At 65.5% G+C, this 919,097-nt stretch carries 806 protein-coding genes, 9 tRNA genes, 1 other RNA gene and 8 pseudogenes (2 of these 824 cut by a window edge); 464 read left to right on the top strand and 360 right to left on the bottom strand.

Annotated features, from left to right (window positions below; genetic code table 11):
* A protein-coding gene (locus ACL58G_RS09790; protein ID WP_440966564.1) for a hypothetical protein crosses the window boundary here: on the top strand, positions 1-5 show its 3' portion. It extends 349 nt beyond the left edge of the window; 5 of the gene's 354 nt are visible here — the last part of the coding sequence; its start codon lies beyond the left edge, outside the window; its stop codon occupies positions 3-5.
* 104 nt (positions 6-109) lie between these two features.
* Here ACL58G_RS09790 and ACL58G_RS09795 read toward each other — a convergent pair whose 3' ends face one another.
* The 4 genes from ACL58G_RS09795 to ACL58G_RS09810 form a co-directional block, all read right to left on the bottom strand.
* Positions 110-2,110, bottom strand: coding sequence for a diguanylate cyclase (locus tag ACL58G_RS09795; protein ID WP_440966566.1), 2,001 nt, complete (start codon positions 2,108-2,110; stop codon positions 110-112).
* Positions 2,111-2,395: 285 nt separating this feature from the next.
* Positions 2,396-4,198 carry an ABC transporter ATP-binding protein gene (locus tag ACL58G_RS09800; RefSeq protein ID WP_440966567.1) on the bottom strand — a complete coding sequence of 601 codons (1,803 nt, stop codon included), beginning with the start codon at positions 4,196-4,198 and terminating at the stop codon, positions 2,396-2,398.
* Positions 4,188-5,939, bottom strand: a complete 1,752-nt coding sequence (locus tag ACL58G_RS09805) for an ABC transporter ATP-binding protein (protein ID WP_440966569.1) — start codon at positions 5,937-5,939, stop codon at positions 4,188-4,190. The genes ACL58G_RS09800 and ACL58G_RS09805 overlap by 11 nt, the downstream gene beginning before the upstream one ends.
* 148 nt (positions 5,940-6,087) lie before the next feature.
* Positions 6,088-6,942 carry a phasin family protein gene (locus ACL58G_RS09810; protein ID WP_440966571.1) on the bottom strand — a complete coding sequence of 285 codons (855 nt, stop codon included), beginning with the start codon at positions 6,940-6,942 and terminating at the stop codon, positions 6,088-6,090.
* Positions 6,943-7,152: 210 nt separating this feature from the next.
* On the opposite strand from ACL58G_RS09810, the gene ACL58G_RS09815 reads away from it, so the two are divergent.
* From ACL58G_RS09815 to ACL58G_RS09825, 3 genes are all read left to right on the top strand, one after another.
* Positions 7,153-8,442: an amidohydrolase family protein gene (locus ACL58G_RS09815; protein ID WP_440966572.1), complete on the top strand. Its 1,290-nt coding sequence runs from the start codon at positions 7,153-7,155 to the stop codon at positions 8,440-8,442.
* Positions 8,443-8,620: 178 nt separating this feature from the next.
* On the top strand, positions 8,621-9,103 hold the full coding sequence (locus tag ACL58G_RS09820; protein WP_413337658.1) for a GNAT family N-acetyltransferase: 483 nt from the start codon (positions 8,621-8,623) through the stop codon (positions 9,101-9,103).
* Complete coding sequence (locus ACL58G_RS09825; RefSeq protein ID WP_413337657.1) at positions 9,103-9,615, top strand: GNAT family N-acetyltransferase; 513 nt, start codon at positions 9,103-9,105, stop codon at positions 9,613-9,615. Before ACL58G_RS09820 ends, ACL58G_RS09825 begins: the two co-directional genes overlap by 1 nt.
* A gap of 6 nt (positions 9,616-9,621) precedes the next feature.
* Here the strand turns inward: ACL58G_RS09825 and ACL58G_RS09830 are convergent, their stop codons facing one another.
* From ACL58G_RS09830 to ACL58G_RS09840, 3 genes are read right to left on the bottom strand one after another with little or no spacing between them, the layout of a single operon-like run.
* Positions 9,622-10,698 carry an alpha/beta hydrolase gene (locus ACL58G_RS09830; protein WP_413382838.1) on the bottom strand — a complete coding sequence of 359 codons (1,077 nt, stop codon included), beginning with the start codon at positions 10,696-10,698 and terminating at the stop codon, positions 9,622-9,624.
* Complete coding sequence (locus tag ACL58G_RS09835; RefSeq protein WP_440966575.1) at positions 10,698-13,634, bottom strand: esterase; 2,937 nt, start codon at positions 13,632-13,634, stop codon at positions 10,698-10,700. Before ACL58G_RS09835 ends, ACL58G_RS09830 begins: the two co-directional genes overlap by 1 nt.
* 8 nt (positions 13,635-13,642) lie before the next feature.
* Positions 13,643-15,484 (bottom strand): glycoside hydrolase family 13 protein, encoded by a 1,842-nt coding sequence (locus tag ACL58G_RS09840; protein WP_440966576.1) that lies wholly within the window; start codon positions 15,482-15,484, stop codon positions 13,643-13,645.
* A gap of 525 nt (positions 15,485-16,009) precedes the next feature.
* Between ACL58G_RS09840 and ACL58G_RS09845 the strand changes: the two genes are divergently transcribed.
* The 8 genes from ACL58G_RS09845 to ACL58G_RS09880 all read left to right on the top strand — a co-directional run bounded on the left by ACL58G_RS09845 (position 16,010) and on the right by ACL58G_RS09880 (position 33,545).
* Complete coding sequence (locus ACL58G_RS09845; RefSeq protein ID WP_440966578.1) at positions 16,010-18,877, top strand: TonB-dependent receptor; 2,868 nt, start codon at positions 16,010-16,012, stop codon at positions 18,875-18,877.
* 201 nt (positions 18,878-19,078) lie between these two features.
* Entirely contained in the window at positions 19,079-20,590 is a 1,512-nt protein-coding gene (locus tag ACL58G_RS09850; protein WP_440966580.1) for a tryptophan halogenase family protein, read from the top strand.
* A 258-nt stretch (positions 20,591-20,848) separates the two neighbouring features.
* A complete protein-coding gene (locus ACL58G_RS09855) occupies positions 20,849-23,509 on the top strand; it encodes a TonB-dependent receptor (protein ID WP_440966581.1) in 2,661 nt (886 codons plus the stop codon).
* A 349-nt stretch (positions 23,510-23,858) separates the two neighbouring features.
* Positions 23,859-26,669, top strand: coding sequence for a TonB-dependent receptor (locus ACL58G_RS09860; protein WP_440966583.1), 2,811 nt, complete (start codon positions 23,859-23,861; stop codon positions 26,667-26,669).
* Between the two features lie 124 nt (positions 26,670-26,793).
* Entirely contained in the window at positions 26,794-28,551 is a 1,758-nt protein-coding gene (locus ACL58G_RS09865) for a DEAD/DEAH box helicase (protein ID WP_440966585.1), read from the top strand.
* A gap of 200 nt (positions 28,552-28,751) precedes the next feature.
* The gene (locus tag ACL58G_RS09870; RefSeq protein WP_440966587.1) at positions 28,752-30,089 is read left to right on the top strand and encodes an MFS transporter; all 1,338 of its coding nucleotides are present in this window, start codon (positions 28,752-28,754) and stop codon (positions 30,087-30,089) included.
* A 69-nt stretch (positions 30,090-30,158) separates the two neighbouring features.
* Positions 30,159-31,799: an alpha-D-glucose phosphate-specific phosphoglucomutase gene (locus ACL58G_RS09875; protein ID WP_440966588.1), complete on the top strand. Its 1,641-nt coding sequence runs from the start codon at positions 30,159-30,161 to the stop codon at positions 31,797-31,799.
* A 63-nt stretch (positions 31,800-31,862) separates the two neighbouring features.
* Positions 31,863-33,545, top strand: a complete 1,683-nt coding sequence (locus ACL58G_RS09880; protein WP_440966590.1) for an alpha-amylase family glycosyl hydrolase — start codon at positions 31,863-31,865, stop codon at positions 33,543-33,545.
* Between the two features lie 132 nt (positions 33,546-33,677).
* On the opposite strand, the gene ACL58G_RS09885 is transcribed toward ACL58G_RS09880, so the two are convergent.
* Positions 33,678-34,277, bottom strand: a complete 600-nt coding sequence (locus ACL58G_RS09885; RefSeq protein ID WP_440966591.1) for a response regulator transcription factor — start codon at positions 34,275-34,277, stop codon at positions 33,678-33,680.
* On the bottom strand, positions 34,274-36,382 hold the full coding sequence (locus tag ACL58G_RS09890) for a sensor histidine kinase (protein WP_440966592.1): 2,109 nt from the start codon (positions 36,380-36,382) through the stop codon (positions 34,274-34,276). The genes ACL58G_RS09885 and ACL58G_RS09890 overlap by 4 nt, the downstream gene beginning before the upstream one ends.
* Positions 36,383-36,516: 134 nt before the next feature.
* Here ACL58G_RS09890 and ACL58G_RS09895 point away from each other — a divergent pair, with 134 nt between their 5' ends.
* The 3 genes from ACL58G_RS09895 (at position 36,517) to ACL58G_RS09905 (ending at position 40,760) form a co-directional block, all read left to right on the top strand.
* On the top strand, positions 36,517-37,869 hold the full coding sequence (locus tag ACL58G_RS09895; protein WP_413382863.1) for an MFS transporter: 1,353 nt from the start codon (positions 36,517-36,519) through the stop codon (positions 37,867-37,869).
* Positions 37,870-38,020: 151 nt separating this feature from the next.
* Positions 38,021-39,889, top strand: coding sequence for a glucokinase (locus ACL58G_RS09900; protein WP_440966594.1), 1,869 nt, complete (start codon positions 38,021-38,023; stop codon positions 39,887-39,889).
* 67 nt (positions 39,890-39,956) lie between these two features.
* On the top strand, positions 39,957-40,760 hold the full coding sequence (locus ACL58G_RS09905; protein ID WP_440967998.1) for a DMT family transporter: 804 nt from the start codon (positions 39,957-39,959) through the stop codon (positions 40,758-40,760).
* A gap of 101 nt (positions 40,761-40,861) precedes the next feature.
* Here ACL58G_RS09905 and fabF read toward each other — a convergent pair whose 3' ends face one another.
* On the bottom strand, positions 40,862-42,130 hold the full coding sequence (gene fabF, locus ACL58G_RS09910) for a beta-ketoacyl-ACP synthase II (protein WP_440966596.1): 1,269 nt from the start codon (positions 42,128-42,130) through the stop codon (positions 40,862-40,864).
* A 128-nt stretch (positions 42,131-42,258) separates the two neighbouring features.
* Here fabF and ACL58G_RS09915 point away from each other — a divergent pair, with 128 nt between their 5' ends.
* Complete coding sequence (locus tag ACL58G_RS09915) at positions 42,259-43,269, top strand: AraC family transcriptional regulator ligand-binding domain-containing protein (protein ID WP_440966598.1); 1,011 nt, start codon at positions 42,259-42,261, stop codon at positions 43,267-43,269.
* On the opposite strand, the gene ACL58G_RS09920 is transcribed toward ACL58G_RS09915, so the two are convergent.
* The 3 genes from ACL58G_RS09920 to ACL58G_RS09930 all read right to left on the bottom strand — a co-directional run bounded on the left by ACL58G_RS09920 (position 43,257) and on the right by ACL58G_RS09930 (position 48,634).
* Complete coding sequence (locus ACL58G_RS09920; RefSeq protein ID WP_440966600.1) at positions 43,257-44,747, bottom strand: pectinesterase family protein; 1,491 nt, start codon at positions 44,745-44,747, stop codon at positions 43,257-43,259. The two genes, ACL58G_RS09915 and ACL58G_RS09920, sit on opposite strands and share 13 nt — an antisense overlap.
* An 85-nt stretch (positions 44,748-44,832) precedes the next feature.
* On the bottom strand, positions 44,833-45,855 hold the full coding sequence (gene ahr / locus ACL58G_RS09925; protein ID WP_413382873.1) for an NADPH-dependent aldehyde reductase Ahr: 1,023 nt from the start codon (positions 45,853-45,855) through the stop codon (positions 44,833-44,835).
* Between the two features lie 64 nt (positions 45,856-45,919).
* Positions 45,920-48,634: an alpha-1,6-glucosidase domain-containing protein gene (locus ACL58G_RS09930; protein WP_440966602.1), complete on the bottom strand. Its 2,715-nt coding sequence runs from the start codon at positions 48,632-48,634 to the stop codon at positions 45,920-45,922.
* A gap of 198 nt (positions 48,635-48,832) precedes the next feature.
* Here ACL58G_RS09930 and ACL58G_RS09935 point away from each other — a divergent pair, with 198 nt between their 5' ends.
* Together ACL58G_RS09935 and glk are read left to right on the top strand one after the other, a co-directional pair.
* A complete protein-coding gene (locus ACL58G_RS09935) occupies positions 48,833-50,461 on the top strand; it encodes an alpha-amylase family glycosyl hydrolase (protein WP_440966603.1) in 1,629 nt (542 codons plus the stop codon).
* Positions 50,461-52,323, top strand: a complete 1,863-nt coding sequence (gene glk / locus ACL58G_RS09940; protein ID WP_413382879.1) for a glucokinase — start codon at positions 50,461-50,463, stop codon at positions 52,321-52,323. The genes ACL58G_RS09935 and glk overlap by 1 nt, the downstream gene beginning before the upstream one ends.
* 124 nt (positions 52,324-52,447) lie before the next feature.
* On the opposite strand, the gene ACL58G_RS09945 is transcribed toward glk, so the two are convergent.
* Positions 52,448-53,665, bottom strand: coding sequence for an MFS transporter (locus ACL58G_RS09945; RefSeq protein ID WP_440966605.1), 1,218 nt, complete (start codon positions 53,663-53,665; stop codon positions 52,448-52,450).
* Positions 53,666-53,740: 75 nt separating this feature from the next.
* On the opposite strand from ACL58G_RS09945, the gene ACL58G_RS09950 reads away from it, so the two are divergent.
* Positions 53,741-54,535, top strand: a complete 795-nt coding sequence (locus tag ACL58G_RS09950) for an AraC family transcriptional regulator (protein ID WP_440966607.1) — start codon at positions 53,741-53,743, stop codon at positions 54,533-54,535.
* 184 nt (positions 54,536-54,719) lie between these two features.
* Complete coding sequence (locus ACL58G_RS09955) at positions 54,720-55,436, top strand: IS1595 family transposase (RefSeq protein WP_440966609.1); 717 nt, start codon at positions 54,720-54,722, stop codon at positions 55,434-55,436.
* A gap of 33 nt (positions 55,437-55,469) precedes the next feature.
* Here ACL58G_RS09955 and ACL58G_RS09960 read toward each other — a convergent pair whose 3' ends face one another.
* From ACL58G_RS09960 to ACL58G_RS09970, 3 genes are all read right to left on the bottom strand, one after another.
* Entirely contained in the window at positions 55,470-56,459 is a 990-nt protein-coding gene (locus tag ACL58G_RS09960; protein ID WP_413382887.1) for a hypothetical protein, read from the bottom strand.
* 61 nt (positions 56,460-56,520) lie between these two features.
* Positions 56,521-56,970: a hypothetical protein gene (locus ACL58G_RS09965; RefSeq protein WP_413382889.1), complete on the bottom strand. Its 450-nt coding sequence runs from the start codon at positions 56,968-56,970 to the stop codon at positions 56,521-56,523.
* 70 nt (positions 56,971-57,040) lie between these two features.
* Positions 57,041-57,943, bottom strand: a complete 903-nt coding sequence (locus ACL58G_RS09970) for a LysR family transcriptional regulator (RefSeq protein ID WP_413382891.1) — start codon at positions 57,941-57,943, stop codon at positions 57,041-57,043.
* 147 nt (positions 57,944-58,090) lie between these two features.
* On the opposite strand from ACL58G_RS09970, the gene ACL58G_RS09975 reads away from it, so the two are divergent.
* Positions 58,091-59,482, top strand: a complete 1,392-nt coding sequence (locus ACL58G_RS09975; protein WP_440966611.1) for an amidohydrolase family protein — start codon at positions 58,091-58,093, stop codon at positions 59,480-59,482.
* 22 nt (positions 59,483-59,504) lie between these two features.
* On the opposite strand, the gene ACL58G_RS09980 is transcribed toward ACL58G_RS09975, so the two are convergent.
* Complete coding sequence (locus ACL58G_RS09980; protein ID WP_440966613.1) at positions 59,505-61,184, bottom strand: serine hydrolase; 1,680 nt, start codon at positions 61,182-61,184, stop codon at positions 59,505-59,507.
* 192 nt (positions 61,185-61,376) lie between these two features.
* Here ACL58G_RS09980 and ACL58G_RS09985 point away from each other — a divergent pair, with 192 nt between their 5' ends.
* Positions 61,377-63,497 (top strand): TonB-dependent receptor plug domain-containing protein, encoded by a 2,121-nt coding sequence (locus ACL58G_RS09985; RefSeq protein WP_440966615.1) that lies wholly within the window; start codon positions 61,377-61,379, stop codon positions 63,495-63,497.
* Positions 63,498-63,501: 4 nt separating this feature from the next.
* Here ACL58G_RS09985 and ACL58G_RS09990 read toward each other — a convergent pair whose 3' ends face one another.
* From ACL58G_RS09990 to groES, 3 genes are all read right to left on the bottom strand, one after another.
* A complete protein-coding gene (locus ACL58G_RS09990) occupies positions 63,502-63,936 on the bottom strand; it encodes a hypothetical protein (RefSeq protein WP_440966617.1) in 435 nt (144 codons plus the stop codon).
* A gap of 147 nt (positions 63,937-64,083) precedes the next feature.
* The gene (gene groL / locus ACL58G_RS09995; protein ID WP_413382901.1) at positions 64,084-65,730 is read right to left on the bottom strand and encodes a chaperonin GroEL; all 1,647 of its coding nucleotides are present in this window, start codon (positions 65,728-65,730) and stop codon (positions 64,084-64,086) included.
* 38 nt (positions 65,731-65,768) lie between these two features.
* Entirely contained in the window at positions 65,769-66,059 is a 291-nt protein-coding gene (gene groES / locus ACL58G_RS10000; protein ID WP_056130611.1) for a co-chaperone GroES, read from the bottom strand.
* 364 nt (positions 66,060-66,423) lie between these two features.
* On the opposite strand from groES, the gene ACL58G_RS10005 reads away from it, so the two are divergent.
* From ACL58G_RS10005 to ACL58G_RS10020, 4 genes are all read left to right on the top strand, one after another.
* Positions 66,424-66,654 carry a hypothetical protein gene (locus ACL58G_RS10005; RefSeq protein WP_056130612.1) on the top strand — a complete coding sequence of 77 codons (231 nt, stop codon included), beginning with the start codon at positions 66,424-66,426 and terminating at the stop codon, positions 66,652-66,654.
* Positions 66,651-66,962, top strand: a complete 312-nt coding sequence (locus ACL58G_RS10010; RefSeq protein WP_056130616.1) for a cell division protein ZapA — start codon at positions 66,651-66,653, stop codon at positions 66,960-66,962. Before ACL58G_RS10005 ends, ACL58G_RS10010 begins: the two co-directional genes overlap by 4 nt.
* 44 nt (positions 66,963-67,006) lie before the next feature.
* A non-coding RNA gene (gene ssrS / locus ACL58G_RS10015) (6S RNA) lies at positions 67,007-67,187 on the top strand.
* A gap of 70 nt (positions 67,188-67,257) precedes the next feature.
* On the top strand, positions 67,258-67,722 hold the full coding sequence (locus ACL58G_RS10020) for an EVE domain-containing protein (RefSeq protein ID WP_440966620.1): 465 nt from the start codon (positions 67,258-67,260) through the stop codon (positions 67,720-67,722).
* Between the two features lie 228 nt (positions 67,723-67,950).
* On the opposite strand, the gene lgt is transcribed toward ACL58G_RS10020, so the two are convergent.
* Together lgt and ACL58G_RS10030 are read right to left on the bottom strand one after the other, a co-directional pair.
* Positions 67,951-68,763: a prolipoprotein diacylglyceryl transferase gene (gene lgt / locus ACL58G_RS10025; protein ID WP_413382909.1), complete on the bottom strand. Its 813-nt coding sequence runs from the start codon at positions 68,761-68,763 to the stop codon at positions 67,951-67,953.
* A 2-nt stretch (positions 68,764-68,765) separates the two neighbouring features.
* Positions 68,766-69,653 carry a LysR family transcriptional regulator gene (locus ACL58G_RS10030; protein WP_440966622.1) on the bottom strand — a complete coding sequence of 296 codons (888 nt, stop codon included), beginning with the start codon at positions 69,651-69,653 and terminating at the stop codon, positions 68,766-68,768.
* A 116-nt stretch (positions 69,654-69,769) separates the two neighbouring features.
* Here ACL58G_RS10030 and ilvD point away from each other — a divergent pair, with 116 nt between their 5' ends.
* Positions 69,770-71,443: a dihydroxy-acid dehydratase gene (gene ilvD / locus ACL58G_RS10035; RefSeq protein ID WP_413382913.1), complete on the top strand. Its 1,674-nt coding sequence runs from the start codon at positions 69,770-69,772 to the stop codon at positions 71,441-71,443.
* Between the two features lie 226 nt (positions 71,444-71,669).
* Here the strand turns inward: ilvD and ACL58G_RS10040 are convergent, their stop codons facing one another.
* Positions 71,670-71,894 carry a TIGR04438 family Trp-rich protein gene (locus ACL58G_RS10040; protein WP_413340530.1) on the bottom strand — a complete coding sequence of 75 codons (225 nt, stop codon included), beginning with the start codon at positions 71,892-71,894 and terminating at the stop codon, positions 71,670-71,672.
* Between the two features lie 175 nt (positions 71,895-72,069).
* Here ACL58G_RS10040 and ACL58G_RS10045 point away from each other — a divergent pair, with 175 nt between their 5' ends.
* Positions 72,070-72,384: a c-type cytochrome gene (locus ACL58G_RS10045; protein WP_259449906.1), complete on the top strand. Its 315-nt coding sequence runs from the start codon at positions 72,070-72,072 to the stop codon at positions 72,382-72,384.
* A gap of 106 nt (positions 72,385-72,490) precedes the next feature.
* On the opposite strand, the gene ACL58G_RS10050 is transcribed toward ACL58G_RS10045, so the two are convergent.
* From ACL58G_RS10050 to folD, 6 genes are all read right to left on the bottom strand, one after another.
* A complete protein-coding gene (locus tag ACL58G_RS10050) occupies positions 72,491-73,627 on the bottom strand; it encodes a branched-chain amino acid ABC transporter substrate-binding protein (protein ID WP_440966625.1) in 1,137 nt (378 codons plus the stop codon).
* A 91-nt stretch (positions 73,628-73,718) separates the two neighbouring features.
* Complete coding sequence (locus ACL58G_RS10055; protein WP_413382915.1) at positions 73,719-74,102, bottom strand: hypothetical protein; 384 nt, start codon at positions 74,100-74,102, stop codon at positions 73,719-73,721.
* Positions 74,099-74,524, bottom strand: a complete 426-nt coding sequence (locus ACL58G_RS10060) for a DNA polymerase III subunit chi (protein WP_413385957.1) — start codon at positions 74,522-74,524, stop codon at positions 74,099-74,101. The genes ACL58G_RS10055 and ACL58G_RS10060 overlap by 4 nt, the downstream gene beginning before the upstream one ends.
* A 14-nt stretch (positions 74,525-74,538) precedes the next feature.
* Positions 74,539-75,165, bottom strand: coding sequence for a DUF4124 domain-containing protein (locus ACL58G_RS10065; protein WP_413382917.1), 627 nt, complete (start codon positions 75,163-75,165; stop codon positions 74,539-74,541).
* A gap of 5 nt (positions 75,166-75,170) precedes the next feature.
* Positions 75,171-77,273, bottom strand: a complete 2,103-nt coding sequence (locus ACL58G_RS10070) for a M3 family metallopeptidase (RefSeq protein WP_440966628.1) — start codon at positions 77,271-77,273, stop codon at positions 75,171-75,173.
* Between the two features lie 146 nt (positions 77,274-77,419).
* Complete coding sequence (gene folD / locus ACL58G_RS10075) at positions 77,420-78,277, bottom strand: bifunctional methylenetetrahydrofolate dehydrogenase/methenyltetrahydrofolate cyclohydrolase FolD (protein ID WP_413382921.1); 858 nt, start codon at positions 78,275-78,277, stop codon at positions 77,420-77,422.
* 295 nt (positions 78,278-78,572) lie between these two features.
* On the opposite strand from folD, the gene aceE reads away from it, so the two are divergent.
* From aceE to lpdA (ACL58G_RS10090), 3 genes are all read left to right on the top strand, one after another.
* Positions 78,573-81,269: a pyruvate dehydrogenase (acetyl-transferring), homodimeric type gene (gene aceE, locus ACL58G_RS10080; protein ID WP_413382923.1), complete on the top strand. Its 2,697-nt coding sequence runs from the start codon at positions 78,573-78,575 to the stop codon at positions 81,267-81,269.
* Positions 81,270-81,409: 140 nt separating this feature from the next.
* Positions 81,410-82,735, top strand: a complete 1,326-nt coding sequence (gene aceF / locus ACL58G_RS10085) for a dihydrolipoyllysine-residue acetyltransferase (protein WP_413382925.1) — start codon at positions 81,410-81,412, stop codon at positions 82,733-82,735.
* Between the two features lie 9 nt (positions 82,736-82,744).
* Positions 82,745-84,562, top strand: coding sequence for a dihydrolipoyl dehydrogenase (lpdA, locus tag ACL58G_RS10090; RefSeq protein WP_413382927.1), 1,818 nt, complete (start codon positions 82,745-82,747; stop codon positions 84,560-84,562).
* Positions 84,563-84,612: 50 nt separating this feature from the next.
* On the opposite strand, the gene ACL58G_RS10095 is transcribed toward lpdA (ACL58G_RS10090), so the two are convergent.
* Together ACL58G_RS10095 and ACL58G_RS10100 are read right to left on the bottom strand one after the other, a co-directional pair.
* Positions 84,613-85,650 carry a S41 family peptidase gene (locus ACL58G_RS10095; protein ID WP_413382929.1) on the bottom strand — a complete coding sequence of 346 codons (1,038 nt, stop codon included), beginning with the start codon at positions 85,648-85,650 and terminating at the stop codon, positions 84,613-84,615.
* 234 nt (positions 85,651-85,884) lie between these two features.
* On the bottom strand, positions 85,885-88,263 hold the full coding sequence (locus tag ACL58G_RS10100; protein ID WP_413382931.1) for an alginate lyase family protein: 2,379 nt from the start codon (positions 88,261-88,263) through the stop codon (positions 85,885-85,887).
* 473 nt (positions 88,264-88,736) lie between these two features.
* On the opposite strand from ACL58G_RS10100, the gene ACL58G_RS10105 reads away from it, so the two are divergent.
* Positions 88,737-90,386, top strand: a complete 1,650-nt coding sequence (locus ACL58G_RS10105) for a tetratricopeptide repeat protein (protein WP_440966631.1) — start codon at positions 88,737-88,739, stop codon at positions 90,384-90,386.
* A gap of 87 nt (positions 90,387-90,473) precedes the next feature.
* On the opposite strand, the gene ACL58G_RS10110 is transcribed toward ACL58G_RS10105, so the two are convergent.
* Both ACL58G_RS10110 and ACL58G_RS10115 read right to left on the bottom strand, forming a co-directional pair.
* Complete coding sequence (locus ACL58G_RS10110) at positions 90,474-90,920, bottom strand: potassium channel family protein (RefSeq protein ID WP_440966632.1); 447 nt, start codon at positions 90,918-90,920, stop codon at positions 90,474-90,476.
* Between the two features lie 118 nt (positions 90,921-91,038).
* Positions 91,039-93,456 (bottom strand): alginate lyase family protein, encoded by a 2,418-nt coding sequence (locus ACL58G_RS10115; RefSeq protein ID WP_413382937.1) that lies wholly within the window; start codon positions 93,454-93,456, stop codon positions 91,039-91,041.
* A 352-nt stretch (positions 93,457-93,808) separates the two neighbouring features.
* Here ACL58G_RS10115 and ACL58G_RS10120 point away from each other — a divergent pair, with 352 nt between their 5' ends.
* The 3 genes from ACL58G_RS10120 to ACL58G_RS10130 all read left to right on the top strand — a co-directional run bounded on the left by ACL58G_RS10120 (position 93,809) and on the right by ACL58G_RS10130 (position 96,919).
* Complete coding sequence (locus ACL58G_RS10120; RefSeq protein ID WP_440966634.1) at positions 93,809-94,687, top strand: NAD(P)-dependent oxidoreductase; 879 nt, start codon at positions 93,809-93,811, stop codon at positions 94,685-94,687.
* 175 nt (positions 94,688-94,862) lie between these two features.
* Positions 94,863-95,510 (top strand): CCXG family PEP-CTERM protein, encoded by a 648-nt coding sequence (locus ACL58G_RS10125; protein WP_440966636.1) that lies wholly within the window; start codon positions 94,863-94,865, stop codon positions 95,508-95,510.
* 86 nt (positions 95,511-95,596) lie between these two features.
* The gene (locus ACL58G_RS10130; RefSeq protein ID WP_440966637.1) at positions 95,597-96,919 is read left to right on the top strand and encodes an amidohydrolase family protein; all 1,323 of its coding nucleotides are present in this window, start codon (positions 95,597-95,599) and stop codon (positions 96,917-96,919) included.
* Here ACL58G_RS10130 and aqpZ (ACL58G_RS10135) read toward each other — a convergent pair whose 3' ends face one another.
* Positions 96,920-97,666, bottom strand: a complete 747-nt coding sequence (gene aqpZ / locus ACL58G_RS10135; RefSeq protein ID WP_440966639.1) for an aquaporin Z — start codon at positions 97,664-97,666, stop codon at positions 96,920-96,922. It lies immediately after the preceding gene.
* 134 nt (positions 97,667-97,800) lie between these two features.
* Positions 97,801-98,529: an aquaporin Z gene (gene aqpZ, locus ACL58G_RS10140; protein WP_440966641.1), complete on the bottom strand. Its 729-nt coding sequence runs from the start codon at positions 98,527-98,529 to the stop codon at positions 97,801-97,803.
* Positions 98,530-98,687: 158 nt separating this feature from the next.
* On the opposite strand from aqpZ (ACL58G_RS10140), the gene ACL58G_RS10145 reads away from it, so the two are divergent.
* The gene (locus tag ACL58G_RS10145) at positions 98,688-100,316 is read left to right on the top strand and encodes a DUF4139 domain-containing protein (RefSeq protein WP_440966643.1); all 1,629 of its coding nucleotides are present in this window, start codon (positions 98,688-98,690) and stop codon (positions 100,314-100,316) included.
* Here the strand turns inward: ACL58G_RS10145 and ACL58G_RS10150 are convergent, their stop codons facing one another.
* The 8 genes from ACL58G_RS10150 to ACL58G_RS10185 all read right to left on the bottom strand — a co-directional run bounded on the left by ACL58G_RS10150 (position 100,317) and on the right by ACL58G_RS10185 (position 110,587).
* Positions 100,317-103,877 carry a pectinesterase family protein gene (locus ACL58G_RS10150; protein ID WP_440966645.1) on the bottom strand — a complete coding sequence of 1,187 codons (3,561 nt, stop codon included), beginning with the start codon at positions 103,875-103,877 and terminating at the stop codon, positions 100,317-100,319.
* Positions 103,878-103,902: 25 nt separating this feature from the next.
* Positions 103,903-104,448, bottom strand: coding sequence for a PEP-CTERM sorting domain-containing protein (locus tag ACL58G_RS10155; protein WP_440966647.1), 546 nt, complete (start codon positions 104,446-104,448; stop codon positions 103,903-103,905).
* A gap of 308 nt (positions 104,449-104,756) precedes the next feature.
* Positions 104,757-106,991, bottom strand: coding sequence for an NADP-dependent isocitrate dehydrogenase (locus ACL58G_RS10160; protein WP_440966649.1), 2,235 nt, complete (start codon positions 106,989-106,991; stop codon positions 104,757-104,759).
* A 249-nt stretch (positions 106,992-107,240) separates the two neighbouring features.
* Positions 107,241-108,029, bottom strand: a complete 789-nt coding sequence (locus ACL58G_RS10165; protein WP_413385958.1) for a LytR/AlgR family response regulator transcription factor — start codon at positions 108,027-108,029, stop codon at positions 107,241-107,243.
* A gap of 29 nt (positions 108,030-108,058) precedes the next feature.
* Positions 108,059-109,168, bottom strand: a complete 1,110-nt coding sequence (locus ACL58G_RS10170; RefSeq protein ID WP_440966651.1) for a sensor histidine kinase — start codon at positions 109,166-109,168, stop codon at positions 108,059-108,061.
* A gap of 28 nt (positions 109,169-109,196) precedes the next feature.
* Positions 109,197-109,421, bottom strand: coding sequence for a hypothetical protein (locus ACL58G_RS10175; protein WP_440966652.1), 225 nt, complete (start codon positions 109,419-109,421; stop codon positions 109,197-109,199).
* Positions 109,422-109,613: 192 nt separating this feature from the next.
* A complete protein-coding gene (locus ACL58G_RS10180; protein ID WP_413382961.1) occupies positions 109,614-109,799 on the bottom strand; it encodes a hypothetical protein in 186 nt (61 codons plus the stop codon).
* 134 nt (positions 109,800-109,933) lie between these two features.
* Positions 109,934-110,587 (bottom strand): TetR/AcrR family transcriptional regulator, encoded by a 654-nt coding sequence (locus ACL58G_RS10185; RefSeq protein ID WP_413344504.1) that lies wholly within the window; start codon positions 110,585-110,587, stop codon positions 109,934-109,936.
* A 123-nt stretch (positions 110,588-110,710) separates the two neighbouring features.
* On the opposite strand from ACL58G_RS10185, the gene ACL58G_RS10190 reads away from it, so the two are divergent.
* From ACL58G_RS10190 to ACL58G_RS10210, 5 genes and pseudogenes are all read left to right on the top strand, one after another.
* The gene (locus tag ACL58G_RS10190) at positions 110,711-111,847 is read left to right on the top strand and encodes an HlyD family secretion protein (protein WP_440966655.1); all 1,137 of its coding nucleotides are present in this window, start codon (positions 110,711-110,713) and stop codon (positions 111,845-111,847) included.
* Positions 111,848-111,860: 13 nt separating this feature from the next.
* Positions 111,861-113,471 carry a DHA2 family efflux MFS transporter permease subunit gene (locus ACL58G_RS10195; RefSeq protein ID WP_440966656.1) on the top strand — a complete coding sequence of 537 codons (1,611 nt, stop codon included), beginning with the start codon at positions 111,861-111,863 and terminating at the stop codon, positions 113,469-113,471.
* Positions 113,472-113,491: 20 nt separating this feature from the next.
* Complete coding sequence (locus tag ACL58G_RS10200; protein WP_440966658.1) at positions 113,492-114,946, top strand: efflux transporter outer membrane subunit; 1,455 nt, start codon at positions 113,492-113,494, stop codon at positions 114,944-114,946.
* 168 nt (positions 114,947-115,114) lie between these two features.
* Entirely contained in the window at positions 115,115-116,827 is a 1,713-nt protein-coding gene (locus tag ACL58G_RS10205) for a dipeptidyl-peptidase 3 family protein (RefSeq protein ID WP_440966660.1), read from the top strand.
* 231 nt (positions 116,828-117,058) lie between these two features.
* Positions 117,059-118,507, top strand: a pseudogene (locus ACL58G_RS10210) (methyl-accepting chemotaxis protein); the annotation flags it as partial.
* A gap of 191 nt (positions 118,508-118,698) precedes the next feature.
* On the opposite strand, the gene ACL58G_RS10215 reads toward ACL58G_RS10210, so the two are convergent.
* Entirely contained in the window at positions 118,699-119,721 is a 1,023-nt protein-coding gene (locus ACL58G_RS10215; protein WP_440968001.1) for an NADP-dependent oxidoreductase, read from the bottom strand.
* The gene (locus ACL58G_RS10220; RefSeq protein ID WP_440966661.1) at positions 119,717-120,967 is read right to left on the bottom strand and encodes an MFS transporter; all 1,251 of its coding nucleotides are present in this window, start codon (positions 120,965-120,967) and stop codon (positions 119,717-119,719) included. The genes ACL58G_RS10215 and ACL58G_RS10220 overlap by 5 nt, the downstream gene beginning before the upstream one ends.
* Before the next feature lie 78 nt (positions 120,968-121,045).
* On the opposite strand from ACL58G_RS10220, the gene ACL58G_RS10225 reads away from it, so the two are divergent.
* From ACL58G_RS10225 to ACL58G_RS10240, 4 genes are all read left to right on the top strand, one after another.
* Positions 121,046-122,005, top strand: a complete 960-nt coding sequence (locus ACL58G_RS10225) for an AraC family transcriptional regulator (protein WP_440966663.1) — start codon at positions 121,046-121,048, stop codon at positions 122,003-122,005.
* 106 nt (positions 122,006-122,111) lie between these two features.
* On the top strand, positions 122,112-122,801 hold the full coding sequence (locus ACL58G_RS10230) for a hypothetical protein (protein WP_413382978.1): 690 nt from the start codon (positions 122,112-122,114) through the stop codon (positions 122,799-122,801).
* 216 nt (positions 122,802-123,017) lie between these two features.
* Positions 123,018-124,049 carry a BON domain-containing protein gene (locus ACL58G_RS10235; protein ID WP_440966665.1) on the top strand — a complete coding sequence of 344 codons (1,032 nt, stop codon included), beginning with the start codon at positions 123,018-123,020 and terminating at the stop codon, positions 124,047-124,049.
* Positions 124,050-124,180: 131 nt separating this feature from the next.
* Positions 124,181-125,017 carry an HDOD domain-containing protein gene (locus ACL58G_RS10240; RefSeq protein ID WP_413343510.1) on the top strand — a complete coding sequence of 279 codons (837 nt, stop codon included), beginning with the start codon at positions 124,181-124,183 and terminating at the stop codon, positions 125,015-125,017.
* Positions 125,018-125,023: 6 nt separating this feature from the next.
* Here the strand turns inward: ACL58G_RS10240 and ACL58G_RS10245 are convergent, their stop codons facing one another.
* The 5 genes from ACL58G_RS10245 to ACL58G_RS10265 all read right to left on the bottom strand — a co-directional run bounded on the left by ACL58G_RS10245 (position 125,024) and on the right by ACL58G_RS10265 (position 129,559).
* Positions 125,024-125,830: a helix-turn-helix domain-containing protein gene (locus tag ACL58G_RS10245; protein ID WP_371769137.1), complete on the bottom strand. Its 807-nt coding sequence runs from the start codon at positions 125,828-125,830 to the stop codon at positions 125,024-125,026.
* A gap of 48 nt (positions 125,831-125,878) precedes the next feature.
* Positions 125,879-126,601, bottom strand: coding sequence for a DUF4198 domain-containing protein (locus ACL58G_RS10250; protein WP_440966667.1), 723 nt, complete (start codon positions 126,599-126,601; stop codon positions 125,879-125,881).
* 32 nt (positions 126,602-126,633) lie between these two features.
* Positions 126,634-127,767, bottom strand: a complete 1,134-nt coding sequence (locus ACL58G_RS10255) for a hypothetical protein (RefSeq protein WP_440966669.1) — start codon at positions 127,765-127,767, stop codon at positions 126,634-126,636.
* On the bottom strand, positions 127,764-128,558 hold the full coding sequence (locus ACL58G_RS10260; RefSeq protein ID WP_440966671.1) for an isocitrate lyase/PEP mutase family protein: 795 nt from the start codon (positions 128,556-128,558) through the stop codon (positions 127,764-127,766). Before ACL58G_RS10260 ends, ACL58G_RS10255 begins: the two co-directional genes overlap by 4 nt.
* 92 nt (positions 128,559-128,650) lie before the next feature.
* Entirely contained in the window at positions 128,651-129,559 is a 909-nt protein-coding gene (locus ACL58G_RS10265; RefSeq protein ID WP_440966672.1) for a LysR family transcriptional regulator, read from the bottom strand.
* Positions 129,560-129,664: 105 nt separating this feature from the next.
* Between ACL58G_RS10265 and ACL58G_RS10270 the strand changes: the two genes are divergently transcribed.
* Complete coding sequence (locus tag ACL58G_RS10270; RefSeq protein ID WP_440966674.1) at positions 129,665-130,219, top strand: cysteine hydrolase family protein; 555 nt, start codon at positions 129,665-129,667, stop codon at positions 130,217-130,219.
* 73 nt (positions 130,220-130,292) lie between these two features.
* Positions 130,293-131,240: a choice-of-anchor A family protein gene (locus ACL58G_RS10275; protein ID WP_440966676.1), complete on the top strand. Its 948-nt coding sequence runs from the start codon at positions 130,293-130,295 to the stop codon at positions 131,238-131,240.
* A 131-nt stretch (positions 131,241-131,371) separates the two neighbouring features.
* Here ACL58G_RS10275 and ACL58G_RS10280 read toward each other — a convergent pair whose 3' ends face one another.
* Positions 131,372-132,541, bottom strand: coding sequence for an MFS transporter (locus ACL58G_RS10280; RefSeq protein ID WP_413339646.1), 1,170 nt, complete (start codon positions 132,539-132,541; stop codon positions 131,372-131,374).
* A gap of 103 nt (positions 132,542-132,644) precedes the next feature.
* Positions 132,645-133,259, bottom strand: a complete 615-nt coding sequence (locus ACL58G_RS10285; protein ID WP_440966678.1) for an IMPACT family protein — start codon at positions 133,257-133,259, stop codon at positions 132,645-132,647.
* A 128-nt stretch (positions 133,260-133,387) separates the two neighbouring features.
* On the opposite strand from ACL58G_RS10285, the gene ACL58G_RS10290 reads away from it, so the two are divergent.
* Positions 133,388-135,229: a glycoside hydrolase family 13 protein gene (locus ACL58G_RS10290; protein WP_440966679.1), complete on the top strand. Its 1,842-nt coding sequence runs from the start codon at positions 133,388-133,390 to the stop codon at positions 135,227-135,229.
* A gap of 7 nt (positions 135,230-135,236) precedes the next feature.
* Here ACL58G_RS10290 and ACL58G_RS10295 read toward each other — a convergent pair whose 3' ends face one another.
* The 4 genes from ACL58G_RS10295 to ACL58G_RS10310 all read right to left on the bottom strand — a co-directional run bounded on the left by ACL58G_RS10295 (position 135,237) and on the right by ACL58G_RS10310 (position 140,137).
* Positions 135,237-137,309 carry a putative bifunctional diguanylate cyclase/phosphodiesterase gene (locus tag ACL58G_RS10295; RefSeq protein ID WP_440966681.1) on the bottom strand — a complete coding sequence of 691 codons (2,073 nt, stop codon included), beginning with the start codon at positions 137,307-137,309 and terminating at the stop codon, positions 135,237-135,239.
* Positions 137,310-137,324: 15 nt separating this feature from the next.
* Positions 137,325-137,840, bottom strand: coding sequence for a YfiR family protein (locus ACL58G_RS10300; protein WP_440966683.1), 516 nt, complete (start codon positions 137,838-137,840; stop codon positions 137,325-137,327).
* A gap of 2 nt (positions 137,841-137,842) precedes the next feature.
* The gene (locus ACL58G_RS10305) at positions 137,843-139,867 is read right to left on the bottom strand and encodes a TonB-dependent receptor plug domain-containing protein (RefSeq protein WP_440966685.1); all 2,025 of its coding nucleotides are present in this window, start codon (positions 139,865-139,867) and stop codon (positions 137,843-137,845) included.
* 194 nt (positions 139,868-140,061) lie between these two features.
* Positions 140,062-140,137 (bottom strand) — tRNA-Lys (locus ACL58G_RS10310).
* 162 nt (positions 140,138-140,299) lie between these two features.
* Here ACL58G_RS10310 and ACL58G_RS10315 point away from each other — a divergent pair.
* The gene (locus tag ACL58G_RS10315; RefSeq protein WP_413383004.1) at positions 140,300-141,283 is read left to right on the top strand and encodes a diguanylate cyclase; all 984 of its coding nucleotides are present in this window, start codon (positions 140,300-140,302) and stop codon (positions 141,281-141,283) included.
* 248 nt (positions 141,284-141,531) lie between these two features.
* Positions 141,532-141,969 (top strand): hypothetical protein, encoded by a 438-nt coding sequence (locus tag ACL58G_RS10320; protein ID WP_440966687.1) that lies wholly within the window; start codon positions 141,532-141,534, stop codon positions 141,967-141,969.
* Positions 141,970-141,981: 12 nt separating this feature from the next.
* Here ACL58G_RS10320 and ACL58G_RS10325 read toward each other — a convergent pair whose 3' ends face one another.
* A complete protein-coding gene (locus tag ACL58G_RS10325) occupies positions 141,982-142,461 on the bottom strand; it encodes a MarR family winged helix-turn-helix transcriptional regulator (protein WP_413383008.1) in 480 nt (159 codons plus the stop codon).
* A gap of 70 nt (positions 142,462-142,531) precedes the next feature.
* Here ACL58G_RS10325 and ACL58G_RS10330 point away from each other — a divergent pair, with 70 nt between their 5' ends.
* Positions 142,532-144,028 carry an FAD-dependent oxidoreductase gene (locus ACL58G_RS10330; protein ID WP_440966689.1) on the top strand — a complete coding sequence of 499 codons (1,497 nt, stop codon included), beginning with the start codon at positions 142,532-142,534 and terminating at the stop codon, positions 144,026-144,028.
* On the opposite strand, the gene ACL58G_RS10335 is transcribed toward ACL58G_RS10330, so the two are convergent.
* The 8 genes from ACL58G_RS10335 to tssI (ACL58G_RS10370) form a co-directional block, all read right to left on the bottom strand.
* Positions 144,001-145,386, bottom strand: a complete 1,386-nt coding sequence (locus ACL58G_RS10335; protein WP_440966691.1) for a hypothetical protein — start codon at positions 145,384-145,386, stop codon at positions 144,001-144,003. The two genes, ACL58G_RS10330 and ACL58G_RS10335, sit on opposite strands and share 28 nt — an antisense overlap.
* Positions 145,383-145,955, bottom strand: a complete 573-nt coding sequence (locus ACL58G_RS10340) for a TetR/AcrR family transcriptional regulator (protein WP_440966693.1) — start codon at positions 145,953-145,955, stop codon at positions 145,383-145,385. Before ACL58G_RS10340 ends, ACL58G_RS10335 begins: the two co-directional genes overlap by 4 nt.
* 46 nt (positions 145,956-146,001) lie before the next feature.
* The gene (locus ACL58G_RS10345; RefSeq protein WP_440966695.1) at positions 146,002-146,694 is read right to left on the bottom strand and encodes an energy transducer TonB; all 693 of its coding nucleotides are present in this window, start codon (positions 146,692-146,694) and stop codon (positions 146,002-146,004) included.
* A 162-nt stretch (positions 146,695-146,856) separates the two neighbouring features.
* Positions 146,857-146,932, bottom strand: a tRNA-Lys gene (locus ACL58G_RS10350).
* A gap of 683 nt (positions 146,933-147,615) precedes the next feature.
* Positions 147,616-147,870, bottom strand: a complete 255-nt coding sequence (locus ACL58G_RS10355; protein ID WP_413337052.1) for a PAAR domain-containing protein — start codon at positions 147,868-147,870, stop codon at positions 147,616-147,618.
* Positions 147,871-148,012: 142 nt separating this feature from the next.
* On the bottom strand, positions 148,013-148,756 hold the full coding sequence (locus ACL58G_RS10360) for a DUF7738 domain-containing protein (RefSeq protein ID WP_440966697.1): 744 nt from the start codon (positions 148,754-148,756) through the stop codon (positions 148,013-148,015).
* Positions 148,753-149,904: an HET-C-related protein gene (locus ACL58G_RS10365; protein WP_440966698.1), complete on the bottom strand. Its 1,152-nt coding sequence runs from the start codon at positions 149,902-149,904 to the stop codon at positions 148,753-148,755. Before ACL58G_RS10365 ends, ACL58G_RS10360 begins: the two co-directional genes overlap by 4 nt.
* Positions 149,905-149,912: 8 nt before the next feature.
* On the bottom strand, positions 149,913-153,308 hold the full coding sequence (tssI, locus tag ACL58G_RS10370; RefSeq protein ID WP_440966700.1) for a type VI secretion system tip protein TssI/VgrG: 3,396 nt from the start codon (positions 153,306-153,308) through the stop codon (positions 149,913-149,915).
* 242 nt (positions 153,309-153,550) lie between these two features.
* Here tssI (ACL58G_RS10370) and ACL58G_RS10375 point away from each other — a divergent pair, with 242 nt between their 5' ends.
* Positions 153,551-153,865, top strand: a complete 315-nt coding sequence (locus tag ACL58G_RS10375; RefSeq protein ID WP_413337050.1) for a tyrosine-type recombinase/integrase — start codon at positions 153,551-153,553, stop codon at positions 153,863-153,865.
* A gap of 13 nt (positions 153,866-153,878) precedes the next feature.
* Here ACL58G_RS10375 and ACL58G_RS10380 read toward each other — a convergent pair.
* The 4 genes from ACL58G_RS10380 to ACL58G_RS10395 form a co-directional block, all read right to left on the bottom strand.
* Positions 153,879-153,954 (bottom strand) — tRNA-Lys (locus tag ACL58G_RS10380).
* Positions 153,955-154,009: 55 nt separating this feature from the next.
* Positions 154,010-155,782, bottom strand: coding sequence for a GspE/PulE family protein (locus ACL58G_RS10385; protein ID WP_440966702.1), 1,773 nt, complete (start codon positions 155,780-155,782; stop codon positions 154,010-154,012).
* Between the two features lies 1 nt (position 155,783).
* Positions 155,784-156,572: a spermidine synthase gene (locus ACL58G_RS10390; RefSeq protein ID WP_440966704.1), complete on the bottom strand. Its 789-nt coding sequence runs from the start codon at positions 156,570-156,572 to the stop codon at positions 155,784-155,786.
* A 135-nt stretch (positions 156,573-156,707) separates the two neighbouring features.
* Positions 156,708-157,229, bottom strand: coding sequence for a glycine zipper 2TM domain-containing protein (locus ACL58G_RS10395; RefSeq protein WP_413337047.1), 522 nt, complete (start codon positions 157,227-157,229; stop codon positions 156,708-156,710).
* Positions 157,230-157,617: 388 nt separating this feature from the next.
* Here ACL58G_RS10395 and ACL58G_RS10400 point away from each other — a divergent pair, with 388 nt between their 5' ends.
* The 6 genes from ACL58G_RS10400 to ACL58G_RS10425 all read left to right on the top strand — a co-directional run bounded on the left by ACL58G_RS10400 (position 157,618) and on the right by ACL58G_RS10425 (position 163,200).
* Positions 157,618-158,067 (top strand): barstar family protein, encoded by a 450-nt coding sequence (locus tag ACL58G_RS10400; protein ID WP_049809485.1) that lies wholly within the window; start codon positions 157,618-157,620, stop codon positions 158,065-158,067.
* A gap of 64 nt (positions 158,068-158,131) precedes the next feature.
* Positions 158,132-158,743: a phosphoribosylglycinamide formyltransferase gene (gene purN / locus ACL58G_RS10405; RefSeq protein ID WP_440966705.1), complete on the top strand. Its 612-nt coding sequence runs from the start codon at positions 158,132-158,134 to the stop codon at positions 158,741-158,743.
* An 18-nt stretch (positions 158,744-158,761) separates the two neighbouring features.
* Positions 158,762-160,063: an RsmB/NOP family class I SAM-dependent RNA methyltransferase gene (locus ACL58G_RS10410; RefSeq protein WP_440966707.1), complete on the top strand. Its 1,302-nt coding sequence runs from the start codon at positions 158,762-158,764 to the stop codon at positions 160,061-160,063.
* Positions 160,064-160,072: 9 nt separating this feature from the next.
* Entirely contained in the window at positions 160,073-161,410 is a 1,338-nt protein-coding gene (locus tag ACL58G_RS10415; RefSeq protein WP_440966709.1) for a mechanosensitive ion channel family protein, read from the top strand.
* A 150-nt stretch (positions 161,411-161,560) separates the two neighbouring features.
* Entirely contained in the window at positions 161,561-162,772 is a 1,212-nt protein-coding gene (locus tag ACL58G_RS10420; RefSeq protein WP_413383111.1) for a DesA family fatty acid desaturase, read from the top strand.
* A 191-nt stretch (positions 162,773-162,963) separates the two neighbouring features.
* Positions 162,964-163,200, top strand: coding sequence for a hypothetical protein (locus ACL58G_RS10425; protein ID WP_082577219.1), 237 nt, complete (start codon positions 162,964-162,966; stop codon positions 163,198-163,200).
* Between the two features lie 12 nt (positions 163,201-163,212).
* On the opposite strand, the gene ACL58G_RS10430 is transcribed toward ACL58G_RS10425, so the two are convergent.
* From ACL58G_RS10430 to radC, 6 genes are all read right to left on the bottom strand, one after another.
* Positions 163,213-163,491, bottom strand: coding sequence for a hypothetical protein (locus ACL58G_RS10430; protein WP_440966711.1), 279 nt, complete (start codon positions 163,489-163,491; stop codon positions 163,213-163,215).
* A gap of 144 nt (positions 163,492-163,635) precedes the next feature.
* Positions 163,636-164,760 (bottom strand): hypothetical protein, encoded by a 1,125-nt coding sequence (locus ACL58G_RS10435; RefSeq protein WP_440966712.1) that lies wholly within the window; start codon positions 164,758-164,760, stop codon positions 163,636-163,638.
* Positions 164,761-164,897: 137 nt separating this feature from the next.
* Entirely contained in the window at positions 164,898-165,065 is a 168-nt protein-coding gene (gene rpmG / locus ACL58G_RS10440; RefSeq protein WP_029755886.1) for a 50S ribosomal protein L33, read from the bottom strand.
* Positions 165,066-165,078: 13 nt separating this feature from the next.
* Positions 165,079-165,315 (bottom strand): 50S ribosomal protein L28, encoded by a 237-nt coding sequence (gene rpmB / locus ACL58G_RS10445; RefSeq protein WP_025511730.1) that lies wholly within the window; start codon positions 165,313-165,315, stop codon positions 165,079-165,081.
* A gap of 158 nt (positions 165,316-165,473) precedes the next feature.
* Positions 165,474-166,013, bottom strand: a complete 540-nt coding sequence (locus ACL58G_RS10450; protein WP_440966714.1) for an NADPH-dependent FMN reductase — start codon at positions 166,011-166,013, stop codon at positions 165,474-165,476.
* Between the two features lie 34 nt (positions 166,014-166,047).
* The gene (gene radC / locus ACL58G_RS10455; protein WP_440966715.1) at positions 166,048-166,722 is read right to left on the bottom strand and encodes a RadC family protein; all 675 of its coding nucleotides are present in this window, start codon (positions 166,720-166,722) and stop codon (positions 166,048-166,050) included.
* A gap of 186 nt (positions 166,723-166,908) precedes the next feature.
* On the opposite strand from radC, the gene ACL58G_RS10460 reads away from it, so the two are divergent.
* From ACL58G_RS10460 to ACL58G_RS10490, 7 genes are all read left to right on the top strand, one after another.
* The gene (locus ACL58G_RS10460; protein ID WP_440966717.1) at positions 166,909-167,364 is read left to right on the top strand and encodes an FKBP-type peptidyl-prolyl cis-trans isomerase; all 456 of its coding nucleotides are present in this window, start codon (positions 166,909-166,911) and stop codon (positions 167,362-167,364) included.
* Positions 167,365-167,383: 19 nt separating this feature from the next.
* Complete coding sequence (gene ispH, locus ACL58G_RS10465) at positions 167,384-168,328, top strand: 4-hydroxy-3-methylbut-2-enyl diphosphate reductase (RefSeq protein ID WP_413383125.1); 945 nt, start codon at positions 167,384-167,386, stop codon at positions 168,326-168,328.
* A gap of 20 nt (positions 168,329-168,348) precedes the next feature.
* Positions 168,349-168,891: an adenine phosphoribosyltransferase gene (locus tag ACL58G_RS10470; RefSeq protein ID WP_440966719.1), complete on the top strand. Its 543-nt coding sequence runs from the start codon at positions 168,349-168,351 to the stop codon at positions 168,889-168,891.
* 108 nt (positions 168,892-168,999) lie between these two features.
* Positions 169,000-169,929 carry a branched-chain amino acid ABC transporter permease gene (locus ACL58G_RS10475; RefSeq protein ID WP_056136098.1) on the top strand — a complete coding sequence of 310 codons (930 nt, stop codon included), beginning with the start codon at positions 169,000-169,002 and terminating at the stop codon, positions 169,927-169,929.
* A gap of 11 nt (positions 169,930-169,940) precedes the next feature.
* On the top strand, positions 169,941-171,146 hold the full coding sequence (locus ACL58G_RS10480) for an ABC transporter permease subunit (RefSeq protein ID WP_440966721.1): 1,206 nt from the start codon (positions 169,941-169,943) through the stop codon (positions 171,144-171,146).
* The gene (locus ACL58G_RS10485; RefSeq protein ID WP_413383130.1) at positions 171,143-171,910 is read left to right on the top strand and encodes an ABC transporter ATP-binding protein; all 768 of its coding nucleotides are present in this window, start codon (positions 171,143-171,145) and stop codon (positions 171,908-171,910) included. Before ACL58G_RS10480 ends, ACL58G_RS10485 begins: the two co-directional genes overlap by 4 nt.
* A complete protein-coding gene (locus ACL58G_RS10490) occupies positions 171,910-172,632 on the top strand; it encodes an ABC transporter ATP-binding protein (RefSeq protein ID WP_440966724.1) in 723 nt (240 codons plus the stop codon). The genes ACL58G_RS10485 and ACL58G_RS10490 overlap by 1 nt, the downstream gene beginning before the upstream one ends.
* 157 nt (positions 172,633-172,789) lie before the next feature.
* Here ACL58G_RS10490 and phaP read toward each other — a convergent pair whose 3' ends face one another.
* Positions 172,790-173,365 (bottom strand): TIGR01841 family phasin, encoded by a 576-nt coding sequence (phaP, locus tag ACL58G_RS10495; protein ID WP_036239861.1) that lies wholly within the window; start codon positions 173,363-173,365, stop codon positions 172,790-172,792.
* Positions 173,366-173,689: 324 nt separating this feature from the next.
* Here phaP and ACL58G_RS10500 point away from each other — a divergent pair, with 324 nt between their 5' ends.
* The 3 genes from ACL58G_RS10500 (at position 173,690) to pbpG (ending at position 176,574) form a co-directional block, all read left to right on the top strand.
* The gene (locus ACL58G_RS10500; RefSeq protein ID WP_440966725.1) at positions 173,690-174,550 is read left to right on the top strand and encodes a DMT family transporter; all 861 of its coding nucleotides are present in this window, start codon (positions 173,690-173,692) and stop codon (positions 174,548-174,550) included.
* An 11-nt stretch (positions 174,551-174,561) separates the two neighbouring features.
* Entirely contained in the window at positions 174,562-175,257 is a 696-nt protein-coding gene (locus ACL58G_RS10505; RefSeq protein WP_413337031.1) for a nitroreductase, read from the top strand.
* Between the two features lie 180 nt (positions 175,258-175,437).
* Positions 175,438-176,574, top strand: a complete 1,137-nt coding sequence (pbpG, locus tag ACL58G_RS10510; protein ID WP_440966727.1) for a D-alanyl-D-alanine endopeptidase — start codon at positions 175,438-175,440, stop codon at positions 176,572-176,574.
* A 3-nt stretch (positions 176,575-176,577) separates the two neighbouring features.
* Here the strand turns inward: pbpG and ACL58G_RS10515 are convergent, their stop codons facing one another.
* Positions 176,578-177,366: an IclR family transcriptional regulator gene (locus tag ACL58G_RS10515; protein ID WP_056136110.1), complete on the bottom strand. Its 789-nt coding sequence runs from the start codon at positions 177,364-177,366 to the stop codon at positions 176,578-176,580.
* Positions 177,367-177,492: 126 nt separating this feature from the next.
* Between ACL58G_RS10515 and ACL58G_RS10520 the strand changes: the two genes are divergently transcribed.
* The 7 genes from ACL58G_RS10520 to ACL58G_RS10550 all read left to right on the top strand — a co-directional run bounded on the left by ACL58G_RS10520 (position 177,493) and on the right by ACL58G_RS10550 (position 183,393).
* A complete protein-coding gene (locus tag ACL58G_RS10520) occupies positions 177,493-177,879 on the top strand; it encodes a diacylglycerol kinase (RefSeq protein ID WP_413383137.1) in 387 nt (128 codons plus the stop codon).
* Positions 177,880-177,906: 27 nt separating this feature from the next.
* Positions 177,907-178,545, top strand: a complete 639-nt coding sequence (locus ACL58G_RS10525) for a peroxiredoxin (protein ID WP_413337028.1) — start codon at positions 177,907-177,909, stop codon at positions 178,543-178,545.
* Positions 178,546-178,706: 161 nt separating this feature from the next.
* Entirely contained in the window at positions 178,707-179,480 is a 774-nt protein-coding gene (locus ACL58G_RS10530; protein WP_413337027.1) for a sulfite exporter TauE/SafE family protein, read from the top strand.
* Positions 179,481-179,628: 148 nt separating this feature from the next.
* Entirely contained in the window at positions 179,629-180,471 is an 843-nt protein-coding gene (cysT, locus tag ACL58G_RS10535) for a sulfate ABC transporter permease subunit CysT (protein ID WP_440966729.1), read from the top strand.
* A 1-nt stretch (position 180,472) separates the two neighbouring features.
* Positions 180,473-181,387 carry a sulfate ABC transporter permease subunit CysW gene (gene cysW / locus ACL58G_RS10540; protein WP_440966731.1) on the top strand — a complete coding sequence of 305 codons (915 nt, stop codon included), beginning with the start codon at positions 180,473-180,475 and terminating at the stop codon, positions 181,385-181,387.
* Positions 181,388-181,390: 3 nt separating this feature from the next.
* Complete coding sequence (locus ACL58G_RS10545; RefSeq protein WP_440966732.1) at positions 181,391-182,464, top strand: sulfate/molybdate ABC transporter ATP-binding protein; 1,074 nt, start codon at positions 181,391-181,393, stop codon at positions 182,462-182,464.
* Positions 182,461-183,393 (top strand): CysB family HTH-type transcriptional regulator, encoded by a 933-nt coding sequence (locus tag ACL58G_RS10550; RefSeq protein WP_413383144.1) that lies wholly within the window; start codon positions 182,461-182,463, stop codon positions 183,391-183,393. The genes ACL58G_RS10545 and ACL58G_RS10550 overlap by 4 nt, the downstream gene beginning before the upstream one ends.
* Positions 183,394-183,518: 125 nt before the next feature.
* Here ACL58G_RS10550 and ACL58G_RS10555 read toward each other — a convergent pair whose 3' ends face one another.
* The 4 genes from ACL58G_RS10555 to ACL58G_RS10570 all read right to left on the bottom strand — a co-directional run bounded on the left by ACL58G_RS10555 (position 183,519) and on the right by ACL58G_RS10570 (position 186,741).
* Complete coding sequence (locus ACL58G_RS10555; RefSeq protein ID WP_413383146.1) at positions 183,519-184,562, bottom strand: quinone-dependent dihydroorotate dehydrogenase; 1,044 nt, start codon at positions 184,560-184,562, stop codon at positions 183,519-183,521.
* A 67-nt stretch (positions 184,563-184,629) separates the two neighbouring features.
* Positions 184,630-185,358, bottom strand: coding sequence for an arginyltransferase (locus ACL58G_RS10560; protein WP_413337021.1), 729 nt, complete (start codon positions 185,356-185,358; stop codon positions 184,630-184,632).
* A gap of 61 nt (positions 185,359-185,419) precedes the next feature.
* On the bottom strand, positions 185,420-186,142 hold the full coding sequence (aat, locus tag ACL58G_RS10565) for a leucyl/phenylalanyl-tRNA--protein transferase (protein ID WP_413383148.1): 723 nt from the start codon (positions 186,140-186,142) through the stop codon (positions 185,420-185,422).
* A gap of 14 nt (positions 186,143-186,156) precedes the next feature.
* Positions 186,157-186,741 carry an NUDIX hydrolase gene (locus ACL58G_RS10570; RefSeq protein ID WP_413383150.1) on the bottom strand — a complete coding sequence of 195 codons (585 nt, stop codon included), beginning with the start codon at positions 186,739-186,741 and terminating at the stop codon, positions 186,157-186,159.
* 172 nt (positions 186,742-186,913) lie between these two features.
* Here ACL58G_RS10570 and ACL58G_RS10575 point away from each other — a divergent pair.
* Both ACL58G_RS10575 and ACL58G_RS10580 read left to right on the top strand, forming a co-directional pair.
* Positions 186,914-186,990, top strand: a tRNA-Met gene (locus tag ACL58G_RS10575).
* 148 nt (positions 186,991-187,138) lie between these two features.
* Complete coding sequence (locus tag ACL58G_RS10580; protein WP_440966736.1) at positions 187,139-187,561, top strand: T6SS immunity protein Tdi1 domain-containing protein; 423 nt, start codon at positions 187,139-187,141, stop codon at positions 187,559-187,561.
* Positions 187,562-187,564: 3 nt separating this feature from the next.
* Here the strand turns inward: ACL58G_RS10580 and ACL58G_RS10585 are convergent, their stop codons facing one another.
* From ACL58G_RS10585 to ACL58G_RS10665, 17 genes are all read right to left on the bottom strand, one after another.
* Entirely contained in the window at positions 187,565-188,542 is a 978-nt protein-coding gene (locus tag ACL58G_RS10585) for a hypothetical protein (RefSeq protein ID WP_440966738.1), read from the bottom strand.
* A gap of 78 nt (positions 188,543-188,620) precedes the next feature.
* Entirely contained in the window at positions 188,621-189,499 is an 879-nt protein-coding gene (locus ACL58G_RS10590; RefSeq protein ID WP_440966740.1) for a DNA-3-methyladenine glycosylase family protein, read from the bottom strand.
* A complete protein-coding gene (locus tag ACL58G_RS10595; protein ID WP_440966742.1) occupies positions 189,496-190,404 on the bottom strand; it encodes a DMT family transporter in 909 nt (302 codons plus the stop codon). Before ACL58G_RS10595 ends, ACL58G_RS10590 begins: the two co-directional genes overlap by 4 nt.
* A gap of 264 nt (positions 190,405-190,668) precedes the next feature.
* Positions 190,669-191,766 (bottom strand): M48 family metalloprotease, encoded by a 1,098-nt coding sequence (locus ACL58G_RS10600; protein WP_413383162.1) that lies wholly within the window; start codon positions 191,764-191,766, stop codon positions 190,669-190,671.
* A gap of 14 nt (positions 191,767-191,780) precedes the next feature.
* On the bottom strand, positions 191,781-192,230 hold the full coding sequence (gene dut, locus ACL58G_RS10605; protein ID WP_258848851.1) for a dUTP diphosphatase: 450 nt from the start codon (positions 192,228-192,230) through the stop codon (positions 191,781-191,783).
* Between the two features lie 25 nt (positions 192,231-192,255).
* A complete protein-coding gene (gene coaBC / locus ACL58G_RS10610; protein ID WP_413385960.1) occupies positions 192,256-193,476 on the bottom strand; it encodes a bifunctional phosphopantothenoylcysteine decarboxylase/phosphopantothenate--cysteine ligase CoaBC in 1,221 nt (406 codons plus the stop codon).
* Between the two features lie 19 nt (positions 193,477-193,495).
* Positions 193,496-194,017, bottom strand: coding sequence for a signal peptidase II (gene lspA, locus ACL58G_RS10615; RefSeq protein WP_413338381.1), 522 nt, complete (start codon positions 194,015-194,017; stop codon positions 193,496-193,498).
* A gap of 53 nt (positions 194,018-194,070) precedes the next feature.
* Positions 194,071-196,959 (bottom strand): isoleucine--tRNA ligase, encoded by a 2,889-nt coding sequence (gene ileS / locus ACL58G_RS10620; protein ID WP_440966745.1) that lies wholly within the window; start codon positions 196,957-196,959, stop codon positions 194,071-194,073.
* Positions 196,960-197,052: 93 nt separating this feature from the next.
* Positions 197,053-198,024: a bifunctional riboflavin kinase/FAD synthetase gene (locus ACL58G_RS10625; RefSeq protein ID WP_440966747.1), complete on the bottom strand. Its 972-nt coding sequence runs from the start codon at positions 198,022-198,024 to the stop codon at positions 197,053-197,055.
* A 164-nt stretch (positions 198,025-198,188) separates the two neighbouring features.
* Positions 198,189-199,421, bottom strand: coding sequence for a tetratricopeptide repeat protein (locus tag ACL58G_RS10630; protein WP_440966749.1), 1,233 nt, complete (start codon positions 199,419-199,421; stop codon positions 198,189-198,191).
* 69 nt (positions 199,422-199,490) lie between these two features.
* Positions 199,491-199,922, bottom strand: a complete 432-nt coding sequence (locus ACL58G_RS10635; protein WP_200948779.1) for an ExbD/TolR family protein — start codon at positions 199,920-199,922, stop codon at positions 199,491-199,493.
* A gap of 81 nt (positions 199,923-200,003) precedes the next feature.
* Positions 200,004-200,432, bottom strand: a complete 429-nt coding sequence (locus ACL58G_RS10640) for an ExbD/TolR family protein (RefSeq protein ID WP_371767846.1) — start codon at positions 200,430-200,432, stop codon at positions 200,004-200,006.
* 3 nt (positions 200,433-200,435) lie between these two features.
* A complete protein-coding gene (locus ACL58G_RS10645; protein ID WP_200948780.1) occupies positions 200,436-201,368 on the bottom strand; it encodes a MotA/TolQ/ExbB proton channel family protein in 933 nt (310 codons plus the stop codon).
* A gap of 84 nt (positions 201,369-201,452) precedes the next feature.
* The gene (locus ACL58G_RS10650; protein ID WP_413383171.1) at positions 201,453-202,115 is read right to left on the bottom strand and encodes an energy transducer TonB; all 663 of its coding nucleotides are present in this window, start codon (positions 202,113-202,115) and stop codon (positions 201,453-201,455) included.
* 569 nt (positions 202,116-202,684) lie between these two features.
* The gene (locus ACL58G_RS10655) at positions 202,685-204,211 is read right to left on the bottom strand and encodes a SpoVR family protein (protein ID WP_025511494.1); all 1,527 of its coding nucleotides are present in this window, start codon (positions 204,209-204,211) and stop codon (positions 202,685-202,687) included.
* An 11-nt stretch (positions 204,212-204,222) separates the two neighbouring features.
* Positions 204,223-205,494: a YeaH/YhbH family protein gene (locus ACL58G_RS10660; RefSeq protein ID WP_413338370.1), complete on the bottom strand. Its 1,272-nt coding sequence runs from the start codon at positions 205,492-205,494 to the stop codon at positions 204,223-204,225.
* Positions 205,495-205,762: 268 nt separating this feature from the next.
* Positions 205,763-207,685 carry a PrkA family serine protein kinase gene (locus ACL58G_RS10665; RefSeq protein ID WP_036233941.1) on the bottom strand — a complete coding sequence of 641 codons (1,923 nt, stop codon included), beginning with the start codon at positions 207,683-207,685 and terminating at the stop codon, positions 205,763-205,765.
* A gap of 742 nt (positions 207,686-208,427) precedes the next feature.
* Between ACL58G_RS10665 and ACL58G_RS10670 the strand changes: the two genes are divergently transcribed.
* The 7 genes from ACL58G_RS10670 (at position 208,428) to ACL58G_RS10700 (ending at position 217,293) form a co-directional block, all read left to right on the top strand.
* Positions 208,428-209,444 carry an adenosine deaminase gene (locus ACL58G_RS10670; RefSeq protein ID WP_440966752.1) on the top strand — a complete coding sequence of 339 codons (1,017 nt, stop codon included), beginning with the start codon at positions 208,428-208,430 and terminating at the stop codon, positions 209,442-209,444.
* 5 nt (positions 209,445-209,449) lie between these two features.
* Positions 209,450-211,981, top strand: a complete 2,532-nt coding sequence (locus tag ACL58G_RS10675) for an ABC transporter permease (RefSeq protein WP_440966754.1) — start codon at positions 209,450-209,452, stop codon at positions 211,979-211,981.
* A 37-nt stretch (positions 211,982-212,018) separates the two neighbouring features.
* The gene (locus ACL58G_RS10680) at positions 212,019-212,447 is read left to right on the top strand and encodes a group II truncated hemoglobin (protein ID WP_440966755.1); all 429 of its coding nucleotides are present in this window, start codon (positions 212,019-212,021) and stop codon (positions 212,445-212,447) included.
* Between the two features lies 1 nt (position 212,448).
* Positions 212,449-213,774, top strand: a complete 1,326-nt coding sequence (locus ACL58G_RS10685; protein ID WP_440966757.1) for a DNA recombination protein RmuC — start codon at positions 212,449-212,451, stop codon at positions 213,772-213,774.
* 218 nt (positions 213,775-213,992) lie between these two features.
* Complete coding sequence (gene cfa, locus ACL58G_RS10690; protein ID WP_440966759.1) at positions 213,993-215,156, top strand: cyclopropane fatty acyl phospholipid synthase; 1,164 nt, start codon at positions 213,993-213,995, stop codon at positions 215,154-215,156.
* A 39-nt stretch (positions 215,157-215,195) separates the two neighbouring features.
* Positions 215,196-216,353: an HPP family protein gene (locus ACL58G_RS10695; RefSeq protein WP_440966761.1), complete on the top strand. Its 1,158-nt coding sequence runs from the start codon at positions 215,196-215,198 to the stop codon at positions 216,351-216,353.
* Positions 216,295-217,293 carry a LysR family transcriptional regulator gene (locus ACL58G_RS10700; protein WP_440966762.1) on the top strand — a complete coding sequence of 333 codons (999 nt, stop codon included), beginning with the start codon at positions 216,295-216,297 and terminating at the stop codon, positions 217,291-217,293. Before ACL58G_RS10695 ends, ACL58G_RS10700 begins: the two co-directional genes overlap by 59 nt.
* 3 nt (positions 217,294-217,296) lie before the next feature.
* Here ACL58G_RS10700 and moeA read toward each other — a convergent pair whose 3' ends face one another.
* The 5 genes from moeA to ACL58G_RS10725 form a co-directional block, all read right to left on the bottom strand.
* Positions 217,297-219,165, bottom strand: coding sequence for a molybdopterin molybdotransferase MoeA (moeA, locus tag ACL58G_RS10705; protein WP_440966763.1), 1,869 nt, complete (start codon positions 219,163-219,165; stop codon positions 217,297-217,299).
* A gap of 4 nt (positions 219,166-219,169) precedes the next feature.
* Positions 219,170-220,288 (bottom strand): GTP 3',8-cyclase MoaA, encoded by a 1,119-nt coding sequence (moaA, locus tag ACL58G_RS10710; protein ID WP_440966765.1) that lies wholly within the window; start codon positions 220,286-220,288, stop codon positions 219,170-219,172.
* Entirely contained in the window at positions 220,281-221,642 is a 1,362-nt protein-coding gene (chrA, locus tag ACL58G_RS10715; RefSeq protein ID WP_440966767.1) for a chromate efflux transporter, read from the bottom strand. Before chrA ends, moaA begins: the two co-directional genes overlap by 8 nt.
* Before the next feature lie 10 nt (positions 221,643-221,652).
* Positions 221,653-222,021 (bottom strand): VOC family protein, encoded by a 369-nt coding sequence (locus ACL58G_RS10720; protein WP_440966768.1) that lies wholly within the window; start codon positions 222,019-222,021, stop codon positions 221,653-221,655.
* A 254-nt stretch (positions 222,022-222,275) separates the two neighbouring features.
* Positions 222,276-225,509: an Rne/Rng family ribonuclease gene (locus ACL58G_RS10725; protein ID WP_440966770.1), complete on the bottom strand. Its 3,234-nt coding sequence runs from the start codon at positions 225,507-225,509 to the stop codon at positions 222,276-222,278.
* 829 nt (positions 225,510-226,338) lie between these two features.
* Here ACL58G_RS10725 and ACL58G_RS10730 point away from each other — a divergent pair.
* From ACL58G_RS10730 to ACL58G_RS10745, 4 genes are read left to right on the top strand one after another with little or no spacing between them, the layout of a single operon-like run.
* Positions 226,339-227,355, top strand: a complete 1,017-nt coding sequence (locus ACL58G_RS10730) for an RluA family pseudouridine synthase (RefSeq protein ID WP_413385961.1) — start codon at positions 226,339-226,341, stop codon at positions 227,353-227,355.
* Positions 227,356-227,393: 38 nt separating this feature from the next.
* Complete coding sequence (locus ACL58G_RS10735) at positions 227,394-228,053, top strand: HAD-IIIA family hydrolase (protein ID WP_440966772.1); 660 nt, start codon at positions 227,394-227,396, stop codon at positions 228,051-228,053.
* Entirely contained in the window at positions 228,050-228,448 is a 399-nt protein-coding gene (locus ACL58G_RS10740) for a Rieske (2Fe-2S) protein (RefSeq protein WP_440966774.1), read from the top strand. The genes ACL58G_RS10735 and ACL58G_RS10740 overlap by 4 nt, the downstream gene beginning before the upstream one ends.
* Before the next feature lie 15 nt (positions 228,449-228,463).
* Positions 228,464-229,465: a S49 family peptidase gene (locus tag ACL58G_RS10745; RefSeq protein WP_413383195.1), complete on the top strand. Its 1,002-nt coding sequence runs from the start codon at positions 228,464-228,466 to the stop codon at positions 229,463-229,465.
* 223 nt (positions 229,466-229,688) lie between these two features.
* On the opposite strand, the gene ACL58G_RS10750 is transcribed toward ACL58G_RS10745, so the two are convergent.
* Positions 229,689-230,117: a hypothetical protein gene (locus ACL58G_RS10750; protein ID WP_413383197.1), complete on the bottom strand. Its 429-nt coding sequence runs from the start codon at positions 230,115-230,117 to the stop codon at positions 229,689-229,691.
* Between the two features lie 219 nt (positions 230,118-230,336).
* Here ACL58G_RS10750 and ACL58G_RS10755 point away from each other — a divergent pair, with 219 nt between their 5' ends.
* The 4 genes from ACL58G_RS10755 to ACL58G_RS10770 all read left to right on the top strand — a co-directional run bounded on the left by ACL58G_RS10755 (position 230,337) and on the right by ACL58G_RS10770 (position 232,976).
* Positions 230,337-231,053 carry a pseudouridine synthase gene (locus tag ACL58G_RS10755; protein ID WP_413337261.1) on the top strand — a complete coding sequence of 239 codons (717 nt, stop codon included), beginning with the start codon at positions 230,337-230,339 and terminating at the stop codon, positions 231,051-231,053.
* A 169-nt stretch (positions 231,054-231,222) separates the two neighbouring features.
* Positions 231,223-232,227 carry a phospholipase A gene (locus ACL58G_RS10760; protein WP_440966776.1) on the top strand — a complete coding sequence of 335 codons (1,005 nt, stop codon included), beginning with the start codon at positions 231,223-231,225 and terminating at the stop codon, positions 232,225-232,227.
* Positions 232,228-232,261: 34 nt separating this feature from the next.
* A complete protein-coding gene (locus tag ACL58G_RS10765) occupies positions 232,262-232,615 on the top strand; it encodes a hypothetical protein (protein WP_440966778.1) in 354 nt (117 codons plus the stop codon).
* Between the two features lie 109 nt (positions 232,616-232,724).
* Positions 232,725-232,976: a helix-turn-helix domain-containing protein gene (locus ACL58G_RS10770; protein WP_440966780.1), complete on the top strand. Its 252-nt coding sequence runs from the start codon at positions 232,725-232,727 to the stop codon at positions 232,974-232,976.
* A gap of 27 nt (positions 232,977-233,003) precedes the next feature.
* Here ACL58G_RS10770 and ACL58G_RS10775 read toward each other — a convergent pair whose 3' ends face one another.
* Entirely contained in the window at positions 233,004-235,235 is a 2,232-nt protein-coding gene (locus ACL58G_RS10775; protein WP_440966781.1) for a hypothetical protein, read from the bottom strand.
* Between the two features lie 855 nt (positions 235,236-236,090).
* On the opposite strand from ACL58G_RS10775, the gene ACL58G_RS10780 reads away from it, so the two are divergent.
* The 26 genes from ACL58G_RS10780 (at position 236,091) to rfbC (ending at position 265,616) form a co-directional block, all read left to right on the top strand.
* Positions 236,091-238,481 (top strand): SLBB domain-containing protein, encoded by a 2,391-nt coding sequence (locus ACL58G_RS10780; RefSeq protein ID WP_440966783.1) that lies wholly within the window; start codon positions 236,091-236,093, stop codon positions 238,479-238,481.
* 60 nt (positions 238,482-238,541) lie between these two features.
* Complete coding sequence (locus ACL58G_RS10785; RefSeq protein WP_440966784.1) at positions 238,542-239,735, top strand: GumC family protein; 1,194 nt, start codon at positions 238,542-238,544, stop codon at positions 239,733-239,735.
* A gap of 74 nt (positions 239,736-239,809) precedes the next feature.
* Entirely contained in the window at positions 239,810-240,790 is a 981-nt protein-coding gene (locus ACL58G_RS10790) for an NAD-dependent 4,6-dehydratase LegB (RefSeq protein WP_440966786.1), read from the top strand.
* Position 240,791: 1 nt separating this feature from the next.
* Complete coding sequence (locus tag ACL58G_RS10795) at positions 240,792-241,943, top strand: LegC family aminotransferase (RefSeq protein ID WP_440966788.1); 1,152 nt, start codon at positions 240,792-240,794, stop codon at positions 241,941-241,943.
* Positions 241,940-242,572, top strand: a complete 633-nt coding sequence (locus ACL58G_RS10800; RefSeq protein WP_440966790.1) for a hypothetical protein — start codon at positions 241,940-241,942, stop codon at positions 242,570-242,572. Before ACL58G_RS10795 ends, ACL58G_RS10800 begins: the two co-directional genes overlap by 4 nt.
* On the top strand, positions 242,569-243,570 hold the full coding sequence (gene neuB / locus ACL58G_RS10805) for an N-acetylneuraminate synthase (protein WP_440966792.1): 1,002 nt from the start codon (positions 242,569-242,571) through the stop codon (positions 243,568-243,570). The genes ACL58G_RS10800 and neuB overlap by 4 nt, the downstream gene beginning before the upstream one ends.
* The gene (gene neuC, locus ACL58G_RS10810; protein WP_440966793.1) at positions 243,567-244,727 is read left to right on the top strand and encodes a UDP-N-acetylglucosamine 2-epimerase; all 1,161 of its coding nucleotides are present in this window, start codon (positions 243,567-243,569) and stop codon (positions 244,725-244,727) included. The genes neuB and neuC overlap by 4 nt, the downstream gene beginning before the upstream one ends.
* A 13-nt stretch (positions 244,728-244,740) precedes the next feature.
* Positions 244,741-245,796, top strand: a complete 1,056-nt coding sequence (locus ACL58G_RS10815; RefSeq protein WP_440966794.1) for a nucleotidyltransferase family protein — start codon at positions 244,741-244,743, stop codon at positions 245,794-245,796.
* Positions 245,793-246,794: a Gfo/Idh/MocA family protein gene (locus ACL58G_RS10820; RefSeq protein ID WP_440966796.1), complete on the top strand. Its 1,002-nt coding sequence runs from the start codon at positions 245,793-245,795 to the stop codon at positions 246,792-246,794. The genes ACL58G_RS10815 and ACL58G_RS10820 overlap by 4 nt, the downstream gene beginning before the upstream one ends.
* Positions 246,791-247,486, top strand: coding sequence for an acylneuraminate cytidylyltransferase family protein (locus tag ACL58G_RS10825; protein ID WP_440966798.1), 696 nt, complete (start codon positions 246,791-246,793; stop codon positions 247,484-247,486). The genes ACL58G_RS10820 and ACL58G_RS10825 overlap by 4 nt, the downstream gene beginning before the upstream one ends.
* Positions 247,464-248,237: an oxidoreductase gene (locus ACL58G_RS10830; RefSeq protein ID WP_440966800.1), complete on the top strand. Its 774-nt coding sequence runs from the start codon at positions 247,464-247,466 to the stop codon at positions 248,235-248,237. The genes ACL58G_RS10825 and ACL58G_RS10830 overlap by 23 nt, the downstream gene beginning before the upstream one ends.
* 45 nt (positions 248,238-248,282) lie before the next feature.
* Positions 248,283-249,806, top strand: coding sequence for a capsular polysaccharide export protein, LipB/KpsS family (locus ACL58G_RS10835; protein WP_440966802.1), 1,524 nt, complete (start codon positions 248,283-248,285; stop codon positions 249,804-249,806).
* Positions 249,796-250,986, top strand: coding sequence for a hypothetical protein (locus ACL58G_RS10840; RefSeq protein WP_440966804.1), 1,191 nt, complete (start codon positions 249,796-249,798; stop codon positions 250,984-250,986). Before ACL58G_RS10835 ends, ACL58G_RS10840 begins: the two co-directional genes overlap by 11 nt.
* Positions 250,983-252,224, top strand: coding sequence for an O-antigen polymerase (locus ACL58G_RS10845; protein ID WP_440966805.1), 1,242 nt, complete (start codon positions 250,983-250,985; stop codon positions 252,222-252,224). The genes ACL58G_RS10840 and ACL58G_RS10845 overlap by 4 nt, the downstream gene beginning before the upstream one ends.
* A 20-nt stretch (positions 252,225-252,244) precedes the next feature.
* On the top strand, positions 252,245-253,417 hold the full coding sequence (locus ACL58G_RS10850; RefSeq protein WP_440966807.1) for a glycosyltransferase family 4 protein: 1,173 nt from the start codon (positions 252,245-252,247) through the stop codon (positions 253,415-253,417).
* A 127-nt stretch (positions 253,418-253,544) separates the two neighbouring features.
* Positions 253,545-254,588 (top strand): polysaccharide biosynthesis protein, encoded by a 1,044-nt coding sequence (locus ACL58G_RS10855; RefSeq protein ID WP_440966809.1) that lies wholly within the window; start codon positions 253,545-253,547, stop codon positions 254,586-254,588.
* A gap of 4 nt (positions 254,589-254,592) precedes the next feature.
* Positions 254,593-255,717 (top strand): UDP-2-acetamido-2,6-beta-L-arabino-hexul-4-ose reductase, encoded by a 1,125-nt coding sequence (wbjC, locus tag ACL58G_RS10860; protein WP_440966811.1) that lies wholly within the window; start codon positions 254,593-254,595, stop codon positions 255,715-255,717.
* A gap of 7 nt (positions 255,718-255,724) precedes the next feature.
* The gene (gene wecB / locus ACL58G_RS10865; RefSeq protein WP_440966813.1) at positions 255,725-256,861 is read left to right on the top strand and encodes a non-hydrolyzing UDP-N-acetylglucosamine 2-epimerase; all 1,137 of its coding nucleotides are present in this window, start codon (positions 255,725-255,727) and stop codon (positions 256,859-256,861) included.
* A gap of 12 nt (positions 256,862-256,873) precedes the next feature.
* On the top strand, positions 256,874-258,142 hold the full coding sequence (locus tag ACL58G_RS10870) for a glycosyltransferase family 4 protein (RefSeq protein ID WP_440966815.1): 1,269 nt from the start codon (positions 256,874-256,876) through the stop codon (positions 258,140-258,142).
* Between the two features lie 12 nt (positions 258,143-258,154).
* Positions 258,155-258,619: a GNAT family N-acetyltransferase gene (locus ACL58G_RS10875; protein WP_440966817.1), complete on the top strand. Its 465-nt coding sequence runs from the start codon at positions 258,155-258,157 to the stop codon at positions 258,617-258,619.
* A 26-nt stretch (positions 258,620-258,645) separates the two neighbouring features.
* Positions 258,646-259,170 (top strand): WbuC family cupin fold metalloprotein, encoded by a 525-nt coding sequence (locus tag ACL58G_RS10880; protein WP_440966818.1) that lies wholly within the window; start codon positions 258,646-258,648, stop codon positions 259,168-259,170.
* A 161-nt stretch (positions 259,171-259,331) separates the two neighbouring features.
* Positions 259,332-262,115 carry a YjbH domain-containing protein gene (locus tag ACL58G_RS10885; RefSeq protein WP_440966820.1) on the top strand — a complete coding sequence of 928 codons (2,784 nt, stop codon included), beginning with the start codon at positions 259,332-259,334 and terminating at the stop codon, positions 262,113-262,115.
* A 100-nt stretch (positions 262,116-262,215) separates the two neighbouring features.
* The gene (gene rfbB, locus ACL58G_RS10890) at positions 262,216-263,274 is read left to right on the top strand and encodes a dTDP-glucose 4,6-dehydratase (protein ID WP_440966822.1); all 1,059 of its coding nucleotides are present in this window, start codon (positions 262,216-262,218) and stop codon (positions 263,272-263,274) included.
* 1 nt (position 263,275) lies between these two features.
* A complete protein-coding gene (rfbD, locus tag ACL58G_RS10895) occupies positions 263,276-264,169 on the top strand; it encodes a dTDP-4-dehydrorhamnose reductase (protein WP_440966824.1) in 894 nt (297 codons plus the stop codon).
* Positions 264,170-264,187: 18 nt separating this feature from the next.
* Positions 264,188-265,057, top strand: a complete 870-nt coding sequence (rfbA, locus tag ACL58G_RS10900) for a glucose-1-phosphate thymidylyltransferase RfbA (RefSeq protein ID WP_440968004.1) — start codon at positions 264,188-264,190, stop codon at positions 265,055-265,057.
* A gap of 7 nt (positions 265,058-265,064) precedes the next feature.
* A complete protein-coding gene (gene rfbC / locus ACL58G_RS10905) occupies positions 265,065-265,616 on the top strand; it encodes a dTDP-4-dehydrorhamnose 3,5-epimerase (protein ID WP_440966826.1) in 552 nt (183 codons plus the stop codon).
* A gap of 226 nt (positions 265,617-265,842) precedes the next feature.
* On the opposite strand, the gene ACL58G_RS10910 is transcribed toward rfbC, so the two are convergent.
* Positions 265,843-266,163 carry a hypothetical protein gene (locus tag ACL58G_RS10910; RefSeq protein WP_413383255.1) on the bottom strand — a complete coding sequence of 107 codons (321 nt, stop codon included), beginning with the start codon at positions 266,161-266,163 and terminating at the stop codon, positions 265,843-265,845.
* 342 nt (positions 266,164-266,505) lie between these two features.
* On the opposite strand from ACL58G_RS10910, the gene flhB reads away from it, so the two are divergent.
* The 3 genes from flhB to ACL58G_RS10925 all read left to right on the top strand — a co-directional run bounded on the left by flhB (position 266,506) and on the right by ACL58G_RS10925 (position 271,439).
* Positions 266,506-267,690: a flagellar biosynthesis protein FlhB gene (flhB, locus tag ACL58G_RS10915; RefSeq protein ID WP_440966828.1), complete on the top strand. Its 1,185-nt coding sequence runs from the start codon at positions 266,506-266,508 to the stop codon at positions 267,688-267,690.
* A gap of 263 nt (positions 267,691-267,953) precedes the next feature.
* On the top strand, positions 267,954-270,083 hold the full coding sequence (gene flhA, locus ACL58G_RS10920; protein ID WP_413383259.1) for a flagellar biosynthesis protein FlhA: 2,130 nt from the start codon (positions 267,954-267,956) through the stop codon (positions 270,081-270,083).
* A 243-nt stretch (positions 270,084-270,326) separates the two neighbouring features.
* Entirely contained in the window at positions 270,327-271,439 is a 1,113-nt protein-coding gene (locus ACL58G_RS10925; RefSeq protein ID WP_440966830.1) for an MraY family glycosyltransferase, read from the top strand.
* Positions 271,440-271,556: 117 nt separating this feature from the next.
* Here the strand turns inward: ACL58G_RS10925 and ACL58G_RS10930 are convergent, their stop codons facing one another.
* Positions 271,557-271,796 (bottom strand): hypothetical protein, encoded by a 240-nt coding sequence (locus ACL58G_RS10930; RefSeq protein ID WP_440966832.1) that lies wholly within the window; start codon positions 271,794-271,796, stop codon positions 271,557-271,559.
* A gap of 446 nt (positions 271,797-272,242) precedes the next feature.
* On the opposite strand from ACL58G_RS10930, the gene flhF reads away from it, so the two are divergent.
* From flhF to ACL58G_RS10960, 6 genes are all read left to right on the top strand, one after another.
* On the top strand, positions 272,243-273,694 hold the full coding sequence (gene flhF / locus ACL58G_RS10935; RefSeq protein WP_440966834.1) for a flagellar biosynthesis protein FlhF: 1,452 nt from the start codon (positions 272,243-272,245) through the stop codon (positions 273,692-273,694).
* Positions 273,687-274,571, top strand: a complete 885-nt coding sequence (locus tag ACL58G_RS10940; protein ID WP_413383267.1) for a MinD/ParA family ATP-binding protein — start codon at positions 273,687-273,689, stop codon at positions 274,569-274,571. Before flhF ends, ACL58G_RS10940 begins: the two co-directional genes overlap by 8 nt.
* A gap of 30 nt (positions 274,572-274,601) precedes the next feature.
* A complete protein-coding gene (locus ACL58G_RS10945; protein WP_413383269.1) occupies positions 274,602-275,321 on the top strand; it encodes an RNA polymerase sigma factor FliA in 720 nt (239 codons plus the stop codon).
* On the top strand, positions 275,312-276,055 hold the full coding sequence (locus ACL58G_RS10950) for a flagellar motor protein (protein ID WP_413383271.1): 744 nt from the start codon (positions 275,312-275,314) through the stop codon (positions 276,053-276,055). The genes ACL58G_RS10945 and ACL58G_RS10950 overlap by 10 nt, the downstream gene beginning before the upstream one ends.
* A gap of 9 nt (positions 276,056-276,064) precedes the next feature.
* Positions 276,065-276,799, top strand: coding sequence for a flagellar motor protein MotD (motD, locus tag ACL58G_RS10955; protein WP_413383273.1), 735 nt, complete (start codon positions 276,065-276,067; stop codon positions 276,797-276,799).
* 182 nt (positions 276,800-276,981) lie between these two features.
* Entirely contained in the window at positions 276,982-277,383 is a 402-nt protein-coding gene (locus ACL58G_RS10960) for a hypothetical protein (RefSeq protein ID WP_440966837.1), read from the top strand.
* On the opposite strand, the gene ACL58G_RS10965 is transcribed toward ACL58G_RS10960, so the two are convergent.
* Positions 277,380-278,426 (bottom strand): M35 family metallo-endopeptidase, encoded by a 1,047-nt coding sequence (locus tag ACL58G_RS10965; RefSeq protein ID WP_440966838.1) that lies wholly within the window; start codon positions 278,424-278,426, stop codon positions 277,380-277,382. The genes ACL58G_RS10960 and ACL58G_RS10965 overlap by 4 nt on opposite strands.
* 349 nt (positions 278,427-278,775) lie before the next feature.
* On the opposite strand from ACL58G_RS10965, the gene ACL58G_RS10970 reads away from it, so the two are divergent.
* On the top strand, positions 278,776-281,244 hold the full coding sequence (locus tag ACL58G_RS10970; RefSeq protein WP_440966840.1) for an EAL domain-containing protein: 2,469 nt from the start codon (positions 278,776-278,778) through the stop codon (positions 281,242-281,244).
* Between the two features lie 11 nt (positions 281,245-281,255).
* Here the strand turns inward: ACL58G_RS10970 and ACL58G_RS10975 are convergent, their stop codons facing one another.
* From ACL58G_RS10975 to flgA, 3 genes are all read right to left on the bottom strand, one after another.
* Complete coding sequence (locus ACL58G_RS10975) at positions 281,256-281,726, bottom strand: flagella synthesis protein FlgN (RefSeq protein ID WP_440966842.1); 471 nt, start codon at positions 281,724-281,726, stop codon at positions 281,256-281,258.
* Positions 281,727-281,733: 7 nt separating this feature from the next.
* Positions 281,734-282,039, bottom strand: a complete 306-nt coding sequence (gene flgM / locus ACL58G_RS10980) for a flagellar biosynthesis anti-sigma factor FlgM (RefSeq protein ID WP_413345134.1) — start codon at positions 282,037-282,039, stop codon at positions 281,734-281,736.
* Between the two features lie 262 nt (positions 282,040-282,301).
* Positions 282,302-283,003, bottom strand: coding sequence for a flagellar basal body P-ring formation chaperone FlgA (flgA, locus tag ACL58G_RS10985; protein ID WP_440966844.1), 702 nt, complete (start codon positions 283,001-283,003; stop codon positions 282,302-282,304).
* A 164-nt stretch (positions 283,004-283,167) separates the two neighbouring features.
* Between flgA and flgB the strand changes: the two genes are divergently transcribed.
* From flgB to flgL, 11 genes are all read left to right on the top strand, one after another.
* The gene (gene flgB, locus ACL58G_RS10990) at positions 283,168-283,596 is read left to right on the top strand and encodes a flagellar basal body rod protein FlgB (protein WP_440966846.1); all 429 of its coding nucleotides are present in this window, start codon (positions 283,168-283,170) and stop codon (positions 283,594-283,596) included.
* A gap of 2 nt (positions 283,597-283,598) precedes the next feature.
* Positions 283,599-283,997, top strand: a complete 399-nt coding sequence (gene flgC, locus ACL58G_RS10995) for a flagellar basal body rod protein FlgC (protein ID WP_036233823.1) — start codon at positions 283,599-283,601, stop codon at positions 283,995-283,997.
* Positions 283,998-284,025: 28 nt separating this feature from the next.
* Positions 284,026-284,733 carry a flagellar hook assembly protein FlgD gene (locus ACL58G_RS11000; RefSeq protein WP_413383288.1) on the top strand — a complete coding sequence of 236 codons (708 nt, stop codon included), beginning with the start codon at positions 284,026-284,028 and terminating at the stop codon, positions 284,731-284,733.
* A gap of 43 nt (positions 284,734-284,776) precedes the next feature.
* Positions 284,777-286,324: a flagellar hook protein FlgE gene (locus tag ACL58G_RS11005; protein ID WP_440966847.1), complete on the top strand. Its 1,548-nt coding sequence runs from the start codon at positions 284,777-284,779 to the stop codon at positions 286,322-286,324.
* Positions 286,325-286,450: 126 nt separating this feature from the next.
* Positions 286,451-287,191, top strand: a complete 741-nt coding sequence (gene flgF / locus ACL58G_RS11010; RefSeq protein ID WP_413342351.1) for a flagellar basal-body rod protein FlgF — start codon at positions 286,451-286,453, stop codon at positions 287,189-287,191.
* Positions 287,192-287,252: 61 nt separating this feature from the next.
* Positions 287,253-288,035, top strand: a complete 783-nt coding sequence (gene flgG / locus ACL58G_RS11015) for a flagellar basal-body rod protein FlgG (RefSeq protein WP_413342349.1) — start codon at positions 287,253-287,255, stop codon at positions 288,033-288,035.
* On the top strand, positions 288,032-288,721 hold the full coding sequence (locus ACL58G_RS11020; RefSeq protein ID WP_440966849.1) for a flagellar basal body L-ring protein FlgH: 690 nt from the start codon (positions 288,032-288,034) through the stop codon (positions 288,719-288,721). The genes flgG and ACL58G_RS11020 overlap by 4 nt, the downstream gene beginning before the upstream one ends.
* Before the next feature lie 128 nt (positions 288,722-288,849).
* On the top strand, positions 288,850-289,956 hold the full coding sequence (locus ACL58G_RS11025) for a flagellar basal body P-ring protein FlgI (RefSeq protein ID WP_440966851.1): 1,107 nt from the start codon (positions 288,850-288,852) through the stop codon (positions 289,954-289,956).
* 14 nt (positions 289,957-289,970) lie between these two features.
* A complete protein-coding gene (flgJ, locus tag ACL58G_RS11030) occupies positions 289,971-290,930 on the top strand; it encodes a flagellar assembly peptidoglycan hydrolase FlgJ (RefSeq protein ID WP_413383296.1) in 960 nt (319 codons plus the stop codon).
* A 153-nt stretch (positions 290,931-291,083) separates the two neighbouring features.
* Positions 291,084-293,033 carry a flagellar hook-associated protein FlgK gene (gene flgK, locus ACL58G_RS11035; protein ID WP_440966853.1) on the top strand — a complete coding sequence of 650 codons (1,950 nt, stop codon included), beginning with the start codon at positions 291,084-291,086 and terminating at the stop codon, positions 293,031-293,033.
* Between the two features lie 16 nt (positions 293,034-293,049).
* Positions 293,050-294,279 (top strand): flagellar hook-associated protein FlgL, encoded by a 1,230-nt coding sequence (gene flgL, locus ACL58G_RS11040; RefSeq protein WP_440966855.1) that lies wholly within the window; start codon positions 293,050-293,052, stop codon positions 294,277-294,279.
* A 38-nt stretch (positions 294,280-294,317) separates the two neighbouring features.
* Here the strand turns inward: flgL and fliR are convergent, their stop codons facing one another.
* From fliR to fliF, 13 genes are all read right to left on the bottom strand, one after another.
* A complete protein-coding gene (gene fliR, locus ACL58G_RS11045; RefSeq protein ID WP_160410182.1) occupies positions 294,318-295,139 on the bottom strand; it encodes a flagellar biosynthetic protein FliR in 822 nt (273 codons plus the stop codon).
* Positions 295,140-295,233: 94 nt separating this feature from the next.
* Complete coding sequence (fliQ, locus tag ACL58G_RS11050) at positions 295,234-295,503, bottom strand: flagellar biosynthesis protein FliQ (RefSeq protein ID WP_413342994.1); 270 nt, start codon at positions 295,501-295,503, stop codon at positions 295,234-295,236.
* Positions 295,504-295,513: 10 nt separating this feature from the next.
* Positions 295,514-296,257: a flagellar type III secretion system pore protein FliP gene (gene fliP / locus ACL58G_RS11055; protein ID WP_413342992.1), complete on the bottom strand. Its 744-nt coding sequence runs from the start codon at positions 296,255-296,257 to the stop codon at positions 295,514-295,516.
* A complete protein-coding gene (gene fliO / locus ACL58G_RS11060) occupies positions 296,257-297,072 on the bottom strand; it encodes a flagellar biosynthetic protein FliO (RefSeq protein ID WP_440966857.1) in 816 nt (271 codons plus the stop codon). Before fliO ends, fliP begins: the two co-directional genes overlap by 1 nt.
* A complete protein-coding gene (fliN, locus tag ACL58G_RS11065; protein ID WP_413344683.1) occupies positions 297,069-297,494 on the bottom strand; it encodes a flagellar motor switch protein FliN in 426 nt (141 codons plus the stop codon). Before fliN ends, fliO begins: the two co-directional genes overlap by 4 nt.
* A gap of 18 nt (positions 297,495-297,512) precedes the next feature.
* A complete protein-coding gene (gene fliM, locus ACL58G_RS11070) occupies positions 297,513-298,496 on the bottom strand; it encodes a flagellar motor switch protein FliM (protein ID WP_056136276.1) in 984 nt (327 codons plus the stop codon).
* 30 nt (positions 298,497-298,526) lie between these two features.
* Positions 298,527-299,066 (bottom strand): flagellar basal body-associated protein FliL, encoded by a 540-nt coding sequence (gene fliL, locus ACL58G_RS11075; RefSeq protein ID WP_413383306.1) that lies wholly within the window; start codon positions 299,064-299,066, stop codon positions 298,527-298,529.
* 217 nt (positions 299,067-299,283) lie between these two features.
* Positions 299,284-300,573: a flagellar hook-length control protein FliK gene (locus ACL58G_RS11080; protein WP_440966859.1), complete on the bottom strand. Its 1,290-nt coding sequence runs from the start codon at positions 300,571-300,573 to the stop codon at positions 299,284-299,286.
* Positions 300,574-300,603: 30 nt separating this feature from the next.
* Positions 300,604-301,044: a flagellar export protein FliJ gene (gene fliJ, locus ACL58G_RS11085; protein WP_413383310.1), complete on the bottom strand. Its 441-nt coding sequence runs from the start codon at positions 301,042-301,044 to the stop codon at positions 300,604-300,606.
* 36 nt (positions 301,045-301,080) lie between these two features.
* Entirely contained in the window at positions 301,081-302,469 is a 1,389-nt protein-coding gene (gene fliI / locus ACL58G_RS11090; protein ID WP_056136284.1) for a flagellar protein export ATPase FliI, read from the bottom strand.
* Positions 302,466-303,191 (bottom strand): flagellar assembly protein FliH, encoded by a 726-nt coding sequence (gene fliH, locus ACL58G_RS11095; RefSeq protein WP_440966862.1) that lies wholly within the window; start codon positions 303,189-303,191, stop codon positions 302,466-302,468. Before fliH ends, fliI begins: the two co-directional genes overlap by 4 nt.
* Positions 303,191-304,201, bottom strand: a complete 1,011-nt coding sequence (fliG, locus tag ACL58G_RS11100) for a flagellar motor switch protein FliG (protein ID WP_413383314.1) — start codon at positions 304,199-304,201, stop codon at positions 303,191-303,193. The genes fliH and fliG overlap by 1 nt, the downstream gene beginning before the upstream one ends.
* Positions 304,201-305,886 (bottom strand): flagellar basal-body MS-ring/collar protein FliF, encoded by a 1,686-nt coding sequence (gene fliF / locus ACL58G_RS11105; RefSeq protein WP_413383316.1) that lies wholly within the window; start codon positions 305,884-305,886, stop codon positions 304,201-304,203. Before fliF ends, fliG begins: the two co-directional genes overlap by 1 nt.
* Positions 305,887-306,054: 168 nt before the next feature.
* Between fliF and fliE the strand changes: the two genes are divergently transcribed.
* Positions 306,055-306,441: a flagellar hook-basal body complex protein FliE gene (gene fliE / locus ACL58G_RS11110; RefSeq protein WP_413343704.1), complete on the top strand. Its 387-nt coding sequence runs from the start codon at positions 306,055-306,057 to the stop codon at positions 306,439-306,441.
* A 3-nt stretch (positions 306,442-306,444) separates the two neighbouring features.
* On the opposite strand, the gene ACL58G_RS11115 is transcribed toward fliE, so the two are convergent.
* The 15 genes from ACL58G_RS11115 to ACL58G_RS11185 form a co-directional block, all read right to left on the bottom strand.
* Positions 306,445-306,750: a plastocyanin/azurin family copper-binding protein gene (locus tag ACL58G_RS11115; protein WP_413383318.1), complete on the bottom strand. Its 306-nt coding sequence runs from the start codon at positions 306,748-306,750 to the stop codon at positions 306,445-306,447.
* The gene (locus ACL58G_RS11120; protein WP_440966865.1) at positions 306,747-307,262 is read right to left on the bottom strand and encodes a DUF4142 domain-containing protein; all 516 of its coding nucleotides are present in this window, start codon (positions 307,260-307,262) and stop codon (positions 306,747-306,749) included. The genes ACL58G_RS11115 and ACL58G_RS11120 overlap by 4 nt, the downstream gene beginning before the upstream one ends.
* Positions 307,263-307,340: 78 nt before the next feature.
* Positions 307,341-308,033: an RNA polymerase sigma factor gene (locus ACL58G_RS11125; RefSeq protein WP_440966867.1), complete on the bottom strand. Its 693-nt coding sequence runs from the start codon at positions 308,031-308,033 to the stop codon at positions 307,341-307,343.
* A gap of 109 nt (positions 308,034-308,142) precedes the next feature.
* A complete protein-coding gene (locus ACL58G_RS11130; RefSeq protein ID WP_440966869.1) occupies positions 308,143-308,901 on the bottom strand; it encodes a flagellar brake protein in 759 nt (252 codons plus the stop codon).
* Positions 308,885-309,250, bottom strand: a complete 366-nt coding sequence (locus ACL58G_RS11135; RefSeq protein WP_413385963.1) for an EscU/YscU/HrcU family type III secretion system export apparatus switch protein — start codon at positions 309,248-309,250, stop codon at positions 308,885-308,887. The genes ACL58G_RS11130 and ACL58G_RS11135 overlap by 17 nt, the downstream gene beginning before the upstream one ends.
* Positions 309,237-310,343: a flagellar hook-length control protein FliK gene (fliK, locus tag ACL58G_RS11140; RefSeq protein ID WP_440966871.1), complete on the bottom strand. Its 1,107-nt coding sequence runs from the start codon at positions 310,341-310,343 to the stop codon at positions 309,237-309,239. The genes ACL58G_RS11135 and fliK overlap by 14 nt, the downstream gene beginning before the upstream one ends.
* Before the next feature lie 8 nt (positions 310,344-310,351).
* Entirely contained in the window at positions 310,352-310,693 is a 342-nt protein-coding gene (locus ACL58G_RS11145; protein ID WP_440966872.1) for a flagellar protein FliT, read from the bottom strand.
* Complete coding sequence (gene fliS, locus ACL58G_RS11150; RefSeq protein WP_440966874.1) at positions 310,690-311,148, bottom strand: flagellar export chaperone FliS; 459 nt, start codon at positions 311,146-311,148, stop codon at positions 310,690-310,692. Before fliS ends, ACL58G_RS11145 begins: the two co-directional genes overlap by 4 nt.
* A gap of 21 nt (positions 311,149-311,169) precedes the next feature.
* A complete protein-coding gene (fliD, locus tag ACL58G_RS11155) occupies positions 311,170-313,815 on the bottom strand; it encodes a flagellar filament capping protein FliD (RefSeq protein WP_440966876.1) in 2,646 nt (881 codons plus the stop codon).
* Between the two features lie 180 nt (positions 313,816-313,995).
* Entirely contained in the window at positions 313,996-314,349 is a 354-nt protein-coding gene (locus ACL58G_RS11160) for a flagellar protein FlaG (protein WP_440966878.1), read from the bottom strand.
* Between the two features lie 86 nt (positions 314,350-314,435).
* Positions 314,436-315,914 (bottom strand): flagellin N-terminal helical domain-containing protein, encoded by a 1,479-nt coding sequence (locus ACL58G_RS11165; protein ID WP_440966880.1) that lies wholly within the window; start codon positions 315,912-315,914, stop codon positions 314,436-314,438.
* Positions 315,915-316,165: 251 nt separating this feature from the next.
* Complete coding sequence (locus tag ACL58G_RS11170; RefSeq protein ID WP_440966882.1) at positions 316,166-317,743, bottom strand: GGDEF domain-containing protein; 1,578 nt, start codon at positions 317,741-317,743, stop codon at positions 316,166-316,168.
* A 121-nt stretch (positions 317,744-317,864) separates the two neighbouring features.
* Complete coding sequence (locus ACL58G_RS11175; RefSeq protein ID WP_413383337.1) at positions 317,865-318,512, bottom strand: response regulator; 648 nt, start codon at positions 318,510-318,512, stop codon at positions 317,865-317,867.
* Positions 318,509-319,987, bottom strand: coding sequence for a PAS domain-containing sensor histidine kinase (locus ACL58G_RS11180; protein ID WP_440966884.1), 1,479 nt, complete (start codon positions 319,985-319,987; stop codon positions 318,509-318,511). The genes ACL58G_RS11175 and ACL58G_RS11180 overlap by 4 nt, the downstream gene beginning before the upstream one ends.
* A gap of 7 nt (positions 319,988-319,994) precedes the next feature.
* The gene (locus ACL58G_RS11185) at positions 319,995-320,606 is read right to left on the bottom strand and encodes a hypothetical protein (protein ID WP_440966886.1); all 612 of its coding nucleotides are present in this window, start codon (positions 320,604-320,606) and stop codon (positions 319,995-319,997) included.
* A gap of 71 nt (positions 320,607-320,677) precedes the next feature.
* On the opposite strand from ACL58G_RS11185, the gene greB reads away from it, so the two are divergent.
* Positions 320,678-321,244 carry a transcription elongation factor GreB gene (greB, locus tag ACL58G_RS11190; RefSeq protein WP_413383343.1) on the top strand — a complete coding sequence of 189 codons (567 nt, stop codon included), beginning with the start codon at positions 320,678-320,680 and terminating at the stop codon, positions 321,242-321,244.
* Between the two features lie 76 nt (positions 321,245-321,320).
* Positions 321,321-321,983: a biliverdin-producing heme oxygenase gene (locus ACL58G_RS11195; RefSeq protein ID WP_440966888.1), complete on the top strand. Its 663-nt coding sequence runs from the start codon at positions 321,321-321,323 to the stop codon at positions 321,981-321,983.
* 13 nt (positions 321,984-321,996) lie between these two features.
* On the opposite strand, the gene ACL58G_RS11200 is transcribed toward ACL58G_RS11195, so the two are convergent.
* On the bottom strand, positions 321,997-322,587 hold the full coding sequence (locus ACL58G_RS11200; protein WP_440966890.1) for a hypothetical protein: 591 nt from the start codon (positions 322,585-322,587) through the stop codon (positions 321,997-321,999).
* Positions 322,588-323,020: 433 nt separating this feature from the next.
* Between ACL58G_RS11200 and ACL58G_RS11205 the strand changes: the two genes are divergently transcribed.
* The 4 genes from ACL58G_RS11205 (at position 323,021) to ACL58G_RS11220 (ending at position 326,792) form a co-directional block, all read left to right on the top strand.
* Positions 323,021-324,037, top strand: coding sequence for an SGNH/GDSL hydrolase family protein (locus tag ACL58G_RS11205; RefSeq protein ID WP_440966892.1), 1,017 nt, complete (start codon positions 323,021-323,023; stop codon positions 324,035-324,037).
* A 9-nt stretch (positions 324,038-324,046) separates the two neighbouring features.
* A complete protein-coding gene (locus tag ACL58G_RS11210; RefSeq protein ID WP_440966894.1) occupies positions 324,047-325,909 on the top strand; it encodes a carbamoyltransferase family protein in 1,863 nt (620 codons plus the stop codon).
* Positions 325,896-326,264 carry a hypothetical protein gene (locus ACL58G_RS11215; protein WP_440966896.1) on the top strand — a complete coding sequence of 123 codons (369 nt, stop codon included), beginning with the start codon at positions 325,896-325,898 and terminating at the stop codon, positions 326,262-326,264. The genes ACL58G_RS11210 and ACL58G_RS11215 overlap by 14 nt, the downstream gene beginning before the upstream one ends.
* A 171-nt stretch (positions 326,265-326,435) precedes the next feature.
* Positions 326,436-326,792 carry a hypothetical protein gene (locus ACL58G_RS11220; protein ID WP_440966898.1) on the top strand — a complete coding sequence of 119 codons (357 nt, stop codon included), beginning with the start codon at positions 326,436-326,438 and terminating at the stop codon, positions 326,790-326,792.
* A 153-nt stretch (positions 326,793-326,945) separates the two neighbouring features.
* Here ACL58G_RS11220 and ACL58G_RS11225 read toward each other — a convergent pair whose 3' ends face one another.
* From ACL58G_RS11225 to ACL58G_RS11240, 4 genes are all read right to left on the bottom strand, one after another.
* Positions 326,946-329,192 carry a RelA/SpoT family protein gene (locus ACL58G_RS11225; RefSeq protein ID WP_440966900.1) on the bottom strand — a complete coding sequence of 749 codons (2,247 nt, stop codon included), beginning with the start codon at positions 329,190-329,192 and terminating at the stop codon, positions 326,946-326,948.
* A 142-nt stretch (positions 329,193-329,334) separates the two neighbouring features.
* Positions 329,335-329,538 carry a DNA-directed RNA polymerase subunit omega gene (gene rpoZ / locus ACL58G_RS11230; RefSeq protein WP_056443456.1) on the bottom strand — a complete coding sequence of 68 codons (204 nt, stop codon included), beginning with the start codon at positions 329,536-329,538 and terminating at the stop codon, positions 329,335-329,337.
* A 194-nt stretch (positions 329,539-329,732) separates the two neighbouring features.
* On the bottom strand, positions 329,733-330,368 hold the full coding sequence (gene gmk, locus ACL58G_RS11235) for a guanylate kinase (protein ID WP_413383361.1): 636 nt from the start codon (positions 330,366-330,368) through the stop codon (positions 329,733-329,735).
* A gap of 153 nt (positions 330,369-330,521) precedes the next feature.
* The gene (locus ACL58G_RS11240) at positions 330,522-331,409 is read right to left on the bottom strand and encodes a YicC/YloC family endoribonuclease (protein WP_413383363.1); all 888 of its coding nucleotides are present in this window, start codon (positions 331,407-331,409) and stop codon (positions 330,522-330,524) included.
* 173 nt (positions 331,410-331,582) lie between these two features.
* Here ACL58G_RS11240 and ACL58G_RS11245 point away from each other — a divergent pair, with 173 nt between their 5' ends.
* From ACL58G_RS11245 to rph, 3 genes are read left to right on the top strand one after another with little or no spacing between them, the layout of a single operon-like run.
* A complete protein-coding gene (locus ACL58G_RS11245; protein WP_413383365.1) occupies positions 331,583-332,569 on the top strand; it encodes a serine/threonine protein kinase in 987 nt (328 codons plus the stop codon).
* Positions 332,570-332,578: 9 nt separating this feature from the next.
* Positions 332,579-333,508 (top strand): PP2C family protein-serine/threonine phosphatase, encoded by a 930-nt coding sequence (locus ACL58G_RS11250; RefSeq protein WP_440966903.1) that lies wholly within the window; start codon positions 332,579-332,581, stop codon positions 333,506-333,508.
* 29 nt (positions 333,509-333,537) lie between these two features.
* Positions 333,538-334,272 carry a ribonuclease PH gene (gene rph, locus ACL58G_RS11255; RefSeq protein ID WP_440966905.1) on the top strand — a complete coding sequence of 245 codons (735 nt, stop codon included), beginning with the start codon at positions 333,538-333,540 and terminating at the stop codon, positions 334,270-334,272.
* 80 nt (positions 334,273-334,352) lie between these two features.
* On the opposite strand, the gene ACL58G_RS11260 is transcribed toward rph, so the two are convergent.
* The 3 genes from ACL58G_RS11260 to ACL58G_RS11270 are packed head-to-tail and all read right to left on the bottom strand — an operon-like array spanning position 334,353 to position 337,980.
* The gene (locus ACL58G_RS11260; protein ID WP_440966906.1) at positions 334,353-334,919 is read right to left on the bottom strand and encodes a DUF4337 domain-containing protein; all 567 of its coding nucleotides are present in this window, start codon (positions 334,917-334,919) and stop codon (positions 334,353-334,355) included.
* Positions 334,920-334,922: 3 nt separating this feature from the next.
* On the bottom strand, positions 334,923-336,233 hold the full coding sequence (locus ACL58G_RS11265; RefSeq protein WP_440966908.1) for an ABC transporter ATP-binding protein: 1,311 nt from the start codon (positions 336,231-336,233) through the stop codon (positions 334,923-334,925).
* 13 nt (positions 336,234-336,246) lie between these two features.
* The gene (locus ACL58G_RS11270) at positions 336,247-337,980 is read right to left on the bottom strand and encodes an ABC transporter permease (protein ID WP_440966910.1); all 1,734 of its coding nucleotides are present in this window, start codon (positions 337,978-337,980) and stop codon (positions 336,247-336,249) included.
* Positions 337,981-338,331: 351 nt separating this feature from the next.
* On the opposite strand from ACL58G_RS11270, the gene ACL58G_RS11275 reads away from it, so the two are divergent.
* The 8 genes from ACL58G_RS11275 (at position 338,332) to ACL58G_RS11310 (ending at position 344,636) form a co-directional block, all read left to right on the top strand.
* Positions 338,332-339,036 (top strand): response regulator transcription factor, encoded by a 705-nt coding sequence (locus ACL58G_RS11275; protein ID WP_413383376.1) that lies wholly within the window; start codon positions 338,332-338,334, stop codon positions 339,034-339,036.
* Complete coding sequence (locus ACL58G_RS11280) at positions 339,017-340,393, top strand: sensor histidine kinase (protein WP_413383378.1); 1,377 nt, start codon at positions 339,017-339,019, stop codon at positions 340,391-340,393. The genes ACL58G_RS11275 and ACL58G_RS11280 overlap by 20 nt, the downstream gene beginning before the upstream one ends.
* Positions 340,394-340,462: 69 nt before the next feature.
* A complete protein-coding gene (gene rdgB, locus ACL58G_RS11285; protein ID WP_413343858.1) occupies positions 340,463-341,056 on the top strand; it encodes an RdgB/HAM1 family non-canonical purine NTP pyrophosphatase in 594 nt (197 codons plus the stop codon).
* Positions 341,053-342,285, top strand: a complete 1,233-nt coding sequence (gene hemW / locus ACL58G_RS11290) for a radical SAM family heme chaperone HemW (RefSeq protein ID WP_413343856.1) — start codon at positions 341,053-341,055, stop codon at positions 342,283-342,285. Before rdgB ends, hemW begins: the two co-directional genes overlap by 4 nt.
* A gap of 64 nt (positions 342,286-342,349) precedes the next feature.
* A complete protein-coding gene (locus tag ACL58G_RS11295) occupies positions 342,350-342,943 on the top strand; it encodes a transglutaminase-like domain-containing protein (protein ID WP_440966913.1) in 594 nt (197 codons plus the stop codon).
* Positions 342,944-342,974: 31 nt separating this feature from the next.
* Entirely contained in the window at positions 342,975-343,367 is a 393-nt protein-coding gene (locus ACL58G_RS11300; protein ID WP_413383382.1) for a VOC family protein, read from the top strand.
* A 93-nt stretch (positions 343,368-343,460) separates the two neighbouring features.
* On the top strand, positions 343,461-343,826 hold the full coding sequence (locus tag ACL58G_RS11305) for a response regulator (RefSeq protein WP_440966915.1): 366 nt from the start codon (positions 343,461-343,463) through the stop codon (positions 343,824-343,826).
* Between the two features lie 81 nt (positions 343,827-343,907).
* The gene (locus ACL58G_RS11310; RefSeq protein WP_440966917.1) at positions 343,908-344,636 is read left to right on the top strand and encodes an aquaporin; all 729 of its coding nucleotides are present in this window, start codon (positions 343,908-343,910) and stop codon (positions 344,634-344,636) included.
* On the opposite strand, the gene ACL58G_RS11315 is transcribed toward ACL58G_RS11310, so the two are convergent.
* The 4 genes from ACL58G_RS11315 to ACL58G_RS11330 form a co-directional block, all read right to left on the bottom strand.
* Positions 344,605-345,435 (bottom strand): M28 family peptidase, encoded by an 831-nt coding sequence (locus ACL58G_RS11315; protein WP_440966919.1) that lies wholly within the window; start codon positions 345,433-345,435, stop codon positions 344,605-344,607. The genes ACL58G_RS11310 and ACL58G_RS11315 overlap by 32 nt on opposite strands.
* 308 nt (positions 345,436-345,743) lie before the next feature.
* Complete coding sequence (locus ACL58G_RS11320; RefSeq protein WP_440966920.1) at positions 345,744-347,159, bottom strand: efflux transporter outer membrane subunit; 1,416 nt, start codon at positions 347,157-347,159, stop codon at positions 345,744-345,746.
* An 8-nt stretch (positions 347,160-347,167) separates the two neighbouring features.
* Positions 347,168-350,323 (bottom strand): efflux RND transporter permease subunit, encoded by a 3,156-nt coding sequence (locus ACL58G_RS11325; protein ID WP_413383392.1) that lies wholly within the window; start codon positions 350,321-350,323, stop codon positions 347,168-347,170.
* Between the two features lie 30 nt (positions 350,324-350,353).
* The gene (locus ACL58G_RS11330) at positions 350,354-351,589 is read right to left on the bottom strand and encodes an efflux RND transporter periplasmic adaptor subunit (RefSeq protein ID WP_440966922.1); all 1,236 of its coding nucleotides are present in this window, start codon (positions 351,587-351,589) and stop codon (positions 350,354-350,356) included.
* 157 nt (positions 351,590-351,746) lie between these two features.
* Between ACL58G_RS11330 and ACL58G_RS11335 the strand changes: the two genes are divergently transcribed.
* Positions 351,747-352,370 carry a TetR family transcriptional regulator gene (locus ACL58G_RS11335; protein ID WP_440966924.1) on the top strand — a complete coding sequence of 208 codons (624 nt, stop codon included), beginning with the start codon at positions 351,747-351,749 and terminating at the stop codon, positions 352,368-352,370.
* Positions 352,371-352,442: 72 nt separating this feature from the next.
* Here the strand turns inward: ACL58G_RS11335 and ACL58G_RS11340 are convergent, their stop codons facing one another.
* The 6 genes from ACL58G_RS11340 to tssE all read right to left on the bottom strand — a co-directional run bounded on the left by ACL58G_RS11340 (position 352,443) and on the right by tssE (position 361,509).
* Complete coding sequence (locus tag ACL58G_RS11340) at positions 352,443-352,697, bottom strand: PAAR domain-containing protein (RefSeq protein WP_440966926.1); 255 nt, start codon at positions 352,695-352,697, stop codon at positions 352,443-352,445.
* Positions 352,698-352,837: 140 nt separating this feature from the next.
* Complete coding sequence (locus ACL58G_RS11345) at positions 352,838-353,581, bottom strand: DUF7738 domain-containing protein (protein ID WP_440966928.1); 744 nt, start codon at positions 353,579-353,581, stop codon at positions 352,838-352,840.
* On the bottom strand, positions 353,578-358,290 hold the full coding sequence (gene tssI / locus ACL58G_RS11350; RefSeq protein WP_440966930.1) for a type VI secretion system tip protein TssI/VgrG: 4,713 nt from the start codon (positions 358,288-358,290) through the stop codon (positions 353,578-353,580). Before tssI (ACL58G_RS11350) ends, ACL58G_RS11345 begins: the two co-directional genes overlap by 4 nt.
* Entirely contained in the window at positions 358,200-359,273 is a 1,074-nt protein-coding gene (gene tssG / locus ACL58G_RS11355) for a type VI secretion system baseplate subunit TssG (protein WP_440966932.1), read from the bottom strand. Before tssG ends, tssI (ACL58G_RS11350) begins: the two co-directional genes overlap by 91 nt.
* On the bottom strand, positions 359,237-361,051 hold the full coding sequence (tssF, locus tag ACL58G_RS11360; protein WP_440966933.1) for a type VI secretion system baseplate subunit TssF: 1,815 nt from the start codon (positions 361,049-361,051) through the stop codon (positions 359,237-359,239). Before tssF ends, tssG begins: the two co-directional genes overlap by 37 nt.
* A gap of 11 nt (positions 361,052-361,062) precedes the next feature.
* Complete coding sequence (tssE, locus tag ACL58G_RS11365) at positions 361,063-361,509, bottom strand: type VI secretion system baseplate subunit TssE (protein ID WP_413383416.1); 447 nt, start codon at positions 361,507-361,509, stop codon at positions 361,063-361,065.
* Between the two features lie 123 nt (positions 361,510-361,632).
* Here tssE and tssK point away from each other — a divergent pair, with 123 nt between their 5' ends.
* Both tssK and ACL58G_RS11375 read left to right on the top strand, forming a co-directional pair.
* Positions 361,633-362,967, top strand: a complete 1,335-nt coding sequence (tssK, locus tag ACL58G_RS11370; RefSeq protein ID WP_440966935.1) for a type VI secretion system baseplate subunit TssK — start codon at positions 361,633-361,635, stop codon at positions 362,965-362,967.
* 123 nt (positions 362,968-363,090) lie between these two features.
* Positions 363,091-363,276, top strand: a pseudogene (locus ACL58G_RS11375) (methyl-accepting chemotaxis protein); the annotation flags it as partial.
* Positions 363,277-363,327: 51 nt separating this feature from the next.
* Here ACL58G_RS11375 and tal read toward each other — a convergent pair.
* Positions 363,328-364,257 carry a transaldolase gene (tal, locus tag ACL58G_RS11380; protein WP_413338635.1) on the bottom strand — a complete coding sequence of 310 codons (930 nt, stop codon included), beginning with the start codon at positions 364,255-364,257 and terminating at the stop codon, positions 363,328-363,330.
* A 135-nt stretch (positions 364,258-364,392) separates the two neighbouring features.
* Entirely contained in the window at positions 364,393-364,890 is a 498-nt protein-coding gene (locus tag ACL58G_RS11385) for a GAF domain-containing protein (RefSeq protein WP_413383420.1), read from the bottom strand.
* 113 nt (positions 364,891-365,003) lie between these two features.
* Between ACL58G_RS11385 and ACL58G_RS11390 the strand changes: the two genes are divergently transcribed.
* On the top strand, positions 365,004-365,570 hold the full coding sequence (locus ACL58G_RS11390) for a TetR/AcrR family transcriptional regulator (RefSeq protein ID WP_413383422.1): 567 nt from the start codon (positions 365,004-365,006) through the stop codon (positions 365,568-365,570).
* Between the two features lie 8 nt (positions 365,571-365,578).
* Entirely contained in the window at positions 365,579-366,868 is a 1,290-nt protein-coding gene (locus ACL58G_RS11395) for an MFS transporter (protein WP_413383424.1), read from the top strand.
* Here ACL58G_RS11395 and ACL58G_RS11400 read toward each other — a convergent pair.
* Together ACL58G_RS11400 and ACL58G_RS11405 are read right to left on the bottom strand one after the other, a co-directional pair.
* On the bottom strand, positions 366,865-369,321 hold the full coding sequence (locus tag ACL58G_RS11400; protein WP_440968006.1) for a glycoside hydrolase family 95 protein: 2,457 nt from the start codon (positions 369,319-369,321) through the stop codon (positions 366,865-366,867). The two genes, ACL58G_RS11395 and ACL58G_RS11400, sit on opposite strands and share 4 nt — an antisense overlap.
* Before the next feature lie 105 nt (positions 369,322-369,426).
* Positions 369,427-369,810, bottom strand: coding sequence for a winged helix-turn-helix transcriptional regulator (locus ACL58G_RS11405; RefSeq protein WP_413383426.1), 384 nt, complete (start codon positions 369,808-369,810; stop codon positions 369,427-369,429).
* Positions 369,811-369,951: 141 nt separating this feature from the next.
* On the opposite strand from ACL58G_RS11405, the gene ACL58G_RS11410 reads away from it, so the two are divergent.
* On the top strand, positions 369,952-370,563 hold the full coding sequence (locus ACL58G_RS11410) for an NAD(P)-dependent oxidoreductase (protein WP_413383428.1): 612 nt from the start codon (positions 369,952-369,954) through the stop codon (positions 370,561-370,563).
* Position 370,564: 1 nt separating this feature from the next.
* Here ACL58G_RS11410 and ACL58G_RS11415 read toward each other — a convergent pair whose 3' ends face one another.
* The 5 genes and pseudogenes from ACL58G_RS11415 to pgi form a co-directional block, all read right to left on the bottom strand.
* Positions 370,565-371,137, bottom strand: coding sequence for a YdeI/OmpD-associated family protein (locus ACL58G_RS11415; RefSeq protein WP_413383430.1), 573 nt, complete (start codon positions 371,135-371,137; stop codon positions 370,565-370,567).
* 10 nt (positions 371,138-371,147) lie between these two features.
* Complete coding sequence (locus ACL58G_RS11420; RefSeq protein WP_056136401.1) at positions 371,148-372,002, bottom strand: SIS domain-containing protein; 855 nt, start codon at positions 372,000-372,002, stop codon at positions 371,148-371,150.
* Between the two features lie 9 nt (positions 372,003-372,011).
* Positions 372,012-373,481: a glucose-6-phosphate dehydrogenase gene (gene zwf / locus ACL58G_RS11425; protein ID WP_413383432.1), complete on the bottom strand. Its 1,470-nt coding sequence runs from the start codon at positions 373,479-373,481 to the stop codon at positions 372,012-372,014.
* A gap of 213 nt (positions 373,482-373,694) precedes the next feature.
* Entirely contained in the window at positions 373,695-374,591 is an 897-nt protein-coding gene (locus tag ACL58G_RS11430) for an SMP-30/gluconolactonase/LRE family protein (protein ID WP_440966940.1), read from the bottom strand.
* A gap of 16 nt (positions 374,592-374,607) precedes the next feature.
* Positions 374,608-376,242: pseudogene (gene pgi / locus ACL58G_RS11435) on the bottom strand (glucose-6-phosphate isomerase); the annotation flags it as partial.
* Positions 376,243-376,431: 189 nt separating this feature from the next.
* Between pgi and edd the strand changes: the two are divergent.
* From edd to ACL58G_RS11455, 4 genes are all read left to right on the top strand, one after another.
* Positions 376,432-378,348, top strand: a complete 1,917-nt coding sequence (edd, locus tag ACL58G_RS11440) for a phosphogluconate dehydratase (RefSeq protein ID WP_413383437.1) — start codon at positions 376,432-376,434, stop codon at positions 378,346-378,348.
* Positions 378,349-378,377: 29 nt separating this feature from the next.
* On the top strand, positions 378,378-379,001 hold the full coding sequence (gene eda, locus ACL58G_RS11445; protein ID WP_413339066.1) for a bifunctional 4-hydroxy-2-oxoglutarate aldolase/2-dehydro-3-deoxy-phosphogluconate aldolase: 624 nt from the start codon (positions 378,378-378,380) through the stop codon (positions 378,999-379,001).
* 8 nt (positions 379,002-379,009) lie between these two features.
* On the top strand, positions 379,010-379,573 hold the full coding sequence (locus tag ACL58G_RS11450) for a Rhs element Vgr protein (protein WP_440966942.1): 564 nt from the start codon (positions 379,010-379,012) through the stop codon (positions 379,571-379,573).
* Between the two features lie 70 nt (positions 379,574-379,643).
* Entirely contained in the window at positions 379,644-380,129 is a 486-nt protein-coding gene (locus tag ACL58G_RS11455) for a hypothetical protein (protein WP_440966944.1), read from the top strand.
* Positions 380,130-380,179: 50 nt separating this feature from the next.
* Here ACL58G_RS11455 and ACL58G_RS11460 read toward each other — a convergent pair whose 3' ends face one another.
* The 4 genes from ACL58G_RS11460 to ACL58G_RS11475 form a co-directional block, all read right to left on the bottom strand.
* Positions 380,180-381,205, bottom strand: coding sequence for a flagellin N-terminal helical domain-containing protein (locus ACL58G_RS11460; protein ID WP_440966946.1), 1,026 nt, complete (start codon positions 381,203-381,205; stop codon positions 380,180-380,182).
* 66 nt (positions 381,206-381,271) lie between these two features.
* Entirely contained in the window at positions 381,272-381,871 is a 600-nt protein-coding gene (locus ACL58G_RS11465; protein ID WP_440966948.1) for a gamma carbonic anhydrase family protein, read from the bottom strand.
* A 25-nt stretch (positions 381,872-381,896) separates the two neighbouring features.
* Positions 381,897-382,262 (bottom strand): VOC family protein, encoded by a 366-nt coding sequence (locus ACL58G_RS11470; protein WP_413383447.1) that lies wholly within the window; start codon positions 382,260-382,262, stop codon positions 381,897-381,899.
* 28 nt (positions 382,263-382,290) lie between these two features.
* Positions 382,291-383,805: a tetratricopeptide repeat protein gene (locus ACL58G_RS11475; RefSeq protein ID WP_440966950.1), complete on the bottom strand. Its 1,515-nt coding sequence runs from the start codon at positions 383,803-383,805 to the stop codon at positions 382,291-382,293.
* A gap of 115 nt (positions 383,806-383,920) precedes the next feature.
* On the opposite strand from ACL58G_RS11475, the gene rpiA reads away from it, so the two are divergent.
* Positions 383,921-384,598: a ribose-5-phosphate isomerase RpiA gene (gene rpiA, locus ACL58G_RS11480; protein ID WP_440966952.1), complete on the top strand. Its 678-nt coding sequence runs from the start codon at positions 383,921-383,923 to the stop codon at positions 384,596-384,598.
* Positions 384,599-384,600: 2 nt separating this feature from the next.
* On the top strand, positions 384,601-384,915 hold the full coding sequence (locus ACL58G_RS11485; protein ID WP_440966954.1) for a hypothetical protein: 315 nt from the start codon (positions 384,601-384,603) through the stop codon (positions 384,913-384,915).
* A gap of 85 nt (positions 384,916-385,000) precedes the next feature.
* Here the strand turns inward: ACL58G_RS11485 and ACL58G_RS11490 are convergent, their stop codons facing one another.
* Both ACL58G_RS11490 and argA read right to left on the bottom strand, forming a co-directional pair.
* A complete protein-coding gene (locus ACL58G_RS11490) occupies positions 385,001-385,273 on the bottom strand; it encodes an oxidative damage protection protein (RefSeq protein WP_056136429.1) in 273 nt (90 codons plus the stop codon).
* A 201-nt stretch (positions 385,274-385,474) separates the two neighbouring features.
* Positions 385,475-386,788, bottom strand: a complete 1,314-nt coding sequence (gene argA, locus ACL58G_RS11495; RefSeq protein ID WP_413339064.1) for an amino-acid N-acetyltransferase — start codon at positions 386,786-386,788, stop codon at positions 385,475-385,477.
* A gap of 54 nt (positions 386,789-386,842) precedes the next feature.
* Here argA and hrpA point away from each other — a divergent pair, with 54 nt between their 5' ends.
* Both hrpA and ACL58G_RS11505 read left to right on the top strand, forming a co-directional pair.
* Positions 386,843-390,976, top strand: coding sequence for an ATP-dependent RNA helicase HrpA (hrpA, locus tag ACL58G_RS11500; RefSeq protein ID WP_440966956.1), 4,134 nt, complete (start codon positions 386,843-386,845; stop codon positions 390,974-390,976).
* Between the two features lie 103 nt (positions 390,977-391,079).
* A complete protein-coding gene (locus ACL58G_RS11505; RefSeq protein ID WP_413341215.1) occupies positions 391,080-391,532 on the top strand; it encodes a DUF2214 family protein in 453 nt (150 codons plus the stop codon).
* Positions 391,533-391,535: 3 nt separating this feature from the next.
* On the opposite strand, the gene ACL58G_RS11510 is transcribed toward ACL58G_RS11505, so the two are convergent.
* Positions 391,536-392,045: a DUF6622 family protein gene (locus ACL58G_RS11510; protein WP_440966958.1), complete on the bottom strand. Its 510-nt coding sequence runs from the start codon at positions 392,043-392,045 to the stop codon at positions 391,536-391,538.
* Between the two features lie 206 nt (positions 392,046-392,251).
* Between ACL58G_RS11510 and ACL58G_RS11515 the strand changes: the two genes are divergently transcribed.
* The 3 genes from ACL58G_RS11515 to ACL58G_RS11525 all read left to right on the top strand — a co-directional run bounded on the left by ACL58G_RS11515 (position 392,252) and on the right by ACL58G_RS11525 (position 394,548).
* Positions 392,252-393,100 (top strand): dioxygenase family protein, encoded by an 849-nt coding sequence (locus ACL58G_RS11515; RefSeq protein ID WP_440966960.1) that lies wholly within the window; start codon positions 392,252-392,254, stop codon positions 393,098-393,100.
* A 106-nt stretch (positions 393,101-393,206) separates the two neighbouring features.
* Positions 393,207-393,431: a hypothetical protein gene (locus ACL58G_RS11520; RefSeq protein WP_440966962.1), complete on the top strand. Its 225-nt coding sequence runs from the start codon at positions 393,207-393,209 to the stop codon at positions 393,429-393,431.
* A gap of 178 nt (positions 393,432-393,609) precedes the next feature.
* Positions 393,610-394,548, top strand: a complete 939-nt coding sequence (locus ACL58G_RS11525) for a tetratricopeptide repeat protein (protein ID WP_440966964.1) — start codon at positions 393,610-393,612, stop codon at positions 394,546-394,548.
* Positions 394,549-394,560: 12 nt separating this feature from the next.
* Here the strand turns inward: ACL58G_RS11525 and ACL58G_RS11530 are convergent, their stop codons facing one another.
* Positions 394,561-395,448 (bottom strand): helix-turn-helix domain-containing protein, encoded by an 888-nt coding sequence (locus ACL58G_RS11530; RefSeq protein ID WP_440966965.1) that lies wholly within the window; start codon positions 395,446-395,448, stop codon positions 394,561-394,563.
* Positions 395,449-395,549: 101 nt separating this feature from the next.
* On the opposite strand from ACL58G_RS11530, the gene ACL58G_RS11535 reads away from it, so the two are divergent.
* Positions 395,550-396,461 (top strand): DMT family transporter, encoded by a 912-nt coding sequence (locus ACL58G_RS11535; protein ID WP_440966967.1) that lies wholly within the window; start codon positions 395,550-395,552, stop codon positions 396,459-396,461.
* On the opposite strand, the gene udk is transcribed toward ACL58G_RS11535, so the two are convergent.
* On the bottom strand, positions 396,436-397,077 hold the full coding sequence (gene udk, locus ACL58G_RS11540; protein ID WP_413383473.1) for a uridine kinase: 642 nt from the start codon (positions 397,075-397,077) through the stop codon (positions 396,436-396,438). The genes ACL58G_RS11535 and udk overlap by 26 nt on opposite strands.
* A gap of 267 nt (positions 397,078-397,344) precedes the next feature.
* On the opposite strand from udk, the gene ACL58G_RS11545 reads away from it, so the two are divergent.
* Positions 397,345-397,887, top strand: a complete 543-nt coding sequence (locus ACL58G_RS11545) for a hypothetical protein (protein WP_413383475.1) — start codon at positions 397,345-397,347, stop codon at positions 397,885-397,887.
* 21 nt (positions 397,888-397,908) lie between these two features.
* Here the strand turns inward: ACL58G_RS11545 and ACL58G_RS11550 are convergent, their stop codons facing one another.
* The 4 genes from ACL58G_RS11550 to ACL58G_RS11565 all read right to left on the bottom strand — a co-directional run bounded on the left by ACL58G_RS11550 (position 397,909) and on the right by ACL58G_RS11565 (position 400,085).
* Positions 397,909-398,157 (bottom strand): hypothetical protein, encoded by a 249-nt coding sequence (locus tag ACL58G_RS11550; RefSeq protein ID WP_440966970.1) that lies wholly within the window; start codon positions 398,155-398,157, stop codon positions 397,909-397,911.
* A gap of 85 nt (positions 398,158-398,242) precedes the next feature.
* On the bottom strand, positions 398,243-398,743 hold the full coding sequence (locus ACL58G_RS11555; RefSeq protein WP_440966972.1) for a hypothetical protein: 501 nt from the start codon (positions 398,741-398,743) through the stop codon (positions 398,243-398,245).
* An 85-nt stretch (positions 398,744-398,828) separates the two neighbouring features.
* Positions 398,829-399,245: a secondary thiamine-phosphate synthase enzyme YjbQ gene (locus tag ACL58G_RS11560; protein ID WP_413383480.1), complete on the bottom strand. Its 417-nt coding sequence runs from the start codon at positions 399,243-399,245 to the stop codon at positions 398,829-398,831.
* A 39-nt stretch (positions 399,246-399,284) separates the two neighbouring features.
* Entirely contained in the window at positions 399,285-400,085 is an 801-nt protein-coding gene (locus tag ACL58G_RS11565) for an HDOD domain-containing protein (RefSeq protein WP_440966974.1), read from the bottom strand.
* A gap of 224 nt (positions 400,086-400,309) precedes the next feature.
* Between ACL58G_RS11565 and ACL58G_RS11570 the strand changes: the two genes are divergently transcribed.
* A complete protein-coding gene (locus ACL58G_RS11570) occupies positions 400,310-400,753 on the top strand; it encodes an FKBP-type peptidyl-prolyl cis-trans isomerase (RefSeq protein WP_440966976.1) in 444 nt (147 codons plus the stop codon).
* Between the two features lie 144 nt (positions 400,754-400,897).
* Here the strand turns inward: ACL58G_RS11570 and ACL58G_RS11575 are convergent, their stop codons facing one another.
* Positions 400,898-401,818, bottom strand: a complete 921-nt coding sequence (locus ACL58G_RS11575) for an alpha/beta hydrolase (protein ID WP_440966978.1) — start codon at positions 401,816-401,818, stop codon at positions 400,898-400,900.
* Between the two features lie 19 nt (positions 401,819-401,837).
* Positions 401,838-404,501, bottom strand: coding sequence for a glycoside hydrolase family 3 C-terminal domain-containing protein (locus ACL58G_RS11580; RefSeq protein WP_440966980.1), 2,664 nt, complete (start codon positions 404,499-404,501; stop codon positions 401,838-401,840).
* 405 nt (positions 404,502-404,906) lie between these two features.
* Here ACL58G_RS11580 and ACL58G_RS11585 point away from each other — a divergent pair, with 405 nt between their 5' ends.
* Positions 404,907-406,988 carry a diguanylate cyclase gene (locus ACL58G_RS11585; protein ID WP_440966982.1) on the top strand — a complete coding sequence of 694 codons (2,082 nt, stop codon included), beginning with the start codon at positions 404,907-404,909 and terminating at the stop codon, positions 406,986-406,988.
* A gap of 4 nt (positions 406,989-406,992) precedes the next feature.
* Here the strand turns inward: ACL58G_RS11585 and ACL58G_RS11590 are convergent, their stop codons facing one another.
* The 3 genes from ACL58G_RS11590 to ACL58G_RS11600 all read right to left on the bottom strand — a co-directional run bounded on the left by ACL58G_RS11590 (position 406,993) and on the right by ACL58G_RS11600 (position 409,472).
* Complete coding sequence (locus tag ACL58G_RS11590) at positions 406,993-407,472, bottom strand: VOC family protein (RefSeq protein ID WP_413340857.1); 480 nt, start codon at positions 407,470-407,472, stop codon at positions 406,993-406,995.
* A gap of 73 nt (positions 407,473-407,545) precedes the next feature.
* Entirely contained in the window at positions 407,546-409,036 is a 1,491-nt protein-coding gene (locus ACL58G_RS11595; RefSeq protein ID WP_440966984.1) for an MDR family MFS transporter, read from the bottom strand.
* On the bottom strand, positions 409,026-409,472 hold the full coding sequence (locus ACL58G_RS11600; protein ID WP_440966986.1) for a MarR family winged helix-turn-helix transcriptional regulator: 447 nt from the start codon (positions 409,470-409,472) through the stop codon (positions 409,026-409,028). The genes ACL58G_RS11595 and ACL58G_RS11600 overlap by 11 nt, the downstream gene beginning before the upstream one ends.
* A gap of 116 nt (positions 409,473-409,588) precedes the next feature.
* Here ACL58G_RS11600 and ACL58G_RS11605 point away from each other — a divergent pair, with 116 nt between their 5' ends.
* Positions 409,589-409,957, top strand: coding sequence for a DUF6404 family protein (locus ACL58G_RS11605; RefSeq protein ID WP_413383496.1), 369 nt, complete (start codon positions 409,589-409,591; stop codon positions 409,955-409,957).
* A gap of 175 nt (positions 409,958-410,132) precedes the next feature.
* Here ACL58G_RS11605 and ACL58G_RS11610 read toward each other — a convergent pair whose 3' ends face one another.
* Both ACL58G_RS11610 and ACL58G_RS11615 read right to left on the bottom strand, forming a co-directional pair.
* Positions 410,133-411,353 (bottom strand): glycosyltransferase family 9 protein, encoded by a 1,221-nt coding sequence (locus tag ACL58G_RS11610; protein WP_440966988.1) that lies wholly within the window; start codon positions 411,351-411,353, stop codon positions 410,133-410,135.
* Positions 411,354-411,618: 265 nt separating this feature from the next.
* Positions 411,619-412,272: a PRC-barrel domain-containing protein gene (locus ACL58G_RS11615; RefSeq protein ID WP_440966990.1), complete on the bottom strand. Its 654-nt coding sequence runs from the start codon at positions 412,270-412,272 to the stop codon at positions 411,619-411,621.
* Between the two features lie 311 nt (positions 412,273-412,583).
* On the opposite strand from ACL58G_RS11615, the gene ACL58G_RS11620 reads away from it, so the two are divergent.
* The gene (locus ACL58G_RS11620; RefSeq protein WP_440966992.1) at positions 412,584-412,943 is read left to right on the top strand and encodes a lysozyme inhibitor LprI family protein; all 360 of its coding nucleotides are present in this window, start codon (positions 412,584-412,586) and stop codon (positions 412,941-412,943) included.
* A 12-nt stretch (positions 412,944-412,955) separates the two neighbouring features.
* Here the strand turns inward: ACL58G_RS11620 and yghU are convergent, their stop codons facing one another.
* The 8 genes from yghU to ACL58G_RS11660 all read right to left on the bottom strand — a co-directional run bounded on the left by yghU (position 412,956) and on the right by ACL58G_RS11660 (position 423,478).
* Positions 412,956-413,813, bottom strand: coding sequence for a glutathione-dependent disulfide-bond oxidoreductase (gene yghU, locus ACL58G_RS11625; RefSeq protein ID WP_440966994.1), 858 nt, complete (start codon positions 413,811-413,813; stop codon positions 412,956-412,958).
* An 81-nt stretch (positions 413,814-413,894) separates the two neighbouring features.
* Positions 413,895-416,675, bottom strand: coding sequence for an Hsp70 family protein (locus ACL58G_RS11630; RefSeq protein WP_440966996.1), 2,781 nt, complete (start codon positions 416,673-416,675; stop codon positions 413,895-413,897).
* On the bottom strand, positions 416,672-418,531 hold the full coding sequence (locus ACL58G_RS11635) for an Hsp70 family protein (protein ID WP_440966998.1): 1,860 nt from the start codon (positions 418,529-418,531) through the stop codon (positions 416,672-416,674). The genes ACL58G_RS11630 and ACL58G_RS11635 overlap by 4 nt, the downstream gene beginning before the upstream one ends.
* On the bottom strand, positions 418,528-419,118 hold the full coding sequence (locus ACL58G_RS11640) for a DUF2760 domain-containing protein (RefSeq protein ID WP_440967000.1): 591 nt from the start codon (positions 419,116-419,118) through the stop codon (positions 418,528-418,530). The genes ACL58G_RS11635 and ACL58G_RS11640 overlap by 4 nt, the downstream gene beginning before the upstream one ends.
* Positions 419,119-419,166: 48 nt before the next feature.
* Complete coding sequence (hepT, locus tag ACL58G_RS11645) at positions 419,167-419,604, bottom strand: type VII toxin-antitoxin system HepT family RNase toxin (protein ID WP_440967001.1); 438 nt, start codon at positions 419,602-419,604, stop codon at positions 419,167-419,169.
* A 48-nt stretch (positions 419,605-419,652) separates the two neighbouring features.
* A complete protein-coding gene (locus ACL58G_RS11650; RefSeq protein ID WP_440967003.1) occupies positions 419,653-420,906 on the bottom strand; it encodes a putative Na+/H+ antiporter in 1,254 nt (417 codons plus the stop codon).
* Between the two features lie 112 nt (positions 420,907-421,018).
* Positions 421,019-422,659 carry a DUF5597 domain-containing protein gene (locus ACL58G_RS11655; protein WP_440967005.1) on the bottom strand — a complete coding sequence of 547 codons (1,641 nt, stop codon included), beginning with the start codon at positions 422,657-422,659 and terminating at the stop codon, positions 421,019-421,021.
* A gap of 51 nt (positions 422,660-422,710) precedes the next feature.
* Positions 422,711-423,478, bottom strand: a complete 768-nt coding sequence (locus tag ACL58G_RS11660) for an NAD(P)H-dependent oxidoreductase (protein WP_440967006.1) — start codon at positions 423,476-423,478, stop codon at positions 422,711-422,713.
* Positions 423,479-423,568: 90 nt separating this feature from the next.
* Between ACL58G_RS11660 and ACL58G_RS11665 the strand changes: the two genes are divergently transcribed.
* Positions 423,569-424,492 carry a LysR family transcriptional regulator gene (locus tag ACL58G_RS11665; RefSeq protein WP_440967008.1) on the top strand — a complete coding sequence of 308 codons (924 nt, stop codon included), beginning with the start codon at positions 423,569-423,571 and terminating at the stop codon, positions 424,490-424,492.
* 96 nt (positions 424,493-424,588) lie between these two features.
* On the opposite strand, the gene ACL58G_RS11670 is transcribed toward ACL58G_RS11665, so the two are convergent.
* Positions 424,589-424,798: a cold-shock protein gene (locus tag ACL58G_RS11670; protein ID WP_056136492.1), complete on the bottom strand. Its 210-nt coding sequence runs from the start codon at positions 424,796-424,798 to the stop codon at positions 424,589-424,591.
* 347 nt (positions 424,799-425,145) lie between these two features.
* On the opposite strand from ACL58G_RS11670, the gene ACL58G_RS11675 reads away from it, so the two are divergent.
* Both ACL58G_RS11675 and ACL58G_RS11680 read left to right on the top strand, forming a co-directional pair.
* Positions 425,146-426,282, top strand: a complete 1,137-nt coding sequence (locus ACL58G_RS11675) for a sensor histidine kinase (protein ID WP_440967010.1) — start codon at positions 425,146-425,148, stop codon at positions 426,280-426,282.
* A 197-nt stretch (positions 426,283-426,479) separates the two neighbouring features.
* Positions 426,480-426,791, top strand: a complete 312-nt coding sequence (locus tag ACL58G_RS11680) for a hypothetical protein (RefSeq protein WP_413383522.1) — start codon at positions 426,480-426,482, stop codon at positions 426,789-426,791.
* Between the two features lie 183 nt (positions 426,792-426,974).
* Here ACL58G_RS11680 and ACL58G_RS11685 read toward each other — a convergent pair whose 3' ends face one another.
* Complete coding sequence (locus ACL58G_RS11685; RefSeq protein ID WP_413383524.1) at positions 426,975-427,910, bottom strand: LysR family transcriptional regulator; 936 nt, start codon at positions 427,908-427,910, stop codon at positions 426,975-426,977.
* Positions 427,911-428,054: 144 nt separating this feature from the next.
* Here ACL58G_RS11685 and ACL58G_RS11690 point away from each other — a divergent pair, with 144 nt between their 5' ends.
* The 8 genes from ACL58G_RS11690 (at position 428,055) to ACL58G_RS11725 (ending at position 438,860) form a co-directional block, all read left to right on the top strand.
* Complete coding sequence (locus ACL58G_RS11690; RefSeq protein ID WP_413383526.1) at positions 428,055-428,828, top strand: putative hydro-lyase; 774 nt, start codon at positions 428,055-428,057, stop codon at positions 428,826-428,828.
* A 26-nt stretch (positions 428,829-428,854) separates the two neighbouring features.
* A complete protein-coding gene (locus ACL58G_RS11695; RefSeq protein WP_413383528.1) occupies positions 428,855-430,132 on the top strand; it encodes an MFS transporter in 1,278 nt (425 codons plus the stop codon).
* A 93-nt stretch (positions 430,133-430,225) separates the two neighbouring features.
* Positions 430,226-433,870 carry a hydantoinase B/oxoprolinase family protein gene (locus tag ACL58G_RS11700; RefSeq protein WP_413383530.1) on the top strand — a complete coding sequence of 1,215 codons (3,645 nt, stop codon included), beginning with the start codon at positions 430,226-430,228 and terminating at the stop codon, positions 433,868-433,870.
* A 22-nt stretch (positions 433,871-433,892) separates the two neighbouring features.
* Positions 433,893-434,966, top strand: a complete 1,074-nt coding sequence (locus tag ACL58G_RS11705; RefSeq protein ID WP_413340493.1) for a porin — start codon at positions 433,893-433,895, stop codon at positions 434,964-434,966.
* A gap of 97 nt (positions 434,967-435,063) precedes the next feature.
* The gene (locus tag ACL58G_RS11710) at positions 435,064-435,624 is read left to right on the top strand and encodes a hypothetical protein (protein ID WP_440967014.1); all 561 of its coding nucleotides are present in this window, start codon (positions 435,064-435,066) and stop codon (positions 435,622-435,624) included.
* A gap of 54 nt (positions 435,625-435,678) precedes the next feature.
* Positions 435,679-436,485 (top strand): hypothetical protein, encoded by an 807-nt coding sequence (locus ACL58G_RS11715; RefSeq protein ID WP_440967016.1) that lies wholly within the window; start codon positions 435,679-435,681, stop codon positions 436,483-436,485.
* Positions 436,486-436,744: 259 nt separating this feature from the next.
* Positions 436,745-437,455 (top strand): translesion DNA synthesis-associated protein ImuA, encoded by a 711-nt coding sequence (gene imuA / locus ACL58G_RS11720; protein WP_440967018.1) that lies wholly within the window; start codon positions 436,745-436,747, stop codon positions 437,453-437,455.
* Positions 437,385-438,860 carry a Y-family DNA polymerase gene (locus ACL58G_RS11725; protein WP_440967019.1) on the top strand — a complete coding sequence of 492 codons (1,476 nt, stop codon included), beginning with the start codon at positions 437,385-437,387 and terminating at the stop codon, positions 438,858-438,860. Before imuA ends, ACL58G_RS11725 begins: the two co-directional genes overlap by 71 nt.
* 14 nt (positions 438,861-438,874) lie before the next feature.
* On the opposite strand, the gene ACL58G_RS11730 is transcribed toward ACL58G_RS11725, so the two are convergent.
* Both ACL58G_RS11730 and ACL58G_RS11735 read right to left on the bottom strand, forming a co-directional pair.
* A complete protein-coding gene (locus ACL58G_RS11730; protein WP_440967021.1) occupies positions 438,875-439,180 on the bottom strand; it encodes a hypothetical protein in 306 nt (101 codons plus the stop codon).
* A 21-nt stretch (positions 439,181-439,201) separates the two neighbouring features.
* Positions 439,202-440,194: a hypothetical protein gene (locus tag ACL58G_RS11735; RefSeq protein ID WP_440967022.1), complete on the bottom strand. Its 993-nt coding sequence runs from the start codon at positions 440,192-440,194 to the stop codon at positions 439,202-439,204.
* A 306-nt stretch (positions 440,195-440,500) separates the two neighbouring features.
* On the opposite strand from ACL58G_RS11735, the gene ACL58G_RS11740 reads away from it, so the two are divergent.
* Positions 440,501-441,133 (top strand): phasin family protein, encoded by a 633-nt coding sequence (locus tag ACL58G_RS11740; RefSeq protein WP_440967024.1) that lies wholly within the window; start codon positions 440,501-440,503, stop codon positions 441,131-441,133.
* Between the two features lie 108 nt (positions 441,134-441,241).
* Here the strand turns inward: ACL58G_RS11740 and ACL58G_RS11745 are convergent, their stop codons facing one another.
* Both ACL58G_RS11745 and ACL58G_RS11750 read right to left on the bottom strand, forming a co-directional pair.
* Complete coding sequence (locus tag ACL58G_RS11745) at positions 441,242-441,931, bottom strand: YceI family protein (protein ID WP_440967026.1); 690 nt, start codon at positions 441,929-441,931, stop codon at positions 441,242-441,244.
* Complete coding sequence (locus tag ACL58G_RS11750; RefSeq protein ID WP_056136544.1) at positions 441,928-442,122, bottom strand: YqaE/Pmp3 family membrane protein; 195 nt, start codon at positions 442,120-442,122, stop codon at positions 441,928-441,930. The genes ACL58G_RS11745 and ACL58G_RS11750 overlap by 4 nt, the downstream gene beginning before the upstream one ends.
* 140 nt (positions 442,123-442,262) lie before the next feature.
* Between ACL58G_RS11750 and ACL58G_RS11755 the strand changes: the two genes are divergently transcribed.
* The gene (locus tag ACL58G_RS11755; protein ID WP_440967028.1) at positions 442,263-443,033 is read left to right on the top strand and encodes an alpha/beta hydrolase family protein; all 771 of its coding nucleotides are present in this window, start codon (positions 442,263-442,265) and stop codon (positions 443,031-443,033) included.
* Positions 443,030-443,665, top strand: a complete 636-nt coding sequence (locus ACL58G_RS11760) for a CatA-like O-acetyltransferase (protein ID WP_413383549.1) — start codon at positions 443,030-443,032, stop codon at positions 443,663-443,665. The genes ACL58G_RS11755 and ACL58G_RS11760 overlap by 4 nt, the downstream gene beginning before the upstream one ends.
* A 115-nt stretch (positions 443,666-443,780) precedes the next feature.
* Here the strand turns inward: ACL58G_RS11760 and ACL58G_RS11765 are convergent, their stop codons facing one another.
* Together ACL58G_RS11765 and ACL58G_RS11770 are read right to left on the bottom strand one after the other, a co-directional pair.
* A complete protein-coding gene (locus ACL58G_RS11765) occupies positions 443,781-444,455 on the bottom strand; it encodes a hypothetical protein (protein ID WP_440967030.1) in 675 nt (224 codons plus the stop codon).
* A gap of 172 nt (positions 444,456-444,627) precedes the next feature.
* On the bottom strand, positions 444,628-446,526 hold the full coding sequence (locus tag ACL58G_RS11770; protein WP_413383553.1) for a M61 family metallopeptidase: 1,899 nt from the start codon (positions 446,524-446,526) through the stop codon (positions 444,628-444,630).
* A gap of 223 nt (positions 446,527-446,749) precedes the next feature.
* Between ACL58G_RS11770 and ACL58G_RS11775 the strand changes: the two genes are divergently transcribed.
* The 6 genes from ACL58G_RS11775 to ACL58G_RS11800 all read left to right on the top strand — a co-directional run bounded on the left by ACL58G_RS11775 (position 446,750) and on the right by ACL58G_RS11800 (position 453,607).
* Complete coding sequence (locus tag ACL58G_RS11775) at positions 446,750-447,226, top strand: Hsp20 family protein (protein WP_105378364.1); 477 nt, start codon at positions 446,750-446,752, stop codon at positions 447,224-447,226.
* Positions 447,227-447,329: 103 nt separating this feature from the next.
* The gene (locus ACL58G_RS11780) at positions 447,330-448,730 is read left to right on the top strand and encodes a glycoside hydrolase family 30 protein (protein WP_440967033.1); all 1,401 of its coding nucleotides are present in this window, start codon (positions 447,330-447,332) and stop codon (positions 448,728-448,730) included.
* Positions 448,731-448,910: 180 nt separating this feature from the next.
* On the top strand, positions 448,911-449,939 hold the full coding sequence (locus ACL58G_RS11785) for a LacI family DNA-binding transcriptional regulator (RefSeq protein WP_440967035.1): 1,029 nt from the start codon (positions 448,911-448,913) through the stop codon (positions 449,937-449,939).
* A gap of 85 nt (positions 449,940-450,024) precedes the next feature.
* Complete coding sequence (locus ACL58G_RS11790; RefSeq protein WP_440967037.1) at positions 450,025-451,554, top strand: Do family serine endopeptidase; 1,530 nt, start codon at positions 450,025-450,027, stop codon at positions 451,552-451,554.
* A gap of 51 nt (positions 451,555-451,605) precedes the next feature.
* Positions 451,606-452,268 (top strand): response regulator, encoded by a 663-nt coding sequence (locus tag ACL58G_RS11795; RefSeq protein WP_056136559.1) that lies wholly within the window; start codon positions 451,606-451,608, stop codon positions 452,266-452,268.
* A gap of 10 nt (positions 452,269-452,278) precedes the next feature.
* Complete coding sequence (locus ACL58G_RS11800; protein ID WP_440967039.1) at positions 452,279-453,607, top strand: ATP-binding protein; 1,329 nt, start codon at positions 452,279-452,281, stop codon at positions 453,605-453,607.
* Between the two features lie 180 nt (positions 453,608-453,787).
* Here the strand turns inward: ACL58G_RS11800 and ACL58G_RS11805 are convergent, their stop codons facing one another.
* From ACL58G_RS11805 to ACL58G_RS11825, 5 genes are all read right to left on the bottom strand, one after another.
* Positions 453,788-455,335 carry a glycosyltransferase family 39 protein gene (locus tag ACL58G_RS11805; RefSeq protein ID WP_440967041.1) on the bottom strand — a complete coding sequence of 516 codons (1,548 nt, stop codon included), beginning with the start codon at positions 455,333-455,335 and terminating at the stop codon, positions 453,788-453,790.
* On the bottom strand, positions 455,305-455,712 hold the full coding sequence (locus ACL58G_RS11810; protein ID WP_413383566.1) for a GtrA family protein: 408 nt from the start codon (positions 455,710-455,712) through the stop codon (positions 455,305-455,307). The genes ACL58G_RS11805 and ACL58G_RS11810 overlap by 31 nt, the downstream gene beginning before the upstream one ends.
* Positions 455,705-456,706, bottom strand: coding sequence for a glycosyltransferase family 2 protein (locus ACL58G_RS11815; RefSeq protein ID WP_413339554.1), 1,002 nt, complete (start codon positions 456,704-456,706; stop codon positions 455,705-455,707). The genes ACL58G_RS11810 and ACL58G_RS11815 overlap by 8 nt, the downstream gene beginning before the upstream one ends.
* 247 nt (positions 456,707-456,953) lie before the next feature.
* Positions 456,954-459,344: a TonB-dependent receptor plug domain-containing protein gene (locus ACL58G_RS11820; RefSeq protein WP_440967042.1), complete on the bottom strand. Its 2,391-nt coding sequence runs from the start codon at positions 459,342-459,344 to the stop codon at positions 456,954-456,956.
* 264 nt (positions 459,345-459,608) lie between these two features.
* Positions 459,609-461,993, bottom strand: a complete 2,385-nt coding sequence (locus tag ACL58G_RS11825) for a VPS10 domain-containing protein (protein WP_440967044.1) — start codon at positions 461,991-461,993, stop codon at positions 459,609-459,611.
* Between the two features lie 567 nt (positions 461,994-462,560).
* On the opposite strand from ACL58G_RS11825, the gene ACL58G_RS11830 reads away from it, so the two are divergent.
* Together ACL58G_RS11830 and ACL58G_RS11835 are read left to right on the top strand one after the other, a co-directional pair.
* On the top strand, positions 462,561-463,529 hold the full coding sequence (locus ACL58G_RS11830) for a threo-3-hydroxy-L-aspartate ammonia-lyase (protein WP_440967046.1): 969 nt from the start codon (positions 462,561-462,563) through the stop codon (positions 463,527-463,529).
* A 140-nt stretch (positions 463,530-463,669) separates the two neighbouring features.
* Entirely contained in the window at positions 463,670-464,068 is a 399-nt protein-coding gene (locus tag ACL58G_RS11835) for a VOC family protein (protein ID WP_176936259.1), read from the top strand.
* Positions 464,069-464,083: 15 nt separating this feature from the next.
* Here ACL58G_RS11835 and ACL58G_RS11840 read toward each other — a convergent pair whose 3' ends face one another.
* Positions 464,084-464,473 carry a VOC family protein gene (locus ACL58G_RS11840; protein WP_413383577.1) on the bottom strand — a complete coding sequence of 130 codons (390 nt, stop codon included), beginning with the start codon at positions 464,471-464,473 and terminating at the stop codon, positions 464,084-464,086.
* Between the two features lie 45 nt (positions 464,474-464,518).
* Positions 464,519-465,301 (bottom strand): PhzF family phenazine biosynthesis protein, encoded by a 783-nt coding sequence (locus tag ACL58G_RS11845; RefSeq protein ID WP_440967048.1) that lies wholly within the window; start codon positions 465,299-465,301, stop codon positions 464,519-464,521.
* A gap of 78 nt (positions 465,302-465,379) precedes the next feature.
* On the opposite strand from ACL58G_RS11845, the gene ACL58G_RS11850 reads away from it, so the two are divergent.
* From ACL58G_RS11850 to ACL58G_RS11865, 4 genes are all read left to right on the top strand, one after another.
* Positions 465,380-468,610, top strand: a complete 3,231-nt coding sequence (locus tag ACL58G_RS11850) for an error-prone DNA polymerase (RefSeq protein ID WP_440967050.1) — start codon at positions 465,380-465,382, stop codon at positions 468,608-468,610.
* A 370-nt stretch (positions 468,611-468,980) separates the two neighbouring features.
* A complete protein-coding gene (gene leuA, locus ACL58G_RS11855; protein WP_440967052.1) occupies positions 468,981-470,645 on the top strand; it encodes a 2-isopropylmalate synthase in 1,665 nt (554 codons plus the stop codon).
* 80 nt (positions 470,646-470,725) lie between these two features.
* The gene (locus ACL58G_RS11860; RefSeq protein WP_413383584.1) at positions 470,726-471,454 is read left to right on the top strand and encodes a 4Fe-4S dicluster domain-containing protein; all 729 of its coding nucleotides are present in this window, start codon (positions 470,726-470,728) and stop codon (positions 471,452-471,454) included.
* Entirely contained in the window at positions 471,454-474,102 is a 2,649-nt protein-coding gene (locus ACL58G_RS11865; protein WP_440967054.1) for a molybdopterin-containing oxidoreductase family protein, read from the top strand. Before ACL58G_RS11860 ends, ACL58G_RS11865 begins: the two co-directional genes overlap by 1 nt.
* A gap of 4 nt (positions 474,103-474,106) precedes the next feature.
* Here ACL58G_RS11865 and ACL58G_RS11870 read toward each other — a convergent pair whose 3' ends face one another.
* Positions 474,107-475,726 (bottom strand): methyl-accepting chemotaxis protein, encoded by a 1,620-nt coding sequence (locus tag ACL58G_RS11870; protein WP_440967055.1) that lies wholly within the window; start codon positions 475,724-475,726, stop codon positions 474,107-474,109.
* A gap of 220 nt (positions 475,727-475,946) precedes the next feature.
* Between ACL58G_RS11870 and ACL58G_RS11875 the strand changes: the two genes are divergently transcribed.
* Positions 475,947-477,272 (top strand): amidohydrolase, encoded by a 1,326-nt coding sequence (locus ACL58G_RS11875; RefSeq protein WP_440967056.1) that lies wholly within the window; start codon positions 475,947-475,949, stop codon positions 477,270-477,272.
* Here ACL58G_RS11875 and ACL58G_RS11880 read toward each other — a convergent pair whose 3' ends face one another.
* From ACL58G_RS11880 to ACL58G_RS11895, 4 genes are all read right to left on the bottom strand, one after another.
* Positions 477,273-477,674, bottom strand: coding sequence for a PRC-barrel domain-containing protein (locus ACL58G_RS11880; protein WP_440967058.1), 402 nt, complete (start codon positions 477,672-477,674; stop codon positions 477,273-477,275).
* An 88-nt stretch (positions 477,675-477,762) separates the two neighbouring features.
* A complete protein-coding gene (locus tag ACL58G_RS11885) occupies positions 477,763-479,436 on the bottom strand; it encodes a methyl-accepting chemotaxis protein (RefSeq protein ID WP_413383603.1) in 1,674 nt (557 codons plus the stop codon).
* A 206-nt stretch (positions 479,437-479,642) separates the two neighbouring features.
* Positions 479,643-480,689 (bottom strand): M48 family metallopeptidase, encoded by a 1,047-nt coding sequence (locus ACL58G_RS11890; protein WP_440967060.1) that lies wholly within the window; start codon positions 480,687-480,689, stop codon positions 479,643-479,645.
* Positions 480,690-480,696: 7 nt separating this feature from the next.
* Positions 480,697-481,815: a YjgN family protein gene (locus ACL58G_RS11895; protein WP_440967062.1), complete on the bottom strand. Its 1,119-nt coding sequence runs from the start codon at positions 481,813-481,815 to the stop codon at positions 480,697-480,699.
* A 156-nt stretch (positions 481,816-481,971) separates the two neighbouring features.
* Here ACL58G_RS11895 and ACL58G_RS11900 point away from each other — a divergent pair, with 156 nt between their 5' ends.
* The 5 genes from ACL58G_RS11900 (at position 481,972) to ACL58G_RS11920 (ending at position 486,591) form a co-directional block, all read left to right on the top strand.
* Positions 481,972-483,651 (top strand): CTP synthase, encoded by a 1,680-nt coding sequence (locus ACL58G_RS11900; RefSeq protein ID WP_413338020.1) that lies wholly within the window; start codon positions 481,972-481,974, stop codon positions 483,649-483,651.
* Positions 483,648-484,502: a 3-deoxy-8-phosphooctulonate synthase gene (kdsA, locus tag ACL58G_RS11905; RefSeq protein WP_413383611.1), complete on the top strand. Its 855-nt coding sequence runs from the start codon at positions 483,648-483,650 to the stop codon at positions 484,500-484,502. The genes ACL58G_RS11900 and kdsA overlap by 4 nt, the downstream gene beginning before the upstream one ends.
* Before the next feature lie 116 nt (positions 484,503-484,618).
* Positions 484,619-485,905, top strand: coding sequence for a phosphopyruvate hydratase (eno, locus tag ACL58G_RS11910; protein WP_413338017.1), 1,287 nt, complete (start codon positions 484,619-484,621; stop codon positions 485,903-485,905).
* Positions 485,906-485,971: 66 nt separating this feature from the next.
* Positions 485,972-486,316: a cell division protein FtsB gene (gene ftsB / locus ACL58G_RS11915; RefSeq protein WP_036232829.1), complete on the top strand. Its 345-nt coding sequence runs from the start codon at positions 485,972-485,974 to the stop codon at positions 486,314-486,316.
* A complete protein-coding gene (locus ACL58G_RS11920; protein WP_440967065.1) occupies positions 486,313-486,591 on the top strand; it encodes a helix-turn-helix domain-containing transcriptional regulator in 279 nt (92 codons plus the stop codon). The genes ftsB and ACL58G_RS11920 overlap by 4 nt, the downstream gene beginning before the upstream one ends.
* A 72-nt stretch (positions 486,592-486,663) precedes the next feature.
* On the opposite strand, the gene ACL58G_RS11925 is transcribed toward ACL58G_RS11920, so the two are convergent.
* The 4 genes from ACL58G_RS11925 to ACL58G_RS11940 form a co-directional block, all read right to left on the bottom strand.
* Complete coding sequence (locus tag ACL58G_RS11925; RefSeq protein WP_440967067.1) at positions 486,664-487,083, bottom strand: PAAR domain-containing protein; 420 nt, start codon at positions 487,081-487,083, stop codon at positions 486,664-486,666.
* Positions 487,084-487,336: 253 nt separating this feature from the next.
* Positions 487,337-487,822: a Dps family protein gene (locus tag ACL58G_RS11930; RefSeq protein ID WP_413383617.1), complete on the bottom strand. Its 486-nt coding sequence runs from the start codon at positions 487,820-487,822 to the stop codon at positions 487,337-487,339.
* A gap of 111 nt (positions 487,823-487,933) precedes the next feature.
* A complete protein-coding gene (gene hslO / locus ACL58G_RS11935) occupies positions 487,934-488,890 on the bottom strand; it encodes an Hsp33 family molecular chaperone HslO (protein ID WP_413338009.1) in 957 nt (318 codons plus the stop codon).
* A 3-nt stretch (positions 488,891-488,893) separates the two neighbouring features.
* On the bottom strand, positions 488,894-489,418 hold the full coding sequence (locus ACL58G_RS11940) for a gamma carbonic anhydrase family protein (RefSeq protein WP_413383619.1): 525 nt from the start codon (positions 489,416-489,418) through the stop codon (positions 488,894-488,896).
* 144 nt (positions 489,419-489,562) lie between these two features.
* Here ACL58G_RS11940 and ACL58G_RS11945 point away from each other — a divergent pair, with 144 nt between their 5' ends.
* The 9 genes from ACL58G_RS11945 (at position 489,563) to bamC (ending at position 497,770) form a co-directional block, all read left to right on the top strand.
* On the top strand, positions 489,563-490,450 hold the full coding sequence (locus ACL58G_RS11945; protein WP_440967069.1) for an alpha/beta fold hydrolase: 888 nt from the start codon (positions 489,563-489,565) through the stop codon (positions 490,448-490,450).
* Positions 490,451-490,579: 129 nt separating this feature from the next.
* Positions 490,580-491,419: a 3',5'-nucleoside bisphosphate phosphatase gene (locus ACL58G_RS11950; RefSeq protein WP_413383624.1), complete on the top strand. Its 840-nt coding sequence runs from the start codon at positions 490,580-490,582 to the stop codon at positions 491,417-491,419.
* A gap of 222 nt (positions 491,420-491,641) precedes the next feature.
* Positions 491,642-492,541: a protease HtpX gene (gene htpX, locus ACL58G_RS11955; protein WP_440967070.1), complete on the top strand. Its 900-nt coding sequence runs from the start codon at positions 491,642-491,644 to the stop codon at positions 492,539-492,541.
* On the top strand, positions 492,538-493,161 hold the full coding sequence (locus ACL58G_RS11960) for an L-threonylcarbamoyladenylate synthase (protein ID WP_371761128.1): 624 nt from the start codon (positions 492,538-492,540) through the stop codon (positions 493,159-493,161). The genes htpX and ACL58G_RS11960 overlap by 4 nt, the downstream gene beginning before the upstream one ends.
* A 70-nt stretch (positions 493,162-493,231) precedes the next feature.
* On the top strand, positions 493,232-493,858 hold the full coding sequence (locus ACL58G_RS11965) for a site-2 protease family protein (RefSeq protein WP_413337997.1): 627 nt from the start codon (positions 493,232-493,234) through the stop codon (positions 493,856-493,858).
* Positions 493,859-493,865: 7 nt separating this feature from the next.
* Positions 493,866-495,068, top strand: coding sequence for a tryptophan--tRNA ligase (locus tag ACL58G_RS11970; protein WP_440967072.1), 1,203 nt, complete (start codon positions 493,866-493,868; stop codon positions 495,066-495,068).
* A gap of 10 nt (positions 495,069-495,078) precedes the next feature.
* On the top strand, positions 495,079-495,624 hold the full coding sequence (locus ACL58G_RS11975) for a class I SAM-dependent methyltransferase (protein ID WP_440967074.1): 546 nt from the start codon (positions 495,079-495,081) through the stop codon (positions 495,622-495,624).
* 101 nt (positions 495,625-495,725) lie between these two features.
* Positions 495,726-496,622, top strand: a complete 897-nt coding sequence (dapA, locus tag ACL58G_RS11980; protein ID WP_413383636.1) for a 4-hydroxy-tetrahydrodipicolinate synthase — start codon at positions 495,726-495,728, stop codon at positions 496,620-496,622.
* Between the two features lie 32 nt (positions 496,623-496,654).
* Positions 496,655-497,770 (top strand): outer membrane protein assembly factor BamC, encoded by a 1,116-nt coding sequence (gene bamC, locus ACL58G_RS11985; protein ID WP_413383638.1) that lies wholly within the window; start codon positions 496,655-496,657, stop codon positions 497,768-497,770.
* Between the two features lie 161 nt (positions 497,771-497,931).
* Here bamC and ACL58G_RS11990 read toward each other — a convergent pair whose 3' ends face one another.
* The 3 genes from ACL58G_RS11990 to ACL58G_RS12000 all read right to left on the bottom strand — a co-directional run bounded on the left by ACL58G_RS11990 (position 497,932) and on the right by ACL58G_RS12000 (position 500,068).
* Positions 497,932-498,201, bottom strand: a complete 270-nt coding sequence (locus ACL58G_RS11990) for a hypothetical protein (RefSeq protein WP_413383640.1) — start codon at positions 498,199-498,201, stop codon at positions 497,932-497,934.
* 276 nt (positions 498,202-498,477) lie between these two features.
* Positions 498,478-498,945: a hypothetical protein gene (locus ACL58G_RS11995; RefSeq protein ID WP_440967076.1), complete on the bottom strand. Its 468-nt coding sequence runs from the start codon at positions 498,943-498,945 to the stop codon at positions 498,478-498,480.
* A gap of 1 nt (position 498,946) precedes the next feature.
* A complete protein-coding gene (locus tag ACL58G_RS12000; protein ID WP_440967078.1) occupies positions 498,947-500,068 on the bottom strand; it encodes a JmjC domain-containing protein in 1,122 nt (373 codons plus the stop codon).
* 79 nt (positions 500,069-500,147) lie between these two features.
* On the opposite strand from ACL58G_RS12000, the gene ACL58G_RS12005 reads away from it, so the two are divergent.
* Positions 500,148-500,690, top strand: a complete 543-nt coding sequence (locus ACL58G_RS12005) for an FKBP-type peptidyl-prolyl cis-trans isomerase (protein WP_413337984.1) — start codon at positions 500,148-500,150, stop codon at positions 500,688-500,690.
* A gap of 123 nt (positions 500,691-500,813) precedes the next feature.
* Here the strand turns inward: ACL58G_RS12005 and ACL58G_RS12010 are convergent, their stop codons facing one another.
* From ACL58G_RS12010 to ACL58G_RS12045, 8 genes are all read right to left on the bottom strand, one after another.
* On the bottom strand, positions 500,814-501,758 hold the full coding sequence (locus ACL58G_RS12010) for a hypothetical protein (protein WP_440967080.1): 945 nt from the start codon (positions 501,756-501,758) through the stop codon (positions 500,814-500,816).
* 2 nt (positions 501,759-501,760) lie between these two features.
* Entirely contained in the window at positions 501,761-504,436 is a 2,676-nt protein-coding gene (gene mutS / locus ACL58G_RS12015) for a DNA mismatch repair protein MutS (RefSeq protein WP_440967082.1), read from the bottom strand.
* 115 nt (positions 504,437-504,551) lie between these two features.
* A complete protein-coding gene (locus ACL58G_RS12020; protein WP_440967084.1) occupies positions 504,552-504,980 on the bottom strand; it encodes a type II toxin-antitoxin system YafO family toxin in 429 nt (142 codons plus the stop codon).
* Positions 504,981-505,063: 83 nt separating this feature from the next.
* Positions 505,064-505,306: a hypothetical protein gene (locus ACL58G_RS12025; RefSeq protein ID WP_413383747.1), complete on the bottom strand. Its 243-nt coding sequence runs from the start codon at positions 505,304-505,306 to the stop codon at positions 505,064-505,066.
* 112 nt (positions 505,307-505,418) lie between these two features.
* Positions 505,419-505,634 carry a hypothetical protein gene (locus ACL58G_RS12030; protein WP_440967086.1) on the bottom strand — a complete coding sequence of 72 codons (216 nt, stop codon included), beginning with the start codon at positions 505,632-505,634 and terminating at the stop codon, positions 505,419-505,421.
* Between the two features lie 71 nt (positions 505,635-505,705).
* Positions 505,706-506,074, bottom strand: coding sequence for a hypothetical protein (locus tag ACL58G_RS12035; RefSeq protein ID WP_440967088.1), 369 nt, complete (start codon positions 506,072-506,074; stop codon positions 505,706-505,708).
* Between the two features lie 166 nt (positions 506,075-506,240).
* Complete coding sequence (gene cphA / locus ACL58G_RS12040) at positions 506,241-508,811, bottom strand: cyanophycin synthetase (protein ID WP_440967089.1); 2,571 nt, start codon at positions 508,809-508,811, stop codon at positions 506,241-506,243.
* Between the two features lie 53 nt (positions 508,812-508,864).
* Complete coding sequence (locus ACL58G_RS12045) at positions 508,865-511,042, bottom strand: cyanophycin synthetase (RefSeq protein ID WP_440967090.1); 2,178 nt, start codon at positions 511,040-511,042, stop codon at positions 508,865-508,867.
* A 307-nt stretch (positions 511,043-511,349) separates the two neighbouring features.
* On the opposite strand from ACL58G_RS12045, the gene ACL58G_RS12050 reads away from it, so the two are divergent.
* Positions 511,350-513,638 (top strand): cyanophycin metabolism-associated ABC transporter, encoded by a 2,289-nt coding sequence (locus ACL58G_RS12050; protein WP_440967092.1) that lies wholly within the window; start codon positions 511,350-511,352, stop codon positions 513,636-513,638.
* Between the two features lie 3 nt (positions 513,639-513,641).
* Entirely contained in the window at positions 513,642-514,109 is a 468-nt protein-coding gene (locus ACL58G_RS12055) for a cyanophycin metabolism-associated DUF1854 family protein (RefSeq protein ID WP_413383760.1), read from the top strand.
* 18 nt (positions 514,110-514,127) lie between these two features.
* On the opposite strand, the gene ACL58G_RS12060 is transcribed toward ACL58G_RS12055, so the two are convergent.
* Both ACL58G_RS12060 and ACL58G_RS12065 read right to left on the bottom strand, forming a co-directional pair.
* Complete coding sequence (locus tag ACL58G_RS12060) at positions 514,128-516,104, bottom strand: S9 family peptidase (RefSeq protein WP_413383762.1); 1,977 nt, start codon at positions 516,102-516,104, stop codon at positions 514,128-514,130.
* Between the two features lie 47 nt (positions 516,105-516,151).
* A complete protein-coding gene (locus ACL58G_RS12065; RefSeq protein WP_440967095.1) occupies positions 516,152-517,774 on the bottom strand; it encodes an ABC-F family ATP-binding cassette domain-containing protein in 1,623 nt (540 codons plus the stop codon).
* Positions 517,775-517,930: 156 nt separating this feature from the next.
* Between ACL58G_RS12065 and ACL58G_RS12070 the strand changes: the two genes are divergently transcribed.
* A complete protein-coding gene (locus ACL58G_RS12070; RefSeq protein ID WP_440968009.1) occupies positions 517,931-519,163 on the top strand; it encodes a nucleotide disphospho-sugar-binding domain-containing protein in 1,233 nt (410 codons plus the stop codon).
* Here the strand turns inward: ACL58G_RS12070 and ACL58G_RS12075 are convergent.
* Positions 519,160-519,489 (bottom strand): hypothetical protein, encoded by a 330-nt coding sequence (locus tag ACL58G_RS12075; RefSeq protein WP_413383766.1) that lies wholly within the window; start codon positions 519,487-519,489, stop codon positions 519,160-519,162. The two genes, ACL58G_RS12070 and ACL58G_RS12075, sit on opposite strands and share 4 nt — an antisense overlap.
* A 163-nt stretch (positions 519,490-519,652) precedes the next feature.
* Between ACL58G_RS12075 and ACL58G_RS12080 the strand changes: the two genes are divergently transcribed.
* The 8 genes from ACL58G_RS12080 to ahpF all read left to right on the top strand — a co-directional run bounded on the left by ACL58G_RS12080 (position 519,653) and on the right by ahpF (position 532,149).
* A complete protein-coding gene (locus tag ACL58G_RS12080) occupies positions 519,653-520,732 on the top strand; it encodes an SDR family oxidoreductase (protein ID WP_440967097.1) in 1,080 nt (359 codons plus the stop codon).
* 49 nt (positions 520,733-520,781) lie between these two features.
* On the top strand, positions 520,782-523,322 hold the full coding sequence (locus ACL58G_RS12085) for an excinuclease ABC subunit A (RefSeq protein ID WP_440967099.1): 2,541 nt from the start codon (positions 520,782-520,784) through the stop codon (positions 523,320-523,322).
* Positions 523,323-523,433: 111 nt separating this feature from the next.
* Positions 523,434-526,904 (top strand): response regulator, encoded by a 3,471-nt coding sequence (locus ACL58G_RS12090; protein WP_413383773.1) that lies wholly within the window; start codon positions 523,434-523,436, stop codon positions 526,902-526,904.
* Positions 526,905-526,912: 8 nt separating this feature from the next.
* Positions 526,913-527,740, top strand: a complete 828-nt coding sequence (locus tag ACL58G_RS12095; protein ID WP_440968011.1) for a CheR family methyltransferase — start codon at positions 526,913-526,915, stop codon at positions 527,738-527,740.
* A complete protein-coding gene (locus ACL58G_RS12100) occupies positions 527,737-528,369 on the top strand; it encodes a chemotaxis protein CheB (RefSeq protein WP_440967102.1) in 633 nt (210 codons plus the stop codon). Before ACL58G_RS12095 ends, ACL58G_RS12100 begins: the two co-directional genes overlap by 4 nt.
* Complete coding sequence (locus ACL58G_RS12105) at positions 528,366-529,598, top strand: hybrid sensor histidine kinase/response regulator (protein WP_413383777.1); 1,233 nt, start codon at positions 528,366-528,368, stop codon at positions 529,596-529,598. The genes ACL58G_RS12100 and ACL58G_RS12105 overlap by 4 nt, the downstream gene beginning before the upstream one ends.
* A 159-nt stretch (positions 529,599-529,757) precedes the next feature.
* Positions 529,758-530,321, top strand: a complete 564-nt coding sequence (gene ahpC / locus ACL58G_RS12110) for an alkyl hydroperoxide reductase subunit C (RefSeq protein WP_056136676.1) — start codon at positions 529,758-529,760, stop codon at positions 530,319-530,321.
* A 250-nt stretch (positions 530,322-530,571) separates the two neighbouring features.
* A complete protein-coding gene (ahpF, locus tag ACL58G_RS12115; protein WP_440967104.1) occupies positions 530,572-532,149 on the top strand; it encodes an alkyl hydroperoxide reductase subunit F in 1,578 nt (525 codons plus the stop codon).
* A gap of 83 nt (positions 532,150-532,232) precedes the next feature.
* Here the strand turns inward: ahpF and ACL58G_RS12120 are convergent, their stop codons facing one another.
* The 4 genes from ACL58G_RS12120 to ACL58G_RS12135 all read right to left on the bottom strand — a co-directional run bounded on the left by ACL58G_RS12120 (position 532,233) and on the right by ACL58G_RS12135 (position 536,485).
* Positions 532,233-532,850, bottom strand: coding sequence for an NF038129 family PEP-CTERM protein (locus tag ACL58G_RS12120; protein WP_440967106.1), 618 nt, complete (start codon positions 532,848-532,850; stop codon positions 532,233-532,235).
* 11 nt (positions 532,851-532,861) lie between these two features.
* On the bottom strand, positions 532,862-534,406 hold the full coding sequence (locus ACL58G_RS12125; protein ID WP_440967108.1) for a glycoside hydrolase family 30 protein: 1,545 nt from the start codon (positions 534,404-534,406) through the stop codon (positions 532,862-532,864).
* A gap of 32 nt (positions 534,407-534,438) precedes the next feature.
* Entirely contained in the window at positions 534,439-535,665 is a 1,227-nt protein-coding gene (locus ACL58G_RS12130; RefSeq protein ID WP_440967110.1) for a glycoside hydrolase family 30 beta sandwich domain-containing protein, read from the bottom strand.
* Positions 535,666-536,038: 373 nt separating this feature from the next.
* On the bottom strand, positions 536,039-536,485 hold the full coding sequence (locus ACL58G_RS12135) for a hypothetical protein (RefSeq protein ID WP_413383787.1): 447 nt from the start codon (positions 536,483-536,485) through the stop codon (positions 536,039-536,041).
* Positions 536,486-536,922: 437 nt separating this feature from the next.
* Here ACL58G_RS12135 and ACL58G_RS12140 point away from each other — a divergent pair, with 437 nt between their 5' ends.
* The 6 genes from ACL58G_RS12140 to ACL58G_RS12165 all read left to right on the top strand — a co-directional run bounded on the left by ACL58G_RS12140 (position 536,923) and on the right by ACL58G_RS12165 (position 545,781).
* On the top strand, positions 536,923-538,635 hold the full coding sequence (locus ACL58G_RS12140) for a RecQ family ATP-dependent DNA helicase (RefSeq protein WP_440967113.1): 1,713 nt from the start codon (positions 536,923-536,925) through the stop codon (positions 538,633-538,635).
* 18 nt (positions 538,636-538,653) lie between these two features.
* Positions 538,654-539,697 (top strand): ligase-associated DNA damage response exonuclease, encoded by a 1,044-nt coding sequence (locus ACL58G_RS12145; protein WP_440967115.1) that lies wholly within the window; start codon positions 538,654-538,656, stop codon positions 539,695-539,697.
* Positions 539,690-541,321 (top strand): ATP-dependent DNA ligase, encoded by a 1,632-nt coding sequence (locus ACL58G_RS12150; RefSeq protein ID WP_413383793.1) that lies wholly within the window; start codon positions 539,690-539,692, stop codon positions 541,319-541,321. The genes ACL58G_RS12145 and ACL58G_RS12150 overlap by 8 nt, the downstream gene beginning before the upstream one ends.
* A complete protein-coding gene (locus tag ACL58G_RS12155) occupies positions 541,318-543,804 on the top strand; it encodes a ligase-associated DNA damage response DEXH box helicase (protein ID WP_440967117.1) in 2,487 nt (828 codons plus the stop codon). Before ACL58G_RS12150 ends, ACL58G_RS12155 begins: the two co-directional genes overlap by 4 nt.
* Positions 543,801-544,466 (top strand): ligase-associated DNA damage response endonuclease PdeM, encoded by a 666-nt coding sequence (gene pdeM / locus ACL58G_RS12160; protein ID WP_440967119.1) that lies wholly within the window; start codon positions 543,801-543,803, stop codon positions 544,464-544,466. The genes ACL58G_RS12155 and pdeM overlap by 4 nt, the downstream gene beginning before the upstream one ends.
* A gap of 214 nt (positions 544,467-544,680) precedes the next feature.
* Positions 544,681-545,781, top strand: a complete 1,101-nt coding sequence (locus ACL58G_RS12165) for a glycine zipper 2TM domain-containing protein (RefSeq protein WP_413383799.1) — start codon at positions 544,681-544,683, stop codon at positions 545,779-545,781.
* A gap of 84 nt (positions 545,782-545,865) precedes the next feature.
* Here ACL58G_RS12165 and ACL58G_RS12170 read toward each other — a convergent pair whose 3' ends face one another.
* From ACL58G_RS12170 to ACL58G_RS12180, 3 genes are all read right to left on the bottom strand, one after another.
* Positions 545,866-546,660 carry a Crp/Fnr family transcriptional regulator gene (locus ACL58G_RS12170; protein ID WP_371767825.1) on the bottom strand — a complete coding sequence of 265 codons (795 nt, stop codon included), beginning with the start codon at positions 546,658-546,660 and terminating at the stop codon, positions 545,866-545,868.
* 419 nt (positions 546,661-547,079) lie between these two features.
* Positions 547,080-547,724 carry a response regulator gene (locus ACL58G_RS12175; protein ID WP_036232923.1) on the bottom strand — a complete coding sequence of 215 codons (645 nt, stop codon included), beginning with the start codon at positions 547,722-547,724 and terminating at the stop codon, positions 547,080-547,082.
* Positions 547,725-547,860: 136 nt separating this feature from the next.
* A complete protein-coding gene (locus tag ACL58G_RS12180; RefSeq protein WP_413344797.1) occupies positions 547,861-548,325 on the bottom strand; it encodes a universal stress protein in 465 nt (154 codons plus the stop codon).
* Positions 548,326-548,697: 372 nt separating this feature from the next.
* Between ACL58G_RS12180 and ACL58G_RS12185 the strand changes: the two genes are divergently transcribed.
* From ACL58G_RS12185 to ACL58G_RS12280, 20 genes and pseudogenes are all read left to right on the top strand, one after another.
* Positions 548,698-549,579, top strand: a complete 882-nt coding sequence (locus tag ACL58G_RS12185) for a protein phosphatase CheZ (RefSeq protein ID WP_413383801.1) — start codon at positions 548,698-548,700, stop codon at positions 549,577-549,579.
* A complete protein-coding gene (locus ACL58G_RS12190) occupies positions 549,579-551,477 on the top strand; it encodes a chemotaxis protein CheA (protein ID WP_440967123.1) in 1,899 nt (632 codons plus the stop codon). Before ACL58G_RS12185 ends, ACL58G_RS12190 begins: the two co-directional genes overlap by 1 nt.
* A gap of 229 nt (positions 551,478-551,706) precedes the next feature.
* On the top strand, positions 551,707-553,107 hold the full coding sequence (gene leuC, locus ACL58G_RS12195) for a 3-isopropylmalate dehydratase large subunit (RefSeq protein WP_440967125.1): 1,401 nt from the start codon (positions 551,707-551,709) through the stop codon (positions 553,105-553,107).
* 26 nt (positions 553,108-553,133) lie between these two features.
* Positions 553,134-553,256 (top strand): lipoprotein, encoded by a 123-nt coding sequence (locus ACL58G_RS12200; protein ID WP_413383809.1) that lies wholly within the window; start codon positions 553,134-553,136, stop codon positions 553,254-553,256.
* 10 nt (positions 553,257-553,266) lie between these two features.
* Positions 553,267-553,914 carry a 3-isopropylmalate dehydratase small subunit gene (leuD, locus tag ACL58G_RS12205; RefSeq protein ID WP_440967127.1) on the top strand — a complete coding sequence of 216 codons (648 nt, stop codon included), beginning with the start codon at positions 553,267-553,269 and terminating at the stop codon, positions 553,912-553,914.
* A 14-nt stretch (positions 553,915-553,928) separates the two neighbouring features.
* A complete protein-coding gene (leuB, locus tag ACL58G_RS12210; RefSeq protein WP_440967129.1) occupies positions 553,929-554,999 on the top strand; it encodes a 3-isopropylmalate dehydrogenase in 1,071 nt (356 codons plus the stop codon).
* Between the two features lie 140 nt (positions 555,000-555,139).
* Positions 555,140-556,261 (top strand): aspartate-semialdehyde dehydrogenase, encoded by a 1,122-nt coding sequence (asd, locus tag ACL58G_RS12215; protein ID WP_413343190.1) that lies wholly within the window; start codon positions 555,140-555,142, stop codon positions 556,259-556,261.
* Positions 556,262-556,480: 219 nt separating this feature from the next.
* Positions 556,481-559,417: a FimV/HubP family polar landmark protein gene (locus ACL58G_RS12220; RefSeq protein WP_440967130.1), complete on the top strand. Its 2,937-nt coding sequence runs from the start codon at positions 556,481-556,483 to the stop codon at positions 559,415-559,417.
* 11 nt (positions 559,418-559,428) lie between these two features.
* Positions 559,429-560,238, top strand: a complete 810-nt coding sequence (gene truA / locus ACL58G_RS12225) for a tRNA pseudouridine(38-40) synthase TruA (RefSeq protein WP_413383817.1) — start codon at positions 559,429-559,431, stop codon at positions 560,236-560,238.
* Between the two features lie 185 nt (positions 560,239-560,423).
* Positions 560,424-561,131 (top strand): phosphoribosylanthranilate isomerase, encoded by a 708-nt coding sequence (locus ACL58G_RS12230; protein ID WP_440967132.1) that lies wholly within the window; start codon positions 560,424-560,426, stop codon positions 561,129-561,131.
* The gene (gene trpB / locus ACL58G_RS12235; protein WP_413383821.1) at positions 561,112-562,356 is read left to right on the top strand and encodes a tryptophan synthase subunit beta; all 1,245 of its coding nucleotides are present in this window, start codon (positions 561,112-561,114) and stop codon (positions 562,354-562,356) included. The genes ACL58G_RS12230 and trpB overlap by 20 nt, the downstream gene beginning before the upstream one ends.
* Before the next feature lie 97 nt (positions 562,357-562,453).
* The gene (trpA, locus tag ACL58G_RS12240) at positions 562,454-563,254 is read left to right on the top strand and encodes a tryptophan synthase subunit alpha (protein WP_413383822.1); all 801 of its coding nucleotides are present in this window, start codon (positions 562,454-562,456) and stop codon (positions 563,252-563,254) included.
* A 157-nt stretch (positions 563,255-563,411) separates the two neighbouring features.
* A complete protein-coding gene (locus ACL58G_RS12245) occupies positions 563,412-563,696 on the top strand; it encodes a hypothetical protein (RefSeq protein ID WP_440967134.1) in 285 nt (94 codons plus the stop codon).
* Between the two features lie 162 nt (positions 563,697-563,858).
* Positions 563,859-564,730 (top strand): annotated as a pseudogene (gene accD, locus ACL58G_RS12250) (acetyl-CoA carboxylase, carboxyltransferase subunit beta).
* A 68-nt stretch (positions 564,731-564,798) separates the two neighbouring features.
* On the top strand, positions 564,799-566,097 hold the full coding sequence (gene folC / locus ACL58G_RS12255; RefSeq protein ID WP_440967136.1) for a bifunctional tetrahydrofolate synthase/dihydrofolate synthase: 1,299 nt from the start codon (positions 564,799-564,801) through the stop codon (positions 566,095-566,097).
* Between the two features lie 11 nt (positions 566,098-566,108).
* A complete protein-coding gene (locus ACL58G_RS12260) occupies positions 566,109-567,128 on the top strand; it encodes an SPOR domain-containing protein (protein ID WP_440967138.1) in 1,020 nt (339 codons plus the stop codon).
* Positions 567,129-567,141: 13 nt separating this feature from the next.
* On the top strand, positions 567,142-567,630 hold the full coding sequence (locus ACL58G_RS12265; RefSeq protein ID WP_056136726.1) for a CvpA family protein: 489 nt from the start codon (positions 567,142-567,144) through the stop codon (positions 567,628-567,630).
* Positions 567,631-567,670: 40 nt separating this feature from the next.
* Positions 567,671-569,195, top strand: a pseudogene (gene purF, locus ACL58G_RS12270) (amidophosphoribosyltransferase).
* 82 nt (positions 569,196-569,277) lie between these two features.
* Complete coding sequence (locus ACL58G_RS12275; protein WP_440967140.1) at positions 569,278-570,528, top strand: cystathionine gamma-synthase family protein; 1,251 nt, start codon at positions 569,278-569,280, stop codon at positions 570,526-570,528.
* Positions 570,529-570,592: 64 nt separating this feature from the next.
* Positions 570,593-571,405 carry a tetratricopeptide repeat protein gene (locus ACL58G_RS12280; protein WP_440967142.1) on the top strand — a complete coding sequence of 271 codons (813 nt, stop codon included), beginning with the start codon at positions 570,593-570,595 and terminating at the stop codon, positions 571,403-571,405.
* A gap of 3 nt (positions 571,406-571,408) precedes the next feature.
* Here ACL58G_RS12280 and ACL58G_RS12285 read toward each other — a convergent pair whose 3' ends face one another.
* Positions 571,409-571,642, bottom strand: a complete 234-nt coding sequence (locus ACL58G_RS12285) for a hypothetical protein (RefSeq protein WP_440967144.1) — start codon at positions 571,640-571,642, stop codon at positions 571,409-571,411.
* Between the two features lie 160 nt (positions 571,643-571,802).
* Here ACL58G_RS12285 and ACL58G_RS12290 point away from each other — a divergent pair, with 160 nt between their 5' ends.
* Positions 571,803-572,438 carry an SAM-dependent methyltransferase gene (locus ACL58G_RS12290; protein ID WP_413383836.1) on the top strand — a complete coding sequence of 212 codons (636 nt, stop codon included), beginning with the start codon at positions 571,803-571,805 and terminating at the stop codon, positions 572,436-572,438.
* Between the two features lie 55 nt (positions 572,439-572,493).
* Here ACL58G_RS12290 and lexA read toward each other — a convergent pair whose 3' ends face one another.
* Positions 572,494-573,159: a transcriptional repressor LexA gene (gene lexA / locus ACL58G_RS12295; RefSeq protein ID WP_413337925.1), complete on the bottom strand. Its 666-nt coding sequence runs from the start codon at positions 573,157-573,159 to the stop codon at positions 572,494-572,496.
* A 288-nt stretch (positions 573,160-573,447) separates the two neighbouring features.
* Between lexA and rpsF the strand changes: the two genes are divergently transcribed.
* The 8 genes from rpsF to ACL58G_RS12335 all read left to right on the top strand — a co-directional run bounded on the left by rpsF (position 573,448) and on the right by ACL58G_RS12335 (position 581,811).
* On the top strand, positions 573,448-573,831 hold the full coding sequence (rpsF, locus tag ACL58G_RS12300) for a 30S ribosomal protein S6 (protein WP_105378247.1): 384 nt from the start codon (positions 573,448-573,450) through the stop codon (positions 573,829-573,831).
* 28 nt (positions 573,832-573,859) lie between these two features.
* A complete protein-coding gene (priB, locus tag ACL58G_RS12305; RefSeq protein ID WP_413337928.1) occupies positions 573,860-574,150 on the top strand; it encodes a primosomal replication protein N in 291 nt (96 codons plus the stop codon).
* A gap of 56 nt (positions 574,151-574,206) precedes the next feature.
* Entirely contained in the window at positions 574,207-574,497 is a 291-nt protein-coding gene (gene rpsR / locus ACL58G_RS12310; protein ID WP_020656854.1) for a 30S ribosomal protein S18, read from the top strand.
* A 46-nt stretch (positions 574,498-574,543) separates the two neighbouring features.
* Positions 574,544-574,996 carry a 50S ribosomal protein L9 gene (rplI, locus tag ACL58G_RS12315; RefSeq protein ID WP_056136742.1) on the top strand — a complete coding sequence of 151 codons (453 nt, stop codon included), beginning with the start codon at positions 574,544-574,546 and terminating at the stop codon, positions 574,994-574,996.
* A gap of 181 nt (positions 574,997-575,177) precedes the next feature.
* Complete coding sequence (locus ACL58G_RS12320; protein WP_413337931.1) at positions 575,178-576,563, top strand: replicative DNA helicase; 1,386 nt, start codon at positions 575,178-575,180, stop codon at positions 576,561-576,563.
* Positions 576,564-576,639: 76 nt separating this feature from the next.
* Complete coding sequence (locus ACL58G_RS12325; RefSeq protein ID WP_056136743.1) at positions 576,640-577,266, top strand: DUF47 domain-containing protein; 627 nt, start codon at positions 576,640-576,642, stop codon at positions 577,264-577,266.
* A 22-nt stretch (positions 577,267-577,288) separates the two neighbouring features.
* Positions 577,289-578,299 (top strand): inorganic phosphate transporter, encoded by a 1,011-nt coding sequence (locus tag ACL58G_RS12330; RefSeq protein WP_413337933.1) that lies wholly within the window; start codon positions 577,289-577,291, stop codon positions 578,297-578,299.
* A 416-nt stretch (positions 578,300-578,715) separates the two neighbouring features.
* Positions 578,716-581,811 (top strand): alpha-1,6-glucosidase domain-containing protein, encoded by a 3,096-nt coding sequence (locus ACL58G_RS12335; RefSeq protein WP_440967147.1) that lies wholly within the window; start codon positions 578,716-578,718, stop codon positions 581,809-581,811.
* Between the two features lie 63 nt (positions 581,812-581,874).
* Here the strand turns inward: ACL58G_RS12335 and ACL58G_RS12340 are convergent, their stop codons facing one another.
* From ACL58G_RS12340 to ACL58G_RS12350, 3 genes are read right to left on the bottom strand one after another with little or no spacing between them, the layout of a single operon-like run.
* Positions 581,875-582,123, bottom strand: coding sequence for a hypothetical protein (locus tag ACL58G_RS12340; protein ID WP_440967148.1), 249 nt, complete (start codon positions 582,121-582,123; stop codon positions 581,875-581,877).
* Between the two features lie 36 nt (positions 582,124-582,159).
* Complete coding sequence (locus ACL58G_RS12345; protein ID WP_440967150.1) at positions 582,160-584,541, bottom strand: ATPase, T2SS/T4P/T4SS family; 2,382 nt, start codon at positions 584,539-584,541, stop codon at positions 582,160-582,162.
* On the bottom strand, positions 584,541-585,443 hold the full coding sequence (locus ACL58G_RS12350; RefSeq protein ID WP_440967151.1) for an MBL fold metallo-hydrolase: 903 nt from the start codon (positions 585,441-585,443) through the stop codon (positions 584,541-584,543). The genes ACL58G_RS12345 and ACL58G_RS12350 overlap by 1 nt, the downstream gene beginning before the upstream one ends.
* A gap of 212 nt (positions 585,444-585,655) precedes the next feature.
* On the opposite strand from ACL58G_RS12350, the gene ACL58G_RS12355 reads away from it, so the two are divergent.
* From ACL58G_RS12355 to ACL58G_RS12375, 5 genes are all read left to right on the top strand, one after another.
* Positions 585,656-587,275 carry a GAF and HD-GYP domain-containing protein gene (locus ACL58G_RS12355; protein WP_413383848.1) on the top strand — a complete coding sequence of 540 codons (1,620 nt, stop codon included), beginning with the start codon at positions 585,656-585,658 and terminating at the stop codon, positions 587,273-587,275.
* Positions 587,276-587,277: 2 nt separating this feature from the next.
* Positions 587,278-589,518 (top strand): CHASE2 domain-containing protein, encoded by a 2,241-nt coding sequence (locus tag ACL58G_RS12360; protein ID WP_440968014.1) that lies wholly within the window; start codon positions 587,278-587,280, stop codon positions 589,516-589,518.
* Positions 589,519-589,756: 238 nt separating this feature from the next.
* Positions 589,757-591,331 carry a ShlB/FhaC/HecB family hemolysin secretion/activation protein gene (locus tag ACL58G_RS12365; RefSeq protein WP_413383852.1) on the top strand — a complete coding sequence of 525 codons (1,575 nt, stop codon included), beginning with the start codon at positions 589,757-589,759 and terminating at the stop codon, positions 591,329-591,331.
* Between the two features lie 10 nt (positions 591,332-591,341).
* A complete protein-coding gene (locus ACL58G_RS12370; RefSeq protein WP_413383854.1) occupies positions 591,342-595,439 on the top strand; it encodes a two-partner secretion domain-containing protein in 4,098 nt (1,365 codons plus the stop codon).
* A complete protein-coding gene (locus tag ACL58G_RS12375; RefSeq protein WP_413383857.1) occupies positions 595,405-596,187 on the top strand; it encodes a FecR family protein in 783 nt (260 codons plus the stop codon). Before ACL58G_RS12370 ends, ACL58G_RS12375 begins: the two co-directional genes overlap by 35 nt.
* 164 nt (positions 596,188-596,351) lie before the next feature.
* Here the strand turns inward: ACL58G_RS12375 and ACL58G_RS12380 are convergent, their stop codons facing one another.
* The 10 genes from ACL58G_RS12380 to ACL58G_RS12425 form a co-directional block, all read right to left on the bottom strand.
* Positions 596,352-598,169, bottom strand: a complete 1,818-nt coding sequence (locus ACL58G_RS12380) for a PhoH family protein (RefSeq protein ID WP_413383859.1) — start codon at positions 598,167-598,169, stop codon at positions 596,352-596,354.
* A 222-nt stretch (positions 598,170-598,391) separates the two neighbouring features.
* Positions 598,392-598,889 (bottom strand): peroxiredoxin, encoded by a 498-nt coding sequence (locus ACL58G_RS12385; RefSeq protein WP_413383861.1) that lies wholly within the window; start codon positions 598,887-598,889, stop codon positions 598,392-598,394.
* 36 nt (positions 598,890-598,925) lie between these two features.
* Positions 598,926-599,867, bottom strand: a complete 942-nt coding sequence (locus tag ACL58G_RS12390) for a polysaccharide deacetylase family protein (RefSeq protein ID WP_440967152.1) — start codon at positions 599,865-599,867, stop codon at positions 598,926-598,928.
* A gap of 15 nt (positions 599,868-599,882) precedes the next feature.
* The gene (locus tag ACL58G_RS12395) at positions 599,883-600,923 is read right to left on the bottom strand and encodes a bifunctional UDP-4-keto-pentose/UDP-xylose synthase (RefSeq protein WP_440967153.1); all 1,041 of its coding nucleotides are present in this window, start codon (positions 600,921-600,923) and stop codon (positions 599,883-599,885) included.
* Between the two features lie 22 nt (positions 600,924-600,945).
* The gene (locus ACL58G_RS12400) at positions 600,946-601,863 is read right to left on the bottom strand and encodes a formyltransferase (protein ID WP_440967154.1); all 918 of its coding nucleotides are present in this window, start codon (positions 601,861-601,863) and stop codon (positions 600,946-600,948) included.
* A gap of 144 nt (positions 601,864-602,007) precedes the next feature.
* A complete protein-coding gene (locus ACL58G_RS12405; RefSeq protein ID WP_413383869.1) occupies positions 602,008-602,991 on the bottom strand; it encodes a glycosyltransferase in 984 nt (327 codons plus the stop codon).
* A gap of 11 nt (positions 602,992-603,002) precedes the next feature.
* Positions 603,003-604,142, bottom strand: coding sequence for a DegT/DnrJ/EryC1/StrS family aminotransferase (locus tag ACL58G_RS12410; protein ID WP_413339293.1), 1,140 nt, complete (start codon positions 604,140-604,142; stop codon positions 603,003-603,005).
* A gap of 76 nt (positions 604,143-604,218) precedes the next feature.
* Complete coding sequence (locus ACL58G_RS12415) at positions 604,219-604,593, bottom strand: 4-amino-4-deoxy-L-arabinose transferase (RefSeq protein ID WP_413383871.1); 375 nt, start codon at positions 604,591-604,593, stop codon at positions 604,219-604,221.
* Positions 604,594-604,602: 9 nt separating this feature from the next.
* Positions 604,603-606,270, bottom strand: a complete 1,668-nt coding sequence (locus tag ACL58G_RS12420) for a glycosyltransferase family 39 protein (protein ID WP_440967155.1) — start codon at positions 606,268-606,270, stop codon at positions 604,603-604,605.
* On the bottom strand, positions 606,267-606,656 hold the full coding sequence (locus ACL58G_RS12425; protein ID WP_413339288.1) for an Mth938-like domain-containing protein: 390 nt from the start codon (positions 606,654-606,656) through the stop codon (positions 606,267-606,269). The genes ACL58G_RS12420 and ACL58G_RS12425 overlap by 4 nt, the downstream gene beginning before the upstream one ends.
* Positions 606,657-606,871: 215 nt before the next feature.
* On the opposite strand from ACL58G_RS12425, the gene ACL58G_RS12430 reads away from it, so the two are divergent.
* Together ACL58G_RS12430 and ACL58G_RS12435 are read left to right on the top strand one after the other, a co-directional pair.
* On the top strand, positions 606,872-608,098 hold the full coding sequence (locus ACL58G_RS12430; RefSeq protein ID WP_056136773.1) for a pyridoxal phosphate-dependent aminotransferase: 1,227 nt from the start codon (positions 606,872-606,874) through the stop codon (positions 608,096-608,098).
* A 29-nt stretch (positions 608,099-608,127) separates the two neighbouring features.
* Positions 608,128-609,447 (top strand): homoserine dehydrogenase, encoded by a 1,320-nt coding sequence (locus ACL58G_RS12435; RefSeq protein ID WP_413339286.1) that lies wholly within the window; start codon positions 608,128-608,130, stop codon positions 609,445-609,447.
* Between the two features lie 59 nt (positions 609,448-609,506).
* Here ACL58G_RS12435 and ACL58G_RS12440 read toward each other — a convergent pair whose 3' ends face one another.
* From ACL58G_RS12440 to ACL58G_RS12460, 5 genes are all read right to left on the bottom strand, one after another.
* Positions 609,507-609,719 carry a hypothetical protein gene (locus ACL58G_RS12440; RefSeq protein WP_413383875.1) on the bottom strand — a complete coding sequence of 71 codons (213 nt, stop codon included), beginning with the start codon at positions 609,717-609,719 and terminating at the stop codon, positions 609,507-609,509.
* A 257-nt stretch (positions 609,720-609,976) separates the two neighbouring features.
* A complete protein-coding gene (locus ACL58G_RS12445) occupies positions 609,977-611,260 on the bottom strand; it encodes a Glu/Leu/Phe/Val family dehydrogenase (protein ID WP_413383877.1) in 1,284 nt (427 codons plus the stop codon).
* A 1,065-nt stretch (positions 611,261-612,325) separates the two neighbouring features.
* The gene (locus ACL58G_RS12450) at positions 612,326-612,658 is read right to left on the bottom strand and encodes a HipA N-terminal domain-containing protein (protein ID WP_440967156.1); all 333 of its coding nucleotides are present in this window, start codon (positions 612,656-612,658) and stop codon (positions 612,326-612,328) included.
* Positions 612,659-612,660: 2 nt separating this feature from the next.
* Positions 612,661-612,924 (bottom strand): helix-turn-helix domain-containing protein, encoded by a 264-nt coding sequence (locus ACL58G_RS12455; RefSeq protein ID WP_413383889.1) that lies wholly within the window; start codon positions 612,922-612,924, stop codon positions 612,661-612,663.
* Positions 612,925-613,006: 82 nt separating this feature from the next.
* On the bottom strand, positions 613,007-613,948 hold the full coding sequence (locus ACL58G_RS12460) for a LysR substrate-binding domain-containing protein (protein ID WP_413342817.1): 942 nt from the start codon (positions 613,946-613,948) through the stop codon (positions 613,007-613,009).
* A gap of 301 nt (positions 613,949-614,249) precedes the next feature.
* Between ACL58G_RS12460 and ACL58G_RS12465 the strand changes: the two genes are divergently transcribed.
* The 4 genes from ACL58G_RS12465 to ACL58G_RS12480 are packed head-to-tail and all read left to right on the top strand — an operon-like array spanning position 614,250 to position 619,810.
* Positions 614,250-615,521 carry a dicarboxylate/amino acid:cation symporter gene (locus tag ACL58G_RS12465; protein WP_413383891.1) on the top strand — a complete coding sequence of 424 codons (1,272 nt, stop codon included), beginning with the start codon at positions 614,250-614,252 and terminating at the stop codon, positions 615,519-615,521.
* A gap of 32 nt (positions 615,522-615,553) precedes the next feature.
* Positions 615,554-616,558, top strand: coding sequence for a porin (locus tag ACL58G_RS12470; RefSeq protein ID WP_440967157.1), 1,005 nt, complete (start codon positions 615,554-615,556; stop codon positions 616,556-616,558).
* A gap of 29 nt (positions 616,559-616,587) precedes the next feature.
* Positions 616,588-618,450 (top strand): sensor histidine kinase, encoded by a 1,863-nt coding sequence (locus ACL58G_RS12475; protein ID WP_440967158.1) that lies wholly within the window; start codon positions 616,588-616,590, stop codon positions 618,448-618,450.
* A gap of 10 nt (positions 618,451-618,460) precedes the next feature.
* Positions 618,461-619,810 carry a sigma-54-dependent transcriptional regulator gene (locus ACL58G_RS12480; RefSeq protein ID WP_413383897.1) on the top strand — a complete coding sequence of 450 codons (1,350 nt, stop codon included), beginning with the start codon at positions 618,461-618,463 and terminating at the stop codon, positions 619,808-619,810.
* A 93-nt stretch (positions 619,811-619,903) separates the two neighbouring features.
* Here the strand turns inward: ACL58G_RS12480 and ACL58G_RS12485 are convergent, their stop codons facing one another.
* Complete coding sequence (locus tag ACL58G_RS12485; protein WP_440967159.1) at positions 619,904-621,331, bottom strand: sensor histidine kinase; 1,428 nt, start codon at positions 621,329-621,331, stop codon at positions 619,904-619,906.
* Between the two features lie 2 nt (positions 621,332-621,333).
* Positions 621,334-622,032, bottom strand: a complete 699-nt coding sequence (locus ACL58G_RS12490; RefSeq protein WP_413383901.1) for a response regulator — start codon at positions 622,030-622,032, stop codon at positions 621,334-621,336.
* 164 nt (positions 622,033-622,196) lie between these two features.
* Between ACL58G_RS12490 and ACL58G_RS12495 the strand changes: the two genes are divergently transcribed.
* The 10 genes from ACL58G_RS12495 to ppc all read left to right on the top strand — a co-directional run bounded on the left by ACL58G_RS12495 (position 622,197) and on the right by ppc (position 635,993).
* Positions 622,197-623,252, top strand: a complete 1,056-nt coding sequence (locus ACL58G_RS12495; RefSeq protein WP_413340958.1) for a porin — start codon at positions 622,197-622,199, stop codon at positions 623,250-623,252.
* Positions 623,253-623,273: 21 nt separating this feature from the next.
* The gene (locus ACL58G_RS12500) at positions 623,274-624,227 is read left to right on the top strand and encodes a tripartite tricarboxylate transporter substrate binding protein (protein WP_413383905.1); all 954 of its coding nucleotides are present in this window, start codon (positions 623,274-623,276) and stop codon (positions 624,225-624,227) included.
* A 20-nt stretch (positions 624,228-624,247) separates the two neighbouring features.
* Entirely contained in the window at positions 624,248-625,348 is a 1,101-nt protein-coding gene (locus ACL58G_RS12505) for an ABC transporter substrate-binding protein (protein ID WP_440967160.1), read from the top strand.
* Between the two features lie 151 nt (positions 625,349-625,499).
* Complete coding sequence (locus ACL58G_RS12510; protein ID WP_413340968.1) at positions 625,500-627,296, top strand: ABC transporter permease; 1,797 nt, start codon at positions 625,500-625,502, stop codon at positions 627,294-627,296.
* A gap of 21 nt (positions 627,297-627,317) precedes the next feature.
* On the top strand, positions 627,318-628,391 hold the full coding sequence (locus ACL58G_RS12515) for an ABC transporter ATP-binding protein (RefSeq protein ID WP_413383909.1): 1,074 nt from the start codon (positions 627,318-627,320) through the stop codon (positions 628,389-628,391).
* A 26-nt stretch (positions 628,392-628,417) separates the two neighbouring features.
* On the top strand, positions 628,418-629,422 hold the full coding sequence (locus ACL58G_RS12520) for an AbrB family transcriptional regulator (RefSeq protein WP_440968017.1): 1,005 nt from the start codon (positions 628,418-628,420) through the stop codon (positions 629,420-629,422).
* A 152-nt stretch (positions 629,423-629,574) separates the two neighbouring features.
* Entirely contained in the window at positions 629,575-631,470 is a 1,896-nt protein-coding gene (locus tag ACL58G_RS12525; protein WP_440967161.1) for an MFS transporter, read from the top strand.
* Positions 631,471-631,541: 71 nt separating this feature from the next.
* Positions 631,542-631,618: transfer RNA gene (locus ACL58G_RS12530), tRNA-Pro, on the top strand.
* Between the two features lie 131 nt (positions 631,619-631,749).
* Positions 631,750-633,054, top strand: coding sequence for a GGDEF domain-containing protein (locus tag ACL58G_RS12535; protein WP_413383917.1), 1,305 nt, complete (start codon positions 631,750-631,752; stop codon positions 633,052-633,054).
* 191 nt (positions 633,055-633,245) lie between these two features.
* Positions 633,246-635,993, top strand: coding sequence for a phosphoenolpyruvate carboxylase (ppc, locus tag ACL58G_RS12540; RefSeq protein ID WP_440967163.1), 2,748 nt, complete (start codon positions 633,246-633,248; stop codon positions 635,991-635,993).
* Positions 635,994-636,014: 21 nt separating this feature from the next.
* Here the strand turns inward: ppc and ACL58G_RS12545 are convergent, their stop codons facing one another.
* Positions 636,015-636,908 (bottom strand): NAD(P)-dependent oxidoreductase, encoded by an 894-nt coding sequence (locus tag ACL58G_RS12545; protein ID WP_440968019.1) that lies wholly within the window; start codon positions 636,906-636,908, stop codon positions 636,015-636,017.
* Between the two features lie 71 nt (positions 636,909-636,979).
* Here ACL58G_RS12545 and ACL58G_RS12550 point away from each other — a divergent pair, with 71 nt between their 5' ends.
* The gene (locus ACL58G_RS12550; RefSeq protein ID WP_440967164.1) at positions 636,980-637,315 is read left to right on the top strand and encodes a winged helix-turn-helix transcriptional regulator; all 336 of its coding nucleotides are present in this window, start codon (positions 636,980-636,982) and stop codon (positions 637,313-637,315) included.
* Positions 637,316-637,318: 3 nt separating this feature from the next.
* On the opposite strand, the gene ACL58G_RS12555 is transcribed toward ACL58G_RS12550, so the two are convergent.
* A complete protein-coding gene (locus ACL58G_RS12555) occupies positions 637,319-639,508 on the bottom strand; it encodes a glycoside hydrolase family 88 protein (RefSeq protein ID WP_440967165.1) in 2,190 nt (729 codons plus the stop codon).
* A 110-nt stretch (positions 639,509-639,618) separates the two neighbouring features.
* Between ACL58G_RS12555 and ACL58G_RS12560 the strand changes: the two genes are divergently transcribed.
* Positions 639,619-640,566, top strand: a complete 948-nt coding sequence (locus ACL58G_RS12560; RefSeq protein WP_413338560.1) for an alginate lyase family protein — start codon at positions 639,619-639,621, stop codon at positions 640,564-640,566.
* Here ACL58G_RS12560 and ACL58G_RS12565 read toward each other — a convergent pair.
* Both ACL58G_RS12565 and ACL58G_RS12570 read right to left on the bottom strand, forming a co-directional pair.
* On the bottom strand, positions 640,535-642,370 hold the full coding sequence (locus tag ACL58G_RS12565; protein ID WP_440967166.1) for a hypothetical protein: 1,836 nt from the start codon (positions 642,368-642,370) through the stop codon (positions 640,535-640,537). The genes ACL58G_RS12560 and ACL58G_RS12565 overlap by 32 nt on opposite strands.
* A 76-nt stretch (positions 642,371-642,446) precedes the next feature.
* Positions 642,447-643,442, bottom strand: a complete 996-nt coding sequence (locus ACL58G_RS12570; protein ID WP_413338556.1) for a LacI family DNA-binding transcriptional regulator — start codon at positions 643,440-643,442, stop codon at positions 642,447-642,449.
* Positions 643,443-643,640: 198 nt separating this feature from the next.
* On the opposite strand from ACL58G_RS12570, the gene ACL58G_RS12575 reads away from it, so the two are divergent.
* The gene (locus ACL58G_RS12575; RefSeq protein WP_413338554.1) at positions 643,641-644,465 is read left to right on the top strand and encodes an NAD-dependent epimerase/dehydratase family protein; all 825 of its coding nucleotides are present in this window, start codon (positions 643,641-643,643) and stop codon (positions 644,463-644,465) included.
* Positions 644,466-644,790: 325 nt separating this feature from the next.
* On the opposite strand, the gene ACL58G_RS12580 is transcribed toward ACL58G_RS12575, so the two are convergent.
* The 4 genes from ACL58G_RS12580 to ACL58G_RS12595 all read right to left on the bottom strand — a co-directional run bounded on the left by ACL58G_RS12580 (position 644,791) and on the right by ACL58G_RS12595 (position 649,684).
* Complete coding sequence (locus ACL58G_RS12580; protein WP_440967168.1) at positions 644,791-647,277, bottom strand: TonB-dependent receptor; 2,487 nt, start codon at positions 647,275-647,277, stop codon at positions 644,791-644,793.
* 18 nt (positions 647,278-647,295) lie between these two features.
* Positions 647,296-648,531 carry a glycoside hydrolase family 88 protein gene (locus tag ACL58G_RS12585; RefSeq protein ID WP_440967169.1) on the bottom strand — a complete coding sequence of 412 codons (1,236 nt, stop codon included), beginning with the start codon at positions 648,529-648,531 and terminating at the stop codon, positions 647,296-647,298.
* A 155-nt stretch (positions 648,532-648,686) separates the two neighbouring features.
* Positions 648,687-648,977 carry a hypothetical protein gene (locus ACL58G_RS12590; protein WP_413383927.1) on the bottom strand — a complete coding sequence of 97 codons (291 nt, stop codon included), beginning with the start codon at positions 648,975-648,977 and terminating at the stop codon, positions 648,687-648,689.
* Positions 648,974-649,684, bottom strand: coding sequence for a S24 family peptidase (locus ACL58G_RS12595; RefSeq protein WP_413383929.1), 711 nt, complete (start codon positions 649,682-649,684; stop codon positions 648,974-648,976). The genes ACL58G_RS12590 and ACL58G_RS12595 overlap by 4 nt, the downstream gene beginning before the upstream one ends.
* 128 nt (positions 649,685-649,812) lie before the next feature.
* Here ACL58G_RS12595 and ACL58G_RS12600 point away from each other — a divergent pair, with 128 nt between their 5' ends.
* Together ACL58G_RS12600 and ftsH are read left to right on the top strand one after the other, a co-directional pair.
* Positions 649,813-650,025, top strand: coding sequence for a holin (locus ACL58G_RS12600; protein WP_413383931.1), 213 nt, complete (start codon positions 649,813-649,815; stop codon positions 650,023-650,025).
* Positions 650,026-650,201: 176 nt separating this feature from the next.
* The gene (gene ftsH / locus ACL58G_RS12605; RefSeq protein WP_440968021.1) at positions 650,202-652,094 is read left to right on the top strand and encodes an ATP-dependent zinc metalloprotease FtsH; all 1,893 of its coding nucleotides are present in this window, start codon (positions 650,202-650,204) and stop codon (positions 652,092-652,094) included.
* Between the two features lie 37 nt (positions 652,095-652,131).
* On the opposite strand, the gene ACL58G_RS12610 is transcribed toward ftsH, so the two are convergent.
* The 6 genes from ACL58G_RS12610 to ACL58G_RS12635 all read right to left on the bottom strand — a co-directional run bounded on the left by ACL58G_RS12610 (position 652,132) and on the right by ACL58G_RS12635 (position 658,055).
* A complete protein-coding gene (locus ACL58G_RS12610; protein WP_440967171.1) occupies positions 652,132-653,229 on the bottom strand; it encodes a glycosyltransferase family 9 protein in 1,098 nt (365 codons plus the stop codon).
* Positions 653,226-653,789, bottom strand: a complete 564-nt coding sequence (locus tag ACL58G_RS12615; protein WP_413383935.1) for a D-glycero-alpha-D-manno-heptose-1,7-bisphosphate 7-phosphatase — start codon at positions 653,787-653,789, stop codon at positions 653,226-653,228. The genes ACL58G_RS12610 and ACL58G_RS12615 overlap by 4 nt, the downstream gene beginning before the upstream one ends.
* Before the next feature lie 25 nt (positions 653,790-653,814).
* Complete coding sequence (locus ACL58G_RS12620) at positions 653,815-654,627, bottom strand: SDR family oxidoreductase (protein ID WP_413383938.1); 813 nt, start codon at positions 654,625-654,627, stop codon at positions 653,815-653,817.
* A 2-nt stretch (positions 654,628-654,629) separates the two neighbouring features.
* A complete protein-coding gene (locus ACL58G_RS12625) occupies positions 654,630-655,958 on the bottom strand; it encodes a glycosyltransferase (RefSeq protein WP_440967173.1) in 1,329 nt (442 codons plus the stop codon).
* Positions 655,959-655,966: 8 nt separating this feature from the next.
* The gene (locus ACL58G_RS12630; RefSeq protein ID WP_413383942.1) at positions 655,967-656,950 is read right to left on the bottom strand and encodes a glycosyltransferase; all 984 of its coding nucleotides are present in this window, start codon (positions 656,948-656,950) and stop codon (positions 655,967-655,969) included.
* 160 nt (positions 656,951-657,110) lie between these two features.
* On the bottom strand, positions 657,111-658,055 hold the full coding sequence (locus ACL58G_RS12635; protein ID WP_440967174.1) for a hypothetical protein: 945 nt from the start codon (positions 658,053-658,055) through the stop codon (positions 657,111-657,113).
* A gap of 293 nt (positions 658,056-658,348) precedes the next feature.
* Here ACL58G_RS12635 and ACL58G_RS12640 point away from each other — a divergent pair, with 293 nt between their 5' ends.
* The 8 genes from ACL58G_RS12640 to ACL58G_RS12675 all read left to right on the top strand — a co-directional run bounded on the left by ACL58G_RS12640 (position 658,349) and on the right by ACL58G_RS12675 (position 667,212).
* Complete coding sequence (locus ACL58G_RS12640; protein ID WP_052170513.1) at positions 658,349-658,591, top strand: KGG domain-containing protein; 243 nt, start codon at positions 658,349-658,351, stop codon at positions 658,589-658,591.
* A gap of 153 nt (positions 658,592-658,744) precedes the next feature.
* Positions 658,745-659,146, top strand: coding sequence for a hypothetical protein (locus ACL58G_RS12645; RefSeq protein ID WP_259452807.1), 402 nt, complete (start codon positions 658,745-658,747; stop codon positions 659,144-659,146).
* A gap of 86 nt (positions 659,147-659,232) precedes the next feature.
* Positions 659,233-660,357 carry a M14 family metallopeptidase gene (locus ACL58G_RS12650; protein ID WP_413340611.1) on the top strand — a complete coding sequence of 375 codons (1,125 nt, stop codon included), beginning with the start codon at positions 659,233-659,235 and terminating at the stop codon, positions 660,355-660,357.
* 1 nt (position 660,358) lies between these two features.
* Positions 660,359-660,835, top strand: coding sequence for a CYTH domain-containing protein (locus tag ACL58G_RS12655; RefSeq protein WP_413383947.1), 477 nt, complete (start codon positions 660,359-660,361; stop codon positions 660,833-660,835).
* A 7-nt stretch (positions 660,836-660,842) separates the two neighbouring features.
* A complete protein-coding gene (locus tag ACL58G_RS12660; RefSeq protein ID WP_440967176.1) occupies positions 660,843-661,997 on the top strand; it encodes a serine hydrolase domain-containing protein in 1,155 nt (384 codons plus the stop codon).
* A gap of 108 nt (positions 661,998-662,105) precedes the next feature.
* The gene (locus ACL58G_RS12665) at positions 662,106-663,263 is read left to right on the top strand and encodes an acyltransferase family protein (RefSeq protein WP_440967177.1); all 1,158 of its coding nucleotides are present in this window, start codon (positions 662,106-662,108) and stop codon (positions 663,261-663,263) included.
* A gap of 78 nt (positions 663,264-663,341) precedes the next feature.
* Complete coding sequence (locus ACL58G_RS12670; protein ID WP_440967178.1) at positions 663,342-665,048, top strand: FAD-dependent oxidoreductase; 1,707 nt, start codon at positions 663,342-663,344, stop codon at positions 665,046-665,048.
* A gap of 106 nt (positions 665,049-665,154) precedes the next feature.
* Positions 665,155-667,212 carry a diguanylate cyclase gene (locus ACL58G_RS12675; protein WP_440967179.1) on the top strand — a complete coding sequence of 686 codons (2,058 nt, stop codon included), beginning with the start codon at positions 665,155-665,157 and terminating at the stop codon, positions 667,210-667,212.
* A 347-nt stretch (positions 667,213-667,559) separates the two neighbouring features.
* Here the strand turns inward: ACL58G_RS12675 and ACL58G_RS12680 are convergent, their stop codons facing one another.
* A complete protein-coding gene (locus ACL58G_RS12680) occupies positions 667,560-668,813 on the bottom strand; it encodes a DUF2863 family protein (RefSeq protein WP_413383957.1) in 1,254 nt (417 codons plus the stop codon).
* 286 nt (positions 668,814-669,099) lie between these two features.
* On the opposite strand from ACL58G_RS12680, the gene ACL58G_RS12685 reads away from it, so the two are divergent.
* Positions 669,100-671,397: a TonB-dependent receptor gene (locus ACL58G_RS12685; RefSeq protein ID WP_440967181.1), complete on the top strand. Its 2,298-nt coding sequence runs from the start codon at positions 669,100-669,102 to the stop codon at positions 671,395-671,397.
* Between the two features lie 16 nt (positions 671,398-671,413).
* The gene (locus ACL58G_RS12690; protein ID WP_440967182.1) at positions 671,414-672,091 is read left to right on the top strand and encodes a Fe2+-dependent dioxygenase; all 678 of its coding nucleotides are present in this window, start codon (positions 671,414-671,416) and stop codon (positions 672,089-672,091) included.
* Between the two features lie 170 nt (positions 672,092-672,261).
* On the opposite strand, the gene acnA is transcribed toward ACL58G_RS12690, so the two are convergent.
* The 4 genes from acnA to ACL58G_RS12710 form a co-directional block, all read right to left on the bottom strand.
* Positions 672,262-674,970 carry an aconitate hydratase AcnA gene (acnA, locus tag ACL58G_RS12695; RefSeq protein ID WP_440967183.1) on the bottom strand — a complete coding sequence of 903 codons (2,709 nt, stop codon included), beginning with the start codon at positions 674,968-674,970 and terminating at the stop codon, positions 672,262-672,264.
* A gap of 168 nt (positions 674,971-675,138) precedes the next feature.
* Positions 675,139-675,651 carry a hypothetical protein gene (locus tag ACL58G_RS12700; protein WP_413383965.1) on the bottom strand — a complete coding sequence of 171 codons (513 nt, stop codon included), beginning with the start codon at positions 675,649-675,651 and terminating at the stop codon, positions 675,139-675,141.
* The gene (locus ACL58G_RS12705; RefSeq protein WP_440967184.1) at positions 675,651-676,640 is read right to left on the bottom strand and encodes an HpcH/HpaI aldolase/citrate lyase family protein; all 990 of its coding nucleotides are present in this window, start codon (positions 676,638-676,640) and stop codon (positions 675,651-675,653) included. The genes ACL58G_RS12700 and ACL58G_RS12705 overlap by 1 nt, the downstream gene beginning before the upstream one ends.
* 127 nt (positions 676,641-676,767) lie before the next feature.
* On the bottom strand, positions 676,768-677,760 hold the full coding sequence (locus ACL58G_RS12710; RefSeq protein ID WP_413342138.1) for a malate dehydrogenase: 993 nt from the start codon (positions 677,758-677,760) through the stop codon (positions 676,768-676,770).
* Between the two features lie 263 nt (positions 677,761-678,023).
* On the opposite strand from ACL58G_RS12710, the gene ACL58G_RS12715 reads away from it, so the two are divergent.
* The 9 genes from ACL58G_RS12715 (at position 678,024) to ACL58G_RS12755 (ending at position 685,324) form a co-directional block, all read left to right on the top strand.
* Positions 678,024-678,821, top strand: a complete 798-nt coding sequence (locus ACL58G_RS12715) for a GntR family transcriptional regulator (protein WP_440968023.1) — start codon at positions 678,024-678,026, stop codon at positions 678,819-678,821.
* 137 nt (positions 678,822-678,958) lie between these two features.
* A complete protein-coding gene (gene sdhC / locus ACL58G_RS12720; RefSeq protein ID WP_440967185.1) occupies positions 678,959-679,381 on the top strand; it encodes a succinate dehydrogenase, cytochrome b556 subunit in 423 nt (140 codons plus the stop codon).
* Between the two features lie 2 nt (positions 679,382-679,383).
* Complete coding sequence (sdhD, locus tag ACL58G_RS12725) at positions 679,384-679,752, top strand: succinate dehydrogenase, hydrophobic membrane anchor protein (RefSeq protein WP_036240800.1); 369 nt, start codon at positions 679,384-679,386, stop codon at positions 679,750-679,752.
* Between the two features lie 2 nt (positions 679,753-679,754).
* Entirely contained in the window at positions 679,755-681,533 is a 1,779-nt protein-coding gene (gene sdhA / locus ACL58G_RS12730; RefSeq protein ID WP_413342142.1) for a succinate dehydrogenase flavoprotein subunit, read from the top strand.
* A gap of 112 nt (positions 681,534-681,645) precedes the next feature.
* Complete coding sequence (locus ACL58G_RS12735) at positions 681,646-682,356, top strand: succinate dehydrogenase iron-sulfur subunit (RefSeq protein WP_413342144.1); 711 nt, start codon at positions 681,646-681,648, stop codon at positions 682,354-682,356.
* Positions 682,357-682,507: 151 nt separating this feature from the next.
* Positions 682,508-682,774 carry an FAD assembly factor SdhE gene (locus ACL58G_RS12740; protein WP_036240314.1) on the top strand — a complete coding sequence of 89 codons (267 nt, stop codon included), beginning with the start codon at positions 682,508-682,510 and terminating at the stop codon, positions 682,772-682,774.
* Positions 682,775-682,837: 63 nt separating this feature from the next.
* Positions 682,838-684,139 (top strand): citrate synthase, encoded by a 1,302-nt coding sequence (gene gltA / locus ACL58G_RS12745; protein ID WP_413342146.1) that lies wholly within the window; start codon positions 682,838-682,840, stop codon positions 684,137-684,139.
* A 91-nt stretch (positions 684,140-684,230) separates the two neighbouring features.
* Complete coding sequence (locus ACL58G_RS12750; protein WP_440967186.1) at positions 684,231-684,767, top strand: dihydrofolate reductase family protein; 537 nt, start codon at positions 684,231-684,233, stop codon at positions 684,765-684,767.
* Complete coding sequence (locus ACL58G_RS12755; protein WP_440967188.1) at positions 684,764-685,324, top strand: TetR/AcrR family transcriptional regulator; 561 nt, start codon at positions 684,764-684,766, stop codon at positions 685,322-685,324. The genes ACL58G_RS12750 and ACL58G_RS12755 overlap by 4 nt, the downstream gene beginning before the upstream one ends.
* On the opposite strand, the gene ACL58G_RS12760 is transcribed toward ACL58G_RS12755, so the two are convergent.
* Positions 685,311-685,589 (bottom strand): glycosyltransferase, encoded by a 279-nt coding sequence (locus ACL58G_RS12760; protein WP_440967189.1) that lies wholly within the window; start codon positions 685,587-685,589, stop codon positions 685,311-685,313. The genes ACL58G_RS12755 and ACL58G_RS12760 overlap by 14 nt on opposite strands.
* Before the next feature lie 128 nt (positions 685,590-685,717).
* On the opposite strand from ACL58G_RS12760, the gene ACL58G_RS12765 reads away from it, so the two are divergent.
* The gene (locus ACL58G_RS12765; protein WP_440967191.1) at positions 685,718-686,524 is read left to right on the top strand and encodes a nucleotidyltransferase domain-containing protein; all 807 of its coding nucleotides are present in this window, start codon (positions 685,718-685,720) and stop codon (positions 686,522-686,524) included.
* A gap of 71 nt (positions 686,525-686,595) precedes the next feature.
* Here the strand turns inward: ACL58G_RS12765 and ACL58G_RS12770 are convergent, their stop codons facing one another.
* Positions 686,596-686,847: a DUF3297 family protein gene (locus ACL58G_RS12770; RefSeq protein ID WP_413341783.1), complete on the bottom strand. Its 252-nt coding sequence runs from the start codon at positions 686,845-686,847 to the stop codon at positions 686,596-686,598.
* A 131-nt stretch (positions 686,848-686,978) separates the two neighbouring features.
* On the opposite strand from ACL58G_RS12770, the gene ACL58G_RS12775 reads away from it, so the two are divergent.
* From ACL58G_RS12775 to ACL58G_RS12785, 3 genes are all read left to right on the top strand, one after another.
* The gene (locus ACL58G_RS12775; protein WP_440967193.1) at positions 686,979-687,461 is read left to right on the top strand and encodes a nuclear transport factor 2 family protein; all 483 of its coding nucleotides are present in this window, start codon (positions 686,979-686,981) and stop codon (positions 687,459-687,461) included.
* A gap of 124 nt (positions 687,462-687,585) precedes the next feature.
* Entirely contained in the window at positions 687,586-688,128 is a 543-nt protein-coding gene (locus ACL58G_RS12780) for a heme NO-binding domain-containing protein (RefSeq protein WP_440967194.1), read from the top strand.
* Positions 688,125-690,137: a putative bifunctional diguanylate cyclase/phosphodiesterase gene (locus tag ACL58G_RS12785; RefSeq protein WP_440967196.1), complete on the top strand. Its 2,013-nt coding sequence runs from the start codon at positions 688,125-688,127 to the stop codon at positions 690,135-690,137. Before ACL58G_RS12780 ends, ACL58G_RS12785 begins: the two co-directional genes overlap by 4 nt.
* Here the strand turns inward: ACL58G_RS12785 and ACL58G_RS12790 are convergent.
* From ACL58G_RS12790 to ACL58G_RS12805, 4 genes are read right to left on the bottom strand one after another with little or no spacing between them, the layout of a single operon-like run.
* A complete protein-coding gene (locus ACL58G_RS12790) occupies positions 690,129-690,824 on the bottom strand; it encodes an SOS response-associated peptidase (protein WP_440967197.1) in 696 nt (231 codons plus the stop codon). The two genes, ACL58G_RS12785 and ACL58G_RS12790, sit on opposite strands and share 9 nt — an antisense overlap.
* A 27-nt stretch (positions 690,825-690,851) precedes the next feature.
* Entirely contained in the window at positions 690,852-692,960 is a 2,109-nt protein-coding gene (locus ACL58G_RS12795; RefSeq protein ID WP_440967198.1) for a TonB-dependent receptor, read from the bottom strand.
* Positions 692,957-694,153: an MFS transporter gene (locus ACL58G_RS12800; RefSeq protein ID WP_440967199.1), complete on the bottom strand. Its 1,197-nt coding sequence runs from the start codon at positions 694,151-694,153 to the stop codon at positions 692,957-692,959. The genes ACL58G_RS12795 and ACL58G_RS12800 overlap by 4 nt, the downstream gene beginning before the upstream one ends.
* On the bottom strand, positions 694,150-696,000 hold the full coding sequence (locus ACL58G_RS12805) for an IucA/IucC family protein (protein ID WP_440967200.1): 1,851 nt from the start codon (positions 695,998-696,000) through the stop codon (positions 694,150-694,152). Before ACL58G_RS12805 ends, ACL58G_RS12800 begins: the two co-directional genes overlap by 4 nt.
* 120 nt (positions 696,001-696,120) lie before the next feature.
* Between ACL58G_RS12805 and gluQRS the strand changes: the two genes are divergently transcribed.
* Positions 696,121-697,014 (top strand): tRNA glutamyl-Q(34) synthetase GluQRS, encoded by an 894-nt coding sequence (gene gluQRS / locus ACL58G_RS12810; protein WP_440967201.1) that lies wholly within the window; start codon positions 696,121-696,123, stop codon positions 697,012-697,014.
* Between the two features lie 25 nt (positions 697,015-697,039).
* Here the strand turns inward: gluQRS and ACL58G_RS12815 are convergent, their stop codons facing one another.
* A complete protein-coding gene (locus tag ACL58G_RS12815; RefSeq protein WP_440967202.1) occupies positions 697,040-697,636 on the bottom strand; it encodes a CHRD domain-containing protein in 597 nt (198 codons plus the stop codon).
* A 175-nt stretch (positions 697,637-697,811) separates the two neighbouring features.
* On the opposite strand from ACL58G_RS12815, the gene ACL58G_RS12820 reads away from it, so the two are divergent.
* Positions 697,812-698,774, top strand: coding sequence for a hypothetical protein (locus ACL58G_RS12820; RefSeq protein WP_440967204.1), 963 nt, complete (start codon positions 697,812-697,814; stop codon positions 698,772-698,774).
* Between the two features lie 3 nt (positions 698,775-698,777).
* On the opposite strand, the pseudogene ACL58G_RS12825 reads toward ACL58G_RS12820, so the two are convergent.
* From ACL58G_RS12825 to ACL58G_RS12870, 10 genes and pseudogenes are all read right to left on the bottom strand, one after another.
* Positions 698,778-699,264: pseudogene (locus tag ACL58G_RS12825) on the bottom strand (DUF421 domain-containing protein).
* 84 nt (positions 699,265-699,348) lie between these two features.
* Entirely contained in the window at positions 699,349-700,056 is a 708-nt protein-coding gene (arsH, locus tag ACL58G_RS12830; RefSeq protein WP_440967205.1) for an arsenical resistance protein ArsH, read from the bottom strand.
* A 29-nt stretch (positions 700,057-700,085) separates the two neighbouring features.
* Positions 700,086-700,472 (bottom strand): annotated as a pseudogene (locus ACL58G_RS12835) (ArsB/NhaD family transporter); the annotation flags it as partial.
* Entirely contained in the window at positions 700,472-700,951 is a 480-nt protein-coding gene (locus ACL58G_RS12840; protein WP_440968025.1) for an arsenate reductase ArsC, read from the bottom strand. The gene ACL58G_RS12840 and the pseudogene ACL58G_RS12835, both read right to left, overlap by 1 nt.
* Positions 700,952-700,962: 11 nt before the next feature.
* Positions 700,963-701,277 carry an ArsR/SmtB family transcription factor gene (locus ACL58G_RS12845; protein ID WP_440967206.1) on the bottom strand — a complete coding sequence of 105 codons (315 nt, stop codon included), beginning with the start codon at positions 701,275-701,277 and terminating at the stop codon, positions 700,963-700,965.
* Between the two features lie 58 nt (positions 701,278-701,335).
* Positions 701,336-701,836 (bottom strand): arsinothricin resistance N-acetyltransferase ArsN1 family B, encoded by a 501-nt coding sequence (locus ACL58G_RS12850; protein WP_440967207.1) that lies wholly within the window; start codon positions 701,834-701,836, stop codon positions 701,336-701,338.
* The gene (locus ACL58G_RS12855; RefSeq protein WP_440967208.1) at positions 701,833-702,030 is read right to left on the bottom strand and encodes an oxidoreductase-like domain-containing protein; all 198 of its coding nucleotides are present in this window, start codon (positions 702,028-702,030) and stop codon (positions 701,833-701,835) included. The genes ACL58G_RS12850 and ACL58G_RS12855 overlap by 4 nt, the downstream gene beginning before the upstream one ends.
* A 43-nt stretch (positions 702,031-702,073) precedes the next feature.
* Positions 702,074-702,523: a hypothetical protein gene (locus tag ACL58G_RS12860; RefSeq protein ID WP_440967209.1), complete on the bottom strand. Its 450-nt coding sequence runs from the start codon at positions 702,521-702,523 to the stop codon at positions 702,074-702,076.
* An 88-nt stretch (positions 702,524-702,611) separates the two neighbouring features.
* Positions 702,612-703,289: a response regulator gene (locus tag ACL58G_RS12865; protein WP_440967211.1), complete on the bottom strand. Its 678-nt coding sequence runs from the start codon at positions 703,287-703,289 to the stop codon at positions 702,612-702,614.
* Positions 703,286-704,782: an ATP-binding protein gene (locus ACL58G_RS12870; protein WP_440967212.1), complete on the bottom strand. Its 1,497-nt coding sequence runs from the start codon at positions 704,780-704,782 to the stop codon at positions 703,286-703,288. Before ACL58G_RS12870 ends, ACL58G_RS12865 begins: the two co-directional genes overlap by 4 nt.
* Before the next feature lie 242 nt (positions 704,783-705,024).
* On the opposite strand from ACL58G_RS12870, the gene ACL58G_RS12875 reads away from it, so the two are divergent.
* Positions 705,025-706,452, top strand: coding sequence for a methyl-accepting chemotaxis protein (locus ACL58G_RS12875; protein WP_440967214.1), 1,428 nt, complete (start codon positions 705,025-705,027; stop codon positions 706,450-706,452).
* 234 nt (positions 706,453-706,686) lie between these two features.
* On the top strand, positions 706,687-707,652 hold the full coding sequence (locus ACL58G_RS12880; protein ID WP_413381204.1) for an IS110 family transposase: 966 nt from the start codon (positions 706,687-706,689) through the stop codon (positions 707,650-707,652).
* A 174-nt stretch (positions 707,653-707,826) separates the two neighbouring features.
* On the opposite strand, the gene ACL58G_RS12885 is transcribed toward ACL58G_RS12880, so the two are convergent.
* The 3 genes from ACL58G_RS12885 to ACL58G_RS12895 form a co-directional block, all read right to left on the bottom strand.
* The gene (locus tag ACL58G_RS12885) at positions 707,827-709,239 is read right to left on the bottom strand and encodes an OmpP1/FadL family transporter (protein ID WP_440967215.1); all 1,413 of its coding nucleotides are present in this window, start codon (positions 709,237-709,239) and stop codon (positions 707,827-707,829) included.
* Between the two features lie 196 nt (positions 709,240-709,435).
* Positions 709,436-710,680, bottom strand: coding sequence for a chemotaxis protein CheW (locus ACL58G_RS12890; protein WP_440967216.1), 1,245 nt, complete (start codon positions 710,678-710,680; stop codon positions 709,436-709,438).
* Position 710,681: 1 nt separating this feature from the next.
* The gene (locus ACL58G_RS12895) at positions 710,682-712,397 is read right to left on the bottom strand and encodes a methyl-accepting chemotaxis protein (protein ID WP_440967217.1); all 1,716 of its coding nucleotides are present in this window, start codon (positions 712,395-712,397) and stop codon (positions 710,682-710,684) included.
* Between the two features lie 214 nt (positions 712,398-712,611).
* On the opposite strand from ACL58G_RS12895, the gene ACL58G_RS12900 reads away from it, so the two are divergent.
* Entirely contained in the window at positions 712,612-714,039 is a 1,428-nt protein-coding gene (locus ACL58G_RS12900; protein ID WP_440967219.1) for a carboxylesterase/lipase family protein, read from the top strand.
* A gap of 75 nt (positions 714,040-714,114) precedes the next feature.
* Here the strand turns inward: ACL58G_RS12900 and ACL58G_RS12905 are convergent, their stop codons facing one another.
* Genes ACL58G_RS12905 through ACL58G_RS12925 form a run of 5 tightly spaced genes read right to left on the bottom strand, consistent with a single transcriptional unit; the run spans position 714,115 to position 718,468 of the window.
* Complete coding sequence (locus ACL58G_RS12905) at positions 714,115-715,452, bottom strand: sulfite reductase subunit alpha (protein WP_440967221.1); 1,338 nt, start codon at positions 715,450-715,452, stop codon at positions 714,115-714,117.
* The gene (locus tag ACL58G_RS12910) at positions 715,449-716,450 is read right to left on the bottom strand and encodes an FAD:protein FMN transferase (RefSeq protein WP_440967223.1); all 1,002 of its coding nucleotides are present in this window, start codon (positions 716,448-716,450) and stop codon (positions 715,449-715,451) included. Before ACL58G_RS12910 ends, ACL58G_RS12905 begins: the two co-directional genes overlap by 4 nt.
* A 2-nt stretch (positions 716,451-716,452) precedes the next feature.
* On the bottom strand, positions 716,453-717,265 hold the full coding sequence (locus ACL58G_RS12915; RefSeq protein WP_440967224.1) for a DUF4198 domain-containing protein: 813 nt from the start codon (positions 717,263-717,265) through the stop codon (positions 716,453-716,455).
* 10 nt (positions 717,266-717,275) lie between these two features.
* A complete protein-coding gene (locus ACL58G_RS12920; protein ID WP_440967226.1) occupies positions 717,276-717,788 on the bottom strand; it encodes a DUF2271 domain-containing protein in 513 nt (170 codons plus the stop codon).
* A gap of 20 nt (positions 717,789-717,808) precedes the next feature.
* Positions 717,809-718,468 (bottom strand): PepSY-associated TM helix domain-containing protein, encoded by a 660-nt coding sequence (locus ACL58G_RS12925; RefSeq protein WP_440967227.1) that lies wholly within the window; start codon positions 718,466-718,468, stop codon positions 717,809-717,811.
* A gap of 299 nt (positions 718,469-718,767) precedes the next feature.
* Here ACL58G_RS12925 and ACL58G_RS12930 point away from each other — a divergent pair, with 299 nt between their 5' ends.
* From ACL58G_RS12930 to ACL58G_RS12955, 6 genes are all read left to right on the top strand, one after another.
* Entirely contained in the window at positions 718,768-721,623 is a 2,856-nt protein-coding gene (locus tag ACL58G_RS12930; RefSeq protein ID WP_413384055.1) for a 2-oxoglutarate dehydrogenase E1 component, read from the top strand.
* 117 nt (positions 721,624-721,740) lie between these two features.
* Positions 721,741-723,015, top strand: a complete 1,275-nt coding sequence (odhB, locus tag ACL58G_RS12935) for a 2-oxoglutarate dehydrogenase complex dihydrolipoyllysine-residue succinyltransferase (RefSeq protein WP_440967228.1) — start codon at positions 721,741-721,743, stop codon at positions 723,013-723,015.
* 60 nt (positions 723,016-723,075) lie between these two features.
* Positions 723,076-723,417, top strand: a complete 342-nt coding sequence (locus ACL58G_RS12940; protein WP_413385974.1) for a PspC domain-containing protein — start codon at positions 723,076-723,078, stop codon at positions 723,415-723,417.
* Positions 723,418-723,585: 168 nt separating this feature from the next.
* The gene (lpdA, locus tag ACL58G_RS12945; protein WP_413344283.1) at positions 723,586-725,019 is read left to right on the top strand and encodes a dihydrolipoyl dehydrogenase; all 1,434 of its coding nucleotides are present in this window, start codon (positions 723,586-723,588) and stop codon (positions 725,017-725,019) included.
* 120 nt (positions 725,020-725,139) lie between these two features.
* Positions 725,140-726,237, top strand: a complete 1,098-nt coding sequence (zapE, locus tag ACL58G_RS12950; protein WP_413384059.1) for a cell division protein ZapE — start codon at positions 725,140-725,142, stop codon at positions 726,235-726,237.
* 17 nt (positions 726,238-726,254) lie between these two features.
* Positions 726,255-726,914, top strand: a complete 660-nt coding sequence (locus ACL58G_RS12955) for a hypothetical protein (RefSeq protein ID WP_413384061.1) — start codon at positions 726,255-726,257, stop codon at positions 726,912-726,914.
* 151 nt (positions 726,915-727,065) lie between these two features.
* Here ACL58G_RS12955 and ACL58G_RS12960 read toward each other — a convergent pair whose 3' ends face one another.
* A complete protein-coding gene (locus ACL58G_RS12960; protein WP_440967231.1) occupies positions 727,066-727,824 on the bottom strand; it encodes a PP2C family protein-serine/threonine phosphatase in 759 nt (252 codons plus the stop codon).
* 179 nt (positions 727,825-728,003) lie between these two features.
* On the opposite strand from ACL58G_RS12960, the gene ACL58G_RS12965 reads away from it, so the two are divergent.
* The 9 genes from ACL58G_RS12965 to rlmD all read left to right on the top strand — a co-directional run bounded on the left by ACL58G_RS12965 (position 728,004) and on the right by rlmD (position 737,892).
* Positions 728,004-728,204 carry a YdcH family protein gene (locus ACL58G_RS12965; RefSeq protein ID WP_413384065.1) on the top strand — a complete coding sequence of 67 codons (201 nt, stop codon included), beginning with the start codon at positions 728,004-728,006 and terminating at the stop codon, positions 728,202-728,204.
* 44 nt (positions 728,205-728,248) lie between these two features.
* Positions 728,249-730,288, top strand: a complete 2,040-nt coding sequence (locus ACL58G_RS12970) for an ATP-dependent DNA helicase (protein ID WP_440968028.1) — start codon at positions 728,249-728,251, stop codon at positions 730,286-730,288.
* A 251-nt stretch (positions 730,289-730,539) separates the two neighbouring features.
* On the top strand, positions 730,540-731,148 hold the full coding sequence (locus ACL58G_RS12975; RefSeq protein ID WP_440967233.1) for a toll/interleukin-1 receptor domain-containing protein: 609 nt from the start codon (positions 730,540-730,542) through the stop codon (positions 731,146-731,148).
* Between the two features lie 8 nt (positions 731,149-731,156).
* Complete coding sequence (locus ACL58G_RS12980) at positions 731,157-732,668, top strand: hypothetical protein (protein WP_440967234.1); 1,512 nt, start codon at positions 731,157-731,159, stop codon at positions 732,666-732,668.
* A gap of 93 nt (positions 732,669-732,761) precedes the next feature.
* Positions 732,762-733,499 (top strand): 5'/3'-nucleotidase SurE, encoded by a 738-nt coding sequence (surE, locus tag ACL58G_RS12985; RefSeq protein WP_413384075.1) that lies wholly within the window; start codon positions 732,762-732,764, stop codon positions 733,497-733,499.
* Positions 733,496-734,356 carry a protein-L-isoaspartate(D-aspartate) O-methyltransferase gene (locus ACL58G_RS12990; protein ID WP_440967236.1) on the top strand — a complete coding sequence of 287 codons (861 nt, stop codon included), beginning with the start codon at positions 733,496-733,498 and terminating at the stop codon, positions 734,354-734,356. Before surE ends, ACL58G_RS12990 begins: the two co-directional genes overlap by 4 nt.
* A gap of 32 nt (positions 734,357-734,388) precedes the next feature.
* A complete protein-coding gene (locus tag ACL58G_RS12995) occupies positions 734,389-735,288 on the top strand; it encodes a peptidoglycan DD-metalloendopeptidase family protein (RefSeq protein WP_413384080.1) in 900 nt (299 codons plus the stop codon).
* Positions 735,289-735,297: 9 nt separating this feature from the next.
* A complete protein-coding gene (rpoS, locus tag ACL58G_RS13000) occupies positions 735,298-736,311 on the top strand; it encodes an RNA polymerase sigma factor RpoS (protein ID WP_440967238.1) in 1,014 nt (337 codons plus the stop codon).
* A 195-nt stretch (positions 736,312-736,506) separates the two neighbouring features.
* The gene (rlmD, locus tag ACL58G_RS13005; RefSeq protein WP_440967240.1) at positions 736,507-737,892 is read left to right on the top strand and encodes a 23S rRNA (uracil(1939)-C(5))-methyltransferase RlmD; all 1,386 of its coding nucleotides are present in this window, start codon (positions 736,507-736,509) and stop codon (positions 737,890-737,892) included.
* Between the two features lie 494 nt (positions 737,893-738,386).
* Here the strand turns inward: rlmD and ACL58G_RS13010 are convergent, their stop codons facing one another.
* The 5 genes from ACL58G_RS13010 to ACL58G_RS13030 all read right to left on the bottom strand — a co-directional run bounded on the left by ACL58G_RS13010 (position 738,387) and on the right by ACL58G_RS13030 (position 746,001).
* Positions 738,387-739,352: an IS110 family transposase gene (locus ACL58G_RS13010; RefSeq protein ID WP_413381204.1), complete on the bottom strand. Its 966-nt coding sequence runs from the start codon at positions 739,350-739,352 to the stop codon at positions 738,387-738,389.
* A gap of 240 nt (positions 739,353-739,592) precedes the next feature.
* Positions 739,593-742,241, bottom strand: a complete 2,649-nt coding sequence (locus ACL58G_RS13015; RefSeq protein ID WP_440967242.1) for an ATP-binding protein — start codon at positions 742,239-742,241, stop codon at positions 739,593-739,595.
* Positions 742,242-742,557: 316 nt separating this feature from the next.
* Entirely contained in the window at positions 742,558-744,558 is a 2,001-nt protein-coding gene (locus tag ACL58G_RS13020) for a TonB-dependent receptor (protein WP_440967244.1), read from the bottom strand.
* Between the two features lie 81 nt (positions 744,559-744,639).
* Positions 744,640-744,987, bottom strand: a complete 348-nt coding sequence (locus ACL58G_RS13025) for a hypothetical protein (protein WP_413384090.1) — start codon at positions 744,985-744,987, stop codon at positions 744,640-744,642.
* Between the two features lie 330 nt (positions 744,988-745,317).
* Positions 745,318-746,001, bottom strand: coding sequence for a Bax inhibitor-1/YccA family protein (locus ACL58G_RS13030; protein ID WP_056132240.1), 684 nt, complete (start codon positions 745,999-746,001; stop codon positions 745,318-745,320).
* 268 nt (positions 746,002-746,269) lie between these two features.
* Between ACL58G_RS13030 and ndk the strand changes: the two genes are divergently transcribed.
* The 27 genes from ndk (at position 746,270) to ACL58G_RS13165 (ending at position 778,274) form a co-directional block, all read left to right on the top strand.
* Positions 746,270-746,695 carry a nucleoside-diphosphate kinase gene (gene ndk, locus ACL58G_RS13035; RefSeq protein ID WP_036240108.1) on the top strand — a complete coding sequence of 142 codons (426 nt, stop codon included), beginning with the start codon at positions 746,270-746,272 and terminating at the stop codon, positions 746,693-746,695.
* A gap of 118 nt (positions 746,696-746,813) precedes the next feature.
* Positions 746,814-747,986 (top strand): 23S rRNA (adenine(2503)-C(2))-methyltransferase RlmN, encoded by a 1,173-nt coding sequence (rlmN, locus tag ACL58G_RS13040; protein WP_440968030.1) that lies wholly within the window; start codon positions 746,814-746,816, stop codon positions 747,984-747,986.
* Positions 747,986-748,795, top strand: a complete 810-nt coding sequence (gene pilW / locus ACL58G_RS13045) for a type IV pilus biogenesis/stability protein PilW (protein WP_413384092.1) — start codon at positions 747,986-747,988, stop codon at positions 748,793-748,795. The genes rlmN and pilW overlap by 1 nt, the downstream gene beginning before the upstream one ends.
* Before the next feature lie 10 nt (positions 748,796-748,805).
* Positions 748,806-749,843: a helix-turn-helix domain-containing protein gene (locus ACL58G_RS13050; protein ID WP_440967247.1), complete on the top strand. Its 1,038-nt coding sequence runs from the start codon at positions 748,806-748,808 to the stop codon at positions 749,841-749,843.
* A 16-nt stretch (positions 749,844-749,859) separates the two neighbouring features.
* The gene (gene ispG / locus ACL58G_RS13055; protein ID WP_413384096.1) at positions 749,860-751,143 is read left to right on the top strand and encodes a flavodoxin-dependent (E)-4-hydroxy-3-methylbut-2-enyl-diphosphate synthase; all 1,284 of its coding nucleotides are present in this window, start codon (positions 749,860-749,862) and stop codon (positions 751,141-751,143) included.
* A 99-nt stretch (positions 751,144-751,242) separates the two neighbouring features.
* Entirely contained in the window at positions 751,243-752,589 is a 1,347-nt protein-coding gene (gene hisS, locus ACL58G_RS13060; RefSeq protein ID WP_440967250.1) for a histidine--tRNA ligase, read from the top strand.
* Positions 752,590-752,681: 92 nt separating this feature from the next.
* Positions 752,682-753,329, top strand: coding sequence for a YfgM family protein (locus ACL58G_RS13065; RefSeq protein ID WP_413384100.1), 648 nt, complete (start codon positions 752,682-752,684; stop codon positions 753,327-753,329).
* Positions 753,330-753,449: 120 nt separating this feature from the next.
* Positions 753,450-754,595 carry an outer membrane protein assembly factor BamB gene (gene bamB / locus ACL58G_RS13070; protein WP_413384102.1) on the top strand — a complete coding sequence of 382 codons (1,146 nt, stop codon included), beginning with the start codon at positions 753,450-753,452 and terminating at the stop codon, positions 754,593-754,595.
* 6 nt (positions 754,596-754,601) lie between these two features.
* A complete protein-coding gene (gene der, locus ACL58G_RS13075) occupies positions 754,602-755,939 on the top strand; it encodes a ribosome biogenesis GTPase Der (RefSeq protein WP_413341570.1) in 1,338 nt (445 codons plus the stop codon).
* 272 nt (positions 755,940-756,211) lie between these two features.
* Positions 756,212-756,448, top strand: a complete 237-nt coding sequence (gene hfq, locus ACL58G_RS13080; protein WP_036168820.1) for an RNA chaperone Hfq — start codon at positions 756,212-756,214, stop codon at positions 756,446-756,448.
* A gap of 29 nt (positions 756,449-756,477) precedes the next feature.
* Positions 756,478-757,614, top strand: coding sequence for a GTPase HflX (hflX, locus tag ACL58G_RS13085; protein WP_413341573.1), 1,137 nt, complete (start codon positions 756,478-756,480; stop codon positions 757,612-757,614).
* Between the two features lie 3 nt (positions 757,615-757,617).
* Entirely contained in the window at positions 757,618-758,994 is a 1,377-nt protein-coding gene (gene hflK, locus ACL58G_RS13090; protein WP_413384105.1) for an FtsH protease activity modulator HflK, read from the top strand.
* Complete coding sequence (gene hflC, locus ACL58G_RS13095) at positions 758,994-759,872, top strand: protease modulator HflC (protein ID WP_440967254.1); 879 nt, start codon at positions 758,994-758,996, stop codon at positions 759,870-759,872. Before hflK ends, hflC begins: the two co-directional genes overlap by 1 nt.
* Positions 759,873-760,113: 241 nt before the next feature.
* The gene (locus ACL58G_RS13100) at positions 760,114-761,268 is read left to right on the top strand and encodes an ATP phosphoribosyltransferase regulatory subunit (protein WP_413384109.1); all 1,155 of its coding nucleotides are present in this window, start codon (positions 760,114-760,116) and stop codon (positions 761,266-761,268) included.
* Entirely contained in the window at positions 761,268-762,581 is a 1,314-nt protein-coding gene (locus ACL58G_RS13105; RefSeq protein ID WP_371768021.1) for an adenylosuccinate synthase, read from the top strand. The genes ACL58G_RS13100 and ACL58G_RS13105 overlap by 1 nt, the downstream gene beginning before the upstream one ends.
* A gap of 91 nt (positions 762,582-762,672) precedes the next feature.
* A complete protein-coding gene (locus tag ACL58G_RS13110; protein WP_413342888.1) occupies positions 762,673-763,215 on the top strand; it encodes a phosphoribosyltransferase in 543 nt (180 codons plus the stop codon).
* A 136-nt stretch (positions 763,216-763,351) separates the two neighbouring features.
* On the top strand, positions 763,352-763,948 hold the full coding sequence (locus tag ACL58G_RS13115) for a MarC family protein (RefSeq protein ID WP_371766855.1): 597 nt from the start codon (positions 763,352-763,354) through the stop codon (positions 763,946-763,948).
* 15 nt (positions 763,949-763,963) lie between these two features.
* Positions 763,964-764,416, top strand: coding sequence for an FKBP-type peptidyl-prolyl cis-trans isomerase (locus tag ACL58G_RS13120; protein ID WP_440967256.1), 453 nt, complete (start codon positions 763,964-763,966; stop codon positions 764,414-764,416).
* Between the two features lie 10 nt (positions 764,417-764,426).
* Positions 764,427-765,236: an AraC family transcriptional regulator gene (locus tag ACL58G_RS13125; RefSeq protein ID WP_413384112.1), complete on the top strand. Its 810-nt coding sequence runs from the start codon at positions 764,427-764,429 to the stop codon at positions 765,234-765,236.
* Between the two features lie 69 nt (positions 765,237-765,305).
* The gene (locus tag ACL58G_RS13130; RefSeq protein ID WP_440967258.1) at positions 765,306-766,550 is read left to right on the top strand and encodes a glycosyltransferase; all 1,245 of its coding nucleotides are present in this window, start codon (positions 765,306-765,308) and stop codon (positions 766,548-766,550) included.
* 64 nt (positions 766,551-766,614) lie between these two features.
* Positions 766,615-771,165 (top strand): DUF4347 domain-containing protein, encoded by a 4,551-nt coding sequence (locus ACL58G_RS13135; RefSeq protein WP_440967260.1) that lies wholly within the window; start codon positions 766,615-766,617, stop codon positions 771,163-771,165.
* Positions 771,166-771,252: 87 nt separating this feature from the next.
* Positions 771,253-773,517, top strand: coding sequence for an ATP-binding protein (locus ACL58G_RS13140; RefSeq protein WP_440967261.1), 2,265 nt, complete (start codon positions 771,253-771,255; stop codon positions 773,515-773,517).
* Positions 773,518-773,715: 198 nt separating this feature from the next.
* Positions 773,716-775,605 (top strand): S53 family peptidase, encoded by a 1,890-nt coding sequence (locus ACL58G_RS13145; RefSeq protein WP_440967263.1) that lies wholly within the window; start codon positions 773,716-773,718, stop codon positions 775,603-775,605.
* A 19-nt stretch (positions 775,606-775,624) separates the two neighbouring features.
* Positions 775,625-776,152: a PEP-CTERM sorting domain-containing protein gene (locus ACL58G_RS13150; protein WP_440967264.1), complete on the top strand. Its 528-nt coding sequence runs from the start codon at positions 775,625-775,627 to the stop codon at positions 776,150-776,152.
* Positions 776,153-776,275: 123 nt separating this feature from the next.
* Positions 776,276-776,938, top strand: a complete 663-nt coding sequence (locus ACL58G_RS13155; RefSeq protein ID WP_440967266.1) for a T6SS effector amidase Tae4 family protein — start codon at positions 776,276-776,278, stop codon at positions 776,936-776,938.
* Complete coding sequence (locus ACL58G_RS13160; RefSeq protein WP_440967268.1) at positions 776,935-777,606, top strand: hypothetical protein; 672 nt, start codon at positions 776,935-776,937, stop codon at positions 777,604-777,606. The genes ACL58G_RS13155 and ACL58G_RS13160 overlap by 4 nt, the downstream gene beginning before the upstream one ends.
* 17 nt (positions 777,607-777,623) lie before the next feature.
* The gene (locus ACL58G_RS13165; RefSeq protein ID WP_440967270.1) at positions 777,624-778,274 is read left to right on the top strand and encodes a PAAR domain-containing protein; all 651 of its coding nucleotides are present in this window, start codon (positions 777,624-777,626) and stop codon (positions 778,272-778,274) included.
* 57 nt (positions 778,275-778,331) lie between these two features.
* Here the strand turns inward: ACL58G_RS13165 and ACL58G_RS13170 are convergent, their stop codons facing one another.
* Positions 778,332-779,435, bottom strand: coding sequence for an aldo/keto reductase (locus ACL58G_RS13170; RefSeq protein ID WP_440967272.1), 1,104 nt, complete (start codon positions 779,433-779,435; stop codon positions 778,332-778,334).
* Between the two features lie 97 nt (positions 779,436-779,532).
* Between ACL58G_RS13170 and ACL58G_RS13175 the strand changes: the two genes are divergently transcribed.
* From ACL58G_RS13175 to ACL58G_RS13220, 10 genes are all read left to right on the top strand, one after another.
* Positions 779,533-780,429: a LysR family transcriptional regulator gene (locus ACL58G_RS13175; RefSeq protein WP_440967274.1), complete on the top strand. Its 897-nt coding sequence runs from the start codon at positions 779,533-779,535 to the stop codon at positions 780,427-780,429.
* Positions 780,430-780,610: 181 nt separating this feature from the next.
* Entirely contained in the window at positions 780,611-781,912 is a 1,302-nt protein-coding gene (locus ACL58G_RS13180; protein ID WP_440967275.1) for an oligosaccharide flippase family protein, read from the top strand.
* Between the two features lie 45 nt (positions 781,913-781,957).
* Positions 781,958-783,022, top strand: coding sequence for a GNAT family N-acetyltransferase (locus ACL58G_RS13185; protein ID WP_440967277.1), 1,065 nt, complete (start codon positions 781,958-781,960; stop codon positions 783,020-783,022).
* Positions 783,019-784,029: a GNAT family N-acetyltransferase gene (locus tag ACL58G_RS13190; RefSeq protein ID WP_440967279.1), complete on the top strand. Its 1,011-nt coding sequence runs from the start codon at positions 783,019-783,021 to the stop codon at positions 784,027-784,029. Before ACL58G_RS13185 ends, ACL58G_RS13190 begins: the two co-directional genes overlap by 4 nt.
* Positions 784,029-785,387 carry a polysaccharide deacetylase family protein gene (locus tag ACL58G_RS13195; protein ID WP_440967281.1) on the top strand — a complete coding sequence of 453 codons (1,359 nt, stop codon included), beginning with the start codon at positions 784,029-784,031 and terminating at the stop codon, positions 785,385-785,387. The genes ACL58G_RS13190 and ACL58G_RS13195 overlap by 1 nt, the downstream gene beginning before the upstream one ends.
* 11 nt (positions 785,388-785,398) lie before the next feature.
* Positions 785,399-786,607, top strand: a complete 1,209-nt coding sequence (locus ACL58G_RS13200) for an O-antigen ligase family protein (RefSeq protein ID WP_413384131.1) — start codon at positions 785,399-785,401, stop codon at positions 786,605-786,607.
* Positions 786,608-786,625: 18 nt separating this feature from the next.
* A complete protein-coding gene (locus ACL58G_RS13205) occupies positions 786,626-787,810 on the top strand; it encodes a glycosyltransferase (protein ID WP_413384132.1) in 1,185 nt (394 codons plus the stop codon).
* On the top strand, positions 787,794-788,405 hold the full coding sequence (gene hisH / locus ACL58G_RS13210; protein WP_413384133.1) for an imidazole glycerol phosphate synthase subunit HisH: 612 nt from the start codon (positions 787,794-787,796) through the stop codon (positions 788,403-788,405). The genes ACL58G_RS13205 and hisH overlap by 17 nt, the downstream gene beginning before the upstream one ends.
* Positions 788,405-789,163: an AglZ/HisF2 family acetamidino modification protein gene (locus tag ACL58G_RS13215; RefSeq protein WP_413384134.1), complete on the top strand. Its 759-nt coding sequence runs from the start codon at positions 788,405-788,407 to the stop codon at positions 789,161-789,163. Before hisH ends, ACL58G_RS13215 begins: the two co-directional genes overlap by 1 nt.
* A complete protein-coding gene (locus ACL58G_RS13220) occupies positions 789,160-790,329 on the top strand; it encodes an N-acetyl sugar amidotransferase (protein WP_413384135.1) in 1,170 nt (389 codons plus the stop codon). Before ACL58G_RS13215 ends, ACL58G_RS13220 begins: the two co-directional genes overlap by 4 nt.
* A 43-nt stretch (positions 790,330-790,372) precedes the next feature.
* On the opposite strand, the gene ACL58G_RS13225 is transcribed toward ACL58G_RS13220, so the two are convergent.
* The 3 genes from ACL58G_RS13225 to ACL58G_RS13235 form a co-directional block, all read right to left on the bottom strand.
* Complete coding sequence (locus tag ACL58G_RS13225; protein ID WP_440967284.1) at positions 790,373-790,786, bottom strand: hypothetical protein; 414 nt, start codon at positions 790,784-790,786, stop codon at positions 790,373-790,375.
* Between the two features lie 40 nt (positions 790,787-790,826).
* A complete protein-coding gene (locus tag ACL58G_RS13230; protein ID WP_440967286.1) occupies positions 790,827-791,771 on the bottom strand; it encodes a tyrosinase family protein in 945 nt (314 codons plus the stop codon).
* A gap of 339 nt (positions 791,772-792,110) precedes the next feature.
* Complete coding sequence (locus ACL58G_RS13235) at positions 792,111-793,178, bottom strand: choice-of-anchor Q domain-containing protein (protein ID WP_440967288.1); 1,068 nt, start codon at positions 793,176-793,178, stop codon at positions 792,111-792,113.
* Between the two features lie 359 nt (positions 793,179-793,537).
* On the opposite strand from ACL58G_RS13235, the gene ACL58G_RS13240 reads away from it, so the two are divergent.
* Positions 793,538-794,236 (top strand): methyltransferase domain-containing protein, encoded by a 699-nt coding sequence (locus ACL58G_RS13240; RefSeq protein WP_440967289.1) that lies wholly within the window; start codon positions 793,538-793,540, stop codon positions 794,234-794,236.
* Positions 794,237-794,279: 43 nt separating this feature from the next.
* Here ACL58G_RS13240 and uvrB read toward each other — a convergent pair whose 3' ends face one another.
* Positions 794,280-796,376 (bottom strand): excinuclease ABC subunit UvrB, encoded by a 2,097-nt coding sequence (gene uvrB, locus ACL58G_RS13245; protein WP_413384139.1) that lies wholly within the window; start codon positions 796,374-796,376, stop codon positions 794,280-794,282.
* A 108-nt stretch (positions 796,377-796,484) separates the two neighbouring features.
* On the opposite strand from uvrB, the gene ACL58G_RS13250 reads away from it, so the two are divergent.
* The 4 genes from ACL58G_RS13250 to ACL58G_RS13265 all read left to right on the top strand — a co-directional run bounded on the left by ACL58G_RS13250 (position 796,485) and on the right by ACL58G_RS13265 (position 798,866).
* Complete coding sequence (locus tag ACL58G_RS13250; RefSeq protein ID WP_413337710.1) at positions 796,485-797,696, top strand: amino acid aminotransferase; 1,212 nt, start codon at positions 796,485-796,487, stop codon at positions 797,694-797,696.
* A gap of 165 nt (positions 797,697-797,861) precedes the next feature.
* Positions 797,862-797,937: transfer RNA gene (locus tag ACL58G_RS13255), tRNA-Asn, on the top strand.
* Between the two features lie 67 nt (positions 797,938-798,004).
* Positions 798,005-798,080 (top strand) — tRNA-Asn (locus ACL58G_RS13260).
* A gap of 93 nt (positions 798,081-798,173) precedes the next feature.
* Positions 798,174-798,866 (top strand): hypothetical protein, encoded by a 693-nt coding sequence (locus ACL58G_RS13265; RefSeq protein ID WP_440967291.1) that lies wholly within the window; start codon positions 798,174-798,176, stop codon positions 798,864-798,866.
* Between the two features lie 58 nt (positions 798,867-798,924).
* On the opposite strand, the gene purT is transcribed toward ACL58G_RS13265, so the two are convergent.
* Complete coding sequence (gene purT / locus ACL58G_RS13270) at positions 798,925-800,127, bottom strand: formate-dependent phosphoribosylglycinamide formyltransferase (RefSeq protein ID WP_440967293.1); 1,203 nt, start codon at positions 800,125-800,127, stop codon at positions 798,925-798,927.
* A gap of 115 nt (positions 800,128-800,242) precedes the next feature.
* On the opposite strand from purT, the gene ACL58G_RS13275 reads away from it, so the two are divergent.
* The 9 genes and pseudogenes from ACL58G_RS13275 (at position 800,243) to ACL58G_RS13315 (ending at position 808,115) form a co-directional block, all read left to right on the top strand.
* Positions 800,243-800,318 (top strand) — tRNA-Asn (locus ACL58G_RS13275).
* 61 nt (positions 800,319-800,379) lie between these two features.
* A complete protein-coding gene (locus ACL58G_RS13280) occupies positions 800,380-801,483 on the top strand; it encodes an acyl-CoA dehydrogenase (protein WP_440967295.1) in 1,104 nt (367 codons plus the stop codon).
* 22 nt (positions 801,484-801,505) lie between these two features.
* A tRNA-Asn gene (locus ACL58G_RS13285) sits at positions 801,506-801,581 on the top strand.
* 114 nt (positions 801,582-801,695) lie between these two features.
* Positions 801,696-802,913, top strand: coding sequence for a YeeE/YedE family protein (locus ACL58G_RS13290; protein ID WP_440967297.1), 1,218 nt, complete (start codon positions 801,696-801,698; stop codon positions 802,911-802,913).
* 65 nt (positions 802,914-802,978) lie between these two features.
* Positions 802,979-803,356: a hypothetical protein gene (locus tag ACL58G_RS13295; RefSeq protein WP_440967299.1), complete on the top strand. Its 378-nt coding sequence runs from the start codon at positions 802,979-802,981 to the stop codon at positions 803,354-803,356.
* An 84-nt stretch (positions 803,357-803,440) separates the two neighbouring features.
* Positions 803,441-804,838, top strand: a complete 1,398-nt coding sequence (locus ACL58G_RS13300; RefSeq protein ID WP_413384153.1) for an MFS transporter — start codon at positions 803,441-803,443, stop codon at positions 804,836-804,838.
* A 26-nt stretch (positions 804,839-804,864) separates the two neighbouring features.
* Positions 804,865-805,960 (top strand): annotated as a pseudogene (locus ACL58G_RS13305) (tartrate dehydrogenase).
* 40 nt (positions 805,961-806,000) lie between these two features.
* Positions 806,001-806,342: an HNH endonuclease gene (locus ACL58G_RS13310; protein ID WP_413384155.1), complete on the top strand. Its 342-nt coding sequence runs from the start codon at positions 806,001-806,003 to the stop codon at positions 806,340-806,342.
* Between the two features lie 144 nt (positions 806,343-806,486).
* Positions 806,487-808,115 (top strand): response regulator, encoded by a 1,629-nt coding sequence (locus tag ACL58G_RS13315; RefSeq protein ID WP_413384156.1) that lies wholly within the window; start codon positions 806,487-806,489, stop codon positions 808,113-808,115.
* A 27-nt stretch (positions 808,116-808,142) separates the two neighbouring features.
* Here the strand turns inward: ACL58G_RS13315 and ACL58G_RS13320 are convergent, their stop codons facing one another.
* Together ACL58G_RS13320 and ACL58G_RS13325 are read right to left on the bottom strand one after the other, a co-directional pair.
* Complete coding sequence (locus ACL58G_RS13320) at positions 808,143-808,601, bottom strand: response regulator (protein WP_413384158.1); 459 nt, start codon at positions 808,599-808,601, stop codon at positions 808,143-808,145.
* An 18-nt stretch (positions 808,602-808,619) separates the two neighbouring features.
* A complete protein-coding gene (locus ACL58G_RS13325) occupies positions 808,620-810,872 on the bottom strand; it encodes an ATP-binding protein (protein WP_413384159.1) in 2,253 nt (750 codons plus the stop codon).
* A 255-nt stretch (positions 810,873-811,127) separates the two neighbouring features.
* On the opposite strand from ACL58G_RS13325, the gene ACL58G_RS13330 reads away from it, so the two are divergent.
* From ACL58G_RS13330 to ACL58G_RS13340, 3 genes are all read left to right on the top strand, one after another.
* Positions 811,128-811,976: an alpha/beta fold hydrolase gene (locus tag ACL58G_RS13330; protein ID WP_413384161.1), complete on the top strand. Its 849-nt coding sequence runs from the start codon at positions 811,128-811,130 to the stop codon at positions 811,974-811,976.
* Positions 811,977-812,007: 31 nt separating this feature from the next.
* Positions 812,008-812,859 (top strand): helix-turn-helix domain-containing protein, encoded by an 852-nt coding sequence (locus tag ACL58G_RS13335; protein WP_413342544.1) that lies wholly within the window; start codon positions 812,008-812,010, stop codon positions 812,857-812,859.
* 181 nt (positions 812,860-813,040) lie between these two features.
* Positions 813,041-814,945 (top strand): hybrid sensor histidine kinase/response regulator, encoded by a 1,905-nt coding sequence (locus tag ACL58G_RS13340; protein ID WP_413384163.1) that lies wholly within the window; start codon positions 813,041-813,043, stop codon positions 814,943-814,945.
* A gap of 3 nt (positions 814,946-814,948) precedes the next feature.
* On the opposite strand, the gene ACL58G_RS13345 is transcribed toward ACL58G_RS13340, so the two are convergent.
* Entirely contained in the window at positions 814,949-816,145 is a 1,197-nt protein-coding gene (locus ACL58G_RS13345) for an esterase/lipase family protein (RefSeq protein ID WP_413384165.1), read from the bottom strand.
* Between the two features lie 215 nt (positions 816,146-816,360).
* Complete coding sequence (locus ACL58G_RS13350; protein ID WP_413384167.1) at positions 816,361-817,605, bottom strand: dienelactone hydrolase family protein; 1,245 nt, start codon at positions 817,603-817,605, stop codon at positions 816,361-816,363.
* Between the two features lie 204 nt (positions 817,606-817,809).
* Here ACL58G_RS13350 and ACL58G_RS13355 point away from each other — a divergent pair, with 204 nt between their 5' ends.
* The 7 genes from ACL58G_RS13355 (at position 817,810) to ACL58G_RS13385 (ending at position 825,005) form a co-directional block, all read left to right on the top strand.
* Positions 817,810-818,247 (top strand): MarR family winged helix-turn-helix transcriptional regulator, encoded by a 438-nt coding sequence (locus ACL58G_RS13355; protein WP_413384169.1) that lies wholly within the window; start codon positions 817,810-817,812, stop codon positions 818,245-818,247.
* Entirely contained in the window at positions 818,244-819,980 is a 1,737-nt protein-coding gene (locus ACL58G_RS13360; RefSeq protein WP_413384171.1) for an MFS transporter, read from the top strand. Before ACL58G_RS13355 ends, ACL58G_RS13360 begins: the two co-directional genes overlap by 4 nt.
* A 14-nt stretch (positions 819,981-819,994) precedes the next feature.
* Complete coding sequence (locus ACL58G_RS13365; protein WP_413384173.1) at positions 819,995-821,116, top strand: HlyD family secretion protein; 1,122 nt, start codon at positions 819,995-819,997, stop codon at positions 821,114-821,116.
* Positions 821,113-822,483, top strand: a complete 1,371-nt coding sequence (locus tag ACL58G_RS13370; protein ID WP_413384175.1) for an efflux transporter outer membrane subunit — start codon at positions 821,113-821,115, stop codon at positions 822,481-822,483. Before ACL58G_RS13365 ends, ACL58G_RS13370 begins: the two co-directional genes overlap by 4 nt.
* A gap of 19 nt (positions 822,484-822,502) precedes the next feature.
* Positions 822,503-823,117, top strand: coding sequence for an NADPH-dependent FMN reductase (locus ACL58G_RS13375; protein ID WP_413384177.1), 615 nt, complete (start codon positions 822,503-822,505; stop codon positions 823,115-823,117).
* A 31-nt stretch (positions 823,118-823,148) separates the two neighbouring features.
* Complete coding sequence (locus tag ACL58G_RS13380; protein ID WP_413384179.1) at positions 823,149-823,754, top strand: tRNA-uridine aminocarboxypropyltransferase; 606 nt, start codon at positions 823,149-823,151, stop codon at positions 823,752-823,754.
* 99 nt (positions 823,755-823,853) lie between these two features.
* A complete protein-coding gene (locus ACL58G_RS13385; protein WP_413385975.1) occupies positions 823,854-825,005 on the top strand; it encodes a PA0069 family radical SAM protein in 1,152 nt (383 codons plus the stop codon).
* Here ACL58G_RS13385 and ACL58G_RS13390 read toward each other — a convergent pair.
* On the bottom strand, positions 825,002-825,541 hold the full coding sequence (locus tag ACL58G_RS13390) for a GNAT family N-acetyltransferase (protein ID WP_413384181.1): 540 nt from the start codon (positions 825,539-825,541) through the stop codon (positions 825,002-825,004). The genes ACL58G_RS13385 and ACL58G_RS13390 overlap by 4 nt on opposite strands.
* An 85-nt stretch (positions 825,542-825,626) precedes the next feature.
* Between ACL58G_RS13390 and ACL58G_RS13395 the strand changes: the two genes are divergently transcribed.
* The gene (locus tag ACL58G_RS13395) at positions 825,627-826,172 is read left to right on the top strand and encodes an AAA family ATPase (RefSeq protein ID WP_413384183.1); all 546 of its coding nucleotides are present in this window, start codon (positions 825,627-825,629) and stop codon (positions 826,170-826,172) included.
* Here ACL58G_RS13395 and ACL58G_RS13400 read toward each other — a convergent pair.
* Positions 826,169-827,503: a deoxyguanosinetriphosphate triphosphohydrolase gene (locus ACL58G_RS13400; protein ID WP_413384185.1), complete on the bottom strand. Its 1,335-nt coding sequence runs from the start codon at positions 827,501-827,503 to the stop codon at positions 826,169-826,171. The two genes, ACL58G_RS13395 and ACL58G_RS13400, sit on opposite strands and share 4 nt — an antisense overlap.
* 115 nt (positions 827,504-827,618) lie before the next feature.
* Here ACL58G_RS13400 and ACL58G_RS13405 point away from each other — a divergent pair, with 115 nt between their 5' ends.
* A complete protein-coding gene (locus tag ACL58G_RS13405) occupies positions 827,619-828,290 on the top strand; it encodes a PadR family transcriptional regulator (RefSeq protein ID WP_413384187.1) in 672 nt (223 codons plus the stop codon).
* A 3-nt stretch (positions 828,291-828,293) separates the two neighbouring features.
* On the opposite strand, the gene ACL58G_RS13410 is transcribed toward ACL58G_RS13405, so the two are convergent.
* Entirely contained in the window at positions 828,294-829,445 is a 1,152-nt protein-coding gene (locus tag ACL58G_RS13410; protein WP_440967305.1) for an acyltransferase family protein, read from the bottom strand.
* Positions 829,446-829,574: 129 nt separating this feature from the next.
* Here ACL58G_RS13410 and ACL58G_RS13415 point away from each other — a divergent pair, with 129 nt between their 5' ends.
* Positions 829,575-830,144, top strand: a complete 570-nt coding sequence (locus tag ACL58G_RS13415) for an RNA 2'-phosphotransferase (protein WP_413384191.1) — start codon at positions 829,575-829,577, stop codon at positions 830,142-830,144.
* Between the two features lie 8 nt (positions 830,145-830,152).
* On the opposite strand, the gene ACL58G_RS13420 is transcribed toward ACL58G_RS13415, so the two are convergent.
* The 3 genes from ACL58G_RS13420 to ACL58G_RS13430 form a co-directional block, all read right to left on the bottom strand.
* Entirely contained in the window at positions 830,153-830,692 is a 540-nt protein-coding gene (locus tag ACL58G_RS13420; protein ID WP_413384193.1) for an ankyrin repeat domain-containing protein, read from the bottom strand.
* A 78-nt stretch (positions 830,693-830,770) separates the two neighbouring features.
* Positions 830,771-831,343, bottom strand: a complete 573-nt coding sequence (locus tag ACL58G_RS13425) for a gamma-glutamylcyclotransferase (RefSeq protein ID WP_413337694.1) — start codon at positions 831,341-831,343, stop codon at positions 830,771-830,773.
* A gap of 56 nt (positions 831,344-831,399) precedes the next feature.
* A complete protein-coding gene (locus tag ACL58G_RS13430; RefSeq protein WP_413384195.1) occupies positions 831,400-832,359 on the bottom strand; it encodes a LysR family transcriptional regulator in 960 nt (319 codons plus the stop codon).
* Positions 832,360-832,454: 95 nt separating this feature from the next.
* Here ACL58G_RS13430 and ACL58G_RS13435 point away from each other — a divergent pair, with 95 nt between their 5' ends.
* The gene (locus ACL58G_RS13435) at positions 832,455-833,480 is read left to right on the top strand and encodes a fumarylacetoacetate hydrolase family protein (protein WP_413384198.1); all 1,026 of its coding nucleotides are present in this window, start codon (positions 832,455-832,457) and stop codon (positions 833,478-833,480) included.
* Positions 833,477-834,121 carry a maleylacetoacetate isomerase gene (maiA, locus tag ACL58G_RS13440; RefSeq protein WP_413384200.1) on the top strand — a complete coding sequence of 215 codons (645 nt, stop codon included), beginning with the start codon at positions 833,477-833,479 and terminating at the stop codon, positions 834,119-834,121. The genes ACL58G_RS13435 and maiA overlap by 4 nt, the downstream gene beginning before the upstream one ends.
* 32 nt (positions 834,122-834,153) lie before the next feature.
* On the opposite strand, the gene ACL58G_RS13445 is transcribed toward maiA, so the two are convergent.
* Positions 834,154-834,612 (bottom strand): CBS domain-containing protein, encoded by a 459-nt coding sequence (locus ACL58G_RS13445; RefSeq protein WP_413384202.1) that lies wholly within the window; start codon positions 834,610-834,612, stop codon positions 834,154-834,156.
* A 152-nt stretch (positions 834,613-834,764) separates the two neighbouring features.
* Between ACL58G_RS13445 and ACL58G_RS13450 the strand changes: the two genes are divergently transcribed.
* The 13 genes from ACL58G_RS13450 (at position 834,765) to ACL58G_RS13510 (ending at position 845,541) form a co-directional block, all read left to right on the top strand.
* Complete coding sequence (locus ACL58G_RS13450) at positions 834,765-835,526, top strand: uracil-DNA glycosylase (RefSeq protein ID WP_413384204.1); 762 nt, start codon at positions 834,765-834,767, stop codon at positions 835,524-835,526.
* 356 nt (positions 835,527-835,882) lie between these two features.
* On the top strand, positions 835,883-836,380 hold the full coding sequence (gene iscR / locus ACL58G_RS13455) for a Fe-S cluster assembly transcriptional regulator IscR (RefSeq protein ID WP_413384206.1): 498 nt from the start codon (positions 835,883-835,885) through the stop codon (positions 836,378-836,380).
* Positions 836,380-837,636, top strand: a complete 1,257-nt coding sequence (locus tag ACL58G_RS13460; protein ID WP_413384208.1) for an IscS subfamily cysteine desulfurase — start codon at positions 836,380-836,382, stop codon at positions 837,634-837,636. The genes iscR and ACL58G_RS13460 overlap by 1 nt, the downstream gene beginning before the upstream one ends.
* A 30-nt stretch (positions 837,637-837,666) precedes the next feature.
* Positions 837,667-838,065: a Fe-S cluster assembly scaffold IscU gene (gene iscU / locus ACL58G_RS13465; RefSeq protein ID WP_413384210.1), complete on the top strand. Its 399-nt coding sequence runs from the start codon at positions 837,667-837,669 to the stop codon at positions 838,063-838,065.
* 107 nt (positions 838,066-838,172) lie between these two features.
* Positions 838,173-838,496 (top strand): iron-sulfur cluster assembly protein IscA, encoded by a 324-nt coding sequence (gene iscA / locus ACL58G_RS13470; protein WP_025511908.1) that lies wholly within the window; start codon positions 838,173-838,175, stop codon positions 838,494-838,496.
* A 16-nt stretch (positions 838,497-838,512) separates the two neighbouring features.
* Positions 838,513-839,028, top strand: coding sequence for a Fe-S protein assembly co-chaperone HscB (gene hscB, locus ACL58G_RS13475; RefSeq protein WP_036230761.1), 516 nt, complete (start codon positions 838,513-838,515; stop codon positions 839,026-839,028).
* 172 nt (positions 839,029-839,200) lie between these two features.
* A complete protein-coding gene (gene hscA, locus ACL58G_RS13480) occupies positions 839,201-841,105 on the top strand; it encodes a Fe-S protein assembly chaperone HscA (RefSeq protein ID WP_413384212.1) in 1,905 nt (634 codons plus the stop codon).
* Between the two features lie 209 nt (positions 841,106-841,314).
* The gene (fdx, locus tag ACL58G_RS13485) at positions 841,315-841,653 is read left to right on the top strand and encodes an ISC system 2Fe-2S type ferredoxin (protein ID WP_413337702.1); all 339 of its coding nucleotides are present in this window, start codon (positions 841,315-841,317) and stop codon (positions 841,651-841,653) included.
* Between the two features lie 16 nt (positions 841,654-841,669).
* On the top strand, positions 841,670-841,864 hold the full coding sequence (iscX, locus tag ACL58G_RS13490) for a Fe-S cluster assembly protein IscX (RefSeq protein ID WP_036230754.1): 195 nt from the start codon (positions 841,670-841,672) through the stop codon (positions 841,862-841,864).
* On the top strand, positions 841,851-842,771 hold the full coding sequence (locus tag ACL58G_RS13495) for a class I SAM-dependent methyltransferase (protein ID WP_440967312.1): 921 nt from the start codon (positions 841,851-841,853) through the stop codon (positions 842,769-842,771). The genes iscX and ACL58G_RS13495 overlap by 14 nt, the downstream gene beginning before the upstream one ends.
* Positions 842,768-843,802 carry a low-specificity L-threonine aldolase gene (ltaE, locus tag ACL58G_RS13500; protein WP_440967314.1) on the top strand — a complete coding sequence of 345 codons (1,035 nt, stop codon included), beginning with the start codon at positions 842,768-842,770 and terminating at the stop codon, positions 843,800-843,802. Before ACL58G_RS13495 ends, ltaE begins: the two co-directional genes overlap by 4 nt.
* The gene (locus ACL58G_RS13505; protein ID WP_440967315.1) at positions 843,802-844,521 is read left to right on the top strand and encodes an RNA pseudouridine synthase; all 720 of its coding nucleotides are present in this window, start codon (positions 843,802-843,804) and stop codon (positions 844,519-844,521) included. Before ltaE ends, ACL58G_RS13505 begins: the two co-directional genes overlap by 1 nt.
* Positions 844,522-844,590: 69 nt before the next feature.
* Entirely contained in the window at positions 844,591-845,541 is a 951-nt protein-coding gene (locus ACL58G_RS13510; RefSeq protein ID WP_413384220.1) for a hypothetical protein, read from the top strand.
* Positions 845,542-845,546: 5 nt separating this feature from the next.
* On the opposite strand, the gene ACL58G_RS13515 is transcribed toward ACL58G_RS13510, so the two are convergent.
* Positions 845,547-846,284, bottom strand: a complete 738-nt coding sequence (locus ACL58G_RS13515) for a 3-oxoacyl-ACP reductase family protein (protein WP_413384222.1) — start codon at positions 846,282-846,284, stop codon at positions 845,547-845,549.
* Between the two features lie 83 nt (positions 846,285-846,367).
* Between ACL58G_RS13515 and ACL58G_RS13520 the strand changes: the two genes are divergently transcribed.
* Positions 846,368-846,973, top strand: a complete 606-nt coding sequence (locus ACL58G_RS13520) for a TetR/AcrR family transcriptional regulator (RefSeq protein ID WP_413384224.1) — start codon at positions 846,368-846,370, stop codon at positions 846,971-846,973.
* 3 nt (positions 846,974-846,976) lie between these two features.
* On the opposite strand, the gene ACL58G_RS13525 is transcribed toward ACL58G_RS13520, so the two are convergent.
* The 3 genes from ACL58G_RS13525 to ACL58G_RS13535 all read right to left on the bottom strand — a co-directional run bounded on the left by ACL58G_RS13525 (position 846,977) and on the right by ACL58G_RS13535 (position 849,556).
* A complete protein-coding gene (locus ACL58G_RS13525) occupies positions 846,977-847,447 on the bottom strand; it encodes a MarR family winged helix-turn-helix transcriptional regulator (RefSeq protein WP_413384226.1) in 471 nt (156 codons plus the stop codon).
* A 61-nt stretch (positions 847,448-847,508) separates the two neighbouring features.
* Positions 847,509-848,819, bottom strand: coding sequence for an ATP-binding protein (locus ACL58G_RS13530; protein ID WP_413384228.1), 1,311 nt, complete (start codon positions 848,817-848,819; stop codon positions 847,509-847,511).
* Positions 848,816-849,556: a response regulator gene (locus ACL58G_RS13535; protein WP_413344763.1), complete on the bottom strand. Its 741-nt coding sequence runs from the start codon at positions 849,554-849,556 to the stop codon at positions 848,816-848,818. The genes ACL58G_RS13530 and ACL58G_RS13535 overlap by 4 nt, the downstream gene beginning before the upstream one ends.
* Positions 849,557-849,729: 173 nt before the next feature.
* Here ACL58G_RS13535 and ACL58G_RS13540 point away from each other — a divergent pair, with 173 nt between their 5' ends.
* Together ACL58G_RS13540 and ACL58G_RS13545 are read left to right on the top strand one after the other, a co-directional pair.
* Positions 849,730-850,422 (top strand): cytochrome c biogenesis CcdA family protein, encoded by a 693-nt coding sequence (locus ACL58G_RS13540; RefSeq protein ID WP_413384230.1) that lies wholly within the window; start codon positions 849,730-849,732, stop codon positions 850,420-850,422.
* Between the two features lie 10 nt (positions 850,423-850,432).
* Positions 850,433-850,924, top strand: coding sequence for a thioredoxin family protein (locus tag ACL58G_RS13545; protein ID WP_413384232.1), 492 nt, complete (start codon positions 850,433-850,435; stop codon positions 850,922-850,924).
* Here the strand turns inward: ACL58G_RS13545 and ACL58G_RS13550 are convergent, their stop codons facing one another.
* Genes ACL58G_RS13550 through ACL58G_RS13565 form a run of 4 tightly spaced genes read right to left on the bottom strand, consistent with a single transcriptional unit; the run spans position 850,925 to position 853,229 of the window.
* On the bottom strand, positions 850,925-851,434 hold the full coding sequence (locus tag ACL58G_RS13550) for an RDD family protein (RefSeq protein WP_413384234.1): 510 nt from the start codon (positions 851,432-851,434) through the stop codon (positions 850,925-850,927).
* A gap of 29 nt (positions 851,435-851,463) precedes the next feature.
* On the bottom strand, positions 851,464-852,228 hold the full coding sequence (locus tag ACL58G_RS13555) for a DUF3106 domain-containing protein (RefSeq protein WP_413384236.1): 765 nt from the start codon (positions 852,226-852,228) through the stop codon (positions 851,464-851,466).
* Between the two features lie 3 nt (positions 852,229-852,231).
* Positions 852,232-852,663: a DUF3619 family protein gene (locus ACL58G_RS13560; RefSeq protein WP_413384238.1), complete on the bottom strand. Its 432-nt coding sequence runs from the start codon at positions 852,661-852,663 to the stop codon at positions 852,232-852,234.
* Entirely contained in the window at positions 852,660-853,229 is a 570-nt protein-coding gene (locus tag ACL58G_RS13565) for an RNA polymerase sigma factor (RefSeq protein ID WP_413384240.1), read from the bottom strand. Before ACL58G_RS13565 ends, ACL58G_RS13560 begins: the two co-directional genes overlap by 4 nt.
* 193 nt (positions 853,230-853,422) lie before the next feature.
* Between ACL58G_RS13565 and ACL58G_RS13570 the strand changes: the two genes are divergently transcribed.
* From ACL58G_RS13570 to pssA, 6 genes are all read left to right on the top strand, one after another.
* Positions 853,423-854,049 carry a glutathione S-transferase family protein gene (locus ACL58G_RS13570; RefSeq protein ID WP_413384242.1) on the top strand — a complete coding sequence of 209 codons (627 nt, stop codon included), beginning with the start codon at positions 853,423-853,425 and terminating at the stop codon, positions 854,047-854,049.
* A gap of 436 nt (positions 854,050-854,485) precedes the next feature.
* Complete coding sequence (locus ACL58G_RS13575) at positions 854,486-856,210, top strand: acetolactate synthase 3 catalytic subunit (RefSeq protein ID WP_413384244.1); 1,725 nt, start codon at positions 854,486-854,488, stop codon at positions 856,208-856,210.
* Positions 856,210-856,701, top strand: coding sequence for an acetolactate synthase small subunit (gene ilvN / locus ACL58G_RS13580; RefSeq protein ID WP_056136997.1), 492 nt, complete (start codon positions 856,210-856,212; stop codon positions 856,699-856,701). The genes ACL58G_RS13575 and ilvN overlap by 1 nt, the downstream gene beginning before the upstream one ends.
* 138 nt (positions 856,702-856,839) lie before the next feature.
* Positions 856,840-857,856: a ketol-acid reductoisomerase gene (gene ilvC, locus ACL58G_RS13585; protein WP_036230707.1), complete on the top strand. Its 1,017-nt coding sequence runs from the start codon at positions 856,840-856,842 to the stop codon at positions 857,854-857,856.
* Between the two features lie 358 nt (positions 857,857-858,214).
* Positions 858,215-858,979, top strand: coding sequence for an SIMPL domain-containing protein (locus ACL58G_RS13590; RefSeq protein ID WP_413384246.1), 765 nt, complete (start codon positions 858,215-858,217; stop codon positions 858,977-858,979).
* A gap of 86 nt (positions 858,980-859,065) precedes the next feature.
* A complete protein-coding gene (gene pssA / locus ACL58G_RS13595) occupies positions 859,066-859,926 on the top strand; it encodes a CDP-diacylglycerol--serine O-phosphatidyltransferase (RefSeq protein ID WP_371757968.1) in 861 nt (286 codons plus the stop codon).
* A 105-nt stretch (positions 859,927-860,031) separates the two neighbouring features.
* Here pssA and ACL58G_RS13600 read toward each other — a convergent pair whose 3' ends face one another.
* The 4 genes from ACL58G_RS13600 to ACL58G_RS13615 form a co-directional block, all read right to left on the bottom strand.
* Positions 860,032-860,610 carry a phasin family protein gene (locus ACL58G_RS13600; protein ID WP_413384248.1) on the bottom strand — a complete coding sequence of 193 codons (579 nt, stop codon included), beginning with the start codon at positions 860,608-860,610 and terminating at the stop codon, positions 860,032-860,034.
* 122 nt (positions 860,611-860,732) lie between these two features.
* Positions 860,733-861,485, bottom strand: coding sequence for a hypothetical protein (locus tag ACL58G_RS13605; protein ID WP_440967322.1), 753 nt, complete (start codon positions 861,483-861,485; stop codon positions 860,733-860,735).
* A 64-nt stretch (positions 861,486-861,549) separates the two neighbouring features.
* Positions 861,550-862,056: a hypothetical protein gene (locus ACL58G_RS13610; RefSeq protein WP_413338712.1), complete on the bottom strand. Its 507-nt coding sequence runs from the start codon at positions 862,054-862,056 to the stop codon at positions 861,550-861,552.
* 13 nt (positions 862,057-862,069) lie between these two features.
* Positions 862,070-862,573 (bottom strand): hypothetical protein, encoded by a 504-nt coding sequence (locus tag ACL58G_RS13615; RefSeq protein ID WP_413384253.1) that lies wholly within the window; start codon positions 862,571-862,573, stop codon positions 862,070-862,072.
* A 189-nt stretch (positions 862,574-862,762) separates the two neighbouring features.
* Here ACL58G_RS13615 and rpsO point away from each other — a divergent pair, with 189 nt between their 5' ends.
* The 4 genes from rpsO (at position 862,763) to ACL58G_RS13635 (ending at position 866,144) form a co-directional block, all read left to right on the top strand.
* Positions 862,763-863,032, top strand: a complete 270-nt coding sequence (rpsO, locus tag ACL58G_RS13620) for a 30S ribosomal protein S15 (RefSeq protein ID WP_056137414.1) — start codon at positions 862,763-862,765, stop codon at positions 863,030-863,032.
* A 258-nt stretch (positions 863,033-863,290) separates the two neighbouring features.
* Complete coding sequence (gene pnp / locus ACL58G_RS13625) at positions 863,291-865,390, top strand: polyribonucleotide nucleotidyltransferase (RefSeq protein ID WP_413384255.1); 2,100 nt, start codon at positions 863,291-863,293, stop codon at positions 865,388-865,390.
* Between the two features lie 149 nt (positions 865,391-865,539).
* On the top strand, positions 865,540-865,815 hold the full coding sequence (locus ACL58G_RS13630) for a type II toxin-antitoxin system Phd/YefM family antitoxin (protein ID WP_413384257.1): 276 nt from the start codon (positions 865,540-865,542) through the stop codon (positions 865,813-865,815).
* 8 nt (positions 865,816-865,823) lie between these two features.
* Positions 865,824-866,144: a type II toxin-antitoxin system RelE/ParE family toxin gene (locus tag ACL58G_RS13635; RefSeq protein WP_413384259.1), complete on the top strand. Its 321-nt coding sequence runs from the start codon at positions 865,824-865,826 to the stop codon at positions 866,142-866,144.
* A gap of 78 nt (positions 866,145-866,222) precedes the next feature.
* On the opposite strand, the gene ACL58G_RS13640 is transcribed toward ACL58G_RS13635, so the two are convergent.
* The gene (locus tag ACL58G_RS13640) at positions 866,223-866,429 is read right to left on the bottom strand and encodes a hypothetical protein (protein ID WP_413338723.1); all 207 of its coding nucleotides are present in this window, start codon (positions 866,427-866,429) and stop codon (positions 866,223-866,225) included.
* Between the two features lie 243 nt (positions 866,430-866,672).
* On the opposite strand from ACL58G_RS13640, the gene ACL58G_RS13645 reads away from it, so the two are divergent.
* Positions 866,673-866,870 carry a hypothetical protein gene (locus ACL58G_RS13645; RefSeq protein ID WP_413384261.1) on the top strand — a complete coding sequence of 66 codons (198 nt, stop codon included), beginning with the start codon at positions 866,673-866,675 and terminating at the stop codon, positions 866,868-866,870.
* Positions 866,871-866,893: 23 nt separating this feature from the next.
* Positions 866,894-867,268 (top strand): hypothetical protein, encoded by a 375-nt coding sequence (locus ACL58G_RS13650; RefSeq protein ID WP_413338727.1) that lies wholly within the window; start codon positions 866,894-866,896, stop codon positions 867,266-867,268.
* Here ACL58G_RS13650 and ACL58G_RS13655 read toward each other — a convergent pair.
* Both ACL58G_RS13655 and ACL58G_RS13660 read right to left on the bottom strand, forming a co-directional pair.
* A complete protein-coding gene (locus tag ACL58G_RS13655) occupies positions 867,265-868,677 on the bottom strand; it encodes a sensor histidine kinase (RefSeq protein WP_413384263.1) in 1,413 nt (470 codons plus the stop codon). The genes ACL58G_RS13650 and ACL58G_RS13655 overlap by 4 nt on opposite strands.
* Positions 868,674-869,354, bottom strand: coding sequence for a response regulator (locus tag ACL58G_RS13660; protein WP_413338731.1), 681 nt, complete (start codon positions 869,352-869,354; stop codon positions 868,674-868,676). The genes ACL58G_RS13655 and ACL58G_RS13660 overlap by 4 nt, the downstream gene beginning before the upstream one ends.
* Before the next feature lie 348 nt (positions 869,355-869,702).
* Between ACL58G_RS13660 and ACL58G_RS13665 the strand changes: the two genes are divergently transcribed.
* From ACL58G_RS13665 to ACL58G_RS13745, 17 genes are all read left to right on the top strand, one after another.
* The gene (locus ACL58G_RS13665; protein ID WP_413384265.1) at positions 869,703-870,890 is read left to right on the top strand and encodes a porin; all 1,188 of its coding nucleotides are present in this window, start codon (positions 869,703-869,705) and stop codon (positions 870,888-870,890) included.
* Positions 870,891-870,923: 33 nt separating this feature from the next.
* On the top strand, positions 870,924-871,946 hold the full coding sequence (locus ACL58G_RS13670) for an ABC transporter substrate-binding protein (RefSeq protein ID WP_413384267.1): 1,023 nt from the start codon (positions 870,924-870,926) through the stop codon (positions 871,944-871,946).
* Between the two features lie 85 nt (positions 871,947-872,031).
* Positions 872,032-874,263 carry an ABC transporter permease gene (locus ACL58G_RS13675; RefSeq protein WP_413384269.1) on the top strand — a complete coding sequence of 744 codons (2,232 nt, stop codon included), beginning with the start codon at positions 872,032-872,034 and terminating at the stop codon, positions 874,261-874,263.
* Positions 874,264-874,285: 22 nt separating this feature from the next.
* A complete protein-coding gene (locus ACL58G_RS13680) occupies positions 874,286-875,326 on the top strand; it encodes an ABC transporter ATP-binding protein (RefSeq protein WP_440967327.1) in 1,041 nt (346 codons plus the stop codon).
* A 37-nt stretch (positions 875,327-875,363) separates the two neighbouring features.
* Positions 875,364-876,989 carry a methyl-accepting chemotaxis protein gene (locus ACL58G_RS13685; protein WP_440967329.1) on the top strand — a complete coding sequence of 542 codons (1,626 nt, stop codon included), beginning with the start codon at positions 875,364-875,366 and terminating at the stop codon, positions 876,987-876,989.
* A 22-nt stretch (positions 876,990-877,011) separates the two neighbouring features.
* Positions 877,012-878,040, top strand: coding sequence for a type I phosphomannose isomerase catalytic subunit (locus ACL58G_RS13690; RefSeq protein ID WP_413384276.1), 1,029 nt, complete (start codon positions 877,012-877,014; stop codon positions 878,038-878,040).
* A 458-nt stretch (positions 878,041-878,498) separates the two neighbouring features.
* Positions 878,499-880,325, top strand: coding sequence for a type III secretion system outer membrane ring subunit SctC (gene sctC / locus ACL58G_RS13695; RefSeq protein ID WP_440967331.1), 1,827 nt, complete (start codon positions 878,499-878,501; stop codon positions 880,323-880,325).
* Positions 880,325-881,962 carry a PilN family type IVB pilus formation outer membrane protein gene (locus ACL58G_RS13700; protein ID WP_440968033.1) on the top strand — a complete coding sequence of 546 codons (1,638 nt, stop codon included), beginning with the start codon at positions 880,325-880,327 and terminating at the stop codon, positions 881,960-881,962. Before sctC (ACL58G_RS13695) ends, ACL58G_RS13700 begins: the two co-directional genes overlap by 1 nt.
* Before the next feature lie 19 nt (positions 881,963-881,981).
* A complete protein-coding gene (pilO2, locus tag ACL58G_RS13705; protein ID WP_440967332.1) occupies positions 881,982-883,262 on the top strand; it encodes a type 4b pilus protein PilO2 in 1,281 nt (426 codons plus the stop codon).
* The gene (gene pilP / locus ACL58G_RS13710; protein WP_413384282.1) at positions 883,252-883,758 is read left to right on the top strand and encodes a type IV pilus biogenesis protein PilP; all 507 of its coding nucleotides are present in this window, start codon (positions 883,252-883,254) and stop codon (positions 883,756-883,758) included. The genes pilO2 and pilP overlap by 11 nt, the downstream gene beginning before the upstream one ends.
* Positions 883,755-885,341 carry a GspE/PulE family protein gene (locus tag ACL58G_RS13715; protein ID WP_413384284.1) on the top strand — a complete coding sequence of 529 codons (1,587 nt, stop codon included), beginning with the start codon at positions 883,755-883,757 and terminating at the stop codon, positions 885,339-885,341. Before pilP ends, ACL58G_RS13715 begins: the two co-directional genes overlap by 4 nt.
* Entirely contained in the window at positions 885,331-886,407 is a 1,077-nt protein-coding gene (locus ACL58G_RS13720; protein ID WP_413384286.1) for a type II secretion system F family protein, read from the top strand. The genes ACL58G_RS13715 and ACL58G_RS13720 overlap by 11 nt, the downstream gene beginning before the upstream one ends.
* A gap of 23 nt (positions 886,408-886,430) precedes the next feature.
* Positions 886,431-886,973, top strand: coding sequence for a type 4 pilus major pilin (locus ACL58G_RS13725; protein ID WP_413384288.1), 543 nt, complete (start codon positions 886,431-886,433; stop codon positions 886,971-886,973).
* A gap of 10 nt (positions 886,974-886,983) precedes the next feature.
* Positions 886,984-887,481, top strand: a complete 498-nt coding sequence (locus ACL58G_RS13730; RefSeq protein WP_413384290.1) for a hypothetical protein — start codon at positions 886,984-886,986, stop codon at positions 887,479-887,481.
* Between the two features lie 10 nt (positions 887,482-887,491).
* Entirely contained in the window at positions 887,492-888,748 is a 1,257-nt protein-coding gene (gene pilV / locus ACL58G_RS13735; RefSeq protein WP_413384292.1) for a shufflon system plasmid conjugative transfer pilus tip adhesin PilV, read from the top strand.
* Positions 888,745-889,194 carry a lytic transglycosylase domain-containing protein gene (locus ACL58G_RS13740; RefSeq protein ID WP_413384294.1) on the top strand — a complete coding sequence of 150 codons (450 nt, stop codon included), beginning with the start codon at positions 888,745-888,747 and terminating at the stop codon, positions 889,192-889,194. The genes pilV and ACL58G_RS13740 overlap by 4 nt, the downstream gene beginning before the upstream one ends.
* A 68-nt stretch (positions 889,195-889,262) precedes the next feature.
* The gene (locus tag ACL58G_RS13745; protein WP_440967336.1) at positions 889,263-891,002 is read left to right on the top strand and encodes a type III effector protein; all 1,740 of its coding nucleotides are present in this window, start codon (positions 889,263-889,265) and stop codon (positions 891,000-891,002) included.
* Between the two features lie 8 nt (positions 891,003-891,010).
* On the opposite strand, the gene pyrB is transcribed toward ACL58G_RS13745, so the two are convergent.
* On the bottom strand, positions 891,011-891,961 hold the full coding sequence (pyrB, locus tag ACL58G_RS13750) for an aspartate carbamoyltransferase (protein ID WP_413384301.1): 951 nt from the start codon (positions 891,959-891,961) through the stop codon (positions 891,011-891,013).
* A 190-nt stretch (positions 891,962-892,151) separates the two neighbouring features.
* Between pyrB and ACL58G_RS13755 the strand changes: the two genes are divergently transcribed.
* Positions 892,152-893,246 (top strand): type IV pilus twitching motility protein PilT, encoded by a 1,095-nt coding sequence (locus tag ACL58G_RS13755; RefSeq protein WP_413384303.1) that lies wholly within the window; start codon positions 892,152-892,154, stop codon positions 893,244-893,246.
* Positions 893,247-893,370: 124 nt separating this feature from the next.
* The gene (locus ACL58G_RS13760) at positions 893,371-894,378 is read left to right on the top strand and encodes a pectate lyase (protein WP_413384305.1); all 1,008 of its coding nucleotides are present in this window, start codon (positions 893,371-893,373) and stop codon (positions 894,376-894,378) included.
* 44 nt (positions 894,379-894,422) lie between these two features.
* Here the strand turns inward: ACL58G_RS13760 and ACL58G_RS13765 are convergent, their stop codons facing one another.
* The 12 genes from ACL58G_RS13765 to sctU all read right to left on the bottom strand — a co-directional run bounded on the left by ACL58G_RS13765 (position 894,423) and on the right by sctU (position 903,196).
* Entirely contained in the window at positions 894,423-894,650 is a 228-nt protein-coding gene (locus tag ACL58G_RS13765) for a hypothetical protein (protein WP_413384307.1), read from the bottom strand.
* A 49-nt stretch (positions 894,651-894,699) separates the two neighbouring features.
* Complete coding sequence (locus ACL58G_RS13770) at positions 894,700-895,155, bottom strand: CesT family type III secretion system chaperone (protein ID WP_413345069.1); 456 nt, start codon at positions 895,153-895,155, stop codon at positions 894,700-894,702.
* A 100-nt stretch (positions 895,156-895,255) separates the two neighbouring features.
* Positions 895,256-895,405 carry a hypothetical protein gene (locus ACL58G_RS13775; protein WP_413345067.1) on the bottom strand — a complete coding sequence of 50 codons (150 nt, stop codon included), beginning with the start codon at positions 895,403-895,405 and terminating at the stop codon, positions 895,256-895,258.
* Between the two features lie 101 nt (positions 895,406-895,506).
* On the bottom strand, positions 895,507-895,740 hold the full coding sequence (locus ACL58G_RS13780; protein WP_371764333.1) for a hypothetical protein: 234 nt from the start codon (positions 895,738-895,740) through the stop codon (positions 895,507-895,509).
* A gap of 10 nt (positions 895,741-895,750) precedes the next feature.
* On the bottom strand, positions 895,751-896,728 hold the full coding sequence (gene hrpD5 / locus ACL58G_RS13785; RefSeq protein ID WP_440967340.1) for an HrpD5 family protein: 978 nt from the start codon (positions 896,726-896,728) through the stop codon (positions 895,751-895,753).
* Positions 896,729-896,770: 42 nt separating this feature from the next.
* Positions 896,771-897,622 (bottom strand): hypothetical protein, encoded by an 852-nt coding sequence (locus tag ACL58G_RS13790; RefSeq protein WP_440967342.1) that lies wholly within the window; start codon positions 897,620-897,622, stop codon positions 896,771-896,773.
* A complete protein-coding gene (gene sctS, locus ACL58G_RS13795) occupies positions 897,619-897,879 on the bottom strand; it encodes a type III secretion system export apparatus subunit SctS (protein WP_413346110.1) in 261 nt (86 codons plus the stop codon). Before sctS ends, ACL58G_RS13790 begins: the two co-directional genes overlap by 4 nt.
* 4 nt (positions 897,880-897,883) lie before the next feature.
* Positions 897,884-898,531, bottom strand: a complete 648-nt coding sequence (gene sctR / locus ACL58G_RS13800) for a type III secretion system export apparatus subunit SctR (RefSeq protein WP_413346112.1) — start codon at positions 898,529-898,531, stop codon at positions 897,884-897,886.
* A complete protein-coding gene (gene sctQ, locus ACL58G_RS13805; protein ID WP_440967344.1) occupies positions 898,515-899,582 on the bottom strand; it encodes a type III secretion system cytoplasmic ring protein SctQ in 1,068 nt (355 codons plus the stop codon). The genes sctR and sctQ overlap by 17 nt, the downstream gene beginning before the upstream one ends.
* 8 nt (positions 899,583-899,590) lie before the next feature.
* Positions 899,591-900,199: a type III secretion system protein SctP gene (gene sctP, locus ACL58G_RS13810; RefSeq protein ID WP_440967345.1), complete on the bottom strand. Its 609-nt coding sequence runs from the start codon at positions 900,197-900,199 to the stop codon at positions 899,591-899,593.
* Between the two features lie 12 nt (positions 900,200-900,211).
* Positions 900,212-902,128: an FHIPEP family type III secretion protein gene (locus ACL58G_RS13815; protein ID WP_413384317.1), complete on the bottom strand. Its 1,917-nt coding sequence runs from the start codon at positions 902,126-902,128 to the stop codon at positions 900,212-900,214.
* Between the two features lie 3 nt (positions 902,129-902,131).
* The gene (gene sctU / locus ACL58G_RS13820; RefSeq protein WP_440967348.1) at positions 902,132-903,196 is read right to left on the bottom strand and encodes a type III secretion system export apparatus subunit SctU; all 1,065 of its coding nucleotides are present in this window, start codon (positions 903,194-903,196) and stop codon (positions 902,132-902,134) included.
* A gap of 219 nt (positions 903,197-903,415) precedes the next feature.
* Here sctU and ACL58G_RS13825 point away from each other — a divergent pair, with 219 nt between their 5' ends.
* The 11 genes from ACL58G_RS13825 (at position 903,416) to ACL58G_RS13875 (ending at position 913,218) form a co-directional block, all read left to right on the top strand.
* Positions 903,416-903,886 carry an HrpB1 family type III secretion system apparatus protein gene (locus tag ACL58G_RS13825; RefSeq protein ID WP_440967349.1) on the top strand — a complete coding sequence of 157 codons (471 nt, stop codon included), beginning with the start codon at positions 903,416-903,418 and terminating at the stop codon, positions 903,884-903,886.
* 10 nt (positions 903,887-903,896) lie between these two features.
* Positions 903,897-904,304, top strand: coding sequence for a hypothetical protein (locus tag ACL58G_RS13830; RefSeq protein ID WP_440967350.1), 408 nt, complete (start codon positions 903,897-903,899; stop codon positions 904,302-904,304).
* Between the two features lies 1 nt (position 904,305).
* Positions 904,306-905,073: a type III secretion system inner membrane ring lipoprotein SctJ gene (gene sctJ / locus ACL58G_RS13835; protein WP_440967352.1), complete on the top strand. Its 768-nt coding sequence runs from the start codon at positions 904,306-904,308 to the stop codon at positions 905,071-905,073.
* Positions 905,070-905,684: a hypothetical protein gene (locus tag ACL58G_RS13840; RefSeq protein WP_440967354.1), complete on the top strand. Its 615-nt coding sequence runs from the start codon at positions 905,070-905,072 to the stop codon at positions 905,682-905,684. Before sctJ ends, ACL58G_RS13840 begins: the two co-directional genes overlap by 4 nt.
* Positions 905,681-906,505 (top strand): type III secretion system stator protein SctL, encoded by an 825-nt coding sequence (gene sctL / locus ACL58G_RS13845; RefSeq protein ID WP_440967356.1) that lies wholly within the window; start codon positions 905,681-905,683, stop codon positions 906,503-906,505. Before ACL58G_RS13840 ends, sctL begins: the two co-directional genes overlap by 4 nt.
* Entirely contained in the window at positions 906,502-907,824 is a 1,323-nt protein-coding gene (sctN, locus tag ACL58G_RS13850; protein ID WP_413384331.1) for a type III secretion system ATPase SctN, read from the top strand. Before sctL ends, sctN begins: the two co-directional genes overlap by 4 nt.
* On the top strand, positions 907,821-908,318 hold the full coding sequence (locus tag ACL58G_RS13855) for a hypothetical protein (protein ID WP_413384333.1): 498 nt from the start codon (positions 907,821-907,823) through the stop codon (positions 908,316-908,318). Before sctN ends, ACL58G_RS13855 begins: the two co-directional genes overlap by 4 nt.
* The gene (sctT, locus tag ACL58G_RS13860; RefSeq protein ID WP_413384336.1) at positions 908,315-909,145 is read left to right on the top strand and encodes a type III secretion system export apparatus subunit SctT; all 831 of its coding nucleotides are present in this window, start codon (positions 908,315-908,317) and stop codon (positions 909,143-909,145) included. The genes ACL58G_RS13855 and sctT overlap by 4 nt, the downstream gene beginning before the upstream one ends.
* Before the next feature lie 203 nt (positions 909,146-909,348).
* Complete coding sequence (locus tag ACL58G_RS13865; RefSeq protein WP_413384339.1) at positions 909,349-910,797, top strand: helix-turn-helix transcriptional regulator; 1,449 nt, start codon at positions 909,349-909,351, stop codon at positions 910,795-910,797.
* 11 nt (positions 910,798-910,808) lie between these two features.
* Positions 910,809-912,734, top strand: coding sequence for a type III secretion system outer membrane ring subunit SctC (sctC, locus tag ACL58G_RS13870; RefSeq protein ID WP_440967359.1), 1,926 nt, complete (start codon positions 910,809-910,811; stop codon positions 912,732-912,734).
* Positions 912,735-913,005: 271 nt separating this feature from the next.
* The gene (locus ACL58G_RS13875) at positions 913,006-913,218 is read left to right on the top strand and encodes a hypothetical protein (protein ID WP_440967361.1); all 213 of its coding nucleotides are present in this window, start codon (positions 913,006-913,008) and stop codon (positions 913,216-913,218) included.
* Between the two features lie 58 nt (positions 913,219-913,276).
* Here ACL58G_RS13875 and ACL58G_RS13880 read toward each other — a convergent pair whose 3' ends face one another.
* Positions 913,277-914,290: a hypothetical protein gene (locus tag ACL58G_RS13880; protein WP_440967362.1), complete on the bottom strand. Its 1,014-nt coding sequence runs from the start codon at positions 914,288-914,290 to the stop codon at positions 913,277-913,279.
* 259 nt (positions 914,291-914,549) lie between these two features.
* On the opposite strand from ACL58G_RS13880, the gene ACL58G_RS13885 reads away from it, so the two are divergent.
* Entirely contained in the window at positions 914,550-915,704 is a 1,155-nt protein-coding gene (locus ACL58G_RS13885; protein WP_440967364.1) for a hypothetical protein, read from the top strand.
* 8 nt (positions 915,705-915,712) lie between these two features.
* On the opposite strand, the gene ACL58G_RS13890 is transcribed toward ACL58G_RS13885, so the two are convergent.
* Positions 915,713-916,528: a hypothetical protein gene (locus ACL58G_RS13890; RefSeq protein WP_440967366.1), complete on the bottom strand. Its 816-nt coding sequence runs from the start codon at positions 916,526-916,528 to the stop codon at positions 915,713-915,715.
* Positions 916,529-916,734: 206 nt separating this feature from the next.
* Here ACL58G_RS13890 and ACL58G_RS13895 point away from each other — a divergent pair, with 206 nt between their 5' ends.
* Entirely contained in the window at positions 916,735-917,634 is a 900-nt protein-coding gene (locus ACL58G_RS13895) for a type III effector protein (RefSeq protein WP_440967368.1), read from the top strand.
* 2 nt (positions 917,635-917,636) lie between these two features.
* Complete coding sequence (locus ACL58G_RS13900) at positions 917,637-918,731, top strand: type IV pilus twitching motility protein PilT (RefSeq protein ID WP_440967369.1); 1,095 nt, start codon at positions 917,637-917,639, stop codon at positions 918,729-918,731.
* On the opposite strand, the gene ACL58G_RS13905 is transcribed toward ACL58G_RS13900, so the two are convergent.
* Positions 918,728-919,097: the 3' end of a diguanylate cyclase gene (locus tag ACL58G_RS13905; RefSeq protein WP_440967371.1), read on the bottom strand. 932 nt of this gene lie beyond the right edge of the window; 370 of the gene's 1,302 nt are visible here — the last part of the coding sequence; the start codon falls outside the window, past its right edge; it ends in the stop codon at positions 918,728-918,730. The genes ACL58G_RS13900 and ACL58G_RS13905 overlap by 4 nt on opposite strands.

Raw genomic sequence — 919,097 nt, forward strand, 5'->3', positions numbered from 1 at the left:
AGTAAACACGTAGCCTAAACCTCGTCGTTCCCGCGAAGGCGGGAACCCAAGTAGGCCGCGTCGACGCCAGGGAGCTTGGGCCCCCGCCTGCGCGGGGGCGACGGTTTACTTACGACGCCATCCTTAACTCCGGCACGTGCCCCGTCACGATCGACAGATCGACGAGCCCCGCGCGCCACGCCTTCTCGATGTCGTGCTCGACCTCGTCCAGCGCCGCCGGAGCGAGGCCGGACACGCCGCACACGCCGTACGCGCGGTTGCGGCCGTGGCCCTTGGCCAGGTACAGCGCCATGTCGACGATGTTGATCGCGCGTTCCCACGAGATGGGAGTGCCTGGCACGAGCGGGAACGGCGCGAAGCCGATCGATACGTTCACGGAGAGGCGCGAGCCCTGGTAGTCGATCGTGCGTGCCGGGATGCCGGCCAGCAGGCGGCGCGCCACCTCGTCGAGGCTGTTCCGCGGCACGGCCGGCAGGAAGGCGAGGAATTCCTCGCCGCCCCAGCGCACGATCATGTCGGTCTCGCGCAGGATCTCGCGCAGCGCGTCCGCGATCTCGCGCAGCACGGCGTCGCCGGCGCCGTGGCCGTACGTGTCGTTGATGTGCTTGAAGTGGTCGACGTCGAGCAGGAACATCGCGCTGACCATGTCCTCGCCGCTCGTGCCGCCGTTGTTGCTCATGCCCCGGCGCTCGATGTCCTGGTGCGAGCGCATGAATTCCTGGAAGTGGCGGCGGTTGTACAGCGCCGTCAGCGGGTCGCGCGCGCTCTGCTGCTTGAGTTCATGGTTCTTGACCTCGAGCTGGGCGTTGGCGTGCCGCACCTTGCGGTACAGGATGCCGACGATGACCGACGCGAGCGCGAACACGAGCGCCAGCAGCCACCAGATGCGCTGCTGCAGGCGGCGGTTGTCGATTTCGGTCGACTTGACCTGGTTTTCCTGGCGCAGCATCTCGATCTGGCGCTGGCGCTTGTCGGCCTCGTATTTTTCCTGCAGCTCCATCATCGCCTTCTGGCGGCGCGTCTCGAACAATTCGTTCGACAGCGCGCGCTCGCGGTGATACGCGGCCAGCGCGCCGGGCAGGTCGCCGGCGCGTTCCAGCGCGTCGCCGTATTCGACGAGGACACCCTGCTGGTCGGGCTTGTTGCCGGAGCGCTGGTACCAGTCCATGCCCTGCTCGATGTGCTTCTTGCCCTCGGCCAGGCGGCCCATGCCGAGATAGGCCTGGCCCACGTTGACGCGGGCCGTGGCGGCGAGGGCGTCGTCGTGCAGCTTCTGCGCCTGTTCCAGCGCCTGCTGCGCGTACGCGAGCGCGCGGCGCCAGTCCTGCTGCTTCAGGTACGAGTCGGCCAGGTTGACGAGCGTGTTGGCGATCATCGCGTCGGCGCCGATGCGGCGTTCCAGCGCGAGCGCCGACAGCAGGGCCTTCGTGCCCCGTTCCATGTCGCCGCTGTTGGCGGCAAGGATGTATTCCGTCGTCTTGAAGATCGCCAGGCGGCCCGGCGAATCGATCGCCTCCGCCAGCTGTTCCGCTTCGCCGATCGCCTCGAACCCCTTGTCGAATTCGCGCATCTGGTTGTACAGGTAGGCCAGCGACTTGAGCGCGACGGCGATCTGCAGCTTGTTGCCGCTCTGGCGCGCAAGCGTCACGGCGCCCTGCATCTTGGTCAGCGCGACGGGGAAGTTGCCTTCCTCGGCGAACGATTCCCCCGACGAGATCAGCACGAGGATGCGCAGGTCGACGTCGGGGCTGTGGGCGGCGAGGCGTTCGGCTTCCCACACCAGCTGGTGCGACTGGCTCATTTCGTTCAGGCCGAACAGGGCATAGGCCTTGGAGAGCAGGGCGCGCGCGACGAGGCTGTCGTCGTGCGCCTGGCGGCCCAGTTGCAGCGCCTGTTCGCACAGCTGGACGGCTTCCACGTGCTTGCCGAGGCGGTGGCTCAGGTCGCAGGACAGCGTGAGCAGGCGGGCGTGTTCGGCGGGCGTGCGGCGCGCCTGGGCGACGAGGCCGGCCAGCAGCGGCACCGCGTGCTGGGGCGTGACGCGGATGATTTCCCCGAGTTCGGCAAAGCGCGCACGCACGGGTTCTTCCGGCATAGCGGCCGCCGGCATGCTTCCGGAAACGAGCAATAGCAGGGCCAGCAGCGCACGGCTGCGTCGGTGCTGCGCTGCACGAGATAGACCTGCCAATATGCCTCCCGAGGAAGTGTGGTCCCTTAATTTAGGACATCTGCATATACAATTATAGGCTCTTGCAATTGAGAAATATCAATTAATGGAACGATTATGCGGAAAAGACACAGGTTTCGTATTCAAGAAGCCGCGTCGTCACAAAAATAGTGTTTAACTAACAAAGTTTCTGCAGCGGCAACGATATCAAGGAGGTAAACAACGCGGTCAAACGCTCAGTTGTTGCAGCAAATACAGCCGCTGGTACAGGCCGCCTTCAATGCGCATCAGGTCGTCGTGGCTGCCCGATTCGCTGATGCGGCCGTGGTTCAGCACGACGATGCGGTCGGCGTCGCGGATCGTCGACAGCCGGTGCGCGATGGCGATGATCGTGACCTGGCCGCGCAACTCGTCCAGCGCCTGTTGCACGATCTGCTCCGTCTGGCTGTCGATGCGCGACGTGGCCTCGTCCAGCAGCAGGATGCGCGGCCGGCCGGCGAGGGCGCGCGCGATCGCGATCAGCTGCTTCTGGCCGGACGACAGGCGCGAGCCGCCTTCGCCCAGCGGCGTGTCGTAGCCCTGTTCCAGCCGCGCGATGAACGCGTGCGCATGCGCGGCGCGCGCGGCCGCCTCGATGGCTGCCTGGGACAGGCCGCGGCCCATGTCGATGTTCTCGCGTGCCGACGCCGCCAGCAGGAACGGATCCTGCGGCACGAGGCCGACCTCCGCGCGGAAACGCTCGTTGCCGATCGTCGCCAGCGGCTCGCCGAACAGGGTGATGGTGCCTTGCTCGACATTGTAATAACGCAGCAGCAGCGACAGCAGCGTCGACTTGCCGCTGCCCGTGTGCCCGACGATGCCGAAGAACGCACCCTGCGGGATGTCCAATGACAGGTCGTGCAGAACGGTCTGGCCCGCCACGTAGCCGAACGAGAGGTCGCGCACGCGCACGGCGGGGACGTCGGCCGCGACGGGCTTGCGTGCGGACACGACGCGCCCGGCGGCATGCTCGGCGGCACCCGCTTCGTCGAGCAGCGCGGCCACGCGCGCCGTGGCGACGACGGCCTGCTGCAGGCCCGAGAACTGCATCGTGATCTGGATGAGCGGTTCCACGACGCGCGCGATGTAGCTGATGAACGCGTACAGCACGCCCACTTCGACGGCATTCATGCTGCGCTGGCCGAAGCTGTAGATGACGACGGCCAGCAGGACCACGTTGAGGAAATCGAGCGCGGGCCGCAGCAGGAAGGCGTTGGCGCGCAGCTCGGCCACGCGGGCCGTGTAGTGCTGGTCGTTGGTGTGGGCGAAGCGCTGGCCGAAGCGGTGCTGCGCGTTGTTCGCCTGCAGCACGCTCATGCCGCCGATGGATTCCGCCATCTGGCCGTTGATGTCGCTGCGCAGCGCGCGCGCGCGCGTGACCGCCGGCGCGGACAGCCGCTGGTACAGCCACACGATGCCCAGGACCGCGGGCACGAGCGCCAGCACGATCACCATCAGGCGCCAGTCCAGCCACGCCATCGCGATGGACGTGCCGACGAGGACGATGCTGGAATCGAGGATCACGAACAGCACCTGGATGTACAGGGTTTTCACCGCCTCGGTGTCGTTGGTGACGCGGCTCACGAGCTGGCCCGTGATGGCGCGGTCGAAGAACGCCATCGGCAGGCGCAGCACGTGGCCATAGACCCATTCGCGCAGGCGTTGCACGGCGCGCATCGCCATGCCGGACAGGCGCACGAGCTGCAAAAAGCGCAGCCACGACGCGGCCATTCCCGTGACGACGACGCCGGCCAGCAGCCACCCCATGCGCGTCCAGTCGAGGTGGTGCGGCAGCAGGTGGTCGTCGATCAGCTTCTTGCCCAGCAGGGGACCGACCACTTCCAGGCCGGCCGCGAGGATCAGCCACAGCGTGGCCCAGCCGAGGTGGGCGCGGTCCGGATGGGCGGCGCGGCGCAGCAGGCTTGTCGCCTGGCGCGCCTGCGCCGCAGTTACACTCTTGTTCGCACTCTTCTTGACGTCTTCAGATGGCATCGAGGCTGGCCTCCAGTTGCTGGTAGCGCCACTGGCTGGCATACCAGCCGTCCAGGGCGAGCAGTTCGTCGTGCGTGCCGCGCTCCACGATGCCGCCTTCGCGCAATACGACGATCAGGTCCGCGTTCACGACGGCCGACAGGCGGTGGCTCGCGATGATCGCCGACAGTTCCGGGCGTTCGCGCCGCACGTCGTTCAAATGGTCGAGGATGTTCGTTTCCGTGCCCGTGTCGACGGCGGACAGCGCGTCGTCGAGCAGCAGGAGGGCGCTTGTGCCCAGCAGCGCGCGCGCGATCGCCACGCGCTGGCGCTGCCCACCCGACAGCGTGATGCCCTTCTCGCCGACGGGCGTGTCGTAGCCGTCCGGGAAGCGGAGGATGTCGTCGTGGATCGCGGCCATCTTCGCCGCCTGTTCGATCTCCGCGCGCGATGCGCCCGGGTGGCCCAGGGCGATGTTTTCCGCGATCGATGCGGAGAACAGGAACGATTCCTGCGGCACCCAGCTGATGTGCGCGCGCAGCGTGGCAAGCGTGTATTCGTCGAGTGCGTGGCCGCCCCACGTCACGCGGCCGTGCTGCGGCGTGGCCTGGCGCAGCAGCACGCGCAGCAGCGTGGACTTGCCCGCGCCCGTGGCGCCCACGAGGCCCAGCGTCTTGCCCGGTTCCAGGCGCAGCGAGACGTCGTCCAGCGCGGCGCGCGCGTCGTCGCTGTAATGGAAGCGGACATGGTCCAGCACGAGCGGGCCGCGCGCGAGCGTCTCCAGCGTCCCGCGGTCGTCGACGGTCAGCGGCGCATCGAGCAGCGGCTGCAGGCGCGCGAGGGCGGCGCGTCCGCGCTCGATCAGCGACAGCACCCAGCCCGCGGCGAACATCGGCCAGATCAGCTGGCCGAGGTACATGGTAAAACTCGTGAGGCTGCCGATCGTGATCTGGCCCTGCCACACGAGATAGCCGCCGAGGCCCAGCGTGAGGCCGGTGGCGGCGGTGAGCGTGAGGCCGACGGCCGGTTCGTACGCCGCTTCCCATTTCTGCGCGGCGAGGCTCGCGTCGGCGGCGCGCGCGGCCAGTTGCGCGAACTGGTCGGCGCTGCGCTGTTCCAGGCCGAGGGCGCGCAGGGTGCGCACGCCGGACAGCGTCTCCTGCACGTGGTCGTTCAGCGCGGAGAAGCGCTTCAGCGAATCCGTCGACGCCGTGTGGATGTGGCTCGAGATGCGCCAGAACGCCAGCGCCATCAACGGGAACGGCAGCAGGGCGATCGTCGTCAGGCGCCAGTCGACGCCGAGGAACATGATGCCCAGCACCATGACGAGCGTGAGCGTGCCGTCGAATCCGGCCAGCATCGCTTCGCCGGCCGCCTGCTCGATGGCGTCGATGTCGTTGGTGCCGAGCGCCATCAGGTCGCCCGTGCGCTGGCGCTGGAAGAAGGCGGGGCCTTGCGCGGACAGGCGGTCGTACAACTTCGTGCGCAGTTCCACGCCGAGCCGGTAGGACGCGGAATACAGGCGCAGGCGCCACGCCACGCGCAGTCCATAGATCGCGAGGCCGAGGCCGAGCAGTTGCGCGATCTGGATGAGCAGGTCATGGCCGCCGAGGCGGTGCGCGGCGAGGCCGTCGATCATCGCGCCGACCTTGCGCGGCACGAGCACGGTGCACAAGGCCACGCCGAACAGCATCACCGCCGATGACGCATAGGAACGCCAGTGCCGGCGCACGAAGCCGCCGATCAGCTTTGCCAAACCCATTGAAGATCCTGTTCTTGTTGTTGGTGAGTGAAAAAAGAAAAAGCGGGCCAAGGCCCGCTAATTTACTATTTTTGACGCACTCTTGCTGGTAGGGTGGGCACCCCGTGCCCACGCGTGACGCATGCATTATGCGAACGTGCCCACCATATTATTTCTTGCGCTGCGAGCGCGAGGTCTTGCCGCCGTGCGTCACGACGCGCAGCGGCGGCGTGCTCTCGGTCGGCGTGACGATCGGCAGTTCCACGTGCGGACCTGCTTCCAGCGGCACGGTCGATGCGATCGGATGCTCGGCGGCGGCCGGCTTCGGTGCGACCTTGTTCAGCGCTTTCGCGAGCGGCTTGGCCCTGGCGGGCGGCACCTCGTCGGCGATGGCCGTTTCGACCGGATCGGCGGCCGGCGCTTCCGGTTCCGCGGACACCGCTTCGGTCACGGTGGTCGTGATCGGTTCGGGCGCCTGCGGTTCGGTCTGGGGCTCGGCCTGCGGCGCGGCCGCTTCTTCGGCGCGGCCGATGGCCTGGGCACCTGCATCCAGCGCCGCTTCGGCCAGCGCGCAGCCGGTATCGACGGCGGCGCTGACGATCTCGCTGTTCACGGTGGCCGCATCGGCCGTCGCGATGGCTGCCTGCTCCATGAACTGGGGCACGGACGTCGGGATGTTCGCGGTCGCGGCGGGCACCAGTTGCAGCGGCTGCTGCGTGCTCCAGCTGCGCTCGTGCGTGCCGGCGGCAATGCCCAGCAGCTCGCGGCCGTAGGAAAAGAATTGCTGCCACTGGCCCTGGGCCGTGGTGCCGATGGCCAGGAAATCGCGCGGGTTGGTAATTTCGAGCAATTGCTTGAAGGTTCCCGTAGCTTGTTCGACCGACGCGCGGGAGGTCTTCATGTTGAGCGCAATCAGCTGTTCGGCGCTGTCGATCGCGCGCTGGCTCAATGCCCGGAACACGTCGAGCTGTGCTTCCCATTGGGACTTGCGGACGGCGGACAACTGTTCGGAGAATGAAGTCATCTGGGTTCCTTGTCTTTCAGGTTGTAACCATTCGGTTTATGACGCACTGCAATAAGTCTAGTGTAAAGGGGTTCATGCGGGATGAAAAGGGAATTCTATGTTGTTTTTGCAAGGAAATCTTGCGGTGCAGCATTGAGGTTTGATATATATCATTGACAAGATGATCAGCGTGGTAATCTGATGAGGTCCCAACCATCAGGAGCCCCGCGCATGGATCTCGTTCTCCGCAACGCCACCCTGGCCGATGGCCGGAAGGTCGACATCGCCGTCGCAGGCGGCACCATCGCTGCCGTCGAGCCCGCCTTGCCGCAACGGGGCGCGCGCGAGATCGACGTCGGCGGCGACCTCGTGACGCCGCCGTTTGTCGATGCCCATTTCCACATGGACGCGACGCTCAGCTATGGCCTGCCGCGCGTGAACGAATCGGGCACCTTGCTGGAAGGTATCGCGCTGTGGGGCGAGCTGAAGCCGCAACTGGCGCAGGAGGCGCTCGTCGAACGCGCGTTGCAGTATTGCGACTGGGCCGTGGCGCGCGGCCTGCTGGCGATCCGCAGCCACGTCGACGTGTGCGACGACCGCCTGCTGGCCGTGGAGGCGCTGCTCGACGTCAAGCGCAAGGTCGCACCTTACATCGATTTGCAACTCGTCGCGTTCCCGCAGGACGGCCTGCTGCGCAGCAAGACCGCTTTCGACAATCTCAAGCGCGCCATCCGGATGGGCGTGGAAGTCGTCGGCGGCATCCCGCATTTCGAACGGACGATGGCCGACGGCGCCGAGTCCGTGCGCCTGCTGTGCGAATTCGCGGCGGAGCAGGGGCTGATGGTCGACATGCATTGCGACGAAAGCGACGATCCCTTGTCGCGCCACATCGAGACCCTTGCCGCGGAGACGCTGCGCCTCGGCCTGCAGGGCAGGGTCGCCGGCTCGCATCTCACGTCGATGCACTCGATGGACAACTATTATGTGAGCAAGCTGCTGCCGCTGATGGCGGAATCCGGCGTCGCCGCGATCGCGAATCCCCTCATCAACATCACCCTGCAGGGCCGCCACGACACGTACCCGAAACGCCGGGGCATGACGCGCGTGCCGGAATTGCTGGCGGCCGGCGTGCCGGTGGCGTTCGGCCACGATTGCGTGATGGATCCGTGGTACGGCCTCGGTTCCGGCGACATGCTGGAAGTCGCGCACATGGGCCTGCACGTCGCGCAGATGACGGGCCAGGCCGCGATGCGACTGTGCTTCCAGGCCGTCACGGAAACGCCCGCGCGCATCCTCGGCCTGCCGGGCTATGGCATCGCGCCGGGCTGCCGCGCGGACCTCGTCTGGCTCGACGCGGGCGACCCCGTCGAGGCCATCCGCCTGCGCGCCGCGCGCCGGCTCGTGCTGCGTGCCGGCGAAGTGATCAGCGAGGCGCCGCCGGCGCGCGCGAGCCTGCGCCTGCCGGGCCGGCCGGCGTCGGTTGATTTCCGATTGGAACGATTGAAGCGGGCGGAGCAGTAACGGGCGGCACGAAGTCTTTCCTACCTTTATTCAGCGGAAATTTTCTACGTCCGGTTACCGGATCGGCATCCGTGCAGCCGAATCCCAAGGTAGAATCTTGCGCTTTCGATACGTCCCAGCAGGTCACGCAGTGAAAGATATCCAGATTCGTCCCGCTACTGAAACTGATTTCAATGCTATGTGGACCATTTTCCAGGCGCACGCGGCCGAGGGCGAAACCTATGCCCAGGACGCGGACACGAGTCGCGAAGACACCTACGATTACTGGTTCGCACCCGAGGCGTCGACCTATGTCGCGGTGCGCGGCGAGGAGCGGATCCTCGGGATGTACAAGCTGCAGCCGAACCACGTGGGACGCGGGGCGCATGTCGCCAATGCGTCGTACATGGTCAGTCCGAACGCGCAGGGCGTCGGCGTGGGTCATTTGCTCGGCGAGCACAGTATCGGCGAGGCCCGCCGCAAGGGCTACCTGGCCATGCAGTTCAACTTCGTCGTCAGCACGAACAATCCCGCGATCCACCTGTGGAAGCGGCTCGGCTTTTCCATCGTCGGCACCTTGCCGAAGGCGTACCGCCACCGCCGGCTCGGCTATGTCGATGCGTACGTGATGTACAAGCTGCTGGAAGACCCCGCGCGCTGGCCGCTGCCGGAAGAAGACTGATGCCGGTGGATATCCTCGCGACCCCGCGCCTGCGCCTGCGCACCGCCGACCGCGACGACGCCGACTTTTATCTTGCGCTCGTCAACGATCCCGGCTTCCTGGAGCATATCGGCGACCGCGGCATCCGCACGCGCGAGGATGCCGTGCAGGCCCTGCTCGACGGCCCGATCGCGATGCAGGCCACGCGCGGCCACTCGCTGTACGTCGTCGAACTGAAGGACAGCGGCACGCCCATCGGCATGTGCGGCCTGATCAGGCGCGAGACGCTGGACGGCGTCGACATCGGCTACGCCTACCTGGCGCGTTACTGCGGCCGCGGCTATGCGTACGAGGCCGGCATGGCCGTGCTGGCGCTCGCGCCCGCGCTGGGCCTCAAGCGCGTGCTGGCCATCACGTCGCCCAACAACCTCGCGTCCAACGGCCTGCTGCGCAAGATGGGCATGCGGTACGAACGGTTCGTCCACCTCGTGCCGGGCGACGCCGGCAGCAATTTATACAGCATGGAATTCTGATTCCGGTCACTGCCGGGTCGAACCCCACGGGAAGAACCAGGTCAGCGGCTTGTCCACGCGCGCGGCCCACGAGGCCTCGTTGTGGCGCGCGCCCTCGGCCTTGTAGAACATCAGGTCTTCGTTGTCGCGATAACCCTTGGCCAGCATGGCGTCGCGCATCTTCGCCGTGTCGTCCAGGCCGTCGTCGCGCGTGCCGGCGTCGAGGTAGAACTTCACGGGCACGCGGTCCGGCACCTTCGCCAGCAGCGCCCCGTTGTTCCACCAGAACGAGCTGGAGACGCCGCCCGCCTTCGAGAAGATGTCCGGGTGGCGCTGCGCGATCAGCACCGAGGCGATGCCGCCCAGCGACGAGCCCATGATCGCCGTCGTTTCCTTGCCGGGCAGGGTGCGGTACGTGCGGTCGACGTACGGCTTCACCGTCTCGACGATGAACGCGTCGTAGGCATTCAGCTTGCCCCCGCCGTATTTCGGGTCGCAGCAGGGCGTGTATTCGGGGATGCGGTCCGGCGTGTTGTCGATGCCGACGACGATCACCTCGTCCATCACGCCCGTCGCCACGAGACGGTTGACCGTCTCGTCGATGCCCCATTCGACGCCGTACGATGCCGTCTTCGCATCGAACAGGTTCTGGCCGTCGTGCATGTACAGCACGGGGTAGCGCTTCGCCGCGTTCTCGCCGTAGCTGGGCGGGAGATAGATGCGCAGGGCGCGCTTGTTGTCCAGTTGCGGCGACGCGAAATCCTTCACGATCGTCACCTTGCCGAACGGCGGGCCGAAGAACGGGTAGATGTCGACCGTGCCGCCCGCCGCCAGTTTATAGACGCCACCGATCGACACCTTGTCCGCGCCCAGCGTGGGCTTCATCTGGATGTCGCCCAGCGCGTCCGGCCACGTGAACGTCCACACGTTCAGCGGGCCGCCTTCCGGCTTCGCGGGCACGCCCTGCGACCAGCCGGCGGCGCCCTTGTCGGCGCGGATCTGGATCGTGTCCTTGCCCGCGGCGTAGTGGATGCGCACGGTGGTGGCGTGGGCCTGCGCCAGCATGAGGCCCGCCGCTGCGGCGGCGATTGCGATTCGTTTCATCATTTCGTTCCGTTGGTACGCAGCAGCCGCACGCCGTAGATGTCGAAGCGGTTCGACGGACCGTCGACGCCGCCGGCCGCGCTGAAGCTGCGGTTGCTGTCCAGATAACTCATGTTGTAGAAGTCGCTCATCTCGATCCGGTACGCGACGTTCGCCTTCAGGCGCGCCGCCAGCGGGGTCGAATACACGGTCGGGGTGTTCGCCTTCTCGATGCGCGCGTGCGGCAGTTGCACGACGCCTTGGGCGACGATGCGTCCCGACTCATCCTTGAGCGCCAGCCATTTTACGCCACCGCTGATGCCCAGGTTGATCTGGTTGGCGCCGTTGTGATAGCGGACCTGCACGGCGTAGTCGCCCGCTTGCGGGACGCGCACGTCGCGCACGTCGAGGCGGTCGGCCGGCTGGCCCCAGTTGGCGCGATGTGCTTCGGCGAAGCGCGCATTGCCCGGTGCGATGGCCACGCGGGAGTCTACGCGCGGGTCGGTGGCGGCGATCGCCACGCTGGCGCCTGCGCAGCGCGGCACGCTGTGGTGGCTGCGGTTGCCGGACGACGTGTATTGCGCTTCGGCGGCGTAGCATGCCGCGGCGCTGTTCTCGCGGTCGGTCCATGGGCCGGCGCTGAGATTCGACGCCACCAGCTTGCCGTCGCGGTAGATGTTGTACGTGATGCCCGCCTGCTGGTCGGCCGGCACGATCGTCACCGTCGTCGTCCCGCCCGCGCGCGCGACGCCATCGATACGCGGCTCGCGCGGGCCGAACACGGTCGGCGTTTCCGCGTACGGATCGGCGCTCACGCGGCGGATGGCCGTGGTGCCGTCGACCAGCTTGCCCAGCTGGACCTCGATGTCGCTGTGCGCATCCAGCGCGCTCCACGGGATGCTGCTGCCGGCCGGCTTGCCGTCGACGAGGATGCGCTCGACGGCGTAATAACCGCTGGTGCCGGCCGCCGGCACGGGCGGCAGCCGCAGTTTCACATTGACGGCGCGGCCCTGCAAACGCAGGTTGTACAGCGCGATGTTGTCGCCCGCCGCGAACACGCCGCCGCGCAGCTTCGCCGTGACGAACGGCTTCACCTCGATGCCTTCACGTGTCGTGGAAACGCCGAACACGCCGCGGATCACCATGCCGAGATAGCCGCCGACGGACCACAGCTGGCGCTTCGAATTGATGACGGGGCCGATCAGGTTCGGATGCGCCTCGTCCAGCAGCAGCGGCTGGCCGGACAGCCACTCCAGGTTTTCCATGTTCGACATATTCAGCGCCGCGCCCCGCATCAGCGTGTCGTACGCGGCATCGGCTACCGCGACGTTGCGGCCCGCGATCGCGGCGCGCAGGCCGTACGCGGTGACGAACGGCCACATCGCGCGGTTGTGGTAGACGGGCAGGTCCTGCTGCTGCGGCCAGATGACGGGCGCGCCCATCGGGCCGTGCGGATAGCTGGCGAGGATTTTCTGCGCCCGCGCGCCGTCCGCGACGCCGGTGATGATCGCGAGCGACTGTCCCAGCCAGTCGAACTTGTGCAGCGGCGCGCCGTCGAAGTGCGGGGCCGTGAGGCTGCTGTACATGCCGGCGTCGTCGAGCCACAGGCGCGTGTTGATCGCGCGCTTCAGGTCGCGCGCCCAGGTCTCGTAGCGCGTGGCGCGGCGAATGTCGGCCCGATCCCCCTGTTCGCGGGCCAGTTGTGCTGCGAGCGTCAGCGCCTTGTAGTGGCCGACGTTGGTCGACAGCGCTTTCGAACTGGCCATCGATGCCAGGTCGTCGGTGATCCATTTCGCGTACGTCTGGTCGCGCCAGTCGAGGAACGATTCCTCGCCCGTGTACAGACCCGTCGTCTCGTCGAACGCGGCGATGCGGTCGTTCTCGATCGTGTTCGCCAGCGCCTGCAGCGCCTTCGCCGCGAACGCCGCGCGCTCGCTGGCCGGCAGCGTCTTGAGGACTTCTTCGGCCGCGAAGGCCCACGTGATGCGGTCCGTGCTGACGGGCCAGCTGCCGCCGCTGCCCGTGTCCTGCACGATCTGCAGGCCGTCGGGCGTGCCCGCGACCTGCGGCGCCTTCGGCACACCGGCGCGCCAGCCGGACAGTTTGAACAGCAGCGAATTGCGCACGCGTTGCGGATCGAGCATGGCGAGACCGAGGTCGGCTGCGTACGACAGGTCGCGCGTCCACACGTAATGCCATTTCTCGCCCGTCTCGAAGCAGTCGCACGGGATCGCGGCGCCGCCGTTGTAGTTCCCGTCGCGGATCTCCTTCACGGAGTCCAGCTTCATCTCGTGGCCGGCCAGCGCGAACAGCGCGTCGAACGCGAGGTTGCCGCTGCGGACGACGGGCAGCGTGGCGTCTTCCTCGTACGTCGTCGCTTGCGGGCCCGGGTCGCGCAACTGCATCGTCGTCGAATGCGCATAGCTGCGCAGCGGCGCCTGCGGATCGCGCACGGAGAAGCGCGCCGATTCTTCCTTGCCGTCCCAGGTGGGGAAGGTCAGGGTGGCCGTCGCGCCCGCGCCCGCGTGCGGATCGGCGGCCGCCGCGGCCGCGGGCGTCTCGACCTGCGTCACCGTCAGCACGGGGCGCTTCGGGTCCGACACGTCGACGCGGAAGCGGAACGTGGTCGTCGTCTTCGTGAACAGATAGTCTTCCGGCCCCGCTTCCGTCGCGAGCGGATAGGCGTCGCCCAGCTTGACGCTGACGCTGGCGGCCGGATTCGCGACCCATTCCGCGGCCCAGTCCTTGCTGCCGATCTTGAAGGCGTGGTTGCCGGGGCTGACGAGGATGTCGGCCTGATAAATTCCTTTGCCCTGATGGACCAGGACGTTGTCCGTGCCCCAGCCGTTGAAGGCGCCGCGCACATAGATGTCGTAGCGCAGCGGCGCGGCTTCGGCCGCGATGGCGGCGACGGATTGGGCGAAGAGGGCGGCGGCGAGAACGGTGTGCTTGATCATGGCAGGATTCAGAGTTCGAGGATGACAACGGATTTCGCGGGCAGGCGGATTTCCTTGCCCAGGTCGAAACGCTTGCCGGTCAAGACGTCGGTCCCGGCCGCGACCCCGGACAGCATCTCATGGAAGCGCCCGGCGGGCAGCACGGCTTCCTTCCCATTCGCATTGAACGCGACCATGACCTTCTTCTTGCCGCTCGGTTTCCCGTCATAGCGGAAGTAGACCCACGTATTGTTCTGAGGCCCGTACTGCATCAGCTTCCCGTCGTGCACGACGGCCGCGCCCTTGCGCCAGTTGACGAGCTTCTTCACGAACGCCTGCGCCTCGCGCTGGCGCGGCGTGAGGCCGGCCCCGGTGAAGGCGTTGACCTTGTCGCCGGCCCAGCCGCCGGGAAAGTCGCGGCGGTAGCTGCTGTCGTCGCGCCGGTCGACGGTGCTCGTCATCAGGAGCTCGTCGCCCACGTAGAAATGCGGGATGCGGGGCATCGTCATGATGAACGCGAGGTCCATCTTCCAGCGCTCGACGTCTTCGCCGACGACGCTGTACAAACGCGCCATGTCGTGGTTCCCCTCGAACAGCACGAGGTTCGACGCGTCCGGATAGAGATAGTCCAGCGACAGCATCTCGTACACGTCGTTGAAGACGTTCTCGTTCTTTCCGTCGGCGAGGGCCGTGCGCATCGCCTCCGTCAGCGGGAAGTCCATCATGCTGGGCATCGAGGTGGGAGCGCGCTGCCAGTGCGCGACGACGGGCGGCAGCTTGCTCCATTCCTCGCCCACCATGTTCAGGTGCGGATACTCGCCCAGCACGCGCTGCGTGTAGTGCGCGAGGAAGGCGCCGTCCGAATAGCCGAACGTGTCGATGCGCAGGCCGGACAGGCCCGCGTACTCGATCCACCAGATGCTGTTCTGGATGAGGTAATTGGCGACGAACGGGTTGGTCTGGTTCATGTCGGGCATGCCGGGGCTGAACCAGCCGGTCGTGAAGTTGCTGGCGTCTTCCTGCGCCGCGTACGGGTCCTGCACGGCCGTCCGGTGGTGCATCGTCGCGACGAAACGGCCGTCGTTGTGGTTGATCCAGTCCGGCGTCGGCAAGTCCTTCATCCACCAGTGATGCAGGCCGATGTGCGACAGCACGACGTCCTGGATCACGCCGATGCCGTGCTTCTTCGCTTCGTTCGACAGGCGCACGTAGTCCTCGTTGCTGCCGTAGCGCGGGTCGATCCGGTAGTGGTCCGTCGCCGCATAGCCATGGTAGGACGCGGCCGGCATGTCGTTTTCGACGAGGGGCGTGGGCCACAGCTGCGTGAAGCCCATGCCCGCGATGTAGTCGAGGTGGTCGATGATGCCCTGGATGTCGCCGCCGTGGCGGCCGTGGCCGAGCTTGCGGTCGAGTTGATCCACGAGGGCGGGCACGCTGTCGTTCGACGGATCGCCGTTGGCGAAGCGGTCCGGCATCAACTGGTAGATCGCGTCGGCCTTCCCGAAACCGTTGCGCCCGGCCGAGCCGGATGCCCGCGCCAGCAGGCGGTAGATGTGGCGGGTCGGATGCGCGCCGCGGAAATCGATCGCGACGTCGCCCGGCTGCGCGTCGGGGGCGATGTCCAGGTCGATGAACAGGTAGTTGCGGTTGGCCACGCGGGTGACGGCCGCGATGCGCACCCCGGGGTAGGCGATGGCCGGTTCCAGGTCCGCGATGGCGGGGCCGTGCACCATCAGTTGCAGGCGGTGGTCGCGCATGCCCGTCCACCAGAACGGCGGGTCCATGCGGTCGATGACGGCCGGTGCGGCGGTTGCGCCGGTCAGGAAGAGGCTGCCGAGCAGCAGGACGGCAAAGCGGGGCGGAATGCGCAAAGTGGTCTCCGGAGCGTAGTCGAACTACAGCGATTTACTCGGTTTGTTACCTAGGAGTAATGCGCCTATTACATTATTGCTCGGAGAATACTACAGACACTTGAGCGCAGCAACGCAACCTACCCACCGAATCTCTAGTTTTGCTACACGGTTTTGCGAGCGACGGGCAAGCACGAATGTGGGTAAATCCCAACATTCCGTAAAACTACTACGCGAGTTTGCCCCAAAAAGGTGCAAAACACTCCTAAATTGGTGCTCGGAAATCGATTTGTAGCGCGACTACAATGTCCGTATGCTTATTCTGTAGCTCGAATACAACGAGAAAAGTCGTTTTTTAGTCAATTCAGCGTAAAACTCCTACATTCCCGTAATCGAAGGCAACTCGCGTTGACAGTGCATCTAGTTTTAATACAGAATCCTTGACAGAACGTACGTACTTATAAACGTTTGCTTTCTGGCTCCCGGAGCGGGCTCAAGCTGCCGTCGTCGGGAAAAACAATGAGATCTGATGATTTGAGGGGACAAATGAAGATTTTTAATGGCAAGCACGCGCGTAACATCAATGGCGCACTTGTGTTCAAGCTGAGCCCGGTTGCCGCCGGTTGCGCCGTGTTCCTGTCGGCGTTCGGCACCAACGTCTACGCCCAGGACGCCACCGTCTCGCAAGCCGCCCAGGCGACGGATGCCAACGGCAACCCGGTCAGCACGGTGACCGTGACCGGTATCCGCCGCGGCATCGAGGCGGCCATCTCCATCAAGAAGAATTCCAACTCCATCGTCGAAGCGATCTCGGCGGAAGACATCGGCAAGCTGCCGGATGCCACCGTGGCCGAATCGATCTCGCGCCTGCCGGGCGTGACCGCGCAGCGCGACAAGTCGTCGGGCCGTGCGTCCGCGATCTCCGTCCGCGGCTTGTCGCCGGACTTCAACGGCACGCTGCTGAACGGCCGCGAGCAGGCGTCGGCGGGCGACAGCCGCGGCGTCAAGTTCGACCTGTACCCGGCCGAAATGCTGGGCACCATCACGATCTACAAATCGCCGGACGCCAGCCTGATGGGCCAGGGCATCGCCTCGACCATCGACCAGCGCACCGTGATGCCGCTGGACTTCGGCAAGCGCACCGTTGCCGTCGGCTACAAGGCCATGCGCTTCGGCGAGCACAACAACGGCCTGGGCACCGGTACCGGCTACCGCTCCACGCTGACCTACATCGACCAGTTCGCCAACCGCACGATCGGCGTGGCCCTGGGTGCCGTGAAGTTCAACGACACGGGCGCCGAACAGTTCCAGGCCGACGGCTGGGGCGGCGGCGCGGGTTCGGCCACGTACAACGGCCAGACCGTCAAGGTCCCGAACGGCTTCAAGACCGACGTCCAGCGCGACCCGCAGACCAACAAGGGCGTGATGGGCATCCTGCAGTTCCGCCCGAACAAGGACTTCGTCACCACCGTCGACCTGTTCCACTCGAAGAACACCGACAACACCAAGAAGACCGGCCTGGAAGGCTCCGTCTGCGGCAGCACCGGTTCGTACGACCCGAACGGCGTGCTGACCAACGCCACCATCGTCGACGGCGTGGCCACCTCGGGCACCTGCACGAACTTCAAGGGCGACGTCCGCAACCACATCGAAGCCGTCACCGACACGCTGAATTCGTGGGGCATCAACAGCCGCCTGCGCCGCGAAGGCTGGACCGTCACCGGCGACATCGCCGGCTCCAAGGTCACGCACGATTCGAACCGCTACGAGACGACGGCGGGCCAGCCGGGCGACGCGACGAACCTGTCCACCATCTCCTGGACCGGCTACAACGGCAAGGACAACCTGGCGCCGACCTACACGACGTCGCTGAACTACGCCGACCGCGGCCAGGTCGTCCTGACCGACCACGCGGGCTGGGGTGGCGGCCTGACCGGCAACCCGCAGGCCGGCTACGTCGCCGTGGGCACGACCACCGACGAGATCAAGTCGTACCGCCTGTCCGCCAAGCATGACATGGAACTGGGTCCGCTGACGGCCGTCGAATTCGGCGTCAACCGCACCAACCGCAACAAGGGCCGCGACCAGAACGAAGGCAACCTGGTCGTCGGTACCGGCCCGTACGGCTCGGCACCGGTGCCGGGTACGGACGTCCTGGTGACGCCGCAGTCGGGCATCCCGGTCGTCGCGTGGAACCCGCTCGGTTCGCTCGGCACGGTCTACCAGCTGCTGCCGAAGGTCGACCAGCCGATCCAGACGGACAAGAACTGGGATGTGTCGGAGAAGGTCTCGACCGGTTACCTGATGGGTAACCTGGAAGGCGAGCTGTTCGGCCTGTCCTACCGCGGCAACATCGGCGCGCAGTACATCCACACGAACCAGAGCTCGACCGGTACCGTGGTCGACACGAGCAAGTGCGCCGGCGTCGCCGGGCAGGCTTGCCCGGCCTACGTCGTGCGGGGTCACCACTCGTACAACGACTTCCTGCCGAGCCTGAACCTGGGCTTCGAGCTGCCGTACGACCAGATGTTCCGTGTCGGCCTGGGCAAGACGCTGTCGCGCACCAAGATGAGCGACCTGCGTCCGGGCGGCGGCGTGAGCCTGAACACGTCGTTCCACGACGGCCCGATCCTGTCGGGCAGCGCGGGCAACCCGAACCTGGAACCGTTCCGTGCGAAGGCGCTGGACCTGTCGTGGGAAAAGTACTTCACCGTCAACGGTGCCAAGGGCTATGTCGCCGTCGCCGGCTTCTACAAGAAGCTCGACACCTACGTGCTGACCGTCCCCAAGACCGTCGACTTCGCGACGAGCGGCCTGCTGAGCGCCAAGACCCCGCTGCCGGCGTCGGGTCCGAACGCCGGTTCGACCGTCGGTATCCTGAACACCCCGGTCAACGGCACGGGCGGCAACATCAAGGGTATCGAGCTGACCGCGTCGCTGCCGTTCGCCATGTTGTCGAAGTACCTGAGCGGCTTCGGCGTCGAGGTCAACCACTCGAGCACCCTGAGCTCGGTGAACCTGCTGACGACGGGCCTGACCGTGATCGACACGGGCGGCGTCGCGACGATCCCGCTGCCGGGCCTGTCGCGCCAGGTGACCAACCTGCGCCTGTACTACGAAGCGCATGGCTTCCGCGCGTCGATCGCCGCCAAGCACCGCAGCGACTTCCTGGGCGAGATCAGCGACTTCCAGGACAACAACCAGCTGACCTTCATCCGTGGCAACACGACGGTCGACGGCCAGCTGACGTACGAGTTCGGCGACAACACGATGCTGAAAGGCCTGTCGCTGACGGCCGCGGTGAACAACTGGACGAACTCGCCGTTCATCCGTTACGCCGCGAACCCGAGCGAGATCGCCGAGAAGATCACGTTCGGCCGTACGTACAGCCTGGGCGCGAGCTACAAGTTCTAATCCGGTACAAGTTCCAATCCGTTATCCGGCTGTCGTCCGTAGGGTGAGCACCCCGTGCCCACGTACCGCGTGCGGCGCGCAAACGTCCGCGTGGGCGGGGGCCGCCCACCCTACGGTATCCTGTCGACGCCGCCAGTTAATTGAAACACCCCTGCCGGCCCTGGTCAGCAGGGGTGTTTTTTCATGATCGCGAGACCGAGCATGCAAGTACCTCATCTGAACACCATCGTCATCGTCGGCGGCGGCACCGCCGGCTGGATGACCGCCACCGCCCTGGCCACCGCGCTGCGCGGCCGCTACCGCATCCGCCTCGTCGAGTCCGACGAGATCGGCATCGTGGGCGTCGGCGAAGCCACCATCCCGATGATCCAGCGTTTCAATACCGTCGCCGGCATCGACGAAGCCGAGTTCTTGAAAGCCACCAACGGCACCTTCAAGCTCGGCGTCGAGTTCGTCAACTGGGGCCGCCTGGGCGACCGCTACACGCACGGCTTCGGGCGCCTGGGCCAGGACCTGTGGATGGTCGGCTTCGAGCAGTACTGGCACAAGATGCGCGCGCTGGGCCAGGCGCGCGACCTGGCCGATTACTCGATCACGCGCGCCGCCGCGCGCGCGAACAAGTTCATGCTGCCGCGCGCGGACCTGGGCAATTCGCCGCTGGCCGAGATCACCTACGCCTACCACTTCGACGCCGGCCTGTACGCGCGCCACCTGCGCAAGTTGTCGGAAGCGCGCGGCGTGGAGCGCACCGAGGGGAAAATCGTGCGCGTGACGCAGCGCGCGCACGACGGCCACGTGGACGCCGTCGTGATGGAAAACGGCGAGCGCATCGAGGGCGACCTGTTCATCGACTGCTCGGGCTTCCGCGGCCTCCTGATCGAGCAGACCCTGAAGGCGGGCTACGAGGACTGGAGCCATTGGCTGCCGTGCGACCGCGCCCTGGCCGTGCCGTGCGAATCCGTGCCCGCGCTCACGCCGTACACGCGCGCGACCGCCCACAAGTCGGGCTGGCAGTGGCGCATCCCGCTGCAGAACCGCATCGGCAACGGCCACGTCTACTGCAGCCGCCACATCAGCGACGACGAGGCGGCGCACGTGCTGCTGTCCAACCTCGACGGCAAGCCGCTCGCCGACCCGCGCCCGATCCGCTTCACGACGGGCATGCGCAAGAAGGCGTGGGACAAGAACGTGGTGGCGATCGGCCTGTCGAGCGGTTTCCTGGAGCCGATCGAATCGACGAGCATCCACATGATCCAGGACTCGATCCAGCGCCTGCTGGACTACTTCCCGGACCAGGGCTTCAGCGCGGCGGACGTCGAGGCGTTCAACCGCCTGTCGCGCTTCCACTACGAGCGCATCCGCGACTTCATCATCCTGCACTACTACGCCAACCAGCGCGACGACGCCGCGTTCTGGCAGGAGTGCGCGCGCATGGAGATTCCGGCCACCCTGCGCGACAAGATCGACCTGTTCCGCACGCACGGCCGCCTGCGCCGCGTCGACGGCGAACTGTTCACGGAAGTCGGGTGGCTGCAGGTGCTCGTCGGGCAGAACATCCATCCGCAAGCGTATCACCCGCTGGTCGACGTGCAGTCGGAAGAGGGCATCCGCGAGTACATGGAAGGCGTGGCGGACGTGATCCGGCAATGCGTCGATTTCATGCCCGATCATGCGGCGTTCATCGACGGGTATGCCAAGGCACCGAAGATGTAAGTGTTTTCATCTGGAAATTTGTACCCGAACTACATTTATAAGAAGTATGTATTTACTAGAACTGATTCTAAAATGTCTTTTTCTGGTGCATTTTGTGGGTGAAAACCACAATCTCTTCACTTAAATCTCTGTCTCGTTGACATGTAATCTAGTTTTAATACAGAATCGGTTCCGAACGTTCGAGCCCGTGGCCGGCGCACGCTTCGGCAAAAGGCTGACGTTCCTCTTATAAGCACACTGATTCTGTCGAGGGGACATATGAAGATTTCGAAGGGCGGTCAGCCCGTATTCCAACTGAGCCCGGTCGCCGTGGGTTGCGCCATGTTCCTGGCGCTCGCGGGCGCCCAGGCATCCGCGCAGACGCAGGCGGCCGACGGCGTCCAGGCGGCGCCGGTCAACACCGTCACCGTCACGGGCATCCGCCGCAGCATCGAGGACGCGATCGCCGTCAAGCGCGATGCGACCAGCATCGTCGAGACCATCTCCGCCGAGGACATCGGCAAGCTGCCCGACATCAGCATCGCCGAATCGCTGGCGCGCCTGCCGGGCCTGTCGGCGCAGCGCGTCAACGGCCAGGCGCAGCAGATCAGCATCCGCGGCACGTCGGGCGACCTGTCGACCGCGCTGCTGAACGGCCGCGAGCAGGTCAGCACGAGCGCGAACCGCACGGTCGAGTACGACCAGTATCCGTCCGAGCTGATCAACGCCGTCACCGTGTATAAAACGTCGGACGCATCGCTCGTCGGCCAGGGCCTGTCCGGTACGGTCAACCTGCAGACGATCAAGCCGCTGTCGCTGCGCGAGCGCGTCGTCACGCTGAACGTGCGCGGCGAGAAGAACAGCCAGGGCAAGCTCAGCACCGGCTCGAAGGACAAGGGCAGCCGCATCAGCGCATCCTACGTCGACCAGTTCCTGGGCCGCACGCTCGGCGTGGCGGTCGGCTACGCACGCGCCGACAAGCCGAACGAGTCGAAGCAATTCGAGACCTGGGACTGGGTCGACAATACGTCGTCCGTGCCGGGCAAGACCGTCAAGGTTCCGAAAGGCATCAAGTCGCTGGCGCAGACCGGCAACCAGGTGCGCGACGGCCTGATGGGCGTCGTGGAATGGCATCCGATCCGCGAATTCACGTCGACGATCGACGCGTACCACTCGCGCTTCAAGCTCGATGAAGACCGCCGCGGCATGGAAGTGCAGCTGACCGACGACGGCAACGTCTCGTTCACGCCGGGCACCATCAACGGCAACGGCGTCATGACGGCCGGTACCGCCAACAACGTCAATCCGGTGGTGCGCAACAACCACTACCGCCAGAACGACACGCTGACGGCCTATGGCTGGAACAACAAGTACATCGCGGGCGACTGGACCTTCGTCGCGGACCTGAGCCACTCGCAGGCCGACCACAAGGAAGAACTCGACGAGATCAACACCGGCCTCGCGGCGCGCCAGACGATGACGTTCGACTACGCGAACGGCACCATCCCGAACATCGGCCTGACCGGCGTGTACAACAACCCGGCGCTGCTGGCCATCGGCGGCCAGTACGGCGACGGCTACGTCAACGCGCCGCACCTGAAGGACAAGCTGAACTCGTTCCGCCTCAGCGCCGAATACCGCTTCGACAGCAAGCTGTTCAACAGCATCGAATTCGGTGTCAACGCGTCCAAGCGCGACAAGCAGAAGCAGCACCTCGAGACCGGCTTCACCAAGCTGGGCACGGGCGCCATCGCCGCCGGTGCCGTCAACGGCTCGCAGTCGCTGTACGCGCTGCCCGATACGCTGAGCTGGGATATCCCGGCCGTGCTGGCGCAGAACTTCGGTCCGTACACGCCGGCCGTGCTGGTGCCGTGGGGCGCGACCAAGAACTGGACCATCACCGAGAAGGTCCAGACCGGCTACGCCAAGCTGAACATCGACACCGAACTGATGTCGATGCCGCTGCGCGGCAACGTCGGCATCCAGGCCGTGCACACCGACCAGAGCTCGACCGCCAAGACGCTGCGCGCCTGGCCGTTCGCCGACCTGGTGCCTCTGACCGACGGCAAGAAGTACAACGACTACCTGCCGAGCATCAACCTGATCTGGAGCCTGCCGGAACAGCAGATCATCCGCTTCGGCGCCAACAAGACCCTGGCGCGTCCGCGCCTCGACGAGTTGAACGCGTCGCGTGAAGTCGGCCTGACGCACCAGAGCACCGGTACGCCTTACGGCAACGGCGGCAATGCGCAGCTGGATCCGTGGCGTGCGAACGCGGTCGACCTGTCGTGGGAAAAATACTTCGGCAACAAGGGTTATGTGCAGGTGGCGGGCTTCTATAAAGACCTGAAGTCCTACATCTACACCGTCACCGAGCCGCGCGACTTCTCCGAGTACCAGCTGCAGGGCGCGACCAGCAATACCGGCACGATGACCCAGCCGAAGAACGGCAACGGCGGCAAGCTGCAAGGCCTGGAACTGGCCGCGTCGGTGCCGCTGGACATGTTCACCCCGGTGCTCTCGGGCTTCGGCATCACGGCCAACGCGGCGTTCACGACGAGCGAGATCTCGATCAAGAACCAGAGCTTCGGCGACATGAGCATCCCGCTGCCGGGCCTGTCGAAGCGCGTGTTCAACGTGACGGCCTACTATGAGAACGACGGCTTCTCGGCCCGCGTGGCGCAGCGCTACCGCAGCGACTACGTGGCCGAGATCGGCGGCGTCGGCGGCGCGACCGAGCTGACGTTCACGAAGCCGGACCGCGTCGTCGACCTGCAGCTCGGCTACGACTTCAAGCAGGTCAAGGGCCTGTCCGTGCTGTTCCAGGTGAACAACCTGACCGACACGGCGTTCCAGACCTACTCGGGTTCGACGGACCGTCCGCGCGGCTACACGAAGTACGGTCGCCAGATGCTGTTCGGCTTCAATTACAAGCTGTAATCGGTCGGGGGCGCCCAGCCTCCGATGCAGTCTCCATGCCCCTTGCCGTTGTTGCGGCAAGGGGCATTTTGTTTGTGGCGCAGAGGAGGATGGCCTTCCATGGCTGCGTCATGAATGTATTTTTGCTACAACAAGTGCCTTCAAATTTCCTTCATAAAAAGCGCGCTTCTCGCTATTTGTTGGAAAACTACATTTTTTGATTGGCATTCCGTCTACGTTAATTTCAGAATCGACCTCGCTGTTTGAACGCTGAAGCCGGCCGTGCTTCAGCACTAATCACATCAAAGACTCGAGGGGATACATGAAGATTCTGTGTAGCAAACATACGGTGGGAGAACATGCAACGTGCGTGTTCAAACCGAGTCCGGTCGCCGCCGGTTGTGCCGTATTCCTGTCGGTGCTGGGCGCCAACGTCCAGGCACAGGATGCGGTACAGGCACTGGATGCCAACGGCAACCCGATCAGCCAGGTGACCGTGACGGGCATCCGGCGCGGCATCGAAGCGGCCATCTCGATCAAGAAGAATTCCAACTCCATCGTCGAGGCGATCTCGGCGGAAGACATCGGCAAACTGCCGGACGCGACCGTCGCCGAGTCCGTCTCCCGCCTGCCGGGTGTGACGACCCAGCGCGACGCCCGCACGGGCCGCGCGGCGTCGATCTCCGTGCGCGGCATGTCGCCGGACTTCAACGGCACCCTGCTGAACGGCCGCGAACAGGCGTCCGCGAGCGACAGCCGCGGCGTCCGTTTCGACCTGTACCCGGCCGAGATGCTGGGCACGATCACCGTGTACAAATCGCCGGACGCCACCCTGATGGGGCAGGGCATCGCCTCGACCATCGACCAGCGCACCGTGCTGCCGCTGGACTTCGCCAGGCGCACGGTCGCCGCCAGCTACCGGGCACAACGCACCGGCGCGCACAACGAGGACCTGGGCAGCGCCAGCGGCTACCGTACGTCGCTCGCCTATATCGACCAGTTCGCCAACCGGACGGTCGGCGTGGCCCTGGGCGTCGTGAAGTTCAACGACAACGGTCCCGAGCAGATCAACGACGACGGCTGGGGCGGCACGACGGGCACGGCGACGTACAACGGCCAGGCCGTGACGGTGCCGAACGGCTTGCGGACGGACGTGATCCACAACCCGAACACCAATAAAGGCATGATGGGCATCCTGCAATATCGTCCGAGCAAGGACTTCCTGACGACCATCGACCTGTTTCACTCGAAGAACACCGACAGTCCCAAGCGCACCGGTTTCGAAGGGTCGACCTGTGGCAGCACGGGTGGATATGACCCGGTGGGCGTGCTGAGCAACGCGAACATCGTCGATGGCGTGGCCGTGTCCGGCACCTGTTCGAATTTCAAGGGCGACATCCGCAACAACACCGAGGTCGCGGTGGACACGCTGAATTCCTGGGGCATCAACAGCCGCCTGCGCCGCGGCGACTGGACCTTCACCGGCGACGTGTCCGGGTCGCGGGTCAGGCACGACTTCACGCGCTACGAGACGACGGCCGGCCTCGTCGGCAACACGCCCAACGCCGACCTGGACAGCATTTCGTGGACCGGCTTCGACGGCCGGAGCAATCTGTCCGCGCTGTACAAGACCGCCCTCAGCTATACCGACCGTAGCCGCATGCTCCTGACCGACGTCGACGGCTGGGGCGGCGGCCTGACGGGCACCCAGCAGTCCGGCTACGTGGCCATCGGCGCCACGATCGACGAGATCAAGGCGGCACGCTTCAGCGTCCGGCATGACGTGGAGCTGGGACCGCTTACCGGCATCGAATTCGGTCTCAACCGCACCAATCGCACCAAGAGCCGCGACACGGACGAGGGCAGCCTGCTCATCGGCACGGGCCCGTACGGCGCGGCGTCCATGCCGGGCAACGAGACGGTCGTGACGCGCCAGTCGGGCATCCCGGTCGCGTCGTGGAACCCGCTGGGGTCGCTCGGCTCCATCTACCACCAGCTGGCGAAGGTCGACCAGGTGATCCAGACCGACAAGAACTGGCACATCTCGGAACAGGTCTCGACCGCGTACGTGATGGGATCCCTGGAAGGCGAGCTGTTCGGCCTGCCGTACCGCGGCAACGCCGGTGCCCAGTACATCCACACGAACCAGGGCTCGACGGGCCTCATCGTCGACAACGGGCGTTGCGCCGGCGTCGCCGGCCAGGCCTGCCCGGCCTACACGATTGCCGGCCACCATTCGTACAACGACTTCCTGCCGAGCCTGAACCTGAACGTCGAACTGCCGGCCGACCAGGTGCTGCGCCTGGGCATCGGCAAGACCCTGTCGCGCCCGAACATGAGCGACATGCGCCCGGGCGGCGGCGTGGGACTGGATGCGACGAACCCCGCGGGGCCGATCCTGGCCGGCGGTTCCGGCAACCCGAAGCTGGAACCGTTCCGTGCGAAGTCGTTCGACCTGTCGTACGAAAAATACTTCGAAGCGAACGGCGCCAAGGGCTACGTGGCGCTGGCCGGCTTCTACAAGAAGCTCGACACCTATATCCTGCGGGCGCCGCAGCGTGTCGACTACGCGTCGACCGGCTTCCTCGTTTCCGGGATCCCGCTGCCGGCGACCGGTCCGAACGCCGGGTCGACGGTCGGCATCCTGACCACGCCGAGCAACGGTTCGGGCGGCAACATCAAGGGGCTGGAACTGACGGCGTCGCTGCCGTTCGCGATGCTGACCCGCTACCTGGGCGGCTTCGGCGTCGAGGCCAGCTATTCGAGCACCCTGAGCTCGGTGACCTTGCCGCGCAGCGGCATCACGGTGATCAGCAACGGCAACATCAACGCCATTCCGCTGCCGGGCCTGTCGCACACGGTGACGAACATGCGCGTCTACTACGAAAAGGCCGGCTTCCGCGCATCCATTGCAGCCCGCAAGCGTGGCGACTTCGTGGGCGACATCCACGACTACAAGGACGACGCGAGCCTCACCTACATCAAGGGCAACACGACGGTGGACGGGCAGCTCACGTACGACTTCGGCGACACGACCATGCTGAAGGGCCTGTCGCTCACGGCGGCGGTAAACAACTGGACCAATTCGCCGTACATCCGCTACAACGGGGACCCGAGCAGCGTGGTGGAAAACGTCCGGTTCGGCCGTACCTACAGCCTGGGGGCAAGCTACAAGTTCTGACCCGGCAGGCGTTGTTTCATGCGCGGATGTCGCTGCCGGGCGTCATCCGCGTGAAATTCTGGCAGCGGGGGAGGGCCCAAAGTAGTAAACTGTAGGATTGCTTACGATTTTTGAATATTCCTCCATGCAAGACACACAGCTCCCGACCTTCGCCGACCTCGACATCCCCGCACCCATCCTCAAGGCACTGAAGGAGGTCGGCTACGAGACGCCATCTCCGATCCAGGCGGCCACCATTCCCCTCCTGATGGAGGGACGCGACGTGCTGGGGCAGGCGCAGACGGGCACTGGCAAGACGGCCGCCTTCGCGCTGCCCGTGCTGTCGCGCATCGACGTCAAGAACCCGGCCGTGCAGGCCCTCGTGCTCGCGCCCACGCGCGAGCTCGCGATCCAGGTCGCCGAAGCCTTCCAGAGCTATGCCGCGCACCTGAAGAATTTCCACGTGCTGCCGATCTACGGCGGCCAGAGCTACGGCCCGCAACTGTCGGCATTGCGCCGCGGCGTGCAGGTCGTCGTCGGCACGCCGGGCCGCGTCATCGACCACCTCGACAAGGGCTCGCTCGACATCTCGCAGCTGAAGACCCTCGTGCTGGACGAAGCGGACGAGATGCTGCGCATGGGCTTCATCGACGACGTCGAGCGTATCCTGCAGGAGACCCCGCAAGGACGCCAGACGGCGCTGTTCTCGGCCACGATGCCGCAGCAGATCAAGCGCATCGCCAAGACCTACCTGAACGAGCCGAGCGAGGTGACGGTCGCCGCCAAGACCACGACGGCCACCAACATCACCCAGCGCTACTGGCTCGTCGCGGGCATGCAGAAGCTGGATGCCCTCACGCGCATCCTGGAAGCGGAGCCGTTCGACGGCATGATCGTCTTCGCGCGCACGAAGCTCGGCACCGAGGAACTGGCGAGCAAGCTGCAGGCGCGCGGGTTCGCGGCGGCCGCCATCAACGGCGACATGGCCCAGCAACAGCGCGAGCGCACGATCGAGCAGCTCAAGAGCGGCAAGATCGACATCCTCGTCGCCACCGACGTCGCCGCGCGCGGCCTGGACGTGGAGCGCATCAGCCACGTGATCAACTACGACGTGCCGTCCGACCCGGAAAGCTACACGCACCGCATCGGCCGCACGGGCCGTGCCGGCCGCAGCGGCGACGCGATCCTGTTCATCACGCCGCGCGAGCGCGGCCTGCTGAAGGCGATCGAACGCGCCACGCGCCAGCCGGTGGCGCCGCTTACGCTGCCCACCATCAAGGCCGTCAACGAAGTGCGCATCACGAGGTTCAAGGAGCAGATCGGCGAGACGCTGGCCGCGGGCGGCCTGGAGGTGTTCCGTTCCCTGATCGAGGACTTCGAACGCGAGCAGAACGTGCCCGCGATCGACATCGCGGCCGCGCTGGCCAAGCTGTATCGCGGCGACGAACCGCTGCTGCTGGAAAAGCCCGATCGCGAGCCGAAGCCCGAGTTCCGCGAACGTGAGGAGCGTCCGGCACGTCCTACGCGCGCGACCTTCGCCGACGAGCGTCCGGCGCGCGCGGGCAGGGAAGGATTCAAGAAGGAACGCGTCGAGCGCGCGCCGGAGCCGGGCATGGCCACGTACCGTATCGAGGTAGGCCACTTCCACGGCGTCAAGCCGGGCAACATCGTGGGCGCCATCGCCAACGAAGGCGGCGTGCCGTCGAAGGAAATCGGCCGCATCGAGATCTACGACGACTTCAGCACGCTCGACATGCCGGCCGACCTGCCCAAGGACCTGCTCGACCATCTGAAGAAAGTGTGGGTGGCGGGCCAGCAACTGGGCATCACACGCGACGGCCAGGAACCGCCGGAGCAAAAGCCGGCGAAGCGCAAGTTCGCCGACAAGAAACCCCGCAAGTAAAACACCGGGGTCAGAGCCCGATTTTTGGCAATTGCTCAAAAACGGGCTCTGACCCCGAAGTGTCGATCTGTTGTTTGACTACATTTTCTGTGGCTTCCCTTTAGATTACGGGCTGTTATCGCATTGACACCCAGAAAACCCCATGTTACTTTGCTACATGTAGCAGCCTGGCAGGAGTCCAGGCGCGTAAGGGGACACAGATGGAAATGCAAACACATGCACTCAAGCCGCGGCTGACGTTCTGGCAGCTGTGGAACATGAGCTTCGGCTTCTTCGGCATCCAGTTCGGCTTGGCGTTGCAGAACGTGAACACGAGCCGGATCTTCGCCACGCTCGGCACGTCGATGGACGACCTGGCCCTCGTCTGGCTCGCGGCGCCCGTCACGGGCCTGCTCGTGCAGCCGGTGATCGGTTACCTCAGCGATAACACGTGGCACCCGCGTTGGGGCCGCCGCCGTCCGTTCTTCTTCCTCGGCGCCGTGCTGGCCGCAACGGCCCTGTTCCTGATGCCGAATTCCGTCGCCGTCTGGATGGCCGTCGCCATGCTGTGGCTGATGGATGCCTCGATCAATATTTCGATGGAGCCGTTCCGCGCCTTCGTCGGCGACAAGCTCGACACGTCGCAGCAGACCGCCGGCTTCGCGATGCAAACCTTCCTCATCGGCTGCGGCGCCGTGATCGCATCGCTGCTGCCGATCGTCTTCACGAACTACCTCGGCGTCTCCAACGTGCCCGTCGACGGCGGGGTGCCGGATTCGGTACGCTACTCGTTCTACGTCGGCGGCGCCGCGTTCCTGCTGGCCGTGACGTGGACCGTGCTCACGTCGACCGAACTGCCGCCGCCGGACCTCGACCGCTTCGAAGCCCAGCGCAAGCATTCGCGCAGCTTTAGCGTCGCGCTGCGCGAGATCATGGGCGGCTTCGCGCACATGCCGAAGACGATGGTGCAGCTGGCGTTCGTCCAGTTCTTCTCGTGGATCGCGCTGTTCGCGCTGTGGATCTATACCGGTCCCGGGATCGCCGACAACGTCTACAACACGACGGATCCGCTGTCGCCGGGCTACCAGGACGCGGGCAACTGGGTCGGCGTGATGTTCGCCGTCTACAACGGCATGTCCGCCCTGGCCGCGTTCGTGCTGCCCGTGCTGGCACGCCGCACGAGCCGCAAGGCGTGCCACGCCGTCTGCCTCGCGATCGGCGGCCTGTCGCTGGCCAGCGTGTTCTTCATCCACGACAAGCATCTGCTGCTGATCCCGATGCTGGGCGTGGGCGTGGCGTGGGCAAGCATCCTCACGATGCCGTATGCGATCCTGGTCGCCGCGCTGCCACCGAACCGCATGGGCTATTACATGGGACTGTTCAACTTCTTCATCGTGATTCCGCAGATCGTCAGCGGCCTCGTGCTCGGCTGGTTCACGAAGCATATGTTCGGCAACCACGCGGTACTTACGCTGGTGCTGGGCGGCGTGTCGATGGTCATCGCGGCCGTGCTGGCGCTGTTCGTCACCGACCGGGCGGAACGCGCCGCGCACCGATAGCGGCGCCATCGTCGGGACGAGTGTCGTATCCTTACGGGTTTGACAACAAACCCCCGACAGGAGCTAGACATGACAATTCAGACGATCGCGACGACCCCGTTCGCCGGGCAACGCCCCGGCACGTCCGGGCTGCGCAAGAAGGTGACGGAGTTCCAGCAGCCCGGCTACCTGGAAAACTTCGTCGAGGCCATCTTCCTGACGCTGGGCGCGCTGGGTAATGTGCAGGGCCGCACCCTGGTGCTCGGCGGCGACGGCCGCTATTTCAACCGCGAAGCCATCCAGACCATCTTGCGCATGGCCGCCGCCCACGGCGTGGGCCGCGTGCTCGTGGGCCGCGGCGGTATCCTGTCCACGCCCGCGGTCAGCTGCGTGATCCGCAAGCGCGCCGCGCTCGGCGGCATCGTCCTCTCGGCCAGCCACAATCCCGGCGGTCCCGACGGCGACTTCGGCATCAAGTACAACATCGACAACGGCGGCCCGGCACCCGAGAAGATCACCGACGCGATCTACGAACACACGAAGACGCTGACGTCCTACCGCATCAGCGACGCCGGCCCGGTCGACCTGGACAAGATCGGCAGCATCCGCCTCGAAGACATGGAAGTCGAGGTGATCGATTCCGTGGCCGACTACGCCGAGCTGATGGCCGGCCTGTTCGATTTCGACGCCATCCGCGCCCTGTTCCAGCGCGGCTTCACGATGCGCTTCGACGGCATGCACGCCGTCTCCGGCCCGTACGCGAAGGCCATCATCGAAGGCATGCTGGGCGCGCCCGCGGGCACCGTCGTCAACGCCGAGCCGCTGGAAGATTTCGGCGGCCACCACCCGGACCCGAACCCCGTCAACGCGGCCGACCTGATCGCGCTGATGGACGGCCCGGACGCGCCCGACTTCGGCGCCGCATCGGACGGCGACGGCGACCGCAACATGATCGTCGGCCGCAAGCTCGCGGTGTCGCCGTCGGACAGCCTCGCCATCATCGCCGCCAATGCGACCGCCGCACCGGGCTACCGCGACGGCATCAAGGGCATCGCGCGTTCGATGCCGACGTCGCAGGCCGCGGACCGCGTGGCGGCCGCGCTGGGCGTCTCCTGCTTCGAGACCCCAACCGGCTGGAAGTACTTCGGCAACCTGCTCGACGCGGGTCTCGCCACCTTGTGCGGCGAAGAGAGCTACGGCACGGGCTCGATGCACATCCGCGAAAAGGATGGCGTGTGGGCCGTGCTGTTCTGGCTGAACCTGATCGCCGCGACGGGCAAGTCCGTGGGCGAGATCGTGCAGGAACACTGGGCCCGCTTCGGCCGCAACTATTATTCGCGCCACGACTACGAGGCCGTGGACGCCGCCGCCGCCAACGCGACGATGGACGACTTGCGCGGCAAGCTCGCATCGCTGGCAGGGCAGACGCTGGGAGACTTCCGCGTCCAGCTCGCCGACGATTTCACCTACACCGACCCGGTCGACAACTCCGTGTCCACGCGCCAGGGCGTACGCATCGTCATGACGGACGGCTCGCGCATCGTGCTGCGCCTGTCCGGCACCGGCACGGAAGGCGCCACCGTGCGCCTGTACCTGGAACGCTACGAGGCCGACCCGGCCCGCCACAACCTCGACACCCAGCAGGCGCTGGCGCCGCTCATCGCCATCGCGGAGCAGGTGTCGCGACTGAAGGAGCGGACGGGCCGCGAGCAGCCGAGCGTGATTACGTAACCCCGAACCCGTCGTCCCTGCCTCCGCGGGGACGACGTTTATCACCACTAACAGGACATCCGCATGAAACTACCCGTTCTCGCCGCCTCCCTGATGCTCGCCTTCGGTGCCGCCTCGGCCGCGCCCGACCTGTCGCCGGTCAAGGGCAAGCCGTTCACCTGGGATAACGCGACCGTCTACTTCATCGTGATCGACCGCTTCAACAACGCCGATCCGTCGAACGACCACGCCTACGGCCGCAAGAACATTGCTGCCGTCGCGCGCGGCTTCATGGGCGGCGACCTGGCCGGCATCACGGCCAAGATCAAGGAAGGGTATTTCACGGACCTGGGCGTGGACGCGCTCTGGATCTCGCCGCCGGTCGAGCAGATCCACGCGTCGACCGACGAGGGCACGGGCGTCAGCTACGGCTTCCACGGCTACTGGGCGCGCGACTTCACGGCCGTCGACGCCAACGCCGGCACAGCGAAGGACGTGCGCGACCTCGTCGAGGCGGCACATGCGCGCGGCATCCGCGTGCTGCTCGACGTCGTGATGAACCATACCGGTCCAGTCACGCCTGAAGACACGGTGTGGCCGGCCGACTGGGTACGCACGTCGCCGACCTGTACCTTCAAGGACGTCAAGGGCACGGTCGATTGCACGCTCGTGAAGAACCTGCCGGACTTCCGCACCGACAGCAATGCGAACGTCGACCTGCCGCCGTTCCTCGTCGCGAAGTGGAAGAAGGAAGGGCGCTACGAGCGCGAAACGAAGGAGCTGGACGACTTCTTCAAGCGCACGGGCTACCCGCGCGCGCCGCGCTACTACCTGATGAAATGGCACGCCGACTGGGTGCGCAAGTACGGCTTCGACGGCTTCCGCGGCGACACCGTCAAGCACACGGAACCCGGCGTGTGGAAAGACCTCAAGAAGGTCGCGAGCCAGGCCTACGAGGATTGGAAGCGCACGCCGGCCGGCAAGGAGGGCATCGAGAAGATCGGCAACCAGCCATTCTTCATGGTGGCCGAAGCGTACGGCCACCCGATCGCGGACGGCCGCCCGTTCGCCTACGACGACGGCACGAAGGTCGACTATTACGACAACGGCTTCGACAGCATGATCAACTTCGCGCTGCCGGGCGACGCAACCCAGAGCTACGAGACGCTGTTCTCCAAGTACTCGGGCCTGCTGAACGGTCCCTTGACCGGCGTGACGGTCCTGAACTACCTCGACTCGCACGACGACGGCCACCCGTTCGACGCCATGCGCGCGCACCCGTTCGAGGAAGCGAACAAGCTGCTGCTGGCACCGGGCCAGGCCCAGGTCTATTACGGCGACGAGACGGCGCGCGTGCTGAAGATCGAGGGCGCAACCGGCGATGCGAACCTGCGCTCCTTCATGAACTGGGACCAGTTGAAGAACAACGCCCACGTCGGGCTGCACGGCGTGGCCGAGGTGCGCGACTACTGGGCGCGCCTGGGGCGCTTCCGCCACGCGCATCCGGCCGTGGGCGCGGGCGTGCACCAGATGATCGCGTCCAGTCCGTACACGTTCAAGCGCACGTACGAGAAGAACGGCGTCTCCGACCGCGTCGTCGTCGCCCTCGACCTGCCGCAGGACCGTACGGTGGCCATCCCCGTGGCCGGCGTGTTCGGCGACGGGCAGACGGTGCGCGATGCGTACACGGGCAAGACGGCCGTCGTCTCGGGCGGCAAGGTGCAGTTCGATACGCGCGCACCGGTGGCGCTGATTTCGCAGGATTAATCGGGGCGTCACGCGTGGGCGGGGGCCGCCCACCCTACGTGCAACCCGGCGGTAGCAGTAGGGTGGGCACCCCGTGCCCACGCGTAACGTTCGCGTGATGCCGGCGTCACACGTGGGCGGGGGCCGCCCACCCTACCCCAGCCATGGATGGGCGGCCAGCCACCGTCCCAACTCGTTATCGTTCGCGCACTGCAGCTTGCTGAAGATGTTCGCCCGGTGCGTCTCCACCGACCGCGGCCCGCATGGCGGCACGAGCAGCCGCGCGATTTCCTTGTTCGGCTGGCCGAGCCCCACGAGCCGCGCGACTTCCCGTTCGCGCGGCGTCAGCTCGGCCCACAGCCGCAGCGCGTTCGCCCGTCCGCGTGCTTCCGCGATGGCGGCCGGCAGTTTGTCGAGCAGGTGCTGCGTGTCCGGCTTTTCCACCCAGTCCCACGCGCCCTGGCGCACGGATTCCAGCGCGGTCGGGATGTCGCCGTGGCCGGACAGGAACAGCGTGACGAGCGGGCTGTGCGCCGCGCGCAGGCGGTCGAACACGGCCAGGCCGCTCATGCCGCCCAGGCGCAGGTCGAGGATCAGGCAGCCCGGCTGGCGCATGTCGACGGCGTCCAGGAACGCTTCTCCCGATTCGAACGCCTGCACGGCGAGTCCTTGCGAGAACAGCAGCAACAGCAGGGAGCGGCGCAGGGCTTCGTCGTCGTCGACGACATAGAGCGTGAGTGGGATGTCTTTCATGGCGCGATCGGAAGCGTGAAGGAAAAAGCCGCGCCGCCGGCGGCAGGGTTCTCGACGGACATGGAACCGCCGTGGGCCTCGACGATGGTGCGGCAGATGTTCAGCCCGAGCCCCAGGCCGTCGGGGCGGGTGGTGAAGAACGGCGCGAAGATCTGCTCCAGCTGTTCGGGCGGGATGCCCGGGCCCGCGTCGGTGACGGTGACGCGCACGCCCTGGTCCACGCGCCGGCTCGCGACGTCGATGCGCCCGCGCGGGCGATCCTGCATGGCATGCATCGCGTTGTGGATCAGGTTCACGAGCACCTGTTCGAGCAGGACGCGGTCGCCGCGCACGAGCGTGTCACCGGCGTCCAGCGACAGCTGCAGCGCGATCCCGGCCTGCTGCAATTCCGGCTTGAGCAACTCCACCGCATGCGCGATGACGCCATCGACCGCAAGGTTTTCGTAATGCCCCCGCTTGGGATTGATGAACGCGCGCACCCGCTTGACGATCTCGCTGGCGCGCTTGCTCTGTTCGACGATCTCGTCGAGCGCGCCGGCCAGCATGTCGGGCGGCGCGGACTGCGCGGCGAGGGCGCGCGCCGCGACGGCGAAGTTCGACAGCGCCATCAGCGGCTGATTGAGTTCGTGCGCGAGCGTGGACGCCATCTCGCCCACGCTCGCGAGGCGCGCGCTGCGCTGCAGGCGCACTTCCTGGTCGCGTTGGCGGGCCTCGGCCTGCTTCTGCGCCGTGATGTCGACGACGGAACTCATCCAGCCCCGGTGCACGCCCTGCGCGTCCACGAGCGGCGCCGTGTAGACCATCGTGATCACGTCGTGGCCGTCCTTGTGGCGGATGCGCGATTCGAAGCCGTGCGGGGCGGCGCGGCCCTGCAGCGCGTCGGCGCTTTCGCGCTCGTGTTTTTCCTGGTCGTCCGGATGCCAGTAGGGATACGGCGGCCGGCGGCCCAGCAACTCGTCCGCGCTGTAGCCCACCATCGCGCACAGGGCCGGATTCACGTAGATGATGGTGCCCTCCGGGTCGCGCGCGCGCATGCCCACGAGGAGCGAATCCTCCATCGCCTTGCGGAACGCGTGCGCTTCTTCCAGGTCGCGGGTGCGCTCCTCGACCCGGCGTTCCAGTTCGATGCGGGCCGAGCGCTGCTCGCGGAAGCGCTTTTCGCGCAGGCGCCAGTACAGCACGCCGAGCAGCAGCAGCGCGACGGCCAGCGCGGCCAGCATCAGCGCCAGCTGGCGCGCCTGCACGACTTCCTTCATGTCCGTCGTGACGGTCAGCGTCCAGCCCAGTTCCGGCAGCGGCGTGTCCAGCGCAAGCAGGTCGAGGCGGCGGCCGCCGACGGTCGTGTGCACGACGAAGCCGGGAGCCACCCCACGCGACTCCGTCTGCCACGGCAACACGTAGAACCGTTCGCGGTTGCCGTACTGGCGGTGCTCGGCGATCCAGTGCAGGTCGGCGGCGGACACGGGCCGGATCGCGTGGAACAGCCAGTCCGGCACGGCGGAGAGAAAGACGATGCCGCGGCTGTCGCGCAGCACCACCGGGTCGGCGCCGCGCATCCACGTGGCCTGCAATGGCTCCAGGCTGATCTTCACCACGACGACACCCAGGATGGCACCATGCGCGCGCACGGGTTCCGCGATGAACAGGCCGGACTGGCCCGTCGTGAGGCCGAGGCCATAGAAGATGCCGCGCCGGCCCTGCACGGCATCCTCGAAGTACGGCCGCTGGCGGTAGGACTGGCCGACGAAGCTGGACGGCAGGTTCCAGTTGCTGGCCGCGAGCGTGAGGCCGGCGCGGTCGACGAGGAACAGCGCGGCGGCGCCCGTCGTCGCCTGCAGGTCGGCGAAATAATCGTTCACGCGCGCCTGCAGCGCCCCGTCGCGCGGGGTGCGCAGCAGGTCTTGCACGTCCGGATGGCGGGCCGCCGCGTGCGGCAGGAAGTCGTGCTTCTCGACGAGGCCGCGCAGCCCCAGCACGTGCGCGGCCGCGGCCTGGCGCAAGCCTTCCGTCTTGGTCTGCAGCTCGTGGCGCTCGGCCCAGTTCCCCGACGCCGCGATGACGGCGAGCGCACCGGCGCCGATGAGGAGGTTGAGCAGTTTGGGCATGACGCCAACGATAGCAGTTGCGCGGCCTTTAGAAAACCGCCTCCGTAGTTTTACGGAGGAGGGCGCGCCGGAAGTTGCGGATGTGCGCGCGGCCTCCGGCTGGGATAGTGGGCATACCAAAAGAGGAGACAACCATGAACACCATCACATCCAAGGCCGGCGCCCAGGCAGCCGCCGGCGCCGGCGAACGCATTTCCGGCGCGCGCCTGAAGGCCATCTTCATCGGCTCGGCCGGCAACCTCGTCGAGTGGTTCGATTTCTACTGCTACTCGGCCTTCGCGCTGTACTTCGCAAGCTCGTTCTTCCCCAAACAGGACCCGACGGCGCAGATGATGTCCACGGCGGGCATCTTCGCGCTGGGCTTCTTCGTGCGCCCGATCGGCGGCATCCTGTTCGGCCACATCGGCGACCGCCTCGGCCGCAAGACGGCGCTGATGACGTCCGTGCTGCTGATGTGCTTCGGCTCCCTCCTGATCGCCTGCGCGCCGACGTATGCCGCGGCCGGCATCCTGTCGCCCTGCATCCTGCTGCTGGCGCGCCTGCTGCAGGGCCTGAGCCTCGGCGGCGAATACGGCGCCAGCGCGACGTACCTGTCGGAGATGGCGGACTCGAAGCACCGCGGCTTCTACAGCAGCTTCCAGTACGTGACGCTGATCGGCGGCCAACTGCTGGCGCTGATCCTGCTGCTCGTGCTGCAGAATTTCCTGCTCGACGCCGGGCAGCTGCGTGCCTGGGGCTGGCGCATCCCGTTCTTCACCGGCGCCTGCCTCGCGCTGCTGGCCCTGCGCATGCGTCACAACCTGCCGGAAACCGGATCGTTCGAGGCCGCGCGCAAGGAAGCCAAAAAAAGCGCCAAGCCGATGGGCGGCCTGAAGCAGCTGGCCCAGCACCCGCGCGAAGTGCTGCTGGTGATCGGCCTGACGATGGGCGGCACGCTCGCGTTCTACGTCTACACGACCTATATGCAGAAATTCCTGCGCCTGTCCGTCGGCCTGACCGACTCGCAGACGACCGCCGTCTCGGCCGCGTCGCTGCTGTTCGCGATGTGCCTGCAGCCCCTGTACGGCGCGCTGTCGGACCGCATCGGCCGCAAGCCGCTGCTCATCGGCTTCGCGCTGCTGGGCACCCTGTTCACCGTGCCACTGTTGACCGGCATCCGCCACGCCAGCGGCCCGTGGCAAGCGTTCGGCCTGATCGCCTGCGCCTGGATGATCGTGTCCGGCTACACCTCGATCAACGCGCTGGTCAAAGCCGAGCTGTTCCCGGCCTCGATCCGCGCCACCGGCGTCGGCGTGCCGTATGCATTCGCCGTCTCCGTGTTCGGCGGCACGGCCGAGTACCTGGCGCTGTGGTTCAAATCCGTCAGCCTGGAAAGCGGCTTTTACTGGTACACGACGGCCGTCATCGCCTGCACGCTGGTCGTCTGCTGGTTCATGCGCGATACCGGCGCGCTGTCGAAAATCGACGCGGAAGCGCGCGGCCAATAAGCGCCGGCGTTGTCGATGTGGAAAGAGCGGCCCTGCGGGGCCGCTTATTTCGTTGTAACCACCCGAATCGGGTCGGAATCGCTTTTTGGTGCATTTCAATCAATGGTATCCTACGCGCAATAGAGGAGACCTTCGCGAGAAGAGCAACACCATGACGCTTGAGCCCGACACCGAACAGAAGCACACCCGCGCCGCGTATTCCGACGGTCCGCGCCTGCTGGCCGACATCGGCGCGACCCATGCGCGCTTTGCCCTGGAGATCGCGCCGGGCGTGCTGCGCAACGTGGCCGTGCTGCTGTGCGACGACTATCCGGGCATCGTCCCGCTGCTGAACGCCTACCTGGCCCAGACCCAGGCCCTGAGCGGCCATGTCCGCATCACCCACGCGGCGTTCGCGCTCGCGAACCCGATCAGCGGCGACTTCATCCGCATGACCAACCGCGACTGGCAGTTCTCGACGGAAGAGGTGCGCCGCACGCTCGGCCTGACGACGCTGCTGATCGTGAACGACTTCACGGCGCTGGCGATGGCGCTGCCGGGCTTCAAGCCGGAAGACCTGCTGCAGATCGGCGGCGGCAAGCCGATCGCGAATGCGGTGGCCGGCGTGCTCGGTCCGGGCACCGGCCTCGGCGTGTCCGGCGTGATCCCGACAGTGGACGGCTTCGTCACCCTCGGCAGCGAGGGCGGCCACGTCAACTTCGCGCCGGCCGACGAGCGCGAATTCGCGATCCTGCAATACGCCTGGCGCGAATGGCAGCACGTGTCGAACGAGCGCCTGATCTCCGGCCCCGGCATGGAAATCATTTATCGCGCGCTCGCGCTGCGCAACGGCGTGGAAGCGCCACAGCGTGATGCGGCCGCGATCATGGCGGCCGCATTGGACCAGAAGGATCCGCTGTGCCTGGAAGTGCTGGAATGCTTCGCCGGCATGCTGGGCGGCGCGGCCGCGAACCTGGCCGTCACGCTGGGCGCGTTCGGCGGCATCTTCATCGGCGGCGGCATCGTGCCGCGCATGGCCGAGTGGTTCAAGACGTCGCCGTTCCGCACGCGCTTCGAAGCGAAGGGGCGCTTCTCCAGCTACCTCGCGCAGATCCCGACGTACGTGATCATGATGCCGACGCCGGCGCTGTACGGCGTGTCGAGCATCCTGTCGGAACACCTGCGCAACCGCAGCGGCGCGAACACGCTGATGGAACGCGTGCAGCACCTGCAGGCGGAACTGTCGCCGGCCGAGCAGCGCGTGGCGCAGCTCGTGATCGAGCATCCGCGCAAGGTCCTGTCCGAGCCGATCGCCGAGATCGCGAAGCTGGCCGACGTCAGCCAGCCGACCGTGATCCGCTTCTGCCGTTCACTGGGCTTCGCGGGCCTCGCCGACTTCAAGCTGAAGTTCGCGGGCAGCCTGACGGGCACGATCCCCGTGCGCCACAGCCAGGTGCGCATGACCGACAGCACGCACGACCTGTCGGCGAAAGTCATCGACAACACGGTGTCCGCGATCCTTAAATTCCGCGACCAGCTGGACGTCAACTCGATCGACCGCGCCATCGACATCCTGCGCAAGGCGAAGCGCGTCGAGTTCTACGCGATGGGCAATTCGCGCGTCGTGGCGCTGGACGGCCAGCACAAATTCTTCCGCTTCCGCATCCCGACGTCGTCGTACGGCGACGCGCATTTGTTCGCGCTGGCGGCCGAACTGCTCGGACCGGGCGACGTCGTCGTCGCCATCTCGACGACGGGCCAGCTGCCGGAACTGCTGGACGCCGTCGACGTCGCGCGGGCCGCCGGTGCCGACGTCATCGCCATCACGAGCAGCAAGTCCCAGCTGGCGCGCAAGGCGAGCGTGTGCCTCGCCGTCGACCACAGCGAGGACAGCACGACGTTCCTGTCGATGATCTCGCGCATCCTGCAACTGCTCCTCATCGACATCATGGCCGTCGGCATTTCGCTCGGCCCGGCCGGTGAAGCGGCGGAGGGCGACAGCGAACGCCGCCGCCTGCTCATTTCCCACCTCGACATCTGACTTGGACCGTCCTGGCGCGCGCAGATCGAAGGAACCGGCCGCCACGATCGCCTTGACGGCATTGGCGATGGCCGCGTTCGCGGCCAACTCGCTGCTGTGCCGCATCGCGCTGCGTGACACGCATATCGATCCCGCGACCTTCGGCGCCATCCGCGTGACGTCCGGCGCGCTCGTGCTGGCGCTCGCGATGCGCGTGCGTGCGCGTCCGGCGGCAAAGCCGGACTGGCGCGCCGCCACCATGCTGTTCGCCTACGTGGCCGCGTTCTCGTTCGCCTATCTCACCTTGCCGGCAGGGACCGGCGCGCTGATCCTGTTCGGCGCCGTCCAGCTGACCATGTTCGCCGTGGGCCTCGCGGGCGGCGAGCGGTTCGCGCCGCGCGGCTGGGCGGGCCTCGCGCTCGCGCTGGCCGGCTTCATCGTCCTCGTATTGCCCGGCGTGGCCGCGCCGCCCTTGATGGGCGCCGCGCTGATGGCCGTCGCGGGCATCGCGTGGGGCGCGTACTCGCTGCGCGGGCGCGGCGTGTCCGATCCGCTCGCGGCCACGGCATCGAACTTCCTGCGCGCCACGCCGCTGGCGTTGGCGCTCGGCCTGATGTGCGCGGCACGCGCGCAGGCGGATGCGGCCGGCGTGCTGCTCGCGATCGCATCCGGCGCGCTCACGTCGGGGCTCGGCTACGTGATCTGGTATGCGGCGCTGCGCGGGCTGTCGGCACTGCAGGCCGCGAGCGTGCAACTGTCCGTGCCCGTGATCGCGGCCGTCGGCGGCACGTTGTGGCTCGACGAAGCGTTCACGACGCGGCTGCTGGTGGCCGTCGTGGCGATCCTGGGCGGGATTGCGCTCGTGCTGACGGACAGGGCGCGCAAACGTTAGTCCTGCAGCCCAAAAACGTCATTCCCGCGGAGGCGGGAATCCAAGTTTGCCGGCGTGGTCACGCAAGCGGAATTGGGTTCCTGCCTTCGCAGGGACGACGACTAGCGCCGCCGGAACAGCAGGCTCGCGTTGACGCCGCCGAACCCGAACCCGTTCGAGATCGCATACTCCGTCGCGATCTTGCGCGCCGCGCCCGCAACGATGTCGACGCCTTCCGCCGCCGCATCCGGCTGCACGAAGTTGAGGGTCGGCGGCGCCACCTGGTCGCGCAGCGCGAGCACGGTGAAGATGGCTTCGACGCCGCCGGCCGCGCCGAGCAGATGGCCGGTCGCGGACTTGGTGGCCGAGACGGCGGGACCGCGGCCCGCGCCGAAGATGGTCTTGATGGCGGCGAGTTCGCTGGCGTCGCCCACCGGCGTGGACGTCGCGTGCGCGTTCAGGTGCCCGATCCGTTCCGGCGCCACGCCCGCCTGCCGGATCGCCAGCGCCATCGCGCGCCGGCCGCCGTCGCCGTCTTCCGGCGGGGACGTCATGTGGTAAGCATCCGCGCTCGTGCCGTAGCCGACCAGTTCCGCGATGGGCACGGCGCCGCGGCGCAGCGCGTGCTCCAGGTCTTCGATGACGAGGATGCCGGCGCCTTCGCCCATCACGAAGCCGTCGCGCGCCGCGTCGAACGGACGGGATGCCTGCGTGGGATCGTCGTTGAAGCTCGTGGACATCGTCCGGGCGGCGGCGAAGGCGCCGAAGCTGACCCGGTCGATGCAGGCCTCCGCGCCGCCGCACACGGCGACGTCGGCCTCGCCGGCGCGGATCAGGCGCGCGGCATCGCCGATGGCCTGGGCGCTCGCGGCGCATGCCGTCACGGGCGCGCCCAGCGGGCCGCGCAAGCCGTGGCGGATCGAGATGTGCCCGGCCGCCATATTGGCGAGGAAGCTCGGCACGGTGAACGGCGACAGGCGGCGCGGGCCGCGGCCGTCCGTGGTCCGCACGGCTTCCACGACGGCGCCGAAGCCGCCGATGCCGGACGCCACGATGGTGGCCGTGCGTTCGCGCTCGTCGTCGGTCTGCGGCTGCCAGCCCGCCTGCTGCAAAGCTTCCTGCGCGGCGGCGAGGGCGAACATGCTGAACCGGTCCATTTTTTTCTGGTCCTTCGGTTCCACGACGCGGTCGGGATCGAAACCCCACGGGCGGTCTTCCGCCAACGCGGGCACGACGCCGGCGACCTTGGCCGCGATCCCTTCCGTGATGTCCTCGGACAGGCCGGCCAGGCCGGACTCGCCGCTCAACAGGCGCGCCCACGCGGCCTCGACGCCACATCCCAACGGCGATATCAGGCCCATGCCGGTCACGACGATACGTTTCGCAGTCATTTCATGCTCCCCAACGGTTTGCAAAATGCGCCATATGGCGCAGAATTCAAGCGCCAGTATAGGGAGGTGGCGTCGTAAAAGTTGGTGGATCGCGCCAATCAATATGCAAAACGCGCCATAATCACGGGATGATCACCCTCTCTGCCCACTTCCTGCACGGGATGCTGCACGCGATACGCACCCGGCATGGCGCCGCCGTCGCGGCCCAGGCGCTCGCCGGCGCCGCCATTCCGCCATCGTTGCTCGACCAGCCCGACGCGCGGCTCACGCGCCAGCAATACGTCGCGCTGTACCGGACGATCGCGGCGACGCTCGACGACGAGATGCTGGGCCTGTGGTCGCGGCCGATCCGGGGCGGGACGCTGAAATACCTGATGCTCAGCCTCCTGGATGCGCCGACGGTGCTGGTCGCGCTGAACCGCCTCGTGCGCTTCTGGAACCTGCTGCTGGACGACTACCGGCTGCAGATCTCGACGAAGAACGACCTGGTGCGGCTGGCGCTGGTGGAGCGGGCGCCGGGGACGCCCGTCACGCCGCTGGCCCACGAGCTGATGATGAAGCTGATCCACGGGATCGCATCGTGGCTGCTCGGCCGGGAGCTCGGCCTGCACCGCGTCGAATTCCGCTTCCCCCGCCCGCGGCACGCGGAAGACCATGCGCTCCTGTTTCCCGGCGAGGTGCGCTTCGATGCGGACGTGACGGGCATCGAGTTCGCCTACCAGGATTGCGCGGAACAGTTCAGGCGCGAGAAGCACGAGTTGTGGGCATTCCTGAAACGCGCGCCGGAAGACTGGACGTTCAGCGCGGGCCAGCGCGGCACCCTGATGGCCAGGACGCGCGCGTATCTCGAGCAGCACATCGCGCAGCCGGTGACGATCCAGGATCTGGCGCAGGCGCTGCACGTCTCCGTGCGCACGCTCAACCGGCGCTTCGCGGAAGAGGGCACGCGCTTCCAGCTGGTGAAGGACGGCCTGCGGCGCGACATCGCCGTCCACCGGCTCGCCAATTCGAACACGGGCGTGGCGGCGCTGGCGTTCGACCTGGGCTTCGCCGACGCCACCGGTTTTTGCCGCGCCTTCAAGCAGTGGACGGGCAGCAGTCCGACCGATTACCGCAAGGGGAGCCGTCAGGGCGAGTGAGGCGTCCAGCCGCCCAGCACCCAGGCCGGATCGCGGTAGTGCGCGATCGTGTCCGCGTCGCGGTCCTTGTCGAGCCGGCGCGATGCCGGATGCCGCTTGCCGACGTCCACCGGCTTGCCGTCCGCAGCGCGGCTGTTGAATTCCAGGAACCGCACGTGCGACGCATCGCCGTCGACGGGGCCCCAGCCTTCCGGCGCGATGCCGATCAGGGTCGCATCCAGCAGCACCGCTTCCGCATACGGATAATTGCGGCCCTTGTTGTCGGGCAGGCGCGCCAGCACAGTCTCGCCGCCGGTCGCACGGAACGTGCAGTGGTCGAACACGTTGCCGTGATTCGCCTGCGTATTCCGGATCCACATGAACGCGCCGCGCGAGGCGATCTCGCAGTGGCGGAAGTACGCGGGACCGCGGCCGAGAATCGTGTCGCCGGTGCCCGTCAGGCGGATGTTCTCGAAGTACGCGCTGCCGTTCGTCTGCAGCGCGTCGCCCGCGCCTTCGATCGTCACGTTCTTCACGATCGTGCGCTCGCCGTTGAGCAGCAGGCCTTCCGCCTGGCCGTTCGCCGTCGTCGCGATGGTCAGGTTCTCCAGCACCATGCCGCGCACATGGTCGAGCGCGAACGCCGCGCGCCGCGACGGGAACGTGCCCGGCAACTCGTTCGTGCCGACGTTCGGCGGATGCGGGTTGAACACCTCGTTGTTCGCGTAATGGATGCGCACGCCGTCGCGGCTCTCGCCTTGTACGGTGACGTCGTGCTTGTTGCGGGCGTAGACGATCTCCTCGTAGTCGCCGTTCTTCACGAAGATCGTGACGCGGCCGGCGTGCCGGTCCGGTACCCAGTCGAGCGCGCCCTGCACGGTGTCGAAATCGCCGCTGCCGTCCGCCGCCACGGTCACGCGGCGCGCATCCGCCGCCGGCGCACGAGCCTTCGTCGTGAAGCGCCAGTCGTCGACGCCCTTGAAGCTGCCGCCGGCCACCGTCAGCACGCCCGGGTCGATCCGTACGTAATACGTCTTCCCGTAGCGGAGCAGGTTATGGTGCGGGGTGATCGTGGCCGCGTTGCCGCGCACGATCACGGGATAAAAATGAAAACCGTCCGTGAAGCCGCCGATGATCGTCAGCTGGTAGTTGCCCGCGGCAGGCTGGACGCCCGGTGCGGACGGCGTGCCCGGCGTCGTGTCGGCATTGGTCCGGCGCGGCCCGCCGTAGTCGTAAGTCGTGGCGAGGTAGGGCGGATACGGGCCGGGCGCGCGTTCGGTGGGGCCGGGCGGGATGCCCAGGTCCAGTTCGTCGACGAGCTTGTCGTCGGCCGCGTCGTAGATGCGGATCCTGCCGGCGTGGCCGATCGTCGGCGGGCTGGCGAAGCGGAGTACCAGATGCGTGTCCGGATTGACGTCGGTGGCGCCGTTCGGTGGAAACTGGGTCGCGGCACCGGCCGGGGTGCAGAGGGCGAGGACGGCGAGGAACGCGAGCTTCATGGGTCTCCGTGGTGGGCAGCCTGTCGTCGGCCCATTGTAGAGCGGCTGGACCAATGTTGCAATCGGTCCAGCCGCGCTGTCGTCGTCAGGCGAAATCCGCGTCCAGCACGATCCGGTAGCTCGCCTTGCCGGCACGCAGATGGTCCATCGCCTCGTTCACGCGGCGCATCGGGAAGTGCTCGACCTTCGGCGCGACGTGGTGGTGGGTTGCGAAGCGCAGCATCGTGTCGATCTGGGCGCGGCTGCCCGTCGGCGACGCGGAGATGGCGCGCTGGCCCATGATCAGGCTCATGACCTGCACGGGCACGGGCTGCAGCACGGCGCCGAGGAAGTGCAGGCGGCCGCCGGGCGCGAGCAGGGCAATGACGGCGTCCCAGTCGAGCGGCGCGTTGGCCGTGATGAATACGAAGTCGAAGCTGCCGGCCAGGCGCTGCATGTCGGCGTCGGACCGGCTCGAGGCCGTGTGGTGGGCGCCGAAGCTCAGCGCTTCCTGCACCTTGCTGGGCGACGACGTGAACGCCGTCACGTCGCAGCCCCAGGCGTGGGTGAACATCAGCGCCATGTGACCGAGGCCGCCGATGCCGAACACCGCCACGCGCGCCGTCGGCGGCACGTGCAGCTGCAGCAGCGGCGCGAACACGGTGATGCCGCCGCACAGCAGCGGTCCGGCGTTCTGCGCCGCCAGCGCGCCGGGAATCGGGATGGTCCAGATCCAGTGGGCGCGCACGCGGTCGGCAAAGGCGCCGTGGTGGCCGACGATGGTCGCCTGCACGCTGGCGCACAAGTGAAAATCGCCGCGGAGGCAGGCCGCGCAATGCTGGCAGCTGCGCACGTTCCAGCCCACGCCCACGCGCTGGCCGATGGTGAGGCCCTTGGCCGCGGCGATGGCGCCGAGCGCGGCCACGCGGCCGATGGCTTCGTGGCCGGGCACGAACGGGTACGCGGTGATGCCCCACTCGTTGTCCAGCATGGAGAGGTCGGAATGGCAGACGCCGCAATGCTCGACCTCGACTTCCACGTCTTCCGGTCCCAGCGGGCCCGGGTCATATGCGAACGGTGCCAAAGGGCCGCCGGCGGACTGGGCGGCCCATGCGCGAATATTGCTCATGCCAGTGCTCCCGTGTTGAGGACGAAAAAATACTAGCACCGGCAGCGCGACGGGCGCGCGCTCTTCACTCCTCGACGAACACGACAGCCGTGCGCGGCGGCACCGAGAACGCGCCCGTCGCGGCATCGAACGTCGCCTGCGTGGCCCGTTTGTCGGCCACGTGTTCGGACAGGAACACGGGGTGCAAGCGCATGCGCTTGCCGATGGCCTCCGGGTCCGCCACCGTGTGCCCGACCTTGTCCACGTTGATGACGTAGGTGATGCCGGCGAACCCGGCGCCGGCCAGGCCGCGGCCGTCCAGGTGCGCGGCGACCACCGTCGGGATCTGGCTGCTTCCCGTGTTGAAGAAGCGCAGGCGCTGGCGGATAGCGGCCGCCGTCGGCAGCCGGAACAGCGTGGAGCTGGCGCGGATGGCGAGCAGGTCGCGGAACGCGTCGCGCGTGAAGGCGATGTCGGCGGGCGCCGGCTTGATGGCGGCGTCGGCCAGCAGGGGCTGCAGCAGTGGCCAGTCGCGGCCGTTGTCGTCCGCGGGCGGCAGGCCCGTGCCGAAGTGATTGTCGCGGTAGGTCCAGTCGATGCGGTTGAACCAGTCGCCCGAATTGAAGCTGTTGCGGTCCAGCGATTTCGAGCGCAGCACGTCGATGCCCGCGTGGTAGTACGCGACGCCCTGCGCGAAGGCGTCGACCGCCATGCCCAGCACCTGCACGCGCGCCCGTTCCCGGCTCGTCGTCGAGACAGGGAGCTTGAACACGTCGATGTCGAACAGCGTCTGGTTGTCGTGGTTCTCGACGTAGTTCACGACCTCGCCCGGCTCGCTCGCATAGCCGGCCGGCTGGCCGTTGTAGTCGATGGCTTCCAGCCGCACGGTCTTGTCGTCGAACGTGTGCAGCGGATACGAACGGAGCGAGCCCGCGAGCCCCGCGCGCACCAGGTCCGCGGCTTTCGACAGGTCGGCGGCGGGGCGCGCGCCCGCATGTGCGTTCGGATCGTAGACGAGGCCGTTGATCCAGCCTTGGCGGCCGAACATCGCCTCGCCCGAATCGCCCGCGGAACCGCCGCGCACGGCGTCACGCAGGCGGTCGTTGAACGTGCCGATGCCGCTGCCGTTCAGCGACAGCTGCGACGCCTGCACGAAGCGGGCGCCGTCCGCCACTTCGCCGAAGTTCCAGCCTTCGCCGATCAGCTGGACGTCGCGGCCCGCGGCTGCGTTGACTTTTTTCTGCAGGTCTTCCATGACGGCGCGCGGCTGGTGGCCCATCAGGTCGAAGCGGAACGAATCGATCCTGTATTCCTTCGCCCACAGCGCGACGGAATCGATCATCAGCTTGCCCATCATGCGGTGTTCCGTCGCCGTGTTGTCGCAGCACGTCGAGCGTTCGATCGCGCCGCGCGCGTTCAGGCGGTGGTAATAGCCGGGCACGATGCGGTCGAGGACGGATTTCTCGTTCTGCCCCGCGATGAACGTGTGGTTGTAGACGACGTCCATGCCGACGCGCAGGCCCGTCCTGTGCAGGCTTTGCACCATCTGGCGGAACTCGACGATGCGACGGGCGCCGTCGGCCGGATCGGTCGCGTAGCTGCCTTCCGGCGCGTTGTAGTGGAACGGGTCGTAGCCCCAGTTGAAGCAGTCCGTCTCCGCCGTGCGTTTTATCAGTGCCTGCTGCGTGTCGCCGTCCGGCGTGCCCGCCGGTTGTGGCACGGCGCATGCCGTCTCGGGCACGCTGCCGATGTCGTACACGGGCAGCAGGTGGATGTCCGTCAGGCCGCTGCGCGCCAGTGCCGCGAGATGCTTCATGCCGTCCGAACCGGTATCGGTGAACGCGAGGTATTTGCCGCGATGCGCGACCGGCACGCTCGCGTCGTCGCGCGAAAAGTCGCGCACGTGCAGTTCGTACACGACCATGTCGGTCTGGTGTTTCACCGTCTGCGGCGCAGGTGTCGTGTCCCAGCCGGCCGGCTTCAGGCGCGGCGCGTCCAGGCGTGCGATGTAGCTGCGCTTCGAATCCGTCGTCAGGCTGATCGAATACGGATCGGTGACGAGGTTGCGCACGATGCCCGCATCGACCGGCACGTCGACCGCGTACTTGTAATACTTGCCGGTCAAATCGCCCGGCAGCGCGGCGCGCCATGCGCCCGTGCGGCGGTCGAATTCCATCTGGTAGACCGCGCGCACGCCGCCCGTGCCGCCGTCGTACACGCACACGGCAGCCTGCTGCGCGGTCGGTGCCCACACCGCGAAGCGCGTGCGCCCGCTGCCCACGTCCACGCCCAGTCGCGGCAGGTCGGCGGCAGCGGCGTACAAATCGTCCAGCGCGCCGGCCGCCTGGATGCGCGTGGCGTCCAGCACGCGGCCCGTCGCATCCTCGCGCACGAGCACGAGCTGGCCGCGGTGCAGGTCGGGCAGCCTGGTCGCATCGGCATCGCCCACCCGCAGCACCGGGCCCGGGGCCAGGTAGGTAAAACCGGGCGGCACGGGGCCGGAGAACAGGTCGAGACGGATCGCGCCGTCCGCACCGGTCACCAGTTCGCCCTTCGGCGCCGCGATCGTGCCGCGCGTCGCGTGATACAGCTTGACGTTGCCGGCGGGCGCGCTGCGCGGCCACTGGATCGTCCGGCCGTCGAGCCAGACGGCGCGCGCGTCGTATTGCGCGGCGGCCGGATGCAGGACGGTCTCGAAGGCTTTGCTGTCGCAGGCGTCCGGGCCGATGGCGGCGTGGGCGCCGGTGGCGGCCAGGCAGGAGAGCAGGGCGCCGGCGGCGCGGAGAGTCGTTCGGGTCATGATGGCAGGTGTTTTGTTGACGCGACAGGCTAACACTTGTTGATGTAGTTTGACTACCGATTCGGGGCGATTATTTTTGTGAGAAATATTGTAAGTCAATGATTTAAATGAAGATTTAATATGGATTGCGATTTTTGCGCCGATTGTCATGGAGGATTTCATCCTGTATATTGCATAAAATTACTGGAGAGACACCACATGACCACTTCCTCGCACGACAAGAATCCGTGGTGGCGCGAAGCCATCATCTACCAGGTTTATCCGCGCAGCTATCTCGATACGAATGGCGACGGCGTGGGCGACCTGCCGGGCATCACCGCCAAGCTGGATTACATCGCCAGCCTGGGCGTGGACATCGTCTGGCTGTCGCCGTTCTTCAAGTCGCCGATGAAGGACTTCGGCTACGATATCGCCGACTACTGCGACGTCGACCCGCTGTTCGGCACCCTGCTTGACTTCGACGCGCTCGTCGCGAAGGCCCACAGCCTGGGCCTGAAGATCATGATCGACCAGGTGATGGCGCACACGGCCGAGAACCATCCGTGGTTCGTCGAGAGCCGCTCGAGCCGCGACAATCCGAAGGCCGACTGGTATGTGTGGTCCGATCCTCTCCCGGACGGCAACCCGCCCAACAACTGGCTGTCCGTGTTCGGCGGCCCGGCGTGGCAGTGGGACAGCCGCCGCAAGCAGTACTACATGCACAACTTCCTCGTGAACCAGCCGCAGGTGAACTTCCATAATCCGGCCGTGCAGCAGGCGCACCTGGATTCGCTGCGCTTCTGGCTCGAGCGGGGCGTCGACGGCGTGCGCATGGACGCCTGCAACTTCCACTTCCACGACCGTACACTCCAAAGCAATCCGCCGGCCCTCGTGCGCGACACGTCGACCGTCACGGACGTGAACCCGTACGGCATGCAGGCGCACATCCACGACAAGACCCAGCCCGAGAACATCGCGTTCCTGCAAAGGCTGCGCAAGCTGCTGGACGAATACGGCGCCGTCGCGATCGGCGAAGTGGGCGCGGACGATTCGCTGGCCGTGATGGCCGACTACACGTCGGGCGGCGACAAGCTGCACATGGCCTACAGCTTCAACCTGCTCACGCCCCAGTTTTCCAGCCGCCATATCCGCCGCCAGGTCGAGGAATTCAATGCGCGGGTGAAGGATGGCTGGGCGTCGTGGTCCGTCGGTAACCACGACAGCATTCGCGTCGCCACGCGCTGGTCGGCAGGCGAATGGACCCCCGCACTGTCCAAACTTGTGCTGGCATTGCAGCTGTCGCTGAAAGGCACGCCGTGCCTGTACCAGGGCGACGAACTGGCGTTGCCGGAAGCGGACGTGCCTTACGAGCTGCTGCAGGACCCGTACGGCATCACGTTCTGGCCGGAGTTCAAGGGCCGCGACGGCTGCCGCACGCCGATGCCGTGGACGAGCGCAACGCCGAACGCCGGCTTCACCACCGGCAAACCGTGGCTGCCGGTGCCGCCGGAGCATGTGGCGCTGGCCGAAGAGGGCCAGGACAAGGACCCGCAATCGACGCTGAACTTCGCGCGCAACATCATCCAGTGGCGCCGCGGCCTGCCGCAACTGACGCGCGGCGACATCGCGTTCTTCGACGTGCCGGAACAGGCGCTGGCGCTGCGCCGCGACGAGGAAGGCCTCCCGTCGGTGCTGGCCGTGTTCAACGTGACCAATGCGCCGCTGACGTTCGACTGGCCGGCAGCCGCCGGGGCGAAGAAGCTGGAAGGCCACGGCCTGTCCGGCGACGTGAACGGCACGACCGTCACGCTGCCACCGTACGGCGGCTGGTTCGGTACAATCGCATAATGGAAGAACAACCAGACAATACACGTACGGCGTTCGCCGACGGCCCGCGCCTGCTGGCCGACATCGGCGCGACGCACGCGCGCTTCGCGCTGCAGACCGCACCCGGCACGTACCGCTCGGTGCGCGTGCTGAAGTGCGACGACTACTCGGGCATCGTCCCGATGCTGCGTTTCTACCTCGCCGAACACGCGGACACGCGCCTGCACCACGGCGCGCTCGCGCTCGCGAATCCCGTCGACGGCGACTACGTGCGCATGACGAACCGGCCGTGGGAATTCTCCACGGACGCCGTGCGCCGCGAACTCGGGCTGGACACGCTGCTGATCGTGAACGACTTCACGGCGCTGGCGATGGCGATCCCGGGCCTGAAGGAATCGGACCTGATGCAGGTGGGCCCCGGCAAACCCGTGCCGGGCGCCGTGCTGGGCGTGCTCGGACCGGGCACGGGCCTGGGCGTCTCCGGCGGCATTCCGACCGTCGACGGCTTCGTCACGCTCGGCAGCGAGGGCGGCCACGTCAACTTCGCACCCAGCGACGAGCGCGAGTTCGCGATCCTGCAGACCGCGTGGCGCGAATGGAGCCACGTGTCGAACGAGCGCCTGATTTCCGGCCCCGGCATGGAGATCATCCATCGCGCGCTCGCCGAGCGTAACAAAGTGGAGGCGCCCGCGCGCACGTCCGCCGAGATCATCGCCGGTGCGCTCGACGACGATGATCCGCTGTGCCTCGAAGTGCTGGAATGCTTCTGCGGCATGCTGGGCGGCGCCGCGGCGAACCTGGCGGTGACCCTGGGTGCGTTCGGCGGCATCTTCATCGGCGGGGGCATCGTGCCGCGCCTTGGCGAGTGGTTCAGGACGTCGCCGTTCCGCACGCGCTTCGAAGCGAAGGGCCGCTTTTCCAGCTACCTGTCCGACATCCCGACGTACGTGATCTCGACGCCGCACGTGGCATTCGACGGTGTCGCGAACATCCTGTCCGAACACCTGCGCGGCCGCAGCGGCGGCAACACGCTGATGGACCGCATCCACAAGCTGCGCCCGGAACTGACGCCGGCCGAGCAGCGCGTGGCGGCCCTCGTGCTGGAGCAGCCGCGCCTCGTGCTGAACGAACCGATCGCCGGCATCGCGAAGCTGGCGGACGTGAGCCAGCCGACCGTGATCCGCTTCTGCCGCTCGCTCGGTTTCCTCGGCCTCGCCGACTTCAAGCTGAAGTTCGCGAGCAGCCTGACGGGGTCGATTCCCGTGCGCCACAGCCAGGTGCGCGGCAGCGACAGCACGCACGATTTATCCGCGAAGGTCATCGACAACACGATCTCGGCGATCCTGCAGTTCCGCGACCAGCTGGACGTGCGCGCCATCGACCGTGCGATCGAACTGGTGAGCCGCGCGAAGCGGGTGGAGTTCTACGCGATGGGGAATTCGCGCGTGGTGGCGCTGGACGGCCAGCACAAGTTCTTCCGCTTCCGCATCCCGACCGCGCTGTACGGCGACTCGCATTTGTTCAAGCTGGCGGCCGAGCTGCTGGGACCGGGCGACGTCGTCGTCGCGATCTCGAACTCGGGCCGCCTGCCGGACCTGCTGTCGGCCGTCGAGGCGGCGCGCGCGGCGGGTGCCGACGTCATCGCGATCTGCAATAGCCAGTCGCCGCTCGCGCGCCGCGCGGACGTGCTGCTGGCGGTGGACCACGCGGAGGACAGCACGCACTTCCTCGCGATGATCTCGCGGATCCTGCAACTGCTCCTCATCGACATCATGGCGGTCGGGATCTCGGTCGACGTCCATCATGCGCGGGCGTTGCCGCCGGCGGCGACGGAAGGCGAAGGGGAAGGGCGCAGGGCGCTGATCTCGCACCTCGATAGCTAACGCATGTAATTGGTGGGCTCGGGGAGCCCACCCTACGGCAGCAAACGCGTAGTAATTGGTGGGCTCGGGGAGCCCACCCTACGGCAGCAAACACGTAGGGTGGGCACCCCGTGCCCACGATGCGTCACCGGCGCGCTTCGATCTTCGGCAAAAACGCCGCCAGCATCCCCAGCAAGGGCAGGAACGACGCCAGCCGATACACCGTCTCGATCCCGGACACATCGGCCAGGTGCCCCATGGCCGCGGCGCCGATACCGCTGACGCCGAACATCAGTCCAAAGAAGATCCCGGCGATCATACCGACCTTGCCCGGCACGAGCTCCTGCGCGAACACGACGATCGCGGAGAACGCGGACGACATCACGAGCCCGATCACCACCGACAGCACGCCGGTCCAGAACAGGTCTGCATACGGCAGCGCCAGCGTGAACGGCGCGGCGCCGAGGATCGACACCCAGATCACGCGCTTGCGGCCGATGCGGTCGCCGATCGGGCCGCCCGCGAACGTGCCTGCCGCCACGGCCGCGAGGAACACGAACAGGTACAGTTGCGCGGTGCCGACGGGGACGTGGAATTTCTCGATCAGGTAGAACGTGTAATAGCTCGACAGGCTCGCCATGTAGACGTATTTCGAGAACACGAGCATGGCCAGCACGGCCAGCGCGCGGATGACGGTCGCGCGCGGCAGCGTCGAACCGGCATGCGCGCCGGCCTTGCGCGTGATCGTCTTGAGGTGGCTGCCGTACCAGCGCGCGACGCCCACGAGCACGATCACGGCGACGAGGATGAACAGCATGAACCACGCGATGCGGCCCTGGCCGCGGCCCACGATGATGGCGGCGGCCAGCAGCGGGCCGAATGCGGAGCCGAGGTTGCCGCCGACCTGGAACAGCGACTGCGCGAAGCCGAAGCGTCCGCCGGACGCGAGCCGCGCCACGCGCGAGGCTTCCGGGTGGAAGGTCGACGAGCCGACGCCGATCATGCCCGCGGCCAGCAGCAGCATCGGAAACGTGCCGGCGACGGCCAGCAGCGCGACGCCGGCCAGGGTCACGCACATCCCGGCCGGCAGCAGGAACGGGATCGGGCGCTTGTCGGTGGCCAGGCCGATCCACGGCTGCAGCAGCGACGCCGTGCACTGGAACGTCAGCGTGATCAGGCCGACTTGCGTGAAGCTGAGCGCGAACTGCTCTTTCAATAGCGGGTAGATCGACGGCAGCACGGCCTGCACGCAATCGTTCAGCAGGTGCACGAAGGCGACCGAAAACAGGATCTGGAGCACAGTCCCGGGCGCGGCGCTGGCCGGCCCGGACGCCGTGACGGAAGGCGAAGTGGGCGTGGTCATGGTGGTTTTTCCGATGAATGGCGGTCCAGTGTAATATCGGTAATTTAAGCGCATATTCCATTTATCATCGCCCAAGTGACAATCACGCCTTCTCCCGGCTACCGCCAGAAATTCCGCAAGCTGCCGCGCAGCGTGACGGCCGTGCCGTCCGAAGTGCAGCACGGCGAGCTGGTCGAAGCCCACAGCCACCCGTGGGTGCAGCTGCTGTACGCCAGCGAAGGCGTGATGCGGGTGCGCACGGCGCTGGGCGTTTGGATCATCCCGCCGCGCCGCGCACTCCTCATCGCGCCCGGCATCGTGCACGAGCTGACGATGCTCAGCCGGGTCAATATGCGGACGCTGTACATCGAGAAGGAGGCGGCCGGCGGCCTCGTCGACGGGTGCAAGGTGCTGGAAGTGAGTCCGCTGCTGCGCGAGCTGATCCTGGCGCTGTCGGCGGAGCCCGTCGACTATCCGCCCGGCGGGCGCGGCGAGGCGCTGGCGCGGCTGATCCTGTCGGAACTGGAGGCCATGGAGACGGTACCGATCGCCGTCCCGTGGCCGCGCGACCGCCGGTTGCAGGCCCTGTGCGCGGACATCATGGCGCATCCCGCCAGCCAGCGCCGGCTCGACGACCATGCGCTCGACGCGGGCGCCAGCGCGCGCACGCTGATCCGGCTGTTCCCGCGCGAGACGGGCCTGCACTACCGCCAGTGGGTGCAGCAGGTGCACCTGGCGCACGCATTCGAAATGCTGGCGCGCGGCGAGAGCGTAGGCAGGATCGCGGAGGCACTCGGCTATGCGAGCCCGAGCGCGTTCACGAGCATGTTCCGCAAGCTGCTCGGCAAGACGCCGCAGCATTACCTGGCCGAGTGGCGGGCGCGGGCTTGAAGGATGACGGGGGGGCGCCGCCGACCGGGGGAGGAGTGGCGCCACCGTTCACGTGAGGTGGACGGTGGCGCTGCACGGTCAGCGGCAGCGTCCACGATAGACGCGTTGCCGGGGGGCGGTTTGAGTTCGGTCAACGATGACGACCTCGCGTCGCGTGCCGGTTCCCTATCGAACGCGTTGGCGCGTGTCCCGGGATCTTCCGTTCGGCCGTGCTCGTTGGCTGCGCAAGAAGGAATGCTGGCTGCCGTATCTGCAATGCGTGCTCGACTCCAGAACCGTGCGCGACGCGGCGCGCATCGTCAACGTGCACCGGACGACCAGCTTCCGGTGGCGCCACCGGTTCGTGCCAGGCGCGATGCGCGACCGGCCGAACACGCTGTCGATCATCGTCGAAGCGGACGAGACGTACCGCCTCGAGTCGCAAAAGGGTTCGCGCAGCCTGACGCGCCCGGCGAGAAAGCGCGGCGGCGTGGCAACACGGCGCGGCATCGACGGGGAGCACGACTGCCTGCTCGTCGCACGCGATCGCAGCGGCCGAGCGCTGGATTTCCATACGGGGCGAGGCCCGGTGCCGGTGGCGCAATTGCACGAGTGCCTGAAGCCCGTGCTGCCTGGCGACACTCTGCTGATCAGCGACGGGGCCACGGCCTACGAGTGCTTTGCGGCCCAGACCGGCATCACGCACGAGGCCGTCAACGTGAAGGCCGGCGAACGGGCGCGCGGCGCCATCCATATCCAGAATGTGAACAGCTGGCACAGCCGTTTCAAGAACTGGCTGGTGCGGTTCCGTGGCGTGGCAAGCCGCTACCTGATCAATTACTCTGGATGGCAGCGCGTGCTGGACGACCGTCGCCTGACGACGCCGGCGCAGTTGCTGTGCGCTGCGGCCCAGTCCGGCTAAACGGCCGGGTTACCGAATTATCGCGAACACAGCCTATTTTTTGCGCTGGCGCCGCGCGGGGATCGATCGGCATCCATCCAGTGTCGGGTAGGTATCGACCCATCCGACCACCCACTGGACCAGCTGTATTTTCGAATAGTTGCACTGAAAGTTCGAAGTGGGCATGGCATCGAGCGGGTCATTGAATTCGTTGTACTCGAGGTTGAAGACCTTCCCTTCCGGTATCGGCACGAGATCGGGGGCGACCACGGTGTCGGGTGCGTTCTTCAGGCGCACGGGGTCGCTGGTGACGAAGCGGGCCCGGCTGGAATGCGTATCGCGCCGGGGCAGGTAAAACAGGTTCATGGGCTTGTGCAGCACGTCCGCAAAGCGCTCGGGCCGGTCGAAGCGCATCATGTCGGCCGGAACGCGCAGGTCGGCTGCGCTCGACTGGCACGCGGGGTCCATGTCGACAAAGATCCACGTAGAACTCTCGTCCTCGACCACGAGCATCGGCAGCGTCGGCTTCGACCTCTGCCTGCACCAGGGTTCGTGGAACCAGATGTCGATGGAATCCATGTCCCCGCGACGCTCAGGCCGAGCACGTTTTGCGTTGGCGGCGGCGTCGTAATCGATGAATGCCACGTTGGGGAAAAAGTCGTTGGGCTTCTCCGCACTTCTGTTTTCTTCCCATCGTCCTACTACGCGCCGGGTCGTGCCGCTGTATGCGGATAACACCGGTTTGAAGCCCGGTAAATCCTCTCTCAAGCGTCGATTCACCGCATCGTGGTGCACCACGATTGGTTGCCAGTCGGGTTTGGAGCCGCGTTCGACGACCACGTATTGCGCATGACAGGTTTCCTGGTCGCCGTCGAGGGAGCGGTAGCAGTCGAAGTAGCGTTGCAGGTCGGCGCCGTTCGAATAGCTGTGCAATGGCCCATTTGGGAGATAAAAATACTTCTCGTCCGTGTTGCGGGTCGGGATCGGGATGCATCCCTGCAGGAGTGCGGCAAGGCAGAGAATGAATGCCAGTCGGATTTTCATGCCGTTTTTGCAATAAAAATGCAAATCCTAGCCGAAGTAGTCCACTCAGTCCATTGTTCTGTCAGCGCGACTGCAGTTCGACGTTGCGGATATTGCGCCGCCATTCGGCCAGCGATTGCACGGAATCATTGTCCAGGTCTTCAACGAGGATGTCGTCGCCCTCGTACGACACGAGGAAGCTGGCGCGGCGGTGCACGTTCTGCTTGCGGTCTTCCACGAAGCTCAGCTGATAGTACTTTTTTCCTTCGATGACGCGCGGGGTCGGATCGTCCTCGATGACGGCCCCGTGCGCCGCGCCGTGCGCGCGCCGTTCGATCTGCTCCGACCACGTCTTGAGTTCCGGCAGCGCCATCAGCACGGCGATCGCCTGGTCGCGCGTGCGCGTGGGCGCGGCCGGCGCCTGGACGGCGGCCGGCTTCGGCGGCGGCGCCGGTTTTTCGCCCTTGCAGGCGGCCAGCGCGGCCAGGGCGAAGAGGGCGGCGCTCAGCAGGCGGAACGAACGTGCGGACATGGCGGTTATCGAAAGGTAAAGAACCAGTCTAAACCAACTGGTGTTGCCCGGCAACTTGGAACGCCTGGCTTCACTTCAGCCCGGCGTTGCTGAACAGCTCGGTCGTCCAGTCCGTGAACGCTCGCATCGCCGGAGAGAGAAAGCGGTGATGGGGATAGAGAAGTGATACCGGGACGGGCGCTGGCCGCCTGTCGGCCAGCACCTCGACCAATTCTCCTGCTTGCAAATGGTCCGTCACCAGAATCTCGGCCAGCTGCATCAAGCCGAGGCCGTCGAGGCACAGCTTGATGTACAGGCCGGTCTCGTTGACCGCTACCGTGCCGGGGACCGGAACAGCGATGCCGACCCCGTCCTCAACGAAATGCAGCGCGCTCCCCCGTCGCGTCGTGCTGGAAAAGTAGTGGACCGCCTGGTGTCGCTGCAAATCCTCCAGATCCACGGGAATACCCTTTTCATCCAGGTAGGATGGCGCCGCGCAGGTGATCCAAGGCAGCTCGCCCAAGCGATGGGCGACCAGCGTCGAGTCACTGAGGCTGCCGGTACGGATGACGCAATCGACGCCCTCCTGGATCAAGTCCACCTGGCGATCATTTACGCCGATCATCAGGTAGATATCCGGATACCGCCGCTGGAATTGTTCCAGCTGCGGCAGGATCAGGGCATGTGCAATACCGCCCGGCATATCCACGCGCAGTCGTCCTTGCGGACGCTCGGCAGGACCGTGCAGACTGGATTCCGTGTCGTCGATCAGGTCGAGTATTTCGCGGCAGCGGTAAAAGTACCGCTCACCTTCCGGTGTCAGGCTGAGGTTTCTCGTGGAACGGTTCAGCAGGCGTGTCTGCAAATGTTTTTCGAGCCTCTTGATGATGCTGGTGACCGATGATGCCGGTAAGCCGAGGGTCTCCGCCGCGCGCACAAAACTCCTGCTTTCGACCACGCGCAGGAATACCTGCATTGCTTGTACACGATCCATGTTTCGGCGAGGCCCTCGTTTTGAAAAGCGGACTATACCTCAGAATTATTCGACTTTTTTGCACGCTGAAAACGCTCGTGCCTACTTTTTCCGCATGCGTGTTCTCTCTAGACTAAGGAATCGTCACCACAGAAGGAAGACATCGACATGCCCGATCAACACCGTCAAATACTGGCTCCCTTGCCAGCCGCCTCCTCCCGAATCCTGGTTCGCGGTGCGACTGTCATCAGCATGGACAGCGAGGTCGGTAATCTGCCCCAGGGAGACATCCTCATCGTCGACGGTGCCGTTGCCGCCGTCGGCTTGCACCTCGAAGCAGAAGGCGCGGAAGTGATCGATGCGGCCAACATGATCGCTATCCCGGGCATGGTGGATACCCACCGCCATTCGTGGGAAGGGCAGCTGCGTCGGATAAACTCGAATGCGGCATCGCTCGAGGACTATTGCAACGCTACGCATTTCTCCTTCGCCAAATATTACCGGCCACGTGACATTTATGTCGGCAACATGATCACAGCACTGAGCTGTATCGATGCGGGTATCACGACCGTCATCGACAACTCGCACAATAGTCGCACTGCGGCGCACTCCGACGCAGCGGTCGAAGCGCTGCTCGATACGGGCATTCGCGCAGTCCACGCGGCAGGCGCGCCCGTCTCGGGTACATGGGACACGGCGCACTGGCAAGGAAACCTCGCCCGCCTGCAAGACAAGTATTTCAAGAACCATCCGGATGGGCTGGTAACGCTGGCGATGATGGCGCAGCTCGAACCGGATCAATGGGCGGTCGCACGCGAACTGGGCATTCCGATCGTCACGGAGTTTTTTGGGGGCGGCATGGCAGCCGAGCTCGACGATTTGCATCGGAAAAACCTGCTCGGTCCGGACAATATCTTCAATCACTGCACTTGCCTGCCTGACGCCGGCTGGAAAATCCTGCGGGAGGCAGGCGTGCGCGTGAATGTATGCCCACGTTCCGATGCCCACTATGGCATCGAGGATGGCATGTATGCATGGCAGGCGGCGTTACATCATGGTATTCGGCCGGGCTTAAGCGTCGATAACGAAACGTCGTACAGCGGCGATATGTTCATGGAAATGCGCGTGGCCTTTTACTTGCAGCGGGTGATTGGCGCAAGCCGGCGTCTCGGTGGTCACCACCATGCGGAGGCGCCAACCAACGCCTTTCGATTGCTGGAGGCAGCCACGATCGACGGCGCCGCATGTGCTGGCCTGGGGCACCGTATCGGCAGCTTGACGCCCGGCAAGCAAGCAGACGTCGTACTGATTCGTGCCGATGATCTCAACTTGTATCCAGTCAATAATGCCATTGGTACTGTCGTACATGCTGCTGAACGCAGCAATATCGATACTGTCATCGTTGGCGGACGTATCCGCAAGCGTGGTGGCGTTGTGCTTGGCGTTGATCGAGAAAAATTACGGTCGGTGATCGACGAATCGTGCACGCATCTGTTCAATGCCGCGGGTTATCAACCAGATCCGTTCGCCGAATCGTTCGCGCCGATTCACCTTGCGTAAGCGGAGCGTTCATATCTCCCGGTCAACGTGACCCGGTCAACGCGACCCGTTTGAACTGAACGTTGCGTGCTCTCTCCGTACTGATCGAGAACCCGGTGCAGCCATCGGCGCTGCACTGGTACTTGATCGTACCAAAGCCCGTGGCATAGTCGCGTTCGCCGTTGAAACCGAGCGTGACCGTGCCGCCCGGATAGGTCAGCACGAGGTCGCCGGCCCTGCCGGCGATCGAATACAGGACGTGCAGCTCGTCGCTGTAGAAATCGCCTTCGAGCCGTTGCAACTCCGCTGCGGAAGGCATGGGACGCGCGGTGCGCATGGCGGGAACATCCTGCTGGCCCCAGTGCAGGACGCCGCCCGCGACGATGCCATCCTTGCCGGGCGGATCGAAGCTGAAGCGGGCATCGGTCGCCCTGGCAAAGAAATCGCGCTCGCCATAGGCAAACACGGGCATTTTCGGGAAGCCCATGCCGAGCGCCATCAGCCGCCCGTTCTCCTTGGTGAAGGTGATCCCGGATTGCGGCGACGTCGCGTAAAAGCCGACCAGCGCATCCAGCCGCGCTGGGTCGAGCTGGACTTCCTTCAACGTCTTCGCGGGCGCCACGGGCGCGGCCGGCGCCGCGCCGGGTACGCGGTCGAGGGCCATGTCGGCGATCCTGCGCACGGTCTGGTACGTATCGATGTCGGCCGTGTTGGCGAGCACCACGACCGACAGACGCTGGTCGGGAAAACGCCAAAGCTGGGTGCTGTAGCCGCCGATCGTGCCGCCATGCTCGACGAGCCGCAAGGCGCGGTAGTTGTGGACAAACAGGCCGGAGGCGTACCCGATCGGCTTGCCGTCATTGAGCACGCCGGTGACCTGCATTTGCCTGACCACGTCCATCCCGCCGACGCGTCCGTCGTAGAAATTGCGATCCCATAGGGCCAGGTCGCCCAGCGTCGTCAACACGCCGCCGTCGCCGACCGGCGAGATGTTGACCGGCGCGAACTGGTAGCCCCCGGTGTCGCCGGGCACGTACGACAGGACACGGCCGGGCACGAGGGTACGGTAGTCCTGCTGGAACAGCGTGTGCGTCATGCCGAGCGGCACGAAGATGCGTTCGCGTGCAAATTCGGGAAACGGTTTGCCGGCCACGTGCTCCACGATCCGCGCGAGCAGCACGTAGCCGGTGTTCGAGTAGTCCCATTCCTGGCCGGGTTCGAAGTTGAGTGTGCGCTGGCGCCTGATCAACGCCAGCGCCTTGTCCTCGGCGATCACGTCGCCCGGGCGCAGGCCCGCCATGGCCATCAAGTCGAAGTAATCGCGCAATCCGCTCGTGTGGTGCAACAGGTGGCGAATGGTGATCTTCTTGCCGAAGTCCGGCACGTCGGGCAGGTACCTATGAACGTCGTCGTCGAGCGACAGCTTGCCGTCGTGTGCCAGCAGGTGGATGGCAAGCGCGGTGAACTGCTTGGACATCGAGCCGATGAAGAAGGCGGCGGACGGCGACATCGGCACGCCGCGTTCGATGTCGGCCATCCCGTAACGCTTCGTCAGTACCACCTTGCCGTCGCGGATCACTGCGACCACGGCGCCGGGTACGGCCGGCCGGTTCCACTGGGCGAACAGCGCGTCGATCTGCCGTTCCGGCGACGTGGCGGGGCCGGCGATGCCGGTCAGCGGCAGCGCGGCCAGCAAGGCCGCAAGCAGTGCAAATCGTTTCACGTGTCGTTCCTCCGTGCCAATGTGGTAAGGGAAGTATGGCAGATGCTGAACAAAAACGGACGAGAGTGGCAATAATTTTTTCTTATTGGCGGAATTCATGATTGCTACTGGTTGGAAGTAAACATTGCGTATCATTGGAATTGAATGCTACAGTCCGGCTGTCATATTGAACAATCAACCAGCCGGGGTTCCATGTCGCCACGCCGCACCATCCTTGCCTCTCTGATCGTGTCGGCCTCCGCCCTGGCGCAGGACACCCCGCCCGCGCAAGTCGACGTGCGCGGCAAAGCGACCGACTACGACCCGCGCCGCGACGACACCGCGGCCCGCATCGTCGTCCGCCACGAGGACCTCGTGAAATACGGCGACACGAACCTGCTCGACGCCCTCAAGCGGATACCGGGTGTGACGGTGAGCCGTGCCGCCGGGCGCGGCGGCGAGGTGCGGCTGCAGGGACTGGGCAACGGCTATACGCAGGTGCTCGTCGACGGCGAACGCGTGCCGCCCGGCGTCGCGTTCGACACGCTGGCGCCCGATGCCGTCGAGCGCATCGAGGTGCGGCGCGCGGCCAGTGCGGACCTGCCGACCCAGGCCATCGCGGGCACCATCAACATCGTGCTGAAGAAGGTCGTCCGGACCCGGGAGCGCGAATTCAAGGCCGGTATCGAAGCGGGCCGCGACACGCGCAGCCCGAATGCGAGCCTGCGCGTGGCGGACAAGCGCGACCGGTTCTCGTATTCGCTCGCGCTGGAGGCGATGCGCAACGACTTCGATGGCGACGTGCCCGCACGCGAGGAAGGATTCGACGCGGCTGGCCGCCCGACCTTGCTGCGCACGACGGCCAGCCGGGAACACGGTCACCTGGCGACGCTGAGCCTCGTGCCCCGGCTCGCGTGGACATTGGACGGCGGCGACACGCTCGCGCTGGAGGGACTCGCGACATTGAACCGCTTCCGCGTCGGCGTCCGTTCTCCGGTGACGACATGGCTGGGCGAGGCGGCGCCGTATCCGCGCCAGGACATCCGCATGAGCAACGACATGGGCTCGGTGCGCGCGGCGCTCGAGTGGGTGCACCGCTTCGAAGGCGGGGGCCAGCTGGAGACGAAGTTCAATGCCTCCGGCGGCCACACGGACAATGGCAGCGACCGCGATGCGGGCGGCAATCCGGCCGTCGGATCACTCCGCCGCGACATCGACTCGACGGGCCATGACCGCGACGTCGGCACGACCGGCAAGGCGACCTTGCCGCTGTGGGAAGGCCACGCGCTGGCCGTCGGCTGGGACGCCGGCCGCGCGCACCGCGAGGACGCCCGCCGCGAACGCGATCCGACGCAGCCATCGCTCGTCATCCCGCACGGCGACGAGCGCTACACGGGCACCGTCACGCGTTTGGCCTTGTACGCACAGGACGAGTGGCAGGTAACGCCCGCCTGGTCGGCCTATCTCGGCACGCGCTGGGAGGGCGTGCGCATCCGTGCCGACGGCGCCGGCTTCGGCAGCGCGCGGTCGTGGTCGAGCGTGTTCAGTCCCATCGTCCAGACGCTGTATCAATTGCCGGGGAAGCGCAACGACCGTGTGCGCCTCGCCGTCGCGCGCACGTACAAGGCGCCCGGCATGGAGGCGCTGCTGCCGCACCGCTACACGACCGTGAACAACAGCCAGGTCGAGCCGGACGTGCAGGGCAACCCGAACCTGAAGCCGGAACTGGCGCTCGCCATCGATGCGGCCTATGAACGCGAATGGGCACCGGGCGCGCTGTTCTCGGTGAGCGCATCGCAGCGCCGCATCGACGACACCACGCGCAACCTGGTCCGCTTCGATGCGGCCGCAGGCCGTTGGGTGTCGCAGCCGGAAAACGTCGGCAGCGCGACGACGCGCACGCTCCAACTCGAAACGCATTTCCCGGTGCGGACGCTGGAACTGCGCGGCGACGTCGCGCGCAACTGGTCGCACGTGGATGGCGTGCGGGGCCCGGACAACCGGCTCAACCAGCAGGTGCCGCTGTCCGCCAACCTCGGCGCCGACTGGCGGCGCAACCGGTTCTCGGCCGGTGTCAACTTCGCGTTTCGCCAGGGCGGCACGGTGCGCGTTTCCACGAACCAGATGGTGTACCTGCACGCGCAGCGTGACCTCGACATCTACGCGGCCTGGAAACTGGGCGCGGGATCGACACTGCGCGTGACGGCCGTGAACGTGCTCGGCTCGGACTTCGTCAACGACAGCAGCTACGCGACGCTGGACGGCGTGCTGCGCAACCGTATCGTCAACGTACGCCGCCCCAGTGTGCGCGCGGCGTTCGAGGCCCGGTTCTGAGCCGTCAGCCGCTGACCCGCAGCCCGTGCTCGTCGCACCAGCGGCGCAGCGCGGTCTGCGTTTCCTCGGTGCGGAAGCGTTGCCACGACTCGGTGGCGCCGCGTTCGTCGAGCAGGCGCTCGAAGCCGTCCGTGTCCTCGGTGCGGACGAGGTCGTGGATCGTTGCCTGGTCGCCCGCGAGGTGCGCGGCGGCGAAGCGGAACACGAGCTGGTCGCCGATGCCGAGCGTGCTCGCGGGCGGCACGGCCACGTAGTCGCTTTCTTCCGTGCTCCTGCCGGCGCCCGCGTCGGCCGGCATTGGCGCTTCCTCGTCCATGTAGTCGTCGTTGAGCAAATGGATCATGCCCGTCGCGCGCGCGACGAGCGCTTTCGCGCGGCCTTCGCCATCGTCGACGACGAGGGCCGCGTGTTCGAGTTCGTCCAGGTTCACTGCCGCCATGGTGCCTCCGCTTTGCAAGTCGATGCCGCCAGTATGCAGCGGCTGCGGTTCAAGGCTCGCACGGTTAGTCCGGACAAAAGAAAAAGCCCGCAGGGCGCGAACCCTGCGGGCTTCCGGTGCGACGTAGTACGGCGCGGGGACCGGCTATTACATCATGCCGTCCATGCCCATGCCGCCCATGCCGCCCATGCCACCCATGCCGCCAGCGGCCGGCTTGTCTTCGACGACTTCCGAGACCATGCAGTCGGTGGTCAGCATCAGGCCGGCGATCGACGCTGCGTTCTGCAGGGCCGAGCGGGTGACCTTGGCCGGATCCAGCACGCCCATTTCGACCATGTCGCCATAGGTGCCGTTCGAGGCGTTGTAGCCGTAGTTGCCCTGGCCGTTGATGACGGCGGCGACGACGACGGACGGCTCTTCACCGGCGTTCTGGACGATCATGCGCAGCGGCTCTTCCATCGCGCGCAGGACGATCTTGATGCCGGCTTCCTGGTCCGGGTTGTCGCCCTTGACCTGCAGTGCGGCGCGGGCGCGCAGCAGGGCCACGCCGCCGCCCGGGACGATGCCTTCTTCGACGGCAGCGCGGGTGGCGTGCAGCGCGTCTTCCACGCGTGCTTTCTTCTCTTTCATTTCGACTTCGGTCGCGGCACCGACGCGGATCACGGCAACACCGCCGGCCAGCTTGGCCACGCGCTCCTGCAGCTTCTCACGGTCGTAGTCCGAGGTCGCTTCTTCGATCTGGATGCGGATCTGCTTGACGCGCGCTTCGATCGCTTCGGCGGCACCGGCGCCATCGATGATGATGGTGTTTTCCTTGCCGACTTCGATACGCTTGGCCTGGCCCAGTTCGTTCAGCGTGACCTTTTCCAGGGTCAGGCCGACTTCTTCCGCGATCACCTGGCCGCCGGTCAGGATGGCGATGTCTTCCAGCATGGCCTTGCGACGGTCGCCGAAGCCCGGGGCTTTCACTGCAACGGTCTTCAGGATGCCGCGGATGTTGTTGACGACCAGGGTCGCCAGCGCTTCGCCTTCGATGTCTTCGGCGACGATGACCAGCGGACGGCCAGCCTTGGCGACTTGCTCCAGCACCGGCAGCAGGTCACGGATGTTCGAGATCTTCTTGTCGCACAGCAGGACGAACGGGTTCTCGTGAACGGCAACCTGCTTGTCCGGGTTGTTGATGAAGTACGGCGACAGGTAGCCGCGGTCGAACTGCATGCCTTCCACGATGTCCAGCTCGTCGTTCAGCGACTTGCCGTCTTCGACGGTGATGACGCCTTCCTTGCCGACTTTTTCCATCGCCTCGGCGATGCGCTCGCCGACGGACGAATCCGAGTTGGCCGAGATGGTACCGACTTGCGCGATCTCTTTCGAGGTCGTGGTCGGCTTGGCGATCTTCTTCAGTTCTTCGACGGTGGCGGCGACGGCCTTGTCGATGCCGCGCTTCAGGTCCATCGGGTTCATGCCGGCGGCAACGAACTTCATGCCTTCGCGGACGATGGCTTGCGCCAGCACGGTCGCGGTGGTGGTGCCGTCACCGGCGTTGTCGCTGGTCTTCGATGCGACTTCCTTCACCATCTGCGCGCCCATGTTCATGAGCTTGTCTTTCAGTTCGATCTCTTTGGCGACCGAGACACCGTCCTTGGTGACGGTCGGGGCGCCGAACGAACGTTCCAGCACGACGTTGCGGCCTTTCGGGCCCAGGGTGACTTTGACTGCGTTGGCCAGGATGTTGACACCCTCGACCATCTTGGCGCGTGCTACGTCGCCGAACACTACATCTTTAGCTGCCATATTTGATTCTCCGATTTTTCAGGAAGTTATTGGACGAATTACTGGGCCACGACGGCCATGATGTCTTCTTCGCGCATGACCAGCAGCTCTTCGCCGTTGACCTTGACGGCCTGGCCCGAGTACTTGCCGAACAGGACGCGGTCGCCGACTTTCACTTCCAGCGGACGGACGTTGCCGTTCTCTTGCACTTTGCCGTTGCCAACGGCCAGCACTTCACCTTGGTCCGGCTTCTCGGCCGCCGCATCGGGGATGATCAGGCCGGATGCAGTCTTGGTTTCCTGGTCGAGACGCTTCACGATCACGCGATCGTGCAATGGGCGAAGGTTCATGCAAAACTCCTTTTAGTTGGTTTGACGAGCTATCCAGGGACCGCAGCCAGCCATCCTCGGGATCGACTCACTGCGGCGTAGAAAGGTTTGTTAGCACTCTCTACTAACGAGTGCTAATTATAGGGACGATAATTTGGCATTTCAAGCCACAGTGTTCGGGTTTTAACGGAATTTTTTGCGGTTTCGCAACCGATTCGGACGGGCCGGGACAATACGGAAGGCGCGCCGCCGGATGCGCGACCGGGCGGCGGTTGATGAATGCATAAGCACATGAGGGTAACATCGAACGTCCGCGACAGGGCGCACGATCGCACGGGAGCGCGCGCCTGTTGACGAAAAATTCAAGACGATCCTATAGTTACGGATGATTTCCGAATTCCAAGACCTCTCCGATAAGATCGACCGGCTCGCCCAGTTGACCCAGGCGCTGCGCAGCGAGAACTATTTGCTGCGCCAGGCGAACGCCTTGCTCAGCGCGGAAAACGTCGACTTCAAGAACCGGCTGATCGCGGCCCAGCAGCGCGTCGAAGCCCTGCTGGCGCACCTCGAACCCGCGCCCGAAACGACGACCGACGACGCCGAGGCCCCGCAATGATCCAACTGGACGTAACCATCATGGGCTTGCCGTATCGCCTGGCGTGCCGCGACGGCGAAGAGAAGACGCTGCGCGAAGCCGTGGCCTATCTCGACGGCAAAATGTGTGCATTGCGCGACTCGGGCAAGGTCAAGGGCACGGACCGCATCGCCGTGATGGCGGCGCTGTCGGTGGCCGCCGAATTCCTGTCCGTGAAAGCGCCGCAGGGACCCTTGGCGGACCTGACGATCCTGGAAGTCAAGCAGAAACTCGAGGCGATGCACACGGTGTTGGATGCCGCACTCTCGGCCGACCAAAACCTGGCCTGAGCCTAAAAACGTTTGACATGCCCGGCCATCGTAGTAAACTGCCGTCTACCCTGCGGTGTTCGAGATTTGCCATATATTCCTTGAACCATTCTTTCGCATAGGTTGTGGAACATGTTTGGTGGGCGCGATCGTCGCTAGTTCGACGAACCCGAAATTGAACTGACTACGACCACCTTGAGCCATCAGGTTCGGGATGCCGGCAAAAACGGCACAGGCGGGGATATATTCCGAAGCGGTTGCGTACGATAAGTTCGCAGCCGCTTTTTCATTTGTGCTGACGAATGGAGACCCGCGCATGCGCTACTGGTTGATGAAATCCGAACCCGATGAAGTGAGTTTCGCCGACGTCCTCAAGGCGCCCGGCAAGACGGTCGCCTGGTTCGGCGTGCGCAACTACCAGGCCCGCAATTTCATGCGCGACCAGATGGAGGTCGGCGACGGCGTCCTGTTCTATCACTCCAGTTGCGCGGTGCCGGGCGTGGCGGGCATCGCGAAGGTGGCCAGCGGCGCGTATCCCGATGCGTCGCAGTTCGACCCTTCCAGCCATTATTTCGATCCAAAGGCGACGCGCGAGCAGCCGCGCTGGATCTCCGTCGACGTGACGGCGGTGACGGAAGGGCGTTATCTGCCGCTGACCGAGATGCGTGGCGTGCCGGCGCTGGAAGACATGGTGCTGCTGCAGAAGGGCAGCAGGTTGTCCATTTCACCGGTCACGAAAGGGCAGTGGGACAAGGTGCTGGAGATGATGGGCGTTGCGTGACGCTTGGTGGGCTCGGGGAGCCCACCCTACGATGATCGGAGTCGTAGGGTGGGCACCCCGTGCCCACGCGGACGTTCGCAGATGGTCAGTCGTAGGTGGGCACCCCGTGCCCACGCGGACGTTCACAGATGGTCAGTCGTAGGGTGGGCACCCCGTGCCCACGCGGACGTTCGCAGATGGTCAGTCGTAGGGTGGGCACCCCGTGCCCACGCGGACGTTCGCAGATGGTCAGGCGTGAACGGCCCGCTTGTTCGCACCGGAATACGCCCACCCCAACATAATGAGCCCCGCCACGATCATCGGCAGCGACAACACCTGCCCCGACGTGATCGGCAACCCCATCACATGCGTCTCCCAATCGGGCACGCGGAAATACTCCGTGAAGAAACGCGCGCAGCCATACAGCAGCGTGTAGAGCGCACCGACGGCGAGGCGCGGCCGCGGCTTGCGCGCGAACAGCCACATGATCACGAAGACGAGGATGCCGTCGACGAGCATCTGGTACAGCGGCGATGGATGGCGCAGCCCTTCCACGCCCGGCCACAGCATCGCCCACGGCAGGTTCGGATCGGCCAGGCGACCCGGCAGCTCCGCGTTGATGAAATTACCGAGACGGCCGCACGCATAGCCGATGGGGACCATGGGCGCGATGAAATCGTACACGTCGAGCAGGTTGCGGCCGCGCTTCCTGGCCCACAGCGCCATCGCGATCAGCACGCCGAGGAAGCCGCCGTGGTACGACATGCCGCCGTGCCACGTCATGAAGATCTCGGCCGGGTGCGAGAAATAATAGTCCGGGCGGTAGAACAGCACTTCGCCGAGGCGTCCGCCGATCACCACGCCCAGCATCCCGTAGAACAGCATGTCGTCGAGGTCGGTGTTGGTCCAGCCCTGCGCCTGCACGTGGGCCTGCGTCTTGATGCGGACGCGGCCGAGCAGGATGAACAGGGCGAAGGCGACCACGTACATGATCCCGTACCAGTGGATGTCGACGGGGCCGATGCTGAAGGCGACCGGGTTCGGTTGCGGGTGAACGAGCATAATTAAATTGTCCTCAGTAGTTCCAGGAAGCCCTTGAGCACCGGCGAAGGATTATCGCGGCGCCATGCGATGCCGGTCTCGACCAGCGGGGTCGCGTCGGCGAGGGCACGGTATTCTACGCCCGGCCGCATCAGGTTCGACACGGATTGTGGCACAAGTGCCAACCCCATGCCTGCGGAGACCAGACTGACGATCGTTTGCATCTGGATCGCCTGCTGGCCGATGGCCGGCGTAATGCCGGCTTCACGGAAGCAGGACAGGATGGCGTCGTGCAGCGCGGGCGAGATCTCGCGCGGAAAAATAATCAATGGCAGGGCGGGCAGGTGGCGCAGCGCGACCGGCCCCTTCTTGCGCAGCAGTCCCGCGGGCGCGCACAGGATCAGCGGCTCGTCCAGCACCTTCATGTAATCGAGCTCGGCGCGCGCGCGGTCGGGCAGCGGGGGGATCAGGAGGCCGGCGTCGATGCGGCCGCGCAGCAGTTCGTCCACCTGCACATCCGACGTCGCTTCCTGCAACGACAGCTGCACGCCCGGATAGCGTTCGCTGTAGCGGCGCAGGAACGGCGGCAGCACGCTGTAGTCGGCCGAGGTGATGAACGCGAGCGCCAGCCGTCCCGCTGCCCCGCTGGCAGCGCGCCGCGCCAGTTCGGGCAGCAGGGCGGCCTCGTTCAGGATGCGGCGGGCTTCGGGCAGCAGGGCGCTGCCGGCCGGCGTCAGCGCGACCGTGCGGCGGTTGCGCAGGAACAGCGCGGTGCCGAGGCCGTCCTCCAGTGCGGCGATCGCCTGCGACAGCGGCGGCTGCGTCATGTGCAGGCGCGCGGCGGCGCGGCCGAAATGCAATTCCTCGGCCACGGTGACGAAGTAGCGCAGCTGGCGCGTTTCGATGTTCATCGTATGGGTGGCGTGTCTGTGATTCGCGCAGCATATCAGAAGCACGCGTGACCGCCCATTTGACGCGAGCCGGTCCGCGCGGCATGCTGGGAAAATCGTCCCATCAGGAGCCGACCATGCCTTACAACCGCCGTTCCCGCCACGTGACCGAAGGCGTCGCCCGCAGCCCGAACCGCTCGATGTATTACGCGATGGGCTATCGCAAGGAGGATTTCGACAAGCCGATGATCGGCGTCGCCAACGGCCATTCCACGATCACGCCCTGCAACTCGGGCCTGCAGAAACTGGCCGACGTGGCCATCGCCACCATCCGCGATGCCGGTGCGAATCCGCAGGTGTTCGGCACCCCCACCATTTCCGACGGCATGTCGATGGGGACGGAGGGCATGAAGTTCTCGCTGATTTCGCGCGAGGTGATCGCCGACTGCATCGAGACGTGCGTCAACGGCCAGTGGATGGACGGCGTCGTCGTGATCGGCGGCTGCGACAAGAACATGCCGGGCGGGATGATCGCGCTGGCGCGCACGAACGTCCCCGGCATCTACGTGTACGGCGGCACGATCAGGCCGGGGCACTGGAAGGGCAAGGACCTGACGATCGTGTCGGCGTTCGAGGCCGTCGGCGAATTCACGGCGGGGCGCATGAGCCAGGAGGATTTCGACGGCATCGAGCGCAATGCCTGCCCGTCGTCCGGGTCGTGCGGCGGCATGTACACGGCGAACACGATGTCGTCGTCGTTCGAGGCGCTCGGGATGTCGCTGCTGTACTCGTCGACGATGGCCAATCCGGACGACGAGAAGGTGGGATCGGCGGCGGAGTCGGCGCGCGTGCTCGTGGAAGCCGTCAAGCGCGACCTGAAGCCGCGCGACATCATCACGAGACGATCGATCGAGAACGCGGTGGCGGTGATCATGGCGACCGGCGGCTCGACGAATGCCGTGCTGCACTACCTCGCCATCGCGCACGCGGCCGAGGTGGAATGGACGATCGACGATTTCGAGAGAGTGCGCCGCAAGGTGCCCGTGATCTGCAACCTGAAGCCGTCGGGCGAATACGTCGCGACGGACCTGCACCAGGCGGGCGGCATCCCGCAGGTGATGAAGCTGCTGCTGGACGCGGGCCTGCTGCACGGCGATTGCATCACCATCACGGGCCGCACGCTGGCGGAGGAACTGGCGAACGTGCCGTCCGTGCCGCCGGCAGGGCAGGACGTCATCCGTCCGCTGGACCGGGCGTTGTACAGCGAAGGGCACCTGGCGATCCTGAAGGGGAATCTGTCGCCGGAAGGCTGCGTGGCCAAGATCACGGGCCTGAAGAATCCCGTGATCACGGGGCCGGCGCGCGTGTTCGACGACGAGTACAGTGCGATGGACACGATCCTCGCGAACAAGATCAACCCGGGCGACGTGCTCGTGCTGCGCTACCTGGGCCCGCGCGGCGGCCCCGGCATGCCGGAGATGCTGGCGCCGACCGCGGCGCTGATCGGCAAGGGACTCGGCGAATCCGTCGGGCTGGTCACGGACGGTCGCTTTTCCGGCGGGACGTGGGGCATGGTCGTGGGCCATGTGGCGCCGGAAGCGTTCGAGGGCGGCACGATCGCGCTCGTGCAGGAAGGGGATTCGATCACGATCGACGCGCACCGGCAGCTGATCCAGCTGAACGTGCCGGACGACGAGATCGCCCGCCGGCGCGCGGCGTGGGTGCGGCCGGCGCCGCGTTATACGCGTGGGGTGCTGGCCAAGTTTGCGGCGCTTGCGCAGCCGGCGAGCAAGGGGGCGGTGACCTGCTGAGCATCCGAAGTCGGAGCGCGTTGAGCCGTCGTCCCCGCGTAGGCGGGGACTCAATTTCTCATGAGCTGGCGATACGCGTGCAACTTGGGCCCCCGCCTTCGCGGGGGCGACGTTGACATGTTCGTATGCATTGACACGTTCGTACGTTCATACGCTCGGAGAACATGTCATATACGCCACATGGCCTGTTCGCCAACAAAGCACGCGTGTTAAGCTGCCGGGCGCCTTATTTGCGCTTGCCGAAGCTCTGCTTGACGCGCTCCTTGCGCCGCTTTTCGTCGAGGTCGTGGGCCTTGCGCTTGTCGAGGCCCAGCATCTTTTCGATGAACTCGAACCAGATGAAACCGGCGACCATCAGGCCGACGATCCACCACCAGGACAGTTCGGCGAAGCGCCAGACCTCGAAATAGCGCAGGACGACGAGGACGAGGATCAGCAGGATCAGGGGCATAACGGAATTCCTTTCGAGCGGCCATGTTACAACAGTGCTGCTGATAAGCAACGGAATACTGCCATCTGGTCAACGACAATCTGTATCATCCGTTACCAGGTATGTCCAAGCCGCTATGCGCTGGGAAACACGATAGAATTCGAATTAAAGAAATGCCCCCAACTGGAGAGAGTCGATGAAACGTACCATGATGTTGTTCGCTGCAGTCTCTGCCCTGGCTTCGACCGGCGCCTTCGCGCAAGACGCGGCCGCCCTGGCGAAGGCCAAGAATTGCATGGCTTGCCACTCCGTGCAAACCAAGCTGGTCGGCCCGGCCTACAAGGACGTCGCCGCCAAATACGCAGGCCAGAAAGATGCCGAAGGCAAGCTGGTTGCCAAGGTCCTGAAGGGTGGTTCGGGTGTCTGGGGTCCGGTCCCGATGCCGGCCAACCCGCAAGTCAGCGAAGCGGAAGCGCACACGCTGGTCAAGTGGGTCCTGGCGCAGAAATAATTCGCGGCAGGGTGGGCTCATCGAGCCCACGCGTGACGTTCGCGTCATGTTGGCTAAAAGCGCGCCATGTTTTGCAGGCGCGCTTTTTTATTGCGAGGAAAACGAACTAGCGGATGACGTCCAGTTTGGTCCGCTTGCCGCCCTTGTAGGTGAACAGCGTCAGCGCGCCATCCTTGATGTCGCCGTTCGCATCGAACTGGATCGTCCCGGTCACGCCCTCGTACTTGATGTTCTTGAGGACCGGCAGGTATTTGGCGGGATCGGCCGATTTCGCGTTCTGCATCGCCGTCGCCATCACCATCACGGAATCGTAGACGTACGGCGCGTACAGCTGCACGTCCATGTTGAACTTCTTCTTGTAGCGCGCGCGGAAGTCTTCCATGACTTTTTCCTGCGGACCTTTTACGCCGCCCGCTTCCGCGCAATAGACCTTGCCTTCGCCGAGGCCGTCGCCGGCCAGGCGGCCCAGCGCGTCCGTGCACATGCCGTCGCCGCCCATGAACACGGCCGTGATGCCGAGCGCCTTCATCTGCTTGAGCATCGGGCCCGCGACGGAATCCATGCCGCCGAAGAAGATCAGGTCCGGCTTCTTGGCCTTGATCGACGTGAGGATCGCCGTGTAGTCGGTGGCCGTGGCGCTCGTGAATTCGCGGCCGACGACCTTGATGTCCGGCTTTTTCAGGCCCTTCGCGAACTCGTCCGCGACGCCCTGGCCGTACGTCGTGCGGTCGTCGATGATGGCGATGTTCTTTGCGTGCAGCGTGTCGATCGCGTACTTGCTCAGCGTGCTGCCCAGCTTGGCGTCGCTGGCGACGACGCGGAATGCGCCCGGGAAGTGCTGGCGCGTGTAGACGGGGGCCGTCGTGGCGGGCGAGATCTGCACGATGCCGGCGTCGTTGTAGATTTTCGACGCGGGCACGGTGGTGCCGGAATTCAGGTGGCCGATCACGCCGTTGACTTTCGCATCGACGAGCTTCTGCGCCACCGCCGTGCCCTGCTTGGGATCGGCGCCGTCGTCTTCGGAGATCAGTTGCAGCGTGACCTTCTGGCCGTTCAGCGTGACGCCCTTCGCGTTGAGCTCGTCGATCGCCATGCGTGCGGCGTTCTCGTTGTCCTTGCCGAGGTGGGCGCTGGGGCCGGAGATCGGCGCCACGTGGCCGATCTTGACCACTTGCTGCGCGCTCGCCGTGCCCGCGAAGGCGAGGGCGATGGCGAAGGGAATGAGTTTCGTAGTGACCTGCATGTTCTCTCCAGGAAGAATGTTATGTGCGCCGAGCAAAGTTACTCTAATTTACGCTGCGCGCAAAGCGTTCTAAAGGCGAGAGCGATCGCGTTCAGTCGCGCGAGCGCAGGTGCGTGAGTTCCTGCGCGACGGCGCGCGCGACGACCTGCTCGACCGTCACCTGCAGACCGTCGCGCAATTCCGTCGCGAGCCGCGTCACCACGTGGTCCAGCACGGGCGCCATGCTGCTGCGGACCTGGTCTTCCAGCACCAGTTCGACGCGGTCCTGCAACCGGTCGAGCACGCGCGCGACGAGGCGTTCCTCGAGGGCGCGCCAGGCGTCGTCGTCGAGCTCGCGCCGGGTGGGCTGCTCCGGTTCCGGCTGTGCTTCCACGGCCGGTGCCGCCGCGCTTTCGGGCACGACCTCGGGCACGACCTCGGCCACGACCTCGGTGAGGACGGGGATGCTTTCGTCGTTGAAGGGAATATCGCTCATGATTGCCCCGCCACGAAGTGGGTCAACGGATAGGACTGCTTCTTGTAGGCGACGTAGCGCGCGCGGCCGGCGGCGGCGTCTTCCTCGTCCGTCGAGATGATTTCGAACACGCGCGCGAACTGCTCGAAGCCGGCCGGCGTGCGGCGCGTCAGGTTCACGAGCATGTCGCGGTGCGGCAGCTCGACGCGTTCGTCGGCGGTGACGATCACCGGCGTCTCCGACGCGAGGGGATCGCCCGCCATCACGTGCGGGATGAAGTCGGTGCCGGACAGCGTCCACAGCGCCTCGTTCAGCGCTTCCGCCTGCGCCGGGCTGTCGGCCAGCAGGACGAGCTTCGCGCGCGCCGCATACGCCTTGCGCGCGAGGCGGCAGACGTAGCTGAGCTTGTCGGGGATGTTGGTGTGGAAGTCGATCCGGGTCATGGGAGTCGGAGTCATCAGAACTGGAAATCCGGTGGCGTTTTCTTCGGCTGCGGCTGCTGGCGCGGTTGTTGCCGTTCCGCCTGCGCGGCGGCGGCATCGGGCGCCTTCGCCTCCGGCAATCGTGGCGGAGGCGAAGGCAGGTTCGCCGGCGCGGCTGCTTCGGCGCTCCCGGTCTGGTAACCCGGCGGCAGCATCGTCTTGCGTGGATACGACGCCGCATCGAGCGCGTCGTTCCACGCGCCTGCCGCGAAGCCCGTCACCTGGCGGGTGCCGACGGCGAGCAGCGGCAGCTCGTCCTTGCCACCGGCGCGCTGCAGCTGCTCGCGGTCTTGCGCCGTGTTCACGGTCTTTTCCGCGAACGGGATGCCGCGCGCGCGCAGCAGGGCGCGGCCCTGGTCGCAGGCGTCGCAGCCGGCCGTCGTGTACAGGGTCACCGGATGGAGCCGAACGGCGCGCGCCAGCTCGTACGGCAGCGACGGACTCGTTACCGGTTGGCTGTCCGGACGCAGCACCTGGGCCGCTACTTTCGGTGGAGGCGTATCGCTGTAATGCGTGACGCCGGCCGCATCCTTCCACTTGTACGTCTGGCCCTGCGCGGCGGCAGTGGCGGCGACGAGTGCGAATGCGGCGGCGGCACGCATGTGACTCAGGCCTGCATCCCGTTGTGGCGCAGCAGCGCGTCGATCTTCGGTTCGCGGCCGCGGAAGGCCTTGAACGATTCGAGCGCCGGGCGCGAGCCGCCCACGGCCAGGATCTCGCGGTGGAAGCGCTTGCCCGTCTCGTCGAGCAGCGAACCGCCGCCCGCTTCGACGGCTTCCTCGAACGCGGCATACGCGTCCGCCGACAGCACCTCGGCCCACTTGTAGCTGTAATAGCCGGCCGCGTAACCGCCCGCGAAGATGTGGCCGAACGAATGCTGGAAGCGGTTGAACGACGGCGGGATCAGCACGGCGAACCTGGTGCGTACCTCGTCGACCAGTTCCTGCACGGTCTTCTGGCTGGTCGGGTCGAAGTCGTAGTGCAGGTGCATGTCGATCAGCGAGAACTCGACCTGGCGCAGCGTCTGCATGCCGGACTGGAAGTTCTTCGCCGCGAGCATCTTGTCGTACAGCGCGCGCGGCAGCGGCTCGCCCGTCTTCACGTGCGCCGTCATGCCTTGCAGGACGTCCCACTCCCAGCAGAAGTTTTCCATGAACTGCGACGGCAGCTCGACGGCATCCCATTCCACGCCCGAGATGCCGGACACCGACAGCTCGTCGACTTCCGTCAGCATGTGGTGCAGGCCGTGGCCGAATTCGTGGAACAGCGTCGTCACTTCATCGTGCGTGAACAGCGACGGCTGCAGCTTGCCGTCGACCTCCGCCGGCGGCGTGAAGTTGCAGGTCAGGTACGCGATCGGCGTCTGCACGATGCCGCCCGTGGTGAGCCTGCGCCCGCGCGCGTCGTCCATCCACGCGCCCTGGCCTTTGCCCGGACGCGCGTACAGGTCGAGGTAGAACTGGCCGATGAGTTGACCGTTCTTCTCGATGCGGAAGAAACGCACGTCCGGATGCCAGACCGGGGCGTCGTCCGGGGAAATCGTCACGTCGAACAGCTTCGAGATCAGGCCGAACAGGCCGGCGACGACCTTCGGCTCCGGGAAGTATTCCTTCACTTCCTGCGCGGAGAACGCGTAGCGCTTCTCGCGCAGCTTTTCCGACGCATAGGTCACGTCCCACGCCTGCATGTCGGCGATGCCCAGTTCGCCCTTCGCGAACGCGCGCAGCTCGGCCAGGTCCTTCTCGGCGTACGGACGGGCGCGGCGGGCGAGGTCTTCCAGGAACTCGATCACGTGTTCCGGCGTCTCGGCCATCTTCGGTTCGAGCGAGACGTGGGCGAAGCTCTGGAAGTCGAGCAGCTTCGCCTCCTCGTCGCGCAGTTTCAGCAGCTGGGCGATGTTGCCCGTGTTGTCCCACTTTTCCAGCTCGGAGAACACGGCGCCCATCTCGGATGCCTTGGTGGCGTTGGCGCGGTAGATCTGTTCGCGCAGTTCGCGCTTGTCGGCGAATTGCAGGATCGGGAAATAGGACGGGAAGTGCAGGCTGAATTGCCAGCCGGTCTTGCCGTCGCGCTCCGCCGCGGCGCGCGCGGCCGCCTTGACGTCGTCCGGCAGGCCGGACAGGTCGGCTTCGTCGGCGACGAGCAGTTTGTAGTCGTTGGTCGCGTCCAGCACGTTTTCCGAGAAGCGCGTGGACAGTTTCGCCTGCTCTTCCTGGATCTCGGCGAAGCGTTCCTTCTGTTTCTCCGGCAACTCGGCGCCGCCCAGGCGGAAGTCGCGCAGGGCGTTCTCGACGATGCGCTTGCGGGCCGGCGCCAGGTTCGCGAAGTCGGCGCTCGCGCGCAGCTGCTTGTATTTGTCGAACAGCGCCTCGTTCTGGCCCAGCTCCGTCCAGAACTCGGTGATCTTCGGCTGGTTCTCGTTGTAGGTGGCACGCAGCTCGGGCGTGTCCATCACGTGGTTCAGGTGGTTGACCACGCCCCAGGCACGGCCCAGGCGTTCCGTCGCTTCCTCGAGCGGGACGACGAAATTGTCCCACGTGACGGCGCCTTGCGCGGGTGCTTCGGCCTGGGTCACGGCGGTGCGTGCTTCGGCGATCAGTTGCTCGATCGCCGGCGTCACATGCTCGGGACGGATCAGGTCGAATCGCGGCAGGCCCGAAAAATCGAGAAGGGGATTCGCGAGGAGGGGATTGGTCGTTTCGGTCGTCATGTCAGAGTCCTTATATTCAATCTCACCGCCATCTTACTACCTGGGCCTACCGTGCGTTACGCCGACGCATACGTCGCGTGGGCACAGGGTGCCCACCCTACGATGGTTGCCGGTTGGGTGGGCTCCCCGAGCCCACGCGGACGCATTCAGCCGCGTTTCGCGACGCGCTCGGCCGACTCCAGCGTATTCATGAGCAGCATGGTGATGGTCATCGGACCCACGCCACCCGGCACCGGCGTGACGTGGCCGGCGACTTCCTTGACGCTGTCGAAGTCGACGTCGCCGCACAGCTTGCCTTCGTCGTTGCGGTTGATGCCCACGTCGATGACGATGGCGCCCGGCTTGACCATGTCGCCCGTCAGCGTGTTGCGGCGGCCGACGGCGGCCACGACGACGTCCGCCTGGCGGGTGTGGTAGCCCAGGTCCGGCGTACCGCTATGGCAGATGGTGACGGTGGCATTCTGTTGCAAGAGCAGCAGCGCCATCGGCTTGCCGACCGTGTTGCTGCGGCCGATCACGACGGCATGCTTGCCGCGCAGGTTCACGCCGGTCGTCTCGATCAGCTTCATGCAGCCGTACGGGGTGCACGGGCGGAAGCCTTCCAGGCCGGCCATCAGTTCGCCGGCGGACAGCACGGAATAGCCGTCCACGTCCTTGCTGGTGGCGATGGCTTCGATGACTTTCGTTGCGTCGATGTGCTTCGGGAGCGGCATCTGCACGAGGATGCCGTGGATGGCCGGATCCGCGTTCAGGGCGGCGATGCGGTCGAGCAGGGCCTGCTCGGAGAAATCGGCCTCGTACTTTTCCAGCACGGAGTGGAAGCCCACGTCGCCGCAGGCCTTGACCTTGTTGCGCACGTAGACGTGGCTGGCCGGATCGTCGCCGACGATGATCACGGCCAGGCCGGGCTGGTGGCCGGCAGCGGTGAGGGCGGCGGTGCGGACGGCGATGTCGGCGCGCAGTTGTTGGGAAAGTTTGACTCCATCGATCAATTGGGCGGTCATGGCGGGGGCTCGTGTGCTGGACAAAAACGAAATTATAAGCGCCCACGAGGGTATCGCGCGCCGCCCGGAGGCGTTCGTTGTCATATTTATCGACGTGCCTGTGTCGGGCGGAACCCGTATTTCATGCGTCCGACATGGCTTTCATCTCACATTATGAAATTGAATATCATATTTTGAAAATTGAGTGTTCCACTGGTAGAATCGACACGCTTTATTCAAGGGATAGTCTTTTCGCCACCAAACGTCCGGGATAAACGGGATCGGGTGGGGCACCACACTCAAGGAGACGTAGCAAATGTCAGCTCAACTCGACCAGTTGACGGCACAAGCCGCCAACGACCCGGATACGCTCGAGACCAAGGAATGGCTCGACGCGCTTGAAGCGGTCATCGAATTCGAAGGTACCGATCGCGCGCACTACCTGCTGGAGCGCCTGGTCGATCTGGCGCGCCGCCGCGGCGCCCACGTTCCGTTCTCGAGCAACACCGCCTACGTGAACACGATTCCGGCCCACCTGGAAGCGCACTGCCCCGGCAACCTGGAATACGAAGAGCGCCTGCGCTCGTGGATGCGCTGGAACGCCATGGCGATGGTCGTCAAGGCCAACCGCCTCGACGGCGACCTCGGTGGCCACATCTCGTCGTTCGCCTCGCTGGCCAACATGCTGGGCATCGGCTTCAACCACTTCTGGCACGCCGAGACCGAAGACCACGGCGGCGACCTGCTGTACATCCAGGGCCACTCGTCGCCGGGCATCTACGCCCGCGCCTTCCTGGAAGGCCGCCTCTCCGAAGAGCAACTGCTGAACTTCCGCCAGGAAGTCGACGGCAAGGGCCTGTCGTCGTACCCGCACCCGAAACTGATGCCGGACTTCTGGCAGTTCCCGACCGTGTCGATGGGCCTGGGCCCGATCATGGCGATCTACCAGGCACGCTTCCTGAAGTACCTGGAAGCCCGCGGCATCGCCAAGACCGACAACCGCAAGGTCTGGGTCTTCTGCGGCGACGGCGAGATGGACGAGCCGGAATCGATGGGCGCGATCGGCATGGCCGCGCGCGAAAAGCTGGACAACCTGGTCATGGTCGTCAACTGCAACCTGCAGCGCCTGGACGGCCCGGTGCGCGGCAACGGCAAGATCATCCAGGAACTGGAAGCGGACTTCCGCGGCGCCGGCTGGAACGTCGTCAAGGTCATCTGGGGCCCGGGCTGGGACGCCCTGCTGGCCAAGGACAAGGACGGCATCCTGCAGCGCGTGATGATGGAAACCGTCGACGGCGAATACCAGAACTACAAGGCGAAAGACGGCGCGTACGTGCGCAAGCACTTCTTCGGCAAGCACCCCGAGCTGCTGAAGATGGTCGCGAACATGACCGACGACGACATCTGGCGCCTGACCCGCGGCGGCCACGATCCGCACAAGATCTACGCGGCCTTCAAGAACGCCCAGGAAAACAAGGGCACCCCGACCGTGCTGCTCGTGAAGACCGTCAAGGGCTTCGGCATGGGCAAGTCGGGCGAGGCGCGCAACACGGCGCACCAGACCAAGAAACTGGACGACGAAGCCATTCGCGAAATGCGCGACCGCTTCGCCATCCCGATCCCGGACGACAAGCTGGCCGACATCCCGTTCTTCAAGCCGTCCGACGACGCGCCTGAAATGAAATACCTGCACGAGCGCCGCAAGGCCCTCGGCGGCTACCTGCCGCAGCGCCGCCAGCAGGCCGACGAGAAGCTGCCGGTCCCGCCGCTGTCGAGCTTCAAGGCCGTCACCGACCCAACCGCCGCCGGCCGCGAGATCTCGACGACGCAAGCCTATGTGCGTACGCTGACCGCGCTGCTGAAGGACCCGGCCATCGGCCAGCGCATCGTCCCGATCCTCGTCGACGAATCGCGTACGTTCGGCATGGAAGGCCTGTTCCGCCAGATCGGTATCTTCAACCAGCAGGGCCAGTTGTACGAGCCGGTCGACAAGGACCAGGTGATGTACTACCGCGAAGACAAGGCGGGCCAGATCCTGCAAGAGGGTATCAACGAAGCGGGCGGCATGTGCTCGTGGATCGCCGCGGCGACGTCGTACTCGACGAACAACCGCGTGATGATCCCGTTCTACACGTACTACTCGATGTTCGGCCTGCAGCGTGTGGGCGACCTGGCCTGGCTGGCCGGCGACATCCGTGCCCGCGGCTTCCTGATGGCCGGTACGGCCGGCCGCACGACGCTGAACGGCGAGGGCCTGCAGCACGAAGATGGTCACAGCCACATCTTCGCGGCGACCATCCCGACCTGCGTCCCGTACGACCCGACCTACGCGCACGAAGTGGCGGTGATCATCCAGAACGGCCTGCACCGCATGGTGGAGAAGCAGGAGGATGTGTTCTACTACATCACCATCATGAACGAGAACTACGAGCAGCCGGGCCTGAAGCCGGGTACGGAAGAGGGCATCATCAAGGGCATGTACCTGCTGCAGGAAGGCGATAAAGACGCCAAGCAGCGCGTGCAGCTGATGGGCTCCGGCACCATCCTGCGCGAGTCCGTGTTCGCCGCCGAGCTGCTGAAGAACGACTGGGGCGTCGCCGCCGACGTGTGGTCGTGCCCGTCGCTGACGCTGCTGGCCCGCGACGGCCAGGACGCCGACCGCTGGAACCTTACGCACCCGCTCGATGCGCCGCGCGTGCCGTACGTGACCCAGCTGCTGCAGGGTTCCGAAGGCCCGATCGTCGCGACGACCGACTACATGCGCCTGTTCGCCGAGCAGATCCGCGCGTACATCCCGAGCGGCCGCACGTACAAGGTCCTGGGCACCGACGGCTTCGGCCGCTCGGACAGCCGCGCCAAGCTGCGCGAGTTCTTCGAGGTGAACCGTTACTACATCACGGTTGCCGCGCTGAAGTCGCTGGCCGAAGAAGGCAAGATCGACGCGAAGGTGGTGGCGGACGCGATCGCCAAGTACGGCATCGATCCGAACAAGCCGAATCCTGTGACCCAGTAATGCTCTGGCGCGTACGCGCTAAAGTACGTCGTCCCCGCGCAGGCGGGGACCCAATTTCCGATGGTCCGCCACGAAATTGGGCCCCTGCCTTCGCAGGGGCGACGGATGAGCTAACGATAAGAATACGGAGCTAACACACTATGAGCATTGTGGAAGTCAAAGTCCCCGACATCGGTGACTTCAAGGAAGTCGAAATCATCGAGCTGATGGTCAAGCCGGGCGACACGATCAAGGTCGACCAGTCGTTGATCACGGTCGAATCGGACAAGGCCAGCATGGAGATCCCGTCGAGCCATGCGGGCGTCGTGAAGGAGATGAAGGTCAAGGTCGGCGACAAGGTCGGCGAAGGTTCGCTCGTGCTGCTGCTCGAGGAAGCCGCGGGCGGCGCGGAAGCTGCTCCGGCCCCGGCACCTGCCGCCGCACCGGCACCGGCGCCTGCTGCCGCCGCACCGGCTCCGGCTCCGGCACCTGCCGCCGCGCCGGCACCGGCACCGGCCGCCGCACCGGCCGCCGCCTCCGCCGCGCCTGCCGCGAGCTTCGCCTCGGCCCACGCCTCGCCGTCCGTGCGCAAGTTTGCGCGCGAACTGGGCGTCGACCTGAACAAGGTGAAGGGTTCCGGTCCGAAGGGCCGCATCACCCAGGAAGACGTGCAGGGCTTCGTCAAGTCGGCACTGGCCGCAGGCCCGACGGCCGCGCCGGCCGCAGCCGGCGGTGGCGCAGGCCTGAACCTGCTGCCGTGGCCGTCGCTGGACTTCTCCAAGTTCGGCGAGACCGAAGCGCAGCCGCTGTCGCGCATCAAGAAGATCTCCGGCCCGAACCTGCACCGCAACTGGGTCATGATCCCGCACGTGACGCAGTTCGAAGAAGCCGACGTCACCGACCTGGAAGACCTGCGCGTCGAATCGAATGCCGCGTATGCCAAGGCCAAGTCGCCGGTCAAGCTGACCATGCTGGCGTTCGTGATCAAGGCCTCCGTCGCCGCGCTGAAGAAGTTCCCGAACTTTAACGCGTCGCTGGACGAAGCCAACGGCCAGCTGATCCTCAAGAAGTACTACAACATCGGCTTCGCGGCCGACACGCCGAACGGCCTCGTCGTCCCGGTCATCAAGGACGCCGACAAGAAGTCCGTGTCGCAGATCGCCACCGAGATGGGCGAGCTGTCCGCACAGGCGCGCGAAGGCAAGCTGTCGCCGGCGAACATGCAGGGCGCGACCTTCACGATCTCGTCGCTGGGTGGCCTGGGCGGTACCGCGTTCACCCCGATCATCAACGCGCCGGAAGTCGCGATCCTGGGCCTGTCCAAGTCCTCGATGAAGCCGGTGTGGGATGGCAAAGCTTTCCAGCCGCGCCTGATGCTGCCGCTGTCGCTGTCGTTCGATCACCGCGTGATCGACGGCGCCGCCGGCGCCCGCTTCACGACCTACCTGGCCGACGTCCTGGCCGACCTGCGCAAGACGCTGCTGTAAGGAGAGCCCATGAGCACCGTTGAAGTCAAAGTCCCGAATATCGGCGATTTCAAGGAAGTCGAAATCATCGAGCTGATGGTCAAGCCCGGCGACACCATCAAGGTCGACCAGTCGCTGGTCACTGTCGAATCGGACAAGGCCAGCATGGAGATCCCGTCGACCCACGCCGGCGTCGTGCAGGAACTGAAGGTCAAGGTCGGCGACAAGGTGAGCGAAGGCTCGCTGCTGCTGACCGTCGACGATGCCGGCGCGGGCGCAGCTGCTGCACCCGCCGCAGCCCCGGCACCCGCCGCGGCCGAGCAGGCACCGGCCAACAAGCCGGCCGATTCGTATGCTCCAGCCCACCCGACCCCGTCGGCACCGGCAGCCCCCATTCCGAACGCGGCCAGCTACACCGGCCCGGTCGACGTCGAATGCGAGATGATGGTGCTGGGCGCCGGCCCCGGCGGCTACTCGGCCGCCTTCCGCTCGGCCGACCTGGGCATGAACACCGTCCTCGTCGAGAAGTACGCGACGCTGGGCGGCGTGTGCCTGAACGTGGGCTGCATCCCGTCCAAGGCGCTGCTGCACGTGGCGCACATCATGGACGAGACGGCGCACATGGCCGATCTCGGCGTGTCGTTCGCCAAGCCGGACGTCGACATCGACAAGCTGCGCGCGTACAAGGACAAAGTCATCAAGACGATGACGGGCGGCCTGGCCGGCATGGCCAAGGCGCGCAAGGTCAACGTCGTCCAGGGCGTGGGTAAATTCCTGAGCCCGAACCACATCGAAGTGACGGCTGCCGACGGCGCGAAGAAGGTCGTCGCGTTCCAGAAGGCGATCATCGCGGCCGGTTCGGCTGTGGTAAAACTGCCGTTCGTGCCGGAAGATCCGCGCATCGTCGACTCCACCGGCGCGCTGGAACTGCGCCAGGTGCCGAAGCGCATGCTCGTCATCGGCGGCGGCATCATCGGCCTGGAAATGGCGACCGTGTACTCGACGCTGGGTGCGCGCATCGACGTCGTCGAGATGATGGATGGCCTGATGCAGGGTGCGGACCGCGAGGCCGTCAAGGTCTGGCAGAAGTTCAACGCATCCCGCTTCGACAACATCATGTTGAAGACCAAGACCGTCGGCGTGGAAGCGCTGCCGGAAGGGATCAAGGTCACGTTCGAAGCCGCCGAGGCGGGCCAGCCGGCACCGGAAGCGCAGGTCTACGACCTCGTGCTGGTGGCCGTGGGCCGCAGCCCGAACGGCAAGAAGATCGGCGCGGAAGCGGCCGGTGTGGCGGTCACCGACCGCGGCTTCATCCCGGTCGACGGCCAGATGCGCACGAACGTCCCGCACATCTTCGCCATCGGCGACCTGGTGGGCCAGCCGATGCTGGCACACAAGGCCGTGCATGAAGCCCACGTCGCCGCGGAAGCCGCGCACGGCGAGAAGGCCTACTTCGATGCGAAGGTGATCCCGTCGGTCGCGTACACCGATCCGGAAGTGGCATGGGTCGGCCTGACGGAAGACGAAGCGAAAGCCAAGGGCATCAAGGTCGAGAAGGGCCACTTCCCGTGGGCCGCATCGGGCCGCGCCGTCGCCAACGGCCGCTCGGAAGGCTTCACGAAGCTGCTGTTCGACGCCGAGACTCACCGCATCATCGGCGGCACGATCGTCGGCACGAGCGCCGGCGACATGATCGGCGAAGTCGCGCTGGCCATCGAGATGGGCGCGGACGGCGTGGACATCGGCAAGACGATCCATCCGCACCCGACCCTCGGCGAGTCGATCGGCATGGCGGCGGAGGCCTACGAAGGCGTCTGCACCGACCTGCCGCCGCCGCGCAAGCGTTGATGTAAGCGTTGTACGTCGTAAAGGAACCGGGGCCGTGTGCCCCGGTTTTTTTACGGTCGATTTGTTCCGTCAAGCCGGCGTTGCAGCATGTCCTTTGCCACGGCAAGCGCGTTGTCCGGCGTCGCCGCGACATCCGGTGCGACGCCCACGCCTTCCCAGTTGGTGTGGGTAATGGGACTGATGGTGCGCGCACTGGGTATCGCGGCGAAAAAATGGTCGCCGAGGCGGAAGGGACGTGTCGGGTGGGCGCCGCCCCAGGTCCGTTCGCCGATCAGCGTGGCGCGTTTCAGCGCCTGCATCGTGTAGGCGAAGTCTTCGCCGGCCGACATCGTGCCGGGACCCGTCAGGATCAGGACCGGCTTCTTGCCGCCATAGCGCTTGCCGTCCAGCTGATCGACCGACCAATGCTGCGTGGCGACCCCGGTATCGCGGTCCCAGATGTCGTTGAGGCGCGTACGCTCGTCGACGAAATAGCTGACCAGTAGAGCCACCCCGTCCGGTGTGCCGCCGTGGTTGTTGCGCAGGTCGATGATCAGACCATCGGTATCGGCGAGCTTGTCCATCGCAGCCGCATATCTTGGGGCCACGAGGAAAGGCGGCGGGAAGCCGGAAAGGTCGAGGTAGCCGATCCTGGGGCTCAGGCGATCGACTTTTTCCACGCCGAGGCTGGACGCGAGGATACGCTGGCGCACATCAGGGGGCGCGATCCGCTCCCACTCGGCCAGCGTCGTGGGGCGCGGCCCGACTTCACGGTCGGGCGGCACCAGCCCAGGGTCGAATCCCACGAACAAATGCTTGTCATGAAGGACCTCGGCAAGGTCGGCCGTGAGCTGTTTTGCCAGTTGTTCGCCATCCGTGATCCCATCGTACTTGCCCTCGCGCTGGCGCTGCTGCAGGACCGTCCCGACCTGCCTGGCCTTGTCGGGAAAGACGTAGTGATCGTTCAGCTTTGCCACGAGCGCATCGATCGCTTGCACGCGCATCGCCCTGTCGACGGCAACCTTGGGCGGCGGCTCGGGCGTGGCGGCATGGGCGCCGAGCGTGGTCAGCAGCAGGAAGCACGGTACGACGATCCATCTCTTTTTCATCATTTTTCCTTTGGCAGGGAGTAGGAAACGATTTATTCACGGTATCAGCAATAAAGCGAAATCAGAGTAGCATAAAAACTACAACAGAATGGTAATATCTTTGACAAGTAATCAGCCTGCATATTGACTTGCACTACCGGGCGATCGGCGAAAGCGACCGCATGACGCTCAAGTTCGTGAAGCCATGAAAAACCGGGGCACGCGTGCCCCGGTTTTTTTACGCCGGTCGAATCGTTACGGCTTGGCCGCGTACAGTCCGATTTCGGACAGCGTCGTAAAGGTGCTGTCGCCGTTATTGGAAGTGATGTTGAGCCGGTACCAGCGATAGGCGCCCGGGCTCGCGATCGTGTAGCTCTTCTGCTGGATGCGGGAGGCGAACGCCTGCCCGCTCTGCGTGTCGAGCGTCGTCCAGTTCACGCCGTCGTTGGAACCCTGGAACTGCCAGTCCTTCGGATCGCGCGGCACCAGGTCGGTGGAGCTGATGACCGTGTAGCGCTGGACCGTCTCCGTGTGGCCGAGGTCATACTGCAGCCAACCCATCACGCCCTTGTAGAACCAGTACGACCCCGAGTTCTGGTCGAAGACGTACTTCGCGTTGCCCGGGTTGTTCGCACTGTCGTTGGGCGTGCCCCCGGTGGCGACGTTCGCCAGCGGATGCACGGGCGTGACGCTGTCCTCCGGAGAATTGGCGCTCGTGCCGGCCGCGTTCGTCGCCGTGACGGTGTAGTAGTAGGTCGTGCCGTTGGTCACCGACGTGTCGATGTAGCTGCCGCCCGTGACGTTGGCCGCGATGGTCGTGTAGGGGCCGCCGCTGGACGTGGCGCGCAGCACCGCGTAGCCGGTGGCGCCGGACGACTGCTGCCAGCGCAGCGGGACGGCGCCGTCGCCCGGCTCGGCCAGCAGCGTGGCGGGCGCTTGGGGAATGGCGGCGGGCGCGCCGCCGTCGCCGCCCGTGATTTGCACGTTGCTGAAGGTGGAGGTATTCAGCGTGCCGTTGGCAACCGAGGCGACCACCAGGCCGGCATAGATCGTGTCCGGCAGCGGGCCGTCGATGCGGCCGACGTCGGTGGCGGCCCAGTTGGTCCCGTCGGGAGACAAGTAACCCGTGATCATGTTGCCGATGCGCTCGAGCTTCACCCAGTAAGAGGCGGTGGAGCTTGCAATGGGGAGCACCTTGTTTCCGTAGTTATTGCCGCCGTAAACAGCGAGATTCTGCATGTTCTGTTCGGCCTGGATCCGGTTGGTAATGGCCATCCAGGCGCGCGGCGCACCCTTCGCAAGGCTCGTGCGCATCATGACGCCGGCTTTCGCGGACGGGCTGGTGTTCTGGAGCGACTCCACTTTCGCGATGATGGCGCCGTCTCCGGTGAGCGCCTGGTACGCGAAGTGGCAGCTATCGTTCCCGCCCCAGATCTCGGCGCCTCCCCCTTTCACGGTCCATTTGCCGTCGGCGTAGGTGGCCGAGCCGGCCGGGGCGGCCCCCCCGATGTCCGCGTCGGCAAAGCCCGAGGTGATCGAGCTGGTGGCGGGAATGGACAACGCCGGCGGGGGCGTCGCCGTCGACGTGTCGACGTCCTTCAGGAACACGAAGCTGCCGCTGTCCACCGGCATCCACTGGCGCCGCTGCGCGATGAACGGTGCCTGCATGCCCTTGCGGTTGACGTAGGCGTTGTAAATCTGGTTGAGCACGATGTTCCCGCCTCCCCAGCCGTTCCACCCGCGGTTCGTGTTGTCGGCGGTGTAGTAGGCGTCGGTGGTGCCGAACGGGAGGAAGGGGGTGGGCTCGAGCTCGTTCACCCGCGCGAAATATTCGCCGGCCGCCAGCAGGCGGTTGTCGAAATCGGAATAGACGTCGATGCCTTGCTTCCACAGCGCCTCGGCGAGCATGACCAGCGATTTCAGCTGTCCGTGGGCATGCCCCTGGTCGCGCAGGGAGTCGCCGAGCATGCCGATGTCGTTGGAACTGCGCAGGCCGATGTGGGCGAGCGTGCGGGTCTGGGCGACGACCCGGTCCAGGAGCTCGGTGTCGTCGTTGAAGATGGCCATCAGACCGAGCGCGTTCAGGGCCAGCGCGCCCTTGTTGGCGGCGCCGAACATGTTCTCGCCATACGGATTCGATGCCGGAATCAGGACATTGGCGAAATATGCCTTGACCGTGGCCGTGTCGGCCTCCGTCCAGTCCGGCCAGGTGCCGCGCAGGATATCCGCGCCGCCCACGAACATGTAGGCATAATCGCCCAGGTCGAGCATCGATTCGCGGCCCGCGAACCCGGTCTGGACGGTCGCCCACTGCATCAGGATGTCGTGTGCCTTCTTCGCGTAGTCCTTGTTGCCGGTGAAATACCACATCCGCGACAGGTTCCAGATCGCGACCATGTCGTTGCGCCATGGCCAGAGATTCACGTCGGGGGCGCGGCTCACGGTCGCGTACGGACCCGCCATGACGTAGGTGAGCCTGGCCTTGCCGTCGTTCGCCAGCTGGTCGTAGGCGGACTTCCACGGCTGCCTGCCTTGGGCGACGTATGACTTGAGCGTCATGAGATCGGCGGCGGTGAGGGGCGTGCCCGGGTGCGTGAAACCGGTGACCTGCGCCACGCCGTCACCCGGGAGCATGGCGGTGCTCAACATGAGCAGCGCAGCGGTCAGACTGGTTCGAGCAAACATCCTGGAGTTTTTTTTCATCGGTAGCCTTCATTAATGAACATCCAAACGGCGCGCCGATGGCGCGCCCCGACAATGTCACGTTCAAGGGCATACCGGGCGTCCCCGTCGCCTTGCCCGCAGCCTCGCCGCGAGGCGAGGCGAGGTGTTTTGTTCGAGCGTCAAACTATTAAATTATCGCAGTCATATTGCCGTACGGCAATAGGTTTACGTATGTATATGGATGAATGTGGCATTAATTTAACATTAACGCCGACTGGCATGCAGTTCATCTTGCAGTCGTGTGTCTTGTCGTGGGAATGTGCGCATTTCTACCGGCCGGCCATCTGCTATGTTGGTTGTCGCTGTCCGTCCCCACTCAAAAAAGAAAGACGCGCATGGCCAACTGCAAACACGTCGTTTCCTTGCTCGCGGCAATCGCGCTCATGCCTGCGCATGCCTCCGGGAGCGAGCCCGCGAAGGTTGTCGTCAGGGGCAGGCACGATCCGTCCACGGTCGTCGTCAAGGGTGTGCGCGATCCGTCGGCATGGTTCCGGATCGAGAGCCAGCACCTGATCGTGTATTCGAACGACGACCCGGATGACGTCATCGAACTGGTCAACAATCTGGAGCGGCTCGACTACGTGCTGCGGCTGTACCTGACGCCGTTCCTGGATGGTCGGGAGACGCTGCCCAAGTTCAGGCTGTACTTCCAGGGCCGGCCGGACCTGCCGCCGGAGATCGGCGCGGTCGACGGCTCCACCACCAGCCTGACCAGCCGCTGCGCATCCGGGACGCTCGCGTTCACGTTCGGCCAGGCGAAGAGCTGGAAGCTGGACAATGCGTCGCTGCTTCGTCCGGAAGACGATTACACGCTGATGACGAACTTCGTCGTGTACGCGGACACGTTCCTGTACCGCCATACCCGCATCCGCGCGCCCGCATGGTTCCTTACCGGCTTCGATGCGTATTTCGGCGGCATGCGCTTCACCGACGACCAGATGCTGGTCGGCCGCGATGCGGGCACCTCCTACAACCTGCTACAGGAGATCGACGAGGGCCGGACCAGGCGGCTGCGGTTCGACGACGTCCTGCACGACCGAACGGTGCCCGGGATGTTCAAGGTCGGCACGAACGGGTATTACCGGCAATGGGAATTTCTCGCCCGCTCGTTCAACCTCGTGCACTACATGCTGTCGTCCGAGGAGAACCGCAATAAGATGGGTAAGTATCTCGAACGGGTCAACGAAGGCAGCGATTCCGCCGACGCGTTTGCCGACGTCTTCGGCTTGTCGGGACAAGAGCTCGACGTCGCGATGTGGCGTTACCGCCAGGCGTCCATGAAAATCCTGCAGGTCGAGGTGCCCGACCTGCCCCGGGCCCATATCGAATTCACCCGCCTGAGCCGCATCGAGGCCGGGTTCGTGCTCGACAACGCCGCGCTGAAGACGTGTCCCGCGCCCGCCGCCGGCAAGACCTTGCTGGCGCGCGTGCAGCAGAAGGCGGCGCAGGCGCCCGCCGTCGATTTCGCCCAGATCACGCTCGCCCGTGCCCAGGTCGAATGGGGCGATCCGCTCGATGCCATCGCCTACCTGACGCGCGCCGTCGGGAACGATCCGTACGACCCCGAGCCGCAGTATCTGCTGGGCCTCGCTCATGCGAAGCTGGCGGACCGCGCTGGCCCCGACAGGCAGGACCAGCTGGCGGCGGCGCGCGCGAGCCTGACCGAAGCCGCCCTGCTGGCGCCGGAAGCGCCCGACGTGTCGTATGCGCTGTTCCGCATCGCGCTCATGGACACGGCGCCGGCCGACAAGGAGATCGGCAGGGCGATCGACGCATGGCGCCACGGGCACGACGTCGTCGCGTTCGCGCGCGCGGCCGCGCTGGCCCATGCATGGCTGGGCGATGCCGCCGGCGCGTACCAGGTGTTCAATACGCTGGCGCGCAACAAGTGGGATCCGGAAAACGCCGCGTGGGCCACGCGCTGGCTCGCCAGACTGGAGAAGGGCGTGCCGCGGGATGAACTACTGGTGGCGATGCGCGGCGAGCGGACGGCGGTGCCCGGCGCCCTGTCGTGGATGCACGATCGCCGCTAAGTGTGTAACAGCGCATCACCCCGGCGGCACGACAGTCTTTATGCTTGTCGTCTTGCGACTCGCCCATGATGCCGTTGATTTGCAGAATCAATGCTTTGGCCGGCGACGCCCGGTGTCATCCCACAACCGCTCCATCGACAAATAGGTGTACGACGCCGTCCACCCGATCAGCAGCATCCCGTTCAGCGCCTGCATGCCCGCCAGCAGGCGCAGGTCGCCGTGCGGCAGCACGTCGCCGTAGCCCAGCGTCGTGTAGGTCTCGGCCGAAAAATACAGGCAGCGCGTGAACGGCAGCGGGCCGGGGGCGCCCATGTGGCCGACGCCGAAGCGCGTCGCCAGCAGGTAGTAGGCGAGCCCGTACAGCAGGATTTCGATGAAGTGCGCGCCGAACGCGCCGACGATCACGAACACGAGCCGCATGCGCGGCGGGATGCGCAATGCGGGCAGCGCGGCCGTCATCAGGCGCAGCACCTCATAGTGGATCACGGTCGTGGCGATCAGCAGGAACGCGCAGGCGGTGATGGCGATGCCCATGCTCGGACTTTCCGGGACGATGTTCGATGCAAGGGAGCATAGCAAAGGTCGGCGCTACGCGATGAAAAGACCGGGACTGCGCGTCCCGGTCTTCTTTAAGCAGGACGCCTGCCGCGTCTCACGGCTTCGCCGCAAACAGCCCGAGCTCCGACAGCGCCGTCGAGGCGGTATCGCCATTATTGGCCGTGATGTTGAGCCGGTACCAGCGATACGCGCCTCCCCCCGCGACCGGGTAGCTTTTCGGCTGGAGACGGTTGGCGAACACCTGGTTGCTTTGCGCGTCGAGCGTCGTCCAGCCGACGCCGTCGTTGGAGCCCTGGAACTGCCAGTCCTTCGGATCGCGCGGGGCCATGTCGCTGGCGCTGATGACGGTGTAGCGCAGGACTGTCTCCGTGTGGCCCAGGTCGTACTTCAGCCACCCGGTCGGGGCCCCGTAGAGCCATTTCGTCGCCGAGTTCCGGTCGAAGGCCAGTCCGGCGTTGGCCGCGTTGTTGGCGCCGTCGGTGGCACTGCCGCCGGTGGCCACGTTCGTCAGCGGATGCACCGGCGTGACGCTGTCCTCGGGAGAATTGGCGCTCGTGCCGGCGCTGTTGGCCGCCGTGACGGTGTAGTAGTAGGTCATGCCGTTGCTCACCGAATTATCCGTGTAGCTGCCGTCCGTGACGCCCGATGCGATGGTCGTGTAGGGGCCGCCGCTGAACGTGGCGCGCTTGACCGTGTAACTGGTGGCACCGAAGGACTGTTGCCAGCGCAGCGGAACGGCCCCGTCGCCGGGTTCGGCCAGCAGCGTGGCGGGCGCGGCCGGGATGACGGCCGGCGCGCCACCATTCCCGCCCGTGACCTGGACGTTGCTGAAGGTGGAGGTGTTCAGCGTGCCGTTGGCATGCGAGACGACCGCCAGGCCGGCATAGATCGTGGCGGGCAGCGTGCCGTCGATGCGGCCGACGTCGGTGGCGGCCCAGTTGGTGCCGTCGGGCGACACGTAGCCGGTGATCATGTTGCCGATGCGCTCGAGCTTCACCCAGTAAGAGGGCACGGTGTTCGCGATGGGCAGGGCCTTGTTGCCATAGTTCGTGCCGCCGTAAACAGAGAGGTTCGGCATGTTCTGTTCGACCTTGACCTGGTTCGTCACGAGCATCGTGGCGCGCGGCGCTCCCTGGGCCAGGCCGGTGCGCATCATCACGCCCGCCTTGGCGTACGGGCTGGTGTTCTGGATCGTCTCGACTTTCGCGATGATCGCGCCGTCGCCGGTGAGGGCCTTGTAGGCGAAGTGGCCGCCATCGGCCGTGCCCCAGCTGTCGGCGCCTGCGCCCACCACGGTCCATTTACCGTTGGCGTACGAGGACGTGCCGGCCGGGGTGCTGTTTCCGATATCGATATCATTCAAGCCCGAAGTGATCGAGGCCGTCGCGGGAATGGCGAGCGCCGGCGCGGGCGCGGCCGTCGAGGTGTCGACCTCCTTCATGAACATGAAGCTGGTGCTGTCCACCGGCATCCACAGGCGCCGCTGCGCGATGTAGGGGGCAGGCCTGCCCTTGCGGACCGCGTAGGCGCCATGGATCACATTGAGCGCGATGTTCCCGCCGCCCCATCCGCGGTTCGTGTTGTCGGCGATGTAGTAGGCGTCGGTGGTGCCGAACGGGAGGAACGGCGTCGGCGCGAGCTCGTTCACCCGTGCGAAATATTCGCCTGCCGCCAGCAGGCGCTCGTCGAGATCGGCATAGACGTCGATGCCCTGTTTCCACAGCGCTTCGGCGAGCATGGACAGCGACAACAGCTGGCCATGGGCGTGCCCCTGGTCGCGCAGGGAATCGCCGAGCATGCCGATGTCGTTGGAACTGCGCAGGCCGATGTGGGCGAGGGTGCGCGTCTGGGCAACGACCTGGTTCAGCAACGCGGTGTCGTCATTGAAGATGGCCATCAATCCGAGCGCGTTCAGGGCCAGCGCGCCCTTGTTGGCGGCGCCGAACATGTTTTCGCCGTAAGGGTTCGACGCCGGAATCAGGACATTGGCGAAATATGCCTTGACCGTGGCCGTGTCGCTGGCCGTCCAGCCCGACCAGGTGCCGCGCAGGATGTCCGCGCCGCCCACGAACCTGTAAGCGTAGTCGCCCAGGTCGAGCATCGACTCGCCGCCCGAGAACGCCGTCTGGTTGGTCGCCCACGCGATCAGGATATCGTGCGCTTTCTTCGCGTAGGCGTCGTTGCCGGTGAAATACCACATCCGCGACAGATTCCAGACAGCGATCATGTCGTTACGCCATGGCCAGAGATTTACGTCGGGGCTGCGGCTCACGGTCGCGAACGGACCCGCCATGACGTAGGTGGACTGCGATTTGCCATCGGCCTTCAATTGGTCATAGCCGGACTTCCATGGCTGCCTGCCCTGGTCGACGTAGGACTTGAGCGTCGCGAGATCGGACACGGTGAGCGGCGCGCCCGGATGCGTGAAACCGATGACCTGCGCCGCGCCATGACCCGGCAGCGCGGCGGTGCTTGCCAGGAACAGTGTCGCGAGGATGTGTCGGATGCCCATAAACTCTTCTCCAGAACTGATTTTCATCGGTACCCCTTCATGAGTGAACATCATTAACCGGCGACACCTCAGCCTCGCGACATCGTGCGCCGGGACTGTCACGTTCAAGGGCGTACCGGGCGTCCCCGTCGCCTTGCCCGTGGTCTCGCAAGACTGCGAGATATTGATTGAGCAACAACATCTAGATGGGCTAGTTATGGTCGATATGTATATAGAGTTATAAAGGTTAACGATAACATAAACGGGCGTGGAGATTGTTCTGTTGAACGCGCGTGTTGCGACGTCGTCAGCCTCATGCTGGTTTAATATCGGTTTGGCCCATAGCGGGCAGACACTCGAATAAGGAACACGCATGAGCATCGCATTCATCGGCCTGGGCAGCATGGGCCACCACATGGCGGCCAACCTGCTGAAGTCCGGCCAGCCCGTCCACGTCTGGAACCGCAGCCCCGCACCCGTGCAGGCGCTGGCGGCGCTAGGCGCGAAGCCGGCCGCGACGCCCGCCGAGTGCGGCATCGCCGACGTCGTCTTCACCATGCTCGCGGACGACGACGCGACGCGCGCCGTGCTGCTGGACGGCGGCGTGCTGGCCGCGATGGCGCCCGGCAGCATCCACGTCAACATGTCCACCGTCTCCGTCGCGTTCGCGCGCGAGATGGCGGCGCTGCACGTCGAGCGCGGCGTCGGCTATGTCGCCGCGCCGGTGCTGGGCCGCGTGGACGTCGCGGCAGCGGGCAAGCTGAACATCCTCGCCGGCGGCAGCGACGAATTGATCGCGCGCGTGCAGCCCCTGTTCGACCTGATGGGACAAAAGACGTGGCGCTTCGGCAGCGAGCCGGAACAGGCGAATGCGATCAAGCTCGCGTGCAACCTGATGCTCGCCTGCGCGATCGAAGCGACGGGCGAGGGCGCCGCGCTGGCGCGTGCCCACGGCGTGCCGGCCGCGGATTTCATCGACCTCGTCACCAGCACGCTGTTCGCCGGCTCGCCCGTGTACAAGGGCTATGGCGGAATGATCGCCGGGGAGCGCTATTCGCCGGCCGGCTTCAAACTGTCGCTGGGCCTGAAGGATGTGCGCCTCGCGCTGGAGGCGGGGCAGGGCAGGGGCTTGCCGCTGGCATTCGGCGAGACGTTGAAGTCGACCTTGCAGGATGCCGTCGCGCAGGGCGATGCCGATCTCGATCTGGCGGCGCTGGGCAAGCACGCGGCGCGGCGGGGCGGATTGAACTGATCACAAAAAGTTCGCGGCAACCGATTGGCAGCGTGGCGTCATGGAAGAAGGCCGGTCGTGTTGCGTCGTATTGACGCTAAGTAATAAATAAACAACAAAGATTCCTTTTTGTAATGACAAAGTTCTTTTTGGAATGATATATTGATCTAAGTTAAACAAATTAAGGAAATCTGCGATGAACGCGCGCTCCCGACTCGCCCTTGCCCTGCTTGCCAGCTTCGCCCTCAATGCCAACGCCAGCGTCATTACCGTACAGGTGGCGACCACGTCGCCCGCGGCACAGGCAAACGCGGCTGCATACAAGCTGGCCGTGGATGCCGCCATTGCCAATCCCGCCGCGTACAAGGGCAGCAAGTCCGTCGCAGTGTACGACAACCTGGCGGTCAAGGATTACTTCGGCGGGATCAGCAATTACGCCTTCGAGTCCACGATCGATTTCGGCGTCACCGCGGCGCAGGCCGGCACGTGGAACTTCCGCACCGGCGTCGATTTCGGCTTCGGCGGCGCCCTGTTCGTCGACGGCGTCGCCCTCGGCTACAACACGCACGACATGTGGTGGGCCAACACCTACGGCGCGGCGAACGGCAGCCTGCAGGGCGCGCTCAATCTTGCGGCGGGCAACCACGTCCTGAAGATCTACGGCATCGAAGACTGCTGCGACGGCGCCATGCAGGCCCAGTTCAAGGCTGCGAATGCCGCCGCCTACGCCACGTTCGCCAGCACCGACCAGCTGAACGCCGTGCCGGAACCGGCCGGCATCGCGACGTTCGGCCTGGGTGCCGGCGCCATCGCCTTCATTCGTCGCCGCCGCAAGCAGGCGTGATATGCCGCGGTGCGGCATGCGATCACGTTGTTAATGGGAGTCCCTGGGCGTAACATCGGCGCTTTCCTACCGATGAGCTGCCCACAATGACAATACCAACCCGCATCCTCACCGCCGTCCTCTCCCTCCTGGCCATTAACGCCTGCGCGGCCGACGCCGCACCGGCGACCTCACACACCGTCGTCCTGCGCGCCGCGCGCATGTTCGACGGCGCCAGCGGCAAGCTCGTCGAGCATCCCCAGCTGACCATCGTCGGTAACAGGATCGTCCGCATCGCACAAGCCGACAAGGCGGACGTGCCGGTCGGCGCCGAGGTCATCGACCTGGGCGACGCGACCCTGCTGCCGGGCTTCATCGACGCCCACGTGCACCTGTCCGGCCAGGGCAGCGACAACTGGTACGGCGACTTCTTCGACAACATGATGCGCTTCCCGGCGGAGCAGGCGCTGTACGGCGCCTATTACGCGCGCATCACGCTCGAGGCGGGTTTCACGTCCGTACGCGACGTCGGCTCGACGGACTGGGTCGCGCTTGGCCTGCGCAACGCCATCGACGCGGGCAAGGTGCCGGGGCCGCGCATGCTCGTGTCGAACTATGCGGTCGGCTCCACCGGCGGCCATGCGGACCAGGACCCGATTCCGCCGCATAAACTGCCGCTGGCCGGGCCGCTGCAGGGCGTGTGCAACGGGCCGGAAGAGTGTCGCGCCGCGGTGCGCTACCAGATCAAGTACGGCGCCAACGTCATCAAGTTCATGCCGTCGGGCGGCGTGCTGTCGCTGTCGGATCCCGTCGATGCACCGGAGCTGTCGCAGGACGAAATGAATGCCGTGATCGGCGAGTCGCACGCGTGGGGCCGCAAGGTCGCGGCGCATGCGCATGGCGACAAGGCGGCGAAGATGGCGGTGGCGGCCGGCGTCGATTCGATCGAGCACGGCAGCTTCATCGAGGACGACACGCTGCGCGCGATGAAGGCGAAAAACGTCTATCTCGTGCCGACGATTTCCGCCATCGCGCACGTCGAGGAAAAGATCGCCACTTTCCCGCCCGTGATCGCGGAAAAGGGCCGCGCCGCCGCGGCGCACCTGCGCCAGACGTTCCGCCACGCCGTGCAGATCGGCGTGCCGATCGCGCTCGGGACGGACGCCGGCGTCGGCGCGCACGGCACGAATGCGCGCGAATTCCGCTACATGGTCGAGAACGGGCTGACGCCCGCACAGTCGCTGCTGGCCGGTACCGCCAACGCGGCTCGCCTGCTGGGCACGTTTGAGCGCGTCGGCACGCTGGAAGCGGGCAAGCTGGCGGACGTGGTGGCCGTTCCCGGCAATCCCATCGCCGACATCACGGTCACCGAGCGGCCGGTGTTCGTGATGAAGGATGGGATCGTCGTACGCAGGAACGCCGCACGCTGATCAGCGGTGGGCCGGCCGCAGGCCTACGTCCGGCTGGCCCTCCACCGCAGGCTCGGACACCTCGCGTTCCAGCACGGCGCGGTACAACATGCCGGCCAATGCACCGCCCAGCAGCGGCGCGAGCCAGAACAGCCACAACTGCGCGAGCGCCCAGGTGCCGGCGAACAGCGCGGGCCCCGTGCTGCGGGCAGGATTGACGGACGTGTTGGTCACGGGGATGCTGATCAGGTGGATCAGCGTCAGCGCCAGCCCGATCGCGAGGCCGGCAAACCCGACCGGCGCCCGCGTGTGCGTCGCGCCGAGAATGATCAGTACGAACATGAACGTCATGACCACTTCGGTGATCAGCGCCGACCCCAGCGAGTAGTTGCCGGGCGAGTGCGCGCCATAGCCGTTGGCGGCGAAGCCGGCCGCCGCATCGAAGCCCGGCTTGCCGCTCGCGATGGCGTACAGGACGGCCGCCGCTGCGATTGCCCCGGCCACCTGCACGAGGATGTACGGGCCGATCTGGCGGGCGGGGAAGCGGCCGCCCGCCCAGAGACCGACGGTCACGGCCGGATTGAAGTGGCCGCCGGAGACCGGACCGAGCGCGTAGGCGCCTGTCAGCACGGTAAGCCCGAAGGCAAGCGCGACGCCGGTGAAGCCGATGCCGACGTCAGGGAATGTGGCGGCCAGCACGGCGCTGCCGCAGCCGCCCAGCACGAGCCAGAATGTGCCGATGAATTCGGCGAGACATTTACGATACATGGCAACCTCCCGAGATGAGGGCGCCACGTCACCGCGCCCGCGGGGCGTGACGCTTTCACCATTCTAGGTGCCGCGCGGCGGGCCGCCAGAAAAATCGTGCAGCAGCCCGCCTGTGCGCCGTGTGCGTCCGGCGTTCAGGTGCGGACCGGACGTCCTTCCACCGCCGGCTCGGTTTCGTCGCGTTCGAGCAGGATGCGGTACACCGCGCCGGCCAGCACGCCGCCCACCAGCGGCGCGAGCCAGAACAGCCACAGTTGCGCGACCGCCCAGCCGCCGACGAACAGCGCCTGGCCCGTGCTGCGGGCCGGGTTGACGGACGTGTTGGTGACGGGGATGCTGATCAGGTGGATGAGCGTCAGCGCCAGCCCGATCGCGAGACCGGCAAAGCCCACGGGTGCACGGGTATGCGTCGCGCCGAGGATGATCAGCACGAACATGAACGTCATCACGAGTTCCGTGACGAGGGCCGCGCCGAGCGAATAGCCGCCCGGCGAGTGTTCGCCATAGCCGTTCGAGGCAAAGCCGCCCGCGAGGTCGAAGCCCGGCTTGCCGCTCGCGATCGCATACAGCACTGCTGCTGCCGCGATCGCGCCGCACACCTGCACGACGACGTACGGAACGATATTGCGCGCCGGGAAGCGGCCGCCCGCCCACAGGCCGACCGTGACGGCCGGATTGAAATGGCCGCCCGAGACGGGGCCGAACGCATAGGCGCCGGTCAGCACGGTCAGGCCGAAGGCGAGTGAGACGCCCGCGAGGCCGATGCCGACGTCGGCGAATTTGGCGGCCAGCACGGCGCTGCCGCAGCCGCCCAGCACGAGCCAGAACGTGCCGAGGAATTCGGCGAAACATTTACGAAACATGGTGTGATCTCCCGGAGAGTGAAGTGCGCGACTTGTCGCAAAAGAAATTGTACAACAACAACGTTGTCATAAGATGATAGTTGACATCGTTACATTTCGCGGCTTTTCCCACGGCGCCATTTGCTAAGCTCGGCGGGTTCAATCCCGAAGGAAACATCATGGAATTCAAGCAGGCATGGCCAGTCGGACTGGCATTCGCGATGACGACCGCCGCAGTGACGACCGCCGCGGTGGCGACCGCCGCGGTAGGGACCGCCGCGGCAACCGAAGCCCCCATCCAGAGCGTCACCTTGTACCCCGGCAGCGCCACGGTGGAGCGCGTCGCGCAGGTGGCGGCCGGCGCGACGCAGGTCGAGATCACGGGCCTGCCCGCCAACTTCGACAAGGACACCGTCCGGCTGCAGGCCGATGCCGGAATCCAGGTCGGGCAGGTCGTCACGCGCGACCAGGCGCGGGCCGACAGCCCGAGCGCGCGCGAGGCGGACCTGGAGGCGAAGGTGCAGGCGCTGCAGGACCAGGTCGCCGCGATCGATGCGGACATCAAGTCGGCCCAGATCGTGCAAGGCTATCTCGAGAAGCTGGGCACGGGCGGCGACAAGCCCGCGCCGGTCGATGCGAAGAACCTGGCCGGCACGCTGGACGCGATCCGCAAGGGCGCCTTCGACGCGCTCGAGCGCGTGCGCAACGACGAGACGAAGAAGCGCGCGTTGACGAAGCAGCTCGACGCCGCCCAGCGCGAGCTCGCGCAGGCGCGCGCCGGCGCGCGTGCCGGCCGGACGATCACGGTGCAGGTGGCGGCCCGGCAGGGCGGAAAGATCGTGCTGACTTACCAGGTCAACCGCGCGGGCTGGAAGCCGGCGTACCGCGCCGCGCTGGATTCGAGCGCGTCCACCATCGACCTGGAACGGATGGCGACCATTTCGCAAAAGACGGGCGAGGACTGGACCAATGTGAAGCTGCGCCTGTCGACCGGGCAGCCGAGCCTCGTCGTGTCCGCGCCCGATCCGATGCCGTGGCTGCTGGATTACCAGCCGCCCACCGAGAATATCGTTGCCCCCACCACTGCCATGTTCCGCGCCATGCCGGCACCGGCACCCGCGGCGCCCCCGCCACCGCCCGCCGCCAGGGCGGACGATTACATCGCCCCCATCCTGGAATCGCAGGGGAATTTCACGACCGAGTTCGAGGTGCCGGCCCGCGTCACCCTGGCATCGGACGGCCGCGAGATCGCCGTCAGCCTGTCGCGGCAGACCCTGAAGGCCGAGCAGCGCGTCCTGGTCGCGCCGCGGAGCGGCAATGACGCGGCGGTCCTGACGGCGCAGGCGGCGCGGCCCGACGGCGTCTGGCTGCCCGGCCAGGTACAGCTGCAGCGCGACGGCACCTATGTCGGCGCGCTGCGCTGGGACCCGCAGGCGGGCGAGCGCTTCCGGCTGGCGTTCGGGCGCGACCCGCTCGTGCGCGTGAAGGTCGAGGACCGCGACCGCAAGTCGGGCCAGACGGGCTTCTTCAACGGCGCCAACCAGCGCCGCATCGCGCAGACGTATGTCGTGACGAGCACCCATCGCCAGCCGATCGACGTGCTGGTGCTCGAACCGACGCCCGTCAGCGAATCGGACAAGGTGACCGTCAAGACGGCCCTGCGTCCGGAACCGGACGTCCGCGACTGGGAGCAGCGGCGCGGACTGGTCGGCTGGACGCGCACGCTGAAGCCGAACGAGACGGCCAGGTTCGACGTCGACTACGTCATCGATTATCCGAAAGAGGGCTACGTGCAGGGCTTGCCCTGATCACGGCTGCGGGTTCCACCCCGCGCCGCCGCCGTAGGCCGCAAAGACCCTGGCGCGCGTCGCGAAACGGTTCGCCACGTCCGCATCGGACAGCACGTAGCCGCCCACGCGCGTGCGCAGGTCGAGCGGCGTGCCGGCCAGCGTCGTGCTGCCGTGCTCGCGCCAGCCCGCGTCCGCGCTCGCCACGGCCGGATTCGGCGCCGGCTGGTTATTGACACCCTGGCCCGCCCAGCCGGCCGGCGCCACGTGGGCATCCATCCGGCAGTTCACGAAGGCGACGTTGTCCCACGTGCCCGTCGTGCCCGGGCTGCGCGCCAGATACGTCGCGCCGGCCGGCACGTCGCCGTGGTTCGGGCCGGGGCCGGGGCCGTGCGTCAGCGCGCTGTTCAGGAAGACGTAGCCGATGTCCGTCGCCGCGGGCACGCGCGCCTGCAGCACGTAGCCGCCGCTCGATGCGTTCGCACTGTCGCCCACGCTGCGGATCTCGCTGTTCTCGAACAGGGCCGCGTGGCTGCCGCCCCAGATGAAGTCGACGTTGCCCGCGACGAGCGTGTCGTAGAACCACGCCCAGCCCTTCAGGTTCAGCGTGTCCTGCTCGCTCGTGAAGTTCGCGTGCTTCGCGACGAGGCGCGTGTCGCTGTTGAAGTACAGCGTCTCCGCCTGGCCCGAGATGGAGGCCGAACGGAGCGTCGTGTTGTCGATCGTGAGCGTGTCGAGCACCAGCATGTCCGCGTTCTCGACCAGCATCACCGCGCGTCCGCCCGCCGGCGAGCCGGCGACCGTCGGCGACTGGCTCGACCCGGTGCCCGGGTTCAGCGTCTCGTTGTTCGTGTAGCGGATCACGACGCCGTCGCGGCTCTCTCCCTTCAGCGTGACGTTGTCCTTGCCGTTCAGGTACAGCAGCTCGTCGTAGGTGCCGTTCTTCACGGCGATCGTCACCGGCGCCGTCTTCGCGAAGTTCTGCATCGCGTAGTTCAGCGCGCCCTGCACGGTGCGGAAATCGGCGCTGCCGTCGTCGTCCACGGTGACGTTGCTCGAGGTCGGCGCGGCCGCCTTCGTCGTGAACGACCAGCCACCGAGCTTGCCGATGCCGACGAACGGCAGGCCGCCCAGCGTGGTATTCGTGAACACGCCGTCGGCGATCGCGACATAGTATTCCGTGCCCCAGGCGAGCTTGCCCGAGTGCGGCGCGATGCGCACCGTGTTGCCGTCGATGCGGATCGGCGCCGTGTTCACGCGCCGCACGAGCGCCTGGCCGGGGTAGCCGAGGGCATCCGTTTCGCCGCTCGTGCGGATCACGTCGACCAGGGCATCGTCGGCCTTGCGGAAGATGCGGATGCTGCCGTTGGCGCCCAGCGTGGGCGGGCTGTCGAACGTCAGTGTCAACACCGTGTCGACGTTGACGGCGCCCGCCTGCGCGGCCGGGCTGCTGGCGCCCTGCAGCGGATACGTCTGGGTCGGCTGGACGAATTGGGCGCCGATGGTCGCCGCGATCGTGCGCGTGAGGCCCGGTTCGGAGCCGCTCGTGAACACGATGCTGGCGGCGCCGGCGGACAGCGGCGTCAGGGTGACCGTGTTGCCGTTCATGTTCGCGCTGACCACGGCCGGATTGCTGGACGCGACGGTAAAACTGTCGGCCGTGCCGTCTGCCGTGACGGCGGTGACGGCGACATGCAAAGGCGCGTCGCCCGCTTCGGCCGTGTAAGTCGTCGCGGCCGGATCGAGCGTCAACTGCACGGGTTTCTGGCGCGGGTCGCCCACGCGCACGTCGTCGACCTGGAACGATTTATTGGCCGTGTACAGGCCGATCAGGCCGCGCTGCGCGAACGACGCGTCGGTCACGCTGCCGAGGTTCTTCCCGTCCAGGTAGACCGTGAGCGTGGTGCCGATCATCTCGAAACGGACCGTGTAGAACTGGGCATCCATCGCGATCGGCATCTTGACCTGTTTCGGGCGGCTGAGCGTCCCGTTCAGCATGCGCGCGATCTCGACCTGGGTGCTCGTCGTGCTGTTCTGGACGTTCAGGCCCGCGCCATACCAGTTGGCCGCATCGACGTAGCGCGCGACGAGGTACAGCTGTTTGTTGCCGGTCGTGCCGTTGGCCATCGGGCGGATGCGCGCTTCCACGTAATAGTCGTTCGATGGTACGCCGCCGAACGCGTCCGGCTTCACGAGCGCGAGCACGCCGCCCGTCGTCGCGGCCGTGTACTGCAGCACCTTGCTGGCGCTGCCCGCGGCTTCTTCCGTCACGCCGAACGTGCCGTTCGGGCCGGAGGTCGGCGTAGATAAGGGCAGCAAATTCCACTTGGCCGTGCTGCCGGACTGGAAATCGTCGCAGAAGTACAGGCCGGTGGCGGGGCAGTTCAGGGTGGGCCCCGTGTCGATGGTGGTTTTACCTGTGCCGGTGATCGCCGTCGCCAGCTTGCCGCCACCGGCCTGCGCCAGCGCATTCGCCTTGACCAGCGCGGCGGGGCGGGGTGTGTAGGCATACGGCGGGGTCCACGTCGTCGCGCTGGACACGGCGCATGCACCCAGCGCCGCGCCGTTCAGCAGGGAGCCGGTGTCCTTGAAGGTGCCGGCCGTGGCGTCGCCGGGATTCCTCACCACGCTGTCGCAGCCGCTGGCGCCCGCGATCTCGAACACGTTCGCGTTCGACAGGATCTTCGCATTCGCGCCGGGGCCCACGCTGTAGCTGTTCTTGTACACGTCGGCCGTCTTGCTGCCCACGTAGTAGTTGTTGAAGAGGTGGACCTGGCCGAAACGCACGCGCGGCGCACGCGACTGGATCGCGCGGAACACGTTGTTGCTGAAGGTGACGCGCAGCTTGCCCTCGTCCGCCGTGGCGGTAGGACTGGAGCCGACCAGGTTGTTCTTGTCGTGCTCGCCGAACACGTTGTACGACACGGTCACGTAGTCGGACGCGTTGGTGATGTCGACGGCGCCGTCGTGGCACTGCTTCACGTGGCCGTTCTCGATCGGCAGGAAGTTGTCCGTGACCGGCGCGTCGGTGAACGAGTTGTGGTCGATCCACACGTGGTCCGAGCCGGAGATGCCGATGGCGTCATAGGCCGCGTTCCAGTTGCCGGTCGATCCGTCCGTCGGGTCCCACACGGGGCCGACGTCGCACGGGTTCTGGATCTTGAGGTTGCGGATGATGATCTGGCTGACGTTCGACAGGATGATGTGGCCGTTGACGAGGCCCGAATTCGCGCCGTCGCCGATCAGGGTCGTGTTGTTCTTGAGGCGGATCGCGCCGCGCGCCGACTGGTCGGCGGTGCTCGTGTACGGCTTCCCATCGGTCATGTCGACGAGGCCGGACAGCTTGATGATCTTGGGCGTCGTGCCGCCGTTGGCGATGGCCGCGAGCAGCTGCGCGCGGTTCGTCACGGTGTAGATCTGGTCGGTGGTGGCGTTGGCGCCGGCGATGGTGCCGCCGCCCTGGCTCGCCCAGCCGTCGGGCGGCGCGATGGCGCGGGCCGGATCCGTGGCGGCGGTGGCGCCATTGACGGTAAGGCAGAGCGCGGCGAGCGCGAGCGCCGCCCCGATACGTGCGTATCTCATGGATGTCTCCTTGGCAGACGGTGGCTCAGGCGCGGCGGCGGCTGAATGCGAGGCCGGCGGCGCCGGCCAGCAGCAGGGCGGGGACCGCGGGTTCGGGGACGTCCGCGGCACCGATCCGCGCCGTGATCGAACCGTAGTCGCCATGCCACGCGAGCCCGCCCAGGTCGACGGCGATGGTGTGGCCGTCGACGATGCTCAAACCGGGCACGCCGTCGGCCGCGCCGCCGTCCAGCAGCGTGAAGCTCGCGATGGCGGCGGGGAGCGTCGCGCCGAAGTCGAAGGTCAGCTTGTAGTCGCCGGTGGGGACGGACATGTTCTCGTAGATCGTGAGCATGCCGTCCTTGGCGAAATCGAAGCCGAACAGGAAGTCGGCCGTGAGGAATTCGACGCCGCTGTCGGTCGGGTCGAGCGTGCTGGTGTTGCTGCCGGGTTCCTGGACGAACAGGTGGTCGAGTCCGAGGACGTCGGCCGCGCTGCCGTTGTAGGTGGCGGTGATGCGGGCGTCTTGCAGGGAAAGCGGTGCTGCCTGTGCCTGGCCGGTGGCAAGGGCTGCCAGGACCAGGGTCTCCAAGATTGTAGTCGTTTTCATTGTTATTCCCGATGAGCCATGGCGGTGCCTGGCCGGATGCCGGGCCGCCAGGTCGGGAAATGTTAGCACGGGAACATTTAAATTGGTCGGGCCAGTTGAATTAAATTTGGACCGGAGATGAAATTGGCTTGGCCAATTTAGACAGGTGCGTCGTGGGCTCGGGGAGCCCACCCTACGTGTTGGCGGCACCGTAGGATGGGCACCCCGTGCCCACCAACAAGCAAAAACCCCGGTCCGCATGACGCGGAACCGGGGTTTTTTCATCGGTGCTCACGCACCGTGCGGTGCTGTCAGGCGCCGACGCTTTCCAGTGCCTTGTTGAACGTGGCGCTCGGACGCATCACGGCCTTGACCTTGGCATTGTCCGGCTTGTAGTAGCCGCCGATGTCGACCGGCTTGCCCTGGATCTCGATCAGCTCGGCCACGATCTTCTGCTCGTTCTCGGCCAGTTGCTTGGCGAGCGGCGCGAAGTAGGCGGCCAGTTCGGCGTCTTCCGTTTGCGCGGCCAGTTCCTGGGCCCAGAACATCGACAGGTAGAACTGGCTGCCGCGGTTGTCGAGTTCACCGGTCTTCGGCGACGGCGACTTGCGGTTGTCCAGCAGCTTGCTGGTGGCGGCGTCCAGCGTCTTGGCCAGCAGCTTGGCTTTCGCGTTGCCGGTCTTCAGGCCCAGGTCTTCGAGGCTGACGGCCAGCGCGAGGAATTCGCCCAGCGAGTCCCAGCGCAGGTGGTTTTCCTCGGTCAGCTGCTGCACGTGCTTCGGTGCCGAACCGCCGGCGCCCGTCTCGTACATGCCGCCGCCGGCCATCAGCGGGACGATCGACAGCATCTTGGCGCTGGTGCCCAGTTCCAGGATCGGGAACAGGTCGGTCAGGTAGTCGCGCAGGATGTTGCCGGTCACCGAGATGGTGTCCAGGCCGCGGAAGGCACGCTCCAGCGTGAAGCGCATCGCGCGCACCTGCGACATGATCTGGATGTCCAGGCCTTCCGTGTCGTGATCCTTCAGGTACGTCTTGACCTTCTTGATCAGTTCATTCTCGTGCGGACGGTACGGATCGAGCCAGAACACGGCCGGCATGCCCGAGTTGCGGGCGCGGGTGACGGCCAGCTTGACCCAGTCGCGGATCGGCGCGTCCTTCACCTGGCACATGCGCCAGATGTCGCCCTTCTCGACGTTCTGCGACAGCAGCACTTCGCCCGTCGCCAGGTCGGTGATGTTGGCGACGCCGTCTTCCTGCACTTCGAAGGTCTTGTCGTGCGAGCCGTATTCCTCGGCCTGCTGGGCCATCAGGCCGACGTTCGGGACGGTGCCCATCGTGCGCGGGTCGAACGCGCCATGCCATTTGCAGAAGTTGATGATCTCCTGGTAGATGCGGGCGAACGTCGATTCCGGGATCACGGCCTTGACTTCCTTCAGGCGGCCGTCGGCGCCGTACATCTTGCCGCCGGCGCGGATCATTGCCGGCATCGATGCGTCGACGATCACGTCGTTCGGCGAGTGGAAGTTGGTGATGCCCTTGGCCGAGTCGACCATCGCCAGCGCCGGGCGGTGTTCCTGGCAGGCGTGGATGTCGCGGATGATTTCTTCGCGCTGCGAATCCGGCAGCTTGGCGATCTTGTTGTACAGGTCGGCCATGCCGTTGTTGACGTTCACGCCCAGTGCCGCCAGCGTCTCGCCGTGCTTCTCGAAGGCTTCCTTGTAGAAGGTGCGGACCGCGTGGCCGAACACGATCGGGTGCGAGACCTTCATCATGGTCGCCTTCACGTGCAGCGAGAACATCACGCCGGTCTTGTGCGCGTCTTCGATCTGCTGTTCATAGAACTCGAGCAGGGCCTTGCGGCTCATGAACATCGAGTCGATGATCTCGCCGTCCAGCAGGGAGACCTTCGGTTTCAGCACGATGGTCTCGCCGCTCCTGGTGATCAGTTCCATCTTGACGTCGCGCGCGCGGTCGAGCGTCATCGACTTTTCGCCGTGGTAGAAGTCGCCGTGGGTCATGTGCGACACGTGCGTGCGCGATGCCTGCGACCATTCGCCCATCGAGTGCGGGTTCTTGCGGGCGTATTCCTTGACGGCCTTCGGCGCGCGGCGGTCCGAGTTACCTTCGCGCAGGACCGGGTTCACGGACGAGCCGATGCACTTGCCGTAGCGGGCCTTGATCTCTTTTTCCTCGTCCGTCTTCGGATCGGCCGGGTAGTCCGGGAGGTTGTAGCCCTTGCCCTGCAGTTCCTTGATGGCTGCCTGCAGCTGGCCCACCGATGCCGAGATGTTCGGCAGCTTGATGATGTTGGCGTCCGGCTGCAGCGTCTTCTTGCCGAGTTCCGACAGCGTGTCCGGCACGCGCTGGTCCGGCGACAGGCGGTCGGCGAAGACCGCCAGGATACGCGCCGCGACGGAGATGTCGCTCTCTTCGATGCGGATGCCGGCGGGTTTGGCAAACGTCTCGACGACGGGCAGGAAGGCGTGGGTGGCCAGCAGGGGCGCCTCGTCGGTTAGGGTATAGATGATGGTCTGATCACTGCTCATACGCTGGTTCCTCGATGTGCGGGAGGGTTTGGAGTTCTAATACTAAAAAAACATCGGCTGTCCGGGCCACGCGCCAATGGTGGTGAACAGATCGAGGATCATACTCCGTCAAACATCGATCCGGCGGCCACAAACGTCGTATGTTGCCTTACGACTAAGTCTTATATAAGACATAGGACAGCCGCTATTATGCACGACCTTTTCGCAAAGGCGAAGCAGATCGTGAAAGGCCTTTTCGCAATGCGGGATTTACATCTGGCGGAACAGGTCGGCGTAGTTGCGGCTGACGACCAGTTGTTCGTCGCGGCCCTTCAGTTTCACCAGCAGCCGGCCGCGGAAGTCGGTGCGCGTGCCGGCCACGTGGCGCGCCGCGACGATCACGCCGCGGTGGATCTGCCAGAACTGCTGCGGGTCGAGCTGGTCGCGCAGCTGGCGCATCGGCGTGCGGATCAGGTGCTCGCCGTCGGCCACGAACACGCTCGTGTACTTGTCGTTGCTCTGGAAGTAAATGACTTCGTCGATGGCGATCAGCCGCGTTTCCTGGCCCTGCGCGGCGCGGATCCACTGCAGCGGCGCGGCCGGCGCGGGCGCGGCGGCGGGCGTGGAGGGCGCCATGCCGAGCTGGCGCAGCAGGCCTGCCAGCATGTCGGCCGATGGCGCCGCCGGTGCGGGGGCGGACAGCGCTTCCTTCAGGCGCAGGGCGGTGCGCTGCAGCCGCTCCAGGCGGATGGGTTTCAATAAATAATCGAACGCGGCGTGCTCGAAGGCCTGCAGCGCATACGCCTCGTGCGCGGTCGTGAACACGACGCGCGGCGCATTCTTCTCATCGACGAGGCGGGCTGCGAGATCGAGGCCGTTCAGGCCGGGCATCTGGATGTCGAGGAACAGGATGTCGGGCGCCAGCTCGTCCACGAGGCGCAGCGCTTCGATGCCGTTGCCGGCGCGGCCGGCGATGCGCAGTTCCGGCCATGCGATCGCCAGTTGTTCTTCAAGATAGGCCAGCAGGTGCGGTTCGTCGTCGGCAAGCAGGGCGCGGATGGGGTCGATGATGGCACCTCGGTAAAACGTTATGCAGGCAGGATCAGACGCGAGGTGACGCCTCCGTCTTGATTTTCGAGCAATTGTACTTGAGCAAGATTCCCATGCAAGGTGCGCAGGCGCTCGCGCAAGTTCGACAGGCCCACGCCGCCGCCCGGGCGGGGCGCTGCCGCCGTCAAGCCCGCCCCGTCGTCGGCCACTTCCACGCACCAACCCGCATCCGTCCGGCGCGCCCGCACGACGATCGTGCCGCCATCCACCTTCGGCTCGATGCCGTGCATGACGGCGTTTTCCACCAGCGGCTGGATCAGCATGGGCGCGATGGCGGCGGCGCGGCAGGCGTCGTCCACGTCGATGCGGTAGCGCAGCCGGGCGCCCATGCGCACCGTCAGCAGGTCGAGGTAGGCGCGCGCGAGGTCGATCTCGGCACCCAGGGTGGCGTGCTCCGCGCGGCTGGCCGACAGGCTCGCGCGCAGGAAATCGATCAGGCGCTCGAGCATGTGGCGGGCCCGGACCGGATCGGAACCGATCAGGCTGACGACGTTGGCCAGCGTGTTGTACAGGAAGTGCGGTTCGATCTGGGCCTGCAGGGTGCGCAGCTGCGCTTCCGCGAGCAGGCGCGCGGCCTCGGCGATTTGCTCCTGCTGGCGCGCCGCCTCGATCTCGCGCGCGACGCGGCGCTCGCCGGCCGTGAGCACGCCGGCCATCAGCAGCGCGACCACGATGGCGCCCGGCAGGTAGCGCGCCATCAGGCCCGTGTGCAGCAGTGCGTCGAAGGTGCTGCGTCCACCGAGCACGGCGTCCGTGACGGCCAGGCCGAGCAGGGCGCAACACGCCGTCAGCAGCACCCTGGCGGCCCGCATCGCCGTGCTGTTCCGTCCGGGCGCGACGCGGCGCAGCAGGTGCACCACGCCGTGGATGAGGAAGCCGATCACGTTCGACGCGAACAACATTTCGGTCAGCAGCGTGGCGACCGGCGCGCGGCTGCCGAACAGCAGGGCCACGCACGTCAGCGCGACGCCGACGATGCCGTTCCACACGAACGTGTAGACGAGGTTGCGCAGCGGCGAAGGGCGCCAGCGCCGGAAGGGCGCGAACGATTCCAGCGGGTGCATCGAGGGCGTGGCGGGTGTGGTCATGGTGTTCCTGTCTCAAGCAGCCAGAAAGTTACCATGGACGCAATGCGGCGTGCGTGCCGGCCTTGTCGGCCTTCGCCTGCTCCGCGCGGACCGGGTGCTTGAGGAACGCGTCGGCATTGTCGTACAGGGCGACCATGACCTGGTCCGACGTCGACTTGACGTTGTCGACGTGGACGACGAGATCGGCGGCATGCGTAACCTGCGCGGCGAACGGAGTGGCGAGGGCCAGGGTCGGCAGCGCGGTGCGGATCATGATGGGCTCCAGTGTCGTTGTTGGTAGACGCACTGTAGCCAGGGGCGTCATCGCGCAGGGGGCGATGCGACGAAATGCGGTGGAGGGGCGTGAAATGCAGCGTTGTGTCGCGAAACGTAGGGCGGGCTCCCCGAGCCCGCGCGTAACGCCAACAAACCGCATGCGTCACGCGTGGGCACGTGCCCACCCCAGTCAGCGATATGCAGTCCAGGCCTGCGGAATCTCGATACTGCCGCTCTGTGCGGCATCCGCATACGCGCGCATCTCGGCGACGACGGCCTCGAGCTGCTCATTGCTCGGGTTGGCGAGGAAGCCCTTCATGCGCTCGTGCAGCGCGGCCTGCTGGTCGCGCCATTCGTAACGGGACGACTTGCTCATGCACCCTCCTTGCGGCGAACTGCCGTCTTGCTATTTGTATTGTTGTTCATGACATCCTCCTTCAAAGACCACAGGCTACTTGTTCCCACCGATTAGGTCGGTGCGATGACGCACATTGTCTTTGCTAAAAGGAATTAAGTTCTTGGCGGCAGGATGCTGTAATAAAACAATTCGAGCCGGCCTTCGAGGTCGCGCTTCGCCTTTTCCTGGTCGACGACGTGCTGCGGGCGCATGAGGTTCATGAACATTTCGCCCGTGATGGTGCTCATCAGGTGGCAGGGCAGCAGGTCGAGCGGCAGGCCGGGACGCAGTTGGGCGCGGATGTCCGGGCGGGCGAAGAAGCGGGCCAACATCTCGCGCGTCATGCGCGGGCCGCTGTTCCAGAATGCCTCGGCCAGTTCCGGATTCGTCGGCGCCTCGGCCAGCACGATGCGCTGCAGGTCGATCGCTTCCTGCGACGTGATCAGTGCGTACATCTGGTGCGCGAAGTCGTCGATGATGTCGCGCAGCGGACGGGTATCCGTCTCCATCGGCTGGCTGCGGAAGAAGCGGTGGCGCTTGGCGGCCAGCACGGCGGCCAGCAGGCCTTCCTTGCCGCCGAATTTCACATAGATCGTGCGCACCGCGACGTGCGCCGCGCGGGCGATCGATTCGAGGCTCGTCTTCGTATAGCCATTCTTGAGAAACAGGGTGCCCGCGATATGCAGCAACTCCTGCGTGCGCGCCTCGACGTCGGCGGCCTTGGGCCGGCCCGCGCCCTTGCCGGGGCATTCGGATGCGTCATGCATATGTTTGTCCATGGGCTCCATGCTAGTGGAATCTCTAATGAAATGCAACCGTTTCATTTCTTGACTTTGGCAAAAACTTGTCGAATAATGCGATGGACTAATTTCATTTCTTTCGGAGCTAACATGCCTGATACGCAAACCACGGTCGACCACAAGCCGGCCGCAGCCGTCCCACCGGCACCGGCCAACGCCGCCAAGGGGCCTCCGAAGCGCGTGCTGATCGTGGTGGGCCTGATCGCCGCCGCCGCGCTGGCCGCCGGCGGCCGCATGTGGTACCGCAGCCATAACTTCGTCGAGACCGAAAATGCCTACGTCACGGGCCACGTGCACCCGGTGTCGTCGCGCATCCCGGGCGTCGTGACCAAGGTGCTGTTCGAGGATAACCAGGTCATCAAGGCCGGCGACGTGCTGGCCGAGCTGGACCCGGCCGACCAGGGCGTGAAGGTCGAGCAGATCCAGGCCCAGATCGCCAGCGTGCAGCAGCAGATCGTGCAGGCCGACGCCGCCATCCAGCAGGCCAGGGCGCAGGCCTCGGCCGCCCGGGCGCAGGTCGTGCAGGCCCAGGCCAACCTCGTGCGCGCCAAACAGGACGCCGAGCGCTACGGCCAGCTGTACAACACCCAGATGAAGGCCGTCTCGAAAGCCGAAGTCGATGCCGCCACGGCCGCCCGCGCGGGTGCCACGGCCGACGTCACGGCCCGCCGCGACAACGCCAGCGCCGCCCAGGCCCAGATCGCCGCCGCCACGTCGGCCCGTGGCGTGCTCGAGGCGCAGGTGAAAGTGCTGGAGGCGCAGCTGAAGGACGCCCGGCAGCAGCTCGGCTACAACCGCATCGTGTCGCCGGTGTCCGGCCGCGTCGGCAAGCGCAGCGTGGAAGTCGGCGCGCGCGTGCAGCCGGGCCAGCAGTTGGCCGCCATCGTGCAGGACGACGTGTGGGTCGTCGCCAACTTCAAGGAAACGCAGCTGCCGGGCATCGTGCCGGGCCAGCAGGTCAGCATCGAAGTGGACGCGCTGCCGAAGCACGAACTGGTCGGCCGCGTGGACAGCTTCGCGCCGGCGTCGGGCAACCAGTTCGCGCTGCTGCCGGCCGATAACGCGACCGGCAACTTCACCAAGATCGTTCAGCGCGTGCCCGTGAAGATCACGTTCGCGCCGGAAGACCTCAAGAAGTACGCGGGCCGCCTCGTGCCGGGCATGTCGACTGTCGTCGAGATCGACCTGCGCCAAAAGGCAACGCAACAGCAAGCTGCCGCCAAATAACCGAGGAACCGTGATGTCCACGACGATCACCAAACCGATGGCGCCGCACGCGCCGCCGGGAGCACCTGCAAATGGTGCGCGCATCGACGCGCGCACGTGGATCGCGGTGCTGGCCGGCATGCTGGGCGCCTTCATGGCGGTGCTCGACATCCAGATCACCAACTCTTCGCTGCGCGACATCCTCGGTACGCTGTCGGCCACGCAGGAAGAGGGCTCGTGGATCTCGACCGCCTACCTGTGCGCCGAGATCGTGGTGATCCCGATGACGGCGCTGTTCGTGCGCGCCCTCGGCCAGCGCCGCTACCTGATGCTCACGACGGCGCTGTTCCTCGTGTTCTCCACGCTGTGCGGCGCGGCCTGGAGCCTGTCCAGCATGATCGTGTTCCGCATGATGCAGGGCTTCACGGGCGGCGCGCTGATCCCGATGGCGATGACCCTCGTGATGACGCGCCTGCCCCCGGCCAAGCGCGCGGTCGGCATGGCGATGTTCGGCCTGACCGCCACCCTGGCGCCCGCGATGGGCCCGACCCTGGGCGGCTACCTGACCGAGTTGTACGGCTGGCCGTCGATCTTCTACATCAACTGGGTGCCGGGCGTGCTCCTGATCGCCGGCATGTACTGGGGCATCGACCGCGAGCCCATGGACCTGAAGGCGCTGGTCAAGGCCGACTGGCTCGGCATCGCGTTCATGGCGACGGGGCTCGCGAGCCTGACGATCTTCCTGGAAGAGGGCAATTCGAAGGACTGGTTCGAGTCCGGCTTCATCATCACGTTCGCGTCGCTGGCGCTGGTCGGTATCCTCGGCTGGATCGTGATCGGCTTTTCGCGGCCGGAGCCGTTCGTCAACCTGCGCCTGTACGGCCAGCGCAACTTCCTCGTCGCGACGGTGCTGTCCGCCGTCATCGGCATGGGCCTGTACGGCTCGTCGTTCCTGCTGCCGCTGTTCCTGGGCCAGATCGCGGGCTACTCGCCGATGCAGATCGGTGAAGTGATCGCGTGGGTCGGCCTGCCGCAGCTGTTCGTGATGCCGTTCGTGGCGCGCCTGTCGCAGAAGATCGACAACCGCATCCTGTGCTCGTTCGGCCTCGGCCTGTTCGGCGTGTCGTGCCTGATGAACGCGTACATGGATGCCAGCACGGGCTACGACCAGCTGATGCTGTCGCAGATCATCCGCGCGCTGGGCCAGCCGTTCGTGATGCTGACGCTGTCGAACTTCGCCATGGCCGGCATCCCGCCGAAGGACATGACGTCGGCATCGAGCCTGTTCAACATGACCCGCAACCTGGGCGGCTCGGTCGGCATCGCCCTGCTGGCAACGGCCCTGACGAACCGCGAGCACTTCCACTCGGAGCGCCTGGGCGAGTCGGTCTCGCTCGTAGCCGCCGCCACGCAGGCCCGCCTCGACGCGCTGACGCAATCGTTCCTCGCCAAGGGCTTCGACCCGGCGACGGCGGCCCAGCAGGCCATCGGCGCCATCGACCGCATCGTGCGGCGCGAGTCGTTCGTGATGGCCTACAACGACGGCTTCTTCATCGTCGGCATGATCCTGCTCGTGGCGATCATTCCGCTGTGGTTCTCGGACAAGCTCAAGTCGCCCAGCGGCGGCGGTGGCGGTGGCCACTGAACCCAATAAATGGATAAAGTATGAAAACTGTTTATATCAAATCTGCCGTCGCGCTGGCCGTGGCTGTGCTGCTGTCCGCCTGCGGCACCGTCGGCAAGGATTTCGTCGCGCCGAAGAGCATCGATACGCCGGCCTTCCGCCACGCCGCGGCCGAACCTTCGGACCAGGCGGCACGCCTGCCGGCCGCATGGTGGACCGTGTTCGGCGACAAGGAGCTGGACCAGCTGGAACAACGCGCCCTGCGCGACAACCCGAACGTGCGCGCCGCCGCGCAGCGCCTCGTGCAGGCGCAGGCGCAGCTGGGCGTGACGCGCGCCAGCCAGTTGCCGACCGTCGGCGTCTCCGCCGGCGTATCGAACTCGCGCACGTCGGCCGAAACGCCGATGGGCGTGACGTTCGGCGGCCGTTCGATCAAGGGCAACGAATTCAGCGTCGGCGCCAATTTCTCGTACGAGCTGGATCTGTGGGGCCGCGTGCGCCGCGCCGTGGAAGCGGCCGACGCCCAGGCGCTCGCCGCGCAGGACGACCGCGACGGCGTCATGCTGATGCTGTCCGGCCAGGTCGCGACGACGTACTGGCAGCTGCGCGGCCTCGATGCCGATATCGCCATCCTGAACGATGCGCTGGCCACGCGCCGCGAATCGCAGCAGCTGATCGAGGCGCGCTTCAACGCGGGCCTGTCCAATGAACTGGACGTCTCGCGCACCCGCATCGAGCGCGCCAACGCCGAGGCGGACATCCAGGAAGCCCAGCGCCAGCGCAACACGCTGGAACACGCGCTGGCCGTGCTCGTCGGTGCGTCGCCGAGCGAGCCTGTCTTGGCCCCGGCCGCGGGCACCGCGCTGCCGCAACCGCCCGCGATTCCGGTCGGCCTGCCGGCGAGCCTGCTGGGCCAGCGTCCGGACCTCGCCGCGAGCGTCGCCACCCTGAAGGCGTTCAATGCGCAGGTGGGCGTGGCGGAAGGCGCGTACTATCCGAGCCTGTCGCTGACGGGGAATTTCGGCTATGCGTCCGAGACGCTGAGCAACCTGGCCAAGGGCAGCGCGCGCCAGTTCTCGTTCGGACCGCTCGCGTTGTCGCTGCCGGTGTTCGAGGGCGGCCGTATCGAGGCCAACGTGAAGCTGGCCAGGGCGCGCTACGACGAAGCCGTCGCGAACCACGAAGGCCGCCTGCTGACGGCGCTGCGCGAAGTGGAAGATGCGCTGTCGGACGTGCAGCAGCGCCAGAAGCAGGGCGACGTGCAGGTGCAGGCGCAGCAGGCCGCCGCGCGCGCGGTGCAGGTGGCGCAGGCGCGCTTCGACCGCGGCGTGTCGACGTATCTCGACGTTACCGACGCGCAGCGTTCCGCGCTGGCTGCCGACCGCGCGGCTGCGCAGATCCGGACGCAGCGGCTGCTGGCCGCGGTGTCCGTCGCGCGGGCGCTGGGTGGCGGATGGACGCAGGCCGCGCCCGAAGCGACCGTGGCGTCGCGCTGATGAAATTGGGTCCCTGCCTTCGCAGGGACGACGAGTTCATACGTTGCGTGTGAGCCGTCGCCCCTGCGCAGGCGGGATAGTGCCCCCGGCACTATCCCCCCAAGTTTTCATGCATCACCCCTGAAGAGGATTACAATCCCCCGATTGTCAACCTCACAAGGGACCCCAATGAAGCATCTCCTCGCCCCCCTGGCGCTGGCCGCAGCGACCCTGTGCGCCACCGTCCACGCCGCCCCCGCCACCGCGCCGCAACTGCAGACGATGGCCAAGCGCTTCGCGCCCGTCGACCTGACGGCCGACACGGCAAAACTGTCAACCGGCGACCGCGTCGCCATCGCCAGATTGATCGAAGCGGCGAAGATCGTCGACACGCTGCAGCTGCGCCAGCGCTGGTCCGGCAACGAGGCGCTGTGGGCCGCGCTGCAGAAGGACACGACGCCGCTGGGCAAGGCCCGCCGCGACTACTTCTGGCTGAACAAGGGCCCGTGGTCGATCATCGACGGCAACGCATCCTTCATGCCCGCGGAATACGCCGGCATCAGGATCCCCGCCGAGAAGCCGGCCGGCGCGAATTTTTATCCGGAAGGCGCGAGCAAGCAGGAACTCGAGGCGTGGATGAACGGCCTGCCGGCCGCCGACAAGGAACAGGCCCAGTGGTTCTTCACCGTGATCCGCAAGGACAAGGCAGGCAAATTCACCATCGTGAAGTACTCGGACGAGTACCGTAGCGAGCTGCAAAAACTGTCGAAACTGCTGAAGGAAGCCGCGAACGCCACCGACAACGCGTCGCTGAAAAAATTCCTGAACCTGCGCGCCGACGCCTTCCTGTCGAACGACTACCTCGCCTCCGATTTCGCGTGGATGGACCTGGATTCCCCGGTCGACGTCACCATCGGCCCGTACGAGACGTACAACGACGAACTGTTCGGCTACAAGGCCGCGTTCGAAGCGTACGTGAACGTGCGCGACCAGAAGGAGACGGAGAAGCTGAACTTTTTCGGCAAGCACATGCAGGAGCTGGAAAACAACCTGCCGCTCGATGCCAAATACCGCAATCCGAAGGTCGGGGCGATCGCGCCGATGGTCGTGGTGAACCAGGTCTACGGCGCCGGCGACGGCAACATGGGCGTGCAGACGGCCGCCTACAACCTGCCGAACGATGAGCGCATCATCCGCCAGCGCGGCTCCAAGCGCGTGATGCTGAAGAACGTCCAGGAAGCCAAGTTCGAGGCGACCCTGACGCCGATCTCGAAGCTCGTGCTGCGTCCGGCCGACCAGAAGGACCTCGATTTCGACTCGTTCTTCACGCACATCCTCGCGCACGAGATCATGCACGGCCTGGGCCCGCACGCGACGACGCAGAACGGCCAGCCATCCACGCCGCGCCAGGACCTGAAGGATGCCTACTCGACCATCGAGGAAGCGAAGGCCGACGTCACCGGCCTGTGGGCGCTCACCTATATGATGGACAAGGGCCAGCTGAAGGCGTCGCTGGGGCAGGGCACGGCTGCCGAGCGCAAGCTGTACAACACCTACCTCGCATCGGCATTCCGCACGCTGCACTTCGGCCTGACGGATTCGCACGCGCGCGGCATGGCCATCCAGATGAACTACCTGCTCGACAAGGGCGGCTTCGTGTCGCACGGCGACGGCACGTTCTCCGTCGACTTCGCGAAGATCAAGGGCGCGGTGGCGGACCTCGACCGCGAGTTCCTGACGATCGAAGCGACAGGGGATTACGCCCGCGCGCAGGATCTCATGAAGCGCTATGTCGTCATCCGTCCGGACGTGCAGAAGGCGCTGGACAAGATGAAGGCCGTGCCGAACGATATCCGGCCGGCGTTCGTGACGGCGGCGAAGCTGGTGCCCGCGCACCGCTGATTACACCGTCATACCGTCATCCCCGCGCAAGCGGGATCCATACTGAGCCCAACAGGATACTCAGTATGGGTTCCCGCTTGCGCGGGAACGACGTCGCTATTTTCGGCAATAAAACCCTGCCAAAGGGCAGGTATTAGACCTGCCCCAACATCAAATTTGGCATTTGTGTGCTATATTTGGAATCGTTTCCTATTGGAAATATTTATTCCGATCCCACCACGCGAGCACACAATGACAACCACTGGACTCACGATCGGCAAACGACTGGCTTTCGGTTTCGGCAGCGTCCTCGCCCTCATGGCGGTGCTGGCCGGCCTCGCCATCCACCGCGTCGGCCAGATCGACGACATCCTCATCCGCATCAACGACGTCAACAGCGTCAAGCAACGCTATGCGATCAATTTCCGCGGCAGCGTGCACGACCGCTCGATCGCCATCCGCGACGTCGTGCTGGCTTCCACGGCCCCGACGGCCCAGCGTCACGCCGGCCTGATCAAGAAACTGGACGACGACTACCAGCGCTCGGCCGCGCCGCTCGACCAGCTGTTCGCGGCGCGCAGCGACATCTTGCCGGAAGAAAAGCAGGCGCTGGCCGCCATCAAGGACGTCGAGCGCCGCACGCAGCCGCTGATCGCGCAACTCATCGCCCTGCGCCAGGCCGACAATACGGCCGAAGCGACGGCATTGCTGGACAAGCAGGCCGGCCCCGCCTTCGTCGACTGGCTCGCCAGCGTCAACCGCCTCATCGACCTGGAGGAAAAGCTGAACAACGACGCGGCCGCGCAGGCGCGCGCGCTGTCGCACAGTTTCTTTGCCTGGATGCTCGCGATCCTCGCCGTCGCCGCCGCTGCCGGCGCGGCCGCGGCCTGGTTCATCAGCCACGGCCTGCTGCGCCAGCTGGGCGGCCAGCCGGACTACGCCGTCGAGATCGCGGGCGCCATCGCGGCCGGCGACCTGTCCGTACCGATCGAGACCCGTGCCGAGGACCGTTCCAGCCTGCTGTACGCGATGAAAGGCATGCGCGACAGCCTCGTGAACATCGTCAGCCAGGTGCGCGCGGGCACGCTCACGATCGCCAATGCGTCGACGGAAATCGCGGCCGGCAACCAGGACCTGTCCGAGCGCAGCGAGCGCCAGGCCGGCACGCTGGAAGAGACGGCGTCGTCGATAGAAGAACTGACGGGCACCGTGCGCCAGAACGCGGACAACGCACGCCAGGCGAACACCCTCGCCGAGTCGGCATCGGGCGTGGCCCAGCGCGGCGGCGCCGTCGTGGCGCAGGTCGTGCAGACGATGGCGTCGATCAACGAGTCGTCGAAGCAGATCGCCGAGATCATCGGCGTCATCGACGGCATCGCGTTCCAGACGAATATCCTCGCGCTGAACGCGGCCGTCGAGGCGGCCCGTGCGGGCGAGCAGGGACGGGGCTTCGCCGTCGTCGCGGGCGAGGTGCGCAGCCTGGCGCAACGTTCGGCCGCGGCCGCGAAGGAAATCAAGACGCTGATCAGCGATTCCGTCGCCAAGGTCGACGACGGCGCCAAGCTCGTCGACGAGGCGGGCAGCACGATGGAAGAAATCGTCACGAGCGTGAAGCGCGTGACGGACATCATGGCCGAGATCAGCCATGCGAGCCAGGAGCAGAGCGCCGGCATCGAACAGGTCAACCGCGCCATCGGCCAGATGGACGAAGCGACGCAGCAGAACGCGGCGCTCGTCGAACAGGCCGGCGCGGCGGCGTCCGCGCTGCAGGACGAAGTCGCGAACCTCGCGCGCCTCGTCAGCATTTTCAAGCTGGATGCGCAGGCGGCGCGGCCGTCCGCGAGCCTGGCCGTCGTGCCGGCCGCGCGCAGGGGCGTATCGCCGCCGCGTGATCAAACCCGCACGACGAGCTTGCCGAAGTTCCGCCCCTGCAGCAGGCCAATGAACGCTGCGGGGGCGTTTTCCAGCCCGTCGACGACGTCTTCCTTCACCTTGATCCTGCCGGCCGCCAGCCAGCCGGCCATGTCGTCGCGGAAGGCGTCGAAGCGCGTCCCGTAGTGATCCAGGATGATGAAGCCCTGCATGCGGATGCGTTTCGACAGCAGGGTCGCCATCCACGTGGCGAGACGGTCCGGGCCTTCGGCAGCGCCGCCGTTGTAGTGCGAAATGAAGCCGCACACGGGCACGCGCGCGTTCACGTTCAACAGCGGCCGCACGGCATCGAACACGGCGCCGCCCACGTTCTCGAAATACACGTCGATCCCGTCCGGGCAGGCCGCCGCCAGCAGTTCGGCGAAGCGCGGATCGCGATGGTCCACGCACGCATCGAAACCCAGTTCTTCCACCGCGTACCGGCATTTGTCCGGACCACCGGCGATGCCGACGACGCGCGCACCCTTGATCTTCGCGATCTGGCCCACCACCGCGCCGACCGCACCGGTGGCCGCCGCGACGACCACGGTCTCGCCGGGCTGCGGCATGCCGATGTCGAGCAGCCCGACGTACGCCGTGAAGCCGGGCATGCCGAGCGTGCCCAGCGCCAGCGACGGGCGCGCCAGGTCGTCCACGGGCATCAGGCCGCTGCCGTCGGACAGCGCATACTCTTGCCAGCCCGCGGCGCCGACGACGAGGTCGCCGGCCTTGTAGTCCGGATGGCGCGATTCGACGACGCGGCTGACCGTGCCGCCGACCATCGTCGCGCCCAGCGGCACGGGATCGGCATAGCCAGGGCCGACTTGCTCCATCAGGTTGCGCATGTACGGGTCGAGCGACAGCCATACGGTGCGCAGCAGCACCTGGCCGTCCCGCGGCACCGGAACGGGTGTGTCTTCGAGACGGAAATCCGTCGGAGTCGGAACGCCTTGCGGATGGGCGGCAAGGACGATACGCCGATTCGTCATGGTGGTCTCCTTAATTGGATGCGGGGCGCGGGCCGTAGCGCACGACGAGCAGTGCGCCGAGCGTGAGCGCGACGGTGGAGAAAATCGGACCGCCCGGCGCGCCGATCCGGTCGACGAGGATGCCGCCGCCGACGGCGCCGCTGGCGATGGCAATCTGGAATGCGGCGACGAGCAGCCCGCCCGCGCCTTCGGCCTGGTCGGGCGCGGCGCGCACGATCCACGTCTGGAAGCCGATCGGGAAGGCGCCGAACGCGAAGCCCCATGCCGCGATCGCCGCGATGGTCACGGGGACCGACGTGCCCGCGACCCACAGCGTGGCGGCCAGCAGCGCGATCAGGGCGGCGCCGGCCACGATGGCGAGGCGCTCGCTGCGCTCGGCCAGGAAGCCGCCGGCGATATTGCCGAAGAAGCCCGCGATACCGTACGCGAGCAGGGCCGCGGAAATCGCACTGACCGACAGGTGCGTGACCTGTTCCATGAACGGGCGGATGTAGGTGAAGCCGGCAAAGTGCCCGGAAATCACGAGCAGCACGGCGAGCAGCGCGACGCGCACGTTGGTCCGGCCCAGCAGTTCGAACAGGACTTTGACGTTCGGGTTGTCCTTCGGCGGCAGCGCGGGGATGGTGACGCATTGCGCGGCCAGGGTGAAGACGCTGACGACGCCGGCCGCCACGAAGGCGCTGCGCCAGCCCCACAGGTCGCCCATGTACGCGCCGACCGGCGCCGCGCACACGGTGGCGACGGAGACGCCGGTGAGGATGAGCGACATGGCCCGTGCAAACAGGTGCTCCGGGACGAGGCGCATCGCGAGCGCGGCGGCCATCGACCAGAAGCCGCCGAGGCCGATGCCCAGCAACGCCCGCGCCGCGATCAGCACCGGCAGGCTGTGCGCCGTCGCGGCGAGCGCGTTGGACAGTACCAGCAGCGCCGTCAGCGCGAGGATCACCCGCTTGCGGTCGAGGTTCCGCGTGAGGACGGGGATGGTCAGCGCGGCCGCGGCGCCCACCGCCGCGGTGGCGGTGACGGCCTGGCCGGCGGCGCCGTCGGACACGCCGAGGTCGGCGGCCATCGCCGTCAGCAGGCTGGCCGGCAGGAACTCGGCCGTCACGAGACCGAACACGCCCAGCGTCAGGCTGGCGATGCCGCCCCAGTTCGCGTCTTTCGCCTGGGCCGCGACGCGCGGTGGCGCGACATGCGCGTCCGCGACATGCGCGTCTGCGACATGCGCGTCCGCGACGTCGATGCAGGTGGATTCATTCATCGGATACCTCGGGATATTGTGGAAATGGCAGTGTAGGGCTAAGATTCTGGACTTTCCATGCCATTCAATCCAAATCTCATGACCATTCGTCCAAACAGGGATTCGAAGACCGGCCAGGACGCCCTGACCGAAATCCTCCTCGGCCTGCGCCTCGACGGCGTCGAATACGGCCGCTGCGTGATGCGCGAGCCGTGGGCCGTCGCGTTCCCCGCCAAGCGGGAGGCGAGCTTTCACTTCGTCGCGCAAGGCAGCTGCTGGATGCACACGGCCACGAAGGGCTGGCTGCAGCTGAATCCGGGCGACGCCGTGCTGCTGCCGCACGGTACGGCGCACGTCATGGCCAGCAGCCCGGACCTGCCGGCGGTGGAGATCGACTCGCTGGCGCGCAAGGCCGTGTCGGAAAACCTGTATCTCGTGAGCGGCGCGGGTGCGCAGGATGCGGCGGCGGAGCAGGTCCTGTTCTGCGGCGCGATGCGGTTCAATCTCGACCCGCTGCACCCGCTGCTGGCGATGATGCCCGAGGCGATGCGCGCCGCCGACCTGGGCCAGCGCGACCCGGCCGTGCACGCGATGCTGGAAGCGATGGAACGCGAAGTCGCGCTCGACCGCATCGGCGCCTGCGGCATCCTCGCGCGGCTGGCGGACGTGCTGGCCGCGAGCATCATCCGCGCATGGGTCGAATGCGCGTGCAGCGATGCGAGCGGGTGGATCGCGGCCGTGCGCTGTCCGCAGATCGGACGCGTGCTGGCGGCGATCCACCGCCAGCCGGAGCGCGACTGGTCGGTGAGCGAACTGGCCGGCGTGATGGGCGCCTCGCGGTCCAGCTTCATCGACAAGTTTTCCAGCGCCGTCGGCGAAACGCCGGCCAAGTACGTGGCCAAGGTCAAGATGTTCCAGGCGCGGCACTGGATCGCGCGCGACGGCATGCGCGTGGCGACCGTCGCGAACCGGCTCGGCTACGACTCCGAGGCGTCGTTCAGCCGCGCTTTCAAACGCGTCATCGGGCATCCGCCCAGCGAGGCGCGCGTGGCCGGATAGGCAAGATTACGCTTTTAAACAGGCGCAAAAATATTGCTGAAAAAGGGGCTTCAACCGGATTTAAAATTGCCGTTAGGCATTTTAAATATCCAACGGGAAGTCCTCCATGTCCAAAGCCGTCCTCGCCGCAGCGCTGCTGTGCGCAACCCTTCCCGCCGCCGCCGCCGACCTCACGCCGCTGGAGCAGCGCTGGCTCGGCGCCGCGCTTCCCGTCCTCGCGTACTCGCGCAGCCTGAACCTGCCCATCGATGTCGTCGTCCAGCCGCAGGCGGGCCCGAACGACGTCCCGATGGCGATGGGCTTCGCGGGCGGGCGCTGCAAGCTCGTGCTGTCGCTGCGCGGCAATCCGGATGCCGAGCGCCAGCTCGACGGCGTGCCGGCGGCCGGGCAGGGCGAATTGATCGAGGCGATGGCGGCCCACGAGATCGGCCATTGCTGGCGCTATGCGCAGGGCGCGTGGCATGCGCTGCCGGCCGGTTTCGTCGAGGTGAACGAAGAGACGGCGGACGATCCGTCGCTGCTGGCGGCATCGAAGGCGATGCGCGAAACCCGCCGCGAGGAAGGCTATGCCGACCTGGTGGCGCTGGCCTGGACGCACGCCCGTCACCCCGGCGACTATGGCCGCATCTACGCGTGGCTGGAAAAGCTCAGGCACGACCAGCCGGTCGCGCGCAACGGCCACGATACCCGCGCGTGGGTGCGCCTCGCGCGCGACGGCGCGCGCTTCGGCAGTGCCGGCAAGCCGTTCGAGGACGCGGCGCCGTTGTGGCGCGAGGGGCTGCTGAGCGACGACTAAGCCCCAACTCGTCATTCCCGCGCAGGCGGGAATCCAAGTCCTTAAGCTACGGCCGCAAAACTTGGCGGGATAGCGCCGGTGGGGCTATCCCGCCTCCGCGGGGGCGACGTTGACTGCATTTATGGTTTGTCCGACAAGTGTACGGTGCCGCACAGAGGTCCCTGGCGTGCGGGCGTTAAATCTGGCTGTCACAACAAACAACACAGGGACAAGACCATGAAAACGCTGATTGCGACCTTGCTCGCGACGGCTGCAGGCGCGAGCTTCGCCGCGGCACCGACTGCGGCACTCAACCACGACCCGGCGACCTACCGCAATCTCACCCAGAAAGCGGAGTCGGAATACCGGGCGGCGACAGCGAAATGCGACGCCCGGAGCGGCAGCGACAAGGACATCTGCATGGCCGAAGCCCGGCTGGCGCGCACCCGCACCGAAGCCGATGCACTGTCCAGGTACAACAACACGGCAGCCGGCCGCGCCCGCACGCGTATCAACGTCGCCGACGCCGAGTACGACCTGGCCAAGGCGAAGTGCGACGCGAAGAGCGGTGCCGACAAGGACAGCTGCATGGATAACGCGACATCCGTGCACACGGCCGCGCTGGCCGACGCCAAGGCCGACCGCACCGCCACGACGAGCAGCGGCGCCAGCGGCGGCGGCAGCCAGGCTTCCGGCGGCGGCCTCGTGACCAGCACCGACACGCGCGACCCGGCCAAGGCGGCCGCCGTCGACAAGTGTGCGCAGATGGGCGCCGATGCGAAGACGGGCTGCCTCGTTGAAACGAAACCGTCGGCCGTGCGCGACACCGCCGCGGATGCCGCATCAAAGACGCGCGACACTGCCGCGACCGCGGGCGACAAAGTGAAGGCCGCGGCCGCGACAGTTGCTGAAAAGACGAAGGAAGTCGCGCACTCGGCCGTCGAGAAGACGAAGGAGGCCGGTTCGACCGTTGCCCAGAAGACCGACAACGCGATGGACCGTGCCGGCGACCAGACGGCCGACAAGACCCGCAATGCCGCCGGCAAGACCCGCGTGGCCGCCTCCGATACCGCCATCACCACCAAGGTGAAGGCCGGCCTGGTCAAGGAACCGAACCTCGATTCGCTCGGCATCCATGTCGAGACGGAAAAGGGCGTCGTGATGCTCAGCGGCTTCGTGAATTCGAAGGAACAGGCCGACAAGGCCGTGAAAGTCGCGAAGGGCGTCGACGGCGTAGCCAGCGTCAAGAGCGCCATCAAGGTCAAATAAGCCATACCACTTTCTGCCCCTCTGCGGCCCGCCGAAGTTGGCGGGCCGTTTTTTTTGCTGATCTACCACAAGTTGTCACGAAGCGGCCGGAAACGCATTTACGTTGGATACGGCACGGTATAATCGCGGCCGTGAACAGACTCGAAGCTTTTGGAACCATCGCCGCCCAGGCGGCGCGCGGTGAGATTTCCTTCCCGACCAGCGTGAACGCGGTGCTGCGCCTGCAGCACGCGCTCAACGATCCCGATTGCCACCTGGAGGATGCGATCCGCCTCGTGCTGGGCGAGCCGCAGCTGGCGGCGCGCACGGTGGCGCTGGCCAATTCCTCGACGTTCAACACGAGCGGGCGTCCCGTCACCAACGTGCGCTCGGCCGTGACGCGGGTCGGCTACCGCAACCTGCAGATGCTCGTCGCCAGCCTCGTCGTGCGCCAGTTCGGCGCCCGCATCGAGGATCCGGACCTGCGCGCCAAGGCCGAGCAGCTGTGGGAACACACGGTGCAGGTGGCCGCGCTGGCCCACGTGTTCGCGCATCACGTCACCTTCGTCAATCCGGACACGGCGATGTTCGCCGGCATCGTCCACGAGGTCGGCGGCTTTTACCTGCTGTCGCGCGCCGACGGCTTCCCGGGCCTGCTGGACGACGATCCGGAAAAATGGGCCGAGCTGTGCGAGGACGTCGTCACGCGCGAAGTGGCGCGCAAGCTGGCGCTGCCCGATCCGGTCGCCGAGGCGATCTTCGAGCTGCGCGGCGCCTGGCTGCACATGCCGCCCGCTTCGCTGCTCGACACGCTGCTGCTGGCGAACATGTACGCCAGCGTGCCGTCGCCGCTCGGCACGGCGCGCGCGCCCTTGCCCGAACACAGCGAGAGCGCGCTCGACTACCTGCTGGACGAGGAGACCCTCCAGCGCATGATCGAGGAAGCGTCGGAGATCGCCGCGTCGATGGGCGGCGCGCTGCTCGTCTGACGGACGTCAGCCGCCGAGCTGGCGGCAGAACTGCGCCGTCGCCTCGTCCATCGGAAAGCACGATTCGATGTGCAGCCCGTCGATGGTGACGTCGCGCGGCGTGCCGAACGTCGTGATCGTCGAAAAGAAGCTCAGCGTCACGCCGCGGTGACGGAATTCCGTCGTCAGCAGCGGCGCCGGCGGCGTATCGAGGTCGCGCAGCCGCCAGCGCGACGGCACGTTCGGATACGCGAGGATCTCGTCCAGCAGCGCCCGCGCCTTCGTATCCGTCGGCGACCCCGCGACCAGTGCGTGCAGGTGGCCGATCAGCGTGCCGCCCACGTCGTCCCAGTTCGCCAGCGCGCCCCGCAGGTCGTCCGGATCGAATACGGCGCGCAGCATGTTCGCGTGCCTGCTCGCCCGCCCGTCGAGCACGAAACCGTTCACGCGCTGCGCCGCCTGGTTCGTCGCGAGGATGTCCCAGTGCCGGTTCATGAGGAACGCGGGATACGGTTCCTGCTGGCGCAGGATGAAATCGATCGCCTGGTTGATGCGGCCCATGGCCGGCGTGTCGAGCCCCGTCTCGGGATAGCTCGGCGCATAACCGCCCGCGCGCAGCAGCGCGTTACGTTCGCGCAGCGGCATGTCCAGCACGTCGGCCAGGCGCATCAGCAGCGTCCTGCTGGGCTGCGCCTTGCCCGTTTCGATGCAGCTGAGGTGGCGGGCGGAGATGTTCGCGTCCAGCGACAGGTCGAGCTGGCTCAGGCGCCGCGCCGCGCGCCATTCGCGCAGGAGCAGGCCGACGGGGACGGGGGCGAGGTCGAGAGGCGTCATCCGCCGATGATAACCCGGCCGCGCGGCGCCGGGCCATGACGTCCGAGGTCATGGGTCGATCCCGAAGGACAGGCTCGAAAAGATCGTGTCGTAGTCGATGCCTTCGTCACCGTCCAGCGGCGTGGTCCACACGACGTTCAGCAGCCAGTGGCCCGGCGGCGGACGATGCAGCCGCACGAGGCCTTCGCCATCCGTGACCTGCGCGGCGACGGGCTGCGCGTCGTGGTCGAGGTCCGTCAGTTTTACTAGTGCGCGCCGCAACGGACAGCCTTTGAACATGACTTGCGCCGTCAGCATGCCGCCGTCCGACGGCGATGTCATCAACACGATTTCCAGCGGCAGGCCGAGGCGCTTCATGGCCAGGTCCTGGCTGCCTTCGCCGGGCGCGCCGGCCTGCACGAGCGCCTTCGCTACGCGCCGGTAACGTTCGAAGACATCGCGTCCGCGCGCGGCCGCCGCGGGCCACAAACCCTCTTCGCGCACGTAGGCGTCGAACCGGTCGGCCGGCAGATGGCTCAGCGCGTCCGCGTCCGTTTCCAGTACCAGCAGATGCAGGCCCGGCTCCGCGGGCGCGAGCCTGCCGTCGTTGCGCAGGTCGATGACCTCGCCAGCCGGCGTCCATGCGGCGAAGCGCTGGATGCGGCGCGACGGGATCATCGACGTGCGGCGCGCGTCGCCGTGGCCCACCTGCATGCTCAAGGCAGTGCTGGCGCCCACCGACACGACGAAGCTGTCCGGATTGACCCAGAAGTCGTGGGCGCGGGCGTTCATGCACAGGCACAGGATGAGGAATAAGCACACCCTCATAGGAACGGGAACACCGTGTCCGAGTGCGGCTGGTCGTCCGCGCGCACGCCGTCCGTGACGGCGCCGCCTGCGAGCAGCGAGCGGTACACGTTCACCGCGTCGTAATGGAGTGTCCGGCCGCCGCAGTCGTGCAGTCCGAGTTCCACGCCGAACAGCTGCGTGCACGTGGGGGCCGCGCTGTCGACCCACAGCCGGTCGTCGGCCAGCAACCGGGCCAGCGGCAGGTAGCGCTGCCCGGGCGGCGCGGCGGCGTCGATCATGAGCTGGTTGCCGCAGCGGCCGTCGTAGCCGTCGTACAGCGCGAGCGACTTCGCGATGACGGGCACGAATTCGGCCGCCGTCTCCGGTGTCGCCGCGTTGTAGCGGAGCTTGTAGGCGTCGGCGTCCTCGTCGCTGCCCAGGTGCGCGAGCAGGCCGTTGCCCGTCAGTGGCCGGCCCATGCGGTCGATGCGGACGTCGTCGACGAGCGTATCGGCCCACACCGCCAGCACGGGGCCGCCGCGGTTGACGAGGCCGAGGTCGACCTCGAGCACGATCGCCATCGGCGTCCAGCCCGCAAGAAAATTGCGAGCCGGGCCGCCGTCCGTGTGGCGCCACTGGTCGAGGATCGCCGCCGTCTGCTTCGGTGTGTACGCGGGACAGCCCGCCGCGTCGCGCGGCACGCGAGGGAGCGTCGCGGCGGCCAGGTCGAACGCGGCGCGCGAGCCCTTCACGTTGTTGAAGAACGGGTCGTCGCGCAGGCCCGCGAACAGCCGGCTGCGGCCGCTCGCGCTCGCGAGTCCCGCCAGCCGGCCCGGGTCGCCCTGGATGGTTTCGTCGCGGCCGATCAGGCAGTCCGCCTGTGTCTTCGACGCGAAGTGGCACACGATGTCGGTGCGCGCCGTCGTGTCGGGAAAGCGCGGGCCGCTGTCGATGTGGAACGCGTATTCCGCATTCCTGTCGAGCGCGTGGCCGACGATGGTCATCACGAGATTCAGCCGGCGGCCGTCGGCCGAGGTCCACGCGTAGATGTCGCCGATGTCCACGCGCGGGTCCGCGATGACCTTCGGCGAATCCAGGTGGTCGGATGCCGACGTGAATGCGGAGGACAGCATGAGCGCCGCCGCGAGCGCGAGCCGGGCCGGCATCATGCGGCGACGCCGCGCGCGGCGTCTTCCAGTGCGCGCATCGCCTGCAGGTACGGGCCGGGGCCGTGGCTCAGGCGCGCGACGCCGAGGGCGCGCAACGTGGCCAGGGGAGGCGTGCCGGCGGCGGCCATCAGGTTGATGGGCAAGGGCGAGGCCTGCACGAGCCGCTCGATCAGTGCCGCATCGACGAGGCCCGGCACGAACAGGCAATCGGCCCCGTGCGCGGCGTACACGCGGGCGCGCGCCAGGGTGGCGTCGAGCAGGGCGTCGTCGTGGTCAAAGGGTGCCGTGAGCAGGAAGCCGTCCGTACGGGCGTTGATGAAGAGCGGGACGTCGAGCCTGTCGGCGGCGTCGCGTGCCGCTTGCAGGCGCAGGGCCTGTTCGCCGGGATCGCGCAGGCCGCCGGCCGCGATGCCGTCTTCGAGGTTGCAGCCGACGGCGCCGGCGCGGATCGCTTGCGCGACGGTGTCGGCGACCTCGGTCGGCGTGGCGCCGTAGCCGCGTTCCAGGTCGACGGTCACGGGCAAGGCGACGGCGCGGGCGATGCGTGCGATGTTGGCAATGGCCAGGTCACGGGGCACGTGTTCGCCGTCCTCGTAACCGTTGGCGGCGGCGACGGCCCAGCTGGCGGTGGCGATGGCCTGGGCGCCGGCGGCGGCGATGGCCCTGGCGCTGCCGGCATCCCAGCAGTTGAAGAGGACGAGCGGCGCGCTTGGCGTGTGCAATGCGCGCAGTGCGTGGGCTTTGAGGACCTGGGCTTTGAGGACCTGGGCCTTGAGGATCTGGTCGGACATGGTGGTCTCCTGCATTGTTGGAGACCACAGTGTGGCGATCGAACGCGGCGCGCTCAATCACGTGCGAGGTCATGCCGGCATGACCTCCGAGGTCATGGACAATGCAGGATGCCCGCCCGGTACGCGCGCGTGGCCGCCAGCAGCCGGCGGTCGCGCAGCACGTCCAGCACGGCTTTCACACGCGCGTTGCGCATGGCCGCGCGCGCTCCCGCCAGGGCGAACTGGCGGCGTGCGGGGATCGGCAGCGGCAGCACGCGCACCTCGTCCGGCTCGGGATACGTCGCGAGGCGCGGCAGGATCGACCAGCCCATGCCGCGCGCCACCATCGCCGCGATGCTCGTGTCGTTGCCTAGCGTGCGCTCGGCCGTGGCGACCAGGCCGGCCCCGCGGCAGCGCGCGAGGATCGCATCCGCGCCCGAGCAGCCGAGGCGGATGAACGGCAGGCCGTCCAGCTGGCCCCACGTCACGGGCAGCGTGAACGCGCGCGCGGCCGGCACGACGAGCACGTAGTCGTCGGCCACGTACGGGTGGACGACGAAGCCGTCTTCCACGGGCAGCTGGGCGATGCCGACGTCCGCGCGGCCCGCACGTAGCGCGGCGACGACTTCCAGGCGGTCGTTGCAAGAATCGTCGATGTCGAGCACGAGTCGCGGATGGCGGGCCGCCAGCGCTTCGGCGACATATGGCAGCAGGTGCGTGCCGATGCTGCGGAAGCACGCGATGCGCACCCGGCCTTCGATGGCGCCGTCGTCACGCACGCTGGCGCGCAGGGCGTCTTCGAGCCGCAGCATCGCGCGGGCCTTGTCCAGCACGCGCAGGCCGGCCTCGGTGGGCAGCGAGCCGTCACGCGCACGCGCCAGCAGGCGCGTATCCAGTTCGCGTTCCAGCTCCGCGATCGCATGGCTGATGCGCGACTGCGTGCACCCGAGTTCCGCCGCGGCCGCGCTGAAGCTGCCGTGGTCCGCCACCGCGACGAGCATGTGAAGTTGGCTGAGCTTCATGGGCCATCGAAATCTGTCATGGATGAACCGGCAATTATCCGGCATTTCGGTAGCGTCATGGCGACGTGGCGGCGACCATGTGGTTTTTCATGAAAGGACACACCCATGCACACCTTCGCCAATGCCGCCCTGGTCATCATCGACGTCCAGCAGGGCTTCCTCGACCCGCGCTGGGGTCAACGCAACAACCGGGAGGCCGAGCGCAACATCGCCGCGCTGCTGGCCGCGTGGCGCAAAGGGGGACGGCCGTTGTTCCACGTTCAGCATGGTTCGCGCAGCGAACAGGGCGCGTTCCATCCGGGCACGCCGGGCCACGCGTTCAAGCCGGAAGCGCAGCCGCTGCCGGGCGAGATCGTCATTCCGAAGGATGTGAACAGCGCCTTCATCGGCACGGACCTGGAAGCGCGGTTGCGCGCGGGCGGTATCGAGACGGTCGTGCTGTGCGGCCTGACGACGGACCACTGCGTGTCGACGACGGCGCGCATGGCCGGCAATCTCGGTTTTCAAACGTTCCTCGTCGAGGATGCCTGCGCGACGCACGAGCGCACGGGGCCGGATGGCACGTGGTTCAGCGCGGAGCAGATGCATGCGACGGCGGTGGCGAGCCTGCATGGCGAATTTGCCACGGTGACGAGCACGGCGGCCATGCTGCGGGAATAAGAGGAAAAATTCTAGCGAAACTGCCGGAAACGATGATACTGTAGAGAATCATACATTTCTATTGAGAAATATCATGCGCATTGCCCCGCTTGCCCTCGCCATCGCCGTCCTCGGTTCCGGTTCCGCCCACGCGACCGTGCTGAATTTGATGGCGCCGGTCGGCGGCGCGAACCTGTACGCGATCCACGACTTCACGGCGCCGTCCAGCGACGTTGAAGGCGCGGTCGTGGCCGGGGGCAATGTGACGGTGTCCAGCTATTCGATCAACCATAACGGCAAGAACGCATTCGGCAAGGACGGCTATGCGCTGGTCGCGGGCGGGAACCTGTCGTTGACGGGCGGTTCGATCGAGAACGGCAAGGCGTATGTGGGCGGCACGAGTGCGCTGACGTGGGCCGCGACGCCGCAGATGGCGACGAGCAATCCGGTCGACTTCAAGGCGGCGGCCGGCTATTACACGGGCGTGGCCGATGCGCTGTCCGACCTCGACGCAACGGGCGCGGTGACACGTCTATGGAGCGGCGTGCAGGTGACGGGCAGCGGGAAGGGCGGCGTCGACATTTTCAACGTGTCGTCCGACCTGTTCGCGAATTCCAGCAGCTGGACTCTCGACAAGCTGGTACCCGGCGAGACGCTCGTCTTCAACGTGAGCGGCAACGCGGGCACCTTCAACAATGGCGGCATCAGCTTCGAGCCGCTCGCCGGCTACAACGTGCTGTTCAACTTTTACGAAGCGCAGACGATCGACGTGCGCGGCGTGATCGGCAGCGTGCTGGCGCCGTATGCGACGCAGACGGCGAACTGGGGCGTCATCAATGGGAATGTGATCGTCGATACCTGGTCGTCCACCGTGCAGGTCAATTCGAATCATTACTTCAATCCGGTCGATATCGCCGGATTGAAGCTCGACCAGGGCGGCGATGCGGCGTCGGCCCATGTGCCGGAGCCGGGCAGTATCGCGTTGGTCCTGGCAGGATTACTCGCTGCAGGCGCGACGAGAAGGAAGCGCCGGCAGGACTGAGATCGTTTGATCCGTCGTTCCCGCGCAGGCGGGAACCCAAGTTTTACGCGTATCGACATGCGTGCAAAATTCGATCCCCGCCTGCGCGGGGATGACGTGCCTATTTTGCAGGTACGTGTTCATGTCGTCGGTCAGGCCGGCACCGCCACCGCGCCCCGCCGGCCATGCGCGCGCATCGCGAGCGCCAGCACGACGCCGGACAGCGCGAGGCTCGCCGCCACCCATTGCGGCGAGGCATACGAATAGCCCAGCGTCAGCGGAATCCCGCCGAGGAACGCGCCCAGCGCATTGCCGATATTGAAGCCGGACTGGCCCAGCGACGAACCCAGCATCTCCGCTTCGCGCGAGTGCTCGATCAGCAGCATCTGGATCGGCGGGCCCAGTGCCAGCGCGTTCGCGCCGACGGCGAACGCCAGCACCATCATCGCCGGCTGCGACGACGCCAGCAGCGCGTTCATGCACAGCAGCGCAACCATCGTGATCAGGAGGATGATGATCGCGGTCAGCGGCGGCACGCGGTCCGCCAGCTTGCCGCCCACGTTCACGCCGACCGTCATGCCGACGCCCACCGCCGTCATGATCAGCGGGATCGTATTCGCGTGGAAGTGCGTCACGTCCGTCAGCAGCGGGGCGATGTAGCTGAGCCAGGCGAAGAAGCCGCCCGTGCCGATCGACGTGATGCCCAGCGCGAGCCACAGGTTCGGCTTGCGGAAGATCTTCAGGTCCTGGCGCAGGCCTGCGCCCGGCGTCGCCTCGAAATACGGGATCAGCTTGTGCAGCATGATCATCGTCGCGAGGCCGATCACGGCCACGATCAGGAACACGAAGCGCCAGCTCATGTTGTGGCCGAGCCAGGTGCCGGCGGGCACGCCCAGCACGTTCGCGATGGTCAGGCCGGAGAACATGCTGGCGAGCGCGGCCGCTTCCTTGCCCTTGTCCGCGAGACGCGTGGCGACGACGGCGCCCACGCCGAAGAAGGCACCGTGCGGCAGGCCGGCCAGGAAGCGGAACAGCAGCATCGTGTGGAAGTTCGGCGCGAAGGCCGAGAGCGCGTTGAATGCCGTGAACATCAGCATGAACCAGATCAGCACGCTGCGCGGCGGGCGGTGCGACAGCATGCTGACGAGCGTCGGCGCGCCGACGACCACGCCGACCGCATACGCCGAAATCAGATAGCCCGCTTGGGGAATGGAAATGTCCAGGCCGGTCGCGATATCGGGCAGGATGCCCATCATGACGAATTCCGTCATGCCGATACCGAAACCGCCCAGGGCCAGGGGCGCCAGGCTTTTCTTGATCATGTGTGTAGTCTTTGCTGGAGGAAGCCGGACATTATGGCGGCGCGCGTCAGGCGAGTCCGCTTTCGAGTCGTGATGTCCGGTATAGCCTCACATGATAGCGGTATCAGGCCGAGTCTGCTTGCGGGTCGTCGTTTTCCGCGAGCCAATGAATGCGGCCATTGCCCGCCTCGCTCAACCGGGCAATGAGTGCGGCGGCCTTGTCGTCCGGCAGGTGGAAGGCGAATGAGACAACGTCCGCATGCTGGACGGCGTCCAGCGTGGCGCCGGCGGTGTCCAGTTCGCGGCGAATGAGACCTTCGAGCGGGTAGGGCGCGTCGCAGCGCAGGTGGCGCTGGCGGATGATGGCGATCTTCTGCGCGCCCAGCAGCGCCTGGGCGACGCTGTCCGTGTAGGCGCGCACGAGGCCGCCCGCGCCCAGCTTGACGCCGCCGAAATAGCGCACGACGGTCGCCAGTACGCCTTCCAGGTCCTGGTGGCGCAGCACGTCCAGCATGGGACGGCCCGCCGTGCCGCTGGGCTCCCCATCGTCGACGGCGGCCGATTGCCCGCCCGCCAGCAGCGCCCAGCACACGTGCGCGGCGCCCGGATGCGCCGCCTTGAGCCCCGCGATGATCTTCTGCGCCCCGGCCCGGTCGGGCATCGGCTGGACGCAGGCGATGAAGCGGCTTTTCTTGATGATCAGTTCGTGGTGGACGGGGGTGAGGATGGTCTGCGGCATGGGGCCAACAGCTTACTGTATTTCCGCGCAGATCGCATGTGGAAGTAAAACTACATGTTGTCTATAGGGAGTGCCTTGAAGTCGCCGATTTGTGATGTTACTTTACTACAAATCAACTTGGAGACCTCATGAAGAAGCTTGTTCTTGCCATCTCGGCCTGGTTGCCCGCCCTGTGGGCCGGCGCCGCGCCCTACGCCATCCAGCACGTGGAACCGATGAACTGGTGGGTCGGTATGAAGTCGTCCGACCTGCAGGTGATGGTGCATGGCGAGAAGATCGCCGAGCTGGAGCCGGCGCTGGCTTACCCCGGCGTGCGCGTCGCCGGCGTCGAGCGCACGGACAATCCGAACTTCCTGTTCGTGAACCTGAAGATCGGGGCGACGGCGAAGCCCGGCGAACTGGAACTGCAGTTCAAGCGCGGCAAGGACGTGGTGACGACCGTGCCGTACCGCCTGGAAGCGCGCCGCAAGGACTCGGCGCAGCGGCGCGGCTTTGATTCCGGCGACGCCGTCTACCTGATCGTGCCCGACCGCTTTGCGAACGGGAACCCGGCCAACGACGATGCGGGCATGCGCGAAAAGAGCGATCGGCGCAATCCGGACGGGCGCCACGGCGGCGACCTGGCGGGCATGCGGGCGCAGCTCGATTACATCCGCAAGCTCGGATTCACGATGGTCTGGCCCACGCCGCTGCTGGAAAACAACCAGCAGGCGTATTCGTACCACGGCTATGCGCTGACCGATTACTACAAGATCGATCCGCGCTTCGGCAGCAACGAGGACTACCGCAACTACGTGGCCGCGGCCAACGCGCGCGGCATCGGCGTGATCCAGGACATCGTCGTGAACCACATCGGCACGGGCCACTGGTGGATGCGGGACATGCCGTCGTCCGACTGGATCAACCACGGCAGGACGTTCGTCAAGACCAACAACCAGCACACGGTGGCGCAGGACATCCACGCGGCGCCGGAAGAGAAGGCGCGCTTCGTCGACGGCTGGTTCGATACGTCGATGCCGGACGTGAACCAGAAAAACAAGCTGGTGGCCCGCTACCTGATCCAGAACACGCTGTGGTGGATCGAGTACGCGAACCTGTCCGGCATCCGCGAAGACACGTATTCGTATGCCGATCCGGCCTTCCTGAACGATTGGAACCGCGCCGTGCACGCGGAATACCCGCACCTGAACGTCGTCGGCGAGGAGATGGACGACCGCCCGTACATGGTCGCGTACTGGCAGAAGGGCGTCGTCAACCGCGATGGCTTCCATTCCGAACTGCCGTCCGTGATGGACTTTCCGCTCGTCGACACGGCCCCGAAAGCGCTGACGGCGCCGGAAGACGGCGGCCAGGGCCTCATCAGGATCTACGAGACCATCGCGGCCGACTACCTGTATGCGGACCCGCTGAAGCTGATGGTCTTTCCGGATAACCACGACCGTCCGCGCGTGCTGGCGCAGGTGGACGGCAATATCGACCTCGTGAAGACGGACCTGATCCTGATGGCGACGACGCGCGGCATTCCGCAGATGTTTTATGGGACCGAGATGCTGATCCAGGGGCCGAAGGAGCGCACCGACGGCGTGCTGCGCGCGGACATGCCGGGCGGCTGGGCGGGCGACCAGGTCGATGCGTTCGCGGGTACGGGCCTGACGGACGCCCAGCGCGGCATGCAGCACCTCGTGCGCACGCTGTTCAACTGGCGCAAGACCAGTTCCGCCGTCAAGACCGGCAAGCTGACGCACTACATCCCCGGCGATGGCCACTACGTCTACTTCCGCCACGACGGCAGGCAGACGGTGATGGTCGTGCTGAACAAGAATCCGCAGGACACGCAGCTGGACCTGTCGCGCTTCGCCGGCATGGTGAAGGATGCGCGCCAGGGCCGCAACGTGCTGACCGGCGCCGCCGTTGACCTGCACGCGCCGCTGGCGCTGCCGGCCATGACGTCCGTCGTGGTCGAGTGGTGAGCGGGACTCAGTCGACGGCGCAGGCGCCCGCACCCGTGCGCGCGAGCATCTGCCCGATCTGCGCGGCCGCGCACGGCCGGCCGTACAGGTAGCCCTGCGACTTGTCGCAGCCGTGCGCGCGCAGGAAATCGTGCTGTTCCTGCGTCTCGATGCCTTCGGCCACGATCTCCATCCTGAGACTCCGGGCCATCGCGATGATGGCGCGCGTGATGGCCGCGTCTTCCGGATCCTGCGGCAGGCCGCGCACGAAGCTGCGGTCCACCTTCAGCGCGCGCACGGGGAAGGTCTTCAGGTAGCTCATCGACGAATAGCCCGTGCCGAAGTCGTCGATCGCGAGCTGGATGCCGGCGTCCGTCAGCGCGTGCAGGCGGTCGACGATGTCGGTGGAGGCGTCCATCAGCATGCTCTCCGTCAGTTCCAGTTCGAGCCAGCACGGATCGACGTCGGCTTCGCGCAGGGTCGCCAGCACGGCCGCGACGAGGTTGTTTTCCTTGAGCTGGCGCCCCGACAGGTTGACGGCCACGCGCAGCGGATGGCCTTCCGCATGCCACCGCTTCAGGTCGCGGCACGCTTCGCGCAGCACCCATTCGCCGATCGGCACGATGAGCCCCGTGTCCTCCGCGACGGGGATGAAGTCGTTGGGGCTGACCATGCCCAGTTGCGGATGGATCCAGCGGATCAGCGCTTCGACGCCGACGATGTCGCCCGTCTTGAGGTCGACCTGCGGCTGGTAGTGCAGCACGAACTCGTCGCGTTCCAGCGCGCGCCGCAGGTTGTTGTCCAGCTTGAAGCGTTTATGGGCGTCGTCGCGCATGCTGGGCGTGAACATGCGCCACGCGTTCTTGCCGCCGTTCTTCGCGTAGTACATCGCGGTGTCGGCGTATTTCAGCAGCGCGTGCATGTCGGTCGCGTCGTCCGGATACACGCTGATGCCGATGGACGCGCCGATGTGGATGTCGTGGCCGTGGATGTGGATCGGGTCGGCCAGCTTGAGCAGGCATTTTTCCGCGATCAGCGACGCGACCCCGACCTGGCTCACGTTCTCGAGGATGATGCCGAATTCGTCGCCGCCGATGCGCGACAGCACGTCGCCGAAGCGCAGCGTCTCCGACAGCCGGCGCGACACGAGGCGCAGCAGCTCGTCGCCGATGTCGTGGCCGAGCGTGTCGTTGACGGTCTTGAAGTTGTCCAGGTCGATGAACATCAGGATCGTGCGCTCGTCGAACTTGCGGGCGCGCGCGAGGACCGATTCCAGCCGCTCGTTGAAGAAGTGCCGGTTGTTGAGCTGCGTGACGGGATCGTAGTGCGCCAGCCGGTCCAGCTTGACCTCGATGCGCTTGCGTTCGTTGATCTCCGCTTCCAGCTCCAGTTCGCGCTTCTGGATGCGGTCCAGCATGCCGTTGAACGTGCGCGCCAGCAGGCCGATGTCCGCCGCCTGCGACACCTCGGCGCGCAGCGAATAATCGCCCTGGCGCGAGATCTGCTCGCTCACCGCCGACAGCGCGCGGATCGGGGCCGTGAAATAGCGCTGCAGGCGCGACAGCGCGTAGTACGAGAGGCTGAGCAGGGCCAGCGTCATCGGCAGCGCCAGCGCGAGGTACAGCGCGAGCTGGCGGTACACGCTCGTCACGCTGCTGCGCACGACCACGGTGCCGAGCAGGCGGCTGCCGACCTGGATGCGGCGCGTGACGCTGACGCCGCGGACATCCACCACCGTCTCGCGCGCACGCGGGTCGTGCGCGGCGGGCGGCGACTGCGGATCGCGCACGAAGGTGACGAACGCCTTGCCTTTCGCGTCATAGGCGACGGCCGATTGCACGTCCGGCGCGACGCGCAGCGCGGACAGGATGTCGCCAGCCGCCTCGGCGTCGGCGAAGGCCATGGCCGCCGTCAGGTTCTCGCCCACCATCGTCGCCTGCGACTGCGTCTGGCGCACCAGCGCGGCCGTGAAGAAGTACAGCTGGATGCCGATCAGGAACAGCGTCGACAGCAGCATCACGCCGCCGCTCGTGACGAGGTAGGTCCATTTGAGCTTGGTGCTCAGTGCCTGCCGGTTGATCCATTCGATGAGTTGTTCCATGCGGGCCGTCCGGGTCTAATAAATGGCGCGCGCCAGCCGCAGCACCTTGGAGCTGAGCACGACGCCGGCACCGCGCGCCGCGGCGCCATTGAATTCGAAGGCGATGCGCCGGTCGTCCAGCACCAGTTCGAGCATCACGCCCTTGCGCGCGGCGCCGCGCGTATCGGCGATCGTCAGCACGCCGGCCGCGCGGGCGCTGTCCGCGAGCGCCGTCATGTCGTCGAACTCCGACGCGCTGATGTACAGGATGTGGCATTGCATCAGCGCCTCCGGACCCGAGTGCGGATACACGATGGACAGGCGCGCATTCCCGAGCGGCTTGCCTTCGAGCGTGGCGAGCGCGCTGCCGAACGGATCGCGCCCCAGCACGCACAGGCGCACGACGCCGTTCATGTTCGGCAGGGTGCTGAACTGCGCGATGTTGTAGATGAACGCTGCCTTCGCCGCGTATTCGTCGGCCGCCTGGGCATGGGCAACCGCCGGCAGCAGGCCGCACAGGAGCAGGAGGCGCGCGAGGCGGGGCCGCATCATCGTCAGAACCTGATAGTTGCCATGAAACGCAGCGTGCGCCCGTCCTGTCCGATCGCGTCGAGGTGGCGCGGCGGCGTGCCGTTGTCGTAGTGTTCCTCGCTGGCGGAATCCGCATGGCGTTTGGCGAAGACGTTGAGCACGCCCGCGGACAGCTCCACGTGCGAGCCCAGGGTGCCGACGAGATTCAGGTCGACGAGGCCGAAGCCGCCCACCTCGCCGCCGCGCACCGTGCGGCGCCGGCTCGTGTAGCGGTACTCGGCGTGCGCGCGCAAGTGGTCGCCGAGCGGCGGCAGCGCGACATTCAGCTTGAACAGCCGGCGCGGCGAATTGGGCAGCCATGCGCCGCCGGCGTCGTTGCGCGCCGACTGCACGTTCGCGCTGCCCTTGAGGGCGCTGCCGTCCTCGCGCAGCCATTCCGCTTCCACTTCGACGCCCGTGGCGCGGGCGGCCTCGATGTTCGAAAAGACCAGCATGCCGTTGACCGGATCGGTGGCCAGCGCCAGCATGTCGCGCATGCGGTACTGGAAGACGGAGGCGGTGGCGCGGAAGCGGTCGGTCGGAAAATATTCCGCGATCAGTTCATAGGTCTTGATGCGCTCCGAGCGCAGCGCCGGATTCGCCCGGAAGTCGAACGTGTAATAGCGCTCGTAGGCGTTGGCGGAGCGGAAGGCCGTGCCGTACAAGGCCTTGAGCGTGACCTGGCTCGCCGTCTTGTAGAGCAGGGCCACGCGCGGATTCGTCGTGGCGCCGCCTTCGGAATCGTAGTCGTGGCGCACGCCCGTGTTCAGGATGAGCTTCTCACCGAGCCGCATCTCGTCCTGCAGGTAGACCGCGGTCTGCCGCTTGGGATGGGCGACGTCGAGATTGAGCTGGTACGGATCGACGTCGTAGTTCGCCATCTGCCGCTTGCTGTCGCGCGTGTATTCCGCGCCGGCGATGAGCTTGTGGCCGCGTAGCGCGCTGCTGATCACGCGCACCTCCGCGCCGCTGCTGAGGCTCTCGGCCGTATCGATGCCGGGCGTCGGGCCTTCGTTTGCGGACCCGGTCACGTTGAGGGTCTGGTAGCGGTAGCGCGCGACGCTCACGCCGGCGAACAGGTCGAGCGTCTCCGAGACGGCGCGGTGCCAGGACAGGGCGGCGCCCGCGTATTCGTCCAGCGACCAGCTGCGCGGATCGTTGAACTGCTGGCCGTAGGACGCCGTCGGAATGCCTTTCGTGCGGCTGCCGAAATAGGCCTCGGCCACGACGCCGCCCGCGCTCAGTTTCGCGAACAGCCGGCGATAGCGGTCGTAGTCGATCCCGGTGGCGACGCCGTGGTTGCTGGCCGCGTCGTCGTATTCGGGAAAGTACACGTCGCGCCCCGGACTGTCGTACACGGACGCGCCCAGCAGCAGCTCGGTGCCGCCCGGCGTCCCGCTGCCGTACGTGTTGCGCACTTCACGGCCGCGGCCCGTGAACCGGCCCACGCTGACGGTCTGGCCCTTGAGGGCCCCGCCGCTTTTCGTGAGCACGTTCACCACGCCGAAGAATGCGCTGCTGCCGTAGATGGCGGAACCGGGTCCCGGCACGAACTCGACGCGGTCGATGAGGGCCAGGTCGATCGGGAATTCGGTGCCGATGGCGCCCTGGTCGTAGACGACGTCGTTCAGGCGCCGGCCGTCGATCAGGACCAGCAGCCGTGTGTTCAGGTCACCCGGATTGCCCAGGCCGCGGATGTTCGCGTAGTTGTAGTTGCGGTCGTAGGACACCGTCATGCCGGGCACGCTCTGCAGGATCTCCGCGAGCGTGCGGTAGCCGCGCTGGCGGATGTCCTCGGCCGTGATCACGGTGACGGACGACGGTGCCTCGCTGATCTTCTGCGGAATCTTCGACGCCGTGACGACCTCGAGGTTGAGCAATTGTTCGAGGGGCAGGGCGTTCAGATCGGGACCTTGCTGCGCCAGTGCGCCGGCCTGGAAGCCAGCCGCCAGGAGGCCGAGCGCACGCGACAGATGACGGGACGGAGACGTTTCCTTGTTCGGCAACATGGCAGGTCCTTGGGGGAATGCTTGGCAGAGCGCCCGAGCGGCCCAGTGTAAGGACATGCAATACCGAATTGTTGACTAGAACCAATTAATTGGCCGGTGCAACTAATTCCGAGGGGAGGGATAGGAAGAATCTGACAGAGAAGCGGAAAAGCAAAAAGCCCATGAACCGAAGTTCATGGGCTTTCTGGTGTTCGTGGTAGGCCGTGCTGGGCTCGAACCAGCGACCAACGGATTAAAAGTCCGCTGCTCTACCAACTGAGCTAACGACCCGACGGGCAGCATTATAGCGGCTCATCGGCACACGGCCAAGTGCTTTCGTGAAAATTGGCAACAATTGTTGAAGTGGCCAGGCAAATATCGGTCGTGCGACGGCCTCTCGAAATGCCGCACAGGCATTGATTTCCGGTATGATCAGTTGATTTTCAGATATTAATGCGTGCCGTGATCCCGACCGACTCCGATACCGCCACCGACCTTTCCCTGCGCGCCCTGAATCTCGTCAACAGCGGGATCATCGTGCTGGACGCCCACCACAAGATCGTGCTCTGGAACGGTTGGATGGTGCCGCGTTCCGCCCGCGCCGCCGCGCGCGTGCGCGAGCGCTCGCTGTTCGAGGTGTTCCCCGAACTGCGCGGTTCGCGCGTCGAAGCGGCCGTGCTGGCCGCATTGGCACCCTCGGCCGATGGCGCGAGCACGACCATCCCGCAGGCGGAAAGCCGGGCTCCATTCCCGCTGCGCGAGGCGGGCAGCTTCGACGGCCCGCGCATCGACCAGGCCGTGACGGTGACGCCGTTCCGCGATGGCGAGCAGCGCTATTGCATGATCGAGATCCGCGACGTCAGCGGCGCCGTGGAACGCGAAAAGCGTCTCCTCGACCACGCGGAATCGCTGCGCGCGCGATCGTACGTCGACGGCCTGACCGGCATCGCCAACCGCCGCTACTTCGATGTTGCGCTGGACCGCGAACTGCGCCGCGCGCAACGCGTGAAGGGCGAGCTGTCGCTGCTGCTGATCGACATCGATTCCTTCAAGGCCTACAACGACCATTTCGGCCACCAGCAGGGCGACGCCTGCCTGTCCACCGTGGCCCAAGCCCTCGCTGCCAAACTCAAGCGTCCGGCCGACGTGGCGGCACGCTATGGTGGCGAGGAATTCGCGGCGATCCTGCCGGACACGTCGCTCGAGCAGGCCAGGCTGCACGCCAACGCGATTCGCGAACACGTCGCCGGACTGGCGCTGCCGCACGCACCCGCGGCCCACTGGCCGATGGTCACGCTGAGCATCGGTGTCGCAAGCTTTGACCGTGAACGCCTGCATGAGGTTCCCGCACTGATCGAGGCCGCGGACAAGGCCTTGTATGCGGCAAAGCGTGGTGGCCGCAACCGTGTCGTGGTAGACGGCGACGTATCCGGCTGACGGGTCATTCAGCACGTCGCCATGACGTGCATATCGGATCACGCAGCCACGCATAGCGATACGGGATCCCGCCCGTCGTCGGCGCACGCGTGTCATTTCTCGTCGATCTGATTTAGCGTAAATACAGACTGTTTCGTGATGCGGCCCTTGCCGCCCTTGTGGCTGCCAACCGGCGCCCTAGACTGAATTGCCGCCGCCGGCAAAGACCCGTACCGCGGCATTGTCCATCACGATCCGAAGGAGACATCATGCATCCGCTTCCCTTGGCACTTTCCGCATCCCTGCTGTTGTTCGCGCCCGGTGCCGGCGCGCAGTCGGGGAATTATCCGATCAATGACGACGCGCCGATCTCGCGCGTCGAGGTGACCGCGCAGCCGCGCCCGGCATTCCGCATCTGGGACTACCAGGCCGAGGAGGTCAGCGGCGCGTACGCGTTGTCGAACGGCTGGCGCCTGAACGTGAAGCCGGCGCGCGACGGCATCGTCGCCCAGATCGACAAACAGCGTCCGATGCGCCTCATCGCGCAATCGCCCGACCGCTTCGTTTCGCGCGACGGCAACGTGATCATGGAATTCAACAAGGGCGACACCCGCGAAGACATGATGATGAGCTATGTGCCGAGCGACGTTACCGATCCGCGCCTCGCGCAGATAATCGTGGTGACGGCGAAGATGGCGCAGCGCTGAGGCGCCGGCCGCTCAGCCCGCGTCGCCGGGCGGGGCCGGCGGCTGGTCGATCGCATCGGCCAGCCTGCGCATCAGCCGCACCAGGTTGTCGAAATCCTCCTGGTCCCACGACGCGAAGACGGCGCGGGCCATCTTGTCGCGCGCGGCGTCGAGCGCGTCCGTCATGGCCTTGCCCTTGGGGGTGATCGAGGCCAGGCGGACCCGCGCATCCGCGTCGGAAGCGCGCCGTTCCACGAGGCCCAGGCTGTCCAGCTTGGCCACCTGGCGGCTGACGGTGGTGTAGTCGCGTCCCGACCGTTCGGCCAGCTCGACGACGCCGATCGGCCCCAGCCGTTCGATCCCGACCAGCAGCGGAAACAGTGCGCGGTCCAGCCGGACGCCGGCCTGGCGGATGAGTTCCTCGTCGCGTTGCGGCCGGTTCATCGCGCTGACGATGCTGATCAGCGACGTGTGCAATTCACGCAGCCGCGCCGATATATGTGTATCTTGCACATTATTTTTCGTTGCCATATACTCCTCTCCAGTTATGTGCATTTTACACATAAGACACTGGGAGAGCGACATGGACTTCGATACCGATGTACTGATTTGCGGCGCGGGTGCCGCCGGCCTGACCCTGGCCCTTGACCTGGCGCGGCGGAGCGTCCCGTTCCGGCTGGTCGAGCGGCAGGACACGCCATTCCACGGCTCGCGCGGCAAGGGCATCCAGCCGCGCACGCTGGAAGTCTTCGAGGACCTCGGCATCGTCGACCGGGCGGTGGCGCTGGGTGGGCCGTATCCGCCCCAGCGCATCCACGCCGCGGACGGCAGCCATGCCGATGTCCCGATCGCCGCGGAGCAGGCGGCGACGCCCGCCGAGCCCTACGCCACGCCCCTGATGCTGCCGCAATCCCTGACCGAGCAGGTGATGCGCGAACGCCTGCTGGAGCTGGGGCGGCGGGTCGAATGTGGCCTTGCGCTCACGGGCCTGGAGCAGGACGCGGATGGCGTCACGGTCACGCTCGCGGGCCGCGGCGGCGAGTCGCGCCTGCGCGCGCGCTACGTCGTCGGCACGGACGGCGGGCGCAGCACGGTACGCCATCTGCTCGGCATCGGCTTCCCCGGCAAGACGCTGGGCGTGCGGGCGCTGGTGGCGGACGTCGCCTTGACGGGACTTGCGCGCGACGCCTGGCATCGCTTCAACGGGGACGACATGGCGCGCCGGCTCGAGGTGTGTCCGCTCGCGGGAACGGACCTGTTCCAGATCCAGGCGCCGGTTCCGCCGGAGGGCGACGTCGACCTGTCGGCGCAGGCTCTCGATGCGTTGGTCAGGGACCGGACCGGCCGCGACGACGTGCACGTGGGCAGCGTGTCCTGGGCCTCGGCGTACACAATGAACGCGCGCCTGGCCGACCGCTATCGCGTGCGACGTGTCTTCCTTGCCGGCGACGCCGCCCACACGCATCCGCCCACGGGCGGGCAGGGATTGAACACCAGCGTGCAGGATGCGTACAACCTCGGCTGGAAGCTGGCAGCCGTGCTCGCGGGCGCGCCGGACGATCTGCTGGATACGTACGAGGCGGAGCGCCGCCCCGTCGCCGCCGCGATGCTGCAGCTGTCCACGGCGCTGCTGGACGCCGCGCGCCGCGGCGGAGAAATGCGCCGCGGGCGCGAAACGCGGCAGCTCGACCTGGCGTACCCCGATTCGCCCCTGGCGTTCGCGCAGCCGGCCCGTGCACACGGTGTGCGGGCCGGCGCGCGGGCGCCGGACGCCGTCGTGCTGGGTGCGGGCGGGCAATCCACCCGGCTCTTCACGTTGTTCGCGGGGCCGCACTGGACCATGCTCGGTCGGGACGTGCCGCCCGGCGTGGCGGAGGCGTTGCGGCGCGCGGGCCTGCGCGTACACCTGTTCGGCGCGCGCGGCGACGTGGTGGACGTGCATGGCCAGGTCGAGGCGGCCTATGGATTGCAGCCCGGCGAACTCGTGCTGGTGCGTCCGGACGGCTACGTCGGCGCCACCGCCGGCTCCGCCCACGTCGACGCGCTCGATATCTACATGTGGCGTGCCGGCCTGTCCTGAACACGCCGCCAGCGCCAGGCCAGCAGCGCCAGCAACACCAGCCACGCCGCCACGGTGACCTGGGCGAACACGTCGCCGATGCGGCTGTAGACCGTGCCGCCGCGCCCCGTCGGCAGGTCGCCCACGAGCATGCCCGGGGCGTGCACTGTGCGGCGTTCGGCGACGATGCGGCCGTGCGCATCGCTCAGCGTCATCAGGCCCTGCGAGGCCGAGCGCGCCACCGCGAATCCGTTTTCGACGCCGCGCACGATCGCCATCCGGCCATGCAGATACGCGTCGCGGTCGAAGTCCCAGGCGGGGACCAGCATCAGGCCGACGTCGCGCCGGCCGTACAGGCGCAGGTCCTGGGCGAAATCCATGTCCTTGCAGATCGCGATGCCGGCATGCACGTCGCCGAGCCGCGTCACCAGTTCGCCGGTGCCCCGCACGTAGTCCGCTTCGTAGCCTGGCACCATGCGCTTCTTCAGGTAGGTGTCGACAGGCGCGCCGGGCCGGTACAGCGCGGCGATGTTCAGCCGGCCGCCCTGCGGCGCGGGCCCGTCGAGACCGGCGACGACGCTGCTTCCCGCCGGCGGCGCGAGGACCGTGCCGGCCGCGAGGATTTTTTCCGGCACGACGATGGCCGCCGGCGCGTGCGCGGCCGCTGCGGCGATCTGGCGCGCGAACGCGGCCGCGACTTCCGGTGCGGCCTCGGGGCGATTCAACACGCGGCCGGCGTAACGGTCGTCGCTCAGCAGCGCGATGCGCACGGCCGGCCCGGCCGGCTGCGCCAGCTGCCACACGCCGTAGGCCAGCGCCGCAAGCGCGGGCACCGACCATGCGAGGGTTCCGGACAGGTCGCGCGGCTTCACGTACAGGACGGCGAGCCCGGCGGGAATGACGGCCGCAAGGAAGGAGAGGCCGGCCACGCCGGCCAGCGATGCCGTCTGCAGCAGCGGCACGACGTCGACCAGCGTGTAGCCGAGGGCGAAGAAGCTGCCGTTCGGCGACACGAGGCTGTGCAGGTAATCGATGGCGGCGAGCATCGCGGCGAATCCGAGCGGGGCCACGCCGGCCGGAAAGCGCCGATACAGGGCGCGCATGAACAGGGCCGCGAGCATGAACACGAGCGCCTGGGCGACCGCGAGGCCATACACCATCGGCAGGAGCCGGCCATAGAACCACATGGGGCCCGCCTCGGCCATCCATGCGGGCACGAACAGCAGGAGGGCGACGTCCCGCGGGCGCGGCGCGCGCAGGGCCATCACCAGCAGCGGCACGAACGCCGCGAGCGCCAGCCAGCCGAACTGTCCCGTGTCGCGGCTGATTGCCAGCACGGCGCCGCACAGCAGCGCGGTAAGGATGTGCCATCGTGTCATTCCTGTTCTCCCTTCAGGTAGATGCGCGCCGCCGAGCGCAGGCACAGCGCCGTGAATTCGGTCCGCGACAGGTTGAACCGTCCGGAGCGGTGCAGGTCCACGAGTCCCTGCAGCACGCCCCACACGCCCATCGCCAGTTCCAGCGGCGGCCCGGCACGCACGAGTCCCGCCGCCTGGCCCTCCGCGAGGCGCTGCGCGAAGCCGCCGATGACCGGAGAGCGCCCCGCTTCGAAGTCTTCCGGGTAGATGCGTTCGGCGCGTGTCTTGAGCACGAAAGCGGCGTCGAACAGCGCCGGTTCGTCCAGCGCGAAATCGACGAAGGCCGTCGCGAGGGCGTCGAATCCGGCCAGCAGCGGCAGGCCGGCGAACATCTGGACACGGCGTTGCCACATCTCGAGCGCATGCGCGCCCACGGCCTGCAACAGGGCGGCCTTGTCCGCGAAGTGGCGGTACACGGCCATCGGCGTGATGCCGGCTTTCTGGCCGACGGCGCGCAGGCTCAGGCCGTCCAGTCCCTTTGCTTCGAGTTCGCTGATGGCGATCGTGAGAATGCGTTCTTTCGTGGTCATGTATACACTGTATACATTCTTTTACCGCAACGCAAGGGATAGGACGTCACCGGTTTACCCACGAAAACCGGAAGGGTTCCCACGACGGGACCGGGACCTTGTCGATCGTGGCCGCCACGAAATGGCATTTGCGCGCAGTGGCCAGCGCGGTCCGGTCGAGGATGGGTTCGCCGCTCGAGCGGGCGACGCGCGCATCCGTCACCCAGCCATCGACGTTGATCAGCACCGCCAGGATGACATCGCCGGCGACCCGGCGCTCTTCGGCGAACCGCGGCAGCCGCGGGCGTTCGCAATTATCGGGATTGACGACGGCCCGCACCTTGACGGGGATGTGTCCGCCGCCACCGCCGCCGGCTCCCTCGCCCTGGTCGCCCGCCCCGGCGGTGCCGGTGCCGTCAGGCTTGCCGCCGGCCAGTTCCACCGGCAAGGGAATAGCGACGATGGTGGCCGCCACTTCCGTGCGCGGCACGACCTCGATGTCGCGCGGCGGCGGCGCGGCGGTTTCCCGTGCCGGCGGCCGGGGCTTGTTCTTGCGCCGCGGCGGCAGCGGGGGAGATGGAGGCGGCTCGACGACCTGCGGCGCGACGTTGGACAGCAGCATGACGGTGTACGGCGTCTGCGGAAGCACGATGCGATCGGCGGTCACGAAAACAAACAGGACCAGCGCGTGGAGGGCGGCGACGAAGGCAATCCGGGGCAGCGCGCGCCGCGGGCGATCGAATATGGTGTCAGTTGGCACGATAACCCTCTCAATTTATTCACGGGATGAATAAAATGCGACAACGGTTATCTATGGTATGGCAACAATGTCATGTTGCCAATGCGCTGGGCATGGCGTCGGTCTGAAGACCCCGGAAAACAAAAAGCCCACGGACCAGGCCGTGGGCTTTCTGAGTATTCGTGGTAGGCCGTGCTGGGCTCGAACCAGCGACCAACGGATTAAAAGTCCGCTGCTCTACCAACTGAGCTAACGACCCGAAGAGGCCGCATTATAGCGGCTCGGCCGCCGTCCGGCTAGCGTCCACGTCGGCCCGCGCGTACGGGCGGCGTCGCGGCGGTGATCGCGAAGCTGCCCAGGACGAAGGCGGCGGCAAACGTGGCGGCAAGCAGGGTCGACAAGGTACGCATGATGACTCCCGGCGAATGGCGAATGGCGGATGCGATGTTCGGTTTTCGTATTGACGCTACCAAGTATAAGTAGCCGGGGACGCTGATTGGTTGCTGAATGGCAACAAGATATTCTGAAGGGCAAAACAAAAACGCCAGCTCGTGAAAGCTGGCGTTTTCGCTGCATCTTGGTAGGCCGTGCTGGGCTCGAATCAGCGACCAACGGATTAGAAGTCGCTGGGTCGGCAAGGATAACCTTTATTAATCAATGACTTGCAACGCTTGCCAGATGCGATAACCAGTCAGCCAAAGGGGAGGGATGGTAACTTATCAGGAGGAACGTCACAAGTACGTCACATAGTGAGGCATGCATCCTTACGGCTGGACAGCAGGCGCTGTACACCGTGAATAATTGAGGACATTCCTCTAATCGGCCAGGCTCGACGCCTATCGAGCTCGGGCGGCGAACTCATGTGAATACCGCCTGTGCGGCCCATACTCTTGGGCGACAGCCGCAGACATTGCAAGCACGGACATCTGCTCAGCGGTCAAATCACAATGACGCTATCAATTTTGCCCCGCATTCGGTCACGTCTCCGTCATAGGCATAGGACTTGCCTTCATGTCGCGCACCTGCGCCATCAGGTTTGATTGCAAAGTTACCTTTACACTTTGGGCACTGTGTCATGTCTGACTGAAGTGCTGCGATCACACCCATCACAGTTGTGCCCGAGGATGCGCTGATGACCTGGCCACCGTGATCGGTTTTGTCGTTGAGGCGAATGACGCCACGTCCTTGATGTTTCATTTGTGAGTTCTATTTGTTTATTGCTGCAGCTCGAAATTTAAACGCGAGTGGCTTGCGGATGCAATCCCAATCTTTACTTGATTATATAAATCAAAAGATTTTGACCAATACCAGTGCATTGATCTTGAATTCAGACGTGAGACTAATAAGATGTGGTATAAATCGTTATCTGTTCAATTGTTGCTGATTCGCTTTTTCCATTTAGGTGTAAGTCGATCATGCTGCCGGGGCCAAATATCCCGCTAGGGAACTCGCAGCTTATTAATCCACAGCTCAGATTCCGACGAGTGTCGATGTTCGATTGAACCTCCAAAAATTTCGTTTCTTTATCAATTCCGAATCCATCTATTTCTAGATAGCCGGTGAAAGGGTGGCGAGCTAGCCAGTCAGTCTTTGGTGTGTTATCAGGCGTTCCATCAGGATATGGCGTTCTTGTTTCCGTAAGTAAACGCTCAGGAATGCTTAAATTAATAGTAATAGTGCTGACGCTAAGTTTATTTTCCCAGCTTGTAGATGCCGTGAGTCCTAAATCTTCCCATACACACCATTCGGTTCCGGTCTCGTCACAATGTGGCATTCTCTTAAGTATATTTTTCCATGTTGTTAACGGACGACCGAATTCTAGAAGTTTCCCGTCAAAAAAAATACTTGATTTCATTATAATTATTTCCGGTTTTGCGTATCTTTTCACACGCCGGGCGGGTGGAGGGACTTTTATAGCACCTGTCGCTAGCGCAGCTTGACGTTGGACTTCGTTCCACCGATCTAACATCGTAGGTCCTCTTTCTTTCGTGGAAGGTGATTGGCCAGAAGGTTCCACGCCTTTGGAAATGGTGGTGAACAAAGATAGCGCAAGTATTGATCCATTAAGGATTATTTTATTCATTTTTTAATTTGATTCTTTTCGTTGAAAAGCACGGTAAAATTCTTATTTATGTAATCCCAAGATTCTTGATTTGTTTTTTTTGCGCTGTTTATAGAGTCGAGAATTTCCTTTTTATGTGCTTTTTCGAGCGCCTCCCACTCTGTAGCGGACTCTCCCCGTTTCACCTCCTGCGGATGTCTTTTTGCCCAATCTGCTACTAATTTGTCTTGCCAATTCGTATCGAATGGATGAACCAGAAAGCCTCGAGCGATCAGTGCTGGATCGGCTGTTGCGTCTCCTTTCCACCAATGGGCAGCAACGGCTGATCCAACTTTTTTCACCGCTTCTTTCGCCAATTCGGCTGCTAGGGTATGGAATGGATGATTGTCATGGTCTTTTGCTAGTTGAGAATGTGTTGGATTTGTCGATCCGTTTGTATTAGGGTCGCCTGCGCGGACGATTTGTTGATCGTCAACGCTATTTCCAACAAGGTGAAGCAAGGTGCTGTAGACGAAGTTATAAATATTGGAGATCAATCCAACAGTGTAAAAAGGGATTGCTTCGATGTATTTAAATGCCGGTTTTTCTGCAAGCCAATCTCTTCCTCCTAGAAAATATTCATAGGCCTTCAATACGCGTGGATCACTATGCGCACGCAGTAAGATAAGTATGATTCGATCTGCTTTCGTGCGCTCACCAGGTTCGGTTGGTTTGAACTTCCATTCAACCTTGAATAATATATCTGCGATAGTTCCTGCTGTGCTGGCAATAACGTCATCAGAATCAAACATCCCAGTAACGACGGGAAGACTATGCTTCCCAGGTGCGGATGATGTCCATGGGAGAACATGAACGTGTCCCACTTTCCTTAAGCTAAGTTCGACAAAATTACTGTGCGCGAAGTAATCTTCAAGTACATGAAGTGCTGCGCCAAAGTGTCTGTATCCCTCCGGCCCTGGGCCAGCGGTTAGCGCCTTGTTTATCTCGCTAGACATGTATGCGGCGGAAGAATCGATATACCTCTTCATTGATTTTTGCGGATCTATCGAAGTATATTCTATGGAAGCTATCGGCTGGAAATCTTTGTCGATTGTATGCGGATCAGACGCGTTAGTGGAGTTGTTGGTTGGATTGTCGATATGTTCTACAGGACGGTACACTCCTAGCATGGAAGGAGTTACTTTGAAAATGTTTTTTGCTCTGGACTTTTGACAAATTCGACTTCGGCAAAAATGTCTACTAGCTCTGTTAGCTCTTGGCGAGAAAACGCTGCGGGAAAATTTCGTGGTGCTTCAGGCATTCGGACGATAGAAGGATCGAGTAATTGTGAGTAATCGCGCAACCAGTTTCCGAAGTAAATCTGCTTGATTATATTTTTTTCTTGAAAATGTATAGAGGCTTCAAATAAGGCATGCTCGATCGACTGATGGCCGAACGACGAAGTTGGTCGTTCTTGATTGTGTTCACCCATGCCTGCGCCAAAAAATTCGATATTGCCATTCTTGCCTTCGTTACGCTGTGCATCTTCGTTTTGGGATTTTTGTATGGCTTGCTGTACCGCGTGGTAATCGACTTTAAGTTCGCCGTTAAAAGTGGGGGAGCGATAACTTGCATATGGTGTGGAGCTGCTATTGCAAAAATCAAAAAAGGCAATGTTATAGGCGAATTTCGCACCCTCATCGCCTTCTGCGTCTGGCACAATTGCGGAAGTGCCGTCCGGATTTTTCTCAGCCAAATCGCTACGTAGTACTAAATCAATATAGTGGCCAAATTCATGTAGTAGCGCGGTCAGCAGTTCCCATGAGTCGTCGTTGCCCGCTGCAGCGCGATCAGCAGCCGCCCGATGTACCAGAATTTCACGTGTTTCGTTGTCGAATGAAGCCGGATAATGGCAACTCATCATTACCTTAACGGTCGGTTGTTTGAGTGAACCATTTTTCAGTCCTTCGTATAGCTTGATATAGGTTTCTGCAGGGATGTCGTAGCCAAATATAGGCGCCAAAAACATAACGAATTCGGCGTGTGTAAAGTTTTTTGCTACCTGCTTGATCTGATTAAATGCAAACGAACTTTCGAGGTGTCGATCGGTTTCTACAACTGCATTGGCGTTGGGAGCGAGCGAGAAAGCTTGTCTTTTCTTGTTAGGCTCAACAGCGACACTTTTCGAAGGCAAGGTCTCAAGATTGCCGTGGAAAAGAACAGGCGATGAAGTGAAGAACTGCGTTTGATCGCTAATTTCGAGCATGTGATTAGCGCCCTGCAGCCTCACCCCTTTCTTGCCCCTGATCGTCACCCAGTCCGACTCGCTCAAGAGCGCAAGCACCTTGTTGGCGATGATCTCCACGTCGTCCTCTTGCGCCTGTACGGACACCTTGCCGCCGGCGGCGATCAGCTTCATCCCAGCCTTGTGCACGAACAGCCGGAAGGTCTTGCCGATGCTTGCGAACAGTCCTTCAGTGCTAGCAATCGATAAACTTTTGCCACTGGTAATGGCCGTATGACGGCTGCTGGCGATGTGAGTGGACTGTGCAGAGCTCAGCTCGATACCTGCCGGACTGGCGACGACCAGATGTGGTTCGGCCAACTCTTTGAACTTTCCTGTGCCGCATCCCTGGATGCCTTGGCTCTGGGATTTAAGGTCCTTAACCGTATCGTCTTGCTGAAGTTCTTGCTTCTCCTGCGCGCCGTAGTGCTGTGCTAACCCGACCAGTTGTTCCTGTAAGTCCGCGGCGGTCGATAGCCGCTTAATCGTTTCGCCCATATCCTTGATATGGGATGCGGCGTTCGGCCGTGTTTCCGTCGTTATAAGCATGCCTTGGCTAGCACGCGCCACGCCCCAGGCATTGGTCGCGATTTCCCAGCCTTCGCCACGTGCATCTTTGCGCCCGCTAGTGTCTTCGATGCGCGTAATATGTCCAAGCGACAGCTGGCTGCACTGATGATCGCTCTTCAACTGCGCCTGGATCTTGCCTGGGGTGTCGTCCAGCACCAGATGGTTGCCACGCCCACTCGCTTCGCCCGCCCGCAGTTCGCGGCTGCGCAGACCACTCAGGGGCTGTTGCTCCGGCAGCTGCCACGGCGGCATGTGCGTGTAGTTGTACAGCACACCAAGGATCAGCGGATGGTCGATATTCCCGTTCACGAAGACCACGCCCACTTCCTCGCCGACCCGCGGCAGGCGAATAAGCCCGAACTCGACACCGGCGCCCGGCGACATTACGCGCAGCCAGGGCGAGCTGTTCTCGTCGTATTTGCCGAGCCGGTCCCAGTGGAACTGGACCTTGACCCGCCCATAGCCATCGGTATGGATCTCGGCGCCGGCCGGCCCGACCACGATGGCGGTCTGGATGCCGTGATAGGTGCACGGCTGGCTGTTGTAGTGACGGCCCGGGCGCCACTGGATATCCTTGCGCACGCAGTGAAACGAGTTCTCGTAGTTCGATGGCGCGCCCGGCCCGGCCTGGTAATTGTTGCTGGCTTCGTGGTCGACGGAGAGGATCAGGTAGTCGCGATCACGGATGCTGGGCTGGGCCGGCTCGCCGCGCTTGGGAACGCGCAGCTCGGCGCTGAAGTGGTCGGCAAGCTTGAAGCACCGGCCCGGCTGGGCGGTACGATCGTTGCCGCGGGCTTCGAAGCTCTGCGTGTTCGCGTCGCGCTCGCCCATGCGCCGCTGCGCGAGCTGTTCGCCCTCGTCACGGGTGCGGAAACCGTACGATCCGGTGTCTTCGTAGATTTCGTAGGGGAAGACGTCACCCTGGTTATTCAGGGACTCGGCGGTCGAGCGCTGCGCGACCGGGTTCTTGTAATCGAAGCTGGCCAGGGTCGTCTGGCCTGATCCGAGGCGACGCACGGGACTCCATTCGCGGATGCCGTCCTCTTCGAGCGAGCCCGCTTTGTCGCGGAACGGAATTTCGCCAGAATCGTCGATCCCGGTCGGATCGATGGGTTGCGCGAGCGTGCTCCTGTCGCTGAGCCAGAGCGTGTGCCCATCCGCCCGGTGCTCGTACCAGTAGTGCAGCCCGAGTTCCTCCCAGCGGCGGTGCAGGTGGTTGTAGTCGGTTTCGTCATACTGGTTCGCGCAGGTCATGCGCGGGTACTCAGCGACGATGACCGGATTCCAGTCGGCCTGGCGGTAGTGGGCAAAGGTCAGCTCGGTCAATTCGATGGCGCTCTTGCCGTGGAACGACCGGTTGTCCTTGCGCAGCTTGGCGAATGCCAGCCATGGCTCGAGGACCATGTGGTAGAACGCGAAGCCGCCGTCGGTGCGAAGGAAACGGAATTCAGTGACATAGCCGTTGAAGTAGCGCAGCGAGCCGTCTTTGCGCACGAGCGAGATCGTGACCATCCTGGCCATCATCGCCTTCAGCGGAATCTGCGCGTCGTCCGACAGGAGTTCGACCTCGAAGCGGAAGCACCGCGAGACTTCCTCGTGCGCCTTGAGCCGGTTCGGCAGGAGAATGCGATCCGGACCGTCGTTGTAGGGGAATTCCAGACGCATCAGGCGGTCGTGCTGCGCATCGTGACTGAACGCCGACAGCGCAGCTCCCGCCGCGATCGCTTGGCTTTCGCCCATGTGTTACCTCCGATGGGTTATCAGGTATCAGATTTTCCATCGGCTAAGGTAACCAACCGCTTTTCGGGAGACCTTGATTTTAAGTAATTAGGAACTGAGCTGTTGTCCCGATGGGCAGCGACATTGCAGCGAACTTTCGCCACGCATGCTGATTTTGCTCAGCTTGATTGATCTCAAGGCGAGCTGACGAGCGGGTTCTACATTTTTCCTTTGGTTGCCAGCAGGGGCAGCCGATCAGGTACGTGAACACGAAGGCCTCGCGCAATGCGCTGAAGCGGGCCAGCATAACGGACTTCCGCTGGCATGACCTACGGCACACCTGGGCCAGTTGGCGGATCCAAAACGGCACGCCGTTGTACGACGTGCAGGAGATGGGCGGCTGGAAGTCAGCCGCAATGGTGCGGCGGTACGCGCACTTGGCGCCGGCACACATGGCGCGGCACGCGGCGGTAGTAGACGGACTGCTGCGCGTCACAAGTACGGCACAGTATGTAGAAGAGCGGACTGCCGCAGATACAAAAAAAGGCGTCACGATCACTCGTAACGCCTTGATTTGATACCGCAAATTCGTGGTAGGCCGTGCTGGGCTCGAACCAGCGACCAACGGATTAAAAGTCCGCTGCTCTACCAACTGAGCTAACGACCCGAAGAAGGCACGCATTATAGCGGGCCGTTTTGATTTACGCCAGAGCTAACGTAAATCAGTGCGCCACGGTGGACTTCAGCACTTCCTCAGCCGTCGTCACGCCCTCGGCCACCTTGTAGGCACCGGCGATGCGCAGCGGCTTCATGCCGTCGGCCACGCTTTGCTGGCGCAGCGCGGCCAGGTCAGTCTTTTCCTGCAGCAGTTGCGAGAAGGTTTCCGTCACCGTGACGAGTTCGTACAGGCCCGTGCGGCCGCGGAATCCCGTGTGGCGGCATTCCGGGCAGCCGATCGGCCGGTACACGGTCGTCGGCTTCGGCAGGTTCCAGGTGCCGCCCAGGGCCTGCCAGACGTCGTCCGACAGTTCGCCGTCCGCGGCCTTGCAGTGCGGGCACAGCGTGCGCACCAGGCGCTGGGCCATGATGCCGATCAGCGTTGCTTCCAGCAGGTAGTAGGGCACGCCCAGTTCCAGCAGGCGCATGACGGCGGACGGGGCGTCGTTCGTGTGCAAGGTCGACAGCACGAGGTGGCCCGTCAGCGCGGCCTGGATCGCCATCTCGGCCGTCTCCAGGTCGCGGATCTCGCCGACCATGATGATGTCCGGGTCCTGCCGCATCAGCGCGCGCACGCCGTCGGCGAACGTCAGGTCGATGCCCGGCTGTACCTGCATCTGGTTGAACGACGCCTCGACCATCTCGATCGGATCTTCGACCGTGCACACGTTGACTTCGCTCGTGGCGAGCGCCTTCAGCGTGGTGTACAGCGTTGTCGTCTTGCCGGAGCCGGTCGGGCCCGTGACGAGGATGATGCCGTGCGCGCGCTGCGTCAGCGCATCCCAGCGCGCCGCGTCGTCCGGCGGGAAGCCCAGTTCCGGCAGCGTCTTGACGACGACTTCCGGGTCGAAGATGCGCATCACGAGTTTTTCGCCGAACGCCGTCGGCATCGTGGACAGGCGCAGCTCGACTTCCTGGCCGTCGTTCGTGCGCGTCTTGATGCGGCCGTCCTGCGGGCGGCGTTTCTCGATGACGTCCATGCGGCCCAGTAGCTTGATGCGGGCCGTCATGGCGATCATCACGACGGCCGGCACCTGGTACACCTGGTGCAGCACGCCGTCGATGCGGAAGCGGATCGCGCCGGCGTCGCGCTTCGGCTCCAGGTGGATGTCGGACGCGCGCTGTTCGAACGCGTAACTCCACAGCCAGTCGACGATGTTGACGATGTGCTGGTCGTTCGCGTCGACCTGCTTGTTCGTCTTGCCCAGCTCGACCAGTTGCTCGAAGTTGTTGCGCAGGGCGAGGTCCTGGCCGCTGGACTTGTTCGCGTCACGGATGGATTTCGCGAGGCTGAAGAATTGCGAGATGTATTGCGCGATGTCGAGCGGATTCGCGATCACGAGCTCGATGCGGCGGCGCGAGAGGCGCGCGATCTCGTCCTGCCATTCGGTGCGGAACGGATCGGCCGTCGCCACGACCAGCGTGCCCGGTCCCAGTTCCACCGGCAGGATATTAAAACGCGCCGCATAGCTGGCCGACATCACGTCCGCGACCTTGGTGAAATCGATCTTGAGCGGATCGATGCGGAAGAAGGGCAGGCCGACCTTGCCGGCGCACCATTCGCTGAGCACGTCCAGCGTGAGCAGTTTATGGGGAGCCTTTGCCGACACGATCTTGCACTGCGCGACCGCCGTCAACGGATGCATCGACCCGACCGCATTCTTGAGGAGGCTTTGCGCCTGGGCGAAGTGCGGCTTGACGGTCGATTTCTCGACGATGCCGTCGGCCAGCAACCACGAAAAAATGGTTTGCAGGTCGAGGGCTTTGGGCTTTTGCATGTCAGTTCGCGGCGGGAGCAAGCATGCCCTTGACCCAGGACTTGGCCGGCAGCTTCGTCGCCGCCACGATCTGCGCGGCACGTGCGGCGAGGCGGTCCTTGTCGAGATCCGGTTTCTTCTTGAAGCACAGCGCGACGACATTGCCGTCGTGGACCTCGGGCAGGCAGATCACGTGGGCGAACGCGAAGCGCATCGCCTTGATGTTCTTCGCGAAGCTGGGGTGGTCGCCGAACAGGTTGACGGTCATGACGCCGCGGTCCGTCAGGCAGGCGTCGCAGGCCCGGTAGAACTCGGGCGTGTCGAGCACGGGGCCGCGCGCGGTGGCGTCGTACAGGTCGCACTGCAGGGCATCGATCGTGTCGTGGTTGGCCTCGTCGAGCACGAAGTCCATCGCGTCCATCTCGCGCACGCGCAGGCGGTCGTCTTCCGGCGGCAGTTTGAACATCGAATGACAGATCGCGATCACGGAGGGATTCAGTTCCACCGCGGTTACCTGCGCCTGCGGGAACTGGCGATATGAGAACTTGGTCAAAGCCGCTGCGCCCAGGCCAAGCTGGACGATGGCGTGCGGGTCGTCGATGAACAGCATCCAGGCCATCATCTGCTGAGCGTACTCGAGTTCAGGCCAGTCCGGCTTGCGGATGCGCATGGCACCTTGCACCCATTCGGTACCGAAATGGAGGTAGCGCACACCGTCCTGCTCGGACAGGGTGACGGGCGCAAACTTGGGCTTGCGGGCGGGACGGCGCGACGATTCGGCCTGTTCGATGGATTTGCGTTTGATGAGCATAGGATGAGCGAAAGAAGCATCCTATTATCGGCGGGAAGGAATCCGCAGCGCAAGAAGCGCCGCGGATGGCAGCAGAAGCTGCGGAGGAAGCCGACGGCTCGGGGAAGGGGGCGGTCCCCCGCGCCGGAAGATGTGTTACTGGTATTGATCCGGTTCGACCGACACGCGCAGGCGCACACGGTTGCCCGGGTCGCGGTTCATGACCGTCGTGTAGGTGTGGCCGCGGTAATCGTAGGTCACGTCGTAGCCGTTCGTGCGCTCCTGGATGGAGTCGACGGTACGGCAGCGCTGCACGGCCTGTTCCTGCACTTGCGGACCGTAGTTGCGGCCATTGTTGTCGACGTTGTCGCCGACCATGCCGCCCGCGATCGCACCGGCGGCAGCGGCAGCCACTCTACCGTTGCCGCCGCCCACCTGGCTGCCCAGCAGGGCGCCGGCGATACCGCCGATAACGGTGCCCGCCTGGCTGCGCTGTTGCGGCACCTGGGCCTGCACGTAATCGGTACGGCATTCCTGGCGCGGCGTACGCACCTGCTCGATGCGCGGCTGGACGCGCGTCACGCGGCCGAAGTCCTCGAAATCGCCGGCCTGTGCCTGGGCCAGCGGCAGGGCGCACACGCCCAGGGCGGAGAGAATCAGTTTGGCTTTGACGTTCATGCTCATACCTCGTTTTGGTGGTGCTGCTGATCTGTTGGTATCGAAAGGCGTTTCGCCCACCACTGAATCTTAGCGCTGGTTGGCCCGTGTTTCCGATCCGTGTGGCAACAAAATGTAACAGCAGGTATACGCGCCAAAACGCCCGGTTCAGAGGAGAAAAGCGTGGAAAAAGCGCCAACAATGGATGAAAAAACTCGTCTTTTTTTACAAATATGAGCGACTCGTCCATATTCGGGTTGATTCGCTTACCACAAAACGTTACCCTTAGGAGACTTAGGGTTTTATTGGCGCGTGGAAATCAGACCAGGAGAAAGCGAACAACCCCGCCGCTTCCGCAAACCACCGCGCGCTGGAGCAGCAGAACCAGACTGGGTGACTTGAGGAAAAAATGAGTTTGTTGATGAGAGTACCGCCGAATCTTGTGCAGTCCATCCGCGCTTACCGTGCACCGGAGCTGCAGAAGGAGGCGATGCGCCTTGGTCATCATTTTCTCTATGCCCTGTGCACGAATGCGCTGACGAAGCAGCAGGTCTGTGCCCGCATCGGCGAGCAATTCTTTTTCCCCAAACCCTGCAGCAAGAATTTCGACGCGCTGCGCAACTGTCTCACCGAAGTCATCGCCGAGGCCGGACCGCAGCCCGGCTTCATTGCCGTGCTGGATCAATTGCCGAATACACAAAAATTCGACAAGGAAGCACGCGAAACCCTGCTCGACGTCTTCCGCGACGCGGCCGAGTTCTGGGCCGAGAAAAAAGTTCCGTTCCGCGTATTTTATTCCTTCGAAGAGCCACAATCGCCCCAACCTGTGGGGTGGGTGGGCCCCCACGCCTTCAAGTAAGCGCGGCGTTGCCGTCATTTCCTTCCTTGGGTCCGCCCATCGGCTCGGGTTACAATGCGCGCTTATGAAAAATATCGTGATCCTTATTTCTGGCCGCGGCAGCAACATGGAAGCCATCGTGCGCGCGCAGCAGGCCGAAGCCTGGCCAGCCCGTATCGCCGCCGTGATCAGCAATAAGCCGGACGCCAAGGGCCTGGCATTTGCCGCGTCCCACGGCATTCCGACCGCCGTCGTCCCCAACAAGGAATTCCCGACCCGCGAAGCGTTCGACGCCGCCCTGCAGGAAACGATCGACCGGTTCAATCCGGATCTCGTCGTGCTGGCCGGCTTCATGCGCATCCTGACGGCGCCGTTCGTCGAGCACTACGCGGGCCGCATGCTGAACATCCACCCGTCGCTGCTGCCGCTGTTCCCCGGACTGCACACGCACCGGCAGGCGCTGGACGCGGGCGTGGCGGAACACGGCGCGACCGTGCATTTCGTCACCGCCGAGCTGGACCACGGTCCGGCCGTGATCCAGGCGCGCATCCCCGTGCTGCCGGGCGATACGGAAGACAGCCTGGCCGAACGCCTGCTGGCCGAGGAACACGTCATATATCCGAAAGCGGTGCGCCTGTTCATCGAAGACAGGCTCAGCATCGAAAACGGCGATGTCCGGATCGCCGTGACTCCCTGAATCCACCAAGGAACACCCATGAGATTGCCACCCGCGATACTCGGCAATGCTGAAGAGGTATTGCGCGAGATCCTGCGCTTCACTGCGCCCGCCGACGTCACTCTGTCGCGCTACTTCAAGGACCATCCCCGCCTCGGCGGACGCGAACGCGGCGCCATCGCCGAATGCGTCTATGCCGTCCTGCGTCATAAATCGTTCTTCACCGATTTCGCCGGTACCGGCGCGTCGATGCGCCGCCTCACGGTGCTCGGCATGGCCGAAGCCATCGGCGCCGATTCGCTGGGCGGCCTGTCGGAAGACGAAATGGCCGTGCTGACGCGCATCAAGGAGATCGACCGTTCGCTGCTGCCGCCGAAGAAGCTGGCGAACCTTCCCGACTGGCTGTACGACAAATTCGTCGCCCAGTACGGCGAGGAAGAGACGCTGGCGCTGGCCGCCGTGCTGAACACGCCGGCGCCGCTGGACCTGCGCGTGAACTCGCTGAAGACCGACCGCGACAAGGTCATCGCCGAACTGGCGACGGCACCGATCGCCGCCGAACCGACGCCGTACTCGGCGCTGGGCCTGCGCATCTGGAAGAAGCCGACGCTGCAGAACCTGCCGCTGTTCAAGGAAGGCGCGATCGAAGTGCAGGACGAGGGCAGCCAGGTGCTGGCCCAGCTGCTGGGCGCGCGCCGCGGCGAGATGGTCGTCGACTTTTGCGCCGGTGCCGGCGGCAAGACGCTGGCCATCGGCGCCATCATGCGCAGCACGGGCCGGCTGTACGCGTTCGACGTGTCGGAAAAGCGCCTGACCAAGCTGAAGCCGAGGCTGGCGCGCAGCGGACTGTCGAACGTGCATCCGGTCGTCATCGCGCACGAACGTGACGCCAAAGTGAAGCGTTTGGCCGGCAAGATCGACCGCGTGCTCGTCGACGCGCCGTGCTCCGGCATGGGCACCCTGCGCCGCAATCCGGACGTGAAATGGCGTCAGCAGCCGCAAGATATCGTCGAATTGACGGAAAAACAGGCATCGATCCTGGACGGCGCCGCGCGCCTCGTGAAATTCGGCGGCCGCCTCGTCTACGCGACCTGCAGCCTGCTGGACGAAGAAAACACGGGCATCGTGCAGGGCTTCCTCGCCACGCACCCGGATTTCGAGCTGGTGCCGATGCACAAGGTCCTGGCCGAGCAGCGCATCCCGCTTGAGATGGGCGATTACCTCAAGATGCTGCCGCACAAGCACGGTACGGACGGCTTCTTCGCCGCCGTGCTGGAGCGCAAGGCCGCGCCCGCCAAGGCCGCTGCCGACGAGCCCGACGAAGACGCTGCTTCGGAGTAATTGGGGCCGATGCCGCTGACCAACCTGATCGACGACCTGTTGGATGACCTGAGCCGCCCCGGCATGCCGTGGCAGGTCGGGTCCATCGTCGCTTCGATCCTGTTCGGCTGGCTCAGCGCGCAACTGGTCCGCGTATGGTGGCGCCGCCGCCGCGGCGAGGACGGCAGCCTGCTGCACACGGGCGTGGAAAGTTTTACGCGCGTCGTGGCGCCGCTGCTCGTCGTCGGGTTGCTGTACCTGGCGCAGGTGGTGCTAACCAAAACCCACTTCCACACGAACATCGTCAAGGTGGCGATCCCCGTGTTCTGGTCGCTGGCCGCCATCCGCCTCGTGTTTTACCTGCTGCGCCGCGTGTTCGCGCGCCGCGGACAGCTGGGGCAGACGCTCGTCACGTTCGAAAAGATCTTCGCGCTCGTCGCATGGCTCGCGGTGGCGTTGTACATCACGGGCCTGTGGCCGGATATCTTCGATTTCCTCGACAGCTACAAGATCCAGTTCGGTCCGAAAAAATCCAGCAGCGTCACCCTGGCCGACATCGCGCAGGCCGTCGCGTCCGTCGTCGTGATGCTGATGCTGGCCCTGTGGGCCGGCGCCGCGCTGGAAGAGCGGCTGATGGGCGTGCACGCGCTGCACAGCTCGCTGCGGGTGGCGCTGGCGCGTCTGGGCCGCGCGCTGATGATCGTCGGCGCCGTGCTGCTGAGCCTGAACCTGGTCGGCATCGATTTGACCGTGCTGTCCGTGTTCGGCGGCGCCCTGGGCGTCGGCCTCGGTCTCGGCATGCAGAGAATCGCCAGCAACTACGTGTCCGGCTTCATCATCCTGCTCGAACGGAGCCTGTCCATCGGCGACATGATCACGGTCAGCACGTTCACGGGAAAGGTCACCCAGATCAACACGCGCTACACCGTGTTGCAGGGCCTGGACGGCGTCGAGACCGTGTTGCCGAACGAGTTACTCATTTCCGGCCCCGTGCAGAACCAGTCGCTGACGACGCGCAGGGTGCGCGCGTCGACGAAGATCACGGTTGCCTACGGTTCCGACCTGGAGCAGGTGATGCCGTTGCTGGTGGCGCAGGCCGTCGGCACGCCGCGCGTGCTGGAAGATCCGGCGCCCGGCATTTCGCTGTCGCGCTTCGGTCCGGACGGCTACGAGCTCGACCTGGGTTTCTGGATCGCGGATCCGGAGAACGGGCAGGGCGGTGTCGTTTCGGAAATCAATAAAAAGGTGTATGCCCTGGTGCAGTCTGGTACCGTCAAACTGGGCTTTCCATCTGTTGATACCCGCCTCCTCGACTCCCATATAGCATCGGTTGTGGCGCGGATCACGCAGCCGGCGCAGAATTCTTAGCCGGGTGCGCGTCGATTGCGTCACGGCGTGCCGTGCGGCACCGGTTACGCGTAAAATGCATCTTTGCGTCATGCACGAAAGCGTGACACTCTTGTCATAGTGACTGTTTCATAGAAAGAACAGCATCCTCTCATCCTTAGTGGAGTATCGATGAATTTTCTCAGCAACATCCTGCACGCCGTGCTGTCCTTCCTGGATGGCGGTCTGTTCGACCTGTCGGTCTGGCAGATGGTCGTGTATACGCTGGTCGTCACGCACATCACGATCGCCGGCGTGACGATTTACCTGCACCGCCACCAGGCGCACCGCGCGCTGGACCTGCACCCGATCGTGAGTCACTTCTTCCGCTTCTGGCTGTGGCTGACCACGGGCCAGGTAACCAAGGAATGGGCTGCGGTGCACCGCAAGCACCATGCCAAGTGCGAGACGGTGGACGACCCGCATAGCCCGGTGACGCGCGGCATCAAGGAAGTGTTGCTGCGTGGCGCGGAGCTGTATCGCGCCGAAACGAAGAACCAGGAAACGCTGGACAAGTACGGCCACGGCTGCCCGAACGACTGGATGGAGAACAACCTGTACACGAAGTACAGCTGGCTGGGCGTGTCGATGCTGCTGCCGCTGAGCGTCGCGCTGTTCGGCGTCGCCGGCATTACGATCTGGGCCGTGCAGATGCTGTGGATCCCGATCACGGCGGCCGGCATCATCAACGGCATCGGCCACTACTGGGGCTACCGCAACTACGACTGCAATGATGCGGCCCGGAACATCATGCCGTGGGGCATCCTCATCGGTGGTGAAGAGCTGCACAACAACCACCACACGTTCGCCACGTCGGCCAAGCTGTCGAGCAAGTGGTACGAGTTCGACATCGGCTGGGCCTACATCCGCATGATGGAAACGGTGGGCCTGGCCAAGGTCAAGAAGACGATTCCGAAGCCGAAACTGCAAAAGAACAAGCTGGAAGCCGACTTCGACACCCTGCAGGCCGTCATCGCCAACCGCTACGACGTGATGGCGAAATATGCCAAGTCCGTCAAGTACGCGTTCCGCGAAGAAGTGGAACACCTGAAGCAAAAGGCCGAGCTGGAATCCCGCTTCCTGAAGAGCTCGCGCAAGCTGATGCAGCGCGAACCGGCCAAGCTGCAGGCGCCGCAACAGGCCCAGCTGGTCGAACTGTTCCAGCACAGCAAAGCCTTGGAAACGATGCACCAGATGCGCGTGGAACTGGGCGCGATCTGGGAGCGCTCGCACTCGACCCGCGACCAGCTGCTGCACCAGCTGCAGGACTGGTGCACCCGCGCCGAAGCGTCGGGCATCAAGGCGCTGCAAGAGTTTTCGATGCGCCTGCGCAGCTATGCGTAAGCAGGCATGACATGGCCGGCATGGCCGGCCCATGACGAACACCCCTCGTGCAGGGGTGTTTTCTTTTCCGGGGCCCGATCGGCGGCAGTGCCTGAAATGGCTGGTGCATCGAACGGCGCGCGCGTATGATCGCCGAAAGGGAGGGTATCGGCGTCAATCGGGCGTGTCCTGCCAAGTCCGGAGAACCTGTCATGATAGAACGTCAACGCCGTTCAGACGAAGCGACCGCAAACGCCGTCGCGCGCGGCCTGAATATCCTTTATGTCCGTAACGCGGACCTCGCCCAACGCTACATGGAACACAAACACGTTCCACTCCAGGTGATCCACCGGGTACTGACCCGCCCTGACTTGCGCCGCCGGCTCAGCCCGGAGCAATCGATTTCGGAAGCCATCACGCCTTCGCCGCCGGACGAGTCCGGGCGATAGGCGGCGCCCGCACTAGGTGGCGTGCTGTCCAGACTCGGGCGACAGCAGCTCGGCGTCGGCGCCTTCCCGCGCGGTGGCATGTTCGGCCCGCATGCTGTCGTCGATCGACTGGCGCTCCTCGGCGGCCAGCTCGGGCGGATCCAGCATGTCCGCCAGCATGGCGGCGAGTTCAGGCGTGTCCCACGGGGTGCCGCTGCGTTCCTTGATGTGGATATAGTGCCGGATTTCGCTGTCCTGCTCGGACGTGAGCGGCAATCCGCGAAAGGTATTGGAAGGTCTGGATTCTTTCATGATGCTCTCGATTCATATCCCGTTTCCGGGCCTGGCCCGAGGGCGCTCTATGCGCGTCATCGAGATGGCATGGGGCGGTGCTGGTGATCATTCGACTCTACGCGCATCCGTCGCGGGCGGGCGCACGGCAGTTCGGCGTGACGATCAGCGGCAGAACGCTACCGGCGGATAGCCGCAAGCGATCATCGTTCCGACGTCCGGATTTGCCAGGTAATCCAGGTGCGCCGTCACCGGGTTTTCGATCAAGCCCAGCCACGTGCTGTCGTTCGACACGAGCACGTCGGCGACAGCCACGTCCGGCGCCGCGTAGCGGGCGGGCAGCAGGCGGTAGGACAGCAAATCGTTCGGATCGGTGAAGGCGACGACGGCCAGGCGCTGCAGGGTGTCCGCGCGGCGGTTGGGCTGGCGCCGGCGCAGTTCCAGGAAGCGCTGCAAGGCGTCGGCCACCCGCATGTCCTGCGTGGCGATCGCCCGCTGTGCCGCCGCCGACTGCTCGGCCAGGCCCAGGATGGGCAACTGGTTGCCGGCCATGAACAGCAGTCCCAGCCGGCGCGCCGCCTGCTGGCCCAGCGCCCGCGTCTGCGGTTGCCACGATTCCAGCATGGCGCTCAGGGCGTCGAACAGCATCTTGCTGCCCAGGCTTTCCGCGACGACGACGAGCGGTGCCTCGCTGTCGGGATCCTGCTCGAGCACCTGCGCGATCGTCCGCACCATCGCATCGCGGATCGCGACGTGGCTTTCGCCCTGGTAGATGACGGTGTCGGACAGGCAATCGTTCAGCAGGTTGTCCTTGACGTAGCCGTTCAGCGAGGCGCGCTTCGGCTTGCAGGCGCCGGCCGCGGTGCAATCCGTCGGCTTGCCCGTCATGTCGACGTCGAGCTGGTGCTTCAGGCCGGCCGTCAGCGGCGACCACACGAGGGCGTGGAAGCGGACCGTGCCGCCGGCGAGCCTGCGCGTGCGCTCGACGACTTCCACGCGCGGCGCCGCCGTGGTGCTGGCAGGTGCCGGCGCGTGCGCTTCGACGATGCCCGTGATGCGGTCGATCTGGCGCTCGGCCCAGGCCGTGTCGTGGGTGCACATGCCGTGGACGAGGAGCACATCGACGGGGCGCGTGCCGGCTTCCGCAACGCTGCTGGCAATGCCGGGAAAGGTCGCGCTGCCATGCACGACGACGGGAGGGCGGTAGGGCGTGGAGCAGGCGGCGAGGCCGGCAAGGGCGGCCAGGGCAGGCAGGAGCGACAGTCGGGTAGGCCACAGATGGTGCCACATAAGGCGATTCTCCAGCGAAGGTGGACGATCGACTATAACGACGCGGGAGAGTGGATCAAATGACCCCAATCAATGGCACAGAAAAACAAAAAAGCCGCACACGGTGAAGTGGGCGGCTTTCTTTGAAAGGAACCAGATTACTTGATCTTGGTTTCTTTGTAGACCACGTGCTTGCGAGCTTTCGGGTCGAATTTGGTGATTTCCATCTTCGCCGGCATCGTGCGCTTGTTCTTGGTCGTGGTGTAGAAGTGACCGGTACCTGCGGTCGATTCCAGTTTGATCTTGTCGCGGCCAGTTTTTGCCATGATGACTCCCTAATTAGATTTTCTCGCCGCGGGCGCGCATATCGGCCAGCACAGCGTCGATGCCGAGCTTGTCGATGACGCGCAGGCCGGCGTTCGAAATACGCAGGGAGACCCAGCGGTTTTCGGATTCTACGAAGATGCGGCGGTTCTGCAGGTTCGGCAGAAAACGACGCTTGGTTTTGTTGTTGGCGTGGGAGACGTTGTTGCCAACCATCGGACCCTTGCCAGTAACTTGGCAAACACGTGCCATAGCGCACTCCTTGAATAAACTTCCACAATCGGAAAAACGAGAGTATAGCTCGAAAACCGTCGAGTAATCAACAACTTGCGGAAAAAAATTGTTAATCGATAAATCGACGAAATTTAACAATCGTGAAGTTTCGCAATGTTTGCTTCGTAAGGGCTTGTTTACACACTGTTATTCGCGCGTCCGACGTGTGCAACGAGCGCCCGCAGGGCGGCCGTGATCGGCGCCGCGAAGCGTGGTTCCGACGCAATCCGGTCCGGATCGACGCGGGAGCCGATGACGGGAATGCGCAGGCAGGCGTCGAGGACGAGGTCGGCCGACATCGTGCGCAGCGTCTCTTTCAGCGCCTCGTCGGCATGAAACGATTGATACGACGGATTCAGCACGGCGACCGGCTTCCCCGCGAACGGCGCGTGGTTCACGACCCAGTCCAGCGTGTTCTTGATGGTGCCCGTGACGCCGTGCGCATACTCGGGGCTGGCGATGAGGAGGGCGTCGGCCGCCGTGATCGCCTCCTGCAGGGCCAGCACGCCGGCAGGGATCTCGGTGCGCTCGGGACTGAACAGCGGGAAATCCAGGTGGTGTTCGAAGAGGTGGACGGCGACACCGTCGGGCGCGAGGTCGCGGCAGGCGCGCAGCAGGCCGCCGCTCATCGAACGGGTGCGCTGGCTGCCGCAGAGGGCGAGGATACGGATGGGCATGAGAGCATCTTAGCTCAGATGAGCTCAGATGAGCTCAGATCTGCCCATGCTCCGCGAAGGAATGGATGAGCGGCCCGGCCACGATGAAATGGTCGAGCACGCGGATGTCCACGAGACTGAGCGCCTTGACCAGGGCGCCCGTGAGGCGCAGGTCGGCCTCGCTCGGCTCCGGCACGCCGGACGGGTGATTGTGCGCGAGGATCACGCTGGCCGCGTTGTAGTCCAGCGCCTCGATGACGACTTCGCGCGGATACACGCTGGTCTGCGTGAGCGTGCCGCGGAACAGTTCACGGTCGGCGATCAGGCGGTTCTTGACGTCCAGGAACAGCACGACGAACGATTCGTGGCGCTGGCCGCCCAGCTTCATGCGCAGGTAGCGCTTGACGAGCTCGGGCGAGCCGAACGCCTCTCCCGCCTGCAATTGTTCGGCGATGGCGCGGCGGGCCAGTTCCATCACGGCCTGCAATTGCGCATATTTCGCCATGCCGAGGCCGTGCACCTCGGTACAATCGTCCAGCGTCGCGCCGAACAGGCCGTGCAGCGAGCCGAAGTGTTGCAGGATGTCGCGGCCCAACTCGACCGCGCTCTTGCCGCGCACGCCCACGCGCAGCAGCAGCGCCAGCAGTTCCGGATCCGACAACGCCTGCGCGCCCTCGCGCACGAGCCGTTCGCGCGGCCGGGTCTGCTCCGGCCAGTCTTCGATTCCCATCCGACCCTCCATGCAAGATCGTGCATTATTCGCGCGACGGGAACAGGGTGGTTTGGGCATGCGCAAGCCCGTGATCGTAACGTTTTTGCAAGTGCAACAGATCGGCGACAGAAATCGCACCGGCTGAGGCGGGACGGGCACAGGTGGCTTACAATAGCGATTTGCACGTCAACCGAACACGCAACAATGTCCTCCACTAACGCTCCCGTCGTCACCGAATCGTCGTACCTGACCCTCCATTACCGTCTTGCCACCGCCGACGGCAAGGACATCGTCACGACCTTCGGCAGCACCCCGGCCACCCTGCTGCTGGGCCAGGGCCAGCTCGCCCCGTTCCTGGAGCAGCGTCTGCTCGGCCTGGCCGAAGGCACGCACACGACGTTCGACCTGACCGCCGCTGAAGGATTCGGGGAGCGCAATCCCGACCTGATCCAGGTCGTGACGAAAAAGACCCTGGACGAGAACTCGGAACCGGATGCCGATTACCAGGTCGGCGACCTCGTCGACTTCCGCGCGCCGGGCGGCGGCCGCTTTGCCGGCGTGCTGCGCGAGATGCGCGCCACCGACGCCGTGTTCGACTTCAACCACCCGCTGGCCGGCCAGCCGCTGAAGTTCGAAGTCCAGCTGATTTCCGTACTCTGACCCCAGCCATCACCGAACCATGGACAACGAGATCCTGTTAGCCCAGCCGCGCGGCTTTTGCGCCGGCGTCGACCGTGCGATCGAGATCGTCGAGCGTGCCCTGCAGCAGTTCGGCGCGCCCATCTACGTGCGCCACGAAATCGTCCACAACGCCTACGTCGTCAACGACCTGCGCAACAAGGGCGCCATCTTCATCGAAGACCTGGACGACGTCCCGGCCGGCAATACGCTCGTGTTTTCCGCGCACGGCGTGTCGAAGGCCGTGCGCGAGGAAGCCGAATCGCGCGGCCTGAAGGTCTATGATGCCACCTGCCCGCTGGTCACCAAGGTGCACGTGGAAGTGGCCAAGATGCGCAAGCAGGGCGCCGAAATCGTCATGATCGGCCACGCCGGCCACCCGGAAGTCGAGGGCACGATGGGCCAGGCGGAAGAGGGCATGCACCTCGTGGAGACCGTCGACGATGTGGCGAAACTGAACGTCGGCAATCCCGACCTGTTGGCCTATGTGTCGCAGACGACCCTGTCCGTCGACGACACCGCGGAGATCATCGCCGCGCTGAAGGCCCGTTTCCCGAACATCGTGGAGCCGAAGAAGGGCGACATCTGCTACGCGACGACGAACCGCCAGGAAGCCGTGAAATTCATGGCGCCGCAGGTGGAAGTCGTGATCGTCGTCGGCAGCCCGAACAGCTCCAATTCGAACCGCCTGCGCGAAGTGGCGGAAAAGAAGGGCACGCCGGCCTACATGGTCGACAACGCCGCCGGCATCGATCCGGCCTGGATCGCCGGCAGGCAGCGCATCGGCGTCACGGCCGGCGCGTCGGCCCCGGAAGTGCTCGTGCAAGCGGTCATCGAGCGCCTGAAAGACCTGGGTGCCGCCAGCGTGCGCGCGCTCGAGGGCGTCGAAGAGCACGTCACGTTCCCGCTGCCCAAGGGCCTGGACGGCGGCAAGGCCGCGGCCTGAATCACCCCTGGTTTGATCCAATGAACGTATTCGACCTGCGCCCGCGCTCGCCCTCCGGTTTCGACACCATCCCGCTGGAATTCTTCCAGGATTACCCGGAACCGGGCGTCAATTTCATCGACGTGGGCTGCGTCTTCGACAACCCGACCCACTGGCAGCTCGCCATCGACGCGCTGACCGAACGCACGGCCCACCTCGACGTCGACTTCCTCCTCGCGATGGACGCGCGCGGCTTCATGCTCGCGGGCGCACTCGCGTACCAGCGCGGCATCGGCTTCGCGATGGCGCGCAAACCGGGCAAGCTGCCGGGCGCCGCGATCGGCATCGATTACCGCCGCGAGTACGGCAGCGCCACGATCGAGATCCAGCCGGAGCGCATCAAGGGCCAGCGCGTGCTGATCGTCGACGACGTGCTGGCGACCGGCGGCACGATCGACGCGGCGGCCACGCTGCTGCTCCGCATCGGCAAGGATGTCGTCGGTGCTGCCGCCCTGTTCGACGTAGCGTTTTTCAAGGACAAACGCAACCTGACCATGCCGGTGGTGACCCTGCGCGACGTGTAAATCCCGGCAACGCATCTGTTATGATGACGCTCGGAATTATGTTGCTTGGCTAGCGGCACTCGTACTACGGGTGCCGTTTTTGTTAGTTCGAAAGGAAACCACACAAGCATGGAAACTTTTGTCCAACAGATCCTGAACGGGCTGGTGCTGGGCAGCATGTATGCGCTCGTCGCACTCGGCTACACGATGGTCTACGGCGTGCTCAACCTCATCAACTTCGCCCACGGCGACGTGCTGATGATCGGCGCCATGGTCGGCCTGTCGATCCTGAAACTGCTGGACGGCGTCTTTCCCGGCCTGCCCGGCGGCGTGCAGCTCGCCATCGCCATCGTCGGCGCGATCCCCGTCACGATGCTCGTGAACGTCCTCATCGAACGCATCGCCTACCGCCGCCTGCGCAACGCGCCGCGCCTGGCCCCGCTGATCACCGCGATCGGCGTGTCGATCCTGCTGCAGACCTTCGCCATGATGATCTGGGGCCGCAGCCCGCTGCCGTTCCCGCAACTGCTGTCGTCCGACCCGGTCAATGTCGGTGGCGCCGTGATCTCGCACACGCAGATCTTGCTGCTCGTGCTGGCCGCCGCCGCGATGGTCGGCCTCGTGTTCCTCGTCGAAAAGACCCGCATGGGCCGCGCGATGCGCGCCGTCGCCGAGAATCCGCGGGTGGCCGGGTTGATGGGCGTGGACTCCAACCGCGTCATCGTCGCCACGTTTGCCATCGGCGCCGCGCTGGCGGCCGTCGCCGGCGTGATGTGGGGCGCGAATTACGCATCGATCCAGTTCGCGATGGGCACCGTGCCGGGCATGAAGGCGTTCTCTGCCGCCGTGCTGGGCGGCATCGGCAATATCTACGGCGCCATGATCGGCGGGATCGTTCTCGGCATCATCGAGAGCCTCGGTGCCGGCTACATCGGTGACCTGACCGGTGGCTTCCTCGGCAGCCATTACCAGGACATCTTCGCGTTCATCGTGCTGATCCTCGTGCTGACCGTGCGTCCGTCCGGCATCATGGGCGAGCGCGTGGCCGACCGCGCGTAAGGAGATCGCCCATGTCTCTCCTGACTTTCGACACCGTCCACAAACCGCGGCAATCGTACGCCAGCATGGCCGTGCTGCTGGCCGTGATGCTCATCTTCCCATTCGTCGCCGCCCAGTTCGGCAACTCGTGGGTGCGCATCCTCGACATGGCGCTGCTGTACATCATGCTGGCGCTGGGCCTGAACATCGTCGTCGGCTTCGCCGGCCTGCTCGACCTGGGCTATATCGCGTTCTTCGCCGTCGGGGCGTACCTGACGGGCCTGCTCGCGTCGCCGCAGTTCGCCGCGCTGCTGGAATCCATCGTGAACTACCACCCCGAACTGCAGGACGCCATCGTGCGCACCTTCGGCGAGGACGTGCGCACCAACGGTATTCATCTCTCCGTCTGGTTCGTCGTGCCGCTGGCGGGGCTGACGGCCGCGCTGTTCGGCGCGCTGCTGGGCGCCCCGACGCTGAAGCTGCGCGGCGACTACCTCGCCATCGTGACGCTGGGCTTCGGTGAGATCATCCGGATCTTCATGAACAACCTGAACGATCCGATCAATTTCACCAACGGTCCGCAAGGCATCAACCTGATCGATCCGGTCCGCATCTTCGGCGTGTCGCTGGCCGGCGAGGCGGGGTCGCGCGCGACGGTGTACATCGGCGGCTACGGCATCCCGTCCGTCAACGCCTACTATTTCCTGTTCCTGCTGCTGTGCATCGTGACGATCTTCATGACGAGCCGGTTGCAGCATTCGCGCCTGGGCCGTGCGTGGGTCGCGATCCGCGAAGACGAGATCGCCGCGAAGGCGATGGGCATCAACACCCGCAACGTCAAATTGCTCGCGTTCTCGATGGGCGCGTCGTTCGGCGGCGTGGCGGGCGCCATGTTCGCGGCCTTCCAGGGTTTTGTCTCTCCAGAATCGTTCTCGCTGACGGAATCCATCGCCGTGCTGGCGATGGTCGTACTGGGCGGCATCGGCCATATCCCCGGCGTCGTGATGGGCGGCGTGCTGCTGGCCGCGTTGCCGGAAGTGCTGCGCCACATCGTCGAACCGGCGCAGCAGGCGCTGTTCGGCAAGGTCGTCATCGAGGCCGAGGTGCTGCGCCAGCTGCTGTACGGCCTGGCCATGGTCTTGATCATGCTGAACCGTCCGGCGGGCCTGTGGCCGTCGCCGGTCAAGGAAGACCGCCCCAATGCGGCCATCGCCAAAGAGGAAGAGAGCGAGGCATGAGCGACATCCTGCTGAACATCTCCGGCGTCAACAAACGCTTCGGCGGCCTGCAAGCCCTGACGGACGTCGGCATCAAGATCATGAAAGGCCAGATCTATGGCCTGATCGGCCCGAACGGCGCCGGCAAGACGACGTTCTTCAACGTGATCACGGGCCTGTATCAACCGGACACGGGCACGTTCCAGCTGGACGGCAAGCCGTATTCGCCGTCGGCGCCGCATGCCGTCGCCAAGGCCGGCATCGCGCGCACGTTCCAGAACATCCGCCTGTTCGGTGAAATGTCCGCGCTGGAAAACGTGATGGTGGGACGCCACGTGCGCACGCACCAGGGCGTGTTCGGCGCCATCTTCCGCCACGGCGCCGCGCGCCGGGAAGAGGCCGCGATCCGCGCCCGCGCGCAAGAGTTGCTGGACTTCGTCGGCATCGGGCAGTTTTCCCAGCGCACGGCGCGCTTCCTGTCGTACGGCGACCAGCGCCGCCTGGAGATCGCCCGCGCGCTGGCGACGGAACCGAAGCTGCTCGCGCTGGACGAGCCCGCGGCCGGCATGAATGCGACGGAAAAGGTCGCGCTGCGCGAGTTGCTGGTCAAGATCCAGGGCGCGGGCGTCACGATCCTGCTGATCGAACACGACGTGAAACTCATGATGGGGCTGTGCGACCGCATTTCGGTGCTGGAGTACGGCAAGCTGATCGCGGAAGGGCTGCCGGCCGAGATCCAGAAGAACCAGGCCGTCATCGAAGCCTATCTCGGAGGTGCCCACTGATGGTCGATCATGTTCTGAAAATTTCCGGCCTGAAGGTGGCGTACGGCGGCATCAAGGCCGTCAAAGGAATCGACCTGGAAGTCAACCGCGGCGAACTCGTCACGCTGATCGGCGCCAACGGCGCGGGCAAGACGACGACCTTGAAAGCGATCACGGGCACGCTGCCGCCGTGCAAGGTGGAAGGCACGATCGCCTATCTCGGCCAGCCTTTGAGCGCCAATAAATCGTTCAAATTGGTCGAGCAAAAGCTGGCAATGGTGCCGGAAGGCCGCGGCGTGTTCACGCGCATGACCATCCACGAAAACCTGCTGATGGGCGCGTACACGCGCAACGACAAGGCTGCCATCGAGGACGACATCGAGAAGTGGTACACCGTGTTCCCGCGCCTGAAGGAGCGCTCCAGCCAGCTGGCCGGCACGTTGTCCGGCGGCGAGCAGCAGATGCTGGCGATGGCGCGCGCGCTGATGTGCCATCCCACGCTACTGTTGCTGGACGAGCCGTCGATGGGTCTTGCGCCGATCATGGTCGAGAAGATCTTCGAGGTGATCCGCGACGTGTCGAAGCAGGGCATCACTGTCCTGCTCGTGGAACAGAACGCGAAGCTGGCGCTGCAGGCGGCGCACCGCGCCTACGTGATGGAGTCGGGCGCGATCACCATGACGGGGAATGCGCAGGACATGCTGCATGATCCGCGGGTACAGGCGGCGTATCTGGGAGAATAAATGGCGGGCACGGGGTGCCCACACCCTACGGCAGCGGGTAGGGTGGGCACCCCGTGCCCACGCGTGAGGCCAACAAAACAAACGGCCCGGAACCGCTTGCGCGGTCCGGGCCGTTCGGCTTCCGTGGGAGGGGGAAGCAGCGGTGTGATCTTACAGCTTAGGCAGCAGCAGCCGAGTTGGCGGCAGCGCCAGCCTTGCGGGTGGCTTGCGTGAACTGCGACACGGCGGCGTTCAGGTTCGATTCGATCGCCTCGACGGCCTGCTTGGTCGTCTTGGTGAACTGCTCGTAGCCGGCGTTGGCGTTGCTGATGGCGGTTTTCAGGGCCGAGACATAGGTCTCCGAACCGGCCGGGGCGTTCTTGGTCACTTCGTCGACCAGCGAGATCACCTTGCGGTTGACTTCGGCGAACTGGCTTTCGGCGGCTTTCGAGAATTCGGCGCCGGTGTCGGCGGCGATCGATGCCACCTGGCGGCTGTAGGCCAGGGCTTTTTCAGCAGCCGGTTGGGCTTGCGAAGCCGACACGGCGAAGAATTCCTGGGCATCCTTGACAGCCAGCAGCTGGCGCGTGGTTGCCGACGAGTCTTCGATGGCGGCCTTGACGGTGTTGATGTTCAGGTCCACCAGCTTTTCCACGCCTTCGAAAGTCTTGGAGGTCAGGGCCGAAAACAGGGCGAACTGGGATTCGAGGTTGGCTTTGGTCGCGTTCGAAAACTGCTCAGGGAATGCAAACATATGGTTCTCCAGTAATGGATCGTTATGAACTTTTGCTTTTCAGGTGTCTTGGGACACCTGCATGGACCAGTGAAGCGATGAAACAAGGAAAAACCTGGCACTGCTTGATAATGCGCGTTGATTGTGCGCCGCAACATGAAGCCATTTTTCCCGGTTTTCGATTATGCGTCAAGCACTTTTGATGCGTCGCACAATTCAACCGCACTCTCTTGAGTAAGATCAATAGATACAAACGTTTGCACGGTTTTTGTTTGCGCCGTTACAACACTTTAGTGCTTTGCAGCAAGCGCAAACGGGTAAGGTCAGCCATGTTAGACTTGCCAAATGATCATTCGACCGATGCCGCTGTTTTTCGTTGTTCTCTGGAGCACCGGTTTCATCGCCGCGAAATACGGCTTGCCGTATGCGCCGCCGATGTCCTTCCTCATCCTGCGCTGCCTGGGCGCCGTCCTGATCCTGTTGCCCGTCGTGCTGTTGACGGGTGCCGCCTGGCCACGCGGGCGCATCCGTCACGTGGCGGTGGCCGGGCTGCTGCTGCAGGCGGGCTACCTGGGCGGCGTGTGGGGCGCGATCAAGCTCGGCATGCCGGCCGGGCTGTCCGCGCTGATCGTGGGCATGCAGCCGATCCTGACGGCCATCGCCGCGCCATTGATCGGCGAAAAGGTCCGCCCGCGTCAATGGCTGGGGCTGGGCCTCGGGTTGTGCGGCGTCGGCCTCGTCGTGGCCGCGAAGATCCACCTGAACGGTTTGGCGCCGGCCGCGATCGCGCTGTGCGTGCTGGCCCTGCTGTCGATCACGGCGGGCACGATGTACCAGAAGCGCTTTTGTCCGACATTCGACCTGCGCACCGGCACGGTGATCCAGTACGCGACGTCCGCGCTCGCGCTGCTGCCGTTTGCCGTGCTGCTGGAAGGCTTCGGCCCGCGCATGGAGAATATCCAGTGGACGCCGCAATTCCTGGGGGCGCTGCTGTGGGCGATCCTGGCGCTGTCGATCGGCGCCATCTTCCTGCTGTTCCGCCTCATCAGCCGCAACGACGCGACCCGCGTGACGAGTCTGCTGTACCTGACGCCGCCCACCACCGCCCTGATGGCCTGGCTGATGTTCGGCGAGAAGCTGAGCATGCTCGGCCTGGCCGGCATGGTCGTCGCGGTGCTGGGCGTCGCATTCGTCGTCAAAAAATAAAAGGAGAGTGCATGATCACGAGCGCACAACAACAGGCGGTGGACGCCGCCATCACCTCGCGGCGTTCGATCCGCGCGTACCTGGAGACGCCGGTCGCGCGCGAGGATATCGAAGCCATCCTGGAAGTGGCGGCGCGGGCGCCGTCCGGCACGAACACGCAGCCGTGGAAAGTCCACGTGCTGACGGGCGCCGCCAAGGAACGCCTGTCCGGCCGCATCCTGGCCGCCTACGCGGACCCGGCGCAGAGCCGCGAGCACGTCGAGGAATACGCGTACTACCCGCGCGAGTGGGTGTCGCCGTTCGTCGACCGGCGCCGCAAGGTCGGCTGGGATTTATATGCGCTGCTGGGCCTCACGCGCGACAACAAGGCCGGCATGGCGGCCCAGCACGGCCGCAATTACCGCTTCTTCGACGCCCCCGTCGGCATGATCTTCACCATCGACCGCATCATGGAGCAGGGCTCCTGGCTCGACTACGGCATGTTCCTGCAAAACATCATGGTCGCCGCGCGCGGCCGCGGCCTCGACACGTGCCCGCAGGCCGCGTTCACGCAATTCCACCGCATCATTTCCGACGAGCTGGGTCTGCCCGAAAACGAGATGGTCGTGTGCGGCATGGCGCTCGGATTTGCCGATCCGGACAAGGTGGAAAATACGTTGGTCACGGAACGCGAGCCGGTGCCGTCCTTTGCCCGTTTCCTGGACTAGCACGCTATACTTGCCTTCGCAAGCTATTGAAAAATCAAGAGATTTCTACAACGCATCTCATTTTGCGTTGTAGGAAAAAATGGGCGTAGATGGTACAGTCGTCGGGTGCGCACTTGCGCTCCCCACGTCATCCGCTACACTGCATTCAGTGCTCTTCAGTTCGCGTTCAAGGATTTTCAGATGCTTAAGCTCGCGTTGGCAGCCGCCATTTCCATGATGTTCGTGCTCGAACCCGCCGCAGCCGCGACCAAGCACAAGGGGCATGCGGCCGCGACGAAGCGCGTCAAGGCCAAGCGCACCAACCTGGCCAAGGTCATCGCCGACGACAACCGCCAGCGCATGGTGCGGCGCATCGAGATGGTCCATGGCAAGCGCCGCATCGTCTATCAGCGCGTCCGCCGCGCCGCGCCGGCCGTCGCCATGCTCAGCGCGGGCGACATCGCGGGCCTGAGCCGCACGCATGATCCGCTCGACCTGCGCTCGAACGTCGCGTACGTGCTGGACCAGCAGAGCTCGGAAGTGCTGTTCGAAAAGAATGCGGCCGTCGCGCTGCCGATCGCTTCCATCACCAAGCTGATGACGGGCCTGCTCGTCGTCGAGGCCCGGCAAGACCTGGACGAAGTGCTGACGATTACCGAGGCCGACGTCGACCGTCACAAATTCACCAGCTCGCGCCTGCCCGTCGGTGCGCGCATGACGCGCGGTAACCTGCTGCATATCGCACTGATGAGCTCGGAGAACCGCGCCGCCGCCGCGCTGGGCCGCAATTATCCGGGCGGGATCAATGCCTTCGTCGACGCGATGAATGCGAAGGCGCGCGAACTCGGCATGAACGACACACATTACGTGGATTCGAGCGGCCTGTCGAGCCAGAACATTTCCAGCGCGCGCGACCTGGCCAAGCTTGTCAAAGTGGCGCACCAGGAGCCGCTGTTGCGCCAGTACACGACGGATCCGAACTACGTCGTCCAGGCGAGCGGCCGGGCGCTGCAGTACCACAACACCAACTACCTCGTCGCGTCGCCCGACTGGAACATCGGCCTGCAGAAGACGGGATTCATCAACGAAGCGGGGCGCTGCCTCGTGATGCAGGCCATGATCCAGGGCCGCAACGTGATCATGGTGTTCCTCGATTCGAAGGGCAAGCAGTCGCGTACCGCGGATGCGGGCCGCATGCGCCGCTGGCTCGAAGCGCTCAAGCCGGCCGCCTTGCCGGCCAATATGTCGCCCACTGCAGCCGCAGGCGTGCCGGTGACCGTGTCGGCGACGGTGCCGGCGTCGGTGTCCGCCGGGACGGCGGCGCCGGTCGTTCAGTAACGGTCAGCTCGTCCCACCGACACGGTGGCCCAGGGTCGCGGAAATCTGCGCCGCCGTGTTCACCAGATCTTCCAGCCAGTCGTCCTGCAGGCGGTCCGCCGGCGCCGAAATCGACAGTCCTGCGACCAGCTTGCCGCTGTCGTCATGGATGCCGGCGGCCATGCAGCGCACGCCCAGTTCCAGTTCCTCGTTGTCGCGCGCATAGCCGCGGGCGCGCACGAGCGACAGTTCGCGCTCCAGGCGCGTCAGGTCCGTGATCGAGTTCTTGTTGTGGCCCGCGAGGCCCGTGCGCGTGGCATAGGCGCGGATCGCCTTCGGCTCGTCGATCGACAGGAACAGCTTGCCGGTCGACGTCAGGTGCAGCGGACCACGGCCGCCGATCGCGCGCACGACCTGCATGCCGGAGCGCTCGGAGAAGGCGCGGTCGATGTAGACGATCTCGTCGCCCTGGCGCACCGACAGGTTGACCGTCTGCTTGGTCTTGTTGTGCAGCGCCCGCATCAGGTCGACGGCCGCTTCGCGCACGGACAGCCGGCTCTTGACCACGTTGCCCAGTTCGAGCAGCCGCATGCCGAGGCGGTAGGTGCCCGGTTCCACGCGGTCGACGAAACGCGTCACGACCATGTCATTCAGGATGCGGTGCGCCGTCGACGGGTGCAGGCCCGAAACCTTCGACAACTCTTTCAGGCTCACGGGGTCGGGATAACTGGCCAGTACGTCGAGCAGCGCCACCATGCGCTCGATCACCTGGATGGAAGTCTTGGCCGGTTCAGGGGTTTCCAGTTTCGTCATGTGGTTGGTGCAGTGCGGTATATTTCTCTACTTTATACCATAATGTGAAAATATTAGGTAATGATGTTGCGCGTGGACCGAGCTGTGTGCGCATAATGGCGTTTCTGTACAGATTGTCGAACATACATGGATCAACCGAGCAGCGAGTTCAAGAGTAAGGGCGGCCTGGGCCGTATTGCGGGCGCGTTCCGCTATTCGATGGAGGGCTTCCAGACCGCCTGGAAGAACGAGCACGCGTTCCGGCAGGAGGTGATGGTCGCGGTGCCGCTCACCGTCGTCGCGCTGCTGCTGAAGGTTTCGGCGTTCCAGAAGCTGGCGCTGATCGCCGTGCTCGGGCTCGTGCTGCTCGTGGAGCTGATCAATGCGGCCATCGAGGCCGTCGTCGACCGCGTGTCGCTGGAGCGCCATCCGCTGTCCAAGGCCGCCAAGGACCTGGGCAGCGCGGCGGTGGCGCTGGCGATCACGATGGCGGGCGCGACCTGGGCCGTCGTCCTGTACAACCGTTTTTTATGACGTACCTCTCACATTAAGGAGAACAAGATGACTTTACGCCTGGGCGACACGGCTCCGGATTTCGAACAGGATTCCACCATCGGCCGCATCCGCTTCCACGAGTGGGCGGGCGATTCGTGGGTGGTGCTGTTCTCGCACCCGGCCGACTTCACGCCGGTGTGCACCACGGAGCTGGGCCTGACCGCGAAACTGAAGCCGGAATTCGACAAGCGCAACGTCAAGGCGATCGCGCTGTCCGTCGACCCGGCCGAGCAGCACAAGGCCTGGATCAAGGATATCGAGGAGACCCAGCAGACCGTCGTCGGCTTCCCGATCATCGCCGATGCCGACAAGTCGGTCTCGCAGCTGTACGACATGATCCACCCGAACCAGTCGGCCACCGCGACCGTGCGCTCGCTGTTCGTGATCGATCCGGCCAAGAAAGTCCGCCTGACCATCACCTACCCGATGAGCACCGGCCGCAACTTCGACGAAGTGCTGCGCGTGATCGACGCCCTGCAGCTGACCGACGGCTACACCGTCGCGACGCCGGGCAACTGGAAGGATGGCGATGACGTGATCATCCCGCTGACCATTCAGGATCCGGAGCAGCTCAAGCAGAAATATCCGAAGGGTTTTAACGCGCCGAAGCCGTATCTCCGTCTGACCCCGCAGCCGAACAAATAATCGGCGTACGCGGTATGCATGGTGGGCACGGGGTGCCCACCTACGGCCCGAATGACGCGTAACGCTTGCATTAACGCATAGCCCGCATAAGCAAATAAGGAACGTGTTGTTTGTTTTGCGGCTGAGGACCATTACCCTTGGAGCCATTCTGGGGGTAAAGCATGTCCATTCAATACATTTTGTCGGGATTCGCCGTTGGCTTGCTGGTCGGCATGACCGGGGTCGGCGGCGGTTCGCTGATGACGCCGCTGTTGACGCTGCTGTTCGGCGTCACGCCATCCGTCGCCGTCGGCACCGACCTCGCCTTCGCCTCGATCACCAAGACCGCCGGCACCGTCACCCACCGTTCGCGCGGCACCGTGCACTGGGACATCGTCGGCCGCCTGTGCCTTGGCGCGCTGCCGGCTGCGCTCGTCGCCACGCTCGCCCTGCAATATTTCGGTCCGCTCAATGCATCCATCGGCAAGGTGATCCGGTATTCGATCGCCGTGTCCGTGCTGCTGACCGTCGTCGCGATCCTGTTCCGCGGCAAGATGCTCGCCTGGGTCAACGCCAAGCCGTCGCGCCAGCTGCAGGGCCGCAGCCTCTTCGCTGCCACGGTCGTGTCCGGCGCGGTGCTGGGCACGCTCGTGACGATCTCGTCGATCGGCGCGGGTGCGATCGGCGCCACCTTGCTCGTCATGCTGTACCCGCACCTGACGCCCGCCGAGGTGGCCGGCACCGACATCGCCTATGCCGTGCCGCTGACCGCGATCGCCGCGTTCGGCCACTGGTGGCTGGGCTCGATCAACTGGGCGCTGTTGTCGGCGCTGCTGATCGGCTCGCTGCCCGGCATCACGATCGGCTCATGGGCGGCCCGGGCCGTGCCCGAGAAAGTGCTGAGAGGATTGCTGGCGATGACGCTGGCGGGAGTGGCGGTCAAGCTGCTCCACTGACGAGAAAGGCGCCGCGAGGCGCCTTTCCTGCTTTTTGGATCTTGCTAATGCGGGAAACGTCTATGCAAATGAGGAATGCTTCGTTTGTAATATGTCTTTCCAGTGAGATTATTTCGTTCCGTTAGAAGAAATTGTAATAAGGCGTAAGATGACCACTTTACTATCGCGAAACAGCGCCAACCGGGTGATTCCCGGCTTTGGGCTCTCGCTCGGGTTCACGATTTTCTATCTGGCGCTGCTGGTGCTGATCCCGCTGTCGGCCATCTTCCTGAAGACGTTCACGATGAGCTGGGACGCGTTCGTGAGCGCCATGACGTCGCCGCGCGTGATGGCGTCGTACCGCCTGAGCTTCGGCGCCGCGCTGATCGGCGCCGCCATCAATGTCGTGTTCGGCGGCATCGTCGCGTGGGTGCTCGTGCGTTACCAGTTCCCCGGCAAGCGCTTCGTCGATGCGCTGGTCGACCTGCCGTTCGCGCTGCCGACCGCGGTCGCCGGCATCACCCTGACGGCGCTGTATTCGTCCAACGGCTGGATCGGCAAGCACCTGGAACCGCTCGGCATCAAGGTCGCGTTCACGCCGCTGGGCGTCGTCATCGCGCTGACCTTCATCGGCCTGCCGTTCGTCGTGCGCACGGTGCAGCCGGTGCTGGAAGACGCGGAGCGCGAACTGGAAGAGGCCGCCGCGAGCCTGGGCGCCGGCCCGTGGCAGACCTTTACCCGCGTGATCCTGCCGAGTGTCGTGCCGGCGCTGCTGACGGGCTTCGCCCTCGCGTTCGCCCGCGCCACCGGCGAATACGGTTCCGTCATCTTCATCGCCGGCAACATGCCGATGGTCTCCGAGATCACGCCGCTGTTCATCATCACCAAGCTGGAGCAATACGACTACACGGGCGCCACGGCCATCGCCGTCGTGATGCTGCTCGTGTCGTTCATCCTCCTGCTGGCCATCAACCTGCTGCAGGCCTGGGCGCGCAAGCGTGCGGGCAAATAATATGAGTGCCGTTCTCGACGATCACCTGAAAGACAAGGCTGCCGCGGTGGCGAATGCGCCGCGCAAGGCCACCAATACGCTGGAGCCAAGCTGGGTGCGCTACGCGCTGATCGCCGTCGCGCTGGTGTTCCTCACGCTGTTCCTGTTCGTGCCGCTCGTGGCCGTGTTCACCGAAGCCTTGAAGAAGGGCTGGGACGTGTACAAGGAGTCCGTGCTCGACCCGGACGCGCTGTCCGCCATCAAGCTGACATTCATCGCCGCCGGCATCGCCGTGCCGCTGAACCTCGTGTTCGGCGTGGCGGCCGCGTGGACGATCGCCAAGTTCGACTTCCCCGGCAAGAGCATCCTGCTGTCGCTGATCGACCTGCCGTTCTCGGTCTCGCCCGTGATCGCGGGCCTGATCTATGTGCTGCTGTTCGGCTCGCAAGGCTGGTTCGGCCCGTGGCTGATGGACCACGACATCAAGATCCTGTTCGCCGTGCCCGGCATCGTGCTGGCGACCGTCTTCGTCACGTTCCCGTTCGTCGCCCGCGAACTGATCCCGCTGATGCAGGCGCAGGGCAGCGAAGAGGAAGAGGCGGCCCTCGTGCTGGGTGCGTCCGGCTGGAAGACCTTCTTCAAAGTCACGCTCCCGAACATCAAGTGGGGCCTGCTGTACGGCGTGATCCTGTGTAACGCCCGGGCGATGGGCGAGTTCGGCGCCGTGTCGGTCGTCTCCGGCCACATCCGCGGCGAGACGAACACGATGCCGCTGCAGGTCGAGATCCTCTACAACGAATACAACTTCACGGCCGCGTTCGCGATCGCGTCGCTGCTGGCACTGCTGGCCCTCGTGACCCTGGCGGTGAAAACCTTTATCGAATGGCGCATGCACCAGGCACAGAAAGCCAGCGTGCAGGACCACACCACGGAGTAAGACATGACGATCGAAGTCCAACACATCCGCAAGCAGTTCGGCCGGTTCACGGCCCTGGACGACGTGTCGCTGAAGTTTGCCGACGGCGAGTTGACGGCGCTGCTGGGCCCGTCCGGCTGCGGCAAGACGACGCTGCTGCGCATCATCGCCGGCCTCGAATTCCCCGATGCGGGGCGCGTGCTGCTCGACGGCGACGACGCCTCGAACCGTCACGTGCGCGAGCGCCAGGTCGGCTTCGTGTTCCAGCATTACGCGCTGTTCAAGCACATGACCGTGTTCGAGAACGTCGCCTTCGGCCTGCGCGTGAAGCCGCGCAAGGAGCGCCCGTCGGAAGTGGTGATCCGCGAGAAAGTGAAGAAGCTGCTGGAGCTCGTGCAGCTGGACTGGATCGCCGACCGCTATCCGCCGCAGTTGTCCGGCGGCCAGCGCCAGCGCATCGCCCTGGCGCGTGCCCTCGCGGTGGAACCCCGCGTGCTGCTGCTGGACGAACCGTTCGGCGCGCTCGATGCGAAAGTGCGCAAGGAACTGCGCCGCTGGCTGCGTCAGCTGCACGACGAGCTGCACGTGACGTCGATCTTCGTCACCCACGACCAGGAAGAGGCGCTCGAAGTGGCGGACCAGGTCGTCCTGATGAACAAGGGCCACATCGAGCAGCTGGGTACGCCCAGCGACGTGTACAACCATCCGGCGTCGCCGTTCGTCTACGGCTTCCTGGGCAACGTCAACCTGTTCCATGGCCGCGTGAACGACGGCGTGCTGGCCAGCGGCGACGCCACGTTCCACGCGCCGCAGTTCGCGGACGTGAAGAACGGCGAAGGCATTGCCTATGTCCGTCCCCACGACCTCGACGTCGAGCGCTATGTCGCGGGCGGGGAGGGCGTCGCCGTGAAGCTGCGCCGCGCGCACGCGATCGGCCCGCTGGCCCAGCTGGACCTGGAGCGCGCCGACAATGCCCAGATCATCGAAGCCGTCATCCCCAACGAGCGTTACCGCGAACTGGGACTGCGCGACGGCGAGACGCTGCTGGTGAAACCCAGGCGCATGCACGTATTCGTCGACCAAGGAGAAGGCATTTGAATTTCCAACAGCTGCGTTCGGTGCGCGAAGCCGCGCGCCGCAATTTCAATCTGACGGACGTGGCCAACGCCCTGTTCACGTCGCAGCCGGGCGTGTCGCGCCAGATCCGCGAGCTGGAGGATGAACTGGGCGTCGTCATCTTCGAGCGCAACGGCAAGCGCCTGACCGGCCTGACGGATCCGGGCAAGGGCATCCTGAAGATCATCGAGCGCCTGCTCGTCGAAGCGGAGAACCTGCAGCAGGCCAGCAGCGAATACGCCGCGCAGGACAGCGGCACGCTCACGGTCGCCGTCACCCACACGCAGGCGCGCTACGCGCTGCCGCAGGTGGTGCAGGCGTTCCGCACGACGTTCCCGAACGTGCGCATCGCCCTGCAGCAGAGCGCGCCGGATCACATCGCGGAATGGGTGCTGTCGGGCCGCGCCGACATCGGTATCGCGACGGAAGGCCTGTCCACGTTCCCCGACCTCGTGTCGTTCCCGTGCTACCGCTGGAGCCACCTCGTCGTCGTGCCGGATGGGCATCCGCTGCTGCAGCGGTCGCCCATCAAGCTGTCCGACCTGGCCGAATTCCCGCTGATCACGTACGACGTGGGCTTTACCGGCCGCAGCCACATCGACGCGGCGTTCGCCGCCGCCGGCGTGAGCCCGGACATCATGCTGACGGCGATGGACTCGGACGTCATCAAGCAGTACGTGTCGCTGGGGATGGGTGTCGGTATCGTCGCTTCGATGGCATTCGACCACGGCCGCGACCGCGGGCTGCGCGCGATCGAGTCGTCGCATTTGTTCGCGCCGAACGTGACGCGTCTTGCGGTGCGCCGCGGTGCCTACCTGCGCGCGTATGCCTACGACTTCATCGAGCGCTTCGCCCAGGGTTTCACGAAGTCGGATATCGAGAAGGCGCTGCATCCGGTTGTAGCGGATTAAAAGCCGCTACACACAATCGAACGCAACATAAAACAACGTCGTCGCTGCGAAGGCAGGGACCCAAGTCTGCTCGCGCAGCCGGCACGCAAAATTGGGTTCCCGCCTTCGCGGGAACGACGTTCTCTTTAGCGCTGCCCACGCAACGCGTCGGCGCACTCGCGCACGAGCGCGGGACCCCGGTAGATCAGGCCGCTGTACAACTGCACGAGCTGGGCACCCGCATCGATCTTGGCCTTCGCATCGCGTCCGCTCAGGATGCCGCCCACGCCGATGATCGGCACGGCGTTGCCGACTTCCGCCTTCAGCGCACGGATCACGATGGTCGACTGTTCGAACACGGGCGCGCCCGACAGGCCGCCCTGTTCGGCCGCATGGCGCATGCCTTCCACGTCGCGGCGGGCCAGCGTGGTATTGGTGGCGATCACGCCGTCGATGCCGTGGCGGACGAGGGCGCCGCCGATGTTGCGGATCTGGTCGCCATCGACGTCCGGCGCGATCTTCAGCGCCAGCGGCACATAGTGGCCGTACTTGTCGGCCAGGCGCGACTGTTCTTCCTTCAGCTGCGACAGCAGGGCATCCAGTTCGGATGCGCCCTGCAGCTGGCGCAGGTTCTTCGTGTTCGGCGACGAGATGTTGACGGTGACATAGCTGGCGTACGGATACACCTTTTGCAGGCATGCGACGTAATCGTCGGCCGCGCGCTCGATGGGCGTGTCGGCGTTCTTGCCGATGTTCAGGCCCAGCACGCCCTGGCGTTCCTGGTAGAAGCGCGACGCCTGGACGTTGGCGACGAAGGCGTCGACGCCGCCGTTGTTGAAGCCCATGCGGTTGATGATGCCGCGCGCGGCCGGCAGGCGGAACATGCGCGGGCGCGGGTTGCCGGGCTGGGCGCGCGGTGTCACGGTGCCGATCTCGATGGAGCCGAAGCCGAGCGCGGCCAGGCCGTCGATGTAGGCGCCGTCCTTGTCCAGGCCGGCAGCCAGGCCGACCGGGTTCGGGAACGTGATGCCCATGACCGTGCGCGGATCGGGCTTCGGTTTGCGGACGATGCCCGTCAACCCCAGCGCGGCGGCGCGGCGCAGGGCGGGGAGCGTGACGTTGTGGGCCGTTTCGGGGTCGAGGGAGAACAGCAGCGGGCGGGCGAGGGCGTACAGGAGATTATCGGACATGGTCGGCTATCGAGAATTCGCGACATTTTACCTTGTGTGGCAGCAATACCGCATGTCCTTGGGGGTTTCAACGATCCAGAACACCCCATGCGCCGTCAATACGGGCTTCCAACGGCCTGAAATTGATCTTGTACGCCATCTTCGGGCTCTGCTCGATCCAGTAACCGAGGTAGACGTAGGGCAGGCCCAGTTCGCGCGCCTGGCCGATCTGCCACATCACGTTGTACGTGCCGAACGACGCACCGGCCACGTCCGGGTCGAAGAACGTGTAGACGGACGACAGGCCGTCCGACAGCACGTCGATGATCGACACCATGCGGAGCAGCCCGTCCGGTTCGCGGAATTCCACGAGGCGCGTGTTGACGCGGCTCTGCAGCAGGAATTGCGCGTACTGGTCGCGGCTGTCCTGGTCCATGCCGCCGCCCACGTGGCGCGTGGTCTGGTAGCGCAGGTACAGCGCATAGTGCTCGTCGGAGAACGACAGGTTGGCCACCATCGCCGTCAGGTCCTCGTGGCGCTTCCATGCGCGCCGCTGGCTGCGGTTGGGTGTGAAGCGCTCGGCGGCGACGCGCACCGGGATGCAGGCCCGGCAGCCGTCGCAATAGGGACGGTAGGTGAAGATGCCGCTGCGGCGGAAACCGTTGCGCACGAGTTCCGAATACACGTCCGCATTGATCAGGTGCGACGGCGTGGCGACCTGCGAGCGGGCCTGGCGTGCGTCGAGGTAGCTGCAAGGATACGGTGCCGTCGTATAGAACTGCAGCGTGGAAAATGGCAGATCATTCAGGTGCGTCATGCAAAGCTCTCGGAACGACGTGTGTTGAACCCATTGTAGCCAAAGACGGCGCCGCGCACCGTTAGGCCGTCAACGGTGGCGCGACTTCCCAACGTTCGATCGGCGGTTCCTGGATCGCCTGGCGCAGGTGCTGCAGGAAATCCCGGCGCGGGATCGGCACCGCGCCCAGCGAGGCCAGGTGGCCCGTCTCCTGCTGGCAGTCGACCATGTTCACGCCGTGGCTGCGCAAGAAGGCGACGAGGTACGCGAGCGCGACCTTCGACGCATCCGACACGCGCGCGAACATCGATTCGCCGTAGAACATGCGGCCGATGCACACGCCATAGGCACCGCCGACCAGTTCGCCGTCCAGCCAGACCTCGGACGAGTGCGCATATCCCATGCGGTGCAGGCCCGTGTAGCCGGCGATGATGTCTTCCGAGATCCACGTGCCCGGCCCGTCCTTGCGGGGCGCGGCGCAGGCGCGCATCACCGCTTCGAAGGCGCCGTCGAAGCGCACGACCCACGGCCCGCCGGCCTGGCGGCTGCGCTCGATCTTGCGCAGTGTTTTCTTCAGGCTGTCGCTGACCTTGAAGCGGTCGGTGTACAGCACCATGCGCGGGTCGGTGCTCCACCAGAGGATCGGCTGGCCCTCGGAAAACCAGGGGAAGATGCCGTTCCGGTACGCCTGCAGCAGGCGCTGCGGCGAGAGGTCCGCGCCGGCTGCGAGCAGGCCCGGCGCGTCGGTCGTCAACGCTTCGGACACGTCGGGGAACGGCGTATGGGCCTCGAGCCAGGGAATCATCGTCGTACGCCCTGTCAGTCGGGTTGGACGGGCGCCCGCATCGGACCCGCGATGTCGCGGGTGTGGAATCCATAGGTGCCGCCGGCCTCGCGCATCTGCGCGCGGTCGGCGAAGAACAGTTCGAGCGTCGTGCGGATCGTGGGGAAGGCCAGATCGGCCCACGGGATCTCGGCTTCGCTGAACAATTGCACGTCCAGGCTTTCGATGCCCGGTGCAAAGTCCAGGTCGACGAGGCGCGCCAGATAGAACATATGGACCTGGTGCACGTGCACGACGTTCAGCAGGGTGAACAGATTGCCCAGCTCGATGTTGGCGCCCGCTTCCTCTTCCGTCTCGCGCGCGGCGGCCGCGCTCGTGGTCTCGCCGTTTTCCATGAAACCGGCCGGCAGCGTCCAGTAGCCGTAGCGCGGCTCGATGGCGCGCTTGCACAGCAGGACCTTCAGTTCGCCGTCCTGTTCCCACACGGGGATCGAGCCGATCACCATCTTGGGGTTCTGGTAGTGGATCGTGCCGCAATGGGTGCACACGTAACGCGGACGGTTGTCGCCTTCGGGGATGGCCACCGTGACCGGGTGGGCGCACTCGGAGCAGAATTTCATAGGAAGCAGATAAATTAAGTTGCCCTTACTTTACCACTGTATTGGGAGCGACTGGGCCGCAATCCGCCCGCGACGCGCGCCTCGGCGGAGGCGGCTTATGCTGCGATCCGGGCGGGCCGGAGAACTGCGATTGCCTAAAGTGTGGAAGGTGCGTATAATACGAATCATCAGACGCGGGGTGGAGCAGTCTGGCAGCTCGTCGGGCTCATAACCCGAAGGTCACAGGTTCAAATCCTGTCCCCGCAACCAGATTCCAAAGCCGCTGATCCTGTTCCGGATCAGCGGCTTTTTCGTTTTGGGTCGCCCTTTCGACTCGCCTCAAGCGTGCCCGCGATCCCCGCAACATCCGCCGCCCAGCCCGGTCGAAGTCTCCGGATGCGTTAATGCGGAGTGAACGATGATTACTGTGGAAGACATCAACGACGCGTGGGGCTGGACCGGCCTGAACGCCGTCGAGGTGCTGGGCGCGAACGCCTTCGGCAACCTGATCGTCCGCGACGAGGACGGCATGTACTGGCGCCTGTCGCCGCAAGACCTGCGCTGCGAACCGGTGGCCGAGGACCGCGCCGCCCTCGACGCCCTGTCGTACAACCAGGAATTCCTCGACGGCTGGTACATGCACGACCAGGTGCGCCTCGCGGAGACCACGCTGGGCCCGCTGACGGCCGGACGCAAGTATTGTCTGAAAATACCCAGTGCGCTGGGCGGGCACTACGGGCGCGACAACCTGGCCATGGTGCCCTTGCCCGAACTGATCCGGTTCGCCGGCGAGGGCGCGCAGCAGTTCGACGGGCTGCCGCGCTGGCAGGACTATCACTAGGACCTAGAACCGCCGCAGCAGGCCGACCTGGAACAGGTCGCGGTCGTTCGTCTTGCGGAACGTCTTGATGCGGTTGAAGTTGACAATGGCGCGCGTGCGCGCGGACAGCGCGCGCTCGGCCTGGAAGCTGATCAGGAGATTGGTGGCCGTGCGATTGCCGTCGCGCCGGTTCGCGGCGAAATAGGGGCCGAGGCCGGCGCTCATCGAAAACCGCGGCGTCACGGGCTGCTCGTACCACAGCTGCGCCGCGGCGCCGCGCCGGTCGACCCGCGCGCCGTCGTCGCCTTCGAACAGGAATTTGGTGCCGACGCCCCAGCGGTCCGCATACTGCCTGGCCTCGATCACGCCCGCGTGCGCGCCATGGGTACCGGACATGTTCGTGATCGACGTGCCGAACGTGCCGCCGATCCATATATGCCCGTCCGGCACCACGTCGGGCGCCGGCTCGGCCGGGCCGAACTGCCGTCCCACGCCGAGCACGAGCGCGTTCGACCGGTGCACATGGCGCATGGCCACATGGTTGTAGCCGAGGCGCAGATGGGTGCCGGGCGGTCCGGGCACGGCGAGGCGCAGGCCGGCGCTGAGGAGCACGCCGAGACGGGCATCGTCGATCTGGCGGCCGGCGATCTCGGTCGTGTTCATGCTGAGATACGGTCCCGCGCCCAGCTCGCCCGTCCACGCGCGCGACAAGCGGTGGGCGGCCAGCCATTGCAGCGCGAACCCGTCGCGGTGATTGTTGTCCGGATGGCCTTCGTTGTAATGGACGAAGTCGATGCGCATGGCACCCTGCTCGCGTCCGGCGCGGACTTCGAACGTGCGTCCGCGCATCCACTGGTCGCCGGTCGCGTTGCCGCCGTAGATGCGGCCGTTGCCGAATGCCAGCGACAGATAGGCGCCGCGGTCGTCGGGATCCAGCGTGCCGGCGTGGGCCAGGGCGGCGTGGACCAGCAGCACCGCCGCCATGCATGTCCGTGCTTTCATGATGCGCTCCGCTTGTTTCAGGCTACGAGCAGTCTGGACAAGCGGAGGGGCCGCGCCTTGTGGCGGCACAAGGCGGCGTCAGCCGGCGGACTGGCTCAGGCTGGCCCAGAGGTAGGCCGCGGCCATCGTGCGGTGCGGGCGGTAGGCTTCGAGAAATTCTTCGGCCTCGCGCATGCCGGGCCGCTCGCCACCCGTCAGCCGGCCGATGGCGTTGCGCACGGCCACGTCGCCGTGCAGCGAACAGTCGGCGTAGCCCCAGCCGCGCAGCAGCGCATAGTTGACGGTCCACGGGCCGATGCCCTTGACCGCGAGCAGGCGCTCGCTCACGCCGGCCGGGTCGTCGGTGCGGTCCAGCGGCAGCGTGCCGTCGGCCACGAGACGGGCGAAGCGCAACAAGGTCTCCGCCTTCGCGCCGGAAAATTTACGGCTGGTCAGTTGTTCGATGTCGAGACGGGCCACGTCGGCCGCTTCCGGATAACACCAGAGGCCGCTCGAATGCGCGCGTCCCGCCAGACCGATGAACGTGCGGCGCAGGGAAATGGCGAACGGCAGGTTGATCTGCTGGCCGATGATGGCCCACGTCAGCGCTTCGAACACGGTGGCCGACTGGATCACGCGCAGGCCAGGCTGGCGCGCGACGACGGGGCCGAGCAGCGGATCGGCGCGCACGGCCTGTTCGAACGGCGCGGGGTCGATGCGCAGGCCCAGCATGTTCACGAGGGCGTCCTGGACCGCAGCCTCCGAGGTGGCGCCGTCGCTGTCGACGACGCACTCGGCACGGTCCGCGTGCAGCGCGATGTCGAGCAGCGTCGGCACGCCGTCCAGCAGCACGCCTTTGCGGATACGTCCTGCGTTTGCGTCGACGACTTCGGCCAGCGCATCGGCATCGCGGCCGTGGAACGCGTACGCGTCCGCGTGGCGATAGCCGGCCGGCAGCGCGATCGTGTGGCGGCTCATTTGCCGCTCATTTTGGTGGGGACCGGCACGGGCGCATCGCGGCCGAAGCGGGGGACGAAACCCGTGACGAACGCGGTGCCGACCAGCGTGATGGCCGAGCCCACGATCGTGTACCAGCCGATCGCCTCGCCGAGGAACAGCGCGCCCCACAGGATGCCGAAGACGGGGCTCAGGAACGTGACCGTCAGGGCCGACGTCGTGCCGACTTCCTCGATCAATTTGAAATACAGGATGTACGCGATGCCGCTGCACAGCACGCCCAGTGCGATCACGGCGCCGACGATGCCGACGGTCGGCGCGCCGGCCGGCGGGAACAGGGGCAGGGCGGGCAGCACCATCAGCGCGGACGTCCACATCGTGCCGTGCGCGTTGGCGAACGGCTCCACGCTTTGCGCCGTGCGCGCATACAGGCTCGCGACGCTGTAGCTCAACGCGGCCACCAGCGCGGCGGCGACGGCGAGGCCGGCGCCGGGGCGGCTCGTCGCGTGGTCGAAGCCGACGAGCAGAGCGACGCCGACGGTGCCCAGCACGAGGCCCAGCGCCGTGCGTGCGCGGATCGCCTGGCGTCCCCACACGGCGCCGAGCATCGCGCCCCACATCGGCGCGGTGGCGTTCAGCACGGCCAGCACGGACGCCGGCAAGGTGCGCGCCGCGAACGCGAACAGCAGGAACGGGAACGCGGAGTTGAAGAAGCCGAGGATGAAGTAATGCTTCCAGTGCGCGCGCATGTCGAGGCGCTTCTTGAGCACGACGCCGACGATGGCGAGGAACAGCGCCGCGAACAGCACGCGGAATTCGATGAGCACCGCGGGGCCGAGCGTCGGCGCGCTGATGCGCATGAAGAGGAAGGAGCCGCCCCAGATGGAGGCAAGCACGATGAGGCGCAGCAGGTTGGCAGTGTTCATGGTTCCCGGGAGGATAGACGCAGGGGCTTCCCCGGCCTTCCCGTTTCTTGCGCTTGAATTGCGCGACGGGGCAGGGGAATTGGTAATGATACAAAAAGCGTGGAGGTGTTGCTGGCGGCCGGCTGATTTGCGGCCGGTTGAACGCGTGGGCACGTGGTGCCCACCCTACGTTGGCGTTACAGGTAGGGTGGGCTCCCCGAGCCCACGCGGATATGAAAAGGACCGCAAACGCGGTCCTTGTTGATAACGCTTAGCCGTTGGCGCTCACGGCACCAGCGGCTTCTTCGCCGCCCGCCTGGCCTTGACCTCGGCGATCGCTTTCTCCACCGCGGACAGGCGCTGCGGCAGCGCCGGATGATTGGCGCTGTAGCCGTTCAACACGCTGGGCGGATAGCTCTCGGCCAGGCGGTTCCAGAACGCGGGCGCGTCCTTGACGTCGTAGCCGGCGCGCGCGGCCAGGTAGATGCCGAGGCGGTCCGCGGCGGCGTCCGCGTCGGCCGGCATGGCCTTGATGCCGCCGCTGCCGATCAGCATCGACGTGTCGGGCGTGATGCTCTTCAGGTTGTCGATGATGCTGCCGATCGTCGCGCTGTTGCGTTGCGAGGACGGGTGGCCCAGCATGTTGTGGGCCATCGTCTTGGCCAGCACGAAGGCCAGTTCGTCGTCGTCGTGCGTGAAGTTGATCATGCCGCGCGTGACGAGTACGCGGCTGCCGTCGCCGTACGCGTTGACGTTGTCCGCGTTGCCCAGTTCGATCGCGAAGGCGCAGGCGCGCGTGACGGGAATGGTCAGCTGGCGCTCGCTGCGGCGGCGCTCGATCGTCATCGGCAGGCTCGCCTGCGATGCGAGGATCTTGCCGAACAGCGCGCCCGCCTGGGACAGCGCATGCTCTCCGGCCGGCAGCGGCTTGCCGGCGGCGGCGAGCAGCACGTCGCCCTCCTGCAGGCCGGCGCGCGCGGCGCCGCTGCCGGCCAGCACGTCGGTCACCTGCAGGCGTTCGTCCATGCCGAAGGCGACGTGCGCGGCTTCGTTGTATTCGCCTGGATAGGACCAGCGGTTCTTCGCCGTGAAGCCGAGGAGGTTGCGCGCCTGGCCCTTGCACAATTCGGCATTCTGGATCAGTAGCGGCGCCGCGACCTTGTACAGGCGCTCCTGCAGGGCCGCCATCTTCGTCAGGGTGTCCGCGGCGGCGGCCATCTGCGGGCTCAGGGCCGGGGCTTCGACGGGGCGTTCGGTGACGCGCGGCGTGGCCGACGGTTGACGCGGTGCCTGCGTGGCGCAGGCCGACAGCAGCAGGGCTGCGGTGATGCCCAGCGCGGTCGTCCTGAAACCCGCGGGGCGCTGACGAAGATGTCCGGTCATGTGCTCCTCATAGTTTATTGTTTGCCGGTGGAGCCGAATCCTCCTGCGCCCCGGTCGCTCGTTGCGAAATCCTCCACGACGTTGAAGCCCACCTGCATGACAGGCACCACGATCAGCTGCGCCAGGCGGTCCATCGGCTGCAGGGTGAACGTGGCCTGGCCGCGATTCCAGGTCGAGACCATCAGCTGGCCCTGGTAATCGGAGTCGATCAAGCCTACCAGATTCCCCAGAACAATGCCGTTCTTATGGCCGAGTCCACTACGGGGCAGGATCATCGCCGCATAGCCCGGATCGCCGATGTGGATGGCGAGGCCGGTCGGCACCAGCACCGTCTCGCCGGGGGCGATGGTCATGGGCGCCTCGATGCAGGCGCGCAGGTCGAGGCCGGCGCTGCCGGCGGTGGCATAGGCCGGCAGGAAGTCCTTCATGCGCGGGTCGAGGATTTTCAGGTCGATATTCTTCATGGAGTGCTTGTGTGGTACGGGTGAATCAGGCCAGCAGCGAACGTTGTTCCAGACGCTTGGCAATTTCGGAAACGAGCTGACGCGCCAGTTCCAGCTTGGTCGCGCGCGGGAGCACCGTGTGGCCGCTTTCGTCGAACAGCACGATCGCATTCTCATCCTGCCCGAACGTCTGCGGGCCGATATTGCCCACGAGCAGAGGAATGCCTTTTTTCTCGCGTTTCACCGCGCCGTATTCGATCAGGTTTTCCGATTCGGCCGCGAAGCCGACGCAATACGGCCAGCCGTTCAGCGACGTGGTCGCGGCGACGGTCGCGAGGATGTCCGGGTTCTGCGCGAAGTGAAGTTGCGGGGCGTCGCCGCTGCCGTCCTTCTTGATCTTCTGGGCGCTGGCATTGTCCACGCGCCAGTCGGCGACGGCCGCCACGCCCACGAAGATGTGCTGGCCGGAGACGGCGGCCATGACGGCGTCCAGCATCTGGCGCGCGCTCTGCACGTCGATGCGGCGCACGCCATGCGGGGTGGGCAGCGACGTCGGTCCGGAGACGAGCGTGACGTCCGCGCCGGCCTCGCGCGCGGCGCGCGCGATCGCATAGCCCATCTTCCCGGATGAGAGGTTCGTGATGCCGCGCACGGGGTCGATCGCTTCATACGTCGGACCGGCCGTGATCAGCACGCGTTTTCCCGCCAGGAGCTTCGGCTGGAACGACGCGACGAGTTCCTCGAGCAGTTCGTCCGGTTCGAGCATGCGGCCCATGCCCGTCTCGCCGCAGGCCTGCGAGCCGGCGGCCGGGCCCAGGATGCGGACGCCGTCGTCGCGCAGCTGCGCGACGTTGCGCTGCGTGGGCGCCTTTTCCCACATCTCGACGTTCATCGCCGGTGCGACGAGCAGCGGCACGTGGTGCGGGCGCGCGAGGCACAGGGTCGACAGCAGGTCGTCGGTGGCGCCGTGCGCGAGCTTGAACAGGAAGTCGGCCGAGCAGGGCGCGACGAGGATGGCGTCGGCATCGCGCGTGAGGTCGATGTGCGCCATGTTGTTGGGGATGCGGCCATCCCACTGGTCCGTGAACACGCCGCGGCCGGACAGCGCCTGCATCGTCACGGTGCCGATGAAATGGGTGGCCGCTTCGGTCATCACGACCTGCACGTGCGCACCCTGTTTGGTGAGGGCGCGGCACAGTTCCGCGGCCTTGTAGCAGGCCACGCCGCCGGACAGGCCGAGGACGATCTTCTTGCCCTTCAGGTCCATGCTCATGGTTCCTCCGTGCTCAGTGTTTGTTCACGCGGCGCAGCTCATCGATGATGAACAGGAAGGCGCCGATCGTGATCGCGGTGTCCGCGATATTAAAAGCCGGGAAGTGGCCGACGCCGCGCCAGTAGAAGTCGAGGAAGTCGATCACGTGGCCGTAGGCGACGCGGTCGACGAGGTTGCCGAGGGCGCCGCCCATGATCAGCGCGAGGGCCCAGCAGAACATGCGCTGGCCCGCGTGCTTGCGCAGCAGGTAGATGATGAAGCCGACGGCCGCGATGGCGATGCCGGCGAACAGGTAGCGCTGCCAGCCGCCCTGGTCGGACAGGAAGCTGAATGCGGCCCCCTTGTTATACGCGAGGACCAGGTTGAAGAAGCTCGTGATGGACTTCTCTTCGCCGTGCATGAAGGTGCGCGTGATGGTGATCTTGCTGATCTGGTCGAGCAGGATGACGATGAAGGCGATGCCGAGCCACGGCGTCAGGCTGCCGCCCGAGCGCGACGAGACGGCGGAGAATGTTGGTTTTTTTTTGCTGGCCATGTCGATGGTCGTAAAGGTCAAACCCCGGGCACGCGGCCCGGGGCGCTGGTACGTCAGGCGAAGCGGCGCTGTTCCCCGCTGCCGAACAGGTTGCTCGTGCAGCGGCCGCACAGGCCCGGATGCGCGTGGTCATGGCCCACGTCGCGGCGGTAGTGCCAGCAGCGCTCGCACTTGGCGGCCGCGGACGGCGTCACGGTGACGGCTTCCTCCGCGGCGTCGGCGACCTGTTCGACGGTCGCCTGCGACGTGATGAACACGAACTTCAGGTCGTCGTCCAGGCTGGCCAGCGTCGCGTACTTGTCGCCGGCCGCCCTGAGCGCCAGTTCCGCCTGCAGCGACGAGCCGATCGCGCCGGATGCGCGCACTTCTTCCAGCTGCTTGGTGACGTCGGCACGGACGGCGCGCAGCAGCGCGTACTTGTCCAGCAGCGCGGTGCCGTCCGCGATCGCCGGGAAGGTCCACAAGGTCTGCGTGAAGATGGTCTCGTCGCTGTCCTTGTAGGCCTGCTCGCCCGCGAACACGGCCCACGCTTCCTCCGCGGTGAACGACAGGATCGGCGCCATGATGCGCAGCAGAGAATGCGCGATGTGCCACAGCGCGGTCTGCGCCGAGCGGCGCGCGTGCGAGTTCACGCCCGTCGTGTACAGGCGGTCCTTCAGGATGTCGAGGTAGAAGCCGCCCAGGTCTTCCGAGCAGAAGTTCTGCAGGCGCGCGACGACCGGGTGGAATTCGTAGCGTTCGAAGTGCTTGGCCACGTCATCCTGCAGGCGCGCGGTCTCGGCCAACGCGTAGCGGTCGATCTCGAGCAGCTCGGTCGCCGGCACGGCGTTCTTGACCGGATCGAAGTCCGACGTGTTCGCGAGCAGGAAGCGCAGCGTGTTGCGGATGCGGCGATATGCCTCCGTCACGCGCTTCAGGATCTCTTCGGACAGCGCCAGTTCGCCCGTATAGTCGGTCGACGCGACCCACAGGCGCAGGATGTCGGCGCCCAGCGTGTCGCTGATCTTTTGCGGCGACAGCACGTTGCCGAGCGATTTCGACATCTTGCGGCCATGTTCGTCCACGGTGAAGCCGTGCGTGAGCAGCGCCTTGTACGGCGGACGGCCATTCAGCATCGACGACGTCAGCAGCGACGAGTGGAACCAGCCGCGGTGCTGGTCCGAGCCTTCCAGGTACAGGTCGGCCGGGAAGTGCGACTGCGCCGCGTGCGAGCCGCGCAGCACGGTCTGGTGCGTCGTGCCCGAGTCGAACCACACGTCCAGCGTGTCGCGGTTCTTTTCGTACATCGCGGCTTCATCGCCCAGCAGGTCGCGCGGGTCGAGCTTGTGCCAGGCGTCGATGCCGCCCTGTTCGATCAGCCTGGCCACCTGCTCCAGCAGCTCCGGCGTGCGCGGGTGCAGGTCGCCGGTTTCCTTGTGCAGGAAGAAGGCCATCGGGACGCCCCACTGGCGCTGGCGCGACAGGGTCCAGTCCGGACGGTTGGCGATCATGCCCTGCAGGCGCGCCTGGCCCCAGTCGGGGAAGAACTGCGTCTCGGCGATGCCGGCCAGCGCGGATTCGCGCAAGGTCGGGCCGCCGTCCTTCGGCTTGACGTCCATGCCGGCGAACCACTGGCTCGTCGCGCGGTAGACGATCGGCGTCTTGTGGCGCCAGCAGTGCATGTAGCTGTGGTCGAACATCTTCAGCTCGAACAGGGCGCCGGCTTCGGACAGGGCGTTGCAGATCGGCTTCGATGCTTCCCAGATCGTCATGCCGCCGAACAGCGGCAGCGTGCTGGCGAAGCGGCCGTCGCCCATCACGGGCTTCAGGATCTCGTCGTCCTTCATGCCGTGCGCCTTGCAGGACTGGAAGTCTTCCAGGCCATAGGCCGGCGCGGAGTGGACGACGCCGGTGCCGCTGTCGGTCGTCACGTACTCGGCCAGGTAGACGGGCGACGTGCGGTCGTAGAACGGATCGGCCGCGTGCAGCGGGTGCTTGAAGCGGAGGCCGCCCAGCTTGTCGCCGGTCGTCGTGGCGACGATCCCGCCTTCCAGCTTGTAGCGCTGCAGGACGCTTTCGGCCAGGTCTTTCGCCACGATCAGCAGGATCGGTTGGCCGTTGCGATCGGCTTTCACGAGCGCGTACGTCACTTCCGGATGCACGTTCAGCGCCTGGTTCGACGGGATCGTCCACGGGGTCGTCGTCCAGATCACGATGAAGCCGTCGCCCGCGGGCAGCGCGTCCAGGCCGAACGCCTGCGCGACCTTGTCCGGTTCCGCGAACGGGAAGCCGACGTCGATCGCGGGGTCTCGCTTGTCCTGGTATTCCACTTCCGCCTCGGCCAGTGCCGAGCCGCAGTCGAAGCACCAGTTCACGGGCTTCAGGCCGCGGTAGACGTAACCCTTGTCGAGCATCGTGCCGAGGGCGCGCAGCTCGTCCGCCTCGTTACTGAAGTTCATCGTCAGGTACGGATTGTCCCACTCGCCCAGCACGCCCAGGCGGATGAAGCCGGCGCGCTGGCGGTCGACCTGCTCGAGCGCGTAGGCACGGGCCTTTTGCAGCACCTCGGCCGTCGGCAGGTTCTTGCCGAACTGCTTTTCGATCTGGATCTCGATCGGCATGCCGTGGCAGTCCCAGCCCGGCACGTACGGCGCGTCGAAGCCGGCGATGGTGCGCGATTTGACGACCATGTCCTTGAGGATCTTGTTGACCGAGTGGCCCAGGTGGATGTCGCCATTCGCGTACGGCGGACCGTCGTGCAGGACGAATCGGGGACGGCCGGCGGCCGCCTTGCGGACGCGTTCGTAGATCTTCTTGTCCTGCCATTGCTTGACCCAGCCCGGCTCGCGCTTGGCGAGGTCGCCGCGCATCGGGAAGGGGGTGTCGGTCATGTTGACCGGGTATTTGCTTTCCGGCTTCTTGTTGCCTTGTTGGCCTTTCTGGCCTTGCTTGGTATCGGACATGGTGATTTCTAAAGTGGACTGCTGTTATTCGTGATGACGGGACGGCACGCTGTTACGCCGTCCTTGGCGTCGTCGGGACTGCAAAAGTCCCGGTCAAATTCGGTCGGTGGCCGTGAGAGCGCCGGCGCGCCGGGCGAACCAGGCGCGTGCCTGCTGGGCGTCGCGCTCGATGGCGGCCGTCAGTGTGGGAAGGTCGACGTATTTTTCTTCGTCGCGCAGCTTGGTGAGGAATTCCACGCGCACGAGCTTGCCGTAACAGGGCTGGTTCCAGTCGAAGACATGGACTTCCAGCAGCATCCGGCCAGCGTCCTCGACGGTCGGACGCACGCCGAGGCTGGCGACGGCCGGCAGCGGCTGGTCGGCCAGGCCGTGCACCTGCACGACGAAGATGCCGGCCAGGGCGGGGCGGTGGGCGACCCGCAGGTTCAGCGTGGGGAAGCCCAGCGTGCGGCCCAGTTTCTGGCCGTGGATCACGTGGCCGGACATCGAATACGGGTGGCCCAGCAGGGCGCGCGTGGCGTCGAAATCGGCGGCCGCGAGCGCGGCGCGCACGGCCGAGGACGAGATCCGGGTGGAGTCGTGCAGCACGGCCGGCAGGCTGTGCACTTCGAAGCCGTAGCGCTGGCCGGCTTCGGCCAGCAGGGCGACGTTGCCGGCGCGGCGGGCGCCGTAGCAAAAGTCGTCGCCGACCATCAGCCATTTCACGTGCAGGCCGTCGACCAGCACGCGCCGCGTGAATTCGTCCGGCGACATCGAGGCGAAGTGCTCGTTGAAGTGTTCGACGATGACGCGGTCGACGCCGGCGTGTTCCAGCGATTCCAGCTTGTCGCGCAGGTTGGCGATGCGGGCCGGCGCCTTCGACAGGTCGCCGCTGCGCTGCGCAAAATATTCGCGGGGATGAGGTTCGAACGTCATCACGGCGGCTTCCAGCCCGAGCTTGCGGGCGCTCGCGGTCACGTGGGCCAGCAGCGCCTGGTGCCCGCGGTGGACACCGTCGAAGTTGCCGATCGTGAGCGCGCAGGGCGCGCGTGCCCTGTCGTTGGGAAGTCCGCGAAATACCTTCATTGGATGGTTCGTGCTTCTAGGCGAAATACCAGATTATACGGCAAAGGGCATGTTGCACAGCGCAACGCCTTTGCCGCGGCGGATGAGGTAGCGTTGCCCCGAATAAAAAAAGCGCAGCCTGCGTGACGCAGACTGCGCTTTTTGTTCAGCCCGGGGCAGGGCGATCAGCCGGAGATCGGCTTGTTGATCGCCATGATGAAGTAACGGGCCACTTCCGCCGTGCCATCGGTACCGCGGACGGTCTTGAGCGTGTTGATGGCTTGCTGCTTCTTGCCGGCGACGGCATACGCTTCGCCCAGGTGCAGCTTGACGTCTTCCGGATGCTTCAGGTCCTTGGCTTTCGACGCTGCTTCCAGCATCTTCAGGCCCTTGTCGGCCTGGCCGGATTGGACCAGTGCGTAACCCAGCGATGCGAGGCCGTCGTTGTCGGCGTCCTTGACCAGCTGCGCTTCGGTCGCGGCCAGGTTCTTGTTCTGGTCGGCCAGGCTCTTTTCGGCCAGGTCCTTCAGGCGCTGGTGACGCGCGGCGTCCGGGCCGGTGCCCAGTGCGCCTGCCTTGTAGCCCTTGTCGATGACCTTCAGGGCTTCAGCCGGCGCGCCGGCCTGCAGCACGAGTTGGGCCATTTCCATGTATTCGCTCGGCTTCTTCAGCAGGCCGTTGGCCAGCTTCAGGCGGTAGATGTCGACGGAGAGGCGGCCCGAGAAGCCCGGCTTGCTCTGCACGCGGTTCAGCAGGTCGGTCCAGTACTGGGCCTTCGGATAGTTGGCGGCCAGTTTCTCGATGGTGTTGACGTAGCCGGCCTTGTCATTCTTCTTGAGCTGGATGTTGGCCAGCATGCCCAGCTGGTCTTCGCTCAGGCGGCCGTTCTTCTCGGCCGTGCGCAGTTCATTCTCCAGTGCCTGGATGTTGCCCTGCTTGTAATAGTTCTGCATCAGGTAGGCGCGCAGCTTCGGATCGTCGCGCTCCTTCAGCTGGCGTTCGATGGCGGCGTTGGCCTTGCCCAGGTCGCCCGCGCGCATGTAGATGCCGATCAGGCCTTCCGAGAACTGGGCTTTTTCGGTCGCACTCAGCTTGCCGGAACCGATCAGGTATTCGAAGGACTTGGCGGCCGTGTCGTAATCGCCGGCGGCCGAAGCGGCACCGGCACGGGTGCGTTCGATCAGGTACGTCTCGTTGGCCGACTTGCCTCCGACCTTGTCGAGGTCGCGCAGCTTTGCCAGGGCTTCCTTGTTCTTGCCCGACTTCATGAGTTGTTGGGCTTCCTGCAGCGGCTTGCCGATTTCGGGACGGAGGACCTCCGCGGCGTAGACCGGGGCCAGGCCGACCACCGGAGCGGCGGCGGTGAATCCGAGGGCGGCCACTACGAGGCCGAAGTGTGCGAGGCGGAATTTAGCCATTATCGAAATTCTCTCATTCAAAATAGACACGGCAGGGAAACCCTGCCGTGTTCATTATAGCCAAAGCGATTACTGGAACTGTTCGTTACCGACCATACCGATCTTGGTGACACCAAGACGCTGGGCCGATGCCATCACGCCGGCGACAACCTTGTACTCGACCAGCTTGTTCGGACGCAGGTGCACTTCCGGCTGATCAGCTTGGGCTGCCACATTGGCGAGCTTCGCTTCCAGGGTGGCACGATCCGGGACGGGCTGGTTGTCCCAGAGGACGGTACCGTCGAAGTCCACGTCGATCGTGATCACTACCGGTTCCTTGGTCGGCGGCGGCGGATTGCCAACCGGCATGTTCAAGTTAACCGAATGGTTTTGCTTTGGAATGGTGATGATCATCATGATGATCAGCACCAGCATGACGTCGATCAGCGGCGTCATGTTCATTTCCATCATCGGTTCCGGATCTGCTCCTTTAGCTCCGGACGAACCAACGTTCATACCCATGGTGTTTCCTTTCAAATCTTGGGAAACCAGCGTGACAGCGGTCGAAACCGCTATCACGCTGGCGGGTTGCGTCCTGGTGGATCAGCCCTTATCAGGCGGTTCGGTGATGAAACCGACCTTCTGAATCCCGGCACGCTGGGCCGTGTACAACACCTTGCCGATGAATTCGTAGCGCGTTTGCTGGTCGCCACGAATCTTCACTTCCGGCTGGGGCACTTTCACCGATTCCTTGGCCAGGAAATCGAACAGTTCGTCGGTGTTGGCCAGGTGCTTCTGGTTCCAGTACATCTCGCCATCTTTGTTGACGACGATGTTCACGTCTTCCGGCGTGGTTTTGACAACCTGGTTGGTCTCGATCGGCAGGTTAATCTTCTGCAGGTGGAGGACAACCGGGCTGGTGATCAGGAAGATGATCAGGAGAACCAGCATCACGTCCACGAGGGGCGTGGTGTTGATCTCTGACATCACTGCATCTTCATCTCCGCTATCGGAGCCAACACTCATGCCCATGGTTTAGCCAACCTTTTTAGCAGCGGCGCCTTGAGCACGTGCAGCTTCGGAGGTGTGCATTGCGCCCGAGATCAGGACCGAGTGCACGTCTGCGCTGAACGAACGGACGTCTTCCATTGCGGTCTTGTTACGACGGACCAGCCAGTTGTAGCCCAGAACGGCCGGAACTGCAACGAACAGACCGAATGCGGTCATGATCAGTGCTTCACCCACCGGACCTGCCACTTTGTCGATCGACGCGTTACCGGTCATACCGATGTTGGTCAGTGCGTTGTAGATACCCCAGACGGTACCGAACAGACCGATGAACGGCGAGGTCGAGCCGACGGTTGCCAGGAACGACAGGCCATCCTGCAGACGCGACTGGACTTTGTCCACGGCGCGCTGGATCTGCATGGTCACCCAGGTCGACAGGTCGATCTGCTCGAGCAGGGCGCCGTCGTGGTGCTGGGTTGCCTTGGTGCCGGTTTCAGCGATGAAGCGGAACGGCGAGCCTTCGGTCAGTTGAGCCGAGCCGGCAGCGATCGACGGTGCTTTCCAGAATTTCTGGTTGGTTTCCTTCGACTGCTTGAAGATCTTCATCTGGTCCAGCAGCTTGGTGACGATGATGTACCAGGAACCCATCGACATGATGGCCAGGATGATCAGGGTCATACGCGAGACGACGCCGCCTTCCCACACAGCCTGGATACCGAACGGGTTCTCGACTTCTTCTTTCTTGGCTTCGCCGCCAGCTGCCGGAGCCGCTGCCGGTGCCGAAGCGGCAGCGTCGGCTGCCGGTGCTGCTGCGTCAGCCGCCGGTGCCGCTGCCGGTGCGCTCGCTGCTGCCGAGGCCGGAGCGTCGGCGAAGGCCGGAGCGGACACCAGTGCCGATGCCGCAGTGACCGAGAACAGGAGAGCCGCTACGGTAGCGGACAAACGGGTATTCTTAAACATGCTTCCTCCAAAAATTTAAAATGAACAGTTCGCTGAACTAATAACAACGAAAATCATGCTTTTGAGACGATACGCTGTCTCTGGTTATTCCAGCGTCCAGACGTACTGAACCGGCTGCCAGGACTCGATGGCCTGGCCGTTCTCAGTTGCCGGCTTGAACCGGCACTTGCCCAGTGCCACCTGAGCAGCCTTATCCAGGTCGCGGAAGCCGCTGGACTTCGTGACCTTGGAATCCTTCACACCACCGTCCGAACCAATCAGGAACGAGATGGTCGACACACCCGTTTCTTCGTTACGCAGCGACGACTTCGGATATTCCGGCTTCGAGCACGTATTGAAGTCTGCGACTGCCGGGGTGCGGGCCGGACCGGCCGGCTTGGCTACCGGTGCCGGTGTCGGAGGCGCCGGCGGTGCCTTCACGATTTCGGTCGTCGCCGGTTTCGCCTGCGTCGTGTTAGCGATCACATTTTGCTGCGGCGGTGGGGTTTGCACTTGCACTTCCACCGGCGGGATGAACGGCGGAGGCGGCGCTTTCATTTCCGGCGGCGGCGGCGGGGGCGGCGTCTCCGGAGGTGGCGGCGGTTTTACGTCTTCAATGATCTTGGTCTCCACTGCCTCGGCCATCTTGCTGACCATGCGTTTGCCGAGACCAGTAACGATCCCGTAAGCAACGACCAGGTGCAAGACGATGACAACGGCGATACCAGTCAAATTCTTCCCGGGGTTCTTCTCATGCGAAAAATTCATCCTGCTTTCTCCAATACCAACCTTTTTTTGTTGCTACTAAACCCACAAAACACGACAAAAAGCTAAGAGCCGCATCCGGGACATCGGCGAATTATACCTACGAATTCTTTTTTGCACATACATTTTTACGCCCTCAAAGAGAGCCTATTTGTCTGTAAAAACAGGCAAAGAAAGTGATCAATAAAGAAGGGGCGCGGGTATGCCGATGGAGGTGGAAGTTAGTTGTTTTGCAATGTTGAGCGGACCCCTTTCATAATGTGTGGAAGATAAGGCTGCTGCCCTCGAAACGCCGAATTTTCCATGCCTATTTTGCAGCTCAGCAAATATCATAAGAAATTATCATGGCGTTTCTGCCAACTATATCGAAGTTCCAAGCGCGAGGGCGTACTGTTGAAGCGGTTTTGACCCCGGATAAAAGGGGCCAGTCATAACAAGTCCTTATGTCGATACAGGCACTTGATATGGCTCATTCGCCACGTCAGATGTTAGTTGAACTACATCACAAGGGGAAGATGATGTCAACAGGATGGAAGAAAAAATGCCCGCGCCGAGTAGCGCGGGCCGGAAGGTCAGTAACGCGCGCGCTTCTCGCGACGGCACTCCAGGCTGCTCACGACACGCCCGGATGGGTCAACGGTCTCGAGGCGCACATCGAAGCCCCACAGCCGTGCGACGTGCTTCAGGACCTCATGCGCCTGCTGGTTCAGGGGGCGGCGCTGGAACTGGGTGTGACGCAGCGTCAGCGCACGGTCGTCCCGCGTGTTGACTTGCCAGACCTGGATGTTCGGCTCGCGGTTGCCGATATTGTACTGATCGGCAAGCTGCTGGCGGACGTAGCGGTATCCGGCCTCGTCGTGGATGGCCGAAATCGTCAGCTTGTCGCTGCGGTCGTCGTCCAGCACGGCGAAGAAGTGGAATTCCCGGATCAGCTTGGGCGACAGGTACTGGGCGATGAAGCTCTCGTCCTTGAAATTGCGCATCGCAAAGTCGAGCGTCTTGAGCCAGTCGCTGCCCGCGATGTCCGGGAACCAGGCCTTGTCCTCGTCCGTCGGCTCTTCGCAGATGCGCTTGATGTCCGTCATCATCGCAAACCCGAGGGCATACGGATTAATGCCATTGTAATAGGGGCTCGTGGCCGGCGGCTGGTAAACGACGTTCGTATGGCTCTGCAGGAATTCCAGCATGAACCCGTCGCCGACGATCCCTTCTTTATAGAGCTCCTGCAGGATCGTGTAGTGCCAGAAGGTCGCCCAGCCTTCGTTCATGACCTGGGTCTGGCGCTGCGGGTAGAAATACTGCGAGATCTTGCGCGTGATCCGCACGAGCTCGCGCTGCCACGGTTCGAGCAGCGGGGCGTACTTCTCGATAAAGTAGAGGAGGTTTTCCTCGGGCTCGGGCGGGAAGCGGGGCGGCGGCTGATCCTTGATCTGTTCCTCGCGCCGCGGCAAGGTGCGCCACAGCTCGTTGACCTGCGACTGCATGTATTCCTCGCGCTCTTTCTGGCGCGCCGCTTCCTGTGCGACCGACAGCTTGGCCGGCCGTTTGTACCGGTCCACGCCATAGTTCTGGATCGCGTGGCAGGAATCGAGCAATTCCTCGACGGCGTCGATGCCGTGCCGCTGTTCGCACTCGGCAATATAGTTCTTCGCAAAGACCATGTAGTCGACGATGGCGTCGGCATCGGTCCAGGTCCGGAACAGGTAATTGCCTTTAAAGAAGGAATTGTGGCCATACGCCGCGTGCGCGATCACGAGCGCCTGCATCGTCAGGCTGTTTTCCTCCATCAGATAGGCGATGCAGGGATTCGAGTTGATGACGATTTCGTAGGCGAGGCCCATCTGGCCCCGTTTATAACTCTTTTCCGTCGTCAGGAAATGCTTGCCGAACGACCAGTGGTTGTACGAGACGGGCATGCCGACGGACGTGTACGCGTCCATCATCTGTTCGGCCGTGATGATCTCGAGCTGATTGGGATAGGTGTCCAGGCCGAACTTCCTGGCCACCCGGCGGATTTCCTCGTGCGCCTGTTCGATCAGGTCGAACGTCCATTCCGACTGCTCGGGCAGGGCGCGCGGGTTGTTGGGATCTCTTGGCATAGCGGGCCTCGCTACTTGGGCTGCTTCTTGAACAATTCGCGAAACACCGGATAGATGTCCGCCGGCGTCACGATCTTCTGCATGGCGAAGTTCTGGTGATCGGCCGCCACCTCGGCGTACTGCTCCCACAGGTTCTGGGGCGGGCCGTCGGTGATCTCGACATACGTGTAGTACTGGACCATGGGCATGATCGCGTTGGTCAGGATCTGCTTGCACAGCACGGAGTCGTTGTCCCAGTTGTCGCCGTCCGAGGCCTGGGCCACGTAGCTGTTCCAGTCGCCGTTGCTGTAGCGTTCCGTGATGACCTTGTTCAGCAGGTGCAGCGCCGACGACACGACCGTGCCGCCCGATTCGCGCGAGTGGAAGAACTCGTTTTCGTCGACCTCGGCCGCCGCCGTGTGGTGGCGGATGAAGACGACGTCGATGTGTTCGTAGACCCGCTTGAGGAACAGGTACAGCAGGATGAAGAAGCGCTTGGCGGTGTCCTTGCGGCTTTCATCCATCGATCCGGACACGTCCATGATGCAGAACATGACGGCTGCCGTGGACGGTTTCGGGATCTTGATGCGGTTGCTGTAGCGCAGGTCGATCGGGTCGATGAACGGGATCGCCAGCAAGCGCGTGTGCAGGTGATGGATCTTGTGCTTCAGTTCGATCACCTGCGGATCGTCGTCCTCCGCACCCTGTTCGCGCAGGTCGCGCAACTGGTGCTCGAGCGCCGTCAACTGCTTGCGGGACGGACCGCCCACCGCGATGCGCCGGCCGAGCGCGCCGCGCAGGGAGCGCAGCACGTGGATATTCGACGGCGTGCCGGAGATGTTGTAGCCGGCGCGCTGGTTCTTGTATTCGACGACCTGGGTCAACTGCGTCTTGACCATGTTCGGCAGCTCGAGGTCTTCGAAGAAGTAATTCATGAATTCTTCGCGGGACAGCTCGAAGATGAAATCGTCTTCGGTCGTCTGCTCGCTGTTGCCCGCACGGCCGCGTCCGGCGCCGCCGCCACCGCCGCGGGGGCGGTTGATCGTGTCGCCTTTCTGGTATTCCGTGTTGCCGGGGTTGACGGTCTCCCACACGCCGCCATGGGCGTGTCCGAAATGCGGCTCGCTCACGTCCTTGACGGGAATCGAGACCTTCTCGCCATTCTCTACGTCGGTGATCGAGCGACCCTTGATCGCCCGGCCCACCGCATCCTTGATTTGCGCCTTATAGCGGCGCAAGAAGCGTTCGCGGTTGACCGCAGACTTGTTCTTGCCCTGCAAGCGTCGGTCGATGAGGTAAGTCAAAACAGGCCTCCTGCTGAAAGTCGCGGCGGGCCGGATTTCTTCCCGGTCCCTTATCTTAACTCGCCGCGCCGTAACGTGTTGGGTGTTACGGATTTGGTGGGCCGCAAGTGTGCATACCGTTAGCTTCACGGGGCTCGAGAAACCGTAGCGAGCGGAAGCATGGGTGGCCGAGAAGCGCAGCCGTACCTTCGGTACGGTCGGTCCGCCGAAGCGGAGCATCGCAGGCCGCCCAGGCGACGCGCAGTAGGTTTATCGAGCCCCCCATGCTTTACGAAGACTTCCTTACACGAAGGTACCACTCGCACAGGAGGCGGACCTGCTTGGGCGTATAGCCTTTTTCGACCATACGGGCCACGAAGTCGGCATGCTTGGTCGCATCTTCCGCGCTGGCTTTCGCGTTGAACGAAATCACCGGGAGCAGTTCCTCGGTATTCGAGAACATTTTCTTCTCGATCACGGTGCGGAACTTCTCATAGCTGGTCCACGCAGGATTCTTGCCGCCGTTCGTCGCCCGCGCGCGCAGCGCGAAGTTGACGATTTCGTTGCGGAAATCCTTCGGGTTCGAAATGCCGGCCGGTTTCTCGATCTTCTCGAGCTCGGCGTTCAACGTTTCGCGGTCGAAGCTTTCGCCCGTGTCCGGATCGCGGAATTCCTGGTCCTGGATCCAGAAGTCGGCAAACGTGACGTAGCGGTCGAAGATGTTCTGGCCGTACTCGGAATAGCTTTCCAGGTAGGCCGTCTGGATCTCCTTGCCGATGAAGTCGACGTAGCGGTTCGCCAGGTGTTCCTTGATATAGGACATGTAGCGCTGCTCGGTCTCGCCCGGGAACTGTTCCCGTTCGATCTGCTGCTCCAGCACGTACAGCAGGTGCACCGGGTTCGCCGCCACTTCGGTGTTGTCGAAGTTGAAGACCTTGGACAGGATCTTGAACGCGAAGCGGGTCGACAGGCCGTTCATGCCTTCGTCCACGCCGGCGTAGTCGACATATTCGTGCAGCGACTTGGCCTTCGGATCGGTGTCCTTCAGGTTCTCGCCGTCGTACACCAGCATCTTCGAATAGATGCTCGAGTTTTCCGGGTCCTTCAGGCGCGACAGGATCGCGAACTGGGCCATCATGCGCAGCGTGCCCGGGGCGCAGGGGGCCTTGTCGAGCGAGGAATTGCGCAGCAGCTTGTCGTAGATCTTGACCTCGTCCGACACGCGCAGGCAGTACGGCACCTTGACGATATAGATACGGTCGAGGAATGCCTCGTTGTTGCGGTTGTTGCGGAAGGTTTTCCACTCGGATTCGTTCGAGTGCGCCAGGATGATGCCTTCGAACGGGATCGCGCCGAAGCCCTCGGTGCCCTTGTAGTTGCCTTCCTGCGTGGCCGTCAGCAGCGGGTGCAGGACCTTGATGGGCGCCTTGAACATCTCGACGAATTCCATCAGGCCCTGGTTCGCCAGGCACAGGCCGCCCGAGTAGCTGTAGGCGTCCGGATCGTCCTGGGCATAGTCTTCGAGCTTGCGGATGTCGACCTTGCCGACCAGCGAGGAAATGTCCTGGTTGTTTTCGTCGCCCGGTTCCGTCTTCGAGATCGCGATCTGCTTCAGGATGGACGGATAGCGTTTGACAACGCGGAACTTGCTGATGTCGCCGCCGTATTCATGCAGCCGCTTGACTGCCCACGGGCTCGGCACCGCACGCAGGAAGCGGCGCGGGATGCCGTAGTCCTCTTCGAGGATGGCGCCGTCCTCGTCCTCGTTGAACAGGCCGAGCGGCGATTCGTTCACCGGCGAGCCTTTCAGCGCGTAGAACGGCACCTGTTCCATCAGGTGCTTGAGTTTTTCCGCGATCGACGATTTACCGCCACCGACCGGCCCCAGCAGATAAAGAATCTGCTTGCGCTCTTCCAGGCCCTGGGCCGCATGGCGGAAATAGGAAACGACCTGTTCGATCACTTCCTCCATGCCGTAGAACTCGCGGAATGCGGGATATACCTTGATGACCTTGTTGGCGAAGATGCGCGACAGGCGCGGGTCGAGGCGGGTGTCGACCAGGGTGGGTTCGCCGATTGCGGCCAGCATGCGCTCGGGAGCGCTGGCGTAAGTCAGGGGATCTTTTTTGCAAAGCTGAAGGTACTCAGACAGGGAGTATTCCTCTTCCCGGGTACGCTCATAGCGGGCTGCGTAGTTATCAAAAATGGTCATGTGAATGTCCTCTAATGTGCTAACACTGATCACGTCTGGCGGCTGACTGAGATTGCCGCCCAAGCCCGGTCTTGGCAGGTGGGACGTCGAAAACCTGCTGCGCGGTGCATTTTTGTCCTGCGATGCTCGCTGTACCAGCGTACAGCTGCGCTTCTCGAACAAAACTGCTGCCGCTCGCGACGGTTTTCGAGATCCCCCAAAGCGTTCTTGTTGGGGTCGCCGTCTGGATTTGGAGGTCAGAAGATCTGACACAAAACGAAGGGCGATGTTCTTGTTCTCATCCGGTTTTGACCGGGGCCTCGTGGTACCCGCCGTTGTGGATCCTGGCGGGTGGCGAGGCCCCTCGCCGGTTTGTTAGCGCCCGCTGAGAGCGTCTTCTTACGCTTATGAAATTTATTATCTGCCTATTAGTTCTCGAAGTCAAAACAGTGTCGTGCACGTGTATCCGGCCTTTCCAAGTCCTTGTAACGAATAAGGAAATAACCTTTTTTAAGATCATTGCGAACCACGCCTTTACACCTTTTTTGGTATTTCGGACATGGTTTCCAACCAAGACTTTTGATCCCGTCAGCCACGATCATGTTTATTAATCGTTAAGTAAATAGTGCACCATCTTGCTAAGCAGTGGCGCACGCGTATCGTGTATGGACATATCAGGAATTCTTCAGTGAAATGAGAGGCTTGCATCGATGCGCTACACTGGCTGCCTGATTCCATTCCACCGATTCAACGCGGAGATCCCATGCTGAACGAACAGCTGCGCCATATGTTGCAGGCGATGCCGAAAGCAGAATTGCACATCCACATCGAAGGCTCGCTCGAGCCCGAGCTGATTTTTGAGCTCGCGCAAAGAAATGGTGTGTCTCTTCCGTATGCATCGGTCGAAGCGTTGCGTCAAGCGTACGCTTTCACCGATCTACAGTCGTTCCTGGATATATATTACGCAGGCGCAAGTGTTCTGCTGACCGAGCAGGACTTTTATGACATGACGATGGCCTACTTGCGCCGTGCCGCCGCGGACAACGTCCGCCATGCGGAGATCTTCTTCGACCCGCAGACCCACACGGCGCGCGGCGTGCCGTTCCAGACCGTCGTCGACGGCATCTGGCGTGCCTGCCAGGACGGGCCGATCAGCGCCACCCTGATCATGTGCTTCCTGCGCCACCTGTCCGAGGAAGAAGCCATTGCCACGCTGGAAGAAGCGCTGCCGTTCCGCGACAAGATCATCGGCGTGGGCCTCGACTCGTCCGAGGTGGGCCACCCGCCGGAAAAATTCGCGCGCGTGTTCGAGCGCGCCCGCAACCTCGGCCTGCACCTCGTCGCGCACGCGGGCGAGGAGGGGCCGCCGGCGTACATCGAGAGTGCGCTCGACGTGCTCAACGTGGAGCGCATCGACCACGGTGTGCGCTGCCTCGAGGATGCCGACCTGACGGCGCGCCTGGTGCGCGAACAGATGGCGCTGACCGTGTGTCCGCTGTCGAACATCAAGCTGCGCGTGTTCGACGTGATGGGCGACAGCAACCTGCGCCGCCTGCTCGACGAAGGCCTCGCCGCCACCGTGAATTCCGACGACCCGGCCTATTTCGGCGGCTATATCAACGCCAATTACCTGGCCGCGTTCGACGCACTGCCGCTCGACGTGAATCACGCGCGCCAACTGGCGAAGAACAGCTTCGCCGCCGCCTTCCTCGAGCCCGAGCGCAAGCGCGCGTACCTGGCCGAAGTGGACGCCTTCTTCGACACCGCACAGGCCGCGTAACCGCCATGCTGATCCAATCCCTGCGCATGACCGCACGCGACTGGCGTGCCGGCGAATTGCGGTTCCTGCTGGTGGCGCTGGTGGTCGCCGTGTCGGCGCTGGCAGCCGTCGGCTTCTTCGTCGACCGCATGCGCGCGGGCCTGAACCGCGACGCGCGCCAGCTGCTGGGCGCCGACCTGCTCGTCAACGCCGACCAGCCGCTGCGCCAGGACTGGCGCGACGAGGCGGCGCGGCGCGGCCTGCTGCTGGCCGACACGGTGACGTTCCCCAGCATGGCGCAGTCCGGACAGGGCGATGCGTCGCAGGCGCTGCTGGCGTCGGTGAAGGCCGTGTCGACGACTTATCCGCTGCGCGGCGCCATGCGCGTGACGACGAGCACGCTCGATGCGAGCGAAGCCCTCGGCGACATCACGCACGACACCCCCGCGCCGGGCACGGTGTGGGTCGACGTCAACCTGCTGCCGCCGCTGCGGATCAAGGTCGGCTCGACGATCCAGCTCGGCGACAAGCCTTTCAAGGTCGCGCGCCTGATTGCGTCGGAGCCGGACCGCGGCGCCTCGTTCGCCAATTTCGCGCCGCGCGTGATGCTGGCGCTGTCCGACCTGAAAGCGACTGGCCTCGTCGACAACTATGCGCGCGTCACGTACCGCATGCAGGTGGCGGCGAAGTCGCCGAACGACCAGGCCGCGATCGCCGGCTACGAGCGCTGGCTGCGCGGCCGGATCGCGGCGGACAACGTGCGCGGCGTGCGCATCGAGACGCTGGAAAACGGCCGTCCCGAAATGCGCTCGACGATCGACCGCGCCGAGCGCTTCCTGTCGCTCGTCGGCCTGCTGTCGGCAATGCTGGCCGCGGTGGCCGTCGCGATGGCCGCGCGCCGCTTCATGCAGCGCCACCTCGACGCCTGCGCGATGCTGCGCTGCCTCGGCATGACGCAGAACGAGGTCGGCGCGCTGTTCCTCATCGAATTCGTCATCGTCGGCCTCGCGGGCAGCGTGCTCGGGGTGCTGGTCGGCTTCGGCGCGCACTTCGTGCTGCTCGAGATGGTGAAAGGCCTGGTTCCCACCGAGCTGCCGCCCGTGTCGCTGCTGCCCGCGCTGCAGGGCATCGCCACCGGCATGCTGCTGCTCGTGGGCTTCGCGCTGCCGCCCGTGCTCCAGCTGCGCAACGTGCCGCACAACCGCGTGATCCGGCGCGAGCAGGCGGCACCGAAGCCGCTCGCGCTGGCCACGTACGGCTTGGGCGCGGCCGTCTTCGTCGGGCTGCTGCTGTGGCAGGCCGGCGACCTGCAGCTCGCGCTGCTCACGGCCGGCGGCTTCGTCGGCGCGTTCGGCCTGTTCGCGCTCGTCGGCTGGCTCGCGCTCCTGTCGCTGCGCCGCCTGCGCGGCGCGTTCCGCCACCAGGCGTGGCGCTTCGCCATCACGTCGCTGCAACGGCGGCCCGGCGCGACGGTCGTGCAGATCGTGTCGCTGTCGCTGGGCCTGATGGCGCTGCTCGTGCTGACCGTCGTGCGCGGCGACCTGATGTCCGCGTGGCGCATGGCGACGCCGCCCGATGCGCCGAACCGCTTCATCATCAACATCCAGCCCGACCAGCGCGACGGCGTCGCCCGCACGCTCCGCGCGGCCGGCGTGCCCGACCCGACCTTGTATCCGATGATCCGCGGCCGGCTCGTCGCCGTGAACGGCAACGCGGTGACCGCGACCACGTACACGGACGAGCGGGCGAAAGGCCTCGCGGAGCGTGAATTCAACCTGTCCTCGACGGCGGACCTGCCGGCGACGAACGAGATCGTGGCGGGCCGCTGGTACCGCGATGCGCCGGGCGTGGCCGAAGCCTCGGTCGAGCAGGGCCTCGCGAACACGCTGCGCCTGAAGCTGGGCGACACGATGCGCTTCGACATGGGCGGCCAGATCGTCGACGCGCAGATCACGAGCCTGCGCAAGCTGGAATGGGGATCGATGCGGGCGAACTTCTTCGTCATCATCAACCCGGCCGCGATGAAGGATGCGCCGACGACGTACATGACCGCGTTCCACCTGGCCGCGCGCGGCATCGGCCTGGCCAACACGCTGACGCGCGCGTGGCCGAATCTCACCGTCATCGACGTCAGCGGCATCATCCGGCAAGTGCAGGAAGTGCTGGACCAGGTCGTCGTGGCGGTGGAATTCCTGTTCATGTTCACGCTGGCCTCGGGTGTGCTGGTGCTGTACGCGGCGCTGATGGGATCGCAGGCCGAGCGCACGCGCGAAGCGGGCCTGCTGCGCGCGCTGGGCGCCACGCGCGGCCAGCTGGCGCAGGCGCAGCGCATCGAGTTCATGCTGGTCGGCGGCCTGTCCGGGTTGCTGGCGGCATCGGGTGCGGCGGCGCTGGGCTGGGCGTTGGCCAGGTACCAGTTCAAGTTCCCGTGGACGTTCGATCCGACCGTGTGGGGCGCGGGGCTGGTCGTGGGCGCCGTGTGCGCGCTCGTCGGCGGCTGGCTCGGCCTGCGCAATGTGTTGCGGCAGCCACCGTTGCAGACACTCAGGGAAGCTTGACGTTCCAGTGGTGCGTGCGTTGCGCTATCATGGACGGATGTCCGATACCAACGCACCCCAAGAGTCCCAGGACGCGCAGGAAGAGACGCGCAGCCTGTACGAGATCATCGGCGGCGAAACCCGCCTGCGCGAACTGGTCGACCGCTTCTACGACCTGATGCAACTGGAGCCGGATTTCGCCGGCATCCACGCGATGCACCCCGTTCCCAACGACAGCTCGCGCGAGAAGCTGTTCATGTTCCTGTCCGGCTGGATGGGCGGGCCGAACCTCTTCATCGAACGCCACGGCCACCCGATGCTGCGCGCGCGCCACTTGCCGTTCGCCATCGGCACGTCCGAGCGCGACCAGTGGCTGCGCTGCATGGCGATGGCGCTGGAAGATCTCGGCTACGACTACGAGTTGCGCCTCGCGCTGATGCAATCGTTTTATCAGACGGCCGACTGGATGCGGAACCGTCCGCATTAATATGCCTACGCTTGAATTCATCGTGCTCGCGCTGGCGCTGCTGGCCGTGCTCGGCCTGCAGCTCGTCCTGCTGACCCGCGCGCGCCGCGGCGGCGATGAGCGCCACGCCTTCGAACGCCTGGAGCGCGAGCTGCGCCAGGAATTGCAGGCCAGCGCCCAGTCCACGCGCCAGGAACTGGCCGCGCATCTCGCGCAGAACCAGGCCGCCACCGTGCAGCAGCTGGACGGCATGCGCCAGCAGATCCAGTTGAATTCGCAGGGCGGGCGCGAGGAACAGGCGCGCGCGCTCAAGCGTTTTTCCGACACCTTGAACGGCGCGCTCGCGAACCTGACGGAATCGAACGCGCAGCGCATGCTGGAAATCCGCGCGACGCTCGAGGCCAAGATCCGCGACCTGCAGAACGATAACGCCAGGCGCCTGGAAGAGATGCGCCAGACCGTCGACGAAAAGCTGCACGCGACGCTGGAGACACGCCTCACGGAATCGTTCCGGCAAGTGTCCGACCGGCTGGAAAAGGTGCACCAGGGCCTGGGCGAGATGCAGCAGCTGGCCGTTGGCGTGGGCGACCTGAAACGCGTGCTCGTCAACGTGAAGACGCGCGGTACGTGGGGCGAGGTGCAGCTGGAAATGCTGCTCGAGCAGATCCTCACGGTCGACCAGTACGCGAAAAACGTCGAGACCGTGCGCGGTTCGAACGCGCGCGTGGAATTCGCGATCAAGCTGCCGGGCTCAATCGACGGCGGTCCTCCATTGTGGCTGCCCATCGACGCCAAGTTCCCCAAGGAGCAGTACGAACGCCTGCTGGAAGCGGCCGAGCAGGGCGATGCCGACGGTGTCGCGCGCTCGGGCGCGGAACTGGAACGCGCCGTGCGCGGCGAAGCGAAGACCATCTGCGAAAAATACGTGGCCCCGCCGGCGACGACGGATTTCGCCATCCTGTTCCTGCCGACCGAGGGCCTGTACGCGGAAGTGATGCGCCGCCCGGGGCTGGCCGACGACCTGCAGCGCACCTTGCGCGTGACGATCGCGGGACCGTCGACGTTGGCGGCGCTGCTCAACAGCCTTCAAATGGGCTTCCGCACGCTGGCGCTGGAAAAACGCTCGTCGGAAGTGTGGCAGGTGCTGGGCGCCGTGAAGACGGAATTCGGCAAGTTCGGCGACGTGCTGGCGCAGACCAAGCTCACGCTGGAACGCGCCGCGAAGAACATCGAAAGCGCCGAGGTGCGCAGCCGGCAGATGGCGCGCAAGCTCAAGTCGGTGGAGGCGTTGCCGAGCGAGGCGGCGCAACTGATGTTGGGCGCGTCGAGCGTCGACGCCGACGATTGAACCGCGGACATTGTTGCAACCCCGTGCCCACCCGTACCGGAAGTTTCCTGGTCGCCTGGTGGGACCGGGACCTCATCGAGTCCACTGACAAAGCAACGTCGACAGCTTCTCAGTCAACCTGACTGCAAAATTTTTGCTTTTAATCAAATTATTATTCGTTATTCACATGCTCGAACGGACGCCATACTGTTAGCTTCTTGAACTAGTTACTTGCGAAAATGAATAGAGCTGCAGACGCCTGTCTTTCCTCTTCCATCGCGGCAAACCGTCAGTCCTTCTTTTACCCCCGTGCGAAGTCTCTTCTTGCGAAGGCCAATGTGCGCCTCGACGGCAGCGCGCCATGGGACATGCGGATTCATCGTTCCGGCGTCCTCAAGCGCGCTTTTTTGCGGGGCAACCTGGGACTGGGCGAAGCATACATGGACGGCGACTGGGATGCCGAACAGCTCGACGAATTTTTTTGCCGCCTGCTTGCAGCGCGCGTGGAGGACGACGTTAATCCGATCGGCCTGACGCTCAATCGTGTTGTCGCCGGCCTGCTCAATCGGCAGACCTTGCGTCGCGCCTGGCAGGTAGGCGAAGTTCATTACGATCTGGGAAACGACTTCTACGCTGCCATGCTGGACCCGCGCATGACGTACACCTGCGGCTACTGGAAGGACGCGGCCAATCTGGCCGACGCCCAGGAAGCGAAACTGGAACTCGTCTGCAAGAAGCTGCAACTGGAACCGGGCATGCGGGTTCTCGATATTGGCTGCGGCTGGGGCAGCTTCATGCGCTACGCGACCGAACGCTACAAGGTGGAATGCGTCGGCGTGACGATTTCGGCGGAACAGGCGAACTATGCACGGGAGCGCTACCCCGACGCCAAACTCGACTTCAGACTGCAGGATTACCGCACGGTGAACGAGCGCTTCGACCGCATCGTCAGTATCGGGATGTTCGAGCACGTGGGGCACAAGAACTACCGTACTTACATGCAGGTGGCACACCGGTGCCTGAACGACGGGGGCCTGTTCCTGCTTCACACGATAGGCCGCAACCACCGTCACGGCATCTCGGATCCGTGGATCGACAAGTATATCTTCCCGAACGGCGAACTGCCGTCGCTGGGACACATCAGCGATGCCATCGAAGGCCTCTTCATCGCCGAGGACGTGCATAACTTCGGGGCGGACTACGACAGGACGCTGATGGCCTGGCATGAGAACTTCGAAACGGCATGGCCGCGTTTCGCCGACCGGCTGGGCCAGCGGTTCTATCGGATGTGGCGGTATTACCTGCTATCGTGCGCCGGCGCATTCCGCGCGCGCGACCTGCAGCTCTGGCAATGGGTGTTGTCGAAGGAAGGCGTGCCCGGCGGCTATTCGCGTGTCAGCTGACGCCTCGCGCCGCACTTCCCAACCCGCCCGCGACAGATCATGATTTTGCCAAGATTGACTCATTTTTTTTACAGCTTCCTGCCTTCCTCCAACCAGATCGGTGCGCGCGAACGCCTGCGCAGCTGTTTCGGCGCCCTGATCGGCATCCTGATCACCGGCGCCGTGACGAGCCTCGCGTTGGGGCATTCATCGTCCGATTTGCCGCTGCTCGTGGCGCCAATGGGCGCCTCCGCAGTCCTGCTCTTCGGCATGCCTGCCAGTCCACTGGCCCAGCCCTGGTCGCTGGTCGGCGGGAACCTGATCGCGGCGCTGGTGGGCGTGACATGCGCGCGCTGGATCGACATGCCTCTGGCGGCGTCCGCGCTGGCCGTGGGACTCTCGATCGCCCTGATGTTTCCCCTGCGCTGCTTTCACCCTCCATCCGGCGCGGTTGCGCTGACGGCCGTGTTGGGCGGCCCCGCGATCCACGCCCTCGGCTACCGGTTCGCGGTGCTGCCGATCGGCCTGAACTCCCTGGTCCTGCTTGCAAGCGCGATCGTCTACCACCGCATGACGGGGCATCGTTATCCGCACCGGGCACGGGCCAGGCGCGCGCCAACGAACGACGAGAAGGCGCCGTTTACACGCGCCGACCTCGAAGCGGTGCTCATGGCGCGCAACGAAATGCTGGACATCGATGTCGGCGACCTCGAGGCGGTCCTCGGCGACGTCGAAGTGCGGGCTTATCGCCGCCGGATGGACAAACTCGACTGCGCGCGTGTCATGACGACCGGCGTCCTGGCCGTGGCGCCGACCGTCAGCGTCAGCAGTGCATGGGCGATACTCGTGCACCACAAGATCAAGGCGCTGCCGGTGCTCGACGACGAGCGCTCGGTGGTGGGCATCGTCACGCAAATGGACTTCATACGCCACGGCGCGCTTCCGCCTTTCATGGACAACACCGACGCCCGGCAGGTCGGCGACATCATGAGCGTCCCCGTCAAGACGGTGTGCGCGTCCCAGCTGGTTGCCGACCTCGTTCCGATGTTCGCCAGTTTCGGGCACCATCACCTTCCCGTCATCGATGCCGCCGGCAAGTTCGCCGGCATGATCACGCAGGCCAACCTCGTCAGAGGCCTGCACCAGCAACCAATAAGCGATGTCGATCCGCCTCGCCCTGCCGCGCCGATTGCGATGCCGGTCGAACATCCAGCGTAATCTCAACATGGACATCAATCTTGCCCGCACGTTTCTCGCAGCCGCGGAAAGTGGAAGTTTCATCGCTGCAGCCGAACGCATGCACGTGTCACAGACCGCGATCAGCGCGCGCATCCGTACGCTGGAGCAGCAACTGGGACGACGCCTGTTCGCACGCAGCAAGGCCGGTACCCGGCTGACGCTGGCCGGCGAGCATTTCATACGACATGCCACGAACATGGTGCAAATCTGGGAGCGAGCCCGCCAACAGGCTGCCCTGCCACCAGGACGAGAAGACGGCATCAGCGTTGGCGGCGAACTGAGCCTTTGGAACCCGCTGCTTGCCGACTGGCTGATCTGGATGCGCCGGCACTGCCCCAAGATCGCGCTTCGCGCGGAAGTGGGCCAGCCCACGCATCTGCTCGACCAGGTGAAAGACGGCGCACTGGATATCGCCCTGCTCTACAATCCACCGCAGCGTCCTGGACTGGTCACGGAACTGCTGGTTGAGGAAAAGCTGATCATGATTACCTCGGATCCAGGGCAGGGGATGTATCCCGACCAGTACATCTATGTCGATTGGGGACCCAACTTCGCGGCGAACCACCAGGCTGCCTTTCCCGAATTGAATAGCCCGCCCATCTACATGTCGCTGGGGCCCCTGGCCCTCACCTACCTGTTGACGGTCGGCGGCGCCGGTTATTTCCGCATCGGCGCGGCAAAGCCCTTGCTGGAAGCTGGACTGGTGCACCGCGTCAGCGATGCACCGGAATTCTCCCACTCCGCCTATGCCGTGTACGCTGCGCAGCGCGACAACAGGACAATGGAGCGTGCCGTCGCCGGGCTGCGCATCGCCGCAGCGGTACCGGAGCGCTCCGGCCAAGGGCATGCGATCGCGGCGCGTCCGCAACTGTCGCAAGCGAATTCATGCGTCAAGCCGGATGCGCGCGTGGGCACGTGACAGTCAAATCAGGCCCTCGAACAACAACACGTCGACCATGTCGCCAGCCTGCACCGTGCCCTGCTCATCGTGCAGCACCACCATGCAATTCGCCTCCGACATCGACCGCAGGATCCCCGATCCCTGCGACCCCGTGATCGCGACGGTCGGCTGGCCATCCGCGCCGCGGGCCAGGATGCCGCGCTGGTATTCCGTACGGCCCGGTTTCTTGCGGATCGTCGCGGCCGAGCGGGCGCGCACCAGTTCCAGTGGCGCCTCGGCCCCCATCATGCGCAGCAGCGCCTCGCGCGCGAAGAAGTAGAACGACACCATCACCGCCACCGGATTGCCCGGCAGCCCGAACAGGAAGGCGCTGCGGCCGTTCGAGGCGATGCGGCCGAAGGCCAGCGGGCGGCCCGGGCGCATGCCGATCTTCCAGAACGTCACGTCCCCCAGGCGCGCCATGATCTGCTTCGTGTAGTCGGCGGCGCCGACGGAGACGCCGCCGGATGTGATGATGGCGTCCGCGTTCTCGCACGCGTCGCGCAACGCCTGTTCGAGCGCCTGCGGATCGTCGCGCACGACGCCCATGTCGATCAGGTCGCAGCCCAGGCGCTGCAGCATGCCGTAGATCGTGTAGCGGTTGCTGTCGTAGACGCAGCCTTCGTCCAGCGGCTGGCCGATCGAGCGCAGCTCGTCGCCGGTCGAGAAGAACGCCACGCGCAGGCGGCGCCGCACGGGGACTTCCGCCACGCCCAGCGACGCGAGCAGCCCGAGGTCGGCCGGACGCACGATCTTGCCGGCGCGCAGCGCGGCGCTGCCGGCCTTCAGGTCTTCGCCGGCCAGGCGGCGGTTGTCGCCCGTGCGGATGGTGCCGGGTGCGATGACCATCGTGTCGCCCTCGACGCTGACGAATTCCTGCGGCACGACGCTGTCGCAGCCGGCCGGCATGACGCCACCCGTCATGATGCGCACGCATTCGCCCGCTTGCGGGCTGCCGTCGAATGCGCGGCCGGCGTACGCGGTGCCGATCACCCGCAGGCGCGCGGGCGCGTCGGCCGAGAGGTCCGATCCGCGCAGCGCGTAGCCGTCCATCGCCGAGTTGTCGTGGGCCGGCACGTTGATCGGAGAAATGATGTCGGCCGCGAGCACGCGGCCCAGCGCGGCGCGCAGCGCCACCATCTCCGTCGCGCGCACGGGCGTGACGAATTCGCGGATGATGCGCTGGGCGTCGCGCACGGGCAGGGCGTCCGGGTCGTATGCGGACAGGCAGCTCACCACGTCGGCCAGGCGCGGCACTTTCAAGGGTTCGAGTTCGCGCAATTCGTCGAGCGTGTTGATGTTGCGGAAGGCGTCGGCGTCGTCGAACAGCACCTCGGTGACCTTGATCTGCGGGTACCAGCCGTCCATGCGGCGCCCGCCGCCATCGAGGTAGGCCGACAGCACGGGCTCCAGGCCGGCCTTCAGCAGGCAGAATACGGGATGCACCTGGCGCCGGCCGTTTTCCTCGGTGACGGCGACGGCGAGATCGGCACCGGCCGCGCGCAGGCCCTCGTGCAGGCGCTCCGCGAGGTCGGCCGGCAGGAACGGCGAATCGCACGGCGCCGTGAGCAGGTAAGTCGTCGCGCAGCGGCGCAGGCCCGCCTGCAGGCCGGCGAGCGGGCCCGCGTAGTCCGGCGTGTCGTCCGGCCAGACCGGTACGCCGTACGCGGCATACGTATCGAGGTTGCGGTTGGCGTTGATGGCGACCGTCGCCACCTGCGGTGCGAGGCGCGCCAGCACGTGCGCGGCCATGGTCGTGCCGCCGAACGGCTGCAGGCCCTTGTCGACGTGGCCCATGCGCGTGCCGCGGCCGCCGGCGAGAATCAGGCCGCTGATGGATTCCTTGTTCATATTATTATCCGCCGATGTAGGACATTTCGATTTTCTGTGCGCTTGCCGCCCGCGGGGAAAGGCCCGCCGTGTTGACGGTGCGCGTCTCGGAATAGCGGTCGGCGCGCGCGCGCCAGAGCCGGGCGATGGCCGTCTGCATCTCCTGGTCCGAGCGCCCGCCGCGCAGCAGCTCGCGCAGGTCGTGGCCGCGCGTCGCGAACAAACACGTGTACAGCTTGCCCTCGGTGGACAGGCGGATGCGCGAGCAGTCGTGGCAGAATGCCTGCGTGACGCTGGAGATCATGCCGACTTCACCCCCGCCGTCGACATAGCGCCAGCGCTGCGCCGTCTCGCCCGCGTAATTGGCGCCGATCGGTTCGAGCGGCATCTCGGCCGAGATGCGGCGCACGACTTCGCTCGACGGCACGACTTCCGTCATGTTCCAGCCGTTCGATGCGCCCACGTCCATGTATTCGATGAAGCGCAGGATCGCCGGCGTGCCCTTGAAGTGGCGCGCCATCGGCAGGATCTGGCCGTCGTTCATGCCGCCCTTGACGACCATGTTGACCTTGATGGGACCGAGGCCGGCGGCGTGGGCGGCGTCGATGCCGGCCAGGACATCGGCCACGGCGAAGTCGACATCGTTCATGCGCTTGAACACCGCGTCGTCGATGGCGTCGAGCGAGACGGTCACGCGGTCCAGGCCCGCGTCCTTCAAGGTCTGCGCCTTGCGCGCCAGCAGCGAGCCGTTGGTCGTGAGCGTGAGGTCGAGCGGGCGGCCGGACGGCGTCTCGATGGCGCGCAGCTGTTCGACCAGGCGCTCCAGGTTCTTGCGTAGCAGCGGCTCGCCGCCCGTGAGGCGGATCTTTTCGACGCCATGGGTCACGAACAGCCGCGCCACGCGCGCGATCTCTTCGAAATTGAGCAGGGCCGCGTGGGGCAGGTAGGCGTAATCCTTGTCGAAGACTTCCTTCGGCATGCAGTACACGCAGCGGAAGTTGCAACGGTCCGTGACGGAGATGCGCAGGTCGTGCAGGGGCCGCCCGAGGGCGTCGGCGAGCAGGCCGGTCGGTGTCTCCAGCGTGTCGGGGACGGCCAGCGCGGGCGCGCGCGCGTCGGCCACCATGATGATTTTTTCAGCCATGCCAATACGATAGCAGAAGGCCGGCCAGGGCGCAGGCGAGGATGGTCTTGATCGTCCCGGTTCTGTAGCGCAATAACGCCACCGCGGCGGCCGTGCCGATGGCGATCGCGTCCCAGCGCGGCGCGCCGTGGTCGAGGAAGACGTGGGCGCCGAAGAACACGGCCAGGCTCGCGATGACGCCGACGACGGCCGCCGAGATCGCGGTCAGCGGCGCCGTCAGCCGCACGTCGCCGCGCGTGGACTCGACCAGCGGTCCGCCGGCGAGGATGAACACGAACGACGGTAAAAACGTGAAGAACGTCACCACACAAGCCGCGACCATGCCGGCCAGGAAGCGGGCGTCCGACCCGAACAGCGCGTGGGTCCAGCCGCCGACGAAGCCGACGAACGCGACGATCATGATCAGGGGCCCGGGCGTCGTCTCGCCCAGCGCGAGGCCGTCGATCATCTGGCCGGCGTCGAGCCAGTGATACTGTTCGACGGCGTGCTGCACGACGTAGGGCAGCACGGCATACGCGCCGCCGAACGTCAGCAGCGCCATCTTGCCGAAGAACGCGCCCATGCGCGGTAGTTCGCCGTCCGGTCCGTAGACGAGGGCCAGTCCCGCCCAGCCAGCCAGTCCGAGCGCGCAGCCGGCCACGCCGACGGTCGCCAGGCGCCGCCAGGTGAAGCGCGCGTGGGCCGGCGTCGGCGTCGTGTCGTCGATCAGTGCCGCCGGATGCGGGGCGCCGCCGGCCGCAGTGGCGTGGGCGCTGCCCTGGTCGAACAGCGCGGGCCGCAACCGGCCGCCGACGAACCCCACCACGGCCGCGCCGAGCACGATCAGGGGGAACGGCACGCCCAGCAGGTCGATGCCGATGAACGCGGCGAGCGCGACGCCGACCAGCAAGCCATTGCGAAGCGTCCGGCTGCCGATGCGCCACGCGGCGGCCAGCACGATCGCGACGACGGCCGGCTTGATGCCCGCCATGATCCCGGCGATGGCGGGCACCTGGCCCCACGTCATGTAGATCCACGACAGCGCGATCAGGACGACCAGCGACGGCAGCACGAACAGCACCCCGGCCGCGATCCCGCCCGGCACGCGGTGCAGCAGCCAGCCGATGTAGATGGCCAGCTGCGTCGCTTCCGGTCCCGGCAGCAGCATGCAGTAATTCAGCGCGTGCAGGAACCGCCGCTCGGAAATCCAGCGGCGGCGTTCGACGAGCTCGGCATGCATCATGGCGATCTGCCCGGCCGGGCCGCCGAAGCTGATGAAACCCAGCTTGAGCCAGTAGCGCAGGGCGGTGCGGAAGGAAACGGGAGCGGGCGGGGCGGACAAGGTGGTGGGCGAACGAATGGATGAGTTGCCCATCTTACACGCATCACGCGGGGGAGCGATGGCTCACTTCCACCAGGATGCCGCCCGGGGCGTGAACGTAGAACAGCGTCGCCCCGCGCTGGAGCGACACGGGCGGCAGGTCCGTCACGCCCGCCGCCTCCAGGCGCGCGTGGGCGGCGTGCACGGCCGCGTCGGAGTCGACGAGGAAGCCGATATGGAAGTTGTCTGGATAGTCCTGCGCGCCTTCCGTGCGCCGCCGCGTGAGGACGAGCGCGACTCCACCTTCGCCCAGCAGCAGGGCGAAGCCGTTATTGCCGCGCGTGTCGACCAGGCGGAAGCCGAAATGGGTGGTGAAGAAGGCGGCGGTGGCCGCGACGTCGGGGACGGGAAGGTCGAGGTGATTCAGTTGCATGACGTGCTCCGATGATGGGCTCGTACGGAACGATCCGCCGCTGAGGGCATGCGCGCACGAACCCGTTAAGCGCAATGGCGCCGGACGGTTCGTCGCGGGTACTCATGCGCGCACGCATGGAACAGAGCTTCGGCGCATGGCGCGCGAAGGGACCGGGCTTACCAAAAACGGTCCTGCCTTTTTCGACGCGGTCATCGTAGCACAGGTATAAAAAAAGGAAGCCCGCAGGCTTCCTTTTTGTCAGGGCAACGCGTTTATTGACGCGTATCCACCTGGATCAGCGGCTCGTTGACCGGCGGCGGCGCCGGCTTGCGCGTGCGGCGCGGACGTGCCGGCGGCTCCGCCTGCGCGGCCGCTTCCTGGGCGGCGCGCAGCTTTGCCGGATCCGTCGACGCCAGCGTCAGGCCGGCCTTCTCCAGCACCTCGTTCAGGTCGGCCGGCGCGGCAGCCACGGGGGCCGGTGCGACGACGGCAACCGGTGCCGCTTGCGCGACGACAGGCTGTTCAGCCTCGGCAGGCGCCGGAGCCGGTGCCGGAGCCGGAGCCGGAGTCGGAGCCAGAGTCGGAGCCGGAGCCGGAGCCGGAGCCGGAGCGGGCGCAGCGGCCGGGGCTTCGACAGGCGTTTCGACCGGCTGGGCGGCAACATCGGCTTCGGCCTTGTCGGCCACGGCAGCGGCAACCGACTCGGACGTCGGGAACGGCCACGGCGTCTGGGCGGCCGGCGCTGCCTCGACGACGGGCTCGGCCGGTGCAGCAGCCTGCGCAGCCGCAGCCGCAGCCGCGGCGGCCTGCTCGGCATGGACGCGGGCAGCTTCCGCCTGCTCGGCAGCGGCCTTCTCGGCCGCGGCTTTCACGGCTGCAGCCTTGACCGATTCCGAGGTCGGGAACGGCCACGGACCCAGGGCAACCGCCTTGGCGGGTTTGGCTTCAGGCTTGGCTTTCGCAGCCTTCGCTTCGGCCTGGACCTTGGCGGCTTCTTCGTCGGCCACCGGCGTGAAAGCCCGGGCTTCGCCTTCGACGACGTCCTGCTCGGCGCCCTCGACCTGGTCGCGGTCGCGACGGTTGCGGTTACGGCCGCCGCGACGGCGACGGCGGCGCGGCTCGTCGCCGTGCGCGTCGGTGTCCAGTTCGTCGCCATCCGGGCCTGCGGTCGCTTCCGCCACGTTCGCCGTCACCGGCTTCAGTGCTTCCGGGATCTCCGGCTCGCCGGCCAGCGTGATGGCCGCCTGGGCCGCCACGGCCTGGGCCGCGTTCAGCTCCTCGGTCTTGGCTTCCACCGGGGCGCGCTCGGCGCGTTCGGTGCGTTCCGTACGCTCGGCACCTTCACGCGGCGGGCGCGGCTGGCGCGGTGCGCGTTCCGGACGTTCGCCACGCTCCGGACGCTCGCCGCGTTCGGCACGTTCCGCGCGCGGGGCCTGTGGTTGTGCATCCGCCGTGACGGCGGCCTGTTCGCGCGGCTCGCGGGCTTCGCGCGGTTGGCGCGGCTGGCGCGGCTGGCGCGGCGGACGTGCCGGCTTGCCTTCGGTCTCGACCGGCTTGGCGCCTTCCACGGCGGCGTTCACATCGCGTTCCTCGCGCTCGGCGCGGTTGCGGCCATTGCCGCCGGCGGCGGCGTTGCGGCCGCCGCGGGCATTGCGCTGGCCACGGTTGCCACGCTCGCCGCGTTCGCCGGCGGCCGGTGCCGCTTCAGCGGGCTTGGGCGGGGCGACCGGTGCGGGCGGCGGCGCGATCGGGGCCGGACGGCCGAAGAAGAAGTTGCGCAGCTTGGCCAGGAAACCTTCCTGGGCCGGCGGCGTCCAGGCGGCAGCGGCGGGCGCGGCGGCAGGTGCCGGGGCGGGTGCCTCGACCGGCTTGGCCGGCTGGCGGTCGACCATCGGCGCCGGCTGGGCCGGGGTGATCGTCTTGACGACGGCTTCCTGGCGCGGCTTGGCTTCTTCCTTCTGGCGCTTGGCGAACGCCATGTCGGTGTCGGCCGACTCGGCCATCGTGTAGCTGGCGGCGTCGTCGTCCAGGCGCGGATCGTCGTGCTTGATGCGCTCGAGCTTGTAGTGCGGGGTTTCCAGGTGCTTGTTCGGGACCAGGATGACCGTGATGCGGTGGCGCGTCTCGATTTTGAGGACTTCGCCGCGCTTTTCGTTCAGCAGGAAAGCGGCGACGTCGACCGGGACCTGGACGTGGATCGCGGCCGAGTTTTCCTTCATCGCCTCTTCCTGGATGATGCGCAGCACCTGCAGGGCGGACGATTCGGTATCGCGGATGTGGCCGGTGCCCGAGCAGCGCGGGCAGGTCACGTGCGAACCTTCCGACAGCGACGGACGCAGGCGCTGGCGCGACAGTTCCATCAGGCCGAAGCGGGAGATCTTGCCCATCTGGACGCGTGCACGGTCATGGTGCAGGGCATCCTTCAGACGCTGTTCCACTTCGCGCTGGTTCTTGGCGACTTCCATGTCGATGAAGTCGATGACGATCAGGCCGCCCAGGTCGCGCAGGCGCAGCTGGCGGGCCACTTCGTCGGCCGCTTCCAGGTTCGTGTTGAACGCGGTGGTCTCGATGTCCGAGCCGCGCGTGGCGCGGGCCGAGTTGACGTCGATGGAGACGAGGGCCTCGGTGTGGTCGATCACGATCGCGCCACCGGACGGCAGCGGCACGGTGCGCGAGTACGCGGTCTCGATCTGGTGTTCGATCTGGAAACGGGAGAACAGCGGCACGTCGTCCGTGTAGCGCTTCACGCGGTGCGCCATGTCGGGCATCACGTGGCTCATGAACTGCTGGGCCTGGTCGAAGATCTCGTCGGTGTCGATCAGGACTTCGCCGATGTCGGGCTGGAAGTAGTCGCGGATCGCGCGGATGACCAGCGACGATTCTTGATAGATCAGGAACGGACCCGGGGCCGACTTGCCGGCGCCTTCGATCGCGCGCCACAGCTGCATCAGGTAATTCAAGTCCCACTGGAGTTCTTCGACGTTGCGGCCGATGCCGGCGGTGCGGGCGATGACCGACATGCCCTGCGGCAGGTCCAGCTTGTCCATCGTCTCGCGCAGTTCCTGGCGCTCCTCGCCTTCGACGCGGCGCGACACGCCGCCGCCGCGCGGATTGTTCGGCATCAGGACCAGGTAGCGGCCGGCCAGCGAAATGAACGAGGTCAGGGCCGCGCCCTTGTTGCCGCGTTCTTCCTTTTCGACCTGGACCATGATTTCCTGGCCTTCGCGCAGGGCTTCCTTGATCGTGCAATTGCGGACGTCGACGCCGTCGCGGAAATAGGAGCGGGCAACTTCTTTGAAGGGGAGGAAACCGTGGCGCTCTTCGCCGTAGCTGACGAAACAGGCTTCAAGAGAGGGTTCGATGCGGGTGATGACGCCTTTGTAGATGTTCGACTTTCGCTGTTCGCGACCGGCGGTCTCGATATCGATGTCGATCAGTTTCTGGCCATCGACGATCGCTACGCGCAGCTCCTCCTGCTGGGTAGCGTTAAACAACATACGTTTCATTTTTATAAACTCCGCGACCCGTGGGCCGTTTCATGCCGTCTTTATGCAAGAGCGGCGAAAGTACAGGGATGTACGCGGTGAAGGGAGTGTTGGCGGTGGTATGCCCGGGGTGTGGCACGGCATTGCCGGCCACAGGGCGCAGTGGCGTCGAACGACATTGCCTCGCGCACGAGCGTCCTCGCCGGCCCGGGCGGCCCGATCGGGGCGGCACAGGGGCAGGCAAGCGGTGCGACACAGCCAGATCTTCAGTGGGCGCGCATGCCGGGGAGCCGAAGGGTGCTGCCGAAACGGGCGCTCCGGGGCGTGAAGACCGCGGTGCGTGCTGCGCACCTGCTTGATCTTCCCGGATGACTGTCTCCAACAACACTGCTACAGCTCACGACGGTCTAGCGGCTCCTTACTTCGGGTCGGGCGAACGGCAAGCGTTATCGACGCCATCACCCGGCGAGCCGACCCTGCGGCCGGCTTGCCGGTACTTATCCTTACAATTCCAAACAATCCAATCCTGCATCCTGTGCGGCTACCCGGTTGCAACTGCGGTGCAACCCAGGTCCGCACAGGAATGTGCGTACACGTCTAGAAATCCTTGAAATCCGCCGCTGCGCTTTCGCATTGTCGCTGCGATGCCGCGACACTACTGCCGCTTGCGACGGTTTGGGGATTCCGTTTTTTTCCATCGAATTTGCATTTTGGCGGGGCCGATGGAGACGCCCCTGTGTAAAATATCGTTTTAATTCTTACACCTGCAGAGGTTTGACCGCCGCCTGTCGATTATATATTCAAAATGAAGGACTTAGAGAGAATTTCTGGGAAGACAGAGCGAATGACCATGCAAAACGATGTTGTTCCCCCTTCATCACAGACAGATAGCCGCCCCCCTGCCACTGCTCAGTTTGTCACAATCACCGAGGAAGAAGCAGGCCAGCGCATCGATAATTACCTGCTGCGCGTCTGCAAGGGTGTCCCAAAAAGCCATATCTACCGCATTCTCCGCTCCGGCGAAGTGCGCGTGAACAAAGGCCGCATCGATCAGTTGTACCGCCTGGTAACGGGCGACATCGTCCGCATCCCGCCTGTCCGCATCGCCGAAAAGGCCGCGGGCAGCGCCCCTGTGCCGGGCGCGGAATTTGCCATCGTGCACGAAGACAGCCACCTGCTCGTCATCGACAAGCCGGCCGGCGTGGCCGTGCACGGCGGTTCGGGCGTGTCGTATGGCGTCATCGAGCAATTGCGCGCAGCCCGGCCGGATGCCAAATTCCTGGAACTGGTGCACCGCCTGGACCGTGAAACGTCCGGCTTGCTGTTGCTTGCCAAGAAACGCTCCGCGTTGACTAACCTGCACGAGCAAATGCGCGACGGCACAACCGACAAGCGCTACCTGACGATGGTGGCCGGCGACTGGCGCAATCCGCGCCAGCACGTGAAGCTGCCGCTGCACAAATACACGACGCCGGACGGCGAGCGCCGCGTCGTCGTGCAGGCGGGCGGCCAGGAAGCGCATACGGTATTCAACCTGCTGCGCAAATGGCCGGCGTTCGCGCTGCTGGAGGCGGAACTCAAGACGGGGCGCACGCACCAGATCCGCGTGCACCTGGCCTCGAGCGGCTTCCCGATCCTCGGTGACGAGAAATACGGCGATTTTGCGCTCAACAAGCAGCTTCAGAAGGCAAATGATGCGCGCGGTGCCTTGCGCCGCATGTTCCTGCACGCGTACCAGATCACGTTCCAGCACCCCGACACGGGCAAGCCGCTCACCCTGAAGGCGCCGTTGCCGGCGGAATGCGAGCGTTTCTTGGTAAGCTTGGGGCCAGCGCAGGAACTCAAAACACGCAGCACCCATCGATAACGCGGAATGAGGAGCCGGCGCCACGAGCGCCGGGAGACATGGCAAGAAAGCAATTCGATCTGATTGTCTTCGATTGGGACGGCACGCTGATGGACAGCACCGCCACCATCGTCAAATGTATACAGTCTGCAGCCAAGGACTTGGGCCTGGCTGTTCCAAGCGACGCCGCGGCCTCGCACGTGATCGGCCTCGGCCTGGGCGAAGCCATGCAGGCCGTCATGCCGAACATCGAGCCGGCCCTGTATCCGCGCATGGTCGAACGCTATCGCTACCACTTCCTGACGAAAGACCACGAACTGGTCCTGTTCCAGGGCGTGCGGGCGATGCTTGACGAGCTTTCCCAGGAGGGTTATTTCCTCGCGGTGGCGACCGGCAAGAGCCGGGTCGGCCTGAACCGCGCCCTGAACGCGGCGGGGCTGCTGTCCGTGTTCGATGCGACCCGTTGCGCCGACGAGACATTTTCCAAACCGCACCCCGCAATGTTGCAAGAATTGACAAGGGAACTCGGCCAGGACATGCGGCGCACCGTTATGATCGGCGACACGACGCATGACTTGCTTATGGCAAATAATGCCGGCGCCACAGGCATCGCCGTCGAATATGGCGCCCATCCAGTCCAGCAGTTGCAGGCATGCCATCCGGTTTTCACGGCAAAGAACGTGCCCGAATTGCATCAGTGGCTGGTCGAGAACGCATGAGCGATACCGAAGACGTCTATATTTGCGATTCCGCGACCGTCGAGGACGGCGGCAAGGGCGTCCGTTTCCCCGTACTGGCGTTCGGTGACGATGCGACCGGTTTCGTCGTACGCTTCGGCGGCAGGATCTACGCCTACCTGAACCGCTGCGCCCACGTGCCGGTCGAACTGGACTGGTTCAAGGGCGAATTCTTCGAATCGAGCAAGCTTTATCTCATGTGTTCGACGCATGGCGCCATCTACTTGCCCGAGAGCGGGGCCTGCGCAGGCGGTCCTTGCCGTGGCGGCAAACTGCGGCCGATTACCGTGCGGGAAGCCGATAACCGGATTTATTGGCAACCGGACCAGCATATCCGTCCGCCGGCATCCGGCCAGTCCGGTAGCCAGATGGGGTAACCACACCAGGTAACTATGAGCGACAACACCAGGAACGACAATCCGAACGACAACCGAACGGCCGCACCGCCGACCTTCAGCAACTGGGAACGCGAGACCCTGGAACGCCTCGTCTTTGCCACCGTGCGCGAGCAGCGGGCCGCGCGCCGCTGGGGCATCTTCTTCAAAATGTCCTTTCTTCTGGTGGCATTTTTCGCGATCTGGGCTTATTTCGACTTCAACTTCGGCAGTTCGGATATCGAGGCGCTGGGCCGCCACACCGCGCTGATCGAGATCGACGGCGCCATCGAGGACGAAGGCAGCGGTGCCGCCGATACCGTCATCCCGTCGCTGAACAAGGCATTTTCCGATCCGGGCTCTGCAGCCATCGTCCTGCGCATCAACAGCCCGGGCGGCAGTCCCGTGCAGGCGGGCATCATCGTCGACGAAATCCAGCGCCTCAAGAAGGGATATCCGAACAAGCCCCTGTACGTGGTCGTGGACGAGATCTGCGCATCGGGCGGCTATTACATCGCAGCGGCGGCCGACAAGATCTACGTCAACAAGGCCAGTATCGTCGGGTCGGTCGGCGTCTTGATGGACGGCTTCGGCTTCACCGGCCTGATGGACAAGCTCGGCATCGAGCGCCGCCTGCTGACGGCGGGCGAGAACAAGGGCTTCCTCGATCCGTTCAGCCCGCAGTCCGACAAGCAGAAGCAGCATGCGCTCGAGATGCTGAACGAAATCCATGAGCAATTCATTGCCGTCGTGCGTGCCGGACGCGGCAAGCGCCTGAAGGAAAATCCGGAAATCTTTTCCGGCCTTTACTGGACCGGGGCCAAGGCGGTCGAGATGGGCCTCGCGGATGGCTTCGGCACCGTGGACACGGTCGCGCGCGATGTCGTGAAGGCGGAAGACATCATCGATTACACGGCGCACGAGGGCTTGCCGGAGCGTGTGCTGAAGAAATTTGGCGCGTCGGTCGGCGCCGGTGCGGTGCATTCGATGTACCGGGGTGCCGTACCCAGCTTGCGCTGAGCACGGGCATCGGGCGACTGATATGTCTCAATATTGGGCTTGAAACTTACAAACGGTGGGCTATAGTTGGTGTGTAGCTGTTTCGGCGCGAGCGACAAGAAACCAGCCTGTTCTTGGCGTTGCTGGAACCGCTTCAGACCCGCATCCGTGCGGTTTCGAGAGAATTCAATTCCTCAAGCTGGAGTCCCAATCGGGAAGGAAACGACGGCGTACGCCGTCGTTTTCATTTTGGGCGTTCGTCGTCGGGCGCGCCTGGAATCGATTTCACATTTGCTAACGATGTGGCTGACGACCGTGACGTCGAGCGCGGGCCGCCATGCACGACCACTTTCCGGCTCAGGAGTGCGCCCTCGTCCGCTTGCTGCGATGTCTCGGCGATAACGCTATCGAGACTGCCCGGCTCAGGCTGGTGAAAGCCGCCTGACTCCAGCCAGGCCTGAAAACGGCGCTGAGCCTGCTCATACCATACGGCGCGCATCGGCAGCTGGTGTTCAAAACAATGTACATGCGGGATGTCGCCACCGCGCGTCCAGCGCGCCAGCGCAAGCCGAGTCGGGAAGATCGCGGCGTATTCAAGGGCCACCTTCGTCCCGCTGCTTGTGGCCGAGGATGAAGACGGGGTGCTATGGTTCTGCTTTTTTTCGATCTGCACGTTTGCCTCGTGGTTTGGGGGTTAATCCGATGTGCCGGATGGTGCGGCCCACCCTTAGTCCTACACTCAGTAACTGTAGGTCGATTCCTAATCAGGTTTCAGTGTATCAACGGGACATAGTCAATTCTTGAGATGTGTCAAACGAATTCTTGCTTCGAGTTGAAACCCCTGGGTTGCTGAACTTTGACGCTTGCAATCCTTCTGCTACAGTCTCGCCCCATGAGTAAACTATCCCTCGACCGCGTGCTCCAGTCGCAAGGCTTCGGTACACGCAAATATTGCCGGGCTCTGATCGAAGACGGCGACGTGGCCATCAACGGCGAAGTCCACGACAAGTACAAGACCCTCGTGGAGACGGACGGCCTGGTGCTGACCGTGTTCGACGAAGAATGGGTCTATCGCGAACACGTCTACATCGCCTTGTATAAACCCTCCAACTTCGAGTGCTCCCGCAAGCCGAGCCACCATCCAGGCGTGCTGACCTTGTTGCCGGAACAATTTACCTGGCGCGACGTCCAGCCTGTCGGCCGACTCGATCATGACACGACGGGCCTGCTGCTGATGTCGGACGACGGTCCGTTCATCCACGCCCAGTCTTCACCCAAGCGGCACATCCCGAAGGTGTACCAGGCGACCACCCAGGAGCCGGTCACCCAGGCGCTCGTCGACCAGCTCCTGTCGGGCGTGCAATTGCACGATGAGCCCGCGCCGCTGGCGGCCCAGTCCTGCGTACAGCGGGGCGATCATCAGCTGGAGATCGTGCTGGAGCAGGGTAAATATCATCAGGTCAAGCGCATGCTGGCTGCGGCGGATAACCATTGCGCCGCGTTGCATCGCTCGCAGATCGGCGGGCTGACGCTCGAGTCGCTGGGTTTGCAGGAAGGGGAGTGGTGTTATCTGGAGCAGGCGCAGCTGGATTTGCTGGTGCCGGGCTGATGCGGTGATGCGCGGCGGCGCGCATTATCGTGCTGCCGTGCGACATTCCATGCGGATTTCCGCGACACTCGTCATCGACTCTTGTCGCTGTTTAACCCCGACGATGCCGATGCCTGCAAGAAATCACCGCCTCTTCCTCCTGCTTACCTTCCTCGCGATACATCCGGCCATGGCTCAGCAGACCGATCCGGGTCTGGCCGATTGCGCGCGCGTGACCGATGCCGCCCGGCGGCTGGCGTGCTATGACCGGCTGGCCGGCGTCACGCCCGCGCCTGCGGCCGCACCGGCACCGGCGATCCAAAATGCGGACCTGGTCAATGCCCGGGTCGCCGACGCGCCGCCCGTTCCGGCCGCGGTCGACGCTTCGCCCGGCACCATGCGAGATTTCAGCCTGGCCGATCATTGGGAACTGGACCAGGAACACAAGCGTGGCGTCTTCAATTTCCGTCCGCATCAGGTGAACTACCTGATGTTCACCCGCACCGCGCATCCCAACAACGAACCCTACCGGCCGTTCCGCCGCATCGCCGACCTGACAAGCGACCTCGCGCACTCGGAACTCGTGTTCCAGCTGGGATTCAAGATGAAGCTCGTCGAAAACGCTTTCGCCAAGCCCGTCGATCTGTGGTTTGGCTATACCCAGAACAGCTTCTGGCAAGCCGGCAATCACGAGGCGTCCAGCCCCTTTCGCGAGACGAACTATCAACCCGAGCTGATGGCCGTCACTCCACTGCATTTCAGTGTATTCGGGATGAATGCGCGCTTTCTTAATCTCGGTCTGGTGCACCAGTCGAACGGCCAGACCTCGACATTGTCGCGCAGCTGGAACCGCGTCTATGCCCAGGTCGGACTGGAGCGGGCAGGGTGGACGGTGCTGGGGCGTGTCTGGAAACGCGTCAACGAGGCGGCTGCCAACGACGACAACCGCGACATCGTCGATTACATGGGACGCGGCGATGTCGTCGTGACCTACCGCAGCAATGGCAACGATTACTCGGCCCTATTGCGGCGCAATTTTTCCACCGAGCGTGGTGCTGTCCAGCTCAGCTGGGCGTTTCCGCTGGCGGGGCACATCAAGGGGTATGCTCACCTGTTCTCGGGTTATGGGCAGAGCCTGATCGACTATAACTATTACCAGAACACAGTGGGGCTGGGGTTGCTCGGGACGTTCTGAACCGGACGTCAGCGCGCGGGAGCTCTGCACTGCAATGGCGGCGCGATTCCCGATTGCTCCCATCATAAAACTCGTCATACTCGAAGACGGCACTTGTAATGGCCAGCTCGTCGTCGTGCGCGACCTTAAGACGGCCCACATCGCGGACGGCATCGCTCCAACCCTGCAGGCGGCCTTCGACGACTGGCGCTTCATTGCGCCGCAGCTCGCCATGCTGTACGCCGATCTGAACGCGGGCCGCGTCTGCCGGCCGTTCGATTTCGACCATGGCCGCTGCATGCGCCGCTGCCGTGCGCTCTCAACTGGCCGTCGGTACCGCTTGCCGGAAGGCTGTAAGGAGGACGGACGAGCCGCAGAGGCGCCAAGCCGCCAGCGACGAACTGCCTGACCCTACGGGCGACATCGTGCTAAATAGTCTTCCAGTTTTGCTGTCAAAGTCGATTAGGCAAGATAGTAGAAGCTGAATCGATGAAGCTGCTAGAACTGTCAAACGAGGAGTGGCGGACGCTGCGAGCGATGGCAATTATCCACAGCATCTGCGGACGCGAATACGAGCGCAGAGCGTCTTACGGTTGAGCCAAGGGCTGACGTCACGGCAGACTGCGGGCAAGTTCATGGTTCATTTGAACAGCGTCGAGCAGTGGCGTCAACGCTGGATTAAGCTCAGGCTCGCCGGATCTATAACAGCCGGCGTTTGCACTCGATACTCGCAAATCTTCCGCCCGCTTCCTGCGAACGGAATATGGTAGCGAAAGATGCTATCGTCGAGTCCAAAATTACTTGACCACTACAGGTTGTTGATAGAGGACTTGTTCAGAGAGAATCCATCCTGTGGCTGTTCGATACGCAGACACGGTCCAGCGTGATCCCGTTTTCACTAGGTTCCCCTTTGCCGGCGTCAGGAGACGGGTTTCTGTCCCAGCGGCGACGTCGTTGTCCACGAAGGTGACGGTGGCGCCTGTCGAGGTCGAGCGAAACACCACGACATCGCCAACATTTCCGCTGATGATCGACTTGATCGTGGCGTTCACTGCCGATGTGCCGGCCAAATAAGAAGTCCGCTTTTTTGAGTCTACGGACGTCCCAACAAGGCCTGCCAGGTCGAATTCCATCGTCGATGGCTCGCCTTGGACACCATAATAATTGATACCCGCTTTCGTCAAGCCCTGCGCCGAATAGCGGTTGCTGTTCCCCTGTCCAAGGGTACGTGAGGACAATTCTAACGGTGGCGCGGCGCCAGAGCCGCCAGAGCCCTCAAATACGCATCCGCTAATATCATTGTCGTTGCAACCTCCGCCAATGCTTACCCACGCGATGCCCGTCTTCAGCTCAGAAAAATGGCAGTTTAGCAATTTGTTGTTGTGCGCGCCGTTGGTCATCGCAATCGGCGGCACGACACCGTCTGATTTCTTGAATTTGCAATGATCGAACAACACCCCAACGATGCCCGCCATGGTGATGTCCTGATAGTTCTCCTTGAAAACACATTCCCGAAACGAAAGGGCGCTAAGAGGGATGTATGTTACTTTTGCTGTCCGATCTAGCCGAGCGCCGTAGTACGCGCCTTGGAAAATGCAGGTGTCGAAGATGGTGGAACCTTGGGTGCCGTAGTAGCGAAGCGCGGCGCTGGACCGCACTTTGTTGTTCTGGAACTGACATCCCCGGAACATGAACAGGTGGTCGTAGTTGGTCCACGACGGCAGCGCCACGCCGGTAGACCCGTCCTTATCCGCAGCCATCACCTGCACCACGTAATTGACCACGCCAGGCAGGAAGTCCGGAGAGGCATAATGGCTGCAGTTCTCGAAAACCACGTTTTCTGAAACGCGTGAGATGCCACGATCCCCTGCCCATGCGTAGATGAAAGAGCGAACGTTCTTGCCGTAGCAGTTGGTAAATTTGATGTTGTAGCAACTAGCTACGCGGAGAAAGCCCATCGACGTAGGGTTGTCGTAGCCATTGAACTGCTCTACGCAGACGTTGTACGGGTGCATACCGTACTTGTCGGTTTCGCTCGGAGCACGGCCATATTCGATGTTTACGCCATAAGCGCACGGCCCGGTAATGTCCACCTTCTTGACGTCGATATCAAAGGCGTTCCCGCTGATGCAGAAAAACATGGTCGAGCCGATGCAGTCAGATGCTTTGATGTTACGCACCGAGATTGCCCGAGTCGCAGCAGTTCCGCCCCGGTTATCGCCAATCCAGAAAACGACGGTCGGCACGGAGTCGCTCAGGGTCGAGCGGGTCCGTACCGCCTTGTACTGGGCATTCTCGATCCTGACGTTCTCCACACCGTAAATGAAGAACAACGGCTTCGCGCGCTTGGCGTTCTTGCCAGACCAAAATCCCTGAACGTTGTCAACGATGACCGCGTCGCGGAAGTTGATCTTGGATTCACTTGGGATGGTGAGGGTGTCGGTGAAGCGGTACGTGTGCGTTGACTTAGCAAGCAGCTCCTTACCGGCCGAAGCATTGATAGCGTTCTGCCAAGCCGCAGTATGGTCGAGGGTGGGCGCGCCCGTAATGGCGTCGGCGAGCAGCTCGGGAGAAAGGAAGCTTTCGATGTAGACTGTCTCTCGCAGCTCGTTCTGCACTGTGTGCGTGGCAGCACTGGTACTGGCACCGGCACTGGCAGGGGGCAAACCAATCAGGGCCGAGCCGAGTGAGGTTGTGACGCCCCCTATCCACGATCGAAGAGAACTGTCAATGCAGTCCGCCCTTCGGGTCCATACCGTCGACCCATCGGAACGCTTAAGTGAAATATTGTAAGACCCAGCGCTTAAGTACAGCGGGGCCGGAAGCTCGCCTCGCACGTCCAGGGCTATATATTTGCCGCCGACCCCATCGTCCGTATAGGTGTGTGGCACCGTTCCGTCCGGATCGGTAAAGGCGGTTTTATGCGCTTTTGTTCCGTAACTGTACGTATAAAGTCTGCCGTCAACCAGGGGCTGGCCGAAATCAGTGAATTCTTGCAGGCGTAAATTTACTCGCGGGCTAGTTTGCATCAGTCATCCTAAAACAAAGCCCTGTGTAAGCAGGACTGGAACAAAGCCCCACAGGGGAGGGTAAGTTGGGAATCATGCGAGGGCTTACTTCAACCGTGTTGCCGTGACAATCTTACTGCCGATCTGGCCGCCGACAGGCCGATATTATTTGATAAAACACTTCCGAGTGCTGACGCTCTCGCCCAGGGCCTTGAGACTATTCAGGTTCTGCGCGCCAGCGGCGCCCTTAGCCCGTAGAATGCTGCCTATCAGATCAGCGCTTGGCTGCGAGGTGTCTGGCTACGTCGAACGTCTTGACCAGTCCTGCTGCACCGAACTACTTCGTTCGATGTTCCCGGCATTGGTCCCGCAATATATGATGGCAAGCGGGCAAAGAATTTGGTGCGTTCAGCTTCGACGATGTCGGCGCCGGCTTCGGCTTCGCGTTGAATAGACACAAGTTCAGAGAAGGATTGCGAGCGAACATGTGTAGTTACGAATGTGAGAATAAGCGATCCAAATGGGAAAAATCAAGTCTAAGATTTAATTCCAATCTTCATTATCGGATCATTTTTTTTGTAAATACTGTTGAGACGGTTGGTGCGCTTCGTATCGGCCACTCAATATGTACGAGATCACCACAATCCACATAGTTGTCACGCAAACAATGGGTGAGTGTAAAACGGTAACAATGTCTTGCACGAATGGATTGCCTCTTTCTAGGTCGCAACTAATTGTCGCAAATATGCTGAATTCAAACAGATAACAGGAGGCAACTAGCGGTCAGCGATATAACAAAGCCTTTCGCTCGCCCGTTACCCTAAGGTAAAATGCTAGATTGTTCGCGGTGCATCCAGTCCATCTCTCCCAAAACCAATGTTCAAGTTCACCAAGAGTTTTATAGCCGTGGCGCTGGCCACGGCTTCTGTTGGCGCGTTTGCCCAAAATTCCATCAGCAAGGCAGACCTGTTTGGCCAGGACCAGTCCAGCCAGTCCAGCCAGTCCGGTACCGATGACAGTACGGCAACTACGACTATGACCGGGGCGAATCTGGGGATAACGTCACCCCGGAAAGTGGTCATCACTAATTCGCAGGATGCTCAGGCCGCTGCTACTGCCCGGGGCATGCCATCCGACGCTGGAGCCAGCATCAACGGCATGACGCCGCGATCTGACTTTGGCAACCAGTCGAGTGTCAAAACTCCTGAACTCAGCGAGTTTCAGAAATTCATTGCGGATAATACCGGCCAAGTCCTGCCGATTTTCGGCACCGCGTTTTTTGCCAATGCCCAGGCCACGTTCGCGCCGATCGTGAATTCACCTGTTCCAAGTGACTATCCGCTCGGTCCCGGCGACGAATTGAAGATCCGCGGCTGGGGCACGATCGACATCGATTATCGTGCCACTGTCGACCGAAACGGCACAATTAACATCCCGACCGTCGGCTCCGTTGTGCTGGCAGGTGTGAAGGCAGGCGACGCCGAAAACGTCGTTCGCGCCGCTATCGCCAGGTTGTACAAGGGCGTTACGGTCAGCGTCAATTTTGGCCAGTTGCGCGCCATTACAGTATATGTTGTTGGTCAGGCGAACCGTCCGGGCACGTACACGGTGTCGAGTCTGTCAACCTTGGTGACCGCCCTGTTTGCCAGCGGCGGTCCAAACGCGAACGGCAGTATGCGCAGAGTGCAGGTGAAGCGCGGCGGCAAGGTCGTGGCCGAGCTCGACCTGTATTCGTTTATCGCCAAAGGTGATAAGTCCGCCGATATCAAGCTATTGGATGGTGACACCATTTACATTCCGCCTGCGAGCGGTTTTGTGGCGCTGGTAGGCAAGGTCAACAGCCCCGCGATTTACGAGCTGAAATACAGTAACGAGCCGCTCGAATCTGTGCTCGACTATGCTGGCGGTCTGCCAGTCGTAGCTGACCCGCGCCGAGCGTTTCTGGAGCGTATCGACCCGAACAAGAGCCGTCCGCGCAGCGTGGAAGAGTTTGCGTTAAACAGTGAAGGACTCAAGCGCTCGTTGAAAAACGGTGACGTGTTGAATGTGACCTCGATCATCCCGGAATTCTCGAACGCTGTGGTCCTGCGTGGCAACGTCGACCAGCCAGTCCGTGCGCCGTTCAAACAGGGCATGCATATCTCCGACCTGATTCCGAACAGGGAATACCTGATCACTCGTAACTCAATCAAGCGGCAGAACAATACCGTTGCAGTCGATAACGACGAGAAGAACACGACCGAAAATGCGGGTAGCATCGCAACACGTATCGGCGGATTGATTGACGCCATCAACTGGGACTATGCCGTCGTCGAACGGGTAAACCGGTCGGATTTGAGTGTCCAGCTGATTCCCTTTAACCTAGGCAACGTGTTTCTCCATCCTGCCGGACCTGACAATCTTCAGCTCCAGCCTGGCGATACTGTCACGATCTTCTCCCAGAGCGATGTGGCCGTGCCAATGGAGAAGCGCCAAATATTTGTACGTGTCGAAGGCGAAGTGAAAATACCGGGTGTCTACCAGATGACGGCCGGAGATACGCTGTCAACCTTGATCGCGAAAGCAGGTGGCCCGACCTCCAACGCGTATATGTTCGGTACCGCGTTCTATCGAGAGGAGGTGCGCAAAGAACAGCAGGCGAATCTGCAGCGTGCGGTAGACCGGCTCGAAGCTCAGATCCGTAACGAGGAGTCCACCCAAGCGGCCAACCTGCGCGCCATGAGTTCGGCGGATGCGGCAGCAGCGAGTGCTCAGCTTGAGACTGAACGCAAGATCGCTCAAGAACGCATCGATCGCCTCCGTAAGCTCGAGTCTAGCGGCCGCATCGCGTTCGGACTAGACCCGAACGAGCGCTCGTTCGCACATTTGCCACAAGTGACGCTAAAGAACGGCGACCGTCTTGTCGTGCCATCGAAGCCCGCCTTCGTTCACGTTTTTGGCGCCGTTAACGTCGAGGCGTCTCCGCTGTGGAAACCGAATAGTCGGGTCAGTGACTACCTGAAGATAGCCGGTACGGCCATGGACGCCGATGTGGACAACGCATTCGTGCTGCGTATCGACGGTACCGTCGTGTCAACGAATTCGCAAGGATGGTTCTTCGGCAAGATTGGTGGCGTTGAAGTTATGCCAGGCGATACGATCGTCGTTCCAGAAAAGTTCGATCGTCAGACAGCTTGGAGCAAATTTATGCAAGGCGCTCGTGAGTGGACGCAGATATTCGCAAACTTCGGATTGGGTGCAGCCGCAGTGAAAACATTACGTGACTAAGGAACTGTATAAAGAATTGATTGATCGATCCAGTTAAAGTAGAAAAAATAACGTAAATATATGAGCCAACCGCAGATTCATGAAACACCGCGCCACGCTACACAAGACGCTAATTCATTTAGCGCCGTTGAGCTACTAATTATTTTGGCAAAGCATAAAAGGCTAATCTTCGGATTCCCCATCGTTATTGCTGTCCTTTGTGCTGCGATCAGTTTTGTTTTGCCCAATATTTATAGATCAAGTGCCAAATTGCTTCCACCGCAGCAGCCGCAATCCAATGCAGTCGCTATGTTGTCACAGCTCGGAGGTGTTGCTGGTATAGCCGCAGCGGCCGGTGCGCTGAAGAATCCGAATGATCTTTATGTCGCAATGTTAAATAGCCGTACAGTGGCTGATCGACTGGTTGCACAGTTTGATCTGAAGAAGACATATGAAACAGAATCGTTAGAAAGCGCACGGCGTCAGTTGGCCGAAAATACGAATATTTCATCAGGAAAAGACGGTCTAATTGAAATTGAAGTCGAAGATAAAGATCAGAAGCTTGTAGCAAATTTGGCTAATGCATATATTTCCGAGTTGTTGAGGCTAACACGCTTGCTCGCAGTAACCGAGGCGAGCCAACGTCGGATGTTTTTCGAGCGCGAGCTTGAAGTCGCAAAAAACAACTTATCTAAGGCGGAAATTTCACTGAAAAGCTCACTCGACACGCACGGAGTTATTAGCGTCGATGCCGAAAGTAGAGCAATGGTGGAGACAATTGCTGTCCTCAGAGCAAAAATATCTGCTAAAGAAATCGAACGTAATTCGATGCAGGCATTCGTTACCGCCACTCATCCGGACTACTTGCGTACGGAAGAGGAGATTAAGAGCTTACGTAACGAGTTATCTAGACTGGAAAATGGCGGGAGTTCCACAGGCGATGGCGTCAGCCGGCCAGCAGGCCTCGAAAATATCAAGATTTTACGTGACGTGAAGTACTACCAGATGCTGTATGAATTACTTGCCAAGCAGTATGAGATTGCCCGGCTGGATGAAGCGAAAGATCCTTCGATTATCCAAGTGCTTGATCCTGCTGTTCAGCCGGAAAAAAAAGTTAAACCAAAACGTGCGATCATTGTCTTGATTTGTAGTATTGCTGCTTTTTTTGTGGCAGTTATCTGGGCTTTTATTCTTGATATGAAACAGCGCATAATTCATGAGCCAGAAAAGGCAAGCCGTTGGGCTGAATTGCGCACATTGCTGTCTTCTAAATAATAACGTCTAAGATATTTTCGATTGAGGAAATCTCGCATGACGTTGCCGTAAATATTGGAATGGATTAATAAAAGATGAAAAACGTTCTCGTTACCGGTGCCGACGGTTTTATCGGATCTCATCTCACGGAATTGTTGGTTCAGAAGGGTTGCCAAGTCAAGGCCTTGTCGCAATATAATTCGTTTAACTCTTGGGGGTGGCTGGAAGATGTCTCATCTCAAGATCAAATCGAAGTTCTCAGCGGCGATGTGCGTGACCCACATTTTTGCAAGCATATCACCAAAGGAATTGATACGGTTTTCCATTTGGCGGCTTTGATCGCAATTCCTTATTCGTACGTCGCTCCCGATAGTTATGTCGACACCAATATTAAAGGCACACTGAACATTTGCCAGGCCGCTCTGGAAAATGGTGTGAATAGGGTTATTCACACGTCAACTAGCGAAGTTTATGGTACCGCGCAGTATGTTCCGATCGATGAAAAACACCCGTTGCAGCCACAGTCTCCATACAGTGCAACCAAGATCGGTGCAGATGCAATTGCAATGAGTTTTTTTAACGCGTTTGATTTGCCACTCACGATCGCGCGACCGTTTAACACGTATGGCCCGCGCCAATCAGCTCGCGCTGTCATCCCGACAATTATCAGTCAAATTGCTAGCGGGAAAAAACAAATTCAACTTGGCGACGTCACCCCAACGCGCGATTTCAACTACGTTGCAGACACTTGCCGTGGCTTTCTTGCGTTGGCCGGCTGTGATCGCGCGATCGGAGAGACAGTAAATATCGGCTCGAATTTTGAAATTTCGGTGGGGGATACCTTAAATCTCATTCGAGAACTGATGCATAGTGATGTCGAGTTTCTCACAGACGATCAACGTTTACGTCCCGGGAAGTCCGAGGTGTTTCGTCTGTGGGCGGATAACACGAAAATACGTGATTTGACTGGATTCGAGCCCGAGTACAGTATCCGTCGTGGCCTCCAGGAAACGATCGATTGGTTCGTGCGCCCGGAAAATCTTGCGAAGTATAAAACCAACATCTACAACGTCTGATATGTTCGAATCCCTCGTTAGCTTCGTTCGCGAACAATATAAAAGCAACGAATTTATTCCATTACATGCTCCGATCTTCAGCGCAAATGAACGCGACTATGTAATGGATACAATAGACTCAACTTTCGTATCCAGCGTGGGCGCTTATGTTGATCGTTTTGAGCGTGAAATGGCTGCGTACGTGGGGAGTCAACGCGCGGTCGCGACAGTTAATGGAACCGCAGCGCTGCATATGGCATTAAAACTTGTGGGGGTGCTGCCGGGTGACCTCGTAATCACGCAACCTCTTACCTTCGTTGCAACCTGCAATGCAATTGCATATTGCGGCGCCGAGCCCGTTTTCATTGATGTAGATCGTACCACGTTAGGACTGTCGCCGAAAGCGCTCGAGCAGTGGCTTGACGAGTATGCTTACATCGATGCGGATGGCGCATGTCGGACGCTCGCCGACAACAAAAATGTACGTGCATGTGTTCCGATGCATACTTTTGGCCACCCTGCTGACCTTGACGGTCTCGTTGATGTTTGTGTGCGATGGAATATCGCGCTTGTCGAAGATGCAGCCGAATCGCTCGGCAGCCTGTACAGAGGAAGGCACACAGGCACCTTTGGCTCGGTGGGTGTACTCAGCTTTAATGGGAACAAGATTATTACCACAGGCGGCGGCGGAATGATTTTAACCGATGAGGTAGTGGGAGCGAGAGCTAAGCACCTGACAACCACGGCAAAGATCCCCCATCCCTATGAATATGTTCACGATGAGATAGGCTATAACTACCGTTTGCCGAACATTAATGCAGCATTGGGTTGTGCACAACTTGAAGCTCTTGAATCGTTTATATCGGCGAAACGTGCACTGGCGGCGCGCTATGCCGACTATTTCAACAATAGCGACCTCTACTTCGTGCGTGAGCCGGAAGCGTGCAAATCAAATTATTGGCTTAACGCCGTAATTTGCCAAGATCGTGCCCAGCGTGACGAGTTGCTCAAAACGACTAATGAAAGTGGAGTGATGACGCGACCGATCTGGGCTCTGATGAACCGGTTGCCATTTCATCATGGCGCTCGTGCAGGCGAGCTTCCCAACGCCCACTGGCTAGAGGAGCGGGTCGTTAATATTCCGAGTAGCGTCATCCCAGACCTTTGCCAATGAAGCGCCTTGGTATTTTTGGTACGTCAGGCTTTGCTAGAGAGATAGGCGATATCGCATGGGAGTTATCGTACAAACCACTGTACATTGCACAAAATGCAGATGAATTGACGTTATGGAATTCTTCGGACGAGGCAATTGTCGAAAGTGGAGTGCGGAAGTATGCAGACATTCCCTTCGCAATTGGCATTGGTAACCAAAACGTTCGACAGCGATTGGTACGTCTTTATAATGATTTTACGTTCGCTAATTTGATTCACCCAGACGCCACTTTCGGTCGCGCTCAGAAAGAAGCAGTGCTTGCGCGCCGCGGTATAATTGTCGCAGCCGGGGTCCGACTGACCAATCATATTCAGATCGGCAATTTTGTCGTATTGGATAGAAATTCGACAGTTGGACATGACTGCATTATCGATGACTTTGTTCATATTGCACCGAGCGCGTGCGTCTCAGGTAACGTGCACATTGGTGCGCGTTGTTGGATTGGGGCCGGAGCTATTATCAACCAAGGTGATGTGACTGCCAAATTAATTATTGGGAACGATACTGTTATCGGCTCTGGCTCTGTCGTGGTGCGCGCGTGCGAGCCGCAGGCAGTGTATGTGGGCATTCCCGCGAAGAGGATAAAATGAGAACGTTAATAATTGCCGAGGCAGGAGTAAACCATAACGGTGATCTGGAACTCGCGAAAAAGCTGATCGCAAGTGCGGCTGCAGCGGGAGCTGATCTTGTAAAGTTTCAAAGTTTTATTGCGAGCAGTATTATCTCGGCGGATGCACCGAAGGCTGACTACCAAAAACAAACTACAGGGAGTGCCGAAAGTCAGTATGAGATGGTGCGCAAGCTTGAGTTGTCCCGGCGGGATCATGAAGTATTAATTGAAGAGTGTGGCCGTCACGGTATCGGATTCTTTTCTACGGCTTTTGACGTTGCGAGTTTCGATATGCTTGTCGAGTTGGGGCTTGATCAAATCAAGATTCCATCAGGTGAGCTGACTAATTTACCGCTGTTGCGCTATATGACGCGTCTACGCAAGCCGGTAATTTTATCTACGGGCATGGCAAGTATGGGGGATGTGGAAGCAGCTTTAGAAGTTATAGAGCAGAGCGGCACATCACGTGACAAGATTACGATCTTGCATTGCACTACTGAGTATCCGGCACCTTTGGACGAAGTAAATCTGCGTGCAATGCTTAGCCTTAAGCATGCCTTTGGCGTAAATGTTGGTTACTCGGACCACACTCGCGGAATTGAAATCCCTCTCGCTGCAGTTGCGCTTGGCGCAACTGTGATTGAAAAGCATTTCACGCTTGACCGCAAACTTCCGGGGCCAGATCATCAAGCCAGTCTTGAACCATCTGAGTTGGCGGCAATGGTTAACGGCATTCGTAATATCGAGCGCGCGCTTGGTGATGGTATCAAGCGTCCCACGACATCTGAGCTAAAGAATCGGGCAATTGCTCGCAAGTCGTTGGTGGCAAGCCGCCCTATTAGCGAGGGTGAAATTTTCAGTGAGAGCAATTTAACCGCGAAGCGTCCAGGTACTGGTATCTCCCCGATGCGTTGGGACGAAGTGATAGGCAGGCGAGCTCGCCGTGATTTCCAATGTGATGAGCTGATCGAGCTATGAACCGAAAAGTTTGCGTGGTCACTGGCACTCGTGCCGAATTTGGTCTACTGCGTTTACTCATGCAAAGATTAGATGAAGCCCAGGACGTCGAACTTCAAGTTCTAGCCACTGGCATGCATCTGTCTCCAGAGTTTGGCTTGACGTATCGTGAGATTGAACAAGCCGGCTTTGCTATTGATGTTAAAGTTGAGATGTTGCTTAGCGCAGACTCAGCGACTGCAGTCACCAAAAGTATGGGTCTAGGCCTCATCGGCTTTGCAGATGCCTACACGCGGCTGCAGCCGGATGTGATTATTTTGCTTGGTGATCGTTTTGAAATATTCACGGCTGCCACTGCGGCGTTGATCGCGGGCATTCCGATAGCCCATCTGCACGGTGGTGAAACGACCGAAGCGGCATTCGACGAAGCGCTTCGCCACTCTATTACAAAGATGTCGCATTTGCATTTTGTCGCGGCTGAAGAGTACCGGCACCGCGTGATACAGTTAGGTGAGCATCCTGAACGCGTGTTTTTGGTCGGCGGATTAGGCATTGATGTGATCAAACAGATGCCCTTGCTCGGTCGCGAGGCTATCGAGGCTTCACTTGATTTTAAGCTGGGCCTCCGCAATTTTTTGGTTACATTCCATCCAGTTACTCTCGAGGCAAAAAGCTCGTCTCAGCAGATGTCTGAATTGCTGGCTGCACTTGACCTAGTTGATGATGCGCACATCGTTTTCACGCTTCCTAATGCGGACACCGGCGGTCGACAATTAATTGAGCAAGTGCAACAGTTTGTTTCTACTCATCCGAATTCGCGTGCGTATTCCTCACTCGGACACCTGCGCTATCTGTCATATATGCAGTTCGTAGATGCGGTAGTTGGGAACTCATCAAGTGGCTTAGCGGAAGCGCCAAGTTTGGGTGTTCCGACCGTGAACATCGGCGATCGACAAAAAGGTCGTCTTCGTGCAACCAGTGTGATTGATTGCGCCCCCGACCGAAACGCTATTGCGGCAGCGCTCGCGAAGACTGAAGATCCGGTATTTCGAAATCAGCTTTCAAACGTTATAAACCCTTACGGAAGTGGTGGTGCTAGCGAGAGAATAGTCGACATCGTTCGCACCTATCAATTGGATGGAATTTTGAAAAAATCGTTTTACAACATTGGCATGTAGTTGAGTTAGTCTTATGCAAAGTATAAAAAGATGGGAAAAAGTACTTGTCGGACCAGCTACTCCCCTAGAGGAAGCAGTGAACGTACTCGACAAGGGAGGACTGCGTATTGTAATCGTCGTTGACGAGAACAGGCGGTTGCTCGGTACTTTGACTGACGGCGATGTGCGCCGCGCCTTATTGCGTCATGTGCCTATGGATATTACCGTCAATATGGTAATGTGCCATACGCCACAGGTGGCTTATCCCGAATGGTCACGCGAGCATGTGCTTTCGATCATGGAAGCTACCCAGTTATTACAACTTCCTGTAATTAACGAAAATCGGATTGTAGTGGGTTTAGAAACCCTGCACGATTTACTCGATCACCGACAAATCGATAATCCCGTGTTTTTGATGGCTGGTGGTTTCGGTACACGCCTCTATCCATTAACTCAAGACTGCCCCAAACCCTTGCTGAAAGTTGGTGATAAGGCCATTCTCGAGCTTATTCTTGAGAGTTTCATTGAAGCCGGATTCAAGCGGTTTTACGTTTCTACTCACTATTTACCCTGGATGATTCAGGATCATTTTGGTGACGGAAGACGGTGGGGAGTAACTATTAAGTATGTGCACGAGGAAGCACCGCTGGGCACAGGCGGCGCGCTAGGCCTGCTACCGCATGACGAGATCAACTTACCATTGCTGATGATGAATGGTGATCTTCTCACTCGTGTCAACTATCGTGGTTTGCTCGATTTTCACAATGAGAATAACAGCATTGCGACCATGTGCGTACGTGAATACGAGCACAAGGTGCCGTATGGCGTAATAAGCAGCGACGGACACAGGGTCACTGGTATGGTCGAGAAGCCAACACAGCGTTTCTTTATCAATGCTGGTATATATATCCTTTCGCCAGAGTTAGTTCGCAGCGTCGAGCCTGGAACGCGAATTGACATGCCAACTTTGCTTGAAAATGCGATCGGATGCGGTAAAGAAGTCACAATGTTTCCGATGCACGAATATTGGCTTGACATCGGCCGCATCGAAGACTTCCATCGGGCTCAGGACGAGGTAGGTAAACTGTGAATAAGCATCTAGTCATCGGAAGCGGAAGCATTGCACGGCGCCATATCGTTAACTTGCGCGCGCTATTTCCTGCGGCGGAGATTAGTTGCGCGTCAGCGTCAGGAAGGGCGTTGGGAATTAACGAAACCGCCGCAAATTACCACTTTTCTCGAGTCGACGATGCGCTTGGGTGGGGGCCGGACATGGCAATAGTCGCTTCGCCGGCTCCTTTTCATTTGGAGCACGCTCTCGCCTGTCTGCGCCAAGGCATTCCGGTCCTGATTGAAAAGCCGCTTACGGATTCCTTTGCCAACTTTAAAAAACACGCCGCCGAGTTGGCTTCCTACTCTGGTTCTCTTGAAGTCGGCTATAACCTGCGTTATTTGCCATCCGCAACTCGGATGAAAGAGCTGATTGACCAGGGCACTATTGGTAAATTGCGATCGATTTCAATCGATCTTGGGCAATATCTGCCTGATTGGCGTCCCCAGAATGACTATCGCAAAAGCGTGTCGGCCAATCAAAGCATGGGAGGCGGTGTCTTACTTGAACTTAGTCACGAATTCGATTATTTGAACTGGATTTTCGGTAAATTCGATAGCGTTTACGGCATATTGTCGAACTCTGGGGCACTTGAAATTGACGTGGAGGACAGGGCTGATATCCTGCTATCACGTGTCGATGGCTTAGTCGCTCACCTGCATTTGGACTTTCTACAACGGCGGGCGACACGCCGCTGTAAAGTTGTCGGCGAAAATGGTAATCTCGTTTGGGACTTATTGGCAAATAATATTTCGTTGGAAGTCAAGGATAGTGTTTCCCATCTGTTCGATGATGCCAACTTTGATCGCAATCAAATGTATCAGAAGCAGTTATCGCATTTTTTCGCCGTCGCACAAGGTAATGCATTGCCAATGGTAGGTTTGGAGAACGCGGCTTATACCTTGGAAATGATCGAGGCAATTCGTACTTCGGCGGAGTTAAAGAGGCCGATACCATTGCAAGGATTTGAAAAATGACTACATATGCTTTTATTTTTGCAAGGGGAGGATCGAAAGGTCTTCCTGGTAAAAATATTAGAGAATTGGGCGGGATCCCGCTAATCGCCCACTCGATCTTGCTGGCGAAGCAGTTGCCGGCAATTGATGGCGTATTCGTATCTACCGATTGCGAAAATATAGCAACGGTCGCGCGAAATTATGGGGCAGATGTCATCATGCGGCCGCCGGAGTTGGCAACAGATTCAGCCCCAGAATGGCTTGCATGGCAGCACGCGATTAAACATATGTTCGCGAATGGCCGTCAATTCGATCTTTTCCTAAGCCTGCCGAGTACAAGTCCTTTGCGCTCGGCAGAGGACGTCAATAATTGTATCGAAAGCTTGGACAGTGAAACCGACATTGTAATTACAGTTACTCCAGCGGCGCGGAATCCATATTTCAATATGGTTGTACGCGACAATTTAAACGAAACCCGCATCGTCCTTGGAGCTGGTGGTACCGTACGCCGGCAAGATGCGCCAGAGGTATTTGATATTACCACGGTGGCATATGCGGCACGAACAGCATTCATTTTGAACCATGATAAAATATTTGATGGTCGGGTAAAGTCAGTGGTCATACCTAAATGCCGAGCGGTCGATATCGACGACGCGCTCGATTTTCAATTTGCAGAGTTACTGTATCAACATGCAGCCAATCCCCCTCAATAACAAGACTTTTTTAGTCGCCGGTGCCGCAGGCCTGATTGGCCGTGCAATTACCGCTAAACTGCTCGAAGCTGGTGCAAATGTTTGTGCTCTGGATGTCAGTATCGATATGCTGCGAGCCGTACAAAAGCACGAAGTTAATGATGGTCGCTTGATGTTGCTTGAGCTGGACATTACGAAGCGAGAGAAAATCCAAGAAATGTTTGTGTTAGTAAACGCACGTTTTGGAGGGATCGACGGCGCGGTTAATGCAGCTTATCCTCGGAATAAGAATTATGGCAGACATTTTTATGAGGTTGAGTTCGTAGACTTTCAAGAAAATGTCGGGCTGCATTTGGGCGCCTACTTCGTCTTTATGCAACAATGTGCCCTATATAGCGAAAAGAATAACGCATATTTTTCGCTAGTCAATTTGTCGTCAATCTATGGGGCGACCACTCCTAAATTCGATATTTATGAGGGCACCAACATGACGATGCCTGTTGAATATGCAGCTATCAAATCCGGGTTGCAATTGATTACGAGATACGCTAGCGCATACACAAGCAAGTATTTTCGCGCTAATTGTGTAAGTCCGGGTGGCATATTCGATGGGCAAAATCCGGCATTTCTTGAGAAATATCGTAACATTTGTCAATCGAAAGGAATGTTGGATTCGCAAGATATTATTGGCGCAATTGCCTTCCTGCTTTCGGATCATTCACGTTACGTCGTCGGCCAAAATATCATCGTTGACGACGGTTTCACTTTGTAATTTTTACGCATGCACACGATTATACGGGTACTAAAGACGATTTTTTTGCCGCATTTAGCTTCTGATGCTGAAAATAAATTTAACAAAGAGAACAGTCGGCACTGGGAGCCTTCAACCGGAACTCCGGGTGTCCTAATTGAGACGGCTCTTAGCACTCCGGCATCGTTGACTGAAAAATTTCTGATTGCAAAGCTTATCGAAAAAAAAACCGGCATGGCTAGCATAGTGCTGCTTAATAGCATATATCGTCAAGCAAGCAGTGCCTATGGCGTCGCTAGTTCGTTTGGAATGTCGAATTTTATTTGTTGGTGGCGTGGATATTTTAATTTTCTGCTTGTTTTGCGTTGCATCGCATCCACGTTGATTCTTATTCGGAACACTTCCAATGGGGAAGCGCTACTGGCATTGAAAATTAATGGGGTTCACATCGGTGACCTCGTTTATGATACTTTAATCCGCTACCGCCCTAACTGCTATACAGTTCGTGAATTACGATTTCGCGAACATTTTCGTCTTATTTTCAGAGCTATCTACAATTTCCATCGCGCATCGAAAATATTTGAGCGATATAACATAAAAGCTGTGGTGACCAGTCATACGGTCTATGCCGAGTTCGGTATCTTGTGTCGTATCGCCCATGCCAAAGGAGCGGTTGTATTCCTTAAAGATATGGACGTGTTTAGGGTCTACGAACAGAAATCAAGTATTTATGAACATTTCCTAAGAATTAACTCCGATGAGCTTTCGAGTGGTCTGGATAACCCGGAGGTTGTTAAGGCCGCCGATGAATATTTTGATCGTCGACTCGGCGGTAAAATTGACCAGGTGGATTTGAAGAACGCCTACACTAACAAGCGGATGTATGACAAGTCCGAGTTGCTTCGACTAGTCGGCGTCAAGGATGAAAAGAAGTGCGTTTTCGTGATGGCTCATGCATTTTCTGACGCGCCCCATGTCGGAGGGAAACTTGCCTTTGCTGATTATTATGTTTGGTTGCGTGAGACATTGAAGGCGTTATCGGAGAATAACAACGTTAATGTTTTTGTCAAGCCGCATCCTAGTTCTTATATGTGGGGTGAACGTGGAGCTGTCGAGACGCTTTTGGATGAAATTGGCGTAAAAAACGTGTACGTTACTCCGAAAGATCTAAATACCTTGAGCATTAGGAAGATCGCCGATTATGTGGTCACAGCGCGTGGAACTGCGGGGCTCGAGTATAGTGGCTTCGGACTTCCTGCGCTCACTTGCGGCGAAGGTTATTACTCGGGTTTCGGTGTTGCAATCGAGGCTAATTCGAGTGCGTCATACATCAAGCTACTTACTGAAATCACTGAGCTTGAACCGTTAGATGCGGCCGTCAGCCGTAAGGCGAGAGTGCTTCTCTATCTAACTTTCACAAAATTGTCCCGCTCTTCGATTGCACCTAGCCGTCATATTTATCCTGGGGATGATGCTAAAATTTTAATACCTCAACATTTCGAGGAAATGACATTTAAATTGCACGAACGGGGATCATATCAGGACGAGTTTTATGCAACGGTTACTGAGGCGATCTCACGTGCGTTTTAAAACCGTTAGTGGTTATTCATTATTGGCCTACTTCAATCAGGCGTGTAATGTAATCATCAATCTTTTTTTCATAAGAATACTGTCACTGCCGCTTCTTGGCGAAGTTGCTCTCGCAAAAGTTTGGATGCAACTAATGGACTATTCGCATCTTGGCTTTCGGTTTGCGCTTGATCGCTACGTGCCAGTTTGGGAAAAAGAAAGATCTGAACATCTGCTCTGGCTCTGCTTGGTTGTCACGAGTGCGGTGTCGACCGTCATCATCAGTACGGCCCTTGTTTTCACAGACAATCCCCTATTGATGGGGACATTTGTCGTATGGGGGTATTGTGTCTCAGTTGCAACAATCCTAAAGAATTATTACCGGGCATCCGGCGATAATAATCGGATGCTGTATACATACGCGATCTCGTCGACGCTCCCAATAGCAGTCCAGGCGACAACTGTAATTCTTTTCGGCTTTAAATGGTTTTTGTTTCTTACTGTTGCTACGTATTTCATTGCGACTGCATATCTCTTCAGCGACAAAAAGATCGTTAGCTCAGTTCGGAATATTGACTGGAAGAGTACTATTCAAAACGTTCGATCGTCAGCGTTGTACTTGTTGCTGAATTCTATCGTGATATTTCTGTCATTTTCAGTTGATCGACTGATGCTCAGCCATTTTTCTGGAAAGACGGTGCTCGGTGAGTATTCGGTCGTTCTCTTCGGATTTTCGCTCTTGCTTATCGTTCCAAGTACTCTGGCTGAGTTTGTTTTTCCAAAAATCGTTAGAAAGGCTGCTGATACAGGAAAAATTTACTTTCCAAGGGAAATCGTCGCTCTTTTAGTGCCAACAATAATCGCAGTGTTCGTTGCATGGATGGTAATTCCGGTTGCGATACCAGTCTTGACTAAATACGCAAACTTAACTGGATTAATGCAGCTAGTGACCGTTGGAATTATTCCATATGCCGTTACACCTATATTGTTTCACGTTATGAGTGCGCGAGACATGCGGCCCCAACTTCTGATGGCTGCGTGCTTGACTTTAATATTCTACAGTGCGATTTTGGCCTGGGGCGGGAAATATGCTACCCATATACTTGAATTTTTTACCGCAGCTAGAGCCGGCTACGGGTACTTGCTTCTGCTGATGTATTGTTTGTTTTTGATTCCACATAGGCAGACGACGCAATCATGAGTAGTTTTTTTCTGTTGATCGCTGGGTTGCTGACCTATTTTGGAGTTGCCCAACGTACTCGGAACATGTTCGCGCCATGCGCGCTAATGTGTCTCTTTTGGTTTGTCGCTGCTGCAATTGCGGATATGGCAAGTCTTAAAGATCCGTCGTTACAGCGCCCGTGGGAGTTGGAGACGTATGGGGCTATTTTTCTGAGCGGCCTTAGTGTATTCACCGTAGGATTCCTATGTGCCGTACCGAGCCGCCCTGGTCGATTTGTGTCCAACCCATCAATATGGTTTCGGCGCGTACTCAATGTTCTCTTTATATGCAGTATCGCGGCGGTAGCACTGCGACTATATCTGTTTGGATTTAGTCCGGAGAAATTACTCATGAGTATGGCTGGTGGAGACATCAAAGCGGAAAGATCAGATGCGATCCCTGGTGTTCACTATTTCGAAATTCTTACGCCATATCTATGTCTGTGTGCGCTTTATGAATTACATAGCGCGAGTAATCTATCGCCTTCGCGGCGAAGGGTGTTGAAATGGTACGCATTTTATGCAATTGCTCTCTACTGCGTAGTATTTAGTGCGTCGCGCGGTACGCTATTGATAGTGATCTCAGGTGCGATGTTTTTGTATGCACAGTCGGGCCGATTAAAGTCAATGCATCTTATATTTCTGGGCTGTGCAGTTGTCGCGTTAATGTCGGCTTTGTCTTTTCTTCGAATGTCCGCAGGAACAGTTGCCAATTCGTTTCTTGGAGATCAAGCTTTACAGACATTCTTTAGTCCGATATACACATATGTTGCGTTTAATTTCGAAAATCTAAATTCACTTATTAGATCTGATACATCGCATACCTATGTTTTTTATTCGTTGAAATTTTTGCTCTGGCCGTTTCTGAAGAATGATTATGAGAGCGGATTGATAAGATTAACAAATTTTGACACGTTATTTTTCAATGCTCGCACTTATTTATATCCTTTTTATCACGATCTGGGAATCTTTGGTTGCGTCCTTTATCCAGCATTAATCGCATTAGTGTTGGTGAAATTGCAAGGCTCTGCAAATCGCGATAAGTCTAAAATTTTGATGTTGATGGGTTTGCAGAAGCCCATATGGTTTGCTTTTTTTGGAAATTATTTTTTTGGTGAATTGGTGCTGCTGGTGCCCTTGATAGTTATGTATGTTCTGTCGTTTTTGTACCGATTTGGGAACGATGCGCAAACACGAATTTCGAGGCCGGCAGAATAGTTCGTTATATGGATATGAATGTGAAAATCGTTGTCGGCATCGATGCCTCGCGAAACCGGTCCGGTGGCGCTCGTGCGCATTTGATAGGAATAATCGAGAATTTTGATCCGGAGTTGTATGGCGTCCGAGAGGTTCATGTTTGGTCATATCAGGAATTGTTAAATGCGCTGCCCGAGCGAGCTTGGTTGCGTAAGCATAGTCCGCATGCGCTCAATCAGGGGCTGTTGGCGCAGCTGGTCTGGCAGCGATTTCAGCTCGATAAGGAAGCGAAGATAAACGGCTGTGACATCATGTTCGCTACGAGTGCGAGTACGCTGTCGAAATTTTCGCCGATGGTAGTCCTCAGCCAGGACATGCTTTCCTATGAAGATGGCGTAATGAGCTATTTCGGTCTTAGCAAGGCTCGGCTTCGGTTGCTGTTGATCTTATGGCTACAAAATGCTGCGTTCCGTCGCGCCGACGGCGTTATGTTCTTGACTCGATACGCCGCAAAGGTAATTCAGCAGTCTTGCGGGGCTTTGTCCAACATCGCATATGTCCCGCATGGAGTGGGCGATTCGTTCAGAAACATCGGAATGCGACGAAAGTGGCCCGTGGCAGGAGAGCCAATCGTGTGTACTTACGTGTCCAGTGCGGAGATGTATAAACATCAATGGCACGTTGTCGAGGCCATCGCGATACTACGTGAGCAGGGTCATAACTTGCGTTTGATCCTCATAGGCGGCGGACAAGGGAAGGCGCAGAAGCTGCTAACTGAGTCTATGCGTAGGTTTGATCCGACTGGTGCATTTGTTTCGCAAATAAAGTTCGTATCACAGCAGGAATTGCAAAGTTATCTTTCGAACTCCAATATCTTTGTTTTCGCATCAAGTTGTGAAAACTTGCCGGTAACTTTATTGGAGGGGATGGCGGCCGGTTTGCCAATTGCCTGTTCGGATCGCGGACCGATGCCGGAGGTTCTCGAAGATTCGGGAATTTACTTCGATCCCGAAAATCCTCCTTCAATTGCACGAGCCATAGAGCAACTGCTTGTCGACCCTAATGGCCGCGAGCAACTAGTTGATCGTGCCCGACGTCTAGCCGATAGTTATTCGTGGCGTGAATGTGCTGATGCTACTTTCAAATTCATTGTTGATACGTATTGGAATGGAAAACTCCGCCAGAAATCTTGGGCTTCCGAGAGGATAGGCTAGTCTATTTTCAGCGTGACAGCAGATATATGTTCGACAGAGTGAAACGAAAAAGCAGAAATAAGACTTAGAGCATAGAGCGTTTGGCTCTCGAGTGCACTAAATGTAGAAATATAGGACGGAATCATTTATGTTTTCAGGTAAAGTGTTATTGATCACGGGTGGAACTGGCTCGTTCGGCAATGCTGTGCTGGGTCGGTTTCTCGATACGGATATTTCGGAAATCCGAATTTTTAGCCGTGATGAAAAGAAGCAAGATGACATGCGCAAGCGCTATAACAACCCAAAACTTAAGTTTTATATTGGGGATGTTCGTGATGAGCGTAGCGTTGCTAGCGCAATGCGTGGCGTAGATTTCGTGTTCCACGCCGCAGCGCTAAAGCAAGTGCCGTCATGCGAATTCCACCCAATGCAGGCGGTGCATACCAATGTGTTGGGTACAGAGAACGTGTTGAATGCGGCGATTAATGCCGCCGTAAAACGTGTCGTATGTCTAAGCACCGACAAGGCAGTCTATCCAATTAACGCGATGGGTATAAGTAAAGCCATGATGGAGAAAGTCATGGTTGCAGCAAGCCGAAACCTCGAGGGCACTGGAACGGTGATTTGTGGCACTCGCTACGGTAATGTAATGGCATCGCGTGGTTCGGTGATTCCTCTGTTCGTACAGCAGGTCCAAGAACGGAAGCAGATCACGGTCACCGACCCATCGATGACCCGTTTCATGATGACGCTCGCCGATGCCGTCGATCTCGTTTTGTACGCGTTCGAGTACGGGAATAACGGTGACATTTTTGTGCAGAAAGCGCCGGCTGCCACGGTCGAGGTTCTCACGACCGCTATCCTTGAGCTGATGGATAAGCGCGAACATCCGGTAGCGGTGATCGGTTCGCGTCACGGTGAGAAGCTGTACGAGTCGTTGCTGAGCCGCGAAGAGCGTGCATGCTCGGAAGACATGGGCGACTACTTCCGTGTTCCGCCCGATGGCCGCGACCTGAACTACGCCAAGTTTGTCGAGGAAGGCGAGCAGCGTATCACGCAAGCTTTGCATGGCGAGGAATATAACTCACACAATACCACGCGACTCGACGTCGAAGGGATGAAGCAGTTGTTGCTCAAGCTGGATTTTATTCAACGCATCGTTCGCGGCGAGCCAGCGGAAATTGGAGAATAAGCCGATGAAGGTGCTGATTACCGGGGCGAACGGATTCGTAGGGAAAAACCTGCGTCAACACCTTGCCGAGCGTTCGGATGTCGAGGTCGTTTGCTTTACGCGCGACGATGACGTCTCCGCACTGCGTTCTAAATTGGAAGGCGTGGAATTCGTTTTTCACCTGGCTGGCGTGAATCGGCCGCAACATGCCGAAGAGTTCAAGACTGGCAACACGGACCTGACGGCCGAGCTTTCGGAAGCGGTATGTGATCTCGCAACGCGCACCGGCCGGAAGGTGCCGGTACTGTATGCATCTTCGGTCCAGGCGGAACTCGACAATCCCTACGGTGTCAGCAAACGAATGGCGGAGGAGGCTGTTCATGCAGCGTCGAAGCATGACATTCCGGTATTCATTTTTCGGTTACCAAATGTCTTTGGTAAATGGTGCCGCCCGAATTATAATTCCGTGGTGGCGACGTATTGCCACAATATTGCTTCCGGGTTGCCGATTCAGGTCAATGATCCAGCCGCAGTCCTTACTCTGGTGTATGTAGACGACGTTGTCGACGTTTTCGTACGAGCCATGGATGGCCAGTTCCCGGTCTTGGATGAGCAGGGATTTGCGAAAGTATCTCCCCGTTACACCATTACAGTTGGTGAGCTGGCAACTCAGCTGCAAGCCTTTCGTGACAGTCGCCACACCTTGATGACCGAACGGGTCGGCACGGGACTGGAGCGCGCCTTGTACTCGACCTATGTCAGCTATCTGCCGAAGGAATCGTTCTCCTATACCGTGCCGCAGCATGCTGACAAGCGTGGAGTCTTTGTGGAAATGCTGAAGACGCCGGACAGTGGGCAATTTTCCTACTTCACCGCGCACGCCGGCGTAACGCGGGGTGGTCATTATCACCACACGAAAACGGAAAAGTTCCTCGTCATTAAGGGACAAGCACGCTTCAGATTCCGGCACATGCAGACTGGCGAGACCTGGGAAATCCATACGAGTGGCGACAAACCTCAGATCGTCGAGACGGTTCCCGGCTGGACACATGACATCACGAATGTCGGAACCGACGAGCTGATCGCAATGTTATGGGCCAACGAGGTCTTCGACCGCTCCAAACCGGACACGTTTGCGTGTCCGTTGTGAAAAAATGATGAAAAAACTGAAAGTTGTAAGCGTGGTCGGTACCCGGCCGGAAATCATTCGCCTGTCACGTGTGCTGGCGGCACTGGATGCACATTGCGACCACGTGCTTGTGCACACGGGACAAAATTACGATTATGAGCTGAACCAGGTGTTCTTTGATGACCTGGGAGTACGTAAGCCGGACTATTTCCTGAACAGTGCAGCAGGCAGTACCGGCGCCGCCCATACGATCGGTAATCTCATCATCGCTGTGGACCAGGTGCTTGGCGAGGTCAATCCCGAAGCAATGCTCGTCCTGGGCGATACCAACAGCTGTCTTTCCGTGATTCCGGCCAAGCGGCGCAAGATACCGATTTTTCATATGGAAGCAGGCAATCGCTGCTTCGACCAGCGCGTTCCTGAAGAGACGAATCGCCGGATCGTGGATCACACCGCGGACATCAATCTCACTTACAGCACGATCGCGCGTGATTATCTGATGCGTGAGGGGTTGCCGCCGGATCAGGTCATCAAGACGGGCAGCCCGATGTATGAGGTGCTGTCGTATTACCGTCCCCGGATCGAGGCGTCCAATGTTCTCGAACGCCTGGAGCTGCAACCCGGGCAGTATTTCGTCGTCAGCGCACACCGCGAGGAAAACATCGAGTCGGAACGCAGCTTCAGCATGCTAGTTTCGGTGCTCAATGCGGTAGCGGAAGATCATGGCCTGCCTGTCATCGTATCCACGCATCCGCGCACCCAAAAGCGCGTCGACGCCACCGGCGCGGCGTTCCATCCCCAGGTGCGCCTGATGAAACCGTTGGGTTTTCACGACTATGTCAAGCTGCAGATGTCGGCAAGGGCCGTGCTCTCCGACAGTGGCACGATCAATGAAGAGTCGTCGATTCTGAATTTCCCAGCGCTGAATCTGCGCGAAGCCCATGAGCGGCCGGAGGGCATGGAAGAAGCGGCGGTCATGCTGGTCGGGCTGGAAGTCGACCGGGTGCGCCAAGGACTCGACATATTGGCCACGCAGCCACGCGGTGACGATAGGGCTTTGCGCCTGGTCGGTGATTACAGCATGCCGAACGTTTCGGAAAAAGTCGTGCGCATCGTGCACAGCTATACCGATTACGTTAACCGTGTGGTCTGGAAAAAGTATTAAAGGAATAAGTAGATGCGCATTGCGTTAATCGCCGACACTTTTCCGCCGTTTCGCACGTCCGGTGCGGTGCAATTGCGCGACCTGTCGCGCGAGCTCGTGCGCCAGGGGCATGAGTTGACGGTGCTGTTGCCATCGGCAGAACTCAAGCAAGCATGGTCTCTTGAAACCATGGATGGCGTCGAAGTGCTTCGACTGGCGGCGCCCAGGATCAAGGACATCTCTTATCTGCGTCGTACGATCGGCGAGTTTCTGATGCCGTTCGCCATGAAGCGGAATTTCCGGAAGAGCCCATTGGCGAACGTCAAATGGGACGGCGTCGTCTGGTATGCACCATCGATTTTTCACGGCCCGTTCGCGAAAGCCCTGAAGCGTGCGAGTGAATGCAAGGGATATCTGATCATTCGCGATATCTTTCCGGAGTGGGCCGTCGACATGGGCCTGATGGGGCGTGGCCTGCCATATCGATTCTTCGACATGGTCGCCCGCTATCAGTATTCGGTGGCTGATACGATCGGTGTGCAGACTCCCGGCAACCTCACTTACTTCAAGGATTGGACGACGCGTCCCGGCCGCTCACTGGAAGTCCTGCAGAACTGGCTCGGGCCGGCCGCAGGCATCGGATGTTCGATCAATGTATCGAAAACGTCCCTCCACGGGCGTAAAGTATTCGTTTATGCCGGCAATATGGGGATCGCCCAAGGCATGGATATTCTGCTCGACCTGGCTGCACGTCTGCGCAGCAGGAGCGACGTTGGGTTTCTTTTCGTTGGACGCGGCAGTGACGCAAAAAGGCTCGCCGCCGAGTCGGTTGCCCGTGGCCTGGACAATGTGTTGTTTCGGGATGAGATTCATCCGGACGAGATACCGGATCTGTATGCGCAGTGCCACGTCGGACTGGTGGCACTCGATTGCCGGCATAAGTCGCACAACATCCCTGGCAAGTTCTTGACGTATATGCAGAGTGGGCTGCCGGTATTGGCAAATATTAATCGCGGAAATGATCTGGCAGAGCTGATCCGGAGCGAAGAGGTGGGCGCGGTCAGTGAGGATAATTCTCTCGACACTCTGGCGGAACTCGCCGAGGACCTGATTGCGCGATTGGATTCGGATGCGGCATTCAAGTCGCGTTGCAAAGCTCTGTTTTCCCGTCAGTTTTCGGCGGAGGCGGCTGCACAGCAGGTCGTGGCTGCGCTTGGCGTTCATCAAAAGGAAACGCAGCGGCAATCCGCGTCGGCCGCGAAGTCGAACGAGGAATCGAAACTTTCGATACCACGTGTCTGAGTGGAATGTGAAATGGAATTAGTTCTACGTCGCGCTACCATTGAGGATGCTGAAGTTATTTTCGACTGGCGAAACGATCCAGTGACGAGACTGAGTAGCCACAATACGGAAGCGATTGATTTTTCCTCGCATGTTGCCTGGTTCCGCGCTACTCTCGAAAATCCCATGCGGCAGCTGTTGATTGCTGAAAAAGATGGCGCGCCGGTTGGAACTGTTCGAACTGACTACGATGCAAATGGTTCTGCCGAGTTATCCTGGACGATCGCGCCTGGAGCAAGAGGGCAAGGGATAGCAAAGCACATGGTCAAAGCCGTTGCAGATGAAGTCGCCAAAAAATGCGTCGTCAAAGCTGAAGTAAAGGTCGGAAATACGGCATCTGTCAAGGTGGCGGAAGCAGCCGGAATGCAGATGGCCAGGCAGGATGGCTTGCGTATAAGCAGCCGGCGTCGCGGACGCTTTTGGCGAGATTTCATTTAAGGAATGCAATGGTAATTGGCGGCAACATGGAAGGTCGGCACGACATCAAAGTTTTCTCTACATCGTGCCTTAACGGGCTTGTAAACGAGGCCGAGGCATCGGCTCGTCTTCGCCAGCATCGGAATATCCATAAGGATTACGCCGATCCGTGCCAGAGGTTGTTTAATGCCATCGGTATCGGCAGTTACATCCGCCCGCATCGTCATTTGCTGGATCCAAAAGTAGAAGACCTGTTTGCGGTAAAGGGAATGTTTGCCCTCGTGGTTTTCGACGATGCCGGGAACCCTTCGAATGTCGTCAAGTTCGGTACCGAGCGTTTTGGCGACGATATTGCGCCTGGGGTTGAACTGTCGCCCGGCACATGGCATACGGTCGTGGCGTTGACCGAGGCGGCCGTACTGCTGGAACTGAAGGGCGGGCCCTTCAACCCTAACGCGGCCAAAGAGCTGGCATCGTGGGCGCCGGAGGAAGGAACGCCACAGGCGCTGGATTACATGAAAGCGTTGCAAAAATTGATCGACGAATGGAGTCCGCGACCCGTAACTGGTTGAAGAGCTGGGTCGCGATCATCCATGAACGTGGAATCGGCATTCGTGATGAAATGCCGATTTCTGTTTCTAAGTCAGCCTTTTGGATAAAACTGTCACTCGTGTTGAAAAAGAATAGAAAAACGCTGAAGTATTCCTGGTGCGGTTATTTGATTTTTGGAGCCGTGAATGCGTTAGCGGCCACTCCAGGAACCCAGGGACAGTCGGGTTACATAAGTATGCCGAGCGCCTGGGTAGAGCGCGATGGTACGGTGTCCGTAGGCTACAGCTATGATCGGCCTTACGGCAGCTTTTGGACTTCCGCGACCATGCTGCCGTTCTTGCAGATGACTGGGCGCTATGTATCGATTAACGGTATCGCCGGTTTTACGGATGTCCCGGGCCAGTACGGCAGCAATTACGGCCGTTTCAAGGACAAGGTCATGGACGCCAAGCTGCGGTTGCTCAGCGAATCGGGCTGGCTGCCGGAGGTCGCCGTTGGAAGAACAGATTTGTTCGGTACTGAACTGTTCACCGGCGAATACATCGTCGCGTCGAAGACGTTCGGTAAGGCCCGGAATGTCGAGGCAAGTATCGGCTACGGCCATCGCCGGCCCGACGGGATATTTGCCGGCGTGCGTTGGGCGCCCCTGGCTGCGCCCGGTTGGGCTGTCGTGGCCGAGTACGATGCCAACGACTACAAGAAGGACTTTCGGGCGTCCCGCACTGCTGCCGGCAAACGCGAAAAAGGCCCCGCCGTCGGCCTCGAATACCGCTGGGGCTGGCTCGGCGCCCAGGTCGCCCGGCATCGCGACCATTTCAGTGCCAACGCCTATCTCAGCATCCCGTTCGGCGAACGCGAATTCGTCCCCAAGCTGTACGAACCTGCCCCGTTCGACCCGAAGCAGGCGCCGCCGCGCGTCACGGGCGAGGAATGGCAGCAGCAGCCCAGCCATGGCGCCGCGCTCGTGCAGGCGCTGATCAAGCAGGATTTCAAGAACGTCCGCGTCACGTTCGAAGACGGCACGCTGAAGCTGTCGTTGACGAACAGTCGCATCTCCAATCTCGGCCGCGCGGTCGGCCGTGCGGCGCGTACCGCGCTCGCCTTCGCGCCGCAGGGCACGCGCCGGATGCAAATCGCGTACACGAAACTGGAACAGCCCATCGCGACGTATGAATTTACCGATCTGCAGAGTCTGACTGACTATTTGACCGGGTTGTCGAATCGCGAAGCCTTCCTGCAGACCGTCATCGTGCGTTATGCCCAGCCGAGCGATCAGATCGGAGAGGACCAGCACGGCATGCTGGCTGCCGTCGCGAACGAGGGCGCCCTGCAGGTCCAGGTCGGTCAGGACGGCAACACAGTGCAGCTGGCATCGGAAGACCGCGAGGCGAACCGCTTCAAGGTGTATCCCAAGGTGTCGATGTTCTTCAACGACCCGAGCGGCGCCTTGCGCTACGAACTGTGGGCTGCAGGTACCTATGACCGCCGCCTGGCCCCGGGCCTGTTCCTGAACAGCGATTTCAAGCTCACCGTGTACGAGACCGTGTCGGGCGTCACGCAGGCGTCCAACAGCCTGTTGCCCCACGTGCGCTCGGACATCGCCGACTACAAGCGCGGCGGCCGTTTCAAGCTGAACCGGTTGATGCTCAACAAGTACATGATGCCGTCCGAACGGGTGTACGCGCGCGTCTCCGGCGGTCTGTACGAAGAGATGTTCCGCGGCATCGGCGGCCAGGTGTTGTACCTGCCGAAGGACAGCCGCTGGGCCGCCGACGTGAACGTCGACGCCCTGCAGCAGCGCGGCGTGAAAGGGTGGTTCGACAAGCGCGACTACCAGACCGTCAGCGGCTTCGCGTCCCTGCATTACAAGTTGCCGTACGACGTCACCGCGACGGCTCGCGCCGGCCGCTTCCTCGCCAAGGACAACGGCGTGCGCATGGAGTTCAAGCGGCGCTTCCCGTCCGGCGTGGAAATCGGCGCCTGGTACACGAAGACGAGCGGCAAGGACATCACGAATCCGGGCACGCCGTCGAACCCGTACAACGACAAGGGTATCTTCCTGTCGGTGCCGCTGAACATCATGCTGCTGTCCGACACGCAGACCACCGCAGGCGTGGCCCTGTCGCCATGGACGCGCGACGTCGGCCAGATGGTGGCGAGCCCGGGCGACCTGTACGACCTCGTCGAGCAGCCGCGCCGCGACATGAACACGTTCGACGGTCTCGGCAACTTCGCCGAGCGGCGCGACGAACAGAACCTCCCGGCCGTGAATCCGCCCGTGGACGCCATGCCGAACCCGTGGCCGCTGTTCCGCATGCGCGTGGAACAATCCGTCAAGTCGACGCCGACCCTGCCGCAATGGGGCAACGGCGCCATCATCGGCGGCGGCGCGATCCTGGCCAGCGCACTGCTCGACAAGCCGGTCGATCGTTTCATGAAGAAGCACCAGGGTTCCAGCGTCGCGCGGGCCTGGAACAATATTGGCAAGGCGACGCCGGTCGTCCTGGCAGGCGCCGCGGCCGGGGCCGTCGCGTTTGGCGATGCGCGCATGCAGAACATTGGTATCATCTCGCTCGAATCGGTCGTCGGGGCCGCGGCCCTGTCGATCGGGGCGAAGCATCTCGCCGGGCGTGCCCGGCCGATCGACGGGAAGGGACAGTGGGGCAAGGCCGCGGACAAGTCGAATGCGTCGTTCCCGTCCAATCACGCCAGCGTGGCGTTCGCGGCAGTAACGCCGTTCGCCCAGGAATACGATGCCCCATGGCTGTACGGGCTGGCCGCCGCCGGCTCGCTGGGCCGCACGGCCGGACGCCAGCACTGGGTCTCCGACGTCGTGGCCGGCGGCGTCCTCGGCATGGCCGTGGGCGGCTGGCTGTGGCAGGCGCAGCGCGACAATGTGCGTTCGAGCTTCGCCGTGACGCCGGGCACGAATTCCGTTAGCGTGGCGTGGTTCGGGACTTATTGATAAAATGTAATCTTTGATCGCGCGGTGGCACCGGATATCCGGGCCGGCCAACCTGGCGCTCGACCGGCCCGTGCGGATCTGTCAACCGGGGAGTGACTATATGATTTTGACGACAGGCGGCGCCGGCTTCATCGGCAGTAATTTCGTGCTGGACTGGTGCGCCTTGACCGACGAGCCGGTCATCAACCTCGACAAGCTGACGTATGCCGGCAACCTCGAGAACCTGGCCAGCCTGCGCGACAACCCCGGGCACATCTTCGTGCAGGGCGACATCGGCGACGTGGACCTCGTGCGGCGCCTGCTGCAGGAACACCAGCCGCGCGCCGTCGTGAACTTCGCGGCCGAGAGCCACGTGGACCGCAGCATCCACGGCCCGGGCGAATTCATCCAGACGAACATCGTCGGCACCTTCCACCTGCTCGAAGCCGTGCGCGAATACTGGAGCGCGCTGCCGGACGACCGCAAGGCCGCGTTCCGCTTCCTGCACGTGTCGACCGACGAGGTCTACGGCTCGCTCGGCAAGGACGACGCCGCGTTCCGCGAGACGAACCGCTACGAACCGAACAGCCCGTATTCCGCCAGCAAGGCGGCCAGCGACCACCTCGTGCGCGCCTATCACCACACGTATGGCCTGCCGGTGCTGACCACCAATTGCTCTAACAACTATGGGCCTTACCACTTCCCGGAAAAGCTGATCCCGCTGTGTATCCACAATGCACTGGCCGGCAAGCCGCTGCCGATCTACGGCGACGGCCAGCAGATCCGCGACTGGCTGTACGTGAAGGATCACTGCTCGGCTATCCGGCGCGTGCTCGAAGGGGGCCAGCTGGGCGAGGTCTACAACGTCGGCGGCTGGAACGAGAAGGCCAACCTCGACGTCGTCAAGACGCTGTGCGCGATCCTCGACGAACTGAGCCCACGCGCGGACGGCCAGTCGTACGCGACCCAGATCACCTTCGTTACCGACCGCCCCGGCCATGACCGCCGCTACGCGATCGATGCGACCAGGCTGGAGCGCGAGCTGGGCTGGAAGCCGGCCGAGACGTTCGAGACGGGCATCCGCAAGACGGTGCAGTGGTACCTCGACAACCAGGAATGGGTGCAGCACGTGACGAGCGGCAGCTACCGCGCCTGGGTCGGCCAACAATACGGTGCCTGAAATGAAGATTCTCCTGACCGGCAAGAACGGCCAGCTCGGCTTCGAACTGCAGCGCGCGCTGGCGCCGCTCGGCGAAGTCATCGCCGTCGGCACGCAGGATTGCAACCTGGCCGACGCCGACGCCGACGCGCTGCGCGCGCTGGTGCGCCGCGTCGCGCCGGACGTGATCGTCAATCCGGCGGCGTACACGGCCGTCGACAAGGCCGAGTCCGACGAAGCGACGGCCCGTGCCGTCAACGCCGTGGCCCCGGCCATCCTGGGCGAGGAAGGCGCGAAGCTGGGCGCGCTCGTGCTGCATTACTCGACGGACTACGTGTTCGACGGCACGAAGCAGGGCGCCTATACGGAAAACGATGCGCCGGCGCCGCAGAGCGTCTACGGCCGCACGAAGCTCGAAGGCGAACAAGGCCTGGCGGCCGCCAATCCGCGCCACTTGATCCTGCGCACGAGCTGGGTCGTGGGCGCGCACGGCGGCAATTTTGCCAAGACGATGCTGCGCCTGGCGGGCGAGCGCGAGAAGCTCACCGTCGTCGCCGACCAGTTCGGTGCCCCGACGCCGGCCGCGCTGCTGGCCGACCTCAGTGCCCACCTCGTGCGCGAGCATGCGCGCGCGCGCGGCACCGGCTTCCCCTATGGCACGTATCACGTCGCGGCGGGTGGCGAGACGAGCTGGCACGGCTATGCGCAATTCGTGATCGGCGAGGCGCTGGCGGCCGGTAAAAATCTCAAAGCCAGCGTGGATGCCGTCGCGCCGCTGGCCACCGAACAGTATCCGACGCCGGCCAGACGCCCCCTCAATTCGCGGCTCGATACGACCCGCTTCCGCACGACGTTCGACCTGCGCCTGCCGCCGTGGCAGGAAGGCGTGCGCCACGTGCTCCGGCAAATCCTGTAAGAGGCAGCCATGTCCCAAATCAAGCGTAAAGGCATCATCCTGGCCGGCGGTTCCGGCACGCGGCTGTATCCGGTGACCCAGGCCGTCAGCAAGCAGCTGATGCCGGTCTACGACAAGCCGATGATCTACTACCCGCTCAGCACCTTGATGCTGACTGGCATCCGCGACGTGCTCGTCATCAGCACGCCGCAGGACACGCCCCGTTTTGCCGACCTGCTCGGCGACGGCAGCCGCTGGGGCATGAGCATCCAGTATGCCGTCCAGCCGTCGCCGGACGGCCTGGCCCAGGCCTTCATCATCGGCAAGGATTTCGTGGGCAACGACCCGAGCGCGCTCGTCTTGGGCGACAACATCTTTTACGGTCACGACCTTGTAAAACAACTGCACAGCGCCAACGAACGCACCGACAGCGCCACCGTGTTCGCCTACCACGTGCAGGATCCCGAGCGCTACGGTGTCGTCGAGTTCGATGCGGACCACCGTGCCCTGAGCATCGAGGAAAAGCCGAAGGCGCCGAAATCGTCGTATGCCGTGACCGGCCTGTACTTCTACGACAACGACGTGTGCAACGTGGCGGCCGACATCAAGCCGTCGGCGCGCGGCGAGCTGGAGATCACCGACGTCAACCGCTGCTACCTCGAGCGCGACAAGCTGAACGTCGAGATCATGGGCCGCGGCTTTGCCTGGCTCGACACCGGCACGCACGACAGCCTGCTGGAGGCGGCCAGCTTCATCGCGACCTTGCAGAAGCGGCAGGGCCTGCAGGTGGCGTGCCCGGAAGAGATCGCCTACCGCCAGGGCTGGATCGACGCCGCCGCGCTGCAGAAGCTCGCCGCACCGCTGGCCAAGAACGGCTACGGCAATTATCTTTTGAACCTGTTGAAATAGTCCGCCCATGCCATATACCGTTACCCCGACCGCCATTCCAGACGTCCTGATGCTGGAGCCGAAAGTCTTCGGCGACGCGCGCGGCTTCTTTTACGAAAGCTTCAATGCGCGCGACTTTGCCCAGGCCACCGGCGTCGACGCCCAGTTCGTGCAGGACAACCATAGCAAGTCGGCCAAGGGGGTATTGCGCGGACTGCATTACCAGATCCAGCATGCCCAGGGCAAGCTGGTGCGGGTGGTGCGGGGCAGCGTGTTCGACGTCGCGGTCGATCTGCGCAAGTCGTCGCCGACTTTCGGCCGCTGGGTGGGCGTGGAGCTGAGCGGGGACAATCATCGCCAACTGTGGGTGCCGCCGGGCTTCGCGCACGGCTTCGTCGTCCTGAGCGAATCCGCCGAATTCCTGTACAAGACGACGGATTACTGGTATCCGGAGCATGAGCGCAGCCTGTCGTGGAACGATCCGGCCATCGGCATCGGCTGGCCCATCGATTTCGCGCCGCAGCTGGCGGCCAAGGATCAGGCCGGGAAACTGCTCGCGCAAGCCGAAGTGTTCGACTGAGCGCGGGGCAGTACCTGCCAAAGAAAACGGCCGCTGTTGCGGCCGTTTTTCTTGCAGTGCCCAAACCGGAACGCGCACGCGTTCCAGATCGTAGGGTGGGCGGCCTCCGCCCACGCATAACATCAACGCGACTCGTACGTCACGACTCGTACGTCACGCGTGGGCACGGGGTGCCCACCCTACGGGTCCTTCTGAACTGAACGGCATTACGCTGTTCCGGCGTGGATCAGTGGTGCGTCGTGGTCGAGTGGTTCGTGGTCGAACCGTTGTCCGACGAAGCGACGGCCACGGCGGCGACAGCGGCGCCAATCGCGGCCACGGTGCCGACCGACAGACCAGCGATCGCGGTCGTGCCCATGAAGCCCGTACCCGTTGCGGCGGTGCCCGCGGTACCGGCAGCGGAGCCGGTGCCTGCGGCGGAGCCCGAGGCAGTGCCAGTCTGGCCGGTAGCGGCAGTGTTACCCGCGTTGGCGGTTGCGGCTTCTTGAGCCAGGACCTGGGCCGACAGCAGGCTCAGAATGGCGGTCGTGACGAGAAATTTCTTCATTTCGTATCCTTTGTTCGATTAACGGGGCACCTGCGCATGGCAATGTTGCTTGACTCATTATATAGCAAGCCAACATTGCTTTGATTCATCAAATGCCGGTTTTATGGCTAGCTCAGCCGAAAATGTCATCTTTTTTCGACATAAGCAATTTGCAATTTTGACAGATAGTGGAACACATTCCTATCACTTTTACCGAGTGTGTTGTGTGTTCACATTGGTATGCCCGTAGAAGAATGCACATCGTAAACACGATATGCAGGCTGTTTGCCGTCCTTCTTTTTCTCTAGGTCTGCGGCAACATCTGGAATAATGCCAGCCTGAACCAAAGTAACGGAGTGCGGGATGGCGGAAGACAGCGACGCGGAACGGACCGAACCAGCGTCAGAGAAGCGGCTGAGGCAGGCGCGCGAAGACGGCGACATTCCCCGTTCGCGCGAAGTTGCGACTTTTACCGTTTTGATGACGGCCGGCGCCGGCATGTGGATGCTGGGCGGCGGGCTCGTCAACACGCTGTCGTCCGTGCTGGAGCGCGGGCTGTCGCTCGACCGCGAGCAGATCTACAACCCGAACGTGCTGGTCGAACGCATTCTCGCCGACGTCGTTCGCGTGCTGCTGGCCTGCCTGCCGCTGGCGGGCGCCGTCATGCTCATGATGCTGGCGGCGCCCCTGCTGATCGGCGGCTGGAATTTCAGCGCCAAGGCGTTCACGCCCAATTTCGGCAAGCTCAATCCGATGCGCGGCCTGGGCAACATGGTGTCGACCAATGCGCTCGTCGAGCTGCTGAAGGCCGTCGCCAAGACGCTGCTCGTCGGCGCGGTCGGTTGGTTCGTCGTGATGAGCCAGAAGGATGCCGTGATCGGCCTCGTCGTCGAACCGTTCGGTACGGCCGCGCCGCACCTGGGCAGCATCCTCGCCAAGGCATTCCTGACCATGGTCGGCGCGCTGGGCGCAATCGCCATCCTCGACGGTCCGTACCAGATGTGGCATTACGCCGACAAGCTCAAGATGACGCGCCAGGAAGTGATCCAGGAATCGAAGGAATCGGACGGCAACCCGCAGATCAAGGGCAAGATCCGCCAGATGCAGCGCGAGATGGCGCAGAAGCGCATGATGTCCAACGTCCCGACCGCCGACGTGGTCGTGACCAACCCGACCCACTTCGCCGTCGCGCTCAAGTACGCGGACGGGCAGCGGGGCGCGCCGCGCGTCGTGGCCAAGGGTACCGACGAGGTCGCGGCGAAGATCCGCGAGATCGCGAAGGAAAACAAGGTCGCGCTGCTGGAAGCGCCGGCCCTGGCGCGTGCGCTGTACAAGCACACGGAAATCGACGACGAGATTCCGGAAGCGCTGTACTCGGCCGTGGCCGAAGTGCTGGCCTACGTCTTCCAGCTGCGCGCCTACAGCAAGGGCACGCTCGACCAGTATCCGGACCGTCCGAAGAAACTGCCGGTTCCGCCGGAAATGGACCCGTTCAACCCCGCGTCGCAGAAGCCGGGTACCGATGCGGGAGCCGGTACGCCGCACTGATCACGCCGGCACATCGCATGCGTCACGCGTGGGCGGAGGGCCGCCCACCCTACGGCCGGCATGGCGGACACCCCGCGTAGGGTGGGCACCCCGTGCCCACGCGAAAGCCAGCACGGTAGGGTGGTCACCCCGTGCCCACGCGAAAGCCAGCGTGACGCGAACGCCGCCCACCCACGAATTGCGAGGTTATTCCCCGTCTCCTTCCCGCATAGTTTCCGTGGGGCATCAGCAATAATGGCGTATCCCTGAATGATGGAGTACGCATGAACGGTTTCAGACTGCCAGCCTGGCTGCAACAGATCGGTGCCCGCAGCAACGCGCTGGCGGCGCCGATCCTGATCATCCTGCTGCTGGTAATGATGATCCTGCCGTTGCCGGCATTCGCGCTCGACCTGTTCTTCAGCTTCAACATCGCGATGTCCGTGATCGTGCTGCTGACCGCGTTGTACACGGTCAAGCCGCTCGATTTCATGGCGTTCCCGGCCGTGCTGCTCGTGACGACCATGCTGCGCCTGTCGCTGAACGTCGCGTCCACGCGCGTCGTGCTGACCGAGGGCCACACGGGCGGCGCCGCGGCCGGCAAGGTGATCGAGGCATTCGGCCACTTCCTGATCGGCGGCAACTACACGGTCGGTCTCGTCGTCTTCATCATTCTCACCATCATCAACTTCACGGTCGTGACCAAGGGTGCGGGCCGTATCGCCGAAGTGGGCGCGCGCTTCGCCCTGGACGCGATGCCCGGCAAGCAGATGGCGATCGACGCCGACCTGAACGCCGGCCTGATCGGCGAAGAGGACGCCAAGCGCCGCCGCTCCGAAGTGTCGATGGAAGCCGAGTTCTACGGCGCCATGGACGGTGCGTCGAAATACGTGCGCGGCGACGCCGTGGCCGGCATCCTCGTCACCGTGATCAACGTCGTCGGCGGCCTGATCGTCGGCATGGTCCAGCACGACATGGCCTTTGGCGACGCCGTCAAGAATTACACGCTGCTCGCCATCGGTGACGGCCTCGTCGCGCAGATCCCGTCGCTGATCATCTCGATCGCGGCCGGTATGGTCGTGTCGCGCGTGGCCAGCGACAAGGACGTGGGTTCGCAAGTCGTCAGCCAGCTGTTCGCGAAACCGGAAGTGCTGTACATCACGGGCGGCATCATCGGCGGCATGGGCCTGATCCCGGGCATGCCGAACCTCGTGTTCCTGCTGCTGGGCAGCACGCTGTTCGGTGGCGCCTATCTGCTGGAAAAGCGCCGCAAGAACATGCCGCCGGAAGAATTGCAGCGCGCGGGCGGCGGTGCGGGCCCGGCAGGCTCGCCCGGCGGAGGCGCCGCCGCGGCCACCACGCCCGCGGAGCAGGAAGAGGCGAGCTGGCAGGACGTCATGCCGGTCGACACGCTCGGACTGGAAGTGGGCTACCGCCTGATTCCGCTCGTCGACAAGGCGCAGAACGGCGAACTGCTGAAGCGCATCAAGGGCATCCGCAAGAAGTTCGCGCAGGAAGTCGGCTTCCTGGCGCCGCCGGTGCACATCCGCGACAACCTGGAGCTGAAACCGTCGGCCTACCGCATCACGCTGAAGGGCGTCGAAGTGGGCAGCGGCGAGGCGATGAACGGCCAGTACCTGGCGATCAACCCGGGCATGGCGAGCGGCACCCTGCCGGGCCTCGTGACGACGGACCCCGCGTTCGGCCTGCCGGCCATCTGGATCGACGCCGCGCTGAAGGACGACGCGCAGAGCATGGGCTATACCGTCGTCGACGCCGGCACCGTCGTCGCCACGCACCTGAACCACCTGATCACGACGCACGCGTCGGAACTGCTGGGCCGCATGGAAGTGCAGGCGCTGCTCGACCACCTGGCCAAGGATGCACCGAAACTGGTCGAAGACCTGGTGCCGAAGGTCGTGTCGCTGTCGACGTTGCAGAAAGTGCTGCAGAACCTGTTGCAGGAAGGCGTGCACATCCGCGACATGCGCACGATCATCGAGACGCTGTCCGAGCATGCGGGCAGCACGAACGATCCAAACGACTTGACCGCGCTGGTGCGTGTGTCGCTGGGCCGCGCCATCGTGCAGCAATTGTTCCCGGGCACGAACGAACTGTCCGTGATGACCCTGGACAACCGCCTCGAACGCCTGCTCGTGCAGGCCCTGAACGCCGGCGGCGACGGCACGGGCATCGAGCCTGGCCTGGCGGACACGATCGTCCAGCAGGCTGCCAATGCTGCGCAGCAACAAGAGGCGATGGGACTGACGCCGGTGCTCCTCGTGCCGGGGCCGCTGCGGACGCTGTTGTCGCGGTTCCTGCGTCGGGCGTTGCCGCAGCTCAAGGTCTTGTCACACTCGGAAATTCCTGAATCCAAGACAATTCGTGTCACTAGCCTCGTTGGCGCCAATTGATTGGCGTAAGGAAATTTGTTGGGATTCTTTCGAGGCCGCAGCGCAACAATCGCTTCGCTAATAGTGGCAAAAGTCGATTGGTAGAGTTGATTTATGCTAACATCCTTGCGCTCTAACGCTTAGCACGCTCAAGAAATCAGTCTGAGTAGACCGGTTCTGCCAGCCGAATCGGTCATGTGCCCCTCAATCGTCATTTGCTCAACACGCTGCAAAGACAGTCTGCGAATGTACAGGAAGTAAAAGATGCCGGAATACCAGTTTGTATTGCTTGGGTTGACCGCATGGGTGGCGAGTTTCGTCATCAGCCAACTCATCGTCCGTTCTCAAAAGTGGCATGGACGCCTGACGCACGACCACGACCTGGGCGGTGTGCAAAAGGTCCATACCACCGCCGTGCCGCGTATCGGCGGCCTGGCCGTGATAGGCGGCATCCTGCTCGGCCTCGTGCTGTTCCAGCAGATCTTTCCGGGCCAGGTGAGCGCCAACCGCGCATCGCGCATCTATTTGCTGCTCGGCGCCAGCCTGCCGGCCTTCCTGGCAGGCCTGATCGAGGACTTCACCAAGCGCGTGTCGGTCCGCGTGCGGCTTGTCGCCACCGCACTGAGCGCACTGGTCGCAAGTCTTGCACTGGGCGCCACTGTCGGCGAACTGGACATCTGGGGCCTGGATGCGCTGCTGACGATCGCGCCGCTGGCGATCGTTGCCACCGCAGTGTTCGTGGCAGGCGGTTCCAACGCCATCAACATCATCGACGGTTTCAACGGCCTGTCGGGCAGTACGATCATCATCATGGCGATCGGCCTGGCCGCCGTCGGGCTGCAAGTCGGCGACAGCTTCGTTGCCGTACTCGGTGCGCTGTGCGCGGGCGCCACGCTGGGCTTCCTGATGCTGAACTATCCGTCCGGGAAAATGTTCCTCGGCGATGGCGGGGCGTATTTCCTCGGTTTCTGGGTGTCGGAAATGGCGGTCCTGCTGCTGGTGCGTCATCCGGAGCTGAGCGCGTGGCAAATTCTCGCTATCTGCGGTTATCCGGTCATCGAAGTGCTGTTCAGCATCTATCGCCGCAAGTTCGTCCGCAAGGTCAGCCCGGGCGCGCCGGATGCATTGCACCTGCACGGGCTCGTGTTCCGCCGTCTCGTTTTCAAATATGTGCGCCGTGACGCCGCTCGTCCCTGGAAGCGCAACGCGATGGTGCCGTGCTTCATGGCGCCGGCGGTGGCGGCTTGTGTGGCGGTCAGCGTTCTGTTTCGGCCAGTCGACCCCGGCGGCCGTGGCGATCGTGGTTGCCCAGGTCGTGTTGTATATCGCGGTATATGGCCGTCTCGTGCGTGGACGCTGGACGGTGCGGCGCGGTGACAGGGCGGAGCAGGCCCTCGACGTTGGAATTGAAGTGCGCTGAGAAATTGGTGCTGCTAAATTACAAGGACCGCGGTTTCACATCGAAACCGCGGTTTTTTTATGTCCTGAACAGTGTCAGCGAGCCCGTGTCCTGATCCACCAGTCATTGAACCACATCGCAAACTGGAAGAGCAGACCCGTGGCAAAGAGGAAGTCGGCGGTTCGCCCGACCTTCAGGGCCGCGGCGAGCACCCCTGTAATGAGAAATACGGTACGGAAGATGGGAATACAGCGGTCCAGCACCTCGCATACATGAACGAGGGCGGCTTCAGCACCGGGGGTGCCGGGTTGGCGCTTCGGTATTCTCAGTTTCATCTGTTGGCCTTTCGATGTAAGCCAAGTACACGGTGTTTACGCAGTCTAGCACGACCATAAAATTCGTTGTTACATTTGAACACAATTTGCGATCAAGACACTGATTCGTTCTGTTCTATTACGCTTATCATGTCAAAATTGCCACAAATATTAAAAGTTGAACAATTGACTGTTTGAGAATTGTCTCATAGATGAGAGATTGTGCCCGTACCGATGATCTTGTTGCTGTGTTCCAATTCTCTCACCATTGTATTTACGTGGCAATTAACTTCTCTGGCGATCGGTGCAGGTGTGCCATCCGCGCCGCGTGGATGAAATAAGCGCTTTTCCCCGTCCTGTTCCCGCGATGGTTTCCTACCGGCATCGTCAATAATCCTCACTGTGAATGGGCGACTGTGCCCGCATGACCGGATAGCGAACCAAGCCAGCAAGAGCGGAGAACAACGATGAACGTGAAGAAATTTACAGCGGCGACTTCCCGCGAGGCCCTGCGCAAAGTGCGCGAGGCCCTGGGGCCGGACGCGGTCATCCTGTCGAACCGCCCGGTCGATGGCGTGGTCGAAATCCTTGCACTGGACAACGACGACGTCGCGTCGCTGGCTTCCCCGGCACCGGAATCGGAAATGGCCGCGCCGCGCCCGAACCTGCGCATCCAGGAGCCGACGTTCGACGACTTCGAGCCGGCTCCCGCCCCGGCCCCGGCACCGCGCCCGGCAGCCCGCCCGGCACCGCGCGCTTTCCAGGAAGCCCCGGCCGCGCGCCAGCCGATGAATTCGCTGTACGACATGGACGAGCCCGCCGCACCGGCCGTGGCACCGACCTACGCCAACCGCCGCGCCCCGCAAGCGGCGGACGTTCCGGCCTTCGACATGTCCGCGATGACCGCGATGATGTCGGCCGCGATCGCCCAGGCGAAGGAATCCGCCGCCGCCGAAATGCACGGCATGATGAACGAGATCCGCGCCATGCGCGGCACGATGGAATCGCAGCTGGCCGAGCTGTCGTGGGGCACCACCCAGCAGCGCGAGCCGCAGAAGGCCGCCGTGCTGCGCGAGATGCTGGCCGCCGGCTTCTCGGCGAGCCTGTCGCGCTACCTGGTCGACAAGCTGCCGGCCGGCAAGGATGCCGCCGAATCGCTGCGTTGGGTCAAGACGGTCCTGGCACGCAACATCACGACGATGGCCGACGAGGATGCGATCCTCGACCGCGGCGGCGTGTTCGCGCTGGTCGGCCCGACCGGCGTCGGCAAGACGACGACGACCGCCAAGCTCGCGGCCCGCTGCGTGATGCGCCACGGCCCGGAAAAGCTGGCGCTGATCACGACGGACGCCTACCGTATCGGCGGCCACGAGCAACTGCGCATCTACGGCAAGATCCTGGGCGTGATGGTGCACTCGGTGAAGGACGAGGCCGACCTGCGCATCGCCCTGAAGGAACTGCGCAACAAGCACACCGTGCTGATCGACACGATCGGCATGTCGCAGCGCGACCAGATGGTGACGGAGCAGGTCGCCATGCTGACGGAGTCGGGCGCCGACGTGAAGCGCCTGCTGTGCCTGAACGCGACGTCGACGAACGAGACGCTGAACGAAGTCGTGCGCGCCTACCAGGGCACGGGCCTCGCTGGCGCCATTATGACCAAGATGGACGAAGCCGCCTCGATCGGCAACGTGCTGGACGTGCTCGTGCGCCAGAAGCTGAACCTGCACTACATCTCCAACGGCCAGCGCGTGCCGGAAGACCTGCACCTGGCCGACCGCGCGATGCTGGTCGACCGCGCCTTCCGCACCAGGCGCGACGCCGCCTCCCAGATCGCCGACGCCGACCTGCCGCTGATGATGGGCGGCCTCGGCAACCTGAACAACGACCGTTCGCTGCGCGAGGTGTACGTTGGCTAGTTTCGACTTCGACCAGGCGGAGGGCCTGCGCCGGATGCTGGCCGGCCCCAAGCCGCGCATCGTGACCTTCCTCTCCGCGACGCCCCACGACGACAAGGGCGCCATGCTCGTCAACCTGGGCGCCTCGCTGGCCCAGTCCGGCAATGACGTGATGATCGTCGACGCCTGCACGCGCGACTACGGCGTGGCCCAGCGTCTCGGCGTCGACCGTGGCCCGAGCCTGCTGCAGGTCGCGCGCCAGGAATGCGCGCTGAACCAGGTGATCCACCCGGTGCCGCAAGGTTTTTCCGTGGTGAAGATGGCACATGAACTCGTCGTCCCCGCGCAGGCGGGGACCCAAGTTTCTTCGAGCAGCCGGGTACGCCAGCAAAATTGGGCTCCCGCCTACGCGGGAGCGACGGATGAGATGCGGCGTCTGGCCAAAACCTTCGACGTTCTGGTCCAGCAATCGTCCGGCAGCATCATCATGGTCGACGGCGAATTTTCCGACGATGGCACCTTCCCCGTGCCGATCATGGCCTCGTCCGAGATCGTCGTGCAGGTGTCGACGAGCGCCACGTCGATCACGAACGCATATGCGCTGATCAAGCGTTTGTCGCAGCATCTCGGCCGCCGCCCGTTCGGTATTCTTGTCACGGGCGCCACCGAAGCCGAGGCGAAGGTGGTATACGATAATATGTCATCTGCGGCAACTCGTTACTTGGCGGTAACGCTGACCTCGATGGGCTCCGTACCGGCGGACGAGTACCTGCACCGCGCCGCGCGCCTCGGGCGCGCCGTGGTCGACGCATTCCCGCTGGCCGGCGCTTCGGTGGCGTTCCGCCGCCTGGCCGGGCGCTTTGCGCGCACCGGCATGCAGCAGGGACGGGCCGCCTGAAGCGGCGAAGAATAATTAATTACTGGAACCATGTACACGGTCAAAGGGAAAGCGGACAAAAACTCTCTGCTGACGGAGCACATGCCGTTGGTGAAGCGTCTCGCCCACCAGATGAAGGCCAAGCTCCCGCCGTCCGTCGAAGTCGATGACCTGGTACAGGCCGGCATGATGGGCCTGCTCGATGCGATCAACCGCTACGAGGAGAACCACGGCGCGCAGTTCGAGACCTATGCGGTGCTGCGCATCCGCGGCGCGATGCTGGACGAGCTGCGCAGCAGCGACTGGATGCCGCGCTCCACGCGCGCCAACATGCGCAAGGTCGAGTCGGCCATGGCCGCGCTGCAACAGCAACTGGGCCGTCCGCCCAGCGAATCGGAGGTCGCGAAGTCGCTCAAGCTGTCGCTGGGCGATTACCAGGACCTGCTGGGCGATTCCGGCGGCCACCAGCTCGTGTACTACGAAGACTTCCACGACGACGACGGCGGCGACGGCTTCCTCGACCGCTATGCCGTGGACGACGACGATCCGCTGAAGAGCCTGCTCGACACGGACTTCCGCCAGACCGTCATCGACGCCATCGACGCGTTGCCGCCGCGCGAGAAAATGCTGATGGGCCTGTACTACGAAGAAGAACTCAACCTCAAGGAAATCGGCGCCGTGATGGGCGTGTCGGAATCGCGCGTCTCGCAGCTGCACACCCAGGCCGTGGCGCGCCTGCGCACGTATCTGCGGGAGCGCTCGTGGACCTGACCAGCCTGCTCGGTCTTGCGCTGGCGCTGGCCGGCATCTTCGTCGGGCACACGCTCGACGGCGGCAAGTTTTCCTCGCTGTTCCAGCCCGCCGCGTTCGCCATCGTCGTCGTCGGCACGTTCGGCGCCGTGCTGCTGCAGACGAAGTCGCAAGCCTTCGTGCGCGGCGTGCGCATGCTGCGCTGGGTGTTCGTCACCCCGCCGGACCGGCGCCATGCGCTGGCCCGCGAAATCCATTTGTGGAGCCTGTCCGCGCGGCGCGACGGCCTGCTGTCGCTCGAGCAGTACATGGCCAAGGCCGACCCGTTCATCCAGAAGGGCCTGCGCCTCGTCGTCGACGGCATCCAGCCCGACAAGCTGCGCAGCCTGATGCACACGGAAATCAACAACTACGAATTCCGCGAACGCCAGGCCGCGCGCATCTGGGAATCGGCGGCCGGCTATGCGCCCACCGTCGGCATCCTCGGCGCCGTGCTGGGCCTGATCCACGTGATGGAAAACCTGTCGGACCCGTCGAAACTCGGCGCCGGCATCGCCGTCGCGTTCGTGTCGACCGTGTACGGCGTGGGTCTCGCGAACCTGTTCTTTTACCCGGTCGGCAACAAGATCAAGGGCATCGTCAGCGAGCGCGTGGCCCAGTACGAAATCCTCGCCGACGTCTTCCACGACATCGCCACCGGCGACTACACGCGCGTGCTCGACGAGCGCGTGGCGTGCCTGCTGGCCGAACACTGATCCGGAACCATGGCGCGCCGCAAGAAGTACGAGCAGGACAACGAGAACCACGAACGCTGGCTGATTTCCTACGCCGACTTCATCACCTTGCTGTTCGCGTTCTTCGTCGTCATGTACGCGGTGTCCGTGGTTAATATCGGCAAGTACACGGTGCTGTCGGAAGCGCTGGGCGACGCGTTCGGCGGCCGCGGCGCGGCGAACAAGTCGAATACGATGGTCGAGGTCGAGGCATTGCCGCTGTCGGCCATCCTCGCCCACAAGCGTGCGGAAGCGGCCAAGCGCGACCGCGAGCGCCTCGAGCTCTTGGCGCAAAAGCTGGACAGCATCCTCAAACCCCTCGTCAACACCGGCAAGATGCGCGTCACGCAGACGGCGCGCGGCGTCACGCTCGAGATCAATGCGAGTGCCCTGTTCGACGAGGGCGATGCCACCCTGACGCCCACCGCGCAGGAGACGCTGCGCACCGTCGCCGGCCTGCTGAAGGACGATCCGCACGGCATCGAAGTGGAAGGTTTCACGGACAACACGCCGATCGGCAACCCGGCGTTCGCATCGAACTGGGAATTGTCGGCCGTGCGCGCCACGACCGTCGTGCGCCTGTTCGCGGCGAACGGCGTCGCCGAGGAACGCCTGGCCGCCGTCGGACGCGGGGCCAACCGGCCGATCGCGTCGAACGACGACCCCGCCGGACGCGCGCGCAACCGGCGGGTGGCCGTCACGATCCTGTCCGGCGCATCAGCCTGAGTTTTCGCCATCTATCGTAGGGTGGGCGGGGATGCAAGGCCGGGGGCCTTACATCCGCCCACGCGCGACGCGTGCGATGTGTTGGCGTACGCCTGGGCACGGCGTGCCCACCCGACGAATCCACCGGGGCGCGGTAAAATGGTTTGAACGCGACAGCATTGTCGCTCGAACGAGGAGACCGGATGAACCTGCACGCAAGCCTGAGCGTCGACGCGCGGCACGACAAGGTATGGATCACCTTCAAGGCGGAAAACCGCGGCGAGCGCCGGGTCTGGCTGCCGCGCGCGCTGACCGATGATCCACGGCCCGGCGGCCGCGTGTTCGACGTGCGCGTGCATCCGGGCGGCGCCCCCATCGCCTACGTGGGCGCCAACGCCGCGCACGGCGGCGCCGACTGGTTCGAGCTCCCGCCGCACTCGGCTCACACGCACACGGTCGACATCACGGCCGACTACGCCTTCCGGCCCGGCGACCACACGTATGAACTGCGCTACGCCGGCCTGGCCCTGGCCGACATCCACCATCCCGAAGCCACCACGCCGCTCGTCACCGAACCCGTGCTGTTTCGCCACATTGCCCCTTAACGCCTGCGTACGTTACGGCGCGGCGTGTTCTCGCCGAAGTATTCGTGCGAATCGGCATTGTCGATCGCGCGGTCGGGATTGCTGCCCGCCAGCGCGCCCGCCGCGGCCTGGCCGTAGACCCAGTCGTCCGTCCCGGCCACCACCGTGAAATGGCTCATCTCGTGCAGCAGCGTGCCGGCCCTGGAATCCGTGCCCGTCATGGGCGCGGTCCAGAACGCCTTGCACACGTGGATCGCGTACGGCCGGTTCGGATAGACAAAGGCATACCACGGCTGGGTGCACGCGCAGTCGACCGCGATGGGCCGCGTGGCGAAGGCGTCGCGGATGGCCTCGACGTGGCGGGACACGGTGGCCGCGCGCGCCTCGTCCAACGGACCGAACCATCCCGTGTAGCGGTCCGCCAGCGCGCCGGCCCGCAGGTAGGCATCGCCATCCTGCACCATCGATTGGGCGGCCTGGACGCTGGCGGCGATGCTCTCCTGCTGTGCGTTCGAGCAGTGATCGAACGTGAGTCCGCTGCCGGCGGGCGTGCCCGGGGTGACGGGTTCATAGTTGGACTCCGGCATGCCGCGCGGCAGCCGGCCATCGATCCAGACCGACGCCGCGAGCGGGGCAGCCGCCGCCTGCAGGCGGTCGGCGCGGTAGCGGATGGTGTACGCGCCCGTGATGTCCATCCGGTAGAGCGCGGACAATTCCACGCGGCTGCTGCGCGCCGCACCGGGTGCAAGCGCGATGAGATCGGCGGACGTGGGCGGCGCCCGCTTCACCTGGATGCCGAGATAGCTGACGGGCAGGCCGTCGCGCGTGACGTCGAACAGCGGCGCCTGCACGCCCGCGAACGGGGTCTGCCACTTCGGCAGGGTCTGCCAGGTGCGCGACTTGTTGCGGATCGTCACCGTCACGACGATGTCCTGGCTGCCCGCCACGCTTTGCCGCGCGGGCGTCAACTCGACGACGAGGCCGCCTTGCGGCGCAGCCTGGCCGGCGCCGCTTAGCAGCAAGGTCGACAGCAGTGCGGCGATCCGGTATGCGTTGCCGTTCATGGAGCCTCCAGATGCAATCAAAACCTTTCTTGTACCTCGGCACCGAAATCCCGATCTTGCAAATTCACAGTATTTATCGCCGCGAGACCGCCCCGTTAGCGTTCAATTTGGTACATTGATGCAACATATTGACCGTTGATGTAAGTATTGCTCGATCTACATTTAATAAACTGCTATCATCTATTGATTCTCTGGATACGAAAGTTTCATCAGGGAATCTTCCTTCCAAGCCGGCGCGGCCTTGCCCACGGCGTCAATCGCTTCAGCACATGAATATCGAGCACGACAGCCAGGGATCCCGCGTGAGCGGACTTCGTACGCACGGCCGGCCAACCGCGGGCAGGGCGGCATGAGGCGGCACGCGCGCAAGATTCCGTCCACGGTACGGCTGTCCATCCTCACCACTTTGCTGGCTCTGTTCATGGCCTGGCTCGCGCTCGGCAACGCGGCGCGCCTGCCGTGGGATCCGCGCTGGTACCTGACGGCGCACACGGCGATGGAAGTGTTTTCGGTCGTCGTGGCGATGCTCGTGTTTGCCACGGGCTGGCACGGCATCGGCCGCGACATGCCGATCCGCGTGGCCCTGCTGTCGCCGAGCGCACTGGCCGTCGGCCTGCTCGACATCGGCCACCTGATGTCGGTCCACGGCATGCCCGGCGTGGCGGGACCGGGGTCGGTCGGATACGGCATCGAATTCTCTCTGCTCGCGCGCGTCGTCAGTGCCGCGGCGCTGCTCGTCGCCGCGTTCGCGCCGCGCGAGCGCACGGTCGGCCGGCGCGTGCGCGGCTGGGCGCTGCTGGCGGCGCTGGGCATCGTCGCGCTCGGCTTCTGGCTGGCCGTGGCCGATCCGCTGGCGCTGCCGGCGACGTATGTGGAAGGGCGGGGGCTGACGTCGTTCAAGATCGGTTGCGAGCTGGTGCTGATCGTGCTGAATGCCGTCGCCGCGCTGTTCCTGCTGCGCCGCGCACTCGTCACCCGCCTGCGCACCGACCGCTACCTGGCCGCCACGGCGGCCGTGATGGCTTTGGGCGGCGTCAGTTTCGCGCTGTATGTCCGGCCGGACGACGTCGTGAACATGGGCGGCCACGTGTACAAGGTGATCGCCTACCTGTGCCTGCACCGCGCGATCTGGGTGGCGGCCGTGCAGGCGCCGTATCTGCGGCTGCAGCGGTCGGAACGGTCGCTGGCCGAGAGCGAGGCCAGCTTCCGCAGCCTGATGGAATGCGCGCCGGACGCGATCCTGCTCGTCGGTGCGGAAGAGCGCATCACGATGATGAATGCGCGCGCGGAAAACCTGTTCGGCGTGTCGCGCGAGACGGCCGCCGGCCTGCCGCTGGACGTGCTGGTGCCCGCCGCCGCCGGCGACGCCGAGCTGGATTGCCGCCGCCTGTACGGCGCCGCCTTCCCGGCCGAGGTGCGCCGCGCCGGCATGCCGGGCGGCCAGCAGGTGGCGATCGTGCGCGATTTGTCGGAGCGGCGCCGGCTCGAGCGCGCGCTCGTCGAGCAGCTCACCCACGACGCGCTGACGGGCCTGCCGAACCGCAACCGCATCCTCGAGACGCTGGACGAGGCCATCGCCGCCGCGCGCCAGGACGGGCGCACGCTCGCCGTGCTCGTGTTCGACCTGCACGAATTCCGCAAGATCAACAGCGGCTACGGCTATGGCGGCGGCGACGACGTGTTGCGCGAATGCGTCGTGCGCCTGTCGTGCCTGCTGGCCGGCGGCGACATGCTGGCGCGCCAGGGCGGCAACGAATTCATCGTCGTGCAAAAACAGTCAGGCGAGACCGCCGCCGCGGCGCTGGCCGCCCGGCTGCTGGAGTCGATGCGCAAGCCGTTCCTGCTCGACGGCCAGCGCGTGTTCCTCGCCGCCAGCGTCGGCATCGCACTGCCGCCCGCAAACGGCTGCGGCGCGCACGAATTGCTGCAGATGGCGCAGGTGGCGATGGCCGCCGCGCGCGCGGAAGGGCCCGCGCGCTACCGTTTCCATACGGACGCGATGGCGCAGGCGATCCGCGAGCGGGTCGACCTGGAAGCGCTGCTGCGCCATGGCATCGAACGGAACCAGTTCGCGCTGCAGTATCAACCGCGCGTCGACCTGGCCAGCGGCACGGTGATCGGCGTGGAAGCCCTCGTGCGCTGGCGCCATCCCGTACTCGGTCTCGTGCCGCCGGCGCGCTTCATTCCGCTCGCCGAGGAGACGGGCCTGATCGACGATCTCGACATGTGGGTGCTGGACGAAGCCTGCGCGCGCGCGGCCGCGTGGCGCGCGCAGGGATTGCCGCCGCTGCGCGTGTCGGTCAACCTGTCGGCACGCCAGTTCCAGCAGGCCGGCCTGGCGCGGCGCGTCCAGGCCGCGCTGGAACGCAGCAGTTTGCCGCCGGCCGGCCTGGAGATCGAGATCACGGAGTCCACGGTCATGCGCGACACGGACGAGGCGACGAGCGTGCTGCGGTCGCTGAAGGCGCTCGGCGTCGCGCTGTCGATCGACGACTTCGGCACCGGCTATTCGTCACTCAGCTACCTGAGGCGCTTCCCCATCGATGTGCTGAAGATCGACCGCTCGTTCGTCAGCGACGTGACGAACGACCCGAATGACGCGGCCATCGCGTGCGCCATCATCGCGCTGGCGCATACGCTGAACCTGGAGGCGGTGGCGGAAGGTGTCGAGACGGCCGAGCAGGCGGCTTTCCTGCGCGAGAATGGCTGCGATGAAATCCAGGGCTATTACTTCAGCCCGCCGGTGTGGCCGGAGCAGATCGAAGCGATGCTCGAAGGTAGGGTGGGCGCCCCTGCGCCCACGCGCACGCTGGCGTGACACAAACGTCGCTAGCCGACCACGAACCGCCGCGACGGACCCGTCGACATCGTCTGGCCGGCCGGGCCGTAGACGCCGGCCGCGCCGCCGCCGGGACCGCGCAATTCGCTCAAGGCCGCCTGGGTCTGGCCCAGCTGGCGGTTGACGATCATGCCATTGACGCGGTTGAGTTCCTTCGCTTCGCGGGTGAGTTCCAGCAGGCGGTTCCAGGCGTCGCGATATTCGGCGTTGCCGCCCACCGCCAGCCAGGGCTCCATGCCGGCCTCGCCGGCGGGAAAGCCGGCGGCGCCGAGGGCCTTGTGGCGCACGCGCGACAGGGTCGCGGCACGCTGCGCCAACTGCAGCTTGTTGGGGGTGATGGTCGAGAGGCCATCCGCATCCGCACTGATCAGGAACTGTTGCTCGGTTTTCATCAGCTCCACGATGGAACCGATCACTTGCTGTTCGTCGCGCAGGGTTGCGCCAGGGGATGCAATGGCCATTGGTTATCTATTGTTTGCGGGAATGCAGCAGATCGCGCACCGTATCCAACAGGCCGTCCGCCACTTTCTCGGAATTCACATGAAACTGGCCATCCGCGATGGCCGCCTTGATGCGTTCGACCTTCTTGCTGTCGAACACTTGACTGGTGCTGCCGGCCGCGAGGGCCTGGCCTTGCGAGGACAGGCGCACGGTGTCGGCCGCTGCGGGCGTGACCGATTTCGCGGCGGCCGCGTCGCTGCTCTTCGCAGTCGTGGCCGGCGTGTTGTTGGCCTGGACGCTCGTGTTGTTCTTGAGTGTATCGTTGATTTTCACAGCATCATCCTTCTCAGGTCGGAGCAGAAAGCCCGGGATCTGCCTCAGTAACGGCGCCCATGCCAAAAACTTTAGGAAATGTCGAAAAACCTGCTGCGCGTTGCATATTTGGTTTGCGATGCTCGCTGTACTTTTCGTACAGCTGCGCTTCTCAACCAAATCTGCGGCCGCTCGCGACGGTTTTTCGAGATTTCCGACCGGGGACATCAAAGAAAGTGCGGACGCAAGCCACACTTTCAACGATCCTGCTCCTTTGCTGTCATCAAAACGCCACTTCGACCATCCCGCCGTCCCGCGCCGTGCCGCTCACGACCGAGCCGGATGGCGTGCGCACCTGCACGATCTGGCCGTCGCTGGCGTTGCCGATGGCCTTGCCTTCGGCTGATACTGAAAATCCATTTCCACTAGTAACCAAGCGTACGGCCTGGCCTTGCTGCACGACGGGCCGGTTGCGCAGCGTGTCCTGGCGCAACGGCGTGCCGGCCACCAGCGACACGGTCGGGGTGCGGCCGATCGCCTGGGCCATGTCCGTGATGATGCCGTTCGGCATGGCGGCAATGTCGCCTTTCATCAACACGAGCTGGCTCTGCTCGATCGGCTGGCCCTGGGCCAGCGGCAGCGCGGCGGCCACGTAGTCGGCCTGCACGTTCACCTGCGCCTGCACGTAGAGCGTCCAGTTCGACGGTGCCGTGCAGCGTACGCCCACGGTCGTCTTGCCCCAGGCGCGCGCGCCCGGCTGCAGGAACGCTTCCGGCGCGGGGCAGGCGGCCAGCGCCGTGCGGGCGTCGATCGCGCCCACTTTCACCGTTACGGTGCCGGGCAGGCCGGCCGTCTGCGTCCGCAGGAATTGCTCGACGACGGTGCGCAGCGCGTTGACGTTTTGGCGGCCGGCAGCGGGCGTCGTCTGCGCGTGCGCCAGCGCGGCGGAGCCGATGAGCAGGGCGGTAATGAGCGTGCGTTTCATGAATAAGTGAGCGATACGGTTTTTTGCGACGGTGCCATCTTAGGTCCCGCACGCCGCCATCGAATCGCCGAATAGCCGGGTTTTGGGTCGCTTTATTGCCCGATTGGAAGAGTCCGCCGGTCCGTATGATCCATCCTGTCCACCACCCCATGCCTGGAGTAATCATGATCGGCAAACTCGACGAGTACCTGCGTTTCAATGAAACCGCGCTGAGCCTGCGCTCGCAGCGCCAGGAATTGCTCGCGTCGAACATCGCCAACGCGGACACGCCGAACTTCAAGGCGCGCGACATCGATTTTTCCAGCGCGCTGCAGGGTGCGCTGGCCCGCGCGGCGAACGCGGGGCCGCTGAACACGACAGCTGCCGCCCATTATCCGAACGGCCAGGCGGCCGCCGACGGCAAGACGCTGGGCGACGGCGCCACGCCCGTGCTGTACCGCACGGTGACGCAGGGCGCGGTCGACGGCAACACGGTCGACATGGACACCGAACGCACCCAGTTCGCCGACAACGCGCTGCGCTACGAAGCCGGCATCACGATGATTAACCAGCAGATCCGCAATATGCTCGCGGCCATCCAGGGAGGCCAGTAATCATGTCCTTATTTAATGTCTTCAACGTGGCCGGCTCGGCGATGAGCGCCCAGGCCCAGCGCCTGAACACGACGGCCAGCAACCTCGCCAACGCCGACAGCGCGACGAGCGCCACCGGCGAAGCCTACCGCGCCAAGCAGGTCGTGTTCGAGGCCGTCCCGATGGACAGCGGCACGGGCGTCAAGGTGCGCGAAGTCGTCGAGGATGCGTCGCCCCTGAAGCAGGTGTACGACCCCAAGAATCCCCTCGCCGACGACAAGGGTTATGTGTCGATGCCCAACGTGAACGTGGTCGACGAGATGGTCAACATGCTGTCGGCGTCGCGCTCGTACCAGACGAACGTCGAGACCATGAACGCGGCCAAGACCATGCTGCTCAAGACACTGACCCTCGGCCAGTAATCCGATCCACTCTTTCTGACACGCTCCCATGGCGACCGTAACCGATACCACCAGCACCCCCATCACCGACCTGATGTCGACGATGAACGCGAAGAAGCCGACCAGCACGGACGGCGTCTCCGCGGACACGGACAAGTTCATGACCCTGCTGGTGACCCAGCTGCAGAACCAGGATCCGCTGAACCCGATGGACAACGCCCAGATGACGAGCCAGCTCGCGCAGCTGCAGACCGTGACGGGCGTGAACAAGCTGAACACGACCCTGGAATCGCTGCAGTCCAGCTACAAGAGCTCGGAAGCGATGCAGGCGACGGGGCTGATCGGCCACGGCGTGCTCGTAGAAGGCAGCGGCGTCACGCTGTCGAGCGGCAAGGCGATCCTGGGTGCCGAGCTGGCCACCGATGCCGACAATGTCAAGATCGTCATCAGCGATGCCAAGGGCAACGAAGTGGACACGATCGACATGGGCGCGCAAAAGGCCGGCGTCATGCCGCTCGCGTGGGACGGCGTGCCCGATCCGAAAAAGCTGGACAGCAACGGCAAGCCCGTCACGCTGGCCGACGGCAATTACACGTTCAAGGTCGTGGCGACGCGCGCCGGCGCCAACCTGACCGACGCGAAAGGCCTGTCGTTCGACAGCGTCGCCAGCGTCACCACCAACAGCGCCGATGGCGTCAAGCTGAACCTGTCCGGCAAGGGCGCGCTTACGCTGGCCGACATCAAGCAAGTCCTCTAAGCGCGGTCGGTACCGCGAAACGAACGAATAACAGGAGCACAACATGTCCTTCCAACAAGGCCTGAGCGGCTTGAACGGCGCAGCGAAATCGCTGGACGTCATCGGCAACAACATCGCCAACTCGAGCACCGTCGGTTTCAAGGGCTCGAACACGCAATTCGCGGACGTCTACGCCCGCTCGCTGAACGGCGCGGGCGCGACCCAGGCCGGTATCGGCGTGAGCGTGGCGGCCATCGCCCAGCAGTTCACCCAGGGTAATATCGAGACGACGGCCAACCCGCTCGACATCGCCATCAACGGCGCCGGCTTCTTCCGCACCGAGATTTCGGGCACCGTCCAGTACACCCGCAACGGCCAGTTCTCGCTGGACAAGAACGGCTACATCGTCACGCCGCAGGGCGCCAACGTGACGGGCTATGGCGTCAGCCCGAATGGCCAGATCCTGGCCAGCACGCCGGCCCCGCTGCAGATCAGCACGGCCGACATGAAGCCGGTCGCGACGACCAAGGTCGATACGTCGATCAATCTGGACTCGCGCGAAGCCGCGCCGACCCTCCCGTTCAATGCCAACGACGCCACCACGTACAACAAACAGGTGCCCGTGAGCGTGTACGACACCTTGGGCAACGAGCACACGTTGTCGCTGTTCTATGTAAAGAGGCCGCCGGCCAATCCGGGCTCGGGGCCGTCGGGCATCTGGGACGTGTACGCTGGCGCCGACGGCACCGAGATGGCCAACGTCATGGCGGCGAAGGCGTCCTCGAGCGACCCGGCCGCACAAGCCGCGCGAGACACGTGGCTTGCGGCGACGAAAGCGGCGCCGCCGGACCCGGCCGCCATCGCACAAGCGCTGTCCGGCTATGCTGCCGCGGCCTCCGCCGCCGTCAGCGCCGCTGCCAGCGCGGCTGGTGCTACGCCGGCCACCGTCACTGCGATCCAGACGGCCGCCACTGACGCGGGTGGCACGGCCGGCTATACCCCGGACCAGGTCGACAAGGACATTGCCGCCGCCGTGTCGGTGACGCCGGTCGCAATCGGCACGCTGAAGTTCGATTCGAACGGCGCGCTGTCGGCCGCGCTGATGTCGCCGCAGACGCTGCCGCTGGCCGTGGACTTCCCGGTCTATCCGGCGACGGGCGCCAAGGAAACCCTGTCGATCAAGCTCGGCTTCAACGGCAGCACCCAGTACGGCTCCGACACCAGCGAAAAACTGACCACGCAGGACGGCTACAAGCCGGGCCACCTGCAGCGCTTCGCTGCCGGTGCCGACGGCACCCTGCTGGGCCAGTACAGCAACGGCCAGACCAAGGCGCTGGGCCAGGTCGTCCTCGCGAATTTCACGAACGCGGGCGGGCTGGAACCGATCGGCAACAACTCGTGGGCCGAAACGTCGGCCTCCGGCACGCCGCTGCTGGGCACGGCGGGCACGGGCGGCTTCGGCGTGCTGCAGTCGTCGGCGACGGAAAGCTCGAACGTCGACCTGACGGCCGAACTGGTCAACATGATCACGGCCCAACGCGTCTACCAGGCCAATGCCCAGACGATCAAGACGCAGGACTCGGTGCTGCAGACGCTGGTGAACCTGCGCTAACGCATGACACTGAGTTAACGCATGAACGTCGCCCCTGCGCAGGCAGGGGCCCAAGTTTGCGTGCACGCATGCAGAACTTGGATCCCCGCCTTCGCGGGGACGACGTGCGAACGGAGAAGAGAATTCATGGACCGCCTGATCTACACCGCCGCCTCCGGCGCCAAGCACATCCTGGAACAGCAGGCCACGACGTCGAACAACCTGGCCAACCTGTCCACGACGGGCTTCCGCGCCCAGCTGGATACGTTCCGCGCCGTGCCCGTCGTCAGCGAAGGCTTGCCCACGCGCGCATTCGTCGTCGACAACACGGTCGGCGCGGATTTCACGGCGGGCCCGCTGCAGGTGACGGGGCGCGATCTCGACGTGGCCATCAAGGGCCAGGGCTGGATCGCCGTGCAGATGCAGGACGGCACCGAAGCCTATACGCGCAACGGTTCGCTGCAGATCAGCCCCAACGGCATCCTGCAGACCGCGAACGGCCAGACGGTGATGGGCGAGGGTGGTCCGATCGCGATTCCGCCGAACACGACGGTCTCCGTCGGCAAGGACGGTTCGATCGCGTCGCTGACGACGGACACCGTGCCGGCCACGTCCACCATCGTCGGCCGCCTGAAACTCGTCAATCCGGACCAGAAACAGCTCGTGCGCGGCGACGACGGCTTGTTCCGCCAGCAGGACGGCACCCCGGCGCAGGCCGACCCGGCCGTGACGGTGACGAGCGGCGCGCTGGAAGGCAGTAACGTCTCCGCCGTCGACTCGATGGTGAACATGATCTCTTTGGCACGTTCTCTCGAGACACAGATGAGCCTGTTGAAGAACGCGGAGAATAACGCGGCGAAAGCGACGCAGATCCTCGCTTTGACTTGATTTCTTCTGGGACATAATTTCATGGTGGGTGACGGGTTTGCCGTCGCCAAAGGAGAACACCATGATCCGTTCGCTTTACATCGCGAAAACTGGCCTGGAAGCGCAGCAGACCAACCTCGACGTCGTCACCAACAACCTCGCCAACGTCAGCACGAACGGCTTCAAGAAGTCGCGTGCCGTGTTCGAGGATTTGTTGTATCAAAACGTGCGCCAGCCCGGCGCGCAATCCTCGCAACAGACGCAGCTGCCGTCCGGCCTGCAGATCGGTACCGGTGTGCGCGCCGTCGCCACCGAGCGCCTCCACACGCAGGGCAACCCCCAGCAGACCGGCAACTCGAAGGACGTGATGATCAACGGCTCGGGCTTCTTCCAGGTCCTGATGCCGGACGGGACCACGGCCTACACCCGCGACGGCTCGTTCCAGACCGATAACAACGGCCAGCTCGTCACCTCCAGCGGCTATGTGTTGCAACCGCCCATCACCGTGCCCAGCAACGCGCTGACGATGACCGTCGGCCGCGATGGCACCGTGTCCGTCACGACGCCGGGCACCGTGGCGCCCACGCAGATCGGCTCGATCCAGGTGGCGAACTTCGTCAACCCGGCCGGCCTGGAATCGCTGGGCGAGAACCTGTATGCCGAGACCGGCTCGTCCGGCACCGCGCAGGCCAGCACCCCGGGCACGAACGGCGCCGGCGTGCTAATGCAGGGCTATGTCGAAACGTCCAACGTGAACGTCGTCGAAGAGATGGTCAACATGATCCAGACGCAGCGCGCGTACGAGATCAACAGCAAGGCCATCACCACGTCCGACCAGATGCTGGCAAAGATTTCCCAGTTATGAAAACGGTGAGTAAAAATTGGATCCCCGCCTTCGCGGGGACGACGACCGCCGCCGTGGCGACGCTCGCCATGGCGCTGGCCGGCTGCGCAGCCACCCCGACGTCGATCGTCAAGGGCCCGACGTCGGTGCGCCCGATGCTGGCCGATGGCGGCACGCCGACCGAAGGCGCGATCTACAATGCCAACACGTTCCGCCCGATGTTCGAAGACCGCCGCGCGCGCCACATCGGCGACGTGCTCACGGTCAGCATCGTCGAGAAGACGGCCGCCAACAAGAGCGGCGCCAGCACCGGCAACAAGTCGGGCAGCGCCGAGCTCAGCGTGCCCGGTCCGCTGCAGGGCCGCCTGGGCGGCAATCTCGCCACGAGCAGCGGCATCAAGTATGCCGACGGCGACACCCAGACCGCGTCGAACGCCTTCACGGGCACGATCGGCGTGACGGTGTCCGAAGTCCTGCCGAACGGTAACCTGATCGTCGTGGGCGAGAAGCAGATCGCCATGAACAAGGGCGTCGAATTCATCCGCTTCTCGGGCATGGTGAACCCGGATTCGATCCAGGCCGGCAATATCGTGCAGTCGACGCTGGTCGCCGACGCCCGTGTCGAATACCGCACCAACAGCCAGATCGACCGCGCCGAGATGACCTCGATGATGTCGCGCTTCTTCCAGTCCCTGTTGCCATTTTAACTATTCGTAACGATTCGGGGTCAGAGCCCGGTTTACACGGGTGGGCTCTGACCCCGACTGACTACTGACCCCGACTGACTACTGACCCCGACTGACTACGGGTGGGCTCCGACCCCGACTGACTAAATATGAACTTCAAAATCATCGCCCTCTGCGCCGCACTGCTTGGTCCCCTGATGGCCACCACCGCCCACGCCGAGCGCCTGAAAGACCTCGCCAGCATCGGCGGCGTGCGCCAGAACCAGTTGTCCGGCTATGGCCTCGTCGTCGGTCTCGACGGCACCGGCGACCAGACGACGCAGACTCCGTTCACCGTGCAGTCGATCACGGCGATGCTGCAGCAGAAGGGCATCAGCCTGCCGCCCGGCACGCAGCTGCAGCTGAAGAACGTGGCGGCCGTGATGGTGACGGCCTCGCTGCCGGCATTCGCGCAGCCGGGCCAGACGATCGACGTGACCGTCTCGTCGATGGGTAACGCGAAGAGCCTGCGCGGCGGCACGCTCCTCATGACGCCGCTGCAGGGCGCGGATGGCCAAGTGTACGGCATGGCCCAGGGCAACGTGCTCGTCGGCGGCGCGGGTGCGTCGGGCGGCGGTGCGCAGGTGCAGGTCAATCAACTGGCCGTCGGCCGCATCTCGGGCGGTGCCACGGTCGAGCGCGCCGTCGCGTCGAACCTCGGTGCCGACAACCAGGTCAAGCTGGAACTGAACACGACGGACTTCGCCACCGCCAGCCGCGTCGTCGAAGCCGTCAACGACAAGTTCGGCCCGGGCATCGCCACGGCACTGGACGGCCGCGTGATCCGCGTGCGCGTGCCGTCGTCGAGCGACCAGCGCGTCACCTTTCTCGGCATCCTGGAAGGCATGGACGTCAAGCCGGCCGAAGCGGCCGCGAAGGTCATCCTCAATGCACGCACGGGCTCCGTCGTCATGAACCGCTCCGTCACGCTGGACCCGTGCGCGATTTCGCACGGTAACCTGTCCGTCAGCATCGGCGCCGACACGCAGGTGAGCCAGCCGAACCCCGGTTCGCTGGGCCGCACCGTCGTCACCCAGACGCCGCAGGTGTCCGTCAAGAAGGACGCCGGCAAGGTCATCATGCTGAACGGCGGCGTGTCGCTGGCCGAAGTCGTCAAGGCGATGAACGCCATCGGCGCCACGCCGCAAGACCTGCTCGCGATCCTGCAGGCCCTGAAGGCGGCCGGTTCGCTGCGCGCCGAACTCGAAATCATCTGACCAGCGAGGCCACCATGCTCGGTTCCACTTCCGACCTGTCCAGTAAATTTGCGCTCGACGCCAACAGCCTCGGCGACCTCAAGCAGTCGGCGAAAGCCGGCTCGCCGGAAGCGCTGAAGGGGGCCGCCACGCAGTTCGAATCCATGTTCGTCAACATGATGATGAAGAGCATGCGCGACGCGACACCGCAGGACGGCATGACGGACAGCCAGGAAACGAAGACGTTCACGGGCATGCTGGACCAGCAGATGAGCCAGAAAATGGCCAAGCGCGGCATCGGCCTGGCCGAGGTGCTCGTGCGCCAGCTGACCGTGCAGCAGAAGGGCCAGCAGCTGATGCAGGACATGAACAAGCAGGCGCTGGGCATCGGCGGCGAACGGCAGGCGGGTGCCGCCGGCGGCGCCGCCGCGCTGCGCATGCAGGCCGATGCGGACACGATGCCGACCGACCGCGTGGCCAGGACGGGCGCGGCCGGCGTGACGGGCGCCGCGCGCGGCACGGACAACGCCAACAAGCCGGCGCACGTGCGCGCGTTCCAGGAAAAGCTGGCCGACGCCGCCGAGGAAGCGGAACAGGCCACGGGCGTGCCCGCGAAATTCATGATGGGCCAGGCCGCGCTCGAAACGGGTTGGGGCCGCCGCGTGATCCGCAACGCGGACGGCACCTCGAGCAACAACCTGTTCGGCATCAAGGCCGGCCCGGGCTGGAAGGGCAAGGTGGCGACGGCCGTCACGACGGAATACATCAACGGCAAGCCGCACACGCGCGTGGAGAAATTCCGCGCCTACGATTCGCATGCGGACGCGTTCAAGGATTACGCCCGCTTGCTGAGCAATAACCCGCGCTACGAAAAAGTGCTGGCGCACGGCGGCGACGCGGCCGCGTTCGCGCACGGCCTGCAACGCGCCGGCTATGCGACCGATCCGCAATACGCGGCCAAGCTGTCGCGCATCATCAAGCACTCGCTGGCGTAGGTAGGGTGGGTACCCTGCGCCCGCCATGCGTTACCACGACGCATGCTTCTGGTGGGCTCGGGGAGCCCACGCTACGGATAGTTCTTGATAGGACGACAAGAATAAAGTTTTGGCGGAACTTGCCGTCAATGACATAGCAGAAAGAAAACCACCATGTCCCTCCTCAGCATCGGCAAAACCGGTTTGTACGCCGCCCAGGCAGGCCTGGCGACGACCGGCAACAACATCACCAACGCCAACGTGGCCGGCTACAGCCGCCAGGTGGTGGTGCAGGCGACTGCGATCTCGATGGGGGGCTCCAACGGCTACATCGGCACCGGCACGGAGGTCGCCCAGGTCAAGCGCTATTCGGACGATTTCCTCAACGCCCAGGTGCGCACGGCCCAGGCGGCGAGCAGCGGGCTGGACGCCTACCAGGCGCAGGTGCAGCAGATCGACAACCTGCTGGCCGACACGACGTCCGGCCTGTCGCCGGCGCTGCAGGACTTCTTTTCGGCCGTGCAGAACCTCACGGGCGACGGCGCGGGCGTGTCGTCGCGCGGCTCGTTCATGACGTCGGCCGACACGCTGGCCGCCCGCTTCCAGAGCATGACCGGCCGCCTGGAGGAAATCCGCAAGGGCGTCAACACCCAGCTGACCGCGAGCGTCACGACGATCAACACGTATGCCAAGCAGATCGCCCAGCTGAACGACAAGATCGGCCAGCTGACGGAGGCCGGCGGGCTGAACCCGCCGAACGACCTGCTGGACAAGCGCGACCAGCTGATCATGGACCTGAACAAGCAGGTCAAGGCCACCGTCGTGCCGGGCGATAACTACAGCCTGACCGTGTCGATCGGCAACGGCCAGCCGCTCGTCGTCGGCGTGAACGCCTTCGAACTGGCGGCCACGAATTCGCCGACCGACCAGACGCGCGTGACGATCGGTTACGTCACCCACGGCAAGGTCACGCCGATGGCCGAGAGCGCGCTCACGGGCGGCGAACTGGGCGCCGTGCTGCAGTTCCGCAGCCAGTCGCTGGACCTGGCGCAGAACTCGCTGGGCCGCGTCGCGATCGCCCTGGCCACGACGATGAACGACCAGAACAAGCTCGGCCTGGACGGCAACGGCAACCCGGGCGGCGACATTTTCTCCATCGCGCCGGCCGACGTGACCAAGAACATCAACAACAACCAGACGAGCACGACGGCGATCAAGGCCACGGTCGTGGACGCCACGCAGCTCACGACGAGCAACTACAAGGTCGACTTCGACGGCACGAACTACAACGTGTACCGCTTGTCGGACAACAGGAAGACGGTGATCTCGCCGTACCCGCAGACCCAGGCGCAGGTCATCGACGGCCTCGCGTTCGACATCCAGGGTGCGGCCGACAAGGGCGACAACTTCCTCGTGCGCCCGACGCAGAACGGCGCCGCCAACTTCAAGCTGGCGCTGACGGACGGCGCGCAGATCGCGGCCGCCGCGCCGATCGCCACGAGCGTCCCGCTGACCAACAGCGGCACGGGCAAGATCAGCGCGGGGGCGGTCGACAAGAACTACCTCGGCGCGCCGCTGACCGGCAAGGTCACGCTCGCCTTCGACAGCACGACGGGCACGCTGTCCGGTTTCCCGGCCGGACAAACCGTCACCATGACGGGAAAGACCGGGACGACGACGTACCCGGCCGGCGCCGCCCCGCTCTTCGAGGACGGCGCCAGCTACACGGTGGCCGGCATGAGCTTCACCATGAACGGCAAGCCGGGCAATGGCGACACCTTCACCATCGAGCCGAACACGGGCCTGGGCGACACGCGCAACGCGGGCCTGATGGGCGATTTGCAATCGAAGAACATCCTCGACGGCGGCAAGGCCACGTACCAGTCGGCCTATGCCACGCTGGTGTCCACGATCGGCAACAAGACGCGCGAAGTGCAGGCCAATGCGGAAGCCGCGGCGGCCCAGCTGACGCAGGCGGAGGCCGCCGCCAACAACGTCTCCGGCGTCAACCTCGACGAAGAGGCCGCCAACCTGCTCAAGTACCAGCAGGCTTACCAGGCGTCGGGGAAGGTGATGCAGATCGCCGACACGATCTTCAACGCGCTGTTGCAGATCGGCCATTGATTAACGGAGCCACGCCATGACCTTACGCATCAGCACCAACGCGATCTACCAGGCCGGCACCACGCAGATCAACACGCTGCAGAGCCAGATGGCCAAGACGCAAATGCAGCTGTCGACCAACAAGCGCATGCTGACGGCCGCCGACGATCCGATCGGCTCGGCCAAGGCGCTCGAACTAACGCAGTCGCAATCGATGAACACGCAGTTCGGCACCAACCGCACGAACGCGAAGTCGTCGCTGTCGCTGGTCGACAAGACGCTCACCGACGTCTCGAACCAGATCCAGGACATCCAGACGCTGATCGTCACCGCCGGCAACGGCGGCTACACGCAGAGCGACCGCGAGGCGCTGGCCATCGAACTGGAAGGGCGCATGGCCGACCTGCTCGGCTCGGCCAACACGACGGACGGCGCGGGCACCTATCTGTTCTCCGGCTACAAGACGACCACGCAACCGTTCACGCAGACCCCGACGGGCGCGGTCTACCAGGGCGACCAGGGCCAGCGCATGCTGCAGGTGGGGTCGGCGCGCAAGATGGCGATCAGCGAAAGCGGCAGCGCCATATTCGAAGCGAACGTCACCGGCAACGGCACCTTCGTCACGCAGGCCGCCGCCACGAACACGGGCGCGGGCATCATCTCGCCGGGCGCCGTGACGGACGCGACCAAGCTGACGGGCCACGATTACGCGATCGCCTTCCAGGTTGCGGGCACGCCGGCCGTGACGACGTACACGGTGACGGACAACTTCACGTCGCCCGGCACCGCCGTGCTGAGCAACCAGCCCTACACGGCGGGCGCCTCGATCGCCTTCGATGGCGTCTCGTTCGACATCAAGGGCGCCCCGGCGAACGGCGACGCGTTCACCGTGCAGCCGAGCCAGAAGCAGTCCGTGTTCACGACGATCAACGACCTGATCCAGACGCTGCGCAGCCCGTCCGACGGCTCGGCGGGCAAGGCCGCGCTGGCGAACAAGCTGAACACGGCCAGCCTGAACATGAAGAACGCACTGGACAACGTGCTGTCCGTGCAAGCCTCGGTGGGCGCGCGCCTGAAGGAAGTCGACTCGCTGGACAGCACGGGCGACGACCTCAACATCCAGTACCAGACCACGCTGAGCGACCTGCAGGACCTGGACATGGTCAAGGCGGTGTCGCTGTACACCCAGCAGCAGCAAACGCTGCAGGCGGCCCAGGTGTCTTTCAAAACAATGTCTGGCCTGTCTCTCTTCAACTACATTTCTTAGAACCGGGGTCAGAGCCCGGTTTTTGGCAATTTCCCCAATTAACGCGGGGCGGCGGGTGGTGGTGGCTGCCCCGGCCGTTGGCCGCCCACGCGCGGGATCTTGCGGCCCGCCTCGATCCCCTGGTTGAACAGGTTCTGCAGCGGCGTGCCGAGGTACGGCAGCGTGAGGCTGATGATGAGGAAGCCGGCACCCAGCGTGATCGGGAAGCCGATGCCGAACAGGTTCAGCTGCGGCGCCGCGCGCGTCAGGATGGCCAGCGCGATGTTGGTGATGAGCATGGCGGCAACGATCGGCATCGCGATCTGCAGGCCGGCCGAGAACACGCGGCTGCCCCAGCGCACCATTTCCAGCGGCGCCGACAGCGACATCGGCGTGGCCGAGATCGGCAGCGTGAAGAAGCTCTCCGCAAGCGCCTCGATCAGCACCAAATGGGCATTCATGGCGAGGAACGCCATCGTCGCGACGAGGGCGAGGAACTGGCTGATGGCCGACGAGCGCCCGGCCGAGCTGGGATCGAAGAACGTGGCGAACGAAAAGCCCATCGTCGAGCTGGCGACCTCGCCCGCGAATTCGACGGCGGCGAACACGAGGCGCATCGCAAACCCCATCGCCACGCCGATCAGCAGTTCCTGCGCGACGATCAGGATGCCCGCCCAGGACGTCGGATCGACGGCTGGAACGGGCGGGAGCGTGGGGCCGATGATCGCGGCCAGCAGCACGCCGAGCGTCGTCTTGATGAGGATGGGGACGGCCGTGTTGCCGAACACGGGCGCGACCGCGACGAGCCCGAGGATGCGCGTCAGCGGCCACAGGAGGCCGCCGATCCATGCATAGAGTTCGGTAGTCGTGAAGGAAATCATGCCGGGGTTTCGGGTAGGGTGGGCACCCCGTGTCCACGCGTGACGCCCGCGTGGTCCGCGGCCGTCTTCGAAGCCGGGTCCACGCGCGGCGCCATTACCCGATCATCTGCGGGATGCCGCTGAACAGGGTGCGCATGTAGTCGGTCATGACCGTGATCATCCACGGCCCCGCGAGTACGAGCGCGATGAAGACGCCGATCAGCTTGGGGATGAAGGACAGGGTCTGTTCGTTGATCTGCGTGGCGGCCTGGAAGATGCTGACGACGAGGCCGATGACGAGCGCGACGAGCAGCAGCGGCGCCGACACCATCAGCGTGACTTCCATGGCCGTGCGGCCCATCGCGAGGACGCTTTCCGGAGTCATATCGTCCTCCCTAGTAAAAACTCTGGGACAACGAGCCCAGCAGCAACTGCCAGCCGTCGACGAGCACGAACAGCATCAGCTTGAACGGCAGCGAGATCACGGCCGGCGACATCATCATCATACCCATCGACATCAGCACGGACGCGACGACCATGTCGATGATGAGGAACGGGATGAAGATGGCGAAGCCGATCTGGAACGCGGTCTTCAGCTCGCTCGTGATGAAGGCGGGGATCAAGACGCGCAGCGGCACGTCTTCCGGGCCCTGCAGCGCGGGCGTGCGCGAGATTTTCACGAACAGGGCGAGGTCGGACTGGCGCGTCTGCTTCAGCATGAAGCCCTTCAGCGGGGCCGCGGCCTTGTCCATCGCCTCGCCCATCTGGATGCGGTTTTCCTGCAGCGGCACGTACGCTTCGGTGTAGACGCGGTCGAACGTGGGGCCCATCACGAACAGCGTGAGGAACAGGGCGAGGCCCACCATCACCTGGTTCGGCGGCGCCGTCTGCGTGCCGAGCGCCTGGCGCAGCAGGGAGAGCACGATGATGATGCGCGTAAAACTCGTCATCATCAGCAGCGCCGCGGGGATGAAGGTCAGTGCCGTCATCAGGAGCAGCGTCTGCACCGGCAGGGAATAGGCGGTGCCGCCGCCCGGGGCCGGGCTCGTCGTGAAAGCGGGGATGGCGGGCGCCGCCACCGCCGCCGCCAGCGGCAGGGCGATCAGCCCCGTCGCCAGCAGGAGTCGTTTATTGAGCATCACTTGCGTTTGTCGATCGTTTGTTTGAGCCAGTCGGCGAAGCTGTGCGCGGCCGGCCCCGTATTTTCTTGCGGAGCAAGCGCGGCGTTCGTACCGCCGTTGTCGCCATTCTGCCCGTCCTGGCGCGGCATGGTCGCCAGCGCGTTGATGCGGCCGGGTGATGCACCGACCACGATCCATTCATTGCCCACTTCGACGACCACGATGCGCTCGCGGCCGCCGAGGTTCAGCGAGCCGACGACGCGCAGGTTCGCGTTACCGCCGCCGACCTTCGGGCCGTAGCGCTTGAGGAACCAGGCGAGGGCGCCCAGCACGGCCAACACGAGGACCAGCGCCAACAGGGTCTGCAGCAGGCTGCCCGTCGACGTGCCCGCAGGCATCGTGACCGGAGGGACGGTGGCGCCGGGCGCGGCAGGGCGCGGTGCGACGACGTCGGGGGTCGCGGTCACTGCCGGGGCGGTGATGTCGGGCTGAACGGCGGGCTGAACGGCGGGCTGGACGGCGGGCGTCTGCGTGGGAACGGCGGCGGGCGCCGCGGCGGAGGGCGCGCCGGTACCGGCCATGGCCCGCGGTTGTGCCTTCGCGGGGGCCGTGGGCGCAGTCGTTCGTGGAACTTGCTGGGGCGTTTGTTGTGCCGGTGCCGGTGCCGGTGCCGCCGCCGCCGCAGGTTCGGCCACGACGGGTGCAGGTGCCTGCGCAGCTGCCGCCGGCGCGGCATCGGCCGACCGTCCCGCTGCCTGCCCGGTCCCCGGCTGGGCCGCGCAGGCGGCCAGCGGCAGGGCGAGGGCGAAGGTGGTCAGCAGGCGTGCCGTCATTTGTTGAGTTTGCGGATGCGCTCCGACGGGGTGATGATGTCGGTGAGGCGGATACCGAACTTGTCGTTCACGACCACCACCTCGCCCTGGGCGATCAGGCAGCCGTTGACGAGCACGTCCATCGGCTCACCCGCCAGGCCATCCAGTTCGACCACGGAACCCTGCGCGAGTTGCAGCAGGTTCTTGATGGCGATCTTGGTGCGGCCCAGTTCCACCGTCAGCTGGACGGGGATGTCGAGGATGAAGTCGATGTCGTTCGGGGTGTCCGGACGGGGGCCCTTGTTCGAGAAATCCTTGAACACGGCGGCCGAGGCCGCCTGCTGCTGGTTCGCCAGTGCGGCGGCTTCCGCAGCTGCCTGCTCGGCGATCGCGGCGCCCCAGTCGTCGTCGAGGCTGTCTTGGTCGTCTTGAGTGTCGGACATGTTTCTCTCCTGTGTTGCTTACTTGTTGAAGGTTTCGCTGTTTGCCAGCAATTTCTCGACCTTCAGCGCATATTGTCCGTTGAACACGCCGTAGCTGCAGTCCATGACGGGCACGCCGTCCACGGTGGCCTGGAGCGTTTCCGGAACGGAGATCGGGATCACGTCGCCGACCTTCATGTTCAGGATTTCGTCGAAATTGGCCTTGCCGTGGCCCAGCACGGCCACCAGTTCCACTTCCGCCACCTGGATCTGCTGCGTCAGCAGGCGGATCCAGCGCTTGTCGACTTCCAGCGCCTCGCCCTGGATGCTCGACGTCAGCGCGTCGCGGATCGGTTCGACCATCGAATAGGGCATGCAGAAGTGGATCTGGCCCGACACCGAGCCGAGCTCGATGGTGAAAGTGCACGATACCACGACTTCGTTCGGGGTGGCGATGTTCGCGAACTGCGTGTTCATCTCCGAGCGGATGTACTCGAATTCGATCGGGTACACCGGTTCCCACGACTTGGCATACGCCTCGAACACGATGTCGAGGATGCGCATGATGATGCGCTGCTCGGTCTGCGTGAAATCGCGGCCTTCCACGCGCGTGTGGAAGCGGCCGTCGCCGCCGAACAGGTTGTCCACGAGCAGGAACACGAGGCCCGGATCGAACACCATCAGCGCCGTGCCGCGCAGCGGCTTCATGTGGACGAGGTTCAGGTTGGTCGGCACGACCAGGTTACGGATGAACTCGCTGTACTTCGACACGCGCACGGACCCCACCGACACTTCGGCGGAGCGGCGCAAGAAGTTGAACAGGCCGACGCGCAGATACCTGGCGAAACGCTCGTTGATGATCTCGAGCGTCGGCATGCGGCCGCGGACGATCCGCTCCTGCGTTGCCAGGTTATACGTGCGGACTCCCGAGGTGTCTTCAGGCGCCGCGACGTCGTCCTGATCGCCGTTGACCCCTTTGAGGAGGGCATCGACTTCTTCCTGTGAGAGAAAATTATCGGCCATGATGCTGCGTTTACCGTAATGACTTCTGCTTTACTGGATGATAAAGGAAGTGAACAGAACGTCGGTCACTTGCTGTTCGTCGCCGTGCGGCATGAAGGGCTCGCTGACCGCCGCGAGGATCTCGCCGGCCAGTTGCTGCTTGCCTTCCACCGTGCTGATCTCGGAGGCCTTCTTGCCCGACAACAGCAGCAGCACGCGGCTGCGCACCTTGGCCATGTTGGCCTTGATGAGCTCGACCTGCTCCGGTCCCTCGACCTGCAGGGTGAACGCGACCTGCAGATACTGGTCGCCATGTTCCGGCTGCAGGTTGACCGTGAAGGGTTCGACGGCCACGTATTCGGGCGGCGCCTCGTCGTTCTTCTTGTTCTTGCTGCTCGAGTGTTCCTTCCTGGCCGGCCCGGCCGCCGCTTCCGCGCTGCTGCCGTGCATGAAGTACCAGCCGGCACCTCCGCCCAGGCCGAGCACGACCACGGCCGCGCCGATCATGATGAGCAGCTTGCCTTTACCGCCGCTGGCCGCCGGTGCCGCATCCGCTTTCGGATCGGCTTTGATTTTTGGATTCGCTTTCAAGAGTCTTCGGTCCCACTGTTGGATCGTCCCGTCATTATGTCATTATCGGGAAAAAGTGAGCAGCGGCAACGGTCGAAAAGAGGGAGGAACCTGGGGTATCTCGTTGTTTCTTTACGGATTTGTTGTCGAGGCTATATTCAAACGTTGGGTGGCCACTCCTGTGCCCACGCGAACGCCGGCATGATGCAGACGTCACGCGTGGGCACTGGGTGCCACCTTACGCGAACGTATCGACCATGCCGCGGTCACGAATGATGCGCGTGGCGGGCCGGACGGTCGCTTCACCCGCCGAGCCGTTCTCGCCATTGCCGCCGTTGCGGCGGCCATTGTTGCCCCTGCCGAAACCGCTCGATGCCATCGCCTGGTCCTGCTGCGCCTGGCCGCCGTTCGACATGCCCGCGTTGACGGTCGCATTGCCCAGCGCGATGCCGCTTTCGCCCATCATTTCCTGCAAGCGGGGCAGGGCGTTTTCCAGCGCCTGGCGGACTTCCAGCTGGTTCGACGAGAACGTCACGTCGGCCTGGCCGTTGGAGACGGACAGCACCACCTGCAGCGGGCCCAGGTCCGGCGGGTTCAGGGTCAGCGACGCGGTCTGGTCCTCGGCGCCGACCATGTAGATGACCTTCTGGCCGACCTGGTCGTTCCACGCATCCGTGCCGACGTGGGCCGACAGATCTTCGCTGGCGGCCGCGGCGGCCTGGGCCGCTTCCAGCATGGCCGGCTGCAGCTGGGCGGCCGCGACGGTCGCCACCGGCGCCTGTTCCTTCCGGGCGAGCAGCGCGGCGTCGCGCGCCTGCTGCAGGCTGAATTCGGCGGCGTCCAGCTGCGGCTTGACCTCCGCCGTGACGTTGCCCAGCGTGGCGCGCGGGTCGGCCGAGGCCGCCGCTTTGTCCGCGCCGAGGTCGGCACCGGCGGCCGCGAGGGCCGGGTTCTTGATCGACGTGGCCGAGAAGATCTTCGCGCCGGCCGCATCGACGCCGGCTTCCCTGGCCACGGACTTCATCGCGGCCTGCAGCGCGGCCAGCTGGCCGGCGTCCGTGCGCTTGCCCTTGCCGGACAGCGCGTCGAAGGCCTGGGCCGCGGTCGTCGTCTTGCCCGCGTCCGCGCCCGGCTTGTGCAGGCTGGCCATCAGCGCGAGCATGGCGCTGGCCGGGTCGCCCGCCTTGGCCGTGCTGTCGTCATCCGACTTGTCGTCGTCGTCCTTGGCGGCATCGTCCTTCGCGTCGGCGCCGTCCGTCTTGCTGTCGGCCGGCTTCGCGGCCTGCTGCGGCGCGGCGTCGTCGTGTTGCGCGGGTTTCTCGGCTTCGGCCGGCTTGGCCTCCTGCTTCGCGGCGGGCGCGGGGGCGGGTGCCGGGGCCGGCATGGACGCGAAGGTGTTGCGCTCCAGTTCGCCGCTCAGCAGGGCGCTGAACTGGCTGCCGTCGCTGCCGCCGTTGCCCGGGGTGTTCGGACGCTGGTTGATGCCGTTGGCCGTGTTGAGCTGCGGGTTAAAGGAAGTCGTGGTCATGTCGCTAGTCGCTCAGGTTAAAGGCGCCGGTCAGCGCCTGGCGCGGACTGTCCGGGCCGCGTGGTCGTCCATCATTTTCTGGTCGCGCTTGTTTTCGATCGCAAGCGCCTCGGCGGCCGCGCGCTCGTTCAGGGTCCGGTACGACAGGCGCTTGCGCTCGCTTTCCTGCCAGCCCTTCTTTTCCATGTCGGCCTTGACATGCGCATGCTTCAGTACTTCGCGCTGGCCGTCGATCGCCTGTTCCAGCTTGCCGAGGAAGGCGACGAAATTCTGGTACGCGAACGGGGTGATGCCTGCCATTTGCGCCGCGTCGAGCCGGTTCGCATAGTCGTCGCGGTAGCCGAGCAGCATCTGCAGCTTCTGCTCGCCCTCGTCGACGGCCTTCAGCGCCGCGCCCAGGCGCTTCGCGCAGGCGTCGGACTCGCGCTGGGCGAGGTCGATCAGGGTGTCGAGTGCGGATGCGGTGGCCATGGTAGATCAAGTATACCGATGAGCTTGACGGACCAATCAGCCGAACAGCGAGGTCAATTCCCCCAAGCTCTGCAACATGCCCACGTTGTCGTGGATTTCCTGGCACAGGAAGGCCTCGATCCGTTCGTGCAAGGCGATGGCCTTGTCCAGCACCGGGTCCGTGCCGGGCGCGTAGGCGCCGACGCTGATCAGGTCGCGCGAGCGTTCGTAGCGCGAATACAGTTGCTTGAGCGTGCGCGCGGCCTGCTGGTGCTCGCGCGACGTGATGCCGTGCATCGCGCGCGAGATCGATTGTTCGATGTCGATGGCGGGGTAGTGGCCCGCCTCGGCCAGTTTGCGGTTCAGCACGATGTGGCCGTCGAGGATACCGCGCGCCGCGTCGGCGATCGGGTCCTGCTGGTCGTCGCCTTCCGACAGCACGGTATAGAACGCCGTGATCGAGCCGCCGCCCGCCTGGCCGTTGCCCGCGCGTTCCACCAGCACGGGCAGTTTCGCGAACACCGACGGCGGATAGCCTTTCGTGGCCGGCGGCTCGCCGATGGCGAGGGCGATCTCGCGCTGGGCCATCGCGTAGCGCGTGAGCGAATCCATGATCAGGAGGACGTTCCGGCCCTCGTCGCGGAAGTGCTCGGCGATGGCGGTCGCGTAGGCGGCGCCCTGCAGGCGCATCAGCGGCGGCGAGTCGGCCGGCGCGGCCACGACGGCCGAGCGGGCCAGGCCTTCCTCGCCCAGGATCTGCTCGATGAATTCCTTCACCTCGCGGCCCCGTTCGCCGATCAGGCCGACGACGATCACGTCCGCCGTCGTGTAGCGCGCGATCATGCCCAGCAGCACGGATTTGCCGACGCCGGTACCGGCGAACAGGCCGAGACGCTGGCCGCGGCCTACCGTCAGCATCGAATTGATGGCGCGTACGCCCACGTCCAGCGTTTCCGAGATCGGTACGCGGTCGAGCGGGTTGATGGGGCGCGCGTTGAGCGGGCCCATGTGTTCCGTGGAGACGGGACCCTTGCCGTCCAGCGGCCGGCCGGCGCCGTCGACGACGCGGCCCAGCAGGCCCCAGCCGACGGGCAGGTGGCGCGCACGGTCCATCGGCCGGCGGCGCGGATGCGTCACCGTGCCGGGCTTCGGCATGCTCGCTTCGATCGGGAAGACGCGCGAGCCGGGCACGACGCCTTCGACGTCCGACTGCGGCATCAAGAATAAACGTTCGCCCTCGAAGCCGACGACTTCCGCTTCGATGCGGGCACCGGACGCAACCGGAATCATGCAGGCGGCGCCGACCGCGAGCTTCAGGCCGACGCATTCCATCACGAGGCCGGCCACGCGCGTGACGCGGCCCGACACCTGCATCGGCTCGACCAGATCGACCACGTTGGCGCAGTCGTTCAGGTAAGCCTTCCAGCGGCCGGTATGGGTGTTCATTCCAGCCAGTCCAGGTCCTTGCCGAGCGCGTGCGTCAGGCGCTGCCAGCGCGCGCCGATCTGGGCGTCGATCTGGTTGCTGGCCGTGTCCACGCGGCAGCCGCCACGGGACACTCCCTCGTCTTCGACGATGCGCCAGCCGTTCTTGTCCAGCTCGTGGCCGATGCTGCTCTTGACGATCAGCGCGTCTTCCGGATGCAGCATCAAGAGGGCCGGTTGTTGCAGGGTCGGCAGGTAGTCGATGGCTTCGCGCACGACGGGAATGATCAGGTCCGGCTTCACGTCGAATGCCGTGCGGACCATGCCGCGCGCGAGGTGCAGCGCGAGTTCCAGCACGTCGTTGGAGATGGCTTCATCGGCTTGCGTGACGGCATCGCCGAACGTCGTGGCGAGCTGGCGCAGATGTTCCAGTTCCTCGGCCGCTTCGGCACGGCCCAGCGCAAGGCCTTCCTCGTAACCGGCGGCGTGGCCTTCGGCCTGGCCCGCTTCGAGACCTTCCGCATAGCCTTCGTCGCGCGCGGCGGCGCGGAGCGCTTCGAGCTCTTGCGCGGTCGGCAGCTGGATCATGGGCTCCGACTGGGGCGGCGGCTCGTACGCGCGCGCGGCGGCCGCGGCAGCGGCGGCCTCCGCTTCGCGCTGGGCACGGACGCTGGGACGCTCGTCGCCGAACGACGTCATTTCCCAGCGTTGATATGCAGACTGAAACTCTTTTGAGATGGCCATCAGACGAACGAATCCTCACCTTTGCCGCCCAGCACGATCTGGCCTTCGTCGGCGAGACGCCGGACGATTTGCAGGATCTGCTTCTGCTGGGTTTCCACTTCGGACAGGCGCACGGGACCTTTCGATTCCAGGTCTTCGCGCATCATTTCCGCCGCACGTTGCGACATGTTTTTGAAGATTTTATCGCGCAAGTCCTGCGACGCGCCTTTCAGCGCGATGATCAGCATCTCCGACTGCACTTCGCGCAACAGCAACTGGATGCCGCGGTCGTCGATGTCGATGATGTTGTCGAACACGAACATCTCGTCCATGATCTTCTGCGCCATGTCGTTGTCGTAGTTCTTGATGTTCTCCATGACGGAACTTTCCTGCTCGCCGCTCATGAAGTTCAGGATCTCGGCCGCGGTACGCACGCCGCCCAGCGACGACTTCTTGATGTTCTCGTTGCCGGACAGGAGCTTGGTCAGCACGTCGTTCAGCTCGCGCAGGGCGGCCGGCTGCACGCCGTCCAGGGTGGCGATACGGAGCACGACGTCGTTGCGCAGGCGGTCCGTGAAATGGGCCAGCACTTCGCAGGCCTGGTCGCGTTCGAGGTGCACGAGGATCGTCGCGATGATCTGCGGGTGCTCGTTGCGGATCAGTTCGGCGACGGACGGCGAATCCATCCACTTCAGGCTTTCGATGCCCGAGGCGTCCTTGCCGCCCAGGATGCGGTTCAGCAGCACGGCGGCCTTGTCGTCGCCGAGGGCCTTGGTCAGCACCTGGCGGATGTATTCGTCGGAATCGAGGCCGACGGTCGACTGCAGGTCCACGCGCTCGCGGAATTCGCCCAGCACGCTCAAGACTTCCTCGTGCTGCACGGCCTTCATCTGCGCCATGGCGGCGCCCAGCTTGAGCACTTCGCGCGGGCCGAGGAATTTCATCACTTCGGCCGCTTCCGATTCGCCCAGGGCCAGCATCAGGATGGCTGCCTTGGTCGTGCTTTCCTTGTCCTTGTCCTTGTCGCTCATTACTCGGTCCCCAGCCATTCCTTGATCACGTTGGCCACGATGCGCGGATCGTTCTTGGCCATGTCTTTTGCCATTTCCAGGTTGCTCTTGTAGACCTGGACCTTCTGCTGTTCTTCCTCTTCACGCTGGATGCGGGCTTCTTCGTCCGGGTCCGGCTCCGGTTCCGGCTCCGGCTCTTCCGGTTCCGGTTCGGGCGGGATCGCCACGGCTTCGTCGAACTTCTTGATCGCCGGCTTGAGCAGCGGCCGCACGAAGCGGAACCACAGGAAGGCCAGCACGAGGGCGATGAAGACGTAGCGTGCGATGTCCTTTGCCAGCGGCAGGTTGGCGGGATCCTTCCACCAGTCCGGCGCCTGCTCTTCCGGCTTGTCGACGCCGTCGAACGGGGCGTTCGTCACGTTCAGCGTGTCGCCGCGCGCCTGGCTGTAGCCCATCGCCTGCTTGACCAGTTCGTTGATCTGCGCGACTTCGGCGGCGCTGAGCGGCTTGACGACGACCTTGCCCGTCTTCGGATCGACGGTGCGGCGGTAGTTCACCACCACGCCGACCGTCAGGCGCTTGATGCCGCCCATCGGTTTCTGTTCGTAGCGGATCGTCTTGTCGACTTCGTAATTGGTCGTGGAATCCTTGCGGCTCGGGCCGGTGCTCGCCTGGGCCTGGGCAGGCTGGGCGCCACCGTCCAGCGGTGCGGTCGCCACGCCCGGCGGCTGGTTCGACAGCGCGCCCGGAATGCCGGACGGATTGGTGCTGCCCGGACCGGACTGCTCGGACGTTTGCTGGCTGCGGATCGCCTGCGGCTCCGGCGGCGAATTCGGCTTGTACATCTCGGCCGCGGTGTCGGTCTGGGCGAAGTCGACTTCGGCGGTCGCTTCGGCGCGCACGTTGTTCTGGCCGACGAGCGGGGCGATGATCGACTGGACCTGCTTGACGATGTTCTGCTGCAGCGCTTCGACGTACTTCAGCTGGTTCGGGTCGAGCTGCTTGCCGTTCTTGTTGGCGCTGTCCGACAGCAAGGTGCCGTTCTGGTCGACGACGGTCACGTTGGCCGGCGTCAGTTCCGGGATCGACGACGCCACCAGGTGCACGATGGCGCTGACTTGCGCCTGGTCGAGGGCGCGGCCGGGCTGCAGGTTCAGGAGGACCGAGGCGGTCGGCTTCTGCTGGTCGCGCACGAACACGGACGGCTTCGGCAGCGCCAGGTGCACGCGGGCCGAGCTGACGGCGGACAGCGACTGGATCGAGTTGGCCAGCTCACCCTCCAGCGAGCGCTGGTAGTTGACCTGCTCGACGAATTGCGACGTGCCCAGCTTCTGGTTCTCCAGCAGCTCGAAGCCGACGTTGCCGGCGCGCGGCAGGCCCTGCTGGGCCAGCTTCAGGCGCAGGTCGTGGATGCGGTCGGCCGGCACGAGGATCGCGCTGCCGCTGTCCGAGAATTTGTACTTGACCCCCATCTGGTCGAGCGAGGCGGTGATGGCGCCGCCGTCCTTGTCGGTGTAGTTGGAGAACAGCACCTTGTATTCCGGCGCCGACGTCCAGAGCCACAATGCCGCGACGATGGCCACCACGCCGGCGATGGCGCCGCCGATGACGATGCGTTTACCGTTCGTCGTCTGCCAGAACTTCGGCTTCTCGTCGGCCGGGGTTGCGATGTCGCTGTCGAGGAGTTCTTCCGCTGTCGTTGCCATGTTGGGGGGAGGGAATGGGTGTATGAACGCCATTATGGAGCCGTACGGCAACATTCAAACCCCGGAATAAGGCCCTGTTTACCGTGCTGCTCGAAGGCAATCGTTGCCCGGGCGCTGATATTCTGACAGCCTGAATCGATTTGTTTGACAGGCACTGGGAGAACGGACATGAACATCGGCGGCATCGACAGCAGCCGGATCGAAGCGATGATGGCGCAGCTGAAGTCGGCGGCACAGAAGCCGGCCGGCCCGGCGTCGCCGGCGGAGGCGCTCGGCGGGCTGGGTGGCATCGGCAAGCTGGGCGCTCCCGATGCGGCCGAATCGTCGACCAGGGTCAGCTTCTCGGATGCGCTGCAGGCGTCGCTGCAGAACGTCAGCAATTCCCAGATCCAGGCGGACGAGATGGGCAAGAAGTTCGCCGCCGGCGACGATTCCGTGAGCCTGTCCGACACGATGATCGCCATGCAGAAAGCGAGCATCAACTTCCAGGCCACGGTGCAGGTGCGCAACAAGCTGGTGTCGGCTTATCACGACATCATGAACATGCAGGTGTGACGATCACTTGACCTCGACGCGCCCCTGCATCACCGGATGCAGCGTGCAGAGATAGTCGAACGACATCTTCGCTGGCACCACCCAGCGCCAGGTCTTCCCGGGCTGCAGGTCGCCCGACTTGACGCCGGCCGCCGTCACGTTGTGGACGAACATGTCGCGGTTCTCCCACACGATCGTATCTCCCTTCCTGACCTGCACGACCTGCGGCGTGAACTTCATGCCGTCGATGACGACGTGGTGTTCCGCCGCGCCGGCCATGAGGGGCAGCGCACACGACGCGGCGAACAGCGTGGCAAATGCGGTCTTCACTTGAGTTCGGCCTGGATGTGCTTGGCATGCTCCAGGTGCGCCACGAACGCCGGGCGGACCTTGACGAGCAGGGCTTTCAGCTCGGCATTCGAGGCGTTCGGGATCAGCGTCTTGTCGAGTGCGCCGAGCACGGTCTCGTGGTACGTGACTTCGTTGTCGACATAGGCCTTGTCGAACGCCTTGCCGGACAGGGCGGCCAGCCGGGTGCGCGTCGCCGCGCCGTCCTTCGTCAGGCTCTTGCTGGTGTCGTTGTCCTCGGGCGTCACGTGCAGTTTCTGCACCAGCGCGACGGCCTGCTGGTTGACGCCCGCGTGGTCGGCCACCATGCGCTGGGCGAAGGCGCGCACGTCCTTGTTCTGCGTTTTCGTCTCGGCCTGCTTGCCGGCGTCGATATCGACCGCATTGGCGGCGACGACGATGGCGGCGATCTGCGCATCGTTCGGGCCGGCCGCGTGGGCGGTGGCGCTCAGGACGAGCAGGGCGGACAGCAGCAGCGGGGCGGATTTGTTCATGGCGGACTCCTTGAATGAATGGTTTAGGTGAAACAATCCATTCGATGCACGCTTAGGCGCGCGCGTTCCCGCTTCGTGTCAGGTGGACGGTTCCGCGTCCAGCCGGCGCCGGACCGCGTCGACGATCCGGTCGCAGCGCGCGCCGTCGAACCCGAACGCATCCTCGATCGCGAAATCGATCTCGCGCGCGAGCGCCTCGCGCAGCATGGCCCGCGCGCGGAAATAGCGGGTGCGCACGGTCGCCGCGGGGATGTCGAGCGTGGCCGCCGTCTCTTCCACGGTCAATTCCTCCACCGCGCGCAACACAAACACCGTGCGGAAGGCGGCCGGGAGCTTGTCGATGCCCGTTTCGATCAGGCGCCGCGTCTGGGCGCGCAGCGCGGCCAATTCCGGCTGCGCCGGCTCGTCCAGCCGGTCGCGGGGCAGGATCGCATCGTCCGAACCGAAATCCGCGCCCAGTTCGATGACGTCGGCGAGCCGCCCGGTCTTACGCTGGCGCATCAGCGCGGCATTGACGACGATGCGAGTGAGCCAGGTGCCGAGCGCCGACTCGCCGCGAAAGCCGGGCAGGGCGCGATAGGCCTGCAGATAGGCATCCTGGAGCGCATCCTCGGCTTCCGCATCGTCGCGCAGGACGCTGCGCGCGACGCGGTACAGGCGGCGGTTGTAGCGCCGCATCAGATCGGAGAACGCGTCGCGGTCGCCGGCGCGGATACGGCGCAGCAGCGCGTCGTCGTCGAGGGAAGAGGGGGGCGGTGCGGCGGCCTGCATGGGATCTCCTGGTCGTATGCCTGACGATTGGATGCAGGCCGGCGGACCGGCGTTCCGAAGTTTTAATCAATTTCCCAAAACCGGGCTCTGACCCCGGTTTTGGGAAATTTTATGCCAGGCCAGCCAGGCGGGCGTTGCGCTCGCGTTCCAGCTTGGTGATGTAGCGTTGCACGGCGGCCAGGTTGCCGCGCGAGATGTCGACGAACTGGCAGCCGAGGCGGCGGCTCGTTTTGTTGTTGAGCAGCGTCATGTCGATCGAGTTGCGGACTTGCAACGAGCAGGTCACCGGCCCGATTTCGGGCAGGTCGATGCGGCAGTTCGGGAAGGTGTCGCCGATGGTCGTGCCGAGCTGCAGCTTGCTGTCGTGGATCGCGACACCGCCACAGCTGATGTCGGCCAGCGGGAACACGGCGGTGCCGCCGCCCAGATCGGCCGGCAGGGGGATCGTCGCGCGCACGGGATTCGTCACCGGCGTCGGCATGCGGTAGAACTCGCGCCGCTGCAGGCGGATCAGGCTCGCGGGAATCGCGGCGGCCAGCGCGGTGCCGCCTTCGAATTGCACTTCGCGCAGGTTGTCCAGGCCGAACACGATGCGGATCTTGTCCAGCGACGTGTCGCACCGGACCGTGCCGGCCGCCACGATGCGCGTGTTCTGCTCGGGGCTGACGGAGCAGTCGATGACGACGGTGCCCGCATCCGGATCGACGGCCAGCAGCGACGTGACGCAGACGTCCGCCTCGCCCTTGATCAGCATGCGGATCAGCTGGTTCTTTTCGGCGATCTGGCGCAGCAGGGCCACGATCTCCCTGGGCGACTCGACTTCGTAGTCGTGCCAGGCTTCTAATTCGGCGTCAGTGATTGCTTGCATCTGTGTCAACCGGAGTGCTTTCTTGGGGTGGGAGGTGGCGTGCCGTGTCCGGTGCGGGCGGTGGTGTCTGCCCGGAAACTTGCGCGGATTCAATATAATAGAGCCAGGCCAATAGTTCGGCAATGGCGCGGTAGAGGGCCGGCGGGATCTGGCGGTCGAGATCGACTTTCATCAGCAACGCCACCAGTTCCTTCGATTCGTGCACGAACACGCCGGCCTCTTGCGCGCGGCCGATGATCTGTTCGGCGACGAGACCCTTGCCCTTCGCGACGACCTTCGGCGCGGCATCGCCGGCGCCGTACGCGAGCGCCACGGCGCTCTGGCGCCGCGTCGGCTTATCGTTGTCCATCGTCATGGACGGTGAGCGTGGAGAGCGGCGTGCCGGCCGCGTCGAGTGCGTCGGCCAGGCGCGCGCGGTGCGCATCCAGCAAGCCTTTGACCGATTCGTCCTGGGCATCGAGGCGGATGTGCAACTGGCCGCCGGACAGCACGACGCGCGCCGCCACCTCGCCCAACGCGCCGAAGCGCAGGCGCAGGCTGCTCTGCCACGTGCCGCCGTTCTCATCCTCGCCGCCGTCCTGGCGGCCGGACGCGTCCCGTTCGACGTCCCATTGCATGTCGCGGCCCGGCCACAGCTGGCCCTGCCAGGCGGCGCGGCCCTGTTCGTGTGCATTCAGCTGCAGGTTGATGAACTGTGCCGTGTTCGGATCGGTGGGCGGCGGCATGCCGCGCGCCTGCGGCTCGGCCGCGAGGTCGGCGCGGGGGCGGGCGCCTTCGGCCCATTCGGCCACGTGCGATTCGTAGAACAGGCCGCTCTTGCCGAGGCCGTCCTTCAGTGCCTGCGCGATGGCGCCGGCGTCCAGCGACGGCCCGCCCAGCAGCGGCGTGCGGCCGACCGCGGCGGTGGCTTGTGTGTCCGCTTTCTGCGCGGCCGCGATGACGTCGCCCAGCATCTTGCCGGCCGTGCTGATCGACGTGCTGGCGCCGTCGGCCGCGCCGCCCGGCAGTTGTGCGAGACCGCGCGCGCCGGCGAGCAGGGCGGCCGTGCGCGTGAGCGCGGCGGCATCCTTGCCTTCGAGATAAGCGAGCGTAGACTCCTGCGGGCTGGCGCCTTCCGGCAGCGGCGGGCCGGCTTCGGCGAAGGCGGGGGCGCCCTGGCCCGTCCGGACCTGGAACGTGGGGCGAGGCGCGACCGTCACGAGGGTCAGCGGCACCTGCGTGCCGACCTGCGCGCCCTGGGGCAGCGGCATGCGCGCCGCCATGTCGTTGATGCGCACGACGAAGCTGCCGTCGGGCAGTTTCGCCAACACGTCGGCTGCCATCGACTGGCCGACGAGGTTGGCGAGCGCGCGCGCAAAGGCCTGCTGGCGCGGGTCGCCGACGGGTAAGGCGGGACGGGCTGCCGCGACCGGGGTCAGCGAGACGCTATCGCGCGGCAGCATCGTTCAGGTCAGACGCCGTAGGCGCGCGCGACGCGGCGTTCGACGGTCTTGTTCGAGATCATGGTCTGCAGCTTCGCCATCCACGGCTGGGTCAGGTCGCGGATCTTGCGGTCGGAATCGAGCATCTTGCGGATGGCGTTGACCTTGCGCACGCGCTCCTGGCCGGCCAGCGCCGTGTCGCCGTTGTCCTTCAGCTGGCGCACGCAGGCGGCGCACTGGTGTTCGAGCTGGAGCAGGCGGTCCCAGTCGGCCGCGGTGGCGGCGGCCAGCATCTGGTCGGTGATGCCGACCATGGCTTCGTACAGCGAGGCGATTTCGGTATTCGTCATCATCGTCGTGGCTCCGATCATGCGCTCGCCAGGGTCGAGGCTTTCGGCATGGCCGTGGGCGCAGCGACCTGCTGCGGCTGCTGGACCTTCTCGCCGATTTCCACCCATGCGCCGCGCAGGTCGGCCAGCAGGCCGTGCACTTCGTCGATGATGGTCACGTCGTTCTTCAGGTTCGCGTGCAGCAGGCGCCGGCTCATGTAGTCGTACAGGGCGTCCAGGTTGGCCGCGATCTCGCCGCCGGCGTTCTTGTCGAGCGAGGCGCGCAGGCCGTTGTCGATGATCGAGATGGCTTTCGAGATGGCCGAACCCTTGGCGGCGATGTTGCCGGCGGCGATGTTCGTCTTGGCGCCGAGCAGCGCGACGAGGGCGCCGTCGTACAGCATGACGATCAGCTTGTGCGGCGAGGCCGACGTGATGCCGGTCTCGAGGCTCACGTTGTGATAGGCGTTGACGCCGCGTTTCATCGTTCCAAACATGGTGGTTCTCCAAAAATCCAGTTATCGGTTGGCCGCGAGGGCTGCCAACTGCTGCGTCAGATAGCTTTGGGTGCTCTGCATCGACTGCAGCATCGTGTCGAGCGAGGTAAATTGTTTTCGATACATGGCTTCCAACTGGGTCAGGTGATCGCTGAATGCGTCGCGCTGTTTGGCCACCGCCTTGATGCTGGCGTTCAGGCCGTCGGTCTTGCTGTTGAGTATGCTGCCATTGCCCGTGAAGCTCGTGGCCAGGTTCGTCAGCTGGTACGCATAGCCTTGCGAAAAGGTCACAGTGCCGCGGTCGCCGGCGACGCCGCTCTTGACCGTGATCTGGATGCCCGCGGCGGGCGAACCGGCGGCCGCCGTCAGCGACTGGCCGTTGCCCGTCGCGGCGACGCTGCCGATCGTGCCTTCGATGTCGGTGCCGACGGCCGGCGTGGCGCCCCCGAAGAGGTCGCTGACGGCCGTGCCCGTGACGCCGGCGATCGAGATGTTCGACGTGGAACCGTATTTGCTTGACGAGATCGACAGGTGGCCTGTGCCGTCCACCGAGGTCCCGACCGCGTCGCCGGCGTTCGCGAACACGCTGTTGCCGTTGATGGCGGCGCGCAGCATCGAAGACAGCTGGTCGTTCGTATAGATGCCGGCCGGAATCTTGATGTTCTGGACTTTGGTATCCGTCGCCGGATCGGTCTGGTTCAGCGTGACGGTCCAGCTCGTGTTCGCTGCGATCGTCGTCGAGCCCGACAGGGGATTGGCCCCGGTCAGCGTGCCCTGCGTGGCCATGTGCGTGACGTTCACGCCATACTCGCCCGGCTTGGTGGCCGCGGTCGACTTGTCGAACGAGATGTTGCCGTCGCTGGCCGCGCCGACGGCCGCGAACAGGCCGCTGATGCCGCTGAAATTGCTCGACATGGCGTTGTTCAGCTTGGTCGAATCGACGGCCAGGCTGCCGTCCTTCTGGAACGCCACGCCAATCTGGCCGAGGTTCGTCAGGTTGCTGTTCAGGCCTTCGACCTGCGTACCGAGCGCGCGCCGCAGCTGGGTCTGGATCGAGCGCACGGCCGAATCGCCCTGCAGCGGACCGCCCGTCTTGGTGTCGGCGTTGTAGCTCGTGAGGCCGCCGATCGTCTTGTTCAGGTCGTTGTACGCCTTGACGAAGCCATTGATGGCGTCCGTCACCGAGCTCTTGTCCTGGGACACGGTCAGCGTCGTGCTGCCGGTCGACGACAGGTCCAGGCTCACACCCTGGATCACGTCGTCCACTGTCGTGCCGGCACTGCTGACGGCGATGCCGTTCATGGTCAGCTTGGTATCCTGCGCGCCGCTCGTCTGCGTGAGGGCTTGCGTGCCGTTCGGATCGTACGCCAGCATGCCGGCGATGTCGGCGTTGACGGGGCCGCCGTCGGCGCCATCCACGGAGATCTTCATGGCCGACTTCTCGCCTGTCTTGTTCGACGTGATCACGAGGTGGTACGGGTTGGCGCTGCCGTCCGACACGATGGTGGCGGTGACGCCCACGTTCGCCTTGTTGATGGCGTCGCGGATGCCTTGCAGGGTCTGGTCTTTCGTGTCCAGCGTCACGGTGCCGCTGGCCTGGGCGCCGTCCTGGGTGAAGCCCGCGCCGATGTAGCTGCCGGCGCTGCCCGCCGTGAGGCCGGCCGCGCCGGGGTTGTTGCCGCCGACGAGGATCTGGCTGCCGTCTTTCGAACTCAGTGTGATGCCCGCCGTGGCGGTCGTGTCCGAGCCCGCGTTGGCCGCGCCGGGGGCGAGGCCGATGCCGCCCGTGACGGTGCCGCTGACGGCTTCCGCGACGTCGATGTTGGAGCCGTCGGCCGCGAAGAACTGCAGGTCGTGGGTGGCGGCCGAGCCGGTGAACGTGATGTTGGCGGCGGCCAACTGGTTCTTGACCGTGTTGGTGCCGAGCGCGGTGTCGAGCGACGCGGCCGTGACGGTGGTGCTGCCGTCCGACTCCGCCAGCTTGACGCCGCCTACCGACAGGGCGTAGTTGTCACCGGTGGAGACGACCACGTCGCCGAAGGTGCCGAACATCGTGGCCGACGTGGACGTGATGCCGGCCTTGGCGGTGACGCCCGTCGTGTCCGTTTCGTCGTTGATGGCCGAGGCGAGGTCGCGCGCGCTGCGCGTCGTGCCGTTGGTGCTGATCGCGGTGCCGTTGATGGTCAGCGAACCGGTCGCGATGCCGGACGCTGCGCTGGCCACGTTCAGCGCGGAGCCGGCCACGCCGAACGTGCCGCCGCCGATGCTGCCGAACTGGAACGTGAGGGTCGTCTTGGCGCCGTCGCCGATCTGCTTCGTGTTGCTGGCCTGGCCGCCCGTCATGAGGCTTTGCGCCTGCGCGAGCTGGCCGACGTTGATCTTGTACTTGCCGGGCGCGGCAGTGGCGCCGGCCGAGGCCGTCAGGAGATCCTTGTTGCTGGACGACGTCGTCAACGCACTGAACGTGCCGGCCGAGTTCAGCGTCGTCAGCGCGCCCTGGAAGGCGCCGACGGCCGCACTGACCTTGCCATACGCCTGCAACTTGGTCTGGTAGTCGGTGGTCTTCTTGTCGTAATTGTCGAGCGGCGCGGATTCGGCCGCCATCAGCTTGCTGACGAGACCGTTGACGTCGAGGCCGGAGCCGATACCAGGTGAGCTGAGTCCCACGTGTTTCTCCTGTGAAAGCGATAATGTAAGTCATTATCGACAGAAGCAAACGTTACTTGAGAGTGGGAAATGTGCGTTATTTCCGTGCCGAACTATCTGGACGCTGGAAATGGACAGGAAGGGAGGACCGTCAAGCGCGGGCCGTAGCCCGCGCCTTACGGGAGAGCATGCAACGAACGATCAGGCAGTCTGGTTGATGAGCAGACCCTGCTGCATCTTGTCGATCGATTTGGCGATCTGCAGCGCTTCCTTGGAAGGGATCTGGCGCACGACTTCCTTGGTGTTCTGGTCGATCACCTTGACGACGATGTCCTTGCTGTCTTCGTCGATCGAGAATTGCAGGCTCTGCGACGAACCCAGCATCGCATCGTTCATCTTCTTGACTGCGGCCGATACGTCCTCGTGCGACGGCTTGACGCCTTCGGCCGGCTTGCCCGTGCTGGTCGCGCCCGTCGCACCGGCCGACGGCGCCGGTTGGGTCGGGCGGTCGTCCACGCGAGGCGGGGCGGATGAAGCCACTGGTTGAATGTTCATGATCATTCCCTAGCAAAAATTCCCCGGCTGAATTACTTCAGCCGAGGAATCACTGTACACCGCTATCGGGGGCTTATTGCGACTGATTAGCCACGCAGCAGCGACAGGACACCGTTCGGCAGCGAGTTGGCCTGGGCCAGCATCGAGGTACCTGCCTGCTGCAGGATCTGGCCGCGGGTCATGTTCGCGGTTTCCGAAGCGAAGTCGGTGTCGACGATGCGGCTGCGCGATGCCGACAGGTTCTCGGTCGACGATTGCAGGTTCGAGATTGCCGAGCCGAAGCGCGACTGCAGTGCGCCCAGTTGTGCGCGCTGGTTGTTCACCGAGGACAGGGCCGCGTCGGCGATCTTGATCGCCAGCTGGGCGCCGTCGAACGTGCTGACGTCGATGTTCGCGACCGCGTTCAGCTTCGACGAGCCGGCGGCACCGGCGCTGTCCAGTGACAGTTGGCTGGCGTCCTTGATCGAGAAGCTCTGCTCCGAATCCAGCGTGATCTGGCCCTGGACGACGCTCGTGGCGGCGTTGTCGATGGTCATCTTGTTGGCGATGTCGGCAGTGCCGTCCGCCTTGTAGTTCGCCACGTCGACCGTGTTGCCGGTGGCCGATTCGTTGTCCAGCTTGATGTTCTCGCCGTTGGCGTTGGTCAGCTTGATGGCGTTGTTGGTGGCATCGAACGATGCGGTCACGCCCGTCTTGGCGGTCTGCGCGTTGAAGGCGCTGATGGCCGATGCGGCGTCGTCGGCGCTCAGTTTGTTGCCGGAGCCCGCCTTGCCGGTCGAGAACGAGATCGTGACGGCATCGGTCGAGTTGTCCGAGTTCAGCTTGATCGTGTACGCCTTGTCTTGCGCCACGCCCAGCATGGCATTCGTCTTGGCGCTCGCGGTGACGCCGGTCTCGCCGCTCTTGGCGTTGATGCTGGCAGCCACGGCTTTCGAGCTGTCGTTGTCGTTGATGGTGACGTCTGTCGAACCCTGGAAACCGTTGACGGTCAGCGCGCCGCCGGTATAGGTGCCATCGGCGGTGGGTTTCGGTGCGTCGTTGGCGAGGCGGTTGTCGCCGTAGGTCGACGTGGTGAAATTCGCGCCGGTCATCGAGATCAGCTGGTTGGCGTTCGCGCCGACCTGGAAGTTCGCGGTGCCCATCGAGCCATCCAGCAGCTTGGTGCCGTTGAATTCGGTGGTGCCGGCGATGCGGTTCAGTTCCGAGGTCAGTTGCGTCACCTCGGTCTGCAGGGCTTTGCGGTCGCTGGCCGAGTTCGAGGAGTTCGAGGATTGCACGGCCAGTTCGCGGATACGCTGCAGCATGTCGCCCGAGCTCGACAGGGCGCCTTCGGCCGTCTGGGCCATCGACACGCCGTCGTTCGCGTTGCGGGTCGCCTGGTTCATGCCACGGATCTGCGAATTCATACGGTCCGAAATTGCCAGACCGGCGGCATCGTCTTTGGCGCTGTTGATGCGCAGGCCCGACGACAGGCGCTGGATCGAGGTGTTGAGCGAAGATTGCGAGGTGGACAGGTTACGCTGAGCGTTCAGGGATGCAACGTTGGTATTGATAACGGACGACATGGTGTCTCTCCAGACTTGGTCTTGCAGGGTGTGGCGACGTGCCACTCATGATCACTTTGGTCTGCCACGCTGTTCTGTGACATTCAAACCGCTGTTGATGCAGGTAACGGTGCTCTACGGAAAAAGTTTAGAGGGCGAGAGCGAAAAAAATCGACATTTTTGTGTCGCCGCCGGAAGCGGGCCTGCCTTGGCGGCGACGAATTCGGGAACTTTAGGGCAAAAAAAAATTTATTTTTCCGTGGCCGGGCTTGTCAGTCAGCCACCACCACGCGGTTCTTGCCGCTATGCTTGGCCTGGTACATGGCCTTGTCCGCGCGCGCCATCAGGCTGGTCTGCTCCTCGTTCGGATGGCGCAGCGCGACGCCGCACGAGAACGTGATCAGCATCTTCTCGTTGTCGTGCAGGAAGAAATGCTTCGTCAGCTCGCGCTGCACCCGCACCATCGCGGCCGATGCCGCTTCGACATTCGTTTCTGGCAACAGGATGAGGAATTCCTCGCCGCCGAAGCGGGCGATCACGTCCATCGAGCGCAACGTGTCCCGCACGACCTTCACGAGGTGGCGCAGGGCGTTGTCGCCCGCGAGGTGGCCGTAGGTGTCGTTGAGCTTCTTGAAATTGTCCAGGTCGAGCAGGGCCACGCACAGCGGCGTGCCGCGGCGGTCGGCGCGCGCGCTTTCGCGCTCGAACACGTCGTCCAGGCCGCGCCGGTTGAGACTGCCCGTCAACTGGTCCTCGCGCACCAGTTCGCTCATGTGCTGCAGCTTCGCTTCCAGATCCTTGATGCGCGCCTCCGCTTCCTGCACCTCCTGGTGCGCGGCCAGCATGCGGTCGCGCGAGGCCATCGCCTCGGCCTGCACGATCTTCGTTTCGCGCAGCACTTCTTCCAGCACCACGTTGAGTTCCTCGATATTGCTGGCACCGCGGATGCGCTCGGAAAAGCCGCCGATCTTTTCGTGGAAATCGCCCGTCGAGGCCGCCACGGAACCGAGGCGGTCGATGAACGTCATCATCATGTTCTTGACGGTCGCCTTGACGTCCGCGATGCCGTGCTTCAGCTGCCCCTGCTTGTAGATGACATCCTTCAGGCTGCGCGTGGCGTCTTCCAGCGCGCGGTGGTCGAGCGGACCGGCGATCAGGTCCTGCACGGCGGCGATCTGGCCGCGCATCCAGCTGTCGTCGTCCAGCAGTTCGGATACGTTTTCCAGCAGCAGCTTAAACAGGCGCAGCAGCAGTTCCTGCTGTTCGGCCGTGTCGCCGCTCTTCAGTTCGATCTGGTAGCACAGGTCTTTCAGGCGCGTCGCGATTTCCTGCAGCGCTTCCTCGCTGTGCGCGGCCTTGACGGCGGCGCCCAGCGATTCCGCTTCGCCCGACAGGTTCGGCGTGCCCGCCAGCAGCGACGCGACGGCGAACGTCAGCGTGCGGCTGAGCAGGTCGCGCAGCAGCTTGGCTTCGCCGTTCTCCACGCCCAGCGACAGCGCGGGGTGCGTGTGGCGGCGCAGGTGTTTCTCGGCCAACTGGGACAGCGTGCGCGCATAGCCGTCCCAGTCGCGCTGCTTGACGGCGCGGTTGAAGCGGGCGCCGAACTCGGCCAGCTCGCCGGGCGTGTCGGCCAGCCTGTGGGCGAAGCCGGACAACACGTTTTCCGCGCCCGGGTCTGCGGGTGGGGACGGTGGCGGCAGGACGTCGACGCCGGCGATCTCGTTATAGATCTCGCGGTAGGCGTCCGGCGTCGGCGCGATGCGCCGCGTGGCGAGCCGGCGGAACGCTTCGCGCGCAATTTCCGCCGGGTTCAGGCCGGGAATCCCCGGCGGGCGTGGTGGACTGGACATTTTGGACGTTGCAATATGGAATTCTTATTGTCGTCATGGTAAGCCGCTGCCAAAAAATCAAATCGCGGATAAAACGCGGAATTACCACTCAGTCTTTACGACTGTATTGACGAAGCGCAAATCAGTCAATGAGCTGGTTGCGGATGGCGTAGTGGGTCAGTTCGGCACTGGTCTTGAGTTTCATCTTGGCCAGCAGGCGCGAGCGGTACTCGCTGATCGTCTTCACCGACAACGAGAGTTCGCGCGCGATCTCGCTGACGGTCTTGCCGGAGGCGATCATGGTGAGGGTCTGGTATTCGCGGTCGGACAGCGCTTCGTGCACGGGCGCGTCGTGGTTCTCGCCGAGCTGGGCCGCCAGCACCTGGGCCAGTTGCGCGCTGACGTAGCGCTGGCCGCCGGCCACCTGGCGGATCGCGTTGACGAGTTCCTTCGGCGCGCTCTGCTTGGTCAGATACCCGGCCGCGCCCGCCTTCAGCGAGCGGATCGCGTACTGGTCTTCGCGGTGCATGGACAGCATCAGCACGGCCAGGTCCGGTTGTTCGCCCTTGATCTGCTTGAGCACTTCGATGCCGTTGCGGTCGGGCAGGGAGATGTCGAGCAGCACCACGTTGCAGCGCGATTTGCGGAACAGCTTGACGGCGTCGAGGCCGGTCTCGGCTTCGCCCGCGACAACGATGTCGCGCTGTTCGGCGAGGATTTGTTTCAGGCCTTCACGCACGATGGCGTGGTCGTCTGCAATAAAAACGCGGATGCTGGCTTTTTCTGTCATGCTCGGGTGGTTTCGCTGCGTCCGGCCGCGGGGGCGGCCAGCCTGATCTTGACGACGACCATCGTGCCGCCTCCAGGTGCCTGCGACAGGTTGAGCGTGCCGCCCAGCGCCCGGGCGCGTTCGCTCATGCCGCGCAGGCCGAACGACTGGGGCTTCAGGCGGTCGGCGGGCGTGATGCCGCGGCCATTATCGCAGATGCCGAGCGTCAGGTGCTGGCGCTGGCGGCGCAGGCTGACCGTCACGCGCGTGGCGTCCGCGTGTTTCGCGATATTCGTCAGCGCTTCCTGGAAGATGCGGAACAGCGCGGTCGCCTGGTCCGGATCGAGGTCGATTTCCTTGTCGGCGCTGCGGAACACGCAGGCGATGCCCATCTGCTTTTCGAATTCGCGCGCCTGCCACTCGAGTGCGGCGACGAGGCCCAGGTCGAGCGTGCTGGGACGCAGGTCCAGCGAGATGCGGTGCACGGCCTCGATCGTGCGGTCGACGAGGTCGTCCAGGTAATCCGCCTTGTCGCGCAGGGCCGGATCGTCCGGCAGGCGCGCCGCAAGCATCGACAGCGCCATCTTGATCGCGGTGAGATTGCCGCCCAGGTCGTCGTGGATCTCGCGCGCGATGCGGGCCCGTTCCTGTTCCTTGACCTGCTGGATGTGGTCCGTCAGCTCGGCCAGCCGCGCGCGCGACCGCCGGGTTTCTTCCTGCTCCAGCTTGCTCGCGGTGATGTTGGTCATGATGCCGTCCCACTGGACACCGCCACCGTCCAGCGGCAGGGGCGTCGCGCGCAGGCTGATCCATTTGACGTCGTTCCACGCCTCCACGCAGATGCGGCCTTCCCAGTTCCACGCGGCCAGCGCCGTCCTCGACGCCTCCATCGCATCCTGGTAACCCTTGCGGTCCTCCGGCAGGATCAGGCCCAAGAAGCGCTCGGGGTCCTGTTGCAGTTCCGACACCGACAGGCCCAGCAGCGCCGTGCACCCCTCGCTCAAATACGGGTACGCCATCGTGCCGTCCGCATGCAGCACGAACTGGTAGACGAGCCCGGGCGTGTGGTTGACGACGGCGTTGAAGCGCGCCTGGTATTGCTCGAGCGCCATGCCGGCCGCCAGTTCCAGCGACAGGTCGTCGCCGATCGCGACGATCAGCGACCGGCCGTCGCGTACGACGCGCAGGAAGCACAGCTTGATCGGATACGTGGTCCCGTCGGCGCGACGATGGCGTGTGCGCAGGCTGACCTGGTCGCCGATCTCCTGGCCCAGCGAGCCGATGAGCGCAACGAGTTCGCCGCGGTCGAGCTGGGGCGCCAGGTCGAGCGGCGTCATGCCGCACAAGGCCTTGAGCTCATGGCCGAGGTTGCGGCGCGCGGCCTGGTTGACGTCGACGAGGCGCAGCGTGTCGGCGTCGAACAGATAGATTTCCGTGGTGGACGCCTGCATCGCGGGCGCAAGGACGGGGGCAGGGGTCGAGGTGTCCGGGCTCATGGTCATGTCATTGGTCTGTCGGTTGGCGCCGGCGTGCACGCCATTGGACCACGAACCGGCGCAGCACCCGCACGAGGCGGCTGGCATGGCGGCTACCTGCGTCGGCCGGCCTTGCGCGCAGCCGGCGCAGCAGGCGCCGGTAGCCGAGCCGCAGGCCGCGCGCCGCCCGGCTGGCCAGGTGGCACGCGTGGCTCGTGCGCCAGTAGTCGAGGCAACGGGTCTTGGCGCCCATGAACCAGCCGTGGCAGCGCGCGAACCAGCCGACCGCCAGCAAGGTCGGCAGGGTCAGCACATAGATCCGCGCCACGACGGCCGCGCCGCCCACCTTCGCCACCACGATGGTCGCGATGCCGGACAACGCGTGGCCATGGGCGATCGCGAGCAGGGCCAGCAGCTTGACCGGAAACAGCAACAAGCCGGGCAGCACGAAGGCGCACAGGGCGGCGTACGGCGGCAGGGTGCGCACGCGGGCTTCCAGCGCCCCCAGCGCCGGCCAGCGCGCGAGCGCCCGCGTGAGGCGCATGCCGGTATCCCAGCACCATTCCTCGACGAGCAACACCACGGCCGCCAGGTACACCAGCGACGCGAACATCCGGCTGCGTGGAAGGGCTCGTGTCATGGCCTCATGATACGGGAAACGAGAACGGCACAGGGGCGCGCGCGCGTTGTCGAAGGCGCTACAATAGACGCATGAACAAGGCATTTGTAAAAGAGTCCGATAACGACGACGATGACGAGGCCCTGGCGCTCGCCCAGGCGATACCCGCCGGATCCAAGAACTACATCACCCCGGCCGGCCACAAGGCCATCAAGGACGAGCTGCTGCAGCTGATCGACGTCGACCGTCCGGAAGTCGTGCGCGTCGTGCACTGGGCCGCGTCCAATGGCGACCGCTCGGAAAACGGCGACTACATCTACGGCAAGCGCCGCCTGCGCGAAATCGACCGGCGCATCCGCTTCCTCACCAAGCGCCTGGATTCCGCCTTCGTCGTGGACCCGTCCGTCCACTACGGCAACGACCAGGTGTTCTTCGGCGCCACCGTCACCTATGTCAACAAGGCGGGCGACGAGCATACCGTCACCATCGTCGGCATCGACGAACTGGACCCGCTGAAAGGCAAGATCAGCTGGGTCTCGCCGGTGGCGCGCGCACTGACCAAGGCGCGCGAAGGCGACGTCGTCACATTGCATACGCCGCAAGGCAATGACGAGCTGGAAATCCTGAGCGTCGAGTACCCGGAGCCTGTCGCGGACTGATCCGGCTGGTGGCACGCGGCGCGCGGCGCGATGGTGCCGCCGCTGATAAGATGGCGGTTTCTGCTTCCCGCATCCCATGACCCGTTCCACCGACGTTGCGTCCGAAGCCGATCCGCTGGCCGCCCTGCGCGCGGCCACCGCCACCCGCCACGCGGCCCTCGATGCCGGCCTGCCGATCGGCGCTCCCGGCGCCTCCCTGCACGACTACATCGCCCACCTGGTCCTGTTGCGGACCTGGCTCGTGCCCCTGCACGCCTGGCTGGCCGGATTCGCGGATGGCCCGCCATTCGAACACGCAACACGCCTGGCCCGGATCGACGCCGATCTCGCCGAGGCGGGGCATGCGTTGTCGACCACGCCGGCCGGCACCGGCGCGGACGGCGCCGCCTGGCCGGCAACGGCCAGCCTCGCCTACCGCTGGGGCGTGCACTACGTCATCGAAGGCTCGCAACTGGGCGGTGCCGTGTTGTACGAGCGCCTGCGCGAACGCCTGGCGCCGCACGGGCTGCGCTACCTGAAGGGCGACGACGCCGGCCCCGGCCCCCGCTGGCGCGTCTTCATGCAGGCACTGCGCGCCAGCGTGCGTACGCCGGGCGAGATCGCGGACGCCTGCGCCGGCGCGTGCGCGGCCTTCGACTGGATCCTGGGGCTGCGCGCCGATCCGCGTACCGGGCGTGCGCATCCGGCATTGCCGCCAGCCCCGGCGGAACCGCCGCCGGCACGCGCCGGCACTGCCTGAGCCGCCTGGACGCTCATTCGATGGCTTCGGCCAGCCGCAGCATCCACGCCTTGCCGTGGTCCTTGCCGCCGTCGGCGAGCACGTCCTGTGCCACGCTCAGCGTGAAGACCTTGGCATCCGTGAACCAGCGCAGCTCGGAGACGGTCTGGCCCGTCGGCGCGCGCCGGATCGCGAACTGGGCCGGGCAGCGGGCAGTGCCGTGCCGCACGGAGGCATTCATCAGCTCGCGCACGCCGAGGACGCCGCCGCCTTCGGCCACGTAGGCCCACTCGTGCAGCATGACGAGCACACCGTCGGGACGCCGGTACACGCGCTTCACGCTGCTCCATGGGCCGTCCAGGCCCGGTCCCTCGGGCACCACGCCCACCAGCGTGTAGCCGGCGAGATCGCTGGCCGCGACATCCGCAGGCGGCACTGTTGCATGCGCAATGAAGCGATCCAGCGCGCCATCCGGCGGCAGCGCCCGCCCGTCGGCGCTTTCCAGGTCATGCGCTTCCTCGGACGTCATGTCGCCGTAAAGTACGCCGTCGCCCGCGCGCAGGCGCCTCATTTCGTCGTCGACCGCGCGCCGTAATTGCGGCGGCAGCGATGCCAGATCGACCAATTTGGCTTTTCCGGGTTCAATTTGCGGTACGGGATCGGCCGCGTCCGCTTTTTTATGGCTCTCCGCGCCGGCGTGAACAGTCAATAAGAAATAGCCGATCAGAAAAACCATAAGGTATCGGATCAATAACGCACTGTGTTCAGCGATCGGTGGCCGCATGCTCATTTCCGTTTCCAATAATAATTTTCCAAATCGAAACGTCTTTTTCTACGCCTCGGTACGATGGTTCGGCCGATTGAATATGCGGGATCGCGTCCTGTTTCTGTTTGTGCCACGCCAATAGTGTGTATCTGGGTTTCCGGGGTTAAATAATTCCCAAGAATTAATATGTCGATAGAAAGTAAATGCATAGAATCCGGAAAGTTGAGGTTGCATAAAAATCCTCATATTTAAATAACGCATCATTATTTCGATCCGAAAAGAAAATGAGGAAATGATGAGGCAACTTTACGAATATCACCCTGTCGTCGGCTATCGCTACATTCCCCGTCTGCGGGTGCGGATCCCGCATGAAGGCGGCGGATATCTCATCCAGGTCAACGAACAGGGATTCCGCGCCGACCGCCCCTTCGTGCGGGCACGTACGCCCGGGCACCGGCGGGTCCTCGTGTTCGGCGATTCGTTCACGGCGGGCGATGCCGTGCCCAACCGCCAGCGCTATACCGAGCTGCTGGAAGCGCGGCTGCCCGGCGCCGGCACGCCGCCCGTCGAGGTCTACAACTTCGGCCTGTCGTCGACGGGGACCGACCAGCAATACCTCATCTGGCGCGAATTCGCCCGCGACATCGAGCACGACCTCGTCGTGATCGCCGTCTTCGTCGAAAACATCCGGCGCGTTGCCGCACAATTCCGTCCGCACCACGACGAGCACGGCGTCGAGCGCCTGTATGCCAAGCCGTATTTCCGGATCGAGAACGGCACGCTGCAGCTGTGCCAGGTGCCGCCGCGGCGCGAACCGTACGAGGAACACGAGCTGGACGCCGCGCAGGCCGCCGCCGTGGACCACGGAGGACGCTTCCTCATGCTGCGCAGGATGGTGACGAAGCTGGGCATGCGCGACATGGTCCAGCACCTCACGCAATACCAGCCGCTGCCGCACTACGACTCGCCCGCCAGCCCGGCCTGGTGCCTGATGCGCGCGATCCTGGCGCAGTGGATCCGGGCGCTCGACGGGCCCGTCCTGCTGATGCCGCTGCCGTTGCCGCAGCACCTCGACGAAACGTGCGATGCCGCGCCTTACCAGGCCCGCTTCGCGGAACTGGCCGCCGACGTCGGCTGCCGCCTGCACGACCCGCTGCCCGACCTGCTGCGCATCGCGCCCGCCACGCGGCGCCGGCTGCGCTGGGACAAGGACATCCATTTCACGCCGGCCGGCCACGACGCGCTCGCGCGTTCGCTCCAGCCCGTCATCGCGGACATGCTGGGCGCAGGCCTGGCCCGCGCCAGCTGAGGAGGCGACATGGGCAAGACCATCCTGGGCATCGCCGGCTATTACCATGACGCGGCGGCGGCGCTGGTGCACGACGGCGAGATCGTCGCGGCCGCGCAGGAAGAGCGTTTCACGCGCCGCAAGCACGACCCGTCGTTTCCCGTCAACGCCATCAATTACTGTCTCGAAGAAGGCTTCGTCGATGCGGCCGACCTCGATGCGATCGTCTTCTACGACAATCCGCTGCTGACGTTCGACCGCGTCGTGCAGAACGCCTGCGCCGGCGCCCGGCACGGCGATGCCGCGGGCGCGCGCGACCTGTTCGTCCAGGCCGCGGGCGCGGTATTGGGCGACAAGATCTGGGTGAACGAGCACGTGCGCCAGACGCTCGGCACGCCCGGGCGCGCCGGCCGCGTGCTGTTCGCCGAGCACCACATGGCACACGCCGCCAGTGCCTTCTATCCGGCGCCGTTCGACAGCGCCGCCGTGCTCACGATCGACGGCGTCGGCGAATGGGCCACGACCACCCTCGGCACGGGCCACGGCCGGAAACTGGAACTGTTCGCCGAGATCGACTATCCGCATTCCCTGGGGCTGCTGTACAGCGCGTTCACGAGCTTCTGCGGCTTCAAGGTCAATTCCGGCGAGTACAAGCTGATGGGGCTGGCGCCTTACGGCCGGCCGCGCTACGCCGGCCGGATCCGCGAACACCTGATCGACGTCCGGACCGACGGCTCGTACCGGCTGGATATGAATTACTTCGGCTGGCTGGACGGCATGGCGATGCCCGGTCCGCGTTTCGCCGACCTGTTCGACGGCCCGGCGCGCCAGCCCGAGACGCCGATCACGCGGCGCGAGATGGACCTCGCGGCCAGCATCCAGCAGGTGACCGAAGAGATCGTGCTCAGGACGGCGCGCCACCTGCGCCGCCTGAGCGGGGAGCGCAACCTCGTGCTGGCGGGCGGCGTGGCGCTGAACTGCGTCGCCAACGGCAAGCTGGCCGCGGCCGGGATCTTCGACGATATCTGGATCCAGCCGGCCGCGGGCGACGCGGGCGGCGCGCTCGGCGCGGCCCTGCTGGCGCACCACATGGCGTTCGAGGCCCCGCGCCGGCGCACGGACGGGGCGGGCGACGCCCAGCGCGGCAGCTACCTCGGGCCCCGCTATTCGAGCGAGGAAATCCTCGCCTTCCTCGACCGCAAGGGATATCCGTACCGGCGCATCGAGCACCGAGAAGAACGTCTGGCCCTCGTCGCGGAGGCGCTGGCGGCGGGCAGGATCGTCGGCTGGCTGTCGGGGCGGATGGAATTCGGGCCGCGCGCGCTGGGCGCCCGATCGATCCTCGGCGACCCGCGCAACCCGCGCACGCAGGCGACGATGAACCTGAAAATCAAGTTCCGCGAATCGTTCCGCCCGTTCGCCCCGGCCGTGCTGCGCGAGCGCTGCGCCGAGTACTTCGACTTCGACGGCGACAGCCCGTACATGCTGATGGTGGCGCCGGTGAACGCGACGCGCCGCCGGCCGATGGAGATGCGGGCATTCGATGCGGGCGACGACGACATGATGGCGGTCATCAACCAGTCGCGCAGCGACGTCCCGGCCGTCACGCACGTCGATTACTCGGCGAGGATCCAGACGGTCGACAGGGACAGCCACCCCGAGTTCCGCGCCCTGATCGAAGCGTTCGAAAAGCTGACGGGCTGTCCGCTGCTCGTGAACACGTCGTTCAACGTGCGGGGCGAGCCGATCGTGTGCAGCCCGCAGGACGCGTACCGCTGCTTCATGCGCACGGAGATGGATTTGCTGGTGCTGGAAGACGTCGTGCTGTGGCGCCGCGAGCAGCCGCCGTTGCCGGATGACGAAGACTGGAGGAAGACCTATGAGCTCGATTGACGACAAGGCACTGCGAGCGGGGTTGCGTACCCTTTCGGCCCCGCTGTTCGATGCCCTGACCGCCCACTGCGCGCCCGGCCAGGCACCGTTCCCGCTGGGCCCGAATCCGCGCCTCGCCAGCTATTACACGCAGCGCACGCACACGACGATGGACTTCGACGATTTCATCGTACCGTCATGCCTGGACGCCGAGGGATTCGGCGCGCGCCTCGCGGCGCACTGGCGCGCGCACGGGCATCCGGAGCTCGCCGCGCATGCGCCGCAGGTGGCCGAGGCGGCGCGGGCCCTGCATGCGCTGTACGTGGCGGCGCGGCCGCAGGCGGAACTGTCGCCCTATGTCTACCAGATGTTCTGAGTAGCGGCGTATGGGCAACCTCGATGTGGATATGGCGGCCGTGGCGCTGGCGCAAGCGCTGCCGCCAGGCTTTATCGCCGTGCCGGCCACCACGCTGCCCGGCGGCGTCGAGGTCCCGGCCTTCGCCGTGGCGCGCTGGCTGGCCGCTGCCACGCCCCCCAGGCGGCTTGCATGGCATCGCCCGATCCGCTCGAGCGGCGCTGGTTCGTGCTGTCGAACGGCGAGCGCATCATTGATGCGGCGGGCAATGCGTTCAGCTGGGTGTTCGACGACGTGCAGGGCAACGCGGAAGGCATCGTCGCGCGCACGTTCCCGACAGGCTCGCCCACCCTGGCGACGGCGCCCGGCGCGCCGATGCGGCAGGGGATGGGCTGGTGGCCGCGGGCGCGCCGCAGCTGGTGGGGCAGGGCACTGGCGCGCGGCGGCAGCTGGTCGTCGCGGGAAGGGGCGGGGATCTTTACCGTCGTCGACGGGCGGCCGCAGGCGGAGCGGGCGTACGTCGGGTTCCGCTGTACGCTGCCGTCGTAAAAGCCGAGGCCTCAGGGGTACGCATCGTGGGCTCGGGGAGCCCACCCTACGCAAGTTGCCAGCCGTTGGGTGGGGTATGTGAGGCCGGGGGCCTCGCATACGAACGTGCCCACGCGTGACGTGCGCGGTCCGCCGGCGTAACGCGTCCGGGAATTACGCCCGCTCGCGTTCCACGCGGTTGACGCCGGCCACGCGGCGCAGGTTGCGGATCAGGTGCGCCAGGTGCACGCGATCCTTGACCTGGATCGTGAAGCGCAGCTGGGTCAGCATGTGTTCGTCGTCCTCGTCCATGCCGACATACGTGATGTTGGCGTCGGACTCGCCGATCTCGGCGGCGACGCGGGCCAGGATGCCCTTTTCGTTGTTGATCAGCAGGCGGATGCGGCAGTCGAAACGGCGGTTCAGTTCGCTGCCCCACTGGACCGGAATCCAGCGGTCAGGTTCCTTCAGGCGCAGGCGGTTCGCCTGCGAGCAGTCGGCCGTGTGCACGACGAGGCCCTGGTCGCGGCGCAGCTGGCCGATGATGTGGTCGCCCGGGATCGGTTGGCAGCACGGTGCCAGCTGCACGGCCACGCCTTCGCTGCCGTAGATCGTCACCGGATCCAGCTCGGCGCCGTGGCTCGGCTGCGCGGGGACGGACGCGACATCGCCGCCCAGCAGGCTCACGATGTGGCGCGCCACGAGTGCGGGCATGCGCTTGCCGATGCCGATGTCGGCGTAGACCTCGTCCATCGACTTGGCCGACGATTCCGCCAGCAGGCGTTCGATCATCGAAGGCAGAAGTTCGGTCTTGATGCCCAGCTGGCCTAGCGCCTGACCCAGCAGTTCCTGGCCCAGTTCGACGGATTCGTTCAGGTTGATGGTGCGCAGGTGGTGGCGGATCGCCGAACGCGCCTTGCCCGTGCGGACAAAGCTCAGCCACGTCGGGCTGGGGCGCGAGTCGGGATCGGTCTCGATCTCGACGATGTCGCCGTTGTGCAGTTCCGTGCGCAGCGATGCGGGTTCGTGGTTGATCTTCACGCCCACGGTGTGGTCGCCGATGCCGGTGTGGATGCTGTAGGCGAAGTCCAGCGGCGTCGCGCCGCGCGGCAGGGCGATGATCTTCGACTTGGGCGTGAACACGTAGACGGAGTCCGGGAACAGGTCGACCTTCACGTGCTCGAGGAATTCGGCGGAGTCGCCCGTCTGCTGCTGGATGTCGAGCAGCGACTGCAGCCACGCGTGGGTGCGCTGCTGCAGGTCGGTCATGTTCTGGTCGCCCGTCTTGTACAGCCAGTGCGCGGCCACGCCGGATTCCGCCGTGCGGTGCATTTCCTGGGTGCGGATCTGGAATTCGACCGGGGTGCCGTACGGGCCGATCAGGGTGGTGTGCAGCGACTGGTAGCCGTTGATCTTGCGGATCGCGATGTAGTCCTTGAACTTGCCGGGCATGGGCTTGTACAGCGCGTGCAGGGCGCCGAGCGCCACGTAGCAGTTCGGGACCGTGTCGACGACGACGCGGAAGCCGTACACATCCAGCACCTGCGAGAACGACAGGTGCTTGCTGCGCATCTTTTTATAGATGCCGTACAGGGTCTTTTCGCGGCCGTAGACTTCGGCCGGCAGGCCGGCGGCGGACAGCTGGTTCTTGACGGCGTCGAGAATCTTCCTGACCACTTCGCGGCGGTTGCCGCGCGCGGCCTTGATCGCCTTCGACAGCGTGCGGTAGCGCAGCGGGTACAGGTGCGAGAACGACAGGTCCTGCAGTTCGCGGTAGATGTCGTTCAGGCCGAGGCGGTGCGCGATCGGGACGTAGACTTCCATCGTCTCGCCCGCGATGCGGCGTTTCTTGGCCGGCGCCATCACGCCCAGCGTGCGCATATTGTGCAGGCGGTCGGCGAGCTTGATCAGGATGACGCGCACGTCCGACGCCATCGCCAGCAGCATCTTGCGGAAGTTTTCCGCCTGCGCTTCGACGACGCTCTGGAACTCGATCTTTTCCAGCTTCGACAGGCCGTCGACGAGGTCGGCGACCTGCGGGCCGAAGCGCTCCAGCAGTTCCTCTTTCTTGACGTCCTGGTCCTCGATCACGTCGTGCAGCAGCGCGGCCATGATCGCCTGGGCGTCCAGCTTCCAGTCGGCGCAGATCTCGGCCACGGCGATCGGGTGCGAGATGTACGGCTCTCCCGACTTGCGGACCTGGCCGAGGTGCATCTCGTCCGAGAAGCGGTAGGCTTCCTTGACGCGCTTGAGTTCGACGGGGGTGAGGTATTCGGCCAGCTTGCCGGCCAGGTGCGTGATCGACGCGACGCCGGGAGCGGGCGCCGGTTCGGCTTCCTGCGGTTTGTTGGCCGGCCGGCCGGGCCGGCCCGCCTTGTTGTTGGTGCCCGAGTGGAGGGAGTCCGGTGAGGATAAGCTCATACGTAATGACAATCAGCCGCAGTATGGAAACAGCATAACAGAATCACGGGCTGGGATCAGTCGAGGTCAGAGCCCACCCGATAAATTCGGGCTCCGACCCCAAGAGCGTATGGACCACATATAAGCTCAGGCATCGCCCGACTTACATCGGGACTTTTTTCAGCATTTCCAGGCCGACTTTGCCGGCAGCGATTTCACGCAGCGCGACGACGGTCGGCTTGTCCTTGGCTTCGACTTTCGGGGTGTGGCCTTGCAGCAGTTGGCGGGCGCGATAGGTCGCGGCCAGGGTCAGCTGGAAACGGTTCGGGATGTTTTTCAGGCAATCTTCGATGGTGATGCGGGCCATATGGTGCTCCTAGGGATCAGATAACTATTCGGTCGGGCTGTTCAAAGCGACTTCGATGCGGCAGGCAATATGCGAATGTTCTGTCTAGTCAGTCGGGGTCAGAGCCCAAGCGCGAAAACCGGGCTCTGACCCCGAACATCAATCTCAGTCGGGGTCAGAGCCCAAGCACGAAAACCGGGCTCTGACCCCGAACATCAAGAAGAATGGATTCCCAACTGGGCAAAGAGCGAGGCGTTGCGGGCGGCCTGTTGGGCGAAGCGCGAACGTGTCGCTTTGACAATCGCCTGCAGCTCGGACAGGGCGACGTTGAACTCTTCGTTGATGATAGCATACTCGAACTCGGGAGCGTGAGCGATCTCGCCGCCCGCGGCCAGCAGGCGTCGCGTGATGATGTGCGGCTCGTCCGTGCCGCGCTTGTGCAGGCGCTCTTCCAGTGCCGCGATCGACGGCGGCAGGATGAAGATGCCGGCCGCGTCCGGGAACTGCTTCTTCACCTGGCGCGCGCCCTGCCAGTCGATTTCCAGCAGGATGTCCGTGCCCGTCTTCATTTCCTGTTCCACGGTCAGGCGGCTCGTGCCGTAGTAATTGCCATGCACCTCGGCCCATTCCAGGAATTCGCCGCGGTCGGCGCGGGCGACGAAATCCTCGGCGGTGGTGAAGTGGTATTCGCGGCCGTCCTCTTCGCCCGGGCGCGGCGGGCGAGTCGTCGTCGAGATCGACAGCTTGATGCCCGGTTCCAGCGCCAGCAGCGCATTGACCAGGGTCGACTTGCCGGCGCCGGACGGGGCGGCGACGACGAACAGGCTGCCGGAGAAAGCGGAGGTGAGCATGGTGGATTCCTTTGTTACGTGTTAATTCGATGGTAATGCATAGAACGCCTGGATGGGTTCCCCCATCCAGGCGTTCGACACGGCCTGGAGGCCGTGATTGTTTAGTCAGTCGGGGTCAGAGCCCACCCGTGAAAACCGGGCTCTGACCCACGATTATTCAAGATTCTGTACCTGTTCCCGCATCTGCTCGATGAGCAGCTTGAGCTCCATCGACGCATCGGCCAGCTCCTTGACGGAAGCCTTGGCGCCCAGCGTATTCGCTTCGCGGTTCAGTTCCTGCATCATGAAGTCGAGGCGCTTGCCGACCTGGCCGCCCTTCTTGAGGATGTGGCGGGTCTCGTTCAGGTGGGCCGTCAGGCGCGACAATTCTTCCGACACGTCGATGCGGATGCCGTACAAAGTGACTTCCTGGCGGATCCGCTCGAACACTTCCTGGCGCGTGAGCACTTGCGGGTTGCCGTGGCCGGCCAGGCCCAGCGCGTCCTGCATGCGCTCGATGGCCTTTTGCTGGAACTGGGCGATGACCTGCGGGATCAGCGGGGTAATGCGCTTGACGATGGCTTCCATCGCCTCGATGCGCGAGACCAGCATCGCTTCCAGCGCCGCGCCTTCGCGCTTGCGGCTGTCGACGAAGGCGGCGATCGTCTTCGCGGCGAGGGCGGCGACGTCGGCCTGCAGCGATTCCTGGCCGATCTGCGCTTCTTCGATCACGCCCGGCCAGCGCAGCAGTTCCGCGACCGTCATCAGCGGGGCGGACACGAAGTGGCGCGTGACCTCGGTCTGCAGCCGCGCGAGGTCGGCCAGCAGCGTCTGGTTCAGGGCCTGGGAGCCGGTCGTGGCCTTGCGGCCGAACGACAGCCGCACCTCGACCTTGCCGCGCGTGATGGCCGCCATGATGGCGGAGCGCAGGTCCGGTTCCAGCGCGCGCAGCTCGTCGTTGATGCGGAACTGGAGGTCGAGAAAGCGCGAGTTGACGCTCTTGATCTCGATCGTCAGGGTGCCGGCAGCGCCTTCGCTTGTGGCGACCGCATAACCTGTCATGCTAGAAATGCTCAATGGAGTCCCCGATTTCCGGGAATTCGCAAAGCCGCTTGTCCGGCCGCGGCGCGGTGCGGGTGGCGCCGCGCGCTGTGGTTTTGCGAGATTCCCTTATTCTTTACAAAGCGGTGATTTATCCACACAATCGCCGTGTTTAGCAAGGAATACTTTCCCAAATGGCTGCCCAGAATAATGCTCCCCTGCCCGATGGGCTGGAAATTGGCGGATATCGCATTGTAAAGAAAATTGCGTCCGGCGGGTTCAGTATTGTTTATCTTGCATATGATGGCGACGGCAACGCCGTGGCGATCAAGGAATACCTGCCCAGCGCCCTGGCGCTGCGGGCGCCGGGCGAGCTGGCGCCCGTGATCGCGAAGGCCAACCTGCCCGTGTTCCGCATTGGCTTGAAATGCTTCTTCGAAGAGGGGCGGGCGCTGGCGCGCATCATTCATCCGAATGTCGTGCGGGTGTTAAATTTTTTCCGCGCCAATGACACGGTTTATATGGTGATGGCCTATGAATCGGGCCACTCGCTGCAGGAAGTCGCCGCGCGCCTGGTCGCGAAAGGCAGCCGCGCCGGCGAACCGTTCATCCGCCAGGTCTTCAACGGCGTCTGCGCCGGCCTGCGCGACGTCCACGCGAACAAACTGCTGCACCTCGATCTCAAGCCGGCCAACATCTACCTGCGCACGGACGGCTCGCCCCTGCTGCTCGACTTCGGCGCCGCGCGCCAGACCATCCACACGGACGCGCCCACGCTGGCGCCCATGTACACGCCCGGCTTCGCGGCGCCCGAGTTGTATGCGAAGGGAAGCGCGCTCGGGCCGTGGACGGACATCTACAGCATCGGCGCCGCCATGTTCGCGTGCATGGCGGGCGCGCCGCCGCAGCCGGCCGACCAGCGCCGCGCGGCCGATACGGTGGGCGAACAGATCGCGAAGCTGGAGGGCGCCTACACGCCGGGCCTCGTGGCGATGGTGAAGGCGTGCCTCGCCCTCGATCCGCTGGCGCGGCCGCAGAGCGTGTTCGCCGTGCAGAAGGTGCTGCAGGCGGGTCTTCCTGCGACGCCGGCGGCGCTGCCGCCCGAGACCGAAGATGCGGCGCCGGCTTCCGGCTGGCGCGGCCTCGTCGAACGCATCGGCTTCGGCCGCGGACGCGCCTGAGGAACCATCATGCAATTCTCCGTCTACCAGCAAAGCCACATCGGCGGCCGCAAACTCAACCAGGACCGCATGGGCTACCTGTACACGCGCGACGCGCTGCTGCTGGTGCTGGCGGACGGCATGGGCGGCCATCTGCGCGGCGAGGTCGCGGCCACGATCGCCCTGCAAAGCATCGCCACGCGCTTCAAGTCGCAGGCGACGCCGTACGTGCGCAAGCCCGAGCGCTTCCTGCAGGAGGCCCTGCAGCAGGCCCACGAGGACATCCTGCGCTACACGCGCGAGAAAGCGATGCCGGACAGCCCGCGCACGACGATCGTCGCCTGCCTCGTGCAGCACAACAGCGCCGTCTGGGGCCATTGCGGCGATTCGCGCCTGTACTGGCTGCGCCGCGGCCAGGTCCTCGGGCGCACGCGCGACCATTCGCACATCGAGTACCTGATCGCGAAAGGGCAGGCCGATGCGAGCGAGCGCGCCACGCACCCGGACCGCAACAAGCTGTACAACTGCCTGGGCGCGTCGACGCCGCCGAAGGTCGAGCTGTCGCGCGCGTCCGGCCTGGAACCGGGCGACGTCCTGCTGCTGTGTTCCGACGGCCTGTGGTCCATGCTGCCCGACACCGAGATCGCGCACCGCCTGTCCGCGCAGCCGATCACGCAGGCCGTGCCGGCGATGATCGCGATGGCCACCGCCATCGCCGGCAGCCGCGGCGACAACACGACGGCCCTCGCCATCCAGTGGCAGGGCGCAGGGACGCCGGCCGCCGCGGGTGATCCGAGCGTCGTCTCGACGCAGATGGTGCCCGACGGCGAAGTCACGAGCCGTATCGATGCTCCTGCCGCGGCGCCGGCACCGGACGACCCGTTCGACGAGGACGACATCGAGAAGGCCATCGCCGAGATCCGCGATGCCATCGAGAAGTCGTCGCACATATTGAAATAAATTGAAATAACCAACCACGAAGGACATCCATGACCCAAACCCTCCGCCCCAGCGGCCGTGCCGTCGACCAGCTGCGCGCCATCCGCATCACCCGCCAGTACACGAAGCACGCCGAAGGTTCCGTGTTGATCGAATGCGGCGACACGAAGGTGATCTGCACCGCCAGCATCGAGGAAAAAGTGCCGGGCTTCCTGAAGGGCAAGGGGCAGGGCTGGCTGACCGCGGAATACGGCATGCTGCCGCGCTCCACGCACACGCGCATGGACCGCGAGGCGGCGCGCGGCAAGCAGTCCGGCCGCACGCAGGAAATCCAGCGCCTGATCGGCCGCTCGCTGCGCGCCGCGTTCGACCTGGAAGCGTTCGGCGAACGCACGCTGCACCTGGATTGCGACGTGATCCAGGCCGACGGCGGCACGCGCACCGCGTCGATCACGGGCGCGATGGTGGCGGCCCATGACGCGTTCTCGAAGCTCGTGACGGCGGGCCTGGTCCCGGCCGTGCCGGTCAAGCATTTCGTCGCCGCGATCTCGGTGGGCGTCGTGGGCGGCGTGCCCGTGCTGGACCTGGACTACATCGAGGATTCGGGCTGCGACACCGACATGAACGTCGTGATGACGGAGGCCGGGCACTTCGTCGAGGTGCAGGGCACGGCCGAGGGCGAGGCCTTCGACCGGGCGGGGATGAACCGCCTGCTCGACCTCGCGGAGCAGGGGATCCGCGAGTTGGTGGGCCTGCAGAAGCAGGCGCTCGGCCTGGCAGTTTGATCGCCGTAGGGTGGGCTCCCTGAGCCCACGCGTAGCGCATGCGGTTTGCCAGCGTTACGCGTGGGCGGAGGCCGCCCACCCTACGAGAGCAGCCCGGTCAGCCAGCTCGGATGAAAGGGTAATCCACCCAGGCCGGCCACGCCATAAAACACGCCGATCGCCGTCGGCACCAGCGCCGCGAGATACAGCCAGCGCTGGCGCGTCAGCGTCGTGACGGCCAGCAGCGACAGGGCCAGCGCCAGCGCCGCGTCGGACAGGTCGAACTGGTCGTCGCGGTAGTTCAGCGCATCGTACGTGTCCTGGTCCTGCTTGGCCTGCGCCAGCACCTCGTTCTTCTTTTGCGCCTGGTCGTGTTCCAGCTTTTCCAGATCCGCGATCGCGGGCGTGTAGCCAGCCTGCTCGCCGGACGGGCGGCCGGCAGCGGCCAGGCGCACCTGGAGCAGGGTCGTATGCGCCTGTTCCTGGCGCAGGTTGCGGGCCTGGTAGAAGGCCCAGTGGTCGATCTTGTCGGCCTGTGCCTGCTGCATCGCCTGCACGATGTTGTCGTCCTTGACCTTGCAGACGCCCATGAAGGACGCCAGCAGCGCCACGGTCAGCGCGACCTTGCGGTCGAGCTTCGAGTCGCCGGTGATCTCGATGCCTTCCATCCGTCACTCCTTCGCGTTGCCGGTACCCGGCAGTTTCAGCCGGCCGCGCAGTTGCCTTGTATGATAGTCGTATTCGTAGAGCTCGCCGTAACGGCCCCACTCGATCGCCACTTCCAGCATGCGCCTGGCCTGGTCCGCTTCCAGCGTGTCTTCCAGCAGGTCGATGAACGGATCTTCCGGCAGCGCGCCGCCCGGCTCGTCCTCCAGCTGGCGCCGGATGCGCGCGGCCAGCGGCACGTTCTTCGACAGCTGCTGGCCGAACAGCGTCTGGCGCAGCGCCTGGTCGGCCTGGGCATAGCGCAGGCCCAGGCCGGTCAGCGCGATGTCGCCGCGCTCGACGTGCGCGAGGCCCAGCAGGTTCAATGCCTCGTAGGTCGGGAACAGTTCCTCGTCCGGCAGCCCGGTGTCTTCCGACAGCTGCGGCAGGTCGGCGCGGCCGTCGTACGGGGCGCCCGCGAGCAGGTCCAGCACGCTCTCCATGCGGCCCACGTCCGTGTCCGGCAGGCGGTAGTCGATGGCGGCCGGACGCGCCGTCGCGGGCGCGGCGGCGGGACGCATCGTCATCAGGCCATAGACCTCGTCGACGAGCGCGCGCACTTCCGGCGCGTCCGCATTGCGCGGGCGCGGCAGGTCGATGCGGATCTCGTGGCGCACGCGGCCCGGATCGCTCGACAGGATGATGATGCGGTCCGCCATCATGACGGCTTCCTCGATATTGTGCGACACGATCAGGATGCCGCGCGTGGGGATCCGTTTGCCGTCCCACAGGTCGAGGATGTCGCCCCGCAGCGTCTCGCCCGTCAGCACGTCGAGCGCGGAGAAGGCTTCGTCCATCAGCAGCACGTCCGGGTGCGTGACGAGCGCGCGCGCGATGCCCACGCGCTGGCGCATGCCGCCCGACAGCTCGCGCGGCAGCGCGCTGCCGAAACCGGAGAGGCCGATCAGGTCGAGCATCGCGTCCGCCCGCTCGCGCCGCGCGGCGGGCGCGACACCCTGCGCTTCGAGCCCGAGCTCCACGTTCTGCTGCACCGTCAGCCAGGGGAACAGCGCGAACGATTGAAAGACCATCGCGACGCCGGACAGCGGCCCGCGGATGGGACGTCCGCGGTATTCGACCTTGCCCGCGTCGGCCGGCACGAGGCCCGCCACGATGCGCAGCAACGTCGATTTGCCGGAGCCGGATTTGCCCAGCAGCGCGACGATCTCGCCGTCCGCCAGCGTGAAGTCGACGCCTTCGAGCACGGTGCGCGGGGCGCCGTCGGCGCTGCGGAAGGCCTTTTGCACGGCCTGCAGTTCGATCAGTTTGTCGGTCATCTTGTAGTCCCTTTCAGCGGCTGCGGTCTTCGGCCAGCAGGTACAGCCGGCGCCAGAAGAAGCGGTTCAATACCATGACGAATACGCACATCACCCCGATGCCGAGGGCGATGCGGTGGAAGTCGCCGGCGTCCGTCATCTGCTTGATGTAGCTGCCCAGGCCATCGGCCACGAGCGACGTCTTGCCCCACGTGACGTATTCCGCCACGATGCTCGCGTTCCACGAGCCGCCGCTGGCGGTGATCGCGCCCGTGACGAAGCTCGGGAACACGGCCGGCAGGTACACGCGCTTCCATTTCAGCCAGCCGGTGAGTCCCAGGTTGTCGGCCGCGAGCCGCAACTCGTTCGGCAGCGTGGACGCGCCCGCGACCACGTTGAACAGGATGTACCACTGGGTGCCGAACACCATCAATGGGCTGAGCCAGATGTTCGGGTTCAGGCGCAGGTGCACGAGCGCGTACACGACGATGGGAAACATCAGGTTCACGGGGAACGCGGCGAGGAATTGCGCGAGCGCCTGCACGGCCTGGGCGTAGCGGGGACGCAGCCCGATCCACACGGCGACCGGCACCCACACGAGCGATGCGAGGCCGATCAGCAGCATCACCCGCACGAGCGTGATGCAGCCGAGGCCCACGACGCGCAGCGCCTCGCCCCATCCGACCTCCGCGTGGATGAACAGGATGAAGCGCCATGCGCCCAGCAACGCGAGCGCGAGGACGATGCCGTCGATCGCGCGCGCCGACAGCGTGAAGCGGGAAACGCGCGGCGCCGCGTCGACGGGTTCCGGCGTGCCGAACCAGCCGAGCGTGCGCGCGAGCGCCGCCCACATGCGGTCGGTGAGGGCGCGGATCCACACGCTGCGGCGGCCCCAGTCCAGCACCCACGATTGCTGCGCATAGTCTCCCTGCGATTCCTCGAAGCGGAATTTGTCGGCCCACGCCAGCAGGGGACGGAAGAACAGCTGGTCGTACAGCAGGATGCCGGCGAACATGGCGGCGATCGCCCACGCGATGGCGCCGCCGTTCTTCTGTTCGATGGCGACGGCGATGTAGGCGCCGATGCCGGGCAGCTTGATGTCCTGGCCCGCCACCGAGATCGCCTCGGCGGCGACGAGGAAGAACCAGCCGCCGGACATCGACATCATCATGTTCCACAGCAGCGCGGGCAGCGCGTACGGCAGTTCCAGGCGCCAGAAACGCTGCCACGGCGACAGCCGGAACACGCGCGCCGCTTCCGCCAGTTCGGGCGGGATCGTCTTCATCGACTGGTACAGGCTGAACGCCATGTTCCACGCCTGCGACGTGAAGATCGCGAACACGGCGGCGCACTCGACGCCCAGCAGATTGCCGGGGAAGAGGGCGATGAACGGCGCGATGGCGATGGCCTGGAAGCCCAGGATCGGCACCGACTGCAGCACGTCCAGCAGCGGCACCATGATCTTTTCCGCGCTCTTCCAGCGCGTGGCGACGACGGCGAACGCGAACGTGAACAGCAGGGCGGCACCCAACGCGCTGAACATGCGCAGGATCGTGCGCAGCAGGTAATACGGGAGGACCGCCGGATCGAGCGAGATCGGCGTCGGCTGGCCCAGCACGAACGGGCGCGCCATCTGCATCGCGCCGTACGCGGCCAGCGCCAGCACGACGAGGACGAGCGGCAGCAGCGCCCAGTCCCAGCGGTTCGGCGTGGTCGCGAGGAACGAGCGGCCGTTTCGTCCAGGGTATAACAGGGAACTACGAAACATCGGTATCTCCGTCGGTGAACGGCATACCTTTCATTCGCGCTTGGTGATTCGTGTGTCGTGGATACCATCATCCCCCCTGGGGCGAGATGACGGCAGGAGGAGAACCTGCGTTATCTTGCCGGGGCGGGACCGGCATTCAGCCGGCAACAACTGCCACTCGAACAAGTGCCCATGAAAGGGACTCCATGAAATGAAAACGGTCGGATTTTACGTTGCAGCGCATCAATACGGCATTACGATCTGGTAATGTGCCACTACGTGTCGACATTACCTGATCGTAATTTTTAGGCCCCGTCACTCGCCTATACTGCACCGCAGCGCTATAGTCCACTTAACACCAAGAGTCGAATCATGCCGAACTGCCTCGTGATCGAAGACGATACCGAAACCCGCGACTACCTCTGTAGCGGGTTGCGCGCGGCCGGCTATGCCGTGCAGGCGGAAACGAATGGCGAAGCGGGCAACCGCCGCCTGCAGGAGACGCGCTGGGACGTCGTCGTCCTCGACCGGATGCTGCCCGGCCAGGTCGACGGCCTGGGCATCCTCGAACAGATGCGCGCGCGCGGCGACGGCACGCCGGTGCTGATCCTGTCCGCGCTGAACAGCGTCGACGAGCGCGTGCGCGGCCTGCGCGCGGGCAGCGACGACTATCTGACCAAGCCGTTCGTCATGTCGGAACTGCTGGCGCGCGTGGAAAACCTCAGCCGCCGCAACAGCTGGTCGCGCGAAGCCACCGTGCTGCAGGTGGCCGATTTGCAGCTCGACGTGCGCACGATGCGCGTCACGCGCCAGGGCACGACGATCACGCTGCAGCCGCGCGAATTCCGCCTGCTCGAATACCTCATGCGCCACGAGGGCCAGATCGTCACCCGCACGATGCTGCTGGAAGGCGTGTGGGAATACCACTTCGATCCGCAGACGAACGTCATCGACGTGCAGATCAGCCGCCTGCGCAGCAAGATCGACAAGGATTTCAGCCCCGCCCTGATCCACACCGTGCGCGGTGCCGGCTATGTGCTGAGCGCCGCGCCGACCTATGGCCCGTCCGCCCGCTAGCAGCCGGTTCGGCCTGCGCGGCTCGATCGCGTTCCGGCTGGCGGTCGGCTACGGCCTGCTGCTGGCCGCATCGATGGCGACCCTGTCCGCCATCGTCTATTTCGGCACGGTGGGCGTGTTCGAGCACTCGATCGACAACAAGATCATGGCCGTGGAAACGCACCTGGCCGATGCGTGGGTCCGCGACGGCCGCGCCGGTCTCGTACGCGAAATCGACGCCCAGCTGCACGACCTGATCGACACCGACACCGAGGTGGTCGGCCTCGTCGACATGAAGGGCCGCCTCCTGGCCGGCAACCTGGGGCGCTGGTCCGGCGAGCTGCCGGCGGCCGGCGAGCTGGCGTTCGGGCAGATGGAACGGAGCGGTACGCCCGTCTCCGTGCGCGTGATCGCGACGCGGCTGGACGACGGCAGCCGGCTCGTCGTCGGCCGCGACCTGATCGAACTCGACGCCATCCGCAGCGTCGTCGAGCGCGCGCTGCTCGTCAGCGGCGCCGTGTCGATCCTGCTCGCGTTCTTCGGCGCCCAGATCTTCCGCTCGCGCCTGGAAGCGCGCATCGGCCGCATCCGCCGCACGACGGCGCGCATCGCGGCGGGCGAGCTGTCCAGCCGCATCGTCGTGATGGGCAACGACGAATTCGCGCGCCTGGCCGACGACATCAACCGCATGCTCGACCGCATCGAAGCGCTGATGGAAGGCGTGCGTCACGTATCGAATTCGATCGCGCACGACCTGCGCACGCCGCTGTCGCGCGTGCGCTCGCGGCTCGACCGCGCGCTGCAGGCCTCGGCCGAGCCGCACGCGCTCGTCGCCGACGCGCGCCTGGCCATCGAAGACATCGACAGCGTCATTTCGCTGTTCGACAAGCTGCTGCAGATCGCCGCGCTGGAATCCGGCGTGCGTGCGGGCACCTTCGAAAAACTCGACCTGGCCGCCATCGCGCACGACATGACGGAATTGTACGAAGCGGCCGCGGAAGAGCAGGGCGTCGCGCTGCGCTTCGCGGGCACGCCGACGATCATTCGCGGCGACCGCGACCTGCTGGCCAGCGCACTGGCCAGCCTGATCGACAACGCCATCAAGTATGGCCGCACCGGCGGCCGGGTGGACGTGGAAGTGGCCACCGTCGACGGCGCGCCGGCATTGACCGTGCGCGATTACGGCCAGGGCGTGCCGCTCGAGGACATGGACAAGCTCACGCGCCGCTTCTACCGCGTGGACCAGAGCCGCCACCTGCCGGGCAACGGCCTGGGGCTGTCCATCGTCACCGCCATCACCCAGCTGCACGAGGGTACGCTCGCGCTGCGCCGCCTCGAGCCGGGGTTCGAGGCGAGCATGGTGTTCCCGCGGGCCTAGCGTGCCCGGCTGCGCGTATCGCGGGATGAGCGGTAAAATACGCAGTTCTTCGTCCAGACCGAGACAGCAATGACCCAACGCCTCATCCTTGCCTCCAACAACGCGGGCAAGCTCAAGGAATTCGCCCAGTTACTGGGCCCGATCGGCTTCGAACTGCATCCGCAGGGCGAGTTCAACGTCCCCGAAGCGGAAGAACCGTTCGGCACCTTCGTCGAGAACGCGCTGCAGAAGGCCCGCCACGCCGCGCGCCTCACCGGCCTGCCGGCCCTCGCCGACGATTCCGGCGTGTGCGTGAACGCCTTCGGCGGCGCCCCGGGCGTGCTTTCCGCGCGTTTTGCCGGCGAGCCGAAGTCGGACGCCCGCAACAACGAGAAGCTGATCGCCGACCTGGCGGCGCACGCCGACAAATCGGCGTATTACTACTGCGTGCTCGTGTACGTGCGCCACCCCGACGATCCGCAACCCGTGATCGCGGACGGCGTCTGGCGCGGCCAGATCGTCGACACGCCGCGCGGCGCGGGCGGCTTCGGCTACGATCCGCACTTCCTGCTGCCGGAATTCGGCCGCACGGCCGCCGAGCTGGCGCCGGAAGAAAAGAACGCCGTCTCGCACCGCGGCCAGGCGCTGCGCGCGCTCGTCGACAAGCTCGGGAAACTGAAATGATTCCGATCAAGCCCGTCGGGCCGGCGGCCACGCCTCGCAACGCGGCGTCAGCCGCGCTGCAATACCTGCAACCCGGCGCGCTGAACCTGACGGCGCTGCCGCCGCTGGCGCTGTACATCCACTGGCCGTGGTGCGTGCGCAAATGCCCGTACTGCGACTTCAATTCGCACGAGTCGAAGGAACCGATTCCCGAACAGGCTTACCTGGACGCGCTGCGCGCGGACCTGGAACAATCGCTGCCGCTGATCTGGGGCCGCAAGATCCACACGGTGTTCATCGGCGGCGGCACGCCCAGCCTGATCTCGGCGGCGGGGCTGGACCGGCTGATGTCGGACCTCCGCACCCTGCTGCCGCTCGATCTCGACGCCGAGATCACGATGGAAGCGAATCCCGGCACGTTCGAGGCGGAGAAATTCAAGGCCTTCCGCGCCAGCGGGATCAACCGCCTGTCGATCGGCATCCAGAGCTTCGACAGCAGGCATTTGCAGGCGCTGGGCCGCATCCACGACGCCGAGGAAGCCATCCGGGCCGTCGGGATCGCCCAGGCCAACTTCGACAATTTCAACCTCGACCTGATGTATGCGCTGCCGGGGCAGACGCTGGCGGAGGCGCAGGCCGACATCGACATGGCGCTGTCGTTCGCGCCGCCGCACCTGTCGCTGTACCACCTGACGATGGAACCGAACACGGTGTTCGCGAAGTACCCGCCCGAGCTGCCGGGCGACGACGAGAGCGCCGACATCCAGGACATGATCGCCGGGCGCACGGCCGCCGCCGGCTATGAACACTACGAGGTCTCGGCGTATGCGAAGCCGGGCCACCGCGCGCGCCACAACCTGAATTATTGGAAGTTCGGCGACTACCTCGGCATCGGCGCGGGCGCGCATTCGAAGCTGTCGTTCCCGCACCGCGTGCTGCGCCAGGCGCGCTACAAGCAGCCGGCGTCGTTCATGGAAGCGGCAGGGAAGGGCAATGCGGTCGCCGAGGAACACGAGCTCGCGCGCGCCGACCTGGGCTTCGAATTCATGCTCAACGCGCTGCGCCTGACGGAAGGGTTCGACCCGAACCTGTTCGGCGAACGCACGGGCATGCCGATCAACGCGATCGAGAAGGCCTTGAACGAGGCCGAAGCGAAGGGCCTGATCTACCGCGACTTCCGCGTGATCCGGCCGACGGAACTGGGGCAGCGCTTCCTCAACGATCTTCAGGAGATGTTCCTGGCCGAGTGACAAAGAGCGCATTTTGGAAACGGCATGGTCTGCTAAGGTGCCGGCTTCGACACACGCACAGACCATGACGCCTCCTTTCATGCAACGCTATCTCGCCGCCAGCACCTACATCGATTTCGACACGCCGGACGTCCTCGCCACCGCCCGCCGGCTGGCCGAAGGCGCGACTTCCGAAGCGGACGTCGTGCGCGCCTGCTTCGAATTCGTGCGCGACACGATCCGCCACAGCGTGGATTTCAAAGCGAATCCCGTCACGTGCAAGGCGTCCGACGTGCTGCGCCACGGGACGGGCTATTGCTATGCGAAGAGCCATCTGCTCGCCGCCCTGCTGCGCGCGAACGGCATCCCGGCGGGGCTGTGCTACCAGCGCCTGTCGGTCGGCGACAGCGGGGCGCCGTACTGCCTGCACGGCCTGAATGCCGTGTACCTGGAGGACGTCGGCTGGTACCGCATCGATGCCCGGGGCAACAAGCCCGGCGTCGACGCGCGCTTCGAACCGCCCGTGGAAAAGCTCGCGTTCGCGACGCGCACACGCGAGGAACGCATGCTGCCGGAGATCTGGGCCGAGCCGCTGCCCGTCGTCGTCGAGACGCTGGAATGCTACGATACGTGGGACCAGGTGCTGGCGAACCTGCCGGACGTCGTGCTCCTGGATTGACCGCGGCATCCATCTTCAGGAAAGGACAAGCATGTTCAGTCACATCATGATCGGTTCCAACGACCTCGATCGTTCGAAGCGTTTTTACGACGCCGTGCTGGGCGTCCTCGGCGTGGGCGAGCCGTTCCCCAACACGAACCTGACGGGCCAGCGCCGGCTGTTCTACCGCCACGACGGGGGCTCGTTCTGCATCACCGAGCCGATCGACGGCGCCGAAGCGACGTGCGCGAACGGCGCCACGATCGGCTTCAAATGCGCGTCGCCCGAACAGGTCCACGCGTTCCACGACACGGCGGTCGCCCAGGGCGGCACGTCGATCGAGGCGCCGCCGGGCCTGCGTGAGAGCAGCCTGGGGCCGCTGTATCTCGCGTACGTGCGCGATCCGGACGGTCACAAGCTGTGCGCGCTGTTCCGTCCCAAATAGGCGTTGGATAACGGCGCGAAACGTGCCGGGCATCCCCGAGGCCGTGTGTTACAGTCTTGCTTGCATAAGTTTCAATGAAAGGCAAGCTGGCCGATGCCACCCGCACCGCCACGCATCCTCGTCGTGGATGACGAAGAAGCCATCCTGTACGTATTCGAGCGCTACCTGAGCATCGCCGGTTATCGCGTGTCCGTCGCCGACAACGGGCGCGACGCCGTCCGCATCGGCGAGGCCGGCCCGATCGACCTGCTGATCACGGATTTCCGCATGCCGGGCATGAACGGCATCGAAGTGATCCACGCCCTGCGCGGCCTGCAGCCCGAACTGCCGGCCCTTGTCATCTCGGGCAATCCCATCGAGGCCGGCACGATGCCGCCGGGCGTACGCTTCCTGTCGAAGCCCGTGTCGATGTCCGACCTGCTCGACATCATTCCCTCCCTGATCCAGCAGCCAGTCTAGGCCGGTCCTGCGTCTTCGTATCGGCTGAACAGACCGGAACGGTGGTACTGCGCGGTGGGGCGCTCGCTCACAATACGTGCCATGAAGCACTTCGACCAACTTGTGCGCCGCCTCGTCGCCGAGGGGCTCGGCACCGCCCTGCTGCTGGCCGTCGTCGTCGGTTCCGCCGTCATGGGCGACCGGCTGGCGGGCGGCAATGCGGCCATCGCGCTGCTCGTCAATTCGATCGCGTCCGGCTGCGGCCTCGTCGTGCTGATCCTCGCGTTCGGCGCCGTCTCGGGCGCGCACCTGAATCCCGTCGTCACCCTGTCCGAAGCGTGGCAGCGCAACCTGCCGGGCGCGCTCGTGCTGCCATACCTGGCCGCGCAGGTGGCCGGCGCGTTCGCCGGCGTGGCGCTCGCGCATTCGATGTTCGGCGAACCCGTGTTCGCAGCCGCGACGCAGGCGCGCACGGGCGCCGGGCTGTGGTGGAGCGAAGGCGTCGCCACGTTCGGCCTGCTGGCCACGATCATCGGCTGCGCGCGCACGCGGCCCGGCGCCACACCGTATGCGGCGGCCCTGTTCATCGTCGCGGGGTACTGGTTCACGGCGTCGTCGTCGTTCGCCAATCCCGCCCTCACGCTGGCGCGCGCGGCGACGGGCACGTGCGCCGGCATCCGGCTCGCGGACGTGCCGGGCTACGTGCTGGCCCAGTTGGCCGGCGCGGCGGCGGCGACCGTCATCTTCGGCTGGCTGTATCCGCGCGCACGGCAGGAGACCACGGCGGACGCGCCGGGTCTTATCCGCGCTGTCCGGCAGCCAGCGCCGTGAGCGTGCGCGCGAGGCCGCCCACCACGCGCGCCATGCCGGCAAAGACGACCTGCTCGGGCGGCTCGTCCGTATCCGGCGCGGCATTGTCCGCCTGGCGGAACGGGAAGCGCGTGAACGACGTGTCGGTGAGGACGAGGGCGGGCAGGCCGGCGCCGGGATGGTGCCACCCGGCGCGGTCGGACAGGGTCACGCCCTGCATGTAGGCGGGCGTCGCGAGGCCGTGCGCGGGGCCGGCCGCGACGCTCTGGAATGCGGACAGCGCGTCCTGCACCTCGCGCGACGATGCCAGGCTGCCCACGTAGGCGATGAAGCTGCCCGGACGCTCGGCGGACGGGAGGGCGTCGTCGACGCCCGGAAGCGCGGCGGCTTTCGGCGCGAGGAAGAACACGAAGCGGATCTCGGTACCGCTGCTCGGGCGCACACTCGCCAGCAGGCGCGCCAGTTCCAGCACGGCCGCCGTTCCGGGCGCGCCGTCCTCGGCGCCGTCATCGCGGGCGCCGACGATGAACGTGCGCGCCGCTTTTTCGCCCGGGGGCACGCTGGCCAGCACGGCTTCGATGCGGCGTTCGTGGCCGGTCCCGCCGCGGTCCCGCACGGCGTAGCCGGCCGCCTGCAGCACGTTGCCGATGTAGGTGGCGTCCTGCGGGCCGCCCGCGAGCGCCGTCACGTGCGTGCGCAGGCGCATGGCCAAAGGCGGTTCCGGCATGGCGGCGCCGGGGTTCACGGTCATCGTCGCCAGCACCACGAGCAGGACGATGGCGACGATGGCTTTCCAGTGTGCACGAAAAAAATGTCGCATGGCGTGGGGCGCGGCGCAAGGGGCGACCGTGCCGGACAGGCCGGGCTCGGCGCGCGTTGCGGTCCTGGCGGACGCCGTCCGGCGACGGCTGCCGGGGCCGCCCGTGCATGCAATGGAAAACCGGGGCCGGCCTGCGATTTCATGATACCGAAATCGCGGCCGGCCCCGGTCGGGATCGTTCTCAATGGCGCGCGGAAATAAATTCGCTGGCGCCAGAACGTCGTTCCCGCGCAGGCGGGAACCCAATTTGTACGCGCAGCCGATACGCGTCGAACTTGGGCCCCCGCCTGCGCGGGGGCGACGGCTCATCAGCGCGCGGCGGTCGCCGGCCCCGGCTCGCTCCAGCCACCCCCCAGCACGCGGTACAGCGTGACCTGGTTCTGCAGGCGCAGCAGGTTGGCCTGGATGGCCTGCTGCTGCGCGGTGAACAGCGAGCGCTGGGCGTCCAGCAGGTCCAGGTAGCTCGCGGTGCCGTTGCGGTAGCGGAGGTCGGACAGGTTGAAGCGGTCCGTCTCGGCGGCCGCCACGGCCTGCTGGGCGCGCAGCTGTTCGCTGTACGTGGCCTGGCCGGCCAGTGCGTCCGCCACTTCGCGGAACGCGGTCTGGATCGACTTTTCGTACTGCGCGACGGCGATGTCGCGCTGGGCACGGGCGCTCTCGACGCCGGCGCGGGTGCGGCCGAAGTCGAACAGCGGCAGGATCGCCTGCGGCGCAAACGTCCAGCCGAACGTGCCGCTCTTGAACAGGCCGGAGAGCTCGGAACTGGCCGTGCCCGCGCTGCCCGTCAAGGTGATGCGCGGGAAGTAGTTCGCGCGCGCCGCGCCGATGTTGGCGTTGGCCGCGATCAGCTGCTGCTCGGCCGAACGGATGTCCGGACGGGTCGCCAGCAGGTCGGACGGCATCCCGGCCGGGAGGTCCGGCAGGTTCGTCGTCGCGAGCGTGGCGCCGGCCGGCAGGTTGCCGGGGATCGTCTGGCCGATCAGCAAGGTGAGCAGGTTCAGGTCCTGCGCGCGCTGGCGCTGGGCCTGGGCCAGCGTGGTGCGCGCCTGTTCGACGAGCGACACGGCCTGCTGCAGGTCGAGCTTGGACGAGACGCCGTTCTCGAAGCGCAGGTTGGTCAGGCGCAGCGATTCCTCGCGCGTCTTCAGGGTCTGCTGCGTCAGGGACAGCAATTCCTCGTCCGCGAGGAACGTCAGGTACGTGTTGGCGACCTGCGCGATCAGGCTGATCTGCGCCGTCTTGCGCGCTTCCTCGGTGGCGAGGAATTGCGCCAGCGCGGCGTCGGACAGGTTGCGCACGCGGCTGAAGAAGTCCAGCTCGAACGCCGACACCGAGAGGCCGGCCTGGTACACGCTGCTGATCGGCTGGTCCTTGCCCGTCGTCTGGCGCTGGCCCGTGATGCCGGCGTTAATGGCCGGGAACTGGTTCGAGCGCTGGATCTGGTACTGCGCCCGTGCCGCCTCGATGTTGAGGATGGCAACGCGCAGGTCGCGGTTGTTTTCCAGGGCCAGCGTGATCAGCTGCTGCAGGCGCGGATCGGTGAAGAAGCGCTGCCACGCGATGGCGGCGGGCGCCTCGTTCGCGACGGCGTTGCCGCTGTTGACGGTGCCTTCCACGGTCGGGAAGGCACCCGCCACCGGCGCTTGCGGCCGCTCGTACTTGGGCGCCAGGTTCACGCAGCCGGCCAGTACGAGGGCCATGGCCAGGGGAGTGAGTCGTTTCATGTTGTTCATCAGATTTTCGAGTCGATGACAGTGTTTTCTTCTTCGTGCGCGTACTTCTTGCGCTGGCGTTCGCTGCCCTTGAAGAACCCGCGGATGACGACGAAGAACACGGGCACGAAGAACACGCCCAGTGCCGTCGCGGTCAGCATGCCGCCCATCACGCCCGTACCGATCGCGCGCTGCGACGCGGCGCCGGCGCCGCTGGCGACCACCAGCGGCAGCACGCCGAGGATGAACGCGAGCGACGTCATGATGATCGGACGGAAGCGCAGGTGCGCCGCCTGCAGCGCCGCTTCGAACGGCGACTTGCCCTGCGCCTGCAGGTCCTTCGCGAATTCCACGATCAGGATCGCGTTCTTCGCGGCCAGGCCGATGATGGTGATCAGGCCCACCTTGAAGTACACGTCGTTGGACAGCCCGCGCATCGATGCCGCGAGCAGCGAACCGAGCACGCCCAGCGGCACGACGAGCAGCACGGCCACCGGGATCGACCAGCTTTCGTACAGCGCGGCCAGCGCCAGGAACACGGCCAGCAGCGCGAAGCCGATCAGCACGAACACGGTCGAACCGGCGAGGATTTCCTCGCGCGACTGGCCGGTCCATTCATACGCGAAGCCGGCCGGCAGCTTGGCGGCCAGCGCCTGCATCTCGTCGAGCGCCTGGCCGGTCGAATAGCCCTGGGCGGCATCGCCCGTGATGCTCATCGACGAATAGCCGTTGTAGCGCGAGGTCTGCATCGGACCCGTGATCCATTGGGTCGTCGCGAACGCGGACAGCGGCACCGGCTGGCCCTTCGTGTTCAGGGCGTTGATGCGCAGCAGGTCTTCCGGCTGCATGCGCTCCGGCGCGTCGGCCTGCACGATCACGCGCTGCAGGCGGCCGGCGTTCGGGAAGTCGTTCACGTACGCGGAACCGAGCGACGTCGACAGCGCCGTGTTGATGGCGCCGAACGTCACGCCCAGGGCCTGCGCCTTGTCGCGGTCGATGTTCAGCTTTAGCTGCGGCGCATCTTCGAGGCCTTCCGGACGGATGCCCGTCAGCACCTTGCTCTGCATCGCCATGCCGAGAAGCTGGTTACGCGCCTGGAGCAGGGCGGCGTGGCCGAGGCCGCCGCGGTCCTGCAGGCGGAACGAGAAGCCGGTGCCGCGGCCCAGTTCCGGGATCGGCGGCGGGCTCACGACGAAGATGAACGAGTCGCGCAGCGCCATCATGTGGCCCGTGATGCGGCCCGCGAGATCCTGCGCGCTCTGGCCCTTGCCCTTGCGCTCGTCCCACGATTTCAGCGGGATGAACGCGAGGCCCATGTTCTGGCCCTGGCCCGTGAACGAGAAGCCCGTCACGGCGACCATGTCGGCCACTTCCGGCTGCTTCAGCACATAGTCTTCCAGCGCGTGCAGGACGACGTTGGTGCGGTTGGCGGTGGCGCCCGGCGGCAGCTGGATGTTGGCGATGATGTAGCCCTGGTCTTCGTTCGGCAGGAACGAGTTCGGCAGGCGCGCGAACATCAGGCCGACGATGCCGACCAGCAGGACGAACACGACCAGCGCGCGGCCGGAACGCTTGAGCATCTTGCCGACGATGCCTTCGTAGCGCTTGGCGCCCGTCGTGAACGTGCGGTTGAACCAGCCGAAGAAGCCTTTCTTCTCCATGTGGTGACCCGCTTCCACGGGCTTGAGCAGGTGCGCGCACAGCGCCGGCGTGAGGGACAGCGCCATGAACGCCGAGAAGCCGATCGACGACACCATCACGATCGAGAACTGGCGGTAGATGTTGCCGACCGCGCCCTGGAAGAACGCCAGCGGCACGAACACGGACATCAGCACGACGGTCACGCCGATGATGGCGCCGGAGATCTGGCCCATCGCCTTGCGCGTGGCCTGCAGCGGGGGCAGGCCTTCCTCGGACATGATGCGTTCGACGTTTTCCACCACCACGATCGCATCGTCGACGACGATACCGATCACGAGGACCATGCCGAACATCGTCAGCACGTTGATCGAGAAGCCCATCGCGAGGAGTGTCGCGAAGGAGCCCAGCAGGGCGACCGGGACGACGATGGTCGGGATGATCGTGTAGCGGAAGTTCTGCAGGAACACAAACATCACGATGAACACGAGGATCACGGCCTCGATCAGGGTTTCCACCACCTGGCTGATCGAGATCTGGATGAATTTCGTGCTGTCGTAGGGGATCGAGTACTTCATGCCTTTCGGGAAGTACTTCTGCAGCTGATTCATGCGTGCCTTGATCAGCTTCGCGGTTTCCAGCGCGTTACCGGTCGGCGACAGCTGCACGCCGATACCCGTCGACGGCTTGCCGTTCAGGCGGGTCGACGTGGCGTAGGCCTGGCCGCCGATCTCGATGCGGGCGACGTCCTTCAGGCGCACGGTGGAGCCGTCCGGATTCGCGCGCAGCACGATGTTGCCGAACTGCTCGACGGTGGCCAGCTGGCCCGTGACGACGACGGTCGCGGTGATCTGCTGGCCCTTGGCCACGGGCAGGTCGCCGATCGTGCCGGATGCCACCTGGGCGTTCTGCTGGCGGATCGCGGTGTTGACGTCATCCGGCGACAGGTTGAAGCCGACCAGCTTGGCCGGGTCGATCCAGATGCGCATCGCCTTCTCGGTACCGAACAGCTGCGCCTGGCCGACGCCCTTGATCCGCTGGATCTCCGGCAGTACGTTGCGCGACGCGTAGTCGCCCAGCGCGACGGTGTCCCAGGACGGGTCGTCGGACGAGAGAATCGTGAACAGCAGGAAGTTCGAACGGGCCTTGTCGACGCGCACGCCCTGCTGGGTCACCGCGGCCGGCAGGCGCGGGGTCGCGCGCGCGAGGCGGTTCTGGACGTCGACCTGGGCCAGGTCGGGATTGGTGCCGGTCTCGAAGCTGATCGTGATGGAGCCGGTGCCGTTGGCCTGGCTGGTCGACTCCATGTAGATCATGCCTTCGGCACCGTTCATCTCGCGTTCGATGACGGAGATGACGGAATCTTCCAGCGTTTGCGCGGAAGCGCCCGGGTACGCGACGCTGACGACGATCGACGGCGGCGCCACGGTCGGATATTGCGCGATCGGCAGCTGCTTGATGGCGACGCCGCCAAGCACCATGATGAACAGCGCGATCACCCAGGCAAAAATGGGGCGGTCAATAAAAAAACGTGCCATTGTGGTTCCTGTTTATCTAGCCTTGCCTGCTTACTTGCCGGCGGGCGCGGCGGACGCCTGCACATTGGCCGCGGCCGGGGCTGCCTGGGCGCCGACCGGCGCCCAGGGCACCGGCTGCACCGGCGTACCCGGCGGCAGCATCTGCAGCTTCTGGAAGCCGTCCACCATCACGCGCTCGCCTTCCTTGAGGCCATCCGTGACGACCCAGTTCTCGCCGTTCTGCGAACCGATTTTCACCGTGCGCGGGGTCGGCTTGTTGTCCGCGCCGATCACGGTCAGCGTATCGCCGTTCGGGCCGCCGCGGGTGACGGCCTGCTGCGGCACCAGGATGCTGTTCGGCAGCTCGGCCTGCGCCAGGCGCACGCGCACGTACTGGCCCGGCAGCAGGGCGTTGTCCGGGTTCGCCGCCTGGGCGCGCAACGTGACCTGGCCGCTCGTCGGGTCGACGGTGATGTCCGAGAACAGCAGCTTGCCCTTCGTCGGCAGCACGGTGCCGTCGTCCGCGACGACGGTCACGGGTACGCTGCCGCCGAGGCCCTTGTCGCCGGCGTTCTTGCGCAGGCGCTGCAGTTCGGCGGCGGATTGGGTGATGTTCAGGTAGACGTTGTCGGTCTGCTGGATCAGCGCCATCTGCGTCGCTTCGGTGGCGGAGACGAGCGCGCCTTCCGTCACGAGCGCGCGGCCGATGCGGCCCGAGATCGGGGCGTACACGTTCGCGTAGTCGGCGTTGATCTTGGCGATGCGCACCTGGGCCCGGGCCGAATTGACGTCCGCCTCGGCCTGCTTCTGGGCGGCGACGGCGTTCGTGAATTCCTGCTTGCTGACGGCCTGCGCCTCGACGAGCGGCTTGTAGCGCTCGACCGTGGCGGAGGTCGACGTCAGGTTCGCCTGGGCACGGCCGAGCGCGGCCTGGGCGGCGTTCAGCTGGGCCTGGTAGGGCTCCGGATCGATCTGGAACAGCGACTGGCCCTGCTTGACCAAGCTGCCCTCGGTGAACAGGCGCTTCAGCACGACGCCGTTGACGCGGGCGCGCACTTCGGCCGTGCGGATTGCCTCGACGCGGGCCGGCAGTTCGGTCTCGAGTGCGACCGGCTGGATCTTCGTGGTGATGACGCCGACCTGGGGAGGCGGCATCTTGGCGCCAGCGGCGCCTGGACCGGCCTGGGCGTTATCCTTGGAGCCGCAGGCCGACAGCATGGCCACGGCGACCAGGGTGCTCGCGGCGATCCTGGACAGGGTGAGGGAGGAGGAGTTGGCAGAGCGCATTCAATGCTTCCTTCTTGTGGAAAAAAGAATAAAACCGTCCTGCGACACTTCTTCGGCACAACAGGCGGTTTTACTACTGACTTTTGGGAAAACCCCGATATACTATCACGAGTGTATGTTTAATGTTTCCTACCTATAAAAACGGAGAGGCAGGCGGATGGCCCGCAGAACCAAGGAAGAAGCGGCAGCGACCCGCGACGGCATTTTGGATGCTGCTGAAAAATTGTTCGTCGAACAGGGTGTTTCTCGTACAACGTTGCAGCATATCGCAACCGCGGCCGGTGTGACGCGCGGCGCCATTTATTGGCACTTTGACGACAAGGGCGCGTTGTTCAACGCGATGATGGAGCGGGCGATCCTGCCGCTGGAGGCGGAGATGCAGGTGCTGGACCAGGTGGAGTCGGACGACCCGCTGGTCGACCTGCGCAACCACATGCTGGCGGTGCTGGACCGGACGGTCAACGATCCGGGGGCGCGGCGCGTGTTCGAGATCGCCACGCTGAAGGTGGAGTTCGTGGGCGAGATGGATGCGGTGCGGCAGCGGCGCCAGGACAACCTGGCCAACTGGAAGAGCCGGGCCGAGCGCCGCATCCGCCTGGCCATCGACAAGGGACTCATCTCACGCGACATCGATGCGGCCCGCGTGGCGCTGGGCCTGTGGACCATGATCGATGGGCTGATTCGCAACTGGATGTTCGATCCGCAGGATTTCGATTTGCTGGCGTTGGGGAAGTGTGTGATTGATCCGTATCTGGAGGGGTTGCGGGCGGGACGTGTGTAGCACTAACGTGCTTTAGAGGTAACTATGACGTGTCTGCTTGCAAAGTGAGTCGCCGTTCACGGTCTGGTCGACTCACAATGATGTCATCAGTCGGGCGCCGCACTCCGTCACGTCTCCGTCATAAGCATATGGCTTGCCCTCGTGCCGCGCTCCAGCACCATCAGGTTTGATTGCAAAGTTACCCTTGCACTTCGGGCAGTGCGTCATGTCGCCCTGAAGTGCTGCGGTAACGCCCATCACGTTTGTGCCTGACGATGCGCCGATGACCCGGCCGCCGTGATCGGTTTTGTCGTTGAGGCGAATGACGCCACGCCCTTGATGTTTCATCTTCGATTTTATTCGTTTATCGTTGGAGATCGCAATTCGAGCGATTCGCTTGCGACTGGAATTTCCAGCTTTGCCTGGTTAGATAAATTAAAAGATTTCGGTCATGTCCAGTGCTGCGATGCTGAAAATAAGCGTGCGGCTTAATATGATGTGGTGTAAATCTTTATCTCTTCAATTGTTGATGATTCGCTCCCTCCATTTAGGTGTAAGGCGATCATGCTGCTGGGGCCGAATATTCCCCTAGGAAACTCACAGCTTCTAAGTCCGCAGCTCAGATTTCGGCGAGTATCAATGCTTGATTGAAGTTCCCAGAACTTCGTATCTTTATCAATTCCAAATCCATCTATTTCTAGATAGCCCATGAACGGGTGGCGAGCTAACCAGTCAGCCTTTGGTGTGTTATCAGGCGTTCCGTCTGGATATGGTGTTCTTGTTTCTTTAAGAAGATCCTCAGATATCGTTAGCTTAATTACGATAGTGCCCACGCCATAGTTATCTTCCTCGCTTGTGTAAATTTCTAATCCCAAATCTTGCCACACGCACCACTCTATTCCTGTCTTATCGCAATGTGGATTTCTCTTAAGTATATTTTTCCATGACGTCAACGGACGACCAAATTCAAGAAGTTTTCCGTCAAAAAATATGCTTGACCCTTTTATAATGATTTCCGGTTTGGCATATCTTTTGATGCGTCGAGGTGGAGGGGGCTCAGTTATTGCGCCTGTCGCTAGCGCAGCTCGACGTTTGACTTCATTCCACCGATCTAACATCGTGGGTTCTTTTATATTCGTGGAAGGTAACTGGTCGGAAGGTTCTGTGGCTTTGCCAGTAGCAGCGAACAACGCCAGTGCAAGTATTGGTCCACGAAGGAATGTCTTATTCATTTTTGAATTTGATTCTTTTCATTGAAGAGTGTTGTAAAGTTTTTATTGATGTAATCCCAAGCATTTTGGTTTGTTTTTTTAGCTCTGTCTATGGATTCTAGGACTTCTTTTTTATGTGCTTTCTCGATTGCCTCCCACTCCGTTGCGGACTCCCCGCGTTTCACCTCTTGCGGATGTTTTTTTGCCCAATCGGCTACTATTTTGTCTTGCCAGTTTGTATCGAATGGATGCGTCATAAAACCTCGAGCAATCAATGCAGGATTCGCTGCTGTATCCCCATCCCACCAACGGGCTGCAATGGCTGATCCGACTTTTTTCACGGCTTCTTTCGCTAATTCCGCAGCTAGGGTATGGAATGGATGATTGTCATGATCTTTTGCTAGTTGAGAATGTGTTGGATTGGTCGATCCGTTTGTATTGGGATCCCCTGCACGTGCAACTTGTTGATCGTCGACGCTATTTCCAACAAGGTGAAGCAAGGTGCTGTAGACGAAGTCATAAATATTGGAGATCAATCCAACAGTATAAAAAGGGATTGCTTCTATGTATTTAAATGCCGGCTTTTCTGCAAGCCAATCTCTTCCTTTTAGAAAATATTCATAAGCCTTCAATACTCGTGGATCACTATGCGCACGCAGCAAGATAAGTATGATTCGATCTGCTTTCGTTCGCTCACCAGGTCTGGTTGGTTTGAATTCCCATTCAGCCTTGAATAATATATCTGCGATAGTTCCCGCCGTGCTGGCAATAACGTCATCAGAGTCAAACATCCCCGTAACGACGGGAAAACTGTGTTTTCCAGGGGCGGATGATGTCCATGGAAGGACATGAGCATGTCCTAATTTCCTTAAGCTAAGTTCGACGAAATTACTATGTGCGAAATAATCTTCAAGTACATGAAGTGCTGCGCCAAAGTGCCTGTATCCCTCAGGTCCTGGGCCAGCAGTTATCGCCTTGTTTATCTCGCTAAACATGTATGTGGCTGAAGAAATGATATAACTCTTCATTGACGTTGCTGGATCGACAGAAGTATATTCAGTGGAGGGTTTCGGCTCGAAATCTTTGTCGATGGTATGCGGATCCGGGGAGTTGGGATGATTATTCGTTGGATTGTCAATATGCTCTACAGGTCGGTATACCCCTAATATCGAAGGAGTTACTGTGAATATGGGCTTTAGTTTTGGGTCGGTGACAAATTTTGTTTCGGCAAAAATGTCTACCAGCTCTGTTAGTTCTTGGCGAGAAAACGCCGTTGGAAAATTTCTAGGCGCTTCAGGCTTTCGGACGATAGACGGATCGAGTAATTGTGAGTAATCCCGTAACCAGTTGCCGAAATATATATGGTCGAGTACATCTTTTTTTCTAAAATGTGCGGATGAGTCAGATAAAGCCCGTTCGATCGATTGGTGCCCAAACGATGAGCTGGGTCGATCTTCATTATGTTCTCCCATGCCAGCGCCAAAGAATTCAACATTGCCATCCTTGCCTTCTTTGCGCTGCGCATCCTCATTTTGCGATTTTTGTATGGCTTGCCGTACCGCATGGTAATCGACTTTGAGTTCTCCCTTAAAGGTGGGGGAACGATAACTTGCATACGGTGTCGAGTCGCTATCGCAAAAGTCAAAGAAAGCTATATTGTAGGCAAATTTCGCGCCCTCATCCCCTTCTGCATCTGACGCAGGTGTCGTAGTGCCATCCGGTTTTTTCTCGGCCAAGTCGTTGCGTAGCACTGCATCAATATAGTGACCAAATTCATGTAATAATGCGGTCAGCAATTCCCAGGAGTTGTCGTTGTCCTCTGCGGCGCGATCCGCAGCTGCCTGATGCACCCAGATTTCACGTGTTTCGTTGTCAAACGAGGCAGGATAATGGCAACTCTTCATTACCTTTATGGTCGGCGGTTTGATTGAGCCATTTTTAAGTTCGTGGTACAGCTTGATATAGATTTCTGCAGGGATGTCGTAGCCAAATATAGGTGCTAAGAACATCACGAATTCGGCATGTGTAAAGTTTCTAGCGACTTGATCGAGTTGATTGAAAGCAAAGGTGCTCTCAAGGTGGCGATCAGCTTCTATAGCGGCACTGACGGCAAGGGTGCCAGTGAAAGGCTGTCTTTTCTGTTCAGGCGCAGCAGAGATCTTCTTCGAAGGCAAGGTTTCAAGATTGCCGTGGAAAAGAACGGGTGACGAAGTGAAGAACTGCGTTTGATCGCTAATCTCGAGCATGTGATTAGCGCCATGCAACCTCACGCCTTTCTTGCCCCTGATGTTCACCCAATCCGACTCGCTCAGGAGCGCAAGGACTTTGTTGGCGATAACCTCGACATCATCGTCCTGCGCTTGTACGGAGACCTTGCCACCCGCGGCGATCAGCTTCATCCCGGCCTTGTGCACGAATAAACGAAATGTCTTGCCAATGCTCGCGAATAAACCATCAGTGCTGGCGATCGATAGACTTTTGCCGCTGGTGATGGCCGTATGGCGGCCGCTGGCGATATGGGTAGATTGTGCCGAACTGAGTTCGATGCCCGCAGGGCTTGCGACGACTAGATGTGGCTCGGCCAATTCTGGAAACGCCCCCTTGCTGACACCCCGGATGCCCTGGTTTTGGGATTTAAGGTCCTGAACGGCGTCTTCTTGCAGGGGTTCCTGCTTCTCTTGAGCGCCATAGTGCTGGGCCATCGCGACAAGTTGCTCCTGCAATTCTGCCGCTGCCGTCAACCGTTGCGTCGTCTCTCCCATATCCTTGATATGGGAGGAAGCATTCGGCCGCATCTCCGTGGTGATGAGCATGCCTTGGCCCGCACGCGCGACACCCCACGCATTTGTAGCAAGCTCCCACCCTTCGCCACGAGGATCCCTTCGGCCGGACGTGTCCTCGACGCGTGTAATATGTCCGAGCGACAGCTGACTGCACTGATGATCGCTTTTCAACTGCGCCTGGATCTTGCCCGGAGTATCATCGAGCACCAGATGATTACCGCGTCCGTTGCCTTCTCCCGCCTGCAGCTCCCGGCTCCGCAACCCACTCAACGCCTGCTGCTCAGGCAACCTCCACGGCGGCATATGCGTGAAGTTGTACAACGATCCTAGTATTACTGGATGGTCGATGTTCCCGTCGAGATAAACCACCGCCACTTCCTCACCAATCCGCGGCAGGCGAATATTCCCGAATTCGCTCCCCGCCCCCGGCGACATGACCCGAAGCCAAGGCGAACTGTTCTCGTCATAATTGCCCAGCCTGTCCCAATGAAACTGCACCTTGACGCGCCCGTAGCCGTCGGTATGGATCTCGGAGCCGGCCGGCCCGACCACGATAGCCGTCTGGATGCCGGGATAAGTGCAGGGCTTGCTGTTGTAGTGCCGGCCCGGACGCCACTGGATATCCTTGCGCATGCACCGGAACGAATTCTCGTAATGCGACGGTGCCCCCGGCCCGGCCTGGTAGTTGTTACTGGCTTCGTGATCGACGCTCAGGATCAGGTAGTCGCGGTCGCGTATGCTGGGCTGGGCCGGCTCGCCGCGCTTGGGAACGCGCAACTCGGCGCTGAAATGGCCGCCGAGCTTGAAGCACCGGCCCGGCTGGGCAGTGCGATCGTTGCCCCGGGCTTCGAAATACTGCGTGTTCGCATCGCGCTCGCCCATGCGCTGCTGTGCGATCCGTTCGCCCTCGTCGTGGGTCCGGAAACCGTACGAACCGGAATTCTCGTAGATCTCGTACGGGAAGACGTCGCCCTGGTCATTGAGTGACTCGGCGGTCGACCGCTGCACGATCGGGTTCTTGTAATCGAAACTGGCCAGGGTCGTCTGGCCGGAACCGATGCGACGAACGGGACTCCATTCCCGAATGCCGTCGTCTTCGAGCGAACCGGCTTTGTCGCGGAACGGAATTTCTCCGGAATCGTCGATCCCGGCCGGATCGATGGGCTGCGCGAGCGTGCTCCTGTCGCTGAGCCAGAGCGTATGCCCATCGGCCCGGTGCTCGTACCAGTAGTGCAGCCCAAGATCTTCCCAGCGGCGGTGCAGGTGGTTGTAGTCGGTCTCGTCGTATTGGTTGGCGCAGGTCATGCGCGGATAGTCGCCGACGATGACCGCATGCCAGTCGGCCTGGCGGTAATGGGCAAAGGTCAGCTCGGTCAATTCGATGACGCTCTTGCCGTGGAACGACACGTTGTCCTTGCGCAGCCTGGCGAATGCCAGCCATGGTTCGAGCACCATGCGATAGAACGCGAAACCGCCGTCGGCGCGCAAGAATTGGAATTCGGTGACGTAGCCGTTGAAGTAGCGCAGCGAACCGTCTTCGCGCACGATGGAAATCGTCACCATCCTGCCCATCATCGCCTTCAAGGGAATCCGTGCGTCGTCCGACAGGAGTTCGACCTCATAGCGGAAGCAGCGGCAGATTTCTTCGTGCGCGCTCAATCGGTTCGGCAGGAGAATGGGATCAGGCCCGTCCCCCGGGGGAATGCCAGGCGCATCAAGCGGTCGTGCTGCGCATTGAGACTGAACACCGACAGCGCAGCGCCTGCCGCGATCGCTTGACTCCCATCCATGCAATGCCTCCAATGGTTTGTCAGGTTTCTGATTTCCGCCGGTTAAGGTACTCAACCGAATGGCCGCTAACTTTGATTGGCAGCAAGAAGCTGAAGGGCCGCCCGAATCTCCGGCCGGCTCGCCTTGCCTTCCGTACCGGTCAGGAATGAATTCCATCCAAGACGTCGCCGATCCTGCCCTTTGGTCGTCAAGGTCAGCGGTTTAAGACACGGCTTGCTCAGCAAAAGCCTGACTTCATATTGGACGGAGGGCACGGCGAACAGGCTGACCATTTCTTTCAATGCCGCGTGAGCCCGCCCATGCGGCAGGAATGCATTCGCCTGCTCCTCATCCAGGGGGCCGATATGCAGGCGGACGCGCAAGTCGTTGCGCCACGTGCGCCCACCCAGCGCGGCGCCATGGCCGAGGGTGGGATCGGTGACGCCAAGCGTGCTGCGGATCCCGGCCCGTATCGGATCCCAGGCGCCGACGAATTCTTCGACGCGCACGGGCACGCCAAAGTACTCGCCGAGAACACGTTCCACGGTCGAAGCGGCAATCGGGCGTGTCCTGAGCAAGCCGGCGTAGAAGGCGGCGACTTCCGCTGGAATCGATGCGAAGGGCCGGTCCGGTCCGAAACTCGTGGGCCGAAGACCGCCCAATGCGGCCAGGAGCGGAAGCAGATCGTCCCGGGCGCGCGTGTCCAGGCCATGCTCGACCCGGTATTTTCCCCATGCCTCGTAGAAGAGGCCGATGGCCCGGTTCGAAAACAGGTCGATGAACGGCTTCCAGCTTTCGTCGGCGGCCGCGCCCGTCCTGGCGGCCGCGCCCGTCCTGGCGGCTGCCCGTTCGGTGTCATGCAGCGGCAATGTGCCGCTCGCGCCCAGCAATCCGATGAATCCGGGGGTGATGTGAATGCGGGGCGTACCGGCAGCGCCGATTGATTCGACCTGCATGCTTTCGATCTCGCTTGCAGGAAAAGCCAGCGACACGCTGTTTTGAAAGCGCAGCACCTGGTTGAACGCCTGGGGGTACGGAATACCCTGTCGGCGCAGCATCCGTACAAGGATGTTCAGCAGTTGTGCGAAGCTGTACCGGTACGGCGCCGCGAGCAGGCGCTCGATCACGACAACGGCGTGCTCCCACTTCGTGGTTTGCATCGGAACAGCTCCTCTCCGGTTTGGTGTGACAGGATCACCACCTCGATAAAACTGTTCATCTGGACATACAGCGCGAAGAACTGGTCGATGACCTGCACGAACAGGTGCAGGCCGGCGCCGACGAAGGCCTCTTCGTCGATCGTCAGGCGCACTTCGGTCCCGTGTGCCAGTGAGGCTCCGCGCTTGTGCCTGATCCACGCCGTCGTCTCGGCATGTTCGAGGCCGACGACGCCGGCGATCTGGCGCCGCGAGACTGCGGACCCGGTGAAGTCGTACAGCGCGAGCATCTCGCGCAGGCCGTCGGCCCCTTCCAGCGCCAGGGCGCGGTGGTTGAGCGTCAGGTGGGAGATGAGGCGCCAATGGGCGCCCTGGCCGTTTGCCAGGCGATGGGGACGCGTGGGCCTGCGCAGGAAACGTATCCTCCCGCCCTGCGCCGCGCCGGGTATCGTCAGGTCGCCGTCGGTCGACCCGCATTTCAACAGGCAGGGCAGGTCGCGGTTGGTGCAGGTGAGGTCGATCGACAGCGTCGTCTGCTCGACGTCGAGCGGCTCGCCGGAGCTATCGACGAGCGCGATGACTTTTTCATGGCCCGGGCTGGTGACCGCCAGTGTGTCGTCATGGCGCAGTATCCAGTAGCGGCCCTTGTGCGCATCGCTCTCGCCATGGCGCAGCGCATAGAACGGACGGAATTCGATGGGGGCGATGTCCTTGCCGCGCTGCCGCACCATGTGGACCCGGTCGACTGAATACACTTCGTACCCGGATGCATGCGCGGGATGGGCAAGGACCGGGTATTCCGCGGTGCGCTGCGTGTATCCGACCGGGACCCCCGGCTGCCTGAACAGGTTGACGACCGGGGTGCAGCCGGTGAGCAGGCTTTGTGCCGACAGGCCCGCGAGCATCCTGGCCTGGTCCGATCCCGGCGCGATGCCCGCCAGCGCGAGGTGCAGCGTGAAGCCGGTGCAGTCCGATGGCAGCCGGGCGCGGAGCGCGGCGAGGTCGATGTCGAAGAAGTTGAATTTTTCCGGGAAGGCGAAATACTCCGCGAGGAGCCGGTAGGCACGGTGCGAGCGGGCGTCGAACGGGATCAGGGCGTCGTCGTCGCCAAACCCGACCGCCGACACCGGTATCGCGCCGAGCGGCATCCAGGCGCCATTCGCGCCCGCCTGGACGTACGCCGATGCCGTGCGCATGAACAGCGCATCGCGCAGCGCCGCGCAGAACGACGCGTCGCCGTCGAGATATACCCGCATGCGCGCAGGGGTACCGGCTGGAACTTGGGCCGCGAATTCGATGCCGATCGCCGCCGACACGCCCGGCGCGACCGCGGTCGACGATGGCGCGCGGATCACCGCATCGAAGCGGGCGGACGCGATGGCGACCGGGGATGGCGCGACATCGTATGCGGTCTGAAATTTGCAGTGCACGCTGCGGACCGGTGCCGATTCGAGCAGCGTCCCGCGCCGCACTGTTCCGGCGCCGCCGGCGGCCGGGAGGAAGCGCACGATCGCGCACGACGGAAACGGCCTCAGATAATGCGGAAACAGGAGGTTGAGCAGCGCTTCCGTAAATTGCGGATAGGCGTCGTCCAGCCGTTTCGACACCCGCGCGCACAGCAGGGCGACGGACTGGATCAGGCGTTCGACATGCGGATCGTCGCACGCCTCGCCGCCGAGCTGCAGCTTGGCCGCGACTTTCGGATAGCGCTCGGCGTATTCGCGGCACAGCTGCCGCATGGTGACGAGCTCGCGTTCGTATTGCGCAAACAGTTCGTCCATGATGTGTGTGCCTAGGGAGCGTTACGCACGCTCTGGATCGAATAGCGTTGGAGCGACGGCTGGAACACGGCGTTGAAAAGCATCGGATCGGCTACCGGCGCGTTCTTCAGTTGGGCGGTGATCACGAAGTCGACCCGGTTGATGGCGCCTTTCCTGGGCTGCAGCGTCGCCGTCACCTTGTGCAGCCTCGGTTCGTGCCGCTCGATGGCCAGCCGGACCGCGGTGCAGATACGTTTCTGGTCCGTGTCGCTCGTCATGCACATGCCGGCGAAATCGATCAGGCCGTAGTTCACGATGGATCCGCTGACTTCGGGATAGCCGGCCAGCGTATCGGGCAGCAGGGCGGAACGGGTGTTCAGGAGCGCTTCCAGGTCGCGTGTAATGCTCTCCTTCCACGTGTGCAAGGCGTCGTCATCGGCATCCAGACGGTCGAACAAACCTGGCGTGAAACTCTGCATGCTGGTTTCCTTTAAAGCCGCCATTATTCCCCTCTTGCTGAGAATAAAGTTGCGCCCTCTCAACAGACCGATGCGCAATGCCCGCCATGCTTTCTTGAGCAAATTTTGAACGGGGAGGCAACGATGAGCTTGGGCGCGAAGATCTTGTGGTCCGAGGGGTTGACGCTGGGACCCCAGCATTTCCAGAGGCAGGACCTGTATCACGAGACGCGGTTGCTCAGGATGGCGTCGGCGCTCAATCCGCATTTCTGGGGCGCCCGTCTACTGGAGTGGAACAGGGATGCGCTGGGTCACAACCTGCTCGAAGCCCAGGCCATGTCGCTGATCTTCCCGGACGGGGCGGTCTACGAGGCACCCGCGACGGACTTGCTGCCGGTCCCGGTCGACCTGACCCAGCTGCCCCAGGACATCAATACGTTCACGATGTATGCCGCGCTTCCGACCATTCGGCCGCATGGCGCGAATGCGGAGGAAGGCGGCCGCTACGCGCTGGCCGAGTCGGAGACGTCCGACCTGTTCAGCGACGCGGTGCCGATCGACGTGCCATTCCTGAAGAAGCGGGCCCGGCTCGTTTCGCATGCCGAGCCGCGCGATGGCCACGTCAGTTTTCCCGTGCTGCGCATCCATCGCGATCCGCGCGGCGGTTTCGAGGTCGATCCGACGTTTGTCCCGCCGTGCGTGGCGATCGGTGCTGCCCGTCCGCTCCAGCAACTGCTCGACGGCCTGATGAGCGCATTGACCGCGAAGATCGTGTCCCTCCATGCCGCGCACCGGAAGACGAACGCGTCCACCTATGAGGTCCACGCCGGCGACATCACGTCCTGGTGGATGCTGAACGTCATCAGCACCGCGAACGCATCCCTGCAGCACTGCGCGCGTTCCCGCGTACAGCATCCGGAGGCGCTGTACGAGAAGCTGCTCGCGCTTGCGGGCGGCCTGATGACCTTTTCGGACAGGTACGCGACGTCGGACTTGCCGGCCTACGACCACGCGGATCCCGGCGTCACGTTCGCGCAGCTCGATGCGGTGATCCGGGACCTCGTCGATACCGTCATCTCGGCCAGGTATTTCACGATTCCGCTCGTGGCCGAGGACAATCGCCGCACGCATTTCAGAGGTGCGCTCGATCCGGCGAAGCTGAGCCAGGACACGCAGCTTTGCCTGGCCGTGAGCGCCGACATGCCGGCGCTCGAGCTGGTGTCCGCCGTGCCGATCCGGTTCAAGATCGGATCGCCCGACGACATCGAACGCATCGTCGCGTCGGCCCTTCCCGGCATCGCGCTGACGCACATGCCGCAGGTGCCGGCCGCCGTGCCGGTCCGTCCCGACACGTATTACTTCTCGGTGTCGACCAGGAACGGCCTCTACGACAATGCGTTGAAAGCGGAAGCGATCGCGATCTATGCCCCGGCCGGGATGCGTGAACTGAACATCGAACTGATCGCGTTCACGCAATGATCCCGGCCCTCATCGGCCTTTCGTGCGCGGGTGCAGCCGCGCAAAGCTGATGCAAGCGCCCAGCAGCGCGATGCCCGCCGCCGCGGCGAGGGCATACGTGGTGCCATGCTGCTGACGCGCTGCGGCATCGAGCAGGTGAACCGGGCCATCACGCAGATGGACACGGTGACCCAGCAGAACGCGGGACTCGTGCAGCAGGCGGCCCATACGGCCCAGAGCCTGCAGGAACAGGCGGCCGTGCTGGGGCAGCTGGTCAGCGTGTTCCGTCTCGACGCGGTCGAGGCGCCGCGCCTGATGCTCACGCGTTAAACAAAAACGGCAGCCCGCGGGCTGCCGTTTGACTTGCGCGGTCCGTGCGGATCAGCGCATCTCTTCGATCATCTTCTTCAGCTTGCCGGAGTCGGCGCAGAACGCGCGGATGCCTTCGGCCAGCTTCTCGGTCGCCATCGCGTCTTCGTTCAGCATGAAGCGGAACGTCTTTTCGTCGAGGGCGATCTTCTCGATGTCGGCATTCGCGTCCGCCACCAACTTGCGCTCGACGGCGCCTTCGGTGTCGGCCAGCTTCTGCAGCAGGTCCGGCGAGATGGTCAGCAGGTCGCAGCCGGCCAATTCCAGGATCTGCGACGTGTTGCGGAAGCTCGCGCCCATCACCTCGGTCTTGTAGCCGAACTTGCGGTAGTACTGGTAGATGCGCTTGACCGACTGCACACCCGGATCGTCCGCGCCCTGGTAGTCGGTGCCCGTGGATTTCTTGTACCAGTCGTAGATGCGGCCGACGAACGGCGAGATCAGTTGCACGCCCGCTTCGGCGCAGGCGACGGCCTGGCACAGCGAGAACAGCAGCGTGAGGTTGCAGCGGATGCCGTCCTTCTCGAGGATCTCGGCGGCGCGGATGCCTTCCCACGTCGATGCGATCTTGATCAGCACGCGCGAGCGCTGGATGCCGGCCGCTTCGTACAGGGCGATCAGTTCGCGGCCCTTGGCGACCGTCGCTTCCGTGTCGAACGACAGGGCGGCGTCGATTTCGGTCGAGACGCGGCCCGGCACGAACTTCAGGATCTCGGTGCCGAACGCGATCAGCAGGCGGTCGACGATTTCCTCGGTCGACGCGTTCGGGAAGTCGGCGATGGTCTTTTCCAGCAGCGGACGGTATTCCGGCTTCTGGACGGCCTTCAGGATCAGCGACGGATTCGTCGTCGCGTCCTGCGGCGCGTAGGCCTTGATCGATTGGAAGTCGCCGGTGTCGGCCACCACGGTGGTGTACTGCTTGAGCTGTTCGAGTTGGTTCATGATGCGGCAGGAAAGAGGAGTAGACGGCTATTGTACCAATCGCCGGGCCTGTGTTGGTGGGCACGGGGTGCCCACCCTACGGCATATTGGATCGTAGGGCGGGCTCCCCGAGCCCGCGTGTGACGTCCGCGTTATTCAACAGTCGGTCGCCTCGAGAAACGCCGCCACCATGGCCTCCAGCCCGGCCTTGTCCTCGCCGGAAAAGCGGTCGAGCAGCGGGCTGTCGATATCGAACACGCCCACCAGCCTGCCGTTCTTGACGAGCGGGATAACGATTTCCGAATTCGACGCCGAATCGCACGCGATGTGGCCCGGGAACGCGTGCACGTCCGGCACGACGATGGTTTCGCGCTTGACGGCCGTCGTGCCGCACACGCCGCGGCCGAACGGGATGCGGGCGCACGCCGGCTTGCCCTGGAATGGGCCGACGAGCAGGTCCTGGCCGTCGCCCGATTTCGCGGGCACGGTGAGGTAGAAACCGGCCCAGTTCAGGTCGGCGAGCGTGTCGTAGACGAGCGCCGAGAACTGCGACGCGTTGGCGATGAGATCGCGCTCGCCCTCGAGGACGCTGGCGACCTGGCGTACCAGCAGGTCGTAGTCGGGGCGGGTGCTGCGTTCGGGATTGATGTGCATGGCGGACGATGCTGCGTTGTCGAAAGTGCGTATTTTACGGCAGTAAAAATAGATTGTGATTGACATCTATTTTGGAAAATGGATTATGATTGACATCCATTTTGGAGGAAACCATGCGAGTCAATCGAATCCAGGCGGAGGAAAACCGCCAGGCCGTCATCGACGCCGCCAGCCGCCTGTTCCGCGAACGGGGCTTCGACGGCGTCGGCCTCGCCGAGCTGATGGCCGCGGCCGGCCTCACGCACGGCGCGTTCTATAAACAGTTCAAGTCCAAGGACGACCTGATCGCCCAGGCCTGCGACCGCGCGCTGGAGACCGGCATCGACGGCTGGCGGCGCGCGGCGGCGGACGCCGGGGAGAGCGCCTACGCGGCCCTCGTACGCCGCTACCTGACGCCGGGCCACCGCGGCCGCGTGGGCACCGGCTGCGTCATCGCCTCGCTCGGCCCGGACGCGGCCCGCCACGGCCCGGAACTGCCGCGCCATTTCGAGGCGGGCGTCAAGACCTTCGTCGACATCCTCGGTGATGCCATGCGCAGGAAAAACGCCGACGCGACGCCGGACGACGCGCTGGCCGCATTCGCCACGATGGTCGGCGCGCTCGTGCTGGCGCGGTCCGTCGACGACGACGCGTTTGCCCACCGCATCCTCGACGCGGCCACGGCCCGTCTTCTCGACTAAGGACGTCCATGCTTTCCACAAATCTCGCCCAGTGGATGGGCCGCCGCGGCCTGCACTACGGCTGGCTCGTCGCTGCCATCACCTTCCTGACGGCGCTGTCGTCGTCCGCCGCCCTCGGCCTGCCGGGCGCGCTGCTGAAACCCCTGAGCCATGAATTCGGCTGGACCGTCGACCAGATCTCGTCCGCGCTCGCCGTCCGTTTCGCCCTGTTCGGCCTGATGGGACCCTTTTCCGCGCTGCTGATGGAGCGCTTCGGCCTGCGCAACGTGATGGTGACGGCGCTCGCGGTCATCGCGGCCGGCCTCGGTCTCGTGCGCCAGATGACGGACTTCTGGCACCTCGTGCTGCTGCTGGGCGTGATGCTGGGGATCGGTTCCGGCATGACGGCCCTGGTCCTCAACGCCGTGGTCGCCAACCGCTGGTTCGAACAGCGCCGCGGCCTCGTGATGGGATTATTGACCGCCAGCTCGGCGACGGGGCAGCTCGTGTTCCTCCCCGTCGGCACGTGGCTGATCGAGCATGGCGGCTGGCGCCTGGCGCTGCTGCCCGTGATGGCCAGTTGCGCGCTCGTGGCGATTCTCGCGCTGCTGTTCGTGCGCGACCATCCGCAGGAACTGGGGCTCGCACCCTATGGCGGCGACACGACCGTCAAACCCGTCGTGCCGGCGCGCGCACCGGTCTCGATCCGCACGCCGTTCACCACGCTGGCCAGCGTGCGCGCCGACCGCGTGTTCTGGGTATTGTTTGGCAGTTTCTTCATCTGCGGCCTGTCGACGAATGGCCTGATCCAGACCCACTTCATTTCGCTGTGCGGCGACGCGGGCCTGGGCGCCGTCCCGGCCGCGTCCGTGCTGGCGATGATGGGCACGTTCGACCTCGTGGGCACGATCCTGTCCGGCTGGCTGTCCGACCGTTACGACAGCCGCTACCTGCTGTGCTGGTACTACGGCATGCGCGGGCTGTCGCTCGCGTGGCTGCCGTCGGCCGACTTCACGCTCACGGGCCTGACGCTGTTCGCCATGTTCTATGGCCTCGACTGGATCGCGACCGTGCCGCCGACCGTGAAGCTGGCCGCGCAGGCCTGGGGCAAGCGCGCGCCGATGATCTTCGGCTGGGTCTTCGCCGGCCACCAGCTCGGGGCGGCCGTGGCGGCCTACGGCGCGGGCCGCATCCGCACGATCGCGTTCACGTATTCGCCGGCCGTGTACACGGCGGCCGCGGCGTGCGGCGTCGCCGCGCTGATCGTGCTGCTGGCGCGGCGCCGCGCTTCCGCCCCCGTCCCGGTGGCGGTCAACTAAGTGAGCGCGACGCGCGCGCGGCCGGACGCGTCGAGCTTGACGGTCACGAGGCGCTCGCCGATCCGCACCTTCGCCGACTGTCCCGGCTTGCCGCGCAGCGCGACGCGCGTGGCACGGCCGCCGGCCCAGTCCAGGTCGACCTCGATGCCGCCGCGTGCCCGAATGCCGTGCACGGCACCTTCCGGCCACGCGCGCGGCAGCGCGGGCAGGATGCGGATCTCGCCGCCCCACGATTGCACGAGCATTTCCAGGATCGCAGCCGTGCCGCCGAAATTGCCGTCGATCTGGAACGGCGGGTGCGAATCGAACATGTTCGGGTAGGTGCGCTGCCGGTCCAGCAGGCCGCGCAGGATGCCGTATGCGCGCTCGCCGTCGCCCATGCGCGTCCACAGCGCCAGGCGCCATGCCGTGGCCCAGCCGGTGGACAGGTCGCCGCGCGTGTTCAGCGTCGTCTTGGCAGCCTGGATCAGCTCCGGCGTGTCGCGCACGTTGATCTGCTCGCTGGGATAGACGGCGTACAGGTGCGACACGTGGCGGTGATGCTGTTCCGGCGCCTGGCCGTCCCAGTCCTCCAGCCACTCCTGCAACTGGCCCTGGGCGCCGACGCGGTCCGGCGCCAGGCGTGCCCGTTTCGCTTCCACCGTCTTGCGGAAGTCCGCGTCCGGATCGCCCACGCGCTCGTGCGCGGCCAGCGTCCACGCGAACAGGTCGCGCACGATCTGGCGGTCCATCGCCGGACCCGCGCACACGGCCACGTCCGGATGGTGCGTGTTTTCCGGCGAGATCGACGGCGACGTCACGAGGCCGCGGCCTTGCGGGTCCTCGACGAGCACGTCGACGAAGAACTGCGAGGCGCCCTTCAGCAGCGGGTAGATGCGGGCCAGGAACGCATCGTCCGGAGTGTACTCGTAGTGGTCCCACAGCGTCTTGCACATCCACGCGCCGCCGCAGGGCCACATGCCCCAGTTCGGGCCGTCGATGGGCGCCGCCGCGCGCCACAGGTCGGTATTGTGATGCGCGACCCAGCCGCGGGCGCCATAGCTGTCGCGCGCGACGTCGGCGCCGTTCACGGCCAGCTCCTCGACCATCCTCACGACCGGCTCCACGCATTCGCCCAGGTTGGCCGCTTCCGCCGGCCAGTAGTTCATCTCCGTGTTGATGTTGATGGTGTACTTGCCGCCCCACGGCGGGTAGATGCCCTCGTTCCAGATGCCCTGCAAATTGGCGGGCTGGCTGCCGGACCGCGACGACGAGATCAGCAGATAGCGGCCGTATTGCAGGTACAGCGCGGACAGCCCCGCGAGCGCGGCGTCGTCCGTCCGCGGGACGGCGGCGATGCGCGCATCGGTGGGGATCGCGGCGCCGGCGTCGGCGCGGCCGATGCGCAGCGACAGGCGCGAGAACAGTGCGCGGTGCGCCTTGACGTGGTCGGCGCGCAGGCGTGCATATGGCTTGCGCGCGGCGGCGTCCAGGCGCGTGCGCACGGCCTGCACCGGGTCGCCGCTCGTGTCGCGGAAGTTGACGAAGCTGGTGGCGGCGCCGATGAGCAGCGTGACCTCGCGCGCACCGCGCACGCGCAGGCGGCCGCCTTCGAAGTCGACCTTGCCGTCGCCCATGGCCTGCACGCGCACGGCGTAGCGCAGCACGCCCTTGACGCCGGCGGCGTCCGCGTTGCGGCCTTCGACCAGCAGGGCGCGCGGACCGTCCGCGCGGATCGCCAGGCTGGCCGGCCGCTTCGATTCTTCCAGGTCTTCCTTCACGTCCCAGGGCGCACCCGTGGCGGCCGAGGGGTCGTCTGCGGACTTGCCATCGTAATTGGCCTTGCCGTAATCGACCTGGCGCGGGTGGCGGTAGCCGACGTCGAAATCCAGCGTGCCGCCGCCGCTTGCCTGCAGGTGCAGCACGATCACCTGGTCGGGCGCGCTCGCGAACGTCTCGCGCACGTGGCGCGCGCCGCCGCTCGTGAAGCGCGTCGTGGCGATGGCGGTGTCGAGGTCGAGCGAGCGGCGATACGCAGCCGTCGGCGTGAGTCCATGGAAGTCCAGCAGCAGGTCGCCGGCCGCGCCATAAGGCATCTGCGTGGCCGGTTTCGCGATCATGTCCTTCGATACGAGGTCGCGCGCCTCGATGAAGCGGCCCTCGTCGATCAGCGCGCGCACGCGCGGCAGCGCCGTCTTGAATTCGGGATTGTCGAAGCGGTACGGGCCGCCGGCCCACAGCGTGTCTTCGTTCAGTTGCAGGCGCTCCTGCAGCGGGCGGCCGTACACCATCGCGCCGAGCCGCCCATTGCCGACGGGGAGGGCCTCCACCCATGGACCGGCGGGGCGCTCGTACCACAACGCCAGTTGTTCCTTGTTGCCCTCCGTGCGTGCCACGACGGTGGCGCCGGCCAGGCCGGGGTACGCCGCCGCGAGGCCCAGCGTCGCGAGCACGCGCCGCCGGGCGGGATTCATCTTCGTCACTGCCGTCTCCTTGTCATGGTGCTGATCGCACGATCCTAACAGTTTGATGACAGGGAATGTATAGCGATAACACTCAGCGGTATGACGATTTTTGCGTCAACGCGGGACAGTCCCTTTGTATTCACGCCGCGCCTCGCATACATGGCGGTGGTGCTCGTCGGCCCAGGCGACGAGGCCCTTCATCGGCACGAGGAAGGAGTGACCCAGCGGCGTGAGGTCGTACTCGACCCGCGGCGGCACTTCCGGATAGACGGTGCGGCGCACGAAGCCGTCCTCCTCCAGGCGCTTCAGCGTCTGCGACAGCATCTGCTTGGAGATGTCGCCCAGCGCGCGCATCAATTCGTTGAAACGCTTCGTGCCGCCCTCGAGCGCATCGAGCACGAGGATGCTCCACTGGTCGCCGATGCGGTCCAGCACGTCGCGGATGGGGCAGGGTTGGTCGAAGGGGCGGTCGGTGGCGAGCAGGGTGGTCTTGGACATGGCGTGTTCACGGGTAATGGTCAGTTTCCGCTGACCTGATCATGCCGTTCTGACTTCTTGTGCGGCATATGCAGGCTGGCATAAGATGATTCTACGGTCTCGATTTTAGACCTATCCTCAACCACAGACCAAAGGAATTCCATGGCACGCATCGCTCTCATCGGCGCCACCGGCAACGTCGGCACGCGCATCCTGAACGAACTCGTTTCGCGCAACCACCAGGTCACGGCCATCGCCCGCGATCCTTCGAAAGTCCCGGCGCGCGCCGGCGTCACGGCGGCGCGCGGCGACGCCGCCGATCCGGCCGGCCTGGCCGACGTGCTGAAGGGCCACGACGCCGTGGTCAGTTCCTTGCGCTTCCTCGGCACCGATCCGCAAGCGCTGATCGGTGCCGTGCGCGCGTCCGGCGTAAAACGTTATCTCGTCGTGGGCGGCGCCGGCAGCCTGTTCGTCGCACCGGGCAAGCGCCTCGTCGACCAGCCCGATTTCCCGGCCGCGTACAAGGACGAGGCGACGAAGGGCGCCGATTTCCTGGATGCGCTGCGCGGCGTGACCGACCTCGATTGGACCTTCATCTCGCCGTCCGCGCTGTTCGTGGCTGGCGAGCGTACCGGTAAATTCCGCCTCGCCAAGGACGAGCTGCTGGTGAGCGAGAAGGGCAGCACGATCTCGTACGAAGACTACGCCGTCGCGCTGGCCGACGAGATCGAAAAACCGGCGCACGTGCGCGAGCGGTTCACGGTCGGCTACTGATTTATTTCCACACGTCGAGCCGCCGGCCTTCGGCACACGCCGCGATGAGCCGGTCGAGCCGTGCGGCCCGCGTCTCCGGCTTCTTCGCGCTCGTCACGACGTGGATCATGCGCTTGCGGGCACCGGGCGGGCACGCTTCGAAAAACGCCCACGCGGCCTTGTGGCGCCGGAAGCGGGCAAGGTCCTCGGGCGCCAGTTCGGCGGGCGTCTCGCGCTCGTGCGAATACACGCGCGAGCGGTCTTCCGAACGTTGCGCGAACGCCGCTTCGCCGGCCGGCGTCATGAGGCCCAGTGCGCGCAGTTTCGTCACCTTGTCGATGTTCACCGCGCTCCAGATCGAGCCGGTTTTACGCGGCGTGAAGCGGATCGTGTAGGTGGCGTCGTCGACGCGCTTGCGCACGCCGTCGATCCAGCCGTAGCACAGCGCCTGGTCCACCGACTCGGACCAGGTCATGCACGGCGTGCCCGTGCCGACCTTGTGGAAGCCCACGAGCAGTTCTTTCGCGTCGTGGGCGTGGGCCGCGAGCCAGGCGCGGAAGTCTTCTGCTTTCTCGAAGAAGACGGGGGAAGACATGAGATGAACGTCAGCCGATGAAGGAGTCGAACTGCAGGTCGAATTCCTGCAGCGCCTTCTGCGCGTTCTGCATCTTCTTGCGGAACTCCGGACCGCGCTGCAGCGCGAGGCCGACCGCGAGCACGTCGATCACGACGAGGTACGCCAGGCGCGCCGAGATCGGCGTGTACGGATCGGTCGCGAACACGAGGTCGATCGGGATCAGCAGGCTCGCCATGTCCGCGAGCGGCGTGCCGGACGGCGCCAGCACGATCACTTCGGCGCCGCCGCGGCGCGCCAGTTTCGCGGAGCGCGTCAGCGACGGGTTGTTGCCGCGCTGGGAGATCGCGACGAGCGCGTCGCCCTCGCGCAGCAGCGCGGCCGCGATGGCGTGGATCGCCGGGTCGGTGTACGCGACGGTCGGCACGCCCGAGCGGAAGAATTTATGCTGCGCGTCGGCCGCGACGAAGCCGGATGTGCCCTGGCCGTAGAACTCGATCTTGTTGGCGCGCGACAGGATGTCGAGCGCCTTCTGGATCAGTTCCGGTTTCAGGTTGTTGCGCAGGTCGAGCAGGGTGTTGATCGAGCGGCTGCAGATCTTGTTGACGAGGTCCGCGGCCAGGTCGTCCTGCGCCGGCTGCTCGCTGGCGCCGGGCAGCGCCAGCGCGAGGCCTTGCGCGAGCTTCAGCTTGAACTCGTGCCAGCCGTCGTAGCCGAGCGTGCGGCAGAAGCGCACGACCGTCGGCTCGGACACCTGCGCGCTGCGCGCCAGCGCCGTGATGTTCTGGCTCACGGTGGCGCTGGGCGCGGCCAGCACGGCGAGCGCCACCTTGCGCTCGGACTTGGACAGCGAGTCGAGCTGGGTACGGATCGAATCGAGCAGCACGGTAATTCCTCAGTCTTCCGGCAGCGCCTCTTCGCGCCACTGCAGGCCGTCGCGGCCGATCAGCGCGGAAGACGAGGCCGGGCCCCACGTGCCGGACGTGTACGGGACCGGCGTCGTGTCGTCCTGCTCCCAGTATTCGAGGATCGGCTCGACCCATTCCCACGCGGCTTCCAGTTCGTCGCCGCGCATGAACAGGGTCAGCTGGCCGCGCAGGACGTCCAGCAGCAGGCGCTCGTACGCTTCCATGCGCGGGGACTTGAACTGTTCGCGGAAATCGAGTTCGAGTTCGGCCTGCTTCAGGCGCATGGAGTCGCCCGGCGTCTTGGCCATCAGGTTCATCGACAGGCCTTCGTCCGGCTGCAGGCGGATCACGAGGCTGTTCGGCTGGAAGCTCGACGTCGGCTGGTTGAAGATCGAATGGGGGATCGGCTTGAAGCGCACGACGATCTCCGCGAGGCGGTCGGCCATGCGCTTGCCGGTGCGCAGGTAGAACGGCACGCCGGCCCAGCGCCACGTGTCGATCTCGGCCTTCATTGCGACGAAGGTTTCCGTTTTGGATTGCTTGGGCGCGCCCGGTTCGTCGCGGTAGCCCGGCACGGCCTGGCCGTCGACATAACCCGAGCGGTACTGGCCGCGCACGATGTTCTGCGACAGCGTCGTCGGCGTGAAGCGCTTCAGCGAGCGCAGCACCTGCAGCTTGGCGTCGCGCACGGCGTCCGGCGCGATCGACGTCGGCGGTTCCATCGCGACGATACACAGCAGCTGCAGCAGGTGGTTCTGCAGCATGTCGCGCAGCGCGCCCGAGTTGTCGTAATAGCCCAGGCGGTTGCCCACGCCGATCTTTTCCGCGATGGTGATCTGCACGTCGGAAATCCACTCGCGGCGCCACAGCGGCTCGAACAGGATGTTGCCGAAGCGCAGGGCCAGCAGGTTCTGCACGGTTTCCTTGCCGAGGTAGTGGTCGATCCGGTAGATCTGCGATTCGGCGAACACCTTGCCGACGTCGGCGTTGATCTGCTTGGCCGATGCCAGGTCGCGGCCCAGCGGCTTTTCCAGCACGACGCGCGAATTCGCCGTGGCCAGGCCGACGGCGGCCAGGTTTTCGCAGATCGTCGCGAACAGCTGCGGCGGCGTCGCGAGGTAGTACACGCGCGTGAGCGAAGAATCCTTGCGCAGCGCTTCCGCCAGCGCCGCATAGGTCGCCACGTTGCCCGCGTCGACGGCGACGTAGGTGATGCGGTCCAGGAACGTCTGCCATGCGCCGGCATCGACGTTTTCCTTCACGTGCGTTTTCGCGTTGGTTTCCACCATCTCGATGAACGCTTCCTGCGACATCTCGTCACGGCCGACGCAGATGATGCGCGCCGTCGCGGGCAGGTCGTTGCACACGTCACGGGCATACATCGCCGGCAGCAGCTTGCGCATCGCGAGGTCGCCGCTGCCGCCGAAGAAAACGAGATCGAAATCGGAAAGTGCCATGGTGTCTGTCGAGGAGTGAAATGCTGTAAATTTACTACACGAATATGGATAGCGCAAGAAATTTTACTACGCAAATGCGTGCAGTGGCAGGTAATGGTGCCACATCCGTGGCGGTGTGGGTGCGACGGAGAAAAGGTGGGCACGGGGTGCCCACCCTACGGCAGCAAGTATCGTAGGGTGGGCTCCCCGAGCCCACGATGCGCAGCCGTCAAATCAGCCGCGGTATTCGGCCTGCTCGACGCCAGGCACGTCGACGGTAAACGCCAGCACCTTGCCGCTGTGCGGATACTTCGCCAGCTCGTCGTTCGAGCGGCCCTTGCTGGCGCTGGTGACGAACAGCGTGCGCAGATCGGGGCCGCCGAACGCGACGGACGTCGGGCAGCGCACCGGCAGCTCGATTTCCTGCAGCAGCTCACCGGTCGGCGACAGCTTGACGATGCGGCCGCCTTCGAACATCGCGGACCAGTAATTGCCTTCGCTATCCACCGCCGCGCCGTCCGGACGGCCGCCGTAGTCGGCCGCCTTCTTGTCGTCGGAGAAGGTGACGAGGTTGCGGCGGTTCGATGGCGTGCCCGTCTTGACGTCGTAGTCGTACGCGTCGACGCGGTGGCTCGTCGTGTCCGAGTGGTACATCGTCTTGCCGTCCGGGCTGAACGACAGGCCGTTCGAGTTCGTCATGCCGCCGGCCCAGGCGAGGCGCAACTCGCCCTTGTCCAGCACGTACATCTCGGCCTTCTGCTGGTCGCGCGGCTCGTACATCGTGCCGACCCAGAAGCGGCCCGCCGGGTCCGTGCGGCCGTCGTTGAAGCGGACGATGGACGTGTCGTACGGCGCGGCCACGATGTCGTCGATGTCGCCCGTCGTCGTGTTCAGGTAGACGAAGCCGGCGCGCGTGGCCAGCACGAGGTTGTTGTCCTGGTCGACGGCGATGGCGGACGGCTCGGTGTCCGTGTTCCAGCGCGAGTACTTGCCGCTCGACGGATGCAGGCGGTGCACCGACTTGCCGTCGATGTCGACCCAGTACAGCGCGGACTCGACCGCATGCCAGACGGCCGATTCGCCGACCAGCATCCGTTCGTCGTGCACGATGTGGAATTTTTCGGTCTTCATGGCACCTCCTCAGAACGGCCGCTTTGGCGCGGGCGATCAGGCCGTTGGTCGAACCGTCGTGCTGCGCCGGTCGCGCTTCGCCGTTCAGCTCCGCCTCGATCTTCTTGGCCAGCACCTTGCCCAGTTCCACGCCCCACTGGTCGTAGCTGTTCACGTCCCAGATCGCGCCCTGCACGAACACCTTGTGCTCGTACAGCGCGATCAGCGCGCCCAGCGTGGCCGGCGTCAGGTACTCCATCAGGATCGTGTTGCTCGGACGGTTGCCGGGGAAGGTCTTGTGCGGCACGAGGCGCTCGATCTCGGCGGCGTCTTGTCCGGCGAGATCCTGGCGCACCTCGTCCGCCGTCTTGCCCTTCATGAAGGCCTCCGACTGCGCGAAGCAGTTCGCGAGCAGCGCGGCGTGGTGGTTCTGGAATTCGTGCGCGGGACGCAGCGCGGCGATGAAGTCCATCGGCGTGACGTCCGTGCCCTGGTGCAGCAGCTGGAAATAGGCGTGCTGGCCGTTCGTGCCGACGTCGCCCCAGATCACCGGGCCGGTTGCGTAGTCGGTGATGGTGTCGCCGGCGCGCGTGACGCGCTTGCCGTTGCTTTCCATGTCGAGCTGCTGCAGGTAGGCGGGGAAGCGGTTCAGGTCCTGGTGGTACGGCGCGATCGACACCGACGGGCAGCCGAGGAATTCGCGGTTCCAGAAGCCGACCAGGGCCAGGATCATCGGCAAATTCTGCTCGATGGGCGCGGTGCGGAAGTGCTCGTCCAGCGCGTGCGCGCCCGCGAGGAAGTCGGCGAAATAACCGTAGCCGACGCACAGCGCGACCGGCAGGCCGATCGCCGACCAGACGGAGTAGCGGCCGCCGACCCAGTCCCAGAACGGGAACATGTTGTCCGGGTCGATGCCGAACTTCTTGATGGCTTCCACGTTCGTCGACACCGCGACGAAGTGCCTGGCGAGGGCTTCTTCCGATGCGTTCTTGAGGAACCAGCTGCGCGCCGTGTTCGCGTTCATCATGGTCTCGGCCGTCGTGAACGTCTTCGACGCGATGATGAACAGCGTCGTTTCCGGATTCACGCGCGACAGCGCGGCGTCCATGTCGTGGCCGTCGACGTTGGAGACGAAGTGCATGGTCAGGCGCGGATGGGCGAACTGGCGCAGCGCCAGGCAGACCATCTTCGGGCCGAGGTCGGAACCGCCGATGCCGATGTTGACGATGTCCGTGATTTCCTTGCCGGTGTGGCCCAGCCACGAACCGTTGCGCACGGCGTCGCTGAACGTCTTGACGCGGGCGAGGACGGCGTGCACGTCGGCCGTGATGTCCTGGCCGTCCACCGTGATCTGCTTGTCCTTCGGCGCGCGCAGGGCGGTATGCAGCACGGCGCGTTGTTCGGTCAGGTTGATCTTGTCGCCGGCGAACATCGCGTCGCGCAGCTGCTCGACGCCGCGCTCGCGCGCCAGGTTTGCCAGCAGTGCAAGCGTGCGCCCGTCCAAACGGTTTTTTGAATAGTCTAGGAACAGCCCGGCGGCGTCAAGCGAGAGGCGCTCGAAGCGCTGCGGGTCTTGCGCGAACAGGTCGCGCATCTGCCATTGCCGGGCGTCCTGGGCGTGGGTCTGGAGGGCCTGGTAACTGGTGGTGCTGGTCAGGGGTGGTTGGCGCATGGTGATGGACGGTATGATGTCATTTTGTGCAGGTTAGCGAATCATACAGGAAGCGGGCGTAAATTCACTACAAAAAATCGCCACACAGTGCGAGTCTCCCGTGTTCACCTTTCTTCGCTCATTGATTAGTGAGCGGGAATCTCCATTTCGTAGTAAAATTTCAGAAATCTAATTCACAAGGAACAGATCATGGCGCTGCACCCCGTAGTAGAACAGGTCACCAACCGGATCATCAAGCGTAGCCGGCCCTCGCGCCAGGCGTATCTCGCGCATCTCGACGCCGCGCGCGTCAAGGGCGTGCAGCGCAGCGTGCTGGCGTGCACGAACCTGGCACACGGGTTTGCCGCCTTCCCGGCCAACGACAAGCTCAAGCTGCGCGAAGCCAAGCAGCCGTCGGTGGCGATCGTTTCCTCGTACAACGACATGCTGTCGGCGCACCAGCCGTACGAAGCCTATCCGAAGGTCATCAAGGACGCCGTGCGTGAAGTCGGCGCCGTGGCGCAGTTCGCCGGCGGCGTGCCCGCCATGTGCGACGGCGTCACGCAGGGCCAGCCGGGCATGGAACTGTCGCTGTTCTCGCGCGACACCATCGCCATGTCGACCGCCATCGCGTTGTCGCACAATATGTTCGACGCCAGCCTGTACCTGGGCATCTGCGACAAGATCGTCCCGGGCCTGCTGATCGGCGCGCTGCACTTCGGCCACATCCCGGGCATCTTCGTGCCGGGCGGCCCGATGGCGACCGGTATCTCGAACAAGGAAAAGGCCGCCGTGCGCCAGCGCTACGCGAAGGGCGAGGCCACGCGCGAAGAACTGCTGGAAGGCGAGGCCAAGGCCTACCACAGCGCCGGTACGTGTACCTTCTACGGTACCGCTAACAGCAACCAGATGCTGATGGAGATGATGGGCCTGCACCTGCCGGGCGCCGCCTTCGTCCATCCGGACACCCCGCTGCGCGAGGCGCTGACCCGCGCCGCGGCCCAGCATGCGGTCAAGATCTCGCAGCAGGGCGGCGAGTACATGCCGATCGGCCACATCGTCGACGAGAAGTGCATCGTCAACGCCATCGCCGCGCTGCACGCGACGGGCGGCTCCACGAACCACACGCTGCACCTCGTCGCCATCGCGCGTGCGGCCGGCATCATCATCGACTGGAACGACTTCGACGAGCTGTCGAAAGTGGTGCCGCTGCTGACGCGCGTGTACCCGAACGGCGACGCCGACGTGAACTACTTCCAGGCCGCCGGCGGCCCGACCTTCGTCATCCGCGAACTGCTGGATGCAGGCCTCGTGCACGACGACGTCAACACCATCCTCGGCCGCGGCCTGCGCAACCACTGCAAGGAACCGTTCCTGGACGGCGACAAGGTCGTGTGGCGCGACCTGCCGGAACAGAGCGGCGACGAGTCCGTGCTGCGCAAGCATACGAACCCGTTCAGCGACAATGGCGGCCTGATCCTCGTGCAGGGCAACCTGGGCCGCGCCGTGATGAAGATCTCGGCGGTCAAGAAGGATCACCACATCGTCGAGGCGCCCGCGCTGACGTTCGATTCGCAGGAAGATTTCATGCACGCCTACAAGGCCGGCAAGCTGAACCGCGACTTCGTCGCCGTGCTGCGCTTCCAGGGCCCGCGCGCCAACGGCATGCCGGAACTGCACGCGCTGACGCCGGCACTGGCCAACCTGCAGGACTCCGGCTTCCACGTCGCGCTGGTGACGGACGGCCGCATGTCGGGCGCATCCGGTAAAGTCCCGGCCGCGATCCACGTGTCGCCGGAAATCCTGGCCGGCGGCCCGCTGGGCCTCGTGCGCGACGGCGACATCATCCGCGTCGACGCGACCCAAGGCACGCTGGAAGCCCTGGTGCCGGCCGACGTGTGGGCATCGCGCAAGATGGCGACCGCGGACCTGAGCTCCAGCCACATCGGCATGGGCCGCGAACTGTTCGACGTGTTCCGCAAATCGGTCAGCGCGGCCGAAGAGGGCGCCGCCCACTTCCCGCTGCCGTCGCCGATCGAGACGACCGTGCCCCTGCACGAAGGCACCGACAGCGGCGAGATCATGCCCGGTTCGGACGAAGATTTCCTGTTCCGCAAATCCAAATAAACAAAGTGAGCGCAACGATGAGTAACGAAATGACCCTGCTGGACATCATGAAATCCGCCGTCGTGATCCCCGTGATCGCGATCGACGACCCGGACCATGCGGTCCCCCTCGCCAAGGCGCTGGTCGCCGGCGGCATCCGCGTGCTCGAAGTCACGCTGCGCACCAGGCACGGCCTGGAGGCGATCCGCGCGATGGCCCAGGTGGAAGGCGCGATCGTCGGCGTCGGCACGCTGACGCAGCCGGAAGAATTCGCCGCGTCGCGCGATGCGGGCGCCGTGTTCGGCGTGTCGCCGGGCCTGACGCCGTCGCTGATCGAGGCAGCGAAGAAGAGCGGCCTGCCGCTGCTGCCGGGCTGCATGACCCCGTCCGAAGTGATGGTGGCGCGCGAAGCCGGCTTCAAGCAGCTGAAACTGTTCCCGGCCGTGCCGGCGGGCGGCGTCGGCATGCTGAAGGGTATCGGCGGCCCGCTGCCGGACGTGACCTTCTGCCCGACGGGCGGCATCTCGATCGAGACGGCGCCGCAATTCCTCGCGCTGAAGAACGTCGCGTGCGTGGGCGGCTCCTGGCTGACCCCGGCGGACGCGATGAAGGCCGGCGACTGGGGCCTGATCACCGAGCTGGCGAAAGCCGCATCCGCACTGAAAGCGGCCTGATCCGGAACATGCGGCGGCGCCTCGTCCGGGGCCTGACCCCGGCCGAAATACGCATGGCGTCGCTGCTGTTCGGCGGCGCCATCGATGCGTCGCGCGTGCGCGTGCACGGGCGCCGCTACCTGCCGCTGGTGCAGCCGAAAAACTGCGCCATGACGCCCAACGGCAGCATGTATTTCCACCCCTCCTGTTTCCTGCCCGATTATGGCGCGGGCGATCCGCACACGATCCACTGGTTCATGCACGAGATGGTGCACGTGTGGCAGCACCAGCTGGGCTACCCGGTCCGGTTGCGCGGCGCCTTCCGCATCGGCCTGTCGTACCGCTACGAACTGCGTCCGGGCGCGCGCCTGTCCGACTACAACATGGAAGCCCAGGGCGACTTGCTCGCGGATTATTTTGCGCTGAAATACATGCGCAACCCGCGCATCATGCGCCAGCGCCGGTATGCCCACCAGCTCGACTTGTACGAACAGGTGCTGGCCCGCTTCCTCGCCGACCCGCGCGACCCGGACAACCTGCCGCGCGGCAGCGCACGCCGCTTCGCGCGGATGGTAGCGTCTGTCTCCGCCTGAGCTTGCGTAGCCTCAAAATCTGACGGTGCTGCCGTCGTAGGCTTTCGCCTTGCGCTCCGTCGAGGTCATCATGTCCGTCCCTTATCGCATCCCCGTGCTGCTGTGTGCCTGGTGCCTGGCCGCGCCGGCGTGCGCCCGCGTCGGCGCGGCCGAGGTGCGCGAAGGCCCGCGTGGCGGCCCGTGCTTCACCATCACCCCGCGCGAGGAACGCCTGGGCACGCCGGAATTCCGGTCGATCGTCGTGTGGGAGGGGACACGCCCGGTGTGGAAGATGACGATGCCGAAGGAGCGCACGTTCCCCCTCACGTTCGGCATGTGCGTGCCGTACGGCGGCAAGGTGGCGTCGCTGCCGCGCACGACGCCCGCGCCGCTGGCGCCGGGGCGGATCTACAGCCTGCGCATCGAGGCGGAGCCGGGCAAGGGCAGCGCCGCGTCCAGCTACGAGGCCAGGTTCTGCCTTGCGCGCCAGCATGACGGCAGTGCGGTCGTGCACCAGATCTGGAATGGCGACAGGAAAGGGCCGCGCATGTACGGGTGTTTGCCGCCGGGCGATTGACGCCGTCATCGTCGGCCGGCGTCTTGCTGCGTCGGCTGGTACGGGCGCCGCTATTGCAGCAGCGCCATCACCATCGAGGCCAGGCTGTTGGTCTGCTTCAGCATGGCCGTGCTGGACTGCATGAGCATCTGGTTCGCCGTCATGGCCGACGACTCCGTCGCGACATCGACGTCCATGATGCGGCCGGTGGCGGCCTGCGTATTGGTCGAGACGTTCGCCAGGTTGTTGTAGACGTGGTCCAGGCGGTTCGCGACCGCGCCCAGTCCGGACCGCAGCGCCGACACGGCGTCGAGGGCGTCGCCCAGCTTGCCGATCGTCGCGGCCGGATCGGCGAAGAGCGTCATCGTGCCATGGACCGTGATCGTGCCGCCGAAACCGTCGGGGACATTCGTCGTCGTGGGGATCACGATGTCGGCGAGGGTGTGGCCCGGCGTTGTGTTGGTGGTCGAGCTGTCGCCCGCGAAACGGGTGACGATGGTAACCACCGTATTCCCGCTGCCGTCGAGCGAGGTGATGTCGCTGGTCGTCGCGGCCTGCAGCAGGAGGTCGACGTTGTGCAGTTGCGGCGAGAAATCGGCATGCATCGTTTCCGCACTGTCCGCGCCGATCTGGAACGAGAGGCCCGCCGTATCCCCGAGTTTTCCGCCCGTCGTTGCGGAGGTGTTCAGCAGCGTGGTGCCGCCGAAGCCAGTGTTGCTGAAGATGTTCGACAGTTCGTCCGTCAGTGAATCGTATTCCGCCTGCAGGGCGTCCCTGTCGGCGCTCGACGACGAGGTATCGCCGGCCTGGGTCGCCAGGTCCTTCATGCGGATGAGGATGTCGTTGACTTCGTTCAGCGCCCCGTCGGCGGTTTGCAGCAGCGAGATCGAATTCTGCGTGTTGCGCATGGCCACGGTCATGCCGCTGCTTTGCGCTTTCAGGCGCGTGGCGATTTGCAGGCCGGCGGCGTCGTCCTGCGCCGAATTGACGCGGTAGCCGGTCGACAGGCGCGTCATCGACGTCGACAGCCAGGCCTGGGTGCGGCCCATGACCTTCAGTGCCGACAGCGATGCGAAATTGGTGTGAAGACTCAGCATTTATGAAACAGTCAATGATCTCCTGTTAATAGGGCGACCGGATTCCGCTTCGTATTAAATATTGAATCAATATTCTTTCGATTTTGCAGTTTTCGACGTTTCTGCTTCAGGGGCGGCGGGCGCACGGTGCTCAGTGGATCCGTTCAGGTAATTGTCCTTGATGCGCACATAATGCTCGGCCGAATAGCGCAGGTACGCGATCTCGGCCTCGGACAGCGCCCGCACCTTGACGACGGGCCGGCCCATGTACAGGAAGCCGCTTTCCAGCGTCCTGTTCGGCGGGACGAGACTGCCGGCGCCGACCATGACGCGGTCCTCGACGACCACGTCGTCCATCACGATGGTGCCCATGCCGATGAGGCATTCGTTCCCGATGCGGCAGCCGTGCAGGATGACGGCGTGGCCGATGGTGACGTAGTCGCCGATGACGAGCGGCGAGCCGTCCGGCCTGGCGGGCGGCTTGTGGGACACGTGGCCCATCGTCAGGTCCTGGACGTTGGTGCAGCGGCCGATCACGATGTCGTTGACGTCGCCGCGCAGCACGGCGTTGCACCAGATCGAGCTGTCCGCGCCGAGGCGGACGCTGCCGATGACCTGGGCCGAGGCGTGCACGTAGACGCGCTCGGCAAGCTGCGGAGAGGTGTCGAGGTAGTTCGAGAGCGGCATGGTGAAGTCTTTTAACGGTGGGTGATCAGGCCGGCGGTTCCCACAGCTCGACCTTGTTGCCTTCGGGATCGATGACCCAGCCGAACTTGCCGTATTCGCCGTCGTCCGTCCTGTCGAGCACATTGCAGCCTTCGGCGCGCAGGGCCTGCAGCAGGGCGGCGAGGTTGTCGACGCGATAGTTGATCATGAACGGGGCCCGGCCCGGCGCGAACTGGTCGCTGTCCGCAGGGAACACGGACCAGGCGGTGGCGCCCTTGGGGTCGGTCCAGTCGAACGCGGCGCCGCCCCACGGCTGGACGTCGATGCCCAGGTGGCGCTGGTACCAGGCGCCCAGCGCGGCCGGGTCTTGCGCCTGGAAGAAGATGCCGCCGATGCCGGTCACGCGTTTCATGTCGGTCTCCGCCGTCGTCAAAGAATGATTACTGCGCCCCCAGCGCCCCCAGTCGTTCGCGCGCATGCGCCTGCCCCGGCTCCAGCGCCAGCGCCTGCCGGTAATTCGTGATGGCAGCGTCGCGCTCGCCGGCCGCCTCGTATGCCTGGCCGAGGCCGTCGTAGAGGAAGTCGAAGCGTTCCGGATACAGTTTGACGCCCAGCCGGAACACGTGCATGGCATCCGCGGCGCGCCGCTCGCGCAGCAGCTTCATGCCCCAGTCGTGGGCTTGCAGCGGGTCGAGGGCGAGGTCGGGATTCTGTGCGTGCAGGCGGTCGTAGATGGTGGCGATGTGCTCGAAGCCCTGCTGGCCCAGTTGCTCGAGGAACGTGTCCAGCGTCGGCGGCGCGCCCGTGGCGCGGCGTACCGCGAACGAGACGAAGCCGGCCGGCGGACGGTTCGCGGCGACGGCGTCGTCCAGTTGGCGGCGGGCCGGGGCATCGTTGCGCAGGCGGGCGTCGAGGAAGCGTTCCACCATGCGCGTCATCGCGCCGTAGGCCTGGGCCGATTGCGCGCGCGTGCGCTGGCCGAAGGCGGCGTCCGGCGCCATGCGCAGCGACCACGACGAGAAATCCATGTGGCTCGCGGCGTCCAGCGTGGCGAGATACACGTCGGCGTACCGCATGCGCCCCAGCAGTTCGGAGCCGATCGCGCCTTCGTCCTGCAGGCGCGTCATGTACAGCAGCGGGATGCCCAGGCGTTCCGGCGTGACGTAGCCCGCGGCGCGCGGGCCGCCGTTTACGTAGTCGTACGCGGCGCGCAGCGAGCCGTCCAGCGTGACGAGCGCGCGGATGCGGTCGTCGCGGGCCGCGGCCAGCACGCTTGCCAGGCTGCCCCAGCTGTGGCCGACGACGGCGATGCGGTTCGTATCCGCCTGCGCCAGCGTCTGGACGTAGCCGACGAGGAAGCCGATGTCGTCCGCCTGCGCTTCGGCGCCCTCCAGGCTCGCGGTCATCCTGTGCGAGCGCGGACCCAGCGACGGCGTCGCGATCACGATGTAGCCGTGGCTCGCGAGGTATTCGCACAGGTCGGTGTTCTCGATGGCGTAGGCACTGTGGCTCGGCGCGTAGATCACGACGGGGAATTTACCGGGGCGCTCGGGCGCGTCCCGAAGGGCGCGCACGGGGCTGGCCAGGTCGCGCTGGACCTGCGGGGTGCGCGTGTCGACGAGCGCGTCGGTGGCGCGGCGCACCTGGTCCGGCATGCGGCTGAATTCCTCTTCCGTTGCCACCGTCGTCACGTAGTCGCGGTAGGTCAGCGCGCCGCCCGTGCCGATGGCCGGATACCAGATCAGCGTCTGCAGCGGCCGCGACCGGTCGCCGCTCGTCGCCTGCGCCGTGACGGGACTGCGCGGATGCTGGTAGACGCGCGCCCGGTCGTACTGCTGGCGGACGTGGAAGCCGACGCGGTACGGGCCGGGCGGGGTGGACGGCGTGAAGTCGGCGGCCGTCGCGGTGTGCGCGAGGACGAAGGCGAGCAGCAGGGTGGTCAGTGTCCGGAGCATGGGTCGTCGGCGGTGTTTCTTTGGTTGCAAGATTATATGCTGAATTGGCATGATATTTGGCGCGACATGCGAATCCGTTAAAATGTCGGATTCTTCTTCACCTCCTTCCAACATCATGACTCAGGACGAACTCAAGCAGGCAGTGGCGCGCGCCGCCATCGAATACGTGGTCGACGGCGAAATCATCGGCGTCGGCACCGGCTCCACTGCCAACTTCTTCATCGACGAACTCGGCAAGATCAAGTCGCGCATCAAGGGCGCGGTGGCGTCGTCGGAAGCGACGGCGACGCGCCTGCGCGGCCACGGCATCGAGGTGTTCGACCTGAACGACGTCGAGTCGATCTCCGTCTACGTCGACGGCGCCGACGAGATCAACGCCACCGGCGCCATGATCAAGGGCGGCGGTGCGGCATTGACGCGCGAAAAGATCGTTGCCTCCGTATCGGGCAAGTTCGTGTGCATCGCCGACGGCTCCAAGCTGGTCGAGACGCTCGGACAATTCCCGCTGCCGGTCGAGGTGGTGCCGATGGCCGCGAACGCCGTCAGCCGCAAGCTGGCCGCGCTGGGAGGCCAGCCGCGCCTGCGCACCAAGCCGGGCAGTACGGATGCGTTCGTCACCGACAACGGCGGCTACATCCTGGACGTGGCCGGCCTGTCGATCACGGATGCGGTGGCGCTGGAATCGGAGATCAACCAGATCGTCGGCGTGATCGCCGTCGGCCTGTTCGCCCGCCGCGGCGCCGACGTCTGCCTGCTGGGCACGGGCGAAGGCGTCAAGAAGCTGACGTTCTGAGCATGAACCGCCTGGCGCTCATTTGCGCGGCCGTCGCGGTGCTGGGCGGCTGCTCCACGTTCCACAGGCAGATGCCGGCCGCACCAGCCGCACCTGTGGCTGCGGCCGATACCGCGCCGGCCATCGAGACGATTCCGTTCCGCATGGGCGTGTCGTCGGCGACCGTCGAGAAGATGGCGAAGCAGCAAGGATGCACGGGCGGGCAGGGTGCCGGGCTCATCACGGAGCCGGGGCCGGTCGAGGTCTATCGCATGCGCTGCGACGGCGGGAAGGTTTTCATGGCGCGCTGCGAGCTGCGCCAGTGCAGGCCGATGTAACGTAGGGTGGGCGGCCCTCCGCCCACGCGTGACGTATGCGAATTGTTGACGTTACGCGTGGGCACGGGGTGCCCACGCGACGGAATCAGGCGGACGGCGGTACGTAGCCGGCAGCCTCGTCGGCACCTTCGCCGAAGAAATGGCGTTCCATTTGCGTGGCCAGGTATTTGCGGGCGCGCGCGTCGGCCATGTTCAGGCGGTTTTCGTTGATGAGCATCGTCTGGTGCTTCAGCCAGCCATCCCAGGCTTCCTTCGACACGCTTTCATAAATGCGCTTGCCCAGTTCGCCCGGGTACGGCGGGAAGGCCAGGCCTTCGGCTTCCTTGTTCAGTTTGATGCAGTGGACGGTGCGGGCCATGTTCTTGCTCCTGGTTCGGTATCGGAAAACGTGATTATAAGGCCAGGTTGGAAAAGCTACAGACGTTGACTTCGTCATTCCCGCGAAAGCGGGAATCCACGCCGAGGCCCAAGATTCGGTAATTCGGAGGCGATGCGAAGTGTCCAAGAGCTCGACTTTGGATCTTCAGCATGGGTCCCCGCTTTCGCGGGGACGACGGTTTTACAGCTGCTTGATCAGGATTTGCGACCTGCGTTGCCAGTTGTACATGTGCGCCCGGTCCTTGGGCAGGTCGTCGACGGTCGCCGGCACGAACCCGCGTTTCTTGAACCAGTGCGACGTGCGCGTGGTCAGCACGAACAGCTTGGACATGCCGGCCGCGCGGGCGCGGTTTTCCATGTGTTTTAGAATGCGCTCGCCGTCGCCCTGGGTCTGCGCGTCCTGGCTCACCGTCAGGCAGGCCATTTCCGCCATCTTCGATTCCGGGAACGGGTAGAGCGCGGCGCAGCCGAAGATGACGCCGTCGTGCTCGATCACGGAGAATTGTTCGATTTCGCGTTCGATCAGCTCGCGCGGACGCTTGACCAGCGTGCCGTCCGCTTCGAGCGGCTCGATGAGCTTGATAATTCCGCCGACGTCCTCAATTGTGGCCTGGCGCAGGCTCTCCAGGTTGTCGTGCGTGATCATCGTGCCCACGCCGTCGTGGGTGAACAGTTCCAGCAGCGCGGAGCCGTCCGTCGAGAACGGGACGATGTGGGCGCGGTCGACGCCGCTGTTGCACGCCTTGATCGCGTGCTGCAGGTAGAACGACGCGTCGTTCGGCAGGAAGCCCGCCTGCAGCACGGCTTCGGCCTGGTGCGACGACAGTTCGCGGATGTCGCCGCCGCCGGCGTCCTTCATCAGCGGCGTCTCCGTGATGAAGATGAGCTTTTCGGCATGCAGGGCGATGGCGGCGGATACCGCCACGTCCTCCATCGTCAGGTTGAACACCTCGCCGGTCGGCGAGAAGCCCAGCGGCGACAGCAGGACGATGTTGTCCTCGGTCTCCAGGATGGGCTGGATCTTGGCGGCGGCGACCTTGCGCGTCACGCCCGTCAGCTCGTGGTCGACGCCGTCGATCACGCCGAGCGGGCGCGCGGTGACGAAGTTGCCGGAAACGATGCTGATGTGCGCATTCGACATCGGCGTGTTGGGCAAGCCCTGGCTGAACGCGCCCTCGATGTCCAGGCGCAGTTCGCCGGCGGCTTCCTTGGCGCATTCCATCGCCGCGCTGTCGGTGACGCGCACGCCGTTGTGGAAGCGGCCCGCGACGTTACGCAGCGCGAGCTGTTCGGCGACCTGCGGCCGCGACCCGTGCACCAGCACGACGCGGATGCCGAGTCCGACCAGCAGTGACAGGTCCTGCGCCAGCACGGGCAGGGCGCCGGCCGACACCAGTTCACCGGGGAAAGCGACGACGAAGGTCTTGCCGCCGAATGCGTGAATATACGGCGCGACGGAGCGCAGCCACTGGACGAATTGGGTAGGGTTTTCCATTTGCCGCATTATAATTCGCTGCGCGACTTGCGCACCAAATCCTCGTAAAAATCAATGTCTGAACAGAGTAACAAGCCTGCGCCCAAGCCGGCGCGCGCCGCATCCCCCGACCGTTCCTCGCAACCGCCGCGCGGCGACGCCCGTCGCGGTCCGCGCCCGCCTGCGCGCGAGGGCGCGCTCGCGAACGCGCTCGCGCAGGCGCAGGTGCGTCCGTCGCCAGGCTCCACCTTGCGGGCGGACGCTCCTGCGCAGGACCGTCCGGCCAAGCCGCGCGAAGGCACCCAACGTTCACGCGAGGAGCGCCCCGCGCGCAAGGACGCGGTGCGCAATCCGCTCCCCCCGATCACCTTCCCGGAAGACCTCCCTGTCTCGGGCCGCCGCGCCGAAATCGCGAAGGCGCTGATGGAGAACCAGGTGGTGATCGTGTCCGGCGAAACCGGCTCGGGCAAGACGACGCAGCTGCCGAAGATCTGCCTGGAGCTGGGTCGCGGCGAAAAGGGCATGATCGGCCACACGCAGCCGCGCCGCATCGCCGCGTCGTCGACCGCGAAGCGCATCGCGTTCGAACTCGGTTCGCCGCTGGGCGAGCACGTGGGCTACAAGGTCCGCTTCAACGACACGCTGTCGTCCGGCGCCTGGGTCAAGCTGATGACGGACGGTATCCTGCTGGCCGAAACCCAGACCGACCCGCTGCTCAAGGCCTACGACACGATCATCATCGACGAGGCGCACGAACGCAGCCTGAACATCGACTTCCTGCTCGGCTACCTGAAGGAGATCCTGCCGCGCCGGCCGGACCTGAAGGTGATCATCACGTCCGCGACGATCGACGCCGACCGCTTCGCGCGCCACTTCGGCACGCCGGAAAAGCCGGCACCCGTCATCGAAGTGTCGGGCCGTTTGTACAAGGTCGAGGTGCGTTACCGCCCCGTCGAACGCGACCAGGAATTCGCACCCGCCGCCGACGGAAAATCGATGTCGAAAGCGCAGGCCGCGCGCGACAAGCGCGACCTGATGGATGCCGTCGTCGACGGCGTCGACGAATTGTGCCGCCTGGGCCAGGGCGACGTGCTCGTGTTCCTGCCGGGCGAGCGCGAGATCCGCGACTGCGCCGAGGCGCTCCGAAAACACCATCCGCCGCACGTGGAAATCCTGCCGCTGTTCGCGCGACTCTCCGTCGAAGAACAGGACCGCGTGTTCCGCACGACGAACGCGCGCCGCATCGTCCTCGCGACGAACGTGGCCGAGACGTCGCTGACGGTGCCCGGCATCCGCTACGTCGTCGACGCCGGCCTGGCGCGCGTAAAACGCTACAGCTACCGCAACAAGGTCGAGCAGCTGCAGGTCGAGGCGATCTCGCAGGCCGCCGCCAACCAGCGCGCGGGCCGTTGCGGCCGCGTCGCGGACGGCGTCTGCATCCGTTTATATGAGGAAGACGATTTCCTGCAACGGCCGAAATTCACGGACCCGGAGATCCTGCGCTCGTCGCTGGCGGCCGTCATCCTGCGCATGAAGTCCCTGCACCTGACGGACGTGGAGACCTTCCCGTTCGTCGAACCACCGCAGGGCCGCGCCATCGCCGACGGCTACCAGCTGCTGCAGGAACTGGGCGCCGTCGACGACGCCAACGAGCTCACGGCGATGGGCCGCAAGCTGGCCAAGCTGCCGCTCGACCCCCGCGTGGGCCGCATGATCCTGGCAGCCGTCGACAACGTGTGCCTGACCGAGATGCTGATCATCGCATCCGCGCTGTCCGTGCAGGACCCGCGCGACCGGCCGATGGAATACCAGCAGCAGGCCGACGAGAAGCACAAGAAGTTCGCCGACGAAAAGAGCGAATTCTTGAGCTTCCTGAAGATCTGGCGCTGGTTCGAGCAGGCCATCGAGCACAAGAAGACCAACCGCCAGCTGCAGGACAACTGCCGCGAGAACTTCCTGTCGCAGGTGCGCCTGCGCGAGTGGCGCGACGTGCACTCGCAACTGCTCACGATCGTGAAGGAGCAGGGCTGGCGCCTGAACGACGCCCCGGCCACGTACGAGCAGCTGCACATGGCGCTGCTGACCGGTTTGCTCGGCAATATCGGCTACAAGATGGAAGACGAGGGTGGACAAACCGGCGGCGCCTATCTTGGCGCGCGCGGCATCAAGTTCCACATCTGGCCCGGTTCCACCCTCGGCAAGAAGGCCGGCAAATGGATCATGGCGGCGGAACTGGTCGAGACGACGCGCCTGTACGCGCGCTGCATCGCCCAGATCCAGCCGGAGTGGGTCGAGAAGATCGGCGGCCACCTGCTGAAAAAATCGTGGGGCGAGCCGCGCTGGGAAAAGCGCACGGCGCAGGTCACGGCGAGCGAGCGCGCGACGCTGTACGGCATCGTCGTCTACAGCCAGCGCCGCATCAACTACGCCCAGCACAATCCAGCCGAGGCCCGCGAGATCTTCATCCGCGACGCGCTGGTCGGCGGCGATTACGAGACGCGTTCGCCGTTCTTCGCGCACAACCACAAGCTGATCAAGGAAATCGAGAACCTCGAACACAAGTCGCGCCGCCTGGACGTGCTCGTGGACGACCAGTTGATCCATGCGTTCTACGATAGCGAGATCCCGTCGGACGTGGTGAACGGTGCGGGTTTCGAGAAGTGGTACAAGGACGCGTCGCGCGACAACCCCAAGCTCCTGTACCTGAACCGCGAAGAACTGATGCGCCACGAAGCGGCGGGCGTCACGACGGAGCTGTTCCCGAAGACGATGAACGTCACCGGCATCGAGATGGGCCTGTCGTACCACTTCGAACCGGGCAGCCCGCGCGACGGCGTGACCCTGGCCGTGCCGCTGTTCGCGCTGAACCAGATCCCGCGCGAGCGCGCGGACTGGCTCGTGCCGGGCATGCTGAAGGAAAAAGTGCAGCTGCTATTGAAGTCCCTGCCGCAGAAGCTGCGCCGCCACTGCGTGCCGCTGCCGGAGTACGCCGCGCGCTTCTTCGAGCGCAACGAGGACCCCGTGCGCTTCGGCCGCGGGGACCTGATCGACGCGCTGATCGCGGACATCCACGCGCAGACGGGCGTGCGCGTGATGACGACGGACTTCAAGCTGGAGACCTTGCCGGCCCACCTCTTCATGAACTTCAAGGTGGTCGATGAACACGGCCGCCAGCTGGACATGGGCCGCAACCTGGCCACGTTGCAGGCCGAGTTGGGCGGCCAGGCGCGCCAGAGTTTCCAGCGCATGGCGGAGACGACGCCGGCTGCCGGGCCGTCAAGCGCCAAGCCGCTGGCCGCGCCAGCCGCGCCGGCAGCGGCGAAAGGCAAGCCCGCACCGGCCGCACCCGCCGCGCCGACCGCCCACACGAACATCACCGGCTGGACGTTCGGCGAGCTGCCGGAACTGCTGGAGATCACGCAGGGGAAGATCACGCTGATCGGCTTCCCCGCGCTCGTGGACAAGGGCACGTACTGCGACCTGGAAGTCTTCGACGACCCGAACGTGGCGGCGCGCACGCACCGCATCGGCCTGCGCCGCCTGTTCGCGCTGCAGTTCAAGGACCAGCTGAAATTCGCGGAAAAGAACGTGCCGGGCCTGCAGCAGATGGGCATGCAGTTCATGTCGGTAGGTACGCCGGAAGAGCTGCGCGAGCAGATCGTCAACAAGGCCATCGAGATCGCCTGTTTGCAGGACCCGCTGCCGCATGACGCCGCCTCGTTCAACAAGCGCAAGGACGAGGGCAAGGGCCGCATCGGCCTGCTGATCAACGAGACGGCGCGCCTCGCCGGCCAGATCCTCGCGGAGTTCCACGGCCTGCCGAAGCGCCTGCAAGGCCTGCCGCCGGCCGTCGCGAGCGACATGCAGGCGCAGTTGCAGGGCCTCGTGCACAAGCGCTTCATCGCGGAGACGGAGTACAGCCAGCTGGCGCACTTCCCGCGCTACCTGAAGGCGATGAACGTGCGCCTGGAAAAACTGCGCGGCAATCCGGCGCGCGACGCGCAGCTGATGGCGGAGTGGCAGACGGCGGCGACGCAGTTCCAGCGCACGGTGAAGAACCAGCCGCTGAAGAACCTCGACCCGCGCATGATCGAGTTCCGCTGGATGCTGGAAGAACTGCGCGTGTCGCTGTTCGCGCAGGAGCTGCGTACGCCGATGCCGGTGTCTTCCAAGCGCCTGCAGAAAGTGTGGGAGTCGATGCTGCGCTAGTCAACACCGGGGTCAGAGCCCGATTTTTGGAAATTGCCCAAAATCGGGCTCTGACCCCGAAGTTTGCTACAGTTGACATCTCATCACTGCCAACGACTTTGCCATGACCGACCTCGTGCTCGCCATCGTCCACCACCTGATCGTATTCGGCATCGCGTCCGCCCTGGCCGCCGAACTGGCGCTGATGCGGCCCGCCGCGATGTCGCCGCAGACCGTGCGCCTGCTGGGGCGCTTCGACGCGGCGTATGGCGTGATGGCGTTGGCGATCCTGATCGTCGGCTTCCTGCGCGTGGCGTATGGCGCGAAGGGCGCCGCGTTCTACATGCACAACCCGATGTTCTGGGCCAAGATCGCGGCCTTCGCCGCCGTGGGCCTCATCTCGATCAAGCCCACGTTGCGCATCCTCGCCTGGCAAAAACGGGCGAAGGCGGATGCGGCGTTCGTGCCGGCGCTGGACGAGGTCACCGCGCTGCGCCGGACGATGCTGCTGGAGATCCACGTGTTCGCCCTGATCCCGATCTTCGCGGCGATGATGGCCCGCGGCGTCGGGTACTGATTCTCAGGCGGCTGCCGCGCCGGCCGGCAGCATGCGCACGGACGCCATGTCGCCCACCAGCCGGCCGATGAACCAGCCGTTGAAGACGCCGAACAGGCCGCACACGATGCAGGCGAACAGGGTGTCCTGACGCAACTGCGGCGCGACGGCCAGCGTCACCGACGCCACGTACTTCGTGAAGAACACGGCCATCATCATGACGAGCGGCAGGCGGCTGCCGCGCACGCGCACATGGCCCGGCACCGTGCTTGCCGCGATGCGCTCCGAACCCGCCAGCCCCGCCGCCAGCGCCATGCCGGCGGCAGCCGCCGCCCACGCGGCCAGCGCCCATCCACCGAGACCGAATTTCGTGCCGATGTCCTGCAGCGACAGCAGCAGCATCACGGCCGGGATCATGACGAGCTTGCGGACTTCCACGTCGCGGTCGCGCATGGCGGCCATGCCGCGGTAGACGAGGAAGGCGAGGATCGCCCAGACGTACAGCGGGGTGTGGGTCAGGATCTGGATCAGCATGGTCGGCTCCATCAAGTGCGTTAAGTTGATGCCACTGTGCCAGCGCCCCCGCATGCCCGTGCGCTCATGCGACGACATGTTGCGATCGCGGCGCGAAATGCGGCTGGGCGGCGCGAAATGCAGCGTCTTTACACAGCTTTACGGTGGTTGACCGCGCTTAACGTTTCCCCATCCGACAATGCGCCTTCCGTAACCCAGGGGGACACATGGATCATTCACACCACAGCCTTGCCGAAGACCTCGAGCGCATGCTCGCCACCCAGGCCAGCCGGCGCCAGTCGCTGCGCTGGCTGTTCGCGTCCGCGGCCGCCGTGCCGCTCGCGAGTTGCGGTGGGGGCGGCGGATCGTCCGGCGATATCGTGGCGTCATCGACGACGTCGACGGGCAGCACCACCACCACCACCGGCACCTGTTCCGTCATTCCGGAGGAGACGGGCGGCCCGTACCCGGGCGACGGCACCAACGGCAACGGCAACGGCATCGCGAACGCGCTGGCGCTGTCCGGCATCGTGCGCAGCGACATCCGCACGAGCGTTTCTCCCGGCAGCAAGACGGCGGCCGGCATCCCGACGACCCTGAAACTGCAGATCGTGAACGTGGGCGCGAGCTGCGCCAGCGCGGCCGGCGCCGCGGTCTACCTGTGGCACTGCGACCGCGACGGCAATTACTCGATGTACGCGAGCGGCCTGACGAGCGAGAACTACCTGCGCGGCGTGCAGGAGGCGGACAGCACGGGCAGCGTGACGTTCACGACGATCTTCCCGGGCTGCTACTCGGGCCGCATGCCGCACATCCACTTCGAGGTCTACCCGAGTCTCGCGAAGGCGACGAGCGCCGCCAACCGCGTCAAGACCTCGCAGTTCACGTTCCCGATGGCGACCCTGAACGAAGCCTATGCGACGACGGCATACAGCACCAGCTCGCGCAACCTGGCCTCGATGAGCTATGCGACGGACAACGTGTTCAACGACGGCACGTCGCTGCAGATGGCGTCCGTGAGCGGGGATCCGGTGAACGGATATGTGGTTACGCTGACGATAGGTGTGTCGTTGTGAATGGTAAATAGAACATAAAAATGTCTTAGGTAATCCTTACGATGTGATATTCTCGCTCTTGTGATGCGCTTACAGCGTTTTAAGAGAGGGTGAGATGGCATTATCGGTGAAGGCAATTTCTGGCGAAATTTCGGACCACATGCGGCGCGAGGCGCTCGATGTCCTGACCATGCGCTGGCCGAGGTTCTACACGTTCTGCGAGCGCGACCGGATCAAGGAGAGTTTCATCGACGCGCTGGCGGCGCAACTGAAGACGGAGAGCATCCTGCTGGTGCAGGGGCACGCCGTCGTCGCCTTCGTGAAGGACTTCGACTTTTCTCCCATGCGCTGATCGGCATCGGCGATGACGTTTTCGCACATCGAACAATGCACCCTGCGGCCACGATCCTCCATAGCCTTGGATGCGACGCCACGCTGCCGCCCGGGACGCTCGACGTGAGCGTGTGCGCGTTCGGCAGCGACGTCACGGTTGTCCCGATTTCAACCCACCATCAGGAGAACACCTGACCATGAGCACCGGCTACCGATTGGCACGATCCGCTTTTCACCGCTTTGTCGCCGAAGACGAGAAGGTTTCCATCAAAATGCTGCGTGAGCTCGACGCTGCGGACCACGCCCACGCGTCGCTGGTCGAAGCGTTCATCCGGCTCAAGCATGACCGGAAGTTCAAGGATCCGGGCGCGATCCTGGCCGCGTTCAGGAAAGCCGGCGAACTGGGTGTCCCCTACGGACACTTTTACGCCGGGCTGTGTTATGCGAACGGATACGGCACACGGAAAAACCGCAGGACGGCCGAGCGGCGCTATCGCGACGGGGCCGACCACGGATGCATCAGCGCCCTGTTCGCGCTGGGGAAAATGTACCGCCGGGGAGAAGGCGTTGTGCCGGACATCCCGATGGCGCTGCAATTCTTCGAACGCGCGGGCACGGCGCGGGTCCCTTATCCCGGTCCCGACGCCAGGGGGCAGTGCGACACGATCCTGGATCACGTGCATACCCACGAGAGGGACGTCAAGCTGCTCGCCATGGAGCAACTGGGTGAGTTGTACTGGGACGAATCGTTTGGCGTTCCGCAGGATATCGCGAAGGCGCGGCACTGGTTTCGTCAGGCCGCGGACGCGGGGTCGGCGGACGCGAGACGTCATCTCCGGAACTTGCCGCCCGCGCCGCCGCCGCGCAAAACGGTCGTCCCCCGCCCGCAACCCCTGCCGATCCGTGACGAAGGCGTCAAGCTGAACGACATGGACAGTGCCGAGGCCTACCTGCTGGGGCAGATGTATGCCGGCGCTCCGCAGCCGGATTACAAGCGGGCTGCGCGCCATTTTCACATTGCCGAGCAACTGGGGCACCGGGAAGCGAAGCGCGAGCTGGAGGCGATCAAGGCGGCCGTCGGCGAGCGGGCGTACGGCCTGTTTTTCGCCGGCTGGAACGCGACTTTCCGGCCTTGAGGAAGCGGGTTCTCAAGGTGCCACGACTTGCCGATAGCGCCGCGGCGACGTGCCCGTCGCGGCCCGGAAACGATGGCCGAAATGCGACAGGTCCGCATAGCCGCACAGGTCCGCGACCTGCTGCAAGGGCAGGGCAGTGGTCTTCAACAGCGTGCGGGCCTGCTCGAGGCGGCGCTGGGCGATCCAGGCCGACGGCGGCATGCCGAACGAGACGCGGAACATGCGCGCCAGATGAAACTCCGACAGGCAGGCCACCTGCGCCAGCGTGCCGAGCGTGATGGGTTGCGTCAGGTTCGCGTCGATGTAGTCGGCTAGCCTGCGGCGCAGCAGCGGCGCGAGGCCGCCCTTGAGCCGCAGTTCGCGCCGCGGCACGCCTTGTGAGCGCAGCAGTTCGCTCAGCGTGTCGTGGGTGATCTCGTTGGCGCGCAGCAGATTGTCGGTGTCTTCCCACGGCGTCGCGATCAGCGACTGGCACAGGCGCAGCAGGGCGGGGCTTTCGAAATACGTGCGGTCGGCGAGCGTGATCTCGCGCGGTTCGCGGTCCAGCTCCACCACGGCGCGGCGCGTGAAATGCGCCGGCATGAAGTACACGTGCAGCAGGCGCAGATGGTCGCGCACCACCCATTCCGATTCGTGGTCGTCCGGCAGCGTGCACAGGCGCAGCGGCGCGCCGTACTGCCTGTGCATGCCGCTGCGTTCCGTGCGGTAGCCGCCGCCCAGGTAGCAGGAGAGGGTGTGGTGGCCGGGCCGGTCGTACACGGTCAGCGCTTCACGGGTGTCGCGCTGCCAGATCGCCGCGGCCATGCCGTCGCCCAGCCACACGAAGCGTTCGAGCGTGGCGTCGGTGCCGCACATGGTGTCGAAGACGGCGTGCGAGATGGGAGCGGGACGGGAGTGCATGCGAAAAAGTCTAGCATTCTTCCGCAGCCTGGTCCGACAGGGCGTCGGAAAAGCGCAAGACCAGACAAGTCGGCGCCGGCGGCCGCGCCCATCATGGCAGCATGAATATCTTCCTTTACCTGCTCACCGTCGTCATCTGGGGCACCACCTGGATCGCGATCAAGTTCCAGCTCGGCGTCGTCCCGGCCCCGGTGTCGATCGCCTACCGTTTCTGGATCGCCGCCGCCGTGCTGTTCCTGTTCCTGCTCGCCACGCGCCGGCAGGCGTGGCCGCCGCGCCAGGCGTGGCGTTATCTGCTCGCGCAGGGCATCGCCCTGTTCTGCTGTAATTTCCTGTGCTTTTATTACGCCAGCCAGTGGGTGCCCAGCGGCCTCGTGGCCGTGGTCTTTTCGACGGCGCCGATCTGGAACGCGGTCAACCTGCGCCTGTTCATGGGGCGTCCGATCCGGCGCCAGGTGCTGGTCGGTTCCTTGCTCGGCTTGTGCGGCATCGCGCTGCTGTTCCTGCCGCAGATGCAGGGGCACTGGAACGATCACGGCATGCTGCTGGGCCTGGGCCTGTCACTGCTGGGCACCGTGTGCTTTTCGACGGGGAATCTGCTGTCGAGCCGGATGCAGGCACTCGGCCTGACGCCGCTGCTGACCAATACCTGGGCCATGCTGATCGGCTCGACCATCGTGGGCGGCGGCGCATGGTTGCTGGGCATGCCGTTCACGCTGGATGCCACCCCGCGCTACCTCGGCGCGCTGTTCTACCTCGCCGTCCCCGGTTCCGTCATCGCATTCACGGCGTACCTGGTGCTGGTCGGCCGCATCGGGCCGGACCGCGCGGCCTACTCGACGGTGCTGTTTCCCGTCGTCGCGTTGAGCGTGTCGACTGTGCTCGAGGGCTATCACTGGACGTTGCCGGCCGTCGGCGGCGTCGTGCTGGTCCTCGGCGGTAACCTGCTGGCCTTCAGGAAGCCGGCTGTCACTGCGGCGCCAGGGATCAGGAACGTTTCAACTTGCCGATGACGCTCGCCACCTTGGTGGTGATGACGTCGACCGCGGGGTCGTTCGCGCCGTGGGGGAGGATGACGTCGGCGTGGCGCTTGGTCGGCTCGATGAACTGCTTGTGCATCGGGCGGACCGTTTCCAGGTACTGGTTGACGATGCTGTCCATCGTGCGGCCGCGTTCCGCGATATCGCGCTGCATGCGGCGGATGAAGCGGACGTCGGCCGCGGTGTCGACGAAGATCTTCAGCGACATCATGTCGCGCAGGTCCGCGTCGTACAAGGCGAACAGGCCCTCGATCACGATGACCGGGGCCGGTTTCACGGGGATGGTTTTCGTGGAGCGGTTGTCGATCGTGAAGTCGTACTCGGGCATTTCGATCGATTCGCCGTTGCGCAGCGCCTGCACGTGCTGGACCAGCAGCGGCCAGTCGAACGCGTGCGGGTGATCATAATTCTGCTTGCGGCGGACTTCCGGAGCGAGGTCGGACTGGTCGCGGTAGTAATCGTCCTGCATCACGACCGAGACCATCTCGGTGCCGAACGACGCCAGCACCTGCTGGGTCACCGTCGACTTGCCGCTGCCGCTGCCGCCGGCGACGCCAATGACGAACGGCTGGAAAGGAATCTGGTTCATCCCTGCATGATACCCGGACTGACTGGGCCGGTGCGACCGGCTTCCCCCATCATCTTCCGCACCAAGTCATCATTGTATTGACGATGACTCATTTCTGTTGCAACGTCGCAACCGTTACGAAATGATCTGTCGGGAAATTGTACTCTTGGTCGAAATCGCTCGACCGTTAAACGAATCTCGTGGATGATTAACATTATGTAGGAATGATCCTACGTTGAATAAATGTTAAGCATACGCAGTGAATCACGCACTGCAAGCGAGGTAAAAATGGCGAATTTCCAAAGTACGTCGACGGCCGGTTCCGATCTCGTCAGACGGCCGAGCTGGGTCGTACCGGCCCGTGGAAGCTGGCAGGGCGTTGCCGCTTGCGCGATCGTGCTTGCCGAGGACACGGGCCGCGTGCTCGTCAAGCAATGTATCCCTGCGGACGGTGCGGGCCCCGAGTGGGGTACCTGGACGGCGGACGTCCCGGCCGGGCAGTCGCCGTTGCAGGTCGCGATCAACACGATCGCCGAGCGCTGCGCGTATGAAGGCGATCTCGCGTTGAGCCGGCTGACGCCGTTTTCCGATGCGCGCTTCTTCGTGCAGCACAACTACGTGGCTGTCGTACCGCAGGAGTTCGAACCGCGCATGGGCGATGGATGCCTGGGGTATCAATGGCGCGAGCTGGACCGGCTGCCCCAGCCGTTGTCGCCGGCGCTGGCCCATTTGCTCGACAGGTCGGGCAGCGACGTGCGCGCCATGGCCAATCTGTACAAGGGCATCCACGGTCTGGCCGGCACGTTCGACCCGCTGCGGTTCGAGGACTGAGGAATTCGCTTTCCGGTGCAATCAGTGCCTTGCGTCCAGGCTCTGCTTGTACCGACGGTACGTTCCAGCAACCTGGGAGGCGACCAGTAGCACGCCGACCAGCAGGAACGCGTATTTCAATTGCCACGGGACCGCGGTCGGCAAGATCTTGTCGAACAGAAGGAAGATGGCGAAACATGCGGACGAGGCGGCGTCCATCCAGCGTCGCGACAGAAGGGCGAGAAGCGCCGACAGTGCCAGGCATACCATCGGCCAGTCGTTCCAGTGCATTTCATTTCCATTCACGTTTGTTTTTATGCGGTGGCATTTCCAACCCTGCGCAAGGCATCAGTGGGGAATCCGGACGGCGCGGACATCAGCGGTCGATGGCAGTGGCAAGCCGGTTCGCGCGTTGCGCCGACTGCGCATCCGCCGCCGGGAATTGCAGCGCGAACGACAAGACCTGCGGCGGCTTGTCGTCCGGCGTGACGCGGACTTCGTAATACACGGGCTTGCCGTCGCCGGCGGTGGAGGCGTAGCGGAACTGGACGGACTTCTGGAAGCCGAACAGGACGTTTTTACGCGGCGGCACCTGCAGGCGGATGATTTTTCCTTCCAGCGGCCGGGGCGCCGGTTGCATCGTCGAAAATCCGCCGACGGTGTCACCGATCCGCTTCAGCGTGCGCGCGGCCGCCGCGGTATCCCGCGTTGCTTCCGGCGCGAACAGGGCGGCAGCCTCCTGGAAGCGCTGGTGCTGGAGTGCCGCGACGAACCTGGCGGCCGCCGCGGCGCGGCTCGCGTCGTCGTACGCGCTTGCGTGGGATACCAGGGACGTGCTGAGCGCGAGGGCGCCGAAGGCCGCTGAACGGAATCGCATGGTCGATGGGGTGTCGTTGACGAGCTTGCAGGATACGCGTTTTCACTCGCAACAATTCCTCGGAATCTCACCGGCATGCCGTGACTCAGTCCCCCAGCACCGTCACGACGACCTTGCGCCGATGCTCCGCCACCCGATGCTCCCACAAATACATCCCCTGCCACGTCCCGAGCATCAGCCGCCCGTCGCCGACGGGCACCGTCACGAACGTGGACGTCAGCATCGCGCGCGCATGCGCCGCCATGTCGTCCGGTCCTTCCGTATCGTGGTGGTACGCGGGATCACCGTCCGGCACCAGGCGCCGGATGATGGTCTCCAGGTCGTGGCGCACGTCGGGGTCGGCGTTTTCCGTGATCAGGAGTGAACAGCTCGTGTGCTGCACGAACACGTGCGCGAGGCCGCAGCGGATGCCCGAGCGGGCGACGACGTCGGCGACGGCCGCGGTGATGTCGCGGCTGCCGCGGCCGAACGTGTTGAATTCGAGGGTGGACTGATAGGACATGGTCGGCTCCTTGCAGATCCGACCATGCTACACGATCGTTCAGGGCTCGGCCGAGAACGACGCATGCGACGGGAAGCGCACCGTCATCCATTCGCGCGACAGGCGCAGCGTGTCGACCACTTCGGCCGGCAGGGTGTCGAGGATCGCGGGGTCGTCGCTGGGCGTGTCGGCCAGCAGGCTGGCCAGGTGGATGATGCCGCCCAGCTGGCAGAACGGGTGCCCCGCCATCGGGTCGGACGAGTTCTCCAGCGCGCGCACGATCTTGTCGGGGAAGTTCCAGCGCCGGCCCAGTTCCGCCGTGATCTCGCCTTCCGACAGGCCCAGCAGGCGCTGCTCGCGTTCCCAGCGGCCGCCCGGCAGGTGCGGCAACTGCTCGATCTCGGCGAAGGCCGTCGGGTCCACCTGGTAGATCAGCAGTTCGCCCAGGCGCAGCATCATGCCGGCCAGCCAGGCTTCGCTGCCGTCCAGGCCGATGCCGCCCGCGAGCCATTTCGCGTAGCCGGCGCAGGCCATGCTGCTTTTCCAGAACTCGTCGGAATCCAGGCCGGGCAGGGCGGGAAAGGCGTCGGCGAAGCACGTGGCCAGCGCCAGCGTGCGGATGTGGGCCATGCCCGCGAGGGAAATCGCGTCGTCGAGCGAGCTGACGCTGCGGCGCGAACCGAAGCGGGCGCTGTTCGCCAGGCGCATCAGCTTGGCCGTCAGGGCCGGGTCGCGCGCGATGATCGTCGCGACCTTCCTGGCGGATGCGTCGTCGTCGTCGAGGGTTTCGATCAGGGCATGGGCCACTGCGGAGATCGTGGGCAGTTTGACGTCGTCAAACAATGTCGTGAGGCGGATCATGGGCATCTTTCGTCATCGAGCGTCGTCGGTCCGACGCGACCGATCCAGTGTACGCCGCGCTGTTGTTGCCCTATCGAATTATTTCGTCTTGACGGGCAATCTGTTGCTGATGCGCCTGCTCAGAACATCAATCTTGAATTTGTAACAAAGAAAAACAAATGTAAAGGCAAGCCAGGCATGGACATGGGGTATGGTTGCAGGTTCTTCTAATAACGCGAGACACCATGAATCTGAAGCCTGCCTTTGCCTGCACCGCCATCCTTGTCGCCGTCCTGAGCCTTGCCGGTTGCGGCGGGGGCGGCGGCGGGTCGTCGTCCAGCGCCGTCGTCGTGGCCAATCCGTCCCAGTTCAGCGCGACGGACGTCGTGCTCGGCACCGGTACCGAAGCGACCACCGGCAAGACGGTCACCGTGACCTATACCGGCTGGCTGTACAGCGACACGGCGACGGACCACAAGGGCAGGCAGTTCGACACCGGCACGTACTCGTTCACGCTCGGGGCGAACCAGGCGATCGCCGGCTTCGACCAGGGCGTGACGGGCATGAAGGTGGGCGGCAAGCGCACCTTGCTGGTTCCATCCAGTCTGGGCTACGGGGCGAGCGGGAAAGGCGCGATTCCCGCGAATGCCGGGCTCGTGTTCGATGTGGCGCTGACGGCGGTACAGTAAGCGGAGCCGCAGGAGTCACGGTAAGTCAGTGTTTATCACGTCGTCCCCGCGCAGGCGGGGATCCAAGTTATTAGACGTGCCGCAGCGCTGGCAAAATTGGACCCCCGCCTCCGCGGGGGCGACGTAGTCAAGGGCGTGAGTCCGTCACGCCTTCGGCTTCAGGTAGCCGTGCATGCCCAGCCACCGCGCGAACGCATCGAACCATCCGGTGCTGGTGGTCGTCTTCTGGTACATGCCGAAGCCGTGTCCACCCTGTTCGAACAGGTGGAATTCGACGGGCCGCTTGGCCGCGCGCCAGCTGTCGACGAGGCCGAAGCCGCCGTTGCCGAACAGCGGATCGTCCGCCGCCAGCCCGATGAACAGCGGCGGGGCGTCGGCCGGCACCTTGACGGCGGCGAGCGGGCCGTAGATGTCGCCGATGAACGCGGGCTTCGCGTCCTGGCCGTACAGCGTCGTCGCCATCGTCAGCATCGCGCCGGCGGAAAAGCCCAGCATGCCGATGCGGTCCGGATCCACGTGCCACGCGCCCGCCCGCGCGCGCACGAGCGCGAACGCGGCGCGCGCGTCGGCGATCTGCGGCGCCAGCGTCACGGCCGGATTGTCGGTCGGCGGACGGTTCGGGCGGGACGCGCCCGAGAACATCTTCGCCATCTCGTCCGCGAACGCATCCATGTCCTGCGGCGTCTGGTTCAGCCGGTACTTCAGCACGAACGCGGCGACGCCCTTGTCGGCCAGCGCCTTCGCCACGTCCCAGCCCTCGTTGTTCATCGACAGCGTACGGAAGCCGCCGCCCGGCGCGACGATCACGGCGGCGCCCGTCGCCTTCGCGGGGTCGGGCAGGAACGGCGTCAGGGTCGCGACCGTGACGTTGCGCGCGAAGACGCTGCCGTACTGGCTGTGCCAGCTCTCCTGCGCTTTCGCACCCGGCAGCGGGCCGGTGTTCAGCACGATGGCGTTCGGTTGCGCGGGCGCCGCGATGGGCGTCATCTTGTCGTTCTGCGCGTGGACGGGTGCCGCGAGCGCATAGGCGATGACGGTGGCAATCAACAGTCTGGTCTTCATCATGTAGTCTCCTTTGTTATGGTTATTGCGCCAGCACGACGGTCTGTTTCAAGGTCAGCGTGCCGTCCTGCTGCGCCACGCCGGTGCCCGGCTGGCCGGAACCCACGCTCAGCTTGTACTGGCCGGGCGTGAGCTGGCGGACGCCGTCCCGCGTGACGAAACTGAGGTCGCGCGGCGACAGCGTGAAGCTGATCTTGCGCCGCTCGCCGGCCTTCAGCGGCACGCGCTGGAAGCCGCGCAGCGCGACACGCGGCGCGCCCTCGAACGCGGGCGGCGTCAGGTACAGCTGCGCCACTTCGTCGCCGTCGCGCTTGCCCGTGTTGGCGACTTCCGTCGTGACGACGATGCCGTTCTCGGGCGCGCCAGCGACCGGTTCGATGCGCAGCGGCGCATAGCCGAACGTCGTGTACGAGAGACCGGCGCCGAACGGATACACGGGCGTGCCCGCGTAGTAGCGGTAGGTGCGGCCCTGCATCGAGTAATCGTCGAACGGCGGCAGGTCGTTGATGCTGCGGTAGAAGGTGAGGGGCAGGCGTCCGCCCGGATCGGTGCGGCCCGTCAGCACGTCGGCGATGGCGGCGCCGCCGGACTGGCCCGGATACCACGCTTCCAGGATCGCGGCCGCATTGTCCTTCGCCCACGACAGGTCGATGGCGCTGCCGTTCATCACGACGACGACGAGCGGCTTGCCCAGCGCCTTCGCCCGGGCCAAGAGGGCGCGCTGCTCGGCCGGCAGGTCCAGCGACGTTTTGTCGCCGCCGGCGAAGCCCTCGACCTTGATGGCCATCTCTTCGCCTTCCAGGTCCGACGTCAGGCCGACGACGGCGACGATCACGTCCGCATCCGCGGTGCCGGCCTTCAGGTCTTGCTCGGGCGCCGTCGAGATGCGTTTCCAGAACAGGCCGGGCACGCCCGTGGATCCCGTCTCGGCCTGGAAGCGCAGCGGATAGCGCTGGCCTTTCTCGAGGCGCACGTCGGTGAGCTTCAGCGGTTCGCCCCATTGCGAATAGGTCGACGCCTGCACGGCGGGCTTGCCGCCGACCGTCAGTTCGCCCTTCACGCCCGTCACGCCGAGGCGGTAGGTGCCCGTCTCGGGTGCGACGAGCGCGCCGGTCCACACGACCTTGTGCTTGTCCGCCACGTCCTTGAACTGGAGCGCGTGCGATTCCAGCCCCTTTTCCGTGCGGACGAGCACCGGCTTCGTATCCGTGCCGTTGATGTACTCGGCACGCAGGCCGGGCTTGCCGTCCGGCGTGAGCAGCGCGCTGGCCGGGACCAGGTCGCCGTCCGTGATGGAGGCGGCGGCCGGCACGAGCGTCACGCGCGCCTGCGGCAGCACGCGGCGCAGGCCGGCGACGACGGAAACCGGCGGCGCGGACTGGGTCGACGAATAATTCCCGCGCAGGACGCGCGTGGCGTCGGCCAGCGGGCCGATCACGGCGACTTTTACGCCCGGCTTCAAAGGCAGCGTGCCGTCGTTCTTCAGTAGCACGAGGCTCTTGTTCGCGGCCTGCAGCGCGAGGTCGCGGTGCGCGGGCGTGTCGATCGCGGAGGCCGGCGTCTGGTTCGGCTTGCGCTGCGCGAGGCCCGCGAGGTCGCCGTTGCGGTAGCGCGCGGAGAACAGGCGGACGAGCGCCGTGTCGATGTCGCCCATGGAGATCAGGCCGCGCTTCCACGCTTCGCGGTAGCGTTCGCCGAGGCCCTTCGTGTCGCCCAGGGTCTTCGTGTTGCACTCGTTGTCCGTGCCGGCCTTCAGCGCGACGGCGGCCGCCGCGGCGGGATCGGGCGCGTACTTGTGGTGCTCGTCGATGTCCGTGACGGCGTCGCAGTCGGACACGACATAGCCCTTGAAGCCCCACGCGCCGCGCAGGTGCTCCTTCAGCAGCAGGTCGCTGCCGCAGGCCGGCTGGCCGTTGATGCGGTTGTAGGCGCACATGATCGATCCGGCCTTCGCATCGACGATGGCGGCGCGGAAGGCGGGCAAATACGTGTCCTCCAGGTCGTGGCGCGACACGAACACGTCGGCCACGTGGCGCGTCGATTCCGGCCCGCTGTGCACGGCGAAGTGCTTCGGCGTGGCGACGACGTCCGGCAGGTCCGGGTTCGGTCCCTGGATGCCCTGGATGAACGCGACGCCCAGTTGCGCCGTCAGATACGGGTCTTCGCCATACGTCTCCTGGCCCCGGCCCCAGCGCGGGTCGCGGAAGATGTTGATGTTCGGCGACCACGTGTCGAGTCCCGTGCCGATCCTGCCCAGGTGGCCCGTTTGGCGGCCCAGCGTGTGCAGCGCGCGCACTTCCGTGCTGATCGCGGACGCGACCTTGTGCACGAGCGGCGCGTCGAACGTCGCGGCGAGGCCGATGGGTTCGGGGAAGTTCGTCGTGGGCAGCGGTCCCAGCGCGCCGTGCAGCGACTCGGTCCACCAGTTATAGGCGGGAATGCCGAGGCGGGGCACGGCGGGTGCGACGTTCAAAAGCTGGTCGATCTTCTCGTCCAGCGTCATCTGCGCGACCAGGGCGCGGGCGCGGGCGTCCGCATCCGTGTGTGCTTCAGGGGATGTGGTGGTGGTCTGTGCCGCGGCCGGCATCGCCGCGGCGAGGATCAGGGCGCCGCACAGGGCGGTGCGCTTGATGCCTCTCGATAAGTCTCCTGCTTGACCAATTCGTTTGGTCTTATCTTTTTGCATAGGGGTACCTTAAAAGGTCATGCCATCGGATAGGCTCCGTACATGATAGATGAGTGAGAAATGATTGCGATAACAAGAGGTGCCCGGCTCATCGGCGGCGTTCGATCGCTGCCGCAACCGTGGGTCGATCACGGGTGCGGGAAGGAAGGAACGCGCACATTGAGCCGGGCGAGGTCCAATGTAGTGGAGGAATTGTTCGGAAGCCAATAACTTTTTGGTGAGAACCGATATCGGAATGGATATTGGTCGCGGCAGGTGTTCGACTGTTACGTAACATTAATGTTATACGCGAACATATTCACAATGTTGTGCTCACACATCGCTCGTATTGTTTCGTTGAGGAAAGTCAAAGTTGAGTCCATAATGGCCTCAACAGAAGTATTGACTTCCAGCCGGCGCATCGTCATGCCATTTCCTCACCGCCTCGTCTCCTTCCTGCTCGTGACCGCCACGGCGCTCGGGCCGGTTGCGCACGCCGGTACCCCGGCCGCCGATCCCAGGGCGGAAGTGAACGCGATCTGGGACCTCGCGCAGGACTCCCCGCGCGCGGCGCTCGACCGGGTACAGGCCGCGCGCCGCGACCTGGGGCCGGATGCGCCCTACGACGCCAGGCAGATGCTGTTGCGCACGGAAGTGCGGCTCAGGGAAGACCTGGGCCAGCAGGACTCGGCCTATACGCTGGAACGCGAATCGCTGCAACTGGCGCAGGCCAGGGGCGATACGGCGGGCGTGGCGCTGGCCATGCTGGGCCAGGTGCGCGAGCTGCTCGAGGCCCATCGGCTGGACGATGCCCAGGCGCTGCTCGACAGGATCGTGGCCCAGGCGCCGAAGGACACGGCGCTGACGTTCAAGGTGTCGGCCGAGCGCACGCAGGGCGATATCCTGAACCTGCGCGCCCGGCTGGACGAGGCGCTGGCGGCCTACCTGCGCGGGCTGCGGCTGTTGCAGGGCAAGCCCGGCGAAAGCGGCAGGCGCGCCGTGATGTACTCCCGGATCGCCCAGGTGTACGCCAATGCCGACAATCCCGCCAAGGCGATCGAGAATGCCGACTTGGGGCTGGCGGAAAAGAAGATGTCGCTGCGGTCGCTCGCGTCGCTGCAGTTCACCCGCGCCATCGCGCTGGTCAGGATCGGCCGCGACCGCGAAGGCATCGCCGCGTTCGAGAATGCGCTGGCGACGGCGGTGCGCGCGGGATTGCAGGGCATGGAAGCGGCGGCCCGCGGCAATATCGCGGACTACTATCTGCAGCACCACGACTACGTGCGCGCGGAAGCGGAGTCGCGCAAGGCGCTGGTCGTGTCGGAAAAGGGCAGCGACCAGAACGTCATCCAGATGGCGCGCGCCAATCTCGGGTTCGCGCTGATGGGGCAGGGCCGCATAGCCGAGGGCCTGCCCTGGGTCGACGGCGTCATCGCGCACCTGCGCAAGGACAAGCTCATCGGCGACCTCGAGGCGATGCTGGACGAGAAGGGCCGCATGCTGGAGCGCGCGGGCCAGTACCAGCAGGCGCTGGCGATCGTGCGCGAGCAGCAGTCGCTGCAACAGCAGAGCGCCCGCGCCGCGCGCGACCGCGCGATCGCGACGCTGCAGGAAGAATTCGACGCCCACCGCCGCAGCCAGCAGATCACCCTGCTGCAGCGCGAGAACCGGCTGAAGGATGCGGAGCTGAACAACCGCCGCACGGTGCAGCTCGCGACGACGTTCGGCGCCGTGCTGACGGTGCTGGCGGGCGCCGTCGTGACGGTCCTGTACCGGCGCACGGCGCGCAGCAACGCGCGGCTGAAAAAAATGAACGTGCAGCTCGAATTCGGTTCGACGCACGACGCGCTGACGGGCCTGCACAATCGCCGCTCGCTGACGAACCGGATGAGCGTCCGCAAGGACGACCGCCGGCACCCGGTGCCCGGCGCCGTCGATTGCTTCGTCCTGATGGACATCGACCATTTTAAAAGCATCAACGACCGCTGGGGCCATGGCGCGGGCGACGCGGTCCTCGTCGACGTCGCGCGCCGCCTCGCCGCGGCCGTGCGCGACACCGACATGGTGGTGCGCTGGGGCGGCGAGGAATTCATGATCCACGCGCCCGCCATGGACCCGGCCAGCGTCGCCGGCATGGCGGAGCGGATCCTGGATGCGATCGGCGCCAGGCCCGTCGACGCGGGCACGTGCACGATCCCGGTGACGCTCACCGCGGGGATCGTCGCGCTGCCGGGCGCCGCCGCCGCGTTCGACTGGCAGTGCGCCGTGCGCCTGGCCGACTGGGCGCTGTATCAGGGCAAGGCGCAGGGCCGCAACCAGGCTCGCATCGTCACGCGGCTGTACGCGCCGGCGGACACCGTGATGGCGGCGCTCGACCGCGACGGCGCGGACGTCGCCGTGCTGCTGGCGCTGGAGGGCGTGCACGGCCCGCGCCAGGTGGCGGAACGGGCGCCGCCGCCCAGGCGCGACACGGGCGGCGGCACCCTGCACGCCATGGTGCGCGCGTGACCGGTTAGCCGCGCCGCGCCGCCTCGATCGCGGCGACGTCGATCTTCTTCATCTCCATCATCGCGTTGAACGCGCGCTTGGCCGCGGCGCGGTCGGTGCCCGTAAACGCTTCCATCAGCACGCGCGGCGTGATCTGCCACGACACGCCCCACCGGTCGCGGCACCAGCCGCACGCGTTCTCCTCGCCGCCGTTGCCGACGATCGCATTCCACAGGCGGTCCGTCTCTTCCTGGTCCTCGGTCGAGACCTGGAACGAGAACGCGTCGGTGTGCCTGGGACCGGGACCGCCGTTCAGGCCGAGGCACGGGATGCCCATCACGGTGAACTCCACCGTCAGGACACTGCCTTCCTGGCCGGCCGGATAATCGCCGGGCGCGCGGTGGACGGCGCCGACGGCACTGTCGGGGAATGTCTGCGCATAGAACGTCGCCGCATCCAGGGCATCGTTGTCGTACCACAGGCAAATCGTGTTCTTGTTGATCATCTCGTCTCCCTTCGTGGTCTGGAAATGGAGCGGACACGATAGCACGACGCGCGGCTGGCCGGCATGTGGCGGCTCATCGCTCGGCCTGCGCGGGATGCCCCGTCAGCGGCAGCTCCGGCAGGCACAGCAGCGCGATGAGCCCCGCCAGCACGATCAGCGCACCGGCGCCGAAGATGTTGGCGATGGCGTGGCGGTACACGTCCACCGTCAGCGCCTGCGCGGCGGGCAGCGCAGCTGCCGCGCCATGCGCGCTCGCGCGTGCGACGTCCGCGATGCCGTGCGCGTGCACCTGGTGCGCGAGGATGGCGCCGGAGCCCGTCACGCCGAGCAGCCCGCCGAGCGAGCGGAAGAACGTCAGCATCGCCGTGCCCACGCCGCGCCGCGGGACGGGCAGCGCGTTCTGCACGGCGATCGTCATGTTGGGCATCACGAGGCCCAGGCCCGCGCCCAGCATGAAGATCGCGGGCTCGATGATCCAGTAGCCGCGCGCCGTGTCCATGCCCCACGCGAGGACCGCGAACGCCAGCACCGCGGCCGACAATCCCGCCACCTGGACGGCCTTGTACTTGCCCGAGCGCGACAGCACGCGGCCGTTCAGCGTGGACGACGCGATCATCCCGACCATCATCGCCACCGTCATCATGCCCGAATGCGCGGGGCTGCTGCCCATCACGAGCTGGAAGAACAGCGGGAAGAACACGCTCGCGCCCATCAGGCCCATGAACGTCAGCGCCATCACGATGCTGGCGACGTTGAAGACGCGGCTGTGGAACAGGTCCGGCGGCAGCACGGGTTCGACCGCGCGGCGCAGGTGCACCATCAGCCAGCCGCCCGGCACGACGGTCAATGCCGCGCACACCTGTACCTGCACCGAATCCCACGCCCATTCCGTGCCGCCCAGCGCGAGGATCAGCAGCAGCGCCGTGATGGTCACGGTGAGCAGCACGGAGCCGAGGTAGTCGATGCGGTGCGCGTGCGTCTGCACGGGCTTGCGCAGCGAGCGCGCGATGGCGTGGAAGGCGACCGCGCCGACGGGCAGGTTGATGAAGAAGATCCAGTGCCACGACAGCAGGTCCGTCATCATCCCGCCCAGCACGGGACCGAGCACGCTGGTGACCGCGAACACGATGGCGATCGAGCCCTGGCGCCGCGCCCGTTCCTTCGGCGGCACCAGGTCGCCGATGATGATCTGCGCCAGCGGCATGAAGCCGCCGGAACCCATGCCCTGGATGGCGCGGAACGCGATCAGCTGCGTCATGCTCTGCGCGAAGCCGCACAGCACGGAGCCCAGCAGGAAGGTCGCGAGCGCCGTGAAGATCATCGGACGCCGGCCGTACTGGTCGGCCAGCTTGCCGTACAGCGGCATCGTGGCGGTGGAGGCGAGCACGTACGCCGTCACGACCCACGACAAATGGTTCATGCCGCCCAGGTCGCCCACGATGCGGGGCAGGGCGGTGGCGACGATGCTCTGGTCGAGCGCCCCGAGGCCCAGCACGGCCATCAGGGCCAGGTAGACGGAACGGATTTCGTGGGCGTCGGCGAACGCGGGGGATTCAATCTTCATGGTCGGCGAGGAAGTTGAGGGCGTCGATGGCGCCGGCGAGCGCGGTCATCTGGTCGGGCGACAGGCGGGCGATGCGTTGCGACAGCCAGTCGTGGCGGCGGTCGCGCAACTGGTGCAGCGCTTTGTGGCCGGCCGGGCTGACGTGCAGGCCGCTCCTGCGCCGGTCGTGTTCCTGGGCGGCGCGCTCGACGAGGCCGGCCGTTTCCAGGGCCTTGACCTGGCCGCTCATCGTCGGGCTGCGCACCTGCTGCATGCGCGCGAGCTCGGCCACGCCGATGCCGGGGTGTTCATGGATCATGTGCAGGAGCATCGCCTGCATCAGCGACAGGCCTTGTTCCTGGCGCTCGGTGTCGCGCCGCATCTGGCGCACGAGGCCCTTGAGGGCCGTGCGCAGGTCTTCGGACAGGCGTTCGACGGGTTGGTCGTAGTTGGGCATGAGTAATATAGGTAGGCTACCTAACTATCTTACGCGCATCGCGCCGCGCATGCAAATGGTGTCTTGGTGACAATGCACGCATTTTTTCGGGGACACATTTGATAAAGTGGCGCACTATGCATTTTCGAGCCCAACTGGACCGTTCCCTCGCCATGCTGTCCGCGCGCGGCCTGGCGCGTCGTCACGCCGCGCCGCCGCTGTTCCGGCTGCTGTGGAAACTCGGCGTCCGCCTCCGTCCGCCGCACTTCCTCGGCTTCGCCCACATCGCCGGAGTCTATGGTACGTGGTTCACGTGCGCATGGGGCATGTTCATGTGGCTGCTGGTGTGGTCGCAGCAGGGACTGGACTTCCTGGGCGTGGCGCTCAGGTCTTGCGGCGCAGGCGCGGCGTTCGGCTTGATGATGGCGTGGTTTTATACGCGCGAACGCAGGGAATTCGCGTTGCCGGCCTGGGAATCGTTCGGCCGGGACGAACAGACAGGCTGAACGGGGGACGCATGCAGACGTCCGCCGAGGGCGTCAACCTGATCGAGGTCCGCTGGGGCAAGGTGACGAGCGTGCGCATCGATCCGGACACGGCCATGCTGGAGCGGACACTGCAGCGCATCGCGGCCAAGGCACGGCGGAAGCGCTGGCCGCGCCCATCATCTCCTGAAGCGGCTTACAGTGTCTGCCAGGCCAGCGCGGCCATCACTTCGTCCACGCCGATCTTGTCGACCCAGTCGTCACGCCGCGCGACCGTAATCACGGTGCTGTTGTGCTTGTCGATGGGTGCCCATTCCGGATTCTTTTGACGCATCAGCGCGATCACGGGGACGTGCACCGCATTCGCCAGATGCATGACGGCCGTCTCGACGGAGACGATCAGCTTGCACAGGCTGAGGATGGCCGGCAGCTGGAAGAAATTGTCTTCGGCACTGAACAGATGGGTGCGCGCGAGGTCGTGGCGGGCGAACAGGGCACGGGCGCGCGCCAGGTCTTCCGGGACGACGTTGACGATGAAGCCGGCGTCGTGCCACGCGGCGTCGCGCTGCATCGTGCGGATCAGTTCGATGACCCGCTCCAGCGGCCACGAGCGCTCGACCGATTTCGAGTATGCATTCAGGAACACGACCTTGGGCGCCGTCACGCCGGTGCCGCCGAATCCCCAGGCGGCGAACTGGCCGCGCGCGTAGTCCATCCAGCGGTCGGGGATGGACAGCACGGGATAGCGTGCGGCCGGCGGGATCGTGATGCCGAACAGCTGCGTGAACCAGTCGGCGTAGATGTCACTGATGTGCTGGTCCGGATGCGATGCCGTGCTGTACGCGGAAATGAAGGCGTCCAGCTTGCGGTAGGCGAGGTGCTTCGGCAGGTCGTAGGGCCGCACGCGCTTCTTCTGGCCCACGACGAAGCCGTGCGGGCTGATCTTGCGGGCCAGGCCCGCGTACTTGTGCCGGTCCAGCACGGCGAGCGACACGACGATCGGGTAATCCTGCTGCTTTGCTTCCTGCAGCGAGGCCTTGTACAGCGCCGGGCTGTAGGTTTCGTTGTAGACCTTGTCGAAGCAGGGGCACTCGGCCAGCCAGTCGTACAGCGCGTATTTCTTCAGGTGCGGCCAGTCCGCGGCCCGGCGCGTGCGGCGGCGCTCGTCGACCCACAGGTCGATCTTCAGGTGCGGGAAGGCGCGCGCGAAGGCGCTGAAGCAGCTTTGCAGGTAAGTGAAATCGCCCAGCGCCAGGTGGGCGATGAACAGGATCCTGTCGGCACGCGCGAGCAGCGCGCGGTCGACCAATGCCGTGCGGGCGGCCGTGTCGGCCAGCCAGTCCGTGTCGAATGCGCCCGGCTGTGCGTGGCCACCCCAGCTGTCCAGTTTCAGCGTCTGTTCACTCGAGATCTTCATAGCAAAATTGTAGAGGGCGAATGGCCGGGGTAAAACAGTCGGTGCTGTAAAGTTCGGTAAAGCTTGTATTAAGAATTACCAGACCAGGATGACGTCCGTGTTGCATGCCGGGGTAATGGGAAATGGCTGATTAGTAAATATTGCATCCCGCCAGTCTGCCAGATTGCATGGCAAAACGATGCACTGTTGAGGTTACAAGTTGTAACGACATGTGTCGCCGGCCGCACCACCGGCCGTTGGCGGGCCGATGGCGCGTGGTCCAGCGTCAGCCCAGGTTGCTGCCGCGGATCTTGCTCAGGTCCGTGTCGCCGCCGGCGGTACCGGGCCGTGGATCGAGGCTCCCGCCGGCGCCGCCACCGGGCATGGCACTGCCCGCGCCCGCGCCCATATCGGACGAGCCAGCGTGCCCGGCGCCCATCGAGCCCATGCCGGCACCCGCGCCCGTGCTGGCGCCAGCGCCGCCGCCGACCATGCCGCGCATCGCCACGTTCGGTCCCATGCTGGGCGCGCCGGAACGCATCGGGTCGGTGCCGTAGAAGCTGTGGATGTGCTGGGCCCATTGCGCGTCAGCCATGTCGGGCCAGGCATCCTTGTCGAAGCCGGGGGCGTTCTGCAGGCCTTCCTTCTCGATATCGAGCACGAAGCGCTTGTTGACGGTGTCCAGGTGCAGGGCCTGCCAGGGCACGGCGAACAGCTTGTCGCCCATGCCCAGGAAGCCGCCGAAGGACAGCACGGCGTAGGCGACCTGGCCGGTCTGCATGTCGAGCATGATTTCCTTGATGTCGCCCAGGTCCTGATCGGCGGCGTTGACGACGCTGTCGCCGATCAGGGTGTCGGCGCCCATCAGCGCCGGGCCTGGGCCGGCATGTCGTCCAGTGGCCTTGTACATGCCATATTTGTCGCGATCTGCGTAACTCATCTTTCTTCCTCCCGATGTCGATGATTGCAGGGCTGTCGGTGTGCGGTACCCATCAAGGGTAGATGGGCCTCCCCGTACGCGTTTGCGTCCACTCAATCGTGCGCCAACGCGGTACGCGCCGACGTCCCGATCCTAGTCCCGATCCGCATTGCCGCGCGCCCGCTAGATGCCAGGAAAAAGACATCTGGCACAGGCCGAAAAGTAGCGCTGCGTAATACTTGGTGAGAATTAGGTACCGCCTGCTCGACTATCATGCTGGACTTGTTCATGATCAATGTTCCGAACACAAAGGAGGCATGATGAAACGTTGGATGTTGGCGGTACTGATGTGCGCGGCGGGCGCCGCGCAGGCGAATTCGGCGTGCGACAAGCCGAAGAAGGATTTCGACGGCCTGTATTGCCTGAACAAGGTGTACCAGGAAGCGGACAATGAGCTCAACAGCACGTACGGCAAGCTGGCCGGCAAGCTCGATGCGGACGGCAGGAAGCGTCTCAAAACGGGCCAGCTGCAATGGATAGCTGAACGCAACGACAACTGCTCGCGCCACGAGGGCAGCGCGTTCTACGTGAACCTCGAGTGCGCGACCGGCACGACCGTCCGCCGCGCCCAGTTCCTGCAGGACCGGCTGCGCGAGTGCGTGAGCGCGGGCTGCCAGAACAGCAAGCTGTAGGCGCGCCGGCCGTCAGTCCAGGTCGGAAGCGTCGTGGCGCTCCAGCACCTGTTCTTCCGGCTTGCCGCGCACGCGGTTGACCTTGCGCCCGCGGATCACGGGCGGCCGCGCGCCGACTTCGTCCGCCCAGCGGCGCACCTGCTGGTACTGGTGCACGGCGAGGAATTCGCCGGCATCGTACAGCTCGCCCAGCACGAGGCCGCCGTACCACGGCCAGATCGCCATGTCGGCGATCGTGTATTCGTCGCCCGCGACGAAGCGGCGCCCGGCCAGCAGGCGGTCGAGCACGTCCAGCTGGCGCTTCGTTTCCATCGCATAGCGGTTGATCGGGTATTCCAGCTTTTCCGGGGCGTACGCATAGAAATGGCCGAAGCCGCCGCCGACGAACGGCGCCGAGCCCATCTGCCACATCAGCCAGTTGAAGGTCTCGGTGCGGGCCGGGATGTCCTTGGGCAGGAAGGCGCCGAATTTTTCCGCCAGGTAGACGAGGATAGCCCCGGACTCGAACACGCGCACGGGCTCCGGTCCGCTGCGGTCGACGAGCGCCGGGATCTTGGAATTCGGGTTGATCTCGACGAAGCCGCTGCCGAACTGGGCGCCTTCGTTGATGCGGATGAGCCAGGCGTCGTATTCCGCACCGGCGTGGCCCGCGGCCAGCAGCTCCTCGAGCATGATCGTGACCTTTTGCCCGTTCGGCGTGCCCAGCGAATACAGTTGCAGCGGATGCTTGCCCACCGGCAGTTCCAGCTCGTGGGTCTTGCCCGCCACGGGACGGTTGATGCTGGCGAAGGCACCGCCCGAGGGCGTCGCCGGGGACCAGACCCGGGGCGGGACCCAGGTGGACGTGAACGGGTTCGTGGGGTCGGACATTGCACTTCTCCTTCTGGGACTCGGTAGGAGAGGCGATGATGCCCGAAAAGCCGGCTTCGTGCTGGAAGCGGGCGCGCCGTCTCAGCGCAGCAGTTTCAACCCCGGCGGCAGCGCATCGCCGAACATGCGCGTGCTGCTTTCCTGGTCCAGTTCGACGACCTCGCGCACCTGCGCGGACCAGCTGGCCGGCGCCCCCGCGGACGCGAGCCGTTGCAGCACCTGGGCGCGCAAGTCCTCGCCGATGTCGCGCGTGCGGTCGCCCGTCTTGCGCGCGAGGTGGGCGGCGGCGAAGCCGGCCGGCTCGATCCGTTTCCAGTCGAGCAGCATGAGCTCCGTCAGCCAGCGTTCGGCGGCCTCGGGCGGCGCCACTTCGTGCGCGCTGCCGTGCAGCGGCGTGCGGGCGCCCACGCGCGCGAGCGCCCACAAATAGCGCGCGTATGTGGCCGCCGCCTTCGCATCGGGCTTGGGCGTGACGGGGATGCCCATGATGCGGCCGACCATCCAGTCCCCGATCTCGGCCTTGTACGCGGCCGGGATCCGTTCCAGCGACGCGCCCAGGCGCAGCATGTCGTCCTCGCTGCCGTCGACGAGCGTGGCGGGACGCCTGGCGCGGTCGCCCGGATCGGCCTGCAGGTTGAACGCGAAGTCGTCGAGCAGGCGCAGCTGCGCTTCCGTGGAGAGTCCGCCGGCGACGCGCCGCCACAGGGTCCACCATTCGGCGCGGACCTGGCTGTCCTTGACGTACTGGGCGCCGGCCGGGAACAGGGCCCACAACTGCTGGATTCTCCAGTCGTCGAGCGGATCGCCGAAGCCGGGCCGCAGGCACCAGCCGGCCAGGTTCAGCCACACGCGTTCGTGCTCGGCCGAGCGGCGCCGGCCTTTCGCGCGTTCCATCAGGGCGTCGAACAGGCGGCGCAGCAGCGGGGTCTCCCACCGTTCGCGGCCGCCCAGCACGTGTTCCAGCGCGCCGCGCAACTGGCGCACTTCGCGCACCTCCACCTGCTGGTTGCGCGCGCCGAAGATGCGGTCGATGCGCTTGATGGCCTCGTCGAGTTGCGGATGCGCGACCTCTGGCGCTTCCTCTTCGCCGCGCAATTGAAACTCCAGGCGCCAGCGCTGGCCGCTGCCATCCTCGGCCACGCAGAACATCTCCAGCGTGCCGAGCTCGGACAGCGCGGCCGCCAGTTGCACGGGAATGGACGCCGTCTTCGCATCCTGCGCGCGCAGCACGGTGGCGATGGCCGGCAGCCGCACGACGTCGGCGGGATCGAGGTCGACGAGATCGCCCGCCGCGGCCGTAGCGGCGATGGCGGAGACGAGGTGGAAGCGCACGGGCCGGCCCACGCGCAGGGCGAAGCTGCGCTCCGCCAGCGTGATCTCGGCGCCGGCGCGAGCGCCGCGCGGCAGCACGCAGACGGCGCGCAGACGTTCGCCTTCCTCAAGGATCAGGTAATAACTGCGCGCCGAGCCGCTCTCGATGGCGGGCGCGAGCCCGGCCCGCGCGAGCGAATAGGCGACGGCGCCGCGCGCGACGGCGACGTCCGGATCGGCATTGTGCAGCACGCGCACGGCGTCCCCGCGCCACGCGGACAGCACGTCGGCCAGCCGCTGCGCCAGCGCTTCTCCGCGGAACACGCCGCCGTTCAGCAGCAGGGTATCCGGCACGGGCAGGCGATCGTCATCGGGGATGCCCAGCGCCTCGCGCGCCGCCTGCGCGTGCTGGCGCAGGAAGCCCGCCAGATGGCGCGTGATGGCCGGGTCGCTCGCATACGGCAGGCCGAATTCGACGATGCCGGCGCGGGCGCGCTGCGGACCTTCCCGCGTGTCGTTTAAAGGGAAAAAACCGTCCAGCACGATGCGGTCGACGTCCGCCTTGGCGATCGTCGCGGAGCGGCTGGCGCCGATGAGGCGCGAGCCGCTGCCGAGCAAGGTGACGGTCACTTCATCCGGCGCGTCCGGCGCCAGCAACTGTTCCTTCGCGGCGCGGCAGCGTTCCGTCAGTTGCGCGAGGCGGCCGGCCGACAGGCGCTGGCTTTCGCCCAGGCGCGATTCGGCCAGGTGGGCGAGGGCGAGGTCCATGTTGTCGCCCCCGAGGATCAGGTGGTTGCCCACGCCGATGCGCGACAGTGCCGGTTCTCCATCCTTCAGCTCGACCTTCACCAGCGTGAAGTCGGTGGTGCCGCCGCCCACGTCGGCCACGAGTACCAGCTTCGCGTCCGCGAGGTCGGGGCCCAAGGTGGTACGGTGGCGCTGCAGCCAGTCGTACAGCGCGGCCTGCGGTTCTTCCAGCAGGCGCACGTCGGGCAGGCCGGCGAGGCGCGCCGCTTCCAGCGTGAGGGCGCGCGCGCCTTCGTCGAACGAGGCGGGGATCGTGAGGACGATCTGCTGCCGCTCCAGCGGCTTGGTGGGGTGCTGCGTATTCCACGCCGCGCGCAGATGGGCGAGATAGCTGGCGCTCGCGGCCAGCGGCGAGACTTTCGGCACGTCGTCCGGCGCGCCCCATGGCAGGATGGGCGCCGTGCGGTCCACGCCCGGATGCGACAGCCAGCTTTTCGCGGAGGCGACGAGCCGGCCCGGCGACGCCGCACCGAGGCTGCGCGCGAGGCGGCCGATGGCGACGCGTGCCACGCCGCCCACGTCCGGCTGTTGCCACGGCAATTGCAGCGCATCCGCCGCGAGCTCGCCCTCGAGCGGGTGGTAGCGGCTCGACGGCAGCAGCGGCGCCGTGCCCACTTCGCCGGGCGCCACCAGTTGCGGAATATCGAACGTGGCGACCTGCCCGGACCCCGCGTCGGCATACGCCAGCACCGTGTTGGTGGTGCCGAGATCGATGCCGACGAGGGCTGGTTTGGTGCGGGTCACTGCTCGCTGCTGCGGACGTCGAACTCGACCTTCCAGCGCTGGCCTTCACGGGCCACGGCCACCAGTTCCAGCGTGCCCGCTTCCGTCGCCACGGCATGCAGCTTCACCTGCACGACGTCGCCCGGCGTGCGGCCTTCCGCCGGCAGCGTCGCCTGGATCTCGTTCAATTCCTGCAGCTCGTCCGGGCTCCAGGACTCCAGCACGGTGCCGATCTGGTCTTGCCGACGCACGGTGGAGCCGAAGAAGCGGAAGTGCACGGGCTCGCCCACGACGAGGCCGAATTCCTGGCCCGGCAATTCCAGCTCGCTGCCTTCTTCCATGCCGAACGGCGCCACGCACAGCGCTTCCAGCGGCGGTTCGAAGCCGGGGATCGCGGGCATCGAGGACTCGACGCCGACGTAGTACGACCGGGCCGTGCCGCCGCGGATGCGCACGCCGCCGCCACGGCGCGCATAGCCGTAGTAGGCGGCGCCGCGCGCGACGGCGAGATCCAGGTCCGCGCCTTCCAGCATGCGGGCCGGTTCGGCGCCTTCCATGTACAGCCAGTCGTTGATGGTGTCCATCACGCGCCTGGCGAGGATGTCCGACTTGAACACGCCGCCGTTGAACAGCACGGCGCTCGGGTGCAGGAAGGTGTGCTCGGCATTCACCTTGCCGTTGAAGCCTTCCAGCTCCGCCGTCGCGCCGGCCTGGCGGCCGAGGAAGGCGGCGAGGTGGCGCGTGATGGCGGCGTCCTGCGCATACGGCAGGCCCACTTGCGTGAGGCCGGCGCGCGTGCGCGTCGCGGGACGTGCGGACGCTTCCACGCGCGGGAAGAAGCCGTCCGTGATGAACGTGGTGACTTCGTCGCGCGTCAGCTCCGTGCGGATCGAACCGCCGATCAGCTTCGAGCCGCGGCTCGGCACGACGATCGGCCACGTGGTCGCGTTGGCGTCCGCCAGCAGGTGTTCCTTGGCGCCGCGGCAGGCGTAGGTGAGGGCGCGCATCTGCCAGGCGTCCAGCTGCGTGCCGTTCGCCTGCAGCTTGCGCGCGACGAGGTGGGCCAGCGCGAGGTCCATGTTGTCGCCGCCCAGCAGGATGTGGTCGCCGACGGCGACGCGGTGCGGTTCCAGGTTGCCGTCGCGTTCGAGGATGGCGATCAGCGAGAAGTCGCTCGTACCGCCGCCCACGTCGACGACCAGCACGATGTCGCCGGCTTTCACTTGCTTGCGCCAGCCGCCGCCGCTGCCTTCGATCCAGCTGTACAGCGCGGCCTGCGGTTCTTCCAGCAAGGTCGGGTTGCCGTAGCCGGCGCTGCGCGCCGCTTCCGCCGTCAGCTCGCGCGCGGCCGGGTCGAACGACGCCGGGATCGTCACGGTGACGGCCTGCTGTTCGAACGGCGCGTCCGGATGCGTCGCGTTCCACGCGGCTTTCAGGTGCTCGAGGTAGCGGGTCGATGCGGCCAGCGGCGACACGCGTTCGACTTCTTCCGGCGCGTCGGTCGGCAGGATGGCGGCGCGGCGGTCGACGCTCGGGTGGCTCAGCCAGCTCTTGGCCGACGACACGAGGCGGATCGGCGTGCCGGCGCCGCGGCTGCGTGCCATTTCACCCACGACGGGCGCGGCCTGGCCGTTCGTCCACGGCAGCGCCAGTTCGCCCGGCGCCAGTTCGTCCGGGTGCGGGATGTACAGGAACGACGGCAGCAGCGGCAGCGCCTCGACGGTGCCGGGCGCGCTCAGTTGCGGGATGCCCAGCACGCCCTGGTCGGCCTTCTCGCCGTCGCTGGCCTGCAGGTCGACGTACGACAGCGCGCTGTGCGTCGTGCCGAGGTCGATGCCGATCGCGTAGCGGGCGTCGTTGGTCTGGATGTCGCTCACAGTTCCACCTCCGCCGGGGCGATGACGCTGGCGTCGTGCTTGTCGGCCAGCTGCGGCAGGCGCACGTCGCGGGCGCGCCAGCCGCGGTGCGACAGGGTGCCGGTGAACGGCGCCTTGCCGACGACGTTGCCGGTCAGGCGCACGCTGGCGGCGTCGAAGCCTTCCGGCAGCGTGATGCGCGTGCCTTCCAGCTCGCCGCGCACGGGTTCGATGGTGAAGTGCTCGCGCAGCACGCGCGCGCAGCCTTCGTGCACGAGACGGGCGGCGGCGCCGATGTCGGCGTCCGCATAGACCGTGATGTTTTCGTTGGCGAAGTCGATCAGGCGGGCTTCGCGCTGCAGGAGGCCCAGCAATTGCAGGGCCGCGTCCGGCGTGGCGATGCGTAATGGGGCGGGCGCCGGCGCCGGCGCGGGCTTCGGTGCGGGCGCCGGGGCGGGAGCAGGCGCGGGAGCAGGTGCGGCGATCGGGCCGACCTGGTCGTCGCGCACGCGCGCGGCGAACTCGGCGTCGCCCAGGGTCTTGAAGAAGGCGCCGAAGGCAAGGGACAGCCGGCTCCAGAAGGATGGCAGGTTGGTCGGTTGGCTCATGTTCTTGTGGTGTCTGGTGCGTGGTTCAGAAAGGGCGCATGATACCAGTTAGACAGCATCTGGTTCGGGTTCGCCGCCCGCCGCACCCGCGAGCAGCGCACGTGCATACACGTCGAAATCGTCCAGCCCCCGCTTGATGATGGTCACCAGCGCGGGCAGCGGCGCGGCCTGGTGGTCCCATTCGGCGCGGCAGAATTCGCCCGTGCGCTTGAGGTCCTCGGCCAGTGCCGGCTCGATCCAGCCGTTGTCGGCCAGCAGGGTGATGACTTCGCGCTCGTCGTGCGCCGGGCCCAGGCCGCGGTCGGCCAGCACGTAATCGCCCATCTCGACGGCCGCTTCCCAGGCGCGGATCACGTTCAGGGTCGCCGCGTCCTGGCGCGTGATGTCGCCGACGAAGGTGGTCGGGTCCTTTTCGTATTCGTCGCGGGCACGCTTGCAGCAGCGCTCGATGGTGCCCGTCTTGCTGACCAGCAGGTCGTGATCCATGTTGTTCCCTCGCTGCGGGACGTGGAGGGTCCCGTTCCAGCTAATACGTTACAACAAGAACAACACAGCCGCCGCACAAGTGGGCGCAAGCGCGCCCAGCAGCAGGCCCACGGCCCCGATCGACTCGTCGTTGAAGCCGCGCCGCAGCAGGGCGACGCCGGCCGGATTCGGCGCATTGGCGATGACGGTCAGGCCGCCGCCCGCCACCGCGCCCGCCACCAGCATGTATTGCGCGCGCTCGGACAGCCCGGCGATCAGCGAGCCGAGGTAGGTCAGCGCGGCGTTGTCCGTGATCGCGGTTAGGCCCAGCGCCCCGAAGAACAGGGCAGTGGGTTGGAGTTTCGCGACGATGGGCTGCAGCCACCATTGCTGCATCCCGCCCAGCACGACGAGGCCGGCGAGGAAGAAGCCGACCAGCAGGCCTTCCTTCAGGATCAGCGGGTCCTGGTAGCGCGGGTAGGCCTGGGTGATGCCGAGGAATAGTAAAAAAATGCCGGTGAACAGCACGGGATGGTGGGCCAGCAGCACGATGGCCGTCAGCACGCCCAGGTGGGTGAGCGTGACAAGAACCGGCATGCGCACGGGCGCCTCGCCCTCGATCGAGATGTCGAACGGGCGCAGGTGCGGGCGCAGCAGATACGTCACGACGCTGGCATTGGCCACGACGGCGATGACGGCGCGCCAGCCGAAGTGCGCCAGCATGTGGACGCTGTCCCAGCCCCACGCGCCGGCCACCATCAGCACGGGCGGCGCGGCATACGACGTCAGCGTGCCGCCGATCGACACGTTGACGAACAGGACGCCCAGCGCCCCGTACTTCAGCCATTCCGGCATCCCGGGGCGGAACACGGACGGCGCCAGCATCAGGGCGGCGATCGTCATCGCGGCGGGTTCCGTGATCAGGGAGCCGACCAGCGGCACGAGCGCGAGGCCGAGCCACGTCTGCGCGACTTCCGTGCGCAGCGGCAGCAGCCGCGCGAGCAGGCGCACGAGCGCGCGCGCCGCCTCCAGCACGGGTCGCGACGCGGCCACCACCATCACGACGAACACGAACAGCGGCTCCGTGTAATGGCGCGATTCGGCGTAGTCGATGGCGGCGGCGCTGCCGTCGACGAAGGCCAGCGCGAGCATCAGCACGAAGGCCCAGAAGCCGAAGACGACCTCCACCTCGCCCAGCAGGTGGAACAGCCCGGCGTGGCGCGGATGGCGGTGCGCCAGGCCCTCGAAGAGGCGGGTGGCGAACGTGTGCAGCAGGGCGAGCACGAACAGGATCAGGGCGATCTTGTGCATGGTCGTGGTCATTGATGAGATCCTTATAAATAACTACGTCGTCCCCGCGAAGGCGGGGACCCAAGTTCTGCATGCATCGCGTCGGCGCGTGCAAATTGGGCCCCTGCCTTCGCAGGGGCGACGGTTAATGCAGGCGACTTGGGTAACTTCCCAATTTCACCCGCAGTACGCGCGGCACCGTGGTGAAATTTAACCCGTAATCGGTCTGATCGCCGTTCCATACGTGATGCAGCACCCAGTTGCCCGCGTCGTCGTAGCGGCCTTCCTCCACGCGCGCGAGCATGGCGCGCTTGCCGCTGCCCTCCGGCGCCGTGAAATCGATGCGCGCCATGCGGCCCGTGACGAGGTATTCGTCCGGGCCCAGCGCCGCGACCAGCACGCCGCCTTCGGGCCCCAGCGGATTCGCGGGCCGCGGCTTCATCCACGTCCAGTCCGACGCGCCGAACGTGCCCTTGTCGTAGTGGACGCGCGCCTTCCAGTTGCCGAGGTCCAGGTCGACGGGCTTGCGGTCGTCCGGTTCGCCCGCGCCCCAGACCTGGCCTTCGAACGCCAGCCGCGCCCAGATGCGCAGGATGGGCGCGACGAGGCGGTAGTTGCTGGCGAACGGTTCCAGCATGTCCCACGCGCTTTTTGGAATCGCGGCCGGGTCGTTGGCCTCCTTCGTGAAATCGACGCCGAACGGCGAGAAGCCGATGCCGCGCCGGCCCATCACGTCGAACAGGTAGCGCGCGTAGGCGAAGGTGTGGCCCGTCTCGGGGACGAACAGCGGATTGTCCGGGCGGTCGTACAGTTTCAGCACGGCGTGATATTTCGGGGTTTCCGGAAAATAGATGTCCGGGCCGATCACGTCGATGTGCGGCGCGCCGGCCTTCCACACGTCGATCACGTTGTCGGTGGGGCCGCCGGCCGAGTACGACGTCGGCTCCTGCTGCTTGAACGGATCGCGCAGCGCCACGTTGACGTACATCGGCAGGTCCAGTTCCGCCTTGCCGGCGGCGGCCACGGCGTCGGCGAAGCGCGCGATGTACCAGGCGTGGAACGCTTCGTCGGCTTCCTTGCCGAAGACCTCCGTCCACGTGCCGCCCGTGCGGCCGCGCGCCGTCAGCAGCGGCGCGGGCACCGGGCCCGCGAACAGCTTGTTCGCTTCCGGCGAGTGGTCGCGCGCGCTGCCGTAGGTGCCCGTCTCGTTCTCGATCTGGACCATGATCACTGTGCGCTGCGGGTCCTTCGCGCGGATATGGCGCATCAGCGCGACGAAGGCGTTGCGGTCGGCGTCCAGCGTGGCCGGGAAGATCGGCGACAGCGAATCGCGCAGCTCTCCTTTCGCATCGACGACGCGCGGATAGCGGGCGTTGTCCAGCTTGATCCACGCCGGCGTATAGCTCGGCCCATTGTTCTTCCACGCGCCGAACCACAGCAGCACGAGGCGCACGTCGTGGGTGCGCGCCTGCGCGAGCAGCAGGTCGAGGTAGCCGAAGTCGAAGGTGCCCGGTGCGGTCTCGATCTGTTCCCACGCGATGGGCACTTCCAGCGTATTGGCGCCCAGCTTGTCGATGGCCGGCCAGACGAGCGGCATCTGCGCGGGCCAGGCACTGGAATTGTTCACCTGCGCGCCCAGCATGAAGAACGGCTTGCCGTCCACCAGCAGCGCATGGCGCCCGTCCTTGTGCACGATCCGCGGCAACGGCGCGTCGAGGACGATGTCGCGGCCCTGGGCCGACCAGGCCAGGGCGGACAGCAGCAAGCCGGCCAGCGTCTTTTTCATTCGGTCTCCTGTCGTGGTGATTTTGAACATTGTCCCACGACAGGGGCCGTCTCAGCGCAGATGCGCGCGCAATCCGGTGACGCCGGGCGCGACGTCGTCCGCCAGCACGTGCCGGTCCGGGTAGTCGCCGCCGTTCTGCGGCCGGTAGGGAATCGGCGCATCCGTGAACAGGGTGCGCATGCGCGCCGCCAGGCCGGCCTGCGCGCGTTCGACACCCTCGGCATCGATGCGGCCGGTGCCGTACACGGCATACGTGGGCAGCACGTCCATGCCGGGGAAGAACAGCGTGCCGTGCGTGATCGGGAACAGCAGTTCGTCGAGCTGGCCGTTGATGCCGCGCGGGCCGTAGTCCTCGGCCGGTCCACCCATCGTCACGGACAGCAGCGCGCGCTTGCCCGCGAGGCCGCCTTCGCCGTAGCGGTAGCGGTTGCCGGCACCCTGGTAGCCGTAGGCGAGGCCGTATGCCCACACGCGCTCGATCCAGCCCTTCATGATGGCCGGCATGCCGAACCACCACAGCGGGAACTGGAAGACGACGGCATCCGCCGCCATCAGTTTGGCCTGCTCGGCGCGCACGTCGTCCGGCTGCGTGCCGGTGCTGAACGCGTGGCCGGATTCGTCCACGAACGACAGGCGCTCGCGATCCTGCCGGTCGGGGAAATCGTGTTCGTCGTAGACGGCTTTCCAGCCGATGGCGTACAGGTCGGACTGGATCACTTCATGGCCCTGGGCGCGCAGTCCGGCGCGCGCGGCCTGGACCATCTGCGCGGTGAGGGAATGCGGGTCGGGGTGGGCGTGTACCAGTAAAACAGTCTTCATCGTCGTGCTCCGTGAATGTGATGAAGGCCATTCTGGCGCCGATCGTCACGGCCGGGAATGCCAGCCGGCTTTTGGGGTAGTATCCAAAAAATGGATATCAAGCGCATCGATTTCAACCTGCTCGTGACCCTGGACGCGCTGCTGGCCGAGCGCAGCGTGAGCCGCGCCGCGCAGCGCCTGAACCTGAGCCAGCCCGCGCTGAGCGCCCAGCTGGCGCGCCTGCGCGAGATGCTGGGCGACCCGTTGTTCGTGCCGAGCCACCGCGGCATGACGCCCACGCCGCTGGCCCTGGGCCTGCAGGCGCCGCTGGCGGCGGCCCTCGCGCAGCTGCGCGACGTGGTGACGTCGGCCCGCGCCTTCGACCCCGCGCGCGACGAGTTCACGCTCCACGTGGCGTGTTCGGACTACGTGCAAGCGGCGCTGCTGCTCGACTTCACGCTCGCGCTGCGCCGCGCGGCGCCGGGCCTGCGTATCGCCCTGCGTCCGGCCGATTCCGCGCGCCTGGAAGCGCAGATGGAAAAGGGCGACGTCGACCTCGCGGTGCTGACGCCGGAAGGCATCGCGGAGTCTCTCCGTTCGCGTCCGCTGTTCGAGGAGCGCTACGTCTTCATCGCGCGGCGCGGCCACCCGGCGCTGCGCCGGCCGCTGGATACGGCGCGGTTCTGCGAACTGGAACACGTGATGGTCTCGCCGCGCGGCGGCAGCTTTACCACGCCGGTCGACGAGGTGCTCGATGCGCAGGGCCTGCGGCGCCGCGTCGTCGTGTCGGCGTCGACGTTCCACTCGGTGCCGGACCTGGTCGAACGTTCCGACCTCGTCGCCCTCGTGCCGGCCCGCATGGTGGAAGGGCGTCCCAATCGCCTGCGCGTGCTGGAACCGCCGCTGCCGGTTCCCGGCTTCGCCATCCGCATGGCCTGGCATAACCGCAACCACGGCGACGCAGCGCAGCGCTGGGTGCGGGAGCAGCTGGTGGCGTTTGCGCGCGAGGCGCCGCGTTTCGGACATCCAAAATAAAAAAACGGATTCACATTACATGAATCCGTTTTCTTTTATTGCGGTTGAAACGCCCACGCTATCTGCGTGGTGCATTTCGGCAATTAATCAGGCCGATTAAATAGCGCGGATATTTCCGGCTTTTTCGCCCTTGGGGCCGGTCGAGCGCACGAACGAGACGCGCTGGTTTTCGGCAAGGCTCTTGAAACCTTCCGATTGAATGTCCTGGAAATGGGCGAACAGGTCGCCGCCGCCTGCGTCAGGCGTAATGAAGCCGAAGCCTTTGGAATCGTTGAACCATTTCACGGTGCCGGTTTGAGTCGTCATTTTGTTTCAATCCTTAAAGATGCTATGGGCAAGACGCCCGGAATGCAGTACGACCAAGAGAGTAAGGAGGAAATCAAACAGGACCGCCGGGAGGCGAACGGGAGAGAAAGACCAACAATAACAACGACTTGATGTAGTGCCAGAAGAAAGATACAGGACTTTCCCGAATTCACCTAATTATTTCGGATTTATTTTCGATAGGCAGGTTTTGTCGAATTATCCATTGGGTGGGGAATAACGCTGTTATTATCATTTACCCCTTCGATGCGAATGTCGCGGAATCGGGTAATACAAGGTTATTTATGACAACGAGGCAATATAGGCTTGCCGATTTCATACGCGACAATATGGAAGCGATCCTGCAGGAATGGGAGAATTTTGCGCGCACGATCGAACCGCCGGCCTTGACGATGGATGACGAAGAGCTACGCGATCACGCGCGCCTGATGCTGCTCACCTTCGCGGACGATCTCGGCTGCCACCAGTCCGACCAGGAGCGTATCGCCAAATCCAGGGGGCAGGGCAAGCACGACGGCCAGGAAACGGCCGCCGAAGCGCATGCCCAGGCCCGCCTGTTGTCCGGCTATACCGTCGTGCAACTGGTGTCCGAGTACCGCGCCCTGCGCTCGAGCGTGCTGGCGTTGTGGCGGGACGCGGCGCCCGGGAGTCGCGCCACGGACATGGATGACATGGTGCGCTTCAACGAGGCGGTCGACCAGGCCCTGGCCGAGTCGGTGGCGCGGTATGAGCAACTGGTCAAGCAATCGCAGAACATGTTCCTCGCGATCCTTGGCCACGATCTGCGCAATCCGCTGGGCACGCTGGTCAGCGGGGCGAGTTTCGTCATGCAGGCAACCGATATCCCGCCGAAGTACATCCTCGTGGCGACACGGATGTTCAGCAGCGCCAAACGCATGAGCAAGCTGGTCAACGACCTGATCGACTTCACCCGCACCCATCTGGGGCCGGGCATGCCGATCCGCGTCCGGCAGGGCAGCATGGTGTCGGTGTGCCGGCAGGTGGTCGATGAATTGCGCACCTTCCATCCGGAGCGGTGGATCGAACTGGACGTGCCGCCGCTGCTGGATGCCGTGTTCGACGACGGCCGCATCGCACAGATGCTGTCCAACCTCATCGGCAATGCCATCCAGTACGGCGACAAGAATGCCCCGATCCGGGTCGGCCTGACCGCCACCGACGACGATATCATCCTTGCCATCAATAACCTGGGCCCGCCGATCCCGCCCGACAAGGTGTCGACCGTGTTCGAGCCCCTCGTCCGCGTCGCCGCCCGCATCGGCAGCGACCAGGCCGAGCACACCAGCCTCGGTATCGGCCTGTTCATCGCGCGCGAAATCGTGCACGCCCATGGCGGGCAGATCCATGTTGCGTCGAATGCGGAGGATGGCACGACCTTCACGGTGACGCTGCCGCGGCGCGCGCAGGATCGGCGCTTGGCCGACGGCCCGTCCAGCAACGCCTGAGCGGCATTTGCATAATTGCTGTATCGTGTGTCCACGCGTCCCGGATTGTTGTCCTCCTTGCCATGCCCTTCGGGGCGGTCCTGTCTAGCTCTCTTCCGTCATCAAGCTTTGCTGCCGTTGCACGACCCGCGATGGGACGGGCGACTTCTCCGTGCCGCGTATCACCAAGACAACCATAAGGCTGAAATAGAACTGCGATGAATGAAGAATCCTACGATATGGATGATGCAGTGGCGGCCATCGAAGCACTCCATGACGCGCTGGCGTCCGATCTGGAAGAGCTGGAAACCCGTATCCGCGCACTGGGGCATTCCGTTCTCCTCGTGCCGGAACCCGGCAACCCGGAAGTGTCCGAATTTTTCGAAGCGCGCGCATCCCTGCACAGCGGCCTGGCCAGTATTGCCGAGGTATTGGCATGGATCCAGTTGAAAACCGAAGAAGATCCCGAAGGTGAAGTCGCCACCGCGCTCCAGCCTCTGCCGAAGCTGCGCGGCTGCGTGATCCATTAATTTGACTGGAGAAAACAATGAGTAAAAGCCAGGACGCGAAAAAGTCCACGAAGAAGGAACCGGCCAAGACCGCAAAGGAAAAGAAGGCGGACAAGAAAGTCAAGAAGGAAGAGAAAAAGCGCCAGCAATGACGCTGTCGCCGCGCCGTCCGGCCTGACGGACGCGCTCAGCCCAGGCTCTCGCTCAGCCCAGGCTCTCGATATACCGCCCGTCCACCTGCGCGCAATACTCCGCGCAGGCCGCGCGCACGGCGGACGCCGCCGCATGCACCGCCACCGGCGCGTTCGTGCGCCGGCTCATCGACACGATGATCGGCGGCGGCACGGGCTGCAGCGGCACCTCCACGAATTCGCCGTTCTCGAGATGGCTACTGACGAACAGCCAGGGAATCGCGGCCACGCCGAAGCCGTTGCGGATCAGCTGGATGATGGCGGCCACGGACGGCGAACAGGTGATGCGCGTCTGTTCCAGCGGCACCGCGCTCAGATTGGCGAGCCGGGTGACGATGTCTTCCAGCATCCGGTGCGGCTGCGTGCCGCGCCCGAACGTCAGGATCGGGAATTGCAGCAGGCGTTGCGCCAGGCCTTCGCGCTGCGGCGCCAGCAGGCCCGCGCGCGCGATCCAGCGCACGGGATAGACGGCCAGCGGCTCGGACGTGATCTCGCTGCTGTTCACGCCTTCGATGCCGACCACCAGGTCGAGCTCTCCCGCCAGTAAACGTTTTTCCAGCGTCGTGCTCATGTCCACGACGAGATCGATTTCCAGCTCCGGGAAACTGGCGTTCAGCTGGCGTACGGAATGCGCGAGCCAGCTGTGCACCACCGTCTCGATCACCCCCAGCCGCAGCCGGCCCCGCACCGCGCTTTCCGTGCGCGCCGCTTCGCGCAGGCGCCGCGTCGCGTCCACGACGGCCTTCGCGTGGTTCAGCAGGTAGTCCGCGTTCGGCGTCAGCCGGAATTCGCGCGTGCTGCGGTCGATGAGTTCCGTCTGCAGTTCTTCTTCCAGTGCTTTGATCCGCAGCGAGATCGCCGCCGGCGTCGCATGCATGGCGCGGGCCGTCGCGCGGACGCTGCGCAGCTGGGCAAGGGTGATCAGGGTTTCGAGGAAACGTGTATTCATAGCGTCAAGAATACTTTATGCATGAGGGGAACGGATCAAAAGCGCGTTTAGGAAAACTTAACACATGCGGTAAAAATAAGTGGTTTGGCGGAAACGGACGATGCATCTATGCTTGTTTCCATGTCATTACCACGCGAGAAATCCATGAAACCGATCCAGTTCCGTCGCCTGGTCCGCGCGGGCGAATTCCGCAAGCCGACCGCCGGCGTCTGCGGCGGCTATGCCCAGGCCAATCTCGTCATCCTGCCGGACGCGCATGCCCATGATTTCCTGCGCTTCGCCCAGCGCAATCCGAAAGCCTGTCCGCTGCTCGCGGTCGGCGAGCCGGGCGCGTGGAACGTGCCGGCGCTCGGCGCGGATCTCGACCTGCGCACCGATGTCCCGGGCTATTACGTGTACCGCGACGGCGAGCTGGCGGAAGCGCCGGTGTCGCTGGAAGGCCTGTGGCGCGACGACCTGGTCGCGTTCGCGATCGGCTGTTCGTTCTCGTTCGAGGAAATGCTGCTGGCCGCCGGCATCCCGCTGCGCCACATCGAACAGGACCGGAACATCGCCATGTACCGCACGAACATCCCGAACGCGGCGGCGGGGCCGTTCGGCGGGAACATGGTCGTGTCCATGCGCCCGTTGAAGGCGCAGGACGCGATCCGCGCAATCCAGATCACGAGCCGCTATCCCGCGATCCACGGCGCGCCCGTGCACCTGGGCGACCCGCGCCTGATCGGCATCGCCGACCTGGCGCGGCCCGACTACGGCGACGCGGTCGAGGTCATGGCGGACGAGATTCCCGTGTTCTGGGCCTGCGGCGTCACGCCGCAGGAGGCGATCCGGGCGGCGCGCCTGCCGTTCGTGATCACCCATCGCCCGGGCTACATGCTGGTGACCGACATACCCAACGCTTCGCTGGCGACGCTGTAAAAAACAAACCCACAAACGGAGACGACATGAACACACAAGAACTCGCGCAGGAGCGCGCGGAGGATACGAGCCATTTCGGCTGGCTGCGCCAGCTCACGAAAACGGAGCGCCGCACCTTCATCGGCTGCAAGGTCGGCTACGCGCTGGACGCGATGGACACGCAATTCCTCAGCTTCGTCATTCCCACCCTGATCGCGACGTGGGGCCTGTCGAAAGGCGACGCCGGCCTGATCGGCACCGTCACGCTGCTCACGTCGTCGCTCGGCGGCTGGCTGGCCGGCATCCTGTCGGACCGCATCGGCCGCGTGAAGACGCTGCAGCTGACGATCCTGTGGTTCGCGCTGTTCACGGTGCTGAGCGGCTTTGCCCAGACCTTCGACCAGCTGCTCGTGACGCGCGGCCTGATGGGCTTCGGCATGGGCGGCGAATGGACGGCCGGCGCGATCCTGATGGGTGAGGTCATCCGTGCGAAGGACCGCGGCAAGGCGGTCGGCATGGTGCAGGCCGGATGGGCCCTCGGCTGGGGCGTCTCGGCGCTGCTGTACGCGCTGATGTTCTCGCTGCTGCCCCCCGAACTGGCGTGGCGCTCGCTGTTCCTGCTGGGGATCCTTCCTGCCATCTTCGTCATCTACATCCGCCGCTTCGTGGAAGAGCCGGACGTGTTCCTGGCCGAGCAGCGCCGCAGCGAGCACGCGGAGCAGGCGAAGTTCACCGAGATCTTCTCGCCGCAGATGCTGTCGACGACCGTGCGCGCCGTGCTGCTGACGACGGGCGCGCAGGGCGGCTACTACGCGATCACGACCTGGCTGCCCACGTTCCTGAAGACGGAACGCCACCTGACGGTGCTGGGCACCGGCGGCTACCTGGCGATGGTCATCGCCGGCTCGTACGTCGGCTACATCGTCAGCGCCTACCTGACGGACCGCCTGGGCCGCAAGCGCAACTTCATCCTGTTCGCGATCGGCTCGCTGGCGATCGCGCTGGCCTACACCCGGCTCCCGGTCACCGATAACGTGATGCTGGTGCTCGGCTTCCCGCTCGGCTTCCTCGTCTCCGGCGTCTTCAGCGGCATGGGCGCGTTCCTGACCGAGCTGTTCCCGACCCGCATGCGCGGTTCGGGCCAGGGTTTCTGCTACAGCATGGGGCGCGCGATCGGTTCGCTGTTCCCGTTCGCGATCGGCGCGGTCGGCCAGACGGTCCCGCTGGGCCACGCCATCGGCCTGTTCGCGGCCAGCGCCTACGGCATCATGGTCCTGGCCGCGCTGACCCTGCCCGAGACTCGCGGCAAGCGCCTCGAATCCTGATCCTTCCTGAATCCACGTACGACGATATCGCGCCCCGCGCGCCGGGGCGGCGCTTTGCCTGCGCACGCCCCGATATTTTGAAGAGGTAAGACCATGCATCATCAAGAGACGCATCAAGACAACACGCCGCGTTCGCGCTGGCAGTTCTGGATCGACCGCGGAGGCACGTTCACCGACATCGTCGCCCGCAAGCCGGACGGCGCGCTGGTGACGGCCAAGCTGCTGTCCGAAAATCCCGAGCAGTACCGCGACGCCGCCGTCGCCGGCATCCGCCGCCTGCTCGGCATCGCGCCCGACGCGCCGATCACGCCCGACCTCGTGGAAGCCGTCAAGATGGGCACGACGGTGGCGACGAACGCCCTGCTGGAGCGCAAGGGCGAGCGCACCGCGCTGCTGATCACCAAAGGGTTCAGGGACGCGCTGCGTATCGCCTACCAGAACCGTCCGCGCCTGTTCGACCGCCATCCCGTGCTGCCGCAGCTGCTGTACGAACGCGTCGTCGAAGTCGACGAGCGCGTGGGCGCGCACGGCGACGTGATCGTGCCGCTCGATACGGCTGCCGTCCGTATGCAACTGGCCGCTTTGCATGCCGCCGGCTTCCGCTCCGTCGCGATCGTGCTGATGCACGGCTACCGCTATCCCGATCACGAGCGCACGATTGCCGCCATCGCGGCGGAAACCGGCTTCACGCAGGTGTCCGTCTCGCACCAGGTCAGTCCGATGATGAAGCTCGTCTCGCGCGGCGACACGACGGTCGTCGATGCGTACCTGTCGCCGATCCTGCGCCGCTACGTGGACCAGGTCGCGGCCGAGATGGAAGGCGTGCGCCTGCTCTTCATGCAGAGCAATGGCGGCCTGACGGGCGCGCACCGCTTCCAGGGCAAGGACTCGATCCTGTCCGGCCCCGCCGGCGGCATCGTCGGCATGGTCGGCACGGCGCGCAAGGCCGGCTTCGGCAAGCTGATCGGCTTCGACATGGGCGGCACGTCCACCGACGTGTCGCACTACGCGGGCGAACTGGAGCGCGAATTCGAGACGCAGGTGGCCGGCGTGCGGATGCGCGCGCCGATGATGAGCATCCACACGGTGGCGGCGGGCGGCGGCTCGGTGCTGCACTTCGACGGCAGCCGCCTGCGCGTCGGCCCGGACAGCGCGGGTGCGAATCCCGGCCCGGCCAGCTACCGCCGCGGCGGTCCGCTCACGGTCACCGACTGCAACGTCATGCTCGGCAAGATCCAGCCCGCGCACTTCCCGGCGGTGTTCGGCCCGCACGCGGACGAGCCGCTGGACGCGGCCATCGTGCGCGAAAAATTCTCGGAGATCGCCGCGCGCATCGAACGCGAGACGGGCCAGCGCCGCACGCCGGAAGAGGTGGCCGAAGGCTTCCTGGAGATTGCGGTCGGCAGCATGGCCAACGCCATCAAGTTCATCTCGGTGCAGCGCGGCCACGACGTGACGGAATACACGCTGGCCACGTTCGGCGGCGCCGGCGGCCAGCACGCGTGCCTGGTGGCCGACGCCCTCGGCATGACCCGCATCTTCGCCCACCCGTTCGCCGGCGTGCTGTCCGCGTACGGCATGGGCCTCGCGAGCCAGACGGCGATGCGCGAGCGGACGATGGAAACGGCGCTGTCCGACGACACGACCGGCGCGGTGCGCGCCGCGCTCGATGCGCTGGCGCGGGAAGCGACCGATGAACTGCTGGCGCAGGGCATCGCGCTTGATGCCGTGCGCGTCGTCAAACGGGCGCACCTGCGCTACGAAGGCACGGATTCCGTCATCATCGTGCAGCACGACAGCGTGGCCTCGATGCAGGTGCAGTTCGAGGAAGCGTACGGCAAGCGTTATTCGTTCCTCATGCCTGACAAGGCGATCGTCATCGAGGCGATCTCGGTGGAAGCGATCGGCGCCACGGACGCCGGCAGCGCGCACGCCGCCGATCCCGCGCCGCGCACCGCGCCGCTGGCACCGCACGAGACGGTGGCCGTGTATTCGGGCGGCGAGTGGCACGACAGCGCGCTGTACCTGCGCGCGCAGACGCGGCCTGGCGATCGCATCGCGGGCCCCGCGATCATCGTCGAGGCGAACGGCACCAACGTGGTCGAACCGGGCTGGATCGCGGAAGTCACGGCGGACGACAACCTCGTGCTTCAGCGCGTGGCGCCGCGCGCGCGCCGCAAGGCCATCGGCACCGAGGCCGATCCGGTCATGCTCGAAGTCTTCAACAACCTGTTCATGAGCATCGCCGAGCAGATGGGCCTGCGCCTGCAGAACACGGCGGTGTCGGTGAACATCAAGGAGCGCCTGGACTTCTCGTGCGCGCTGTTCGACGCCGAGGGCAACCTGATCGCCAACGCGCCGCACATTCCCGTCCACCTGGGTTCCATGGGCGCGAGCATCCGCACCGTGATCGAAGCGAACCGCGGCCGCATGCGCGCGGGCGACGTCTACATGCTCAACGACCCGTACCACGGCGGCACGCACCTGCCGGACATCACCGTGATCACGCCCGTGTTCGACCGGGCAGGGAAGGACATCCTGTTCTACGTGGCGTCGCGCGGCCACCATGCGGACGTGGGCGGCATCGCGCCCGGGTCGATGCCGGCGAACAGCCGCAGGGTCGAGGAAGAGGGCGTCCTGATCGACAACTTCCAGCTGGTGCGCGAAGGCCGCTTCCTGGAACGCGAGACGATGGCGCTGCTGCGGTCGGGCGACTACCCGTGCCGTAACGTGGCGCAGAACATCGCCGACCTGCAGGCGCAGGTGGCCGCGAACCAGAAGGGCGTCGAGGAACTGCTGAAGATGGTCGACCAGTTCGGGCTCGACGTCGTGCAGGCCTACATGCGGCACGTGCAGGACAATGCCGAGGAAGCCGTGCGCCGCGTCGTCGGCGCGCTTACGGACGGCAGCTACACGTACCGCCTGGACAACGGCGCCGAGATCAAGGTGGCGATCCGCGTGGACCACGCCGCGCGCACGGCCGACATCGACTTCACCGGCACGTCGCCCCAGCTCGACAACAATTTCAACGCCCCGAGCTCGATCTGCATGGCGGCCGTTCTGTACGTGTTCCGCACGCTCGTCGACAACGACATCCCGCTCAACGCGGGCTGCCTGAAGCCGCTGAACGTGATCATCCCGGCAGGGTCGATGCTCAATCCGCGCTATCCGGCGGCCGTCGTCTCGGGTAACGTGGAGACGTCGAGCTGCATCACGAACGCCCTGTACGGCGCGCTCGGCGTGCAGGCGTCGTCACCCGGCACGATGAACAATTTCACGTTCGGGAATGCGGACTACCAGTACTATGAAACCATCGCGGGCGGCTCGGGCGCGGGCGAGGGTTTCAATGGCACCGACGTCGTCCAGACCAACATGACGAACTCGCGCCTGACGGATCCGGAGGTGCTCGAATGGCGCTATCCGGTGCGCCTGGACAGCTACGAGATTGCGCACGACTCCGGTGGCTGCGGACGCTGGCATGGCGGCAATGGCGGCGTGCGCAGGATCCGCTTCCTCGCGCCGATGACGGCCTCGATCCTGTCGAACAACCGCATCGTCCCGCCGTTCGGCATGGCGGGCGGAGAGCCCGGCAAGTGCGGCCGCAACTACGTCGTGCGCGCCGGCGGCAGGGTCGAGGAACTCGGCTTCGTGGCGACGACGGAGGTGCAGCCGGGCGACGTGTTCGTCGTCGAGACGCCAGGCGGCGGCGGGTATGCGCCGGCCGCGAACTACGAATAACCACAACGAGAAAGGGACAACGATGAAAACAATCCTGTGTGCCGGCGCGCTGGGCGCGCTCTGCATGAATGCCGTCGCCGCCGATGGCGCGTCGGTCAGCGTGTATGGCCTGGTCGACGTCGCGCTCGTCCGGGAAACGGGCGGCAGCGGCGGCGACGTCACCAAGCTCACGAGCGGCGTGGGCGCCGGCTCGCGGCTCGGCTTCAAGGGCCGCGAAGAACTGGGGAACGGCATCGCCGCCATCTTTTTGCTGGAGAGCGGCTTCCAGGCCGACACCGGCGCGCTGGGGCAGGGCGGGCTGCTGTTCGGGCGCCAGGCATATGCGGGGCTGCAGGGCGGCTTCGGCACGTTGACGGCGGGCCGCCAGTACACGCCGCAATACCTGACGGTGGTGATGGCCGATCCGTTCGCATCCGGCTACGCGGGCGATTCGAAGAACCTGATGGCCCCGACCGGCAACTCGGCCAGCCGCATGGACAACTCGCTGAAATACGTATCGCCCGCCATCGGCGGCGTGAGCGCGGAACTGGTGTATGGCGCCGGCGAGGTGACGGGAGACAGTGCAGCCGGCCGGCAGTTCGGCGGTGCGCTCGACTACACCAGCGGCCCGCTGCGCGTGCGGCTCGGCTACCACAACCGCAACAACGACACCGCGGCAATCAAAAATGCGGGCAGCGCGAAGAACACGGTGCTGGCCGCGGTCTACGACTTCGGCGTCGTGAAGGCGCACGTCGCGTACGGCGTCGACAAGGGCCTGAACAGTTCCCTGCTGCGCAACACGGCGAACCCGTACGGCCGGCCCGTCACGCCGGTCGCATCGAGCGACAGCCGCGACGTGCTGCTCGGCGCGACGATCCCGTCCGGCCCGCACACGTGGATGGTGTCGTGGATCCACAAGGACGACCGCGGCGCGCTCGACCAGGATGCGAGCCAGTATGCGCTGGGCTACCGCTATGCGCTGTCGCGCCGGACCGAGCTGTACACCTCGATCTCGCACATCGTGAACCGGCATGGCGCCAGCTATACGGTGGGCAGCGCCATCGAAGGGGGATCGGGGAACGGGGCGGTCGATGTGGGGATACGGCATGCGTTTTGATTGCGTAGGCATTCAAGACGATTAAGCTTGCCAAAACCCGATGGAAATGCATGCTGTATGACCATGCAGCATGTATTTCCATCATACCGGATGCACCATGTCTCCTTCTCCCTTGCTTACGCCCGAAGTCGTCCTGCGAAACTACTTTCATGCCAAGGATGAAAATCGCCCCTGTTTGCTGGACCGCGTTTTCACATCCGATGCATCGCTCCACATCGACAATAGTTGCAGCAACATCACGTTCCCGACAGTCACGCAAGGGCGCGGCGCCATCGCCGATACGCTGGTCACGCAGTTCAACAAGACCTACGAGAACATCTACTCTTTCTATCTGGCGCGCCCACCGGAAGCTGCCGATGCTTTCTGCTGCGCGTGGCTCGTCGGAATGACAGAGAAGGACACGAAGAACACCCGCGTCGGATGCGGCGCCTACGACTGGACGTTCAGTTCCGGATCGCCGCGTTTGGCCAGCGCGCTCGTGATTTCCATCCATGCCATGGTGGTGCTTCCGCCGAGCACGGCCAGTCTGGTATTTCCGTGGCTCCAGCGCGCGGGCTACCCTTGGACTTCGGCCGCGCAGGCTTGCGAATTCGCGCCGCCGCTGCCTGAGCTGGATCCCGTTGTTCAGCATCTCGAGCGCCACGCCATCGGCACCTGAGTCTTCCATCGAGAGGACGCGCTCCGTCCTCATCATCCGATTCTTTAATCAGGCATGCTCACTATAAAACTTTTTCTCGTACCAGCGTTTCTTGCGTTTATTACCTTTGCCGGAAAACGGTGGGGAGCCAACGTTGCGGGATGGCTCGCTGGGCTGCCTGTTGTTACTGGGCCAATCCTGTTTATTTTGGCTCTTGAGAATGATGCGAGCTTCGCTGCGGTCGCTGCAACCGCTTCGTTATCGGCGGTATTCGCATCTGTGTCGTTCAGTATTACCTATGCTCATGCATGCATACGATTCCGTTGCTTGCCCTCCTTGTTTTGCGGGCTGTTTGCATGGTCGGTGGCTGCTTTGATTTTGTCGTTTATTCCATCGTCAATATTATCTGCATTGGTGATCGCGCTTTCCACATTGGTTGCCGCGTCCCGCGCCTTTCCAAAGATATCCCGACAAGTCAGTTCGAATTCCATTCGTGCTTCTGAAATAATTTTTCGCATGATTGCCGGCGCAATTTTGACTGTGCTTGTCACCACGTTTTCTTCCTCACTTGGTGCGTCATGGAGTGGCCTGCTCGCAGTTTTTCCAATCCTGGCAATTGTTTTGGCGGCGTTTTCACATAAAACGCAGGGCGCTGCATTTGCAGTCTCTTTGCTCCGTGGCATGGTAACCGGGCTTTATTCGTTTGTGGCGTTCTGCTTGACTCTGTCTGTTGCCCTAGTGCATGCCAGTCTTGCGCTCTCTTTCATATCTTCAATAGCGGCGGCGATTATCGTACAAGTGGCCACCAAAAACGTCATGAAATCCAAAGGCAGTTATGAACTTCATTCAAAATCAGACTGCGAGCCGCCAGTCCACTCATGACAACCTGTTCTCGCCATGATGGCGAGAGTACATCACCTCGAGAGTGCGCGTCGCTTGGCGCCCAAGGTGAAGGCATGTGTGATGCGAGGGCGCCGAGGTGGCAACTTTGACAGGCGACGATTCCCTGCGTCAAATAGTTATCGTCCAGACAGAACCAAGTCTCAGCATTGTTCACAACCTGACATTCAAGAAGATTAACCTTGCCAAAACCTGATGAGAATAGTACTGTATGTTTATACAGTATTTCTTCGCATCATACATGAATTGCTCAGGTTCAATATCTGCAGCGCCGGAATCCTTGCATCCGTCGCTCTGGCTTGCCTCGCAGCTGGCGCGTAGCGACACGCGCTGCATCGATACCGGCCATCCCACGCTGTCCGCCCAGTTGCCGGGCGGCGGTTGGCCGACGGGCACGCTCGTCGACCTGCTGCTGCAACAGCCCGGCATCGGCGAGATGCGCCTGCTGCGTCCCGCGCTGGCGGCGGTGGCGCAGCGGAGCATCGTGCTGCTGCAGCCGCCGCATCCGCCCCAGGCGCTGGCCATGGCCGCGCTCGGGGTGCCGCCCTCGCAACTGATCTGGCTGCGCGCGACCCGCACTGCGGACGCGTTGTGGGCCGCGGAACAGGTCTTGCGCAGCGGCAGTTGCGGGGCGCTGCTGTTTTGGCAGAACAATATCCGCGCCGAAAACCTGCGCCGCCTGCACCTGGCCGCGCAGGCGGGGGAAACCCTGTTCTTCATGATGCGTCCGCTGGCGGCCGGGCAAGACGCCTCGCCGGCGCCGCTGCGCCTGTCCCTGCGGCCGCAGGCGGGCGGCATCGAGATCGGTTTCGTCAAACGCCGCGGGCCGCAGCGTGACGCGACGCTGTTCCTTCCCTTGACCTCTTACCTGCCCAATCGCCATGCGCCTGTGGATCGCACTGCACCTGCCCCGGTTGCCGCTGGAAGTGTTCGCACCGAGCTGGTCCACTGACACGGGCAGCGTCGTTCTCGAGCAGGAGCGCGTGCTAGTGGCCTCGCCATACGCGCAGGACGCCGGCGTGCGCACCGGTATGCGCCGCGGCGGCGTGCTGATGCTGCTGCCGGACGCGCGCATCCACGAGCGCGCGCCGGCGCTGGAGGCGGACGCGCGCCAGGCGGTGGCGCTGGCCCTGCTGCAGTACACGCCGCAGGTCGCGGAAGGGGAGGAATCGACCCTGCTGATGGACGTGGGCGCGAGCCTGCGCCTGTTCGGCGGCATCCGCGCGCTGTGCCGGCGCGTGCGCGCCAACGTGCGCGCGCTGGGCTTCACGGCCTCGCTCGCGTGCGCGCCCACCGCGCGCGGCGCGTGGCTGCTGGCGCGCGCGAATGCAGGCCGCGCCGTGCGCATGGAAGCGCTGCTGCGCCGGCTCGACCGGCTGGCGGTACTCCTGATGCCGCCGGCGCGGCCGTACGCCGCGTGGTTCGACGGCATCGGCTGCCACACGCTGGGCGACCTGCGCCGCCTGCCGCGCCCCGGCCTGCAGCGGCGCTGCGGCCGCGAGCTGCTCGACCTGCTCGACGCCGCCTACGGCCTCGTGCCGGAACTGTACGAGTGGATATCTCCGCCGGAAACCTTCCGCGCGCGCCTGGAGCTGTACGACCGCATCGACGACGCCGACCTGCTGCTGGCGGGCGCGCAATGCCTGCTGCTGCAGCTGACGGGGTGGCTGTGTGCGCGCCAGCTGGCGGTGGAGCGCATCACCCTGCAGCTGGAGCACGAGCGGGGCCGGGTCGCGCGCCCGCCGACCGGCGTCGAGGTCGTGCTGGCCGAGCCGACGTGGCGCGACGAGCACCTCGTGCGCCTGCTGAAGGAACGCCTGGGCCGGCTGACGCTGGAGGCGCCCGTGATCGGCCTCGCGCTGGAAGCGCTGCAGGTGCGGCCGATGGCGCCGCCGAACGCGTCGCTGTTCCCCGAGCCGGGCGGCAGCGAGGAAGACCGCATGCGCATGCTGGAACTGCTGGCCGCGCGCCTGGGCCCGGAAAACGTCCTGCAACCGCTGCCGCTGGCCGACTACCGCCCGGAACAGGCCAACGTCTGGGTGCCGGTGCAGCAAAAAGTCAGCGCCAAGGCCCGCAACGCGCAACTGCCGCCCGACGTCCTGAGCCTGCCGCGTCCCACATGGCTGCTGGCGCGGCCGATCGCGCTGCTGATGCGCGATCACCGGCCGTTCTATGGCTCACCGCTGCGGATGGCGTCGAATCCGGAGCGTATCGAGGCCGGCTGGTGGGATGGGCCGGAGACGCGCGACTACTTCATCGCCGAGGGACTCGATCACACGTTGTACTGGGTGTATCGGGAGCGGATCGGCATGGGGGAGGATGGGCCGAAGTGGTTCTTGCACGGGTTGTTCGGGTGAAGACGAACGTGATGCTAACGGTCGGACGCCTGCTGGTCTTGCAGAAGAATCATGGCGTCGAGCCGGCGGCGCATCTTCCACAATTCCATCGTCGTCGCAAACGAAGAACTCACGCCCACGATCAGCAGTATGACGACCCATGCCGGCGCTTCGAACTTGTCGATGCTCTGCAGATACACGCCCACACCAACAAGCAGCGCCGTGACAAGACATGTCGGAATGATCGAGTCCGGCCGATTCAGCACGGCCCTGGCGTCCGCTTTGCGTTTTTCCTTTGCCAGAATTGACTGGGCGATGTCGTCTTGGATCGGGGAAGGCATATTGTCGAATCGGGGTTGAGGTTATTTACAAGGCCGCTTGCTGCTGTCCAGCATCGCATCCATTTGCGCCTGCGTCAGTACCTGGGGCATCGGCTCGTCGACAGGATTGCCGTCCGCATCGAAGCGCAGCGGTGGGCGCGGCGGTTCGTTGGGGCAGGCCGGCACGGCGCGCGGCAGCGACGCCGCCAGTGCGAACAACCGGTCGCGCAACGGGACGCGCACGACGTTGGCATCGACCCACAGCTGGTAGCCGCGCCGGCCTTCGAACCAGGACAGCACCGAGACCGCCTTGCCTGACGAGGTTTCCAGGATGACGAGCCTGGCCGGCAGGCCATTGATGCGTTCCGGCTCGTCTTTCGGATCGCGCCAGCTGCGGCTGCCGTCGGCGGACATGTCGTGTTCGAACAGCGTGACCTGGTGCCCGTCCGGCATGCGGAAGCCGCGGTACAGGCGCGAGGGGATGTCGTTGACATATTCGGCCCGGCCGCCCAGGCTCTCGAACTGCGCGAACGGCGTGTGCGTCAGGTCGACCGGCGGGAACGCCAGCTTGCGGGTGGCCCTCGCGAGCGACTGGAACCCGATGTCGTAACGATCGAGATCGATCGCGCACACGCGCTCGACACCATCTTTCTGCATGCCGGTCTCGTGCCCGGACCGTTCGACGCTGCACTGGTAGTCCCGTACGCCGGTACGGACGATCGAGCCGGAGGCGATGGCCACGGCGACGCCGGCACCAAGCAGCATCCAGCGCTTCGCCTGCGAGGGCGGCGTTGCGGGCGCGGGTTTCCACAACCGCCGTCCGCCCCAGCGGCACAGCCAGGCCAGCCCGAGGACCGGCAGCGCCATCGTGGCGGTCACGCGCAGCACGTCGAGCAACGGCGCGTGCAGCCAGGCGACGCAGAACAGGACATATATGCCGCCCGCCAGCAGGACCAGGGCGTTGACGACGTGTCCGGCCGACCAGAACAGCAGACAGGCGACGCTTTTCGTACCCTCGACAATGGCGAACCGCACGGCAACCTCCCTCAATGGAACGCAGCATGCGCCCGGGCTCGCCAGGCCGGGCGGCTGACGCGTTTTGCGCGGCGCCTTGGCGATTTCAAACTTCTCTTTCCGGCGCCCATTACACGAAAATACATTTGCGGGTTTCCGGTGTGCGCGCCAAAAAGAGCGCATAGTAAGCCACTTGCACGCGATCTTCAGCGATCGTCATCCTTCGAGGCAGCCATGCTGCTCCGCCATCGAACGCCACGCGCCTCGGCGCATCCCTCCGGCGTCCCATCGCATTCCCGTTACTTACTTTTTAAATAAAGGTACTCCATGTATCCATTCCCGCAATCCGTCAATCCCGCCCTCCGCTCGCACATCGACGCCCAAGTCGCATTCTTCAACGAACTGTCCCAGGTCATGTCGCGTGCCTTCCAGCAGGCCGGCCAACTGAATATGCAGTTGAACCAGACGCTGTTCGAGGAAGTCGCCAATGCCGGCCAGCGCCTGTTGACGATCGATCGCCCGGCCGACGCGATGTCGGTCGCGGCAGCGCATGCCCAGCCCGCTACCGACAAGCTGCGCGCTTACCACCACCATCTTTCGCAGCTGGCCGCGTCGACCCAGGTCGACCTGACGCGCGTCGCCGAGCAGCACGTGCAGGAGACGTCACGTACCGCCCGTGTGCTGGCCGACGACGTCACCCGCACCGCCGCCGAAGAAACGGACAAGAGCCTGCGCCAGCAGGAGGAAACCATCAAGAGCTTCCGCGATCCGTTCGAAGGCAACGGCACACGCGGCAACAAGGCCGGCGCACAATACCAGGGCAACCTGCAAAGCGGCGGTGACGAAGCCAGTGCCCGCGTCGAGGCCGAAGGTCCGGCCGGCAAAGTCAGCGCCCAGGGCAATATGCAAGGCAACCAGGCCCGCCAACCCGCGAACAAGACCCCCGGCCAGACACGTTGATACGCTTCCCGGGCCCGTGCGGCGGCGGCCATCGGGTCCCGCCGCTGCGGTACCGGCATCGATGCATGGTTGTCCTTTTCGCCGTCTTCCCTTGGAACACGGCGTTTTTTATTTCACAGGCGGGGTCCAGCGCCGGGCGACGATGTGGAAGCTTACCGCGAGCTCGTCCTGCACCGCCAGCAGCCCGGCGCCCACGGCGAATGGCGTGATGCCGAAATCGGTCTGCTTCAGGCGCGCCGTGCCGCTCGCCGTCACCTGCGCCGCATCGACGTGCACCGCGGCCGGCAGTTCCAGCCGGCGCGTCGTGCCGTGCAGCGTGATGGCGACGCGCAGCCGGCCATCCGCCGGCAGCTCGGCATGCAGCGTCACGACCGGATAGCGCTCGGCGTCGAGCACCGGGCCGAGCATGTTCTTGCGCGTGCCTTCGACCGCTTCCGGCGACGGCGACGTGCCGATGCCCGCGCCGCGCAGCAGTTGCGGTTCGTCGACGGTCAACTGGTCGAGGCGGAACGAGACGTCGGCACGGCCCATGCCGGGCGCGGCATAGCCGGTCAAGGTGTGGCTGGCCACGACGTGGTCATGCCCGAGCCGCGCCATCAGGCCGCCGCGGCGTACCGTGACGGCCACCAGCGAGGCGTCCGGGTCGATTGCGTAGACGGCAGTGCCGGACGCCGCAGCCGTGCGGTACGCATCCAGGCCTGTTGCCAAGGCGGGCACCAGCGGTGCCTGCGGCGCCAGCGGCTGCCCGCAGGCGGTCAGCAGCACCAGCAACGGCAGGAGGCGCCCCGGTACGTTCATGCCCGCTGTCGCAGCGCCCGCTCGATCTTCTGGTCGGTCTTGAACTGGCTGAGCGCATACACGGCCCAGATGGTGGCCGGCAGCCAGCCGATCAGCGTGATCTGCAGGATCAGGCAGATGATGCCGGCGATCGGGCGGCCGATGGTGAAAAAGGTCAGCCAGGGCAGGACCAGGGCGATGATGAGGCGCATGTTGTTCTCCTTCAGGTAAGCCACCAGCATAGCGCCTTCGCGGCCCCGAAAGTTCACGCATTTCCACCCGCGGAACGCGATTTCAAGCAAAGATTGCCGGCTTGTTCCACAATGCGGATTGCAACGAACACGGAACCATCATGCTCACCGAACGTATCGACTTTCCCGGCCCCCACGGCAAGCTCTCCGCCAAGCTGGACGCCCCCACCGGCACGCCGCGCGCGTACGGCATCTTTGCCCACTGCTTCACCTGCAGCAAGGACGTACTGGCCGCCACCTTCATCTCGCGCGGCCTGGCGAGCCTGGGCGTGGCCGTGCTGCGCTTCGACTTCGCCGGCCTCGGGGCCAGCCACGGCGATTTTGCCGACACCAATTTTTCGTCCAACGTCGAGGACCTCGTCGCGGCCGCCGACTATATGCGCGCGAAGTTCGCGGCGCCGCAGCTCCTGATCGGCCACAGCCTGGGCGGCGCGGCCGTGCTGGCGGCGGCCCAGCGCGTGCCGGAAGCGAAGGCCATCGTGACGATCGCCGCGCCCAGCGATCCGCACTACGTCGTGAACACGCTGCTGGGCGAGCACCTCGACACGATCGCGCAGCTGGGCGAGGCGCGGGTAAAACTGGCCGGGCGCGATTTCAATATCCGCCAGCACTTCGTCGAGGACGCCGGCCGGCACCGGCTGCACGAGAAGATCGCCACCCTCGGCCGCGCGCTGCTCGTGATGCACGCGCCGCAGGACGACACCGTCAGCATGGACAACGCCACCCGCATCTTCGAACTGGCGCAGCATCCGAAGAGTTTCATCTCGCTCGACGGCATGGACCACCTGATCACGCGGCGCGAGGATGCCGCCTACGTGGCCGGCGTCATCTCGGCATGGAGCGCGCGCTATCTCGACGGGAGCGGCGCATGATCGGGTTCGAACGGCGGCGCGACCGCTTCGACTTCTTCGACCGCATGGAGAGCCCCGCGGTCAACCTGTGCTTCACGCTGGACGTGCCCGATTTCCGGCCGTGGTGCAAGGCGCAGGGCCTCGCACCTTTCCACGTGATGCTGTGCGCCTTGCTGCGCGCGGTGCTGAAGGTGGAGAACTTCCGCTACCGTATCGTGGACGGTAAGGTCATCCGCATCGACCGCCTCGTGCCGTCGTTCACCGTGATGAACCAGCACGGCGACCTGAATTTCGCGCAGTTCGACTGGTCCGACGACGTGCGCGAATTCGTCGCGCGCGGCCAGGCGGCGCGGGAAGAGGCGTCGAGCATGACGGCGCTGAACGTCAAATATCGCACGATGTCGCCGCGCGACGCGAAGGACCAGGTGTTCGTCACCTGCATGCCGTGGCTCGATTTCACCTCGATCCAGCATCCGATGGCGTCCATCGCCGCGCCGGACATTCCGTCGTTCGCGTGGGGCCGTTTCCGCGACGGGCCGGACGGCCTGCAGCTGCCGTTCTCCGTGCAGGCGCATCACGGCTTCGTCGACGGCTGGCACATCCATCTGCTGGGGCGCCAGGTGGCCGACGAGCTGGCGGCGATCATCCGCTGAACGCGATGCCGTCGTTCCCGCGAAGGCGGGAACCCAAGTTTTGCATGCGTTGGCACGACGCATGCAACTTGGATCTCCGCCCGCGCGGGGATGACGACTCGAAGTCACGCGCATCTTAATCTCCGCCGCACCCACCTCCGCAGCTGCTGCCGCAACCGCTGCCGCCGCCGTCGCATCCACCGTCGCCGCCGCCATCGGCGCAGGCGTCGCCACCGTCCGCGAAGGCCATGCCGCCGCAGGAACTTCCGTCGGCGCCGGCTTCACGCCGGCCCAGGTGGGCGGCCAGCAGGTGCCGGTCGACGACGCCCGCCGCAACCAGCACCGTCAGCGCCAGTTCCGGATGCGGCCGCGCGCGCCACATGCCGCGGCCACGTTCGTTCAGGCGCGTGTGGACGATCTCGCCGGCGCGGCTCCAGTAGCCGTGCCCGCCCGGCATGCGCAGTTGCGCGTCCAGGCCGAACAGCGCGGGCAGGCGCATGCTGCGTGGCTTGATGCCGTCGCGTTCACGGCAGGCCGCGAACGTGTGCAGCAGGGCGTTCCCGACGAGCGCCGCCCGTTCCACGTGCGGTACCGCCGCGCCGAAGTGGCGTACGCAGAAGCGCTCCAGCGACACCGGGTTCCAGCGCAGCCACGCGTGCCACACCGAGTCCGCCGCTTCCGACGGCAGGGCGCAGGGCCGGCCGCTGTGCCGCACCGCGTCGAAGAAGCGCAGCAGGCCTTCCGCCGCGCGGGCATAAAAAAGGCATCCGTCCGGATGCCTTCGTATTCGCGCGGCGCGCTCGCGCGCCATTGACTTTCCAGTCCCGCCGGCAGGTCCGCCAGCGCGGCCTGCCAGGGCGAGGTGCGCCGCAGCCGTGCGGCGCGCAGTTCACTCAGTTTGTCTATTATCCACTTCATGTTGCCCCCCTGTTTGTTGTTGTCGGCAGGTCCAGCTTACGGGGCAAATATGACGGTTTGATGACTTATTTCAGGGCCGAGAAGATCGTCGTCAAACGGTCCTTCGTACCCTCGATACGCTCCAGGCGCGGGTAGCGCAGGCCGCCGCGGTAGTCGAGCGAGATCGTGCGCAGTACGTTGCCCTTCCTGACGAGCAGACGAATGGGCTTGCCGTCCTTCGCATCCCTGATCGCGGACGTCAAGCGTTCCGGCTTGTAGACGCGGTCGCCCACGGCCATGACGGTCGTGTTGGCGGCCAGGCCCGCGCGGAAAGCCAGGCCGTCCCACACGACGTTGCGCACGGCCCCGTCCTGCGCGACCGTGAAGCCGAGCGAGTACGTCAGGTCCAGCACCTTGTTGCGCTCGTCCACGCCCTTCAGGTAGTCGGTCGGCGTGTCCGTGTAGACCAGCTTCCAGCCGGCGCGGGCGAGGCCGTCCAGCGGGGCGCCGGGGCCGTGGCCGTCCAGCTTCGCGCGCAGGAAAGGCGCCCAGTCGTACGGCTGGACTTTATTGAGCGTCGCCACGACGTCGTCGAACGTGTAGAACGCGGGCAGGTGGCTGCCGTTGTTCACGCTGTAGAAGGCGCGCGCGAAATCGTCCAGCGAGCGCCTGTCGCCCGAGAGTTCGCGGATGCGCGTGTCGACGTCCAGCCAGATCAGCATGCCCTCGACGTAGTAATCCTCGCTGCGCTGCCAGTTCGGCCAGCCCAGGCCGCGGCGCGCGTTGAGGATCGGGTCGTAGACCGTGTCCTGCACGGCGCGCCACGCGCGGCCCGCGACGCTGTCGTAGCGCGCGGCGCTCGCGGCCAGCGCGTCGCGCGCGCCGGCGGCCGAGACGAGGCCGGAACGCGCGGCCAGCACGTTGCCCCAGTACTGCGTCTGGCCCTCGTACACCCACAGCAGCTCGTTGTCCATCGGGGTGTTGAAGTTGGGGACGTTCTGGCCGGCCGGGCGGCGGAACTTGCCGTTCCACGAGTGCGTGTATTCATGCGGGAGGAGGTCGCGTCCGGTCTCGCTCTTGGCCCAGTCGGTGAAATAGCCCGGCTTGACGCCGTTCTCGCTGGACTGGTGGTGCTCGCGGCCGATGCCGCCGAATTCGTCGGACAGCGCGAACAGGAAATCGTAGTGGTCGTAGTGATACGAACCATACAGTTTATACGCTTGTTGCACGAGCGCGCGGTGCGCCGCGATCTGCTCGGGCTTCGCTTCCAGGCTTTCCGGATTGTCGGCGAACACGTTCAGGCGGACGGGCACCTTGCCGCCCGGGTCGAGGTCGAAGCGCTTGCTGTAGCGGCCCGCGAACAGCGGCGAATCCATCAGCGTCTCCAGGTCGCTTGCCTTGAAGTGGACGTCGTCGCCGGCGCGGTTGTCCGTCTCCAGCGCGGTGGCGTACTGCCAGCCCGCGGGCAGCTTCAGGTTCGCCTGCACGTTGATGCCGCGCGCGACGTAGCCGGCCGGGTACAGGGTCGTCGAGATCCATTGCACGCCAAGGATATCGTCAGTCATCGTGATGCGGCCCTGGCCCGGTTCCAGCGGCGACAGGTACTGGTATTCCGCCTCCAGGCTCGTCGCGCCCTCGGGGACGTCCAGGTGGAACGCGTACACGTGCACCGGGTCGCGCTTCCATTCGACGGGCCTGCCGTTCGCCGTGAACTTCAGGCCCGCCAGCTGCGTGATCGGGCCGTTCGGGCCGTGGTTCGCGGGCAGCCATTGCGGATACAGCAGGGTGAGCGGGCCGGGCTTCACGGGGATCGTCATGTGCATGCGGAAGACCTGCTGCGACAGATCGGTCGCATCGACGTTCAACACGATGGTGCCGGGGTAGGGCTGGTCGACGGGCGCGGGCACGTCGGCATGTGCCGGAAAGGCCAGCGCCAGCGCGAGTGCGGCGGCTGAAACGGACGAAGCGAACTTGGAAGCGGTCATTGGCTGGAACCCTGGCGAAAGAACATAAACGGCCGAGTGTAGCACTGTGCAATGGGCCCAGATTCCGTCCGGCAGCGATCCAAATAAAATTTTAAAACAGGCCTTAAAAAAGATATTTTGTACGACTTGAAAAGGGGGGAGGTGGCCATTAGATTGGTTCCAACGGATGCTCACGATGAGGTCCGTCAACTTATCGCTTGTACTTTTTAGAGGATATCGAATCATGCGTACTTTTGACCTGTCCCCCCTGTATCGTTCCGCAATCGGCTTCGACCGCCTGGTGAACCTGCTCGAGCAACGCGCCGAAAGCGCGCCGAGCTACCCGCCGTACAACATCGAACTGGTGTCGGAAGACAAATACCGCATCGTGATGGCGCTCGCCGGTTTCACCCGCAACGAAATCGAGATCACGTCCGAACGCGACACCCTGCTCGTGACCGGCCGCAAACAGAAGGATGACGTGCAGCGCACCTTCCTGCACCGCGGTATCGCCCAGCGCGATTTCGAACAGCGCTTCCAGCTGGCCAACCACGTGAAGGTCGTCAGCGCCGGCTTCGACAACGGCATCCTGACCATCGAACTGGTGCGCGAAGTGCCCGAGGCATTCAAGCCGCGCAAGATCGCGATCGCTGATGCCAACGGCAACACCGACAACGTGCAAGTGCTGGAACAACCGGGCCAGCAACAACACGCCGCGTAATCGCGTCGTCCCCCTCGAAGAAAAAGGCGCTTCGGCGCCTTTTTCTTTTCTGCTATAGTTGGCGCCGCAAGTTTGGCAACGTTTCCAATTTGAGGAGAGCCGCATGCAGACCCCCCGTTTTATCCTGTCGGTGCTGGCCGCGATCGCCGCGCTGGCATCCCCCGCCCACGCCGCCCCGGTCCAGGCCTGGATCACCACCGGCGACCAGTCGCAACTGCTCGCACGCGCGCCCGATGCGCGCCTGGAGACGTCCGCAGATGCCGCGGCGATCACCGTCGACCCGTCCACGCGCTACCAGGAGATCGCCGGCTTCGGCGCCGCGATCACGGATGCTTCCGCGGACCTGATCCAGCACCTGGACCCGGCCCGCCGCGACGCGCTGCTGCGCCAGCTGTTCGGCCGCGAAGGCGAGGGTATCGGCCTGTCGTTCACGCGCCTGACGATCGGCGCCTCCGATTTCTCGCGCACCCACTACAGCTTCGACGACATGCCGCCGGGACAGTCCGACCCGCAGCTGAAGCATTTCTCGATCGATCCGCAGAAAAACACCGTGCTGCCGACGGTGAAGGCCGCGCTGGCCATCAATCCGCGCCTGAAGGTGGTGGCGTCGCCGTGGAGCGCGCCGGGCTGGATGAAGACGAGCGACAGCCTCGTGAAAGGCACCTTGAAACCGGCGGCGTTCGACGCGTTCGCGCGCTACCTGGGCCGCTACGTCGCCGCGATGCGCGAACAGGGCGTGACGATCTCCGCGCTCACCCTACAGAACGAACCGCACTTCGAGCCGGACAACTATCCCGGCATGCGCGTCGACCCGCACAAGCGCGCGGCGTTCATCCGCGACCATCTCGGACCGCTGCTGGCGCGTTCGCACCCCGGCACCGCCATCTTCGACTGGGACCACAACTGGGACGAGCCGGAGTCCCCCGCAATCGTGCTGTCCGATCCACGCGCGGCGCAGTACGTGAGCGGCATCGCGTGGCATTGCTATGGCGGCGACGTGCGCGCGCAGGGCCGGCTGCACGACCTGTTCCCGGCCAAGGACACGTGGTTCACGGAGTGTTCGGGCGGACGCTGGGCGCCGGACTGGTCGAAGAACCTGCAGTATTTCGCGAAGACGCTCGTCATCGACACCACGCGCAACTGGGCGCGCGGCGTCCTGTTCTGGAACCTTGCGCTCGATGCCAACGACGGCCCGCACCTGGGCGGCTGCAAGGACTGCCGCGGCGTCGTGACCATCGACGCGGCCACCGGCGCCGTCACGCGCAACGTCGAGTACTACGCGCTGGCCCACGCCAGCCGCTTCGTGCTGCCGGGCGCGCACCGCATCGCGACGACCGGGGAGAACAGCGTCACCTTCGTCAATCCGGACGGTTCGTACGCGCTGCTCGTGGCGAATGGCGATGCGCAGCCGCGTGCGTTCACGGTGCGCGTGGGGGCGGAGGCGTTCCGCTACACGCTGCCGGCGGCCAGCGTGGCGACGTTCACGTGGCGGGTTGCGCCATGAATGGACGACTCACTCGAAACCGTCGCCCCCGCGCAGACGGGGGGGCAATTTGCACGCGTATCGGCGGCGCAAGCAAAATTGGATCCCCGCCTGCGCGGGGATGACGGTTCAAGGTACGTAGCCAACCGCCCCGGCTTGCAGTATGCTTGGGCCCAAAAACCAGACCAACCGGGGAGACAAGTGTCAACCATCAAGGACGTGGCCCGCATGGCCGGAGTCGGCCTGGGCACCGCATCGCGCGTCGTGCGCGGCAAGGGATCGGTGTCGCAGGCCAAGATGGAACGCGTGCAGAAGGCCATCGCCGCACTCGGCTACCGGCCGTCGCACGCGGCGCGTTCACTCCTCTACGGCACGTCGCGCATGATCGGCGTGTACATTCCCCTGTTGTCCGGCACCTTCTACACGTCGATCCTGCAGATCATCGACACGGAACTGCGCGGCGCCGGCATGCACATGATGGTGGCGTTCGGCGTCAGCCGCGAGGACGAGCGGCGCCAGGCCATCGACGGCGTTAACTTCCTCATCGAGCGCGGGTGCGACGGCGTCGTCCTCTTCACGTCGCCGCTCACCGAGGAGGACCTCGCCGCGCTGGGTCCCAAGCGCGAGCGCGTGGTCGCCCTCAACGACAGCTTCGACGGCATGCCCGGCCAGTGCTTCACGGTCGATCACAAGCTCGGCGGCCGGCTCGCGGCGCGGGCGCTGCTCGATCATGCGCACCGCGACATCGCCGTCATCGCCGGGCCAAGCACTGCCGCCGACAACGTCGACCGCATCGCCGGCTTCATGGCCGAACTGGCCGGGGCGGGCATCGCCACGGACGACATCTGGATCTCGGAACGCGACTTTTCCTCGGCCGAGGGACGCGCCGCCGCGATGGAACTGGCCGCGTCCGGGCGGCCGTTCACCGCGCTGTTCTGCGCCAACGACGAGATGGCGCTCGGCGCGCTGTCGTACTTCCACGAAGCGGGCATCCGCGTGCCGCAGGACGTGTCCGTGATCGGCTACGACGACGCGCCCGCCGCCGCGTATTCGGCGCCGCGCCTGACGTCCGTGCACATCCCCTGGCGCGAGATGACCAGGAACGGCATCGCCGAGCTGCTCAACCTGTGCTACGGCTTCAACCGGCCCGTCACGCGCACCTTCCCCGTCAGCGTCAGCCTGCGCGCCTCCGTCGCGAACGTGGCCAAACGCCGCCGTTCCCAACCTTAAGGGACGTCTAAGACTGCTGCGCCAATATACTCCCTACGAAAAGAGCAGTTTTCAGAACCACTTTTTCCAATCTGGGAGCACGTCGATGTCTAACCACGGTAACGTTACTGCCATCACCGCAAAACGTCTCACGCTGGCCCTGTGCGCGGCCGGTGTCATTGGCGGCGCAGTTGGCGCGATCGCAGTCGAACACAATAATGCTTTGGCCGCCGCCGCAGCGGCCGCCACTGGCGCACCCAACCCCGCCGCCACCCCGGCTCCCGTGGCGGCCACGCCGGCACCCGTGGCCGGCAATCCTGCCAGCGTGGCCCTGCCGGACTTTACCAAGATCGTGTCGCACAACGGCCCGGCCGTCGTGAACATCCGCGTCGTCGGTACGACCAAGGTGTCGCAGCGCCAGATGCCGCAGTTCGACGAGGACGATCCGTTCTTCGAATTCTTCCGCCGCTTCCAGCCGCAGCAACCGCGCGGCGGCAACGGGCGCGGGGAGCTTGTCTACGGCGCCGGATCGGGCTTCATCGTCAGCCCGGACGGCGTCATCCTGACGAACGCGCACGTGGTGCGCGATGCCGACGAAGTCACGGTCAAGATGCAGGACCGCCGCGAATACCGCGCGAAAGTCCTCGGCTCCGATCCGCGCACCGACGTCGCCGTGCTGAAGATCGATGCGAAAAACCTGCCCGTCGTCCCGCTCGGGAACACGCGCAACCTGCAGGTCGGCGAATGGGTGCTGGCGATCGGTTCGCCGTTCGGCCTGGAGTCGACCGTGACGGCCGGCGTCGTGAGCGCGAAAGGCCGCACCATCGACAACAACGGCGTGCAGTTCATCCAGACCGACGTCGCGGTCAACCCGGGTAACTCGGGCGGCCCGCTGTTCAACACGCGCGGCGAAGTCGTCGGCATCAACTCGCAGATCTTCAGCCAGACGGGCGGCTACCAGGGCCTGTCGTTCGCGATCCCGATCGACGTCGCCGTGCGCATCAAGGACCAGATCGTCGCGACCGGCAAGGTGCAGCACGCGAAGCTGGGCGTCAGCCTGCAGGACGTCGGCCAGAGCTTTGCCGATGCGTTCAAGCTGCAGTCGCCGGACGGCGCACTCGTGGCGAACGTGGAGCGCGGCAGCGCGGCCGACAAGGCCGGCCTCAAGGCGGGCGACGTGATCCGCAAGGTCAACGGCCAGGCCCTGATCTCGGGCGGTGACCTGTCGGCCATCGTGGCGATCGCCAAGCCGGGCGACCGGCTGACGATGGACGTCTGGCGCGAAGGCAAGGAGATGCAGGTGACCGCGACGCTGGCCAGCGCCAAGGCCGATCCGGCCAGCCGCGACAACCTGGCCGGCATCGACGGCGGCGCCAAGCTGGGCCTGGCCCTGCGTCCGCTGGATCCGGCCGAGCGCAGCCAGGTCGGCGTCGCGGCGGGTCTCGTGGTCGAGGACGCGGGCGGCGCGGCGGCCGTGGCCGGCGTGCAGCCGGGCGACGTCGTGCTGGCCGTGAACGGCAAGCCGGTGGCGTCGGTGGCCCAGGTGCGCGACGTGGTGAAGAAGTCCGCCAAGTCGGTGGCCTTGCTGGTTCAGCGCGGGGATGAGAAGATCTTCATCCCGGTGCCGATCAGCTGATGGATCGTATAGTCTGATATCGGCACTGGTTTCTGAGAATCGGGGGATTGGATGCGGCTGCTGCTGGTGGAAGACGATACGATGATCGGCGAAGTAGTGCTCGACCTGCTGAGGGCCGAGCACTACGCCGTCGACTGGGTCAAGGATGGCGAGATGGCCGACACGGCCCTCATGCAGAACCAGAACTACGACCTCGTCGTGCTCGACCTGGGCCTGCCTCGCAAGGACGGGCTCGAGGTCCTGCGTGCGATGCGCGCCCGCAAGGACCGCACGCCGGTGCTGGTCGCCACGGCGCGCGACGCCGTCTCCCAGCGTATCGCCGGGCTCGATGCCGGCGCGGACGACTACGTCCTCAAACCCTACGATCTCGACGAACTGCTGGCGCGCATCCGCGCGCTGCTGCGGCGCGCCGCCGGGCGCGCCGAACCCATTTTCGAGTACAAGAACATCGCCGTGAATCCCGCCACGCGCGAAGTGCTGGTCGACGGCCAGCCGGTCGTGCTGTCGGCGCGCGAATGGGCCGTGCTGGAAGCGCTCGTCGCGCGTCCCGGCGCCGTGCTGTCGCGCGCCCAGCTCGAGGAAAAGCTGTACAGCTGGCGCGACGAAGTGTCCAGCAATGCGGTCGAGGTCTATATCCACGGCCTGCGCAAGAAGCTGGGCAGCGACTTGATCCAGAACGTGCGCGGCGTGGGCTACATGGTCCCGAAGGTGTGAAGGATTCCGCATGAAAGTCCGGGTCACGCATTCCCTGCGCGGGCGGCTGCTGTGGTTCCTGCTGGCGGCGATCACCATCGCGGCCGTCGCGCAGGCGTCCATCGCGTATCGCACCGCCCTCAACGACGCCGACCAGATCTTCGACTACCACATGCAGCAGATGGCGCTGTCGCTGCGTTCGCGCGTACCGCTGACGAGCACCGAGAACGCCGACGCCGACACCCCGATCAGCGGCAACGACGACCTCGTCGTGCAGGTGTGGTCGCCGGACGGCGTGCGCGTGTTCCGCAGCGCGTCGCACGCGCACCTGCCGCAGCGCGCCGTGCTGGGCTTTTCCAACGTGCGCGCGAACGGCACGACGTACCGCATCTTTTCGATCCAGACCGATAACCAGACCGTGCAGGTCGCGCAGGATCTCGCCGTGCGGCGCAGCATGGCCAGCAATCTCGCGCTGCGCACGCTGGGGCCGATCGCCGTCATGATGCCGATCCTGATGCTGGTCGTGTGGTGGGTCGTCAGCGGCTCGCTGGAACCCGTCGCGCGCGTGCGCAAGCAGGTGGCGTCGCGCCAGGCGGACGATTTGTCTCCCGTGTCCGAGGCCGGCTTGCCGGACGAGGTGCGCCCGCTCGTGCAGGAATTGAACCTGCTGTTCGGCCGCGTGCGCACGGCGTTCGACGCCCAGCAGCACTTCGTCGCCGACGCCGCGCACGAGCTGCGCACGCCGCTCGCCGCCCTGAAGCTGCAGGTGCAGAGCCTGGAGCGGTCGGACAGCCCGGACGCGAAGCGCGTCGCCGTCGGCCGCCTCACGGCCGGCATCGAACGCGCGACGCGACTGGTCGAGCAGCTGCTCGTGCTGGCGCGCCAGGAAGCGAGCGTCGCGGGCGGCGCGCCGCGCCAGCCGGTCGACATCGCCGGCGCGGCCAAGCGGGCCGTCGCGGAACTGGCGAGCGTCGCGGCCGCGAAGCAGATCGACCTCGGCCTGCAGCGCGCGGACAGCGCCGAAGTGGAAGGGCAGCCGGACGCGTTGATGATCCTGCTCCGCAACCTCATCGACAATGCGATCAAGTACACGCCGGAGGGCGGCACGGTCGACGTGTCGGTGGTGGCGGAACACCGCGGCGTGACCGTGACCGTGGAAGACAGCGGCCCGGGCATCCCGCCGGCGGAACGCGAGCGCGTGTTCGACCGCTTCTATCGCGTGCCGGGCAGCGACGCGAAGGGCAGCGGGCTCGGTCTTGCCATCATCAAGTCGATCGCGGAGCGGCATGGCGCGGCGCTGGCGCTGGGCGAATCGAAGCGGCTGGGCGGGCTCGAAGCCGCCGTCACGTTCCCAACCTGAACGCATCGCGAACGTCTCGAAGCCGCCGTCACGCTCCCAACCTGAACGCATCGCGAACGTCCGCGTGGGCACGGGGTGCCCACCCTACGATTCGATCGGGCCGTAGGGTGGGCTCCCCGAGCCCACGTTCAGTCAGCGGCAACGTACAGGGCCGTAGGGTGGGCTCCCCCGAGCCCACGTTCAGTCAGCGGCAACGTACAGCCGGATATTCGCCCCGTTGCCTTCGATGGTCTTCACCAGCCGGTAGCGATTGGCGAGTTCCTTCATCACGATCCCGTCCGGATCGTACAGCTTCGCCAGCCGCTCGATCAGCCACACGCGCGGATGCCCGGCCGTCAGCGCCCGGATCCGCATGACGTCTTCAGGCGCGATGTTCGGCGCGCCGGAATTGCCCGTGTAGGTGCGCGCCAGGTGCAGCGCGGGGAAAGGGCCCGGCAGATAGGCGACGGCCGGCCCCGACTTCATGTAGTAGGTGACGGGCATCTGCACCTCGTTCGGAAACGCGAGCACGACGTCGCCCGGCCGGCTGTCGCGCGCCACCTGCGCCAGCATCCCGCGCCAGTCTTCCGTGTGCGAGCGATAAAAACCCGCCACGGCATATGCGGACAGCGCCAGCACGACGGCGGTCGCGGGCAGGCGCCAGCGCGACGGCAGCCGGACGACGCCCAGCGCCGTCAACACCATCCCCAACGGCCCGAGCCACAGGAACAATCGCGACAGGAACACCGGCTTCACGAAATAGCTGTAGCCGGCGAGCGCGAGGATCGGCAGCACGAGCACGCACGCGAGCAGCCAGAAATGGGCGCGCGCCCGCTGCCACAGCCAGGCAAAGCCCAGCAGCACGAGCAGCGCGACGGGATAGTGCAGCACCTGGCCGCCGCTGATCACGGTCCAGGCAGCGGTGACGTTACGCGGCGTAAAACGGATCCAGTACGACAGGTGCGCCATCGCCGCGTTCTGTTTGACGAGCATCGGGATGAACGGCGACCACACGAGCAGTGCGCCGATGCCGGCTGCAGCCACGGCCAGGATCTGCGGCCGGCGCGGGCCGGGCGCGCTTGCCAGCAGCGCGACCGTCATCCCCGTCCACAGGCCCAGCGCGGCGAACACGCCGGTGTTGTGCAGCCACATCGTCAGGCCGGCGCTGACGGCGAGGCCGGTGATCCAGCACCACCGGCGGGAATCTGGCCGCACGAAGGACAGCACGAGCATGCCCGCAAAGAACACGGCCAGCGATCCGGCCAGCGCCTGGAGCGCGTACGGCCTGGCCTGTTGCGCATACTGGATGCTCGCGGCGTTCACGGCGAGGAACAGGGCGGCCAGCAGCGCGACACGCTCCGCCTGCGCACCGATTCGTGCCCAGCGCGCGCCGGCGGGCAGCGCGAACACCGTGAGCACGCTGGCGAGGACGGACAGGCTGCGCATGGCCGCCTCGTGCGTGCCGAACAGCGCGGTCCAGCCCTTGAGCAGGGTGTAGTAGAACGGGGGATGCGTCTCGTACAGCGGCACGCTCGTCCACAGTTCGCGCAGCGGGACGGCGGCGAACCACGCGCTGTACGTCTCGTCCAGCCATAGCGAGCGGCCGGCCAGCGTGGGCAGGCGCAGCAGCAGGGCGAGGCCTGTCACGAGCAGGGCCAATGTCCAGAAGCGGGCCTGTGGTAGGTCGCGCCCGCGCGGCGCGGCGGTCGACAGGGGCGTCAGCGGGCCTTGCTGGCTTGAAATGTCCATAGCGAATTGACGACATAGGTGACGCACACCAGGATGCCCGTCACGAGGACCTGGGCCAGGCGATAGTCGAGGCGCACGCCGTTCACCAGCACGGCCATCGCGGCACCGTTGAGGGCCGCTGCCATGCCGGCCGTCGCGAAGAAGCGGGCAGCCGTACGCCAGGCCAAATGCGAATGCGCATGGCGGCGGAACGTAACGACGGCGTTCATCACGAAATTGATGACGGCGCCGATGAGCGCGCCGACGACGGACGCCGGCACGGGCGCGAGCACGCCGAGCGAGACAGCCGTGAACAGGAAGGCGTAATGCCCGGACATCCCCGCCAGGCCGACGGCTGCATAGGTCAGGAAGCGGCCCACGCCGCCGCGTTCAGGCATGGGCCATCGCCTTTTCGTAGCGCTTGCGCACGAGGTACACGGGCCGTCCCTTCGATTCGAGGTAGATGCGGCCCACGTATTCGCCGAGCACGCCGATGCCGATCAGCTGGATGCCGCCGAGCAGCAGGATCGCCGTCGCCAGCGACGCATAGCCGGGCACGTCGACGCCGTACAGCATCGTGCGGATGACGAGCCAGAACGCGCGCGTCAACGCGAAGATCGCCACGCTGACGCCCAGGTAGGTCCAGATGCGCAGCGGCAAGGTCGAAAAGCTGGTGATGCCTTCCAGCGCAAAATTCCACAGCTTCCAGCCGGAAAACTTGGTCTTGCCCGCCGCGCGCGGCGCACGCTTGTATTCGACGACGGCCGTCTTGAAGCCGACCCACGCGAACAGGCCCTTCATGAAGCGGCACGATTCCGGCAGCGTCTTCAACGCGTTGGCGACATTGCGGGTGAACAGGCGGAAGTCGCCGACGTTTTCCGGGATCGGCAAGTCGGCCATGTCGTTGTGGATGCGGTAGAAAAATTGCGCGGTCCATTTCTTCAGCAGCGAATCGGACTCGCGGTCGGCCCGCTTGGCCAGCACGACGTCGTAACCCTCGCGCCATTTCTCGACCAGCCTGCCGATGACGTCGGGCGGGTCTTGCAGATCCGCATCGAACGGCACAATGAGGTCGCCGCGCGCTTCGAAGATGGCGGCCGTCAGTGCCGCCTCTTTGCCGAAATTGCGCGTGAGATCGACGACGCGCACGCGGGCATCCGCGTGGGCATACGCGATGAGGGAGTCGAGCGTGCGGTCGCGGCTGCCGTCGTTTACGCACAGGATCTCGAAGCGGATGTTCGGAATGCGTTCGAGTTCCGGGATCACGCCGCTGAAGAAATGCGGGATCATCTCCTGCTCGTTGTAGAACGGCACGACGAGCGACAGCAGGGGCGGTTCTATCGGGCCGACCGCGACCTTGTCGGGAACCACGGTTTCGTTGGGGAAGCTCATATCGATCCGTCGACAGCCTGGTATGCATCAGCGATAAAACATAACACAGGTTGGTCGAACGCGATGTTCGCATTGGCGTGCGATGACGGTAGATGCCGTCAGGATGCGTTCAGTTCGGCTCGGAAACGTACCGGTCAACGTCCTCCCGGCGGAGGCGGGGACCCAGTTTGTATGCGTTGCGGCAGCTCATGCAAACTTGGCCCCCCGCCTGCGCGGGGGGGACGGTATTCCGGATGCGCCTACGTTTTTAGAACTTGTGCGACAGACGCGCGAAGTAGGCGGCGCCGTTCAGGCCGAACTGCACGCTCTCATACTTGAAGCCATTATCCGTCTCATCCGGATTCTGCTGCGTCGGATGCACATTGAAGATATTGGTGCCGCCGACGGTCAGCTTGGTCTTCTCGGTGAACGACCACGTGAACGCGAGGTCGGCCGACGTCTTGGCCTTGTAGTACTGGTTCGGCACCGGCGGACCGGAGAACGTGCCCAGCGTCTGCGGACCGTAGTGGATGATGCGGAAGTCCGATTCCAGCTGGCCCAGCGTGTAGTCGAAGTCCAGCGTGGCCTTGCGGCGCGGGCCGCCCTGTTCGATGAACAGGCGCTCGCGTTCGGACAGCAGCACGTCTTCGTAGCCGGCCAGCGCGGCCGGTGCATGCACGCCCGTCACTTCGGTCTTGCTGAAGTTCATGGCGAGATACGTGGCCAGCTTGCCGGCGCCCAGGTTCGTGCGGTGCGACGCGGTCAGGTCCAGGCCGCGCGTGCGGGTGTCGACGGAGTTCACGAAGAACTGCGCCTGGCCCACGCCCAGGTTCTGCAGGATGGCGCCCAGGGCCGGGTAGTTGTCGGCGTCGAAGCGGCCCGACAGCACGATGCGGTTGTCGATCTGGATGTGGTACAGGTCGGCCGTGACGGAAATGGCTTTCGTCGGCGTCCACGTCGCGCCCAGCGTGTAGCTCTTCGATTTCTCTTCATGCAGCTTCGGGATGCCGGCCGCGTTGGCGACCTTGCCGCCGTTCGGCGCGAGCACGACGTCCATCGGCACGCCGGCGACGAAGTCGGTGAAGGTCGACGAGAAATAGACCTGTTGCAGAGACGGTGCGCGGAAGCCCGTGCTGGCCGAGGCGCGCAGCAGCAGGTCGTCCGTCGCCTTGAAGGCGCCGGCCACCTTGCCGGTCGTCGTCGAGCCGAAGTCCGAGTAGCGCTCGTGGCGCACGGCGGCCTGCAGCTTGGTGCGCGGGGCGATGTCGGCCTCGAAGTCGAGGTAGGCGGCGGAGCTGTGACGGTCGCGGTTGGTGGCGTCGCCCGGCTGGAAGCCCGGGAAGCCCTGGCTGCCGGCATTGCCGCCGAAGCCCAGGCCGTCGACGTCGTTGTACGAACCCGGCTCGCCCGCGAAGATCTGGTAGTTCTCCTTGCGGTATTCGAAGCCGAACGCGGCGTTCAGGCCGCCGAGGATGTCGTCATAGAAGCGGCTGAAGTCGGCGTTGGTCGTCAGCTGGCGGAACGAGAAGCCGCCGGCGTCGAATTGCGACGGGCTGATGCCCTTGCCGCCGTTGATCAGGTCCAGGTTCGCGATCGACGCGTTCAGCGTGTGCGCGATGTCGTAGCGCATGCGGTTGTAGCCATAGGTTTGCGAGAAATCGCTGGCCCAGTCGCCGATGCGGGTGCGGTAGCCGATGATGCCGTAGCGGTCGTCGATGTCGCCGTTGATGAACGGGACGAAGCCGCCCGGGTACATGGCGGCCGAGTTGCGCGACGGGATGTCGTCCGAACCGATGCCGCCGCGCGCCCATGCCGCCGACGACGCATCGCGCGTCTGGGCGCCGGCCGTCAGGTACAGCTTGCCCGGGCCGACCGGGAATTCGCCGTTCAGGTAGACGGTCTCGTTCTTCGACTTGGTGTCGCCGATGATGCGCAGGCTGCCCGGGTCGGAGCGGTTGGAGCGGCCGCGGTCGTAGTATTCGCCGGTGATGCCCAGCACGCCGTCCGCGACGGCCACGCCGCAGTACGCGGAGGCCAGCCAGTTCTTGCCGTCGTGCCTGGAATATTCGCCGAAACCGGCAACCGCTTCGCAGCCCAGGTCCTTGCGCAGCTCGACGTTGATGACGCCGGCGATGGCGTCCGAGCCGTATTGGGCGGCGGCGCCGTCGCGCAGCACCTGCACGTTCTTGATGGCGAGGACGGGGATCGCGTTCATGTCCGTGCCCGTGTTGCCGCGGTTGCGCGCGCCGAACAGGTTCACGAGGGCCGTCGTGTGGCGGCGCTTGCCGTTCACGAGCACGAGGGTCTGGTCGGAGCCGAGGCCGCGCAGGGCGGCGGAGTCGACCAGGTCGGCGCCGTCGGCACCGGTCTGGCGCGTCGAGTTGAACGACGGCGAGATGTTGGCCAGGGTCTGGGCCAGGTCGAACTGTCCGCTCTGCTCGGCGGCCTTCGTCAGCGGGATGTAGTCGACGGGAACCGGGGTATCGGTGGACGACGTGTTGCCGACGCGGCGCGAGCCGACGATGTTGACGCTCTGGATATTGGCGTCGGAAGCGGCGGGCGCGGTGGCATTTTGTGCGAAGGCGGCCGGCGCGAAAGCCAGTGCCGCGCTGCCGTACAGGCCCAGCAGGACGGACTGGCGGATCGTTGTAAGTTTCAAGGGGTGGGCTCCAGGGAAAAATTGCATATTAATGAATTTCCATGAAGGCAACCATTGGACGTCTCATAACCGCAACAAGCTCATCCATATCGGGAATTCATGGCGGGTGCTGGAAATGATGAGTGATTGTCGAAAGGCGGGGGCCGATGGCCGACGTGGAATGACCATTACAGCGTCGTATCACTTCCAAATACTCAATGAAAAATGCCAGTCAGCTTGACTGACTGGCATTGCGCGAAGCTGCCCCTTGATACCTGGCCGACCTTAGTTGGTGTAGATCAGGCCACGGCCGGTTCCGCTGAAGTAGATGCGGCCGTAGGTATTCCAGTCGCCCGCGATCGCTCCGATGCCGCCGAACTGGTGGGCGTCGTCGTTGAAGCGCGACCAGGTGGCGCCGCCGTCGTCGGAGCGCCACACGCCCCACACGCCGCTCCTCGTACCCACGACGTAGACCGCGGCCGAGTACGACGCGCCGGCCTTGGCCTTGCCCAGGGCGATGGCACTGGCAGCCGGGGATTGCCCCGTCGTGCCGCTGCCCGCCACCGTCGCGAAGCCGCTCAGCTTCGTCCAGGTCGCCGCGGAGTCCGTCGAATGGTACACGGCGTTACCGTCCGTCAGCCAGAGGTCGCCCTCGGCGTTCGGGTTTACCACCATCGACGTGGTCCACCATGCGTTCGGCGCCAGTTGCGCCGCCGTCGAGCCCGCGCTCAGCGTGAAGGTATGGCCGCCATCGGTCGAGACGTAGACCTTGCCGGCGGTGCCCCACGTTGCGCCGCCCGAGTCATAGGCGTAGACCTTGCTCGCGTTCTTGCGGTCTGCGGCCAGGCGGTAGCCGCGATCCCAGCCGTTGGCCACGCTCGGCAGCGGCGGCAGGTTAGTTGCGGTCCAGCTCGCGCCGTTGTTCGTGGTGTACGACGGCACGGAATTGGCCGGCGCCCAGATCACGTTGTTGCGCGACGTGACCACCAGGGTCGTGGAGCCACCCGTATTGTCCTTGGCTCCAGCGGGCAGGGTCGCGAAGTTCGCCCACGTCGCGCCGCCGTCGCCGGACCAGAAGCCGAAGCCCTTGGCATCAAGCCAGTTTGCGACGCCCGAACCGGCGATGTATTGCGGATCGGACCATGCCACGTCGGCCGCGTTGCCGCTGCTCCAGTTTGGCGTCGGGCCCCTGGTAGGTTTCGTCGCGAGGTCCGTCTGGATCCAGGTGCCGATGTCGCCCGCGCTGTTGACGAACTTGTACGTCGCGCCGGCCGGCGGGGTGACGAGCGCATTGGTCGCGGTCTCCTCGAGATTGGTGACGGCGTCGCCCCAGGTCGGCGTGGCCGTCGAGGCGTTCAGCGTTTCGAGGATACCGCCGCCATGGACGTGCGAGATGTGGTCGGGGTTGCTCGGATCGATCTCGATGTCGTCCACCCAGCCGCCGCCGCTGCCGCCCGGCTTGCCCAGTTCGATTTCCTTCCAGTTGGCACCGCCGTCGACCGACAACTGGACGACCTGGCCGAAACCCCAGGTGTTCGCGACGCCCAGCACGATGCGCGCATTCGCGCCGCTGCCGTAGACGGACAGGCCGCCGTAGCCGCCGTAGTCGACGCTGTTGAGCAGATCGAACCTGGTGCCGTCGAACTTGTACAGCTTGCTCGGCCCGCCGATCCCTGGGCCGCTGCCCTGGGTGAACGGCACATAGATCGTGCCGTCGACGCCGCGCACCATATGCGGAATGAAGCCGGAGACCGGCGTCGCGACCGGCGCCCACGACGCGCCGCCGTCGGTGGATTTGTACAGGTTCGAGGTCAGTCCGGCCGCGGCGACGTAGTCGGGCGCGATGGCCACGTAGATGGTCTGCGTGGCCGTGCCGGTGCCCTTGGTGCTCGTATCGAACACGACCGTCTCGATGCCGCCGTCCTTGACCTGGGCCGACGTCATCGTGACGGACGACAGCGACGTGACCTGGGCCCAGGTCTTGCCAGAATCCGTGCTCTTCCACAGGCCGGCCACGCGCGAGCCGAAGAACAGCGTCGACGGCTTGTTCGGATCGACCATCAGGCGTTCGCCGAGCGGGCGGCCGCCGTTATTGCCGCCCATCGCGAACGGCACGTCATAGTGCGTCCACGTGTTGCCGCGGTCGCTCGAGATATAGATACGGCCATTGCCTTCGAACGTGTACATGCCCGTCATCATGTAGACGAGCTGGTCGTTGTTCGGATCGAGGGCGATGCTTTCGATGCCGTGGAACCGGCTCTCGGTACCGCTGAAGCCGAGGCCGTCCGTGATCGGCGTCCACGACTTCGACGTGTCGTCCCAGCGATAGGCGCCGCCGATGTCGGTGCGGGCATACAGCACGTGCGCGGACGTCGGGTGATAGATCAGGCCCGTGACGTAGCCGCCGCCCCCCCACTTCACGCTCGTCCACGTGGCGGCCGCGCCGCTGGCGTCCGTGCCTGGGCTCGTGCTGCCCGGGTCGGTCGTGCCGCCGGTGCCGCCCGTGCCGCCGGTACTGCCGGTGCCGCCGGTGCCGCCCGTGCCGCCCGTGCCGCTCGAACCGCTCGAACCGCTCGAACTGCTCGAACCGCTCGAACCGCCGCCGCCGCAGCCTGCCGCGAGGCTTGCGATGATCGCCAGGACGATGAGTCGTTTGTTTTGAATTCCCATGATGTCTCCTACCAGATACAAGATTAATGGTTCAATGTCCGGGCCGGCGGACGGCGCCAGGTATGGGTGTCGAAACTGCCCTCGGACTGGCGCGACGTTTATAGAACGCAAATGTTTCTTATATATTTAATACCCTTGTGGCCGCACGATCACGCTGCAGCTACCTGCTTCGTCAGAAAGCGAGTGCTGTCCGCCTCTGCTCCGCGAAAGATCCTCCGCCGTTCGGGAGCGTTCGGCGTCCGATACGCGGATTAACCAAATATTCCGCCACAATTAATAAACATTAACTGAGTCTAGACGCCAACATTTTCTACTGTCAACGCGAATTGCGAGTGAAAAATGCCAGGCCACAGTATGATTTTTCGTTTGGCCGGCCACGGCCGGTGCGCTGTTCGTCGCCATGACGGGGCTACGGCCAGGCCAGCGACCGCCGGTGTTCGCTGGCCGCCGGCTTCGACCATCACCTCGTCAAACCGCTCGATTTGCAGGCGTTATACGCGCTCCTCGACGCGTCCATTCCGGGCTGAGTAGAATGCCTGCCATCCAACAGCCCAAAAGGAAAACAGGATGAGCTCGATTCCGCTCCCTACTTACGATGACGTCGTCCAGGCCGCATCCCGTATCGCCGGCGTCGCCAACCGCACCCCGGTGCTGACGTCGCGTACCGTCGACGAGGCCTTCGGCGCCCAGGTCTTTTTCAAGTGCGAGAACATGCAGCGCATGGGCGCTTTTAAATTCCGCGGCGCCTGCAATGCCCTGATGAAGTTCTCGCCCGAGCAGCGCCGCGCCGGCGTCGTCGCGTTCTCGTCGGGGAACCACGCGCAGGCCATCGCGCTGTCCGCGAAGCTGCTCGGCATCCCCGCCACGATCGTGATGCCGCAGGACGCCCCCGCCGCCAAGGTCGCCGCCACGCGCGGCTACGGCGGCAACGTCGTGATGTACGACCGCTACACGGAGGACCGCGAACAGATCGGCCGCGACCTCGCGCAGAAGCACGGCCTCACGCTGATCCCGCCGTACGATCACCCGGACGTCATCGCGGGGCAGGGTACGGCCGCGAAGGAGTTGTTCGAGGAAGTCGGGCCGCTGGATGCGTTCTTCGTGTGCCTGGGCGGCGGCGGGTTGCTGTCCGGCGCCGCGCTGGCCACGCGTGCCTTGTCGCCGTCATGCCGCCTGTACGGCGTGGAACCGGAGGCGGGCAACGACGGCCAGCAATCGTTCCGCTCGGGCGCGATCGTGCACATCGACACCCCGCAGACCATTGCCGATGGCGCCCAGACCCAGCACCTGGGGAACCTCACGTTCCCGATCATCCGGCGCGATGTCGACGACATCCTGACGGCCACCGACGACGAACTGGTGCAATGCATGCGCTTCTTTGCCGAGCGCATGAAGATCGTCGTGGAGCCGACCGGCTGCCTCGGGTTCGCGGCGGCGCGGCGCATGCAGGATGAGTTGCGCGGCAAGAAGGTCGGGATTCTCGTCAGCGGCGGCAACATCGACCTGGCGAAGCTGAGCGGCTTCCTGGCCGGCTGACTAGCGTCAAACCGGGGTCAGAGCCCGATTTTTGGAAATTGCCCAAAATCGGGCTCTGACCCCGGTGTTCATGTCGATTTCGTGATGCCTTGTTCGTCGTAGGCATGTGGCATCCATTTCACCCAACACTAGGAGGCATCATGAACAAGCAGATCTTCGTCAACCTGGCCGTCAAGGACCTGGACAAATCCAAGGCGTTCTTCGAGGCGCTGGGCTATACCTTCAATCCCCAGTTCACCAACGAGAGCGGTGCCTGCATGGTGATCGCGGACGGCAGCATCTACGCGATGCTGCTCACGGAACCGTTCTTCAAGACGTTCGTCGACAAGCCCCTCGTGCAGGCGAAGGAAGCGACGGAAGTCCTCGTCTGCCTGAGCTGCGAGAGCCGCGAGGAAGTGGATGCGCTGGTGGCGAAAGCCGTTGCTGCCGGCGGACGCGCACCGCGCCCGCCGCAGGACCACGGCTTCATGTATGGCCACGGGTTCGAAGACCTCGATGGCCATATCTGGGAACTGGCCTGGATGGCGCCCCAGGCTTGAATTAATTTATTGACTTCAGTTCATCGAGTGTAATCCGATGATGTTGCCCTCGGTATCTTCGACGAGGGCGATGTGGCCGTACTGCCCGATCGAGAACTTGTCCTTGAAGATGCGCCCGCCGTTCGCGGCGGCGCGCGCTGCCTCGACGGCGCAGTCGGCGCAGCTGAAATAGACGATCGTGCTGTTGCCGCCGGCCTTGCAGCCTTCCATCTTGACGATCGAGCCGGCCGCACCGCCGGCGTTCGGGTCGCCCGTGAAGGCCCACATCTCCAGGCCGCCCGGCGCTTCGCTGCCTTCCGGCGCGAGGTTGTCCAGTTTTGTTTCGAACACGGCTTCATAGAAAGCGCGGGCGCGCTTCATGTCGTCCACATAGATTTCGAACCAGCCTACGACGTTCCGTTCCATTTCGGTCTCCTTGATGAGTGGGTTGGGGGGTACAACGCCTGCGAATCAAATGGTTTCGACCGCGCCGCCGACGAGAATGGCGGCACCTTCCTTGCGCGTGCGGATCAGGCAATCGCCGCCCGTCGCGCGGCCCTGGCGCAGCCGGATGCCCAGGCCGAGCAATGCCGTCAGCGCACCGGCCGCGACGCCCGTCGCGCTGTCTTCCAGCCGCGGGTCGAGGTGGTTGAAGTTGCGGCCCTCGAACGTGCCGTCGTCCCGGCGGCACCAGGCATAGATGCCGTTGATGCCCGCTTCCTTGCCCCACGCGGCGATGCGTGCGAGGTCGGGCGCGAGGCCATATAAAGCGTCCGTATCCGCCACCTTGACGAGCAGCTTGGGACTGCCGACCGACGCCACGCGCGGCGGCGTGCCCAGCGACGCCGCCGGTACGCCCAGCAGTTCGGCCGCCACGTCGGCGGTCACGTCCCGCGCCGCCACCGGCTGCGCGGACAATCGCACGAAATATTCCTCGCCGTCCCGCACCAGTTCCAGATGTTGTCCTTCGACCGCCGTGCGTACGGCGATGGCACCCGCGTGCGGATCGCGCGCGAACAGCACGGCCGCCACGGCCAGCGTCGCGTGGAGACACAGCGGGCTGCGCTTGTGCGGATAGTAGTAATCGACGGACAACGCACCGTCGCTCCCCACGTCGATGAAGACGCAGGTCGTGTCGCGCGCGCGGGCGAGGGCCTGGCGTGCATCCGGGTCTTGTTCTTTGTCCTCGATGACGAGGGCCGGGTTCCCGGTACCTGGACGGGAACTGAAGCAGCGCAAAGAATGGATGTGCATATTTGGCAAGGTCGGGTTCGTCGGATATACTGGGTTTATATACAGTATTTCATAATACACCATTTTGCCTGAAATGCCATGCCAAATCTTCCGCCGACCCGCCTGAGTCCACCCACGCACGACCCCCACCTGGGCGCGGCGGCAGGGCTGCCGGCGTATGCGGAACTGTTTTGCCTGTCGAACTTTTCGTTCCTGCAAGGCGCGTCGCATGCGGAAGAACTGGTGGACCGCGCCGTGCAGCTGGGCTACACGGCGCTGGCGCTGGCGGACGAGTGCTCGCTGGCCGGCGTCGTGCGCGCGCATGCGGAAGCGAAGCGGGCCAAGCTGCCGTTCATCGTCGGCGCGCATTTTCATCTGCAGCATCCGGAGGATGGCAGCCGCGCGTTGTCCCTGTTATTGCTGGCGCAAAACCGCAACGGCTACGGCAACCTGTCCGAGATGATCACGCTGGGCCGCACGCGCAGCGAGAAGGGCACGTACCGGCTGCATCCGTCCGATTTCGATGCGCCGCCCGAAGGCCTCGAGCACCTGCGCGGCATGCCGGACTGCCTGGCGATCCTGCTGCCCGCGTATTCGGGCCACTCATTTGCCCAACCTTCGGAAGACGTCGACCGCCTGCACCATCAGGCCGCATGGCTGGCGCAGACCTTTCCCGGCCGCGCGTGGCTCGGCCTCACGCTGCTGCACCGCGCGTTCGACGACGCGCACCGCGCCACCATCGAGGAAGTGGCGTGGCAGCACGGCATGCGCATCGTCGCGTGCGGGCACGTGACGATGCACGTCCGTTCGCGCAAACCGCTGCAGGACACGATGACGGCCATCCGCGCCGGCAAGCCCGTGGCGCAGTGCGGCTACCAGCTGGCGCCGAACGCGGAGCAGCACCTGCGCTCGCGCGTGCGCCTCGCGAACATCTATCCGCGCGCGGCGCTGGACGAGACGGTGCGCATCGCGCGCCTGTGCACGTTCTCGCTGGACGAGCTGCGCTACGAGTACCCGGACGAGGTGGTCCCGCCCGGCCACACGGCCGCGAGCTACCTGCGCGAGCAGACCTGGATCGGCGCGCACCGGCGCTTCACGGAAGGCATCCCGGCGAAGGTCCAGGCGCAGATCGAATACGAGCTCGCGCTGATCGCCGAGATGCGCTACGAGCACTACTTCCTGACCGTGTACGACATCGTGCGCTACGCGCGCTCGCAACACATCCTGTGCCAGGGCCGCGGCTCGGCGGCCAATTCCGCCGTGTGCTACTGCCTGGGCATCACGGAAGTCGATCCGGCGCGGGGCAACCTGCTGTTCGAGCGCTTCATCTCCCGGGAGCGCAACGAACCGCCCGACATCGACGTCGACTTCGAGCACCAGCGCCGCGAGGAAGTCATCCAGTACATCTACCGGAAGTACGGGCGCACCCGCGCGGCGCTGGCGGCCGTCGTCATCAGCTACCGCCCGAAAAGCGCGCTGCGCGACAGCGGCCGCGCGCTCGGCGTGGACCTCGCCATCGTCGACAAGGTGTGCAAGCAGCACCACTGGTTCGACGGCAAGGCCGATTTGCTGAACCGCCTGGCCGAGAGCGGGCTCGATCCGGACGCGCCGCTGTCGCAGCAATGGGCGTCGCTGGCGCAGCGCCTGCTCGGTTTTCCGCGCCACCTGTCGCAGCATCCGGGCGGGTTCGTGATGGCGCGCGGGCAGTTGTCGCGCCTCGTCCCCATCGAGAACGCGACGATGGAAGACCGCAGCGTGATCCAGTGGGACAAGGACGATCTCGAGGAACTGGGCCTCATGAAGGTCGACGTGCTGGCGCTCGGCATGCTGTCGATGCTGCGCCGCGGACTGGAACTGGTCGGCCTGCGCCACGGCACGACGTTCGAGATGCAGGACATCCCGCACGAGGACCCGGCCACATACGCGATGATCCGCCGCGCGGACACGGTCGGCGTCTTCCAGATCGAATCGCGCGCGCAAATGAGCATGCTGCCGCGGATGAAGCCGAAGACGTTCTACGACCTCGTGATCCAGGTCGCGATCGTGCGTCCCGGCCCGATCCAGGGCGGCATGGTGCATCCGTATTTGCAGCGGCGCGAGCAGAAGGAGCCGGTCAAGTATCCGAGCCCCGACATGAAGGTGGCGCTGGAACGGACGCTGGGCGTGCCGATCTTCCAGGAGCAGGTGATGCAGGTGGCGATCCTCGCGGCCGGCTTCACCCCGGGCGAGGCGGACCAGCTGCGCCGCGCGATGGCCGCGTGGAAGAGGAAGGGCGGCCTCGAAAAATACTATGAGCGCATCGTCGGCGGCATGCTGGCGAAGGGCTACGACCAATCCTTCGCGGAGCAGATCTTCAGCCAGATCCAGGGCTTCGGCGAATACGGCTTCCCCGAATCGCACGCGGCCAGCTTCGCGCTGCTCGCGTATGCCAGTTCCTGGCTCAAGTGCCACGAGCCCGCCGCGTTCCTGTGCGCACTGCTGAACAGCCAGCCGATGGGCTTCTACAGCCCGTCGCAGCTCGTGCAGGACGCGCGCCGGCACGGCATCGAGGTGCGTCCCGTCGACATCACGATCAGCAGCTGGGAGTCCACGCTGGAAGACCTCGACGATCATGCACGCGGCCAGCCCGCCGTGCGCCTCGGCCTGCACATGCTGCGCGGGATGGCACAGGAAGCGGTGGAGCGCATCGAGCTCGCGCGTGCGCTGCGGCCGTTCGCGAACGTCGCCGACCTCGCGCGCCGCGCTGGACTCGATCGCGGCGACCTGCAGGTGCTCGCCGCCGGCAATGCGCTCGGACCGCTCGCGGGCCACCGCCGCCAGGCCTTGTGGGAAGCGGCGGGCGCCGTGCCCGACAAGGATTTATTGAAGCCCACGGCGCCCGACGAGGACGTGCCCGAGCTGCCCGCGCCGCAGGAGGGCGAGGAGATCGTCGGCGACTACCGCGCGCAGGGCCTCACGCTGGGCCGCCATCCGCTGGCGCTGCTGCGCGACCGGCTGCTGGCGCAGCGCTTCCTGCCGGCCGACGTGCTGCACGATTTCCAGAATGGCCAGCTCGCGCGCGCCTGCGGCATCGTCACCGTGCGCCAGCGTCCCGGCACGGCGAAGGGCGTGCTGTTCCTGACCATCGAGGACGAGACGGGCAACATCAACGTGATCGTCTGGCCGCAGCTCGTCGAGCAGCAGCGGCGCGAAGTGCTGAACGCGTCGCTGCTGGGCGTGTACGGCGTGTGGCAGCGCGAAGGCGAAGTGCGTCACCTCGTCGCCAGGCGCCTCGTCGACATGTCGCACCTGCTCGGCAAGCTCGATGCGCGCAGTCGTGACTTTTGCTAGGTTTTGCTTGACACAATCGGCATAAACTTTTTATATTAAAAGAATGCTCACCGCGAACTCCACCTTTCTGACTTCCCTAGCGCTACCGCTAGTGCTACCGCACCTGGCCTGAATCGCCATTCCCGCAGCTCGTCCTCAGTTCGTCTGCCGTGCCGTACCGCCGAAGTTTCAGAATAAGGTTCGCCATTCCATGTTCTCTCCCGTCTTTCGACTAGCGTCCGGTTGCCTGGCCACGTGCCCCGTGGCAGCCGGGCAGCCTTTCCGCCACCTCTGATTTCCGTCGTCTGGATTCCGTGATCCGCATGCGCGCGCCATGCGGCAGGGACCCGTCGCGTCCGCGTTTTCCCACAGCCCTGAAAAGGAGTCGTCCATGTTGTCGCACCCCGCAGCAAAGTACCGCCGTTTCCCGACAGTCCCCACCGAATCTCTCGTCACCTTCCGCGCCTGGCCGGACCGCATCATCGACCGTCCGCCCATCTGGATGAGCACCGACCTGCGCGACGGGAACCAGGCCCTGATCGAGCCGATGAGCGTGGAGCGCAAGCTGCGCATGTTCGAACAGCTCGTCAAGATCGGCTTCAAGGAAATCGAAGTCGCGTTTCCCTCCGCGTCGCAGACGGATTTCGATTTCGTGCGCAAGCTGATCGAGGAAGACCGCATTCCGGACGACGTGACGATCGAGGTGCTGACCCAGTCGCGCGAGGACCTGATCCGCCGCACCGTGGACTCGCTGCAGGGCGCGCGGCGCGCCATCGTCCACCTCTACAATCCGATCGCGCCCGCGTTCCGCCGCATCGTGTTCGGCGCGACCCGGGAAGACGTCAAGCAGATCGCGCTGAACGGCACCCGCCTGATCAAGGAACTGACCGACGCGCGGCCCGGCACGGAATGGGTCTTCGAGTACTCGCCGGAGACGTTCAGCATGACCGAACTGGAATTCTCGAAGGAGGTGTGCGATGCGGTCTCCGCGATCTGGCAGCCGACGCCGGACCGCAGGATGATCGTCAACCTGCCGTCGACGGTCGAGTGCAGCACGCCGAACGTGTATGCCGACCAGATCGAATGGATGCACCGCCACCTGGAGCGGCGCGACGCCATCGTCCTGTCCGTCCATCCGCACAACGACCGCGGCACGGCCGTCGCGTCGGCGGAACTGGCGGTGATGGCGGGCGCGGACCGCGTCGAAGGCTGTTTGTTCGGCAACGGCGAACGCACCGGCAACGTGGACATCGTCACCCTGGCGCTGAACCTGTACACGCAGGGCATCCACCCGGGCCTCGATTTTTCCGACATCGACGCGGTGCGCCAGTGCGTCGAGGACTGCAACCAGCTGCCCGTCCACCCGCGCCATCCGTATGCGGGCGACCTCGTGTTCACCGCGTTCTCCGGCTCGCACCAGGACGCGATCAGGAAGGGCTTCGCCCAGCAACAGCCCGACGCGATCTGGGAAGTGCCGTACCTGCCCATCGATCCGGCCGACCTGGGACGTAATTACGATGCCGTGATCCGCGTGAACAGCCAGTCGGGCAAGGGCGGCATCGCGTACCTGCTCGAACGGGAATACGGCTTTGTCCTGCCGCGCCGGCTGCAGATCGAATTCAGCCGCGCCGTGCAGCACGCGACGGACAGCAGCGGACGCGAAGTCGCCGCCGCCGACATCCACGCGATCTTCCGCGGCGAGTACCTGGACCCGGGCCGTCATGTCTATCGCGGTCACGCCATGTCGAATGAAGGAGAAAACGGCACGCGGCTGGAGGTCGACATCGAGATCGACGGCGTGCGCACGACCCGTCACGGCATCGGCAACGGCCCGATCGACGCGTTCGTGAATGCGCTGGACCTCGACGTCAAGGTGATGGACTACCACGAGCACGCGCTGGGCCGCGGCGCCGATGCGCAGGCCGCGTGCTACGTCGAGCTGCGCGTCGGCAGCGGCGGTTCGCTGTTCGGCGTCGGTGTGGACGGCAGCATCATGACCGCGTCGTTCCGGGCGATCCTCAGTGGCGTGAACCGCCACTTCGCGGCCGCGGCGTAACACGACGTGGAGGGGCGCGCGCGGCGCGATCGTTTATCATCGTGGGTTTCGCGCCCGCGCGGCCCACCATTCTTCACGCCATGACACCTGAAAAAACTCCGCACTGGGGCCTGGCCATCGACACCGAGCGCTGCATCGGCTGCCATGCCTGCTCCGTCGCCTGCAAGGTCGAGAACTCGGTCTACCTCGGCATGTTCCGCACCAAGGTCTATTACCACGACTTCCACGGCAAGAACGCCGCCGGCAAGGTCACGCCGAAGCGCGCGTTCCTGCCCGCCCTGTGCATGCAGTGCGAGGACGCGCCGTGCCTGAAGGCGTGTCCCACCGAATCGATCCGCCGCGACGCGGACGGCGTCGTACGCATCGACGTGGACAGCTGCGACCGGTCGCGCGACTGCATCGCCGCGTGCCCGTACGGCGCCATCCATATCGATCCGGTCGCGCAGGTCGCGGACAAGTGCGACTTCTGCAGTCACCGGCTCGACGCCGGCATGCAGCCGGCGTGCGTGGAGGCGTGTCCCGCCGACGTGTTCGCGTTCGGCGACCTGAACGACCCGGGCAGCGCCGTGAGCCGCTTCAACGCGCGGCACGGGAAGGAGCTGGCCGTGCTCAAGCCGCAGGAGGGCACGAGGCCGGCCGTGCATTACCGCGGCATCGGCACCGTCGTGCCGCGCGCCGTCGAGAACAAGCTGCCGAAGGGCCGCAACCACGATCCGTTCACGTACGAGATCGACACGTGGGCGGAGCTGCGCGCCGATTATGGCACCGTCGTCGGCAACGCGACGGCCAAACCGAAGGGAGGCAAGTGATGGAACGACGCGGTTTCCTCAAGTCCGGTCTCGGCGCGCTGGCCACGCTGGCCGTCGGCGAGACCATTCTGCTCGCTCCGGGCGATGCTGCGGCCGCCGCCGCCGAGCCATTGAACTACACGACCGGCGCGGACGGCAAGGCCCGCAAGCGGCACGTCGACTACCGCACGGCCACGGCAGTGAAAAGCGTGTGCCTGAACTGCTCCACCGTGTGCGGCATCGAAGGGTTCGTCGAGGACGGCAAGGTCGTCAAGATCCGCGGCAATTCGCTCGATCCGAACCTCGGCAGCTTCATGACGTGCGCGAAGGGGCAGAGCGGTCCCACGATCAACACGTATCCCGAGCGCCTGCTGTACCCGCTCAAGCGCGTGGGCAAGCGGGGCGAGGGCCTGTGGAAGCGCATCACGTGGGACGAGGCGTACGACGAGATCGCGGCGCGCATCCGCAAGAGCATCGCGGACGGCCACCCCGAGCGCGTGGCGATCCACCAGGGCCGCTCGCGCTACGAGGCGGAGTTCGCGCGCTTCCTGAACGCGGTCGGCTCGCCCGTCCTGCTGAACCACCGCGCGCTGTGTTCGTCGAACAAGCGCGCCGCCAACTACGTGAGCCTGGGCGAGACCGACTGGGAATCGATCGACGCCGAGCGCTGCCGCTACTTCCTGAACTTCGGCGCCAATTTTTATGAGGCCCACCAGGGCGGCCTGCATCTGGTAAAACGCGTCGTCAAGGCGCGCTTCGACCACGGCGCCAAGCTCGTGACGTTCGACGTGCGCATGTCGAATACCGCGGGCCGCAGCGACGAATGGTTCCAGCCGCATCCGGGCACCGAAGGCGCGATCGCGCTCGCGATGGCCCACGTGATCCTGCGCGAGAACCTGCACGACCGCGCCTTCATCGAGGACTTCGTGCAGCCCGGCGAAGCGCAGCTGCGCACGTGGCTGAAGGATTGCACGCCGGCGTGGGCGCAGACCCAGTCGGGCGTGCCGGCTGCGGACATCGAACGGATCGCGATCGAGTTCGCACGCGCGCGTCCCGCCGTCGCCGCCTTCACCAACCGCGGCACGGGCGCGCACTACAACGGCTTCAACAACGAACGCGCCGTCGTCATGCTCAATGCGCTGGTCGGTTCCGTCGGCCGCCCGGGCGGCTATTGCTACGGGCTCGAGGAGAAGCTGGCGCCGGCGAAGTACCCGGCGCCGCAGCCCGAGCCGCCCAAGGTCAGGATCCGCACCGACCTGGAAGACCCGCCGGAGTGGCCGCTGGCGAACCGGTGGCAGAAGATGAAGGTGGGCCAGGTCGTGTACGACTACCTGGAGCAGGGCCGCGCGCAGCTCGACGTCTACCTGAGCTACACGATCGTGTCCCCGATGACGTGGCCGGAGGGCCGCGCGACGGCCGCCCGTGTGCTGGCCGACGAAAAGCTGATCCCGTTCCACGCCTGCTCGGACATCGTGTATTCCGAGATGGCGCACTGGGCCGACCTGATCCTGCCCGATGCGACCTATCTCGAACGGTGGGGCATGGACATCCGCAACAACCTCGAGCTGCAGCACTACGTGATGCTGCGCCAGCCGATGACGGCGCCGCCGGGCGAGGCGCGGTCCTTCCCCGAGGTCCTGTTCGACGTGGGCCGGCGCCTGGCGCCGGAGCAGGCGAAGTATTTCGCGTTCGGCGCGCACGAGGACTTCGTGCGCGCGCAGTGTTCGAAGCTGCCGACGCAAGGTCCGGACGGCCGCACGTTCGCGTCGGGCTTCGACTATATGAAGCACTACGGCGTGCATGTGGACACGAGCCAGCCCAAGACTTACGAGGTGTACCGCCGCAGGCTCGGTGCCGCGCAACTGGACGGTACGCGCGTCGACGGCACGGGCCGCATTCTCAAAATGGACAAGACGGGCAAGGAGCGCGCCATCGGGATGATGGTGAAGGGCGAGCCGCTGCGCGGGTTCGCCACGCCGTCGCGCCGCTTCGAGATCCTCGCGCCGGAAGTGGCGGAGGTCGCGGCGAAGGCGGGCATGGCGGACGACGGCATGCCGGCATTCCACCCCGTGCCCGGCCTGGACCGGCTTGCCGACGACCGCTTCGTCCTGACGACGTTCAAGTGGAACGTGCACACGCAGGGCCGCACGGCGTCGCAAAAATACCTGTCCGAGATCGTGCACGACAACCCGATGTGGATGCATCCCAAGGTCGCGCGGCGTATCGGCGTGAAGTCCGGCGACATGGTCGAACTGACGACCTACCGCCCCCGCTCGGGCACACTGGGCGACGTCGCCTTCAAGGCCGCGCCCGCGGGACGCGAGGAGGTCGTGGGCCGCGCGCGCATCCGCGTGTTCGTCACCGACGCCATCCATCCGAAGGTGCTGGCCGTGTCGAACTCGCTGGGCTGGCAGGTGGGCGGGCGCGCCGCGCAGGGCCGCGCGGGCGCGCGCGACGCCGTGCTCGATGCCACCGGCCAGGCGCCGATGCGCAAGAGCCTTGCGCCGGCGCCGCGCGTCGACGACCTCACGAACGGCGTGTGGTGGGACGCGCGCAACGGCGGGCGGGGCAACGGCGTGAACATCAACGCCATCCTGCCCGTCAACCCGGCGCCGCTGGTGGGCATGCAGTCGTGGTTCGACACGGTCTGCAGCGTGCGCAAGGTGTAAGGGGTCAGAAGGTCGCCGGCAGGGCGGGACGAGCGACGGGCCTTGCCGCCACCGGCGCAGCCAGGCTGAACCCGCGCTCGACCTTGAACACGCCGACCACTTCGGCCAGCGTCGCCGCCTGCTCCTGCATCGACGCGGCGGCCGCCGCCGCTTCCTCGACGAGCGCCGCGTTCTGCTGGGTCACCTGGTCCATTTGGCCGATGGCCTGGTTGACCTGCTCGATGCCGCCCGTCTGCTCCTGCGTGGCGCTCGTGATCTCGGCCATGATGTCGGTCACGCGGCGGATGCTGCCGACCACCTGTTCCATCGTCGCGCCGGCCTGGTCGACGAGCTTCGTGCCCGCGTCCACGTTGGCCGCCGACGTGGCGATCAGGTCCTTGATCTCCTTCGCCGCGGCGGCCGAGCGCTGCGCGAGGTTGCGCACTTCCGACGCCACGACCGCGAAGCCGCGTCCCTGTTCGCCGGCGCGCGCCGCTTCCACGGCCGCGTTCAATGCGAGGATGTTGGTCTGGAAGGCGATACCGTCGATGACGCCGATGATGTCGGCGATGCGGCTGGCCGACGCGTTGATGGCGCCCATCGTCGTGACGACTTCGCCGACCACGGCGCCGCCCTGCGTGGCGATGGCCGACGCCGCGATGGCGAGCTGGTTGGCCTGGCGCGCATTGTCCGCGTTCTGGCGCACGGTCGTCGTCAGTTCTTCCATCGACGCGGCCGTCTCTTCCAGCGCGCCGGCCTGCTGCTCGGTGCGGGCCGACAGATCGAGGTTGCCGGCGCTGATCTCGCGCGAGGCCGTCGCGATGGTGTCCGTACCGCCGCGCACCTGGCTGACGATGCCCACCAGGCTGTCGTTCATGTGGCGCAGGGCGCGCAGCAGGGCGCCCGTCTCGTCCTGCGTATGCGCTTCGATCGCGTGCGTCAGGTCGCCGGCCGCCACCGTCTCGGCCACGGCCACCGCGGCGCGGATCGGCAGCACGATGCCGCGCGTGAGCAGCCACGACACGAGGGCGCCCAGCGCCAGCGCGCAGCTGCTGAAGATGACGATCAGGCGGGTGCTGAGCGTCGCGTCGGCATCGATCGCGGCGGCGGTGGCATCCATGCTGGTGCGCTGCATGGCGACGAGGTCTTGCAGCAGTGCCTGGTATTTCTGGGCGGCCGGCGTGAACGCCTGGTCGAGGATGCGCGCGGCTTCGTCCGCGTTGCCGTCGGCCTTGGCCTTGACGGCGCCGTCGCGCGACGCGCTGTACGTCTTGCGCTGTTCGACGATTTGCGCGAACAGGTCATGTTCCGGACCGCTGGCCGCGATCAGCGGTTCGATCTGCTTGAGCAGTTCGGCGGCGCGCTTCACCGAGGCCGCCGCGTCGTCCTTGAAGTACGGGCCGAGCGACGGGTCGGTGCTCTTGACGATGGCGGCGGTACGGCGGATCGACGCGTAGTTCAGGCTGTACCAGTCCGTGATCAGGCGTTCCTTCGTGAGCGGCACGGCCATCATGGCCTTGGTCGCGTTGGCGACTTCGGTGAGGCGCCACGCGCCGACCGCGGCGATCGCCACCGTCATCGCGAGGATGAGGGCGAAGCCCAGGCCGAGGCGTCGGCCGATCTTCATGTTTGCAATGAGTCCCATCGTGAGTCCTTGTGAAACGAAGGGGCATATTGTACGCATCATATTTTCCACCTGGAAAAATAAATTCTGTAAAGAAACTTTTACGCAACACTCCACTACGTAGTTTCCACAGGTTGCCTATGGGAATTGTTAAACGATCCATTGTCGCATTTGGACGCATCTGTTAGCGTAAAAAAGGGTGGCGGCATCGTCCACCCGTTTTTTTTGTTCACGGATACTCATGAAATCTTCCCGCATTCTCCGCACCACCCTGTTCCTGGCGGGCGTCATCGGCACCCAGGCCGCCGGCGCCGCCGCGCTGCCCGCGCCGTTCGCCGAACAGCTGAACGCCAGCTACCCGGCCATCGAAACGCTGTACCAGGACCTGCACCGCAACCCCGAGCTCGGGTTCAACGAACACCAGACCGCGGCCAAGCTGGCCGAGCGCGCCAAGGCGCTGGGCTTCGACGTCACGACCGGCGTCGGCGGCACCGGTGTCGTCGCCATCCTGCGCAACGGCCCCGGCCCGACCGTGATGCTGCGCACCGAGCTGGACGCACTGCCGGTCCAGGAAAAAACGAGCCTGCCGTTCGCCAGCAAGGTCACGACGAAGAACGCCGCCGGCGACACCGTCTCCGTGATGCACGCCTGCGGCCACGACCTGCACATGTCGGCGTGGTACGGCACCGCGAAGCTGATGGCCGGGAACCGCAAGGCCTGGAGCGGCACGCTGATGCTCGTCGGCCAGCCGTCCGAGGAGCCGGTGAACGGCGCCAGCGCGATGCTGAAGGATGGCCTGTTCACGCGCTTCCCGAAGCCGGATTACGCGCTGTCGTTCCATGACGACGCGTCCATGCCGTCCGGTACGATCATGTACCACGCCGGTCCGTTCCGCGCGTCGTCCGACGTCGTCAGCATCACCGTGTTCGGCCAGGGCGGCCATGGCGCGGTACCGCACGAGGCGCGCGACCCGATCGTGATGGCGTCGCGCATCGTGCTGGCGCTGCAGACGCTCGTCTCGCGCGAGAACAACCCGATCGACCCGGTCGTGATCACCGTGGGCAGCATCCACGGCGGTACGCAGGCGAACATCATTCCCGACCAGGTGACCTTGCAGCTGTCCGTGCGCACCTTCAAGCCGGAAGTGCGCAAGCGCGTGCTGGCCAGCATCGCGCGCGAAGCGAAGGGTGAAGCGATGGCCGCCGGCGCGCCGAAGGAACCGCTGGTGGAAGTGAAGCCGGGTACGGATTCGGTCTACAACGATCCGGAGACGCTGGCCCGCATGGTGAAGGCCGTGCAGGGCGCAGTGGGCCCCGAGTTCGTGAAGGAGATGCCGCCGAAGATGACGTCGGAAGATTTTTCGCAGTATGGCCAGCAGCCGGGCGTGAAGGCGATCCTGCTGCACGTGGGCGCCGTCGACGCCGCCCGCCTGGACGCCGCGAAGAAGGCCGGCCAGCCGCTGCCGGGTACGCACTCGCCGCAGTGGGCGCCGGACTTCAAGCCGACCGTCGTCAATACCATCAAGGCCGAGACGGCGATTTTGCTCGACCTGATGCCGCCGAAGTAATCAGGCCGGCGAGGTGCCGAAGTACGCGTGCACCTCGCCCATCCAGCGCGTATCGGCCATGTCCGGCCAGTGGTCGGTATCGAAGCCGGGCGCGCTGGCGATGCGTTCCTTGGGGATGTCCATCGTGAAGCGCTTGTGCTGCGGGTCCAAGGTCAGCACCTGCCAGGGCACGGCGAAGAGTTTTTCGCCCAGCCCGAGGAAGCGGCTGGACGACATCACGGCGTAGGCGATGGCACCCGTGCGCATGTCCACCATGAATTCCTTGATGACGCCCAGGTGCTCGTTCTGCAGGTTGTGGACGTGGTCGCCGATCAGGGTGTTCGCGCCCATCAGCTCCGGGCCCGGACCCTTGCCGTGCTTGTTCTTGTACATGCCGTAGTCGTCGCGTTCCTCGTAAGACATTTTCCGTCTCCTCGCCACATTCCAGTCCGGGAGCACAAGGATAACCCGAGTCCGACGCGCCGGTTCGGCCGGGAACGCACGGACGGCTTCAGAACGTTTCCCACTCCTCGGTCGATGCCGCTTTCGGCGCCGGCTTGCGGCCGCTCGTCTTCACGGTCACGACGGCGCGCGAGGGAGCGGGTGCAGGCGCGGCTTTCGGTGCCGTCATGGCTGTCGCGTCGATATGGAACAGGGCGACCACTTCGGCCAGCTTGTCGGCCTGGTCGCGCAGCGCGGTGGCCGCCGCCGCCGATTCCTCGACGAGGGCGGCATTGTGCTGCGTGGACGAATCCATGTCGGCGATGGCGTGGTTGACCTGTTCGATGCCGGTGCTCTGCTCGCCGCTGGCGCTGGCGATCTCGGCGACGATGTCGCTCACCTTGCGGATGCTGTCGACCACTTCGCTCATCGTCATGCCGGCCTGGTCGACCAGCTTCGTGCCGTCCTCGACCTTGTTGACGGAATCGACGATCAGGGCCTTGATCTCTTTCGCCGCGGCGGCCGAGCGCTGGGCCAGCGTGCGCACCTCGCCCGCCACGACGGCGAAGCCGCGGCCCTGTTCGCCGGCGCGCGCCGCTTCGACGGCCGCGTTCAGCGCGAGGATGTTGGTCTGGAAGGCGATGCCGTCGATGACCGAAATGATGTCGACGATCTTCTTGGACGAATCGTTGATCGCGCCCATCGTCTGCACGACCTGGTCGACCACGGCGCCGCCCTGCGTCGCGATTTCCGACGCGGCGATCGACAGCTGGCTCGCCTGGCGCGCGTTGTCCGCGTTCTGGCGCACGGTGCCCGTCAGTTCCTCGACCGTGCTGGCCGTCGTGCCGAGCGAGCCGGCCTGCTGTTCGGTGCGCGAGGACAGGTCCATGTTGCCGGCCGAGATTTCGGCCGACGCGGTGGCGATGGTATCGGTGCCGCTGCGAACCTGCGCGACGATCGCGACGAGGCTGTCGTTCATGTTGCGCAGCGCGCGCAGCAGGGCGCCCGTCTCGCACGTGCCGCTCGCGTCGATGTGCTGGGTGAGGTCGCCGGCGGCCACCTTCTCGGCCAGGTCCACGGCCTGGCGGATCGGACGGACGATCGCATTCGCGAGCACCCACGCGCAGCCGGCGCCGAACAGCACGGCGACGCCGGCGACGATCATGATCATGCGCGCGCTGTGGCGGCTGGCGTTGTCGATTTCCCTCGCGATGGTGTCGATGCGGTTCTGCTGCATCTTGACCAGCTCGGCCTGCTTGCCTTCGTAGGCTTCCGACGTCGGCACGTATTCCTGGTTCAGGATGCGCTCGGCCTCGGCGGTGTCGCCGGCGGCCTTGGCCTTGATGGCGCGTTGCTTGGACGACGTGTAGGCCTTGCGCAGTTCGCCGATGCGCCCGAACAGCGCGCGTTCCTCGTCGCCGTCGACCAGCGCTTCGATCTGCTTCTGCAGTTCGGTCGAGCGGCTGGCGGTCTTGACGCCGTCGGCCTTGAAGAATTCGACGAGGCTGGGGTCCGAGCTCTTGACGATGGCCGCGGTACGGCGCACGGCGGCGAACGTCTGCATATGCCATTCTTCCATCATGCGCTCCTTGGCCAGCGGGACGGCCATCATCGCGCGCGTCGCATCCGCGATCGCATTCAGGCGCCAGACGGCGGCGGCCGCGATGACGAGGGTCAGGCCCAGCACAAGGGCGAAGCCCACGCCGAGACGTTTCGCAATATTCATATTGGCGAGAAAGCCCATCTTGTTCTTCCTTGATTCAAGCGTGATTGTTATGGGGGAAGAGGTAACAATCAGTTCCCGGCTTGATTCTACGTACAGGAAAGAATTTTTTGTTGCCTTATGGAATTCCGCGCCCAAAAAGTGTGCATATGAGCACCATAATGTTGCCCGCATGTGACAGCATGATGCATGTCGGTTAACTGCCATGATGAGGTTGACAACGGGTGTCAGCGGGCGGTCTTGCGCAGGCGCGCGATGCGTTCGACGGTGTCGGGGTGCGTGGACAGATACGACATCGATTTCTTCAGCCAGCGCGGCAGTTTGTCCTCGCCTGGACGCGCGCGCTCCAGTGCCTCCAGGGCGTCGGCGAGCACGTCCGGTTCCAGGCCGTTGCGGCGCAGGACCGCGACGGCGTCATCGTCCGCTTCCAGTTCCATCGACCGCGAATACCGCATCTGCGTCAGCACGGCCGGCAGGCCTGCGGCGACGGCGCTGAAGTCCCCGAACAGCGTGGCCGACATCGCGGCCGTCAGCGACGACCCCGTCATCGCGCGCGTCGCGTGGCGCCGTTCGATATGGCCGACCTCGTGGCCGATCACGCCCAGCAGGGCGGCCTTGCCGTCGTCGTCCAGTTCGTTGTCGTCGTCGAGCGCGAGGCGGACCATCGCGTCGGTCACGATGATCGTGCCGTCCGGCAGCGCAAGCGCATTGGCGCCCAGGGTGTCGGACGAGCGCACGAGCAGGCGCACGGGCACGCGCGGGCGCGCGGGCAGCGCACGGGGCAGCAGGGCTTCGACGTCGGCGATGCGGTCGTCCGAGAGGCGCGACGGCGCCAGCATGCCCTGCGCTTCCAGGCCGGCCAGCGCAGCCTGGCCGAGCTTCGTGTCGACCGAGGCCGGCAGGCGCGCGGCGATGAATTCGGCGGCGGCCGGCACGCCCCACACGAAACCGGCGCCGAGCAGCGCCAGCAGCAGGACGAGGGCGGCGAGGGCGGCGGGCCAGCGTGCCTGCCAGCGCTCGACGGCGCTCTTGCGGTAGCCGAGCGCGGCCAGCAGCGCTTGCCGTCCCGGGCCGTACGGCACCTCGCCGGTGGCGTCGCCGAGGCGCAGCATGAGCGGCGCCTGGTCGAACGGTTCGGCCAGCGCGACGTCTCCCAGGGGATAGCTGCGTTCGAATCCCGGCGCATCGACGTGCAGGTGGCCATCGCGTACGTCCAGGCCGACCGGTTGCAGGCGGGCGTCGTGGCCATCGAAGAAATGGGCGGCGATCATCATGAGCTCCTTACCACGACAGGTCGACGCCGAGGAAGTCGGCGACGCCGTCGCCGGCTGCGGCGGCGGGTGGGCGCCGCGCCGCCAGCACGGCCTGCTCGAACCCGTCCGGCGCGTCGACGGTGAGGTGGGCCACGCGATATTTCCACGTGCGCACGACGGCGAACGGGCGGAACAGGCCGAACGTCAGCAGGGTCAGCAGTACGTTGACCGTCTGCAGGCGCAGATAGGGCCAGGTCCGCATCGCGCAGGTGATGCGGATGCCGGGGAAGGATGTGGCCGACCAGGCGAGGTTGTTCATGCGTACCAGGATGTATGGCCCCATCAGCAGCATGGTCAGATATGCGAGCACGATGGCGAGGATGGCCGGGAGGAACGCCGCGAACGCCGCCGCCGACTTTTGCCCGCGCGCCAAATACACCGAGAGGCCGATGGACAGGCCGACGAACACCATCACGCCGAGGCCGATCAGGAATGCGCGCACGTAGGGCTTGGCGAGGTCCGCCGTGTCGAGGCCGAACGCGGCATGCTGGTCGCCCGCCATCAGGTGCTTGTGCTGGTAGGCTTTCATCGCGCCATGCATCAGCGGCCAGCACAGGTACAGCAGGAAGATGGCGCCGACGCCGGGATTCCCCGGCATCAGGGCGACGAGCGCGCCGGGCAGCACGAAGATCGCCACCGGCACGAAGTACACGATGTAGGCCTCCTTGATGCCGCCCGCAAAGCCGAACGGCAGGCCGCGGTAGACCGTGTTCGACAGGCGGAAGCGCAGCGCGGACCGCATCATGAAGGGCAGGCCGGCCAGCAGCAGCGCGACGGTGACGACGCCCACCTTGAGCGAAAAGCCGAACGCGTAGTGATACGCCGCCAGCAGCGCCACGGCGAGGATGCGCCCGCGCAGGATCGCTTTCGGGTCGCCGCGGAAGTCGAAGCTGGCGCCGGCGAGCCGGGTGTTCCGGTAAAAATACTGCAGCCGGCGGGTCTTGGCCCAGGCCGAGTAGATGCCCAGCGTGGCCACCGTCAGCATCAGGTTGACGATCCAGATGCGGAAGTATTCGGCGCCGCTGCCGGAGAACGACAGGCCATGCGAAGTCGGCTCATCGAAAGGACTGTCGTCAGTTGCGTGCATGGCCGATTTTCTTGACATGGAAGAAAGATCACCAGTGTAGCCATAGTTCCCTGTTGTTGGCAATGGGATATGTTGCCAAGATGGAATGAGGAAGTATTTGCAGGTTTAAGGTATAATTTCTATTTCCCGCGCGTGCCGTTCGGCACCTTCTGCACAATGACCAAATTCGTATTCGTCACTGGCGGCGTCGTGTCTTCCCTGGGTAAAGGGATCGCGGCCGCCTCCCTCGCCGCGATCCTCGAATCGCGCGGTCTCAAAGTCACCATGCTCAAGCTCGACCCGTACATCAACGTGGACCCGGGCACGATGAGCCCCACCCAGCACGGTGAGGTGTTCGTCACCGACGACGGCGCCGAGACCGACCTGGACCTGGGCCACTACGAGCGCTTCATCAGCACGCGGATGAAGAAGGTGAACAACTTCACGACCGGCCAGATCTATGAATCGGTGATCCGCAAGGAACGCCGCGGCGAGTACCTCGGCAAGACCGTGCAGGTGATCCCGCACATCACCAACGAGATCCAGGACTACATCCGCCGCGGCGCCGAAGGCGTCGACGTCGCGCTCGTCGAGATCGGCGGCACCGTCGGCGACATCGAATCGCTGCCGTTCCTCGAAGCCGCGCGCCAGCTGTCGCTGCGCCAGGGCCGCAAGGGCGCCGCGTTCGTGCACCTGACCCTCGTGCCGTACATCTCGTCGGCCGGCGAACTGAAGACCAAGCCCACGCAGCACTCGGTGCAGAAACTGCGCGAGATCGGCATTTCGCCGAACGCGCTGCTGTGCCGCGCCGACCGCCGCATCCCCGACGACGAGCGCGCCAAGATCTCGCTGTTCGCCAACGTCGAAGAGCAGGCCGTCATCTCCGTGTGGGACGTCGACACGATCTATAAGGTGCCGCAGGTGCTGCACGACCAGGGCCTGGACGACATCATCCTCGACGCGCTCGGCCTCGAGGCGCCCAAGGCCGACCTGTCGATGTGGACGAAGCTGATCCACACGCTGGAAAACCCGAAGCACGAAGTCACGATCGGCATGGTCGGCAAGTACGTCGACCTGATCGAGTCGTACAAATCGCTGACGGAAGCGCTGCGCCACGCCGGCATCCACACGGAAAGCCGCGTCAACATCGAATACATCGACTCGGAAGAGATCGAGTCGACGGGCTGCGCCAACCTGGCCAAGTACGACGCCATCCTCGTGCCGGGCGGCTTCGGCAAGCGCGGCGTGGAAGGCAAGATCATGGCCGCCCGCTATGCCCGCGAAAACCGGGTCCCGTACCTTGGCATCTGCCTGGGCATGCAGGTCGCGCTGATCGAGTACGCGCGCCACATGGCCGGTCTGCCGAACGCCAACTCGACGGAATTCGATCCGGAGACCGACCAGCCGGTCGTCGCCCTGATCAACGAGTGGCAGAACCACGACGGCAAGGTCGAGAAGCGCGACGTCAATTCCGACCTGGGCGGCACCATGCGCCTGGGCGCGCAGACCTGCGCCGTGAACCCGGGCACGCTGGCCGCCGAGATCTACGGCAACGTCGTGACCGAGCGCCACCGCCACCGCTACGAAGCGAACAATTACTACCTGCCGAAGGTCGAAGCCGCAGGCCTCGTCGTCGCGGCGCGTACGCCGAACGAAGACCTGTGCGAGATCATGGAACTGCCGAGGAGTGTCCACCCGTGGTACATGGGCGTGCAATTCCACCCCGAGTTCAAGTCGACGCCGCGTAACGGCCACCCGCTGTTCTCGTCGTTCATCCAGGCCGCGCTGGCCCACCAGGCAGCGAGCGGCAACAAGCAGGCCGCAAACACGCCTGCACTGCAAGGAGATGCAGCATGAAACTGTGCGGATTCGACGTCGGCCTCGACCAGCCGATCTTCCTGATCGCCGGCACCTGCGTGATCGAGTCGCGCCAGATGGCCATGGACGTCGCCGGCCAGCTGAAGGAGATCACCTCGGCGCTGGGCATCCCGTTCATCTATAAATCGTCGTTCGACAAGGCGAACCGTTCGTCCGGCAAATCGTTCCGCGGCCCCGGCATGGAAAAGGGCCTGGAGATCCTCGCGGACGTGCGCAAGGAAATCGGCGTGCCCGTCCTGACCGACGTGCACACCGAGGAAGAGATCCCGGTCGTCGCGAGCGTCGTGGACGTACTGCAGACGCCGGCCTTCCTGTGCCGCCAGACCGACTTCATCAACGCCTGCGCCCGTTCCGGCAAGCCCGTGAACATCAAGAAGGGCCAGTTCCTGGCCCCTGGCGACATGAAGAACGTGATCGAGAAAGCACGCAATGCCGCGCGCGAAGCGGGGCTGCCGGACGACCAGTTCATGGCGTGCGAGCGCGGCGTCTCGTTCGGCTACAACAACCTGGTTTCCGACATGCGTTCGCTCGCCATCATGCGCGAGTCGAACTGCCCGATCGTGTTCGACGCCACCCACTCGGTGCAGCTGCCGGGCGGGCAGGGGACGTCGTCCGGCGGCCAGCGCGAGCACGTGCCCGTGCTGGCGCGCGCCGCGGTCGCGGCGGGCGTGTCGGGCCTGTTCATGGAAACCCACCCGAATCCCGCGTGCGCGCTGTCGGACGGCCCGAACGCCGTGCCGCTCGCCCGCATGAAGGATTTGCTGACCACCCTGGTCGACCTCGACCGTATCGTCAAGAAGGCCGGCTTTATCGAATCCGATTTTTCCTGATATTCGGGGTCAGAGCCCGGTTTACCCGGGTGGGCTCTGACCCCGACTGACTAATTGGCGCGCCCTGCGGCTTGGCGCGACTGTATCGATTCTTACTTTCTGGAGATTAAAGAACCATGAGTGCTATCGTTGATATCATCGGCCGCGAAATCATCGACTCGCGCGGCAATCCGACCGTCGAGTGCGATGTGCTGCTGGAATCCGGCGTGATGGGTCGCGCCGCCGTCCCGTCGGGCGCCTCGACCGGTTCGCGCGAAGCCATCGAGCTGCGCGACGGCGATCCGAAGCGTTACTTCGGCAAGGGCGTGCTGCAGGCCTGCGAGAACATCAACACCGAGATCAGCGAAGCCATCATGGGCCTGGACGCCAACGAACAGGCATTCCTGGACCGCACCCTGATCGACCTGGACGGCACCGAGAACAAGAGCCGCCTGGGCGCGAACGCGATGCTGGCCGTCTCCATGGCCGTCGCCAAGGCCGCGGCCGAAGAAGCCGGCCTGCCGCTGTACCGCTACTTCGGCGGTTCGGGCGCGATGCAGATGCCGGTGCCGATGATGAACGTCATCAACGGCGGCGCGCACGCCGACAACAACCTGGACATCCAGGAATTCATGATCATCCCGGTCGGCGCTCCGTCGTTCAAGGAAGCCGTGCGCTACGGCGCCGAGGTGTTCCACACGCTGAAGAAAATCCTGCACAGCAAGGGCCTGAACACCGCCGTCGGCGACGAAGGCGGCTTCGCCCCGTCCGTCGCGAACCATGAAGAAGCCATCAAGCTGATCATGCAAGCGATCGAGCAGGCAGGCTACGTGGCCGGCCAGGACATCGCCATCGGCCTGGACTGCGCCGCCAGCGAGTTCTACAAGGACGGCAAGTACGTGCTGGAAGGCGAAGGCGGCCTGCAGCTGTCGGCCCAGGACTTCACCAACATGCTGGCGACCTGGTGCGACAAGTACCCGATCATCTCGATCGAGGACGCGATGGCCGAAGGCGACTGGGAAGGCTGGGCAACGCTGACCGCCGCCCTGGGCAAGAAAGTCCAGCTGGTGGGCGACGATTTGTTCGTCACCAACACCAAGATCCTGAAAGAAGGCATCCAGAAGGACATCGCCAACTCGATCCTGATCAAGATCAACCAGATCGGCACGCTGACCGAAACCTTCGCCGCCATCGAGATGGCCAAGCGCGCGGGCTACACGGCCGTGATCTCGCACCGTTCGGGCGAGACCGAGGACTCGACCATCGCCGACATCGCCGTCGGCATGAACGCCCTGCAGATCAAGACGGGCTCGCTGTCGCGTTCGGACCGCATGGCGAAATACAACCAGTTGCTGCGCATCGAGGAAGACCTGGGCGACATCGCCAGCTACCCGGGCCGCGACGCTTTCTACAACCTGAAGTAAGCGAGTAGTATGGACACGGGTTCGTTCGCCGGGCTCGTGTCGACATCCCGCCAGCCGTATTCATCCATGCGCCTCATCACCCTTGCCCTGGCAGCTCTGCTGCTGCTGATCCAGTATCCCCTGTGGTTGGGGAAGGGCGGCTGGCTTACCGTGGCCGACCTGGAATCCCAGGTGGCTGCGTCCCGTGCCAAGACCGAGCAGCTGAAAGCCCGTAACGCCAAGCTGGAATCGGAAGTGCGCGACCTGAAGGATGGCCTCGGCGCCGTCGAGGAACGCGCGCGCTACGAACTGGGCATGATCAAGTCGAACGAGATCTTCGTGCAGGTATTGCGCAAGGACGAGAAGCCGGCCGTCATGATGACGGAACCGCCGCCGCCACCGCCGCCGAAGGTCAAGAAGGGCACGCCATGACCCCCACGGCATCTTCCCCGCCGGCGCTCGACACGCTCGAGGCCGTTGCAGGCTACCTCGCCGCCGCGTTCGATGCCGGCGATCCCGACACCATGACGGAGGCGCTGAGGTTGGTCGCACGCTCCGCGGGCCTCACGCACCTGGCCGCCGCGGCCGGCCTGCCGCGCGACCTGCTCGCCGCGGCCATGAACCGCGGCGAGATGGGCCTCGACAGTCTGCTGGCCATCATGAAGGTGATCGACTTGCACCGTCCGGCCGGCGGCGCGCCCAATTAATCAAGAGACTCGCGCCCGCCGGCGTTCGCTGCCGCACCTGATTGCAGCCGCGCACGCCGACGGTCGCCCCGGTCAGGCGCCGCCCCCGACAGCGGACGGCGGCGCATAGCCCGGCTCCAGCAGGCCGGGAATCGGTTCTCCTTCCACGACGACGATCTCGCCGATGCTCTGCGCACGCGCGACGATGCGGTCGCCGTTCGCGATATGGCTGCCCACGAGGGCAATCGGCCGGTTCGCATACGTCGACGCATGCCCGGCGCCCGACACGATCACGCTCTCGCTGCCGTCCGGATAGCGCACCCGGTCGCCGACGCAGGCGATGCGGAAATCGTCCGCGTGCTCGCCCTGCGACGCGAGCACGACTTCGCCACCGCGGCGGGTGCGCGAACCGATCGTGGCGATGGGATAGCGGGCAACCACTTTACGGGGCGCGCCCTGGGTTGTGGCTGTGTTGGCGTTGGTGGCTGCATCATTGGCACGTACTGATTTCATCCGGTTCTCCAAAGGTTTGCAAAACGGGACGCGAAAAAGCGACACATTCCCGGTCTTAAGTGCACGAGTTCATACACTGGAGGCCATTGAAACGCAGCGTTGATTTATGCCAATTGATGCAGCGCAAGTTGAACCGGCCCGTCATCCGAAATCAGGGAATTCCGACAGAGCTGCCGGTTAACTTCCGACCGGCAATAAAGAGGATGCCGCATCGACCCCTGATCAGGGGGCGTCTGCGGGAGAAGCGGCGGGATCAGGCCGCCTGGCCGTTCTCGAGGAACGAACGCAGCATCCACGCATTCTTTTCGTGGATTTCCATGCGGTCGCTCAGCATGCCGGCACTCGGCTGGTCATTGGCCTCGTCGGCAATCTTGAACGCCTCGCGCACGGTGCGGATCAGCGCCTCCTGGCCGTCGACCAGCTGGCGGATCATTTCCTGCGCGTTCGGCACGCCGGCTTCTTCCTTGATCGACGACAGTTCCACGAAGCGGGCATAGGTGCCCGGTGCGAAATGACCGAGGGCGCGGATGCGTTCGGCGATGTTGTCCAGCGCGTTCCACAGTTCCGTGTACTGTTCCATGAACATGATGTGCAGCGTCTGGAACATCGGACCCGTCACGTTCCAGTGGAAGTTGTGGGTCTTCAGGTACAGCATGTAGCTGTCCGCGAGGACGCGCGACAGGGCGTTGGCGATGTTCGCGCGGTCTTCGGTGCTGATGCCGATATTGATGTTGCTCATGGTGTTCTCCTGTCTCAGTGTCATTGATCACAGCTTAACAGGAACCATCGATAGCGACAGTTTATATTCCCAATCGAAATGATAGGGGACGCCAATGACGTCCCCGTGGGATCAATGCTTGACGCTGGAGGCGGGCGCCACGGCGTCGGCCGTCGTGTCGCTTGCGAACAATTGCGCGCAGTCGACGGCATCGAAGCCGTAGTGCTTGCCGCAGAAGTCGCAGTTGATGCCCAGTTCGCCCAGGTCGTGCAGGGCGGACTCGACTTCTTCCTTGCCCAGCATCTTGAGCATATTGCCCACTTTTTCGCGCGAGCAAGTGCAGTGGAATTCCGGGTGCAGCGGGTCGAACACGCGGATCGTCTCTTCCCAGAACAGGCGCCGGAGCAGCGTTTCCACGTCGGTCGTGAGCAGTTCTTCCTGCTTCAGGGTCTGGCCCAGCATGACGGCGCGGGTCCACGTCTCGAGGTCTTCTTCCTCGCTGGCCTGCTTGACCTGGCCTTCGATGCTGGAATTGCGCGGCAGCTTTTGCAGCAGCAGGCCGCGCGCGACGTTCTCGTCGGCCGCCAGCCACAGCTTGGTGTCCATCTGTTCCGAGCGCAGCATGTAGTTCTCGATGACGGTCGCGATGTCCTCGCCGACGAGCGGCACGACGCCCTGGTACGGCTGCTGGCCCGGGACCTTGTCCTGCGGGTCGAGCGTGATCACGAAGCGGCCGTGGCCATGCTGGTTCAGCAGCTGGGCGACGGAGGCGTCGTCCGGCACCTCGGCGCCTTCGCTCAGCTTGGCGGTGGCGCGCAGGCGCAGGTTCGCATCGCACTCGACGACGAGCAGCTTCACCAAGCCGTCGCCATGGATCTGCATGACGATCGAGCCGTTGAACTTGAGGTTGGCGGACAGCAGCGCCGCCGCGGCGACCATTTCGCCCAGCAAGGCGCGCACCGCCTTCGGGTAGACGTGGCGCGACTGGATCTCGCGCCACGCGTTGGAGATCTCGACGAGCTCGCCGCGGACGGCCGCGTTGTCGAAGATGAATTTCTGGAGGGTGTCCTTGCTGGTATCAGTCGTCATTCTTTATCCGATTTTCTTGAGCTCCGCCTTGAAGCGTTTGCCGCGCAGGACATAGCTTTCGGCGCTGCGCTGGAGGCGGAGCAGGTCGTCTTCCGTGAGCGTGCGCACTACCTTGGCCGGGGCGCCCAGGATCAGCGAACCGTCCGGGAACTCCTTGCCTTCGGTGACCACGGCGCCGGCGCCCACGAGGCAGCCCTTGCCGATCTTCGCGCCGTTCAGCACCACGGCCTGGATGCCGATCAGCGCGCCGTCGCCGACGGTGCAGCCGTGCAGCATCGCCTGGTGGCCGACGGTGACGTTCTTGCCGAGCACGAGCGGAAAGCCCATGTCCGTGTGCATTACCGTGCCTTCCTGGACATTGCTGCCGGTACCGATCGTGATGCGCTCGTTGTCGCCGCGGATCGTCACGCCGGACCACACCGACGCATCCGCCTCGACCGTCACTTTGCCGATCAAGGTGGCCGAATCGGCGATATAGGCCGAAGGATCGATCTCGGGCGCGTCTTCGCCCAGCTGGTAAATCGCCATGGAGTGCTCGCGGAAGGTTGAGATGCCCGTATTTTACGCTTTTACGCTCGTAAGCAGGCCAGATGGGGCCGTCCAGCAGGATTGCAAGCTTCGTGCTTATAATGCGAACGGTCGTACTAATTTAACCCGAAAACAGGAACCGCCATGACACCGTCCCGCTCCGAATTCCTCACCATCCGCGGCCTGCGCACCCACGTCCGCCACTGGGGCCCCCGCGAGGGCGCGCCCAAGCTGTTCATGGCGCATGGCTGGATGGACATGTCGGCCTCGTTCCAGTTCGTCGTCGACGCGTTGCAGGGCGACTGGCACGTCATCGCCCACGACTGGCGCGGCTTTGGCCTGACCGGGCGCTCCGGCAACGACACGTACTGGTTCCCGGACTACTTCGCCGACCTGGAAGCGATCCTCGACCATTATTCGCCCGGCGAACCCGTGAACCTGCTGGGCCACAGCATGGGCGGCAACATCGTGAGCGTGTATGCGGGCGTGCGGCCGGAACGCATCGCGAAGCTGATCAACCTGGAAGGCTTCGGATTGCCCGCCACGCGTCCCGAACAGGCGCCGGGCCGCTACGCCAAGTGGCTCGACGAAGTGAAGGCCCCGCCCGTCATGCGCGGCTACGCGAGCCTGAACGATGTCGCGACGCGCCTGCGGAAGACGAACCCGCGCCTGCCGGCCGACCGCGCCGCCTTCCTCGCCCAGCACTGGGCCGCGCAGAACGCGCAGGGCGAGTGGGAAATCCTGGGCGATCCGGCGCACAAGATGCCGGGGCCGCTGCTGTACCAGGTGGAAGAGGTGCTCGCGTGCTGGCGCCGCATCACGGCGCCCGTGCTGTGGGTCGAGGCCGAGCACACGGACATGTGGCGCTGGATGGGGCCGAAAGAAGAAGCGCGCCACGAAGTCGACCGCCGGCTCGCGCAACTGGCGAAAGTCACGCCGCGCATGATGCCGGATGCCGGCCACATGCTGCACCACGATCAACCCGAAGTGCTGGCGCGCATGATCGAGGACTTCCTGGCGGCGTCAACGTAACGCTGGCGCCTGGTGGGCACGGGGTGCCCACTCTACGATGAGGTTGCCGTAGGGTGGACTCCCCGAGCCCGCGATTCGCATCCGAGGCGAACCGCGTACAATGGTATTTCGAAACGATACCCTGTCCGGATGCTGCCCATGAAAGTCGATCTCCACTGCCACTCCAACGTCTCCGACGGCGTGCTCGCACCCGCCGCCGTGGCCGCGTATGCCCGCAAGGGCGGTGTCGATGCATGGGCGCTGACGGATCATGACGAAATCGGCGGTATCAAGGCCGCGCGCGCGAAGGCCGAGGAACTGGGCATGCGTTTCGTGCCGGGCGTGGAGATTTCCGTGACGTGGGCCGGCGAGACCGTGCACCTCGTCGGCCTGCAGGTCGACGAAGACAATGCGACCCTCGTGCAGGGCCTGGCCGCCACGCGCAACGGGCGCGACGCGCGCGGGCGCGAGATCGCCGCGCAGCTCGACCAGGCCGGCATCCCGAATGCCTACGAAGGCGCGCTGAAATACGTCGGCAATCCGGACCTGCTGTCGCGCACCCATTTCGCGCGCTACCTGTGCGAGCTCGGCAAGTGTTCCAACACGTCGGAGGTCTTCCGCCGCTATCTCACGGAAGGCAAGCCGGGGTATGTGCCGCACCGCTGGGCGACGCTGGCCGATGCGATGGGCTGGATCCGCGCGGCCGGCGGCATCCCCGTGATCGCGCACCCGGGCCGTTACCGCTTCGACGCGACGGCCGAGGGCGCGCTGTTCGACGAGTTCAAGCAGCTCGGCGGCAATGCCATCGAGGTCGTCACGGGCAGCCATACGCCGGACCAGTACGCGACGTATGCCGAAGTGGCGCGCCGCTACGGTTTCCTCGCATCGCGCGGGACGGATTTTCACGCACCGGGGGAATCGCGCGTCGAGTTCGACCAGTTGCCGCCGCTGCCGAGCGGGGTCACGCCGGTTTGGCATGACTGGTTTTGAGTCGAAACGCTTGAAATTTCGACATCCGACCCTTATCTTGTCGGACTGATATTGAACCGTAGGGTGGGCGGCCCTCCGCCCACGCGTGACGCTTGCGGTTCGTCGGCGTCTTGCGTGACGCTTGCGGTTCGTCGGCGTCTCGCGTGACGCTTGCGGTTTGTCGGCGTCTCGCGTGGGCACGGGGTGCCCACCCAACATTATTTGCCGGAGGGGCCTCCCTACATGAAGCGCATACTGCTGTTCCTCGCCACCAACCTCGCCGTCGTGCTCGTGCTGTCGATCGTGCTGAACGTCCTCGGCGTCGGGCGTCCGGTCGGCGGGCAGGGCATCAACGTCGGGGCGCTGCTCGTGTTCTCGCTCGTCGTGGGCTTCACGGGGTCCATCATTTCCCTGTTGATGAGCAAGCCGATGGCGAAGATGTCCACCGGCGCCCGCGTCATCGACCAGCCCGGCAACCCCACCGAAGCGTGGCTGTTGAGCGCCGTGGGCAATCTCGCGCAGCGCGCGGGCATCGCGATGCCGGAAGTGGCCGTGTACGAGGGCGAGCCGAATGCGTTCGCGACGGGGGCATTCAAGAATTCCGCGCTGGTGGCCGTGTCGACGGGCCTGCTCGCCAACATGAACCGCGAGGAAGTCGAGGCCGTGCTGGGCCACGAGATCGCGCACGTGGCCAACGGCGACATGGTCACGCTCACGCTGATCCAGGGCGTGGTGAACACGTTCGTCGTGTTCCTCGCGCGCGTGGTCGGCTTCTTCGTCGACAACGTCGTGTTCCGCCGCGGGAACGACGCGCGCGGGCCGGGCTTCGGCTACGCGATCACCGTGTTCGTGTGCGAGATCCTGTTCGGCATCGTCGCGTCGATCATCGTCGCGTGGTTCTCGCGCCAGCGCGAATTCCGCGCGGACGCCGGTTCGGCCCAGCTGCTGGGCAGCCCGCAGCCGATGCAGCATGCGCTCGCGCGCCTGGCCGGCATGCATCCGGGCGCGCTGCCGCAGTCGATGGCCGCGTCGGGCATTTCCGGCCACGGCGGCGGCTGGGGCGCACTGTTCGCGTCGCACCCGCCGATGGAAGAACGCATCGCGGCCCTCCAGGCGCTGCGCCAGTCGGGGTTCGCGCGATGACCCAGTATTTCGAAGTCCATCCCCAGAATCCGCAGGCGCGCCTGATCCGCCAGGCCGCGCAGATCATCCAGGGCGGCGGCATCGTCGCCGCGCCCACCGATTCCGCGTACGCCCTCGTATGCCGCCTCGACGACAAGGCGGCCGTCGAAAAGCTGAGGCGCATCCGCGGCGTCGACGAGAAGCACCATTTGACGCTGCTCGTGCGCGACCTGTCCGAGATCGCCACCTATGCGCGCGTCGACAACCGCCAGTACCGGCAATTGAAAGCCGTCACGCCGGGGCCGTACACGGTGATCCTGGAAGCGACGAAGGAAGTGCCGCGCAGGCTGTCGCACCCGTCGCGCAAGACGATCGGCATCCGCGTGCCGGAAAACGCGATCCTGCTGGCGCTGCTGGAAGAACTGGGCGAACCCTTGATCGGCACGACCTTGCAACTGCCGGGCGACGACAACATGCTGTCCGATCCGGACGAGGTGCGCGAGCGTCTCGACAGGCAGATCGAGCTCGTCATCGACGGCGGCGCCGGCACGCTCGAACCCACCACCATCGTCGACCTCACGGGGCCTGACGCCGAGCTCGTACGCGAAGGCCGGGGCGATCCGGCCGCGTTCGGCCTGTAGGCCGGGGCCGCCGCGCCCGCGCGCTCTGATAGAATCGCAGGTTATGGATGAACTCATACGCAATCTGGCAGTGTATGCACTGCCTGTCCTCTTTGCGCTGACGATGCACGACGCCGCCCAGGCGTTCGTCGCGAAACGCTTCGGAGACAACACCGCACACGCCGCCGGGCGTACCACTTTCAACCCGCTGGCCCACATCGATCCGATCGGCACCATCGTCATTCCGGTGGTGATGTACCTGACGGTGCACTTCGTGTTCGGCTACGCGAAACCGCTGCCGATCAACTATGGCCAGATGCGCAATCCGAAGCGCGACATGGCGTGGGTTGCGCTGTCCGGTCCGGGCGCAAACTTCCTGATGGCGCTGATCTGGCTCCTGCTGGGGATTTTCCTCGACTACTTCGGCGTGCAGGAACCGTTCCCTCACCTCGTGGCCGAGGCGGGTGTGCAGACGAATCTGTGGCTGATGGCGTTCAACCTGCTGCCGATCCCGTCGATGGATGGCGGCCGCGTGCTGTTTTCCATCCTGCCGCACAAGGCCGCATTCCAGTTCGCGCGCCTGGAACCGTACGGTTTCATCATCCTGCTCGCGCTGATCTTCCTGAAGGTGATCGGCTACTGGTTGTTCTGGGTCGGCGTGATCGCGAACCTTTTACTGCACCTGATCGTCTATCCCCTGAATTTTCTCCTGACCTGATACCGCTATGTTTCCCGACCGTGTCGTTTCCGGCATGCGCCCGACCGGGCTGATGCACCTTGGCCACTACCATGGGGCCCTGAAGAACTGGATCCGCATGCAGTCCGAACTGCCTTGCCTGTTCTTCGTCGCCGACTGGCACGCGCTGACCACGCATTACGACGACCCGGCGATCATCGAGAAAAGTACGTGGGACATGGTCATCGACTGGCTCGCGGCGGGCATCGATCCGGCCCAGGCCACGATCTTCATCCAGTCGAGGGTGCCGGAGCACGCGGAACTGCATCTGCTGCTGTCGATGGCCACGCCGCTCGGCTGGCTCGAGCGCGTGCCGACGTACAAGGACCAGATCGAGAACCTGGCCAACCGCGACCTCGCGACTTACGGCTTCCTCGGCTACCCGCTGCTGCAGGCGGCCGACGTGCTGATCTACCGCGCCACGCAGGTGCCGGTGGGCGAGGACCAGGTGCCGCACATCGAGATGATGCGCGAGATCGCGCGCCGCTTCAACCACCTGTACGGCAAGGAACCGGGCTTCGAGCAGAAGGCGCTGGACGCCGTGAAAAAGCTGGGCAGCAAGCGCGCCAAGCTGTATGCGGAACTGCGCACCGCGTACCAGCAGGAAGGCGATGACGCGGCGCTGGAACAGGCGCAGGCCATGCTGGACGAAGCGGGCAGCCTGTCGAACATCGACCGCGAGCGCCTGTTCGGCTACCTGGAAGGCAGCCGCAAGATCATCCTCGTCGAGCCGCAAGTGAAGCTGACGGAGGCGGCGCGCCTGCCGGGCCTCGACGGCCGCAAGATGTCCAAGAGCTACGGCAACTCGATCTCGCTGCGCGAGGATCCGGAGTCGGTGACGAAGAAGATCCGCACGATGCCGACCGACCCGGCGCGCGTGCGCCGCAGCGACGCGGGCGATCCGCTCAAATGCCCGGTGTGGCAGCTGCACGAAGTCTATTCCGACGCGAACACGAAGGACTGGGTCATGAAGGGCTGCACGAGCGCCGGCATCGGCTGCCTCGAATGCAAGCAGCCCGTCGTCGAAGCCGTGCTGGCCGAGCAGGAGCCGATGCACGAGCGCGCGCAGCAGTACGTCGACGATCCGTCGCTCGTGCGCGCCATCGTCGCGGACGGCTGCGAGAAGGCGCGCAAGCTGGCGCAGGAAACGATGCGCGACGTGCGCGAAGTCATGGGACTGACTTATTCCTGACCTTCTACTCGTGACGGACTATCCATCCACCTGGGTCGTGCGCTGGGCGCCGGTCATTCCAGCCGGCGAGACGCTGGATCTCGCCTGCGGCGGCGGCCGCCATGCGCGCCTGCTGGCGGCGCTCGGCCATCCCGTGCTCGCCGTCGATCGCGACGCCGCATCGCTCGCGCAGGCGGCCGGTCCCGGCATCGCGACCCTGCAGCATGACCTCGAAGCGGAGGGCAGCACATGGCCATTCGCGCCGGGACGATTCGCCGGCATCGTCGTCACGAACTACCTGCACCGGCCGCTGTTCGCGCATCTCGCGGGCGCGCTGGCACCGAACGGGATCCTCGTCTACGAAACGTTCGCGCTCGGGAACGAACGCTTCGGCAAACCATCCAATCCGGCGTTCCTGCTGGCGCCCGGCGAACTGCTGGACGTCGCCGCGCGCCATGGCTTGAAGGTGCTCGCCTACGAGGATGGGGTCATCGAGTCGCCCCGTCCGGCCCGCGTACAAAGGCTGTGCGCGGCGGGGCGGGAGGTCGATCCGGGAGCAATCCGGCTCGATATGTAACCAACCTGTAACCATGCCATTTATATGGTGTGGAATGAACCATAACGCCAGGCTATCCGCTACAATCGACATTTATTTATTAACGGCACGGTCCACTGATTATGATTAAGGGCAGCATAGTAGCAATCGTCACTCCGATGTTCGAGGATGGAAGTCTGGACAGGGACAGCCTGCGCCAACTCCTCGACTGGCATGTGGCGGAAGGTACGGACGCAATCTGCATCGTCGGCACGACCGGCGAGTCGGCCACTGTGAGCCCGGACGAACACTGCGAACTGATCAAGCTGACCGTCGACCACATCGCCGGCCGCATTCCGGTCATCGCCGGCACGGGCGGCAATTCGACGGTCGAAGCGATCGCGCTGACCCGTCACGCCAGGGAAGTCGGCGCGGACGCGTCGCTGCAAGTCGTCCCGTACTACAATCGTCCGTCGCAGGAAGGCATGTATCGCCACTTCAAGGCGATCGCGGAATCGACCGACCTGCCGGTGATCCTGTACAACGTGCCGGGCCGGACCGTGGCCGACATGAGCAACGAGACCGTGCTGCGCCTCGCCGCCATCGACAACATCATCGGCATCAAGGACGCGACCGGCAACCTGGCCCGCGGCATCGAACTGCTGCGCGATATCGACCGTTCGTTTGCCGGCAAGGGCAAATCGTTCGGCGTGTTCTCGGGCGACGACGCGAGCGCACTGGCGCTGATGCTGTGCGGCGGCGCCGGCAACATCTCCGTGACCGCGAACGTGGCCCCGCGCGCGATGGCCGAGATGTGCAAGGCCGCGCTGAGCGGCGAAGCTGCCCGCGCCATCGAGATCAACAACCGCGTGCTGGACCTGCACAGCAAACTGTTCGTCGAGCCGAACCCCGTGCCGGTGAAATGGGCGCTGGCCGAGATGGGCAAGATGCCGGCCGGCCTGCGCCTGCCGCTGGCCCCGCTGTCCGCGCAATACCACGACACCGTCCGCACCGCGCTGCGCGCTTCCGGCGTTCTTTGATTACCAGCTTTAACGATATGACGAATCGCAAGATGATGACTTCCACCGCAGCCCGCACCGTGGCCCTGACCGCCATCGCGTTGAGCCTGGCCGCGTGCACGACCGTGTTCGAATCGGACAAGGTGGACTACAAGGCTTCCAAGAAAGCGGCACCGCTGGACATTCCGCCCGACCTGACCCAACTGCAGAAGGACAACCGCTATGCCGTGCCGGATGGCAAAGGCATCGCCACCGCGTCCGGCTTCCAGCAGCAGCGCGGCGCCGCACCGGCCATCGCGGCCACGTCCGGCGAACAGATCGGCCAGGTGCCCACCGACACCATCCGCATCGAGCGCAACGGCAACCAGCGCTGGCTCGTGATCAAGGAAACGCCGGAACAACTATGGCCGCAACTGCTGGAGTTCTGGCATAACTCGGGCTTCACCGTCGAGACCGAGTCGCCGCAGACCGGCATCATGGAAACGAACTGGGCCGAGAACCGCGCCAAGATCCCGCAGGACTTCATCCGCCGCACCATCGGCAAGGTCTTCGATTCCGCATATTCGACCGGCGAGCGCGACAAGTTCCGCACCCGCCTGGAGCGCCGTCCGGACGGTTCGACCGAGATCTACATCAGCCACCGCGGCGCGGAAGAAGTGCTGACCGGTCCGCAGAAGGAGCAGGCCACCTGGACCGCGCGTCCGAACGATCCGGAGCTGGAAGCGGAATTCCTGGGCCGCCTGATGGCCCAACTGACCGGCACCAAGGTCAAGGAAGCGACCGCGTTCGTGACGAACGCCCCGCTGGAACCGCAGCACGCCAAGCTCGAAGGCAACAAGGTCGTCGTCGACGAAGGCTTCGACCGCGCATGGCGCCGCGTGGGCCTGGCGCTGGACCGCGTCGGCTTCACGGTGGAAGACCGCGACCGCGTGCAGGGCATTTATTTCGTGCGCTACGTCGATCCGGACGCGGTCAAGAAGGAAGGTTTCTTCAGCAAGCTGTTCGGTAGCGAAGACAAGAACAAGGAAGCGCAGAAATACCGCGTGATCGTGTCGACGGCACAGGGCGCGACCTCGACCGACGTGACCGTGCAGACGAACGACGGCAAGCCGGAAACGTCGCCGACCGGCGCCAAGATCCTCAAGCTGCTGGCGGACGAGTTGAAATAACTCCGCTTCGCTTCAATAAAAAAACCGGCCGCTTGGCCGGTTTTTTTATTGGTGGGCTCGCATAATTCGTAGGGCGGGCACCCCGTGCCGGCGCGCCGTGTGCAAAACCTGCGGACGTAAAAAAACCGGCCCGCAGGCCGGTTTCTTTAGCGCGATTCGAATTACTTCGAAGCAGCCGGAGCAGCAGCAGCCGAAGCGGCGTCAGCAGCAGCCGAAGCAGCCGAAGCAGCAGCCGAAGCGGCCGAAGCAGCAGCGTCAGCAGCGGCCGGAGCAGCCGGGGTAGCGGCAGCGTCAGCAGCCGGAGCGGCCGGAGCAGCCGGAGCAGCGGTCTCAGCAGCCGGAGCCGGAGCAGCAGCCGGAGCTTCTTCTTTCTTCGAGCAAGCAGCCAGAGCAACAGCCAGCAGGGAAACGATCAGCAGAGATTTTTTCATGGTTTTTCCTTAATTAATTCAAAAGGGTGGTGCGATGAATAATTACCGGTAATTATCGCTCGTCAGGAATTCTCTTGTTTGTATACTTTGGAAAAAGTGCCTACAGACAACGGAACCTTCCTAACCCGATATTATAGCCAAATTTACTGAATCGCAATAGAAAAGTCGTGTCAAGACGTAACAGTTGCCAGATCGGGCAATGTTCATCTTCTAGCAACCCGACACACCTTGTCCGTGCGCTAGTTCTCATAGAGAAAACCAAGCCAAAGCAGGTATTTACAGCCCGGAAACACTGGCCCGCAGACCAGGTTGTGATTCTGCCCAAATGGCGTCAAAACGCAGGCGCGACAGCTCGGCTTGTTGCGGTGCATCAAAGACTGCCTCACCGCGCAGGTGATCGCTGTGAAAGCGCCGCACGATGTGCAGGTCGTCCGCGATGCAGAACGAATCCGTGAGCTCGCGCAGCGCCCGCGGCGTGCGCCGGCACTCGATGCCGTGCGCATGATCGCGCAGCAGGCGCAGGAACCTCGGCGCTTCCCGCTCCAGGTGTGCGGGATCGTGCAGCGCCAGCCGCAGCCGGCCGCCGGCGTGCAGGAAGCGGCGCAGTTCCGCGTCCACGTCCGGCGCGCCCAGCCGGAACAACGTAAAGTCCGGATCGAACATGACGAGCGTGGCCCGTGCCCGTGCCCATACCTCGCCCAGCTGCTGCTGGAATGCGGCGCGGGTGTCGAAGGACGCGTTCATGTCAGCCGAGCTCGATCCAGCCGTCCTGGTACCACGTGTACAGCGCTTCCAGCACGTCGTCCGACGCCTGGTCGAGCAGACTGCCTGCCAGGGCCCGCTCGTTGGCGAGCACGTCCAGCACGACCTTGTCCGCGCGCCCGACGGCGAACGATTCGCCGTTGATGAATACGTGCTTGCCGCGGTAGAGCATCAACGTCTTGGGCGACAGTTTCAGCCCCTTTTTCGCAGCCTGTTCCATGAAGCGGCCCACCGTCAGCGGCTTCGGGACCGGCGTGAAGAACACGTTGTGCTTCGGCTCGGACAGGTATTCGCCCATGAAGATCGTGACGTCTTCCTCGTCCCAGCGCACCTTGTTCAGTTCTTCGGTGACGGTGGCCAGCATGTCGCGCGGGATCTCGGCCGGGTTCTTCGCGGACTGCAGGCCCGGGTCGGCATAGCGGCCCGGCAGGTCGATGGAGTCGGCCATGAACTGCAGGAAGGCTTCGCCCAGTTCCTGGAACGACGGCGAGCGGAAGCCGATCGAATACGTCATGCATTCGCCCTCGGCGACGCCGTCGTGCGCGTAGTGCGGCGGCAGGTACAGCATGTCGCCCGGTTCCAGCACGAACTCTTCTTCCGGCTCGAAGTTGGCGAGGATCTTCAGCGGCAGGCCCTCGACCAGCGTCAGGTCCTGCTGCGCGCCGATGCGCCAGCGGCGCTTGCCCTGCGCCTGCAGCAGGAACACGTCGTAGGAGTCGAAATGCGGGCCGACGCCGCCGCCGTCCGTCGCATAGCTGACCATCAGGTCGTCCAGGCGCGCGTCCGGCACGAAACGGAACTGGCGCAGCAGGGCATCGGCCTTCGGGTCGTGCAGGTTCACGCCCTGCACGAGCATGGTCCATTCGCGCTGGGTTTTGGGCGGCAGTTCGGCCAGCGGGCCGTGCTGCATGTCCCAAGTGCCGTCGGTGAGTGTCACGAGGCGCGATTCGACGTGGTTCAGCCTGGCCAGCTCGGCCAGCTTGTCCACCTTGACCAGCGGTTTGAAGTTGGGGATGGCCTGGCGGATGAGCAGGGGTTTCTTGTGCCAGTAATCGCGGAGGAACTGGGCGGGCGTGATATTGCCGAGGAGCTGTAATTTTTGCATGTGCCATTATAACCAGCGCCGGCCGGAGCAAAGCGGTGGTAGGGTTATAATCGCAGCCTTACCCACGAAAGGAAGTGCAATGAAGATTGCCCAGAACACGGTTGTGTCGGTCAACTATAAACTGTCCGACGCCCAGAACAACCTGATCGAAGACGGCGCCCAGCCGATGGTCTACCTGCACGGTGGCTACGAGAACACGCTGCCGAAGATCGAAGAAGAGCTGGACGGCAAGGACGTGGGTTACACGTCGACCATCCAGATCGAGCCGGAAGACGCGTTCGGCGACTACGATCCGAACCTGGTGAAGGTCGAGGAGCGCAACCGCCTGCCGGAACCGATCGAAGTCGGCATGCAGTTCGAAGGCATGGCCGAGGGCAGCGACGAAGAGCCGGTCATCTTCACCGTCACCGAAGTGGCCGACGACAAGGTCGTGCTGGACGGCAATCACCCGCTGGCCGGCATGGCCCTGCGCTTCGACCTGTCCGTGATCGACGTGCGTGCCGCCACGCCGGAAGAGATCGCGCACGGCCACGTGCACGGCGCCCACGGCCATGACCACGGTCACGGCGAGATCGACGACAGCGAAGAGGGCGACCACTTCCGTAGCCAGCCGCTGCAGTAAAACGCACTCTTGACTCGTCGTTCCCGCGAAGGCGGGAACCCAAGTTCTGTCGGCGTCGTGATGACGCGTGCAAATTGGATCCCCGCCTGCGCGGGGATGACGTTGTTTTGCTTCTCGACAGTCTTACTTCGCCGTCTCGACCTTGCGGGGATCGACCCTGAACAGGGTCTTCGTCTCCGGATTCACCACCACCTCCAATGCATCCGCACCGGCCGCCAGATGGCCGACATTGCCGCGCCATTCGATGACGGGTCTTGCACGCACGCGCGTGCCGTCGACGAGCAGCACCTTGCCCCGGAATTTCTGCGCCAGCGACAGGATCAGGCGGCGCGGCTCCGCGAAGCCGTCGTTGTCCGGCACGGCGCCGCGCAGCAGCGCGCGCAGGCCCGTCGGCTGCGACAACGCCTTCACGTCGCCTTCGGAAAACAGCACGATCGCTTCCAGCTTGTCGCGCCTGGCGATGGCGAACAGCCGGTGCAGCCAGAAGCGGTTCGCGACGAGCCGGTCCTCGTACTCGCTGTTGCGGCCCGCTTCGTTCAGGTAGTGGTTGTTATTGGCCGGCATGTTGACGGTTGCGTACAGCACCTTGCCGACCGACCAGTGCGCATTCTCCGCATAGCTGCGAAAGCGCGGGCTCATCGACAGGCGCGTCAGCGGCAGCTTGCGCGCGCCCAGCGTGGACGGCTCGCCGTAGAACAGTTCGCGGATGCGGTTCATGCGCTCGATCGCATTCGTGCGGCCGGCGCTGTTACGGCATTCCGTCCAGTCGCTGCCGGCCGGCAGCACGATGACGGGCCGGCGCGCATCGTCGATCAGCTCGCGCCGCTTCTGGTACAGCTTGTCCGTGCACGGCTCGTTCGCACCCTTGATGCCCGTAACGACCATGAAGGCGACGTCATTGTCGTCATTGTCGGCGAGCGCCTGCTTGAGGCGTTTTTCGCCGCCATCGGTAAAACCATGGCCGATGATGGCGAAACGGTGCGCGTCATCGTCGCGGGCGTCCGCGCGCGCGCCGCCCGCGAGCGCGCAGGCGAGGACGAACAGGAGAAGCGAGCGGCGTCGCGGCATCGTCAGGCCGAGGCCAGGCGCTTGAGCTCGTACAAGCGTTCGAGCGCTTCGCGCGGGGTCAGGGCATCGGGATCGATGGCGTCCAGCAGCGTCAGCGCCGGCGACTCGGCCGCCGCCTGCACCGGAGCCGGTGCGGGCGCGGCTTCGGCGTCGCCTTCGTCGCACGGCGCCGGCGCGAACAGGTCGAGCTGCGGCGTCGCATCGAGCGCCTGCGCTTCCAGCCGCGCCAGGTGCTTGCGCGCGGCGCGGATCACGCTGGGCGGCACGCCCGCCAGCTGTGCGACCTGCAGCCCGTAGCTCTGCGACGCCGGGCCGTCCTGCACGGCATGCAGGAACACGATGCTGTCCTTGTGCTCGACGGCCGACAGGTGCACGTTGGCCGCGCTCGGATGCTGTTCCGGCAGCTGCGTCAGTTCGAAGTAGTGCGTGGCGAACAGCGTAAAACTGCGGCTCGTCTCGATCAGGTGGCGCGCGATGGCCCACGCGAGCGCGAGACCGTCGAACGTCGACGTGCCGCGGCCCACCTCATCCATCAGCACGAGCGAGTGCTCGGTCGCGCCGTTCAGGATCGTGGCCGATTCCGTCATCTCCACCATGAACGTCGAGCGGCCATTGGCCAGGTCGTCGGACGCGCCGATGCGCGTGAAGATGCGGTCGATGGGACCGATCGTCGCGCTCGTCGCCGGCACGTAGCTGCCGACATAGGCCAGCAGCGTGATCAGCGCGACCTGGCGCATGAACGTCGATTTACCGCCCATGTTCGGGCCCGTGATCAGGAGCAGGCGGCGGTCGTCGGACAGCTTGCAGTCGTTCGCGATGAAGCGCTCGATCTGGTTCTCGACGACCGGATGGCGGCCTTCGACGATGGTGAGGCACGGCTCCTCGACCAGCTGCGGCATGCACCAGTTGTTGCGCGCGGCGTGGGCGGCGAGGGCGGTGATCGTATCGAGCTGCGCGATGCCGGACGCGATGCGCTGCAGGCACACGATGTGCGGCGCGAGGTCGGCCAGCAGCAGCTCGTACAGCAGCTTTTCGCGCGCCAGCGCGCGGTCCTGCGCGGACAACGCCTTATCCTCGAACGCCTTCAGTTCGGGCGTGATGTAGCGTTCGCAGTTCTTCAGCGTCTGGCGGCGGCGGTAATCGTCCGGCACCTTGTCGGCCTGGCCGTTCGTGACCTCGATGTAGAAGCCGTGCACGCGGTTGTACTCGACGCGCAGGTTGGCGATGCCGGTGCGTGCGCGCTCGCGCGCTTCCAGGTCGACGAGGAACTGGCCCGCGTTTTCCGACAGCGCGCGCAGCTCGTCCAGCTCCGCGTCGAAGCCGCGCGCGAACACGCCGCCGTCGCGCACCATGGCGGCCGGCTCCGTGGCGATGGCTCGTTGCAAGAGGTCCGCGCACGCCTCGGGCACGGCGATGGCGTCGTGGATGTCGCGCAGCAGGCACGAGTCGCCGGGGATGAAGCAGCGCGCCACCTGCTCGCGCAGCGCGGGCAGCTGGGTCAAGCCGTCGCGCAGGCTCGCGAGGTCGCGCGGCCGCGCCGTCAGCAGCGCGATGCGCGTCGTGATGCGTTCGATGTCGGGCACGTGCGCGAGCGTCGCGGCCAGGTCGTGCATGGCCTCGCGCTGGGCCAGCGCCTCGATCGCCTCGTGGCGCGAGCGGGCCACGCGCTGGTCGCGCTTCGCGTGGTGCAGCCAGTGGCGCAGCAGGCGCGAGCCCATCGCCGTGCGGCAGCCGTCCAGAAGAGAAAACAGCGTGGGCGACTCGTGGCCGCGGATGGTCTCCGTCAGCTCCAGGTTGCGGCGCGTGGACGCATCGAGGCCGATGAATTCGCTATCCGATTCGACCGCGAGACTCTTCACGTGCTGCAGGCCGCGGCCCTGCGTGGCCTGGGCATAGCGCAGCAGCGCGCCGGCCGCGCCGAACGCGGCGCCGAGACCGTCCGCGCCGAAGCCGGACAAGGTGGCGACACCCAATTGGTCGAGCAGCGCCTTGTGGCCGTGCACGACGTCGAAATGCCATTCCGGCACGCGTGCCGTGTGGCCGACCGGGCTCTCTTCGAACAGGTCGGCGCCGCCGTCGGCGCGCAGTACCTCGGCCGGCGCGATGCGTTCCAGTTCCTGCACGAGGCGCACGGCGGCCGCACGGGCGTCGCCCGCGAATTCCATCAGCCGGAGGCCCCCGCTCGCGAGCGACATCCACGCGAGACCCGTCGTGACCACCTTGCGGTTCGTGACCGTGCAGACGGCGAGCAGCGGGCGCTCGGCCTTCTCGGGCAGCAGGTCGGCATCGGTCAGCGTCCCCGGCGTGACGACGCGCACGACCTTGCGCTCGACCGGACCTTTGCTCAGCGCCGGATCGCCGATCTGTTCGCAGATGGCGCACGACTCGCCCAGCTTGACGAGCTTGGCGAGGTACGGGTCGAGCGAGTGGAAGGGCACGCCGGCCATCTTGATCGGATTCCCGCCCGAGCTGCCGCGCGCCGTCAGCGTGATGCCCAGGATGCGCGCGGCCTTCTCGGCGTCCTCGAAGAACAGCTCGTAGAAGTCGCCCATTCGGTAGAAGACGAGCATCGTGGGGTAGTCGGCCTTGATGCTCAGGTACTGCTGCATCATTGGGGTGTGCTTTTCGGTCGCGAGGCGTTTGGCCGCGTCGGCGTTGATTTCGCGTGGAACGTTCATGTGGTCAAGATCGGGGACAGCGGGGCAAGAGGGTGCCAGGACCGCCATTTTACCGCGTCAGCGTGACCTGGGGAGGGCTCGCTGCGGCACGCGCCAAGTCAAGGCCGTCACCGCGTTAGTTTGACCTGGAATAATTTACATCGATGAAATTTGCCGGCTGTCTCGCGTCATGGTTGAACGCCTGCGCGATCCTAATGTATTCATTCATCACCGCGATTTCGATCGGGGTACGCTTTTTGATGAACTCATGCGCGTTTGGATTCTCCAGAATGCCAATCAACAAGTAGGTTTCCCTTTTCGTGAAACCATTGATATTGCACGCATAAACAAGCGCTTTATTGCTTGTTTTTCGCGATGGAGGACGCCGTTTGAAGTCGATGTTCCATTGGGGATACAACGGATCGTCCTCCGGCGGCACCATATGGGCATGTCGCAACGTGTCGGGAGGACTGGCTGGCGGGACGTAGAAACCGTCCTTGCCGAAAATATAGCTTTCGTGTTCGCCCGCTGGACCGAGTTTTTTCCACTCGAAAAAATCCGTCAACAGTTGGTTGATCTCGTGAAACGATAAGGCGCCAGTAAGGAGAGTCGAAATTTTTACCGAAACTTTAAGAGTCAAAGAAACCCCTATTCTTGCTCGAACGGCTTGCCGAACAAGGCGCGGTATTGCTCCTCTGGGGTCAGCTTTTTATTTCGGTAGATGGACTTATAGACGTCCAGCGTTTCTGGTGCGCCACCCGCGGCGATGGTACCCTGCTTGCGACGATACTTTTCCAACGCTGCGTTGGAAACCTTTGAGCCTACGGTCAACCTGGCGAACGCAGAGCGCAAAAATTCGAGACTTGTTTGAGCGTGAGTATAAATGATCATGACATGCTCCTTTGCTCCAAGTGTATCACGCTCGATGCGGGGCCGGACAGCGACTGTTCGGCCACGGCCGCACGCCGATGACAGGAAACAAGGCAGCACATGTGCGGCTCGGTCATGAAATCGAACCGCGCCGTCGCTTGCCCTGCACCGCCAACACCCTGAGCGCCGTCTCGATCCGCACCCGCCGATACTCCATCGCCCGCGCCGCCGCATGCACCCCCCGCGCCCGCAACGCATCCTGCACACTCTCGGCCGTCCAGCGGTCGCTCCGCCGTTCGCCGAGCATTTTCTTCAGCAAGCCCTGGTCGTCGATCCATCGGTAAGTCATGACGTCCTCCTCGTGGTTGAGGACATCAGTTTCGCGTAAATTGCCAAGCGGAAACTTACCGAGCATCAAGTTCAGGACAGCCTCGCATGATTGAGGATGAGCCACGCCACCGTGATGACGACCATGCCGGTAAAGGTCACGCACGACCAGGTGAAGAACCACGCCGACACGATCCCGGCCTGCAGGACTTTTTCGAACAGCACGCCGAGCGCGAAATCGAAGGCGGTCAGGAACGACCAGCGCCGCAGGTAGACGGGCAGGTAGCGGCTCATCTTGCGGTTGTGCTGGTGCGCGGCGTGCCGTTCGATGCGGTCGCGCGCGGCGCTGACGTCGCGGAACAGCCAGTCGAAGAACAGGAAGCGGTACAGGAGGCGCCGGAAGGGCATTTCCGGGGCCGGGTCGTTGTCTGCAACGGGGTGGGATTGCTTGTCGATCGTCATGGTTGCACCGCTCGCTCGAATTCTCATTCATGGTATGCCAGATGCCGCGCCTGGCCACGTTCGTTGCCTAACGTAGCGTGCGCGGTGCCTGACGTTTCTGAGCAGCACCAATAAAAAGCAAAACGGGCGCACGCGGCGCCCGTTTCGGAACAACGGCCAGAGGGCGTCAGCCTTCCTTGACCCGCTTGGCGATGTGCGCCAGCGCCTCGTCCACCTGGTCGATCAGGATCAGCGACAGGTCGCCCGGCTGCAGGCGTTCGAGCGCCTTGTCGATGGCGACGAACTCGCCCTTGATCTCGTCGATGTGCGTCGTCCGGGGCGCGCCGGCGAGGCCCTCGCGCAGCAGGCCGACGACTTCGCCCTCAAGGCGGCCGCGCTGGCACTGGTCTTCGTACAGCAGCACGTCGTCGAACGCTTTACCCAGGATGCGGGTCTGGTCGCGGATGTCCTCGTCGCGGCGGTCGCCCGCGCCCGAGATCACCACCGAGCGGCGCTTGGCCGGCATCGATTCGACGGCGTTCACGAGGGCCTGGATCGCGTCCGGGTTGTGGCCGTAGTCGGCGATGACCGTCGCGCCGCGGTAGTCGAACACGTTGAAGCGGCCGGGCGCGTTGTCGCTCTCGCCGACGAACGTCTTGAGACCCACGCGGATCGCATCCCACGAGATGCCGACGGCCCACGCGGCGGCCACGGACGCCATCACGTTCTCGACCTGGAAGCCGATCACGCCGCCGCGGGTGATGGGCACCTCGGCCAGCGGCACGCGTTCTTCGTTCTTGCCTTGCGCCGCGACGAGGTGGCCCTTGTCGACGTAGACGATGCGGCGGCCCTGCGCGCGGTGCTTCTGCATGACGGGCAGCGAGCAGTCCGCGGCGAAATAAGTGATGTCGCCCTTCGTGTTCTCGGCCATGCCCGCGACGATCGGGTCGGCCGCGTTCAGCACGGCCATGCCGTTCGGCGCGACGTTCTGCACGATCACGCGCTTCAGCACCGCGAGGTCTTCCAGCGTGGTGATGTAGTTCAGGCCCAGGTGGTCGCCCGAGCCGATGTTGGTGACGACGCCGACCTGGCAGCGGTCGTACGCGAGACCCTCGCGCAGGATGCCGCCGCGCGCGGTCTCGAACACGGCCGCGTCGACGTCCGGGTGCAGCAGCACGTTGCGCGCGCTGCGCGGGCCGCTGCAGTCGCCGCTGTCGATGCGGCGGCCCTGGATGTACACGCCGTCCGTGTTCGTCATGCCGGTGCGCAGGCCGGAGCTTGCGAGCAGGTGCGCGATCAGGCGCACGGTCGTCGTCTTGCCGTTCGTGCCCGTCACGGCGACGACCGGGATGCGGCCGTCGTCGCCCGGCGCGTACAACGTGTCCATGATGGCTTCGCCGACGGCGCGGCCCTTGCCGAACGACGGCGAGATGTGCATGCGCAGGCCCGGCGCGGCGTTCACTTCGACGATGCCGCCGCCCTGGTCCTCGATGGGTTTCAGCACGCTGTCGCACACGAGGTCGACGCCGCAGATGTCCAGGCCGACCATGTGCGCGGCCGCGATGGCGCGCGCCGCCACTTCCGGATGCACGTCGTCCGTGACGTCGGTGGCCGCGCCGCCCGTCGACAGGTTCGCGTTGTTGCGCAGGGTGACGCGCCGGCCCTTCGGCGGGACCGATTCCGCGTCATAGCCCTGCTTCGCCAGCGAGGCGAGGGCGATGTCGTCGAAGCGGATCTTCGTGAGCGACGTCGCGTGGCCGTCGCCGCGGCGCGGATCCTTGTTGACGATGTCGACGAGCTGGCGCACGGTGTGCACGCCATCGCCCACGACGTGCGGCGGGTCGCGGCGCGCGGCGGCGACGAGCTTGTTGCCCACGACGAGCAGGCGGTAGTCGTGGCCCGGCAGGTATTTTTCGACCATGATCTCGTCGCGGAACTCGGACGCGGCGGCAAAGCCCGCGTCCAGCTGCTCGCGCGTGGTGACGTTCACGGTCACGCCCTTGCCCTGGTTGCCGTCCTTCGGCTTGATCACGACTGGCAGGCCGATTTCCTGGGCGGCGGCCCAGGCGTCGTCCGGATCGCTCACGCTGCGGCCCAGCGGGACGGGCACGCCGGCCGCGTTCAGCAGGGTCTTGGTCAGTTCCTTGTCCTGCGCGATGGATTCCGCGATGGCGCCGGTGGCGTCGATCTCGGCGGCCTGGATGCGGCGCTGGCGGCTGCCCCAGCCGAATTGCACGAGGCTGCCCTCGGTGAGGCGGCGGAACGGGATGCCGCGCGCGACGGCGGCGTGTACGATCGAACCCGTCGACGGGCCGAGGCGCACGTCCTCGTCCAGGTCGCGCAGCTGCTTCAGCGCGCCTTCGAGGTCGAACGGCTGGTCGTTGCGGGCCGCGGCGCACAGCTGCCCGGCCAGTTCCATTGCGAGGCGTCCGACGTCTTCTTCGCTGTACTCGACGACGACCTGGTAGATGCCGCGCTCCAGCGTGGCGGTCGTGCGGCTGAACGTGACGGGGCAGCCGGCCTGCGCCTGCAGGGCCAGCGCGGCGACTTCCAGCACCTGGGCCAGCGGGATCGTGTCGTCATGGCCGGTCGGCTGCAGCGGCCAGATTTCCGGGAACAGGGCGCGCAGGCGCGTCTCGAAGCCGGGCAGGGCGCCGATCGATTCCTCTTCCGGCGCGCAGGCGACGATCGCCTCGATCGACGTGTGGTGGCTCCAGAGGTTGGGACCGCGCAGGGCGCGTACGCGTGATACTTCCATAAGTCTTTCCTTTAGGGTCTTGCGGTATCGGCCCGGTCATGCCAGGCTCGCCATTAGGCCTTTTTCTTTTTGCCGGCCGGGTCGAACGTGCGCAGGCCGGCGCAGATCAGGTCCGTCGGCACGTCCAGCGCCCAGCCGGCCAGCGCGGCCGCGAGCAGGGCATTCGGCTGCGCCGCGGTGGCGGGCTTCACTTTGTCGATACCCAGCAGCGGCATTTCCTCGCTGCCCTGGGCCAGGACGATGTGGTGGTTGCGCACGAATGCGACGCGGCCGCCGCCCGCGCGGTGCGCGGCCAGGGTGGCGTTGGCTTCGTCCTGCGCGTAGAACAGCACGGCGCCGTCGGACAGTTCGGCCAGCGCGGCCACGCGTTCATCGGCCGCGTTCAGCACGGCCGCGCCATCGGACAGCACGACGTCGACCTGGCTGCGCACCACGTTGTAGAGCGCATCGTCGTCGCGCACGTACAGGTCGGCCACGTCGGCCACGCTGCCCATGTCGGTCACGATGCCGACGAGGCAGCGGTCGTACGGCAGGCCCTCGGTCAGGATCGTGCGCGCGTTCGATTCGAACACGGCGGCCTGCACGGTGCGGTTGATCAGCAGGCGCTGGCCGGCGTCGAAGCGGGTGCCGTCCTGCGCCGTGACCTGGCGGCCGTCGAGGAACAGGCCCTCGCGGTTGGCCACGCCCACGTGCTTGCCGGCCAGGTTCAGCACGGTACCGACGAGGCGCGCGGCGAGTGCCGCGTCCGTGGTGCCCGTGACGCCCACGAGCGGGATGCGGCCCGTCTCGCCCTCGGCGAACAGGTGTTCCACGATTGCCTTGCCCACGTTGCGCGGCTCGCCCTTGGCGGGCTTGATGTGCGCGAGCAGGCCCGGGCTGGAATTGACTTCGATGATGGCGCCGCGCTGTTCTTCCAGCGGGCGCGAGATGTCTTCGCACACGAGGTCGATGCCGGCGATGTCCAGGCCGACGACGCGCGCGGCCAGCGCGGCCACATACGCGACTTCCGGGTGGACCTCGTCCGTGACGTCGTCGGCCACGTTGCCGTTCAACTGGATCAGCACTTTCTGGCCGGCCTGCGGGACCGAAGCCGGCGTGAGGCCCTGGCGTTGCAGGTCCAGCTTGACCTCGTCGCTTTCGGCCGGCACGACGGGGCTGAGCGGGAATTCTTCGGAATTGCCGCGGCGCGGATCGATGTTGATCTGGCTGTCGCACAGCTGCGTGACGGTGGAGGTGCCGTCGCCGACGACCCACAGCGATTCGCCCTTGGCGGCGGCGACGACTTTCGAGCCGACGACGAGCAGGCGGTGTTCGTTGCCGGGAATGAAGCGCTCGACGAGGACGGCGCTGGAATCGCCTTCTTCGGACGCGATGGCGTAGGCGGCATGCACGTCCGCTTCCGACATCAGGTTCAGCGACACGCCGCGGCCATGGTTGCCGTCGACGGGTTTGATGGCGACCGGCAGGCCGATGTCCTGCGCTTCTTCCCACGCGGCTGCCGCGCTGCGCACGACCGACCCTTCCGGCACCGGTACGCCGCAGGACGCGAGCAGGGTCTTGGTCAGGTCCTTGTCGCTGGCGATGGATTCGCCGATGGCGCTCGTGCGGTCCGTCTCGGCCGTCCAGATGCGGCGCTGCGCGCTGCCGTGGCCCAGTTGCACGAGGTTGCCTTCGGTCAGGCGGATGGACGGAATGCGGCGGTCGGTGGCGGCGTCGACGATGTGGCCGGTCGAGGGGCCCAGGCAGTAGCGGTCGACCAGTTCCGTCAGCTCATCGACCTTGGCCTGCAGGTCGAACGGGGTGTCGTTGATGGCGGACGTCAGGAGCGCGTGACCGGCTTGCAGGGCGGCACGGCCGACGGTTTCGTCGCGCGTGCGGAATGCCATTTTATAAATGCCGCGGTCGGCGGTGGAGCGGGTTTTACCGAAACCGGTCTTCATGCCGGCCAGGTTCTGCAATTCGAGGACGATGTGTTCGAGGATGTGACCGGACCACGTGCCGTCGCGCAGGCGCTCCAGGAAGCCGCCCCGTTCGCCGACGCCGCAGCGGTGTTCGATCAGGCCCGGCAGCCAGGCGGTGAGGCGTTCATACAGGCCGGGGAGTTTATTCGAAGGACATTCTTCGAGTTCGCCGATGTCGAGCCACGTTTCGATGACAGGGCGGTAGGTCCAGATGTTCGGTCCACGCAGGTGGTTTACACGAAGAATTGCAATGTCTTTCTTATTTGTCATGAAAATATCCAGCCACGCGACGACCGCTCTCTCATCGCGTGGCATTGCCTAAGTTTGCACATCGATGGCCAAAGACGCTGCCGGATCGCGGCCCCGTCTTCCTCTCTTTCCATAATGCACATGTTGTATACTTGCCGGAACGAAGCTTACCGTGCCGAACCGATTTCTGCCACTCTGGCCCCTCCGATAGAATACCGTACACGCCGAAGCGCCGCGTTTCGGAAGGTGCGCGTGTCAACGGCAACACCGCCCTTAACGTTCCATCGTACAGATCAGAACCAAAACTCGCCTTTGCCGGCGGCATCACATGACAACTCAACAACTTATTCCCTCCGGTCCGCAGGCGTTGACCGCCGGTTTCCTGCCTGAGCACTGGCAGGCGGACGTCGCGAAGAAGCTTGCGCCAGGGGAAAACGTTTTAAACAGCGTCGAGGTTGACCTCGATGCGAAATTACGTTTCACCAAAGGTATTCTTGTCGTCACGAATTATCGCCTGCTGACCCGCGCACCCGGCGACACGATATGGCGCGACTGGCCGTATCGTGCCGGTTTGACAATGCGCCACCACGACCATGCGGGCGTCGGCCACCTCGAACTCGTCGACCAGAACGGCCTGCTGGCGGCCTGGCGCTTTACCTTGGGCCAGAATCTGCAAGCCATCCGCGTCGTGGACCAGTTCCAGAACCAGGTCGAAAGCCACGTCAGCGGCGTCGCCGTGCAACCGCCCGAGCAACATACTTGCCCGAGTTGCAAGGCACCGCTCGAACCGGACCAGGAAGACTGCCCGATCTGTACCAAGGTGCTGCATACGCCGCCGTCGACCTGGACCCTGTTCCGCCTGTGGCGTTTCGCCCGGCCTTACAAGGGGCAGTTGCTCCTCGGATTCTTGCTCATGTTGGCAAGTACCGGCGCACACATGATTCCGCCGTATCTGACGATGCCGCTGATGGACAACGTGCTGATCCCGTACCAGAACGGCAAGCACATCGACACGCACCTCGTCTACATGTACATGGGCGGCCTGTTCGCATCGAGCATGCTGGCTTGGGCGCTGGGCTGGGGCCGCACCTACATCCTCGCCCTCGTGTCCGAGCGGATGGGCGCCGACATGCGTTCCGAAACCTATGAACACCTGCTGAGATTGTCGCTGGAATTCTTCGGCGGCAAGCGCACGGGGGACCTCATGTCGCGCATCGGCAGCGGCTCGGACCGCATCTGCGTGTTCCTGTCGCTGCACCTGCTGGACTTCCTGTCCGACGTCCTCATGATCATCATGACGGGCGTGATCCTGTTCAGCATCAATGCCAAGCTCGCCCTGATCACGCTCGTGCCGCTGCCGTTCATCGCGTGGATGATCCACGTCGTCCGCGACAAGCTGCGTACCGGCTTCGAAAAGATCGACCGCGTATGGGGCGAGGTCACGAACGTGCTGGCCGACACCATCCCCGGCATCCGCGTCGTGAAGGCGTTCGCGCAGGAGCATCGCGAGGCGTCGCGTTTCCGCGATGCCAATAAACACAACCTGGCCGTCAACGACAAATTGAACAAGGTGTGGTCGCTGTTCTCGCCGACCGTGTCGCTGCTGACGGAACTGGGCCTGCTCATCATCTGGTGCTTCGGCATCTGGCAGGTGAGCCAGCAGGAGATCACCGTCGGCGTGCTGTCGGCGTTCATCGCGTACAGCGGCCGCTTCTACGTCCGCCTCGATTCGATGAGCCGCATCGTGTCCGTCACGCAGAAATCCGCGTCGGCCGCGAAGCGCATCTTCGACATCCTCGACCACGTGTCGAGCGTTCCCGAGCCCGTCAATCCGGTGAAACTGGACAAGGTCGAGGGCAACATCGCGCTGCGCGAAGTGGGCTTCCGCTACGGCAACCGCGCCGTCAACCGCGGCATCTCGCTGAACATCAAGGCCGGCGAGATGGTGGGCCTCGTGGGTCACTCCGGCTCGGGCAAGAGCACCCTGGTCAACCTGATCTGCCGCTTCTACGACGTGGCGGAAGGCGCGATCCTGCTGGACGGCCGCGACATCCGCAGCTTCGCCGTCGCGGACTACCGCCGCCACATCGGCCTCGTGCTGCAGGAGCCATTCCTGTTCTTCGGCACCATCGCGGACAACATCGCCTACGGCAAGCCGGATGCGACGCGCGAAGAGATCATCGCCGCCGCCCGCGCCGCGCACGCCCACGAATTCATCCTGCGCCTGCCGCAGGGGTATGACTCGATGGTCGGGGAGCGGGGGCAGGGCCTGTCCGGCGGCGAGCGCCAGCGCATCTCGATCGCCCGCGCATTGCTGATCGACCCGCCGATCCTGATCATGGACGAAGCGACGTCCTCGGTCGACTCGGAAACGGAAAAGGAAATCCAGAAGGCGCTGGACAATCTGGTGCAGGGTCGCACGACGATCGCGATCGCGCACCGCCTGTCCACCTTGCACCGCGCCGACCGCCTCGTCGTGCTGGACCGCGGCCAGGTGGTGGAAGAAGGCAACCACGACGAACTGATGGCCCGCGAAGGCGCGTATTACCGCCTGTACGAAGCGCAGGCGCGCAACGTGGACCAGGATCCGGACGACGACGGCAGCAAGGACGACTGAACGATGAATGCAACTTTTCAACTGAAGCGTGACCCGTTCGGGAAGCTGGTCCTGACGAATGCCGAGGGCGAGGAATTCGTGGGCGTCACGCCCGTGCGCTCATTCCCCGTGCAGGCGCCTTCGAAGGGCATCTCGCTCGTGCGCGACGGCGGCAAGGAAGTCGCGTGGATCGACGACCTCGACACGATGCCGGCCGACATCCGCGCGCTCGTGACGGAAGAACTGGACGGCCGCGAATTCATGCCCGAGATTTTGTCGATCAAGGGCGTGTCCAGCTATGCCACGCCGTGCACGTGGACCGTGAAAACCGACCGCGGCGACACCGAGTTCGTGCTCAAGGGCGAGGAAGACATCCGCCGGCTGGGCACGTATTCGCTGCTGATCGCGGACAGCCATGGCATCCACTTCCTCATCCGCGACATGTTCGCCGTCGACAAGGGGAGCCGGAAGATTCTCGACCGGTTCCTGTAAGCGCCGGACCTGCGCCGTTTACCGCCGGCCGGGTCCGATATGCCGGTCGAGGAAGCGCTCGACGCGTTGCCAGAAATCGATCCGGTTCTTCGCCAGCGACCAGCCATGACCTTCGCCGGCGTACGTCACCCATTCGACCTGCTCGTTGCTCCGTTTGACGGCGGCATAGAATTTTTTGCCATGATACAGAGGTACGCGCTTGTCTTCGTCGCCATAGGCCAGCAGCAAGGGCTGGTGAATGCGTGATGCCTGCTGGATCGGCGAGGTTGCCTTCAACTGTTCGGCATCCTTGACCGGGTCGCCGATCAGGAATGGCATGCCGTAGCGCAGGTATCCCTCGGGATAGTCCGGCTTGGAAAACCAGGTGCCGGTGTACATCAGTTCGATGTCGGTCACCCCGATCCAATCGATGCCGCAACGGTAGAGGCCGGGGTCGTTGACGAGTCCCATCAGCGTCGCATAGCCGCCGTAGCTGGCACCCGCGATGCAGATCCGCTTGGGGTCGGCGATCCCCTGGTCGATGGCCCAGCGCGTGCCGTCGGCGATGTCGTTCTGCATGGCCAGGCCCCATTGCTTCAGGCCGGCCTCGAAATGACGCATGCCGAAACCGGTGCTGCCACGAAACTCCACCTCCAGCACGGCATAGCCGCGCGACGCGAGGAATTGCGACTCGGGATTCCAGCCCCAGCTGGCGCCGCGGATCCAGGGCCCGCCGTGCACCAGCACCACCATCGGCAGGTTCTTGCGCGTGCCGCCGGGCGGCAGCGTCAGCAGTCCGGGGATCTCGAGGCCGTCGCGCGCCTTGTACCGGACAGGTTCCTGCCGCCCCATGCGCGCGGGATCGATCTTCGGATAGGTATTGCCGACCAGTTCGAGCGTCCCGGATTGCGTGTGGTACAGGAGGTAGCGCAGCGGCTGGCGGTCGGAATAGGATTTTACGAGTACCCAAGGCACGGTGGACCTGGCCGGAGCGTCGATCATGTTGATCGCACCGGGCAGGGCCTTGTCCACTGCCGCCTGGAGCGCCGTCATCGCCGGATCGAACCAGACGTCGGCCTCGGCATCGGTGGTCAGGCGCACGCCCAGCAGCTTGCTGTTGCCGAGCAGGCTGCCGTCGAAGTCATAGCCACGCGTGACGACGACCGGCTCCTTGTTCACCGTACCGGTGGCGAAATCGAAAGTGCGCAGCGATGCCGTGTCCTCTCCGGCGTTGGCCACGACGTACAGCGTGCCATCGGGACCGAAGCCGAGCGGCGTGATCGCATCCCGGGTGCCGCGATAGGTGTCGAAGCTGGCCACCTCGCGCCACTTCCCCGTCGCCGGATCGCGATAGTGCATGACGGTCTTGATGTCGCCGTACAGCATGGCCAGTCGCGGCGCACCTTTGGCATCGAGCATGAAGGCGCTGACTTCCACATCCGGTTCGGGACCGACCTCGGCGTTGCCGGTCAATGTGTTGAGGCGGCGCAGCCGGGTACCGAAGTACTTGTCGTTTTTGTCGTACATGGGACGCGCCACGTAGATCCATTCCGAATCCTGGCTGCCGGCCTGGGAGAGGAGGAACGTGTTCCACGGCTGCGGCGAGGGTTGGCGGACGGTACGCTGTGCCAGCTGGCGGTAGTTGCTGCCATCACGGTCGACGGCGAACAGGCCGGGCGCACCGTCCTGGTCGGCGCTGGCGTATTCCGCATCGCGCACATCGAACACGAGCCTGTTGTCATTCACCCAACGGAATTGGTCAACGTCGAGATCGGCGAAGGACACGACCGCCTTGGCGTCCTTCGTTTCCAGGTCCATCACGGCAAGGAAATCGCGGAGGCCTTCGCGATTCGTGCGCATCGCCAGGTAGCGCCCGCTGGGCGACAATTGGGCCCCGCCAAACGCGTTATTGCCGAAAAAAGCGTCGACCGGTGGCGGCGTACCCTGCGCCCACGCGGGCGCGCAGATTTGCACGGCGACGCCCATGAGCAACGCGATGCTCCACCTTGACCGCATGTCCTTCTCCTTGCAAATGTATTGACATAATATTGCCAGAAGATCAGTTATTTATCGACAACGTTTTCAGCCGCATCGCCAGCGATCCACCCACCCGCCGTCCACTCGAGCCGGTGGGTGAGCGCCAGCTTCTCCAGCAAGCGCCCGTCGTGCGACACGACGACGAGCGCCCCCGGCCACGACCCCAGCATCGCTTCCAGCGCCTCCACGCTCGCGAGGTCGAGGTGGTTGGTCGGCTCGTCCAGCATCAATAGCTTCGGTGACGGCTCGCGCAGTACGGCCAGCAGCAGCGCGCCGCGCATGCGTTCGCCGCCGCTCAGCTCGCCGCTGGGCCGCAGGATGCGGTCCGGGCCCAGCCCCGCGAGCGCGAGCATCTGGCGCAGGCGGCCTGCGTCGTGCGAGGTCGGGAAATGATCCAGCAGGCTGCGCGCCGGATCGAGCATGGCCAGGTGCTGGTCCAGCAGCACGCCCGGCAGCCCGTGCACGCTGCCGGACAGCGGGGCGATCTCTCCGGCGATCGTGCGCAGCAGCGTGGACTTGCCGCATCCGTTCGGCCCCGCAAGCGCGATGCGCGCCGCGCCCTGCACGCGCCAGTCCAGCGGCTGACGGGGACCGTGGCGCGCGACGAGCGCGTCGAACGCGAGCGCAGTCTGGCCGGGCGGGATGTCGACGTCCAGCTGCGGAAAGGCCGGCTGCTGGTGCAACGCATCGAAGGTCGCGAACGCGCCGGCCACGCCATCCTGTAACGCCTGCCGCGCGCGCGCGTGGCGCTCGGCGCGGGCGCCGTCCGTCTGTTCGGCACGCTGGGGCAGGGCGTTCAGCACGATCTTCGGCATGCCGCCGTCCGCCTTCGCGCGCGCGCCGCGGGCGCTCTTGCGCGCGGCGCGCTCGGCCTGGTCGCGCATTTTCTGCTCGCCCTGGCGCCGCTCGGTGCGGGCGCGTTCCAGCCGGGCGCCCGCGGCGGCCAGTTCCGCCTCGCGTTGCTCCGCCACGAGCGACCATCCACCGCCATGGCGCCGCAGCTCGCCCGCGTGGACTTCCAGCGTGCGCTCGACGTGCTCCAGCAGGTCGCGGTCGTGGCTGATGAGCAGCAGGCCGCGGCCGGCCTGGCGCCACGCGCGCATCTGGTCGAGCAGGAACGCGCGGTTGCCTGCATCGAGGTGGTTGCCCGGTTCGTCCAGCACGAGCAGGTCGGCGTCCGAGCAAAAGGCGCCGATCAGCGTGAGCAGCGTGTGCTGGCCGCCCGACAAGGCTTGCGGTGCGAGACGCGCATCGAGACCGGCGCCGTCCAGCATCGCCTCCCAGCGCGCTTCCAGGTCCCAGCGGTCGCCGACGAGGTCGAAGTCCTCGTCGCGTGCGTCGCCTGCAGCCAGGCGGCGCAGCGCGGCCAGCGGTGCATCGAGGCCGGCGACTTCGCTCAGGGAACGTGCGGACGTGGCCCCGGTCTGCTGGGCCACGTAGCGGATGCGTCCCGGGCGCTCGATGCGGCCGGCGGATGGCGGCATGTCGCCCGCGAGCACGCGCCCCAGCGTGGACTTGCCGCTGCCGTTATGGCCGATCAGGCCGACCGTCTCCGCTTGAAACGACTCGTGCAGGTTCGTGAAGAGAATGCGCCCGTCGGGCAGGATGATGTCGACCCCGTGCAGGGCCGCGAGATAGGGATGCGCCATGAGGAACTCCTGAATGCCAAGGAAAGCCGGAAGGTTTCGAGGCCGTCGCGTTGCGAACGGCGGGCATTACAGGCGCATGGGTAGAATCTCCTGATAAACGAATTCATATTCTAGCAGGAGCTCCGCATCGAACCTCAACACTACGTCGTCGTCACGATCGGCTCGGCCGGCGACCTGTTCCCGTTCCTCGCGCTGGCGCTCGCGCTGCGTGCCCGCGGCCACCGCGTGAGCTTCCTCGCGCCCGAGCAACACGGGCCGTGGGTGCGTCCGACCGGCCTGCCGTTCACGGGCCTGCCCGCCGACGAAGCCGTGCTGCGCGATCCCGACCTGTGGCACCCAACGCGCGGCTTCGGCGTCGTGTGGCGTGCGACGCGGCCCGCGATGGCGCGCATCGTGCCCTTCGTCGCGGCGCTGCCAAAGGACGAGCCTTGCACGCTGTTCGTGCATCCGCTCGCGCTGCCGGAAGCAGACCTGTGCCGCACGGTGCATCCGGGTGTGAAGGTCGCGGCCGCCTACCTCGCGCCGGCGAACCTGATGACGGTGCACGATCCGCTGCTGGTGGGCCCGTGGCGCGTGCCGGCGTGGGTGCCGCTGGCCGCACGCCGCGCGTTCTGGCGCTGGGTGGGCCGGCGCTTCATCGATCCCGTCGCGCTGGCGGACGTGAACGCGGCGCGCACGGCGCACGGCTTGACACCGGTGCCGTCGCTGATGGACTGGATCGCGTCCGTGCCCGACCTGTCGGTGACGCTGTTCCCCGACTGGTTCGCGCCCACGCAGCCCGACTGGCCGCAACCGCTGGTGCGCGGCGATTTTCCCTTGTTCGATCCGAATGCGGAGGCGACGCTCGCCGCCGACTTGCAAGCGTTCCTGCAGGCCGGCCCGGCCCCGCTCGTGTTCACGCACGGCACCGGCAACACGCAGGCGACCGCGTACTTCCGCCATGCGTGTGCGGCCGCCACGCGCCTGGGCCGGCGCGCCGTCTTCCTCACGCCGCACCGCGACCAGGTGCCGGCCGACCTGCCGCCCACGATGCTGTGGCAGGACTACGTGCCGCTGCGGGCCCTGCTGCCGCAGGCGGCGGCGCTCGTCCACCACGGCGGCATCGGCACGACGGCGGAGGCGCTGCGCGCGGGGACGCCGCAACTCGTCGTGCCGCTGGCGCACGACCAGTTCGACAACGGCGCACGCGTGACGGCGCTCGGCGTCGGCGCGAGCCTGCCGGCGGGGCGGCTGGACGAACGGCGGCTCGTGCGCGCGCTGGGCGGCCTGCTGGCCGTGTCCGGTCTCGACGAACGGACGCGGGCGGTCACCCGCCGATTCGAGCCGGGCGCGGGAATCGACGGGATGTGCGAAGCGCTGGAGTTCAGTCCTTCCTTCAGGGCCGACTAGTCAGCTTCGCGCAGCCACGACGTCGATTTGCCGCGGGCAACGGTGAGGCTTTCCGCCGGCGCGCTCGGCGTGGGAGGGCTGAGGCTGCGATCCAGCTCTCCAGGATCCGCCTGCGCCCTGGCGGGCTTGCCGGACATATAGGACTTCACCCCAACCGAACACCGGTAGCACACCGCGCCCGTCGCAATGATGATCGCGCTGAGCGTGATCGCGAGGCCGTCCGGCCGGCCGGCGACGACCAGGATACAGGCGAGCACGATGATGTCGAGACAGACAACATAGTTGAAACGGTTGGGGATATCAGGATCGACTTTTTTTACCGACATGCGAACTTCCGGAAAACCTTGCAAGCCTAGGCATTCTATCATCTATTATTTCCGCGTGGAAATATCATGGACCGGGTTCAGTCAGATAGATTGTGGCCAACGGCGCGACGCGCTTTCCTGAAGCAGGCAAAAATGGTGGTTGCCATCGACAAGGAGAAGCGGCATGAAAAGAAGCGCACTCGTCGTGGGCGCCAGCGGGATCGGCGGCCATGCCACGGCCCGGGAACTGCTGGCCCACGGCTGGACCGTGTACGGCCTCGCGCGCCGCCCGCCCGCCGACCTGCCGGGCCTGATCCCCGTGCCGGCCGACCTGATGGATCCGGAACGGCTCGGCGCAGCGCTCGCCACGGCATTTGGCGACGGTGGGCCGACGCACGTCTTCATCATGACGTGGATGCGCCAGGACAGCGAAGCGGAAAACATCCGCGTCAACGCCGCGCTCGTGCGCAACCTGCTCGATGCGCTCGGCTCGCGCAAGACGCTGCGCCACGTGGCGCTGGTGACGGGCCTGAAGCACTACCTCGGCCCGTTCGAGGCGTACGCCAGTGCCGGCACCTTGCCCGACACGCCGCTGCGCGAATCGCAGCCGCGCCTGCCCCTCGACAATTTTTATTACGCGCAAGAAGACGAGGTCTATGCGGCGGCCGCCCGCGACCGCTTCACGTGGACCGTGCACCGGCCCCACACGGTCATCGGCATGGCGGTCGGCAATGCGATGAACCTGGGCACGACCCTGGCCGTGTACGCGTCGATCTGCAAGGCGACGGGCCGGCCGTTCCGCTTCCCCGGTTCGCGGGCGCAGTGGGAAGGCCTGTCCGACGTGACGGATGCGCGCATGCTCGCGCGGCAGTTGCGCTGGGCCGCCGACCACGACGCCGCGCGCAACGAGGCCTTCAACATCACGAACGGCGACTACTTCCGCTGGAGCTGGCTGTGGCGCCGGCTCGCGGCGTGGTTCGGCGTCCAGGCGGCCGGTTTCGAGGGCGAGATCCGGCCGCTGGAGGCCGAGATGGCCAACGACCACGCCGTCTGGCGCGAGATCGCCACGCGCCACAAGCTCGTCGAGGCGGACCTGAACCGGCTCGTGTCGCCGTGGCACACGGACCTCGACCTCGGCCGTCCCATCGAAGTGATGACGGACATGGCGAACAGCCGCCGGCTCGGCTTTGCCGCGTGGCAGTCGACCGAGGATTCGTTCTACGACCTGTTTGCCGAGTTGCGGGCGCGGATGCTGATTCCGTGATGGTGGGCCAGCGCACGGACTGCCGCGTTCGCATGTGCTTGAATGAGGCATGCGCGACCCATTAACGAAGACAGGCTACGTGCGCGTGCGCGGCGCGCGCGAGCACAATCTGAAGAACGTCGACCTCGACATCCCGCGCGACGCGCTCGTCGTGTTCACGGGCGTGTCCGGCTCGGGCAAGTCGTCCCTCGCATTCGGGACCCTCTATGCGGAAGCGCAGCGGCGCTACCTGGAATCCGTCTCGCCCTACGCGCGCCGGCTGTTCCACCAGATGCCGGTGCCGGAAGTGGACGACATCGACGGCCTGCCGCCCGCCGTCGCCCTGCAGCAGCAGCGCGGCACGCCGACGACGCGGTCCTCGGTCGGCAGCGTCTCCACATTGTCGAACTCACTGCGCATGCTGTACTCGCGTGCCGGCGATTATCCGCCCGGCCAGGAGCTGCTGTACGCCGAATCGTTCTCGCCCAACACGGCGGAAGGCGCGTGTCCGCAATGCTCGGGACTTGGGCGCGTGTACGACGCGACGGAAGCGTCGATGGTGCCGGACGACAGCCTGACCATCCGCGAGCGCGCCGTCGCCGCGTGGCCGCCCGCGTGGCACGGGCAGAACCTGCGCGACATCCTCGTCACCATGGGCTACGACGTCGACACGCCGTGGCGCGACCTGCCCAGGAAGGACCGCGACTGGATCCTGTTCACGGACGAGACGCCCACCGTGCCCGTGTACGCGGGCCTGACGCCGGAGGAAACGCGCCGCGCCCTCAAGCGCAAGGAGACGCCCAGCTACCAGGGCACGTTCAGCGGCGCGCGCCGCTACGTGCTGCAGACGTTCGCGAACACGGAAAGCGCGTCGATGAAGAAGCGCGTGGCGCGCTACATGGTCAGCACGGAATGCCCGCTGTGCCAGGGCCGCCGCCTGCGCCAGGAAGCCTTGTCCGTGACGTTTGCCGGCATGGACATCATGACCTTGTCGCGCGTCCCGCTGGAACGCCTGGCGCAGATGCTGCGTCCTTACGCGGACGGCACGGCACCCAGGCGCGCCGATAAGCATCCGGAGCAGCTGATCGTCACGCAGCGCATCGCCGCGGACCTGTGCGCGCGGCTCGACACGATGCTCGCGCTTGGCCTGGGCTACCTCGCGCTGGAACGCAGCACGCCGACCCTGTCGCCGGGAGAATTGCAGCGCCTGCGCCTTGCCACGCAGGTGCGCTCGAACCTGTTCGGCGTCGTGTACGTGCTGGACGAGCCGTCGGCCGGCCTGCATCCGGCCGACACGGAAGCGCTGCTGGACGCGCTCGCGCGCCTGAAGGCGGCCGGCAACTCGCTGTTCGTCGTCGAGCACGCGCTGGACGTGATCCGGCACGCGGACTGGATCGTCGACGTCGGCCCGCAAGCGGGCGAGCAAGGCGGGCAGGTTCTCTATAGCGGCCCGCCCGATGGCCTGCGCGACGTGAAGGGCTCGCACACGCGGCGCTATCTGTTCACGGATGCGCAGGACGCCGTGCGCGCGCCGGCACGGACCCCGCGCGAGCCGGCCGGGTGGCTGCGGCTGGAAGGCGTCACGCGCAACAACCTGCACGATCTCGCCGTCCGCTTCCCGCTCGGCGTGATGACGGGCGTGACGGGCGTCTCCGGCTCCGGCAAGTCGACGCTCGTGAGCCAGGTGCTCGTCGATCTCGTCGGCGCGGCGCTGGGAGAGGGGCAAGGACGAGGCGGGGCCGACGACGGGACGGAGGAGGGCATGGACCTGGAGCGCGAGGCCGACATCCCGACCGTGGGCCACATCGCGGGGGGGCCCATGCACGGCATCCGTCGCCTCGTGCGCGTGGACCAGAGGCCGATCGGCCGCACGCCCCGGTCGAACCTCGCCACGTACACGGGCCTGTTCGACCAGGTGAGAAAACTGTTCGCGGCGACGCCGGCCGCGAAGAAGCGCCGCTACGACGCCGGCCGGTTCTCGTTCAACGTGGCCAAGGGCCGCTGCGAACATTGCGCGGGCGAGGGCTTCGTGATGGTCGAGCTGCTGTTCCTGCCGAGCGTGTACGCGCCTTGTCCCACGTGCGGCGGCGCACGCTACAACGCCGACACGCGGGCGATCCGCTACAACGACCGCAACGTCGCGGACGTGCTGGGCATGACGGTCGACGAGGCGCATGCGTTCTTCGCGGACGAGGAAGCCGTCGCGCGGCCGCTCTCCGTGCTGCGCGAGGTGGGGCTCGGTTATCTGCGGCTGGGGCAGAGCGCGACGGAGCTCTCGGGCGGCGAGGCGCAGCGCATCAAGCTGGCGACGGAGCTGCAGCGCGCCGGCCGCGGCGGGACGCTGTACGTCCTGGACGAGCCGACGACGGGCCTGCACCCGCTCGACGCCGACCGCCTGCTGGCCCAGCTCGACCGTCTCGTCGATGCGGGCAACACCGTCATCATGGTCGAGCACACGATGCGCGTGGTGGCTGCCTGCGACTGGGTGATCGACATCGGTCCCGGCGCGGGCGAGGCAGGCGGCAAGGTGGTGGCGGAAGGGCCGCCGGCGCAAGTCGCGCGGGCGAAGGGCAGCCGCACCGCCCCGTATCTTCGGCGATCCCTGCCGTAAATACGCCGCAACGCCGTCGACTTGACAAAAAGTCACGCTCAAGCGAACGCCTCCGTTTCTTCGCTTGCGTTACACTTGGGATATTTTTTTTCACAAGAGTAACCACACAGCATGCCCGGTTCGAGTATCGATAGTGACCAATTCCGCCGGATCCTGTCGCGCAACGTCGCCATGCCGCTGGGCATGGGCGTGCTCAGCGCGCTCGTCTTCGTCGGTATCATCGCCTACCTCATCAATGTCCTGAGCTGGGTCGAGCATTCCGAGCACGTGATCGGCCGCGCCAACGAGGTCAGCCGCCTGTCGTCCGACATGGAGGCCGGCATGCGCGGCTACGTGCTGTCCGGCGACGACGATTTCCTGGCGCCTTACCTGACGGCCAAGCCGCGCATGGATGCCGAGCTGAAGAACCTCGAGCGGCTCGTCGACGACAACCGGGCGCAGCTCGACCGCATCGAGCGGGTGCGCGCGGCGCAGCTCCAATGGCAGGCGTTCGCCGAAGAGATGATCGGCCTGCGCGGCAAGAAGAGCGACTTCGTCGAGATCATCCAGAACATCAAGGCCGGCCGCGGCAAGATCCTGACCGACCAGGTCCGGCGCGAGTTCCTCGATTTCATCCTGGAAGAACAACGCATCCTGCAGGAACGGAACGCCACGTCGCGTTCCGTGATCGCGTGGTCCGTCGCCGCCTTCCTCGCGTTCAGCCTGATCGTCGCCGGCCTGCTCGCCGTGTTCGGCCGGCGCGACCTGCAGGCGCTGTCCAAATCGTACGGCGACATCCTGCAGCACGAGGAAGACCACAATACCCAGCTGACGCAACAGGCGTGGCTGCGCTCGGGCCAGACGGAACTGGTCGGGAAGACGACGGGCATCATCAGCCTGGAAACGCTGGCCGACGCCGTGTTGAACTATGTGGCGAACTACCTGAACGGCGTCGTGGCCGCGATGTACGTGCGCGCCGATGACGGTACGCTGACCCGCATCGGCGCCTACGGGTTCGCGCATGCGGACACGGACCGCGCGCGCATCGTGCATCCGACCGAGTCGCTGGCCGCGCAGGCCGCCGACCAGAACCGCATCGTCACCTTGCGCGACCTGCCGCCGGACTACATCAAGGTCGGCTCGGCGCTGGGCGAGACGGCGCCGCGCGAACTCCTGATCGCGCCCGTGTCGAACTTCGGCAAGATCAAGGGCGTCATCGAGATCGGCTTCCTGCACCCCGTGCGCGAGCGCGACGTCCAGTTCATGGAGACGATCGCCGCGTCGGTCGGCGCCGCCGTCGCCAACGTGCTGCACCGCCAGCGCCTGCAGGCCGCGCTGGAAGAGCAGCAGGCCCTGAACGAGGAACTGCAGGTGCAGCAGGAAGAACTGCGCACGGCGAACGAAGAGCTGGAAGAGCAGTCGCGCGCGCTGGAGGAATCGCAGTCGGCGCTGGAAAACCAGCAGGCCGAGCTGGAGCAGACGAACGAACAGCTGGCCGAGCAGGCCGCCAACCTCGACACCAAGAACAGCGCGCTGGTGCAGGCCCAGGAGCAGTTGCGCGAGCGGGCGCTGGAGCTGGAGCGCGCGAGCCGCTACAAGTCCGAGTTCCTCGCGAACATGTCGCACGAACTGCGCACGCCGCTGAACTCGTCGCTGATCCTGGCGAAACTGCTGGCCGACAATGCGGCGGGCAATTTGAACGACGAGCAGGTGCGCTTCGCCCAGACGATTTATTCGGCGGGCAATGATCTGCTGAACCTGATCAACGACATCCTCGACATCTCGAAGGTCGAGGCCGGCAAGCTGGAGCTCGTGCCGGAAGACTTGCCGCTGCGCCGCGTCATCGAGGGCCTGGCCCGCGTGTTCGAACCGCTGGCGCGCCAGAAGCACCTGGACTTCAGCCTGACGGTCGAGCCGGACGTGCCGATCAGCATCCACACGGACCGCCAGCGCCTGGAACAGATCCTCAAGAACCTGCTGTCGAACGCCGTCAAGTTCACGGACAAGGGCAAGGTGCATCTCACCGTGAGCGCCAACACGGATGGCTGGATCCAGTTCACCGTGCAGGATTCCGGCATCGGCATCGCGCCCGAGCAGCAGGATAAAATCTTCGACGCGTTCCACCAGGCCGACGGCTCCACCGCCCGCAAGTACGGCGGCACCGGCCTGGGCCTGTCCATCTCGCGCGACCTGACCGCCTTGCTGGGCGGCACCCTGACGCTCACGAGCGCGCCGGGCGAAGGCAGTACATTCGTCCTGAGCCTGCCGCGCAACGGCACCGTCGCCGCGACGCCGCCCGTGCTCCCGCCGGCGCAGCCGCCCGTGCGGGCACCCTTGCCGGAACCTGAGCCGGTGGCACCCGCGCAGGGCCTGGCGTTGCCGGCGTTCGCCGACGACCGCGCCCAGCCCGCCGCCGGCGTGCGCACCGTGCTCGTGATCGAGGACGAGCCGGAATTCGCACGTATCCTGTACGGCCTCGCGCACGACATGGAATTCCGCTGCCTCGTCGCGCTGACGGCGCAGGAAGGCCTGGAACTGGCGACGAACGAGAGTCCCGACGCGATCCTGCTCGACATCCGCCTGCCGGACGGCTCCGGCCTGTCCGTGCTGCAACAGCTGAAGGACAATCCGGGCACGCGCCACATCCCCGTCCACGTCGTCTCGAGCCAGGAGAACGGCGGCGAGGCGCTGCACCTGGGCGCGATCGGCTATGCACTGAAACCGACGTCGCGCGAGCAGCTGGAAGACGTGTTCCGCAAGCTGAAGGACAAGTCGTCGCAGGAAATGAAACGCGTGCTGCTCGTGGAAGACGACGAACGCCAGCGCGACAGCGTCGTGCAATTGATTTCCGATACGGACGTCGAGATCGCGGCCGTCGGGTCCGGCACGGATGCGCTGGACCTGTTGCGCACGCAGACGTTCGATTGCATGATCATCGACTTGAAGCTGCCGGACATGCAGGGTAACGAATTGCTCAAGCGCATGTCTCTGGAAGAACTGTGTTCGTTCCCGCCCGTCATCGTGTACACGGGACGCAATTTGACGCGCGACGAGGAAGCGGAACTGCTGAAATATTCGCGCTCGATTATCATCAAGGGTGCGCGCTCGCCGGAGCGCCTGCTGGACGAGGTCACGCTGTTCCTGCACAAGGTGGAATCGGAACTGTCGTCGGAACGCCAGTCGATGCTCAAGACGGTGCGCGGACGCGACCGCGTGTTCGAAGGCCGCACGATCCTGCTCGTGGACGATGACGTGCGCAATGTGTTCGCGTTGACCAGTGCCTTGGAACAACGCGGCGCCAGGGTGGAGGTGGGCCGCAATGGGTATGAAGCCATTGCCAAGCTCGATGAACATGAGTCGATCGACCTGGTCCTGATGGACGTGATGATGCCGGGCATGGACGGACTGGAAGCGACGCGCCGCATCCGCCAGGACAAGCGCTTCGCGCGCCTCCCGATCATTGCGATCACGGCGAAGGCAATGAAGGACGACCAGGAACAATGCCTGGCCGCCGGCGCCAATGACTATCTCGCCAAGCCGATCGACCTGACCCGGCTGTACTCGCTGCTGCGCGTGTGGATGCCGACGCTGGAGCGCATTTGAAAAAGACGATGCACAGCCTGCCGAGCGACGACATCGAGTTGCGGATGCTGGTCGAGGCTGTCTACCTCAAGTACAACTACGATTTCCGCGACTACACCGGCGCCTCGCAAAAGCGCCGCGTGCTCGCCGCGCTGCGCGCGATGGAATGCGAAACGATCTCGGCTTTGCAGGCGCGCGTCATGCACGACCCTGCCGCGTTCGCGCAGCTATTGCAGTTTTTGACCATCCCGGTGACGGAAATGTTCCGCGACCCGGATTATTATCTGGCTGTACGCCGGCTCGTCGTGCCGTTCCTGAAGACGTACCCGTCGCTGAACGTGTGGGTGGCCGGCTGCAGCACGGGCGAGGAAGTGGTTTCGCTCGCGATCCTGCTGCACGAGGAGGGCCTGCTGGAGCGCACGCAGATGTACGCGACCGACATCAATCCGGAGTCGCTGGAGGCGGCACGACGCGGCGTGATGCCGCTGGATAAGATGCGCGTGTACACGGAAAATTACCAGAAGGCGGGCGGCACGCGCGCGTTTTCCGATTACTACACGGCCGCGTACGGCGGGGCGCTGTTCGACCGCGCGCTCGTCGAGAACGTCACGTTCGCGGACCACAGCCTCGCCACGGACAGCGTGTTCGCGGAGACGCACTTCATCAGCTGCCGCAACGTGATGATCTACTTTAACCGGCGCCTGCAGAACCGGGTGCTGGGCCTGTTCCACGAATCGCTGTGCCACCGCGGCTTCCTCGGCCTCGGCAGCAAGGAAAGCATCGACTTTTCCACGTACGCCCAGCAATTCGAAGCGCTCGCGAAGCGGGAACGGGTGTTCCGCAAGGTGGCATCATGAGTTCCGCCGTCGACCCCGTTCCGCAGGAGGGCGCAATGCGCGCCGCGCTGCGCGGACGGCGCTTCGAAGCCGTCGTGATCGGCGGCTCGGCCGGCGGCGTGGATGCGCTCGTCGCGCTGCTGCCCGCCATTCCGGCCGGCTATACCTTGCCCGTGTTCTGCATCCTGCACATGCCGGGCGACCGCGCAAGCCGCCTGGCCGAGCTGTTCGACGAGCGCCTGCCCGTGCGCGTGAAGGAAGCGGCCGACAAGGAAGAGATCGTGCCCGGCACCGTGTACTTCGCGGGACCGGGCTACCATCTGTCCGTCGAACGCGACCGCACGTTTTCGATCAGTTGCGAGCCGCCCGTGCACTTCGCGCGGCCCGCGATCGACGTGCTGATGGAGTCCAGCGCGGACGCCTACGGTCCGGCCCTGGCCGGCATCCTGCTCACGGGCGCGAACCACGACGGCGCCGACGGCATGGCCCGCATCCGCGCGCGCGGCGGCTTCACCGTCGTGCAGGATCCCGCCGACGCCCAGGTGCCCACGATGCCCGTGACCGCCATCAACCGCTGCAAACCGAACCTGATATTGCCTCTGGCGCGCATCCACGCCTTGTTGCCCATGTTGGAGATGAATGAACCATGAGCGCACACGATCCCAGTAAATTACTGATCGTCGACGACCTGCCGGAAAACCTGCGCGCCCTCGACGCGCTGATCCGCGACGAGCAGCGCCTCGTGTTCCAGGCCCAGTCCGGCGAGGAAGCCCTGTCCCTGATGCTCGAACACGATTTCGCGCTGGCCATCCTCGACGTGCAGATGCCCGGCATGGACGGTTTCGAACTCGCCGAGCTGATGCGCTCCACCTCGCGCACCCGCAACATCCCGATCGTGTTCGTGTCCGCCGCCGGCCGCGAGCTGAACTATGCATTCAAGGGCTACGAGACGGGCGCCGTCGATTTTCTCTATAAACCGTTGGACCCGGACGCCGTGCGCAGCAAGGTGCACGTGTTCGTCACGCTGGACCAGCAGCGGCGCGAGATGCAGCGCCAGATGGAAGCGCTGGAGGCGGCGCGGCGCGAGCAGGAGGTGCTGCTGGGCGAGCTGAACGCGACGCAGGCCGAGCTGCAGCGCTCGCTGCGCATGCGCGACGAATTCATGTCCCTCGTCGCGCACGAACTGCGCACGCCACTCAACACGCTGTTCCTGGAAACCCAAATGCGCAGCCTGCAATTGAAGCGGGGCAATTTGCCGGCGTTCAATCCGGACCAGATGAACAACATGATCAAGCGCGACGAGCGCCAGATCAAGGCGATGATCCGCCTGATCGACGACATGCTCGACGTCTCGCGCATGAAGAGCGGCACCTTGTCGATCCGCCCGGCGAAGGTCGAGCTGATGGCCCTGCTGGAACGCGTGGTGAACGATTTGTCGTTGCAGGCCGCGGCGGCCGGCGCCAACGTCGTGCTGGCGCCGCATCACCCGGTCGAAGGGTTCTGGGACGAGTTCCGCATCGAACAGGTCGTCGTCAACCTGCTGACCAACGCGATGCGCTATGGCGGCGGCGGCGCGGTGGAAGTCAGCGTGCATAAGGAAGAGCTGCAAGACGGCGGCTGCAACGTCCGTATCGCCGTGCGCGACCACGGCAAGGGGATTGCGCCCGACTACATCGAACGTATCTTCGAACCGTACGAGCGTGGCGCGAAAAGCGGCGAGCCGAAGGGCCTCGGCCTGGGCCTGTACATCTCGCGTCAGCTGGCCGTCTCGCACGGCGGCCAGTTGACCGTCGAGAGCACGCCGGGGCAGGGGGCGACGTTCAGCCTCACGCTGCCGTGCATGGAGACGGCGCTGCAAGCGGCGGCAGCGCCCGCCTGACCCTGCCAACACATCCCATGCGTTACGCGTGGGCACGGGTGTCCACCCTGCGATAGCTAAAATCAATTGATAGAATCTGTTCAATCAATTTCACATGAAGGGTGTGACAGGGTATAGTTCACACCTAAGCTTTTTTTAACCCCGAAAGAGGAGTACTGAATGTCCATCATCAACACCGAAATCAAGCCGTTCAAAGCAACCGCTTACCACGCAGGCAAGTTCATCGACCTGACCGAAGCCGATTTCAAAGGCACGTGGTCGGTCCTGATGTTCTACCCGGCGGACTTCACCTTCGTCTGCCCGACCGAGCTGGAAGACCTGGCTGCTTTCCAGCCGGAATTCGAAAAGATGGGCGTCAAAGTCTACGGCGTGTCGACCGACACCCACTTCGCCCACAAGGCGTGGCACGACACGTCGGACGCGATCAAGAAGGTCAACTACCCGCTGATCGGCGACCCGACCGGCCTGCTGTCGCGTAACTTCGAAGTCATGATCGAGGAAGAAGGCCTGGCCCTGCGCGGCACCTTCGTGATCAATCCGGAAGGCCAGATCAAGGTCATGGAAGTGCACGACAACGGCATCGGCCGCGACGCGTCGGAACTGATGCGCAAAGTGAAAGCAGCCCAGTACGTCGCATCGCACCCGGGCGAAGTCTGCCCGGCCAAGTGGACCGAAGGCGCCGAAACGCTGAAGCCGTCGCTGGACCTGGTCGGCAAGATCTGAGTATCGTAGGGTGGGCGGCCTCCGCCCACGCGCGTTACCGCAACAGTAGCACCTGGTAGTACCAGGCACCGGCCGCGAGGGGCGGCCGGTGCCTTCCCCCTCCCCACGAGCCCATCCGGAACGGGCCCGCACAGAAAACACAGGCGATCTCGCTAGTCGATCTGCCTTCCAGATTCACTATTTAGATTGGATGGATGCGTCCTCGATGGACCGCATCGGCCTGAACACGACTGAAGAAAAGGATACGATCATGCTCGAACAAGAACTGAAAAACCAACTCGCCGGCTACCTGCAACGCGTCCAGCAACCGTTCGAGATCGTCGCCTCGCTCGACGACAGCGACACGTCGAAGCAAATGCTCGACCTGCTGCAGACGATCCAGGGACTGCGCGCCGACAAGATCACGCTGCGCACGGACGGCAACGACGCCCGCAAGCCGTCGTTCACCCTGAAGCGTGTCGGCACCGACATGAACTTGCGCTTCGCCGGGCTGCCACTGGGCCACGAATTCACGTCGCTCGTGCTGGCGCTGCTGTGGACGGGCGGCCATCCGCCGAAAGTCGAGGCCGAGACGATCGATGCGATCAAGGCGCTGGACGGCGACTACGAATTCGAGATGTACATGTCGCTGACGTGCCATAACTGCCCGGACGTCGTGCAGGCCCTGTCGCTGATGGCGATCCTGAACCCGCGGGTGAAGACGACCGTGATCGAAGGCGGCGCGTTCCAGGCCGAAGTCGAGTCGCGCAAGGTGATGGCCGTGCCGATGGTGTTCCTGAACGGCGAACTGTTCGGCTCGGGCCGCATGCTGATCGAAGAGATCGTCGCCAAGCTGGACAAGGGCGCCGGCGCCCGCGACGCCGCCAGGCTGAACGCGAAGGATCCGTACGACGTGCTGATCGTCGGCGGCGGCCCGTCGGGTGCGGCAGCGGCCGTGTACGCGGCCCGCAAAGGCATCCGCACCGGCGTCGCGACGGAACGTTTCGGCGGCCAGGTGAACGATACGATGTCGATCGAGAACTACATCTCCGTGCTGGAAACGGACGGCCCGAAATTCTCGGCCGCGCTGGAAGCGCAGGTGCGCCACTACGGCGTCGACATCATGACGCAGCAGACGGCGGCGAAAATCATCCCGCCGTCGGCGCCCGGCGAACTGGTCGAGGTGCAGTTCGAGAACGGCGGCTCGCTGAAGTCGAGCACCGTGATCCTGTCGACGGGTGCGCGCTGGAGGAACGTGAACGTGCCGGGCGAGCAGGAGTACAAGAACGCCGGCGTGAACTATTGCCCGCACTGCGACGGCCCGCTGTACAAGGGCAAGCGCGTCGCGGTCATCGGCGGCGGCAACTCGGGCGTGGAAGCGGCGATCGACCTGGCCGGTATCGTCGAGCATGTGACGCTGATCGAATTCGCGTCGCAGCTGAAGGCGGACGCCGTGCTCGTCAACAAGGTCGAGAGCCTGCCGAACGTGACGATCCACGTGAACGCGCAGACGACGGAAATCACCGGCGACGGCAGCAAGGTGGGCGGCATCAAGTTCAAGGACCGCATCAGCGGCGAGGAACACCACGTGCCGCTGGCGGGCGTGTTCGTCCAGATCGGCCTGGTGCCGAACACCGAGTTCCTGAAGGGCACGGTGGAATTGTCGCGCTTTGGCGAGATCGTCGTGGACGCCCACGGCCGCACCAACATCCCGGGCGTGTTCGCCGCGGGCGATGCGACGACGACGCCGTTCAAGCAGATCGTCATCGCGGCGGGCGAGGGTGCGAAGGCGGCGCTGTCCGCGTTCGACTACCTGATCCGGATGCCGGTGGCCGTCGAAGCCGCGTAAGCGTTCAATGGTAAAAAAAGCCCGGGCGGGAAACCGTCCGGGCTTTTTTGTTTCCAAAAACCGGGGTCAGAGCCCGGTTTTGATCAATTTCCCAAATTCGGGCTCTGACCCCGGTTCCGGCGCCGCAGTGCCAGTGCGGCCAGTACGCAGCCCGTCGCGAACAGGGGCAGGCTGGCCGGTTCCGGTACCTTCGTGGCGGTCACGAACGCGGTGTCGGCCCAGACCGTGGCCGGTGCGCCCGGCATCAGGTCGATCGACGCGACGTTGCCCATCGTGCCCGGCACGTAGTTGTCGAGCGCCGCGTTCACCAGGGCGATACCGAAGCCGGTGCCGATCGTGCCGCCGGGCGCGATGTCGAACGCGGCGTCGAAGCTGAACAGGCCGCCGAACGTCACCGCCTGCAGCAGTTCGTTGAACGTCTGCCCGTTGCCGAGCGTGACCGCGGCGCCGATGTCGCCGCCGACGTCGCCCGTCGGCAGCGCCGTGGCGCCGAACGCGCCCGTGAAATGGGTCAGCGTGGCCGTTGCCGGCGCCGCGCCTGCCAGGGCCGCGAACGTCAGGTCGAGATAGCCGGTGCCCGTCAGGCTCGTCGTGTCGACAGTAAAGTGGGCCATCGGACCGGCGAACGCGGTGTTCGCACCGCCGGCGAGGGCCAGCGCCAGCAGGGCGCGTGTGAAGAAGGAGGTCAGGTACTTGATCATGGCGAAGTCTTTCAGAACGTGATGCCTTGGAGTTTCGGGGTATAGGCGATGGCGCCCTTCGATGGGTTGCCGAACGTCGTCGTCACGGTGACGGTGGCGCCGGGCGCGAGCTGGTTCACGGGCAGCGCGATGGTTGGCACGCCGTTCACGTCACCCTGCCTGTTGTCGAGCGTGACGCCCGCCGTCAGGCCTTCCAGCACGAGGCGCAGCGTCGATGCCGTGAGCGTCGCGCCCGTCGTATTCGTGAACGACACCGTGCCGCTGAACTGGCCCGTGAAGCGGTTCGCCGTCAGGCCGCCCTGCACGATCTTCACGCTGCCGGTGAGGTCGGCGCCGGCCGGCTGGCTCACGAAGGTGCTGACGCTGGACGGTTCCAGGTCGGCGCTGGCGCCGCCCGCGATGACCGGGTAGTCGCCCGCATAACTCTCGTTGGTGGCGGCCGACGTGACATAGCGCTGCAGGGTGCGCGGCGCGCCGCTGCCGAACGTCAGGTCGACGCGGCGCTGCGCCGTGCCGTTGTTGACGGCCACGACGACGACCTTGCCGTCGCCGCCCTTGTACGCGGTCACGTACACGTCCGGGTAGGGGTTCTGCGTGGCGCCGATGCGCACGTAGCCGGGCCGCACGAATTTCGCGTACTGCGACATGATCCAGCCGCGCTTGCTGACGTTGCCGTCTTCCGTGATCAGGCCATAGAACCGGCGGATGTACCACCACACGTACGCGCTGTAGTTCGCCGCCATGCTCCGGTGGACCTCGATCGCGACGGGCATCGCCTTCGCCCAGTCGTTGGCGTCCGACGTGCTGTCCGTGTAGTGTTCCGTCATCCACACCTCCTTGCTCTTGGCGCGCGCGAGCGGGTAGTCGCTGGGCGTCGTGCCGTACAGATGGCCCGCCACGATCGAGAGCTGGGCCGCCGCGCCCGCGTCGTTCAGGATCGGATCGGACAGCACCTTGCGCATGCCCAGCGATTCCGGCGCCATCAGCTTGAGGCCGGCGAAGCGCGGGCCCTGCGACTTGATGAAGTCGATGAACTGGGCGGACGTCCACGTGCAGCCTTCGTAGTCCGGATCCCAGTCCGGCTCGTTCTGCACGGAGATGCCGTACAGCTGGGCGCCGTTCGTGCGCATGTAGTCCGCGAAGCCCAGCAGGTGCGTGGCGTAGTCCGGGTAGTAGCTCGGAATCAGGCTGCCGTGCGCGATGGCGTTCGACGTCTTCATGTACGCCGGCGGCGTCCACGGCGTGGCGAACAGGGTGACGCCCTTGGCCTTGGCCAGCTTCGCCGTCGGCAGCTGCGTCGCCCACGCGGTGCTGGACGGGTCGATGCGCATCCGCATGACCGTCAGGCCGATCTGGCCCGGGCCCGTGCCGAACGCGGTGTCGACCTGCGCCGGCGTCAGGTCGGCGATCCAGCCCGCGCCGTTATGCCCGCCGAATCCGCGGATGACCTGGTAGGTCGTCGCGGGATCGATGGCGACCGTCTGCGCGATGGCCGCGGGGAGCGCCGACATCGCGAGCAGGGGCAGGCTCCATCGTAGTAATCGTTGTTTCAGCATGACTCATCTCCTCCTGGGTTGGTTTTATTGACTTACTGACTTACAAACGTGTTGACGCTGCCGGGATCGATCCACGCGGTCGCGACGCCGCCCGTCACCGTGTACTGGCCGGCATAACCGGTGTTGTCGGTCGACGTGGTGCGGTATTTCGTGAAGCCGGGGGCGGCGCTGCCGACCTGCAGCTGCAGCTGGCGCTGCGACGTGCCATTGTTGATGGCCACGACGACCAGTTTGCCGGCGGTGTTCTTGTAGGCGGTGACGAAGACGTCGGCATACGGTTTTTCCGTCGCGGCGACGCGCACGGAACCGGGGCGGACGTATTTCGCGAACTGCGCCATGATGTAGCCGCGCTTGCTGACGTTGCCGTCTTCCGTCAGCAGGCCGTAGGAGCGGCGGATGTACCACCACACGTAGGCGCTGTAGTTGGCCACCATGCTGTTGTGCAGTTCCAGCGCCACCGGCATCGCCTTCGACCAGTCGTTGGCGCTGGACGTGCTGTCGGTGAAGTGCTCCGTCATCCACACCTCCTTGCCCTTTGAGCGGGCGAGGGGATAGTCGCTCGGGTTCACGCCGTACAGGTGCCCGGCGACGATGTCGAACTGCGGCGCGGCCGTCGCGCTGCCCAGGACCGGATCGGTGAGCGGCTTGTAGAAGGTGGCGGACTCGCCCGCGATCACCTTGTAGGTACCGAAGCGCGACCCCTGGCTCGACAGGTAATCGATGAATTGCTGCGAGTTCCACAGGCAGCTTTCGTAGTCCGGGGCGAAGTCGGGTTCGTTCTGGATCGAGATGGCGTACAGGGCGGCGCCGCCGGCCTGCATCGTGCTCGCGAAGTTCAGCAGGTGCGTGGTGTAGTCGCCATAGCGGCTCGGCAACAGGCTTCCCTGGACCAGGCTATTGTTCGTCTTCATGTTCGCCGGCGGCGTCCACGGCGTCCCGAACAGGATGGCGCCCTTCGCCTTGGCGAGTTGCGCGGACGCCAGTTGCGTGGACCACTTGCTGGGATCCGGATCGATGCGCAGGCGCATGATGGACAGGCCGATCTGGCCCGTGCCGGTGCCGAACGCGGCGTCGACCTGGGCAGCGGTCAGCTCCGCCGCCCAGCCGGCGCCGCTGAAGCCGCCGAAGCCGCGCACGGTCTGGTACGTCGTGGCCGGGTTGATGGCGACCGTCTGCGCGGACGCGCCGGCGGCAATGGCGGACAACATGACGAGCGCCGACGCGACGCGGCGGGTGGTGCGCGAAAAAGCATGAGGCATGAACATCTCCGTGGTTCGGGTTGATTGCCGGGCGGGGGCGGCCCGGAGTTCACTGCGTGTGCTGCTTTTGCTGCGGACCCATGCCGGGATCGCCGGCGGGCAGGACGAGCGACGCCCGTGCCCGCTGTGGGGGCACAGGATCACCGTGAAAAAAAGCGGACTGGCGGGTCGCGCGCTCAGCGCGGGGCGGGACGAGAGGGGGGACGCGGTCGGCGTTGCGGGATCAGGGTGTGCGGCATATCTCCTCCGATTATTGTTATTTACTGTTATTTCACAAAATTATGTTTGCGATAACATTTTATGACAACTATCTTATGCCTCGGTGGATGCCTGATCAAACCAAAGATTGTTAGCGATAATTCACAAATTGTATTTATGCCAACCGGGTGGAGGCCATGTCGCGCGCGTGCCGGCGCCGCTGGCCGTCGCGCCGCTCGACGTGGGGGCGCGAGGGGACCGGATGGGCGCCCGTACCGTCCAGCCCGAACTCCAGCGCATGACGCAGCGCACGCACGGTGACAGGTTTCGTGACGGTGGCGCTGAACGCGTGATACAGCGGCGGGAAGGGTTCGTCCTCGTCGAGCAGCAGGATCGTGGGGGTGTCGGGCGCGAGGCGCGAGAGTTCGCCGGGCAGCGAGCGCCGGTCGCCGGCGGCGTGCGCGCTGGAGGTGAGGATCACGTCGAAGCGCAGCGCCTGCATGGCGTTCAGCGTCGCCTGCGCCGTCGTCGTCTCGGCGACAACGTAGCCGAGCGACTTGAGCAGGGTGACACTGTGGCGGCGTGCGGCCGCGTCATCGTCGAATATCAGGGCGTACTTCATGATGAGTCCTCCTGGCTCAGGTATGGCGACCTCCTCATATTGTTCAACTGTTAATTTGTAACAAATGATACGGAAGGCAACGAGCGGATACGTGGCGTCTTCAGTGGTAAAACAGCGGCGCGAAGCCATTCAACGCATCGGTTTCGCACAGCAGCCACGTCGCCGCGCTCGTGAGCGCGAGCCAGGCTGCGGTAAAGGGAGCGGGCAGGAAGCGGACCATGATGAACCTCCGAATGCGGATTGCTGTCGGGTTGATGTTGATGTCATCTTAGAACGTGTTCTTGAGAGAAACTATCGGCTGGCAATCCGTCACTCTGTAGGAATAAAGCTCGTCGCCTTGTATGAACGCTTGTGGTCGCTCGTGCACGGCATCCTACGGTGACTGTAGGTTGCGTCCTATGGTGTGTGGCCGTGCTCAGGCTTACATTGGCATCATCATGACCACACACGATCCCAAACTCCTCCACAAGGGTGTACTCGCGGTTCGCCGCAACACCATCCGCCGCCTGCTGCATACGGTGTTCGGCATCGAACACCTGCGCGACGGCCAGCAACGCGTGATCGACAGCGTCCTCGATGGCAGGGACACGCTGGCGATCATGCCGACCGGCAGCGGTAAATCGCTGTGCTACCAGATCCCCGCCCGCATCCTGGACGGCATGACGGTCGTCGTCTCGCCGCTGATCTCGCTGATGAAAGACCAGCTGGAAAAGCTCGGGGAGCTCGGTATCCGCGCCGAGCAGGTCAACAGCAGCCTGTCGGCGGAAGAGGAGAGGAACGCATTGGCCGCGATCGCGGAGGGCCGCTGCGAGATCGTGTTCTGCACGCCCGAGCGCCTCGTCATGCCCGAATTCGTCGATGTGCTGAAGGCCGTGAAAATCGCCCTCGTCGTCGTCGACGAAGCCCACTGCATCTCGCAATGGGGCCACGACTTCCGCCCGGCCTATCTCGAGATGGCCGGCGCGATCGGGGCGCTGGGCCGCCCGCCCGTGCTGGCGCTGACGGCCACCGCGACGGAAGACGTGGTCGACGACATCGGCCGCCAGCTCAATCGCCCGCGCATGAACGTCATCAACACGGGCATCTACCGGCCGAACCTGCAGTACGCGGTCGTGCAGGTGACGAACCCGGACGAGAAACTGCAGCAAGCGCTGCGCCTCGTGCGCGACACGGCGGGGACGGGCATCGTCTACGCCGCGACCGTCAAGGCGGCCGAGGAGATGCACCAGCTGCTGCTGGACGCCGGCGAATCCGTCACCCTGTACCACGGCAAGCTGCACGCCGCCGAACGCAAGGCGAACCAGGAGCTGTTCATGAACGACGAGCGGCGCGTCATGGTGGCGACGAACGCGTTCGGCATGGGCATCGACAAGCCGGACACGCGCTTCGTGATCCACCTGCAGATCCCCGCGAACCTGGAAGCCTATTACCAGGAATCGGGCCGCGCGGGCCGCGACGGCCGGGATGCCAGCTGCACCCTGCTGTTCCTGCAGGACGACAAGCGCGTGCAGCAGTTCTTCCTCGTGAAGCACTATCCGACGGCGGACGAGATCCGCGCCGTGTACGAGGCCGTGCACGCGCTCACGGAAAGCGGGACGGCGACGCCGGATCGCGTGGATGACGTCGCCGGCGAACTCGCGGGGCCGCATCTGAAGGTGTGTTTGAAACTGCTGAAGGATGCGAAGCTGCTGCGCCAGAACCGCAAGCTCGCGTACCTGCCCGGCAGCGCGTCGCCCGAGGATAAACTGTTCGCGGCGATGGCCGAGGTGTATCGCCAGAAGCAGGAGCGCGACAAGGAAGCGCTCGAACAGATGGTATCGTATGCCGTGAGCGGTTTCTGCCGCTGGAAGCTGCTGCTCGATTATTTCGGCGACGAGGTCGAAGGCTTCGAGAAGTGCTGCCGCTGCGATAACTGCCTGAATCCGCCGGCCGCCGTGCTGACGGAAGATATCGACATCCGCGACGACGAATTCGACCGCGAACCGGACGCGGACGCGCCGGCCGGCCCCGCGTTCGACGTGGGCGCGCGCGTCACGGTACCGAAGTATGGCGAAGGCGTCGTGCTGTCCGTGGCCGGGGACCAGGTCCACATCGAGTTCCCGGACGGCGAGCAGCGCGCGTTCCTCGCCGATTTCGTTACACCGGTTTAACAGGAGGACGCCGAACGCATGGGCGACATGGTCATCGTAAGGAAGGAAGGCCTGTACTGCGTGCCGGGCCAGTTCTACATCGACCCGTGGCGGCCGGTCGACCGGGCCGTCATCACCCATGCCCACGGCGACCATGCGCGCTGGGGCCACAAGCATTACCTGGCCTCGCAGCAGAGCGTCGGCATCCTGAAGTCGCGCCTCGGCCAGGACATCAACATCGAAGGCCTGGAATACGGCGACAAGGTCGTCCACAACGGCGTGACGATCTCGCTGCACCCGGCCGGCCACGTGCTTGGCTCCGCCCAGATCCGGATGGAGCACCAGGGCGAGATCTGGGTCGCGTCGGGCGACTACAAGGTCGAGCCGGACGCCACGTGCGCCCCGTTCGAGGCCGTCCGCTGCCACACGTTCATCACGGAATCCACGTTCGGCCTGCCGATCTACCGCTGGGATCCGCAGCAGGAAGTCTTCGACGACATCAACCGCTGGTGGCGCCGCAATGCCGATGAAGGCCGCACGAGCATCCTGTACGCCTACGCATTCGGCAAGGCGCAGCGCCTGCTCTGTGGGTTGGACCCTTCTGTCGGGCCCATCGTCTGCCACGGCGCCGTCGAGCCGCTGAACCGCATCTACCGCGAGGGCGGCGTGGTCCTGCCGCATACGCAGATGGTCAGCGAGACGGACAAGGCGGATTTGAAAACGGCGCTCGTGCTGGCGCCGCCGTCCGCATCCGGCTCGCCGTGGACGCGCCGCTTCGGCGACTATTCCGACGCCTTCGCCAGCGGCTGGATGCTGCTGCGCGGTGCCCGTCGGCGGCGCGGCGTCGACCGCGGGTTCGTGCTGTCCGACCATGCCGACTGGCCCGGTTTGCTGGACGCGATCCACGCCACCGGCGCCCAGCAGGTGATCGTCACGCACGGTTCGATACCCGTGATGGTGCGCTGGCTGTGCCAGATCGGCCTCGATGCGAAAGCGTTCGACACGGAATACGGCGAGGAGGATGACGAAGCCGTCACGGCCACGCCGGAAGAACCGCAGGCGGAGGAGGCGAAGGATGCGTGAATTCGCCCGCCTGTACGCCGAACTCGACGAAACCACCGCCACCAACCGCAAGCTCGAGGCGCTGCAGAATTACTTTGCCAGCGCCGCCCCGGAAAACGCCGCCTGGGCCGTGTACTTCCTCGCGGGCGGCAAGCCGCGCCAGGCCGTGCCGAGTAAACTCATGCGCCAGTACGCCATCGAATACGCGGGCCTCGACGAGTGGCTGTTCGACGAATCGTATGCGGCCGTCGGCGACATGGCCGAGACCATCGCCCACATCCTGCCGCCGCCCAAGCGCCACAGCGACGTGGGCCTGGCCGTGTGGATGGAAGAGCGCATCGGCCCGTTGCGCGGCGCCGATCCGGGCAGGATCCGGGAAGCGCTGTTCTCGTACTGGGACGAACTCACGTGGCGCGAACGCTTCCTGTTCGTGAAACTGATCGGCGGCGGCTTTCGCGTGGGCGTGTCGAAGCTGCTCGTCACGCGCGCGCTGGCGTCCATCGCCGCGGTCGACTCGAAACTGATCGCGCAGCGCCTGATGGGCTGGACGGATGGCCGTGTCAAACCGACGGCGACGGGGTTCCTGCAACTGATCGCGGCGCAGACCGACAACGAGCACCAGCTGCGCGGCGGCCAGCCTTACCCCTTCTTCCTCGCGCACCAGCTGCAGGGCGAGCCTGCTGCCTTGGGCGACATGGGCGACTGGCAGGTCGAGTGGAAGTACGACGGCATCCGCGCGCAACTCGTGCGGCGCGGCGGCCAGAACTACCTGTGGTCGCGCGGCGAGGACCTGATCACGGAACGCTTCCCGGAGCTCGCGAGTCTATCCCTGCCGGACGGCACCGTGATCGACGGCGAGGTGCTGATCTGGACGACGGGCGATTCGCCGGCACCGTTCGCCGACCTGCAGAAGCGCATCGGCCGCAAGACGCTCTCCGCCAAACTGCTGGCCGAGCTGCCCGCGGTGCTGCTCGCGTACGACCTGCTGGAGCTGGACGGCGTCGACACGCGCGCGCTGCCCCAGCACGAACGGCGCGCGCTGCTGGAGACGCTCGTCACGGGCGCGGCGCAACCGCAGCTTCGCATCTCGCCGCTCGTGACGGCCGACTCGTGGGACGATCTCGGCAAGCTGCGGGCGGAGTCGCGGGCGCGCGGCGTCGAAGGCATGATGCTGAAGGCGCGGAACGCGCAGTACGGCGTGGGCCGCACGAAGGACGTGGGCACGTGGTGGAAGTGGAAGATCGATCCGTATGCCGTCGACGCGGTGCTGATCTATGCGCAGGCGGGCAGCGGCCGGCGCGCGTCGCTGTACACGGACTACACGTTCGCCGTGTGGGATGGCGAGGGCGACGCGCGCAAGCTCGTCCCGTTCGCGAAAGCCTATTCGGGCCTCACGGACGCGGAGATCGCGCAGGTCGACAACATCATCCGCAAGACGACGGTCGAAAAATTCGGTCCCGTGCGCTCGGTGCGGCCGACGCTGGTGTTCGAGATCGGCTTCGAAGGCATCGCGCTGTCCACGCGCCACAAGGCCGGCATCGCCGTGCGCTTTCCCCGTATCCTGCGGCGGCGTGACGACAAGCCCGTCGAAGAGGCGGATACGCTCGATACGTTGAAGGGCCTGCTCGGAGCGGCCGGGCCATGAGCAGGACGCAGGCGGAGCAGGCCGTCGACGCGTGGTTCGCCGCGCGCGGCTGGAAGGTGTTCCCGTTCCAGCGCGCCGTGTGGAAGGCCGCGCTGGCCGGCGAATCGGGCCTGCTGCACGCGAACACCGGCGCGGGCAAGACGTACGCGGTCTGGTTCGCCGCGCTGCTGCGCGGCGCCAAGCGCACGCGGCGTGCGAATACCGGCCTGCGCGTGCTGTGGATCACGCCGATGCGCGCGCTGGCGGCGGACACGCAGCGGTCGCTGGAAGTGTCGGCGGCCGAGCTGGGCGCCGCGAGCCCTGACGTCATCGGCACGTGGTCGATCGGCGCGCGCACGGGCGACACGGGCGCGGCCGAGCGCGCGCGCCAGTCCAAGGCGCTGCCCGGTGCGCTGATCACGACGCCGGAAAGCCTGTCGCTGCTGCTGTCGCACGCGGCCGCGCGCGACCAGTTCAAACACCTGGACATGATCATCATCGACGAGTGGCACGAGCTGATGGGCAGCAAGCGCGGCGTGCAGGTGCAGCTCGCGCTGGCGCGGCTGCGGCGCTGGAATCCGGGCCTCGTCGTGTGGGGCCTGTCGGCCACGATGGGCAACCTGGCGGAAGCGCGCGGCGTGCTGCTGGGCGATCCGGAGGCGGGCGTGCTCGTCGAAGGCGACCTGAAAAAACAGATCGTCGTCGACTGCCTCGTGCCCCAGGGCGTCGCGCGCTTTCCGTGGGCGGGCCACCTGGGCCTGCAGATGCTGCAGCCCGTGATCGACGAGATCGAGCGGCACGCCGCGACGCTGGTCTTCACGAACACGCGTTCGCAATCGGAGCTGTGGTACCAGAACATCATCGAGGCGCGCCCGGATTGGGCCGGCCTCGTCGCGCTGCACCACGGCTCGCTCGACCGCGAGGTGCGCGAATGGGTCGAGACGGGCCTCAAGCGCGGCGACCTGAAAGCCGTCGTGTGCACGGCGAGCCTGGACCTGGGCGTCGACTTTTTACCCGTCGAGCGCGTGCTGCAGGTGGGCAGCGCCAAGGGCATCGCGCGGCTGCTGCAGCGCGCGGGCCGCAGCGGCCACGCGCCGGGCCGCATCTCGCGCGTGACGCTCGTGCCCACGAACAGCCTGGAATTGCTGGAAGCGGCCGGCGCCAAGCGCGCCGTCGCGACGCGCCGCATCGAAGCGCGGCAGGTACCGAACAAGCCGTTCGACGTGCTCGTGCAGCACCTCGTCACTGTCGCGCTGGGCGGCGGCTTCCGGTCCGACGAGTTTTACGAGGAAGTGACGAGCGCGTGGTCGTACCGCCTCCTCACGCCGGAGGAATGGCAGTGGGCGCTGGACTTCGTCGCGCGCGGCGGCCAGAGCCTGACGGTCTATCCGGAGTACAAGCGCGTGCTGCCGGACGAGGAGGGCGTCTACCGCGTGCCCGACGTGAAGATCGGCCGGCGCCACCGCATGGGGATCGGCACCATCGTGTCGGATGCGCAGATGCAGGTGAAGTACGTGAGCGGCGGCCGCATCGGCAGCGTGGAGGAATCGTTCATCGGGCGCATGAAGCCGGGCGACCGCTTCCTGTTCTCCGGCCGCATCCTGGAACTCGTGCGCGTGCACGAGATGACGGCGTACGTGAAGCGTTCGGACTCGACGCGCGGCGCCGTCAGCCGCTGGATGGGTACCAAGATGCCGCTGTCGTCCGAGCTCGCGCATGCGGCGCTGGAAGAACTCAAGCTGGCCAGGGAGGGCATCTACGACGGGCCGGAAATGCGCGCGCTGCAGCCGCTGCTGGAGATCCAGGCGCGCTGGTCGGCGCTGCCCGACAGCGACGTGCTCGTCGTGGAAAGCATGAAGAGCCGCGAGGGGTATCATTTGTTCCTGTATCCGTTCGCGGGACGGGCCGTGCACACGGGGCTCGCGTCGCTGTTCGCGTACCGCGTGGGGCGCGTGATGCCGAGTACCTTTTCCATCGCCGTCAACGATTACGGGTTCGAACTGCTGGCGCCCGAAGCGGTCGACTGGGCGACCGTGTTCAATGCGGAGACGGGCGCCGACGTCGGCCTGTTCGACACGTCGCATTTGCTCGAGGATGTGCTGGACAGCCTGAACGCGACGCAGTTGTCGCAGCAGCGCTTCCGCGAAGTGGCGCGCATCGCGGGGCTCATCTTCCAGGGCTATCCGGGCCAGCACAAATCCATGCGCCAGGTGCAGGCGTCGTCGTCGCTGTTCTTCGAAGTCTTCCGCAAGCACGACAGCGGCAACCTGCTGCTCACGCAGGCCCAGCGCGAAGTGCTGGAGCAGGAACTGGAACTCACGCGGCTGCGCGACACGCTCGTCGAACTGCATGCGCGCCGCATCGCCTTCCGCGAGGTGAAGCGCGCGACGCCGTTCGGCTTTCCGCTGATGGTCGAGCGCTTCCGCGAGAAGGTCAGCACGGAAAAGCTGGCGGACCGCGTCGCGCGCATGGTGCGCGAGCTCGAAAAGGCGGCCGGGGCATGAGCGGCGTCACCGTCGACGTTGCCGGAGAACAGCTCGTGCTGCTGCCGCAGAAAGCCGTGTTCTGGCCGCGTGAAAAACTGCTGGCCATCGCCGACATCCACTTCGGCAAGGCGGCCGCGTTCCGCTCGTTCGGCATCCCCGTCCCGCGCGGGACGACGATGGAAAACCTCGACGCCCTCGATGCCCTCATCGATGCGACCGGCGCGAACCACGTGCTGTTCCTCGGCGACTTCCTGCATGCGCGCGCGGCGCACGCGGCGGGCACGCAGGCCGCGCTGCTCGCATGGCGCCGGCGGCGCTGCGACCTCGTGCTGACGCTCGTGCGCGGCAACCACGACAAGCATGCGGGCGACCCGGCCGACGTGCTCGGCATCGACCTCGTCGACGAGCCGTACACGGTCGGCCCGCTGTCGTTCTGCCACCACCCGGACCTGGACGCGCCCGGCTATGTGCTGGCGGGTCACGTGCATCCCGTGTATGTCTTGGCGACACGTTTCGACGCCCTGCGGCTGCCGTGCTTCGTCCTAGGTCCCGATCGGATGATCCTGCCGTCTTTCGGATCTTTTACCGGTGGACACGCCATCCGTCCGGAGGAGGCCGATCGCATTTTTATTACCTCCGGGGAAGCCGTGCACAGCGTTAAGGCGAACCTATCTCGGTAGTCGACGTCGCTGCTGGCGCGCCTGACGAGCTCGTGCTGCGTTGCTCGTCGTTGCATGGATTGACCATGCGGCCTCCTCGCGCCTTGCCCGCGCTCGCCATGCATCGCCATCAGCTTCCGTCTCTCCACCGAGATAGGTTCGCTATCGCACCGAGCCCGTCCAGTGCGCGGCGTAAGCTGGTCTTATCGACAACAAGACGAAGTCGGAGGACCCCATGGCAACAACCCGACAGACATTGGCCGCGGCCGTCGTAGCCGCGCTGCCTCTGCTCTCGATGACCGTGACGACGCCCGTGCAAGCGCAGGATCACCCGCGCGCGGCGCGGCTGGCACCCCGCATCGATGGTTTCAACGTGGACGAAGTGCGGCGGCTGGAACCGGGCACCGAGCTGAACTTCGACCTGTACGGCACGCCGGGCGGCTATGCCACCCTGCGCATCGATGGCGCCACGCGCAACCTGACCCTGCAGGAAACGTCGCCGGGCACCTACCAGGGCACGTACACGATCGGCACGCACGACCGCATCAACCCCGGCAGCGCCGTCACCGCGAACCTGCGCGTGAACGACATGGTCACGACGCGCCTGCTGGCCGAATCGATCGTGCGCGGACCGGGCCGCGACGACCGCAGCGACCGCACGGCGTCCAACATGCCGCATGTGGAGCGCTTCGACGTGCGCGGCAGCGACGATCTCGGTCCGGGCAACGAATTGAAATTCACCGTGCGCGGCACGCCGGGTGCCAAGGTCGAGGTGCAGATTGCCGGTTCGCGCGGCATCTTCTTCCTGCCGGAAGTGCGGCCGGGCGAGTACAGCGGCCTGTACACGATCCGCCGCGACGACCGTATCGCGCCGGATGCGGCCGTCACCGCCACGATCCGCGCCAATGGCCGTTATTCGACGGCCACGCTGGGACAACCGCTGATGGCGGGCGGCAACGGCCAGGGCCTCAATCCGAATAACCAGCCGCGCGTGGCGCGTTACTGCACGAATTGCGCGACGGTGGAAGCCGTCAACGTCGTGCAGGTCAGCGGCGACGGCAGCTACCTGGGCACCGGTGCCGGCGCCGTCGTGGGCGGCCTGCTGGGCAACCAGGTCGGCAGCGGCAGCGGACGCACGGCGGCCACCGTCGCGGGCGCCGTCGGCGGCGCGATCGCGGGCCGCGAGATCGAACGCAATGCCAACGCGCGGCAGCGCTTCGAAGTCGTCGTGCGCTACGCCAACGGTGCCACGCAGACGATACCGTACGAAAACAATCCGGGCTTCCGGGTGGGCGACCGCGTGAAGGTCAGCGATGGCGTGCTGATCCGTGACTGATGCGCGACTGATCCGTCCGTATCAGAAAACAGAAAGCCGGCTTCCGCGAGGAACCGGCTGTTCTCGTTTGACGCGGGAAACGGTTCAGACTGTGGCCAGGACCTGACCGTCGCCTGCGCTGTCCGCTTCGGCCTTGTGCTTGGCGTTCTGCTTGGCGCGCGAGCGCGACGGCGGCAGGCGGCGCAGCGTCTTGAGGGCGTCCGGATCCTTGATGCCGATGGTGCGCTGGTCGACGGTGATCAGGCCGATTTCGTTAAAGGCGGACAAGGTGCGGCTGACCGTCTCGAGCGTCAGGCCGAGATAGCTGCCGATCTCATGGCGCGTCATGCGCAGGTTGAACAGTTTGCTCGAATACCCCATCGCGGCGAAACGTTCCGCCAGCGAGATCAGGAACCGGGCCACGCGCGCTTCGGCCGACAGGGCGCCGAGCATGCCGATCATGGCCTGTTCGCGCACCAGTTCGCGGCTCATCACGCCGTACATCAGATTCTCGAGCTCGGCATGCACGCGGCCGAGCGCGGTGAGTTTCTTGAACGGCACGAGGATCAGGTCGCAGTCGGACAGGGCGACGGCTTCCGACGCGTAATGGCGTGTGTGGATGCCGTCGACGCCGAGCATGTCGCCCTTCATCGGGAAGCTGAGCACCTGTTCGTTGCCGAATTCGTCGATCAGCACGGTTTTCAGGAAACCGGAGTTGACGATGTACAGGGTGTCGAAAGCCTGGCCGATCGTGTGCACGCGCTGTCCGGTCTTGAACTGTACGTGCTGGAACAGCAATTCCTCGGTGTTCATCGAGACGGCGGCCGGGATGTGGAGCAGGTCGCAGACCTCTTTCAGGTTCGACCAGAGACGGCCCTGGCGTTGGCGTCCGGCTTCCATCTGTGACGAGTGCAGGGTCGACGGGGAGGCGTTACGTTGTTCTGAAGTTAGCTGGGACTGCATACTCATCTCCAGGTTTAGGATTTCAAAGAACCAAGCTGCGGTCCGGTGGTGCCAGTGCGGTATCGGAGCCACAGAGCTGACTGGATACGGATATGGACCGCAGGCAAGTCGAAACGCTGAAGTCAGTATGCCAACACGAGTCCGGCATTAATATCAGCAACGGCTGAATGTGTAGTAGGAGGGAGCGTCAGCTTGTAGGAATTTTCTTACTGCCAAGCTGCCGATGGAGGGGGAATCAAGAGTGAGGCGCGTGTAGGATTACGCGAGCGGACGGCAGGCCCTGCGTGGCCGGAAAGCGCCGGGGCAGGGCACGAAAAGTGTCGCCAGAATGTCAAATCTGTTTCGTGCGGAGCCGTTCAGGCTTTCATCGGCGCAAGCAGACGATGCGCCACAGCGTACTGGACCATTTCGGACAGCGAGGTCATGCCCATTTTCTGCATGATGCGGGTCTTGTGGGTACTCACCGTCTTGACGGACAAGTGCAGGTTGTTGGCGATCTCCGTGATCGATTTGCCGCCCACGAGGAGCGAGAATACCTCGAATTCGCGATCCGAGAGCTGCTTGTGCAGCAGCTGTTCGTTCGGCGCCATGATGTTCAGCGCCAGTTGCTCGGCCACTTCCGTGCTGATGTACGGGCGGCCGGATGCCACCTTGCGGATCGCCCCGACGAGCTGCGTGCCGGCACTTTCCTTGGTGAGATAGCCCTGGGCGCCTGCCCGAATGGCGCGCACGGCGTACTGCTCTTCCTCGTGCATCGTCAGGATCAGGATGGCGAGCTTGGGCGCTTCACTGCGCACCTGGCGGATCAGGTCGACGCCGCTGCGGCCCGGCATGGACAGGTCCAGCAGCAGCAGGTCGAAGCCGCCCTGGCGTACCAGCGACAGCACTTCGAAGCCGTTGATGGCTTCGCCGACGATCTCGATGTCGAGCGCCCCGTCGAGGATACGCTTGAGGCCCTCGCGCATGATCGTGTGGTCGTCGGCGATGACAATGCGAATCATAGGATGTCCCTTGGGGATCAATTGTAAAATGAAGGTAAAAAGATATCACAGAAGCAACACTGACGTTGCCTTTTTTTCGGACAACGCCTGCTGTCCGATGCCGCGCCGTGGAGCCGCGGTTACTGCGGCAGGCGCGTCAGGTGCCGGGCTCCCGGATCAGGCGGTGCACCAGCACGGGCTTGGTCGTATGCGACAGCACCTTGTTGGTCACGCTACCTAGCAGCAACTGTCCCCAGCCGCTGCGGCCGTGCGACCCCATGAAGACCAGGTCGCAGTGTTGCTGTTCCGCAACGTCCACGATCTTCAGCGCCGCAGCGTCGGAAAACGCCGTCATGCAGGCGTGCTTCAGGCCGCAACCTTCCGCAGCACGCATGATGGAGCCCATGTACTCCTCGCCGAGGCGCTTCATCTGCTGGACGTACTCCTCCTCGCTGGGGTAGGCGGGCGGCACGATCTCGACATACACGGGGTACTGGTACTCGGGCGCGACGAACAGGGCGAGCACTTCGGCCCCCATCTGTCGTGCGAACTTGACGCCGGCACAGGCGGTGTGCTGCGACACCGAGGAGCCGTCGGTGGTGATCAGAATTTTCTGGTACATGGTGAGTCCTCCCTCACGTCACGCTACCTTCTCATTGTAGTTCGCGTTTCCCCTCTTGGCGGAATGTAAATGCTTGATCTTGCTCAGGGATGTGCTCGGCATTCGGCGCCCAAATACCGGATGTCACAAATGCCTCCGCGATAAAAAAATACAACACTTGCTTTGTGAAAATATTCAGAAAATGCTGTAAAAGATTGTCGACAGGCCAAGATTACTCACCAATCGGCAACGCCGGCATTTCAGAAGATTTACCTACGGCAACCACGCTGATACACTCGTCGGAAATTTGTACCGTCAGTAATGACGGCAGCCGTACCGCACACAGCACAGATCATCGCATCGCGACATTTAAATTATGGAGAAGCAGGGACTATGACCGACGCCGCTGACGATTTCGACGCATTATTCGAGGAAGTGGCAGCGCAGCGTGCCAGCGCACCCGCTGCCGCTCCGACGCCGGCGCCCGCGCCCGAACCCGCCGCCGGCGGGGACAGTGGCGATACCGACGACCTGGAGGCCCTGTTCGACCAGGTCGCGGCCACCAGCGCGCCGGCCCCGGCTGTCGTGCCTGCTCCGGCCGCTCCGGCCGCTCCGGCCGCTGCCGCTCCGGCCGAGGGCGGCGAGGAAGAACACAAGGGGATGTACGAGCGCCTCGGCGGCATCGTGCGCCTGCTGCACGATTCGCTGCGCGAGCTGGGCTACGACAAGGCCCTGACCGAGGCGTCGTCCCAGATCGTGGACGCCCAGGACCGCCTGGAATACGTCGCCACCCTGACCGAACAGGCCGCCAACAAGGTGCTGAACACCCTGGACGACGGCATGCCGGCCCAGGACCTGCTGTCCAAGCAGGCCAAGGACATGGAGAACCGCTGGGACGACCTGTTCGCCGGCAAGCTCTCGATCGAACAGTTCAAGGCCCTGGCCGGCGATTCGAAGCAGTTTGCCCAGCTCGTGTCGGAAGCGACCGAAGCCGAGAAAGCGCGCCTGCTCGAGATCATGATGGCCCAGGACTTCCAGGACATCACCGGCCAGCTGATCAAGAAAGTGGTCGTGATTACGAAGACGGTCGAGAACGAGCTGACCCAGCTGCTGAAGGACAGCGCACCGCCCGACGTGAAGGAAAAACTGGCGCAGAAACAGGCCGCGCAGGAACAGCCGCAGCCGCCGCAGCAACTGATGTCGGGTCCGTCCGTGCCGTCCGCGGCGCTCGACCAGGACAGTGTCGATGACCTTCTTGCCGATCTGGGATTCTAATGGATGAAATGCTCAAGGATTTCGTCGTCGAGGCGATGGATCTTGCAGCGAATGTCGAAGAGCATCTGCTGCACCTCGAACGCGATCCCGACAACAAGGAAACGCTGAACGCGGTCTTCCGCTCGTTCCACACGATCAAGGGTGGCGCGGGTTTCATGGGGCTGCCGGCGCTCGTCGCCGCCTGCCACCTGACGGAAAACCTGTTCGACGCGCTGCGCACCGGCGCCGCTCCCGTCACGCCGGGCGCGATCGAAGCGTCGCTGCAGGCGTCGGGCTTCGTGGCCGACCAGCTCAATGACCTGAACAACGGCGCCACGCCGGACCAGCTGCCGCAGATGCCGGCCGATCTCGAGCGCATGCTCAAGGACGCCATCGCCGGCAACGACGCCGCGCCCGCGCCGAAGGCCACGCCCACGCCTGCGCCCGTGAAGGCTGCCCCGGCGCCGGTCGCGGCCGCACCGGCACAGGCCGCGCCGGGCGCCGACGGTCTCGATTGGGAAGCGATGTACCTGGCGGTCGTCCCGCCGGGCACGTACACCCCGGCCGAGGGGCCTGCCGCCGCGCCGGCCGCAGTCGTCGACGCTGTCGCCGCACCCGTCGCCGCGCATGTAGCGGCCGCGCCGGCGGAAGCCGCCGCGCCCGCCGCATCCGGCAAGCCGGGCTGGGACGGCGTCGAGCGCCGCAACGACAACAAGCCGGCCAGCACCGGTCCCGCGAAGGACGAGAGCATCCGTATCGACGCGGTCAAGCTGGACGCGCTGCTGGAAGTGGCCGGCGAATCCGTGCAGGCCGCGAACCAGGCGGCCGTGCTGCTGGAACGCCTGTCGCAGTTCAAGTTCGAGGGCCAGGCCGCCACCTTGATGGCCACGCTGACGGAAACGCTGGAGCGCGCGTCGCGCTACTCGGCCGAACTGCAGCGCGCCACGCTGGCGACCCGCATGCAGCCGGTGGGCCGTTTGTTCCAGAAATTCCCGCGCCTCGTGCGCGAACTGGCGAAGGACCTGGGCAAGGACGTCGAGCTGACCATCGAAGGCGCCGAGACGGAAGTCGACCGCGTCGTCGTGGACAGCCTGTACGACCCGCTCGTGCACATGCTGCGCAACGCGCTGGACCACGGCGTCGAGTCGCCGGAAGACCGCGTCGCCAACGGCAAGCCGGCGAAGGCCTACATCCTGTTGAAGGCGTGGCAGGAAGCGAACAGCGTCATGATCGTGCTGCAGGACGATGGCCGCGGCATGGACCCGGCCAAGCTGCGCAAGAAGGCAATGGAGAAGGGGCTCATTTCCGAGAACCAGGCGACGAGCGACGACGAGGCGTACCAGCTCGTGTTCCTGCCGGGCTTCTCCACCAAGGAAGTGGCGTCGTCGGTCTCGGGCCGCGGCGTGGGCATGGACGTGGTCAAGACGGCCGTCGAGAAGAACCGCGGCGCGATCCGCATCGACTCCAACCTGGGGACCGGTACGAAGTTCTCGATCCGCCTGCCGATCGAACTGTCGATCGTGCCGACCATGCTCGTGTCGACGTCCGGCGCGCAGCTGGCCCTGCCGATGGCGGTGGTCGAGCGCGTCGTCGAACTGCCGGAGACCTTCATGCAGGTCGGCGGCGCCCCGGTGCTGAAGGACCAGGGCCGCCCGCTGCCGGTGCGTTCGCTGGCGCTGTCGCTCGGCTACGAGGAATGCGTCGAGCGCGTGGGCATCGTCATCAACGCCCCGCAGCCGTACATCATCGCGGTGGAAGCCGTCGACGGCACGGCCGACCTGGTGATCAAGCCGATGACGGCCCTGAACGTCGAAGGCATCACGGGCACGGCACGTTCGGCGGAAGGCTCGCTCGTGCTGGTCGTCGGCCTGTCGTTCCTGATGGATGGTTGCCGCACTACCGTGAGGTTGGCCGCGTAAAAAGCGGGTTGCAGCATTTTTGCCACAAAGCTACGAAAAGCCTGCGCAGGAAATGCGCGGGCTTTTTTTATTTGTGCGCCTGCAAATGGGTCCGAACAAAATTTTTATACGGATGAGTTCATTGGAATAATCGTGCTCGAAGGGCATTGCTTCCGCATTGCACAAATATGGCATAATCAAAGACCATGCCCGCATGTAGCGGTCGTTTCTCTGGACTTCGCAACTCATTATGTTAAAAACGCTCTACGACAAACTTTGGGATTCGCATGTCGTGCGTGCCGATGCGGATGGCACCACCGTGCTGTATATCGACCGTCACCTGGTCCACGAAGTCACCAGCCCGCAGGCGTTCGAAGGCCTGCGCGAAGCCGGCCGCCCGCTATGGCGCACTTCGGCCAATCTTGCCGTAGCCGACCACAACGTGCCTACTACCGACCGCTCGCACGGCATTCTAGATGCGACCTCGCGCCTGCAGGTCGAGACGCTGGACAATAACACCAAGTCGTTCGGCGTCACGTACTTCAACATGAACGACAAGCGCCAGGGCATCGTGCACGTGATCGGCCCGGAGCAGGGCGCCACGTTGCCGGGCATGACCGTCGTGTGCGGCGACTCGCACACGTCGACGCACGGCGCATTCGGCGCGCTGGCCCACGGCATCGGCACGTCGGAAGTGGAGCACGTGATGGCCACGCAGACGCTGCTTGCGAAGAAATCGAAAGCTATGCTGGTGCAGGTCGACGGCGACCTGCCGGCCGGCGTGACCGCCAAGGACATCGTGCTCGCGGTGATCGGCAAGATCGGCACCGCCGGCGGCACGGGCTATGCCATCGAATTCGGCGGCTCGACGATCCGCTCGCTGTCGATGGAAGGCCGTATGACCGTCTGCAACATGGCGATCGAAGCGGGCGCGCGCGCCGGCATGGTCGCCGTCGACGACACGACCATCGAGTACGTCAAGGGCCGCCCGTTCGCACCGGTGGGTCCGCAGTGGGAACAGGCCGTCGCGTACTGGCGCACGCTGCACTCGGATCCGGGCGCGAAGTTCGACCTCGTCGTGCAACTGAACGCCGCCGAGATCCGTCCGCAGGTGACCTGGGGCACGTCGCCCGAGCAGGTCACGACGATCGACGGCCGCGTGCCCGATCCGGACAAGGAAAAAGACCCCGTCAAGCGCGACGCGATGGAAAAAGCGCTCGTCTACATGGACCTGAAGCCGAACACCGCGATGGAAGACATCCGCATCGACAAGGTGTTCATCGGTTCCTGCACCAACTCGCGCATCGAGGACCTGCGCGCCGCCGCGGCCATCGTGCGCGGCCGCCAGCGCGCGTCGAACGTCAAGCTGGCGATGGTGGTGCCGGGCTCCGGCCTCGTGAAGGAACAGGCGGAACGCGAAGGTCTCGACCAGATCTTCAAGGCCGCCGGCTTCGAATGGCGCGAGCCGGGCTGCTCGATGTGCCTCGCGATGAACGCCGACCGCCTGGAACCGGGCGAGCGCTGCGCATCGACGTCGAACCGCAACTTCGAAGGCCGCCAGGGCCAGGGTGGCCGCACGCACCTGGTGTCGCCGGCCATGGCCGCGGCGGCTGGTATCGCGGGCCACTTCGTCGACGTGCGCCGGTTGTGACGCCACAGCAAACAACGAGAAACACAATGAAGAAATTTTTCGCTCTCGCACTCATCGCCATCGCTGTCGCCGGCTGCAACACCATTTCGGGCGTCGGGAAGGACGTGCAGAAAGTCGGCCAAGTGATCACGGGCGCCGGCGGCAAGTAAGGACCAGGACATGGATAAATTCACCGTACACGAAGGACTGGTGGTCCCGCTGGACCGGGCCAACGTCGACACCGACGCCATCATTCCGAAGCAGTTCCTCAAGTCGATCCGCCGCACCGGCTTCGGCCCCAACCTGTTCGACGAATGGCGTTATCTCGACCACGGCGAACCGGGCATGGACAACAGCAAGCGCCCGGTCAATCCGGACTTCGTGCTGAACCAGCCGCGCTACGCCGGCGCGTCGATCCTGCTGACCCGCAAGAACTTCGGCTGCGGCTCGTCGCGCGAGCACGCGCCGTGGGCCCTGCAGCAGTATGGCTTCCGCGCTATCATCGCGCCGAGCTTCGCCGACATCTTCTTCAACAACTGCTTCAAGGGCGGCCTGCTGCCGATCGTGCTGGACGAAGCGAAGGTCGACCAGCTGATGAACGAAGTGAAGGCATTCCCGGGCTACAAGCTCGTCGTCGACCTCGAGAAGCAGACCGTCGGCACGCCGGACGGCAAATTCGCGTTCGAATTCGCCATCGACGACTTCCGCAAGTACTGCCTGCTGAACGGCCTGGACGACATCGGCCTCACCTTGCGCCACGCCGACGACATCCGAGCCTTCGAAGAACGCCACCTGCGCGCCCAGCCGTGGCTCGCCAACACCATCTGAACGAGAACAAGAACATGAAGATTGCCATCCTGCCGGGCGACGGCATCGGTCCCGAAATCACCGCGCAAGCCGTCAAGGTGCTGAACGCACTGGGCGAGTCCTTCGAACTGGAAAGCGCGGACGTCGGCGGTGCCGGCTATGCCGCGCACGGCCACCCCCTGCCGCAAGGCACGCTGGCGCTGGCGAAGGCCGCGGACGCCGTGCTGTTCGGCGCCGTCGGCGACTACAAGTACGACTCGCTGGAGCGCGCGCTGCGTCCGGAGCAGGCCATCCTGGGCCTGCGCAAGGAGCTGGGCCTGTTCGCCAACCTGCGTCCCGCGATCCTGTATCCGGAACTGGCCGGCGCCTCCACGCTGAAGCCGGAAGTCGTGTCGGGCCTGGACATCCTGATCATCCGCGAACTGACGGGGGACATCTATTTCGGCAAGCCGCGCGGCGTGCGCGAATGCCCGGACGGTCCGTTCGCGGGCCAGCGCGAAGGCTTCGACACGATGCGCTATGCGGAAGGCGAGATCCGCCGCATCGCCCACGTCGCGTTCCAGGCCGCGCGCAAGCGCGACCGCCGCGTGACGAGCGTCGACAAGGCCAACGTGCTTGAGACGTTCCAGTTCTGGCGCGACATCGTCACCGACGTGCACAAGGACTACCAGGACGTCGAGCTCGAACACATGTACGTCGATAACGCCGCGATGCAGCTCGTGCGCGCGCCGAAGAAGTTCGACGTGATCGTCACCGGCAACATGTTCGGCGACATCCTGTCCGATGCGGCCGCGATGCTGACCGGCTCGATCGGCATGCTGCCGTCGGCGTCGCTGGATGCGAACAATAAAGGCCTGTACGAGCCGTCGCACGGTTCGGCGCCGGACATCGCGGGCAAGGGCGTCGCGAATCCGCTGGCGACGATCCTGTCCGCCGCGATGATGCTGCGCTTCTCGCTGGGCAAGGCCGAACAGGCCGACCGCATCGAGAACGCCGTCAAGAAGGTGCTGGCCCAGGGCCTGCGCACGCCGGACATCCACGAGGAAGGCACGACGCGCGTCGGTACGGAACAGATGGGCGACGCGGTCGTCAACGCGCTGGGTTAATTCGACGTTACGTGAAGGTGGGCTCGGGGAGCCCACCCTACGGCGTCTCGAAGCGTAGGGTGGGCACCCCCGTGCCCGCCGACATGCAAGAAATCAGGAATACGCCGACTGGGGCGGAATAACTTAAACGAGGGATCAAAATGAAACTTGTAGGTCTGGTTGGTTGGCGCGGCATGGTCGGTTCGGTCCTCATGCAGCGCATGCAGGACGAGGGCGATTTCGCCCACATCGAGCCGGTGTTCTTTACCACCTCGAATCCGGGTGGCGATGCGCCGAAGATGGCGAAGAACGAAACCAAGCTGAAAAGCGCAACCGACATTGCCGAACTGTCGAAATGCGAGATCATCATCTCGTGCCAGGGCGGCGACTACACGACCGAAGTGTTCCCGAAACTGCGCGCTAGCGGCTGGAACGGCTACTGGATCGACGCCGCGTCCACGCTGCGCATGAGCGACGACGCCGTCATCGTGCTGGATCCGGTCAACCTGAACGTCATCAAGGACGCGATGGTGAACGGCGTGAAGAACTTCATCGGCGGTAACTGCACCGTGTCGTGCATGCTGATGGGTCTCGGCGGCCTGTTCAAGAACGACCTGGTCGACTGGATGACGTCGATGACGTACCAGGCCGCATCGGGCGGCGGCGCGCAGCACATGCGCGAGCTGCTGACCCAGTTCGGCACCATCAACTCGGCCGTCAAGAACCTGCTGGACGACCCGGCTTCGGCGATCCTGGAAATCGACCGCGGCGTGCTGGCCACCCAGCACGGCCTGTCGGCCGAGGAAACGAAGCAGTTCGGCGTGCCGCTGGCCGGCAACCTGATCCCCTGGATCGACAAGGACCTGGGCAACGGCCAGTCGAAGGAAGAGTGGAAGGGCGGCGCCGAGACCAACAAGATCCTGGGCCGTCACAACGGCTCCAATGTGATCCCGGTCGACGGTCTGTGCGTCCGTATCGGCGCGATGCGCTGCCACTCGCAGGCGCTGACCATCAAGCTGAAGAAGGACGTGCCGCTGGACGAGATCAACGACATCATCGCGAACGACAACCAGTGGGTGAAGTTCGTGCCGAACACGCGCGAAGCGTCGGTGCGCGACCTGACCCCGGCCGCCGTCACGGGCAGCCTGACGATCCCGGTCGGCCGCGTGCGCAAGATGTCGATGGGCCCGGAGTACATCTCCGCGTTCACCGTCGGCGACCAGCTGCTGTGGGGCGCCGCCGAGCCGCTGCGCCGCATGTTGCGCATCGTGCTGGACAAGTAATGCTGTTCACCTGCGGGTGAAGGAAGGGCGGCCCCCGGCCGCCCTTTGCCATTCTGGATCCGGTAGCGAATTGACACCGGATCATCCAAAAAACATCATAAGTCTGAATAGACCGTCTACATACCTCAGACTCCTTGAATGTTTCTCCCTGCGGAACTTGCATGCCACAGTGCATGATGATATGTTCCTGAGACCTCCGGCCACGTCGCTCTCGAACCTATGCATGTCACTCCCCGCCTCCCGATGAAGTCGTCCGCACTGAAAAAGCTCACTGCGGCGGTCGCAAGTGCGCTGGTCCTGACGTCGGCGGCCCACGCGGCCGGCCTCGGCAAGCTCACGGTGTTGTCCGCACTCGGCCAGCCCTTGCGCGCCGAAATCGAACTGACGGCGGTGTCCGGCGACGAGGCGTCCGGCCTCACCGCGAAGCTGGCGTCGCCGGAAGCGTTCAAGGCGGCCAACATCGATTTCAATCCGGCGCTGCTGTCGCTGCGCTTCAACGTCGAGCAGCGCGGCGGCCGCCAGTTCATCCGCGTCAGCTCCACGCAGCCGCTGAACGAGCCGTTCGTCGACATGCTGCTGGAACTGTCGTGGAATAACGGCCGCCTCGTACGCGAATACACGTTCCTGCTCGATCCGGCCGAGCTGCGCGCGACGCAGTCGGCGCAGGTCGCGGCGAGCGAATCCGCGCGTCCGCGCACGGAAGCGGCACCCGCCGCGTCGCCGGCCACGCCGGCGGCCGAGCGTCCGCGCCGGGCCGCACGTGCCGAGACCGCGGAAGCGCCCAAACCGGCGGCGGAGACGGCAGCGCCGTCGCGCTACCGCGTCAAGCCGGGCGACAGCCTGGGCCGCATCGCCACCCAGCTGAAACCCGTCGACGTGTCGCTCGACATGATGCTCGTGGCGCTGTACCGCGCCAATCCGGATGCCTTCATCGGCAACAACATGAACCGTCTGAAATCGGGGCGCATCCTGACCGTGCCGGCGGGCGATGCCGTGCGCGGTATGGACGATACCGAGGCACACGGCGTCGTCGTCGCCCACGCGGCCGACTTCAACGCCTACCGCAACAAGCTGGCGGGCCAGGTCGGCGCGTCCGAGCCCGTCAAGACCCCGCAGGCGGGGCAGAGCGCGGCCGGCAAGATCACGGCCAAGGTCGAGGAGCGCCCGACCGCCGCGAACGAATCGCAGGACCAGCTCCGTCTGTCGAAAGCCGCCCCGAACACCCCGGCCGGCAAGGGCACGACGATGAGCGCCGAGGACCGCATCGCCAAGGAGAAGGAACTGGCCGATGCGCAGACGCGCGTGCGCGAGCTCGAACGCAACGTGAACGACCTCGAGAAGATTGCCACGATCAAGAGCAAGGCCGGCGCCGAGGCGGAACAGAACGCTTCCGCGCCCGTTGCCGCGACACCGCCGGCACAGCAGCCCGCACCGAAGAAGCTGCCAACCATCAAACCGGCCGCCAAGCCCGCCGGCGCGCCGCCGGAGCCGGGCCTGATGGACTTCATCATGCAGAACCTGCCGCTGGTCGGCGGCGGCGCGGCCGCGCTGCTGCTCGGCGGGCTGCTCGTCGCCCAGCGCCGCAAGAAGAAGGTCGTCAAGGTGGTGCCGGAACCGTCTATCCTGGGCGTGCCGAGCGAACCCGCGCACTCGATGTTCGCGGAGACGGGCGGCCAGAGCGTCGACACGAACAACAGCGTCTTCAATTCCAGCTTCGCGCCGTCCGCCAGCCAGCTCGACACGAACGAGGTGGATCCGGTGGCGGAAGCCGACGTCTACATCGCCTACGGCCGCGACGCCCAGGCCGAGGAAATCCTCAAGGAAGCCCTGCGCACGCATCCGGAACGCTATCCGGTGCGCCTGAAGCTGCTCGAGATCTATGCCGCGCGCAAGGACCAGCGCGCGTTCGAGACGCAGGCCGCGGAACTCTACAGCATGACGCGCGGGCAGGGCGACGAGTGGGCGCAGGCCGCCGCGCTGGGTCTCACCATCGATCCGCTCAACCCGCTGTACCAGCACACCGCCGCACCAGGCGGCCCGGCGCCGAGTGCCGAGGAACTGGGCCAGCAGGCCTTGCTGTCGAAGGAGCTGGACGACGTGTTCAGCGCGCCCGATCCGCAGGCCACGCCGACGGCGGCGTTGGCCGGCGAGCCGCTGGACTTCAGCCAGCATTTCGCCGACGCGATGGCGACTGCGCAGCCGGCCCCGGCACCCGTCACCAACGCGCCGTCGACCGAACCCGCGCCGATGGAAGACGACCACGTGCTCGACTTCGACCTGGGCGGCCTCGCCTTCGAACCCGTCGAGCCGGCGCCCGCGTCGCAAGCGACCGTGGAGCCGGCGGCCGACCTGGGCGGCGTGCACGATCTCGACTTCGACATGAGTGCGTTCGAGAAGCCGGCCGAACCTGCAGTGGCCGCGGACAAGCCGGAACACGATCCGCTCGACTTCTCGTTCGACATGGACTTCGCCGCCCCGGCCGCGAACCCGGTGCCGCAACTGGAAGTGCACACGGACGATGATTTGCTGGCGCCGGCCGCAGCCGCAGCTGCAGGCACCGCCGCCGCCGCCGACATCGAGATGGCCAACCTGGCTCGCGAATTCGACCTGCCCGACCTGCCGACGGAGCTGCAGGCCAGCCTGCCGCCGGAATCGGAACAGCCGGCACGCGATCCGCTGTTCGACCTCGACGCGATGGACTTCGGCCTGGACGAAACGCCGCGTGCGGAAGGTTCGGTTTCGAATTCGGCGGCGTCGATCCCGACGGCCGCGCTGGACGAACACCTGTTCGACATCCCGGCCACGCCGGCACCGGCCGACGCGCCGTTCGCCGAGCCGGATCGCATCGTGCTGGAACCGGCCGCGCCACAGTTCGACGTCGGCGGCTTCGACCTCGACCTGCCGGCCGACGGTTCGCTGCCGCTGCCGGAAGTACAGTCGCTGTCCGAGCCGAGGTTTGAAGAACCTGCCGCGCCGGCGGAACCGGCCGCGCTGTCCGCCGCGCACATGGAGATGGAGACGAAGCTGGACCTGGCCATCGCTTACCAGGAGATCGGCGACAAGGAAGGGGCGCGCGAGCTGCTCGAAGAAGTCATCCGCGGCGGTAATCCCGAGCAGGCGGCACGCGCCAACTCGATGCGCGCGGCACTGGTGTAAGGCAGGACGATTTGACACGTATCGCATTGGGTGTCCAGTACGTGGGCACCGCCTGGAACGGGTATCAGAAACAACCATCGCGCGACACGGTCCAGGACCAGCTGGAGATCGCGCTCGAGAAATTTGCCTGCACGCGGCTCGCGACGACGTGCGCCGGCCGCACGGACGCCGGCGTCCACGCCATCGAGCAGGTCGTCCATTTCGACACGGACCTCGACCGCGCCCCGCAGTCATGGGTGCGCGGCACGAATGCGTTCCTGCCCGAGTCGATCGTCGTGCGCTGGGCCCACGTCGTGGCACCGGACGCCGAAGGGCAGGACTTCCACGCGCGCTTCTCGGCCCGCTCGCGCACCTATCACTACGTGCTGTACAACCACGCCAACCCGTCCGCCCTGCTGGCCGGACGCGCCGGCTGGGTGTTCCGCCCGCTCGACGTCGAGCGCATGCGCGAAGCGGCCGCCCACCTGATCGGCACGCACGATTTTTCCAGCTTCCGCGCATCCGGCTGCCAGGCGAATTCGCCGGTCAAGCAGATGCACGAGGTGAAGATCGAACGGATGGGCGACATCATCGTGTTCACGGTGCGCGCGTCCGCGTTCCTGCATCACATGGTGCGCAACATCGTCGGCTCGCTGATCTACGTGGGGACCGGACGCAACGAACCCGGCTGGATGGCCGAGGTGCTGGACGCGCGCTCGCGCGACGCCGCGGCGCCCACCTTCATGCCGGATGGGCTGTACCTTGCTACAATCGACTACGACCCGAAGTGGGGGCTGCCGCAGGAGAGGGGTCAGAGCCCGGTGTTTCCTTTAGGGCTCTGACCCCGGTGGTGAGTGGTAGCGCCCGTTATAACCGATAATTGGCTGGGCAACGGCCGGGAACTCCGGGGTCAGCAACTTCGGGGTCAGAGCCCCTCAACTCCGGGGTCAGCAACTCCGGGGTCAGAGCCCCTTAAAAAGCAACACCGGGCTCTGACCCCTCGATAACCCCTCGATAACCCCTCGATATGCGACGCACCCGAATCAAGATCTGCGGCATCACCCGCGAACAAGACCTGCACGCTGCCGTCGATGCCGGCGCCGACGCCCTCGGCTTCGTGTTCTATCCCAAGAGTCCGCGCTACGTCACGCACGAGCGTTACGCGGAGCTGGCCCGTGAACTGCCGCCGTACGTCAACGCCGTCGCCCTGTTCGTCAACGCGACCGTGGACGAGGTGCGCGCGGTCGTCGCGGCCGGTCCGGTGTCGCTGCTGCAGTTCCACGGCGACGAAACGCCGGAGGCATGCGCGCAACTGGCCGCCGCCGTGCAGCGGCCGTTCACGCGGGCATTCCGGGTAAAATCGGGAACAAGCGCTGACACGACGGCCGCCGATTTGCTAGAATCGGAAGCTCAATACCGCGCCGCTTCTCCCTGGTTCTCAGGTTTGCTGCTCGACACGTACGTGGATGCCTACGGCGGCGCAGGAAAGGTTTTCGATTGGTCTCTTATTCCAAAAGAGCTCGCGCCTCGGGTCGTTTTGAGTGGTGGCTTGAGCGTACACAACGTGACTGGCGCGGTGGCGCAAGTACGCCCCTTCGCGGTCGACATCAGTAGCGGTGTCGAGGCGGCGAAGGGGATCAAGGATGCCCGCAAGATTGCCGCGTTCATCGACGCGGTGCGGGCAGGCGATGCCACCCTTTTGAGCCAGGAACACCATGAAAGCGAATCAAGTTAACGGCGCCCAGGCGCTGTTCAAGACCCCCGACTATCAACTGCCGGACACCACCGGCCACTTCGGCCCGTACGGCGGCTCGTTCGTCGCCGAGACGCTCAGCCACGCGCTGGCCGAGCTGAACGACGCGTACGCGCGCTACAGCCAGGATCCCGAATTCCTCGAAGAATTCCGCTACGAGCTGGCGCACTTCGTCGGCCGTCCGTCGCCCGTCTACCACGCCAAGCGCTGGTCGGAACAGGGCGGCGGCGCGCAGATCTTCTTCAAGCGCGAAGACCTGAACCACACGGGCGCCCACAAGATCAACAACGTGATCGGCCAGGCGCTGCTCGCGAAACGCATGGGCAAGCCGCGCATCATCGCCGAGACCGGTGCCGGCCAGCACGGCGTCGCGACGGCCACGATCTGCGCCCGCTTCGGCCTCGAATGCGTGATCTACATGGGCAGCGAGGACGTCAAGCGCCAGGCGCAGAACGTCTACCGCATGAAACTGCTGGGCGCGACCGTCGTGCCGGTGGAATCCGGTTCCAAGACCCTGAAGGACGCGCTGAACGAAGCGATGCGCGACTGGGTCACGAACATCGAGAACACGTTCTATATCATCGGCACGGTCGCCGGTCCGCACCCGTATCCGATGATGGTGCGCGACTTCCAGTCCGTGATCGGCGAGGAATGCCGCGTGCAGATGCCGCAGATGACGGGCCGCCAGCCGGACTACGTCGTCGCCTGCATCGGCGGCGGCTCGAACGCGATGGGCATCTTTTATCCGTACATCGACGAGCCGGGCGTGAAGCTCGTGGGCGTCGAGGCGGCGGGCGAGGGCCTCGACTCCGGCAAGCACGCGGCGTCGCTGACGGCCGGCTTCCCGGGCGTCCTGCACGGCAACCGCACCTACCTGCTGCAGGACGAGCACGGCCAGATCATCGAGACGCATTCGGTCTCGGCCGGCCTGGATTATCCGGGCGTCGGACCGGAACACGCGTGGCTGAAGGATAGCCAGCGTGCGGAATACGTGTCGATCACGGACGACGAGGCGCTGGCCGCCTTCCACGACTGCTGCCGCATCGAGGGCATCATCCCCGCGCTGGAATCGTCGCACGCGATCGCCTACGCCGCCAAGCTGGCGCCGACCTTGCCCAAGGATCAGATCATCCTCGTCAACCTGTCGGGCCGCGGCGACAAGGACATGCACACCGTGGCGCAACGGGCGGGACTCAACTTCGGCTGAGCCCCAATCATCGGGCACCTCGAAGAACCGTCGCGAGCTCGCAGCAGGTTTTTCGACGTGCCCCATCGTTTGCAACCACAGAATAAGGAATAACAGCATGTCCCGTATCGCACAAACTTTCGACGCCCTCAAGGAACAGGGCAAGACCGGTCTCGTCACTTTCATTACCGCCGGCGACCCCGCCCCGGAACTGACCGTTCCGCTGCTGCACGCCCTCGTGGAAGGCGGTGCCGACGTCCTCGAACTGGGTGTCCCGTTCTCCGACCCGATGGCGGAAGGCCCCGTCATCCAGCGCGCCTGCGAGCGGGCGCTCACTTTCGGCGTCAGCATGACCGACGTATTCGGCTACGTCGCCGAGTTCCGCAAAACGAACCAGCACACGCCGGTCGTGCTGATGGGCTACGCGAACCCGATCGAGCGCATGGGCCAGAGCGAATTCGTCCGCCGCGCGAAGGCGGCCGGTGCCGACGGCGCCATCGTCGTCGACTACCCGCCGGAGGAATGCGAAGCGTTCGCGGCCGAGATGAAGGCCAGCAGCCTCGACATGATTTTCCTGCTCGCGCCGACGTCGACCACGGAACGCGTGAAGCAGGTGGCGCGCCACGGCAGCGGCTTCAGCTACTACGTGTCGCTGAAGGGCGTGACGGGTGCCGGCGGCATCGACACGGCCGACGTGGCCAAGCGCGTGGCCGCGATCCGCGAGCACGTCAAGCTGCCGATCGGCGTGGGCTTCGGCATCCGCGACGCGCAGACGGCGAAATCGGTGGCCAGCGTCGCCGACGCGGTCGTCATCGGCAGCCGCATCATCCAGGAACTGGAAAACACGCCGAAAGCGCAGGGCCCCGCGGCCGTGCGCGCCTTCGTCGCCGGGATCCGTCAAGCGCTGGACGCCCGCTGACCTGCGCCTGATCAAACCGGGGTCAGAGCCCGATTTTGGGAAATTGCTCAAAATCGGGCTCTGACCCCGGTGTTTTTTGATGCGGTCGATTTTCTTGCTGGAAACGTGGGCATACAGTGGCAGAGCAGTTCCCTTCCACTCAACCCCGGCATCTATCATGAAAAAACAAATCGTGCAGGTTTCCGTCATGCAGTCGGCCAAGGTCATGGCCGCTGTCTATCTCGTCACCGCCATCCCCGTCGTCGTACTGGCCGGGTTGTTCATGTCATCGTTCATGCCCGCGGGCGCCAGCATCGCCATGCTGATCATGATGCCGGTGGCCTACGCGATCGGCGCCTTCATCGGCGCTGCCTTCGGTGCGTGGATCTACAACCTGGTCGCAGCCCGCATCGGTGGTTTCGAATTCACGACGGCGGAGGTCGGCGAGGCCGCAGTGCGCTGACGCCGGGATTGTGCGCGACATTACCGGGGCCGAGCGCCCCGGTTCTCATTTCTGCTAGCGCAACTTTATTAAGAAGGCAAGTAATTAACGGCAAGAATTCGACAAGCCCGATGCGAACGGCTACACTACGCCCAATTCCAGAATTGCCGCAAAGGAGAGAACATGAGTTGGTTGGAAAAGCTGCTGCCCCCCGGATCCAGCGCTCCGATGCCGCCAAGCGCCAGACCATGCCCGAAGGCCTGTGGGTCAAGTGCCCGTCGTGCGAGTCGGTCCTGTACCGCGCCGACCTGGAGTCGAACCTGCATGTCTGCCCGAAATGCAGCCACCACATGCGCATCCGCGCCCGCGAGCGCCTCGACGCGCTGCTCGACGAGGGCGGCCGCTATGAGATCGGCCAGGACGTGCTGCCGGTCGATACCCTCAAGTTCAAAGACAGCAAGAAATATCCTGACCGTCTGAAGGACGCGATGGAAGCCACCGGCGAGACCGATTCGATGGTCGTGCAGGGCGGTTCGATCATGAGCCTGCCGGTCGTGGTCGCCTGTTTCGCCTACGAATTCATGGCCGGCACGATGGGGTCCGTGAACGGCGAGCGCTTCGTGCGCGGCGCCCAGGTAGCGCTCGAGCAGAAAGTGCCGTTCATCTGCATTACCGCCAGCGGCGGCGCGCGCATGCAGGAAGGCCTGTTGTCGCTGATGCAGATGGCCAAGACCACCTCGATGCTGACCAAGCTGGCCGAGAAAAAACTGCCGTTCATCAGCGTGCTGACCGACCCGACGACGGGCGGCGTGTCCGCTTCGTTCGCGTTCATGGGCGACGTCGTCATCGCCGAACCGAAGGCGCTGATCGGCTTTGCCGGCCCGCGCGTGATCGAGAACACGGTGCGCGAAAAACTGCCGGAAGGCTTCCAGCGTTCCGAGTTCCTGCTGCAAAAAGGCGCCATCGACATGATCGTCGACCGCCGCAAGATGCGCGAAGAAATTGCGCAGCTGCTCGCCCTGCTGCAAAGCCAGCCGGCCGACGTCATCGCTTGATTCGCTGTCACCGCGCGGCCGGCTGCTTGTGCAAAGCAGCCGGCCGCGCGCATTCCGGAAGCCATCCCATGCCTAACCTGCCGACTACCTTGCCCGACTGGCTGGCGCTGCTCGAGTCGCGCCATGCCGAAACCCACATCGACATGGGCCTGGACCGTGTGCGCACCGTCAAGGAGCGCATGAGCCTCGCCTTTTCCTGCCCCGTGATCATGGTCGCGGGCACCAACGGCAAGGGCTCGACCTGCGCCATGCTGGAAGCCATCCTGCTGCAGAGCGGCTACAAGGTCGGCCTGTACATCAAGCCGCACTTCCTCGACTTCAACGAGCGCGCCCGCACCAACGGCGAAATGGCCAGCGACGACAAGCTCATCGCCGCCTTCAACGACGTCGAGGCGCGCCGCGGCGACATCGACCTCACGTACTTCGAATTCACGACGCTCGCGATCATGCACCTGCTGTCGACGTCCGGCGTCGACGTGGCGATCCTGGAAGTGGGCCTCGGCGGCCGCCTGGATGCCGTGAACGTGGTCGATGCGGACGTGTCCATCGTCACGAGCATCGACATCGACCACAAGGATTATCTGGGCGACACGCGCGAAGAGATCGGCTTCGAGAAGGCCGGCATCTTCCGTCCCGGGAAGCCCGCGATCTGCAGCGATCCGCAGCCGCCGCAAGCGCTGATCAAGCATGCGGAAGACATCGGTGCCGACCTGTGGCTGCTGGGCCGCGATTTCAACTACCAGGGCGACAAGCAGCAGTGGGCCTACGGCGGCCGCACGCAGCGCCGCAATTCGCTCGCGTATCCGGCGCTGCGCGGTGCCAACCAGCTGCTGAACGCATCGGCCGCGCTGGCCGCGCTGGAAGCGTTGCGCAACGTGCTGCCGGTCGGCGCTCAGGAAACGCGCGCGGGCCTCGCGATGGTCGAATTGCCGGGCCGCTTCCAGGTGCTGGCGGGCCGTCCGACGACGGTCCTCGACGTCGCGCACAACCCGCACGCGGCCGCGACGCTCGCCCAGAACCTGGGCAACATGGGATTCCACCGGTTCACGTACGCCGTGTTCGGCATCATGCAGGACAAGGACATCGATGCGGTCGTCGCCCATCTCGCGCCGAACATCGACCACTGGTGCGTGACGGCGCTGCCGTCGCCCCGGTCGGCGGACCCGGCCGTGCTGGCCGAGAAGCTGCGGGCATTGAAGCCGAGTGGTGCGAAAGACGACGAATTCTCGGTCAAAACGTTCGCGAATCCGGCCGATGCATTCGCAGATGCAACAAGCCGGGCCGGACAGGATGATAGAATAGTGGTCTTTGGCTCGTTCTATACCGTGGCTGGCGTGATGGCCGCCCGTAAATCCTCTCTTCATTGACGTGACACCGCATGGGCTTGTTCTCTCGTAAAAGCAAGCAGGACCGCCTCGCCGAGGACAGTGGCCGCTTCTACAGCAAGGACGACGACGCCGCGATCGGCGAGCGCGCCCGCGCCAAACGCGCCAGCAATGCCGGTGGCGGCGCATCGCGCCGTCCTGGTGCCGACCCCATGCTTCCCGAAAAGAAGCGCGCCCGGCGCCGTCTCGTCGGCGCCATCGCGCTGGCGCTCGCGGCCGCCGTCGGCCTGCCGATGCTGCTCGATTCCGAGCCCAAGCCGCTCGCCGGCGACATCGCGATCCAGATTCCCGCCAAGGACAAGGCCGCGCCGCTGCCCGTGCCGGCCGCGGATAAAGCCGTGTCCGCCGCGGACAGCGTCGACAAGGGCGAGGAAGTGGTCGACGCACCGCCGCCCGCGCCCGCCGCGAAGGCTCCGGCCGCCGTCGCCGCCGCCAGGCCCGAGAGCGTAGCGACGCAGCCGCCGGCCGTGATCGCGCCGAAACCTGAACCGAAGGTCGAGCACAAGCCCGAACACAAGGAAACGCCCACGGCCGAGCACAAGGATGCAAAGGCCGAAGCGCGCCTCGCCGAGAAGGAAAAGGCGGAACGCGCGAAGGCCGAGCACGAGCGGGCCGAGCACGAGCGGGCCGAGCACGAGAAGGCGGAGCGTCTCGCGCGTGAAGCCCGCGACAAGGCCAAAGCCAAAGCCGAGGAAAAACCCGTGAAGCCGAAGGACGACGCGGCGCGCGCGATGGCGATCCTGGAAGGCAAGGCGGCGGAGAAAAGCAAGCCGGCCGAGGCCTCGTCGCAGCGCTTCGTGCTGCAGGTGGCCGCGCTGTCGAGCCAGGAAAAGGCGGCGGAAGTGCAGGCGAAGCTGCGCGAAGCGGGCATCTCGTCGTACACGCAGAAGACGTCCACCCCTTCCGGCGAACTGATCCGAGTACGTGTCGGCCCCCTGAACAAGGAAGACGCCGAGAAAGTACGCGCCAAGCTGGGCCGCCTGGGCTTGTCCGGCGCCATGACCCCGGTCTGATTCGGTTGAAGCCGTGACGATTTTCGACTACGTGGTGTTGTTCATCCTGATCTCGTCGGTCGTCATCAGCACCATGCGCGGCCTGGTGAAGGAAATCCTGTCGCTGGTCGGCTGGGTGGCGGCCTTCATCGTGGCCAACGCCTTCGGCGCGAAACTGGCACCCATGCTACCATCCGTGATTCCGGGCGAAGCCTTGCGGCTGATCGTTGCCTTCATTGCACTGTTCCTCGGCGTGCGCGTGCTGATGGGCCTGCTGGCCCTCGCGATCAGCGCCCTGATCGAGGCCTCCGGACTGTCCCTGGCCGACCGCGGCCTCGGCGGCCTGTTCGGATTGGGCCGGGGTATTGTGATCGTGCTGGCCGGCGTCATATTGTGCGGGATGACATCCATCCCCCAACAGGCTTTCTGGAAGGACGCGCTGTTCTCGCCCATGGCGGAAACCGGAGCGCGCACAGTCAAACCTTTCTTGCCCGCTGCCTTCGCGCAGCACGTGCAGTTTTGAAACACCCTTTTGTCTAGCTGTCCAAGTTTAGGAGCACACCATGTGTGGCATCGTCGGCGTCGTCTCGCAAGCCCCCGTCAACCAGCTGTTATATGATGCTTTGCTGCTGTTGCAGCATCGCGGTCAGGATGCGGCGGGGATTGCAACCAATCACAGCAGCATGTTCTCGATGTACAAGGCCAATGGCCTCGTGCGTGACGTCTTCCGCACGCGTAACATGCGTTCGCTGCAAGGCAATTCCGGCATCGGCCACTGCCGCTACCCGACCGCCGGTTCGTCCAGCGAAGAGGAAGCGCAGCCGTTCTACGTGAATGCCCCGTTCGGCATCACCCTGGCGCACAACGGCAACCTCACGAACCAGGAACAGCTGAAGGAAGAACTGTTCCGCATCGACCGCCGCCACGTCAACACGAACTCGGACTCGGAAGTCCTGCTGAACGTGCTGGCCCACGAGATCGCCACCGCGGCCGACGGCTACTCACTCGATCCGGACGCCGTGTTCAAGGCCGTCGCGCACGTGCACCGCCGCGTGCGCGGCGCGTACGCCGTCATCGCCCAGATCGCCGGCCACGGCCTGCTCGCGTTCCGCGACCCGTTCGGCATCCGTCCGCTGTGCCTCGGCATCAACGAGACGGAGAATGGCCCCGAATACCTCGTCGCCAGCGAATCCGTCGCGCTGGAAGGCCTGGGCTTCCGCTTCGTGCGCGACATCGCGCCGGGCGAAGCCGTTCTGGGTCGACGCCGAGCGCCAGCTGCACACGCGCCAGTGCGCCGAAAATCCGTCGCTGAACCCGTGCGCGTTCGAATACGTCTACCTTGCGCGGCCCGACTCCGTGATCGACGGCGCGTCCGTGTACGCGACCCGCCTGCGCATGGGCGAATACCTGGCCGAGAAGATCCGCAAGGAGATCCCGGTCGAAGAGATCGACGTCGTGATGCCGATTCCCGATTCGTCGCGTCCGGCCGCGATCCAGCTCGCGCTGAAGCTGGGCGTAGAATACCGCGAAGGCTTCATCAAGAACCGCTACGTCGGCCGCACGTTCATCATGCCGGGCCAGGCGATGCGCAAGAAGTCGGTGCGCCAGAAGCTGAACGCGATCCCGTCCGAATTCAAGGACAAGAACGTGCTGCTCGTCGACGACTCCATCGTGCGCGGCACGACGAGCCGCGAGATCGTGCAGATGGCCCGCGAATCGGGCGCCCGCAAGGTGTTCTTCGCGTCCGCCGCGCCGCCGGTCCTGTACCCGAACGTGTACGGCATCGACATGCCGACGCGCGACGAACTGATCGCCCACGGCCGCACCGTCGAGGAAGTGTGCCGCGAGATCACGGCCGACCGCCTCGTCTACCAGGACCTCGATGCGCTGAAGAAGTCGATCTCCGACGTCAACCCGGCCCTGACGAACGTGGAAGCGTCGTGCTTCGACGGCGTCTACGTCACGGGCGACGTCACGCCGGCCTACCTCGACCAGCTGGAGCACGCGCGCCACAAGTCGTCCGGTAAGTCGTCGGAAGACATCGTGCGCACGCAATTGAACCTGAACCCGCCCGTCGCGGCGGAATGAGCCCGGACGCCGGCGCCTGGCAGGCGTCGGTGCTGTATTGCATTCATCGGGCGCAGCGGGCGCCCGTTTTCATTTCGATACCATGAGCGACACATCCAACTTCGCCAACTACGGCTTCACCACCACCATCCTGCACAACGACCGCAGGAAGTCGATCGAACACAACTCGCTGCACAAGCCGATCCACACGTCGGTCGCGTTCGGCTACACGGATGCGCGCCAGCTCGCGTCCGTCTTCCAGGGCAAGGAACCGGGCTTCCGCTATGGCCGCCAGGGCAACCCGACCGTCAGCGCGCTGGAAGACAAGATCAGCAAGATGGAAGACGGCGTCGCGTCGCTGTGCTTCGGCACCGGCATGGCCGCCATCGGCGCGCTCGCGCAGGCGCTGCTGCGCGCGGGCGACCACGTCGTGTCGTCCTCGTTCCTGTTCGGGAATACCAACAGCCTGTGGAACACGGTGGCCGCGCAGGGCACGGAAGTATCGTTCGTCGATGCGACCGACGTCGCGAACGTGGAAGCCGCGCTGAAGCCGAACACGCGCCTCGTGTTCGTCGAGACGATCGCCAACCCGCGCACGCAGATCGCGGACCTGGCCCGCATCGGTGAGCTGTGCCGCGCGCGCGGCATCCTGTACGTCGTCGACAACACGATGACGACGCCCTACCTGTTCCGTCCGAAGGCGGTCGGCGCGGGCCTCGTCGTGAACGCGCTGACGAAATCGATCGGCGGCCACGGCATGGCGCTGGGCGGCGCGCTGACGGACACCGGCGTGTTCGACTGGAGCGCCTATCCGAACATCGCCGACAACTTCCGCCGCCAGCCGCCCGCCGCGCAGGGCATGGCCCAGCTGCGCGCGAAAGCGCTGCGCGACTTCGGCGCATCGCTGGCGCCGGAAGCGGCTCACCACATCGCGGTCGGCGCCGAAACGCTCGCGCTGCGCATGGAGCGCACGTGCGCGAACGCGCTGGCATTGGCACGCATGCTCGAGGCCGATGATCGCGTCGCCGCCGTCCACTATCCCGGCCTGGAATCGCACCCGCAGCACAAGCTGGCGTCCGAACAGTTCCGCGCGTACGGCTCGCTGTTCAGCTTCGAGCTGAAGGAGGGCATCGACTGCTTCGATTACCTGAACCGCCTGAAGGTCGCGATTCCCGCATCGAACCTGGGCGACACGCGCACGCTCGTCATCCCGGTCGCGCACACGATCTTCTTCGAGATGGGCGCCGAGCGCCGCGCCAGCATGGGCATCGCGGAATCGCTGATCCGCGTGTCCGTGGGTATCGAGGATACGGCCGACCTGCTGGCCGATTTCGGCGCTGCATTGAACGGTTGAGCGGGCGGGGCGCTGCGGTTATGATCGTCCTGTTCCCCATCTTGATTCATAGACTGCACACCCCATGAAGACTGCCCTGTTTTGCGCCGCACTGCTGTGCGGTGGTGTCGCAATCGCCGCCGAGCCCGGCGCGAAATTATCTGTGAAAGGCGCGCCCGCGAAAGGTGCTGCCGCGAAGCCGGCCGCCGTCGCATCGTCCGCCAACGCTGCCGCCGAGCTTGCCGAAGCGGACGCTTTGTTCGCGAAGAAATCGTATCCGGAAGCGCTGGCGAAATACACGAAGCTGGCGAACGCCGGCAACGTGATGGCCCAGCAGCACCTGGGCGAAATGTATTTCTACGGCGAGGCGGGCGGCGTCGACATGGACAAGGCCGCGCAATGGTTCCAGAAGGCGGCCGCGAAGGGCAATGCCGTCGCCATCGCGTCGCTCGAGTTGATGAAGCAGCGCGAGGCGCGCCGTGCCGACCTCGACTACTGGATCGCGAAATACGACGGCTCCGACCTGCGCACGAACGATTACCGTTGCCCGGCGCCGCGCTTCCCGGTCATGTCCAAGGTCAACGAGGAAATCGATTATTACAGCGGCAAGATGAAGGATTGGGAAGCGTGCCACAACCGCTGGGTGAAGCAGCTGAACGCCTCCCTGCCGCTGGCGAAACGCATCCCGGAAGACATCGCGAAGCTGATGACGAAGGATGAGACGGAGAAGGCGAACGCGCACCTGAAGGAAGTCGGCGATCGGCTGGCGGAAGACACCAAGGTGGCCGGCAGGATGGTCGTGGCGGACTTCGACGCCTGGCGCGCGGGCACGGAAGCCTATGTCAAGGAACACAACGAGATGGTCAAGAACGCGCCGCCGCCGGATAACGACAAGTGATGTCTAGCGGCCGCATGTGAAATGGCCGCGGTTCGGCAGGCCGGGGCCGGACTTCTCCTGGAAGAGCACGCCTTGCTCGCCTTTCGCGGTCGTGCGCTTGCCCTGGCCGAGCGCCGTGACGTTGCCGGCACCCGTCGGCGCTCGTTCGGCGCATGCGGCGCGCCATGTGACCAGCGGTGCCAGGCCGTCCAGGCTGATGGCGGCCGGGCAGCGCGTCAGAACAGTGCTGGAAAACATGGTAAGGATCCCGATGTCAGGTTGCGAGGCGGTGTAGGGGAGCCTTGTCGAAGCCGCAACTCTGTCGCCGTTGTTTGCAACTAATCGACATGAGGCGTACGCATAACCCGGGTGATAACGCCTTGCTGTATCATGCGGCTCCTGAAAACGAAGCCTGCATATGCTCATCATCACCATCAAACAGGGCAAGGAAAAAAGCCTGCTGTCCGGCGATCCATGGATTTATTTGTCCGCCATCGAGAAAGTCGAGGGACGGCCCCAGGAGCGCGGCAAACCCGGCGTCACTGCAATCGTGCAGTCGTCGGCACGCCAGTTTCTGGCGCGCGCGGCCTATAACGCCAAGTCGCAGATCGCGGCCCGCGTCTGGACCCTGCGCGAGGACGAGCCGGTCGATCACGCCATGATGAAACGGCGCGTGCAGGCCGCGGTCGCGCGGCGCGCCGTCGCCGTGCGCAACGCCGATCCGCAAGCCCTGACCCTGGTGATCGATGGCGAAAAAGACGGCCTGCCGGGGCTGCTGGTGCACAGCTATGGCGGGACCGGCGGTTACCTGGTGTGCCAGTTCAACGCTGCCGGTGTCGACGCGTGGAAAGTGACCATCGTGCAGGCCCTGCTCGCGGCCACGGGTTGTTCCAATGTATTCGAACGCAGCGACGAGCTGTTGCGCAAAGGGGAGGGGCTACCTGTCATCTGGCGCGCCCTGGCCGGCGACGAGCCGCCGCAGCGCCTGATGGTGCGTGACGGCAGCCGGCTGCTGCCGACGGATATCCGTACCGGTTTCGTCTATCCGCGCTGAGCGCACGATAAAACGACGAGGCCCGCATGACGCGGGCCTGTGTGCAGGTGGGAGGTTAGTGCCAGGACCGCAAGAGTCCGACCGCCAGGCCTTCCAGTGCGAACTCGTCGGTCCTCGGATCGACGGTAATCACGGAAAAGTCCGGATTCTCCGGCAACAGTTCGATCGTGGAACCGGTCTTGCGGTAGCGCTTGACCGTCACTTCGTCGCCGATGCGGGCGACGACGATCTGGCCATTCTTCGCGTTGTCGACCTTCTTGACGGCGAGGAAGTCGCCGTCGCAGATGCCGGCGTCGCGCATCGACCAGCCCTTGACCTTCAACAGGAAGTCGGGCTTGCTCGAGAACATGGCCGGATCGACCGAATAGGTCGCTTCGACGTGTTCCTGGGCGAGGATGGGCGAACCCGCCGCGACGCGGCCGACGAGCGGCAGCGACATCAGGTTCGGCGGAATCGGCGGCACGAAGGCAGGCACTGCGGCCGCAGCGGCGGCCTTGGATTCGACGGACTGGCCGACGAGGCGGATACCGCGCGAGGTACCCGGGGAAATTTCGATCGCGCCTTTACGGGCCAGGGCCTGCAGGTGTTCCTCGGCGGCATTGGCCGAGCGGAAGCCAAGCTCCTGGGCGATTTCGGCGCGGGTCGGCGGGAAGCCGGTGTTGTCGATGGCTTCCTTGATCAGGTTGAGGATCTGTTCTTGCCGTGCGGTGAGCTTAAGCATGTTCGTCTTCGTTGGTACGGGGTCAGACTGTATTTTTGTACAGTATTGCGCCACGCGCAAGGGGATTTCAAGTTTTTTTTGCGCTGCGGTACGCAGCGCACGTCCACAACCTTTTGAGGTGCGGCACGCAGCGCACGTCCATAACCATTTGCGGTGCGGTACGCGGCGCACGTGCACAGTCCCATTGAGCACTTGACGGTTTTGCTGTTATAATGTTGGGCTTTCCCTTCCCACACTCGTCTTGACGCCGAGGTGGGCATTTGTTTAAACGTCCTTAAGGAGTGTTTCATGCGTCATTATGAAATCGTGTTTATCGTCCACCCGGACCAGAGCGAGCAGGTCCCGGCGATGATCGAACGCTACAAGACTACGGTCACCTCGCGCGGCGGCAACATCCACCGCGTCGAAGATTGGGGCCGTCGTCAAATGGCTTACCAGATCCAGAAGCTGCCGAAGGCACACTACATCTGCCTGAACATCGAGTGCGACAACGAGACCCTGGTCGAGCTGGAAACCGCATTCAAATTCAATGATGCCGTGCTGCGTCACCTGACCGTGAAGATGAAGAAAGCTGAAACCGCACCGTCGCCGATGATGAAGTCGGTCCAGCGCGAAGACGCAGCCAAGAGCCACCGCGCCGAGCAGGCCGCCGCTCCGGCCGCCGCAGCCTAAATCTCGCGGGAGCACCGAGCTGTAATACGTGAACGAGCTGTCCCTGGTCGCAAGCATCCTGGAACGCGACGTCCTGCGCTACACCCCGGCCGGCATCCCCATCGTGGGCGGCATCCTGCAACACGGATCGACGCAGACGGAGGCGAGGATGGACAGGCAGGTCGAATTCGAGATTTCCGCGGTTGCCGCGGGCGAGATTTCGGGACGATTTGCCAACGCCGAGTTGGGTGCGATGTACCGCTTCACGGGATTCTTGGCCAGGAAAAGTCGTCACAGCAAAAGCTTGGTGTTTCACATCATTGATTTCAGTGCCGCATAAGCAGTAAGAAACTGCGGGTTGCGGGCACGTTTATAGATAGATACAGGAGCCTCAAAATGGCATTCGGTAAAAAGTTCGACAAAAACAAAGCTAAGCTCAAAGAGAAGCGCAAACAGCAGAACCCGCTGTTCAAGCGCAAGAAATTCTGCCGCTTCACCGCTGCAGGCGTGGAACAGGTTGACTACAAAGACGTCGACACCCTGAAGGATTTCGTCCAGGAAAACGGCAAGATCATGCCGGCACGCCTCACCGGCACCAAGGCTCACTACCAGCGTCAAGTGGACACCGCCATCAAGCGCGCCCGTTACCTGGCTCTGCTGCCGTACACCGACCTGCACAACGCTTAATCGTCGGTTACGACATCGAAGCATAGTCAGATTACTGGAGAATAAAATGCAAGTTATCCTGCTGGAAAAAGTCGTCAACGTCGGCAACCTGGGCGACGTCGTCAAGGTCAAGGACGGTTACGCCCGTAACTTCCTGATCCCGCAAAAAATGGCCCGTCGTGCAACGCAAGCTGCCGTGGCTGAATTCGAAGTCAAGCGCGCCGAACTGGAAAAAGCAGCTGCCGAGAAACTGGCTGCCGCTCAAGGCCAGGGCGACAAGCTGAACGGCATGACCGTCACCATCGCCCAGAAAGCCGGCGTCGACGGTCGTCTGTTCGGTTCCGTGACCAACTTCGACATCGCTGAAGCCCTGACCAAGCAAGGTTTCGCCGTCGAAAAGGCACAAGTGCGCATGCCGACCGGTCCGCTGAAGACCACCGGCGAGCACCCGGTGTCGGTCGCTCTGCACACCGACGTCGTGGTGGAAATCACCATCGCTGTCGTGGGCGAAGCCGCCTGATAAGAGTTTCAAGTAATACCGTCGTCCCCGCGCAGGCGGGGACCCAAGTTGCGACTTCGGATGCAAAGCTTGGGTCCCCGCCTCTGCGGGGACGTTTTTTTTTGCAACAGCAAAAAAAATTCGTTTTTGGAAACTCACCAATGATTTCAGCGCCTGATCGGGAACGGGTATAATGCCGGCCATGAACACCTCAGCAGACCCGCAGATCGAGTCGCTCCGCATCCCCCCGCATTCCATCGAAGCAGAACAGTCCGTCATTGGCGGCCTGCTGCGCGATAACGCGGCGTGGGACCGCATTGCCGACTTCATGCATGCGGAGGATTTTTACCGCTACGACCACCGGATCATCTTCGAACAGATGGTCCGCCTGATCAATGCCGGCAAGCCTGCCGACGTGATCACGGTGTACGAGGCGCTCGTCCAGCTCGGCAAGGCCGAGGACGTCGGCGGCCTCCAGTACCTGAATGCGATGGCGCAGAACACGCCATCCGCCGCCAACATCCGCCGTTATGCCGAGATCGTCCGCGATCGCGGCGTGTTGCGTCAGTTGATCACCGTCGCCGACGAGGTGTCCGGCAAGGCCTTCAATCCGCAAGGTGCCGAGGTCAAGCAGATCCTCGACGAGGCGGAATCGCGCATCTTCGCGATCGCCGAGCAGGGCGCCCGCGGCGCCCAGGGCTGGCTGCCCGTCCAGCCGCTGCTGACCCAGGTGGTCGAGCGCGTGGACGAGCTGTACAGCCGCGACAACCAGGGCGAGATCACCGGCGTCCCGACGGGCTTCACCGATCTCGACAAGATGACGTCCGGCCTGCAGCCGGGCGACCTCGTCATCGTCGCCGGCCGTCCGTCGATGGGCAAGACCGCGTTCTCCGTCAACATCGGCGAAAGCGTGGCCGTCGATGCCGGCCTGCCGGTCGCGATCTTCTCGATGGAGATGGGCGGCGTGCAGCTGGCGATGCGTATGCTCGGCTCCATCGGCCAGCTCGACCAGCACCGCCTGCGTACCGGCAAGCTGCTGGACGAGGATTGGCCGCGCCTGACGCACGCGATCCAGAAGATGAACGATGCGCAGATCTTCATCGACGAAACGCCGGCGCTGAACCCGATCGAGATGCGCGCCCGCGCGCGCCGCCTGGCCCGCCAGTGCGGCAAGCTGGGCCTGATCATCGTCGACTACCTGCAGCTGATGCAGGGTTCCAAGCCGGGCGACAACCGCGCGTCCGAGATCTCGGAGATCTCGCGTAGCCTGAAGGGCCTGGCGAAGGAGCTGGGATGCCCGGTGATCGCGCTGTCACAGCTGAATCGCTCGCTGGAACAACGCCCCAACAAGCGTCCCGTGATGTCCGACCTGCGCGAATCGGGCGCTATCGAACAGGATGCGGACGTGATCATCTTCCTGTATCGTGACGAAGTTTACAACCCGGACTCGCCCGACAAAGGCACTGCCGAGATCATTATCGGCAAACAGCGTAACGGCCCGATCGGCGCCATTCGCGTGACCTGGATGGGCATGTACACCAAGTTCGGCAATTACACCGGCAACCTGAGTGTTTATCAGGGCGATTAAGCCGGGAGCAGTCAACGATCGCGGCATCGCCGCGACTTTCAAAGAAGTCCCAAGAGATTTACCCAACGGAGAACCTATGTTTGGACGCCTGATGCCCACGGAGGGCAAATTTTTCGACCTGTTCAACCAGCACGCCGCGTTGTGCGTGAAGGGTGCACAAGAGATGGTCGGCCTGATGACCAACTTCGACGACCTGGAAAACCGCACGCACGCCGTGGAGAGCATCGAAAAACAGGCGGACAAGGTCACCTACCAGTGCGTGGACCTGCTGCACAAGACGTTCATCACGCCGCTCGACCGTGACGACATCCACAAGCTGATCACCCGCATGGACGACATCCTCGACATGATGGAGGACGCCGCCCAGACCATCTCGCTGTACGACCTGCACGCCGTCACGCCGGAAGCGAAGCGCCTGGCCGAGCTGTGCCTGGCGTGCTGCGAAAAGGTCCAGCAGGCCGTCGGCATGCTGCACAACATGGACAACGCCCAGAAGATGGTCGCCATCTGCGAAGAGATCGATCGCCTGGAATCGGACGCCGACCACGTGATGCGCGCCGCCATGTCCAAGCTGTTCCGCGACGAACCGGATGTGCGCAACCTGATCAAGATGAAGGCCATCTACGAAATCCTCGAGACCGTGACCGACCGCTGCGAAGACGTTGCCAACATCATCGAAGGCATCATCGTCGAGAACGCGTAACGACCGGAACAACAAGAACAACATGAACTCTCTTCATATCAGCATTTATGTGCTGGGCCTGCTCGTCTTTTTAGCGCTGGTCTTCGACTTCATGAACGGCTTCCACGACGCCGCCAACGCGATCGCGACGGTGGTGTCGACCGGTGTGCTGCGTCCGCAGACGGCCGTCGCGATGTCCGCGATGTTCAACTTCGTCGCCATCTTCACCGTCGGCCTGCACGTGGCGTCGACGGTGGGCAAGGGCACCGTCGACCCGCACATCGTCGACCACTACGTCGTGTTCGGAGCGCTCGTCGGCGCCATCATCTGGAACATCATCACGTGGTACTACGGCATCCCGTCGTCGTCCTCGCACGCCCTGATCGGCGGCCTGGTGGGTGCGGCCGTCGCCAAGAGCGGCACCGGCGCGCTGGTCGGCGGCGGCCTGCTCAAGACCGTGCAATGGATCATCCTGTCGCCGCTGCTGGGCTTCATCCTCGGTTCGCTCGTGATGCTGGCCGTGTCGTGGATCTTCGTGCGCACCCCGCCGCGCAAGGTCGACACGTGGTTCCGCCGCCTGCAGCTGTTCTCGGCCGCGGCCTACAGCCTGGGCCACGGCGGCAACGACGCGCAGAAGACCATCGGCATCATCTGGATGCTGCTGATCGTGGCCGGCGTCTCCAATGCCGGCGACGCCGCGCCCCCGCTGTGGGTGATCATCTCCTGCTATACGGCGATCTCGCTCGGCACGCTGTTCGGCGGCTGGCGCATCGTGCGCACGATGGGCCAGAAGATCACCAAGCTCAAGCCGGTCGGCGGCTTTTGCGCGGAATCGGGCGGCGCCATCACGCTGTTCCTCGCCAGTGCGATCGGCGTACCGGTGTCGACGACGCACACCATCACGGGCGCCATCGTCGGTGTCGGCTCGGCGCAGAAGGCGTCGGCCGTGCGCTGGGGCGTGGCCGGCAACATCGTATGGGCCTGGGTCTTCACCATCCCCGCGTCGGCGTTCATGGCGGCGATTGCGTGGTGGATCGGTACGCACATCCTGTAAGCGCATCGCGCCACCATCGAAAAGCAGCCTGCGGGCTGCTTTTTTATTTCCCAAACCCGCAGTCAATCCCCAGCTTTAGGAAATTGCCCAAATTCGGGGTCAGAGCACATTTTCCCGCAGATTCGGGGTCAGAGCACTTTTTCAAAAGATGCGCAGAAGCGACGCTGCTACGATCACTGACCGCGGTGGTCGTCGTTTTGTGCCCGCAGCGCACTCGAAATTTCTTGCAGTTTCTTCCCTCAAAAAGGGCTCTGACCCCGAACCTGGTTTTTGCGCCACATTTCGGAGTTTCCTTTTCATTTTTGCTAACGTCGGTAGTAATATTACAGGCGATCGTCGGCCAGCGTTGCCGTCCGGGCCACGCCCGCCGGTCAGAATAAGAATGAAGAGGGGACAATATGATATTCGGAAGTAGTTTGACTTCATGGCTGGGGCTCGCCGCGGCCGCCTGCGCCAGCATGCTGCTGGCCGGTTGCGGCGCCGGCGATTCCGGCCAGCAGGCCACCCAGTCCGGCACCCGGCTGCTGGCGGCCAGTGCCACCACGGCCGCACCCGTCGCGCCGGGCAGCATTCGCATGCACTTCCACCGCGTCCAGAACGACACGGCCCAGTGGGGCGTATATTCGTGGGATGGTCCGCAGCATCCGAGTTCGGCGTGGATCAGCGACCGCTTCATGTTCACCGGTACCGACGGGTTTGGCGGCTACGTGGATATTCCGCTGGCCGCGGGAAAGAGCGCGATCTGGTTCCTCGTCACCGACGGCAACGGCAGCAAGAATTGCGGCGCCGACCAGCACGCCGACCTGGATGCCGATGTCGCCACGAAGGGCCAGGAAGCCTGGATGCTGGAGGGCGACTGCACCGTGTACGCCACCCAGCCTGCATTCAGCTTCGGCAATCTCGCCTTCGCCAACGCCCAGTGGCTCACCAGCACGACGCTGGCCTGGCCGGGCGTGCCCACCGGCGCCAGCTACAAACTGTTCTACGCGGCGAACGGCGGCCTGGCGCCGACCCAGGGCGGTGACGTGGGCCTGACGGGCGCCGAACGCGCCTTCGACCTCACCGTATCCGCGCTACCGGACGCCATTCGCCAGAAATATCCGCACCTGGCCGGCGCGACCGGCCTGCGCCTGAACGACGCCGATGCGGCCAGGGTCGCATCGCTGGTCAGCGGCCAGTTCGCCATCGCCCAGTACGACGGCGCCGGCAACCTCGTGCAGGTGACGTCGCTGCAGACGGCCGGCCTGCTGGACGATCTGTACGCGGCGCAGGCGGCGCAGGCCCAGCTGGGCGTGACGTTCGACCGCAGCGGCCGCGCGACGTTCCGCGTGTGGGCGCCGACGGCGAAATCCGTCGCGCTGAACCTGTACGCGAGCGCGAACGCGGCGACCGCCACGACCGTCCCGATGACGCGCGACGCGGCCAGCGGCGTGTGGAGCACCACGTCGAACGACCCGACGCTCGCCAACCGCGCCTACTACACGTACACCGTGCAGGTGCTGTCGCGCTGGGCGGACAACAAGATCGTGACGAACACCGTGACCGATCCGTATTCGCTGAGCCTCTCCGCGAACAGCGCGCGCAGCTTCGTCGCGAACCTCGACAGCCCGCAACTGAAGCCGGCCGGCTGGGACGACCAGCGCATCCCGAAACTCGATGCGCCCACCGACATCGCGCTGTACGAGCTGCACATCCGCGACTTCTCGGCGGCCGACACCACCGTGCCGGCCGCCCACCGCGGCAAATACCTGGCCTTCACGGACGGCGACGCCAACGGCATGCGCCACCTGAAATCGCTGCAGAAGGCGGGCATGACGCACGTGCACCTGATGCCGAGTTTCGACATTGCCAGCGTCAACGAAAAGGGCTGCGTCACCCCGAGCATCCCCAATGCCGGCGCGGATTCGACCGCGCAGCAGTCCGCGGTGGCCGCCGTGGCGGATACGGACTGCTTCAACTGGGGCTACGATCCGGTCCACTACAATGCGCCGGAAGGCAGCTATGCGACGGATGCCGACGACGGCGCCGTGCGCGTGCGCGAGTTCCGCGCGATGGTGCAGGCGCTGCACGAGACCGGCCTGCGCGTGACGATGGACGTCGTGTACAACCACACGAGCCAGTCGCAGCAAGGCCCGCTGTCGGTCCTCGACCGCATCGTGCCGACCTATTACTACCGCCTCGCCAACGACGGCCACATCCTGAACGACAGCTGCTGCGCCGACACCGCGCAGGAAAACGCCATGATGGGCAAGCTGATCATCGATTCCGTGTCGCTGTGGGCGCGCCAGTACAAGGTCGACAGCTTCCGCTTCGACATCATGGGCCTGTCGCCGCTGGATCTCATCAAGCGCCTGCAGGTCAGCGTCAACCAGGCCGCGGGCCGCGACATCTACCTGTACGGCGAAGCGTGGAACTTCGGCGCCGTCGGCAACGACGCCCGTTTCGTGCAGGCGCGCCAGGCCAACATGGCGGGCACCGGCATCGGCTCGTTCAACGACCGCATGCGCGACACCGTGCGCGGCGGCGGCTGCTGCGACGGCGGCCAGGCACTGGTCAAGGAGCAGGGCTTCATCAACGGCGTGTACACGGACCCGAACGCGCTGTCGACGCAGACTCGCGACGATGCGCTGCGCCTCGCGGACCTCGTACGCGTCGCGCTGTCCGGCACGTTGCGCGACTACCGCTTCACGGACCGCTTCGGCAACGAGCGCACGAACGCGCAGATCGATTACTTCGGCCAGCAGGCCGGCTTCGCGGCGAGTCCGGCCGAGACGATCAACTACATCGAGGCGCACGACAACCAGACGCTGTTCGACATCAACGCGTTCCGCCTGCCGCAATCGACGCCGCTGTCCGACCGCGTGCGCGTGCAGACTCTCGGCGCCGCGATCAACGTGCTGGCGCAGGGTATTCCGTTCTTCCACGCCGGCCAGGAAATCCTGCGCTCGAAATCGCTCGACCGCGACAGCTACAACGCGGGCGACTGGTTCAACAAGCTGGATTACAGCTACGCATCCAACAACTTCGGCGTCGGCCTGCCGATGGCGGGGCAGAACCAGGACAACTGGTCGCTGATGGCGCCGGTGCTCGCCAACCCGCTGATCAAGCCGGACACGCGCGCGATCCTCGCCGCGAAGAACGTGTTCGAAGACTTCCTCGCGATCCGCGCGGACAGCACGCTGTTCCGCCTGCGCACGGCGCAGGACGTGATTGACCGCCTGAAGTTCTACAACGTGGGACCGAACCAGGTGCCGGGCCTCGTCGCGCTGAGCATCGACGGTACGCGCTATCCGGGCGCCCAGTACAAGGCGGTCGTCGTCGTGTTCAACGTCGACAAGATCCCGAAGACGATCGCGATCCCGGAACTGAAGGGCCGCAAGCTGCAGCTGCACCGTATCCAGCGCAACGGCAGCGACGACATGGCGAAGGCGTCGTACTTCGAGCGCAACAGCGGCATCTTCGCGATCCCGGCGCGCACGGCGGCCGTGTTCGTACAGAACGCGAACGACTGATCGGGGGTAATGAAAAGGGCCGGGGATGCGATCTCCGGCCCTTTTGCCATGGCGTGCCGCGGCTCAGGGCTTGCCGGCTGCCCAGTTGTTGGTGCCGCTGCCGTTGGTGCGGTCGTTCTCGAGCGCCTGCTTGTCGACGATCGTCAGGTTGTCCGTGCGGCTCGGCGCCTTGCGCGGGATGAGGGTTCCGGTCGGCGTGTAGCTCGAATCGAGGTAGGTGTTGCCACCTTGCGCCGGTTTGGCGCCGTCGGCGGCGCAGCCGGACAGCAGGGTGACGGTGGCCGCAAGGATCGGCGGAACGATGCGATTCATTTCGTTACTCTCCTGTGGTGAGTTGCGGTTGGCAGGTCATTTGATGCAGACGGCACGCACCATCTTGATGTCGGTGACGCCGCCCAGGATCTTCTCGATGCCGTCCATTTTCAGGGTCAGCATCCCGTCCTCCAGCGCGGCCGCGAGCAGGTCGGCCACGCGCGCGTGCTCGGTCAGCAGGCGTTTGATTCGCTCGCTGCCCAGCATCAGTTCATGCAGGCCGACGCGCCCGCGGTATCCCTTGTTGCACTCGGCGCAGCCCACGGCGCGGTACAACGTGAAACGTCCCGTGGCGTCGCCGTGGCGCTGGCGCCAGCCGGCCAGCACGGCCGCGCGCGCGGCCTGCGGGTCCGTCTTGTACAAGGCCTGGCCGCGCAGCTCTTCGCAGTACTCGTCGAGCAGCGTCTCCACCTCGGCGTCGTCCGGGCGGTAGGGCTGGCGGCACGCGGTGCACAGGCGGCGCGCCAGGCGCTGCGCCAGGATGCCCAGCAGGGCGTCGGCAAAATTGAATGGGTCCATGCCCATGTCGAGCAGGCGCACGACCGATTCCGGCGCGCTGTTCGTGTGCAGGGTCGAGAACACGAGGTGGCCCGTCAGCGAGGCCTCGATGCCCGTGCTGACGGTCTCGCGGTCGCGCATCTCGCCGACCATGATCACGTCCGGATCGGCGCGCAGGAAAGCGCGCATGACGGTGGCGAAGTCGAGGCCCGTCTTGCGGTTGACCTGCACCTGGCGCAGGCCCTTCTGGGTGATCTCGACCGGGTCCTCGGCCGTCCAGATCTTGGTCTCCGGCGTGTTCAGGTGCGCGAGGATCGAGTGCAGGGTCGTCGTCTTGCCCGAGCCGGTCGGCCCGCACACGAAGAACAGGCCGTACGGCTTGGCGACGGCGGCCTTCAGGCGCGCCAGGTTGTGCGGCAGGATGCCCAGGCTGTCGAGCGGGATCGGTTCGCCGGCCTGCAGGATGCGCATCACGACGTCCTCGACGCCGCCGCTGGACGGGATCGTCGCCACGCGCAGCTCGATGTCGAGCGGGCCGTACTTGCGGAAGCGGATCTTGCCGTCCTGCGGCTTGCGCCGCTCGGAGATGTCGAGGTCGCACATGATTTTGACGCGCGCGACGAGGGCGTTGCGGTAGCTGGACGGGATCTCGATGTACGGCACCAGTACGCCATCCTTGCGGAAGCGGATGCCCGTCTTGCCGCGGCCCGGCTGCGGCTCGATGTGGATGTCGGACGCGCCCTGGCGGTGCGCGTCGACGATGATCCGGTTCAGCAGCTTCACCAGTTCGTTCTCGACGGCGGCCGAGACCTCGGTGCTGCCGCCCTCCGTCTCCTCGTCCGGATCGCCGTCCTCGTCCAGGTGCGACAGCAGTTCGCCCACGCTCGTGTCGTCGGCCACCGCGCCGCCGAAGAACTGGGCCACGGTCTGGCGCAGGTCGTGGCGGGTCGTCACGCGCCACGCGATGCGCGCGCGGCCGAACACCTGCGCGGCGATGTGGCTGGCCGCCACGCGTTCCGGGTCCAGCGCCATCAGCACGAGGCCGTCGGGGCCATCTTCCAGCGGCAGCCAGCCGTGTTCGAGCGCGTATTGCGGCTTCAGGTTGCGCAGCAGCTCGACGGGTTTTACACGCTCGGCGCGGAACGGTTCGTAGGGCAGGCCGCAGTATGCCGCCAACGCCTCACCGATCTGGGTCGGCTTCAGGTGGAAGTCGGACAACAGCACGTCCTCGATGTCGGCATCGCGCTCGCGCGCGAGGCGCGTGGCCAGTTCCAGTTCCTGCACGGCGAGGACCGCGCGCGCGACGAGGGCATCGTAGCGGCCGCGCGGCAGCGGGGCGCGCAGGCGCTGGCTGAACGCGACGACCAGGGTGTCGCACAACTGCTTCACGCCGTCCAGGCACAACTGGGGGAACGGGCCGCCGGCGCGGTGGTTGATGAACTGGACGACGCCGAGCAGCGCGCCGCCGGCGTCGATCAGCGGCGCCACCAGCATCTCGCGCGTGCGGTAGCCCGTGCGCTGGTCGACGCCGCGCTGGAAGCGCAGCGTGGGTGCCAGGCGCCGCAGTTCGGCCTCGTCGTAGACGTCGGCGATGTTGACGGTCGCGCGCGCCAGCGCCGCGAAGCCGGCGATGGAGCCGGGGCCGATCGGCAGCTGCAGGTGACGGATTTCGGACAGGCCGGTCTTGACCTTGGCGACGAGGGCGTCCTGCGCCGGTGTGACGGCGTACAGGGTAAAGCGGTCGGCATCGAACAGGTCGCAGAAATCCTGGCCCAGGTCGAGCATGATCTGGTCCAGGTTGGCGGTGGCGTGGATCCTCGTGGTGATCGCCTGCAGGCGGCGCTGGAAGTCCAGGCGCCGCGCCGTGTCGTCGGGCGCGCGCCGGTCTCCCTTGCGCTGTTCCACGAAGTCGCCGCTCATCAGAGTTCCACTTCCAGGCCTTCGTAAGCAAGCGTCACGACGAGGCCGTTCAACCGGTCGCGCCAGCGCGTGACGGCCTGCGCGAACACGGTTTCCAGCTCGTCGTCCGAGCGGGTCGGCTCGTGGTGGGTGCAGTACAGGCTGCGCGCGCCGACCTTCAGCGCCAGCGCGATGGCGCCATCGAACGTGCCGTGGCCCCAGCCCTGCTTGGCGGGATATTCCTCGAGCGTGTACGAGCAGTCGGCGACGAGCGCGTCGACGCCTTCCATCGCGTGTTCGATCTCGCGCTCGCGCCGCTCGATCTCGCGCTGGGCCGCGTCGTAGTCCGCGCTGGCGGGGGCGTGCGGATTGAAGAACGGTTCGTGGTCGCCCGTGAAGAACATGGCGCGCCCGTTGCATTCGACGCGGTAGCCCAGGTTCGTCACGGGGTGGTTCATCACGACGTTGTGCACGACCACGTCGCCCACGGCGTGCGGCACGCCGGTGTCCAGGGTCCGGTAATCGATGGTGGCGTCCATCCGTTCCTCGCTGACGGGGAAGTAGCTGTTCTGCAGCTGCACGCCCATCACATGCTCGATGCCCTGGCCGGTGACGGCATCGTGGGCGCCGTGCAGGCAGACCCGCGTGCCCTTCACGAACAGCGGCGTGAAGAAGGGCAGGCCGTGGATGTGGTCCCAATGGCTGTGCGTGATGAAGATGTTGGCGCGTACGGGCGCGCCGTCTTCCGCGCGCCGGCGCATCAGGTGCTGGGCGAGCGCGTAGATCCCCGTGCCGGCGTCCAGCACCACGAGGGTGCCGTCGTCGCCGCGCACCTCGATGCACGTGGTGTTGCCGCCGTAGCGCACGGTACGCGGCCCGGGGGCCGGGATCGATCCGCGTACTCCCCAGAATCTGAATTTCATTAGGACTCCCCTTGCTGTGCAGCCTCGTCGTCTGCTCTGTTTTTTTTGTCGCGGCCAGGCCAGCACCGTTGCAATATAGGTCAGATCATAACGTTTATTTGTAACTGGTTATCTGGAATTTGCAATTATGCATCGGTTGGTGTACAGCAGGGCGTAATGACGTTACACTGTGGTAGAATTTCACAGCAGCAACTAATGTGGCGATACATCACATGCAAGAGCTCACCCCGGCCAATATCGTAGAGCGCCTCGACCTGCTCACGGAGGTCAGCGTCGCCCTCGGCGACGGCCATGACATCGGCGCCTTCCTCGACCGCATCCTGAAGGTCGCCAAGAGCATGACGCATGCGGACGGCGGCACGCTGTACCGCCCGAGCAGCGACGAGCGCAGCCTGTGCTTCCACATCTCGCTGAACGACACGCTGGAGATGTACCAGGGCGGCGCCAGCGGTGTGTCGATCGACCTGCAGCCGATTCCCCTGTACGACCAGCACGGCAACAAGAACCTCGCGTCGGTGGCGGCCTATGCGGCCAACTTCCACCAGTCCGTGAACATCGCCGACGTGTACAAGGCCGACGTCTTCAACTTCTCGGGCATGCGTTCGTTCGACCAGACGTTCGGCTACCGGTCCAAGTCGATCCTGACGGTGCCGATGACGAACCACGAGGGCGAACTGCTCGGCGTGCTCCAGCTGATCAACGCGAAGAACCGGGACACCGGCGAGATCGGCGTGTTCTCCGATACCGACCAGCGCTTCATCGAGGCGCTGGCGGCGCAGGCGGCCGTCGCGCTCACGAACCAGCAGCTCGTCGTGCAGATGGAACAGCTGCTGGAAGCCCTCGTCAACCTGATCAACATCGGCATCGACGAAAAATCGCCGTACACGGGCCGCCATTGCCAGTTCGTGCCGGAGCTGACGATGATGCTGGCCGAGGCCGTCCACGAGACGCCCATCGGGCCGATGGCGTCGTTTCGCATGAGCGACCGCGACCGCCGCGAACTGTGGCTGGCCGGCCTGCTGCACGACTGCGGCAAGATCACGACGCCGGTCCACGTCGTCGACAAGGCGACGAAGCTGGAGACGATCTTCGACCGCATCCACATGATCGATACGCGCTTCGAGGTGCTGTTGCGCGACGCCGAGATCCGCGCGCTGAAGGAGCAATGCCAGCCCGAGGCGAACCGCGCCACGATCGCCGACCGCCTCGCGTCCGAGCAGGCGCGCCTGCGCGCGGACCGCGACTTCCTGCGCCAGGCGAACATCGGCGGCGAAGGCATGTCGCCCGACGACCAGGAGCGCGTGCGCCGCATCGCCGCGGTTCGCTGGACGGGTCCGGACGGCGTCGAGCGCGATTTCCTCGACGAGGACGAGGTACGCAACCTGACCGTGCGCTTTGGTACACTCAACGACGATGAACGCAAGATCATCAACAACCACATCGTCGTGACCATCCGCATGCTCGAATCCCTGCCCTGGCCGAAGCACCTCAAGAACGTCCCGGAATACGCCGGCGGCCACCACGAACGCATGGACGGCAAGGGTTATCCGCGCGGCCTCACGCGCGAGCAGATGTCCGTGCAGGCGCGCGTGATGGCCATCGCCGACATCTTCGAGGCCCTCACGGCGCGCGACCGTCCGTACAAGAAGGGCAAGTCGCTGTCCGAATCGCTCCACATCCTCGGCAAGTTCGCCCTCAACGGCCACATCGACCCGGACCTGTTCGACATCTTCGTGCGCCAGAAGGTGTACCTGAAATTCGCGCGCAAGAACCTGGATCCGTCGCAGATCGACCACGTCGACGAGGCCGCGATCCCGGGCTATACGCCGTGAAGCTGTTGCGGCGCTACGGCGCGCGCTGGGCGCTCGGCATCCTCCTGACGCTGGCGGCCGTGCTGTACGCGAACGGCACCTGGCACAGCGACGCCATCGAGCGCCAGGACACCATCCTCGCCGACCTGCGCATGCGCCTGGAGGGGCCGGCGCCCGATCCGCGCATCGTCATCGTCGACATCGACCCGAAGAGCCTCGCCGCCGTCGGGCGGTTCCCGTGGAGCCGCGACGTGCTGGCGAAGCTGGTCGACCAGCTGGCCGGCCATTACCATGCGCGCACCATCGCCTTCGACGTGTCGTTCCCCGAGCCCGACACGAGCTCCGGCTACGCGGTGCTGGAGCGTCTCGCGCAGCGCGAGCTGAAGGACGTGCCGGGCGTGGCGACGAAGCTGGCGGCGCTCGAGCCGGCGCTCGATTACGACGGCCGCTTTGCCAGGGCACTGGCCGGACGCCCCGTGCTGCTGGGCTATAGCGTGTCGGCGGAGCTGGCCAAGGGCGTGCTGCCGAAGCCCGCGTTCACGGTCGCGGACCTGGGCGGGCGCTCGCTCGACGCCTACCGGAGCGCCGGCTACGAGGCGAACATCGCGCGCCTGCAGGAGGCGGCGCTGGGCGCCGGCATCTTCTCGGTCGACCCGGACGTGGACGGCGTCGTGCGCACGGTCCCGCTGCTGCAGCGCATCGGCGACGGCTACTATCCCACGCTCGGCCTTGCCACGGCAGCCGTCTACCTGGGCGCGACGGCGATCCGCCCCGACTTCGGCACCGCGGAAGTCCTCGCCCAGGACGAGGTGGCCGGCGCCGACCGCATCGTCCTCGTGCGGCCGCAGGGACGGAAGGTCGCCATCCCGGTGGGCGACGGCCTGACGACGGTCGTGCAGTTCCGCGGCCCGGGCGGCCCGCAGGGCGGGACGTTCCGCTACGTGTCCGCCGTCGACGTGCTGCAGGGCAGGGTGCCCCCGGCCTTGCTGGAGGATGTCGTCGCCCTCGTCGGCACGACGGCACCAGGCCTGCAGGACCTGCGCTCGACACCCGTGAGCAGCGTCTATCCGGGCGTGGAAGTGCACGCCAACGTGATCAAGTCGATCCTCGACCGCCGCTTCAAGTCGCATCCCGACTTCGCGACGGCCGTCGAATTTTTCCAGATCGTCGTGGCGGGAACCCTGCTCGCGCTGCTGCTGCCGGCGCTGTCGCCGCTGCCGGCCGTGCTGGTATCCGCCGCTGTCTTCGCCGGCGTTGTCGGCGCCAACTGGGCCCTGTACCGCCAGTTGGACTGGACGGTCGACATGTTCGTCTGCCTGCTGCTCGTCGCGCTGCTGTTCGTCGTGAACCTGGCATGGGGCTATCTGTTCGAGTTCCGCAAGGGCCGCGCGCTCGTCTCGCGCTTCGGCGAATACGTGGCGCCGGAACTCGTCGCGCAGATGGCCGAGAATCCGGAAGCCTATACGATGGAAGGCGAAAGCCGCGAGCTGTCCGTGATGTTCGTCGACGTGCGCGGCTTCACGACGATTTCGGAAGGACTGTCGCCGAAGGCGCTGCGCGAGTACATCAATCTCTATCTCACCGCGATGTCCGAGGACATCCGCGGCAGCCACCAGGGCACACTCGACAAATACATCGGCGACGCCGTGATGGCTTTCTGGGGCGCGCCCGTCGCCTTTGCCGACCACGCGAGCCGCGCGGTGGCCACGTCGCTGCTGATGCAGGCCAGCGCGGCGCGCCTGAACGAGGATTTCCAGCGGCGCGGCTGGCCCCCGCTCGCGATCGGCATCGGCATCAACTCGGGCCTGATGCACGTGGGCGACATGGGCTCCGCGATCCGCCGCGCTTACACGGTGATGGGCGACGCGGTGAACCTCGGCTCGCGCCTGGAAGGCATCACGAAGGTGTACGGCGTCGGGATCGCGGTCGGGGAGGCCACGCGCCTGGCCGCGCCGGAATTCGTCTACCGCGAACTGGATCTCGTGCGCGTAAAGGGCAAGAACGAGCCGGTGGCGATCTTCGAACCGCTCGGCAAGCCGGCCGATCTCGATCCCGCCGTGCTGGACGAACTGGCCGCGTGGGATGCGGCGCTGGCCAGGGTGCGCATGCGGGACTGGGATGGCGCGCAAGGCGCGATCGCGGCGCTGCACGCGGCGCATCCGCAGCGCGCGCTCTACGCCCTGTATCTGGAACGGATCGCGCACTGGCGTGCGGACCCGCCGGGGGCAGGGTGGGATGGGGTGACGACGTTCGAGACGAAATAGCCCGTTTCGTAAGACACCGTCGTTCCCGGCTTGGTCGCGGAAATTGGGCCCCCGCCTTCGCGGGGGCGACGGCGGATGTATCGGTCGCACAACGCGGTATCCGGTATTCCCCCCATCCCGTGGGGAAGAAGCCGGCATTCTCCATTATTTTTCTCTCAAGCAAGTAAAACCTCTTTACACTCGTCGAGGGGCCCGGGGATGCATGGGCCAGAACAATAACGATATGGTCATCCACAACATGAAACTACGCTTGGCACGCCTGGTCGCGGGCTCGGTGCTGGCTGCCGCCGCCGGCGCCGCCTGGGCCGACGATGCGATCCGGTTCGAGATCAGCCGCTACGACGTGAGCGGCAACACGCTGCTGCCCGCCGCCGACGTGCAGGCCGCCGTCGCCCCGTACACGGGCGCCGGCCGCGACTTCGGCGACGTCCAGCGCGCCCTGGAAGCGCTCGAGGCGCTGTACCACGCGCGCGGCTGGAACGTCGTCACCGTCCAGTTGCCGGAACAGGAACTCAATGGCGGCGTCGTGCGCCTGCACGTCGTCCAGACGAAAGTGCGCCAGGTCGAGGTGACGGGCAACCGCTGGTTCTCCGAGGCGAACGTGCGCGCGAGCCTGCCCACGCTGGTCCCGGGCGCGACGCCCAACCTGGCCGAGGTGTCGCGCAACCTCCGGCTCGTCAACGAGAACCCGGCGAAGAAGGTCAAGCTGAGCCTCGCCGGTGCCGACGCGAATGGCGAAGACGCGGTCGACGCGAAGGTCGAGGTGGCAGACGAGCGCCCGTGGAAGGTGATGTTCAACGCCGACAACACGGGCACCGAATCCACCGGCAAGACCCACGCGGGCGTGCTGCTGCAGCATGCGAACCTGTGGGGCCGCGACCACGTGGGCACCCTGCAGTACACGACGACGGCCGAGCGCCCGGACCGCGTGGCCGTGTGGGCCGCCGGCTACCACGTGCCGCTGTACGCGCTGGGCGATTCCATCGACCTGTTCGCGAGCTATTCGGACGTCGACTCGGGCGCCGTCAATGCCGGGCTGTTCGACCTCGCCGTGAGCGGCAAGGGCACGGTCTACGGCGGCCGCTACAACCACGTGCTGCCCAAGCGCGGCAACCTGGAGAGCCGCATCGTCCTTGGTTTCGACGTCAAGGCCTACCGCAACAACGTCGTCTTCGGCACGCAGAACTTCGGCAACGACGTCACCGTGCGTCCGCTGAGCATCGCCTGGGCCGGCACCCATGCGACGGCCGACGGCCAGGCCGATTTCTCGATCGCCCTGCTGCAGAACGTGCCGGGCGGCGCGCGCGGCAGCGCGGACGACTTCGCGGCCGTGCGCAGCGGCGCCAGGGCCGGCTACCGCATGGTGCGCTTCGCGGCCGCCCTCACCAGCATCGTGGCCGCCGACTGGCAGACGCGCGTGCTGCTGAACGGCCAGTGGACGCATGATGCGCTGGTGCCGGGCGAGCAGTTCGGCGCCGGCGGCGCGACGACCGTGCGCGGCTTCGGCGAACGCGATCTCGCGACGGACACGGGCATCGTCTCCAACATCGAACTGTACACGCCCGACCTGTGCGGCCGCGTGGGCTGGCAATGCCGCCTGCTCGGCTTCTACGACACGGCCTGGGGCGAGCGCAATCGCGCACTCCCGGCCGAGCTGCATCGCACCGCGATCTCCAGCACGGGCCTCGGCCTGCGTGTCTCGGCGGGCAGCGCGGCCAGCGTGCAGCTCGACTACGGCCACGGCCTGCACGTCGGCCAGGTGGCGGCCACCAGCAGGAACAAGCTCCACGTGCGCGTGGCGCTCGCGTATTGAGGATCCATCCATGACTTCTTCCATCCAAAGACGGCTCGGTGCGCTGCTGCTCGCGGCGTGTTACTGCGCCACCGGTTCTGCCGCGCCCACGCTGCCGCAGGTCGTCGCCGGCCAGGCGACGTTCAACCAGCAGGGCAACGTGTTCTCGATCACGAACACGCCTGGCGCGATCATCAACTGGCAGAGTTTCAATATCGGCGCCGGCGAGGTCACGCGCTTCATCCAGCAGAGCGCGGACAGCGCGGTGCTGAACCGCGTGCTGGGCCAGGACCCGACGAAGATCCTCGGCGCGCTGCAATCGAACGGCAAGGTCTTCCTGATCAACCCGAACGGTATCCTGTTCGGCCAGGGGGCGCGCGTGGACGTGAACGGTCTCGTGGCCTCCACCCTGAACATCAGCGACGCCGACTTCCAGGCGGGCCGCAAGCGCTTCCAGGCGGGTACCGTCGCGGGCAGCGTGCGCAACGAGGGCACGATCGCGACGCCGTCCGGCGGCCAGGTCTTCCTGATCGCGCCGAATGTCGAGAACACGGGCATCGTCACGGCACCGAACGGCGACGTGATCCTCGCGGCGGGCCACAGCGTGCAACTGGTGGATTCGAACGATCCGGACCTGCGTGTGGAGCTTTCCGCGCCGGCCGGACAGGCCATCAACCTTGGGCAGGTGATCGCGCAGGGCGGCCGCATCGGCATCTACGGCGCCCTGGTGAACCAGCGCGGCGTCGTCAACGCGGACAGCGCCGTCATGGGCGCGAACGGCCGTGTCGTCCTGAAAGCGAGCCGCGCGGTCGCGCTGGACGCGGGCAGCGTGACGCGCGCTGCCGGTAGCGCGGGCGCGGACGGCGGCACGGTGCAGGTGCTGGGCCAGCAGGTGGATGTCGCCGCGGGCGCGGGCGTGGATGCGAGCGGCCGCAATGGCGGCACGGTGCTCGTCGGCGGCGGCTGGCAGGGCGGCGGCGGCATCATGCGCGCGCAGGCCACCACGGTAGCGAAGGGCGCCGTCATCCGTGCCGACGGCAGTGGTGGTAACCACGGCGGCAACGGCGGCAAGGTCGTGCTGTGGTCCGATGGCGCGACGGCGGCGCACGGCATCGTCTCGGCACGCGGCAGCGCGGCCGGCGGCAAGGTCGAGACGTCGGGCCATGTGCTCGACGTGGACGGCATCGCGGTCGACGCCTCCGGCAGCAAGGGGACGAACGGCACGTGGCTGCTGGACCCGTACGACATCGAGGTCGTGGCGGGCGGCGCGGCGGACACGGACGACGTCACCCGCCTGGCGCCTGCCACGCTCACGGCCCCCGGCACGGACGTCGTCCTGCAGGCGGAGCACGACCTCACCATCACGGACGCGCTGGACGCAGCCGCCAGCGTACGCGCGACGGCGGGTAACGACATCCGCGTCAACGCCCGGGTGAGCGCGGGCGGCGACCTCGATTTCCGCGCGCAGAATGCGTTCACGCTGGGCGCCAACGGCCTGCTCAAGACCGGGAACTACATCGACGTCAGCGCCAACCAGATCACGCTGGCGGGCAGTATCGCGGGAACCGGTGCCGGCACCGGCCAGTTGCCGATCCTGACCCTGACGTCGGCCGATCCGGGCCGCGCCATCCGCATCGGCACGGGGACCGGCAGCACGGGTGCGCTGGCGCTGGACGCCGCATCCCTGCAGCGCCTGAGCAGCAACCTGTTCGAGATCAACGTGGGCAACAGCGCGCACAAGGGCACCGTGTCCGTGGACAGCGCGCTCGCCGCGGCGACCAACGTGGTGCTGGAAAACGCCGGCGACATCCACATCGGCGCACCCGTCGACCTGACCGCGAACGCGGCCAGCCGCTTCATCGCGAGCCAGTACGCGCCGGGTGGCCGGATCGACGTCGCGGGCAGCGTGAAGGCAGCGAAATCCGTGCTGCTGCAGGGCGACTGGCTGGGGATCGGCGCGACCGTGTCCGCCGACAAGGTCACGCTGCAGCCCAACAGCGCGGGCACGCACATCGGCATCGGCGGCACGGGCCAGTCCGACGGCTTCATGATCGGCCAGGCGGCCCTGTCCAATGTGCGGACGAACGATCTCACGATCGGCGGGCTGGCCGGCGGCTGGGGCGGCATCGACGTCGACGGCGCCGCGAGCTTCGCGGGCGCGAAGCTGACCCTCGATGCGGGCGCCGGCGAGCTGGCGATCAAGGACGCGTTGGGTGCAACCGGCACGCTGGCGCTGACGTCGACCGCGGGCATCTATGAGCAGAACAGCGGCACCGTCAGGGCGGGCAATGTGGCGCTGCGCGGCGGCCAGGTGATTCTCACCGGCGCCAACGAGATCGGCACGCTGTCCGGCAGTGCGAGCGGCGACCCGTTCCACGTCGTGAACCGGGGCGCCCTGCGCATCGGCACCGTCGACGGCATGAGCGGCATCGCCGCGCCCAACGCCAGCGTGCAAGTCATCACCGGCGGTCTCCTGACGCTCGATGCCGGCATCACCGGCGCCGGCGCGACCCTGGACGCGGCGGGCATCGCGGGCAGCGGCCTGCTGCAGGCCGGCACGCTGACGCTGAAGTCCAGCGCCGGCATCGGCACCACGACGAGCCCGCTCAAGACAAGCACCGGTATCCTGACGGCGTCCAACCAGGGCACGGGCAGCCTGCCGATCAACATCGCCAATACGGGTTTCCTCGAGCTGCGCCGGGCCGTGCAGGACGGTGAGGGCAATGCTGGCGCGATCGCCATCGACAGCGTGGGCGGCATGATCGTGCCCGCGTTCGTCGAGACCAACGGCGCCGGCGAAGTACGGACCAACAGCGGCGACATCAGCCTCACGACGCACAGCCCGCTGACCATCGATGGCCGCGTGGCGACGACGAGCGGCAACGTGCGCCTCTTCGCCGACAATGGCGGCGTCCTCAAGATCAGCGACCGCGCCAACGTGATGTCGGTCACCGGCAACGTCACCATCACGGCAGGCACCACGGAGATCGCGCCGAACAGGGTCACGGGCGCGCACGTCGACATCATCGCCACGAACGATGGCACGACGACGCCGACCCCGACGCCAACGCCGACACTCGACGCCTGCCTCGCCGACCGCACCGCGGCCGGCTGCGCCCCCGTGCTGGCGGCCGCGCTGCAGGCCTGCACGGCGAATCCGTCCGCCCCGCACTGCGGCGAGATCATGCCGACGTACGAGACGTGCTCGGCCCAGCCCACCGCGCCGGGCTGCGGCCCCATCATCAAGGAACACGACGCGATCACCGCGTGCATGGCCGACCCGAAGGCGCCGGGCTGCACGACCACGTTGCCCGTGTACGACGTCTGCAAGACGGCGCCGGCGACCTATGGCTGCGCCGTCGTCATCAAGGAGCACGACGCCATCAGCGCCTGCATCGCCGATCCGAAGGCGCCGGGCTGCACGGCGACCTTGCCGCCGCTGGACCAGTGCCGCGCGGACGGCAGCGCCTACGGCTGTGCGGCCGTGCTGGCGCGCGCCCGGTTCGACGCCTGCCTCGCGAATCCGTCCGGCGCGGGCTGCGGCGACATCCTGCCGAAGCTGGACGTGTGCAAGCTGACGCCGTCGCTGGAAGGTTGTACGCAGGTGCTGGCGCTGGGCTTCCAGGCCTGCCTCGCGAACCCCCACGATGCGAGCTGCAGCGGCATCCTGCCCACGCTGACGCAATGCCAGGGCAATACGAAACTGCCCGGCTGCGACGCCGTGCTGCCGACCCTGGCGCAATGCATCGGCAGCCCGAGCCTGCAGGGCTGCGACGTGCGCCTGCCGAGCCTCGCCGTCTGCGCGGCGGCGCCGAACACGGCGGGCTGCGAGGCCGTGCTGCCGACGGCGTCGTTCTGCAGCACGCATCCGGGCGACGCCAGCTGCGTGATCTTCAGCGGCGGCGCCGGCGCCGGCCAGGACACGCAGGGCACGCCGGTGGCCCAGGCGGTACAGACGGTCGTCCAACTCATCAACACGTCGACGCCCACTAACACCGGCAGCGGTGCCGACAAGAGCGGCAAGGACGCGGCGGCCGGCAAGCCGGGCGAACGCCTGTCGGGCCTCGCGCAAGCGGAACAATCTGGAGTCAAGAATGAAAAACCTGCGACCAAAATGTACTGCAATTGAGGCGCTGGCCCGGGTCCTGCTGTGCGCCGTGCTGCTGTTCGGCGCAGGCGCGGCATGGGCAGGGCAGGCCGTGGGCATCGTGGAACACCTGAGCGGGCCGCTGATGGACCGCAAGGCCGACGGCACCGTCAAGATACTCGCAGCGAAGTCGGAAGTGGAGAGCGGCGACACGCTCGTGGCGGAGAAGAACACCTACGCGCAGATCCGCTTCATCGACAACAGCGAGATCACGCTGCGCCCCGGCACGACCTTCAAGATCGACAACTTCGCGTATGACGCCGACAAGCCGGAGGCCGACAGCGCCGCATTCAGCCTCGTGAAGGGCGGCCTGCGTTCGATCACGGGCCTGCTGGGCAAGCGCAACAAGGAGAAGTTCCAGCTCAAGACGCCGGCGGCCACGATCGGCATCCGCGGCACGACGTTCATCGCGCAGTGGGTCGAAGCCGCGGCCGCGGCGAAACAGGCGCCGGGGCCGGTCACGCCCGGTCTCGTGCCCGACCTGGCGCCGGGTCTGCACGTGGCGGTCCTGGACGGCATGATCGTCGTGACGAACCCGGGCGGCGCCCAGCATTTCCAGGCCGGCCAGTTCGGCTTCGTGCCCAACATGAGCGCGCCGCCGATCGTACTGCCGCAGAACCCGGGGCTGAAGTTCTCGCCGCCGCCGACGTTCAATATCGGTACGGGTGGACCGCTGGCGTCGCAGGGGCCTGCGGCGCAGCAGAATACGGTGGATTGCATCGTGCGCTAAGCCGAACGGCAAAACAACGTCGCCCCTGCGCAGGCAGGGGCCCAATTTTGCAAGCGCTGCGGTAACGCCAGCAAAATTGGGTCCCCGCCTTCGCGGGGACGACGAAGTAAAAAAAGCCTGTGCATCTTCCGATGCACAGGCTTTTTTGTGGGAGCGTACGACCGTTACAGCACGTCGCTCGCGTGATCCGCCAGGCGCGAACGCTCGCCGCGCGCCAAGGTCACGTGGCCGCCGTGACCCCAGCCCTTGAAGCGGTCGACCACGTACGTCAGGCCGCTCGAGCCCTCGGTGAGGTAAGGCGTGTCGATCTGCGCGATGTTGCCGAGGCAGAGGATCTTCGTGCCCGGGCCCGCGCGCGTGACCAGCGTCTTCATCTGCTTCGGCGTCAGGTTCTGCGCCTCGTCGATGATGAGGAATTTGTTCACGAACGTGCGGCCGCGCATGAAGTTCAGCGACTTGATCTTGATGCGCGAACGGATCAGGTCCTGCGTCGCCGCGCGGCCCCAGTCGCCGGCGTCGCCGTCGCCCTTCATCAGCACTTCCAGGTTGTCGTCGAAGGCGCCCATCCACGGCGACATCTTTTCTTCCTCGGTGCCGGGCAGGAAGCCGATGTCTTCGCCGACGGGCACGGTCACGCGGGTGACGATGATCTCGTTGTAGACCTTCGTCTCCAGCACCTGCGCGAGACCGGCGGCCAGCGCCAGCAGCGTCTTGCCGGTACCGGCTTGGCCGAGCAGCGAGACGAAGTCGATTTCCGGATTCATCAGGAGGTTCAGCGCGAAGTTCTGCTCGCGGTTGCGCGCCGTGATGCCCCACACGTTGTTCTTGTTGCTGGAATAGTCGCGCAGGGTCTGCAGCACGGCGGTCTTGCCGTTGATCTGCTTGACCTGGGCGTACAGCGGCGCTTCGCCGTTCTTCGGTTCCAGGTACACGAACTGGTTGACGAGCAGGGTCGGGATCAAGGGGCCCGTGATGCGGTAGAACGTGGACGAGTAGCCGCCCTTGATCTCCTGCCACGATTCGACGCCCTTGCCGTGCTTCGTCCAGAAGTCGTCCGGCAGCTGGACGATGCCCGAGTACAGCAGGTCGGTGTCTTCCAGCACGTGGTCGTTGAAGTAGTCTTCGGCGGCCAGGCCCAGCGCGCGCGCCTTGATGCGCATGTTGATGTCCTTCGACACCAGCACGATCGCGCGGCCCGGCTGCTCCGCTTCCAGCGCGCGCACGACACCGAGGATCTGGTTGTCGGCCTTGCCGGACGGGAGTCCCTCGGGCAGGGCGGCGCCGTTCAGGCGCGTCTGGAAGTGCAGGCGGCCCTTCGCATCCTTGTTGCCCAGCTTGGCCAGCGGGATGCCGGTCTCGATGGCGTCGTCGTCGACGTTGGCGATCAGCGCGTCCAGCGTGCGCGAGACCTGGCGTGCGTTGCGCGCGACCTCCGACATCCCCTTCTTGTGGTTGTCGAGTTCTTCCAGCGTCATCATCGGCAGGTAGACGTCGTGTTCCTCGAAGCGGAACAGCGAGGTCGGGTCGTGCATCAGCACGTTCGTGTCGAGCACGAACACCTTCGTGGTGCCCGACGTGTCGGCCTTGCGGCTCGCTTGCGACTTGACGTTGACCTCGACCGGCTTGTGCTTGGCCGGATGCGGCTCGTTCATGTCGGTCTCGCGCAGCTTGGCGCCGGCGCCTTCGGCCCTCGCCTTGCCGCGTTTCGCGGGCTTTTCGCCGCGTGCAGGCATCGGGGGCGTGGGTGGCGCAGCCACCGGCGTGTCTTCGCGCGCGGGCGCCTCGGCCAGCAGCGCGGCCTTCGACTTGCGCGGCTTCGTCGCCTTGGGGGCGGGTACGGCCGGGCCGCTGATCAGGTCTTCGACGGGGTCGTTTTCCGCTTTCGCGGTTGCGCGCACAGGCGTCTTGCCCGGTTCGGCCCTCGGGTAATCCTTGGCCAGCAAAATGGTTGCGGGCTTGGTGGGGAGTTTAGGCAGTGGCATCAGGTTCTCAATCCAGAAAAGAAGTCGGAAAAACGCTCCGCACGGCACGCGCGCGCCGTCGGGCAGACAGATGCAACTGGGGGGAGCTGCGAGGCGCCGGCGAAGCCCGGACGGGGGCCCTGGCCGGCTGCCAGATTGGAATGATGCGGTGAGGTAAAACAGTGACTCAAAATAGGCGTACGCTCGGCTAAAGGTTTTTGATAACCATCGCCAGCCCGCTCTTCAAGGCTGGCTTTTCAGGAATTCCAGCACTTCATCCACGTGATCATTGACTTTCACGCCACGCCATTCTTTCACCAACTTGCCGTCAGCGTCAATGACAAACGTACTGCGCTCGACCCCCCGCACTTTTTTGCCGTACATATTCTTCATCTTCATGACGTCGAACTGGGTGCACACGGCTTCGTCCGGATCGGAAATCAGTTCGAAGGGCAGGCCCAGCTTGGCCTTGAAATTTTCGTGCGAGCGCAGGGAATCGCGGCTGATGCCGTAGACGTCGGTGTTCAGCGCCTTGAATTCGTCGTAGCGGTCGCGGAAGTTCATCGCTTCCGTCGTGCACCCGGGGGTATTGTCTTTGGGATAGAAGTACAGCACCGTGTAGCGCGCCGGGCGACCATTCAGCTGGAAGGTCTGGGCGCCGGTCATCGGCGCGTTGAAGTTCGCCAGGGGCGCGGCGGCGCCGTCTGCGGTTGCGGGTGCTGCGGTTGGGCTTTCGGCCACGGTAATCTCCTGTCTCGCGGGCCTGGCACCGCGTGCTTACATGGTCTTGTCGAGGATGATCAGTTCGCCCGATCGTCCCGGTAACTCGCCCCACTGGACCGGATGCTCGGGCAGCGGGTCGTCTTTTATCTTCTCATAATAGTCCGCCATCGAGGCAAGTCGGTAGCCCTGGGCTTTCCAACCTGACAACAGCTGCTCGAATATGGGGGCGAGTTTCTGTCCTTCAAGCTCCGCGTGCAAGGTATACACGTGGTCGCGTTGCGGATCCGCCGTCAGCTTGAGCAAGTGGGCGGCAATATTGTTCTCGTCGATGACGGTGCCGTCGATCTCGCGGCCCAGCAGCTCGTCCAGCGTGGGCAAGGTGGTCGGCATCTGGATGTGCGACAGCCCGCGGTAGCGGTACGGGCCGAACTTCGGATCGGCCAGCGCGCCGTCGTCGCGCAACTGGGCGCGGCCGTCCGACGCGTAGCGGTAGCCCACCGCATCGTGGCGGGCGAACGCATGAGGGTTCATCTGCCAGCCCGCCGCGCCGTGCGTGTGCGGCGGCTCGCCGAACACTTGCGTATAGCGCTGCTCGCTCTTCTTCATCATGCGGTCCGTCCACGCGGCATCGCGCCCGCGCACATTGTCCTGCCACCAGACGTGGTCCCATGTGTGGATGCCGCATTCGAAGCCGGCGTCGCGCGCGGCGCGCATCTCGGCCGCCGCCTTCGCCCCGATGTCCGGGCCGGGCAGCAGCACGCCGTACATCAGCGTCCTGACGCCGTAGTGTTCAACCACGGACGTGCGCGACACTTTCTGGAAAAAGCCGGGACGCAGCGCGCGCCGCATCGCCCATCCCGTGTGGTCCGGGCCCAGCGAAAACAGGAACGTCGCGCCGGCCCCGTGCTTGTTCAGCATGCGCACGAGATTCGGCACGCCTTCGCGCGTGCCGCGGTAGGTGTCGACGTCGATCTTGAGGACGAGCAGCGGTGCCAAGGTGTGTCCTTCGCTTCAGTCGACGAGGGCCTGGGCCGCCGCGACCTGGCCGCGGTAGGCGTCGAAGATGTGGCGCAGTGCGTCCGCCATCGTCACGGCCGGTGCCCAACCGAGGTCGTTCTTCGTGTTCTCGATCTTCGGCACGCGGTTCTGCACGTCCTGGTAGCCGGTGCCGTAGTAGGCGCCCGAGCTGGTCTCGACGATCTGCACTTTCTGCGCGCCGGCCGCGTATTCCGGGTACTCGGCCGCGAGCTTCATCATCATGTCGGCCAGTTCGCGGATCGAATAATTGTTGACCGGGTTGCCGATGTTGTAGATCTGGCCGGTGGCACGGCCATCCTTGTTCTCGATGATCTTCATGAGCGCCGAGATGCCGTCGTCGATGTACGTGAAGGCGCGCTTCTGGTGGCCGCCGTCGACGAGCTGGATGGTCTCGCCGCGCACGATGTGGCCGAAGAACTGCGTCAGCACGCGCGACGAACCTTCCTTCGGCGTGTGGATGGAGTCGAGGCCGGCGCCGATCCAGTTGAACGGGCGGAACAGCGTGAAGTTCAGGCCTTCCATGCCGTAGCCCCAGATCACGCGGTCCATCAGCTGCTTCGCGCAGGCGTAGATCCAGCGCGGCTTGTTGATCGGGCCGTAGACCAGTTCGGAGTTCTCCGGATCGAATTCGGCGTCGCGGCTCATGCCGTAGACTTCCGACGTCGACGGGAAGATCAGGTGCTTTTTATATTTCGCGGCCGAGCGGACGATCGGCAGGTTCGCCTCGAAGTCCAGTTCGAAGACTTTCAGCGGCTCCTTCACATACGTCGACGGCGTCGCGATGGCCACCAGCGGCAGGATCACGTCGCATTTCTTGACGTGGTACTCGACCCATTCCGTGTTGATCGTGATGTCGCCTTCAAAAAAGTGCATGCGCGGATGGTCCAGCAGATGCGCGATCCGCTCGGAGTTCATGTCCATGCCATACACTTCCCAATCGGTCGTCTCCAGGATGCGCTTGGAGAGATGGTGGCCGATGAAGCCGTTGACGCCGAGGATGAGGACTTTTTTCATGTGGGTTTTCCTGGATGCTTGTTCAGGCCTGGCCTTCTGCGAGTTGTGCCCGCAGTTCGGCAGGGGAGATGCGCAGGCCGTCGGCCAGCAGGCTGTGGATGACCAGCGCGCGGCCGTCGCCGCAGACGCCGAGGATGGCATTATCGACGACCGCAAGGCCCGGCGAGAGGCCCTGAACATTACCGTTCTGTAATCGGGCGCGTTCGATGACGTAGCGGCGCGGCCCGACGTCCGTGAAGGCGCCGGGGTAGGGCGGGGCGACGGCGCGGTGCAGGTTGTACACCTCCTGCGCCGGTTTGGTCCAGTCGATGCGGCCGTCTTCCGGCTTGCGGCCGCCGAAGTAGCCGCCTTTCGTCAGGTCGTTCGGCGTGCGCGGCGCGGTGCCGGCCAGCAGGTCCGGCAGCACGTGGTACAGCGCCAGCTCCGCGGCGACCGTCACTTTGCCGAACACTTCGAACGCGGTGTCGTCGGGCAGGATCGGCACGGCCTGCTGGGCGACGATGGCGCCGGCGTCCGGTTTCACCGTCATCTCGTGCAGCGTGGCGCCCGTCTCGGTGGTGCCGTGCAGCACGGCCCAGTTGGTGGGCGCGCGGCCGCGGAACGCCGGCAGCAGCGAGCCGTGCATGTTGTACGCGGGCGCGATGTCGAGGATCGCCTGCGGCAGCATGTGGCGGAAGTAAAAGCTGAACATCAGGTCCGGCTGGGCTGCCTGGATGGCCGCGACCAGGTCGGCGCCTTTCGCATCACTGGGCGTGAGGTAGGGGATGCCTTCGGTCTCGCACAGCGAGAGGACGGATTCGAACCAGATGTTTTCGGTGGCGCTGTCCTGGTGCGTGATGACCAGGGCGACGTCGACGCCGCCGGCCAGCAGCACCTTCAGGCAGCGCACGCCCACGTTGTGGTAGGCGAAGACGACTGCGCGTTTGCGGGGTTGGGTCATATGTTTGGGGCCGTGATGGCCGATATGTGTTGGTGGATGCGTCATCCCCGTGGAAGCGGGGATCCAAGCCGAGTCCATTCCTGACGCTCAGTATGGGTTCCCGCTTCCGCGGGAACGACGTATCTTAGTGCCGCTTTCAGATCGTCAGCGCGCGACCTGCCGCTTCTCGATCCCGCCGAGTTCCGCCAGGTCCGGCGGCACGCCCTCCAGGATCGTGGCGACGACGTAGCGCGGCCGTGCGCGCACCTGCTGGTAGATGCGGCCCACGTATTCGCCCACGAGGCCGATGCCGAACAGGATCACGCCCATGAAGAAGAACGCGATCGCGAACAGCGTGAACACGCCTTCCGCCTCGGCGCCCAGCAGGAAGCGGCGGAAGATGAGCACCACCACCAGCAGCGCCGACAGCAGCGACAGGGTCATGCCCAGCAGCGAGAACATCTGCAGCGGCACGAGCGAGAAGCCCGTCATCAGGTCGAAATTCAGGCGAATGAGGCTGTAGAGCGAATATTTCGATTCGCCGGCCGCGCGTTCCTCGTGCTCGACGACGATCTCCGTCGGCTTGCGCGCGAACTTGTACGCGAGCGCCGGCACGAAGGTGTTCACTTCGCCGCACTGGTTGACGAGGTCGATCACGTTGCGGCCGTACGCGCGCAGCATGTTGCCCTGGTCCGTGATGTGGATGTTCGTGATGCGCTCGCGCACCCGGTTCATTGCCTTCGAAGCCACCGTGCGCCATGCCGAATCCTGGCGCTTGCGGCGGATCGAGCCCACGTAGTCGTAGCCCTCGCGCATCTTGGCGATCAGCTTGTGGATTTCTTCCGGCGGATTCTGCAGGTCGGCGTCGAGCGTGATGACGATCTGGCCGCGCGTCTGTTCGAAGCCCGCGAGGATCGCCATGTGCTGGCCGTAATTGCCGTTGAAGAGGACGACGCGCGTGACGTCCGGGCGCTTGCGGTACTGCTCCGCCAGGATCGCCACCGAGTTGTCGCGGCTGCCGTCGTTGACGAAGACGACTTCGTACGCGATACCCAGCGCATCCATCGCCGGGTACAGGCGCGCGAACAGATTCGCCAGGCCCGCTTCCTCGTTATAGACCGGAATGACGACCGAGACTTCCGGCTTCATGGCCACCGTCGTCATTTTGCGAGCACCGCTTTGACGGCCTTCACGGCGCGTTCCACGTCGGCGATGGTCATTGCATTGAACATCGGCAGCGTGACCGTCAGGCGGCCGATCTTCTCGGCGACGGGGAACATCCCTTCCTTGAAGCCGCGCTCGCGGTACAGCGTGAACAGGTGGATCGGCGCGTAATGGTAGCCGGTGCCGACGTTGTGTTCCTTCTGCATGCGGGTCATGAAGTCGGCGCGCGTGCCGGGGCCGTTGTCCGGCAGGATGATCTGGAACAGGTGCCAGTTGCTCGTGCCGAAGGCCTGGATCGGCAGCTGGGCGCCGGTCTGCGTTTCGAAATCGGGGCCGAAGCAGTCGAAGTAATGGCGCGCCAGCGCGGCGCGGTGCGCCGTCAGCGTCTCCAGGTTCTTCATCTGGCCCAGGCCAATGGTGGCCATGATGTCGCTCATGTTGTACTTGCCGCCCAGGACGTCGACGTCGATGCCGTCCACGCCGCTGCGCGTCACGCCCTGCAGGCGGTACTTCTCGGCCAGGCGCGCTTCCTCGAGGTTGTTCAGCACGAGGCAGCCGCCTTCGCCGGTCGTGATGTTCTTGTTGGCCTGGAAGCTGAACGACGCGAAGTCGCCGAACGAGCCGATGCGCTTGCCGTTCCACAGCGAGCCGATGGCCTGCGCGGCATCCTCGACGACGCGCAGGTTGTGCTTGTGCGCGATCGCGTACAGGCGGTCCATGTCCAGCGGGAGGCCGGAGAGATACACGGGGATGATGGCCTTCGTACGCGGGGTGATCGCGGCTTCCAGCTTGTCCAGGTCCATGTTGCGCGTGACCGGATCGATGTCGGCGAAGACCGGGGTCGCGCCCACTTCGATGATCACGTTGGCGGTGGCCGGCCACGAGACCGGCGTCGTGATCACTTCATCGCCCGGCTTGATGCCGGCGATGCGCAGCGCGATCTCCATCGTGCAGGTGCCGGAATTGAAGGTGCGGACCGGACGGCCGCCGAAGTATTCCGACAGCAGGGCCTCGAATGCCTGGTTTTTCGGACCGGTCGTGATCCAGCCGGAGCGCAGCACTTCGCCGACGGCGGCGATGGTCTCTTCGTCGATGGTGGGCCGGGAAAAGGGCAGGAAAGGCAGCTCGGCAGTCATGGAAAGCTCGTTATTCTCTTGTAAAGATGTATGCGGACAAAGCTGGCATTGTAACAGCGCCCTGTCCGACGCTAAATTAGGTTCTTGCCAGCAACACGACGCCGACGACGATGACGCCGATGGCCGCCAGGCGCTGCGGCGACACCACCTCGCCCAGGAACATCCAGGCGCCGAACGCGGACACGACATAGCCCAGCGACAGCATCGGATACGCGATCGTCACGTCCGTGCGCGACAGGCCGATGATCCACACGACCAGCGAGATGGCGTAGCAGGCCAGCCCGCCCAGGATCGGCAGCTGGGTCACGACCTTGACGAAGGTCTCGAACCAGTTGCTCATGGTGAGATGGATGGCGCCGCCGATGGCGTTCGTGCCCGCTTTCAGCAGCAGCTGGGCACAGGCGTTCAGGATCACGCCGGAGATGATGAAGGCAAAGGTGGTGAGGTTCATTCGGGAGTATCAAAAATTCGCGATGACGGTACGGCGCGCGTCCGCCGCCACGATGCGCAGCGGGACGCCCTGGCGCTGCAGGTCCGCGGCGATCTCCGGACGGATGATCGCCACGTTGCGCACGCCGGCGGCCGCATCCGTGCGCCAGCGGGCGACGAACCCGGGAATCGTCGGGATCGCGAGTTCCGGTTGCTGCTGGAGGCCGAAGTCGAACTCGTCGCGGTAATCGACGAGCGTCACGGGACGGCCGAGATAGAAGGTCAGCGACTGCTCGTAGATCCCGACCGAATAGACTTTCACGGCAGGATTCGCGGCGCCGGCGGCCTTCAGCGCGGGCAGCAGGTTGACGCCCGCGCGCACTTGGCCGATCGGCTCGAAGCCGACGAGCAGCAGCTGCGTGCCGGCGAAACCGGCGACGGCCAGCACGACGACGAACAGGTCGCGCAGCATCTGGCGCGCGTACAGCAGGGCGAGGCAGCCGCCGATCAGCAGCACGAGGCCCGCCGCCAGCACCCACGGCTGATAGGCCGCGTACAGCACGTCCTCGCCCGCATGCTTGGCGAACTTCAGCATGAACGGGACGGTGACGAGGAAGCCCACGCCCAGCAGCGCCGTCAGGGCGGCCGTGACCATGCGGCCGCGGCGCGTGCCGGCGTCCAGGTAGACCGCCACCAGCAGCGCGACGGCGGGGAACACGGGCAGGATGTAGCCGGGCAGCTTGGAATTCGACTTGGTGAAGAACAGCGTGATGAACGCCACCCACACGAGCAGCATCAGGCGTGGACGGAATTTGGTCGTCTCGCCGTCGCGGCGGGCGGCACCAATCAGGCTTTGCACCAGCACGCCGACCCACGGCACGCTGCCGGCGGCCAGCAGCACGAAGAAGATGTACCAGGCCGCTTCGCGGTGGTGTTCCTTCTTGAGGAAGCGGTCGAAGTGTTCGTGGACGAAGAAGAAGTGCGGCTGCTCCGGATTCTTCAGCCCGACCAGCACGAACCACGGCGTGGCGATCAGGAAGAACAGGATCAGGCCTTTCACGATGTGCAGGCGCTTCCAGATGGCCCAGTCGCGCGAGAAGATCGTGTAGAACACGAGCACGCCGCCCGGCAGCACGAGGCCGATCAGGCCCTTGGACAGCACGGACAGCGCCATGCCGGCCCAGCACACGAGCATCCAGTTGCGGCGCTCGGACTCGGAAGCATCGTCGCGCTGGGCGATGAGGAGGGCGCACAGGGCCACCGTCATCATGCCGGACAGGCCCATGTCGAGCGAATCGATCTGGCTGCACGCGACCCAGTAGAACGAGGAGCCGAGGACCAGCGCGGCGTAGAAGCCGATGCGCGCGCCGAACACGCGGGTGCCCGCGACGCCCGTCAGGACGACGCCCAGCAGGCCGCACAGGCCCGTCCACAGGCGCGCCTGCCAGTCGCCGAGGCCGAACAGGGTGAACGACAGGGCGTTCATCCACGTCTGCAGCGGCGGCTTTTCGAAATACTTGATGCCGTTCAGGCGCGTCGTGATCCAGTCGCCGCTGGCGAACATCTCGCGCGCCATCTCGGCGTAGCGGCCTTCGTCCGGCGGCACGAGCGTGCGCGCGCCCAGTGCGTACAGCAGGACGGCGGCAAAGACGATCAGCAGGGTCCAGGTGAGGGTTTTATTCCGGTGCAGGTCGTTCATGCGGCCTTCGCGTCCCCTTCGATGATCAGCGCCAGCGTCACCTTGCGGCCTTCGCCCATCAGGATGTTGTAGGTGCGGCAGGCGGCGTGGCTGTCCATGCTTTCGACGCCGATGCGCTGGCTGGACAGGCTCGTGACGAGGCGCGGATGCACGAAGCGCTGGCGCTCGCCGGTGCCGAGGATGACGACGTCCGGCTTGTCGGCCGCGATCGCCTCGAAATGCTCGGCTTTCAGGTCCTCGAAGCGCGTGACGGGCCACGCGCGCGGTGCCACCTCGGGCATCACGAGCACGCTGTAGTCGAAGCGCTGGGCGTTGATCTCGACGCCGGCCCGGTCGTAGCCGGTGACCGTCTGGTATTTTTCGGTGCTGCTGGAATGGAGCTTCATGATGGCAAGCCGGGGAATGACAGGCACAGGGCGCGTATTGTAACTGGTTTCCAGTACGTCCCAGCAATGGGCGGTTGCTTAATCCCCGCCAATTGGGCAGAATGGAATTTTTCGCATTGCAACAACGGGGGCGTCGATAAACCTACTGCGCTACGGTTTCTCGAAGCCCCCGGAGAAGGTGCAGATGTGTTCAGATACATTTCCAAGGTGATATTTTGCGACCGATTCTGAAATCCAACAAGCTCGACGACGTTTGCTACGAGATCCGTGGCCCGGCGCTGCAGATCGCGCGCCAGATGGAGGAAGACGGCCACAAGATCATCAAGCTGAACATCGGCAACCTGGCCGTGTTCGGTTTCGATCCGCCGGACGAGATCGTGCGCGACATGATCCTCAACATGCAGAACTCGGCCGGCTACACGGATTCGAAGGGCATGTTTGCACCGCGCAAAGCGATCATGCATTACACCCAGGAAAAGAATATCCGCGGCGTCGGCATCGACGACATCTACCTGGGCAACGGCGCCTCCGAACTGATCGTGATGGCGATGCAGGGCCTGCTGAACAGCGGCGACGAAGTCCTCGTCCCGGCGCCGGATTACCCGCTGTGGACGGCGGCCGTCAGCCTGGCCGGCGGCAATCCCGTGCACTATGTCTGCGACGAGCAGGCCGGCTGGCTGCCCGACATCGACGACATGCGCAAGAAGATCACGCCGAACACGCGCGCGATCGTCGTCATCAACCCGAACAACCCGACCGGCGCGCTGTATTCGCGCGACGTGCTGCTGGAAATCGTCGAACTGGCGCGCCAGCACCAGCTGATCGTCTACGCCGACGAAATCTACGACAAGACGCTGTACGACGGCGAGGAGCACGTATCGCTCGCCTCGCTGGCCGACGACGTCCTGTTCGTCACCTTGAACGGCCTGTCGAAGAACTACCGTTCGTGCGGCTACCGTGCCGGCTGGATGGTCCTCTCCGGCGAAAAACGCCATGCGAAAGACTATATCGAAGGCCTGAACATGCTGGCGTCGATGCGCCTGTGCGCGAACGCGCCGGGCCAGTTCGCGATCCAGACCGCGCTCGGCGGCCACCAGAGCATTGCGCACCTCGTGGCCCCCGGCGGCCGCCTCGCACGCCAGCGCGACCTGGCTCACCAACTCCTGACCGATATTCCGGGCGTTACCTGCGTCAAGCCAAAAGCGGCGCTGTACATGTTCCCACGCCTCGACCCGAAGATCTACCCGATCGCCGATGACCAGCAATTTATCTGTGAGCTGTTGTCCGAGGAAAAAGTCCTGCTGGTGCAAGGCACTGGCTTCAACTGGAAGACGCCGGACCATTTCCGCCTGGTCTTCCTCCCCAATTCCGACGACCTGACGGATGCGTGCGGCCGTATCGCCCGCTTCCTCGACGGCTACCGGCGCCGCCACGCGCGCTGAGAACGACAGACAGCAGACAGTATATTCATATGAAACCCATCAAAGCAGGCTTGCTCGGCCTCGGCACCGTCGGTGCAGGCACCTACCACGTCCTCCAACGCAACCAGGAAGAGATCCGCCGCCGCGCCGGCCGCGGCATCGAGGTTGCGATGGTCGCCGTCCGTAACCTCGAACGTGCCAAGCGTATCGTCGGCAGCGAAGTGGAGGTCGTCGCCGACCCGTACGCCGTCGTGAACAATCCGGATATCGACATCGTCGTCGAACTGATCGGCGGCTACGACCTGACGCGCGAACTGGTGCTGCAGGCGATCGCCAACGGCAAGCACGTCGTCACCGCCAACAAGGCGCTGCTGGCACTGCACGGCAACGAGATCTTCGAGGCGGCCCAGGCCAAGGGCGTGATGGTGGCGTTCGAAGCGGCCGTCGCCGGCGGCATCCCGATCATCAAGGCGCTGCGCGAAGGCCTGTCGGCCAACCGCATCGAATCCGTCGCCGGCATCATCAACGGCACGACGAACTTCATCCTGTCCGAGATGCGCGACAAGGGCCTGGACTTCAACACCGTGCTGAAGCAGGCGCAGGAACTGGGCTATGCGGAAGCGGATCCGACCTTCGACATCGAAGGCGTGGACGCGGCACACAAGCTGACCATCATGTCCGCCATCGCCTTCGGCATCCCCGTGCAGTTCGGCAGCGCCCACATCGAGGGCATCAGCCAGCTGCAGGCCGTGGACCTGCGCTACGCCGAACAGCTGGGCTACCGCATCAAGCTGCTGGGCATCACCCGCCGCACGACGGTCGACGGCAAGGAAGGCATCGAACTGCGCGTGCACCCGACCCTCGTGCCGGGCGCGCGCCTGATCGCGAATGTCGAAGGCGCGATGAACGCCGTGCTCGTGCAGGCCGACGCCGTCGGCGCCACGCTGTACTACGGCAAGGGCGCGGGCGCCGAGCCGACCGCCTCCGCCGTCATCGCCGACCTGATCGACGTGACCCGCCTGGCGACCGCCGACCCGTATTCGCGCGTGCCGCACCTGGCGTTCCAGCCGACGGAACTGGCCGACGTGCCGATCCTGCCGATGGAAGAAATCCGCACCAGCTATTACCTGCGCGTGACCGTGCAGGACCAGCTGGGCGTGATGGCCGACCTGACCCGCATCCTGGCCGACGCCGGCATCTCCATCGACGCCGTGCTGCAGAAGGAGCCGGGCGAGAAGGCGCGCACGGACATCGTCATCATCACCCACCAGACCCGCGAAAAATACGTCAACGCCGCGATCGCCAAGATCGAGAGCCTGGCGACGACCGTCGGCAAGGTGGTGCGCATCCGCCTGGAGAGCCTGGGCTGATCGTCCCCGCTCGAATCGAAGCCGCCGCCGTGCGAACGGTGTGCGGCTTTTTTTACGTCTCATGGTGCGGTGCGCCAGCGCCGCGCGAGCGGGATCGGGGACAGGCCGATGTGGCCGAGGAATCCGTCGGCGAATTCGTCCACGCAACGGCGTTCCACCTGTGTGGGCGCATGCAGCGGGGCGGTGGTGAGCGCCAGCAGGCGGCGCTCGATGTGGTCGAACAGCGCGTCGTCCGCGCCGGGAGATGGGGGAGGGAAGCCGGTCGTTTTCATCTCCACATCTTACCTGTGCTGCGGCGCACAAGAAATGGTGTGCGAATGCATGTATGCGTTCGCTCAACGATGTGAGAATGTGCTGCAACGCATGCTTATCTGCGCGCAATGTGCGGTGAAAAATGGATTTTTTGAAGTCGCGTGGCGTCGTACCGGCAGGTGCGCCACGCGATTCGTAGGGTGGGCACGCCGTGCCCACGCGGACGTTTGCATGACGCGTGTGTCACGCGTGGGCGAAGGTCGCCCACCCTACGGTGTCACGGGTACAGGCCGCGCACTTCGCGCGCCTGCAGGATGCGCGTGCAGGCCACGATGAACGTCGCGGTGCGCAGGCTCACCTTCTTCTCCTGCGCGACGTCCCACACGGCGCCGAACGCGCTCTGCATGATGCGGGTGAGGCGGGCATTGATCTCGTCCTCCGTCCAGAAGAAGCTCGAGAAATCCTGGACCCATTCGAAGTACGACACGGTGACGCCGCCCGCGTTGGCCAGCACGTCCGGCACGACGAGGACGTCCTTGTCGGCGAGGATGTCGTCGGCTTCCGGCGTCGTGGGGCCGTTCGCGCCTTCCAGGATGATCTTCGTCTTGAGTCCCGTTGCGACGTCCGCCGTGATCTGCCGCTCCAGCGCGGCCGGGATCAGGATGTCGGACTCGATGTCCCAGAACGCGTCGCGGTCCAGCGTCGCGTCCGCACCGGGGAAGCCCTTCACGCCGCCCGCTTCGGCCACGTGCTTGTGCAGTTGCGCGACATCGAGGCCGCCTTCGCGCACGATGGTGCCCGTGTGGTCCTGCACGGCGACGATCTTCGCGCCGGCATCCGCGAAGATGGTGGCGGCGGTGCCGCCGACGTTGCCGAAGCCTTGAATGGCGATGCGCGCGCCGGCCAGCGCCACACCGCGCCGCGCCGCGGCTTCCTGCCCGACGACGAACACGCCGCGGCCCGTCGCTTCACGGCGCCCCAGCGAGCCACCCAGCGAGATCGGCTTGCCCGTCACGACGCCCGTCGACAGGTTCCCTTCGATCATGGCGTACGAATCCATCATCCAGGCCATGACCTGTTCGTTGGTGTTCACGTCCGGCGCGGGAATGTCCTTCGTCGGGCCGATCAGCATGCTGATTTCGCTCGTATAGCGGCGCGTGAGGCGCTGCAGCTCGCCCTTCGACAGGGTGGACGGGTCGACGCGGACGCCGCCCTTGGCCCCGCCGTACGGCACGTTGACGGCCGCGTTCTTCACCGACATCCAGGCCGACAGCGCCATCACCTCCGACAGCGTCACGTCCTGGTGGAAGCGCACGCCGCCCTTGCCCGGACCGCGCGACAGGTTGTGCTGGACGCGGTAGCCCTCGTAATGCGCAATGGTGCCGTCGTCGCGTTCGATCGGGACGTCGACGGTCAGGATGCGCTTCGGACGCTTCAGCGTTTCGATCCAGCGCGACAGGCTGCCCAGGTGCGGGGCGACGCGGTCGACCTGTTGCAGGTACTGGCCCCACGGGCCGAGGTCATTCGGGTTAAGGTAGGAAGGGATGTAGTCGTGGCTCATGGCAGGTCTCCGTGTGTGGTTCAAGGCTGAGCGCATCATAGGATGGGCCGCCGGAGCCTGGCCAATGCTGCTTGCGCATGCGGTCATGCGCAAAAAGCATGGCTGTGTTTGCGGTATTCGTGCGGGCTGACAGCGGTTGTCGCGGTCGGGGGCATTGTCGTGATCACGCCTGCGGAGTGGCGCTGATCGGTATCGGCTGCGAGCATGACTGCCTCCTCATCGTGTGCGACCGCGTGGCTGGACGCTCGATGCTCAGACTGGACATGGCTGGAGGCGGTCGTGAAATCGCACGAATCGTTCACATCAGGGGTACACGAGCGTCGATGCGCGGTCGCTCACCCTTCGGCGATCTGCGGTGCGTGGAAAGATGAGCTTCAGCAAGCGGCTAAACGTCTTCGGAGCGAAGTGCCGGGGCTATGCCATCAGTTCGTTTGCGAACACGGCCGTTATCCAGGTGCCCTGACAGCGGCCTGATGCGTCAGTTATCGACCCACTTCGGACGTTAACAGCTGAACCGCTCATTTCCGTTGCTTAAGAATTCGATAACAGTAAAGTGGCATTGCTACACTTAACTGTCCGTTAGATAGGGGCCTGATCGTCACGCGATTTGAGTCCCACCGCATCCATGTGGGCGTGTTTTGGGTACAGAACAGAGTTTCGTTTCGTTCGGAATAACGAACGAACTTGTTCGACCGCAGGAAAGATTCAAGCGCATCGCGTGACAGTTCGTCGACGGTCCCGTACACCGGTAAGCACATCAAGACCGAAGGTAGCATTCCTAAAAATGTGCCGATTAATATGATTTGCAGGTCGTCATTGTCCAAGTATGACCATGCCAAGGCGGCTTCTGCTAAACCTAGAAAGCCGAGCACAACGCCTAAGAAAATTGCCCAGTCACGCGTTGAGGCGAGCGCAGCGAGTCCAATAGATTGCTTCTGAAAAAAACTCTTCGTTGTCATTCTTCGAAAAACATCCAGATTCGTTACGTACAAAGTACGACAGCTCGATAAAGCACATAAAGTTGCAGTGACCGCTTTTGGCCCGCTTGCAGACGTTTGGAACGGCTCAGCGTACGCGCTTGTCGCTCTGATGATAAGGACAGGGTTCCTCAGGCGTTCTTAACTTGGCGGCATTGCTTCCAGCGCGTGCGCCGCAGCCAGCACGCCATTCGCTGTCGGGCAGCAGGCCGTCGAAGTAGTGGGAGACCCGGGCTCCCTTCAGCGGCTCATTGTGCAGGTTGAAGGGTAGCGACAGCGAGACAGGGCGGCCGCGCGGGGAGGCGCACCAGCCGGCATCGTACTGCAGCTCCGAGTTTCCGGCAGCATTGACCGTCCAGCGGCCGACATATTCTCCGTTGGCCCAGAGATTGAGGGTTTGGCTGTGCGAGCGACGTCCCATGATTACCACTCCGCCGAGTTGCTGGCCGCCGACGTATCCCTCTCGCCGAGTTTGAGCTCCAGCTTTAGTGCCGAGCACCAGCTGAGCAGCTGCTTGACGCTGAGCTCCTCGGGGTGATTCTCGAGGTGCGAGATACGGTTCTGGCTGACCCCGACATAGCCAGCCAGCTCAGCCTGCGTGATTTTATGCCGTTTGCGCGTGGCCTTGAGGAGCTGGCCGAGGTGGGATGCCGTAGAGAGCGTGTGGTAGTCGGGCGCGAGGGACATAGGCAATATCCGATATTCAGATAATCGAGTTTATCTGATTATCAGATAAAGTCAATATATCTGAATATCGGATAAAGCGATTTTACTCGATATTCGGATAAATCGCAGACTGCTCCGCGACGAGGTACTCCCACAGATCCGCGACGATCTGCTTGCCCGGCCGCGCATCGGACGGCCGTTCGCGATACAGCCGGATCTCCATCTCGATCTCCCACTGACCCGGCTCGCTGGCCCGCGCCAGCTGCCCCTGCGCGACCTCGCGCGTGACCGCCGATTCGGGCAGGAACGCGATGCCATGGCCATCGAGCGCCATCATCTTGAGGCCTTCCGCCATGTCGGTCTCGTAGCGTTTGTCGAAGTGCAGGCCGGGCTTCGCGTCGGCGAGGATCAGGTCCACCATCCGTCCGAGGTAGGCGTTCGTCGTGTAGGAGAGGAACGGCAGCGGCGCGTCCTTGCGGCCGGGCAGGCGGTATTCCGGGTGACCGTCCGCGCCGCAGCGAGCGTACGCACACAACGCTTCGCGGCCCATCAGCAGCATGTCGTAGCGGCCCGGATCGACCTGCACCGGCTGGCGCGGATGGTGGTAGCACAGCAGCAGGTCGCACCCGCCCTCGACGAGCTGCAGCACCGCGTCATGGACGTTGAGGGCGATGAGGCGGCTGTTGATCGACGCGAAGTCGCGTTCCAGCGCGGCGAGCCACTTCGGCACGAACGTGAGCGACAGGGTGTGCGGGACGGCCAGGTCGATCGTCTTCGTCGCCGTGACGCGGTTGTTGCGCAACATCTCGCGCACGCCGTTGATCTGCCCGAGCATTTCCAGCGCCTGTTCGTAGAAGATCATGCCGGCCGGCGTGACGCGGGTGGGGAACGTGGTGCGGTCGATCAGGTCCGTGCCGAGCCAGTTTTCCAGCGAGCGGATGCGGCGCGAGAACGCGGGCTGCGTCACGTGCCGCAGCTGCGCGGAGCGGCTGAAGTTCTTGGTCTCGACCAGTGAAATGAAATCTTCCAGCCATTTGGTTTCCATGCCGCGTCCTGCACTGTTGAATATCGCGGCATTGTAAGGCCATTCCCGGCCCGGCATACAGGGCCTTGCGGAGCCTTTCCAATTATTCATACAGCCCCCGCCAAGGGCGTCCCGAAAGTTGGATGCTCCGGGCTCGCAAACTTCAGTTTCCAAAATAAAACACATTTGTAATCAGGCGTTTACGACGTAAATATTTCAAAGATCTCTCTGGCATGCGGCTTGCTGTTGTGGTCGCACCCGGTTCCCGCCGGGTCACGACAACACGCGGCGCCAAGAAACGCCGCGATTCTTGGAGATCAAAGTGAAAAAGAAGCGTCCCCTGACCCTGTACATCCTGATCGCGATGGTGCTGGGCGCCGCGGTCGGCTACGGCCTGCATGAAACCGTCGCCGACAAGACGATCAGCGCCGACATCGCCGCCCACATTTCCATCGTCACCGACGTGTTCCTCCGGTTGATCAAGATGATCATCTCGCTGCTCGTGTTCTCGACGCTGACGGTCGGCATCGCGCACATGGGCGACGGCCGCGCCGCGGGCCGCATCGGCATGAAGGCCATGGCCTGGTTCGTGATCGCGTCGCTGGTCTCGCTGAGCCTGGGCATGTTGCTGTCGAACGTGATGCAGCTGGGCGCGCACCTGAACCTGCCGCTGCCGCCGGTCGACGCGGCCACGGGCCTGAAGACCACCGCGTTCACCTTGAAGGACTTTGTCGCCCACCTGGTGCCGAAGTCGCCGATCGAGGCGATGGCCAACAACGAGATCCTGCAGGTGCTCGTGTTCGCGCTGTTCTTCGGCGCCGCGCTGGGCGCGCTGGGCCAGTCGGCCGCCGGTCTCACCGCCGTGATCGACCAGCTGGCGCAGGTGATGCTGCGCATTACAGGCGTGATCATGAACATGGCGCCGCTGGCCGTGTTCGCGGCGATGGCCTCCATCATCACCACCAACGGCCTGGGCATCCTCCTCACGTTCGCGAAGTTCATGGGCGGCTTCTACCTCGGTCTCCTGACGCTGTGGATGCTGCTGATCCTGGGCGGCTCGCTGTTCATCGGCAAGCGCGTGCTGCACCTGCTGGCGCTGATCCGCGAACCGTTCCTGCTCGCGTTTTCCACCGCCAGCTCGGAAGCCGCGTATCCCAAGCTGCTGCTGGCGCTCGACCAGTTCGGCGTGCAGCGCAAGATCTCCAGCTTCGTGCTGCCGATGGGGTATTCGTTCAACCTGGACGGCTCGATGATGTACTGCACCTTCGCCGTGCTGTTCATCACGCAGGCGTACGGCATCGACCTGTCGCTGGGCACGCAGATCACCATGCTGCTGCTGCTGATGCTGACCTCCAAGGGCATGGCCGGCGTGCCGCGCGCGTCGCTGGTCGTCATCGCCGCCACGCTGAACCAGTTCCACATTCCCGAAGCGGGCCTGCTGCTCCTGATGGGCATCGACCAGTTCCTCGACATGGGCCGCTCGGCCACCAATGCCGTCGGCAACGCCGTCGCCACGGCCGTCGTCGCCAACTGGGAAGGCGCGCTGGAAGAAAAACCGCAACAGGTCGCACCCGTCGTCGCGCAAGTCGGCTGACCACATAACAAATCAAATCAACGGAGACTTCATTGAAATATCGTCATATCGCTGGCGCCGGCGCGTGCGCGCTCGCCCTGTTTGCCACCTGCGCGCAGGCGCAATCGTTCGTTAAAGTCTACGGCGTCGCCGACGCCGGCATCGTGCTGGACCGCGGCGGCGCCGCCGGTTCGTCGCAGAACATCGGCAGCGGCGTGGCGTCCGGCTCGCGGCTGGGCTTCAAGGGCAAGGAAGATCTCGGCGACGGCCTGAGCGCCGACTTCGTCGTGGAAAACGGCTACAACATCGACACCGGCAAGGCCGCGCAGGGCGGGCTGCTGTTTGGCCGCCAGGCGTACGTGGGCCTGTCCGGCGCGGCCGGCACGATCAGCCTGGGCCGCCAGTACGCGCCGTACTACAAGGTCATGCGCGACATCGTCGACCCGTTCTGTACTGGCCTCGCGGGCAATGCACAGAACATCCTCCCCGGACTCGGCCGGGTCGACAACTCGGTCGAGTACCAGTCGCCGAAGTGGAACGGCTTGTCCGCCGATGTGCTGGTCGGCGCGGGCGAGGTGGCCGGCGACGCCGCGAAGAACCGCACCTTCGACGCGTCGGCCACGTACGAAGCGGGTCCGCTGACGCTGGCGCTGACGCATCACCGGCAAAACGATGCGACGGGCGCCGCGCACGACCGCAACACGATGGTGGTGGGCCGCTACCGCTTCGGCACCGTGACGGCGCACGCGGCCTTCGCGCGCAACCGCAACGTCCTGGGGCATGCCAGCCGCGACGCGCTGCTGGGCGTGGCCGTGCGGGCCGGCGCCGCGGGCAGGGTGCTGGCCTCGGTGATCGTCCACCGCGACGATTCCGGCCGCGACGCCCACGCGCGCCAGGGCGCGATCGGCTACGAGTACAGCCTGTCGCGCCGCACCGACCTGTACGCGGCGTATGGCCATATCGTCAACCGCAACGGCGCCGCGTACACGGTCGGCGACGCCACGAACGCCGGCACCGGCACCACGGGCATCAACCTGGGCGTGCGTCATGTGTTTTAATCGCACAACGTAAACATTCCAGGACCGCCATGCCCGCAGCCGCATCCACCGTCAACCCGCAGCAGACCGGCCGCTGGCCGCGGCGGCTGGGGCTGTCGCTCATGTTGCTGCTGGTGTGCGCGGCGCTGGCCGCCGTGGCGTACCGTTATGCCGAGGATGCCGCGATCGACCGGCTGCGGCTGTCCGGCGCGCAGCGGCTGGACACGTACGCGGCAGGCCTCGAACACCTGCTGTCCAAGTACGATTTCCTGCCCGGCACGTTCGAATTGAACAAGGACGTCATCGCGCTGCTGCGCCAGCCGGGCGACGAGGCGCTGCGCCGGGACGTGAACATCTACCTGGAGCGCGTCAACCGGCTGGCCGGATCGACCAGCATCTACATCGTCAACCTGAAGGGCGTGACGCAGGCGGCCAGCAACTGGCGCGCGCCCGACAGCTACGTCGGTGACTACATCGCGTTCCGGCCTTACATACGCGAGGCCCTGCGGGGCATGCCGGGCGGTTTCTACGGGGTCGGCACGACCCGCGGCGAGCCCGGCTATTACTTTGCCCGCGGCATCTATCACGAGGGCCGCATGCTGGGCGTGGCGACCGTCAAGGTCAACATCGAGAGCCTGGAGGCGAGTTGGGCGGAGGCCGGCGGCAAGGCCTTGCTCACCGATGCGCATGGCGTGGTGTTCCTGAGTTCGGTGCCCGAATGGAAATACCGGACGCTCGCGCCGCTGACGCCGGCGGCAAGGCAGGAACTGGAACAGTCGCGCCAGTATTTCTCGCATGCGCTCACGCCGCTGGGCCTGCGCGAAGTGCGCGCGCTCGACGCCCGCGCGCGCATCGTCACCGGGCCGCCGCCGGCCACGGGGCCCATGCTGAGCCAGTCGCGCGGGCTGGTGACGCGCAACTGGCAGATGGTGTACCTGTCCGACCTCGTGCCGGCCCGCGCCAGCGCCCGCGCGGCGGCGCTGCTGACGGTGCTGTCGGAAGCGCTGGCGGTCATGCTCGTGCTGTACGCGCGCCAGCGCCATCGCCTCGGCCGGCAGCGCCAGCGGGCGCGCGAGGATCTGCAGCGCGCGTACGACCAGCTGGAAAACCTGGTGGCCGACCGCACCGCGAGCCTGGAGCAGATCACGCGCGAGCTGCGCGACGAGAACGCCGTGCGCCGCCAGGCCGAAGAGCAGTTGCGCAAGGCGCAGAGCGAATTGGTCCAGGCGGGCAAGATGGCCGTGCTCGGGCAGCTCTCCGCCGGCATCACGCATGAACTGAACCAGCCGCTGACGGCGCTGCGCACGATGGCGGACAATGCCCGCGTGCTGATCGAGCGCGGCCGCCACGCCGACGCCTCCGCGAACCTCGCGACCATCTCGCAACTGGTCGAGCGGATGGGCCAACTGACCGGGCAGCTGCGCCAGTTCGCGCGCAAGTCCGACACGCGGCCGAGCGCCGTGCCGGTGGCGGATGCCGTCACCGCGGCGCTGTTCCTCGTCGAGCGCCGCATCGCGCAGGAACGTGTAGGATTCCGCATGGCGACCCATCCGCGCGACCTGTACGCGCTGTGCGACAGCAACCGGCTGCAGCAAGTCCTCGTCAACCTGTTCAGCAACGCGCTCGACGCGATGGAGATGGCGGGGAGTGTCTCGCGCCAGCTCGTCGTCGAAGCGGGGCGCGAGGGCGCGCGCGTCCTGATCGCCGTGACCGACAGCGGTCCCGGCATCCCGGAGGATGTCCGCGCGCACCTGTTCGAACCCTTCTTTACCACCAAGCCGCAGGGCAAAGGGCTGGGTCTCGGGCTCGCGATCTCCGAGCAGATCGTACGCGAGTCCGGCGGCCGGCTGCGGGCCGAGTCGCCCCCCGAGGGCGGTGCCCGGTTCATCATCGATCTGCCCCGGGCGGAGTAGGATAGCTACCATGTCTACATACGAATCCATGAAAGTGCTGCTCGTCGAAGACGACGCCATCGTCCGCGCGGGCAGCGCGCAGGCGCTCGATCTCGCCGGCTTCCAGGTCGAGGCGTTCGACGCCGCCGAGCCGGCGCTGGCGCAGATAAGACCCGGTTTCGCCGGCGTCGTCGTCAGCGACGTGCGCCTGCCCGGCATGGGCGGCATCGAGCTGATGGCCGCCGTCAAGGCCATCGACGCGCAGCTGCCGGTGATCCTCGTGACGGGCCACGGCGACATCTCGATGGCCGTCGGCGCGATGCGCGGCGGCGCCTACGATTTCATCCCCAAGCCGTATTCGTCGGAGCAACTGGTCGAGGCGGTGCAGCGCGCGCTGGAGACGCGGCGCCTGATCCTGGAAGTCGAGACGCTGCGCCACCGCATCGCGAACGGCGAGGGCATCGAGGCGATGCTGCTGGGCGATTCGGCCCCGATGCGCAACCTGCGCCGCCTGATCCTGGACCTGGCCGACGAATCGGCCGACGTGCTGATCTACGGCGAGACGGGCACCGGCAAGGAGATGGTGGCGCGCTGCCTGCACCAGTTCAGCCGCCGCCGCGCGCATCATTTCGTCGCCCTGAATTGCGGCGCGATCCCGGAAAACATCTTCGAAAGCGAAGTGTTCGGCCACGAACCGGGCGCGTTCACGGGCGCGACCAAGCGCCAGGTCGGCAAGATCGAGCACGCCGACAAGGGCTCGCTGTTCCTCGACGAGATCGAGAGCCTGCCGTTGTCGCTGCAGGTCAAGATGCTGCGCGTGCTGCAGGAGCGCTACGTCGAGCGGCTCGGCTCCAACCACCCGGTGCCGGTGGACGTGCGCGTCATCGCGGCGTCGAAGGTCGACCTGAAGGAATGGTCCGACCAGCAGAAATTCCGCAGCGACCTGTACTACCGCCTGAACCTGATCGTGCTGAATCTGCCGCCGCTGCGCGAGCGGCGCGAGGACATCCCATTGTTGTTCGAACACTTCATGCTGGGCGCGGCGGCCCGCTACAAGCGCGCCGCGCCCACGGTGCCGGGGCCGCTGATGCAATCGCTGATGGCGCACGACTGGCCCGGCAACGTGCGCGAGCTGCGCAACATCGCGGAGCGCTTCGTGCTGGGCCTGTCCAGTGGCGCGGACGGCCTGCTGGCCGCGCGCACGGCGGCGGCGGTGCCGCTCGCGGACCAGGTGGGCGCGTTCGAGCGCGCCGTCATCGAACAGGAATTGCGCCGGGCGGCGGGGAGCGTCGTGGACGTCGCCGCGGCGCTCGGGGTGCCCAAGCAGACGCTGTACTACAAGATGCAGAAGTACGGGCTTACGCCAGATGATTACCGATGACGGCAATGTGACGTTACGCGTGGGCGCAGGGCGCCCACCCTACGATGTCCGTGTTGCCGTAGGGTGGACACACCGTGCCCACGATCGCATGCATTACCGCGCCGGGAACGTGACGCTGACTTTCAATCCACGCCCGCTTTCGGCCCTGGCCAGCTCCAGCGTGGCCCCATGCACCGTGGCGATGTCGCGCACGATGGCGAGGCCCAGCCCCGTGCCGCCCGGATTGCTCTCCAGCGTCGCCTGCGCCCGGTAGAAGGGCATGAACACCTTGTCGTATTCGGCCGGATCGAGTCCCGGCCCGCTGTCCTGCACGTCGAGCACCACGACGCCGATCAGCCGCCGCACGCGCAGCAGCACCGTGCCGCCCGGCGGCGTGTAGCGGATCGCGTTGTCGACCAGGTTGCTCGCCAGTTCGTGCAGCAGCAGCGCCTGGCCGGCTATCGTAGTGGCGCCGTCGTCTTCCGCTTCCAGCGCGAGGTCGATGCCTTTCTGGACGGCCGGCAGCGCCAGTTCCAGTCCCACCTGGCGCGCCACCTCGGACAGCGCCACCGGCGCGAGCGCCGCGTTCGCGCCGCCGTGCTCGATGCGCGCGAGCGTCAGCAGGCGGTTCGCGAGGTGCACGGTCGAATCGGTCGTCGCCGCGATCGAGCGCACGATGGCCTGCATCGCGGCCGGATCGTTTTCGCGCAGCGCCAGCTCGGCCTGTGTCTTGAGCACCGTCAGCGGCGTGCGCAGCTGGTGCGAAGCGTCGGCGATGAAGCGGCGCTGGCTCGCGATCAGGTTCTGCATGCGCGCCATCGTTCCGTTCATGGCGGCGACCAGCGGCCGCACTTCGCGGTGCACGAGGGCTTCGTCGACGTCGGACAGGTCGGAGATCGCGCGCGTCTCCACGACCTGTTTCAGCCGCATCAGCGGCTGCAGCACGAGGCGCACGGCGAACCACACGAGCGTCGCCACGGCCAGCACGAGCAGCGCCTGGCGCAGCAGGGTGTTGAGCAGGATGCGCCGCGACAGCGCGCGCCGCGCGTCCAGCGTCTCGCCCACCTGGATCAGGGCGATGCCGCGCATCGAATCGTCGTACACGGGCTGCAGCAGGGCGGCGATGCGCACCGGCTCGCCGTTGTAGTCGGCGTGGTAGAAACGCACGAGGGCCGGATACAGTTCCGAGCGGGGCGTGTCCTTCGGGACGGGCGGCAGGTCGTCGTAGCCGGACACCGTCTCGCCATGGAGCCCGCCCACGCGGTAGTAGATGCGCCCGAGGGTGTCGGTCTCGAAGCTGTCCAGCGCCACGTAGGGCACGTCCGCCACGACCTTGCCGTCGCGGACCGAGACGCGCTCCGCGAGCGCGCGCGTGGACGCGAGCAGGGAGCGGTCGTAGGCGATGTCGGCGGCGTCGAGCGCGTCGCGGTACAGCGACACGGCATTGGCCGCGACGAGGATCACGAGCGGCACGATCAGCCAGCGCAGCAGCTGGCCGCGCAGGCTGCCCAGCTTCGTCGACGCCGCCGGCGGGAACCGCATGCTCAGGACGCGGCCGGCGGCCGTTCCTGCAGCAGGTAGCCGATGCCGCGCAGGGTGGCGATGGCGGCGCCGCCGTCCGGGCGCTTGTCCAGCTTCTTGCGCACGCGGTGGATGTACAGTTCGATGGCGTCGAGGTTGGCGTCGTCGTCCAGCGCGAACACTTCGTCGAACAGCTTTTCCTTCGACACGGCGCGGCCCGGGCGCGAGATCAGCGCTTCCAGCACGGCGTGTTCGCGCGGCGTCAGCGCCAGCGGCTCGCCGCCGTAGGTGAACATGCGCGCGACGGTGTCGAAGCTGAGCTGTCCGCACGTGTGCACGAGCGCCTCGTTGCCGACGCTCCGGCGCAGCAGCGCCTTCACGCGCGCTTCCAGTTCGGCCAGTTCGAACGGCTTGGCGAGGTAATCGTCCGCGCCCAGGTTCAGGCCCTGCACCCGTTCTTCCAGGCCGCCGCGCGCCGTCAGGATCATCACGGGCGTGCGCCCGCGCGTGCCGCCGCGCGCCCGCAGGCGGCGCAGCACTTCCAGGCCGTCCATGCGGGGCAGGGTCAGGTCCAGGATCACGAGCGCGTAGTCCTGGGTGTGCAGCAGCGCGTCGGCGTCGGCGCCGGTGGCCGCGCATTCGACGGTGAGATTGGCGTCGCGCAGGGCTTTGGATACCCAGTGCGACAGCTCGACGTGGTCTTCGACTAACAGGATTCGCATCGCGCCAGTGTAAGCCACGGAACGCGCCGTGTCTTCATGGGTAAGTGATTTCCACAACACCCGACATTGAAAGGTTCAGTGAAAGCTGATTGAAAGGTTGGCGGACCTATCCTTGGTCTCACGAAGCGGCACACGACCGCCTTGATGACAACAACGGAGACAATATGAAGAAATCGGCCCTCGCGCTCGCCGTCCTGGCAGCGCTTTCCCTGAACGCATCCGCCCAGACCAATGTCCAGGTCTACGGCATCGTGGATGCCGGCGTCGAATACGTGAACCACGCATCCGCCAGCGACGGCAGCCAGGTGCGCGTCGTCTCGGGCGGCAAGAACACGTCGCGCTGGGGCTTCCGCGGCAGCGAAGACCTGGGTGGCGGCCTGAAAGCCATCTTCAACCTGGAAGGCGGCGTCATGCTCGACACCGGCGCCCAGGACGGCAACCTGTTCAAGCGCCAGGCCAACGTCGGCCTCGAAGGCGGCTTCGGCCGCGTGATCATCGGCCGCTCGTTCACGACGACCTATGACCTGGTCATCAAGTTCGACCCGATGGGCTTCGCGCCCAACTATTCGTGGGCGACGTCGAGCAACGCCACCGGCCCGTCCAAGTACGGCATGACGACGGCGTTCGACAACCTGATCAAGTACACCGGCACCACGGGCGGCTTCACCTACGGCGCCACCGTCGGCATGGGCGAGCAGGCCGGCAACGCGGCCGATGGCCGCAAGTACGCCGTCGGCGGTTCCTGGTTCGGCGGCCCGGTCGGCGTGATGGCGTCGTACGAACAAATCAACGGCAACACGCTCGCCGCCACCGGCGACCGCGACAAGACGACGGCCTTCCACCTGGGCGCCCTGTACAAGGCGGGTCCGATGACCTACCAGGCCGGCATGCGCGGCTACAAGCTCCAGTCGGGCAAGGCCGCCACGCCGGACGTGCGCGGCGACACCTACTGGGCCGGCGCCACCTGGGCCGCCTATCCGTGGACCCTGACGGGCGCCGTCTACCATGTCAACACGAAGAACCTGCCGTCCGCGAAGGACGCGGATCCGACGATGCTCGTGGGCCGCGCCATGTACTCGCTGTCCAAGCGCGTCTGGCTGTACGCGTCGGTGGCGCATGCCAAGGCCGACCACGGCCAGCTCGTGGGCCTGTCGCGCGACGATCCGGGCTTCGGGTCGACGCAGACCGGCGTCACCACCGGCATCCAGTACCGGTTCTGACCGACCCCTGGCCGCAACATCATGAAGCGCGCCATCTCGATCCTTACCGCCGCGGCACTGTCCGCGGCAGCGGCGGCGGCCAGCGCCAACGCCGAATGCGTGGTGCCGTCCAAACCGGGCGGCGCCATGGACCTGACCTGCAAGCTGGCCCAGAAGGCCTTGCCGGACACGAAGCTGAAACTGGCCTACCTGCCGGGCGGGATCGGCGCCGTCGCGTGGCACACGCTCGTGTCGCAGCGGCGCGCCGAGCCTGACACGCTCGTCGCGTTCTCGGGCGGTTCGCTGCTGAATCTCGCCGAAGGAAAATTCGGCAAGGCGCTTGCTGCCGACGTGCGCTGGGTCGCGGCGCTCGGCGTCGACTACGGCATGATCGCGGTGCGTTCCGACGCGCCGTGGCATAGCCTGGACGAGCTGATGGACGCGATCCGCAAGAATCCGCAGCAGGTCCTGATCGGCGTGTCCGGCACCATCGGCAGCCAGGACTGGATGAAGGTGGCGCTGCTGGCGCGCCGCGCCGGCATCGAACCGCGGCGCCTGCGCTTCGTCGCGCTGGAAGGCGGCGGCGAGACGTTCACGGCGATGAGCGCCAACTACGTGCAGGTGATCTCGGGCGACGCATCCGAAGCGGCGCTGTATGCCGGACCGGGCAAGGTGCGCGTGCTGGCCGTGCTGGCCGAGAAGCGCCTGGCCGGTGTGCTGGCGTCCGTGCCGACGGCGCGCGAGCAGGGCTACGACATCGTGTGGCCCGTGATCCGCGGCGTGTGGATGGGACCCGGCGTGCCGGATGCCGACTACCGCCGCTGGGTCGACGCCTTCGCCCGCGTGCAGGCCACCCCCGATTTCGCGGCTTTGCGCAGCCAGGCCGGCCTGTACCCGTTCTCGCTCACGGGCGACGCGCTCACGCGCTGGGTCAAGCAGGCGATCAACGATTACAACCGACAGGCCAGGGAATTCAACCTGGTCCGCGAACACTGACAACACCCCAGGAGACAACCATGAATTTCAAGAAGACCGCATTTGCGACCACCTTTGCAGCTGCCATTTTCGCATTCGCCGCACCGGTGCTGGCGCAGGCCCCGGCAGGCTACCCGGCCGGCTACCAGCAACTGATCGACGCCGCCAGGAAGGAAGGCAAGCTGGTGATCTACGGCGCCACCGACAGCAAGGCCGCCGAGCCGCTGATCAGCGATTTCAAGTCGATGTACCCGGGCATCACGGTCGAGTACAACGACATGAACTCGACCGAAGTCTACAACCGCTTCTTCTCCGAGAACGCGGCCGGCGGCGACACGGCCGACGTGCTGTGGTCCTCGGCGATGGACCTGCAGATGAAACTGGCCGCCGGCGGCTATGCGCTGCCCTATAAATCGGTCGAAGCGGCGAAGATCCCCGGCTGGGCCGTCTGGAAGGACATCGCCTACGGCACAACGTTCGAGCCGGCCGCCTTCGTCTACAACAAGCGCCTGCTGAAGCCCGAGGAAGTCCCGCAGACGCACGCCGATTTCGTGCGCATCATCCAGCAGCCGAAATTCCAGGACAAGGTCACGACCTACGACATCGAGAAATCCGGCGTCGGCTTCATGTTCATGACGCAGGATGCGCGCGCCTTCCCGCAATACAAGCAGCTGGAACAGGCGTTCGGCGCGGCCAGGGTGCGCGTGCAGTCGTCGACCGGCACCATGCTGGAGCGGATCTCGTCGGGCGAAAACCTGATCGGCTACAACGTGATGGGTTCGTATGCGCTCGTGCGCGCCAAGAACGATCCGTCGCTGGGCGTCGTGCTGCCGAAGGACTACACCCTGATCATCTCGCGCGTCCAGTTCATCAACAAGATGTCCAGGCACCCGAACGCGTCGAAGCTGTGGATCGACTACATGCTGTCGCACCGCGGCCAGACCGTCATCGCCAATGCCTCCAAGCTGTACGCGATCCGCGCCGACGTCACCGGCGAAACGACGTCCACTGACCTGATCAAGATGGTCGGCGAGAAGAATATCAAGCCGCTGCCGGTCAGCCCGGCCGTCGGGGAATACCTGGATCCGGCGCTGCGCCTGGCGTTCCTGAAGGAGTGGAAGGCTACTGCGGGTAAAAAGTAAGGCAGCCTTAAAACCGTCGTTCCCGCGGAGGCGGGAACCCAAGTGAGTGTCCTGGTCCGCTCAAAAAATTGGGTCCCCGCCTGCGCGGGGACGACGGTGGTGATGACCATAGGCTCTACATCGATCGGACACTCCCATGCCTACTTCAACCATGCCACTGGAATCCAAGGGCGCCGACGCCGGCAGCCTGCCGGCCGTGCGCGCGCCGCGCTTCAACTGGACGCGCGGCATCGTCGTGCTGCTCACCTGCGTGGCCATCTTCCTGCCGCTGTACCTCATCTTCTACCAGAGCTTCCTGACGGCGCCGTTCTTCATGCCCGACAAGATGCTCGGCCTGGACGCGTACCGCTTCATCTTCGACGACAGCGACTTCTGGCTCGCCTTCAAGAACGGCCTCATCCTGGCCGCCGGTCTCGCCGCCATCGCCGTGCCGCTGGGCGGCATGCTCGCCTTCCTGATGGTCCGCACCGACCTGCCGGGCCGCGGCATCGTCGCGCCGCTGCTGCTCGTGCCGATCTTCGTGTCGCCGATGGTGATGGGCTTCGGCTACGTCGTCGCCATGGGCCCGGTCGGCTTCTACTCGACGTGGGCGCACGACCTGCTGGGCTTCGTGCCGTGGAACGTGTACTCGTTCACGAGCATCGTCGTCATCGCCGGCCTCACGCACGTGCCGCACGTGTACCTGTACGCCTCGTCCGCGCTGAAGAGCCTCGGCTCCGACGTGGAGGAAGCGGCGCGCGTCTCGGGCGCGTCGCCGTGGCAGGTGATGTTCAACGTGTCGCTGCCGATGATCATGCCGGCCCTCGCGTATGCGGGCGTGCTCGTATTCTTCCTCGGCTTCGAAGTGTTCGGCCTCGTGCTCGTGCTGGGCGACCCGGAAGGCCACCTCGTGCTGGCGACTTACCTGTACAAGCTGACCAACAAACTGGGCACGCCGTCGTACCACCTGATGGCCGCCGTCGCCGTCTGCCTCGTCGCCGTGACGATGCCGCTCGTGATGCTGCAGCGCTGGCTCCTGAAGTCGGCCAACAAATACGTGTCCATCAAGGGCAAGGGCGCGCGCCAGAAGCCGCTCGCGCTGGGCAAGTGGAAGTGGGTGGCCTTCGCCGTGCTGGGCACGTGGATCGCCGTCACCATCGTGCTGCCGCTGACCGGCATCGTGCTGCGCTCGTTCGTCCAGTACTGGGGCGAGGGCGTGAAGCTGGCCGACGTGCTCACCCTGCAGCATTTCCGCGACATCTTCGAACAGCCGTCGCTCGTGCGCGGCATCGTCAACACGATCCTGATCGGCGTGATCGGCGGTGCGCTGGCCGTGGCCTGCTACACCGCGATCGCGCTGGCCATGCACCGCAAGAACGACGGCATCACGCGCCTGCTGGACTACAGCGTCCTCGTGCCGCGCGCCGTGCCGGGCCTGCTGGCCGGCCTGTCGTTCCTGTGGGTGTTCCTGTTCGTGCCGAGCTGGCTGGACGGCATCCTGCACGGCATGGACAACGGCGTGGCCGCGTGGCTGTCGGAGCACTTCATCCCGGCGCTGCGCCAGATGCGCTCGACGATCTTCGCGCTGTGGCTCGCGTATTCCGTCGTGTGGCTCGCCTACGGCATGCGCCTCGTGTCGACGTCGCTGCTGCAGGTGGGCCCGGAACTGGAAGAGGCGGCACGCGCCGTGGGCGCCAGCCGCGGCCGCGTGACCCGCGACGTGACGCTCCCGCTGATCAAGTTCGGCATGCTGGGCGCCTGGCTGATGGTGTTCCTGATCTTCGAACGCGAATACTCGACGGGCGTGTACCTGCTGTCGCCCGGCACCGAGGTGATCGGCGCGATGCTCGTGTCGCTGTGGGCCGGCGGCTCGACGGACCTCGTGGCCGCGCTCTCGTTCATCAACATCACGCTCGTGGCCATCGGCCTCGGGATCGCGCTGCGCTTCGGCGTCAAGCTGCATAACTAAATCAATCGCGAGACAAACATCATGAACGTTTTGACCGTCAACGACCTGCACCTCGACTACGGCAGCGGCGCCACCGCCAACCCGATCCTGAAGGGCGTGTCGATGCATTTGCAGCGCGGCGAAGTGGTGGCGCTGCTGGGCCCCTCGGGCAGCGGCAAGACCACGCTGCTGCGCGCCGTGGCCGGCCTGGAAAGCCCGAAAGCCGGCACGATCGACATCGGCGAGCGCCGCGTGTACGACGGCAGCAAGAAGCTCGAACTGCCGGCGGAAGCGCGCAACCTGGGCCTCGTGTTCCAGTCGTACGCGCTGTGGCCGCACAAGACCGTGTTCGACAACGTCGCCTACGGCCTCAAGCTGCGCAAGATGGCCGCGCGCGACATCGAACCGAAGGTACGCGAAGTGCTCGCGCAACTGGGCCTCGGCCACCTGGGCGAACGCTTCCCGCACCAGCTCTCCGGCGGCCAGCAGCAGCGCGTGGCGATCGCCCGCGCGCTCGTCTACAACCCGCCCGTGATCCTGCTCGACGAACCGCTGTCGAACCTGGACGCCAAACTGCGCGAGGAAGCCCGTGCGTTCCTGCGCGAGCTGATCGTGCGCCTGGGCCTGTCGGCGCTGATGGTCACGCACGACCAGGCCGAGGCGATGGCGATCTCGGACCGCATCCTCCTGCTCAACAACGGCAAGATCGAGCAGCAGGGTACGCCGCAATCGATGTACGAGTCGCCGGACACGCTGTTCACCGCGGAATTCATGGGCAGTAACAACCGCCTGCCGGCGCGCGTCGTGGCGCGCAACGGCGGCGCCGCGCGCCTGCAGGTCGAAGGCATGGCGCTGAACGCGACGGCGCGCGGCAGCGGCGCATCGAATCCGGACGTGGAAGCGTCGGCGCTGATCCGCGTGGAGGAGGTGCGCATCGGCCGCACGCCCGTCGACAACGGCATCCAGCTGCCGCTGTCCACCTGCATGTACCTGGGCGACCGGTGGGAATGCCTGTTCAAGCACGGTAATTCGAGCGTGCGCGCGTACTCCAAGTACCGCGTCGATCCGGGCCAGTACTGGCTCGAGATGCCGGCCGAGAAGCTCTGGGTGTTCTGATCAGGACGTTCCTCCCCGCACTTGCGCTGGCCTTCACGGCGGCGCAACTGTGCATCTTCCTCGACACGCCGCTGCCGTGGATGATCGGTCCGCTGTTCTCGACGGCGATCGCCTGCATGCTGGGCGCGCGCCTCTCCGCCCCCGTGCAGGCGCGCGAGGCGGGGCAGTGGGCCATCGGCACCGCGCTGGGCCTGTACTTTAGCGCGCCCGTGCTGGCCGTGCTGGCGCGGCACCTGGGCTGGATCCTGCTGGCCGTCTCCTTCGCGATCTGCCTCGGCATGGCGGGCGGCGCGCTGCTGCGCCGGCTGTCCGGCAGCGACGCCGCGACGGCGTTCTTCGCGATGGCCGTCGGCGGCGCCTCCGAGATGGCCGTGCAGGCGGAGCGCCACGGCGCCGTCTTCGAACGCGTGGCGGCCGCGCACAGCCTGCGCATCATGATGGTCGTCGGTACGATCCCCTTCGCCGTGCGCTGGTTCGCGGCCCACGGCTGGGGCAACGGCCTCGATGCGTTCGTGCCGCTCGCCGGCCGGGTCGATGCGGCCGGCCTGTGCGTGCTCATCGCCGTTACCAGCTGCGCCGCGCTGGCGCTGAAACGCCTGCGCGTGCCGAACGCCTGGGTGATCGGCCCGCTGGTCGTGGCGCTGATGATGACGGCGGCCGGCGTGCAGCTGTCGCGCCTACCGGAATGGATGATCCGCACGGGCCAGCTGTTCATCGGCGTCTCGCTCGGCACCCGCTTCACGCCGGCGTTCGTGCACACGGCGCCGCGCTTCCTCGCCAGCGTGGCCGCGTGCACGGCGCTCACGTTGCTGCTGGCGGGCCTGTTCGCGTTCTGCGTGGCGGCGGTGACCGGCCTGCATCCGGGGACGATGGTGCTGGCCACGTCGCCGGGCGGCATCGCGGAGATGGCGCTGACGGCGCGCGTGCTGCACCTGGGCGTGCCCGTCGTGACGGCGTTCCACGTCGCGCGCATGGTGGTCGTCGTGCTGGGGATAGCGCCGTTGTACCGGGCGTGGACGCGGGTCGGGTGACGCCCGGCGCGACTTGGCGTTAGCGTGGTTGCATATCCAGCCGCTCCGGGTAGCGGATTGTGCGACCATTGATTCACGCCCAGCAACATTGTGTGTTCAACGTGCCGGTTGTGTTGTAGATTGTCGCATCCCCGACATCCGCGTCATCGACCATGAGCCACCCGAACCACACCAGCCAGTTTGCCCTGCTGACCCAGCGCCGCTTCGGCCCGTTTTTCTGGACCCAGTTCCTGGGAGCCTTCAACGACAACCTGTTCAAGACGGCGCTGCTCGTCGTGCTGACCTATGACGCGCTGTCGTGGACGACGCTGCCCGCCGCGCTGCTGAACAACCTGATCCCGGGCCTGTTCATCCTGCCGTACGTCGTGTTCTCCGCCACCGCCGGCCAGATCGCGGACAAGATCGAGAAGGGCCGCCTGGCGCGCTTCGTCAAGCTGCTCGAAATCGGCATCATGGCCATCGCCGCCATCGGCTGGCTCACGCACAACCTGTGGCTGCTCGTCGCCGCGGTCGTCGGCATGGGTGTCCATTCGACGCTGTTCGGCCCCGTGAAATACGCCTACCTGCCGCAGCACCTGAAGCCGGAAGAACTCGTGGGCGGCAACGGCGTCATCGAAATGGGCACGTTCGTCGGCATCCTGCTGGGCGAGGTGATGGGCGCGATCCTGGCCGGCCACGGCGCCGCCGGCGTGCACCTCGTCGCGTTCGGGACGCTGGCCGTCGCCGTGCTGGGCCTCGCCATGAGCTGGCGCATTCCGGCGTCCCCGGCGCCCGCGCCGGCGCTGAAGATCAGCGCGAACTTCGTCGCCGAATCCGTGCGCAACCTAGCGTTCTCGAAAAAGAACCGCACCGTGTTCCTGTCGATGCTGGGCAATTCCTGGTTCTGGTTCTACGGCGCGCTCGTGCTGTCGCAATTCCCGCTGTACGCGAAGGAGTACCTGCACGGCGACCACAGCGTGTTCGTGCTGCTGCTGACCATCTTCTCGCTGGGGATCGGCACCGGCTCGCTGCTGTGCGAAAAACTCTCCGGCCGCAAAGTGGAGATCGGTCTCGTGCCGTTCGGCGCCATCGGCCTGTCGCTGTTCGGCATCGACCTGTATTTCGCGAGCCTCGGCTACACGAACACCGCCCCCGTCGATTTCGTCGGCGTGCTGGCGCAGCACGGCACGCTGCGCATCCTGGCCGACATCCTGCTGCTGGGCGTGTTCGGGGGCTTCTTCATCGTGCCGCTGTTCGCGCTGATCCAGACGCGCTGCGATCCGGCGCACGTCTCGCGCACCATCGCCGGCATGAACATCCTGAATGCGCTGTTCATGGTGGCGTCGGCCGGCGTCGCGGTCTTCCTGATCGGCCGCGGTTTCAGCATCCCCGAGATGTTCCTGACGACCGCGCTGCTGAACGCCGTCGTCGCCATCTACATCTTCTCGCTCGTGCCGGAATTCCTGATGCGCTTCCTGGCCTGGCTGCTGATCCACACGATCCACCGCGTGTCGACGGTGGACGTCGAGCGCATCCCGGAAGAGGGCCCCGCAGTCCTCGTCTGCAACCACGTCAGCTACGTCGACGCCATCGTCATCCTGGCCGCGAGCCCGCGCCCGATCCGTTTCGTGATGGACCATCGCATCTTCAAGACGCCGCTGCTGGGCTTCATCTTCCGCACCGGCAAGGCGATCCCGATCGCGCCGGCGCACGAGAACCCGTGGCTGATGGAAAAGGCCTTCGTCGACGTCGCCCAGGCGCTGCACGAAGGGGAACTCGTGTGCATCTTCCCGGAGGGGAAACTGACGCGCACGGGCGAGATGAACGCATTCCGCGGCGGCATCGCCAAGATCGTCGCGCGCAGCCAGGTGCCCGTGATCCCGATGGCGCTGCGCGGGCTGTGGGGCAGCGTGTTTTCGCGCGATCCGTCGAATGTGTTCGAGCGCTCGTTCGCGCGCGGGCTGCGCTCGAAGCTGGCGCTGGCCGTCGGGCGGCCGGTGTCGCCGCAGCAGGTCACGCCGGAGGGGTTGTACGAGGAAGTCCTGGCGTTACGGGGGGATTGGAAGTAAGTTTCTCAATGATGCCCGGTGACAAAAAGACTAGTCATCCCGCGTGCCTCTGTTATAATTCTGGACCAAGTCGGGGCGTAGCGCAGCCTGGTAGCGTACGTGCATGGGGTGCACGTGGTCGGAGGTTCGAATCCTCTCGCCCCGACCAACGAATTCAAAGAGTCAGGCCAGCTTTCGAGCTGGCCTTTTTCGCTTCTTGAGGTTGCCGCACGGGAATGATCGCAGCCGCTTGATGATTTCAGTATATTGATCGCCGAATATATAGATCAGCGATCCGCCATGATCCCTCGACTCGCGCGCGCAATGACGATAGTCCAGTCCCTGGTTGGATTATTGCTGGTTCTGACCCCCGCATTACTGATCTGGCAGCACTTCGGGATGACCCGGGTCTTCGAGCTCTCGCCCCGGCAGCCCTACGGCGCGACCGTTACCGACGACCGTCACGAGAACGGCAAGTCCGTCGCGTCGCTGGTGCGTGCGAACGATGCCTTCGTCATGCGCTGCGATCTGCGCGCCGGCTATGCCTGGCCATTCTGCAAGCTGCAGTTCCACTTGGGGCAGCACGGAAAAGGCGTGGATTTCAGTCAGTTCGATTCGGTCACGTTCGACATGCGTTATTCGGGCGAGTCGGGCAGAAAAATCAGGCTGCACCTGACGAACTTCGAACCGGAATTTTCCACCGTCGGCGACTGGAATTCGCAGCGGTACAACTCCGTCGAATTCGACGCGCCGGAGCAGGCCTCGTTCACGATTCCCGTCAACGTCGTGCGCACTGCCGACTGGTGGATCACGGCGTACGACGTGCCGCTGGAGAAAACGTATACCCGGCTCGATAACGTCACGGCGGTGGAGATCTCGACGGGATCGGTGCCGCCTGGCCAGTCGATAACGATCGAACTGCGGTCCATCCAGTTCCGCGGAAAATGGATATCGGATACCGCGCTGCTGACCTGGCTGGTGGGTGCATGGATCGGATGCGGCCTGCTCGGGCTATCGCTGAGCCTCTTGCACGTCCGCTCCAGTCTCTCGGCCAGCAATGCGCGCCTTGAACTGCTGGCCGTCATCAACAAGGCGCTGCAGCTGGAGGCGCGCGATCTCGCCAATCAGGCTCACACCGACCCGCTGACCGGCGCATTGAACCGCCAGGGCCTCAGGGAGGTGCTGATGAAACGCTTGCACGTCGCCGGCCACGTCGACGAGGAGATGGCGGTCGTCTTCATGGATCTCGACCATTTCAAGCGGATCAACGATCAACATGGCCACGACGCCGGTGACGAGGTGTTGCGGCGCTTCGCCGCGGTCATCCGGGGCGAAGTCCGATCGAGCGACAAGCTGGTGCGCTGGGGCGGAGAGGAATTCCTGCTCCTGTGTCCGGAAACCGACGTGGCGCATGCCATGACGATGCTGGACAAGCTGCGTGCGGCGCTGGCGACGCAGGACTGGCCGCACGGGTTGCGCGTCACGTCATCCTTCGGCCTGACGTCGCTGAAGCCCGAAGAAGACATCGGGGCGGCGATCAAACGGGCGGACGGGGCGTTGTATCGCGCGAAAGCGAACGGCCGCAACCGGGTGGAAATCGCCTGACCAGACGATCATGTGTAGCATTTTTTCAACCTCACCCACCGAACTGATCAATGTTCGTAGTAAAATTTCATAACATTGCATGACTTGTCGTGCCGCGCTGTGTATAAAGGCTGGTATATACAAGGTATCTGTCCGCCAACGCTGGTTAACTGGTGCGTGTTCTGTAAATTATTTACATTTTGGAGAGCTGAATGAGCGTTGAAGAGGCACGGAACTTCAAGGAAGAGTTGCTGGGGCGGGATATCCGCCAGCTCGGCCGCATGCTGGGGGAAACGATCCGCGCCCAGGAGGGTAACGGGGTGTTCGACCGCATCGAGTCGGTCCGCAAGAGCTGCATCGGTTTCCGGCGTGACGAAGACGGCAGCGCGCACGAGGAACTGGCGGCGATCCTCGCAGACATCTCGGCCGACGAGAAGACCCAGCTGATCCGCGCCTTCACGTATTTCTCGCTGCTGGCCAACATCGCCGAAGACCAGCACCACATCCGCCGCAGCCGCGCGCACCTGTCCGCCGGCTCGGCGCCGAAGAAGGGCAGCATCGCGCACGCCGTCGACGGCGTGTTCGCCGCCGGCCGCATGGACGACCTGCGCGCCTTCTTCGACGACGCGCACGTGAGCCCCGTCTTCACCGCGCACCCGACCGAGGTGCAGCGCAAGAGTGTCCTCAACTGCCAGATGGCGATCGCGCGCCTGATCGGCGAACGTGACCGCACGCAGCTGACGCCCGACGAAGAGCAGGACAACGACGAAGCGCTCGCGCGCGCCATCCTGACGCTGTGGCAGACGCGCCTGCTGCGCCCCACCAAGCTGTCGGTGCTGGACGAAGTCGAGAACGGCCTGTCCTTCTTCGACTACACGATGTTCAAGAGCGTGCCGCGCCTGTACTGCGCCCTCGAGGACACGCTGGCGCAAAAGGATGCCGGCTGGGCCGACACGGAGCTGCCGTCGTTCATGAAAGTGGGCAGCTGGATCGGCGGCGACCGCGACGGCAACCCGTTCGTCACGGCCGACATCCTGCGTGCCACCCTGAAGGCGCAGGCGACCCGCGCGCTGGATTTCTACCTGCCGGAAGTGCACATGCTGGCGTCGCAACTGTCGCAGGCGCAGTCCCTGTGCGGCAGCACGGAAGCCCTGCACCGCATCGCCGAGCGCACGCCCGACCAGTCGCCGCACCACCAGGACGAGCCGTACCGCCAGGCGCTGCACGGCATGCATGCGCGCCTCGTGGCGACGCGCGACTGGCTCGTCAGCGGCGCCAATGAGCCGGATGCGGTGGCCTACGCCAGCGCCGACGAGCTGCTGGCCGACCTGGACGTCATCCACGAGTCGCTGGTGGCCAACGGCGCCCGCCAGCTGGCGCGCGGCCGGCTGCGCCTGTTGCGCCGCGCCGTGAAGGTATTCGGTTTCCATCTCGCGCCCGTCGACCTGCGCCAGAACTCCGACGTGCACGAGCGCGTGCTCGCGGAACTGCTGACGCAGGCGCGCCCCGGCGTCGATTACCTGGCACTGGACGAAGCCGCGCGCTGCACGCTGCTGCTGGAAGAACTGCAGTCGCCACGCCTGCTCGTGTCGCCGTTCGAGGCGTATTCCGAAGAGACGGCGTCCGAGCTGGCGATCCTGGGCGAGACCAAGCGCGCGCACCTGACGTACGGCCGCGCCGCCGTCACGAACTACATCATCTCGAAGGCGGCTTCCGTCTCCGACCTGCTGGAAGTGGCCGTGCTGCTGAAGGAAGCGGGCCTGCTGCACCCGACGCTCGGCACGCTCGACGTCAACATCATCCCGCTGTTCGAAACCATCGACGACCTGCGCGCCGGTCCCGCGATCATGGCCGCGGCGTTCGGTCTGCCGTTCTACATGCGCCTGTTGCAATCGCGCGACCGCCTGCAGGAAGTCATGCTGGGCTACTCGGACAGCAACAAGGACGGCGGCTACGTCACGTCCGGCTGGGAGCTGCACAAGGCGGAGCTGGAACTCATCGCCGTCTTCCGCGCCCACGGCATCAAGCTGCAGCTGTTCCACGGCCGCGGCGGTTCGGTGGGCCGCGGCGGCGGGCCGAGCTACGAAGCGATCCTCGCGCAGCCGCCGGGCGCCGTGCAGGGACGCATCCGCCTGACGGAGCAGGGCGAAGTCATCACCGCGAAGTACGCCAACGCCGACGTGGGCCGCCGCAATCTCGAGGTGCTCGTCGCCGCGACGATGGAAGCGACCCTGCTGTCGCATGACCAGCCGCAGCCGGACGCGGCGCAGGTGGCCGCGATGGACCGCCTGTCGACGGAAGCGCTGCGTGCCTACCGTTCGCTCGTGTACGAAACGGAAGGCTTCGAAACGTACTTCTGGGAGTCGACGGTGATCACGGAGATCGCCGCGCTGAACATCGGCAGCCGTCCGGCGTCGCGCAAGAAGTCGCGCTCGATCGAAGACCTGCGCGCGATCCCGTGGGTGTTCAGCTGGGCCCAGTGCCGCCTGATGCTGCCGGGCTGGTACGGTTTCGGCACGGCGGTGGAACGCTTCATCGCGGACGCGCCGGCCGAGCGCCTCGCGCTGCTGCGCACGATGTACAAGACGTGGCCGTTCTTCACGACGCTGCTGTCGAACATGGACATGGTGCTGGCGAAGAGCGACATCGCGATCGCCAGCCGCTACGCCGGCCTCGTGGCCGACGCGGCGCTGCGCGACCGCATCTTCGGCGCCATCAGCGCCGAGCATGCGCGCACGGTGGAGATCCTCCGGCAGATCATGGAGCAGGACGAACTGCTGGACGGGAACCCGCAAATGCAGCGTTCGTTGCGCAACCGCCTGCCGTACATCGATCCGCTGAACCACCTGCAGGTCGAGCTGCTGCGCCGCTACCGGGCCGGCGTCGACGACGATGCGACCCGCAACGGGCTGCACATGTCGATCAACGGCATCTCGGCAGGCCTGCGCAACAGCGGTTGACCGGTACGGCGGTGGCGGAGGTCACAGCACCTTCGCCACCGCCGCGAACTCTTCCCCGCCATATCCCGCCTCGTCGGCCCGGCGCAGCAGCGCGGCGATCGCGGCCGGCAGTTCCGTGCGCAGCCCGCGTGCACGCATCGCGTCCTCGATGCGGCGCGTCGCATCGACCGAGATCGACAGTGGGCTTTGCGTGATGCGGTAATCGCCCGAGGCGATGACGCCGGCCTCGTGCCGCAGGAACTCGCCATACGACGGCGCCAGCGCGTGCACGATCGCGCCGTAGCGCCGCACGTCCAGTCCTTCCCGCTCCGCCAGCGCGGCGCCCTGGAAGAAACCCAGCGACGCACCGTAGACGAACGAGAGGGTCGCGAGGTCCATCGTCGCCGCGGCCGCCGGGCTCGCGCCGAGGTGGACGATGTTCCCGCCATAAGCCGTGAGCACGGCGCGCGCACGTTCGACGTGTTCCTCCGCGCCCGAGACGAGGATCGTCGTGTCGGGCTGGCCCATCTGCTCGGGCGCGACCTGGATCGCGCCCGCCACGAAGCCGGCGCCCTCGGCGGCCAGCGCGGCTGCCGCGTCCTGCGCCTCCCGCGGACTGCCTGTCGTGAACTGGACGAGCACCTTGCCCGCGAGGTCGACGCCGTCCGCGTCCAGTATTTGCCGCGACGCCGCGTAGTCGTGCACGCACATCACGACGATCTCCGCCGCGCGCACGGCGTCCGCCGGCCGCGCGGCCACGCCGGCACCTGCGGCGGACAGACTTTCCGCCTTTCCCGGCGTGCGGTTCCACACATGCACGCGCCATCCGGCCTGCAACGACAGCCGGGCGAGCGTGGCGCCCATCTGGCCCAATCCGATCACTGCGATGTCTTTCATCCTGACCTCCTGTGGTGTTGGAAGCGGCAGTATCCCGATGTACCATTCGAAGCGTCAAGTACGTACAATCCAGTCAGGTACTACCCAATTGGTAAGTTTTGGAGGAAGCGATGGCGGCCAGTAAGCCCTTTAACTGCGGGATCGGACCCGCGTTCGAAGTCATCGGCGGCAAGTGGAAAGCCGTGATCCTGTACGAGTTGCAGGACAAGCCCGTGCGGACGGGCGAGTTGCGCCGCCTGGTCGGCGGCATCACCGAAAAAATGCTGATCCAGCAGTTACGGGAAATGGAGTCGGATGGACTCGTGCGGCGCGTCGTCTACCCGGAAGTGCCGCCGCGCGTAGAATATTCCGCGACACCCGAGGGCGCCGCGTTGAACAAGGCGCTGGGGCCGATCGCGGAATGGGGCCGCAAGTATGCGGCGGCCCGGGGCCACGTGGAGATCTAGCGTTTACTCGGGACCCGTCACCCGCAGCGGCACGGCCAGCCGCTGCGCCACGTTGCGCACGTGCGCTTCCCACGCCTGCGCATCGGGAAAATCGCCGCCCTTGCTCCATCCCGCGCCCAGGTAGTGCACGAACGGCTGCCCGGGCTGCGCGGTCCCGACCAGCAGGGCGTCGCCGCCATCCACCGCGGCGCGCGTCGCCTGGCCGGGGACGATGATCGCGCACGCCGTGTGCCCGTTCGGCGCGCTCTCCGGTTCCCAGTAACTCATCCAGCTTGCGCTCGTGTCGCGCACGAGCCGGCCGTCGCCCTTGCGCTGGGCGATGCCGACGGCGACGGGCAGCGCGCCCGCCTGGTCGCTCGTGTAGCGGCTTTCGACGCGGCTGAAGTTGGCGCCCGCGTCGATCGAGATGCGCTTCGTCTCCGCGACCTGGCGTCCGGCCGCGCTCCACGCGTCGTAGCGCAGCTCGAACACGGCGCGCAGCGGCCCGTCCGCGATCACTTTCCAGCCCGCGTAGACGGATGACGGATACGCCTTGCCATCGCGGTAGATTGCCGTGCCGCCGCAGCCGCGGCCCGTGCCGACGCTGTAGTTGTCGAGGCCCTCGCCGTGGTCGCTGTGGTACTCGCCGCGCTTGTACCACGTGTCCACGACGGGCCGGCGCACGCGCTTGAGCCACACGTCCACGCCGCTGCCCACGTGCTCGTTCGGCACGTGCAGGATCGCCGGGCCGTACGCGCGGTGGGCGATGCGGTCGCTCTCCCACGCGAAGTCGTCGTAGCGTTCGGGCACGTAGCGTGCGTGCACCTTGACGTCGGGCGGCGCCAGCGCGGGCAGGGCGCTGGCCGGCAGCAGCAGGAAGCGGCGTCGTTCACGGGGCGCGAAGTTTGCCTGGAACAGCAGCGTGTCGCCGATGCGCTGCGTGGGCAGCAGGCGCGACGTGCCGGTTTCCATCACGGCCAGCGCTTGTGGAGAATCCGGCGCGAGCGGCAGTTCGATCGTCTCGTCGGCACGGTGAAAATCGCCCGGATTCGTCACGCGCACCGTGCGGGGTACGGCGCGTTCGAGCAGCGCCATGCGGAACACTTCGCTGCCCGCGAGCAGGAAGGCGCCGACGCCATAGACTTCCGTCGCATCGTCCGCGAAGCCCGTCGGCGCCTGGCCGATCGGCTGTACGTGCGTGAGCTTGCCGTCCGGCTGGACGCTGGCCACGAGCGCCGTCCATGCGCGCCGCACGCCCGGTTCGAACGCGGCGCGGTCCAGCAACCCCTGGTTGACGCCCCACGCGAGCGCATACGCGAACAGCGCCGTGCCGCTCGTTTCGCGCGCCGGATAGCCGGCCGGGTCGAGCAGGCTCGCGCGCCACAGGCCGTCGGCCTGCTGCAGCGCGAGCACCTTCGCGGCCATCGCGCGGAACTGCTGTTCGAAGCGGGCGCGCGCCGGATGGTCCGCCGGGATGTACTGGAGCGTGCGCGCCAGGCCCGCCATCACCCAGCCGTTGCCGCGTGCCCAGAACACCTTGCGGCCATTGGCTTCGCGCCGCGCGAAATAATTGCTGTCGCGGTAGTACAGGTGTTCGTCCTTGTCGTACAGGTAGTCCGACGTGCGCCACCACGCGGCGACGGCGTGGTCGAGATAGCGCGCGTCGCCGGTGGCGGCGGTCAGGCGCGCCCACGCGGGCGGTCCCATGAACAGGGCGTCGCACCACGACCAGCGGTCCTGGTTGCCGGGCACCGTGAATTTCAGCGTGCCGTCGTGCGGCTCGGCGAGGATCGCATCGAAACGCGCCTTCAGCGGCGCCAGCATGGCCGGGTCGCGCAACTGCAGGTACAGCTCCGCATACGTCTGCCCGACCACGTGGTCGTCCGCGTGATAGGCGCGCGGACCGAGTTGCCAGCCATTGCGTTCGCCCATCGCCGCCATCGCGTCGCGGTACGTGCGCGAGCCGGACAGGTTGGCCAGCACCATGAAGCCGGCGTCGCCGACGCCCTGCGTCCAGTGCGTCGGCGCATGCGCGCTCGGATGCGCGAGCTGCCAGTCGGCGACGCGTTCCATCGTCGCCAGCACGGCGGCCGGCGTCGGTGCCTGCGCGTCGGCCCTGGCGGCGGGCGGTGTGTGTGTCGCGCATCCGGGCAGGAGAGGGCCGAGCAGCAGCAGGGCGAGCGTGGCGTGCTTGAAGGGGATAGTCGGGATCATCGTAGGATAACGTTTAACTAGATGTATGGATTCTGGCTTAAAGCTGAGATAAGGTAAACGCTTTCATAAAAATGGAGAAGACCATGCGGATACGAGGACTCGGAGCAGCCATGTTCATCGCGGCACTGGCCGCGCGTCCGGCGGGCGCGTGCGAGGCGCCGCCGCCGGCCGTCATCGACATCGATGCGAACAGCTATTACAGCGACAGCCATCACTCGATCGTCGACCCGGTGCGCAAGGCGCGCAACGAGGCGGCCGTCAAGCCCGTCAACGACTACCTCGACGCGGTGGCCCATGCCGCCGTCGCGTGGCAGCGGACGCACCGCGACGCGGATGCCCGCTGCGCCCTGGCCTGGCTCGCCGACTGGGCCGGCCGCAAGGCGATGCTGGGCACGATGACGACGGAGCAGTCGTACTACACGCGCAAGTGGACGCTGGGCGGCCTCGCGCTCGCCTACGCGCGCGTGAAGCCCGCGGCGACGCTGGAGGAGCGCGGCCGCATCGAGGCGTGGCTGCTGGCGCTGGCCGATGCAACGATCCGCCATTCGGACGCGCACAAGGGCGTGCGCAACAATCACTATTACTGGGAGGGCCTCGCGGTGACGGCGACGGGCGCTGTCACGGGCGACGCGCGCTGCCTCGCGTGGGGCCGCAAGGTGTTCGACGCTGCGATGGCGCAGATCCGGCCGGACGGCGTGCTGCCGTACGAACTGGAACGGGCGGGCAGGGCGCTGCACTACCACCTGTACGCGGCCGCGCCGCTCGTGCTGATGGCGTCGATCTTCGACGTGCAGTCGCCGCGGCTGGACAAGCTCATTGCGTTCTCCGTCGGCGGCGTCGCCGATCCGTCGGCCATCGCGACGATGACGGGCGTCGAGCAGGAGCGGTCGGGCGGCGTGCCGGGATGGATCGCCATCTACCTGCGCCACGGCGGCAAGGTCGCGGTGCCCGTCAGGCTGCCGGCCGTGAACTGGGATGCGCGCATGGGCGGCGACCGCAGCCTGGCCAATCCGCTCGAACACGTCGTCACTGGTAGCGGATCGTCCAGCGGATCCTGAGCGGCTTGTCGAACGTGAACGCGCCCGTGCGGCAGGCGGCCAGCGTGGCCATCGGTCCATACGGCGCGCGGTACGCTTCGCTGCCGGTCACGTCGTCGGCGCTGCAGCGTGCGAGGCCGTCGACGGCGAAGGCACGCACGGCACCGTCGCGGAAGGCGATCGTGTTGCCGTCCACCGTGGCGCCGCTTGAAAACGACGCGAAGTCGAGGCTCACGCCGGCCACGTCCAGCGATGCCGCCGGCGTGTACGTGTCGGTGCGCGTGATGACGCCGTGGCGCAGGGTGTATTCCGTCTCGACCGCGATGCGCGTGTCCTTCACGGGCACGTTCTTGCCCAGCTTCGTGAGCGCATCCTGGCGGTACGTGACGCGATGGCCGCCGTCGATGTCGCTCGTCTCGATGTTCTTGATGAACGCGGTCGCGATCAATTCGCTGCCGTCGGCGAGACGGAATTTCGGCAGCAACTGCGGATGCGCGGCGCCGCTGTCGGCGATGCCGGAGACGATCCCGTACGAGAACGGCAGCGGATAGTACGGGCTGTTCGCATGCTGGCTCGGACCGCCGTTGATCATCGAGAGGCTGAATACGTGTGGCCCGTCGCGCCAGATGGCGAGGGCGCGGTCGTATTCGCCGCCCGCGAAGCGCGTGAGGCTGAAGGGAGGACGCGCGCGTTCCAGCCACGCCGCAAGGTCCGCGCGCGGTACGGCGTTCTTCATGCCGGCCCGGTTCCACATCTCGTCCGTGCCGATCAACTGGTGCAGTAGCGAGAAGTTCTCGCCGAGGATGCGATGCTTGCCGCGGTACGTGTCCGTGCGGCGGCCCTTGCCCCACATGTCGACCGAGTGCAGCGCCGGGTCGTACCAGAAGTTCATGTAGCGCTCGCCGATACGCGCGGAGTAGGCGTACGCGTACTCCTTTTCTTCCGGCGTGAGGACGCCGAGGTAGGCGGCCGTCGACAGGATTTCCAACATCGCCGTCTCGCCGTACGGCCCGAGGCTGCGGCCCATCGTGAAGCCGCTGCCGTCGGCACTCGCCGCGTTCAGCGCGACGTCGGCCGACTTGCGCAGCAGGGCTTTCAGTTCCGGCGTCACCGTCAGGCCGGTCTCGATGAAGCGTTCGCAGATCTCGGCCGCCAGCAGGATGCTGTAGCGGTCGAAGCGGCCCTGGCCATCCGTCTCGTCGGAAAAGCCGTAGGTGCCGGAGTAATCGGCGTAATGCTTCAGCATCCTGTCGAGCAGGACGTCGCTCGCCTGCGCGTCTTCCCAGCCCATCAGCAGGCGCAGGCGCGCAATGCTGAAGGCGACGCCATAGTAATTGGTCGGCAGGTCGATCAGTTCGTAGGCCGGCACGCGCACGAACGTCCGCCAGTCGAGCTTCTTGCGCAGTTGGTCGAGCGTGGCGGGACGCACGGCGCGCTCCAGCAGGCCGGCCCGCTTCAGCTTGACCAGCGCGCCAATGTAGTAATAGATGCCCCAGGTATCGTTTTCCATGCCGACGGTAAGGTCGGCGATGGATGCATAGTCGCGCAGCATGCCGGGCAAGCGCGGGTCATTGGCGGACGTGTGCAGCAGCACGTCCGCCAGGCCCGTCGCGATTTTCCCGGGCAGGAATTTGTCGTGGCTCTGGAACGGCGCGCGGCCGTCGATCGTGATGCCGTCCCGTTCCTTCACGAGCTTCTGGAAAAAGTAATCCAGCTGCGGGTAGGCCTGTTCGACCGTCTGGTGCAGGGGCCTGGTCGCGAGTGCGGGCGCGGCGTGTGACAGGGCGAGAACCGCCATCGTGATGACGGGCAGGACAGGGCGCATGCGTGTCTCCAGTGTTGTTAAACGTTTTCCTAAAAGGATAGGTCAACTCTTCCGGAAAGTAAACGGCGATACGGGCTCAGGGGCGGCGGGCGATCGTCGACCCGCGCAGGATCAGTTGCGGCGCGACCTTGGTGAGCTTTTCGACGTGTTCGCCGCGGATCACGGCCAGCAGCTTTTCCATCGCGGTCGCGCCCATGCGCTCGCTCTGCAGGTCGACGGTGGTAAGGGCGGGGGTCGTGTATTTGCCGTAGGGGATATTGTCGAAGCCGACGACCGAGATGTCCTGGGGGATCGAGATGCCCAGGTTGGACGCTTCTTTCATGAAGCCGAGCGCCATCAGGTCGTTGTAGCAGATCAGCGCATCCGGACGCTGGCTGCCCAGCACGATCGCAGAGCACAGGCGTTCGCCTTCGGCCAGCGACGGCGCCTCGGCATCGAAGATCGCGAGTTCGAGGCCGGCTGTCTTCAGCGATTCGCGGATGCCGCCCAGGCGCTCCTCGTCGCGCCGCGACTTGGAAAAGCCGAGGTAGGCGATGCGGCGGTGGCCCAGCATGCGCAGGTGCTGGGCCAGCATGTAGGCGCCGCCGTGGTCGTCGCTGGCCACCGTAGGCAGCGGCAGTTGCGCCAGGCTGCCGAAGAAGACGAGCGGCTTGTCGATCTCGGTCATCCACGCCATCTCGTGCTCGCGCATGCGCGAGAACACGATCATGCCGTCCACGCGCCGGCTCAGTTCTTCCAGCGTGCGCCGCTCGCGGCTGGGCGTTTCCTCCGTGTCGACGAGCAGGACGGAAAAGCCCTGGTCGTGCGCCACGCGGTTCGCGCCCTTCAGGATGCTGGAGAAGTGCGGGTTGGTGATGTCCAGCACGGAGAGGCCGATGGTGTTCGTGCGCCCCGTGATCATCGACTTGGCCAGCGGGTTCGATTTATAGCCCAGGCCCGCGATCGCGGACTCGATCGCCGCCTCGACCTTGGGCGAAAAGCGCTGTGCGCCGTTGATGAATTTCGACACCGTGGCAGTGGACACGTGGGCGGCTGCGGCGACGTCGCGGATGGTCGGGGCGGACTTTTTCATGGAAGGTTAATCGTTACTCAGCGGCACATCTTAGCATGCGTCCCCAAGGGCGGAAGCGAGCTGGGGCAAGAAATCGGCGTATGGAATCGTTGCCACCTGTCCGGGCGGGGCCTCCGGGCGAAAAAGCGGTCCAAAAAATTGACATCGAAAGCGTTTTGGATATACTCGGTTAAACGTTTAACATATGCGAGCCTGTCCATGACCCCAGCGACCGAGTCCAAGCCTTTCCACCGTCTTCTCCTGACCGGCGCCGGTGGCGGCCTCGGCACCGTGCTGCGCGAGCGGATCAAGCCGTGGGCCGACGTGGTTCGCCTCAGCGACATCAAGGACATCGCGCCCGCCGGGCCGGGCGAGGAAGTCGTGCGCTGCGACCTGGGCGACCGCGCCGCCGTGATGGCGCTGACGGAAGGCGTGGACGCCGTGCTGCACTTCGGCGGCGTCTCCGTCGAGGACACGTTCGAGACGATCATGCATGCCAACATCCTCGGCCTGCATCACCTGTACGAGGCCGTGCACAAGCGCGGCATCAAGCGCGTGATCTACGCGAGCTCCAGCCACGTCGTCGGCTACTACCCGACCACGCAGATCGTCGATGCCAACGTGCCGCTGCGGCCGGACGGCATCTACGGCGTGTCGAAGTGCTTCGGCGAGGCCTTGTCGCGCTACTACTTCGACCGCTTCGGCATCGAGACCGTGTGCCTGCGCATCGGCTCGTCGTTCGGCGAGCCGCGCAATGCGCGCATGCTGGTCACGTTCCTCGCGTACGACGACCTCGTGGAACTGGTGCGCTGTGCCCTGTTCACGCCGCGCGTGGGCCACACGATCACGTACGGTGTGTCGGACAACCCGGTGCGCTGGTGGGACAACCGCGCGGCGGCCCACCTGGGCTTCGAGCCGCGCCACAGCGCGCGCGCGTTCGCCGACCGCTTCCCGGCCGGCGGCACGTGGTCGGATGCGGGCGACATCACGGCCGTGTACCAGGGCGGGCCGTTTTTGACGGCGGGGCCGATCTACGAAGACTGAAGCGCCCGCGAACGCGACATGCCGGGCCGGTGCAGTGATGCCCCGGCCCTTTTTGTTTCCAGCAACCGGGTCAGACCGCGATTATTGGAAATAGCTTCAATTCGGGGTCAGAGCACGTTTTCAGCAAGATTCGCGGTCAAAGCCCTTTTCGGTGCGAGTTCTTTGTGCGGTGAGCGCAATTCCGTGTTTGGTAGCGCAGTGGACATTGATCCGAAATGTGCTCTGACCCCGATTTTGGGAAATGGCCTCGGATAAAAAAATGCCGCCAGGTCGACCGGCGGCATCGAGGGAAACGCGGGCCGGGGCCCGCGGAGGAAACCCGGTATCAGAACTTCAGGTCGAGGCGCACGCTGTAGAAGCGGAATACGTCGCGCGGCGGCACCCAGCTGTTGACCGTGATGGCGGGGGAGGTCGACGTCGGGCCCGCGCGGTACGACGGGCCGCTCGAGTTGGCGTTGCCGATGTAGAAGCGGTCGAACAGGTTGTTGATGCGGAAGGACAGGCGCCACATGTCGTTGTTCTGGCGCAGGCCGAAACCGAGGTCCGAGATCGAGTACGCGTTGTTCACCGAGCGCGGGTCGTTGTTGATGTTGGTCTGGTACTCGGTCTGGTAACGCAAGTTCGCGTTCACGAAGGCCCAGTACGGGCGGTCCGCGAAATGGTAGTCGTAGTTCGTGCCGATGTTGACCTTGTTCTTCGGCGTGCCCGGAAAGATCCCGCCCGTCAGGTTCTGCACGCCCGTCGTCGAGCCGGCGCGGATCGGGAAACAGGCGCGGTTCCAGCCGCCCAGCGAACCGCCTTCGCCCAGGCCCGTCGTGCCGATGGCGGGGTTCGTGTTGTCCTGGTAGCAGGGGCCGTTCTTCCAGTCGACGATCTCCGGACGCGTGTATGCGTACGACACGTTCATCGACCAGTTCGACGTCAGCAGAAAGTGCGAATCGATTTCGAAGCCGCGCGTGCGGATCTTCGGGATCGAGTTCAGCTGCGTGTAGATCGTCGGGTCGTTCGGCAGCACGAACGACGTGTTCTGCTGGTAGTTCTTGAAGTCCGTCTTGTAGATCGTGGCGGCGAGCGACATGCGGTTGTGGAACAGGTTCGCCTTGGTCCCGAGCTCGACACTGCGGCTCGTCTCCGGCGCCACCGGGAACGCGGCCGCCGCCTTCAGGCCGCTCGTCACGTCGTACGCGAGGCCCTTGTAGCCGGTCGCCGTCATCGCATAGACCATCCAGTCGCTGTTGATCTGCTTCTGGATCGACAGCTTGCCGGTCGTCGCCCAGTCGCGGTTGCCGCTGCTGGAGAACTGGTCCCGGCCGACGGGGCCCGGCACGAAGGTCGAGCGGTCCAGCTGGTCCGTATAGAAATTGCGGATGTAGTTGAAGCCCGAGGTTTCCACGTTGCGGCGGATGCCCGCGACCAGCGTGTACGTCGGATGGAAGTCCCACGTGGCCTGGCCGAACACGGCGCGGTTCACGTTGTAGATGTCGGTGTAGTAGTTCGTGGGGCTCGACGGCGAGCTGGCCGTGCAGACGCTCGGGCGCACGCAGAAGCCGCGGATGAAGTGGCGGTCGATCTCGTTCTGCGCCCACCACAGGCCGGTCACGTAGCGCAGCTTCCCGATATCCGGCGACACGTAACGGATTTCCTGCGTCTTCGATCGGATGTCGTAGGTGCCGAATTGCGCGTTGCCGACGCTGAACTTCGTCTCGCCCGGCCGCGCGATGGTCGGCACGTCGACGAAGTCCTGGTCGCGGTAATCGTTTGCCTTGTAATGCTCGTACGACGAGATCGACATCAGCGTGCCGTCGTTCGGCAGGTTGTACGAGAACTTCAGGCCCGTGCCGAACGTGGACGAATTGATCCCGGTCGGGAAGTCGCGCCGCACGTAGCGGTTGTTCGGATCGTACGGGTTGATGCCGGCCAGCGTGAGCGACGCGGGCAGTTGCGGGTTGCCGTTCATGTACGCGGTCGCGAGGTCGGCCTGGCTACCCGCGCGGTAGAAGCCGTTCACGGCCGTCACGCCGCGGCTGTTTTCCTGCGCGTTGTAGTGCGGCGTGAAGTCGATCTCCAGGTCCTTGATCGGGTTCCACTGGAACTTCGTCATGATCGTCCTGCCGCCCGATCCGTTGACCTTCTGGCCGTTCGTCAGGTTCGTGAAGTTACCCGGCATGTCGCTCTTGTTGACGGCGATGCGCATGCCGAAGTCGTCGCGCAGCTTGCCGCCGACCGACGCGCCCACGCGCCACTCGTGGTCGTTGGTGTAGTACGCGTTGGCGCGGTAGACGATCGGCCCGCTGATCGGTTTCGTCACGATGTTGATCGCGCCGGCCACGGCGGATTTGCCGAACAGCGTAGACTGCGGCCCTTTCAGCACCTCGACGCGGGCCACGTCGGCCAGGTCGCGGAAGGCCTGGAACTGGCTGGCGATCGGGATGTCGTCGATGATGACGGAGACGTCGGACTCCACGCCGATGCCGACGGAGACGGTACCGATGCCACGCATGAAGATGGCGTTGTTGGCGGCCGTCGTGCCCGACGACAGCGTCAGCGACGGCGTCAGGTTGATGACGTCCTCGATCTCGCGCACGTTGTTGCGCTGGATCTCCGCCTCGGACAGCACGGAGATCGACTCCGGCACATTTTCCAGCCGCTCCACGCGTTTGTTCGCGGTGACCAGGACGGTTTGCAACTGGTTGGGGTTCGTCGGTACTTCTTGCGCCCGCGCGGGCACGGTCCAGTGGGCGACGGCCATCGCGACGACGGCCGCCACGGGCTTGACCGCGATCCGCGCGCCCGGTGTTCTCTGCTTGCTCACAACGTCTCCTTGGTTTTTCTAATGAAAACTGCCAGTCCCGCTGCGCGCCGCCTTCAGGCGTGCCGCCTTCATGCGCAACAGCGCCTCCAGAAAGTAGTAGTCCGCGTAGTTCAGCGGCACGTCGATTTCCGATTTGGCCGGCTTGTGGCCGGTCGCATGCTTGAGGAGGAAGCCGCCGTTGTCTCCAGGCGCCGCGAGGTACGCACTGGACGACAGGCTGCGCAGCGTCTGTTCGGCGAAGTCGCGGTAGCGCGCGGCCGTCTCGCGGTCGGAGAACGTCGCCAGTTCCAGCAGGGCGGAGGCGGCGATGGCGGCGGCGGAAGCGTCGCGCGGGGCGGCGGGAATGGCCGGGTCGTCGAAGTCCCAATAGGGCACCTTGTCGGCCGGCAGGCGTGGATGGGTCGTGTAGAAGCGGGCGATCTTGTGCGCCTGCTGGAGATAGTTGTCGTTGCGGGTTTCGCGGTACATCATCGTGTAGCCGTACAGGCCCCACGCCTGTCCGCGCGCCCATGCGGAGCCGTCCGTGTAACCTTGCACGGTCATGCGCGCACACACGGCGCCCGTCTTCGGGTCGTAGTCGACGAGGTGGAAACTGGACCCGTCGGGGCGGAAGTGGTTCTTCAGCGCGGTGTCGGCATGGGCGATGGCGATCTCGCGGTAGCGCGGTTCGTTCGCGGCCTTCGCGGCCCACATCAGCAGCTCCAGGTTCATCATGTTGTCGATGATGACGGGGAAGGCCCACGTCGTGTTGGGCCACAGGTCCCACGACTGGATGCTGCCGACTTTCGGGTTGAAACGCGTGATCAGTGTCGTCGCGCCGGCCAGCAGGGCGTCGCGGTAGGCCACGCGCGTGGCCGCGTCGTCCACGAGGCGCAGGCCGTTGCCGTAGCCGGCGCCCAGCATGAAGCCGAGATCGTGCTGGGACTTGTCGAACTTCGCGGGCGCCGTCAGCGCCGTGTAGCGCATCGCCGCCGTTTTCCATGTCGCGTCGCCGGTGGCTTCGAACAGGTACCACAGCGAGCCGGGAAAGAAGCCGGCCGTCCAGTCGCCCGGCCCGATCATTTTTACTTCGCCACGCTCCACGGTGCGGGGGAAGCCCGGCTTGCCCGCGGCCTTGTCCAGCAGGATGCGGTACTGCGCGCTGGCGACCTTGAAGTCCTTGTCGATGACGGCGCCGATCGGTTCCGCGGCCGTTGCGGCCGACGCGCCGCACGCCGCCAGCAGGATCCCGCAGATAATCGTTTTCGCAGTCATGGAACGCGTCTCCCTGTTGGTCTGATTATTGAGCAAATCGTAATCAGAACGGGAAGCGGTGTCAACAAAAATAGGTAAACGCTTAACTTGACGTTTTCAGGGCTTAACGACGTGCTGGTGGCGGCAATAGCGAAAACGTTTTGCCGGCCGGACGACTAGAATGGCGGCGGCTCGTCCGGCGGGAGCGGCGGCACGTCGAGGTCGATCGTCGTACGCGGCAGGTGCGCGAGATCCGCGCCGTCCACGAGCGCCTGCGCCTGGAACGCGGCATGCGCGCGCACGCCATGCTTTTGCACGGCCACGAGCATCACGGGCAGGGTGGGGAAGTATGGGCGCAGGCGTTCCAGCAGCACGTCGCCGACGCCGGGCGCGACCCACGCCGGCGGCGGAAAGGCCAGCGCCACGCGCACGCCTTTCAGTTCGGCCTGGGCGACCTCGAGTTTCAAATCCGGTCGCTTTCCTTGCGCACGACGCGGCCGATGATGAGGCAGGCGTTGCCCTGGCAGAGTTTGCGGTGGTATTTGCGCTGGTCCGGATTGTCCGACGTCAGCCACCATTTGCCGGCGTCGCGCGTCAGCCGCTTCACGACGGCCTCGCCTTCGTAGTTGAAGGCATACACGGCACCGTCCACGAGCTTGGTGTCGAGCGTGTTGATGATGACGATGTCCCCCGCGTACAGCGACGGTTCCATGCTCTCGCCCTTGACGAGGATGGCCATCAGGTGGTCGGGATGGTAGTTGTGCCGTTCGATCCACGTGCGGCGCATGCCGAGCGTGCCGCCGTCGCGGCGTTCGGGCTCCGTCTGGAAGCCCGTGATCCCGGCCGACAGCCGCAGCTTGACCATGCGGATCTGGACGAATTCCGCATCGTCGTTGTCGGCCGGGCGCACCGGCATGCCGTCCTTCAGGCCGTGGAAGGGGGCCTGGCGCGGGTCGCCTTCGCCGGTCATCAGCCAGATGTGCGAGAACCCGAGTTCGCGCTCGATGTTCAGCGCGTAGCGGATGTCCATCGACTTGATTTTCCCGGTCAGCCACTGGTTCACCACGCTCTTCGAGGCGCCCGAGGCTTTGACGAGGCCGATCTGGCCACGCTCGCCTTCGAGCTGCGGCGTGGTGCGGTAGATGTGGTCGAGGCGGTCGGATAAGAGGTTCATGTTCAGGCCCTGCACTCGTTCTGGTTTAGTGTTCTTGACGTTGATCAGTTTAGAGTTCTATACTGGACTCTACTCGACTTGCCGGGTTTTGTGAAGGGGAGGCGAGCTTTCGATGGGGGAGAACAGCTATGAACAGACCAGGTATCTTCGGCGTGGCCAGCTATGTCGCGGGCGTGGCGTCGATCGGCGCATCGTTGACGATGGCGGACGTCGGCGCGGCGGTCGGTATCGCGACCGCCGTCCTGACCTGCCTGACCAATACCGTGTACACGTACCGCCGCGACCGGCGCGAACAACGCGAGTGCGAGGCGCGGCTCGCGCAGCTGGAGCGGCAGACGTGAACGTGTCACTTTGACCCAGGTCAAAGTGATGTGGGCCTGATCTGTCAGACAGTGGGGCGAGAGGCGGAGGCGCTGGAAGAGCTCAGGCGCAGGGAGGCGGCGTGAACGATATGTCCGATACGAAGGAGACGCCAACCGGGCGGGGCGTGGACGGCGGCGGCCCGACGCTCCGTCCCATGCTGTGGTACTGGCTGGTCGCCATTGTCCTGTTCATGCTGTTCCAGTCGGTGACCGACGTGATCGGGTCATCGCCGCTGGCATACAGCGAGTTCAAGGAGCTTTTGCGTGGCGGCAAGGTCAACGAGGTCACGCTGGCGGAGACGACCGTGTCCGGCACGCTCAAGTCCGGCGGCCTCGACGCCATCCTGCCGAAGAACCGCGCCGAGTCGGTCAAGTGCAATGCGGACGGGCTGTGTCCGTTCAACGCCGTCCGCGTGGCCGATCCGGATCTCGTCAAGGATCTCGACGCGGCGCACGTGCGCTACTTCGGCCAGCAGCACAGTGAATGGCTGAGTACGTTGTTGTCGTGGGCGCTGCCGCTGCTCCTGCTGTTCTGGATGTGGGGCGCCATGGCGAAGCGGGGTGGCGTTGCGGCCGGGCTGTTTGACGTGGGCAAGAGCCGGGCCCGTGTGTACATGCAGAGCAAGACCGGCGTGAGTTTCAACGACGTGGCGGGCATCGACGAGGCGCGCGACGAGCTGATGGAGATCGTCGACTTCCTCAAGAGCCCGCAGCGCTATCGGCGGCTCGGCGGGCGCATTCCGAAAGGCGTGCTGATCGTCGGGCCGCCCGGCACCGGCAAGACCCTGCTGGCCCGGGCCGTGGCCGGCGAGGCCGGGGTGCCGTTCTTTTCGATCAGCGGCTCGGAATTCGTCGAGATGTTCGTCGGCGTCGGCGCGGCCCGCGTGCGCGACATGTTCGTGCAGGCGCAGAAGGTGGCGCCCTGCATCATCTTCATCGACGAGCTCGATGCGCTGGGCCGCGCGCGCGGCGTGGCGGGCGTCGTCGGCGGCTATAACGAGCAGGAGCAGACGCTCAACCAGTTGCTCGTCGAGATGGACGGTTTCGACACCAACAAGGGCGTGATCATCCTCGGCGCCACCAACCGCCCCGAGATCCTCGATCCGGCCCTGCTGCGCCCGGGCCGCTTCGACCGCCACGTCGCGCTCGACCGGCCGGACCTGAAGGGCCGCCAGAAGATCCTGCAGGTGCATGCCCGCGACGTCAGGCTGGCGCCGGACGTGGACCTGGCCGCCGTGGCTGCGAAGACGCCCGGCCTGGCCGGTGCCGACCTCGCCAACCTGGTCAACGAGGCGGCGCTGCTGGCCGCGCGGCGCGGCAAGGAGAGGGTCGAGCGCGGCGACCTGGAGGAAGCCGTCGACCGCGTCATCGCGGGCATGGAAAAGCGCTCGCGCCTGATCAATCCGATGGAAAAGGAAACGGTGGCCTTCCACGAGGCGGGGCACGCGCTGACGGCGGAGTTCCGCGCGCATGCGGACCGCGTGGCGAAGGTGTCGATCATCCCCCGCGGCATCGCGGCGCTCGGCTATACGCAGCAGCTGCCGGCCGAGGACCGCTACCTGCTGAAGAAGAGCGAGCTGCTGGACCGGATGGACGTGCTGCTCGGCGGACGCGTGGCGGAGGAGCTGGTGTTCGGCGACCTCTCGACGGGGGCGCAGAACGACCTGCAGATGGCGACCGATCTCGCGCGCCACATGGTCGCGCAATACGGCATGAGCGAACGTATGGGCCTCGCGACGTTCGAGCAGCCTGCCGCCGCACCCTATGCGCCGGCCCAGCTGCCGAATACGGCATACAGCGAACGTACGGCGCGCCTGATCGATGGGGAGATCGCGCGGCTGCTCGACGAAGCGCATGAACGCGTGCGCGTCACGCTGCGCGAGCAGCGCGTATTGCTGGATGCGCTGGCCCGCCAGCTGCTCGACCATGAGACCGTCGAGCGCGACGCGCTGCAGGCGCTCGTGCGCGAGCATGCGGCGCGGCCTGTCGCGGCACCGTCTGCGGCGCCGGCCGTGGGGCAGGTGGCGGACAGGCAGTCCGGACGGTGATCGGCACGGCGGCAAGGGCAGCATGGCGTCGCGCCGGTCAGGCTGTCTCCGCCGCCGGCGTTGCGCGCGCCGCATCCAGCAGCGCGCGCACGGCATCGACGACGCGCCGCGGCTCGATCCCGGCCAGGCAGGCCTGGTGGCCTTCCGGACACGTGCTCTTGTAGCAGAAGCGGCACGGCACATCGTGGAACAGGACGCGGCTGCGCACATTCCACGGCGTGTGCTGCGGGTTGGTCAGGGCGTACAGGTCGACGACCGGCGTGCCCACGGCGGCGGCCATGTGCGCCGGCCCCGTGTTGTTGGTCACGGCGACGGCCGCCAGGCGCAGCGCCGCGCCCAGCTCGCCCAGCGCCAGCCGGCCCGCGAGCGAGATCGCCGGCACGGCGCTGGCGAACTGGATGCCGTCGACGAGCTCGCTTTCCTCCGCGCTGCCCGTGAGCACGAGGGGCAGTTGCAGTTCCTGCGCGAGCAGGCGCACCACGTGAGCCCAGTGCGCGGCGGGATAGCGGCGCGAGGCCGCGCTGGCGCCCGGATGCAGCAGGATCCACGGCCGGTCCGGGTCGATGCCGGCGGCGGCCAGGCGTGCCCGTGCCGCCGTAAAGTCCGCCGGACGGGGAACGAACGACAGGCCAAGGCCGGCGCTGCGGCAGCCGACCCGCTGCACGAGGGCCAGCTGGCGCTGGACTTCGTGCCGCACGAGCGTGGCCGGCTCGGGGTCGGGTACCCAGTCGCTCAGCAGGTCGTACGGGTTTTCGCGGCAGTGGGCCAGCCGCAGCGGGATGCCCGCCAGCTGGCACAGCAGGGCCGCCGGCAGCGCGCTCTGCGTGTAGGTCGTGAAGATCACGGCCGCGTCGAAGGCGCGCGCCGCCAGTGTGGCGATTGGCGCCGGCGCGGCGGCCCCGGTGGTGGCAGACCTGGCGGACTTCGTCCATGGCGCCGACCAGGCGATGGCGTCGTCCAGTTCGGGAACGAAGGGCAGGGCGGCGGCGCCGGACGCGGAGCTCAGCAGGGTCAGCGTGCGGCCCGGCACGGCCTGGCGCAGCGCACGCATGGCCGGGGTGCACATCAGCACGTCCCCCAGCGAGTCGAGGCGCACGCACAGGATGCGCCGGGCGCGATGCCACGGGGCCGTCATGGCGCGTCTCCATGGCTGGCGATCAGCACGGCGGCCGTGTACAGGTCGGGGGCCATGCGCGTCGGCACGCGGCGGGGGCCGAGCCGCCATTCGGTCTCGTTGCCGTTGTCGATGAGGATGGTGCGGCAGCCGGCCCGGTTGCCGGCCTCGACGTCGTGCAGGATGTCACCCACCATCCACGACGCCCGCAGGTCGATGTCGTGCTCGTGCGCCGCCTTGAGCAGCAGGCCCGGCAGCGGTTTGCGGCAATGGCATTCGGCCGACCAGGGCGCGACCGTGCCTTCCGGATGGTGCGGGCAGACATAAAAGCCGTCGAGCGCCAGGTGTTCGCGCAGCAGCAGGTCGCGTATGCGGGCGCTGACGGTGTCCATCGCGGCCGCGGCGAAGCGCCCGAAGGCGATGCCCGGCTGGTTGGTGACGACGAACAGCCGGTAGCCGAGGCGCACCAGCAGGCGCAGCGCCGGGCCGGCGCCGCGGCACAGCGTGATGCACGCGGGCTCCACGTTGTGGGGCAGGTCGGGTACGAGCGTCCCGTCCTTGTCGAGAAATATGGCTTTCACGGCGCGGCTTTCATGAGGACACAAGTCAGGGCCAGGAAGTTTCCTGCATGGGCAGCACGGTCATTTCCGCGATCACGCTTTCGCGCGGCAGCAGCAGCGCGTGCCGGATCGCCTGGGCCACGCTGGCGGGATCCTGCAGGCGGGTCGGATCGAGGTCGGGGAAGCGGTCGAGCAGGAACGGCGTCCGCATCCCGCCCGCGACGACGGCCGTGACGCGGATGCCGTGCGGCCGCAGTTCGGCATGCAGCGCATGCGACAGCCCGAGCAGTCCCCATTTGCTGGCGTGGTAGGCGCTCGCATTCGGCCAGGCCCGCTTGGCCGCCGTGGAGGCGACGTTGACGATGTCGCCGCTGCCCTGGCTGCGCATGTGCGCGGCCGCGTGCTTGGCCAGCAGGAACGGCCCGTTCAGGTTCGTGTTGATGACGCGCAGCCAGTCCTGCTCGGACAGGTCGGACAGCGGCAAGGTCACGTCCGTGCCGGCGTTGTTGACGAGGATGTCGATGCGGCCCATCGTCGCGACGCAGCGTTCGACGGCGGCGCGCGCGGCGCCCGGGTCGCCGACGTCGAGGGCCAGCGCGCTGGCGCGTACGCCGTGGCCGAGCAGGGCCGGCATGGCCAGCTGCAGCGCGTCGGCGCGGATGTCGGCGGCCACGAGGTCGCATCCTTCCGCCGCCAGCACGGCGGCCAGCGCGGCACCGAGCCCGCTGGCGGCGCCCGTGACGAGTGCGACCCTGCCGTGCAGGGGCCGCTGCCAGCGGACCGGATCCGGGGCCGGGTCGGGCAGTGCATCCACGGACGGTTGCGCCGTGATGGACGGGGAGGCGTTGAGGTCGGCCATGCTTACTCCTGGGGTTGGGTCGCGGCGATGGGGGCGCGCGCTTCGGCGAGGACGGCGGCATAGATGGCCGCGACCTGCTGGGCGACGGTGCGCCAGGTGTAATGGCGGTAGGCGCGGCGCAGCCCGGCTTCGCCCATCGCGCGCGCGCGCACGGGATCGCGCTGCAGGCGGGCGAGGTGCGCGGCCAGCGCCTGCGGGTCGCGCGCCGGCACGAGGAAGCCGGTGGTGCCGTCGACGACGGTGCTCTTGATGCCGCCCACGTCGGCGCCGACGACGGGCCGGGCGCAGGCCATCGCCTCGACGGGCGTGATGCCGAACGGTTCGTACCACGGCGTCGTGGCGAACACGTCCGCGGCGCCGTACCAGACCCGCAGCGCCGCGCGCGGCTGCTGGCCGGCGAACTGCACGTGGCCGGCAATGCCCAGCGTGTCGGCGAGGGCGCGCAGCCGGGCCAGTTCCGCGCCGTCGCGCCCGCCCGGCTGCGCGTCGCCGCCGACCACGAGCAGTCCGGCGTCGATGCCGTACGCGGCGCGCAGCAGCGCGACGGCCTCGATCACCGTGTCCACGCCCTTGCGCGGCACCATGCGGCCCAGCTGGAGCACGGTGAAGCGGTCGGGGGCCAGCGCCAGCGCGGCACGGGCCTCGTCGCGCGGCATGGGCCACAGCTCGTCGGGATCGAAGCCGCACGGCGCGATCGCGATGCGTCCGCCGCTGGCGCCGTACAGGCGCTCCATGTCCTGCCGGTCCTGCTGGCATTCCGCGATGATGCGGTCGGCGTGCCGCATCAGGCTGCTTTCGATACGGGTGCGCGCCGCCGGAAACGCATCCGCCGTACCCTGCGCGAGGCGGCGTACGCGGCCGAGCGCGTGGAAGGTGATCACGAACGGCAGGCCCAGCGCCTGCTTGAGGTGGCGGGCGACCATGCCGGACATGAAGAAGTTCGCGTGCACGATGTCGTACGGGGCCGGCTGGTGGCGGGCGAAGCGGGCCGCGAAGCGGGAGAAGGACGGGATGTGCGGCAGCATCTGCTCCTTGGGGACGTAATGGGCCGGTCCCGCCGGCACGTTGACGACGCGCAGGTTTTCGCGCCAGCGCACGAGCTGCTTCTGTTTCGCGTCGTCGCGGCGGGTGAAGACGTCGACGAGGTGGCCTGCCAGCGCCAGTTCGCGCGCGAGGTGCGCGACGTAGACGTTCTGGCCGCCGCAATCGATGCTGCCCGGTGCCGCGAGCGGCGACGCGTGGTCGCTGATGAGGGCGATGCGGCGTCGGCCGGCAGGGTGGGCCGGACGGGGCGTGGCGGCTGCGGCGCGTGGCCGGTCGTCGAGTTTCATGGCGGCGGTCAGCTGGTCACGGCGCGCAGCGCGGCATCCCAGTCGGCGCTGAAGCGGGCGATGGCGAAGCGTTCGCGCGCCCGCAGCTGCGCGGCCTCGCCGAGGCTGCGGGCCAGGCCGGCGTCGCCGAGCAGCGCGCGCATGGCGATGGCGAGCTGGCGCGTGTCGGTCACGGCGAACCCGGAGACGCCGTGCTCGATCACGGTCGCCATTTCGGCGGTCGCCAGTGCGACGACGGGCATGCCGATCGTCATGGCTTCGATCACGGACAGGCTGAGGCTGGAATAGCGGACGGGCGAGAACAGGAACCGGTACGCGGCGGCGAACGCGGGCAGTTGCGGATGGTCGACCTCGCCCAGGCCGCCCAGCTCCGTCGCGCCCATGCCGACGAGGTCGAGGGGCAGGGTCGTGCGCAGGCGGCCGAACAGGTCCGCGCCCATGCGCCGGCCGCGCCGCGCCAGGTGGTTCGTGATCACGAGGCCCCGCTCGACGTCGCCGCGCCAGCGCACGCCGTCGGGCACGGCGACGCCATGCTCGATGACGCGCGTCGGCGTGCGGCCGCTGTCCCACATCAGGTCGTTAAACGGCGTGACGTGCACGAGCAGCACGGCGGGATCGTCGACCGGGTGGCGCACGTCGGTCGGCCATTGCGGCCGGCGGGCGTCAGCGGCGATGTCGTCCGGGGGCAGCGAGGGCGGATCGTGCTCCAGGTAGATGCGGGGCAGCGCGCGCTGGGCGGGCGTGAGAAGTTCGTACTGGTCGCGTTCCCAGTGATGATCTTCCTGGAACAGGATGCAGTCGAAGGCCTGCGTGCGCGCCTGGTCGGCGGGCAGGTCGCGGACGTTCGGGCCGAACGGGAAGGGGCCGCAGCGGCCGCCGTAGCCGGGCGGCCGGCCCGGTTTCACCAGCACGTGGAAGTCGTGCGGCGCATGGGACAGGTAGTACAGGTAGCTGCCATGCGTGTGCCACGTCAGGACGTTCAGGCGGCGCATGACGCCTCCATGGCCCGTATGGAGGCGGCACTAAGCTCGTGTGCAATCCCGTTCTGGTTTGGCATGCTTCGCTCGCGGTCTGAATGTGACAGGTTCGACCGCGAGCGAAATGGCTGGGTTCCGGAACTAGCCCGGAGCTTGAATCTGGATCAAGGATGGCTCAGGGCTTGCGCTTGAAGCCGGTATCGTCGTCCATGTTGTCGTCGCCGTGCAGCTTGTTGGCGAAGCCGGGGCTGCGCGGGTAGCCGCCGGCGGCATCGTTCGACTTGTGCACGGGCGGGCCGTTGTGGGAACCGGTCTGCGAGCCCTGGCGGTCGGTGCTTGCGGCGCCCGTGTTGCCCGGCGAGCGCGGCAGGCCGCCGGCCACGTCGTTCGACTGGTGCACGCCGCCCACGTCCGAGTTCTGGTTCGACATCGAGCGGGAGCCGGCCACGTCCAGCTGTGTGTTGCCGCGCTGGGCTTCATGGCCGCCGGCGGCGCCCGGTCCCGGCATGCCGCCGCCCTGCGTGGAGCCCGATGCCGACTGGCGGTTGCCCATCGAGCCGCGCGGCGGCTGCGACGGCAGTTCGCTGCGCGGGCCGTGCATGCCGCCGCCCTGCGTGTGCGTGGAGGCCTGCAGGTTGCCGCGCGAGTCCGAGAGCGAGCCGCCTTGCAGGTCTGGCTGGGCGGCACTCTGGGAGGCCAGGTTGCCGCGCACGACGTCGCGGTGCATGTCGTGTTGCCGGTTCAGATCCACGCCCGAGTCTTTCGGACGGTGTCCGACAGCCTGTTCCAGTAAGCCGTAGGCGCCGGACTTCTGTTCCATCTGGCGCTGGTGGCTGTCCGTGATGCCTTGCACCGCGCCGGAGCCGCCGTTGATCTGGTTGTCCATCGAGCCGCCGGGAATGCCGGCATCCTCGCCATACTCGCGGCCGCCCACGCCGCCCTGGCCGCCCATGATGTCGCGTTGCTGGTTGCCCTGCTGCGGTACGCCGGTGCCTTGCGGATACGTGTGGTCGAGCGGCTGGCCGCGGTCGGCGCTGGCGCCCTCGGACCCGGGCGTCCATTTTTCATTGGCGCCGTTGTTCGTCTGGTTGTTCGCTTCGCTGCGTTGGTTCGCGTCCATGGTCGTCTCCTTTCGATCTGGAATTGAGATGATGCGCGTCCAGGAGCGACTTCAGTATAGGAAGACGTTGCGGTTATATGTAGGACGATTACCGACGAGTTATTTACGACTGGAAGTATTGTTTCGAGAGTGAATTTTCTGTGTCACATTGTCCTACAAAGTCATCTGAAATGCTCCTATAGTCTCATCTAGACGGCATGCCTAAGATGTTTTCCGACCGAGCGCTCATCCGATGGCATCGGCAGGCCTGCCGCGGGACGCGGCGGTTTCAACTGCAACGAGGAGAGAACATCATGGCATCCAGCAATCAAGGCAACAAACAAAGCGGCGGTACCAAGAACCGCGGTTTCGCATCGATGGATCCGGAGCGTCAGCGCCAGATCGCCAGCGAGGGTGGCAAGGCCGCCCACCAGAAGGGCACCGCCCACGAGTTCACCTCGGAAGAGGCACGTCGCGCAGGCAGCATGAGCCATGGCAACCGCCAGTCGGCTTCGGGCTCGTCGTCGCGCAGCTCGTCCAAGGGCAACAAGCAGTAATCCCACGCAACGGGACGGTGGCGGTGCCGTCCCTCTGCCAAGTTTCCACACGGGGAGCACGAGCTCCCCGTTTTGCATTTCTTTAACACAATTCTTAAATGGGATGGGGTAGAATCCTCGGGCTTTCAACCACTTAGCCCATAGGAATTCGTCGTGAAATCAGCGGTCATCCGTCAAGTCAAGAGCATGTCCATGTCGTGCGACCGGGTCGGCAACCTGTTGTTGACCAAGTTTTCCGCACACGGCGCGAGCGACGTCGCCGTCTTCGTGCCGGCCTCGATCGTGTTCTGGCTCCTGAAGCACCTGCCGGTGAACCAGGACCCGAACCTGCAGCCGCCGCCGGCCGGTCCGCAGATCACCCAGTGGGACTGGGATCACCCGAACATCCCGCGCGCGTTCACCGTGCAGTGCAAGGTCTTGCCGGGCAAGATCAGCATGACGTACAACCTCGACCGCAAACCGGACCTCACCGTCGTCCTCGACCGCAGCAACGTCGAGCTGATGCGCCAGATCATGCTGGCCTACAGCAAGGACCTGATCGACCTCGACGCGTAAGCCGAAGCGTCCGGCCGTCAGTGATGGCCGGCGGGCGTGGGCTCGGCTATCATGCGGTCTTTGACCGCTTTTCGAGGAACCCGCCCATGCCCATCAAGATCAGCCAGCTGTTCGATTCCGGTGCGATCGACGTCGTCCAGGCCACCGACCCGCGCCAGATCGACCTCAAGCTGCGCAAGGATTCTTCAGCCGACATCCACCAGTGGTTCCACTTCCGCCTGCAGGGCGCGCGCGGCCAGGCCTGCACGATCCGCTTCCTGAACGCGGGCCAGGCGACGTATCCGAAGGGCTTCGAGGGCTACCAGGTGGCGGCCAGCTACGACACCGAGAACTGGTTCCGGGTTCCGACGTCCTTCGACGGCCAGGTCATGACCGTCAACCACACCCCCGAGCTGGACAGCATTTATTACGCCTATTTCGAGCCCTACACCTGGGAGCGCCACCTGCGCCTGCTCGGTGAAGTGGCGGAGAACCCGGTCGCGCGCGTGCACGACATCGGCACGACCGTCGACGGCCGCGACATGAACCTCGTCGTGGTCGGCAATCCGCAGGCCGAGAAGAAGATCTGGGTGATCGCGCGCCAGCATCCGGGCGAGACGATGGCCGAGTGGTTCGTCGAGGGCATGATGGATGCGCTGCTCGACAATTCGAACCCGATCTCGCGCAAGCTGCTGCAGCGTGCCGTGTTCTACATCGTGCCGAACATGAATCCGGATGGTTCCGTCCGGGGCAATTTGCGCACGAACGCGGCCGGCGCGAACCTGAACCGCGAGTGGATGACGCCGTCGCCCGAGCGCAGCCCGGAAGTGCTGTGCGTGAAGAACAAGATCCACGAGACGGGCGTCGACATGTTCTTCGACATCCACGGCGACGAGGCGCTGCCGTACAACTTCGTGGCCGGCAGCGAGATGCTGGAAGACTTCACGCCGGAGCGCCTGGCCGCCCAGAACGCGTTCATCGAGCGCTACATGGCTGCCAGCCCCGACTTCCAGAACGTCTACGGCTATGCCGCGAGCAAGTACAACGAGGAACTGCTGACCCTGGCCTCGAAGTACATCGGCCACACGTTCAAATGCCTGTCGCTGACCCTGGAGATGCCATTCAAGGACAACGCCAACCTGCCCGACCCGTACGTCGGCTGGAACGGCGCCCGCAGCGCCGCGCTGGGTGCCGCGATGCTGCAGCCGATCCTGCAATCGCTGGACGACTGACATGGGCGTCGAGATCGAACGCAAGTTCCTGCTGGCGCATGAAGGCTGGCGCGGGCGGGGCGTCCCGACGCGCATGCGCCAGGGCTACCTCGTGGCGGATGCCGTGCGAACCGTGCGCGTGCGCATCGAGGGCGAGCGGGCCGTCATCACCATCAAGGGAAAAAGCACCGGCGCGTCCCGCGGCGAGTGGGAATACGAGATCCCCGTGGCGGACGCGACGGAGCTGCTCGACGGCCTGTGCGAGCAGCCGCAGGTGGAAAAGATCCGCCACCGCATCGAGCATGCGGGCCACACGTGGGAAGTCGACGAATTCCTCGGCCTGAATGCCGGGCTCGTCGTCGCGGAGATCGAACTCGATGCCGAGGACGAAGCGTTCGAGAAGCCGGACTGGATCGGCCAGGAAGTGACGGGCGAGAAGCGCTACTACAACTCCAGCCTGATCCGGATGCCGTACGCGCAGTGGCAGGTAAAGCCGTGAAGCGGCCATGAAGCGCCGCGCGCTTCTCGCGCTGGCCGTGTGCGCAATGGCCACGGCGCATGCCGCCACGCTGCCGAAGCCCAAAGCGGAGCCGTCGTACTTTCCGCCGGCCGGCGAGTGGGCCCACAAGACGCCGGGCCAGCTGGGCATCGACGCCGCCAGGCTGCGCGACGCCGTCGCGTACGCGCAGGCGCACGAGACGGCGCGGGCCCGCGACTTTTCCGACCAGAGACAGACGTTCGGCGAGCCGCTCGGTTCGCTGCCGTCGAAACGCGCACCGACGAATGGCATCGTCATCTACAAGGGCTATGTCGTGGCGGAATTCGGCGACACGCACTTCGTCGACCCGACGTATTCCGTCGCGAAGAGCATGTTGTCGACGGTCGCCGGCGTCGCCCTGCGCGACGGCAGGATCGCGGACCTCGACCAGCCCGTCGCCGCGACCGTGAAGGACGGCGGCTACGACTCGCCGCATAACGCGCCGATCACGTGGAAGCACCATCTGCAGCAGGAATCCGAGTGGGAAGGCAGCATGTGGGGCAAGAACGCGGACTTTGTCGGCCACGACGCGTTCGGTGCGGGCGAGCGCAAGCCGCGCACATTCCAGGATCCGGGCACGTTCTACGAATACAACGACGTGCGCATCAACCGCTTCGCGCTGTCGCTGCTGCGCGTGTTCGGCAGGCCCGTCCCGGACGTGTTCCAGGACGAGGTCATGGACCCCATCGGCGCGTCGCACCAGTGGAAGTGGGTGCCGTACACCAACAGCTACGTGGACATGAATGGCAAGCTCGTGGCGTCCGTCAGCGGCGGGACGCGCTGGGGCGGCGGCATGTGGATCGATTCGTGGGACATGGCGCGCTTCGGCTATCTGTGGCTGCGCCAGGGCAATTGGAACGGCCGCCAGATCGTGCCCAAGGACTATGTGAAGGCGGCACTGACGCCAAGCGCCCACGGGCCCGACTACGGTTATCTGTGGTGGCTGAACACGAAGGGCAAGAACCTGCCTGGGCTGGCGCCGACGGCATTCGCGGCGCTGGGCGCGGGCAGCAACGACATCGTGGTGTCGCCCGAGCATGATCTCGTGATCGTGTGGCGCTGGCATGCGGGCAATCCGGCCGAGTTCGCCAAACGCGTGATCGCGGCGCTGCCGGTCCGGTAATCGGCCCGGCACTGCCGTTTTTTGTAGTTTTTGAGGCGTTTTTTTTAGCGACGACAGGCCGTACCGGGCGAGAATCGGCCGCATCGATCACTTTGCGATGGGGACACAATGCGGGACGCCCGTACGACGATGGACTTGCCGGTGGCGCCGGACGCGCGGCAGGCAGCGGCCCGGTATTACCGTCCCGAACTGGACGTGCTGCGCTTCATCGCGTTCCTGTTCGTCTTCATGACGCACCGCACCGACCTGGCGCCCATCGACCAGGCGCGGCATCCGTGGTTCCATGCGTTCGCGCAGGTCGGCGTGTATGGCGTGCCGGTGTTCTTTTTCCTGAGCGCCTTCCTGATCACCGAATTGCTGGAGCGGGAACGGAGCGCGACCGGCACCATCGACGTGCGCGCCTTTTATATCAGGCGCATTTTGCGGATCTGGCCCCTGTATTTCCTGGTCTTTTTCGGGCTCGTCCTGCTCAACCTGGTCCTGCCCGGCGCCGGCGCGGACTCGCCCGCCAAATGGCTGTTCTTCATGCTGTTTGCCGGGAACTGGTACATCACGTTCAACGGCTGGATCGAATATCCCGTCAATCCGATGTGGAGCCTGTCGGTCGAGGAGCAGTTCTACATCGTCATCCCGCTCCTCGCCTCGCTCGGACGCCGCGCGCTCGTGGCGGTCAACGTCGCCGTCCTCGCCGTGTCGTACGGCGTGATCGCCTGGTATGCGCGCGGATTCACCACGCCGCCCGGCTTCAGCGGCCAATGGACCAACAGCTTCGTGCATTTCCAGTTCTTCGCGGGCGGCATGTTGCTGGCGCTGGCCTTGCGCGGCCGCCGGCCCGACTGGCATATCGCCGCGCGGGCCGGCCTGTGGATCGCCGCCATCGCCGCCTGGCTGGTCGCCTCGGCCGTGTGCGGGATCAAGGCCGATTATCCCCATTCGACCGTGACGGAAAGCCTGGCTGGCTGGGGCCTCGTGCTGGCCGGCGCCGCGCTCATGCTCGTCGCGACGCTCGGCACGCCGCAGCGGTTCCTGCCCGCCCCGCTGGTCTACCTCGGGCGCATTTCGTACGGCCTCTACCTGACCCACATCTTTTTCTTCTGGCTCGTGTACGACAAGTTCAAGCCGTGGCTGGCGGGCCTCGGCGACGACGCCGGCATGCTGCTCGCCTTTGCCGCGACCGTGGCCGTGGCCTCCGTGCTGTACCGGACGTTCGAAACCCCGTTCCTGCGCCTGAAACGACGCTTCACCCGGGTACCATCGCGCGACTGATACCCCTGCATTAATCCAGTCCACATCGCGCCCGAAGTGCGCTAGCATGCCGGCGTACCCCACCACAAGGCGCCGACCATGTCCGAACACGATCCCGAACTCATCTCCGCCAGCCTCGCGCCCGATTCCGAGGCGCGCGCCGCCATCGACCTGGCCACGCGGGGCCACCAGATCTTTCCCGTCCTGGGCGCGGACGACATCCAGCGCCTGCGCCGCTTCGGCACGTGCCGCACGTGGCCGGACGGGGCCACCGTGTTCCGTGCCTGCGTGGATTCGCCGGGCATGGTCGTCGTGCTGGCGGGGCGGTTGTCGTGCAGCCGGACGGACGCGCTCGGCAAGCGGGTCGAGGTCGTCGAGTACGGGCCCGGCCAGTTCAGCGGCGAAGTGGCGCAATTGTCGGGCCGGCCGCCGCTCGCGGACGGCTTCGCGGTGGGCGAGCTGGAAGCCCTCGTGCTCGACGCGGAATGCCTGCGCGCCGTGATCGTGGCCGAGGCCGAACTGGGCGAGCGCCTGATGCGCGCGTTCATCCTGCGCCGTGTGCAGCTCATCAACAACAAGCCGGGCGGCCCCATCCTGATCGGGCCGAACGCCCACGCAGGGCTGTTCGAGCTCGAGAATTTCCTGTCGCGCAATGCCTACCCGTACACGCGGCGCGATCCGGCCACGGACCCGGAAGCGGCCCAGCTCGTGCGCGAGCACTGGCGCAACGAGTCCGACTGGCCGCTCGTCGCGCTGCCGGACGGCTTCGTGCTGAAGAACCCGACCCTGGCCGAAGTGGGCCGCTGCCTCGGCACCTTGCCCCGCATCGAACGGGGGACCGTGTTCGACGTGCTGGTCGTGGGCGCCGGGCCGTCCGGCCTCGCGACGGCCGTGTATGCCGCCTCCGAGGGCCTGCGCGTGATGGTGCTGGACCAGCGTTCCTATGGCGGCCAGGCCGGGGCCAGCGCGCGCATCGAGAATTTCCTCGGCTTCCCGACCGGGATCTCCGGCCGCGCGCTCGCGGGCCGCTCGTACGTGCAGGCCCTGAAATTCGGCGCCGAGGTCGCGATTCCCGCGCAGGCCACGCGCCTGCTGTGCCACGAGCGGCCGCTGAAGGTGGAAATGGATGACGGCACCTGCCTGCAGGCCAGGGCCGTCGTGCTGGCGTCGGGCGCGCGCTACCGCAAGCCGGACCTGCCCAACCTGGCGCAGTTCGAAGGCCGCGGCGTGTACTACTGGGCATCGCCGGTGGAAGCGCGGCTGTGCCGCAACGAAGCCGTCATGCTCGTGGGCGGCGGTAATTCCGCCGGGCAGGCCGCGGTCTTCCTCGCGGCGCACGCGACCGAGGTGCACATGCTCGTACGCCGGGGGCTGGAAGCGACGATGTCGAGCTACCTGATCGAACGCATCGCGGCCACGCCCAACATCCATTTGCACACGCGGCGCGAGATCGCCGCGCTGGAGGGCGACGACAATGGCCTGAGCGCCGTGCGCTGCCGCAGCATCGACGGCGACGACGAGCGTGCGTTCGCCGTGCGCCGGCTGTTCCTGTTCATCGGCGCCGATCCGAACAGCGACTGGCTGCACGAGTGCGGCGTCGAACTGGACGACAAGGGCTTCGTGCTGACGGGCGCCGACACGCGCGCGGAACACGGCGCCCGTTCGCTGGAGACGAGCGTCGACGGCGTGTTTGCCGTGGGCGACCTGCGGGCCGGCTCGACCAAGCGCGTGGCCGCGGCGGCGGGCGAGGGGGCGGCGGCCGTGTCGCAGATTCACGGTTATCTGGCGACATTGGCCGAGCGCTGACCCACGGCGCATGGCGAAACAAGGTTGAGTTGAACCTTCTAGATGACAGCAGGCATAATGCGCCCGCAAGCGGCCGACCGTCCTTCGGCCCAGCCCGAGGAGTGCAATGGCCTTTTCCGTACTGTCATCATCCAGCATGCGCGGCGTGTGCGTCGCCGCAGTCTTGCTGTGCCCGCTCGTGGCCCATGGCGACGACGCCCAGGCACGCCGCCTGCGCGACATCGGCGCCATGGCCCGCTTCGTGCCGGACGAGGCATCGCGCCGGCTGCGCGCGATGGAGTGGGAAATGGCCACCGCCCCCGCGGCGCTGCGGACGGAATTCCTGTACCACTACAGCACCGCCGAGCGCGGCATCGGCGACCTGACGCATGCGCTGACCCTGGCCGACCAGCTCGTCACGTATGGCCGGCGCAACCATGACAACGTCGCCCTGGCGAAAGGCCTGATCGGGCGCGCCAACACGCTTTATTTGCGGGAAGAACTGGCCGTGTCGCATGCGACGGCGTTCGAGGCGGAACGGGTCGCCTTGGCGACGGACGACGTCCCGACGAAGGTGCTGGCGACGATCGCCGCCGGGCAATCGTTCCAGGAGGAGGGCAATTATCCGGAGGCGCTGGCGAAACTGCATGCCGCCGTCGACATGGCGCGCCACATCAAGGATGACGCCGCGCCGCTGGCCAGTGCGCTGCACACGCTGGTGCAGCTGTACCTGAACACGGGCGATTTCGACAAGGGGTGGGAGGCGCAGCGGGAAGCGCTGGCCGTGGCCAGGCAGATGGCCTCCCCGGGCTATATCGCGACGGCGCTGGGCGACGAGTTCGCGCTGGCCGTCGAGCAGAAAGCGTTCGCGCGGGCCCGGCGCGCCCTGTTCGAGGAACTCGCTCTCGAACGCAGCATGGGCGCCCGCCAGATGGTGGCGACCACGCTCGTCAACCTGTCGGATTGCTACCTGAAGGAGGGCCGGTTCCGCGAGGCCCAGACCTATGCCGCGCAGGCGCTGGAGGCCGCCCTCGACGCCAGGAGCAACAACGACGCCGCCACGGCCCGCGTCAACCTGGGCCAGGCGCTGCTCGGACAAGGCCACCTGGCCGAGGGCAAGCGGCACTTCGAAGCCGGTCTCGCCACCTATGAAAAGCAGGACGACAAGCCCGAACTGCTGGCGGTGCTGCGCGAGTATGGCTACGCGCTGGAGCATGCCGGCGACTACAAGGGCGCCGTCGACGCGTACAACCGCGAGCGCAAGCTGTCGAGCGAGATCTTCGCCGAGCAGCGCCAGAAGGCGTTGATGGAGCTGCAGCAGAAGTACGAGGCCGAGAACAAGCAGCGCCGGATCGACGCGCTGCGCCAGGAGAACCGGGCCACGAAGGCGGAGCTGGACAACCGCCGGCTGCATCAACGCATCTGGTGGATGCTCGCCATCGTCTTCGGGCTGGCGTCGGTGGTCGTCGGCCTGCTGTACCGGAAAGTGCGCCGCGCCAACGCCGAGCTGGAAGAGAAGAACCTGCAATTGAAACGGCAGGGCGCGCTCGATCCGCTCACGCTGCTGTACAACCGCCGCCACTTCCAGGAATTCATGGCCCGAACCGGCAACGAGCGCCGCACGGACGGCGACGGGACCATCGGGGGCTTGTTCCTGCTGGACGTCGACCGGTTCAAGGACATCAACGACACGCTGGGCCATGCGGCCGGCGACGCCGTGCTGAAGACCGTTGCGCACAACCTGCGCCTGGCACTCCGCGAGACCGACATGATCGTGCGCTGGGGCGGCGAGGAATTCCTCGTGTTCGTGCCGTCGGTCGCGCGCGACGGCCTGGACGAGGTGGCGCTGCGCATCCTGCACGGCATCTCGTCGCATGTTGCCGAGCATCGGGGTACGGTCGTGCCTGTGAGCGTCTCCGTCGGGTTCGCGCCGTTTCCAGTGGCGCTCGGCGGCACGGCACTGACTTGGGAACAGGTCGTCAACCTCGCGGACATGGCCTTGTACCAGGCCAAGGCGCGCGGCCGCAACTGCGCGTGCGGCGTGCTCGGCTTTCCCGACGGCGCCCCGGCGACGCTGGAGCCGATCGAGCGCGACCTGGAAGAGGCCTGGCGCCAGGGATGGGTCGACCTGTCGGTGGTGCCGGGCGACGTCGAGTACACGATGCCGGCGCGGTCGCGCGCGTGACGCTTGTCCTCCTGTTCAGCCGCCCGGCAGGTCGCGCTCGAGTTCGGCGACCTGCGCGAGCCAGCGCGCGACTACATCCAGCTCGTCCGGCGTGAACCCGGCCGTCAGGCGCGCGTTCAGGTCCCGCAGCACGGCTTGGGCCTGGCGGCTCGCGTCCTGCCCCTGCGCGGTCAGCCTTGCCCAGGCGCTGTTGCCAAGAGCCGGGGTCAGAGCCCGGTTTTAATCAATTTCCTCGAGGCTCAACAGGTTTGCTTGATGGATCTTGCCAAAAAAAGGGCTCTGACCCCGGTTTTCCAAAACAAAACCCGGCGCATGGCCGGGTCTTGTGGTTGAGGCGCTGCCTCGCGTCAGTGGAAGTGCTCGTTCCCCGCCGGCGTGTCTTCCGGCATTTCGGCATGGACGAGCTCGCCGCTCGGGTCGGCGAACAGCGGCGCGCCGCAATCGTCGCAGTATTCCGCGACATAGCGTTCGCCGATGCGCTTGACGTGGGTGATGCCGACCTCGTTCAGGTGCTTGACGATCTCGTCCAGCGGCGCGAGAGGGCGGTCGCCGCCGCCGGCCGGGCCTTCCATCGGCGTGCCGTCCTCGTCTTCCTGGCCGTACAGCGGCCAGACGATGCCGTAGACGACGTCCGGCGACTGGCGCAACGTGAAGCCGACGCGGTATTCGTCGACCTGGCTGTCGTTGACTTCGTCGCCGAAGCCGGCCACGACCGCGCGCAGGTCGTTCGGTTCGACACCCAGCGTATTGGTCAGGTAGTGGACCGCGGCGCGGATCGATACCGGCCGGATCAGTTTATCGGCCTCGCGGCACGCGACGTAATACGCTTCCGGCAGCAGCAGATCGACGCCGCAGCCCGGCAGCAGGCGCGCGATGTTCGGGCCCGCCTGGGCGCGCCATTGCTCGAGACAGTTCTCGCGCTCGGCTTCGAAATTGATGTGGTGCTGCGGTTCCTGCCAGCGGAACAGCGGGGCGCCCACCGGGGCCACGACGGCCACGAGCAGGTAGCGCGTGTCGGCCAGGAATTGCGACGTGTCCGGGCCGGGCGCGGCCGGCTTCACCGTCGAGCCCTTGTGGGCGGCGGCGGCGAGCTTGTGCGTCAGGCCATAGGTCTCGGCATGGGTGCGCGGCAACTGGTCGATCGAGTACAAGGTCGGCGCGATGGCCAGCTTCGTGTTGTCGGCCAGCAGATGGGCGGAGAAGTGCGCCGTCAGCGTGCTCAGGATGTCGCCGGGGATCGTGCCGGACGCGATCGAGAAACGGGTCCAGGCCAGGATCGGCGCAGCCACGAGCAGCACCTGCCACGTGGTCTCGGTACCGTCCTTGGCCTGCTCGGTCATCGTCGAGGACTCGCTGACCGCCTCGACGCCATCCATCAGGACGTCGTAGACCGCGAGGTCGCCCTTGAACAGGACGTTGAGGGCGGCGTCGATGCTGTCCTGGTGGTTCGTCTTGAGCAGCTTCTGCAGCTGCGTGTCGAGGTTGCGTTCCCAGGTCCGTTCTTCAACGCGGCTGGCGGCCTGCACGATGGCGTTGCTGATGCTGATGAGACGCTGGCTTTCTGCCGAAAGTTTGGGTGAGTCTTTGGAAGGGCGACGCATACGCTTGAGGAGTCTCTTCAGTAAGGTGATTCGTATTCTTGGTTGACATCTCGGGTCATGATAAACCCTTATCCCCGACATTGTAGTTGATTCGCCCATCCCCCAGTAACACGACGGCAAGATTGCCGGCGTCGCATTCCTGCCTCACCCCCGTATTTATTGGCCTTTGTGCTTGCTAAAAGTACTAATCGGAATCATAATGCGAATCGTTCTCATTCATGTTCCTGCTAAGTTCCTATTGATGACGGCGCGGCGAGACGCCCGGCAGGGCAACACCCCACACACCATGACCACGAAGAAAAACAACACCTCTTTCATCACCAGCCGCAAGCATTCCCGCACGTTGCCGACCCCTGCACTGGCCATGCTCGCGTCGCTGGCGCTGCCCGCCGTTGCCCATGCCGGTCCGGACGTCACCCCGGATCCGACGATCCCGAGCGTCCAGGTGATGGGTGCCAACCAGCAGCAGCCCACCTCGGCCAACACCAAATTCACCGCACCGCTGCTCGACACGCCGAAATCCGTCACGATCGTGCCGGCCGAGGTCATCGCGCAGACGGGCGCCACGTCGCTGACGGATGCGCTGCGCACCGTGCCCGGCATTACCATTGGCGCGGCCGAAGGCGGCAATCCGGTCGGCGACAACATGTTTATTCGCGGCTACAACGCCCAGACGGACACGTACATCGACGGCATCCGCGACGCCGGTTCGCAGTCGCGCGAGATCTTCGCCGTGGAGCAGGTGGAAGTCGTGAAGGGCCCGAACTCGGCGCTGGGCGGCCGCTCGTCGGCCGGCGGCGGCGTCAACCTGATCACGAAGACGGCGCAGTCGTATGACTTCAACCATGCCAGCATCGGCCTCGGCACGGACAAATACCGCCGCATCACGGGCGACTTCAACCGCAACATCGGCAGCAACAGCGCGTTCCGCCTGAACGTGATGGCGCACGAGAACGACGTGCCGGGCCGCGACGTCGTCGGCGGCAAGCGCTGGGGCGTGGCGCCGACCGTGACGTTCGGCCTGACCGGTCCGACGCGCGCCATCGTCAGCGTCTACCACCTGACCTCGCACGAGATCCCGGACACGGGCATCCCGTTCAACAACCCGGTCACGACCGGCACCAACGTGTCGAAGAACGGCAACGGTACCCCGTTCAACGTCGACCGCTCGACGTTCTACGGCCTCGCCAACCGCGACTTCCGCGACACGAAGAGCGACATCGCGACGATCGACCTGCGCCACGAACTGGCCAATGGCATCACGCTGCGCAACGTCACGCGCTACGGCAAGTCGAACAACGACTACGTGTGGACCCAGCCGGACGACTCGAAGGGCAACACGGTCCTGTACGGCACCGTCTGGCGCCGCGCCAACACCCGCGCGACGGAGACCCGCACGGCGTCGAACGTGTCGAGCATCTCGGGCAAGTTCGACACGGCCGCTATCAAGCATGCGTACAACGCGGGCATCGAGTTCGACCGCGAGACGACCGACCGCGCCGCTTACGTCTTCACGCCGGGCACGAACAACCCGCTGACGAACACGTTCACCTGCCCGACGTCGGGCGCCGCGACGCTGTACAACTGCACGACGCTCGTCGACCCGAACCCGTACGACCCGTGGGCCTATACCCGCAGCGTGTCGGGCGCGCTGACGCACGTGAACACGAAGACGAAGGCGGCGTACGCGTTCGACACGATCGAATTCAACCCGCAATGGCAAGTGAACCTGGGTGCGCGCTACGACGACTTCCAGACGACGCTGAACACGCTGGCGACGTCGTCGACGGCGGCTGTGACGGCGCACGTCGACAGCACCTTCTGGAGCTGGCAGACGGGCCTCGTCTACAAGCCGGCATCGAACGGCAGCATCTACCTGGCCTACGCGACGTCGGCGACCCCGCCGGGCAACGACGGCGGCGACGGCCTGGACGCGCTCACCGTGGCCGTGCAGAACCTGCAGCCGCAGCGCAGCAAGAACTTCGAGCTGGGCACCAAGTGGGACGTGATGCCGGGCGGGCGCCTGTCGCTGACGGCGGCCGTCTTCAAGAGCACGATGAACAATGCCCGCGTGACGGCGCCGGACGGCACGACGCAGAACGTCGGCCGCAAGGAAATCAGGGGCGTCGAGCTGGGCTTCTCGGGCAAGCTGTCGTCGCAGTGGAGCGTGTTCGGCGGCTATACGTACCTGGACGCGGAAATCGCGGACAACGGCTACCTGAACATCGGCACGACCGCGAAACCCGTGTACGTCGCCTCGCCGTACAACGGCAACCGCTTCCCGACGACGCCCAGGCACTCGGCCTCGCTATGGACGACGTATGCCGCCACGAAGGAGCTGACGTTCGGCATGGGCCTGAACTCGATGGCCATGGTGTACGCAAACGTCAACAACAACAAGTGGGTGCCGGGCTATACCCGCTTCGACGCAATGGCCAGCTACGCGCTGAACAAGGACGTCAGCCTGCAGCTGAACGTGCAGAACCTGACCGACAAGCTGTACTTCGACAAGGTCTCGTCGCCGCACTACGCGGGCGTGGGGCCGGGCCGCTCGGCCACGCTGTCGGCCAACGTCAAGTTCTGATCGGGAGGCGCAGTCCATGCTGCTCCATATTCCAGGCGTGCTGACCGCGGACCAGGTGAAGGCCATGCGCGCGCGCCTGGATGCGACGGACTGGATCGACGGCCGCGCGAGCGTCGGGAGCCAGGGCGCGCAGGTCAAGCGCAACCGCCAGCTGGCGGAGGGTGCTCCGCTCGCGCTGGAACTGGGCCAGATCGTCAGCGCCGCGCTGATGGCGAACCCGCTGTTCTTTTCGAGCGTGCTCCCGCTGCGCATCCTGCCGCCGTTCTTCAACAGCTACGCGGGTGGGGAACACTACGGCCTGCACATCGACGGCGCCATCCGCGCGCAGCGGGGCGGGTCACCCGTCCGTTCGGACGTGTCGTGCACCGTGTTCCTGAGCGATCCGGACGACTACGACGGCGGCGAGCTGACGGTCGTCGACACGTACGGCACGCACGAAGTGAAGCTGCCGGCGGGCGATGCGATCGTCTACCCGTCGTCGAGCGTGCACGAAGTGAAGCCGGTGACGCGCGGCGAGCGCGTGGCGTCGTTCCTGTGGGTGCAGAGCATGGTGCGCGACGACTGGAAGAGGGCGATGCTGCTGGAGCTGGATACCAATATCCAGGCCTTGCGCGCGAAGCATGGCGATGGGCCGGAGATGGTGGCGCTGACCGGCCACTATCACAACCTGCTGCGGATGTGGGCGGAAACGTAGGAGGGCAGGGCAGGGGTCAGAGCCCGGTGTTTCTTTTGGGGCTCTGACCCCGGTGCTTAGAGGCGTCGCGTCAGACCACCGGTGTAGAGAAATGGCGCCGCGTCAGACCACCGGGGTCAGAGCCCAACCATCAACACCGGGCTCTGACCCCTAGGCTCTGACCCCTCTGTTTAAGCTGCCAGCAACTGGCGCAGCACGAACGGCAGGATGCCGCCATGCTTGTAGTAATCCACTTCGATCGGCGTATCGATGCGCAGCAGGACCGAGGTTTCCCTGGTCGAGCCGTCGGCGCGGTGGATCACGAGGGTCGCCTGCATCTGCGGACGGATCTCGCCTTCCAGGCCCTTCAGGTCATACGTCTCGTTGCCGGTGATGCCCAGGGTGTCGACGCTGTCGTCGCCCAGGAACTGCAGCGGCAGCACGCCCATGCCGACCAGGTTCGAACGGTGGATGCGCTCGAACGAACGGGCGATCACGGCCTTGACGCCCAGCAGCTGGGTGCCCTTGGCGGCCCAGTCGCGCGAGGAGCCGGTGCCGTACTCTTCGCCCGCGAAGATCATCGTCGGGGTGCCTTCCGCGATGTACTTCATGGCCGCGTCGTAGATCGACAGCTGTTCGCCGCTCGGCTGGTGGATCGTGATGCCGCCTTCGACTGCCGAACCGTCGGCCTTCGGCGGGATCATCCTGTTCTTGATGCGGACGTTCGCGAACGTACCGCGCATCATGATCTCGTGGTTGCCGCGGCGCGAGCCGTACGAGTTGAAGTCGGCCTTGATGACGCCGTGGTCCTTCAGCCATTTACCGGCCGGACCGTCTTCCTTGATCGAACCGGCCGGGGAGATGTGGTCGGTGGTGATCGAGTCGCCGAACACGCCCAGCGCGCGCGCATTGGCGATGCCGGCGGCGGCCGCCTTCGGGGTCATCTCGAAGTCGCCGAAGAACGGCGGCTCGGCGATGTAGGTCGACTCCGGCCAGTCGTAGACCTGGCCCGACACCGATGACACGGCTTCCCACAGCGCGCCCGGGTTGCCCTTGACGTCGGCGTAGTTGGCCTTGAAGACGTCCGAGTTCATCGCGAGCTTCATCAGGTCGTGGATCTCCTGCGAGGTCGGCCAGATGTCGCCCAGGTAGACGTCGACGCCGTCCGCGCCCTTGCCGACCGGTTCCGTCATCAGGTCGCGCGTGACGTTGCCGGCGATCGCGTAGGCGACGACCAGCGGCGGCGAGGCCAGGAAGTTGGAGCGGATGTTCGGGTGGATGCGCGCTTCGAAGTTGCGGTTGCCCGACAGGACGGCGGCGGCGATGATGTCGTTCGACGTAATCGCGGCGTTCAGTTCCGGGGTCAGGTCGCCGGCATTGCCGATGCAGGTGGTGCAGCCGTAGGCGGTCAAGCCGAAGCCCAGCTGCGTCAGGTAAGGCAGCAGGCCGGCTGCTTCCAGGTAGTTGGTCACGACGCGCGAGCCCGGCGCCAGCGACGACTTGATGTGCGGTGCGACGGTCAGGCCTTTTTCGACGGCCTTCTTGGCCAGCAGGCCCGCGGCCAGCATCACGCTCGGGTTCGACGTGTTGGTGCACGACGTGATCGCGGCGATCAGCACGTCGCCGTTCTTCACGCGCACGCCGTTGGTCGTCTCGTACACCTTCGACAGGTCTTCCGGCGACTTGTTGAAGCCGTTTTCGCTCGTCGGCTTGGAGAACAGCTCGGCGAAGTTGTGCTTCACGTTGCCCAGTTCGATGCGGTCCTGCGGGCGCTTCGGGCCGGCCAGCGACGGGGTGACGGTCGACAGGTCCAGGTGCAGCACGCGGGTGTAGTCGATCTCGCCTTCCTTCGGGATGCCGAACAGTTGCTGGGCCTTGAAGTAGTTCTCGAAGGCAGCCAGTTCTTCTTCCGTGCGGCCGGTGCCGCGGAAGTAGTCGACGGTCTTCTCGTCGACCGGGAAGAAGCCCATCGTCGCGCCGTATTCCGGTGCCATGTTGCCGATGGTGGCGCGGTCGGTGGTCGACAGCGAGGCGGTGCCTTCGCCGAAGAATTCCACGAACTTGCCGACGACTTTTTCCTTGCGCAGCATTTCGGTGATGGTCAGCACCAGGTCGGTCGCGGTGCAGCCTTCGCGCAGCACGCCGGTCAGGTTGACGCCGATGACGTCCGGGGTCAGGAAGTAGACCGGCTGGCCCAGCATGCCGGCTTCCGCCTCGATGCCGCCCACGCCCCAGCCCACGACGCCGACGCCGTTGATCATGGTGGTGTGCGAGTCCGTGCCGACCAGGGTGTCCGGGTAGTACATCGAACCGTTCTTCATCACGCCGCGCGCGAGGTATTCCAGGTTGACCTGGTGGACGATGCCGAAGCCCGGGGGCACGACGCCGAACGTGTCGAACGCCTGCATGCCCCACTTCATGAACTGGTAGCGCTCGTTATTGCGCTGGAACTCGATCTTCATGTTCAGGTCGAGCGCGTCCGGGGTGCGGAAGTGGTCGATCGTGACCGAGTGGTCGACGACCAGGTCCACCGGGACGAGCGGCTCGATCTTCTTCGGATCGGCGCCGGTCTTGGCGGCCACGTTGCGCATCGCGGCCAGGTCGGCCAGCAGCGGCACGCCGGTGAAGTCCTGCAGGACGACGCGGGCGACGACGAACGGGATCTCTTCGGTGCGGGCGGCGGTCGGGCCCCAGTTCGCCAGCTGGCGGACGTGTTCTTCGGTCACCTTCTTGCCGTCGCAGTTGCGCAGCACGGATTCGAGGACGATACGGATCGACACCGGCAGGCGCGACAGGTTCACGCCCAGCGACTCGGCCAGGGCCGGCAGCGAGTGGAACTGGCCGGTCTGTCCGCCCGCGAGCGGGAATTCCTTCAGCGTATTCAACGTGTTCTGAGACATTCAATTCTCCTTTGTGAGGATTTTGTTGTTGCTTCGTCAAACTGTTTCATGCCGTCGCCCCCGGACTAGCCGTCCGCCTTGACGGGGGCCCAAGTACTGGCGCCACCGGAACGCTACATTGGGTCCCTGCCTGCGCGGGGACGACGTGCGGGCGTTCCGGCCCGCACATCAGCTTTTCGGTTCGGCCGGTGCCGAGGCCACCACAGGCGGCTTGGCCTGCTCGGCGTCCTTGCATTCGTTGGCCAGTTGGCGGCTCTGCTTCGAATCGAGCAGGATGCCCTTCGACGGGATGCCGATCCAGACCAGGCCGAGCTTTGCGTTCTCGTAGCGCTGCGCGCCCGTGGTCGTGCCCACCTTGTCCATGCGGCGCAGGTGGTTCTTCCAGCGCAGCGCGATGTGGCTGTCGTCCATCAGGTTGCGGTAGATGGTGACCTTGTTGTTCAACTCGCAAGAATACTCGGCCATCGTCGTGTCGGTGACGTCCGGTTCGGGCTCGTCGTCGACGACCTCTTGCTTAGTGTCCTCTTTTTTCGCCTTTTTATGCTTGGAGGATTTTGCCTTTTGTTTCAGGACTTTGGTCGCTTTGGGATGGGTTTCGGCGGCAGTCGCCGTTGCGCAAAGACCGGCGGCCGCGAGCGCAAAGGCACAGGCGGCTGCGATTTGATTCAGAGTGATGGCCATCAGATGGATTCCGGTTGATTGACGAGTGCCGCCGCGGCATCCGGCAGCGCAAGGCCGGCCAGCTTCGCGCGCTGCAACACCGTCCAATAATATCGGTAGCTGGCGCGGTCGTGCAAGCGGCCACCGTGGGCAATCGGACCCCAGTCCTTCGCCATGGCCGCGGTCAGGATGCTCGTCGCGTCGTTCACCTCCGCGAGGCGCGGCGTGAATGCCTTGACGATCGGCTTGATCTGGTCGGGGTGGATGCTCCACATGCGCGTAAAGCCGAATTCGGCGGCGGCGCGCTGGGCGTCGTTGGCGACGACGGCGCTGTCCTTGATCTCGGTCGTCACATTATGCGAAGGGACTTTGTCATGCGCATGACATGCCGCAACCATCTCCAGCTTCGCCCGGACGACGAGCGGATGGGTAAATTGACCCGGCGTACGCATCGCGGCGGCCGGTACCGCGCCGTAGTGGGCCGAAACGAAATCCATGATGCCGAACGACAGGCTTTCGACCTGGGGCAGGGCGGCGATCGCGTACACGTCGTGCAGGGCGCCGTGCGTTTCGATCAATACGTGCAGCGGGAGAAAGTGACGGCCGGCCTTCGCGGCGGCCTGGTTGACCAGCTCTTGCGCGCGCACGACGTCTTCGAGGCTGTTCGGCTTGGGCAGGACGACGTAGGCGAGCTTGTGCGCGGCGGCGCCGACGATGATCTCGACGTCCTGCGCGAAGTGGGGGCTCCCGACGTCGTGCAGGCGGGCGCCGATGCGGTTGTAGCGGTTGTCGTCGCTGTTGATGAGCGCCGCGACCAGTTCCGCGTGCGCGCGCTCGGTGCCGGCGCTGGCGCCGTCTTCACAGTCGAAGGTGATGTCGAAAATGGGACCAAGCTCTTGTTGCAGGGCCATCGATTTGCGCATCAGCTTCTCGCTGCCGGCATAGTGGTCGCAGGCAGGGAGCAGCAGCGGCTGGCGTTGGCCCTGGAATAAAACCTCGGAAGGATGCATTGTATCGTCTTGGATATGCGTTAACGTGGCGTAGGGTGGGCGCGGGGTGCCCACCCTACGAACCGCGCATCTGCGGTAGGGTGGGCACCTCGTGCCCACCAAACGTATGCCTACCGGTCCGGCGGGATTACTGGCCCAGCAGGTGAGCGACGCCAGCGCGCTCTTCGTTCAGTTCGTTCAGGGTCAGGTTGATGCGCTCTTGCGAGAACGCGTCGATGTCCAGGCCTTGCACGATCTTGTACTCGCCGTTCTCGGTGGTCACCGGGAAGCCGAAGACGATGCCTTCCGGAATGCCGTACGAACCGTCCGACGGCACGCCCATCGTGGTCCACTTGCCGTTGGTGCCCAGCACCCAGTCACGCACGTGGTCGATGGCGGCGTTGGCGGCCGAAGCAGCCGACGAGGCGCCGCGGGCGTCGATGATGGCGGCGCCGCGCTTGCCGACGGTCGGCAGGAACGTGTTGGCGTTCCATTCCTGGTCGTTGATCAGGTCCTTGACCGACTTGCCGTTGACCGTCGCGAAACGGTAGTCGGCGTACATGGTCGGCGAGTGGTTGCCCCAGACGACCATCTGCTCGATGTCGCCGACGGCAGTGCCGGTCTTGGCGGCGACTTGCGACAGGGCGCGGTTGTGGTCCAGGCGCAGCATGGCGGTGAAGTTCTTGGCCGGCAGGTTCGGGGCCGATTTCATCGCGATGTGGGCGTTGGTGTTGGCCGGGTTGCCGACCACCAGGACTTTCACGTCACGCGACGCGACGGCGTCCAGTGCCTTGCCCTGCACCGTGAAGATCTGGGCGTTGGCTTCCAGCAGGTCTTTACGCTCCATGCCCGGGCCGCGCGGACGGGCGCCGACCAGCAGGGCGACGTCCGCATCCTTGAATGCGGTCATCGGGTCGCTGTGGGCGGTCATGCCGGCCAGCAGCGGGAATGCGCAGTCTTCCAGTTCCATCATGACGCCTTTCAGCGCCTTCTGTGCTTTTTCGTTGTCGATCTCGAGCAGCTGCAGAATGACCGGCTGGTCCTTGCCCAGCATGTCGCCGTTGGCGATGCGGAACAGCAGGGAATAGCCGATCTGGCCGGCCGCGCCGGTAACGGCAACGCGCTTAGGGGTTTTAGCCATGATGAATCTCCAAAGTGGGAAAGAAAAACGGGGCGACGCAGAGGATACGCCAGTTTGGGAAAACTGCAATCATACCAAAAGCACTACCCACGAGCCGGGCGTGCGACGGTTGCCGACAGGCGGGGCGCCCACGCTCGATCGATCGCGAGTGTATGCCCGTACGATTCCATCTGTCAATTCATATCATATGTCTTATATAAGACACATAATCTGAGGGTTTCTCCACTGGACGGACAATGGGATTTATGAAAAAATCGATGTCTATGAACCCAGCCCCGTCCAATCCGAACAGCAATGGCGCCACGACTACGAGCGCCGGCAGCGCTGTCGGCGGCGCGGCGCCTTCCCCCACATTCTCTCCACTTTACCAGCAGATCAAGGCGCTCATCACGCAGAGCCTGCAGTCCGGCGAATGGAAACCTGGCGAGCTGATCCCCAGCGAAGTCGAGCTGGCCGGCCGCTACAAGGTCAGCCAGGGCACCGTGCGCAAGGCCATCGACGAGCTTGCCGCCGAGCACCTCGTCGTGCGCCGCCAGGGTAAAGGTACGTTCGTCGCGACCCACAACGAGGCGCGCGCCCACTTCCGTTTCCTCAAGCTGATGCCCGACGAGGGCGTCCCCCAGCATTTCGATCACGAATACATCGAGGTGAAGCGCATCCGTGCGCCGGCCGAGGTGGCGCGCCTGCTCGACCTGAAATCGGGCGACGCGGTCGTCTATATCAAACGGCTGATGAGCGACGGCGGCGCGCCGACGATCCTGGAAGAACTCTGGCTGCCGGGGCAGTTGTTCAAGGGACTGACGGCCGAGCGTCTCGCGGAATACAAGGGCCCGATGTATGGACTGTTCGAATCGGAATTCGGCACGCGCATGATCCGCGCGTCGGAAAAGATCCGGGCGGTGGCGGCCGATGCACCGACGGCGCAGGCGTTGAAAGTCCCGGAAGGAACGCCGCTGCTGTGCGCGGACCGGGTGTCGTTCACCTATGGAGACAAGGCGGTCGAGTTGCGGCGCGGGCTGTATCTGACCTCCAAGCATCATTACCAAAACGAATTGTCGTGAATTGTTTTTGCGGCGGATCTATGCTGCTGCATGAATCGCTTGCAGCGATTACAATGCCTTGATTTTGGGCAAGCGTCGAAGAGCAACCGGCGTGGTCCGGGGTCAATATAAATAAACGCTTTAAGGGAGGTGTTCCAATGTCCGAAGCCGTGAAGAACGCGCAAAAAAGAGGGCAGCCGATCCGTAACGTGAACATTACGGATATCACGATGAACTACAGGCAGCCGCCGTCGGCCATCGTGTCGATCCTGCACCGTATCAGCGGCTTCGTGCTGTTCCTGTTCCTGCCGTTCCTGCTCTACCTGTTCGAGCAGAGCATCCGTTCCGAGATCTCGTTCGCGCACTTCGCCGGGATCGTCAGCCATCCGTTCACGAAGATCGTCATCCTGGGCCTGTCCTGGGGCTACCTGCACCACTTCTGCGCCGGCATCCGCCACCTGTTCATGGACAACCACATGGCCCTGGACAAGGACGCGGCGCAGCGCACCGCGCGCTACGTGCTCGTCGTCGCCCTGGCGCTGACCCTGCTGGTCGCCCTCAAACTGTTCGGAGTGTTTTAATCATGGCTACCCCCAAGAATATCGGACAGCGCCGCCTCGTCGTCGGCGCGCACTACGGCATGCGCGACTGGCTGGCCCAGCGCGTCACCGCCATCGTGATGGTCATCTTCACCGTCATCCTGCTGGTCTCGTTCCTGACCGGGCAAAACTTCACCTACGAAGGCTGGGCCGGTCTGTTCGCCCGCCAGTGGTTCAAGCTTTTCACGATGGTCACGTTCTTCGGCCTGTTCTACCACGTGTGGGTGGGCATCCGTGACATCTGGATGGACTACGTCAAACCGGTCGGCATCCGCCTGACCCTGCAGATCGCCACGGTGCTCTGGCTGCTCGCCTGCGCCGCCTGGACTGTGCAAATTCTCTGGAGCGTGTAATCGTGGCAGCAATCAACACCAACATCCCTGTCCGCCATTTCGACGTCGTCATCGTCGGCGCCGGCGGTTCCGGCCTGCGCGCGGCGCTGCAACTGTCCGAAGCGGGCCTGAACGTGGCCGTGCTGTCGAAAGTGTTCCCGACCCGCTCGCACACGGTCGCGGCGCAGGGCGGCATCGGCGCATCCCTCGGCAACATGAGCGAGGACGACTGGTACTGGCACATGTTCGACACCGTCAAGGGGTCGGACTACCTGGGCGACCAGGACGCCATCGAATTCATGTGCCGCGAAGCCCCGAAGGTCGTGTACGAGCTCGAACACTTCGGCATGCCGTTCGACCGCAACCCGGACGGCACGATTTACCAGCGTCCGTTCGGCGGCCACACCGCGAACTTCGGCGAGAAGCCGGTGCAGCGCGCCTGCGCCGCGGCCGACCGTACCGGCCACGCGCTGCTGCACACGCTGTATCAACGTAACGTCCGCTCGCGCACGCACTTCTTCGTCGAATGGCAGGCGCTGGACCTGGTCCGCAACGCCGACGGCGACGTCCTCGGCGTCGTCGCGCTCGAAATGGAAACGGGCGACGTCATGATGCTGCAGGCGAAAACGACCGTGTTCGCCACGGGCGGCGCGGGCCGTATCTTCGCCGCGTCGACCAACGCCTTCATCAACACCGGCGACGGCCTCGGCATGGCGGCACGTGCCGGCATCCCGCTGCAGGACATGGAGTTCTGGCAGTTCCACCCGACCGGCGTGGCCGGCGCGGGCGTGCTGATCACGGAAGGCGTGCGCGGCGAGGGCGGTATCCTCATCAACAGCAACGGCGAACGCTTCATGGAGCGCTACGCGCCGACCCTGAAAGACCTGGCGCCGCGCGACTTCGTCTCGCGCTCGATGGACCAGGAAATCAAGGAAGGCCGCGGCGTGGGCCCGAACAAGGACCACGTGCTGCTGGACCTGCGCCACATCGGCGCGGACACGATCCGCAAGCGCCTGCCGTCGATTCTCGAGATCGGCCACAAGTTCGCCAACGTCGACGCGACCAAGGAACCGATTCCCGTCGTCCCGACCATCCACTACCAGATGGGCGGCATCCCGACCAACATCCACGGCCAGGTCGTCACGCCTGACGGCACCGGTTCGCAAAAGGTCGTCAATGGGCTGTACGCGATCGGCGAATGCTCGTGCGTGTCGGTGCACGGCGCGAACCGCCTGGGCACGAACTCGCTGCTCGACCTCGTCGTGTTCGGCCGCGCGGCCGGCAACCACATCGTCGCGCAGAACCTGAAGGAGCAGGGCAACCGCGCGCTGCCGAAGGATTTCGCGGACTACGCGCTGGGCCGCCTGAACCGCCTGGAAAACTCGACCGGCGGCGAGAAGGTGCAGGACGTGGCCAACGCGATCCGCGCGACGATGCAGAAGCACTGCGGCGTGTTCCGCACCCAGGCGCTGATGGACGAAGGCGTCAAGGAAATCATGGCCCTGGACGAGCGCCGCAAGCACGTCTCGTTCAAGGACAAGTCGAAGGTGTTCAACACGGCGCGCATCGAAGCGATCGAGCTGGACAACCTGATCGAAGTGGCCAAGGCGACCGTCGTGTCGGCCGCGGCGCGCAAGGAATCGCGCGGCGCCCACGCCCACAGCGACTACGAGCAGCGCGACGACGTGAACTGGATGAAGCACACCCTGTTCTACTCGGAAGGCAACCGTCTCGATTACAAGCCGGTCGTGACCAAGCCGCTCACCGTCGACACGTTCAAACCGAAGCCCCGCACGTTCTAAGCACTTGTCCCGGTAGGGTGGGCGGCCCCCGCCCGCGCGTGACGTTCGCGGCTCGTTGGCGTCACGTGGGCACGGGGTGCTCACCCTACGATTAAAGAATATGAGGTAACACATGGCACGCACAGTCCACCTGAAGATTTACCGCTACGATCCGGACAAGGATTCGAAGCCCTATATGCAAGACGTCACCGTCGAGCTGAAAGACACCGACAAGATGCTGCTGGACGCGCTGCAGCGCATCAAGGCCGACGTCGACGACTCGCTGGCCCTGCGCCGCTCGTGCCGCGAAGGCGTGTGCGGCTCGGACGCGATGAACATCAACGGCAAGAACGGCCTGGCCTGCACGACGAACCTGAACGAGCTGACGCAGCCGATCGTGCTGCGTCCGCTGCCGGGCCTGCCGGTCATCCGCGACCTGATCGTGGACATGACCAACTTCTTCAAGCAGTACCACTCGATCAAGCCGTATTTGATCAACGACTCGATCCCGCCTGAAAAGGAGCGTCTGCAGTCGCCGGAAGAGCGCGAAGAACTCGACGGCGTGTACGAGTGCATCCTGTGCGCGTGCTGCTCGACGTCGTGCCCGTCGTTCTGGTGGAACCCGGACAAGTTCGTCGGTCCGGCCGGCCTGCTGCAGGCGTACCGCTTCATCGCCGACTCGCGCGACGAGGCGACCAACGAGCGCCTGGACAACCTGGAAGACCCGTACCGCCTGTTCCGCTGCCACTCGATCATGAATTGCACGGACGTGTGTCCGAAGGGTTTGAACCCGAACAAGGCCATCGGCAAGATCAAGGAATTGCTGGTACGCCGCGCGATCTGAGTAGGGTGGGCGGCCTCCGCCCACGCGTGACGCCTGCGACATGTTGGCTTCCGCGTGGGCTCGGGGAGCCCACCCTACAACCCAGTAAAACTACCGTACTGCCGGCATCCGGCAGCCGGAGTATAGTGTTGACCCAACAACGGACTCTAGTGTGAATACGCATCAATCCGACCCCGCCAACCGTGCCCGCCTGCGCTGGCGCGCCCGCCGCGGCCTGCTCGAGAACGACCTGATCCTCACGCGCTTCCTGGATGCGCATGAAGAAACCATGACGGACGAGGAAGTCGATGCGCTGACCCGTTTGCTGGACCTGGCGGATAACCCGCTGATGGACCTGCTGCTGGGGCGCGCCGAGCCCGAAGGCGAGGTCGACCTCCCGCACGTCCGCGCCCTGGTGGCGCGGCTGCGGCAAGCCTGAGCGAAACCGGAAGATTTCGTTTTATTTTGTCTTGTAGACTCACCTCCCAAAGAAGGAAGTGCCATGAACATCTCTGATACCAAAGCCACCCTGTCGTTCTCGGACGGCAGCCCATCGGTAGACATGCCGATCTACAAAGGCACGATCGGCCCGGACGTCATCGACATCCGCAAGCTGTACGGCCAGACCGGCAAGTTCACCTATGACCCTGGCTTCATGTCGACCGCCGCCTGCCAGTCGGCCATCACCTACATCGATGGCGACAAGGGCGAGCTGCTGTACCGCGGCTACCCGATCGAGCAACTGGCCGTCAACTGCGACTTCCTGGAGACCTGCTACCTGCTGCTGAACGGCGAACTGCCGAACGCCAAGCAGAAGGAAGAATTCGTCGCCACCGTGACCAAGCACACGATGGTCCACGAGCAGATGCAATTCTTCTTCCGCGGCTTCCGCCGCGACGCGCACCCGATGTCGGTGCTGGTGGGTACCGTCGGCGCCCTGGCGTCGTTCTACCACGACTCGCTGGATATCAACGATGCCAAGCAGCGCGAGATCTCGGCCATCCGCCTGATCGCCAAGCTGCCGACCCTCGTCGCCATGGCATACAAGTACTCGATCGGCCAGCCGTTCGTGTACCCGCGCAACGACCTGTCGTACAGCGCGAACTTCATGCGCATGATGTTCGGTAACCCGTGCGAAGAGTACAAGGTCAACGACGTCCTCGTCCGCGCCCTGGACCGCATCCTGATCCTGCACGCCGACCACGAGCAGAACGCATCGACCTCGACCGTCCGCCTGGCCGGTTCGTCGGGCGCCAACCCGTTCGCGTGTATCGCAGCCGGCATCGCCTGCCTGTGGGGCCCGGCACACGGCGGCGCGAACGAAGCCGCACTGAACATGCTGAAGGAAATCGGCTCGGTCGAGAACATCCCGGCCTTCATCGAGAAGGTCAAGGACAAGAACTCGGGCGTGAAGCTGATGGGCTTCGGTCACCGCGTGTACAAGAACTTCGACCCGCGCGCCAAGCTGATGCGCGAAACCTGCCACGAAGTGCTGAACGAACTGGGCCTGCAGGACGACCCGCTGTTCAAGCTGGCGATGGAACTGGAAAAGATCGCCCTGAACGACGACTACTTCGTGTCGCGCAAGCTGTACCCGAACGTCGACTTCTACTCGGGCATCGTGCAGTCGGCCCTGGGCATCCCGGTCTCGCTGTTCACCGGTATCTTCGCGATGGCCCGTACCATCGGCTGGATCGCCCAGTGGAACGAGATGATCGCCGATCCGGAACAGAAGATCGGCCGTCCGCGCCAGCTGTTCGTCGGTTCGACCGTCCGCGACGTGCCGACCATCGACAAGCGTTAATCGACCTGTCCCGTCGTCGGAAAGCGAGCCTGCGGGCTCGCTTTTTTTACGCCTTCGTATAAAATATACAGTGTATAAATAAGGAGACTTCATGACGACCGGACACGTATTCATCGCCACGAGCCTGGACGGCTACATCGCGCGCCCCGACGGCGACATCGGCTGGCTGCTCGCCCGCGACGAGCCGAACGAAGACCACGGCTACGATGCGTTCATCGCCGACAAGGACGCGATCGTGATGGGCCGCGGCAGCTACGAGAAGGTCGCGACGTTCGATCCCTGGCCGTACGACCGGCCGGTACTCGTGCTGTCGCGCCAACTGGCCGGTACGCCCGTTCCCGACCGCCTGCGCGGCAAGGTGCGTTTCGCGGACCTGTCACCGCCCGATGCCATGCGCGCCCTGGAGCAGGACGGCGTCCGCCGGGTCTACGTGGACGGCGGCCAGGTCGTGCAGGCATTCCTGCGCGCCGGGCTGATCGAGGACATGGTCATCACGACGGTGCCCGTCCTGATCGGAGCGGGCCGGCCGCTGTTCGGGGCACTCGCGGCCGACCGCGACCTGGCCCTCGTCGCCAGCCGCAGCTTCCCGTCGGGCCTCGTGCAATCCACGTACCGCGTGCTGCCATGACGCGCCCGCGCGGCCGGCCCGCGCGCGGGCAGGGCGTCACGCGCGACGCCATCCTGGATGCCGCGCTGGACCTGCTGGACGAGGATGGCGACGCCGGCCTGACGATGCGCGCGCTGGCGGCGCGGCTGGGCGTGACGCCGATGAGCCTGTATCACCACGTGACCGACCGCGCCGGGCTGTTGCGGGCGTTGTCGGACCGGTTGTATGGCGACGTGCTGCAAGGTGTCGACGCGGCCGCCGGTCCCATCGACGGGATCCGGACGCTGCTGACGCGCTATCACGACGCCGTCGTCGCGCACCCGCAGTTGACGCTCGCGATCTTTGCCGAGCCGGCGGCCTTCGCCGGCGCGAGCCGCGAGATCACGGACCGCCTGACCGCGCTGCTCGCGGCCGTCACGCCGGCGCACCTGCTGTGGCGCGATATCCTCGTCGACCACGCGCACGGCAGCGGCCTTGCGCTCATCGCCGCCCGCGCCGACGCGGCGCGCGTGGACGCGCTGCGGGAGGCGTACCTGCAGGCGCTGGACTGCCTGCAGGCGTCATTCAGTCGACGTTGACCAGGGACACCAGGCTGGCAAGGCCACCCGTCACGGCCGGCGTGTTCGAATTGTCGTACGCGATGACCTTGCAGCCGGCGGCCAGCGCTTCCACGATCGGGACGCAGAAGCCCGCGTGGCGGGCCGGCGGCACGAACACGTCGGCATCGCGCAGGATCCGTTCCTTGGCGTCTTCCGGTGCGTCGCCGTGCAGGCGCACGACGATGCGGTCGCCGGCATCGCGGGGCAGGTTGGTGGTCGCCGCGGGCATCATGGCGAGCAGCACCGGATCACGCTTCCGGACTGCGCGAATACAGCCGGATGAGGATATGTTGATGCGGGGCGCGCTACGAAAATCAGACATTTGCTGTTGTGTTGTCGGATAGGCTGTCAGTTTTGGATCTTCTTTCGATCATGCCTACTCATTATCCAAAGACGCTACCTGAAGCCCATCGAGCATTCATCGACGTGGCATTGCGTGTGTTACCAGAAGATTCCAGGATTCTTGGGTTAGCAGCCGCAGGCTCCTACCTGACCGATAATATGGATGAGTTCTCGGACCTGGACCTGGTCGTCATCACGGAGCCTGGCAAGCAGGATGAGGTATTGCGCGACCGTGTCGCGATCGCGCGAGAACTTGGCACCTACCTGGCAGGATTCACTGGCGAGCATGTCGGGGAACCACGCGTACTCATCACGTTGTATGGGTCGCCTTTGATACACGTCGATCTCAAGTTCGTTTCCTTGGCCGATGCGCATGTCCGGGTCGAGGAGCCCGCGGTTCTCTGGCAGAGGGACGAACGCGTTTCTGGCGCACTCTCGCAAGGTCGTGGCGTTTATCCTCAGCCAGACATTGCCTGGATCGATGAACGTTTTTGGATCTGGATGCACTACGGTGCGTCGAAGATCGGCCGCGGAGAAATTTTCGAGGCCATCGACATGATCAACTACGTCCGGTCCAATGTACTGGGTCCACTCGCACTACGCAGAGCGGGTGCCCGGCCTCAAGGAGTACGCAGGTTGGAAACTGCGGACCCGGACTTCGCAGCCGCATTGCGGGAAACGGTCCCCTCCTGTACGAAGGCGGACTGCCTGCGGGCGCTGCATGTCAGTGTCGACTTGTACCGCCAGTTGCGTGCCGATTACGCCAACCTGAAACGACATGAAGGCGTCGAGCAGGAAGTGTTGGCATATATGCAAAAAATTGGTATCGGAATGTAAGATGTGCCGAAAATGAAAAGGCCGCCGGATCGCCCCGGCGGCCTTGGCATGTCCACGTTATCGATGAATGGTCAGACGGCGTAATACGCCTCGACCGTACCTTTCAGCTTGATCAGCATCGGGCGGCCCTTGCGGTCCAGGGTTTTGCCGGCGGCGACCTTGATCCAGCCTTCGCTCAGGCAGTATTCCTCGACGTCCGTGCGTTCCTTGCCGTTGAAACGGATGCCGACCGGGTGCTTGAAGACTTCCGCGTCATGGTGCGGGCTCTTCGGGTCGATGGACAGGCGGTCGGGCAGGGGTGGGAGTTGGGTAGTATCGTTCATGGCGGGAATTATCCACGATTCCGCGCGCCCGCGCGAGCACCGCGTGCTCCGTCCCGGTGGACGCAATTGCACCATTTCGCTATGCTCGGCCGAAGTGCATCCGATCCTGGCCACATGAGGACATCAAGACCATGAAATCGCTCATCCTCGCCTGCTGCCTGTTCGTGGCCGGCCTCGCGCACGCCGCCGGCGTCGACCCGGCCCTCGCGCAGCAGGTCAATGCGTTCGTCGACGGCTGGCACGACGACGCCGCGCACGCGCGCATGCGCTACTTCGACAAGATGGCGCCGGACGGCGTCTATATCGGCACGGACCGCACCGAGCTGTGGCAGCGCGACGCGTTCCGCGAGTGGGGCCGCAAGTACTTCGAGGGCAAGCAGGCCGCGTGGGTCTTTCATCCCACGCGGCGCAATGTCTACGCGACGGCGGATGGATCGATGATCTGGTTCGACGAATTGCTCGACACGGAAAACATGGGCCATTGCATGGCCAGCGGCGTCATCCGCAGGACGCCGGCCGGGTTCGAGATCGTGCATTACCAGCTGTCGCTGGCGGTGCCGAACGAGGCGGCGAAGAAGGTGATCGAGGTGGTGAAAACGGCCGAATCAAGGTAGATAGCGCACTATTCACTGTGGATATCCCGTAGAGAGCGCATTAAGGATTGATTTAGTTCGATTGTATTATTAATATAATTCAACAGAAATAATCATTTCGGCAATACGGCACGACGGGAGCGCAGTGAAAGGTATCGTTTTTAATTTGTTGGAAGAGGCCGTCAGCAGCACATACGGCGACGCCGCGTGGGATCGGCTGCTCGATGCGGCAGGACTGGAAGGCGCCTATACATCGCTCGGCAGTTACGACGACGCCGAGATTGCGGCCCTGGTGCGTGCGGCAGCGGACGCCCTGGACATACCGGAAGATACCGTGTTGCGCTGGTTTGGACGCAGGGCGATGCCGCTGCTGGCGCGGCGTTACCCGGTGATCTTCGACAGCCATGCGAACGTGCGCAGTTTCCTGCTGAGCCTGAACAACATCATTCATCCCGAGGTCTGCAAGCTCTATCCCGGCGCGCGGATGCCCGTCTTCGCTTTCGATACGAGCGTCGCCGGCGTGCTGAAGATCGGCTACGACTCCCCCCGCCGCTTGTGTGCGCTTGCCGATGGGTTCATGCACGGCGCCGCCACGCTTTTCGGCGAGCGGATCGAGCTCGAACAGCACGAATGCATGCACCGCGGCGATCGCCGCTGCGAGTTCCACGTGCGCTTCGAGCCGGCATGAACGGGCTCGACAATGCGGAAGCCGCGGCGGAGATCGCCCGCCTCCAGCGGCGCGTGCGGCGCGAAGCGGCCGCGCGCCATGAAGCCGAGGCGATCGCCGAGCGGGGCCTGCGTGATTTGTACCAGCGGCAGCAAGAAATTGCCCTGCTGGAGAGTATCGCGGTGGCCGCCAACGAGGCGGACGACGTCCATGCCGCGATGGCGCGCGCGCTCGAGGCAATGTGTCGCTATGCGAGTTCGCCCCTCGGCACCCTGTGGCTGGTGTCGGGGCCGCGAGGGCAGCAGCGGCTCAACGCCACCGGCATCTGGTATGACGAGGCTGCGCGCAACGGGGCCAGTCCGGTCCAGGAACTGCGAACGCGCACCGACGCCGACATGTTCGCGCCCGGCGTCGGGCTGCCAGGGCGGGTCGCGCTGAGCGGCAGGCCGGAATGGGTGGCCACCGATGGCACGGGCACGGTCGAGCTGCCGCGCCTGCCACTGATCGTCGGCGCGGGGTTTGCTTCGCTCGTCGCGTTTCCGGTGATGATCGCCAGCGAAGTGGTCGCGGTGGTCAAGTTTTTCAGCCGCAAGCGCGAGGCGCCGGACGAATCGCTGCTGCGCCTGATGGCCCAGGTCGGCACGCAGCTCGGCCGCGTGTTCGAGCGTTGCCGCGCGCGGGACAAGCTCATGCACAATGCGCTGCACGATCCCCTGACGCAGCTGGGCAACCGCAGGCTGTTCCTGGAACGTCTCGAGCACCTGCTGCAGCGTACGCGGCGCAAGCCGGGCGACCATTTCGCCGTGCTGTTCGTGGACCTGGACCGCTTCAAGTCGATCAACGACGGCCTGGGACACCAGTGCGGCGACCAGTTGATCATCGCTGCGGCCCGGCGACTGTCGGCCTGCCTGCGCCAGAACGACATGGTGGCGCGCGATGTCGCGTTCGCGCACGAGCACCTGGTCGCGCGTCTCGGCGGCGATGAATTCGTGATCCTGCTCGACCAGGTCGGCAGCGCCGAACATGCGATCCTGGTTGCGGAGCGCATCATGAGCGTGCTGGCCGAACCCTTCGACGTGGCCGATCAGCGCGTGTTCGTGACCGCCAGCGTGGGCATCACCCTGAGCGCGACCGGCTACGCCCACGTCGAGGACATCGTGCGCGATGCCGACATCGCGATGTACCACGCCAAACGCACCGGGCGCGCGCGCTGGATGATGTTCGACCAGGCCATGCAGCGGGCTGCCGTGAGCCGCCTGCGGATGGAAGCCGATCTGCGCTACGCGATGGACCGCCGGGAGTTCTTCCTGGAGTACCAGCCGATCGTTGCCCCGCTCGACGGCCGGGTGCGCGGTTTCGAAGCCCTGCTGCGGTGGCGCCATCCGGTACATGGCCTCGTGCCGCCGGCCCGGTTCATCCCGATCCTCGAAGAAACCGGCCTGATCGAGCCGATCGGCGCATGGGTGCTGGGGGAGGCGTGCCGCCAGCTGCGCGACTGGCAGCAGGCCTTCGACATGCACCTGACGATGAGCGTGAACGTGTCGGCGGTCCAGTTCACGGACGAGGGCCTCGTCGGCGTGGTGACGCATGTGCTGGCCGAGACGGGCATCGCGCCCGCCACGCTCAAGCTCGAGCTGACCGAAACCGCCGTGATGGCGGACGCCGAAAGGGCACTGGCCGCGTTCGCGCAATTGAAGGCGCTGGGCGTGCGGGTCAGCCTGGACGATTTCGGCACCGGCTACTCGTCGCTCAGCTACCTGCGCCGCCTGCCGATCGACACGCTGAAGATCGACCGCTCGTTCGTCAGCAAGCTCGATTGCCACGACGACAAGCGCCAGATCGTCGAGGTGGTCCTGACGCTGGCCCGCGCGCTCGGCATGGACGTGGTGGCGGAAGGCGTGGAGACCGAAGCCGAGCTGGCGCTGTTGCGCGAGATGGGCAGCGACCTCGTGCAGGGCTATTATTACTACCGCCCCCTTGCTACGGAGCCCGCCACGCGGGTACTGGCCGGGCAGTTCGGATCAGAATAACTCGAGGTTCTGCGGCGCCGACGGCGGCGGCGATTTCTTCACGGGCGTCTTCGGCGCAGCCCATGCCTTCATCTCTTCCGCCGGATAAGGCCGCAGGAAGCTGTGCGCCAGCTCCGGATCGCGGCAGTGCAGCCACGCGTCGACGTCGCTCGGCGGCAGCACGACGAGCGCGCGCTTTTCGTCGTCGGGCTTGTGGAAGCGCCGCATCAGCGGATGATCGTCCGCGTTGATCGTGATCTGCGTGAACGACGCCGCGATCGTCCCGTCGGCCTCCGACCACTCGCGCCACAGGCCCGCCACGAAGAACACGCCGTCGTCCCGCATGCCGATGCCGAAGCGTTCGGCGCGGCCGCTCTCGTAGTTGGGCTCATAAAAACAGGTCATCGGCACGGCGCACAACTGGGTACGGCGCCAGGCCGGGGCGAACGAGCGCTTTTCGCCCAGCGATTCGGCGCGCGCGTTCATCGTGTCGAACGGTTTGACACCGGCCGGGATGTGGCGGCGCGGGACCATGCCGTAGCTCGCGAGCTGCAGCACGCGTTCGCCGTCCGGCCCCGCGCGCACGATCGGGGCCGTGTAATCCTTCCACGTTTCGCTGGGCCAGTCCCAGTCGCGGTACAGGTCGACGAGGGTGCCGAGCACCATGTCGAGTTGTTCGGGCAGCGGGGGGCGGTAGTTGACGCACATGGCGCTAGTTTGACATAAAAACGCCCTTTAAAAGCGGTAGCGCGCGCTGACCAGTACCGTGCGCGGCTCGCCCGGCATGTTGTAGTCGTTGGCGCCACTGTGCGCGGACACGAAATAAGTCCGGTTGAGCAGATTGCGCACCGTGACCGTGACGTCGACCTTGCCGCTGTCGTAGCCGGCGCCGAGCTGCAGGACGCCATAGCCCGGCAGTGTCGTCAGGTCGTCCGGCGACGCATAGCGGCTCGATTCCGCGCGGCCGCCGGCGGCGACCCAGAAGTGGCCATCGAGGCGGTGCTTGATCCATGCGTTGAACGTGTGGCGCGGCGTGAGCGCGGCCGTGTTGCCTTCGAACGGCTTGCCGGCGGACGTCAGCTCCGTCGAGTCCTCGATGGTGCCGCGCATGTTCGCATAGCCGGCGATCGCATCCCAGCCCGGCGCGATCTCGCCCATGAAGCTCAGTTCCAGGCCGCGCGTGCGCTGGCGGCCGACGGGCAACGAGAAGTTCGTGTTGGCCGGATCGGCGACCTGGATGTTCGATTGGGTCATGTCGAACAGCGCCGCGGTCAGGCTCGAACGGGCACTGAGGTCGAGCTTCACGCCCGCTTCCTTGTTGACGGTCTGCGTGGGCTTCAACGTGTCGCTGTTGGCGCGGAACGTGAACGAGTCCGCGATCGGCTGGAACGAGCGGTTCCACGAGGCGTAGACGGCCACGCGGCTCGCGGGCTGGTACACGGCGCCCAGGCGCGGCGACCAGGTGTCGTCCGTGCGCTGCAGGTCGATGTTCTTCGCCGTGCGGTCGTCGCGGTCCTGCTTCAGGCGGTCGTAGCGCACGCCGGCCAGGACTTTCCATTCCGGCGTCAGCGCCACGAGGTCCTGCAGGTACAGGCCAGCGATGTCGACGCGGTTTTGGTTATCCGCGCCGGGTGCGACGCTATCCGGCAGCACCGGCAGGTCGACGAGCACGGGGTGGAACAGGTTGTACGTCGCCACGTTGTTGCGCGAGCGGAGCACCTCGCTCTTGTTCTGGCGGCCGAGTTCCACGCCGTACAGCAGCTTGTGGTTCGTCGTGCCCCAGTCGACGGTCTGGGAGAGTTCGTTCTGCAGGTAGCGGCCGTCCTCGTCGCGCAGGCGGTGGCTCTGGCCGATGGAGACGGTCGGGTTGGCGCCGTCCTTGATGGTACCGATCGACGTGTAGTTCCGGTCGAGCGCGTAGTCGTACGCGCGCAGCACCGTATGCAGCTTCAGGTCGGGCGTGAACGCGTGGTCGAGCGTCGCGGTGGCGCTTTTCACGTCGCTCTGCACGAAAGCGCGCGCGGTGGCGTTCGCGGCGCCGAAATAGGTCTCGACCGGCACGGCGACGGGACGGCCGTGGTAGCTGGGCACGCCCTGGTCGGCCAGGCGCTTGTCGTGCAGGTAGTCCGCTTGCAGGGTCAGCGTCGTGGCGGGCGACAGCTTGAACGTGGCCGACGGCGCGAGGGCCTGGCGGCGCAGGAAGTAGCGGTCGCGGAAACCGGTCGAGTCTTCGACCGCACCCGTCATCCGGAACAGGGCGCCCTTGTCGTCGTTGGCCGCGCCGACGTCGAACTCGCCGCGGCGCTGTCCGTGCGAGCCGAGCGTGACGCCCGCCTCCAGCAGCGGATTCGCGAGCGGCTTCTTCGTCACGCGGTTGACGAGACCACCCGCCGAGCCGCGGCCATACAGGACGGAAGCCGGCCCCTTGAGCACTTCGACGCGTTCGATGTTGGAGAGGTCGCGGAAGTACAGCGCGTCGTCGCGCACGCCGTCCACGAACTGGTCGCTGATCGCCGAGAAGCCGCGGATCGTCACCTGGTCGCGCTGGCCGTCGCCGACGGAGAACGACAGGCCCGGCACGTTCTGCAGCGCGTCCTGCAGCGACAGCGCGTTCTGGTCGTGCAGCACGACGGCCGGCACCACGTTGACGGTCTGCGGAATGTCGCGCAGCGGCACGTCGATCTTGGTGGCGGTGTTGGTCTCGGTGATTTCGTACGAGCCGGTGTCGATCTTCCGGTCGCGGATGACGACTTCCGGCATCGCGGGTTCTTCGGCACGGACCGGCGTCCACACGCTGCAGGCGAGGGCGACGAGGCAGGGGAGGGGGCGCAGTACTTGTTTCATGATGTTCCTGTTGTTGTTTGAAGGTGTTGGAAATCGGACGACCGGGTCCGGATCGCGCGCATGCCGATGGCGGCAACGGCGTACAGCAAGACGACGGTCCAGAACATGGCCGACAGCGGCACCCACGCGAGCGCAAGGCCGCCCGCGCCGGCGCCGACGAGCGCGCCGGCCTTGGCGGCGCCGTTGCCGGCGCCGAGCACGCGGCCCTGTTGGTCGTCCGCCGCTGCGCGCGAGAGCAGGCCGTAAAAGACGGGCAGCAGCGCGGCGAGGCACACGCCCCACAGCACGCGCGCCAGCACGAACACGGCGATGTTCGTCGCGAGGGCCTGCACCGCGACGATGGCGACGCAGGCCCAGAGAATCCATTCGACCTGCGCGAGCACGCGTGCATGCGCCAGGTGCGCGAAGCGCCGGGCCCAGAACGGCGCGGCCACGCACAGGCCGAGCGCCGTGCCGGCATAGCACAGGCCCGTCACGCGGTTCGATACGTGCAGGACTTCGTCGGCATACAGGCCGAAGAACGTCTGCGGCATCATCTTCCCGGCCTGCACCAGCACGATACCGAGCAGCAGGCCATGCAGCCCGGCCGGCAGCGCCGCCTTCCGCTCTCGCACGCCGGAGGACCGCGTGGCCAGCGGCGCGACGGCCGGCAGGACAAACGAGGCCAGCGCCGCGCACAGCAGGCACGCCGCACCGGCCCACACGTTCACGCTGGTAAAACCCTGGGCATCGAACAGCCAGCCACCGATCACCGGACCTGTCACGGAGCCGATGGCCGTCGCGGCCTGCAACTGCGACATCAGTGCGCCGCGCGCCGCGCGCGTCACGAGCCGCGCGCCATAGGCCTGAGCCGCCGCGATATAGCCGGCGAGGGCGCCCTGCAGCAGGCGCACGGACAGGATGACGGCCACGCTGTCCGTCGCCGCGATCCACCACTGCGTGGCCGCCAGCGCGAGCAGCGCGCGCAGCAGCATCGGCTTGTGGCCGACCCTGTCGCCGAGGCGGCCCCACCACGGCGTCGTGCACATCGCCATGGCCATCGGGCCCGCGTAGGCGATGGCGCTGACCCACGCCAGCGCGTGCGGCGACAGCTCGCCCACGCGGCGCAGGTGCAGGGGCCAGAACGGGCCGCTCATCTCCATGGCGCCCATCGCCACGAGCTGCAGCGCGAACAGCCAGCGCGTGGTGGTCATGCGAGCGGATTGGGCATGGTGCCGTGCACGTCGTCCTGCGTATCGGACAGGCGCATGCGCAGGAACGCTTTCGCGGGCCACTCGTGCTCCAGCAGCGCCGCGCGTTCGGCGTGCCAGCGGGCCGCGTCGACGCGGCCGCGCAAGGCCGTGAACACGGCGTCGATCTCGCGCCGCAGGACGTCCCAGAACGGATGCTCGGGATGGCCGTACGCGCGCGCCAGCAGCAGCGCCAGTTCGGACAGGTGGCACAACAGCACGGCGTGCAGCAGCTTGTCGCGCACGGGGCCGTCGTCCTCGTACACGGTGGCGCCGGCGCGGTAGGCGTCGATCGCGAGGCCCGCGCCGCGCAGGGTGGGGCCGTGGATGCGCAGGTCGCCGAAGTCGCGCGCGAGCAGCTGCACGGGCGCGTAGTCCGCGTCGAGCATGACGAAGCTGTTCTGCTGGTGCGCTTCGAACGCGATGCCGTACACGAGATACGCGGACAGCAGAGCCGTCAGCACGGTGCGCGCGTGGCGCTCGAAGTACGCGACGGCGCCTGCGGCATGGTCGCCGTATGCGAGCGCGACGGCCTCGGTGACGAGCGGCCGGCCGCTGAACGGCGATTCCGCGAACAGGGCACCGACGGGGACCGGGAAGCGTGCGCCGTCCGCCTTCGCCATCGGATTGGCGCGATACAGGATCGCCAGGTGGCGCGCGCGGTCATCGATGCCGTCCGGGTCGAGGTAGTAGAGGCCGACATCCTCGCGCACGATGTCGAGCGTGCCGCCGAAGCCCGCTTCGGCGTCGAGGATCGTTGCGAGCAGGCGCGTGATGCGCGGTCCCATCACGGCGGACTTCGGCGACACGGTCCGCTGTACGCTCGTCAGGCGCAGCGACACCGGCAGCTTCAGGTGCGGCAAGGCCGGCGAGCCGGCCGGGACGACGGTGCGGAACGACATGGTCGGGGTCGCGTCGAGCGCCACGTCGTCCGGCAGCAGCAGGTCGCCGCGCGCGATCTCGGCCGCGAATTTTTCCGGAATCACCCTGCCGGCCTGGAAGGGATGCAGCGGCAGCGGGAGCCAGTCGGAAGGCGACTTGCCCAGCGCCGCCAGGGCGACTTTCCAGCGTAGCAGCGGCTGCGGGAAGTGCCGGCCGAACCACGCGAGGTAATCGCCGTCGCCGGTCGAGAAGGTGACGTGCGCCTTGTCCACGCGGATCGCGGCCAGCGGCACGGCCAGCGTCGGCTGGAATTCCGGCGACAGGGCCGTGACCTCGTCCGCGGACAATCCCAGCTTGGTCTTGAACGTGGGATGCCACGGATGGCCCAGCGTGCCCCATTGCTCCAGCAGCAGGGCGGGATTCGCATGGCCGGACTTGCGCAGCGCGGCGATGAAATGGGTGTCGGCCTTACCCAGTTCGGCGCGCAGCGCCCGCGCCCAGCCGCGGCGGTAGCCGAGGCACAGCACGTCGTTGGCGAGGCTGTTGTCGAGTTCGTGGATGAGCCGTTGCAGGTCCGCGCCCTGGCCCGGCAGGGAGGGCGCCACGCAGGCCAGCAGCGCGGCCGCGTGCACGACGGGCTGCGGCCGTTCCCCGGTCGCGTAGTACGACACGCCCCCGGCCAGCCGGCAATCGCCGATGCGGCCGAGGCTCAGGCCCTCGAAACGCAGCATGCCCTGTTGCGCCCACAGCGGCAGCCACGATACCGCGCCCTCCGTGATCAGCTGGTCCCGGTTCAGGAGGCGTTCGCGGAACAGGGCTTGCAATGTTCTCTGCAGGCTGCGCCGGCGGGCGTCGGACGAGGCCAGCTCGGCGGCAACGGCGTCCAGGGCGTGATCGACGGGGTTGAGCAGTTTCGGTATCGCGTTCATCGGCTTGCCTTCTCAATAACGACGGGAACGCAGCATAACGTAAACGCGAATCATTCTCAATACGATTCTCAATATTGCCCGATATGGATCAAGGCAGGGGCGTATGTTATGGTTGCGCCGATGAACACCCGATCCAACGGCGGCTACGTCGGCCGCTTCGCTCCATCGCCCACGGGCCCGCTGCACGCGGGGTCGTTGGTCGCCGCGCTGGCCAGTTATCTGGATGCGCGCGCCCACCACGGCACCTGGCTGATCCGCATCGAAGACATCGACGAGGGCCGCAGCGTGCCCGGCGCCGCCGCGGAGATCCTCGACCTGCTGCACCGGCTGGGCATGGAGTCCGACCGCGAGGTCGTGTGGCAGAGCCGCCGCAAGCACTTGTACGAGGCCGCGTACGACCGCCTCGCCGGCCACGTCTACCCGTGCGGCTGCAACCGCCGCGAGATCGCCGATTCGCGCCTGGGCGTCGCGCCCGACGGCGCCGCCATCTACCCGGGCACGTGCCGCCACGGCCTCGCGCCGGGCCGCAGTCCGCGCAGCCTGCGCCTGCGCGTGCCGGAGGCGGACGCGGACGTGATCACGTTCCAGGACCGCGTGGCCGGCGTCGTCACGCAGCGGCTGGCCAGCGAGTCGGGCGATTTCGTCTTGAAACGCGCGGATGGCTACTGGGCTTACCAGCTGGCCGTCGTCGTGGACGATGCGGAGCAGGGCGTGACGGACGTCGTGCGCGGCGCCGACCTGCTCGATTCCACGCCGCGCCAGATCTTCCTGCAGCGGCTGTTGAACGTGGCGACGCCGCGCTACCTGCACGTGCCGGTGGTGCGCAATGCGAATGGCGAAAAACTGTCGAAGCAGACGGGGGCGCTGGCCGTGCGGCCGGGGGACGAAGAAGCTGCAGTGGCCGCGTTGCGGCAATCGGCGGGGTTTCTCGGGCTGGAAGTGGGCGAGCCAGGGTCGCTGGAAGCATTCTGGCGGGTCGCGGTGCCCGCGTGGGCGGCGTTGCATGTAAGTTGATGCCTCCCCGCATCAACCATCCACCTCACACCATCGGCCGTCTCCGGCTCATCCACATCAACCCGGCGAGACCCACGGCCAGCATCGACCACTCGGCCGTCTCCGGCACGGGCGGTGCGGCCACCAGCCAGCCGCGGAGTTCCCCGTTCGGATAGAGACTCGTGTGGATGTTGACGTAGGCCTCGTTGGCGTTGATGGCGTCGATGAGGGCCGTTTCGGCACTCGACGCCGTGCCGCCGTGCGTGCTCACGAAGGCGGGATCGTAGGACATCGCGTCATCCAGCTGGATGGCCTTGCTGTAGGTGCCCGCGGTGACACCCATCGGGAAGTCCTGGAACGGCACCGCCACGGGTGCCACGCCCGTGAAGGCCGTGCCGGTGCAGCAATGGATATGGGCATCCGTGGTGGTGCCGTCCAGGTCGCGGAACGGCATGTCGACGAACATTTCCTTCCCGCCCAGGTCGATCGTCACGAGGCTGGTGCCGGGCGAGGGGTTGGGCGGGCTTTCCAGCGCACCGCTGGCGACGGCCCGATAGCTCGGGTCGGCCGGCGCGGCGCCGGCGGGCACGGCGACGGCGGTGGATGCCGCTGCCAGTGCGAGTACGGACAGAACACGTTTCATGGAGTACCTCCTGTTAAACAAAAGTCCTGCGCGCACCCCGTCCTGGGGTGCTGACTAAAAACTTAGCACTGAAGACATGGGCGGCCTCACACCATACGGTTGAGATAGTGCCCGCGGGCGACTGAGATTAGGAAAGCTTGGCATAATCGGCAACTGATCCTAATTGACCCCATTCATGCACTATCTTTACAGCATCTTTACGCTTCTCACTATTTCCTCCGTCGCCCACGCCCAGGACGCGTCCCTGCTGGCCGGTGCCATGCGCGCCGACACGGATGCCGGCAATACCTCGTTCGCGGTCAACGTCGGCTATACGCAGCACCTGCACAAGTACTTCTCGGTGAGCGCCGATTACCTGAACGAAGGCCATCCGAAGCTCCACCACCGCGACGGTCTCGGCGCCCAGCTGTGGGCGCATACGGCCGTCCCGCAACGGGGCTGGTCGTTCGGCGCCGGCTTCGGTCCCTACTATTACTTCGACACGACGACGGGCAATGGCTCCCTGGGCGACTACCGCAACGAGCACGGCTGGGGCCAGCTGATGAGCGTGAACGCGGTCTACCACCTGCATTCGCGCGCCTACGTCGAGGCACGCCTGTCGCATACGCACGGCATCACGTCGCACGACAGCTCGATGCTGATGGTCGGCATGGGCTACGAACTGGGCAGCGTGCCGCGCCCGATCCGGCTGGAAAACGCCGACCGCGGCGACAACCTCGTCATGCTGCTCACGGGGCGCTCGATCGTGAACAGCTTCAAGTCGGAGACGTCGACGTCGACGGGCCTGGAGTATCGGCGCACGTTCACGCCGAATGTCGAGGGCAGCGTCATCCTGATGAATGAAGGGAAGGTGGACGCGGCCAAGCGCAAGGGCGTCTCGGCCCAGGTGTGGCTGCTGCGCCCGTTCACCGAGCGCACCGTGCTGGAGATGGGCTTCGGCGCCTACGCCATGCGCGACCAGCTCGACCGCACCGATCCCCACGCGGCGCGCGAGAACCACGTGGCGCCGATCGCGTCGATCGGCATGCGCTACCGCATCGACGACCATTGGCGCGGCCAGCTCACGTGGAGCCGCGTCATCACGAATTACGAGCGCGATTCCGACGTGTTCCTGCTCGGCGCCGGCTACGCGTTTTGATGGTCAGGTGCGCACCGGATCCGTGGCCAGCGGCCGCTTCATGATCGTGATGCTGCCGTCGGCCTCGAGGAAGGCGCACTGCATCTCGTGCTGCGCGCAATCGGCCTGGCGCAGGGCCTGCCGGACGTCCGACTCGCCCACGCGATTGCGGCGCAGGACCTTGTCGAAGAACACGCCATCGCGGCCGATGAGCAGCGAGTCGCCGTCCAGCAGGGATTCCATGCGATGGCTGGTGGCTGCAAGCATCCCGATACCCGCGTTCAGCACGATCAGCGTGGCCGCGATGATCAGGCCGCCGCTGACGGAATCGTCGCCGCCCGACAAGCCGTTCGACACGGCTTCCGACAGCAGCATCACGACGAGCAGGTCGAACGGCGTCAGCTGGCTGATCGTGCGCCGTCCGGAACAATCGCACCATGACGAGCAGGGCAACATAGACCAGCGCGCCCCGCGCAACAAATTCCCACCAGGGAAGATCCATATCGAACATAGCGGCCTCTCCGGAATGCAGCGGATGCATCCATCGTAATGACGGGGCCGGCGGTCGACTGTTCGCTGGGGAACGTTGTGCGCCCTACAGCTTGCCGATCTGGCGGTCGATGGCCTTGCGCGCCCGTTCGCTGCGTTCGCTGTAGCGGTCGGTCAGGTAGTCCGTGCGGCCGCGCAGCAGCAGCGTGAATTTGTAGAGTTCCTCCATCACGTCGACGAGGCGGTCGTAGTAGGCGGACGGGCGCATGCGGCCGGCGTCGTCGAATTCCTTGTACGCCATCGGCACCGACGACTGGTTCGGGATCGTGAACATGCGCATCCAGCGCCCCAGCAGGCGCAGCGTGTTGACCACGTTGAACGATTGCGAACCGCCGCAGACCTGCATCACGGCAAGCGTGCGTCCCTGGCTGGGCCGCACCGCGCCCTGTTCGAGCGGAATCCAGTCGATCTGGTTCTTCATGACGGCCGTGACGGCGCCGTGGCGTTCCGGGCTGCACCACACCTGGCCCTCGGACCACAGGCATAGTTCGCGCAGTTCCACGACCTTCGGATGCGTCTCCGGCACGCTGCCGACCATCGGCAACTCCATCGGATCGAAGATCTTCACGTCGGCGCCGAAGTGTTCGAGGATGCGTGCCGCCTCGTACGTGAGGAAGCGGCTGAACGAGCGCTCGCGCAGCGAGCCGTACAGCATCAGGATGCGCGGCGGATGATCGAGGCTGCCGACGGGTTCCAGCTTGGCTTGGGTGGGCAGGTCGAGGCGTTCGAAATCGATGTTGGGCAGGTTGTCCATGATGGGTCGTGTCAGGAAAGCCGCAGCGCCAGCGCGGCCAGCGTCACGAGCAGGATCGGCGTGAGGATCAGCGCCGCGCCATCGTTCGCGAATAGCGCCGCGACGGCCGCGCCGAGCAGCACCAGCAGCACGAACAGCCGCCGGCCGTACCCGCCGCCCCAGCGCGCCACGTGCAGCGCGGCCCATTCGAAGAACCCGGCGCGGTCGAGCAGCAGGCTGATGACGATGATGGCCACGAACGCGCCGGTGGCGTTCCAGACGATGTGCCAGACGACCGGGATGTCGTCCACGCGGATCACGCCCGCGAGCAGCGCGACGGCGGCGCCGGCGGCGGCGCTCCAGCCGATGCCGAGACCGCGCGGCTGCCAGATGACGAGGACCAGCGTGGCGAGGAAGATGAGCAGCGCCGGCAGCATCACGGTGCGAGGCTGCCGATGCGATCAAGTTCCGCCTTGAATGCGGCGCGGTCGCCGGCCAGCCGGTCGAGCGGCAGCGCCAGGAAGGCCTCGATGCGGGCACGCAGGATCGCGTAGGCCTGCTCGAACGCGGCGCCGATCTCGTCCTCCGTGCCGGTCACGTGGCTCGGATCCTCCACGCCCCAGTGCGTGCGCAGCACTTGGCCGAGGTACGCCGGACACGTTTCGCCGGCGGCGCTGTCGCACACGGTGACGACGATGTCCGGCGTGACGGGGAGAATGTCCCACGACTTGCTGTAGTAACCCTCGGTCGGGATGCCCTTGGCGGCCAGCAGGGCGAGCGCCCGTGCGTTCAGCCGGCCGGCCGGGTGGCTGCCGGCGCTGATGGCGTGCCAGCCGGCGGGTGCCAGGTGGTTGAAGACGGCTTCGCTGATGAGCGAGCGGCAGGAGTTGCCGGTGCAGAGGAAGAGTACGTTCATGGTCATGGGAGTCAGCAGCGGAAGGTGTCGCGCGAGCAGGGCGTGCCGCCGCAGCAGTTTTCGGTGAGGAAACCGACGAGTGCGTTCATCGTGTCGAAGCGCGCGGCATAGATGACGAACCGGCCTTCCTGGCGCGACACGATGAGGTTCGCGTGCGTCAGTTCCTTCAGGTGGAACGACAGCGAGGAGGCGGGCAGGCCGAGCGTTTCCGCGATCCGGCTCGCCGCCAGCCCCTCGGGACCGGCCTGCACGAGCAGGCGGAACGTGGCCAGCCGCGATTCCTGGGCGAGCGCGGCGAGTGCGGCGATGGCGTTTTTGTTTTCCATATTTCCAGTATAGTCGAAATGTTGGCGGTGCGACAACTGCGGCCTTGCCGGCGGACGATCAACTGAGTTTGAGCTCCCAATAACCCACGTCGACCCAGCGGCCGAACTTCATGCCGACTTCCGAGAAGTGGGCCACCTTGCGGAAGCCCAGCGCTTCGTGCAGGCCGACGCTGCCGGCGTTCGGCTGGGCGATGCCGCCGATCACCAGGCGCAGTTCGCGCTTGCGCAACTCGTCCAGCAGCGCGCCGTAGAGAGTGCGTCCCAGGCCGCGGCCGGTACACGTCTTGTCCAGGTAAACCGTACTCTCGACGGAATATCGATAAGCCGGCCGTACGCGCCACTTCGTCGCGTACGCATACCCGGCGAGCGTGCCGTCGACCTCCAGCACGAGCCACGGCAGGCCGGCGGCGCCGACGTCGGCGATGCGCTGGGCCATCTCGGCTTCGCTCACCGCGTCTTCCTCGAAGCTGACCGTCGTCGTCGTGACATAGTGGTTGTAGATGGCGCAGATGCGGGCGGCGTCGGCGGGCGTGGCGGGGCGGATGCGGGTGGCCGTCATGCTTGCGGCTCCTGCCCGGCAAGGTCCGGATGCCGCACCTCCCACGCCGCCAGCGCTTCCTTGTAATTGGCAAGCAGCATCTGGTAGACGTCGAAGATGCAGTTCGGACAGCCGGAGCCGCAGCAATCTTCCAGCGCGGGTTCGATGGGCGGCAGCGGCCGCGGGTCGGGCAGGGGTGTGACGGGATCGGACATGCGGGGCAGCATACCGCAAACGCGCCCCGCGCGTCGAGTAGGCCTATCCGTTCAGCTCATAGCTGCGCAGCACGAACACCGTCTTGCCGTTGCGCTTCGCGCAGACGCCTTTCATCACTTCGCCCCCGCCCAGGTCCCATGTGAGGGCGCTGCCGGCCGGTTTGCCGGCGCAGGCCGCGTGCGCCTCGGCCGGGACCGGCGGCAGCTTCGGTGGCGGCGGCGGTGCGGGGACGGCCGGCACGCCGGGCACGGCCGGGATGGGCGGCAGGGCCGGCGGGACGCCGGCTTCGCCCATGTCCGGGACGGGCGGTGCGGGCGGGGCCGGCGGCGCGGGAGGCGCTGGCGGGACAGGGGGCACGGGCGGGGCCTTGCACTTGCCGGTGGCCGTCTTGCAGTGGATGCTCACGTGGACGTGCTCGTCCGTAACCTGCGCCAGCGCCAGCGCGGGCAGCATGACGGCGCCCAGCAGGATGCCGAGGATGGTGGGTTTCATGGTCTTCTCCTTGTCGTGGCCCGCACGACGCGGCGGGCCATGGCGGTATCGTGCATGCCGATTGTGGAGAAAAAATGAAGATCGCCTGTCAAAGATCGAAGCGGTAGCCGAGCCCGTAGATCGAACGGATGGCGTCCACGCCCGGCAGCGCGGCGTCGAGCTTGCGCCTGAGGTTCTTGACGTGGGTGTCGATGGCGCGGTCCGTCACGTCGAGGCTCGCGTTGCCCTCGCGCGCGAGGTCGAGCAGCTGGGCGCGCGAAAAGACCTGGCCGGGGCGGCGCGCCAGCGCGGCCAGGATGCCGTATTCGGTCGGCGTCAGGTCGAGCGGCTTGCCGTGGACCGCGATGCGGCGGGCGAGCGTGTCGACGGCGACGACCGGCGCGGGACGCCCCGCGCGGCGCAGGATCGCCTTGATGCGGGCGACGAGTTCGCGCGGGCTGAACGGCTTGCACAGGTAATCGTCGGCGCCCGCGTCGAGGCCCAGCAGGCGGTCGATTTCTTCCACGCGCGCCGTCACCATCACGACGGGCAGGTCGGCCAGCAGCGGGTTCGCGTCGGCCCGCAGCGCACGGCACAGGGACAGCCCGTCGAGCCCCGGCAGCATCAGGTCCAGCACGACCAGCGCCGGCGGATCGCGCCGCAACGCCTCCAGCGCGGCCGCGCCGTCGCCGCACACGTCGGCCGTGTAGCCGGCCGCGCGCGCATAGTCGGCCACCAGCGCGGCCAGTTCCGGCTCGTCTTCGACGATGACGATGCGCCCGCTCATGCCGGGTCTCCCGCGCGCGGCAGCGCGATCGTGGCGCGCAGGCCGCCGGACGGCGCGTGCGCGAAGGCGAGCGTGCCGCCCTGGGCTTCCACGAGGCGCCGGCACAGCGCGAGCCCGAGGCCGGCGCCGCCGTGGGCGCGGCTGCGCGACGCGTCCACCCGATAGAAACGGTCGCCGAGGTGCGCCAGCGCGTCGTCCGGGACGCCCGGCGCGCTGTCGTCCAGGTGCAGCCGGATGCCGCGGCCGTCCGCATGTGCATGCAGGTGGACGCGGCCGCCGGCCGCCGTGTAGCGCAGGCTGTTCTCGAACAGGTTGGCGAGCACCTGGCGCATGCGGTCGGGGTCCGCCATCACTTGCGCGGCGGCCGGGCCGGGGCCGAGATCGAGCGCGAGGCCGGCCTGCGCGAAGCGCTCCTCGAAGCCGCGCGCCTCGACGCACGCGAGCGTCCACAGGTCGAGTGCGACCGGCTTGCACTCGAGCGCGCCGACGTCGGCGCGCGCCAGCGCGTACAGCTCGTCGATCAGTTTATTCAGCGCGAGCACCTGGCGCAGCATCGCGTCGAGGGTGTCCGGCGTGGCGCTGCGCACGCCGTCCTGCAGCGCTTCCAGCTGGGCGCGCAGCACGGCCAGCGGCGTGCGCAGTTCGTGCGACGTGTCCGCGACCCATTGGCGGCGCGCCTGCTCCGCGCCGGCCAGCCGGGCCGCGAGGGCGTTGAAGTGGCGCGCGAGGTCGCCCAGTTCGTCGCCGCGCCGCGCGGGGAGGCGCAGGTCGAAGTGGCCCTCGGACAGTGCCCGGCTGCCCGCCGCCAGTTGCCGGATCGGGCTGCGGAAGTGGCGCGCCAGCAGCATGGCGGCGATGGCGCTGAGGGCCACCGCGAGCGCGACGATCTGCCACAGGCTGCTGGTCAGTTGCTGCAGGAAGGCATAGCCCAGCGCGTCGCCGGGACGGGCGTCGCGGACCACGGCCAGGTAGCCGACCGTGCGGCCGTTCACCTCCACCGCGCGCCGGACCGTGGCGGCGTCGGGGCCCGGACGGCGGCCGGCGAGCCACGCGCCCTGCGCATCGAGCAGCGAGACGCGGCGCGCCAGCGGCAGCGGGCCCGGGTTTGGAACCTCGGGCAGGCCGGGCACGACGGGGACGTCGTGCACGCGCGGGCCGGGCAGCGGCGGCAGCGGCGGGGCCGGCGGCGCGGGCGGCGCGGGCGGTACGGGAGCGACCGGAGCGACCGGCGCGGCGGAAGGTAATCCATCCTCGCGCAGCCGCTGCAGGCGCGCGAGCTCCTGCGCGATCCAGTCCTGGCGGTCGGTGGCGGGAATGAAACCCCAGCCGTTGCCGGCGCGGTAACGGCGCGCGAGCGTGGTCGACAGCTCTTCCAGGCGGTCCAGTTCGATGCCGGCGGCGTAGTCGCCGAAGCTGGCCACTACGTTCTGGCGCAGCAGGAATACGGCGCAGGCGGCCACGGCGAGGATCGCCAGCAGGACCGAGGCAAACAAGCGATGACCGATCGAGAATTTCAAGGCGGAATGGGAAGGAATTGGCGAAGAGGCATTTTAGGATAATTAAGTGTGGTAAATACGACGTGATAGCGCGCGTCTACCCGATTTGGCTGGACAGCATATTGATTTTTCGCGAATGATGACATGTGTCTAGAATGCAGCTATATTTTCCTCTAATAAAAAATCGGCCGGTGAACCAATAGAGCCGAGTACCCGGGAGACAAGTTATGTTGAATTGGTTGAAAACGACGCTCATACCGTCCGCGTCGGCGTTCGCGCCAACCGGACGGTCCGGCATGACGGCCCGCGTGCGCAGCCTCGTGCTGAATGCGCGCGACGGCAGCATCCGCACGGCGATCAACGCGGCGCGCCTGCGCAAGGAGGTCGACCAGTCGCTCGACAAGGCGCGCCAGCAGTACACCGCGTCGCGCGAGCTGGCGGCGTCGGCGCGCGAGGTGACGGCGCTGTCGGCCAGCGTGAAGGCCGGTACGGACGACATCGCGGGGACGGCGGGCCGTAACCTGGCCGTGGCGCGCGCGTCGATGGACGAGTTGTCGCACCTGGAAGCGCGCATGCGCGCGATCGAGGAAAAAGTGGATGGTTTCGCGCGCACCGTCGGGCAGCTGGACCACCATGCCCGCTCGATCAGCGAGTTCGGCGGCATCATCCAGCGCATCGCCAACCAGACCAACCTCCTGGCGATCAACGCCGCGATCGAAGCGGCGCGCGCGGGCGAAGCCGGCCGCGGTTTCGCCGTCGTCGCGGCCGAGGTGCGGCGCCTGTCGCAGCTGGTCAACGAAGAGACGGCCAAGATCGCGGGCGTCAACAGCGAGATGCGCACGCTCGTCGAGTCGACCACCGGCGCCACCCAGGAGATCCTGGACGGCGTGAACGTGTCGGCCCGCGAGGTCGGCCTGGCCGCCGGCCACTTCAAGACCTTCGTCGCCGATTTCGAGCGCATGACGGGCACCGTCAACGAGATGGCCGTCGCGATGCAGTCGCTGGACAGCATCAGCCAGTCGATCGGCCGCCAGGTCACGGACATGGCGACGAATGCGTCGGAGACGGGTAAATCGATGGCCGACGCGTCGCGCCGCGTCGACGAAGTGCGCGCGACGACCGAGGAAATGCAGGGCGTGCTGGCCGAGTTCCGCACGGGCGGCACGACGTTCGACGGCCTCGTGGAAGCGACGACGCAGCTGCGCGACGCCGTCGGCCGCTGCCTCGCGGGCCACCTGGCGAGCGGCGTGGACATCTTCGACCAGACCTACCGGCCGATCGAAGGTTCGGATCCGCCGCGCTTCACGACGGGCTACGACCGCGCCGTCGAGCGCGATCTGCAGGCGCTGTACGACCGCGTCCTGTCCGACCTGCCGGGGTGCACGTATGCGCTGGCGGTCGACAACAAGGGTTATGCGCCCACGCACAACGGCAAGTTCTCGCAGACCCCGACCGGCCGGCGCGACCACGATCTCGTCTACTGCCGCAATAAACGCATCTTCGACGACCCGGTGGGCGCGAAGCTGGCCGCGAACCGCAAGCCGTTCCTGTTCCAGACCTATCTGCGCGATACGGGGGAGGTGATCAACGACCTGTCCATGCCGCTCGAGATCGGCGGCCGGCATTGGGGGGCGGTGCGGGTCGGGTTCGATTCCACCAAGCTGTAACGTTCGATACGCGTGGGCTCGGGGAGCCCACCCTTGTATTATCCTTCTGAGCAATTTGCTTACCTGAGGGGCACCTCAGGTTCTGAGCAGCTGGATGCCGAGCCCACCCTTTGGCACGAGCCAGTTTCGTAGATTTCGCACCAGCTGCTCTCCCTCGTTCGAAGATCGGACAGTATCTTTGGCCCGGCTAGCCGTGAGCCCGTATTTCGCAAGGTGGATCAGAAGAGGATATCGATGCAAGAGTGGTACCTGGGAATTGACGTTGCCAAGAAAAAGCTCGACTGCGCGCTGCGCCAACCGGACGGCAAGCACAAGCATAAGGTTTTCGACAATACGCCCAACGGATTTAAAGAGTTACAACAATGGATTTGCAGCTTTGACGTGCCCCAGCTTCACGTCTGCATGGAGGCTACCGGGGTGTACTGGGAAGCCGTCGCCGAGTATCTGGCGAACCATCAGTACGTGGTCAGTATCGTCAATCCGGTGCAGATCAAAGCGTTTGGTGCGTCGCGTCTTGTCAGGACCAAGACTGACAAGGTCGACGCGAAGTTGATCGCTGATTTCTGCAAGGAGAGTCGGCCGGAACCGTGGAAGGCCCCGTCTTTGCAAGAACAAGAGTTACGGGCCATGGTGCTGCGCCTGGACGCTCTTCAGGAGATCCGGACTCAGGAAAGTAATCGTCTCGAAGTGGCGCGTGAAGCCGTCAAGGACGGCATTACATCCCATATCGTCTGGCTTGACGAGGAAATCGCGCATCTCAGCAAGAAAATTCGCGATCACATCGACAGCGATCCCGATTTGAAGGACCGGAAAGCGCTGCTGGACAGCATTCCTGGCGTCGGTGAACGTACGATCGCATTGCTGCTGGCTTTTTCGCTCGCTCCAGGCCGGTTCGCGAACGCCCGACAGGTGACTGCCTATGCCGGGCTCGATCCGCGGCATCATGAGTCAGGCAGCAGCGTTCAAGGAAAGACACGCATCTCCAGGGTCGGTCACAATCTGATCCGGAAAGGCTTGTACATGCCGGCTATGGTCACGTTGTATCGAACGAACTGGGGAAAGCGCTTCCTCGCTCGTCTGTCCAGCGCTGGAAAAAAGCCCATGGTCATTATCGTCGCCATGATGAGAAAGCTGCTTCATGTCGCCTTCGGCGTGCTGAAGTCCGGACAAAAGTTCAATCCAGACCTGCACGCCGCTTGACCGGGATAACAGTATCTACGTCCGCTGTAGGGTGGGCACCCCGTGCCCACGATCGGCATTAGCTGTAGGGTGGGCACCCCGTGCCCACGATCGGCATTAGCTGTAGGGTGTGGGCACCCCGTGCCCACGATCGGCATTAGCTGTAGGGTGGGCACCCCGTGCCCACGATCGGCATTAGAACTTGTAGTTGTACGCCAGCCCGATCAACTGCATGCGGGTCTTCCACGTGCCGCGCGTCGTCTCGCCGTTGCCGGTGCAGCCCGTCATCACCGGATTGCAGTTGTTCGTGTAGTTGCCGCTCGCGTCGTTGAAGTGCAGCCAGCTGTACGCCAGGTCCAGCGACGAGGCCGGGGTCAGCTTCCAGTTCGCGCCGAACGACAGCTGCAGGCGGTCGGCGTCCGGCAGCGCCGCGTGGCGGAGCAGGTCGCCGCGGACCGGGGCGTCGTCATGGGCGATGCCGCCGCGCAGGGTCACGGCGTCGTTCAGCGCATAGTTCGCGCCCAGCGCCACGCGCACGGTGTTCTTCCACTGCTGGCGGATCACGAGGTCGCCTTCGTTGGTGCCGACGAACTGGATGTCGATGTCCTGCATGCGCGAGTTGCGCGTCCACGTCACGTCGGCCATGCCGGCCCATTTCGCATCGAACTGGTGGAAGGCGTTCAGCGACAGCGTCTCCGGCGTGCTGACGTCCACGCGCGCCGCGGAATTCGCGTGGTGCGAGGCGCCCTGCAGCACCTTGTTGACGACGGCGTCGCCCGTCACCGTCGAGAAGTCCCACCGCGCGCCGCCTTTCAGTTCATGCTTGATCGACGAGCGGTAGGCGATGCCGAAACGGGTATCCGGCGTCGGCGCGTACAGATAGCCCACGTTGAAGCCATAGCCCCAGTCCTTGCCGTCCACGCCGGCGTGCGCGTCGCCGGCCGTCGGAAGCAGCGCCGGGTTGCCGCCCAGCGCAGCGATCTGGTGCGCCAGCGCGGCGCCGCTGCCGGCGGCCTGCGCGGCGGCGATCGAGCCCGGCACGTCCACGCCCTGGCGCAGGCTCGCCTTCATGTGTTCGATGTCGATGCCGAAGCCGAAGCTGTGCTGCTCGGAGAGCCTGAACGCCACCGACGGGTTGATGTTGATCGATTCCAGCTTGATGTTGGTGAGCGAGTAGCGGCCCGACCAGTTGTCGTCGTAATCCAGCTTGGTGCCGTACGGGACGAACACGCCGACACCGGCCGTCCACTGGTTGTCGATCTTCTGGCTGTAGTACAGCGTCGGGGCGGCCACGACGCTCGGCGCGTAGTCGTCCTGCGACTTCACGCCGCCCGTGGACGTCCTGGTGAAGCGGGTCGAGCCGGCATCCTGGAACGTCGAGTGCGGGACGACGGCGGTGATGCCGCCGACGATCTGGCGGCCTTCCAGGCGCGACAGGCCGGCCGGGTTGGCGAAGAGGGTGGATGCGTCGGCGGCTTCGGCGCCGTTGGCTTCCGCCGTGCCCTGGGCGGACACGCTCTGGGAGCCGAAGCGGTAGCCGGAAGCGGTCGCGTCGAGCGACGCGCCCAGGGCCAGGGCGACGAGCAGGGTCAGGTGTTTCTGGTTCATCGGTCTCACTCCAAGTATCGATTCTTAGCCCGCCCCCGGGCCGGAAAGGCCGGGGTCGGCGGGAGCCGAAGCATACACCATTTCGTACGATCGTTCTATTTTCGCTCGCTTCGGTCGCGTAGCGGACACAGGTCGGGACCGCAGCAGGTGCAGGTCGACGACGGCATCGAACACGCCGGCCGTGCCAATACTTGTGTCAGCAATACGTTGTCAGGTCGACGATGCGGTAGCTGGCCTGTTCGCGCCCCTCGCCCGTCGTGATGAACGCGCCGGCACCGAGACGGTACAACTGCCCGCCGCCGGCCGGGATCATCACGTGCACGCGCGCGGCCACGCACGCGACGCGGCGCTCGCCCGCGCGCACGACCAGCACCTGGCCTGCTTCCGCCGGCACCTGCTTCGGCCGGCGCAGGTCGACGACGGGAATGGCCCGGTCTCCCCAGCGCATCGTCGCGCCGGGCGTGTCGACCAGCGGCAGCACCCGCTCCAGCGCGTCGAGCGGCGTGGCGGCGAGGCCGTCCGCGTCGAACACGACGTACGCGGCGTCGTTCGGCTTGCCGGCGCTCGGCTGCGCCGGGGCCGCGGCGTGCGCGGACCGCGACAGCCCCGCCTCGGGACGGCGCGCGAACAGCGCCGCCACGTCGACCAGCCGGACCTCGGCGCCATCGTCGTCGTAGACCGTCGCGGCCGGAGCGAAATCCGCCAGGCGCAGGGTCGCGCGCACGGGTACGCCGAGGGCGAGGCCGTCGTGTTCGAGCACGGCGAGCAGGCCCGCGCCGGCGTCCTCGAGGGCGGGATCGACCGCGGCCGGCGGCACGATCGCCAGGTGCCGGCCGCGCCACGTGCACCACGCGCCGTCGCCGATCGTGGCGCGTGACGGCATCGCGATCACTTCGGCGAGCGCGCCGGCCGGCACGCCCAGGCGCAGCGTGCCCGCATCGAGCACGGCATACGTGCGCCTGTCATGCGCGGCCGGCAGCGGCGGCGCGTCCGTCATCGTTACCGCGCCGCCGCGCCACGCGCAGGCCAGCGCGGCGAGCCTGCCGACGTCCAGCACGCTGAGGACGCGTCCCGTTTCCGGCGAGCGCGCGACGCTGTGGAACACCTCGTCCGCATCGTCGTCGTGATGCAGGCGCGCGATGCCGTCCGGCGCCACGTCCACCAGGCCGCCGACGGCCGATACGCGCAGGCCCAGCATGCGGTCGCCGTCGCGCAGGACCAGGATGCGTGTGTGCGGTCCGTCCTGCCGTTCGCCGGTGCCGACCCAGCGCGCGAGGTCGACGACCGGCACCAGCACGCCGCCGTGGTCCACGACGCCGGCCAGCGCGCCGGTGCGGCGGGGCGGCGCGGCCAGCGCGTCCGGCCGCGGCAAGGCCTGCACGACGGCGCCCGCCGCGATGCCGACATCCACGGCGTCGATGCGCACTTCTGCGAGGCGCATGTCAGTGCACCGTCGCGACGCGTTCCAGCTCGGCCAGCAGCGCGGACGCGTCGCGCGTCGCGTTGGCCTGCGCGCTCGTCGAGGCATGGATGCGGGCGATCGATTCGCTCGTCGCCGCGACCGAGCGCACGATGCGGCCGAACGCGTCTTCCACGTCGCCAGCGAGGCGCGTGCCTTCGCCCACGCGGGTGGCCGTGCCGTTGATCAGCTTCGCGATCTCGCGCGCCGCCAGCGCGGATTTCTCGGCCAGCTTGCGCACCTCGTTGGCGACGACGGAAAAGCCGGTGCCGTGCTCGCCCGCGCGCGCCGCCTCGATCGCCGCGTTGAACGCGAGGAGGTGCGTCTGGCTGGCGATGTCGCTGATCGTGTCGATGATCTCGTGCACGTCGTCGGAGGATTTCTGGATCGCGAGGATCGCATCCTTCGAGCGCGCCAGCAGGGTGCTGCCTTCGGCGGCCTGGTCGCGCGTCTGCACCGCCAGGCCGGCCGACTGCCGCGAACCCTGGGCGATGGAGGCGATCGATTGCGACAGGTCGGCCAGCACGGCGGACATCGCCTTGATCTTGGCGCCGAGCTGCTCTTCGCGGTGCACCTGGTCCGTCACGTCCATCGCGAACTTGATGACTTTATAGGGCTTGCCGTCGGCGTCGAGGATCGGGTTGTACGTGGCCTGGATCCAGATGTCGGCGCCGTGCTTGCCGCGGCGGCGGAAGCGGCCTGACTGGAACTGGCCGCGCGCCAGGTCGGACCAGAAGTTGCGGTACCCGGCGCTCTGGATGAGGGCCTCGTCGCAGAACATGCTGTGATGGCGGCCGACCACTTCGTCCGCGAGATAGCCCATCGTGCGCAGGAAGTTGTCGTTCGCGGCCAGCACGTTGCCGTGCAGGTCGAACTCGATCACGGCCTGCGAGCGGCCGATGGCGTCCAGCTTGCCGCGGCTGTCGGCGGCGAGCGCCTTGCGCGCCGTGATGTCGGTGGCGAACTTGACGATCTTGACCGGCTTGCCGTCGGCGTCGAAGACCGGGTTGTACGCGGCGAGGATCCACACGGTCCGGCCGTCCTTCGTCACGCGGCGGTACTCGCCGCTGTCGGCCTGGCCGCGCCCGAGCCGTTCCCAGAACGCGAGGTACCCGGCCGAGCGCGCGTGCTCCGGCAGGCAGAACATGCGGTGGTGGCGCCCGCGCACCTCGTCGAGCGTATAACCCGTCACGGCGAGGAAGTTGTCGTTCGCGTGCAGCACATTGCCCTGCAAATCGAATTCGATGACGGCCTGGGTGCGGTCGATCGCGGCCATCTTGCCCTCGAAGTCGATGTTGCGCAGCTTGGCCGCAGTGATGTCGGTGGCGAACTTGACGACCTTCGCGGGTTTGCCGTCCGCATCGAAGATCGGGTTGTACGTGGCGTGGATCCACACGGGACTGCCGTCGCGGGCCACGCGCTTGAACTCGCCCGCGTGGTATTCGCCGGCGGCCAGGTGCTTCCAGAAGTCGCGGTAAGCCTGCGAGCGCACGTACTCCGGTGCGCAGAACATCGCATGCGGCTGCCCGACGACTTCGTGCAGCTCGTAACCGAGCGCGTCGAGGAAGTTCTGGTTGGCGTGCAGGATGCGGCCGTCGAGACCGAATTCGATCACGGCCTGGGCGCGGTCGATGGCATCCAGCGCGGCGTGGGCAAGGTCATCCCGGGAGGTGACCGGGGCAGGGGCGATCATATGCATGGCTTCTCGTGGTGGCGTCATGATGTTCATAATATTTCCGTATGGAAATCTATTCGGTGATTTAATCATTTATGACGCGAGAAAGCGAGGAAATTTTGATGAATTCGATTATTTGTTGCGCCGTACTTACGGCACAAGGCGAGGTTTCCATTGACGGGTTGCCATATGGTCATTAGCATCGGGAGGCATTCGATACCCACAACAAGGAGACACCATGCCACGCCCGACCCTGCCATCCCTGCTCGTGTTAGCGCTAACTACCATCGCCTCCGCCGTGCACGCCGCCAGCGGTCCCGTCGTGACGACGGACACCGGCAAGGTCCAGGGCGCCGTCGCCAAGGGCGTGGCCAGCTGGAAGGGCATCCCGTTTGCGGCGCCGCCGGTCGGCGAGCTGCGCTGGCGCGCGCCGCAGCCCGCGGCCGCCTGGTCCGGCGTGCGCGCGGCGACGGAATACGGCCATGACTGCATGCAGCTGCCATTCCCCAGCGACGCCGCGCCGCTCGGCACGCCGCCGGCCGAGGATTGCCTGTACGTGAACGTGTGGCGCCCCGCGAAGGCGAAAGCGTCCGCGAAGCTGCCGGTGATCGTGTGGATCTATGGCGGGGGCTTCGTCAACGGCGGGTCGTCGCCGCCGACGTATTCCGGTGCCGCGCTGGCGAAGCAGGGCGTCGTGCTGGTCAGCTTCAACTATCGCCTCGGCCGTTTCGGCTTCTTCGCCCATCCCCAGTTGACGCAGCATGCAAAGGACGAACCACTCGGGAATTACGGGTACATGGACCACCTGGCCGCGCTGCAGTGGGTCAAGCGCAACGTGGCGGCGTTCGGCGGCGATGCGTCCAACGTGACGATCATCGGCGAATCGGCCGGCGGCATGTCCGTCAACGCGTTGCTGACGTCACCGCGGACGCAGGGCCTGTTCGCGAAGGCGGTCGTGCTGTCCGGCGGCGACGGCAAGTCGGCCGATCCGGGGCTGGCTGCCGTCGAGCAGATCGGCGTGAATTTCGCGACGGCCAAGGGCATCGCGGCGGACGATCCGCAGGCGCTGGATAAACTGCGCGCGCTGCCGGCCGAGCAAATCGTCGACGGCATGAACCTGGCCAACCGCGCGCCGCAGAATCCGGCCACGTATGCGGGGCCGTTCGCGGACGGCAAGGTGGCCGTCGAGTCGGGCGCCGCGTTCGCGTCCGGCCGCTTTGCGAAAGTCCCCGTGATGATCGGCGCGACGAGTGCCGACATCGGCGGCAAGACTGGCTTCATGGTCGCGGGCGCGCGCAGCCTCGCGGGCCGCCTCGCCGCGCAGGGTGTGCCGGTGTACGCATACCGCTTCTCGTACGTGGCCGACAGCATCGGCAAGACGGGCGCGCAGCACGCGAGCGACATCCCGTATTTCTTCGACACGGTCGACGTCAAGTACGGCGACGCCGTCACGAAGAAGGACGTGGCGATGGGCCGCGCGATGAGCGCCTACCTCGTGAACTTCGCGAAGAAGGGCGACCCGAACGGCCGCAAGCTGCCCGCGTGGCCGCGCTATGCGGGCGACAAGGACGTGATCATGGATTTTGGCGCGGACGGCAAGCCGGTCGCGCTGCGCGATCCGTGGGGTTCGGAAATCGACGCCACGACCGTGGCGGCGGGTAGGTAAGGTGGGCTCCCCGAGCCCACGCGTGACGCCCGCGGTGTGTTGGCGTTACGCGTGGGCGGAGGGCCACCCACCCTACTAATACACGTCGCGGCGGTAGCGGCCTTCGTTTGTCAGCCCGTCGAGCGCTTGCGCGCCGAGGATGCCTTGCAGCGCCTCGTGCACGCCGCCGGCCATGCCTTGCAGGCTGCCGCAGACATAGATCGCGGCGCCGCGCTCGACCCACTCGCGCAGCCGGTCGGCGCGGTCGCGCAGCACGTCCTGCACGTAGCGGCGCTCGGCCTGGTCGCGCGAGAACGCGAGGTCCAGGTACGCCAGTTCGCCGTCCTCCCGCCATGCCTGCAGTTCGGCGCGCAGCAGGAAATCGTGGATCTGGTTGCGCTCGCCGAACAGCAGCCAGTTATCGGTCCGGCCCGCGGCGATGCGCGCCTTGAGCAGGCCGCGCAGGCCGGCCAGGCCGCTGCCGTTGCCGATGGCGATCAGGGGCCGTCCCATGTTCGCGCCGAGGCGGAAGCGCTCGTGCGCGCGCAGGCGCAGGCGCACAAGGTCGGCCTCGGCGGCCTGGCCGCACAGCCACCCGGACGCCGCGCCGACACGTCCATCTTCCCGCCGCTGCAGGCGCACGAGCAGTTCGAGCCGGCCCTCCATGGGCAGCGATGCGATCGAGTATTCGCGCGGGTGCCCGGGATCCGTCGGCGGGCTGACCTGGGCGAGGTCGCCCGCTTCCCACGCCGGCAGCGCGCCGCCGACGGGTTCGAGCGCGACGCGGTACAACGGTGCGCCCGCGCTGCCGGGATTTTCCAGCGTGCGCGCGACGATGCGCCAGTTGCCGTACGCGGGCGCGTCCCAGTCCGGGGCGTCGTCCGTGCCGGCCAGGCGGCCCACGTGGTGCTGCCATTCCGCCAGCGCTTTGGCATCGCCGCGGTCGACGTCGATGCGATCGAACAGGCGCGTCGCGCCCTGTTGCGCGAGCCAGGCGTCCAGCGCGCGGCCGAAGCCGCAGTAATTCGCGTAATTCCTGTCGCCCAGCGCGAGCACGGCGTAGTGCAGGTGGGACAGGTCGAGACCGGCCGCCATCAACCGGCCCGCGAACGGCGCGGCCGTGTCGGGCGCGTCGCCTTCGCCGTACGTGCTGGCGATGAACAGCACGCGCGTGGCGGAGGCGAGGCGGTCGCGGTCGAGCGCGGAGATGCAGACGGCGCGCGCGGCCAGGCCGCCCGTCGCCAGCAGTTCCGCGCTGCGTTTCGCGAGCACTTCCGCGCTGCCCGTCTGGCTGGCGTGAACGACGAGCCAGTCCGCGCCCTTGACGTCCATGGTGGTACGGTTGCGGTGGATGCGCCACATGCGGTACGACAGCCCGAGCCAGCCCAGGGACAGGGCCAGCGCGCCGGCGAGGCGCAGCGGTTCCGCCGTCATTGCAGCAGCGCCTTCCACGCCGGGGTCACGATTTCGTCCAGCGTGCCAGCGCGCCGCACGAGGACCCGAGCCGCCAGCGCGCGCGCCTCGGCGAACGCGACGCCGTCGTCCGGACCGAGTACGGCGAGGACGGTCGACAGCGCGTCGGCTTCCATGCACGTGGGCGCCAGCACGGTCACGGAAGCGACGTCGTTGGCGACGGGCCGGCCCGTGCGCGGGTCCAGCGTGTGCGACACGCGGCGCGCGCCGTGTTCGAAATACTGGCGGTAGTCGCCGGACGTCGCGATGGACAAGCCGTGCAGCGCGACGACTGCCTGCGGCGTGGCGCTATCGGGAACGCCTTCGATCTCCACCCACCACGGATGCCCGTCCGGCTTCACGCCCGCCCCGCGCAATTCGCCGCCCACCTCGACGAGGTAGTGGTGGAGCCCACGGCGCCCGAGGCATTGCGCGAGGCGGTCGACGGCGTAACCCTTCGCGATGGAGGACAGGTCGAGCCGCAGACCGCCCGGCTGCAGCAGCCGGCGCCCGTCGCGGTCGAACGACAGGCGCGCCGCGGCGCGTTGATCCAGCGTGTGCCCGATGGCGGCGTCGACCGGCGCATAGAACCCCGTGTGATCGTAGCGCCGCGCGGCGCCGAAGCCCCACAGGTCGACGAGGGCGCCCGCAGCCGGATCGTATGCGCCGCCGCTGGCCATGTGCGCCCACAGCGCGTAGTCGATCACGTCGAAGAATTGCGCGGGCAGGTCGACCCACGTGCCGGCCGGCGCGCGGTTGTAGCGCGACAGCAGCGAGTCGGGCTCCCAATGGCTCATCTGGGCGACGATCGCATCCAGTTCGGCCTGCAGCGCCGGGCGCGGATCGTCGATGCGGCCGGCGGCGACGCTGACCGTCCACGTCGTCCCCATGCTCGCGCCTTCGAACGTGTGGATCCGGCTGCCCGGCGGCGGCACGGCCGGGGCGAGGTCGAGCGGAATGAGGACGGCGCGTTCGGTCAAGGTCACTCCGGCAGGATCTCGAAGGTGGCCGAGTAGCTGTAGCGCTTCGCCGGGCCGTCCAGGCCGCGCGGCGCGTTGGCCGGATACGCGGCGCTCAGCCAGTACATGTTCGGCGCCGGCAGGGTGAAGCTGGCGTCGCCGTTCGCGTCCGTCGCCAGGCGCACTTCGTTCAGCGTGCCGCGGTATTTCACGCCGCCCGGGATCAGGCTGAACGGGAAATTCGCGAGCGGCTTGCCGTCCAGCTGGAAGCGGAACTTGGCCTTTTCGCCGGCGCGCAGTTCGGTCGGATTCGTCAGCGCGACCAGTTCCAGGCCCGAACCCGTCGGCCTCAGCGCGGCCGCCGTCGGCTTGTTCAGCGTGACGAACGTGTCCTGGCGCTGCACCATCGTCATGCTGCGCACGTCCTTGGCGCCGGCCGGGACTTCGTCCTTGACCGTCTGCCCGGTGGCGCGGAAGCGCTTCGTTTCGCCGTTCAGTGTATAGGAGCCCATCACGTTGACCGCGGCCAGGGTGACGCGGTAGGTGCCGTCCTTCGGCAACCGGATGTCGACGGTGGAGCGGTGCTTGCCGAGCGTCGCGGCCGGCGCCGGGGTCGTGTTGCCGTCCGGGTCGGTGACCGTGAGGCCGTCCAGCTTCTGCGGCATGAAGTCGTTTTCGAACAGGCCTTCCGAGATGGCGGCGTCGATGGTCGCCCACGCTTCGCCGCGGTCGGATTCGATGAGGCTCGTGTTCGGGATCATCCACGGACGGTGCGCCTGCGCGACGCAGGCGATGCCGGCCAGGGCGAGGGCGATGGCGATCTGCTTGATGTGCATGCGGGTCTCCTTACCTGATGCTGAGCGACACGGCGCCCAGTTCTTCCTTGCCGGCGAAGACGGCGGCCACGTTCGATTTCGGCTCCCAGTGGAACGGCACCCGCACGAGTTCGCGGCCGCCCGCTTCGCGCGCCGCTTCGACGACGAGCTTGTAGTCGCCGGCCGGCAGCTTGTCCAGGCCGGCGCGGGCGGCCGGGATGGTCAATGTCTGCACGCCCGCCGTGCGCGTCGCGCCGCTCACGCCGTCCATCGGCAGCGTGACGTCGCGGCCGGCCTTGCGCCACCACGTGCGCAGGTCCTTGACCCACTTGGTGCCCGCGTTGTCGCGCTTCTTGACGTCGTACAGCACCGCCAGCGTGTTGGCGACGCTCTGGTCCGCGCGCTCGATCCAGATCGCGACGTAGGGCTTGTGGTACTCCGCCACGTTCAGCTGCGGCAGTTCGAACTTGACGGTGAGGTCGGCGGCCATCGCCCAGCTCGAGGCGAGCGGCAGGGTCAGGGCGAGCGAGTGGGACAGTTTCATGTCGGCTTTCGATGGATGGATTAATGAACGAACAGCAGGGCCAGCACGATCGGCAGCACGATGCCGAGGCCGATCACGGGCCACGTCGACGGCCGGTTGGCCGCGTGGTATTTCAGGATCAGGAAACCGGTGACGCAGAACACGACGCAGGCGATGGCGAAGATGTCGATGAACCAGCCCCACACGGGACCGGCGTTGCGGCCCTTGTGCAAGTCGTTCAGCCAGGAGATCCAGCCGCGATCGGTTTTTTCGAATTCGGCATTGCCGTCCGCGCCGATGCGCAGCCAGGCGTCGCCGCCGGGGCGGGGCAGGGCGACGTAGGCGTCTTCCTCGCTCCATTCGGCGCGCACGCCGCGCACCTGCACGGGGAACGTCTGCTCGGCCCAGTCCGCCAGCGGGGCGGGCAGGGGGACGTTGGCGTCGGCATGGCCGGCGGCGAATTCCTCGACCTGGGTGCGCAGCGCCGGGGGCAGGGCGGCCTTCTGGCGCGTGACGGCCGGCTTCGCTTCGATCTGGGACGCGTGGTTCAAGGTAAAACCCGTGATGGCGAACAGCAGCATGGCCATCAGGCACAGGGCGGAACTGATCCAGTGCCATTGATGCAACTGGCGCAGGAATGTGGCACGCCGCGCGGCGGGCAGCGCGGTGGAGGTGGGGGATGTGGAGCCGGTCGGGAGCATGCGCAAATGATAACGATTATCATTTAGATGGTCAACCGCTGGTTCATGATTTAGTTGACAAGGTGAAAAAAAGTAATATCGGAATGAATAAAATGTCGTTGCAGGGTCAGCGGCGGCCGAATCCTTGCGTTACAATGTCGTGCGCCAATGGGCAGGTCGGTTGCATTGATTTGCCTTTAGAGTCCTTCCCCCACAACTTGATATGAAGTAAGTGCGATCCGCTAACCGGTCAGGCCGTGTCGCGGAAGGTTAGATTAACCCGCCCTAAAATCGCGAAACGCGAAGAAAGGTGAGCAAGAATGATGCAACAATATAACGCCAACTCGTACCTGTTCGGCGGTAATGCGCCGTACGTGGAAGAGTTGTACGAAGCGTACCTGAACAATCCGGGCTCCGTGCCGGACAACTGGCGCGCCTATTTCGACGCGATGCAGCACATGCCCGCCGTCGACGGTTCCGCCAAGCCGGACGTGGATCACTCGTCCGTGATCGCTTCGTTCGCCGAACGCGCCAAGCAGGGCCCGATCCGCACCGTGACCGCGTCGCCGGACGCCGAACTCGGCCGCAAGCGCGTCGCCGTGACCCAGTTGATCGCCGCTTACCGCTACCTCGGCTCGCGCTGGGCCAACCTGGACCCGCTGCAGCGCCAGGAACGTCCGCCGATCCCGGAACTGGATCCGGCCTTCTACGGCTTCACCGAAGCCGACCTGGACACCAAGTTCAACATCAGCAACACCTATTTCGGCCAGGAAGACGCATCGCTGCGCGACCTGCTGAACATGTTGCGCGACACCTACTGCCGTTCCATCGGCGCAGAATTCATGTACGTCAGCGATCCGACCGAGAAGCGCTGGCTGCAGGAGAAGCTCGAGTCGATCCGTTCGACCCCGACCTTCACCGCTGAAAAGAAAAAACACATCCTCGAGCGCCTGACCGCGGCCGAAGGCCTGGAGCGCTACCTCCACACCAAGTACGTCGGCGCCAAGCGCTTCTCGCTGGAAGGCGGCGAATCGTTCATCGCCTCGATGGACGAAGTGATCCGCCGCGCCGGCGAGCACGGCGTGCAGGAAATCGTCATCGGCATGGCCCACCGCGGCCGCCTGAACGTGCTGGTCAATACGCTGGGCAAGGCCCCGTCCGACCTGTTCGAGGAATTCGAAGGCAAGCACGCCGACGACCTGCCGGCCGGCGACGTCAAATACCACCAGGGCTTCTCGAGCGACATCTCGACCCCGGGCGGCCCGGTCCACCTGTCGCTGGCGTTCAACCCGTCGCACTTGGAAATCGTCAACCCGGTCGTGGAAGGTTCCGTCAAGGCACGCATGGAGCGCCGCGGCGACCGCCTCGGCAAGGAAGTCCTGCCGATCCTCGTGCACGGCGACGCCGCGTTCGCGGGCCAGGGCGTCGTGATGGAAACGCTGAACCTGGCGCAGACCCGCGGCTACGGCACGGGCGGCACGGTCCACATCGTCATCAACAACCAGATCGGCTTCACCACGTCCGACCCGCGCGACGCGCGCTCGACGCTGTACTGCACCGACGTCGTCAAGATGATCGAGGCGCCGGTGCTGCACGTGAACGCGGACGATCCGGAAGCCGTCGTGCTGGCCTCGCAGCTGGCGATGGACTACCGCACCGAGTTCCATAAAGACATCGTCGTCGACGTGATCTGCTACCGCAAGCTGGGCCACAACGAGCAGGACACGCCGGCTCTCACCCAGCCGCTGATGTACAAGAAGATCGCCAAGCACCCGGGCACCCGCAAGCTGTACGCGGACAAGCTTGCTGCGCAGGGCACCATCGCTCTAGAGGCCGGTGACCAGCTCGTGGCCGCGTACCGCGCCGCGATGGACGCCGGCAAGCACACCGTCGACCCGGTCCTGACCGACTTCAAGAACAAGTACGCCGTCGACTGGGCGCCGTTCCTGAACAAGAAGTGGACGGACGCCGCCGACACCGCCGTGCCGCTGACCGAGCTGAAACGCCTGGCCCAGCGCATCACGACCGTGCCGGAAAACTTCAAGCTGCACTCGCTCGTCGAGAAAGTGCTGGCCGACCGCGCCAAGATGGGCCAGGGCGAGCTGAACCTCGACTGGGGCATGGGCGAACACCTGGCCTACGCGTCGCTGCTGGCCTCGGGCTACGCCGTCCGCCTGTCGGGCCAGGACGCCGGCCGCGGCACGTTCGTGCACCGTCACGCCGTGCTGCACGACCAGAACCGCGAGCGCTGGGACCAGGGCATCTACCTGCCGCTGGCGAACGTGTCGGACAACCAGGCCAACTTCACCGTCATCGACTCCGTGCTGTCGGAAGAAGCGGTGCTGGGCTTCGAATACGGCTATTCGACCGCGGAGCCGAACACGCTGACGATCTGGGAAGGCCAGTTCGGCGACTTCGTGAACGGTGCGCAGGTCGTGATCGACCAGTTCATCGCGTCGGGCGAAGTCAAGTGGGGCCGCGCGTCGGGTCTCGTCATGATGCTGCCGCACGGCTACGAAGGCCAGGGTCCGGAGCACTCGTCGGCCCGTATCGAGCGCTTCTTGCAGCTGTCCGCCGACCACAACATGCAGGTCGTGCAGCCGACCACGGCCGCGCAGATCTTCCACCTGCTGCGCCGCCAGATGGTGCGCCAGTTCCGCAAGCCGCTCGTCATCTTCACGCCGAAGTCGCTGCTGCGTAACAAGGACGCCGGCTCGCCGCTGACCGACCTGGCCAAGGGCGGCTTCCAGACCGTCATCGGCGAACTGGACGACAAGATCGACGCCAACAAGGTCAAGCGCGTGATCGTCTGCTCGGGCAAGGTGTACTACGACCTGGTCAACGCACGCAAGACCCGCGGCACGACGGACACGGCCATCCTCCGCGTCGAGCAGCTGTACCCGTTCCCGCACAAGGCGTTCCAGGCCGAACTGAAGAAGTTCCCGAACGCCACCGAAGTGGTGTGGACGCAGGACGAGCCGCAGAACCAGGGCCCGTGGTTCCAGATCCAGCACAACGTGTTCGAAAGCATGGAAGCAGGCCAGCGCCTGGCATACGCCGGCCGTCCGGCTTCCGCGTCGCCGGCTGTCGGCTACACCGACAAGCACGTGGCGCAGCAGAAGGAACTGCTGGACACCGCGTTCTCGAAGTTGAAGGGGTTCGTCCTCACCAAGTGAGAACGGGGGGCGCCGCACGCTCGCGCGTGCGGCTCCTGACCAAACAAGCAGCGCACATCGACCCCGCGCTCTCCGCGCGGGGTTTTTTGCACAGAATACAAAAACGGAGTTTTCTAAATGGCACAAATCGAAGTCAAGGTCCCCCAATTGTCGGAATCGGTCGCCGAAGCGACCCTGCTGTCGTGGCACAAGAAAGTCGGCGAAGCCGTTTCGCGCGACGAGAACCTGATCGACATCGAGACCGACAAGGTGGTCCTGGAACTGCCGGCACCGGCTGCCGGCGTGATCGTGCAAATCATCAAGAACGACGGCGGTACCGTCGTCTCGGGTGAAGTCATCGCCATCATCGACACCGAAGCCTCGGCCGGCGTGAGCCCGCTGCAGGTGACCACTGCGCCGGCTGCCGCTGCCGAAGCCGCTGCCGCACCGGCTGCCGCCGCTGCCGCCACCGGCTCGAAAGGCGACGTCGCCATGCCGGCCGCCGCCAAGATCCTGGCCGACAACAACCTGACCGCCGCCGACGCCACCGGCACCGGCCGTGACGGCCGCGTGACCAAGGGCGATGCCCTGGCCGCCGTCGCCAGCAGGGGCGCAGCGCCTGCGCCGGCCGTCGCCGCACCGGCACCGCTGCAGCAGCAAGCACCGAAGGCAGCCCTGCCGCAAGTCGCAACCCCGGTCGCGAACCTGGGCGACCGTCCGGAAGAGCGCGTGCCGATGAGCCGCCTGCGCGCCCGTATCGCCGAGCGCCTGCTGCAGTCGCAGTCGACCAACGCCATCCTGACGACGTTCAACGAAGTCAACATGGCACCGGTCATGGAAATGCGCGCCAAGTACAAGGACAAGTTCGAGAAAGAGCACGGCGTCAAGCTGGGCTTCATGTCCTTCTTCGTCAAGGCCGCCGTCGCCGCGCTGAAGAAGTACCCGATCCTGAACGCGTCGGTCGACGGTAACGACATCATCTACCACGGCTACTTCGACATCGGTATCGCCGTCGGTTCGCCGCGCGGCCTGGTCGTCCCGATCCTGCGCAACGCCGACCAGATGTCGATCGCCGAGATCGAGAAGAAGATCGGCGAATTCGGCCAGAAAGCCAAGGACGGCAAGCTGACGCTGGAAGACCTGACCGGCGGTACGTTCTCGATCTCGAACGGCGGCACCTTCGGTTCGATGCTGTCGACCCCGATCATCAACCCGCCGCAGTCGGCGATCCTGGGCGTGCACGCCACCAAGGACCGCGCCGTCGTCGAGAATGGCCAGATCGTCATCCGCCCGATGAACTACCTGGCGATGTCGTACGACCACCGCATCATCGACGGCCGCGAAGCCGTCCTGGGCCTGGTCGCGATGAAGGACGCGCTGGAAGATCCGGCCCGCCTGCTGCTCGACCTGTAATTCACGAACGGGGGCGCGCCCGCCTGGTGCGCCCGTGCGTGTGTCTGATGGAAGGGAATGATCATGATCTCCGATGAAATCAAGCGTTTGCACGAACTGCACCAGGCCGGCGCATTGACCGACGCCGAATTCGAACAGGCGAAGGCGAAGGTATTGTCCGGCGCCTCGTCGACCGTGAACCTGAACAAGAGCGCGAGTGCCGACGGTTCGTTCGCGTCCGAGCTGAACACCTTGCGCCGCTCGCGCACCGACCGCTGGCTGGGCGGTGTCTGCGGCGGCCTGGCGAACGTGTCGGGCGTGGATGCGTGGGTATGGCGGCTCGTGTTCGCGCTGTTCACCATCACGTTCGGGTTCGGGATCGTGATTTACCTGTTGTTGTGGATTTTCGTGCCGGAAGAGTGAGTCTTCGGGCGAAGAACGAATACGAAACCCATATCAACGTCGTTCCCGCGCAGGCGGGAACCCAATTTGAGCTTGCAGCATCGCGCACGGGACGTCTCCGTTCCGTTTGCACTTGGGCCCCCGCCTTCGCGGGGGCGACGTTGGTTGGAAAAAAAGGAAAGCGATTAGATGAGCACTGAAAAACAATTCGACGTCGTCGTGATCGGCGGCGGTCCTGGCGGCTACGTGGCCGCGATCCGCGCAGCGCAGCTGGGCTTCAAGACCGCCTGCATCGACGAATGGCAGAACGCCAAGGGCGGCCCGGCACTGGGCGGCACCTGCACCAACGTCGGCTGCATCCCGTCGAAGGCACTGCTGCAATCGTCGGAACACTTCGAGCACGCCGGCCACGCGTTCGCCGAGCACGGCATCGACGTCGCCGGTCTCTCGCTGAACCTGGGCCAGATGCTCAAGCGTAAGGAAGGCGTCGTCAAGGCCAACAACGACGGCATCGTCTACCTGTTCAAGAAGAACAAGGTCACCTTCTTCCACGGCCGCGGCACGTTCGCCGGCAAGGCAGGCGAAGGCTACACCATCAACGTGTCGGGCCCGACCACCGATTCGATCACCGCGAAGAACGTGATCATCGCGACCGGTTCGAACGCCCGCGAACTGCCGGGCGCAGCGTTCGACGAGAAAGTCATCCTGTCGAACACCGGCGCGCTGACCGTCGACGCCGTCCCGGCCAGGCTGGGCGTCATCGGCGCCGGCGTGATCGGCCTGGAGATGGGTTCCGTGTGGCGCCGCCTGGGTGCCAAGGTCACCGTGCTGGAAGGCCTGCCGACGTTCCTGGGCGCGGTCGACGAGCAGATCGCCAAGGAAGCGCACAAGCTGTTCACCAAGCAGGGCCTGGACATTCAGCTGGGCGTGAAGATCAACAGCGTGACCAAGGGCGACAACAGCGTCACCGTGGACTACGCCGATGCAGCGGGCGCCGCGAAGAGCGAGACGTTCGACCGCCTGATCATCTCGATCGGCCGCGTGCCGAACACCAACGGCCTCGGCATCGAGACCGTCGGCGTGCAGCTGGACGAGCGCGGCTTCGTGGCCGTCGACGACGAATGCCGCACCAACGTCCCGGGCATCTGGGCCGTGGGCGACGTCGTGCGCGGCCCGATGCTGGCGCACAAGGCGGAAGAAGAGGGTGTTGCCGTTGCCGAGCGTATCGCCGGCCAGCACGGCCACGTCAACTTCAACACGATCCCGTGGGTCATCTACACGTCGCCGGAAATCGCGTGGGTCGGCAAGACCGAGCAGCAGCTCAAGAAGGAAGGCGTCGCGTACAAGGCCGGCACGTTCCCGTTCATGGCCAACGGCCGTGCACGCGCGCTGGGCGACACGTCGGGCATGGTGAAATTCCTGGCCGACGCGACGACCGACGAAATCCTGGGCGTCCACATCGTGGGCCCGGTCGCGTCGGAGCTGATCTCGGAAGCCGTCGTCGCGATGGAATTCCGCGCGTCGTCGGAAGACATCGCCCGCATCTGCCACGCCCACCCGTCGCTGTCCGAAGCGACCAAGGAAGCCGCGCTCGCCGTCGACAAGCGTTCGCTGAACTTCTAAGTAACATCCGGGGCCATGCGCCTCGTTGGGTGGGCACCCCCGTGCCCACGCGAACGCTTGCGTCATGCCGGCGTACGCGTGGGAACGGGGTGCCCACCCTACGTTTTTATAGACGAATCCATGAACGTCCAAGAGTACTACCAGCACGCGCTGACCGAGCGCGGATTCAAGTCCGATCCCGCGCAGCAGCGCGCCGTCGACCGCCTGCAGGAGGCGTACGACGACTGGGTCGCGTACAAGTCGCAGCGCTCGTCCGCGTTCAAGCGCCTGATCAACCGTCCCGACGTCCCGCAGGGCGTCTACATGTGGGGCGGCGTCGGACGCGGCAAGTCCTTCCTCATGGACAGCTTCTACTCGGTCGTGCCGGTCGTGCGCAAGACGCGCCTGCACTTCCACGAATTCATGCGCGCCGTGCACCGCCAGCTCGACGAGCTGAAAGGCGTGGAAGACCCGTTGATCGAGGTCGCCAGGCGCATCTCGAAGAAATACCGCCTGATCTGCTTCGACGAATTCCACGTGAACGACGTGGCCGACGCGATGATCATGTACAACCTGCTGTCCGCGCTGTTCGCCAACGGCGTGTCGTTCGTGATGACGTCGAACTACGATCCGGACAAGCTGTACCCGGACGGCCTGCACCGCGACCGCATGCTGCCCACGATCGCGCTGATCAAGGACAAGCTGGACGTCATGAACGTCGACGCCGGCATCGATTACCGCCACCGCGCGCTGGAACAGGTGCAGGCCTATTACACGCCGCTGGGCGCGGCCTCCGACCACGCCTTGCGCGAGGCCTATGCGAAAGTCGCCGACACGGCCGACGAGGATCCGCGCGTGCACATCGAACAGCGCGAGCTGCGTGCGCTGCGGCGTGCCGGCGGCGTGATCTGGTTCGATTTCGCCACCTTGTGCGGCGGCCCGCGTTCGCAGAACGACTACCTGGAACTCTCCAGCCAGTTCCACACCGTGATCCTGTCGGGCGTGCCGCGCATGTCGGCCGCGATGTCGTCGGAGGCGCGCCGCTTCACGTGGCTGATCGACGTGTTCTACGATCACAAGGTCAAGCTGATCATGTCGGCCGAGGTCGAGCCGGAGCTGCTGTACACCGAGGGTGCGATGTCGAACGAGTTCCATCGCACGGTGTCGCGTATCATTGAGATGCAGTCGCGTGAATACATGCTCGCCGAGCGCCGCGGCGCGGCCGACTCGCTGGCCTGAACGATCAAAGGAACCGAATGAAAGCAGACTTCGTCACAGACACCCGTAGCCGCATGCGCACGCTCGCCGTGGCGCTGTCCGCCGCGCTGCTGGGTGCGTGCGCCAGCCAGGACGTGGTGCCGCGCGAGGTGCCGCCGCCGCCCGTGACGTCCGTCGCACAGGCCGACCAGCAACTGGCCGCCGTCGCGCGCGAGCGCGCCGCGATCGAGGCCCGTTTCGCGGAACGGGAACGCGTCTGCTACGACAAGTTTTTCGTGAATAACTGCCTCGACGAGGCGAAGGAACGCCGCCGCAGCGCGCTCGCCGCCCAGCGCGCGATCGAGGTGCAGGCCGAACACTTCAAGCGCCAGGCGGTCGTCGAGGAGCGCGACCGCAACCTGGCCGAAGCGGAACGCCGCTTCAAGGAGCAGGAGGCGCGCATGGCGGCCGAACCGCCGAAGCCCGCAGCGGAGCCGACGCCGGCGCCGGCGCCGCGCAAGGCGGTCGCGCCCGAGCGCATGGCCGAGCGCGACGCGCGCCTGCGCGCGCAGAAGCAGCAGGAAGCGGCGAACGCCGGCAAGCGCGCGCAGAACGTGCGCGACTACGAGGAACGCAAAGCGCAGTCGGAAGAACGGCAGCGCAAGGTTGCGCAGCGCAAGGCGGAGAAGGCTGCGAAGGCCGCGAAGGCCGCGAAGTAGGGGGGGCACCCCGTGCCCACGCGTGACGCTCGCATCATGTTGGCGGCGTTCGCATCATGTTGGCGGCGTTCGCATCATGTCGGCGACGCTCGCATCATGTTGGCGACGTTCGCATCATGTTGGCGTTACGCGTGGGCGGAGGCCGCCCACCCTACGCCGCCTTGACGAGCTTCACGATGGCCATGCTGCAGTTCCCGCCCTTGCCCTGTGAGCGCTCGCCGGCCTTGTTGATCAGCATCTCGGACGCTTGACGGGGGCTCGACTTCGCGGTCACGGCACCCAGTTCGGCATCCGTGAAGAAATGCCACAGGCCGTCCGAGCACAGCAGGAAAACATCGTGCGCCGCGAGATCGAGGCGCTGGCCGAACGTGATGAACGGCTCCTTGCGGCTATTGCCCATCACATTCAGCAACAGCTTGGACTTGCGGTGGTTCTTCGCGGCGTCCGGCGGCAGGCGGTCGCTCGACACGAGGTGCTCGACATAGGCCGCGTCGCTCGTGCGCGCCAAGCACTTGCCGTCATGAAAGTAATACAGGCGCGAATCGCCCACGTGGGCCCAGACGGCCTCGCCGTGCGGCGTCAGGACGAGGCCGACGAAGCTGGCGTGCGCAGGGGCCTGTGTCGCGACGGCATTCATGTTGATGACCAGATGGGTTTCCTGCACGATGTCGCGCAACAATTGCTGCAGGCGCTCGACGGACGGGCGGTCGCCCGGCTTGAATTCGTCGAACACGTGTTTGGCGGTGTGCAGGACCTGTTCCGCGCCGGCCGCGCCGGCAATGCCGTCGGACAGCACGGCCAGGACGTAACCGGGCGCGCGGGCGCCCGTCATGAGCGCGACCCGGTCGTTCTGCTGGGGGCGGTTACCGATATGCTGCGCGGTTCCCGCTTCTAACTTGTATGAGGTCATAAACGTGGCTTTCCGATACCGCCATGCCGGACTTTGTTGGCGGCAACGGCGGTGTAGTTTAAACTATGCACCGGTTTGCACTGGAGTTGCAAGCCGTAACAATGAATAGCGCGCCGCCCCGAGCCAGCGGGCATGCGTCTTCCCACCCCTTTACGCTTAACTGTTCGGAAATGCCTAACATGATCGACGTCCAGGAGATCCACCGCCGTATCGTTGAACTCGACGTGGAACATCGCGACCTCGACGCTGTCATCGACATGCTGACCCGCGACGGTCACGCCGACCAGTTGCAGTTGCGACGTCTGAAGAAACGCAAGCTGCAGTTGAAGGACCACATCACACTGCTGAAAATGCAGTTGGTGCCGGACGTTCCGGCATAAGCCCACGTTTTTTAAGCAGTCTCATTTTGACCGATCGCCTCCCCTTGTCCGAGTCCGACCTCGACGCCGACCTCGACGCCGCGCCGGCGCCTTCCGAACCTGTCGGCAAGTACGACGCCGAAGTCGACCGCATTTTCGGCGCCGGTGGCCCGCTCGCGCCCGCGGTCGGCACGTTCAAGCCGCGCCAGTCGCAGACCGAGATGGCGAAGGCGATCGCGCACGCGATCAGCGAGCAGGGCACGCTGATCGCCGAGGCCGGCACGGGCACGGGCAAGACGTTCGCCTACCTCGTTCCCGCGCTGCTGTGGGGCGGCAAGACGATCATCTCGACGGGCACCAAGAACCTGCAGGACCAGCTGTTTTCGCGCGACATCCCGACCGTGCGCGCGGCATTGCGCGCGCCCGTCTCGGTGGCGCTGCTGAAGGGCCGTTCGAACTACCTTTGCCACTACCATCTGGAACGCACGCTGTCGAACGGCCGCCTGACGTCGCGCGACGATGTCGGCCATCTGCGCGAGATCTCGCGTTTCATAAAGATGAGCCAGTCGGGCGACAAGGCCGAGTTGACGAAGGTCCCGGAAACGGCGTCCGTGTGGAACCTCGTGACGTCCACGCGCGAAAACTGCGTGGGCCAGGAGTGCCAGTACTACCAGGACTGCTTCGTGATGAAGGCGCGCCGCGAAGCGCAGCAGGCCGACGTCGTCGTCGTCAACCACCACCTGTTCTTCGCCGACGTGGCGCTGAAGGAAGGCGGCATGGCCGAACTGCTGCCGTCCGCCAACACGATCATCTTCGACGAGGCGCACCAGTTGCCGGAAGTGGCGACGCTGTTCTTCGGCACGACCGTGTCGACGGGCCAGGTGCTGGAACTGTGCCGCGACGTGCTGGCCGAAGGCCTCGCGCACGCGCGCGGCGGCGTGGACTGGGCGAAGGTCGTGACCGTCGTCGAGAAGGCCGCGCGCGACCTGCGCCTGACGTTCCCGGAAGGCGGCACGCGCTTGTCTCTGCCGCAGATCCCGCCCAGCTCGGAATTCTTCCCGGCGCTGGAAAAGCTGAAGGAAGAACTGGAAGGCCTGATCGACGTGCTGGAAGCCCAGGCCGAGCGCGCCGAGACGATCGAGCAGTGCCGCGTGCGCGCCGTCGAGCTGCTGGAACAGTACAAGGCGTGGAAATCCGAGCCGAAGAAGGGGAAGGAAGTCGACGGGGCGCACCATGCGGGCGACGATGCCGTGCTGTGGGTCGAGGCGTTTTCCTCGTCGCTGCAATTGCACAAGACGCCGCTGTCGATCGCGCCGATCTTCGCCGGCCAGCGCGCCGGCACGCCGCGCAGCTGGATCTTCACGTCCGCCACGCTCGCGGTGAAGAACGACTTCAAGCATTTCACTGCCCAGCTCGGCATGACGGGCGAACCCGCGCAGAGCTGGCCGAGCCCGTTCAACTACCAGGAGCAGGGCATCCTGTACGTGCCGACCGGCCTGCCGGAACCGAACACGTTCGGCTACACGGACGCGGTCGTCGACATGGCGCTGCCCGTGATCGAAGCGGCGGGCGGCCGCTGCTTCTTCCTGTGCACGACGATCCGCGCCGTCAACCGCGTGGCCGAGCGCCTGCGCGAGGAATTCGCCGCGCGCGGCCTCGACTTCCCGCTGTTCGTGCAGGGCGAACGGGGCCGCACGGAATTGCTGGACTCGTTCCGCAACGCGGGCAATGCCGTGCTGGTCGGCAGCCAGAGTTTCTGGGAAGGCGTCGACGTGCGCGGCGAGGCGCTGTCGCTCGTCATCATCGACAAGCTGCCGTTCGCGCCGCCCGACGACCCCGTGCTGGCCGCGCGCATCGAAGTGATGGAAAAGAAGGGCATGAACGGCTTCGTTCACCACACCTTGCCGGAAGCCATCATCAACCTGAAGCAGGGCGCCGGCCGCCTGATCCGCGACGTCGAGGATCGGGGCGTGCTGATGCTGTGCGATCCGCGCGTGATCAGCAAGCCGTACGGGCGGCGGATCTGGCAGAGCTTGCCGCCGTTTCGGCGCACGCGGGTGCAGGCGGAGGTGATCGAATTTTTCAAACAGGCCAAGCCTCAGTAATCCCGGCTGCGGGCTGGGAACCGGGGTCGGAGCCCTTTTAAAAGCAACACCGGGCTCTAACCGGGGTCAGAGCCCTTTTAAAAGCAACACCGGGCTCTGACCCCTCTGCTTCGTTTTACGCTACCTTTGGGCTCGCCTCGCGCTACGCCGCGCAGCGGCTCCGCTGTCGCTTGTGTTCCCACAACATGCAGGATGGGTGACTTGTTTAGAGTCACACAGGCCCGGCCGGTGGCAGACTTCAAGGGGGAGCAATGGCGATACGTTATGGCTGCTTTTTCAGCTATGCCCATGGGCGGCACGAACTGATGCAGCGCTTCAAGGCCACGCTGGCCGATGCACTGCGCTGTTACCTCGAACCGTATTTCGACAACGAAGACGAACTGTTCATCGACACCGAACAACTCGGCGGCGGTGACGACCTCGACCGGAAGATCGCCCGCGCGCTGTGCGAAAGCGCGTGCATGGTGCTGATCTACACGCCCAAATACGAAGCCCATCCCTACACCCGGCGCGAGTACGCCGCGATGCGCCTGATCGAAGCCGAGCGCAGCACGTGGTACACGCTGCCCAGCCAGCTGATCATTCCCGTGATCATGACGCAGCATCCCGTCGGCCTGCCGCCGCAGATCAGCGAATCCACGTTCTACGTCGACTTCTCGCGCTTCACGATGGCCACGGCCGACCTGAAGTCGAACCCCGATTTCCTGCCGGACATCGACAAGATGGTCCGGCGCATCGTCACGCATTACCAATACCAGAAAAAAACCATGCCGCGGGCGCATGACTGCAACCAATTCGTGCTTCCCGCTGTCCCACCCGCATGGCGTGAGTTACCGGATCCAACCTTCCCAAAAAAATGAGGAGCCTTATGGAAACCAACCGCATCACCGCAGTACCGGCCGGTCAGGCCGGCGAGGTGACGACGTTCTACTCCTACGACAGCGCCCCCGTGCGCAGCCTTGCGCTGGCCCATGCCGCCTGGCTGCTTGCCGGGCGCGCGCATGCGAAGACACCGGTGCTGATGATCGACTGGGATCTGGAAGCCCCTGGCCTGCATCACTATTTTTCCCGCGCGGACGATGGGCAGCACGCCAGCGGCCTGCTCGAACTGTTCGAGAGTTGCCGCGAGCAACTGCACGGCAATACGTCGAACGACGACGCCGAGGCGCTGGCCGCGCGCGTGCTCGACACGCTGGACTGGGACGACTACATCGTCCGCGTCGACGACAGCCGGCCGCTGTACCTGATGCGCGCCGGCCGCTTCGACGACAGCTATGGCGAGCGCGTCGACCGGCTCGACTGGGACGCGCTGTTCTGCGCGTGCCCCGCGCTGTTCCGCACGTTCGCGGCGCAGGTGGCACGGCGCTTCGCCCACGTGCTGATCGATTGCCGCAGCGGCCGCTCGGCGGCGGCCAGCGTCTGCACCGCGCTGTTGCCGGACAAGATAGTCGGCGTGTTTACGCCCGACGCGCGCAGCCTGGACGGCCTGCAGGGCGTCGTCGCGCGCGCGCTCGATTACCGCTGCAGCCACGAGGACGAACAGCGGCCGCTGCTCGTCTATCCGCTGCCCTGTCCGGTCGACGGCACCGGCGAAGGGCGGTTGCGCTGGCGCTTCGGCGACGCGCCACGGAGTCCGTCCGGCTACCAGGCCCGGCTCGAACGGATGCTGGCCGAGTGCTATGGCCTGTCCCGCGTCGTGCTCGACAGCTACCTCGACGAGGTGCAGCTGCCCCAGGCGGCCGTCAGCGGCATGGCACCGGCCGGCGGCCGGGCCCAGGCGGGCGAGCACGACCGGCTGGGGCCGCAGCGCGCCGTCGAAGCGCTGCTCGAATGGCTCGAGCCCGGCCATTTCCCGTGGCGCCCGTTGCCCGAGGTGCGGCTCGTGCAGGCCGTCGAATCGCTGCGCGAACGGGCCGCCGATCCGCAGGCCCCGAGCCTCGTGCGCGAACTGGCCCGGCTGGCCCAATTGTATTTAGGGCAACAAAGCGAACTGGAGGCCGCACGCCGCATCGAGCAGCACGTGATCGCGCTGGAGCAGGGCTTGCACGCCATGGAGGAGGGCAAGCGTGGCCACGGCGCGCCGCGCCGCGCCGGCGAACCGTCGCCGGATGCGCTGGACGACAAGCTGTCGCGCCTGCAGGAACTGATCGACAGCCGCAGTCCCCGCGAGGCGCGGGCACTGGCGGACAGCCTGCGCTCGACGATCCTGCGGCCGAGTGTGGCGCATCCGCTACGACGGCGCGGCGCCGCGATGATCAAGCAGGTCTACCTGCAGGAAGGCGACAAGGACGCGCTGCTGGCCTTCACGCTGGACGAGGTCTCGTCCCTCGAAGGCGCCCTGATCCAGGCGGCGGAAGGGCGTCCGCTGGTGGCGGGCTGACGTCGTGGCGGGGCGCGCGGCGGCGCGTCCGGGGGGCAATAAATGTGACGTCCGATTGGTCGATCTCGCCGTTGCTTCAGGTAAAATCGCAGGATGCGTATCCTTATCAGTAACGACGACGGCTATCTCGCCCCCGGCATCAACGCCCTGGCCGATGCGCTCGCGACAGTCGCCGACATCGTAGTGGTCGCGCCCGACAGCAATCGCTCGGGCGCGTCGAACTCGTTGTCGCTGGACCGTCCGCTGTCGGTGTCGAAGGCTGCCAATGGGTTTTATTTCGTCAACGGCACCCCCACCGACTGCGTGCACATCGCGTTGACGGGGATGCTCGACGTCCGCCCCGACCTGGTCGTCTCCGGCATCAACAACGGCCAGAACATGGGCGACGACACGCTGTACTCCGGCACGGTGGCGGCGGCGACGGAAGCCTATCTGTTTGGGATCCCGGCCATCGCCTTTTCCCAGGTGCATGGCGGCTGGGCGGAGGTGGAAGCGGCCGCGCGGGTGGCGCGCGACATCGTGCTGCGCCGTTTCGAGATGCTGGACACGCCGTTTTTGCTGAACGTAAATATCCCGAACCTGCCGTACGAGCAGATGGGACCGCTCGTGCCGACCCGCCTGGGCCGGCGTCACCAGGCCGAGCCCGTCATCCGCGGCCAGGATCCGCGCGGGCGCGAGATCTTCTGGATCGGGGCGCCGGGCGCCTGCCGCGACGCGGGCGAAGGCACGGATTTCCACGCGACGAGCCAGGGCTGCGTGTCGGTGACGCCCCTGCAGGTCGACCTCACGCACCGCGACCAGCTGGACCTGCTGCGGCGAGGGCTCGGATGAGCGAAAAGCGCAGCCAGTTTCCCCTGCCGCTCTCGTCCGTGACGGGCGGCGGCACCCGAAAGCCCGCTGCGCCGGCGCCGGTCGCCACGCCGCAGACGGCGACCCAGAACGCGCGCAACAGCCAGGCGCAGCCGCCCGGCGGTCAGCGTGGCGCGCCGGCTGGCGTGCCGGGCACGACCAAACCGTCCCAGCCGCAACAGACCGTCGTCCGGTCCGACCTGGCGGCAACGGAAGCGCCGCGCCGTGCGATGGCGGCCCGGGCCGCGCGCCAGGGCGTCAAGGACCCGCAGGTGCTGGCCGCGCTGGAAATCGTGCCGCGTCATATGTTCGTCGAGCCGGGCATGCTGGCCCAGGCGTATGTCGACATCTCGCTGCCGATCGGCCACAACCAGACGATTTCGCAGCCGTACATCGTCGCGCGCATGATCGAGTTGCTCAAGGACAGTAAGAAGCCGCTGCACCGCGTGCTCGAGATCGGCACGGGGTGCGGCTACCAGGCCGCCGTGCTGTCGTGCGTGGCGCAGGAGGTGTATTCCATCGAGCGCATCAAGCCGTTACATGAGCTGGCGAAGGCCAATCTGCGTCCGTTGCGTATCGCCAATCTGCGCTTGCAGTACGGAGATGGTATGCTAGGGCTCCCGCAGGTGGCCCCGTTCGACGGCATCATCCTGGCGGCGGCCGGTCTCGAGGTGCCGCGTGCATTGCTCGAGCAGATGGCCATTGGCGCCCGCCTGGTGGCGCCCGTCGGTGCTCAGGTCCAGCACCTGCAGCGCATTACCCGTACCGGCAAGGCGGAATGGACCAGCGAAACGCTGGAAGCCTGCCATTTTGTCCCGCTGCGGCCAGGCATCGCTTGAATGCCAGTTGTTGTAAAAGAATTATAGAGAGAATGAAACTTACGCCCCGCTTAGCCCTGTTGACCCTTAGTCTCGGCATCCTGTCCGCCTGCAGCACCGAGACCCGCGTAGCCCCCGTGATCGACCGTCCGGCTCCGACCGCATCCAGCTTCCGTCCCCGCCCGCAACCGGCCCCGGTGCCGGCCGCCGAGGAGTCGAAGCCCGACGCGCGCGGCACCTATACCGTGCGGCGCGGCGACACCTTGCTGAAGATCGCCCTCGACCACGGCCAGAATTACCGCGACCTCGTCGCCTGGAACAACCTGGCCGATCCGGACGACATCAAGGTCGGCCAGGTGCTGAAAGTGGCGCCGTCCGAGCGTAACGGCAACGGCGTCGTGACGTCGCCGATCGCGATGCCGGGTGCCGAGAAGGCGCCGGCCGTGCCGAAGAAGACGGAGCCGAACGGCGCCAAGAAGCCGTACAGCGAATCGAACCTGGCCGCGAAAGAAGACAATCCGAAGGCGGAAAAAGTGATCTCGGCGGGCGTGACACCGGGCACCACCGTCACCGCGAACGACGACGAAAAACTGAGCTGGATGTGGCCGTCCGACGGCAAGATCATCGCCACCTTCGACGAAGGCAAGAACAAGGGCATCGACATCGCCGGCAAGATGGGCCAGCAGGTGATGGCCGCGGGTTCCGGGAAGGTGATGTATGCCGGTAGCGGCATCCGCGGATATGGTAATCTCGTGATTGTTAAGCACAGCAACAGCCTGTTGTCGGCATATGCGCACAACCGCACCATCCTGGTGAAGGAAGGTCAGAACGTGACCAAGGGCCAGGCGATCGCGGAGATGGGCGATTCCGATGCCGACACCGTCAAACTGCATTTCGAGATACGCCAGCAGGGCAAGCCGGTCGACCCGGCCAAGTTCCTGCCCAGTCGCTAGAGAGAGCCGATGACCTTGCCCGCCGACCCGCTGGACAACGACACGCCGGAAGAGAATCCGGATGAACCGCTGGACGACGGCGGGTTCGGGGCGGACGGCGTCGACCGTGCCGAGATGCTGCCGGAAGGCGCGGCGACGGCCATCGTCGACACCGTCGACGAGCTCAAGAGCGTCCTGCAGGCCGAGCTCTCGACGGACACCACCCAGCATTACCTGAACCGCATCGGCGCCAAGCCGCTGCTCACGGCCGAACAGGAAGCGCACTACGCGACCCTGGCCAAGGCGGGCGACTTCAATGCGCGCCAGAAGATGATCGAGCATAACCTGCGACTCGTCGTCTCCATCGCCAAGCACTACATCAACCGCGGCGTCGTGCTGCTCGACCTCATCGAGGAAGGCAACATCGGCCTGATGCGCGCGATCGACAAGTTCGAGCCCGAGCGCGGCTTCCGCTTTTCCACCTACGCGACGTGGTGGATCCGCCAGAGCATCGAGCGCGCGATCATGAACCAGGCCCGCACCGTGCGCCTGCCCGTGCACATGGTGCGCGAGTTGAACCAGGTGCTGCGCGCGAAATACCACCTGGAGGCCCAGCACCACGACGGCAAGGAAGCGAGCGCGGAAGACATCGCCAGCCTCGTCGGCCGGCCCGTGGAGGAAGTGCAGGACATCCTCGCGCTGTCCGAACACGCGACGTCGCTCGACGCCCCGCTCGACAACGATCCGCAGAGCAGCCTGATGGACATGCTGCCGGACGAGGGCGACGTCAGCCCGGACGCCCACGCGGAGCAGCACGAAATGACGGTGCTCGTGCGCGACTGGCTGCAGAAGCTGCCGGACAAGCAGCGCCTTGTCGTGATGCGCCGCTTCGGTCTCGACAACGACGACCCGGCCACGCTCGAAACGCTGGCCGAGGAGATGGGCGTGACGCGCGAACGGGTGCGCCAGATCCAGCAGGAAGCCCTCGTCAAACTGAAACGGGCGATGGCCGCCCGTGGCGTCGTCCGCGATTCCTTGCTATGATGCCCGGCTGGCCGGAATGGCGACGAAATCGTCATTCCCGCGCAGGCGGGAATCCATACTGAGCAACCGCAGCCGACACGCAGGCGTTCCGGCTCCGCGAGCGTCACCATGGGTCCCCGTTTTCGCGAGGACGTCGTCGTTTGGTTGTGCGGTATTCCGACCGCCGTCTTCCCCGATTCTGCTTTCTTCTATCCCATGCAAGAAACCTTCATCAACATCAAATCCCTCGACATGGACGCGCGCGGCGTCGGCCACCTGGAGAACGAGGACGGCACGCAAGGCAAAGTGATCTTCGTCGAAGGCGCGCTGCCGGGCGAGCGCGTCAGCTTCGAGACCCTGCGCAAGAAGAAGAACTGGGAATCGGGCCGCATGGTCACGCTGCAGAAAGCGTCGTCGATGCGCGTCGAACCGAAATGCCCGCACTTCTGGCACTGCGGCGGCTGCTCGATGCAGCACCTGGAGCCGTCGGCGCAGGTCGCGATGAAGCAGCGCGTCCTGGAAGACAACCTGTGGCACATCGGGAAGACGAAGGCCGAGAACATCATGCGCCCGATGTACGGCCCCACGTGGGACTACCGCTACCGCGCGCGCCTGTCGGTGCGCTACGTGGCCAAGAAGGGCACGGTGCTGGTCGGCTTCCACGAGCGCCACTCGTCGTACGTGGCCGACATGACGAGCTGCGAGATCCTGCCGGACCACCTGTCCGCCATGCTCGTGCCGCTGCGCGAACTGGTGGGCGCGCTGTCGATCTACCAGCAGATGCCGCAGATCGAGATCGCCGTCGGCGAAGAGACGACCGTGCTCGTGCTGCGCATCATGGCGCCGCTGAGCCCCGCGGACGAGGCGCTCGTGAAAGCGTTCGCCGACCAATGGAATATCCAGTGGTGGCTGCAGCCGAAAGGCCCGGACACCGCCGCGCCGTACTACCCCCTGGGCAAGGAACTGTACTACACGCTGCCGGAATTCGGCATCAGGATGCCGTTCAAGCCGACCGACTTCACGCAGGTGAACCACCAGATCAACCGCCTGCTGGTGCACAAGGCGCTGACCCTGCTCGAGGTGCAGCCGGGCGACCGCGTGGCGGACCTGTTCTGCGGCCTCGGCAACTTCACCTTGCCGCTGGCGACGCAGGCGCGCGAAGTCGTCGGCATCGAAGGCAGCACGGCGCTGACGACACGCGCGCTGGAAAACGCCAAGGCCAACGGCCTGGCCGACAAGACGACGTTCTACACGCGCAACCTGTTCGAGGTGACGAAGGACGACCTGATCGCGCTCGGTAAATTCGACCGCATGCTGGTCGACCCGCCGCGCGACGGCGCCGTCGCGCTGGCGATCGCGCTGGCCGAACTGCGCCTGGCGCAGCCGGACCTGCTGCCGCAGCGGATCGTGTACGTGTCGTGCAGCCCGTCGACCCTGGCGCGCGATGCCGGCATCCTGACGCACCGCGCCGGTTACGTGCTCAAGAAGGCGGGTGTGGCGAACATGTTCCCGCACACGTCGCACGTGGAATCGATCGGCGTGTTCGAGCGCCTCGAGAACTTCCAGCCACGCGAATTCAGCACGCCGGACGTCGCCGAATAACGGTGGCGTTCGCGTGGGCGGAGGGCCGCCCACCCTACGACTGCCGTAGCGTGGGCACCCCGTGCCCACGCGTTCAACGAGCGGCGACGCGGTCCAGCCGTAGGGTGGGCACCCCGTGCCCACGCGTTCAACGAGCGGCGACGCGGTCCAGCCGTAGGGTGGGCACCCCGTGCCCACGCGTTCAACGAGCGGCGACGCGGTCCAGCCGTAGGGTGGGCACCCCGTGCCCACGTGTTCAACGAGCGGCGACGCCGTCCAGCCGCAGGGTGGGCACCCGTGCCCACGCGTTCAACGAGCGGCGACGCCGTCCAGCCGTAGGGTGGGCACCCGTGCCCACGCGTTCAACGAGCGGCGACGCGGTCCAGCCGTAGGGTGGGCACCCCGTGCCCACGCGTTCAACGAGCGGCGACGCGGTACAGCCGTAGGGTGGGCACCCCGTGCCCACGCGTTCAACGAGCGGCGACGCCGTCCAGCCGTAGATACTGTTATCCCGGTCAAGCGGCGTGCAGGTCTGGATTGAACTTTTGTCCGGACTTCAGCACGCCGAAGGCGACATGAAGCAGCTTTCTCATCATGGCGACGATAATGACCATGGGCTTTTTTCCAGCGCTGGACAGACGAGCGAGGAAGCGCTTTCCCCAGTTCGTTCGATACAACGTGACCATAGCCGGCATGTACAAGCCTTTCCGGATCAGATTGTGACCGACCCTGGAGATGCGTGTCTTTCCTTGAACGCTGCTGCCTGACTCATGATGCCGCGGATCGAGCCCGGCATAGGCAGTCACCTGTCGGGCGTTCGCGAACCGGCCTGGAGCGAGCGAAAAAGCCAGCAGCAATGCGATCGTACGTTCACCGACGCCAGGAATGCTGTCCAGCAGCGCTTTCCGATCCTTCAAATCGGGATCGCTGTCGATGTGATCGCGAATTTTCTTGCTGAGATGCGCGATTTCCTCGTCAAGCCAGACGATATGGGATGTAATGCCGTCCTTGACGGCTTCACGCGCCACTTCGAGACGATTACTTTCCTGAGTCCGGATCTCCTGAAGAGCGTCCAGGCGCAGCACCATGGCCCGTAACTCTTGTTCTTGCAAAGACGGGGCCTTCCACGGTTCCGGCCGACTCTCCTTGCAGAAATCAGCGATCAACTTCGCGTCGACCTTGTCAGTCTTGGTCCTGACAAGACGCGACGCACCAAACGCTTTGATCTGCACCGGATTGACGATACTGACCACGTACTGATGGTTCGCCAGATACTCGGCGACGGCTTCCCAGTACACCCCGGTAGCCTCCATGCAGACGTGAAGCTGGGGCACGTCAAAGCTGCAAATCCATTGTTGTAACTCTTTAAATCCGTTGGGCGTATTGTCGAAAACCTTATGCTTGTGCTTGCCGTCCGGTTGGCGCAGCGCGCAGTCGAGCTTTTTCTTGGCAACGTCAATTCCCAGGTACCACTCTTGCATAGATATCCTCTTCTGATCCACCTTGCGAAATACGGGCTCACGGCTAGCCGGGCCAAAGATACTGTCCGATCTTCGAACGAGGGAGAGCAGCTGGTGCGAAATCTACGAAACTGGCTCGTGCCAAAGGGTGGGCTCGGCATCCAGCTGCTCAGAACCTGAGGTGCCCCTCAGGTAAGCAAATTGCTCAGAAGGATAATACAAGGGTGGGCACCCCGTGCCCACGCGTTCAACGGGCAGTGATCACCGCACGGCGACCCGGTCGAGCAGGGCGAATAATCCCGCCGGATCGACCGGCTTGACGAAATAACTGTCGAAGCCGGCATACGCCGCGCTGGCCTGGTCCGATTGCTGGCCATACCCGGTGATGGCGACGAGCGTCGCCCCGGTGCAGCCGGGCACCTTGCGCAGCCGGCGCGCCAGTTCGTAGCCGTTCATGCCGGGCAGGCCGATGTCGAGCAGGAACGCGTCGTAATGCGCCTGCGCGGCACGTTCGAGCGCTTCGCCCGGGTGGTGCATCACCGTCACGTGGTGGCCGCCCGATTCCAGCAACAGGCCCAGGGTCATCGCCGCGTCGACGTTATCGTCCACCAGCATCAGCGACAGCCCGCGCGCCGCGCCCGGTGCCGCGGGACCGGCCGCGGCCGTGCCGCCGGCGGGTGCGGCGGCGTCGCGCAGCCGCGGCAGGCGGATCGTGAATTCGCAGCCGAGGTTGCGGCCTTCGCTGGCCGCCGTCACCATCCCGCCGTGCAGTTCCACGAGACTCTTCACCAGCGCGAGGCCGAGCCCGAGGCCGCCCTGCGAGCGGTCCGGCGTGCGCTCCGCCTGGGAAAATAAATCGAATACGGTCGGCAGCAGTTCGGCGGAGATGCCGATGCCGTTGTCCGACACGGTCACGAGCACCTGCTCGGGCGTGATGCCCATCCAGATCGACAGCCGGCCGCCTTCGTGCGTGTACTTCGCCGCATTGTTCAGGAGGTTCGCGATCACCTGCACGAGGCGCTTCGGATCGCCTTCGACGATGGCCGGTTCCGTCGACAAATGCAGCGCCAGCTGGTGGCGGCGCGCCTCGATCAGCGGCCGCACCTGCTCCACCGCGTCGGCGATCACGCGGCGCAGGTCGACCTCCTCGCGCGTCAGCACGACGAGCCCGCGCGTGACGCGCGAAACGTCGAGCAGGTCGTCGATCAGGCCCGTCATGTGCGCCACCTGGCGCGCGATGATGGCGCTCGTGCGCTCCACGCGGACATTGTCCGGCGGACCGAGGTTCAGCAGTTGCGCGGCGGCCGAGATCGGCGCCAGCGGGTTACGCAGCTCGTGCGCCAGCATTGCGAGGAATTCGTCCTTGCGGCGGTCGGCGAGGCGCAGCGCGTCTTCCGCGCGCACGCGCTCGACGGCGCTCCACGCGCGCTCGGCGACGTCCTCGATCAGGCGCACGATGTCGGCGCTCCATACGCGCGGCAGGTTGTCGTTGATGAAGAGGCAGCTCGTCAGCGCGCCATTGCGGTTCAGCGGCACGACGACGGCGGAGCGGATCTGCAGCGCCGCGTAGTTCGGCCACACGTCGGGGCCGCTCGTGCGCGGGTCGCGCTGCAGGTCGCTCGACACCCACGTGCCCAGGCTCAGCGTGCTGAAATTCGCCACGCCGAACAGCGCGGCGGGGAAGGTGCCGTTCAGCTCGGCGACGATGCCGTCCGTGTAGTTCGAGTGGAAGGTCACGAGCTGCTTGTCGGCGTCGTAGTCGCCGTACAGCACGCGGCTGGCCTGCAGGAAGCGGCCCAGCATGGCGCCCGTCTGGACGAAGATCTGCGACGGGTCGTTCAGGCGGCGCAGCAGGTCCGACACTTCGAGCCGGAATTCGTTCATGTCGAGCAGCGTCGTCTGGCGCGCGACGGCGTCGCGCAAGGCCTGTTCGGCGCGCACGCGGTCCAGCGCTTCCCAGCTGCGCTCGGCGATGTCGGCGGCGAGGCGCTGCGCTTCCTCGTCCCAGTCGCGCGTCTGGGTGGAATAGCCGACGAGGGCCGCCACGAGCTGGCCACGCCTGACCTTGGGCACGACGAGGATCGCGCGCGCGCCCGCGGCCGCGTAGCGCTCGCCGCGCGCGGGCAGGCGCGGGTCGGCCGTCGCGTCGCGCACGGCCAGCGGCGAACCCGTGCGCAGCAGGGCCAGCGCCTGCGGGCCGAAATCGTCGAGGCGGGCGCGCCGGCCGATGAGCGGCGTGCCCGTGTCGCGGGCCCAGTCGTGCATCACTTCGAAGCTGCCGTCTTCCTCGTCCGTTTCGACATAGCAGGCGCGCTCGAGTTCCAGGTGCTTGCCGAGCAAGGTGCACGACCCTTCGATGATGTCGGACGGGTGGTGCAGGCGGCGCAGGCTGTCGACCACCTGCAGCTGCACGGCGTGGCGCCGCTCCAGTTGCACGCGCTGGGTCGTCTCGCTCGTCACGCACAGCATGCCGCGCACGGTGCCGGCATCGTCGCGCACCGGAGAATAGGCCAGCGTGAACCAGGCGTTGTACGGCTTGCCGTTGCGGTCGATCGGGCTCGGCACGTCCTCGCCGTACGTGGCGTGGCCCGCGAGGGCGCGTTCGACCAGCGGCTTCAGGCCGGGCCAGCGGTCGGGCCAGACCTGCGCCAGTGGGCGGCCGAGCGAAGCGGGATGGGTGCCGTCGAGGAGAGGGATGAAGGCGGCGTTGTACAGCAGCGCCAGGTGCGGACCCCAGGCGAGGTACATGGGGAATTCGGATTCGAGGATCAGGCTGACCGCATTGCGCAATGCGGGGCTCCAGCGGTCCGGCGGGCCGAGTGGGGACGCCGACCAGTCATGGACGTGGTAACCGGCGCGGACGGCGCCGGTGCTGCCGAGGAGATGAAAGTCGCGCGTCGCTGCTTCCATGCCGATCGCTTCCGAGTCCGAAAGCGGTCATTCTATGCGCAAATGCATAAGCTGGAACGGCTATGAAAAAAAATACATTTTCCGCGCGAGAAACTCCGTTGATACCTGGAGAACAAAATGTCTCCGAAGGACCATTTGCGGCGGCAAACGTACAGCTGATGCCAAGGGGATTGGGTTTGATGGCAAGACTATAACGGACGTCCCGCACGCGTGGCGCACGGGACGTCGATATGTCATCGCGTCACGGCGGGCTCGGGAGCCCACCCTGCGGCATCGTTACAATCGCAGGATGGGCACCCCGTGCCCGCGATGGTCGTCAGAACTTGGCGCGCACACCGAACGTGATGTTCCGCCCCGGCAGCGGCGCAATATCCTTCAGCAGCGACGTGGCCAGGCGGATGTCTTCGTCGAGCAGGTTCTTTGCCGAGACGAAGTACGTCAGGTCCAGGTGCTCGAGCCTCTGCGTGTACGAGACATTGGCATTGACCTGGTTGTACGACGGCGTCGTGGACGTCTCGAACGCCGCGAGGCGGTCCTGGCCGCGGGCGTGCGTCCAGTCGAGGCCGGCGCGCCAGTGCGGCTGGCGGTAGCCGATCGCGGCGCCCACGCGGTCGGCCGGCTGCAGCGGCAGGTTGCCGGCGTCGTCGAGGTAGCCGCGCGACGTGTCCGCGAACACGCGGCCGTTCCAGCCCATGCCGATCTGGTTCCACGTCATCTCCGCTTCCACCCCCTGGACGTGCGCCTTCGCCTGCTGGAACAGGCGCTGGCGGAAATCGCCGCCCGGGTTGCCGTCCTCGTCGAACGACGCGTCCATGACGCGGCCGTAGATGAAGTTGTTGACGTTGTTGCGGTACGCGTTCACGCGCCAGCGCAGCAGGCCGCTCGTCTTTTGCAGCGACAGCTCGATGTTGCGCGAGCTTTCCTTTTGCAGGTTCGGATCGCCCACGTCGAACGTGAGCGTGGCGTCGTGCGGGCCGCCCGAATACAGTTCCTCGGTCGCGGGCGCGCGCTGCGCGTACGACACCGTCGCGCCGGCCGAATAACCCTTCGTGAACGGCCACAGTGCGCCGATCGAGCCGGAGCCCAGGTCGAAGGTGCGCTCGCGGTTGGACACCGGCTTGCGGTCGACGTTTTCATAGCGCAGGCCCGCGTTCCAGCGCAGCGGACCCTGGCTCCATTCCTCGACGAGGAAAACGGCCTGCGTCGTCGAATGCGTGACGGGCACGGTGTCCGGCCCGCCTTCCGCGCTCAGCGCCGAGAAATGCGTGTTTTCCGTCTGCATGCCGAACGTGCCGTGCAGGCCCAGGGCCGTGATCGGCTTGTGCGTCAGCTCGACGCGCGATTCGAACGATTTGTTGGAGAACAGCGTGGCCGGCACGCCGTCGTCCAGTTCGGCGTGGTGGTAGTCGGTGTAGCCGGCCTTCACGCGCGCGCTCTCGAAGCCGGCGAGCGGGTTCTTGACGACGCTGTCGAAGTCGTAGCGGTTCTGGCGCTGGTCGATGTGCGATCCCTCGTCGGTCGGGATGCCATAGAAATTCGTCAGGTGCGAGGCCGACAGGCCCGCATAGCCCCAGTCGTCGATGTACGAACCGCCGATGCCGATGTTGCGCTCCTTCGTGTCGGAATTCGGCAGCCGGTTCATGCGCGACGTGGGGTCGTTCACCACGCGCAGGTCGGGGATCTGGAAGTCGTCCGTGTTGCGCATGTTGCCGTCGAGGTGCAGGCCGATCTTGCCGACGGATCCGTCCAGGGTGCCGGACATGTCCTTGCCGTTGTCGACGGTGCTGAGGCGCGTCTCGACCTGGCCCGTCAACTTCGGTTCCAGCGCCGTCGGGATGCGTTCGTTGACGACGTTGACGAGGCCGCCGATGGCGCCCGAGCCGTACAGCAGGGCGGCGGGGCCGCGCAGGATCTCGATCTGGCGCGCGACGGCACCTTCGGACGCGACGGCGTGGTCGTTCGACAGGCCGGACACGTCCGACGTCGCCATCCCGTTTTCCAGCATTTTCACGCGCGAACCTTCCATGCCGCGGATGATGGGGCGCGACGCGCCAGCGCCGAACGCGGACGCGGACACGCCCAGTTCGTTCTGCAGCGTCTCGCCCAGCGAGCTGCCGACCTTGTCGCGCAACTCGTCGCCTGCGAGCACTTTGGCCGGCGTGAGGATCTGGTCGCCTTCGCCGTTGCGCAGCGGGCTGGCGGTGACGACGACTTGCTGGATCTTGCCGTCGTTGATGGTTTCTTGATCGTCTGCGCGGACGGCCGGGTGGAAGGCAAGCAGGAGCGCGCTGGCGAGCAGCGTACGTTCGATTTTCATGATTTTCTACAATCTCAAGCGAATGGATAACGGCCCATACCGCCGGGACGCGCCGGGCGGTACGGAAAAGCGGGAGCGTTATCAGGCTTGAGGCGGCGCGCGCGACTGGAACGGGCAGGCCGTGAGCAGGCAGATGCCTGGCGTGGCCGGCACGGCGGGCGCGGCATAGGCCAGCTCGGCCGGGACGAATTGCCGCAGCGTGGATGGCAGCGCGAACGCGATCTGGGCGCTGGCCGCGCACTGGCCGCACAGGTCATGCAGGCCGGGCTTGGGCAGCTTGCCGGTGCCGTCGTCGTCCGTGTCGGCGCTGACCTGCTGGACGAGCGTGTCGTCGGCCTCGGTCCAGTGGGTATAGCCGTGGGCGAGCGACAACTGCTGCGAAACGAGCAGCAGCAGCGACAGCAATACGTGGACCAGGCTACGGGACATGGGGAACGGGATCGAAAGCGAACGGATATTGTACGCAGGGGCGTTCGGTTCTGACAATCATACTTTCAGTAAGGTCCTTAAGCTCAATTAAATTCGGGGTCAGAGCACATTTCGGAACAGATTCGGGGTCAGAGCCCTTTTCGGCGCACAATCTTCGAGGCAAGTTTCCTCTGCGTGCTGCAGTGGGATGCGGCGGTCGCATGGCGGTGGTACGGCTCGGCGTTACGTTTTCGTTGTGAGCCAGGACATTGATCAGAAATGTGCTCTGACCCCGAATTGGGGCAATAAAAAACCGGCCCGCAGGCCGGCTCTTCGATGCGAGCGGATAGATCAGTCGCGGTTGCCGAAGCCGATGCCCAGCAGTTGCAGCATGCTCGTGAACACGTTGTAGATGTCCAGGTAGATGGCCAGCGTCGCGCTGATGTAGTTGGTCTCGCCGCCGTTCACGATCCGGTTCACGTCGAACAGGATGAAGGCCGAGAAGATCACCATCGCGAGCACCGACACGACCAGCATCAGCGCCGGCAGGTGCAGGAAGATGTTGGCCAGGCCGGCCAGGATCACGACGATGGCGCCGGCGAACAGCCAGCTGCCCATGCCCGAGAAGTCGCGCTTGGACACGGTCGCGATCGTCGCCATCGTGGCGAACACGGCCGCGGTGCCCGCGAACGCGGTCATGATCAGCGTGCCGCCGTTGGAAAAGCCGAGCGTGAAGCGCAGCAGCGGCGTCAGCCACAAGCCCATGAAGAACGTGAAGGCGAGCAGGATCGGTACGCCGGCCGCCGAGTTCTTGGTCTTCTCGATCGCGAAGATGAAGCCGAACGCGATCGCGAGGAACAGGATCACGCCCATGCCGCTGGCAAAGATCGGCAGGGCCATTTGCAGGCCGATATAGGCGCCGAACACCGTCGGGATCATGGACAGTGCCAGCAACCAGTAAGTGTTGCGCAGCACGCGGTGACGCGTGGCCTGGATGGCCGAGACGTCGTAGGTTTTCTGCAGGCTGGGAATCATAATGCCTCCGTTGGAAGAAATCGCTTTGCTCCCCATATGGGGACGGGACCCGGCGTCAACAGGGGGGGGATATGCTGGAAACGCAAGTTTTAAGTCTTGCCTAAGGGCCAGCGCGCACCCTGCCATGGACGAGGTCGAACCGATGTCACTGTATCATCCGCGGTCGCCCCTGCGCAATATCGGTGGCATCCCGGATGTATGGTAAAATAGAAGGTTGATTGAGTTCCCAAATCTCGATTTAAACCTTTCTTTTTATTGGAGTTTTTAAATGGCAATCGAACGCACCCTGTCGATCATCAAACCTGACGCAGTCGCTAAAAACGTGATCGGCCAAATCTACAGCCGTTTCGAAGGCGCGGGCCTGAAGATCGTCGCTGCCCGTATGGCCCAGCTGTCGCGCGCCGAAGCCGAAGGTTTCTACGCTGTCCACAAAGAGCGTCCGTTCTTCAAGGATCTGGTCGACTTCATGGTCTCGGGCCCGGTCATGATCCAGGTGCTGGAAGGCGAGAACGCGATTGCCAAGAACCGCGAACTGATGGGCGCAACCGATCCGAAGAAGGCCGACAAGGGCACCATCCGCGCCGACTTCGCCGACTCGATCGACGCCAACGCCGTGCACGGTTCGGACGCTGCCGAGACCGCCGCTGTCGAGATCGCTTACTACTTCCCGGCACTGAACGTCTACTCGCGTTAATCTTCGTAGCAAATTTTTTGTGTTGATCAGCCCCGTGCTGATTTAACATCGCAATATCCCGCTCGCCCATGCTCGAAGAGCCCGGCGGGCGGGACTTATTTTGAAGGCACAGGATTCAATCATGGCAACTCTCACCAACTTGCTGGACTTCGATCCCGCGCAGCTCGTCGCTTACTGCGCCGAGTTGGGGGAGAAGCCGTTCCGCGCGAAACAGCTGCAGCGCTGGATCCACCAGTTCGGCGTCGCCGATTTCGACGACATGACCGACCTGGCGAAGTCGCTGCGCGAAAAGCTCAAGACGCGCGCCGAAGTGCGTGCGCCGGCGATCATCAGCGACCACACGTCGAGCGACGGCACCCGCAAGTGGCTCGTCGACGTGGGCAACGGCAACGCCGTCGAAACCGTGTTCATTCCGGAAGAGACGCGCGGTACGCTGTGCATCTCCACGCAGGCCGGCTGTGCCGTCAACTGCCGCTTCTGCTCGACGGGCAAGCAGGGCTTCAACCGCAACCTCTCCGTGTCCGAGATCATCGGCCAGCTGTGGATGGCCGAGTTCGAGCTGCGCCGCACGAAGGGCATCGAGCCGGGGCCGAAAGGCGAGCGCCAGATCACGAACGTCGTCATGATGGGCATGGGCGAGCCGCTGCTGAACTTCGACCCGACCGTCACCGCATTGAAATTGATGCTGGACGATAATGCGTACGGCCTGTCGCGCCGCCGCGTGACCGTGTCGACGTCGGGCGTCGTGCCGAACATGGACAAGCTGTCGCAGGAATGCCCGGTGGCGCTGGCCGTGTCGCTGCACGGTTCGAACGACCCGCTGCGCGACATGCTCGTGCCGCTGAACAAGAAATACCCGCTGCGCGAGTTGATGGCCGCGTGCAAGCGCTACCTGGAATTTGCCCCGCGCGACTTCATCACGTTCGAATACTGCATGCTGGACGGGGTGAACGACACGGACGAGCATGCGCGCGAACTGGTCGCCCTCGTCAACGACCCGATCGTCGGCGTGTCGTGCAAGTTCAACCTGATTCCGTTCAACCCGTTCCCGGAATCCGGCCTCGTGCGCTCGAAGAATCCGCGCATCAAGGCGTTCGCGCAGGTGCTGATGGATGCCGGCCTCGTCACGACGATTCGCAAGACGCGCGGCGACGACATCGACGCCGCCTGCGGCCAGCTGGCGGGCGAGGTCAAGGACCGTACCCGCGTGAACGAGCGCATGAGCAAGATGGCGGAATACCAGCAGAAATTCGGCCCGAACTTCGGCAAGATCGTGGAGATCTCGTCCTGATGGCGCGGCTGTCGGGACGCGTCGCCTGCGCACTCGCTGTGCCGTTGCTGTTGTCGGCATGCGCCGGCAATGGCGGCATGGCGGGCGAACCGCATGAGCTCAAGACGCTGTCCGACCAGACGGCCGCGGAAAAACGCGCCCAGATCCGCCTGCAACTGGCGGTGGGCTATTACCAGGAGCGCAAGTACGAGATCGCGCTGGACGAGGTCAAGCAGGCCATTGCCGCGGACCCGGACGATGCGGATGCGTACGGCGTGCGCGCCCTGATCTACACGGCGATGAACGAAAACCGTCTCGCCGACGAGAACTACCGGCACGCGCTGCGCCTGGCGCCGCGCAATCCGGACCTGTCGAATAATTACGGGCTGTTCCTGTGCGACGCCGGCGGCAAGCCGGCGGAGGCCATGGGCTATTTTGACGCGGCGCTGAAGAATCCAAATTACGCGACGCCGGTCAAAGCCATGGTGAACGCAGGTAACTGCAGCCTGAAGATGAAGAACGTCGACGCGGCCGAGCGCTATCTGCTCGACGCCCTGCGTTACGATCCCGACCTGCCGGCGACGAGCGCCGGCCTGGCCCGGGTGTATTTCGAGCGGCGCGATGTCACCCGCGCCGGGTTTTTCATTAACCGCCTGACGGAGACAGCGAAGCTCGACACGCTGTCGGCCGACGTGCTGTGGCTGGCCATCCGGGTCAAGCACATGCTCGGCGACCGGGCCACGGAAGCTTCGCTGGCGGCGCAGTTGCGCAAGCGCTTCCCCGGTTCGCCCGAGTACGCGGCCTTCGAGCGCGGTGCATTTAGTGAGTGAGACAACGACAATGAGTTCCGAGCGTGCAGATCAGCCGGCGACGCCCGACAACCAACCGCCTGTGCACGGTGTTCCCGGCCGGGTCCTGGCCGCGCAGCGCGAGGCGATGGGGTGGTCGGTCGAGCAGGTGGCCGACCAGTTGAAACTGGCGGTGCGCCAGGTCATCGCCCTGGAGGCGGGCGATTACGCGTCCCTGCCGAGTCCGGCCGTGACCCGTGGGTTCGTGCGGGCCTACGCCAAGCTGGTGAAGGTCGATCCGGCGCCGCTGGTGGCCCAGATCGCCATGGAGACCGAGCCCGCGCCCGATACGAGCGCCGTCACGGCGAACCGCCGGCCGACGCCGACCTCGTTCTCCCAATCGAAATTCCCGAGCCATGGCAAGCGTTCGTCCCTGCCGCTGGGGATGATCGCGGGCGCCGTCGTGGTCGTCGTGGCTGCCGCTGCCGCGGCGTGGCACTTCGGCTTCGTGCCGGGCAGCCAGCACGCCGAAACGGGTACCACCGTGGTCACGCCGGTCACGCCGGCCTCGACCGGTGCCTCGACCGAGGCCGCCAACGGCAGCTCCGTCGAGGCCCTGCAGAATCCGGCCGTGCCGCTGATTTCCGTGCCGGGTCCGAGCGCGAGCGCATCGGCGCCGGCAACGACTGCCGCACCGGGTGCCGTCGTCAATGTGCCGGGTACGACCGCGACCGGCGCGCCGCCGACGACTGTTCCCACGGCACCGGCCGCGGCGCCGGGCGCCACGTCGCCTGCAACACTGACTCCGGCGGCGACCGCGCCGGCTGCGCCGACGCCAGCCGCCGCCGGCGCCAACGCCCTCGTGCTGAACGTGCGCGAGGATTCGTGGATCGAAGTCCGTCCGGCCAAGGGCGGCGCGCCGCTGTTCTCGCGCCTCGTCAAGGGCGGCAGCACGGAGACGGTCAGCGTCGACCAGCCGGTGCGCGTCACGGTGGGCAATCCGGGCGGCGTCACGGCCACGCTGCGCGGCACGGCAGTCGCCCTGCCGCAAGTGCCGGGCAAGACGATCTCCCGCGTGAATTTGCAGTAAGAACGGAAGCAACGAGATGACTTTTTCGAACAACGCCAACGACCCGATCGGTTCCGGCCCGCTGGCGCGCCGCGCCAGCCGCGGCGTGGTCGTACGGCATGGCGCGCGCAAGGTGATCGTCGGTGGCGATGCCCCGGTCGTCGTGCAGTCGATGACGAACACGGACACGGCCGACGTGATCGGCACCGCCATCCAGGTCAAGGAACTGGCGCGTGCCGGTTCCGAGATCGTGCGCATCACCGTGAACACGCCGGAAGCGGCGGCCGCCGTGCCGGCGATCCGCGAACAGCTCGACAGGATGGACGTCGACGTCCCCCTCGTCGGCGACTTCCACTACAATGGCCACCTGCTGCTGCGCGATTATCCCGAGTGCGCGCAGGCGCTGTCGAAATACCGCATCAATCCCGGTAACGTGGGGCAGGGCGCCAAGCGCGACACCCAGTTCGCCCAGATGATCGAAACCGCGATCCGCTACGACAAGCCGGTGCGCATCGGCGTCAACTGGGGCAGCCTCGACCAGGCGCTGCTCGCCCGCATCATGGACGAGAACGCCGCCCGCGCCCAGCCGTGGAGCGCGCAGTCGGTGATGTATGAAGCGCTGATCACGTCGGCGATCGAGAACGCGCAGCGCGCCGAAGAAATTGGTATGCGGCGCGACCAGATCGTCCTGTCGTGCAAGGTGTCGGGCGTGCAGGACCTGATCGCCGTCTACCGCGAACTCGCAAAGCGCTGCGACTATGCGCTGCACCTGGGCCTGACGGAAGCGGGCATGGGCAGCAAGGGCATCGTCGCGTCGACGGCTGCGTTGTCCGTGCTGCTGCAGGAAGGGATCGGCGACACGATCCGCATCTCGCTGACGCCGGAACCGGGCGGCGACCGCACGAAGGAAGTGGTCGTCGGCCAGGAAATCCTGCAGACGATGGGCCTCCGCAAGTTCACGCCGATGGTGATCGCGTGCCCGGGCTGCGGCCGCACGACGTCGACCGTGTTCCAGGAACTGGCCGACAACATCCAGACCTTCCTGCGCGAGCAGATGCCGGAATGGAAGAAGACCTACCCGGGCGTCGAGGCGATGAACGTGGCCGTGATGGGCTGCATCGTGAATGGGCCGGGCGAGTCGAAGCACGCGAACATCGGCATCTCGCTGCCGGGCACGGGCGAATCGCCGGCGGCCCCGGTCTTTGTGGATGGGCAAAAGGTCGCTACACTGCGGGGCGAGCGGATCGTGGATGAGTTCAAGACGATCGTGCTCGATTACGTACAGAAGAATTACGGCAAAGCAGCCGAAACAGCGGTTTGAACGTAGGGTGGGCACCCCGTGCCCAAGCAAAAGCCGACATGACGCAACCGTCACGCGTGGGATCGGGGAGCCCACCCTACGCATGGAAAGCACAAGCATATGTCTGACAAAAAAGAGAAAATCGTCGCCATCAAAGGCATGAACGACATCCTGCCGGCCGACGCGCCGCTGTGGGAACTGTTCGAAAACACCGCGGAATCCGTGCTGAAGAGCTACGGCTACCAGAAGATCGTCACCCCGATCGTCGAGGAAACGGGCCTGTTCGCGCGCGCCATCGGCGCCGTCACCGACATCGTCGAGAAGGAGATGTATTCCTTCACCGATTCGATGAACGGCGACCAGTTGACCCTGCGTCCGGAAGGCACGGCCGGCGTCGTGCGCGCCGTCATCGAGCACAACCTGGCCTACGACGGTCCGAAGCGCCTGTGGTACAAGGGCCCGATGTTCCGCCACGAGCGTCCGCAGCGCGGCCGCTACCGCCAGTTCTTCCAGTTCGGCGCGGAAGCCATCGGCTTCTCCGGCCCGGACATCGACGCGGAACTGATCATGCTGTGCCGCCGCCTGTGGGACGACCTGGGCCTCGACAACATCCGCCTCGAACTGAACTCGATCGGCAACGCGGAAGAGCGCCAGCGCCACCGCGCCGACCTGATCGCCTACTTCGAAGCGAACATCGACGTCCTCGACGCCGAAGCCAAGCGCCGCCTGCACGCGAACCCGCTGCGCATCCTGGACACGAAGAACCCGGCGATGCAGGACCTCGTCAACAACGCGCCGAAGCTGCTGGACTACCTGGGCGGCGAATCGCTCGCGCACTTCGAGGGCCTCAAGCAGATCCTGGATGCCAACAACGTCCAGTACACGGTCAACCCGCGTCTCGTGCGCGGCCTCGATTACTACAACCGCACCGTGTTCGAGTGGGTCACGGACATGCTGGGCGCGCAGGGCACCGTGTGCGCGGGCGGCCGCTACGATCCGCTGATCGAGACGTTCGGCGGCAAGCCGACGCCGGGCATCGGCTTCGCGATGGGCATCGAGCGCCTGATCGAGCTGATGAAGGCGCAGGGCGAACCGGCCGAGCCGGCCCAGTGCGACGTCTACCTCGTGCACCAGGGTGAAGACGCGCAGATGAAGGCCTTCATCCTCGGCGAGCGCATCCGCGACGCGGGCCTGGACGTCGTCCTGCACTGCGCCACCCCGGCCGGCGCGGGCAGCTTCAAGAGCCAGATGAAGAAGGCCGACGGTTCCGGCGCCGCGTTCGCCGTGATCATCGGCGAGGACGAGGTCAACAACGGCGTCGTCGCCGTGAAATCGCTGCGTGACAGCGAAGGGGGCCAGCAGCAGACGAGCGTGCCGTTCGACGAAGCCGTCGACTTCATCGTCGACCAGATCGTCGGTGGCCACGACCACGACCACGATCACGACCACGTGCACTACCATCCATAATTACGAACCCGCGCAGACACGCGGAAACTTCCCGAACCCGCGCAGACACGCGGGAACTTCCCAACACACGATAACGAAGAAGACGAACGTCCATGGCATACGATCTCGAAGAACAAGAACAGATAGCCAATTTCAAGGCCTTCTGGGACCGCTTTGGCAACCTGATCACCTGGGTGCTGATCATCGCGCTGGGGGGCTACGCCGCCTGGAACTTCTGGGGCTCGCACCAGCGCTCGCAGGCCGCGGAAGCGTCCGGCCTGTATGACGGCCTGACCGAAGCGATCGCAGCGAAGGATGCGGCCAAGGTCCAGCGCATCACGGGCGACATCGAGAACAAGTTCGGCTCGACCGCCTATGCGCCGATGGCCGCGCTGGCCGCCGCCAAGGCCGCGTTCGACGCGAACGACCTGAAAACCGCGAAGGCCCAGTTGCAATGGGCGGTCGACCATGGCGACGACGAGTACAAGGCGATCGCGAAGCTGCGCCTGTCCGGCGTGCTGCTGGACGAGAAAGCGTTCGACCAGGCGCTGGCGCTGCTGAACGGCGAGTTCCCGGCGCAGTTCGCGGCCGAGGTGCAGGACCGCAAGGGCGACGTCCTCGTCGCGCAGAACAAGCTGGCGGAAGCCCGCGCGGCGTACCAGGCGGCGCTCGACAAGATGGAGAAGAACCATCCGGGCCGCCAGGTCGTGCAGGTCAAGCTGGATGCCATTGGCGGCGCGCCGGCACCGAAAGCAGCCTGAAGACCGTCGTTCCCGCGCAGGCGGGAACCCAAGTTTGCAAGCGTCGCCGTAACGCAAGCAAAAATTGGATCCCCGCCTTCGCGGGGACGACGTATTTTTAAATAACAAGGTAAATAAGACATGCGTATTACCCGGAAGCTCGTTGGTGTCGGTATGTTCGCCCTGATGGCGGGCTGCTCCTCGCTCAATCCGTTCGCGTCCAAACCGAAGGGCAACCAGCCCACGCCACTGGTCGACCTGAAAGGTTCGATGGCCGTGCGCACGGCGTGGAAGCTGGAAGTCGGCAAGTCGCAGAGCTATATGTTCTCGCCCGCCGTCGCCGACAACACCATCATCGCGGCCGGGGGCGACGGCACCATCGTGCGCGCGGAAGCGGCCACCGGCCGCCAGATCTGGCGCACGAAGGCCGGCATCGACCTGACGGCGGGCGTCGGCACGGACGGCAGCGTCATCGTGCTGGGCGGCGCCAAGGGCACGCTGCTGGCGTTCGACATGGACGGCAAGAAGCTGTGGGATGCCCAGCTGTCTTCCGAGATCCTGTCGTCGCCGGTCGTGGGCCAGGGCATCGTCGTCGCGCGCAGCATCGACAACCGCATCGTCGGCTACGACGCGAAGACGGGCCAGAAGAAGTGGACCGTGCAGCGCAACGCACCGGCGCTCACGCTGCGCCTCGCGCCGGGCATGGTCATCCACGACAAGGACGTGCTGGTTGCACAGCCGGGCGGCAAGCTGATGTCGCTGATCCTCGCCACCGGCGCGCCGCGCTGGGAGATCGAGGTCGGCGTCGCCCGCGGCGCGACGGAACTGGAGCGCGTCACCGACATGGGCGGCACGCCGGTCGTCATCGACAACGACGTGTGCGCCGTGTCGTACCAGGGCCGCGTCGGCTGCTTCGACCTGGCCACGGGCAGCCCGCGCTGGACCCGCGACCTGTCGTCGGAAGTCGGCGTCGCCGCGGACCAGCGCTTCGTCTTCGTCCCGGACGACAAGGGCGCCCTCTACGCGTACAACCGCGACAGCGGCACGAGCGCGTGGAAGAACGACAAGCTGGCCTACCGCCGCCTGTCCACGCCGGTGTCGTACGGCCGTGCCGTCGCCGTCGGCGACTACCAGGGTTACGTGCACTTCCTGTCGCGCGAGGACGGCTCGTTCCTGTCCCGCGCCGCCACGGACGGCAGCGCCATCGAATCCACGCCGCTGGTCGTCGGTTCGAACCTGATTTTTCAAACACAAAATGGAACCGTGACCGCCATCGCGGTCGAATAAGATTCAATGAAGCCGGTAATCGCACTCGTAGGTCGTCCCAACGTCGGAAAGTCGACCTTATTCAACCGCATGACCCGCTCGCGCGACGCGCTCGTGGCGGACTTGCCCGGCCTGACGCGCGACCGCCACTACGGCGAAGGGCGCATGGGCGAACGTCCGTTCCTGGTCATCGATACCGGCGGTTTCGAGCCGGTCGCCAAGGAAGGCATCATGCACGAGATGGCGCTGCAGACGCGCCAGGCCGTCGCCGAGGCGGATATTGTCATGTTCATCGTGGACGGCCGCCAGGGCCTCACGCCGCACGACAAGACCATCACGGACTTCCTGCGCAAGTCGGGCCGCAAGGTCATGCTCGTCGTGAACAAGAGCGAGGGCATGAAGTACACGTCCGTGACCGCCGATTTCTACGAGCTGGGCATGGGCGATCCGTACGTGATCTCCGCTGCCCACGGCGACGGCGTGCTGGACCTCGTCAACGAGGCCATCGACGTCGCCGTCCAGCAGCGTCCGGAGGAGGCCGAGGAGTTCGATCCGGCCGACTACGGCGTCAAGATCGCGCTGGTCGGCCGTCCGAACGTCGGCAAGTCCACGCTGATCAACACCCTTGTCGGCGAGCAGCGCGTGATCGCGTTCGACATGCCGGGCACCACGCGCGACTCGATCGAAGTCCCGTTCGAAAAAGGCGGCAAGCACTACACGCTGATCGACACGGCCGGCATCCGCCGCCGCGGCAAGGTGTTCGAGGCCATCGAGAAGTTCTCGGTCGTGAAGACGCTGCAGTCGATCTCGGAAGCGAACGTCGTCGTGCTGATGCTGGACGCGCAGCAGGACATCTCCGAGCAGGACGCGCACATCGCCGGCTTCATCCTGGAGACGGGCCGCGCGCTCGTCGTCGCCGTCAACAAGTGGGACGGCCTGACGTCCGACGTGCGCGACCAGGTCAAGAACGACATCGACCGCAAGCTGAACTTCCTCGACTTCGCGGAGACGAAATTCATCTCGGCGCTGAAGGGCACCGGCATCAACCACCTGATGAAGGCGATCGACACGGCGTACGCCGCGGCGACCGCGAAGCTGTCCACGCCGCGCCTGACGCGCGCGCTGCAGGAAGCGATCGAGAAGCAGGAGCCGAAGCGCAAGGGCAGCACGCGCCCGAAGATGCGTTACGCGCACCAGGGCGGCCAGAACCCGCCGATCATCGTCATCCACGGCAATGCGCTGGATGGCGTCACGGAACCGTACAAGCGTTACCTGGAAAAGCATTTCCGCGATACGTTCGATCTCATTGGCACGCCGCTGCGCATCGAGCTCAAGAGCGGCAAGAATCCGTTCGCCAAGGAGTAGGGTGGGCGGCCCTCCGCCCACGCGTAACGCCAACGGAATGCGAACGTCACGCGTGGGCGCGGGGTGCCCACCCAACGTGCGTAACCCATTTGCGGTAAATGTTTTCCGCGCGGGTTTTAAGCCAGGTTTAACCATAGCAGTACGACAAAAAAGAGCAAAACAGGTTACAGTTAGCTTGGGCGAACATTCACAGCTTGAGAATGTTGGCGCAGCCACTTGAAATCCGGCATCCCGCCACAATTTTTATACGACAACAACATCACGGAGCTGTCATGAGCAACAAAGGGCAACTGTTACAAGACCCATTCCTCAACGCCTTGCGCAAAGAGCACGTCCCCGTCTCGATCTACCTGGTCAACGGGATCAAGCTTCAGGGCCACATCGAGTCCTTCGACCAGTACGTCGTCCTCCTGCGTAACACCGTCACCCAAATGGTGTACAAGCATGCGATCTCTACCGTCGTTCCGGCCCGTGCGGTCAATCTCAACCTCGAACAAGACGCCGAGTGAGGTCGATGGCTGACGTTTCCGGCAACACCATGCGCGCCGCCCTGGTCGGTATCGATTTCAACGCTGGCGATTTCAAAGCCAGCCTGGAAGAACTGGCCCTGCTGGCGCGTTCGGCTGGGGCCGAACCGATCAGCACGATCACCGCGAAGCGCAACAGTCCCGATCCTGCGTATTTCGTCGGCAGCGGCAAGGCCGACGAAATCGCGCAGGCCGTTCTCGCCGACAAGGTCGAGATCGTCATTTTCAACCACGCCCTGTCGCCCGCCCAGCAGCGTAACCTGGAGCGGCGGCTCAATGTGCGCGTGGTCGACCGTACCAGCCTGATCCTCGACATCTTCGCGCAGCGCGCGCAGAGCCACGAGGGCAAGCTGCAGGTCGAACTGGCCCAGCTGCAGCACCTGGCCACGCGCCTGATCCGCGGCTGGACCCACCTGGAACGCCAGAAGGGCGGTATCGGCCTGCGCGGTCCCGGTGAAACCCAGCTCGAGACCGACCGCCGCCTCATCGGCGAGCGCGTCAAGATGCTGCGCACCCGTCTCACCAAGCTGCGCAAGCAGCACGAGACCCAGCGCCGTTCGCGCGGGCGCAACCAGACTTTTTCCGTGTCGCTCGTCGGCTATACCAACGCCGGCAAGTCGACCCTGTTCAACACCCTGACGAAGGCCGGGGTGTACGTCGCGAACCAGCTGTTCGCAACGCTCGACACGACGTCGCGCCGCCTGTACCTCGGTCCGGATACCGGCAACGTGGTCGTGTCCGATACCGTCGGATTCGTGCGCGAACTGCCGCACCAGCTGGTCGCCGCTTTCCGCGCCACGCTGGAAGAAACCATCCACGCCGACCTGCTGCTGCACGTCGTCGACGGTGCTTCTCCCGTGCGGATGGAGCAGATCGAGCAGGTCAACGAGGTCCTGCGCGAGATCGGCGCCGACCATATCCCGCAAATCCTGGTCTGGAACAAGATCGATGCGGCCGGCCTCGAGCCGGAGATCGAGCGTGATGAATATGGTAAGATCAGCCGCGTTTTCATCAGCGCCCGGAGCGGCGCCGGCCTCGATCTGCTGCGCGACGCGATCGTCGAGGCGGCCGGCAGCCCGGCCGTTGTGCCGGTTGTCGACGAGCACCCCGACCTCATGCCCGCGACTCCCCATCCCGGACCACACTAGTCTATGCTTGTTTCTCTGATCAAACGGATCGGCGCGCGGCTCGCGCCGACCGGTCGTCACGCCGGCGCGGGCAAGGCCGGCGTTCCCGTGTTCTCGCTGAACGATCCGCGCTGGGGCCACAACCCCAAGTCGAACGAGGGCCGCCGCCCGAACAATAACAACAAGAACGACAACGACGGTCCGCCCGACCTCGACCAGCTGTGGCGCGATTTCAACCAGCGCCTCAACAAGCTGTTCGGCGGCAAGCGCGGCGGCGACGGCGGTCCGTTTCGTCCGGACGCGCGCGGCGTCGGCCTCACGGCCACCGTCGTCGGCGCCATCGCCCTCCTGATCTGGCTCGCCAGCGGCGCGTTCATCGTGCAGGAAGGGCAGGTCGGCATCGTCACGACGTTCGGCCGGCTGTCGCACGTGACGGGCGCCGGCTTCAACTGGCGCTGGCCCGCGCCGTTCCAGTCGCACGAGACCGTCAACACGGCGCAAGTGCAGACGACCGAGATCGGCTACCGCGCCAATGTGCGCAACAAGCAGCCGAGCGAAGCGCTGATGCTGACGGGCGACGAGAACATCGTCGACGTCCAGTTCTCCGTGCAGTACAAGATCAAGGACCCGGTCGCGTGGGTGTTCAACAACCGCGACCAGGTCGAGACCATCCGTGACTCGGCCGAGACCGTCGTGCGCGAACTCGTCGGCCAGCACAAGATGGACACCGTCCTGTACACGGGCCGCGACAAGCTGGCGGCGGAAGCGCGCGAAGCGATCCAGCGCCTGGCCGACCGCTACAAGATGGGCGCGGAGATCGTCGGCGTGACGATGCAGTCCGTGCAGCCGCCCGACCAGGTCGCCGCCGCGTTCGAGGACGCCGGCAAGGCGCAGGAGGAGCGTGTCCGTGCGCGCAGCGAAGCGCAGGCGTTTGCCGACGAGGTCATCCCGCAGGCGAAGGGCAAGGCCGCCCGCCTGCTGCAGGATGCCGAAGCGTACCGCGCCAGCGTGGTGAGCGTCGCCACCGGCAACGCCGCGCGCTTCGACAAGATCGTGGCCGAGTATGCGAAAGCCCCGGCCGTCACGCGCGACCGCATGTATATCGAGACGATGCAGCAAATTCTTTCCAGCACCAGCAAGGTCATGATCGACGCCAAGAGCGGCAACAACACGATCTACCTGCCGCTCGACCGCCTGCTGGCCCAGTCGACGGCCAACGAGGCGGCGCGCGGCGCCAATTCCGGTCCGATGATGGCACCGCAGCAGAACCCGGCGCAGCAGCCGGCACCGGCCCTGGCGCAGCCGCAGCCGCAGCCGCAGACGGAAGTCTCGGCCGGCGAATCGAACCGCACGCGCGACCTGCGCAGCCGCGACACCGGCCGCGAACGGGAGAGCCGCTGATGAGCCGTCTGTTAGCCATCCTGATCGGCGCCGCCATCGCGGTGGCGCTCGTGTCGTCGTCCGTGTTCGTCGTCGACCAGCACCGTTACGCCGTCGTGTACGCGCTCGGCGAACTGCGCGAGGTCATCCAGGAACCGGGCCTGAACATCAAGGCGCCGCCGCCGTTCCAGAACGTCGTCTTCCTCGATAAACGCCTGCAGACGCTCGACACGCCCGACGGCGAGCGCTTCCTGACGGCGGAAAAGAAGGACCTGCTCGTCGATGCGTTCGTGAAATGGCGCATCGTGAATCCGCGCCAGTACGTGATCGCCATCGGCAGCAACGCCGACCGCGGCGGCGAGCGCCTGAACCAGCTCGTGCGCAATGCGCTCACGGCCGAGATCGGCAAACGCAGCCTGGCCGACGTGCTGGCGGGCGGCAAGCGCACGGACGTGGCGAATGCCGTGCGCGCCGACCTGGCCCCGGAAGCGAAAGACCTCGGCGTGGAAGTCGTCGACGTGCACCTGAAGCGCATCGACTTCATCGACCAGGTCAACAATGCCGTGTACGAACGCATGAAGGCCGACCGCGTGCGCGTGGCGAACGAACTGCGCGCGACGGGCGTGGCCGAGGCGGAGACGATCCGTGCCGACGCCGAGCGCCAGCGCAGCGTGATCCTCGCCGACGCCCAGCGCGACGCCGAGACGATCAAGGGAGAAGGCGATGCGCAGGCGTCGCAGATCTATGCCCAGTCGTTCGGCAAGAACCCGGAGTTCTACCGGTTCTACCGCTCGATGGAAGCGTACAAGGCCACGTTCAAGGGCCGCAACGACGTGATCGTGCTGGATTCCAGTTCCGAGTTCCTCAAGTATTTCAAGGGCCCGGGCGCCGGAAAATAATCGCTGCCGCAATCGGTGGGCACGGGGTGCCCACCCTACGAATCCATGGTGCCGTTGGGTGGGCACCCCGTGCCCACGCGTCACGGTCACGTGGAGTATCGGCAACGTTGGCATTCGTTTCATCGCCAACCGCCCGGCGTTTTCGGTTAAAATCGTCGATTCGGCGGAATGAACGCGTGCAAAGCCGCGTTCATGCTGCCCGAATGTTGTCCGACTTTTAATAACCCGACCCGCTTTGCCCATGCCCACCTGGCTCCTGCCCGAGAATATCGCCGACGTCCTGCCGTCCGAAGCGCGCAAGATCGAAGAGCTGCGCCGCCTGATGCTCGACACCTTCCGTACCTACGGCTACGAACTCGTGATGCCGCCGCTGCTCGAATACGTCGATTCGCTGCTGGCCGGCGCCGGACAGGACACCGATTTCCGCACCTTCAAGCTCGTCGATTCGATGAGCGGCCGCCTGCTCGGCCTGCGCGCCGACATGACGACGCAGGTCGCCCGCATCGACGCCCACCTGCTGAACCGCGACACCGTCACCCGCCTGTGCTATGCCGGCAGCGTGCTGCACACGCAGCCGTCCGGCCTGCACGCGACCCGCGAGCCGCTGCAGATCGGCGCCGAGATCTATGGCCACGCCGGCCTCGAAGCGGACGCGGAGATCCAGGAACTGGCGCTGGCGTCGCTCGCGCTGGCCGGCTTCGAACAGCCGCGCCTGGACCTGTCGCACGTCGGCGTGCTGCGCGCGATCCTCGCCGAGGATGCCGCCGCCAAGCGCGACGAGCAGCTGCTGTACTCGCTGCTGCGCTCGAAGGACGTCCCGGGCCTGGAAGAGGCAACGGTAAGCTACAACGAACAAACCCGCGCCGCGCTGCTGGCGCTGCCGAACCTGTACGGCGACATCGACGTGCTGGCCCGCGCCAAGGATGTGCTGCCGGCGCTGCCGGGGATCGCCCGCGCGCTGGCGGAACTCGCCGCGCTGGCCGGTTCCGCGCTGGGCCGCGCCCAGATCGCGATCGACCTCGCCGACCTGCGCGGCTACCAGTACGAAAGCGGCGCCATGTTCGCGCTGTACGTGCCGGGCCTGCCGAACGCGGTGGCCAGGGGCGGGCGCTACGACCACGTGGGCGAAGCCTTCGGCCGCGCGCGTCCGGCCACGGGCTTCTCGCTCGACCTGCGCGAACTGGCCCGGCTGCTGCCGACGGCCGAGCGCAAGCACTCCATTCGTGCCCCCTGGGGCAACGCGCCCGAGCTGCGCGAAAAAATCGCTGAACTGCGCAAAGCGGGCGAAGTGGTGATCCAGTCCATGCCGGGTCACGACAATGTACAGGACGAGTTCGAGTGCGACCGTGTGCTCGTCCTCGAACAAGGAAATTGGATTCTCAAAAACTTAGGTTAATGATGTCAAATACTGCTAAGAACGTCGTTGTCATCGGCACCCAGTGGGGCGATGAAGGCAAGGGTAAGATCGTCGACTGGCTGACCGACCATGCCGCCGGCGTGGTGCGTTTCCAGGGCGGCCACAATGCCGGCCACACGCTGGTGATCAAGGGCCAGAAGACCGCGCTGCAACTGATCCCGTCGGGCATCATGCGCGAAGGCGTGGCCTGCTATATCGGCAACGGCGTCGTCGTCTCCGTACCGGACGTGATGCGCGAGATCGACAAGCTGGAAGCGGCCGGCGTGGAAGTCGCGTCGCGCCTGAAGATCTCGGAAGCCTGCCCGGTCATCCTGCCGTACCACGTCGCCATCGACGTCGCCCGCGAAGCCAAACGCGGCGTCAACAAGATCGGCACGACGGGCAAGGGCATCGGCCCGGCCTACGAAGACAAGGTCGCGCGCCGCGCGATCCGCATCGCCGACCTGCTGAACGAAACCCGCTTTGCCGAGAAGCTGCGCGAGAACCTGGAATACCACAACTTCGTGCTGACCGGTTTCCTGGGCGGCCAGGCGCTTGACTTCCAGAAGGTGTACGACGACGCGATGGCCCTCGTGCCGCGCCTGCGTCCGATGGTCGGCGACGTGTCGTCCGCGCTGTACGCGACGCACAACGCCGGCGGCCACCTGCTGTTCGAAGGCGCGCAAGGCTCGCTGCTGGACGTCGACCACGGCACGTACCCGTTCGTCACCTCGTCGAATTGCGTGGCCGGCAACGCCGCCGCCGGTTCGGGCGTCGGTCCGGGCATGCTGCACTACATCATGGGCATCACCAAGGCCTACACGACCCGCGTGGGTTCGGGCCCGTTCCCGTCGGAACTGCCGACGGACGCCGGCGTGGGCGAACACCTGTCGCGCATCGGCCACGAGTTCGGCACCGTGACGGGCCGCGCCCGCCGCTGCGGCTGGTTCGACGCCGCGCTGCTGCGCCGCTCCGTGCAGATCAACGGCGTGTCGGGCATGTGCCTGACCAAGCTGGACGTGCTGGACGGCCTGGACACGCTGAAGCTGTGCACCGGCTACAAGATCGACGGCCGCGACGTCGACATCTTCCCGGTCGGCGCGGAGGAAGCCGCGGCCTGCGTGCCGGTGTACGAAGAGATGCCGGGCTGGACGGGCACCACCGTCGGCGCCAAGTCGATGGACGAGCTGCCGGCCAACGCGCGTGCGTACATCAAGCGCATCGAAGAACTGGTCGGCGTCCCGGTGGACATGGTGTCGACCGGTCCGGATCGCGAAGAAACCATCGTGCTGCGCCACCCGTTCGCAGCCTGATATGAAACATCGTCCCCGCCGCGCCACCCGTGGGGCGGGGACATCAGCCACAAGCAGAAGTTAGCCATAAGCAAAAACTAGGATAATCCAAATGACGACGCCTTCCTCGACCGACAAGGACCTGTGGGTCTCCTGGGATGAATACAACCGCCTGATCGAGCGCCTGGCGCTCAAGGTGTACGAATCGAACTGGAAGTTCGACATGGTGCTGTGCCTCGCGCGCGGCGGCGTGCGCCCGGGCGACGCGATCTCGCGCATCTTCGACGTGCCGCTGGCGATCCTGTCGACCAGCTCGTACCGCGAAGAAGCGGGCACGAAGCAGGGCGACCTGGACATCGCCAAGTACATGACGATGACCAAGGGCCCGCTCGCGGGCCGCATCCTGCTGGTCGACGACCTGGCCGATTCGGGCGTCACCCTGATGCGCGTGCGCGAGCACCTGCAGGAGAACTACCAGGACGTCACCGAAGTGCGTTCGGCCGTCATCTGGGTCAAGGGCACGTCGTCGATCAAGCCGGATTACCACCTGGTCGACCTGCCGCACAATCCGTGGATCCACCAGCCGTTCGAGGATTACGACGGGCTGCGTCCGCACCAGCTGTCGTCGTGGCTGAAGAAGTTCGAGCAGAACTGATTCACGCAGATGCGAAAACAAAAGGGCGGTGCCGTTGGCATCGCCTTTTGCTTTTGTGGGGTGGGCACGGGGTGCCCACCCTACGATCCAATGATCGGTTAAGATTCTCTGATCGCAGAACAATAACAATTCATCCATGACCCAGAGCTTCTTCCAGACCTTCATCCTGCTGCTGCTGGTCACCGACCCCTTCGGCAACGTCCCCCTGTTCGTGACGGCGCTGAAGGACGTGGCCCCGGCCCGCCGCCCGCGCATCGTCGTGCGCGAATGCGCCATCGCCTTTCTCCTGCTGCTGCTGTTCATGTTCTTCGGCCGCCACTTCCTCGCGGCGCTGCAGCTCACCGACATCTCGCTGCGCATCGGCGGCAGCGTCATCCTGCTGATCATCGCGATCCGCATGATCTTCCCGCATCCGGACGGCGTGCTCGGCCGCAGCGAAGGCGGCGAGCCGTTCATCGTGCCGCTCGCGATTCCCGCGCTGGCCGGGCCGTCCGCGCTGGCCACCGTGCTGCTGTTCACGTCGCAGTCGGTGGAGGAGGTGATGGTGCACGTGGCCGCACTGGCGGCCGTCGCCATCATCTGGCTCGCCGTCTTCCTCGGCGCCGAGCGCCTGCAGAAGGTGCTGGGCACCCAGGTCATGACGGCGTTCGAGCGTCTGATGGGCCTGATCCTGACCGCGATGTCGATCGAGATGCTGCTGGGCGGCGTGCGCGCCTTCGTCAAGACTTTATAACCTCAAGGATTCAACATGACCCCGATGATCCGCGCCGGCTTCCTCGGCCTCGCACTCGCGCTGTCCCTCGCCGCCTGCAAGCGCCGGGAAGAGGCGCCGGCCGCCCCGGTGAAGGCCGACACCTCCGCCATCAGCTTCCAGAAGATCGACACGACCGCCGGCACGGGCGCCGAAGCGAGGGCCGGCTCCCACGTCACCGTCAACTACACGGGCTGGCTGTACCTGCCGGACGCGCCCGACCACCATGGCGAGAAATTCGACAGCTCCATCGGCCGCAAGCCGTTTACGTTCCGCCTCGGCAGCGGCATGGTGATTCCGGGCTGGGACCAGGGCGTCGACGGCATGAAGGTGGGCGGCAAGCGCACGCTCGTCATTCCCGCCGCGCTGGGCTATGGCGCGGAAGGCGCGGGCCCGATCCCGCCGAACGCCAACCTGATCTTCGACGTCGAACTGCTCGACGTGCAATAAGCCGCAGCGCATGCACGCGTGGATGCACCATCCGCAGGGCGAGCTGGCCGAGGCCCTGCACGGCATCGGCTTCTATTCGACCGTGGACGAGCCGTGGCCGCCGGCGCAGCCGCAGCTGAACCGGTTCCCGGCGATGGTGTACTGCAGCCTGAACTTTTTCACGGAGGGCGCCGCCGCGCTGCCCGGCGACGACGGTGAATTGCGCGCCATGTCCGACCTGATCGTGTCCGGGCCGCGCACGCGGCCGATCGCGTCGCTCACGCTCGCGCCGCTGCGCACGGTGGGCATCGTGCTGTATCCGGATGCCTTCGCGTTGTTGACGGGGCTCTCCCCGGCGGCGCTCCAGGACCGCAACGACCCCGCCGACGGCCTGCTCGACGACACCTGGGCGGACTGGCCGCAGGCATTGCGCGCGTGCGCCGACGACGCCGCGCAGGCGGCATGGATCGAAGCGCGGCTGGGCGAGCGCTGGCACGCCGTGCGCGGACGCTGGGATGCGGAGCTCGGCGCGAGCCTGCGCAGCATCGCCGCCACCGCGCCCGAGCTGGGCGTCGGCGCGCGGCAGACGCAGCGGCAATACCGGGCCCGCGTGGGCCTGAGCCCCGCGCAGGCGCGCCGCCTGCAGCGCATGAACGCGGCCGTCTACGCGTTGCGCGACCCGCATGCGCCGGCGCGATCGCTCGCGGACCTGGCCGCGGAACTGGGCTATGCCGACCAGGCCCACATGGCGCGCGAACTGCGCGAGCTGGCCTTCCTGCCGCCGTCGCGGCTGGAAGCGCACATCGAGACCGATCCCGAATACTGGCCCTATCGGCTGTGATGTCGGGTTTATACAAGCCGGGCTGACGTCCGCCGGCGACAATCGTGCCTTTCCGAACGAGGCACGACCATGAAGATCACTTTTCTCACCTACGGCACCGAAGGCGATACCCGGCCGCTGCTGGCGCTGGCGCGCGAAGTCGCCGACCGGGGCCACGAGGCGCACGTGCTGGCCGACGTCGCGGGCGCCCCGCGCGCGCAGGCCCTTGGCATTCCGTTCACCGCACTGGCCGGCGACATGCGCGGCGCGTTCCAGCCGGGCGGCGCGTTCGGCGCGCTGCTGAAGGATGGCGCCAGCATGTCCCGCCTGATGCGCGCCTGCGCGACGCTCGCGCGCGACAACACGCTGCCGTGGATGGAAGCGGCGTGTACGGCCGCGCGCGGCAGCGACCTGATCGTGTATTCGGGACTGGCCGGCTTCGTCGGCCTCGCGGTGGCGGCGGGGCTCGGCATTCCGTGCATCGGCGCCGCGATGTGGCCGATGACGCCCACGCGCGAATTCGCGCCGCCGTTCCTGAACATGCACCGCCTGCCGGGCTGGGCCAATATGCTGGCCCACCGCGCGTTCGAACGGATGGCGTGGTCGATGTTCGGCCCGGAACTGAACCGTGCCCGCGCGCGGGTGTTCGGCACCCCGCCGCGCAAGCAACCCTGGCGCGACATGCCGCTGCTCGTCGGCTGCTCCCCCACGTTGCTGGCGCGCCCGGCCGACTGGCCGCCGAACGTCGCGGTCACGGGCGTCTGGCAGTTGCCGGCGGGGGAGGGCTTTACACCGCCGCGCGCGTTGCTGGACTTCCTGGAGGCCGGGCCCGCGCCCGTCTACATCGGCTTCGGCAGCATGGCGGGCATCGCCCAGGGCACCCTGGTCGATGCGATCGCGGCCGTGGCCAGCGGGCGGCGCGTGCTGTTCCATCCGGGCTGGAGCGGCATCGATTCATCCCGCCTGCCGCCCGACGTGTACGTGCTGGACGACACGCCGCACGACTGGCTGTTCCCGCGCACGGCGCTCGTCGTGCATCACGGCGGCGCGGGCACGAGCCACGCCGCGGCGCGTGCGGGCGTGCCGTCCGTCGTCGTGCCGTTCGCCGGCGACCAGTTCTTCTGGGCGCGGCGCATGGCGCTGCGCGGGATCGCCGCGGCCTGTCCGGCGGCCGGGCTCGACAGCGCGCGCCTCGTGCAGGCCGTGGCCGCGGCATCGCAGCCGGCCATGCGGGAGGAAGCGCGGCGCGTGGGGCAGGCGATGCGGGAAGAGGACGGCGTGCGGACGGCCGTCGATCTGCTGCTGGGGGCGCACATTTGCACAAATGCTAAATAAAATTGCACTTTGGAAATCAGAATGGCTATAATTTCCAGATCAATTATAAAAACCGAGAGAGTCCATGAGCCATTCCCGTGCAGTCGTTTTCATCGATCCCGCCATCGCCGGCTGGGAAGACATCGCCGCCTCCGCAGGCCACGCACGCGTCGTCGTGCTGGATGACGAGCAGGATGGCCTGCTCCAGATCGCCGCCGCGCTGGCGGCCGAGCGCGACCTGGCCGCCATCCACATCGTCTCGCACGGCAGCGCCGGCCGGATCGTGCTGGGCAGCACGGTCGTGACCGCCGGCGTGCTCGCGCATCATGCCGGCGCGCTCGCGACGATCGGCCGCAGCCTGGCCGCGGCGGGCGACATCCTGCTGTACGGCTGCGAAGTCGGCCAGGGCGCGGCCGGCGCAGCCTTCCTGGAGCAGCTGTCCGACTACACGGGCAGCGACGTGGCGGCGTCGACCGGCCTGACCGGTGCGGCCGCGCTGGGCGGCGACTGGCATCTGGAAGCGCACGTGGGCACGATCACGGCCCGGCCGCTGGCGGCGCCGGCCTTTGCCGGCACGCTGGCGCTCGTCGGCGGCACCGTCAATAACGACCGCCTGGCCGGCACCGCGGGCGCGGATTCGATGACGGGCGGCGCCGGCGACGACGTCCTCGTCGGCAGCGCCGGCAACGACACGATGGATGGCGGCGCCAACGGCGCGTACGGCGACACCGTCGACTATTCGGCCGGCCCGGCGGGCGTGTCGGTCAACCTGGCAGCGGGCACCGCCAGGGACAACTGGGGCAATACGGACACGCTGACCGGCATCGAGCACATCACCGGCTCCGCATTCGCCGATACGCTGGTCGGCTCGGCCGGCCAGAACTGGTTCCGCCCGGGCAAGGGCAACGACACCGTCAACGGCGGCGGCGGCGACGACGTCGTCATGTACGAGGGCATCACCACCAGCGTCACCATCAACCTGCGGACGGGCGTCGCCACCGGCGCGGACGTCGGCACCGACACGCTGACCGGCATCCGCAACATCCACACGGGCGCGGGCGCGGACCTCATCCAGTTGTCGGACCAGGGCGGCTACGTGTTCGCGCGCGGCGGCAACGACAAGATCACCGGCGGCAACGCCAGCGACACCTTCTTCGGCGGCAGCGGCAACGACACGATCGACGGCGGCGCCGGCCGCGACACGGCCAACTACATGGACGACACCTTCGACGGCACCGTGAACGTGGCGGTCACGGGCCTGGGCGTCAAGGTCAACCTGGCCACCGGCATCGCGACGGACAATTGGGGCCACACGGATACGCTCCTGAACATCGAAGACGTGTCCGGGTCGCGCTTCGGCGACGCCATCACGGGCAATGCGGTCGACAACAACCTGCGCGGCGAGGATGGCAACGACACGATCTCCGGCGATGCCGGCAGCGACTGGCTCGACGGCGGCAACGGTGCCGACAGCCTGCTGGGCGGCCTCGGCTTCGACCAGCTGACGGGCGGCGCCGGCAACGACACGCTCGACGGCGGCGCCGACCGCGACCGCGTCACCTATTTCAACGACTACGGCACCATCGCGCCGACGGGCAAGGGCGTCATCGTCAACCTGGCGACCGGTAGCGCGACCGACAACTGGGGCAACACGGACAAGCTCGTCAGCATCGAGGACGTGTCCGGTTCGCGCTATGCCGACACGTTGACCGGCAACGCGGCCGACAACAGCCTGAACGGCGACGACGGCAACGACACGATCTCCGGCGATGCCGGCAGCGACTGGCTCGACGGCGGCAACGGTGCCGACAGCCTGCTGGGCGGTCTCGGCATGGACCAACTGTCGGGCGGCGCCGGCAACGATACGATCGACGGCGGCGCCGACCGCGACCGCGTCAACTATTTCAACGACTATGGCACCATCGCGCCGACGGGCAAGGGCGTCGTCGTCAACCTGGCGCTAGGCACCGCGACCGACAACTGGGGCAACACGGACAAGCTCGTCGGCATCGAGGACGTGTCCGGCTCGCGCTACGGCGACGTCCTGACCGGCAACGCGGCCGACAACAGCCTGAACGGCGACGACGGCAACGACACGATCTCCGGCGATGCCGGCAACGACTGGCTCGACGGCGGCAACGGTGCCGACAGCATGACGGGCGGCGCCGGGTTCGACCAGCTGACGGGCGGCGCCGGCAACGACACGCTCGACGGCGGCGCCGACCACGACCGCGTCAACTACAACTACGAGTACCCCGTCACCGGGCTCACCGGCAAGGGCGTGACGGTCAATCTCGCAACGGGTGTCGCCATCGACAACTGGGGCAATACGGACAAGCTCGTCGGCATCGAAGAGGTGACCGGCTCGCGCTTCGCCGACGTCATCACGGGCGATGCGCAGGATAACTACCTGTGGGGCGAAGAAGGCAACGACAGCATCGCGGGTGCCGGCGGGTCGGACATGCTGACCGGGACCAGCGGCAACGACACACTGGACGGCGGCGACGGCCGCGACCGCGCCAATTATTCGGACGACTACCGCGGCCCGGCGCCCACCGGCAAGGGCGTGGCGGTGAACCTGGTCACGGGCGTGGCGACCGACAACTGGGGCAACACGGACAAGCTCGTCAGCATCGAGGACGTGTCCGGTTCGCGCTATGCCGACACGTTGACCGGCAACGCGGCCGACAACAGCCTGAACGGCGACGACGGCAACGACACGATCTCCGGCGATGCCGGCAGCGACTGGCTCGACGGCGGCAACGGTGCCGACAGCCTGCTGGGCGGCCTCGGCATGGACCAGCTGTCGGGCGGTGCCGGCAACGACACGATCGACGGCGGCGCCGACCGCGACCGCGTCACCTATTTCAACGACTACGGCACCATCGCGCCGACGGGCAAGGGCGTCATCGTCAACCTGGCGACCGGTAGCGCGACCGACAACTGGGGCAACACGGACAAGCTCGTCGGCATCGAGGACGTGTCCGGCTCGCGCTACGGCGACGTCCTGACCGGCGACGCCAACGACAACAGCTTCTACGGCGACGACGGCAACGACACGCTCACCGGCGGCGCGGGCAACGACTGGCTCGACGCCGGCGCCGGCAACGACAGCCTGCTGGGCGGCATCGGTACGGACCAGCTGTCCGGCGGCGCGGGCAACGACACGATCGACGGCGGCGATGGCCGCGACAACGTCACCTACGACAACGACTACGGCAGCATCGCGCCGACCGGGAAGGGCGTCGTCGTCAACCTGGCGACCGGTGTCGCGGCCGACAACTGGGGCAACACAGACAAGCTCGTCGGCATCGAAGCCGTCGCCGGTTCGCGCTATGGCGACTTCATCACGGGAAGCGCGGGCGACAACGACCTGTTCGGCCAGGACGGCAACGACACGCTGGCGGGCGGCGACGGCAACGACTGGCTCGACGGCGGCAATGGCAGCGACGTCCTGCAGGGCGGCAGCGGCGTCGACGCGTTCGCGGGCGGGACCGGCAACGACACGATCGACGGCGGCGACGGTCGCGACCTCGTCTCGTACACCAACGACTACGGCGCACTCCCGATCAGCGGCGTGGGCGTGAAAGTCAACCTGGCCACCGGCGTCGCGACCGACAACTGGGGCAACACGGATACGCTCGTCAGCATCGAGGACGTGTCGGGTTCGCGCTTCGCCGACAAGCTGACCGGCAATGGCGCCGACAACGCCCTGATGGGCGGCGCCGGCGACGACGTGCTCGCGGGCGGCGGCGGTGCCGACCGGCTCAACGGCGATGCCGGCGACGACACCCTGGACGGCGGCAGCGGCAGCGACACGCTGGGCGGCGGCGACGGCAGCGACACGTACTACGTCGACAATGCCGGCGACATCGTGATCGAGACCAACGCATCCGCGGCGGGCGGGATCGACGAGGTCGTGGCGTCGGCCAGCCACGTGCTGGGCCTCAACGTCGAGAACCTGACCCTGCTGGGCGGGACCATCAACGGCACCGGCAATGCGCTGGCCAACCTGATCATCGCCGGTTCGGGCGTGAACGCGATCGACGGCGGCGCCGGCATCGACACGCTGTCGTTCGAAACGGCCACCACGTCCGGCACGACCGGCGTGGCGCTGGCATTGGGCGCGGCCGGCGTGAAGACGACCGCGGCGGGGATTTCCGGCGCGGACACCGTGGTCAACATCGAAAACCTGATCGGGTCGGACTACAACGACACCTTGTCCGGCAACGCCGGCGTCAACGTCATCCATGGCGGCGAGGGCAACGACGTCCTCAACGGCATGGGCGGCAACGACGTGCTGTTCGGCGGCGCGGGCAGCGACGCGTTCGTGTTCACGACGGCGCTGAGCGCCACGGCCAATGTCGTCCGGATCGAGGACTTCTCGAAAGGGGAGGACAAGCTCCGGCTGGAAAACGCGATCTTCACGAAGCTGGCGGCCACGGGGACGCTCGGGGCCAACAATTTCAGGGTGATCGGTTCGGCGGCCCTCGATGCGGACGACTACATCCAGTACGACAAGGCCAGCGGCGCCCTGTACTACGACGCCGATGGTTCGGGGGCGGGCGCGGCCGTCAAGTTCGCCATCGTCGGCGTCAACCTGGCGCTGGCCAGCACCGACTTCATGGTGATCTGAGGCAGGGCAGGCCGGTTCGCGCGGACTTCCTGGGTATATACTGGACCATCGTTGCCCGATGACCAGTCCAGGAACCGTGGGTCCCCAATGAACCAGTCGCTCTCCCGCCCGACGAGGATCAGCTATTACCTGATCATCCTGTTGCTGCTGGCGACGCCGGCGCTGCTGGTCTGGCAGCACTACGGGATGGTCAGGACCATCGAGATCTCGCCCGGCCAGCCGCACGGCGCCAGCGTCGCGGACGACCGGCCCGAATTGGGCGGCAACTCGGTGGGCATCCTGGAGCGCACCCCCGATGCGATCGTCATGCGGTGCGCGCTGGGCACGGCCGCGACGTACGGCTTCTGCAAGCTGCAGTTCCTGCTGGGCCGGCCCGGCAAGGGGATCGATCTGTCCGGGTTCGACTCGATCGATTTCGACCTGCGCTACACGGGGCGGCCGCCGCGTATCATCAAGCTGCACCTGATGAATTTCGAGCCGGAGTTCTCCACCCTAGGCGACTGGAATTCGCAGCGCTTCAACGAGGCGGAAATCGACTTGTCGCGGCAGGCCACCCCGTTCACGATTCCGATGAACGTCCTGCGCACCGCCGACTGGTGGCGCAGCACGCACAGGATCCCGCTGTCCAAGAGCTACCCCCGGCTCGACCGCGTGACGGCCGTGGAATTGTCGACGGGCGCCGTCCCGCAGGGGCAGACCATCACGCTCGAGGTGCGCTCGCTCCGCTTCCACGGCAAGTGGATCTCGAAGACGGCGCTGCTCATGGGCCTGGTGTTCGCCTGGATCGCCTGCGGCATCCTCGGCCTGTCGCTGGGCCTGCTGCATTTCCGGGACAGCCTGTCCGCCACGAAGTCGCGCCTGGAACACCTGGCCGCCGTCGACCGCGAACGCAAGGCGGCCGAGGCGGCGCGCGAGGCGGCGCTGGCCGAGGCCGTCGGCCTCGCGCGCCAGCGCAGCAATTTTCTCGCGCAGATGAGCCATGAATTGCGCACCCCGCTCAATGCCATCATCGGCTATGCGCAATTGCTCAAGCGCGACAGGCACCTGTTGAACGACCGGCAGGCCACCGGCCTCGCCACCATCCACGAAAGCGGCCAGCACCTGCTCACCCTCATCAACGACATCCTGGACCTGGCACGGGTCGAGGCCGGCAGGATGGTGCTGTATCCGGCCGCCGTCCACCTCGGCACATTCCTGCAGGTGGTCGTCGACATCATGCGCGTGAAGGCCGAGGAGAAGGGCCTGGCGTTCGAGTACGCGCTCGCGCCCGATGTGCCGGCCGCCGTGACGATCGACGAGACGCGCCTGCGCCAGGTGCTGCTCAACCTGCTCGGCAACGCGGTGAAATTCACCGATCGCGGGACGGTCTCGCTGCGGGTGGCGCGCGTGCCGGCGGCAAGCGGGGACGACGCCAGCGTACGGCTGCGTTTCGAGGTGGCCGACACCGGCATCGGCATGAGCGCGCAACAGCTCGGCCGCCTGTTTCGCCCGTTCGAACAGGTGGCCGACGTGCCGCGGCGCGCCGGCGGCACGGGGCTGGGCCTGGCCATCAGCCAGCAACTGGTGCGCCTGATGGGCGGCACCATCGGCGTCGCCAGCGAACCGGACAAGGGCAGCACGTTCTGGTTCGAACTCGCCGCGCCAGTCGCCACCGGGAGCCCGGCCAGTGCGCCGTCGCAGCGCACGATCATCGGCTATGAAGGCGAGCGCAAGCGCGTGCTGATCGTCGACGACGTCCCGCAGAACCGCGCGATGCTCGTCGACCTGCTGCAGGCCGTGGGTTTCGTCGTGGCCGCGGCCGAGAACGGCCTCGAATGCCTCGCCCTGCTCGACAGCTTCAAGCCCGACCTGATCGTGATGGACGTCATGATGCCTGTCATCGACGGCAACGAGACGACGCGGCGGATCCGCCAGATGCCGGCGTGGAGCCGGGTGCCCGTCATCGCCGTGACGGCCGGCGCGAGCCCCGAGGACGAAGCGCGGTGCCGGGAAGCGGGCGCCGACGCCTTCGTGCCCAAGCCGGTCGAGCACGACGTCCTGCTGCGCGCCATCGGCACACAGCTGGGCCTGGCGTGGATCACCGGCCCGGCTGCGCCGGACGCGCCGCCGGAGGAGGAAGAGGCCGCGCTCGTCGTCCCGCCCACCGAAGAGATCGAGGTGCTGTGGCAGCTGGTGCGGATCGGGAACATGCGCAAGATCCGCGAACAGGCCGGCTACCTGCGGACGCTCGACCCGTCCTATGCGCCGTTCGCCGACCGCCTCGATGCGCTCGCGCGGGGCTATCACTCGAAGGACCTGGCCGCGTTCGTGGCCCGCTACCGGACCGAGGACGTCGTGCGGCCGGCGGTTTGACGACAAACAAATACAATGTGTCGGAAAAATTTACATCAGTGCAATTATTCCGAAACAAAAATCCGGTAAAAATGAAACAAGCGTTTGATTAATTAAAGAAATAACTCTTGGTTACAGTTAATGGCACACCCCTTGCTTGACTGCGGATGAGCCTGCCGGTGCCCGGCGGGATCTTCAACAATCGACAGGGAGTCCGCTTTGAGAACGCTTTCCGCCATTGCTGTAGCCATCGGCGTGCTGACCACGTCGCTGGCGTACGGCGCCACGACCTCCACCCAGTTCCACCTCGACCGTGACGCGCGCATCGTCGACCTGGGCCTCGCGCCCCAGTCGGAAGTGCGCCAGATCACGCTGTCGCTGGCGGTGAAAAACGCCGCCGCGATGGACGCGCACGCGGCGTCGATCGTCGACCTGTCCAGCCCGAACTACCGCAAATTCCTGACGCCGGCGCAGGTCGGCAGCCTGTACGGCCAGGACGCCACGTCCATCGCCCAGGTGGTGAACTTCCTGCAGTCCCAGGGCCTGACGGTCACGAAAGTCTATGCGAACAACCTGCTGATTTCCGCGAAGGGCACGAATGCGCAACTGGCCGCCGTGTTCGGCAGTCCGATCCATGCCTACCAGTCGCTGGGCCGCAAATACGAGGCGCCGGCAGGAACGACTGTCGTGCCCGCCAATTTGTCCGGCATCGTCAAGGCCGTGCACGGCCTGAACGGCCGTCCGCTCTTCCACAGCAATATCGTGCGCCAGCCGGCCTCGGGCGTGGCGACCGGCGAATCGAAGCTCGTGCCGAGCCGCATCCCGACCGCGAACGCCGCGGTCGCATCCTTGCCGGGCGAGTACACGGTACGGGACCTGGCCGCCAGATACAACGTGACGCCGCTGTATTCGGCCGGCGTGACGGGCGCCGGCAAGACCATCGGCATCGCCACCCTGGCCGGCTATCGCCAGTCCGATGCATACGGCTACTGGAATGCGCTGGGGCTGAACGTGGCGCCGAACCGCATCACCGACGTGCTGGTCGACGGCGGCCCGCTGCCGGATGACGGTCCGGGCAGCGACGGCGCCGGCGAGACGACGCTCGACATCGAGCAATCGGGCGGCGTGGCACCGGGCGCGAACATCCGCGTCTACCTGGCGCCGAACCAGGGCAATGGTTTCCTGGACATGTTCGCCACGGCCGTCGACGAGAACATCGTCGACACGCTGTCCGTGAGCTGGGGCGCCGCGGAGGTATTCAATGACCCGGGGGACCTGGCCGTCTTCCACGCCGTGTTCGTCCAGGCCGCGCTGCAGGGCATTCCCGTGATCGCCGCCTCGGGCGACGCCGGCGCCTTCGACATCAACAGCGCGCTGCCGTATCCCGCCTGCACGACCCTGCTGACGACCGATCATCCGGCGTCCGACACGGCCGTCCTCGCGGCCGGCGGCACGACCCTGCCGCACACGCAGGTGCACAAGTACGGCAACATCACGATCCCGACCGAGCGCGCGTGGGCGTGGGACTACCTGCGCAACTACATCACGCAGTACTACGGCCAGACCACGTATTACACGGATTACTTTCCGGTGGGCGGCGGTGGCGGCGTGAGCGTGGACTTCGGCCGGCCGTCGTACCAGAACAACCTGGCCGGCGTCGCGTCGACCTCGGCGGCGCAGAGCCTGTACTGCAAGGCGTCCGTGCTGGGCGATCCGGGCACGGGCTACGAATGGCTGATCGACCTGCCGCCCGCCGTGCCGGGCCGCAACCTGCCGGACGTGTCGCTCAACGCCGACCCGTACAGCGGCTACCTCGTGTACTTCGAAGGGAAGTGGGGTTCGGGCAGCGGCGGCACGAGCTTCGTCGCGCCGCAACTGAACGGCATCTTCACCCTGATCGCGGCCGGCAAGAACGACCGCCTGGGTCTGCTGCATCCGCAACTGTACGGCGCCTTCAAGACCTATGGCTACGGCGCGAAATCGCCGTTCCGCGCGATCACGGCCGGCACCAATCTCTACTACAAGAGCACGAACACGTTCAATCCGGCGACGGGCCTCGGCTCGCTCGACGTGACGAACCTCGCGCGCGCATTCGGCGTGAATCTGTGAACCCTTCAGGAACAACCAAATGAAATCGATCAAGCACCTGCTGTTCGGCCTCGTCCTCGCGACCTGCGCCGTCTTCAACGCCTCCGCCACGCCGACGTACAGCGACATGTTCTTCGTCGTGCCCGAGTTCGGCCCGGCCACGACCCAGACCTGGGACTTCGGCATCTCGGCACCCGGCGCCCTGGCCGGCGAGACGTTCGAGTTCGACTTCCTGTTCAACACGCCGCCCGAACCCGCATGGTTCTCGTTCGTCGTGTTCCCGGACCTTGCCGGCTCGATCGCCTTCACCGACCTCGGCTTCTTCGCTGGCGACCTTTTCACGCCGATCGACGCGCTCAGCCTGAGCCTGGCGAGCGAGCTGGCGCAAGGTGCGGGCTGGATCACGAGCGGCACGTATGACCTGCGCCTGGCCGGCACGTTCCTCGTCGACGGCGCCGGCTTCACGGGGCGTGCGGAGTCCGACATTCCGGAACCCGTGAGCCTGGCGCTGGTGGGGCTCGGCCTGGCCGGGATGGTGGGGGTGCGGCGGCGCAAGGCGGTTGCGTAGGTGCGCCGCTAGGAAGCTGAGCCATAACTGTCCAAGTGTTTCTGCTGTGAGACAATTTGGTTGCCAAATGTGACAATTATGTCGGGCATGTAATGCAGTATCTTTGGTGAATGGAGATGTCACTTGGCAATATCGGCTCATGCAGGGAACCAGTCGGCCCAAATTCAGGTGCGTCGCCCTGCATGGGCCGACATGCAGCGGCACTATCCTTCGAAAGCAATTTCGACCCCGACGTTATATGACCAGATGATCGGAGGACGTTTCAAGAAATTGTATGAGCAGCCGGCTTATACAAATACATGTGCCGTGCGCATGTCCTATGCGTTGAATCGCAGCGGACTGAAGCTGGCGAAACATCCTGACGAAGGGGCGAGCGTCGAGGGAGGAGACGGGTATACCTACTGGATTCGGGTCGCTAATCTGAAGGCTTACCTGATCGATCGGTTCAAGGGAGCCGACGAGGAGCTGCATCTCCCCGCGATTCCGTCGTCACTCCTCGATGACAACGCGGCCATGAGCAAGCAGTTCAAGGAACGCGTCCGGCAAGCGGAGGCATGGTTGACTTCGAAGTTGAGTGGACGCAATGGGATTGTGGTGTTCGATGTTTCTGGATGGCGTGATGCAAGTGGCCACTTTACGTTATGGGATGGGACGACGACGACGCTTGCATACGCAGATCCTCACGACGATCCGACCAATAATCTGTACTATTTTTGGCTTACCGAACTGCGTGAATCGAAGTCCATCGTCCAGACGACGAAAGTGCGGTTTTGGGAGTTGAAATGAGACGGTTGTGGGTGATTGCCGCGTTCTTGATGGCGTGCGCGTCAAATGGTTGGGCTGCAGAACTCTGTCCTCGCACGGATCTAAGCACGGAATGGTCGGAAAAATGCTTCCAGGCTCAGGGCGCCGTGCGGAAAGTGAAGGACCAGTTCGTCGATAGACTACGATCGGGCGGCGGTGCAACCAGGATCCTCGTCTCGGAAACGCGAGAACTGCTGGCCATTGACCGCCACGGCCGCGTCATCCTCCCGAACATTGCCTACACGGGAGATTTCGACCTGCCGAACCCCGACGGGATCGGACGGTTTGCTTCAGTGACTTCCCTCAAGCACGGAACGAAAACACAATGCGGATATTTCCGAGAGGAGAATTTCAAAATCATTGTCGCCGCGCAGTTTGATTATTGCGAAGCGTTTGTCGATGGGACGGCACAGGCCTGCGTCGATTGCGTGGCGTATTGTGACGACGAGGAGTGCCATGGCAAGACCCTGGTCGGCGGGCGAGGTGTCGAGTTGGACACCGAGGGCAAGATCCGTCGGCGTTTCGATTTGCCGAACGTGGATGCGGTGTGTGGGCAATCCGGTGGCGCGCATATTGAAAAACTCATCAATGGCATGGCGATGCTGCACTGTTCAACAAAGAAGAGTGGACCATTCGATCGGCTCCGCTAATTGTTCAGGAATAGAGGATGGCAGGAGAAATCATAAGGAAGGGCGACCCGACAAGCCATGGCGGAACCGTGTTGGAAGGATCGTTGACCGACATTTGCCATGGTATGCCGATAGCGTACATCGGGCATAAGGTGCATTGCCCCAAATGCCGTGGCGATTTTCCTATCGTCGAGGGTGTCATTACGACGACGTTCTACGGAAAGGGTGTGGCGATCGCCGGGATGAAAACCTCCTGCGGTGCAAGCCTCATCCCCACGCAATTTACTGACATTGTGGAATATGGCGGCGGCGCCCAAGTCAATGACATCGGTCGGCAAGCTCGGGAAAACTCTGCTGTGGCCGGGACGCAGAGCAAAACGGCATCGGACACTGGTCACGAGGCGGAGGGCCGGGACAAGGTGGTGAAGCGGTTATTCTGGACTTACGGTATGTCAGAGTTGCCGCTGGAGGATGTGTCCAGGCATTACGTCGATTTGAATCTGCACGTCGAAACCGGAAACTATTCGCCAGGGGAAACTGTCGACATCGCGCTGAAAAACGATGACGGATCAGAACTCATGGCGGGTGTGCAATCCCTGAATTTGACAGCAGTTGTCGGACCGGATGGCTCAGCCAAAATACGAGATGTGTTCAAAGGAAAGACGGTTCAGATTGGCGTCATCGGGTAACACGTTATCGACGGCGCTACATGCCTCTGATCGCACATAGCGCCGTCGCGCCCCACTTTACTCGACCCCGCTGCCCGACCCTTCGACGAGCACCGGCGCCCGATATCCCGGCGGCTTGTCGCCGACCCGGGACCCACCGTACATCATCCCTTGCATCGCGTTCGTGAAGAAATAGTAGGGGAAGGGCGTCACGGGCTTGCTGGCCTCGTCAAGCCGCCTGGCCAGATCGAAGGGGAGTTCGAAGTCGAGCGCCCCGAGGTTCGTGTCGAGCTGCTCCGGCCGCGACGCGCCCACGATCACGCTGGCCACGCCCGGACGGTTCGCCACCCAGTTCAGGGCGACTTGCGCCGGCGGCCGGCCGATTTCATTGGCCACTTGCTCCAGCGTGTCGAGGATCTGGAAGTTGCGTTCCGTGAGGTGCTGGAAGGCCGGGTTGCCATTGCCTTGCATGGCGGCGAGGCGTCCATCGGCGAGCGCATCGCGGCGGTAGCGTCCGGCCAGCAGGCCGCTCGCCAGCGGACTCCATACGGTGATGCCCATGCCGAGCTCGGTGGCCAGGCGCGTGTATTCGTGTTCGATGTTGCGCTCGACGAGCGAATACTGCAGTTGCAATGCCGAGACCGGTTCATGGCCGCGCCATTCCGCCAGCGTCTGGGCGCGCGCTGCATACCAGGCGGGCACGTCCGACAGGCCGATGTGGCGAATCTTGCCGGCACGGACGAGATCGTCGAGCGTGCGCATCACTTCTTCCACCGGCGTCAGCTGGTCCCAGGCGTGCACGTAGAACACGTCGAGGTAATCCGTCTGCAGGCGCTTGAGCGAGCCTTCGACCGCGCGCAGCAGGTTCTTGCGGCCGTTGCCGCCGCCATTCGGATTCGCGGCCGCCAGGTTGAACGTGTATTTGCTCGCCAGCACGAGTTCGTCACGCGAACCGCTGGCCTTGATGAATTCGCCCAGCCACGTTTCGCTCGTGCCGTTCGTGTACACGTCGGCCGTGTCGATGAAATTGCCGCCGCGGTCGCGATAAAGATTGAAGACCGTCTCGGCCGCCGACTTGTCGGAGCCCCAGCCCCATTCCGTTCCAAACGTCATCGCGCCCAGCGACAAACGGCTGACGCGCAGGCCCGTACGGCCAAGGGTGTAGTAGACCGGCTGATTCATTTCGTTCTCCTCGTTGGTGGATGAACAGAAGAATAACGGGCGCGATAAGGGAGAAAAACTGGGATAATCTTCAATCCTTATTAAGTGCTGCTTCATAATGAAACTGACGCAACTGGATGGCCTGCTGGCGTTCGCCACCGTGGCAAAGCAGGGCAATTTCACGGCCGCGGCCGCGCTGCTGGAAGTGACCCCGTCGGCCGTCAGCCAGACGGTGCGGCAACTCGAGGAACGGCTGGGCGTGCGGTTATTGAACCGGACGACGCGCAGCGTGAGCCTGACGGAAGCGGGCGAGCAATTTCTCGCGCGCGTGGGCCCGGCCGTCGCCGAGCTCACGCAGGCTGCCGCCGAGCTGGACGACTACCGCCGCGGCGCCAGCGGCACCTTGCGGCTGAACATGTCGCACATCGTGTACGTCGCCTGGCTGCGTCCGCTTCTGCCGGGCTTCCTCGCGCGTCACCCCGGTATCAAGGTCGAGCTCGACCTGGACGACGGCTTCGTCGACATCGTGGCCGGCGGATTCGACGCGGGCGTGCGCCTGGGCGAGTCGGTCCAGGTCGACATGGTGACCGTGCCGCTGACGCGGCAGGAGAAGATCTGCATGGTCGCCTCGCCGGACTATGCGGCACGGCGCGGCCTGCCGGCCTCCATCGAGGAATTGCAGCAGCACGACTGCATCCGGTTCCGCTTCCGCAAGAGCAATGCGATCTACCGGTGGGAGTTGATGCGCGACGAGCAAATGATCGAGGTGGAAGTGAACGGGCCGTTGATCGTGACGAGCAGCATCTCGATGGCCAGCTCGGCACTCGACGGCATCGGCATCGCCTACGTGTTCGCCCGGCAAGTGGAAGCCGACATCGCGGCGGGCCGGCTCGTGCCTGTGCTGCCGGCGTGCTGGCCGACGTTCACGGGGTTTCATTTGTATTACCCGACACGAAAACAAATGCCCGCGAAGTTGCGGGCATTTATCGACTACTGCGCGGAGCAATTGCACTAGTTTATTTCCCCAGCTCATTCCATGGAGCGGCGGCCCGACGGCTTGCGTGGTGTCAAAAGGCTTATTCGGCCCGTATAGGAGTATCTCATTTCGTGTCATTCCGGGCCATGTAACATTTAATTGTTACTGCGTAATGCAATGCCTGTTTCAGTGCCGTTTGGTAATTCAAGCGAACACGTCCATGTTAAATAGCGTCAGAGTGTTTTTTCAGGGCGAATTCAACCGCAATGTTGTCACCCTGGTGACGGGAACGGGGCTCGCGCAGCTTATTCCACTTGCGGTCACACCGATCCTGTCGCGCCTTTATCCGCCGGAGCAATTCGGTGTGCTCGCACTCTTTGTCTCGGTCGTGTCAAGCTTGTCCGCGCTGGCCACGGGCCGTTATGAATTCGCGATCATGGTGCCGCGTAAGGATGTCGACGCCACCAATATTGCGGCATTGTCGATCACGATCAGCCTGATTGTCGGCGCCAGCCTGTTTGTAGTCGCCTGCCTATTGCACAAGCCGATATCGACAGCCCTCGAAAACGAATCGATGTCGGTGTGGCTGTATATCGTTCCCTTGGCAGTTTTTCTGAATGGTATTTACTCGACTCTAAAATACTGGAGCAATCGCCACAAACTGTATTTTTTGATGGCGCATCGGCAAGTGCTTCATAGCGGCGGGACCTCGGCCGTGCAGCTCGGCCTCGGGTTGCTCCACGCCGGCGCCGGCGGACTGGTGATCGGAAGCGTGTCCGGCCAGGCCCTGGCGGCGGGCATGATGGCGAGCATGGTGCGGCGCCATTCTCCACGGTTCTGGCGCGGCATTAACAAACGCAAGATGCTGGCGCTGGCGAAGCGTTACCGAAGCTGTCCGCAATACCTGGTCCCGGCCCATACGCTGGGCGCGGTGTCGGTCCAGCTGCCCACGATATTCATCAATGCCGCGTTCGGTCTGGCGGCGTCCGGATATTTCATGCTGGCCGAGCGGGCGGTCGGGATGCCGCTGTCACTGGTATCGGGCTCGATCGGGGATGTTTTCAGACAGGAAATCAGCGAGGCTTTCCTGGCCGGGCAACGTTGCAGAGAAATATTCATTTCGACACTCAAAAAACTTTTGACAGTTGCGACACCTCCTTTTGTACTCCTGTTGTTTTTTGCCCCTTCTTTGTTTGCGCTGGTATTCGGTGAAAAGTGGCGTGTTGCGGGCGAATATGCCCGGCTAATGTGCCCGATGTTTTACCTGCGTTTCATCAGTAACCCTTTGAGCCTGGTTGCGATAATCGCGCAGAAGAATCGATTCGAATTTGTGTGGCAGGTAGGTATGTTGCTATGCCTGATGGTCGTGGCGGCAACACATTATGTCATTCACCTGGACGCGAAAACATACATCGTCGGCTTCGTGATTATCTACAGCGTATTTGATCTCGCGAACCTTTTTGCTTCATATAAATTTGCCTGCGATGGCGACTGGCGGAAGTCCGGCAGCCGAATGCCTTGATCGGCTCCGCAGTTTCAATCGTTGTTTGATGACGGAGGCAAGGCAATGGATGCAGTCATTCAAGAGTTGAACGGGACAGAAGGCGAGAATACGCAACACCGGTCCGCTGCGCTGCTGAACAAAGCCGAGTATCGAAACCTGTGCGCAGCCGAGCCGTCGATCCCGATTTTTTCGAATGCCTGGTGGCTCGACGCGGTGGCGGGGCCGGACGGCTGGGACGTCGCGCTCGCGAAGGTGAATGGGCGGATCGTCGGTGCCATGCCGTTCTGCATGACCCGGCGCTATGGCATGAAGGTGATCCAGCAACCGCCTTTGACACCGGTACTCGGACCGTGGATACGGAGCGACCAGGGCAGCCCCATTACCCGACTGAGCAACCAGCAAAAAATCATGCAGTCGCTGATCGAGCAGCTGCCCTGGTTCGATCATTTCAGCCAAGCCTGGAACAAGGATTTGTCGAACTGGCTGCCGTTTTACTGGAACGGCTTCAGCCAGTCGACTGAATACACCTACGTCGTTCCCGGGCTGGACGACCTCGATGGCGTCTGGAGCAGGTTCGATCCCACCCGCCGCAAACATTGCAGGACAGCTGTCGAGCGGCACAATCTGCGGGTGCGCGACGACCTGCCGCTCGACGCGTTCCTGGCCCTGCACCGGATGACGATCGAAAGCCGCGGCGTCGCGCAGGCGTTCACCGACGATTGCCTGCGCCGCCTGGACGCCGCGTGTGTCGAACACAAGCGCCGCAAGCTCCACATCGTTGTCGACGAGGCTGGCCGGCATTGCTCCGCGACCTATACGGTATGGGACAGCAATTGTGCGTACGCGTTGTTAAAGGGTTCCGACCCCGACATGCACCACACGCAGGCGCCCAGTGTCTGCCAATGGGAAGCCATCAAGTTCAGTGCCACGGTTGCCCCGAAATACGATTTTCTCGGGAACATGAACCCGTCGATCGAACCCTATGTCCGCAGCTTCGGGACGGAGCAGACGCCGGTATTCACCATCACCAAAACCCCCTCGCGCCTGCTGCGCCTGCGCCGCGGCCTGATCTCGGCGCTCGCCGGCGGACACCAGGAACGCCTCATTCACCGAAAGCCAGCCCGATGACGACCATCCCGCCCAAGGCGCCTGCACAGGCCACGAGCGACATTGCCTCGCCGAAGGACACGTACCGCCGGTTCTGCGCCCAGGAACCTTCGCTGCCCCTGTTTTCGCGCGACTGGTGGCTGGACGCGGCAGTGGGTCGGAACGGCTGGGATGTCGCGCTCGTCAAGAAAGGCAGCGAAGTGCTCGCGGCGATGCCGTATGCGATCCGCAGCCGCTACGGCATGAACATCGTCACGCAGCCCGCGCTGACGCCCATGCTCGGTCCCTGGCTGCGTCCGACCGGAGGCAGGCAGGCGGCGCAGCTGAGCAACGACAAGGAAGTCATGCAGGCGCTGATCGATCAGCTGCCCCGTTTCGATCACTTCGCGCAGACCTGGCATCCCGGCGTCAGGAACTGGCAGCCTTTCTTCTGGAACGGCTTCCGGCAAACCACGTACTACACCTTCGTTCTGCCCGAGTTGACGGACATGGACAAATTGTGGGCCGGATTCGAAGGCAAGACCCGCCGCGCCATCACCAAGGCCCAGAAGCAACACCAACTGCAGGTCCGCAGCGACGTCCCGCTCGACCTGCTTCTCGACCTGAACCGCAAGACCTTTGCGCGCCAGGGCCTGCTCCCGCCGTATCCCGACGACTTCGTCCGGCGCCTCGACGCCGCCTGCCGGGAGCGCGGCTGCAGCAGGGTGTTCTGCGCGATCGATCCCGACGGCGCCCCGCATGCGGCCTGCTACATCGTTTGGGACGAGCACAGCGCCTACGGCCTGATCTCGGGTACCGACCCCGCCTACCGCGAAAGCCAGGCGAACAGTCTTTGCGTATGGGAGTCGCTCGTCCACGCCGCCGGCGTGACGCGCGCATACAACTTCTCCGGCTCGATGATCGAGCCTTTCGAAGGCTACCTGCGCGGCTTCGGCGGCAACCATGTCCCGTATTTTCACATCAGCAAAACCCCGTCGCGGCTGCTGACCCTGCGCCAAGGCCTGTTGTCACTCACGGGGAAACACTGATGCTGCGTATCTCACTGCCGGAAAGCCAGCGTCCTGAGCGTAGCTGGATCTGCGACGTCCTGCTCGGAGAATTCCTGGGGCTCGAGGTCGAACTCGCGTTCGACCACGGGGACACGGTACGCATCCGCGCGGCCGGCAGGACGCTGCGTTTGCCGGACGTCTTCTTTGCCGGGGCGGCGAGCCCGGACGCAACGCCGCAGCGCTGGATCGTCGCCCGCAGCGGTCTCGATGCGCGCCTGTGCGAGGCCAGCGTCCCGGTGCTGTTCGGCGCTCCCGGGTTCACGATCGACGCCGGCGGCAATGCCGCGCTGGCGCTCGATGTCTTCGGATCGGCATTCTTCATGCTCGCGCGCTACGAGGAATCGGTGAGTCCCGCGCGCGACGGACATGCGCGTTTCCCGGCCAGCCAGTCGCTCGCCGTGCGCCAGGGCTTCCTCGACCGCCCGATCGTGGACGAGTACGTCGAGATCCTGTGGGCGGCCATGCACAGGCTGTGGCCCACGCTCGCGCGGAAGCGACGCGTCGCGCGCAAGCTGATCAGCTGCGACGTCGACCTGCCGTTCGATCCGGCGTGCGCATCGATCGGGCGTCTCGGCAAGCGGCTGGTTGGGCGCGCGGTACGGGAGCGGTCGCTGAGTGCGTTATGCGCAACCGCCGGCAACTACTGGGCCGTCAGGCGCGGGAACCCGGCACGGGACCCTTACTGGCAGGCGTTGTCGTGGATGATGGATGTGAACGAGAAGGCCGGCAACCAGGTCACGTTCAACTTCATTCCCGAGCGGACCGACGGCGCCATGGACCATGCGCCGGGCATCGACGATGGGCGCATGCGCGCGCTGCTGCGCGCCGTGCACGCGCGCGGCCACCTGGTCGGCATTCACCCCGGCTATCGCACCTACCGGCATCCGGACACGTTTGCGCGCTCGGCCGCGGCCCTGCGGCGCGCCATCGACGAGGAAGGTATTCGCCAGGACGAACTGGGCGGGCGCCAGCACTACCTGCGCTGGGACGTGCGGACCACGCCGCAGTTGTGGGCAGCGAACGATCTGACTTACGACAGCACGCTGTCTTACCCGACGGTCGCCGGGTTTCGCACGGGAACCTGTCACGAATACACGATGTACGACCTGGTCGGGCGCCGGCCGCTGACTGTGAAGCAGCGGCCGCTGGTCGTCATGGAAAACGCGGTGATCGACGACCCGAACATGGGCCTGGGCCATGGCGACCAGGCACTGGCCGCGATGCGGCGCTACAAACAGAGGTGCGCCCGTGTCGATGGCGACTTCACGCTGCTCTGGCATAACTCGTCGTTCGCTGGCGAAGACGACCGGGCGATGTATTGCGACCTCATCCAATAGGCGAGCCGAGCATGTCCGCCACCTGTGCTCCCTCGGCCAGCATCGCCAGCACGCCCGGCAAGGCGGGGCCGGCGCGGCTCGCGTTCCTGCTGCTGTTCCCTGGCTTTTTTTTCTACCAGACGCTGATCGGCATGGGGGTGATGGGGGCCTTCGTGGGCGGGTATTTTTCGGTCGTTTCCATCGGGCTGTTTCCGCCGCTCGCCTATATGTATTGCCTGGCAATCAGGGCGTCCGGCTACCGTATCGCGCCGACGGATCTGCAGTTCGGCTTTTTCCTGTTCTATTTTTTGGTGGTCGTGGCGATCAACGCGGCCTTTGGCGCCAATCCCACGATCGTGAAGACGCACCTGTTGTCGATTCTCTACTTCATCAACATCTACCTGATCTTCAAACACAGCGACTTTTCAGAGCGCAAGACGATCGCGTCGACGCTGGCCGCGCTCCTGCTGATGTCGGCGACCGTATTCTTCTTGTCGCGGGACGGCAGTTTCCAGCCCGGGAAGTTCGGCGATCCGGCGAGTCCGGACAGTGTCGCGACCTACCAGGAGCTCGCCCGCTCCTACGTCCTCACCTTCGTGACGGTCATCTGTTTCACCCGCGTGCTGGCGGCCCGGCTGGTCCTGTATGCCATCGCTGCCGCGGCCCTGTTCCTGAACGGTGCGCGCAGCGAGCTGGTGGCGGCGCTGTCCCTGTTTCCGATGATCGAACTGTATCGCGCGAAGCACTGGCTGCCCTTTCTGTACCTGGTGCTGCTCGTGTCCGGCCTGGCCAGCATCGATCCCAAGTTCCTGGCGACGCATTTTCCTGAAAGCCGGGTGTGGGAATTATTCAACCTCTCCCAGTCGTCGTCAGCGAGCGCCAGGCACGAGCTCACCGAACACGCGCTGCGCACGATCGCGGATAACCCGGTACTGGGCGCATACGCCAGTTATCCGCCTGGCGGGTATTCGCACAACATCCTGTCGGCCTGGGTCGATCTCGGCTTGTTCGGCTTCGTCTACATGCTGTTCATGCTGGGACGCACCGCGGTCGGGCTGTGTTCCCGCGGTTGGCTGGCACGGCCCAGGTCAGGCCAGTTCCTGCTGGCATGGTCACTGATCTGCATCTCGTTGCTCCTGCTGGTGACCGCCAAGACGTTCGACGACATGTTCACCGGCGCCGCCATGGGTGCTTACGCGAACTATCGAAACACCAGGCGGCCGCCGGGAAGCCGCCGATAACGTGGAAGGGGAGAGACCTTGATCAACATTCACCTGTATCCGTCGCCGTTCCTGAACGAGAGCCGGATCCTGCGCGAGGCCTGTACGCTGTCCCGGTTGGCGCTGTTCGACCGCATCGACCTGGTCGGCGTGGGACGGGAGGGCCTACCGGCGCTCGAGCATCTACAGGACAATATCCGGATCGTGCGCGTCGGACAGCGCAGCGGCGACCGCCTGATTGGCAAGCTGAAGCGCACCGGTGACTGGACCCGCGCGGTCTACCTGCGCTATCGCGACGACAAACTCGGGTGCATCAATTGCCACAGCATCGCCACACTGCCCCTCGGCGTCCTGCTGAAGCGCGCCACCGGCGCCAGGCTGGTGTATGACGCCCACGAACTGGAGACGGAGACCAATGGCCTCGGCGGTCTGCGCAAGTGCCTTACCCGGTGGGCCGAACGCGCCCTGATCCGGCACGCCGATCATTGCATCTTCGTCGGGCAAGCGATCGAACAATGGTATGTGCGCAAGTACGCTTTGCGTAACGTTACGGTGCTTTACAACTGCCCGCCGCGCCGCAGCGTGAACCCGGCCGATTATTTCCGCAAGGCGTATCCGATCGACGCCGGCACGCCGATCTTTCTCTACCAGGGCTTCATCGGCGAGGGCCGCGGGATCCGCAACCTGGTCGAAGCGTTTGCCGGCCTGGCCGGACGCGCGGCGCTGGTCGTGATGGGGTACGGCCCGCTGGCGGACTGGATTGCCGGCGAGGCGGCGCGCCATGGGGACATCCATTACCACCCGGCGGTCGCGCCGGAGCGCCTGCTCGATTACACCGCGGCGGCCGATTTCGGGCTGTCCGTGATCGAGGCCACGTCGCTCAGCTACGAGTACTGCATGCCGAACAAGCTGTTCGAGTACGTGATGGCGCGCAAGCCGGTGCTGGTCTCGCCGACCCGCGAGCAGAGCGAGTTCGTGCGCAGGCACGGGATCGGCGAAGTGACGAGCGACGCCTCGGCGGCGGCGATCCGCGACGGCGTGCTGCGTCTGCTCACGCGCGACCAGCGCGACCTGCAGGATGCGCTGGTGCGGACCGCCGACGAATATTGCTGGGAAGGGCAAGAGGCGAAGCTCGAGATCGTTTATCTGCATGCGCTGGGCATGCGTTCGCGCAGGTACGGCCAGGGCCACCAGGGCGAGGTGCGGCATGATCTCTGTCATTGACTACGGCGTCTGCAATCTCGGGTCGATGCTCAACATGCTGCGCAAGGTCGGCGCCGAGGCGGAGCTGGTATCGACCGCCGCGGCGCTCGAGCGGGCCGGGAAGCTCGTCCTGCCTGGCGTGGGCGCCTTCGACAATGGCATCGGCGCCCTGCGGGAGCGCGGGCTGGCCGAAGCACTGCGCAAGCGGGTACTCCAGGACAAAGTCCCCCTGCTGGGCGTGTGCCTCGGCATGCAAATGCTGGGCCGGCGCAGCGAAGAGGGCGGCATGGAGGGCCTGGGCCTGATCGATGCCGAAGTGCGCCGCTTCCGGTTTGCGCCGGACAGCAGGAACAAGGTCCCGCACATGGGCTGGAACCTGTTGGCGCCGCGCCGCGACGGCCCGCTGCTGCGCGAGCTGGCGACCCGCTCACGATTCTACTTCTGCCACTCGTACCACCTGGTCTGCGCCGATCCCGGCGACGTGCTGGCCACCGCCGACTACGGCGGCGAGTTCGTCGCGGTGCTCCAGCACGACAATGTGTACGGAGTGCAGTTTCATCCTGAGAAGAGCCATCGCTTCGGCATGGCGCTGCTGCACAACTTCGCGGAGCTGTGATGTTGCACCCACGCGTGATTCCCTGCCTGCTGATGCGCAACGGCGGCCTCGTCAAGACGGTCAAATTCAAGAACGCCCGCTACGTCGGCGACCCGATCAATGCCGTGCGGATCTTCAACGAGAAGGAAGTCGACGAGGTGGTGTTCCTCGACATCGGCAGCGCCGGCGCGCGCACCGCGCCCGACTTCGATTTGCTGGCCGACATAGCCAGCGAAGCCTTCATGCCGTTTTCCTACGGCGGCGGCATTACCAGCGTCGGGCAGGTGAAACGGCTGTACGCGCTCGGCGTCGAGAAAGTCGTGCTCAACACCGCCGCGGCCGACCAGCCGCGCCTGGTGTCGGAAGCAGCCGCGCTGGCAGGCAGCTCCGGGGTCGTGGTGTCGATGGACGTACGCCGCAGCTGGCTGGGCGCTTATACGGTCTGCGTGGCCGGCGGCACGCGCGACCTGAAGCGCGAACCGGCCGCATATGCGCGCGCCATGGAACAGCTCGGCGCCGGCGAAATCCTCCTCAACGCGATCGACCGCGACGGCATGCGGGAAGGCTACGATCTCGAGCTGGTACGGCGGGTGAGCGAGGCGGTGTCGATCCCGGTGGTGGTCGCCGGCGGCGCGGGAGAGGTGCGGCACTTCCGCGAAGCCACCGAAGCCGGTGCGTCCGCACTGGCAGCCGGCAGCATGTTCGTTTTTCACGGCAAGCACAACGCCGTGTTGATTACGTATCCCGAGTACGAAGAACTGGACAAGGTATTCAAATGACGTCGATTACGGAACACTACAACTATTCGGCCGTGCCGGACCAGGCCCTCCGGGTTTGCACCCGCTGCATCATGAACACGGCGGCGGACCGCAGCATCAGCTTCGATGAAATGGGCCTGTGCAGTCACTGTCAGCGCTACGACCGGCTGGTGAGCGCGCGCCGGCTGCAGGGCGAGCAGGGGCGCGAAGCGTTGCAGGCGCTGATCGAGCGCATCAAGGCAGCCGGCCGCGGACGCGAGTACGACTGTATCGTTGGCGTCAGCGGCGGCGTGGACAGTACCTACGTGGCCTGGCTGGTCAAGCAGCACGGGCTGCGCCCGCTGGCGGTACACTTCGACAATGGCTGGAATTCCGAACTGGCGACCCGGAACATCGAGCTGGTGCTGCGCAATCTCGGCATCGACCTGCATACCCATGTCGTCGACTGGGAAGAGTTTCGCGACCTGCAGCTCGCCTTCCTCAAGGCGTCGACACCGGATGGGGAGATCCCGACCGACCATGCGATCGGTGCCTTGCTGTGGAAACAGGCGGCATCGCGGGGCATCAAGTACATCATATCGGGGATGAATTTCGCCACCGAATCGATCAGCGTGCCGGAATGGTCGTACGGGCATTCCGACTGGCGCTTTATCAAGGACATCCATCGCCGCTTCGGCAGCGTAAAGCTGAAGACCTACCCGCGCTTCAGTCTGTTCTACCTGTTTTACGCCAACATCCTGCGCGGCACGCGCATCGTGTCCATCCTCAACTACGTCGATTACGACAAGGACGAGGCCATGGCTTTGCTGAGCAGCCAGCTTGGCTGGAAGGGCTACGGGGGCAAGCACCACGAATCGATCTACACGCGCTTCTACCAGGGCTATATCCTGCCGCGCAAATTCGGCGTCGACAAACGGTATGGCCACCTGTCGGACCTGATCAATGCCGGACAGATCAGCCGGGCGCAGGCGCTTGCGGAAATGCAGCGGCCGCCCTACCCGGAAGAGCTGCAGCAGCAAGACCTGGCCTATGTGGCGAAGAAGCTGCGCCTGTCGACAGAGCAGTTTGCGAGCATCATGGGTGCGCCGGTCAAGTCGTTCAGGGACTATCGCAACCTGTACGGCGTGGTGCAGTTCCTGCGCAATGCGGTCAATGCGCTGCGCAAGCGCCACCTTTACCCACGCTAGGCAGGGACGGCGCTTGCCACGATGCTTGCAATCGGTGCCCCGACTAGGCGTCGTTGTCGTCGGTCGAGGTTTCCAGCCGAACTTCGCCGAGGCCGATGAGGGCGCCTTTCGGACCCTCGTCACCGTCTACCCGTACAAATGAGACGGAGAGCAGGCCGATCCTGGACGCCGCTCCGGCAAATACGGCGCGTCTGATCCGGTAACGCAACCGGACAGGATTCCCGTGGTGCGCGGCGCCGCTGATTTCGAAGGCGCCGAGGGTACCGATGGCAATGGACTGCGATTTGCTGGAAGCGTCCGGCGAGAGGTTCAGGATGACGCGATAGTAGTAGCCGCCCAGTTTTCCAGCGTCGGTGATCACGACGTTATCGAGAACAACCTGGACGGAACGATAGCGTTGCGGGCTGGCGCGCAGGGAGGTGGCGGCCCCGGTCCCGATTTGCGCCAGGGCCCGCATGTGTTCCGAGTCTACCGGCAACTGCACACTGATCGACCTGTCATCCAGGTTGACATCGAGCGCGCCGCCGATCGCGAACGTTCTGATCGCTCGTCTGCCGTGACGGCGATATCCTGAATGAACCGAGCGGCGGCTGCGTTCCCACGGCTTCGTTCGGCGTCGCCTGCACGAGATCGGGGGACGAGAGCGAGGATCGGGCCGACGGCAGCCTGGTCGGGAAGCTCTCGTTCTGGTAGCGGTATCCCAAAGTCGTCCGCGTGCCGTAGGTGGACGACCGCGGCATCGTCAGCGAACTCGTGTAGATATGCGACCCGGACCAGTAAGCGCTGCCGAGGGCCGGCATCTTCCGTCCGTTGCCGGCACTCACCCAGGCCACCCAGAGCCGGTCGACATTGGCATGGTGCAGCCAGAAAATCGGGTCCGTCGGCGACAGCATATCGGACATCACGCCGCCAATGATGTTGTGGACCAGGTTGTGAGGTGCCGATTCGAAACTGGGCTCGAATGCGTTGGCGCTATTCGTCGGGAAGTTAATGAGGCTTGAAGAAAACGGCGCCATGCTCAGGGCTTGCCGTACATTATTGTTGACACGGGAAACGTAGAGTGGATTGCCCCCGTTCGGATTCGTGAATTCGGCTGGCAATGCTGGGTTCGTATAGTAATCCCAATACGGGAGAACAAGTTGAGAGTCGCCCGACACTGCGCGTATCTGGCGCTCGAAATAATAGATGTAGCCACGGTGCCATGCGAAGAAATACGGAATGGAGTGCGGGCAACGGTTCAGGTGAATATTCGTCCAGAAAGACCAGCTCTTGGGATCGGTGGCCGTCGTGTTGCTTTTCATTAGCTTCACCGCTCGCAGGAATGCATCATAATGCGGCGTCGTCTTGAACGCCTGCCATTCCGGGCGAACCATTAATGTCGTCTGGCCAAATGCTTTTGGGAGCATTGCCGATGCGCCGAGCAACATCACGGATCGCTGCATAAAATTTCTTCTGCCCATCAGATCATGCCTCATCATGAGCTCCTTGAAATACCTACCTATCTCGAATTGCCTCGCCCTTTGCAAAATTATTGGCAATCTATTTCCGCCAATTGCATATCATTTCTACTGAAATGCAATCTTTACGTTATTCTCACTATTTGCGGATTTTTTGATTGGCTTCATGTGTTCCAGAAGCGTGATATGACTTGATGAATTGCGTGCCTGTGCACTTCGAATTCCGATTACACTGACGTTTTTTCGCAATTCACGAAAGCCGTATGAAAACACCCTACGAGCCTGGGCTTCGTAGGGTGTGACAATAGAGCGGTCCCGACAGGTTTAGTTGGCGTTCGTCTCGTAGGCGCCCATGTCGATGTAATAGCCACGGGCCTTGCCGTCGAGGTCGGTCTGGGGCGCGTAGGAGGTCTGGCCCCTGTTGATGGCCGGCGAGGTGGTCTTCAGGCGATAGTTGCCGCCACCATTGGAGAGGTAGCTGACGAACTGCGGATCGGTGCTGATGATGCCGGTCCTGGTGGCGCTGCTCGGGCTGGCCAGGTCGAAGTTCGTGCGGTTCGCATACACCAGGTTGTTGGCGACGCTGTTGCCGACGTCCTCGGACGCGATCGGACCCTGGATGCCGCCGCCGTTCGCATAGATGATGTTGTTGTGGATCTGGATGCCGCGGGTCGGGCAGCCGTTGTTGTACGCTTCCTTGCAGCCGCCGAAATACACGCCATAGCCGCTGTTGGCGAACAGGGTGTTATTCATGACCAGGATGTTGTGGTCGTCATGGCCCATGTTGATGCCCTGGCTGGTCCCGTTGACCACGTTGTTGATGATCTTGCCCGACGACGAGTGGTAGATGCCCTGGATCCAGCCGCAGCCGCCGCCGACATTGTTCACCCTGTTGCCGATGATGTCATAGTTGCTGTAGGCCTTACCGCGGCCCTGGTCGGCAACGATGCCGCCGCCCCCGCGGTTGTCGCAGCCGGAGGCCATCGCAACGTCGTGGATCCAGCTGTTCTTGACCGACGAATTGCCGCCATTCAGATAGATGCCGACACGCGCGGTGGTGCTGCCGGCGCCATTGATCTGGAAGCCGTCGATATCCGTATAGCCGCCCCGGGCGGTCCACATCGTATAGGCGCTGCCGGCCGGACGCAGGATCGCGCCGTACTTCGTGTCCGAAACGAAGCGGATGCGCGCGGTCGACGTGCCATTCACGGTCGAGGTGATGGTCTCGGTGTAGGTGCCGGGCGCCACGTGGACCGTATAGCCGGGCCGTGCCAGGTTGGCGGCGCGCTGGATGGTGCGCAGCGGGGCGCTGCTCGACGTGCCGGTGTTCGTGTCCCTGCCTGCGGTCGACACATAGAGGTCGGCGGCCGAGGCGACGGTACAAGTCATCATTGCGACTGCAAAACCAGTCAGCAGGGGGGCGGTCAATGCGCTGTTTGCGAACGAAAAAGTTTTCAAGGGAAAGCCACTCATCAATAAACGAAGGAGTAACTTTGACGAGGGGAAACTGCCAAAGTTCAACGTTTCGCGAAATAAATTTCCCTCAGTAATAGTTTTTCTACAGAAGTTTCTGGTGCGTTATATGTGTGGTCTGATCAAAAACTCGGATGGCCCTGACGCCGTGTTCGACAACAGCGGCGTCCTTTTGAACCGGCGAGCATGGCGCTGATTGACAATCGATAAAGGCCGCGCTGGCGAAGCTTGGGAAAATAGATGAGGTTCCCGGCTTCGGATCATTTTTCGGAATGTACATGGCTCACCACACTGAATCGACTCGCATTCAATTGCAAGGCAGAATCGCCACTTGGCTGAGACGACCGCTCGCCCATAAGCTGCGTTCGCTTTCGAACAAGGCAGCGGGTGGAGTGAGCTGGATGGAGGACCAGCTGTTCGAAAAATGGCACGGCCTCGACTGCAGCGGCTTTATCGATGGGCACGAACTCGAAACCAGTTATTCGTCGGCGCGAGCGCACTCACGGGCCTACCAGGCCGTTACCTGCGTGGCGATTCGGGCATTGCTCAATGAGGCAATGAAGACCGGCATCGTATTCGACCAGTTCATCGATCTCGGCTCGGGCAAGGGGAAGGCGTGCTTTTATGCTGCCGCCAAATACCGGTTCCGGCGGCTCGTTGGCGTCGAGTTTTCGGAGCCGCTGGTGCAGGCGGCGGACCGTAACGTCAGGAAATTTGGCGCCGACAATATCTGCTTCGTCAACGCCGACGCAGCCAGTTTCTCACTTCCGGCCGGAAATAATCTGGTCTACCTGTTCAACCCATTTGGCGAGGCGATTCTGCTCGAATTCCTGAAAAACAATATGGACAAGTTCAGGCGGAGCCAGTCGATCATCGCGTACGCCAACGACAAGCACCGGTTATGCCTCGCAAAAGCCGGTTTTGTCACGCTGTTCAGGAACCAGGATTCCCAGAGCTCGCTGCACCAATACCTGTAAAGCAAAAGCGGCCTCGAAGGCCGCTTCTGATTTGTCGTACTGCTTACTTGCCGAGGATAGACACGACGTTGTCCGCCCCCGGCGCCCCGAATGCCTGCTGCTTGAGCACGTGCAACTGGTCGCGCACCTGCGCCGCCTTTTCGAACTCGAGGTTCTTCGCGTGGTCGACCATGAGTTTTTCGAGGCGCTTGATCTCTTTCGAAATCTGCTTCTCGCTCATGCCCTCGACCTTGGCCGCTTCCTCTGACAAGCCGTTGTCGTTCAGCATGGCCTTCTGCGCGGCCGCGCTGTAGACGCCGTCGATCATTTCCTTGATCTTCTTCTGCACGCCCTTCGGGGTGATGCCGTTCGCTTCGTTGAACGCGATCTGCTTGGCACGGCGGCGTTCCGTCTCGTCGATCGCGCGCTTCATCGAATCCGTGATCTGGTCCGCGTACAGGATCGCCACGCCGTTCAGGTTACGTGCCGCGCGGCCGATCGTTTGGATCAGCGAGCGTTCCGAACGCAGGAAACCTTCCTTGTCGGCGTCCAGCACGGCCACGAGCGACACCTCCGGCAAGTCGAGACCCTCGCGCAGCAGGTTGATGCCGACGACGACGTCGAACGTGCCCAGGCGCAGGTCGCGCAGGATTTCCACCCGCTCCACCGTGTCGATGTCGCTGTGCAGGTAGCGCACTTTGATGCCGTGGTCCGACAGGTATTCCGTCAGCTGCTCGGCCATGCGCTTGGTCAGCGTGGTGACCAGCACGCGCTCGTCCTTCTTGATGCGGTCCGTGATCTCGCCCATCAGGTCGTCCACCTGCGAACGCGCGGGCTTCACGATGACCTGCGGGTCGACGAGGCCCGTCGGGCGCACGACCTGCTCGACGACGTTGTCGGCTTTTTGCTTTTCGTAGTCGGCCGGCGTCGCGGAGACGAAGATACACTGGCGCATCTTGCTCTCGAATTCCGAGAACTTCAAAGGCCGGTTGTCGAGCGCCGAGGGCAGGCGGAAGCCGTAGTCGACGAGGTTCACCTTGCGCGAACGGTCGCCGTTGTACATGGCGTTGAGCTGGCCGATCATCACGTGCGACTCGTCCATGAACATCAGCGCGTCTTTCGGCAGGTAGTCGATCAGCGTCGGCGGCGGTTCGCCCGGCATCGAGCCGGACAGGTGGCGCGAGTAGTTCTCGATGCCCTTGGTAAAGCCGACTTCGGCCAGCATCTCGAGGTCGAAGCGCGTGCGCTGTTCGAGGCGTTGTTCTTCCAGCAGCTTGCCCTGCTGGCGGAATTCCTCGAGGCGGTCGCGCAGCTCGGCCTTGATGGAATCGACGGCCTTCAGCACGGTGGCGCGGCCGGTGACGTAGTGCGAGCCCGGGTACACCGTGAAGCGCGGGATCTTCTGGCGCACTTTACCCGTCAGCGGATCGAACAGTTGCAGCGATTCGATTTCGTCGTCGAACATCTCGACGCGGATCGCGAGCTCGGCGTGTTCGGCCGGGAAGATGTCGATGGTGTCGCCGCGCACGCGGAACGTGCCGCGCGCGAAGTCCATTTCGTTGCGCGTGTACTGCATCTGGATCAGGCGCGCGATGACGTCGCGCTGCGCGACTTTGTCGCCCGTGCGCAACGTGAGAATCATCTTGTGGTACTCGTTCGGATTACCGATACCGTAGATGGCCGAGACGGTCGCGACGATGACGACGTCGCGCCGCTCCATCAGCGACTTCGTGCACGACAAGCGCATCTGTTCGATGTGCTCGTTGATCGACGAGTCCTTTTCGATGAACAGGTCGCGCTGCGGCACGTACGCTTCCGGCTGGTAATAGTCGTAATACGAGACAAAGTACTCGACGGCATTCTGCGGGAAGAACTCGCGGAACTCCGCGTACAGCTGGGCCGCGAGGGTCTTGTTCGGGGCGAACACGATCGCCGGACGGCCGGCTCTAGCGATCACGTTGGCCATCGTATAAGTCTTGCCGGAACCGGTCACGCCGAGCAGCGTCTGGTACATCAGGCCGTCCTCGATGCCTTCCACCAGGCCATCGATCGCCGTGGGCTGGTCGCCCGCGGGCGGGAAGGGCTGGTGCAGCTTGAACGGGGAATCCGGGAACGTGATGACGGTAGGTGCTGGTGAATTTGCAACCGATAAATCTGCCATTGGATCAGACCTTTGCTAGAATGAGAATCCGCCTGCGACCGAGCAACTCTCGAGGTCGCTGTCTATACAACCGCTGCGAAACCCAGCCGACAAACCAAGTTTATCACGATGAATTCCCCAGCTACTGCCAGCATCTTCAGCGCCATCGCCATGGCTCCCCGCGATCCGATCCTCGGCATCACCGAGGCCTTCAATGCAGACACCAACCCCGCCAAGATCAATCTGGGCGTGGGCGTCTACTACGATGACAACGGGAAAGTGCCGCTGCTGGAATGCGTGCAGAAAGCGGAAGCGAAGTTGATGGAACAACCGACGCCGCGTACCTACCTGCCGATCGAAGGCCTGGGTGCGTACGACAAGGCTGTGCAAGAACTCGTATTTGGTGCCGACAGCGCCGTAATTCAAGAGAAACGTGCAGTCACGGTGCAAGCCCTGGGCGGCACCGGCGCACTGAAGATCGGCGCCGACTTCCTGAAGCGCTTCTCGCCGGATTCGCAAGTCTACATCAGCGACCCGAGCTGGGAAAACCACCGCGCCCTGTTCGAAAGCGCCGGCTTCACCGTCAACAACTACGCCTACTACGACGCAGCCACGCACGGCGTCAACTTCGAAGGCATGCTGGCTGCGCTGAAAGCGATGCCGGAAGGCGCCATCGTCGTCCTGCACGCCTGCTGCCACAACCCGACCGGCGCCGAGCTGAACGCCGACCAGTGGGGCCAGGTGATCGAGGTGGTGCGTGCCAACAACCTGATCCCGTTCCTCGACATGGCCTACCAGGGCTTCGGTGACGGCATCGCGGAAGACGGCGCCGTCGTCCGCCGCTTCACCGCTACCCCCGGCCCGCTGCTCGTGTCGAACTCGTTCTCGAAGTCGTTCTCGCTGTACGGCGAGCGCGTGGGCGCGCTGTCCGTCGTCGCATCGACCGCGGAAGAGGCTGCCCGCCTGCTGTCGCAGCTGAAGCGCATCGTCCGCACGAACTACTCGAACCCGCCGACGCACGGCGGCAAGGTCGTCGCGACCGTCCTGTCCACGCCGGAACTGCGCCAGCTGTGGGAAGACGAGCTGGCCGGCATGCGCGTCCGCATCAAGCAGATGCGCGACGAGCTGGTCAAGAAGCTGGCCGAAAAGGCACCGGGCTCGGACTTCCAGTTCGTGCGCAAGCAGGTCGGCATGTTCTCGTACTCGGGCCTGACGAAGGAGCAGGTCGAGAAGCTGCGCGCCGAATCGATCTACGCCGTGGACACCGGCCGCATCTGCGTGGCCGCGCTGAACTCGAAGAACATCGATCGCGTCGTTGACGCCATCGCAAAAGTTCTCTAAAATCGCGGCCTTCCGTTAAGCAATTATTGTTGGCGGATCAGGGGCATTGAAGAGCCGTCGCGAGCGGCAGCAGTTCCGGTCGAGAAGCGCAGCCGTACTTACGGTACGGCGGGCATCGCAGACCGGAAATGCAACGCGCAGCAGGCTCTTCAAGCCCCCACCAATTCCCTGATAGCTCAGTCGGTAGAGCGACGGACTGTTAATCCGCAGGTCCCTGGTTCGAGTCCAGGTCGGGGAGCCAGATTTTCGCACGGTTGGCCTGCCAACTTTGCAAGCCGTTGGTGAGCGGCTATAATACGAACACCTATTCCCTGATAGCTCAGTCGGTAGAGCGACGGACTGTTAATCCGCAGGTCCCTGGTTCGAGTCCAGGTCGGGGAGCCAGAATTTCGGAAGGGGCATCGAGCGATCGATGCCCCTTTTTCGCTTCAGATAGATCCTGTTGCTGTCGCGACGGGCTCGGACCGGAGTTTGTTCATGCCGATCTCGCTTTCACTCCATATTTGTGCCTACCTCGATGTCCTCGGCGGTACGGATCTTTTCAAATGCGTGGACATCGAGGCATCCGAGAGGTTTGTTTCGATGCTGTCCGAGCTGGAGCGCCGCCTGAACGGAATGCGGCGTGACGGTACCCCGGTGGTCTGGGCGTTTACCGATAACGTGTTCGTCGCCTATCCTTTGCGAACCGCAGGAAAATTTTCGATCGAGCAGCAGGTTGGATACTTCCTGACCGAGATCGCCAATCAAGTCGAACAGATATTCATCCACTGTGAACTGCCGATGCGCGGAGCAATCACGGTTGGCAATCTTCACATCGATGATCAGACGGTGATCGGCGAAGCCATGGTGCGCGCTGTCGAGTTGGAGAAAAAGGCGAACTTTCCCCGCGTGTTGTTGGACGATGATGTGGTCAGGATGCTGCCGACGATGCCGCTAGCTCAAGAAACCCTCGTCTACGAAGCGGCGGACGGCGCCAGGTCTCTCAACTATCTTGGCTTACGTTTCTGGGGGTTCAAGTTTCATCGCGAACTGATCGAGCGAAGAATCGGCGAGGTGTCCAAAAATCCGCGCGCGCAGGAAAAGTATCAATGGCTGCTCGACTATCATGGCGATATCGAGCGCCGAGTATCTGACCTCGGGCTCGTGCATCCGAGGCCAGATCCGGCCTGATCATTGCGTCACGTTGCCTTGAATAGCGCGCGTCGTGGATGCGCGATGTCGTTGGCGCTTATCGGGCGCTGATGGGCTTCACCTTGCCCGCCGCCTCCAGCGCCCGCGCGCGCGCCGTGTCGACGTCGTCGGCCGTCGCCAGCGCCACGCCCATGCGGCGGCGCGCGAAGGACGCCGGCTTGCCGAACAGGCGGATGTCGCTGCCCGGCACGCGCAGCGCGTCGGCCACGCCTTCGAACGCGATGCCCGCCTCCTCCAGCTGGCCGTAGATCACGGCGGACGCACCCGGCGCGCGCAGCGCCGTGTTCACGGGCAGGCCGAGGATCGCCTTGGCGTGCAGCTCGAATTCGCTCTGCACCTGCGTCGCCATCGTCACCATGCCGGTGTCGTGCGGGCGCGGGCTCACTTCCGAGAACCACACCATGTCGCCCTTGACGAACAGCTCGACGCCGAACACGCCCTGGCCGCCCAGGTTCGCCGTGACCTTCCCGGCGATCTCCTGCGCGCGCCGCAGCGCGAGCGGAGCCATCGGCTGCGGCTGCCACGATTCGACGTAGTCGCCATGGACCTGCTTGTGGCCGATCGGCTCGCAGAAGCGCGTTTCGACGTTGCCGTCGGCACCGATCGCGCGCACGGTCAGCAAGGTGATCTCGTAATCGAAGTCGATGAAGCCTTCGACGATCACGCGGCCCGCATCCACACGCCCGCCGGACGCGGCGTAGTTCCAGGCTCGCTCGACGTCGGCGGCGCTGTCCAGCTTCGACTGGCCCTTGCCCGAGGACGACATCACGGGTTTCACGACGTTCGGAAAGCCGATCTCGGCGCAGGCGGCCTTGAGCTCGTCGAGGCTGGACGCGAAGCGGTACGGCGACGTGGCCAGGCCCAGTTCCTCGGCGGCGAGGCGGCGGATGCCTTCGCGGTTCATCGTCAGCTGCGCGGCGCGTGCGGTCGGGATGCAGGTGATCGTCCCGGCCGCTTCCAGTTCGGCCAGCTTCGCGGTCGCGATCGCCTCGATCTCAGGCACGACGAGGTCGGGCTGCTCCCGCTCGATCAGCGCGGCGAGGGCGGCGCCGTCCGTCATGTCGATGACGTGCGCGCGGTGCGCGACCTGGTGGCCGGGTGCGTTCGGGTAGCGGTCGACGGCGATCACTTCGATGCCGAGGCGTTGCAGCGCGATGATGACTTCCTTGCCGAGCTCGCCGGAGCCGAGCAGCATGACTTTGGTTGCGGAAGGGGAGAGGGGAGTGCCGAGGGTGGTCATTGGTCAGTGGGGGGGCAGGTCGGGAAGAGGGCGACTATAGCAAACAGTATCGCCGGGCGCACGCCGCGGGCGTGATTTGGCAATTCCTGGATTCCTGCTATAATATTGCCTCAATTCCCTGATAGCTCAGTCGGTAGAGCGACGGACTGTTAATCCGCAGGTCCCTGGTTCGAGTCCAGGTCGGGGAGCCAGAATTCGAAAGGCCGCGTACTCATTTTATTGAAGCGCGGCCTTTTTCATTTCCGCCGCACGATGACGAATCAATCCCCGCTCGCCGCGCGCGACGCCGCCTGTATCGACCGCTACGCCGCCACCGCCGACACGGACGGCTGGCTGCACCCCGTCCACCAGGCCCTGATCCACCACCGCCGCTGGCTGCGCATGCTGGCGCCGCGCGCGGTCGGCGGGGAAGAGCGGCCGCTGCCGGAGGTCGTGCGGCTGGAGGAAGCGATCGCCCGCGTCGACGGCAGCGTCGGCTGGACCGTCACGCTGTGCGCCGGCGCCGGCTGGTTCGCGGGCTTCCTGCCGCCGCACCTGGCCCGCGCGATCCTGGCCACGCCCCGCGCCTGCCTGGCGGGCAGCGGCGCCCCGACGGGCCACGCGGACCGCGAGGGTGACGGCTGGCGCGTCGAGGGGGAATGGGACTACGCGAGCGGCGCGCCGATGGCCACGCATTTCACGTTCAACGCCTTCCTGCGCGCGGACGGCCGGCCGCTGCTCGCTGCGGATGGCCAGCCGCGCATCCAGGCGTTCGTGGTGCCGAAGGAGATCGTCGAGATCGTGCCCCGCTGGCGCAGCATCGGCCTGCGCGCGACGGCGTCGCACGCCTACCGCATCCGCGGCGCGTGGGTCGATGCCGACCACGGCTTCGTGATCGACCCGGCCGCCGCGCGCGAGCAGGGGCCGCTGTACCGTTTTCCATTTCTCCCGTTCGCCTTCGTCACGCTGGCCGCGAACGTGGCCGGGATGGCGTCCCACTTCGTCGACCTGGCCCATGCCTGCATCGCGCGCCGGCGCAACCGGTTCGGCGCCCGGAACGAGCCGTTGATCGACGTGCCCGCCGTGCGCGCCGTGCTGGATGATGCCCGCGGCAGGCTGGATGGCGTGCGTGCGCGCTTCTACGCCTTGCTCGACGCGACGTGGTCCGACGTCGTCGCCGGCGCCGACGTCGCGGACGAACAGGCCGCGCAAATGCAGGCACTGGCACAGGAGTGGGTCGCCGCGTCGCGCCACGCCGTCGACACGCTGTACCCGTACTGCGGCCTCGTGGCGGCCAGCGCGGACAGCGCCATCAACCGCGTCTGGCGCGACTTCCATACCGCGTCGCAACACGCGCTATTGCTGCCGCTGAGCTGAGCCGCTATAATGCGGCCTCCTTTCCCTGATAGCTCAGTCGGTAGAGCGACGGACTGTTAATCCGCAGGTCCCTGGTTCGAGTCCAGGTCGGGGAGCCAGAATTCAAAATGGGCGTCGAGAAATCGATGCCCATTTTCGTTTTTGCCCGCCCCGGCAGGAAACAAAAAAACGAGCGAAAATAACGACTTACGTTATCTCGAGATCGTTTCCCAATGTCTACTGCAGCTTCTCCAACATTCCGCCGCGGCGCCGACGTCAACCCGAAACCGCTCGGCGTCGCGTTGTTGCTCATCGTCCTCGGCGCGTGGTATCTCGCGCAGACCGTCGGTGCGAAGCACGCCGCGCTGTTCGTCGTCGGCGCGCTGCTCGGCCTCGCGCTGTACCACGCCGCATTCGGCTTCACGTCCGCGTGGCGCGTCTTCATCGCGGACGGCCGCGGCGCCGGCCTGCGCGCGCAGATGATCATGCTCGCCGTCGGCGTCGCGCTGTTCTTCCCGGCGCTGTCCGCCGGCACCCTGTTTGGCAATCCCGTCAATGGGCTCGTGTCGCCCGCGGGCACGTCCGTGATCGTCGGCGCGTTCATGTTCGGCATCGGCATGCAACTGGGCGGCGGTTGCGCGTCCGGCACGCTGTACACGGTCGGCGGCGGCAGCACGCGCATGGTCGTGACCCTGCTTGCGTTCATCGCCGGTTCCGTCATCGCGACGGCGCACATGCCGTTCTGGACGTCGCTGCCGCAACTGAAACCGGTCTCGCTCGTGAAGACGCTGGGCCTGGCGCCCGCGCTGCTGCTCAACTGGGCCGTGTTCGCGCTCATCGCGTGCGTCACCGTCGTCGTCGAGAAGCGCCGGCACGGCCGCCTCGTCGACCCGACCGTGCGGCCCGCGCACGCGTCGCCGTGGCTGCACGGGCCGTGGCCGCTGGTGGCCGGCGCCGTCGCGCTCGTCGTGCTGAATTTCGCGACGCTCGCACTGTCGGGCCGGCCGTGGGGCGTGACGTCCGCGTTCGCGCTGTGGGGCGCCAAGGCCGCGCAGGCGGTCGGCATCGACACGGCGAGCTGGACGTACTGGTCGACGAAGGCGAACGCCGCGGCGCTGGCCGCACCCGTGTCGCACGACGTGACGTCCGTGATGGACATCGGCATCGTGCTGGGCGCGATGCTGGCGGCGGCGCTGGCGGGCCGCTATGCGCCCGTGTGGCGCGTGCCGCTGCGCTCGCTCCTCGCGGCCGTCGTCGGCGGACTGATGCTCGGCTATGGCGCGCGCCTCGCGTACGGCTGCAACATCGGCGCCTACTTCAGCGGCATCGTGTCGGGCAGCCTGCACGGCTGGCTGTGGCTCGTCGCCGCCTTCGTCGGCAACGTGTTCGGTACGCGGCTGCGTCCGTTGTTCGGGCTCGAAGTGGAACGGGTGCAACAGAGCGGCTGCTGAGTTCGCCATTGCAGTATCATGCAGCCTCGGTACCATTTGTTCCGGGGCTGCTTATGACGTTCTGCGTGCGCAGTAAAAACCTGGTTTCACAGCATATCGAAGTCGCACTCGTCTACAAGGACATGCTGGGGCTGGACGAGGCCCTGGCCTATCTGGCGCGGGAGGGCGTCCCCGGCGACATCGCCGAGCGCGTCCTGTTCACGGACCAGCGGCGCCAGGCCGATCCCGCCCGGTTGCCGCTGTTCCGCTGTCGCCGCAAGAACCACGTGCACGATGCCATCGTCGAGGCCGCCCTCAAGATCGAACGGCGTTTGGGCACGGACTACGCGCTCGCACTGATGCGGCAGGAGAACGTGCCGGACGCCGTCGCCGCCCGCGTCACCGCGCCGGGCCCTCGCCAGATCCGTGCGCGCAAGATCGTCCATTCGACGGCGAGCCCGTAAAGACGGGCGCCGTTCAAATCGGGGGATCGTCTGCAAGCTTCGTCCAGCCGGCCTACAATCGATCCTTTGCCGTCGGGATCGAGCATGCAAGCAGCAGTCAATACAACACCTCTCGAGCAGGACGGATTCCAGGATGGATTACCAGCGGGCCCGCGCGCCTGGGCCATCCTTGCCCTCGCGCTCGGCGTGGGCATGTCATCCCTCGATACCGCCATCGCCAACACCGCGTTGCCCGCGATGGCGCAGCAATTGCACGCCACGCCGGCCGACTCCGTGTGGATCGTGAATGCCTACCAGCTGGCCATGGTCGCCACCTTGCTGCCGATCGCGGCGCTGGGCGAAACCATCGGCTACCGCCGCGTCTACGTGGCCGGCATGGCCCTGTTCACGGTGGCCTCGCTCGCGTGCGCGCTCGCGTGGTCGCTGCCCGTGCTGATCGCCGCGCGCCTGTTCCAGGGCCTCGGGGCCAGCGCCATCATGGGCGTCAACACGGCGCTGCTGCGCGCCACGTATCCGGCAAAACTGCTGGGACGCGGCTTCGGCACCAATGCCCTCGTCGTCGCGGTCGGCTTCGCGCTCGGGCCGAGCCTCGCGTCGATCATTCTTGCCGCATCGTCGTGGCAATGGTTATTTGGTATTAACGTCGTGCCCGGCATCGTCGCGTTCTTCATGGCGCGCAAGGTGCTGCCGGAAACGCGCCGCGCGACCCACCGCGTGGACCGGCTCGCCGGCCTCTACAACGTCGTCGCGTTTTCGATGGCCGTGCTGGCGCTGGGCGATGCCGCGCACCGCGTGGACATGAAGACGTTGCTGCCGGAGGCATTGATCGCCCTGGTGTTCTTCGTCCTGCTGCTGCGCCGCGAGCGTGGCCATCCGGCGCCGCTGTTGCCGGTGGACCTGTTCCGCCGTCCGTTGTTCGCGCTGTCGACCATCACCGCCATCTGCACGTTCGCCGCGCAGGCGCTCGCATTCGTCGCGCTGCCGTTCTTTTTCGAGACGACGCTCGGCCGTTCGCCCGTCGAGACGGGCTTCCTGATGACGCCGTGGCCCGTGATGGTCGGCGTGATGGCGCCCGTCGCCGGACGATTGAGCGACCGGTATTCGCCGGGGCTGCTGGGCGGCATCGGCCTGTTGATCCTCGCGGCCGGCCTGGTCACGATGATGAGCCTGCCGGCAGCGCCGTCCGCCTTCGACATCGGCTGGCGCATGGCCCTCTGCGGCATCGGCTTCGGCTTTTTCCAGGCGCCGAACGTGAAGGCGATCATGGGCAGCGCGCCGGGCTCGCGCGCCGGCAGCGCCAGCGGCATGGTCGCCACCGCGCGCCTGACGGGCCAGGCGACGGGCGCCGCGCTCGTCGCGTTCTGCCTTACCATCTCTCACGTACGCGGACCATGGTTCGCGCTCGGCATCGCCGCCGCGTTCTCGTTCGCGGCCAGCGTGGCCAGTTTCTCGCGCCTGGTCGTCGCGGCACCGGCCGTGTGAGCTTCACCATTCAAGAAAGAAAACAGATGACACGACGTTTCAAGATCGCCGCCATCGCGGGCGACGGCATCGGCAAGGAAGTCCTGCCGGAAGGCCTGAAGGTATTGGCGGCCGCGGCCGAGCGCTTCGGCCTGCAGCTCGAGTTCACGCATTTCCCGTGGGCCAGCTGCGACTGGTACATCCAGCACGGCGAGATGATGCCGCCGGACTGGAAAGCGCAATTGTCCGGCATGGACGCCATCTATTTCGGCGCCGTCGGCTGGCCCGCGCTGGTGCCCGACCATATCTCGCTGTGGGGCTCGCTGCTCAAGTTCCGCCGCGAATTCGACCAGTACATCAACCTGCGCCCGGTACGCCTGTTCGAAGGCGTGCCGTGCCCGCTGGCCGGCCGCAAGCCGGGCGACATCGACTTTTTCGTCGTGCGCGAAAACACGGAAGGCGAGTACACGAACCTGGGCGGCGTGATGTTCCCGGACACCGAGCGCGAGATGGTGATCCAGGAATCCGTGTTCACGCGTTACGGCACCGACCGCGTGCTGCAGTATGCGTTCGAGCTCGCGAACGCGCGCCGGCGCAAGCATGTGACGGTGGCGACCAAGTCGAACGGCATCGCCATCAGCATGCCGTGGTGGGACGGCCGCGCGGACGCCATCCACGCCGAGTACCCGGACGTCACCGTCGACAAGCAGCACATCGACATCCTGACGGCCCGCTTCGTGTTGCAGCCCGACCGGTTCGACGTCGTCGTGGCGTCGAACCTGTTCGGCGACATCCTGTCCGACCTCGGCCCCGCGTGCACGGGCACGATCGGCCTGGCGCCGTTCTGGCAACCTGAACCCGGACCGCACGTTCCCGTCGCTGTTCGAACCCGTGCACGGCTCTGCGCCGGACATCGCCGGCAAGGGCATCGCCAACCCCATCGCGATGATCTGGTCGGGCGCGATGATGCTGTCGTTCCTCGCCGCCGGCCCCGATCCGGATCCGCGCTGCGGCGAGGCGCACGATGCGATCGTGGCCGCGATCGAAGACGTGCTGAAGAACGGACCGCGCACGGGCGACCTGGGCGGCACGGCGACGACGGTCGAGGTGGGCGACGCCATCGCGGCGCGCGTGCGCGGCTGATCATGCTTTAAACGGGCACGGCCGCCCCGATATACGAAACATGGCGCGCCGTTCCCGCATTCCCGACTTCGATTTTCCTGCCCAGCCCGCCGCGGCGGACAGCCCGTGTCCGCTGTGCGGCCGGCCGCTCGGCACGGTCAACATCGACCGGCATCACCTGATCCCGAAGTCGCTGAAGGGCAGGGAGCAGTTCCCTATCCACAAGATTTGTCATCGCAAGATCCATGCGACGTTTTCCGAGCGCGAGTTGCTGCGTACCTATCACACGTGGGATGTGCTCAAGGAGCACGGCGATATTCGGGCGTTCATCGAGTGGGTGATGAAGAAACCGCCGGCGTTTTATGCGCGGACGTTCACGTCGAATACCAAGAAGAGCCGCTGAGCAAAGTCTTCTATTATCAGGATGACATCGATTGTGTCGCACGATTGAATCGGACCTCTCCCCCGTCGTGCTTGGTGTTACAATCAGTTCTTACTTTTTTGCAATTCTGGTTCCTTTTTCAATGCCGCTATCCCCGCAGTTGCAATGAACCAAGAAGACGCCAACGCCTGCTCGGTTCTCCTGATCGACGACGAACCCTTTGCCGAGGACATCATCTCCCACGGCATGAAGGGATGCGCCTCGTATGCGCTGCGCTATGCCCGCGACCCCGGCATGGCGGTCGAGCTGGCCAAGGAAATCGGCGCGACGGTCGTGCTCGTCGACCTGCGCATGCCCGAGATCGACGGCTTCGAAGTCACGCGCCGCCTGCGCGCGGACAAGGACACCGAGCACATTCCCGTCATCCTGCTGTCGTCCGAAGAAGATCCCGAGATCAAGGCGAAAGCGTTCGCGCTCGGCGCCAACGACTACCTCGTCAAGTGGCCCGATCCGCGCGAACTCGTCGCGCGCGTGCGCTACCACAGCGATGCGTGCATCGCGCGGCGCCAGCGCGATGCGGCGTTCGTGTCGCTGCGTCTCAGCCAGGAGCAGCTGGCCGCCAGCCAGTCGGCGCTGTACCAGGCGCAGAAGATGGAGGCGATCGGCCAGCTGACGGGCGGCGTCGCGCACGATTTCAACAATGTGCTGCAGATCATCGGCGGCAATTTGCAGCTGCTGAAGCTGGTGGGCAACCTGAACGATGCCGGCAAGGCGCGCGTCGACATGGCGCTGGCCGGCGTGGGGCGCGGGGCCAGGCTGTCGTCGCACCTGCTCGCCTTTGCCCGCCGCCAGCCGCTGCAGGCCGTCGTGATCAATCCTGGCCATTTGCTGCGCGAGATGGACGACATGATGCGCCGCGTGCTCGGTCCACGCGCGCGCGTCGTGACCGACATTTCGGCAAGCCTGGGCAGCACGCTCGTCGATCCGAACCAGCTCAACAACGTGCTGCTGAACCTTGCGATCAATGCGCGCGATGCGATGGCGGGCGGCGGCACGCTGACGATCCGCGCGGCCAATGCCGGGCCCGACGGCGTGTTGCCGACCGAAGTGCCGCGCGGCCATTATGTGCTGATCGAAGTGGCGGACACGGGCAAGGGCATGGCACCCGAAGTGCTGGAGCGCGCGTTCGAGCCGTTCTTCACGACCAAGCCGACGGGACAGGGAACGGGCCTGGGCCTGTCGATGGCGTACGGGTTCGTCAAGCAGTCCGGCGGCGAGATCGTGCTGAGGAGCGAGCCGGGCAAGGGCACCAGCGTACGCATCTACCTGCCGCGCAGCGAGGCCGAGCCGCAGCACGCGGAACAGGCGCCGACGGCGCCGCTTCTGGGTGGCATCGAGACGATCCTCGTCGTCGAGGACGAGGAAGACGTGCGCAGCACGACCTGCGGCATCCTGTCCGCGCTCGGCTACAAGGTGCTGGAGGCGCCGGATGCGGCGAAGGCCGTGGAGATCGTGGAGCGCGGCCAGCATATCGACCTCGTGTTCACGGACGTGATCATGCCGGGCCCGGTGAGCAGCCTGCAACTGGGCGAGGTGGTGCGTGCGCGCCTGCCGCAGGCGCAGATTCTATACACGTCGGGCTATGCGGAGGGCGTGCTGGCGCACGAAGGGAAGCTGGAGGCGTCCGTCAACCTGTTGCAGAAGCCTTACCACCCGGACGCGCTCAGCGCGCGCATCCGGCATTTGCTACGCCGTAGGGCGGACACCCCTGTGCCCGCGCGTAACGATGCGTGACGCGAACATTCGCGTGGGCACGGATCGTTACTTGTTGGGCTTGACGTAGCGCTGCGACCCCGGCGGCGGTTCGTTCAGCACGGCCCAGAAAATGCCCAGGTCCGCGATCGCGCGCACGAATTCCGTGAAATCCACCGGCTTGACGACGTAGGCATTCACGCCCAGCTCGTAGCTGCGCACGAGGTCCTGTTCTTCCTTCGACGACGTCAGCATCACCACCGGCAGGGGCTTGAGCCCGTCCGTGCTGCGGACTTCGCGCAGGACTTCCAATCCATCCACTTTCGGCAGCTTCAGGTCGAGCAGGACGACGGCTGGATTGCCGGCCGCGCGCGACGCGTATTCGCCGCGGCGGTGCAGGTAGTCCAGCGCTTCGGCGCCGTCGCGCACGATGATGACCTGGTTGGCGAGCTGGCTCTTGGACAGCGCGATCAGCGTGAGTTCGAGATCGTTCGGGTTGTCTTCGACCAGCAGGATGGGTTTGAGCATGGATGTCTTCGTAAACTTTCAATGAGATGAGTCTGGCTTGGGCAGCGCGAACGAGAACGTCGCGCCTTCGCCCTGCACGGAGTCGGCCCAGACGCGGCCGTTGTGGCGCTCGACGATGCGGCGCACGTTCGCCAGGCCGATGCCCGTCCCCTGGAAATCTTCCATCCGGTGCAGGCGCTGGAACACGCCGAACAGCTTGTGCACGTATTCCATGTTGAAGCCGGCGCCGTTGTCCGCCACGTGGAAGACCGTCTCGTGCGGATGGTCTTCGGCAGAGATGCGGATCACGGCCGGATCGCGCTGGCCCGTGAACTTGACGGCATTGGCCAGCAGGTTGAACAGGGCCAGATGCAGGAACGTCGGGTCGGCCCAGGCTTCCGGCAGCGTGCCGATGTTCCACTCGATGTTGCGGCCGCGCGTTTCCAGCGCCAGCTTGTCGCGGCAGGAGGCGACGAGGTCGTGCATGTCGACCGTCGTCGGGCGCAGCGAGGCGCGGCCCATCTGCGAGAAGGACAGCAGGTCGTCGACGAGCTTGCCGGCCAGGCGCGCGGCTTCCTTGATGTTCTTGAGGAAGCGCTGGCGCTGCTGGGCGTCCTCGTCGCCGGCCGATTCGAGCAGCAGGTCGGCAAAGCCGACGATGTGGCGCAGCGGCGCGCGCAGGTCGTGCGACACGGAGTACGAGAACGCTTCCAGTTCCTTGTTCGCGCGGCCCAGTTCCTCGGCCAGTTCGGCCATCTGCTCCGCGCGTTCGAGCGCGATGCCGAGGAGGGCGGTGCGGAATTCCAGCGCCATCTCGATCTCGCCCTGGTGCCACGGCTGGCTCGTGCCGACGATCGTCTCGCGCCACGCTTTGAAGCTCGTGCGCGGCGACAGCTGCGTGGGCGGGGCGCCGGACCCGGCGCCCCGCGTGGGCACTTTCCCGTGCGGATTGCCCGCCCACTCGATCGTGTGTACCCACTCGGGACGGAACCACAGCAGGTAGTGCTTGTGGATGCGCGAGATCGGCATCGCGAGCAGGCCGCTGGCGTTGCGCGCGATGCGCGCCGCCGGCGGATACTGCGCGGACAGTTTATCGCTGTGGAACACGTCGCCGTGGTCGTGCAGCGTGAGCCAGTCGACGAGGGCGCGGATGTCGTCTTCCTCCGGCGTGTCGCCGTACGTGAGGACGCGGTCGTCGACCATGATCGCCACGCCCGACGCGCGCGCGAAGCGCAGCAGGTCCGGGAACACATTGGCCAGGTTCTCGACGAAGTCGCTGCCCTGCGTGAGGCCGGCCAGCATCGACACCATCGTGCGCCGCACTTCGAGGCGGAACTGCAGGTCGGCCGCGTCCTCGCGCGATTCGATGCACAGCGCGAGGATCTGGCCCAGCTGCTCGCACGCCGTGCGCTTTTCGAAGGTGACCGGGGTCGGTTCTTCGTTATGGCACGAGACCAGGCCCCACAGCTTGCCCTTGACCATCAGCGACACGGACATCGACGCCAGCGTGTTCATGTTGCGCATGTATTGCAGGTGCACGGGCGACACGCTGCGCAGCGCCGCGAACGACAAATCGTTCGGCCGGCCCGTGACGGGGTTCAGCGCCGGCACGAGCGGGGCGGGCACGTAGGTCGCGTCCTGGATCAGGCGGATGCGCGACAGCCTGTACAGCTCGCGCGCCTGCGCCGGGATGTCGGACGCGGGAAAGTGCTGCCCCATGTACGAGCGACAGCGTTCGTCGCGCGCTTCCGCCATCACGTGGCCGTGGCCGTCCGCGTCGAACCGGTAGACGAGCACACGCCCGAAACCCGTCACGGAGCGGATGTGCTGGCACGCCAGGCTCGCCAGCGCTTCGATGCCCGTCGCGTCGTTCACCTTCAGCAGGAAGTCGCCGATCAGCGGGTACAAGTGGCGGAAATCCGCCGCTTCCGCGCGGTCGACGGCTTCGAATTCGGCGATGGTCACGCCATCCCATTTGTGGGCCAGCACGTCGAAGTGGTGGCCGTTGGCCGTCGTGATCGTGCCTGCGTAGTACGGGCGCGGGCCCAGGTCGGCCGCCAGCTCGGGCGCGATACGCTGCGCCGCCGCGGCGCCGATCACGGCCGCCAGCGGCTGCCCGACGGCGTCCCCCGCCGCGACGCCGGTCCAGTCGCCCAGGTTGGCGCTGGCCTGCAGCACGGCCAGGTCGGGCGCGAGCGTCAGCAGGAAACCGTGCGGCTGGATGCTGCCGGGCGTGCGGATCGGTTCCTCGTCGCAGGTCGACAGGTCGAGGACGGTGGCGGCCTGGGTCATGGGTGGTCAACGGCGTCGGAAACGTCGGGTTGCAAGTGCAGCATTTTACATTGAAAAGTTGGGCGTCCGTCCGGCGTTCATACAACGATACCTCATCGATTCGCGCGAATCCGGCGAATTGCGCGGGTGTGTTGATGGCCTTGTCGCCGTAGAAATGGGAAATTCGACGACAGCCGTCATTACCTGGGAGGTAATCGCCGCGCCGCACGCCGCCGGGCACACTGGCTCCAACGTCAACCACCGAAGGAGACCATCATGACCCTGCAGCGACACACCCGCGCCTACACCGCCGCCCCGAACACCATCATCGCCGGCGACGTCAACCTGTACTACCGCGACTGGGGCCGCGGCCGGCCCGTGCTGTTCGTGGCCGGCTGGTCGATGTGCTCCGATTCCTGGGGCTACCAGATGATGGCGTTGTGCCGGCAGGGCCTGCGCTGCATCGCCTTCGACCGGCGCGGCCACGGCCGCTCGTCCGACCCGGGCGGCGGCTACGACCTCGACACGCTGGCCGACGACATCGCGGCCGTCATCGAAGCCCTCGACCTGCGCGACGTCGTGCTGGTCGGGCATTCGATGGGCTGCAACGAGATCGTCCGCTACCTCACGCGCCACGGCAGCGCGCGGGTGACGCAGGTCGCGCTGCTCGGGCCGATGACGCCGGGCATCACATTGTCCGCATCGAATCCGCACGGGGTCGACCCCGCGCTGCTGCAACAGTTCCGCAGCACGCAGCTGCTGCACGACTTCCCGCGCTGGATCGAGGAGAACGTCGAGCCGTTCGTGCCCGGCGCCGGCCCGCGCATGCGCGACTGGCTCGCGCAGATGGCCCTGCAATGCTCGCTCCAGGCGCTGCACGATTGCCACCTCTGTGTGGAGGCGTCAAGCATGGAGGCGGAACTGGAAGCCGTCGACGTGCCCGTGCTCGTGATCGCCGGTGCACTCGACGTCTCCGCGCCGCTGGAGCTGACCGCGCGCCGCACCGCCGCCCTCGTGCCGGACTGCCGCCTCGTCGTCCACGAAGACGCCGCGCACGGCATGTTCCTCACGCACGTGGAGCAGGTCAATGGCGAGTTGCTTGAGTTCATCCGTGCGGAGGTCTAAATTGACGCTTTTACATCAACAGGGGATCACGATGCAGGATGGACACGCGGACGCGCGCGGCGACGGCTACTTCAGCGACTTCGGCTCGGCGCTGCGCTACTGGCGCACGCGGCGCGGCTACAGCCAGCTGCGTCTTGCCGTGGATGGCGGCGTCTCGCAGCGGCACCTGAGTTTCCTGGAGAGCGGACGGGCGCAGCCGAGCCGCGACCTGGTCCTGAAACTCGGCATCGTGCTCGACGTGCCATTGCGCCAGAGAAACGCGATGCTGCTCGCCGCCGGTTTCGCGCCCGCCTACCAGGAGCGCAACCTGTCCGATCCGGAACTGTTGTCCGTGATGCAGGCGCTCGACTTCATGCTGCGCCAGCAGGCGCCGTTTCCGGCCCTCGTCGTGGACCGGCTGTGGAATCTCGTGATGTTCAACGAGCCCGCCGCCGGCTTCATGAAGTGGCTGCTGGGCCTGCCGCCGGACGCGGCCATCCCGCGCGACGGCTCCATCAACGTGCTGCGCCTGATGCTCGACCCGAACGGGCTGCGGCCGCGCCTCGTCAACTGGGAGGCCGTGTGCGCGGACAGCCTGTTGTGGATCCAGCGGGAAGCGATGGCGGACGGGCCGGGCAGCGAGGCGACGGCGCTGCTGGCCGAACTGTCCGCGTTGCCCGGGATGGCGGGACTGTCCGACGGCCACGTGCCGAACCTCGACCGGCGCGCGCTGCCGTTCCTGCCGCTGACGATCGCCCACGAGGGTGTGGAACTGAACCTGTTCACGACGATCACGACGCTCGGCACGCCGCACGACGTCACTGTGCACGAGTTGCGGCTGGAATCGTTTTTTCCGGCCGACGGTACGACGGCGGCATGGTTCCGCGAAAATTTTGCGGTGTAATAACACTCATCAATTCCGGTGATTTTTGGTGAAGATGCATCGTCAATGCAAGTTTTCTTGCCCAATAAAATCCTAAAATTGACAATGTGAAATTCGTTAATCGCAACGCGCGCAAGGCTTTTTCCTGCGGTGTATGATGACCCGGTTTTGACCCTATTCCGAGCGCATTCAGCCGTAGTAAATGAACGACCTGACCCCCACGCAATCCTGGCCCGACGAGCGACGCTACCAGTACCTGATCTCCGGGATCAGCGACTACGCCATCTACATGCTCGATCCGAACGGTTACGTCAGCAGCTGGAATGCCGGCGCCAACCGGTTCAAGGGCTATGTCGCGCAAGAGATCCTGGGCGAGCACTTCTCGCGCTTCTACACGCCGGAGGACCGCGAAGCGGGGAAGCCCGCGCGGGCGCTGGCGCTCGCGCTGGCGGAGGGCAAGTACGAAGCCGAGGGCTGGCGCGTGCGCAAGGACGGCTCGCGGTTCTGGGCCCACGTGGTGATCGATCCGATCTACAACGAGGAGGGCGTCCTGCTCGGCTTCGCGAAGGTGACGCGCGACGTCACCGAGCGCAAGCGCGCCGAGGATGCGCTGCGGGAAAGCGAGCAGCGCTTCCGCCTGCTCGTAAACGGTGTCACCGACTATGCGCTGTTCATGCTGTCGCCGGAAGGCACCGTCACCAACTGGAACCCAGGCGCCGAGCGCATCAAGGGTTATCGCCAGGAAGAGATCGTCGGCAGCCATTTCTCGCGCTTCTATACGCCGGAGGACCAGGCCGAGGGCATCCCGAAGCGCGCGCTGGACACGGCCGCCGCGGTGGGCCGCTACGAGTCCGAGGGCTGGCGCGTGCGCAAGGACGGCTCGCGGTTCTGGGCCCATGCCGTGCTCGACGCCGTCCGCGGCGACGACGGCGAACTGCTCGGCTTCGCCAAGATCACGCGCGACCTGACGGAAAAGAAGAAGGCCGACGAGGCGCTGGAAAAGGCCAGCATCGCGTTGTACCAGGCGCAGAAGATGGAATCCATCGGCCAGCTCACGGGCGGCGTCGCGCACGATTTCAACAACCTGTTGTCGGTGCTGTCCAGCGGCATCGAGGTGCTGAACCTGCAGCGGGGCGAGGGCGATGCGCGCACGCTGGAATCGATGCGGCGCGCGATCGACCGCGGCGCGCGCCTGACGCAGCAACTGCTCGCGTTCGCGCGCCAGCAACCGTTGCAGGCGGAAACGCGCAACCTCAATGCCGTCATTCGCGGCTTCGAGACCGTGCTGCGCCGCGCGGGCAATCCGTCCATCGATTTCGTGATCGACCTCGACCGCAAGGCCCACAATGCGCTGATCGACAGCGCCCGCTTCGAATCGGCGCTGCTGAATCTCGTCGTCAACGCGCGCGACGCGATGCCGGAGGGCGGCCGCCTCGTCATCGCGACGGGCAATATCGTGGCGGACGGCCAGCATCCGGCCGGCCTCGCGCCGGGCGAATACGTGCGCGTGACCGTCAGCGACACGGGCACCGGCATGCCGCCGGACGTCGTGGCGCGCGCCTTCGAACCCTTCTTCACGACGAAGGAAGTGGGCAAGGGCACCGGCCTGGGCCTGTCGCAGGTCTACGGCTTCATCAAGCAGTCGGGCGGCGAGGTTGCCATCGACAGCATGCCGGGCGAAGGCACGACGATCGCGATCTACCTGCCGGCCGTCGTCAATCCCGCCGAGGAGGCCCAGGCCGAGCACACGGAGCGCGTCCTCATCGTCGAGGACGAGCCGGACCTGATGGACGTGGCCGCGTCGCTGTTCACGAGCATGGGCTACGAGGTCGTCACGGCCGCCAGCGGGCAGGAAGCGATCGACGTGATGGAACAGCGCGACATCGACATCCTGTTCACCGACGTCGTGATGCCGAACGGCATGAATGGCATCGAGCTGGCCAGCTACACGCGCGAGCATTATCCGGCCACCAAGATCATGCTCGCGTCCGGCTATCCGCTGCCGGCCCTCAAGCAGCGGCATGGCGTCGACCTCAACGAGTTCGCGTTCGTCAACAAGCCGTATCGGCTGTCGGACCTGGCGCGGACCTTGCGGTCGGCCATGTAAGGTCTACAACCCGAAGATGATGTCGCTGATCCGCTCGTAGACCGGGTCGGCCGACGGCCCGTTGTTCGGCCAGTTCAGGATGTCGAAATGGTCGTAGCCGCGGTAATTGCCGAGGAAATTCCACGTCCCCCTGACGGCCTTGCCGTCGTAGTCGCGCACCGGATGCCCGCTCGGCGCGCGCATGCTCACCGTGTTGACGACGCCATCGTTCGGAAACCAGGCGCTGTCGATGCGCACGCGGCCCGGCGCGTTCTGCGTGTACGACCCCATGCCCGGCTGGGCCAGCGAGCCGACGATCCATTCGCCGGCGAACAGCTTGAAGTACGGGATCATGTCCGCGCGCGGATACTGGAACTGGACGTTCTGTACGGGCGCGAGCACGCGGTCCGTGCCGTTGCAGCACCAGGCGCCGGCTTCGGTCGCCAGCGTCCCCACCGAAAAATAATAGACCGACGGCGACGTCAGCGCCCAGCGGTTGAATTCGCGCGCGCCGTCCGGCGCCAGTTCCCAGTGGGCCAGTTCGTTGTCGAGGATGTCGCGCAATGGACTGCGCAGGTTCGGCAGCACGTCCACTACGGCATCGCGCAACGTGGTGCCGTCGTGTGGCGCGGAGATCGTCACGACGCTCCTGATCCAGCCGACCTTGCCGCCTTGATAAAGTTCGCCGCCGCCCTCGTCGCCGTCGGGCGAGCCGTGTTCCAGCAACTGGACCAGGGCGCGGATCGTCGTGCCGCCCTGGCTGTGGCCGATCATGTGGACCGGGTGCGCGGCATCCCATTGCGGGTAGAACGCGAGCGGGTAGTTTTCCGGATTGTTGGCGGGGTCCGCGGCCCAGCATTTGCCGGCCGGCTTCTGCGCCTGGCCGGGATAGCCGTAGCGCGCCACGTGGTGGGCGCCATAGTCGACGCAGCCCCCCTTGATCTGGGCATACAGCTCGGCGGCGCGGTCCCAGTTCGACGCGATTGCGCCCACCTGGGCCGTGAAGACGGTATGCGGGCCGTGGTAGACGGTCAGGTGCGCGGCGATGTTGCCGTAGCCGCCCCAGTACAGGAAGCTGCCGAGCGGATGCGATTCCGGCCCGAAGCCGAGGACGCCGTGCACGAGCACGACGGGATCGTTGTTGGTGGCGCGCGCGGGCGTGCCCAGCAAGGCGGCAAGCGCCAGCAGCGCGCAGGCGCAGGACTTCGTCAGTCGCAACATGTGACTCTCCATTGGACGTGGCGAGCCCATTGTCGGTTTGATATGCGGCACGGAGTTTGCGCTGCCTCGACCGGGACGGCGAATGGCGTGTTGCAGTGCAACAGAATGGCGCAGGTGTCGTTTGCGCGCTGCGTAGGTGGGCGCCCTGCGCCCACGCGGGCGTATGCGGCTCGTTGACGTTACGCGTGGGCGCGGGGGGGCCCCGCACCCAGCGATCAGTTCGCCGCCGTCATGCCCGCCGCATTGCCCACCGCGCCATCGCCCGGCGTGGCCGGGGCCGGCGTATTGGATGCCGTGACGGCAGCCTTCTCGGCCAGGTCCGGGTTCCACACGACGTGCTCGTCCACCGAATACAGGCGGCACGGCTTGTCGCTCTTGGCCGAGCAGGTGGCCAGGGCGCGGGCTTCCGGATCCTCGCCTTCCTCGGCCCAGCACCAGGCGCCGCTGGGCGACACGGCGAACGCGCGCGGCGTCATCTTGGTCAGGTATTCGCGGTAGGCGCGCTTGCCGTTCTCGGACAGGAACGGCACGGCCTCGACGTCTTCGATAACGGCGAAGTTCGTCGCCTGCGGCTGTGGCGGTTCCGGCACCTTGTACACGACCCTGGTCGGCATGCCGATCTGCTGCAGGAAGTGCATCGTGTCGGCCAGCCATACCTTTTGTCCGTCGCGGCTGGCCAGCATTCCATGCGAATCTCGCTTGAACGGGGCGTACTCGACGAGCTGGGCGCGGCCGCCGGCCTGTTCGAACGCGTCGTGCATGCGCGCCACGAGTTCCGGCGAGAACAGCGAATCGTTCTGGCCGTACATCCACAGGCTCGGCAGCTTGTTCTGCGACCCGTACTCGGCGAAGGCCGACACGAGGGCCGAGCGCCAGCCGCAGCCGTTGCTGTCGTCGCGCAGGCCGCCCGCGAAGTTGATCAGGCCGCGCACGCCCGGCAGGTCCTCGGTGCCGAGCGCCATCGTCGCGAGGCCGCCGTACGACTGGCCGGCGACGACGATATGGTCCGCGTCGACCCACTTCTGCGCACGCGCGTATTCGAGGGTGTCCTTGATGTCCTCGGCCTGGGTGTAGCCGTTGGCCGTCATGTCGCAGCCATGGTCGCGGTAATAGCCCGTCGAGTTGGCGAAGCCCTGGCGCATCGGCACCATCACGGCATAGCCGCGTTCCACGAAGGCGTGGGCCATGTGGTAGAAGCGGTCGCGCGGCTGCAGGTTCGGGTGACCCGGATCCTTGCCGTGGTTGACGATGATGAGCGGGAAGGGCCCTGGGCCGTTCGGCTGGAACACGGTCGTTTCCAGGCGGGCCTGATGGTCCTGGCCGGCCGGGATCAGGACGATGTGCTCGTTGATCCGATAGTCGAGCTGAAGCTCTTGTTCGATGGCGAGACCCGGCAGCAGGGCCAGGGCGGCGATGAAGGCGGACGTCAGTTTGCGAACGGAAGGGCGGACTTTAAGCATGGAAGACTCTGGAGCGACACCGGGTTTGCACTTTTCCCCGAGAACTGATTGCCTCGCGGAATGAATTGATTCTAAGCACGGTGATTTCTCAGAGCAATGTCCAATTAACCAAATCTCGAACTAAATCTTCACGTGTGGCCACATTTGCCATAACAGGCAGATAATCTGGATGGCCAACGATTGGGATACCCATGTTTAACTGACATGACTACCGACGACCCCGACGACCGTTTCCTGCAAGCGCTGCAAGGCAGCGCGCGCGCCTGGCGCCTCGCGCTCGAACGCCACCTGAAGGCGAACGGGCTGACGATGGCCGGCTGGAACGCGCTGACGGCCGTGGCCGACAGCCCCGAACCGCCGTCGCAGCGGGAACTGGCGCGCCGGCTCGGCGTGGACGGCGCCACGCTCGTGACGACCCTCGACCGTCTCGTCGCGGGCGGCCTCGTGCGGCGCGGTTCGGAGCCGGGCGACCGCCGCGTCAAGCGCATCGCGCTCACGCCGCAGGGCGAGGCGGTGGCGCGCCGCGTCCACGCGGAAGCGGATGCGCTGCGGCGCCTGACGGTCGCGCGGCTGGATGCCGGCGCCATGGCGGCGGCGGCGGCCGTGCTGGAAGACCTGCGGCGGCTGCTGGAGAACCCATGAGCGACGCCGACTACGCGCCGCGCCAGTGGCATCCCGACGAGCGCCCCACGCTGCCGGGCGGACCATCGTTTCCGAAGCACTCGACGCCGCGCCGCGTCGCCTATTTCCTGATCGGCACGCTCGTGACCATCACGGGCGGCCTCGGCAACGCGCTCGTCACCGTCAACCTCGTCAACCTGCAGGGCACGCTGGGCGTCTTCGCGGCCGAAGTCAACTGGCTGCCGACGGCCTACGTCATGACCAATGTGTCGATGAACCTGTTGCTGGTGAAATTCCGCCAGCAATTCGGCCTGCGCGCATTCACCGAGTTCTTCCTCGTGCTGTATGCCCTGATCACGTTCGCGCACCTGTTCGTCAACGACCTGGGCTCCGCGATCGCCGTGCGCGCGGCCCACGGCATGGCGGGCGCGGCGCTGTCGACGCTGGGCCTGTACTACAGCCTGCAGGCTTTCAAAAAGGAGTGGCGGCCGCGCGGGATCGTGATCTCGACCGGCATCGCGCAGCTGGCCCAGCCGATCGCCTACATCTTTTCCAGGAGCCTGCTGCAGATCGCGGAATGGCGCGGACTGTATCTGTTCGAGCTCGGGCTCACGCTGGTCACCCTGGCCGCCGTGCTGTGGCTGAAGCTGCCGCCGGGCGACCGCTTCAGGGCGTTCCGGCCGGCGGATTTCCTCACGTTCTCGCTGTTCGCGCCCGGCATGGCGCTGCTGTGCGCGGCGCTCACGTTCGGCCGCGTGCTGTGGTGGACGGAGAATGCATGGGTGGGCATCGCGCTGGCCGTGTCCATCGTGCTGCTGCTGGCCGCGATCTGCGTCGAGCACAACCGCGACAACCCCCTGCTGAACATCCGCTGGCTGACCAACGGCATGATCCTGCGCCTGTCCATCGCGCTGATGCTCGTGCGCGTCGTGCTGTCGGAGCAGAGCGTGGGCGCCGTCGGCTTCCTGCGCCTCGTGGGCCTGAACAACGACGAGATGCAGACGCTGTTCATCGTCATCCTGCTCGCGACCATCCTCGGCATCGTCGTTTCGGTGCTGGTCACCCGGCCGCCGCACCTGATGGCGCCGCAGGTGGTGGCGCTGTTGATCATGGCGCTGGGCGCATGGATCGATTCGAACGCGACCAACGCCACGCGCCCCGCCCAGATGTACGTGAGCCAGGGCCTGCTGGCGTTCGGCGGCGTGATGTTCCTCGGGCCATTGCTGCTTACGCTGCTCGGGTCCGTGATCGCCAATCCCGCGAACCTGATCAGCTTTTCCGTGCTGTTCGGCCTGACGCAGAACCTGGGCGGACTGATCGGCTCGTCGCTGCTGGGCACGTTCCAGGTGATGCGCGAAAAATACCACTCGTCCGTGCTGGCCGAGCAGCTGAGTTCGCTCGATCCGCTCGTCGCCGCGCGCATCCAGCAGTACGGGGCGGCGTACGCGCGCCAGCTCGCGGACCCGTCCGCGCGCACGCGCCAGGGCATCTCCGTGCTGACGCAGACGGCCGCGCGGGAAGCCAACATCCTCGCCTACAACGACGTGTTCCTCCTGATTTCCATCATCGCCACCCTGTTGGCCGCGTGGATCTTCGGCCGCTCGCTGTGGCTGAAATACGTAGCGCCGCCACCGCCGGCGCCGGTGCCGGTGCCGGCGCCGCCCGAGCCGACCGATTCGCCGATCGCCGTCCCGTCCGGCGACCGCCGCACGGCGCCGCGGCCGCCCCAGCCGACGCCGGCCGTCCCAACCTGAACCGAGCCCCGACCATGCCGGAAACGACGCCAACCCAACAAACATCGAACCGCCACGTCATCGCGAGCGGCCTGCTGTTCGCCTTCATCGCGCTGATCGGCGTCCTGATCGTGCTGTATGCCTGGAACCTGCCGCCGTTCCACAGCGCGCTGCAGACGACGGAGAACGCGCTCGTGCGGGGGCAGGTGACGATCATCAGTCCGCAACTGTCCGGCTACATCGTCGAAGTGGACGTGCAGGATTACCAGGTGGTCCACCAGGGCCAGCTGCTGATGCGCATCGACGACCGCATCTACCAGCAGAGACTGGACCAGGCCAAGGCCCAGCTGGCGACCACGCGCGCCGCGCTGGCGAACTTCGCGCAAAGCCGCGGCACGGCCAGCGCCACCATCCAGCAGAACCAGGCCGCCGTCGCCAACGCGGCCGCCCAGGCGCAGCGCGCGAATGCCGACCTGAAACGCGTGGAAGAACTGGCGGCCGACGGTTCGCTGTCCGCGCGCGAACGCGACGCCGCCCGCGCCACCCGCGCGCAGACCGTCGCCGCCGCCGAGCAGGCGCGCGCGGCCCTCGAGATCTCGCGCCAGAACCTGCGCACCGTGGAGGTCAACCGCGCGTCGCTGGAAGCGGCGGTCGCGAACGCGGAGGCGGCCGTGCGGCTGGCCGAGATCGACCTGTCGAATACCCGCATCGTCGCGCCGCGCGACGGCCAGCTGGGGCAGGTCAGCGTGCGCCTCGGCGCGTTCGTCAACGCCGGCGCGCAGCTGACGGCGCTCGTGCCGCAGGCGATGTGGGTCGTCGCCAACATGAAGGAGACGCAGATGGCCGACGTCCGGCTGGGCCAGCCCGTTACGTTCACCGTCGACGCGCTGAATCACGCGAAGCTGCGCGGCCACGTCGAGCAGATCGCGCCGGCCACGGGGTCCGAGTTTTCCGTGATCGTGCCGGACAATGCGACGGGTAACTTCGTCAAGATCGCCCAGCGGATTCCGGTCCGCATCAGCATCGACCCGAACCAGGAACTGGCCACGCGGCTGCGGCCCGGGATGTCGGTGGTGGCCAGCATCGACACGAAGGCCGGTAGGGTGGGCGCCCCTGCGCCCACGCGTACGCCCGGGTCCACGGGGAACGCTCGATGAAGCGGGTGCTCATGCTCGCCACCTGCGCGGCGCTGCTGGCCGGCTGCCGCATCCCCGTGCCGCCGCCGCCGCAGGCGACCTTGAGCGTGCCGCCCGCGTGGCGGGGCCAGGTCGGGCCGGGCGCGCCCGTCGAACGGGACTGGTGGCATGCGTTCGCCGATCCCGCGCTGGACCGCCTCGTCGCGCAGGCGCTGGAGCGCAACAACGACGTGCGCACGGCACAGGCGCGGCTGCAGGAATACCGGGCGCGCGTCCAGGTGGCGCGCGCGGCCGAGCAGCCTGCCTTGTCCGTTGGGTTCACGCCCACGCGGGCGCGCGTGATCGGGCCGTTCGGCACGCCGATCGATACGACGTCGCTGCAGGGCGCGTTCCAGGCCGCCTATGAGCTCGATCCGTTCGGACGCACGGCCAACCTGACGGAAGCGTCGCGGCTGGACTACGCCGCGCAACAGGCGGCGGCGGACGCGACGGCGCTGTCGGTGGCGGCGAACACGGCGTCCGGTTATTTGAATCTGCGCGGCCTCGACGCCCAGCTGGACCTCGCCCGCGCCACCCTGGCATCGCGCCAGCGCTCGCTGGACCTGGCGCGGCGCCAGTTCGAGGTCGGCTACAGCTCGCGCCTGGAATTGTCGCAGGCCGAGGCGGAATACCGTGCGACGGCCGCCGTCGTGCCGCAGCTGGAGCGGGCGATCGCGCAGCAGGAAAACGCGCTCGACATCCTCGCCGGCGCCAATCCCGGCCCCGTCGGACGCGGTACCGAACTGACGCGCCTCAACGCGCCCGCGATCCAGCCGGGGCTGCCGTCCGAACTGCTGCGCCGGCGTCCCGACATCGCGGCGGCCGAACGCGCGCTCGCCGCGGCCGACGCGAGCCTCGCGGCCGCGCGCGACCAGATGCTGCCTTCTCTGCGCCTGACGGCGTCGCTGGGTGCGTACGCGAACGATTTGCCGACGTTGCTGTCGTCCCCGACAAGGTTGTGGAGCGTGGGCGGCAGCGTGCTGGCGCCGCTGTTCGACGCGGGCCGGCTGCGCGCCCAGGCCGAGATCAGCGCCTCGCTGCGCGACCGCGCCGTGTTCGCGTACGAAGCCGCAGTACGCAATGCGTTCGCCGACACGGAGAACGCGCTGACGGCCGTGCGGCGCCTGCGCGAGCAGCTGGACGAGGCCGAGGCGCGCCGGGTGGCCACAAGCGAGGTGCTGAGGATCGCCCACAACCGCTACCGCAACGGCTATTCGTCGTACCTGGAAGAGCTGGACGCCCAGCGCAACGCCTTCGCCGCGGAGAACGCCGCGTTGCAGCTGCGCGCCGCCTGGCTGCAGGCCCACGTCGACCTGTACCGCGCGCTGGGCGGCGGCTGGCATCAATAACGACCATGGAGGAGCGCACATGATCAAGATCGGAATCATCGTCGGGAGCACCCGGCCGGGCCGCAAGGCGCTGGACGTGGCGCGCTGGGTGCTGGACATCGCGGGCATGCGCGCGGACGCCGTGTTCGAGCTGGTCGACATCCAGGATTTCAACCTGCCGCTGCTGGACGAGCCGGTGCCGCCGGCGCTGGGACAGTACACGCAGCCGCACACGCAGGCCTGGGCCGCCGCCATCGCCGGCTTCGACGGCTACGTGTTCGTCACGCCCGAGTACAACCACGGCACGTCCGGCGCGCTGAAGAACGCCATCGATTTCCTGTACAAGGAGTGGAACAACAAGGCCGCGGGCTTCGTCGGCTACGGCAGCGCGGGCGGCGCGCGCGCCATCGAGAGCCTGCGCCTCGTGATGGGCGAGCTGATGGTGGCCGACGTGCGCGCGCAGGTGATGCTGTCGCTGCGCACCGACTTCGAGAATGGCACGACCTTCAATCCGGCCGGGCACCACGAGCAGTCCGTGGATGCCATGCTGGACCAGGTGGTGGCGTGGAGCCGGGCGCTCAGGACCGTGCGGCCGGATGCGCCCGTCACCTCGGACGATGCGCCGCATACCGGCCAGCGCATGGGCAGCCAGTGACGGCCTGGCGGCGGCGTTACAATCGCCGTCCATGACCGCTTCATCCTCTTCCACAAGGCGCGCAACGTGCGCCGCCTGCCTGCGCGCGCAGAGCGCCTGCATCTGCCACTGGGTGCGGCCGCTGTCCAGCCGTGTCGACTTGCTGATCCTGCAACATCCGCTCGAGGTGCGCAACGCCAAGAACAGTGCGCGGCTGCTGCATCTGTGCTTGCCCGGCAGCCGCCTCGAAGTGGGCGAGACGTTCGCTGATCTGCAGGCGCTGCTGCACGCGGATGGGCGGGTGCCCGTGCTGCTGTATCCCGAAACGCCCGGCTTCGTGCCGCCCGTGCTCGCACCGGCGCCGCCCGAACGGCTGCGGCTCGTCGTGCTGGACGCCACCTGGCGCAAGAGCCGCAAGATGCTCCATGTAAATCCCGAACTGCAAAAGCTGCCCCGGTTGGCGCTGCACGACGTGCCCGCGTCGGCTTATCGGATCCGCAAGGCGCATGCGCCGCACCAGTTGTCGACACTGGAAGCGGCCGCGCTGGCACTTGGCCAAATGGAAAGCGACGCCGACGCGTACCGGTCTCTACTGCAAGCGTTTGACGGTTTTGTGCAACAACAAGCTGCTCTTTTTTTGTGCTTGAACCCATCCTGACATCGGCGTACTATACTGTATAAACATACAGTACTTAAGGAGCGCCGTGTGAATCGGGTCAACAAAGCAAACGCAAGTCGGGCGGTCAGCCAGGTGGTGTTGCCGTTCCCGCAAAAGTCCGCCGAGGTCGTGCCCATCCACGGGCCAATCAAAGGTCGTGGCGCCGTTACCAATCTTCAAGGCCGCTACGAAGTGAACGGCCGCGAGCGGTTCGACGACGGCTGGACCGTGCCTGGCGTAAAGGACGAGGCACCGGCGCCCCTCAAGACGACCGTCACTGACGAGATCGCCAAATCGATCCTCAGCCGCAACACGTCGCCGGATATCCCGTTCAGCGTGTCGCTGAACCCGTACCGGGGCTGCGAGCACGGCTGCATCTACTGCTTCGCGCGGCCGACGCACGCCTACCTGGGCCTGTCGCCGGGCCTGGATTTCGAGAGTCGCCTTTACGCGAAGGTGAACGCGGCCGACCTGCTGCGGCGCGAGCTGGCACGGCCGGGCTACGTCCCGGAAAACATTGCCATCGGCGTCAACACCGACGCGTACCAGCCTTGCGAACGCGAGCGCCGCCTCACGCGCGAGGTGCTCGAAGTGCTGGGCGAATGCAACCACCCGTATGGCCTGATCACGAAGTCGTCGCTGATCGAACGCGACATCGACCTGATCGCGCCGATGGCCGAGAAGGGCCTGGCCTGCGCCGCGATCACCCTGACGACGCTGGACGGCGAAATCTCGCGCACGCTCGAGCCCCGTGCGGCCGCGCCCGCCCGCCGCCTGCGCGCGATCCGGACGCTGACGGAAGCCGGCATCCCCGTCAGCGTGAGCGTCGCGCCGATCATCCCGTTCATCACGGAACCGGAAATCGAGCGCATCCTGGAAGCCGCGAAGGACGCCGGCGCCGTCGGCGCGCACTACACGGTGCTGCGCATGCCGTGGGAAGTGAACCCGCTGTTCCAGCAATGGCTGCACGCCCACTTCCCCGACCGCGCCCAGCGCGTGATGAACCGCATCCGCGACATGCGCGGCGGCAAGGACTACGACAGCGACTTCAGCAAACGCATGACGGGCGAGGGCATCTGGGCCGACCTGATTCGCCAGCGCTTCACGAAGGCCATCAAGCGCCTGGGCCTGGATGGCTATATGGGGCGCTTCCACAAGCTGGACGGCTCGCAGTTCAAGCGGCCGCCCGTGGTGCCGAAGACGATCGTCAAGCCTACCAGCGCGGCGGCGGCGCAGTTGGATCTGTTTTAAAGGGCCGGAATCAACGACAGCACGTGCGCCGCGACGGCGCGCCCGTGCAGGTTGAGTCGGTTGCGCGCAAGGCATTCATGGACGGCCCCGGCCTTGCGGGCAACGCCGAGGCTCGGCACGTTGCCGTCGGCGACGACGATTTCGACGCGCGACTGGCCCAGGTGCTCGAACGCATGACGCGACAGTGCCCGGATGGCCGCCAGCGCCGCGCCCTCGCCCTGGGCCGAGGTACGCACCCAGTAGCCGAGGTTGCAGAAGCCGTGCAGGCGATTGAACTGGTTGAGGCCGGCCGCGCCGACGTAGTGCCGGCCGTCCGGCCGGAAAATGCCGAACTCGTGCGCGCTGCCATCGGCACGCGCGGCATCGCAGAACGCGATCCAGGCCAGCGCATCGGCATCGTCGTAAGCGGCATGGGCCCAGGGCATCCACGGTCCGAGGCTCGCCATCGATTCGCGGACGGCCGCCGCCATCGCCGGCGCGTCGTCCGGGACGAGGGGGCGCAGCAGGAAACCGTCGGCGTGGATGGGCTGTGTCATGTCAGCATGATAACCGGTCGGTTGTAGGGATGCGGGGTCTCGGCTACGATTGCGTTCCTTATAGCGGTGGATCGGCAGGCGGGATATGGTGGAGCAGGGCAGCACGGTGCAGCGCATCGTCTTCGTGGGCGCGGAATCGACGGGCAAGTCGACGTTGTCCGAGCACCTGGCACGTGCCTACGACACGGTCGCGGTGCCCGAGATCGGCCGCTTCATCTGGGAAGAAAAACAGGGCAAGCTGGGTCCGGACGACTACGTCGAGATCGCCGTCAGGCACCGCGCCGCCGAGGATGCGGCGATGGCGCAGGCGCGGCGCTGGCTGTTCGTCGACACGAATGCGCTGACGACACTGCTGCTGGGCATCGAGTTCCGACAGGTCGGCGACCCGCCGCCGGCCGAGCTGCTGCGCTGCGCCGACGAATGCCGCGCGCGCTATGCCCACACGTTCGTCTGCGCGGACGACATCCCGTACGAGGAACAGGACGTGCGCGAGAACGAGGCGTGGCGCGGGCGCATCCAGCGACTCGTGCTCAAGGATCTCGACGCCCGCCGCATCCCGTACACGGTTGTGCAAGGCAGCGTGGAAGAACGGGCGCGCCAGGTGCGCCGCGTGCTCGACCAAGCCGCTTAAACGATCGTGCCCGGCAACTCGATGCCGTGCAGGCGCCGGAACAGCTTCAGCGCGAAGCCGTCCGTCATCCCGGAAATATAGTCGGTCGCCCCGAGCAGGCGCGCGTACGGCGTCGTGCCGCGGCTGAATTGCTGCGGGATGATTTGCGCGATCTTGCGGTCGGCCGCCGACCGGACCGCTTCCGGCTTGACGAGCGCCGGCACGATCTTGCCCAGCAGCCCGCCGAGGATCTCGAAACCGGCCGCCTCGATCTGCAGCACGGATGGCGTCGCATAGATCCGCTCGCGCGACAGCGTCGCGATCGCCTTCAGTTCGGGCGCGAAGCGCGATGCCCCGGCGAGGTCTTGCTCGAAGCGGCCGTCCATGATCGCGTCGTAATGCTCGCGGAAGACCTCCAGCGCGGCGCCGATGAGATGGCCGATGGCGCGGGCGCGCAGGTATTCCACCCGGCCCGTGTCGTCGGCCAGTTGCCGGTAGGACGGGCTCGCGGCCGCGCCGTCCGGGAAGGCGAGGGGCCACAGCAGCTGGCGCGCCTCGTCGAAGGACACGCGGCCCAGCCGGTGACCATCCTCCAGGTCGACGATGCCGTAGCAGATGTCGTCCGCCGCTTCCATCACGAAGGCGAGCGGATGGCGCGTCCAGGCGCCCGGGCCCTTGCGCACGAGGCCGACCCGGGTGGCGACCCGTTCGGCCGTTGCCGCGTCGTCCGCGAAGTAGCCGAATTTCTTTTCGCTGATCCTGTCCCTGGCCGACGGCACGTCGGAGGCGCGCGGGTATTTCATGAACGCGGCGAGCACGGCACAGGTGAGCTGGAAGCCGCCGTGGTCGACGGCATTTTGCAGACGCGTGACGAGGCGGAAGCCCTGGGCATTGCCCTCGAAGCGCAGGAAATCCTGGCGTTCGCGCTCGTTGAGGTCGGTCAGCCAGCGTTCCTTGTGCTCGGCGAACCATGACTGGATCGCAGCTTCGCCCGAATGGCCGAATGGCGGGTTGCCGATGTCGTGGGCGAGGCAGGCGGCCGCCACGATGCTGCCGAAGTCCTGCGGCGCCATCGACAACGCCGGCTCGCGCTCCTTGATGAATTCGCCGCACAGCATGCCCAGCGAACGGCCCACCGACGACACTTCGATGCTGTGCGTGAGGCGCGTGCGCACGTAATCGCTGTCCGATAGCGGGAACACCTGCGTCTTGTCCTGCAGGCGCCGGAACGCGCTCGAATACACGAGCCGGTCCCAGTCGCGCATGTATTCGGTACGGCTGCCGCCGTCGCCCCGGTCATCCTCGCGGCCCAGGCGCATCGTCGACACCAGGCGGTCCCATTCCATCGGCATCTTGTCTCCAGAAATTGTTCGATGGTGCAGTGTAGCGCCATCGTGCACAAAATGGTTGACATCATCAACTTCGTTATATATCTTACGATGTATCTTACGATATAGGGAAGCGATCATGCCACACCATCATCCACATCATCACCACCACCATCATCATGACCACGAGCACGCGGGCTTCGCGCCGCACCACCGGCATGGTCCCGGCGGTCCCGGCGGTCACCATGGCCGGGGCCGCGGTCCGGGCGGCTTCGGCTTTTCCGACGACGGCGGGCTGCCGCGCGGCCGCAAGCTGTCGTCGGACGACCTGCAGTTGCTGCTCCTCGCCCTCATCGCCGAACAACCGAGCCATGGCTACGAGCTCATCCGGGCATTGGAAGCCCGCTCGGGCGGCTTCTACGTGCCGAGCCCCGGCATGATGTATCCGGCGCTCGCCGCGATGGAAGACCTGGGCTGGGTGACCATCGAGCTCGAAGGCACGCGCAAGCGCTACGCCCTGTCGGACGACGGCCGCGCCCATCTGGACGCGAACCGCGAACACGTCGACATGCTGCTCGCCCGACTGCAGGAGGCCGCGCGCAAGATGGAATTGATGCGCAGCGCGCTCGCCGAAGGGGAAGAGGGGCCGGGCGGACGCGGTGCGTTCAGTGCCGAGTTGCACGACGCGCGCCACGCACTCAAGCGGGCACTGGCCTCGCGGGCGGGCGCATCCGCCGAGGAGCAGCAGCGCATCGCCGCCATCCTGATGCGCGCGGCGGCCGAGATCGAGCAGGGCGGCGCAGCAGGCTGAAGTTCAGCCCGCGAGTGCACCAGGCAGCCGCCGGGGCGTGCCGCGACGCATTCGCAGCCCCGGACGCTCGACCGCCACGTACAGCAGCGCCGCCATGGCCAGCGACGCCCCGTTGTACAGCACGAATGCGCTGAACGGTGCGTTCGCCGCCAGGTCGCCCGCCACGCCGTCGAGCCACGCAACCACCTGGCGATGCGTCAGGTACAGGCTGAACGCGAGCAGGGCGAGCATGCGGACGCCCGGCAGCGCCCGGCATCCGAGCGGCGTACGCGGACTCAGCGCACCGAGCAGTAGGCAGGCACAGCCGAGGGCCACGAGCGGATAGAGAAAAACGGCACCGCCACGGCCAAGCACATCGACCCGCGCCGCTGCAGCCAGCAGCGCCAGGCCCGCGCCGAGTAGCACCCATCCGTGCGACAGCACGCGCGTCCACCAGGCTGGACGGAACGCGCGCAAGGCAGCCAGCAGGACGCCGGCCAGCAACCCGTCGATCCGCGTCCACGTCGGACTGTAGATCCTGCCGACATAGCCCGCGACCGCCCGCGCGGCGTCTCCGCCCGGCGCGAGATGCGGCGCGATCGCATGCCGCCATTCCCAGTCGCGCAACAGCATGCCGGCACCGATTAGCAGGGCGGCGCCGGCGCCTGTCGCGAGCATGCCCGGCATCCGTCCGCGGCGCGCCAGCAGCCATCCGGCCAGTGGAAACAGCAGGTAGAAATGCTCCTCGACGCACAGCGACCAGGCGTGTGAATACGCCCGCTGCGTGAGGTGGTCGGGCAGGACGTTCATGGTGAAGGTGAGGAATTGCCAGACGGGCGGCATCGACTCGGCTTCGCGCCATGCCGGCAGCGCGAGATACAGTACCAGCACCGCGAGGTAGGCTGGCAGGATGCGCCACGCCCGGCCGACGACGAAGCCCGCCCAGTCCGGCGTGCGTCCGGCCGCCAGGTCGCGCAGTACGGGCCACCCGATCAGGTAGCCGCTGAGCACGAAGAACAGGTCGACACCCATCCAGCCATGCTGCCCGGGGCCTGTGACGTCGATGCCGTGGCTGGACAGGTGGTACAGCATGACGACGCCGATGGCGATGGCGCGCAGCAGGTCGAGGCCGGGCGCGCGGGGCGACGACGAAGCCGGAATGGGTGATGGATGCATGGCGCGCAAGTCTACCTGAGCGCAAGGCGTCAAGACTCGGCAATCATCACCGCGTCGTCGGCGCGTGCGTTGGCGGTCGCGACCAGCCTGGCGTATGCTGGCGCCGACTCCATTTCTCCTGTTCACATCATGTCTCGGGATACGATCGTCGACACCAGCAAACTACTGAGCTACGTGCTGCGCCATCGCCCGGACAGCATCGGCCTTCAGCTCGATGCCAACGGCTGGGCCGATGTCGACGCGCTGCTGCAGCGTCTGGCCGAACATGGCAGGCCGGTCGCGCGCGAACTGCTCGATCGCGTCGTCGCGAACAACGACAAGCAGCGTTTCGCGTTCGATGCCACCCGTACCCGCATCCGCGCCAGCCAGGGGCACTCGATCCAGGTCGACCTGGCCCTGCAGCCGGCGCAGCCGCCGGACGTGCTGTACCACGGCACGGCGAGCCGCTTCCTGAAGTCGATCCTCGCGTCGGGCCTGCGTGCCGGCAACCGCCAGCACGTGCACCTGTCGGGCGACGTCGGCACCGCTCGCCGCGTCGGTGCACGCTACGGCTTTCCCGTCATCCTGCGCGTCGACACGGCCCGCCTGCGCGCGGATGGCGCCGTGTTCTACCGCTCGGACAACGGCGTCTGGCTGACTGGTCCCGTGGCGCCGCGCTACCTGCGCGTGCTGGACGGGAACGACCGCGGCGGCGATTGACGAGCGGCTCAGCGCTCGCTGGTCGCCGCCGCCAGCAGTTCGGCCGTGTCGTCCGCCCCCATCCTGCGCGCCGCGTCGAGGATCGCATTGCCGTCCGCGTCCGGGCGGAACGGGTCGGCGCCGCGCGCCAGCAGCAGGCGGACGATATCCCCGCGGTTGAACATCGCGGCGAACATCAGCGCCGTCTTGCCGTTCGGGCCCGCGTGGTCGACCGCCGCGCCGTGGTCCAGCAGCAGGGTCGCGATCGCCAGGTCCCCCTTGAAGGCGGCGCCGGCCAGCGGGGTCTGGCCGGCGTCGTTCATGATTTCCGGATCGGCGCCGTGCTCCAGCAGTACCCGCGCCGCGTCCGCATGGCCGTGGTAGCAGGCCAGCATCAAGAGACTGTCGCCGCGTTCGTTGCGCAGGTTGGGCGGCAGGCCCTGGCCCAGCAGCGCCGCGAGTTCGGCGGCCTCGCCGGTGCGCGCGAAGTGGAAGACCTTGCGCACGAAGGCCAGCGTGTCTTCGTCGAGTTCGCTGGCCGATGGCGGATGCGGCGGTGGTTGCATCATGGTCTCCTGTGCGTGAAAGCTCGACAGGATTAGAACATAAAGCTGCCGCGCGCACCGCGGCGCCGGGTTCGCGCGATATCAAATCCGGCGCTGGAACTCTTCCAGGTGCCGTTCGATCTCAAACACATGCGGGTCGGGCTTGCCGAGTGCGCGCAGGGCCTTGGCCAGTTCCAGCAGGTATTCGCTGTTCGGTCCGCTCGGGCCGCGCGCGGTGGCGATCTGTAGCGCAATGTCGCGCTCACTCGCCGGGCCGAGGTACGCGGCGTTCTCGTGCGTGGCGATGTAGACGAGGCCTTCGGTGGCGCTCCCATCCTCGAAGCGGATGTCGGTCGCCAGGCGCAGGTAGCCGTTCTTTTCGCGGTAGTCGAGGTGCGCGAATTCCTCGGGCGTGACGAGGTAGGCCATGCCGTGGCACGTCGCGTCCGGGTCCGGCACCAGGGTCACGACCCGGCCCGGCGCAGTCTCGGTGCCGCGGTGGTCGTGCGAGCCTTGCCAGAAGCGCCGCGTCCATCCCGTGATGCTGGCGGGGCGCCGCTCGATGTAGGGGAAGTCGGCCTTGAAGATGAGGGAGCCGTAGCCGAACAGCCAGACGCTGGCGTGGTTGTCGAACCTGTCCATGCGCTGGTTGATCGCGATGGTGTTATGGGACATCGATGAAAGGAGGTTGCGTGGAGGAAGCTGCATTCTAGCGCGGCCGTTCGGCGGCGTCAGGCGCGCGGCCGCAATGCGCCCGCGGGATTGTCGGCCGCGCCGACCCAGTCGAACAGGAACGCGATGAAGGCGGCCGCGGCCGGCGACAGCGACCGCTGTTCGCGTGTGTAGACAAAGAAGCGGCGCGTCAGCACGGGCGCGTCGAGCGGCAGCATGCGCAGGCCGTGCAGGCGCACGAGCGGGGCGGCGTAAGGCATGCAGACGGTGACGCCCAGGCCGGATGCCACCAGCGCCAGCGCGGTGGTCATGTACGTGACTTCGTGGGCCGGCCGCAGCGTCAGGTCGCGCAGCGTATCCGCGCCGCCGGCCTTGGCGTCGGCGGCGCCGGTGCTCATGTCCGCCAGCAGCCGCTCCGTGAACTGGCCGCGCAAGGTGATCAGCGGATGCGCGGCCAGGTCGCTCCAGCCGAGCCGGCGGCGCTTCGCCAGCGCATGATCGGGCGGCAGCACCGCTTCGAACGGCATCTCCATCAGCTCGCGTGCTTCCAGTTGCGGGGCGCCGTCGCGTTCCGGGCCGATGCCGAAGTCCGTCTCGCCGGACAGCACGCGCGTCGTGACGGCCTCGACCGGGGAATCGGACAGGCTGATGCGGATGTCCGGGTAGCGCGTGCGCCACGCGGCGATCACCTGCGGGAGCAGGGTGCAGGCCATCAATTGAGGCACGGCCACGCGCACGATGCCCTTCCTGAGTTGCGCCTGGTCCGCAATGTTCGCAAGCGCACGGTCGAGATCGTCGATCATCTGGCTGAATAGGGGGTACAGCTCGTTCCCCGTTTCGGTCAAGGCGATACGCCGCGTGCTGCGGTCGACGACGCGGACGCCGAGCGTCTGTTCCAGCTCTTTGATCAAACCGGACAAGGCCGACTGTGTAACGTGCATGTACTGCGCGGCAAGCGTAAAGTTACCGGTCTTTGCCAGGGCAACGAGAGCGCGCATCTGGCGCAGGGTAGGATTCATCAGAAAATCCGATAAATAGAGCGGAAAATATTGTTTGTATGATAGTCCGTTTTAATTTTTAATGGCGGAAACACTTAATCGTTGAAGGAAACGCCATGAAACTCGCTACCCTGAAGTCGGGCGGGCGCGACGGCACGCTCGTCGTCGTCAGCCGGGACCTGGTCACCTGCCAGGCGGTCCCCAGGATCGCCCGCACCCTGCAGCAGGCGCTGGACGACTGGGACCACGTCGCGCCGAAGCTGCGCCAGGTCTATGAGCAATTGAATGCCGGCACGGCCGCCGGGGCGGAATCCTTCATCGAGGAAGAGTGCGCGTCGCCGCTGCCGCGCGCCTACCAGTGGGCCGACGGCTCCGCCTACATCAACCACGTGGAACTCGTGCGCAAGGCGCGCGGCGCGCAGGTGCCGCCGTCGTTCTATACGGATCCGCTGATGTACCAGGGCGGCTCGGATGCCTTCGTCGGCCCGTGCGACCCGATCGCCGTGCTGTCCGAGGAGTGGGGCGTCGACCTGGAAGCGGAAGTGGCGGTCGTGACGGGCGATGTGCCGATGGGCGCTACCGTGGAGCAGGCGGCCCGGGCCATCCGCCTCGTCATGCTGGTCAACGACGTCTCCCTGCGCAACCTGATTCCGAAGGAGCTGGAAAAGGGCTTCGGCTTCTTCCAGTCCAAGCCGGCCAGCGCGTTCTCCCCGGTGGCCGTGACACCGGACGAGCTCGGCGACGCCTGGCGCGACAGCAAGCTGCACCTCCCGCTGCTGGTGACGTTGAACGATCGGCCGTTCGGCCGTCCCAACGCGGGCGACGACATGACGTTCAGCTTCGCGCAACTGGTCGCGCACGCCGCGAAGACGCGCGAACTGGCAGCCGGTTCCATCATCGGCTCGGGCACGGTGTCGAACAAGCAGGGCAGCCTGCACGGATCGAGCATCGCCAACGGCGGCGTGGGGTATTGCTGCCTGGCGGAGCTGCGTATGTACGAGACGATCGAACAGGGCGCGCCGGCCACGCCTTTCCTGCGCTTCGGCGATACTGTCCGTATCGAGATGCTCGATGCCGACGGCGCCAGCGTGTTCGGCGCCATCGACCAGGAGGTAGCACACTATCACGGGAGGAAGGAATGAAGCTCTATACCTATTTCCGCAGTTCGGCCGCATACCGGGTGCGTATCGCGCTCAACCTGAAGGGGCTGAAGTACGACGCGGTTCCGGTGCACCTTTTGCGTGGCGGCGGCGAGCAGCTGCAAGAGAACTACGTCAAGATGAATCCCAGCGGTCTCGTCCCCACCTTCCAGGACGACTACATCACGCTGACGCAGTCGATGGCCATCCTCGAATACCTCGAGGACGAATACCCGCAGGTGCCGCTGCTGCCGAAGGATGCTTCCGGCCGCGCGCGCGTGCGCGAGCTCGCGCAGATTATTGCCTGCGACATCCATCCTGTGAACAATTTGCGCGTGCTGCGCTACCTCGTCAAGGACCTCGGCCTGTCGGAAGAGACCAAGACGCAGTGGTACCGCCACTGGCTCGTGGGCGGCCTCGACGTGCTGGAGAAACACCTGGCGCGCGACCCGAGCGCGGGCCCGCTGTGCCACGGCTACCTGCCGACGATCGCCGACTGTTTCCTCGTGCCGCAGGTGTTCAATGCGCAGCGCCACGGCATCGACGTTGCCGTCTATCCGAACATCGCGCGCATCAACGCGGCGTGCATCGAACTGCCCGCCTTCGTGGCGGCGCATCCGTCCAACCAGCCGGACGCCGAGTAAAGCGCACCGGCTGATCGAAGACGCGGCGCTGCTCAGTGCCGCGTCTGCGAGCCAAGCGTCGAGCGATCCGGCTCGGCCGGCGTGGAAATCTCTTCCAGCGTGTGGTCGATGCCGGCCGAATGCTTGGCCGCCATGTCGCCAAGGGAAACGATGCCGATCACTTCCTGCGACTGCTCGTCGACGACGGGCACGCGGCGGATCTGCACGTCGCCCATCTGGCCCAGCACCTCGTCCACCGTCTGGTTCGGCGCGCAGGTGCGCACGTCGGTGCTCATCACGTCGCCCACGCGTGTCCGATCCGGGGCCTGGCCGGCCGCCGTCGAGCGGACCGTGATGTCGCGGTCGGTGATCATGCCGACGAGCTTTTGGCCATCGAGCACGGGGATCGACCCCACGTTCAATTCATCCATCATCTGCGCGGCGCGCTGCACGGTTTCCTGTGGCGAAATGCTTTGCACGTCGCGGGTCATCACATCCTGAATGGTCTGCATTTGAACTCCTCCTGATGTTCACACGGCGATGCATGATGCACGCTTTCGCGAAGATCGGACGCTACGTTGACTCGCGGAACAGTCCGTAAATACAGGTCTTGTGCGAAGCCGGCTCGGCTACAATCTGCGGCTCTTTGACTCGCAACGACACCATGCCCATTCCCGCGCCCATCCTCGAAGCCTCGCAGCGCGCCGACGCCTCCTGGCGCCCCCATCTGATCACCGGTCTCGACGCGATGATGCGCGCAACGCCGGATTACCTGCCGGACCTCGCCAACGATCAATATCTGCCGACCGGCGGCCGCCTGTTCGCGGCGTTCGCACTGCCGCTGCCGAACGTGCGCTACGTGCTCGTGGGGGAGGGGCCGTATCCGCGCGAGGAGAGCGCGACCGGCGTGTGCTTCATGGATGGTGCCGTCGGACCATTGTGGTCGGAGACGGGCCTGTCGAAGCCCGTCAACCGCGCGACGTCGCTGCGCAACTTCATGAAGATGCTGCTCGTGGCCGAGGGCCGCCTGAGCGAGGACGACACGGGCGGCGCGGCATTGGCCCCGGTCGCGAAGGCGGCGCAAACGGATGGCTCGATCCAGACCCTGGCCGAGCTGCAGGACAACCTGCTCGGCCACGGGTTCCTGTTATTGAATGCGGCCCTCGTGTTCCGCAAGCACGTGCCGCCGGTCCAGGAAGCGCGTGCGTGGGTACCGTTCCAGCGCGCCGTGTTCGCCGCACTGGCGGAACGGGCCGACAAGCCGACGCTGGTCCTGTGGGGCAAGATCGCGGAGCAATTGAACAAGGTGCCGGAGACGGCCGGCCTCCCGCAGATCCACGCCGAGCACCCGTACAACCTGTCGTTCATCCGCCACGAAGGCATGCAGACATTGTTCGGCCCGATGCATTTGCTGCACCGCCGTTAAATTCGGGGTCAGAGCACATTTTTGCGCAATTGATCCAATGCCATTCGACTGGATGAGGGCAGCCACGATTTCGAGGCAGCTACCATGTCGTCCGCTGACCGAAGCGCCAATGGCCGGCGCGAATCTTGGCGGGAAGCCATTGCCAAAAAAAGGGCTCTGACCCCGAATTGTCGTTGCGTTTGCTGCACTGCGGCTAAAAAAGAGGGGGCCAAGCAAAGGCTGGCGAAATACGCTATACTTGACTAAATCGATCAACTAATCAGGTTTTTCTCAACGTCCCGCAGGACAGGTGAAAACGTGACGGGTTGAAGAGAAGCAAGATTTTAACACTGTCTGGAAAACCAACCGGGGTTCTGATGCGTCTGACCACCAAAGGCCGTTTTGCCGTTACCGCGATGATCGACCTCGCCCTGCGCCAGGGCAATGGTCCGGTCACGCTGTCGGGCATCAGCCAGCGCCAGGCTATTTCGCTGTCGTACCTGGAGCAATTGTTCGGCAAGCTGCGCCGCCACGAGATCGTCGAGTCGGTGCGCGGCCCGGGCGGCGGCTACAGCCTCGCGCGCAGCGCCGACAAGGTCACTGTCGCCGACATCATCATCGCCGTCGACGAGCCGATCGATGCGACCCAGTGCGGCGGCAAGGAAAACTGTCATGGCGCCGATGCCTCCAGCGGCACGCGCTGCATGACCCACGAACTGTGGGCCACGCTGAATGCGAAGATGGTCGATTTCCTCGACTCGGTGACCTTGCAGGATCTCGTCGACCAGCAGAAGCAGAAAGAACAGAACGTCGTGGTGATGCACCGCCACGCGCCGTCGGACAATACTGAAGCTAAGCATATTGGAGTGAACTGATGAACGCGCCCTTGGACAAAAAAATCGAGCAGAGCTTCGTGACTGCGCCGCATTTCCCGATCTACATGGATTACTCGGCCACGACGCCGATCGATCCGCGCGTGGCGGACAAGATGATTCCGTACCTGCGCGAGCAGTTCGGCAACCCGGCGTCGCGCAGCCACGCTTACGGCTGGAGCGCCGAGGCGGCCGTCGAAGAGGCGCGCGCGCAAGTCGCGGCGCTCGTCGGCGCCGATCCGCGCGAGATCATCTGGACCTCGGGCGCGACCGAATCGAACAACCTCGCAATCAAGGGCGCGGCGCAGTTCTACAAGTCGAAGGGCAAGCACATCATCACGGTCAAGACCGAGCACAAGGCCGTGCTGGACACCGTGCGCGAACTGGAACGCCAGGGCTTCGAGGCGACTTACCTGGAACCGCAGGACAATGGCCTGATCACGCTGGAGCAGCTGGAAGCGGCGATGCGTCCGGACACGATCCTCGTCTCCGTCATGCTCGTGAATAACGAGATCGGCGTGGTCCAGCCGATCAGGGAAATCGGCGAGCTGTGCCGCAAGAAGGGCATCATCTTCCACAGCGACGCGGCGCAGGCCACCGGCAAGGTCGAGATCAACCTGGAAGAGCTGAAGGTCGACCTGATGAGCTTCAGTGCGCACAAGACCTACGGTCCGAAGGGCATCGGCGCGCTGTACGTGCGCCGCAAGCCGCGCGTGCGCCTGGAAGCGCAGATGCACGGCGGCGGCCACGAGCGCGGCCTGCGTTCGGGCACGCTGGCGCCGCACCAGATCGTCGGCATGGGCGAGGCCTTCCGCATCGCCAAGGAAGAGATGGACACCGAGCTCGCGCGCATCAAGGCGCTGCGCGACCGCCTGGCCAAGGGCCTGCTGGAGATCGAAGAGGTCTACATCAACGGCGACATGGAACACCGCGTCCCGCACAACCTGAACGTCTCCTTCAACTTCGTCGAAGGCGAATCGCTGATCATGGCCGTCAAGGACATCGCCGTTTCGTCGGGTTCGGCCTGCACGTCGGCGTCGCTGGAGCCGTCGTACGTGCTGCGCGCCCTGGGCCGCAGCGACGAACTGGCACACAGCTCGATCCGCTTCACGATCGGCCGTTTCACGACCGAGGAAGACATCGACTTCGCCGTCAAGCTGCTGAAGGAAAAAGTCGGCAAGCTGCGCGAACTGTCGCCGCTGTGGGAAATGCACAAGGACGGCATCGACCTGAACTCGATCCAGTGGGCCGCCCACTAATTCACTGAACAGACACGAAGGAGCACTACCATGGCATATTCCGACAAGGTCCTGGACCACTACGAAAACCCGCGCAACGTCGGCTCGTTCGACAAGAATTCCGACGACGTCGGCACCGGCATGGTCGGCGCACCGGCCTGCGGCGACGTGATGAAGCTGCAGATCAAGGTGAACGAAGCCGGCGTGATCGAAGACGCGAAATTCAAGACGTACGGCTGCGGCTCGGCGATCGCATCGAGCTCGCTCGTGACCGAGTGGGTGAAAGGCAAGTCGCTGGACGAAGCACTGGCCATCAAGAACACGCAGATCGCCGAGGAACTGGCGCTGCCGCCGGTGAAGATCCACTGCTCGATCCTGGCCGAAGACGCCATCAAGGCGGCCGTCGCCGACTACAAGCAGAAGCACGGCGCCGAAGAAAAAGCCGCGTGATCGGTGCGGTGGGCACGGGGTGCCCACCCTACGGCCCCGCCATCGTAGGGTGGGCTCCCCGAGCCCACCAAATGACGTAGCAACACACGAAGCTGGAGATTTTTGAAATGGCTGTGACCCTGACCGAAAAAGCCGCAAAGCACATCAACCGTTACCTCGAACGCCGGGGCAAGGGCGTGGGCCTGCGTTTCGGCGTGCGCACGACCGGCTGCTCCGGCCTGGCCTACAAGCTGGAATACGTCGACGAAGCCAGCCCCGAAGACGCCGTCTTCGAATCGCACGGCGTGAAGGTCTTCGTCGATCCGAAGAGCCTGGCGTATATCGACGGCACCGAGCTCGATTTCGCCCGCGAGGGCCTGAACGAAGGCTTCCGCTTCAACAACCCCAACGTCAAGGACAATTGCGGTTGCGGCGAAAGCTTCCGCGTCTGACCGGGAGCGCCGGAACGTGCAAAACCATTTCGAGCTGTTCCAGCTGCCGGCCAGGTTCGACGTCGACATGGACGCGCTGGACGCGGCTTACCGCGAGGTCCAGGGCCGCGTCCATCCGGACCGCTTCGTGAACGCGAGCGACGCGGAAAAACGCGTCGCGATGCAATGGGCGACGCGCGCCAACGAGGCCTATCAAACGCTGAAGAGTCCCATGCTCCGCGCGCGCTACCTGTGCGAGCTGAATGGCGTCGACCTGCAGACCGAGTCGAACACCGCGATGCCGATGGACTTCCTGATGGAGCAGATGGAGCTGCGCGAAGCGCTGTCCGACGCGCGCGACGCGAAGGATGCCGGCGCGCTCGACGAGCTCGATGCGCGCATCCGCGGCGAGCGCAAGCAGCGCCTGGCGCAGGTCGGCAAGCTGCTCGACGCCGGGGACTACCCGCAGGCGGCGCAGGGCGTGCGGGCGCTGATGTTCCTCGATAAATTCGGCGACGAATTGCACTACGCGTTCGAGGCATTGGAGAGTTGAATATGAACACGGCGCGATGGATATCCTTGTCGTGCCGTCGAACGAGTTCCGTAGGGTGGGCACCCCTGTGCCCACGCGAACGCCCGCAATACGCTGGCATCCGCGTGGGCATGGGATGCCCACCCTACGCAATTTGCGACAGTATCTAACAAGAAGATTAGGTAACACGACCATGGCACTACTGCAGATCTCCGAACCCGGCATGTCGACCGCGCCGCACCAGCACCGGCTGGCGGTGGGCATCGACCTGGGCACCACCAATTCCCTCGTCGCGACCGTGCGTCATTCGATCCCGGAAGTGCTGACCGACGAGGACGGCCGCTCGCTGCTGCCGTCGATCGTGCGCTACCTCCCGAACGGCCACGCCAACATCGGCTACAAGGCCATGGCGGCCCGCACCACCGATCCGAAGAACACCATCGTCTCCGTCAAGCGCTTCATGGGCCGCGGCCTGAAGGATATCGCCCACGTCGAGAACCTGCCCTACGATTTCGTCGATGGTGGCCGCGAAGGCGGTCACGGGATGGTCCAAGTGAAAACCGTCGCGGGCGTGAAGTCGCCGGTGGAGGTCTCCGCGCAGATCCTGGCCACGTTGCGCCAGACCGCGGAAGATGCGCTGGGCGATGAACTCGTCGGCGCCGTCATCACCGTCCCCGCGTACTTCGACGACGCGCAGCGCCAGGCGACGAAGGACGCGGCCCAGCTGGCCGGCCTGAACGTGCTGCGTTTGCTGTCCGAGCCGACGGCCGCCGCCATCGCGTATGGCCTCGACCACGGCAAGGAAGGCGTGTTCGCCGTGTACGACCTGGGCGGCGGCACGTTCGACATCTCGATCCTCAAGCTGTCGAAAGGCGTGTTCGAAGTGCTGTCCACGGGCGGCGATTCCGCGCTCGGCGGCGACGACTTCGACCAGCGCCTGTTCTGCTACATCACCCAGCAGGCCGGCCTCGCGCCGCTGTCGGAAGTCGACACCGCCACGCTGATGGTCAAGGCGCGCCAGGCCAAGGAACTGCTGTCGACGAACGAAGAGACGACCGTCGAGGCGATCCTGAAATCGGGCGAGGTCGTGCAGGTGACGATCACCGCGAAGACCTTCGCCGAGATCACGCAGCCGCTCGTCGCGAAGACGATGAACGCCGTGCGCAAGGCGATGCGCGACGCGAACGTGTCCGTGGAAGACGTCGATGGCGTCGTGCTCGTCGGCGGCGCCACGCGCATGCCGCACATCCGCCGTGCCGTCGGCGACTTCTTTAAGACGATCCCGCACGCGAACATCGACCCGGACAAGGTCGTCGCGCTGGGCGCCGCCATCCAGGCGAACCTCCTCGCGGGCAACCGCGCGGCCGGCGACGACTGGCTGCTGCTGGACGTGATCCCGCTGTCGCTGGGCATCGAGACGATGGGAGGCCTGGTCGAGAAGATCATCCCGCGCAATTCCACGATCCCGTGCGCCCGTGCGCAGGAATTCACGACCTTCAAGGATGGCCAGACGGCCCTGGCCGTGCACGTGGTGCAGGGCGAGCGCGAGCTGGTGTCCGACTGCCGTTCGCTGGCGCGCTTCGAACTGCGCGGCATCCCGCCGATGGCGGCCGGCGCGGCGCGCATCCGCGTCACGTACCAGGTCGATGCGGACGGATTGCTGTCCGTCGCGGCGCGCGAGATGCGCTCCGGCGTGGAAGCGTCGATCACCGTGAAGCCGTCGTACGGCCTCGGCGACGACGAGGTCGCGCGCATGCTGCAGGATTCGTACAACTCGGCGCAAGTGGACATGGTCGCGCGCGCGCTGCGCGAGGAACAGGTCGAGGCCGAGCGCATCCTGCTGGCCACGCAATCCGCGCTCGACACCGACGTCGAACTGCTGAACGCCGAAGAGCAGGACACGATCGCGCAACTGATGCAGGACGTGCGTGACGCGGCGGCGCGCTCGAACGATACGTCCATCGACGCGGACTCGCGTCAGAACGTACTGCACGACGCGGTGCAGGCGCTGGCGCGCGGCACCGAGGAATTCGCCGCGCGGCGCATGGACAAGAGCGTGCGCAAGGTATTGGCGGGTAAATCGCTCGACCAGGTTTAAACTCGAACGGTAATACAACGTCGTTCCCGGACTGGCCGTCCGCCTTGACGGGAACCCAAGCTGAGCATCAGGAATCGCAACGTGTGCGGTATCGCGGGTGCACCGACTTCGGTAACTCAACTTGGATCCCCGCCTACGCGGGGATGACGGTTTTAGGGGGGCGGACCGAGATCGGTACCCCAGAACAAACAAACACAAGAGGTCAAGAAGTGCCACAAATCGTCATCCTCCCCCATCCCGTCTTCTGCCCCGAAGGCGCCGTGCTCGAAGGCCAGAGCGGCAAGTCGATCTGCGACACGCTGCTCGAGCACGACATCGAGATCGAACACGCCTGCGACCGCGTGTGCGCATGCACCACGTGCCACGTGATCGTGCGCGAAGGCTTCGATTCGCTGAACGAGCAGGAGGAAAAGGAAGAGGACATGCTCGACAAGGCCTGGGGCCTCGAGCCGAATTCGCGCCTGTCCTGCCAGGCCATCATCGCCGACGAAGACCTCGTCGTCGAGATCCCGAAGTACACGATCAACCACGCAGCCGAGAACCACTGATCACGACGGGGGACACATGAAGTGGACCGATGTCACGGCCATCGCCGAGGCCTTGTACGAACAGCACCCGGACGTCGATCCGGCCACCGTGCGCTTCGTCGACCTGCATAACTGGGTCGTCGCGCTGGACGGCTTCGACGACGACCGCACGCGCGGCGGCGAGCGCGTATTGGAAGCCATACAGGCAGCCTGGATAGATGAAGCCCGCTAAAAAAGAAGCCCCCACGATTTACCAACAAGCCCCGGAAATCAAGCCGGGGCAGTCGATCGAACTGCTGAAGGAACTGCACATCCTCACGCGCGACGGCAAGCTGAACCAGGACAGCCGCCGCAAGCTGAAGCAGGTCTACCACCTCGTCCAGTTCATCGAGCCCTTGCTGAAGGATGTCGGGGAAAGTGCGACCGTGGTCGACCACGGCGCCGGCAAGTCCTACCTCGGCTTCATCCTGTACGACCTGTTCTTCAAGGGCAGGGAGAACGGCGGCCATATCTACGGCATCGAGACGCGCGAGGAACTCGTGCAGAAGTCGACGGAACTGGCCGCACGCCTGGGCTTCCCGGGCATGTCGTTCCTGAACCTGTCCGTCGCGGAGTCCACCGGGTCCGACAAGCTGCCGGCCACGATCGACGTGGTGACGGCGCTCCACGCCTGCAACACGGCGACGGACGACGCCATCGATTTCGCACTGAAGAAGCACGCGAAGCACATCGTACTGGTGCCGTGCTGCCAGGCCGAAGTCGCATCCGTGCTGCGCAAGAATAAAGGCAAGGACCTGGGCCGCAGCGCGCTGACGGAAATCTGGCGCCATCCGATCCACACGCGCGAATTCGGCAGCCAGATCACGAACGTGCTGCGCTGCCTGCAGCTGGAGGCGCACGGCTACCAGGTCACCGTGACGGAACTGGTGGGCTGGGAACACTCGATGAAGAACGAGCTGATCGTCGCCACCTATAAAAACCTGCCGCGCCGCCGGCCGGCCGAGCGCCTGCAGCAGGTGCTGGCCGAAGTCGGCCTCCAGGAACTCTCTTCGCGTTTCTATACGGGGCCAACGACAAGCGGGCCAACGACAGGCGAGCCAACGACAAGCGGGCCAACGACAAGCGAGCCGACGACATGAGCGACCACCACGACCGCTGGATCGACCTGCGCAGCGACACCGTCACCCAACCGTCCGCCGCGATGCGCGCCGCGATGGCCGATGCAGCCGTCGGCGACGACGTCTACGCCGACGACCCCACCGTCAACCGCCTGCAGGACTTCGCGGCCGAACTGTTCGGCTTCGAAGCCGGCCTGTTCGCGCCGAGCGGCACGCAAACGAACCTCATCGCGCTGATGACGCATTGCGGCCGCGGCGACGAATACCTCGTCGGCCAGGAAGCCCACACGTACAAGTACGAAGGCGGCGGCGCCGCGGTGCTGGGTTCGATCCAGCCGCAGCCGATCGCCAACCAGCCGGACGGTTCGATCGCAATCTCCGACATCGCCGCGTACATCAAGCCGGACGACATGCACTTCGCGCGCACCCGCGTGCTGGCGCTGGAAAACACGATCGGCGGCCGCGTGCTGCCGCGCGACTACGTGAAGGCGGCGACGGACCTCGCGCATGCGAAGGGCCTGGTCACGCACCTGGACGGCGCCCGCGTCTGCAACGCCGCAGTCAAGCAGGGCATCTCGCTGCGCGAAGCGGCGGCCGGTTTCGACACCGTGTCCGTGTGCCTGTCGAAGGGCCTCGGCGCGCCGGTCGGTTCCGTGCTGCTCGGACCCAGGGCGTTCATCGAGCAGGGCAAGCGCTGGCGCAAGATGCTGGGCGGCGGCATGCGCCAGGCCGGCGTCATCGCGGCCGCGGCGCATTACGCGCTGGAGCACAATGTCGAGCGCCTCGCCGAGGACCATCAACATGCGGCCGACCTGTCCGCCGGCCTCGCGCGCATCGAGCAGCTCACGGTGACGACGCCGCAGACGAACATTTTTTATGTGGAGATCCCGCAAGCCGCGTGCGCGCAGCTGGCAGAGGCGTTGAGCCGCCAGGGCATCCGCGCCTCGATCGGCCCGCACACGCGCCTCGTGACGCACCTGGACGTGACGGCCGTGGATGTGAAGACGACCATCGCCGCGTTCGAAGCGTTCTTCCGCGACTGGAAAGCATAATGAGTGACGAAGGAATCCGCCTCGCCAAGCGCGTGGCCGAAACGGTGCCGTGCTCGCGCGGCGAAGCCGAACGCTATATCGCAGGCGGCTGGGTGACGGTCGACGGGGACGTCGTCGAAGATCCCGCGACGCGCGTGACCTCGGCGCAGACGGTGGCGCTGCTGCCGGGCGCCGAACCCGTCGAACCGGCGCCGGTGACGATCCTGCTGCACAAGCCGGCCGGCGTCGATGCGGCCGGGGCGCTCGCGCTGATCGCGCCCGAGACGCTGGCCGCAATGCCCAACGCACCGGGTTTGCGTTATCTGCGCCGGCATTTGTCGCGGCTGACGATCGTCACGCCGCTGGAACCGGAAGCGAGCGGCCTGCTCGTGTTGAGCCAGGATTGGCGCGTGACGCGCAAGCTGGTCGAGGACGGCGCGCGCGTCGAACAGGAGTACGTGGCCGAAGTGACGGGCGCCATCGCCGACGATGGGCTCGCCCGGCTGAACGCGAGCATGCGCGTGCAGGGCCGGGCGACCGTGCCGCTGAAGGCGAGCTGGCAAAGCGAGGCGCGGCTGCGCCTGGCCGGCAAGGACGTCCGCCCCGGGCAGGTCATTGCGATGTGCGCGGAGGTCGGCTTGACCGTCACATCGCTGCGCCGGCTGCGCATCGGGCGCGTGGCGCTGGGCCAGCTGCCGGTTGGCCGCTGGCGGTATCTGCACGAGGCCGAACGGTTCTGACTTGCCGGAAAGGCAACCCCTCCTGTACACTGCGTCGCGCGCGCCTGGCGCTACAGAGAGGATCAATGGATGAAGTTCGGTAAGCTGCTTCTGCCCGTGCTGTCGCTATGGACGGGCGTCGTCCTGGCCGCGGGCGTCGATCCGCTGACGGTCGACATCGACGCGCGCGACGCGCTGCGTTTCGCGAGTCTCATGCAGGATGGCGCCGTGCCGACGGCCGATGCGTTGCAGCGCGGTTATCTGGATGGGGCTGGGCCCGGCGTCAAGGTCTTCACGCCGGCGCCGCGGATCATCGACGCGCAGCGCCTGGCAAAGACGGTCGCCGCGCATCCCGACAGCTACCGCTACGCGATTCGCGAGTGCCTGCCTCGGTTGCCGGCGTTGCGTAGCGACCTGCGGGCGATCTATCTCGCGTTTGCGGGCCTGGTGCCGGAACGCCCGCTGCCCGCCATCGACGTCGTCTTCGGCGCCCGCACGTCGGGCGGCACCGCCAGCAACGACAGGCAGGTGCTCGGCCTCGAAGTGATCTGTGCGCCGGGGACCACGCCCGAGCAGTTCCGCACCGTGATGCGCGGCTTCTTTGCGCACGAAACGGTCCACACCTGGCAGGACGGCGACACACCGGCGAAACTGGCCGATTTCCTTCTGGGCCAGGCCTTGACGGAGGGCGTCGCCGACTATCTCGCGACGCTCGTCACGGGCGCGATTCCCCATCAGGACCGCGACGCCTGGGCACGTCCGCAGGAAGCCTGGCTATGGCAGGAATTCGAGCGCGACCGCGAAGCCATCCGGGGCGGTGGCGATGTCAACAGGCTGGTCGCGAGTCCCCATTTCCGCCGCTGGTTCGCGAACTGCGGTTCCGCGCCCGAGGGCTGGCCGTGCGAGGCCGGCTACTGGGTCGGCATGCGCATCGCCGAAGCGTACGTGGCGCGCGCGGCCGACAAGCGCGCCGCGATCCGTGAGCTCATCGAATTGCGCGATCCGGGCGCGATCCTCAAGGCCAGCGGCTACGGCAGGTAAGCCGTTCAGGCGACGAATCCGCCATCGATCGTCAACGACGCCCCGTTGACATACCCCGCCTCGTTCCCGACGAGGTAAGCCACCAGCCCCGCGATCTCGGCATCCTGCCCCATCCTCCCCACCGGGATCTGCGCGCGCAGGTACGCGCGTACGGATTCGTCCGCGACGATCTCCGTCTCCGTCGGCCCCGGCTGCACATTGTTCACCGTGATGCCGCGCGGACCGAGGTCGCGCGCGAGCCCGCGCGTGAGGCCGGCCACGGCCGCCTTGCTCATCGCGTACAACGCCACGCCCGGGCTGCCCGCGCGGTCCGCCACCATGCTGCCGATGTTGACGATACGGCCGCCTTGTCCCATGTGTGGCGCGGCCACCTGCGTGGCGACGAACAGGGCGCGCACGTTGACGGCGGCGATGCGGTCGTAGTCCGAAAGCGTGGTCTCGCCGAGGTCCTTGTGGACGAGGATGCCCGCGCTGTTGACGAGGATGTCGATGCGGCCGAACTGTGCCGCGACGCCCGCGATGGCCTGCCGCAGCGCCTGCGCGTCGGCGCTGTCCGCGCGCAGGGGCAGGGCGCGGCCCCCCGCCGCGTCGATGTCGGCCGCCAGTTGCAGCGCGCGGTCGTGCGCGCTGACGTAGGTGAACGCTACCGTGGCGCCGTCGGCCGCGAGGCGGCGGACGATGGCGGCGCCGATGCCGCGCGAGCCGCCCGTGACGAATGCGATCTTGCCGGTGAGGGAGGTCATGGTGAGCCTTTCTTGACTGATTGGTCCAAAATGGAGAATCGATTATACTTCCATTCTGGACTGACTAGTCAAGATTAAAAAACATGGCGAGAACGAAGGTATTCGATCCGGCCGCGGCGCTCGATGCGGCGGTGCGGGTGTTCTGGGAGCAGGGGTACGAGGCGACGTCCACGGACGACCTGGTGCGCGCGATGGGCATCGGCCGCCAGAGCATGTACGACACGTTCGGCGACAAGAAGCAGCTCTATCTGGCCGCGCTCGCGCATTACACGGACACGGGTGGCGCGGCGCTGAAGCACCGTCTTGCGGCGGGACGGTCGCCGTTGGGCGCACTGGAAGCGTTCCTGCGCGAGATCGCCGGCGCGGATGCGGCCTTGCGCGCACGCGGCTGCCTCAGCGTCAACGCCATCGCGGAATTCGGGCAAGCCGACGCCGACGTGCAGGCACTCGTCGAGCGCTCGCAGCGGGTGGCGGAAGACATCTTCGCGGAGGTGCTGACGCGCGCGCGCCAGGCGGGCGAACTGGCGGCCGGGCTCGATCCGGCGGCGGCCGCGCACTTCATCCACACGGCCATCCGCGGCATGCGCATCAGCGCGAAGGCAGGCGCCGACGCCGCGCAACTCGCCACGACGGTCGATTTCGTCATCGCCGCACTGAAAGCGCGCGCGGCACCCGTCGCGGAAGTCTGAGCGTCAGCTGTCCGTCCGGCCCGCCGCGTCGATCAGGTTGTCGCGCAATTGCACGATGGCCTTCTGCAGCTGCGGGAATTCTTCCGGACCGAGGCCGGACGCGGCGACCGTCTGCTTGCCGAATCCCAATCCCTTCTCGCGCAGCGCGCGGCCCGCGTCCGTGAGCGAGATGCGGACGTTGCGCTCGTCTTCCTTGTCGCGCTCGCGGCGCACATAGCCCATTGCTTCCAGCCGCTTGAGCATCGGCGTTACCGTGCTCGGCTCGAGGAACAGCTTTTCGCTCAAGGCCTTGACCGTCTGCCGGTCCTGTTCCCACAGCGCGATGATCGTCAGGTATTGCGGATAGGTGAGGCCCAGCGCGTCCAGCACGGGCTTGTACACGCGCGAGTAAGCCAGATTGGTCGAGTAGATGGCAAAGCACATGAAGTCCGCCATGCGGGCAGCTTGGGCGCGGGCGTCTTTATCGTCAGGCATGATTATCCAGGAAATTATCGCGATAACGATTATCGTACTTGAAATCCACCAATCGTGCAGGTCACGGCAGGGTCAGCCGCGCCTCCAGCCCGCCCTCCGGCCGGTTGTGCAAGGTGAGCGTCCCGCCGAGACTCCCCGCGAGCTGGCGCGCGATCGCCAGGCCGAGCCCGGTGCCGCCCGTGTCGCGGTTGCGCGATGCCTCCAGCCGGAAGAACGGCTCGAACACCGCTTCCAGCTGCCCGGCGGGGATGCCGGGACCGTCGTCCAGCACGCGGATGAGGACTGCGCCCTGGCTGTCGCGCCCGACGACGATGTCGGCCCCGCCGCCGTAGCGCAGCGCGTTGTCGACGAGGTTGCCGATGATCCGGCGAAGCGCTTTCGGGCGCGTGTGCACCGGTGCGCCGATGCGGCCTTCGAGGTTCACGGCGCTGCCCGCGTCGCGGTAATCCAGCACGAGGCTGTCGAGCTGGGCGTCGAGGTCGATGGCGCGCGCCGGCTCGCGTTCGCCGTGCATCGCGCGCGCGTAGCCGATGCCGTCCTTGACGAGGCCTTGCAGCTCTTCCAGGTCGGCACGCAGGCGCGGCTGCTGGGCTTCGTCGTCCATCATGTCCACGCGCAGGCGCATGCGCGTGATCGGCGTCTGCAGGTCGTGCGAGATGGCGGCCAGGATGCGCACGCGCTCGTCCACGTACGCGGCGATACGCTTCTGCATGGCGTTGAACGCGCGCGCGGAACGCAGCACTTCCGACGGGCCGCGTTCCGGCAGCTCGACGGGGCGCAGGTCCGGGCCGAGCGCGTCGGCCGCCTCGGCCAGCACGCGCAGCGGACGCACGGCCTGGCGCACCGCGAACCAGCAGCACGCGGCGAGGATCGCCAGCTGCGCCGCGAGCATGTACGGCAGCCATGGCGACAGCGGCACGCCGCGCATCGGCAGCACGTCGATGGTCAGCGGCGCACCGTCCGACAGGCGCAGGTGCACCTGCATGCGGCCCTCGTTCCCGAGGCCGTTCACGGACAGCGGATAGCTGCGGCCGATGCCCTGTTCGATCGAGTGCGCGATCTGCGCCGACAGCTTCTCGTCCGGCATCGCGCCCACCGTTTCGCCCGGCCCGAGGATGAAGCGGTAGCTGCGCCGCGCGAGCCGCGGCAGCCAGGCCGGACGCTCGGCCGCCGGCAGCAGGTCGAGCAGGGCGACGGAGCTTGCGACTTCGCGTTCCACATACCCCATCATCAGGTTCGTCGTCGCCTGGTCGCGTTCCGTGAACGTGAGCGCGACGGACAGGCCCTGCGCGACTGCGAGGCCCGCGAACAGGATCAATGCGAGGCGTGCGTACAGGCTCCGTGGCCAAGGGATGGCCGACCGCGGTTTCATGTCCTGCCTTCCAGGATCGTCACCTCGGCCGAGAACACATAGCCCTCGTTGCGCAGGGTCTTGATGTAACGAGGCTCGCGCGCGCCGTCGCCCAGGCGCTGGCGCAGGCGGCTCACGAGCAGGTCGATCGAGCGGTCGAAGAATTCCGCGTCGTTGCCGTGCGTGAGGCCCATCAGCTGGTCGCGCGACAGCACGCGCTGCGGGTGGTCGAGGAACACGCGCAGCAGGCGGTATTCCGCGCCGCTCATCGCGACTTCGACGCCGTCCGCATCGAGCAAATGGCGGCCGACCGTGTCGAGGCGCCAGTCGCCGAACGCGATCAGTTTCGCGGCCTCCGTCACCTGCAGGTTCGGCGGCAGCATGCGCGTGCGGCGCAGCACGGCGCGGATGCGGGCCAGCAGTTCGCGCACGGCGAACGGCTTCGGCACGTAGTCGTCGGCGCCGAGTTCCAGGCCGACGACGCGGTCGGTCTCGTCGTCGCGCGCCGTCAGCATCACGATCGGAACCGCGCGGTGCTTCCCCGCGCGCAGTTCGCGGCACAAAGTGAGGCCGTCCTCGCCGGGCATCATGATGTCGAGCAGGATCAGGTCGGGCGTCGCCTGCATCAGCGCGTTTCTCATCTCGCGGCCGTTGGCGGCCAGCGTGACGCGCAGCCCCTGCTTTTCCAGATAGGCGCCGACCAGTTCGCGGATGCCGCGGTCGTCGTCGACGACCAGGACGTGATCGGACTCGTTCATGGGTTCTCCTCCGTTGGTTGCAGGGCTACTGTAGCGCGACGTCGCGGCGTCATTATGTCCGAATGTGTCGGTGGCCGGACAGGACACATGGCCTGACAAAAATGGGAGGTTGCGGACACATCGCGTACACACCGCGGGCGTCCAATGGCGTCTCACACAACAAGGAGGCTCCCATGACCAACCCGATCGAATCCCCGCTTGCCTTGCTGGCCGGCCTGGCCACGGTGGCGTCGCCGTGCGTGCTGCCCGTGCTGCCGTTTCTGCTCGGCGCGACCGTGGAACAGTCGAGCCGCCGCCGTCCGCTCATGATCGTGGCCGGCTTCGTACTGTCGTTTTCCGCGTTCGCGCTGGCGCTGAGCGCCGTGTCGAGCGCGGCGCAGCTGGCGCAGGAGACGCTGCGGAATATCGCGATCGTGCTGCTGGGTGTGTCGGGCCTGCTGCGCATCTGGCCGCGGCCATGGGACCTGCTCGTCGACGCCGTCCGCCCGCTGTGGGCGAAGCTGCGCGGCACCGGCGCCGTCCCGAAGCAGAGCGGCGCGTTCGTGCTGGGCCTGTCATTGGGCGCCGTGTGGACGCCGTGCGCCGGTCCCGTCCTCGCCTCGATCCTCGCCCTCGTCGTGCGGGCGCACGATCCCGGGAAAGCCGCGCAGCTCGTCGGCCTGTACGCGCTCGGTGCCGCGCTGCCGATGCTGGCGCTGATCCACGGCGGCCAGGCCATCGTCCAGCGGGTGCGCGGCGTGGCCCGCCATGCGGTGGCCCTGCAGCGCGCGTTCGGCGTGCTCGTGCTGGCCAGCGCGGCCGCGATCTGGTTCCAGGTCGACACGCAGATCGCCGCGCACGTCCCGTCCATCTTCCCAACCCTGTAAGGAGTTCTCCATGAAAATCCGTTCGCTCATCCTCGCTGCCGCTGTCATCGCCGGCGGCGCACATGCAGCACCCGCACCGGAATTCGCGGGCATCGACAACTGGATCAACAGCGCGCCTTTGAGCATGCGGCAGCTGCGCGGCAAGGTGGTGCTCGTGGATTTCTGGACCTACGACTGCATCAACTGCCAGCACGTGCTGCCGTACGTGAAAGGCTGGCACCAGAAGTACAAGGACCAGGGACTGGTCGTCGTCGGCGTGCACACGCCGGAATACGGTTTCGAGCGCAACCTGAACAACCTCAAGACGGCCGTGCAACGCAACGCGATTTCTTTCCCGGTCGCGCAGGACAACCGGTATGCCACCTGGAGCGCGTACAACAACCAGTTCTGGCCGGCGTTCTACCTCGTCGACAAGAAGGGCGAAGTCGTCTACACGCACTTCGGCGAAGGGGATTATGCGCAGACCGAGGCGACGATCCGCAAGCTGCTGGCGCAGCAGTGATTACGCCGCTTCGACGGGGGCGCCGGTCTTCACCGGCTTCGGCAGCTGCACCAGGCGGGTGCCGGCCAGGCGGTCGTGCAGGAACTGGCGGTCGCGGTCGAAGAAGGCTGTCAGACCCCACGCCAGCACGCCGACCGCGATGGCCGTGCCGATCTGGGCCTTGTCCTTCAGGCCCAGTGCCGTGCAGGCGAGGAGGGCGGGCAGGAACCAGCCCCAGGCCAGCAGGTAGCGCACGATGGCCGTCGTCAGCGGCAGGCGCGCGCCGCCGGCGGTGACGACCTGCATGCGCCACGTCTTCATCGCGAGGGTGTGGCCGCTGTTGGTCCAGCCCCAGGTGAAATACGCGCCGGTGACGATGAACAGCCAGACCTTCATCGCGTACTGGAACACGGGCGCGTGATTGTTGCGCGTGACGATGAGGAACAGCGCCACCGCCAGCATCTCCACCGCCAGCAACAGGAAGGTCTCGTAGACCATCGCGGTCAGGCGGCGCTTTATGGTCGGAGTCATGCTAGGGGTGTCGTGCATGGCGATCCTGTCTAGGCGTTGTTCGGCGTGATGCCCCAGTTGGCCGGGACCTGCTTTTCCGGCTCCGGTGCGGGCTGGGGATTGGCGGGCGGCTGCACCGGCGCGGGCTGCACGGGCGCCGGGGGCGGCGGCGGCGTCACGCACGGCGGGGCGGCCGAGACGGTGTTCTTGATCATGCCGGCCGGGCACGACGTCGCGCCCTGGCCCAGCGGTGCGACGACCTTGCCGTTGGCCTGGGACGGCACGACGCGGGGCGTCTTGCGGGCCGTGGCCGAGGCGGCCAGTTTCTTTTTCTGTTCTTCCGGCAGTTGCAGGTAGCTTTCCCACGTGGCGTTCTTTTGCTCGGGGGCGATCTTGCGGGTGCGCGTATAGGTTTCGCGCGCCAGCTCGCGCTGCTCGGGCGTCAGCTTGGCCCATGCGCGCATGCGTTCGTGCACGCGCTGCTGTTCTTCCGGTTTCAGCGTGGCGAAGCGGTTCGCGAGCTGCAGCCATTTCTGCTTGCGCACGCCATCCATCTGGTCCCATTCGCCCTGCAGCGGCTGCAGGGCCACCTGCTGGGCCGGCGTCAGGCTGCGCCACAGGGACTTGTCGCCGCCTTTGTGGCTGCCGGTGGCCGGTTTGGCGGGCTGGGCAGGCGCAGCGTCGGCCGCCGCGTCACGCGTGGCCGGGCCTGATGCGGGAAGGAAGCCGCCTTGCTGATGGAGGGTCAGTGCGGCCGCGCCAACGAGCACGACGGCGGCGGCGGCGCCGGCAACCTTGAGCTTGTTAGCCGTCATCCTTTACTGGGCTCGCTGCGGCTGTTGCTGTGCTTGCTGCTGTTGCGCCAGGTAAGCGTTGAAGCCGTGGTCGGTGTAGGCGGTCAGGGGCAGGTCGTCGGACAGCACGGCCGCATCCAGCTCGGCCAGCTCGGCCGCACGCTGCTCGCGTTCGTACTGGTACACGCCGACCATGCCGGCCGCCATCAGCAGCAGCGGCGCGACGACGGCGGCACGCGCCATCCACTGCATCGAGAACAGCGCGCCCAGGTCGAACGACGCACGCTGCTGTTGCTTGGCGCGCACGGATGCATCGGCGGCATGCGCTTTTTTTCGTGCGAGCGCGGCCGCGCGCGCGGCGGCCAGGCGGTCGGTCGTCGAGGCCGGCAGGTTGTCGAGGTTCTCGTTCAGGGCATGGCGGATCTTGTACGCCAGGTTGATGTCGTCGGTGTTCATAATTTAATTCCCTTGGCCTCCAGGGCTTTCTGCAGAGAATGCGTAGCGCGAGAGCAATGCGTCTTTACACTGCCCTCGGAGCATCCCATCGCTTCGGCCGTCTCGGCCACATCCATGTCCTGCCAGTAACGCATGAGGAACGCTTCCCGTTGACGCGCCGGGAGCTTTTGTATCTCTTCCTCGATCAGGCGCAGGGTTTCCGCACGTTCGACCTGATCCGCGCTCGACTCCGCGGCGGACGTTCCTTCTTCGGCCTCATAAGATGCCAGTATATCAAAATCCTCGTCGTCGTCGTCCCGGCGGCCGAGGCCTCCGAAGAGGCTGACCCAGGTATTCCTGACCTTTTCGCGGCGGAAGTAATCGAGGATGGTGTTCTGCAGGATGCGCTGGAAAAGCATCGGCAATTCGGCCAGGGGCTTGTCGCCGTATTTCTCCGCGAGCTTGATCATGGCGTCCTGAACGATGTCGAGCGCTGCCTCGTCCTTGCGGACCGCGTACGCCGCCTGCTTGAAGGCGCGCCGCTCGACACTCTCGAGGAAGTCGTTGAGTTCTTTATCAGTGGCCATGCGATAAGTGGTGGGCGCCACAGGTACGTTGCCTGTGGCTTTTCGGAAAACTGTCGAATGCTAGCAAAAATTATGGATGACCGCACCCGAAACCGGCAGGCTGGCATGTACGTAGTTTCCCGGGGTGTCTGCAAACAAAGTTGCCATTTTGCTTTTAAAATGGCTGAATCGACATCGTGACGGAGGCAATCGGATGATGCGCATCCTCGGCAAGGCAGGCTCGATCAACGTCCGCAAGGTCTTGTGGACCGCCAGCGAACTCGGCATCGCGTTCGAGCGCGAAGACTGGGGCAGCGGCTTCCGCTCCACGGAGGAACCGGAATTCCTCGCGCTGAATCCGAACGCGATGGTGCCGGTGCTGGTCGATGGCGACGTCGTGCTGTGGGAGTCGAACACGATCTGCCGCTACCTGGCCACGCGCCATGGCGATGGCCGCCTGCTGCCGGCCGAGGCGCTCGCCCGCGCGAAGGTGGAGCAGTGGATGGACTGGCAGGCGACGGAATTGAACAATGCGTGGCGTTACGCGTTCATGGGCCTGCTGCGGGGCAGCCCCGCGCACCAGGATCCGGTGCAGATCGCCGCCGGCATCGCCGGCTGGAATCGCCAGATGGGCCTGCTCGAGCGGCACCTGGAAACGGCCGGCGACTATGTGGCGGGCGGGGCGTTCTCGCTGGCCGACGTCGTGCTGGGCCTGTCCGCGCACCGCTGGCGCAAGACGCCGATGAGCGAGCGTCCCGCTTATCCCGCCATCGCCGCGTGGATGGCGCGGCTGGAAGCGCGCCCCGCCGCCCGCGCGTGGCTGCCGGACGATACCGCTTGAGCCGGCGTCTGGTGTCGATCGGTCGGGTGGGCACCCTGTGCCCACCATGCGGCCCCAAACGCGGGCAAATGTCGTGAAAAAATAATTATTTATCTTGACCAGAATGGTGCAACGCAGTAAGGTATGGAACGCTTTGCACCCCCGAAGCTTATTGTCAAGCCAGCTTGTCACACAAAGTCAACCTCGGCATGACGCGCTTTCACAATGTAGGCAGTTTGCTCCAACCCGTGCCACAAGCGCGAGAGATTCGCATTCCGCTACAGTAACTCAAGCTGAACGAGTTGCGTCCAGCGCCGGTTCGTAAGGATCCTACGGCATCCTGAAAGATCGACGTGACCGCAGAGAGAAGGGAAGCATGAGCACTGTTGCGTGACACGTATCTCGTCAGGGACGAGCATCCGATCAATCTCCCTATGGGTTTTGAAAGGAACGTATCATGAGTAACGACGCAGCAGCTCCCATCACGGGCGCTGAGATCGTAGTCCGTTGCCTGGCGGAAGAGGGCGTGAAACACGTCTTCGGTTACCCCGGCGGTGCGGTTCTCTACATCTACGACGCCATCTTCAAGCAGGACAAATTCCAGCACATCCTGGTACGCCACGAGCAGGCAGCCGTGCACGCGGCCGACGCGTATTCGCGCAGCTCGAATGAAGTGGGCGTATGCCTGGTCACGTCCGGTCCGGGCGTCACCAATGCCGTCACCGGCCTCTCCACCGCATACATGGATTCGATTCCGATGGTCGTGATTTCCGGCCAGGTGCCGACCAATGCGATCGGCCAGGACGCATTCCAGGAATGCGACACCGTGGGCATCACGCGCCCGGTGGTGAAACACAATTTCCTCGTCAAGGACGTCAAAGACCTTGCCGATACCATCAAGAAAGCCTTCTATATCGCACGCACCGGCCGTCCGGGCCCGGTCCTCGTCGATATCCCGAAGGACGTGAGCATGCAGAAGGCGACGTATTCGTACCCGAAAGAGGTCGAGATGCGTTCCTACCGCCCCGTCGACAAGGGCCACGCCGGCCAGATCCGCAAGGCAGTGCAGCTGCTGCTGACGGCCGAGCGTCCGATGATCTACACGGGCGGCGGCGTCATTCTCGCCAATGCGTCGAACGAACTGAACAAGCTGGTCGACAAGCTCGGCTTCCCGGTCACGAACACGCTGATGGGCCTGGGCGCCTACCGCGCCACCGACAGGAAGTTCGTCGGCATGCCGGGCATGCACGGCACCTACGAAGCGAACATGGCGATGCAGCACTGCGACGTCCTGATCGCCATCGGCGCCCGCTTCGACGACCGCGTGATCGGCAACCCGAAGCACTTCGCGTCGAACCCGCGCAAGATCATCCACATCGACATCGACCCGTCGTCGATCTCGAAGCGCGTGAAAGTGGACATCCCGATCGTCGGCAACGTCAAGGACGTGCTGGTCGAGCTGCTGTCGCAGCTGGATGCCGCCGAGCAGCGTCCGAACCCGGCCGTGCAGAAGTGGTGGCAGCAGATCGAGGACTGGCGCGGCCGCGAGTGCCTGCGCTATGCGACCTCGGATGAGCTGATCAAGCCGCAGTCCGTCGTCGAGAAGGTCTGGGAAGTCACCGGCGGCGACGCGTTCATCACGTCGGACGTGGGCCAGCACCAGATGTGGGCCGCGCAATACTACCCGTTCGACAAGCCGCGCCGCTGGATCAATTCCGGTGGCCTGGGCACGATGGGCGTGGGCCTGCCGTACGCGATGGGCGTGCAGATGGCGAATCCGGGTGCGACCGTGGCCTGCATCACGGGCGAGGGTTCGATCCAGATGAACATCCAGGAACTCGCGACCTGCAAGCAGTATCATCTGACGCCGAAGATCATCCTCCTGAACAACCGCTTCCTGGGCATGGTGCGCCAGTGGCAGGAACTCGACTACGGCTCGCGTTATTCCGAGTCGTACATGGATTCCCTGCCGGACTTCGAGAAGCTGGCCGAGGCCTATGGCCACGTCGGCATGCGCATCGAGAAACCGGGCGACGTCGACGGCGCGCTGCGCGAAGCGTTCGCCATGAAGGACCGCCTGGTGTTCATGAACTTCATTACCGACCGCAGCGAAAACGTCTGGCCGATGGTCAAGACGGGTAAAGGCCTGTCGGAAATGCTGCTCGGATCGGAGGACCTGTAATGCGACACATCATCTCCGTCCTGCTGGAAAACGAAGCCGGCGCGCTGTCGCGCGTGGTGGGCCTGTTCTCGGCACGCGGCTACAACATCGAGACGCTGACCGTGGCGCCGACCGAAGACGCTACCCTGTCGCGCATGACCATCGTGACGACGGGTTCGGACGACATCATCGAGCAGATCACCAAGCACCTGAACCGCCTCATCGAGGTGGTGAAGGTGGTCGACCTGACCGAAGGCCAGCACATCGAGCGCGAGCTCATGCTGATCAAGGTGAGGGCAGTCGGCAAGGAACGCGAAGAAATGAAGCGCACCGCCGACATCTTCCGCGGCCGCATCATCGACGTGACGGAAAAAACGTACACGATCGAACTGACGGGCGCGAAGACGAAGCTGGATGCCTTCATCGACGCCATTGACCGCGCCTCGATCCTCGAAACCGTCCGCACGGGCGGTTCCGGCATCGGCCGCGGCGAGCGCATCCTCAAGGTTTGACGCCGGTGGTGCGTGGGCACGTTTCATTTGAGGCCGCTGGCCTCAAATGCCCACCCTACGCCGATCAATGAACGTAGGGTGGGCTCCCCGAGCCCACCAAACGAATAAACGATATATATAAAAGCACAGGATTAAAAAATGAAAGTTTTCTACGACAAAGACTGCGACCTCTCCCTCATCAAAGGCAAGAATGTCGCCATCATCGGCTACGGCTCGCAAGGCCACGCACACGCCCAGAACCTGACGGAATCGGGCGTCAACGTCACCGTCGGCCTGCGCCGCGGCGGCGCGTCGTGGGGCAAGGTCGAACAGGCCGGCATCAAGGTCGCCGAAGTCAATGAGGCCGTCAAAGCCGCCGACGTCGTCATGATCCTGCTGCCGGACGAAAACATCGCCGACGTGTACAAGAACAACGTCGAGCCGAACATCAAGCAGGGCGCCGTGCTGGCGTTCGCGCACGGCTTCAACGTGCACTACGGCCAGGTCGTGCCGCGCGCCGACCTCGACGTGATCATGGTCGCACCGAAGGCCCCGGGCCACACCGTGCGCGGTACCTACCGCCAGGGTGGCGGCGTGCCGCACCTGGTCGCCGTCTACCAGGACAAGTCCGGCGCAGCCCGCGACATCGCCCTGTCGTACGCAATGGCCAACGGTGGCGGCAAGGCCGGCATCATCGAAACCAACTTCCGTGAAGAAACCGAAACCGACCTGTTCGGCGAGCAGGCCGTGCTGTGCGGCGGTGCCGTCGAGCTGATCAAGGCCGGCTTCGAGACGCTGGTGGAAGCCGGCTACGCGCCGGAAATGGCTTACTTCGAGTGCCTGCACGAGCTGAAGCTGATCGTCGACCTGATCTACGAAGGCGGCATCGCCAACATGAACTACTCGATCTCGAACAACGCGGAATACGGCGAATACGTCACCGGCCCGCGCGTCGTGACCGAAGACACCAAGAACGCGATGCGCGCTGTCCTGAAGGACATCCAGACCGGCGAATACGCCAAGTCGTTCATCCTGGAAAACAAGGCCGGCGCCCCGACCCTGATCTCGCGTCGTCGCCTGAACGCCGAGCACCAGATCGAGCAGGTCGGCGCACAGCTGCGCGCGATGATGCCGTGGATCGCCAAGAACAAGCTGGTCGACCAGTCGAAGAACTGATCGTCTTTGCCGACTTGAAAAACGCTCCCGCTTGCGGGGGCGTTTTTTTTTGCCGAAATTCGGGGTCAGAGCACAATTCTGAACAATGGCTGCGTTGTAATGTTTTTCCAAGCCGGGGTCGGGACGTCGACGTGGCGCTGCCGCCAATGCGATAGCCCGGCACGAATCCGCCCGCGGCGCTTGCTTGAGGGCTTTTGCGCCAAAATGTGCTCTGACCCCGAATTTGTGCAACGCCGAAGGTTTGCACTGGTTTGCAATCATTTGCAACTTTTCATTACATAAACTCGACTTTCGCGCCAGACCGGTTATCGTTCTCCTGCCGCGGCAATGCGCCGTGAAGAATCGAAGGAGAACAACAATGTCCATCAAAAAACTCGTCCTGTTGACCGCGCTGAGCGCCGCACTGTCCGCGCAAGCCCAGTCCGCGCCCGCCACGAGCGGCACCCTCGTCATCGTGCCCGCGTTCGGCGAAGTGAAGCATGCCAACGACGAGGCGACCGTCACCTTCGCCGTCGAGGAGCAGGACAAGGACCGCGCGGCGGCCACCGCCCGCGTCAACCAGAAGATGAAGCAGGGCACGGACATCGTGCGCCGCGAAGATCCGCAGGCGGAACTGAAAACGGTCGGCTATTACACCTATCCCGTCTATCCGGAAGTGCCGGACGGCCCGCGTCCGCTGGCGAACCCCGCCGCGCGCCGCGTCCCGATCGGCTGGCGCGTGGGCCAGTACCTGGAAGTGAAGACGCGCAACCTGCAGGCGCTGCCGAAGACGGCCGCCGCCGCGCAGAAAGTCGTCAACCTGAACGGCATCGACTACCACCTGAGCCCGGAGCTGCAGAAACGCCTGGACGACGAGCGCATCGCCGCCACGTACCGCAACCTCAATGAGCGCATTGCCTCCATCGCGCGCGCGATGGGCCGCAACGTGAACGACGCCGTCATCGACACGGTCGATTTCGAAGGCAGCGGCAACTACGCGGGCGGCCAGGCCGAGGCCGCGGCACCGCAGATGATGCGCATGTCGGCCAAGCGCGCGGACATGGCCGAGATGCCCGAGCCGAGCTTCGAGCCGGGCGAGACGACCTTGCAGATGCGCCTGGTCGGCAAGGTGAAATTCCGCTGACGGTAGCCGTTCGCTAACAGAGGTGCGCGGACACTATAATGGCGGGGTCCGCGCCTCCTCGGTGCATTGTTGAGAAAAAGAAACCTATGCCGACACTACCCCGACGCCGCAAACCCGGCGCCATCAAGGCGCCCCGCTTCGCCCGCTTCAGCCGCGTCCGCAAGACGGATGCCGCCGCATCCCGCCCGCGCCGGGGCATCTACCTGCTGCCGAACGCCTTCACGACGGCGGCGCTGTTCGGCGGCTTTTACGCAATCGTGATGGCGATGAACCAGCGCTTCGACCACGCCTGCTGGGCCGTGTTCATCGCGATGGTGCTGGACAGCCTCGACGGCCGCGTCGCCCGCCTGACGAACACGCAGTCCGAGTTCGGCGCGCAGTACGACAGCCTGTCCGACATGGTCTCGTTCGGCGCCGCGCCGGCCCTCGTCATCTACGAATGGTCGCTGCGCGGCCTGGGCAAGCTCGGCTGGATCGCCGCGTTCGTCTACTGCGCCGGCGCCGCATTGCGCCTGGCCCGCTTCAACACGAACATCGAGGTCGTCGACAAGCGCTTCTTCCAGGGCTTGCCGAGCCCGGCCGCGGCCGCGTTGGTCGTCGGCTTCGTGATGATGATGACGGACCCGGACATCAACGTCAGCGCGCGCAAGGTCGACTGGATCTCGTGGGGCATCGCGCTGTTCGCGGGCCTGACGATGGTGACCAATGTCCCGTTCTACAGTTTCAAGGACGTCAATTTCCGCAAGTCGGTGCCGTTCATCGTCGTGTTCCTGATCGCGCTCGCGCTGGCACTGCTGGCGATCGACCCGCCGAAGGTGTTGTGGCCGCTGTTCGTGGTGTATGGCCTGTCGGGTTATGCCGTGTACCTGTACCGGCTCGCGAAAGGCAAGCCCGTCAGCATCATCCAGACGGATGAAGAGACGCTCGATCCGAGCGAGCGCCGCTGAGTCTCGTCGCTCTCGGCGCCCCCTTGGCGGGAGCCTGATTTCTCCAGCTGCGGCCGCAAACTTGGGTCCCCGCCTGCGCGGGGACGACGTGCATATGTTGTTGCCTCAGCCGGCTTTCGCGGCCGACTTGCCCTGCTGACCCACGTGCGCGTCCGCCTGCACACTGCCGCGGAACGTGTCGTCATGTGCGCCGTTGCCTGCGCTCTGCAGGTTGCCACGGTGGACGCTGCCGTTCTGGAACGGGTCGCGGAAATTCTTCAGCGTGTCCTGCTGCGCGCGCAGGCTGCTTTGCGTTTCTTCGGACGCGGCGCGCGCCACCTCGTCGGCCAACGTGCGTGCGGTGCGCGACGTCTCCTGCACGTGCTGCTCGGCCACGCGGGCCAGGTCGACCTGGGAATCGGCGACGACGCGCGACAGGTGCTGCTGGTAAGCGCGCAGCTTGTCCGCGGCCGGCTGGGCGCGCGACGCGGCGGCCGAGATGACGTCGGTCGGGTGGTTCGTCGTCAGCAGCTGCTGGCCGGCGATGTTGCTTTCTTCGAGCAGGGTCTGGCTCAACTGGATGTTGGCGTCGATGAGATGCTGGATCGAACGCGACATCGATTTCGACATGTCGTTGAGGAACGCAACCTGTGCGTCCAGGTGCGAGCGAACGGCGGGCGTGACGGACTGGGAAAACAGGAACATGGGTGACCTCGTGAAAGTGGATCCGCTTCGGAAAGTGCGCTTCGGGAGCGCGACGTCAGGCTCGCCGATTTCGATGACATTCCGATGACAGGTCCAATCGTGCGCGTGGCGCACAAGCCACTTCAGTCGCGCGCCGTGCGCCATTCCTGCGAGCTGGGCGTCGATTCGTGCTCCGGGCAATTGGTCTGCCTCCACTTGCCGTGTTTCTCGATCATGTCGATGCTCGTCGTCGGGGCGCGCTCCGTCATGCAATAGGTGCCGCCGCCCGAGATCACGCGCTCGCGGCGTGCGCCGTCGCCCGTGTTGTTGACGAGTTCCGCCACCTTCGGCGCCTGGTACCACGCGTTCGGCGCCATGTCGGCCGCGGCCTGGATGCCCCTGCGCAGGCGGATCTGCGGGCTGTCGGGCGGGGCGACGATATACGGATTGTTTTCCTTGCGCAGCGCGCGGTCGATGGCGCCGACGTCGCGCCGGGCGCGTTCCAGCATGGCGGCGCCGGCGGAGGACGCCGGCGGTGCCGCGGGCGTGCTCGCGGCGGCGGGCGTGCTCGCGGCGGCGGGCGTGTCGGCCGCCGGCGGCGCGGCGGCGGGTGCGGCCGGCACGGTCACGCGGGGCAGGGTGGTCGCACCTGCGCGCGGCGCCACCTGCGGGCGCGCGGGCGCCTGTTCCTCTTGTTCGCGCCGCGGCTGGGGCGCGGCGGGCGCCGGCAGCCGTATCCACTGGATCGTCGAGCGCGGCGGTTCGGGCGTGACGGCGGGCGGACGGCGCGTCATCTGCCAGCCCAGGACCAGGACGGCATGCACGACGAGGGTGACCGCGATGCCGACGTGGCGGCGGTCGCGCGGCGGGAGCAGGGCGGGTGCGGTGGCGATCATGTCGGCCCAGTATAGCCAGCGCCGATCGCCACATCCTCACACATTGTTGCGCTGCCGGCGCGGATCAGCGGCGGCGGAAACGGTCGTCGTACAGCGGGTCGGGCCCGTTGAGCATCTGGCGCACGACGCCCTGCGCATCGAAGTGCACGTTCATCATCGAGTTCCACACGCCCGCTTCCTTGTAGCGGTACGACCACACTTCGTAGTCGTGCGCGTACACCCGCGACACCTCGGCGGGGCGGCCGAAATTGCGCAGGATGTCGTCCTTGGTCCACCGGTCGACTTTGACCTTGCCGAAGTTCTCGCTCGTGAGAACCTGGTCGTACGAGACGAGACGGCCGTCCGGGCCGATGCGCGCCATGTACTGGAACTGGCCCATCGGCTGGCCACGGTATTCGAGTACCTGGCCGCCGGCGGGATCCGGATAGACGGCGTTCGGCTGCCCGAGCTGCGCGGTGACGGCGGTCAGCGGCGCCCCAATCGGCGGCGGCTGGCGCAATATCGTCGTGCAGCCTGACAGGACCAGCGCCAGGGCGGTCGCGCACAGGGTCGAACGGAGCGGGGTCATCATCGCGATCTCCTGGTTACAGGCCCTTCGAACGGTCGTCGAGCAGCGGATCCGGTGTGTCGTCCGTGCGCCGTACTTCGCCGCGGACGTTGAAATAGATGTTCCTGTACGAGTTCCAGATGCCGTCCTGCTTGTAGCGGTACGACCAGACTTCGTCACCCGTCGCGCGGTCGCGCGAGACTTCGGCGGGGCGGCCGAAGGTGCGCAGGACGTCGTCCTTCGTCCAGCGCGCCGGCTGCACCTTGGCGAAGTTCGCGCTGGTGAGCGCCTGCTCGTACGCCACGAGGCGGCCGTCGGCGCCGATGTGTGCCATGTGGTTGTACTGGCCCATCGGCTGGCCGCGGTATTCCAGCACCTGGCCGCCGGCGGGATCGGGGTAGACGGCGTCCGGCTTGCCCAGCTTCGCGGTCACGTCGGCCAGCGGCGTGCCGGCCGGCGGCGTGCGGTTGAAGGTCGAGCAGGCGGACAGGGACAGGGCGATGCCAAGGACGGCGGCGGTGCGGATGAGAGTGATTTTCATGTGTTTACGGTTCAGCGGGCATGCCATTGTGGCATCGCCAACCTCCCGATTTTAACGGAAGCGGCGGAAAAACTGGCCTCGCCCGCGCTTTTCCCATATACTTCCCGGTCTTGGCCTTCGGGCCAGGTTTTTTATCAATTCACGGTGCGCTGGGTTCCGACTCTTGCACCGCATGTGAAAGGCAACATCATGACCGTAGAAAACATCAACAAGGCCGCGATCATCGCGGACAACGCACGCGGCGACAAAGACACCGGTTCGCCGGAAGTCCAGGTTGCACTGCTGACCGCCCGCATCAACGAACTGAACGGCCACTTCAAGGAACACCAGAAGGATCACCACTCCCGTCGTGGCCTGATCATGATGGTCAACCGTCGTAAGAGCCTGCTGGCTTACCTGAAGGCCAAGGATCTGAACCGTTACCGCGACCTGATCGCCAAACTCGGCCTGCGTAAGTAATCAGCAGTTTCCGAGCATTGCGCCAAACGGCCCAAGCTTTGAAATGCCTGCGTCAGTTTCACTGTCGCGGGCATTTTTCGTTTCGGCCGTCGGTGAGTTTTTCTTTGAAGTAAGTCGGGGTAAGAGCACAACCGTGAACACCGTAAGCCGGGGTCAGAGCACAACCGTGAACACCGTGCTCTGACCCGAAGGAAAAAAATGTAGTTGAGGTGAACGACAGCGCCTGAAAATCTGTCGGCAAATAGAAAGGGATTACCCATGTTTAACAAAGTTACGAAAACCTTCCAGTACGGCGACCATACCGTCACCCTCGAGACCGGCGAAATCGCCCGTCAAGCCAGTGGCGCCGTCCTCGTGTCGGTCGAAGACACCGTCGTCCTTGCGACCGTCGTGGCCAAGAAGGATGCCAAGCCAGGCCAGGATTTCTTCCCGCTGACCGTCGACTACATCGAGAAGAGCTACGCCGCGGGCAAGATCCCGGGCGGCTTCTTCAAGCGTGAAGGCCGTCCGTCGGAGAAGGAAACGCTGACGTCGCGCCTGATCGACCGTCCGATCCGTCCGCTGTTCCCGGAAGGCTATCTGAACGAAGTCCAGGTAATCATCCACGTCCTGTCCGTCAATCCGGAAATCGATCCGGACATCCCGTCGATGATCGGTGCCTCGGCCGCCCTGTGCGTGGCCGGCATCCCGTTCAACGGCCCGATCGGCGCCGCCCGCGTCGGTTACGCGAACGGCCAGTACATCCTGAACCCGACCACCACCCAGCTCAAGACCTCGCAGATGGACCTGGTCGTCGCCGGTACCGAGCACGCCGTGCTGATGGTCGAATCCGAAGCGCAGCAACTGTCGGAAGAAATCATGCTGGGCGCGGTCGTCTACGGCCACGAGCAGATGAAGGCCGTCATCGACGCGATCCACGCGCTGGTCGAAGAAGGCGGCAAGCCGGAAGTCGAATGGGCGCCGGCACCGAAGAACGAAGAGCTGATCGCCCGCGTCACCGCGATTGCGGAAGGCAAGATCCGCGAAGCCTACCAGGTCCGCGACAAGCAGGCCCGTACGCAGAAGCTGAAGGAAACGACCGCGCTGGTGCTGGCCGAGCTGGGCGAAGGCGTCGACAGCGTCGAAGTCGGCAACATCCTGTTCGACATGGAAGCCAAGGTCGTGCGTTCGCAGATCCTGGACGGCGAGCCGCGCATCGACGGCCGCGACACCCGCACCGTGCGTCCGATCTCGATCCGCACGAGCGTCCTGCCGCGCACCCACGGTTCCGCGCTGTTCACCCGCGGCGAAACCCAGGCCCTCGTGATCGCCACGCTGGGCACCGGCCGCGACAGCCAGAAGATCGACGCGCTGATGGGCGAGTACACCGACGACTTCATGATGCACTACAACATGCCCCCGTTCGCCACCGGTGAAACCGGCCGCGTGGGCACGCCGAAGCGCCGCGAAATCGGCCACGGCCGCCTGGCCAAGCGCGCGCTGGTCGCCGCGCTGCCGTCGCCGGAAGAGTTCAGCTACTCGGTCCGCCTGGTGTCGGAAATCACCGAGTCGAACGGTTCCTCGTCGATGGCCTCCGTCTGCGGCGGCTGCCTGGCACTGATGGACGCGGGCGTCCCGATGAAGGCCCACGTGGCCGGCATCGCGATGGGCCTGATCAAGGAAGGCGGCAAGTTCGCCGTCCTGACCGACATCCTGGGCGATGAAGACCACCTGGGCGACATGGACTTCAAGGTCGCCGGCACCACTGCGGGCATCACCGCGCTGCAGATGGACATCAAGATCCAGGGCATCACCAAGGAAATCATGCAGGTGGCACTGGCGCAAGCCAAGGAAGCGCGCCAGCACATCCTGGTCGAGATGCAGAAGGCCGTGCCGTCCGTGAAGACGGAACTGTCCGACTTCGCCCCGCGCCTGATCACCATCAAGATCAATCCGGAGAAGATCCGTGACGTGATCGGCAAGGGCGGCGCCGTCATCCGCGCGCTGACCGAAGAAACCGGCACGCAAATCGACATCACCGACGAAGGCATCGTGACCATCGCGTCGGTCGACGCCGCCGCCGGCCAGGAAGCCAAGCGCCGCATCGAAGAGCTGACCGCATCGGTCGAAGTGGGCAAGACCTACGACGGTACCGTGCTGAAGCTGCTGGACTTCGGCGCCATCGTCCAGGTCATGCCGGGCAAGGACGGCCTGCTGCACATCTCGCAGATCGCCAACGAGCGTGTGAACGCCGTCGCCGACTACCTGAAGGAAGGCCAGCAAGTGCGCGTGAAGGTCCTCGAGACCGACGAGCGCGGCCGCCTGAAGCTGTCGATGAAGGCAGCGGCTGCGGATGACGCGGCGGCAGCGGCGCAGTAAGCCTCTGTCGGCTGTTCAGCCAACTAAAACCGCCAGTGCGTGAGCCTGGCGGTTTTTTTTATGCGGATCGCAAGCATGGTGGATGGTGCCAAATTCGGTACTGGATTCAGGTATGCCGTGTCGATGCCGTCATCGACTGTGGAGGCCTCATGAACGTTGTGCAAAATATTCAACCCATCAGCTTCCTGAAAACGAACACGAGCGATGTCGTCAAGCAGGTGCAGGAGACGCGCGAGCCGGTGCTGATCACCGTGAACGGCAAGGTACAGGCCGTTATCCAGGATCCCTTGAGCTACCAGACAATGCAGGACCAGCTGACGATGCTCCGCATTCTTGCGCATGGCCAGAAGCAAATCGAACAGGGCAAAGTGACCGATCATGATGATCTGTTCGCGCAGTTCGAGGCGGAAGACGGGGAAAGCTGAACGACCTCATGCAAATTATCTGGACCGATGCCGCGCGCGACGATCTTCTCGGGATCCGCGAATACCTGAAGCGTTCCCAGTCTCCGGCATTCGTCAAAAAGGTAACGGAACAGATCCGCGATGACGTCGGGTCACTCAAGGAGTGGCCTTCCAGGCGCATCCTTGTGCGGGAACTGGAGGAGCTCCAACTGGATCAGTATCGCGAGCTTCTCGCGGGGCAGCATCGCATCATCTTCGAGCGCGCGAGCGCAGCGTTGTACGTTCACATCGCCTGCCATGCGAGGCGCGGTCTCGAGGCGCTGCTGCGGCGCCGGCTGTTGGCGGGGTAAGTGGTTCGTCAGCCGGTAAAAAAAAACGCCAGTGCGTGCGCCTGGCGTTTTTTTCGTCCGGTGCGGGCGCTTTGCGCATCAGGCCGCCAGCTTGGCTTTCTGCGCAGCGGTCAGGCGCTTGCCGACGATGACGATCGTGATGGCCGGGCCGGTCGGCGCGGTCGGGGCGGCGGCGCGGGCCGCCACTTGCAGCGGCGCGACGGGGGCGGCGAAGGTGTTCGAGACGCTCACGGCCACGACCAGGGCTGCGAGGAAGATGGCTTCCATGTTTTTAGCGATGTTCATTCTCTGTTCTCCGTTTCGTTTGACTGTAAGCACATTATCGGAACCGATGAGATATAAATCCAATTTCAAGTTCAAATACTCGGCATTACTTCTGGAAATATCTTGCCGGGCGAACACAGGTTAGATATCACGATAGCGAATAATTTGATCGAAGTTCATGAATAAACAGATGGCCACGGAACCGTCGGCCCGCGCCCATGCACATATGCCCAGTGCCGACCAGGCAAGCAACGACTGGACATCATGGACAAACTCTTCTTCATCCAACACTTTTTCTCCAAGAACCCGCCGGGGAAGCCCGACCGGCATCCGGCCTTCGCGTCGTTGAGCGACGGGCAGGTGGTGGCGACATCGCGCGGTCCGGCCGCGCGTCGCCATGAGGACGATGTCGATTGGGGCCGCATGCGGGGCCTGCCCAGAAAAGGCGGAGAGACGCCATAACCACACATCCGAGGGGCGCAAACTTGCAAGATGACGCCGGCACTGCCCGGATCACCGCGCTGCTGCGCGAACTGGTCGCGCTGACCGGCCAGGACGAGGGCGGCGTGCCGGTCCTCGAGCTCCGGTTCGGCGACATCCTGACCCGTACCGCCCTGCATGCGCGGGACAAGAGTCACCTCGTGGTCACGGCAATGTTGCCGCCATGCGGTGACGGGGGATACCCGCCGCCGCATGTGGGGGACCTGGAAATCCTGCGGGATGCGGACGACGGCCGCTACATCGGCTTGCGCATGGTGCCCGTCGGCGCGCTGCCGGACGAATGCAGCGTGATGGATGCGATCCTCGCGACGTCCGACATGGCATCGGCCTGGATGGCGGCGTGGCGCCGGCGCGCCTAGTCGGCGGGGGCGGCCAGGCGGTTCGCGAATAGGACGCGCGCCTCCAGTCCGGTGACCGCGCCCGCCATACCGCAGTTGCACAGGGTGAGTTCCGCGTGCATCGAGTCGGCGATTTCGGCGCAGATCGCGAGGCCCAGGCCGCCGCCTTTCGAACTGTGGGCGGCGGCGAACGGTTCGAACACGCGCATCTCCTGCTGGTCGGGGATGCCGGGACCGGAATCCCAGACGCACAGCAGGGCGCCGTCGTCGCGGGGCGCCACACGAATGCCGAGGCGGGACTCGGCCGGCGTGTGGCGGATCGCGTTGTGCAACAGGTTCGACACCATTTCGGCGGCCATCCAGTGACGGCCCTCGACCCAGACGTCGCCGGCATCCAGCTCGAAATCGAGGTTCTTGTCCGAGATCAGCGGCGACAGGTCGATCGCCACGTCGCGCGCCACGTCCGCCAGGTTGCACCGCTCGCGCGTGGACTTGCCCCGCAATTGCTCGATCCGGGCGAGCGACAGCAGCTGGTTCGCCAGCTTGGTCGCGCGCTCGACCGTCGAACGCATTTCGCGCAGCGCGAGTTCCGGCTCGATGTCGCCGCTCAGCCCCGATTGCAGCTGCGTCTGCAGCACGGCCAGCGGCGTGCGCAGCTGGTGCGACGCGTTCGCCACGAAGTGCTGCTGCAGGTCGACGGTCCGGTGCAGCCGGCCCATCAACTGGTTCAGGGCCGCCACCACCGGCCGCAGTTCGCGCGGCGCGGACGCGCAGTGGAGTGCCGACAGGTCGTCCTCATGGCGCGCATCGAGTTGCGTGCGCAGGCTGTCGAGCGGGCGCAAGGCCAGCGTGACGACGGCCATCGTCACGCCGGCCACGACCGCAAGCAACAGCGTCTGCCCAAGCACCGCACTCCACAGAATGTCGCGCGCCACCTCGCGGCGATACGACAGCGGTTCGGCGATCTGGATGATCAGATCGTCTTCCGGGTGCTGCAGTTTCGATGGTTGCGCCAGCGCGGCCACGCGCACCGGGGCGCTGCCATAGATGCTCTCGTACACCTTCAGCAGGGTGGGCGCTTTGGGCCACCGCGCGCCGCTGGGGCGGAACGTCGGCAAGTCCTGATCGCCGGCGATATACCTGCCGTTCCGGTCGCTGATCTTGTAAATCATCCGGGTGGAAAACCCGGCTTCGTAGACTTCCAGGGAGGCGAAGGCCACGTTGGTGAGCAGGTGACCATCCTCCACCGCGATATTGTTGCCGATCGAATACGCGGTGGTCACCAGCATGCGGTCGTAGGCGGTGTTGGCCGAATCGAGCGCATGCAAGTACAAATGAATGGCGTTGAGGACGATGAACAGGGCGATCGGCGCCAGGATGCCGGCCAGCAGATAGCGGCGCAGCGAGCGGTCGCGCAGCGCGAACTTCATGCGGGCCGCGCGGTTTCGGGGCGCAGGAGGTAGCCGACGCCGCGCAACGTCATGATCTCGGTCTGGGTCGCCATCAGCTTCTTGCGCAGGCGGTGGATGACGACCTCGATGGCCTCGACCTGGACGTTGGCGTCGTCGGGAAAGACCACCTGCAGCAGGCGTTCGCGATTGACGGCGTGGCCCGGGCGCGCGATCAACGCCTTCAGCAGGGCCTGCTCGCGGGGCGTGAATTCGAGCGGGGCCTCGCCGTTGTAGAACGCGCCCGAACTGCGTTCGAAGCGCAGCCTCCCGCACTTCTGCATCGACTCTTCCCCATTTCCCTTGCGCCGCAGCTGAGCGTGGATCCGCGCCTCCAGCTCTTCCAGGTCGAACGGCTTGGCGAGGTAGTCGTCGGCGCCGGCGTTCAGGCCCGCGACCCGGTCGCCCACGGCGCCCCGCGCGGTCAGCACGATGATCGGGACGCCGATCGACAGGGCGCGGGTGCGCTGGAGGATGTGCAGGCCGTCCAGGTTGGGAATGTTCAGGTCGAGGATGACCAGGTCGTTCGTTTCTTCGCGGATCTGGCGGAAGGCATGCGTGCCGTCGGCGCAGGTGGTGACCTGGAAACCGCGTTTGTCGAGTGCGCGGGCCAGCGCTTTCGACATGTCGGCGTCGTCTTCCACAAGCAGGATTTTCATAGATCGTCGGGTCGTTGAGTAGTCGGAATGCCGCGAACACTGCTGTTACATCCCGGAATTTACTTGTGCACGAGAAAAAATGGAAGGCGAATGAACTTTCCGGGCGGAAAAAGGTACTTACTGAAAGCCAATTGAAAGGAGGCTGAAAGCCAGCCGCAAGATTGGCGCCGTTTTGCGGCACTGCAATATCGCAATTTAAAAATTGCTTCAATACACTGCGTCCAAGTCGAGCGTCACGCCGTCCCCCCCGGCGGGCACATCGATGCAGGGCCGGCCGTGCGAAGGTCCGCACAGCCGGCTTCCATAACGAGGGATGGGCGCTTACCCGAGCGCCTTACAGGAGATGAAATGAAAAAAAATATGATCAGTGGTATCGCCCTGGCGGCGTCGATGGTGTGCATGTCGGCGGCGTACGCCGAGCCGATCATGGCGGCGGGTCCGGTGCATTTTGCGGTCTCCGGCGTGGGCGATGCCCAGTTCGAGTACGTCGACGCGGTCGACGCCGCGGTGCCGGCCCAGGACAAGCGCGGCCGCTTCCGGGTCAGCAACGTCAGTTCCGAGCTGGCCTTCCGCGCCTCGGTGGACCTGGGCAACGGCATGACCGGCCTGGCCAACTTCACCACCGGTATTGCCGCCGACAACGGCAACGCCAGCGCCACCGCCGGCATGTTCGGCAGCGCGAAGGACGTCTATGTCGGCATCGCGTTCGCCAACGTCGGTACCGTGAAGCTGGGCCGGATGACGGCGGCGGCACGCTGGAACAGCGGCACCGCCGACTTCTCGCCGATGGGCGCGGGCCTGCAGGACGACCAGGGCATGCTGTCCGGCGCCAGCGGCCAGTCGGCCGTCGGTCCGCAGTTCAACGTCCGCTTCGACAACACGCTCGCGTTCGAATCGGCCAGTTTCGGCGGCCTGTCGGCGCGCGTCTATTACAGCGCCAACGAAGGCAAGAGCGCCGCGGGCACGACCAACAGCCCGCACCTGAATGACGGCAGCTTCAGCCTCGGCCTGCAGTACGTCCACGGCCCGCTCGAGCTGCGCGTGTCGGGCGAACAGCGCAACGACAAGGGCACGCTGAACGGCACCAACGACCACAACACGCGTGACCGCGACTTCCGCTTCGGCATGCGCTACACCCTGCCGGACGGCACCATCCTCGGCCTGGGCCACGACCGCATGCGCCTGTCGGACGCCAACGCCACCGGCACGGCGAAAAGCCTGCTGACCAAGCACGGCACCGTCATCTCCGCCAAGCACGCCTTCGGCAAGCACGTCGTGTACGGCGGCTACGGCGTGGGCAGCGACGTCCACTGCGAGTACGGCAATGGCACCGCCTGCAACGGCAACGATACCGGCGCGCGCAACGCCGTCATCGCGTACCAGTACGTGTTCAACAAACAAATGATGTTCGAAACCTTCGCCGCCATCGTCAAGAACGAGGCGCGCGGCCGTTACGACTTCGATGCCGGCGGCGTCGGCGTCGCCACCGGTGGGCAGTCGCGCGCGATCGGCGCCGGCCTGCGCTACGCCTTCTAAGCCATTCCCGGCAATACTTAAAACGGAGACGACATGAAACGATTTATCGCGGGTGCCCTCGGGGCGCCCCTGCTGGCGCTCGCCGCCGGCCCGGCCAGCGCCGCTGGCGGTACCCTGAATCTGATCTGCGGCGTGCAGGTCGAATGGTGCAACCTGGTGCAGACCACGTTCTCGCGCGAGACCGGCATCAAGGTCAACATGGTGCAAAAGGGCGCGGGTGAAGCGCTGGCGCAGATCGCCGCCGAAAGCGCCAATCCGAAAACCGACGTGTGGTTCGGCGGCACGGGCGATCCGCACCTGCAGGCGGCCGAGAAGGACCTGACCCTGGCCTACCAGTCCCCCAACATCAACCTGCTGCGCGACTGGGCGGTGGAGCAGGCCAAGCAGGCCAAGTACAAGACGGTCGGCCTGTATTCCGGTCCGCTCGGGTTCGCCTACAACACCGAGTTGATGGCGAAGAAAAAGCTGCCGGTCCCGATGTGCTGGATGGACCTGATCCAGCCGCAGTACAAGGGCGAGATCCAGATGGCCAATCCGAACTCCTCGGGGACCGCCTACATGGCGATCGCCACCCTCGTCCAGCTCACGGGCGAAGACAAGGCATTCGAGTACCTGAAGAAGCTGCACAAGAACATCAGCCAGTACCCGCGCTCCGGCACCGGGCCGCTGAAGAACGTGTCGCATGGCGAGAACACGATCTCGATCAGTTTCGTGCACGACGTGCCGGGCGAAGTCATCCAGGGTTTCCCGGTGAAGAGCGTGACGCCGTGCGAAGGGACCGGCTACGAAATCGGATCGATGTCGATCGTCAAGGGCGCGCGCAATCTCGCCAACGCCAAGCGGTTCTACGACTGGGCGCTGACCGCGAAGGCGCAGGAACTCGGTGCGGCGGCCAAGCAGTTCCAGCTCCCCTCGAACAAGGCCGCGAAAGTCGATCCGCGGGTGCCGGACGTCTCGCACATCAAGTTGATCAACTACGACTTCGCGAAGTACGGCAAGGCGACCGAACGCAAGCGCCTGCTCGAGCGCTGGGAAAAGGAAGTCAACGGCGACTGACGCCGGTGTCACCGAGGGAGCGGTGCCCCACCGGCACCGCTCCGATTGCAATATTTGGCCCCGGCCTGGGGATCGGAAAACAATCATGAAACAAAAAACCTGGTTTGGCGGTGTCCCGGGATGCTGGGCCATGCTCGCCATCGCGGCGTCGGGACTACTGCCCTGGTACGGTGTGCCTGACGATTTCAAGTGGCTGCGCGACTTCGGCGCGATCTTCAGCGACGTCGGCGCGGCCAACGCCTGGCTGCAGGCCGCTGCATTCCAGCGTCCGTGGCTGTTCCTGCCCCTGGTCGCGCCCGTCGTCGCGCTGGGCGGCCTGCTCCTCCGTGCGCGGCGCGCCCAGGCGTTCGTCCTGCTGGGCAGCGCCGGGGTGGGGCTGGCCGGCATGCTCGGCGCGGGCTACGCGATCGGCGTGCAAGGCTGGGTGTGGCCGTCGCTGCAGGCGGGCGCGCTCGAGCTCGCGGTCGGCCAGTTCGGATTCGGCTGGGGCGCGGCGATCGTGCTGGTGTCGCTGCTGGTGCTGCTGGGGGTGGGACTCGCCCGCCTCGGCTATTTCCAGGGTAACGAATTCGTCGCCGGCGCCGTCGTCCTGTGCGCCGCCGCGTTGATCCTGTTCATCGCCGAGCCGGTGCTCAAATCGCTGAGCGGCGCCCTGTTCGACGAAGCCGGGCAGCTCAGCGCGACCGAGGGCTGGGCGCGCCTGTCCAGTTCGCGCGTGTGGAGCCTGCGCTGCGTCAGCGGGGCGCAAAGCTGCGGCGTGGCGTGGAATACGCTGGGCCTGGCATTGGCCACCGCCACCGGCACCACGGTCCTGGGCACCTTGCTGGCGCTGCTGACCGAGCGCGCGCTGGTACGCGCCAGGCCGCTGGTGCGCGTGATGTCGATCCTGCCCATCGTGACGCCGCCGTTCGTGGTGGGCCTGGGCCTGATCCTGCTGTTCGGACGCGCCGGACTCGTCAACGAGGCGCTGGAACAATTGTTTGGGCTGGAGCCCTCGCGCTGGTTCTACAGCGCCAAAGGGGTGTGGCTGGCCCAGATGATCGCGTTCACGCCGATCTCGTACCTGATGATGCGCGGCGTCACGCAAGCCATCGCGCCCACGCTCGAGGAGGCGGCGCAAACCCTGCGCGCCAAGCCGATGTACGCGTTCATCTCGATCACGCTGCCGCTGCTCGGGCCCGGCCTGGCCAACGCCTTCCTGGTCGGCTTCATCGAGTCGATGAGCGACTTCGGCAATCCGATCGTCGTGGGCGGGCAGTTCTCCGTGCTCTCGACCGAGATCTTCTTCGCCATCGTCGGCGCGCAGATCGATCCGGGGCGCGCCGCGTCGCTCGCGCTGATCCTCAGCGCGTTCGCGCTCGCCGTATTCGTCCTCCAGCGCAAGGCGCTCGGCAAGGGCAGCTATACCAGCATGTCGGGCAAGGGCGACAACGGCATTCCGCCCGCGCTGCCCACGCCGGTCCGCCGCGTCGCCATGGGCGTGGCCGTGCCTTGGCTCGGCTTCACCGCCATCATCTACCTGTTCGCGTTCGCCGGCGGTTTCGTCAAGCTGTGGGGACGCGACTTCAGCCTGACGTTCCAGCACTTCCACACCGCGTTCGGCATCGACTGGAACGGCGGCTTCGCGCTGACCGGCGCCGCGTGGCAATCGCTGCTGACGACGTTGCGCCTCGCCGGCGCGGCCGCGCCGGTGACGGCCCTGTTCGGCCTGCTCGTCGCCTACCTGCTGGCCCGCGTCAAGTTTCGCGGCCAGAACGCGTTCGAGTTCGGCGCCTTGCTGGCCTTCGCGGTCCCGGGCACCGTGCTGGGCGTGGCGTACGTCACGGCCTTCAACGTGCCGCCGTTCGAGCTGACCGGCACCGGCCTGATCATCATGGTGTGCTTCGTGTTCCGTAACCTGCCGGTCAGCATCCGCGCCGGCACGGCCGCGTTCAAGCAGATCGACAAGAGCCTCGACGAGGCGTCGAGCATGCTGGGCGCGTCGACGCCGACCACCCTGCGCCGCGTCATTCTTCCGCTGCTGCGCCCCGCGCTGGTCACGTCGCTCGTGTATTCCTTCGTGCGCGCCATGACGACCGTGTCGTCCGTGATCTTCCTGGTGAGCGCCGAGAACGAGCTGGCCACCACCTTCATCATCGGCCGGGTCGGCAACGGCGAGTACGGCGTGGCGCTGGCCTATTGCACGGTGCTGACGCTCTTGATGCTCGCCGCCACCGGGCTCATCCAATGGATGGTCGGGGAGCGCTCGCTGGGACGCCGCAAGCGCCAGCAGGAACAGCAGGAAGACACGGCGCAGGCAGCGCCGGTGATCTCATAACCAACAAAAACGAGGAGCCATCATGAAGCCCGGAATCGAATTCAAGAACATCACCAAGGCCTACACCAAGAACGGCGCCCTGGCGGTCAAAGGCATCAACTTCACGGTGCCGAAGGGCACCCTGACGACCCTGCTCGGCCCCTCGGGCTGCGGCAAGACCACGACCCTGCGCATGATCGCCGGCCTGGAAAGCCCGACCGGCGGCCAGATCCTGATCGACGGCGTCGACGTGACCACCCTGTCGGCGGCGGAGCGCAACGTCAGCCTGGTCTTCCAGAGCTACGCGCTGTTCCCGCACATGAATATTTTCAATAACGTCGCGTACGGCCTGACGGTGGCCGGCGTGGACCGCGAGCGCACGAAGGAACGCGTCGACGCCGCGCTCGACACGGTGGGGTTGAAAGGTTTCGGCACGCGCTGGCCGGGCGAGTTGTCCGGCGGGCAGCAGCAGCGCGTGGCGCTGGCGCGCGCTCTCGTGCTGGAGCCGGCCGTGCTGCTGTTCGACGAACCGCTGTCGAACCTGGACGCGCGTCTGCGGCGCCAGATGCGCGACGAAATCCGCGCGTTGCAGCAGCGCCTGCAGCTGACCGTGGCCTACGTCACGCACGACCAGAGCGAAGCGCTGGCGGTGTCGGACCAGATCATCGTCATGCGCGACGGGCTGATCGCGCAGGCGGGCTCGCCATCGGACCTGTACGAACGCCCCAACAGCGAATTCGTGGCCGGCTTCATGGGCGAGGCCCTGCTGTTGCCGGCCAATGTGACCCATGGCGGCGAGGTGCAACTGGGGCCGCTCTCCTGGCGCACGCCGGATGCCGTTCCCACTGGACGGGCGCTCGTGGCGGTGCGGCCCGAGGCGTGGATCGTCGGCGATCTCGGCCAGTACGGGCTGGCGGCCAGGGTGTGCAAGGCCACCTATCTCGGCGGCTTCTACGAGTACACGCTGGATACCGAAATCGGCGAGCTGTTCGTCGTCTGCCCCCACGTCGACCGGGCGCGCAACGTGGCCGACCCGGTCAGCCTGGGCATACACCAACGCGGCGTGTCGGTGCTGCGCGCGTGACGGCCTGTTGACATCCACCGCCACCGGGAGAGCTCTCATGCGCGCAATCGTCAATCTTCATATCGGCGCGAGGCTCGCGCTGGGTTTCGGCCTCGTCCTGTTGTGTGCAAGTGCCTTGCTCGGCATCGGGCTCGGCAACATGGGCGTATTGCAGAGCGATACCGAGCACATCGTCGGCAGCCGCCTGGTCAGCCTGAACGGCGCGCTGCGGATGCGGCATGCCGGCGCGGAGATCGCGCTGGCCATGCGCCGGATCGCCGCGCCCACGGATGGGAAAGAGGGCACCGACGCGGCCGCCGCGCTGGTGCGCCTGCTGGGCGACTACGACGAGGCCGAGCGGGCCTTGCAGCATGGCGCGGTCGACGCGGACGCCCTGGCCGAGGTGCGCCGGCGCAAGCAGGCGTTGATGCCGGCGCTGCGGAATATCCAGTCCACCGCCGCGTCGGGCAATCTGTTCGATGCGGCCGTGATGCTGAAAACCGATTTCGCGCCCAGGTACGCGGGCTGGATCGACGCGCTCGACACCCTGGCCAATGCCGAGCAGGACGCCATGGCGCGCACCCGCGACCACTCGCGCACGCGCTACCGCACGGCGCAAGTCCACATGCTCGGCGCCGGCCTCGCGATGCTGCTCCTCGGCGCCCTGTGCGCGGTGTACATCACGCGGTCGATCACCACGCCGCTGCGGCGCGCGGCGCGCATCGCCGACACCATCGCCGGCGGCGATCTCCACGTGGCGATCGACACCGGCGGCAAGGACGAGGCGGGCCAGCTGATGCGCGCCCTGAAGCTCATGCAGCAGAACCTGTTCGCGGCGATCGCGCAGATCACCGCCGGCAGCGAGCACGTGCTCGTGGCGTCGCGCCAGATCGCCGAGGGCAACCTGGATTTGTCGACGCGCACCGAACAGCAGGCGGGCACGCTGCGCCAGACCACCGCCGCTATGGCGCGCCTGGAGGACACGGTCGGCGGCAACGCCGAGAACGCGCGGCAGGCGCAGGAACTGAGCACGGCCGCGTACGCCTGCGCGCAGCGCGGCAGCGAGGTCGCCGCGCGCGTGTCGGACACGATGGGGTCGATCAAGGCAAGCTCGGACAGGATCGTCGACATCACCACGGTCATCAATTCGATCGCGTTCCAGACCAATATCCTCGCCCTCAACGCGGCCGTCGAGGCGGCCCGCGCCGGCGAGGCCGGCCGCGGTTTCGCCGTGGTGGCGGCGGAGATCCGGGAACTGGCGCAGCGTTCGGCCGGGGCGGCGCGGCAGATCGATACGCTGATTCGCGACTCGGTGACCCAGGTCGACGCCGGCCATGCGCTGGTCGGCGAGTCCGCCGCGACCATGGGCCAGATCGTCAAGGCCGTGCGCCGCGTTGCCGAGCTGGTCAGTCAGATTTCCGCGGCCAGCGCCGAGCAGGGTGCGAGCATCGGCGGGATCAGCGTCGCGATCGGCCAGATGAACGGGATGACGGAGCAGAATGCCGCGCTCGTCGGCGAAGCCGCCGCGGCCGCGGAAAGCCTGCGTGAACAATCGGCCCAGCTGGCCGAGGCGGTGGCCCGCTTCCATATTGCCGGAACAAGCGCGACGCAGGCGGCACCGCAGCGCCAGATTACGTCGCGGCGATTGAATCTCAATACAGCCGATTGTCCTGTCGCGGAATAAAAATCCGTATTCGGCGACTGACATGCATATTTGCCAGTCGACAAAAAAAGATATCAACATTATCTCGCGAACGATGCCGGATTTATATCCCCTGATATTCAAAAGTATATACAAGGATAAAATATGGGGCGGGCGAAAGTTATTCAGCCATCTCGCCAGGGACTGCCCGCCGGGGTCGCGTTGCGGCGAGTCGTGGGAAGTGTGCGGACTGCCGTCGGACGATTCGCTGGTGAAAAATGGCGCGCTGGCCGGTACTTCGCTTTCGGCTTTACTGAGGCATTATCGGGAATGCCTTGTCGGGAAATCCCCGTATGCGCGCTTTGGTAATCGTTTTCCCTTGCTCGTCAAATTCATCGACGCCGCCGACGATTTATCGATCCAGGTGCATCCCGGCGATGTGCTGGCCGGTATGAAACACGATTCGCCGGGGAAAACGGAAATGTGGTACGTGATCCAGGCCGATCCCGGCGCGACGCTGATTGCCGGGTTCAATCGGCCAGTCAGCGCCGCCCTGTGCCGCGAAAGATTCGAATGCGGCCGGGTCGACGACATCCTGAACCGTCACGCCGTCGCCGCGGGCGACGTGTTTTTCCTGCCCGCCGGCAGGGTCCACGCCATAGGGAAGGGCGTCCTGATCGCCGAGATCCAGCAGGCGTCCGACGTGACCTACCGGATCCATGACTACGACCGCGTCGATGCGAACGGACGCCGGCGCGCGCTGGACACGGACAACGCCATCGCCGCACTGGATGTCGGTGCCGACCAGGATTGCAGGCTCGCGTATCAGGAAATCCTGAATGCGCCTGCCCGCCTCGTGCACTGCGAGCATTTCACGGCCGATATATTGGCGTGTTCTGAAACGGTCGTGCGGAATTACGCGTTCGACTCGTTCGTTATCCATGTCTGCGTACATGGAGCCTATACGATCGATTATGGCCGGGGGCGGCTGGACGTGCGTATCGGCGATTGCGTCCTGATTCCCGCGGCAATTGAATCCGTCAACCTGGAAACAGAATCGGGATTCAAGTTACTGGAGTGTTTTATCGTTTAAGTTTTTTTTCGCGGTTTCCCTCTTTTTGGGTCGTACTTGACCCCGTCTGTCCTTATCGCCTTTACCGGCGAGGCGCATCTATTCACTAAACAAAGTTCATGCTGTGGCGATAATGCGTCATTCCTTAAAAAGCTTTGAGCTTTATCAAAAACCCTTGAGTTTCTTTTTGTGCCCGAGGTAGACTACGCAACGAATTAATTGTTTCCTTGCCGAAATTTTTTCGCTTCCAGCATGACTGAATCCGGTTCGTGTTGGAGCGGGTTTCGGCGAATTGCCGCGCCGATGTCGAGCGAGCGAAAAGCGCATCGAATACCGTGAGAAACCATAGCCGGATGCATTTTGAGCCGGCCTTGGGCGGCTAAAAAGTGGTAGGAGTTACAATGATGTTGTGCGCTAACATTTTCTGTCCCGGCCTTGGGACGAGCTCGAGATTCTGGCGGCGCGCGACGCTGGCGCTGATGACGGCGACCACGGTGGCGACGTCGCTCTGGGCACCGGCCGCGCACGCCGCAGTCCCGGCGGGCTGGAAGGACCACGGCTTCGCACTCGATACCGCCGGCATGCCGCTGCACCAGGTGCTGGAGCGGTTCGCCACCGAATACGGCGTGGAGGTCGTGTTCGACGTGCCGGATCGGGCCGTGAAAAAAGAAACCCTGCGCGCGAGTGGCGGCGCCGACTTGCTGGACCGGTTGGCGCAGGCCTGCCGCTTCCGCTGGTTCGTCTACGGCGACACGCTGCATATCGTTCCCCGCGAAGACAATGTGTCGATGCGCCTCGAGCTTGGCGCGAACGCCGTGCGGGATGCCAGGGGCGTGCTGGCCGGCGTGGGTTTGTACGAGAGCCGCTTCGGCTGGGTGGAGCTGCCGAAGGAAGGCGCCGTCGTCATCAGCGGGCCGCGCGAGTACGTCCGCCTGGCGCGCGAGGTCCTGGTGCCCGCCCGGCCAGGCGACGCCATGAACGACATGCAGCCGATGGTGTTCCGCCTGAAGTACGCCGGCGCGACCGACCGCGTGATCACCGCCCGCGGCAGGACGGAAACCATCCCCGGCATGAAGACGATCCTGTCGAACCTGCTGGTCGGGCAGCCGGCCTCCGCCTCCGTGCAGGCCGCCGACGCCGGCCATCCGCGCATCGACGCCGACCCCTCGCTGAACGCCGTCATCATCCACGACGCGGCCGGCAAGCGCGCCATGTACCAGGCACTCATCGAGCAGCTCGACGTGTTGCCGCGCCAGGTCGAAATCGACGCGCTGATCGTCGACGTCGACCGGGACAAGCTGCCCGGGCTGGTCGCCGGCGCGGCGCCCGCGGCGCCCGGGGCGACGTTGCTGGTCAACGATGCCGCCGGCCTGGTCGCCAGGCTGAAAGCGCTGGAAGCCAGCGGCGATGCGCGCATCGTGGCCACGCCGGGCGCGCTGACGCTGAACAACGTGGCCGCCGTGCTGGACCTGCGCCAGTCGCGCTACATCCCGCTGGTCGGCGAGCGCGTCGCCGACGTGGCCGAGGTGAGCGCCGGGACGCTGCTGCGGGTGGTGCCGCGCCTCGTCGACGATGGCGGCACCCGCGTGCGGCTGGACGTCGACATCGAGGACGGCAACCTGGGCAGCGGCACCGACGCGCAAGTCACCCGCTCGACCCTCAGTGCGCTGGCCATCGTCGACGTGCGGCAGATGCTGATGATCGGCGGTTACGGGACGGAGGCGATGTCCGGCGACCGGGCGTCTCCGTCATTGCTGGGCAACCTGTTTGGCCACAAGGACACGCCGGGAACCCGGCGCGAGCGCCTGTACCTGATCACGCCGCGCCTGGCCGGCGGCACGCCGGCGCAGGCCGCAGCCGAACCGGCCGCGGCGCCGCAGCCGCAGCCGCAGCCGCAGCCGCTTGCTTCCGCGCCCGTGCCCGCACCTGTGCCGCCCGCCCCGGCGGCGGTGCCGGCGCCCGCGCCGGCCGCGGCCGCAGTCGCGCCGGTCGCCGCCGCGGTCGTGCCGGTGCGCGCGGCGCCCGTCGCGCCCCCGCCGCCGCCCGAGCCGACCTGGGCCGTGTTGCAAAGCGATAAAACCCTGAACGGGACACTGCAACGGTGGGCGGCCGGCGCCGGCTGGCAACTGATGTGGGAACTGCCCGTCGATTACGCCGTGGCGGTGCGCACCGAACTGCACGGTTCCTTTGCCGACGCCGTCGGCATGGTGGTGAAGAGCATGGAGGGAGCGGACGTGCCGATGAAGGCGATTTTCTACGACGGCAACAAGGTGCTGCGGATCGTTGCGAAAGGAACCGAACCATGATGACCAAGCGCTTGCAGGCGGTGTTGCCCCTGCTGCTGCTGTCGGCGTGCGGCGGCATGTCGGCCCGGCTGGACAAGACCATCGACGACACCGGCGGCCAGGTGGCCACCCTCGTCCGGGACACCGGCCATACCGCGAACGGTGTCGTGGCCAGGGCGCCGTCGTCGGTCAGCCACGAATCCGGCATCTGGCTCGGCAAGGACGTCGTCAAGCTGGGGCAGCCCGCGTTGCCGAAGATCTTTTTCGAGAACGCCGTGTTCGACAAGACGGTCGCGTCGCTGGCCGAGCTGGCGGAACGGATCAGCGTGCGCACCGGCCTGCCGGTGAAGGTGACGCCCGACGCGCTGGACGTCGCCGCAGGCATGCGCAGTACGCCAGCCGGCGCCGCCGTGCCGCTGCCGCCGGGTGGCGTGGGCGATGCCCGTGCATTGGCCGGCCCGCCGTCCGCGCGCGGTGGCGGGGTCCGCATCTACTACACGAACGGCAACCTGCGCGGCCTGCTCGACACGGCGGCGGCGCGCTTCGGCGTGTCGTGGAAATATGTTGACGGCACGATCCAGTTTTTCCATACGGAGTCGCGCACCTTCCAGATCAACACGCTGCCCGGCGATTCGACGTTCAACGCCAGCGTCACCAGCGGCGCCACGTCGAGCCCGGGCACCGGCGCCGGCACCGGCGGCGCCGCGGGGGCGGGCGGCGGTGCGGGCACGACGAATGGCGTGACCGCCAACAACAGCCAGAACACGGCGGTGGCGTCCAAGCTGTCGGTCTATGGCAGCATCGAAAGCGTGATCAAGGCCATGTTGTCGAGCTACGGCAAGGTGGTCATCTCGCCGGCGACCGGGTCGATCACGGTGGTCGACACGCCCGACACGCTCGACCGGGTGGCCGCATACATCGAGAACGAGAACCGGACGCTCGAGCGCCAGGTGGTCATCAACGTCACCGTCCTGTCGGTGAGCCTGAACGACAGCGAAGACTACGGCATCAACTGGAACCTGGTGTACACGACCCTGCGCCAGAAGTACGGGCTCACCAGCGCGCCGTTCGCGCTGGACGGGACCCGGTTCTCCGCCGGTGTGCTGGGCGATTCGCGCTTCGCGGGCAGCACCGCGATCATCGACGCGCTGTCGAAGCAGGGCAAGGTGCGGCGCCAGACCACCGCGTCGGTGATCACGCTGAACAACCAGGTGGTGCCGCTGCAGGTGGCCAAGCAGACGTCCTACCTGCAGCAGTCGCAGACGACGGTGGTGCCCCAGGTCGGCACCACCACGACGCTGATTCCGGGCACCGTCACGTCGGGTTTCAACATGAGCATCCTGCCGCACGTGCTCGCCAACGGCACCGTGCTGCTGCAGTTCTCGACCGACATCTCCGCGCTGAACACGATCCGCGAAGTGCAGAGCGGCGGCAGCAAGATCGAGACGCCGGAAATCGATACCCGCAATTTCCTGCAGCGCGTGGCGATGAAATCGAACGAGACGCTGATCATCAGCGGGTTCGAGCAGACCGACGACAACCTCGACCGCCAGGGCGTGGGCAGCGCACGCAACGTCGCGCTCGGCGGCGGCATCAAGGCGGCCAGCGCCAAGGAATCCATCGTGATCCTGATCACCCCCACGACGGTCGGCCCCTGACGCGAAGCGATCCGGCATCATGGCCATCCATATCATCCAGATTGAAAAGCACCGGTTCGTGTGCGGCCTGTTCTGGCAGTCGCTGTCGCGGCCGCGCGAACTGGCCAGGGAAGCGCGCGAACTGGGCGCGAAGATCGACTCCGACCTGTACGTGCTGCGCACCGACCAGTCGACCGCGCAGGCGGGCTTCGGTCAGAGCGCGGACGGCGCGCGCCGCGGCATGTTCTCGCTGGGCGCGATCATCTCGAAGACGCTGGCGCTCGAAGGCGCCTACTTCGACGGCGAGAAGCAGCGGGTCCACAACTGGCTCGCCGCGCTCAGGCTGCCGGACGGCATGTGGGCCTATTTCGCGGCGCGCGACGCGAACTTCCTGCCGAACGGCGATTTCGCCGGCACCCGCGAGGAAGTCATGGAGCGCCTGCACAGCGACTATGGCCTGGGCGGCTGGAACGTCGTCCTCGGCGATGCCGAGCTGGCCGACTACGGCTTCCACAACTTCGAGGCGCGCACCGTCGAGAGCTTCATCCCGCACCGCAAGGACGGGCGCATCCGCGCGCATCGCTGGTGGGGCCTGCAGCCCGTGCACACCCGGGGCAATCGCTGGCCGGCGCTGGCGGCGGCCGTCCTCGCCCTGGCGCTCGCCGGGGGCTGGATCCATGTCCAGCGCCTGCGGGCCGAGCAGCGGGCCGCGCAGGCGGCCGAAGAGGCGCGCATCGCCGAGCGCCAGGCCGTGCTGCGGCGGGCGGCGCCGTCCGTGCAGCCGCCGCCGTGGGGCGGCAAGCCGACGCCGACGAGCCTCGCCAGGGCCTGCGTCGACGGACTGGGCCATCTTGCCGCCGGCGGCTGGCTGCTCGACGAGTACGTCTGCACCGCCGACACGGCCAGCTACGCATGGTCGCGCCACGGTTCCACGCTGGACCTGCTGCGTGCCGAGGTGCCGGATGCCGTGTTCGACCTGGGCGGCGAGAAGGCCACCCTGGCCGTGCCGCTCCGGCTCGAACGGCGCCCGCCCGAGGCGCTGCTCGAACGCCGCGCATTGATGGAACCGATCATCTCCGAACTGCAACACATGGGCATAGCGTTCAGGATCGCCAGCCTGCCGCCGCCGGCGACGCAGCAGGCGCAGACGCAGACCCGGGCGCCCGCGCCGCAGTGGCAGGCGTATTCGTTCAGCTGCGACAGCCAGGGGCTGTTGCCCACGGCCCTGGCCGAACTGCTGGACCGGCCCGGCGTGCGTATCGACCGGATCGTGAACCGGGCCGGTCACTGGTCAATCGAAGGAGTCATGTATGTCAAATAAATCCCTCTGGTGCGCGCTGCTCGTGTCGATGTTCGGCTGCGCCCACGCGTACGCCGATCCGACCGCCGAAAAGCTGAGCCGGATCGAAGGCGAGACGCTGCTGCTGAAGGCGCGCGAACGCCAGCTCGACGTGCAGGGCAGCATCCTCATGAAGCAGAACCAGATCGCCACGATCCAGGCGGCCACCACCGCGCTCACGCATGCGCCCGGCGCCGGCGATCCGCAGGTACGCGGCGTCGAGGGCGTGGGGCGCGCGGTGTTCGCGACCCTGCAACTGGGCGACGGCACCGTCATCGAGGTGCAGCCCGGCGACATGCTGCCGAAAGGGATGCGGGTGGTGTCGATCGCGCCGGGCAACGTCATCGTCAGCAAGGGCAAACAGCGGGTCCGCCTGGCGCAGGCGGCGCCGCCCCAGCCGCAATTCGGATCCGCCTTGCCGCTGCCGCCCGCGGTCCCGGGCCCGCCGCCGGGCCTGCCCGCAGGGAGCGCGCGATGAACCTGCTCGCGTTGGACCGGGCGGAACCGCGCGCCACCGGACGGAGCGAACAGCAGGGCGGCGTCGGCGACATCGGCACGGCCGCCGTGCTGAGCGGCGCGGGCACGTTCGAGGCCAGCGCCGAGGAGCGCAAGCTGCTGTGCCTGCTGAGCGACGGCCGCCTGCTCGTCGCCGAGGGACAGAGCCTGAACCGCCACGTGCTGTCGTACATCGCGCGGCTGGAAAAGATGCGCCGGCCGTTCCAGGTGACGTTCTCGCGGATCGAGGTCATCGCCCGCGCCTACCAGGGCGGCGGGAGTGCGCAGCCGCAGCACGAACACTCGCTCATGCAGGTGACGGCCAAGGACCTGCTCAACCGGGCCTGCCAGGCGCGCGCGTCCGACATCCATATCCGCGTCCGCAAGGATTGCACGGAGACGTGGTTCCGCATCCACAACGACCTGGTGCCGAAGGGCGTGCAGACGCGCGAATACGGCGAGCGCCTGCTGGCGACGCTGTACGGGGCGATGACGTCGGTGTCCGACAATTCGTACAAGCCGATGGAGCGCCAGGACGCCGCGATTTCCGACCGCGACAAGCTGCCGCCCGGGCTGTACGGCGTGCGTATCGCCACCGCGCCCACCAGCGAAGGCGCCGTCATGGTGCTGCGCCTGCTGTACAACGACGCCGGCGACAACGTCGACCTGCGCCCGCTCGGCTTCAGCGAGACGCACGCCGGCATGCTCCAGCAGATCAAGGAGCAGCCGATCGGGATGAACATCATCAGCGGTCCCACCGGATCGGGGAAATCGACCACGCTGCAGCGCATCCTGTCCGGCGAAATCATCGAGGCGGGCGGCAAACTGCACGTGCTGACCGTCGAAGACCCCGTGGAATACCCGATCGAAGGCGCGGTGCAGACGGCCGTGACCAATGCCAGCACGGAAGCGGACCGCGCGCGCCAGTTCTCGGCCGCGATCTCGAACGCGATGCGGCTCGATCCCGACGTCATCATGATCGGCGAGATCCGCGATGCGGCGTCGGCGCAGAACGCCCTGCGCGCGGCGATGACGGGCCACCAGGTGTGGACGACGGTGCATGCCAACAGCGCGCTGGCGATCGTCGACCGGCTGCTCGATCTCGGCCTGCCGATGAGCCTGGTGGCGGACCACACGATCATCACGAGCCTGATCAGCCAGCGCCTCGTCAAGGTGCTGTGCCCGCATTGCAGCCGGCCGCTGGTGGACGCGCCGGAGGCGCTGCCGCCGGCGCTGTACGCCCGCGTCCGGCAAGCGGTGGGCGGCGCGCTGCCGCGCGTGCGCGTGACCGGCGACGGCTGCGAGCATTGCGCCATGCAGGGCACGGTGGGGCGGTCGGTGCTGGCGGAAGTCATCGTGCCGGACGCCCAGTTCTTCAAACTCATCCGGGCCGGCGACAAATGCGCGGCGGTCGCGTACTGGATCGAGCACCTGGACGGCCGCACGATGCTGGGCCACGCGATCGACAAGGTCGCGGCCGGCCAGATCGATCCGCGCATGGCGGAAAAGGTGGTCGGCCACCTCGCGGCGCCGGGATCCCGGCTGGAGGTGGTCCATGCGGTTTGACGTCACGCGCGCCTGGGCGAAGACCCAGTTCTCGGCGGCGGCGCGCGTGCGCCTGTACCGCAAGATCGCCAAGATGCTCACCAACGGCCTGCCTTTGCTGCGGATCCTGGAAGTCCTGCGCGAACGGGCGTCGGACAATGGCCGCAAGCCGCAGGAGCCGCTGGCGATCGTGCTCGACGATTGCCGCCGGCAGGTGCAGAACGGCCGGATGCTGTCGGAAAGCCTGGAAGGCTGGGCGCCGCGGCCGGAACGCATGATCCTGCTGGCCGGCGAACAGTCCGGCAACGTGGAGGCCGCGCTGCTGGCCGTCGTCGACGTCGTGCAGGCGCAGCAGCGCATCAAGGCGGTCATCGTCGGCGGGCTCGTTTACCCATGCGCGATCCTGGCGCTGATCCTCGTCTACGTCTACCTGTTCGGCACGAAGGTCATTCCCGAGTTCACCCGCATCACCGACCCGACGAACTGGCATGGCGCCGCCAGGTCGCTGTACGTCATGTCCGAGGTGGTCCAGCACTGGATGCTCGCCATCGTCGGCGCGCTGGCGCTCGTCGCGGGCGGCGTCGCCGCGGCGCTGCCGCGCTGGCGCGGCAACCTGCGCGTGTTCGCCGACCGCTTCGCGCCGTTCTCGATCTACCGGCTGGTCGTGGGCAGCGGTTTCCTGCTGGCGTTCTCGGCCTTGCAGACGGCCGGCGTCACGGTCGAGAAGTCGCTCAGCCGCCTGTCCGACATGGCCGATCCGTGGCTGCGCGAACGCCTCGACGGCGCGCTGCTGGGAGTGCGTTCCGGCCTCAACTGCGGTGAAGCCATGCGCAACGCCGGTTACGGTTTCCCGTCGGCCGAAGTGATCGACGACCTGTGCGTGTACGCCGAGTTCCGCGGATTCGGCGAGGCGCTCAAGGTGATGGCCGACGAATGGCGGGAAGAGGGGATCGAGCAGATTTCCAATCAGATGAAGATCCTGAACGGCGTCGCCATCCTCGTGATGGCCGCCGTGATCGGCTGGCTGGTGACGGGTTTCTTCGGCATCCAGCACGAGATCGCAACGATGACACGCGCAGTACATTGATTCCAACAAAAAGGAGATACAACATGTTTGCCACCATGCCCCAACGCCGCGCCCGCCTCGCCCGCCTGCACCGCCAGCGCGGCGCCTCGCTGCTGGAAGCCATCGCCTACCTGGGCGTCGCCGCCATCGTGGTGCTCGCCGCGGTATCGCTGCTGCAGAATGCCTTCGGCAGCGCGCGCTCGAACCAGACCATGGAAGAGATCACGGGACTGCGCACCGCCGTGCACAAGATGTATGCGGGCCAGTCCTACAACGATGCCACCATGGTGGCCAACCTGGTCGCGGCGAAAGCCATTCCCGGCACGCTGACGCTCGGCGCCAATAATGCCATTACCAATGCGTGGGGCGGAACGGTGACTGTTGCGAAAGTGGACGCGGCAAATTTCAGAATCACCTATGAAAACGTGCCGCAGGAGGTGTGCATGAACGTCGTCAGCGGCGCGTCGGGCTGGACCAGGATTGCCGACGGGGACGACGGCAACGCGATTACCGTTTTCCCCGTCACTGCGGCCAGCGCCGCGGCGCTGTGCAAAGCGTCGACCACGATCGCGTTCACGTCAAACTGAGCTTGAGTCAATGTGGGCCGTCCTGATCATGGCCGTCGTGGTCGCGCTCGGTGGCTGGTACGGATGGCCGGCCGAACACGGGCGCGAGGCCGTGGTCGAGCAGCAGGCGCGCGACGATGCCGGGACCATGGCGGTCTACCGGGACGCGGTGATGGCGTACTTCAAGGCGAACAACGTCACCGACACCAGCGTGAGCCTGGCCGGCCTGAAGGGGGCCGGCGTGCTGCCGGCGTGGTCGAAACTGGCGACCAGCCCGACGGTGGCGTGGACGAATTACCGCGACGGCGCGGGGCAGATCTACATTTTCCCCGCCGCGGCGGGCGCGCGGCCGATCGTCGCGGAACTGTTGGCGCTGTCGCGCAACTCACTCAACGTCGGCGTCTACCGGGCGGCGGACCATACGCTGTTTTCGCCCGTGGACGGGACGCGCATCGCGCTGCCGACGCTGGGCGACGCCGTCATCCCGGACGGCGCGCCGGTGTGGCTGGCGCAGGCACCCTGCGATTGAGGAAACAACGATGAACACGATGCGGCGGCAGCGCGGCATGACCCTGATCGAAGTGTTGGCGGCGCTCGCCATCGCGTCGGCGCTGCTGGTCGGCCTGGCCAGCATGATCGGCGATTCGATCGAAGAAGTGAAGGAACAGCAGGCCGCCCTGCAGCAGGCGCAGGTCGTGGCGGCCGCGTCCAGGTATGTCGCGGCGAATTACAGCGACCTCGTCGCCAGCACGGGCGGGGGCGCCGTGACGGCCGTCACCGTGGCGCAGCTGACTGCGGCCGGCTTCCTGCCTGCCGGCTTTGCCGCGACCAACCCTTACCAGCAAGCGGCATGCGTGCTCGTGCGCCAGGGCACGCCGGGCCGGCTCGACGCGCTGGTGGCCGGCTACGGCGGCACCGCGATACCGGACCGCGCCATCGCGGCGGTGGCCATGATGGCGGGGCAGGGCGGCGGCTACATCAGCGCCGCGCAGCCCGCCACGGCGCGCGGATCGTCCTGGGCACTCGCCACCGCCGCCTACCAGGGTGTGGCCTGCGGCGGCGCGACGGTCCTGAACGGCACCGCCGGCCACGATGGCGGCCACCTCGTGTCGGGCCTGTTCTACGACGGACCGGGCCAGTTGTCGACCGATTTCCTCTACCGCGACGTGGTGCCCGGACGTCCGCAGCTGAACCGGATGAACACGCCGCTGGGATTCGCCGGGACCGCCCTGGTGACGCTGGGCACGGCATGCGGCGGCGCGGCGGCCATTGGGATCGACAGCGCGAGCCGGACGGTGGCGACGTGCGGGGCCGACGGCCTGTGGCAGGCGGTGTCGACGTGGAAGGCGCCGGTGGCCAATTTCGCCGACCTGCCCGCCACGGGCAACACGACCGGCGACGTGCGGATGGTCACCGCATTGAACCGCGGCTTCACCTATTCCGGCAGCGCATGGGTGGCGCTGGCCGTCGACGAGAAGGACGATCTGCACGTGCCCGGCACGGTCTACGGGGACACGGCCGTCGTCAGCGGCGGCCCCGTGACGGCGGAAAAGACGGTGACGTCGAACCACGGCGGGATCAAGGGCGACTGGGTGGTCGGCAGGAACTGGGTGGAGGGCCCCACGGTGTATCTCAATCAAGCCATCGTGGCGGGCACGCCCTGCAATATCCCGAATCCGGACGGCAGCATCACGTACAACATCGGCTCGGTCAAGAAAGATGCGAACGGCGTCCTGCTCTCGTGCCAGCCGCCGGATAACGTCTTCAAATACCTGAATGGAACGCTGACCCCATGAGCGGCACATCCACACCGCGCCGCGCGGCGGCAACCCTCGCGTGCGTGCTCGCGTGCGGCCACGCACAGGCATGCTGGGAGGACGCCGGCGCGCGCTACGGCGTGAACCCCTACCTGCTGTATGCCATCGCCAAGACGGAATCGGGCTTGAATCCCACTGCGATCGGCCCGAAGAACAAGAACGGTTCCTACGATATCGGGCTCATGCAAATCAACAGCAGCTGGTTGCCGACCCTGCGCCGGTACGGCATCGGCGAGGCCGAGTTGATGGATGCCTGCACGAACATCGAGGTCGGGGCGTGGATCCTGTCGGGGAAGATGCAGAAGCTGGGCAATTCATGGACCGCCGTCGGGGCCTACAACGCCGGCAAGCCCGAGCTGCGCATCGCTTACGCGAAAAAAGTCTATCGCAACCTGCCGCGCGCGGCCCTCGAGGCCCAGCGCTGACCGGTTTGCGCCGCATACATCATTGTTGAGACGTTCGCGCGGCCGCGCGCATGACCTTGGAAGTTGATATGAAAACGATTTCGTCGACGATAACACCGATCAGCGACCGCCCGGCAGCCGGGACCGCGTCCACCGCCAAGCCCGAGACCAGCCGCGCGCCGAAGCGCACGTTCGGGTTTTCCTTGCCGGTGCTGGGCCGGCGCCCGAAGACGCAGCCGTCCGCGGCGAACGTACAGGCGCCGCTGCAGCGGCTGGAACAGTTCAGCGCCCGGCACGCGCAGACGCAGGCGCCCGCGCCGGAGCGGGTCACGCTGGCGGACATGCTGCATGCGGACAAGTCGCCGACGCTGGCGGAACTGATGCGGGCGGATGACGACGCCGCGTCCACGCCCGCGGCGCCGGCCGCGCGCCCGAAGACGTTCGGCAAGCTGGCGTCGGGGCCGAAGATCGACTGCATGGCGGACACGCTGACGTCGATCGATCGCCTGGACGAGCAGCAAGTGTCGCAGATCACGGAAGCGCTCGGCATGGGCCCCGCGGCCGCGCCCGGCCGCGAGCGGGACGCCCAGCTGAAAGCCGCGGGCCGCCTGCTGCGCGCGCCGCTGGATCTCCATCCGCCCGCGCCGGACAGCGCGACGATCGGGCGGACGCAATTCGGCCGGGGCATGCCGCCCGACGTGCTCGCCTCGCTGTCCCGGGCGGCCAGGGCGGCCAATTGCTTCGTCACCGAGCGCCAGGTCGCCGGTCCCGACGGGAAGACGGTGAACATGCTGCAGGTGCATTTCGCAAACCGGGGCGACCAGGAAGGCGAGCCGCTCGCGTCCCAGCCGGACTCGGTCAACTACCATGCCGTGCAACGGCTGGCGGCGCGCTTTGCCGAAGCGCTGTCCCCGATCGTCCGGACCGACGACAGGGAATACCGGATCGAGTACGTGGCGTGCCCGCGCGGGCAGGGCGGCAGCGCCGACGTGTTCGCGGACCAACTCGCCCGGCAGATGCCGATGAGCTACCAGCCCGCACGTACGGAGCTGACTTCCGATCACTACATGGACGCTTCGATACGCACGTCGCGCCTGTTCAGCCTGCTGCCTGCGGGCGAGCGGGAACAGCTGGTGCGTGCGGCCCACGTCGCGCACATGGTGTGGGACGAGCAGGTCGGCATGGACGAGCACGGCAACCAGCGGCTCGAGGTGCGCGTGATGTTCGGCGGCACACAGAACATGCGCGACGTCAAGCAGGCCTTCAGCAGCATCGGCCAGTCGGTGGGCAAGGTGTTCAAGGCGAACCACGAGGCGGCCGTGCTGGTGGCGAAGGCCATCGAGACCGCCCAGGCCAAGACGCGCAACGTGAAATTCGAGTACATCGCGGGCGGATCGATGGGCGGCGCGAGCGCGCAGCTGTTCGCCGCCGCGGTCGAGAGCCGCGTGAAACTGTACGACCCGGCGCCGCTGATCCTGTTCGATCCGCAACTGCCGAACGAGGCCCAGGCCAGGCATGCCATCAAGGACGGCAAGCTGGGCTACGACTATGCCAAACCGCGCGGCATCGCCATCACGCTCGACTATGCGGAGCGTTCGCGCAAGAGCCTGATGGGACGCATGAAAGGGCTGGGCTTCAAGTCGCCCGGCCTGGTGCGCCTGAAGCTGGGCCTGAGCGCGTACGACCGCACCAAGCACCTGCCCGACGGCGGGACGGAACTGCGCCCGCCGCGCACGTCCGGGCCGCCGGGCATGGGCTACCATGCGGATCCGGGCCTGTACAAGAGGGCGCTCAACCGGTTCACCGGGATGGTGGGGTTGCGGCGCTGAACCTGCGCTCAGCCGACGTCGGCCTGCTTGCCCAGCACGAGGAGCAGCAGCGCCATCCGGATCAGGATACTGTTCGCCGCCTGGCGGAAATAAGCGGCGTTCGGCAGGCTGTCGACGTCCGTGTGCAGTTCGTCGATCCGGGGCAGGGGATGCAGGATCACCGCGTCCTTGCGGCAGCGCGATTCCACTTTGGCGCGGGTCAGGACATAGCTGCCGCGCACGGTCGCCCTCACTTTCGCGTCGGCGATCCGTTCGTCCTGGATGCGCGTCAGGTAGACCACGTCGGCCTCCTCCAGCGCGGCGTCCAGGTTGCTCGTCCGGATCGCCTGGCATCCCATGTCGCGCACGCCGCGGAGGATCGCGTCGGGAATCTGGAGTTCGGGCGGCGCGACGAACAGGAAACGCACGCCCGCATGGAGACACAGCAGGTTGACGAGGGAAGGCACGCAGCGCCCGAACTTCAGGTCGCCCACCACGGCGATCGTCATGCCGTCGACGCCGCGCCCGGGCCGTTCCTCGAGGATCGTGAACAAATCCTGCAGCGCCTGCGTGGGATGCTCGCCATTGCCGTCGCCGGCATTGATGACCGGCACGCTCGACACGGCGGCCGCTTCGGCGGCGGCGCCGCGCTGGTGATGCCGCATCACGATCACGTCGCAATAGGATTGGATCATGGTGATCGTGTCGGCCAGCGACTCGCCCTTGGCCAGCGACGAGTTGACGGTCCCGGTCGTGCTGTTGACCTGGCCGCCGAGGCGCATGAACGCGCTGGCGAAACTCATCCGCGTGCGCGTGCTGGGCTCGAAGAACAGGTTGCCGAGGATGTAGCCGTCGAGGACGTTGCTCGTGGCCTGGCGCGCGGCGATGGGCTTCATCCGGCGCGCCAGGTCGAACAGGGTGTCCAGCCCCGCAAGGTCGAACTGGTTCACTGAAACGATACTGCGGTTCTCGAATTCCAAAGCATACTCCGTTGTCCGCCGGGCCGGTCAACCGCGCATTCTGGAGGAAAACATCGGCGGCATGTGCGGACCGACAGCGGATTGACGGCCAAGTGACAGGAAAATGCAAGACTTCCCGTCCGCCGGACGACTGGTCAGCCAAAGACAGCCGCGCTATACTCAAGCAAGTCCTACATTACCCAGGTGCATCATGTCCGACGATTTTTCGATATCCCGTGAATTACTGGAGGAGCTGATCTCCCTCGTCAATTCCGGCCAGAGCTTCTCGGATATTCATATCGAGCAGGACATGCCCGTCATGATCAAGTCGCCGCGCGGGTGGCGCCAGGTCGGCACGGAACCGGTCACGCTCGAGGACATGCTGCCCGTGCTGAACGCCATCGACGAGGACTGGGAAGACAAGATCGTCGAAAGCGCGATCGACCGGCCGTTCATCCTCACCGACTACCGGCTGCGCTGCAACGTGTTCCGCTCGTCGTCCGGCTCGAAGACGACCATTTCGATCCGCCGCCTGCCGCTGCGCCCCATCGCGCTGGATCAGACCGGCCTGCCGCACTACGTCAAGACCGTGCTCGAGGCGACCCGCGGGATCATCCTGATCACGGGGCCGACCGGCTCGGGCAAGACGACGACGATCGCCTCGATGCTCGACCAGATCAACGCCACGCGCAGCGCCCACATCATCACGATCGAGGAGCCGATCGAATACCAGCTGCGGCGCAAGCAGTCGATCATCTCGCAAAAGGAAGTCCCGACCGACACGGCCACGTTCTCGTCCGGCCTGCGCGAAGCGCTGCGCCAGAAGCCGGACGTGCTGATGGTGGGCGAGATCCGCGATTTCGACACGGCGGACACCGTCCTGCACGCCGGCGAATCGGGCCACCTCGTGCTCGCGACGATGCACACCAACAGCGCGGTCAGCGCGATCTCCAAGCTGCTGGGTTTCTTCCCCGCCGAACAGCGCGAGCAGCGCGCGGCCGGGCTGTCGAATTCCTTGGTCGCGGTGATTTTCCAGACCCTGCTGCCGAACGAGCAGGGCGACGACGTCGTGCTCGCCTACGAAATGGTGTTCAACAATAACCAGCAGGTGGCGCAGTATATCGCCGACCCCGGCAAGCTGCACCTGATCGCCGACTTCATGCGCCGCAAGGAGGACAGCATGTCGCGCAGCCTGAACGACGTCCTGGTCCAGCTGATCGCGAAAAAGGCGATCAACGTGAAGGATGCCATGCGCGCCACCTACAACCGCCTCGAGCTGCACGAGATGGCCAACGCCAAGCGCTGACGCGCCCGGCTTCGCACCCGGCGGCGCGGCTTCGCCCGCCCCGCCCGCCGGCCGCTCGTGTGCCGTCATCCTGTCGAGGGGCACTCCCTCAACCAACCGTACAGGTACCGACATGAGCACATGCGTGCATTCCCAATATTCTCCACAGAATTTTCCCGATTTCCCCAAGGCCCCGGCGGGGCCGTCTCCGCAGCAGCAGACGGACGAGTGGATCAAGCGGCTCGAACACTTGTCCGTCAAGCTGAAGCAGCAGGTCAGGGACGACGACCACGAGCACGGGCACAAGCGCAAGGCCAGTCTGCCGGCCGCGCCCTATCATGATGCCGACGGCGAACCGGAAACCAGGCGCAAGAAGTCATCCAAATCGGCGTCCAAATCGGCGTCCAAACCAACATCCAAACCGCCGGCGGACACCAGCGTGCCTGCCGGCGCCAGACCGGAACGCGGCCAGCCGATGCCGAAGCCGACCGGCATCGTCGACGTCGACAAGCCGATCATCGTGAAGGCCGGCGAGACCTTCGACGGCGGCGGCAAGTACTACCGGCCGACGAAGGCGATCGGCGACGGTTCCCAGAGCGAGCACCAGCAGCCGGTGTTCATCCTCGAACCGGGGGCGACGCTGAAGAACGTCCAGTACTCGGGCGGCGACGGCATCCACCTGATCGGCGACGCCCACCTCGACCACGTCGTCAACCGCGACATCGGCGAGGATGCCATCACGATCGACGGCGAGAAGAACCGCATCCATGACGCGAAGCTGTCCGGCATGTCGGTCGACGACATCCCGAAAGGGCCGGCGAAAGTCGTCATCACGAACAGCTCGTTCTACAACGGTTCCGACAAGGTGGTGCAGGACAATGGCGACGCCGAGGTGCTGATGAAGAACGTCTACGTGAACGGCGCCGGCAAGCTGTTCCGCACGAACGGCGGCCAGCCGATCACGAGCAGGTTGACGGTGCAGGATTCGACGTTCGAGAACGTCAAGGAATCGCTGTTCCGCACCGATTCGAAGACGTCGAGCGCCAGTTTCTCGAATGTCGACGATGGGGGGATGAAGGTGGTGGCATTGACGCCGGATGCCGCGCAGATCAGCGGGACCCGCAAGGTGTCGTACAAGCCGTATTCGGGATGAGGCGGAAGCGGGCGGCGCGCAAGCGTCGCCCGCGCGGGGCGGGACTAGAACTTGTCGGGATCGTCTTCGTTCATTTCGGCGCGGCGCCGCTTGGCGCCTTGCAGGATCTTCTGCAGCATCATGATGCCGAGCGTGCCGATGGCCTGGTCCAGCGCGTCCTGGTCGGCCTGATCCTTGTCTTTGTCCTTGCTCTTGTCCTTCGTCTTGTCGGTCTTCTCCGGCTTCTCTGGCGGCGAAGGCGGTTTGCTGCCGGTCCTGCTCGTGGATGTCATGTCGTCCTCCTGAGATTGTTGGTGGTGAGTGATGGGGAAAGGTCCTGGCTCAGGCGCGCAGCCAGACATAATCGCCGCGTGCGAGGTTCTCGAACATGTCGTCGCGCGCCTTGAAGATGTTGTCGCGCCAGTAGCGCCCGTGTTCGACGTAGTGGTCGATCAAGCCGAGTAGCCACTTGCCGTCGACCTCGTCGTTGAGTGCCACGCGGGCAATCAGGACGATGGCGCCGGTCTCGACTTCCAGGCCGAGCTGCGCCTGGTCCTGCGCGTAGACGGCGAGGTTCGCTTCGAGAAGCAGGCGGAACACCCGCAGCGTCCGGCCCGCGGTGACGACGCCGTACTGGAACGTCACGTACACCGCATCGCCGTCTTCCTCGAAGTGGTCGATCGCCACGTCGAAGCTGTCGATGTCGAGCACGCCGCGCGCGAGCACCTCGTCGGCGCCGGGCACGTCGCGCAGTGCGCAGATTTCGCGGATCAGTTCATCGCGTCGTTCGAGGCTCATCGTTCGTTTTCCGTCGCACAGGTGAAAAAAAAGCCGGCCGGGAGCGGGTTGCGGCTCCCGGCCGGCGCGCCATGCGCGGCCCGATGGCGCGCCGTGGACGTTACTGGACGATGTCCTTCGCCGCCTTCAGGCCCATCGTGCTGATTTTGGCGTGCAGGGTGGCCAGGTTGATCGCGTTTTCGGCTGCTGCGGCGGCTTCGATCGCTGCGATTTGGGCGCCGGTGTTCAGAACTACGGGTGCGTCTGCCATGATGTTTCTCCTGAAAGTAAGTGGATCACTGCTGGATATGCGTGCGGCAGTACCGCACACACTGGTTTGCCGGCTGTGCGCTTGGCACATGGCTGGCGGAACTACTGGATCGCCAGGCGGCACAACTGTGCCGCGGCGCGGAATCCATCGGCCACCGCGCGCCCGGCCTGGGCCTCGGTGCTTGCCGTGTCGGTCGAGCGCGCGGCGCACGCATCGGCCAGGTCGTCGAGGGCCTGCGCCGCGGCGCGGACCTCGTGGTGGCGGCGGGCCTGGCTGCCCGCCTGGGGCAGGTCGTCGAGCACGTCGATCAATGCTTCGGTCATGACTTCGTACATTGCGGTCTCCTTATTGCAAGGTGGTGTTGCCGGAAGCGTCGGCCAGGAAATTCTTGGTGCCGTCGCTCGATTCGATGTAGCGCACGCTGTCGGCATTCAGGGCCGAATCGACCTTGCCCGCGACCGCCAGTTCGTCGATGCGCTCGACCTTGACCCCGACCGTGAGCGGCAGCGGCGCCATGTCGTTGCGGAAGCGCTCGACCACGTCGCGCACCGCGCCGGGCTGGCGCGCCGTGCCGGTGACCTCGAAGCGCCCGGCACCGGCGTAGCGCACCTTGACGTTCGGCTCGTGCAGCGATTCGGCCAGTTCGCGGGCGATGTCGTCGGCCGGCTTGACCTGCCAGCGCAGGCGGCTGCCGGCGACGCCGCGCAGGCTGGCGTGCGCCCTGCGGGCCGCCGCGCCGTTCGCCACGATGCCGCTGACGACGAAGCCGCTCGCCTGCTCGCGCAGCTCGATGCCGGGTTCCTGCAGGCGGTCGAGCGCGCCGCGCACGTCGCGCAGGCTGGCCTGCGCGAGCGGATGAGTGGCTGCCTGCGACGCGGTGCCCACGGTCAGCGCCAGGGCGCCCGCGCCGAGGGACCCGACCAGCATCGCCACCAGTCCGGTGCGCATCCACGAGGCGCGCGGGGCCGGCGGAACGGTCACCGGTTCGTCCGCGGCGGCATCGGCGGCGGCCGGCGCGGCGAGCATCGTCTCGAGCAGCTGCACGTCCGACGGCCACAGTGCATCGTCCGGGCCGGCGCACAGCACCACGTCGCCGAAGCGGCGCGGGGTGAAATCGTCGAGCGTGGACGGGACATCGGCCGCGCCAGCGGCGGCGATCGTGACCCTGTCTTGTGCGTCGGTTGCCAGTTGCATGGTCCCCTCGTTCCAGTCTTGAATCAGGATGTCGGCCGTTGCTTCCGCGCCGATCGACATCGTCGTTGGATTCAACTTTATCCGGGCGCCGGCGTGGAAGCCGGTCAGGATGCGAAGTTCTTTGGTCATGAGCGAATCTCCTTGTTCAATGTGATGCGGTTGCGGCGGCGCCTACCAGCCGCGGCCGCGGCGGATCAGGGCGGCGAGCGCGGATACGCCGAGTGCGCGGCCTTCGCTCGTCCGGCGGCGGCCCAGGTTCAGCAGGACGATCGGCAGCAGCAGGTTGACCGACTCCTCGGCGTCCGTCAGCGGGCGTTTCGGGCCGGCCGGCCTGGCCGCGACCACCAGGCGGTCACGCACGTCGGCCAGCGTGGTGGGACGCGCGCGCTCGGCCTCCGGGAGCGCGAGGAATTCGCGCACGATGGCCAGGATCGGGTACGTGGGGCTGGCGGCCGGGGCCGCGCCCGGCGCGGCGGTGCGCTGGGCCGCGGCGGACAGTGCCAGCAGCGCGCGTTCGGCGCGGGCCTGCGCATCCTTGCTCGCCGCCGCGGCGCGCCATTGCATGAGCAGGCGCGTGGCGTCGCGCGCCGGGCGCGCCAGCGCGCGCATCGTCCAGCGGGGAGCGCTGTGCGCCGCGTCGTCGGCGGCGGCCTGCTGCCGTGCGAAGCCGCCGGCGCCGCCGGGGTCGCGCCCCTGCGACGACGACTGCTGGTCGCGCGCGCCGCGTTCGCCGGTCTTCGCCACCTGCTGGTCGTCGCGCACCAGGTGCTGCTCGAGCATCATCAGCAGGTCTTCGCTTTCGGCGCTCAGGTCGGTGCCGTGCGGATTGTCGGCGTCGCGCTTCTTGCGTCCGGCGGCGCGACGGGCGACCGTTTGGCCGAGCCGGGGGCGGCGCGGTTGCGGCAACAGCGGCTGCAGTCCCTGCGGCGCGGGCTGGTCGGTCTGGGTGGCCGGCCGGGGCGTCTCCGGCGCGGCGGTGGGGAGGGGCGGCAGCCAGCCGCCGCCGATGCGCTGGATGCTCATACGAACATGACCTCCCACAGGCTGCGCGCGAAGCTCAGCACCGCCATGCCGCCCCACGGCGCGCTGACCATGATGGCGACGGTGACGATCACCAGTTTCACGCTTTGCGAAATGCTGGAATCCTGCAGCGACGTGATCGCCTGCAGGAAGGCGACGACGAGGCCCGTGAGCGCCGCCACGGCGACGGCCGGCAGGGACACCATCAGGCACAGCTTCAGCGCCTGGGCGGTCAGGTGGGTGAGGTTATCGTATTCCATGACGTCACTTGTAGGTGGAGATCAGGCCGTGGACCAGCATCGACCAGCCGTCGAGCGAGACGAACAGCAGCAGCTTGAACGGAATCGCCACGTTCGTCGGACTGACCTGCGACAGGCCGAGCGCCATCAGCACGTTCGCGACGACGAGGTCGATCACGATGAACGACAGGTACAGCAGGAAACCGATCTTGAAGGCGGCCGTGAGTTCGCTCAGGATGAACGCCGGCGCCAGCACGATCAGGTCGTCTTCCTTGAGTTCGGCCGCGCGCCCGGGCGGCCAGATCTGGCGCGCCGAGCGCAGGAAGAAGGCCTTCTCGCGCTCCGTCGCATGGGCCTTCAGGAAGGCCCGGAAGGGCTCGCGCCCGGCGTCGAGCAGCGGCATGACCTGGGCCCCGGCCGCCGTTTCGCCCGGCAGGTGCGCGCGGTGCATGGCGTCCATGCCGACCGGCGCCATCACGAAGCACGTCACGATCAGGGCGACGCCGTTCAGGACCGAGTTGGGCGGGACGCCCTGCAGCCCGAGCGCGTTGCGCAGGAGGCCCAGCACCACCACGATCTTGGTGTAGGACGTGACCACCATCGCCACGAACGGCAGGACCGCCAGCGCGAGCGCGGCGACCAGCAGCGAACCGACGTCAGGCGCGGCGTTCATCGGCGTTCGCGATACGGCGGATGTGCAGGCCGAGCTGGTCGCCGATGGCGACGAGCTCCCCGAAGGCCAGGGTCTGGCCGTGCGCCACGAGCCGGATGTCGGCGTCGGCCAGCGCGACCGGCAACGCGAGGATATAGCCCGGCTGCAGGGCGGCGATCTGCCCGATCGGCAGGTTCACCGTCACCACTTCGATGTGGACCGGCAGTTCGACGTCGCTGACGTCGAGCGGGGAGGAGGCGGCATCCGGCGCGGCGCGCAGGGACAGGTCGGGATCGTGGTTCATGGCGTAGGGACTGCTCTCCAGGATGACGTTGCGGGAATCGATGCGCGCGTGCGCATGGACGGCGTGACCGTTGGCGGCGCCCCACAGCAGGGTCGCCTGGCCGAGCGCCGCGTGCGGCGCGAAGCCCGGGGCCGCTGGCCACCCGAGCAGCACGTCGCCCGGACGCAGCGTGCGCAGCAGCGCGGGCGTGGTGTGGCGGGTGCGCAGGCGCAGGCGGGTCGGCAGGGCCAGCGCCGCCAGCGCCGGGGTCAGGACGCCGCGGCCGCGCGGGCCGATGCGCTCCGCCAGCGCGGCGGCCAGCGCGGCGGACACGCCGGCCACGGTGGCGCCCGTCGTGGCCCCGGTGGCGGCCCCGGTGGCGGCGCCGTCGTGGTCGTATTCGAGGTGCAGCACGCCGGCGCGCGAGGCGGACGGCGCGGCGAGGCGCACGTCCCGTACCGCCGGCCGCGTGGCGCCATGGCGCGCCAGCGCCGCCAGCGGGCCGGCCAGGTACAGGCTGGCCACGGCGGCGCGGCACGCTGCCTCCGGTTCGAGGGCGATCGCCTCGAAGGCGGCGTCGGCGTCGACGTGGACGTGCAGCTCGCCCTGGTCGCAAGCGACGGTCAACTGCGCGGTCTTGCCGGTGCGCGGCGGTCCCTCGGGCACGGCCCGCACGGTGCCATGCAGCGCGCCGCGGGCGTCGTACAGGGCGCGTGCCAGGCTGGCCAGCGCCGGCGTGTAGCGGCGCAGCCTGTCCGCCAGCGGGGTCGTTGCCGTTGTGGTTTGCATGGGCTTCCTCAGCTCACTTCCAGGTGGACGGTGACATGGACCGCGATATGCGCGCCGAGGCGCGCTTCCAGACGGCTGCGCAATGCGGCGCCGTTGTCACAGATTAGCTGGCGGGTCCCGGTGTCGCGGGTGTCGAAGCGAAGCGATAGCGTGCCGTCCGAAAGCACCAGGTGCAGGCGGGTGCCAGGCAGGATGGCCGGATCGAGTTCGACCACGACCTCCCAGCGCCCGCCGGCGTGCTCGAGCGCGGGGCCGGTGCAAAAACGGGCGATGCGTTCGGCCAGCCGATCGGCCACCAGGTCGGCCTGCGCGGCGCGGGCGCAGTGGGCGACGAGCCGGGCGCCGAGGGCCCGGATCGAGTCGTCCGGGCCGGCGCCGGGCAGCCGCGGGCGCGGCGGCGGGGGCAGGGCGCCGCCATGGTTCGGCGCATTGCCGTCGCCGCCGTCCCGTTCCTGGCCGGCCTCGCCGTCGTCGTCGTGCGCGCCGCCGTCGTCGGCCGGCCGGTCACGCTCCAGCGCCTGGCGCGCCTGGTCGAGCAGCTGGCCGAAGCGCGCTTCGGCCGCCGGTGGTTGCGCCACCACGATGCGCAGTTCGCGCGGCGAGCGGATGCGGGTCATCGGGGCCTCCCGTTACAGGCCGAGCTGGCCGACCGGGCGCAGGTCGATGTCGCCCAGTTCCTGGAACGAATACACCTGCAGCCACGCCAGTCGCTGCGCGATCATGCGCCGGAAATAGCGCCGGATGTCCATCGACGTGACGACCGCGAGATTCGGCGGCGGATTGGCGCCGACCAGGCGTTCCAGGGAAGCCAGCAACTGGTCGATCTGCTGCGGTTCCAGGGTCAGGTAATTGCCCGCCGGGGTCTGCTTGATCGCCTGGCGAATGGTCTGTTCGACTTCGACGTCGAGCACGATGGCCGGCAGCTGGCCGCCGCCGGCGGCGCGGTGGGCGATGAAGCGGCCCAGGTCGCCGCGCACGTATTCGGTGAGCAGCAACAGGTCTTTTTCCTTGGCGCCCCAATTCACGAGGCTCTCGAGGATGGCGCGCTGGTTGCGTATCGGCACGTGTTCCTCGAGCAGGCGCTTGAGGACCTCGGCGATGCGCAGCACCGGCATGACTTTCTGCACTTCGGCCACGAGGCCCGGATACTCGGTGCCGACCCGGTCGAGGATCCACTGGGTTTCCTGGACGCCGATGAACAGGTGCGCATGCTCCCGCACCGCCACGCCCACGGCGTCGGCCAGCGCGCGCTCGGCGCGCTCCGGCCTGGCCGGCAACTCGAGCGCGGGCTGCGGTACGTCGTGCAGCATGATCTCGACCGCCATGCCGGCGAGGGAATCGGTCGTCCACACGGCGGCGCGCGGGAACGGCAGCCCCAGCTCGTCGACGAGGACGCCGCGGACGGCCGCGAATGCACGGTTCAGCTCGGCCGCATCGAGGCGGTCGGCGAGCGCGGGCGACAGGCGCACGGACAGCGGCGCGGAAAACGCCGGCGCCTGCGCGGCGATAGTCGGGGCCTGGCCCTTGGCGCCGTCGGCGCGCAGCGCGCTCAGTTCCGGGCCGGCGGCCGGCTGTTGGTCGAGCACCTGCTTGCCCATGATGCGCGCGCCGGCGAACAGCGCGGCCGCGAGCAGCAGGAACATCGGCCACGGAAAGCCCGGCACCAGCGCGAAGCCGACCAGCATGGCCGCCGCGCTGTAGAGCGCACGGGAATTCGTGCTCAGCTGCTTGACGATCTCGGTGCCGAGCGAGCGCGGCTTGCTGTGCTCGTCGGACACCCGGGTGATGAGCACGCCGGCCGCGACGGAAATCAAGAGGGAAGGAATCTGCGAGACCATCGCGTCGCCCACCGACAGCACGGCGAAGCGGTCGGCCGCGTCCGCCGCCGACATGCTGTGGTAGGTCACGCCGATGACGATGCCGGCCAGGATGTTGACCATGGTGATCACCAGCCCGGCGATGGCGTCGCCCTTGACGAACTTCATGGCGCCGTCCATGCCGCCGTGCAGCTGGCTCTCGATCGACAGCATGGTGCGGCGGCGCTGCGCCTCCTCGGCGGTCAGGTTGCCGGCGCGCACGTCGGCGTCGATACTCATCTGCTTGCCGGGCATCGCGTCCAGCGTGAAGCGGGCGCCGACCTCGGCCACGCGCTCCGACCCCTTGGCGATGACGATGAACTGGACGATGGCGATGATCAGGAACACCACCAGGCCGACGACCAGGTTGCCGCCGACGACCAGCTCGCCGAAGCTTTCGATGATGTGGCCGGCCTCGGCATGCAGCAGGATCGACTTGGTCGAGGCGATGTTCAGCGACAGCCGGAACAGCGTGGTGAACAGCAGCAGCGACGGGAACGAGTACAGCGAGGTCGCGTTGGGGATGTACAGCGTGACCATCAGCAGCAGCACGCTGATCGTGATATTGAGCGCCAGCAGGCCGTCGATCACGACGGTCGGCAGCGGCAGGATCATCAGGGCGATCACCGCGACGATGAGTACGGCGATCGAGACTTCCCCTCCCAGGTCGTTCAGGCGGAATGATTTCATGGGCTACCTCTCTGTCACGGTGTTGGGACTCGGGGCCCGCATGTCCTCGACCCACGCCAGCACGGCGGCGACCGAATCGAACAGCGGTTCCGGAATGGCGTCGTTGACGGCCACGAGGAACAGCGCGCGCGCCAGCGGCGGGTTGCCGACGATCGGCACGCCGAAGCGCATGGCCTGTTCGCGGATCACTCTGGCGTCGCCGTCGACGCCCTTGGCGATCACGCGCGGCAGGCCCGTCTCGCCGGGGTCGTAGCGCAGCGCCACCGCGTAGTGGGTCGGGTTGACCACCACCACGTTGGCGTTGGCCACCGACTCGTTCGGCGGGGCGGAGGCGTTTTCACGCCCGATCTTGCGGCGCTCGTTCTTGATGTGCGGGTCGCCTTCGGAATCCTTGTTCTCGCGCTTGACCTCGTCCTTGCTCATCTTGTGGTCGCGGATGAACAGCCAGTGCTGGATGCCGTAGTCGGCCACGCCGATGATCGCGTACAGCACGCCGGCCACGCCGAACACCTTGCACAGCACGCCCCAGGCGACGTCGGCCAGGCCGCCGACCGGCTGGTAGACCACCCCGAGCACCAGCGGCACCAGCAGCATACCGGTGCGGACCAGCACGGCGCCGATCAGCAGGGCCTTGAGCACCGCCTTGAGCAGGTCGATCAGCGAGCGCACCGAAAAGATGCGCTTCAGGCCCGAGGCCGGGTTGATCGCGTCGAACTTGAGTTCCAGCGGCTTGAACGAGGTCTGCAGGCCGACCTGCGCCACCAGCGCGCCGACCGCGGCGAGCGCCGCGACGGCCACGACCGGCAGCACGAGGGCCAGACCGTGGGTGGCCGCGGCGACGAGCGCGTCGGCCACCCGCAGGTCGTTTTGCGCGCGCTTGACGTCGAGTCCGTCGAGCAGCAGCAGGCGCAATTGCTCGGCCATGCGTCCGCCCGCGAGCGAGAAGCCCAGCCAGGCGCACAGCAGGATCGCGGCGAACGGCAGGTCGGTACTCTTGCTCGTCTCGCCGTCGCGGCGCGCGTCGCGCAGCTTCTTGTCGCTGGGTTGTTCGGTTTTTTCGTCGGACATGCGCATCCCCCTTCCGATCGGCATTGTCGGCGCCGCGGCGCGGCCGGCCGGCGGCCCGCGCGAAGCGGCGGCCCCGAACGCGAAGTCCGGGGTGGGCGAATGGGGCCCTTCGTTTGGCGCGCGGGGATTTCGGCTCCGGGCCGCGGGAAGGGACGGGCGGCCGGTAAGGTGTGCGTCATGCCGCCTGGTCCAGCGCGGCCCACCCAACAGGAGCGAACCATGTCCGTATCCCAATGCAGTAACCGCCTGATTGCGGCGTTGATCGAAGTCTTGATGTTCGGCGCCAAGCATGGCCATCTCGAGCAATCCGAACGGGTTCTCACCGCCTTGCACGTCCTGCGCCCGAATTTCGTCGAGCTGCACGCCTATGACGCCTGGATGCTGATCCGCCGCCACGACTTCGCCGGCGCGCTGCGCTACCTGCGCGACCTCGAACAGCGCCCCCTGCGCGGCGCGTTCGGCCCCTACGTCAACGCGCTGCTGGCCGTGGCGCTGTACGGGCTGCAGGATCCGTCGTGGCGCTCGTACGCCAACGACGTCATCAACCGCAACGAAGACCAGGACTCCGTCGACATCGTGAATGCGCTGCTGGGCAAGGCCAGCACGCGCCGCGCCGGCGCTGGTCCGGAGGCGCAGGTCGACCTGGCCGAATTGCAGAAAATGATGCAGCAGCGCCACCTGCGCGCCTGAGGAGCCCGTCATGACGATCCCCATCCAGCCCCTGCCGCCGATCTCCACCCTGGCGCCGCCGTCCGCGTCGCAGGCGCTTGCCCCGGCCGGCCCGCGCGCGCAGCCCGCCAGCGAGCTGGTCGACCTGTTCCGCAGCAAGCTGGACGCCGCGCGCCTGGCGCCGCCGGAGGCGTCGCGCGCGCACGGGCCGTCGGCGATGACCGAGGCCGTCACGCGCGAGGACCATGCCTTCGCCCAATTCGGCGGGCGGATCGACCGGTTTGCCGCCGAGGCGCCCTACATGTCGCAGCAGGAACTCGTTGGCGCCACCACGAAGATCCAGTTCGAGGCGGCGCAGATGGCGTGCAAGATGTACGGCGGCCAGATGGTGGCCCAGGGCGTCAAGACGTCGGTGCAGACTTTGATGAAGAACCAGTGATATGGCCAACCATGTGAACCTGCTGAAGGCGTGCGCGCTGGCGGCCGTGACGGCCCTGCTGCTGAGCGGTTGCAGCAAGCAGCTGTTCGCGCACCTGCCCGAGCGCGACGCCAACGAGATGCTGGCGGTGCTGCTCGAGGCCCAGGTCGATGCCTCGAAGCAGTCCGACGACGGCGGCAAGACCTGGAACGTCGACATCGACGGCGACCAGTTCGCCCGCGCGATGGACGTGCTGCGCGCGCACGGGCTGCCGCACCAGCGCTTCCAGAACCTGGGCGACATGTTCAAGAAGGACGGCCTGATCTCCACGCCCACCGAGGAGCGCGTGCGCTTCATCTACGGTGTCTCGCAGCAGCTGTCGGAGGTCCTGTCCCGCATCGACGGCGTGGCCTACGCGAACGTGCAGATCGTCTTGCCGAACAACGATCCGCTGGCCGCCACGGTCAAGCCGTCGTCGGCGGCGGTCTTCATCCAGTATTTGCCCGGCACGGACGTGGCCACGCTCACCCCCAACCTGAAGAACCTGGTGGTGCACGCGGTCGAGGGGCTCACCTACGACAACGTCAGCGTCACGATGGTGCAGGGCGTGGCGGCGCCGGAAGCCTTGCGCGAGTCGAACAAGGGTTCGGCCGCCTGGCGCTGGGGCGGCGCCGCGCTCGGCGTGCTCGCGCTGGCCGCCGCGCTGGCATTGCTGGCGCGCCGCTTCGGCATCTCGCTGAAGGGGGCGGTCCAGCGCGTGCTGCGGCGTTCCGGGGCCCGCGCCGCATGAACGCCGCGCCGCCGCCGGAACGCCTGGCCGACTGGCTGGCCGCCTACGAGCGGCGGGTGGCGGCGCTGGCCGCCGCGCTGGGCGAACGCGCCTGCCGCCGCCTGGGCGTGCCCGTGCCGCCCGGGGCGGGGCGCACCTGGTATGGCATACGCGCCGCCTGGCTCGGCACCCCCGCGCCCATGAGCAGTTTCGTTTCGCACGCGAATCGCCTGGCGCTGCTCGACGAGGAGGCGTTGCGGCGCGTGCTGGGCGCCCTGCGGCTGTATCCCGCGCGCGGCGCGCTGCGGCGGATCGTCTCCGGCACGCAGCGGCGCGCGCTGGCGGGCGCGGTCGGGGAACAGGCTTTCGGCGTGCTGGTGCGGCTCGGCCTGCAGGCGCCCGGGGCAAACGCGGCGCCGCCCGACGGCGACGATGCGCTGGTCGACGGCGGCCACGCGATGCTCGTGGCCGACGGGGCGTTGACGCTGGACGTGGCGGCGCGCCTGGTCTCGTTGACGCTGCAGAGTGAAGTGGACGGCCGCCCGGCCGAAGCCGCCCGAACCGGCGCGAGCACGCCTTTCCTGGCGGACGCCGCGCAGATTTTTCCGGAGTTCACATGGTTATTTGGTTGAGATCGCCGCGTGGCGGCATCGGCGTCGGGCAGGATGTCCTGCGGGCCGGCGACGTGGCCGGCCTGGTCGCCCTCGACGGTACCGCCGAGCAGTGCCGCGCGCAGGCGGAAAGCCTGATCGCCGCCGCCGAGGAGGAAGCCGAGGCGCTGCGGCAGGCCGCGCGCGACGAGGCGGCGCGGATGATAGAGGCGGCGCGCGCCGAGTACGACACGGCGGAGCAGCGCGGTTACGAGGCCGGCGCGGCGCGCGCGCTGGAAGACGCGCAGGAGACGATGCTGCGCGGCGCCGAGGAAGGGCATGACGCGCTGCTGGCGCTGCGCGAGCGCATCGCCGACGTCGTACTGCGCACGGTTGCGCGCACCTTGGGCGACGCCGACCGCGACGCGCTGTTCGCCCGCATCGGCGCCGACCTGTCGCGCCATCTCGACGACGCCTCGTACCTCGCGGTGCGCGTGGCGCCGGAGGACGTCGACGCCGCGACCCGGGCATTCCGCGCCGTGTGCGAGGAACACCGCTGGCAGCTCAATCCCATGGTGACCGCCGATCCCGACGCGGAAGCGGGCAGCTGCGTGTGCGAGTGGGACCACGGGATCGTGGCCGGCGGCCTGCCGCTGCTGCTGGACGCGCTCGAACGCGCCATCGGTGCGCTCAAGGGCGGCGCCGGGGAGAGCGGGGAAGACGGCGCCGCGGAAGAGGACGAGGAAGAGTACGCGGAAGAGGAAGAGTACGAGGACGAGGACGAGGAAGAGGACGAGGAAGAGGGCGAGGAAGACGCGGCGCACGCGGCGTACGACGACGGCGCCGACTGGGGCGCGCCATGAACGACGCCATCGCCTTCCTCGATGCGCTGGGCGGGGCGCTCGACGCCGCCGAAACGGTGGTCCGGCACGGCAAGGTGGTCGAAGCCGTCGGGACGCTGCTGAAGGTCGGCGGCATCGACGTCATGCTGGGCGAACTGTGCGAGCTGCGCGACGCGCGCGGCACGCTGCTGCAGCGCGCCGAGGTGGTCGGTTTCACCCGCCAGTTCGCGCTGCTCGCGCCGTTCGGCGACGTGACCGGCCTGTCGCGCTCGACCCGCGTGGTCGGCCTCGGCCGCCCGCTCTCGGTGCCGGTCGGCGAAGCGCTGCTGGGGCGCGTGCTCGACGGGCTCGGTCAGCCGATCGACGGCACACCGCTGCCGCCGGACGCGATTCTGCGCCCTGTGATGGCCGCCGCCCCGGATCCGCTGACCCGGCGCATGGTCGACACGCCGCTGGACACGGGCGTGCGTGTCATCGACGGCCTGCTGACGGTCGGCGAAGGCCAGCGCTTCGGCATCTTCGCGCCGGCCGGCGTCGGCAAGAGCACCTTGCTCGGCATGCTGGCGCGCGGCGCCGCCTGCGACGTCAACGTGATCGTCCTGATCGGCGAACGCGGCCGCGAGGTGCGCGAGTTCATCGAACTGATCCTCGGCGAGGACGGCATGGCCCGCAGCGTCGTCGTGTGCGCCACGTCCGACCGCTCCGCCATCGAGCGGGCCAAGGCGGCCCACGTCGGCACGGCCATCGCCGAGTACTTCCGCGACTGCGGCCTGCGCGTGCTGCTGATGATGGATTCGCTGACCCGCTTCGCCCGCGCGCAACGCGAAATCGGCCTGGCGGCCGGCGAGCCGCCCACGCGGCGCGGCTTTCCGCCGTCGGTCTTCGCCGAGCTGCCGCGCCTGCTCGAGCGGGCCGGCATGGGGCCGGAGGGATCGATCACCGCCTTTTATACGGTGCTGGCCGAGGACGAGGAGGGCAACGACCCCGTCAGCGAGGAAGTGCGCGGTATCCTGGACGGGCACATGGTGTTGTCGCGCAAGGTCGCGGCGCGCAACCGCTACCCGGCCATCGACGTGCTGCACAGCCTGAGCCGCGTGATGACCCTCGTCGCCACGCCGGAGCACTGCGCCGGCGCCGGGCACGTGCGCAAGCTGCTGGCGAAGTACGACGACGTCGAGCTGCTGCTGCAAATGGGGGAATACCAGCAGGGCACGGACCCGCTGACCGACGAGGCGATCGCGCAGCACGACCCGCTCGACGAGTTCCTCAACCAGCGCACCGACGACTTCGCGGACGGCGCGGACACGCATGACTACATCGCCGGGTTCGCACCGCAATGAGCACGGCGGCCATCGGCAAGTGGCGTGCGATCGTCGCCGCCAAGACGCGGCGCCGCGAGCGCATCGAGGAAGAGTTGACGCGCGACCGGCGTGCGCTGGCCGAGCGCGAAGCCGCCTGCGCAGCGGCTAGGCGCGAGGTGGACGAGGCCAAGGGGCGCTGCGGCGCCCACGCCGACGGCATGGCGGCGCGCTTTCGCGGCGCCGCCGCGGTGGCGGTGGCCGACTACGTGCGCCACGAAAACTGGCGCGTGGCGCTCAAGGACGCGCTCGACGCGGCCCGTAAGGAGGAGCAGAAGGCGGCCGGCGCCGTGGAACGCCACCAGGAGCGGGTGCGCGCGGCCGAAGCCCGGCTGGCACGCGCCGACGCGGCGCTCGACCGGTGCCGCGCCCGCCTGGACGAAGTACGCCGCGCCGCGGCCCATGCCGCCGAACTGGCCGCCGACGAGGAAGCGGTGGACAACCTGCTGGCCCGACGTTTTGCGAGGGAACGATGACCTACGATACCCATGCCTGGATCCGGGCCCTGATGGACTGGTACGACGCCTACCACGCGCTGATCGTGCTGGTGCTGCTCACGGGCATCCGCATCATGGTGGCCTTCGTCGTGCTGCCGGCCACCGGCGACACCGCGCTGCCGGGCACCGTGCGCAACGGCGTCGTCTACGTGCTCACGTTCTTCGTCGCCGCCGGACAGTCGCCGCAGGCGTTCGAGACGGCCGGCAGCGCGCAGCTCGTCGTCCTCGCCTGCAAGGAAGCCTTCCTCGGCCTGGCGTTCGGCTTCGCGGCCGCGCCGGTGTTCTGGATCGCGCAGAGCGTGGGCACCCTGATCGACGACCTGGCCGGCTTCAACAACATCCAGATGACCGATCCGCTGCGCGGCGACCAGAGCACGCCCGTGTCGAACCTGCTGCTGCAGCTGGTGACGACGCTGTTCTACGTCGGCGGCGGCATGAGCTTCCTGCTGGGCGCGCTGTTCCAGTCCTATAAATGGTGGCCGCCGCAGGTGATGTTGCCCACGCTGGCCGGCACGGCGGAAGCGTTCCTGATCGGCCGCACCGACACCGTGTGGACCGCACTGGCCAAGCTCGGCACGCCGGTGATGCTGGTGCTGGTGCTGGTCGACGTCGGCCTCGGCATCATGGCCCGTTCGGCCGACAAGCTCGAGCCGAACGCGCTCAGCCAGCCGCTGCGCGGCATGATCGGCATGATCATGCTGATCGCGCTGGTGGCGGTGTTCGCGTCGCAGGTGGTGGGCGACGTGCTGCTGGGCGACCTCGGCAGCCAGCTGGCGAAGGGCATGCTCGGCGGGCCGGCGCAGTAGGGTGTGCACCCCTGTGCCCACGCGTGACGTATGCGCCGCGTTGGCGTTCGCGTGGGCTCGGGGAGGGAGCCCACCCAACCGGGATTTGAGGTTTGTTGATATTTGCGCTGCGGTTTGTTGAGATTTGTCGAGGTGGATCGCGCTTACCATGATCTTGTCGCCGGGATAACCCGGCAGCAAACAGATCAATCGGGAGGTGCACCATGTTTTCGACCATCTATTTCGCCCTGTGTTCCGGACTCGCACACCGCGCCGCCTTGCCCGGCTATGCCGGCGCCATGCTCGACGGTGCGGCCGAGCGCGCGTATTGCACCGTTGACGAGGTGCTCGACAGCACGGCGCGCAAGCTGGGCGAAACGGACGTCGCGCGCCTGGTGGCCGCCGGCGACGCGTCGTTGCTGCTCGGTTACGACGAAGACGCCGAGGACCTGTACCGCCGTGCGCAGAAATTCACCGTCAACGACAACGACCGCCTGCGCATCATGTCGTGCCGGAACACCGGCTGGCAGCTGATGATGCGCGACCGCTACGCCACGACGGCGAAATGCTTCGCCCGCATCGTGCAGGATGGCGCCGCCACGGCGGGCGAGCGGATCGAGGCCCTGATCGGCGTTGCGCTCGTGCAGCACCAGCTGGGCCTGCAGCGCGACGCCGACAACGCCCTGTTGCAGGCGGCCACGCTGGCCGACGGCCACGCCGAACCGGGCTGGCGCATCGTGATCGGCCTGCTGGCGCGCGAGTTCGACGTCCAGCTGGGCATCCGCACCTCCACCACCTTGAACGATCACGCATTCTGGAGCTCGGCGCAGCTGGTCCAGACCCTCGCCGGCAACGGGCGCGCCGACGTCACACGCAAGCTCACGGCCACCACGGCCATCCTGGCGCCGCTGCCGGCCCTGATCACGCAGCGCAACGACTACCTCGAGCGCCTGGCCGCGCTGGCCGGCGGCGACCGCCTCGCGTCCGCGCCGCTGATCGCCCTCGCGCACCAGGGGCACAATTTCCGTAGCGGCATGCAGGGCCTGCTGACCAAGATCGACATCGCGCTGGCGGCGTTCGCCGGCGGCCTCGACGACGTGGCCGACGCCGTGATGGGTAAGCTCAACCGCACCGAAACCGAGCTGGGCACGCGCCGCTGCAATTTCGACTATCTGTACTGCATGGCCCGGATCGCCGCGCGCCAGGGTAACCCGGTCCAGGCGCTCAAGCTCTACGCCAACTACACGGCCGAAGCGCTGCGCTGCCTGCGCAGCGAGGCGCCCGAGTCCGGCACGGTCCATCCGCAGGCGGGCCGCGCGCTGGCGGTCGACGACCTGTCGGCGCGCCTGCCGGCGAAATACCGGCGCGCCTACCGCCACATCGTCGAAAACCTCGAGCGCGCCGACCTGAGCACGCGCGAAGTCGCAGCCCAGATCGGCGTGACGGAACGGGCCCTGCAGATGACCTTCAAGAGCTCGATCGGCATGACGCCAGGCGGCCTGATCCGCAAGCTGCGCCTGGAGGGCATCCGCGAGGAATTGCTCAGCGACGCACGGGTCAACGCCTCGATCGTCGACACCGCCAGCCGCTGGGGCGTGAAGAGCCGTTCCGTGCTGGCCAAGGGATACCGGCGCCAGTTCCACGAGTCGCCGTCCGAGACCATCTACGGTTGAGGGGCGCCGTGATGAGCCCATCGACTCTCGCACGCCGGCGTCGGCCCTCGCGGCTCGCCACGTTCCTGGCGGCCGCGGCCGCCGTCGCGGCCATGACCGCGTCCGCGCCCGCCCACGCCGAGCGCATCCCCTGGCAGAGCAACCGTTTCGAATACGTCGCCGACCGCAAGGACCTCAAGGACGTGCTGCGCGACTTCGGCGCCAGCCAGCACGTGATGACCTGGATCTCGCCGCAGGTCGAGGGAAACGTCACCGGCCGCTTCAACAGCTCACCGCAGCAATTCCTCGACAAGATGGTCGCCTCGTTCGGCGTGCTCTGGTACTACAACGGGGCCGTGCTGCGCATCTACGGCGCCAACGAGGCGCGCACCGCCACGCTGGGCCTGCAGCATGCGGGCACGGGCGACTTGCGCCAGGCGCTGGCCCGGCTGCAGATCGAGGATCCGCGCTTCCCGGTGCGCTACGACGACGTATCGCGCACGGCCGTCGTATCGGGGCCGCCGCAGCTGGTCGACCTGGTCAGCGACGTCGCGCGCCTGATCGACCGTGTCCAGGTCAAGGGCGATACCGTCGTCGTGCGGCGGTTCCCGCTGCGCTACGCATCGGCCACCGACAAGACCATCACGATCAACGGGCGCAGCGTCGGCGTGCGCGGGGTCGCGGGCCTGCTGCGCGGACTGTACGGGCAGCAGGCCGCGGGCACCGGCGCCGAACCGGCACCGGTGCGGCGCGACACCTACCGGATACCGAGCCTGCGCGAAGCCCAGGACGACGGGGTGGGGCGCGTGCCGAACAACCGGGTGCCGCCGCTACCCGCGCTGTCCGGGCTCGGCGCCATGACGCCGCCCGCGCCGCCCGCCGCGCCGGCCGGCGCACCTTCCGGCATGTCTGCCGGCCTGCCTCCCGGACTGCCGGCGCCGGCGCGCGCGCAGGACGAGGAGCGCGCGCCGGCGCCGGCGGCCGGACCGTCGATCGAAGCGGACCCGCGCGGCAACGCCATCCTCGTGCGCGACCGTGCCGAGAACATGCCCGCCTACGCCAGCCTGATCGAGTCGCTCGACATGCGCCCCGGCGTGCTCGAGATCGACGCGACCATCATCGAAGTCACCGACAACGCGCTGAACGAACTGGGCATCGACTGGCGCCTGCACACGGGCCACCTCGACCTCCAGACCGGCAACGGCCAGGCGCAGCAGGCCGGCAATCCCGACTCGCTCAATCCGGGCGGCTTCGGCGTCTTTCCGGTATCCGGCGCCTTGCCCGCCACGCCCCAGGGCGCTGTGCTGACGACGGTGATCGGCAACGCCGGCAAGTACCTGCTCAACCGCATCAGCGCACTGCAGCAGAAGGACCAGGCGCGCGTGACCGCCAGCCCACGGGTCGAGACGCTCGACAACGTGGAAGCGCTGATGGACAGCAAGAAGACGTTCTACGTGCAGGTGGCCGGCTACCAGTCCGCCGACCTGTACAGCGTGTCCGCCGGCGTGTCGCTGCGCGTGCTGCCGTCGATCATCACGTCGCCCGGCGGCGCGCAGCAGATCCGCATGGACGTGCACATCGAAGACGGCAAGCTCACGACCCAGCAGGTGGGACAGTTGCCGGTGGTGAGCAACAGCACCATCGATACGCAGGCCCTGATCAACGAAGGCGAGAGCCTGCTGATCGCGGGCTACTCCGTCACGCAGGACGACAACACGGAAACGGCGGTGCCGGGCCTGTCGAAGCTGCCCGTGATCGGGGACCTGTTCCGCTATCGCAAGCACGAGGGGCAGCACTACCAGCGCATGTTCCTGCTGACCCCGCGGGTGCTGTCGCCGGCCGTCGGCGGGATCGGCGCGACGGAAAGCGCGCGCCAGGCCGCCGTGCCCGCCCCCGCCAGGAAGCCGCGCCTGGCTTGCCGCATGAAGCACGCGGCCGCGCCCGTGGCCGTTCCCTGAGACGCGCCGCAAGCGGCCGGGCCGTTCAGTCGCGACTGAACGGCATGACTCCCGAATCGCAATTCTCCATGTGCCTGGCTGCATGAGTGCAGCGGCAGCGTGCTGCCGTTTCACGCGTCCATTGCCGGGCTTACGTGTTCCGGCACGATACTGTTGCATCCTCCACCTGCCCGTAACGCCGTTTTTAAAGGCTGTGTTCGCGCGAGTCATGTGAACGTCAAATCGTCGCCGTGGTCATGCGAATCGTCGAGATAGCTCATCGGGAGCGGCGATGCGCAGCCTGTCGTTCGACGAATTGTTTGCCTTGCTGTCCGCGGTGGAATTGTCGGCCAGCGCGCTTGCCCGTTTGAGGGAATGGATCGCCAGCATTGCGCATCCGGCCGCGTGCAACGCCCCGGCAGGGACACCGCTCGCCATGAGTGAGGCCGCCGCAACGCGCTGTCACGCTCCTGGCGACAACGCTCATCAAAGAAAAAGCGGGTAACGACGCATGGTCGTTACCCGCTTCGCCGTGACGCCGCTTGCGCACGGATCGCAGGCTTCTACACCCGCTTGACGTTGCGCGTAAACGCATCGTTCTTCGTCGGCGGGATGAAGATTTTAGGCGACTTGTCGCTGCCCTTGTCGTCGTCCTTCCCGTCCTTTTCTTCTTTCTTGTCTTTCTTGTCCTTCTTGTCCGCTTTCTTGTCGTCTTTCTGCCCGGTCTTCCCGGTCTTGTGCTCGCCCTTCGACGGCTTGGACGGTTCCGACACGTGACTGGTCGTGGACGTGTGGCCGCCATTCTTGCCGCGTCCGCCCGGGACGAGCGACGCCGCCGTCAGCACTGCGGCGCCGCCGAAGACCGCGTCGCTGACGGTGCCGTTCGCCAGCGCGGTCGCGCCCGCGTTCGTGCCGGTCTCCACCGCCGATTTGACCACCTTGCCGACATTGCCATGCATCAGGCCGGCAATCGCGCCGTTGATCTGGTCGTTGCCGATGTGCAGGGCCGACAGGGCCGAGGCCGCGATCGTGGTGCCCATGCCTTCCGGGGTCAGGTCGGCCGCCAGGTTGAGCGCATCCTCGCCGACGTGGCCGAGTTCGCCCATCATCCCCTTCAGGTCGCCATGGGCCAGGTCCTTGACGGCGCTGAGCGAATGTTCGACGATGCCCTCGGCCGAATTGACCAGGTCCTTCAGGCCCGCGTCGGTGCCCTTGTTGACCGCATCCTTGACGGTTTCCAATCCTTTTTCGACATCCGCGACGAGGTGGTCGAAGCCCTTGCCGAGGTGGAGGTCGCCGAGCGTCTTGAGGGCCATGTCGGCGGTGCCGGTGGCCGCGTCCGCCGCCGTCTTTTCCAGGTCCGAGCCGAGCTTGGCGAGGTCCTGCAGCGCCAGCTTCATGTTGCCCTGCATGAGCGCTTCGGTCAGGTCGAGCGCATCCTTCAACACGTTGAGGACGTCGTGCGCCAGTTTCTTCGCGAGGTGCTCGACGCCGTGGGCGACCGCGCCGGCGGCCTTCTCGATATCGTGGCCGAGATGTTGAAACGCGTGTTTCATTTTTGTAAATATACTGCTCATGCTGTGCTCCTCGATGCGCCGGTGCGCGTTGGGTTGCGGGAGAGTGAAAAGGTTTGGCCGCGCAGAATCGCAAACGCGATCCTCCTGGTACGTAGCGTAAGAGAATGGCGGTCCCCCGCCCGGGCCGGGATGCGAAGAGGTGCGGTTGGCGCCGAAGTCAGGCCGGCGCTTCGCCGGGACGGGCCGCGCTTCGCTGGCGGTCGCGCGGGCGCGCCGGCGGATCCCTAAGATGGCGGCCATTCGCATTCAAGGAATCCGCATGACACGCATACACGGCGCCGCCGCGTATCCCACGCCACCGGCACTCGACTCGACGGCCGATGTGGCCGCTACCTCCCGCGCGGCCGGCGTTTCTCGCAGCAGGGGGAACACGACGCTGTTGACACCGGGTGCGCCCGACGTCCTCGCGGCCAAGTCATCTGGCGGCGCCGGTAGCCGGGCCAGGGTCGCGTCGGCCCGCCTGTTCGCCGGACCCGCCGCGCCGGACGAGGTGCCGGACGACGTGACGGACGTGGAGCCTGACCCGGGCGTCGCACTGTTCGTCGCCATTTCCCGGCTGTGCCGCCCCGGCGGCGACCGGCTCGATCCGATGTTCACGTACCGGTTGCGCGGCGAGCCGGCGAGCGTGCAGGCGCGGTTGTTCAAGCTCGCCGCGTACCCGCGCATGGCCGCCGGCACCGGCGACGCCGGGTTGACCTGGAGGGCGCAGGCGCTGCGCGACGTGATCGCCACCGCCGGCGTCATGTACATGCCGGTCGTGCTGTACTGCGACGTCGACGCGGCCGCCGGCGCGGGTCCGATCGAGGCGCTGTTCGCCATGCCCTCGGCGCGCGCCACGACCATCCTGTGGGCGCATTGCGGCGGCGTCGGGCGCTTCGTCGAGCAGCCCGTCGACCACGCCGCCTGTCTGCGTTCGATCCTGGCCGATCCGTGCATGGGGCACGTCCACGTCGACCTGGCGTGGTCGCGCATCGCGCGCCAGATCATGCTGCGCACCGGTGCGGACGGCCGGGAGATGCCGGACCACGCGTCGGTGCGGGCATGGGCGCGGCTGATCGACGATCACCCGGACCGCTTCCTGTTCGGCTCCGAGGCGCTCGACGCGCGCGAACGGGCGGCGCTGTGGCATGCGATCGATGCGCTGTACCAGCCATTGCTGGATACGTTGACGCCCGCCGCGCGCCGCGCCATCACGACCGGCAACTACGAGCGCCTGGTGTTGGATGCGCGGCCGCGCATGCGGGCGTTCGCGCGGCACGTGCTCACGCCGGCGTTCGTCGGGCAGGACCTGCGCGCCTGGGAGCACGCCCGCGGCGGCGACGGCAGGCGCTTCGATCCCGACGCCTTGCGCGCCGTGCGCGATGCGGCGTTTGCCGGCGCTGCCGTGGATGCGGACGGCACGCCCCCGGCCTGACCGCCGGCTCAGACGTCGCCGTTGCGGCGGCGGCGCGGCAGGAACCGGTTGGGCAGCCCGGTCAGCAGGTTGGTCATCCGGCCCGCAAAGTACGAATGACGGTTCTCGCGCGCGAACGGGTCGGCGTAGACCGGATTCGGATTGTGGTTGAGGTAGTAGAGCGGCGGCTGGGGCGCATGCGCCTGCAACGTGTGGCTGAGGACGAACTGCGGCGCCGGCGGCGGCGTCGCCGCAGGTCCGGCCGCCGGTGCGGGCTGCGCCGTGTGCCTGGCGCTGTTCGACGGCTCCGCCGGTGTGTTCGGCGCAGGCTCGGCCGCGGGCGCGGGCGCAGACTGCGTCATGTGACTGAGGACGTACAGTGGTTGCGGCGGCGCGGCCGGCGCAGGTTCGGCCGCCGGCGCCGGCGGCGGCGCGGGCGCCGTCATGTGACTGAGGACGTACAGTGGTTGCGGCGGCGCGGCCGGCGCAGGTTCGGCCGCCGGCGCCGGCGGCGGCGCGGGCGCCGTCAGGTGACTGAGGACGTACAGTGGCTGCGGCGGCGTGGCCGGCGCAGGTTCGGCCGCCGGCGCGGGCGGCGCCTGTTCGCGCCGCATGCGTTCCGAGAACGCCGCGAATTTCGTGCCCAGGTCGACGCGCGCGTGGTCGCGGTTCAGCGTCTCCGTCGCATAAGGGCGCGGCGCGCGCGCCTGCAGTTCCGGCGCCACGGGTCCGCCGCGTGCGGGACGCGGGGCGGGGGCGGGCCTGGGGGCCGGTGCCGGTGCCGGGGACGACGGGCCCGGGTCGTTCACCGGTCGGAAATAATTTGTGATGCGAGCTTGTGGCATGGGGACCTCGGTCGGTTGGTCGGCACGTCCAGCATAGGACGCCGTGCGTGCCGGGCGCGGCGCGGATGCGATCCGGTCGCCCCGCCAGCGAAGTTTCGCATTCCCGGCGCCGCGCTTCGCATCGGCGCCGCGGTCCGCCGGCCGCCGGGATTATCGTTGCGCCACCGCCGACACCGCTCGGCCCACCCGAGAAAGCGAGAGACCTCATGACCGCATCGACCGACCCCCGCGTGCAATCCATCATCGAGACGATCGACACCTGCCTGGCGCAGGCCGAACGCCTGCCCGGCACGGCCGCGCACGATGCGATCTTCGATACCGTGCCGGCGCTCAAGGCGCGCATCAATGCCACGCTGGCCGGCGACGCGCAGGCCGAGGCGCAGGCGCTGGACCACCTGGCCGCCATGTTCGAGCGTTTCAAGCAGCGCCGCCCGGTCGCGCGCCTGCCGTATTCCCCGCTGCTCGACGGGCGCTACCCGTTCCGCGACGCGGCACACCGACCGCTCCACATCGTCGCCGTGTCGGACGGGCCGGACCGGTTCGGCGCGTGCGAGGATCCGCGCCGCGAGGCGGTGCTGCCGTTCGTCGATCCCGATGCCGGCGAGGCGGCGCTGGCCGCCGCCTACCGCGACCGGCTGGTCTGCCGCGCGATCACCGCCGCCGACCTCGCCGATCCGCGCGAGCGCGTGCTGGTCGGGCAGCTCGGGGTATTCGCCGCGCGCGACCTGCGCAGCGGCGAATGCCTGGGGGTGTACGGCGGCCAGTTGCTGACGCCGGCCATGTACTTCGCCTGCGCCGACGATGCGTTCATCCTGTCCGCCGTGTCGGGCGAACACTTCGCCTTCATCGACGGCGAGAATATCCTGGCGATGGCCAATACCCGGCTCGCCTACGACGCCGCCGGCCTGCCGGTGGCCCAGGCCGGAGACGGGTACAACTTGACGGTGGCGCGCTTCCACGTCATCGCCGAGGGCGGCCGGCGCTTTTCGATCGGCGCGTTCTTCGCCGCCGGCGACGTCGCGGCGGGCACCGAACTGCGCTGGAACTACGGCCACTCGGCCGAGGTCATCGCCGCCGTGTATCGCCCCATGTACGTCGCCGGCTAGCGATGCCCCACGAGTTCAGTCTTGTCCGCGACCTGCTGGACGAATTGGTGACCCTGGTGAATTCCGACCAGACGTTTTCGGATATTCACCTGGAACAGGACATGCCCGTGATGATCAAGACGCCGCGCGGCTGGCGCCAGGCCGGCGCCGAACCGGTCACGCTGGAGGACATGGCGCCCGTGCTCGGCGCGATCGACGAGGCGTGGCGGGACAGGATCGCCGACGGCGCCGTCGACCGGCCGTTCGCGCTGACCGATTACCGGCTGCGCTGCAACGTCTACCGGTCCGCGGGCGGCGCCAGGGTCACGGTGTCGATCCGGCGCCTGCCGTTGCACCCCATCCCGCTGGCGCAGACCGGGTTGCCGCCCCACACCCGGTTGATGGTCGAGGCGACCCGCGGCGTCATCATGATCACCGGCCCCACCGGTTCGGGCAAGTCGACGACGGTGGCCTCGATGCTCGACCATATCAATGCCACGCGCAGCGCCCACATCGTCACCATCGAGGAACCGATCGAGTACCGGCTGCAGCGCAAGCAGTCGATCATCTCGCAAAAGGAAGTGCCGACCGACACCGCGACCTTTTCCTCCGGCCTGCGCGAAGCATTGCGCCAGAAGCCGGACGTGCTCATGGTCGGGGAAATCCGCGATGCCGACACCGCCGAGACGGTCCTGCATGCGGGCGAATCCGGGCACCTCGTGCTGGCGACGATGCACACCAACAGCGCGGTCGGCGCGCTTTCCCGGCTGCTGGCGTTTTTCCCGGCCGAGCAGCGCGACCAGCGCGCGGCCGCGCTGGCGCGGTCGCTCGTCGGCGTGATCTTCCAGAGCCTGGTGCCGAGCGAGCAGGGCGACGCCGTGGTGCTGGCCCACGAAATCCTCTTCAATCACAACCAGCAGCTGGCGCGCTTCATCGCCGACCCGGGCAAGGTGCACCAGCTCGAGGATGTCCTGCGGCGCAGGGAAGACAGCATGTCGCGCAGCCTGAACGACGTTCTGGTCCAGCTGGTGGCGCAAAAGGCCGTCGCGGCGCGCGATGCCATGCGCGCCGCGTACAACCGGCTCGAGCTGCACGACATGCTGGGCAGCGCGCGTTAGCCTTGTGCGCGTCCGGCCCCCGCGCGCGCCAGCGCGACGCGGTTGCGGCCCGCGTGCTTGGCCTCGTACAGGGCCTCGTCGGCCAGGCGGAACAGGTCGGCGGGATCGGCGCCGCCGCCGGCGACGTCCAGGTCCGCCACGCCGGCGGAAAAGGTGGCGTGGAACACCGTCTCGTCGGCCTTGAGGCGCACGGTGGCGAACAGTGCGCGGATGTCGTCGAGCACGTGGGCCGCCGCCGCCGCGCTCGTCCCCGGCATGATCACGGCGAATTCCTCGCCGCCGTAACGGCCGATCAGGTCGCCGTGGCGCAGGCGCTGCTGCAGGATGTGGGCGATGGCGCGGATGACCTGGTCGCCGACCTGGTGG

Source organism: Massilia sp. GER05 (assembly GCF_052056005.1).
GTDB lineage: Bacteria > Pseudomonadota > Gammaproteobacteria > Burkholderiales > Burkholderiaceae_D > Telluria > Telluria orientalis.

Coding starts and splice junctions, on each gene's coding strand:
- ACL58G_RS09795 (WP_440966566.1), bottom strand. CDS start 2,110: ATGCCGGCGGCCGCTATGCCGGAAGAACCCGTGCGTGCGCGCTTTGCC.
- ACL58G_RS09800 (WP_440966567.1), bottom strand. CDS start 4,198: ATGCCATCTGAAGACGTCAAGAAGAGTGCGAACAAGAGTGTAACTGCG.
- ACL58G_RS09805 (WP_440966569.1), bottom strand. CDS start 5,939: ATGGGTTTGGCAAAGCTGATCGGCGGCTTCGTGCGCCGGCACTGGCGT.
- ACL58G_RS09810 (WP_440966571.1), bottom strand. CDS start 6,942: ATGACTTCATTCTCCGAACAGTTGTCCGCCGTCCGCAAGTCCCAATGG.
- ACL58G_RS09815 (WP_440966572.1), top strand. CDS start 7,153: ATGGATCTCGTTCTCCGCAACGCCACCCTGGCCGATGGCCGGAAGGTC.
- ACL58G_RS09820 (WP_413337658.1), top strand. CDS start 8,621: ATGTGGACCATTTTCCAGGCGCACGCGGCCGAGGGCGAAACCTATGCC.
- ACL58G_RS09825 (WP_413337657.1), top strand. CDS start 9,103: ATGCCGGTGGATATCCTCGCGACCCCGCGCCTGCGCCTGCGCACCGCC.
- ACL58G_RS09830 (WP_413382838.1), bottom strand. CDS start 10,698: ATGAAACGAATCGCAATCGCCGCCGCAGCGGCGGGCCTCATGCTGGCG.
- ACL58G_RS09835 (WP_440966575.1), bottom strand. CDS start 13,634: ATGATCAAGCACACCGTTCTCGCCGCCGCCCTCTTCGCCCAATCCGTC.
- ACL58G_RS09845 (WP_440966578.1), top strand. CDS start 16,010: ATGAAGATTTTTAATGGCAAGCACGCGCGTAACATCAATGGCGCACTT.
- ACL58G_RS09850 (WP_440966580.1), top strand. CDS start 19,079: ATGCAAGTACCTCATCTGAACACCATCGTCATCGTCGGCGGCGGCACC.
- ACL58G_RS09855 (WP_440966581.1), top strand. CDS start 20,849: ATGAAGATTTCGAAGGGCGGTCAGCCCGTATTCCAACTGAGCCCGGTC.
- ACL58G_RS09865 (WP_440966585.1), top strand. CDS start 26,794: ATGCAAGACACACAGCTCCCGACCTTCGCCGACCTCGACATCCCCGCA.
- ACL58G_RS09870 (WP_440966587.1), top strand. CDS start 28,752: ATGGAAATGCAAACACATGCACTCAAGCCGCGGCTGACGTTCTGGCAG.
- ACL58G_RS09875 (WP_440966588.1), top strand. CDS start 30,159: ATGACAATTCAGACGATCGCGACGACCCCGTTCGCCGGGCAACGCCCC.
- ACL58G_RS09880 (WP_440966590.1), top strand. CDS start 31,863: ATGAAACTACCCGTTCTCGCCGCCTCCCTGATGCTCGCCTTCGGTGCC.
- ACL58G_RS09885 (WP_440966591.1), bottom strand. CDS start 34,277: ATGAAAGACATCCCACTCACGCTCTATGTCGTCGACGACGACGAAGCC.
- ACL58G_RS09890 (WP_440966592.1), bottom strand. CDS start 36,382: ATGCCCAAACTGCTCAACCTCCTCATCGGCGCCGGTGCGCTCGCCGTC.
- ACL58G_RS09895 (WP_413382863.1), top strand. CDS start 36,517: ATGAACACCATCACATCCAAGGCCGGCGCCCAGGCAGCCGCCGGCGCC.
- ACL58G_RS09900 (WP_440966594.1), top strand. CDS start 38,021: ATGACGCTTGAGCCCGACACCGAACAGAAGCACACCCGCGCCGCGTAT.
- ACL58G_RS09905 (WP_440967998.1), top strand. CDS start 39,957: ATGGCCGCGTTCGCGGCCAACTCGCTGCTGTGCCGCATCGCGCTGCGT.
- fabF (WP_440966596.1), bottom strand. CDS start 42,130: ATGACTGCGAAACGTATCGTCGTGACCGGCATGGGCCTGATATCGCCG.
- ACL58G_RS09915 (WP_440966598.1), top strand. CDS start 42,259: ATGATCACCCTCTCTGCCCACTTCCTGCACGGGATGCTGCACGCGATA.
- ACL58G_RS09920 (WP_440966600.1), bottom strand. CDS start 44,747: ATGAAGCTCGCGTTCCTCGCCGTCCTCGCCCTCTGCACCCCGGCCGGT.
- ahr (WP_413382873.1), bottom strand. CDS start 45,855: ATGAGCAATATTCGCGCATGGGCCGCCCAGTCCGCCGGCGGCCCTTTG.
- ACL58G_RS09930 (WP_440966602.1), bottom strand. CDS start 48,634: ATGACCCGAACGACTCTCCGCGCCGCCGGCGCCCTGCTCTCCTGCCTG.
- ACL58G_RS09935 (WP_440966603.1), top strand. CDS start 48,833: ATGACCACTTCCTCGCACGACAAGAATCCGTGGTGGCGCGAAGCCATC.
- glk (WP_413382879.1), top strand. CDS start 50,461: ATGGAAGAACAACCAGACAATACACGTACGGCGTTCGCCGACGGCCCG.
- ACL58G_RS09945 (WP_440966605.1), bottom strand. CDS start 53,665: ATGACCACGCCCACTTCGCCTTCCGTCACGGCGTCCGGGCCGGCCAGC.
- ACL58G_RS09960 (WP_413382887.1), bottom strand. CDS start 56,459: ATGAAAATCCGACTGGCATTCATTCTCTGCCTTGCCGCACTCCTGCAG.
- ACL58G_RS09965 (WP_413382889.1), bottom strand. CDS start 56,970: ATGTCCGCACGTTCGTTCCGCCTGCTGAGCGCCGCCCTCTTCGCCCTG.
- ACL58G_RS09970 (WP_413382891.1), bottom strand. CDS start 57,943: ATGGATCGTGTACAAGCAATGCAGGTATTCCTGCGCGTGGTCGAAAGC.
- ACL58G_RS09975 (WP_440966611.1), top strand. CDS start 58,091: ATGCCCGATCAACACCGTCAAATACTGGCTCCCTTGCCAGCCGCCTCC.
- ACL58G_RS09985 (WP_440966615.1), top strand. CDS start 61,377: ATGTCGCCACGCCGCACCATCCTTGCCTCTCTGATCGTGTCGGCCTCC.
- ACL58G_RS09990 (WP_440966617.1), bottom strand. CDS start 63,936: ATGGCGGCAGTGAACCTGGACGAACTCGAACACGCGGCCCTCGTCGTC.
- groL (WP_413382901.1), bottom strand. CDS start 65,730: ATGGCAGCTAAAGATGTAGTGTTCGGCGACGTAGCACGCGCCAAGATG.
- groES (WP_056130611.1), bottom strand. CDS start 66,059: ATGAACCTTCGCCCATTGCACGATCGCGTGATCGTGAAGCGTCTCGAC.
- ACL58G_RS10005 (WP_056130612.1), top strand. CDS start 66,424: ATGATTTCCGAATTCCAAGACCTCTCCGATAAGATCGACCGGCTCGCC.
- ACL58G_RS10010 (WP_056130616.1), top strand. CDS start 66,651: ATGATCCAACTGGACGTAACCATCATGGGCTTGCCGTATCGCCTGGCG.
- ACL58G_RS10020 (WP_440966620.1), top strand. CDS start 67,258: ATGCGCTACTGGTTGATGAAATCCGAACCCGATGAAGTGAGTTTCGCC.
- lgt (WP_413382909.1), bottom strand. CDS start 68,763: ATGCTCGTTCACCCGCAACCGAACCCGGTCGCCTTCAGCATCGGCCCC.
- ACL58G_RS10030 (WP_440966622.1), bottom strand. CDS start 69,653: ATGAACATCGAAACGCGCCAGCTGCGCTACTTCGTCACCGTGGCCGAG.
- ilvD (WP_413382913.1), top strand. CDS start 69,770: ATGCCTTACAACCGCCGTTCCCGCCACGTGACCGAAGGCGTCGCCCGC.
- ACL58G_RS10040 (WP_413340530.1), bottom strand. CDS start 71,894: ATGCCCCTGATCCTGCTGATCCTCGTCCTCGTCGTCCTGCGCTATTTC.
- ACL58G_RS10045 (WP_259449906.1), top strand. CDS start 72,070: ATGAAACGTACCATGATGTTGTTCGCTGCAGTCTCTGCCCTGGCTTCG.
- ACL58G_RS10050 (WP_440966625.1), bottom strand. CDS start 73,627: ATGCAGGTCACTACGAAACTCATTCCCTTCGCCATCGCCCTCGCCTTC.
- ACL58G_RS10055 (WP_413382915.1), bottom strand. CDS start 74,102: ATGAGCGATATTCCCTTCAACGACGAAAGCATCCCCGTCCTCACCGAG.
- ACL58G_RS10060 (WP_413385957.1), bottom strand. CDS start 74,524: ATGACCCGGATCGACTTCCACACCAACATCCCCGACAAGCTCAGCTAC.
- ACL58G_RS10065 (WP_413382917.1), bottom strand. CDS start 75,165: ATGCGTGCCGCCGCCGCATTCGCACTCGTCGCCGCCACTGCCGCCGCG.
- ACL58G_RS10070 (WP_440966628.1), bottom strand. CDS start 77,273: ATGACGACCGAAACGACCAATCCCCTCCTCGCGAATCCCCTTCTCGAT.
- folD (WP_413382921.1), bottom strand. CDS start 78,277: ATGACCGCCCAATTGATCGATGGAGTCAAACTTTCCCAACAACTGCGC.
- aceE (WP_413382923.1), top strand. CDS start 78,573: ATGTCAGCTCAACTCGACCAGTTGACGGCACAAGCCGCCAACGACCCG.
- aceF (WP_413382925.1), top strand. CDS start 81,410: ATGAGCATTGTGGAAGTCAAAGTCCCCGACATCGGTGACTTCAAGGAA.
- lpdA (WP_413382927.1), top strand. CDS start 82,745: ATGAGCACCGTTGAAGTCAAAGTCCCGAATATCGGCGATTTCAAGGAA.
- ACL58G_RS10095 (WP_413382929.1), bottom strand. CDS start 85,650: ATGAAAAAGAGATGGATCGTCGTACCGTGCTTCCTGCTGCTGACCACG.
- ACL58G_RS10100 (WP_413382931.1), bottom strand. CDS start 88,263: ATGCTCCCGGGTGACGGCGTGGCGCAGGTCACCGGTTTCACGCACCCG.
- ACL58G_RS10105 (WP_440966631.1), top strand. CDS start 88,737: ATGCCTGCGCATGCCTCCGGGAGCGAGCCCGCGAAGGTTGTCGTCAGG.
- ACL58G_RS10110 (WP_440966632.1), bottom strand. CDS start 90,920: ATGGGCATCGCCATCACCGCCTGCGCGTTCCTGCTGATCGCCACGACC.
- ACL58G_RS10115 (WP_413382937.1), bottom strand. CDS start 93,456: ATGGGCATCCGACACATCCTCGCGACACTGTTCCTGGCAAGCACCGCC.
- ACL58G_RS10120 (WP_440966634.1), top strand. CDS start 93,809: ATGAGCATCGCATTCATCGGCCTGGGCAGCATGGGCCACCACATGGCG.
- ACL58G_RS10125 (WP_440966636.1), top strand. CDS start 94,863: ATGAACGCGCGCTCCCGACTCGCCCTTGCCCTGCTTGCCAGCTTCGCC.
- ACL58G_RS10130 (WP_440966637.1), top strand. CDS start 95,597: ATGACAATACCAACCCGCATCCTCACCGCCGTCCTCTCCCTCCTGGCC.
- aqpZ (WP_440966639.1), bottom strand. CDS start 97,666: ATGTATCGTAAATGTCTCGCCGAATTCATCGGCACATTCTGGCTCGTG.
- aqpZ (WP_440966641.1), bottom strand. CDS start 98,529: ATGTTTCGTAAATGTTTCGCCGAATTCCTCGGCACGTTCTGGCTCGTG.
- ACL58G_RS10145 (WP_440966643.1), top strand. CDS start 98,688: ATGGAATTCAAGCAGGCATGGCCAGTCGGACTGGCATTCGCGATGACG.
- ACL58G_RS10150 (WP_440966645.1), bottom strand. CDS start 103,877: ATGAGATACGCACGTATCGGGGCGGCGCTCGCGCTCGCCGCGCTCTGC.
- ACL58G_RS10160 (WP_440966649.1), bottom strand. CDS start 106,991: ATGAGCAGTGATCAGACCATCATCTATACCCTAACCGACGAGGCGCCC.
- ACL58G_RS10170 (WP_440966651.1), bottom strand. CDS start 109,168: ATGACCACACCCGCCACGCCCTCGATGCACCCGCTGGAATCGTTCGCG.
- ACL58G_RS10175 (WP_440966652.1), bottom strand. CDS start 109,421: ATGATCCGCACCGCGCTGCCGACCCTGGCCCTCGCCACTCCGTTCGCC.
- ACL58G_RS10180 (WP_413382961.1), bottom strand. CDS start 109,799: ATGAGCAAGTCGTCCCGTTACGAATGGCGCGACCAGCAGGCCGCGCTG.
- ACL58G_RS10185 (WP_413344504.1), bottom strand. CDS start 110,587: ATGCATGACGCATCCGAATGCCCCGGCAAGGGCGCGGGCCGGCCCAAG.
- ACL58G_RS10190 (WP_440966655.1), top strand. CDS start 110,711: ATGCCTGATACGCAAACCACGGTCGACCACAAGCCGGCCGCAGCCGTC.
- ACL58G_RS10195 (WP_440966656.1), top strand. CDS start 111,861: ATGTCCACGACGATCACCAAACCGATGGCGCCGCACGCGCCGCCGGGA.
- ACL58G_RS10200 (WP_440966658.1), top strand. CDS start 113,492: ATGAAAACTGTTTATATCAAATCTGCCGTCGCGCTGGCCGTGGCTGTG.
- ACL58G_RS10205 (WP_440966660.1), top strand. CDS start 115,115: ATGAAGCATCTCCTCGCCCCCCTGGCGCTGGCCGCAGCGACCCTGTGC.
- ACL58G_RS10220 (WP_440966661.1), bottom strand. CDS start 120,967: ATGAATGAATCCACCTGCATCGACGTCGCGGACGCGCATGTCGCAGAC.
- ACL58G_RS10225 (WP_440966663.1), top strand. CDS start 121,046: ATGACCATTCGTCCAAACAGGGATTCGAAGACCGGCCAGGACGCCCTG.
- ACL58G_RS10230 (WP_413382978.1), top strand. CDS start 122,112: ATGTCCAAAGCCGTCCTCGCCGCAGCGCTGCTGTGCGCAACCCTTCCC.
- ACL58G_RS10235 (WP_440966665.1), top strand. CDS start 123,018: ATGAAAACGCTGATTGCGACCTTGCTCGCGACGGCTGCAGGCGCGAGC.
- ACL58G_RS10245 (WP_371769137.1), bottom strand. CDS start 125,830: ATGACGCCTCTCGACCTCGCCCCCGTCCCCGTCGGCCTGCTCCTGCGC.
- ACL58G_RS10250 (WP_440966667.1), bottom strand. CDS start 126,601: ATGAACGCCCGCGCCCACGACTTCTGGGTCAATCCGGACAGCTTCGTC.
- ACL58G_RS10255 (WP_440966669.1), bottom strand. CDS start 127,767: ATGATGCCGGCCCGGCTCGCGCTCGCGGCGGCGCTCATGCTGTCCTCC.
- ACL58G_RS10260 (WP_440966671.1), bottom strand. CDS start 128,558: ATGTCCGACCAGATCCTCAAGGCCCAGGTCCTCAAAGCCCAGGTCCTC.
- ACL58G_RS10265 (WP_440966672.1), bottom strand. CDS start 129,559: ATGAAGCTCAGCCAACTTCACATGCTCGTCGCGGTGGCGGACCACGGC.
- ACL58G_RS10270 (WP_440966674.1), top strand. CDS start 129,665: ATGCACACCTTCGCCAATGCCGCCCTGGTCATCATCGACGTCCAGCAG.
- ACL58G_RS10275 (WP_440966676.1), top strand. CDS start 130,293: ATGCGCATTGCCCCGCTTGCCCTCGCCATCGCCGTCCTCGGTTCCGGT.
- ACL58G_RS10280 (WP_413339646.1), bottom strand. CDS start 132,541: ATGATCAAGAAAAGCCTGGCGCCCCTGGCCCTGGGCGGTTTCGGTATC.
- ACL58G_RS10285 (WP_440966678.1), bottom strand. CDS start 133,259: ATGCCGCAGACCATCCTCACCCCCGTCCACCACGAACTGATCATCAAG.
- ACL58G_RS10290 (WP_440966679.1), top strand. CDS start 133,388: ATGAAGAAGCTTGTTCTTGCCATCTCGGCCTGGTTGCCCGCCCTGTGG.
- ACL58G_RS10295 (WP_440966681.1), bottom strand. CDS start 137,309: ATGGAACAACTCATCGAATGGATCAACCGGCAGGCACTGAGCACCAAG.
- ACL58G_RS10300 (WP_440966683.1), bottom strand. CDS start 137,840: ATGATGCGGCCCCGCCTCGCGCGCCTCCTGCTCCTGTGCGGCCTGCTG.
- ACL58G_RS10305 (WP_440966685.1), bottom strand. CDS start 139,867: ATGTTGCCGAACAAGGAAACGTCTCCGTCCCGTCATCTGTCGCGTGCG.
- ACL58G_RS10315 (WP_413383004.1), top strand. CDS start 140,300: ATGCGTGCCGTGATCCCGACCGACTCCGATACCGCCACCGACCTTTCC.
- ACL58G_RS10320 (WP_440966687.1), top strand. CDS start 141,532: ATGCATCCGCTTCCCTTGGCACTTTCCGCATCCCTGCTGTTGTTCGCG.
- ACL58G_RS10330 (WP_440966689.1), top strand. CDS start 142,532: ATGGACTTCGATACCGATGTACTGATTTGCGGCGCGGGTGCCGCCGGC.
- ACL58G_RS10335 (WP_440966691.1), bottom strand. CDS start 145,386: ATGACACGATGGCACATCCTTACCGCGCTGCTGTGCGGCGCCGTGCTG.
- ACL58G_RS10340 (WP_440966693.1), bottom strand. CDS start 145,955: ATGACCACGAAAGAACGCATTCTCACGATCGCCATCAGCGAACTCGAA.
- ACL58G_RS10355 (WP_413337052.1), bottom strand. CDS start 147,870: ATGAAACATCAAGGACGTGGCGTCATTCGCCTCAACGACAAAACCGAT.
- ACL58G_RS10360 (WP_440966697.1), bottom strand. CDS start 148,756: ATGAATAAAATAATCCTTAATGGATCAATACTTGCGCTATCTTTGTTC.
- ACL58G_RS10365 (WP_440966698.1), bottom strand. CDS start 149,904: ATGCTAGGAGTGTACCGTCCTGTAGAACATATCGACAATCCAACCAAC.
- tssI (WP_440966700.1), bottom strand. CDS start 153,308: ATGGGCGAAAGCCAAGCGATCGCGGCGGGAGCTGCGCTGTCGGCGTTC.
- ACL58G_RS10385 (WP_440966702.1), bottom strand. CDS start 155,782: ATGCAAAAGCCCAAAGCCCTCGACCTGCAAACCATTTTTTCGTGGTTG.
- ACL58G_RS10390 (WP_440966704.1), bottom strand. CDS start 156,572: ATGCTCATCAAACGCAAATCCATCGAACAGGCCGAATCGTCGCGCCGT.
- ACL58G_RS10395 (WP_413337047.1), bottom strand. CDS start 157,229: ATGAACGTCAAAGCCAAACTGATTCTCTCCGCCCTGGGCGTGTGCGCC.
- ACL58G_RS10400 (WP_049809485.1), top strand. CDS start 157,618: ATGAGTTTGTTGATGAGAGTACCGCCGAATCTTGTGCAGTCCATCCGC.
- purN (WP_440966705.1), top strand. CDS start 158,132: ATGAAAAATATCGTGATCCTTATTTCTGGCCGCGGCAGCAACATGGAA.
- ACL58G_RS10410 (WP_440966707.1), top strand. CDS start 158,762: ATGAGATTGCCACCCGCGATACTCGGCAATGCTGAAGAGGTATTGCGC.
- ACL58G_RS10415 (WP_440966709.1), top strand. CDS start 160,073: ATGCCGCTGACCAACCTGATCGACGACCTGTTGGATGACCTGAGCCGC.
- ACL58G_RS10420 (WP_413383111.1), top strand. CDS start 161,561: ATGAATTTTCTCAGCAACATCCTGCACGCCGTGCTGTCCTTCCTGGAT.
- ACL58G_RS10425 (WP_082577219.1), top strand. CDS start 162,964: ATGATAGAACGTCAACGCCGTTCAGACGAAGCGACCGCAAACGCCGTC.
- ACL58G_RS10430 (WP_440966711.1), bottom strand. CDS start 163,491: ATGAAAGAATCCAGACCTTCCAATACCTTTCGCGGATTGCCGCTCACG.
- ACL58G_RS10435 (WP_440966712.1), bottom strand. CDS start 164,760: ATGTGGCACCATCTGTGGCCTACCCGACTGTCGCTCCTGCCTGCCCTG.
- rpmG (WP_029755886.1), bottom strand. CDS start 165,065: ATGGCAAAAACTGGCCGCGACAAGATCAAACTGGAATCGACCGCAGGT.
- rpmB (WP_025511730.1), bottom strand. CDS start 165,315: ATGGCACGTGTTTGCCAAGTTACTGGCAAGGGTCCGATGGTTGGCAAC.
- ACL58G_RS10450 (WP_440966714.1), bottom strand. CDS start 166,013: ATGCCCATCCGTATCCTCGCCCTCTGCGGCAGCCAGCGCACCCGTTCG.
- radC (WP_440966715.1), bottom strand. CDS start 166,722: ATGGGAATCGAAGACTGGCCGGAGCAGACCCGGCCGCGCGAACGGCTC.
- ACL58G_RS10460 (WP_440966717.1), top strand. CDS start 166,909: ATGTCCTCCACTAACGCTCCCGTCGTCACCGAATCGTCGTACCTGACC.
- ispH (WP_413383125.1), top strand. CDS start 167,384: ATGGACAACGAGATCCTGTTAGCCCAGCCGCGCGGCTTTTGCGCCGGC.
- ACL58G_RS10470 (WP_440966719.1), top strand. CDS start 168,349: ATGAACGTATTCGACCTGCGCCCGCGCTCGCCCTCCGGTTTCGACACC.
- ACL58G_RS10475 (WP_056136098.1), top strand. CDS start 169,000: ATGGAAACTTTTGTCCAACAGATCCTGAACGGGCTGGTGCTGGGCAGC.
- ACL58G_RS10480 (WP_440966721.1), top strand. CDS start 169,941: ATGTCTCTCCTGACTTTCGACACCGTCCACAAACCGCGGCAATCGTAC.
- ACL58G_RS10485 (WP_413383130.1), top strand. CDS start 171,143: ATGAGCGACATCCTGCTGAACATCTCCGGCGTCAACAAACGCTTCGGC.
- ACL58G_RS10490 (WP_440966724.1), top strand. CDS start 171,910: ATGGTCGATCATGTTCTGAAAATTTCCGGCCTGAAGGTGGCGTACGGC.
- phaP (WP_036239861.1), bottom strand. CDS start 173,365: ATGTTTGCATTCCCTGAGCAGTTTTCGAACGCGACCAAAGCCAACCTC.
- ACL58G_RS10500 (WP_440966725.1), top strand. CDS start 173,690: ATGATCATTCGACCGATGCCGCTGTTTTTCGTTGTTCTCTGGAGCACC.
- ACL58G_RS10505 (WP_413337031.1), top strand. CDS start 174,562: ATGATCACGAGCGCACAACAACAGGCGGTGGACGCCGCCATCACCTCG.
- pbpG (WP_440966727.1), top strand. CDS start 175,438: ATGCTTAAGCTCGCGTTGGCAGCCGCCATTTCCATGATGTTCGTGCTC.
- ACL58G_RS10515 (WP_056136110.1), bottom strand. CDS start 177,366: ATGACGAAACTGGAAACCCCTGAACCGGCCAAGACTTCCATCCAGGTG.
- ACL58G_RS10520 (WP_413383137.1), top strand. CDS start 177,493: ATGGATCAACCGAGCAGCGAGTTCAAGAGTAAGGGCGGCCTGGGCCGT.
- ACL58G_RS10525 (WP_413337028.1), top strand. CDS start 177,907: ATGACTTTACGCCTGGGCGACACGGCTCCGGATTTCGAACAGGATTCC.
- ACL58G_RS10530 (WP_413337027.1), top strand. CDS start 178,707: ATGTCCATTCAATACATTTTGTCGGGATTCGCCGTTGGCTTGCTGGTC.
- cysT (WP_440966729.1), top strand. CDS start 179,629: ATGACCACTTTACTATCGCGAAACAGCGCCAACCGGGTGATTCCCGGC.
- cysW (WP_440966731.1), top strand. CDS start 180,473: ATGAGTGCCGTTCTCGACGATCACCTGAAAGACAAGGCTGCCGCGGTG.
- ACL58G_RS10545 (WP_440966732.1), top strand. CDS start 181,391: ATGACGATCGAAGTCCAACACATCCGCAAGCAGTTCGGCCGGTTCACG.
- ACL58G_RS10555 (WP_413383146.1), bottom strand. CDS start 184,562: ATGTCCGATAATCTCCTGTACGCCCTCGCCCGCCCGCTGCTGTTCTCC.
- ACL58G_RS10560 (WP_413337021.1), bottom strand. CDS start 185,358: ATGACGCACCTGAATGATCTGCCATTTTCCACGCTGCAGTTCTATACG.
- aat (WP_413383148.1), bottom strand. CDS start 186,142: ATGATTCCCTGGCTCGAGGCCCATACGCCGTTCCCCGACGTGTCCGAA.
- ACL58G_RS10570 (WP_413383150.1), bottom strand. CDS start 186,741: ATGAAATTCTGCTCCGAGTGCGCCCACCCGGTCACGGTGGCCATCCCC.
- ACL58G_RS10580 (WP_440966736.1), top strand. CDS start 187,139: ATGATTACTGTGGAAGACATCAACGACGCGTGGGGCTGGACCGGCCTG.
- ACL58G_RS10585 (WP_440966738.1), bottom strand. CDS start 188,542: ATGAAAGCACGGACATGCATGGCGGCGGTGCTGCTGGTCCACGCCGCC.
- ACL58G_RS10590 (WP_440966740.1), bottom strand. CDS start 189,499: ATGAGCCGCCACACGATCGCGCTGCCGGCCGGCTATCGCCACGCGGAC.
- ACL58G_RS10595 (WP_440966742.1), bottom strand. CDS start 190,404: ATGAACACTGCCAACCTGCTGCGCCTCATCGTGCTTGCCTCCATCTGG.
- ACL58G_RS10600 (WP_413383162.1), bottom strand. CDS start 191,766: ATGACCGGACATCTTCGTCAGCGCCCCGCGGGTTTCAGGACGACCGCG.
- dut (WP_258848851.1), bottom strand. CDS start 192,230: ATGAAGAATATCGACCTGAAAATCCTCGACCCGCGCATGAAGGACTTC.
- coaBC (WP_413385960.1), bottom strand. CDS start 193,476: ATGGACCTGAAGGGCAAGAAGATCGTCCTCGGCCTGTCCGGCGGCGTG.
- lspA (WP_413338381.1), bottom strand. CDS start 194,017: ATGGCCAGCAAAAAAAAACCAACATTCTCCGCCGTCTCGTCGCGCTCG.
- ileS (WP_440966745.1), bottom strand. CDS start 196,959: ATGTCCGATACCAAGCAAGGCCAGAAAGGCCAACAAGGCAACAAGAAG.
- ACL58G_RS10625 (WP_440966747.1), bottom strand. CDS start 198,024: ATGAAGGTATTTCGCGGACTTCCCAACGACAGGGCACGCGCGCCCTGC.
- ACL58G_RS10630 (WP_440966749.1), bottom strand. CDS start 199,421: ATGGCTAAATTCCGCCTCGCACACTTCGGCCTCGTAGTGGCCGCCCTC.
- ACL58G_RS10635 (WP_200948779.1), bottom strand. CDS start 199,922: ATGGGTATGAACGTTGGTTCGTCCGGAGCTAAAGGAGCAGATCCGGAA.
- ACL58G_RS10640 (WP_371767846.1), bottom strand. CDS start 200,432: ATGGGCATGAGTGTTGGCTCCGATAGCGGAGATGAAGATGCAGTGATG.
- ACL58G_RS10645 (WP_200948780.1), bottom strand. CDS start 201,368: ATGTTTAAGAATACCCGTTTGTCCGCTACCGTAGCGGCTCTCCTGTTC.
- ACL58G_RS10650 (WP_413383171.1), bottom strand. CDS start 202,115: ATGAATTTTTCGCATGAGAAGAACCCCGGGAAGAATTTGACTGGTATC.
- ACL58G_RS10655 (WP_025511494.1), bottom strand. CDS start 204,211: ATGCCAAGAGATCCCAACAACCCGCGCGCCCTGCCCGAGCAGTCGGAA.
- ACL58G_RS10665 (WP_036233941.1), bottom strand. CDS start 207,685: ATGACCATTTTTGATAACTACGCAGCCCGCTATGAGCGTACCCGGGAA.
- ACL58G_RS10670 (WP_440966752.1), top strand. CDS start 208,428: ATGCTGAACGAACAGCTGCGCCATATGTTGCAGGCGATGCCGAAAGCA.
- ACL58G_RS10675 (WP_440966754.1), top strand. CDS start 209,450: ATGCTGATCCAATCCCTGCGCATGACCGCACGCGACTGGCGTGCCGGC.
- ACL58G_RS10680 (WP_440966755.1), top strand. CDS start 212,019: ATGTCCGATACCAACGCACCCCAAGAGTCCCAGGACGCGCAGGAAGAG.
- ACL58G_RS10685 (WP_440966757.1), top strand. CDS start 212,449: ATGCCTACGCTTGAATTCATCGTGCTCGCGCTGGCGCTGCTGGCCGTG.
- cfa (WP_440966759.1), top strand. CDS start 213,993: ATGAATAGAGCTGCAGACGCCTGTCTTTCCTCTTCCATCGCGGCAAAC.
- ACL58G_RS10695 (WP_440966761.1), top strand. CDS start 215,196: ATGATTTTGCCAAGATTGACTCATTTTTTTTACAGCTTCCTGCCTTCC.
- ACL58G_RS10700 (WP_440966762.1), top strand. CDS start 216,295: ATGTCGATCCGCCTCGCCCTGCCGCGCCGATTGCGATGCCGGTCGAAC.
- moeA (WP_440966763.1), bottom strand. CDS start 219,165: ATGAACAAGGAATCCATCAGCGGCCTGATTCTCGCCGGCGGCCGCGGC.
- moaA (WP_440966765.1), bottom strand. CDS start 220,288: ATGGCTGAAAAAATCATCATGGTGGCCGACGCGCGCGCGCCCGCGCTG.
- chrA (WP_440966767.1), bottom strand. CDS start 221,642: ATGGGCAACTCATCCATTCGTTCGCCCACCACCTTGTCCGCCCCGCCC.
- ACL58G_RS10720 (WP_440966768.1), bottom strand. CDS start 222,021: ATGCAACTGAATCACCTCGACCTTCCCGTCCCCGACGTCGCGGCCACC.
- ACL58G_RS10725 (WP_440966770.1), bottom strand. CDS start 225,509: ATGAAACGTATGTTGTTTAACGCTACCCAGCAGGAGGAGCTGCGCGTA.
- ACL58G_RS10730 (WP_413385961.1), top strand. CDS start 226,339: ATGCAAAACGATGTTGTTCCCCCTTCATCACAGACAGATAGCCGCCCC.
- ACL58G_RS10735 (WP_440966772.1), top strand. CDS start 227,394: ATGGCAAGAAAGCAATTCGATCTGATTGTCTTCGATTGGGACGGCACG.
- ACL58G_RS10740 (WP_440966774.1), top strand. CDS start 228,050: ATGAGCGATACCGAAGACGTCTATATTTGCGATTCCGCGACCGTCGAG.
- ACL58G_RS10745 (WP_413383195.1), top strand. CDS start 228,464: ATGAGCGACAACACCAGGAACGACAATCCGAACGACAACCGAACGGCC.
- ACL58G_RS10755 (WP_413337261.1), top strand. CDS start 230,337: ATGAGTAAACTATCCCTCGACCGCGTGCTCCAGTCGCAAGGCTTCGGT.
- ACL58G_RS10760 (WP_440966776.1), top strand. CDS start 231,223: ATGGCTCAGCAGACCGATCCGGGTCTGGCCGATTGCGCGCGCGTGACC.
- ACL58G_RS10765 (WP_440966778.1), top strand. CDS start 232,262: ATGGCGGCGCGATTCCCGATTGCTCCCATCATAAAACTCGTCATACTC.
- ACL58G_RS10775 (WP_440966781.1), bottom strand. CDS start 235,235: ATGCAAACTAGCCCGCGAGTAAATTTACGCCTGCAAGAATTCACTGAT.
- ACL58G_RS10780 (WP_440966783.1), top strand. CDS start 236,091: ATGTTCAAGTTCACCAAGAGTTTTATAGCCGTGGCGCTGGCCACGGCT.
- ACL58G_RS10785 (WP_440966784.1), top strand. CDS start 238,542: ATGAGCCAACCGCAGATTCATGAAACACCGCGCCACGCTACACAAGAC.
- ACL58G_RS10790 (WP_440966786.1), top strand. CDS start 239,810: ATGAAAAACGTTCTCGTTACCGGTGCCGACGGTTTTATCGGATCTCAT.
- ACL58G_RS10795 (WP_440966788.1), top strand. CDS start 240,792: ATGTTCGAATCCCTCGTTAGCTTCGTTCGCGAACAATATAAAAGCAAC.
- ACL58G_RS10800 (WP_440966790.1), top strand. CDS start 241,940: ATGAAGCGCCTTGGTATTTTTGGTACGTCAGGCTTTGCTAGAGAGATA.
- neuB (WP_440966792.1), top strand. CDS start 242,569: ATGAGAACGTTAATAATTGCCGAGGCAGGAGTAAACCATAACGGTGAT.
- neuC (WP_440966793.1), top strand. CDS start 243,567: ATGAACCGAAAAGTTTGCGTGGTCACTGGCACTCGTGCCGAATTTGGT.
- ACL58G_RS10815 (WP_440966794.1), top strand. CDS start 244,741: ATGCAAAGTATAAAAAGATGGGAAAAAGTACTTGTCGGACCAGCTACT.
- ACL58G_RS10825 (WP_440966798.1), top strand. CDS start 246,791: ATGACTACATATGCTTTTATTTTTGCAAGGGGAGGATCGAAAGGTCTT.
- ACL58G_RS10830 (WP_440966800.1), top strand. CDS start 247,464: ATGCAGCCAATCCCCCTCAATAACAAGACTTTTTTAGTCGCCGGTGCC.
- ACL58G_RS10845 (WP_440966805.1), top strand. CDS start 250,983: ATGAGTAGTTTTTTTCTGTTGATCGCTGGGTTGCTGACCTATTTTGGA.
- ACL58G_RS10855 (WP_440966809.1), top strand. CDS start 253,545: ATGTTTTCAGGTAAAGTGTTATTGATCACGGGTGGAACTGGCTCGTTC.
- wbjC (WP_440966811.1), top strand. CDS start 254,593: ATGAAGGTGCTGATTACCGGGGCGAACGGATTCGTAGGGAAAAACCTG.
- wecB (WP_440966813.1), top strand. CDS start 255,725: ATGAAAAAACTGAAAGTTGTAAGCGTGGTCGGTACCCGGCCGGAAATC.
- ACL58G_RS10870 (WP_440966815.1), top strand. CDS start 256,874: ATGCGCATTGCGTTAATCGCCGACACTTTTCCGCCGTTTCGCACGTCC.
- ACL58G_RS10875 (WP_440966817.1), top strand. CDS start 258,155: ATGGAATTAGTTCTACGTCGCGCTACCATTGAGGATGCTGAAGTTATT.
- ACL58G_RS10880 (WP_440966818.1), top strand. CDS start 258,646: ATGGAAGGTCGGCACGACATCAAAGTTTTCTCTACATCGTGCCTTAAC.
- rfbB (WP_440966822.1), top strand. CDS start 262,216: ATGATTTTGACGACAGGCGGCGCCGGCTTCATCGGCAGTAATTTCGTG.
- rfbD (WP_440966824.1), top strand. CDS start 263,276: ATGAAGATTCTCCTGACCGGCAAGAACGGCCAGCTCGGCTTCGAACTG.
- rfbC (WP_440966826.1), top strand. CDS start 265,065: ATGCCATATACCGTTACCCCGACCGCCATTCCAGACGTCCTGATGCTG.
- ACL58G_RS10910 (WP_413383255.1), bottom strand. CDS start 266,163: ATGAAGAAATTTCTCGTCACGACCGCCATTCTGAGCCTGCTGTCGGCC.
- flhB (WP_440966828.1), top strand. CDS start 266,506: ATGGCGGAAGACAGCGACGCGGAACGGACCGAACCAGCGTCAGAGAAG.
- flhA (WP_413383259.1), top strand. CDS start 267,954: ATGAACGGTTTCAGACTGCCAGCCTGGCTGCAACAGATCGGTGCCCGC.
- ACL58G_RS10925 (WP_440966830.1), top strand. CDS start 270,327: ATGCCGGAATACCAGTTTGTATTGCTTGGGTTGACCGCATGGGTGGCG.
- ACL58G_RS10930 (WP_440966832.1), bottom strand. CDS start 271,796: ATGAAACTGAGAATACCGAAGCGCCAACCCGGCACCCCCGGTGCTGAA.
- flhF (WP_440966834.1), top strand. CDS start 272,243: ATGAACGTGAAGAAATTTACAGCGGCGACTTCCCGCGAGGCCCTGCGC.
- ACL58G_RS10945 (WP_413383269.1), top strand. CDS start 274,602: ATGTACACGGTCAAAGGGAAAGCGGACAAAAACTCTCTGCTGACGGAG.
- motD (WP_413383273.1), top strand. CDS start 276,065: ATGGCGCGCCGCAAGAAGTACGAGCAGGACAACGAGAACCACGAACGC.
- ACL58G_RS10960 (WP_440966837.1), top strand. CDS start 276,982: ATGAACCTGCACGCAAGCCTGAGCGTCGACGCGCGGCACGACAAGGTA.
- ACL58G_RS10965 (WP_440966838.1), bottom strand. CDS start 278,426: ATGAACGGCAACGCATACCGGATCGCCGCACTGCTGTCGACCTTGCTG.
- ACL58G_RS10970 (WP_440966840.1), top strand. CDS start 278,776: ATGAGGCGGCACGCGCGCAAGATTCCGTCCACGGTACGGCTGTCCATC.
- ACL58G_RS10975 (WP_440966842.1), bottom strand. CDS start 281,726: ATGGCCATTGCATCCCCTGGCGCAACCCTGCGCGACGAACAGCAAGTG.
- flgA (WP_440966844.1), bottom strand. CDS start 283,003: ATGAAACGCACGCTCATTACCGCCCTGCTCATCGGCTCCGCCGCGCTG.
- flgB (WP_440966846.1), top strand. CDS start 283,168: ATGATCGGCAAACTCGACGAGTACCTGCGTTTCAATGAAACCGCGCTG.
- flgC (WP_036233823.1), top strand. CDS start 283,599: ATGTCCTTATTTAATGTCTTCAACGTGGCCGGCTCGGCGATGAGCGCC.
- ACL58G_RS11000 (WP_413383288.1), top strand. CDS start 284,026: ATGGCGACCGTAACCGATACCACCAGCACCCCCATCACCGACCTGATG.
- ACL58G_RS11005 (WP_440966847.1), top strand. CDS start 284,777: ATGTCCTTCCAACAAGGCCTGAGCGGCTTGAACGGCGCAGCGAAATCG.
- flgF (WP_413342351.1), top strand. CDS start 286,451: ATGGACCGCCTGATCTACACCGCCGCCTCCGGCGCCAAGCACATCCTG.
- flgG (WP_413342349.1), top strand. CDS start 287,253: ATGATCCGTTCGCTTTACATCGCGAAAACTGGCCTGGAAGCGCAGCAG.
- ACL58G_RS11020 (WP_440966849.1), top strand. CDS start 288,032: ATGAAAACGGTGAGTAAAAATTGGATCCCCGCCTTCGCGGGGACGACG.
- ACL58G_RS11025 (WP_440966851.1), top strand. CDS start 288,850: ATGAACTTCAAAATCATCGCCCTCTGCGCCGCACTGCTTGGTCCCCTG.
- flgJ (WP_413383296.1), top strand. CDS start 289,971: ATGCTCGGTTCCACTTCCGACCTGTCCAGTAAATTTGCGCTCGACGCC.
- flgK (WP_440966853.1), top strand. CDS start 291,084: ATGTCCCTCCTCAGCATCGGCAAAACCGGTTTGTACGCCGCCCAGGCA.
- flgL (WP_440966855.1), top strand. CDS start 293,050: ATGACCTTACGCATCAGCACCAACGCGATCTACCAGGCCGGCACCACG.
- fliR (WP_160410182.1), bottom strand. CDS start 295,139: ATGATTTCCTTCACGACTACCGAACTCTATGCATGGATCGGCGGCCTC.
- fliQ (WP_413342994.1), bottom strand. CDS start 295,503: ATGACTCCGGAAAGCGTCCTCGCGATGGGCCGCACGGCCATGGAAGTC.
- fliP (WP_413342992.1), bottom strand. CDS start 296,257: ATGCTCAATAAACGACTCCTGCTGGCGACGGGGCTGATCGCCCTGCCG.
- fliO (WP_440966857.1), bottom strand. CDS start 297,072: ATGACGGCACGCCTGCTGACCACCTTCGCCCTCGCCCTGCCGCTGGCC.
- fliN (WP_413344683.1), bottom strand. CDS start 297,494: ATGTCCGACACTCAAGACGACCAAGACAGCCTCGACGACGACTGGGGC.
- fliM (WP_056136276.1), bottom strand. CDS start 298,496: ATGGCCGATAATTTTCTCTCACAGGAAGAAGTCGATGCCCTCCTCAAA.
- ACL58G_RS11080 (WP_440966859.1), bottom strand. CDS start 300,573: ATGACCACGACTTCCTTTAACCCGCAGCTCAACACGGCCAACGGCATC.
- fliJ (WP_413383310.1), bottom strand. CDS start 301,044: ATGGCCACCGCATCCGCACTCGACACCCTGATCGACCTCGCCCAGCGC.
- fliI (WP_056136284.1), bottom strand. CDS start 302,469: ATGAACACCCATACCGGCCGCTGGAAGGCTTACCTGAACGACTGCGCC.
- fliH (WP_440966862.1), bottom strand. CDS start 303,191: ATGGCCATCTCAAAAGAGTTTCAGTCTGCATATCAACGCTGGGAAATG.
- fliG (WP_413383314.1), bottom strand. CDS start 304,201: ATGAGCGACAAGGACAAGGACAAGGAAAGCACGACCAAGGCAGCCATC.
- fliF (WP_413383316.1), bottom strand. CDS start 305,886: ATGGCAACGACAGCGGAAGAACTCCTCGACAGCGACATCGCAACCCCG.
- fliE (WP_413343704.1), top strand. CDS start 306,055: ATGAACATCGGCGGCATCGACAGCAGCCGGATCGAAGCGATGATGGCG.
- ACL58G_RS11120 (WP_440966865.1), bottom strand. CDS start 307,262: ATGAACAAATCCGCCCCGCTGCTGCTGTCCGCCCTGCTCGTCCTGAGC.
- ACL58G_RS11125 (WP_440966867.1), bottom strand. CDS start 308,033: ATGCAGGCCGCCGCACCGCCCCCCTCTTCCCTCGACGACGACGCGCTG.
- ACL58G_RS11130 (WP_440966869.1), bottom strand. CDS start 308,901: ATGCAAGCAATCACTGACGCCGAATTAGAAGCCTGGCACGACTACGAA.
- ACL58G_RS11135 (WP_413385963.1), bottom strand. CDS start 309,250: ATGGACAACGATAAGCCGACGCGGCGCCAGAGCGCCGTGGCGCTCGCG.
- fliK (WP_440966871.1), bottom strand. CDS start 310,343: ATGCTGCCGCGCGATAGCGTCTCGCTGACCCCGGTCGCGGCAGCCCGT.
- ACL58G_RS11145 (WP_440966872.1), bottom strand. CDS start 310,693: ATGATCGGAGCCACGACGATGATGACGAATACCGAAATCGCCTCGCTG.
- fliS (WP_440966874.1), bottom strand. CDS start 311,148: ATGTTTGGAACGATGAAACGCGGCGTCAACGCCTATCACAACGTGAGC.
- ACL58G_RS11160 (WP_440966878.1), bottom strand. CDS start 314,349: ATGAACATTCAACCAGTGGCTTCATCCGCCCCGCCTCGCGTGGACGAC.
- ACL58G_RS11165 (WP_440966880.1), bottom strand. CDS start 315,914: ATGTCGTCCGTTATCAATACCAACGTTGCATCCCTGAACGCTCAGCGT.
- ACL58G_RS11170 (WP_440966882.1), bottom strand. CDS start 317,743: ATGTCCAGTCCACCACGCCCGCCGGGGATTCCCGGCCTGAACCCGGCG.
- ACL58G_RS11175 (WP_413383337.1), bottom strand. CDS start 318,512: ATGACAGAAAAAGCCAGCATCCGCGTTTTTATTGCAGACGACCACGCC.
- ACL58G_RS11180 (WP_440966884.1), bottom strand. CDS start 319,987: ATGAGCCCGGACACCTCGACCCCTGCCCCCGTCCTTGCGCCCGCGATG.
- ACL58G_RS11185 (WP_440966886.1), bottom strand. CDS start 320,606: ATGACACGAGCCCTTCCACGCAGCCGGATGTTCGCGTCGCTGGTGTAC.
- greB (WP_413383343.1), top strand. CDS start 320,678: ATGAACAAGGCATTTGTAAAAGAGTCCGATAACGACGACGATGACGAG.
- ACL58G_RS11195 (WP_440966888.1), top strand. CDS start 321,321: ATGACCCGTTCCACCGACGTTGCGTCCGAAGCCGATCCGCTGGCCGCC.
- ACL58G_RS11205 (WP_440966892.1), top strand. CDS start 323,021: ATGATGAGGCAACTTTACGAATATCACCCTGTCGTCGGCTATCGCTAC.
- ACL58G_RS11210 (WP_440966894.1), top strand. CDS start 324,047: ATGGGCAAGACCATCCTGGGCATCGCCGGCTATTACCATGACGCGGCG.
- ACL58G_RS11215 (WP_440966896.1), top strand. CDS start 325,896: ATGAGCTCGATTGACGACAAGGCACTGCGAGCGGGGTTGCGTACCCTT.
- ACL58G_RS11220 (WP_440966898.1), top strand. CDS start 326,436: ATGGCATCGCCCGATCCGCTCGAGCGGCGCTGGTTCGTGCTGTCGAAC.
- ACL58G_RS11225 (WP_440966900.1), bottom strand. CDS start 329,192: ATGAGCTTATCCTCACCGGACTCCCTCCACTCGGGCACCAACAACAAG.
- rpoZ (WP_056443456.1), bottom strand. CDS start 329,538: ATGGCCCGCATCACCATCGAAGATTGCCTGAAAAACATCCCGAACCGT.
- gmk (WP_413383361.1), bottom strand. CDS start 330,368: ATGCTCACCTCCGCTTTCTCCGGCAGCCTGTTCGTCGTCGCCGCCCCG.
- ACL58G_RS11240 (WP_413383363.1), bottom strand. CDS start 331,409: ATGACAGGTTATGCGGTCGCCACAAGCGAAGGCGCTGCCGGCACCCTG.
- ACL58G_RS11245 (WP_413383365.1), top strand. CDS start 331,583: ATGGCTGCCCAGAATAATGCTCCCCTGCCCGATGGGCTGGAAATTGGC.
- ACL58G_RS11250 (WP_440966903.1), top strand. CDS start 332,579: ATGCAATTCTCCGTCTACCAGCAAAGCCACATCGGCGGCCGCAAACTC.
- rph (WP_440966905.1), top strand. CDS start 333,538: ATGACCCAAACCCTCCGCCCCAGCGGCCGTGCCGTCGACCAGCTGCGC.
- ACL58G_RS11260 (WP_440966906.1), bottom strand. CDS start 334,919: ATGGAAGGCATCGAGATCACCGGCGACTCGAAGCTCGACCGCAAGGTC.
- ACL58G_RS11265 (WP_440966908.1), bottom strand. CDS start 336,233: ATGACCGACAAACTGATCGAACTGCAGGCCGTGCAAAAGGCCTTCCGC.
- ACL58G_RS11270 (WP_440966910.1), bottom strand. CDS start 337,980: ATGTTTCGTAGTTCCCTGTTATACCCTGGACGAAACGGCCGCTCGTTC.
- ACL58G_RS11275 (WP_413383376.1), top strand. CDS start 338,332: ATGCCGAACTGCCTCGTGATCGAAGACGATACCGAAACCCGCGACTAC.
- ACL58G_RS11280 (WP_413383378.1), top strand. CDS start 339,017: ATGGCCCGTCCGCCCGCTAGCAGCCGGTTCGGCCTGCGCGGCTCGATC.
- rdgB (WP_413343858.1), top strand. CDS start 340,463: ATGACCCAACGCCTCATCCTTGCCTCCAACAACGCGGGCAAGCTCAAG.
- hemW (WP_413343856.1), top strand. CDS start 341,053: ATGATTCCGATCAAGCCCGTCGGGCCGGCGGCCACGCCTCGCAACGCG.
- ACL58G_RS11295 (WP_440966913.1), top strand. CDS start 342,350: ATGACGCCTCCTTTCATGCAACGCTATCTCGCCGCCAGCACCTACATC.
- ACL58G_RS11300 (WP_413383382.1), top strand. CDS start 342,975: ATGTTCAGTCACATCATGATCGGTTCCAACGACCTCGATCGTTCGAAG.
- ACL58G_RS11305 (WP_440966915.1), top strand. CDS start 343,461: ATGCCACCCGCACCGCCACGCATCCTCGTCGTGGATGACGAAGAAGCC.
- ACL58G_RS11310 (WP_440966917.1), top strand. CDS start 343,908: ATGAAGCACTTCGACCAACTTGTGCGCCGCCTCGTCGCCGAGGGGCTC.
- ACL58G_RS11315 (WP_440966919.1), bottom strand. CDS start 345,435: ATGCGACATTTTTTTCGTGCACACTGGAAAGCCATCGTCGCCATCGTC.
- ACL58G_RS11320 (WP_440966920.1), bottom strand. CDS start 347,159: ATGAAACGACTCACTCCCCTGGCCATGGCCCTCGTACTGGCCGGCTGC.
- ACL58G_RS11325 (WP_413383392.1), bottom strand. CDS start 350,323: ATGGCACGTTTTTTTATTGACCGCCCCATTTTTGCCTGGGTGATCGCG.
- ACL58G_RS11330 (WP_440966922.1), bottom strand. CDS start 351,589: ATGCGCTCTGCCAACTCCTCCTCCCTCACCCTGTCCAGGATCGCCGCG.
- ACL58G_RS11335 (WP_440966924.1), top strand. CDS start 351,747: ATGGCCCGCAGAACCAAGGAAGAAGCGGCAGCGACCCGCGACGGCATT.
- ACL58G_RS11340 (WP_440966926.1), bottom strand. CDS start 352,697: ATGAAACATCAAGGGCGTGGCGTCATTCGCCTCAACGACAAAACCGAT.
- ACL58G_RS11345 (WP_440966928.1), bottom strand. CDS start 353,581: ATGAATAAGACATTCCTTCGTGGACCAATACTTGCACTGGCGTTGTTC.
- tssI (WP_440966930.1), bottom strand. CDS start 358,290: ATGGAATTCATTCCTGACCGGTACGGAAGGCAAGGCGAGCCGGCCGGA.
- tssG (WP_440966932.1), bottom strand. CDS start 359,273: ATGCAAACCACGAAGTGGGAGCACGCCGTTGTCGTGATCGAGCGCCTG.
- tssF (WP_440966933.1), bottom strand. CDS start 361,051: ATGGACGAACTGTTTGCGCAATACGAACGCGAGCTCGTCACCATGCGG.
- tssE (WP_413383416.1), bottom strand. CDS start 361,509: ATGCAGAGTTTCACGCCAGGTTTGTTCGACCGTCTGGATGCCGATGAC.
- tssK (WP_440966935.1), top strand. CDS start 361,633: ATGAGCTTGGGCGCGAAGATCTTGTGGTCCGAGGGGTTGACGCTGGGA.
- tal (WP_413338635.1), bottom strand. CDS start 364,257: ATGAACCAACTCGAACAGCTCAAGCAGTACACCACCGTGGTGGCCGAC.
- ACL58G_RS11385 (WP_413383420.1), bottom strand. CDS start 364,890: ATGCACATCAATCCCGAACGCAGCACCCGCCCCGACTACGACCTGCTG.
- ACL58G_RS11390 (WP_413383422.1), top strand. CDS start 365,004: ATGCGAGTCAATCGAATCCAGGCGGAGGAAAACCGCCAGGCCGTCATC.
- ACL58G_RS11395 (WP_413383424.1), top strand. CDS start 365,579: ATGCTTTCCACAAATCTCGCCCAGTGGATGGGCCGCCGCGGCCTGCAC.
- ACL58G_RS11400 (WP_440968006.1), bottom strand. CDS start 369,321: ATGAATCCCGCCCGGCGGCGCGTGCTCGCGACGCTGGGCCTCGCGGCG.
- ACL58G_RS11405 (WP_413383426.1), bottom strand. CDS start 369,810: ATGTCCAAGACCACCCTGCTCGCCACCGACCGCCCCTTCGACCAACCC.
- ACL58G_RS11410 (WP_413383428.1), top strand. CDS start 369,952: ATGGCACGCATCGCTCTCATCGGCGCCACCGGCAACGTCGGCACGCGC.
- ACL58G_RS11415 (WP_413383430.1), bottom strand. CDS start 371,137: ATGTCTTCCCCCGTCTTCTTCGAGAAAGCAGAAGACTTCCGCGCCTGG.
- zwf (WP_413383432.1), bottom strand. CDS start 373,481: ATGGCACTTTCCGATTTCGATCTCGTTTTCTTCGGCGGCAGCGGCGAC.
- ACL58G_RS11430 (WP_440966940.1), bottom strand. CDS start 374,591: ATGAAGACCGAAAAATTCCACATCGTGCACGACGAACGGATGCTGGTC.
- edd (WP_413383437.1), top strand. CDS start 376,432: ATGGCGCTGCACCCCGTAGTAGAACAGGTCACCAACCGGATCATCAAG.
- eda (WP_413339066.1), top strand. CDS start 378,378: ATGACCCTGCTGGACATCATGAAATCCGCCGTCGTGATCCCCGTGATC.
- ACL58G_RS11450 (WP_440966942.1), top strand. CDS start 379,010: ATGCGGCGGCGCCTCGTCCGGGGCCTGACCCCGGCCGAAATACGCATG.
- ACL58G_RS11455 (WP_440966944.1), top strand. CDS start 379,644: ATGTCCGTCCCTTATCGCATCCCCGTGCTGCTGTGTGCCTGGTGCCTG.
- ACL58G_RS11460 (WP_440966946.1), bottom strand. CDS start 381,205: ATGCTGAGTCTTCACACCAATTTCGCATCGCTGTCGGCACTGAAGGTC.
- ACL58G_RS11465 (WP_440966948.1), bottom strand. CDS start 381,871: ATGCCGCTCTCGAACTACCTCGACACCTCTCCGCAGCTTGCCGAGCGC.
- ACL58G_RS11470 (WP_413383447.1), bottom strand. CDS start 382,262: ATGAAACGCGTGACCGGCATCGGCGGCATCTTCTTCCAGGCGCAAGAC.
- ACL58G_RS11475 (WP_440966950.1), bottom strand. CDS start 383,805: ATGCTCCGGACACTGACCACCCTGCTGCTCGCCTTCGTCCTCGCGCAC.
- rpiA (WP_440966952.1), top strand. CDS start 383,921: ATGACTCAGGACGAACTCAAGCAGGCAGTGGCGCGCGCCGCCATCGAA.
- ACL58G_RS11485 (WP_440966954.1), top strand. CDS start 384,601: ATGAACCGCCTGGCGCTCATTTGCGCGGCCGTCGCGGTGCTGGGCGGC.
- ACL58G_RS11490 (WP_056136429.1), bottom strand. CDS start 385,273: ATGGCCCGCACCGTCCACTGCATCAAACTGAACAAGGAAGCCGAAGGC.
- argA (WP_413339064.1), bottom strand. CDS start 386,788: ATGGAAAACCCTACCCAATTCGTCCAGTGGCTGCGCTCCGTCGCGCCG.
- hrpA (WP_440966956.1), top strand. CDS start 386,843: ATGTCTGAACAGAGTAACAAGCCTGCGCCCAAGCCGGCGCGCGCCGCA.
- ACL58G_RS11505 (WP_413341215.1), top strand. CDS start 391,080: ATGACCGACCTCGTGCTCGCCATCGTCCACCACCTGATCGTATTCGGC.
- ACL58G_RS11510 (WP_440966958.1), bottom strand. CDS start 392,045: ATGCTGATCCAGATCCTGACCCACACCCCGCTGTACGTCTGGGCGATC.
- ACL58G_RS11515 (WP_440966960.1), top strand. CDS start 392,252: ATGGATCATTCACACCACAGCCTTGCCGAAGACCTCGAGCGCATGCTC.
- ACL58G_RS11525 (WP_440966964.1), top strand. CDS start 393,610: ATGAGCACCGGCTACCGATTGGCACGATCCGCTTTTCACCGCTTTGTC.
- ACL58G_RS11530 (WP_440966965.1), bottom strand. CDS start 395,448: ATGCACTCCCGTCCCGCTCCCATCTCGCACGCCGTCTTCGACACCATG.
- ACL58G_RS11535 (WP_440966967.1), top strand. CDS start 395,550: ATGAATATCTTCCTTTACCTGCTCACCGTCGTCATCTGGGGCACCACC.
- udk (WP_413383473.1), bottom strand. CDS start 397,077: ATGAACCAGATTCCTTTCCAGCCGTTCGTCATTGGCGTCGCCGGCGGC.
- ACL58G_RS11545 (WP_413383475.1), top strand. CDS start 397,345: ATGGCGAATTTCCAAAGTACGTCGACGGCCGGTTCCGATCTCGTCAGA.
- ACL58G_RS11550 (WP_440966970.1), bottom strand. CDS start 398,157: ATGCACTGGAACGACTGGCCGATGGTATGCCTGGCACTGTCGGCGCTT.
- ACL58G_RS11555 (WP_440966972.1), bottom strand. CDS start 398,743: ATGCGATTCCGTTCAGCGGCCTTCGGCGCCCTCGCGCTCAGCACGTCC.
- ACL58G_RS11560 (WP_413383480.1), bottom strand. CDS start 399,245: ATGTCCTATCAGTCCACCCTCGAATTCAACACGTTCGGCCGCGGCAGC.
- ACL58G_RS11565 (WP_440966974.1), bottom strand. CDS start 400,085: ATGATCCGCCTCACGACATTGTTTGACGACGTCAAACTGCCCACGATC.
- ACL58G_RS11570 (WP_440966976.1), top strand. CDS start 400,310: ATGAATCTGAAGCCTGCCTTTGCCTGCACCGCCATCCTTGTCGCCGTC.
- ACL58G_RS11575 (WP_440966978.1), bottom strand. CDS start 401,818: ATGATGAAGACCAGACTGTTGATTGCCACCGTCATCGCCTATGCGCTC.
- ACL58G_RS11580 (WP_440966980.1), bottom strand. CDS start 404,501: ATGCAAAAAGATAAGACCAAACGAATTGGTCAAGCAGGAGACTTATCG.
- ACL58G_RS11585 (WP_440966982.1), top strand. CDS start 404,907: ATGCCATTTCCTCACCGCCTCGTCTCCTTCCTGCTCGTGACCGCCACG.
- ACL58G_RS11590 (WP_413340857.1), bottom strand. CDS start 407,472: ATGATCAACAAGAACACGATTTGCCTGTGGTACGACAACGATGCCCTG.
- ACL58G_RS11595 (WP_440966984.1), bottom strand. CDS start 409,036: ATGAAGATTGAATCCCCCGCGTTCGCCGACGCCCACGAAATCCGTTCC.
- ACL58G_RS11600 (WP_440966986.1), bottom strand. CDS start 409,472: ATGCCCAACTACGACCAACCCGTCGAACGCCTGTCCGAAGACCTGCGC.
- ACL58G_RS11605 (WP_413383496.1), top strand. CDS start 409,589: ATGCATTTTCGAGCCCAACTGGACCGTTCCCTCGCCATGCTGTCCGCG.
- ACL58G_RS11610 (WP_440966988.1), bottom strand. CDS start 411,353: ATGAAGATCTCGAGTGAACAGACGCTGAAACTGGACAGCTGGGGTGGC.
- ACL58G_RS11615 (WP_440966990.1), bottom strand. CDS start 412,272: ATGAGTTACGCAGATCGCGACAAATATGGCATGTACAAGGCCACTGGA.
- ACL58G_RS11620 (WP_440966992.1), top strand. CDS start 412,584: ATGTTGGCGGTACTGATGTGCGCGGCGGGCGCCGCGCAGGCGAATTCG.
- yghU (WP_440966994.1), bottom strand. CDS start 413,813: ATGTCCGACCCCACGAACCCGTTCACGTCCACCTGGGTCCCGCCCCGG.
- ACL58G_RS11640 (WP_440967000.1), bottom strand. CDS start 419,118: ATGAGCCAACCGACCAACCTGCCATCCTTCTGGAGCCGGCTGTCCCTT.
- hepT (WP_440967001.1), bottom strand. CDS start 419,604: ATGGATCACGACCTGCTGGTCAGCAAGACGGGCACCATCGAGCGCTGC.
- ACL58G_RS11650 (WP_440967003.1), bottom strand. CDS start 420,906: ATGACCACGACCATGCACAAGATCGCCCTGATCCTGTTCGTGCTCGCC.
- ACL58G_RS11655 (WP_440967005.1), bottom strand. CDS start 422,659: ATGAAAAAGACGCTGGCCGGCTTGCTGCTGTCCGCCCTGGCCTGGTCG.
- ACL58G_RS11660 (WP_440967006.1), bottom strand. CDS start 423,478: ATGAAGACTGTTTTACTGGTACACGCCCACCCCGACCCGCATTCCCTC.
- ACL58G_RS11665 (WP_440967008.1), top strand. CDS start 423,569: ATGGATATCAAGCGCATCGATTTCAACCTGCTCGTGACCCTGGACGCG.
- ACL58G_RS11670 (WP_056136492.1), bottom strand. CDS start 424,798: ATGACGACTCAAACCGGCACCGTGAAATGGTTCAACGATTCCAAAGGC.
- ACL58G_RS11675 (WP_440967010.1), top strand. CDS start 425,146: ATGGAAGCGATCCTGCAGGAATGGGAGAATTTTGCGCGCACGATCGAA.
- ACL58G_RS11680 (WP_413383522.1), top strand. CDS start 426,480: ATGAATGAAGAATCCTACGATATGGATGATGCAGTGGCGGCCATCGAA.
- ACL58G_RS11685 (WP_413383524.1), bottom strand. CDS start 427,910: ATGAATACACGTTTCCTCGAAACCCTGATCACCCTTGCCCAGCTGCGC.
- ACL58G_RS11690 (WP_413383526.1), top strand. CDS start 428,055: ATGAAACCGATCCAGTTCCGTCGCCTGGTCCGCGCGGGCGAATTCCGC.
- ACL58G_RS11695 (WP_413383528.1), top strand. CDS start 428,855: ATGAACACACAAGAACTCGCGCAGGAGCGCGCGGAGGATACGAGCCAT.
- ACL58G_RS11700 (WP_413383530.1), top strand. CDS start 430,226: ATGCATCATCAAGAGACGCATCAAGACAACACGCCGCGTTCGCGCTGG.
- ACL58G_RS11705 (WP_413340493.1), top strand. CDS start 433,893: ATGAAAACAATCCTGTGTGCCGGCGCGCTGGGCGCGCTCTGCATGAAT.
- ACL58G_RS11710 (WP_440967014.1), top strand. CDS start 435,064: ATGTCTCCTTCTCCCTTGCTTACGCCCGAAGTCGTCCTGCGAAACTAC.
- ACL58G_RS11715 (WP_440967016.1), top strand. CDS start 435,679: ATGCTCACTATAAAACTTTTTCTCGTACCAGCGTTTCTTGCGTTTATT.
- imuA (WP_440967018.1), top strand. CDS start 436,745: ATGAATTGCTCAGGTTCAATATCTGCAGCGCCGGAATCCTTGCATCCG.
- ACL58G_RS11725 (WP_440967019.1), top strand. CDS start 437,385: ATGCGCCTGTGGATCGCACTGCACCTGCCCCGGTTGCCGCTGGAAGTG.
- ACL58G_RS11730 (WP_440967021.1), bottom strand. CDS start 439,180: ATGCCTTCCCCGATCCAAGACGACATCGCCCAGTCAATTCTGGCAAAG.
- ACL58G_RS11740 (WP_440967024.1), top strand. CDS start 440,501: ATGTATCCATTCCCGCAATCCGTCAATCCCGCCCTCCGCTCGCACATC.
- ACL58G_RS11745 (WP_440967026.1), bottom strand. CDS start 441,931: ATGAACGTACCGGGGCGCCTCCTGCCGTTGCTGGTGCTGCTGACCGCC.
- ACL58G_RS11750 (WP_056136544.1), bottom strand. CDS start 442,122: ATGCGCCTCATCATCGCCCTGGTCCTGCCCTGGCTGACCTTTTTCACC.
- ACL58G_RS11755 (WP_440967028.1), top strand. CDS start 442,263: ATGCTCACCGAACGTATCGACTTTCCCGGCCCCCACGGCAAGCTCTCC.
- ACL58G_RS11760 (WP_413383549.1), top strand. CDS start 443,030: ATGATCGGGTTCGAACGGCGGCGCGACCGCTTCGACTTCTTCGACCGC.
- ACL58G_RS11765 (WP_440967030.1), bottom strand. CDS start 444,455: ATGGCGCGCGAGCGCGCCGCGCGAATACGAAGGCATCCGGACGGATGC.
- ACL58G_RS11770 (WP_413383553.1), bottom strand. CDS start 446,526: ATGACCGCTTCCAAGTTCGCTTCGTCCGTTTCAGCCGCCGCACTCGCG.
- ACL58G_RS11775 (WP_105378364.1), top strand. CDS start 446,750: ATGCGTACTTTTGACCTGTCCCCCCTGTATCGTTCCGCAATCGGCTTC.
- ACL58G_RS11780 (WP_440967033.1), top strand. CDS start 447,330: ATGCAGACCCCCCGTTTTATCCTGTCGGTGCTGGCCGCGATCGCCGCG.
- ACL58G_RS11790 (WP_440967037.1), top strand. CDS start 450,025: ATGTCTAACCACGGTAACGTTACTGCCATCACCGCAAAACGTCTCACG.
- ACL58G_RS11795 (WP_056136559.1), top strand. CDS start 451,606: ATGCGGCTGCTGCTGGTGGAAGACGATACGATGATCGGCGAAGTAGTG.
- ACL58G_RS11800 (WP_440967039.1), top strand. CDS start 452,279: ATGAAAGTCCGGGTCACGCATTCCCTGCGCGGGCGGCTGCTGTGGTTC.
- ACL58G_RS11805 (WP_440967041.1), bottom strand. CDS start 455,335: ATGGACATTTCAAGCCAGCAAGGCCCGCTGACGCCCCTGTCGACCGCC.
- ACL58G_RS11810 (WP_413383566.1), bottom strand. CDS start 455,712: ATGCCTGAACGCGGCGGCGTGGGCCGCTTCCTGACCTATGCAGCCGTC.
- ACL58G_RS11815 (WP_413339554.1), bottom strand. CDS start 456,706: ATGAGCTTCCCCAACGAAACCGTGGTTCCCGACAAGGTCGCGGTCGGC.
- ACL58G_RS11825 (WP_440967044.1), bottom strand. CDS start 461,993: ATGGGAATTCAAAACAAACGACTCATCGTCCTGGCGATCATCGCAAGC.
- ACL58G_RS11830 (WP_440967046.1), top strand. CDS start 462,561: ATGAGCTCGATTCCGCTCCCTACTTACGATGACGTCGTCCAGGCCGCA.
- ACL58G_RS11835 (WP_176936259.1), top strand. CDS start 463,670: ATGAACAAGCAGATCTTCGTCAACCTGGCCGTCAAGGACCTGGACAAA.
- ACL58G_RS11840 (WP_413383577.1), bottom strand. CDS start 464,473: ATGGAACGGAACGTCGTAGGCTGGTTCGAAATCTATGTGGACGACATG.
- ACL58G_RS11845 (WP_440967048.1), bottom strand. CDS start 465,301: ATGCACATCCATTCTTTGCGCTGCTTCAGTTCCCGTCCAGGTACCGGG.
- ACL58G_RS11850 (WP_440967050.1), top strand. CDS start 465,380: ATGCCAAATCTTCCGCCGACCCGCCTGAGTCCACCCACGCACGACCCC.
- leuA (WP_440967052.1), top strand. CDS start 468,981: ATGTTGTCGCACCCCGCAGCAAAGTACCGCCGTTTCCCGACAGTCCCC.
- ACL58G_RS11860 (WP_413383584.1), top strand. CDS start 470,726: ATGACACCTGAAAAAACTCCGCACTGGGGCCTGGCCATCGACACCGAG.
- ACL58G_RS11865 (WP_440967054.1), top strand. CDS start 471,454: ATGGAACGACGCGGTTTCCTCAAGTCCGGTCTCGGCGCGCTGGCCACG.
- ACL58G_RS11870 (WP_440967055.1), bottom strand. CDS start 475,726: ATGGGACTCATTGCAAACATGAAGATCGGCCGACGCCTCGGCCTGGGC.
- ACL58G_RS11875 (WP_440967056.1), top strand. CDS start 475,947: ATGAAATCTTCCCGCATTCTCCGCACCACCCTGTTCCTGGCGGGCGTC.
- ACL58G_RS11880 (WP_440967058.1), bottom strand. CDS start 477,674: ATGTCTTACGAGGAACGCGACGACTACGGCATGTACAAGAACAAGCAC.
- ACL58G_RS11885 (WP_413383603.1), bottom strand. CDS start 479,436: ATGGGCTTTCTCGCCAATATGAATATTGCGAAACGTCTCGGCGTGGGC.
- ACL58G_RS11890 (WP_440967060.1), bottom strand. CDS start 480,689: ATGATGATCGCCGCCCATTTCTTCGATGGCCACGACGCCCGCCTGCAA.
- ACL58G_RS11895 (WP_440967062.1), bottom strand. CDS start 481,815: ATGCACGCAACTGACGACAGTCCTTTCGATGAGCCGACTTCGCATGGC.
- ACL58G_RS11900 (WP_413338020.1), top strand. CDS start 481,972: ATGACCAAATTCGTATTCGTCACTGGCGGCGTCGTGTCTTCCCTGGGT.
- kdsA (WP_413383611.1), top strand. CDS start 483,648: ATGAAACTGTGCGGATTCGACGTCGGCCTCGACCAGCCGATCTTCCTG.
- eno (WP_413338017.1), top strand. CDS start 484,619: ATGAGTGCTATCGTTGATATCATCGGCCGCGAAATCATCGACTCGCGC.
- ftsB (WP_036232829.1), top strand. CDS start 485,972: ATGCGCCTCATCACCCTTGCCCTGGCAGCTCTGCTGCTGCTGATCCAG.
- ACL58G_RS11920 (WP_440967065.1), top strand. CDS start 486,313: ATGACCCCCACGGCATCTTCCCCGCCGGCGCTCGACACGCTCGAGGCC.
- ACL58G_RS11925 (WP_440967067.1), bottom strand. CDS start 487,083: ATGAAATCAGTACGTGCCAATGATGCAGCCACCAACGCCAACACAGCC.
- ACL58G_RS11930 (WP_413383617.1), bottom strand. CDS start 487,822: ATGAGCAACATCAATATCGGCATCAGCACCGAAGACCGCGCGAACATC.
- hslO (WP_413338009.1), bottom strand. CDS start 488,890: ATGACGACTGATACCAGCAAGGACACCCTCCAGAAATTCATCTTCGAC.
- ACL58G_RS11940 (WP_413383619.1), bottom strand. CDS start 489,418: ATGGCGATTTACCAGCTGGGCGAAGACGCGCCCGAGATCGATCCTTCG.
- ACL58G_RS11945 (WP_440967069.1), top strand. CDS start 489,563: ATGACACCGTCCCGCTCCGAATTCCTCACCATCCGCGGCCTGCGCACC.
- ACL58G_RS11950 (WP_413383624.1), top strand. CDS start 490,580: ATGCTGCCCATGAAAGTCGATCTCCACTGCCACTCCAACGTCTCCGAC.
- htpX (WP_440967070.1), top strand. CDS start 491,642: ATGAAGCGCATACTGCTGTTCCTCGCCACCAACCTCGCCGTCGTGCTC.
- ACL58G_RS11960 (WP_371761128.1), top strand. CDS start 492,538: ATGACCCAGTATTTCGAAGTCCATCCCCAGAATCCGCAGGCGCGCCTG.
- ACL58G_RS11970 (WP_440967072.1), top strand. CDS start 493,866: ATGTTTCCCGACCGTGTCGTTTCCGGCATGCGCCCGACCGGGCTGATG.
- dapA (WP_413383636.1), top strand. CDS start 495,726: ATGATTAAGGGCAGCATAGTAGCAATCGTCACTCCGATGTTCGAGGAT.
- bamC (WP_413383638.1), top strand. CDS start 496,655: ATGATGACTTCCACCGCAGCCCGCACCGTGGCCCTGACCGCCATCGCG.
- ACL58G_RS11990 (WP_413383640.1), bottom strand. CDS start 498,201: ATGAAAAAATCTCTGCTGATCGTTTCCCTGCTGGCTGTTGCTCTGGCT.
- ACL58G_RS11995 (WP_440967076.1), bottom strand. CDS start 498,945: ATGAACGCGTCCTTCGACACCCGCGCCGCATTCCAGCAGCAGCTGGGC.
- ACL58G_RS12000 (WP_440967078.1), bottom strand. CDS start 500,068: ATGCAAAAATTACAGCTCCTCGGCAATATCACGCCCGCCCAGTTCCTC.
- ACL58G_RS12005 (WP_413337984.1), top strand. CDS start 500,148: ATGAAGATTGCCCAGAACACGGTTGTGTCGGTCAACTATAAACTGTCC.
- ACL58G_RS12010 (WP_440967080.1), bottom strand. CDS start 501,758: ATGCCGCGACGCCGCTCGCTTCTCCTGTTCGTCCTCGCCTGCGCGCTC.
- mutS (WP_440967082.1), bottom strand. CDS start 504,436: ATGAACGTTCCACGCGAAATCAACGCCGACGCGGCCAAACGCCTCGCG.
- ACL58G_RS12025 (WP_413383747.1), bottom strand. CDS start 505,306: ATGATCATTTATACTCACGCTCAAACAAGTCTCGAATTTTTGCGCTCT.
- ACL58G_RS12030 (WP_440967086.1), bottom strand. CDS start 505,634: ATGACTTACCGATGGATCGACGACCAGGGCTTGCTGAAGAAAATGCTC.
- ACL58G_RS12035 (WP_440967088.1), bottom strand. CDS start 506,074: ATGACGATCGACAAGCAATCCCACCCCGTTGCAGACAACGACCCGGCC.
- cphA (WP_440967089.1), bottom strand. CDS start 508,811: ATGGAAGTATCACGCGTACGCGCCCTGCGCGGTCCCAACCTCTGGAGC.
- ACL58G_RS12045 (WP_440967090.1), bottom strand. CDS start 511,042: ATGACAAATAAGAAAGACATTGCAATTCTTCGTGTAAACCACCTGCGT.
- ACL58G_RS12050 (WP_440967092.1), top strand. CDS start 511,350: ATGACAACTCAACAACTTATTCCCTCCGGTCCGCAGGCGTTGACCGCC.
- ACL58G_RS12055 (WP_413383760.1), top strand. CDS start 513,642: ATGAATGCAACTTTTCAACTGAAGCGTGACCCGTTCGGGAAGCTGGTC.
- ACL58G_RS12060 (WP_413383762.1), bottom strand. CDS start 516,104: ATGCGGTCAAGGTGGAGCATCGCGTTGCTCATGGGCGTCGCCGTGCAA.
- ACL58G_RS12065 (WP_440967095.1), bottom strand. CDS start 517,774: ATGGCGCATCCCTATCTCGCGGCCCTGCACGGGGTCGACATCATCCTG.
- ACL58G_RS12075 (WP_413383766.1), bottom strand. CDS start 519,489: ATGTCGGTAAAAAAAGTCGATCCTGATATCCCCAACCGTTTCAACTAT.
- ACL58G_RS12080 (WP_440967097.1), top strand. CDS start 519,653: ATGAAAAGAAGCGCACTCGTCGTGGGCGCCAGCGGGATCGGCGGCCAT.
- ACL58G_RS12085 (WP_440967099.1), top strand. CDS start 520,782: ATGCGCGACCCATTAACGAAGACAGGCTACGTGCGCGTGCGCGGCGCG.
- ACL58G_RS12090 (WP_413383773.1), top strand. CDS start 523,434: ATGCCCGGTTCGAGTATCGATAGTGACCAATTCCGCCGGATCCTGTCG.
- ACL58G_RS12095 (WP_440968011.1), top strand. CDS start 526,913: ATGCACAGCCTGCCGAGCGACGACATCGAGTTGCGGATGCTGGTCGAG.
- ACL58G_RS12100 (WP_440967102.1), top strand. CDS start 527,737: ATGAGTTCCGCCGTCGACCCCGTTCCGCAGGAGGGCGCAATGCGCGCC.
- ACL58G_RS12105 (WP_413383777.1), top strand. CDS start 528,366: ATGAGCGCACACGATCCCAGTAAATTACTGATCGTCGACGACCTGCCG.
- ahpC (WP_056136676.1), top strand. CDS start 529,758: ATGTCCATCATCAACACCGAAATCAAGCCGTTCAAAGCAACCGCTTAC.
- ahpF (WP_440967104.1), top strand. CDS start 530,572: ATGCTCGAACAAGAACTGAAAAACCAACTCGCCGGCTACCTGCAACGC.
- ACL58G_RS12120 (WP_440967106.1), bottom strand. CDS start 532,850: ATGATCAAGTACCTGACCTCCTTCTTCACACGCGCCCTGCTGGCGCTG.
- ACL58G_RS12125 (WP_440967108.1), bottom strand. CDS start 534,406: ATGCTGAAACAACGATTACTACGATGGAGCCTGCCCCTGCTCGCGATG.
- ACL58G_RS12130 (WP_440967110.1), bottom strand. CDS start 535,665: ATGCCTCATGCTTTTTCGCGCACCACCCGCCGCGTCGCGTCGGCGCTC.
- ACL58G_RS12135 (WP_413383787.1), bottom strand. CDS start 536,485: ATGAAGTACGCCCTGATATTCGACGATGACGCGGCCGCACGCCGCCAC.
- ACL58G_RS12140 (WP_440967113.1), top strand. CDS start 536,923: ATGACCACACACGATCCCAAACTCCTCCACAAGGGTGTACTCGCGGTT.
- ACL58G_RS12145 (WP_440967115.1), top strand. CDS start 538,654: ATGGGCGACATGGTCATCGTAAGGAAGGAAGGCCTGTACTGCGTGCCG.
- ACL58G_RS12150 (WP_413383793.1), top strand. CDS start 539,690: ATGCGTGAATTCGCCCGCCTGTACGCCGAACTCGACGAAACCACCGCC.
- ACL58G_RS12155 (WP_440967117.1), top strand. CDS start 541,318: ATGAGCAGGACGCAGGCGGAGCAGGCCGTCGACGCGTGGTTCGCCGCG.
- pdeM (WP_440967119.1), top strand. CDS start 543,801: ATGAGCGGCGTCACCGTCGACGTTGCCGGAGAACAGCTCGTGCTGCTG.
- ACL58G_RS12165 (WP_413383799.1), top strand. CDS start 544,681: ATGGCAACAACCCGACAGACATTGGCCGCGGCCGTCGTAGCCGCGCTG.
- ACL58G_RS12170 (WP_371767825.1), bottom strand. CDS start 546,660: ATGGAAGCCGGACGCCAACGCCAGGGCCGTCTCTGGTCGAACCTGAAA.
- ACL58G_RS12175 (WP_036232923.1), bottom strand. CDS start 547,724: ATGATTCGCATTGTCATCGCCGACGACCACACGATCATGCGCGAGGGC.
- ACL58G_RS12180 (WP_413344797.1), bottom strand. CDS start 548,325: ATGTACCAGAAAATTCTGATCACCACCGACGGCTCCTCGGTGTCGCAG.
- ACL58G_RS12185 (WP_413383801.1), top strand. CDS start 548,698: ATGACCGACGCCGCTGACGATTTCGACGCATTATTCGAGGAAGTGGCA.
- ACL58G_RS12190 (WP_440967123.1), top strand. CDS start 549,579: ATGGATGAAATGCTCAAGGATTTCGTCGTCGAGGCGATGGATCTTGCA.
- leuC (WP_440967125.1), top strand. CDS start 551,707: ATGTTAAAAACGCTCTACGACAAACTTTGGGATTCGCATGTCGTGCGT.
- ACL58G_RS12200 (WP_413383809.1), top strand. CDS start 553,134: ATGAAGAAATTTTTCGCTCTCGCACTCATCGCCATCGCTGTCGCCGGC.
- leuD (WP_440967127.1), top strand. CDS start 553,267: ATGGATAAATTCACCGTACACGAAGGACTGGTGGTCCCGCTGGACCGG.
- leuB (WP_440967129.1), top strand. CDS start 553,929: ATGAAGATTGCCATCCTGCCGGGCGACGGCATCGGTCCCGAAATCACC.
- asd (WP_413343190.1), top strand. CDS start 555,140: ATGAAACTTGTAGGTCTGGTTGGTTGGCGCGGCATGGTCGGTTCGGTC.
- ACL58G_RS12220 (WP_440967130.1), top strand. CDS start 556,481: ATGCATGTCACTCCCCGCCTCCCGATGAAGTCGTCCGCACTGAAAAAG.
- ACL58G_RS12230 (WP_440967132.1), top strand. CDS start 560,424: ATGCGACGCACCCGAATCAAGATCTGCGGCATCACCCGCGAACAAGAC.
- trpB (WP_413383821.1), top strand. CDS start 561,112: ATGAAAGCGAATCAAGTTAACGGCGCCCAGGCGCTGTTCAAGACCCCC.
- trpA (WP_413383822.1), top strand. CDS start 562,454: ATGTCCCGTATCGCACAAACTTTCGACGCCCTCAAGGAACAGGGCAAG.
- ACL58G_RS12245 (WP_440967134.1), top strand. CDS start 563,412: ATGAAAAAACAAATCGTGCAGGTTTCCGTCATGCAGTCGGCCAAGGTC.
- folC (WP_440967136.1), top strand. CDS start 564,799: ATGCCTAACCTGCCGACTACCTTGCCCGACTGGCTGGCGCTGCTCGAG.
- ACL58G_RS12260 (WP_440967138.1), top strand. CDS start 566,109: ATGGGCTTGTTCTCTCGTAAAAGCAAGCAGGACCGCCTCGCCGAGGAC.
- ACL58G_RS12275 (WP_440967140.1), top strand. CDS start 569,278: ATGAGCGACACATCCAACTTCGCCAACTACGGCTTCACCACCACCATC.
- ACL58G_RS12280 (WP_440967142.1), top strand. CDS start 570,593: ATGAAGACTGCCCTGTTTTGCGCCGCACTGCTGTGCGGTGGTGTCGCA.
- ACL58G_RS12285 (WP_440967144.1), bottom strand. CDS start 571,642: ATGTTTTCCAGCACTGTTCTGACGCGCTGCCCGGCCGCCATCAGCCTG.
- ACL58G_RS12290 (WP_413383836.1), top strand. CDS start 571,803: ATGCTCATCATCACCATCAAACAGGGCAAGGAAAAAAGCCTGCTGTCC.
- lexA (WP_413337925.1), bottom strand. CDS start 573,159: ATGCTTAAGCTCACCGCACGGCAAGAACAGATCCTCAACCTGATCAAG.
- rpsF (WP_105378247.1), top strand. CDS start 573,448: ATGCGTCATTATGAAATCGTGTTTATCGTCCACCCGGACCAGAGCGAG.
- rpsR (WP_020656854.1), top strand. CDS start 574,207: ATGGCATTCGGTAAAAAGTTCGACAAAAACAAAGCTAAGCTCAAAGAG.
- rplI (WP_056136742.1), top strand. CDS start 574,544: ATGCAAGTTATCCTGCTGGAAAAAGTCGTCAACGTCGGCAACCTGGGC.
- ACL58G_RS12320 (WP_413337931.1), top strand. CDS start 575,178: ATGAACACCTCAGCAGACCCGCAGATCGAGTCGCTCCGCATCCCCCCG.
- ACL58G_RS12325 (WP_056136743.1), top strand. CDS start 576,640: ATGTTTGGACGCCTGATGCCCACGGAGGGCAAATTTTTCGACCTGTTC.
- ACL58G_RS12330 (WP_413337933.1), top strand. CDS start 577,289: ATGAACTCTCTTCATATCAGCATTTATGTGCTGGGCCTGCTCGTCTTT.
- ACL58G_RS12340 (WP_440967148.1), bottom strand. CDS start 582,123: ATGAATCGCATCGTTCCGCCGATCCTTGCGGCCACCGTCACCCTGCTG.
- ACL58G_RS12345 (WP_440967150.1), bottom strand. CDS start 584,541: ATGAGCGGCGACTTCGTGGAACAGCGCAAGGGAGACCGGCGCGCGCCC.
- ACL58G_RS12350 (WP_440967151.1), bottom strand. CDS start 585,443: ATGAAATTCAGATTCTGGGGAGTACGCGGATCGATCCCGGCCCCCGGG.
- ACL58G_RS12355 (WP_413383848.1), top strand. CDS start 585,656: ATGCAAGAGCTCACCCCGGCCAATATCGTAGAGCGCCTCGACCTGCTC.
- ACL58G_RS12365 (WP_413383852.1), top strand. CDS start 589,757: ATGAAACTACGCTTGGCACGCCTGGTCGCGGGCTCGGTGCTGGCTGCC.
- ACL58G_RS12370 (WP_413383854.1), top strand. CDS start 591,342: ATGACTTCTTCCATCCAAAGACGGCTCGGTGCGCTGCTGCTCGCGGCG.
- ACL58G_RS12375 (WP_413383857.1), top strand. CDS start 595,405: ATGAAAAACCTGCGACCAAAATGTACTGCAATTGAGGCGCTGGCCCGG.
- ACL58G_RS12380 (WP_413383859.1), bottom strand. CDS start 598,169: ATGCCACTGCCTAAACTCCCCACCAAGCCCGCAACCATTTTGCTGGCC.
- ACL58G_RS12395 (WP_440967153.1), bottom strand. CDS start 600,923: ATGAAAAAAGTCCTCATCCTCGGCGTCAACGGCTTCATCGGCCACCAT.
- ACL58G_RS12400 (WP_440967154.1), bottom strand. CDS start 601,863: ATGACCCAACCCCGCAAACGCGCAGTCGTCTTCGCCTACCACAACGTG.
- ACL58G_RS12405 (WP_413383869.1), bottom strand. CDS start 602,991: ATGAAGCCGGAAGTCTCGGTCGTCATTCCGGTCTATAACGAGGAAGCG.
- ACL58G_RS12410 (WP_413339293.1), bottom strand. CDS start 604,142: ATGACTGCCGAGCTGCCTTTCCTGCCCTTTTCCCGGCCCACCATCGAC.
- ACL58G_RS12415 (WP_413383871.1), bottom strand. CDS start 604,593: ATGAACCTCACCACCTTTGCCTTCATCATCTCCGGCGTGATCCTGAAC.
- ACL58G_RS12420 (WP_440967155.1), bottom strand. CDS start 606,270: ATGAACGACCTGCACCGGAATAAAACCCTCACCTGGACCCTGCTGATC.
- ACL58G_RS12425 (WP_413339288.1), bottom strand. CDS start 606,656: ATGAAGCTCCATTCCAGCAGCACCGAAAAATACCAGACGGTCACCGGC.
- ACL58G_RS12435 (WP_413339286.1), top strand. CDS start 608,128: ATGAAACCCATCAAAGCAGGCTTGCTCGGCCTCGGCACCGTCGGTGCA.
- ACL58G_RS12440 (WP_413383875.1), bottom strand. CDS start 609,719: ATGAAAACGACCGGCTTCCCTCCCCCATCTCCCGGCGCGGACGACGCG.
- ACL58G_RS12445 (WP_413383877.1), bottom strand. CDS start 611,260: ATGAGCCACGACTACATCCCTTCCTACCTTAACCCGAATGACCTCGGC.
- ACL58G_RS12450 (WP_440967156.1), bottom strand. CDS start 612,658: ATGGGACGTCGCTCGCACAGCCAAACCCTCAATCTCTGGGCCAACGGA.
- ACL58G_RS12455 (WP_413383889.1), bottom strand. CDS start 612,924: ATGTCCCTCGCGCCCGACTACCACACGCTCTCTACGGCATCCCACCTC.
- ACL58G_RS12460 (WP_413342817.1), bottom strand. CDS start 613,948: ATGGAAACCAAATGGCTGGAAGATTTCATTTCACTGGTCGAGACCAAG.
- ACL58G_RS12475 (WP_440967158.1), top strand. CDS start 616,588: ATGCCCGCAGCCGCATCCACCGTCAACCCGCAGCAGACCGGCCGCTGG.
- ACL58G_RS12480 (WP_413383897.1), top strand. CDS start 618,461: ATGTCTACATACGAATCCATGAAAGTGCTGCTCGTCGAAGACGACGCC.
- ACL58G_RS12485 (WP_440967159.1), bottom strand. CDS start 621,331: ATGCGGTTCCCGCCGGCGGCGTCGACGAAGCTGGGCAGCCTGCGCGGC.
- ACL58G_RS12490 (WP_413383901.1), bottom strand. CDS start 622,032: ATGCGAATCCTGTTAGTCGAAGACCACGTCGAGCTGTCGCACTGGGTA.
- ACL58G_RS12495 (WP_413340958.1), top strand. CDS start 622,197: ATGAAGAAATCGGCCCTCGCGCTCGCCGTCCTGGCAGCGCTTTCCCTG.
- ACL58G_RS12500 (WP_413383905.1), top strand. CDS start 623,274: ATGAAGCGCGCCATCTCGATCCTTACCGCCGCGGCACTGTCCGCGGCA.
- ACL58G_RS12505 (WP_440967160.1), top strand. CDS start 624,248: ATGAATTTCAAGAAGACCGCATTTGCGACCACCTTTGCAGCTGCCATT.
- ACL58G_RS12510 (WP_413340968.1), top strand. CDS start 625,500: ATGCCACTGGAATCCAAGGGCGCCGACGCCGGCAGCCTGCCGGCCGTG.
- ACL58G_RS12515 (WP_413383909.1), top strand. CDS start 627,318: ATGAACGTTTTGACCGTCAACGACCTGCACCTCGACTACGGCAGCGGC.
- ACL58G_RS12525 (WP_440967161.1), top strand. CDS start 629,575: ATGAGCCACCCGAACCACACCAGCCAGTTTGCCCTGCTGACCCAGCGC.
- ACL58G_RS12535 (WP_413383917.1), top strand. CDS start 631,750: ATGATCCCTCGACTCGCGCGCGCAATGACGATAGTCCAGTCCCTGGTT.
- ppc (WP_440967163.1), top strand. CDS start 633,246: ATGAGCGTTGAAGAGGCACGGAACTTCAAGGAAGAGTTGCTGGGGCGG.
- ACL58G_RS12550 (WP_440967164.1), top strand. CDS start 636,980: ATGGCGGCCAGTAAGCCCTTTAACTGCGGGATCGGACCCGCGTTCGAA.
- ACL58G_RS12555 (WP_440967165.1), bottom strand. CDS start 639,508: ATGATCCCGACTATCCCCTTCAAGCACGCCACGCTCGCCCTGCTGCTG.
- ACL58G_RS12560 (WP_413338560.1), top strand. CDS start 639,619: ATGTTCATCGCGGCACTGGCCGCGCGTCCGGCGGGCGCGTGCGAGGCG.
- ACL58G_RS12565 (WP_440967166.1), bottom strand. CDS start 642,370: ATGCGCCCTGTCCTGCCCGTCATCACGATGGCGGTTCTCGCCCTGTCA.
- ACL58G_RS12570 (WP_413338556.1), bottom strand. CDS start 643,442: ATGAAAAAGTCCGCCCCGACCATCCGCGACGTCGCCGCAGCCGCCCAC.
- ACL58G_RS12575 (WP_413338554.1), top strand. CDS start 643,641: ATGACCCCAGCGACCGAGTCCAAGCCTTTCCACCGTCTTCTCCTGACC.
- ACL58G_RS12585 (WP_440967169.1), bottom strand. CDS start 648,531: ATGACTGCGAAAACGATTATCTGCGGGATCCTGCTGGCGGCGTGCGGC.
- ACL58G_RS12595 (WP_413383929.1), bottom strand. CDS start 649,684: ATGAACCTCTTATCCGACCGCCTCGACCACATCTACCGCACCACGCCG.
- ACL58G_RS12600 (WP_413383931.1), top strand. CDS start 649,813: ATGAACAGACCAGGTATCTTCGGCGTGGCCAGCTATGTCGCGGGCGTG.
- ftsH (WP_440968021.1), top strand. CDS start 650,202: ATGCTGTGGTACTGGCTGGTCGCCATTGTCCTGTTCATGCTGTTCCAG.
- ACL58G_RS12610 (WP_440967171.1), bottom strand. CDS start 653,229: ATGACGGCCCCGTGGCATCGCGCCCGGCGCATCCTGTGCGTGCGCCTC.
- ACL58G_RS12620 (WP_413383938.1), bottom strand. CDS start 654,627: ATGGCCGACCTCAACGCCTCCCCGTCCATCACGGCGCAACCGTCCGTG.
- ACL58G_RS12625 (WP_440967173.1), bottom strand. CDS start 655,958: ATGAAACTCGACGACCGGCCACGCGCCGCAGCCGCCACGCCCCGTCCG.
- ACL58G_RS12630 (WP_413383942.1), bottom strand. CDS start 656,950: ATGCGCCGCCTGAACGTCCTGACGTGGCACACGCATGGCAGCTACCTG.
- ACL58G_RS12635 (WP_440967174.1), bottom strand. CDS start 658,055: ATGGACGCGAACCAACGCAGCGAAGCGAACAACCAGACGAACAACGGC.
- ACL58G_RS12640 (WP_052170513.1), top strand. CDS start 658,349: ATGGCATCCAGCAATCAAGGCAACAAACAAAGCGGCGGTACCAAGAAC.
- ACL58G_RS12650 (WP_413340611.1), top strand. CDS start 659,233: ATGCCCATCAAGATCAGCCAGCTGTTCGATTCCGGTGCGATCGACGTC.
- ACL58G_RS12655 (WP_413383947.1), top strand. CDS start 660,359: ATGGGCGTCGAGATCGAACGCAAGTTCCTGCTGGCGCATGAAGGCTGG.
- ACL58G_RS12660 (WP_440967176.1), top strand. CDS start 660,843: ATGAAGCGCCGCGCGCTTCTCGCGCTGGCCGTGTGCGCAATGGCCACG.
- ACL58G_RS12665 (WP_440967177.1), top strand. CDS start 662,106: ATGCGGGACGCCCGTACGACGATGGACTTGCCGGTGGCGCCGGACGCG.
- ACL58G_RS12670 (WP_440967178.1), top strand. CDS start 663,342: ATGTCCGAACACGATCCCGAACTCATCTCCGCCAGCCTCGCGCCCGAT.
- ACL58G_RS12675 (WP_440967179.1), top strand. CDS start 665,155: ATGGCCTTTTCCGTACTGTCATCATCCAGCATGCGCGGCGTGTGCGTC.
- ACL58G_RS12680 (WP_413383957.1), bottom strand. CDS start 668,813: ATGCGTCGCCCTTCCAAAGACTCACCCAAACTTTCGGCAGAAAGCCAG.
- ACL58G_RS12685 (WP_440967181.1), top strand. CDS start 669,100: ATGACCACGAAGAAAAACAACACCTCTTTCATCACCAGCCGCAAGCAT.
- ACL58G_RS12690 (WP_440967182.1), top strand. CDS start 671,414: ATGCTGCTCCATATTCCAGGCGTGCTGACCGCGGACCAGGTGAAGGCC.
- acnA (WP_440967183.1), bottom strand. CDS start 674,970: ATGTCTCAGAACACGTTGAATACGCTGAAGGAATTCCCGCTCGCGGGC.
- ACL58G_RS12700 (WP_413383965.1), bottom strand. CDS start 675,651: ATGGCCATCACTCTGAATCAAATCGCAGCCGCCTGTGCCTTTGCGCTC.
- ACL58G_RS12705 (WP_440967184.1), bottom strand. CDS start 676,640: ATGCATCCTTCCGAGGTTTTATTCCAGGGCCAACGCCAGCCGCTGCTG.
- ACL58G_RS12710 (WP_413342138.1), bottom strand. CDS start 677,760: ATGGCTAAAACCCCTAAGCGCGTTGCCGTTACCGGCGCGGCCGGCCAG.
- ACL58G_RS12715 (WP_440968023.1), top strand. CDS start 678,024: ATGAACCCAGCCCCGTCCAATCCGAACAGCAATGGCGCCACGACTACG.
- sdhC (WP_440967185.1), top strand. CDS start 678,959: ATGTCCGAAGCCGTGAAGAACGCGCAAAAAAGAGGGCAGCCGATCCGT.
- sdhD (WP_036240800.1), top strand. CDS start 679,384: ATGGCTACCCCCAAGAATATCGGACAGCGCCGCCTCGTCGTCGGCGCG.
- ACL58G_RS12735 (WP_413342144.1), top strand. CDS start 681,646: ATGGCACGCACAGTCCACCTGAAGATTTACCGCTACGATCCGGACAAG.
- gltA (WP_413342146.1), top strand. CDS start 682,838: ATGAACATCTCTGATACCAAAGCCACCCTGTCGTTCTCGGACGGCAGC.
- ACL58G_RS12750 (WP_440967186.1), top strand. CDS start 684,231: ATGACGACCGGACACGTATTCATCGCCACGAGCCTGGACGGCTACATC.
- ACL58G_RS12755 (WP_440967188.1), top strand. CDS start 684,764: ATGACGCGCCCGCGCGGCCGGCCCGCGCGCGGGCAGGGCGTCACGCGC.
- ACL58G_RS12765 (WP_440967191.1), top strand. CDS start 685,718: ATGCCTACTCATTATCCAAAGACGCTACCTGAAGCCCATCGAGCATTC.
- ACL58G_RS12770 (WP_413341783.1), bottom strand. CDS start 686,847: ATGAACGATACTACCCAACTCCCACCCCTGCCCGACCGCCTGTCCATC.
- ACL58G_RS12775 (WP_440967193.1), top strand. CDS start 686,979: ATGAAATCGCTCATCCTCGCCTGCTGCCTGTTCGTGGCCGGCCTCGCG.
- ACL58G_RS12785 (WP_440967196.1), top strand. CDS start 688,125: ATGAACGGGCTCGACAATGCGGAAGCCGCGGCGGAGATCGCCCGCCTC.
- ACL58G_RS12790 (WP_440967197.1), bottom strand. CDS start 690,824: ATGTGCGTCAACTACCGCCCCCCGCTGCCCGAACAACTCGACATGGTG.
- ACL58G_RS12795 (WP_440967198.1), bottom strand. CDS start 692,960: ATGAAACAAGTACTGCGCCCCCTCCCCTGCCTCGTCGCCCTCGCCTGC.
- ACL58G_RS12800 (WP_440967199.1), bottom strand. CDS start 694,153: ATGACCACCACGCGCTGGCTGTTCGCGCTGCAGCTCGTGGCGATGGGC.
- ACL58G_RS12805 (WP_440967200.1), bottom strand. CDS start 696,000: ATGAACGCGATACCGAAACTGCTCAACCCCGTCGATCACGCCCTGGAC.
- gluQRS (WP_440967201.1), top strand. CDS start 696,121: ATGAACACCCGATCCAACGGCGGCTACGTCGGCCGCTTCGCTCCATCG.
- ACL58G_RS12815 (WP_440967202.1), bottom strand. CDS start 697,636: ATGAAACGTGTTCTGTCCGTACTCGCACTGGCAGCGGCATCCACCGCC.
- ACL58G_RS12820 (WP_440967204.1), top strand. CDS start 697,812: ATGCACTATCTTTACAGCATCTTTACGCTTCTCACTATTTCCTCCGTC.
- arsH (WP_440967205.1), bottom strand. CDS start 700,056: ATGGACAACCTGCCCAACATCGATTTCGAACGCCTCGACCTGCCCACC.
- ACL58G_RS12840 (WP_440968025.1), bottom strand. CDS start 700,951: ATGAACGTACTCTTCCTCTGCACCGGCAACTCCTGCCGCTCGCTCATC.
- ACL58G_RS12845 (WP_440967206.1), bottom strand. CDS start 701,277: ATGGAAAACAAAAACGCCATCGCCGCACTCGCCGCGCTCGCCCAGGAA.
- ACL58G_RS12850 (WP_440967207.1), bottom strand. CDS start 701,836: ATGACGGCCACCCGCATCCGCCCCGCCACGCCCGCCGACGCCGCCCGC.
- ACL58G_RS12855 (WP_440967208.1), bottom strand. CDS start 702,030: ATGTCCGATCCCGTCACACCCCTGCCCGACCCGCGGCCGCTGCCGCCC.
- ACL58G_RS12860 (WP_440967209.1), bottom strand. CDS start 702,523: ATGAAACCCACCATCCTCGGCATCCTGCTGGGCGCCGTCATGCTGCCC.
- ACL58G_RS12865 (WP_440967211.1), bottom strand. CDS start 703,289: ATGAGCGGGCGCATCGTCATCGTCGAAGACGAGCCGGAACTGGCCGCG.
- ACL58G_RS12880 (WP_413381204.1), top strand. CDS start 706,687: ATGCAAGAGTGGTACCTGGGAATTGACGTTGCCAAGAAAAAGCTCGAC.
- ACL58G_RS12885 (WP_440967215.1), bottom strand. CDS start 709,239: ATGAACCAGAAACACCTGACCCTGCTCGTCGCCCTGGCCCTGGGCGCG.
- ACL58G_RS12890 (WP_440967216.1), bottom strand. CDS start 710,680: ATGCGCCTCGCAGAAGTGCGCATCGACGCCGTGGATGTCGGCATCGCG.
- ACL58G_RS12895 (WP_440967217.1), bottom strand. CDS start 712,397: ATGCATATGATCGCCCCTGCCCCGGTCACCTCCCGGGATGACCTTGCC.
- ACL58G_RS12900 (WP_440967219.1), top strand. CDS start 712,612: ATGCCACGCCCGACCCTGCCATCCCTGCTCGTGTTAGCGCTAACTACC.
- ACL58G_RS12905 (WP_440967221.1), bottom strand. CDS start 715,452: ATGACGGCGGAACCGCTGCGCCTCGCCGGCGCGCTGGCCCTGTCCCTG.
- ACL58G_RS12915 (WP_440967224.1), bottom strand. CDS start 717,265: ATGCACATCAAGCAGATCGCCATCGCCCTCGCCCTGGCCGGCATCGCC.
- ACL58G_RS12920 (WP_440967226.1), bottom strand. CDS start 717,788: ATGAAACTGTCCCACTCGCTCGCCCTGACCCTGCCGCTCGCCTCGAGC.
- ACL58G_RS12925 (WP_440967227.1), bottom strand. CDS start 718,468: ATGCTCCCGACCGGCTCCACATCCCCCACCTCCACCGCGCTGCCCGCC.
- ACL58G_RS12930 (WP_413384055.1), top strand. CDS start 718,768: ATGATGCAACAATATAACGCCAACTCGTACCTGTTCGGCGGTAATGCG.
- odhB (WP_440967228.1), top strand. CDS start 721,741: ATGGCACAAATCGAAGTCAAGGTCCCCCAATTGTCGGAATCGGTCGCC.
- lpdA (WP_413344283.1), top strand. CDS start 723,586: ATGAGCACTGAAAAACAATTCGACGTCGTCGTGATCGGCGGCGGTCCT.
- zapE (WP_413384059.1), top strand. CDS start 725,140: ATGAACGTCCAAGAGTACTACCAGCACGCGCTGACCGAGCGCGGATTC.
- ACL58G_RS12955 (WP_413384061.1), top strand. CDS start 726,255: ATGAAAGCAGACTTCGTCACAGACACCCGTAGCCGCATGCGCACGCTC.
- ACL58G_RS12960 (WP_440967231.1), bottom strand. CDS start 727,824: ATGACCTCATACAAGTTAGAAGCGGGAACCGCGCAGCATATCGGTAAC.
- ACL58G_RS12965 (WP_413384065.1), top strand. CDS start 728,004: ATGATCGACGTCCAGGAGATCCACCGCCGTATCGTTGAACTCGACGTG.
- ACL58G_RS12975 (WP_440967233.1), top strand. CDS start 730,540: ATGGCGATACGTTATGGCTGCTTTTTCAGCTATGCCCATGGGCGGCAC.
- ACL58G_RS12980 (WP_440967234.1), top strand. CDS start 731,157: ATGGAAACCAACCGCATCACCGCAGTACCGGCCGGTCAGGCCGGCGAG.
- surE (WP_413384075.1), top strand. CDS start 732,762: ATGCGTATCCTTATCAGTAACGACGACGGCTATCTCGCCCCCGGCATC.
- ACL58G_RS12990 (WP_440967236.1), top strand. CDS start 733,496: ATGAGCGAAAAGCGCAGCCAGTTTCCCCTGCCGCTCTCGTCCGTGACG.
- ACL58G_RS12995 (WP_413384080.1), top strand. CDS start 734,389: ATGAAACTTACGCCCCGCTTAGCCCTGTTGACCCTTAGTCTCGGCATC.
- rpoS (WP_440967238.1), top strand. CDS start 735,298: ATGACCTTGCCCGCCGACCCGCTGGACAACGACACGCCGGAAGAGAAT.
- rlmD (WP_440967240.1), top strand. CDS start 736,507: ATGCAAGAAACCTTCATCAACATCAAATCCCTCGACATGGACGCGCGC.
- ACL58G_RS13010 (WP_413381204.1), bottom strand. CDS start 739,352: ATGCAAGAGTGGTACCTGGGAATTGACGTTGCCAAGAAAAAGCTCGAC.
- ACL58G_RS13015 (WP_440967242.1), bottom strand. CDS start 742,241: ATGGAAGCAGCGACGCGCGACTTTCATCTCCTCGGCAGCACCGGCGCC.
- ACL58G_RS13020 (WP_440967244.1), bottom strand. CDS start 744,558: ATGAAAATCGAACGTACGCTGCTCGCCAGCGCGCTCCTGCTTGCCTTC.
- ACL58G_RS13025 (WP_413384090.1), bottom strand. CDS start 744,987: ATGTCCCGTAGCCTGGTCCACGTATTGCTGTCGCTGCTGCTGCTCGTT.
- ACL58G_RS13030 (WP_056132240.1), bottom strand. CDS start 746,001: ATGATTCCCAGCCTGCAGAAAACCTACGACGTCTCGGCCATCCAGGCC.
- ndk (WP_036240108.1), top strand. CDS start 746,270: ATGGCAATCGAACGCACCCTGTCGATCATCAAACCTGACGCAGTCGCT.
- pilW (WP_413384092.1), top strand. CDS start 747,986: ATGGCGCGGCTGTCGGGACGCGTCGCCTGCGCACTCGCTGTGCCGTTG.
- ACL58G_RS13050 (WP_440967247.1), top strand. CDS start 748,806: ATGAGTTCCGAGCGTGCAGATCAGCCGGCGACGCCCGACAACCAACCG.
- ispG (WP_413384096.1), top strand. CDS start 749,860: ATGACTTTTTCGAACAACGCCAACGACCCGATCGGTTCCGGCCCGCTG.
- hisS (WP_440967250.1), top strand. CDS start 751,243: ATGTCTGACAAAAAAGAGAAAATCGTCGCCATCAAAGGCATGAACGAC.
- ACL58G_RS13065 (WP_413384100.1), top strand. CDS start 752,682: ATGGCATACGATCTCGAAGAACAAGAACAGATAGCCAATTTCAAGGCC.
- bamB (WP_413384102.1), top strand. CDS start 753,450: ATGCGTATTACCCGGAAGCTCGTTGGTGTCGGTATGTTCGCCCTGATG.
- der (WP_413341570.1), top strand. CDS start 754,602: ATGAAGCCGGTAATCGCACTCGTAGGTCGTCCCAACGTCGGAAAGTCG.
- hfq (WP_036168820.1), top strand. CDS start 756,212: ATGAGCAACAAAGGGCAACTGTTACAAGACCCATTCCTCAACGCCTTG.
- hflX (WP_413341573.1), top strand. CDS start 756,478: ATGCGCGCCGCCCTGGTCGGTATCGATTTCAACGCTGGCGATTTCAAA.
- hflK (WP_413384105.1), top strand. CDS start 757,618: ATGCTTGTTTCTCTGATCAAACGGATCGGCGCGCGGCTCGCGCCGACC.
- hflC (WP_440967254.1), top strand. CDS start 758,994: ATGAGCCGTCTGTTAGCCATCCTGATCGGCGCCGCCATCGCGGTGGCG.
- ACL58G_RS13100 (WP_413384109.1), top strand. CDS start 760,114: ATGCCCACCTGGCTCCTGCCCGAGAATATCGCCGACGTCCTGCCGTCC.
- ACL58G_RS13105 (WP_371768021.1), top strand. CDS start 761,268: ATGATGTCAAATACTGCTAAGAACGTCGTTGTCATCGGCACCCAGTGG.
- ACL58G_RS13110 (WP_413342888.1), top strand. CDS start 762,673: ATGACGACGCCTTCCTCGACCGACAAGGACCTGTGGGTCTCCTGGGAT.
- ACL58G_RS13115 (WP_371766855.1), top strand. CDS start 763,352: ATGACCCAGAGCTTCTTCCAGACCTTCATCCTGCTGCTGCTGGTCACC.
- ACL58G_RS13120 (WP_440967256.1), top strand. CDS start 763,964: ATGACCCCGATGATCCGCGCCGGCTTCCTCGGCCTCGCACTCGCGCTG.
- ACL58G_RS13125 (WP_413384112.1), top strand. CDS start 764,427: ATGCACGCGTGGATGCACCATCCGCAGGGCGAGCTGGCCGAGGCCCTG.
- ACL58G_RS13130 (WP_440967258.1), top strand. CDS start 765,306: ATGAAGATCACTTTTCTCACCTACGGCACCGAAGGCGATACCCGGCCG.
- ACL58G_RS13135 (WP_440967260.1), top strand. CDS start 766,615: ATGAGCCATTCCCGTGCAGTCGTTTTCATCGATCCCGCCATCGCCGGC.
- ACL58G_RS13140 (WP_440967261.1), top strand. CDS start 771,253: ATGAACCAGTCGCTCTCCCGCCCGACGAGGATCAGCTATTACCTGATC.
- ACL58G_RS13150 (WP_440967264.1), top strand. CDS start 775,625: ATGAAATCGATCAAGCACCTGCTGTTCGGCCTCGTCCTCGCGACCTGC.
- ACL58G_RS13160 (WP_440967268.1), top strand. CDS start 776,935: ATGAGACGGTTGTGGGTGATTGCCGCGTTCTTGATGGCGTGCGCGTCA.
- ACL58G_RS13165 (WP_440967270.1), top strand. CDS start 777,624: ATGGCAGGAGAAATCATAAGGAAGGGCGACCCGACAAGCCATGGCGGA.
- ACL58G_RS13170 (WP_440967272.1), bottom strand. CDS start 779,435: ATGAATCAGCCGGTCTACTACACCCTTGGCCGTACGGGCCTGCGCGTC.
- ACL58G_RS13175 (WP_440967274.1), top strand. CDS start 779,533: ATGAAACTGACGCAACTGGATGGCCTGCTGGCGTTCGCCACCGTGGCA.
- ACL58G_RS13180 (WP_440967275.1), top strand. CDS start 780,611: ATGTTAAATAGCGTCAGAGTGTTTTTTCAGGGCGAATTCAACCGCAAT.
- ACL58G_RS13185 (WP_440967277.1), top strand. CDS start 781,958: ATGGATGCAGTCATTCAAGAGTTGAACGGGACAGAAGGCGAGAATACG.
- ACL58G_RS13190 (WP_440967279.1), top strand. CDS start 783,019: ATGACGACCATCCCGCCCAAGGCGCCTGCACAGGCCACGAGCGACATT.
- ACL58G_RS13195 (WP_440967281.1), top strand. CDS start 784,029: ATGCTGCGTATCTCACTGCCGGAAAGCCAGCGTCCTGAGCGTAGCTGG.
- ACL58G_RS13200 (WP_413384131.1), top strand. CDS start 785,399: ATGTCCGCCACCTGTGCTCCCTCGGCCAGCATCGCCAGCACGCCCGGC.
- hisH (WP_413384133.1), top strand. CDS start 787,794: ATGATCTCTGTCATTGACTACGGCGTCTGCAATCTCGGGTCGATGCTC.
- ACL58G_RS13215 (WP_413384134.1), top strand. CDS start 788,405: ATGTTGCACCCACGCGTGATTCCCTGCCTGCTGATGCGCAACGGCGGC.
- ACL58G_RS13220 (WP_413384135.1), top strand. CDS start 789,160: ATGACGTCGATTACGGAACACTACAACTATTCGGCCGTGCCGGACCAG.
- ACL58G_RS13225 (WP_440967284.1), bottom strand. CDS start 790,786: ATGCGGGCCCTGGCGCAAATCGGGACCGGGGCCGCCACCTCCCTGCGC.
- ACL58G_RS13230 (WP_440967286.1), bottom strand. CDS start 791,771: ATGCAGCGATCCGTGATGTTGCTCGGCGCATCGGCAATGCTCCCAAAA.
- ACL58G_RS13235 (WP_440967288.1), bottom strand. CDS start 793,178: ATGATGACTTGTACCGTCGCCTCGGCCGCCGACCTCTATGTGTCGACC.
- ACL58G_RS13240 (WP_440967289.1), top strand. CDS start 793,538: ATGGCTCACCACACTGAATCGACTCGCATTCAATTGCAAGGCAGAATC.
- uvrB (WP_413384139.1), bottom strand. CDS start 796,376: ATGGCAGATTTATCGGTTGCAAATTCACCAGCACCTACCGTCATCACG.
- ACL58G_RS13250 (WP_413337710.1), top strand. CDS start 796,485: ATGAATTCCCCAGCTACTGCCAGCATCTTCAGCGCCATCGCCATGGCT.
- ACL58G_RS13265 (WP_440967291.1), top strand. CDS start 798,174: ATGCCGATCTCGCTTTCACTCCATATTTGTGCCTACCTCGATGTCCTC.
- purT (WP_440967293.1), bottom strand. CDS start 800,127: ATGACCACCCTCGGCACTCCCCTCTCCCCTTCCGCAACCAAAGTCATG.
- ACL58G_RS13280 (WP_440967295.1), top strand. CDS start 800,380: ATGACGAATCAATCCCCGCTCGCCGCGCGCGACGCCGCCTGTATCGAC.
- ACL58G_RS13290 (WP_440967297.1), top strand. CDS start 801,696: ATGTCTACTGCAGCTTCTCCAACATTCCGCCGCGGCGCCGACGTCAAC.
- ACL58G_RS13300 (WP_413384153.1), top strand. CDS start 803,441: ATGCAAGCAGCAGTCAATACAACACCTCTCGAGCAGGACGGATTCCAG.
- ACL58G_RS13310 (WP_413384155.1), top strand. CDS start 806,001: ATGGCGCGCCGTTCCCGCATTCCCGACTTCGATTTTCCTGCCCAGCCC.
- ACL58G_RS13315 (WP_413384156.1), top strand. CDS start 806,487: ATGAACCAAGAAGACGCCAACGCCTGCTCGGTTCTCCTGATCGACGAC.
- ACL58G_RS13320 (WP_413384158.1), bottom strand. CDS start 808,601: ATGCTCAAACCCATCCTGCTGGTCGAAGACAACCCGAACGATCTCGAA.
- ACL58G_RS13325 (WP_413384159.1), bottom strand. CDS start 810,872: ATGACCCAGGCCGCCACCGTCCTCGACCTGTCGACCTGCGACGAGGAA.
- ACL58G_RS13330 (WP_413384161.1), top strand. CDS start 811,128: ATGACCCTGCAGCGACACACCCGCGCCTACACCGCCGCCCCGAACACC.
- ACL58G_RS13335 (WP_413342544.1), top strand. CDS start 812,008: ATGCAGGATGGACACGCGGACGCGCGCGGCGACGGCTACTTCAGCGAC.
- ACL58G_RS13340 (WP_413384163.1), top strand. CDS start 813,041: ATGAACGACCTGACCCCCACGCAATCCTGGCCCGACGAGCGACGCTAC.
- ACL58G_RS13345 (WP_413384165.1), bottom strand. CDS start 816,145: ATGTTGCGACTGACGAAGTCCTGCGCCTGCGCGCTGCTGGCGCTTGCC.
- ACL58G_RS13350 (WP_413384167.1), bottom strand. CDS start 817,605: ATGCTTAAAGTCCGCCCTTCCGTTCGCAAACTGACGTCCGCCTTCATC.
- ACL58G_RS13355 (WP_413384169.1), top strand. CDS start 817,810: ATGACTACCGACGACCCCGACGACCGTTTCCTGCAAGCGCTGCAAGGC.
- ACL58G_RS13360 (WP_413384171.1), top strand. CDS start 818,244: ATGAGCGACGCCGACTACGCGCCGCGCCAGTGGCATCCCGACGAGCGC.
- ACL58G_RS13365 (WP_413384173.1), top strand. CDS start 819,995: ATGCCGGAAACGACGCCAACCCAACAAACATCGAACCGCCACGTCATC.
- ACL58G_RS13370 (WP_413384175.1), top strand. CDS start 821,113: ATGAAGCGGGTGCTCATGCTCGCCACCTGCGCGGCGCTGCTGGCCGGC.
- ACL58G_RS13375 (WP_413384177.1), top strand. CDS start 822,503: ATGATCAAGATCGGAATCATCGTCGGGAGCACCCGGCCGGGCCGCAAG.
- ACL58G_RS13380 (WP_413384179.1), top strand. CDS start 823,149: ATGACCGCTTCATCCTCTTCCACAAGGCGCGCAACGTGCGCCGCCTGC.
- ACL58G_RS13390 (WP_413384181.1), bottom strand. CDS start 825,541: ATGACACAGCCCATCCACGCCGACGGTTTCCTGCTGCGCCCCCTCGTC.
- ACL58G_RS13395 (WP_413384183.1), top strand. CDS start 825,627: ATGGTGGAGCAGGGCAGCACGGTGCAGCGCATCGTCTTCGTGGGCGCG.
- ACL58G_RS13400 (WP_413384185.1), bottom strand. CDS start 827,503: ATGCCGATGGAATGGGACCGCCTGGTGTCGACGATGCGCCTGGGCCGC.
- ACL58G_RS13405 (WP_413384187.1), top strand. CDS start 827,619: ATGCCACACCATCATCCACATCATCACCACCACCATCATCATGACCAC.
- ACL58G_RS13410 (WP_440967305.1), bottom strand. CDS start 829,445: ATGCATCCATCACCCATTCCGGCTTCGTCGTCGCCCCGCGCGCCCGGC.
- ACL58G_RS13415 (WP_413384191.1), top strand. CDS start 829,575: ATGTCTCGGGATACGATCGTCGACACCAGCAAACTACTGAGCTACGTG.
- ACL58G_RS13420 (WP_413384193.1), bottom strand. CDS start 830,692: ATGATGCAACCACCGCCGCATCCGCCATCGGCCAGCGAACTCGACGAA.
- ACL58G_RS13425 (WP_413337694.1), bottom strand. CDS start 831,343: ATGTCCCATAACACCATCGCGATCAACCAGCGCATGGACAGGTTCGAC.
- ACL58G_RS13430 (WP_413384195.1), bottom strand. CDS start 832,359: ATGAATCCTACCCTGCGCCAGATGCGCGCTCTCGTTGCCCTGGCAAAG.
- ACL58G_RS13435 (WP_413384198.1), top strand. CDS start 832,455: ATGAAACTCGCTACCCTGAAGTCGGGCGGGCGCGACGGCACGCTCGTC.
- maiA (WP_413384200.1), top strand. CDS start 833,477: ATGAAGCTCTATACCTATTTCCGCAGTTCGGCCGCATACCGGGTGCGT.
- ACL58G_RS13445 (WP_413384202.1), bottom strand. CDS start 834,612: ATGCAGACCATTCAGGATGTGATGACCCGCGACGTGCAAAGCATTTCG.
- ACL58G_RS13450 (WP_413384204.1), top strand. CDS start 834,765: ATGCCCATTCCCGCGCCCATCCTCGAAGCCTCGCAGCGCGCCGACGCC.
- iscR (WP_413384206.1), top strand. CDS start 835,883: ATGCGTCTGACCACCAAAGGCCGTTTTGCCGTTACCGCGATGATCGAC.
- ACL58G_RS13460 (WP_413384208.1), top strand. CDS start 836,380: ATGAACGCGCCCTTGGACAAAAAAATCGAGCAGAGCTTCGTGACTGCG.
- iscU (WP_413384210.1), top strand. CDS start 837,667: ATGGCATATTCCGACAAGGTCCTGGACCACTACGAAAACCCGCGCAAC.
- iscA (WP_025511908.1), top strand. CDS start 838,173: ATGGCTGTGACCCTGACCGAAAAAGCCGCAAAGCACATCAACCGTTAC.
- hscA (WP_413384212.1), top strand. CDS start 839,201: ATGGCACTACTGCAGATCTCCGAACCCGGCATGTCGACCGCGCCGCAC.
- iscX (WP_036230754.1), top strand. CDS start 841,670: ATGAAGTGGACCGATGTCACGGCCATCGCCGAGGCCTTGTACGAACAG.
- ACL58G_RS13495 (WP_440967312.1), top strand. CDS start 841,851: ATGAAGCCCGCTAAAAAAGAAGCCCCCACGATTTACCAACAAGCCCCG.
- ltaE (WP_440967314.1), top strand. CDS start 842,768: ATGAGCGACCACCACGACCGCTGGATCGACCTGCGCAGCGACACCGTC.
- ACL58G_RS13505 (WP_440967315.1), top strand. CDS start 843,802: ATGAGTGACGAAGGAATCCGCCTCGCCAAGCGCGTGGCCGAAACGGTG.
- ACL58G_RS13510 (WP_413384220.1), top strand. CDS start 844,591: ATGAAGTTCGGTAAGCTGCTTCTGCCCGTGCTGTCGCTATGGACGGGC.
- ACL58G_RS13515 (WP_413384222.1), bottom strand. CDS start 846,284: ATGACCTCCCTCACCGGCAAGATCGCATTCGTCACGGGCGGCTCGCGC.
- ACL58G_RS13520 (WP_413384224.1), top strand. CDS start 846,368: ATGGCGAGAACGAAGGTATTCGATCCGGCCGCGGCGCTCGATGCGGCG.
- ACL58G_RS13525 (WP_413384226.1), bottom strand. CDS start 847,447: ATGCCTGACGATAAAGACGCCCGCGCCCAAGCTGCCCGCATGGCGGAC.
- ACL58G_RS13530 (WP_413384228.1), bottom strand. CDS start 848,819: ATGAAACCGCGGTCGGCCATCCCTTGGCCACGGAGCCTGTACGCACGC.
- ACL58G_RS13535 (WP_413344763.1), bottom strand. CDS start 849,556: ATGAACGAGTCCGATCACGTCCTGGTCGTCGACGACGACCGCGGCATC.
- ACL58G_RS13540 (WP_413384230.1), top strand. CDS start 849,730: ATGACCAACCCGATCGAATCCCCGCTTGCCTTGCTGGCCGGCCTGGCC.
- ACL58G_RS13545 (WP_413384232.1), top strand. CDS start 850,433: ATGAAAATCCGTTCGCTCATCCTCGCTGCCGCTGTCATCGCCGGCGGC.
- ACL58G_RS13550 (WP_413384234.1), bottom strand. CDS start 851,434: ATGACTCCGACCATAAAGCGCCGCCTGACCGCGATGGTCTACGAGACC.
- ACL58G_RS13555 (WP_413384236.1), bottom strand. CDS start 852,228: ATGACGGCTAACAAGCTCAAGGTTGCCGGCGCCGCCGCCGCCGTCGTG.
- ACL58G_RS13560 (WP_413384238.1), bottom strand. CDS start 852,663: ATGAACACCGACGACATCAACCTGGCGTACAAGATCCGCCATGCCCTG.
- ACL58G_RS13565 (WP_413384240.1), bottom strand. CDS start 853,229: ATGGCCACTGATAAAGAACTCAACGACTTCCTCGAGAGTGTCGAGCGG.
- ACL58G_RS13570 (WP_413384242.1), top strand. CDS start 853,423: ATGATGCGCATCCTCGGCAAGGCAGGCTCGATCAACGTCCGCAAGGTC.
- ACL58G_RS13575 (WP_413384244.1), top strand. CDS start 854,486: ATGAGTAACGACGCAGCAGCTCCCATCACGGGCGCTGAGATCGTAGTC.
- ilvN (WP_056136997.1), top strand. CDS start 856,210: ATGCGACACATCATCTCCGTCCTGCTGGAAAACGAAGCCGGCGCGCTG.
- ilvC (WP_036230707.1), top strand. CDS start 856,840: ATGAAAGTTTTCTACGACAAAGACTGCGACCTCTCCCTCATCAAAGGC.
- ACL58G_RS13590 (WP_413384246.1), top strand. CDS start 858,215: ATGTCCATCAAAAAACTCGTCCTGTTGACCGCGCTGAGCGCCGCACTG.
- pssA (WP_371757968.1), top strand. CDS start 859,066: ATGCCGACACTACCCCGACGCCGCAAACCCGGCGCCATCAAGGCGCCC.
- ACL58G_RS13600 (WP_413384248.1), bottom strand. CDS start 860,610: ATGTTCCTGTTTTCCCAGTCCGTCACGCCCGCCGTTCGCTCGCACCTG.
- ACL58G_RS13605 (WP_440967322.1), bottom strand. CDS start 861,485: ATGATCGCCACCGCACCCGCCCTGCTCCCGCCGCGCGACCGCCGCCAC.
- ACL58G_RS13610 (WP_413338712.1), bottom strand. CDS start 862,056: ATGATGACCCCGCTCCGTTCGACCCTGTGCGCGACCGCCCTGGCGCTG.
- ACL58G_RS13615 (WP_413384253.1), bottom strand. CDS start 862,573: ATGAAAATCACTCTCATCCGCACCGCCGCCGTCCTTGGCATCGCCCTG.
- rpsO (WP_056137414.1), top strand. CDS start 862,763: ATGACCGTAGAAAACATCAACAAGGCCGCGATCATCGCGGACAACGCA.
- pnp (WP_413384255.1), top strand. CDS start 863,291: ATGTTTAACAAAGTTACGAAAACCTTCCAGTACGGCGACCATACCGTC.
- ACL58G_RS13630 (WP_413384257.1), top strand. CDS start 865,540: ATGAACGTTGTGCAAAATATTCAACCCATCAGCTTCCTGAAAACGAAC.
- ACL58G_RS13635 (WP_413384259.1), top strand. CDS start 865,824: ATGCAAATTATCTGGACCGATGCCGCGCGCGACGATCTTCTCGGGATC.
- ACL58G_RS13640 (WP_413338723.1), bottom strand. CDS start 866,429: ATGAACATCGCTAAAAACATGGAAGCCATCTTCCTCGCAGCCCTGGTC.
- ACL58G_RS13645 (WP_413384261.1), top strand. CDS start 866,673: ATGGACAAACTCTTCTTCATCCAACACTTTTTCTCCAAGAACCCGCCG.
- ACL58G_RS13655 (WP_413384263.1), bottom strand. CDS start 868,677: ATGAAGTTCGCGCTGCGCGACCGCTCGCTGCGCCGCTATCTGCTGGCC.
- ACL58G_RS13660 (WP_413338731.1), bottom strand. CDS start 869,354: ATGAAAATCCTGCTTGTGGAAGACGACGCCGACATGTCGAAAGCGCTG.
- ACL58G_RS13665 (WP_413384265.1), top strand. CDS start 869,703: ATGAAAAAAAATATGATCAGTGGTATCGCCCTGGCGGCGTCGATGGTG.
- ACL58G_RS13670 (WP_413384267.1), top strand. CDS start 870,924: ATGAAACGATTTATCGCGGGTGCCCTCGGGGCGCCCCTGCTGGCGCTC.
- ACL58G_RS13675 (WP_413384269.1), top strand. CDS start 872,032: ATGAAACAAAAAACCTGGTTTGGCGGTGTCCCGGGATGCTGGGCCATG.
- ACL58G_RS13680 (WP_440967327.1), top strand. CDS start 874,286: ATGAAGCCCGGAATCGAATTCAAGAACATCACCAAGGCCTACACCAAG.
- ACL58G_RS13685 (WP_440967329.1), top strand. CDS start 875,364: ATGCGCGCAATCGTCAATCTTCATATCGGCGCGAGGCTCGCGCTGGGT.
- ACL58G_RS13690 (WP_413384276.1), top strand. CDS start 877,012: ATGCATATTTGCCAGTCGACAAAAAAAGATATCAACATTATCTCGCGA.
- sctC (WP_440967331.1), top strand. CDS start 878,499: ATGACGGCGACCACGGTGGCGACGTCGCTCTGGGCACCGGCCGCGCAC.
- ACL58G_RS13700 (WP_440968033.1), top strand. CDS start 880,325: ATGACCAAGCGCTTGCAGGCGGTGTTGCCCCTGCTGCTGCTGTCGGCG.
- pilO2 (WP_440967332.1), top strand. CDS start 881,982: ATGGCCATCCATATCATCCAGATTGAAAAGCACCGGTTCGTGTGCGGC.
- pilP (WP_413384282.1), top strand. CDS start 883,252: ATGTCAAATAAATCCCTCTGGTGCGCGCTGCTCGTGTCGATGTTCGGC.
- ACL58G_RS13715 (WP_413384284.1), top strand. CDS start 883,755: ATGAACCTGCTCGCGTTGGACCGGGCGGAACCGCGCGCCACCGGACGG.
- ACL58G_RS13720 (WP_413384286.1), top strand. CDS start 885,331: ATGCGGTTTGACGTCACGCGCGCCTGGGCGAAGACCCAGTTCTCGGCG.
- ACL58G_RS13725 (WP_413384288.1), top strand. CDS start 886,431: ATGTTTGCCACCATGCCCCAACGCCGCGCCCGCCTCGCCCGCCTGCAC.
- ACL58G_RS13730 (WP_413384290.1), top strand. CDS start 886,984: ATGTGGGCCGTCCTGATCATGGCCGTCGTGGTCGCGCTCGGTGGCTGG.
- pilV (WP_413384292.1), top strand. CDS start 887,492: ATGAACACGATGCGGCGGCAGCGCGGCATGACCCTGATCGAAGTGTTG.
- ACL58G_RS13740 (WP_413384294.1), top strand. CDS start 888,745: ATGAGCGGCACATCCACACCGCGCCGCGCGGCGGCAACCCTCGCGTGC.
- ACL58G_RS13745 (WP_440967336.1), top strand. CDS start 889,263: ATGAAAACGATTTCGTCGACGATAACACCGATCAGCGACCGCCCGGCA.
- ACL58G_RS13755 (WP_413384303.1), top strand. CDS start 892,152: ATGTCCGACGATTTTTCGATATCCCGTGAATTACTGGAGGAGCTGATC.
- ACL58G_RS13765 (WP_413384307.1), bottom strand. CDS start 894,650: ATGACATCCACGAGCAGGACCGGCAGCAAACCGCCTTCGCCGCCAGAG.
- ACL58G_RS13770 (WP_413345069.1), bottom strand. CDS start 895,155: ATGAGCCTCGAACGACGCGATGAACTGATCCGCGAAATCTGCGCACTG.
- ACL58G_RS13775 (WP_413345067.1), bottom strand. CDS start 895,405: ATGGCAGACGCACCCGTAGTTCTGAACACCGGCGCCCAAATCGCAGCG.
- ACL58G_RS13780 (WP_371764333.1), bottom strand. CDS start 895,740: ATGTACGAAGTCATGACCGAAGCATTGATCGACGTGCTCGACGACCTG.
- hrpD5 (WP_440967340.1), bottom strand. CDS start 896,728: ATGACCAAAGAACTTCGCATCCTGACCGGCTTCCACGCCGGCGCCCGG.
- ACL58G_RS13790 (WP_440967342.1), bottom strand. CDS start 897,622: ATGAGCATCCAGCGCATCGGCGGCGGCTGGCTGCCGCCCCTCCCCACC.
- sctS (WP_413346110.1), bottom strand. CDS start 897,879: ATGGAATACGATAACCTCACCCACCTGACCGCCCAGGCGCTGAAGCTG.
- sctR (WP_413346112.1), bottom strand. CDS start 898,531: ATGAACGCCGCGCCTGACGTCGGTTCGCTGCTGGTCGCCGCGCTCGCG.
- sctQ (WP_440967344.1), bottom strand. CDS start 899,582: ATGCAAACCACAACGGCAACGACCCCGCTGGCGGACAGGCTGCGCCGC.
- sctP (WP_440967345.1), bottom strand. CDS start 900,199: ATGACCCGCATCCGCTCGCCGCGCGAACTGCGCATCGTGGTGGCGCAA.
- ACL58G_RS13815 (WP_413384317.1), bottom strand. CDS start 902,128: ATGAAATCATTCCGCCTGAACGACCTGGGAGGGGAAGTCTCGATCGCC.
- sctU (WP_440967348.1), bottom strand. CDS start 903,196: ATGTCCGACGAAAAAACCGAACAACCCAGCGACAAGAAGCTGCGCGAC.
- ACL58G_RS13825 (WP_440967349.1), top strand. CDS start 903,416: ATGTCCGTATCCCAATGCAGTAACCGCCTGATTGCGGCGTTGATCGAA.
- ACL58G_RS13830 (WP_440967350.1), top strand. CDS start 903,897: ATGACGATCCCCATCCAGCCCCTGCCGCCGATCTCCACCCTGGCGCCG.
- sctJ (WP_440967352.1), top strand. CDS start 904,306: ATGGCCAACCATGTGAACCTGCTGAAGGCGTGCGCGCTGGCGGCCGTG.
- ACL58G_RS13840 (WP_440967354.1), top strand. CDS start 905,070: ATGAACGCCGCGCCGCCGCCGGAACGCCTGGCCGACTGGCTGGCCGCC.
- sctN (WP_413384331.1), top strand. CDS start 906,502: ATGAACGACGCCATCGCCTTCCTCGATGCGCTGGGCGGGGCGCTCGAC.
- ACL58G_RS13855 (WP_413384333.1), top strand. CDS start 907,821: ATGAGCACGGCGGCCATCGGCAAGTGGCGTGCGATCGTCGCCGCCAAG.
- sctT (WP_413384336.1), top strand. CDS start 908,315: ATGACCTACGATACCCATGCCTGGATCCGGGCCCTGATGGACTGGTAC.
- ACL58G_RS13865 (WP_413384339.1), top strand. CDS start 909,349: ATGTTTTCGACCATCTATTTCGCCCTGTGTTCCGGACTCGCACACCGC.
- sctC (WP_440967359.1), top strand. CDS start 910,809: ATGAGCCCATCGACTCTCGCACGCCGGCGTCGGCCCTCGCGGCTCGCC.
- ACL58G_RS13875 (WP_440967361.1), top strand. CDS start 913,006: ATGCGCAGCCTGTCGTTCGACGAATTGTTTGCCTTGCTGTCCGCGGTG.
- ACL58G_RS13880 (WP_440967362.1), bottom strand. CDS start 914,290: ATGAGCAGTATATTTACAAAAATGAAACACGCGTTTCAACATCTCGGC.
- ACL58G_RS13885 (WP_440967364.1), top strand. CDS start 914,550: ATGACACGCATACACGGCGCCGCCGCGTATCCCACGCCACCGGCACTC.
- ACL58G_RS13890 (WP_440967366.1), bottom strand. CDS start 916,528: ATGCCACAAGCTCGCATCACAAATTATTTCCGACCGGTGAACGACCCG.
- ACL58G_RS13895 (WP_440967368.1), top strand. CDS start 916,735: ATGACCGCATCGACCGACCCCCGCGTGCAATCCATCATCGAGACGATC.
- ACL58G_RS13900 (WP_440967369.1), top strand. CDS start 917,637: ATGCCCCACGAGTTCAGTCTTGTCCGCGACCTGCTGGACGAATTGGTG.